Origin of the sequence: Sorangium sp. So ce367 (genome assembly GCF_051520455.1) — a bacterium.
Taxonomy (GTDB): Bacteria; Myxococcota_A; Polyangia; order Polyangiales; family Polyangiaceae; genus Sorangium; species Sorangium cellulosum_B.
On the sequence record NZ_CP150334.1, the window covers coordinates 12,092,473 to 13,015,218 of the forward strand.

The following is a 922,746-nucleotide window of genomic DNA, read 5'->3' on the forward strand; positions in this document are numbered from 1 at the left end:
ATCGACGACGCGATCAAGAACCTGCGATCGCGGCTCGAAGGCGGCTGAGCTCGCGCCGCGCGGCCCGCGCCGCCGCTCGGCGCATCCCGGCCCGCGCGCCGCGCCTCGCCGGCCCCGGCCCGCTCATCCGAACAGCACGCGCTCCTCGAACGGCACGTCGCCGACCGACACCACCTCGCCGAGCACCCAGGCCTGCTCGCCGCTCTTGGCGAACGCCTCGATGGCCCGGTCCGCGGCGCCCTTCTCCACGACCGCGACCAGCCCGACGCCGAGGTTGAACGTGCGCCGCATCTCGGCCTCCTCCACGGGGCCGCCGCGCTGGAGCACCTGGAACACCGCCGGCCGCTGGTAGGAGCGGAGGTCGAGCCGCGCGCCCAGCCCGTCCGGCAGCACGCGCGGCAGGTTCCCCGGCAGGCCGCCGCCCGTGATGTGCGACAGCCCCCGGACCGCATCGCCGCAGGCCGCGAGGAGCGCCGTGATCGCGCGGGCGTAGATCCGGGTCGGCGTCAGCAGCGCCTCCCCCACGGTGCCGCCGAGGTCGGCCACGCGGTCGCTCATCGTGAGCCCCATCTCCTTCTCGAGCACGCGCCGCGCGAGCGAGAAGCCGTTCGAGTGCAGCCCGCTCGACGCCACGCCGATGACCGCATCGCCGGCCGCGATCCGCTTGCCGTCGAGGATGCGCGACCGCTCGACGACGCCGACGGCGAACCCGGCGAGATCGTACTCGCCGTCCGCGTACATGCCCGGCAGCTCGGCCGTCTCGCCGCCGATCAGCGCGCAGCCGGCCTGCTTGCAGCCCTCGGCGATGCCGCGGACGACGGCCTCGCCCACGTCGACGTCGAGCTTGCCCGTCGCGAAGTAGTCGAGGAAGAAGAGCGGCCGCGCGCCCACGGTCAGCACGTCGTTCACGCACATCGCGACGAGATCGATGCCCACCGTGTCGTGGACGCCCGTCGCGAACGCCACCTTCAGCTTGGTGCCGACCCCGTCCGTGCCGCTGACCAGCACCGGCTCGGACAGCCCGCCCGGCAGCGCGCACAGCCCGGCGAAGCCGCCCACGTCGGCGAGCACCTCGGGGATGCGCGTCGGCTTCGCGAGCCGCTTGATGCGCTCGACGAGCGCGTCCCCTGCATCGATATCGACCCCGGCTTCCCGGTACGTGACGCTCATGGCAGGCGCATCCCACACCTCGGCGGCAAAGGGAAGCGGGCTCGCTCTCCGGCTCCGGCCTCCGGGCGGCTCCGGGGGCGGCGGGCGGCCGGGCTCCCCGTGCCGCGGGGGCCGCCGCCGGCAGACGCGCCACCGCTTGGCCGGGCGAGCGCTCGTGCTTCCCCCGACGTACAGCGAAAGCCCGCTCTACCAGCGCACGACGAGCGGCACTTCTGCAGGGAACTGGTGAGACTGCCCCTCGTGACCGTGATCCCACTCCAGCTCGAGAGAGCTGGTCGCCCCACGATCGACCGAGAGCATGCCCTGGTCCACGAACCAACGCACGCCCGACGAGAGCGGCGGGCTCTCCGCTGGCAGTTGCAGTCGTACACGCGTCAGCGTCCGGCGCGCGCCACGATGCGATCGCGACTCGATCGGGGTGGTCCGCCTGAGGGTCTGGGGCGCCACGAAGATCATGGGCTCCGTCAAGGACCCTCGCGGCGTCACGATGGGCATGCTCATGCCCGTCGGCATGTATTTCGGCTTGTAGTCCCAGGTCTCGAAGGGCCAGTCCCCGCCTCCGGCATCGATGGTCCTGAAACAGACGCCAAACGGGCATGCGCCTGTCTCGGTCCAATGAATGCGTTCGTGCAGCCCCAGCGGCCGAACGATCTCGGTCTGCAGCTCCTCCAGATCATGGACGCCGAGGACCTCGAAGAACGCGTTCTCGAAGGCCGCACACGCATTCGCGGTCCCCTGACCCTCATGCACCGCGTGGCGACTGAAGTTCAGGCCGAACTCGGCGAGCATCCGCTCGACGATGCCCACGTCGGGTGTCGCAAGGAACACATGATCGACTTCCCAGCCCATCGACCGCCTCCGGCGAGTGGAGCCGGCGTCCCTGGCTCGCACGAGACTGTAGCGTGAAAAGCGACGCCAACTCAACAGCACCCTACCTGAACAGGCTGTGCCGCGATCGGGACAGCTGGCGGGTTTACAAACCGTCGCGCACGCCTGACGTTGCTTCGGGGTATGCTGCCGCGGCCACGCATCGTGGCTCGCGCGAAGGAAACCCCATGAGAGCCGGCGTCTCGGTCACCCTCCTTGTCTCCTCTTCCTTCCTCGCCGCCTGCTCCGGCGGCGGCTCATCGGCCGGAGACGGCGGGACCGGAGGCACGGCCGGATCCGGTGGCGCCGCGGGCACAGGGGCTGCCGGCACGGGCGCCGCCGCCGCGGCGGGGACGGGCAGCTCGGTAGGCGCGGGCGGCGCGGGCCCGGGCGAGCCGATCGATCTCTGCGCGGGCCTCGTGCAGGACAAGGAAGCGCGCCCGATGACCGAGCTCGCCAGGCCGGCGCTCGGCGAGGCCGTCACCGACGCCGAGTTCGGCACCACGATCCGCCGCATCACGGCGGTCGCGCCGGGGGGCGGGAACGCCCCGGTCATCAAGCCGATGTACTCGACCATCTCGGCGTGGAACGCGGACGAGTCGAGGCTCCTCCTCTTCTCGGTCGCGGCCGGCGAGCACCAGCTCTACGACGGCAAGACCTACGAGCTCATCGAGGCGCTCGACATCTCGCCGGCGGACATCGAGCAGGTGTACTGGCACACCTCCGATCCCGACGTCCTGTTCTACGTCGACGGCAAGGACTTCATCCGTTACCACGTCGGCGCCGGGATGAAGGAGGTCGTGACGACGTTCGACTTCTGCTCGGGCGGCGCGAGCGCGGGCAGCGACCCGCTGTTCATGTCGTGGGATTCGAACCGCATCGGCCTCACGTGCGATGATCAAGTGTTCATCTACGACGTCGGCCAGAATACGGTGCTCGCCAGGAAGGCGCTCGGCGAGAACCCCGCCCAGGTCGCGCCGAGCGGGACGCTCGCGTTCCTGAGCGACAGCGGCGGCGTGACCGATCCGCAGCTGAACGTGGTGCGTACCCTGGACCTGCTGGAGCCGTACGGCCACGCGTCGCTGAGCAGGGTGAACGGTCACGACACCTGGAACGGGGCTGTCTACGATCCCGGCCCCGGCGGCAATGACGACATCGGGCTCCTCGTCACATGGGATCTCGCGGAAGGCACATCGAAGGTGGTCATCGGCCCGGAGACGGGGTGGCCCTATCCCCCGACAGGGCACATCTCGGGGATGGCGTACAAGCAGCCGGGATGGGTGTTCGTGTCGTCGATCGGCGATGCGTCGGGCACAGGGGTGCTCGACATGGAGAATCTGATCGCCGACACGAGCACGGGCAAGGTCTGCCGGATTGGCCGCCACCGGAGCTGGGGCAAGGAGAACACCCACCTCGCCGAGCCGTACTGGGCCGAGCCGCACACCGTACCGAGCCCCAGCGGCACGCGCGCCGTGTTCGGGAGCGACTGGGGCAACGGGGATACCGTCGACGCCTACGTGATCGAGCTGCCCAGCTACACGCCGTGATCACGGGACGCGACGGGCCGCGCTGGCCTGCCGGAGGTGCTCCCGGTCCTGCCGCTGCCGCCGATCGCGCCCCCGCTCCCGCCGCCACCGGCGCACGAGTCCGAGGGTGAGAAATCCGAGCCGCGCAAGGCAATGAAGACGCCGGAGGGATGTGCGGCGTCGAGCCAGCCGTTCGCCCTTGTCTTGCGCGCCGCGACCGACATTCTAGGCGCCCATGTCCGCCACGCCCGAGCCCGCTCCGCCCCTCGTCCTCGTCGCCGCCGCCGTCATCATCGAGCGCGGCCGCGTCCTGCTCACGCAGCGCAAGGCGGGCGCGCACCTCGAGGGCGCGTGGGAGTTCCCCGGCGGCAAGGTCGAGGCCGACGAGGATCCGCGGGACGCCCTGATCCGCGAGCTGCGCGAGGAGATCGGCGTCGAGGCCCGGGTCGGCGACATCGTCGAGGTGACCTACCACCGCTATCCGAAGAGGCCGGTGCTCCTCCTCTTCTACGCCGCCGCCCTCGCCGAGGGCTCGCCCGCGCCCGCCGCGCTCGACGTCGCCGACGTGCGCTGGGCCGAGGCGGCCGATCTCCGGGACGAGCTCTTCCCGCCCGCCGACGTCGCGGTCCTCGCCAAGGTACGCGCGCGGCTCGCGGCGACGTAGCCAGTCGTGGAGCGGTGTCTCCCGCCTGAGCGCTGGTAGACGGCGCTCCGCGAGGCTCGGGTTGCCTCCGGGATGAGGAGGCAGCGAGCCCGCCGTCGGGGCTCACAAGGCAGGGGGGCACGCCTCGCCGCGGACGTCGCCGATGAGGCTCGCGAGCCGCTGGGCAGGCAGCTCGCCGACGGCGCGCTCCACCTCTTGCCCGGCGGCGTCGACGCTGAGGAACGTCGGAACGAAGCGCACGCCGTAGCGGGCGGCGAGGGCCCGCCCGCGCGGATCGTCGACCTGGATGCGCAGGACGGTGCCGTCCTCCCTGGCGCAGCGCGCCTCGAGCTCCTTCACGAGCGGCGCCATGCGCTCGCACACCGCGCAGTGCGCGCTCTCGAACTCGATCAGCCGAGGCATCCCCTCGGGCAGCGCGACGTCGCCCTGCGCCACGGCGCCCTCCGGGGCCGCGCACGCGCCGGCGGGGCCGACCTCGCAGGGCGCGCCCGCGCCCGCATCGACGGCCGCCGCGGGCGCCGGCGAGAGGGCGTCCAGGCGGCCGTCGGCGACGGCGATCCCGGCGGCCACGAGCAGCGCCCCCGTCAGGCGCTGGAGAGCCGGCGTGGCCGGCATCAGGCGGCGCGCGAGCGCGACGGCCGCCGGCCCGACGAAGGCCGCGGCGACGAGCGGCGCGGCGAGGCCCGCGGCGTAAGCGCCGAGCTGGATCGCGCCGGTGAGCGGGCTCGCGCCCGCGGTGGCCGCGTAGGTCAACGCGGCGCCGAGCACCGGGCCGACGCACGGCGTCCACCCCGCCGCGAAGGCGATCCCGAAGAGCATGCCCCCCCAGAAGCCGCCCGCGCCCGGGAGGCGGGAGAGGAGCGGGCGCGCCTCGCGCTCGAGCCACGGGAGGCGCAGCACGCCCAGGAGCTTCGCGCCGAAGAGCGCCAGGAGCACGCCGGACGCGACGGTGAACGCGCGCCGGTGGGGCGCGAGGACCGCGGCGATCGCCGAGGCGCCGGCGCCCAGCGCGACGAGCACGATGGCGAGGCCGATCGCGAAGCCGACACCGGCGAGGCGCACGCCGCGCCTCGCCGCCGCCGGATCCGGACCGCCGAGCGCCCCGGCGCCGCCGAGGGCCGACAGGTAGACGGGGAGCATGGGGAGCACGCAGGGCGACGCGAACGTCAGGAGCCCCGCGCCGAAGAGCGCCAGCAATGAGCCGATCGTCATGGGTCCTCGCGATCGACGGGATCAGCGCCCGAAGAGCGCCGGCGCGAGCGCCGCTGTGTCCACTTCAGCCACCGCGAGCACCGGCTGCTCCACGCTCCTCGCGCAGATCGCGTTGCCGAGCGGCCCCCGGGTGCACCCCACGCCGCGCCCCGCGAGCGCGCGCGCCGCCGTCGCGGCGCCCGACCCGGGCGGCGGCACGAACACCGTGAGCGGCTTGTCCCCGCTCTCGTACATGAGCGCCGCCGTGCGCGTGCCGCCGATCTGGCAGAGGCGCGCCCCGAGCAGCCGGGCGCCGGACACCGCCGGGACGGTCACCGCGTAGCCGAGCTCCCTCTCGAGCCACCCGGCGACGGCGTCCGGATCGGAGGACTCGAGGTCGCACGGGCGCTCTCGCGCGAAGCCGCGCACGTGGTGGCTCACGAGCTCGTCGGCCATCGCCGCGCTCACGCCCCGGCCCGGGCTGCCGACGAGCAGCGCGGCGGCTGCCGCGGCCGCGCCGAGGGCGGCCGTGATCGCCCAGGGGCCGCGGCGCCGCGCGCGCGCGTTCCGCGCCGCGGCCTCCGCCCGATCGCGCAGGCGCTCCGGGACCTCCCCGTCCGCCTTCGCGACGAGCGCGCGCCGCACGCCGCCGAGGACCTCCGCGGCGCGCCGGCAGGGCGCGCAGCCGGCGACGTGCGCCTCGATCCGCGCCGCGTCTTCGGGCGTCACCTCGCCGTCGTGCCACGCCGAAATGTTCTCGAACCACTCGCGGTTGCACCCTGCCATGACGTCTCCTCGCATCGTTCGGAGAGGCCCTCGACGAGCGCGAGCCGCGCCCTCGAGAGCCGTGATCGCACCGTGCCCACCGGGCACGCCTGGAGATCGGCGATCTCCTCGTAGGAGAGCTCCTCGACCTCCCGCAGGAGCAGCGCCTCGCGCCACTCCGGAGGCAAGCGCGCGAGCGCGCGCTCGACCTCGTCGGCGAAGCCGCGCTCGAGCAGCTCCACCTCCAGATTGCCCTGCGGCTCCGGCACCGACTCGGCGCCCCGGCCGCCCTCGATCACCTCGAGCCGCTGCCGCGCGCCGCGCGTCGCGTTGAGCAGCACCGATCGCTCGATGCGGAGCAGCCACGCGCGCATGCGATCCTCGTCCCGCAGGTCGGCGTGCCGCTCGATCGCGCGCACGATCGTCGCCTGCGCCAGATCCTCGGCGTCCTGCTCCGAGCGCGTCAGGCGGCGCGCCGCGCGCAGGAGGCACGGGAGCTCGGCGAGGAGCCGATCGAGGAACGATGTGTGGGGAAACGTGCGCATGGACCGGGCCGGGAGGAGGAGAGCCGACGCTGCCTCGTTCCCCGGACACTTTCAGGACACGGCGAGCCCCGAGAAAAGTTCCTGACGCGCGGGATCTCGACTGCGATGTGGTCCAGAACGCATCAACGTCGGCGGGGGACGCACGGGAGGGGCTCCCGCGGCGCGCGGGAGCCGGTGTTCAGGACGAGCGGGGCTACGGGCGGCTAGGGCGCGCCCGCGTGCGTCAGCGTCTCCCAGCCGATGTGGTTGCCGACCCGGGTGGAAGCGCTGCTCATCGCCCTGACGCGCGTGATGAGCTCCTCTGTCTTCGGCATGCTGATCCCGCGCCGGTTGCGGAACTCGTTGTACCCGATCTCCCAGCCCATGACCGCCGAGCCGCCGCCGGCGGTCTCGGCGAAGCTGCTGCACGGCCAGTTTCGCGCCGGCATCCAGCCCGCGGGCGTCACCTTCACGCCGACCCGATTGCCCGTGTTGTCGAGGTATTGCAGCGCGTAATCGGCGTTCAGCTCGAGCGCCTCCCGCAGGCGGTTCTCGTCATGAACCGGGTCGTCGCCGTAGGCGCTGCGCGCATCGCCTTGAATGCGAAGGGTCTCTGCCATGTTCGCCAGCGAGCTCACGCCCATCTGCATGTGCCCGAGGTCGCGGCAGGTCTCCTGCTCCAGGCCGGCGATGTAGCGCGTCGGGTTGCTCCAGATCCCCGCGAGAGCGCCCTTCGCGTCGTCGGTGTAGCGCGGCCGGCCCTGATAGATGGGATAGAGCGGCTGGCGGCCGTCGCTCGGCATGTAGATCATGGCCTTGCTGGAGTGCTCCACCTGGCTCACGGCGTACTCGTACTTCTCGCGATCGTTCGTGAAGATCGCGATGCCGAGCGCCGTCTCGTTCATCACGGAGGTCCGGTTCGCGCCGCCCGTCCAGCCGTCTTTCACCAGGTCCCAGTAGACGGTCTTGAAGTGGTTCTCTTGCAGGGCCGTGTCTTCGGCCGTCCAGCCGCCGTACGTGTAGCGCAAGATCTCCGCGGCCCGCAGGAAGTTGGTGCCTGCCCAGCCAGCGGCGAAGTGGCCGTTGGCGTAGACCTGACCGTTGTTGTCCGGGAAGCGGGGCTGATCGAACAGGATGGCGGTCATCGTGCGCGCCCAGGCGTTGATGATGCGCCGCGCGTTCTCGGCGTACTGCGCGTCGCCGCTGTAGTAAAAGAGCAGCGCCTGCGTATAGGCGGCGTTCGCGTCGTTGACGATCTCGCTGCACCCCGCTTGCTCGAAGCCCAACTCGATGGCTTTCTGCTTCGAGCCGGGCGTGGAGCACTTGACGACGGGCACCGGGCTGGCGACGTAGTCCCGCTTCGCGTGCCTCGAGCCCCTGGCGAGCTGGTACTCCTTGGTCCAGGGCTGCGCGCCGCCGCCGATCTTCGTCTTGACGAAATCCAGCTGTGCCTTGCTGACCAGGATGCCCGGATGGACGAAGGCGTCGGCGGGGGCCGCGCTGGCGGATATCTGGAGCTCCGTCACGCTGGCGTAGTCGTTCAGGGTGTTCCCGTTGACCGTGAGGCGGACGTACCGCGCGTCGACGGCCTGGAGCTCGACCGGCTGGAGCGAGGTGTTGGGCAGGCTCTTCCCCGCGAAGAGCGGAGAGAAATTCTGGCCGTCCGTGGACGTCGAGAGCGCGTAGTCGTAGATGCGCCCGTCGAACCCGCCGTTGTACCAGCCGAGAGAGATGCCGCAGATGCGCTGCTTCGCGCCCAGGTCCGCCGTCACGTAGGCGCCCTTGCCGCGGCCCGACCAGCGGGTGGCCAGGCTGCCATCGCCGACGTTCGCCGCCGGGTTCTCGGCCTGCGCGACGCTGGCGACGAGGCTCGACGGCGTGAGGCGAACCGTGCAACCCGGCGCAGAGAGCGACGATGATTGCTGTCCGCCGACTTCATCGCTGCCTGTCACAGAGCCCTCGCCAGCGCCTGTGTCGGCGCCTACGACGCAGCCCGCGAGAACAGCCGTCAGGGCGACACACATTGTGGGAACGGCAGTGCGTAAGTTCAAGGTATTCTCCTTTCGGTGGATCATTTTACCGACCTCAAGGCAGTGTGCGTGATGATGCCACCAAGTAAGATCGAAGTTCTCAAGGAGATGAGATACGGTATTTGCCGGCGATGTCAAGTCCGTGCTGGGGAGCCTGCTCCTGGTCGACAGCTCATTGCCTTGCATGTCTGGCCGCCGTCCTGAAAAAAGGATGTCTGTCAGCGTCTCGTCTGCTGACCGAATGGGCTGTGGTCAATTCACGGCTGGCGATCGAGGCTCCGGCGCGCTCAACCGGTGATGCCGGGCCGTCTGGCGGAGAAGGGCGACAGATCCACCGGCGGCTCCTCTCCGGCGATCAGCGCCGCCACGATCTTCGCGGTCACCGGGGCGAGCAGCACGCCGTTGCGGAAGTGCCCTGTCGCGAAGAGCAGATTCGCGATCTCCCCCTCGCCGAGGATCGGCAGCGCGTCCTTCGGGTGGGGCCGGAGGCCGGCCCACGTCCTGCCGATCGGCGCGTCGCCGAGCGCGGGCGCGAGCCGGAGCGCCGCGGTCAGGAGGTCGCGCACGGCGCGCGACGTCACCGCGGTGACGTAGCCGGCGAACTCCACGGTCGCGCCGACGAGCACGCGCCCGTCGTCGCGCGGCGACAGGTAGCACCCGGGCCCGTAGACCACCTGCGAGAGCACCGGCGACGCCGGCGTGAGCTCGACGATCTGCCCGCGCACCGGGCGCACCGCCGAGGGGGCGAGGCCCGACGCGTCGAGCAGGGACGACCAGCTCCCGGCGGCGAGCACCGTCCAGCCCGCCTCGACCTTCGTGCCGTCCTCGAGCTGCGCGCCGCGCGCGTGCTCCCGCTCGACCACGATGCGCCGGACGGTCGCGCCGGCGCTGAACCGCACGCCCGCGCGCTCCGCCGCGATGCGCAGCGCGCGCATGAGCGACGGCGGATCGATGCGCGCCTCGTCGGCGAGCCACGCGCCGCCGGCGACCTCGTCGCAGAGCGCCGGCGCGCGCGCGCGGGCCCCGTCGCCGTCGCAGATCTCCACGGCGAGGCCGGCTTCCCGCTGCCACGCGAGCTCGCGCGCGATCTCCTCGCGTCCTTCGGCGGTGAACGCCACGCGCAGCGCGCCGCTCTGCCGGTACCCGACGTCGATCCCCGTCGCCTCGACGAGCGACGCGGCGAGCTCCGCGTAGAGGGCGCGGCTCGCGAGGCAGAGCCGCGCGAGGGGGCCGTCGCCCGTGGCCTCGAGCTGGGGGCCGATGATCCCCGCCGCCGCCCACGAAGCGCCCTCGCCCTGGTTGCGCTCGAGGACGCGGACAGACAGCCCGCGCCGCGCCAGGGCCAGCGCCGAGGCGCACCCGGCCACGCCGCCGCCGATCACCACCACGTCGCTCATCGGCGCGTGCATAGCACGCCGGGCGCCGAGGGGGGCTGTGCGCGGGAGCGCTGCGGGGGCTGGCGCGCGCCGGGAGGAGCGACGCGACGCATTGCCCGTTCACCTCGTCCGCGGCTTCCGTGAGGGGAGGCCGGCCCCGGCCAGCGGCCGCTGCTGCCGCGCGTGGAAGAGGCGCAGCAGCCAGAGGTCACCGTCGGGGTCGGAGGCGTCCACGAGATACCAGACGACGTAGGGGAGCTTGCGCAGGAGGAGCCTGCGGACGACGGCGCGGTCCTCGTCGTCCTTTGCCTCGGCGGGACCGATCCCAGGGAAGCGGGCGAGGAGCTCGATGGCCTCGTCGAGTCCGGTCCGCAGGCGCTCAACCTGCTCGAGCCCGCGGTTCTCATTGAGCCAGCGCACCTGATCGCGGAGGTCGCGGGCGAGCTCCCGGCGGAAGCGGACGCGGCGGCCCACGCGGCGCCCTGGCCTAGCGGGCGCGGCGACGAGGGGCCTCACGGAGCGCCTCGCGCGCTTCGTCGAAGATGGAGTCGATCTCCTGGCGCGCGGCCTCGTCGTGGTCTCCCGCTTTCATCCGCTCCCAGACCGCCCAGACCTGGGCTCGCTGCCACTCCTCGGCCCGGCTGAGCTGCTCCACGTCGTCGATCTCCTGGACGCGCTCGCTGAGGAGCGCGCGGATCGCGGGCGAGAGCTTGAGGCCGCGCTTCTTCGCCTCGGCCTGGACCCGCTCCCGGAGCTCGGCCGGGAGCACCACGCTGACGGGTCCGCTGTCCTCGTCCGGGCCTCGTCCCGCCGGACCGCGTTCCTCATCCCGGCCACGCTTCGCCGTTCCCGTCCCTCTCATCGATGCTCCTCGTGGAGACAGGATAGTGAAATCCACTATAGTGTGCAACCGGGCCGTCCGGCCGCTGTTGGGGAGAGGTCGGAGATCTCTATGGAATGACCATCGCTGCCGCTCGTCGTTGGGCTACCTCGAGCGTGCCGTGAGTTTTGCGACCGCTGCACGGACACCGCGAACGACATCGAGCCATGCTTCATCCCGATCGGGCCAGCTTTTAACCGGCTTCCCGTCTCTTGGGAGCGCCTGGAACCGCGCAAAAGGCGTGTTATTCGCCCGTGCTCTGGAGCGGTACAAGCGCGCGAGGCCTGCTACGGCGATTCCCCTCCACCGGTCTTCTCGGCTGTCGCAGCAGCCCTGGTCGCTGTCGTCTCCTCGGGTGCTGTCGCTGCCTCGGTCGCAGCGCTCTTCGGAGCTTCCGTCTCCGTCGCCTTCGGTGCGGCCTCAGACGCCTTCGGCGCCTTGGCTGCCCCGGGCGCCTTGGCCGCCTCCGCCGGCTCCGTCGCCTCGGCCGGCGCCGCGCCCTCCGCCGCCTTCGCCGGGGCCGCCTTCGCCTTCTTCTCCTTCGCGGCCTTCGCCTCGAGCGCGCCCGCCGCGATCGGCTCGCGCTTGCCGTGGCCGACCGCGCGCGGATCGCCGTACGGGAACGCCGCGCTGCCGCTCGCGTCGATCGGCTTGCGCGGGGCCTCCGGATCCGTCGCCGGGCTCGGCGGCGGCGCGATCGGCCGCGGCGCGCGCAGCCGGTTGCCAGGGCCGGCCTGGGTCCACACCTGCACGTCGCCGAGCACGCGCGTCCTGTTCGCCATCCGCCGCTGGCCCCGCGCGCCGAGCAGCTTCTCCAGGAACGTCGGGGGCGACGTCGCGCCAGGCTCCCCCTTCACCCAGCACGTGTAATCGCCGATGCCGGTACCCCGGAACGCCTCGCGGCAGACCGCTATCCCGAGCTCGGCCGCGATGTCGCTGAGGAGACGACCCGGCGCGGCCTCGACCGTCCTGTGCTCGTTGACGAAGGTGACCTTGGGCATCGGTGGGCAGGGAGCGTCCTGCTCCCCTGCCGCGAGCGCGTCAAGAAGCGCGGCGCGCGTCCCTCGCGTCCCGCACGCGGTGCAGCACCCGCGCGATGCCGAACAGGTTCCAGCCCGCGAAGCCCAGGAACAGCGCGACGAGCGCGACCGCCCAGCGCGACGCGCGCGGCGAGCTGCCGTCGATGAGCAGCCAGGCGTCGTCCGTCACGGCCATCCCCGCCTGCTCCTCCACCTCGGCGGCCAGCCGCGCGTGCCGGATGCCCGCGCTCTTGAACGGCACGAGCCGCCCGGCGAACGTGCTCGGAGGGACGAAGCGCGGGCCCTCGAAGCCCTCCGGCACCCGGATCTCCACCCACAGCGCCGGGTTGCCCGCCACCGGCGCCAGCCGGAACGAGTCGCCCTCGGCAGCGCGCCCGTACCGGATCGCGGCGCGCGTCCCGAGCAGGCCTCCGGCCCGCACGTAGCGGTTCGCGAGGTCCGCCTGCGGCCGCAGCGACGCGAGCTCTCCCACGTCCGCCGGCTGGCCCGGCGACAGCGCGTAACGGGCCTCCCCGAGGAGCGCGACGGCCATCCACAGCGCGGCGATCGCGGTCGCCGCCATCAGCGCCACCGTGACCGTGCGCTCCTGCTTCGGCGGCGACGGCAGCGCGAGCAGCTCCGGATCGGGCCCCGCCACGTCGAGGCCATCGCCGCCCGGGCCGCGCGGGCCGGACGTCATGGATTCCAGGGTCGAGGTCGGGTCGGTGGGCACGCTTCGTCGAGTATATAGCCGGAGCGCCGGCCGCGGTGCACCGCCGTCTCGCCGGTCCTCGGACGAGGGGAGGAGCGGGCTCGGGCGTGGCGGACCTGGGCGCGCAGGACGTCGGGCGCGGCGCGCGAGACGCGGGCGAACCACACGCTCCCGGCGTGCGCCTGCGGGCTCAGCACCAGCGCACCGGGTTGCCCGTGGCCACCGAGGCCTCGAAGACCCGGCGCAGGGAGCCGAGGATCTGCTCGAAATCGGCGATGCCCAGCGCGCGCTGCGCCACGTGGAAGGAGCGCGGATACGCGGAGCGGACGCGCCCCCTGTCGTCCTGCATTCGACCGTCGGGCCAGGGAATGCACCTGCCGGGAACGGCGACCCTGGACTCGAACTCGCGTCCCGTGTCGAGGTCCCGGAGCAGCACGCGGCCGCCCTCGTGGGCCTCGGTGCGCTCGGGCTCCAGCAGGATCTGCTCGACGCGCAGGGCGCGGAACAGCTCGCAGGGCGGCGCTCCGCGGCTCCGCACGAAGAAGCCATTCGCGTCGAAGCCGAGGTTGATCTGCTCCGAGCCGCTCAAGACGAAGATGCCTTCGTACTGCGGAATGAAGTCATAGAGCTCATCACCGGTCCCGGAATCGACGAGGAAGGCCGAGCGGACGGAGGCGACGAGCTCGGCGAACCGCGCGAGCTCTCCCAGCGCGCGCGCGCTGGCTTAGGCCGGCAACGGGGGGGGGCGGCGCGGGCGGTACCCCCAAAGGGCCGGCATGGGCATGGAGGCGCCGCGCGCACCGTCGAGCGGCCCACCGTCCTCGCGGGCCGCCCCTGAGCTCGCCGCGCGCTCGCCCGGCCGCGGTGCAGGGGGCCGCGTCACGCGCTTGCCCGCGCGCGGCGCCTTGCCTAGCCTAGCCGCGATGCCCTCGAAGAACGACAGCTCCATCCTGTGCCCGTCGTGCGGCGCGAACAACGCCTCCGTGACGGCGAGCGGGCGCTGCATCGCGTGCGGCGCCAGGATGGGCTCGCTCGCGCCTTTCCGCGACTCCGAGCTCGACCGCAACCGCCGCTACCAGCAGGAGGGCTTCTCGATCCTCTGGTGCCTGATCGCCCTCGTCCTGCAGAGCGTGCTCACCGCGGCCCTCGTCGGCGGCCTCCCCATGATCGTGCAGCAGCTCGACTTCGAGGGGTCGAACGGGATGATCGTCGCCATCCCCGTCTGGTTCATCGGCGGCGTCCTCCTCGGCATGATCTCGCCCGGAAAGACGTTCCTCGAGCCGGTCGTCGCGTCGTTCCTCGTCGCGATCCCGACCGTCTTCTACCTCCTGCACAGCCAGACCGTCCGGACGATGCCGCTGTTCATGTACGTGATCATGGCGCTCATCGGCGTGCTCTTCACGCTGATCGGCTCCTACCTCGGCGAGCGCATCCAGATGGGCCCGCCCGCAAAGACCGCCGACTGAAAGTGCCCAGCGTGACGACGAGGCCCGGCGCGACGGGCAGCGCAGGGGCGGCCGGCGCAGCAGGGGCGGCGGGCGCAGCAGGGACGGCGGGCGCAGCAGGGACGGCCGTCCGGCGGATCGCCGCAGCGAAGCGGATCGCCGCGGCGCTCGCCGCCGTCGCCATGGTCCAGCTGGCGCCCGGGTGCGGCCGATCGGCCGAGCAGCAGGAGGCGGATGCGCTCCTGCATGCGATCGACGTCCTCCGCGACGCCCCGAGCGAGCCGCGCGAAGCGCGCGAGGCGCTGCTCGCGGAGCTCGAGCGCCAGCCCGCATCGACGCCGCCCGCCGCGAGCGCCAAGGACACGTGCGCGCGGGCCTACCGCCTGCTGCTCGACGCCACGGCCGCCGAGGCGCGCGTTCGCGCCCTGCTCGAGGCGCCCGACGGGGCCGCAGGGCCCGGCGCGCTGGCGGATCTCGTCGCGGCGGACGCCAAGGTCAAGGAGAGCGCCGAGGTCATGCCGAGGTGCGCCGAGGCGCTCGCGATCCTCCGCCGCTCGGGCCGGCGCGGGATGTGACGGCCCGCGTCGCCCGCGCCGGCGGCGTCCGCGCCGGCCGAGGCGCCCGCGCCGCGCGCCCCCGGGGAGGGGCGCCGGCCGCGCCCGCGCAGCGCGTCGCGCGGCGTTGAAGAGGGCAAGGGGATCCGCGCTCGCGGTCCCCTGTGCTAAGACCCGCCCTGCCATGTTCGACACGCTGACACGGGGCTTTCGTCAGGCCAGAAACCGCCTCGCCGGGCTCACGGAGCTCACCGCGGGCAACATCGACGTCGCGCTCCGCGAGGTAAGGCTCAGCCTGCTCGAGGCCGACGTCGAGATCGGGGTGGTCAAGGCGTTCCTTGCCCGGGTCAAGGAGGCCGCGGTCGGCCGCACCCTGGAGACGCGCGTGAAGCACGCCGGCGAGGTCCACCAGGTCTCGGCGAGCGACCACTTCATCAAGATCTGCCACGACGAGCTCGAGGCGATGATGACCCACGAGGGCGACGAGATCGCCTGGGCCGACAGCGGGCCCACGGGCATCATGATGGTCGGCCTCCAGGGCTCCGGGAAGACGACGAGCTGCGCGAAGCTCTCGCGCTACCTCGAGAAGCAGGGCAAGAAGCCGCTGCTCGTCGCGGCCGACATGCAGCGCCCCGCGGCCGTCGAGCAGCTCAAGGTCCTCGGCGAGTCGCTCAAGATCCCCGTGTTCAACGTGCCGGGCGAGTCGCCGGTCGCCATCTGCGCCGCGGCCCGCGGCGAGGCGAAGCGGCTCGGCCGCGACGTCATCATCTACGACACCGCCGGCCGCCTCGCGATCGACGAGCCGCTCATGCAGGAGCTCGCGCAGATCAAGGACGCGACCAAGCCGGAGAACATCTTCCTCGTTGTCGACGCGATGATCGGCCAGGACGCCGTGAAGACGGCGCGCGGCTTCAACGAGCGGCTGTCGATCGGCGGCGTCGTGCTGACGAAGCTCGACGGCGACGCCCGCGGCGGCGCCGCGCTCAGCATCAAGGAGGTGACGGGCGCGCCCGTCCTCTTCACCGGCCTCGGCGAGACGACGGACAAGTTCGAGCCGTTCCGCGCCGACGGCATGGCGAGCCGCATCCTCGGCATGGGCGACGTCGTCGGCCTCATGCAGGACTTCGAGGAGGTCGTCGACCAGAAGAAGGCCGAGAAGGACGCCGCGCGGATGCTCCAGGGCGACTTCACGCTCGAGGACTTCCTCGATCAGGTGCGGATGATCCAGAAGATGGGGTCGCTGAAGGATCTCGTCGACAAGCTGCCCCTCGGCGGCATGTTCCCGGGCGGCCTGCCCCAGGACGTGAACCTCGACGACCGGGAGCTCGTCCGCATCGAGGCGATCATCCAGTCGATGACCCGCCTCGAGAAGAGCGACCCGTACGCGCTGGTCCGCGAGCCGAAGCGGGTGGAGCGCATCGCGAAGGGCTCGGGCTCGAAGCCCGAGGCGGTGAGCGAGCTCGTCCAGAAGTTCCTGTTCATGCGCCAGATGATGAGCGGCCTCGGCCAGAACATGGGCCTGATGGGCAAGATCCCCGGCATGAAGCAGATGGCCATGGCCAAGAACATGCGGGAGATGCAGAAGCAGATGATGGCCGGCGGCGGCATGCCCGGGATGGGGATGCCGGGCATGGGCTTTCCGGGCATGGGCTTCCCGGGGATGGGGATGCCCGGGATGGGGATGCCGGGCATGGGCGGCTTCCCGGGCGCCGGCGCCGGGGGCCCGAACATGACGAAGATGAAGACGCTCAGCGCCTCCGAGCGCAACGCGAAGAAGGCGCAGCGCAAGCGCGAGCGCGACGCCCGCAAGAAGGGGCGCAAGTAGCGGCGGCCGCGTGCGCGGGCCCTGCTGCCGGCGGCGCGTTATTGACAGCGCGCACGGCGCGCACGCCCGCGCGCGGGCGCTCGCGCTCGTCGCCGTGGCCTTCGCCGCCGCGTGCTCCCGGGGCGGCGGGGGCGAGCAGGAGGCGGCGCCGCCCGGGGCGACGGGTCGCGCGCCGGCGAGCAGCGGCGCGGGGGCCGGACAGAGCCAGAGACGACCGCCCGCCGTCGTGAAAGAGCTCTCGGTGCGCAAGCTCGCGCCCGGCGCGGCGATCGCCATCGACGGCCGCCTCGACGAGCCGGCGTGGCAGGCGGCGGCGGCGACAGGCCCGTTCGTCAACGTGGGCACGGGCCGCGAGGATCGGTCGCTGCCGACGCAGGGCGAGGCGCGGCTGCTCTGGGACGACGGGTTTCTCTACGTAGGATTCGACGTCCGCGACACGACGATCACCGGCGGGTTCCCCGAGGGCGCGCGCGACCCGCACCTCTGGGAGCGGGACACCGTCGAGGTGATGATCGACCCCGACGGCGACGGCGACAACAAGGACTATTACGAGATCCAGATCAACCCACAGAACCTCGTGTTCGACTCGCAGTTCGACGACTACAACGCTCCAAGGGGCGGCCCGAGCGGGCCTTTCGGCCATGAGGCCTGGAGCGCGGGCCTCGCGAGCGCGGTCGCGCTGAGAGGGACGCTCGACGACGGCTCGGACGAGGACGTGGGGTACGTCGTCGAGGCGAAGATCCCGTGGAGCTCGTTCGCGAAGGCGAAGGCGGCGCCGCCGTCGCCGGGGGACGCGTGGCGGATGAACTTCTACGCCATGCAGGACAACGGCGGGGCGGCGTGGTCGCCGATCCTTGGCGAGGGGAACTTCCACCGGGCGCGGCGGTTCGGCCGGGTCCGGTTCGTCGGGGCCGGGGGCGAGACGGGCGGCGCGGGGGCGTCCGCGAACGACGCGGGCGCGGCACCCGCGCGCGACGCCGGCGTGACGCCCTCGGCGGCGCCGCCCGGCGCGACGAGCGCCGCGAGGGCGAAGCCGGGCGCTGCGGCTCCCTCCGCTTCGGACGGTTCGAAGCCGGGCTACCGGGCGGAGCCGCCCGACCGCTGAGCGCCCGACGCTCGCGCGCCTGCAGGCCCGCTCATGGCCGATCCCCCACGTGCTGCTCGGTGTCCGCCAGGGCGGGCAGCCAGCCCTCGCGGCGCCTGATCCAGAGCTCGTAGGTCGGAGCGAGATCCGTGGGAGCGTCGTCGAGACATCCCAGCTTGATCTCGACCTCCCCCTCCTCCTCCCGCGGCGAGAACAGCCGTGATCCGCACGTCGGGCAGAAGCTGCGTCCCTCCCAGCACCTCGTCTCGCCCGTGGACTCGAAGCTCGACCACGGCCACACCGCGAACGGCATGAACACGCTGCCCGTCTCCTTCCTGCACGAGGTGCAGTGGCAGATGCCCACGCGGAGAGGCTCGCCACGAAGGTGAAAGCGCACCGCACCGCAGGTGCAGCCGCCGCTCCGGACGCGCTCTGATCCAGCTTGCATGTCGCCTCCGCTCACAGGCCCGGCGCCATCAGCCCGCGCCGGTTTTCACCGGCAACGCCCGCCGCCGAGCGGCCGGGTCAGCGCCTGCATCACAAATTCACATGGTGTATATCGCGTCTGCTGGTTCAGATCCGGGCCGAGTGGCTCGCCGTCGGGCGTGACGCCCCCTGCTGCGCGCCCGCCAGGGCGGCATCGCCCATCGTGCCCGCCGTGGCGTTCGAGCGGGTCGTCGGCTCCATCGCTCGCTGGACCCGGATCCTGTTGTGCACGTCCTCGACGCCCCGCGTACCCTCGGCGACGAGCTCGATGATGCGCTTGTGGTGCCGCTGGGGCACCGTGCCCTCGAGGATGACCTCGTTGTTCTCCACCTGGACCGTGACGTCGCTCACGTCGATGTCGTGGCGCTCCGAGAGCACCTCGCAGATGTCCTCCTGGATGCGCGCGTCGGAGCGTTTGTAGCCCTTCGGTCCGCGGCCGAGCGCTCTGCGCACGCGGTCTCCGATCTCGCCGAGTGCGTGGCCAACGCTCTCCAGCGCCGAGTGGCCGGATTCGTAGTGATCGTGGCGCTCGCCGCCGTACGCGCCGCCGCCCCAGGCCGCATCGGGACCGTAGTCGGGGTTCACGACGCGGGTCATGCCGAGGTAATAGGCGCCGCCGAGATTGAAGTTGTAGGCGCTTCCCACGGCGGGAAGGGGATTGCCGCCGAAGCTGCGGCTGTCACCGCGGCCGCCGGCGTAATCGCCGCCGCGGTCGTCGTGGGGCCAGCCGCGCTCCTCGTCACCAGGACGATGGTCGCTGCTCGCGAAGCGACCGTCGCCGAGAGCGCGGCCCATGGGGTCGCGGTGCGTCGCGGGCCCAACCGTGCGAGCCTGCTCACGGCCCCAATCGCGGCCGTCGCGCAGCGCGGCCCCGTGATCGTAGCTCGGGCCCGCGCTGCGGCGCTCGTTGCGAGGATAGCCGCGCTCGGTGAAATGGCCCCGGTCGTCTCCGTAGCGCCGATCCCAACCGTGCTCATTTCGTCCGTAGCCTGTGTCCCTGTCGAATCGATCTCGCATCCTGCGCCTCCTTTCTTCCTGGCGAGCACTGCGCCTTCAACACGTCTCCGCTGCGCGACAGATCGCGCCAGCCTGGTCGCTTGGATCGCGAAGATGGGTCGCACCGGCGCCCTCTGCCACCGGGGAGAACCCTTCGTCTCGCGCCCGGGCGATCCCGAAAATGACGATTCATCGGATCAGCACAGAAGAGCTTGCCTTGAGCGCCTTTCCGCCTCTCGTCGCAGAACACGGCACACCCGCCCTCGCCATCAGGGCAGGGGCGGCGCCGCGCCCCCTGGGGGCCGGAACCCTCCGTCACGGGCTCAGCAAAGCCGGCCCATGCCCCCCTGGCTGCGCTAAGCGCCGCGCCAGATCCCGTGGAGATCGTTCGCGAAGGCGAAGGCGGCGCCGCCGTCGCCGGGGGACGCGTGGCGGATGAACTTCTACGCCATGCAGAACAACGGCGGGGCCGCGTGGTCGCCGATCCTGGGCGAGGGGAACTTCCACAGGGCGCGGCGGTTCGGTCGGGTCCGGTTCGTCGGGACCGGGGGCGAGACGGGCGGCGCGGGCGCGGGCGACGCGGGCGCGGCGCCCGTGGCGGCGCCATCGGCGAAGCCGCCCGGCGCGACGGGCGCTGCGGGCGAGAGGCCGGGCGCCGCGGCGCCCTCCGCGCCGGCTGGAGCCAAGCCGGGCTACCGGGCCGATCCGCCGGACCGCTGAGCCGCGCGTCCGGCGCTTCGAGGCTCGCCACCACGCGCGAGCGCGCTGTTCTCCGGGAGGAACAGGTGTCTCTTCCAGAGAGACAGGGTGCGCGACGGCCTCGTGCTCAACTCCGGCGATCAGGGGAGCGATGATCCTCGTTTTCGGCGCAAACGCGGGAGCTCGTCGCCGGACGCTCGGTCCGCTCGCCGTGGCATCATGTTTGCCAGGACCTTCGCCGTACGCTTCGTCTCTCGCCGACAACGTCGCTTCGACGACCCGACTGACACCCGCCAAGGCTGACACGCTTCCGACGCTCCTGGAGGTATCTCATGAGATCTCAATTCATCACGACAGTCGCTTTCGTGGGCCGCATCGACGGTGAGACGCGTTGCGCGTTCTGGGCCGAGGAGCCCACGGAGCACGGCTTCGACCCGTCGCGCCTCGTCAGCGTGGATCTGGCCCTCACCCCTTCGGCCGCCGCGCGCGGCGAGACGAGCTGGGACGCGGTCCAGGTGGACGACAGCACGGTGAGCCTGAGCGGCGCGCTCACCGGCACCACCCTCGGGCCGCGCTGGCCCGAGATGCAGCTCAGCGGCGTGGTGCTGCTCGAGGCGACGATGTGGAGGCGGCTCGCGGCGGCCGCGCACCTGACGTGCCCGCCGGCCGGGGCCACCGGGCACGACTACGAGTACCAGACGGTCGTGTACTGGCCTCACCGGAGCGACCCGCGGGCGGGCCAGCGGTACACAGGCTACCACGCCGAGATCCTGGAGGCGCGCGGCACCCTCGCGAAGGTGGCTGTCTACAGCAGCGGCGGAGCGGCGCGCGGCGCGAAGCCGTCGGTGACCTGGATCGATCTCGCCTCCCCCGAGCAATGCGACGTGGGGCCCGGCAGCCTCACGCAGATTGGCGTCGGCGACGCCCCGAAGAAAGGAGCGCTGTTCCTCGCCACGGGCACCGTCACGACCGCTGCCGCCGCCCCGCGTGGGCCGAAGATCCCGCCGTGGGCGAGCGAGAGCGTGAGCCCCAAGATCCCGCCGTGGGAGGGCGAGAGCGCCAGCCCCAAGATCCCGCCGTGGGAGGGCGAGAGCGCCAGCCCCAAGATCCCGCCCGGTCTCGGCGAGGTGTCGCCTTCCGGGCTCGCTGCGGGATACGAGAAGTGAGCGCGATCCCCCCGATCTCGGTGATGGGGCCGGCGGAGGATCCCGTCCTCCGCGGGATCGTCGAGCGGTGCCCGCGCATCGTGCAAGTGGCCTCGCTCGACGCGCTCGCGCTGCACCTGGAGCGCCGCGCGGCGGCGGAAGGCTCCACCACCCTCGATCTGAACGGCCACTCCACCCCGCACAATCTCCTGCGGTTCGCCGGCGTGGTGGTGGATCTGTTCCAGCCCGAGGTGGCGGCGTTCTTCTCCGGGTTGTCGGAGAGCGGGGTCCTCGATCGGCTCCACGTGTCCGGGGTGCGCCTGCTCGGCTGTCACACCGCGCTCGGGCCGGTGGCGCAGCGCACCCTCCGCCGGCTCTCCCGCACCCTGCGCCGGCCCGTCTGGGGCACGGTCACTGGGCTTCTGAAGAGCCACTACGACGCCGAGGGGCTCAATCCCGCCTTTCGCCGCCTGCTGGTCGAAGCAGCGGGCTCGCCCGTGCAAGCCGCCTCGGCCGCTGGGATCCGTATGCATTGAGCGACGGAGGGGGCATGCTCACGGCCACGGTCGGGCAGGAGCACGGTCGCTCGCGGCGCGAGCCGTCCGTGGAAAGGGAAATAGAGGATGTTCACGAAGCTCGGGCTCCGGAATTTCAAGTCCTGGCGTGGCGCACATGCGTTCGACCTCAGGCCGCTCACGCTGGTGCTCGGCGTCAACTCGGCCGGCAAGACGAGCCTGCTCCAGCCGCTCTTGCTCCTGAAGCAAACCATCGAGTCGCCCGACCGGCTCCTTTCGCTCAACCTGGGCGGGCAGCCCGGTGAGATGCTGGACCTCGGCAGGCTCTCCGACGTCGTCTCCGGGGGCGACGTGCGCGCCGGGCTCGGCTTCCGCCTGACGTTCGGCCCAGTGAGCGTCGGGAAGGGGGCCGCGCCGCGCACGCTCGGCTCCGTGGACTACGAGGTGGAGTACGGCGCCGCCGAGGAGGAGAGTCCCTACGTGGAGCGGCTCTCGTACGCCACCGCCGAGGGCGCCTACGCCGTCGCGCGCCAGCGAGACGGCGCCTACGCGCTCTCCGCGCCGGGCGGCCCTTTGCCCGACGACCGGCGAGCTCGGCGGACCTACGAGCCCGAGCGCTCCGTCGGCTTCTCGGCCGATGCGGTCGCCGCCCTCGGCGCCGCGGGGGCAGACGCGCAGGATCTCGCGCTCGCGCTGACGCGGGAGCTCCAGCGGCTCGCCTACATCGGGCCCCACCGGAGCGTGCCCACGCGCCACTACGCCTGGACGGGGCGCTCGATAGGGCAGCTCGGATCGAGCGGCGAGCACGCGATCCCGGCGCTGATCGCGAGCCTCGTCGGCCGCCACGCCGACGGGTCCGAGCGGGGCCGCCTCGTCGAGCAGGTCTCCGCGGGGCTCGCGCGGCTCGGGGTCGCGGACAGGATGGAGATCGAGCGCCAGGCGACGACGTTCTTCCAGGTCATGATCACCTTCCAGGGCCACCGGACGAACCTGCTCGACGTCGGCTTCGGGGTCTCCCAGGTCCTGCCCGTGGTCACCGCGGCGTACTTCGCGCCCGAGGGCTCGACGGTGATCATGTCGGAGCCCGAGCTCCACCTGCACCCGCTGGCGCAATCGGCGCTCGGCGATCTGCTCGTCGAGGCCGTGCGAGAGCGCGGGGTGCAGCTCCTCGTGGAGACGCACTCGGAGCACCTCTTCCGGCGGATCCAGACGCTGATGGCCGAGGAGCGCATCACGCCGGACGAGTGCGCCATGTACTTTGCCCGGTGCAATGGAGGGGATTCGGTGCTCGAGCCGCTCGAGGTGAACGGGTACGGGCGGGTCGCGAACTGGCCCGACAAGTTCTTCGGTGACACGGTGGGCGAGGTCGAGCGGCAGATGGAGCGGATGCTCGACCGCATGGAGAAGGACGAGCAACGTGGCTGATCACGTCGTCGACACCAACGTGCTCATCGTCGCGAGCGCCGCCGATCCTGCCTCGCCGTTCAAGGACACCCACGTCCCGACGAGCGAGCGGAGGATCGTCTTCGCGTGGCTCAAGGATTTTCGCGCCGATGACGGGCGCCGCCTGATCATCGACAGGGCCCGCGGCATCCTGCGCGAGTACAGGAAGAAGCTGACGGCCCAGGACTACGGCATCGTCGTGGCGATGGAGAAGCTCCGGACGGCGGAGTTCGTCTCCGTGCAGTACGACGGCGAGTATGCCGTCGTGCCCGAGCGGCTCGCTCGCTTCGACAACTCCGACAAGAAGCTCGTGGCGGCGCACCTCGCGCACCGGGCGGAAGGCGGTCAAAGCACCATCGTCAACGCGTGCGACACCGACTGGCACGAGCACGAAGAGGCGCTCTCCGCAGAAGGGGTGATCGTGGAGCAGCTCCTCCCGGCGTGGTGCCAGAGAGAGTTCTGGCGCAAGAACCCCGAGAAGATGCCTCCCGGGGCCGGCGATCGAGAACAGGACCTAGCCGGCCCCCCCGATCACGGCGCCATGCGCTAAGCTCCGCGCCCTGTGCCCGTCCTCACCGCTCACGATCTCCACAAATCCTTCGGTCCCCAGACGATCCTCGACGGCGTCTCGGTCAACATCCGCACGGGCGAGCGCGTGGGCCTCGTCGGCGTCAACGGCTCCGGCAAGAGCACGCTCGCCCGCATCCTCGCCGGGGTCGAGCAGGCCGACAGCGGCACCATCGCGCGCCGCCGCGGCGCCGAGATCGGCGTCCTCTCCCAGGATCCGGTCTTCGAGCCGACCGACACCGCGCGCGACGTCGTGCTCGCCGGGCTCTCCGCCTGGCACGCCGCCAAGGCCCGCCACGACGAGGTGAGCCGAGCGCTCGCGGCCGGCTCGGGGGACGCCGAGGCGCTGCTCGCCGCGCAGGCCGAGGCCGGGGCCGACGTCGAACGGCTCGGCGGGTGGGACATGATGCACCAGGTCGACTCCATCATCGGCCACGTCGGCGTCACCCGGCCCGACGCGCCCATGAGCGTGCTCAGCGGCGGCGACCGCAGGCGCGTCGCGCTCGCCCGCCTCCTCGTGTCGCGGCCCGCCCTCGCCGTGCTGGACGAGCCCAGCAACCACCTCGACGTCGAGACGGTCGAGTGGCTCGAGCGCTACCTCGTCGAGGAGCACCCCGGCGCGCTCCTCCTCATCACCCACGATCGCTACCTGCTCGACCGCGTCGCGGAGCGCACGCTCGAGATCGACAAGGGCAAGGTCTACAGCTACGACGGCGGTTACGAGGAGTACCTCGAGCAGAAGTCCGAGCGCCTCGCGCTCGAGGCGCGGACCGAGTCGAACCGGCAGAACTTCCTGCGCACCGAGCTCGAGTGGCTCCGGCGGCAGCCGAAGGCGCGCACCGGAAAGCAGAAGGCCCGCATCCAGCGCGCCGAGACGACCAAGAGCGCGCCGCCGCCCAAGGCGGAGCGGACCGCGCAGCTCTCGGTGGAGTCGGTGCGCACCGGCAAGACCATCCTCGAGCTGAAGAAGCTCGGCCTCTCGCTCGACGGCAAATGGCTCGTGCGCGGCCTCGACTTCACCCTGACCAAGGGCGAGCGCGTCGGCATCGTCGGCCGCAACGGCACGGGCAAGACCACGATGCTCCGCGCGATCCTCGGCCAGCTCGGCGCCGAAGGCGACGGCGCGGCCCCCGACGGGCCCCGCATGGAAGGCGAGGTCGTGCTCGGAAAGAACTCGAGCGTCGCCTACTTCGACCAGCACAGGAGCGGGCTCGACCTCGACAAATCGATCTTCGAGAACATCGCGGGCTCGCACACGCGCGTCGAGGTCGGCGGCCGGTCCATGGACGTGCGCAGCTACCTGGAGCGGTTCCTGTTCGATCCGAACAAGGCGCGGCAGCCGGTGGGCTCGCTCTCCGGCGGCGAGCGGGCGCGGGTCGCCCTGGCGAAGATGCTCACCCAGAGCGTCAACGTGATCATCCTCGACGAGCCCACGAACGATCTCGACGTGATGACCCTCGCCGCGCTCGAGGAGATGCTCATCGAGCTCGAGGGCTCGGCGCTCGTCGTGACCCACGACCGCTGGTTCCTGAACCGGGTGGCGACCTCGATCCTCGCGTTCGAGGGCGACGGCCGGGTCGTGCGCTACGCGGGCAACTACGACGCCTACCGCGAGCAGCGCGCGAACGCCGCGCTCGAGACGGAGGCCGAGGCGCGGGCCGCGAAGGCCCAGGCGGCGGAGGCCCGACCCGCGGCGGCGCCGGCGAAGGCCGCCGCGAAGGCGGGCGGCGCGCCGAAGCTCACGTTCGCGGAGCGGACGGAGCTCGACGGCATCGTCGGGAAGATCGACGCGGCCGAGCAGAAGGTCGCCGAGCTCGAGGCGAAGCTCGCCGACCCGACGCTCTACGCGAGCCGCGGCGCCGACGTGGCGGGGCTGCTCTCGGAGCTCGAGCGCGCCAAGCAGGACGCGGCGCGCCTGGTCAGCCGCTGGGAGGAGCTCGAGACGAAGCGCGAGGCCGCCGGCAAGGCGTGACCGGGCGCGACGGAGCGCGAGGCCGGCGGCAATCGGTCCAGGGGCGCAGGGGCGACCTGTCTCGCACGACGACCTTGTCGGCGCGGCGCCGCCCGGCGACCATGGCCCCATGATGACCGTGTTCGAGGTGCACCTCGCCGAGGGATCCGACGGCGCCGGCCTGCTCAGCGACGAGGTCCTGAGCGAGACAGGCGCGCAGGTGATGACGCTCCAGGAGGCCGCGCTTGTCGGCTTCCAGGGCCTCCAGGGGCTCGACGGCTCCGGCAACGTCCGGCTCATCGCCGTGCGCGCGCGCGACGCCGCCTGGATCCACCGCTGCCTGGAGACCCACGGGGCCGTCACCGCGTTCCGGGCGCACCAGGTCGACTGAGCCCCATCGCCCCCGCTGCTCGACTGACCCCGCGCCGCCCTGGCGTGGCGTCCCCCTGCGCGCGCCTTGTCCGGAACGCCGTGGATGCCAGTCCGCCCGCCAGGCGCAGAGAACAATGAAGGCCCGACAAGCCCGCTGAAGCAGGCGAAGCTCGCCTCCACGAACATCGATGAGATCCGGTGTCCCTGACAACTCCCTCGGTTGTTGGCATCTTTCGTGGGAAATTGAACAGGGAGACGGGGAGACGGGGAGATTCGTGAGATTTCACTCCCCGTCTCCCCGCCTCCCTGTGAATTTTTCCGAATAATTCAGGGGATGCTCAGGTGTCCATCACCACGCATGGAACGCCTCGCGCGCCGCCTTCGCGCGTCCCTGGCCCGCATGAGGCGCGTTCTACTGTATCTCGTATCACTAGAAAGTTGGCGTGTGGTTGCACTGTCTACCGACGATGGTAACAACACCGCATGTCTCACTCCTCTCTACGTAGTCATACGCTCCTGGCGTTGTTCGCGGTCTCCGCGTTCGCGCCGGGTTGCGGCTCGGATAGGCCGCAAGCGGGCGATACCAGGCCGCCGGGCTCCGAGCCCGGTCAGGGGGCGCCCTTCGAGAACCCCGGCGGGATGTGGATGCCGGAGCAGATGCGGCAGCACAAGGACCAGCTCAAGGCGCTCGGGCTCGAGATCGATCCCGAGTCGCTCGCCGATCCCACGGCGTCCCCGCTCGGCGCGGTGGTGAGCCTGGGCGGCTGCTCGGCCTCGTTCGTCTCGCCCGATGGGCTCATCGCCACGAACCATCACTGTTCGACCAGGGCGCTCCAGTACAACTCCACCCCGGAGCAAGACCTCCTGACGAACGGCTACCTGGCGAAATCCCGCGCCGAGGAGCGATGGGCCGGCCCCACCGCGCGCGTGCTCGTGACCCGCGCGTTCCGCGACGTCACCGCCGAGGTGCGGCGCGGCATCGAGGCGATCCAGGGCGATCTCGAGCGCTACGAGGAGATCGAGAAGCGCAAGAAGCAGCTCGTGACCGCGTGCGAGGAGGGGCGCCCCGAGATCCGCTGCTCCATCGCCGAGTATTTCGGCGGTGGCCAGGTCTCGTTGATCGAGCAGCTGGAGATCAAGGACGTTCGCATCGTCTATGTCCCGCAGGAGGCGATCGGTAACTTCGGCGGGGACATCGACAACTGGCGCTGGCCGCGCCACACCGGCGATTTCGCCTTCTTCAGGGCCTATGTCGGCAAGGACAACCTGCCGGCCGCCCACGCCGAGGACAACGTGCCTTACCGTCCGGCGCACCACCTGAAGCTCGCGTCGTCGCCGCTCCGCCAGGGCGACCTGGTGATGGTCGCCGGCTACCCCGGCACGACGAACCGGCTCCGGACCGCGGCAGAGGTCGAGTCCGCGGTCTCATGGCTGTACCCGAAGCGGGTGTCGTTCTACGAGGAGTCGATCGCCCTCCTGGAGGAGCTCGGCAAGAACGACCCGGCCCTGCGGATCAAGGCGGAGCCGACCATCCAGGGCTACGCCAACTACCTGCTCAAGACGCGCGGCCTGCTCGACGGGCTGGTCCAGGGCGGCCTGGCCAAGGAGAAGGCCAAGCAGGAGGGCGACCTCAAGGCCTGGATCGACGCCGACCCCGAGCGCAAGGCGGCCTACGGCGGCGCGATCGAGCAGATCGCCGCGCTGCACGCCGGGCAGCGGGAGACGCGCGACCATGACGCGGCCGTGTCGGAGATCGTCTCGTCGGCGAGGCTCCTCGACGCCGCGGTCACCCTCGTGCGCATGGCGGAGGAGCGGCCGAAGGCCGACGCCGAGCGCGAGGCCGAGTACCAGCAGCGCAACTGGGAGCGCCTCGAGCAGGCGCAGGCGTCGCTGCAGAAGTCGTACGACCGCGCGATCGATCGGAGCACCTTCAAGCTGGCCACGCGGCGCGCGCTGCAGCTCGACCCGAAGGACAGGCCCGCGCTGCTCGAGGCCCTCGCGGGCGGGCAGGCGCAGACGGAGGCGGGCATCGCCGCGGCGATCGACGCGATTTACGAGAAGACGGCGCTCGAGGACGCGGCGACCCGGATCCAGCTGCTCAAGACGGCGACGCTCGAGGAGCTCCAGGCGAGCCGGGATCCGATGATCCGCCTGGCGCTCGAGCTCGCGCCTGTCGACAAGGCCATCGAGGCGCGCGACAAGGCCTACGCCGGGGCGATGGCCCTCGTGAAGCCGCGCTTCGTCGAGGCGCTCCGCGCGCACCGGGGCGGCCTCCTGGCGCCCGACGCGAACGGCACGCTCCGCGTCACGTACGGCACCGTGCGGGGGTACCGCCCGGAGGCCGACAAGGCGGTGGTTCGCCCGTTCACCACCCTCAGCGAGGTCGTGAAGAAGAGCACCGGCGAGGCGCCGTTCAACACCCCGGCGACCTTGCTCGAGGCCGCGCGCGAGAAGCGGTTCGGCCCGTACGTGGACAAGGACCTCGGCGAGGTGCCGGTCTGCTTCCTGAGCGATCTCGACATCACGAACGGCAACTCCGGCTCTGCCACGCTGAACGCGCGCGGCGAGCTCGTGGGCCTCGCCTTCGACGGCAACTACGAGGCGATGGCGTCCGACTGGCTGTTCATGCCGTCGATCACCCGGACCATCCACGTCGATCACCGCTACATGGAGTGGGTGATGGACGCGGTGTCGGGCGCGGACGCCGTGCTGAAGGAGATGGGCGGCAAGCCGGCCATCGACTGAGCGCGACGCAACCCTGAAAGCACGATCACAAGGACGCCGGCGCGGGTCACGCGCCGGCGTCGTCGGACGACACCCGCACCTCTCCCTCGGCCACCGTCCAGAGGATCGACGTGCAGCTCCGCCCGAACGCCCTGTCGTGCGTGACGAGGAGCAGCGCGCCCGGGTAGTCGGCGAGGGCGCGCTCCAGCCGCTCGATCGAGGGCAGGTCGAGGTGGTTGGTCGGCTCGTCCAGCACGAGCGCCCACGCGTGTTGCCCGAGGCCCAGCGCGATCATCAGCTTGCGCGCCTCGCCGGGCGACGGCCGCGCCGACCCGAGCAGCGGCCCAGGCTCCACCCCGAGCGCGGCCACCAGCGACATCACCCGCCCGCGCTCCTCCGGAGGGAGGCGCCGCGCCCTCGCGAGGAGGGCCTGCTGCTCTGCCTCGCCGAGCTCCTGCGGCACATGAAGCACCTTGTCCGCCGGCACGCGCGCGCCGGCGAGCAGCGCGTTCACCAGCGTCGTCTTGCCAGCGCCGTTCGGGCCCGCGATCCGGATGCGGTCCTCGCGGCCGACCGAGAGCCGCACGTCCCGCAGCAGGGTCCGCCCCTCGCTCTCGCCGCCGGCGTGGATCCGGGGTGCGTCGAGCACGAAGAGCCACGGCGCGGGCGATCGCTCGTAATCGACGAACACGCTGCGGCCCACCGCCTTCTCGAGCTCGAGCTCTCCCGCCTCGGCCGACACCTTCTCGAGCTTGCGCCGGGTCACGCCGACGTTGCGCGACAGCCGCGCTTCGGCCGAGGACACGCGGAAGTCCGCGAGCAGGCCCCGGGCGTCGCTGTCGCGCGGGCCCTTCATCCGCCGCTTCGTGCTCCGGTCCGCGTCGGCCGAGGCCTGCGCCCGCCGCTCGTCGCCGAGGCGGCGGCGGAGCTGCCGTTCCTCGGCGCGCAGCCGCTGGTGCGCCTCCTCGCGCCCGCGCGCCTCGGCCTCCCAGAGCGCTTTTGCCGCGCTGTACCCGCCGGGATAGAGCCTCGCCGCGGTCCGCTCGACCCGGATCGTGCCGGTGGTCAGCGCGTCGAGGAGCTCGCGATCGTGCGAGACGCACGCCCCGATCCCCTGGAACCCCGCGAGCGCGCCGGCGAGCAGCGCCCGCGCGTCCGCGTCGATGTGGTTCGTCGGCTCGTCGAGCAGGAGCAGGTCCGGCGCCGCGGCGAGCGCCGCGCCGATCTGCCACCGCTTGCGCTCGCCGGGCGAGAGTGTGGCCCAGCGCCCGAGCTCCGCCGGATCCAGCAAGAGCTCGCCGCGCAACCTGCGCGCGGCGCCGTCCTCGGCGTCGGCCAGCGCGTGGATGGCCGCGTCGGCGTGCTCCACGGCCTGCGGGCACACGGCGACGGTCGCGCCCCGCGGATCGAGCCGCAAGCTCCCCGCCTCGGGCGTGAGCTCGCCGGCGAAGAGCCGGAGGAGCGTCGTCTTGCCGGCGCCGTTCGGCCCGACGATCCCGTACCACCCGGGCGTCAGGCACAGATCGACGTCCGCGAGGATCGTGGACGCGTCGGAATAAGAGAAGGAGAGGCGCTGCGCGCGCAACAACGACATACGAGCTCCTGAATCATGAGGGCCACATGGCCCGGTCACGGGACGGGCAGGCTGCGTCGCGCGGCCAGGGAGCACGGATGCCACCTGTCGCGCTCGCGACCTGCGACGGAGACCGATTCAGGAGCTGATCTTCACCGCAGCACTCTCCTCTTGCGTCAGCCGCGTTCTCTAACAGACGGCCGAGTCCCACGCAACCGCCGCTCCGCGGTCGCGGTCGCTCCTTCCGCTCTCCTTCTTCCTGCGTGCTTCCAGCGTGCCTCTCGGCTCGGCGCGCTCACGCGGCCAGGAAGCCGCCGTCGACCGGGATCGCGCCGCCGGTCACGTAGCCCGCGCCCTCGGAGCACAGCCACAGCGCGGCGCCGGCGATCTCGTCCTCGGTGGCCATCCGCGCCATCGGATGCTGCGCCACCAGCGCCTGGACCAGCTCGGGCGCGAACGCCTCGGCCTGTTGCATGGCGGGCGTGCGGGTGACGCCGGCGCAGAGGGCGTTCACGCGGATCCCGAGCGGCGCCACCTCGAGCGCCACCGAGCGCGTCATCCCGAGGACCGCGTGCTTGGACGCGACGTAGGCGTGGTGCGCCGGCTTCCCGGCGACGCCGTAGATGGAGCTCATGTTGACGATGGCGCCCCCGCCCGACGCCAGCATGGCCGGGATCTCGTGCCGCATGGCCAGCCAGATCCCGCGGGCGTTGGTCGCCATGACGTCGTCCCACACCGCCTGATCGGCCTGCTCGAGGCGGGCCATGTCGCCCCCGACGCCCGCGCAGTTCGCCGCGAAATCGAGCCGGTCGAAGCGCCTCATCGTCTCTTCCACGGCGCGCTTCATCGAGGCGTCGTCCCGCACGTCGGTCTGGACGAACAGCGCCGGCGCGCCCTCTCGCTCGAGCGCGGCGCAGGCCCGCTGTCCGGCGTCGCCGTCGCGCGCGGCGATGGCGACGCGCGCCCCTCCTCGCGCGAACGCGCGCGCGGTCGCGAGGCCGATGCCCGAGGTGCCCCCGGTGACGAGGGCGACCCGTCCGGCGAAGTCGTAGGTGATCATGAAGCTCCCTTTCCTGGTGGAATCACGCAGTGCTCGCGCCAAGGCCGCGCTGGATGAACTGGACCGCCTGCTGGGCGAGGCGGCGGCGGCGCTTCGGGCCGAGCTGCTTTCGCAGCGCGTCGGAGGCCAGCACGTCGTGGAGCTCGGCCCCGAGCTCCTGGAGCACCGCCTCGGTCAGCCCGGGGCCGATGACGGCGGCGACCAGCCGGGTCGCCACCTCGAGGCTCGTGTCGGTGGAACGGACGGCGCCGCTCGCGATGCCCTCCGCGAGCAGGGCCCGGAGCTCCGCGGCGCCGGCCTCGCAGATGGCCTTGTGGAGGCCGCGGACCTCGACCGTGGCGCTCGGGTCGGCGGCAGCGGCCGACAGCCGGGCGAGGCGCGGGTGCTCCACGAGGAACGCCATGCCGCGCTCGATGTGGACCTCCAGGCGGGCCCAGAAGTCGCCCTCCAGGCACGCGGCGCCGAGGAACGCGCGCTTCTGCCGCGGCACCTCCTCGGTCAGGAGCCACCGGTAGAGATCGAGCTTGTCCTCGAAGTACTGATAGAAGCTCCCCTTGGGGATGCGCGCGCGGCGCGCGATCTGCGAGAGCGAGGCCTCGGCGTACGGGCGATCCGCGAACTCGGCGATCGCCTCGCGCACGAGGCGGTCCCGCCGCTCCTCGGGCAACCCAAAGAACGTGCTCTTCGGCATGCGACCGGTCAGTCATATGACCGATCGGTCGCATCGTCAAGGCGGGGCGGGCGCGCGCCCCCGGCCCCTGTTCAGTGGTTCAGCACTGGGCATGCCCTGAGCACGACCAAGGAGATCCCTGAGCGCAACCCGGGAGTGCCCAGAGCGTGACCCCCATCCCAAACGGGCCTCGTCTCAAACGCGCCTTCGGCGTGGGTAGGCGCGCCTCCGGAGGAGGTGTGGTTCCAGGGAGAGGCCCCCTCTTTCGAGGTCACGAGATCGAGCCGAGCGTGACATCGAGCGACCCGCTTCATGGCCGACGATGCTGGGAACCGTGACAGCGCTCCGCTCGAGCGAGGCGTTCATTTTGCATAGCGGGCCAGCGCACTCTCGTGCGGCCGTGCATTCCTGAAATGCACGTCACATCGATGGCGAAAACCTTCGCCGTCAGCATTCCAGGCCGACGCCGCGGGCGTTCGCGCCGACGTACGCCTGCAGCGTTCTCGTCTCCACGGCTCGCTCCATCCGGAGCGCAGCGCGGGCGGCTCCGGGTCACGCGCTATGCCTTCACGGATGAAACCCGAGTCGACTGCATCTTGCATTGCTGCACAGTCGCTCGCGATAGACGACGTCGATCATCCAGAGATCATTGCGCTCATCGATCGCAACGCATCTCTATCGGAGGACCATCGAGGTGTCGCTCGGGGGCAGTCGATGTTCTCGGCGCCTGCCGGAGCAGCGCGGGCCGCAGGCGCTGAAATGTATTTTTATTCACGCGCCATGTCGTGGCGGCTCGGCCATCGTATTGAAGTGTTGGAAGATTCGTTGTCCGTGGTGTTTCGATCACGACGAGGTCGTCGTGTGAAGTCCGCAAATAAGAATACAGTTGCGCATTCGTCCGCATGGTATAGGATGCTGTCATCAGATGGAGGAGCACCCACGAACCATCGGACCCCTGCAGCCATGAAGAGAGCCTAGCGGCTCTCTCGCTTGCTCTGGTCTCATGATGCACCGGGAGATGCCCTGGAAGCAGTCCAGGCGCTCGTGAGTCGCATGCTCGCATCCTGGCGAGCGCAGCGACGACCGAGGAGTGCAGCCGTGTCGTGCGGACGCCGAGCGTTGGCTCGGGCCGCGCGGCGGCTGTTCAGCGCCCTGCTCGCGGGAGAAGCACCCAGGTGACCACGCGCTGGAGCATCGCGGAAACGCGGCTTGCGGGTTCCGTTCCGTGCTCCTTTCAGCGCTAGGGGCCAGCTGCCTCAGGGCAGCACCGAATCGACGCCGTCGCGTCGCCCAGCGCGTCATCTGAGGCAGCACCCCACTCCAGGCTTATCGACGTGTGCCGCCATGGCGTTGCGGCTGCGTCCTGCCTTAGCCACAGGAAGAGCGCAATGACTCGACTTAATTTGTTCGCCCCCGAGGTCCGAGAGAACCCGTACCCCTTCTACGCGGCGCTGCGCCGCGAGTCGCCCGTGTGCCAGGTGGACCCCAACGGGATGTGGGTGGTCACCCGGTATGATGACATCGTGGCGGCGTTCAAGAACACGCAGGTGTTCTCGTCCGCGGGGCTGCGCATTGTAACTGAGCCGCCCTACCTCGAGCGCCACAATCCGCTGTCCGATTCCCTGGTCCTCGTGGACCCGCCGCGTCACAGCCGGATGCGCAACATTGTCGGCCGTGTCTTCTCCGCCGCGACGGTCAGCGCGCTCGAGGGGCACATGCGTTCCACGGCGACAAAGCTCACCCATGAGCTGCTACGACGCCGCGTGATCGACTTCGCCATCGATTTTGCGTCCCCTGCGCAGACCCGCGCCTTGGCTCAGCTGATCGGTCTCGATGCCTCGCTGGAGAAGCACTTTATTCGCTGGACGGCTGATGTGTTCAGCGTCTCCACCATCTCTCCAGATGACCATGCCCGGATCGATGAGGTACGCAGGACCATCGACGAGATGGAACGGTACATGCAGGAGCTGGTGGCGAGCCGCCGCCGCCGGATGGAGAACGATCTGGTGAGCGAGATGATCCGGTGTCGGGTGGACGACATCGCGCTCACGGACAGAGAATTGATTGGGAGCCTCCTGTTACTGCTGGTAGCGGGGCTGGAGACGACATCGACGCTGATGACCAATATGGCGTTGATCCTCGCTCGGCAGCCGGAATGGATGGATCGCCTGCGGGCGGAACCCACGCTCATCCCGCGCTTCATCGAGGAGGTTCTACGGTTCGAGCCGCCTCTGCATGCCACGATGCGGCTCACCTTGGCCGAGACGGAGCTCAGGGGCGTGCGCCTCCCCGCGCACGCGATGGTGGCGCTGCTCGTGGGCTCGGGCCTGCGCGACGAAACGCGGTTCCACGACCCTGATCGGTTCGATCCAGAACGCCGCGCCCAGAGCAGTCTTCCTTTCGGCCACGGTGCTCATTTCTGCGTCGGAGCTTTGATGGCCCGCACGCAAGCTCGCGTGGTTCTCGAGGAGCTCCTGCACCGGTGCCGTCGGTTTGAGCTCCGCACTGAGAGGATCCAATGGAGCGCGGGTCTCAATACCCGTTGCCCGCTAGCGCTCCCGATCGAGGTGATTCCCACCTGACGGTCTCCTGCGAGAGCGGCCCGTCCGCCCAGACGGGTGATGCGGTTATGCTGTATTGTGGAATTGCGCTTGCCTTCCGGAGTGGATTAGCGCTGGTTGCAGGCCGCAGGCCCGTGACTCCCAGCTCGGTCTGCATGGCGTCCCACCGTGAGGTACACCTTCCGTAAACCGTGCAATCCTTACACTAGCGCACCGTGATGCGTTATCGCTAGCGTACGCAGCGGGGCTGCGGCTTGCGATGGAGTTTATCATGTCATCTGATCGTGTCAGCGTCATCGTGAGCAAAAGCGAAGACGATGTATTTGACTACCCGTTCGCTGCCTCTTGCCATCCGAAGGTAGACGTTATCCAGCGCCGTACCTTGCAGTGGGTTCGCCGCTTGCGCCTGGTGTCGGACGACCGCGCGCTCTCGCGGATCAAAGCGGCCAACGTCGCCGATCTCGCCGCGTGGCTGCTACCGTCGTCGAGCATGCACACCCTTCAGTTGGCTTCCGATTTTACAGCTGCGCTATTCCTTCTGGATGATGCCTACGACGAGGGAGATCTCAGCGCGGATCCTGAGGTCGTCGCGGGGCTCAACGACAAGTACCTGGGTGAGCTCTTCGGGTATGCCCAAGCGGATCTCTGCGATCCGTTGACGCGCGGGTTGCTCGATGTTCGCGACCGGATCAAGAGCCAGCATCCGCACTTCTTTTTGAATCGATGGCTCTCACATTTTCAGTACTACTACGAGGCAAACCTCTGGGAGGCTAACAATCGTTTGCAGGGGAGAGTTCCAGATGTCGACGAGTACCTGATGATGCGGCGATTCAGCGGAGCAGTGTATACATATTGTGACCTGCTTGAGCTGCTGCTCGAAGACCCGCTGCCTCTGGAGATTGTCCAGCATCCTCTTCTTCAGAGCGTTCGCGACATTTGCAACGACATCCTCTGCTGGACGAACGACTACTTCTCGCTCGAGAAGGAGCTAAAATGTGGCGAGGTGCACAACCTCATCATTGTCCTGAGAGAAAATTATAAGATAACTCTCTCTCAGGCCGTCGCTCAACTAAGGCGCATGCATGACGACCGCGTCGCGGAGTATCAAGACGTCAAAGAGAAGGCGTTGGCGTTGTGGTCGGACGATAGAATTCGTCTCTATCTGGATGCGGCCGACGCAATGATCGCTGGGAATAAGCGCTGGGCGCTTGCGGCTGGCCGCTACTCTGGACTTGAGAGTCTAACGGCACGCGCCGGATAACTGCGAAGGGGCTCATAGGGGAGGCGCCACTGGCGCGCCTCTATGGCCAGCAGCGACAGGCGGGAGCAGCGTCGGACGCCGGCCGACTTGCCGCGAATACCGATCGTGATAGAAGACCGCGTCGCTACGCGTGCAACCTCGCCGCGGTACGCTTCATGGCATACGCGATGGCCGCCTTGAGGTTGGACCTCGTCTCAATCGAGCGGAGGTCGATGCCGAGTGCGACCAAACTTTGCGCTACCGCAGGGCGGAGCCCTGTGAGGATCGCCTTGCTTCCGAGGAGACCCATCGCCTTGGCCAAGCTCATCATGCTGCTCGCCACGCCGGTGTCGACGCTCTTGACGCCTGTTACATCGATGATCACGACCTTGGCAGAGCTGGCCGCGACGCCCTCCATCGCTGTCTCGAGCATCTGAGCGGCGCGCTTGTCGTCGATCGTCCCGATGATCGGCATCACCATGATGTCGTCGGTGATCGGGATGAATGGCGTCGACAGCTCGAACAATCTAGCTCGCTGCGCCTGGATGACCTCCTCCTGCATTTGAACACGCTCCTCCTGAAGGCGGACGCGCTCTGCCAACTCTACTTGGAGCCGCTGGTTGACGTCGCGAAGCTGCTCATTGGAAACCCGCAGCTCCTCGGTTCGCGCGGCGACCTCCTGCTCGAGCCTGTCGTACAGTTTTGCGTTCTCGATGGAGATCGCTATCTGGGTCGAGAGCAAGCTCAAGAGCTCGAGGCGATGCTTTGTGAATGCACCTGAAGACAGATTGTTCTCGATGTAGAGCACTCCGACCAGCCGGCCTTGACGGATGATAGGCGAGCACAGCAGCGATTTTGTGTGCCTCGCTTGAATGTATGGATCCGCTGAGAAGCGAGCCTCTTTTGCGGCGTCATCCAGCAACACGCTTGCTAATGTGCGCTGCGCATAGGTTATCACCGACAGTGGCACCTTCTCGAACGCTTCGATCGGAGTGCCCTGCATCACGCGGACCTGCTTGGGCTGCACGGTCCCCTCGGCCTCGATGAAGAGCGCTTCGCCCCGCGTGAGGGCGAGCACGCCGTACTGCGCGCCCACGTTCTCCAGTACGATCTCCATGAGGTTACCGAGCAGTCGTTCCAAGACGAGCTCGCTCGCCACGGCCTGCGACGCTTTAACGACGCTGAGCAGGTCCAGGTCGGAGCCGTGGTGGCTGGATGTGGATGCCGCCTTTGAGGCATCCGGCTGGTCAAGCGCTCCTTCGAGGATGAGCTGTGGAAATTCGGCGATGAGATCCTCGCACTTTGCATCGGCGCCCCACAGCGCGTAGCCACGATAGGCCATCGTCAGGTAGTGGTGAGAAATCTCTTGTCTTCCCATTTCTCGGTAGAGCGATGAGGCCAGCTCGTACGCCAGCGCCTCTTCGTGCATGTACCCATGCCTCCGAGCGCCTTCTATAGCTCGATCGTACAGGTGCATCGCCTCGACCACTGTCTGCCTCGAGCGCGCCAGCTCCGCGCTCACGAGATCGTGCTTGTGCTGATTGTTCTCCGGTGCCAGTCGTGCCCACTCCTCGAGCCTTCGTTGATTCGCGTCGACCTTGGCAAGCGCGGCGTCCTGCTCGTCCTTCGGTAGCAGGGGGAGGGCGGCGAGGATCGAGAGAGAGTAGTAAAATACATGCTCGACGTTGGTTATGTAGGCCACGACTTCCGCGTAGCCATCTACGGCGCGTAGCGCGTCATAGGCCAGCTTCGGGGCGCCGAAATAGTAGAGCAGCATCCCTCTCGCGAGATGGAGGCAGAACTCGGATGTCCTGTTCCCGTCGAGGAGTGGAATCATCGTCGTCTCGTCAAAGATTTCTCCAACGAGCCGCATCTTCTCTGCAGCAGGATTCCGGAGGCAGTGAACTAGCTGCTTCCAGATCTTGACAAAGTAGATCTCCCTTCGCTGGTTGAGCTTCACCGCCAGGTCGATCGAGTGCTTCATTCGCTGCTCGGTCGAAGCTAGATGCTCTCCAGCGAAGAATGAGTGTGTTCCGTGGTAGCTGGAGCTGTAGCCTGCGTACTCGATGTCTCCTGTGGCCAGTCCGATCTGAACAGCGTGATGCGTGGGTTCGATCGTTTCTCTCAGGTGACGATTCCAGTGATGGATTGCGACATAGTTGAGTGTGTAGACTTTGGATTCGAGCTCGCTGGCGGCAAAGCGTTGCGTCAGCTCGATTGCGAGCCGTCCGAGCGCGAATCCGTATTCTACATTGTTCATGAAGCTGCACTGGATGTGGCCGTAGATCGCGTATGCGTACGCCGCGGCAGGAGAGTTTCCGTGCTGGATACAGATGTTGACCATTGTGAACGCGATCGCCGGTACAAGGGTGGGCTTCGCGTGGACCACAGCAGGAAACATGGATACTAGTATCCGGTTCGCCGCCATCATCCGCTTGTCGACGAGCACGGGGAGCTGCGCCAAATGATGTATGTCGGCGTCAGCCGGTGGCGCCTCGGCGAGCGGGACCTCGAGCATCTCGAGCACTGCCATGGCCATGTCGATGGCCTCTGACATGCGATTTTCTGTGATGTAGAATTGGATGCGAGTCTCGTAGACCCGGATCTTCTCGAAGACATCTCTGGAGTGATCTACGACGATTTTGGCAAACTTCTCTGCGTTCTCGAAGTTGATCGTCAAATATTCCAGCTCGACGAGGTCAGTGTATATGGCGAGCGATAGATCATGATTGGTTTGCCACGAGTCATCGGGCAGAAAGGCGGCGGCCGCACGGAGGCATTGCGCTCCAGGACCGTAGGCGGTGGAGCGCCTCGCCTTCCGTCCGGCCTTCAAGTTGAGGGTCGCAGCCTCGTAACGTTCCTGTTTGTCGCCGATCAGCGCGGCGCCTGCGTTGAGGTGTCTCACGATGTCGTAGACACGGTCGTCGATCGACTCAGGCGGCGTCTGCCGGAGCAGAAGTCGTCCGAGCTCCAGATGGGCCTCCATCTGCTCGCTCTCGGGGAACAGTTGATGGGCTGCCTGCTGAACGCGATCGTGAAGAAACTTGAACACGACCGGGCTCCCGCCCGTATCATCGAGGAAGCGCGCGATCTTGTAGTCACTGTTGATCGGCACGATGAGCCCTGCCTCGAGGGCTCCCCAGAGATCCTCGTCCGTGGAGCGCAGATCCTTCTTATGGATGAGCGCGAGAAGCGCCAGATCGAACTGGTCGCCCATGCATGCGGCATAGTGCAATAGCCGTTGCGTCGGCTCCGTCAGCTCCCGTATCCGGCGAAGCATCAGGTCGATGACGTTGTCTGCAACACTCAGCCTCTCGATGTCGGCCGTGTTCCATCGCCAGGTACCCGTCTCCGAGCTGAAGCGCAGGAGGCCATCACGCCACATGCTTTCCAGGTACTGGTTGGTGAAGAACGGATTCCCGTGGGTCTTGGCGAAAATGATATCCGAGAGTGGTCGACATTCGTGCGGGGGCGAGCCCAGCGTGTCCGACACGAGCTGGTTGACGTGATCGGGCCCGAGCGGCTCCAGCGTGATCGTGCGCACGCGGGCCTCGCCCTTCCGGAGCGCGCCCAGCATCATCGTCAGCGGGTGCGCGTCGTCGACCTCGTTGTCGCGGTACGACCCGATCAGCAAGAGGTGGCGGATGTCCGGGTCCTCCAGGAGCACGCTGAGGAGGTTCAGGGACCCCGTGTCGGCCCACTGGAGATCGTCGAGGAACAGCACGAGCGCCCGCGTCTTCAGCGCGATCGCGCCGATGAAGTTCCGGAACGTCAGGTTGAAGCGGTTCCGCGTCTCCATCGAGCCCAGCGCCGGGACGGGCGGCTGCTCGCCGATGATGAGCTCGATCTCCGGGATCACCTCGGCGATGACCCGCCCGTTCGGAGAGACCGCCGCGAGGATCCTGGCCCTCCAGTCGGCAAGCTCATTCCTGCTCTCGGTCAGGATCTGCCGGACGATCTCCCGCAGCGCCGCGAGCACGGCCGCGTACGGGACGTTGCGCGTGAACTGGTCGAACTTGCCGGCGGCGAAGTAGCCCGCCTGCTTCGCGATCGGCTTGTGGATCTCGTTGACGACCGCCGACTTGCCCACGCCGGAGTAGCCGGCCACGAGGACGAGCTCCGAACGGCCAGCCTCCGCCGCCTCCGGACCAGACCCGCTGATGTCCCTGAAGGCCGCCATCAACGCGCCGACCTCGCCCTGCCGGCCATACAGCTTCTGCGAGATCTGGAGCCGCGTGGGCTTGTCCCGCCTCCCCGGCACGAAGTCCGCCGCCGGCGCTCCGTGCTCCAGCATGTCGAGGCAGGCCTTCAGATCGGCCTTCAGGCCGAAGGTGCTCTGATACCGCTCCTCCGCCGTCTTCGAGAGCAGCTTCATGATCACCCGGGAGAGCGCCTCCGGGATCGCCGGCCGGATCAGGTGCGGCGCGACAGGCGTCTTCGCGATGTGATGGTGCACGAGCTCCAGCGGATCCGTCGTCTCGAACGGGAGGCGCCGCGTCGTGAGCTCGTAGAGCGTGACCCCGAGGGAGTAATAGTCCGAGCGGAAGTCGATCGACCGGTTCATCCGGCCCGTCTGCTCGGGCGAGATGTACTGCAGCGTGCCCTCGCCGACCGACCAGGGGTCGACCACCGCCGCGCGCTCGCCAGGCAGGAGCGAGGCGATGGAGAAGTCCGTGAGCTTCGACGTGCGCACGTCGCTGTCGACGATGATGTTGCTCGGCTTGATGTCCTTGTGGACGATGTTCCGCTCATGGATCGCCCCGAGCGTGTCCGCGAGCTGGAGCGCTATCCTCACCGCCTGCGCGAGCGCGACGCCCTGACCATTGCCGTCGATGATCGCCCGCAGCGAGCGACCGGCGAAGTACTCCATGACGAGCGCGGCGTAATCGAGCCGGACCTCGAGCTCGTGGACCCGCACGACCCCATCGAGGTCGAGGTGCTTCGTGATCTCGTACTGGCGCTTCAGGATCGCCACGTTGCGGGTGCCATTGACGCCCTTCCGCGCGACCTTGATGACGCACATCTTGCCCGTGCTCTTCTTCCGGCCGAGATAGACGCTGCTGCGAGCACCATCGTGCAGCGTCTCGAGCAACTCGTGATTCAACAGCTCCACCATGACGGCGACCCCCCCTGGAGTGACAGGGCTATTTACCCAGCGCGGCGTTCAGTCGGTATCTCGGTCCGTGTCAAGCTGCAGTCCCCCGCTTCACGGCAGCTCCTCGGGGCGCTGAGCTCAAGGATGGCGACAGGCGACCGCGCGATCCGCCGAGGGAGCGAACGTGCTCGGCGGGGCGCATCGCCCTACGCAATCGAAACGGGCGGGTTGTGTCAAGGTCGAACCGCCGCGGCGCCGCGCGCGGATCGAGCGCTCCCGGCGGGCTCCGCCGCCGAGACGCCGCGCGTCAGGCGAGCGACGCGCGACTCCATCGGACGCTCGGCCGACGCTCGGGAGCGAATGCGACACAGCGTCGCCTCGCCGCCCGGACACACGGCGCTCCGTGGCGCAGAGGGCCGTCGGATGTGCATCACGCGATGACGCCTTCACGAGGAGAGGAGCCACGATGCATGGGGCACACGCCCGTGCCGGGAACGGCCAAGGTGCGCCAGGCGGAGAGGGATCTCCTTAGGGAAGTGCCTGAGGCGCGCAACGCCTTCCCTCATCGATGAGACATTGAAATGAGCAACGATCGGCCTCTGACAGAGCAGTAAGGAGCCGCCTGACCGACTGACCATTGCCATGTCGTCCCGACAACATGCGTCGCCCCGCGGGCGACAACGTGGGTCGGGTGGGTCGGTCGACGCGGGCGGGGCTCGCTGTCGAGTCCGCCACCCGGCGGCGCTCCCGAGCGCGCCGTGGCGTCGGTCTGCCGGTCCGGAGCAGGCCATGAAGCCCGCCCGTTGTGGGATAGGCGGGTGTCGCGTGAGCCGATGTGGGGAGCGCCGCCCCGCCGGCGCTACTTTCCGGCCGCCGCTTCAGAGCCGGGCCGCCGCGGCTCCCGCGCGCCGGCGAACGCGGCGCCCTCGCGGCCGATCGACGGCGCGTCGGCGATGTGCTCGCGGTCGTCGAGGGTGTGGCCCATTGCGCCGAGCGCGCTCCTCAGCTCGTCGGGGAAGCCGCCCTGCTCGACGAACAGCTTGTCGGGGTAGTCCTGGTGGTGGAAGCGCGGCGCGTTGACCCCCGTGGTCACGTCGAAGCCGAAGTCGACGACGTTCGAGAGGATCTGGAACACCGCAGTGAGGATCGTCGGGCCGCCCGCGGCGCCGAGCACGAGCTCCACGCGGCCGTCCTTCCCGGTCACGATCGTCGGCGACATCGACGAGAGCATGCGCTTGCCGGGCGCGATGGAGTTGGCCTCCCCCTGCACCAGACCGAACTGGTTCGGGGTGCCGGGCACGGCGGCGAAGTCATCCATCTCGTTGTTCAGCACGAAGCCGGCGCCGGTCACCGTCACCCCCGAGCCGTACCAGCCGTTCAGCGTCGTGGTCAGCGCGACGGCGTTGCCCTGCGCGTCGACCACCGAGAAATGGGTCGTGTGCGGGCCGCGCCCGCCCGAGTCCTTGACCGCCGCGCCCCGGGCGAGCTCCTCGGTCGGCGTCGCGCGGTCCGCCGCAATCGTGGCGCGCTGCTGCTCGGCCCACGCGACCGAGAGCAGCTCCTCCACCGGGTTCTTCACGAAATCGGGATCCCCGAGGACCTCGTTGCGCGCGAGGAACACCCGCCGCATCGCCTCGGCGACCACGTGCACGTGCGACGGCGAGTGCCAGCCGAGCTTGGCGACGTCGAGCCCCTCCAGCTGGTGCGCGATCATCGCGAGGGCGAGGCCGCCCGACGACGGGAGCGGCATCGATGCGACGCGGCGCCCGCGGTACTCGAAGACGACGGGGTCGCGCCACTTCGCCTTGTAGCCCTTGAGGTCCGCCGCCGAGATGATGCCCTTGCCCCGCCGCATCTCGGCCACGAAGAGCTCGGCGGTCTTGCCCTCGTAAAAGCCCGCGGGCCCCTTCTCCGCGATGCGCTCGAGCGTCGCCGCGAGCTCGGGCGATTTCCACGTGGCGCCGATCTCGATGGGCGCGCCGCCCGGCAGGAACAGCGCGACCGACGCCGGGAAGCGCTTGAGCTTGCCCGACGCGGCCTTGACCGTCGTCGCGAAGTTCTCGTCGACCGAGAAGCCCTCCTTCGCGAGCCGGATGGCGGGCGCGACGAGCTCGGCCCAGGTCTTCTTCTTGGAGCCGAGCTTGTCGTACGCTTCCCAGAGCCCCGCCACGCTGCCGGGCACGCCGACCGCGAGGTGGCCGACCCGCGCGCTCTCCGTGGCCTTGCCGTCCTTGCCCCGGTACATGTCGTGGGTCGCCTTGCCAGGCGCCGTCTCGCGGAAGTCGAGCGCGTGCTCCTTGTCGCCGACGCGCGCGACCATGAACCCGCCGCCGCCGAGGTTTCCGGCCGTCGGGTGCACGACGGCCAGCGCGAACGCCGTCGCGACCGCCGCGTCGACGGCGTTGCCGCCCGAGGCGAGGACCTCCGCGCCCACCTTCGTGGCGAGGGCGGCGTCGCTCGTGACCATCGAGGGGCCCCGCACCGGCGGCGCGCCCTCGGGGTAGGGCCACCCGGCCGGGAACCGCGACGCCGGCGTGGCCGGCGCGGCCGGCGGGGGCGCGGGCGCCGAGGCGGGGGCGGCGTTCGGCGACGGGGGCGGGGGCGGCGCGGGCGGAGGGGGCGGGACGGCGGCCTCGCAGCCCGCGAGGAGGACGACGGCGAGCAATCGATGCCAGGCACGGAGCTTCATCGCGGCGGCTTATAGCCCAGGCCCCGCGCCGCTCGAAGGCCAGAGGCGCGGCCGCGCGAGCGCGGCCGGAGGGTTCTCCACGGTGATCCGTCACAGCTGTTCGGGCTTCTGCTGATCAGCTGTACCGCTCTCTGGCGAACGGGAGAGCGACGCGCCGTACAGGGCGCGTGGAGCATGGGCTCGTACCGAGGCGCCCGGGGACGCCTCCCGGCGCCGCGAAGTGATCGGTCTTGGTCGTTGGCTTGGGGGCTTCGCCCCGCTTGGGTATGATCGGCCCCGGATGTTTCCGACGGAGCCCGCTCCCGAGACGATTGGGGCCTACAAGATTCTCCGGCACCTGTCCGGTTCTGGGCCTACCAGCGTCTATCTCGGGCGACTGGATGGCCCGCTCGGGTTTCGCCGCGTCTGCGTGCTGAAGCTCGTCCCGAATACCGCCGAGGGGGACCCGCGCTTCGCCGACGAGCTCGCCCGCGAGGCGTCGATCTGCGCGACGATGAACCACCCGGCGATCGTGCGGATGTTCGACTTCTTCGAGCACGCCGGCCGGCTCGTCCTCGTGCTCGAGCACGTCGAGGGCGTGAACCTCAATCGGCTGCACCAGCACCTCGCGGCGCGGCAGCAGAAGCTCGCCGACGCGGCGGTCTACTACCTGGTCCACTGCATCGCCGGGGCGCTCGCGCACGCGCACGGGTCCGTCGACGAGCACGGCAGCCCCACGCCCATCGTCCATCGCAACCTCCACCCGGAGAACATCGTGATCGGGTGGGACGGGCAGGTGCGCCTGACGGGGTTCGGCATCGGCAAGATCCTCGGGCGCACGCCGGACACGATCGCGGGCGTGGTGAAGGGCGCGCCGGGCTACATGGCGCCCGAGCAGGCGCGCGCCGAGCGCGTCACGGTGAAGGCCGATATCTATGGCGTGGGGCTCCTGCTCTGGTCGTTGCTCACGGGGCGGCGGCCGCCCGCGGACGGCACGCGACCGCAGGCGATCGCCACGATCCGGCCGGAGATCCCGCGCCCGATCGTGGCGCTGCTCGACACGGCCCTCGCGCCGGCGCCGGACGATCGGAAGATCACCGTCCACGAGATCGAGCAGGCGCTCGCGAAGGTCGCTCGCCCGGAGAAGGGGAAGGCCGAGCTCGTGACGCGCGTGCAATCGGCGCACGCGACGATCGAGATCGAGGACGCGGATCGCGAGGAGGACCGGCGGCCGACGATCCCGGTCAAGGGCAAGGGAGGTCAGACCGCGAGGCCCGCGGCGGACGCGGCGAAGCGGCTCGCGAAGGATCTCTTTGCCAGGGATCAGGCGGCCAGGGACGGCGGCGCCGCGAGGCTGCGGACCCCCGGCGCGCAGGCGAAGACCGCGCCTCCCTCGGCGGGGGCGTCCGAGGCGCTGCTCGGGTCGGCTCGGCAGGACGGCAAGGCGTCGATCGGCGCGCCCGAGCCGATCACGATCCCGGTGCCGGCGTCCGAGGCGAGGGGCGACGGCGCGAAGGGCGTGGAGGGACGAAGGCCCGCGCTGCCGGATCGCGAGACGTTCGGCCGCCTGTTCGAGGCGTCGAAGCGCGCGGCGGAGCGCGACGCGGCGGCGGCCGACGAGGGGCCGCCGCAGGGCGGGCCGCCGACGTTGACCGAGGTCGATCCGATATTCGAGGAGGACGGCACGACGATGCCTGGCACGGGCGCGGAGACGCCCCGCTTCGTGCCGACCACGTCGGTGATCCCGGAGGCGATCCGCTTCGGTCCGCCGCCGGCCCTCCCGGCGGATCTCGCGCCCGCGTTCCTGGGTGCGCCGCCCAAGCCGCCTTCCGGCTCGCCGGTGACCCCCTCCGGCGTGACCGTGCCGATGGGCGCGTCGGGCCTGACGCCGCCCGGGGTGACGGTGCCGGTGGACGGCTCATCGGGCCTGACGCCGCCCGGGGGCGTGCCGTACCCGAGGCCGAGCGCGGCGGGCCGCGGCGGCTCTCCGGGGGAGTCGTCGCCCCCGGCGGGCGCGTCGTCGCGGCGCCCGCGGCTGCCATGGCAAGCGCCGCGTTCGCTGTCGCCCGTCGCGACGATCGCGGTGTCGGCGATCACGGCGACGGTGGTGGCGGGGCTCTGGATCTACGTTGCGCGGCGGGATCGGCCCGAGCCGGCGGTCGCGGTGGAGCTGGCGCCCGCGATCGTCGAGCCCGTCGCCGCGGCGGCGTCCGCGGCGAGCGAGTCGCCCCCCGTGAAGAAGGCTCCGGCCGGGAAGGCGCAGGCGGCGAAGACGCTTTCAGCGAAGGAGGCCGCGGCGGCGAAGGAGGCTGCCGCGAAGGAGGCCGCGGCGGCGAAGGAGGCCGCGGCGAAGGAGGCCGCGGCGGCGAAGGAGGCTGCCGCGAAGGAGGCCGCGGCGGCGAAGGAGGCTGCCGCGAAGGAAGCCGCGGCGGCGAAGGAGGCCGCGGCGAAGGAGGCCGCGGCGAAGGAGGCCGCGGCGGCGAAGGAGGCCGCGAGCCAGGCGCGGCAGGGGGGCAATCCTGCGTCGCTGCCCAAGGATCAGGGCCTGCTCACGGTGGGGTTTCCGCAGCCGGGGGGCGTCTACATGACCGGCAAGTACGCGGGGGACGTGAACCAGGCGCTGGCCGTGCGCTGCGGCCGCTTCTTCGTGCGCGTCGGCCGGGCCGGGAAGACGAAGTTCCCCGAGTGGCTCAGCGCGGGTGTGACAGCGCAGGTGCCGTGCCAGGGGGCCACGAGCATCGATATCAAGCCGAGCGCGCCACCGAAGGCGAAGAAGAAGCGGTAGCCCGCTCAGGCGGCGTCGATCGTCCTGAGCAGGGCGTCGAGCTCGAACGGCTTGCTGAGCACCTCGCGCGCGTGCGCCGGCATCGGCTGCTTGATGTTCGACGCCGCGGTCATGATGACGACGGGGATCTCCTCCAGCGCGGGGACCGCGCAGAGCTCGTCGCACACCTTCCAGCCGTTCATCTTCGGCATCATCAGGTCGAGCAGGATCACTCCGGGCCGCTCGCCGTCGAGGAGCCGCTCGAGCGCCTCTCGCCCGCTGAAGAAAGGCGTCGCGTCATAACCGAGGTCGCGCAGCGTCTCGGCCAGGGTCGTCGCCAGATCCACGTCGTCATCGATGATCAGGACAGACTTGCTCATGTAGTGAAGAGGGTTCGCTGGTGAATGTGGGCCGACGTCGAGGCCGCTCGGCGCGGAGATGCTGCCTCGCTGCCACAACATTGCATGGGCTCCCATGGCATTTGCTAGTAGGACGCCGCGCGGCCGCAAGGAGAAACGCGGCAGAGCCAGGCACATGCGCTCGCCTTGCGCGCTTGTCCGGCCGCTTCAGCGCGGCGCGCCCGGCACGTCGCGCGCGTGCGTCGACCCGCGGCCTTGCTCTATGCTGCGGCGCCATGCTTGACACGCGGGAGTTGCCGCTCCTCCGGGCCCTCGCGGGCCGGTACCCGACGACCGAGGCCGCGCTCTCGGAGATCGGCCATCTGCGGGCGATCCTGTCGCTCCCGAAGGGCACGGTGCACGTGGTCAGCGACGTCCACGGCGAGCACAGGAAGCTGAAGCACATCATCAACAACGCTTCGGGGAGCCTGCGGCCGCTCGTCGAGCGGGTCTTCGGCGACCGGCTCACGGCGGCCGAGAAGCGCGCGCTGCTCTCGGTCGTCTACTACCCTCGCGAGAGGTATGCCCGCGTCGCGTCCCGCGACGAGGGGGAGCGGCGGGCCTTCCTGCTCTGGACGCTCGCGCGCGAGGTCGAGGTCATCCGCGAGCTGTCGCTGCGCTACACGCTCCGCCAGGTGGAGGCGGCGTTCCCGGAGGACATGCGCGGCCTGCTCCGCGAGCTCGTCTCGGCGCGCGCCGCCCTCGGCGAGGGCGGGTACCTCGACGCGCTCATCGATCCGTTCGTGCAGCACGGCCGCGAGATCGAGATCTTGCGGGCCACGGCGCGCGCCATCCGGAACCTGACGGTCTTCGAGCTCGTGGTGGCCGGCGATCTCGGCGATCGCGGTCCCCGGCTCGACAAGGTGATCGAGTACCTGACGCGCCAGCCGCGCGTGCGGGTCGTGTGGGGCAACCACGACGTGAGCTGGATGGGCGCGAGCCTCGGCCAGGAGGCGCTCATCGCCACGGTCGTCCGGCTCTCGCTGCGGTACGGGCGCCTGTCGCAGCTGGAAGAGGGCTTTGGCATCTCCGTGGCGCCGCTCGATCGGCTCGCGCGCACGGCCTACGCCGACGATCCGGCGGAGCGCTTCGCGGTCCGGGGCGAGGGGCTGCGCGACGCCCTGCTGATGGCGCGGATGCAGAAGGCCGCGGCCGTCCTCCAGTTCAAGCTGGAGGGGCAGCTCTGCCGGCGCCGCCCGGAGTACGCGCTCGAGCACCGCTGCCTGCTCCATCGCATCGACGCGCGCGCGGGCACGGTCGCGATCGACGGCGAGGTGTTCCCGCTGCTCGACGCGCGCTTCCCGACGCTCGACCCCGGCGATCCGTACGCGCTGACGCCGGACGAGGCGGCGTGCGTCGCCCTTCTGAAGGAGTCTTTCCTGAGGAGCCCGGCGCTGTCCCGCCAGATGCGCTGGATGGTGCAGCAGGGGACGACGTGGCTCAGGCGCGACCGGGCGCTCATCTTCCACGGCTGTGTCCCGGTGGACGGCGAGGGCGAGCTCCTTCCTTTCGTGGTGGACGGCGAGGTTCGCCGCGGCAGGGCGCTGTTCGACGCGCTGGAGCGAACGGTGCGCCGGGCCTTCCGGGCGGGCGCGCAGGAGGACGTCGACATGCTCTGGTACCTCTGGACCGGGCCGCTCTCGCCCATGTTCGGCAAGGACCGGATGACGACGTTCGAGTCGTATTTCGTCGCCGACGAGAGGACGCACAGGGAGACGAAGAACCCTTATTTCCACCTGATCCACGACGCCGCGTTCTGCGGCCGGGTGTGCCGCGAGTTCGGTGTGGACGAGGAGCGCGGGCTCATCGTGAACGGGCACGTGCCGGTCCGGGTCGAGCGGGGGGAGTCGCCGATCAAGGCGTCGCGCCGCGCGGTGACGATCGACGGGGCGTTCTCGGAGGCGTACGGCGACAAGGGGTACACGCTCGTGCTCGAGGCGAGCGGGGCGCGGCTCGCGCAGCACCACCATTTCACGTCGGTCGAGCAGGCCGTGGAGGCGGGGGAGGACATCATCCCCGTGATCTCCGACGTGGAGGTCTACGAGGCCGAGCGCCGGGTGGGAGACACCGAGAAGGGGGAGGAGCTCGAGCGGGAGATCGAGATCCTGGAGCGGCTCATCGAGGCGTACCGGGACGGAGCGCTCCTCGAGCAGCCGAGGTGACGTGAGGCGCGGCGGTGGCCGCGCCTCCTCGGATCAGTCGAGCTGGCCGTCCGCGATCCAGTCGACGAGCGTCTGCTGCTGTGCGGCCGTCAGGCAGGCAGAATTCGCGACGTCGAGCGCCGGGTCGCCGGTACATCCGCGGTTGCGCGGCATGCGGGTGGCGTTGTCGAGGTCGTGGATGCGGATGGTGGCGCACTCCCCCTGCGTCCTCGCGGGTTGACCCGGGTCCACGGCGCACTGGGTCGAGCTCGAGGCGAGCTGCGAGGACTCGTAGGTGATGGCGAAGCCGCTGGCCGGCGCGGGATCCGTGCGGGTGTGGCAGGGCGAGCACTTCGCCAGCAGGATCGGCTCCACGTCGGCCCACCGTACGGGCTCGTCGCCTGCGCCGCCCGCGCCGCCTGCGCCGCCCGCGCCGCCTGCGCCGCCCGTGCCGGGAGCGCCGCCTGCGCCGCCCTCGCCGCCCGTGCCGGGAGCGCCGCCTGCGCCGCCCTCGCCACCCGTGCCGGGAGCGCCGCCGGTGCCGCCCTCGCCGCCGGTGCCGCCGGTGCCGCCCGTGCCGCCGGTGCCGCCCGTGCCGCCGGTGCCACCGGTGCCGCCCGTGCCGCCGGTGCCGCCCTCGCCGCCCGTGCCGCCTGCGCCGCCGGTGCCGCCCGTGCCGCCGGTGCCGCCCGTGCCGCCGGTGCCGCCCTCGCCGCCCGTGCCGCTGGTGGTGCTGCCGCCAGTTCCTGCGCTGGTGCTGGTGGAGGTGCCGCCGCCGGCCTCACCGCCTGCGCCGCCTGCGCCGAAGCCGACCTCGTCGTCACCGCACGCGGCGAGCGCGAGGAGCAGCGTACCGGTGGTCATGAAGAGACGAATGGAAGTACGCGGGATAGAGACCATGCGCGGAGAATAGGCACGTGCAGTCTCGCAGGTAAATGCTGCCGCACAGAAGTCACGATTCTATCATTGTTCCCTTGACGGAATATGCTTCCGCTGAATCGCGACGGCAGACGCTCCGGCTCGCCCGTCGGCCCGTGCTGCGTGAGCCCATGGCTCTGTCCGGTGGCCCAGTTTGACCGCGCCGATCGGGCCGCGCCCGGCTGGAATCAGCATTGCGGGGGGTCGACCGCGCGTGGGCGGCCTCGACGCGCTGGCGCTCGCGCGGCGTGGTGCCGCGTTGGCCTCGTATCCCCGAGGTGCCACGGCTCATGATAGCTGTTCACCGTCCGCTTCATGATGAAGCGTTGAGCGCCGAACCCCTCGACGCCTACGGAACGCAGGTAATGTCAACTGCTCTGAGCGTCTCTCGTCATCGCGCGGACGCCAGCGCTCCTCCTTGTCTTCCTCGCGCGGCCTCTCGATCCTCGGATCGGAGATGACGTGCTCGACCCCGGTGAGCCCGCATCCATCGATGAGCCCGTCGCGTGCTCGCTTGTGCACGGGTTGTTGCGTTATGCCACGGGTGGATTATCGCGCCGCGCCATCGGGTTTGTATATTGCGGCCCGACTCGGACTATGGTTAACCGGTGGTGTCCCAGGACGCACCGTGTCATCCGGCGCGCCACGAGGCACGGGGGAGGCCTGGCTCGGGCTCATGGCGACGGCGCGGCGGTGACGCTCACGCGAACGCGCGCTCACGCGAACACGCGGGCGAACCCTCGTTCGCGGCGTGAGGGGGGGCTTGCGTGCGGGGGGAGTCATGGATTAGAACGTTCCCTCTCTGTCTTATATTTCTTACACGTCCCGATCGACGCTTTGCTCGACTGTCACGGTTCACCTTAAAGCCCATCCTTCACCTCATCGACAAGAGAGGGGAGCACTCATGCGCCTCACACGGTATGCAACATGGATCATGGCGGCGGCTGTCGTTCTCGCGCCGGCCGCCTGCGGTGACGACACGTCCGACAACGCGACCGGCTCCGGGGCCAGCTCCGGCGCTGGTGCCGGCTCCGGAAGCGGCTCCGGCGCCGGCGCTGGCTCCGGAAGCGGCTCCGGCGCTGGCGCTGGCTCCGGCGCCGGCGCTGGCTCCTCCGGCAGCGGCTCCGGGACCGGAGGCAGCGGCACCGGCGGCAGCGACAGCACCGGCGGCGGCGGCAGCGGCGCCGGGGACGCCGTCGGCCTCCTGCCCTGCGACAACGGCTGGCCCGAGGTGCGGAGCGCGATCGCGCAGGATCCGGCGATCGAGGCGGCCATCACCGAGCTGCTCGGCAAGATGAAGGTGGAGGAGAAGGTCGGCCAGATGGTGCAGGCCGAGATCCAGAAGATCACGCCGGCCGAGGTGAAGCAGTACAACATCGGCTCCGTGCTGAACGGCGGCGGCTCCTGGCCGGGGAAGAACAAGAACGCGACGGCGGCGGACTGGGTGAAGCTCGCCGACGAGTTCTACAACGCCTCGGTGGACACCAGCGGTGGCCGCGTGGCCATCCCGATCATCTGGGGCATCGACGCGGTGCACGGGAACAACAATGTCCGCGGCGCCACGCTCTTCCCCCACAACATCGGCCTCGGCGCGGCCCACGACCCCGAGCTGCTCGAGCGCATCGGCGCCGCCACGGCCAAGGAGGTCCTCGCGACCGGGCTCGACTGGACCTTCGCGCCCACGCTCGCGACCGTGCGCGACGACCGCTGGGGCCGCACGTACGAGGGCTACTCCGAAGATCCCGAGATCGTGAACGCCTATGCGGGCCGGGTCGTGCAGGGCATCCAGGGCGCCGCGAACAGCCCTGATCTCCTCGGCGCGACGCGCGTCATCGCGACGGCCAAACACTTCATCGGTGACGGCGGCACGGACAAGGGCGATGACCAGGGGAACAACCTCGCCTCCGACACCGAGCTGTGCACGATCCACGGGCAGGGCTACCTGTCCGCCATCCCGGCGGGCGCGCAGACGGTCATGGCGTCGTACAACAGCATCCGCGGCCAGAAGATGCACGGGAAGGGCGATCTGCTCACCGGGGTGCTGAAGGACAAGCTCCACTTCGACGGCTTCGTCATCGGCGACTGGAACGGTCATGGGCAGGTGTCGGGCTGCACCAACGCCTCGTGCGCCGCCTCGATCAACGCCGGTGTGGACATGATCATGGTCCCGGACGACTGGAAGGCGTTCTACGAGAACACCCTCAGCCAGGTGAAGGGGGGCCAGATCTCGATGGCGCGGGTCGACGACGCCGTGACGAGGATCTTGCGGGTCAAGATGCGGGCGGGGCTCCTCGGGCCGAAGAAGACCAAGCAGGCGCCGTCGAAGCGGATGTTCGCGGGAGATCAGTCGGTGCTCGGGCAAGCGGAGCACCGGGCCCTCGCGCGCGAGGCGGTCCGGAAGTCGCTCGTCCTCCTCAAGAACGCCGGCGGGGTCCTGCCCCTCGCCGCCTCGGCCAAGGTGCTCGTCGCGGGCAAGTCCGCGGACAGCATCTCGAACCAGTCCGGCGGCTGGTCGCGGACGTGGCAGGGCACCGATCTGACGAACGCCGATTTCCCCGGCGCGACGTCGATCCTCAAGGGGATCCAGGACCTGGTGTCGGCCGGCGGCGGCCAGGCGACGCTGAGCGCCAACGGCTCCGCCGCCAGCTCGGGGAGCTTCGACGCGGCGATCGTGGTGATCGGCGAGACGCCTTATGCCGAGATGTACGGGGATATCCAGCTCGCGACGGACGACACGCCGCACGCGAAGACGCTGGAGCACGCGGTCTTCCACCCCGAGGATCTGCAGGTCCTCCAGGCGATCCGCACGGCCAAGCCGGATCTGCCGATCGTGACGGTCTTCCTTTCGGGCCGTCCGCTCTACGTCAACAAGGAGCTGAACCGCTCGGACGCCTTCGTGGCCGCGTGGCTCCCGGGCTCCGAGGGCGGCGGCGTGGCCGACGTGCTGTTCGGCAAGCAGCAGTTCCAGGGCAAGCTCTCGTTCTCCTGGCCTGCGACCGATTGCCAGCGGGTCAACCGCGGGGAAGACGGCGCGCTGTTCCCGTACGGCTTCGGCCTGACGACGGAGAACAAGGACACGCCTGCGGCGCTCCCGGAGGCGTCCACCGCGAGCGGCTGCAACTGAATCCATCCTCCGCGCCGCTGCCGCTCTCCTCGCTCTCCGCAGCGGCGGCGGCATTCGTGAAATAGGCCGAAGACCCAGCCCGCCGCGCGGCGGGCCGGGTCTCCGTGATCAGCGTGTCAGCGCGTCACGCGCCGCCGCCTCGCGCGGTCGTGAGCACCACCTTGCCCGTGGTCGCGCGGGACGCGACCGCCGTCATGGCCGCCTTCGCCTCCGCCATCGGCGGCGCGGCGGAGACGAGCGGCTTGATCGCGCCCTGGCCGTAGAGCGCGTAGAGCTCGTCTTGCGCCCTCCGCGTGAGATCGGGCCGGGCGCGGCTGTAGGTGCCCCAGTAAAGGCCGAGGACCGAATAGTTCTTCACGAGCAGGTGGTTCGCGCGCGCCGCGGGGATGCGGCCGGAGGCGAAGCCGATCACCACGATGCGTCCCTCGAAGGCGACGCATTTCGTCGACAGATCGAAGACGTCGCCGCCGACGGGGTCGAAGACGATATCGGCGCCCCGGCCCGAGGTCCGCTCCTTCACGACGGCGACGAAGTCCTCGCGCCGGTAGTCGATGGCGACGTCCGCCCCGAGGGCGCGGCAGACCGCCGTCTTCTCCTCGCCGCCGGCGGTCGCGATGACGATCGCGCCGGCCGCCTTGGCGAGCTGGATTGCCGCGCTGCCGACGCCGCCCGCGCCGGCGTGGACGAGGACCGTGTCGCCCGGCTGGACGCCGGCGCGCCGGTGGAGCGCAAAATAGCCTGTCTGGTAGGTGATCGTCATCGCCGCGGCGTCCTCGAACGGCATCGCGTCCGGGAGCGCATAGGTGGTGCGCGGCCCCGCGATCGCGCGCGTCGCGTACCCCCCGGAGCCGGGGAGCGTCGCGGCCACGCGGGCGCCCGGCGGGAGGGACGGCTCGCGGCTCTCGACGACGAGGCCGGCGACCTCGAAGCCCGGGATGAACGGCGGAGTCGGCTTGACCTGGTGCGCGCCCGCCGTGAAGAGCACGTCGGGGAAGTTGATCGCGGCGGCGGCCACCTCGATCCGGACCTCCCCCTCGGCGAGCGGGGGGTCGTCGACCTCTTCCCAGACGAGGATCTCGGGGGGACCGAAGGCGTGTCCGCGCCAGGCGTGCATGCCCGCGGACCTTAGCAGAAAGCCCGGGCGGCCCGGCGGCGGCCGCCTCGCGCGCCGGGGATCCCCCGCGGGATCGCGGGCGCGCGCGAGATCAGCGGACGATCTCGATCGGCAGCTTCGCCGTCACGGAGCCCTGCTCCTGCCCGTCGAACGTGACCTCGACATCGTAGGTCCCCGGCGCGAAGAACTCGTCTTCCGGGTTGTCCGTGTCCGAGGGCCCGCTCCACTGCCGCCCCGACCAGGAGATCGTGTGCGTCGCCGCCGTCGCGTCGACCTGCACGGTCGCCGAGGCGTCGGGAGCGCAACACCCGGTGTCGCAGAGGCAATACTGCTGTGGATCCCCCGCCGTCGACAGCCCGGTGATCTGGTACGTGACGAACGAGCGCGGATCCGCGCTCGGCACGACGCAGCGCCCGCACCCGTCCGAGGCCGCGATCTCGATCGGAGGGACGCTCGAGTCGGTCGTGACCGTGTAGACGAACTCCGCTGGCTCGCCCCTCCAGTAGACGCAGCGGCTCGACTCGATCGATATCGTCACGCCCGGGATCGTGCCCTGGACGTCGCGCACCGCGCACGGCTCGGCCCCCGGCGGCAGCCCGCGGTCGCCGCCGCTGCTGCTGCTCGCGCTGTCACCGCCGCTGCCGCCGCCTTCCTTGCTGCCGCCGCATCCCGTTGCGCACGCAGCGGACAGCAAGGCTATCGCCAGAGCTCGAAGCATGTCGTTTGCCATTCCCTCACCTCTCCCTACCTTCGCGCCACGCCGCCTGTCTGCGGCGGCGCGCGATCGGCAGCAAGGAAGATGCTCCGCGAAGCGCGCGCGGGCTCCGGAGGGACAGGCCGTGGCGCGCGCCACCCCGGGGCGTCGACTGTGCCAGCCTGGGCCGCGGCCTGTTTGCGGGCGTCGCCTCGGCCGTACTTCAGGGGTAGATCTCGATCCCCAGCTTTGCCGTGACGACGCCCTGCTCCTTGCCATCGAACGTCACCTCGACTTCGTAGCTCCCCGGCGCGAAGGGGTCGCCCTCCGGATTGCTCGTGTCGGACGGCCCGGTCCACTGCCGCCCCGACCAGCGGATCGTCTGCGTCGCCGTTGTCGCGTCGACCTGCACGGTCACCGCCTCGTCGGGAGCGCAGCAGCCCACGTCGCACAGGCAGTAGAGCTGCGGCTGCGGATCCGCACCCCACGAGAGGCCGCTGATCTTGTAGGAGACGAGCGAGAGGGGATCGCTCGTCGGTTCGACGCAGCGCCCGCAGCCGGTGGAGGCCGCGACGTCGATCGGGGGGACGCTCGAGTCGGTCGTGACCGTGTAGATGAACTCGGCCGGCTGTCCCTGGCGGTAGTTGCAGCGGCTCGACTCGATCGAGATCTTCACGCCGGGGATCGTGCCCTCGACGTCACGCACCGCGCACGGCCCGTCCGACGGGTCGATGCAGCCGCCGCCGCTGCCCTCGCCGCAGCCGCCGGTGCCGTCCTCGCCGCTGTCGTCGATGCCGCCGCCACCGCTGTTGTGGCCGCCGCTTCCGCCGGTGCCGCCCTCGCCGCCGCCGCTGCTGCTGGCGCCGCTGCCGCCGTTGCCGCCGTTGCCGCCGCTGGCACCAACGCCGTCATTCACGCTGTTCTTGCATCCCATCAGGCACGCACCGGACAGCAGGGCTGCCGCCAGCACGCGAAGCACGTCGCTCGTCATCGCATCACCTCGTGGCTCCGCCACCGAACCTCGCGCGCGGCGGCGCGGGGCGTGCAGCAAAAGGGATGCCTCGCGCCACAAGCGCAGATCCCGCAGGAGCGCCTCTGGCGCGGGACACCCCGGATCTTCGATTGTGCCAGTTTGGGCCGTGGTGGGCTGTGAGCTGCTGCGCTCCCAGGGCGCCATTCCCGGCGAGCCAGCTGTTCCGGGGCATCCCGTCGATATCTCAACGCGCGAAGCAGCGGCCGGCCCGGCTCATCCCGCGACGCGCCGGCGCGCCGTCGTCACTCGATCTCGGGGTACCAGCACGCCACGCGGTGGCCGCTGCCGGGGACGAGCTCCTCGAGCGGCGGGATCTCGACGTCGCATTTGCCCTCTTCGGCCTTCCGGCAGCGAGGGTGGAACACGCAGCCGTCGGGCGGGTTGATCGCGCTCCCGGGCGCGCCCGGCAGCAGGCGGCGCGCCTTGCTCCCCCGCTCGATCGACGGCGTCGCCTCGAAGAGCGCGCGCGTGTACGGGTGGTGCCGCCGCCCGGCCACGGCCTGCGTGGGGCCGATCTCCACGATGCGGCCGAGGTACATCACCGCGACGCGGTGGCTCACGTGCTCGACGACCCGGAGGTCGTGCGAGATGAACAGCAGGCCGAGCGACAGCTCGTCCTGGAGCTCCTCCAGCAGGTTGACGATCTGGGCCTGCACCGAGAGGTCGAGCGCGCTCACGGGCTCGTCGCAGACGATGAAGTCCGGGCGCACGGCGAGGGCGCGGGCGATCGCGACCCGCTGCCGCTGGCCGCCGGAGAGCTCGTGGGGGAAGCGCTCCATCATGTCCGGCCGCAGGCCGACCTTCTGGAGCGCGCCCTCGACCATCGCGGTCTCCTCGTCGCGGCTCCTCGCGAGGTGGTGGATGACGATGCCCTCGCCGACGATCTCGCGCAGCGTCATGCGCGGGTTGAGCGAGCCGTAGGGGTCCTGGAAGACGATCTGCATCCGCTGGCGCATGGCCCGGAGCGCGCGGCTCGACAGGGCGCTCAGGTCGTGGCCGTCGAAGAGGACCCGGCCGACCGTAGGCTCGATGAGCCGGAGCACGAGGCGCCCGAGGGTGCTCTTGCCGGAGCCCGACTCGCCGACAAGGCCGAGCGTCTCGCCCCGGTAAACGCGGAAGGTCGCCTCGACGACGGCCTGCACGAACGACGGCTTCGCGAAGGCGCCGCGCTGCACCGGGTAGAACTTCGAGAGCCCCTCCGCCTGGACGAGCGGCCGCTCGCCCGGCGCGCTCTCCGCGCCCTCCGGGTGCGCCGCGGCTGCAGCGTGCAGGTGCGGCGCGGCGGGCTCGTCGCGCTGCGTGGGCGGCGGGGATCCGCTGTCGCGCGTCACGGGGCGCCCTCGTTGCCCGCGCGCCCCGGGCCCGCGAGGAGGAAGCAGCGCGCCGCGTGGTGCCCCGCGCCGGGCGGGACGGCGTACAGGTCCGGCGCCTCGGCGCGGCAGCGGTCGAACACGGCGTCGCAGCGGTCCTGGAAGCGGCAGCCGCGCGGCGGATCGCGCAGGTCGGGCAGCGCGCCCGGGATGGTCGGCAGGCGGAGCGAGCGCTCGCCGCGCACGCGGTGCGGGCGGAGCCCGCGCGCCGGGATGCTCCTGAGCAGCGCGCGCGTGTACGGGTGCGAGGGCGCCGCGAGCACGTCGCGCGCCGGCCCTTGCTCGACGACGACGCCGGCGTAGAGGACGACGATCTCGTCCGCGAGCTCGCCGACGACGGCGAGGTCGTGCGCGATGAGCAGGAGGCTCATCGACGTCTCTGCCTTGAGCCGCTCGAGGAGGTCGAGGATCTGCGCCTGCGTCGTCGTGTCGAGCGCGGTGGTGGGCTCGTCGGCGATGAGCAGCGAGGGCTCCGGCGCGAGGGCCATGGCGATCATGACGCGCTGGCGCATCCCGCCGGACAGCTCGTGCGGGTAGCTGTTCGCGCGGACCTCGGGCTCGGGGAAGCCGACCTTGCGCAGGAGGTTCACGGCGTAGAGCCGGGCGTCGCCGCGGGACATGGGCCGGTGCAGCCGGATGGCCTCGGCGATCTGGGCGCTGACCGTGTACACGGGGTTCAGCGAGGTCATCGGCTCCTGGAAGATCATGCCGATCTTCCCGCCGCGCACGGCGCGCATCTCCCGCTCGCTCAGCGCGAGGAGGTCCTGGCCGTCGAGCTCGATCGCGCCGCCGTCGATGGACGCGTAGGGCGCGGGCAGGAGCCGCAGGATGCTCAGCGCGGTCACCGTCTTGCCGCAGCCCGACTCGCCGACGAGCGCCACGGTGCGGCCGCGCGGCACCGTGAACGAGACGCGGTCGAGGGCGCGCGTGACGCGGCCGTCGGCCGCGAACGAGACGCGGAGGTCGCTCACCCGGAGCAGCGTGGGCGGCGGGGCCTCCTCGGGCGAGAGGGGCGGCGCGGTGCGGGGCAGCGGGAGGGGGCGGCCGCTCGCCGTCGAGCGCTGCGTGACGGCGGGCTCGTCGTCGTCGAGCAGGCCGCGCGCGAGGGCGCCGTGGGGGACAGCGGAGGCGCTGGGCGCGGGGAGAGCGCCCGCGATCGAGGCGTCGGGCGTGGCCGGGGCGCCGGGCAGGGAAGGCGCGCTGGGCGCGGCAGGCCTTCTCTCGCCGAGGTCGTGGCGGATCAGGGGAAGCGGGAGCGACATCCGCGCGCCGAGGTCGTCGTCCTCGTCGTCCTGGCCGTTGCTCACCGTACGTACACCTCGAGGCGGGGGCCGACGCCCTGGGAGATGCCCATCGAGTAGGCGGCCCCGACGGCGTCGCTCCCCGGCGCGACGATGGCGATGCCGTGGTCGTCCTTGCGGCGCCTGGCCCAGTCGCGCACGAGCGAGGTGACGTCGATCCGCAGCGGCGTCGCCGGTCGGGGCCGCGCGATGGCGGCGGCCTCCGGGATCGACAGCCGCGGCTGCCGGCCCCACGTCGCCGTCTCGGAGCGCCACGGCTCGAGGATGCGCGCGACCTCCAGCGTGAGCGCGCGCTCGGCGGGAGGCGCCATCGGGGCCGGCTCCAGCACGACGAAGGCGCTCGTTATGTCGGCGCCGACGCCGAAGGTCGGCGAGAACCGGAGCAGCAGGACGACCTCACCGCCCCCGGCGCGCCCGAGCGCGACGGCGTCGGGGACGCCTGGCGCTGCCGCGGCGTCGTCCTCGACGAGGACGGCCATGTCCTCGGGCCGGAGCAGCACGCGGCGCGCGTCGAGGGGCGCGGGGAGGGCGCTCGCCGGCCGGCAGCGCCCGGCGACGCAGTACCCGGCGCCGCAGACGCCCGCGCCTGCGCACACGCCCGCGTTCTTGGCGGGGCCGCCGCCGCAGCCCAGGAGCGGCGGCGCCGCGACGAGCAGGGCCACGGGCGCGAGGGCGGCGAGCAGACGCACAGCGGGGGCGACCATAGCAGAGGGCGGCCCGGGTAGGGCGGACTGGGTGGCAGGGGCGGGGGCGCGCCGTGCCGGGGGGCGGCGGGGCGCCGATCGCCGGCGTTGTGATCCCTGTTGTCGGGCCGCGGCCGCTCTGCTGGGATGCCGTGTCGTGCGCGTTCGAGCCATTACCTTCCTGAGAGCGCTGTTGATCGTGGCCGCCATGCCCGGGGCGCTCGCCGCCTGCGGAAAAAAGGCGCCGCTCGGGTCTCCGTGCCGCGCCGACGACGACTGCGCCTCCGGCCTCGCCTGCCACCGCGAGCAATGCCTGCACGAGGGGAGCGCCCGGCGCCTGCGCGACGAGGAGCAGCGCGCCTCGGGCGAGGGCGGCGCGCGGAAGGTCGGCGACCGCATCGAGGTCGAGTGGAAGGGGTCGTACAAGCCCGCGAGCATCACCGGCGTCGTCGCCCCCGGCTCCTACCGGGTGCACTTCGATGGGTACGACGCGCAGTGGGACGAGGTCGTGACCGAGGCGCGCATCAAGGGCGGCGCGCGCTCGGGCTCGGGGCAGCGGACGGCGGTGCCGGCGGCGAGCGGCACGCCGCGCTGAGCGGCGGACGGGGGCGTTCAGAGCGCCTACGGGAGGATCTCGACGTACTGGCTCTCGTTCGAGGTGCTCTGGTTGATCGCGGCGCGCACCCGCCAGAACTTGCCGGGGGAGTTCGGGACCGTGGTCGTGAGATAACCGATACGCTCCTCCCCGATCACCTCGTCGAGGCTCACCGGGACGTCGACGCTCGGGACGGGAATGCCGCTCAAGGTCGCCTTGAGGGTGGCCTTGGCCGGCGTGATGTCGCGCGGCGCGGTCACCTTCAAGATCACCTCGGAGCCCGCCTCGAGCGCGCAATTCACGTTCGGCGTGCAGGGCAGGATGTGGACATCGATGTCGGGCCGCACGATCGTCACGGTCCGCGAATTCGAGGAGAACCCGCCCGCCACCGCACGAAAACGCCAGGCGGCGTCCTCCTGCACGAGCGTGTCCAGGCGGAGGGTCCAGCGTTGTTTGCCGTCGACCAGGGGCCCTTTCAGGAAGGGGACCGAGGTCTGCGGCACGTCGCTGATCCACTGGAGCAGGCTCGCCTCCGTGACCGTCGGCGTCGTCTCGAGCTCGACATTGGCCTTGCCGACGCCCGCCTGCTTCTTGCAGGTATCGTCGACGCAGCCCACGACCTCGAGGCGGTGCGCGGGGTCGGCGAGGTCCACGCTGGCGACGGTGGCCGCGATGCCCCCCACGAAGGCTTGCAGCTTCCATCGGCCGAGCTTGGCAGGCGTGTCGAGCTGCACTTGCCAGTCGGCGTAACCCGGCTCGGCGCTCTTCGCGGCGATCATGTCCCGCTCCTGCGTGGGCTCGTCGTCGATCCATTCACGGAGCTTCCCGCCCTGCAATCCGGCCGGCGCGCGGACCCCCACGGTGACCTTGCCGCTGCCCGCGGGCAAAGGGGACGAGCCCGGGTGGAAGATCGTCACGAGCTCCGGCTTGGCGATGACGAAGCTCGGCGACTCCGCCTCGTAGCCCTCCACCACCTTGAACTGGAGCACCAGGGAGGGGGCCTCTTGCGGGGGCACGTCGATGACGGCCGAGAACACGGCCTTGTTGCCGACGGGATGCTCCACGATCCTCCCGTCCGTCACCTCCGTGGCCCTGTCGTCGACGATCATCGTGAGCGTCGGGGGGCTGAGCTTCTCCCGCGTCACGAGATCCACGTCGACCGGCACGACGACCCGCACCTGCCCGAGCCCGGCCACGAAATCGCAGGCCGTTTTGATGCCGTCGGGGCACAGGCCCTCCTCGTACTCGGCGACGGTGTCCGACCCCTCGCAGGGACGGTAACACTTCGCCGCGAGGTCGAGCTGGTCGACGCGCATGCGCGTCGTCACGAGCGGGTCGTCGTCCGAGCAGCTCGCGCCGAGGGCCGCGGCGAGCGTCAGGGCGAGGGCTTGAACGCGCCGGTCCACTCCTTGTCGTAGGGCTTCGTGCCGACGATGATCGTGACCATCGGAATGCTGCCGCGGATTGTCACGGTCTCGCGGTGGGTGGTCCGCACGCCCGAGGGGGGCAGCTCCACGTACCTCGTCTTTTTCTCCGTCTCGACCGTGAACGAGGAGGGATACACGCTGAGCTCGGCCACGCCTCCCAGGGGCGCCGTGTACTCGATCTCCAGCTCGTGCGGCGTCCCGTTCACCACCGGGGTCTTGGTCGGCGAAACGTTGTGAATCTCCATTGGTTCGTCCTCCGTTCGAGTCATCGGTGTCGTTCCACATGGCAATCTCCCTCACGGCTTCGCGAGCGCGCTGATGGTGGTCGTGCGCCCCTGGCTGAGGGCGGTCGCCGCGAGGTCGAGCAGGTTGATGTCGGCCGCGAACGCGAGATAGGGGCTGACGAAGGTGCTCGCCGTCTCCTGGGGGATCACGGTCCGCCGGATCTCCATGAAGATGAGCCCGCCGGAGATCGTGACGTATGGCACGGGCTGGAGCGCGAGACCCGCCATGAGGGGCGGGATGTCGCCCTTGGAGACGCCCTGGTATCGCCCGGACGATCCGAAGGCATTCACGTTCGGCACGAGCGCGAGCTCCAGCGACAGGTTGCGGTACGGACCGGGGCTCCCCACCCACCGGGGCTCGTCGACGGGGTTGGCCCAAGGGTAGAGCTTGAATCCGTAATAATTGACCCAGAGCGGCTCCGCGCTGTTGACGACATTGGCGATCCCGACGGTCGTCACGACGTGCTGCCCGAACCAGGCATTCCGATCGACCTTGCCGGCGACGTTGATCGTGGAGGCGATCGTCGTGCTGGAGAGCTGCGTTCGTCCCTGCAGGGCGGTCTTGTACGCCTGGGCCTGCACTGCGCCGGTGCGTATCTTGCCGAGCGTCTGCTTCAAGACCCTGACCGGGTTGAAGTCGTTGTCCGGGCAACCGGGCCAGGCGGGCGTTGCCGGTGGAGGCGGTGGCGCGGGCGGAGGCAGTGGTGCGGGTTGATGCCCGACGTTGAGCGATTGGTTGAGCATCGGCATCTTGTCACACGTGTTCAGCGCAGAGCTCTTGAGCCACGCGCCGAGGGACGCGTAGAGCGGCGTCCAGGTGAGCACGTAGGGGACGGGCTGGCTCGTCGGCGCTGCGGGGGGGCCCGCCTGCCACGCGCGTGTGAGCGCGAGGTCGAGCTCGTCCAGCCAAGCGAGGAAGGGATCGACGCTGCTCTCGAGCTTCTGGGAAGAGATATCGAGCCCGTTCCAGTCGAGGACCGTACCGAGGATCTTCTTGTTGCCCTCCGCGAGCGTCAGATAGGTCGGAGGCTTCGAGCCGAACCTGAGCTTGCCGGCCCGGAGCTCCAGGACGTCGCGCAGGGTGATCTTCGAGCCCGGCAGGAAGAGGCCGGATGTCTTGGTCTTCAGCGGTATGGGCGCCCTGGAGCGATCCTGGGTGCGGACCTGGATTTCCTCCGTATCACCCTGGATCGTGACGTGGGTGACGGGAAGCATCCCCTGCGGCACGATATAACGCATGTGCCATTCGTCTCTCGCTGGGGTGTCCTTGGTCGCCGGAATCGTGATCTCCGTCGGTATGGCCACGAGCTCCCCTTGCGCCACGAGCATATCGGCGATCATCCTGGCGAGCGGGGACTTCGGTCCGTCAGCGATGGGGATGAGGTTCGGCGCTTCCGCATCCTTGCTTTCATCGGGAGGCATCTTGAAAACCTCGCGGTCCCAGCTGGCGACGGCGACCCCCCAATGTTTGTAGTTCTCGTTCACCTCACGGAGCGCGTTCAGCAATCCATCGAGCTGCTTCTGGACGTCGGCCTTTCCCTTCTCGTCCAGGTTCGAGGCATCGAGCGCGGTTGTGAATGCATTCGTGTAGGTACTGCCCACGGTGGTGCAGTCGTTGGGCGCCTTGCGGCCCTCGCACACGCTCCACCCCTCCACGAACGTGGTGACGGCCTCGAGCATCCCCTTCGTCACGAGCGGCGCTTTGTCGGTCTGGAGCAGGAAGGCGCAATAACTCGCGCCCGGCATGAACATGCTGTCGCTCGGCACGAACAGCGAATACGTCGTGTCCTTCTCGGACTCGCGCTTCCATGAGCTCGCCCGGTACGCCGAGAGCTCGCTGATGTCGCCGCCGGGCCCGTCCCACAACGCGTCGACCGTCGTCCTGCCGACCGGCGCACCTTCCTTGAAGGCGCGCACGTTCTCTCTCTCGTCGAGGATCCTCCGCTTCACCTCCTGGCAGGTCTTGCCGGACGGGTCGCCGATTCCGAGGATGTTCTGCGCCGCCCTGATGAAGACCAGGTCGACCTGCTCGGGGACCTTTGCTGGCTTCCCCTCCACGCGGAAGTCCTGCCCCAGCGGGTACGGGCGATCCGGCCCGCCCCCCGTGATCGTGACCTTGATGGGATCGGCCGCCGAGGCCTCCTCGACGGGCCACGGACCCGCCATCGAGGCCCATGCGCCGAGCGCCGCGGCCGCGACACGGCGAGCCCGCCCGCGCTTCCGGCGATTCGAGGAATCGGGTTGCACGGCGGATACCGCCGCCCCAGGATGACCTTCGACGAATCTGGACGCGGACATCGATACTCCCGGCAAGAGCGACGTGGTCGACACGGTCCACGAGGCGCGGCCGCACGGACGGCACCAGGCATGGAACCACCAACCAATGCCACAGCACAAAAGAGGCTAGTGTAAGCACGACTAAGAGCACCTAACAAAAGCTCGTTCACCCCGCTTGCTTGAGGGAAGCCGATGGTGCGGCAGAATACAGCGTGGGCAAGCTGTTGGTGCCGGACGAACTCTGGGAACGAATCGTACCTCTATTGCCGAAAACGGAGCCGAAGCCGCAGGGGGGCCGGCCGCGTACGCCTGATCGGATCGCGCTGACCGGTATCTTATTCGTGCTCAAGACCGGGATCCCTTGGGAGTATCTCCCGCAAGAGCTCGGCTGCAGCGGCATGACGTGCTGGCGCAGGTTGCGCGACTGGCAGCAGGCTGGCGTCTGGGATCGGCTCCACGAGGTCTTGCTCGATGAGCTCGGCGAAGCCGACAGGATCAACTGGGAGCGTGCTGCGCTGGATGCCTCGCTGGTTCCGGCAAAAAGGGGGGTGAAAAAACTGGCCCGAACCCCACGGATCGCGGCCGGCCGGGCACGAAATATCACATTCTGGTCGATCAGAATGGTATCCCGCTCGCCGTCGAGATGACGCCGGCGAACGTCCATGACTCGAGGATGTTCACTCCTATGGTGGACGCGGTGCCGCCGATCGCGCGTCCTTGCGGCCGACCGCGGCGCCGCCCCAAGAAACTGCATGCCGATAAGGCCTACGACGACCCGGCCCTTCGGTTGGCTTGTCATCTGCGCCACATCGTGCCCCGCATCGCTCGAAAGGGCATCGAGTCGTCGGAGAAACTCGGCCGTTACCGCTGGGTCGTCGAACGGACGATCGCTTGGCTCCGGCGCTTCCGCCGCTTGACCGTGCGGTATGAGCGCCGTGCCGACATTCACCGAGCGTTCCTCCTGCTCGCCGTATGCCTGATCTGCCTCAACCATATCCCGACGGGCTTTTGTTAGGCGCTCTAACAGCTGGCGGGACAAGATGTCAATGAAATTCTGCCTGAGACGAAGTGCTACGCCGGGAGACGGGTCTTCATTGGGTGAGGCGTCACAAGAACATGCGAGGGAAGGGGCCTGGTGGAGGGCAGACCAGGGCCCTCGCGCCCGCGCACCAACAGCGCCGTGCTGATCGGCCGCGACGGAGCCGTGTCCGCACAATACGACAAACGGCTACTCGTGCCCCTGTTCGAGCGCGAGTACCAGGTAGGCGAGCGATCGCCGACCTTCAGTACCACCACAGGCAAGAGCTTCACCGCGCTCATCTGCTACGAGATCTACTTCCCGTGGTTTGTCCAGGAGAGCCTGGCACGCGCGCCCGATGCGTCCTTCCTCGTGAACCTCTCGAGTGATTGGTACTTCTACGACACCGAGGCGATCCCGCATGTGGTCTCGCAGATCCGCCTGCGCGCGATCGAGAATCAGGTCCCGATCGTCCGCGCAGCTCGCTTCGGCCCTTCCGGCGTGTTTCACCAGGACGGGCGGTACGAGACGCGGGCAAGCTCCGAATCGGGCGTTGCGCTGAGCGCCTCGGAGCGCTCCGTGTTCTCGCGTTTCGCATACGCTCCGTTCCTCGGCGTTCTCCTCGCGCTTTCACTCGTGGTTCGAGCGGCGCGATCCGGCTCGATGTTCCTGCGCGCCTTCGTCGCGCGCGCCCGCCCGCCACGTCGGTTCGCCGAGCTGACGGGCGACACCATCGAGCTTTGCTTCGATCCGAGCGACGATGGCGCTCGCCCGCGCGTCATTTGCTGCCCGCGCGGGTGAAGTCCACGAACGCGCGAAGCGCCGCGGGCATGTGGCGGCGGCTCGGGTAATAAAGAAAGGGGCCCGAGAAACGCGACCACCAGCGCTCCAGGACCGGCTTCAGGGCGCCGCTCTCGAGGTGCGGGTGCAGCCAGTCCTCGAACCAGTAGACGAGACCGGTGCCCGCGATCGCGGCGTCCACGAGGAGGTCCGTCGCGCTCCCGAGGCTGCCGACGAGCGGGCCGGTCGGGTCGACCTTCACGACCTCGCCGTCGCGCTCGAATTCCCACGGGCACAGCGCGCCGTTCGGGAAGCGGCCGCGCAGGCATGCGTGGTCGAGGAGCTTGCGCGGATGGGTCGGGCGTCCGTGCCGTTCGAGGTAGGCGCGCGACGCCGCGAGCGCCAGGCGCTGCTCGCGCTGGCCGATCGGGACCGCGATCATGTCTTTCTCGAGCGTCTCTTCGTAACGAATGCCTGCGTCGCAGCCCGCGGCGAGGATGTCGACGAGCTTGTCGTCCGCCGTCACCTCGACGCGGATATCGGGATACGCGGCGAGGAATGGCGGCAAGATCCGTGGGAGCACGAGCCGCGCGGCGACGACGGGGACGTTCAACCGAAGCGTGCCGGCTGGCTTTTCGCTCGAGCTCTTCACGACGTCGAGCGCCGCTGCGATCTCGGCGAGCGCCGGACCGAGCCGCTCGAGGAGGCGCGCGCCGGCCTCGGTCGGCGCGACGCTGCGGGTCGTCCGATGAAGAAGCCGGACGCCGAGCTCGCCCTCGAGCCGGCGCACCGCCTCGCTCGCGCTCGACGCGCTCGTGCCGCTCGTGCGGCTCGCCTCGCGGAAGCCGCCGGCGCGCGCCACCGCGGCGAAGACCCGGACGTCGTCGAGATCCACTGCCATTGTTCGCCTTTCCGTACAGGCCGTGCTGATTCGGGGCCCTTATCATACACCCCGTCGTGGCCTACCGTCGACAGCCATGACGGATCTAGCCAAGGTCGGGACGTTCAAGATGGGCAGTCGCACGGTGAAGCGCTTCGGGTACGGAGCCATGCAGCTCGCGGGGCCGGGCGTGTTCGGACCGCCGAGAGACCGCGATGCCGCGCTCGCCGTGCCGCGCGAGGCGGTGAAGCGCGGCGTTGATCACATCGACACGAGCGACGTGTACGGGCCGCACGTCACGAATCAGATCATCCGCGAGGCGCTGCACCCGTATCCGAGGGATCTGGTGATCGCCACGAAGGTCGGCGCAAGGCGCGGCCCACAGGGATCCTGGGAGCCGGCGTTCGCCGCCGAGGATATCGCGAGCGCGGTCCACGACAACCTCCGGAATCTCGGCGTCGACGCGCTCGACGTCGTGAACCTGCGCGTCCTGTTCGACGCGCAGGGCCCCGCGGAAGGCTCGATCGAGGCGCCGCTCTCCGCGCTCATGAAGCTGCAGCGCGAGGGCAAGGTCCGCCACATCGGTCTCAGCAACGTGACCGCGAAGCAGGTGGAAGAGGGGCGCGCGATGACCGAGATCGTGTGCGTGCAGAACCTGTACAACCTCGCGCACCGGCAGGACGACGCGCTGATCGACAGCCTCGCCGCGGCGGGCATCGCGTACGTGCCGTTCTTCCCGCTCGGCGGCTTCTCGCCGCTCCAGTCCTCGACGCTGTCCGACGTCGCGCGCCAGCTCGGCGCGACGCCGATGCAGGTCGCGCTCGCGTGGCTGCTGCGGCGCTCGCCGAATATCCTTCTCATTCCCGGGACGTCGAGCGTCTCGCACCTGCGCGAGAACCTCGCGGCGGCAGATCTCGAGCTTTCCGACGACGCGATGAGAGCGCTCGACCGTATCTAGAGCACGCTCAAGGTCGCATTGTCCCGCTCACTCGGGTGGTAGAAGGGGAGGGGACGCACAGCAACTTCGATTGTGCAGACTCGAGCCCTGCGACGCCCCCTGGAGCCGCCTTGGAGATGAATGGCCGGCGGATCGGCGGCATCGAAGGCGCCATGCACACGAGAACCACCCAGATTGTCGCGGTGTCGTTCGTCGCTCTCCTCGGCTGCTCCGACGCAGGGGGCGGAAACCTCGGCGGAGGCGGAGCTGCTTCTGGAACGACGACCGGCGCGGAGGGCGGCACCGGGGGCTCGGGCGGCGAGAGCTCCGCGTCAGGCGCCGGGGGCTCGGGCGGCGAGAGCTCCACCTCGGGCTCGGGCGGCGCCGGGGGCCCGGGCGGTGAGAGCTCCACGTCAGGCACCGGCGGCGAAGGAGGCGGCGGCGAAGGGGGCAGCGCCGCCTTCGGGCCGTGCGGCACAGCAGGCACCTCGTTCGGCCCTCCGGGGGCCTTTCTCGATCTCGGTCACCAGAAAGGCCTCCGCCGGCTCTTCGTCTCCGGAAGCCGCGTGCTGAGCTGGGACTACGATCGCTGGATGCTCTGGGATACCGACTCCAGCGCTGCGATCGCCGACGGACACGCGCCGGGCGGCTTCGACCCCGGCAGCCCGAACCTCGGGATCCCGCCGTTCGAGCTGCCGGGCGGCGTGGTCCTCCGCGGCAACCTCGTGCTGATCCAGACGGACCCCGAGCACGCCTTCGAGCTGCGCAGCGCCATCGACGGCTCCGTCCTGGCCTCCGTGACCACCGAGTACGACCAGGCGGGGCTCGCGAGCGACGGCAGCTACGCCTGGACGCGCCGCCAGTCCACCAGCACGATCACGCTCTGGAGCACCGCGGGGGTCGAGCGCTGGTCTGCAGCGGTGAGCCACCACGGCGACGTCCACGCGGCGCCGGACGCGCTCCGGATCGCACCGGAGCCTCCTGTTCCCCTGCAAAACAGCATCGCCGTGCTCCCCGCTGACGGCTCGCCTCCCACGGTCACCCCCGAGCTCTCGGGCTCATTCCACTCCTGGTTCCAGGATGGCGAGCGATTTCTCACCACCGTCGGCACGACGGTGCGCGTGTACTCGAAGGCGGCGACCCAGGAGGGCATCGTCAACCTGCCGTCGACCACGCAACTCGCGGGGACGCGTGACTATTTCTGGATGCTCGCGGACAACAGAGCGGGCTCTCCGCTCATGGTCTATCGCGTCGGAGGCGGAGCCGTCCCCGTCGCCGAGTACCCTGACCGAGCCGACTATCGCTACACGTTCGCGCCGACCGAGCGCGCGCTCGCGCTGCTCCACAAGCAAGCGTCGAGGATCGACATCATCGATCTCGACGGCCCCGAGGTGACCCTGAGCGAACACGTGCCGCCGCTGGTCGATAACGCCCGCGTCCACATCGACCAGGACCTGCGCCTGGCGGTCTCGAACGCGTACGGCGCGATCTCGTACAAGGGCACCCTCACCGATCCGGAGGGCTCGGGGCTGCTCGGCTGCGGCGCGCTCCACTCGGTCGCAGGCGCTCCCTCGGGGCACGTGGCTCTCGCGACGGGTTCGGGCAAGACGCTCGTCTATGATACGGCGGCGCTCGACGCCGGGCCCTCGGCGGTCGTTCCGTTCCACAGCAACAAGGTGCTGCTCTCGGCGGACGGCGGCCTGCTCGGGGCGCGCGCCGCCCTCGATTCGATGGTCACCGACAAATCACTCCGTCTCTTCTCGCTGCCGGACGGCGCGCAGCTCGCCTCGCTCTCGCGCGAGGAGGTGATTCAAGACTTCTCGATGTCCTTCGACGGCAGCACGGTCGGCCGCACCTACCGCGTCGACTCGTACAGGACGGAGCGCGTCGTGAGCGACTGGGCGGGCAGCGCGCCGCTCTTCCAGGACACCGGGCACCGGCCGGCGCCGCTCGTCTCCCCCGACGGTCACCACTTCGTCGTCACGGACTCCGCCCCCTCGGAAGGCTGCGGGTTCACGCAGCTCTACGAGGACGGCGCGCTCGTCAACGTGGTGCCCGGCTGCGCGATCGGCTGGATCGACGACACCCGCGTTCTCGTCCAGTCGTACACCCGCTTCCCCCAGAGCAGCCCCTGGACGTACCAGGCCTCCACGATCTACGACGAGCTCGGCAACCCGGTCGACGCGCCTCCGCTGCCGAGGATCCCCATCCGCACCAGCTCCGAGGATTTGAGCGACAACTACGGGATACTGCGGGTCTCGGCGACGGCGCTCTACTCGCGCTACGACGGCGTCCTCTATGACATCGAGACAGGGGCGGCGCTCGCGACCTTCCCGGGTTCGCGAAGCGCCGTCGCCGGCGCCTTCATGGTCCATCCGTGCGGCTACGGCGTGTGCGCAGAGACGTACTGAGCCGGCGTGCGGCGCCCGGTTCAATCTCCGCCGGATTCCAGCAAGACGCGAACTCAAAAATCGACATGGGCCCGTGCCCAGACTGGCTCCGTCACGTTCTTCCCAGGGTGAAGGGGCCGGCGACAACGGCGGGCCGCTTCCGGGGCGCCGCGCTGCATGGGCCGGCCGGCTCCCCTCCATCCACACGTTGCGAGCTGCAGGGCTGGACCATGCGCACTACTTATCTCATCGCGTCAATTTTCCTTGCGACCGCGCTCCTCGCGGCCGGCTGCAAGACGGGGACATGCGCGGATGCCGTCGAGCACGCCGAGGCCTGCGGGGTCGACGGCCTCGAGCTCGAGGACGATCTCGTCGGCTGCTCCGATCACGAGGCGTGTCGCGCGTCGTGCGTGCTCGACGCGCCCTGCGACGAGATCAAGGCGTCGTTCGCCGGCGGCACGGACCGGAGCACGGAGGTCTGGCGCTGCTACGAGCAGTGCCCCATCTCCGATTGACGGCCATTCCATCGATCGATGACGGCCCGGGGTGGGGCGAAAGGGGGTGGGGCGAAAAGGCGGGCGCGTCGCCGCAGGCGACCGACCCGGGCGGCTGATGCCGGTCACCAGCCGGATTTCTCGTCCTCGCCCAGCACGCCGCCGATCAGGCCGGCCGCGCCGCCCACGGCCGCGCCGCCGGCGCCTCCGAGGAGGCCTCCGGCGAGCGCCCCCTTGGCAGCGCCTCCGGCGAGCTCGTCCTCCGGGGAGGACTCCCTCGTTTCTCTCTTCGCCGCCGGGTCCGCCTGCTGATGCTGGCTCGTCGCAGGTGTCGCCTTATTCTTCTGCTGCTTTTTCATGTTGATCTTCGAAGCAAGCCTCGTACCAGCGGAGACGGCTGGCCGCCGGAGCGGGGCGCTCTCCGTTCGGCCTGGTGGATCGCGCCTGAGGTCGCCGCCGCAACGGGCAGGCGCGCTTCAGCAGATGATCATGTTGCCGCGGTCACTCCACAGCCTGCGGGCAGATCGGGCAATCGGGGCTTGTCATGTCCGAGCTGCTTTGGATTTCCTTCTCCCCGGCGCGGCGCTTGCTCCTGCCTCGTTCCCCAGGCGCTCGACGAGGAGCTCCACGAACGCCCGGACCTTGGCGGGCTGGTGGAGGTGGTGAGGGAAGACGACGAAGATCGATATCTCTTGCCCGACATGGCTCAAGAGCACAGGCTCGAGCCGACCGGCTGCCAGATCCGCTGCTACGGCGAAGTACGGCAGCATCGCGAGGCCGAGCCCGTCTACGAGCGCTTGCCTGAGCACGACGACATTGTCCACGACCAGATTGCCCCTGACCGGCACGGCGAGCGTCTCCGCGCCGGACTCGAAGACCCACTCGCTCGACTGCCCCGAGAGACGGATGCAGTTGTGCCGGACGAGATCGCCGGGCACCTGCGGCGCGCCGTGGCGCGCGAGGTAGCCGGGCGAGGCATAGACCCTACGACGGTAAGACCCGATCCTGCGCGCGACACGCGCCTCATCGAGCTGCCGCGCGAAACGCACCACGACGTCGAAGCCCCCGCCGATGACATCCACGAGGCTGTCGGAGAGGGAGAGCTCGAGGCGGACCTGCGGGAAGCGCGCCGCGAAGTCGCCTAGCAAGGGAGCGATCTTCAGTATGCCGAACGAGATGGGCGCCGACACGCGCAAGAGCCCCTCGGGGACCCGGCTCACGCCATGCATCGCGGACGCGGCCTCGTCGGCGGCTGTGAGGATACGCTCGCAGCTCTCGTAGAGCCGCACGCCCTCCTCGGTGAGCGCGAGGCGCCGCGTCGAGCGGTGGAGCAGCCGTACGCCGAGCCGCTCCTCGAGCGCCGCGAGTCGCGCGCTGACGACCGACTTCGAGAGCCCGAGAACGCTCGCCGCGCCCGTGAAGGACTTGCGCTCCACCACGCGCGCAAAGATCGCCATCGAGAGGAGATCGTCCAGGGAGGTGGTCAGCATTGTCCTGTGAGCAGAACAGTTTAACCGGCGGAGGACTCTACCGCAACGACGAAGGCCGCTTCATCTTCAGGCCGTCGCCATCGCCATCGACGGCGCGCGCGCGGCGCTGCCGCCTGTCGCGGGCGCTGGCGAGACCTCGCGGCGCGAGGGCGGACGCTCATTCGCTCATTCGCTCATTCGCTCGTTCGCGCGGGCACGACCTTTCACGGTCCTTCACGTCTCACCGAGGGGCGGCAGCCGCCCTGATAGTAAATGCATCTTACCGAAGGAGCTCTCATGAAATCGACCATGGTACTCTCCCGCTCGATCCTCCTGACGGCGCTGGGGCTCAGCGCATCTCTCGTCGCGTGCGGCGGAGACAACACCACGAGCAGCGGCAGCGGCGACAGCGTCTCGACGCCAGAGCTCAATGTTCACGCCGAGCTCGATGCAGCGAAGTTCCAGCTCCCCGAGGGGCTCTGGGTCACCGCCGACAGCAAGACGGCGTATATGGGCTATGCCCTGACCGGCGAGATCGTCGCCGTCTCGCTCGCTGACAACAAGGTGTCTGCCTTCGCCACCGTGCCGGCGCCGCCCGCGAACACGGGCTTCGTCACCGGCATCACCCAGTCTGCTGCCGGCGATCTCTACGTGGCCGCCGCGTCGCTCGACCCGGCGTCGTACGCGCCCGGCATCTACAAGATCCCGGCGGCGGGCGGTCCGGTGACCACGGCCTTCGCCACCGACGCGGCCATGAACCTGCCCAATGGGCTCGTCTTCGACGAGGATGGCAACCTCTTCGTCACGGACTCGGCCCTGGGCGCGATCTTCAAGATAAGCCCCGACGGCAAGACGGTGACCAACTGGCTCACCGATCCTTTGCTCAAGGGGGACATCGCTGCGACGAACCCCTGCAAGACGGTCCTCGGCATCCCGTTTGGCGCCAACGGCCTCGCGCTCTCGCGCAGCGCCTTCTACGTGGCCAATACGGACAAGGCGGCGCTCATCAAGATCCCGATCAAGGCCGACGGGACACCGGACGTCGCGGTCGAGTTCTCCACCTCGGATCCGGCGACATGCCTGCCGCTCCAGGGCGCCGACGGCATCACCGTGGACGCCGACGGGAGCATCCTTGTCGCCGGCAACGGGGGCAACGCGCTCGTCCGGGTCGGGACAGACGGCAAAGCGGCCGTGCTCGCCAGCGGCGGCTTGCTCGATGGGCCCGCGAGCGTCGCGCTCGCGACGTTGGGCTCGGAAAAGCACGCCCTCCTCACCAACTTCGGGCTCATCACGCTGCTGTCGATGAAGACCCCGAAGGTGGGCCTGCTCTCCTACGGCCCGCTCCCGTGATCGTCGCGAGCCTCCGCGTAGGCCCAATCGAGCCAGGGGGTGAGCGCTTCGAGATCGCTCGCCCTGCGACGGAGCAAGCGGAGGTCGGATGGGCCGAAAACGGCTCGCCAGGCGCCGTCCCCGCGGCGCTTGACCCGGGCGAACGCTCCACGGCTCCCTATGCGCAGGATCCATGCACCGAATTCGTGATCTCGAGGAGCGACCGCACGAGCGGGTCCTTGTCGTCCATGGCGCGCCACACCGAGCGGCCAAGGATGACAACATCGAGGTCCCGGACCCGCTTGAACACCACCCCGGCAAGGAGCGTCGCCGCGGCGCTCTCGGGAAACAAGCTGAGACCTTCGCCGCTCGCCACGAGCATGAGGATCACATCGCTGCTGGCCTCCTCGTGGGCCAGCTCGAGCGGTTGACCGTGCGCTCGGAAGGCGGCGATGATGTCGTCGTGGAGGCGCGGGCCCTCCTTGCGCGGAGGCCAGAGGAAGCGCTCCTGCTTCAGGTCCGCGACCCTCAGCGTGCGCCGTGCAGCGAGGCGATGGCTCTTCGACATCACGACGCCGACGCGCTCGCGATACAGCACGCGGAAGCGGAAGAGCGGGTCGTCTTCCGGTGAATGATAGCCGTATCCGACCGAGATCTTGCCATCGCGCAGCGCGGCGACCTGCTCCTCGCTCGGCAGCGGCCGAAGGCGCACCTCGACGCGCGGATGACGCGCGCGGAACGCCTGCACGATCCGCGGCAGCAGGAGGGTGTCCGCCAGGGCGCCGTCGAATCCGACCACGACCGTCCCGATACGGCCTTGCGCCGTCGCGCGGGCGTCCTCGACCGCGAGCGCGGCGCGAGCCAGGGTCGCGCGCGCACCTTCGAGGAAACTCCGGCCGGCGGCGGACAGCTTCACCCCGCGTCCCGAGGGCACGAAGAGCTCGACGCCGATCTCCGCTTCGAGCTGAGCGATTTGCCGGCTCAAGGGCGACTGCGAGACGTGAAGCTGCTCGGCCGCCCTCCCGAAGTGCTCCGCTTCCGCGACGGCGATGAAGTACCGCAGGTGACGTAGCTCCATGTTTCAGATCTATCAGGTCTGAAACCGTTGCGATCAATGTCATGGTGGTCTCGAACGCGACGGTGCAGGCTGTTCGACATGAGGCGACACGAGAGAGGCCCGGCGGCTCACTCCGAGGCGAACCCGATGATGCAACGTCGCCCCGCCGGCGCGGCGCTCGTCGCCGGGGCGGTGATCTTCTTCCTCGCCGAGCTCATCGCCGCCGCGGCATGGACGGACCCTCCCTACAGCTACACGCATCACTACATCAGCAACCTGGGAGTCCGTGGCCCCCTCGAGGCTCTTGGCCAGTTCATGAACTCGCCGCTCGCGTGGGTCATGAACACCGGGTTCCTCCTCTTCGGGATCATGTTCTTCCTTGGTGTCGCCGCGCTCGAGGGTCTGCGAGGCTGGCGCCGCTGGGCAGCGCTCCTCCTGGGAGCTCTCGTGGCGCTTGGCGGCGTCTTGCTGGCGCTCAACCCCGGCTCCGGAGAGCCGCCCGACGGCGCGGTCGACTATCACAGCCTGGGCGCCTTCGCGTCCATCGTCGGAGGCAACGTGCTCGCGATCTTTCTTGGACGCCAGCGCCAGCAGATCGGAGTCACTCCGAAGGCCGGGAGGGCCATGGTCGTCCTCGGCGTGTTCGGGCTCGCCTCGATGGTGGCCTTCCTCGCGGTCGCCAGCTCGGGGGCCAACGTCCTCATCGGCCTCGTCGAGCGCTGCGCCGTTTATCCCATCCTGGTCGGCTTCCTCTGCGCGGGGACGTCGATCTGGAATCGCAGGGCCGCTCATGCAGCTTCGCGGCCTCTGCCTTCGAGCGCGGCGAACGCGCGGGCAGCGACGTCGCACAGGGCGAGCTCTGCCTGACCGACATCGCCGCGCAGGCCGCGACCCTCCCACCTTTTGGCTGAAACCGGCGCGGTCGGCAAGTACACTCGCGCGCCATGCCTGTGGTCGCCCTGCTCCTCTTGCCATTTCTCGGGAGCGTGCTCACCGCGCTCCTGCCGACGCGGGCACGGTCCGAGCTTGCGGCTTGCGCAGGGCTCGTGTCGGCCGGCGCGGCGGCCTGGGTCATCAGCCTTTTCCCGCGGGTTCGTGACGGGGGCGTGATTCGCGAGACGATCTCGTGGGTGCCTTCGCTCGGTCTTGATCTGGTCCTTCGGATCGACGGGTTCGCGTGGATGTTCGCCGTGCTCATCACCGTCATCGGCGCCCTCGTCTGTCTGTACGCGCGCTACTACATGTCCCCCGAGGATCCGGTGGCGCGCCTGTACGCGCTCTTCCTCGCGTTCATGGGCGCGATGCTGGGCGTCGTGGTCTCGGGCAACCTCGTTCAGCTCGTCCTCTTCTGGGAGCTCACGAGCCTGGTTTCGTTCCTGCTCATCGGCTACTGGCATCACCGGGTGGACGCGCAGCGGGGCGCGCGCATGGCGCTCACCGTGACCGGCGCGGGCGGGCTCGCGCTCCTCGGAGGCGTGATCGTCCTCGGCCACATCGTCGGCAGTTACGATCTCGATGTGGCCCTCGCCTCGGGCGACAGCGTGCGGGCACACCCGCTTTACCCGGTCGCGCTCGTCCTCATCCTGCTTGGTGCGCTCACCAAGAGCGCACAATTCCCGTTTCATTTCTGGCTGCCGCGGGCGATGGCCGCGCCGACGCCGGTGTCCGCCTACCTGCACTCGGCGACCATGGTGAAGGCGGGCGTGTTCCTGCTCGCGCGGCTCTGGCCAGCGCTCTCGGGGACCGAGCTGTGGTTCTGGATCGTCAGCGGCGCGGGCACGACGACGCTCCTGCTCGGCGCTTACATCGCGATGTTCCAGAACGATCTGAAGCGCGTGCTCGCCTACTCGACCGTCAGCCACCTCGGCCTCATCACGCTCCTCTTCGGGCTCAACAGCTCGCTCGCCGCCGTCGCCGGCGTGTTCCACATCATGAACCACGCGACGTTCAAGGCCTCGCTGTTCATGGCCGCGGGCGTCGTCGACCACGAGACCGGGACGCGCGACATCCGTCGCTTGAATGGGCTGATTCGTGCGATGCCCCGCACCGGCACGCTGGCGCTCGTGGCGAGCGGCGCGATGGCCGGCGTTCCGCTGCTCAACGGCTTTCTGTCGAAGGAGATGTTCTTCGCCGAGACGGTGTTCCTGTCCGCGCACCCCTCGGTCGAAGTGGGGCTCCCGGTGCTGGCGACGCTCGCGGCGATCTTCGCTGTCGTGTACTCGCTGCGCTTTGGCTACGACATCTTCTTCGGCCCGCCCTCGACCGATCTCCCTCGCCAGCCGGAGGAGGCCCCGCGGTGGATGCGGACGCCGATCGAGCTCCTTGTGCTCAGCTGCCTCATCGTCGGCGTCGCGCCGGCGATCTCCATCGGGCCATCGCTCGCAGCGGCCGCCCGCCCCGTGGTCGGCGGGACGCTCCCGGACTACAGCCTCGCCATCTGGCACGGCTTCAACCCGCCTTTCGTCATGAGCCTCGTCGCGATCTCGGGCGGCGTCGTCGGGTACCTCTGGCTGCGAAGGCATCAGGAGCAGGGGCGGCTCCAAAATACGCCCTTCGTCGAGCGGCTCAACGGAAGGCGGCTGTTCGAGGGCGCGCTGCTCGGGCTCACGCGCCTCTCGCGGAGGGCGCTCCGGCTCGTCGGGACTCGACGACTTCAGACGCAGATGTTCGCGATCATCGCGGTCGCGCTCCTCCTCGCGCTCCTCGCGGCGCAGGGCGTCCCGCTGGAGTGGGGCGACCGGGACAGGCTCCCCGCGTCGCCTGCGTTCGTGATCTTGTGGGGCATCGGCGCGGTCTGCGCGGTCGGCGCTGCCGTGATGGCGAAGTTCCACAGGTTGATCGCGATCACCTTGATGGGCGGCGCAGGCCTCGTCACCTGCCTGACGTTCATGTGGTTCTCGGCGCCCGACCTCGCCCTCACACAGGTCGTCGTGGAGGTCGTCACCACCATCCTGTTTCTGCTCGGGCTGCGCTGGTTGCCGATGCGCATCGAAGGAATTTCGAGGCCAGTCACGGCCCGCGACAGGGTGCGGCGCGCGCGCGATCTGCTGCTCGCGATCAGCGCCGGCGGCGGTCTCGCCGCGCTCTCCTATGCCATGCTGACCCGGCCGGCGCCGCACAGCATCTCACCGTTCTTCCTCAGCCGCGCGCTGCCGGAGGGAGGAGGCGCCAACGTCGTCAACGTCATGCTCGTCGACTTTCGTGCCTTCGACACGCTCGGCGAGATCACGGTCCTCGGCGCGGTCGCGCTCACGGTCTACGCCCTCCTGCGCCGCTTTCGACCGCCGCCGGAGAGCATCGAGCAGCCCCAGCAACAGAGAGCTTTGCCGGCCGATATCGTCACCGACCTCATGAAGCCGCGCACGGCCGAGGACGCCGAGCGCGGATACATGATGGTGCCGGCGGTCATCGCGCGCGTGCTCCTGCCGGTCTCCGTCCTCGTCGCGGCGCACTTCCTTCTTCGTGGGCACAACGAGCCAGGCGGCGGCTTCGTGGCCGGCCTCGTCGTCGCGATCGCCATGCTCATGCAGTACATGGTCTCGGGGGCGCTCTGGCTGGAGGCGCGCGCGCGCCTCCGTCCGGCGCGCTGGATCGCCGCTGGGCTGCTGCTCGGGGCGACCACGGGCCTCGGCGCGCTCGCCGTCGGCTATCCCTTCCTCACGACGCACACGGCGCATGTCAGGCTGCCGCTGGTCGGCGAAGTCCACCTGCCGAGCGCCACCTTCTTCGACCTCGGCGTGTTCGCGGCCGTCGTGGGGGCGACGCTCCTCACCCTCACGGCGCTCGCTCACCAGTCGCTGCGCGCGCACCGGCGATCGACGCAGGGTCCAGCGTCGTCGACGAGCAGGGGCACGAGCTAGATGGAAGCCCTGCTCGCGCTCGTCATCGGCGTGCTCGGCGGAGCCGGGGTGTGGCTCGTGCTGCGCCCGCGAACCTTCCAGGTGATCATGGGGCTCACGCTGCTCTCGTACGCGGTGAACCTCTTCATCTTCAGCATGGGGAGCATCTTCATCGACAAGCCGCCGATCGTGCGACCTGGAGTGCCTGCCGACCTCCAGCACTACACGGATCCGATGCCGCAGTCCCTCGTGCTCACGGCCATCGTGATCGGGTTCGCGACCACGGCGCTCTTCCTCGTCGTGCTCCTCGCCTCGCGCGGCCTCAGCGGCACCGACCACGTGGATGGAACGAGGGAGGAGCCATGACCGAGCGCTTCCCGCACCTCATCGTCGCGCCCGTCGTGCTGCCGCTGATGACGGCGGCCCTGTTGCTTCTGCTCGGTGAGAAGCGCAAGCGCGCCAAGTCGATCGTCAACGTCAGCGCGGCCCTGGCGGGCCTCCTCGTGGCGCTGGAGATCCTGCGCGGCGCCGACGCCGGCGGTTCGTCCGGCGCCGCTCTCGTGTATCTCATGTCGAACTGGGAGGCGCCTTTCGGGATCGTGCTCGTCGCGGACCGGCTCTCGGCGCTCATGCTGGTGCTGGTCGGTGTGGTGAGCCTCTGCGCCGCCCTGTACGCCGAGGCCGCGTGGGGTCGCGCGGGCGCGTACTTCCATGCGCTCTTCCAGGTTCAATTGATGGGGCTCAACGGCGCCTTCCTCACGGGAGACCTCTTCAACCTCTTCGTGTTCTTCGAGGTGATGCTCGCGGCGTCGTATGGCCTGCATCTTCATGGGTCGGGGTGGCCGCGGGTGCGCTCGGGGCTCCACTACATCGCGGTGAACCTGCTCGCGTCGTCGCTCTTCCTCGTCGGCCTCGCGGTGCTCTACGGCGTCGTGGGCACGCTCTCCATGGCCGACATCGCCGAGAAGCTCGCGCTCGTCCCGGCGCGCGATCGCGGGCTCCTGCATGCAGGCGCGGCCGTCCTCGCCGTGGCGTTCCTCATCAAGGCGGCGATCTGGCCCCTCAACGCCTGGCTGGTGCCGGCCTACACGGCCACGAGCGCGCCTGTCGCGGCGCTCTTCGCGCTGATGACCAAGGTGGGCATCTATGCGCTCGTGCGCTCGTGGACGCTGTTCTTCTCCGCGGGCGCTTCAGCGCAGTTCGGGGGGACAGCCCTGCTCTACGCAGGGCTCGCGACCATCGCCTTCGGCGCGATCGGCCTCATGGCGTCCATGTCTCTCGGGCGCATCGCGGGCTTCTCGGTGATCGTGTCGTCGGGGACGCTCCTCGCGGCGCTCGGGACGGGGACCCCCGCGGTGACGTCGGCGGCGCTGTTCTACATGCTGAGCGCCACGCTGGCGGTGAGCGCTCTCTTTCTCCTCGTCGAGCTGGTGGAGCGCGTCGGCTCCGATGGACAGCGGCGGGCGCCGGACCTCGATGTGGAGCCGGGCGAGGACACCAACCTCGATGAAGAGGAGGCGCCGCTCGTCGGCCAGGCGTTTCCGGTGTCCATCGCGTTGCTCGGCCTGGCGTTCATGGTCTGCGCGCTGCTCGTCGCGGGGCTGCCGCCGCTCTCGGGCTTCGTCGCGAAGACCTGGTTGCTGACAGCCCTCCTGTCGCCCCGAGGGGACGGCCACGCGAGCGCCAGCGCCCCCGTCTCGCCCGCCGCGTGGACCCTCTTTGGGCTGCTGCTCCTCTCGGGGCTCGCGGCCACCATCGCCCTGGCGAGGGCGGGCATTCGACACTTCTGGTCGACGGCTGGACGGCTCCCGCCCCGCTTGAAGGGCGTCGAGGCCGCCTCCGTCCTCGGCCTCCTCCTCTGCTGCATCTTGCTCACGCTGTACGCTGAGCCGGTCATGCGCACAACGCGCGCGACAGCCGCGGGACTGCACGCGCCGAAGGCGTACATCGAGGCCGTCCTGTCGATGAGGCCTCGTCCGGGACCGACGCGTCCGGTGATCGAAGCGGAGGGGGCGCCGTGAGCTTCCTCAAGAACATCGTGCCCGCGCCGCTGCTGTCCGCGGCTCTGTTCGCTTTGTGGCTGGCGCTCGCGCGCTCCACGAGCGCGGGCCAGATCGTCCTGGGGCTGGGGCTCGCGCTGGCGGTGCCGCTCCTTACCTCGGCCCTGCGACTGACGAACGTCCGGGCGCGGCGACCGCTGGTCGTCGTGCGCTTCATCCTGAGGGTCGGCTACGACGTTCTGCTCTCGAATTTCGAGGTCGCCTGGGGCGTTGTCACATGGCAATGGCGGCGACCGCGGTCGAGGTTCGTGATCGTGCCCCTCGAGCTGCGTGACCCCGTCGGGCTGGCCGCGTTATCCATGGTGACGACCGTGGTTCCGGGCACCGTGTGGTCGGAGCTCGCGCTCGACCGCCGCGCGCTCTTGCTGCACGTGTGGGATGTCGGTGATGAAGGCGCCTTCGTCGCCCGCTTCAAGGCTCGCTACGAGGAGCCTCTCAGGGAGATCTTCGAATGAGCGCACTCCTGTCTGGCGCGATCGCCTTCGCGCTCGGCTGCTACGCCGTCGCGTCGGTCCTGGTGGTCATCAGGTTGATCCGGGGACCGCGGGCGCAGGATCGCGTGTTCGCGCTCGACCTGCTCTACTTCCACGCGATGCTGGTCATGCTGGTGCTTGGTATCCGTCACCGGAGCGACACGTACTTCGAGGTCGCGTTGCTGATCGCGCTCTTCAGCTTCGTGAGCTCATCCGCGATGACGAAGTTCATCCTGCGCGGGGAGGTGATTGAATGAACCAGCTCCCCCTCTCGGTCGAGGCGGCGGTCGCTGCGTTGCTGGTGCTGAGCGGCCTGTTCGTGGTCATCTCCGCGTTCGGGTTCCTGCGCCTGCCAGACTTCTTCCTGCGCATGCATCCCCCTGCGCTGGCGTACACCTTCGGCAGCTGGTGCGTGGCGCTGGCAGGCATCCTCTACTTCTCGATGATCGAGTCCCGGCCCGTGCTGCACCCGTGGCTCATCGTCATCATGCTCTCCATCACGGTCCCTGTGACCACGGTGCTCTTGGCGCGTGTGGCGCTGTTCCGCCGCCGCGCTGCGGGAGCCGCCGACGCTCCGCCCCCGCTCACGCCACGCCGCGACCCCTAAGGGCGGTTCGAGGCCGGGGAGTCGGCGCGCGGCAGAGCAGGCACGATCAGCACGTCGCTGGCGACCTCACGCAGCACGTCTCCAGCGACCGTCCCGAGGAAGGCGTGAGCGACCCCGGAGTAGCCGTGGGTGCCGAGCACCAGGAGGTCGCTGTCTGCCTTCTTGACCGCCTTCTCGATCACGCGCCGCGCGGAGCCGCATCGAACATGCATCTTCCAGCGCGGCGCGTCTGCTGGCTGCACCTTCGCCTGCGCGAGCGAGGCAGCGAGCAGCTTCACGAGCTGCTCTGTAGCTGCTCGCTCGAGCTCGCGGCTCCATGCCTCTGCGTCCTCCTCCGAGAGGCTGCGATAGATGGCTCCGCGATAGGGAGTGTCGAACGCATGGATCACCGTGACACGCGGCCGCGGGGTCGGAATCAGCCGGAGCATCAGCGCGAGCACATCCGTGGATCCTTGCTCGAGATCGAGGGCGACCGCGGGCAGGCTGTACGCCGCGCGAGGAGCCAGCCGGACCGCCAGGACCGGGAGCTGCCCGCGGCGGATGACGCGCTCCGCGGTCGAGCCGAGAAAGGTGTCCCGGAGCGCGCGGCTGCCGCCGCGACCCATGACGATGAGCTCGGCCCCCGTCGAGGTCGCGCAGCCTGCGATCTCCGCGGCCGCGCTGCCGACCTTCACCACCGGTTCGACGTCGACGCCCTCGGGCAGGGTCTTTGCGAGATGCCGCGCCTCGTTCACGAGTGATTTTCTGGCATCCTGCTCGGCGCGGTCCTGGGCCCTGGCGGGGAGGTTGCCGGGAACGACGTGGAGCAGCGTGACGCGAGCTCCATCGGCCAGAGGCAGAAGCGCAACTCGGCCGAGGACGCGGTCCGAAATGGCCGTCAGATCGACGGGGACGAGCAGCGAATGGAAGCGCTCGGCCTCGTCCATCTCGGGCTGCCCTTTGCCTGCCCCTGGCTTCTTCAGACTCTCGGTCATCGTGTGGCCTCCTCTCGATGAAGCAGGTCCCTCCTCGGCGAACGCCCTCCACCGCGCCTGGAACAGCCGATCTAGGCGCGACGGCCGCCCCGGGAGAACGCGGCCAGGCCCCTGGCGAGGGCCCCCGTCACGAGCGCCGCGGCGAGGCCGAGGATCCCGAGATCAGCGAGGCTGTGGTTCCGCAGCGCGACCGCCCCGACGATGCAATCGCCCACGAGCAGGACCACGAGCGAGAGGCCGAGGTGAAAGCGGCGCGCGTCGTCGTGCGGCCACCCGGGCGCGGGCTCGGCCCCGGCTCCTCCGCACGCCCGGATCCCGGCGGCGATCCCCAGGAGAAGCACCGCATATCCGGCGCCGAGCAGCGCCTCCGGCGCGACGCTCACGACAGGTCGCCCTGCCCCGCGCCCGAGGGCGCTGCCCTCCCGGCGCTGTCCGGGGGCGCCTTAATCTCGGTGAAGAGGTTGTCCTGGGCTTCGGGTCCCGCGAGTTGCGGAACGCGATGGCGGACGCCGCGGTAGGCGAGGAGGAGCAGCGGCAGGGTGCCGCCGACGATGAAGAGCACGTCGCCCGGCAGGCGCATCCACTCCATGAGGCGGTTCGTGGGGTTCGTCAGGTACTGGAGCTCCCGAGCCTCGAAATACCCGTAGCTCACCGCGTGGTGGAGCTGCATGAGCCCGAGCGGGAACAGCGTGGCAAAGACCATCCACGCGAGCCCGACGTTCAGCGACCAGAAGCTGATCTTGGCCGCCCTGTCGGACCACCGCGCGGCGGGCGTCAGGTAGCGCAGCGCGAAGAGCGCGAGCCCGGCGGCCAGCATGCCATAGACGCCCATCATCGAGGCGTGCCCGTGGTTGGCGGTCAGCGCGGTGCCGATCTCGTAATAGGACACGATCGGCAAGTTGATCAGGAACCCGAAGATCCCGGCCCCCAGGAAGTTCCAGAACCCCACGGCCACCAGGAACATGATCGCCCAGCGATGCGGGAAGGGCTTCGTCGACTGTCCTCCTTGCACGATGCCCAGGCGGAGGAAGGTCCACGCCTCGACCGTGAGGAAGGTCAACGGGATCACCTCCGCGGCCGAGAAGAAGGCGCCGAGCGCCATGTGCTCCACGGGCGTGCCGGAGAAGTACAGGTGGTGCATGGTGCCGATCACCCCGCCCGCCGAATAGAGGATGACCTCCAGGTAGATGAGCCGCAGCGCGATCGCCTCGGCCACCACCCCGAGCAGGACGAAGAGATAGGCCACCATGAGCGTGGTGAACAGCTCGAGGAAGTCCTCCACCCAGAGGTGCACCACCCAGAAGCGCCAGAAGTCGGTGCTCGTGAAGTTCGCGCGCGGGTGGGCGAGGAGGCCCACGGCGTAGAAGGCCGGGATGGCCAGCGCGGCGAAGAAGAAGAGCCAGGGCATGTTGCCCCGGTGCTCGACGGCGAGCCGACCCCGGAGCCCGCGGAAGAGCAGCGCCACCCAGGCGAACAGGCCGAGCGTCAGGAGCACCTGCCAGAAGCGGCCCAGATCGAGGTACTCGAACCCTTGGAGCGCGAACCAGATGCTGTCCGACGCGCCGTGGATGGCGAGGAGCTCGCCGAGGAGGCTGCCCACGACGACGATGACGAGCGCCCCGAGCAGGCCATAGGCGAGCCAGCTCTGGCCTCTCGGCTCGCGCCCGCTGATCATGGGCGCGATGAAGATGCCCGCGCCGAGATAGGAGACCGCGACCCAGAAGATGGCGAGCTGCAGGTGCCACGTGCGCACCAGGTTGAAGGGGAATGCCCCGGCCAGGTTGAACCCGAAGAAGCTGGACAGCTCGGCTCGATAATGCTGCGTGGCGCCTCCGAGGACGGACTGGAGGGCGAACAGCAACGCCATGACCAGGAAGAACCACGCCGTCGCGCGCTGGGCCGGGGTCAGGGCGACCTCGCCCGGCTGGCGGAAGCTGAGCCGGTGCCCTTCCCGCCCGTGCCAGCCGAGGAAGCGCCATCGCCCGAAGGCCGCGAAGAGCAGGCCTGTCCCGCCGAGGAGCGCGATGAGCGAGAGCACGCTCCATACCACCAGCTCGCCCGTGGGCTGGTTCCGGACGAGCGGCTCTGGAGGCCAGTTGTTTGTGTACGAGTAGGCCTCTCCGGGGCGCTCCGCCGCGGCGGTCCAGGCTGTCCAGGCGAAGAACGAGGTGAGCTGCGAGAGCTCGCGCGCGTCCGAGAAGAGGCCGGTGCGCAGGCCGTGCTTGGCGCTCGGCTGGGCGAAGAAGCGGCGATAGTGATCCTTCAGCAGCTCGAAGGCCTCTGCCTGGGCATCGGTGAAGACCAGCGTCTCTGTCGCGGGATCATAGCGGTTTTGACGAAAATCGCCGACGGTGCGCGCGAGCGCCTCCGCCGAGCCCACGCCGCCGTGGCGAGAGGCGGCGTGGGAGGCGGCCCGGCGGAGGTAATCGGCGGTGAAATCGGGGCCGAGGTAGGCGCCGTGGCCGAAGACGGATCCGTATTCCATGAGCCCGTTCCGCAGGAACAGCTCCTGACCCGTGAGCACGTCGTCGCCCGTGAACAGAACGCGCCCCGCAGGGTCGACCACCCGGGCGGGGATGGGTGGCTGTGCCGCGTAGGTGCGGTAGGCGAGCAGGCCGAGCACGAAGAACCCGAACAGGAAAACGAGGGCCGTCGCCTGGACCCAGCCGCGCGAGATGAGGAGGTTTCGCCGTTCGGAGGAGCGCGCCATGGAAATGCCGGGAGCAAGCCGATGAGGGCCCGCCCGTTCTTCGAGATGACGACCGAGGAGGCTGCGTTGCGCGGCTTCAGACCCGAAGCGCCTGGCGCATGCGAGCCAGCCATTTGCCTACCCCGCCGAGCCCGAGGGCGCGATAGGCCTCCTCCGCGTCGTCGAGCGTGGCGGCCACCGAGGCCCTCGGCTCGCCGAGGCGCAGGAGCTCGATGGCGATCCGGACCTTGAACCACAGCTCGACAGGTGGTGCGCCGCATCGTGGGTGCGAGCGCGCTCGAAATACGAGACCGCCTCACGAAACCGCCCCGACAGGAACGCCTCGGCGTGGCCGCGAAGCCGCGTCGCGTGCTTGTGATCGCGCGTCCTGGTCGGTACGCTGTGACGATGCGTCTTTGCGCTTGTCTGCTCGTTGCCGCGCTCGCTGGGTGCGGCGGATCCGTGACCATTGCTCCGGAGGATGGCAGCTCCGAGGGCTCCGAGGGCTCCGGGGGCAGCGGTGGCTCGGGCAGCAATTCGAGTGGCGCGGGCGCTGCCCAGGGCGCTGGGCCCGGCGACGCGGGGCCCAGCTGGACGGTTCCACCCGGCCAGACCTTCTCGTACACGAGCTGTGAAGAGAGCGGGCTGCTGCTCTTCGTCGAGATCTGGCCGGACGCCGGCTCGGTCTGCGTGCCGACACCCGAGGTGCAGGACGTCCTCGTCGTGGGGATCGCGGGATGGGACGGCCAGCCGGGCACCTTCATCGTCGGCGTCGAGACGCCTCAGGGCACCGCGCGCGCGGTGTTCGGGATCGACGAGGTCGAGGGCAAGATCACGGTCGAGCCATTCGTCGGCAGCCCTTCGGGCTTCTCGTGGGATCTCTCGATCGGCTCTGGCAGCACGGACCTCGCCGCATGCGGGGAGTTCGAGGTCACCTCGTGCGTTCCATCCGGCTGAGAACGGCGGGTTCATGGCGTTGCCGCGCCCCATGTCGATGGCGAGGATCGCGACGGCTTCGTGCTGGGTTCGGGTGATGGGCATGGGAGATCGGATGTGTGACCATGTCATGGTAAATATGGCGTCGAGATGGCCTCCAGCAGGTCATACGCACTGGGCGTCGAGCTCGGGCTGCCCCCTTGACGTCGTCCAGGGCCACTGATTCGCTCCCGGCAGCATGGACTCATTACACCCTCGAGGGCGCGTGGCCGCCCTGCTGGAGCAGCCGCGCCTGCATACCGTCTCCGAGCTCGAGGTGGTCCAGAACCTGGAGCTCACTGCCGGCGAGGCGCGGCAGCTGCATCGGCTCCAGGACGAGTTCCTGCGAAGCTGCCTGTCGCTCGGGTTCGCGTCGCTCCGAGCCTGCCTCGGCATGACGCGGGAGCCGCCCGCCACCGCCCACTTCTCGACCATCGTCGATCACCTCGTGACCATTGCCGATGCGACGCGCGCGGCGATCGGCGCCGTGCCCCTGCCGCTCACCCCGGCGGGCGAGGCCGCCCTGAGCGAGCGGCTGCGCGAGGCTGCCCTCGACCTCCTGCGCTGTTATGAAGAGATCCACGCTCCCGCGCGGCGTGACGTGCCCGAGCGCGCCCCGACGGATCGTGAGCGGCTCTTCCTCGAGTTCGTGACGGGGCTGTGCATGGCCTGGATCTCCGCGGAGGTCCGCCGCGTTGTGGCGACGGAGCTGCTCTGCTCCATGCCCTGCGCCGGCGCCGAGCTGGGTGGCGGCCACGGCGGCGAGGACCTGCTCCGCGCCCTCTGGTCGGTCCGACCCAGCACGAGCCGAGCCGAGGGGCGCGACCCCGAGATCGCCGCGATGGCGAGGCTCGTGGACATCGTCTACCTCGACTCCCTCCTGTCCGTGTCCTCCGACGCGATTGACGAGTGCTATGCGCGCAGCGGCGCGCACACCGAGATCATCGGCCGGGTCTGTGGGACCCTCGAGCGCAAGCCGCAGCTCCGTGAGGCGATGCGCGCCATCTGCTCCATGCGCCATATCCCCGGAGGGGAGCGGGGCAGTGGCGACCCGTCCGCGGGCGACGGCGCGCCCGCTGCGATCATCAGTATGGCCCAGACCCTGCACTGGAGCGGCATCGGCGTCGACGGCAGCGGCCTGTGGGTCGAGCACGAGCCGCTCGCCCACCTCGCCCACCACAGCCTCGCTTACTCCAACAACTTCTCCAAGGCCGCCGAGGTCCTCGGCGATCTGTTCGCGGACACGCGGGCGCAGGCCAGCGCGGTGACGGCGCAGTTCCTGTCCGCCATGGCGCCGCGAGACCCTGGCGCCGTGCAGAGGGCCTACCGGGTGTTCGAGGACGCGAGCGGGCCGAATGCGCAGTTCGTGAGCGAGATCGCGCGCCGCCTCGAGGACCTCTGCGGTGGGCGTGGGCGTGTCGTCGTACACGTGTCCGCGGCGGATGCCTCCGGGGCGAACATCTGCTCTCTCCTCGACCACGCGGCGCGGCGCTCCACGCCGTCCGGCGGGGAGGCGTGCAGGATCGAGGCCGTCAGGTACCGGGATCTGCTGCTCCCGCTGCTGAATGGCTTCACCGCCGAGCACGCCGACGGCCTCACGGACCAGTATGACGCCTATGTCGTGAGCCTCGCCCTCCACCACGTCACTGACGGCGTGCAGGGGCTGGGGTTCCTCCTGGAGGCCCTCCGGTTCGGCACCCGCGTCGTACGCCCCTCCGGCTGCCTGGCCTTCCTGGAGGTGGCCGAGCTCGGGTCGGCCATGGAGCTGTTGATGCCACTCGACCTGGTCGACAGGGTCGGAAGCATGCCCCTCGACATTCACGAGGCATTGCCCTTCTCGGCGCTGGCGGTCGCGACGACGGGCGACCCCGCCGGGCGCCGGGGGAGCGTGAAGCTGCCCTGGCAGAGGAGGGAGCTAGGGCGGCGCTTCACGAGCGACGAGCACGCCACCATGGCCTTCTTGCTGCTGGAAGTGCTGGAGGTGCCCGAGGGCCTGCCTGCGCAGCTCGACGAGCTCCGGGCGAGGGAGGGCATCGCCGCGTGTGATCGGCTCCTGCAGGCGCGGCTCTCAATGCATGCGCACGGAGGATCCTCAGGAGCACTTCCGATGGACCATCGGTCGTCTCCCTGCGAGGTGTCCTCAGCGCCGCCCGATCGGTTCACGACGAGCGCTCCGGTCTGGAGATAGCGCTCGTGGACGACACGCAGCTCCGCGGTGCCGGCGACGCGCGGAGAAGCTCGGGGAGGCGCCGCAGCATGTAACGACGCATCAGGCCAATGCGCGTGCGAAGTAGGTGCCGTGCTCGAGGTCGGCGAGCAGCCCCGCCTTCTCGGGCTTCCAGCCGAACCGCGCCTGGGTGAGCGCGCTCGACGCGGGGGTGTCGAGCGCGAAGAACCCGCCGAGCCAGCCGAAGTGCTCCTCGGGGACCGACTCGACCGGCAAGCCGAGCTTGCAGCCGATCACGCCGGCGATGTCGCGGGTCGGGATCCCCTCGTCGCCGATCGCGTGGAGTCGCGCGCCGGCCGGCGCCTTCTCGAGCGCGAGGACGAACAGCCGCGCGGCGTCGAGCCGATGCACAGCGGGCCACCGGTTCTCGCCGCCACCGACGTACCCGGAGCGCCCGGTCTTGCGCGCGATCTCGATCAGCATCGGGACGAACCCGTGATCGCCATCGTCGTGGACCGACGGCGGCAGCCGCAGCGAGGACGCGCGCACGCCGCGGCTCGCGAACGAGAGGGCGAGCTGCTCGGAGGCGGCCCGCAGGCCGCCGGCCGACGCGTCGGGCGCCTCGTCCTCGGTGGCGACCCGCCCCGGCGCGAAGCGCGCGATGCCGGAGGCGATGACGAGCGGGCGCCCGGAGCCGGCGAGCGCGCCGCCGAGTGCCTCGATCGCGCCGCGGTCCTTCTCGCAGTTACCGGCGTAGTCGGTGAAGTCGTCGTGGGAGAACGCGCAATGGATCACCCCGTCGCAGGCGGCGGCGCCGCGGCGCAGGCCATCGAGATCGGTGAGCGAGCCGCGGTGGACCTCGACGCCGGCGGCGGCGAGCCGTTCGGCGGACGCGTCCGAGCGCGCGAGGCCGAGCACGCGGTGGCCGGCGCGCGCGAGCTCGGGGACGATGGCAGATCCGATGAAGCCGCTGGCTCCCGTGAGGAAGATACGCATGGGAAACCTCTCCTTGGTTCGCGATCCACCATGGCACCGCCGCGGCGCACGCGAAATACACGGCCGTCTCCAGTTCTTGCCCGATCGTCTACGCGCGGCTAGGCTGCCAACGTGAGCTTCGGGCGCGACGAATTGAAGACCCTCATCGCGCGCTGGTGCCCCAGCGACGGCGTGCACGCCTCGCCGGTGCCCGGAGTTTCTTGCATCAAAGTCTCGCGCCCTCAGCAACGCGCGAAGCGGCACTGGCGCGCGTCGTTCTGCGTCGTCGTCCAGGGCACGAAGGAGATCCTGCTCGAGCGGCAGGTCTTTCGCGAGCGGGAGCCGCACTACATCGTCAGCCCCATCGACCTGCCGGTGACGAGCCGGGTGATGGGCGTGTCGCCGGCGCAGCCGCTCCTCGGCCTGAAGATGGACTTCGATGCGGCCCTGCTGCGCGAGGTCGCGGCGCAGCTCGACCGCGCGCGGCCGGAAGGCCTCGAGAACCCGGGGCGCGCGATCTTCATCGGCAAGGCGAGCGACCGCATGCTCGACGCCGCGGTCCGGCTGGGCGCGCTGCTCGAGACGCCCGAAGACGCGACCGTGCTCGCGCCGCTCGTAAGGAAGGAGCTGACCTTTCACCTGCTGAAAGGCCCCGACGGCCCGGCGATCCGCCAGATCGTGCGCGCGGGCAGCCAGGCGCACCGCATCGCCGAGGCGGTCTATCACCTGCAGGCGTCGCTCGACGAGGACGTCGACATCGCCGCGCTCGCGCGCGCCGCAGGGATGAGCCGGGCGGCGTTCTTCAAGCGGTTCAAGGAGGCCACCGCGATGAGCCCGCTCCAGTACCAGAAGCGCCTGCGCCTGCTCGAGGCGCGCCGCTTGATGGTCGAAGAGGGCGTGGGCGCCGAGGTCTCGGCGTTCCGCGTCGGCTACACGAGCGCCTCGCAGTTCAGCCGCGAGTATTCGCGCATGTTCGGCGACTCGCCGCTGCGCGATGCCCGCGCGCTGCAGCAGAAGGCCGCGGTCGTCCAGGACATGTAGTCCGGCCGCTTCCAGCGACGTCCTTCGTTTCCGCTCCCATATCCCGCCCCCGTGGCCGCCTCGATCTGAAAGATCGAGCTCACCCAGAAACCGCTCGGCGCCTTCGCCGTAGGACTGGGCGCCGCTCGACACGAGCGGGGCGGCGCGCCGATCGCCGAAGCATGCAGCCGTATCCGGACACGGGCTCGCCCGTGGACGCCGCACGACGGCCGCAATGCTCGCATGGCGCGCTGCGGTCAGCGCAAACCATCGGAGAATGGAGAGGCAGCTATGAGAAGCTCAATTGGCGCCCTGTTGCTCGTATCCCTCGCGTCGGCCTGTCTGAGCGCCTGCGGGGGTGAACCCGAGAGTCCCGCGGACGGCCAGAGCGCCGTCGGATTCGTGTTCGTGGGGACGAACCATAACAACACGCAGGACGCCGGCGAACCTGCCAACCAGGTCACCGTGTACCGCAGGTTCGCCGATGGATCGCTCGTGCTCGCCGATCACGTCGACACCGGCGGCCAGGGGTCCGGGCCCTCGGCGCGCTTCGCCGGCGACGGCCTCGGCTCGTCCCATTCGATGGTGCTCAGCCAGGACCGGGCATTCCTCCTCGTCACGAACGCCGGCAGCGACTCGCTCTCCGTGCTCCGCGTCGGAAAGGACACCCTCGAGGTCACCGACGTCCAGCCCACGAGCGACGGCGCCGGCCCGGGCTTCCCGAACAGCGTGACCCAGCACGGCGATCTCGTCTATGCGCTGAACGGCGCCGGCGAGGGGAGCGTCACCGGCTTCCGCCTGAGCGACCAGGGGAAGCTCACGCCGATCCCCGGTTCGACCCGGCTGCTCTCCGCGAACCAGGCCAGCCCGCCGGACACGCTGTTCAACCCGGCGCAGGCGTCCTTCACGCCGAACGGGAGGCAGCTCGTCGTCACGATCAAGGACGGGCCCGCCGCGGGCCTGATCGACGGCGTGACCCCGACCGGCCCGAGCCGGGTGCTCGTGTTCGACGTGCTCGAGGACGGCCAGCTCGCGGAGACGTTCACGCGGACCGATCTCGACAACGACGGCCCCTTCGGGTTCTCGTTCGACGCGGCCGGGCACCTGCTCACGGCCATGTTCGTTGGCGGTGATGATCTCGCCGGCGCGGCGGGATCGTTCCAGATCAACGCGGACGGGACGCTCACGCCGATCACGCGGACCGCGAAGGTGAGCCAGCTCGACCCGTGCTGGCTCGAGAACAACGGGGAGTTCGCGTTCACCGCGAACTACACCTCGGGCACGATCTCGAGCTTCCGTATCGGCGACGACGGCAGCCTGACGGTGCTCGACGAGCAGGCCGGCCTCACCGACGAGCGCGCGGGCACCCCCGGCGCGAGCCAGCAGGGCTCGACGCCGCTCGATCTCGGCATCAGCCCCGACGGCCGGTTCCTTTATGACGTCCTGCCGGGCTCGGGGAGCGTGGGCGCCTGGCGGATCGAGGACGACGGCAGGCTCACCAAGATCGGCGAATACGGCGGGCTCCCGAGGACCGTCGACGGCGACAGGGCGCCGGAGGAGCGCTTCGGCCCCGGCGGGAGCCCGGCCGGCATCGGCGTCCTCTGAGGCTCACGGGCCCACTCCACCGCATCCATCAACGCTCATCGCAAGGAATCGAGTCATGACCAACGCTGCGAAGAACGATCGGCGCGCCGTCTACGTGATGACCAACGCGACCCCGAATGCCATCCAGGTGTTTCACCGGGCGGGCGACGGCACGCTCTCCCCGGGGGCGTCCTACCCGACGGGCGGGAACGGCCACGCCCCGAACCCTCCGCTCGGCTTCCCGATCCTCGAGTCCCAGAGCGCTCTGGTCCTCAGCCGGGACGGGCGCATGCTCTTTGCCGTCAACGCAGGGAGCGACACGATCTCCTCGTTCGTCGTCCGCCGAGGCGGGGAGCTCCAGCGGGTCGGCCTTGTCTCCTCGAACGGCGGGCGCCCGGTCTCCCTGGCGCTTCATGAGGGCGTGCTCTACGTCGCGAACGCGGACAGCAAGAGCATCCAGGGATACCGGGTCGGCCACACGGGAGAGCTGACGATGCTCGCCGGCGCCTCGCGCTCGCTGAGCGGCTCCGGGTTTGCCACCATTGCGTTCAACCGGACGGGTGATGTCCTGGTGATCGCGAGCCGCGGGGACGGCGAGCCGATGGGGAGCCTCGAGACCGTCACCGTCGACGATCACGGGATGCCCGGGCCGGTCCGCCGGCAGGACGTGGTGAAGGCCGGCCAGGCGCCGTTCGGCTTCACGTTCGATCGGCGCGGCCACGTCATCCTCTCGAACCTGTCGCTGACCGGCGACAGCTCGGTCACGCGCTACAGCGTCGCTCCCACCGGCGAAATGCGGCTCATCGCGGAGCAGCGCATCTTCACGACCGCGGCGTGCTGGGTGGCGACCGCGACCGCCGGCCCCTCGACGCTCGCGTTCATCACGTCGGCGGGCTCGCGCTCTGTCACCGCGCTCCGCGTCGACCGGAGCGGCGGCCTGACGCCGGTGGGGCCGCTGAGCGCGACGGAGCAGGCGGCGTTCACGAGCGGGCTGGCCCTCGATTGCGCCGTGAGCATGGGCGGCGACTTCCTCTACGTGCTGAGCCCTGACGGGTTCAGCGTGCCGCCCTTCACGGGCGCGGGCCCGGCCGTCGTGCACGGCTACCGGATCGAGCCGAGCGGCGCGCTGACCTCGCTGGGCCCGCCGGTAGGCCGCTTGCCGCAGGGCGCCACCGGGCTCGCCGCGGTGTAGCCGGGGCGACGCGGCAGGCGCCTCTCACGGACGGAAGGAATCTCGAGAGCCCGGCCGGCGCCCGAGGCAGCAGCGCTGTGGCTCGGTGCTGCGCCTTTTATAGCGCGCGGGGGCATCGTCCGAGGTGAGGAGCCAAGAGGAGCAAACGCCTTCTCGGGAATCAAGAGATGTCATGCCGCAGCCGGCCCTCCAGCCCCGCCACGAACACCAGGCCGGGACACGACGAGAAGCGCGCTCGAAGCGCATCTATCGGATATTCCAGCCCATCATGTGACCTCCCGCCCTCTGGCCGGCACGGGAACACCGCCCTCCCCGGCGACCCGCCTCGCACGACGCTCGCGCCCCGGCGCGAGCCCCGCGAACCCGCGTGCCCCTGTCGGCTGGGGCACGGTATGCTTGTCGCACCATGAAGTACTCTCCCTGCCTGCTCCTCTCGGCGTTTCTCGCTGGCGCCTGCGGAGGTGGCGAGGCACACCCATCGGGGCCGACCATGACCGCAAGCTCCTCTCTGCTCCCCACCGCGGCCATCGCCGCGCCCGCCCCTGAAAACCCGAGCCGCCCCGCGTACCCGCCCACCCGCGTCGCCCCGGTGACGAACGCCGTGCATGGGGTCGAGATCACCGACCCGTACCGCTGGCTCGAGGACGGCAGCGCGCCCGAGGTGAAGGAGTGGATGAAGGCTCAGGACGCGTTCACGCGCGCCGAGCTCGCGCGGCTCCCCGAGCGGGACGCGATCGCGTCAAGGCTGAAGCAGCTCTTCTACATCGATGCGGTCTCCGCCCCGCGCCACCGCCGGGGCCGGTACTTCCTGAGCCGGCGGCACGCGACGAAGGAGAAGTCGGTCGTCTACTGGAAGGAGGGAAAGAGCGGCGAGGAGCGCGTGCTGTTCGACCCGAATACCTGGTCCGAGGACGGGAGCGTCTCGCTGGGCGGATGGGAGGTGTCGTGGGACGGCAAGAACGTCGCCTACAAGATCCAGCAGAACAACTCGGATGAAGCGACCCTCTATGTGATGGATGTCGCGTCCGGCAAGCGCTCCGAGGTGGACGTCATCGAAGGGGCCAAGTACGCGGTTGCGTCGTGGACGCCCTCCGGCGACGGCTTCTACTACGTCTGGCTCCCCACGGACCCGTCCATCCCGGTCGCCGAGCGGCCGGGTTACGCCGAGGTGCGCTTCCACCGGCTCGGCCAGGATCCGAAGCAGGATCGCGTGGTGCGCGGCAGGACGGGCGATCCAAGGACGTTCCTTAACGCGTCCCTCTCCAAGGATGGCCGCTTCCTGGTGCTCACCGTCTCTCACGGGTGGACCTCGGCCGACGTCTACTTTCGCGATCTCCGCAGGCCGGGCGGCCCCGCCGCGGACAAGCCGCTCGCGGTCGGGCGCGACGCCCACTACACCGTCGAGGTCTACAAGGACCGGTTCTACGTCCACACCGACGAGGGCGCGCCGCATTACCGCGTCTTCGAGGTCGATCCGGACAGGCCGGATCGCGCCGCATGGAAGGAGATCGTCCCGGAGCGCCCGGACGCCACGCTGGACAGCGTCTCCATCGTGGGTGGGCACCTCGCGCTGAGCTATCTCAAGGACGCTTCGAGCCGGGTCGAGGTGCGCGCGCTCGACGGCAAGCTGGTCCGCGAGGTCCCGCTGCCGGGCATCGGCACCGTCGGCGGCCCTTCCGGGCTGCCCGACGAGGACGAGGCGTATTTCTCGTTCGAGTCCTACACCTCGCCTCACGAGATCCACGCGACCTCGATCAAGACGGGTCGGACCGAGCTCTACGCGCGCATCGAGGTGCCCATCGATCCGTCGCCCTTCAGCGTCGAGCAGGCCTTCTTCCCCTCCAAGGACGGCACGAAGATCTCGATGTTCATCGTGCGCCGCAAGGACATGAAGAAGGACGGGAGCTCCCGCGCGCTGCTCTACGGCTACGGCGGGTTCCAGATGTCGCAGACCCCCGCGTTCACCTCCTCGATGTACCCCTGGCTCGAGCGGGGCGGCGTGTACGCGGTGGCGAACCTGCGCGGCGGCGGCGAGTACGGGGAGGCGTGGCACCGGGACGGGATGCTGCTCAAGAAGCAGAACGTCTTCGACGACTTCATCGCCGCCGCGGAGCACCTGGTCGGCGAGGGGTACACGCGGCCCGAGCGGCTCGCCATCCTGGGCGGCTCGAACGGCGGCCTGCTCGTCGGCGCCGCGCTCACGCAGCGGCCCGATCTGTTCGGGGCCGTCCTCTGCGGCGTCCCCCTGCTCGACATGGTGCGATACCACCTGTTCGGCTCCGGCAAGACGTGGATCAGCGAGTATGGCTCCGCCGACGATCCGGAGCAGTTCAAGGCGCTCCACGCCTACTCCCCCTATCACCGCGTCCAGTCGGGGAAGCGGTATCCGCCGGTCCTCCTGCTCTCGGCCGACAGCGACGATCGGGTCGATCCCATGCACGCGCGCAAGTTCGCCGCCGCGCTGCAGTCCGCGAGCGCGGGCGGTCCCGTCCTGCTCCGCATCGAGCGGAACGCCGGGCACGGCGGCGCGGATCTCATCAAGTCGGCGGTCGCGAAGGGCGCCGACCAGATCTCGTTCGCGCTGTGGGCCACGAGCGCGCAGGCGCCGTCCATCAAGCAGTGAGGCGCGGGACGCGCGCCGCGGGCGGGGCGACGGACAGGCTTGCGGCTCCGCGCCGCGACGGCTAACAACGCGCCGCTGTGCGAACGCTTCACCCCGTAGCCGGGGCTTCCCGCCGCGGGCCTTTGATCTCGCGCCCCCTCGCGGCCGCCGTCTCGGCGCTCGCGGAGGGCCCGCGCGCGCCGCTCGCGGACCTCGCCGATCCTGCGGCGGTGCTGGCCGGGCTCATGGACCTGCACGGGAGCGTCTCGCTCGCGCGCGAGCTCTCGCTCCTCGACCGCCACGCCGCGCCGCCGCCGGCGTCCGAGGGCGCCCGCGCCGAGGTCCGGGCGCTCGCCGCCGATCGCCTCGGCGAGCTCGCCGAGGCGCTCGACCAGGTGTTCGCCGCGCCGTTCCACCGGCGGAACAGGCTCCCCGACGCGGCGGCGGTGCACGCGACCCTGGAGCAGACCGGGCTGCTGCCCGCGCGCGCCGCTCGCGACCGCGGGGGGCGCCCGCTCGCGTCCGCGGTGGGGCAGATCTGGGAGCCGTTCGGAGAGCTCATGGGCCGCCTCCTCGGCCGCATCCGCCTCGATACGCGCGCGCTGCGCGAGGAGCTCGCGCCTTCGCTGCGGGCGCTCGGCCCGGAGGCGGCGCGGCTCGAGCGGCTCGACGCCGCGATCTCCGCCGCGACCCAGAAGCGGCGCGAGCGCGCGCTCGCCGAGCTCGTCCCCGGGCTCTCGCGCGCCTTCGCGCGGGCCTTCCGCGCGGCCGTGGGCGCGCTGCCGGAGGGCGCCGGGCTCGAGGACGTCGCGGGCTGGTTCGGGCAGGAGCAGTGGCTCCTGCGGGAGCTCCAGCGCATGGAGCTCGTGGTCCAGGCGGTGCTCGCGCACGAGGCGGGCCGGCTGCTCTCGCTGGTGGACGGGGCGGCGGCGGCGGGCGCGCCCGCGTAGCTCGCGGGGGGCTTCACGATGCGGCTCGCGACGGCGCGGCAGTGGACGACGCGGATCCTGGTGCTCTTTACCGGCGGGGTCGGCCTCGCCCTGGTGGGGCGGGCGGCGCTCGTCTACCGCGGGGCGGATCCGCTCGCGTACCGCCTCGTGCAGCTCATCGCGCTGGGGCTCGCGCTCGGCACGCTCGAGCTGTTCGCGCGCGCGGGGCGGGCTGCCCGGATCGAGCGCGAGCTCGGCGCGCTGCCGCGGCCGGCGACGCGGGCGGCGATCGAGCAGAGCGGCGCCCCGCTCCGATCGATGCTCGAGGCGCGGATCGCGGGCGCGGCGCTGCCCCCGGCGAGCACGACGTTCGCGTCGTACCTCGTCGGCCTGCTCGTGATGATCGGGCTGCTCGGCACGTTCCTCGGCCTGTTCGAGACGCTGCGGGGGGCCCGCGAGGCGCTGACGCTGAGCGCCGACGTCGACGCGCTGCGGGAGAGCCTGGCCGCGCCCATGCAGGGCCTCTCGCGCGCGTTCGGCACGTCGGCGGCGGGCGTCGCGGCGTCGGGGATGCTCGGGCTCGCCGGCGTGCTCCTGCGCCGGGCCGAGGCGCGGGCCGCGGCGGCGCTCCAGGCCTACGCGTCGGGCCCGCTCGCGGCGCTCACGGTGGCGGGGCGGCAGCTCGCGGCGCTGGAGGCGCTCGCGCGGCAGGGCGAGGCGCTCCCCGCCGCGGCGGCGTCGCTCCGCGAGGCCACGGGCCGGTTGGAGCGCCTCGAGGAGCGGCTGCTTGCGGTCCAGGTGGAGGGCGCGCGCCAGGCCGCCGCCTCGTTCGCCGCGGCCGCGGCCGAAGTCCGCGGGGACATCGCCGCGGGCCTCCGGCAGACCGCCGACGTCGCGGCGAGCGTGGTCAGGCCGATCCTGGCGGAGGCGGTGGAGCGCGCTGGCGCGGTCGCGGGCGGCGCGCTGCAGGCCGTCGAGCGGCGCCTCGACGAGGAGGCGCGCGCGCGGCGCGAGGCGGACGTCGCGTCGGCGTCGAGGCTGGAGGGCCAGGCGGAGCGGCTGTCGTCGGTGGTTGGGGAGGCGATCGAGCGGCTGGAGCGAGCGCACGCGGCGCGCGCTGCGGAAGCGGCGAAGCGGCAGGCGGAGCTGGACGCGGAGCGTGCGGCGCACCTGACGGCGCTGGGCGAGACGCTGTCGGGCGCGCTGTCGGAGGCGGCGCGAGCGGCGCAGGCGGCGCCGGAGGCGGCGTCGCGGCTGATCGGGGAGGCGTCGGAGCGGCTGTCGGTACGTGCGGAGGCGGACGCGGCGCGGGACGCGCGGCTGGACGCGCTGCTGGAGAAGCTGTCGGAGGCGACGGCGGGGATGGCCGGGAGCGCGCGGGAGCAGGCGGAGCGCGTGGCCGCGCTTGCGGAGACGGCGGAGCGCAGCGGCGCGGAGCGCGAGGCACGCGCCGAGGCGCGCGTGGCCGCGCTTGGCGAGTCGGCGCGGGCGCAGCTGGCGGAGCAGGCGGCGCGGCTGCTGGCGTTCGAGGAGCGGCTCGACGGAGCGCGGCGGGAGGCGGCCGACGGGCTCGCCGAGCGGCTCAGCGCCCACGCGCGCGGCCTAGGCGAGAGCCTTGCGCAGCTGGAAGGGGGCGTGGCGTCGCGGCTGGAGCGGATGGAAGAGGGCGTGGCGTCGCGGCTGGAGCGGATGGAAGAGGGCGCTGCGAAGCGGCTCGAGCGGCTCGACCGGGAGGCCGCCGCGCGCCGGCACGAGCTGGAGACGGCGTCGGCGTCGAGGCTGGAAGGTCAGGCGGAGCGGCTGTCGTCGGTGGTGGGGGAGGCGATCGAGCGGCTGGAGCGAGCGCACGCGGCGCGCGCTGCGGAAGCGGCGAAGCGGCAGGCGGAGCTGGACGCGGAGCGTGCGGCGCACCTGACGGCGCTGGGCGAGACGCTGTCGGGCGCGCTGTCGGAGGCGGCGCGAGCGGCGCAGGCGGCGCCGGAGGCGGCGTCGCGGCTGATCGGGGAGGCGTCGGAGCGGCTGTCGGTACGTGCGGAGGCGGACGCGGCGCGGGACGCGCGGCTGGACGCGCTGCTGGAGAAGCTGTCGGAGGCGACGGCGGGGATGGCCGGGAGCGCGCGGGAGCAGGCGGAGCGCGTGGCCGCGCTTGCGGAGGCGGCGGAGCGCAGCGGCGCGGAGCGCGAGGCGCGCGAGGCGGCGCGCATGGCCGCGCTGGGCGAGGCGGCGCGGGTGCAGCTGGCGGAGCAGGCGGCGCGGCTGCTGGCGTTCGAGGAGCGGCTCGACGGAGCGCGGCGGGAGGCGGCCGACGGGCTCGCCGAGCGGCTCAGCGCCCACGCGCGCGGCCTAGGCGAGAGCCTTGCGCAGCTGGAAGGGGGCGTGGCGTCGCGGCTGGAGCAGCTGGAAGAGGGCGTGGCGTCGCGGCTGGAGCGGATGGAAGAGGGCGCTGCGAAGCGGCTCGAGCGGCTCGACCGGGAGGCCGCCGCGCGCCGGCGCGAGCTGGAGACGGCGTCGGCGTCGAGGCTGGAGGGCCAGGCGGAGCGGCTGTCGTCGGTGGTGGGGGAGGCGATCGAGCGGCTGGAGCGAGCGCACGCGGCGCGCGCTGCGGAAGCGGCGAAGCGGCAGGCGGAGCTGGACGCGGAGCGTGCGGCGCACCTGACGGCGCTGGGCGAGACGCTGTCGGGCGCGCTGTCGGAGGCGGCGCGTGCTGCGCAGGCGGCGCCGGAGGCGGCGTCGCGGCTGATCGGGGAGGCGTCGGAGCGGCTGTCGGTACGTGCGGAGGCGGACGCGGCGCGGGACGCGCGGCTGGACGCGCTGCTGGAGAAGCTGTCGGAGGCGACGGCGGGGATGGCCGGGAGCGCGCGGGAGCAGGCGGAGCGCGTGGCCGCGCTTGCGGAGGCGGCGGAGCGCAGCGGTGCGGAGCGCGAGGCGCGCGCCGAGGCGCGCGTGGCCGCGCTTGGCGAGGCGGCGCGGGCGCAGCTGGCGGAGCAGGCGGCGCGGCTGCTGGCGTTCGAGGAGCGGCTCGACGGAGCGCGGCGGGAGGCGGCCGACGGGCTCGCCGAGCGGCTCAGCGCCCACGCCCGCGGCCTCGGCGAGAGCCTCGAGGCAACCGCAGCGGTCGTGCGGGAGGCCTCGGAGCTCGTGCGGGCCGGCGGCGCCGAGATGACGTCTGTGGCGGAAATGTTCACTGTTGCGGTTGACCGTTACCGCGACGCGAGCGATCGCTGGCTGAACAGCCTGGGGGCGATCGAGGACGCGATCGAGCGCCGGGAGCACGGCGAGGCGACGGACCTCCTCGGCGCTTACCTCGACCAGACCCGTGAGGTCTTCGATCACTCGCTGCAGTTCCAGCGCGAGCTCTTCTCCGAGCTGCGGGCGCTGAGGAGCAAGACGAGCTGATGCGCCGCGCCTCGCGTGTGTCGGGCCCTGGTCTCTCGCCCCTCGAGACCGTGCGCTCGGCGGATCGTGGCGAGATCTCACCGCGTTTGCTGACGTCAGCCGCGAGAGCGAGGCGATGTCCCTGACGCCGGCCGAAGACGATGTCCCCGAGCAGGCGGCGGTCTGGCCGGTCTTCGGCGACCTCATGGCCTGTCTCTTCGGCCTCTTCGTGCTCTTTTTCGTCTGGGCGATCTCGTTTCAGGTCGATCTGGCCCGCGATCTCGCCGCCGAGCGCGCCACCCGCGCGACGGAGCGCGCGCGTCTGGAGGCGCTCGAGCGCGCCCTGGCCGGACCGCTGGCCGAGGGAAGGATCACCCTGACGGAGGGGCGCATCGGGATCCGCGGCAGCATCCTGTTCGAGCTCAACTCGGCCGAGCTGCAGCCGGCGGGCATCGCGTTGCTCCGCGCGCTGGCCGACCCGCTCAAGGCGTACCTCGAGCATCATGACGAGCTCATCATGGTGAGCGGTTTCACGGACGACCGCCCGCTCACGAGCTCGTCCCGCGGTTATGCCGACAACTGGGAGCTCTCGGCGCAGCGAGCGCTCACGGTGACGCGGGCGCTCGCCGCAGCGGGGGTCCCCGACACGTCGCTGTTCGCGGCGGGCTTCGGAGAGCGGCACCCGGTGGCGCCCAACGACACGAGCGAGAACCGGGCGAAGAACCGCCGGGTGGAGATCTCGCCGATCCCGCGTCGGGGCGCGCCCTGATGACATCCACGTCGGATTTTTCTCCGATAATGCCTCCCCAACCCGGGTTGGCTGCGTCCCCCCAACCTGGGTCGCCCCCGTCCCCCCAACCCGGGTTGTCCGCGTCCCCCCAACCCGGGTCGCCCCCGGCCGACGCGCGCCTCGCCGCCCTGCGGGCGGCCGGCGCCCACCGCTTCGACCCCGCGGGCTACCGCCTCGTCGAGGCGCTCCTCGAGCGCGCTCGCGCCCTCGACGGCGGCGCCCGCGCGCGCCTCGCCGCCCGCGCCTCCGCGCGGCTCGCGGCGCTCGACGCCGCCTTCCACCGCGCCCGCGTCGACGCCGAGGCCCACCTCCGCGCCCTCGCCGACGCCGGCCTCCCTCACGACGGCGCCCTGGCCGCGGCCCTCGCGCTCGGCGATTTCCCCGCCGTCGTGAGGACAGCGCGCCGCCGCCTGCGCGCGCTCGCCGCCGAGCGGAAGACGACCGCCGTCCCCTCGCTCGCGCGCCTTCGTGGCGAGGTGGCCGCGCGCGACGTGCGCCTCCCCAGGCCGCTCGCGCGCGATCTCGCCGAGCTCCCGTGCGACGGCGACGTCGTCGAGCGCCGGGTGAAGCGGCAGGCCCAGGCCCTCAGCAGCGCGCTGTCCACCGCGCTGTTCCACGAGTCGCTGGTGAGCGCGCGCGCCACGCTCGCCGTCGCGCGCGCGGCCGACAACGTGCCGGAGGACGCCGGCCCCTACAACGCCCAGGTGCTCGCCTCCCGGGCGCTCTGCGCCGCCGAGCGGCTCTCGGAGCACTACCTGCGCGCGCTCGTGGCCGGCCTCCAGGACCTCGGCGCCCTGGCCGCCGCGCTCGAGCCGCAGCCCGAGAAGCCAGCGCGGAAAAAAGCCGCCCCTCGGAACACGAGCGACGCCGCCCCTCGCCGACGGCCGGCTCGGTCCGTCCGAAAAAAAGAATCCCTTTTTCGCGGATCGCGTTAGGTAAGTAGTCCCCATGCTTTGCTCGCCAGGCCGATCGCTCGCTTCCCTCGCGCTCTTCCTGCTCGCCAGCTCTTGCTCGTCCTCGCCCGACAAGGTGCAGAGCGGGCCGCTCACGCCGCCGCTCAAGCAGTGCGGCACCGAGGTGGTCAAGCGCGGCGACGGCTACAACGGCGCGGCGCGCGAGTGCATCTGGCAGGCGTACAGGAACCACGACCCGTCCGAGTTCACGACCACGCGGTACACCATCGAAGGCGATCCCGTCACCTACCGCCTCGAGGTCACGCTCACGGGCGTCGTGGTCGTCGTGAACAGCAAGGATCGCTACGCGCTCCGGGGCGTCTTCCGCCACGAGTGCCGCAACCTCGAGCGCATCATGCAGGAGGGCACCGACGACGGGCGGTTCGGCTTCGCGCTGAGCGCGTGCTCCGGCGGCGGCGCCGACCGGTTCGCGGTCCCGTGACGAGCCCGCCGCGCGCCGGCGTCCCCGGCTCGGCCCGGCGGCCCGGTCGGCTCGCTGTCCCGACGGGAGGTCGCCCCGAAGCCGCGGCAAATCGAGACGTTGGAAACGGAACGGCGACGGGCGCGCAACGTGAGGCGCAATCGCGCACCGTGCCGAGCTCTGCGCGGACGGCCGCCGGCGGGCGCGCCCCGAGGCCTGATCTGGTGGACGCGACCGATCCTTGGCGCGTAGGCTCGCTGGGAGCAGTCGGAGCGGGCGGCAAGATGAGCAGACGAAGCACCCCGTGTCGCGCGATCGGTCCGAGGAAGGCGCCGGAAGGGTGTGGATGACGCGATGACGGAAGACGCGCGCCCGTCGTCCGGCAGTCCGGCAGAGCGTGCCTGCGAGCACGCTGGAGGGCAGCGCCGTGCAGCGTCACCTCGTTTTTGAAGCCGCCGGGATCAGCCATCCTGGCATGGTCCGAGACACGAACGAGGACAGCTTCGCGATCCTCGAGCCCCGGGGGCTGTTCCTCCTGGCCGACGGCATGGGAGGGCGCGCCGCCGGGGAGGTCGCCTCGCGCATGGCGATCGATACGGTGCGTGATTTCTTCGACGACCCGGACTCCACCTGGCCTGTCGCCGTCGGCGTGGGGCCGCCCACGACGCGGGGCTCGGAGGCGCGCTACGTCGATCAGGGGCTCCCCCTGCTCGTCGCGGGCATCCAGCTCGCGAACGGCCGCATCTTCTCCGCCGCGCGGCGCGACCGGGAGAAGCGCGGCATGGGCACCACGATCGCGGCCGTGCTGGCGCGCGACGGCTTCATCGCCGTCGCGCACGTGGGCGATAGCCGCGTATACCGCCTCCGCGATCATCGCCTCGAGCAGCTCACGCGGGATCACTCGCTGGTCAACGAGTGCATCCGGCTCGGCCACCTCCTCCCCGAGCAGGCCAGCTCGTTCCCGCTCCAGCACGTGATCACCCGCGCCCTCGGCACCGACGAGGCGGTCGACGTCGAGACGCGGATCGACGCCATCGAGGGAGGGGATGTCCTCCTGCTCTGCTCAGACGGCCTGTCCGGCGTGGTGTCGGCGCAAGATATCGCAAGTATCCTGGCGACCCAGGCCGATCTGGCCGAGATCGCGTCCCGGCTCGTCAAGCGTGCCAACGAGAACGGTGGCCCCGATAACGTCACCTGCGTTGTCGTGCGCTGGCGCGCTTCGCCCGGCGGCCCGACCAGGCGCTGATCCGCGCGCCCGCCCTGCCGCTCCGGCGGCGTGAGCGCGAGAGCATTGCGCTCAGCCCGCCAGTTTTTCCATGGAACACCGCGTGCCGGAGAGCACGCCACCGTGTTAATGGCGGTGGCGAATCCAATGGGCGCGCGAACGAACGGATCCACACACCCGCAATCCATCGAATCCCCGTCCCGGAGCGCGGCGCTGAGCAAGCCGGGGAAGGGCGGCTCCTCGGGCGCGCGGCGCGCCGGCCCGGCGGCGGCGGAGCTCGATCCTGCGGAGCACCACCGTCCGGCGCTCAAGCTCCTCGACGCGGCGCGCGAGCCGGATTTCATCGAGGTGCTCGGATCGCGGGAGCACAACCTCCGCATCGATCGGCTGGAGGTGCCCAAGCGGAAGCTCGTGGTGTTCACGGGGGTGAGCGGCTCGGGCAAGTCGAGCCTGGCGTTCGACACGCTCTACGCCGAGGGGCAGCGGCGTTACGTCGAGACGCTGAGCTCTTACGCGCGTCAGTTCCTGGGTCAGCTCGAGCGCCCGCAGGTCGAGCACCTGCGCGGCCTGTCGCCGACCATTGCCATCGAGCAGAAGAGCGCGTCGAGCAACCCGCGCTCCACGGTCGGCACGATCACGGAGGTCTACGATTACCTGCGCGTGCTCTATGCGCGCGCCGGCGAGCAGCATTGCCACCTCTGCGGCAAGCCGGTGAAGGCGCAGAGCTCGGAGCAGATCGTCGACGAGCTCCTCGGGATGCCGGAGGGGACGAGGTTCGTGCTGTTCGCGCCGCTCGTGACGCACCGGAAGGGGGAGTTCAAGGACCTGTTCGAGGAGCTCCGGGGCCGCGGCTTCGTGCGGGTCGAGATCGACGGGGCGCAGCACCGGCTCGACGAGCTGCCGAAGCTCGACAAGAAGCTCAAGCACACCATCGCGCTCGTGGTGGACCGGCTGGTCGTGCGGGCGGACGAGCGCCAGCGCATCACGGAGGGGGTCGAGCTCGCGCTCCAGGAGGGGCGCGGCGAGCTCCGCGTCGAGCTTCAGGCCGACGAGGGGGCGTCCGGGAAGCGGCGTCGCCCCGACGCCCCGCTGCTGTTCAGCGCCGCGCGCTCTTGCTGCGGCCAGAGCTTCCCCGAGCTCTCGCCGCAGAGCTTCTCGTTCAACAGCCCGCTCGGCATGTGCGGCGCCTGCAACGGCCTCGGCACCCGCCTCGAGATCGATCCGGCCCTCGTGATCCCGGATCCTGCGCTGTCGATCCGGGAGGGCGCCATCGCCCCCTGGGCGTCGGCCATGGCGCGCGGGGAGGGCTGGACGTTCCGCATCATCGACGCCGTGGCCAAGGCGTGCTCCGTCGACCTCGACGTGCCCTGGCGCAAGCTCGGGGCGAAGAAGCAGGAGATGGTGCTCCATGGCCTCTCCGGCAAGCGCATCGCGGTGACGTGGGGGAAGGAGGGGACCGAGACGCACGGCACCTGGGGCATGAAGTTCGAGGGCGTGATCCCCAGCCTGATGCGCCGGTTCCAGCAGTCGTCGTCCGAGTCGGCGCGGGACGCTTACCGCAAGTTCATGAGCGAGCGCCCGTGCGACGCCTGCGGCTCCCGGCGGATGCGCCCCGAGTCGCTCGCCGTGCGCGTCGCGGCCAAGGGGATCGCCGACGTCACCGCGATGACGGTGAGGGACGCCTACGAGCATTTCGCCCGGCTCGAGCTGCCGGGCAACCGGCAGAAGATCACGGAGGGGGTGCGGCGCGAGATCACGAGCCGGCTCAGCTTTCTCCTGAACGTGGGGCTCGACTACCTGACGCTCGACCGCTCGGGGCCGACGCTGAGCGGCGGCGAGGCGCAGCGCATCCGGCTGGCGAGCCAGCTCGGCAGCGAGCTCTCCGGGGTGATGTACGTGCTCGACGAGCCGAGCATCGGCCTGCACCAGCGGGACAATCAGCGCCTCATCGAGACGCTGCGGCGCCTCAGGGATCTGGGCAACACGGTGCTCGTGGTGGAGCACGACGAGGAGACGATCCGGGCCGCCGACTACGTCGTGGATTTCGGCCCCGGGGCCGGGCACCTCGGCGGCCGGGTGATGGCCGCGGGGACGCCCGAGGAGATCGCGCGTGACCCCGAGAGCGTGACCGGGGCGTACCTGGCGGGGCGCGCGCGCATCGAGGTGCCCGAGGCGCGGCGCGCGCCGCGCGGGTGGCTGGAGATCCTGGGCGCGGCCGAGCACAACCTGAGGAGCATCGACGTCCGCTTCCCGCTCGGGGTGCTGCTCGCGGTGACCGGGGTGAGCGGCGCCGGCAAGAGCTCGCTGGTGAACGGCATCCTCTTGCCGGCGCTGGGCCGGGCGCTCCACCGCAGCACCGAGCCGGTCGGCGCGCACCGCGCGATCCAGGGGCTCGAGGCGCTCGACAAGGTCATCGCGATCGACCAGAAGCCGATCGGCCGCACGCCGCGCTCGAACCCGGGGACGTACACGAAGGCGTTCGACCAGATCCGCGAGATCTTCGCCGAGCTGCCGGAGTCGCGCGCGCGCGGCTACGGCCCGGGGCGGTTCAGCTTCAACGTGAAGGGCGGGCGCTGCGAGGCGTGCAGCGGCGACGGCATGGTGAAGGTGGAGATGCACTTCCTCGCCGACGTCTATGTCCCGTGCGAGGTGTGCGCCGGCAAGCGGTACAGCGCGCAGACGCTCGCGGTGCGGTTCAAGGGCAAGAGCATCGCGGACATCCTCGACACCAGCATCGAGGATTGCCTGCGTCTCTTCGAGCACCACGTCGCGCTGCGCCGCGTCCTCGAGACGCTGGTCGAGGTCGGACTCGGGTACATGAAGATCGGCCAGAGCGCGCCGACGATGAGCGGCGGCGAGGCGCAGCGCGTGAAGCTGAGCCGGGAGCTCGGCAAGAGCCAGACGGGGAGAACGCTCTACGTCCTCGACGAGCCCACGACGGGCCTGCATTTCGAGGACATCCGCAAGCTGCTCGGAGTGCTCCACCGGCTGGTCGACGCGGGGAACACGGTGGTGGTGATCGAGCACAGCCTCGATGTCATCAAGTGCGCGGACTGGGTGATCGATCTCGGGCCCGAGGGCGGCGCAGGCGGCGGACGGGTCATCGCCGAGGGGACGCCGGAGCACGTCGCGAAGGTGAAGGGGTCGTATACAGGACAGTTCCTTAGCCCCCTTCTCCCCCCGAGGCGTTAACCAAGCCTGGCGCCGCGTTCTCCCACATCCGAACGTGGTCGTGAACGTTCACGACCACGTTGACGACCACGTTCACGTTGGTGGCCGGTGGGGCGGGCTTCGCGCGCTGGGTGCAACGGAACGAGCTCGATTGACGCCGATTCCCTCTTCTCCTGCGCGGCCGCTGGCCGCGCGGGGATGGATCATCTGGGGCAGAGTGGGGCAGAGAACGTCTGCGACGGCTCCTCCCGACGCGCCTGAGACAGACACGTTTGTGATTTGCGTCGCTCGCTGACCATCCATTTCAGAGAAGCGCGATATTCATTGGTGTCGCCCATGACGTATGTATTCGATCGGCTTGCACCGCGCTGCAAAAGCGCGTAGCCGGGATCGATGGACACCAACGTGTCCAGGAGTGCGCGAGCACCCGACCAGCACCTTCAGCAAAAAAGCACCATGATATCTCGCGCCAGCGGGGCTGTCGTACAGGCCCCTGCGCTCGAGATCCGTTGACGGGAGGGCCCATGCAGATCTCGAAGCATGCTCTGTTTCTCGGCGTAGGACTCTGGGTGGGCGCCGCCTCGGCGGCGGCGTGCTCCGCCAGCGGCTCGTCGGCGGGCGACCCTCGGCCTGGGACCACCTCCAGCGGCGGCGGCTCGGGCGGTGACGCCGTCGGGTCGATGAGCTCCGGCGGTTTCGGCGACGACATCGGCGCCGGCACCGGGGGCGGCGACGTCGGCCCCGAGCTGGCCGGCGACCCGAAGACGTGCGCGGAGGCCGCCGCGAGCAAGTCCTATATCGGCTGTGACTTCTGGCCCACGGTCACCGCGAACATCGTCTGGTCGATCTTCGACTACGCGGTCGTCGTCGCGAACGCCGGCGATGAGATCGCCGAGGTCGAGGTGACGCGCGCCGGCGCCCCGGTGGCGCGCGCCGAGGTCAAGCCCAACAGCCTGAGCAAGATCTACCTCCCCTGGGTGCGTGAGCTGAAGGGGCCCGACGCCACCCATTGCACCGGAGGAGACTCGATCACGAGCTCCGTCCGTGTCGACGGCGGCGCTTACCACCTCGTCTCGACAAGGCCGGTCACGGTCTATCAATTCAACGCGCTCGAGTACAAGGGAGAGGGCGGCCCTTCCGGGAAGGACTGGTCGTCCTGCCCTGGCAACGAGGCGTGCGCGGCCAACGACGGGGAGCCCTTCGGCTGCTTCTCCTTCACCAACGACGCGTCGCTGCTCCTGCCGAGCACCGCGATGACAGGCAACTACCGCGTCACGGGCCAGCGCGGCTGGGCGCAGGCGGACTTCGGCGGCTACATCGTCATCAGCGCGATCCAGGACGGCACCAGCGTCACCGTGAACGTCGCCGAGGGAGGCTCGGTGGTCGCGGGCGACGGCATCCCCCGGACGAGCGGCGGCGGCAGCTTCACCGTCCAGCTCGACGAGGGGGATGTCGTCGAGGTCCTCGGGCACCCGAGGAGCGACCTCAGCGGCAGCCTCGTCACCGCGACCCGCCCTGTCCAGGTGCTGACGGGCATCCCGTGCGTGCAGGCGCCGGTCGGCCACCAGGCCTGCGACCATATCGAAGAGTCCGTGTTCCCCGCCGAGACGCTGGGCAAGCGGTACTTCGTGACGGTCCCGACGTCGCCGGGCGGCCGCGTCATCGGCCACATCGTGCGCGTCTACGGCAACGTCGATGGCACGGCGCTGACGTATCCGTCCGGCAAGCCGGACGGCGCGCCGACCACCATCGACGCTGGCCAGGTCGTCGACCTCGACGTGGTGAGGCGGGATTTCGAGGTCGTGGGAGATCACGAGTTCGCGGTCAGCACGTTCATGCTGGGCGCCGAGATCGTCGACGCGGACACCGAGCCTCGCCAGAAGGGCGATCCGTCGCAGAGCCACCCCACCGCGGTCGAGCAGTACCGCTCCAAGTACGTCTTCCTCGCGCCGAGCGACTACGATGAGAGCTACGTCGACATCATCCAGCCGCTCGACGCCACGATCACGCTCGACGACGCCGCCGTCGGCGTCGCCCCGACCCCGATCGGCAACGGCTCCGGCTTCGGTGTCGCGCGTGTCCGGCTCGGCCCAGGCAACGGCGGCGCGCACGTGCTGACCGCCTCGGCGCCCGTCGGCATCCAGGTGCTCGGCTACGGCGCCTACACGAGCTACCAGTACCCTGGCGGGCTCAATCTCGTCGTCATCGCGCCCCCGCCGCCCCCGCCCCGCTGACCCCGCGCGCGCCGCGCTGGTTGTCTTTCCCGGTCTCCTGAACTAGCACCCTCGCATGACGGACGAGCCGCGCTCCTCGGCACGTCGCGCCCGCCGCGCCGCGCTCTTCGTCGTCCTGGCCAGCCTCGCGTTCGCCGCGAGCGGCCCGCTCGCCCGTTACGCGCGCCCGGTCCACCCGCTCGCCATCGCCTTTGGCCGGGTCGCCCTCGCGGCGCTCGCGCTCTCCCTGCTCGACCTGCGCGCGATCGCCCGCTCGGCTGCCCGCCTCTCGCCGCGCCAGGGCGCCGCCGTCCTCTGCGCCGGCCTCCTGCTCGCCGTCCACTTCGCGCTCTTCCTCTGGGGGCTCGACCGCACGTCCCTCGCCGCGGCGCTCTCGCTCGTCTCGCTCGAGCCGCTCGCCGTCGTGCTCTGCGCGTGGGCGTTCTTCGGCGTCCGCCCCACGCGCTCCGAGCAGGCGGGGGTGCTCCTCGCCACCGTCGGCGCGCTCGTCGTCGGGCGCTCGGCCGGCGCCGGCGATCACCGGCTCTCGGGCGACCTCCTGGTCGTCGGCGCCACCCTCCTCTACGGCCTCTATGTGTCCTTCGCCCGCGCGCTCCGGGACGCGCTGCCGGCGCGGAGCTACGCCGCCCTCGTCTACGGCAGCGCCGCCGTCTTCCTCGCCGTGGCGCTCCCGTTCGCGCCCGGCGCGCTCGAGGGCGTCGCCCCGCCGCCGGCCCACGCCGCCGTCGCCATCGTCGCGCTCGCGCTCGTCCCCACCGTCGTCGGCCACACCGCGGTCCAGATCGCGGCGCGCAGCATGTCCCCGTCCATCGTCGCGCTCGTGTCCCCCGGCGAGACGCTCGGCGGGATCGTCATCGGCGCCCTGTGGCTCCACGCCACCCCCACCGCCCTCGAGATCGCGGGCGCCGCGATCATCCTCCTCGGCGCCACCGTCGCGATCCTCGGGTCGAGCTCGTCCGCGGCCACGAGCGCAGGCTGACGGGCCCCTCCGGCGCGGCGTGCAGCCGTGACAGCGTACGTCCGTGCAGCGATCGCGCCGAGCGCTCACCAGCTCTGCTGGGACAGAGTTTGAACAGGGAGGCGAGGAGACAGGGCGTATTTGAAGATCTCCTCCCCGTCTCCTCGCCTCCCTGTGAATCTCCGACGAATCCAAGGGGATGCCTCAGGAGTTTGCCCGCGCGCGCCGCTCCGGTCGGACTCCGCGCCACGAACACAGGGATTTGGCGGGAGAGCCGCCCGCGCGCGCTTGACGGTCGATGATTCGAAAGAACGCTTCGCCCATGTACGGTGGGCTGTTTCGAAACATCCTGTTTCCGTTCTACGAGACCCGTTTGATGGGCAGGGAGACCCTGAAAGACCTGGAGCGGATAGAGCGCTCCCAGTGGCGATCGGAGAATGAGATTCGCGATCTCAGCTTCCGGCGGATGCTCGCCGCGCTCCAGTTCGCCGAGCAGCACGTCCCGTTTTACCGGGCGCGCTTCGCCGAGCACGGCGTGCGCGCCGCCTCGGTGAAGGCGCCGGAGGACCTCCTGCGGTTCCCCGTCCTCACGAGGGCCGACCTCCGCGCCCACGGGCAGGACCTCCTCGCCGAGGGCTTCGTCGGCCGGCTCTATGCGAGCGGCACGGGCGGGTCGACGGGGGAGCCGGTGCAGTTCCGCTTCGATCACCGCACCTACGAGCGCCGCATCGCGGCCGCCATGCGGTCCGACGGGTGGGCGGGCGCCCGGCTCGGCGACCGGGAGCTCCACCTGTGGAGCACCGTGCTGGTCAGCGAGACGCTCGCGAAGAAGGCCAAGCGCTCCCTTCACGAGGCCATCCTCCGCAAGAAGATGATCTCCGCCTTCGACCTGTCCGACCGGCGCCTCGCCGCGTTGCTCGACGAGATCGCGCGGTACCGGCCGCAGCTCATCGTCGGGTACGCGAGCGCGCTGTACCACGCGGCGCGCTACGCGCTCTCGGACGGCCGCGCGCTCCCCGCGCCGCGCGGCATCGTCACCAGCGCCGAGCGGCTGTTCGCGCACCAGCGCGAGGCCATCGAGCGCGCGTTCGGCGCGCCGGTGTTCGATCGGTACGGCTGCCGGGAGCTCATGCTGATCGCCGCCGAGTGCGGGCGGCACGCCGGCAAGCACATCAACATGGAGAACGTGTTCGTCGAGCTGCTCCACGACGGGCGCCACGCCCTCCCCGGCGAGCCCGGCGAGGTCGTCGTGACCGACCTCGTCTGCCGCTCGATGCCGCTCATCCGCTACAAGAACCAGGACGTCGCGATCGCCGCCGGCGCGCCGTGCGCGTGCGGCCGCGGGCTGCCGATGCTCGCCTCCGTCGAGGGCCGCGTCCTCGACCTGCTCGTCGGCCCCGACGGCGAGCTGCTCGCCGGGGAGTTCTTCCCGCACCTCATCAAGGACCAGCCGACGATCGCCCGCTACCAGGTCCACCAGGACCGGCGGCGCGCGCTCACGGTCAAGCTCGTGCCGGGCAAGGGCTTCCAGCCCGAGACCGCGCGGCTCATCGAGCGCCTCGTCCGGCAGCACCTGGGCGAGCGCGCGGAGGTCTGCGTCCAGATCGTCGACGACATCCCCCTCACGAGCGGCGGCAAGCACCGGGTCACCCTCTCCGAGGTCCCCGTCCAGCTGGGCCGGGGGCGCGCAGCGTGAGCGTCGCCGGGGTCGCGCGCGGGCCTGTCGCGCCCGACCCCGGCGACGCCCCCGGCGGCGCGCGGCCGCCGGGAGGCTCGAGCGGCGCCGGCGCCGGCCGCACCGCGCGCCGCGCTCACGGTCACAGCGCGCTTTCTACAGATCTGCTGGAGTCGCCTGGTGGCTGGGGTGCGGCGGCCTGCTCACCCGGCACGCTGCTCGGCGCGTGGCCTCCCCGAAGCGCTGGCGGAGCCGCGCGGTCCGGGGTATTGGGCAGAGCAGTACGATGTCCGACGTGCAGAGACCGCTCCCGCCGAAAAAGGACGTCGCGCTGGCCCTCCTCGAGCGAGAGCCGAGCGTGTTCATCCACCTCGATCCGCGCCGGCCCGGTGTCTCCGTCCCCAAGTGGTTCACGGGGCAGCCGCAGCTGATCCTCCAGGTCGGCATGAACATGGCGATCGCCATCCCCGACCTCAAGGTGGACGACGACGGGATCAGCTGCACCCTGTCGTTCAACCGCGCGCCGTTCTGGTGCCGCTTGCCTTGGCACGCGATATGGGCGCTCGTGAGCGAGGACCAGCGCGGCATGGTGTGGCCCGAGGACATCCCGGCCGATCTCGCCGCGCAGAAGCAGCAGCGCCCCGCCGTCGCCCCGCCGCAGAAGCCCGCCAAGCGGCCGCGCCCCCGGCTCGCCGCCGTCGCGCCCCCCAGCGGCGACGACGAGCGGAGCGACGAGGCGGCGGACGACGCGCGGGCGCGCGACAGGGCGCGCCCGCAGCTCGAGCCCGTGGAGGCCGGCGAGCGCCTCGGCGCGGGCGAGGCCCCGGCGCGGGACGCCGGCGCGCCCGTGAGGGCGCTCGCGCCGGTGCCGGCGCCGGCCCTCGCGCCGGTGCGATCCACCGAGGAGCGCGAAGACGACGAATCGGGTGGCTCCGGTGAGCCCGAGCCCAAGCCTCGCCAAGGGGCGGGCAAGCCGAAGCGGGAACTGCCCCCCTATTTGCGGGTCATCAAGTAACGCCACTGACGCTACTGCTTGACGGTGCGGCTCGGCCATTCCAACTCTGGCCGGCCATGCCTCGACCGTTGCAGCGCATCCTCACTGCGCTCCTGCTCCTCGGCGTCGTCGTCGCCCTCGAGTTCGGCTTCGAGACCCTCTTGCCGGACGCTGCCTGGCGTCAGCTCGCCCTGTTCGCGATGGTCAACGTCATCGCGGCGCTCTCGCTCAACGTCATCAACGGCATGGCCGGCCAGTTCTCGATCGGCCACGCAGGCTTCGTCGGGATCGGCGCGTACACCGGGGCGGTCGTGGCCGGCAACCTGCACCAGCACCTCGGCGGCGGCGACCCGCTCTTCGGCAACTCGTTCGTCGTGATGCCCGCGGCGCTGCTCGCGTCCGGGCTCGTCGCGGCGCTCTTCGGCCTCGTGGTCGGCCTGCCGAGCCTCCGGCTGCGCGGCGACTACCTCGCCATCGTGACCCTCGGGTTCGCCGAGATCTTCCGCCTGACGATCGCGACGGCGACGACCGGCGGCCCCGACCAGGGGGCGATCGGCAAGCTCCTCGGGGCGCTCGGCGGCCCGATCGGCTACGCCGGCCCCGACGACACCGGCGTGCCGCAGTACGCCGGCCCGTTCTGGATCTTCGGCGCCGTCGTGCTCGCGACGATCCTCGCCTGGCGGCTGAAGTTCTCCGGCTGGGGCCGCGCGCTGCGCGCCCTCCGCGAGGACGAGATCGCCTCCGCCGCGGTGGGCGTCGATCCGACGCGCTACAAGGTCACGTCGTTCGTCATCTCCGCCGCCGGCGGCGGCATCGCCGGCGCCCTGCTCTCCTCGATGCGCGACGGCAACCCCACCGTCCAGCCGGACCAGTTCACGTTCAACTACTCGTTCGACGCCATCACGATGGTGATCCTCGGCGGCTCGGGCAGCGTCTCCGGGGCGATCCTCGGCGGCGTGTTCGTGACCTTCACGGTGAAGCTCATCGAGCAGCTGCAGGGCCTCGACAGCGTCCTCGCGCTGAAGGCGGCCTACCCCGCGCTCGATCTGAACGCCCTCAGGATGGTGATCTACGCGGCCATCCTCATCGGCCTGATGGTCCTCCGCCCCGAGGGGCTGTTCGGCGAGCGCGAGCTCTTCGGCCGGCGCTGGTCGCGCAGGAAGCGCTTCCCGGTGGGCCCGGCCGAGCCCGTCCCCGCCACGACCGGCGTGGAGGCGGGCGCCGGGCACGAGGGCGCGCTGCCGAGCCCAGGCGCGCCGCCCGATGAGCCGCCGCCCGGCATCACCGTCGGCCGCGAGGGCAAGGCGGCCGGGAGGGAGCTCGAGTGAACCTCGATCTGAAGCACGTGACCAAGCGGTTCGGCGGCCTGCGGGCGGTCGGCGACGTCTCCTTCTCCGTGCCCGAGCGCTCGATCTTCGGGCTCATCGGCCCGAACGGCGCGGGCAAGACGACGGTGTTCAACCTGATCACCGGCGTCTACAAGCACGACGAGGGCGCGATCCGCTTCGGCGGGACCGACCTCGCGCCGCTCCGGCCGAGCCAGATCGCGCGCCTCGGCATCGCCCGCACGTTCCAGAACATCCGCCTCTTCGGCCAGCTCACGGTGCTCGAGAACGTGCTCGTCGCCTGCGAGAACCTGCGGAGATCCACGCTCGCCGCCGCCCTGCTGCGCTCGCCGTTCTTCTACAAGGACGAGCAGGAGATGACCGAGCGCGCCCTCTCGCTGCTCTCGGTGTTCAAGCTGGAGGACATGGCCGACGAGATCTCGACGTCGCTCTCGTACGGCAATCAGCGCCGCCTCGAGATCGCCCGGGCGATGATGCTCAAGCCGAGGCTGCTCCTGCTCGACGAGCCGGCGGCGGGCATGAACTACGGCGAGGCCGAGGGGCTCAAGCAGCAGATCCGCTGGCTGCGCGACACCTTCGACATCACGGTCGTGCTGGTCGAGCACAACATGCAGGTCGTGATGGGGGTGTGCGAGGAGATCCACGTCCTCGATCACGGCGAGACCATCTCGCACGGCACCCCGGAGGTCGTGCGCAGGGACCCGAAGGTCCTCGCCGCGTACCTCGGCGAGGAGATCGACGACGAGGCGGCCGGCGCGGCGGCGGAGGAGCCCGCATGAAGACATCGCATCCGACGCGGCAGCCCCCCTCGGTGGCCCCCGGCGACCCCCTGCTCGTCGTCGACGATCTCGCGGTCAGCTACGGCGGCATCAAGGCGCTCAAGGGCGTCAGCCTCGAGGTGCGGCGCGGCGAGATCGTGGCGATGATCGGCGCGAACGGCGCCGGCAAGACGACCACGCTGAAGACGATCGTCCGCCTGCTCCCGATCGCCTCCGGCCGCATCCGCTACGACGGCAAGGACCTCGCGTCCGTCTCGACGGAGGAGCTCGTCGCGGCCGGCATCTCGCTCGTCCCGGAGGGGCGCGCGATCTTCTCGAACCTCAGCGTCCGCGAGAACCTCGAGCTCGGCGCGTGGTGCCACAAGCACGGCCCCACCATGGCGGAGACCGTCGACGACGTGGTGAAGCTCTTCCCCCGGCTGGGCGAGCGCATGCACCAGCACGGCGGCACGCTCTCCGGCGGCGAGCAGCAGATGCTCGCGATCGGCCGCGCCATGATGGCGCGCCCCGCCATGCTCCTCCTCGACGAGCCCTCGCTCGGCATCGCGCCGCGGCTCGTCGCGGACATCTTCGAGTCGATCGCCAAGATCGCGGCGTCAGGAACAACCGTACTCCTCGTCGAGCAGAATACCCGACTGGCGCTCAAGTACTCGACGCGGGCCTACGTGCTCCGTACTGGGCAGATCGCCATGAGCGGCGAGTCGAAGGACCTCGCGGCGAACGAAGAGATCCGCGCGGCCTACCTCGGCGGCTGATCCCGCTCCCGCGCCGGTGCGCGTCGGCGCTTCGCGATTCCCCGAGCGGGCCGCAGACGGGCCCTCGCGGAACACGGCGGAACACGGCGGAACACAGCGGATCAGAAGCGGATCGGAAAAGAAACAGGCAGAGAGCGCTGGTGTTTCAAGCGCGTATCAACGCATCGCGTGATGCGCTGAGGTGCGATTGATATCGCTCTTTGCCGAATATGGAGTATGGTCACTGTGAGCCAGGCCATGAAGACCTGGTTTTCACAGCGGCGGCCAGAGCCGGCTGCTGACGGGGGATACCCATGGAGATTGAGAGCACGACCCGCGTCCTGGTGATCGACGACGACGCCAGCAACTCCCAGCCGCTCGTCCACTTCCTCTCATCCCGGGACTACACGGTGGAGACGTGCTGCGGGCTCGGCCATGCGCGTGACGTGCTTGCCCGCTGGCGTCCTCATGTGATGGTGCTCGTGCCCCGGGAGGAGGCGGAGCTCCACCGCGAGATGGAGGAGCTCCGCCGCATGTCGCCGCGCGTGCCCGTCGTGGTGCTCACGCCCGCGGTCGGCCCCGAGCTCATCCTGGACATGGAGGCGTTTGCGCCCACGGTGCCCGCGTGCCCGTCGCGCGGCCTCGCGTACATCGAGTCTGCGGTGGCCGACGCCTCGGCCATGGGCTGACCGCGGCTGGCCTCGGAGCGGGGCCCGCGCTCACCGCGGGCCGGGTCCCACCCGGGGCAGGCGCCTGCCGCATCGGCTCGCCTCAGGCGGACGGCTCGAGCCCGTCCGGCAACCCGTCGAAGAACTCCTCCACCACGGCCGCGAGCCAGGCGCGCACCGGTCCGGTCGCGCACATGCTCCTCACGACGGGCCAGAGCGCGTCCGCGAGCGCGCCGACGTCGAGCTCGGGCGCGATCCCGAGCCGCCCCAGCGCCTCGCCGAGCGGCTCGCGCGCGTGCGCCGCGACGAACGCCGCGATCGCCTCGCTGGTCCGCGCCCGGACGGGCCGGTCCCGGAGCAGCTGCGCGGCGATGTCGGCGCCGAGCTCCTCGGCGATCGCCGAGCTCTTCGCGTCGAGCTGACCGACGAGCGCGCAGATCTCCTGCTCCAGCACCCACGTGGCGACCTGCTTGCGCAGGCCGACGAACTCGGGCGTGTCGCCCTTGGCGACGAGGATGTCGTGCACCTGGCGCATCGCCGTGCGCGAGAAGCCCTGCAAGAACCGGCGGATCTCCGGCTCGAGCCGCCGCTCGAACTCGCCCCGCATCGCGCCCATCGTCTTGCCGACCCCGCCGAGGCCGAAGGGGGCGACCCGCTTGAGGAGCGCGGGCAGGCCCCACTCGGCGAAGAACGGGTTCACCTTCTCGGTGAACTCCATCAGCGTGTCGTAGAGGACGTCGCGCATCACCGCGTCGAGCGCCGCGCTCTCCAGCACCTCGCGCACGAGCCGCTCCGGCACGATCTTCGGCTGCTCGAGGATGCGGTCGAGCTTGTCGCGGGCGCCCTCCGGCAGGAGCTCCTTCGCGCTCCGCCGCTCGGCGCGCGCCGCCTCGACGAGCGCCGCGAGCGCCGCGGCGGCCGCGGGCCGGACCGCCCGCCGGAGCGGCTCTTCGGCCGCCAGCGCCTCGAGCGCGCGCCCGATCGCCCCCGCGTCCACGAGCTCGCCGAGCGGCGTCGCGAGCAGCGCCGCGAAGCCGGCAGGCAGCCGCTCCCGGAAGTCGCGCGCAGCCGCCTCCGAGACGAGCCGCGCCTCGAGGAACGCGATCTGACGAGCCTTCAGTTCATTAAGTAGCGCGCGATCCATCGGGGAACCGATAGCCCCGAGCCCCCGCTGGTGCCAGGCGCAGATGACCCCGGGCCTCTGCCGACGCGGCACGCGGCGCCCGGCGCCCGGCGCCCGGCCCCTGGCCTCCGCTCGGCCCCCGAAATCGCGCAGTACTGTGAATCTGCCCAGCGGGTGAGCGCCCTACTCATTGAACGTGGTTTCGGAGGAGCCTTACCAAAAACACCTTACTTGGAGCTCCAGTATCCGGGACTCCCTGAGTCGGCGCGCCGCTCGCGCACGTGCGTTCGTGCGGCGGACCTGCGGGCAGCGCCGCGCGTCCGGGCGAAGCGGGATTGTCGGTGATTGTCATTTTCCGACGGCGGAGACTGGGGCCGAAGTCAACTTTGCGGACCTCGCGACAGAGAGTTGCAACGAATTACAAGTGCCTGACAACTTCGGATCCGGCGGATGGTACGCGTTCGTTGTCTGCCGGCGCCTTGCAGGGGTGGAGAACGGCGCTCTCGCCGTTCCCGCGGCTGCACGGCAACCCGCCGGCGGTAGGTGCTCGCGATGCTCTCCCTGCTGCTCTGTGTCCTCTACTTCGGCGTGCTGCTCGGCCTCAGCGGCTACGGCCTGCACCGGCTGCACCTCGTGGTCCTCTGTCGCACGAACCGCGCGAAGATCACCCGCGCGCAGGAGGTCGCCGCCCTGACCGATCGCGATCTCCCGCCGGTGACGATCCAGCTCCCGCTCTTCAACGAGTCGACGGTCGCGGCGCGGCTGCTCGATGCCGTCGCGAAGATGGACTACCCGCGCGACAAGCTGGAGATCCAGGTGCTCGACGACTCGACGGACGAGACGCAGGGCCTCGTCCGCGCGCACGTCGAGCGGCTGCGCGCGCAGGGCCTCGACGCCGTGTACCTGCACCGCGTGGACCGCGTCGGCTACAAGGCGGGCGCGCTCGACGCGGGGCTCAAGATCGCGAAGGGCGAGCTGGTCGCGATCTTCGACGCCGACTTCATCCCGCAGCCGGACTTCGTGCGGTCCATCGTCGGCCACTTCGAGGACCCGACGGTCGGCATGGTGCAGACGCGGTGGGGCCACCTGAACCGCGACGTCTCGATCCTCACGCAGGTGCAGGCGCTCATGCTCGACGGCCACCACCTCGTCGAGAACCGCGCGCGCTTCGGCGCGGGCCTCCTGTTCAACTTCTCCGGCACCGGGGGGATGTGGCGCAAGGACGCCATCCGCGAGGCGGGCGGCTGGCAGCACGACACGCTGACCGAGGACCTCGACCTGTCGTACAGGGCGCAGCTCGCGGGCTACCGCTTCATCTACCGCGAGGATGTCGTCTCGCCGGCGGAGCTCCCCGAGGACATCTCGGCGCTGCGCGCGCAGCAGTACCGCTGGGCCAAGGGCACGGTGCAGACGGCGCGCAAGCTGATGGCGACCGTGCTGAGCGCCAAGCTCTCGCTCGGGCAGCGGATCGAGGCGTTCTTCCACCTCACGCCGCACTTCGCCTACCCGCTGCTCGTGCTGCTGAGCGTCCTCCTGCTGCCGGCGCTCGTCCTGTTCCCCGCGGCCGACACGCTGACGATGATCGCGATCGATCTGCCGCTCTGCACGGCGACGACCGGGTCGCTCGCGGCGTTCTACATGCTGGCCGAGACGGCGCAGGGCCGCTCGCGCTGGGGCGCTGTCAGGCGCCTGCCGATGCTCATCGCGCTCGGGACGGGGCTCGCGCCGTACCTGTCGAAGGCCGTGATCGAGGGGCTCCGCAGCATGTCCGGCGAGTTCGTCCGGACGCCGAAGCAGGGCGACAACAAGGGCCGGTACAAGGTCCGCACGGACCTGCCGATCACCGAGGCGATGCTCGCGGTGCTGTCGTGCGGCGCGGTCGTCGCGTCCGTGGAGACGGGGCACTACTTCGCCACGCCGTTCGCGGTGCTCTTCGCCGTCGGCTACCTCTACGTGGCGTTCCTGGTCGTCCAGGAGCAGATCGTCCGCCGCCGCGATGTGACCTCGAGCGCGCCGGTCGTCGGCTGGAGCGACGCGCGGCCGAGCGAGGCGGCCGTCGTCGGCGCCTGGTCCCGGCAGTCGACGAAGGAACGCCACCTCGGCGATCTTGCCGTCTGAGCGGATCGTCGCCGTCGCGCCCATCCTGCGCCCGTGGTCGCGCCGGTGAGCCTGTCGGATTCCTGGCCGCCGGATCGAGGGTGCGAGGTGTGGGGCGCTGCTCGTGGGGTCGCAGGTTCGCTCCGTGCGATGCGTTGCTCGGGGGGGCTCCACGAAGCGTGCCTGGTGCACGTCGGGCGAAGCCTGCGTAACCCCCTAGACCTTACCGACGCACGCTGGCATTCTGCCCTCCAGGCCGGTCGGGGGACCGCACGCGGCTTCCTGAACGGTCTTCAGGGGTTGCGGCGCGTCCCCCCTTCTGCAAGGGCGATGGGGGTGTCATGACGAAAGCCGAAATCGTTCAGGCGGTCTACTCCCGCCTTGGGGGGTTCTCGAAGAAGGAATCTGCCGATCTGGTGGACCTCGTGTTCGAAACCATGAAGGAAACCCTGGGTCGCGGGGAGAAGATCAAGATCTCTGGATTCGGCAACTTCGTGCTGCGCGACAAGCGCCAGCGGCAGGGCCGCAACCCCCAGACCGGCGACCCCATCCTGATCACGGAGCGCCGGGTCCTGAACTTCAAGGCGAGCCAGATCTTGAAGCAGGTCCTCAACCCGCGTGAGACGGCCTCGGCGGCCGAGGAGTAGACCGCTTGGCGGTGCGCGCGCAGCTTCCAGCGAAGCTGTACTACCGGATCGGCGAGGTGGCCGGCATCGTGGGGGTCGAGCCGCACGTGCTCCGGTACTGGGAGACCGAGTTCCGCTCCGTCCGCCCGCAGAAGTCGGCGAAGGGGCAGCGGGTCTACAGCCGGCGCGACGTCGAGACGCTCCTCAAGGTCAAGGAGCTGCTCTACTCGCACCGCTTCACGATCGCGGGCGCGCGGCGCAAGCTGCGCGAGGGCGGCATCGAGCCGCCGGCGCCGGACGCGGGCGCGAGCCACGAGGAGGTGCAGCGGATGCGCACGGCCCTCGTCGAGATCCGGACCGAGGTGATCGCGCTGATGGATGAGCTCGAGCGCGTCTGAGCTCCACGGCGTGGCGCCGGGCCTCGGGTTGCGCCTTGCGTTGCCGGACGGGGCGAGCGGCGCGCCGGAGGAGGCGCTTCCGGCGATCGACGTCTCCGCGATCGCGGGCGCGAAGGTGACGCTCCTGCGGGGCGTCGAGGCGGACGGGCTCTCGCTGCGCGCGGTGTGCGTGACGGCCCCGTCGCGGCAATGGGTGACCGGCCTGGAGGAGCTCGTGCTCGATCGGGCGTCGGGGCTCGTGCGGGGGGGCCTCGGGGTGGCGATCGAGCGGTGGGAAGCAGGGCCGATCCACGCGCAGTCGCAGCGGTTCGAGCAGGCGTTCGAGGGAGCCGGGAGGGCAGGCGCGCGCGCGGTGGTCATCCGCGGGCAGCACGTGCTCGGCTTCGCCGGGAGCGAGCACGACGCGGCGCTCTGCAGCCTGGCCTGCCTGGAGCCTGCGCTGGGGACGGGCGCCCGGTGCAGCGCGCTGCTCGGCGCGACCGCGTTCGAGGGCGTGTTCGTGGCGCCGCCTGAGCCGGGGCTGCTCGTGCGGACGATCTTCCTCGCCGCGGAGCAACCCCTCGCCACCACCGCGGCGCTCGGAGTGCTCGCGGCGGTGGGGGTGACCGTCCTGCTGGCGCGGCGGCCGCGGCCGCGGCCCTAGGACAGGGAAGAGGGGCTCGTGGAGAGCTGCCCGGCCCTCGGAGAGGGCCTATCGCGTGGATGCGAGAGGTTGAAGAGAGAGGTGTCCGCCAGGCGGATGACTCGACCGGGCAGGGGGAGCGATCAGAACGGGATGTCGTCGTCGTTGCCGCCGCCGCCGTAACCGCCGCCGCCGAAATCGTCGGGCGGAGGACCAGGATCCTGCGCAGCCGGCGCGGGGCGACCGCCGCCGCCGCGGTTGTAGCCGCCACCCGCCGGGCGACCGCCGCCGCTACCGCCGCCACCGTAACCGCCACCACCGCCGCCGCCGCCGCCGCCGCCGCTGTAGCCACCGCCACCGCCGCCGCCGCTGTAGCCACCGCCGGGATCCGCGCCGAACGCGCCTGCGTCATCGCCGGGAGCGCCGCGACCGCGGCCCCCGCCCGTCAGCAGGACGTTGTTCGCGATCACCTCGGTCTTGTAGCGCTTGTTGCCATCCCGGTCGTCGTAGCTCGACGTGCGGAGCGAGCCCTCGATGAAGATCGAGGAACCCTTGCTGAGGATCTTGCCCAAGGCCTCGGCGCGCTTGCCCCAGATCACGACGTTGTGCCAATCCGTCCGTTCTTTCCGGACCTTGTCGCGGTCCAGGTACGACTCGGTCGTCGCGAGCCGCAGGTTCAAGACGGCCTGGCCCCCCTGGGTGAACCGGAGCTCTGGGTCGGCGCCCAGGTTGCCGAGCAGCATTACGCGATTCAAGCCTTCGGCCATCGTCACTCCTTCCCTAGGAGGGGCTCAGCGCACGCTGCGCTGAACGAACGTCGCCTGCTTCACTCCCCCATGGGGGCCGACGCGTCAAGGGTCGTGGCGCGCCGAAAAGCACGCGGCGCGCCCGCGCGGGGGGACCGGCGTGGGCCTCGGCACGGGTGGCGCGGCGTCGCTCGACCGCCGTCCGAATGGCCGTCCGAATCGCCGTCCGATCTCCGTCCAATTCCGCCAGGTTCCGCGCAATGCCGCGTGATTCCGCTCACCCGCCCGCTCCGGCCTGCGCGAGGAGGTCGGCCAGGAAGAGCCGGGCGATCGTGAAGTAGAGGAGGATCCCCAGGACGTCCACGAGGCTCGCGATGAACGGCGTGGAGCTCGTCGCCGGATCGAGGCCGATGCGCCGGAGCAGGAGGGGGAGCATGGCGCCGACGGTGCAGCCCATGAGGACGATCGCCATCAGCGTCGCGCCGATCGTCAGGACGAAGCCGGTGCCGTCGCCCCAGAGCCAGACGCGGAGCATGCCGATGGCGGAGAGGATAAGGCCGAGCACGACCGCCTGCCCGAGCTCGCGGACGAGGACGCTCGCCCAGTCGCCGACGCGCACATCGCCGACGGCGAGGCCGCGGATGATGAGCGACGACGATTGCGAGCCGGAGTTGCCGCCCGTGGAGATGAGCAGGGGCACGTAGTAGGCGAGCGTCGCGACGGCCTCGAGCTCGTGCTCGAAGCGCCGGAGCACCTCGCCGGTCATGAACTCGCCGACGAACAGCACGGCGAGCCACGGGGCTCGCTTCTGGATGAACGTCCAGAAGCTCGTCTTGAAGTAGCTGTCCTCCATGGGGCCGACCGCGCCGAGCCGCTGCATGTCCTCGGACTGCTCCTCCGTGAGGACGTCCATCACGTCATCGACGGTGATGACGCCGAGCAGCTTGCGGTCCGCGGAGAGGACGGGCAGCGCGTTGAAATCGTACTTGGCCATGGTCCGCGCGACCTCTTCCTGGTCGGTCTCGGGGCTGACGGCGAAGACGTTCTCGGTCATCACGTCCGCGAGCTTCTCGGACGGCGAGGCGAGCAGCAGATCGCGCAGCGACACGACGCCGATGAGGTGCCCGCGATCGGAGACGATGTACACGTAGTAGATGGTCTCGGCGTCCTCGCCGACGGCGCGGATGCGCTCGATCACGTCGGCGACCGTGAGGTGGATGCCCACCGACACGTAGTCGGTGGTCATGAGGCCGCCGGCGCTGTCCTCGGGCCACTTGGCGAGCTCCTCGACCTCGGCCGCCGCCTCGGGGTCGACCTTTTCCAGCGTCGAGAGCAGCGTGCCGCTGACCTGGTCCGGGAGGGCCTCGATGAGGTCCGTGCGGTCGTCGGCCGCCATCTCGGAGACGATCGGCGCGATGCTCTCGATGCCCATCTGCTCGACGAGCGCCTCCTGGGTCTCGCCGTCGAGGCGCTCGAAGATGGGCGCGGCCTCCTCGGCCCTGAGCGCCATCAGGACCTTCGCCGCTTCGGCGTCGTCCAGCAGGCCGATGAGGTCGGCGAGGTCCTCGTCGTGGATCTCGTCCAGCAGGTCGGAGAGCTGCGCCGGATCCTCGGTGAGCAGCTGCCGTACCTCCGGGACCATGGCGAGGGCGACGCGCAACATGCCCGGGCACTGACCACAACTCGGCCCTGCTGGGAAGCGGCAAACCCCACCGGCGCCGGGCTCGCGACCCACCCTGCTCCCCGCGTCGACCGAGGTTGGGCTGCGGCGCCGCGGCCGACCGAGGTTGGGCCTCCCACGACCGCCGGTCGCGCGCGATGGAGGCTGGGCTCCCGCGGCCCGTGAAGGGGTGGTTTGCAATACAGTGATAAGTGAACTTTCTCTGTTGGCCGCTACTGGCCGACCCAGGTTGAGGACCAGGCCGGAGGAGCCAGGTCGACCCAGGTTGAGGGGCAGGTCGCCTACTGCGTTGGCTGTCGCGCAATCAGGTTGACGTCGCGGCGGCGCGCGGGGCATGGAGGGCACGGGTGCGGCGGCGGCACCTCGTTTGCTATGGCACCCCTTCGCGGGGTCGACCGGGGCCGGCCGGGTCGAATTGACAGCCTTCCGGTCGGGTCCCTAGCATCGGGCTCCCGTCGAGCCGTGGATCGCCTGCGGAAGTCGGTCATGGGCCCGTGGACGGCGGGCCTTTTCGGTGGCTTGACCGCCGCGCAACTGGATCGGTGGTCGAAAGGAAAGTCGAATATGACGCGGATAGAGCGTGAGAGCAGGCGCCCGTGGAGGGGCGCGGTGAGGTTCGCCATGGCGGGCCTGCTGATCGCGGGCACAGGCAGCGCCTTCGGATGCCTGAGCCGCCCCATCGCCGAGAACAAGCCCCGGTCGACGTCGACGATCGTCGAGCGGCTGACGCAGAGCTCGGTCGACAAGATCGACCTCCTCCTGGCGATCGACAACTCGGGCTCGATGGCCGACAAGCAGGCCATCCTCGCCACCGCGATCCCCGACCTCGTCCAGGGTCTCGTCAACCCGCGCTGCATCCACAAGGACGGCACGATGGCGAGAACGGTCGACTCGCCCAACACGCCCTGTCCGCAGGACTACAAGCGTGAGTTCGAGCCGGTCAAGGACATCCACATCGGCATCATCAGCTCGAGCCTCGGCGGCCACGGGTCGGGCGCCTGCCAGGCGGCGACGAGCGCCTCGAACGTGGACATGGCGCACCTCCTCGCGCGCAGGAGCGAGACCTCCACCACAAACGACATCCCGACCTACCTCGACCTGGGCTTCCTGGCCTGGGACCCGGATCAGAAGATCGACGGTGAGCCGGAGACGCCGGATCCGAACGACGGCGAGGCGGACATCGGCCCCAATGATTCGAACGCCGACCTCAACGACACGACGCTGGTCGGGCAGCTCACCGCGATGGTCCAAGGCACGGGGCAGACCGGCTGCGGCTTCGAGGCGCAGCTCGAGAGCGTGTACCGCTTCCTCGTCGACCCGGAGCCCTACGCGACGATCGGCATTGACGCGGACCAGAACATCGTCGTCACCGGCGAGGATGCCGTCGTCAAGAAGCAGCGCGCCGACTTCATGCGGCCGAGCTCGCTCCTCGCGATCATCATGCTCACCGACGAGAACGACTGCTCGATCCGCGAGGAGGGCAAGAACTACCTCGTGGCAGACACCACGCCAAGCTTCCGCCTGTGGCGGCCGCGCACCGAGTGCGCCACCGATCCGGGCAACAAGTGCTGCAGGTCGTGCAGCCAGAAACAGGAAGACTGCCCCAAGGACGATTCGTGCATGGGCGCGGACGGCAACACCGCCAGGCTGACCAAGGAGGAGGACCCGGTCAACTCTCGCTGCTGGGATCAGAAGCGCCGGTTCGGCTTCGACTTCCTCTACCCGATCGACCGCTACCGGCGCGCCTTCACCGAGGCGCAGATCCCGAACCGCAGGGGCGAGCTGGTCCCGAACCCGATCTTCAGCGATCCGAACCCGGACGACCTCGACTCCAACGTCCGCGATCCCGGGCTCGTCTTCTTCGCCGGTATCGTCGGTGTGCCGTGGCAGGACATCGCGCGTCAGAACGCGCAAGGCCAGCCCGACCTGCTGAACGGCCTCAACCAGGACGGCGAGCCGGTCGGTGGGTTCAAGAACTCCGACGAGCTCAGCGCTCCGGTGGCCGGCGCCGCCAGCACCTGGGAGCTCATCCTCGGCGATCCCGCGACGTACCAGCCGCCGAAGGATCCCTTCATGGTCGAGTCGATGAAGCCTCGCTCGGGCATGAACCCGATCACCAACGACAGGATCGTCGGGCCGATGGAGGCGGGCTGGAACGGCATCAACGGCCGCGAGTACACGATCCCGGAGAACAGCACGGGGGACCTCCAGTACGCCTGCATCTTCGATCTCCCCCAGGACGCGGTGAAGACCTGCGACGGGGCGGCTCAGAGCTGCGACTGCAGAGCGGTGGCGGGTGAGGCGATCGACAACCCGCTGTGCGAGCCGGACGCGGGGAACAACCAGGAGGATCCGGCGCCCAGGTCGACGACGCAGATCAAGGCGAAGGCCTACCCGGGCCTCCGCGAGCTGCAGCTCATCCGGGAGCTCGGCCCCCAGGGCATCGTCGGCTCGGTGTGCCCGCGCCAGCTCAAGGACGACGACGCGGCCGACTACGGCTACCGGCCGGCGATCGGCGCCATCATCGACCGCCTGAAGACGGTGCTCGGCGGCCAGTGCCTGCCGCGCACCTTGACGCCGGACGCGAAGCAGCAGGTCTCCTGCCTGATCCTCGAGGCGCGCAACTCGCAGGGCCAGTGCAACTGCGCGGATCCGCGGATGCCGGGGCGCATCGAGGTGACGGGCAAGCATAAGCCCGCGAAGGACGAGGTGCTCTCCCTCGACATCGCGAAGGCCTCCGGCTGGGACTGCGTGTGCGAGATCCAGCAGCTCGAGGGCATGAACGAGGGCGAGCCTGCCTACGAGTGCAGGACCAACGTCGGCGACAACGTTGAGTCCGGTGGCCAGCCGGTGCACGGGTGGTGCTACGTCGATCCGTCGATCCGGCTCGGCGATGCCTCCATCGTGGCCGACTGCCCGTCGACCGAGCAGCGCAAGATCCGGTTCACGGGTCAGGGCGAAGCCCAGCAAGGGGCCACGCTGTTCATCACCTGCTCCGGCGAGTAGACGGCGTCAGCAGCGTCTGTCAGACGTCTGATTGAGCCCGGCGCGCGGGGTGCGATCGTGAGATCGCGCCCCGCGGCGCTTTTGTGGCGCTTCTGGGGTCACGAGCGGCGCCAGCGAGCTGGCCGGCGGAGCGCTCGGGGGGACCTGCCCGGTTTTGTGCTAAGACCGGACTCCGTCGTGGTGGCACGCAAGAAGATTCTCATCATCGAGGACGAGCCCCACATCGTGCTCGGGCTGACGGACGCCCTCGAGTTCGAGGGCTTCTCGGTGGCGTCGGCCTCGAAGGGGAAGGACGGCGTGCTGCTCGCGCGGCAGGAGAAGCCGGACGCCATCCTGCTCGACCTCATGCTCCCCGACACCAACGGCTTCAAGGTCTGCGAGGATCTGCGGCGCTGGGACGCGTTCGTGCCGATCATCATGCTGACGGCCCGCGGCCAGGAGATCGACAAGATCCGCGGCCTCGACGCGGGCGCCGACGACTACGTGACCAAGCCGTTCAGCGTGGGCGAGCTCATCGCCCGCCTGCGCGCCCTCTTCCGCCGCGCCGCCCGGCCGGCCGAGGCGCCCGTCGAGGTGTTCTCCATCGGCAACGTGCAGATCAACATGACCGCGCACACGGTCTCGCGGGGCTCGCGCTCGGATCAGCTGTCGTTCTACGAGGTCGAGCTCCTTCGCCTGCTGCACGAGCGCGTGGGCCAGCCGGTCTCGCGCGAGGAGATCCTCCAGAAGATCTGGGGGATCGAGGCCGGGCCGTCGAACCGCACGGTCGACAACTTCATCGTCAAGCTGCGCAAGAAGATCGAGCGCTCGCCCGACAAGCCGGAGCACATCCTCACGGTCTACGGCTTCGGCTACAAGCTCGCTCCCTGACGGAGCGGCAGGACGTTGCGGAGGTCGCAAGGCACCGTCACCGCGGCGTCGGTGATGCGCTTCGCATCGAGCTCGGGGAGGCGCGCGCCCTCGCGGATCTGCCGCGCCTCGAGGCGCAGCCGGACGAGGCCCGGGCTGCCCGTCTCGCCGGCGTACCCGACCACGTCACCCGCGTCGAGGCGCGCGCCCGCCACGACGCCGGGGCCAGGGCGATCGAGGTGGCCATGGAGCAGGAGGTACCTGCGCACGCGATCCACGTCGCGCGCCTCGCGCACGTCGTGCGCCGTGGCCACCGTGATCCCGGACAGCGCGCCGACGAAGACGACCTCGGCCTTCCCCTCCTGGCCCTCGAGCCTGAGCGCCGCCACCCGCTCGCCGCGCGCCGCGGCGATGTCGATCCCGCCGATCCACGACGGCGGCTCGGGCCGCGCCGCGCCGATCGCGGCGACGGAGCCCGCTGCAGGCAGCGCGCCCGCCCCGGCTGGAGCGTCCTCGACAAGGAGGAACCCCGGCGGCGCGTCCGGCGCGCCGAGCGGGAACGTGTACGCGGCGGCGCTCGCCGGACGTTCCGGGCGGCGGGGGATGTGCTCCTGGGCCTGGCTGCGCGTGCCCGCTCCGGCGGGACGCGCGCCGGCAGGATCAGAGAGCGCCGCAGCGCCGCCTTCGGGGAGCGGCGCGCCCGGAGCAGGCAGCGGGACGCAGGCGGCGCCCTCCGGCACGGTGCGCGGGCCGCAGAGCGCCGCCGCGCCCGCGGCGCCGCGCGCCGCGGCCGCCGGAGGGACGACCGCGGGCGGGGGCGGCTCGGGATCGTCGATGCCGCCCAGCGCGAGGACCAGCGCCGACGCCGCGGCGCCGCGCACCAGCGGGGAAGGGGAGACCGCCGCCCTCGCCGGGCGGGCTTGCAATGAGCCGGACACACGCATGCCACGAACGGTCTACCGCATCGCGCGCGGCGGGCGAGCTCGATGCAGCGGCGGCGCGCTCGTCCCGCCCGGCTTGCGCGCGGCGGCCCCGGCGTGGGCGGCGCCGGGCACGCGCGGCCGCGCCCGCCGTGGACGGGAATTCGCGAGGAACAAGCCCTTGTTGCCTGCCGGCTTGCGGAGGCGACGCGCTGTTGATAGCTCCTCTTCGTGCAAAATCGTCAAGCGATCGAGACGACCCTGAACAAGCTGTTCGACGCGGAGCGCACGGCTCGCCGGCTCCACGATGACCTGACGGCCATGCCCGGCGATGGGCTGCTGGATGTCCTCACGGACGCGATCGCGGCCGCGACGCGCGAGAACGACGAGGACGAGGCGGCGCTCCGGCTGGTGCGTATCGCGTCGCTGCTCGGCGAGCACGAGGGGCCGCGCGCGCTCGACGCGCTCATCGATGTGCTCGCGTCGGAGCACCCCGAGGCGCGGCAGGCCGCGGGCGAGGAGATCGAAACGCTGGCCTACGATCGGTTCAAGGAGGTCGCGCAGGCGATCGAGCGTGCGCTGAAGCGGCTGCCGGTGGGCTCGTCGGCGCTCCCGGAGCTGCCGTACCTCATCGCCGAGGTGCCGGAGCCGGGCGTGCCGAAGCTGCTCAGCCAGTTCCTGAGCCACAAGGATCCGGACGCGGTCGCGGCGGCGATCGAGACGCTGGTCGAGATCGGTGACCCGGCGCATGCGCCGCTCATCCAGCCGCTGCTCGATGACAAGCGCACCGTCGAGCTCGCGGACGACGGCGGCGACGACGCGACGTCGGAGGTCACGATCGGCGAGCTCGCCGAAGAGGCGCTCAGCCTCCTCGCGCCTTACGACGACGAGGAGGACGGGGTCGCCTGATGATCGGCCCGCCGCTGAGCGCGGCGGACGCCGTGTTGTTCGAGCACGCGGTCGTCCCGCGCTACCTCTCGTTCTTCGCCTCGCTGGCGGTGGAGATGCTGCTGCCCTCCGAGGCGGCGCGCATCGTCCACCTCGGCTGCAGGAGCGGCTTCCCCGACGCGATCGTGGCCGACAAGCTGCCCGGCGCGACCCTCGTGGGCGTCGACGGCTCCGCCGCCGCGCTCGAGCTCGCGCGCGACAAGGCCGCGCTGTTCTCCGGGATGAACGCGAGCTACGTGCTCGCCGACGCCCTGCCGACGCCGCTGCCGGACGCGAGCTTCTCCCACGCGTTCACGCTGCACCCGGTCTGCCGTCCGAGCGAGCGGGCGCAGCTCCTCGCCGAGCTGCGCCGGGTCCTGGTCCCCGGCGGCCAGGCGCTCATCGCGCTGCCGTTGCGCGGTTCGTTCCCGGAGATCGCGGACATCGCGCGGGAGTGCGCGCTCAAGCAAGACCTCTCGGAGCTCGGCGCCGCGGTGGACGCCGCCGCCGTCAGCCGCCCCACGATCGAGACCATCGCCGAGGAGATCGAGGGCGCGGGGCTCGACGAGGTCGAGGTCGACGTCCAGCTCATCGCCGTGTCGTTCGAGAGCGGGCGTGAGTTCCTCGAGGATCCCATCTCGAGGTTGATGGTGATCCCCGAGTCGACGGCGATGCTCGACGTCGAGCCGCAGATCATCGACTCGATGCTCAAGTACCTGCACCACGCGGTCTCGAAGTACTGGTCCGAAGGGGTCTTCGAGCTGACCGTGAACGTCGGGTGCGCGAGCGCTCGGCGCCCCCTCGTCTGATCACGGTCGACGATCGGGCCAGGGCGCTGGTCGCGCGGAGCGCGGCCAGCGCTAGCGCCCGCGCCCGCCGCCGCGGAGGCCGAGCTCGTCGAGCCCGGCGAGCGCCGCGAGCGAGACCGGGTGGTACGGCGGCCGCGGGGTGATCGGCTTCCGGGCGTCGCCCCCGCGCTCCTCGATGAGCCGCGCGCAGAGCGCGAGGCACCACTTGCCCTGGCACCAGCCGGTGCCGAAGCCCGTGTAGCGCTTGACGGACTCGATGTCCTTGTAGCCGCGATCCATCGCGGCCTCGAGCTCGTGCAGCGTGACGTCCTCGCAGCGGCAGACGAGCGTCTTCATCGACCTAATCGCCCTCGTACTCGCAGCGGGCGTCGCAGGTCTCGAAGATGGTGACCCGGTTCAAGGACGGCAGCGACGGCGCGAGGCGGGTCCAGATCCACCGTGCGAGCACCTCGCTCGTCGGGTTCTCCAGCCCGGGGACCTCGTTCAGGTAGTGGTGATCGAGCAGGTCGTGGAGGGGAGCCCAGGCCTCGTAGAGGTGGCTGTAATCGATGAACCACCCCGTCTCCTCGTTCACCGGGCCGCGGATCGCGACCTCGACCTTGAAGCTGTGACCATGGAGGCGCGCGCACTTGTGCCCCTGGGGAACCTTGGGAAGGCGGTGGGCGGCCTCGAAGCGGAACTCGTGTACGAGACGGACGTTCATCGGAGCAGCGGTCATGGGGCGGTCGCCGTGGGGCGTCAACGCCCCGTGGCCTGAACAGGGGGCGGCGTGAGTACGGGGTTCCCTCGAGGGGCTCGAGCGACTATACCGCCGGCCATGCCGCAGAAGCCCGCAGTGAGAGCCAAGAAGAAGCGTCGCGATACGAAGCGCCTGGCGAACTGGCGCGCCAAGAAGGAGCTGCAGAGCGCCCAGGGGACGCCGGCCGAGCCGGCCGCCGCCGCGCGCTCCGGCAGCTGAGCCTCGAGCACCGGCCCCGGCCGGTGCTCAGCTCGCCGGCTCGTCCTCTTCGTCGTCGTCTTCGTCGGGTTCCGGCGACGCCGGTCCCCTGCGTCGCGCCGCGCGAACGGTCGCGACCTCGGCCCGGGACGGGTTGATCACCAGGAAGCCGTGGTCCGCGTCGAGGAGCGCTACGTCTCCTGGCGACGCCCAGCGGAACGCCCCCGCCACATCCACGATCGACGGCACGCCGAGCAGCTGGAGGAGCACGAGCGAGCGCGGCCCGGATCGGTCGCTGAGCGCGACGCCCACCGGGTGGGCCCGGGCGGAGATCAAGAGGTCGAAGACTGTCAGCTGGTCTCCCACCAGGACCGCCTTCGACGGGAGCTCGGCCCGGGCATCCGGGGTCGCCAGCATCAGGATCGCATCGCAGAGATCCTCGATGTCACGGGCGCGATCCTGCAAGAACGGGTCACCGACGATCCCGTTGGCGGCCCGCGCCACCTCGCGAGCGACCGTCCCGAGCGCCTGCGCGACGTTGCGCCCGCTGGCCGCGAGCTCGAAGGCGCGCGCGCGCAGGCGGCCGTCGCCGATCATCAGGAGGTAGGTCGAGAGGAACGCCGCCTCCTGCGCGAGCCCTCGCTTCGCCGCGCGCGCGTTGAGGTCGAGGAGCGCCTTCTCCGCGATGTCGAACGCGAGCCGCAGGAGCTTCGGATCGCCGCTGCCCTGCCGCGCGCCGAGCGATGAGGTCGCCGGCCGCCGCAGGGCCGCGATGGCGCCGAGCGCGCGCCCGGCGACGACGGGCAACCCCGGCAGCGTGACCTTGCGCGTGCCGCCGCCCGTGCGCCGCCGCCGCTCGCGCAGCTCGTCGAGCACCTGCGCGTGGCGAGCGCCGGCCGCGATCGGCGCGGTCAGCGCCATGACGAGCTCGACGTCCCGCGCCGTGAAGGCGCGATCGCCCGCCCGCTGCACGACCAGGGCGCCGAGCGGGCGGCCGCTGCCGAGGATGGGCGCCGCGAGGAAGACCGGGAAGCGCTCTTCACGGAGCTCAGGGAACGCGCGATAGCGCTCGTGCTCGGTCGCCTGGACGACCGAGATCGGCCGCAGGCACTCGACCGCCATGCCCGTGATGCCCTGCCCGACCGAGAGCCGCACCGTTCCGCGCGCCTCGCGCGGAAAGCCGACGTTGCCGCGCAGCACGAGCTCGTCGCCGTCGCCCTCGAGGAGGTACAGCGAGGCCACGTCGGCGCCGAGGATCGCGGCGATCCGCTGCGGCGCCTCGTCGAGGAGGAGCGACAGCGGCATCGGCTTCGCCACGAAGGCCAGGTACTCGATCACGAGATCCAGGCGCTCGTCGCGGCGCACCTGGATCCTCGCGGAGGCGACCGACGGCGGCGCGCCCTCGTCGTCGGCGTCCGCGACGCCGGCCGAGCTGCCGGCCGGGTCGCTCGAGACGGCCGCGCCCTCCTCGCCGGGGCGGAGCTCGTCCAGCGGGCGGTCCACGAGGCTGTCCCGTGGGCCCTCCACGCCGGACGGCGTCGCCGACGGGCTCGCGATCGCTTCGAGCTCCGTGGGCGGGTGGGTCGCCTTCGGATCGGTGCGCGACGACATGCCATGATCGCTATCACACACCGTCGCTCGAGCGCACCTTGCTCCCACCACGCCCCGATCGTGTCGCGGTCTGGACGGCGCCGCGGCCGCGCGACGTGCGCGCTCGCCGCGAGCCGCCCGCGCGGGCCGCCGGACGTCAGGGCGTCCGCAGATCGACAGGGCCGTCGAGGGGCGGGCGCTGCATCCGCCCGAGCGCGGAGAGCCGGGCGCGCGGGGCTGCCGCGGCCGCCGCGCGCGCGAGCGTCCCGCCTCCGCCCGCGCCGATCGCGGTGATCGCGCCGCGGAACGGCGCGATCAGCGCCGGAGCGGCCTCGGCGCTGCTCGCCGCCACGTGGACGACGCGCGCCGCCGGCGGCAGCAGCAGCGATCGCGGCGCCGGATCCAGGCCGACCCCGTGTCCTCGACCTTCCCAGAACGAGCCCACGGCCTCGAGCGTGGCCCGGTACATGGTCACCTCCGCGCGGGCGGCGCCGTCGAGCGGCCCGCGCGGGACGCGCGCGCCCGCCTCCTCGAGCGCCTCGTGCAGGGCGCGCGCGAGCGTCTCCGCGCGCTCGGCCGGGCCTTCCACCAGCGCGAAGCGCGGCGACAGGCAGCCGCGCTGATCGAACGGCACGACGTCCGCGGCGATGTCCCGCGCCGCCTCGACGAGGTTCGCGTCCAGGCCGACGACGGCGAGCCCCAGGCCGGCGCCGTGCCCGCGCACGAGCACGCCCGGGCCGGCCTGGGCCCGCAGCGTCGCCACGGTCTGGTCCGACCCGTAGACGTGCAGCTCGGCGTGCGGCAGATCCCCGGGAACCCGCTCGGCCGCCGCCCCGGCGTCCCCGAGCGCGACGTCCGCGACCAGGGCGATGGCCCCGCCGGCGCGGCGGAAGCCTTCGTCGGCCTGCAGCGCGCGCACGAGGAGCTCCGCGATCACCGGATCGCGGCGGGACGGGCGCACGAAGACCTCCGGCGCTGTGGCCGTCGCGACGGCGATGGCCCGCAGCGGCGCCGTGCAGACGTTGGCCGCCAGGACCACGTGGCAGCGGCGCGCGCGCCCCGAGGCCGCCACGAGCGCGTCGAGCTCGCCGTGGCTCGGCGCGACCTCGAGGTGGCGGCCGAGCGCGAGCTCCACGCCCTCGGGCGAGAGGCCGCTCGTGGAAAGCAACCGCAGGCGCGCCTCGTCGCCCAGCGGATCGCGCGCGTCCGCGATCCGCGCCGCCGCGGCGACCGCGCGCTCGACCCGGAGGCGCGGCGCCGCGCCGTCGTCCATCATCACGCCCCGCCGCCGAGCATCTGGTCCATCGCGATCGAGCAGCCGCGCGGCGGCGCCCCGGACGCGCGGCCCAGGAGCTCGACGCCCTCCGCGGTGACGCGCACGCGGTCGGCGGTCTGGATGGCGACCGCCGAGTCGACGTTCGCGAGATCGACGATCCGCGCGAGCCCGATCACCCCCGCAGGGAGCGGCGCGAGCGTCTCGGGGTCCACCGCGGTGACGCGCGTCCAGGGAGGCGCGAGGTACAGCCCCGGCGCAGCGCCCGGTGCGCCGGCGAGCGCCGCCGCGAGCGTGCCCTCGTAGAGCTGGCTGGAGAGCTCGGTCATGCCGTACTCGCTCACCACGTGCGAGAGGGGCACCCCCAGCGCCCGCGCGATGGCCGCCCGCAGCTCCTCCGCGGGCACCTCCCGCGAGCGGCCCTTGTAGCCGCCGGTCTGCATGACCCGGCTCCCTTCGGGCAGCCGCGCTGCGCCCTCGGGCAGCCGCGCCTCGAGCAGGTGCTCGAGCAGATGCACGAAAGCGAACGACGTGCCGAGCACGAGCGCCGGCTCTCCCGAGGCGCGCGCCTCGGCGCACGCGCGGGCGAACCCTGCGGCGTCCAGCTCGCCGCCGCGAACGTGCCAGCTCGCCGGCCCCGAGAGGCGCGCGGCGAAGCGGTCGATCATGAAGCCGAGCGACGAGTCCGGCGCCTCGTGGAGCGGCGGCGCGAGGACGATCGCCCGGAGCCGCGCGCCGTCGGGCCACAGCAGGCGCTCCCCCCACGCGAGCGCGGCCAGCTCGTACGTGGCGGTCGTGCGGAACGGGTGCTCGCCGCGGGACGCCGCGCCGAGAGAGGTTCCGCTCGTGCGGAAGACGCGCTCGTCCGCCTCCGGCGGGTGGGCCGCGACGCGCGCGAACCGGAACACGTCGCACGGCACAGCGGGGATCTGCGCCGCGTGATCCATGGCGGCGACGTCCGCGCCGCGCGCCTCGAACAGGCGGGCGACCGGCGCGCAATGCGCGGCCTGGTGCCGGGCGAGGGCGATCGCGAGCGCATCGAAGGTCTCCGGGAGCGCCCCGCGCTCGCCCTGGTCCTGCGGAGCAGCGGCGGCCGCCGCTCGGCCGGCCCCTGTCGAGCCCGCCCCGTCCACGCCGAGCGACGCCTCGATGAACGCCCGCGCGCGGCGGTGCAGCGCCTCGCTCTGGTCTATCGGTCCCACGGGCACCGGGATAGCACGCGCGTCCTGCTCCGCTCGCGCGCTAGGTCGTCAGCACGCGCGCGAGCGCGCCGGCCGCGGCCGAGAGCAGCGCCTCGGGGATGGTGAGCGCCGGCGTCAGCGTCAGCGTCTCGCCGCGCACCCCGCCCGTGAGGACCAGGTACCCTTCGGCCAGCATCCCGCGCATGGCCCGGAGCCCCAGCTCGGCGCTCTCGAGCTCGACGCCGACCATGAGCCCCGCGCCCCGCACGTCGACGACGCCTGCCCTGCGCGGGAGCGCCTCTCGCAGCATCGCCTGGAAGCGAGCGCCCACGTCGCGCGAGCGCGCGGCCAGCCGGCCTTCGTCGAGGGCGTCGAGCGTCGCGAGCGCGGCGCTCGACGCGAGGGGCGATCCGGAGTGCGTCGAGGTGTGGACCACCTCGCCCTCGCGCGCCCACGCCCGCATGATGGGCTCGGGCGCCACGCACGCGGAGATGGGGAGCCCGCCGCCGAGCCCCTTGCCGAAGCAGAGGATATCGACCGGCGCCCCGAGCTCTCCTGTGCGCGTCATCGCCCCCGAACGACCGAGGCCGGTCCAGATCTCGTCCGCGATCACGAGCGCCCCGTGCCGGTGCGCCGCTTCGCAGACCGCGTAGAGGAACGCGTCGGGCGGGACGACGCAGCCGCCCCGCCCGAGGATCGGCTCGAGGAGGACCGCGCCGACGTCGCCCCCGCGCAGCGCGAGCTCGACGGCGTCGACCGAGCGCGCGGCGCCCGCCTCGTCGCGCGGGTAGGGCGCGAACGTCACGCGCCGGTTGAGCTGCTCCGCGAAGGGCGACCGGTAGCTCTCGCGCAGCCCGCACGCCGCGAGCGGCGCGTACCCGAGCCCGTGGTACGCGCCCTCGAACGCGACGAGCCCCGGCCGTCCCGTCGAGAGCGCCGCCGTCTTGATGGCCGCGGTGATCGCGTCGCTGCCGCTCTGGCCGAGCAGCGCCATGGGCGAGGGCCCGGGGTGCAGCGCCGCGAGGCGCTCCAGCAGGGCGATCTTCACGTCGGCCGAGTACACGTCGCCGAGCGCGAGGGTCAGCCGCGACAGCTGCTCCTCCGCCGCGCGCCGCACCGGCGCCGCCGCGTGCCCGAGCAGCAGCGCGCCGAAGCCGGCGCACAGGTCGACGTAGCGGTTCCCGTCGACGTCGCAGACGTTCGCGCCGCGCCCGTGCGACAGCACGATCGGCAGCATGTCGGCGCCGCTCTTCTGCGCCCGCGCCTCGCGCCGCCGGCCGAACGCCGGGCACTCGACGCGCTCGAGGCGCTCGAGGGCGCTCCGCGACAGGGGACCAGGCGGCGGCGACAGGATCGCGGGCAGCTCCGCGCCGCTGCCCGCGTCCGGCGCCGCCGGCAGCGGCAGATCGCTGTTCGGCATCGTCCTTCCTCCGCCGGAACCTAGCGCGCCCGCGGGCGGCTGCTCAGGCGCACACCCGGTTTCTCCCGCTGTTCTTCGCGTGGTAGAGGCGCTCGTCCGCGCGCTTGATGAGGTCGTTCGCGGTGCGATCGCCCTCCTGGAGGAGCGCCACGCCGACGCTGATCGTCACGCGGATGCTGTCGGCCTGGAACACGAACAGGTGCTCCGCGACCTTTTGACGCAGGGTCTCGCCGAGGGCCGCCGCGCCCTCGATGGACGTCTCCGGCAGGATGATGGCGAACTCCTCGCCGCCGTAGCGCGCGAAGACCTCGTCGCGGCGAATGCGGCTCTGCACGATGCGCGCGACCTCCTTCAGCACGAAGTCGCCGGCCAGGTGGCCGTGGACGTCGTTGATGCGCTTGAAGTGGTCGATGTCGAACAGGAGGATCGCGAGGTCCCGCTCGTGGCGGCGGCCGCGGATGATCTCGCGCTCGAGCGCCTCGTAGAGGTAGCGCTTGTTGTGGATCTGCGTGAGACCATCGATGATGGTCATCCGGTAGATCTCTTCGTGGTATTGCGCCTCCACGTCGGCGCCGGAGAGGAACTTGAAGATCGTGGGGCCGATCTTCACCCGGTCTCCGTTCTTCAGCACCACCTCGCGGGAGATCTGCTCATCGTTGCAGTACGTCCCGTTGGTGCTCCCATCGTCGACGACCATCCAGGCGCTCGGCCGCTGCTCGAAATGGGCGTGCCTTCGTGACACGGAGTCGCCGTCGAGCACGATGTGGTTGTCCGCGCCGCGACCGACCCGCGTCGGGTTGTTCTCCAGCACGAACCGCTTGCCGAGCAGCGTGGGCTCCTTCGTGTAGATCACGACCAGGCAGTCGGTCGTGTTCTTGCTGCCGCCGCCCGGTGGGGGCTGGACCACCTGCGTTACACGAGTCTTTTCGTCGAAGTCACTCACGCGCGCTCAGCCCAACCCGTCGTGCGACCTAGCCTCGACATCGTTCGAGCTCTTCCCGAGACGGAACCTACCCGGGCGTGGCTCTTCGGTCGCGATGCAACGGTTCGATATGCCCTAGCTCGCCCAACGTCAAAGCGTACTGACATGCCCCGACTCCCGTCAAGACGGCCATCCGGGCGGAGCCGTCTTCAGTGCTTCCTCCGCCTTCCCGACCCGACAACGGCCTACGTCGCCCTCTGCGCTCCGTCGCGCTCGTTGCGCTCGTTGCGCTCGTTGCGCCCTTCCACGTTCTCGGCTTGTTCCCCGCACGCCGTCCGCGCCCCTCGCCGCCGTTTGCTGCCGCTCACGCCGCGCCGCACCGCCGGTGCTCGCCGATGCGCCTTGTGGGGCGCTGTGCGCTGCTATCGCAGTTGACGCCCCATCTCTTTCCTCTTGTGCAGCCCGAGCTGCCGAGGACGCGGGTCTCTCTATGCGTTTCCCGAGCGCGCCGCCACCCGTCCGGCGAGCGATTGAGCCGGCAAGGGAGAGAATGGTTTGCTGGAACACGATGTGTCTGTTCGCCTGGCATGTCCGCGTTCTGCGGGGACGAGGCTCTGTGAGTTCTGCCTCAAAACCAGGGCGCATCACAACGCTGAACTGAGCGAAGCGGAACGCAGCGGACCGGAACCGTACGAAGCGGAACGGAGCGAAGCGGCACGGAACGGAGCTGCACCGGAGCGGAACCGAGCGAAGCCGAGCAGAACGGCGTGAAGCGGCGCGGAACCGAACGGAACCGAGCGGAGCGGAGCGGAGCGGAACCGAGCGGAGCGGAGCGGAGCGGAACCGAGCGGAACGGAGCGGAGCGGAACGGAGCGGAACCGAGTGCGCCGCGACCGCGCAGCGGCCCCGCCAGCGTGCCGGTTAGTTGACTTGGCACACAGGGTGCGTAGGATAGACCTGCGTCGCGGCGGAGACCTTCCCCCCCCAGGTCCGTCGCGGCGTTTTTCTTTTCAGGCTGCCGTGCCCATCTCCAGGCCGCGGCACGACGGCGCGCGAGAGGTGGACCCCGCGGTGGCGCGTTGGTCAGGCGAGCGACGACAGCGTCGCGCGCAGCTCGCCGCCGTCGAATACCCAGAGCTCGCCCGGTCGTCCCGTGGTCCAGGTCTCGTTCGCGGTGAGCGGGCTCGTCGCGACCACCGCGATCCGATCCTTCGGGGTCGTGACGGCCGAGAAGTCGACGCGGACATCGTCGTCCAGGAGCGTCGCGATGCCGAAGGGGGCCTTGCGGATGATGTGACAGAGCCGGGTTGCGCAGCGGGCGAAGAGGTGGCGCCCGTCGCCGAGCAGGAAGTTGAACGTGCCGTCCTGGCCGAGCTCGCCGCCGAGCGCCGCGACCGCCTCCCAGAGCTCGCTGGGCCGGCGCGGATAGCCGGGAAACGAGCTGCGGAGGCCCTCCAGCAGGTAACAGAAGGCGTGCTCGCTGTCGGTCGTTCCGATGGGGTTGAAGCGGCCCAGCGCGCGGCGCCGGACGCGAGGGAGCGTGCCGTTGTGCGCGAAGACCCAGTGGCGTCCCCAGAGCTCGCGCACGAACGGGTGCGTGTTGGCGAGAAGCACGTCGCCGCGGGTACGGCGCCGGATGTGGCCGATCGCGAGCAGCGTCTTGATGGGCGTCTCGCTGAGGAATCGCGCCAGCGGGCTCTCGGCGGCGGGGCTCGGATCGAGGAACACGCGCGCGGCGCGCCCCTCGAAGAACGCGAGGCCCCAACCGTCAGCGTGGGGACCGGTGCGGCCGCCCCGCTGCCGGAGGCCGTTGAACGAAAAGACGATGTCTGTGGGGACGTTGCACTCCATCCCGAGGAGCTCGCACATGCTCGCGGCTGGACCATATCACCCCGGGAGGGGGTCTGAGATCTCGACGGTGAGGCGCCGATGCGGCTTCTTCATCAGGGCCAGGCGGCGGCGCGGCCTCGCTCCTCGCCGCACGATCCTGGTCAGCGACGCGGCGCGATGCGCTGGCGCGGCGCGATGCGCCGGCGCAGCCTGGCGCCCGCCGCACGATCCCGGTCGACGCCGCGGCGCGATGCGCGGCGTCAGCGATCCGGCTCGCCCTGGAGCGACGCGCGCGGGATGGAGTGGACGAGATCGATGACCGCCTTGACCGTATCGACCGGCGTCTCCGGGATGATGCCGTGGCCGAGGTTGAAGATGTGCCCGGCGCGCCCGCCGGCCTCCGCGAGCACCGCGCGCGCGCGGCGCTCGGCGACGGCGCGCGGCGCGCAGAGCAGCAGCGGATCGAGGTTGCCCTGCACCGCACGATCGTACCCGATGCGCTGCCACGCCTTGTCGAGCGGCGTGCGCCAGTCGACGCCGATGACCGTGCCGCCGGCGTCGCGCTGCGCCTCCAGGAGCGCCCCCGTGTTCGTGCCGAAGTGGATGACCGGGACCCCGGTCGCCTCGAGGTCGCGGAGGATGTGCCGCACGTGCGGCTGCACGTGCTCGCGGTAGTCGTCGATCGAGAGCGAGCCGACCCACGAGTCGAACAGCTGCACCGCCTGGGCGCCCGCGGCGACCTGGGCGCGCAGCAGGCGGCGGACGACCTCGGAGATCTTGCCCATCAGCGCCGACCACGCCTCGGGGTCGCTCCACATCAGCTGCTTCGTGAGCCGGTAGTCGCTCGACTTGCCCCCCTCGACCAGGTAGCTCGCCATGGTGAACGGCGCGCCGGCGAAGCCGATGAGCGGCGTCTTGCCGTCCAGCTCCTTGCGGATGAGGCGGACGGCGTCGAGCACGTAGCCGAGGCCCTCCTCGGGCTCGAACACCCGCAGCCGCTCGATGCCGGCCCGATCGCGCACGGGCTCGTGGATCACCGGGCCCTCGCCCTTCGCGAACTCGAAGGGGGCGCCCATCGGCTCGAGCGGCAGCAGGATGTCCGCGAAGAGGATCGCCGCGTCCATCCCGAGCCGCAGCGGCTGGAGCGTCACCTCGAGCGCGAGCTCGGGCGTCTTGCAGATCTCGAGGAGCGTGTACTTCTTCCTGAGCTCCCGGTACTCGGCCATGTACCGGCCGGCCTGGCGCATGAACCACACGGGCGTGACATCGGTCGGCTCTCGCCGGCAGGCGCGCAGGAAGCGATCGTGCATGGGAGGCTCCAGGAGGGGTCGACGGGACGCCGTCGGGACGCCCCTTCATGTCCGTTCAGCCATCGCCCGGCAATGGGTTTCAGCCCATCGCCCGAAGGTGGGTCGCCGGGAGCGCGGCGCGGCCCGGCCCGAGGCGGCCCGGTCGAGGGGGCGGACCCAAGCGTCGGCTCCCCCGCCGTGTAGACTACGAGTCTATGGCGCGTCCCTCCAGACCTCCCGGCTTTGACATGACGTACAGGCCCGAGAAGCGCATCGCGTTCGGGCCGCCGCTGAAGGAGCGCCTCCCGGCGCTGCTTTACCTGACCTTCGCCCTCGGCGTCTCGGCGGTGATCTTCTACGGCCAGAACGCTCCCTCGAGCTCCCGGATCTTCCAGTACGTCGTCGAGGGCGATCGCCACCGGCTCGTCTCCTCCAGCGTGTGCGCCATCGTCCTGTGCGTGAGCGCGCTGGCGATGGTGCTGCGCGAGCAGATGCGGGGGGTCGTCGTGCACCCGGAAGGGATCGAGCTGCGCGAGCTGCTCACCTTCGGCGTGCCGCGCGTGCGGCGCTTCGCCTGGTCGCAGATCGACCGGATGGCGGTGCCCTCCGCGCAGGCGGGCGCCGGCGCCGCGGCCGCGGTCAGCGGGACCGCGCCGTCGAGCAACATCCGGCTCGATCTCTGGGATGGGTCCCGCACCTGGCTGCCGGACGTCGGAGACAGGATCGCGCTGTCGGTGATGCTGGAGCGGGTCGCCCTGGCGCGGGCGATCCCGATCGAGGGGGGGACCGGGCTGATGGACGATCTCGGGAACCCCCTTCAGGACGACGGCTGAACGCGCCGGGGTTCGGGGCGGAGCCCCGAGGGAACTAGCGCGCGCTCGCCCCGGCCTTCCGCTGCGCGAACTCCTCGCGCACGCCCTGCCGCAGCTCGGGATCGAGCAGGAGATCGGCGCACGTCATCGCCATGGCCTTGGCGGCGATCAGCATCGAGTCCTGGCCGGCGGGGCTCGCGGCGCGCGCGGCGAACGCGTGCTGGTGGCAGGTCGTCTCTCCCTTGCCGCAGATCGCGATCCACGGATGGATGGCGGGGAGCGCGTGGGACACGTCGCCCATGTCGGTCGAGCCGGTGCCGACGGCGGGGTCCATCTCGAGCGGCGAGCGGCCGAGGGCGCGCAGGTGCTCGCCGAAGCGGCGCGCCATCTTCCGGTTGTTGACCATGTTCTTGTAGCCGCCCTGGTCGACGAGCGTGAGCTCGGCCCCGCTCGCCATGGCCGCGCCGCGGGCGCAGCGCTCCACGATCGCCCGCACGCGGGCGAGCTCCTCGGTGTCGAGGGCGCGGACCGAGAACTCGGCGACGGCGAGCTCCGGGATGATGTTGACCGCCTGACCGCCGTTCTTGATGAACCCGTGCACCCGGACGCCGTCGCGGAAGTGGACGCGCTGGCCGTCGATCAGCCGGAAGGTGTCGAGGCAGGCCGTGAGCGCGCTATTGCCGTCCCACGGCGCGAGCGCGGCGTGCGACGGCTTGCCGCGGAACTGGAGCTCGATCCAGGCGCTGGCCAGCGTGTCGTGCGCGAGCAGGTCGCGGTCGAACGGGTGGAACATCATCGCGGCGTCGACGCCCTCGAAGGCGCCCGCCTCGAGCAGCCTGATCTTGCCGCCTCCCCCCTCCTCGGCGGGCGTCCCGACCAGATCGATGGTGCCGGCCACGGCGTCCTTCTGCCGCGCCAGCGCGAGGAACGCGCCGAGCGCACCCGCCGCGATCAGGTTGTGCCCGCAAGCGTGGCCGATCTCCGGGAGCGCGTCGTACTCGGCGAGGATGGCGAGGTGCGGACCCCCGCCTCGCCCGATGCGCGCGCGGAGCGAGGTGGGCATGCCGGCGAGCCCCCGCTCGACCTGGATGCCGCGCTTCTCGACGGCCTCGGCGAGCCAGGCCGCGGCCCTGTGCTCCTCGAACCGGAGCTCGGGGTTCGCGTGGATGCGCGCGGCGATCTCGCGGAGGTCCGGGGAGAGGTCGTCGATGTCACGCTGGATGCGGCTCGGGTCGAGGTTCATAGGGGCGAGCGATACTACTCTGGATCCGCGCGCCTCGCCCGGGCCATGGTGGCGCTGGCGGAGGAGCTCCGCCGACGGCGCCCGGTGGTGACGCTCGCACGCTCGCACGCTCGCACGCCGGGCCGCCACGCTGTCGGGACTTCTCACGGAGCCAGGACCCTCGAATGCACGGACCGCGCTGTTCTCCGCTCCTCTTCTTCTGGTTCTGCCCCTGCCTCGCGCTCGCTGCCTGCGACGCGCGCCCACGCGCGCGCCAGGAGGCCGGGCCGGCCGCCTCGAGCGCGAGCGCGGCGCCTCTGCCGGCCCAGGCCGCCCCGACGCAGGCCGGGCCTGCCCGCGTCGCGGTCGAGGCGAGGGCGATGGGCACGAGCCTGCTCCTCGCCGCCTACACGAGCGAGGCGATGGATGAGGCGGCGATCAGGGCCCGGCTGGACAAGGCAATCGCCGAGATCCGCAGGCTCGAGGGGCTCATGACGACCTGGCGGCCGGACAGCGAGCTGTCGCGGGTCAACGCGGCGGCCGGGAAGGGCGCGGTGGAGGTGAGCCCGGAGTCGCTCGCCGTGATCGAGAAGAGCCTCTGGATCAGCGAGCGCTCCGAGGGCGTCTTCGACGTCACCTTCGAGGCGATGCACGGGCTCTGGAAGTTCGACGAGGACATCGACGACAACGTGCCGCGCAAGGAAGACGTCGAGCGGGCGCGCGCGCTCATCGATCACAGGCAGATCAAGATCGATCGCGCGCGGCGCACGGTGATGCTCGAGATGCCCGGGATGCGGATGAGCCTCGGCGGGATCGCGAAGGGCTACGCCGTCGACGCCGCGGCGCGGGTGCTGCGCGGGGAGGGGCTGACGTCGTTCTTCGTGCAGGCCGGCGGTGACCTGTACATCGCCGGAAAGAAGCCGGACGGGTCGCCGTGGAGGGCAGGGGTGCGGGACCCGCGCGGCAAGGACGCGAACGACTACTTCGCCATGATCGAGGTGGAGGACCACGCGTTCTCCACGGCGGGCGACTACGAGCGGAGCTTCATCAAGGACGGCAGGCGCTATCACCACATCATCGATCCGCGGACGGGCTTCCCGGCGTCCGAGAGCCGGAGCGTGACCATCTGGGCAAAGGACGCGCTGACCGCGGACGCCATCGATGACGCGGTGTTCATCCTGGGCGCCGAGAAGGGGCTCGCGCTCGTCGAGTCGATCGAGGACTGCGGGGCGGTGATCGTCGACCGGAACAACAAGGTATGGGTGTCGAAGCGGCTGGAGGGCAAGGTCGAGGTGCTGCGGCAGCCGACCGACGGGCTGTAGTGGTCTCGGCGCTGAGGCCAGGTTTCAGGTGTTGCGCTTTGCGTGTGAGCCAATCGTGCTCTCGGGAGCTTGCGGCGTCCGCGCGCTCTCCGAGGAGCTTCGGCCATCAAACATCAAGGCGAATTCAATGTTGCAATTGCCATTCTCAGCGAGCGAGATGTCGATGCATCTGCTGAGTCGCTCGCGATGTGCGGCGTTTCAGCCTTCGAAGAGCTCGTCCAGCGTCCTGGCCGTCAGGATCCGCTCGGCCCATTCCGCGAGCCGCTCCCCGGACGCAGCGAAGACCTGCTCCCGCCTCGCCTCGGGAACCTCTCCGAACCGCGCCCGGAGCTGGCGCAGCAGCACGGCTCGCTGGCCCTCGTCGAGCCCGGCGCGCCGCCCCTCGTCGAGCCCGGCGCGCCGCCCCTCATCGAGCCCGGCGCGCCGCCCCTCATCGAGCGCTGCCTTTCGCTCGCGGGCCTTGATGGCCTCGATCTCGGAATTGCCCTTGCGCTCCAGCGCGCGGACGACCTCACGCTCAGCCGCCGCGCCGTCAAGCAACGCGCGGACGGGGACCGGACGGACCAAGCACAGATCCTCGATCGTCGCGTCAGGCGCGAGCGGCACGAACCGCCCCTCGGCCGCCGACCACTCGGCGACCTCGTCGCGCTTGACGAAGATGGCGAAGACGCGGCGCACGCCCCGGACGACGAGATCCTCGGCCTTCTCGCGCGCGTCCCGCATCGACTGCTCGTTGACGATCTCGAACGAGAGCTCCTCCAGATACCGGCGCCCCGTCGCCGGATCGGTCCCCGCCCTGCGGATGGAGAGGTCGGTGGCGAAATCCGAGCCCTCGGCGACGCGGGTGATGAGATCGGCCGCGCCGATGTAGCCGGGCCGAAGGTGCGGCGCGATCAGGAAATCCAGCCGCACCTGCTGCTCGGCGTGCGGCTCCAGCGCCGGCGCCGCGACGACCTTGCGCCCACGGATCAGCTCGTCGCGCGTCACCTCGGGCGCCACGAGGTGCTCATCGACGGCGGGGAAATGCGCCCGCTGAGGCTCCGCGGGCGGGAACCTCACCGCCGCGCCGCCCCGGGCGGCCGGGGCGAGCAGGAGCGCGGCGCCGGTCGGCTTGGGATCCATGCGGACAAGGCTAGCACGAAGGCGGTCGCACGAGCTTCACCAGCGGGCCAGCGCGCGCCGCGCGGCCGCTCCCAACGCGAGCAGAGCGCCCGCCGTCACCGCCGCTCGCCGCCCTCACCGCCCCTTGTAGACCGGCTTCCGCTTCTCGGCGAACGCGCGCAGCGCCTCCAGCCGATCCTCGCTGCGCAGCGTCTCGTCGTAGTGGACCCGCTCGATCTCGAGCCCGAGCGAGAGCGGCACGTCATAGCCGTCGTCGATCGCCCCGAGCGCCGCGGCCTGCGCGATGGGCGCGCCGCTCGCGATCGGCTCGATCCACGCGATCGCGTCGTCGACCACCGGCGTGCCCTCGGGCGACACCCGGTTCACGAGACCCCAGGCGAGCGCCTCGGGCGCGGTGAGCCTCCTGCCGAGCAGGATCATCTCCTTCGCCCGCGCCTCGCCGACGACCCGCGGCAGCCGCTGCGTGCCGCCCGCGCCCGGGATGATGCCGAGCGACGTCTCCGGCAGCGCGAGCTCGGCGTGCGGCGCCGCCACCCGGAGATCGCAGATCAGCGCCAGCTCCAGCCCCCCGCCGAACGCGACGCCGTTGATCGCCGCGATCACCGGCTTCGGGCTCCGCGCGAGCACCCCGAGGTCGGTCCGGTACAGGCCCACCTGGCGACGGACGTCGTCGGGGCTCATGCCCTGCCGCTCCTTGAGGTCGGCGCCGGCGCAGAACGCCTTGTCACCGGCGCCCGTGATCACGATCGCGCGCACCTCCGGGTCGTCCACGAGCTCGCGCCCGAGGCGGCCGAACGCGAGCAGCGCGTCCCGGGAGAGCGCGTTGCGGCGATCCGCCCGATCGATGGTGAGCACCGCGACCGCGCCACGCCGGTCGAGCTTCACGGGAGTGGCTTCCGACATGGATCCTGCCTAGTCGACCGCGGCGGCGCGGCAAAGAGGCTCGCTCACTTGGCGTCGGTCGCCTTCTTCGCCTTGGCGCTCGCCGCCTCGAGCTTGCCCAGCCGCGCCCTGATCTCCGCGTTGTCGCGCCGCAGCGCCTCGAGCTCGTCCCGCAGCCGATCCAGCTCGCGCTTGCCCGCCCCGCCGAGATCGCGCAGGACCTCGCGGATCCGACGCCGGACCCGCCCGTCGAGATCGCGGTCGAGCTGCCGCTGGAGCGCGCCCCGCGCCCGGCCATCGCCGAGATCGCCCAGCGCGCGCGCGACGTCGACCCGGAGGTACGGATCCGGCTGATCGAGGAGCTCCTCGAGGAGCTCGCGCGTCCGCCGATCGCTGGAGAGCTTCGGTAGCGCCATGATCGCCGCCCGCCGCCCCCGCGTAGGGACGCCGTACCGCGTGCGGGCCGTCAGGTGCGGCACGGCGCGCTCGTCCCGCAGGTTGGCCAGCCCGTCGATCACGCCGCAGCGGATGACCTCGCCCCACGAGGGGCGATCCAGCAGATCGACCAGCGTCTCGAACCCCGAGCTCTGCCGCGTGGCCCCGAGCGCGCGCGCCGCCTCGGCCTGCACCAGGTAGCTCGCGTCGCGCAGGGCGAGCTTGCCGAGGACCTCCGCCGCCTTGGCCGAGCGGAAGCTGCCGAGCGCGCTCGCGACCGCCCGGCGCACCTTCGGGTGCTCCACGCCCGCGCTGCCCTCGAGCAGCGCGAACGCCGCGCTCGACTGGAGCGCGCCGAGCGCGGCCGCGGCGGCGGCGCGCACCCCCCAGAACTCGCTCGCGTCCGAGAGCGACTGCCCGAGCGCCCGCGCCGTCGGCGGGTCGTCGCGCCGAGAGAGCGGCTTCGCGGCAAGCATGCGGCCGCGCGCCGTGGGCGCGTGGGCGAGCTGCGCCCGCAGGAGATCGCCGGGCGCGTCCACCCGGACCTCGCCCAGGATCCTGAGGTCCGGATCCACCACCACGAGGCGAGGCCGCCGCGGGAGCGGGATGACGAAGGTGTGCGCCGCCTGATCCACGCGCCGCACCTCGCGCCGCGTCATCGAGCCCTTGCCCTCCGTGAAGCCGAAATCGAGCACCAGGTCGAACGCGAAGACGGGCGGCGTCGAGGCGTCCGGCTGGAGCGCGTGCTCCCGGCTGGGCTGCCCGGCCGCCTGCGCCTGCTTCACCGTCACGGTGCACTGGTCGCCCTCGATCTCGATCTTCACGTCGAGCTCGGGGTGCCCGGCGCGGAAGACCCACTGCTCGAAGAAGCGCTCCAGCGATTTGCCGCTCACGTCCTCGAGCGCGCGGGCGAGATCCCGTGTCTCCACGACCCCGCGCGCGTGGCGCGTCAGGTAGGTGCTCACCCCGCGCCAGAAGAGGTCGTCTCCGAGCTCCCGGCGGAGCAGGTGGAGCACGAGCCCGCCCTTCTCGTAGAGGTGTCGATCGAAGATGTCGAGCGGCGCTTCGTAGTCCTGACAGACGATGGGCCGCCGGTAACGCCCGCGCGCCTCGCCAAGGTACGAGTCGAGATCGGCCTTCAGGCCGTGATCGTACTCGTCGGCGCCGAGGTGGTGCTCCCGATAGACGTGCTCCATGAACGTCGCGAATCCCTCGTTGAGCCAGCCGTGCGACCAGTCGCGGCAGGTCACCAGATCGCCGAACCACTGGTGCGCGAGCTCGTGGGCGATGAGATCGTCCGACGAGATGTCGAGCGCCGCCCGCTCGTCGAGCAGGATGTGCTCGTACATCGTGGTGGCGGTCGTGTTCTCCATCCCCCCGAAGATGAAGTCGCTCACCACCACCTGCGCGTAGCGGCGGAAGGGATATTTGACGCCGAGCTTCTCGCTGAAGTGGCGGATCATGTCCGGCGTGCGCGCGAACGTGCGGCGGCCGTCCTCCTCGCGCCCCTTCGGCACGAAGTACGCGAGCGGGATGTCGAGCGCCGCGCCGTCGATGCGGGCGAACTCGCCCGCCACGAGCGTGAACAGGTAGCTCGGGTGAGGCTCGTCCAGCCGGTAGTGATAGACGCCCTCCTTCTGCGATCTCGCGTCGCCCTCGAGCTCGCCGTTCGACAGGCAGTACCAGCCCGGCGGCACCTGCGCGCGGAGCTCGGTCGTCTGCTTGATATGGGGCTTGTCGATGCACGGGAAGATGTGGCGCGCGTCCTCGTCCTGACACTGCGTCCAGACCTGGCGCGGGCGGTCGGGGACGTGCTCGTCCGGCTGGAGGAAGTAGATCCCCCGCCGCGGCGTCGCCCGGTACCGGACCAGGATCGACACCTCGGCCTCGTCGAGCGGCACGGCGACGCGGAGCGTCTCGCCGTCGTACGTGTGCTCGGCCGGCTGGAACGCGCCGCTCGCCGCCTTGCCCGCGCCGCGCTTGGGCTTCGCGGCGCGCCCGGCCCCGGCGCTGATCTCGACCGCCTCGAGGTCGAAGCCGATGGCGTCGAGCGCGATCTCGCGCGCGCCGGGGTCGACGCGGACCGCGTCGAGCCGCGCCGTGCCGCGGATCGAGCGCGCCTCGACGTCGAGGGCGAGATCGAGGGCGATGTGCCGGATCGTGAAGGGGCGCGAGCGCTCGTAGACGCGCCTCGTCCCGGCCAGCGTGAAGGGCCGCGACGCGGCGGCGAACTCGGACGACGACAGCACGGAGCCGCAGGCGCAGCGCGAGTGGAGCCGGTACTCGATGGACATCTCCGCGGAGTTTCCCCGCGCGGCGCCCGGCGCTGCAAGCAAGAACTCGTGCGCCGGGGCGGGCCGCCGGGCGGATCAGCCCGTCTTGAGGCCGTCGAGCACCTCGAGCGCCAGCTCGTACTTGCCGAGGGGCGGCATCAGGTAGGCCCCCTGCACCCGGTCGCGCACCGAGAAGAGCATCTCGCGGGCGATCTTCACCCCCTCCTTGCGCGCCTCGGGGCCGGCCGGGACCTTGCGCATGCGCTCGCGGATCTCGTCCGGGATCTGCATGCCGGGCACCTCGTTGTGGAGGAACTCGGCATTCTTGTGGCTGACCAGCGGCAGCACGCCGACGAGCACCGGCATGCCCAGGTGCTCGATGCGCCGCAGCACCTTCTCGAGCAGATCCTGGTGGAAGATCGGCTGGGTCATGATGATGTCGGCGCCCGCCGCGCGCTTCCGTTCCAGACGCGCGATCTCCTTGTCGAGGTCCTGGGCGCCGGGCTCGAGCCCCGTGGCGAGCAGGAACGACGTCTTGCCGCCCGGGATCGGCTTGCCGGCCGGGTCGAGGCCGCGGTTCATCGTGCTCGCCATGTTGAGCAGCCCGATGGAGTCGAGGTCGTAGACGGCGGTCGCCTCCGGGTAGTCGCCGATCTTCGGCGGATCGCCCGTGATGATGACGAGGTTCTTGATGCCGATCGCGTGGGCGCCGAGCAGGTGCGCCATCTGGCCGATGAGGTTCCGGTCGCGGCCGCAGACGTGCAGGATCGGCTCGATGCCGTAGCGCTGGACCAGGAGCGAGCAGAAGGCGAGGTTCGTCATCCGCGCCGTGGCGCGCGGGCCGTCGGCGACGTTCACGACGTCGACGCCGCTGTCGATGAGCATCTTCGCGGCGCTCAGCGCGCTCTCGGGGTTCAGGCCTGGCGCCGGGTTCACCTCGACGGAGACCACGAACTTGCCGGCGGCGATCTTCGCCGCGAGGGGGCTCCGCTCGCCGAGCGGCGTGGGCTCGAGCCCCGTGGGCGCGTCCATCGTGATGTGCGGGCGCGCGGCGGCCTCGGGCGCGGCGCCGCCCCGGAGCATGCGGGCCGACTTGGCCATCCACCGGACGTGCTCCGGCGTGGTCCCGCAGCAGCCGCCGATCATCGCCGCGCCGGCCTGGATCATGCGGCGGGCGAAGACGTCGAAGTACTCGGGCGTCGCCATGTAGAGCTGGCGGCCGTCGACCGTGCGGGGCAGGCCCGCATTCGGCTGCACGCAGAGCGGGAGCCCCGCGGTCGCCATCCGCTCCGCCATGGCGAGCGACAGCTGCGGGCCGTCGCCGCAGTTGACGCCGAGCAGCTCGACCCCCCAGTCCCGCAGCGTCCGCGCGACGCGCTCCGGCTCGCTGCCGTCTGCCGCGACGCCGCTCGTGTCGAACGTCATCGACGCGAGGACCGGGAGCCCCGGCGCGGCCGACCGCGCCGCGTCGATGGCGAGCTTGATCTCGTCAAGATGGCGAAATGTTTCAAGGATCAGGAGGTCGGCGCCGCCCTCGGCGAGCGCGCCGGCCTGCTCGGCGAACGTGGCGGACGCGGCGGCGAGGTCGTCGCGCGTGGCGACGCCGGGCACGAGCCCCGTCGGGCCGATCGAGCCGGCGACGTACGCGTCGCCGCCCGCGATCTCGCGCGCGAGGCGCGCGCCCGCGAGGTTGAAGTTGCGGACCTCGTTGACGAGCCCGTACCGCTCGAGCCGGAACCTGTTGGCGCCGAAGGTGTTCGTCTCGATGACGTTCGCGCCCGCCGCGACGTACTCGGCGTGGATCTTCTTCACGAGATCGGGGCGCGCGACGTTCAGCTGCTCGAAGTTCTGGGTGACGAACACCCCGCGCTCGTAGAGCAGCGAGCCCATCGCGCCGTCGAACACGAGGATCGAACGCCGGAGCGCGTCGAGGAATGGGGCCTCTGGTCTCGTGCGGGACATGGGGCGCATCGTAGGGGCGCTCCGGCTTCTCAGGAAGGGGGGCTCGACGCGGTTGACGGCGCGGCGCGGATCTCGGTAGGGCAGTTCTCGAGATGAGCACGCCCCGATGGCTTCAAGCATTCGCCCTGGCGGTCTCCGCCGCTGCTCCGCTCCTCGCCGCCCCTTCCGAGGCGCACGCCTGGCATCCGCCGGTGCACCGCTCGGACGCAGGCGTGGATCTCTACCTGTGGAGCGCCCGTGATCTCGGCACCTCGCTCGCCGCCGTCCCCTTCGTGCAGTTCGAGCCGTCGCCGGATCTGTTCATCAACCTGAAGTTCCCGCTGGCGCTCTCGTTCGACGGCCCGGGGGACTTCGAGGATCCGGACCGCCAGTCGCGCGCCGCGCTCGGCAACCCGACGTTCACGCTCTACTACTCGGACATTGCCCGCAAGCTCACGTGGTACGCGGGCGGCCGCGCCGGGCTGCCGCTCGGCGCGGTCGACGGCTACGACTGGCACGTGGCCAGGGGCTTCAGCGCGTCGGCGATGGCCTATTACGATCTGCACCTCTGGGCGGCGAACGCGCTCCCGGTGGGCGGCCTAGGCGGCATCGAGTACCGCTTCGGGAGGTCCTTCGTGCTCCGGGCGGGCGGGGACCTCACGTTCTTCATCCCGGTGGGGGACGGCGTCCGGCGCGGGTTCATCGACGACTCTGACGATCTCGAAGCGGTGTTCCAGGCCAAGGTCGAGCCCGAGTTCCAGAGCCGCTCCGGCTTCGGCGGCGGCGTGGCGCTCCAGACGGTGTGGGTGCCGTCGTCGGTCTACGACGATCAGGGACAGGTCTCGCTGCTGCCGTATTTCGTGTACGACAGCCAGAAGACCTTCTTCATGCGGGCCGGCCTGCTCCTCGCGCTGGACGAGCCGCTCGGGCCCGCGTTCGACCGGGGGCGGGTGACGTCGCTCTATCTGCAGTTCGGCGGGCACCTCGACTAGCGTGCCGGGCGGTTCGAGAGAGCGAGAGATGAGCCGGACATGACCCGTCGCCGTGCCATCGCCTGGGGCGCCGCCGCCGTCGGCGTGCTGGCGCTCGTGCTCGTCTGGCTCAAGCTCAACCAGTTCCCGCCGGACACGACGCCCGAGGGCGCCTATCTCCGCATCGCGTACAGCATCGGCGTCAGCGATCCGCGCGCGTGCTTCTCGTACCTCGAAGACCGGGCGCAGCACGCGGCGTACACCATCCGCGACTACCGGCGGAAGGCGAGCGAGCGGATCGAGGCGAGCTACCCGGAGCCGGAGCGCGCGCGCCTGCTGGAGCAGTACCGCGCGCACGCGATGGCCGAGGACGGGGCGGACGTGTGGGTCGACATGGCCACGAAGCAGGGCTTCATCGCGCGCCTCCGGCGCGACCTGTCCGGCATCGGGAAGGTGGAGGTGACGGGCGAGCGGGCCACGGTCGAGACGGCGCGCGGCACGCGGTACCCGTTCCGGCGGCGAGACAACGGCATCTGGGGGCTCACGCTGTTCACCGCGGACCTCGTGGCCGAGGCCGAGCGGGCCGCGCGGGACTGGGACGTCGTGGAGAAGGCCGCGCTCGACTACGAGCGGGGGCGGTGAGCGAGGTCAGCGGACGAGCCGGCCGATCACGTGGGGCCGCGCGCCGGTTTGCGGGAAGTACGCGGAACCCGAGGTGAGGCTCCAGCTGTACCCGGTGAGGTCCCCGGCGTTCGCCCGGCCCTGGGAGACGGCGTAAATACGCATGGTGCCCCTGCCCGCGCCGCCGTCCGTGCTCCCGCCGCGGCAGGGCTTGGTTGGATCGGCCGGCACCCATCGCGTGTCTCCCGTGCTCGGGTCCGTGGTGCACCCGTGGGCGGTGCTCGTCGAGTCGATGACCCGGAGCGAATACTGGGTCGTGCCGGAGACGACGGGCTCGGCCGGCGCGATGGCGGTCGGGGACGCGTCGACGATCGCGGTGTGTCCCGAGCCGCCGTCCGTGTAGTGGATGACCAGCAGATCGCCAGGCAGAATGTCGCCGATCTTCGAGATCCGCTTGAAGTGGTTCCCGGCCACGACCTGACCGTACAGGCTCGTGGAGGTAGGGCTCGTGGAGCCCCACCAGCCGCGGAGGATCGAGGTCGTCAGCGTGGGATCCTCATGCAAGAGGGACAGGGTGAACAGCGTTGCGCCCTGCGTGGTCCCGGTGAAGCTCACCCAATCGATGCTGCTCGGCGCCCCGAACCTGTTGGTGTCGGCGCTGTCGAGCACGAACGGCTTGTCGGCGGCACGTTCGACGAAAGCGCGGGCTCCCACGAGGTGAGCCGGCAGAACCTCTTTCACCTGGAAGACGTGAGCGGCGCCTGCGCCCTCGCCGCGAACGCCATCGGCCCATGTGCCGGCGATCAGCGTGTCTCCCGAGAGCGCTACACGAACATCCCACGTGTTCCACGTGGAGCTCTCGACCTTGCTCTGCGGCGTCCATACGCCGCCGGTCCTGGCGAAGATCCTCGGTCCCTGCCCGCCGTCGTGACTTCCGCCGAGGATCAACCTGTCCCCGGACACGGCGACGCTGGCGCTGCGACCCCAGCCGCCATAGTCCGGCGTGTCGACGTCGTTGCGGTAGAGCATGGCCTGCTGGGTCCACGCGCCGTCGCTGCGCGCGAAGACCACGGCGGCCGTCCTGTCGGGGCCGCGCTCATCGTAGACGGTGGTGCCGACCGCCAGCGTCTCCGCGCTCAACGAGAGCGAGGCGCCGAACCTGTAGTGCGGTGTCGCTCCGATCGGCGGGTAAAGAATGGCTTGTTCGGACCAGGTGTTGCCGGCACGGGCAAATACGTGAACCTGGCACGGACGATCCCAGCCCGCGTTGAAGTCAACCCCGTCATCGCACTCTCCCCCCATGGCCGCGGTGTCGCCGTTCAGGGCGACGGTCGAGCCTTGGTCGAAGGTGTCGGTGCCGGGGACGAGCTTGGCCTGCTGGGCCCACGCGGCCCCGCTCCGGGCGAAGATGTACGCAGCGCCGGGACCATCAACCATCGGGCCGCTATCGTAGGGCGCCCCGACCATGATCGTGCTGCCCGATACGGCGACGGCATATCCGAACCAGTTGTCGCGGCGCGGGTTGTCCTGCGCGACGAGCTTTTGCTGCTCTTGCCACACGTTGCCGCTGCGCGCGAACACGTACGCAGCGCCGTGATTCGCCGGGTAAGAGAAGGTCCCGACGACGATCGTATCCCCGTCGATGGCGACGGACGCGCCGAAGCGATCGCCCGGCAGGCCATCGCTGGGCGCGAGCACGGCCGCCTGGGTCCACGACGCGCCGCTGCGCACGAACACGTAAGCTGCTTCGGCGTCCAGGCTGCCGACCACCGCGGTGTTCCCCGAGATGGCCACGGACCACCCGAAAGCGTCGTCGCTCGCAGCGTTGCTGGCGTAGAGCACGTGTTGCTCGGTGGCGATGAGCGGGTCGACCTCGAGCGGATAGGCCGCGCCGGTGTCGTCCACCACGATCGAGAGGCTCGCGTCGCTCAGCTTGATCTCCGCCGGAAGCACGCTCCCGCGCGCGTCCTGAACGACGAGATCGGCATACCGCAGCACGGCCGCGCCGGCCTCGTCCAAGAGCTCCACCGACTGGCCGTCCTCCGATAGCTCCGGCGAGAGATCCCCCCCGAGCGCGATCTCGAGCTCCACCTTGCCTTCGCCGTCGCGACGGCATGGAGGCGGCGAATCCAGGGAGAAGCCCTGCTCCAGCCCGAGGGGGCCGTTCAGGTACCACTCCGTGACGCTCAGGCCCGCGGACCGGGCTAGGTGCCTGAGCTCGACGCGGTTGTCTGATCCGCGCGGCTCGGCCGCGACGTCCAGGGGGACGAGCGCCCCCTCGCAGCCATAACGCGCGAGCTTCATCGTGATTCGACCCGCGCTCACCGAGCCCTCGCGGGTCACGGCGACGCCGGCCGACGTGAACTCGGAGACGAGGCCGTGCGCCGGATTCAGAGCGCTCACCCCGGCGCGCGCGCCCGCTGTGTTGTGGCTTACATTGTACGCAGAAGACGCCTGTCTCTGAACTGTCGCGATGAACGCCGCGCGGCGCTCCAGGGACGCGGCGTCGAGCCCCTGCTGCCCGTGAGGCCGAGTTTCTTCGGCGCTGTCCGTGCTCGCTGGATCAACCTCCGCGCTGCACGAGGTGACGGCGGTGATGCAAAACCAGAGTGCATGAATGGATGTTCTATGACGCGGCATGTGGCTCTCCCTGTCGGTGGTAAACCCTGACGGACCGGCGACGTGTGCGGCGCCGGAGCCAATGACCCGAGCTTGGATTGGAAGGCGGTCCACAGCGGCTCGCTGCTGCCGAGCGCCTTGCGGAGCCCCCCAGCGCACGAGCGCACGCGGATGGTTAGATCACGTGAAGGACAGTCCCGTCCTTATTTGCCGTTCTCATCGTCCGCTTCGGTTTCGCGCGTGTCAAGGAGGGCGAACATCGATGACGTTGAGGGGCGGAGGGCGCCACCTCGATAGGCCGTGGTGTGAAGGTGGACCCTGCAATGCGTGGATGTCAGACAACCGCAGCACGAAATGCGACATGTCGACAGAACGGATAACGACATCCCCGAGCGAAACGGTGCGGGTGAGGGGCTCGGCGAGCAGCGCCGCCGAGGCGCGCTTAGGCTACGATCCGCTCCAGCTTGAAGTCGAGGACGGCTCGAATCGCATCGTAGTCCTCGTCGGCTGTCAGGACGGTGGCGCCGAGAGAACGTGCCGAGAGCGCGATCAACACGTCATTGACCAGCGAGGCTCGGCGCACCTCACGCCCCGCCTCGCGGAGCCGCCGCAACGTTCGTCCAGCATGGTCGAAGACATCGGCGTCCGGGACGACGATCCGCCCGGCGCTCCGGTACGCGCGGCAGAGATGATCGACGGCCCGCCGTGCCGGGAGGGTGGTGGCGCCGGCGCGGAGCTCCATCTGCACGACGGCGGAGAGATACCGGACGAGTCCCGGCCCTGTCATCAGCTCCTCGTGGATCCCCCGGTTCAGCCAGCCGATGTACAAGTTCGTATCGAGGAGGACCTTCCGGAGGATCATCGAAGAGCATCTTCGAAGCCGCCGACCGCCTTGACGCGCCGGTGGACCTTCAGGATAGGCTCCTCGCCGAGGACGAGATCGAGCGCCCGCTCGATCGTCTCCTGCTCCGTCTTCGCGCCGAGGAGCTTTTTGGCTCGATCAATCTTGGACTGGTCCAGCTTGAGGTGCTTGTGCCGCGTCATGTTCATGCTTCACGCTAGCGTGAACATCTTCGGCCCGCCAGCAAGCTGACTTCAAGCCCTTCCGTAGGTTCGCGCGCTCGGTATTCCGGAACTTCCAGTGGGAGGCCCAGCCGCGCGAGGATCTACCTCGCCATCGCTGACTCGGTCACAGCGCCTGGAAGACGCATCCTGTCGCCACGGCCAGTCAGTACAGGAGAGCGCGTCGAGGAGGTCCTGACCGCGCTCATCGCGATGAAACCTGAGAAAGCCATGCGCTGCAGCGTCTCCGCGCACGGCTTTCTCAGGTCTCATCGCGGCGGCATCGCCCGACGCACCGCGCGCGACGCTGACTCACCTCGTCGCGATCCGCCCGAGCGCCTCGTCGGCCGACAGCAGCACCTGCTCCCACTCGTCGAGCGCGTTGGGCCAGTGCGGCGAGAAGCGCAGCACGCCGTCCGGGATGGCGCAGGCGATCCCGAGGCGGGTGAGCTCGCGGTACAGCTCGACCACCGAGGCGCCGCCCGGTGGCCTCACCCCGAGCGAGCAACCCCGCAGCGCGGGATCTCCCGGGCGCAGGCTCTCCCATCCGCGCTCGCGGAGCGCCTCCTCGAGCGGGTCGAGGAACCGGTTCGCATGCTCGTGGATGCGCTCGACGCCGATCTGCAGGATGAGGTCCACCGCCGCCTCGAGGCCGGCGAAGCCCGCGGCATTGAGGTTGCCGCCCTCGACGAAGTCGGCGCGCTGCCGGATCGGCCGGTCGTACCGGAGCTTGCCCGGGCCCTGGAGCAGGAAGCTCACGGCGTCCTCGTGGCTCAGCCAGCCCGCCACCGCGGGCCGCAGCGACGGCAGGCGCTCGCGGCGGACGTAGAGGAAGCCCGTGCCCTCCAGCCCCATCAGCCACTTGTGGCCGCCGCACGCGAGGTAATCGACCCCGGCCGCCTCGACGTCCACCGGCGTCGCGCCGACCGCCTGCACGGCGTCCACGCAGAGCTCGGCGCCGTGCGCGCGGCAGAGCGCGCCGATCGCCGCGAGCGGCATCCTGAGCCCGGTCTGGAACTGCACAGCGCTCACCGCGACGAGCCGCGCCCCGCGCTCGAGCTCGTCCTCCAGCTGGGCGAGGCCCGAGCCGCTGCCGTCCGCGAAGCCGCCGAGCGGCAGGAAGACGACCTCCAGGCCGAAGATCGCGGCCGCGCGCTGCCACGGGGTCACGTTGGCCGGGAACTCCCCCTCGAAGAGGATCACCCGGTCCCGCGGCCGCCAGGGGAGGCACAGCGCGATGTCCGTGAGCCCGCGCGTCGTGCTCTGGACCAGCGCGATGTCCTCGGCTTCCGCGCCGATGAGCCGGCCGAGCTTCTCCCGCAGGCGGAGCCGCTGCGCGTACCAGGCCGGGAACGCGGCCGCCCCCTGCGCGGCGTAGTCGTCGAGCAGCGCCATCATCGCGAGGCGCACCGGCCGCGACGGCGGCGAGATGCCCGCGTGGTTCACGTAGACGAGCGGCGCGAGGTGCGGGAACAGCCCGCGATCGCCGAGCTTCGCGGTGAACGCCCGATCCCTATCGATTTCGGCGGTGTGTCGCATCGGCTGGCTTCCCCCGGCGCTCCCCGCGGACCTTGGCGAGGTAGCGCGGCGGCGCCCCCTTGCCGGCCGCCGGCGGCACGAGGCAGTGCGGCTTCGTGCCGATGAGATCCCCGCGGCCCGCCTTGATCAAGGCCTCCCGCGCCTCGTCGTGGTGCGCCGGATCCCAGTAGAGGAGCAGCGCCTTCTGGAGCTTCTTCTCGCGCAGGTCCTTGGCCGTGTACACAGGCTCCCGCGTGAGCGGGTCGATCCCCGTGTGGTACATGCAGGCCGCCATCGACATCGGCGTCGGGATGAAATCCTGCACCTGGCGCGGCCTCATCCCGCTCTTCTTCAGGTAGATGGCGAGGTCGACCATGTCCCGCAGCGTCGAGCCGGGGTGCCCCGAGATGAAGTAGGGCACGAGGAACTGGTTCTTGCCGGCCTCCTCGCTCGCGCACCGGAACTGCTCGGCGAAGCGCTCGTAGCTCTCGATGCCCGGCTTCTTCATCTTGTCGAGCACGTCCTTCTTGTTGTGCTCCGGGGCGACCGAGAGCTGGCCCCCCGTGTGGTGCGCGGCCAGCTCCTCGATGAACTCGGGCGACCGCTCCGCGAGGTCGTAACGCACGCCGGAGGCGATGAAGACCTTCTTGATCCCCTGCTCCTCGCGCACCGCCTTCATCAGCTTGAGCAGCGGGCCGTGGTCGGTGTTCAGGTTCTCGCAGACCTCCGGGAAGACGCACGAGAGCCGCCGGCAGGCGTTCTCGATCGCCTCGTCCTTGCACCGCATCTGGTACATGTTCGCGGTCGGTCCGCCGAGGTCGCTGAGCACGCCGCGGAAGCCGTCCATGCGCCGCAGCGCCCGCACCTCGCGCAGGATGCTGTCGGCCGAGCGCGACTGGATGACCCGGCCCTCGTGCTCGGTGATCGAGCAGAACGTGCAGCCGCCGAAGCAGCCGCGCATCGTGACGACCGAGTGCTTCACCGTCTCGTACGCGGGGATCGGCGCGTCGTACGACCAGTGCGGCACCCGGGTGAACGGCAGGTCGTAGAGCGCGTCCATCTGGCCCGTCTCCAGCGGGAACGCGGGCGGGTTGAAGTACACCGCCTCGGCGCCGTGCGCCTGGAGCAGCGGGCGGGCGTTGCCGGGGTTCGTCTCGAACTGGAAGGCGCGCGACATCTCCGCGAAGGCGCCCTTGTCGGCGGCCACCTCCTCGTAGCTCGGGAGGATCACCGCCTTGCCGTCGGCGACGTAGCGCGAGCCCTCGATGTGCTCCCACTCGCCCTTGCGCAGGGGGACGGCGGTGCCCCTGACGTCGCGGATCGACCGGACGGGCTCGCCGCGCCGGAGGCGATCGGCGACCTCCCAGACGGCCTTCTCGCCCATGCCGAAGATGAGCATGTCGGCCTTGGCGTCGAGCAGGACCGAGCGGCGGACCTGATCGGACCAGTAGTCGTAGTGCGCGATGCGCCGCAGCGACGCCTCGATGCCGCCGAGGACGATGGGGACGCCCGGGAACGCCTGGCGGCAGAGGTTCGCGTAGACGATCGAGGCCCGGTTGGGGCGGAGGCCCACCTGCCCGCCCGGCGAGTACTGGTCCTCGCTGCGGACCTTCTTCTGCGCGGTGAGCTTGTTCAGCATCGAGTCGAGGTTGCCGGCGGTGACCCCGACCATGAGCCGGGGTACGCCCATCCGCAGGAGGTCGCTCGTGTCCTGGTAGCGGGGCTGGGAGACGATGCCGACCCGGAAGCCGCGCCCCTCGAGGAAGCGGCCGATGATCGCGGCGCCGAACGCGGGGTGGTCGACGTAGGCGTCGCCGTTGACGAGCAGGATGTCGAGCGCGTCCCAGCCCCGCGCGCGCATCTCCTCCCGGGTCGTCGGCAGGAAGGCGGTCAGGTCGCGGGGGGCGGCGCCGGCGCTTCGGCGGAGCTGGGTGAGGGGCACGGCGCCGTCACCCTACGGGCCGGGAGAGCGGGCGGCAAGGGGGCGGCCCCGGCGGCGGGCGAGGTGCCCGCGTGACCGCGCGACGGCGCCGGGGATGCCCCGCGGGGCCGCGGCCGAGGCCGGCGCGCGGGGGGCCGGCGGGAGGGCGCAGCCCGCGTTTTCCCGGGAGAAACGCACAAATTGCACGATACCCGGCCAGCAGGTCACGGCTTCTGGTCACCGGAGCATCGGATCTCCGGACGCGACATGAGGGCTGGCTCGCGCCACGCACCACCACGACGAGCCGCGGCGTTACACACGGCGTCAGTCGCTGGTGAGCTCATCAAAAAACGCTTCAAAACACGCGGTTTTTGCGCGCGGGGGAGGGTTCCAAAACGACCCGGAAAGAGGGTTCGTAAAAATAATATGTGGAATCACGATCAGATGATGCCCTCCGCGTCAAACATCTCAGCTTCGCTGTGGTGCACGAGGTGGGCGTTCCCTTCCTTCGCGGGCTGCTCCAGGGGTTTGGCGTGGGGGCGAACGATCGCGAGGACGTGCTGCACGACGTCCTCCTCGCCTCGTACCGCAATCTGGAGACCTTCGACGCGAGCCGCCTGCTGCGCGCGTTGCAGGGGCGGCGCGACGAGGACGACTTCTTCGAGGACGACTTCGAGGACGAGGACCACGAGCCGGTGCCGCTCAGCGAGGTGCTCCCGTGGATCGGGGAGGGGCAGCCGCGGCGGGTGTGGGACTCGCTCTACCGGTGGCTCTACGGGATCGCGTGGCGGCAGGTCAGCCACTACCGCGACCGGGCCTATCGGCGCCGCGAGATCCCGGACGGCCTGCGGCTCATCGCGATCTCCGCCGGCGCCGACAGCCGGCCCCGTCTGGAGCAGCGGCTGGAGGCGATGGAGCGGGCCGAGGTGATCGACGCGCTGCTCGCCAGCCTCGACCCGCAGCGGCGGGTGATGCTGGTGATGCACGACATGCTGGACATCCCGGTGGTGGACATCGCCCGGGAGCTCCAGATCAACGAGAACACGGGGCAGAACCGGCTACGGCTGGCCCGGGAGGACTTCCGGGCGGCGGTGAAGCGGCTCGACCCGGAGCAGCGGAGCGCGCTGCGCCTCGGCGACAGGCCGTTCGCCGCCGAGGCGACGACGCGCCGCCGGCCGGCCCCCCGGCGGCGCAAGCGAGGGAAGTGAGCCGGCGCGGCGCGGGCCCCCGCCGCTCGTCAATAAGGGCACGCCAGCACTTCCGGCGCGCTCGTGCCGTAGGTGCTCACGTCCGAGATGACGTTCTCCTCCGGAGAAAAGAGCACCTGCGCGCCGGCCGGCCCCGACAGCCAGCATTGCTGCTGGATGGATCGCGACTGCGCCCCGCGCCAGGGCTCGCAGCGAGCCACCGTGCCGCCGCGGATCGTGACGTCGCTGGCCTCTATCCTGATGCCGGGAAAGGAGCCCGACGCGAAGCGCAGGGCATTGTCGAAGACGAGCAGGTTCTCCAGGGTCACATCCTCTACCCGGACCGAGGTCGCGGGCAGCGTCGTCCGCGAGCTCAGGAGCACGCCGTAGAGCGCGTTTCCCCAGGACCAGACGTCCGAGAACTCCACGCCGGCGCCAGCCTGCACGTGGACGCCATGGCCCCCGTTGTAAGCGAACTTGACCCTCTTGATCAGGACCCCCTTCGGCCGTTCTTCCTCGATCGGGCTCGCGAGCACGACGCCGGAGCCGCCGTTGTGATGAAAGTAGCTGTCCTTGACCACGACGTTGTACGGCGCCGGGCTCGGGATCCCGGGCCCAGGGGAGATCTGGGTGGAGATCCAGAGGCCATGCCCGCCGGCGACCGTGGTGGAGCCGTCGCCGGGATGGATCATGTTGTGGTGGACATGGCAGTTTCGCACGGTCACGTTGGCGGTGATGATCTTGATCCCGCTGGCGCCGATCGGGCCGGTGATGTTCCTGATCTCGCAGTTCTCCACGAGGATGGGCGGCGTGTCGTGGTACCCGGCGACGGAGGACAGGTAGATGCCGCTCTTCGAGAAGCCATCCACGAGCACGTTCCGGATGACGCCCCCGGAGCCCCAGGTGAAGCCGATGCCCTCCAGGTTGCTCGGCTTGCAGGAAGGTAGCTGGGGAACGAGGGGCGAGTAGCGCATGATGACGTTCTCCACCTTGCAGTCCGAGCAGGTGTTCAGCTGGATGCCGCTGTTCGCCGTCCTGCGTGGCCCCTCCGTGGCCACGATCTGCAGATTGCGGATCCAGAGCCCCCGGACCGCGCTGATGACGGTCCCGTCCGGCTTGACGACCCGGGTGACCTGGATGGCCCCGGGGTACTGCTCCGGATTGCAGGGGATCGCCACGAGGGTCGCGGTCCGGGGATCGCCCGGGCTGGCCTCGGGAGACAGCTCCGGCCCCTCCAGGGTGAGCGCGTCATGGTGAGGCCGCAGCGGGGTGCGCAGCACGTAACGCCCGGCAGGGAAAGCCACGGTGCGCCTGCTGGCGCTCAGCGACGCCGCGCACTCGATGGCCGTCGCGATGCCCGGGCTGTCGTCGACGTTCGTGCTGCGGTCGACGGATGCTTCGGCGGAGAAGGGCCATTCCGCCGGCCTCGCCAGGTAGGGCAGGACGTTGACCGCGCCGTCCGGGTCGACGGAGCCTGGCAGGCAGCAGGCCGCCCCCTGGCAAGCATTCAGGTCCTCGTGCAGCGCCCTCGTCCCCGGGCAAACGCCGCTGGCGGGGCAGAAAGGCCCCGTGCAGATCGGCGATTGGGTGGCGTAACCGGGGCAGGCGATGCCGGTCGTCTGGTCTGCCAGGAAGGGCGGCTCGGTGTAGGGCAGATCAAGGCTGCAGAAACCCTGGGAGGACACAGCGCGCTCCTCCGGAGGGGGGTGATATCCCCAGCCCGCCTCGGAGCGGGCGGCGCTGTCCGGGGGCGTCGCTCCGGCTGGAGCGGAGGCGAGCGCGAGCAGGACTCCGAACCAGATCTGCACAAACCGCTGGGCCAATAACACACATACCTCCTCTTGGACGAGGGTCGATCCGTCGATGTCGGTCACCACCAGGGGCAAGGAGCGAGCGCGGAAGTCGAGCGGAGCACCGCCGTGCGAAGGAGAGGCTCACCTCCTCCGGGGTCGCCGCGAGGCGAGCACACCGATGTCCCGCCCTCCATGTCCGGCCAGAGCGATCTTCATGAGCGGGCGCGGCGCGGCGGACCGCCCCGGCGGGCGCGGAGAGCGCATGTCAACGCCAGGGACGCTGGGCGCGTGGGCTCGCCGTCAGCTCCTGGTGCCGCGGGTCAGAAATTCTGCTCGGGCTCTCTCGCGAGCGAAGAGAGATTTCAACGCAAAGGCGCAAAGACGCAAAGACGCAAAAAAAGAACAAAACTCAGGTTTGCGCCTTTGCGTTGAAGCCTCTCTCCGGATCCCTGCCGGACTCGTGGTGGATGGAGCTAGGCGAGGCTGTCCGTGACAGTTACTTTCGAGAGCGAGTCGCCCGTCGCGCTGAACGCGCCGGAGGCACCGCCGCACATGCCCGCGGGGATGTGGTCGCGCCCACGATATGCAACGTGGCTTGTCATGCTGAACGCCTCTGCGCAAGCGCCGTGTCCGAGCGCTTCGCGGCGTCCCGCCGAGGGCGATCGGGGGAGAAGAGCCCGCGACGGCCGGGCGAGTTTCGTGAAGGACGGGCGCCCGTCCCTGCTCGTGGTCACTCGTAGTGGACCGACTCCGCCGCGTTGCTCCGCCCCGCGCTCCGCGCGGGATAGAGCGACGCGAAGAGCGCCACGGCGGTCGCGCCGAGCGCCGTGAACAGGCCGTACTCCGGCGGGATATGGAACTCGACCTCGAAGGTCGACACCGTGCGCAGCGCGCCGAGCGCCGCGGAGCCCAGCGGGATCCCGAGCAGCACGGCCAGCGTCCCGCCCAGCGCGCCCACCAGCGCGCCTTCCATCAGGACCATCCGGCGGACCTGCCCCGCCGTCATGCCGAGCACGCGGTGCAGCGCGAGCTCCCGGCGCCGCGCGTGCAGCGCCAGGACCATCTGGTTCGCGACGCCGATCGCCGCGAGCACGGTCGTGAAGCCGAGGATCATGTCGAAGATCACGAAGTCGCGCCCCGTCGCCTTCCGGCGGATGGCCTCGATCTCGACCCCCGTCTGCATCCGGACGTCGCGCGCGCGCGGCACGTCGGCGAGCAGCTCGGCCCAGGGCGGCGTCGCCGAGCCGCCCCGCGCGGCCGCGGCGCCGGTCTGGGGATCGGCGAGGGCGATCGTGTGTCCGATCGCGGTCACGTACGGGGAGATGACCGGGAAGTCGGACGCGTCGATGACCGCGTACGTGCGCAGGTTGCGGTACGCGCCGGCCGCGTGGACGTAGCCGAGCTCGTCGGTGATGCCGACGACCTCGAGGCGGCGCGTGCCGGCGCGGCCGCCCACCTCGAGCTGGTCGCCGGGGCCGACGCCGAAGCGGCGGGCCATCATCGTGGAGACGAGCGCCTTGCCCGGGCCGAAGCGGCGGGCGAGCGCGATCGGCTCGGCGCGGCCCGTGGCCTCGGCGAGCGCGAGGAGCTCGTCGGCGGGGACGGCGTAGGCGACGTTGGGCCACGGGGTGCGGCTCGAGAAGCGCGCCGCCACGAGGCGCTCGGGCAACCGCGGCAGCAGGCGCTCGGCGTGGCCGAGCGGCTCATCGGGGTAGAGGAACGCGTAGGGCGCGAGGGCGCGGCCGGCCCAGGCCGAGACCTCCTGCTTGAGCGCCGTCGTGGCGATGTGCAGCGCGAGCAGGAGGGCGAACACCATCATCACGCCGCCGACGCTCCAGGCGAGCTCGTGGCCGCTGTGCTCGACCCGGCGCTGCAAGAGCAGGCGCTCCGCGGCCCAGCGGCGCGGCGCGAGGCGGACGGCGAGCGCGCCGAGGCGGGCGACGAGGTCCGGGACGAAGACGATGGCGGCGAGGAACGCCGCGCACGCGAGGCCCGCCTCGAGGACGAAGAAGGCGAACAGCGGGACGGACTCCTGGAAGAACGGGCGCAGCAGGCCGTAGACGAGCACCATGAACGGCAGCGCGAGCAGCGTGACGCCGCGCATGCGCCGTCGCTGCTCGGCCCCGCCCTCGACGAAGCGCGGGCGAAGGGCGCGCGCGATGTCGAGGCGGAGCGCGTCGCGCACCGGGCGCAGGACGCCGAGCAGCGCGGTCAGGGCGCCGGTGCCGCAGACGAGCAGCATCGCGCTCCAGGGCAGGACGATGGCGTTGAGCGGGATGCGCGCGCGGCCCGTGGTCGTGATGCCCGCCTTCGCGGCGAGGTACGCGAGCGGGATCGATCCGAGCAGGCCGAGCGCGGCGCCGCCGACGCCGAGCAGCAGGGCCTCGAGGACGAAGACCGCCGCGACCTGCGGCGGCAGCGCGCCGGCGCTGCGCAGCAGGGCGATCTCGCGGCGGCGGCGCTCGACGGCGACGTTGAAGGTGAAGAAGACGATGAGGGCGCCGACGAGGAACGCGGAGAGCGAGCCGAGGCGGATCGCGGACCGCATGATCTCGTAGTCCTCGTGGGTCTCCTCCTGGGCGTCCTCCGCGTCGATGGGCTGCCCGTCGGGGCGGAGGCCGCGCAGGGTGATTGTCTGATCGGTGAAGACGGGGAGGTCGGGGTTGGTGACGGCGCTCCTCGCCTCGACGGCGCGCGTCCCGACGTCGAGGATGAGGACGACGTTGACGGTGGCCGTGCCGAGGGCGACGCCGAGCACGGCGGCCATGGCGCCGAAGCGGTCGGCGCGCAGGTTGCGCAGGGCGAGGATCCGGACGAGCGGCTGGAGGAGGGCGCGGAGGAGGAGGAGCATTCAGATGCCGAGCTCTTTCAGCCGATCGTGGACGGCGGCCGAGGTGACGGCGGGGCCCGCGAGGGCGGCGTCGTGCAGGAGCAGGCCGTCGCGCATGAAGACGACGCGGTGGGCGCGGGCGGCGTCCTCGGCGTTGTGCGTGACGAGGAGCATGGCGCTGCCGGCGTCGCGGAGGGCGTCGGCGAGCAGCGCCATGATGCGGCGGCCGGTCGCGACGTTGACGTTGCCTGTCGGCTCGTCGGCGAGCACGAGCGCGGGGCGGCGGACGAGGGCGCGGGCGATGGAGATGAGCTGCATCTCGCCGCCGGACATCTGCGACGGCAGGTGCTCGGCGCGGGCGCGCATGCCGACGCGATCGAGCATGCGCGACGCAGCGTCGTGGTCGGGGGCGGCGCCGTCGATGAGGTAGGGGAGGACGATGTTCTCGTAGCCGGTGAGGGTCGGGACGAGGTTGAAGAACTGGTAGACGATGCCGACGCGGCGGCGGCGCAGGAGCGTCCGCCCGTGCTCGTCGAGGGCGGCCATGTCCTCGCCGAGCACGCGGATCTCGCCGCGATCGGGCGACTCGAGGCCGGCGACGCACGAGAGCAGCGTGCTCTTGCCGACGCCGGAGGGGCCCATGATCGCGCACATCTCGCCGGCGTGGATGTCGAGGTCGACGCCGCGGAGCACCTCGATCGGCGTCGCGCCGAGCGCGTGGGACTTGTGGAGGTTGCGGACGCGGAGGACGGCCTCGTCGGAGGCAGGGGTCGAGGGGGTGCTCATGGGCGTGCGCGGTGCCGGGCTCGTCGAAATTACCGCGTGGATGATACCGTCAGGGGGTTCGACGATGCGTGTCTCTCCGCTCACGGAGAGAACATTTCCTGAAGGACGGCGAGGATCGGGCGAACAGAATTGGCCGTGCCTATGGCGATGGCCGGGCGTTTACGGCGCAGCAGCCTGCTACTCCGCCCAGAGCACGGACAGGTCGAGCTCGATGGCCTCGAACGGCACGACGCGAACGCCGCGTGCCGAGGCGCCGGTCGGGGGAACACGTGCAGGGTGCCGCGGACGAGCTCCGCCACCTTGTTCGGCGGGACGGCGCCGAGGTCGGCGTACGTGGCGCGGCGCTGCTTCTCGCCGGGCTGGCCCATGGGCGAAGCCTGCCCGGGGGCGGGGGGCGAGACAAGGCGGTGAGAAGCAGGGTAGGTCGGCGCGCCGGTCGGGGCGGTGACCGGGGCAGGGCTACGACCGCGATCACTGGCGCGAGCCCGAGCGCGTGCGGGTTTCGCTGATCAGGAGATCCGGGAATGCGTCCAAGCGCTCGGGTGGTGTGATCCGGAGCCTCGGTGACGCGCACTGGCACGCGCCCCGTCGAGCCTCTTAAGAATCATCTCGACAAGGATGTGAGGGTGTCGATGCAGACGATCAAACAGATCATCGCGGCGCACGCATCAGAGATCGTCGAAACGTGGGCCAGCGAAGCGAACAGGGCAGCGGCGGCGCGGGGGCTGGCGAGCCCCGAGCTGACGAACATGATGCCCAAGTACGTGCGGACGCTCGCGCGTGGATGGGACGGGGAGGAGGTGCGCCGCGAGCGAGACGAACTCATCGAGACCCATCTGTCCTCCCGCTTGCGTGCCGGCTTCAGCCTCGAGGAGGCGCTGGAAGAGTTCGCCATCCTCGGCCGCGCGATCGTGCGTACCTGGGCCATTGCAGGCGCCGAAGAGCAGCCGAGCCTGGAGGAGATCGATCGCCTCTTCGCCGAGATCCACGCCCGTTCCGTGTTCATAGCGCAAGCGTTCCGGCAACACCTCCTGGAGGACGAGCAAGCCGAGAAGCGCTACCTGCGGCTGCTCCATGACCCGTTCTTGCAGCCTTTCGGCGGAGAGGCGCCCCTGTCGTCGAAGCGTTTGAGGAAGGTCCTCGAGGTCGTCATGGAGTCGATGGACGCCGATACGGCTGCGCTGCTGTTGCACGACATCAGGACCGGGAAGCTGGAGATGGCCGCTTCGGTGGGCCTGGCCGACGAGCCGTTCGTCGAGTACGTGCGAATTGTCGACGCCTCGTCCTTCGCAGGCGCCGTCGCCTTGCAGGACTATGCGATGTCGATGCGCGACGTGGAGACCACGTTGCTCGACGTGCCGGATAGACTCCGGCACAGCGGCATCCACTCGCTGCTCGGCATCCGTCTCCCGCCGCAGCGTTCTCTCATGGGTGTCCTGTACATCGGCCTCCGTGAAAAGCGGACGTTCACCGCCCGTGAGACGCGGCGTATCGCGGCGGTTGGCGAGCGGCTCGCGCTCCACCTCGATAACGCCAGACTCTATACGGAGCTGCTCGAGCAGCTCGGTGCCTTGCGCGTCGCGCGCGAGGCACGAAACCAGTTCGTCTCGGTCCTGGCGCACGATCTCCGTGGTCCGCTGTCGGCCGCGAGGATGGCCGCGACGCTGCTGGCCGCGCAGCCGGACGCGAGCGGGCCGAGCGTCGCAAAGCGGGTCGAGGTCATCGTCCGCAACCTGGATCGGGCGGACCACATGGTGACCGATCTACTCGACGCCGATCGGATTCACGCCGGCCGGCGCCTCTCGGTCACGCTCGAGGAGTGCAACCTGGGCGAGCTCGGCCGCGAGCTCGTCGACGAAATCGCGGTCGATCACCCTGACCGCATCGTGCTGCATGCAGACGAGGGCGTCCGAGGGATCTGGGGTGCCTCGGAGCTGCGACGCGCGCTCTGGAACCTGATCTCGAACGCGCTGAAGTACGGCGCGAAGGACGCGCCGATCGCCGTCGTCATCACGAAGCTGCGGGACGGCGTCGAGATGAGCGTGCACAACGAGGGCGCGCCGATCCCGCCGGAAGCGCAAGAGACGCTGTTCGATCCGTTCATGCGCGCCGCGGGCGAGCACCGCGCACAGGGATGGGGCCTCGGTCTGATGCTGGTACGCGCCTGCGCCGAAGCCCACGGCGGGAGCGTCCATGTGGACAGCGCTCCCGGTCGCGGCACGACGTTCACGATGCGGCTGCCAGTGGACGCGCGGCCGGCCCAGGGCTGGACGTGAGGCGTTCTGCTCGTCTCCCTCGGCCGCCGTATCCACCTGGAAATCTGAGCGTCTTCTCTCGATTGCGTTGAACTTATCCTGTTTGCTGGCCGGGATGTCTCGATGCCGAGCCAGAGTACCATCTCCACGTGGGCCCAGCGGGATGGGAAGCATGACCGCGGAATCAGCCAGGCGGCCGGCGGACGCCCAGGTCGACGAGGCGTGGCATCACTTCATCCTTGAAGTACGAGAACTCGCTGGCGAAGTCGATGAATCCGAGGGTGAGGCCCCGGACGCCCGTGTCACGGATGCGCCGGATCTCCTCGGCCACATGGCCCGGATCGCCGGCGATCGAGTAGTGCCCGTGCGCCGCGGCGAACCGCTGCCGGAACATGGCATAAAATTCCGGGGAGAAGGACTGACAGTCCATCCCGAGCAGCTGCATGAGGTGGTCGGTCGCGGGCCAGTCGGCCATCTTGTTCGAGAAATAGTCGTGGTACTCCTCGGCCTCTTTCCGGGTGGGACGACAGACGATGCAGGCCGTCGTGTACACGTCGATGGAGCGACCCGCTCGGCGCGCCGCCTCCTTGACCTTCGCGACCTCCTCCCGGCACGCCTCGGGAGAGACGAGGATATTGAACAGCAGATCACAGTGCTCGATCGCGAAGGCCCGGCCGGCGCTGGACACCCCCGCGTTCATCAGGGTGATCTTGCCGCGCGGCTTCGGCTCGCCGACGAGCCCGGGCAGGTCGAAGAACCGGCCCCGATGGTCGCCGGGGTCGTTCGCTGTCCACAGCGCGCGCATCACGTCGAGCCATTCCTTCGTGTACTCGTACCGCTCATCATGTTCGCGCAGGGGGATGCCGAACATCTCGAACTCTTCCCTGTCCCAGCCGCTGACGATGTTCAGGCCGACGCGCCCGGGGCCGATGTGGTCCATCGTGGCCAGGTGCTTCGCCATGACGATGGGGTGCACGAAGGGCGTGTGCACGGTCGTGAAGACCTTGATACGCTTCGTGATCGCGAGGACGCCCGCTGCCCAGACAACGGGATCGAGCATGGCGCCCTGAGGGTTGGATTCGCCGCCGTGGCCTTTCCAGCGCGCGAAGGGGATGTGGAACTCCATGCCCGCCGCCTCGGCTGCGAGCGCCAGGTCGCGGTTGTTCTCCCAGGTGGGATACCATCGCTCGGGGACCTTCGACATCGAGTGGCCCGTGCCGTTCGGGCCGAACATCCCGAGCTCCAGATGTCCGCCGTCCCCCGCTGCTCCTGCGATCGGTTTCATAGCTGCTCCTCCGGCCCCCATCGTCTCACGCCCTGCACTGAGAGCGAAAGAGCGCACGCGGCAGAGTGCGGTGCCGTTCGCGCGAGCACCTTGCTGGCCTGACCCACGCTGGGCGATCGGTAGAGCGACGTCCTCCATGGCTCGGGCGCACGCTCCTGCCGGGACAGAATGCAATCCACTCTGCTCTCCAGCGTATTGTGGTATTCTTCGTTACATGAAGACGATGGCGTTCGGAGCGGTGGGCGAGATCTTCGTGCTTCTACAGGGAAAGATGGCGCCGTCCGACGAGGAGTGGAACCTGTACCTCGACGCGATCGTGGCTCATTTTCAGGGGCGTACCCGTACGCGCACGCTGATCGTGACGGACGGCAGCGCGCCGTCTCCGGCCCAGTGGCAGCGCATGATGAGCCACCCATGTTCATCCTTGTTTCGCATGCCGAGCAAGATCTGCCTGGTGACAGGCTCGACATTCGTTCGTGGAGTGGTCCATGGTATGGACACGCCGGAGCTGAATCCGTTCAGTGGTCAATATCAGGTCTTCACGAGAGACCGGCTCATGGATGCGCTGCGGGCGCTGGACGCCTCGCCCGTCGAACAGAGGGAGGCTGTTGCGCTTGTGGACCAGCTCCAGCAGACGCTCGGCAAGAGCTGACGGCTCTTCGCGCCGCGGCAATCGTCCCGACCCGATGATAGAAAGGAAAGCAGTCCCACGATCTGTCCGAAGGACGAATTCGCGGTGCCCAGGGGCCGCGCAACGCAGCTCCGCCTGACGCGCGCACCGGCGGGCGCGGCGTGGTATCCTGGGACGAACCCAGCGCGCCTGGTGATCGCAGGAGGGGACCCATGGGGGACAGCGGGAACACACGGCTCGGCGCCCCCGAGCTCGCGTCGAACGAGGTGTTGAGAGCGGTCGCGGCGGGCGCGGCGACGCTCGCGCAGGGGGCGCACGGCGACGGCGTGCGCGCCTTGCAAGAGGCGCTCGGCGCGATCGGCGAGGCGATGAAGGCCGACGGCTCGTTCGGGCCGAAGACGCACGCCGCCATCGTCGCGCTGCAGGCCGCGGAGGGCCTGCCGCAGACGGGTGTCGTGGACGCCGCGACGATCGCCGCCCTCGACAGGCGCCTCGGGGCGCGGCGTGCGCAGCCGCTCGAGGAGGCCCTTGCCAGGGCCGCGGGGCTCAGCCCGGAGGAGGTGGCGGCGCTCGGCCGCAAGCCGTCCGCGGTCCAGGCGTCCGCCGCGGCCTCGCGCCACGATCAGGGCTATTTCACGGATGCGAAAAGGCTCCCGCGGATCGTGCCCGGGGCCGAGCCGGACCCGGACGCGCCGCCGCCCGCCGTGGACTCCGTCGGCGACAGGCCTGCGACCGCCGCCGCCGGCGCGCTCGCAGCCGATCGGAGCGCGCGCCTCGATGAGGTCCGGCGCGCGCTCGGGGGCGACGCGCGCGCGCTGGCCGCGCTCGACAGGCTGCTGGCCTCGGGCCGGCTGCACGCGGGGGCGCTGCTGCCGAACCTCGCGACCATGGCGGGCATCCGGCGCGACGGCAGGCTCGTTCTCGAGGGCGGCATCGATCCGCACCTCGTGCTCGCGCAGGCGATCCGGCACGTGGACAACCCGCTGCGCGTCAAGCAGGGGGCGCGCCACGGCACCTGCGGCGCGGGGACGATGGAGTACGTCTTGCTGCGCGCCGATCCGGCCGAGTTCACGCGGCTCCTCGACGGGATCACGCGGGAGGCGGGCGAGGTGACGCTCCGCTCCGGCCGCGTGCTCAGGATGCCGCGCAACGCGATCTCGCGCGACGCCTCGGGCCGCATCGACATCGACCGGCTGTTCCAGTCCGCGCTCATGAACCACGCGACCCTGATGAGCTGGATCTTCGATTACGACAACCCCGAGGACAACGACTCGTTCTGGGCTGCTCTGGGGGGCGACTCGCGCGTCCCGCTCGGCAATTTCACGAGCCTGTTCCAGGACATCATGGGCGGCAGTTATACGAGCGTGTCGGCGCTGCTGCGCAGCGGCGCGTCCGTGGCTGATGATGTCGCTGGGGCACTGGGACGCGGGGAGAAGGTGCCGGTTCTTCTGAAATGGGAAGGGGGCTATCACTGGGTCGCGGGCGAGAAGATCGAGCGTGGGGCGGACGGGACGCCTGCCTCGGTGATTATGCGCAATCCGGGGGGGTGGGACAGCTGCCAGGGGAACCCGCCCCGCGCGCCGCTGCCGGAGGGGAGCGGGCGGTTTCGGATGACGTACGCGGATTTCGTCGCGAATATCTATGGTGCGACCATCAGGGGCTGAATCTCGCGGGACGCGGCGAGCGAAGCTCAGCAGGTCGTGGAGTGAAGGCCGGGCCTTCTACGCAGCGATACGTGTTGATGGCGTGGCCTTTCCAGGGGAAGCGGGAGGACGCGATTGGCGGGTTTCAGTGGGCTTTGAAGGGGTCGATGCCGACGTCAATCTGGAGATGGCGGGCACTAATCCCGCGATCTCTGGTCGGCAGGACGATTCCGTGACTGCTCCGGCGGTGCCCTCAGTGGCCATGGAGCAGGCGGCGCTGGCGAACGCTTCCCGACCCGCAGCAACCCCGACCATGCTTCCGGTGAGCAGCCCGCGCCAAGTCATCGTCGCGACCCTCACGCAGACCATCGCCGCTGCCCACACGGCGGGCGACCTCGCGACCGCGCAGATCGCCGTTCGCATCCTCTCAGAGCTCTCAGCGCCCCGCGGGCGACGGCGCAGGTAGCGCCTGTCGTCGACCTCGGGAAAATGCTCATCCTCGTCGCGGAGGGCGAGCAGGTCAGCGAGATCGCACGAAGCCTCGGGTTGCCGGTCGGGACCGCATTCTCACAGCTGTGCAGGGGCCGCATCCACCTCGCCTTGTGCTCAGGCGGTGGCGTCGCTTCCCACAGACCCCGCCTTCCTGGCCAGACCCTGAGCGCGAGCAGGTCCGAGCGAGCGCCCAGAGCTTCGGGATGCCCGTCGGGGTCGCCATCTCGCGCCTCCGTTTTGGCCGCATCTGCCTCGCTGCAGTGTTCACGAGATGATCATATATCATTCTTGCAGGCTTTTCGCCCTTAGAACAAGGGGATCGTTCGACATCTGGGGCTTTCTGATGATTTCTTGTGCCCTGCTTCGCATACCAGCAACAGGATGCCAAACGCGGTCGCCGGAGGACGTGCTGAGAACTGCGAGGCGCTCCTGCGCAACCATGGGTAGCAGCTTGCTAACGTAATGCCTGGCCTTCTGATTTACTCCTCGATTCAATGCGCGTTCCTCTCGGCCATGCCCCTTCTGTACATAAAGCTTGCGCAGTATTGTGACAAGAGTTCGGACTGGTAGTGGTATGTCGCCCTTGTCCATGATCTGTGCATTTGTGCCAATTTCGTCAAAATTGCTAATTTCGCAGTCGATTATCCAAGGCGGCAGCTCTAATGTTGAGCCACATCCTCGAATTTGTCGTATATCGCTCGACCGAATCTCAAAATTTGAGGCAGGGTCACCCGACAGCACGAGTTCCTCGATAGCGCACGTATCTATCTTAAGATCTATGGGGCGCGGCCCTTCCGACAAATCAAATGAATCGATGTTGCCTTCGACAATTGTGAGTCCGTCAAATCGGATTTCCTCGGTCTCTGGCGCAAGCTTCCTGGCTGCCTGAACAAGATCGAGTGCGAGCGTTCCCGAATCCCACTTCTCTGCGGCTTGTCGCGCGATCCCGGCGACGTACGCGGCGGCATTCTGCGGGCGAAGATCTCGAGCTCGCCGGGCTAGAAGGGCAATTCCGATCGATGCAAGGCCGTGCTGCCAAGAGCGTGATTTGGGGTCAATTTCATATGGATTCATCAGAAATTTCGCCACTGCCCCCGCTCGAAGCGAGTCAACGAGCTGTGCGTCCATGAAGCGCCGCGTTCCGCGCTGGGCATCCTGAACTGCTAGACCTGGCAATCGATTGAGTAGGGGACGAGCAGCATCGTCCGGATGTGCGCCCGTCTCGAGCCGAAATGCCTCGGCTATGTGCTCTTCGGTAATAGGACCATAGCCATCACTGGTCCCTCTGGCGACCGATGCGAGAGTCTCGAGCATATTTCGGATGGCCTCCGCGTCGAGCGGCTTCTGGGTCCTCGCTTCCCTCCGGCAGATGCTATCGAGAAGATGGTCCCATGCCGTCGCCGGGTCGCGCTCCTTACCGTCTTTCATCACATCGTCTAGGTGGCCTTGTGCAATGAGTGTTGCTAGAAGCAAAGGTCTTCGAGGAAGCCAATCGGGCAAATCTTGATTGATTCCTTGAGCGGTAAGAAATGCGCGGTACTCATCGTCGGAGAATTCGCCAATGTCGATAATTCGCGACCGGCCGCGCATGTCGAATGCGCTGAGCATCTCATCTCTGGAGTCGAAGAAGTGCGAGCGTCCAGCTACCAAGAATCCAGAATTGCCGCGGACAGCCTTCGCGAACTCGGCAACGAGCTCCACTGCGGACCGTCGTAACTCACGTAACCGCGGCGTTGCACGGGTGTTCCAAGGCGAAGGAGCGATTTCGTCAAACCCATCAAGGAGAACAATGAGTTGGCCGGCATATAGAGCGCGGACTAGCTGAGCGGGTTTATCATACCCAATGCGTTTAGCATGGCGCTCCAGGGCCTCAGAAGGATCCTGCTGACCCCAGTGATCACGCAGGTTGAGCGCTATAGGTACGAGGGCTGTGTGTCCCTTAGTAAGCGCATTTCTTATATAAAAGAATATCTCCCTTATGGTTATGCTCTTTCCCATTCCGAAGTCGCCAAGTAGAACAAACTGTTCGCGGGAAAGTAGTGAATTGGCAACTTGTGCGATTGTTAAAGTTAAGCCATCGTTGTCGCGGATGGCTGTTGGTTGATAGCGAATTCGTGTTGTGCTTGGCGACTCATTGGTGGGGTCCGCCGCGCTGCCGAACGGGGCATTGGCTCTGGCGGAAGTGTACTTCGGACCGTCTATTATTCGTCGCCTGAACTCCTGGAGAGACAAAAGCTCAACGCTGTTCTGTCGTGCATATGTTCGCTGGTCGGCGGTTGGCTCTTTTTGAGTGATCATCCAAAGCTTTACGAGCTTGCCGTGCGATGCCTTCTGTTTGCGGTAGTCGATTAGTTTGCTCAGGTCTTCCTTGAGTTTCTCTAGCTTTGTTGAAGTTGTGCATTCAATGTAATGAGTTAGATCTTCTGAGTGAAATATGCAGTCGCGCTCTCGTCCGGCAAACATTTCTGGTGCACCGTCTCCGGGGTGTGAGTCCCAGATTGCTCGTGCAACCAGTCGTACTTCGGCCTCGAACTGAGAGCCTATTTCGTGACGGTTCGCCATGTTGTTGCTCTCTGCTGACTTTGTCGGCTAATGTTGCTTGTTCTGGTTATTGACGCGAATCGCCGCCGGACGGATACGGCGAGACTGGTTACTCTGGTGTGTCTAATGTTGTGGTGTTTCTTGTTCGGTATTATGCTGGCGAAGCTACCGATTAGAATAGATCGGAAATTGCGGATTACGAGGTGCTGGAGGGGGTCGTGGAGTCGCTCCGGCTGGTAATCCAAAATGTAAATGAGTGCAGTGTGAATGGTCCACTGCATCATGCGGACGCTCGGAGGCATCTCTCGAATTTTCGCCACCCGCCAAGCTCCTCCCATAGCCATCCCGCTTCACAAGGCCATCCGAGATACGGTCCCGTGTCAAGGGGGAGCGGGAGCGCACGATCGGGCAGGTTTGTGCGGGCTTTGAGGGGGTCGAGGCCGACGTCGACCTGCCGATGGCGGGCGCTAACCCCGCGAACTCTCGTCGACCGGACGATTCCGTGATGCTTTCGGCGGTGCCTTCGGTGCCCACGTACGCGGCAGCGCAGGCGGCCCCCTCCCGACCCGATGCAGCCGGGATCGGGCCCCCGGCGAGCAACCCGCGACCGGTCAGGGCGCGCGGGCGACGAACCATTCGCCGCGACGGTCCCGGCGACGCCACGGCGGAACCGCCGAGGCCTCGTTGAATCGCTCTGTGCACCCTTCCCCCCTCATCGTACCCTGCGCTCTGCGGCCATGGATCTCTACCCCTCGCTCCTTCAGATCGTAAGGATCCTCCTCTCAGAGGACGACGACGCGAAGGCTCCCGAACTCGTCCTCCGCCGCGTGCTCGAGGCAACAGGCGCCGACCGCGGCTTCATCGTCGTCCGTGAGGAAGGCTCCTTCGAGCAGAAGTTCGCCGTCCACTTCGACAAGGCGAAGATCTCCGACAAGGAGCGAAAATTCAGCCGCGGCCTCGTCCGGCAGGCCATCGAGACTCGGCAGATCGTCCACCTCTCCAGGGACGCCGACGAGCCGCGCTCCTCGCTCCTCAAGAGCCTCGAGGAGTCGGGCGCGTCCGCCGCGCTCGTGGCGCCCCTCGCCCACGGCGCCGACGTCTACGGCGCGGTCTACGTGGAGTACAAGTCTCGGGCCGCCAGCGACGAGGCGCTCCGCTTCGTCGCCGAGTTCGCCGAGCTCGCGGGGCTCTTCCTCAAGCGGGCCCTCGAGCGCGAAGCGCTGCGCCGCCGGAGCCAGCGCCTCGAGCGCGATCTCTTCGCCCGCTACGATTTCGAGGGCATCGTCACGCAGGACGCCAGGATGCTCGCGCTCCTCAAGACGGTCGCGCAGGTGGCGGACTCGGACGCGACCGTGCTCGTGCGCGGGGAGACGGGCACCGGCAAGGAGCTCATCGCCCGCGCGCTCCACGTGAACAGCCCGCGGCGCAGCAAGGCCTGCGTCACGCTGCACACCTCGGCGCTGCCGGGCAGCATCCTCGAGTCGGAGCTCTTCGGCCACGTCAAAGGCGCGTTCACCGGGGCCGACCGGGATCGCGTCGGGCGGGTCGCGTCGGCGCAGGGAGGCACGCTCTTCCTCGATGAGGTCGCGGAGATCGCGCCCGACGTGCAGGCCAAGCTCCTGCGCTTCCTGCAGTTCGGAGAGATCCAACGCGTGGGCTCCGACCGGACCGACAAGGTCGATGTCCGCGTGATCGCGGCGACGCACCAGGATCTGCCGGCGCTCGTCGAGGCAGGGAAGTTCCGGCGAGATCTGTACTTCCGGCTCAAGGTGATCGAGATCGAGATTCCGCCGCTGCGCGAGCGCGCGAGCGATGTCCCGCTCCTCGTCGAGCATTTCCTCCGCACCTGCTGGAAGCGCCCCGGCGAGCGGCCCCGCTTCACGGAGCGCGCCGCGCGGGCGCTCCGCGAGCACGCTTATCCGGGCAACGTGCGCGAGCTCGCCCACGTGGTGGAGCGCGCGTGCATCCTGGCGACGGGGCCGGAGCTCGACGTGGATCTGCTCCCGTCCGATGTGGCTCAGCCAGCAGGCCCCGGGCCGCTGGCGCCGCGCTTCTCGCGGCTCTCCGCCGACGAGCTCGATGCGGCGCGCGAGGCGGGCGTCGCCGAGCTGGAGCGCGCGTTCCTCGTGGCGCTGATGGATCGGCACGGGGGGAACGTGTCGCAGGCGGCGCGGGAGTCCGGGTTCAACCGGACCTACCTTCAGAAGCTCCTGGCGAAGCACCGGGTCGCCGGCGCAGGCGGCCGGCGCCCTGCCTTCGATGGGTGACGGACGCCGCCGGCCTTTGAACCGCCAAGCCACCAAGGACGCCAAGGGGAGAGGGGGAAGGTGGCCGTCCGGGCATCCCCCTATTCCCCGGTTTTCTTGGCGCCCCTGGCGGCTTGGCGGTTCGCTTCCCCGGCCGACTTCCCGCAGTGGAGCCACCCTACGCTCGGGAACCTGCTGGAGCCCGAATGGCTCACCTACAAGTTCTTCTGAGGAGGCACTTACCCATGCATCGAAGGGGCCGCCTGAACGAAGCAGCCTGCGAGAGCCTTCGCGCGTTTCAGGGCCTGCGGCGGCGCGTGAAGAGGGCGCCCAGGGCCACGAGGGCCGCGAAGCCGCTCCCTCTATTCTCCGCGGATCCGCGTGCGGCGCGGCAGCCGTCGCCCGGCTCTTCGCCGTCGCCGGAGCCGCCGGTGCCGCTCACGCCACCCATACCGCCCTGACCGCCGGAGCCGGCCATTCCACCGGCGCCGGCTGCGCTTCCGCCGGAGCCTGCGCTTCCGCCGGAGCCGCCAGAGCCGCCGATTCCGCCGGACCCGCCCGCGCCTGCGCTTCCGCCAGAGCCGCCGATTCCGCCGGACCCGCCCGCGCCTGCGCTTCCGCCGGAGCCGCCAGAGCCGCCGATTCCGCCGGACCCGCCCGCGCCTGCGCTTCCGCCGGAGCCGCCGATTCCGCCGGAGCCGCCCTCGCCCGCGCCTACGCTTCCGCCGGAGCCGCCGGAGCCGGCCATTCCGCCGGACCCGCCCGCGCCTGCGCTTCCGCCGCTGCCCTCCGGGGTGACGCCGCCCTCGTAAATCTCCGTGCTTGGTTGCGCCTCGGGGTCGCCGTCCCCGGACGAGCAACCTCCCAGTAACCCCCCGAAGACCAGGACGCGATTGCCATCGAGCAGCACGGACGACGGAGAGCGGCGTAGCCTGCTCAGGCTCGGCACCATCGACCAGTTATTCGTCACGGGGTCGTACACCGCGGCGCTCCGGAGGTCGCACTGGCTGCCGCCCGTCCATTCCGTGCCGCCCGCGATGAGCACCATTCCGTTTCCGAGCAGCGTGGCCGTATGACGTCGTCGCGCGACGTCCAGGGGCCCGGTCACCGTCCAGCCATTCGTCGCCGGCTCATAGACCTGCGCGTGCGGGACGTGCGGCGCGCCCATGACCAGCACCCGACCATCACCGAGCAGCGTCGCCGTGAAATCGGCGGGCGGCATGAGCAACGCCTGCGTCGGCGTCCAGGTGTTCGTGGCCGGGTCATACCGATCGGCGCCGTTGCCGCTCACCACGAGCACGCCGCCGTCGAGCAGCCTCGTCGCCTGGTGCCCGGAATGCGCGAAGGTCAGCGTCCCCGCCGGGGAGAACGTCCCCGTGGCCGGGTCGTAGAGCTCCGCCGTCGCCGGATTGCCAGCGCCGCCGCTCACCAGCACCTTCCCGTTTTGCAAGAGGACCGCCGAGTGCCCCGAGCGCGAGACGCCGAGCGAGCCCGTCGCGTCCCAGGATTTCGTCGTCGGATCGTAGAGCTCGGCGACCGCCGTCCCGCCGCCCACGACGAGGATACGATCGTCGGGGAGCCGCAAGAGAGCGACGCTCCGATCGTGGTGCGCGACCATGGCGCCGGTGAGCGTCCACGTATTGCTCGCCGGATCGTAGGCCTCGGCCGTCGACGGAGAATCACCGCCCACGACGAGGATCTCGCCGGTCGAGACCCGGATCGACGCGGGCTTGCGGCGCGCCTGCGAGAGCGACGCGACGCCGCTCCAGGCGTTCGTCGCGGGATCGTAGAGGTTTGCGGACAGGGTATCGTTCCAGTCGTTGTCGTACCCGCCGGCCACGAGCACGCGGCCATCGGCGAGCTCGGCCCACGTGCCTTCTTGCCGCGGCACGGGCATGTTCCCGGCCGGCGTCCACGCGGACTGGCAGCCGACCGGCAACGCCCCGACGCAAGCGCCCGCCTGGCAGACGCCGTTCGCCGTGCAGCCGTCGGCGCTGCCGCAAACCGCTCCGCTCAGCGGCGTGCAGGTGCCATTCGCCGACGCGCCTGCGCTCACCGCGCACGCGTCACACGAGCCCGCGTCACACGCGGCATCGCAGCAGACACCGTCGACGCAGAAGCCGCTCGCGCATTCGCCCGCGAAGAGGCAGGAATCGCCCGGGGCCGCGAGGGTGAGCCTCTCGACGGTCGCGCTCCCGCCGCCGGCCACGAGCACCCGCCCGCCTGCGAGCTCCGTGGCAGTGTGGCGGCTCCGGTCCATGTTCAGGTACTTGCCGAGCGACCACCTCCCGCTCGCCGGATCGTAGACCTCCGTGAGCGCGCCGCCGCCGGCGACCAGCACCCGGCCATCGGCGAGCGGCGTGGCCGTGTGGTTGTGGTGGGCGACGTTCATCGGCGTCGCCGTCGTCCAGGTATTGCTCGCCGGATCGTAGAGCGCCGCGCTGCGGTTCGTGGAGGAGAACCCCTCACCACCGTAATCGGTGTAGCCGCCGGCGACGAGCACCTTGCCATTCGCGAGGAGCGTCGCGGTGTGCCCTTCCCGATTCTGGATCGAGCCCGCGGCGGTCCACGTGTCCGTGACCGGATCGTAGATCTCCGCGCTGCCGATGGGGTCGCCGGATGCGTCCACCCCGGCCACCACGAGGACCTTGCCGTTCGGCAGGAGCGTGGCCGTGTGGGAGGAGCGCACCCGCGCCAACGGGCCCGCGTCGGTCCACGTATTCGTGACGGGATCGTAGATCTCGCTCGAGCCCATCACCCACTCTTCGAACTCGCCGGCGGCCACGAGGATCCGGCCATCGGGCAGGAGCGTCGCGGTGTGGCGTTCGCGCGGCGTGACGAGCGGCGCGGCGAGCGTCCATGCATCCGCGGCGGGGTCGTAGATCTCCACGACCTCGGTCACGCCGCCGGCCACGACGACCCTGCCGTCCGGAAGGAGCGTCGCGGTGTGGCCGGTGTGCCGCGTGCTCATCGGCGCGACGAGCACCCATGTATTCGTGGCGGGGTCGTACACCTCGGCCGTCTCGCTCGCTCCGCCGGCCACGAGGACCTTCCCGTCGAGCAAACGTGTCGCCGTGTGCCTGCTCCGGGCGACGTTCATCGGCGGCGCCATGTCCCAGCGTGGCGCCGTGAGCGCGGCGACAGCCGCCCCGATGCCTTGCTCCTTCACGCGGCTTCGCGGGGTGTCGGCGTCATCGCATCCGAGCGCCGCAGCGAGCGGCGCGACGAGGACGACGGGGGCGAAGCGGCGCAAGAACGAGGCTGAACGCATGCTCGACGATAGCAATCTCGATGTTCTGGCTGTCAAGAAAAAATGGGCTCCTCCGTGGAAGCGCTGAGTGCATGGTTCGAACAAGGGCATAACGACTTGCGACCACGCGATGGATACCCTGCCTCACTCTCACCTCGCCGAAGTCGATGACGATCGCGAGCTCGAGATTCGAGAGCCGCGGGTAGGTGAGGGCGTGCGCGGCCCCCCTTTCACCGAGCGCCGCCGTGCTCCGCGAGCCACCCGTTCACCGCCGTGAGCGCGCGCTTCGCGTACTCCCCCTCTTCGGCCGCATAGGCGTCGCGCGCCTGGGTCGCGAGCTCGACCGCCCGCGCCCGGTCCCGCGCCGATCCCCAGAGCGCCCGGGCCGCGTGGAAGCGCGTATCGGCGAGCTCGATCGGAGAGACGCCCTCGCGCTTCGCCGCATAGATGGCGAGCGCCCGCTCGGCGAACGGCCGCGCCTTTCCCGGCTCGCCCTTCTCGTTGTAGGCGCTGGCGATCCCGGTGAGCATCGACGCGACCGCATGCGAGCTCGGGCCCACGGCCTTCTCCTGGATCGCCGCGGCGCGCTCGAGGCGCACAAGGCCCTCGGCGTACCTCTTCCGCGCGACGAGCGCGCTCCCCAGGTTGGCGAGCGAGGCGGCCACGCTCGCGTGATCGGGGCCGAGCGCCTTCTCGCGGATCGCGAGCGACCGTTCGTAATAGGGCGTCGCCTCGGCGAACTTCTGCTGCATCTCCAGGACGGCCCCGATGTTGTTGAGCGATGACGCGACGTCGGCGTGCTCAGGGCCGAGCGCCTTCTCCCGGATGGCGAGCACCCGCTCGTGAGCACGCCTGGCCGCGTCGGTCTCGCCGAGCATGACGAGCGCAATGCCGAGGTTGTTGACGGAGGCCGCCAGGAACGGGTGATCGGGGCCGAGCGCCCTCTCCTGGATCGCGATGGCGCGCTCGATCCGGGGCAAGGCATCTCGGTACTTGCCCTGGGTGTTGAAGAGGCGACCCAGGCTGTTGAGCGTGAGCGCGACGCTCGGATGAGAGGCGCCCAGCGTCTCCTCCCGGACGGCGAGCGCTCGCGTGTAGGCGCGCTCCGCGTCGTCGAACCGCTCGAGGTGGAGGAGGACGGTGCCCAGGCGGCTCCACGTCGTCGCGACCTCGGGATGCTTCGGGCCGAGGGCCTTCTCGAGGCCGGCCAGGGCGCGCTCGACGTGCTGCGCTGCCTCGCCGTACTTCCCCTGCTCGTCGAGGACGCTGCCCAGCGTGCCGAGCAGCCGCGCGCTGGCCAGCGTGTCGCCCCCGGTCCGCTCGACCGCGCCCTCGGCGGCCAGCTGCAGCGCGAGCGCGTCGGCGTGCCGGCCTCCCAGGTAGCCGACCACGTAGATGAGCTGCGGCCACGCCTCCGCCGCGAGGGCGTCGTCCCTGGCCCGCGCCGCCGCGCGCAGCGCCTCGCGGAGCGCCGCCTCCGCGGCCGGGGCGTCGTGCGCGTCCCGCGCCGCGCGTCCGAGCATCAAGAGCGCCTCCGCCTCGATCGGGGCATAATCCGCCGCGCGGGCCTCGTCGGCGAGCGGCCGCGCGAGCGCGAGCGCCTCGCCGAACTTGCCGGCCTCATCGAGTGCCCTGACCTGGGCCAGGCGACCCCGCAGCGCCTCGATGCGCGCCCGCGCCGCGGCGTCCGCGGGCGGCGGGACCGCCGCGGTCAGCGCGCCCGCGTCCGCGCAGCGATCGAGGCTTGGGAGCGCGAGCGACGCCTCGATCGATCGATCGAGCACCCCGGCGTCCGCTCCGTGCGCGAAGAGCGCCGTGAGCGCCCCCATCTCCTGGCGGCGGCGCTCCAGGCACAGCGTCCGGAGATCGAGCAGCCCCGCCGACTGATCGCCCCTCACGTGCGTGGCCTCGCACGAGTCGGCGTACATCGCGACCCACGCGCGCGCTCGATCGCCCAGCGCCTTCTCCACGCGCCGGTACGTGTCCTCCGCGTGCGGCCGCCCGGTGCCGGCGAACGCTGCCCGCACCTTCGCCATCGTCGCCTCGTCCCAGACGCCCGCGAGCCTCGCCTCGCCGCCCTTGCAGAGCCTGTCCGCAGGCTGCCGCGCGAACGCGAACACGAGGAGGCCTGCGAGCGCGAGCCCCGACGCCGCGACGAGCCCGCGCCTCCACGCCGCCGCCGGATCCTTCGCGAGATCGGCGAGCAGCGCGTCCATGTCGGGGTATCGAGCGTCCCGATCGACGGAGAGCCCGCGCTCGAGACAGCGGCGGATCCGCGCCGGCATCTCGGCCCCTCGCGGCGGCTCTCGCACCCGCCCGAGCGCCACGTTCTCGCGCAGCTCGTCGTAGGTCTTGCCGGCGAACGGACGCTCGCCCGCGAGCGCCTCCCACAGCGACACGCAGAACGCATACTGATCGGCCCGCGCGTCCGCGGCCTCTCGCCGGTGCTGCTCTGGCGCCATGTAGACCGGCGTCCCCAGGAACGAGCCTGAACGCGTGAGCGCGGCCTCTATCCCAGCCTCCGCGGGGCCGCCGCCGGCCTCGCCCTCCGCGAGCCCCGCGAGCCCGAAATCGGTGACGCGCACGCGGCCGTCGGCGCCGACAAGGACGTTGTCGGGCTTGAAATCGCGGTGCACGAGGCCCGCGTGGTGCACCTGCGACAGCCCCTTCCCCGCCTGGAGGAAGGCCGCCACGACCTCCGAGGCGGGCCGCCGCTTCTCCGCGCAGAACGCGCGCAGCGTCCGGCCGTCGACGTGCTCCATCACCACGCGCACCTGCCCGCCCGAGGCGTCGACCTCGTGCACGGTGACGACGTTGGGGTGCTTGATCCTCGCCATGGCCTGCGCCTCGCGGACGAGCCGCGCGAGCGCCGTCGCCGCGCCCGAGCGCCCCAGCACCTCGGGCCGCAGCACCTTGATCGCCACGTCGCGGCCGAGCACGTGATCGCGCGCTCGCACCACCACGCCCATGCCGCCCTCGCCGAGGCGATCGAGCACCTCGAACCGGCCGAGCTTCGTCCCCGGGCGCAGATCGAGCGACGCCTCGGACCCGGGCGGCGCCGGAGGCTCGGACGCTCCCACGTCCGGGACGACAACCGTGCTTGCGAGCGGATCGATCGTGACGCTCGAGGAGACGTGCTCGTCGCGGGAGGTCGACTGCCTCGACGGGTGCTCCTCGGCGGTCGCGGAGTTCGACCGCGGCTCCTCCGAGAGCAGCGCCTCGCAGCGGGTGCAACGCGGGTTGAAGGGTGAGTTCTCCGCGCTGCACCCCGGGCAGATGATCACGCTCTCGCCCAGGCTCACAGGACGCTGTGTAGCATGCCGCGTCGCGGCCTGTGGTCTCCTGCGTCGCCCTCTCTTGGGTGGTGGGGTACTTTGACTGAAGGTGGGTCTTCTGAACCGCCAAGGGCGCCAAGGGCGCCAAGAAAATCCCAACAATCTTGGCGTCTTATGGCGCCTTGGCGGTTCCATCATCCCGGCAGGGCGGGGGAGAGGCGACTACCAGCAGGTCGGCTGACCCTGGCAGCACCCGGGCTCCCAGGGCTCGCAGGTCTGCTCGTCGCAGTCCGCCAGGCAGGCATCCCGCTCGGCGGTGCACAGTTCGCGGTCTTCGCCTTCGCTCGACTGGATGCAGGCCAGGAAGAACCTGACGCACCGGCCCTTGCAGTTGATCAGCTCCTGGCTCGCCTCGCCCACCTCGGCTTCGGGGGACGGCTCCTCGGCGACCTCGACCTGACAGCCGAACAGGGTGAAGCTCGCCAGCAGCGACGCGAGAAGGACAGACATGGATCGTTGGGTAACGCGAGTGAACATTCGACTCTCCTCGATGGTGACCGGACAGGTGGAACAGCGATTTCGTTGACGTCGACAGGCGCGCACGGCGAATGGCCTTCTGCGCGTCGACCCGCGCGCAACGTGCATTGCCCGTGGGTCGAAGCGGCGTTGTCGGCGAGAAACGAAGCGTCCGGCGAAAGGTTTTGCAGATGCCATGCCACGGCGAGCGGGCCGGGCGTCCGCCGGCGAGCTCCCGCGTTTGCGCCGAAATCGAGGCGTATCGTTCGCCTGATCTCCGGGCCCGAGCACGCGGCTGCCGACCCGTGTCTCTCTGGAGGAGACACCTGTTCCTCGCGGAGAACAGCGCGCCGGCTCGCGGCGAACAGCCACGACGTGGGCCGCCGGCGGCCGGCAAACCGCGGTCAGAACACGAACTTGAGGTGTCCGCCGACCGTCGCGAGCACCAGCGAGTACTTTCCGTTGCCGAGGTCGTAATCCGAGCCGGTCACCGTGCGCGGCAGGATGCCCTGCACGCGGACGTCGCCCGAGAGCGACACGCGATCGCTGAGCTTCAAGACACCCCCGACGTCCCCGATCAACCGGTGGTTGTCGGGCGAGGCCACGTCGATCGTGCTGTCCGGCGAGGCCGCCGACTGATACCCGACCGACGCCGTCGCCAGAAACGCCTCGCTGAGCTTGTACTTGGCGCCGATCTCCGCCCACACCGTGTCGTTCCACCTGCGCGGCAGCGTCACGGTGACGCGATCGGTGATCCCGAGCTTCGGCTGGGCGAGGTCCGGAGACGAGGCCTCGACGGCGAACGCCTCGATGTCCGAATAGAGCACGTACGAGAGGAGCCCATCGAGGCTGAGCTTGTCGTTCACCCGGTAGCCGACGCCGGCGGTGAGCCGCTTGGGGAGCGTGAACGAGAGCTCCACGTCGCCCTCGACCAGCGGCTTGTACTGCAGGCCCTGCTCGGCGAGGTCCTGCGTGAAGAACGGGTGGTCCATGTCGATGGCGAACTTGCCCTTGTACCGCATCGCCGCGCTGTGCTGGTACGTGAGGCCGAAGCGAAGGTCCTTGTTGGGATTGAAGGCCAGCCCGATGTGGAAGGAGGCGCCGTGCGACAGGGCCTCCTTGATCGAGATGGAGCGCGCGAGGACGTCGAGCTCGCGCAGCTCGGACGGCGTGTTCGGGCCGAAGTCGTTGTCCTGCTTGAGGTAGTCGAGGCCGTCGTGGAACTCCTTGAGGCTGCCGAAGTCCTGCACCTTCGAGAGCTCCGCGAGGCCGCTGACGTAGGACAGGCCGGCGCCGAGCGAGACCTGGTCGGTCAGCTTGAGCCCGGCGGCCGCCGTGAGCGACGTCGAGACGATGAACGCCTGCCGGAGCTGCCAGCGCTGTGCGCCGTCCTGGAAGCTGAGCGCCGCCGCATAAGGGACATACAGGCCGACGCCCACGGTCAGGCGGTTCGGCAGGACCGGGATCGCCAGGAAGGCGTTGCCCGTCGGCGCGATCGGCGTCGTCGACACCTCCTCGGCGCGGCCGCGCTTGCTGGCGTCGACGTTCGCCGGATCGAGCGGGAGCTTGAACTGGAGCGTATCCGGCGTCTGGTACGTGCCGAGCCGCTCGCGCTGGTAGGTCGCGTGGCCGACGATGAGGCCCGCGCCCAGGACGAGCTCCGGCCGCTGGACCCCGGCGAGCTCGGCCGGGTTCCAGTAGACAGCCGCGGCGTCAGCCGTCGTGGGGCCCGAGAGCCCGCTCGTCACCCAGGGCGCGTCGATGCCCGAGGCGTGCGCGTCCCGCGCCGTCAGGCAGGCGAGGCCTGTCGCGAGCGAGAGCGCGGCGAGTTCACGTCCTGTTCGTTGACGCGCACGGGCGCGGGCACCGGCACGGGCGCGGGGCCGCGGGGGCGGCGGAGCTCCTTGCATGAGACGGGTCCTCACGGTGGGGGGGCCGATCACTGGATCCGGGTGAGGGTGAGCGAGAGGCGATGGGGGCTCGGCTTGTCGCCGATCCTGATCTCGTAGCGGCGCGCCTCGTCGTCCGCGAAGTACAGCGTATCTCCCGCCTTGACCTCCACCTTCTCGTGGAGCGCGTCGCCGTCGATCTCCTCGGTCGTCGACACCTTCTTCTCGAGCGCGGGGTCGGAGAAGAAGCCAGGGCTCTCGTAGGCATAGTCGCGCACGCGCGCGCCGTCCGCGTCCTTGCGGATGTCGTCGGGCGCGACGAAGTAGAGGTAATCCCGCTGGCCGGCGACGCCGCTCTCGGTGCTCGGCTGGTAGAGGTAGAAGTCCGCGTCACCGGCGGCGTTGTTGTTGAGCTCGAGTGCCATGTCCTTGAGGACCGCTGGATCACTCGCGAGGTTCTCCTTGATGCTCGCGACGAGATCCTCGGTCTTCACGCCGACCGGCACGTCGCGCAGGGTCACCTCGAGGTTGGCCTCCCCCTCGGCGAGGCCGCCGTCGTGCAGCCGCGCCTGGGCCACGTCGAGGAGGATATCCCAGAAGTAGGACGGCGCCGGCGGCGGGTCTTCCAGGATGACGCTCTCGTCGACGCTGATCTCGGTCCACCCGCTCTCGTCGATACAGACCTTCACGGCCTCGAAGTCGCTCGTCGAGGTGCCCGCGGGCGCGTAGGTCGAGCAGTGATCCTCGATCTGGGCTGCCCTGAGCTTACCCGCGCGGGCGAGGATGTGCTCGAACTCCCAGAGCGGCTGCTCCCACACGGGCGAGTTGCCGCGCGGCGCGGGCTCCCGGCTGGTGCCGCCCGGCAGGAGCATCGCGTTCTCGGGGATGGCCAGCGTCAGCTCGCCGATGCTCAGGTTCCTGGCGAGGTTGTCCAGAACGAGCCAGTCTTCCTGGCTGAAATCGAACAGGGTGTCTATCTGGCCGGGCGTGCTGTTGACGCTCGCGACATCGGCCATCGTGGCGTCGACCCCCTTGTACGGCAGGGCGTTGACGTCGACGCGGACCGTCATCGTGAAGTCGTCGAGGGCCGCCTTCACCCCCGACGCGGCCTTGATGAAGCCGGGGTGCTCCGCGCCGTCCGGGTCGTCCGGATCGAGCGGCGTCGGGCCGAACTGCGCGGCGAGGCCGGCGAAATCGGTGACGACGTCGTACAGCGTGACGGGGATGGAGTGCGGCGCGACGGGGTAGACGCCGTCTGGGTGCTCGTCGTTCGGCGGCCCTCTCCGATGCTGGGTGTTCGGGTGGGTGCTGACCAGGTTCTCCAGGACGGCCTGCGAGGTGATCTGGACGGGGATGAGCCGCTCGTTGCCGGCCGCGCCCGTGAGGTCCGAGAGGATCTTCGACGTCGGGAGCCCGACGGCGTTACCGACCCCGAGCAGGCCCTCGAGGCTCGTGCCGCGGAGGTCGGCGTTCTCCGGCGTCATGTTCAGGAGCCCGACGAGGTTCCGCGACGCCGGCGGGAGCGCCGCGATCTCCGCTGGGGGCAGGTACATGACCTTGAGCAGCGCGTTCTCGATGAGCGTCGAGATGTCGAGATCGAGCAGCCATATCCCCTCGAGGGTGGGCCGCGGGATGGCCTTGAGCTCGTCGAGCGTGAGCGTCTTGGCGAAGCCCCTCGCGTCGAACCGCAGGAACTCGAGCGTGAGCGTGCGGCTCTCGTTCATGCCGAGCGCCGACGGGGGCGGCGCCTGCTCCACCGTGACGGCCTCGACGCAGCTGGGCAGCGCAGAGGAGAGCGCAGCGGCGACCAGAGGGCCGAGCCGGGAGAGCCGGCGGGCGGCGGGCGGGGCGGGGCGGGTGCGGTCTCGCGCTTCCATGATCAGAGCCTCTCCACGTCGGCGGTGATCTCCACCGGATCGTCGCTCTCAGGCACGTAGAAGCGGACCTCGTAGACGGCGCCCTCGTCGTCTTGCATGTACAGCGTGGTCTCGCCCGGCGGCAGCCGATATTTCTCGTGCGTCGTGTCGTCGAGGCCGTCGAGCTCCTTGCTGGATACCTTGCTCGCCTCGCTGAGATCCGGGCTCGTGAAGAAGCCGGGACTTTCGTAGGTGTAGGCGCGAGGGGTCTCCGAGCTTTGATCCGAAGGCCGGAGGTCGTCCTCGGCGACGAAGAACAAGGTGGGCACGCCGTCCGGTTCGCCGCGACCGTAGAAGAAGTCGAGCCCGTCGTTGTTGACCCAGTACCTGCCCAGGATGATCTCGGCGATCTCGTTGGCCTGGCTCTGCAGGGTCGGGCGGAGGTCGGCCACGATCTCGTCGGCGGTAAGGCCGATGCCGACGTTGTGGAGCGCGAAGATCGGCTGGGCGGCGCCTTCCGGGATCTCGGGGCTGCCGTCGCCGGTGGGATCGTGGATGGCGGTCTGCGCCACATCGGCGAGCAGCTCCCAGAAGAATTGCGGACCTGGTACGTCGGGCGGAGGATCGGGCGGAAGTGAGTAGTTGCCGAGGAAGACAGACCAGCCGGGGGGATTGCCTTCCTGGCCGATGTTCACGCCGACCCGGCACGTCCCGCCAGATTGGATGTAACACGCCGAGTAAGGCACCCGGTCGCGGTACGTGAGGTAACCCGCCATGCCGACGATGGACTCGAGCAGGTAGGGCGGGACGGACCAGATATGATCGGTGCCGACGGGGGTATCCGGGGAGTTGGTCTTGCAGTCTGCGTTGTCGTCGCCGATGCAAGGCGATACCGCGGTAGGGAGCTCGTGCAAAGCGATCCGCACGTCCACGATCGGCTCTGGTGCGATGCCGCTGATCTGGAGCTTGTCGGGATCGTTGAAGTCGAACTGCAACGGCGCGTCACCGTCGCGCAGGAACATGTCGCCGCCCCCCTTCGAGAGGTCGACGCCGGCGACCCTGCGCAGGCCCGACTCGGCGACGACGCGCATCTGGAAATCGGGCAGCAGGACGTCACTCCTGGTGGTGAATGCCTCGTCATCGGGGACGAGCACGCCGGGGTGGGTTTCGGACGGGCTGAGCTTCTGCGGGCCGAGCTTCTGTGAGAGCGGCTGGAGATCGAGCAGGGCTTCGTAGAGCGTGACAGGCATCCTCACGCCGTCCGGATCCACGTTGTCCCGATCGTGGATGGCCGGGTGCGTGCCGAGTAGCTGCTGCTGGAGAGCGCTGATGAGCTTGTCCATTGGCACGAGCGGCGCCGTCCGGTTGCTGCGCACGGCCGTCAGAGGCAGCTCAGCCGCCAGATCGAGGGTGATGATGTCGGCGAGAATGTTGGCGAAGTTGAACCGCTCGGGATTGTCATCGCAGAGTTTCTTCAGATCCTCGAGCGCCGTCCCCGTCACATTGGCGTTGGCAGGCGTCATGCTGAGCAGCCGCACCAGCGCGAACTCCGGTGACGTCCGCCACTCCGCCCCGAAGCTCCGGCCGAGCTCGGTGAGCGAGCAGTCGTGGCCGGGATCCGCGCTGTCGTTCTGCCACGAGGTCCCACACGCGTTCTGGATCTGCTCCAGCGCGTTCCGGAGCAGCCCGGTCGTGTCCACGTCGAGGATCGTGATCTGCTTGGCGCCGTCCTCGCCGAAGACCTGGAGCGCCTTCTGCTTGTCGAGCTCCAGCACGACCGATGGGACCTCGGCGTCGTCGATGCGCAGGCGGAACCGGTTCGGCTCCTCGATGACCACGCCGCCGCCTCCGCCGCCCTCGCCGCCGCTCCCCCCGCCGCCCGCGGCCCCGCTGCCGCCGCCGCCTCCGTCGTCGCCGCACGCGGCGAGCGCGGCCAGCAGCACGAGGGAGACGCCGCGAAGCGCGGCGCCGCGCCGGGAGGAGAGGGCGAGCGAGAAGTGCGTCATGCGAGGGTTCCTCGTCGAGGGATCTTCCAGAGATCCGCAGGAAGAGACGCCCGATGCTACCGAACTTCGAAGCGGCGGCGCGACAAAGAGTTCGTGCCGCGACGGCGCGGTGAGCTCGATCCGCGACGACGCCAGGCGCGCCAGGACACGTGTCGGTGTCCTTCGGCTGCTCGTCCGCTTGTCGGTCTTCTGTCGCCGAGCTGCTCGGCGCCAGTCTACGCGTCCCTGAGATCGCTCTGGACGTTCGTTGCTGGCATGGACGGCTCACCCGGCGCGTCCGCCTGTGCGTTCGTCGCGGTCGCGGGCGGCTCGTACGGCGGAGCCGCGGGCGGCTCGTACGGCGGAGCCGCGGGCGGCTCGGCCGGCGTCGCCGGCGGCGGGGGCCGCATGGACGACGGCGCGCCCACGAGCTCGCGCGTCCGGTCGAAGAACGCGCGCAGCAGCGCGAGGCTCGGCTTGCGCTTGCCCGCCGCGATCGCGAGCACCTCCTCGCGGATCGCGGCGTTGATCGGCGTCGCGATGCCGAGCGCCGCGCCGCGCTCGACGACCTCGCCGTTCAGGAAGTCGACGGCCGGCGGGCGGCCTCGCTCGATGGCGGCGAGCATTGAGGAGCGCATGCGGCGGAAGCGAGCGCCCACCGCGAGGAGCAGCGCGTGCTTCGCGAAGAGCCCCGGCGAGCCCACGGCGGTGCGCTCGGCGTCCGTGAGCGCGATCCAGTCGAGGTCGAGCGTCCCTGCGACCTTCTCGAGGCGCACGCCGAGCGCGCGCGAGACCTGCACGGTCTCGGTCATGATCTCCAGCGCGAGGCGGCGGACGAAGCGGTGCCTGAGCAGCACGCCGAGGCGATCGCCGCCGACGGTGCCGAGCGACGAGATGGCGCAGTTGATGGCGAGCTTCGACCAGCGCGCGCCGGCGAGGTTGTCCGTCACGGTCGTCGGTCCGATCGCCTCGAGGATGCGCGCGAGCTCGTCGAGGCGCGGGTCGCTCGCCCCGTCGAGCCGGCCGAGGACGAAGCCGCCGCTCGAGGTGCGGTCGTACACGCCGGGCTCCACCATCGAGGCGCCCCACGCGACGATCCCCCCGAAGGTGCGCTCCGGGCCGGCGATGCGCGCGATGCGCTCCTCGCAGAGGCCGTTCTGGAGGCAGATCATGGCGCCCGTCGGGGCGAGGTGCGCGACCGCGTTCCGCGCGGCCTCCTCGACCTGCGGCGGCTGCGTCGCCAGGAGGATGTAGTCGAAGGGTCGGGTGTCCGGGCCGAGCTCCCGCACCGCGCGGCCCCCGACCGTGCCGGGGCTCGCATCGCCGCGCACCCGGAAACCGACGGCGTTGATGGCGTCCGCGATGAGCGGGTTCGTCGTGAAGGCGGTGACGTCGTGGCCCTGCTCGAACAGGTACGCGGCGACGATGCCGCCGATCCCGCCGCAGCCGACGACGAGCAGCCGGGGGGCGGAGGACGCGGGGGCCACGGAGGCACCCGGGGCAAGCTCGGCAGGTGAATCGATGAAGCTCATGAAAGATCCATTACCACCGCTGCGGCGCCGGCTCGACGGGCTCGAGGGGTAGCCGCAGAGGGAGAGGCTGGTCGGAAGCGCTGCCGCGGAAGCGGCGGGAGCGACCGTCGGGGGGGCTCCAGAGGAGCGCGATGACGGGACGCGTCGAATTGTGCCGCCTCTGCCGGCGCTCGCGCTGGTGATGTCCCGCCGAGCGGCGTACAAACACGCCATGTCGACCGAGCGATCAGCGCCCGGCTTGCGGCTCACGAGGCTGGACGTCCGCAACTTCCGCGGCATCGACGAGATCAGCCTGGATCTGCGCGATGCACAGGGGGCGGCGATCGATCTCGTCGTGCTCGCGGGAGCCAACGGCTCTGGCAAGACGGCGCTGCTGGAGGCGATCCTCCTGCTGCTGCACAGGCCGGACAAGCTGCCGGGCGATGCGGCGCCCCTCCGGGAGCAGATCCGCTTCGGAGCCGAGGCCCTGGAGCTCCGGGGGGAGTTTCGTTTCCAGGAGCGCGACGAGCTCGTGGACTTCCACACCGAGCTGCGCGTCGCGCACGATACACCTGCCCGATCTGGAAGATTCCTTGGAACTCGCAGCCTTGAGCGTCTGGAGGCCATCCCGGGTTACGACTGGAGCAACGATGCTGGGTTCGACGCGAATGTGGAGTACTTCTCCGCCCGGCGTGAGCCCGAGGCGCTCGGCGAGGTGGTCAATCCGGGCGGCGCGCGCTCCGACGTCGAGGCGCACCGGCTGCGCGAGCTGAAGAGGCGCCTGATCAGCGCCTACTATCGCGATCTTCGCGCCCAGGCCCGGCGCGGGAAGCCTGTCACGGAGGCGCCCGTCAACGGGGGAGCGCGAGCTGCCCAGGACGACGGCCCCTTCGCCCGCCTGCAGCGCCTGTGGGAGCGCTTCAACGGCGCCGGGCAGACGCTCGACGTGATCCCGGTGAGCAATGATCCCGGCTCCGGTGACGAGGTGGTTCTCCGGGACGACCGCCCCGTTCCCGAGGACGTGACCAGTCTCGAGATGGCGCGCCGGCTCGCCCCCGCCCGCCCCGATATCCCGCGCATGGTGCCGCTGGATCGTCTGAGCTCCGGCCAGGTATCCTTGCTCGCGTTCGCTGGTCCGCTTGTCTTCCGGGACGTGCCGACCGACGTTCTGCTGATCGACGAGCCCGAGCAGCACCTGCATGTCCAGTGGCAGCGCTTGCTCATCCCCGCCTTGCGGGAGCTCTCCCCGACGACGCAGATCCTTGTCGCGACGCACTCGGAGTCCATTCTGGACTCGGCCTTGAGCTACGAGCGCTTCATCCTCGTCGAGGACGAGGATCCGCGGGCCCATCTGGACGATGGCGGGGAAGGAGAGCTGCTCGCGGCGACCCCGGCCTCATGAAGACCACGCTGCGCGAACTGTACCGGGGTCCGCTCACGGTCTGGGTCGAGGACCGCGTCACCCACGCGGTGCTCACCGATGTGTGGGGCGATCCGCAGATCAACGTGCTCGTTGGCGATGGCAAGGCGGGCGTGACGCACATGGTTAACGCGAGCCCGCCCGGGCTGCACGTCTATGGCGTGGTGGATCGCGACTTCGACGACGACAACGCGGCCAGGTGGACATCGCCGGGCTGCCGTGTGCTCCGTCTGCCAGCTCACGAGATCGAGAATCTGCTGCTCGACTTCGATGTCCTAGCATCGCTGTCCGGCAGCGAGCCGGCGGCCCGCATCCGGAAGCTCGCACACGACCACGCGCAGAAGATGCGGTTCTGGATGATCTGCTGTCGCGTGCTCTGGGACATGCAACGAGATCTGGGCAAGGGCTTCCCCGAGCGTCCGCCGAATCCCACGGGGCTGCAGAGCCTCGATGAGGTGAAGCGATACATCGACAAGAGCGCCTACTGGTCCGAGCACGGCGTTGCCTGGCAGAACTGGCGCCAGGGCAGCGTGCGCTCTCCGTGGATTGATGCCGCTTGCGACGAGCTCCAGAAGCACCTCGATGGTGACGAGTGGATCCGTTCGTTCTCGGGCAAGGAGCTCTTCCGCTTCCTCCGGTCGAATGTCTCCGCGCTCGATCGCACGCCGGCGCGACCCCCGCAGCCGAACTCATCCGAGCGAGACCTGAACCTGGCCAAGGCGATCGCCCGCAAGATGCGGGAGGCTGGCAGTAGTCAGTCTGTGTTCGTCGAGCTCCGGCAGGTGCTGCGGAAAAAGGCGGGCCTTTCCTGAGGACATAGCGGGCTCCATGCCCCCTCGACCGCCGCTGGCGCAGCCTACGGCCCCGCCCGATCCGCGTAACTTGCGGTCCCCCTCAATCGACCGGCGCCAGCACCTCGATCGCCTTCGGCTCCAGCGTGACCGTGATCGGCAGCTTCCCGAGCGGCTCGCCGTCCACGTCGAGGAAGAACGACTGCTCGACGTCGCGGTTCAGGAGCGTGAGCTCGATGCTATCGCACTGGAAGTGGCGCACGTCCGGGTGGCGGATGTGCGAGCCCGTGTACATGCCGGTCGACACGGCCGCGAAGCGGAGGTGGGGCGCGGCGCCCAGGTCGATGACGTCGAACACGCCGTCGTCGAGCTTCGCCATCGGCGCGAGCTGCATGCCCGCGCCGAAGAAGCGGCCGTTGCAGATGCCCACCATGCGCGTCGAGATCTCCTCTTCGCGGCGCTCCCCGCGCAGCGTCGTCACGCAGCGCACCCGGCCGACGCGGCTGCGGACGAGGCCCCGGAGCGAGGCGAGCGAGTAGGCGAGCGTGTTGCCGAGCGCCCGCGACGACTCGTTGACCAGCGAGACCACGATGCCGCTCATCCCCGTGGAGAGGATGTTGACGAAGAACGCGTCGGCCCGCTGGCCGTCGCGCGTCTCGTACGAGAGGCGGCCCACGTCGATCTGGCGCGTGTGGCCGCTCGCGATCGCGGTGCAAAAGCTGTCGAGCCGGCGGGTGAGCTTCAGCGTCTTGCAGAGATCGCTGCCGGTGCCCGCGCCGATGATCCCGAGCCGCGTGCCGGTGGCGCCCCGGTCCCTCGCCTGCATAAGGCCGTTCACCACCTCGCTGATGCTGCCGTCCCCGCCGACCGCCACGACGGTCTCGCGCCCGCCGAGCGCGGCTTCGCGCGCGAGATCGACGGCGTGGCGCGGGCGATCCGTGCGCACGATGTCGACGTCGCCGAGGATGCGGCGGATGGGCGTCAGCATCTCGTCGAAGAGCCTGCCCGTCTTTCCGCCGCTGGACCGGGGGTTCACGATGAGGAGGGGGCGCATGCGGGCACCGATGCTAGATGCCGCAGGCCGCCCAGGGCGAGGTGTTTTTGTCGAGAGCCCTGCGGGCCGACGCCCCGGCGCGCTCGGCGGCGGTCACTGCTTCGTGCAGCCGCAGCCGCAGTCGTCGCTGAAGTAGCTCCAGCCGGGCTCGCACACGAAGCGGATCCGGGCGCACTCGTCGTGGCTCTGCCCGACGTACTTGAGCATCGGGCTGTCTGTCCCGCAGCCTGGCGGGCTGCTCGCGCCCGGCGCGCCGCCGGCGCCGGTCGGCTCGCCCTCCGGGCCCCGCACGCTCCCCGTCTCCGCGCCCTTCGCGCTGTCGGCCGGCGGAGCTGCCACGGGCGCGCCGCTCGGGGCGCCGCGGCAACCCATGGCGAGCGAGCCGAGCAGCACGAGCAGCGATGGCGAGGAGAGGAGGTGTCGAGTTGGCATGAAGGGTGGCTCCGTTGGCAGAGACAGCCCCGCTCCGCGGGGCTCGGCGGTGAAGGCGCGTCGCTTACGCCCTCCCTCGATGGAGCTCCGACCGGCGCGAGCCGACGGGGTGGGGGAGCGCGGCGTCATTCCCCGAGCTCTCGTCGCGCGGAGCGCGCGCGGCGCCCGCCGGGAGCGCGGCGCCCTGGGCCTCCTCCTTTGCAGTCTTGGGCAGATCGGCCCCCGTATCGCTGGCGTCCTTGGCGCCCGCGCGCTTCCCCTCGGGCGAGCGGTGCTCGATGATGGCGTTGATTTCGGCCCCGAGGAGCACCGCCAGCGAGGAGATCCACATCCAGAGGAGGAGGATGATGACGCCGCCCAGCGCGCCGTAGCTCACCTCGTAGCTGCCGAAGCGGCTGACGTAAAAGGAGAAGCCGAGCGACGCGATGACCCAGATCACGACCGCCACGACCGACCCCGGGGTGATGAACTTGAACTTCTGCTCTACGTCGGGGAGCAAGTAATAGAGGGTTGCCAGGACCGCCATCACGATGAGCGCCGACACCGGCATGCGCAGCCAGAGGACAAGCGTCGCGAAGGGGCCGAGGTGCGCGGCGAGCGCCGGCGTGGCGACCGCGATCGCCGAGGCGATCGTCAGCAGGACGGCGCCGCCGAGCGTGACCAGGAGGGCGATCCCGCGGCGCTTGAGGTAGGACCGCCTGTCCTCGACGCCGTAGGCAGAGTTGAGCGAGTCCATCAGCGCGGTGACGCCGCCCGAGGCGGCCCAGACCGCGCCGAGGGCGCCGACCGTCAGGAGCGCCGGGCTCTGCCCCCCGGTGAGCGCCTGAAGGCGCTCGCCCAGGATGTTGGCCACGGCCGGCGGGACCACCTGGTACAATTCGCTCATCAGCCGCGCGGACTCGGCAGGATCGATGACCAGGCCGGCGAGGGCGACCGCGAAGAGCAGGAACGGGAAGATCGCCAGGACACCGAAGAACGCGAGCGAAGCAGCGACGGTGTCGATCTTGTCCTTGATACATTCCTGCTTGATGTCGTTCAGGAAATCCTTCCAGGGGATCTCTCTTCCGGGCAGGTGCATGATGGACCTTCCGTGGGGCGCATGGAGCGCTGCTGGGTTCTTCCTGGGGCGGCTCGCGCCGGAGGCGCTGTACGCTGTCATGAAAAGCAACGCCGGTGCCAGGCCCGCGGCTGCAGCTCCCCGGACAGGTCGGCGATTTTCGCGCGCTGGGCCCCGGCCGAGCGCAGAGGCGGCTCGATCCTCGCGCGTGGCGCGAATTGCCCCACACGGCAGAACGGCCACGGCGCGAGCGCCCGAGGCCACCTGGCCGGGCGCTCGCGCCGTGGCCTCCGGCCGCCAGCGCGGGCGCCCCGCCGCCAGCGCGGGCGCTCCGCCCCGCGCGGCCGGGCGCTCCGCCGGCGGCCTGCCTGCGCCGCGAGCTAGCTCATCGCCTTGCCGATGAACTCGTGCAGCTCCGGATCATTCCCGTGTTGCGTTCTCACCGAGGGCTCCTCCCGGTACATCGTGTTGAGCGCCCTCTCGATGCCGGGGTTCTTCCCCGTGAACGCGTCGATGAGCTCCCGCATGCGCTTCACGATCTGCTGCACCGGCTCGCTCTTCGGGTCGGAGCCCTTCTGCATCTCCGCCCGCATGTCGTCGTAGATCTGCTTCCACGCCGACTCGGCCTCACGCATCTTCTCGGGGCCCATCGCCTCTGCGCGCTGCTTGAGCTCCTCGAGCTGCTCTGGGGTGTAATATTTCTCGCTCATGGTCATCACCTCGATGGTTTGAAGGAGCTGCTCCACAGAGACGTCCTCTCCCGACCGCAGGACGTGGGCCAGGCCCTCGAGCCGCGCGCAGAGCCGCTGCTCCAGCGCGATCTGCTCGCGCAGCCGCGACAGGTGGAGCTCGATGGTCTGGAGCGGAGAGAACCCCGGCTGGTCCAGGCACGCGGCGATCTGCTCCAGGCTGAAGCCGAGCTCGCGCAACGACTTGATCTGCTGGAGCCGGGCGACGTCGCCCGCCGAGTACATCCGGTGCCCCGACGCGGTGCGATGCGACGGGACGAGCAGGCCGATCTCCTCGTAATAGTGGAGCGTGCGGACGGAGAGGCCGGTCTGCCGGGCGAGATCGCCGACTTTCAACGGTGCTGAACGCATGGCGTTACCCCTGTTTCCAGGGCGGGTGAGCACGTCCATGCCCCGGAGGCTAGGTCCTCACGTAGCGTGAGGATCAAGGGCCCGCCTTCACTTTTTTCGCTCGACCGGGGCGCTGCGCGGAGCGGCTCGGGCGGGACAGGCCTCTCCCTCGCCCCGCGCAGGGTCACCGCATGCGGAGCGTGTATCTCTCGACCGACCTGTACTGAGGTGGCCAGTCGATGTCGAAGCCCTGCTCCGCGGCGGCGTGCCGGGTCCAGTACGGGTCGTAGAGGTGCGCCCGCGCGAGCGCGCACAGGTCGGCTCTCCCGGCCGCGACGATGCTGTTCACGTCCGCGTAGCTCTGGATGTTGCCCACCGTGATCGTCGGCACGCTGGCTTCCAGCCGCACGAGCTCCGAGAGCGGCGTCTGGAACAGCCTGCCGTGCTCCGGTTTGCTGGACGGGTCCGTCTGTCCTGCCGAGACGTGGATGATGTCGGCGCCGTGCTCTCGCAGCATCGTCGAGAGCGCGATCAGATCGTCCGTCGTGAGCCCGCCAGGCGCCCAGTCGGTGGCGGAGATGCGCACGCTCATGGGCTTCTCCGCCGGCCACGCGGCCCGCACCGCGTCGAACACCTCCAGCGGGTAGCGCATCCGGTTCTCGATAGGACCGCCGTACGCGTCGTCGCGCCTGTTCGTGAGCGGCGAGATGAAGCTCGCGAGCAGGTAGCCGTGCGCGCAGTGCAGCTCGATCAGGTCGAACCCGGCCTCGTCCGCCCGCCTCGCAGCCTGCACGAAGTCCGAGGTCACCTGGTCCATGTCCCCGCGATCCATCGCCTTCGGGACCTGGCTCTCCGCCAGGTACGGGATGGCGGAGGCGCTGAGCAGCGGCCAGGCGCCGCGCTCGAGCGGCACATCCATGCCCTCCCAGAGCAGCTTCGTCGCGCCCTTGCGCCCGGCGTGGGCCAGCTGGACGCCGATCTTGGCCCGGGAGCGCGCGTGGACGAAATCGACGACGCGCCGCCACCCCTCGACGTGGTCGATGCGATAGAGCCCCGCGCAGCCCGGCGTGATGCGCGCTTCCGCGCTGACGTCGGTCATCTCCGTGATGACGAGCCCTGCGCCTCCGAGCGCCCGGCTGCCGAGGTGGACGAGGTGCCAGTCGTCGATCTGCCCGTCCTCGGCCGAGTACTGGCACATGGGCGACACAACGACCCGGTTCTCCAGCACGAGCGATCGCAGCCGGAACGGCGTGAACATCGGCGGCGGCGGCGTCGCATCCCCGGCGAGGAGGCGCGCCCCCGCCTGCGCTTCCGCCTTGCGCGCCACGTGCGCGTCGATCTCGCGCACGAACGCCGGGTCGCGCGCCTTCAGGCCCTCGTGCGTCACCCGCAGGCTCCGCGTCAGCAGGCTGAACATGAACTCCACCGGGTCGAGCGCCATGTAGCGCTCGGTGTTCTCGAACCACAGCAGGCTCACCTGCGCGGCCCGCTGGAGCGCGAGCACCTTGGGCTTGCGCTCCGCCTCGTAGGCGGCGAGCGCCTCGGGCACGCCCCGGTGCCGCTGGAGGCTGTCGACGAGCGCGATGGCGTCCTCGAGCGCGAGCTTCGTCCCCGAGCCGATCGAGAAGTGCGCCGTGTGCGCGGCGTCCCCGAGCAGCACGACGTTGCCCGCGCTCCAGCGCTCGTTGTGCACCGTGGGGAAGCTCCGCCAGACGCTCCGGTTCTTCAGCAGCCGGTGTCCCTGGAGCTTTTCGGCGAAGAGCTCCTCGAAGTACGCGATCGTCTCGTCCTCGCCGGCGCGATCGAGGCCCGCGCGCCGGAAGGTCTCTTCCCGGCACTCCACGATGAAGGTCGAGCGCTCCGGCTCGTAGCGGTACGCGTGGACCCGGAAGAGGCCGTGGCGGTTCTCCTCGAAGTAGAAGGTGAAGGCGTCGAACGGGAACGTCGTGCCGAGCCACACGAACCGGTTCGGGCGGACGTCGATGCGCGGCCCGAACCGGTCGGCGAACCGCTCGCGGATCTGGCTGTTCACCCCGTCGGCCGCGACGACCAGATCGCTCTCGGCGACGGCCTCTGCCGGGTCCGTCACCTCCTCCTCGAAGCGCAGGACGACGCCGAGCTCCCGCGCCCGGTCCCCCAGGATCGCGAGCAGCTTCCGGCGCGAGAGGCCGCTGAAGCCGTGCCCCCTCGAGACGAGGACGCGCCCGCCGAAGTGCGCGTGGAGCTCGTCCCAGTGGGCGAGGCTGCTCCGGATCGCGTCGTAGCTGGGGCGATCCGCGTCGGCGAGGCCGTCGAGCGTCGCGTCCGAGAACACGACCCCGAAGCCGAAGGTGTCATCGGGCCGATTCCGCTCCACCACGACGACCTCGCGCCGGGGGTCTGCCTGCTTCGCCAGGAGGGCGAAATAGAGGCCCGCCGGCCCGCCGCCCACGCATGTGATCCTCAACGCCCTGCTCCTCTGCTCCCGCGTCTGCGCCCGCGCCGGAGCCTACACGAGAACGCCGAGGTACAGCGCCGCTCCGGTGGAAATCAAGGGTGGACAGGATCGAAGAACGGGATTTCCAGGACTCGCAAGAGCTGGTTCGCATCATCGCGCGATCGAGCGCGGCAGTCCGCGCCGTCACCCGGCTCGCGCAGGCGGCCGGCGGCGCAGTTGTCAGAGATGACCACCCCACCCGATCTCATGGAGACTCCGAGAGCGCTGCGAGCATCGGTGTCGGGCCTAACGGCCAGAGAGCGAATTTGGGCGCGCTGGAGCAGATCGGTCCTCTTCATCTGACAATTCCCCTCATGCCTCATGGATTGGCATTTGGGGGCGGAAAATTGAACAGGGAGACGAGGAGACGGGGAGGGAGATCGGTGGGATTTTTTTTCTCCCCGCCTCCCCGTCTCCCTGTTCAATTTCTCCGGAAAATTCGAGGGAATGCATCTTCCGCCCTGCATGCCTCTGCAGGAGCGCCTCCAGGCGACCGACGAAGGGGTTGGTCGGCCGGCGGAAGTAGGGTAAGCCTGGATCAGAAGAGCGATCGTCGGGAATGTAGAACGAGCCCCGAGGTGACGCCGGGGCGCACGTACCGCTCTGCTTCAAATATTCTCCTTAGCCATGTCGCGGCTCATCGCCGGGACACGCCTCGGCATGGGCCAGGTGAATTCCACCCGAACGGTTGGTCACTCCATGATCAAGACAGCGCCGCCCGACACCGATCGATCGGTACCGTTCCTCCGCCGTTCCATCGCGGCGGGCATGTTCGCGATGGGGCTCGCCGGCCTGACGGCGGCTGCCTGCACCGGGCAGCTCGGCGATGGGAGCCCGGGCAGCTCGGGCAGCTCCAACGACGACAGGCCCATCGATCCGACCACCGGGAAGCCGGCCGCGTACGACTGCAGAGAGGCCCGAACGAGCCCCGGCGTGCTGCGCCGTCTGTCCAGGGTCGAGGTCCAGCTGACCCTTCAGGACCTGTTCCAGCTCGACGAGCCGCCCGCCGTGGACAGCATCCCGGAGGACACCGGCCAGGGCGGCTTCCGGACGATCGCCGCCCTCCAGAACGTGTCGGATCAGCACCTTCGCGCCTACCTGGCGATCGCGGAGACGCTCGGGCAGGAGCTCATGGCGGACGAGGCGCGCCGGACAGCGGTGCTCGGCTGCGAGCCGGATGCCGACGATTGCCTCGATCGCTTCGTGCAGCGCTTCGGCAAGCTGGCGTATCGAAGGCCGCTCTCGGCCGAGGAGGTGAGCGATCTGGTCGCGCGGGCGAGCGAGGTCGCGCGGGACAGGGAGGACGCGTTCCGCTTCGTCATCGAGGCGCTGCTGACCTCGCCCAGCTTCCTGTTCAGGATCGAGGTCGGCTCGGCCGGCTCGGAGACGTCGACCTTGACGCCGCTGGAGCTCGCGTCGCGTCTGTCGTTCACGCTGTGGGGCCGGTCCCCGAGCGCAGCGCTGCTCGAGCGGGCGGAGTCCGGCGAGCTCGACAGCGACGAGGGCCTCCGTGCGGTCGCGGAGGAGATGGTCGAAGACGAGCGGACACAGGTCTTCTTCAACGCCTTCTTCAAGCAGTGGCTGACCTTCGAGCAGCTCCGCGCGCCGGTCAACCCGGACGCCTCGTTCACGCCTGCGCTGCTCGAGGACATGATCGCCGAGAGCGAGCTCGTCCTCGGCGAGCACGCGTTCACCCCAGACATCGACTTCCTCGACGCGCTCACGGCGAACCACACGTATGTCACCCCGGCGCTCGGCAAGTTCTACGGCCTCGAGGTGCCGGGGGACGGCGTGAGCCGCGTGGAGTTCCCGGCCGGCCACCACCGGGCGAACACGGGGCTGCTCACGCACGCGAGCCTCATCAGCGCCAAGAACGACGGCGATCTCATCGCCGTGCGCGGCCAGTGGCTCCGGGCGGCCTTCCTCTGCGAGAAGATCTCGATCCCCGCGGGGCTCCTCGAGCAGCTGGAGAGCGAGCTCTCGGGCCTGACCTATCTCGAGGTCCTCGAGAAGCGCAACACCCAGGAAGGGTGCGCCGGCTGCCATGCGCTCATCGATCCCATCGGCGTCGGCTTCGCCCAGTACGACAAGCTGGGGAAGTACGATGGGAGCATCGGTATCGACGAGTTCGGGCTCGAGCCGCGCCTGGAAGGCGCGGCCAACGAGTCGTTCGACTCGCTCGCTGCCCTGGCGGCGGAGCTGCGGCGGAGCCCCGATCTGGCCGCCTGCGTCGCGGAGAAGCTGTTCATCTACACCCAGGGGCGCGAGCCGGCGGCTGAGGACCGCTGCGCGATCGACGCCTCCGCCGGGAGCTTCACGCAGGACGGCAACCGGTTCCGCTCCTTCCTGACCGCCATCGTGCGCTCGCCGGAGTTCCGGCTGAGGAGGGCGCCAGAGTGACGTGCTCGCAGACGGTTCGACCGACGGAAGAGGAGTGTCGCCAGTGAAGATCTCGAGAAGAGCTCTGCTCCGCGGGGCGGGTGTCGCGGTCGCCCTGCCGTTCCTCGACGTGATGCGGCCCCAGCGCGCCAGCGCCGCGCCCGCGGATCCGAAGCGCTTCGTGGCGTTCTTCGTCCCGAACGGCACGGATCCCGGGGCGTGGCACCCGAAGACGGAGGGGCCGCTCTCGGCGGAGGGGCTGCCGCCGTGCCTCGTGGACATGAACGGCTTCGACGCCGAGCGCGAGTGGCCGGCGGGGGACGCGATCTGGCGCGACGTCACCATGGTGTCCGGCGTCGACCACCAGGCGATCTGCTCCGACATCCACAGCCCGGCCATGGCGCTGTGCGCCCACACCGACGGCGGCGGGACGGCCGTCCCGCGCAAGGCCACGCTCGACCAGTACCTCGCCAACCACATCGCGGCCGAGACCCCGTTCCGCAGCCTCAACCTGTCTCCCACGGGCGACACGGCGGTCACGCAGGGCTTCATCTCGTTCAGGGACGGCGGTCAGGTCGAGGATGCCTTCCGCGATCCGGCGAAGGTGTTCGACACGCTCTTCAGCAACCTGGGCAACCCCAGCGAGGAGATGGACGACATCCGGCGGCGCCGCGCCAGCGTCCTCGACTGGGTGCGAGAGGACGCGAGGCGCCTGAACCTGCGCCTCGGCGCGGCGGACCGGGCGCGCGTGGAGCAGCACCTCGAGTCGGTGTTCGAGCTGGAGAAGCAGATCCAGTCGACGACGCCGTCGGGCTGCACCGTCCCCGGCGCGCCCACGAAGGGGCAGAACCTGCACGGCAAGTTCAAGCAGATGATCGATCTCGGGCTCCTCGCCCTCACCTGCGACCTGACGCGGGTGCTCGTCCTGCAGTACTCGAACAGCTGGGGCCTCGACTTCGCCGGGTACGATCTGCCCGACGGCGTGGGGGACTGGAGCGACCACTTCATCTCGCACAAGCTCGGCGATCGGGACCGCGCGACCGATCTCGACGGGCTGCCGCAGGCGGAGGCGATGCGCATCGCGAACGCCCGCGTCGTCCAGACCTCGCGGTTCAAGGTGCGCCGCTTCGCCTACCTGCTCAACGCGATGAAGGCCGCCCAGACGGCGACAGGCAACCTGCTCGACGAGTCGCTCGTGCTCTACACATCAGAGAACGGCGACGGGGACTCCCACGGTCGGACCAACATGCCCATCATGCTCGCCGGCCACGTCGGGGGGTTCCAGACAGGCCGCGCCATCAAGGCCAGCAAGCCCCCGACCGGCGCGCTCCATTGCTCCATCATCAACTACTTCGGCGTCGAGCTGTCGGAGTACGGCGACCCGGCGGGCGGGCCGATCGCCGGCCTGTGAGCCTCGCGCGCCGCGAGGCCTGCGCGTGACACCTAGCAGCGCTCGACCTTCGATGGGCCCGCCTGCTCGCGGCTGCTGAGCAGCTCGCTCGCCGCGGTCGGGCAGGGGACGTGCATCCAGCCCGGGCAGTGTGACGCCGTGCGGGCATGAGCGGCACAGCTCTCCGCGCGCGAGCGGCGGACGCGCCGTGCGCTCAGGCCGCGCGCGTCCGCCGGATGTTAGCGACGTGGATGCCAGAGAAGGGGGTGAGGCATGGAATCGTTGGGACGGTATTGGTGGCTGCTGGCCCTGAGGGGCGTGGTCGGGATCCTGTTCGGGATCTTGTTCTTCGTGTGGCCGATCCCATCGCTCGCCACGCTCGTGCTGCTATTCGGCGTGTGGGCGTTGTTCGACGGCTGCGCCGCGTTCGCGTCCGCGATCAGCGGCCGCGGCGGCGTGTATTCCGTGGTCGAGGGCATCTTCGGCGTCGGGATCGCGGTGCTGACGTTCTGGCGGCCCATGATCACCGCGCTCACGCTCTACGGCGTGGTCGCCGCGTGGGCCGTCGTGATGGGCATCTTCAAGATCGTCAGCGCGGTGAAGCTCCGGCACGTGATCGCCAACGAGATCTGGCTCGGGCTGAGCGGCGCCGCCTTCTTGATCTTCGGCGTCCTCATGGTGGCGCTCCCGGCGGCCGGCGTGCTGGCGCTCGTCTGGTTCATCGGAGCGTTCGCGATCGCCGAGGGGGCGATGCTCATCGGGCTCTCGATGCGCCTGCGCCGCGTGCCGAGCCTGGTCGCGCCGCTGCGCATGCCCTGACGCCCGGCGGGGCGCCATGGAGCGGAGCGCGCCCGTCAATCGATCTGCAGGTGGTAGTGCGCGGGCGTCGTCTCCTCGAGCACCAGGACGCCCCCAACCTCCGCGGTGCTCTCGAGGAACGCGCGCTTTTCCTTGGGCGACATGGTCCTGTTGCGCACGTCGACGGCGCCTTTGCGCAGGTGCGCGGAGACGTAGATCCCCCGGTCGATCTGGTCCTGGATCACGGCTTCCATGGCGGCTACCACCTGCTCCGGCGGCTTGCGGGAGTTCGCCTGATAAGCCTTCTTGATCTCCTGGACCGCCGCCTTGTTGCGGTAGAGCTGGAGCAGGTCCTCGCCGAGCCTGAGCTTCGTGAACATCGCCCTGGCCTGGCGGTTCGCGTCGCGTGTCCCGCTCGTGATCACGAGGTGCTCGCGCGTGCGTCGCGCGTAGCCCTGGTCGATCTGCTCGACCTTCGCGGCGATCTTCGCCGGGAGCGTCACCCCCGGGAGCACCTCGTACGGCGGCGGGGCCCACGGCTCCGTGGGCACGGCCTTCCCGAGCGCCGTCAGGGGCGGCAGCTGCGCGCGCCGCTCCTCTTCCTCCGACGGCAGCTCGTCGCACTCGGGTCGGGTCGCCGGCGCGGCGGCGCGCGGCGCGGCGCCCGCTGTCCCTGCGGCGCGCGGCGCGCTCGGGGCCCGCGGCGCGGCGCTCGCCGGCGCCGCGGGGGCGCTCGCGCCGGGCGGATCGAGGCCAGGCAGGCCGATGCTGGGCAGATCGATGGACTCGATCCGCTCCCTGCATCCAGCCGCGCAAAGCAGCGCCGCGGCGAGGGCGCGCAGGCGGCGCGGCGGCTCCAGGGAGCGTTCCGGTGCGGCTGCTCGGCGTGTCGGAGGCGTCGGCAAAGCCGGTCCAGCGTGCCATGGCGCGCGGCGCGGGCGAAAAAAACGGCGGCGCGCGACGTCGCGACGTCGCGACGTTCACCGACTCGACGCGCGGGGCCCCGCATCGACTACACAGCTCCCCATGCCCCATGCTCCCCTGACCGGCCGTATCGCCCTCGTGACCGGCGCCGGTACCCGCCTCGGCGCCGCGACGGCCCGCGCGCTCGTGGCCGCAGGCGCCGACCTGGCCGTCCACTACGCCACGAGCGCCGCCGGCGCGGAGGGCGTCGTCGACGAGGCGCGCTCCCTCGGCCGCCGCGCCGCCGCGTTCCAGGCGGACCTCCACGACCGGGGGGCGCTCGCCGCGCTCGCCCGCGCGGTGCTCAACTGGTCGTCTGGCCGGCTCGACCTCCTGGTCCACAACGCGGCGAACTTCGATCGGGTCCCGCCGGCCGAGCTCTCCGCCGACGCGTGGGATCACGCCATGGCGCTCAACGCGACCGCGCCGTACCTGCTCACGCTCGAGCTCGCCCCAGCGCTCCGCGCCTGCCGTGGCAGCGTCGTCGCGATGGTGTGCGTGAGCGCCGAGCGCCCCTGGAAAAATTACATCCCGTATTCCGTGTCGAAGGCCGCGCTCGCGCACCTGGTCCGCGGCCTCGCCGTGGGGCTGGCGCCGGAGGTGCGCGTGAACGGCGTCTCACCCGGGACGGTGCTGCCGCCGTCCTCCTACGACGAGGCCACGCTCGCTCGCCTCCGCGAGCGCATCCCGCTCCAGCGCATCGGCGAGGCGGAAGACGTCGCCCGCGCCGTGGTGTTCCTTGCTGAAAACGACTTCATCACCGGCCAGATCCTCGCGGTCGACGGCGGCGTCTCGGTCGCGTGACGCGCCGCCTTGTCGCACGGGTCGATCCGCCCCAGCGTGAACGGGCGCGCGCTTTGGCTTGAACGACCTCACCAGATCGACCCATAGTTCGAGCCTCATGAGCCACACGCCCGAGACCAGCGCCGCCCCCCTCCAGGCAGATCCTGCCCACAGCGCGCCCGCCGGCGGCGCCCCGGCCGAGGCGCCCGCGGCTGCGGCTCCCGGCGCGGAGGCCAAGCCCGCGAGCCACGACTCGACGCTGCCGGAGGCGCTTGTCGCGTTCATGCTGGAGCGCTGGACGCCGGCGTCCGGCGAGCTCCCGCAGGCGATCGCGCACGCGGACGTGTTCGCTGCCCGCCGCCGCGCCCTGTCGAAGCTCTTCCCGGCGGAGACGCTCATCATCCCCACCGGGCACGAGAAGGTGCGCTCCAACGACACGCACTACCGCTTTCGCCCGGGCTCGGACTTCTTCTACCTGACGGGCAACCTCGAGCCTGACTGCGTGCTCGTGCTGCAGCCGCAGGAGGGGGGCGGGCACCGGGACATCCTCTTCGTCGAGCCGAACCCCGGGCGCAGCGACAAGACGTTCTTCACCGATCGCGCCAAGGGCGAGCTCTGGGTCGGCCCCCGCCTCGGCGTCGAGCAGAGCCGCGCGCACTTCGGCGTCGACGAGTGCCGCGGGCTCCCCGAGCTGGACGCGTACCTGAGCGGCCTCGTCGGCACGGTGACGCGCCCCCACCGCGTGCTCCGCGGCATGTCCGAGCGCGTCGACAAGCTCCTCGCCCGGCACGATCGCGACAAGCAGCTCGGCGAGGCGCTCTCGGAGATGCGCCTCCTCAAGGACGCCCTCGAGGTGCAGGAGCTCGAGGCGGTCGTCGCGTCGACGAAGCGGGGCTTCGAGGACGTCATCCGCGCGCTCCCCCGCGCTCGGAGCGAGCGAGAGGTGGAGGGCACCTTCAACCTGCGCGCCCGGGTCGAGGGCAACGACGTCGGCTACGGGACCATCGCCGCGTCGGGCCACCACGCGTGCATCCTGCACTGGACGAGGAACGACGGCGCGCTGGAGCCGGGCAAGCTCCTCCTGGTCGACGCAGGCGTCGAGGGCAACGCGCTCTACACGGCCGACATCACCCGGACGCTGCCGATCAACGGGAAGTTCTCCAAAGAGCAGCGCGAGATCTACGAGCTCGTGCTCGAGGCGCAGGAGGCGGCGATCCGCGAGGTGAAGCCGGGCAACGACTTCATGGAGCCGAACCGGGCGGCGATGCGGGTGCTCGCCCGGGGGCTCGAGCGGCTCGGCATCCTCCACGTCTCCGCCGAGGAGGCGCTCAAGGAAGACAGGCAGCTCTACCGGCGGTATTCGCTCCACAACGTGAGCCACATGCTGGGCCTCGACGTGCACGACTGCGCGCAGGCGCGGCAGCAGGTCTACAAGTTCGGCAAGCTCAAGGCGGGCATGGTGCTCACGGTCGAGCCGGGGCTCTATTTCCAGCTCGATGACGAGACCGTCCCGGCCAGGTACCGCGGGATCGGGGTGCGCATCGAGGACGATATCCTCGTCACGGAGACGGGGTATCAGAACCTGTCGAGCGATATCCCGAGGTCCGTGAGCGACGTGGAAGCGTGGATGGCGGGACTCTGGGCCACGCCGAAGTGAACTGAACGGCGGGCGGGGGAACGGTCCACGAGAAGGCGGGCGCGACCAGACGCGGGGGCCGCCGGTGGAGGGTGGGGCCGCGCGGGAGGGCGGCGGGGGTCCCCCCACAAACTCGCGCCTTTTGGGGGGCTACTGCCACACAGGGGGGTGGGGTGGGGTCGGGGGCGACTCGCTTCGATGCGGGCCGGCGCTCGGGTTTGTGGGGCCCACCCCCGCCGCCCTCCCGCGCGGCCCCACCCTCCACCGGCGGCTCTGCCGTGGGGAGCGGTGATCGGGAGCTTGGGCAGCCGAGCTCGGGATTGAGGGGGCGGTGTCTGTGGTTCCAGGAAGTCCGGGGTTGCGGTTGGCGGTGGATGCCATCGGGACACGGCGACGGGGGCGAGGGGGGCTGGCGCACGGACGCAATGAGCGCGGGGCGAGGATGCTGGAGCGATGGCTGCTCGCGGGCGGCGGCGCTACCCTGGCGAGGAGGAGACCCGCATGCACACGTCTCGCCTTCTGCGTTGGCCAGGGACCGCAAATCTCCGAACCGGACGCGCGCTCGCGACGTCGCTGCTCGCTGCGACCGCGCTGGTCGCCGTGTCGGGCGCGGTCAGGGCCGACGACGGGACGGACAGCCAAGGCGCCGGGGCCGCCCTCGCGGCGCGCTCGCCGGGGATGCTCGAGCCCCGCCTCCCTGGATACGTCAACCCTGCGCTGCCCGTCGACGTCGGCCCGTCGCTGCGCGGCCCTGACCTCCTGAGCGAACCGGTCGCGACCGCGGGGGAGCCGCTGCACGGCATGGCCTCCGAGCTCGACGAGACCAGCTACGACATCCCAGGGCAGATCGTCGTCGACGCGCGCGACGACCTCGACGACGCCTCGCTCGCGGACCTCGTGCGCGACTTCTCGCTGCGCGTGCTGCCGACGGCGCTCACGTCACAGACCAGGATCCAGATCGCCACGGTGGACGGGCCGGTCAGCGCGACGCTGGAGCGGCTCGCGCGCGATCCGCGCGTGGAGGCGGCGGAGCCGCTCGCCTGGGTGCGCGCCTCGTTCGTCGCGAACGACCCGCTGATGAAGGACCAGTGGCACATGGCGCGCGTGGGCGCCGAGCGCGCGTGGGACTTCGCCTCCGGCCGCGGCGTCACCGTCGCCGTTGTCGATACGGGCATCGCGTGCGAGGACCACGGGCCCTTCACCAAGGGGACCGACCTGGCCTCGACCGAGTGCGTGGAGGGATGGAACTTCGTCACCAAGACGAACCACGCGAACGACGACCAGGGGCACGGCACGCACGTCGCCGGGACGATCGCGCAATCGACCAACAACGGCCTCGGCGCCGTGGGGCTCGCGTTCCACGCGCGGCTCATGCCAGTCAAGGTGCTGAACGAGAGCGGCTGGGGCACGACCGCCGACGTGGCCGACGGCATCCGGTGGGCGGCCGAGCACGGCGCCCAGGTCATCAACCTGAGCCTCGGCGGGCCCCGCAACTCCAAGGTGCTCCAGAGCGCGATCGACGACGCGGTCGCGCGCGGCGCGGTCGTCGTCGCGGCGGCCGGCAACACCGGCGGGCGCGTGCAGTTCCCCGGCGCCTCCGATGGCGTCATCGGCGTGAGCGCCACCGACGTGAACGACAAGATCGCGCGGTTCTCCTCGCGCGGTCAGGGCGTCGACGTCGCCGCGCCCGGGGTGAACGTCACCCAGCAGACCATCTGCAACCGCGGGCGCGACAAGTGCCAGAACTTCTACGCGTACAGCGGCACCTCGATGGCCGCGCCCCACGTGGCCGGCGCGGCGGCGCTGCTCGTGAGCCTCGGCGTGACCGACCCGCGTGCGGTCGAGGACGCGCTCCGCGCTGGCGCGCGCGTCGTCGACGACTCCGACGGCGGCAAGCTCCTCTACGGGGCCGGCATCCTCGACGCCGCGAGCTCGGTCGTGCGCGTGACGCAGAGCCACATCGTCGTGCGGCTGCTCGCGCTGCTGGTGCTCGCGACCTGGGTCGCGCGCCGCGCCCGCAAGAAGGACGCGACCGCCACGAGCCCGTGGCGGGCGAGCTTCCTCCTCCCGGCGCTCGCGGCGGGGCCGGGGCTGTTCTTCTTCGCGCCATGGCTCCTGCCGCGCGTGGAGCTCGCCGTCGACGTGCTGGCCCGGCCGATCGCCGACCTCGACGTCCTGATCGGCGCGTCGGTCCACCGCTGGCTGCCGCTCGCCAACGCGCTCGTCCCGCTCGGCCTCACGGCGCTCTTCTTCGGCGTGAAGCGGCTCCGGCCGGCGATCGCGGGCTTCGCCGTCGGCACGGCGGCCTACCTCACGTCGGTCGTCCTGCTCGGCGAGGCCGCCGGTCCCTTCGGCCGGATGGCCCTCGTCGTGTGGTGCGCGGTCAACGCCGCGGCCTGCCTCTGGATCGCCCGGACGAACCTGTCCACACGCTGAGCCGGCGCCTGCCGCGCTCGCTCCACGGCCGGGCGGTGTGCCCGGCCGTCATGACCACCCTGCAAAAACGAGCTAGGATGCCGGCGATGCGGTCCGGCACCTTGCTCCTACCTTTCATGCTGCTCCTCGGGGCGTGCGGCGGCTCCTCCAGCGAGACGCCGTGGCCCGCCGAGCCGCGGGGCCCCGCGCTCGGCCCCACGGACGACGCGTCGCCGGACGGGCCGGCCAACTCGAGCGCGGCCCCTCAAGGCGCGGGCGAAGGCTCGGCGGACGAGGCCGACGCCGGCCGGTGAACCGGCGGCGGAGGATGGCATGGCGGACATCCGGACGGCAGGCGAGCAGCGGAGGGCCTGGCTCTCCGCTGCGCTGCTCTCCGTCGCGCTGCTGGTCGTGCCGCTCCTCGTCTGGCTGCTCCTGCCGCGCCCCAGCCCCGTGATGCCGGTCCGGCGCGAGCCGGCCGCCGCGCTGGTCCTTCCACCGCAGCCGGAGCTCACGGCGCCGCGCGAGGTCGAGGCGCCGCCGGCACCGTCCGCGCCGCCAGCGCCCCCACCGCCGCCACGCGAGGTCACGGCCGCGAGCGTGGGGCCGGTCCGCGGCGTCGTGCTGGATCCGGAGGGCCACCCCAGCGCCGGCGCCGTGGTCAGCTGCCGCGAACCGCCGGGCAACTCTGCGAGCGCCGACGCCGAGGGGCGCTTCGAGCTGCCGCCCGAGGCCGACGGTTGTACCGCCATCGCCGCGCTGCAGCCGTACGGCGACGCCGAGCCCACGCGCGTCGCCGCGGGCCGCGACAACGTCCTTCGCCTGCTCGCCGCGGGCGCGATCGTGGGCGAGGTCGTGGATCCATCGGGCAGGCCCGTCGAGGCGTACCTCCTGGCGATCGAGTCGTTCACGCCGGCCGGGTCCGGCGCGCACGCGGGCGTGAACGGCCGCGCGCGCAAGGTGTCGGATCCGGGCGGCGCCTTCCGTTGGGACGCGCTCGCCCCCGGCCGCTACGTGCTGACGGCGAGCTCGGCCGGACGCCCGCCTGCCCGGAGCCGGCCCGTCGATGTCGCGGCGGGCCGCGCCGCCGAACGCGTGCGCATCGTGCTGGCGCAGGGCGCGACGCTGAGGGGCAGGGTCGTCGACGCCGCGTCGCGCGCGCCGGTCGTCGAGGCCCAGGTCGAGCTCGACTCCGCGACCTCGTCGGGCGCGAACGCGATCTCGCTCGCGCTCACCGACGCGAACGGCGACTACGAGCTCGAAGGGGTGCCGGCCAGCGGCCCGTTCTCGGTGCGCGTGCGCCACCAGCAGTACATGGCCAAGATCGTGTCCGGCCTCGACGCGCGCGGCGCGCAGTCGACGCGCGTCGACGTCGAGCTCCGCCAGCTGGACGACGGCGGCGCGCGCGAGGAGCTCACGGGCATCGGCGCGATGCTCTCGCTCTCCTCGGGGCGCGTGATCATCGCAGGCGTCGTCGAGGGAGGGCCTGCGGCGTCCGCCGGGCTCCTGGCGGGCGACGTCATCGCCCGCATCGACGGCCGGCCCACGACGGAGCTCCCGCTCGCCGACTGCATCCAGCTCCTCCGCGGCCCGGCGGGGACGGTCGTCTCCGTCGGCGTGGAGCGGGAAGGGCGCACCCTCGACGTGACGATACGGCGCGACGTCGTGGTTCGGTGAACGGCCGCGCGCCGAGGTGCTAAGGGTCGGTCCATGTCCACGCGCCCTACCGCGCTTCCCCCGGCCGGAGCTCCGGACGTCCTCTACCTCGTCGACCTGTCGGGCTACGTCTTCCGCGCCTACCACGCGATCAGCCCGCTCTCGAGCCCGAGCGGCGAGCCGACCCACGCGACGTACGGCACCGTCGCGATGCTCACGAAGCTCGTGGAGGAGCGGAAGCCCGCGTACCTGGGCGTCGCGATGGACTCGCCGGGCAAGACGTTCCGCGACGAGCTCGACCCCCGCTACAAGGCGCACCGGCCGCCGCCGCCGCCCGATCTCGGGGTGCAGATGAGCCGGTGCCGGGAGATCGTCGAGGCGTACCGCATCCCGATCTTCATCCAGGAGGGGCTCGAGGCGGACGATCTCGTCGCCGTCGCCGTCGCGCGCGCCAAGGAGCGGGGGCTGCGCGTCGTCATCGCGTCGAGCGACAAGGATCTGATGCAGCTCGTCGACGGCGAGCAGGTGATGCTCTGGGACGCGATGCGCGACAAGGTCTACGGGCACCCCGAGGTCGTCGCGAAGTTCGGGGTGCCGCCGGAGCAGGTGCGCGACCTGCTCGCGCTCGTCGGCGACACCTCGGACAACGTCCCCGGCGTCCCCGGCGTGGGCCTCAAGACGGCCGCCGAGCTGCTCGCGCAGTTCGGCTCGCTCTCGGCGATCTATGAGCGCATCGGCGAGGTCAAGAAGCCTCGCATCCGGGAGTCGCTCCAGCAGAACGAGGCCGACGCGCGCCTCTCGCAGAAGCTCGTGACGCTCGACGGCGGCGCCCCCGTGTCGCTCGACCTCGAGACGCTGCGCTACGGCGGTGCGGACACCGGCAGGCTCCGCGAGCTCTTCACCGAGCTCGGCTTCTCGCGCTTCCTGAAGGCGGTCCGAGCGCCCGAGCCGACCGCGCGCGCGGCGACCTACCGGGTCCTGACGACGCGCGAGGAGCTCGAGGGCTTCGCCAGGTCGGCGCGCGCGGTCGGCCGCCTCGCCCTCGACGTGCTCGCGACGAGCCGCGAGCCGATGAGCGCCCACGTCTGCGGCGTCGCGCTCGCCTGCGAGCCGGGGCAAGCCGTGTACGTCCCGCTGGGCCACCGCTACCTCGGCGCGCCGGCCCAGCTCTCGATGAGCGACATCGACGCGGTGATGGGCCCGCTGCTCGCCGACCCCGAGCTCCCGAAGGTCGGCCACGACGTCAAGTTCTGCGAGGTGATCCTCCTGCGGCACCGCATCGGGCTCGTGGGGGTCTCCTTCGACACGATGCTGGCGAGCTACCTGCTCGATCCCGAGGGGAAGAACCAGCTCCACGAGCTCGCCGAGCGCGAGCTCGGCGCCAAGATGCAGACCCTCGACGAGGTGGCCCCGAAGCGCCGCGGCCAGGCGCAGCGCGGCCTCGACGAGATCGAGCTCGGCGAGGCGTCGAGCTACGGGGCCGCGTTCGCCGACGTCGCGCTCTCGCTCACCGACCGGCTGCGCCCGCGGCTCCGCGCCGAGAAGATCGAGGATCTGCTCGTGCAGATCGAGCTGCCCCTCTCCGCCGTGCTCGCCGAGATGGAGCTCACGGGTGTCCTCGTCGATCCGAAGGCGCTCGCGCAGCTCGGCGCGCAGATGACGACGGAGCTCGCCGCGCTGGAGGAGAAGGCGCGCGAGATCGTGGGGCACGACATCAACCTGGCGTCGCCGAAGCAGCTCGAGGCGGTCCTGTTCGACGAGCTCAAGCTGCGCTCCCAGCGCAAGACGAAGACCGGCCGCTCGACCGACGCCGACGTGCTCGAGGCGCTCTCGGAGGAGCACCCGTTCCCCGGGGTGGTCCTCGAGCACCGCGCCATCGCCAAGCTCAAGGGCACGTACGTCGACGCGCTGCCGCGCCTCGTGCACCCGGGCACGGGCCGGATCCACACGCGCTGGGGCCAGGCCGTGGCCGCGACCGGGCGGCTCTCGTCGCAGGACCCGAACCTGCAGAACATCCCGATCCGCACGGAGCTCGGCCGGATGATCCGGCGTGCGTTCGTGGCGCCGCCCGGCAGCGTGATCGTGAGCGCCGACTACTCCCAGATCGAGCTGCGCGTCCTAGCGCACCTCTCGAAGGACCCGGTGCTCGTCGACGCCTTCCGCACCGGGCAGGACGTGCACGTGCGCACGGCCATGGAGATCTTCGGCGTGGACCAGGCAGGGGTCACCGCCGAGATGCGCCGCCGGAGCAAGACGATCAACTTCGGCGTGATCTACGGCATGGGCGAGTCGGCGCTCGCCAAGCGGCTCGACATCTCGCGGGCGGAGGCGGCGCGCTTCATCGACGCCTACTTCGCGCGCTACCGGGGCGTGCACGAGTTCATGGAGGGGACGATGGCCGAGGCGAAGCGCTCCGAGTCGGTGCGGACGCTGCTCGGCCGGCGCCGCTTGCTCCCGGATCTGCGCAGCAGCGACCGCATGCGCCGCGCTCAGGCGGAGCGCATCGCGCAGAACACCCCCATCCAGGGGACGGCGGCGGATCTCCTGAAGCTCGCGATGGTGCGCGTCCCGCGCCCCGTCGTCCCCGGCGCGCGCATGGTGCTCACGGTCCACGACGAGCTCGCGTTCGAGGTGCCGGCCGAGGCCGTGGACGAGGCCAAGGCGAAGGTGCGGGAGGCCATGGAGTCGGTCTTCCCGCTCGACGTCCCGCTCGTCGTCGACGTAGGTCACGGACCCACCTGGGCCGACGCTCATTGAAGGGGCGGGCACCCGCTGCGGATACGGGCCCATCTCGGCGTTTTCGGTGCTCAGCGTACCGGAGTACGCTTCCGCGCCGAAAACGCCGAGCTGGACCCGTCTCCTGTGCGGGTGCCCGCCGCTGGCGTCATTGAAGAGAGGCGGAGAAGAGACGCGAGCTCCGTGGCCGTGACGGTGGCAGCGAGGGTCTACGGCAACGGGGGGGTGCGGTGTTGCGGGGAGACAAAACGACGACGCCCGCTTCACCTTGCGGTGAGCGGGGCGTACGTGCGGAAGGTTGTTCTCAGCTCGCGGCGGTCTTGGCAGCGACGCTCGCCTTGTGAAGGGCGAGGGCGAGGCGGCTCTTCACGCGCGACGCGCGCTTGGCGGGGATCGTCCCCTTCGACGCGGCACGATCGAGCGCGCTCACCGCGGCGGTCACCGGCGCAGCGGACTCTTGCGCGACGCCCTTCAGCGCGGTGCGCGCCTTCTTGACGGTCGTGCGGAGCTCCGACTTGATGGCGCGATTGCGCGCGGTCCTCGTGATGCGCTGGCGGTTGCGCTTGTCGGCAGATGCGTGATTGGCCATGAGAAAAGCTCTCCTACTTCTTCGCCTGCGCCTCGGCGGGCGTGGCAGCGCGCTGGGCGTCCGGCGCGTTCTGGTCGTAACCCGCCGGGTGGATCGGGAACGCGGGGGTGCCGTGTGCGCGCTCGAAGCGCTTGCGGCGGGTACCCGCCGTGCGCGCCTTGCGCCGGCGGATGCGCTGGGTTTGCTGAGTCGCGGAAACCATGGGGGCGCGCATTCTACCCACGGGGGGGGCTGTGTCAACCGGGAGGTTTTCTGCCCTCCGCGAGGGCGCGCTGCCGTGTGGGCGCGTGGTCAGGGCTAGGGCCGGATCGTCGCGCTGACCGAGAAGGACGGCTTGGAGAAAGGACCCACGTTCGCGCCCTTGAGCGCGGACTGCACGCAGCTCGACTGGCCGTTCGACGCCGCCCACCCGCTGACGCTGACCTTGCTCACCTGGCCCGTCGACGAGAACGTGATCTGCGCGCGCGACACGTCGTTCGCGCCCGCGACGCACGCCTTGGCGCCGCCCATGACCGAGCCGAGCGCGGCCTGCACCGAACCCTGCGACGGCTGCTCGGGGATGTTCTGCTGCCGGAGCGGGCCCGACGCCGGCACCGGCGCCTCCGAGACGACCGACGGCTGTCGCTCCCCGCTGTCGCCCACGGCCGCCTGCATGGCCGTGGGGAGGTCCCCAGGCTTGCCAGCCGCCGCCGGCGCAGCCGCCGTCTTTCCCTGCTCGGGCTTCGGCGACACGACAGGCGTGGCCGGCGCCTCGACGGCCGCCGGCGCAGGCGTGCCGGCGGGGGCGGCTGGCGCCCTGGGCGCCGCGGCGAGCTTCTCCTCCGCTTGCACGGGCTGCTCGATCACGGCGCGCTCCTCCGGCGCCGCAGCGACCGGAGCAGCCGGCTCCACCCGCGTGTCGCCGCGCGGCGCGGCGGGCGCCGCGACGGTGGTCGGCGCGGGCGCCGCGGTCGCCGCGATCTCCGGCTGCGGCGGAGCCGTCGTCTTCACCATGACGGTGACCGCCGCGGCCAGCCCCAGGGCCGCGACGGCCGCGCCGGCGATCATCCCGCCGGATCGCTTCTTCGCTGGAGCCGAGGCCACGGGCGCGGACGGGGCGCGGCGCGCCGCCACCGGCATGACCGCTGCCTCCTTCGCGTCCCCGAACCGATCCGCCGCGCCGGGCCGCGCCGTTTCGGAGGCCTCCACCTCCGAGGGCGCCGACGCGTTGAGCCGGTTCAGATCGATGACCCCGGAGTCCTCGGGCACCCCCTCCGCCGGCCGCAGCGACGGCGACGACGTGCGGGCGCCGCCGGAGAGCGAGCCGCGCCCCGGCAGCGGGGACACACGCCCTGGCGGCGCCGAGCTGCGTCCCGAAGCCGGCAGCGGCGTCGAGAGCGCAGAGCCGCTCGTCGCGGGCATACCGCTCGCGCGACCCGGCGCCTGGCTGACCCGCTCGGCGATCTCCTTCAGCGACTGGCGTCTCTTCTCCGGCGGCCGCGACAAGGTGCCACCCGACAGGCTCTCAGGCTTCGAGGCCCTGGCTGCTTGTGATCCGTCCCCCATGGTGCTGCGTTCTCCTGATGCGCGTGCTTCGCGCGATGGGTCCTCCGTCTGCTCCTCGCCTGGCGCTGCAGTGAGGTCGGGGGGGGCGAGGAGATCGGCTGCCGCCGTGGTGTCCTCCGAGCGCCGGGAGATGGCGGCCTCGACGATGTGAGCGGCCCGCGTCTCCCACGCCTCCTCGTCGTTCGTCGAGGGCGCGGGGGCAGGCCAATCGTTGAGCATCCCGTCGAGGTCGAGCTTGCTGGTGACGTTCATTCGGCGTCCCCTCCGAAACCGCGCTCCGCGAGGTATGCACGGAGCTTGCGGCGCGCCTCGTGGACGCGCCAGGCGACTGTTCCTTCCGGACAACCCAGGATCCTGGAGGCGTCTTCGTGGGGCACGCCGTCGATGCATACGAGGATGAGCGTCGTCCGCAGCGTGTCCGAGAGCGCGTCGATGCCGTCGCAGAGCGCGGCCGCGAGCTCGCGCCGCTGGGTCGACGCGGCCGGATCGACGCCGTGGCTCGGGCGCGTCTCGAGCAGCAGCGCCTCGATCCGCGGATCGTCCGCGGGGGTCGAGTTCTTGCTCGGCTTGCGGGCCCGGATCATGTTGAGCGAGAGGTTCACGGCGATCCGGTAGAGCCAGGTGAACGGTTCGCTCCGGCCGTCGAACCGGTCGAGCGCCTGGTAGGCCCGGACGAAGGTCTCCTGCGTCACGTCCTCTGCCTCCGCGCCCGAGCGGACAAGGTGGAACGCCAGCCGGAAGATGCGCTTCTGATATCGACGAACCAGCACCCCGAACGCCTGGGCATCTCCGCTCCGGGCTTGATCGACGAGCTCACGATCGGTGGGTTTGGCCATCCTAGCCGCCTCGGGGTGCGAGTTGTCTCCCGCGCACGGACGACAGCGCAGCCGTGGACACCTCCTCGCGACGGCCCCCGACCGTCTCGGCGAGAGAAGCCCCTCGCGGCGAGCCCCGCTTCGCGAACGCGAAGCCGGGCGATGAGGAGGCAAGTTCCACGTTCAGGCGCGCGAAGATAGCCGAACACTCCTCTTAGGACAAACCATGCGCCCGGAGCTTGGGCGCCCTGGTGATCTCGTCGACTGGCGGGCGATACGCCCGCGCTGGCACATCGAAAAGCCTGCGCTGCGCCCCGCCGCCCGGCCCACCGCGCGCCGCGCAGGCGTGTGCCACCGCGCGCCGCGCAGGCGTGTGCCGCCGCGCAGGCGTGTGAACGAGCGCGGCCGTCGCCGGCGCACCGCGCCGCCGCCCGCGCCGCTGCTATGGTCGGCGGATGCAACGCTTCTCGAGCTGGATGCGCACCCTGGGGCTCATCGCTGCGGCCTTCGCAGGAGGAGCGGCGACTTCCCACCTCGCGGGCGCGAGCACACAGGCGCAGAGCCCCTACGCTCCGCTCGAGCAGCTCGCGCGCGTGCTCGTGCTCGTGGAGAACAACTACGTCGAGCCGGCGCAGCGCAGCAAGATCCTCGACGGCGCCATCAAGGGGATGGTCGCGGAGCTCGACCCGCACTCGGCGTACATGAACTCCTCGGAGTTCGCCCAGTTCCAGGAAGAGACGGGGGGGACGTTCGGCGGCGTCGGCATCGAGGTCGACGCCAAGGACGACAACATCACCGTCATCGCGCCGATCGAAGGCTCGCCGGCGGCGCGGGCGGGCATCCGCTCCGGCGATCAGATCCTCGCGATCGACGGCCGCCCCGTCCGCGGAGAGCGCCTCGACAAGCTCGTGAAGATCATGCGCGGGGCGCCCGGCTCCCGGGTGAAGCTCACGATCCGCCGGCAGGGCGTGCCGGAGCCCCTCTCGTTCGACCTCACGCGGGAGCAGATCCACGTCACGAGCATCGCGGCCAAGCGCCTCGACCGGGACATCGCGTACGTCCGCGTGAAGCAGTTCCAGGACGGCACCCACGAAGAGATGCTCCGCGCCGCGGCGAAGCTGCGCGCCGCATCGAAGGCGCCGCTGGCCGGCGTCATCCTGGACCTGCGCAACAACCCCGGAGGCCTCGTCAACGAGGCGGAGGCCGTGGCCGACGAGCTCCTCTCCTCGGGGACGATCTACTCGACGCGCCAGCGCAACCAGGTCGTCGACGAGGCGAAGGCGCACGACGGCGGCGCGTTCGCCTCGCTGCCCGTCGTCGCGCTCGTGAACGAGTACTCCGCGAGCGCCGCCGAGCTCGTCGCGGGCGCCCTGCAGGACAGCGGGCGCGCCGTGCTCGTCGGCGCGAGGACCTTCGGCAAGGGATCGGTGCAGACCATCTACGAGCTGCCCGGCGGCGCCGGGGTCAGGCTCACGACGATGCGCTACTACACGCCGAACGGGCGCTCGATCCAGGCCCAGGGCATCCGGCCGGATGTCGTCATCGAGAGCGCGGCGCAGCAGGTCCCCGCCGCCATCCTCCGCGAGCAGGACCTCGAGGGCCACCTCCCCGCCGAAGGGGCGATCGGCGATCGTTCGCCGCGGGCCGTGCTCGTGGAGAAGCGCGCCGAGACGGCCGCGGCGGTCAGCCCCGAGGGCGACATGCCCTCGGATCCCACCCGCGGGACCGACTTCGCGCTCGCCGTCGGGTACCAGCAGCTCCTCCGCGCCATCCCGGCGATCCGCCAGCGCTGAGGATCGCGCGTCGAGCGACCTGCGCCGGGCGCCGCTCGACGCGCGTCAGGCCTCCGCGCCGGCGCGGAGCCCGGTCGTCACCGCGTCGAGCACGGTGCGCGCCCTCCCCGCGATGGTCGCCCCGGCCGCCAGGATCCCGGGGGCGGCGCGGACGCCCTCGCACCGCACCCCCACCGCCTCCAGCGCGCCCGGGCGCTCGCCGCGGGGCCACGCGACGACGTCGAGCTCCGGGCCTTGCATGGAGCTCACCACGCCGAACGCGCCGCGCTCGTCGCCCATCGTGACGGGCGCGGCGATCGAGAGCGCGAACGGCGCGGCGCCGCGCGCCGGGAAATCGGCGCCGGCGCCGCTCTCGGGCGGCGTGTACGCGATCCCGCCGCCGGCGAGGCCGCCGATCGCCAGGATCACCCCATCCGCCGCGAGCGGCACGTCCTCCCCCTCGACGTGGATCGTGACGCCTTCGTCGGGCGCGCCTGGTCCCGGGTGTCCGCCGCCCACCGCGAGCACGCGGCCGTGGCGCTGAGCCGCCCCGATCGCCGCGAGCAGCGCGTCGCGCGCCGCCTCGAAGCGCAGCCCCGCCGGCGAGCCGGCGCCCATCAGCGCCTCGCCCACCGGGACGCCGAGGCGGGCCGCGAGCGCCTCGGCCCGCGGAGCGCTCGCGCCGAGCCACGGGCCGAGCAGGATCGCCCCCGCGCCGCCCGCGCCCTCGAGCGCCTGGCGGAGCCGATCGAGGAGCCAGGAGAGCCGCGCCGGGTCGTCGTGCCGGGCCGCGAGATCGCCGTCGGCGATGTGCCGCTCGTCGTCGAAGCGCAGGACCGGCGCGTCGACCGGCAGGAAGCGGAGCCCCCGCGCCCGGGCGAACGGCTCGTCCGTGAGCGCCTCCGCGAGAGCGTCCGCGTCCCATGCGGCGCGCGCCGCGCGCGGGACGAGGACGCGCGTGCGGCGGAGCGGGCCGAGGTCGAGCAGCGCGCGATCCCTGCCGCGGGCGGGGCGGATCCGCCCCGCGACGGTCGCGAGGCGCACGCCCGCCGCCTGCGGCAGCTCCCACAGGCCGAGCTCCGCCGCGAACTGCCTCGCCGCCGGCGCGAGATCGCTCGCGGGCAGGTCGCCGCCGAGCAGCCGCGACGCCCGCTCGATCTGCTCCCACGGCACGTCGTCCACCGCGCCGCCCGCGAGCGCCGTCTCACCGACGCCCGCGGAGATCACAGCGACCCGGGCCCCGCGCCGCCGCGCGCTCCACGCGGCGGCGAGCCCGGCGACGCCCGCGCCGATCACGAGGATCGATCGCGCCACGCCCTCTCCTCCGGCTCTCTCGCGGCGCGCTGCGCGCGACGATCGGCGTCCTCGCACGACGCCGCCGCCTCGTCGTCCGCGGGCGCGCCGAGCTCCGACCGGACGCTGGCGATCGCGAGGGCCTCCTGCCGCGCCTGCTCCGGGCCGAGCGCGACCGCGCGGGTCACCGCCTGCCGCGAGAGGAACGCCGCCGCCTGCCGCATCCCGTCGCGCGGCGGGAGCGAGAGCTCCTGCGCCACGATCTGCCCGCACCGCGCCGCGCAGCGCATGCCGCCGCACGCGCCCAGGCCGAGGCGCGTTCGGCGCGCGACGTCGGCCACGCTCCGGGCGAGCTCGTGCCGGAGGACATAACGCACCTCGGCCTCGATCACGGGCTCGCAGGGGCACACCGTCGCGGCCTCGCGGGGCCGCTGGCGCACGCGCTCCTCGATCCGGAGCGCGCGCGAGCCGTGCCGGTACACGAGCCGCCGGGCGGCCACCGCGTCGATCTCCATCCGCCGCGAGAGCGCGAGCGCGTCCACCGCGCGATCGCCGCCGGGCAGCGCGGTCGTGTGCGTCACGCAGCGGGCGCCAAGGTCGAAGCGCCGCGAGAGGACGTCGGTCATCTCCTCGGCGAAGAGCCGGAAGCTGGCCAGCTTGCCGCCGATCATCGAGTAGAGGCCCGGCGCGCCGTGCGCCGCGTGATCGACGATCTGGTGCTCGCGCGAGAGGGCGTCCTCGGTGGGCCCGAACGCGTAGAGCGTGGGCCGCACGCCCGCGAACGTGCCGATCGCGCGCGCCTCGTGGATCTGCGGGAACACGCGGGCGATGCCCTGGACCAGGTACCTGACCTCCTCGCTCGTCGCGCGGACCTGATCGAGATCGCCGTAGAAGTCGTCGTCGGTCGTGCCGATGACGCTCATGTTCTCCCACGGCTCGAGGAAGATCTGACGGCCGTCGATCGTCCTCGCCATGATGGCGTAATTGGTGAGGCGCCGGTCGAACACGACGTGCACGCCCTTGCCGGGCCGCACGCGCGAGCTCGCGGCGGGGAGGCCGGCGAGGGACGATGTGATCGGCGACCACGCGCCCGTCGCGTTCACGACCGTGCTCGTGCGGAGCCGCCCGCCTTCCCCCGTCGTGCGGTCCCGGTAACGGACGGCGACGACCTCGCCGGTGTCCTCCCGGCGCTCGATCCGCTCGACCGTGTGCCCCACGTAGACCTTGGCCCCGCGCTCGATCGCGTCGACCGCGTTGGCGACGCAGAGCCGCGCGCCGTCGATCCCCCACTCGTCGAAGCTGAAGCCGCCGACCAGATTACCGTGCAGCCCCGGCTCGAGCCGGCGGAGTTCGTCGGGCGTGAGGCGCGCGTGCGGCTTGCCGCGCTTGAGCGGCTGGTAGTTGTCGTACGCCTCGAAGAAGGCGTCCGCGAGCGGGTAGAGGAGGCGCCCGTGCCGCGCGTTCTCGAACGGCACGAGGAAGGGGATCCGGAAGAGCAGGTGCGGCGCGATCGCCTGGATGTGGCCCGAGTCGCGGCACGATTTCTCGGTCACCTGCGGATCGCTGGTCAGGTACCTGAGCCCGCCGTGGATCATGCCGCTCGAGTTGCCGCTCGCGCCGAACGCGAGATCGTTGCGCTCGAAGAGGGCGACCCTCAGGCCCCGCTGCGAAGCGTCCCGCGCGACCCCCACGCCGTTCACGCCGCCGCCGATGACCACGACGTCCACGTCGGTGTCCGCGCGGCGAGCCGGTCTTGCGGCGCTCGAGGGGAGGATCGTCACCTGCGGCGTATAGCATGCCAGAATTTTTCCACGAGCGGGCCCGGCCTCGCGCGCGGCGCTGCGAATGCTGCGCGAGTGTTGGAGGAGCCGGCCGTCAGCCGCGGACCCGGATGGCCCAGGTCAGCTTCGCGAGGCTGCGCAGCACGTTCGGGACGCGGCGGGTAAGGTTGATCGAGGGGCGCCGCTTCTCCAGCACGCGGACGGGGATCTCCTCGATCCGCAGGCCAGCGCGGTAGGCGCGGATGACGAGCTCGCTGGCGAACACGTCCTTGTCCACGACGCAGTCGCGCGCGATCCCGAGGAGCGGCTCGCGCAGGAACGCCTTGAGCCCGTGCGTGTCCGTCCCACGGAAGCCGAGCGTGGCGCGGAGGAGCCCGTTGTACATCTGGCTCGCCGCGTGCCGCGCCCACGGGCGATCGTCGCGCGCCCCCTGGATGAGCTTGGACCCGATCACCATGTCGACGCCGCCTGCCCGCAGCATCGCGATGGCGCGGCGGTGGAAATCCACGTCGCAGAGGTCGATCTCGTCGCAGAGCACGAAGCGCCCGCGCGCCCGCTCGATGCCCGCGCGGAGCGCGGCCCCGTAGTTGGGCTCGCCGATCGAGAAGTGCCGCACTTCCGGGTACTTGCGCGCGAGCTCGCCGGCGATGCCGAGGGTCCCGTCGCGCGAGCCGTTCTCGGCGAGCACGAGCTCCCAGCGCCAGCCGAACGACGAGAGCCGCTCGCGCAGATCCACGACGGCGGCGTGGAGGATCGCCTCCTCGTTGTAAACGGGGATGACGATGGAGATCTCCGGCGATCCGGCCGCATCCTCGCGATCAGGCTCGGCTGTGCTCACGGCGCGCCTCCGAGGAGCGCCTGCGCGCGGTGGGCCGCGTCGCGCCCGAAGTGGAGCGCGTCCTCCATCGAGGAGTAGTTCCAGCCGCCGTAGCGCCCGCACGAGAGGATGCGCTGGCCCTCGAGGAACGGCCGCACCGCCTCCAGCGAGCCGAAGTAGCTGTGATCGAACACGACGTACGCGTGGTCGATGCGGCGCAGGCGGGCGAAGCGGATGGCGCTGGGCGCGGGGATGAGGCCCATCTCGACGAGGCCTTCGGCGACGCGGGGGAGCAGCGCCGCGAGATCGGGCTCGGCGCGATCGGCGAGCTCGACGTAGAGGCCGGCCTTGCCCGGCGGGGCCATGGCGGCGGAGAAGTGGGAGTAGCAGCCCACGCGGTAGAACGGGTACTTCGCCTCCGGGACGTACACCCAGTGCAGCGGCTGCCCGCACGGGGTGTCGAGCGCCACATCGAGGTAGTAGAGGTGCGTGCAGCGCAGCCGGGAGGCCGCCTCGCCGACGGCGCGAGGCGCGTCCGAGAGGAGCCTGACGAGCGCGGGCAGCGGCGCCGACGAGACGAGCACGTCGTACCGGACGATCTCGTCGTCGAACACGAGCTCTCGCGCGCGCCAGTCGATGGATCTGGGAGAGCGGCTGAGCTCGATCGCCGGCGTTCCAGCGTCCCGCGGCCGCTGCTCGGCGAGCGCTCGCGCGAGCCCGTGCGTCAGCTGCCCGATGCCGAGCCGCGGGTAGAGGAACCTCGCGTTGTAGCCGAGCTCCCGGTCGTTCAGCCCGACCGCCCCGGCGAGCACGTCCTCCAGCTTCGGTATCGGGACGAAGCGGGAGCACCAGTCGGCGGTGATCTCGCTCGGGTGCACGCCCCAGAGGCGGCTGTTGTAGGGGAGCATGAAGTGGCGGCTGATCCCCTCGCCGAAGTGCGCCAGACAGAACTCCTCGAAGTTCCTTGGCAGAGGTCGGTCCTTGGCGAAGTGCGCCTCGATGAAGCCGCGGAGGCAGTCGTAGGCCACCGCGGGCGGCAGGCCGAAGGTGTTCGCCTGGAACGGATAGCGGGTGTACGTGCCGTTCGACCAGATCATCGAACGTCGCTCGATCTCGAGCGGGTCGGGGCCCAGCCAGCCCAGCGCGAGCTCACGGGTCGCGGGGTCGCGCAGGTGGAGGAGGTGCCCTGTCCGATCGAAGCGGAAGCCGGCGTCCTCGAGCGTGATCGCGTGGCCGCCCGGGCGCGGCAGGCGCTCGAACACCCGGTGCGGCACGCCGGCCCGTCCCAGGTGATACGCCGCTGCCATGCCCGTCAGGCCGGCGCCGAGGATCGCGACGGGAACGCTGGAGATCGTGGGTCGGGTCATCGCTCGCGGCCCGGCCGCGGCCGCGAAGACACCATCTCCCCGGTGCGTCGTCAAGGCACGCTGCCGTCCAGGCGCTCCTCGGCTCATGCTGGATTTCCTGCCTTCGACGTAATTCGACGTAAGCCGCGCGGAGCTCCGCGCGCGCCGGCAAAGACCGCCGTTGGCGCCTCCGCCCAGAGCGACTAGGTGTGGAGAGGTCCCAGCGCGCGCGGCGCGTCCCGGGGCGTCCGAGGTGCAGATGCCGATCCCCCGCCGGAAGTCCGTTCAAGTCACCGGGAGGACCCTCTACCTGACCGAGGACCCGGCGCTCCTGAAGCAGCAGCTGGCGGGCGGCGAGCTTCGCTTCGATCCCGAGCAGCACGCGCTGATCGACAACATCTCGACCGACGAGCTCACGCCGGGCTGGGTCTGTTACTACTACGACGAGACGCTCGCCCGTTACTGCCTGGTCGGGCTGCGCGGCGGGCACATCGAGCGCGACGCCATCAAGAACGGCGGCTTCGGCGTCATCGTCAGCGGGCGCTCGAAGGGGTGCGGCAGCTCGCGCGAGACGGCGCCGTACTCGGAGCGCGAGGCGGGGATCCAGATCGTCGTCGCGCGCAGCATCGAGAAGATCTACGGCCAGAACTGCCAGAACATCGGGCTGCTCACGACGACCGATTTCTCGCTCCTCGACCGGATCGCGCGGGGCGACGAGATCCCGATCGGCGAGTTCACCCGCGGGCTCGACCTGATCAGCGCCGACGTCGTCGAGTACGGTGGCCTCTTCGCCTACAACAAGGCGCGGATGGCCGGCGAGGTCTCGCCGCCCACCCTGGCCACGCCGCCGCGGCCGATGACGCTGTGCGAGAAGATCATCGCGGCGCACGCGATCGTGGACGCGCGGGCAGGGAAGATCGGTGTCCCCGCGGTGAAGCCAGGAGACGCGCTCTTCGCCCGCATCGACGTGCGCTTCTCGCACGAGTACGTCACGCCCATGGCCGAGTCGCTCTTCCGGGCGGGCGTCGGGCTGGACGCGGTCGTGACCGAGCCGGAGAGCGTCTTCGCCTTCCGGGATCACCTGACGTTCCTCGATCGCGTGATGCCGGAGGCGCACCTCAGGCTCGGCTTGCGGGAGCAGGCGGCGTCGCTCGCGACGGTGCAGCAGGCCTTCACCGAGCGGCACGGGATCAAGCTGTACGGCGAGGTCGAGCGCGACGGCAGGACCGTGGGCTCGGAGGCCATCTGCCACAACAAGGTGATCGAGGAGCTCGCGCTGCCAGGGCAGATCGTGGCGGGGACCGACTCGCACACCTGCATGGCGGGGGCGCTCGGGTGCTTCGCGTTCGGCGTCGGCTCGACGGACATGGCGAACGCGTGGCTCACGCGCGACGTCCGCGTCGCGGTGCCGCAGTCGGTGCGCTTCAACCTGACGGGGCGGCTCGGGCCGGGGGTCACGGCGAAGGACGTGATGCTGTTCCTGCTCTCGCAGCCGTTCTGGAAGACGGGCCAGGGCATCGGCAAGGTGCTCGAGTTCGCGGGGGATGGCGTCCGCGCGATGGGGCTCGACGAGCGGGCGACGCTCACCAACATGGCGGTCGAGGCGGGCGGCTTCACGGGGATCATCGAGGCCGACGAGGAGATCGTGCGCTACCTCGTCGAGCAGCGCGGGCTCGCCGCGGAGGACGTGCGCGCGCGCATCGTGCGCGCGGATCCCGGCGCGGAGTACATGGCGACGTTCGACGTCGATCTCGCGTCGGTCGAGCCGATGGTCGCGACGCCGGGCGATCCGAGGAACGGCGTGCCCCTGCGGTCGCTCGATGAGGCCGCCGGCGGTCCGGTGAAGATCGACATCGCGTACGGAGGCTCGTGCACGGGCGGCAAGAAGGCCGACATGGACATGTACGCGTCCGTGCTGCGCCAGGCGGTCGAGCGAGGCAAGCGCGTCGCTGACGGCGTGCACCTCTACATCCAGTTCGGCTCGCAGGACATCCGCCGCTACGCCGAGGCCAAGGGCTACCTCGAGATCTTCGAGAAAGCCGGCGCCGAGCTCGTCGACCCCTCCTGCGGCGCGTGCATCAAGGCCGGTCCCGGTGTATCCGACCGCAAGGAACAGGTCACGGTCTCGGCCATCAACCGGAACTTCCCGGGGCGAAGCGGGCCCGGCCAGGTCTACCTGGCCAGTCCCCTCATCGTCGCGGCGAGCGCGATTGCGGGGAAGATCGCATTCCCGGAATCATGACGCAGAGCGCCTATCGCGGTAATACACACATAGTTGCCGCAATCGGCATCATGGAAAAACGAATGCTTTCCACGGAAGTGCACCGTACGCTAAGGTGCTCTTCTGTGGCGGATCGGGAGGAGCCCCTAGAGCGTATGACCGACAAGGACACGCTGGCGAAAAACAACGAAGCCTCGAAGACGGACAAGCGGAAGCAGAGCCTCTACTTTCCGGAGTCGATGCTGCAGGAAATCAAGGAGGAAGCGGCGCGGCTCGATCGCTCGCTTTCTTGGGTTGTGCAGCGCGCGTGGAAGCTGGCGCGGATAGACATCAAAAAGCTTCCGAGTGTCAATGACGTGGCTGACGACGAGGACAGCGGCGACTAACATCGCCGCGAGCCTCGCGTAAAGCCGCGTCGCTCGGGGATCGATGGGCCGAGAGCTTTTCGCCGCCGGGAAGGACGGTACGCGGATTTACGTCCGCTACCGGGAAGGTCCCGGCGGCAGCGGAAGCTTTGCCAGCGGGGTCGGGGCGGGCTCGGGACGCCTCACCGCGGTGCTCTGTGACGGCATCGCGTGCGACGGCTTCATCTGGAAGTACCTCTGGGACGACCTGGCCCGTACGGTCAACGTCGCCCACTGGAACTATCGCGGCCACGGTCGTAGCAGCTTGCCTTGTGATCCGCAGGCGGTCGAGCTGCGCGATCACGCCAGCGATCTGGCGGCTGTGCGCGCGTCGATCGGCGATGGCCCCGTGGTGCTCTTCGGGCACTCGATGGGCTGCCAGGTCGTCCTGGAGCACCTGCGGACCCACCGCGAGGGGGTGCGTGGGCTCGTGCTGATCTGCGGCTCGTCCGGCAGGATCACGCACCATTTCAAGGGCACGGACGTGCTCGCGCAGCTCCTGCCGCGGCTGATCGAGCAGGTCGACGCGTACCCGCACATCGCGCGCGCGATCTGGAGCCGCGTGCCCGCGCCGATGGCGCTGCGGATCGCGCTGCTCACGCGGGAGGTCGACGCGAGCGCGGTCACGCCGGCGGATCTGCTGCCGTACATGCGGCACATGGTCGACATCGATTTCTCGATGTTCCTCCACATGCTGCGCAGCGCCGGCGAGCACTCGACGCTCGAGCTGCTCCCGCAGATCGACGTGCCCGCGCTCGTGATCGCGGGCGATCGCGACACGTTCACCCCGCCTCGGCTCGCAGAGGAGATGGCGGCGGCGCTGCCGCGCGGAGAGCTGATGATGGTGAACGGCGGCACGCACGTCGTCCCGCTGGAGCGCAAGAAGATGGTCATCGAGCGCGTGGAGCAGTTCCTCCTGGAGCGCGTCATCGGCGGCGCGTCGCTCGGGGCGAGCGCGCGGGCGTCAGGCTCGCAGGCTGCGACGGATGACGGGCGCTCCCGGTCGCTGGCCGAAGAGGCGTCGTCGCAACGTCTAGCCGAGGGCGGGTCCTCGCCGGACCATCCGCGCGGGCTCTCGAAGGACGGATGAGCCGGTGCGCGCGCGACCTGCGCGCCCCCGGATCGGCGCGCGGACCGCTGCGGCGCCTCGGCGGCGTCGGGGCGCAGCGCATGCTCGTCGCGGCGGCGCTGCTCGCGGTCTCGTGCGCGCGACCATCGTCCGAACGCAGCGACGGGTCCGTCGGCGCGATCGCTGCGCTCGTCGACGAGGAGAGCGCGCCTGCGATCGGCGCGCCCACGGCGGGCTCGCCGGCCGATGCGCGCCCGGCAGGCGATGCGCGCCCGGCCGGCGATGCGCGCCCGCCGGCCGAGCAGCGCCCGCCTCCCGCGTCGAGCGCCTGGGCCGCGGGGGAATCGCGCGTCGCGCGCGCCCTCCAGCGCTCTCCCCTGCGCGCGCTGCGGCTCACGGGCAAGGTGGCGGACGGCCGGTTCGAGGCGACGCTCTCGCTGGGCGCGCCCGCGGAAGGAGCGGCCCCGCGCGAGGTGAAGGTGAAGCTCGCGCCGGCGCAGAAGAAGGCCCCGCTCGCGTTCCGGCGCCCGCTCGCGTTCTACCGCATGGCGAGGGCGCTCGGCGCGCATGTCGTGCCCGCCGCAGCGGCGCGACGCATCGGCATCGGCGAGCTCGCGGCGCTCGTCGGCCGGGAGCCGAACGCGCGCAAGCTGCTGCGTCGCCTCGCCGTCATGAACGATGGGACGGTCGACGCGCTGGTCCTCGCGCCGGCTCCCGGTCCGCCCGGCCCGCGCTGGCTCTCGCCTCGCCGGCGGTCCGTACGCTTCGACGACGCGCCCGAGCTCGACGTGTGGGCGCGCTGGGCTCGGTCGCCGTCGCCTGTGCGCGGCGAGCGCACGGTCATCCTCCGCGACTACCTGGAGGTGCTGGTGCTCGATTACCTGGCGGGCAACGGGCTCCGGAAGGAGATCGTCATCGACGTGCACGCGGGAGCGCTCAGCCTGGAGGCCAACGCGAGCGCCTTCCCGCTGCACGTGAAGGCGCACGAGCTCGATCGGCAGCTCGAGCGCCTCGTGGAAGCGGTGCGGTTCCCCCGGGCCCTTCGCGATGCGCTCGCGCGCTTCGGCCCCGAGGAGGCCGCCGCGGCGCTGCGCCCCGGCGGCATCGAGGAGGAGCTGGTGCCGCCGCGCGCGCTCGTCGAGCTCGAGGAGCGGAGGCAAGCGCTGCTCAGCCTGATCGCGGCGAAGCTCGCCGACCGGGGAGAGGACGCCGTCCTCAGCCTCTAGCGCCCCTCGCCTCCGTCGCTCGCCCCTGCGAGGGGGCTTCCAGCGCGCCGCATCTTGATCTCCGGCGGCGGCAGGGCGATCACGTCACCCGTGATCGACGTGGCGACCCTGCAGCGCTGGACGGAGGAGATCGGCTACAGCGCCGAGCTGACGAAGCCGTCGACCCTGCGCATCCGTCCGCGCGAGGAAGGGGTCGTCGAGCTCCCTCCGTTCTACGTCCAGTGCACCGAGAACTGGGTCGTGCTCTCGATGTTCGGCGTGCTCGATCTGCTCGACGCGCAATGCGACGCTGAGGGCGGCGCTGCGATGCCGCCCCTGGCCGAGGACACCGGCCAGGTGCTCGGCTTGCTCCGTCATCTGCTCGAGGCCAACCGCGACATGCGCGTCGCCAAGTTCGCCCTCGACGATCGGAACGAGATCCTGCTGTGCGCCGAGCTGCCCACCGAGTCGCTCGACCGCTCGGAGTTCGTCGACGCGGTCGAGCGGATCATCGAATACGGCACGACCTACCAGCACACCCTGCTCGGCGCCGACACCTGAGACGCCGGGGCGCGCCGGTGTCCGGTCCGCGCCGCGGCGGGGTCACTTCTGCGTGATCACCACGCGGCTGTCGTCCCGGTAGGTGATGTTGCCGGACTCGCCGCGGCAGTCCCAGCAGGTCGCCCACGCGAGCCGTCGCCGCACGTAGCCGTTGAACCCGAGCGCGAGCGGCCCCGGGTCGTCCTTGAGCAGCAGCGACGACGCGATGCGATAGCGGTCTCCAGGGAGCTTCAGGAACGCGACGATGAACGCGTCGTCGTCGGCCTTTCCCGTCACGACGAGCACCTCCTCGCCCGGGACCGGGTTCCAGAGCAGCGGAGACGTCGTGAGCGTGGTGTTCGGGGGCGGGCCCGGCGCGGGCTGGCTTGCCGGAGCGCCGCTCGGCGAGAGCCGCGTCCGGCCCCGGCTGAGCACGGCGTTCGCGTCGTCGGGCTCCTTGAAGAAGGAGATCTGCCCGCCGAGGTCGCGCAGCTGCGGCACCGACGCGAGCAGCTCTGCGACCTGCTGCGGCCCGATCTCCGCGCGCCGGAACGTCTGCTGCCACTGCGGCGACGGGATCGACGCCGCGTTCGGCGCGCCGTGGCAGCACCGGAAGCCGATGTCGTCGCCCGACACCGCCGGATCGACCGCGGCGCGGCGCGCGCACCGGTGATCCACGGCGCTCGCGCTCGCCGTGGCCCCGCGCACGGCGGCGGCCCTGGGCTGGAGGTTCTCGATCGGCGCGATGTCGCTCGCGGTCCACTCGCGCAGCGCAGCGCCCATCCCGACGACGCCGAACCCGGACGCGCACGACGCGGGCGCCTTGGCGCACGCCGGGTCCCACGCCGCGCCGCCCGCGTAGGGCGTCCCCTCGGGGCCCTTGCACGCGCGCTCCCACTCGAGCTCGGTGCACAGCCTCCCGCCGGCCTGCTGGCAGAGCTCCGAGGCGCGCGCCCGCGTCACCCCGGTGAGCGGAGCCTGCGCAGGATCGTTCGGGTACAGGTGGCGATCGACGGTGAAGCCGCCCAGCTCGACGTCGAGCAACGCCGGCTCGAGCGTCGGATCACGCCCCTTGTCCCCGGGCGTGCTGCCCGCGACGAGCTTTCCAGCAGGGATCTCGATCCGCGCGGGCCCGGCCGCCGCGGCGCCGGCCCGCGGCGTCGCGCTCGCGGCGGGCGACTCGTTCTCGGCCGCCTCGAGCACCTTCCCCTGGGGCGCGGGCGCCTGCGGGGCGCCTCTGTCCGCGCGCTTCTCCCCGGGCTCTCGCTGCTCGGCGCGGCTGCAGCCGGCCCCCCCGGCGATGCCGGCGGCCAGCAGGATCAGGGCAACGGCAGGCGTCCTCGTCGGCACGGTTCCTCGTGAGCGCCTCGCCTTATGTCGCAGGACCCCTCGCCCGTCAAAGTGCCCGCGCTATGCTGGCCGGGATGGGGCAGGGCGTGAGCGGCGCACCGGATCCGATGGCCTCGCAGATGGCGCAGCTCCTCGCTGGCAGCGATCTCGACGAGCTGCGCGAGATCGTGAAGCGGTGGGTCGCCGAGGCGCCGACCGAGGGTGTGCGCCGTCACTACCAGGAGCTCGGCGGCCGCCTCGTCGACCTCAAGGCGGCGCTCGCCGAGAACCCCGTGCAACCGACGATCGCGGAGCTCGAGCAGGCGCTCACGATGATGCTCCGGCTCGCCGCGTCGAGCCCGAGGACGTGAGCCCCAGGTGATGCTCGCCGATTTTCCCCCGTGGTTCCTGCGCGCCTTCGGGCTCTGCTTCGGCCTGCTCTGGGGGAGCTTCCTCAACGTCGTCATCCACCGCGTCCCGCGCGAGCTCAGCGTCGTCCGTCCGGGTTCGTGCTGCCCGGCGTGCGGCGCGCCGATCCGCGCCTACGACAACATCCCCGTCCTCAGCTACCTGCTGCTGCGCGGCCGCGCTCGCTGCTGCGGTGCGCCCGTGTCGCCGCGGTATCCCCTGGTGGAGGCGGCGGGCGGCTTGCTCTCGCTCGCGATCATCGAGGTCATCATCCTCCGGCTCCCCGGGACGACGCCGGCCCTCCACGCGCTCGCCACGTACACCGCCGGCCTGGCGCTCGCGCTCGGGCTGCTCGCGGCGACGTTCATCGACCTCGAGCAGATGTTCATCCCCGACTCGATCACCATCGGCGGCGCGGTGCTCGGCGTCGCGACCGCGTCGCTGCGGTCGATGGGTTTCGTCGACGCCCTCGTCGGCGCCGCGGTCGGCTTCGGCATCGTCTGGCTCCCGTTCGTCGTGATCTACCCGCGGATCCGCGGCGGCCGCGTCGGCATGGGCCTCGGCGACGCCAAGCTCCTCATGCTGGCAGGCGCGTGGTTCGGCTGGGGGGGCGCCCTGTTCGTGCTCGGCGCAGGCGCCATCCAGGGATCGATCATCGCGATCGCCATGCTGCTCCTGCGCGGGAGCATCGAGGAGCCCGAGGCGGTGCGCCTCGAGCGGGAGCAGATCCGCGCCGAGCTCGCGGCCATGTCCCCCGAGGAGCGGGCCGCCGCCGAGGAAGAGCTGGCGCAAGATCCGCTCGCGGAGGAGCCTCGCGAAGGGTTCGGTCAGGCCCGCATGGCGTTCGGCCCGTTCCTCGCGCTCGCGACGCTGGAGTGCTTGCTCGTCGGCCGCGACGTCCTGGACGCGTACCTCTCCTGGATCGACGCAGGATGAACGCCGCTCTGCGCCGCGCGCTCGGGATCCCGCTCGCGTCGCTCCTCGTGCTCGCGGGCTGCGGCGGCTCGCTCCCGCTGCCTCCGACCGGCCCTCACCTGCCGAGCGAGACGACGGTGGTCGTGCCGTACCCTCCGCCGCCTGCGCGGGTCGAGATCATCTCGCCGTCCGAGCGGCCGGGCGATGTGTGGATCGACGGCGAGTGGCAGTGGCGGAGCCGCCGCTGGGCGTGGCAGCAGGGACGATGGGAGCCCGTCCCGCCGGGCGCGTACTTCGCGCCTGCCACCACCGTGCGCCGCGCAGACGGATCCCTTGTGTGGTTCGCCGGCGTGTGGCACCTCCCCGGCAAGAAGTGATCGACACCGCGGCCGAGCGATGGGAATTCACGTCGTGCCGAGGTGCCCGCCGCCCGATCGGCATCGGCGAGCCAGCTCGGCGTGCCATCCCCAGCACGGATCGATGAGCCTTGCCCCATGATGCTTGCCTGGTCGTTCGCAGCGCGCACACCCGACGAAATCGCCCGACTCCTCCGCGCCCTCGGCAAGCACCGGTACGTGCGCGAGGTCGATCATCGGCTCCACTGGTCCGTCGATCACGCCCTGGCCGAGCTGCCGGAGTTCGCGCCGCACGCGTCGGCCTTCCAGGCGCGCCTCCGGAAGGAGCGCGCGCTCGATCTCGGCTCGCGCGACCCCTCGCTGTGGCGCGAGGCGAAGACCGAGGACGTGATCGCGGCCCTCACGGCGTTCTGGACCCCGGATGACGCGGCGCTGCGCTACCGGAGCCGCCTGATCGAGGCGCTCGCGCAGACGGGCCTCCCCGAGGCCACGCACGCCCCCTTCGCGTCGGCGGCGAACGAGCCACCGCACCCGGAGCTCGTGCTGCTCGACTGGGAGCTTTACCCCGTCGACGAGCTCGACGCCGACCGGCACGCCGGCGCGCTGGCCGCCATGGAAGAGGCCGAGGAGGCGGTCAACGCGTCGGCGCCGATCTACAACGAAGGGCCCGTCATGGCGGCGCCGGAGCTCTGCGAGGGAGCGCCCAACGGGGTGCTCGCGGACGATTTCCTCGTGTGGTCGGACGGGCCTTACAGCTACTCCGACTACGTGTTCCGCGGCGTCGCCAAGGCGGCGAAGCTCGTCGAGCCGCCGATCGGTTACCAGGATCTGTAACGGCCGCCCGCGGGCCCCGCGCGTCAGTAGGGATCGGGCTTCGGCGGCGGGACGGTGGGATCCGCCTCGACGGGGGGCTTGACGACCTTCGGGGTCGCCGTGGCCGCGGGGGCCGGCCCTCTCTGCGCGTGGGAGAGCGTCACCTCGAGCTCGATGTCCCGGTCGAACACGAGCATCCGTCGTTGCGCGGCGTGGCCTGGCGCGGAGACCTCGATCCGGTGCGCCGCGCCGTCCTTGATGAGCTTGCCGTCGAACGGGTTCGAGGGGAGCTCCACCCCGTCGACGAAGATCTTCGCGCTGGCGGGGCTCGCCTTGATGGATGCGCGGAGGAGGGACGCGTCGGTCTGCTCGCGTGGAGCGCTGCTCGCGGCGGATGGCGGCGAGGACTCCGGCGCGGGCAGCGCGCTCTGGGCCGGCGGCGGGGCCACGCGGAGGCTCTGCTGGACCGGATCGCGCAGCTTCAGGTACAGCGTCGCGGCGCCGACGAGCGCGATGACCGCCGCGAACGCGACGAGCGGCAACCGGGAGCGCCGCGGCGCCGGCGCGGGCTGAACGGCCGTGGCCGGCTCGGTCCGCACGACGGCGTGGAGCGTCGCTTGCGGAGGGCTCGAGCGGTGGAGGGGGCGCGTGGGCGCCGACGGCGAAGAGCCCGTGGTCGCGCCGTCCTCCTGCGCGGGAGGATCCGAGTCGAGGGGCTCGCGCCCTGGCAGCGACGGCAGCCTCGGCGCGCGGCCGGCGAGCCCCGCGCCCCCCGCCTCCGCGCCGTGCTCCTGCAGCTGCTTGAGCTGGCGATCGATGATCGCCCGGATCTCGGACCGCTCGCCGGCGAACAGCTCGCGCATGAGCGCGCCGAGCTGCTCGGCCGTCACCTGCTCTTCCAGGCGTTCCGTGTAGCGAGCGAGCTCCGCGCGGAAGGCGGCGGCCGTCGAATAGCGCTGGTCGGGCGAGTGCGCGAGCGCCTTGGCGCAGATGCGCGCGAGCTCGACGGGCACCTCGGGGCGCGCGGACCGCAGGTCCGGGATGTCCCGCATCAGGCGCGAGATGATCTGCGGATCGGACAGCCCACGCCAGAGGCGGCGGCCGGCGAGCATCTCCCAGAGGATGACGCCGGCCGAGAAGACGTCCGCGCGCCGATCGATCTGGGAAGAGTGCGAGAACGCCTGCTCCGGCGCCATGTACGCGACCTTGCCCTTCATCGTGCCGGTCTGCGTCTCGACGAGGCGGTGCGCGGCGAGCGCGATCCCGAAATCGACGATCTTCACCTGCCCGTCGTAGGTGACGAAGATGTTGTGGGGGCTGATGTCGCGGTGAACGACGTTGAGCGGCGCCCCATCGTAGTCGACGAGCTCGTGGGCGTAGTGGAGGCCGGCCAGCACCTCGCTGAGAATCCAGAACTGGACGGCGAACGGGATCGCCCGCGCTTGCTCTCGCGCGCGGGAGATCACCCGGCTCAGCGGCTGCCCGTCGAGGTACTCCATGGCGATGAAGTACTCGCCGTCCGCGAGGCCGACCTCGTTGGTCTGCACCACGTTGCGGTGGTTCAGGCGGGCGGCGAGGCGGGCCTCGTCGAGCAGCATGTCCCGGAACTCGGGCTCGTCGGCGATGTTGGGCCGGAGGCGCTTGATGACCTGCAGCTTGCTGAAGCCCGCCGGCCCCACCGCGACCGCCAGGTGCACGTCCGCCATGCCCCCGTGCCCGAGCGTCGCGATGAACCGGTATTTTCCGAAGCTCCGCGCGTGCCGATCCGAGGGCGACGGCGGCGCGTCCGGCGGCGCATCCCAGCCGACCGTGGTCGGCGCGTCGCGATCCGCGCGTCGCACCTGGACGGTGGGCGGGGGCTCGGGCGCGGGGACGAGCCCCTGCCTGGAGACCAGGGTCCCGCCGTCGATCGCTGCCCGCACGCGCTCCGGCGGGCCCGAGGCGGCGAGCTCGTTGCTGCGGGCGGAGTCCGCCGCCCAGTCAGCCTCTTCGATCGTCCCTTTGCGCTCGCCCACCGCCGAATGGTCCTGATCCGAAGACGTGCCGTCAAGCTGACGACAGCGTGGGCCAGCAACGCCGCGGCGTCTGCTGCTACTGTGCGGGGCGTCGCTCCCCCAGGCGGTCCCGGATCCCGGGAGGGTGCAGGAAAATTCGCCTGTGATTGCGGACCCTTGCCCGTGAACGAGGTAGCCCGATGCCCTGTGACTCGATACCGCGGCGCCTGCTAGGCCAGGCGAAGGCGCGTCCCGAGGCTCCTGCCCACTACGTCAAGGAGGGGGGCTTCTGGAGGATGACCAGCTTCCGGGAGTACGCGGGCGAGGTGCGGCGCGCCGGCAAGGCGCTCCTCGCGCTCGGCCTCGATCCAGGCGCCACGGTCAGCCTCCTCGGCTTCAACCGGCCCGAGTGGGTGGTGCTCCACGTGGCCTGCATGGCGATCGGGGGCGCTCCCGCGGGCATCTACACGACGTGCTCGCCCGAGGAGGTGCGCCACGTCGTGCGCCATGCGGGGTCGCAGGTGGTGCTGGTCGAGGACAGGGCGCAGCTGGAGAAGGTGCTGAGCCAGTGGGATCGGCTGCCGCAGCTCTCGTGGGTGGTGCTGATGCGGGGCGCGGAGTTCGCGGGCGATCCGCGCGATCCGCGGATCCTGGCCTGGGATGAGTTCCTCGCGCGGGGCGACCGCGTCTCGGACGAGCTGCTCGATCAGCGGCTCGACGCGCTCGAGCCGAACGGCCTCGCGACGCTGCTCTACACCTCCGGGACGGTGGGGCCGCCGAAGGGGGTCATGCTGAGCCATGAGAACCTCACGCGCTCGGCGGACATGGCGGCGCGCCTCATCCCGTGCTCGTCCCGGGACATCACGCTCTCCTACCTGCCTCTTTCGCACGTCGCCGAGCAGATGTTCACGATCCACATCCCGGCCTCGGTCGGCGCGGCCGTGTACTTCGCCGAGTCGATGGCGGCGCTCGCCGACAACCTCAGGGAGGTGCGGCCTACCGCCTTCTTCGGGGTCCCGCGCGTCTGGGAGAAGCTGAGGGACGGGATCGACGCGAAGCTCTCCGGCGCGAAGGGGTTGCAGAAGATCATGCTCGATCAGGCAAGGCGCGTCGGGCTCCAGCACAGCGAGCTCCGCGCCCGGGGCGAGCCGCCGGGGCCGCTGCTCGCGCTTCAGCACCGCGCCTTCGACGCGCTGGTCTACGCGAAGGTGAAGGCGGCCGTGGGGCTCGGCCGGGCGCACGCGTTCAGCAGCGGCGCGGCCCCCATCGCGAAGGAGGTCCTCGAGTTCTTCGCGTCGCTCGACATCCTGATCACCGAGGTCTACGGCCAGTCCGAGGTGACCGGCGCGACGAGCTACAACATGCCGGGCCGGACGAAGCTCGGCTCCGTGGGGCCGTCGGTGCCAGGCATGGACGTGAAGATCGCGGACGACGGCGAGATCCTCGTCAAGGGGCCGACCGTGTTCCTCGGCTACTACAAGGAGCCAGAGGCGACCGCGCAGGCCCTGGTCGACGGCTGGCTCCACTCGGGGGATCTGGGCCGATTCGACGAGGAAGGGTTCCTCCACATCACCGGGCGGAAGAAGGAGATCCTCATCACGGCCGGCGGAAAGAACATCTCGCCCAAGAACATCGAGGAGGCGCTCAAGCGCCACGACCTCATCGCCGAGGCGGTCGTCGTCGGCGATGGGCGCAAGTTCCTCACGGCCCTGCTCGTGCTGGCCCCCGACGCGGTGAAGCGCCTCTCGGCCGAGCGCGGGCTCGGCCGCGATCTCTCGCACGCGTCGCCCGAGATCAGGGAGGCCGTGCAGCGGGCCGTCGACGAGGTGAACGGCGAGCTCGCGCAGGTCGAGACGATCAAGAAGTTCTCGATCCTGCCGCGCGGCTTCACCATCGAGGACGGCGAGCTGACGCCGACGCTCAAGATCAAGCGGCGCAATGTGAGCCAGAATTTTGCGCACGAGATCGAGGCGATGTACGCCGAGTAATTCATGCGCAACGAGCCTGCTACAGCCGTCTCCTTCGACTTCGGCCAGACCCTGGTGGAGCTCGACACGGGGCTGCTCTCCGCCCGCCTCGCCGAGCGGGGCATCGCCGCGCCTCGGGAGCGGCTGGACGGGGCGGTGGACGAGGGCTGGCGCGCGTACAACGAGGCGATCCAGCGCGGGCTCGGCGGCCACCCGTGGAAGATCATGATGCGCCGCCTGCTCGAGGCGGGCGGCGTCGAGGCCAGCGCGCTCGACGCGGCGGTGGACTGGCTCTGGACGGAGCAGCCCCGGAAGAACCTCTGGCGCCGGCCGATCGCGGGGATGATCGACGTCGTGATCGAGCTCCGGCAGGCCGGCGTGCCGGTCGCCGTGCTGTCGAACTCGGAGGGCCGGCTCGAGGAGCTGATCGAAGAGCTCGGCTGGTCGGCGCACTTCGTGGCGGTGGCGGACTCGGGGCGGCTCGGGTTCGAGAAGCCGGGCAGGGAGATCTTCGCGTGGACGGCCGAGCGCCTCTGTGCGCCGCTCGCCGCGGTGGTCCACGTCGGCGATTCCTTCGCCGCCGACGTCGGCGGCGCCCTCGCGGCAGGGATGCAGGCCGTCTGGTTCAAGGGGGACCCCACGACGGCCGCGGAGGTGTCCCAGGCCGAGCGGGTGGCGGTGTGCGACGGCGCGGAGGCGCTGCGCGGCGCGCTCCGGGCGTTCGGCGTTCGCTTCTAGCGCGCGCTGCGCTGCGCGCGGTCGTGCGGCCAGCGATCTCCAGGAGCCCGTCACCTGGCGAGCGCGGCCCGCAAACGCGGCGCTCGCGCGCGCGAGGTCGCGAGTTCCACACGCGCGTCGCGCGCTCGCCCTTCCGTCCGTGAGCACGAACGTCCCGGAAGGCGCTCCGCCCCGCGCTCGTCGCGCGCGCTTCTCCGCTGGCGCTCCTCGTCCTGCTGCCCCGCGCCGGTGGGTCGGTCTCCGGATCGTGCAGCCGATGCACGTCGCGCGGTGGTTCGGGCATTGCTGGAGACCGGTTCACGATGATCGCCAACGATGCAGACATCGAACAAGAGTCCGGACGCCGGGAGCGGCGAGCGAACGTTCCCGCCGCCGTCCCTCGCCTCTTCGGCGAGGTCCGCCGCGCGGACGAGCGGCTCGTCTCGCTCGTGCAAGAGCGCCCCGTGGCCACGCTCCTCGCGGTGGCCGCCGTGGGCTACCTGATCGGGCGGGTCGTTACACGGTTGAGTTGAGGAGGTCACCATGACGGCACGTGAGGTCGAGGCCGAAGGGGAGCGCGACGCGCGAGAGGTGGTGAACGACGCGCTCAGCCGGCTCGACGCGGCGGAGGTCAAGCGGGCGGTCTCGGCGTTCGCGCGGGACAACCCGCACGTGGCGATCGCAGCGGCGGCTGGGCTGGGGTTCCTGCTCGGCGGGGGCCTGACGCCGCGCGTGCTCAGCAGGCTCGGGTCGCTCGCGACGCGCAGCTACGTCAAGAGCGCGTTGGCCCAGGCGGTCGAGCTCGTCCTCGATGAGCAGACGCGGTCCCAGAGCCATCTCGGCTCGTCGCCCTGATCCAGCAGGCACCTGCTGCGCGTCACCTTGGCTGAAGGTGGGGTCGTTTGAACCGCCAAGCCCTCAAGGACGCCAAGTCTCTTTGAGGTTTTCTCCGCGCCCTTGGCGGATTGGAGGCTTCATCACGGGCGCGTCCACACGTGGATCGCGGCTCGCCGTCGCTCGTTCGCAAGATCGCTGGGCCACGCCGGGCGCAGACCGTCCTTCAGGCCCTGCGGCTGCATGTCTTGCGGATGCGGCGACCGCCGCTCTCGCTCAGCACCTCTTCAACGCTGTGGGAAACGTCGGGCAAGCACCGCACCGAGAGCAACGCGCCGCCGCCGGCGCTGCCGTCGTCGAGCCGGCGCGCCTCGTACTCGGGCAGGCGCGCGCCGAGGACGGCGCCGAGCAGGGTGCCGGCCGCGCCAGCGGCGCCCGCTCCCGCGAGGCACGCGACGATGGGCCCCGCCAGGAACGCGTCGAGCCGCGGAATGATCAGCGCGCCTCCTGCCGTGATCGCCGCGAGCGTACCCCCGACGAGCCCTCCGATCACAGCGCCCAGGGCGGCCCCTTCGGACGCCTTGCTGTGGATCGTGAGCTCGATCTCGTCCAGACGGGAGTGCTGCCTGGGCACCATGCTGATGTCCTCGGCCGCGACGCCCAGGGCGAGGAGGCGGCCAAGTGCGCCCGCGGCTTCCGTGCGACCTGGGAAGAATGCAGTGAGCGTCCGGTAATACATCATTCGACGAGTGCCCCTGTGCCGCGGTTCGCGAGGTGTCTCGTTCAATCCATCTGCTCTCGGAAAAGCATCGCTTGTGCCGCTCCGGCTGCGCAGATGTCGCTCGGCTGCTGGAGCACATCCCGGGAAATGATGGAAGGCGCCGCTCCGCGCGTGGGCGGTGCGGCGCCTTCGCGCCCCCCTGGAGCTCGCTCAGCGGGCGCCGAGCTCGTTGGAGTACGAGCCGGTGCTCTCCTGGAGCTTCTCCTGGATCTGGTCCTGGGTCCGCTGCGCAGCGCCCAGGGCGCGCTCCTTGGCCCTCTCCGCGCGCTCGCGCAGCCGGCTCGTGCTGTCGCGCAGCCGGCGGCGAGCCTCGTCACCTGACGTCGGCGCGACCAGGACGCCAACCCCGACGCCCATGGCGACGCCGAGGCCGAGCCCGACCGACAAGGGAACGATCCAATCGAGTGAGCTCCTTCTCTTGTAGGGGAACATGTCGGCCATGTAACTGACGAGATCGTCTGCCTTCATTGTGGCTCCGTCGGTTCGTATCGCGTGGGGGCGCGTAGCGCGTATCCCTCAGCGTGGATTCACGTGGATGGAACAGTGACCGGCGGGACGTGAGGCAGCGCGCATGCCAAGGGCATATTGCGCACGGAGGGGGCAGGGCAGGGGGCTGCCCTGCCCCGAGGAGCGATCGCGGCGGAGGAGCGCCGCGGCGTTACCGGCAGAAGCCGTCGATGCAGATCTTGCCTTCGCTGCAGGGCGTCTCGGGATCGCAGTCACCGCCGAGGTTGTCGCTCGACCCGCAGACCTGGTGCTCGCCGGAGAACGTCGCCACGGTCCTGCACTCGCTCAGCGAGGGCGACTGGTTGTCGCAGGCGTTCGGGTTCGGCTGGTCGCACGAGATGTAGCAGCTGTGGTGCAGACAGATCGACCCCGGCGCGCAGACGTCCTGCGCTCCATCCTCGCCGCACACGAAGTTGCTCGACTGATTCGGGATGCAGCCGTTCTCGACCCAGACGTCGCCCTCGGGGCAGGCGGCGCCGTCGCTCCTCGGAACACAGGCGCCGTCGACGCAGACGGCGGAGGGGCCGCCGCAGTCGTCGGTGATGACGCAGGGCTGCGCAGGGCGGGAGCAGATACCGAGGGTCGCGTCGCAACGGTAGCTGCTGGGGCAGTCCGCGTCCTCGCCGCAGGCGGGCGTGCATTTGCCCTCGACGCACTTGTCGTTGACCGGACACTGCGTCTGATCGAAGCACTGGTCCTGAGGCGCGGTGCAGATGCCGCTGACGCAGAGGTAGTCCGCGCCGAGGCGGGCGCAGTCGGCGTCGGCGCCGCACGCGGCCGGGGTCGCCGGCACGCAGGTCGCGTCGGCCTCGTCGCCCTCGCAGACGTAGCCGTGGACGCACCCGAGCGGCTCGCCGCTCGGGAGGACCTGATCGCAGCCGCCGGGCTGACACGTGCCATCCGGCGCGCAGGTCTCGCCATCGGCGCAGTCGTCCGGGTTGCCGCAGTACACGACGTCGCCGGGGGCCCCGCCGCTGCCCCCTTCCCCGGAGGAGCCGCTTGGGACGCAGGCGGCGGTGTGGTCGTCGGCGATGACGCACTCGAAGCCCCGGCTACACCCCCAGGTCGTGCAGTCGCCGATGTGGCATCGGTTGTCCTCGCCACAGGTCTCGTTGATCCAGCAGTCGGCTGGCCCGCCACAGCCGCTCGGGATGCCGGGCGTGCAGTCCTCGACGGCTGCATCACAGAAGGGGCTGTCGGCGTCGTCGTCGTAGATGGGGCAACCCGCGAGGAGGGGCGCCAGCACGCTCGCGAGACCCAGCAGAGTAAGTCGCTTCATTCACCGTCTCCCGAAAGCATTCGGCCGCCCGGCGTCGAGGAGCCGCGCCCTCGCGCGTGACGGTCGCGACCGGACGAGCGTAGCAAGCGACATGCCCCACACAAGCCCGGCAAGTCGCGGCGTATTTCGGCCGATCGCGCGCTCGCCGTGAAGCCGCGTTCACGTCGGCATGTGGCGCGCGCGTGGCGAGGCGCCGCCCCGATGTGCCGTGCCTCGCGCAGGTCACGCGGCGGCGGGCGCGACATCGGGGGGCAGGGGGGACCGCAGGGGAGGGGGACCGCAGGGGAGGGGGGGACCGCAGGGGACCATGAACCCTGAACCGCAGAGGAAAGCGGAGGACGGCGCGGCGCGGCGCGACGCTTTGGGGCGCACAGGGGAACCCGTGCTACCGTTCCGCCGAGTTCCGGGCGGCTGCCTCCGAACGAGGAACCCCGGCAGGCTCGCGCCTGGGGGGCCAGCCGTTCGCGAGGACACGGGGACCGGTCGAGCAGATGGATGTCACCTGCGAGCGTTGCAGCACCGAGTACGAGTTCGACGACGCGCTCGTGTCGGAGCGCGGCACGACGGTCAAGTGCACGAACTGCGGCTTCCAGTTCAAGGTCCGCCGCACCGACGGCGCGCTCCCCGAGAAGTGGGTGGTGCGCACGCTCGGCGGCCGGGAGCTCGAGTTCAAGATGCTCCGGGAGCTCCAGGCGGCGATCACCCAGGGCCAGATCACCCGCGACGACGTGATCTCGCGCGGCAACGCGAGGCCGCGGCGGCTCGGGTCGATCGCGGAGCTGGAGCCGTTCTTCAAGGGGCCGGGCAGCATCGTGATGGCCGGGACCGCGCTGGGCATCGGCGGGCCCTCGCCGTTCCCTGGCCGCTCGAGGTCGCTGACGCCTCCAGGGCTCGGCGGCCCGGCGCCGGCGCAGACCGAGCACTCGGTCGCGATCCCGCTCCCGCGGGCGGAGAGCGACGCGGACGTCGCCCCCGAGTCCATCCACGACGCAGAGACGATCGTTCGGGACGTGCGGGAGGTCCAGTCGGGCAGGGAGCGCCCGTCGCCGCGCCGCGGGGCGCAGACCGCGACCTACGATTCCGAGGCCAGCGCCCCCGCGCGGGCGATGACGAAGCCGGGCGCGCTGCCCGGGGTCGTGGTGCCGCCGGAAGAGGCGCCGCCGCTGCCGGACGGGCACCCCGCGCGCCGGCAGGAGCCGCGGACCCTGCGCGGCGCGGGGGTCGCCGAGGCGCGCCAGGGCAGCGTCAGGCCCGCGGACGCCGGGGGCGAGGGGCAGGGGCGCGCCGCAGGCGTCGTTCCGCTGCGGATGCCGAACAGCGTCCCACCGCCGCGCATCGAGCGCGCCGACAGCCCGGGAGGAGAAGACGCCCCCGTGGCGAGGCGCGGGGCGCCGCGCGCGGCGAGCGAGGACCACGCATCGCGGCGGGCAGCGACGTCGGGGTCGCCGACCGCACCCGCGGAGCCCGAGGGGCGTCCCTCCTATGTCGACGAGGGGGACGGCGACGCGGGGATCACGTCGCTGCCCTCGAGGAGGACGGGGATCGCGCGGTGGGTCGTCGGCCTCATCGTCGTCGGTCTCATGGTGGTGAGCGCGGCGACCCTCGGGCCGAAGTACCTCAAGCCGGCCGTACAGGCCCGACCTGCGGTGAGCGACGATCGCGTCTCGGCGCTGCTCGCCGAGGGCGAGAAGAGCCTGGCCGAAGGGGATCCGGAGACGGCGAGGGACAAGCTCGTCAAGGCGAGCGCGCTCGCCGAGGACGACCCGCGCGTCGCGGCGGCGCTGGCCCGGGTCGAGACGGTGAACGCGGACGTGCGGTGGCTGCGGCTGCAGCTGCTCGCCGCAGGGGACGCGGATCTGGACACGGCGCGGCACGAGCTCGACGTCGCGATCGAGCGCGCCCGCAAGGCGGTCGAGCACGCGCGGCGCGTCGCGCCGGCGAACGCCGAGGTGACCCGCGCGGCGATCGATCTGCTCCGCATGCAGGGCGACCTCGCCTCCGCGCGGAAGCTCGTCGGCGCGATCTCGGCCGAGAGCGCGCAGCCGGAGAGCGCGCTGACGCTGGCCGCGCTCGATCTCGCGGAGGCTCATCCGAGCTGGGCCGCCGTCGTCGAGCGGCTCCGGACGGCGGCGAGCATCGAGCAGAGCCCCGGGCGAGCGCGGGCGCTCCTCGTCTATGCGCTCGCGAGGTCCGGCGATCTCGCGGCCGCGCGCGTCGAGAACGAGCGCCTGCTGGCGACGAGCCGGCCGCACCCGCTCGCGCGCCCGCTCCGAGCCTTCATCGACCGGCTCGAGAAGGCGCAGGGCGAGCCAGGAAGCGTCGCCGAGCCGGCGTCGAGCGCGCGCGCGGGGAGCCCGCAGGCGGGCGCTCCTCCGCCGAGCCCGTCGACCTCGGCGAGCGCTCCTCCCGCGAGCCCGCCGGCCGCGCCGGGGCGCGTTCGCCGCGCGCCGGAGTCGGAGCCGGACGACGGCCGCGTGCCCGACGACTACGTCGCCCCGGGCGGCACCATCGATACGAGCGATCTGCCCGGCGTGCATCCGCCGCCGACCGCCGCGCCTGGGGCGACGGCGCCGCCGATCGACACCTCGGATCTGCCTGGAATGAAGCATGAGTAAGCGCCGAGCTCGCGGGGCGCGGTGGACGGGCGTCGGCGCCCTCGCCGTGGCGGCATCGATGGCTGGCTGCACCGGGAGAGAGCGGGCGGCGGCGCTGCCGGCGCCCGCCGCGGCGGGCCTCGACGAGCCGGCGGTCGTCGAGATCGATCTCTCGCGCGGGCTCCCCGAGAGCGCGTCCGCATCGCTCTTCGGCCCGCCGAGCGGCAGGACCCACGCGCAGCTCGTGCAGTCGCTGCGAGCGCTGTCCGAGTCCGCGAGCGCGAAGGGGTTCCTCGTGCGGCTCGGGAGCGCGCGCCTCGCGTTCGCGCGGGCCCACGAGATCGGCCGGATCCTCGGCGATGTCCGCGCGGCGGGGCGACCGGTCGTGTGTCACGCGGACGAGTACAACAACGCGACCATGCTGCTGGCGTCCATCGCCTGCAGCAAGCTCTGGCTCAGCCCTGCCGGGCAGGTCGACACGGTGGGGATCGCGGCGCAGCTCGTGTTCGCGAAGGGGCTCCTCGACAAGCTCAACGTGGACGTCGACTTCCTCCAGGTGGGGAAGTTCAAGGGCGCGAGCGAGCCGTTCACGCGGGAAGGGGCGAGCCCCGAGGCGCGTCGATCGCTCGAGTCCGCGCTCGGCGGGGTCCGCGAGGCGTGGCTGTCGGCCATCGTGGATGGGCGCGGCAAGGAGGAGCTCCGGGAGGCCCTCGAGGACGGCCCGTTCGCCCCTGAGGAGGCGAAGGCGAGGGCGCTCGTGGACGAGATCGGCGATGTCGAGTCCGCGACCGAGGACGCGAAGAAGCTCGCTGGCACCGAGCGCTCCGTGCCGCGGTTCGGCGGCGCTCCGCGCGATGCGAGCTTCTCGCGGAGCCTCGTGGACGTGTTCCGCTCGGTCTCCGGGGCGAGCTCGCTGGGGACGCCGCACGTGGCGGTCGTCCCGGCGATCGGCGGCATCACCATGAGCGCCAAGGGGATGCCCATCGGCTCGTCGGACGGGATCGGCGAGCGCGAGCTCGGGCAAACGATCACGCGCCTCACCGAGGACAAGAGCGCGAAGGCGGTCGTGCTCCGGATCGACTCGCCCGGCGGCTCGGCGCTGGCCTCGGATCTGCTCTGGCAGAAGCTGATGCGGCTGCGGCAGCAGAAGCCGCTGGTCGTCTCGATCGGCGGGATGGCCGCGAGCGGCGGCTACTACCTCGCCTGCGCTGGCACCAAGATCGTCGCCGAGCGGACGAGCATCATCGGCTCGATCGGCGTCGTGGGCGGCAAGTTCGCCGTCGGGAAGGCGCTTGCGGACGTCGGGATCAACGCGGAGACGGTCGCGGCCAACCCGGATCCTCAGCGGGCAGCGCGCGCCGCGTACATGTCGGCGCTCACACCCTGGGACGAGCCCACACGCGCCCGTGTGCTCGCCTCCATGGAGGCGGTTTACGATCTGTTCCTGAAGCGCATCACGGCGGGACGGAACCTCCCGTTGGAGACGATCGCGCCGTCGGCGGAGGGACGGATCTTCGGCGGGGTCGAGGCCGCAGGGCGCTCGCTCGTCGATGAGCTCGGCGGCCTGGAGCGAGCGATCGCGATCGCGCGCGAGCTGGCGGAGCTGCCGGCGGACGCGCCGGTCGAGATCGAGCAGGACGACGGCGGGCTGCTGGAGCTCCTGGCGACCGGCGACGAAGCCAACGAGGGCAGCGCTCGGGCTCCCGACCGCGCAGCGCTCAAGGAGCGCGCGCGGGAGGCGATGGCTTCCGTCCTCCTGCCGGAGTGGCTCGGCGTCGCGCCGGAGGTCGGGACCTTCGCCGCCTCCATGGCGCCTCTCCTGGCCGGAGAGAGGGCGCTCACGGTGTTACCGTTCGCGGTGACGCTCCGGTAAAGCGCGAGATTGCACCGGAAGATTGGCCTTGTACCTCGGTCGTTCTGGTAGGCTGAGCGGGTTCAGCATACCCGAAGCGGGTCGCCGAAATGAGCTCTTCACCTCCGGATCGGGCAGCATCAGCGTCGGGCGCGAGGAGGTCGCTGCATTCGCCGGAGCTGATGGATCCTGCAGGGCCCGCCTCTGCGGGGCAGCTGGTCCTCGCAGGGGCCCGGGCGATCGCGCCGGTGTCGCGCCACCGCGGCCCGCGGGCTGAAGAGGCCTACTGGCGCGCGCGGGTGGACGAGCGCCGCGCCGCCGGCGACGCGCAAGGGGAGCGCGAGGCAGCGCTCGCCCTCGCGAGGATCCTCGCCGCGCGCGGCGTCGAGCTGGACCAGGCGACGACGCTGGCGCGCCGGGCGCTCTCGCTGGGCGACGACCCGGCGATGAGGAGCGAGCTCGCCGGCTGGCTGGCCGGGCTGGGCGAGCCAGCCCTGGCCGCCGCGGCGCTGCGCGGCCTCCGCGACGACGCGCAGCCGCCCGGCGCGACGGCGCGGATGCTGGTGAAGATCGCCGTGCTCCTCGCGCGCGCCAGCGACGTCGCGGGCGCGGTCGACGCGCTCGGAGAGGCGAGCGAGCTCGCCCCGGACGACGCGATGGCGAGCGAGCTGCTCGGCACGATCGCGGCCTGGGCGTCGGACGAGGTGTTCCCCGCGGCCGCGGCGAAGGCGTACCTGGAAGCGGCCAAGCGGCGCGAAGCCGCGCGGGAGCGGGAGGCGGCGTTCGAGGATCGCCTGCGCGCCTTCGAGATCGCGCCTCACGACGACATGGCCGCCAAGGCCATGGCGGCCGCGCTGTTCCTGCGCAGCCGGCAGGGCGCGGCCGACGAGGTGCTCCGGACGCACGCCGAGGCGCTCGCGGCGCGGGCGCCTCGCGGCGAGGGCGAGGCCCCTGGCCCCTCCGCCCTGCGGCGCGCGATGGAGGTGCACGGCCACCGGCTCCAGGGCGCGACGAACGAGGGCGACTGGGCGCGCGCCGTCGGGTGCGTGCTCGACGCGGGCCTCGACGGGGCGATCGACGGCGACGCCGCCCGCGCGATCGACGAGGTGCTGGAGCAGGCGGGGCTCTACGAGCTCGTGGCCGCGCGGATCGAGCTCAGGGCGGAGCAGCGGGTCGGGGCGCCGAGGGCGGAGGCGTACGTGGCGCTCGCGCGGCTCCACGCTGGCCCGCTCGCGAGCCCCGACCGCGCCGTGGAGGCCTGGATCGAGGCCGCGGCGAGCGACTCCGGCAGCGCCGCCGCGCGCACCGCGCTGCGCGACCACGCGGCCACGCTGCACGACATGGCGCCCCTCGTCGAGGCGCTCATCCGCATCGGCGAGGGCTCGGACGCGAGGGCGACGGAGGACGCGGCGGGGCGGATCGACGCGCTCTCGGAGCTCGCGCGCCTCGCGGAAGAGAAGATCGGCGACCCCGGCCTCGCGCGCTGGGCGCTCGAGGCGCTGAGAGACGTCGGCGGCGACCCGACGCACGCCGAGGCAGGGCTCCAGCGGATCGCCGATCGGCTCAAGGGGCAGGACGAGGCGCTCGCCGCGGCGCAGCGCGCGCTCCGCGGCGCGGACACCGCCGAGGGGCGGATCGACGCGCTCCGCCGGCTCGTCGTGATCTACCGCGGCCGCCCGAAGGAGCGCGCGGCCTACGAGGAGGCGCTCGTGGGGCTCTCGCGGGCGCTGCCGGCCGACCGTGGCTGCCTGCTGGCGCTCGATCGGCTGAGCCGGCGGACCGGGGGAGGCGCCGCGCTCGACGCCCTGCTCCGCGCGCGGCTGGCCGAGGCGACGCGGGCGCCCTCGGAGGCCGAGGGCGCGCGCTCCGCGAGGTCCGAGGCGATCCGCGCGGCCTCGCTGACGCGGGTCGAGCTGGTGCGCGCAAGGCTCCTCCTGTCGGCGATCGCCCGGCGGCAAGGCCAGGACGCCCGCGCCCTCGACGAGGTGTTGCCGCTGCTCGGCGAGGCCCCGGGGCACCGCGGCGCGGCGAGCGCCGCGCTCGTGCTGGCCACGCGGACCGGGCGCCTGCACGAGCGCGCCGACGCGCTCGTGCAGCTCGCCGCGCCGGTCTGGCCGGCGCTGCGCGCGGTGCTGCTCTCGATCGCCGCGGCGCTCTACCACCGGACGCAGCGGGCGCGCGAGGCGGCGCTCTCGCGCGAGGTCGCGCTGCTCGCCTGCGAGGCCGATCCGTCGTCAGCGCGCGCCGTGGCCACGCTCGCCTCCATCCTCACGGCAGATCTCGCCGCCGCCGCGGAGGCCGGCGAGGCGCCTCCGTTCGAGGTCGACCGGGCTGTGGCGGCCGCGATCGAGCGCTCCATCACCACGGTGTTCCCGCGCGGCGCGCTCTGCGACGGCCTCGCGAGGGCGCTAGAGGCGCTGGGCGAGCTGCCGCTCGCGCTCGCGTGGACCCAGCGCTGGCTCGCGCTGCGGCCAGGGTGCCCCCAGGCGACCGCGGAGCTCATCCGCCGCGCCGCGGCCGCCGGCGACGCGGCCCGGCTCTCGGACGCGCTCGCGTGGATCCTGGCGCAGCCCAAGCCGCTCGGCGAGATGGCGGCGGCGCTGGCGAGCGCGCTGCACGCCCTCTACGACCTCGATCCCGAGCGCGGCACGGCGCTCGCGAGGCGCTCGCTCGACGTCTTCGGCCCGCAGAACCCGCTCTTGCGCGAGCGGCTGCTGGAGCTCGCGCGCCGGGCGGGCGACCCTCACCTCGCGGTGACCGTGCTCGAGCGGTGGCTGGCCGTCGAGATCACGGCGGCGCACGCCCCCGAGCTGATGTTCATGCTCACCGATTGCCGGCTCGACGGCGGCGATCCGGACGGGGCGGCGCAGGAGCTCGCGCGCGCTGCCGCGGTGCAGGCCGATCCTCACGAGATCCTCGCGCGGGTCCAGCGCCTCGAGTCGTCGCTGCTCGACGCGAAGGGGCTCAGCTCCGACGGCGCCATCGCGCTGGCCGAGGCGAAGGCCCGGGCGTTCACCGCGCAGGGCGCCGGCGCGGCGGCGGAGGCCGCGGCCGCGTGGCGTGAGCTCGGGAGCCTGCGCTGGGATCTGGCGGAGGATCACCGGGGCGCCGAGGAGGCGTTCTTCCGCGCGAGCGAGCTCGCGCCGAGCGGCGGCACCGAGCGTTACGCGCGGGACATGTGCGAGTTCGCGGGCGTCGAGGCGGCGATCGAGGCGATCGTCGCGCGCGCCGCGGAGGCGCGGAGCGAGACGGGGGCGCAGCCCGCCGCGGACGAGAACAGGTGGTCGGGCGACGTCGGGCCCGAGCGGCGCAGGCGCGCCACCCTGCTGATCGAGGCCGCCAACCTGGCGCACGAGCACGGCCTGCCCGAGCGCGCGCTCTCCGCGGCGGCGAGCGCGATCGAGCTCGATCCCCTCCGCGCGGACGCCGTAGCGCTGGTCGAGAAATCGGCGGACGCCGATGGCGGCATCGTCGTCCTCGACAAGACCTACCGGCTGCTCGCCGACGCGGCCCTGGGCTGCTACGGCCGCCGCGCCGCCCATTACCGCGCGGCGCGGCAGCTGGAGAGGCGCGGCGCGTTCGAGCTCGCGCTCGCGCACGCCGTGGCCAGCTTCGAGGCGGTCCCGACCGAGGGCACCTCGTACGTGCTGCTCGCTCGGCTCGCCGAGCACGTCGGCGAGCCGTCGGACGCCGTGCGCGCGCTCGAGCGGGTGGCGACGACGGCCGATCCGGCGTCGCGCAACGCGTGGTTGAAGCGCGCCGCGGCCCTCACCGGCCGCACGGAGGAGGGCCTCCGGCTGCGCCTCGACATCCTGCTCCGCGCGATGGTCGTACGCCCGGACGCGGCGCTCGTCGAGGACGTCGGCGCCGCCATCCGCGATCTCATCGCGTGCACGGGGCAGCCGGAGGTCGAGGCCATCCGCTTCGACCGCGCGGTCAAGGCGAGCATCGCGAAGCTCGACGGCCCCGAGGGGGCCCGCGCGGGGCTCGCGATGGCGCGCATCGCCGTCGCCGTCCTCGACGCGCCCGCGCTCGCGCTCGCCGCGATCGAGCGCGCGATGCTCGCCGACGGCGACGTCGACGAGTTCCAGACGCTCCTCGACATCGTCGGCGAGCTCGCGCGGCAGACCGAGCCGGCGTCGCACCTCGTCGCGGCGGTGTACGCCGCGGCGATGAGGCCGCACTCGAGCGTCGGTCCCGGCCTGCTCAGGTGGGCGAGCAAGCTCGCTGGCGCCCTGAACGTGCCGCCGGTCGCCGCGGCGCTGCTCGTGGAGGCCGCCCGGCGCGCGCCGGAGGACGACGCGCTCGCGTACGAGGCGGAGGGGGCCGTCGAGGCCAGCGGGGACGAGGCGCTGAAGCGCTCGCTGGACGACGCCTTGCCGGTCGCGCGGCGCCTCGAGGCGCTGCTGCACCTCGCCGACAAACACGAGCGCGAGGGCCAGCGCGCCGAGGCCACCGTCGCCCTGGAGCGGGCGCTCGCCGGCGGGCAGCTCGTGGGCGACACGCGCAACGAGGTCGTCACCCGGCTGCGCCGGCTGTACGCGGCCGAGCGTCGCAGCGCCGATCTCGAGACGCTCGTCCAGTCCGAGCTCGCGCGCATCGACCTGCCGGATGCCGTCCGCCTCGCGTTGACGCGCGAGCACGCCGGCATCCTCGCCGCCGGCGGCGATCTCCATGGCGCGGTGGAGCTCCTCCTGGAGGCGGCCCAGAGGACGCCGTTCGACAAGGCGCACATCGACGAGCTCATCCGGCTCGCGCGGAGCACCGACGATCGCCAGCGGCTCTTCGACGTGCTCACGCGCCTCCAGGGCATCCTGAGCGGCGACGAGGAGCGGCTGGTCGTGCTCCGCGAGCTCGCGCCGCTGGCCCAGGAGCTCGGCGATCGCGGCGCCGCGGTGGCGCTCTACGAGGCGATCGCCCGGCTGGATCTCACCGACATGCACGCCGTCGAGGTCGTCGAGCAGGACGCGAGCGACCGCGGCGATCACGCCGCGGTCGCCGCCCTCCTCGCGCGCCGCATCGAGGCGGCCCCGCTGCCGGACACGCGGCGCGCGCTGCGGCTCCGGCGCGCCGCCCTGCTCGAGCAGCGCCTCGGCCTCCTCGACGAGGCGTGCGCCGAGCTGGAGGCCCTTCTCGCGGCGTCGCCGGACGACGTGAGCGCGCTGAGGTTCCTCGCGGACATCCACGAGCGGCTCGGGACGCCGCTCCGCGCCGCCCCGCTCTGGTGCAGGCTGGGCGATCTCGCGACGACCACCGACGAGCGGGCCGAGTACAGCCTCCGCGCGTGCAGCAGCTACCTCGGCGGCGGGGACGTCGAGTCCGCGAAGGACACGCTGGAGAGCGTCGCTCGCATCGCGCCGCGCGAGGCCGTGATCGAGCTCCGCGTCGAGATCGCCCGCCGGGAGGGGGACGGCCACGCGCTCGCCGCGGCGCTCGATCAGCTCGCCAGCGCGTCGCGCGACGCCCCCGAGCGGCGCGCGCAGCTGCTGGTCGAGGCTGCGCGCGCCACGTCGATGCTCGGGGACGACGCGACGGCGCTCGAGCGCGCTCGCCGCGCCGTGAAGCTCGCCCCGGAGTCGCCCGACGCTGTCCTCGAGGCGCGCCGCATCGAGTATCGCCTGCGCGGGACCGGGACGCCGCGCGACGCGCAGGCCGCGGTGGAGGAGCTCGGCCGCATCGCGCCGCGCCTGCGCCCGGCGCACGTCGATCTGCACGCGTTCCTGCTCGCCGAGACGCTCGACGTCATCCAGGGCCACGGCGCCGGCATGCGGGAGCTGACCCGGCGCCACGCCGAGGTCGGCCCGAGCACGCTGGTCGCGCTCGGCATGGCGGAGCGCCTGGCCCTGAAGCGGAACTTCTCCGCCGCCCTCCCGCTGTTCGATCGCGCGCTCGGCGGCGATCTCCAGGGGATGCGCGCGCGCGGTCGGGTCGCGCTCGCCGCCGCCGAGACCGCTCAGAACGCCGGCGATCTCGAGGCGGCCGCGCGCCTGCTCGAGGAGGCCGCGGCGGAGCCGGAGACGCGCACGCTGGCGCTGCGCCGCCAGCTGGAGCTCACGGCTGCGCGAGGTGAGCCCGAGGCCGCCCGGAAGGCGCTCGAAGAGCTCGCCGCGCAGAGCTCGGGGATCGATCGCGCGCGCGCGCTGATGCAGCTCGCGCGCCTGCACGTGTCGAGCGACCCGGATCGCGCAACGAAGATCCTCTCGCAGGCCACGGCGCTCGCGGGCTCGGATCGCTCGCTGGGGCTGAAGATCGCCGAGCTGAACGCCGAGCTGGCCAGCGAGCGGGCGACCCTGCCTCCCGAGGAAGTGTCCCAGGCTGCGACGCTCCGGGCGGCCGCGGCGGAGTCGGTCCAGGCGGCGCCAGAGGCGCCGCCCAGCGCTGCGTCGGCGGCGAGCGGCGCCGGACCCGCGAGCAGCCGCGCGCCGTCGAGCGGGGTAGGGCCCGCGAGCAGCCGTACGCCATCGAGCGGGGTCGGGCCCGCGAGCAGCCGCGCGCCGTCGAGCGGGGTCGGGCCTGCGAGCAGCCGCGCGCCATCGAGCGGGGTCGGGCCCGCGAGCAGCCGCGCGCCGTCGAGCGGGGTCGGGCCCGCGAGCAGCCGCGCGCCGTCGAGCGGCGGCGCGCCGGCCTCGAGCAACCCGCACATCGATCTCGTCGAGCTCAACGACCCGCTCGACGAGGGGTTGATCGCCGACGACCCGTCGCAATCCACCTCTCCCGCGGTGTCGGACGACGATCTGCTCGACGGGGCGGCGAGCACCGCCGCCTCGCCGGCGCCGTCACCGAGCGCCGTGTCAGGTGCCGCGGAGAGCACCGCCGCGCGCGGCGGCGCCGCGTCGGGCCGCTCCGGCGCCGGCGCGCCGCAGCCCGGGCCCCCGGTCTCCGCCCCGGCGTCGATCCAGCCGCCCTCCTCCGCGACGCGGCTCGTGGCCGCGTGGTCGCCGTCCGCCGCCGAGAGCTTCGAGGAGGCAGCGCTCTTCCGCGAGCTCGCCGCGGGCTCGTACGACGCTGGCGAGCGGCTCATCAAGAGCTTCGCTCCGCGCGATGATCGCTCCCGGGAGGCGCTGGCGGTCCGGCGGATGCAGGCCCACCTGCGCCTCGGCGATCGGGGCACCCTGGAGCGCCTCCAGGCGGCCGCGATCGCCGACAAGAACATGACCTACGCCCGCGCCATCGAGCACGTGCTGCGCGCCTTCGACGGCGACGAGCCGTCCGACCGGCCCGGCGAGGGCGTCGTCACGCCGCCGCCCCTCGCCGCGCAGCGCGACGCGCCGGAGCTCGTGAGCGCGCTGCTCTTCCGCGATCTGGAGTCGCCGGTCAACGAGGCGCTCGCGATCGTCTGGGAGACGGGCCTCTACCGCCGCGACGCAGGCCAGTCCGGGCTCGTCCCCTCCGAGCGGATCCAGCCGACATCGCCTACCCTCCTCGGGGAGATCTACGGCGTCATGGCCGCTCACCTCGGCCTCTTGCGCACCGCGCTCTTCCACCAGCGCGCGCCCTTGCCTGCTCCGTCGCCGCCGGAGGGGCAGATCATCCGGGTCAACCCGCCGGCCGTGCTGCTGCGGGGCGAGGTCCGCGAGGACACCCCCGAGCTGCGTTACCTGCTCGGCGCTCAGCTCGCTGGCGCCATGCCCGAGCATGTCCTGGTGAACACCAGCTCGGAGGACGAGCTCCGCACGCTGCTCTCCGCCATCGTCGCCGCGTTCGGGCCCCTGGAGGCCACCGCGCACAGCGCCCGCGGCAACCCGGCCGTGGTGCGGCTCGAGCAGAACCTCTGGCAGCTCATCCCCCCGCGCGCAGAGCGTCGCCTCCGCGAGATCTGCGACAGCGCCGACAAGATCACCTACGAGGGGGCCGTCAAGACGACCCGCACCGCGATGCGCCGCGCTGGCCTCTTCGCCGCGGGCAACGTCGCCACGGCCGTGCGCGCGACCCTCAAGGAGCGCGGCCTGGAGCTGGCGGTCCCGCTCTCCGACCCCGAAGGGCTCGCCGCGGCCTGCGCGGCGGTCCCCGAGATCGCCGATCTCGTACGCCTCGCGACGCGGATGGAGTACGCCGAAGCGCGATGGCAGCCCGGTACGGTGCCTTCACTCCGGCGGGTCGACACGGGAAGCTCGCGCTTCCGTGCAGGCACGTAGGCGTCGCGGCACCCGCTGCGCGGACGTCGGTGGCGTCATGTTCCTCGCAGACCTCGCGCCCCCGCAGCGCCGATCGGAGCCCGGTCGTGTCCCGTCTCACCCGAGCTTTCCCGTGTGCATGTCCGTGCTTCGTCTGGTTGCGATGAGTGCGGGGTGGCCGCATCGGCGCATCCGTCTCGACGCGACAGCGCTGTCACAGCGCCGCCGCGGGTTGCGCGGCGCCCTGTCGAGCGGATGCACGCCGCACGCTGCCCGGAACGCCGTCTGTCGATTGGCACGAACATCGCCTTCTCGTTCGGGTGTGATTTTCCCCTGCGCCTGCTCGGGTGCGGACCCGTTCGGGCTCCGCGCGTCGCTCTCATCAGCTCGGCGGCCACCGGTCGCCGGCGTCTCCGCGGAGCCGCGGCGCTCTCCCGCCACACCGCCACGGGGGCGTTCTCTGCTCCGCGCTGCGCGCGCTGCGTCCCTGGCGAGGAGGGCGCGGTGAGCGCGCGACACGTCGTGTGCGCCGCGCTGCTCGCCAGCCTGGCGACCTCGGTGGCCTGCGGCATTCCCCTCGAAATGGCGGAGTCCGCCCCCATGAACGCCTGCGACGGGTCGGTCGAGTGCGGCCCGGGGGCGACCTGCGCCGATGTCAGCGGGCAACGCGCGTGCGTCTCGACGAGCGCGAACCTCGACGGGCTCATCCTCGAGATCCGGCCTCGCGCCTCGCCCGAGCTGGGCGCGGAGGTCTCCCATCTCCTCGCCGTCGATGCAGCGAGCGGCTTCCCTCCTCAGGACCCTGGCGGGCAGGTGCATTCCGTCGATCTCACGATCCCCATGCCCGCGAGCGTGAAGGCCACGGTGCGCCTCGGCGGCTCCTACTGCGAGAACCGCACCGGCGGGCTGCCTCCCCTGACCGGCGGGCAGTTCCCCGTGAAGGTCGAGTTCCGGCGCATCGCGCCGATCCTGGGCCTGCCCACCCAGAGCTACTCGACGCTCTCGGAGCCGGACGGCATCGACGGCCAGAGATTCCAGCTCTCTATCCCCGCAGGCGACTACCACATCTCGTTGATGCCGCAGGCGCGCGCCGATTGCCTCGACGACATCCCCCCGCCGATCTTCCTGCCGAACCAGGTGGTCCCCGAGCAGTGGACGCTCGGCATCAACGCCGAGGCGCCCGCCGTGCTCCAGGGCAGCTTGCAGGTGCCCGAGGGCGTGCGCGTCGACGGGTGGAAGCTCGATCTCGTCGACCCGGTGACCGGCAGCGCCCTCTCCCAGGTAGGCCTCCTCGAACAGGCCGAGCCCGACCCGCAGGCGACCGCAACGCAGGTCGGGTTCAGCGTGAAGTTCTACTGGACCGACAAGGACAGGAGCCCGCTCATCCGGCTGCGTCCGAAGGACGGAGTGCCGAGGCCCACGGTCTACTGGGAGCTCGCTGCGCTCGCGCTCCAGGGCTCCACGGGGAACCTGGACCTGTCGCTCCTCCAGCTCGACGCGGCGGCGCGCCGCGTGGAAGGTCAGACGCTCGACGTGAACGGCAACCCGGTGCTCTCCGCCGTCCGTATCCAGAGCGCCATCATCGACAGGGCGCCCACCGCCGCCTACAAGCTGGACACCGAGACGGACGCGAACGGCCTCTTCCGTGCCGATCTCCCGCCAGGCGAGTACGTCCTCTTCGCGCAGCCGCTCAACGACACCACCAAGGCGGCCGTCAAGCAGGCGCTCAAGTTCGCCGCCGGCGACGACTGCTACTGCGGCCAGTCGGTCGTCATCCCCGAGGCCGGGACGCTGCGCGGCCGCGTCCAGGGGCCCATGGGCGAGTTGATGGACGGCGCCAGCGTGTTCGCGGTCCCTGCCCGCGGTCAGATCACGCCCTACATCGGCCAGGTGCTGACGCCCGGGCCGCTGCTGCCCCGGCAGGCGTCCGGGGTCCTCCGTGACGGCGCGTTCTCGATCGGCATCGACCCAGGGGAGTTCGACTTCTCGGTCCGCCCGGCACCCGGCTCCACCTACCCGTGGCTCGTCAGGCCGCGCCTAACGGTCTCTGCGATGGACGCCGCGGTCACCGACCTCGAGCTCGCCATCTCGTTCCCGGCCGTGCTCCAGGGCGTCGCCCGCGACGCGTCGGGCGCCCGGCTCGGCGACGCCACGGTCGTGGCCTGGCTGCCGGTCCAGGGCGCGACAGCGCAGGAGACGAGGGGCATCCAGATCGGCGAGACCCGGTCGGCGGCCGATGGCTCCTATGTACTGCCGCTCCCCCCATCGATGTCCCGGTGAAGTCGGAGCGAAAAAGGGCGGTACCAGCCCAGCGCGGAGCGAGATAGGCTAACGCCCGTGGCGCAGCCGACGCGCGGTGGGACATCGGAGCCTTCAACCGAGGATGGCCTGACCCTCGCGCCTCCTCCGCGCGGCGACCTGGGCCAGCGCGCCGACGAGGAGCGTGCGACCGGGACCTCGCTTCCGTCTGCGCAGGAGCTCGCGATCGCGCTGCACGAGGTCTCCAACGCGCTCACGGTCATCGTGGGTTGCATCGAGCGCGCGCAGGGCGAGCAAGGCCCTGAGCTGGGCCGCGCGCTCGGCGTCGCCGCGTCCCGCGCGCGCGACGCTCGCCGCCTGATCCGGCGGGCCATCGGCGCCGAGGGGCGTCCGGCCGGCGACGGCGAGGTCGCGTCGAGGCCGCTGGGGGAGCCGGCGCGCCTGATCGCCGACGTCATCGACGACGCCGTGATGGGGCTCGAGCCCGAGGCGCGCCGCTCGGCGATCGCGCTCCGCGCGGTGATCGAGCCCACGGTCGCGCGCACCGGCGTGAGCAACGGCGCTGCGGTCGTGCAGATCTTGACGAACCTCCTGCTCAACGCCGTGGCGCTGTCGCCCCGCGGCTCGTCCGTCCGTGTCGATGCCAGGCTGGAGGGCGCCGCGGTCGTCATCGGCGTCGCGGACCAGGGGCCCGGCGTTCCGCCGTCGCGCCGAGCGACGCTGCTGAGCTCCGGCGTCTCGACGCGGCCTGGCGGAGCGGGCATCGGTCTCCGCCACTCCGCAGCGCTGGCGAGCGCTGCCGGCGGCGCGCTCGCGCTCGTGCCTTCGGAGGAGGGCGCTCGCTTCGAGCTGCGCTGGCCCGTCGAGGACACGCCGCCCGCCGACGCCCCGCCCGGCGAACCAGGAGCCAAGGAAAAGCCGCCTGTGCCCCGGACCACGACGTCGCCGCCGCAGCACGGGACGATCCTCGACGGCGTCAGGATCCTGGTGGTCGAGGACGACGACGCGGTGGTGGATCTGCTCGACACGGCGCTCACCGCGCGCGGCGCGAGCATCGTCAGTGTGCAGAGCGCGGTCGAGCTCCCGGGGGCCCTCGCCTCCGGGCCGTTCCAGGCTGCGCTGCTCGACATCTCGCCGATCCAGCAGGACGTCCTCGGCACCGTCTCCGCCGTGCGCAGGGCCAACCCGGACGTGCGGCTCGTTGTCATGTCCGGCAGCGCCGGCGCCGATCCTCTCCCCGCGAACTCCGGCGTCTCCTGGGTGCGCAAGCCGTTCGAGATCCGCGAGATCGTCGAGGCGCTCGTCCGCTGAAGGGCCCGCGGGCGAGGTGCGCGCGGCGCTCCGTGCCTGCGGGCGTGCTCCTCTGGCGTGCGCACCGCATCGTGCGCGCGAAGCCGTGACAGCCGGCGATCGGTCGAGGCCGCGAGGCCGCCGCGCCGGGCTGACCAGCGCGGGCGCTGCGACGTGTGACGACGTTGTGAGGATTAGCTTGACTTCCCCGGCCAGCTGGGTAGGTTCCGTCCCGCAACCGCACTCGCGAAGGTGGCGGAATTGGCAGACGCACTAGCTTGAGGTGCTAGCGGGTAACACCGTGGGGGTTCAAGTCCCCCCCTTCGCACTCCCTGTCTCTCTCTCGACGCCTCGTTCTCCACTCCTTGTGCACACCCGCCTGAGCGCATTCCCTCGGCTCGTGTGCGGTGCCGGTGACGCTGCCCTTGTGTCTTGACGGGGCCGCCCGGTTTCGGAGCACGCGTCTGGGTCTCGACGGCTTGCCCTGGCACCGCTGAGCGCTCGTCTGCGCCCAGCTGGACGCAGGGCGATGCATGCGGGCAGCACATACCGCGTGGAGAGTGGCGCTCCGGGGAGGGGCGTGCGACAGACCGCCTGTTCGGGGCGGATGTCACACGAGCTCGCGCCGGGGATGCACAGGAGAGCGCGCCTGGGAGCCCTCAGGGCTCCTCCGAGCGGTTGGCCGACGTGTCGTTTCGGCGGTTGCCCCCGAGGCTCCTCGCTGGCCGTCAGGTCCAGGTGATCCTCGCAGACTCGCGCGGTACGGACGATGGTTCATGTGCCCATCGCACTGGCGTCCACGCCAATCGATCCATCGGGGTGTGCGCGCGAGGTGTCCGCGGCAGGGGGGCTTTGAAGGCGGACCCATGCTGTTCGTGGAGGGTCCACTCAGCATGTTCCAGCGTGGAGTCCGGGGTGCCGCGATGACCGTGTCGTGCGCATTCCTGCTCAATCCTCCGTTCGGGCGCGCGTCGACGGCGTACACAGGCTTGCATCGGTCGCCGAGCGGCCTGGTCGGGCTCGACCGAACGCCTTCCTTGACGCCCGTCTGGTCCTCCCCCACGCTCGCATCGGATGTTCCGCGTCCGGCGATCCCATCGTGACCGCAGCGCGCTCCTTCGCTGGATCCGCGCCGCGCTCCCGGTGCTGCTCGTTGTCGGTCTCCTGGCGCAGGGCCACACCCTCCAGGCGCTCGGCATGACGATCGCTTGCGAGCACCCGATGCTCGAGGCGTCGTCGGCCCATCACGAGGAGGACGCGGCGCCGGACAGCTCCCACGAGGACTGTCCGCCCAGCTGCAGCGACTGCGCTTGTGGCCGTATCCCCATGACGCTGTCCGTCGGCGCCGCGCTGCCCTACATCCTCCTGGAGGCGTACGAGATCGCCGCGTCGACGCTGCCGGAAATGCCAGGGCGCAGCCTCCCTCACCGCCTCGAACGGCCACCCCGACGCCCGCGCGCCTGAGGCGCCCTCGTCAGGTGTCGCACCCGCGAGCACGGCAGCAGCGCACAGGCGTTTGAGCGCCCCTGCGCCGCGCCGCCGTGAGCTCGGCCCTCTCACGCGATCCTGACCGGGCACAACCGCGGTTCTTCGCGCGAGCGCTCCAAGCGCTCGAGGGCTGTCCGTCCATGTTCCGTCCCCCTGTGCGTCGTCTGTTCGTCGCTTCCTCGCTCGCCCTGCACCTCCTGTCGATCGCGCCCCCGGCGGCCCTCGCCGCAGAGCCGCCCCTCACCCGCGCCCGCGTCGCCGACCTCGCCCGCGCAGCCCCGAGCGCGCGCGTGGCCACGGCGGAGGCCGGCGTCGCCCGCGCCGCGACCTCGGCCGCAGGCGCGCTCTCCCTGGAGAACCCCGTGCTGACCGGCATGGGCGGCGTTCGGCTCAACCCCGACGGGAGCAAGCCGGTGGCCGCTTCGGCGTCCCTCGCGTGGCCGATCGAGCTCGGCGGCCAGCGAGGCGAGCGCATCGCAGCCGCGAAGGCCGAGCAGCGCGCCGCCGAGATCAACGCCGAGGACGGCCGGCGTCGCGTCCTGCTCGCCGCCCTGCTCCAGCACGCCCTCGTGCTCCGGGGCGAGCGGCAGGTGCAGCTCGCCCGCGCCCGCGTCGCGCTCGCAGAGCGGCTCCACGCCGCCGCGGAGCGCCAGCGCAAGGCAGGCGAGGTGCCGGAGGTCGATGTCGCCCTGGCGTCGCTCCAGAGAGGGCGCGACCAGGCTGCCGCGAAGGCGGCGGAAGGCACACGCGACGCCGACGAGGCGGCGCTCCTCGGCCTGCTCGGCCTCCCCTTGCGAGCAGCGCAGCAGCTGCCCCCGGTGGAGGGGCCCCTCGTGCCGCCCGACGATCCGCCGCCGCTCGCGTCGATCCTCGGCGACCTGGGGCGGCGCCCCGATGTCGGGGCCGCCGAGGCTTCGGTCGACGCCGCGCGGGCCAGGGCGGAGCGCGAGCGGGCGGCCGGGTGGCCCACCGTCAACGTCGTCGCCCAGGTCGAGCGCGACGACGGCGCGAACATCGGCATGCTCGGCCTCGCGATCCCGCTGCCGATCCTCAACGCCAACCGCGCCGGCGCCGCGACCGCCGCCGCGGAGATCGACGTCGCCCAGGCCCGCGCCGAGGCCGCGCGGACCGGCGCCGCGGGCCACATCGCCCAGCTCTACGCGCGTTACAAGGCGACGAAAGAGGCCCTCCAGGCGCTGACACCGACGGCCACCCTGATGGAACAGGCGGCTGCGATCTCGGCGCGAGGGTACGAGCTCGGCGAGAAGGATCTCGCGAGCGTCCTCCTGGTGCGGCGTGAGGTCATCGACGCCGAGGCGGCGCTGCTGGAGGCGGAGCACGCGCACGCGGCGGCCAAGATCGAGCTCCTGGTCGCCGCGGGGAGGGCGCCCCGATGAGCGCTCCTCCGCGAAAGATGGAGCTTTCCCCGAAGGTGATCGCCGCGATCGCCGCCGCCGTCCTGGCGCTCGTCGTCGCGGCCGTCGCCATCACGGTGCGCGTCGAGCATCGACGCCACGGGCACGACCGCGAGGCCGGCCATGAGGAGCACGACGGGCATCAGCACGGCGAGAAGGAGGGAGCGCACGGCGATGGCCACGACGGCGATCACGACCACGACCACGACAACGACCGCGCGGAGAAGCACGCGCCGGACGAGCCCGGGGAAGCGCACGCCCACGGCGACAGGCTCAAGCTGTCGCCCGCGATGATCCAGAACGCCGGGCTGGAGATGCTCACCGCCGGACCGGGCAACGTCGCGGTGACGGTCACCCTCCCCGGCGAGGTCGCGCTCAACGCGGAGGCCATCGCGCACGTCACGCCCCGCGTGCCGGGGACGGCGCGGGAGGTGAAGAAGCAGCTGGGCGACACGGTCACGCGAGGAGAGGTGCTCGCCGTGCTCGACAGCCGCGAGCTCGCCGAGCTCCAGCGCGAGCTCCTGGCGGCCAAGGAGCGCCTCTCCCTCGCCGAGGCGAGCTTCACGCGCCACGAGGCGCTCTGGAAGGAGCGCATCTCGGCCGAGAAGGAGTACCTCGCGGCCAGGCAGGCGGTCGCCGAGGCGCGGATCGAGCACCGCAGCGCGGCCCAGAAGCTCAGCGCCGCCGCAGGCTCGGGCGCGGGCAAGGGCACCGGTTACGCGCTGGTCGCCCCCATCGACGGCACCATCATCGAGAAGCACATCGCCATCGGCGAGGTGCTCAAGGAAGACACCCAGGTCTTCGTGATCGCCGACCTGTCGACCATCTGGGTCAACGTCACCGTCTACGCCAAGGACCTCAGCCGCGCGCGGATCGGCCAGACGGCCTGGGTCAAGGCCGAGGGGATCGAGCAGAGCGCGCGGGGCACGCTGGCGTACCTGGGGCAGGTCGTCGACGAGCAGAGCCGCTCCGCCGTGGCCCGCGTCGTCCTCCAGAGCCCGGGCGCCGCGTGGCGCCCCGGGCTCTTCGCGACCGCCGACATCGCCGTCGAGGAGGCGGCCGCGCCCGTTGTCGTCTCCGACGAGGCCATCCAGCGGGTCGAGGGCAAGGACGTCGTCTTCGTCGAGGAGGGCGACGCCTTCGAGGCCCGCCCCGTGAAGATCGGGCGCCGTGGCACGAGCGGGGGCGGGCCACCCGGCGCCCCCGCCGCCGAACCGCGGCGCGGCGCGCCGGTCGTCGAGATCGAGGCCGGCGTCGCCGCAGGCGAGCGCTACGTCGGCAAGAACAGCTTCATCCTCAAGGCGGAGCTCGGCAAATCCGAGGCCGGACACCAGCACTGAGGAGCGCGAGGACCCCATGCTCACCTTGCTCTCGCGGCTCCTGTCCGTCTCGATCCGCCATCGCTTCCTCGTCGTCGCCATCACCCTCGCGGTCGGCGCGCTCGGGGCCTACAACTTCACCCGCCTGCCGATCGACGCGGTCCCGGACATCACCAACGTCCAGGTGCAGATCAACACGTCGGTGAAGGCGCTCTCTCCCGTGGAGGTCGAGCGCCAGATCACCTTCCCCATCGAGTGGGCCATGGGCGGGATCCCGGGCGTCCAGCAGGTGCGCTCGCTGTCCCGTTACGGGCTCTCCCAGGTGACGGTGATCTTCGAGGACGGCACCGACATCTACTTGGCGAGGCAGCTCGTGGCCGAGCGCCTGGGCGCCGCGAAGGAGAGCCTGCCGCCAGGGCTCGGCGAGCCGCAGCTGGGCCCCATCGCGACCGGCCTCGGCGAGATCTACATGTGGACCCTCGAGGCCGCGCCGGACGCCAGGCGGCCCGACGGCAAGCCGTACGACCTCACCGATCTACGCACGATCCAGGACTGGATCGTGCGGCCCCAGGTCCGGACCGTGCCGGGGGTGACGGAGGTCAACTCGATCGGCGGCCACGAGCGGCTGTACCAGGTCTCGCCCGATCCGGCGAAGCTCGTCGGCTACGGGCTCTCGTTCCGCGACGTGCTCGAGGCCCTCGCGGGCAACAACGCCAACGCGGGCGGAGGGTACATCGAGCACAAGGGCGAGCAGTACCTCGTCCGCGCCACGGGCCTCGTGCAGAGCGAGGACGACATCCGGGGCATCGTCGTCGGCAACCACCGCGAGGCGCCGATCCGGATCGAGGACGTCGCCGAGGTCAGCGTCGGCCAGGAGCTCCGCACGGGGGCGGCCACCGAGGACGGAGAAGAAGCGGTCATCGGCACGGCCATCATGCTCGTCGGGGAGAACGGCCGCGCCGTCTCCAGGCGGGTGGACGATCAGATCAAGGCGGTCAACAAGTCGCTGCCCGCGGGCGTGACGGTCAAGACCGTCTACGACCGCACCTACCTCGTCGACGCCACCCTGAGCACCGTCAGGAACAGCCTTCTCGAAGGGGCGGCGCTGGTCGTCGTGGTGCTCTTCCTCCTGCTCGGCAACCTCCGGGCCGCGCTCATCGCCGCGCTCGCGATCCCGTTCTCGATGCTGATCGCCGTCACCGGGATGGTCGAGAGCAAGATCAGCGGCAACCTGATGAGCCTCGGCGCCATCGACTTCGGGCTCATCGTCGACGGCTCGGTGATCATCGTCGAGAACTGCGTGCGGCGCTTCGCCGAGGAGCAGCGCCGGCTCGGGCGGGTGCTCACCCGCGAAGAGCGGCTCGACCTCGCCTACGAGGCGTCCCAGGAGGTCCGCCAGGCGACGATCTTCGGTGAGCTCATCATCGCGATCGTCTACCTGCCCATCCTCACGCTGACCGGCATCGAGGGGAAGATGTTCCGGCCGATGGCGCAGACCGTCGTCCTGGCGCTCGCGGGGGCGACGATCCTGTCGATGACGTTCATCCCGGCGCTCGTGGCGCTGCTCCTCAAGGGCAACGTGTCGGAGAAGGAGAACCTCCTCTTTCACCACGCGAAGCGCGCCTACGGGAGCGCGCTCGCCTGGGCGCTGTCCCACAGGCCGATCGTGGTCGCGATCGCGGGCGTCGCCCTCGCCGCCTCCGGCCTGGTCGCCGCGGGGCTCGGCAGCGAGTTCGCCCCCAAGCTGAGCGAGGGGGCGCTCGCGCTCCAGCCGGCGCGCATCCCGTCGATCAGCCTCACGACGAGCGTGGCCATGCAGGCGCAGCTCGAGCGCCTCCTCAGGGAGCGGTTCCCGGACGAGATCGAGCACGTCTTCGCCAGGACCGGGACGGCCGAGGTCGCGACCGATCCGATGGGCCCGAACGTCTCCGACACCTACCTGATGCTGCGGCCGCGGAGCGCGTGGAAGAAGGCGAAGACGCAGGAGGAGCTCGCCGAGGCGATCGAGGCGGTGATCCACGAGCTGCCGGGGCAGAACTACGAGTTCAGCCAGCCGATCGAGCTCCGGTTCAATGAGCTCATCAGCGGCGTGCGGAGCGACGTCGCGGTCAAGGTCTTCGGCGACGACCTCGACGTGATGCTCAAGGAGGCCAGCAGGATCGGCGCGCTCCTCGGGGCGACGCCGGGCGCCGCCGACGTCAAGGTGGAGCAGGTCACGGGCCTGCCGGTGCTGACCATCGACGTGGATCGGCGCATGGTGGCCCGCTACGGGCTCAACGTCGCCGACGTGCAGGCGGTCGTCGAGGCCGCGATCGGGGGCGTGAGCGCCGGCGAGGTCTTCGAGGGGGACAAGCGCTTCGATCTGGTGCTCCGGCTGCCCGACTCCATCCGCCGCGACATCGGGGCGCTCGATCGGCTCCCGATCCCGCTCCGGAGCAAGGGGGGCCACGCGACCGGACCGAGCGGCCCGACCATCGCTGCGGCGGCCGGCGCGCCCGAGCGGGCGGCGTTCGTGCCGCTCGGCGCAGTGGCGAAGATCGGCGTGGAGGAGGGCCCGAACCAGGTCAGCCGGGAGAGCGGCAAGCGCCGCGTCGTCGTCCAGTGCAACGTGCGCGGGCGCGACCTCGGCGGCTTCGTCGCCGACGCCGAGGCGCGGATCGACGCCGAGATCAAGCTCCCGCCGGGCTACTGGATGTCCTGGGGCGGCCAGTTCGAGAACATGCTCGCCGCCCAGCGGCGCCTCGCCGTGGTGGTCCCTGGGGCGCTCGGGCTGATCTTCGGCCTGCTCTTCCTCTCCGTGGGGACGCTCAGGAACGCGGCGCTGATCTTCACCGGCGTCCCGCTCGCGCTCACCGGCGGCGTCCTCGCGCTCTGGGGCCGCGGGCTCCCGCTCTCGATCTCGGCGGCCGTGGGCTTCATCGCGCTCTCGGGCGTCGCCGTGCTGAACGGGCTCGTGATGGTGACGTTCATCGAGAACCTGCGGCAGCGCGGCGAGGCGCTCGACGACGCCGTGCTCCACGGCTCGATCGCGCGGCTCCGCCCCGTGCTCATGACGGCGCTCGTCGCGGCGCTCGGCTTCGTCCCGATGGCGCTCGCCACCGGCACCGGCTCCGAGGTGCAGCGCCCGCTCGCGACGGTCGTCATCGGCGGGATCCTCTCGTCCACGACGCTCACGCTGCTCGTCCTGCCGGTCCTCTACCGGCTGACCCATCGACAGGAGAGCTCGACATGAACCGACCCTGGCTCGCCCTCGTTCTCTACGGGATCTACCTTGCGCTCGTGTTCGGATGGCGCTCGCTCAGGCAGCTCCGCGCGACAGGATCGGCGGGCTTCCGCGGCATCTCGGGGCCACCCGGGTCGCTGCCGTGGCTCGGCGGCGTGCTCTTCGTGATCGCGCTCGTCCTGGGAGCGCTGGCCCCCGTCGCGGAGCTCGCGGCCTGGATCGGGCCCCTCGCCGATCCCGGCCCGCCCCTCGTCGGCCTCGGCGCGGCCATGACGATCGCGGGGACGCTCGGCACGCTCTGGTCCCAGGGCGCGATGGGCGCGTCCTGGCGCATCGGCGTCAGCGACGCGGAGCGCACGGGCCTCGTGACCGGAGGCCCGTTCGCGGTGGTGCGGAACCCTGTCTTCAGCTTCATGATGCTGGCCGCGCTCGGGCTGCTGCTGATCCTCCCGAACGCGGCCGCGCTCGCCTCGCTCGTCGCGCTGGTCGTCGCGATCGAGCTCCAGGTCCGCCTCGTCGAGGAGCCGTACCTCCTGCGCACCCACGGCGGCGCCTACGCGGCCTACTGCGCGAAGGTCGGCCGCTTCCTCCCCGGGATCGGCCGAGGGAGCTCACCGCCCGTCGACTGAAGGAGGAGCTTTGGAACCGCCAAGGCGCCATAAGACGCCAATATTATTGAGTTTTTTCTCTTGGCGTCTTTTGGCGCCTTGGCGGTTCCATCGTTCCGGCAGGGTGGGGGGAATCAGCTCGCCAGGGGCAGCGAGAAGTGGATCGTCGTCCCCTGGCCCGGGGCGCTCTCGACCGCCATGGTCCCGTGGTGCGCCTCGACGATGCCGCGCGCGATGTAGAGGCCCAGCCCCGCCCCGGTGCGCGACTCCTGCGAGGCCTTCCAGTAGCGATCGAAGAGGTGCGGCTGGTGCTCGGGCGGGATGCCCGGGCCCGTATCGGCCACCGAGAAGCGCGCGCTGTCGGCGACCCGGCAGAGCGACACGCTCACGACGCCGCCCCGCGGCGTGAACTTCAGCGCGTTGCCGAGCAGGTTCGAGAAGACCTGGAGCACGCGATCCCGGTCGGCGAGGACCTCCAGGCCCGCGTCGAGCGGCCCCTGCGTCACCCGGCAGCCCTTCGCCTCCGCGAGCGACGCTGCGGCGTCGATCGCCTCGCGGACGAGCGTCCCGCCCCGCTCCACCCTCGGCGACACAACGAGCCGCCCCGCCTCGATGCGCGAGGCGTCGAGCAGATCCTCGATGAGCCGCGTCATGCTCTGGATGCCGCGGTCCATGCGGTCGACGAGCTGGACGGCGTCGTCGTCGTCGCCGTCCTCCCGCTGGAGCAGATCGCTCCGCAGCAGCGACGCCGTGATCGCGATCGTGTTGAGCGGGTTCCGGAGATCGTGCGACACGATCGCCAGGAGGTCGTCCCGGGCGCGCGTCGCGGCCTGCGCCTCGTTGTAGAGCCGCGCGTTCTCCAGGGCGACGGACGCCGACTGCGCGAGCTGGGTGAGCAGCACCTCGTCGCTCTCCACGAAGGGGCCGTCGCGCCGATCGAGCAGCTGGATGCTCCCGATGCACTGGCCGTCCCGGCCGCGCAGCGGCGCCGCGAGGAGCGAGCGCGGGTGGAGCTCCGCCGGCGCGCGCGAGAGCACGTCGGCGCACGTCGGATCGCTCGCGATCTCGTCGCCCGTCAGCCGGACGCTGGTGCTCCTGCGCTCGATCAGGCCGAACGCGACCTCGCGGATGCCGTCCCGGTCCTCCCGCGCGGCGTACTCCTCGGACAGCGAGATGCCCGTCAAAGGCCGCTCCTCCACGCCCCGCGCCGCCAGCCGCGAGGCCGCGACGCCCGCGTCGAGCAGCGCGCGCGCCTCGTCGGTGGTGCGCTGGATCAGCTCGTTCAGCGAGAGCGACCGGTGGATGCGCAGCGTCGCCTCGGTGAGCTGCGCGAGCTGGCTCGCGTGGCGGGCGAGCGCCCTGCGCGCCTCCTCCTCGCGGCGCTCCACCTCGCTCAGCCGCAGGACGTGGCGCAGGCTCTGCACCAGCCGCTCGGGCGTCAGCAGGTTCTTCGGCACGTAGTCCGCCGCGCCCCGCTTCATCAGATCGACCGCGAGCGACTCGTCGCCCTGCCCGGTCAGCATGATGAACGGCGCCGTGAGCTTCGCCTTGCGCGCCGCCTCGATCACCGCGAGCCCGTCGCCCCCGGGGAGGTAATAGTCGAGCAGCACGCAGTCGACCTGCTGCTCGTACAGCACCGCGAGCGCCGAATCGACGGAATCGGCCTCCCTGATCTCGGCGTCGACGCGGCCGCTCCGCAGCGCACGCAAGATCGCGATCCGATCGACCGTGTCGTCGTCGACGACGAGGAGGCGCACCGACCTCGGGCTCAAGGCATCTCCACGAGCGTCCAGTACCGGTTCAGCGCCGTCATGAGCTCGACGAAGCTCAGGAACGTCACGGGCTTGAGCAGGTAGCCGGCGACGTTCAGATCGTACGCGTCCACCTTGTCCCGATCGTCGTTCGAGGTCGTCAGCACGACGACGGGCGTCGCCCGCAGCGAGACGTCGGCCCGGAGCTCGCGGAGGAACTCGATGCCGTTCATCCTGGGCATGTTCAGGTCGAGCAGGACGAGGCGCCGATCCCTGGGCACCTGGTTGCCGCGCAGCAGATCGAGCCCCTCCACGCCGTCGCCCGCCACCCAGAGCGGGTTCGTGATCTTGCCCCTCTCGAACGCCCTCCGGACGTTCATCACGTCGACGGTGTCGTCCTCGACCAGGATAATATTCAGGAATTTACCGTCCATCCTCGTCCTCGTGGAGGGGCAAAGCGGAGGCTCGTTGATAGCATCAACCGCAGGCCGCGCGCAGGGGCTACGGCGCTACGGCCAGCTACCAGGCTTGCCCGCGCGGCCGACGAGGTGCGCGACGGCGGTCACCAGGCTGTTCGGCTCGATGGGCTTGGCCAGGTGCATCTGGAAGCCCGCGGCGATCGCCTGGCGGCGGTCCTCCATGCGCGTGTATGCGGTGAGCGCGAGCGCCGGTATGCCGCTCGCGGGGACGTCGGTCCCCAGGGCGCGCAGCCGCCGCATCATCGCGTAACCGTCCTCACCCGGCATGCCGATGTCGCTCACGAGCACGTCGAACTCGCCCATGTGGAGGGCCTCGAGCGCCGCGCCAGCTGAGGCCGCTTCGCTCACGGTCGCCCCGGCGCGCACGAAGATGATGCCGAGCAGTTCGCGGGCGTCGGTCTCGTCGTCGACCACGAGGACCCGGATGCCCTCGAGCACGCGCCGCGCGGCGCCCCCCGGCGCCTCGCCGCCCCGGCGCTGCGGGGACGGCGGCGCCGCGGGCGCATCGGCGCGGATCGGCAGCCGGACCCGGAAGCGCGCGCCCTTGCCCTCTCCGTCGCTCTCGGCGTGCACGCTGCCGCCCTGCGCCTCCGCCAGGTGACGCACGATGGCGAGGCCGAGCCCGAGCCCGCCGTGGGCCCGGGTCATCCCCCCGTCCGCCTGCCGGAACCGCTCGAACAGGAAGGGCAGGAAGCTCTTCGGGATGCCCTCGCCGTTGTCCTCGACCTCGACCTCGAGCGTCGCCTCGACGCGCCGGGCGAGGGCCCGCACCCGGCCCCCGGACGGCGTGAACTTCACCGCGTTCGTGAGCAGGTTCCAGACGACCTGCTGGAGCCTCTCCGCGTCGCCGAGGAAGATGCCCACGTCGTCGGCGACGGAGGTGTCGACCGCGACGCCCTTCGCCAGCGCCGCCGGGCGCACCAGGTCGAGCGCCGTGGCGAGCACCTGCCGCACGTCGACCGGATCGGTCCGGAGCTGCAGCTTCCCCGCGAGGATCGTCGAGGCGTCGAGGACGTCCTCGATGAGCTGCGACTGCGCCTTCGCGTTGCGCTCGATCGTGGCGAGCCCCCGCTCGAGCGACTCGGCGTCCACCTCGCCCGTCCGGAGGATCCGCGCCCAGCCCAGGATCGACTGGAGCGGCGTCCTGAGCTCGTGCGACACCGTCGCGAGGAACTCGTCCTTGAGCCGGTTCAGCTGCTCGGCGTGCTGGCGCGCGCGCTGCTCCTGCTGGAGGAGCTGGGCGCGCTCGGCGTCGGTGCGCTTCTCCTCCGTGATGTCGTGGAACGAGAGGCCGACGCCGTCGCCCAGCGCCACGGCGATGGCGCGGAACGTCCGCGGAGCGCCCTCGTGCGCGCAGAAGAGCTCGACCCGCGCGGGCTCCCCGGTCTCCACGACGCGCGCGTACGCGTCGAACGCGCTCGCGAGCGCGCTGCCAGGGACCTCGATCAAGAGCCGCTTGCCCTCCAGATCCTTGCCCCGGCCCCCGACGATCGGCCCCGTGGCCGGGTTCACGTAGACCCACTCGAAGTCGGAGATCGCCCCGGACGCGTCGCGCACGCTGCGCAGCATCATGAACCCGTCGGGCGACGCCTCCTGCACGGTGCGGAACCTCGCCTCGCTCGCCCGCAGCGCCTGCTCGATCGACTTCCGCTCCGTGATGTCCGTCGCCGTGCAGGTGATGCCGATGATCTCGCCCGTGTCATCGGCCAGCGGCTCGATCGAGACGTCGATGTGCTGGGTGCGCCCGCCGGCGCGCACCGCGATCTCGCGCCGCTGGCCGACGCCGCTGGCGAGCACGTCGCGCTTCGTCCGATCGAGCGACCTCGCGGCCTCCGGGTCCTCCAGCACCTCCCCGTCGGTCTTCCCGAGCACCTCGCGCTCGGACTTGCCGAACGAGTTGTGCATCCACGTGTAGCGCAGGTCCCGGTCCTGGGTGAACACCATGACCGGCGACCCCCGGAGCGCCTTGCGGAAGCGCTCCTCGTTCACGCGGAGCGCCTGCTCCGCGCGCAGGCGCTGGGCCACGCTCTGCTGGAGCTCGAGCGCGAGCCGCTCCGCCTTCCGGCGCGCGCCGATCTGCTCGGTCACGTCGAACGCCGTCAGCATGACGCCCTCCACGGCGCCGCCCACGTCGCGCACCGGCTTGCACAGGACGTTGTACAGCCGCTCGACCGTCTCGCCGGTCCAGCGCGTGATCCGCACCGGGATCTCGCTCGCCACGCTCGGCTCGCCGCTCGTCAGGACGGCCTCGAGCTGCCCGTGCAGCGGCTGCCCGCGCAGCTCCGGGACCGCCTCGACGAGCGGCTTGCCGAGGAGATCGTCGCGGCCGACCATGCGGCAGAAGAGCGGGTTCGCGAGCTCGAACACGAGCGCCTCGCCCTTGAGGAAGCAGATCGGCGCGGGCGCCTGCGAGAGCAGCGAGCCGCTCCTCCCTCGCTCGATCTCGGTGCGCCTGCGCTCGGTCTCGATCGCCTCCAGCTGGAGTCGGGTGTGCTCGGTTACCGCCTGGGCGATGCCCGCGTCCACGCGCTCGCAGAGCGCCTCGATCTCCCGCAGATCCGGCGTGCCCCCCGTCTCCTCCAGCTCGCGGAGGATGGATTGCCGGAGGACGCCGTACTCGCGGACCATCACGCCCAGGTCGAGCCCGTGCTCCCAGCGCATCTCGCCGTGCTCGCGCGCGGCCTCCTTGCTGCCGGCCGTCGATGCGCGTTGCTCCATGCTGGCGGCCACCTCGTCGAGGAAGCTCGGCAGCGAGTTGATGATGAGCGGCTTCGGCATGTTGCGCACCGCGGCGCTTCGCTTGCGCAGCTCGCCCACGAACCGCTCGATGATGGCCTCGCGGCGGGTCCTGATGAGCGTGGAGAGCGGGATCGTCATATCGGAGCGTTCGCGTCGGGAGCCCGACCTCGGCAGACGTCGCCGTCAGGGGGACTGGGCAGCGAGCAGCGAGCGACGGTGGGCGATCGGCGGCGCGGGTGGCATCGGCGAGCACTGTATCTTCGGAGAGCTGACCGACCGCCACAAGGCGCACTGCCGCCAGTGCGGCTCATCCGGCCTCGGACGGCCGGCCGTCACCCTCCTGAGACAGCCGCGGCCGGCTCTCCGTCGGCGTCGATCCCGACACCGGCCTTGAGCTGAGCCTGACTTCCACCTCGCCAGCACAAGCCCAGGCGTGAGCAAGCGTTGTGCCGAGATCGGCCAGCCGATGAACGAGATGATGCGCGGTGCGCGACGTCACGAGTGAGGCAATTTGCCGCAGCTACCCCGCCCGCCCGTGTCGTGCGGCGGCATCTGCAGCGAGCCGCCGGGGCGCCCGGGCGCTCCGCGGATCCGGGGAACTCGCGATGTCGCGGCACGTCGGCTGCAACGACGCAACGACGCAACGACGTAACCGCTGCAATCGCTGCAACAACGCAGCATCGAAGCGCTGGAACATTCATCCACCCAGTGATTCACCCAGTCATTCACCCAATGAGGAGGTTATCATGCTCAGTTGGAGTGTCGCGTTCTTCGTCGTGGCGATCATCGCTGCAATCCTCGGCTTCGGCGGCCTCGCGGCGAGCGCCGCTTCGGTGGCGAAGTTGCTCTTCGTCATCTTCCTCGTCCTGGCGGTCGTCTCCCTCGCGCTCGGCCGACGCGCCCCGACTTGACGCCATGCGGATCGCACGTGCTCGGAGGCCACGATCGGGGCGACATGCCTCGCCAGGCCGAGCGGTATCCATGCTTCCGCATGGCACGTCTGTCGCAATGCCCGCGGATCGACCCATCTATCGCGCCATGAGGCCCGTCCCGGGCGGCGTCGATAGGGCGTCCGTGTCGCGCCGGGCGCTCGCCCGGACGCAAGGTCGCGCGTCGACCGCAGACCAGAGGAGATCATCATGTTGACCGTCCGAACATTCCTGCCTATCGCCATCGTCATGAGCGCCGTTGTGGGCTGCGAGTCTCCCACGGCGGACGCGCAAACCAAGGCCGAGCGCGCGCAGCGCGAGGCGCAGCAGAAGGCGGCGGAGGTCGCCACCGAGCTCGACAAGAAGGTCGCCGAGATCGACCAGAAGGCCGAGCGGGCCACCGACGACGCGCTCCGCGAGGCCGCGGAGAAGCTCAACAACGCCGCCGCCGAGGCCCAGGAGAAGACCGCAGAGGCCGAGGCGGAGCTGGCGAAGGCGCGCGCGGACGTGCGCGCGTCCACGTCGCGCAGGATCGAGGACCTCGAGAAGGATGCCGTCGAGCTCCGCGAGAAGGCCGAGAAGAAGCTGCCCAAGGACGAGGTCGGCAGGCTGATGAAGGACGTGGAGGACAAGTCGGAGGCGGTCCGCAGGAGCCTGCGCGACCTCGACGCGGCGAGCGGCGAGACCCTCGACCGGGTGAAGCAAGGCGTCTACCAGCGCGTGGAAGAGCTGGATCGCGCGATCCAGGCGGTGAAGCGGCGCGTTTGATGCAAGCTCGCCTGGGCCCAGCAAAGCTCGACACGAGGAGGACATGATGGCGAATCAGAAGGCCACTCAACAGACCCCGCCGGCGGACATCGAGGGAGAGGGCAACCGCACGGCCGATCGGCGTTACCGGGAAGGTGTGGAGAAGTCGGTGAAGGCCGGCAAGATCAAGGAGCACGCCGAGGAGGCCGCCCGTGCGCTCGATGGACCCGAGGGCGACGAGCTACGCGAAGCCGAGGAAGCGGCGCGGCGAGGTCAACCCAACTGAACCGGGTGAGCAGCGATGATCCGCGAGCTCCGATGCAAAGCCTGTGGCCGCCGGTACGTCTTCGTGTCGACGGCGGCCACGCCCTGCCGGGCCTGCGGCTCGGCCCTCGACGAGGTGGAGCTCGAGCGCGGCATTTACGAGCTCGTCACGAACGACGCGCGGAGCCCCGCCTCGACCGCCCCGTCGAGCCCGGCGGACCCCATGGTCCCCGAGGATCTCGGCTACGGCGAGTCCCATGGATACGGACCCGCGCACGGCGGCCCGACCGGCCCCGGCGACGCGCCCGCGACCGGCTCCTGATCCACCGCCACCCGCCGGAGGAGGGCGCCGGCCGTCAGGCCGCCCTCGCCGTGCGGAGCGGGGCGTGGCTCGACGCGTGGGGGCGGCGGGAGTGGGCGATGAGCGCCTCGAAGAGCTCCAGCATCTGCCGGCCGAGGCGCTCGTTCGTGTCCTCGGTCAGCTCCGCCTCGATCCTTGGCAAGAGGTCACGCTCCTCCTCCTCGGCGTGGTGCGTGACGAGCTCCCTCAGGGTGGCGAGCCTGGCCTTGAAGCTCGGGTCCTCGGGCGCCGTGCCGACGACGCGGCGGATCTCGAACCGCGTGACCGTGTGCTCCTCGCAGGCTCCGCCGATGAGGTCCGGCTCGATGGCGAGCAGCTCCGGGAAGAGGACCACCTGCTCGGCGAGCATGTGGGCGAGGAGGTGCTTGGTCAGCTGGTCCGTCGCTCCCCGGACATCGCCTGTGGTCGAGAGGGCCAGATCGAACAGCCTCTCGGCTTCGCGGTGTTGCCCCTTCAAGAGCTGTGTCGCCTTCATGCATTCTCCTCTCGAGGACCGGACGTCAGGTTGTTGTTCATCGAGGTGGATGGGCCGCCGTTCATCGGGTGGAAAGGAGCTCGTCGTGCTCGCTCGCGACCAGCGCACGCAGCGGCGTCAGCCGAGGGCCCGCGGCGGTGCGCCGAGCCTTCAGCGGGGCGACATGGCGCCGTCGCGCAGCGCGCGCAGCGTCAGCGGCAAGGCCCGTGAGCGCGCGAGCCCCCCTCACACCCCCTCTTTTGCATGAGGCGCACTCAAGCAATCACCGTGCCGATTAGGTTTATTCCGGATGCGAAGAGACGCTGGACGCCGGACAGGGAATATCGATGTGGAATTTCGCCTCTCACCAGGGCTTCGGAGCTCGGGCGAACTCGGCTGTTGCCGGCAGGCGGCGCCGTCCGAATCGAGAGAGGCGCGGCGTCCGCGGGGGACCGCGGCGACGCCTCGGTAGCGGCGCCTCGCCCGCGTGGCCCGTCGGAGGCGCGCGACACGCGCCACGAAGAGGCGCGCTGCCGGCCCGTGCCGATCCGTGGAGGACCGAGGGGTCGGTGAGCCCCCTGCCGGCCGTGGCGCCTCGGGCGCAGCGGCGCTCGCTGGCCCCTGTCGGCGGCGGGCCGCCCGGGCGCTGCGCGCGGCCGGTGCCATCCAGGATGGGGCAAGAACGCGCACCTGTGGCGAAACGTCACGTTCGAAGGACGTCCGCGAGGAGCGGACTGGGCTTGATGGCGCGAACTCTCCGTGGCACGTTCCCTGCAAGTGCAGGCAGCGGTCGACCTTTAGAAGAGAGCTGCCGGGGAAGGACACGCGATGAGCGGCAGGATACTCGTCGTCGATGACGACGAAGCGACGTGTGATCTGGTCGAAGCCCTCCTCAAGAGGCAGGAGTTCTCCGTCGCGGCGCGCACCTCGGCCAAGAGCGCGCTCGAGCTGGTGAGCGAGGACGATTTCGACGTCGTGTTGACCGACGTCGGCATGAGCGAGATGAGCGGGCTGGAGCTCTGTGAGCGCATCCTCGGCGCGCGCCCCGACATGCTCGTCATCGTCATGACGGCGCTCGGGAGCATGGAGACCGCCATTTCCTCCATGCGCGCCGGGGCGTTCGACTTCGTCACGAAGCCGCTCGACGCGAACCTCCTCGGCCTGACGGTCTCGCGCGCCGTCCAGCACCGGCGCCTCCGCTCGGAGGTGAAGCGCCTGCGCGAGGCGGCCCACGACGTCCAGCAGACCAAGGGCCTCGTCGGGCGCAGCCCTGCGATGAAGCGCGTCTACGATCTGATCGGGCGCGTCGCGCGGAGCGACGCCTCCGTCCTCGTGCACGGCGAGACGGGCACCGGCAAGGAGCTCATCGCGCGGGCGATCCACGAGGCCAGCGGCCGGTCCGGCCCCTTCGTGGCGGTCAACTGCGCCGCGGTGCCCCAGGCGCTCCTCGAGAGCGAGCTCTTCGGCCACGCGCGCGGCGCCTTCACCGACGCCAAGACCCAGCGCACCGGCCTGTTCCTGGAGGCCAGCGGCGGCACCATCTTCCTCGACGAGATCGGCGAGATGCCGCTCGAGGTCCAGCCGAAGCTGCTCCGCGCGCTGCAGGAGCGGAAGGTGCGGCCAGTGGGCTCGAACGCCGAGATCCCCTTCGACGCCCGCATCGTGACGGCGACGAACCGCGACCTCGAGACCGAGGTGTACGAGAAGCGGTTCCGCGAGGACCTCTACTACCGGGTCAACGTCGTGAAGATCGACCTGCCGCCCCTGCGCGAGCGCGGCACCGACGTGCTCCACCTCGCGATGCACTTCCTCGAGAAGTTCTCGTCCCGCAGCAGCAAGGGCGTGCTCTCGCTCTCGACCGCGGCCGCGGAGAAGCTCACGGCGTACAACTGGCCGGGCAACGTGCGCGAGCTCGAGAACAGCATCGAGCGCGCCGTGGCGCTGGCGCGCTTCGAGCAGATCACGGTCGAGGACCTGCCGGAGAAGGTCCAGGCCTACCGGCCCGACCGCTTCGTCGTCGCCGTCGATGAGCCGGCGGAGATCATGACGATGGACGAGCTCGAGAAGCGCTACATCAAGCGCGTGCTCGCGCTCGTCGGCGGCAACAAGTCGCGCGCCGCCCAGATGCTCGGGTTCGACCGGCGGACGCTCTACCGCAAGCTGGAGCGCTACGGGGAGCAGGACGGCTCGGGCGGGGACGAGGGCCCAGACAAGGCGGCCTCTCCGCCGGGCTCGGCGAGCTCCTCGTTGAGCTGAGGCGGCGCGCGAGGCGAGGCGTAACGAATGAGCGAAAAGGGGCTGTCCGACTCGATTTACAGGCTGTTCGCGCGCGCGGGGCACGACGTGCGCGGGCCCGCCGGGGTGGTGGCCACGGCGCTCAACGAGCTGGAGAGCGTCCTCGGGGGCGAGGCCACCGCCCAGAACGCGGCGTACTTCACCATGGCGCGGCGGGGCGTGCGCCGCCTGCTGCGCCTCGCCGACCGCTACACCGCCGCGTCCGAGCTGTCGCGGCAGCTCGACGCCCCGGCGCAGCCGCTCGACCTCGAGGCGCTCGTCCAGAAGGCCGTCGCGGAGGCGTCGTTCGTCTACGGGCGGCGCGACGTCACGGTGGCGCTCGACCTCGCCCCCGTGCGCGGCTTCGCGCACGCCGCGTCGATGACCGCGGCGCTCTCGGACGCGCTCATGCTCGCCCTGAACGTCGCCCGCGCGCGGGTCGTCGTGGCGCTCGCGGCCCATGGGGATCGCGCGCGGGTGGTGCTGACGAGCGACTCGAGCGCGGCCTCGGTGGAGAAGCTCTTCGAGGCGGCGCTCGCGCCGGACGCGGATCCGCTCGCCGACGGCGGGCTGCCCGTCCGGGTGATCGACGGCGTGCTCAAGGCGCACGGCGGCGAGGCGCGGGCCGACCGCGTCGGCGCGGAGACGCAGATCACCCTGGAGTGGCCGCTGAACGCGGCCGAACGCAAGGCGGGGACCTGATGAGCGCGGAGCTGCCGCAGGTGCTGGTGCTCGACGACGACGACGACACGGCGGCGCTGCTCAGCATGGCGCTCCGCCGCCGCGGCTTCCGCGTGCTCGTTGCGCGCTCGTGCGAGGAAGGGCGCTCGATGCTCGCCGGGAGCGCGGTCGACGCCCTGGTGACGGACGTGTCGCTCCCCGACGGCAGCGGCGTCGAGCTTGTCGCGTCGCTCGCGGACAGGCCACGGGCGGTGATCGTGGTGAGCGGATTCGGCGGGGACGACGATCGTGAGAAGAGCCGGGCGGCCGGCGCTCACGCGCACATGGTCAAGCCCATCGACGTGGCCCGGCTCGTGGCCACGCTCAACGAGCTGCTCGGGCGGCCCAGCTGAGCGGGCCGCCGGCGATCCCGCGCCGCGCTGGCCGCCCCGGCGCGCGGCGCAGGGCGGCCGCGGGCTCGCCTCACTTGTCGACCGACGCGTAGAACGAGACGCCCCGCCGGTTCTCGTCGAGGCGGAGCGGGTGCTGCAGCGCCGGCAGCGCGCGCTGGGCGCAGTCGAGGCGCTCGCAGGTCCGGCACGTGACGCCGACGGGCACGGCCGCGCCGATGTTGTCCAGGTCGATCCCGTCGGCATAGACGAGCTCGCGGGCATAGCGGACGTCGCAGCCCATGCCGATCGACTGCACCGTGTGGGGGACGTGGTAGCCGCCGCGGTCGCTGCGCACGGTGCGCGCGATGCAGAAGTAGACGGCGCCGTCGGGCATCTGCGAGAGCTGGATCCGGATCATGCCGGGCGTCATCAGGGCGGCGTGGACGTTCCAGCGGGGACACGCGCCGCTGAACCGCGCGAACCGTATGCCGGAGCCGCTGAAGCGCTTCGAGATGTTGCCCGCGATGTCGATGCGGACCATGTGCATGGGCACCCCCTCGGCGCCCGGCCGGCGGAGCGTCGTCAGCCGGTGGCACACCTGCTCGAAGCTCGTGCCGAACCGGTGCGCGAGGAGCTCGATGTCGTAGCGCTCGGCGCGCGCCGCCTCCAGGAACGGCTGGTACGGCATGAGGATCGCGGCGGCGAAGTAGTTGGCCAGCGCGACGCGGGCGAGCGCGCGGGACTCCGGGGTCGTGAGGTTCTCGTCGCGCAGGATGCGGTCGATGGCCGTCGATTGGGTCAAGAGGCCGAGCTGGTGCGCGAGCTGGAACCTGCGGCTCCGGGGCGGCAGCACCTCGGAGATGCTCAGCACGCGCCTGTCGGGGTCGTACCGCCGCATCGCCTGGCGCTCGTCCGCGACCCGGACGATGCGCACCTCGATGCCGCGCGTCGCGTGGAGGTACCGGACGAGGCCGCGGTAGACGTCGTCCGCGTCGAGCTCCGCCTCGCGCCAGAGCGCCTCGGCGCCTTCCTCGAGCTCCGCGAAATGGTTCATCCGGCGCTGGATGAGATCGCTGACCTCCTCGGACGGCAGACGCGAGTTGTCGACCGCGACGAACCCGTCCCCCGCCAGCCGCTCTCCCAGCGTATCCAGCGATTCGCGCGTCGTCGCGTAGGTCCGGTAGAGCGTGAGCACCGCGCGCGCGACGTTCGGGGACGCCGCGACGAGCTCGCGCAGATCCGCGTTCGTCAGCCCGTGGCTCTCGAAGATAGGGTCGCCGAACACCTCGTGGAGATCGGCCGTGAGCCGGACGTCCTCTTCCGACGCGAAGTTCTGGAGGTCGAGCTGGAATATCTGGGCGAGCCGGATGAGCAGCGGCGCAGTCAGCGGACGCCGGTTGTTCTCTATCAAGTTCAGATAGCTCGCCGAGACACCGAGGCGCTCCGCCAGATCGACCTGCGTCATGTGCTCGCGACGCCGGAGCGCGCGGACCTTGGCTCCAAGAAGAGGTGCATCGGCCATGAGGACCCTCCCGACGTGACCAGGACAACCTGGATGAAATGTAGGCGCAGCTCGCCTGGTGGAAATTTACAATAGTTTACACGTTAACAAGCTGTAAAGCCCTTTCGTCTACATCGTTATCCGCCTGCATTTCAGAGCGAAGTTGACGCTGAAACCTCGTCGACAAACATAGGTTGCTTGTAACGACGCGCAGCGTTGCAGGAGATGTGGATGAGCCAGAATCATGAGACCGCAAGCGTCCGCTTGCTCGCTCCTCGGGTCGGGGGCGACGAGTCCGTCCTCACGCCAGAGGCCCTTCGCTTCCTCTCCGGTCTTGGGCGCAAGTTCGCTGACCGGGTACCCGCCCTGCTCGCCCGGCGGCGCGCCGTGCAAGAGCGGCTGGACGCGGGCGAGCGGTTCGATTTTCTCCCCGAGACGCGGGATGTGCGCGAGGGCGACTGGGCGGTGGCGCCGCTGCCCGACGACCTCCTCGACCGGCGCGTGGAGATCACGGGTCCGGTCGATCCCAAGATGATCATCAACGCGCTGAACTCGGGCGCGAGCGTGTTCATGGCCGATTTCGAGGACGCCACGTCGCCCACGTGGAAGAACCTCATCGAGGGGCAAGCGGCGCTGAGGCTCGCGGCGCGGCGCGAGCTCCGTTACGACGACCCGGCGACCGGCAAGCGTTACGCCCTCGGAGACAGGCTGGCGACGCTGCTCGTGCGCCCGCGCGGCTGGCACCTCCCGGAGAAGCACGTCGAGCTGGACGGCAAGCCGCTGCCGGGCGGGCTCTTCGATTTCGGACTCTATTTCTTCCACAACGCGCGTGAGCTCGTCCGCCGCGGTACCGGGCCTTACTTCTATCTGCCGAAGATGGAGAGTCACCTGGAGGCGCGCCTCTGGAACGACGTCTTCGTGTTCGCGCAAGAGGCGCTGGGCCTCCCCATCGGCACCATCAAGGCCACGGTCCTCATCGAGACGCTGCCCGCGGCGTTCGAGATGGACGAGATCCTCCACGAGCTGCGGCAGCACTCGGCCGGCCTCAACTGCGGTCGCTGGGACTACATCTTCAGCTTCATCAAGAAGCTCCGGAACGACCCCGCCTGCGTGATGCCGGACCGCTCGCAGGTGACGATGGAGCAGCATTTCCTGCGCTCGTACACGCAGCTGCTCGTGAAGACGTGCCACCGCCGCGGCGTGCACGCGATGGGCGGCATGGCGGCGCAGATCCCGATCAAGAGCGACCCGGAGGCGAACCGCGCGGCGCTCGACAAGGTGCGCGCCGACAAGCTGCGCGAGGTGAAGGACGGACACGACGGCACCTGGGTCGCGCACCCGGGGCTCGTGCCGCTCGCGCGCGAGGTGTTCGACGCGCACATGCCGGCCGCGAACCAGATCGAGCGCAAGCGCGAGGACGTCCGCGTCTCGGCGGCCGACCTGCTGCGCGTCCCGGAGGGCGCGCGCACCGAGGCGGGCCTGCGCCACAACATCCGGGTCGGCGTCCAGTACCTCGAGGCGTGGATCAGCGGCCTCGGCTGCGTCCCGCTCTACAACCTGATGGAGGACGCGGCCACCGCGGAGATCTCCCGCACGCAGGTCTGGCAATGGATCCGCCACGGGGCGACGCTCGACGACGGCCTGCCGCTCACCGTGGAGCGCTTCCGCGCGGCGGTGGACGGCGAGATGGCCGCGCTCCGCGGCGCGCTCGGCCCGGCGCGCTTCGACGGCGGCCGCTTCGCCGAGGCGCGCGCGCTGTTCGAGCGGCTGTCGATCGGAGAGACCTTCGAGGAGTTCCTCACGCTGCCTGCTTACGAGCTCTTGATCTCCACCGCCGGAGAGCGGCGCTCGTGACGCCCGGCGCGCTTCGTTTGACGTCGACACAGCGGCCGCTGCCGCCCCAAACCCCAACGCACTAGGAGCCCAGTCATGTCCGCTGCTTTCCCGCTGAACACGCCGATCTCCGCCGACTCCCTGCACGCGCCGCCGAGCGACACCGTCCCGGGCCGGTGGAGCGGCGTCGTCCGCCCGTACTCCGAGGCGGACGTCGCGCGCCTCCGCGGCACCGTTCGTATCGACTACACGCTCGCGACCCTCGGCGCCAAGCGGCTCTGGAACCTGATGCACTCCGAGCCTTACGTGGCGGCGCTCGGCGCCCTCACCGGCAACCAGGCGATGCAGCAGGTCCGGGCCGGGCTCAAGGCCATCTACCTGAGCGGGTGGCAGGTGGCGGCCGACAACAACGAGGCCGGGACCATGTACCCCGACCAGAGCCTGTACCCGGCGAACAGCGTCCCGACGCTCGTGCGCCGCATCAACCAGGCGCTCCTCCGCGCCGACCAGATCGAGAACGCCGAGGGCAAGGCGGGGCGCTACTGGCTCGCGCCCATCATGGCCGACGCGGAGGCGGGCTTCGGCGGGCCGCTCAACGCGTTCGAGCTGATGAAGGCCATGATCGAGGCGGGCGCCTCGGGCGTTCACTTCGAGGACCAGCTCGCCTCCGAGAAGAAGTGCGGGCACATGGGCGGCAAGGTCCTCGTCCCGACCAGCCAGTTCATCCGCACCCTGATCGCGGCCCGCCTCGCCAGCGACGTCATGGGCGTACCGACCGTCCTCGTGGCCCGCACCGACGCCGACAGCGCCAAGCTGATCACGTCCGACGTCGACCCGCGCGACAAGCCGTTCGTCACGGGGGAGCGCACGCCCGAGGGCTTCTTCGTGCTGAAGGGCGGCCTCGAGGCGGCCATCGCGCGCGGGCTCGCGTACGCGCCCTACGCGGACCTCGTCTGGTGCGAGACGTCGACGCCGGACCTCGATCAGGCGAAGCGCTTCGCGGAGGGGATCCACAAGCAGTTCCCGGGCAAGCTGCTCGCCTACAACTGCTCGCCTTCGTTCAACTGGAAGAAGCACCTCGACGACGCGACGATCGCCCGGTTCCAGCGCGAGCTCGGCGCGATGGGGTACAAGTTCCAGTTCGTGACCCTCGCCGGGTTCCACTCGCTGAATCACAGCATGTTCGAGCTCGCCCGCCAGTACCAGCGCCGGGGGATGGCGGCGTACTCCGAGCTCCAGCAGGCCGAGTTCGCCGGCGAGCAGTTCGGCTACAGCGCGACCCGCCACCAGCGCGAGGTCGGGACGGGCTACTTCGACGAGGTCGCCCAGGTGATCTCGGGCGGCGCTGCGTCCACGCTGGCCCTGCACGAGTCCACCGAGGCCGCCCAGTTCTGAGCGCCCGCGCGGGCGTGCGCCGTCCGCCGCGCCTGCCCGCCGCGGCGCGCCCGCGCGGCGCCCGGCCGCCGCCGCCCCGGGTAGCCCGCCGGCCCCGTCCGCGCCGCGTCTCTGCCCCGTCTGCCCGCGGGCCCCGGCCGCGCCTCTCCCTCCTCTCCTCGCGAATCCTCGCGAAGCGCCCGTCCTTGCGGGCTCCGCGCCGGGCGGACGCCGTCTCCGCGGTGGCCCGGCGGGTGCCGTTTGAGTAGGCTCGGCGCGGGCGGCGCCGCCCGAGCCGAGGTGAAAAGAGCTGTGACAACGCAGAGCCCCAGAGCGAGCGACGCTGACAGCAGCGTCGCCGCGTCCAACTTCATCCGCAACATCATCGCCGAGGACCTCGCCGCCGGCAGGCACACGCGGGTCGTGACCCGGTTCCCGCCCGAGCCGAACGGCTACCTGCACATCGGACATGCGAAGTCGATCCTGCTCAATTTCGGGCTGGCGGCGGACTTCGGGGGCGCGTGTCACATGCGCTTCGACGACACGAACCCGGCCGCCGAGGACATGGAGTACGTGGAGTCGATCCTGCGGGACGTGCGCTGGCTCGGCGGCGACTGGGGCGACAAGCTCTTCTTCGCGTCGGACTACTTCGAGCGGCTTTACGCCTTCGCGGTGGAGCTCATCCAGAAGGGCAGCGCCTACGTGTGCAGCCTGAGCGAGGCAGAGACCCGCGAGCTCCGCGGCACCGTCACGGAGCCCGGTCGGGAGAGCCCCTACAGGAACAGGTCGGTCGCGGAGAGCCTGGATCTCTTCGCCCGGATGAGAGCAGGGGAGTTCCCGGAGGGCGCGCACGTGCTCAGGGCCAAGATCGACATGGCCGCTCCCAACATGAAGATGCGCGATCCGCCGATCTACCGCATCAAGCGCGCGCGCCACTACCGGACGGGCGACGCGTGGTGCGTCTACCCGCTCTACGACTTCGCTCACAGCCTCTCCGACGCGATCGAGGGGATCACCCACTCGATCTGCACGCTGGAGTTCGAGAACAACCGGGAGCTGTACGACTGGATCATCGAGCACCTCGACGTCCCGTCCCGCCCTCGCCAGTACGAGTTCGCTCGGCTCAACCTGAGCTACACGGTGATGAGCAAGCGAAAGCTGCTCGCGCTCGTGAAGGGCGGGCTCGTGACGGGCTGGGACGACCCGCGCATGCCCACCATCGCCGGCCTCCGGCGCCGCGGGGTGACGCCCGAGGCCATCCGCTCGTTCTGCGAGGAGATCGGCGTCGCGAAGACGAACAGCATGGTGGACATCGCCAAGTTCGAGTCGTGCGTCCGAGACGACCTGAACCTCCGCGCCCCGCGCGTCATGGCGGTGCTGCGCCCCCTCCGGGTCGTCCTCGAGAACTACCCCGAGGGGCAGGTCGAGGAGATCGACGCGCCCTACTGGCCCGAGGACGTGCCGAGGGAAGGCTCCCGCAAGGTCCCCCTGTCCCGGGTGCTCTACATCGAGCGCGACGACTTCCTCGAGGACCCCCCCAAGAAGTGGTTCCGGCTCGCGCCCGGGCAGCAGGTGCGGCTCCGCTACGCCGGGTTCATCACCTGTCGCGACGTGGTGAGAGACGAGGCGACAGGAGAGGTCGTCGAGCTCCGCTGCACGTACGATCGCCCCACGAAGAGCGGTGAGGCGCCCGACGGCCGCAAGCCGAAGGGAACGTTGCACTGGGTCTCGGCCGCCCACGCGCTCACCGCCGCCGTCCGGCTCTACGACCGGCTCTTCGCGGCCGAGCGGCCCGACGCGGTCGACGAGGGAAAGGATTTCCTGGAGAACTTGAATCCTGGTTCGCTGGTTGTCCTGAGCGGGTGTCAGGTGGAACCGAGCCTGTCCACGGTCGAGAAGGGGAGCCACGTCCAGTTCGAGCGCCAGGGGTTCTTCTTCGTGGACCCCGTCGACTCCGCGCCCGGCGCGCCCGTCTTCAACCGCACGGTGGCGCTCAAGGACTCGTGGTCGAGGCTCTCGGCCGAGAAGCCCGCTCGGGCCCCTGGGCCCGCGCCCGAGGGCCCGGCCGCGAAGGCGCCGCCGCCGGAGCCTCGGCGCGAGCGCGCGCCCTTCGAGGAGCGCCTCGCGCGGCTCGACCCGGCGCGGGCCGAGAAGGCCAGACACCTCATCGATACACGTGGGATACCGGGCGATGACGCGGTGGTCCTGGCCGACGACGACGGCCTCCTCCGGCTCTTCGAGGAGACGGTCGCCGTGCACGACAACCCCCGGGGCGCCGCCAACTGGGTCATCCATTCGCTCGCCCGGGAGATGAAGGACAGGAAGGCAGGCGACCTCCCCGTCTCGGGTGCGCAGCTCGGCGAGCTCCTGGCGCTGATCGATGACGGGACGATTTCCGGGAAGATCGCAAAAGATGTCCTCGCTGAGATAATGCAGCAGGGCGGTAGTCCGAAGGCGATCGTCGCGCAGAGAGGGCTCCGGCAGGTCGCCGACGAAGGCGCCCTGGAGCGCATCGTCGACCAGATCATCGCCGGCCATCCAGGCGAGGTTTCCCGCTTCCGCGCGGGGAATTCGAAGCTGATCGGGTTCTTCGTCGGCCAGGTCATGAAGGCCTCCGGCGGTAAGGCGAACCCCGACCTGGTCAATACGCTGCTGGCCAGGAAGCTGGCGTAAATCTCCCACCCACGCGCTGTTTCGCTTCCCCCCCGACGCGGGGTGCGCCCGAGTGCTGCGCTCTGCGTTATCCCACTCCCGGCACCTGACTAGGTGTTGCGTGTCGTGGCGGTGTGCAGAAACATGTCCAGCAAAATGTCCATAAATCAATTGAACTTGATAGCTGGAGTGGTGTAGATCTGATTGGTACTATGGAATCTGCACGCCAGTTCGCTCTCCTCGCTTGCGTGGCGGTGTCGTTCTCGCAGGCGGCTTGCGTCGCGTCTGCCGAGCTCGAAGGGGACGATGAGGCGGTGGAGGAGGTCCAGCAGGCGGCCATAACGGCCAACGCGCTGACCATCAACGCGCTGACCATCAACGCGTTGACCATCAACGCGCTGACCATCAACGCGCTGACCATCAATTCGTTGATGGGTAACTCGCTGACGAGAGATGCGCTCCGTACTCCCGAGTCGAGGGAGCTCATCAGCTTCATTGTGGGCTGCGCGCTCCCCGAGGAGGCCCGCCTCGACGTCAAGGTCGATGGGGTGCCCTACAGCTTCGTCGGGGATCTCGGCCTCGCGCCCGAGTGGGGCTCGAAGCGCGGCTCGTGTGATGAAGACTGCCAGGAGTGGGTCTCCGCGTGCCTGCTCGCGCGCGTGAACTACCGGGGCGAACACGTCATGATCTCGCTCCGCGGACAGCACGAAGCGCTCTCGTCCACGAAGCGGGAGCGGGCGAGGTACGACGCGGCGGAGGCGACCTACTTCGGCAACGTCTTCCAGAAGCCGCAGCGCCTCTTCGCCTGCCTCGCGCCGGGCAAGAGGCAGATCCCGCGCGTCTGCGGGCCCTCGATTGACGACTGCCCGATCGATGTCGTGGGTGAATGTGAGGACGTGTGCGATGGGCCGAGGTCGGACGGCAGCTTCTTGAACTGCCGCGATCGTGAGCCGCTCGACCTTCCGTGCGGCCCCCGCGTCTTTCCGCGCGGCACCGACCGCTACAAGGCTTCGGTGTCCGTCTTCCTCGAGTAGCATCGCGCGGCGTGGATTCCGGCGCCGTCCTCGCGAACCGCTTCGTCGTCGGGCAGCAGGTTGCGGCCGGGGGGATGGGGACGGTCTATCGCGCGCACGACCGCCTCGACGACCGCCCGGTCGCCCTCAAGGTCCTGCACAGCCGCGAGGCCTTCGACGTCGAGCGGTTCGAGCGCGAGTCGCAGATCCTCGCCGAGCTGAGCCACCCGGGGATCGTGCGGTACGTGGCGCACGGGCGGACCGGCGCCGGGGACCACTACCTCGCCATGGAGTGGCTGGAGGGCGAGGACCTGGCGGCGTGCCTCGCGCGCCGGCAGCTCGCGCTCGCCGAGAGCCTGGCGGTGCTGCGCAGGACCGCGGACGCGCTCGCCTTCGCGCACTCGCGCGGGATCATCCACCGCGACGTCAAGCCGAGCAACATCTTCCTCGTCGCCGGCGACGTCGGCCAGCTCAGGCTCGTCGACTTCGGGATCGCGCGCCCGGACGGGGAGTCGCGGCGGCTCACCTACACGGGCGGGATCCTCGGGACCCCGGGGTACATCGCGCCCGAGCAGATCGAGGGCGGGGGCGCCCTCGACGCGCGGGCGGACGTGTTCTCGCTCGCGTGCGTCTTTTACGAGTGCATCGCCGGGCGCCCGGCCTTCGAGGGGGCGCACGTCATGGCGGCGCTCGCCAAGCTCCTGTTCCAGACGACGCCCCGGCTGCGAGAGGTCCGCGCGGACGTCCCGGAGCCGCTGGAGCAGCTCATGGACCGGATGATGGCGAAGAACCCCGAGGACCGGCCGCGCGACTGCGGCGACGTCGGGGTCGAGCTCGCGCAGATCGCGGAGGTGCTCGACGCCTGGTCGACGCCGCGGCCCGCCACGCTGGCCTCCCCGAAAGACGCGACCATGCGCTCGGCGCGGCCCGATGGCTTCCTCACGCGCAGCGAGCAGCGGCTCGTGTCCCTCGTGCTCGCCGGCGAGCCGGACGACGTGCAGATGAGCGTCGCGGCGGCCGGCGGCGTGCCCAGCGCCTCGGACGTCTCGAGCGTGCTGCAGGAGCTCTCGAGCGAGGGCCCGGGCTCCGCGGTGCCGCGCTCGGAGGTGCGGGCCGCGGTGGAGCCCTACGGCGCCCACATCACGGAGATCTCGCGCGGCTCGCTCATCGCGATCCTCGCCGGCGCCGGGAGCGCCGTGGACCGGGCCGAGCGGGCGGCGCGGTGCGCGCTCGCGCTGCGCGCGCGGTTCCCCGGCATCCCGCTCGCCGTCGCCACGGGGCGCGGGGTGTCGTCGGCGAAGCTCATCGAGGGCGACGTCATCGACCGGGGGGTGCGCGCCCTGCGGGCCGCGCACGCCGGGGCGGTCCGGCTCGACGACGTGACGGCCAGCGTGGTCGGCGGCCGGCTCAAAGTGGAGACCGACGAGAACGGGCCGTTCCTCGCGACCGAGACGGCGGTCGACGAGAGCGTCCCCGTGCTGCTCGGCAAGCCGAGCGTCTGGGTCGGCCGCATCCGCGAGCTGTCCATGCTGGAGGGCGTGTTCTCCGGGTGCGTGAGCGAGTCGCTGGCGAGCGCGGTGCTCGTGATCGGCGCGGCGGGGTCCGGGAAGTCGCGGCTCCGCCTGGAGTTCCTCACCCGGGTGCGGCGCCAGTTCGGGTCGGTGGAGATCCTCTCCGGGCGGGCCGAGTCGATGGCCGCGGGGTCCCCGTTCGGCCTCATCGCCGACGCGATCCACAAGACGGCGGGGATGCGCGAGGGCGAGCCGGTGGAGGCCCGGCGGCGCAAGCTGACGCGCCGCCTCGGGCGCCACCTGAGCGGCGAGGCGCTGAGCCGGATCGCGGCCTTCCTGGGCGAGCTCTCGCGGACGCCGTTCCCCGACGGCGAGACGAGCGGGCTGCGCGCTGCGCGCGACAACGCGATGCTCATGGCCGACGCGACGCGCGCGGCGTGGGAGGACTGGCTCGCCGCCGAGTGCGCGGCGCAGCCGGTGCTGCTCGTGCTCGAGGACCTGCACTTCGGCGATCCGGCGACCGTGCGCCTCATCGATCAGACGCTCCGGAACCTCCGGGACCTGCCGCTCATGCTGCTCGCGCTGGCCCGCCCCGAGGTGAGCAAGCAGTTCCCCGGGCTGTGGACCGACCGGGAGGTGCAGACGATCAAGCTCGGGCCGCTGCCCGCCAAGGCGAGCGAGCGGATGGTGCGGAGCGCGCTCGGCGAGGACACGCCCGCGGAGACGGTGGCCCGGGTCGTGGAGCGGGCCGACGGCAACCCGTTCTACCTGGAGGAGCTCATCCGCGCGGTCGCGACGGGCAAGGGGGACGTGCTGCCCGACTCGGTGCTGGGCACGGTCGAGGCGCGGCTCGACGCCGAGGGGCACGAGGCGAAGCGCGTGCTGCGGGCCGCGAGCATCTTCGGCGACCGCTTCTCGAAGCTCGCGGTGGCGGCGCTGCTCGGCGGCGCGACGCGCGTGAAGGAGACCGAGACGTGGCTCGACGCGCTCGCGGCGCGGGAGCTCATCGCCCCGGTCTCGACGCCGGGGTGGCTCATCCCGACGGACTACGTGTTCCGCCACGCGATCGTGCGCGAGGCGGCGTACGCGATGCTCACGGAGCCGGACCGCGCCCTCGGCCACAAGCTGGCCGGCGAGTGGCTCGAGCGCAGCGGGCACACCGACGCGATGGCGCTCGCGGAGCACTTCCGTCGCGGCGGCGAGCCGGCGCGCGCGGTGCGGTGGTACCGGAGGGCCGCGGAGCAGGCGCTCGAGGCGAACGATCTGGCGAGCGCGCTCGCGCGCGCCGAGATGGGCGTCCAGTGCGGGGCGGCCGACGAGGAGCTCGGGCGGCTGCGGCTCGTGGAGGCCGAGATCGCCCTGTGGCAACAGGAGACGGCGCTCGCCGTGCAGCGCGGCACCGAGGCGGCGAGCCTCGTGCGGACCGGGAGCTCGCCGTGGTTCCGCGCCATCGGGCAGGTGATCATCGCGGAGGGGAAGCTCGGCCACTTCGATCGCGTCGAGGCGTGGGCGACGCGGGCGGCCGAGGCGGCGGGCGCGATCAGCGCGCGGATCATGTGCCTGTGCGACGCCGCGACGATCCTGAGCTTCGGCGGCCGCTACGCGGCGGTCGACGCGCTGATCCAGATGCTCGAGGCGGCCGCGAGCGAGCCCGCCGGGCTCGAGCCGCAGGCGGCGGGGCAATACCAGCAGGCGCGCGCGGTCCGGGCGCACACGAGGGGCGACATCGGGGCCGCGCTGAGCGGGTTCACGGCGGCGAGCGCGGCGTTCGAGCAGGCCGGCGACCGCCGGAACGCCTGCGCGGCGCGCTCGAACCTGGGCTTCTTGTACGGCGAGCTCGGCGACTTCGAGGTGGCCGAGTCCGAGCTCCGGACGGCGCTCGCCGGGGCGCAGCGCATGGGCCTCGACGACCTGGAGACGGCCGCGCTCCAGAACCTCGGCTACGTCATCGCCCACCTGGGGCAGCTCGAGGAGGCGAAGCTCCTCGAGCAGCGCGCCGCCGCGGCGTTCCAGCAGCAGGGCGACCGGCGCATGGAGGGCGTGACGCTGACGTACATGGCGAAGATCATGCTCCTGTCGGGCGATCCCGTGGCCGCCGAGCGCGAGGCGCGCGCCGCGGTCGAGGCGCTGGTCGTGGCGCCTCCGCTCCGCGCCGCCGCCGTGGCGGTGCTCTCGCGCGCGCTGCTCGCGCAGGGCCGCCCGGAGGAGGCGCTGCCGGCCGCGCGCGAGGCGTTCGTGCAGCTCGAGGAGGCGGGCTCGCTCGAGGAGGGTGAGGCGCTCGTGCGGCTCGCCTACGCCGAGGCGCTCGCGGCGGCGGGCGCCGCGCGCGAGGCGGCGGAGGCGCTCGCCGTCGCGCGCCAGCACCTGCTCGACCGCGCGGCGAAGATCAGCGACGCGTCCTTTCGCGAGCGGTTCTTGACGTGCGTGCCCGACAACGCGAAGACCCTCGCGCTCGCCGCCGCCGGGTGACACGTCGCGGGGAGGCGGCGCCCGGGCGGCCTGCTTACGCCGGCTGCGTCGCCTGATCCAGGGCGGCCTCCGCCGCCTCGCGCTCGGCGATGGCGGCGGCGTGGCGGCGCAGCCGGTCGCCCATCACGTTCGGGATGCGCTCCGCGGCCTCGAGCGCGGCCGAGAGCGCGCCGCGCGCGGCGGCGAGCCGGCCGCGGCGCAGCGCGGTCACCGCGCGGATCTCGAGGACCTCGATGTGCTCCTGGCCCACGGAGCTCTGGGCCGAGCGGTCCACGAGCGCGTCCCACGCGGCGTCGTCCGCGGAGCCCCCGCCCTGCGTGGCCAGATCGATCATGGCGCAGAGCACCGCCTCCGAGGGGACCATCAGCGCGTCGGCCTGGCCCTCGGCGCTGGCTCGCTCCTGCATCTCGCGCATCTGCTCGAACAGCGCGCGCGCCTCGGCCTGCTCGCCGCAAAAGAAGAGGAACCGGGCCTTGAGGAGCAAGGCGACAGGCCGGCACACCCCGCAGAACCGGTGCCGCTCGATCTCGAGCGCGCGATCGATGTGCGGCCCCGCCGCCGCGAGGTCGTCCATGAGGTAGAGGTACTCGCCGAGGTTGTACTCGCCGACCCGCTCCAGCGCGCCCTGGCCGAGGTCGCGCGCGAGCGCGAGCACCCGCTCGAGGTCGGCGATCATCCGGGCCTTGTCGCCGCGGCACGCCCAGAGGAGCGCGCGGTTGTTCGTCACGACGCAGAGGTGCAGCGTGTCGTGGTGCGCCTCGCAGAGCGCGATCGCGCGGCCGAGCGCGTCCTCGGCGTCGTCGAGCCGGCCGAGCCCCTGGAGGACGAAGCCGAGCATGAGCAGCGAGATGACGAGCGTCTCGTACCCGTCGTCGCCGAGCGAGGCGGCCGACGCCGCCGCGCGCTCGAGCGCGGCGGCCGCCTCTTCCTCCCGGCTGAAGCGGTGGAGCGTGCGCCCGGCGCCGAGCGCGAGGCGCGCGGTGAGCGCCGGCGACAGCGTGATCTCGTCGGCGAGCACGCCCGCCTCCTCGACGCGCTCCTCGGAGCTCTTGAACTCGTCCATCCAGTCGAGCGCCGTGGCCTCGTCGAGCAGGATGTCGATCTGCGCCCGGATGTCGCCGCGCGCCCGCGCGATGGCCCGCGCGCTGGCGAAATCGGCGAGCGCGTCGTGGTAGCGGCCCAGGCGGTAGCGCATGAGGCCGCGGCCCCGGTGCGCCGCCGCGCGGTCGGGGCGCACCCCGCCCGGCGCGCGGCGGCTGGGCGGGCCTCCGCCGGGGGCCGTCGGCTCGATCGGCTGCTCCAGGGCGCGGGTGTAGAGCGTCTCCGCGTCGAGGTAGGCGTGCCGGGCGCGCGCGCGCTCCGCGAGGGTGAGGTAGGCGATCTCCGCGATCTCGCCGAGGCCCGCCTGGGCGGCGTGGTGCGCGAACGGGATGAGGCGATCGTTCTTGAGGTGCGGCGCGTCGCGCTCGCCGGCCTCGTCGCTCGCGGCGTCGCGGTGCAGCTTGAAGGCCGCGAGGTGGACGCGCCGGCGGAGCGGCTCGGGCGCGCCGCGGGCCACCGCCTCGCGGACCAGCGCGTGGCGGAAGCCGATGCGGCCCCGCCGGTCCTGGACGAGGAGGCCCGCGGCGATCAGGCGCTTCACGGCGACCGCGGCGTCGAGCGGGAGGTCGTCGGCCTCGCCGTGCTCGTCGAGCCGGTGGAGCACGCCGGCCACCTCGGCGACCGCGACGTCGGGGCCGAGCAGCGCGATGAGCCGCGCGTGCGCCTGCAGCGCGGGCGGGAGCGCGTCGATCTCGCCGAGCGCGAGCCAGTCGAGGAGCGGCATGTCGGGGAGCCGATCGAGCTCGTCGGTGGCGAGGTACCACGCGTCGCCCCGCGGGTGCCGGCGCACGACGCCCCCCCGCTTGAGGCCGCGCACGAGCTCGATGAGCAGGAGCGGGACGCCCTGCGCGCGCTCGACGAGGTGCGCGACCGCGGGCTCGGGCACGTCCTCCGCGGGCAGGAGCAGCCGCCGGCAGAGGGCGATCGCGCTCTCGCGATCGAGCGCCTCGAGGCGGTAGGTCTCGCGGCGCGCGGCGCGCTCGCCGAAGGAGGGGCGCGCGCTCTCGAAGCTCGGCCGCCCGAACGCGCAGATGAAGAGCGGCGCCTGCGCCTCGGCGAGCGCCGCGTACTCGAGCGCGGCGAGCGCCGCGTCGTCGGCCACGTGCGCGTCGTCGAGCACCACGAAGAGCGGCGTCCGGCGCGATCGCCGGCGGAGGGCCTCGCCGGCGGCCACGGAGAGCGCGGCGCGGAGCGCGCCGGGCGCCGCGGAGAGCGCGCGGAGCTCCGGGTAGCGCTCCTCGGCGAGCGGGTCGTCGCTGATCCAGCCGAGCGCGAGCGCCACGGCGGCCCCGAGCCGCGCCTGCTGCGCGCCCGCGAGGCGGCGCCGGAGGAGCGCGCTGCCGCCGTCCGCCGGAGGGGACGACGGCAGCGCGAGCGCCCGCTGCAGGATCTCCCGGACGACGCGATCGGCCCCGCCCGCGACCGGCTCGCCGGTCCGGAGCTCGATCACCTCGGCGCGCCCCTCGATCGCGCGCAGCCGCTGCGCGAGCGCGCCGGCGAGGCGGCTCTTGCCGTGGCCGGCCACGCCGATGACGCTGGCGATGGTGGGCGTCGCGGTCGCCACGGCGTCGCGCGCGCCCGCGACCAGCGCGTCGAGCACGTCGCTCCGGCCGAACAGCGGCTGGGAGCTCGAGTCGAACGCGGTGTCGGCGTCGGGCAGGGCGGCGCCCAGCCCGGGCTGGGCGGAGGCCGGTCCTGGCGGGGGGAGGCCGTCGCCCGGGGCCTGGGAGGCGTCGTCGCCGAGCGCCGCCGCGGCCGCCGGCGACAGGGTGAGGCCCAGAGGGCCGCCCGCCGCGAGCCGATCCTCGCGGTGGAAGAGCGGGCTCAAAAACCGCCGCGTGCCGTCGGGCCGCGGCTGGACGGACACGGTCGCGAGGTCGAGCAGCCCGCGGGAGAGGACGCGCTGCTGCTCGAGCTCGCGGCCGGCGTGCGCCGCGCGGCGCAGCGGGCTCGCGCCGTCCGCGTGATCGAAGACGGCGACGAAGCGGCCGCCCGCGGCGTGGGCGAGCTCGCCGCCCAGCGCGCTGAGCCTCCGCTGGAGGGCCACGACGTCGAGCTCGGCCTCGAAGAAGAGGAGCGCGACGGCGCGCCGCTCGACGCTGCGGGCGCTCGGCGGCGGCGGATCGGTGGTGGGGCCCCTGACGCGCGAGGGGCGGCGCTCCTGGCCGCGCTCGAAGCTCTCCAGGGCGGCGCCGAGCGCCGCGGCGCTCGCGAAGCGCTGGCCCCTGTCCTTCGCGAGGCACCGGAGCACGATCTCCTCGAGCGAGCGCGAGATCGGCGCGATCAGGGAGGGCCGCGGGGGGCGGCGGCCGAGGTGGTCCTGCCGCACCAGGGCGGGAGGTCCCCAGAACGGCGGCTTGCCTGTGAGCAGCTCGAACAGCACGGCGCCGAGGGCGTACACGTCCGCGCGCGCATCGACGTCGCCGCGGCCGTCGCACTGCTCGGGGGCCATGTACTCGGCGGTGCCGGGCGCGTCGCTCTCGGCGGTGAGGCGGGGCGACGGCTCGCGGTGCCCCGCGGCGAGGCCGAGATCGATGATGGTGGCGCGGTGCCCGCCGTCTCCGGCGCGCGCGGCGAGCGGCGCGCCGGCGACGAAGATGTTCTCCGGCTTGACGTCGCGGTGCACGTAGCCGCGCGCGTGGATCGCCTCGAGGGCCCGGAGCGCGGCGCGCGCGAGGGCGCACGCCTCGCGCGCCGGCATCGGCCCGGCGACCCCGCGCGCCACGAGGCGGTCGGCGAGCGTGGGGCCGTCGAGGTACTCCATGACGAAGTACGGCGCGCCCGAGGCGAGCTGGCCGCACCCGTAGACGGCGGGCACGTGGGGCGGCCCGACGTCGTAGAGGGCCCGCATCTCCTTGACGAGGCGCGCGCTCGCGTCCGGCTGGTCGGCGCGCGCGACCTTGATCGCCACGGTCGGGCCGCCCTCCTCGGGCTCGGCCGCGAACACGGCCCCGAACCCGCCTGCGCCGGCGAGCCGGACGCCCCGGTAGCCTTCGATGCTGGGCAGCGCGGTCGCGCTCAGCCAGCTGCCGCTGGGCTCGTCCGCGCCGCCGGGCGCGCCGGGCTCGGGGCTCGCCTGCCGCACCACGGGGCCGTGCTCCGGACACCCCGGATCCGCGTGCGCGACGCGCCTGCCGCACTCCTTGCACCGCGCGGTGGGCGCGGTGGGCGCCCCGGAGCGAGCCGCGCTTCCGCCTCGACGAGCATCGGGCAACATGGGGGCCTCATGGCAGGAACGTCGTAATCACCGCGGGCCACGACTCGCCTCGATCGTCGGTGCAGCTCGGGCGATGGCCGCCGGCCGCGCTGAGCGCGTCACACGCGAGATCGCATGAGCCCACGATGTGAATGTTCGGGCATTCTCGGACGCCCCCTCCGGGCTCGGCGAGCCCCGCGGCGCAGTCCCTGCTGAGGGCCCGAGAGCTCTCCACGTTGGATTCTTTGTAGCAGGCATAGAGGCGGGGCGGGGTCGCGAAGAGATCGCCCCAGAACGCGCCTTCCTCCACCGGATACGACTCGACCTCGCTCGCGTCCGGGTGCCTGAGGGCGAGGTGCGCCGCGCGCGACGAGATCATCACGGAGACGCCGGCCCGGTTGGCGCGCGACGCCACGCAGGCCGAGACCCACTGCTCCCGGGACTCGCTCAGCGGCGCGATGGCCCAGCTCGCCGCGAGCCCGAGGTAACCCGGGTAGACCTCCTCGCGCAGCTCGCCGCGCTCGTCGCGCCACGAGAACCTGAACGACTGCGACGGGGTCAGCGCGCAGCCGACGATGTATTGAAGGAGCTGCCTGGACATCGCACCGAGCTCCCCTGGGCGGGTGATGGCGGCGCGGACCGCCGCCGAGATGGCGTTCGAGGCGAGTCTGTTCGGGGCGAGCGCAATCGGGTTGAGGGCGTTCGGGTTGAGGGCGTTCGGGTTGAGGGCGTTCGGGTTCAGCGCGTTGTGATTCACGAGCGCACTTGAGACCTCGTCGACCGACCCCCACTCCGCGGGAAATCCGTCGCTGCCACCGCAGCACGGCACTGAAGCCAACAGAAATGTGTGTGCGCACAGCGCTCGGATTCGCCTCTTCATCTGTCCCCCTCCGCGCCCGTTCTGCTAGCAGATGGAATAGGCTACCGTAAGGATAACGATGGATTTACTGTACCACTTGGCGAAGCGGCGTGTAGCGCCAACCCGGCCGTCTGGCGCGGAGAAAATCCTCGCTCGGGTGAGTCCTTAGTCGCATCGGGGGGGTTATGACGATGGATGCTTTGGCGACACGAGATAACGAGACGCGGGCATTTTCACTGGAGGAGAGGTCCTTTTCCCGAGGCGAGCTGCCGTGCGGCACGCGGGCGGGTGCGTACGGCATTGTGTCGCCCATCGCCCGGGGCGGATGTGGGGCTGTGTACGAGGCCATTCACCTCCAGACCGGCGCGCGCGTGGCGATGAAGGTGCTCCACGGGACGCTCGCCGCGTCGCCGAAGATGGTGAAGCGCTTCCTGCGCGAGATCGAGGTGGTGCGGCTGCTCAATCACCCCGGGATCGTCGAGATTCATGACGCCGGCGAGCTCGCGGACGGCCGGCCATTTTATGTGATGGAGCACCTCGACGGGGTGACGCTCGACGTGCTCCTCCGGCAGGAGGGGCGGCTCTCGCCGGAGCAGGCGCTCGAGCTGCTCGAGCCGGTCTGCTCGGCGCTCGACGCGGCGCACGCGGCCGGGATCATCCATCGCGACGTGAAGGGCAGCAACATCTTCGTCTCGCGGGGCGCCCCGCGGGCGGTCAAGCTCCTCGATTTCGGGATCGCCAAGCTGATGGAGCCGGACGAGGGGGCGAGCGGCTTCACCACGGCGGGGAGGGCGCCTGGCACCCTCACGATCATGGCGCCCGAGCAGATCCTCGGCGGCGTCCTCGACGCGCGCGTGGACGTGTATGCGCTCGGCGTCCTCTTGCACAGGCTCCTCACGGGCAAGCTCCCGTTCTACTCGCCGGACGCGACCGAGCTGCTCCGGCAGCACCTGGAGGAGCCCGCGCCGCGCCCGAGCCGGCGGACCCCGCTGCCGCCCGCGCTCGACGCGGTGGTGCTGCGCTGCATGGAGAAGCAGCCGGAGCACCGCTATCCCTCGGTGAAGAGCTTCCTCTACACGCTGCGCGAGGCGGTCGGCGAGCCGACGTCGGGGCGGAGCAGCATGCCGGAGCTCCAGACCGACGCGATCGCGATCTACCTCGATCTCCGGGTGCGCACCGACGCCGACGATCTCGACGACGCGCTCGCCGAGGAGCTCGGCCTCGTGCTCGACCTCGCGGAGGAGCGCCTCCGGGACGCCGGGCTCACGCTGGTCTCCGTGACCGGCAGCGAGATCCTCGCCGTGCGGCTCCTCTCCGGCGAGCTGCGGGAGTCGCTGCTGGAGCGCGCGGCGGTGATCGAGATCGCCGCCTCGCTCCACGAGGAGATCGCGCTGAGGAGCGGCCCGGACACGCGCGTGCACACGAACCTGTGCCTGCACGCCGGGCAGGTCGTGGTGCGCTCGGCGAACCACCCGGAGATCATCGGCGGCGACCTGGCCCGGGTCGGGGCGTGGGCGCCCGTCGACGCGGTGCACGCGCTCTGCGCGACGGAGGCGGCGGTCCGCGGGATCGGCGGACTCGAGCTCTCCGCGGGGCCGCCCGGGCTCCTGCTGATCGGCGAGCTCTCCGGGCACTGCTCCTCGCCGGCGCCGACGCTGCGGTGCCGCGCGCTCTGACGCGGCCAGCGTCGGCCCTTCAGCGACGCGCGCCGCGCCCCCGCGACGCGCGATGTCAGGCCGGCGACGGGCGCGCGCTCGGCGTGGACCCCCTGGCCGACTCGGGAGCTCCCGGAGTCGATATGACGACGCAAAAACGAGCGACGGGCGATTGCCGCTCCACGATAGGTGCCATTATAAGGGCCGCCCGCGGGGCGCTCGACCTCGCACCCGCGCCTCGCCGCTCCGGAAAGCTCTCATGTCCATGCGCCTCCAGCAAGCACTCCAGACCCTCCTTGATTCCGCCCCTCTCCTTCGCGACGCGTCGAGCAGCGGTAACGTCCGTGTGCTCGCCTCGCTCCTCGGGCCCGCCTTCCGCGGCTTCGTCCAGCGGCGGGGCAAGGGCGTGGTCTCGACCGATATCTCGGTTGGATACGAGGCCAGCTTTAACTGGAGTTACGGGCGGGACGACCCCGACATGGCGAGGCTCTACCACCTCGCCAAGACGTCCCAGTGGGACGCTGCGACAGACCTCGACTGGTCGCGGAGCGTCGACTGGCTCGATCCGGCAATGCCGCTCTTGCCCGACAGCTGGATGCCGCCGTCCAAGCTGCCCGCCTGGGGCAGGCTCTCCGAGCGGGAGCGCGCGACGCAGCGCCACGGGCTGCTCTCCTGGATGCTGAGCCAGTTCTTGCACGGCGAGCAGGGCGCCTTGTTCGCGGCGTCGCAGATCACCGAGTGCGTGCCGTCGCTCGACGCGAAGCTCTACGGGAGCACGCAGGTCGCCGACGAGGGGCGGCACGTCGAGGTGTTCCACGCCTACCTGACGCAGAAGCTGGAGAAGCTCTACGAGATCAACGACAACCTCTATGTCGTCATCGACGCGATCATGAGCGACGGCCGGTGGGACATGAAGTTCCTCGGCATGCAGATCATGATCGAGGGCCTGGCGCTCGGCGCGTTCGGCTCGATTCGACAGGTGACGAGCGAGCCGCTCCTCAAGGACGTCCTCCGGTCGGTGATCACCGACGAGGCGCGCCACGTCCACTACGGGGTGCTCGCGCTGAGCAGGTTCTACCGCGAGGGCATCGACGAGCGGGCGCGGAGGGAGCGTGAGGACTGGGCGTTCGACCTGTCGGTGCTCCTGCGCAACCGCTTCCTGGCGCACGAGTTCTATGACGAGTTCTACGCTCACCGCATGACGCGCTGCGCGTGGGACGAGCTCATGCTCAAGAGCGACCTGATGGGGTTCTTCCGCCGGACGATGTTCCGGCGGATCGTGCCGAACCTGAAGCGGATCGGCCTTCTGTCCGCGCGGATGCGGCCGCGCTACGCCTCGCTCGGCCTGCTCGAGTACGAGCACGGGCGGGCGGCCAGCGAGCTGACGGCCAAGGAGCTGCTCGACGACGCGTGAGGCGAGGGCGGCCGAGGGCGGCCGAGGGCGCAAGACGCGGACGCCCGCGCCGGCCCCGGGGCGAGATCAGCAGGTGGACCGGGCGCAGGCCGAGAGCTCGACGCCGCACCGCTTCTGGATGCAGGCGAAGTCGCCGTTGCAGGCGGCGAGCGACCTGAAGGCGCACGAGAGGGCCTGATCGGCGAAGAACTGAGCGTTGGGGCAGCCCCGCGACATGCAGCTGGAGACGCACGCGACGCTGAACTCCGGCGGCATCCGGTCCCTGTCGATGCACCGGGCGGCGCAGGTGACGACCTCCTGGCAGTCCACGGGCTCACACACGCCGCAGTCCTGGGGGCAGATGCCGCAGGTCTCGAAGCTCTCGCAGACGCCGTTCGAGCACACCGAGCACACGCCGCAGTCGCGCCGGCAGGACGCGCACGTCTCCGTCCCCGAGCAGATGCCGTCGCCGCACGTGGCGCAGGCGCCGCAGTCGTCCGGGCAAGAGAAGCAGCTCTCGATCCCGCCGTTGCACACGCCGTTGCCGCAGGCCTCGCAGACGCCGCAGTCGGGGGCGCACGAGCGGCAGTCCTCCCGCGGCGAGCAGACGCCGTCGCCGCAGCCCTGGCAGACGCCGCAGTCGCCCGCGCACGTCGCGCACGTCTCGGCGCCGCTGCACACGCCGTCGCCGCAGTTCGGGCACACGCCGCAGTCGCCCGGGCACGTCGAGCACGACTCGCTCGCCGGATCGCAGGCGGCGTCGCCGCAGCGCGGACAGAGGCCGCAGTCCTCGGCGCAGCTGCCGCAGTCCTCCGCGCCGTTGCAGGCGCCGTCGCCGCACCCCGGGCACGGGCCGCAGTCGCTCGCGCAGCTCGAGCACGTCTCCGTCCCCGAGCAGGCGCCGTCGCCGCACCCCGGGCCCTGGCACGGGCCGCAGTCGGGGGCGCAGGAGCGGCAGTCCTCCGCGCCGTTGCAGGCGCCGTCGCCGCACGCCGGGGGCTCGGCGCCGGACGAGCTGTCGTACTCCCACGTCTCGGTGCGGCCGCAGCCCGCCCCGAGCGAGGCCCCCGCGAGCGCGACGAGCGCAGACCAGGCGAAGGCGCGCGAGGAGAGGAAGCCAGGGCGATGCCGCCCGGACCGCAGCAGGAAGCTCAGCCGGCTTGTGGTACCCATACGATCAGCCCCGGGGACACGAGAGGTCGGGTTGTCAGAAAAAGCGGGACCGGCTCGTGGGCTGCAGCGGCGCCGCGATGAGCCGTCCACGGGAACGCGCGCGGACGGAACATACATGGAGACGCCCCGCGGGGGGCGCCAAAGCACGGGCGCGCCGGCGCTGAAGCCGCGGGGCGTGGGCGCATGCGCGACCGAGCGGCACAAAATGAAAGAGGGCGGCGCCTCCGGAGAGGCGTCGCCCAAAGCGCTCCGCGGTGCGCGCTTCACTCAGGAAGCGACGTGCCGCGCAGAGAGCTCACTGCTTGGGGGCCTCGGCCGGGGGGGCCGCCGCCGGGTCGGCCGGGGGGGCCGCCGCCGGGTCAGCCGCGGGGGCCGCCGCCGGGTCAGCCGCCGGAGCCGCCGCCGGGTCAGCCGCCGGAGCCGCGCCCGGGTCGGTCGGGGCCGGGGCGCTGCCGCCGCAGGCGACGACGAGGGACGACACGGCGACGAGCGCAAGAACGAGCTTCTTCATGGAATCCTCCGAAAATGGGGCGGGTAGACCACCCTCAACCAACAGGCGTGTGAACCGCACGCAAATCCGGCGGCCACCACCCAGACGCCGCGGGGGGCCAGAACGGCTCACAGTTTTTTCGATGAGCCGCCCGGGCCCGACCAGGCGTCTAGAAAAGTGTGGGAACCTCGGGGCGCTCCTGATGCCGCTCTGGACAGGAGCTCAGGGCCCGGCGCTCCGCCCGGGCCGCTGCTCCGCCTCCCGCGAGGGCACCGCGATCACCGTCTGCTGTACATTTCCAGTCATGTCCCCTGGTACGAACGCATGGCTCTGAGACCTCAGCGAGGGCGCTTGCGCCTTGTCGAACCTGCCGCCCCGGCTGCCCCGGCCGCGGAGGCCCAGGCGGACATGGGCGACGCCGGGCCCGCGTTCGCTCCGGAGGAGCGCGGCCGCGGCGAGGGCCGGCGCGCCCAGGACCGGCGGTCCTCCGCCGCGGCCGGGCCGGCCGAGCGCGGAGCGGGCCTCGCGGAGCTGCCGGACGCGCAGCTCGTGGTGCTCGGCGCCCGCCGGGACTCGGGCGCGCTCGAGCAGCTCTACCGGCGACACGTCGCCTTCGCCATCCACCTCGCGACGCGCATCGAGGGCTCTGCGCGCGACGTGGAGGACATCGTCCACGACGCGTTCCTCCGCGCCTTCGAGCGCCTCGACGATCTCGTGGATCCCGCCGCGTTCCGCGCGTGGCTCGGGTCGATCATCGTCCACAAGGTCCGCTCGCGGATGCGGCGGGCGCGGCTGCTCGGCGTGCTCGGGATGGGCAAGTCGAGCGAGCCGGTCGATCTCGACGCCCTGGCGAGCCCGGCCGCGTCGCCCCACGCGCGCGCGCAGATCGCGCAGATCTACGCCCTGCTCCAGACGTTGCCGGCCGACGACCGGATCGCGTGGATCCTCCGCTCGGTGGAGGGGCACGATCTCGAGACGGTCGCGCAGATGACGGACTGCTCGCTCGCGACCGTCAAGCGGCGGATTTCGCGGGCGCAACACTTCCTCGACGGTCATTTTGTAGATTCAACCAGCAGCGAGGTCTCATCATGAGCCGGCGAGGGCTACCCCGGATCGCCCCGGCAGATCTGCGCGACCACGCGACCGAGGAGCGGATCGCGCGCGTCTGGGACCGCATCGAGCACGACCTCGGGGCGCGCGAGCGCTCGTCGCCGCGGCGCGCGGGCATGGCCGCGATGCTCGCGGCGGCGACGTTCGCGGCGTTCGGCGGCGGCCTGTGGCTCGGCAAGGCGATCTGGAGCGACGAGCGCGCGGCGCCCGGGCCCACCGCCGTGGCGCCGGCCGACGACGCGCCGTCGCTCGTCGACGTGTTCGCCGCGGGCTCGCAGGGGCGCACCTTCCAGCTGCCGGGCGGCGGGAGGATCTCGCTGACGGCGGGCACGACCGTCGAGGTCGAGCAGGCGGACGGCGGCGCGCTGACGCTGCGGCTCGTGCAGGGCGAGGCGTGGCTCGACACCGTGAGCGGGACGCGCACGGCGGCGCTCGCGATCGTCGCCGGCGAGGCCCGCCTCGCGGCGGCGGCGGGCAGCGTGCTGCGCGTGAAGCACAACGTGGACGCGATCGACGTCAACGTCGCGGATGGCTCGGTCAAGCTCACGTCGCCGGCCGGCTCGCGGGAGCTCGGGCGCGGCGACGCCGAGGAGGGCGTGCCGATCCGGCAGCGGATCGCGGTCGTGGCGCCGCCGGAGCCGCGGCGCGCCCGCGCCTCGTCGCTCCCGCGCTCGAGCGCGGAGGTCGCGCCGATCGAGCCGCCGGTGGCCGCCGCGCCGGCCGCCTCGGCCGCGCCGGACTGGCGCGCGCGGTACAACGCGGGCAACGTCGCCGAGGCGCTGCAGAGCCTGCAGCAGCAGAGCGGCGGCATCGACGGCGCCATCGCCTCCGCGAAGACGGCGAGGGAGCTGATGGACCTCAGCGACCTCCTGCGCGGGAAGGGCGGCGATCGCGCCGCGGCGATGCGCGCGTTCGCGCGCGTGGTCGAGGGCTTCCCGAGCGACGCGAACGCGCCGATCGCGGCCTACAAGCTCGGCGATCTGTACGCGAGCATGGGCGAGCAGGCGCTGGCGGCGAAGTACTACGAGCAGGCGCGCTCGCTGTCGCCCGAGGGCAACCTCGCGGAGGACTCGTTCTGCAAGCGCATCCGCGCCGAGGTGGTCGCCGGCCACAAGGAAGAGGCCTCTCAGATGGCCAAGGAGTACGTGGCCAAGTACCCGGACGGCCGGTGCGAGGACGTCCAGCGGATCGTCTCCGGCGAGTCCGGTGAGGAGGCGGCCGCGGAAGAGGAGCAAGCGGCCCCGCCGCCCCAGCCTCCGCCGGCCCCGGACGCGAGCCCGACCCCGTAGAGCGGGGGGCGCCCGTCCACGTCGATCGCGCTCGGCCGAGCGCGGTGGACATGCTTGACACCCCTGGCGGTTCTGCGCTTGCTTGGTCGCTCGCCGCGCCGGAGAACCGCTCAGGATGACCACCGCCGTCCGCACCAGCTCTCTACCCGCCCGCAACGAAGTTCAATTGCTCCCGTCGTGGAAGCTGGTGTTGCCCCGAGGCGGCTATGTGTCCTCGATGGAGGCGTTCACCACGGCGATGGGCGTCCCTGGCTTCGTGCTGCTCGATCTGGGCACGCTGGCCGGCGGCCAGGACGCGCACCGCCTCCTCGGGCTGCGGTACCTCATCGCCAACGGCGAGGTGTGGAGGACGCACTTCGGCTGGCAGCGCCCCCTGGAAGCGGCGCTGCGCAGGGCGCTCCTCGACGAGGAGCGGGTGCAGGAGCTCCTCGCGGCGGCGGAGGGCCTGCTCGCGCGGATCCGGGACACGCGCGCGGCGATCACGGCCGCGGACCGCGACGGGTTCGCTCGCTACCTGGAGGGCGGGCTGCTCCGGGCGCTGAAGCGGCGTGAATTCGACGACGAGCGGCTCCTCAAGTTCCTGATCCTGGAGCAGGACGAGCCCTCGCTCCGCGACCAGGCGGCGGAGCTCCTGCGCTCCCGGGCCGGCGACCTCCTGCGGGAGGACGCGCAGGTGCTGGATCTCCTGTACGCCGCCGTGCATCGCCTGGACAGCTACCCCGCCACGACGGTGAGCGCGGGCCAGCTCAAGTACATCCTCGTCGCGGACAAGGGCGAGATGGGCGTGCGGGCGACGCGGGAGGCGATCGCGCTCGGCAAGATCCCCGTGGTCCTCTACAGCCTGCAGGACGACGCGAACGCGCTGCAGCTGCGGATCGCGCGGGAGGGCGGCGGGTTCGGGGTGGGGCTCGAGGGGAGCTTCCGCGAGAGCTACGCGAACTTCACCCAGATCGCGGACAAGGTGAGGGCCGAGTTCGAGCGGCGCTTCGGCGACGGCTGGCAGGACGAGCTGTCGCGCGCGGGGCTCTATCCCGGGTACGGCCCGCTGGCGGAGAACGCCGCGGCCATCCGGCACTTCCGCCAGAAGAACATCGTCTTCGTCGGCCCGATGCAGGACGTGGTGGAGAGCGCCGGCGACAAGCGCAAATTCCGCCTGATGGCCCAGGATTTCGACCCGACCGCGGTGACGCCGGGCATCGTCATCGACAGCGACGATCCGGGCGAGATCCAGCGGATCGTGCTCGAGGCCCACGCGGCTGGGCGCTTCACGTTCCCAGGGCGGCTGAAGGCCGCCAACGGCGGCGGCGGCCGCGGGCAGGCCGTCATCCCGACGGTGGAGCAGGTGCCTCAGGCCATCCAGAAGGTCCTCGGCGAGATCAAGGCGTACAACTGGCAGCCGGGCGTGATGTTCGAGCAGAACATCCCGGAGACGATCCACCTGGAGGTGCAGGTGCTGCGGGATCGCTACGGCAACGCGCGGCACTTCGGCATGCGCGACTGCAGCGAGCAGCGCGCGAGCCAGAAGATCCAGGAAGAGGCGCCGCCGGCCCTGCTCCGGCGGTACCCGGGCCTGGAAGACCGCATCTGCGGGCTCGCCGTGCAGATCGCGGACCGCGTGGGCTACGTGGGCGCGGGCACCGTCGAGCTGATGTTCAAGGAAGGGAAGTTCTACTTCCTGGAGATGAACACGCGGATCCAGGTGGAGCACCCCGTCAGCGAGGAGAGCTACGCCATCAAGCGGAAGCGCAGCCGCGTCCCCGTGAACCTCGTCGCGTGGCAGATGCGCATCGCGGACGGGCAACCCATCGATTTCGAGCAGGACCACGTGGTGCAGACCCACTGTAGCCGCGAGTTCCGCATCAACGCGGAGAGCTGGAATCCCGATCTCAGGGACTCGCGGGACGGCGGCAAAGGGCTGTTCCTGCCCAACGCGGGTATCTTCGATCGCATCGCGCTCCCCGACACCGACCCGATCCGCGAGGCGCTCGAGGAGAAGGGCCTCACCGATCTGAAGGTCCGCTTCGACTGCGGCTTCGAGGCGGGGGACGTCCTCGTGAACAAGGACCCGACGTTCGGCAAGCTCATCGTCTCCGTGAGCTGCAAGGACCCGGGCAGGGCCTATGAGCTCCTGCGGCTCGCGTCCCTCGAGGTGCTGAAGAAGATGAAGATCGAGGGGCGGCAGGTTCGGCCCGACGGGACGCCCATCCAGGGCTCGCCCTTCAAGACGAACCTCCAGGATCACGTGCGTATCCTGAGGATGCCGCTGTTCAAGCGCCATTCGAGCGACGACGACACCGGTCGTCACGTCAACTGGCTCGTGGCCGCGTTCCGCCAGGAGGCGTGAGCCGGGGAGACCGCGCGCTCCGGGGATGGGCGGCGCGGGGCCGCTTGGCCGCCCGGACTGGAGGGGTGCTGCTTACAGGTCGATGGGCAGGGTGGGGGGCAGCCCGATCGTGTTGCCCTCGGTTCTGGACGTGTTGAACAGCAGCAGAGACTTGTCGCGCCGGTTGCTGGCCTGTTCCGCCGAGTAGCAGAAAGGGATCTCTTTTTTACACATGGGTGACCGGTCTGGCCAGCGTGGGTGATGCATGCATAGCGCCCCTTCCGCGGTCCACGCCGCCTCGAACTCGAAGCCCGGAGCCTGCGGCGGATACGCTTCTTCTGCGCCCGCCACAGTCGCACTGTCCCAGAACCCGATCGTCGTGCTGTCGCGCGTCCACGTGCCCCCGGTGCCGCAGTAATCGGCGCGCGCCATCCGAGTGCACGCCTCGTGGACGCGCAGCTTCGAGACATCGACCGCTCGGATGCCCGCGTGCCCGTAGCCCCAATCGTCGCATTTGGCCGCGGCGGACGTCACGCAGGCGAACGTGAAGGCGTCGAGGTCGTGTTCGAGGTTCCCGTGCTCGTTCCAGACGCCGGGGAGCGCGATCGCCAGATGGCCACGGGTCCGGTCCTCCGGGTTGCGACACGCCGGGAACGAGGCGCCGCTTTGTGGATCGATGAGCATCACGCGGTACTTGTCAGGCCGATCGGCGCGCTCGAACTGGCTCGCGCCGGGGAGCACTTCCGTGATGACGGCGGTCACAGGGAGAGTCCCCGCGCCGCCGGCGCAGCGGACGCTCGCCTGGAAACGCGCTCCTTTCCACTCCACAGCGCCGCTGCTGCTGACGAGCCTGCCCTGACGGACCTGGACATCGGGGATGTGCGCCCCAGCCGCGTCGGCTGCGCTGCTCAGGGAAAAGCTCCTGGGCACCTCCATGGCCTCGCAATCGCCGCCGTCCATGATGCCGTGGAGCGTCCTCCCTTGCTGTCCCCAGCGATTTCTCAGCTCGTCGGCGGACAGGATATCATTGAACTCCATGCACGACACGCACGCCTTGAGCGACCGCCGCGCGATCGTCGCATCCAGCGCCATGCTGGTCTCGCCGCTCTGCGCCTCGCTCGCCAGCGCTCCGACCTCCTCGGCGAGGGAGAGCTCATCGGCCGGATCCTCGCCAACGCACGCGGCGCCCAGCAGGATGGCCGCGCCCCGCAGCGCGACGACCGCGGCGCGCCCCGCCCGCCGCAACTGCGACGCGCCGCCCGCTGCGCCGCACACGCCGGCCCGCCGCGTCTCCACCCTGGATCCCGTGAAAAGCGTCATCTTGAAGCCTGCCTCTCGTTTGCTCATCCGGCGCTCGCGCCTCGCCCTACGCGCGGGCCCGCGCCGCGCACCGTGTCTGGCAATCGGCGTGCCGCCCCAGCCGCCTCGCCGGCGGCGCGCTCGCGGCAGGTCGAGCAAACCTTGCTCTCCGGGCACACGCTCCAGCACGCAAGTACTGCCGAGCAAGCAAGGGTGGCTCAGCGCCCGGGACCGGAGCCCGCCGGAGCCCGAGGCGTCGCGCAGAGCCGCAGGCCGATGAGCGGGTTGCGGAGCGTCGGCTCGGCCACCTCGCGGTTGCTGCTCGCGCTCGACGCCGCGTCCTGATACCAGCTGCCGCCGCGGAGCACAGGCTCGCCGTCGCGCCCGGCAGATACCGTCCACTCCCACACGTTGCCCGCGAGATCCTGGACGCCAAAGGGGCTGTCGGAGGCCGGGTGCGCGCCCACCTCGTCGGGCCCGAAGCCGAGCGGCTCGCGGCCGTAGGTCACGTCGTGGTTGGCGTCGTCGGGCTCCAGCCGGTCTCCGCCGGGATACACCCGGTCGTCGGCGCCGCGGGCGGCGCGCTCCCATTCCAGCTCCGTGCACAGCCGCGCGCCGGGCACGCGGCCGGTGCCGGCCAGCCAGGCCACATAGGCCAGCGCGTCTTCGAAGGAGACCGCGGCGACGGGGAAGAGGCGCCAGTCCTGGACGGCGCGCCGCGCGCGCCCGGGGTAGCGGAGCAGCTCGCCCTCGCGCGCGCGGTACTCCTGCGCCGTGGGCCGCATCGAGAGCTCGAAGCCGCCGCCCTCGGCCTGGCGCAGCTCCAGCGCGTGCCAGTCCTTCTGGGCCGCGGGCGTGCGCCGCGCGCGCTCCTCCGGCGGCAGCGCGCGCAGGTACGCCATCCAGTCGGCCAGCGTGACCTCGCGCCGCGCGATGAGGTAAGCGCCCGTCTCGGCCGCGTGGAGCGGCTGGCAGTTGAGCATGCGCCGCAGCTCTCCCTCCTCCATCCCGAAGAGGAAGCGCCCGGGAGGCACGTAGACGAAGCCCTCGGGGACGGCGCCCTCGTCCGGAAGCGCGACGTCGATGCGCTCGACCTGGGCCCGCTCGAGCAGGAGGGGCAGCGTGACCGGCGCGCGCCCCTGCGCCGTGAAGGAGAGCACGAACGATCCCTGCTCGATCTCGAGATCCTCGAGGGGCGTCGTGCCGAGCGCGCGCGGCGCCGACAGGACGCGGCGGCCGCCCGCCACCTCGAACCGCCGCAGCGTCACCTCGGCGCCGGCCGGCGCGGTGCCCACGGCGAGCCGCGCTGGCGCGCCCCAGCGGCGCCGGCGCTCGCCCCCGTCGTCGTAGGCGGCGAGCCGGCTGATGAGCTCGTCGCGCTGCTCGAAGCGCCGCTCGCGCTCCGAGAGCGCGGCGCGCTCGTACAGGGCGTCGCCGAGGAGCGCGCGCGCGTCGGCCCGGTCCCCGTCGCCGAGGCGGAGCGCGACCTCGAGCTCCTGCGACGCGCGCGCGTAGGCGCGATCGGCCTCCGCGGCGGCGGCGCGCGCGTTCTGCCACGTCGATTCGCCCCCGGCGGTGTCCTCCGCGGCGAACCGGGCGAGCGCGTCCTGTCCGAGGGCGCTCGACCGCCCCGATCCGGCCCGCGCCTCGGCCAGCGCGCGAGACGCCTGGCCCACATGCGCGTCGACCCGCCGGTCGAGCGCCCGCGCGGCGCTCAGACGCGCGGCGACCACGGCGGCGCCGACGAGCAGAGGAACGCCGAGCGCCGCGGCCCAGCGCGCCGCCGAGCGCCGGCGCGCCGCGCGGCGAGAGGCCGACAGGAAGGCCCGCTCCCGCGGCGCGAGCGCCTCGTCCGCGACGCCGCGCAGCTCGCGGAGCTGCCGGTCTCCCCAGAGCGCGTCGGCGGGGCGGCCGAGCCGCTCCCACTCGGCGGCCGCGCGCTCGATCCGGTGGACGACGGCGCGGCGCTCGGCGTCGCCGCTGAGCCAGCCGTGCAGCGTGTCCCAGCCCCGGATCAGCGCCTCGTGCGCGATCTCGTAGGCGCTCTGCGCCCCGGCCTCCGCCTCGCGGGCGACGAGCAGCCGCCCTCGCACGAGCGCGTCGAGCGCCGCCCGCGCGGCCGTCCTCGATCCGGGCCCGCGCGCCGTCGCGGCGAGCTCGGGCCCGAGCAGTTCGGCGTCGGTCCGGTGCGCGCGCGTGCCCTCCGGGCTCACGAGCGCGAGCAGGATCCTCCGCGCGGCCGCGCGCTGCTCGGGGGAGAGCGCGCGGAGGACGCCGTCGGCGTGGCGCGCCAGCGCGCCCGTGACGCCGCCGAGCGCCGCGAGCGCCGCCGCGGGGATCTCGCGGCGCGCCTCGTCGCGGGCGTCCCAGAGCTCGGCGAGGGTGAACTGGAGGAGCGCGAGGCCGCCATCCGCGCGCGCGGCCTCTGCGACCAGCGCCTCCACCACGCCTGCGGCGAAGCGGAACCCCTTCGCCGCGGCAGGGCCGACGATCGCGTCCCGCAGCCGCTCGGGGGAGAGCGGGCGCAGGAGGTAGAGCGCCGGCGACAGCTCGTCGCCGAGGCCCGGCAGCGCGCCGAGGCGACCGAGGAAATCGCTGCGCGCCGTCGCGAGCACGCGCACGCCGCCGCCCCAGCGCACCAGCCCGGCGAGGATCTCGGCTGCGAGGGCCGCCTCGGCGGCGCTCGCGAGCGCGCAGAGCTCCTCGAGCTGGTCGAGGAAGAGCAGCACCGGGGTCCCGCGCCGGCGGAGCTCCCGGCCGAGGGCCGCCGGCTCGGCGCGGAGCCGCTCGGTGAGCTCGCGCTCGCCTTCGCCCGCGAGCGGGCCGAGCGCCGCCGCGAGCGCCTCGACAGGGCGCGGGCCGAGCCGCGCCGAGGCGATCGCCCACGCGCCGCCCTCGCCGAGCGCGCCCTCCGCGACGGCGGGGAGCACGCCGGCGCGGCAGAGCGACGACTTGCCCGCGCCGGAGTCGCCCGTGACCAGGACGAACGGCTGCGCCCGCAGCCGGTCGAGGATCGAGCGGACCTCCGCGTCGCGGCCGAAGAAGAGCCCGCGGTGCTCCGCCTCGAAGGCGAGCAGCCCGCGGTAGGGGTTGCCCTCCGGCGCGGTCGCCTCGGCGCGGCGGGCGACGAGCTGCTCGAGCGCCTCCCGGAGATCGTCGCCGGAGCCGAAGCGCCGCGCGGGATCGCGCTCGAGGCAGCGATCGATGACGGCGGCGAACCGCGGATCGAGATCCGGCGCGAGCCGCGCGATCGGCCGCGGCGCGACCTCCTGCACAAGGCGAGGCAGGTCGGCCAGCGCGGCGCCGTGGTGGGGCGTCCTGCCGGCGCAGAGCTCGTAGAGCAGCACGCCGAGGGCGTAGACGTCCGCGCGCGGGCTCGGGGGCTCGTCGCGCCACACCTCGGGCGCCATGTACAGCGGCGTGCCGACGACATCCTCGCCGTCGCAGCGAGCGACCCCGGCGCGCGGGGCGCCCGGCGCGCGAGGGACCGTCGTCTCCGCGGCCTGGGGGCGCGCGGCCCCGGGCTCATCCGACACGGTCGCGCCGCCGTCGTCGGCGCGGGGGCCCTCCGCCGGCAGCGACGTGGTGGCATCCACCGCCCCGGGGCGCGCGCGTCTCGGTTCGTGCGATCTCGTCGTCTCCAGAAGATCGCCGGTCGTCGCTCCCGTGTCCCCGCCGCTCCCGGCGGCGGCGCCGCTGTCCACGGCCGCGGCGCGCGCCTCGAGGAGCGCCGCCGCTTCGCCCGCCACGGGCAGGAGCTTCGCCAGGCCGAAATCGAGCAGCTTCACCTCACCCTCGTCCGAGATGATCGCGTTCGCCGGCTTGATGTCGCGGTGGAGCACCCCGCTCCGGTGCGCGGCGGCGAGGCCCCGCGCGAGCGCGACGCCGATGGCGAGCGCCTCCTGCCAGCGGACGGGCTTGTCGAGCCGGTCCAGGCTCCGGCCGCGCACGTACTCGGAGACGAGGAACGGCCGCCGCTGCACCTCGCCGACGCGGTGCACGGCCACCACGTTCGGGTGCGAGAGCCGCGCGATCGCCCGGGCCTCGGCGAAGAAGCGCTCGCGGGCCGCGTCGGACGGGGACTCGGTCGCGATGAACTTGATGGCGACGCGCCGCGCCAGCAGCCGATCCTCGGCGAGGTAGACGCGACCCATCGCGCCGCGCCCGAGGGGGCTCACGATCCGGTACTCCTCGAACTCCTCGGGGGGGCTCCATGCCGCACCCTGCGCGGGCCCGTTCGCGCTCACGGCTGCGTCGTCCCTCCCCGCGGCGCGCTCACGATCTCGACTTCATCGCTCGCTGCGAGAGGCCGTACTGCTTGAGCTTGAACACGAAGGTGCGAATCGGCATGCCGATGAGCTCCGCCGCGCGGGTCTGCACGCCGCCCGTGGCCTCGAGCGCCTCCGCCATGCGCCGGCGCTCGATCTGCCGCAGCTCCTCCGCGATGGGCGTGAAGCGTCGGAGCTCGGCCGGAGGCGGCGGCGCCGTCGCCGCCCCGGGCGAGGGCTGCTCCTCGGCGGCTCGCCCCGCGGCGCGCTGCGGGAAATCCCAGACCTCGACCCGGTCGCCCTGCATCGTCGCGGCCGCGAACTCCATGGCGTTCTTCAGCTCCCGGACGTTGCCCGGCCACGCGTGGGCGGTGATCAGGCGGAGCGCCGCGTCGGAGAGCTCGGCCGGCGGCGCGCCGAGCCGATCGCGCGCCGCTGCGAGGAACGCGCGCGCAAGGATGGGGATCTCGCGGGGCCGCTGCCGGAGCGGCGGCAGGTCGACCGTGGCGGCGCCCAGGCGGAAGAGCAGGTCCTGCCGGAAGCGCCCCGCCTTGCACTCGGCCTCGAGGTCGCGGTTGGTCGCGGCGACGACGCGGATGTCGACCTCGCGCTCCCGCACGTCTCCGAGGCGCGTGACGCGCTTCGCCTCGAGCGCCCGCAGGAGCTTCGCCTGGGCGCCGAGGGGCAGCTCGCCGACCTCGTCGAGGAAGACGGTGCCGCCGCTGGCGCGCTCGAGGAGCCCCGGCTTCGCGGCGGCCGCGCCGGAGAAGGCCCCCTTCTCGTGGCCGAACAGCTCGCTCTCGACGAGGGCCTCGGGCAAGGTGGCGCAGTTGAGCGGGACGAACGGCCCGTCGCCCCGCCGCGACCAGTGGTGGACGGCGGCGGCGGCGTTCTCCTTGCCCGCGCCCGTCTCGCCGAGCACGAGGACAGGCAGGTCGCTCTGGGCGAGCCGCCGGATGAGATCGTAGAGCCGGATCATCGCGGGATCCGCGAGCAGCAGCGTCTGCTCCCCGAGCCGGTGCTGCACCGTGGCGGCGGCCGCGGAGGCGACGCCGCCCGGGGCCGCGGCCTCGGCGGCCGCCCGGGCGATGGAGAGCAGCGTGTCGGCGTCGCAGCCGTCCGCAGGGAGGCAGGCGACGCCCGCGCGCAGCGCCGGCGCGACCGGGGCGAGCGCCGCCACGAGGTCGGCCGCGGCGGCGAGCGCGGCGTCGCCGGTGAGCTCCGGAAAGACCGCGGCGAGCTGCGCGGCGCCGCCCAGGCCGACGGTGTCCATGAGGCGCACGGAGGCGATGGCCCGCTGGCCCGCCTCGGGCCGCGCGCCATCGCCGAGCAGGACGGCGACCACGGCGAGCGGAGAGCCATAATCGGCGGCGCGCTCGATCTCCTCCTCGAGCCGCTGGCGCAGCTGTGCGGCGTCCGCCACCCGCCGGCTCACCCGCGCCTCGCAGCGCAGGATCAGCGCGAGCTCGCCGAGCGTGATCACGTCCCCGGAGCGGAGCGCCCGCGCCCCCTCGATCCGCTCGCCGTTCACGCGCACGCCGTTGTGGCTCTCGAGATCGGCGATCCGCACCTCCCCGTCGGCCACCATGAGCCGCGCGTGCCGCCGGGAGATCGCGCTGCTATCGATGCGGAGATCGGCCTCCGCGGCGCGCCCGATGAGCACCGCGCCGCTCGCTGGCAACGAGAAGCGCGACGAGGATCCGCCCTGGATCACGAGCAGGTGTGGGCGCGCTCCGGCCGGCGTCGCGGACGTGGCCGCGAAGGACTTCGTCTCCTCGGTCGGATCGGCGGGCGGACGCATCGATGCGTCAGTATCATTCCACGCGACACGCCGCACAACGGAGGCGCGCTGGGAGGCCGAGCGCGAGGAGATGGAGGCCAGTCTGATCCGGAATGGCTGAAGCACCGGACCCGGGGGAGCGTCACGCTGGCGGGGAAGGGAATCCTTGGGCTCGGCGCAGGACACGGCGTGACGAAAGCGCTGGCAGCGAAATATTACGGGCACGCGCGGCCGCTCTCGTTCGGCGGGCGTGTCGCGGTGGAATCGTTCGGCCAGCGCAGCCTCGGCGACGGGGTCGCGGACCACAAGAAAGAGGCAATTCAGAGGACAACAGGGTATGTGGCCAAGTACACCGATGGCCCGTGCGAGGATGCCCAGCGGATCATCTCCGGCGCGGAAGCCGCCGCAGAGGACGGGCCTCTGCCGCCTGCCCCCGGCGCGCGCCCCGCGCTGGGATCTTCCCGCGCTCGCCGCCGCGGCGGTCGTCGCCCAGCTGAGCTTCGCCCTCCCGGCCGCGGCCGCCGAGCCGCGCGCCGTCGTGGCGATCACGAGCGGCGCATCTGCGCCGGCCGCGCCGCGGCTGCCCGACGCGGCGGCGCCCATCGAGGTGCGCGTCGCCCTGTCGCGCGGCGCGGCGGAGGAGGTCTCCAGCGTCCGCGTGCGGCGCCTGCTCGAGATCGAGCTCCCGGACGGCGCGGCGCTGGCCGCCGAGCCCGTCGGCCCGCTCGGCGACCGCGTCGCGACCGTGTGGGTCGACCGGCCCACCGCGGCGCGCCTCGAGATCCAGGTGCGCCTCGACGGCCGCGCCGTCGTGCGGCGGCAGATCGCCGTCTCCGGCCTCACCTCGGACGTGGCCGCGCGGCTCGTCGCGATCGCCGCCTCCGAGATGATCGTCGCCGAGATGCGCCGCGCGCGCGCCCCCCGGCGGCCGCCGTCGCCGCGGCGCCCCACCCAGGACGAGGTCGAGCTCGCCTCGCGCGATCTCGACACCCTGTCCGTCTCGGCCGGGCCCTACGCGGCGGTCGTCTCGGGCGGGCCGCGGGTGCTCGGCGGGGCCGGCCTCGCGCTCGGCCTGCGGCGCCTGCGGCTCACGGAGTCGCTGTTCGCCCGCCTGCTGGCCGCGCCGTCCGGCGGCGAGCCGCTGCGCTGGATCGAGGCGGGCTTCTCGGGGGACTACCGCTTCTGGCTCGCCGCCTCGTGGCGCCTCTCGATCGGCGCCACCGCCTCCGTCGCATCGCTCAGGCTGCCCGCCGCCGTCTCCGTCGATGGCATCGCGGGCGAACGCGATACGTGGTCCGCCCGCGCTGGCCTCGGGCTCGGCGTGGAGACGCGGCTGGGCGGCCCGGTGTGGCTCGGGCTCACGCTGGACCCGGGGATCGTGCTCCGGCCTGCGCCCTACGAGGACGCCCGCGGGGAGGCGGGCGCCGTCGAGGGGGCCTGGCTGGGGGTCGGCCTCTCGCTCGCTACCGAGCGGCGCTCCGCGCCGCCGCGGTGAAGGTGCGGCGCGGTGAGAGCGCGGCGGGGGCGCCGCCCGCTGGCGCAGATCCGCGGTATCGTGATCGCTGATGGATGAAGAGATCCTCGAGCAGCTGCGTGAGCGCTACACGTCAGGGAATCTGATCGTCTTCGCAGGCGCCGGCGTCTCGGCGGCCGCGGGCATGCCCACCTGGAAGCAGCTCGCCGAGAAGCTGCGCGACCGCGCGCGGCGGCGGAGCGCGGACCCGGCGGTCATCGACGAGATCCAGCAGTACATCTCCTCGAACCAGCTCATCAACGCGCTCTCCGCCGCGAGGCTCGCGCTCGGGCCGCAGGACTTCAACTGGACCGTTGACAAGGAGCTCGACGACACGGGCCGCGACGTGCCGGAGCTGGCGCGGGCGATCGCCGCGCTCAAGCCGAAGCTCAAGGCCGTGCTCACCACGAACATCGATCGCTTCCTGGAGCGCGCGTTCCAGGGCGAGTGGCGCATGGTCGATCGGCCGGCGGGCGACATCGCCATGGACAGGTGCTTCATCCTGAAGCTGCACGGCACGCTGCGGGCGTGGGACACCTGGGTGTTCTCGCGCGACCAGTACGACCGGGCGATCTTCGGCTCGCCCCTGCTTCAGGACGCGTTCGGCGCCCTCTACCGCACGCACTCCATCCTGTTCGTGGGCTTCGGCCTCGCCGACGACAACATCGACCAGACGCTCGCCCGCGTGCGCGCGCTCTCCGGCGGGCAGCCGCCGATGCACTTCGCGCTGCTCCCGAAGGGGGTGCCGCCGTTCCGCCGCCGGCTGCTCGAGGAGTCGGGCGTCCGGCTCATCGTCTACGAGAACCAGGCGGGCGATCACGCGGAGGTCGCCCAGGTCCTCCTCGGCCTGGAGCCCGGCGCGGCGCCTCCGCCGCCGCCGCATGCCGCCGCGCCGCCGCAAGCGGCCGCGCCGCCGCGCGCCGGTGCGCGGGCCCAGCAGCAGTCGTCGCCCACGTTGCCGTCGTCGCTCGTGAAGGCGCTCGCGGCGTCGCAGACGTCGACCCCGAGCGCAGCGGCGGCGCCGCGGCCGGTGCGCGTCTTCTTCTCCTACGCCTCGCGCGACGAGGAGCTCCTCGCGCGCCTCGAGGCGCACATGACCCCGCTCAGGCGGGAGGGGCTGATCGCGCCGTGGCACAGCGGGAAGATCGATCCGGGCGAGGACACGGAGCGCGCGATCGGCGAGCAGCTCGAGGCGGCCGACCTCGTCCTCCTCCTGGTGAGCGCGAGCTACCTCGCGTCCGAGCAGGGCGACGCGCAGGTGACGCGCGCGATGGAGCGGCGCGCCGCGGGGCAGGCCGTTGTCGTGCCGATCCTGCTCCGCCCCTGCGACTGGGAGACGACGCGCTTCGCCGAGCTCCAGGCGGTGCCGCGGGACAAGAAGCCCGTGACCAAGTGGCCCGATGAGGACGAGGCGCTCCTCCAGGTGGTGCGGGAGATCCGCGCGGTCGTGACGAAGCTGCGCCCGTCGCTGAGGTGAATCTGCGCGCCCTCGCCCGAGCGGCGGCCCTGCCGCGCTCGGGCGGCGGCTCTGTGCTGCACGAGCGTGCACGAGCGGCGGCCCGGCCGGCGCCGGGCGTATTCCGTACTCTTCCGCCTCATCGGCTCATGAAGGATCGCCGCTCCGCGTGATCGGCGCCGGGCAGCCCGGCGCGCCCGGAGAGCTCTCTGCATTTTCTCGGGCTCTTCCGGGCCTCTGGCCTTGTCGCGCTGCGCGCCGCAGCGGGCGCGGATGCACATCGGGACGCGCATGCGGCTTGCTATGCCCGCTGGGCGCACAGCGCCAACGAGCGGAGAGGTGGCCATCGTGAGCCCATTGCACAGAGAACGGATGGTGACGGCCCGCGAGAGCAGCCAGCCCGAGGCGCGGTTCGCCGACGAAGAGATCCCGCCCGAGTCGGGCCGCCAGCCGGCCGTCTACACGGCGCGCGGCGGGCCGACCGGAGAGCCCTGGCCGGAGCGCGCGCCCGTGCTCACGCCGGAAGAGGCGCGCGAGCTGTCCGAGCGCTGGAGCGCGATCCAGGCGGGCTTCATCGAAGCGCCGCGCCTGTCGGTCGAGCAGGCCGACGCGCTCGTGAACGAGGTGATCCAGCGGGTCACGCAGAGCTTCCGGGAGGAGCGCGCCACGCTGCAGCGCCTCATCGACGGCGAGCCCGGGCGGGCGGAGGCGTCGACGGAGGAGCTCCGGCTCGCCCTGCGCAGGTACAGATCGCTGCTCGGGCGCCTGCTCGCGTTCTAGCTCCACCCGTCAGGGGTCCGGCCAGGCTGGCCCGCGCGCGGGTACGACCGGGGCGAGCGCTCCGCTTGCGCGGCGCCCTGTAGCGGGGGCTCTTCGCTTCTGGCATGGTCGCCGCCATGCTCGTCCGCAGCGCTCTCTCCTGGGTTCCACGCGGTCCGCGGCGCGACGCACGCCGCCTGACCGGCCCCGCGCTCGGGCGCCGCGCGCCAGCGCTGCTCGGCGCCGCGCTCGCCCTCTCCCTCGGGTGCTCCGGCGCAGCGCCGGCCCCCGTCGCGCGCCAGGCGCCGGTCGTGAAGACGCCGCCCGCGCAGCCGAAGGCGCCGGAAGGGCCGCCGCTCCTGCCGGCCCGCGTGATCGCGGAGCTCGACGACGAGGACGCGACGCCCTACTTCGCTCGGCGCGGCGACGAGGCGCTGCTGCTCCACGCCGCGGGAGGGCGCTTCCGGACGCGCCTCCTCGGCGCGGACGGCGCGCCGCGCGGGGACACCGTGGACGCGGGGCCCGTCGCCGCCGACGTGCCGGTCGCCGCGCTGCGCGCCACGCCGCAGGGCTACATCGCCGCCTGGATCGAGCAGATCGAGGGGAGCCGCGCGGTGCGCGTGCTCGCGCTCGACCCCGCCGGCAAGCCGAGCGCCCCGGCGAGCCTCGTCGCGCAGACGGCCGAGGAGATCTCGTGGCTCGACGTGCTCCCGAACGCGCAGGGCGCGCTCGTGCTGTGGGAGATGCCGCGCGAGGCCCAGGGCGACGCGGCCCGCGCCGGCGTCGCCCACCCCGGCGTCGCCCACCCCGGCGTTGACCGCGTCGACGTGGTCATGACGGTCGTGGCGCAGGGCAAGGGCGCCGCGATCAAGCCGACGGCGCCCGCGTCGGTCGCGCGCGAGGTGCTCGGGTGGAACGCGGTCGCCACCGAGCGGGGCGCGGCGGTCGCCCTCGTGCTCCCGCCGGCCGCGCCGCGCGGCCGAGGCGAGGGCAAGCCCGCGCGCAAGGCGGAGGTGGAGGACGCCGCAGAGGACGGGAAGCTCGGATCCGTCGCGCTGCTGGAGATCGACGCGGCCGGGAAGGTGTCGGCGCCGGTGGTCGTCAGCCCCGAGCCGACGGCGCAGATCGATCTCGAGATCGCCTCCCTCGGTGGGCGTTACCTGCTCACCTGGACCGACGAGCGGGACATCGACGGCGCCGTCTACCTCGCGGCGGTCGAGCCGGGCGGCAAGGTGGTGGTGGCGCCGCGGCAGGCGACGCCGCCGTCCGGCGAGCAGGCGCTCGTGTCGCTGGTCGCGCCCTCCCAGGGCGGAGGCGGACGGGCGCTGCTCGCGTGGGAGGACCTGCTGCGCGCCCGCGGCGGTGAGGTCGGCGGCGCGGGGGCGCGCGGGCCGGGGCGCCTCATCCACCTCGCGTCGGTCGGCCCGGACGGGACGCTCGGCGCGGAGCGGGCGGGGCTCGTCTTCAGCGCGAGCGGCCCGCCCGACATCGCGGCCGACGGCGACGGCTTCGCCGCGGTGACGCTCGCGCCCGCCACGCTCAAGATGGCGCGCGACGGGGCGGCCGCGCCGCCGGTCTGGCCGACGTTCGTGCGGTTCGGCCCGGATCTCTCGGTTCGGGCGGCGGAGCCGGTGCGCGCCGCGCCGTTCGCGGCGACGGACGGCGTGCCGTACCTCGTGCGCGGGCTGACGTGCCACGCGGGCGCGTGCGCGACGCTGGCGAGCGCCGCGCCCGGCCCGCAGCCTGGCGGCGCGGCGGGCGCGCGGGCGCCGCTCGCGCTGGTGTCGCTCCCGGTGCGCGAGAGCGCGTGGCGCGCGCCCGCGTTCCGGGAGGACAAGGACCCGCCGCCGCGCGCGACCGCGGTGCGCGCGCTCGCCGAGGGCGACTCCGTCGCCGAGGTCGCGGCGGTCGAGCTCGACGGCGGCGCGGCGCTCTCGGCGTGGGTCACGTACTTCGTCGAGGGCGCGTCGGACGCCGCGCCCCGCGGGCAGGAGGTCTCCGCGACGCTCGCGGCGCGCGCCGTGTCCCCGGGCGGCCTCGGCAAGCTGAGCGTCCTCTCGCAGAAGGCGTCGTCGCTCGGCGGCGTCGCGATCGCGGCGGCGCCGCCGCTCCCGGCCGACGCGAAGGGCAAGGGCGCGGCGCAGGGCGAGAGCGTGATCGCGTGGGTCGCGCGCGAGCGGGGCGAGACGCAGGTGTACCTGACCAAGGTCGACGCGACGGGCGCGAAGATCGCGCAGAAGAAGCTCACCACGGCGCCGCGGAAGAAGCAGGGCGGCGCCGCGAGCGAGGCGTCCGACGTGGCGATCGCCTACGACGGCGCGGGGGGCTTCATCGTGTCGTGGATCGACACGCGCGACGGCAACGCCGAGGTGTACGCGGCGCGGGTGGACCGCGCGCTGAACCGGACGGCGCCGGACCGGCGCATCACGAACGCGCCGCTCGACGCGGCCGAGGTGCAGATCGCGGTGCGCGGCCAGGAGGTGTGGCTCGTGTGGTCGGACGCGCGCACGGCCGGCGGCGCGGCTGCGGGCGGCGCGGCCGCGGGCGGCGGCGCGGCTGGCCAGGCCGGCGCGGCTGCGGGAGCCGGAGCGGCCGGCCAGGGCGGCGCGGTTGCGAGCGGCGGCGCGGCCGCGGGCGGCGCGGCTGGCCAGGGCGACGAGCCCGGCGGCGACATCTTCCTCGCGCGGCTCGATGCGAAGACGCTGCAGCGGATCGGCGATGAATCGCGCCTCCATGCATCCTCGGAGCACTCGCGCAGCCCGGTGCTCGCGCCGCTCGAAGGCGGGCTCTTCGTCGGCTGGATCGACGAGCCGGCCGACGAGTCCGGCGGGGGCGCGGGGGCCGGCGGGCGCGCGCGGCTCGTGCGGGTCGACGGCAACGGAGCGGTGCAGGGCCCGCCCGTCGTGGTGAGCGGCCCGGACGGCGCGGCGGTGTCGTCGCTCGCGCTCGCGTGCGACAAGATCTGCCGCGGCGTGCTCGCGTCGGCCCCGGGGGACTCGGTGGAGCTGAACGCCTTCACGCTGGCGCCCGGCGACGTGTCGGCGCCCTCCCTGAAGTCGCTGGCGTGGCTGACGGGCGGCGCGTCGCAGGACGTGTCGCCGGCGTTCGCGGGGCGGTCCGGCGCCTCGCTGTTCTTTGCGGACGACGCGGTGAGCGGCTCGGGGCGCGTCCGGTGGATGACGATCACATGGCCGTGAGCGGCGCAGATCGCGCTCGCCGGCGGCGCGCCGCGCCGCTGCGCGCGGGCGGGCTCCTCCTCGGGGCGCTGGCCTCCGCGCTCGGCTGCCCCGGGCCGCCGGAGGTGCCGGTCCCGCCGCCGCGCAAGCCGGCCGGCGCGGCGGTGTTGCCGGCCTGCAAGGACAGCGGCTGCTCTCAGGCCGGGGCGCTGCTCGCCGCCGCGCGGGCGTTCAGCGACGTGCGGCACGACTACCTCCTCGACACGTCGAGCGCGATGGTGCCGGGCCGCGGGCTGTCGAGGAGCGCGGCGGGTGCGTTCTCGCCGGTCGGCCTTGCTTGCGCCCGTCCGAAGGCGGAGCCGGCGGCGCCCGCGGCGACGGGCGCGCCCGGGGCGGCGGCAGCGCCCGCGGCGCAGACGGTGGCCGCGATCACGGCGGCGCCCGCGGCGGCGCCGGGCGCACCCGCGCCGGCGCCGGGCGAGCGCGCGATCGACTTCCGCTACGTGGGCATCGCCGTCGACTCGGTCCTCGTCGGCGCCGACGTCGATCTGCCGGCGTACTTCAGCGCCGGAGGGACGCTCGACCGGCGCCGGCTGCGGCTGGTCGCGATGGCGCTGGTCGCGGACGAGGATCCGCAGTTCTTCGAGCCGACCGAGAGCGTGGTGCCGGCGGCGACCGGCGGCTGCGCCTGCGGTCGCGCGACGCACTTCATCGGGGCCGTGAAGCGCGGCGCGATGGTCGCCTACGAGACGGACGTGATGGCCGGCGAGGCGCACGGCACGGCGCTCGGCCTGTTCAAAGCCCGGATCGAGGCGGGGGATCGCCGGGTGACGATGACCTCGGTCGGGGAGCTGGCCATCGAGGGCGTCGAGGGCGCGCCGGTCGCGGGCGCGAAGGGAGGCGGGCAGGCGTTCGGCGCGCTGCGGATGGAGGTCAAGAAGGCGGTGCCGCTGGCGTACGCGATCTACCCGGTGGCGGACGTGTGCCGCTTCTCGCTCGCCGAGCCGGAGATCGCGCCGCTGCCCGTCGACCTCGGCGTGGTGCCGTACGGCGCCACGGGGACGGCGCAGGCGCTCATCACGAACCGGGCGCAGGTCGACGTCCGGGTGACCCACGGCGAGCGCACGGTCGAGGTGCCCGCGCACGGGAGCGCGGAGCTCGCGTTCTCGTGGACGCCGGAGGGCGCGACGGCCGGGTGCGAGCGGCAGACGCGCCGGGACACGTTCGTCGTGCAGCCGAAGGACGCGTCCGCCCCGGTGGTGCCCCGCGAGCGGGCCGTCGTGGTGCCGCTCCAGGTCACGACGGGGATGCCGACCTTCTCGAAGCACGAGCCGATCGCGACCGAGACGGGGCGGTCGCCGGACTACGGCCGGGCGAGCGCGGACTGGACGTGCCCGGCCGGCTACGTGGTCGAGCAGTGCGAGCCGCAGCTGGCGAGCTGCCTGTCCTCGACGGGGAGCTGCAACGCCGAGGGCTACCGGCTGACGGCCGAGGCGACCGCGGACGGGCGGGGGTGCGCGTTCCGGTGCACGGGGCCGAGCTCCACGATATGGGGCGACCACGGGTGCTCTTACACGGCGGCCATGGTGTGCCGGCTGGGGTGCAACTAGCGCTTCGGCCGCGTGTCGCGGAGTCTCCGCCACCTCGAGGGCGACCGCCCGCGCGTGCTCAGCCGGTCACTGGCGCGGGCGGCGCCCGAGCGGGCGCGCATCGGGGGCCGAGCCCCCCTGCGCCGGGCCGCTCTCGTCCGCCCCCTGGAGCGCCATGCTCCCAGGCTTGAAGAAGATGCTCCTGAGCTTGCCCGCGAGCTGGTCGAAGGCGCGGAGCGCCATCACCTCGTAGACCCGGTCATCGGGAGGCGCGCTCGCGAGGTTGGCCCCCAGCCCTGCCGTGCTCGTGTACTCCACGGTGAACTCGTCCGGGGGCATCACCTTCAGCTTGAAGTCGAACGCGTCGCGCACTCCGGGGATCCGCATGGTCCCGTCGAAATCGACCAGGATGCCGACGAACGCTCGTTCGCTGCGCTCGCCCGAGTACATGGTGCCGGACGAGCCGACATCGTAATGGATGTAGATCGTCGGAACGCTCGGATCGACCCTGGCTGCGCCGGCGTTGTCGGTCAGGCGCTCACCCTGCTTGAGCTCGAGGATGTCCGTCGGGAAGACCCGCTTGAAGCCGGCCGCCAGGTTGTTCACGATGGCCGCCTCGCGAGGGAGGGAGTGCGCGACATCGAAATGCTTCGCGACGGGCGCCACGCCCGCGCCCCGCGGGCGGAGGGCCTGCGCCTTCTGCTGCAAGACCGCATCCAGCTTCGCGAGCATGTCGGTGGAGGGCGGGTCGAAGCGGACCTCGACGGTCGACCGCTCGCTCTTCTCCAGATACGAGATCAGCTTCTCCATGAAGCTCAGCATGACCGGGTCCGATGTCGAGGCTTGCGCTCGAAAGTCGGCCAGCGTCTTCGAGAAGAGCTCATGGACCGCGGCGCGCGTCTCTCCCTCCACCACCGATCCCGGGTACTTCTTGAGGACGGCGCGCAGCGCGGTGACGCTGCCCTCGCGCTTTGCTTCCGTGAGCGCGGCCCGGGGGAGCAAGCTGTTCTTCACTTCATCGAGGTGCCTGCGGCCTGAATGGATATAGCCCTCGTAGGCGAACTCGCTCCCTACCTCCTTGGCGGTACGGAACATCGCCTCGTCGCTCAGGAGGTTGCGCACGTACCACAAGGGCAGCGCCAGGATCACGGCCACCAGCGTCGAGGCGCCCGCGATGAAGCCGGGGTGGAGGAACGACGGCATCGTGCCCACACGCGGCGCGTGGCCGCCCGCTGCGTGCGGTGGATCGACGGCCACGAGCCTGTCCCAGGCGTCGTCGCGCCGGACCTCGAAGAACGGATCCAGCGCGATGAGCTGCTGCACGTCCCTCGACGCGAACGCGGCCCCGAGCGCCTGCCGGGACCACTCGAGCTCACCGACCTTGGCCTGGACCTCTGCCTGCGAACGGACGACGAACGACTGGCTGACGTTCCCCTGGAAGCTGAAGGTGATGAGCGAGTGGGAGTAGACCCCATTCGTGTGGTGGTGTACCGCGCCGACGTTCACGAGATCCGACATCGGGATCATCGTCAGCCTGGGCCCCGTCGCGTCGACGTAGTCCGCCGGCAAGAGATACCGGCCCGCCCTGAACGGGAGGGTCGACTTGAACCTGAGCCGCTTGATGGCCATCAGGGTCGACACGAAGAGCAGGAAGAGGCTGCCGGCGTAGCCGAGAAGGTGCCCCGTGCCCTGAACGCCTGACCAAAGCGATCCGAAATGATTGCAGACGAGCACCAGGGTCACGGCGGCGGCGGCCAGCGCGAGGAAGCTCCACCCGAGGATCCCAGCGCCTGCGCTCGTCGGCGCGGAGAGGATCGGCCTGGGCGGGCCCTGACCCTCGAGGCACCGAACGAGCCGATCGCGGACGGGATCGGGCAGCGCATTGAACATGACATGTCGTACAGGCATGGCACCCCCAGGCAATCAGGAGACGCTATCATCGGCCCTGCGTGCGCAGCAATCGCGATGTGGAAAATTACGCTCTGGCGAGCCGCGTCTGGCAGCGTGGTCCGAGGCCCTGCGCATCAGTGGCGTTCACGCACGCTGGCCGCGGCGGCGCGAACCTCGGCGCTTCGCGCCCGCCGCCGGGGATCTCGACACGCTTCGCGGTCGATCGACATCGCAGATCGTCCTCGCTCCGTCATCGTGCTCGATCGAGACGATGCCCGACTCGCCAGAGCGAGCCTGAATGGGTAGAGTCGCGGCCGCGATGGGGCGCGTCACCTGGGGCGTTATCGAGACGATCGAGCGGCACGAGCTCGCCTCGCTCGCCGTCTTCCCGCTCCTCCAGGAGCGGCTGTTCCTCTGTCATGGCGCGGGGAAGAGCGTCGACCCGGAGAAGCACCTGCTCTTCGATCTCCCCATGCCTCTCGCCTTCGAGCCCTACATCGAGCTCATCACCGCGTCGACGGAGGAGGAGCGCCGCGCGTTGCAGCGGCGATACGTCGCCGCGATGCCTCGCGCGTGATGGCCGGACCGGACACGTGTTTTGTTGGAGGAACGAATTTGCGGCGGCGAACCGTCGAGATCCGTCGCTTCTTCCGGAATTTGGGGGCACCAAACCACCGATCGCCTTCTCGGTGCAGGGCACGGCGCTAGTCCTGCGGCTTGAACGCGTTCAGGTTGAAGTAGAACGTGCCGCAGAACTCGGCGGGCCCGACCTCCTCGGCGGCGCCGCCGCGCGCCAGAGCCTGCTCGACGAGCCGGTGGGCCGGCGGCGCATCCGCTTACGGCACGATGGCGCAGGACTCGCGCCACCGCCGGCGCACCGACTCGACCGCACGAGATGGACCGGTTTGTCGTCCTCGCCGGACAGGGGATCGAGCGATCACTCCATCCGCACCTTCGCCACGTTCAGCGTGCCGTTGGTCTCGTTGCACACGATATCGGAGCCGAACTGCCCGTCGGCATTGCCGACGTGAACGTCCTTGATCGTGGCGCCGGTGCACCAGCCGTCGAGGTCGCCGCGCCACTCGGCCGTCCAGAACTGGCCGGTGGTGTTCGAGAGATCGATCTCGGTCTTCCCCGACACACCATCGCGGCACATGAGGTCGCTCCGGCCGTCGTTGTTGAAGTCGCCGACGTGGAGCGTGGCGTTCGAGCCCGTGCAGAAGTTGCGCGTGGCGAGGCTCCAATCGCTGCTCCAGAACTGGCCGCTCGTGTTCGCCAGGTCGACGGCCATGGCGCCGTTGGTCTGGTTGCAGAGCGCATCATCACGGCCATCGCCGTTGAAGTCGCCCACGTAGAGCTTCTTGCCGGTCCCGTTGCAGAAGTCGCGACCCGAGAGGGACCAGTCGGAGGACCAAAACTCGCCGCTCGTGTTGGCGAGATCGACGAACATGTCGCCATCGTCCTGGTTGCAGAGCAGATCGTCGCGGCCATCGCCGTTGAAATCGCCGACGTAGAGGTGCTCGTCCGCGGCGCGGCAGAAGTTGCGAGCCGAGAGGGACCAGTCGGAGCCCAAGAACTGGCCGCTCGTGTTGGCGAGATCGACGAACATGTCGCCGTCGTCCTGGTTGCAGAGCAGATCGTCGCGGCCATCGCCGTTGAAATCGCCGACGTACAGGCGCTCGTCCGCGGCGCGGCAGAAGTTGCGAGCCGAGAGGGACCAGTCGGAGGACCAAAACTCGCCGCTCGTGTTGGCGAGATCGACGAACATATCGCCGTCGTCCTGGTTGCAGAGCAGATCCATGCGGCCATCGCCGTTGAAGTCGCCCGAGTAGAGGTGCTCGTCCGCGGCGCGGCAGAAGTTACGCGCGGTCGACCAGGTGCCAGGGACGAGGCCGAGGCGGGGGCGGGCGGTGATGAGCGGCTTCGTGTATCCGGTCGGCAGCGTGCCCACGCGCTCGATGAACTGCGTCGTGATGGGCGGCTCGCGGTTCAGGAACGACCAGATCATGTGGGCCTGGGAATCGGAGATGTGCCGCCGACTGCATACGTTGACCGACTGGTAATCCATGACGTTCAACCCGACGACGCCGTCCGGATACAGGCGCGCCACGCCGTCGATCTCCGGGTCACCCGGGACGAAGGTATCTCCTGCGAGCGTACAGCTCACGTCGCAGACCGTGGTGTCCTCGTAGGTGCACGATGGACCGATCAACGCGAGGCTGCTCTCGAAGGGCGTCGCCGCGGCCTTGCTGCCGAAGAAGACCGGACCACTCGTCGTGGACCTGAACATGAGATCGTAGCGATCGGCCTTCTTCCAGGTGAGGCCCGTGTCGGGATCCTGGCCGTTTGCCGTCTGGAACACGTGGGCCAGCCCCACATAATGCCCGAGCTCGTGCGCCAGAGACGCGTCGTCCAGGCTCCCCGGAACCATCATGGCGATCCTCCCGACGTGCGGGAAGTCGGCCGCGTTCATGTTGTCGGGGTGTCTTCCGTTGATGACCACGACGATCTCGTCATCGGGCGCGTAGGTCGCGGCTGTCGCGTGCCACCAGTCGTTCTTGAACGAGGCCCCGGCCGGCGTCGTGCCTTTCACGGTCGTGTCGGGCCAGGCGTTCGCCGGGACCTCCGGGAAGGCGGCCATGATCGTGCTCTTCACATCCGCCCACGTCTGCGCCGAGGTCTCGGCGCACCAGAGGGCCGGGGCTTCCACGCGCGTGAAGCTCCGCAGGTAGAACTCCACGCCGGCCGCGGCGTAGATCTCGTTGGCGATCGCGATGCCCTGCTGCAAGCGCGTATCATTCAGTTCGCCGTTATGCCCGGAGCACGTCGTGCCGCAGAGCGGGGCCGGCCTCGTATTGCAATCGCTATCGGCCTGGGCAATGGCGCGAATCGGGATCCGCCGTCGATCGAGGGACGACATGAGCGCCTGTCCGGCGCTCTTGGTCTCGATCGTGGGATCGAGCGCGGGCTCGTCGTCCTCGTTCACGCCGATGCAGGCCCCGATCATGAGCATGAGCGGCATCATCATCCAAGTGCTTCTCAATCGCATTTTCTTCTCTCCAAGACAAAGAGGCCCACCCGCGTCGATTCGCGGTCAGGCGCATCGTGATGCCGAGCCCGAGAGCTCGACGCTGCTAGGTCCGCTTGGAGCGGTCAACGCACGCCGTGTGCCAGGGGCAGAGGGCGCTCGATGTCTCGAGATGTCGCGTTCCACGCGCCGGCAGAATCAGTCGCCCGCCGTGAAAGGCGGCTCATTTCTCTGTGACATGTCACGGACTGCAACGTCGCATGTCACGGATCGCCGCGTGACATGTCACGAATCGCGGCGTGACATGTCACGAATCGCAGCGTGCATGATCCACGCGTGCATCGCGCATCGGTCGATGGGCGCACGCCGAAAGCGAAGCCGCGGCGCCCCCTGGTCGAGGGTGGAGCCCTGGTCGTCCACCGGCGTAGATGGGCCACGACCTACCGGAGGTGCACGTCCACCGGGAGACGAGTGCGACTCATCTTTTTTGTGGAGGCACGTCCACCGGGAGACGGGGCGACCCGTGTTTTGTTGGGGGCATGTCCAGCGGGAGACGGGTGCGACCCGTCTTCCTGCTGGAGGGGGAGTCAGCGGGAGATGGACGCGACCCGTCTTCAGGCTCCAGGCGCCCCCACCCGGACGCGGGTGCGACCCATCTCCCGTAAGGGTGAGTCAGCTCCTGCCCCCGGCGGGCGCCTTCATCGGGCCGCCCAGATGGCGAGGAGCGCGTACGCGATCGCCACGGCCTGGATGATCGCGAAGCTCAGGAGCCCGGTCGGCAGGAAATCGAAGAAGCCGAACCGGATGGGCCTGCCGTCGACGTCCCGCAGGTCGGCCCGCTCGGTGAGCGCCTGCGCGAGCGGGCCCGACGTCGCGGCGGTCAGGAAGAGCGAGCTGCCCGCGCAGACGGACAGGGCGAGGCCGACATACACGGCGGGCGCGGGCAGCCGCTCGGCGAGCGACTCGGCCACGTCGAGCAGCGCCGCCATGCTGGGGCCCGCCGAGAACAGCCCGGTGAGCACGCCGGCGAGGACGAGGAACGCGACGAGCTGCAGCGACGGGGCGACCGGGAGTTGCGCCAGCGAGCGCGAGACCTCCTCGAACAGGCCGGTGCGCCGCACCGCCGCGACCATCACGAAGAGCGAGAGCAGGAAGAGCACCGCCTCGATGTCGAGCCCCGTCCGCGCGAGCCGCTCGCCGAGCCTGCGCGACGCGAGCAGCGCCGCGCCGGTGCCGAGCCAGCACACGAGCTCGGGGCCGACGCCGAGCTCCGCGGGCAGGAACAGCCACGCGACCACCATCGCGCCGAGCGACGCCGCCGCCGGCACGAGGAGGCGCCGGTCGGCCCGCACCCGCCGGTGCAGCGCCTCCATGGCCGCGCGCGTGAGCCGCGCCGAGACCGGATCGCGCGGAACACCCGCGGCCGGGCGCACCACGGCGCGCACGACGAGGAGCAGCACGGCGAGCGCGCAGAGCGTCGCCGGGGCGGCGCGCGAGAGGTAGCCCCCGAACGTCATGCTGCCCCGGCCGAGCAGCAGGATGGCCGGGAAATCGCCGATCGGCGTGGCGGCCCCGCCGAGGTTGCACGCGACGAGCAGCAGGCCGAGCAGCCAGGAGACGTACCGCTGGCGCGTGCCCATCAACTTGAGCAGCACGTGCAGCACCGGCAGGACGAGCACGAGCGCCGTGAGGTTGTTGACGACGCCGCTCACGACGTACATCGCGATCGAGAACACAAGGAGGACGCGGAAGGGCTCGGCGCCGCTCAGCCGCGTCGCCGCGACGGCGAGGCGGTCGAAGAGCCGCGAGGCGGCGAAGAGCTGGGACAGGAGCCCCAGCGTCACGAGGATGACGAGCACGTCCCACGGCACCTCGGCGAGCAGGAGCGGCGTGGTCGCGACCCCGAGCAGCGTCGACGCGAGGCAGGCGAGGCCCGCGCCGCCCGTCACGATGAGCACGCGGCGCGACGGCAGGAGCGCCTGGAGCAGCAGCGTGCCGAGCAGGACGGCGAAGAGCGCGGCCTGGGGGGCCGTCACGTCGCCTCGATCGCCGGCGCGAGCGCGCGCGGCTCGCCCGCGCCGGCGGCGGCGACCTCGGGCGCGGGGCCGCGCGGGGCCGGCCCGACGAGGCACGAGAAATCGGCCGAGCTCGTCTCGACCATCCAGCGCGGGTACACCGTCATGGGCCGGCCGAGGATGTCCCAGCCGATCAGCGAGCGGAACTGGGTCCGCACGTCGGGGCCCGAGACGCGCAGCCACGAGGGGCTCACGTGCGCCGCGTGCCCGTCGGTGCCGTAGACGAACGTGAGCAGCGCGCTCCTCCGCCCGGCCCAGCGGTGGAGCTCGGACAGACCCACCGGCGCGATGAGCCCGTCGTAGTTCGCGAGCACACGGCCGAAGTCCGTGTCGAGCCCGCCCGCGTCGGTGACGAGGCCCGCCTCGACGCCGGAGAGCCGCGGCACGAGCGCGTCGAGGCAGTCGGCCTCCAGCCCCACGACGAGCAACCGGGTCACGCCGCGGAGCGCGTCGAGGACGCCTGCCAGGTCGAGCGGCGCCTCGGCGCCGCCGGAGAGCCACTGCTCGGCGACGAAGTCGAGGACGGGGAACTCGCGCCCGAGCTGGTCGCGGGCCTCGCGCGCGAGCGGGGCGCCGCCTTCGCCCATCAGCTCGCGCAGGAACAGCCGCGCCGCCGAGCGCATGCCGAGCTCGGCGGCCACCATCCGGAACGCCTGTCCGAGCGCCGGCGGCAGCGCCATCAGGCCGGCTCCGCCCCGGCGCGGGCGCGCTCGGCGCGCGCGAAGAGGGCGTCGAGCAGGCAGACCATCGCGGCGTTGGCGAGCGCGTGGTGCGGCGGCCCGTCGGTGAGGCAGTCGACGAGCGCCGCGAGCTCCGGCGAGCCCTTCGGGGCGAGGCGCGTCAGCGGCGCGAGCGGGATGGCCAGCGGGTAGTCGTGCTCGCTGCCGCGCGCGAGGTGCGGCGGCAGGCGGATCGGGACGGGCAGCGACTCGCCGCTCGGCGCGTTGCCCGCCGGCGGGCCGAGCTCCTCGAGCAGCAGACCGAGCAGGCAGACCAGCGTGTAGCTCGCGCCGCGGTGATGGACCGGGCCCTCCCCGACGATGCACCGGACGACGAAGGCGCGCTCCTCCGCGTCGGGCATCCAGGGGGCGAGCAGCGCATCGAGCCTCGCGGGGCGGATGAACGCGGACACCACGGACGAGGGCAATGAAGGGTAGCGATGGCCGGGGTCGCGAGGCGGTCGGTGCGGAGGCATGAGGGGACTCCAGCGTAGCGGCTCGCAAGGGCCTGGATCCAGGCCTGATCTCGCGCTCCAGCGGCACCGTGCGGACGCGCGCGCCAGCTCCGGCGATGCAGCGCGGCGCCCCGCGGCTGGCGACCGCGAACGGGCCCGTTGTTCGACCGGTCCAGTCGACGGTTGCGACCTTCAAGGGCTCTGACGGCATCGCAGGAAGCCAGGAAAGCGCGGAGGAGGAGCTCGCTGGTTCCCGTGCGCCTGGGCGCCCGAGCCGCCTCGCGCTGGCCTTCCGCCGTCTCGCACAACCAGAGCGGCGGCGCTCGCACCTAAGCGCTCAAATGGCCACTCGACCGCCTCGACAGCCGCTCTCGACCCTCCTCGCCCTCTGCACGCTCGCGGCGATCCTGGGATCCAGCCACGCGTACAGCGGTGGCGTTGCGGAGCAGGACGCGAATGCTTCCGTTCACGCAGGGCGCGACCGCGCGCAGGCGCCTCCGCCGAGCTGCGCGGGCGGCACACCCGGCGCCGACAACCGCTGTGGCCTCGGCCACGACGACGACTGCTGCGCCAGCTTGCCCGTGCCCGGCGGGACGTTCAACCGGCTCAACGACCTCCGGTATCCGGCGACCGTGAGCAGCTTCCACCTCGACAAGTACATGGTCACGGTCGGGCGGTTTCGCCGCTACCTGGAAGAGACCGGCGGCCCGACGCAGCTGAGCCCGCCGCCGGCTGGCGCAGGGGCGCACCCCAAGATCCCGGACAGCGGGTGGGACCCGGCCTGGAACACCATGCTCCCGGCGACCACGGCCGCGATGAAGCAAGCGCTCGTCTGCGATCCTTACGGCTGGCCGACGTGGACCGACGCTCCGGCCGTGAACGAGGACAAACCCATCGTGTGCGCGACATGGCTCGAGCTGTTCGCGTTCTGCGCGTGGGACGGCGGGCGCCTGCCGACCCAGGCCGAGATGAACTACGCGGCTGCAGGCGGCGACGAGCAGCGGCTGTATCCGTGGGGCTCTTCTCCCATCACCTCCGAGGACGCGGCCTTCTGCTGCCAGGGCGAAGGCGCGACGTCGCTGCCCTGTGAGGACGCGTTTCCCCCGTGGAGCCTCATCCACTGCACAACGGACGATCTCGCGCCCGTCGGCTCCTTTCCCAGGGGCGCGGGGCGCTGGGGCCAGCTCGATCTCGCCGGCGAGGCCTACAAGGTCACGCGCGACGCCGCCGACGACGACCGCCCGCTCGTGCCGTGCGCCGATTGCTCCCGCCTGGACAACCACGCTGCCCTGCGCGTCACGCACGGCGGGAGCTTCGTCGCCGCCGGATACCGGCAGACGACGACCTACCGCGCACCCTACGAGACCGATGGTCGCCACTATTATGTATCGGCGATGTGCGCGCGCGACCTGCCAGGGCCTTGAGCCCTCCGCGCGGCCCTCGCCGGCAGCGTCGCGGAGGGCTCACGTTCCTATTTCTGATGAGGCGCGCCTCCGGGCTCCTCTGCCCGCGTGCGCACGGATCGCCAGCTTCAAGCGCTCTCGCGAAACACCTTGATGAGCGCGGCGGACGACTCCGCCCCGAAGCCCGCGGCGACTCCCTTCCTGAAGAGCGCCGCGGCGAACGCCGGGAGCTCGGCGTTGATCCTCGCTTCCCGCGCCTGCCGCTGGATGAGCTCGACGGCCTGCGCGCAGATCTCCAGCGTGGCCTCCGAGGCCTCGTACGCTCCGGACTGGATGGAGTCCGCGTCGTGCTTGACCATCCCACCGATCGCCGGAGCGACGACGGCGGCCATGGCCCCGAAGTCGGCCACGCGGATCCCTTCGGCCTCGCAGATACGGGCACCGTGGTAGAAGCCGAGCAGCCCCGCGAACAGGTGCGACAGGAACGCCAGGTCCATGGCCGCCGCCCAGCCGACCTTCTCGCCGAGGTAGCTCACGGTCCCGGCCGTGCTCTCGAGCAGCGGCTTGCTCTTCTCGTAAGCCGAGCCCGAGCCCGAGACGAGGATGCTGCTCTCCGGCTTCCCCATCTGGCTCGGGGTGGCCAGGATGGCGCCGTCGAGGTAGTCGATGCCGCGCTGCTTCGCCCACGCTTCGAGGGTACGCGCGTCCTCGGGGCTACCCGTGCTGAGCTGGACGAGCACCTTGCCGGCGAGAGAGGAGACCACGTCGCGCCCCTCCAGCACGCCGTACGTCGCGCGGTAGTCGGTGATGCAGGTGATCACGATCTCGCTTGCCTGCGCCGCTGCGGCCGCGCTCGGGGCCAGCACCGCTCCCTCCGCGACGAGCGGCGCGGCCTTCGCGATCGAGCGGTTCCAGACGGTGACGCGGGCGCCGCCGCGGAGCAATCCCCGAGCGAGCGCGGTGCCCATGAGACCCAGACCGATGACCGTGACTTCACGCATGTGAGCTCCTTCGTTTACGGCCCGTCTGCCGGTGACGGGCGCGCCTTCATGGCCGCCAAGGTGGGGGCCTGCGACCCGGGCCGTCGCGCACGATCGGACGCCCGGAGAGCACGTTCGGACGGCGGTGAGCGCGGAGCCGCCCCGTGGCGCGCCGCTCGGCGGCGGTGGATACTGGCGGGGATGCAGGTCATCGGACAGACCCGAGCCCCCCTCCAACTGGAGCCGTCCACGGGCGCGCCGCGCCCCTACGTCGGGGTCCATGTCGGCGTTCACTCGACCCAGCCTGGCGTGATCGCGCTCGAGGCGTCGCAGGATCATCGGGTGAAGATCCATGCGGGCGCGCCGGTACGCGGGGCCTGCCGCGCCGATCGGTTCGTCTACACGCGCGGCGACGTGGACCTGATCCCCGCCGGAGCCTCGGACGTCTGGCAGGAGGACGACGCGGGCACCTCGCTCATCCTGGCGCTGTCCCCTTCGCTGCTGCGCCGGGTCGCAGCGGACATGGGGCTCGACCCCGACAAAGCCGGCCTGGAGCCGCGCCACCAGATCAAGGACCCGCAGATCGAGCACATCGCCTGGGCGCTCGACGCCGAGCGCAGGGCCGGCGATCCGACAGGGCTTCTCTACAGGGAGAGCCTTGGCGTCGCGCTCGCCGCGCACCTGCTCGGCCGTTACAAGGCGCCGGGCCGCGTGCGGCGAGGGCTGTCTGCGCCGCAGCTGCGGCGCGTGACGGCGTACATCGAGGAGCACCTCGATCACGACCTGTCGCTCGATCGGCTGGCCGGCGTCGCCGGGGTCAGCGCGTCCCACCTCAAGACGCTGTTCAAGCGGTCGACCGGCGTGCCGGTGCACGAGTACGTGATCCAGCGCCGGGTGGAGCGCGCGAAGGCGCTGCTCCTGCGCGGCGACCTGCCCGCCAGCCAGGTGGCGATCGCGGCCGGGTTCTCGCACCAGAGCCACATGGCGAGGTGCATGCGCCGCGTCCTCGGCGTGACGCCGGCAAAGGTGGCAGCCGGCGCGCGCTGAACGGACCCTCTCGGCGTTCCCGGTCGATGCCTGTCGCGACTGTGGGAGGTTCCGTCGGGGCGGCTGCTCGCCTTCTGCTCGCCGGTCCTCCCAACCGGGCGCGGCCGCTGACGCCTCCGCTGGTGGCGCTGTGGCAAACTGCCCCGCTGCACGGGGCCTTGCGGCATGAACTCCTGCGGCCCGCGAGTGCTAGAGTTGCCGTCATCCATGCTCGACAAGCTCGACATCGCCCGCGCCCTCCGCGAGACGGGCACGCTCCTCCAGATCAAGGGGGAGAACCCGTTCAGAGCGCGCGCTTACGAGACGGGGGCCGAGGCGCTGGAGCAGCTCACGGACGACCTCGGCGGGCTCGTCAGGAGCAAGAAGCTCACCGGCATCAAGGGCATCGGCCCGGCGCTCGCCGCCCAGATCGCCGAGCTCTACCAGACGGGGCGCTCCGGGCAGCTCGAGGAGCTCCGCGCCGAGCTGCCCAGCGGCGTGCTGGAGCTCGCCCAGGTGCCAGGCATGAGCCTCAAGCGGATGAAGGCGCTCCACGAGGCGCTCGGCATCGGCAGCGTGGAGGAGCTGAAGAGGGCCTGTCTCGCCGGGAAGGTCCGTGCGGTGAAGGGCTTCGGGGCGAAGACCGAGGCGAGCCTTCTCGAGGGGATAGCCCTCCACGAGGCGCGCGACGAGCGCGTCCTGCTCGTCGACGCGCTCGAGGCGGCCGAGCCGCTCCTCGCCCACGTGCGCGGCTGCGAGGCGACCGAGCAGGCCGATCTCGCGGGCTCGATCCGGCGCTGGGAAGAGACGGTGACGGGCATCGACCTCGTGGCCGCGGCGGACGACGCCGCGCAGGTGATCGACTGCTTCGTCCGGTCCCCGCGGGTCGCCGAGGTCGAGGAGCGCGGCGACGCGCGTTGCAGGGTGAGGCTTTCGGGCGGCCTGCGCGGCGAGCTCCTCTGCGTGCCGCCCCGGGACTACGCGGCCGCGCTTCACCACCGGACGGGGGCGCCCGAGTACCTGTCGGCGCTCGGCGCGCTCGCGCGCGAGCTGGGGCTCACGCTCGACGAGAGAGGGCTCTCGCGGGGCAAGAAGCGCCTCTCCGTGAAGACGGAAGAGGACCTCTACGAGCACATCGGCGTCCCGTACATCGCGCCCGAGCTCCGCGAGAGCGCGGAGGACATCGTCGCTGCCATCGAGCGCGCCGCGCGGGCGGGCCGCGAGGGCGAGCTCGTCGAGGAGGGCGATATCCAGGGGATGGTGCACTGCCACACGGTGTACTCGGACGGCAAGAACACGATCGAGGAGATGGCCCTGGAGGCCGAGGCGATGGGGATGAAATACCTCACCATCACCGATCACTCGCCCGCCGCCCATTACGCGAACGGCGTCGGCCTCGACCGGCTGAAGCATCAGTGGGACGAGATCGCCCGCGTCCAGGAGCGCGTGAGCGTGAAGCTCCTCCGAGGCACCGAGTCGGATATCCTCGAATCGGGGAAGCTCGATTATCCGGACGCGATCCTGGAGCAGCTCGATGTGGTCATCGCGAGCATCCACTCGCGCATGAAGATGGACGCGGACCAGATGACGCGCAGGCTCGTCAGCGCCATGCGGCTGCCGGTCTTCAAGATCTGGGGGCACGCGCTCGGCCGGCTCATCCAGCGGCGCGAGCCGTTCGCGTGCCGCGTCGAGGAGGTGCTCGACGCCGTGGCCGAGTCGAGGGCCGCCATCGAGGTGAACGGGGACCCGTACCGCCTCGACATGGAGCCCCGGTGGATCAAGGAGGCGCGCAAGCGCGGTATCCGCTTCGTCATCTCGACGGACGCGCACTCGACGAGCGCGCTCCACAACCTGCGGTTCGGCGTGGGGACCGCGCGGCGAGGCGGCCTCCGCCGGGGCGAGGTGCTGAACGCGCGCAGCCTGGCGGCGTTCCAGAAGGCCGTCCGGCCCGCCGCCTGACGCTCTCTACGGCGCCGAGCCGCCGGCGTCGGCCTTTCGGATCGACCTCGGCTGGGCGCCGTCCACGTCGGTGAAGCCGTATTCCCTCGCCAGCTCGGCCGCGATCAGGACCTCTCCGCTCTTCTGCATCACGCCCGGATCGGCGGCCAAGGCGGCGACGGCCCTGCCGATGAAGGTGGGGCTCTCGCTGTTCTTGAGCTGCTCGCCGAAGAAGGACGCGTGCTTCATCACGCCCTCTGTCCGCACGAGGCCCGGGTACAGGCTGACGGCCGCGACGCCGTGCGGCCTGAGCTCGTGCGCCATCGCCCTGGCCATGCGGTCACAGGCGGCCTTGGCCGCGCCGTAGGCCACGCCCATGTCGTCCTTCTCGGCGGCGATGAACGAGATGTTCACGATGAGCCCGCGACCCCGCGCGATCATGAGCGGAGCCGAGAGGGCGCTCGCGACGTAGTGGGCCCGCACGCCCGCGGAGAACATCTTGTCCCACCGGGAGAACGGCGCAGCCCAGAACCCGGCTTCCGTCCAGAACTCGGTGCCATCGTGAAAGTGCTCGTATCCACCCCAGACGTTGTTGACGAGCACGTCGAGCCGCCCGTGCTGCTCGGCGCGGATCCGCTCGATGACGGCCTGGGTCTGCTCGTCGTCCCGGTGGTCGCAGCGGACGGCGATCCCGCGCCCGCCGAGCCGCGTCACCTCGTCGGCCGTGCCATCGATGGTGCCGGGCAGCGGGATGACCGCTTCGCCCTCCGCGACCGTCCGCCCGGTCACGTACACCGTGGCCCCGGCCTCGCCGAGCCCGAGCGCGACTCCCTTGCCGACGCCGCGGCTTCCCCCCGTGACGAGCGCCACGGCCCCTGTGAGCGGTCGAGACATGAGAAACTATCTTTACTTTGTCTGGCACGCCCCCGCGCGCGCCCCGCAAGGAGCAGTCCATCCTAGCGGACGTTGTTCCGTTTTCCAAGGCTGCCCGTGTCGACGCGCGTCTGCCCGCGTCGACACGGGCAGACGCGCGCATGCGCGGGTCGACGCGCGTCATGCCCGGTCGAACTCCTCGACAGACGGTGCGCGTCGTGTGACCGTTGAGCTGTATGCCAATGCCCCTGCCGACCCCTGCGCCCGCAGAGAACATCGTCGCTCTCATCGGGCACACCCCGATGATCCAGGTGACTCAGCTCGACGCCGGCCCGTGCGAGCTCTTCCTCAAGATGGAGAGCCAGAACCCGGGCGGCAGCATCAAGGATCGCATCGGCCTGTCGATGATCGAGGCGGCCGAGCGCGCCGGCCAGCTCGGGGGCGAGCGGCGCCATGTGGTCGAGGCGACGGCGGGCAACACCGGGCTCGGCCTGGCGCTCGTCGCGGCGCAGAAGGGCTACCGGCTCACGCTCGTGATCCCGGACAAGATGAGCCAGGAGAAGGTGTTCCACCTGAAGGCGCTCGGCGCGCAGGTGGTGATGACGCGCTCCGACGTCGAGAAGGGCCACCCGAGCTATTACCAGGACCTCGCGGCCCGCATCGCGCGCGAGGAGGGCGCGTTCTACGTGAACCAGTTCGAGAACCCGGCGAACGCGCTCGCCCACGAGACAGGGACCGGCCCCGAGATCGACGCGCAGCTCGATCGACGGATCGACGCGATGGTGTGCGGCGTCGGCTCCGGCGGCACCATGACAGGGCTCTCGCGCTACTTCGCCAGGGCGCAGCCGCGCTGCGAGATGGTGCTCGCCGATCCGGAGGGCTCGGTGCTGGCGGGCTACGTCAAGACCGGCAAGCTCGGCAAGGCGGGCTCATGGCTCGTGGAGGGCATCGGGGAGGACTTCCTCCCTCCCATCCTCGACCTCTCCCATGTCAAGCGCGCTTACACGATCTCCGACCGGGAGAGCCTGGAGACGGCGCGGCTGCTGCTCTCCAGGACGGGCATCCTCGCCGGCTCGTCGTCCGGGACGCTGCTCGCGGCGGCCCTGCGTTATTGCCGCGAGCAGTCGTCGCCGAAGCGCGTCTGTACCCTCGTCTGCGACAGCGGCAACAAGTACCTGTCGAAGATGTACAACGATTTCTGGATGGCCGATCAGGGCTTCACCGACCGCGCGCCGACAGGGGATCTGCGCGACGTGATCACGCGCCGCCACGCCGACAGGGCGGTGGTCACGGTGCAGCGGTCGGACGCGCTCCTCGTGGCCTATGCGAGGATGAAGCTCTACGACGTGTCGCAGCTGCCCGTCCTGGAGGACGGCAAGATCGTCGGGCTGGTGGACGAGTCCGACCTCCTCCTCGCCGCCGTCGACGACGTGACGCGCTTCCGAAAGGCGGTGGAGACGGCGATGACGACGCGGCTCCGCACGGTCGACGTGCGGACGCCGATTCGGGATCTCCTTCCGATGTTCGACGCGGGGCTCGTGCCGATCGTGACCGACGGCGACGAGTTCGTCGGGCTGGTCACCCGCATCGATCTGCTCAACTACCTGCGACGCCGGGTGAAGCTGCACGAGGTCTGAGCCGGCCCGGCGCGAGGGCCCGGCCTCCACCTTGTAGCGGCAGCGGGCTTGTGGTGACATGTGCGCCATGCAAAAGGCGCAGGGGACCGGCGTGGTCAGCTTCTTTCATGCGGGCGTCAGGGGGGCCGCGGCGTACGCGCTGTGCTCGGCGGCGTTCGCCCTCTCGGCGTGCGCGCCCGCTGCGGCGTCGCCGCCCGCCGCGGCGCCGCCGTCCGCGCCCGCGGTCCTCGACATCGCCGCGGCGCGGGTGGTCGATCTGACGCACCCGATCACGCCGGAGATGCCGCTGTATCCTGGCAGCAAGCCGTATGCATCGGAGACGGTCCGCACCGTCGAGAAGGACTCGTACTACCTCAACCGGTTCTCGATGGACGAGCACGCGGGCACGCACGTGGACGCGCCGGCGCACTTCAAGGCCGGAACGCCGACGGTCGAGCAGATCGCGCCGGAGCAGCTCGTGGGGCCGGCGGCGGTCGTGGACGTGACGGCGAAGGTCGCGGCGAGCCCCGACCACCAGGTCACCGTGGACGATCTCCGGGGCTGGGAGGCGCGGCACGGGGCGCTCGGCGCGAGGCACATCGTGCTGATCCGGACGGGGTGGGGGGCCCGCTGGTCCGAGCCGGCGAAGTTCCTGAACCAGGACGCGAAGGGCGTGATGCACTTTCCCGGGGTCTCCGTGGAGGCGAGCCGCTACCTGAGCGAGCGCGGCGTGCGGTGCGTGGGCATCGACACGCTGTCGACCGATCCGGGGCCGAGCCAGACGTTCGATCAGCACAAGGCGTTCCTCGGCGCGGGCGGCTACCACATCGAGAACCTGGCCAACCTGGAGCAGCTCCCCGAGGCCGGGGCGGTCGTGGTGGTGGCGCCGCTCCCGCTCTCGCGCGGCAGCGGCGCGCCCGCCCGGGTGCTGGCGCTGGTGCCGGCCGCCGGCAAGCCGTCGAGGTAGCGCGATGCTGGAGCCGCGTCGCTCTGGTTCGTCGCTGATCGCGTGTTAGGGAGTGCTGAGCTGCCCGGTCCCCATGGACGCTGAACCAGGGACTGAACGGCGCACGAGCTGGAGCCGCGGCGCGCTAGCGAAGAAAGACGGTGATCACACGGGAGGTCGACTCCTGGCTGCCGGTGAGGTTGTTGACGCAGCTCGGGTAGTACATGCCGTTCGTGTTGAGCGCCTCGCAGGAGGCGCACGACCCGCGGATGCTGATCATCCCGCATTGCTGGACGGCCCCGCCGCTAGTGAGGTGACCGGCGGCGCACTCCCGCATAAGCGACCGTACATAGCTGCGATTGGCCTCGTCGTAGCAGGCGTTCAGGTAAGGAGAGGGGACAAACAGATTGCCCCAGAAGGCGCCTTCCAGACGCGTGTAGGCCGTGAGCTCGGGGGTACCGGCCTTGTCGAGGGCCGAGGGAGTGCCCCGCGAGGAGATCGTCACGGAGACGCCGTACCAGTTCGTCCGCGACGCGAGGCACGCCGAGATCCACTGCTGGTTGTATAGGTCGAGCGCCTTGGTGCTCCAGTCCGGAACGAGGCCGATGATTCCCCAGTATACCTCGTTGTGCACCTTGCCCGAGCCATCGAGCCACGAGAAGCTGAACGACTGCGACGGGAGGAACGCACAGCCGACCACATAGTTGAGGAGCTGGCGCGAGAGATCACCCGCCGCCCCCGGATCCCGGATCGCGCTCAGGGCCGCCGAGCTCAATGCATTGGGGTTGAGGGCGTTGGGGTTGAGGGCATTGGGGTTGAGAGCATTGGGGTTGAGGGCGTTGACGAACTCGAGGGCGCTAGGGGCAACTCCTACGGAGCCCTCCTCCTCTTCCTGCGCTGAGATGCAGCCCACCAAAAGCGCGAGCGAAAGCGCTACGAAACCAGCGATGCTGATCCGGGTACATCGTCGTAATGGCGTGGGGCACACCGATGACAACCGCGTCGCCGAGCGCTTCGAACGGCGTTGTCAGGGGAGGGCGTGCACGGGGGGGGCCGAGCGGGCGGTGGTCGAGCTGCTCGGGTCTGCGGCCGGGATCACCCGGGGCCGATCTCGCCCTCGCCGCGCGGGCCCTGCGCCGGAGGCGGCGAGGTTGGTTCCGGGGAAGGCTGCGCGCCCTGCGCCAGCGGCGCGGAGGCCGAGGCCGTCGTGGTGGTCGCGCCGCTCGCGCGCGGCAGCGGCGCGACCGTCCGGGTGCTGGCGCTGGTGCCGGCCTCCGACGAGCCGGCGAGATAGCACGGCACCAGCACCGTTGCGTCAGCGCGGAGGACGTGGCCGAGTTCATCCGAGCATGCGCAGGTCGACATCAACGCACTTACATGGACGTCCAATCCGGAACGGAAGTTGACGGCCGCTGCTTGCGACAGCCTGCAGCACTGCTGGCTGTCCCCAGCAACCGACCCCCCTTCGCGCTTGTGACACCCGGTCGATTCGCACCTTCAGAACCGTTGATTCCACGCTGAAGACGCGCGGTCCTGCAGTGCGTTCCCCGCGGGCCAGGCGCGCAGCGCCGACGGCACGCAGCCTGCTTGGAGGTCAGGACAGCAGGCGCGCAGCGCGGAACCTGATTCCTTTCGGCGCCGGCCGGCGACCACCTCCGCAAATCGCCTCGTGATCACGTCGTGGTCGCGTCGCGGGGAGGTCGTCGGCTCGTCCGAACGACATGGCCCAGCGGCGCGGAGCGTACACCGCAAACACAGGAGTGAGCATGAGAACCATCTCTTCGAAGTGCAGCGTGTTGGCCCTGGTGATTGGCGTCTCGATGGCCCTGGGATGTTCCTCCGGCTCCGGTGGCTCGTCCTCGGACGGCGATCCGCAGACCGGAGACGGCGCGCTCGCGATCGTCAACGGACACGTGACCGACGAGGGCGCCGGGTCTCACGACCACAGCCTCGCCGGCGAGAGCACCGTCGCGAGCACGAAGACGGTCCGCGTCTCTCATCTGCTCGAGAGCGGAGCGCTCGAGTCGCTGGCAGAGACCACGATCGACGCGGCGGGGGCCTTCTCCGCGGAGGTCCCGGTGGACGCAAAGCCGCTCATCGTGCAGGCCCTCGACGGCTCGGGCCAGGTGATCGGCTCCGCGTTCCTCGATGCGGCAGGGAGCGCCGCGGGCGAGATCGCCGTCGCGGCGCCGATCTCGACCGAGAGCTCGGTCGAGGCGCTCGTGCTCATCGATCTCGCGGCCAGCGTCGCGGTGGACGCCACCGTGGCGACGGACGTGCGCGCGCTCGTCGACGCGGAGCTCGCCGCCGCGGTCGCGGCCGCGGCGTCTGCCGGCGCCGAGACCAAGGCGGTCGTGAAGGCGATCGCCGGGGCGACCCTGGGAGCGCACCACGCGGAGCTGCGCGCGCTCGCAGCCGCGGGAGCGAACATCGACGCGGGCGCGCTCGCCAGCGCGGAGCTGGAGGCTGCCCGGACCCTGAACGCGGCGCTGGACAGCGAGGTTCCCGCCGGCGAGGCGACCGCTCAGTTCCTCGCGGAGGTCGACGCCGCGCTGGACGCCGCAGGAGCCGCCGCCGACGTGCGCGCCCAGGCGCAGGCCGCGGCCAGCATGACCTTCCGCGCCGCGCTCAGCGCTGCCCTCGACGCGTCCGCGGACGTAGAGGTGGTCCTCTTCGCCTGCGCCCACGCCGCCGCACAGCTGGAGGCGCGCGCGACCGCGCAGGCGACCACGGAGATCGCCAAGATGAGCGGCGCCGCGCAAGCCACCGTCGACGCGATCGCGGACGCTGGCGCCAAGCTGACGGCAGACGTGGCCGCAGCAGCCAGCGTGGACGCGATCACGACCGCGCGCGCCGACTTCATCGCGAGCCTCTCCGGCGAGGCGCAGGCCGAGGCCGACGGTGCGCTCGGCCTCCTGGTGGGCGCCACGGCCGACGCCGAGGCGGCGCTGCGGACGGTGCTCGATGCCACGGTCGACCTCAACGCGCAGCTCGACGCCGACCTGAAGGCCGCGCTCTCGGCCTACCTCGACGCCGAGGCGGACGCCGGCGCGAGCGCGTCGGCCAGCCTCGACGCCGAGCTGGACGGCATCGTCGAGGCCTACGCGAAGTTTGCGGCAGGGGTCGAGGCGCTCGCGCCGACGCTCACCGCGGCGGCCGCCAGCGACGCGCAGGCGGAGGCGGTGACCCAGGTCCTCTGCTCCGCGCAGGCCATGTTCCGCACGCCGATGTGATCCGAGGTCGCCGCGGCCGGGTTCGACCGTGAACATGGGAGGGCGAACCGGGGAACTCCTCCACGCCCTCCTCCCGGTTGGATGCGGTGTCATGATCGCTTGCCGGGCCGCCCGGCACGTCGGCGCCAGGGATGGCCCACGGACGTTCAGGCGTCGGTCGCCAGGACGCCGTGCCGGCGAAGCAGCTCCCGCAGGTAATTGCGATCCATCCGCGCCGCCCGCGCCGCGCGCGAGACATTGCTGCCATTGGCGCGGATCAACGCGTGGACATAAGCGCGTTCCCAGAGCGTGATGACTCGCTCTTTCGCCTCACGAAACGACAGCGACAGATCATCTTCCCTGAAGACGTTCTCGCGGGCTTCGCCTTGCGCGGCCTCGCCCTCGGTCGCCGCGCCCTCCCGCCAGAGGACCGGATCCCCAAGCAGCACGGCCCGCTCGACCGCGCCGCGCAGCTCGCGGACGTTGCCCGGCCAGTCGTGGCGCGCCATCGCCTCCACGAGCCCCAGGGGCGGGTTGGCCCCGTCGGCGAACTGCCGGTAGAAGTGCGCGACGAGCAGCGGGATGTCCTCGCGGCGCTCCCGCAGCGACGGGACGCGTATCCGGACCACGTTCAGCCGATAGAAGAGATCGGAGCGGAAGTTGCCCCGGTTCACCTCCTGGCGCAGATCGCGGTTCGTGGCGGCGATCACCCGCACGTCCAGGCGGATCGGGTCGAGGCTGCCGACCCGCCGTATCGTCCGCTCCTCCAGGGCGCGAAGCAGCTTGGGCTGCAGGTCGAGTCGGAGCTCGCCGAGCTCGTCGAGCAGCACCGTCCCCCCGCGCGCTGCCTCGAAGGCGCCCGCCCGCGCCTGCTGCGCGCCCGTGAAGGCCCCCTTGGCGTGCCCGAACAGCTCGGACTCGATGAGCGTGGGTGGGATGGCGCCGCAGTCGATCACGACGAACGGCCCCGAGGCGCGGCGGCTCTGCTGATGGATGAGCTCGGCGAAGAGCCCCTTGCCGGTGCCGGTCTCCCCTTCGAGGAGCACCGTCGAGTCGGATGCCGCGACCCGCGGCAGCATGGCAAAGATACGCCGCATCGCGGTGCTCTGCCCGAGGACGCGCCCGGAGAGGTCCTCGTCGCCGAGCGGCTCGCGGATCTCGTCCGGAAGGACGTCGAAGCGGAGCGTGGACTGGCCCACGCCAATCAGCGCCCCCGGATCGAGGTACGCGGCCTCGACGCGGATCCCCGAGACCCTCGTGCCATTGGTGCTGCCGAGGTCCCGGAGCAGAAACCCCTGTGGCGTGACGGTGATCACGCAGTGGTGCCGCGACACGGCCTGGTCGGTCAGGACAAGCTGGTTGCCGCGGGCGGAGCCGATCACGAGCTCCGGCGCATCTGCCACCTGCGAGGCGCCCTGATCAGGGCCGAGCTGCACCTGGACGTGGAACCGGCTGAACGCCACCTCGCGGGGGCGCGCCTCCAGCACCGCCGTCGCGCCGACATCCTGGCAGGGGGGTCGCTCCGAGGCCATCGATCTCAGGCTACCATACGAGCGACCGGCCCGCGCTCCCGGAGCGCGTCGTCGTAAGCCGAGGCAGGCAAGCGCCGAGCCTGCCCGGCGCGTCACGGGCTGCAGGGCGCGAACGAGTCGAGAGAGATGCTGCTATGCAGGCTCGTGGTGATGGCCTCCACGTAGCGGCCGCCTCCCGGCGTGTCACACGTGGAGTGGCCGTCCGCGTCGCGAGCGCAGGCGAGGGAGCACGGGCCAAGGAGGGTGACGCCGCACGTGGGCGAGATGCCGCAGATCCGCTGGACCGAATGTCCGCTCCAGTCGACGCCGCACGCCGCCACATCCGTGTTGTCGACGCAGGCGAACGCAGCCGGGCTGTCCGGATGGAAGAGGTTGCCGAACATCGTGGCATCCGGGGTGGTGAACTCGGACGGCGCGGCCCCCAGGCGCCCGGCGAGCGCCTGGTGGCTCCCCGTCATCCGGACCTCCACTTCCATGCTGAGGCCGTTGAGCGTCTGAAGCAGGCACGCCGTCATCCACCGCTGTGTCTCGACGTCGTCGAGAGGCGACGAACTCCACCGTGGCGCGAGGCCGACCGTGCCCTCGAAGGAGATCCCCGCGGCCCCACCGCGCAGCGCCTCGCCTTCAGGGAGCGCGCAGAGGACCATGTACGAGAGGAGCCGCCGCCCCTCTGCGCTCGCGAGCAGCGGGGTGTCGGTGAGCTCGCCGCTCGATCCCTCGAGCGGCACCTCAGCCAGGGCGCGCAAGGCTTGCTGCGTCGCGGATCGCCAGAAGAAAGCAGGATCGTCTCCGTTCATGACGATGATCGCGTCCTGCTCCTCGGTGCGCGAGCTCATGCCGCTGTGCCGCTCTGCTCCACATCCGGCGATGAAGAGAGAAAACCCCGTCATGACAGCGCTGAACGCTCGTGAAATGGACATGATCCCCCCGAGGCGCGCGCGGCGCCGACCGCATGTGCTCGGCGAGCAAGCTGTGCAAGGCGCAGGCCGGCCCTCTGCTTCAGCCGCCCGCCCCGGCAGGAGCAGGCCCTGCATGAGAAATGGCCGCGCCGCCCCGCGAAGCACGTGAGTCGTACAACACCCATGCGGCCGAGATCCGGCGGTGCCTGCATGTTGCAGCCCTCAGGTGCCGCATGGCCCAGCCAGCACCTTCTCGAGGGCGCGCGCGAGGCCGTCGAAGCGAGCCCGCCACGCCGGGTGCTCCCCCAGCATGGCCTGCGCCTTGTGTACGACCGCAGAAGCGTCGGCATCTCGCCGGTCCCGCAGGGCAAGGCGAGCCCGCCAGTACAGGATCTCCAGGAACTCATCGGCGAACAGCACGCTTCCCGCGCTGCTGGCTGCGCCCATCGCTTCATCCAACGTCTCATGGGCCATTCCCTCCTGGGGATCGACGGCGCCCCCCGCCTCGTCGATCAGCAGCGCCTGGAGCATCCGGAAGCACGCAAACGCAGCGTGCGCCCCGGGCTCTGGCGGGCAGGCGCCCGCTACCCAGGCGATGAGCTCGCGCGCCTGGTCGTGCTGCCCTGCCGTGGCCAGGAGCCGTGCGAGCAGCAGGGAGCACTCGGGCACCGGGCGCTCGATGAACCGCCGCTCCAGGACATGGGCCCGGCGGGCGAGCACGAGCGCGTCCTCGCGCCGGTCGCTCCAGTAGAGCAGCTCGGCGACGTTGTAGGTCGCCACGCGCTCCAGCCATGGGTTGCCGATCTCGCGCGCAAGCGAGATGACGCGCCGGAGATCCGCCGTGGCCCGGGACGGCGACTTCTTCAGCGTCCAGAGCACGACGCGGTTCATGTACGCGACGCACAGGTGCGGCAGATCGTGGACCCTTGCACAGAGGTCGATCGCCTCGCGCGCGCGCTCCTCTGCCTCGCTGAACGAGCCCGCGTGCGCCAGCTCGACCGGCAGGAGCAGCAGCGCGACGATCCGGCTGTCGTGATCGCCGAGCGCCTCCGCCTCGACGGCGCCCTTCTCCAGGAGCGCGATCGCCTGCGCCACCTGCGCCGTCCGCACGCACCTGCGTCCATCGGCCACCACGAGCCGGACCGCGAGCCGCGGTGAGCCCGACCGCGCGACGAGGGGGCGCGCCTGCTCCACGCGCCGCGCCGACCCCTCGTAATCCCCGGTCCAGTCGAGCAGGATGGCCTCTTCCAGGAGGATCTCGCCGACGAGCACCTCGTCGGCGAGGCGCTCGCCTAGCTCGCGCGCCGTGGTCAGATCCTCGATGGCTTCCCGCGTCCGGTGCGCTCGGTAGCGTATCCTGCCCCGGCCCGCGAGCGCGAGCGCGCGCCGGCGCAGGTCCGCCGCAGAGATGTGCTCGAGGGCCGCACTGTAGTGCTGGTCGGCCTCGACGTGTCGGTGAGCTGAGAGCGCGATGTCCCCGAGCTTCACGTAGGCTTCCGCCGCCTCCTCGCTCGCTCCGCACGCGCTCGCGTGCCGCGCCAGCGAGGCAAGGGTCTCCGGGGTCGCATCCCCGGCGGAGACCCGCGCTCGCCAGAAGGCCAGCGCGTACCGGTGGGTGTCCCTGCGGTGCTCCGGATGGAGCGGCTCGACCACCGAGTCCCGGAAGACGCCGCTCTGGAATGCGTACCGCTCGCCTAGCGTGCGCGACGCGCGCGGCGCGCGCTCCAGGATGCCCCGCTCGACCAGCGCGCTCAGGCCGAAGCCCGCGTCTACCGGCGACCCGGCCCCACCGGCCCGATCGGCGGCGTCCTGGACCCACTCCAGCTCCGCCCTGGTGAACGAGGCCCCGAGCACCGCGCAGAGCCGCGCGCACGCCGCGAGCTCCGGCGGCAGCGCTTCGAGCCTCCGCAGGGCCAGCCACTGCCACCCAGGCGAGGGCGAAAGGCCTTCGGGCGCCGCGGTCGCCGCGTAGTAGCTGCCCGTGTTCGACCGCTGGCGCACGATCCCGGCCCGCTTCAGCTCCCGGACGATCGCCACAAGGCACGCCGGATTGCCGCCGGCCCACGCGGCGAGCCGCCTCAGCGTGTCCGCCGGCGGGTACTCCGCCGGCAGGAGAAGCTCCGCCGCGAGCCGCATCCCGGCGCCCTCGTCGAGCGGCAAAAGCGCCCTCTTTTCGAAGCGTTGCGTGCGGGTACCCCACCCGGGGCGGAGCTGCTCGAACCGCGGATGCGCGGCGACCACGACCCAGAGCGCCACGCCGGCGCCGTCGAGCGTCGCGACCTCGAGCGCATCGAGCAGCGCGTCGTCCGCCCAGTGCGCGTCGTCGAGGATCACGGCCACCGGCCCGCGGCGCGCGCGCCGGCGGAGCCCTTCCGCGATCGCCCGCAGGAGCTCGTGGTCGCGCGACGCGCTGCCGGACGGGGCGCCCCACCCGAGCGCCGACGCCACGGACGGCCACGCCGCGCGCCCGATCTCCTGGCCGAGCCGCTCCACGCAGAACGCCTCGACGTCGGCCGGCGGCCTCTCCGGCGCGCCCAGCGCGGCGCGCAGGATCTCCTCCACCTCTCGCGCGACCTCGCACGAGAGCGGCTGCGCCGCGCGCATCGAGAGCACCAGCGCCTCCGGATGGAGCGATCGCGCCACGGCAGCCGCCTCGTTCGCGAGGCGCGTCTTGCCGAGGCCGGCTTCGCCGAGCAGCGTCATCAGGCCGGGACACGTGCCGTCAAAGGCCGCGGCGGCGCTCGCTGCCAGCGCCTCGACGACCTCGCTCTGCCCGAGCAGGGGCACCTCGCCGTCGACCGCGCCCGTCGCGGTCGACGCGCCCATCGCGGCCGCGGCGCCTGTCGAGGGTGGCGTGGGTTCGGTCTCCACCAGCACGCGCTCGATCTCCGCGCTGAGCACGACCCCGGACCAGGGTTCGGGCGGCAGCCAGCCTTCCGGGCGATCGACCGCCGTGCCATAGGCGACGGGCGCGCACCTGCCCTTCCGGCGCACGCTGACGCCCGCGAGGTGGAGCCCCGCGCGCGCGTCGCACCGGCCGGCGAGCTCCCGCGCGGCGGCGAGCGCCGCCTGCGCCGGATGCTCGATGTCGCGGCCCGAGAACAGCGCCACGAGGCGGCGTCCGCGCTGGCGGACGACGAGCCCCTTGCGGCTCGCCAGCGCGGCGACGGCCGACGGCACGGCGCCGCTGACGTCCGCGACAAGCACCACGACCGGCTCGCGCCCGTCCGCGATGAGCCGGGCGCTCCCCGCGCTCTCGGGCAGCTCGGCCGGGGCCGCGGGCGGGGCCGCCTGCACGGCGACAGCGCCGCCGGCGAGGCGAGCCCCCACGACAGCGCCGCTGGCGCGGCCAGCGCCCGCCGCGGCGAGGGCGCGTCGGAGCAGTGACACGCTCGCGGGCCGGCGGTCTGGATCCTTGGCGAGGCATGCGAGCACGACGTCCTCGATCGCGGCCGGGACGGCGGCCAGCTCGGTCGGGCGCGGCGGACGCAGCGCGAGGTGGCCGTGCTCGATGGCGCCCGCGTCGCCGACGAACGGCGGTCGCAGCGTCAGGAGCTCGAACAGGATCACGCCGAACGCGTAGATGTCGGCGCGCGCGTCGATCGCGAGGTCCCCGCGCGCTTGCTCGGGCGACATGTAGACGGGCGTCCCAACGATGGTCCCGGCGCGCGTGAGCTCGGCGCCGGTCGCCTCGGCGCCGGCGCCCCGCTTGGCGAGGCCGAAATCGAGCAGGACCACGCGCTCCTCCGCGCCGGCGCGCGCTCCGCTGCCGCTCGCTGGCACGAGGAAGACGTTCTCCGGCTTCACGTCGCGGTGGATCACCTCCCGGGCATGCGCCGCCTCGAGCGCGACGAGCAGCGCATCGGCTCGCCCGAGCGCCCAGCCCGGGTCCGGCGGCCCGGGCAGCGCCGCGAGGTCGGCCGCGAGCGTGCGCCCTCGCAGCCGCTCCATGGCGATCCACGGCCGGCCATCGTCGAGCCTCCCCTGCCCGTACAGGCGCGGCACGTGCGGGGGGCCGATCCGCTCGAGAGCGCCGGCCTCGCGCTGGAAGCGCGGCTCGCTCTGCTCCGCGTCGATCAGGCCGACCTTGACGGCGATCGGCACCTCGTCGCGCTCGCGCCAGCCTGCCCAGACGGCAGCGAAGCCGCCCAGACCGAGGAGCTCGGTCAGACGGAAGCCCTCGACGCGCGGCGCTGAGCCGCGGGCCTCTGCGGGCACAGGCCCAGGCGGCGGCCCGCCGTGCCGGGGGCACGAGGCCGCCTCTGCGATCCGCCTGTGGCACGATGGACAGCGATGCAAATCGGTTTTCCCTTCGCGACGGGCGCGGACCGGGGCCGTGAGCGGCGCTCATGATATCGTTGTTGTCCGGCGCATGGCACGAACCACGGAAGACGACACGCTCCCCAGCTCACATACCCCTTCCGCGCTGGCGATGGCGGCCGTGGCTCATCAGCCGAGCGCCCTCGACGACGCCACACTTCGGATACGGGAGGCCGAGGCCACGCGCACGCAGGAGGACCCGTCGCCCGATCCGCTGCTCCGCACCCTGCCGCGGGGGGCTCGCGTCGGCGACTACATCCTCGATCGCCCCCTCGCCCGGGGTGGCTTCAGCTTCGTCTATCGCGCCACGCACGCCGAGCGCGGCACCGCCGCGGCGCTCAAGGTCCTTCACGCCGACCTCGCCTCGGATCTCGATGCGGTCGTCCGCTTCGCGCGGGAGATCGAGGCGATACAGCGCCTGGATCATCCGAACGTGGTCGAGATCTTCGATCACGGGCGGCTCGGCAGCCGTGGTCACCCCTACTATGTCATGGAGCTGCTCGAGGGATGTAGTCTCGACGAGCACCTCCGCGCCCGCGGACGCCTGTCCGCCACCGATGTGCTCGCGCTCCTGGAGCCGCTTTGCAGCGCGCTCGATGCGGCGCACCGCTGTGGGATCGTGCACCGGGATATCAAGGCATCGAATGTCTTTCTCGCCGAGCAGGGCGGGCGGCGGAGGGTGGTGCTGCTCGACTTCGGCGTGGCCAAGCTGCTCGATGCGCCGGGGCCTGCGCTCACGTCGTCGCGGCACATCGTCGGGACCCCGACGTGCATCAGCCCGGAGCAGATCCTCGGCGAGTCGATCGACTCCCGCGCTGACGTCTACGCGCTCGGGGTGCTGACGTACCGGATGCTCGTCGGCGAGCCGCCCTTCGTCGAGCGCTCCTATCCGATGTTGCGCCAGCTGCACCTCTACGTGGACCCGCCGCGCCCGAGCACCCGGGCGCGCGTCCATCCCGTCTTGGATGAGGTGATCCTCCGTGCGATGAGCAAGGATCGCAGGGAGCGCACCCCGACGATCACGGCCTTTCTGAGCGAGCTGAGGGTCAAGGTGGAGGCGAGCGGCGGGACGGGCGCGCTGCCTTCTGCCGCGCGCGAGCGGCAGGCGCTCGCGCTCTACGCCGAAGTGCACGTCGAGCCGAGCGCCCTCGAGGAGCCGGAGGATGGATTGCTCGCGGATCTCGAGGTCATCCTCCCCTTCATCGCCGCCGAGCTCGTCAGCGCCGGTCTCACGACCATGGCGCAGACCGGCAGCAGCATGCTTCTCACGGCGGATCGTCCCGACGACCCGGCCGGGGACAGGGAGGCGCGCCGCCGGGTGGTGCGCACGGCGCTCGCGATCTACCAGCGGATCGAGGCCCGCTCCGGGCGCGATCCCAGGGTCGATGTGCGCCTGTGCCTCCACGCGGGAGAGCTCATGGATACCGGCAACGGCTCGCCCGCAGCCGGCAAGCTGCTGGAGGTCGCGGCGTGGGTGCCAGACCAAGCCGGAGAGGGCGTCTTCGCCTCACCCGAGCTCCTTTCCGATCTGGAGATCGCAACGACAGGAGAAGAGGGCGCGCTCCGCCGGATCACAGCGCCACGGACACGACAGGGCTGATCACCCGCCCCTCATGCCCAGTGCGCCAGGACGGGCATCCTCGCCGGCTCGTCGTCCGGGACGCTGCTCGCGGCGGCCCTGCGCTATTGCCGCGAGCAGTCGTCGCCGAAGCGCGTCTGCATGCCCGCTCGGTCGTCGCGTCGGGCGGGCGCGGCGCTCGCGGCGCGGCGCGACCGCCCGTCGACGTGCCTTGTGCGGGCAGCGGGCTCGTGGTGAGCTGTGCGCCATGCAGGAGGCGCACGGAGCTTGGGTGATCGACCTCGCCACGGCGCGGGTGGTCGATCTGACGCACCCGATCACCCCGGAAATGCCGCTGTTTCCCGGCGACGAGCCCTATGCGTCGGAGGCGCTCAGCACCCTCGAGAAGGACGCGTATTGCTCCAATCGGTTCTCGATGGACGAGCACGCCGGCACCCACGTGGACGCGCCGGCGCACTTCACGGCCGGCACAGCGACCGTCGAGCAGATCCCGCCGGAGCAGCTCGTCGGGGCGGCGGCGGTCGTGGACGTGACGGCGGCCGTGGCGGCGAACCCGGACCACCGGGTCACGGTGGATGATCTCCGCAGCTGGGAGGCGCGGCACGGCGCGCTCGGCGCGCGGCATATCGTGCTGATCCGGACGGGCTGGGGGGCCCGCTGGTCCGATCCGGCGAGGTACCTGAACCAGGACCCCCAGGGCGTCATGCACTTTCCCGGGGTGTCCGTGGAGGCGAGCCGCTACCTGCGCGAGCGCGGCGTTCGCTGCATCGGTATCGATACGCTGTCGACCGACCCGGGGCAGAGCGAGACATTCGAACAGCACAGGGCCTTCCTTGGCGCCGGCGGCTACCACATCGAGAACCTGGCCAATCTGGAGCAGCTGCCCGAGGCCGGGGCCGTCGTGGTGGTCGCGCCGCTCCCGCTCGCGCGCGGCAGCGGCGCGCCGGCCCGGGTGCTGGCGCTGGTGCCGGCCTCCGGCGGCCCGGCGAGCTAGCGCGGCGCGCATCCCGGGGCAGGATCGGGCAGCGGCAGCGGCGTTGCGCATTGCAGCGCGTCAGCACCCCTGGCTGCTTTCTGACCTGCCGCACGCGTCGCCTCACCTTTCGCCCAGGGGGACGGATCGGCGCGGGCACGCCTGGGGCGCAGCGCGCGCCGTCCTGGCCCCGTCGCCCTGCTCCGGCGCCGTGTCGCCTGTTTGCATACCGCCCCCCGCGACGGTCGTACGAGGTGCTGCTCCCCGCGCCGGAGCGACCACACGGAGCTTCGCGTCCTGCCCGGGATTCGGTATCCTCTCGACTCCCCCCTCGGGAGGTGACCGGGCGTATGAAGTTCGAGAAAGACGTCCTTCTGGCCGGCAAGTTCCGCCTGGAGCGAGAGCTATCGCACGGCGGGATGGGCTCGATCTGGGTGGCGCAGCACGTACAGCTCGGCACGCTCGTCGCGATCAAGTTCATGCGCGACTCGTTTTCGCGGCTGCCGGTGCTCCGGGCGCGCTTCGAGCGGGAGGCGCGCGCCGCCGCGCAGCTCAAGAGCCCTCATATCGTGCAGGTCCACGATTTCGGCTTCGAGGAGGAGGACGAGGTGCCCTACCTCGTCATGGAGCTCCTGCAAGGCGAGGATCTCAGCAAGCGCCTCCAGCGGTGCGGCCGCCTCTCGCTCCCGGAGACGCTGCGCATCATCGTCCAGGCCGGGAAGGCGCTCCGCAGCGTCCATGAAGCGGGGTTCGTGCACCGCGACCTCAAGCCCGCCAACTTCTTCCTGGCGCGCGTCGACGGCGAGGACGGCGAGATCGTGAAGCTGCTCGACTTCGGGATCGCGAAGGACGTCTCGGCGGTGCTCGCGACCGATATCTCGGCCACCGGCGAGGTGATGGGCTCGCCCAACTACATGAGCCCGGAGCAGTTCTATGGCGAGCGGGACGTGGACGCGCGCAGCGATCTCTGGTCGCTCGGGGTCATCCTGTTCAAGATGCTCACGGGGCAGCTGCCGTTCCCGGGCGACGCGATCGGGCGCGTGGTCACGAAGGTGATCCTCGGCACGGTGCCGTCGGCGCGCGCGCTCGCCCCCGATCTGCCCAGCGGCATCGACGCGTTCTTCGAGCGGGCGCTGGCGCGCGATCGGGAGAAGCGGTTCCAGAACGTGCGCGACATGGTGAACGAGCTCGCGCGCGTCGCGGGCGCGCCGCCGTTCTTCTCGCTCGTGGGGGACACCTCGCTGGGCGCCGGGTGGTCGTCGCTGGTCTCCGGCGGCGTGTCCGGGCTCGCCGACCCCGGCACGCCGCCGGTGGCGCAGCTGACGACGATGCCCATCCAGCGGCGCTCGGACCCGAACGATGTCCGCGCCTCGACGCCGAACCCGCACTCGCTGCCGGGCACCTTGACCGGCGCGATCAACCTGTCGGCGCCGCACGCGGCGCGCGGCGCCATCGCGCGGGTCGCGGGGCGCGTCGCCATCGGGGCGACGATCGTCGCCGTGGGGGGCGGCCTGTTCATCGCCACGCTCAAGGGCGCATCGACCGGCGGTGACCCGACCGCGGCCCAGGTGTCCGCGGCCGCCGCGGCGCCCGCGCTCGCCGCGCCGTCGAGCGGCGCGCCGGCCGGGCCCGCCGCGGTCCCCGCCATCGCGAGCGCTCCCGAGGCGCGCGCCGCGGCGACCCCCGCGGTGGTGCCGGCCCCGCTGCCGCTCGAGCCGGGCGCGGGCGCGCCGGGCGCCGCCTCCCTGGCGCCGGCACAGGCATCCGCCGTCCCCTCCGCGGCGGCGGCGCGGAGCGCCGCGCCCGCGCGCCCCGCGTCTCCGGCCACCGCTCGGACCACGTCGACGGCGGCGCCGCGCAAGGCGGCGCCGGCTCCTCGCAAGAAGTCCGGCGGGAGCAGGCCGGACTGGGGGCTCTAGCCGGGTGGCTCCGCGTCCCCAGAGAGCAAGAATGCGCTTCCGAGCGGCGGTGATAGGTACGTTCCTCCTTGTCACGCTCGCCGGCGCGGAGGCGTCCGCGCAGGCGCCGCCCCCGTCGGCGAAGGCGCGGCAAGCGGCCGTCGCGTACGCCAACCAGGGGTGGACGGCCTACCGAGCACGCCGGTACCGGGACGCGCTCCAGGCCTTCCGCCGAGCCGAGGCCACGGTGCATGCGCCGACCTTCCTGATCATGGTCGCGCGCTCCTGCCACAAGCTCGGCCGCCTGACCGAGGCGCGCTCGGTCTACCAGGTCATCGTCGACGAGCAGCTCCCGGCGGACGCCTCGCAGGCGTTCCGGCAGGCGCAGGCCGAGGCGAGGACGGAGCTCGAGGCCCTCTTGTCGCGCATCCCGACCGTGGAGATCACCGTGACGGGCGCGGGCTCAGGGGGCGCCCAGGTGGCGCTCGGCGGGCTGGACGTGCCGCCGTCGACGCCCGTCGCGCGCGATCCGGGCAGCCACACGCTCGCCGTGGGGGCGCCTGGACGACGCGGGCTGACGAAGGAGATCGTCCTCAAGGAGGGGATGAGGGCCAAGGTCGAGGTCGATCTCGCGGCCGGTAAGGTGCGGATCGAGAGCGACAGGACCGGGCGCGGCGCGGGCGGCGAGCCGCAGCCGCTCGGCCCCGGGCAGGTGGCGGCCGACGGCAGCGCCCAGGAGGGCGGCGGGTCGCTGGGGCCTGGGCAGGGTGCGGCCGACGGCAGCGCCCAGGAGGGCGGTGACGCGGGCGACGCGGCGGATGCACGCCCGCGCCCGCGCAGCCCCGCGGTCGTGTTCACGGGGCTCGCCGCGACCGCCGCGGGGACGGGGCTCGGGGTCGCGTTCGTGCTGCTCTCGAACGGGAAGGCGAGCGCGCAGCAGCGCCTCCTGGAGCCGGCCTGCACCGACCCTGCGCGCTGCCCCGGGCTCGACCTGCGCGCGTACAACGACCTGGGGCACGCCAAGGCAGACCTCGCGAACGCGGCGGTCTGGAGCTTCCTTGCCGCGGGCGCGGCGGGGCTCGGCACGGCGGCGTACGTCCTCCTGACAGGGCAGCCCGACGCGCGGGACGCGACGGCGACCGGCCTGTCGGTGATCCCCATGCCGGGCGGGCTCGGGCTCAGCAAGCGCTGGTGAGGTTTCCGAAGAGAGGGATCGTCCCGATGGTGCGCATCGTATCTTGGACGTGGATGGGCCGGGCGCTCTCGACGATCGTCCCGCTGGTCGCGCTCACCGGGGGTAGCTGCGTCTTTTACAGCTACGAGGATGTCGTGCCCGGCACGGGCGGCGCAGGCGGAACCGGCGGAACGAGCGGCAGCGCCGGCGGCACCGTGGAGCCTTGTGAAGGGGGTGGCGGCTGCGGCGGGGCGCCCCCGGAGGGCTGCGATGGGCCTGGGAGCCATATCTCGACTTGCCTTGTCGATGATGGCTTGCTCGCGCGGTACTTCCTCGACGCGTACGGCACGGATGGCAAGCTCGTCGACTCGGGACCAGCGCCGGGGCTCTCGCTCGACGTGGTGTCGGACGGAGAGAGGCTCAACCTGGAAGGCGAGGCGGGGCGCAGGGGCATCCGCTGGAACAACCTCGGCGGCAACGCGCGCGTGGAGGCCGTGTTTTCTTCGACCGCCACGCCTCCGAGCAAGCTCCTCGTCTCGAAGGCGGCGCTCACGCTCGAGACCGTGGTGAGCGTGACGGACGCGGCGGTCGAGGGCGTGCCGGCTCGCATCCTGTACCTCGGGACCGATACCGGAGAGTTCGGGAAGTACTCGCTGAGCGCGGGCGACCCCGACGGGATGGGCAACCGAGAGCTGCTGTTCCACATCTACGCCAGCTCCCAGACGCTGCTCGTGGGGCAGTGGTTCATTCCCCTCGAGGAGCTGGAGCGGCCCTGCGTCCTGCACCTCGTGCTGAACGCCTCCGAGGGCGTCGTCGATCTCTACGTGAACGGCGACGTGCAAACGAACGCGATCCCGGATCGGCCGCCCGCCGACTTCGTCTTCACGTGGGCGGAGCCGACGTGGTATCTCGTGCTCGGAAACTCGCGGAAGGCCGGGCGCTCTCTCCGCGGCTCGATCCAGTATGCCGCGCTGTACGGCGAGCCGCTCACCCCCGAGCAGGTGGAGGCCAACGCCGCGACGCTGGCGAAGAGCGACGATGGCCCCGGGATGTGAGCTAGTGCGCGCCGCGCCCATTCCGGGTTCGCGCCGGCGTCCGCGCGCCCTCGCGGCCGGAGAGCGCATAGGTCACCCCGCGCTCCAGCGTCCCCCGCGTCACGATCCCCCCCAGATCGGCCCCCAGCTGCACGAGCGCCTGCGCCACGCTCGGCCGGATCCCGGTGAGCACCACCTCGGCCCCGAGCAGCCGCGCGCTCCGCGCCGCCCGGATCAGCGCGTCCGCCACCTCCGGCCCCGCCTGCGGCACCCCCGTCACGTCGAGGAGGGTGATCCGGGCGCGCTGGCGGGAGATCCCGTCCAGCAGCGTCTCGGTGAACTGCGCGCCCCGCTCGCGGGTCAGCTCGCCGACCAGGGGCGCCACCAGCACCCCGTCCGCGATGGGCAACAGCGGCGTTGAGATCGCCCGTATCGTCTCCTGCTGCACGAGCAGCATCTTCTCCTGCAGCTGCCGGGTCCTCGCCTCGGCCCGCACCCGCTCGGTGATGTCCACCGCGATCGCCCCGCATCCGGAGACCCTGCCCTCCTCGTCGCGGAGCGCGAACCTGGTGCTCATGTACACGTGCGTCCCGTCGGCCAGCTCCATCTCGTCCTCGGAGGTGATGGGCTCGGACGACGCCATCGCCGCCCGGTCCTGCGTCGTGAACCGGTCGGCGATCTCCGCGGGGAACACGTCGTGCTGGGTCTTCCCCATCAGCTCCTCGCGGGGCTTGCCGAGGAGCGCCTCGACCGGCGGGTTCAGCAGCGTGTGGCGGCCCTCGCTGTCCCGCGCGAACATGAGCATCGGCGCGTTCTGGATGAAGGCCTCCAGCAGCGCGGCGCCCCGGCGCCTCTGCGCCTCGGACTCCACGCGCGCGGTGACGTCGATGGTCACCACCGCCACGAAGCGGTTCCCGCTCGCGTCCTCGAACGCAACGTAGCTCGGCTCGGTCCAGAGCCGGCGCCTATCCTTGTAAAGCTCGCCCGGCTCGGTGTCGTAGGGGACCGGGGGCAGCGTGACCACCTCCCCGGCGAGCGCTCGGCGGAAGGCCTCGGCGTGGCCCGTCTTCACCGCCTGCGGATCCTCCAGCGCGTTGTACTTGCCGATGATCTGCTCGGGGCTGATGCGCCACCGCGCGCAGTCGGCCCGGTTGATCGCGACGAGGAGCCCGTCCGCGCGGTGGACCACCAGCGGTACGGTCACCGCATCGAAGAGCGCGCGGTAAGGCACGCTGTCCGCGAGCTCGCGCTGCGCGTCGCGCAGCGCCGCGCCCGAGCCGAGCCTTCGCTCCAGCTCCTCCACGCGAGCCCGGAGCCGCGCGTTCTCTGCCTTGATTCGCTCGTCGCTCTGCCGGTCGATCTCCATCGTCCCCCCTGAGCCCTGCCTGATCTGCGATCTCACGCGCGGCCGCTCGCTGCCGAGGAGAGCGCGCTCAACCCCCTGAGCCCTGCGCACCGCTCTCCGCCCGCGGCCGTCCGGGAGTTCTGCTGCGCTGAAATGGTGCACCATCAGGCTGGCCCCGTGAAGTACCTAATCGGCCGGGGCTGGCTCGTTCTCTCGGGCTGGCGCGCCGACAGCGGTACTCCCACGCACGACCGACTCGCCCTCATCGCAGCCCCGCGCACCACCGACCGGGACCTGCCCTTCGTGCTCGCCGCCTCGTACATCGGAGCATCTCGGAGGCGCTTACACGGCGAAAGACACGTCCGATCCGGACGGACGCCGCTTCGTGTTTGCGTGGCTCCTGTTCCCGGAGAATGCCTGGAGAATTTTCACAGGGAGGCGGGGAGGCGGGGAGGAAGAAAGAATGAATGAATTTCTCCCTCTTGCCGTCTCTCGCTCCCCGCCTCCCCGCCTCCCTGTGAAAATTCCTGCTTCTTCTCGCGGTTTTAACCCGTTTGTCGCTCTAGGTCCCGCGGCTCGGGCTCGCCGTCTCCGAAGCTAGGGAAGAAAGACGGTGATCACCTTGGGGGCCGACTCCGCATTGCCGGTAGGATTGTTGCCACAGCTCGGGAAATACATGCCACGCGGCCTGAGCGGCTCGCAGACGCTGTCGCACGACCCGACGATGTTGATCATCCCGCAGGGCTCGGGCGCTCCGCTGCTGCCGAGGTGGCCGGCGGCGCAGTCCCGGGACAGCGATCGTGCATGGTCACGGTTGGCCTCGTCATAGCAGGCGTTCAGGTAAGGAGAGGGGGCGAACAGATTGCCCCAGAAGGCACCTTCCAGTCGAGTGTAGGTCGTGAGCTCCGGGGTATCGGTCTTGTCGATGACCGAGTCTCTGGCCCGCGAGGAGATCGTCACGGGCACGCCGTACCAGTTCGTCCGCGAGGCAAGGCACGCCGAGACCCACTGCTGCCTCTGAGGGCCGAGCGGCGAGGTGCTCCAGTCCGGCGCGAGGCCGATGATTCCCCAGTACTGCTCGTTGCGCACCGTGCCCGAGCTGTCGGTCCACGAGAAACTGAACGACTGCAACGAGGTGAAGGCACAGCCGACCATATAGCTGAGGAGCTGGCGTGAGAGAGCGCCCGCCGCCCCCGGATCCCGGATCGCGCTCAGGGCCGCCGGGCTCAACGCGCCGGGGTTGAGGGCGTTGGGGTTGAGGGCATTCGGGTTGAGGGCATTCGGGTTGAGCGCGTTGGGGTTGAGGGCATTCGGGTTGAGCGCGTTGTTGTGCTCCAGCGCGCTAGGGGCAACTCCTAAGGAGTCCTCCTCCTCTTCCTGAACTGCGACGCAGCCCACCAAAGACGCGAGCGAGAGCGCTGCGACACCAGCGATGCCGATCCGGTCCATCGTCCCCCCCCGGGTTCGTCCCTTCGTGGCCTCGTCGAAGGTGGAATGGGGTGTACCGATGAATAGCCATCATGTCCAGTGCTCAACCGGTGATTTGTGTAAAATTTATAAATCATTGAAAGCGAGGACCTGCTCTGTCCACGGCGTGGAGGCGAGCGCAAGGTGGCGTGTCGCGTTCATCGCGCTCCATGTGAGGCCCAGCAGAGAGCGATGGATGATCGAAATCTCACATTGCATGAAGGCTCGACAGAAGGGCAGCGAGCGGCCTGTGTGTCGTTGCAATGTGCCGTGTGGCGACAGGAGCGTGCGCGGGGCCGGGCGCGATGGCGCGGGGCACGCCGCTGACGAGCGCGTCGCCGAGCGCTCCGGCTGGCGCTGTCAGGGGATCTCGTGCGCCGGGGCCGAGCAGGCGGTGAACGAGCTGCTCGGGTCTACTATCCGGCTCACCCGGCGTCGATCTCGCCGTCGCCGCGCGGGCCCTGCGCCGGAGGCGGCGAGGTCGGTTCCGGGGAAGGCTGCGCGCCCTGCGCCGGCGGCGCGGTGATCGGGTAAGGCTGCGCACCCTGCACCGGCGCCGCGCCGGTCGGGTAAGCGTGCATCGGGCCCGCCTGGAAGGGTGGACGGAAGCTGGCTGTCGTGCGCCGCTGCCGCCGGAGGATCGCGCGAAGGGCGTAGTAGAGCGCCCCGAAGAACGCCGCCAGGAGCAGCAACGTGGGGCCGATCGAGGCGGCGAGGACCGCGGTCTTCACGGCGACGACCCCCGCGTTCTCAATTCCCTCGCTGGCCGCACGGGCGATCTTGCCGCCGGCGCCCAAGGTCTGCTCCTCGCCGCGCGCCGTGATCGACATCTTCACGGTCGCATAGGCGATCTGCCCCTCCAGCAACCGCTCCTGCGCCTCGATCTGCTCGATCGTCTCACGCACGCTCCCGAGCTGCTTCTCGACGGCGACAACGTCCGCGAGGCTCCCCGTCCTGTCGGAGAGCAGGTCGAGCAGCCGCTTCTCCTGGGCGCGGGCGTTCCGCAGCCGCGCGCCGATGTCCGCGCGCTGCTCGGTCACGTCCTCGGCCTTCTCCGCGTCGTCGACCACCTCGCCGACCGACGCCGCCGCGGCGCGGAACGCGCCGACCTTCGCCGAGGGGACCCGCGCCTCGAGCGACGCGCTCCGGTGCGGGCCGCCGTGCACCCGGGCCTCGCTCACGTAGCCGCCGTGCTCCTCGACCGCGGTCCGCAGCCGCTGCATCGCCGGCTCGAAGGCGTCGACGAGGATCGCGGTCTCGACGGTGATCCGCATCGCCCGCCCGGCGAGCGGCGCCGCGGGTGATGGCCCCGGCGCTCGCTGATCCAGCGCCGCGACCTGCGCGGGCGGGGCCGATCCGGAATGGTCCCCTCTGGCGCAGGCGCTCGTCAGCGTCACCGCCAGGAGCAGCACGGCAGGCAGCCTCATGCAGGAGCGCATGAGGTGACCATAGCGGTTCGAGCGAGCGACCGCGAGCTGCGCCCGTGAGCCCGCCTCGGGCGAGGACGCGGACACGCCGTGCGCGCCGGCGGCGGGCCCGCCCGTTGCGAGGCGGGCGCCGACCATGTCGACACGCGAAGAGGACACCCCGGGATACGACGCGATCATCGTCGGCGGAGGGCCGGCCGGCCTCAGCGCGGCGCTCATCCTGGGGCGCTGCCGGAGGCGCGTCCTCGTGTGCGACTCGGGGCGGTACCGCAACCACGCGGCGCGCGAGATGCACGGCTTCCTGTCGCGCGACGGGATCGCGCCGTCCGAGCTCCGGCGGATAGCGCGCGAGCAGCTGGCGCCGTACGGCGTCGAGATCCGCGAGGCGGCCGTCACCGACGTGCGCCGCGGAGCGAGGCGCTTCGAGGTGACGCTGGAAGGCGGCGAGCGCCTGCGCTGCCGCAAGCTGCTGCTCGCCACCGGGCTCGTCGACCGGCTGCCGGAGCTCCCGGGGCTCCCCGCCATGTACGGCAAGAGCGTGCACCACTGCCCCTACTGCGATGGTTGGGAGGCGCGCGATCAGGCGATCGGCGTCTACGGACAGGGCAGCACCGGGGTCTCGCTCGCCGTGAACATGAAGACGTGGAGCGATGACGTTGTCCTGTTCACGGACGGGCCAGCGTCCCTGTCGAGATCGGACGCCGATCGGCTCGCGCGCCACCGGATCGGCGTGCGCGAGGAGCGCGTCGCCCGGCTCGAGGGCAGGGACGGGATGCTGGAGCGCGTGGTGCTCGCGGACGGCAGCGCGGTGGAGCGCCGCTCGCTCTTCCTCAAGGCGAAGCAGGAGCAGGGGGCGGATCTGGCCGAGCGGCTCCGCTGCACGGTCACGGAGGAGCGGGGCGTCGAGACGGCCGCCGAGCACGAGGAGACGACCCGCGAAGGGGTCTTCGTCGCCGGGGACGCCTCGAAGGAGGTGCTGCTCGCCATCGTGGCCGCCGCGGAGGGCGCCGCCGCGGCGTTCGGGATCAACTGCGCGCTGCAAGAAGAGGAGCTCGCGTAGCGGGGCAGCGCGCCCTCGCCGGCGCTGACCGGACAGGCGCTCAGTCGCCCCGACCGCCCGGCCCGCGCCCGCGGCCAGGCCCCGGCCCGAACGGCGGCGGGCCCGGGCGCCGCCGCCGCTCGGCCTCGAGCTCCTCGTAGCGGGTGAGCTGCTCGGGCGTGAGCACGCCCTTCACGCGCGCGTCGGTGCGATCGCGGAGGGCGTCGAGCGCGGGGCGGCACTCGGAGAGGAGCCTGTCCCGCTCGGTCTCGGCCTCGGCGAGCGTCGCCTTGAGCTCGCGCACCTGGCGGTCGGTGAGGTCGAGGTGGCGGCGCATCGCCTTGAGGCGGAACTGGGCGCGCGCCTCGGTCGGAGGACCCCGGAAGGTGGCCTCGAGGTCGCGCAGCGCCGTGACGCGGCCGATGGCCGCGCCGGCGACGCCGCCGAAGAGGAAGACCGCGGCGAGCACGGCCAGCGGCTTCCAGCGGGCGAGGGCGGGCGGGGACGCGGGGCGTTCGGTCATTCGCTCGCCTCGAGGGCCTCCACGGAGGCCATGATCGCGCTGTCGACGTCGCGCTGCGCCTGCAGGAAGAAGAGGATGCTCGCGGCCGCCGCGAGGGCGGTGACGACGAGGGCAGGGCGACCCGAGCGGACGATGCCGTCGGCGATCGCGGGCCGCGCGGGCAGGGGCAGGAGCCGAGGAGCGGCCGTCGCGGCGCGGACCATGGCGTCGGTGAAGCCGGCGTCCGGCTCGAGGCCGTCGGTCGCGGCCGCGATGCGCGCGAGCGGATCGCTGGCCGTGCTGGCCGTCGCAGCGCGCAGCACGGCCGCCGTGAAGCGGTCGTCGGCGTCGATGCGAGCGGTCGCGGCCGCGAGGCGCGCGAGGTCCCGATCGGGTCCGGTCCGGTCGTCGTCGCGGTCAGACATGCGGCGCCTCCTCCTCGATCTGCCGGGCGCGGAGCGCGGCGCGGGCGCGCACCAGGCGTTGCTCGACGGCGCCCTCGGAGCAGCCGAGCGCCGCCGCGGCCTCCTTCGCGGGCAGGCCCTCGACGGCGACGAGGACGAGCGCGGCGCGCTCCTGGGGCGGGAGCGCGGCGAGCAGCGCGTCGAGCTCGCGCAGCGCGACGCGCGCCTCGGCGGAGACGAGGCCGTCGAAGCGCGGCTCGGTCGACGCCTCGCGCGCCTCGCGCGGGGTGTCGCGGCGGCGCCGGAGGGCGTCGAGGCACGCGTTCGTCACGATGCGGTACAGCCAGGTCTCCACCTTCGATCTCCCGTCGTAGCGCCCCTCGCGCAGGGCGCGGTAGGCGTCGACGAACGCCTCCTGCAGGGCGTCCTCGGCCTCGGCGAGGTCGCCGACCAGGCGCGCGGCCAGGCGGTACATCGGCGCGCGCGTGTGCTCGACGATCTGCCGGAAGGCCGCATCATCGCCCCTGGCGACGCGCGCTGCGACGAGCCTGAGGTCGACGATCACGTTCCCCCGCGATTCTGCGCCCATGGCACCGCGCGCGCTACAGGGACGGGCGCTCAGCGGCGCTCGGGGCCGCGCATGCCGGGCCCGGGGCCGTGTTCGCCGCCGGGCCCGCCGGGCCCGGGGCCGCGCATGCCGGGCCCGGGGCCGTGCTCGCGGCCGTGCCTGCCAGGCCCGGGGCCGTGCTCGCGGCCGTGCCTGCCCGCGGCCGGCCCCTTCTCGATGCGCTCGGCGAGGGCGTTGCGCTGCGCCTCGTCGAGGATCGGGACGATCGCGGCCAGCGCGCCGACCATGCGGTCCAGGTGCGCCCGCGGGCCCATCTTCTCGCCCGCCGGCGGCTGCGGCAGGAACGCGTTCGCGTCGAAGCGATCCGCGGCGAACGTCTCGATCCGCGCGCGCATCTCGGCGCGCCTCGCCGCGTGATCTTCCTTCCGCCCGACCCGGTCGGCGTCGCCCGGGCGCGCGGCCTCGAGGGCCTTGTCGATCTGCGCCCGTTGCTCGTCGCGCAGGTCGAGGCCGGCGAGGAGGTGGCCCAGCGGACCGCCGCGCATGCCGGGGCCGCCCATGCCGCCGTGGTCGCCGTGCATGCCGGGGCCGCCCATGCCGCCGCGGTCGCCGCGCGGGCCGCGGTGGTGCTCGCCGCCGCGGTCGCCGCGCGGGCCGCGCTCTGCTCGCTCGTCCATCTTCGCGGCGATCCCATCGACGAGCTGCCGGCGCTGCTCCTTCGTGAGCGTGGCGTGCAGGGTGCTCAGCGCCCCGGCGACGCGCGCGCGGCGCTCCTCGGCCGCGCGGCCGGCGTCGGGGAGCTTCGCCTCGATCGCCGCCCGATCGATCTTGCCGGCGCGCACGCCCTCGGCGAGCGCCGCGAAGACGGCCCCGTCCTTCGGGCGCTCCTTCGCGCCGTCGCGCAGCCCCTCGAGGGCGCCCTCGATCGTCGCTTCCTGCGCGTCGGAGAGGTCGAGCTCGTGGAGCGCCGCACGCAGGAGGTGCTCGGGGCCGCGCGGCCCGCCGCGATGGCCGCCGAAGCCCTCCCGGGGACCGCCCGCCCCGGGCGGGCCCTTGGCGAGCGCCGCCTCGGCGGCCTCGTCGCTCGGGGACGTGTTGCCCTGCCCCGTCTCCGCCGTGCAACCGGCCGCGCCGACGAGCGCGCCGACGAGCGGCAATATCCCACCAAGCCTCCACCAACGAGACTGCGTCATGGACTCTTCTCCTGCGTCGCCCGCGTCGTGCCGAGCGGGTCGTTCATCCCTGTGACGCGGGCGGGGAGGGGAGCCCTACGACGAGGAGCTACTTTTTCTGGAGGCCCGGTCGTCCGGCAAGCTCCGCAAGGAGCCGGGAGAGGCGAACGCGGGCTGGATCGGGCCCGGCCTTACCGCACGCTGGCGATCAGGTGGGTGCGCGTCCCCTGCGGTGTGGCGACCTCGGCCTCGTCGCCCTCCGACAGGCCCAGCAGGGACGCGCCGAGGGGGCTCGTCGTGGCGAGGGTCTGCAGCTCGACCCCCTGGAACTGGATGCGCTCGCCGCCCGCGGCCGGCAGGAGGAAGTAGAGCGCGCGCCGCTTTCCGCTCTCCAGCTCCACCAGCGCCGAGCTCTCGATGCCCGCGCCAGGGCCGAAGTCGCGCACCGTGACGGCGCCCAGCCTGGCGAGCGCCTGCTCGATCTGGAGCACGCGCTCGCTGTGACCTCGCGCCACGTAGGACGCCTCGGTGGCGCGCATGTCCTTGTCGCCTTCGGCGCGGTTCTCCTCGTGCGTCACGGCGCTCGCGGCGTCGCGCGCCCGCTCGGTGGAGCGCTCGAGCTCACGGGCGAGCTGGTCCTTCAGGGCCGCTAGCAAAGCGCGCTTGTCGATGGCCGGTGGCATGGACACGCACATCTTACCAGACGGGATCGCGGCGGTCACTCCACGGTCGTCGGGCGCCGCGCGGCGCTGAGGACGGCCGAGGGGCGCAGCCGTCCTCGGCGCCCCGCGGCGCGCGTCCGTCTCCGCCGGTGCAGATGCAGATGATGAGGAGACGGGAGGCGGCCCGGCTCCTCAGGGAAGGCCGCGCGCCGGGCGCCCGCCCGCCCGCCGGCGGGCGGCGCCGAGCGCACACCTGCGCTGATTGCAACTCTGTAATGGATGCCTCTCGCACAGAGTCGCAGCTCATGGCGCCTTTTCGCGTCGAGATCTCCCCGCCCCTTGCAGATGTGCAATCCACGCGCGTCTCGCGCGGCGGACTGCCGACGCGCTTATCGTTCGTGTGAATCGAATGTTTCAACACGGTGACCTGGAAGCACGAAGACGCGCGAAGACACACGAAGACCCGCGATGACGCCCGATGAAGCCCCGCGACGGCGAGCGGGAGAACCGCTCAGGAATCGTTCAGGAATCTCTTTGCCGGGGTACGGTGAGTAGTGTAGATTCCTAATCTGCTGCGCCGCTGCTCCGGGCTGGAACGCATCGACACGAGAGCATGGGTGTCGTGCGGCGCCACCGCACAGCCTGGAGCGCGCGGGCCGAGCGCGCGCGACATGACGCGAGGCGTCCTGCCGCCGCTCGCCCGGGCTGCTTCCCGATCACTGCACGAGCACACAAGAGGAGAATCGTGAGCCTGTATGCCCAGGAGCGGCTGCGCGTGCTCGTCGTCGACGACGAGCGGAGGATGCTGGACAGCATCGCGGCCATCCTCGACGACGACGTCGATGTCGAGACCTGCACGTCCGCCCACCGGGCGCTCGAGCTGCTGCAGACAGGCCAGTTCCACGTGGTCTGCTCCGACTACAAGATGCCCGGGATGAACGGAGACGAGCTCCTCAAGCGGGTCGCCGGCCTGCCGTTCTACACGAGCTGCCTGCTGATCACCGGAGACGAGGAGTACATCCGCTCCGGCGAGGCGGGCCGCCACTACGTCATCCTCAAGCCGTTCGAGCCCGCCCGGGTCACCCGGATCGTCCTGGAGCTCGCGCGCCTCGCCCGCGCGCGGCGGTCCGCGGACGCCGGCGCGGGCGCCTCCTCGGCGCGCGAGGCCGCCGCGCCCGCCTCGAAGACGAGGAGGGCCACGCCGTCGCTCAGGCCGCGGGAGGTCCAGGACGCGCCGGCGTCCTCGCAGCGCGAGCGGGTGAGCTCGTACCCGCCCCCGTCCTCCCGCGCGGCGTCGAGCTACCTGGACACGGTGCGGGTCGGAGACGCTGGGCTCCCGGCCCGGACCCTCAAGTGATCGACCGCGGCGGCGAACGCGGCACCCGAGGAGGCCATCCCCCACGATGACGAGCCGAGATCCGCTCGGCGCGGTGGAGCAGACCGCGACGGCCGAGGAGATCGTGGCCACGCTGCGCCACGATCTGCGCAATTGCTTCGGGACGATCCGCAATGCGGCGTTCTTCATCCGGCGCAAGGTCGCCCGGGAGCAGGCCTTTCGGGACGACCCGCGGGTGGAGCAGTTCCTCGACGTCATCGACGAGGAGGCGATCGCGGCGAGCGCGCTCGTCGACGGCGCCGTCGACGCGAACCCGAGCCTCAGGCGGCGGCCGGTGAGCGCGAGCGCCCGCGAGTGCGTCCTCACGGCGGCGGCCTGCGCGCGCATCGCCGAGCCGGGGATCCGCGTCGACATCGACGCGGCGGAGGGCGTTGTCGAGCTCGATCCGGCCGAGCTCGCCCTGGCCGTCCGGTGCCTCGTCGAGAACGCGGCGGAGTCGATGCCCGGGGGCGGGGTGGTCACGCTGCGCGGGAGCGTGGCCGGCGCGCGCTACCGCATCGAGGTCGGCGACGCGGGGACGGGCGTGCCCGAGGCGGAGCGGGAGGCGATCACGCGCCCGTTCTACACCACCAAGCCGGGCCGCCTCGGCCTCGGGCTCAACATCGCCGGGCGCGTGGCGCGCCGCTATTTCGGGACGCTCACCCTCGGCCGCGGCGCGCCCTCGGGCACGCTGGCCTGCATCGAGCTGCCCCTCGCTCTGGCGCCCGAGCCGCCCGGCGCGCGCGCCGAGGAGCGGCTGTGACGGCGCGCGCGGCCGAGGCGCCGCGATGAGCATCCGGGCCGCCCTCTCGCTGATCTTCGCCGTCGCCGCGGCCGTCGTGCTGCTCGCGACCGGCGCGCTCCACGTCACGTCTGCCAGCATGACGCGGCTCCAGCGGCGCGCCGAGCTGTCGTACGAGGATCTCACCCGCCATGTCACGCTCGCCAACCACGCCGGCCGCTACATGCGGGAAGCCGCGGAGATCTCCCTCGGCGGCGGCGACACCGAGGAGCTCCACCACCTGGCCGGGCTCGTCGCGCGGGACCTGTCCGCGGCGGAGGCGATCGAGCGGGCGCGGGAGCCGCTGGAGCGGGCGCGGGAGCCGCTGGAGCGGGCGTGGGCGCCGCTGGAGCGGGCGCTGATCGAGGGCGAGCGCGCCTCCGAGGCGCTGCGCGAGGCGCAGGAGGGCGACGAGCGCCTGCGCCGGATGCGCGCGAGCTTCGCGGCGATCGCCGGGGGCGTCGACCACGTGTCCCGCATGGCGAGCGCCGGGGATCCGGCGGCCTACCGGAGGTTCGTGGAGCGCCCCGAGGCCGAGTACGAGGAGGGGTTCGTGCCCCAGATCGACGCGGCCATCGCCGACGCGCGGCGCGACGTCGCGCGGAACGCGGAGGAGGCGGGCCGCGCAGGCGCCAGGATCAGGATCGCGAGCATCGCCCTGATGACGGCGGCGCTCGTGCTCCTCGTCGTGCTGCTCGGCGGGCTCCTGCGCTCGATGGCGCGCGGGTTCGGCGCGCTCGCGGAGTGCTCGCGGCGCATCGCCGGAGGCGACCTCGATTACCCGCTGCCCGACCTGGGAAAGCACGAGTTCGGGCGCATGGGCGCGGCGCTCCGCCACATGGCCGAGAGCCTGCGCGAGGCCCAGGCGTCGAGCGTGCGCGTCGAGCGGCTCGCGGCGATAGGGCAGCTCGCGGCGAGCGTCGGGCACGAGCTCCGCAACCCGCTCGGCGCCATCCGGAACGCGACGCACTACCTCAAGAAGCGCCTCGCCGGGACCGAGGTCGGCGCGGAGCCGCGCGTCGCCCAGCTCCTCGCCCTGATGGAGAAGGAGCTGCTCTCGTGCAACCGGATCATCGGCGATCTCCTGGACTTCGCGCGTGAGCGCAGGCTCCGCCGCACCGCCTGCCCGCTCGCGCCCCTGGTGGACGACGCCATGTCGGTCGTCACGCCGCCCGCGCACGTGCGCCTGGAGAACCTCGTGCCGGCGGCGCTGCCGGTGCCGAGCCTCGACAAGGACCAGTTCCGGCAGGTGCTCGTGAACCTGATCCAGAACGCGGCCGAGGCGATCCCGGCCGAACGCGAGGGGTGGGTGCGCGTGGTTGGACGTGTGTGCGATCAGGCCGTGAGCCTCGTTGTGGCCGACAACGGGGAGGGGATCGAGGAGGAGCACCTCGCGAAGATCTTCGAGCCGCTCTTCAGCACGAAGCTGAAGGGGACGGGCCTCGGGCTCGCCATCACCGCGGGGATCGTCCGCCTGCACGGCGGCACGATCGCGGTGGAGAGCGCGCCCGGCGCGGGGACGACGTTCACCATCCGGTTACCGCGCGCCGCGGCGCCGGAGGTACACTCCTCCGTGCAGCCCGCGTGACAGCGGAGGGAGACGGCCGTCGATGCAAGGGACCGGACCGGTGCTCGTGGTGGACGACGAGGAGGGGATGCGCGCCACGCTCGCCGCGAACCTCGAGCTCGAGGGGTACGAGGTCGTCGAGGCGCGGGACGGGGCGCACGCGCTCGAGCTCGTGCGGCAGCGGCGCTTCGCGCTCGTGCTGAGCGACGTGAGGATGCCCGGCCTCGACGGCGTCGCGACGTTCCGGGAGATCAAGCGGCTCCAGCCGGAGCTCACGGTGGTGCTGATGACGGGCTTCGCGCGCGAGCAGCTCATCGAGCAGGGCATCGGCGAGGGCGTCTACGCGGTCATCTACAAGCCCTTCTCGATGGAGCACCTCATGCGGATCATCGCGCGGGCCCTCTCGTCGCGCGGCGTGCTCGTCGTGGACGATCTCCCCGCGGTCGCGGAGTCGATCGTGGCGGGGCTCACGGCGGCCGGGCTGCGCGCGGAGGCCGCGTACGACGGGTACACGGCCATCCAGCGCGCGCGGGACGCGGGGGTCGACGTCTGCGTGCTCGACCTCCGGATGCCCTCCCTGGACGGCGTGAGGACCCACGAGCAGATCCGGCGGCTGAGCCTCGGGATCACGGTGATCGCGATGACCGGCCACGCGACGCCGGAGATGATCCACGCGTTCACGAGCCAGGGCGGGTATGCCTGCCTCCACAAACCGTTCGAGGTGCGCGAGCTGATGCACACGATCGCGCGCGCCAGGAGCGACCCGGGGACGTGCTGAGGGCCGCGGGACATGGCGCCGGGCGGCGGCGTGCGCTGCGCCCTGCCTGGCCGCGACCGCGCCGGCCGCGCGGGCGGAGGAGGCCGGCGTGAGCGTGACCGTGCTCCTCGTCGACGACGACGCGTCGTCCCGGTTCGTGCTCGCGACGCTCCTGGAGGACGAGGGCTTCCAGGTGGAGGAAGCCGGCTCGTTCGCCGAGGCCGGGCGGAAGATCGCGGCGGAGGGCGCGCGGTACGACCTCGCGCTGCTCGACCAGAACCTCGGCGACGGCCACGGCACCGATCTCGTGGCGGCGCTGCGGGCGCGCCTGCCGCGCGCGAAGGCGGTGCTGATCAGCGGCAGCGGCGACGACGCCCTCGGCGACGCGCCCCCGCCGGACGCGGTGCTCTCGAAGGGGATCGGCTTTCCGGATCTGCTCGATCGGATCCGGCAGCTGCTCGGCTGACGCGCGCAGGCGCCACGCGGGCCCGCCGCGGCGGGCCCTCAGACCCGGCGCAGCCGCTCCGCCGCGCGCTCGAGCGTCTCGTCCCGCTTGGCGAAGCAGAACCGCAGGACGGGCCCGGGCTCCACGCCGGACAGGAACGGGGAGATCGGGATCGCGGCGACGCCGTGCTCGCGTATCAGGCGCAGCGCGAAGTCGGCGTCTCGCTCGGTCGTGATCTCGGAATAGTCAACGAGCTGGAAATACGTGCCCTCGCACGGCAGGGGGCGCAGCCGCGAGCCCTCGATGAGCTTCAGGAACCGGTCGCGCTTTGCCTGGTAGAAGGGCGCGAGATCGGCGGCGAGCGGATCGCGCGTCACGACCTCGGCATACGCGTGCTGGATGGCGCCGTTCACCGCGAACGTCACGAACTGGTGCACCCGCTGGATCTCGGCCGAGAGCGCCTGCGGCGCCGCGCAATAGCCCACCTTCCAGCCGGTCGTGTGGTACGTCTTGCCGAAGGAGCTGATGACGACGGAGCGATCCGAGAGCTCCGGATACCGCGCGAGGCTCTCGTGCCGGCGGCCGTCGAAGAGGATGTGCTCGTAGACCTCGTCGCCGACGACGAGGACGTCCCGCCCGTCCACGACGCGGGCGAGCTCGCGCATGTCGTCGGCCGACAGCACCGTTCCGGTCGGGTTGTGCGGCGAGTTGATGAGCAGGAGCCGCGTGCGCGGGGTGATCGCGCGCCGCACCTCGTCCCAGTCGACGCGGTAGTCTGGGAAGCGGAGCGTGACGAACACGGGCGTTCCGCCGTTCAGCAGCACGGCCGGCGCGTACGAGTCATAGCAGGGCTGGAACAGGATGACCTCGTCCCCGGGGCGGACGAAGGCCGTGATCGTACTGAAGATGCCCTCGGTGGCGCCCGAGGTGATCGTGATCTCGGTCGCCGGATCGTAGCGGCGGCCGTAGAGCCGCTCGATCTTCATCGCCAGCGCCTCGCGCAGGGCCAGCACGCCAGGCATGGGGGCATACTGGTTGTGGCCGGCGCGCATGTGGCGGGCGACGGCCTCCACCAGCTCCGGCGCGCAGTCGAAATCCGGGAAGCCCTGCGACAGGTTGATGGCGCCGTGCTCGTTCGCGAGCCGCGTCATCACCGTGAAGATGCTGACGCCGGTCGACGGCAGCTTCGATGGGATCGCAGGTGTGATCATGATGCGCTCCTCGGCCGGGTCCTGACGGGCCGGGACCTTAGCATTTCACCGCTTCTGCCGGCGATCCGGTCGCCGCCCGGACGGGACCGCGAACGTTAGCCTGCGTTACACGTAATCGCCTCCCCACGACCTTGGTGTCCCGGTTGACCTGCTCGATCTCCTCGGCGGAGAGCGTGGGCGGCAGCGAGCGTTGGAATCGTCGGATCGGCTCGGCGAGCGCGGCGATCTCGCGAGGGGCCAGCGCCAGCCCGTGAATGTCCTCGATCCGCCGCGTTCGATCGTCCGTGGCTCAGGTCTCCCGTGCTTTCCCGTCGCGGCTCAGCAGCGTGTAAGGTCCGCTCGGTGGTTCCTGGCCGGCGGTCGGCCGGGCAGATCCCTTGCGCGAGGCGCTCGCCTCTTCCAGCCACGACGCCGCGTCGATGCGCCGGACGGCCTGCGGGATCGTGGCGCCGAGCAGCGCGAGGACGCCGAGCAGGCCGGCGAGGCCGGAGAGGTGCAAGGGCCGCGGGGCGGCGCCTTCGCGGTGGCGCGGGACGTCGTCGATGTCGAACGCGGCGAGGCCCTTGTCGTTGAAGACGAGCGGATAGAAGTACTGCTTGAGCTGCTCGTGGTAGGCCGCCACGCTGTCCCTGAAGGCGAGCTCCGTGGCCATGTCCGTGCCCGCCATCCGGTCGAGCACGAGCTCCAGCGCGAGCGGCGGCAGGACGAGCGCGGCCCGCGCGGTCCACTGCTCGCGGCGCGCGAGCGCCGCGTGGTAGTCCTCGACCTGCCGGGCGACGTGCGCGTCGCCCATCTCGTGCATGGCGTAATACCAGGGCCAGGAGAAGCGGTCTTCCGGTACAGGGGTCTGGGCCCACTCGGGCCGACGCGCGAAGAACGGGTCGAGGGTCGCGCGCTTCGGCCGGTCCCAGCCGGCGTTCATCTCCTGCCGCTGCGCGAGCGTGAGCTCGACGCCGCCGCGCGCGGGAGAGGCGGTGATGATCGCGAGGTTGACGAGCGCGGGGAGCAGGACGCACCAGGCGATCCAGGCGCCCACGAGCGAGATCGCGTTCCACGCGGACGAGCGGCGCAGCGAGGCCACGACGAACACGACGACGAACCAGAGCGCGATGTACGCGAGCGACGCGAGCGCGAAGACGCCGGCGCGCCCGTCGAGCGGGAGGCCGAGCCAGGCGACGGCGAAGGCGAGCAGCGCGAGCGCGACGGCGGAGACCAGCCCGGCGCGCAGCGCGAGCCGGAGGGCGAGCACACGGGACAGGCGCGTCGGCTGGGAGCAGACGAGCGGCTCGGTGCCGAGGTCTTCGTCGCGTGAGCGGACGTCGTAGCTCACGCCGATGATGAAGAGCGGGACGAGGAAGATGAGGACGAACCCGTAATCGAAGCTGCCGGAGAGCTGCTTCAGCGGGTTGGCGATGTCGGTCTTGTAGAGCTGCGGCACGAGGCCGATGAAGCGCAGGTGCCGGCTGTACGGGTGCACGTCGCGCAGCCCGGTCGAGAGCGCCGTCCACTCGTTCGGCGCGTGCGCGACCGGCATCGCGAGGTAGTAGAGGACGAGGCCGAGATCGTCCTCCGGCGCGTGCGTCTTGCGGAGGTAGCTCTCCTCCTCCCTGAGCGCCGGCTCGAGCGCCGCGATGACCTCGCGCTCGTGGGCGACGCGGGCCGCGCCGTCGACGATGGCGGCGACGCCGGCGGCGAGCAGGAGCGCGGCGGCGACGAGGACCATCCGCGCGCGGAGCATCTGGCGGAGCTCCAGGCGCGCGCGCGAGGGAAAACCTGCGAGAAGACGTGCGAGAACGGAGCTCATGACGCCTCTCCCTGGCGGCGGGTGAAGAGCGCGACGGCGAGCGAGAGCGCCGCCGCCCACGCGAGCACCGCGAGGCCGGCGGGCGCCACGCGGGACAGCGCCCACGCGGCGGGAGGCCTCCTGTGGTGGAAGGGGTCGAGCTCGCTCCACTCCGCCCGATCGACCCGCTGCGCTCTGTCGTTGTGCCAGCGGATCTTCGTGATGTGCAGGTGGTTCAGGTGCTGGATGAAGACATAGCGGTACGCCTCGGCCTGCTCCTCGAAGTCGACGAGGTGGTGGGCGTCGGTGCCGGCGATCCCCATCGAGAACGACCGGATCGCGAGCAGCGGCGTGAACAGGCCGGCGCGGAGCGCGAGCGCGTCCTGGGCGCGGTGCGCCTCGAACAGGCGCGTGGAGTAGTCGTTGAACACCGCCGTCGTGACCTTCTCCCCCTCGCGCATCACCACGCCGCCGTAGTTGACCGGGAGGTCCTCGACGCGCGACGCGCCGTGCTCGGCCAGGGTGCGGCGCCGGAGCTCCTGGAAATGGGGGTTGTTCGGATCGTGGCTGTCTCCGACCTCGCGGATCGCGCGCGCGAGGTCGAGCTCGACCTGGGCGCGCGACGGCGTGGGGTGGAGGCGGCTCGCGGCCTGGGCGGCGAGCCGCGGCGTGACGATCCAGAGCGCGACCCACAGGCCGAGGAGCGTCAGGAGCGCGCCCTGCGCGCGGCGGTGGAGCGACGAGACGAGAACGCCGAGCGCCGTACAGGCCGTCAGATAGACGGCGTAGCCGCCCGCGAGCACGGCGGCGCGGACGAGCGTGTCCCGGGACGCGTCGAGCACGCCCGTGAGCACGGCGCCCGCGAGCGCGAGCGCGAGGAGCGGCGCGAGCCACAGCGCGACGGCGAGCAGCGCGCCGAGCACCTTCCCGGCGACGAGGACGCGCGCGTCGACGCCCTGGGAGACGGCGAGGCGCCATGTCCCCGACTCGCGCTCTCCGGCGACGCTCGCGAACGTCATGCAGAAGATGAGCAGCGGCAGCAGCACCTGGAGGACGAAGGCGGCGCTCGGGGTCCCGAAGCGCGCGAGCTCGCTCGACTGCCCGGCCTCGCTGAAGCTCAGCGCGTTGCGCTGGTGCGGCTCCAGGAAGATCGACGTGCCGGCGAAGGACTCGAGGCCTGGATCGAAGAAGCCGAGCGGGCTCGGGGCGCGGAAGGCGAAGGTGCCGTAATGGGCGGCGCGGTGCGGGTGGCGATCGGGCTGATCGACCCACTGGCGATGGACCAGCTCCTGGAAGGCCGCGCGCTGGCGGGCCTCCTGGGTGTGCCGCGCCGCCTCGAGCAGGAAGGCGGCGACGAGGAGCGCCGCGACGAGCGCGGCGGCGATGCGGACGGTGCGGTTGCGCAGCGCGCGGATCGCCTCGTGCCGCGCCGCTGTGAAGAGGGCTCTCATGCGCTGACTCCCTGAGGGGCTCGTCGGACCGCGGCGGCGTCAGAACCTCAAGGTGCCAGTCACGTACGCCGAGCGCGCGTTGCCCGGGTTGTGCTGGGCCCCTGCGGCGCCGAAGTCCTTGTACCAGATGGACGTGTCGTAGGACTCGTCGAGCAGGTTGTTCACCTCCACGCCGACCGAGATGGCCTCGTCAACCTCGTAGGCCGCGCTCGCGTTGGCGATGACGTAGTCGCCGACCTTCCGCGCGCCTTGCTCCGGGGTGAAGTTCTCCTTGTTCAGGTAGTAATCGCCCTGCGCGTAGCAGAAGAGCGAGACGAGCAGCTCCCGCACGGGGCGGACGTCGATCCCGCCCTTTGCGCTGAAGCTCGGGACATGGTTGAGCTCCTTGCCCTTGTTCGCGGCGAGCGCCTGCCCGGGCTCGACCTGCTCGGAGAAGGTGCGGCTGAACGCGCCCCACACCGAGAGGAAATCGTTCGGCCGCAGCGTGAGCTCGACGTCGAAGCCGCGGCGCATCGTCTTCCCGACGTTCTCGAGGTCGCCGGAGCCGTCGCCCCTGTCCCGCACCTCGCCGCTCGCGCGCTGCTCCCAGTACGCCAGGTGGCTCGTCATCCACGGGAAGACGCTCGACCGATAGCCGATCTCCCAGCCGTCGTTGATCGACGGATCGAGCGGCGTGCCCTGAAGGGCATAAGCGCCCTTGCCCGTGCCGATCTGGAACGTGCGCCCGTAGTTGGCATACAGGCTCTGCCCCTTCACCGGCGTGACCATGACGCTCGCCTTCGGCTGCCAGATGAAGCCGTAGTCGTTGAGGTCGTAGTCGACCCTGCGGGCGGCCTCGCCCTCGGGCTGCTCCAGGAAGCTGCCCGCCCCCGCCAGGCGGTCGGCCCGCAGCGCGGCGACCAGCCTGATCTGCTTGAGCGGGCTCGCGCTCGCCTGCACGTAGGAGCCGGCGGCGTGGAGCATGAAGTCCTCGTCGCGGAACGCGGGGCCTCGCCGCTCGCGAGCGACCGTGGGGATGCGCTGGTACCGGTTGTCCTGAAGCTGGTAGTCGACCCCCCACTCGACCGTGAGGTCGAGCGCCCGGGGGTCGCGCGCGCGGTACGTGAGCACCGAGATCGCGCCGTACTGCCGATCGTCCTCGATCCGCAGCTGCTGGTCGAGGTCGGGATCGAACTTCACCCACCGGTCCCTCAGGAACGCCTGCCCGTAGCCCTTCAGCTGCCACGAGAGGCCCCGGGTGAGCTCGTGATCCAGGTGGACGCTCGCGTGGAGGGTCGTCTGCCGGCCGCCGTCTGTCGCCGACTGGGGCGGCGACGCCGTGGGGCGCGAGCGCGCCTCCTCGATGGACAGGTAGCCTGGGGCGTCGGCGTCGAGGAGCATACCGCGCAGGATGAGCCCGACCCGGAGCTCCCTGGACGGCTCGTAGAACCACTTGGCCGAGCCTGCGACCTTGTCCGTCCTCGCGTGATCGCGGTAATTGTCCGAGCCGCGGTAGCCGGCGAAATAGGTCTGGCTCAGCGCGCCGTGCTCGGTCGCGACGAGCGCCTGGGGCTCGACGGTCCAGAAGCTCCCGGCGAGGAGCCGGGCGATGCGCTCGTTGCCTGTCTTGCGGGTGATGACATGGATGTTGCCAGCGACGTTGTTCAGGCCGTAGCGCGGGTCGTTCGTGCCCTTGACGACCTCCATCCGCTCGATCTCGAGCGGGAAGACGGCCTTCATGTCGGGGAGGCCGACGTGGTGGTTGCTGGGGATGCCGTCGATGAGGAGCTTCGTGTGGGCGACGTCGCCCTGCGTGTTGAAGCCGCGGAGCCCCACGTCGGCGTTGATGACTCCCTGGTTGAACGACTCGACGGTGACCGCCGGCACGCGCCGGAGCAGCTCGAGCGGCTCGGCCGCGCTCTGCTTCTGGAGCTCCTCGGCGCCGAGGATATCGACCGAGGTTACGACGTCGGCGCTGTCGAGGGGGCCGATCCGCTGGCCGATGACGAGGATCTCCTGGCCGACCGCGACGGCGGTCGAGAGGAGCGCGGCGAGGGCGGTGGCGAGGCCGGAGGTGCGCGCGCGGGGGGTCATGACAGGACCTCGGGCGCGGGAGCGGCGGCCGCGCTGCTGCGCGAGGGGAGAGGGGGAGCCGCGTCGCCCGGGGGGTCGAAGTGCCGGCGGTACAGCGCGAGGACCTCGACCTCGGACACGCCGGCGGCGCTCGTGACCTCGACGAGCCGGCCGGCCTTCATGACGCCGATCCGGCGCGCGATGCTCGCGACGGCGCCGAGGTCGTGGGTCACCATCAGCACGGCGGCGCCGCGGTCGCTCTCGCGCCGGATCGCGCTGCAGAGCTCGCGGACGGCGCCTGGATCCAGCCCGGAGGTCGGCTCGTCGAGCAGCAGGGCGCCGGCGCGCTTCGCCTGCGAGAGGGCGAGCACGACCTTCTGCCGCATGCCCTTGGAGTAACCGCTCGCCGGGCGGTGCACGGCGCCCTCGGGCAGCCCGGCTGCGGTGAGCAGCCGCGAGAGCTCCGCGGAGGAGGGCGCGCGCGCCTCCGACAGGCCGAGGAAATACGCGAGGTTCTCGCAGCCGCTGAGGTGCGGATAGAGCCGCACCTGCTCGGGGACGTAGGCGATCTTGCGCCGCGCCCCGATCGGATCGGCCTCCACGTGGGCGGAGCCCACGTACGCGGCGCCGGAGGAGGGCCGCGTGAAGCCGAGGAAGAGGTTCAGCGTGGTGGTCTTGCCCGCCCCGTTGGGGCCGAGGAGGCAGAACACCTCTCCGGCCGGGACCTCGAGATCGAGCGCGTCGAGCGCGGGGGCGCCCCCGTAGGACTTCGAAAGCTTGTTCGCCGTGAGCATGGCTGGGCCGCCGGGGGCACCGCCGCCGGCGGCGCACCCTATGCTATTTGTGTATATGAAAGTCAATTGCAAATGTATTGCAATTGAATGCTGGTGGATGGGGTAGACCAGTCGTTCAGGGGTAGGCCCAAGGCCGCCCCTCCCTGGACGACGCGGCGCGGGGCCTGTTCGCCGGCGCGTCGCGGCGTGTCCGTGCGCTCCGGACGATCGTGTGGGTCAACCCGGGGAGCGAGGGCGGCCGCGCCCTGGCCTGGCTCGAGGCCGGCGCTCCGGCTGAGGTCGGGTATCGGCTCCGCGCCGGCGAGCCGCGCCCGTGATAGCGTGCCTCCCGCCGGCGCGGGGGGCGGCGCTCCGTTCCTCTGCGCGCGGCGGAGAGAGAGGGGGACACCGTGCGGCTGAAGGACAAGATCGCGCTCATCACCGGGGCGAGCAGGGGAATCGGCAAGGCCAGCGCGCTCGCGCTGAGCCGGGAGGGGGCCGTCGTGGTCGGCGTGGCGCGCAACGCGGCCGATCTGGCGGCGCTCGAGCGGGAGATCCGCGAGGCGGGCGGCCGCGGGCTGATGATCGAGGCCGACGTCACCCGCGCCGCGTCCGTCGCCGCGTGCGTGGAGCGGGCGGTCCGCGAGCTCGGGAGGGTCGACATCCTCGTCAACAACGCGGGCATCGGCGGATACCGGCCCTTCCTCGAGTGGTCCGAGGACGACTACGACCGCATCATGGCGACGAACGTGAAGGGGACATGGCTGTTCTGCCGCGAGGTGATCCCCCACATGCGCCGCCAGGGCGGCGGCCACATCATCAACGTCGCCAGCGTCGCCGGCCTGCAGGGCTATCCGAGCGAGGCCATCTACTGCGCCTCCAAGTTCGCGCAGATGGGCCTGACCCAGGCGCTCGATCGCGAGTTCTGGCAGGAGAACATCAAGGTGAGCGCCGTCTGTCCGGGCGGCGTCGAGACGCACTTCGCCCTCGGCGACGGGCGCACCGCCGGCTCGGACCGCATACAGGGCTTCTCCACGCCGGAGGACGTGGCCGAGGCCGTGGTGCTCGCCGCGCTGCCGCGGGACCGCTCGCGCATCGTGCAGATCGTCATGCGGCCCATGAACGAAGCCACGTAGAGCGCGGGCTCGCCTCGCGCGCCGCGCGCGCTCAGACCGCGGCGCGCGGCCTCGCCAGCGTCTCCCAGGCGGCCATCGCGCAGTCGACGATCGCCCGGAGCGCCTCGCGCGAGGCGCCGTCGCGGGCCTGGAGGGAGAGGCCCTGGAGCACGGTGGTGTAGAAGGCGGCGAGCGCCGCCGTGTCGGTGCCCGCCGGCACGTCGCCCTCGGCGACGCCGCGATCCAGCCGGCGCCGGAGCGCGTCGAGCGCCGCCCGCCGGCACCCGGCGAGGTAGGCGCGCACGCGCTCGTTCTCCGGCGTGCCGAGCGTCGCGGCGAGCACGATCATGCAGCCACTCGGCTTGCCCGGCGTCGCGTACCCCTCCACGTTGCCGCGCAGCATCGCCTCGACCGCCCCGCGCGCCGTCGGCTCGTCGCGCATGGCCCGGTTCGTCGCCGCGCCCTCGACCTCGCTGTAGAGCGCCACGGCCTCGCGAAACAGCGCCTCCTTGCAGCCGAACGCGGCGTAGAGGCTCGGCGAGTTGATGCCCATCGCGGCCGTGAGATCGCTGAGCGAGGTGCCCTCGTAGCCCCGCTCCCAGAACACCTCCATCGCCCGTCGCAAGGCGGCGTCCCGATCGAAGCTGCGAGGGCGACCTCGTCCGACCATCAGCGAGACCTTTCTGTGTTTCTGTGACGATCGATAAAAAAACCGATTGACCACCGGTCACGGGACAACGTATATATTCTGTATCGATCTGTACAGAAAAGAGGTAGCGATGGCGGAGTTTGCAGGCAAGGTGGCGCTGGTGACCGGGGGCAGCCGCGGGATTGGCGCGGCGATCGTCAAGCGGCTGGCGCGGGGCGGGGCGGATGTGGCGCTGACGTACGTGAGCGCCGCGGACAAGGGGCGGTCGGTGATCGCCGACGTCGAGGCGGCGGGTCGGCGGGGGATGGCGATCGCGGCGGACACAGCGGATCCGGCTGCGATCGTCGCCGCGGTCGAGCGGACGGTGGCCGAGTTCGGCAGGCTGGACATCCTCGTCAACAACGCCGGTGTCGCCATCATGGCGCCGCTCGAGGCCGTGACGCTCGCGGACCTGGACAAGACGCTGGGGATCCATGTGCGGGGCGTCTTCCTCGCCTCGCAGGCCGCGGCGCGGCACATGGGCGCTGGCGGGCGCATCGTCAGCATCGGCAGCTGCCTCGCCGACCGGGTGCCGGGGCCGGGAATCACGCTGTACTCCATGAGCAAGACCGCGCTGGTCGGCCTCACGAAGGGCCTCGCCCGCGATCTCGGGCCGCGCGGCATCACCGCCAACCTCATCCAGCCTGGCCCGATCGACACGGACATGAACCCGGCCAACGGCGCCGGAGCGGATGGGCAGCGGAGCATGCTCGCGCTCGGTCACTACGGCAACACCGACGACATCGCCTCCACGGTCGCTCATCTAGCCGGCGAAGGCGGGCGCTTCATCACCGGAGCGACGATCACCATCGACGGCGGGTTCTCGGCCTGAGGGGGGCCGCGCGGCCCGCGCTGGGCGCCGGTCGCGCGGCCACCTTCGACCCCCGAGCGCGGCCCGCCATGGCGCCGCCACCCGCCCGATGTGCATGACGCACGCGGGTATCCCGTAATCTCGGCCTTCTCCTCGCTGGCACGCGATCTGCCGTGGGCGCCATGCATGGGAGACGTGGACATCACCTTGCGCCACCTCGCCCGCAGGCGCCCCGGGGACCTGGCGCGCGCCTTCGTCCCGGAGGGCCATCGCACCGAGGTCGTCGGCTGGGTGGACAGCCAGGTCACGAACATCGAGCGCCGCCTCGACAAGGCGCTGCGCCTGCAGGTCGACGGCGAGCCGCGGGTGCTGCATGTCGAGTTCTGCTTCGCGCTCCGTGACGACATACCGGATCGCGTCCTCGAATACCTCGGCTTCCTCTTCGCCGCGCTCCGCCTCGAAGCCCCTGGTGAGCCTGTGCCGCCGATCGAGAGCGTCGTTGTTGTCCTCTCGGGCAGAAAGCGACGCTTACGTGCAACGGGCCAACGCTGCACCGCATGGCCAGGTCGGCCGTTCAGCGGGACGCACTTCCGCGTGGACGCCGTCTACCAGCGCACGGTCGCGGAGCTCCGGGCGCGCGGCAGCGTGCTCTGGCTGGTGTTCGCCCCGCTGGCGCGAGACGCGACCGCGGCGGCGCTGCGGGAGGTCGTCGCGGAGATCCACGCGGAGGCAAAGGCTGCGGCGGAGCGGGCCGAGCTGTACACGGCGCTCCTGGTGATGGCCGCCATCGATCCCTGGGGGCATAATCTGCGGAAGGAGCTCATCGACATGGTGGAGGACAAGGAAGAGGGGCTGCTCCGGCGCACGCCGATCATCGGAGAGATGATCATCGAGGCCGAGCGACGAGGCGAGCTTCGTGGCGAAGAACGAGCACAGGAGGCGATCGCAGAGCTGCTCGGCCGCCTCTTCGCGCGGCGGATCGGGCGGCGGCCGACGGCTGACGAAGCGCATTTGATCCTCGAGCGAGCCCGCGCGAACGGCCCGGGTGAGGTCACGGATGCCTTGCTCGATCTCGAGGGTGAGGCGCTGGTTCGCTGGCTCGCGGAGCCGATCCGCCACTCGTGAGCTCCCGCGAGAGGCGTGGGGATCGGGCGTGTCCGTCGAGCGTCGCCCCGCCCGGGACGACGCGGTTCAGGCCGGCCGCGCCTCCCTCAGAGCGACTCCAGGTAAGCGACCAGGGCGCGCCGATCCCCGGCCGACAGGTGGGCCGTGTGGCCCATGGAACCGTCCACCCCCTCGACCAGCGCGAGCAGCGTCGGGTACCGGCCGTCGTGGTAGTACGGCGCGGACCGGCCGACGAAGCGCAGCGAGGGCGTCTCGAAGGAGCGCTCCGTCTCGAAGCGCGTCGCGCTCCGCACGTCGTGCCGCGCGCCGTCGGTGGTCAGCTCGTCGCCGACATGGCAGCTCGAGCAGCCCGCCTCGCGGGCGTGGAAGAGCTCCTCGCCGCGCGCGGCGAGGGCCGCGCGGGCGCCGGCCGCCGGCTCTGCGGCTGCCGCTTCTGCGGCGCCGGCCGGCGCCGCCACGAGCGCGGCGCGCTCCTCGGCCGTGCGGACCGCCGCCTCGGCCGGCGGCTCCATGCCGCGGAGGTACGCGAAGATGGCGTCGCGCTCCTTCGCGCTCAGGCCGGTGCCCGCGAGCCGGGACATGGTGCGGGCGAAGTGGCTCTCCAGGTCCTTCTTGCCGCCCTCCCAGCCGTACGGCGCGGTGCCGTCGAGCCGCCCCATGAGCATCGGCGTCTGGCGCGGGCCCTCCGGCGTCGACCAGGTGAGCGCGTCGTCGCGGCCGTCGGGGTGGCAGCTGGCGCAGGCGCGGCCGTCGAACGCGACGCGACGGCCGCCGGCCGCGTGGAACAGCCGCTGGCCCTCCGCGCGCTGCTCGTCGAGGCGCGACGCGCGGGGCAGGGCGATGACCGGCAGCTCGCCCGCGAGCTCCTTGCCGGCGGCGCCGATCGCCGTCGGCCCCGGGTCGCGCGCGGCGGGCAGGATCGTCAGCGCGCCGTCGAACCGGGAGAAGACCACGGCGCGCCGGCGCGCGCCGTCGACCGCGATGGCGGTGGGCCCGGCGCCCACGCGGGCGCGGAAGAGCTCGCGATCCCGCACCGATCCGGTCCGCTGCGGCTTGCCGGGGATCTGGGCGCGGGCGTCGTAGGCGATCACCTCGTCGTGGCCGAGGCACGCGACGAGCAGCACCTCGTCCCCGGGCTCGATCGCTGCAGCGCGCGGGAGCCGGCAGCCGCGGAGCCCGAGGTGGGCCGAGACCGGCGGGACGTCCGCGCGTTCGCCCATCGCGTCGACGACCGCGATGTGCTCGATCACGGTGTGGACGAGCGCGCTGCCATAACCACCGGCGCCCGTCGTGGGCCCCGGATCGACGAGCGCGATGGGCGCGAAGACCGCGCCGCTCGCGGCGCGCGCCAGCGCGAAGCCCTGGGAGCCGCGGCGATCCACGCTTACCGTCGGGCGGCGCATCTGGAACGGCGTGCCGTCTTCCAGATCGAAGGACACTTTCCGCGATGGCCCGCTCGAGCTGCGGGGGAAAGGCTTGGCGAGCTTCGACGTCGATCTCGGGGCGCGCCGCTCCACCCCGTCGGTCGACAGCTCCCGCGCGCCGGTCGGCGCTCCGCCTTCGCCGAGCGTCACGACGCTGATGCGGCCGCCGACCGCGTGGGAGACGAACGCGCGCCGTCCGTCGCTCGACGCGACGACCGCGCTGGGATCGCGGGCGAGCGGGAGCTCGCCGGTGCGCCGGAGGTCGGCGGTCGCGAGGCTGGTGAGCGCGTGGCCCCAGCGGCTCGCGACGAGCAGCGTGACGCGGTCCGGCGTCATCGCGAGGCCCACGGGCTCGCTCGCCACGGGCACCAGGCACCTTCGCTCGAGCGGGGCGGCAGGGCCCACCGGCTCCAGCACCTCGAGAAGGGCGCGGTCGCGCAGCGAGGCCACGACGCGGCCGTCGCCCAGCACGATCACCTGGGCGGGCCGGCCCGCGAGCGGCGTGCGCGCGAGCGCGGCGCGGGCGTCGATGTCGACGGTGTGGAGGGCGGCGTCGTCCTCGTCGGCGACGAAGGCGAGGGTGCGCCCGCCGATCTCCGCGAGGGCGACGCCGGAGCCGGCGTGGGTCGCGTCGAGGGGCGCGGGCGCGGGGCCCGCCGCACGCCGGGCGCAGATGGGCGGCGGCGGCGCCTCCGCCGCGGCACGAGGGCTGGGTGGCGGCGCCGGGGCCGGGTCGCGCGGGGAGGGGGTGCAGGCGAGGGCGAGGAGGGCGAGGGCGGTCGGAGCGGCGGCTCTCATGCCTGGACCATCGGCCCAGCGGGCGAGAGCGTGACAGGGGCGTCGCCGCGGGGTCGTAGCTCGCCTGGCCTGGCCTGGCCTGGCCGGGCTGGAGCGCCGAAGGATGAGGCTGCCTGCCCTCGCGAAGGGCCTACACTGGGATGCATGCCCCTCAGCGACGACATCCCCGAGTGGAAGGCGCTGCGAGACACCTTGAGCGATCTGGTGGCCCGCGCCGGCGCCGCCGCCGCGGCCGTGATCGATGAATCGAACAACATCTGGTGTGCCTGGCCGGTCGCGCCCACGGTGCTCCCGCTCGCCGCGCGCTTTGCCGAGCGGGAGATGGCCGCCCGGTCGGGTCCACCCTTGCGGCGGGGCGGCCGGCTCCGCGTGGCTCGCCCCGCCGCTCCTCCCGAGGACTCGTACCTCGCCGAGTCGTTCGGAGGGATTTACATGCTGGTGCTGTGGTTCAAGGGTCCGTTCGACGCTGATTTCCAGCGCGCGCGTTTGCGGCGCGAGCTTCCCCGGATCGAGGCGCAGACGGTCGCGCTGCCGCCTCCGGATGGGCCGGAGGCCGGCGAGGGCGCTGCGAGGATGCGCGTTCCGTAGAGCGGCTAGCTGCCGTCTGGAGGCCTGCCGCCTGAAATGGCTTCCTCGGACCCCGGCTCGATCCGCGTGATAGATGACGCGTTCCCAGTCAGGAGGCGAGTAGTTCAGGTCGTCGTCTCCACAGCGGTAGCTCACGTCGAGCGATCCATCCACCGTATGCCAGCACATCCGCTGCTGGCAGCGACATCACGCTATCGAGTTGCCTGTTGATGCAACTTGGTTGCATAAACGCCGTGATCCATGGCATCATGGCTCTCGAGGCTTCGTCGCGGCATGGTGGCTCATGTCGCGGCGCCTACCACGGAAGGCCAGACAAGACGTGATGACGACAACGACCGCTGAGGAACACGAGGATTTTGCATCGCCGCGCGCGCCGCCTGCCAGCTCGACGCGCATCGTGACGGAGCTCGTCGACCTGGCCGAGCTCGCGGCGCCCGAGGTGAGCGTCTGCGTGCTGCGGCGGGGCGTCGACCCCGACGTGGACGGCTTCGTGCGCGAATGGCTGCTGCCACGGCCGCTCGCCGAGGCGCTGAGCGTCGATCCGGTCGCGCCCGACCTCGCGGCGCTGGCTGCTGGAGCACCCCCCTCGCCCGGTCGTGAAGCCTTCCTCGAGGACGTGCGCGGGCTGATATCGCTCTTCGCGGATCTCACGGGCTGCCCGCGGGTCGGCCTACGGCTCGCGCGGCTCGACAAGCCCATGTGCCCTCGTCTCCACGCCGACATGGTGACCGCCCGCCTGGTGACCACCTATGTCGGGCCTGGGACGGAGTGGGCAGAGTACGCCGACGTCCGGCGGGACCGGCTCGGACATCGCGCCAACGGTGTCCCCGACGAGGTCTCGGGGGTGCTGCGCGCCGGCGCGCGCCTCCGCCGGATGGAGCCGTTCGACGTCGGGCTGCTGAAGGGAGAGGCGTGGCCGGGCAACCAGGACCGCGGCGCGGTGCACCGGTCGCCGCCCGGAACGTCGCCACGTGTCGTCGTGACGCTCGACGCCCTGGCCTGAATCCGCGGCGCTACGCCGTCAGCTGTACGTCGCCGTGATGGTCGCAGTGCCCGCCGTGCGGGTGGTGCAAGTGGCCGTCGACGAGGAAGTCCACGTGATCTCCGTGAGGAACAGCGGGGTGCCCGCAGTTGTCTCCGTGCGCGTGCTTCACGTCGTGCCCTGAGCACGCGTGGCTCGGGGTGCACTGCGCAGGGTTCTCCTCGTTCACCGAGAGGACGTGCTCGTCGACATGGTCGTCATGCCGGTGGTGCAAGTGGCCATCGTGCAGGTAGTCGACGTGGTCACCGTGACGTATCGCCTGGTGTCCGCACGCCTGGCCGTGATCGTGCGCATGCTCATCGTGCGTCGCGTGGTCCTTCATCCTGGTCTCCTTGTCGAGCGCGGGAAAACGCACAGCTCTGAAAGGTGAAGAGGCTGATTGCATCAACCCCTGAAGCACGACTTCTCGGCTGGCAGACACGAGAAATTGGGCTCCAGGTGACCAAACCTACCCGCACGGCGCGCGGTGGTCATCGAAAATTCGCGTGAGGCGGCAATCGCCTGGACAGGCACGGCTCCCGGCCAGCCTTGCCGCTGCTCCACCTGCCAGAGCACTCGCCTCCCCGTGGGATGCTTGACGGCGCGGGTCGGACGCCAGCTATGCTACCGCTCCACGATGCGTGGGAGCCGCACGGCGGGGCCGGCTCGGAGCTCGAGGCGATCCACGCGTCGGACCCTCATCGACGCTGAATGGTCCCTGGATCGGAGGAGCAAGCATGTCAGAGGCTCTAGGAGAGCTCGTCAAGCCCGTCATCGTCGGCCGTTCCAGCTCGCACTTCACGCGTGTCACGCGGATCTTCGCCGTGGAGATGGGGGTCGACCATTCGCTCGAGGTCGTGCGGGACCTCATGTCGTCCAACGCGGCGGACTACGGGGGCAACCCCGCGCTCAAGATGCCGGCTCTCCGGACATCCCGCGGCGTGTGGTTCGGCGCGCTCAACATCTGCCGCGAGCTGTCGCGGCAGTCGAAGCGCACGGTACGCACGGTATGGCCGGAGGACCTCGACCAACCCCTCCTCGCGAACGCCCAGGAGCTCGTCGTTCATGCGATGGCGACGGAGGTCGGGCTGATCATGGCCGGCGCCGCCGGGGCCGGCGATGGAGGCGCGCACCATGCCAAGCAGCGAAAGAGCCTTATGAACACCATGTCATGGCTGGAGGACAACGCGGGGCACGCGCTCGCCGCGCTCCCGTCGGACCGGGATCTGAGCTACCTGGAGGTCGCGCTGTTCTGCCTCGTCACGCACCTGGAGTTCCGGCGCGTCCTGCCGACCGAGCCCTATCCGGCGCTGAACGGCTTCTGTCGAGAGTTCGCGGCGCGGGCATCCGCCGTCGAGACCACCTACCGGTTCGACCCCTGAGCGCAGCCCGCCATGGCGCCGCCACCCGCCCGACGCGCATATCTCCTGCGGGGAGCCCGTGATTTCGGCCTCCTCCTCCCTGGCATGCGATCTGCCGGAGACGCCACGCATGGGAGACGCCGATATCACCTTGCGCCACCTCGCCCGGAGGCGACCCGGGGACCTGGCGCGCGCCTTCGTCCCGGAGGGCCGTCGCACCGAGGTCCTGGGCTGGGTCGACAGCCAGGTCACGACCATCGAGCGCCGCGTCGACAAGGCCCTGCGCCTGCGGATCGACGGCGAGCCACGGGTGCTGCATGTCGAGTTCTGCTTCGCGCTCCGTGACGACGTACCGGATCGCGTCTTCGAATACCTCGGCTTCCTCTTCACCGCGCTCCGCCTCGACGCCCCCGGCGAGCCGGTGCCGCCGATCGAGAGCGTCGTCGTGGTCCTCTCGGGGAGAAGGCGGCGCCTGCCTGCGACGGGCGAGCGCTCTACCGCCTGGCCGGGGCGGCCGTTCAGCGGCGCGCACTTCCGGATCGATGCCGTCTACCAGCGCACGGTGGCGGAGCTCCGGGCGCGTGGCAGCGTGCTCTGGCTGGTGTTCGCCCCGCTGGCGCGGGACGCGACCGCGGCGGCGCTGCGGGATGTCGTCGCGGAGATCCACGCGGGGGCGGCGACGGCCGCGGAGCGGGCCGAGCTGTACACGGCGCTGCTGGTGATGGCCGCCATCGATCCCTGGGGGCATAATCTGATGAAGGAGCTCGTCGACATGGTGGAGGACAAGGAAGAGGGGCTGCTCCGGCGCACACCGATCATCGGGGAGCTGATCCTCGAGGCCGAGCAACGAGGGGAGCAACGAGGGGAGCAACGCGGGGAGGAGCGAGGAGAGCAGCGAGGCGAGCGAAGGGGCGAGCAGCGTGGAGAGGAGAAGGCGATCGCGGAGCTGCTCGGTCGCCTCTTCGCGCGGCGGATCGGCCGACGACCCACGGCGGAAGAAGAGCGCTCGATCATCGAGCGAGCCCGCGCGATCGGTCCGGGCGAGGTCGAAGATGCCTTGCTCGATCTCGAGAGCGAGGCGCTGGTTCGCTGGCTCGCGGAGCCGGTGCGGAGCTCCTGAGCTCCCGAAGGAGCCTGGCGAGCCGGACTGTCGCATAGAAGATGGGAGTAGGGTCGGCTTCCAACGGAATACCCGAGAAGCGCGTTCATTGAGCGCGCTCGCGCGTCGGGGCCGCGTTGACCGGCCGAAGACACCGGCGAAGGCGCCTGCTCAGATGCCGTGGCCGATCTCCACGCCGAGGACTCCGCTGAACCCGAGGTAATCGTCTCGCACCAACGTGTCGAAGCCGGGGACCGCCGTGAAGCTCGCGCCCACGTAGGGCCTGAACCACCGCGCATCGTCCGGCTGGTACCCGAGGCGCAGCCCCGTATCGACGACCACGCCGAGGGAGGAGTCCTTACCCGCGAAGAGCTCGTCCTCCCACGCGCTCACGCGGCGTCCGTCGGGCGTCTTGCGATCGTTCCCCTGCAAGTAGAAGCCGAACCCGCCGTAGCCGACCGTGATCGGGATCTGGACCGCCAGCGCCTCCGCGAAGGGCAGCCGGAACGAGAGCCCGACGTGCGCGCCCAGCATGGATCCGTCGGACTTGAGCTCGAGCGTGTGTTGCCCCTTGTAGGTCTGCCCTCCGGGCAGCGCGACGTCGAAGGTGGCAGGATTCATGGGCCCCGGCCGCCCGAGCCCACCCAGGCCGAGGCGCACCAGGCCGTTGGCGAAGGTCACGCCGGCGGCGAACGCCGGCCCGTGCGACACGTGTCCTCCCAGGCCCATCACGCGCCACTCGAGGTCGACGAAGCCGCCCACCGGGACGTCCGGCGCGGGCCGGCGCGCGCCCAGCGCGTCCGCGGCCCCGGGCGGCCCGGCATCGAAGGCGCCCGCGCCGGCGCGCTCGACGGCCCCGGACCCGGCGTCCGGAGCCTGCGCGTCGGCCCGCGCGGCCCCGAGCAGGAGCGCGAGGCACGCGCTCGACGCGAGCGTCATGCGGTGAAGGCGGTGGCCGCGGCGGTCAGTGAGCGACACGGGAGCCTCCTTGTCCGAAAGCGAAGCGCGCTCCGAAGGAGCCCTCGAGCAGGAACTTGCCGTTGTCGCCGTTGAATCCAAAGCTGCCTCCCGCGCTGGCGTCGAGGGTGAGGAGAACGTGCTCGGACACGGCGTAGCCGGCGCCCGCCGTCAGGACCTGCGCCAGGTCGGCCAGCTCCGTGGTCGGGTCGAGCTCCAGCTCGAAGCCGACGGTGGCCCCGGCGCGGAGCAGCCACGCCTCGCCGAGCGCGACGTGCGCGACCATCGATAGCTCGTCGACGTGCCGGAGCGCCGACGCGGGTGCGTCGCCGCCTCCCCCGTTGCCGCCTCCGACATCCCGGAGCGCCAGGAACCCCGTCTTGAGGCGCAGATCGAGCTCGAGCGGGCCGTGCGTCACGAGCGGCATCAGGAAGACCGCAGCGCCCGAGGCGCCGCTCGCGCCTTTCACCGTTCGCCCCCCCATGTACGCTCGCTCGAGGGCCCAGAAGGAGGCAGCGGCTCCGAGCTGCGTCCCACCCGCGAGGCGCACGCGGCCGTCGAGCTCCAGGCCGCCGCCCGTGTCCCTGCCCACGAGGCGTGATCCAAGGACGAGGCGAGCCTCCGCGGGCACCGGACCCGCGGAATCGGCGCCGCGGGGCGCGACCTCCGGCGGCGGGGATGCCTCCGTGGCCTCGGTCGCGCGGGCGCCCAGAGGCGGCAGCAGCGCGCTCAAGAACGCGAGGAGGCGGAGCAGACGGCCCCGCCTCGGTCCATCGAACGTGTGGCGTACGAGCATGCAGGCAGGATGGCCAGCGCCCGCTCATGCCGGTAGCGATAGAATACGGCTTACAGTTAGTTCAATTCAGAATAAATTGAGCCATGGATCGGTTCCTCGCGCTGCGCGTGTTCTGCAAGGTGGCGGACAGCGGCAGCTTCTCGCGGGCGGCGCGCGAGCTCTCCATGACGCAATCGGCCGCGAGCCGCGGGATCGCCGATCTGGAGTCGCGGCTGGGCCTCCGGCTGTTCGAGCGCACCACCCGGCGCGTCGCGCTCACCCTGGAGGGGCGCGCGTACTACGAGCAGATCGAGGAGCACGTGCGCGCGCTCGAGGACGCGGAGCTCCGCGCCGCCTCCGGCTTCGGGGACCTCGCGGGCCGCGTGAAGCTCTCGGCGCCCGGGGCGCTCGGCCGCCGCCTCCTCTTGCCGGAGCTCGTGCGGATCATGCATGAATCGCCGGGGCTCGTCGTCGACGCCGCGCTCACCGATCAGCGGGTCGACCTCGTGGCAGGCGCGTTCGATTTCGCGCTTCGCGTCGGCGTCCGCAGCGAGCCGTCGTTCATCGAGCGAACGCTGGGGACCTCGCCCCAGTGGCTCGTCGGCAGCGCCGGCCTGTTCGCGTGCAAGCCGGCGCCGACATCCATGTCGGAGCTCGCCGCGGTGCGGGTCGTGGCGAGCGGCGGGGTGCGCGAGCTCGAGAAGCTGGGGCTCACCGTCAGGCTCACGACCGACGACATCGAGACGAACCTCAGGGCCGTGGAGGCAGGGCTCGGCGTGAGCGTGCTCCCGCGCTGGCTCGTCGCGCGCCGGGTCCAGGAGGGGCGCTTGATCCGGCTCCTGCCCAGGCTCCCGCTGCCGAGCCCGCCCCTCGTCGTCGTCTACCCCCGGCGGCTCCGGCGCGTGGCGCGCCAGGTGCTGGAGCGGCTGGAGCGGCACCTCCAGAAGGAGCTCACCTCCGACGGATGAGCGCCTGCCGGGAAGGCCCGGCGCTCACAGCGACTGGTGCCCGAGGCGCACCTGCATCGACGGGTGGCGGGCGGCGAGGGCGCGGAGGAAGGCGAGGCTCTCGGCGCTCCCGGCGGGGTCGGACGAGAAGTTCCCGGGCTCGACGTCGTTCCGCCAGCCCCAGGCCGTGTGGCACACATCGCCTGTGAAGAGCACCGGGCCCTCGGGCGTCCGCGCGACATAGGCGACCGAGCCCGGCGTGTGCCCCGGCGCCGAGAGCGCGAAGAGCGAGGCGTCGCCGAGCACGTCGATCACGCCCTCGCCGCCGAAGGCCCACTCCTCGAGGGGCGCGCGGCCCTCGAGGAGCTGGTCCACGGTGGACTGGGTGAGCGCATGGAACGGGCTCTCGAACGTGGACTCCCCGGGGCCGACGAAGATCGGGACGTCGCGCGCGACGTCGGGCAGGCCGAGCACGTGGTCGATGTGCAGGTGCGTGAGGAGCACGCCGGCCAGCGCCCGCTCGCCGCGAAAGGCGCCGAGGCTGGCCTCCACCCGCAAGGCGCCGAAGTTGAGCGCCTGTCCGACGGGGCCGGTGCGGAGGGGATGGTCGCTCGCCGCGAGCGCCTGCGACGCGCCGGTGTCGATGAGGTACAGGCCCCGCGCCGGGTGCGCGAGCGCGTGAAAGGTGATGTCGACAGGCTCGAGGCCGTCGGTCAGGCCGGCGGCGCGCTCGTGGGCCAAGTTGATGAGCCCGGCGCGGCTGGTCTCCCACCGCGCGCTGACGACGGTCTCGACGGTGATGGGGCCCGCCTCGTCGAGGAGCGCCTCCATCACCTGCAGCCGGATCGGCGTGCCGAGCGTGGCCCTCGTCGCGCCGTGCGTCGACGCGGGCGGGTCCTTCGGCGGCGGGAGCGGCTCGGCGCACGCGCCGAGCAGGAGCGCGGAGGCGAGGAGAGCGCGGGATACGAAGCGGAAGGTGTGCCTGGACATGCCGCCAGTGTGTTCCCCGAAAAATGAATGGGTAACTGGCGAAAGTCGCATGTAGTCATACGCAGATGGATATCTCGTGGGACGACGCGCGGCTGTTCCTCGCGGTGGCGGAGGCAGGCAGCCTGAGCGCCGCCGCGCGCAAGCTGCAGATGACCCAGCCCACGGTGAGCCGGCGGCTGGCAGAGCTGGAGGCGCTCCTCGGCGAGCCCCTCTTCGACCGCGGCGTGGCCGGCACGGCGCTGACGGCGTACGGGGCCGGCCTCGTCGAGCCCGCGCAGCGGATGGCCGACTGGGCCGCCGAGCTGACCCGCGCGGCAGAGCGGCGGCACGCGCCCACGGGCGTGGTCCGGGTGACGGCGCCCCCCGGCATCGCGCACGGCTTTCTCGTCCCGTTCGCGGCGGCCTTCGCGCGGCGCGCGCCGGCGATCGAGCTGCACGTCGTGTCCACGGTGCGCCCGCTCGACCTGACGAGGCGGGAGGCGGATCTGGCGCTGCGGCTGGGCGTCCCGGCCGGCGAGGACAGCGTCGCCTCGGTCGACATCGAGCTGCGCGCCTTCGCGTCGGAGCAGTACGCGGCGCGGGCGGCGGGCAAGGCCGATCCCGCGGAGCTCGCGTGGATCGGCTGGGCGCCGCCGCTCGACGACCTCTCGCCGAACAGCGCGCTCGGCCGCCTGATCCCGGGGTGGCGCCCGTCGTTCGCGTCCGACGACTACCTCGTTCAGATCCGCGCGTGTGAGCTGGGGCTCGGCGCGATGATGCTCGCGCGCGAGCACCCGCACTTCCGGAGGCACCCGCCGCTCGTGGAGCTGAAGGTGGACCTGCCGCCCGCGCGACGCCCGCTCGTGCTGCTCTGCCCGCGCAGCGCCAGGGCCATTCCGCGCGTGCGCGCGGTGCTCGAGCCGCTCGCGGAGAGCCTGCGCGCGTGGCGCCCGCCCAAGGCGAGGGGCGCTCGGCGCTGACGGCGTCGCGCGCCCGCGGGCTGGGCTATCTTGGATGGCGATGACCGACGCCGCACACGCCCTGCCCAGAGGCCCCTCTCTGCGGATCGTCTGCGTGAACGACGTGTACTTGCTCGACAACCTCCCGCGCCTCGCGACCCTCGTGCGGCGCCACGCCGCCGCGCCCGCGGATCGCTTCCTGGCGGTGATGGCCGGCGACTTCCTCGCGCCGAGCCTGCTGTCGAGCCTCGATCACGGCAGGGGCATGGTCGACTGCATGAACGCGCTGCCGATCACCCACACCATCTTCGGCAACCACGAGGCCGACGTCGAGCTGCCGGAGCTCAGGGCGCGGGTGCAGGAGTTCCGGGGCACGTGGCTCAACACCAACATGCCCTCGTTCGCCCCGGCGCTGCCGACGCACGAGATCCTCGACGTCTCGAGCCCCGGCGGGCGCGCTGTCCGGATCGGCCTCCTCGGCCTGCTCGTGCACGTGAAGGGCCTGTACCGGCGGGATGCGTTCGGGGGGATCGACATCGAGCCGGCGAACGAGGCGGCCCTCCGCTGGACCCGCCGGCTCCTCCGCGACGAGGGGTGCGCGTGCGTGATCCCGATCACGCACCAGAGCCGCGACCAGGACCTCGAGCTCGCACGGGCGCAGCGCGATCCGTGCTTTCCCGTGATCCTCGGCGGGCACGAGCACGAGGTGATCCTCGACGACGTGGACGGCTGCTGGGTCGTGAAGGCCGGCACGGACGCGGAGAGCGCCGCCATCATCGACCTCGTGTGGCCGGCCATGGCGCCGCCCGCCGGGGTGCCCGACCTGCCCGCGGTCACCGTCCGGATCGAGGAGGTCGGCGCCCATCCCGAGGATCCGGCGATGCGCGCGCGCGTCGACCGCCACATGCAGATCGTGCGGGACCTCGACGCGGCCACCCTCCTCCGGCTCCCGCCGGGGAGCGAGCTCTCGTCCGTCGGGACGCGGGTCCAGCAGACGTCGCTCGGCGCGCTGCTCTGCTCGCGGATCCGCGACGCCTTCGGGGCGGAGGGGTGCCTCTTCAACGGCGGCGGCATCCGCGGCGGCCGCGCGTACCGGGAGCGCCTCACCTACGGGGATCTCAAGGCCGAGGTGCCCTTCAGCAACGAGGTGGTGGTGACCCTCCTGCCTGGCCGCGTCGTCCGCGAGGCCGTCGCCGCGTCGCGGTCGCGCGCCCCCGCCCAGCACGGCGGTTACCTCCAGATCGACGACCGGATGGCGACGGACGCGCGAGGCGTCCTGAGCGCGATCGACGGCCTCCCGCTGGTCGACGAGCGCGCGTACCGGATCGCCCTCCCGCGCGGGCTCCTCGGCGGCATGGATGACATCGCGCCGCTTGTCCGCTTCGCCCAGGAGCACCCGGAGAAGGTGCCGCCGGCGGACAGCGGCCGCGATCCGAAGCTCGTCCTCGTGGAGTCGTTCGCCGCGGACCTCGTCCGCCAGCTCGGGCCCTTCGAGGCGATCGACGCCGACGGGGACGGCCGCGTCTCGGCCGAGGAGCTGAGGGCCGCCGCGTCGAGGGCGAGCTCCGAGACGCCGTCCGAGGTGGTCGTCGGCGAGATGATGAAGGCGCTCGACCGCGACGGCGACAAGCGCGTGACGCGCGGCGAGGTCGACGCGCTTTCCTCCCCGCCGCCCGCGGGGGAGCACGGTCGATCCGACCCCTGAGGGGTCTCTTTTTCTACGCGGATCAGCTCACCGCGAGCGGCGTAGGCCGTCCGGCACCGCGCGCACGGCGCTCTGGATGGCGGCCCGGAGGGCGTCGCGCTGGGCGCGCTCGCCGGCCGCCGCGCTGTCCTCGACCCGCGCGCGGCCCTCGACCACGAAGAGGATGTTGCCCGTGTCGAGCTCGCGCACGGCCGCCGATACCACGCAGGCCGCCGTCAGGGTTCGCTCCCCGGTGCGCTTCGTGTCCAGGCGCACCACGGTGGCGGCGACGCCGTAGCGGCGGGTGAGCCGGAGCGGGCTCCAGTCGATCGCCGAGATCTCGGCGGACGCGTCCTGCCGCAGGAGAGGGACCACGTCACCGAGCCGCGTGGCGGCGGGATGCACGCGGCTCCGCGTCTCGGCGAGCGTGACGCCGGCGCGGGCGCGCGGCGCCTCGGCGACGCCGCTCCGCGGGTCCGGACGGGCGTCAGCAGAGAGCGTGAGTAGCGCGACGGCGAGCGCCCAGCGTCCGATCTGCATCATCGATCCCGGCCACCTCGAGCCGAGGGGCTATCAGGATGCGCGAGGATGGCCAACAAACCACCCTTCCAGCGCTCGCCGGTGTGCAGAGAGGGTCAGTCGATCCCGGTCTTGCCCGCGATCCAGTAGGCCTTGGCGCGCACCTCCCGCACCCCGGCCGCCCGGAGCACCTCCCGGGCCCGCTGGACCCACGCGCCGCCGCCGCAGGCCACCGCCGTGGCGACGCCCGCCGCGCGCTCGCGGAGCAAAGCGGCGGCCTCCTCGTCGGACCCCGCGAGGTCCACGGAGACGTCGAGCGATCGCGACGCCGCCTCCGCCGCGGGGACGTTCGTCACCCGGAGGACGGCGTGGGCGCCGAGGCGGCGCGCCGAGGCCGCCACGCCGAGCGAGGTCTCGTCGCCGGTCAGGAGGCCCACGCCTCCCAGACGGAGGGAGCGTTGCGGGCCGACGAACCGCACGACGTCGCCCGGGCGGACGGCCTCCGTCCACCGTGCGCCCGGCGCGCTCCCGTGCGCGTGGAGGAGCAGCGTGGTCCGACCCCCCGCCCAGTCGATCGGGGTGTACGTCCGCACGTCGTTCGAGGGGAGGAGCACCTGGATCTTGTCGCCGGGCTGCCAGCTGCTCGTGCGCAGCCCCTCGCCCTCGAGCACCACGCGCCGGTAGAGCGGGTGGGGCGTGCCCACGGCCTGCACCTTCGCCTCGGTCAGCACCAGCCCGCCGAGGAGCCCGAGCAAGCGACCTTTTCCGGATGCCATGCGGGTCAGCGTAGTCAGGGCGACCGCGTCGGTGCGTGAAGAAGCGCAAAGGCCGGAGGACCGGAGGGCGAAAGCCCTGCACAGTCCTCTGGGCCCGCGCGCTCCAGCGCGGTCACGCAGCGGCGGGCACGGGAAGCTCAGGTTGCACGCGTGAAGGGCACATCGTACCGACCGAGTGGAGCTCGCTCGGACCGGCGGCGCTCGAGGGCCGGAGCCCCTGTCAGATCTGACAGAGCTGGGCGAGCGCTGGCGTCTCCACTAACCTCTGTCGGATGACCTCATCCTCCCGTGGCATGAACCCCGCTCGACGGCGCTCCTACCTGGCTTTCGTTCCCGTGCTCACCCTCGGCCTGGTGGTGGCCTGCGGAGGCGACGACGACGGGTCGGGCGACTCGAGCTCGGGCTCGGGCGGCTCGGGCCCGAGCCTCTCGGCGCTCGAAGAGCGCCTCGCCGCCTGTCCCGACATCTCCCTGACGAGCGATCCCAGCGCGAGCGCCTGCCTGGTCGGAACCTACGAGGGGACCACGCCTTCGGGCGAGGCCTGCAGCCTCGAGCTCGGCGAGGTTGGCGCCTACGAGTTCACGAGCCCCTCCCTCACCGTCTCGCACACCGCTCCCGACAAGACGATCTTCGTCTTCGATCACACGTCGATCAGCGGCTTCGAGCAACTCGCGTGGAAGGTGTCCGATCCGATCACGCTCGAGACCTGGTACGAGCTGGACTTCACGGCTCGCTTCGGCACCGGAGCGGACGAGGCAACCTCGAAGATCCAGATCGAGGTCACGGAGCACGGCGAGGACACGACGACGAGCGTCGTCTGCGTCGTCGACCTGTGACGGCTCGCTCCGGCGGCAGGGACCAGCGAACGGGCTCCTTCCTCGGCGCCGAGAGGACGCCTCAGGCGAACGTGCCCGCGTGATCGCGCGGGGTGCCGTCCAGGGGACCCGGATCGAACGCGAACGGCGGGTACTGGTCGACCAGCGACGCATGATAGGCGAGGAGCCGCGCCTGCCACCGGAGCACGCCGCACTGGAAATCGTAGATGGCCGTCGGGACGCGCTCGGTGAAGAGGACCGCGACCGCCGAGACGAGCCACGCCAGATAGGCGACGCAGAAGAGCAGCGCGAGGACGATGGCCGAGGGGAGGCTCGTGAAGAGGCGCAGGAGCGCGTCCTTCGCTGTCGGCGCGCCGGTCGTACCGATGTCGAGGCGCGCGGTCTCGGCGGGGCGATCGAGCGGGAGCCTGTCGGTGAGCAGGAAGAGATAAGCGAACGCGGCCTGTAGCCACACGAGCGCGCGCGTCAGCCTCGGGCCGTCCTCGGCCAGGAACCGGGCCGATCCCTTCTGAGCCACCAGCGCGGCCGCCACGGCGGGCAGGGCCAGATAGACAAGCATCATGACGAAGCCCACCGTGACGCCGGCAATCGAGAGCGCCGCGAGCAGGAGGACACGCGCGAGGAGCTGGACGCGATCGAGCTTCCAGGGGCGCGTGACGGTGAAGGTGACAGGATACGAGGTCATCTCGAGATCTCCCAGGTTCATGGCGCTTCACGCGCGCGCCGGGTAACTCCCCGCGATCTTGTTGGTGAACCGGTGGAGCCGGTGGACGAAGCCCGCGTTCGGGAGGAACATCAGCGGGCACTCGCCCGCGACCACGCGGATCCCGAGCTCCTGACAGGCCTGCACGGCAGGCGCGCTCACTGCACCCTGACCGACCCCCCGGTGCAGCCACACGCGCTGGATGCCGGCAGCGGCGCACGCTCGCACGATCTGCTCGGTGACCTGGGGTGGGGTCATCACGATCGCCCCCTCGACCGGGGGATCGATCTCGCCGACCCCGGCGTACGCCACGCGGCCTTCGATCACGCCGCCCCCCGGGTTCACCGGAACGACGTCGTAACCCCGATCGATGAGCTCCCGCATCACCATCCGGCTGAAGTCCTTGTCGTCATGCGACGCGCCCACCAGGGCCACCCGCCGGTGGGAGAGGAATTCATTGACGTCTTCCATCCTGTTCCGCATTGGGGCCTCCCGCGCTCCGCTCGTGCGCTCGTCACGACCGACGATTGACGATGCTCGACGATTGCATGGCTCGTGCCGGCCGGCGCAGGCGCGGCGCAGGCCGGAGGGCCTGTCCCCTGCCACGCAACACGTGCGCCTGCGGTGCAGTTCGTGCTGGGCCGAAGGTTCACGAGTGCAGCAGGAGCAGCTCGACGTCTGTGGTGACGATCAAGTTACGGCGCGCTGCTGCGATCCCCGTGGTGTAAGATGGGGATCCCCATGGCATCGATGTTTGCGAGCGCTGGGCGGGTTGCCGCGGCGCGGGTCGCGCCGTCGCTGGGGGCGACCCTGGACGTCATCTGTGCCGGCGAGGCCCTCTGGGATCTCGCGCCTCCAGGCGGTGCCTCGCTGCGGTTCCGTCCAGGCGGCGGGGCGGTGAACGCCGCTGTCGCGCTCGCGCGGAGCGGGCTGCGCGTGGGGCTCGCGGCCGCGCTCGGCGACGACGCCCCGGGTCGGGCGCTCCTGGCGAGGGTCGCGGCGGCCGGCGTCGACGTCGCGGGTGTGGCGCTGATCCCGACCCGCCAGGGGCTCATCCTGCTGGAGGACACCGGCGGGGCGCGGCACATGGTCGCCCACCGCGCAGAGGACGAACTGCCCCTCTCGGTGCCCGAGGGGTGGGCGGCGCCGGTGCTGCTGCTCTCGGGGATCTCTCCGGCGCTCGCGCCGATCGCCGCGCTCTGCCGGGCCGCGCGGGCCGCGCGCCGTACGGGCACCGTCGTCGTCGTCGACCTCAACGCGCGGTGGCGCCTCTGGGCCGGGCGCGATCCGCGCGTGCTCCACGCCCTGCTCCGCGAGGCCGACGTGGTGCGGTGCAGCGCGGCGGACCTCGCCGGGCTCGGCCTCGACGACGCCCAGGTGCGCGCCGCCATGCGGCCGAGCGCGACCCTGGTGCTCACCCAGGGCGCCGGCGCAGCGCGCGCCGCCGGCCCCTTCGGCGAGATCGCGCTCGCCCCGCCGGTCGTGGCCGAGACCCGCGCGGCGGGCGCGGGCGACGCGTTCACCGCCGCGATCTGCGCCGAGATCGCCCGCGCCGGCGACCACGGCCCGGAGCGCCCCGACCTCTGGACCCGCGCGATCCAGCGCGGTCACGCCGCGGCGAGCGCGAGGGTCGGCCGGCGTTGAGGCCGGGCTCCCCCGGCGGAGAGCGCGGTCACGGGCCCTTCGGCCCGCGCACCAGCGCCCCCGTCGCGGGCCCGCCGTTCCACGCGAGGCTGAAGTAGACGTTGGTCCCGTCCACGGCGATGCCCCACGGGTAGCTCAGGTTGCGCGCGTGCGTCGCGACATCGCTGCCGTCGAGCCGCGCGCTCTGCACCTGGCCGTCGGCCTCCCGCGCGGTCGTCCAGAAGACGCGCGCGTCGTCGAACGCGAGCTGCGCGGGGATCTGCGGCAGATCCGGGACGACCCTGCGGAGCGGGCTCCCGGGCGAGAACGTGGCGATCCCGCGCCCCTCGATGAGCCACAGCGCGCCGCCGCGCGCCACGAGAGCGCGCGGGGCGACCAGCGCCTCGTGCAGCCTCTCCGGCGCGCTCGGCGGCGCCGCGTCGCGCGCCACCCGGTAGATCGCGCCGTCGGCCGCGCCGGTGCCCCGCGCGGTCACGTACACGTGGCCGGCGTCGAGCGCCACCCCGCTGGCGGCGCCCGGGATGGCCGCGAGCATCACCTTCGCCGCGCCGGGCTCGGCGCCGAGCGGCAGCGTGAACAGCCCGCCGTCCTCGAACGCCGGCGGCGTCCCCGCCTCGACCCAGTAGAGCGCGCCCTTGTCGACAGCGAGCGCCGTGACGCGGCGGGCGTCGGGCGCGAGCTCGGTCACCTCGCCGCCGGCCTTCGGGACGGCCGCGAGGCCGCGCGCGTGCGCGAAGTACACAGCGGCCTCGTCGAGCGCGAGCGGGCCCGGGAGCTCCTGCTCGGGCGCGAGCGCCACCGGCGTCCCGCCGCCCGGATCGAGCCGCATGACGCTCCCGTCCGGCGCGTCGCCCGTGCCCTGGTTCGTCCAGTAGAGCCCGGTCGCGTCCATCCTGACGAACGTGGGCAGCCGGAGCTCGTCTGCGAGCACGGCGGCGTCGCAGGTGCCGTTCCAGCAGGCGTCGGCGCAGGTCACGCCGCAGGCCCCGCAGTGGCGCGGATCCTCCGTGACGAGGGCCTCGCAGCCGTTGTCGCCGTCGCCGTCGCAGTCGGCCCGCCCGGCGTCGCACGCGAGGGTGCAGGCGCCCGCCGCGCAGAGCGCGGTCGCGCCGTCGCCGCCCGCGCAGCGCGCGCCGCACGCGCCGCAGCTCTCGACGCTCGTCAGCAGGGCGGCCTCGCAGCCGTTGTCGCTGTCGCCGTCGCAATCGGCGAAGCCTTCGGGGCAGAGGTCCTCGCGCGGCGTCGTGGGCCCGGGCGGCGCGGCGCTCGGCGGTGAAGAGCAGGCGGCGAGCAGGAGCGCGCCGAGACCGAACAGTGCATGAAAGGGGTTCGAAGGCATCGGCGTCTCCTCAGGGGTTCGGGTGGACGACAGGCAGGAACGCCACGCACATCTCGTCGAGCGTCGACTCGCCGAGGACGATGTCCTGCGGCGCGGGCAGGCGCTCTTCGATGAGCTGCGCCGCGAGCGCCGGGTTCTCCGTCGTGTTGTCGTACGTGCAGCGCAGCTCGATCGTGTCGCCCGACCGCAGCGTGGGCAGCTCGTCGATCGGCGCGTCGTAGCTGTAGAGACGCTGCCAGTTGTAGTCCCACGCCGGCGTCTGGACGAGGCACTGGCGGTCGGCCTCGTCGCCCCGCGGATCGGCGCGGATCTGGTCGACCTTGAGGTCGACGCCGGCCCGGTGCATGTGGACGCCGGCGCCGTAGATCGAGATCTCGGGGATCGGGAAGTCGATGACGTACCGCATCCGCTCCACGTGCCCCCGGGCGCCGGCCGGGATCCGGAACTCGACGCTCCCGCGGTCGCCCGGCCCGGGCAAAAGCCCGTTGCCGTCCCGGAATGGCGCCTCGGCGTTGCCGAGCGCGAGGTTCGAGAGCGCGCGGCTCGGCTTCTCGTCCGCGAGGCGCAGCGCGACCCGGGTCGCGTCGGGCGAGGGCGCCTCGCCCGGCTTCGGGTGGTAGTGGACCTGCATCACGAGCAGCGCGTTCGCTGGCACCGAGATGCCGATGTCCGGCGGCAGCTCGAACGCCTGCGTGCCCGGCGCCCAGGCGCCGAGCAGCGACGTCTCGGAGAGGCGCGCGTCGCCGAAGCACTCGTAGCTGCCGCTCTCGCCGCCGAGCGCCTCTCCCTCGCGGTTCGCGTCGATGAAGAGCAGCGCGTGGTGCACGACAGCGCGGTTGCCCGGCAGCACGTCGTAGCCCTGGACCCACGCCTGCTCCGTGAGCCCCGGATCGAGGACGAAGCAGCGGAAGCTGTCGGAGCCCTCCGCCGCGGCGAAGGGGGCCCTGGGCGAGAGCTCGAGGTCCGTGCGCGACAGGCCTGCGGCGACGAGCGTATAGGGGGCCGGGGCGTCCGCGGGATCCCCCTTGGGCGCGCCAGCGTCGCTCCAGGCGCGGAGCAGGGCGATCTCGTCGAGGGAGAGGTGCAGGTCCCCGCGGAACGGGCGAGGGGGCGCGCACTCGTCGGTCGGCAGGGCGCCCCACGGCGGCATCCGCCGCGCCTCGGTCTCGTCGGCGATGACCGGCGCGAGCGCCTTCGCGTTCTCGTACGAGGCCAGGCTCACCGGCGCGGTGCCGCCCTGCGCGTGGCACCCGAGGCAGCTCTTCTGGAGCAGCGGCTCGATGTCCCTGTGGAATGTCGGGGTGCTCGCGCCCGGCGCCGCCTCGGGGGAACAACCGAGGAGGAGCGCCGTGGCGGAGGGCAAAACGAAGCGGATGAGAAGACGCATGCGAGGCGCCCAAGCAGCGGGCGTGCCCGAGAGGATTGGCGGCAATCGGCGGGCGGCGCGCGAGGGCGCGTGTCCGCGTCCGGACAGGTGTCCGCCGCGGAGGCGGACAGGTGTCGTGCGCCCGAGGTCCGGCGCCGGTTTCTTGCGGGGGACGAGCGAGGGATTCCGTCCTTCATCCGTCTACGTGGACGCCGCGCCGCTCCTCGGAGAGATGAGATGACGTGCTGGAACTTCAACGAGGAGCGCCGAGATGATCACCCTCTATCAGGCCCCCGCCGCGTGGGGCGTCCCCAACATCAGCCCCTTCTGCCTCAAGCTCGAGACCTGGCTGCGCATGGTCGGCCTCCCCTACGAGGTGCGCTCCGCCGACCCGCTCCGCGCGCCGAAGGGCAAGGTCCCCTATGCCGACATCGACGGCTGTACCGTGGGCGACTCGCAGCTCATCATCGAGCAGCTGGAGCGCGCCCACGGCGACAAGCTCGACGCCCACCTCACCGCGGAGGCGCGCGCTCGAGGTCATGTAATCCGGCGCATGCTCGAAGAGGCGTTCTACTGGATGGTGGTGTTCGTCCGCTGGAGCGAGCCCGAGGGGTGGGCCGCCTACCGCCCCATCTTCCTTCCGCTCATGCCGCCGGTCGTCGGCGGCGTGATCGTCGAGCTCCTGCGCAAAAGGATGACCGGCATGCTCCGCGCGCAGGGCACGGGGCGCCACAGCCGCGAGGAGATCTATGCCCAGGGCAAGGCGGACCTCGGCGCCATCGCCACCCTGCTCGGCGACCAGCCCTTCATGCTCGGGACCGAGCCGAGCTCGGTGGACGCGACCGTGTACGCCCTCCTCGCCAGCGTGCTCCGCTTCCCCGTCGATTCCCCGCTGAAGCGTCACGCCGAGGCCCAGCCCAACCTCGTTGCCTACTGTGAGCGCATGCGGCAACGCTACTATGCCGACTGGAACCCTCCCGCCTGACCCCCGAGGAATCCGCTCATTTGCAGCCCTTTTCAGCGGAGACAATTCACAGGGAGGCGGGGAGACGGGGAGGGGAATCTTCAAAATACTCCCCGTCTCCCCGCCTCCCTGTGAAATTCTCCCCGCTTCGACGACTGGTGCGTATCAGGCGCCTTTACGCGCGAGCCGATACACCGCCGCCACGAGCTCGCCCGGCTGGACCGGCTTGGCGAGGTGGAGCTGGAACCCGGCGTCCCGAGCCTGAACGATGTCCTCGCGCCGGGCGAAGGCGGTGAGCGCCAGCGCCGGCACGGAGCCACCGAGGTCCGGAGCGCGGGATCGGAGCTCGCGAAGGAGGGCGTAGCCGTCCTGCTCCGGCATGGCGATGTCGCTGACGAGCACGTCGGGCCGAGCGCGACTCAGCATCTCGAGCGCGGCCGAGGCCGAGCCGGTCTCGTCCGCCTGGGCGCCCGCCTCGCGCAGCACCATGGTGACGAGCTCCCGCGCGTCCGGCTCGTCGTCGACGACGAGCACGCGCAGCCCGTCGAGCCGGGGGATCGTCCCGGCCGAGGGGTGCTCGATCTCGGACGAGACCTCGGAGCCCTCGCTCTGCGCCAGGGCCACGGCCCGCACCGGCAGGCGCACGCTGAAGGACGCCCCTTTCCCCTCGCCGTCGCTCCGCGCGTGGATGGTGCCGCCATGGATCTCGACGAGGTATTTGACGATCGCCAGCCCGAGACCGAGTCCGCCGTGATGCCGTGTGGTGGCCGCCTCCGCCTGGCGGAACCGCTCGAACACGTGCGGGAGAAAGGCGGCCGAAATGCCTTTCCCGGTATCCGTCACCGTCACCTCGACGCCGCCCGGGCGGAGCGCCGTCTGGAGTCCGACCTTCCCGCCGCCCGGCGTGAACTTCACCGCGTTGACCAGCAGATTCGTGACCACCTGCTGGAAGCGATCGGGATCGCAGACGATGTCCCCGACACCGGGATCGAGCCTGACCTCGAGGCCGATGGCCTTCGCGTCAGCGGCCGGCCGGATGGCGTCGACCGCGGTGCGGACGAGCTCGTTCACGCTCGCGTTCCTGGGGTAGAGGCGGATCTTCCCGGTCACGATGCGCGAGCTCTCGAGGATCTCCTCGATGAGCCTGGCCTGCGCCTCGGCGTTGCGTTCGATGACCGCCATCGCCTTGGGCGCGAGCTCCGGCCGCGAGCGCTGCATGCGCGCCCACCCGAGGATCGCGGTCAGGGGCGTGCGGAGCTCGTGCGAGACGATCGCGAGGAACTCGTCCTTCAGCCGGCTGGTCTCCTCGGCCTGCGCCAGGACCTCGGCCCGCTGCTGCTCGAGGCGCTTCTGATCGTCGACGTCGGTGCAGGTGCCGAACCAGCGGAGGATGCGCCCTGCGTCGTCGCGCATCGGCAGCGCGCGGCCCAGGAACCAGCGGTATGCGCCGTCGGCGCGCCGGAAGCGGTACTCGATCTGGTAGTCTTCCCCCGTCTCGACGGAGCGTTGCCACCGCTCCCAGGCGCGTTGCTGGTCGTCCGGGTGCAGCTGGTCGTTCCAGCCGGCGCCGCGCGTGGCGTCGGGCGTCTCGCCTGTGTAGTCGTACCAGCGGCGGTTGTAGAAATCGTGATACCCGTCGGGCCGCGTCGACCAGACGAGCTGTGGCATCATGTCGAGGATGCGACGAAGGCTGCGCTCGACCTCCGGGATGTCATGGGTCTCCGAGGTCAGCGCTGGAGCGGCCGGCACCGGAGCGGCGCGCTCCTCGACGAACAGGATGCCGACGAACGCCACGGCGCCTGACGCATCGCGGATCGGGAAATAGTGCCCGGTGAACGGGGCGCCGCTGATCGAGCCGAGCGGCACGGCGCGCGAGACGCCGTCGAGCGCCGCGCGAAGCGCCGAGGCGTGCCCGCCCCGCAGCGCGGGCGCGTTCTCGCTGCGCTCGTCGGCGCGCGGGCCGAACCGCGCGCGATACGCCGGGTTCTCGTGGATCGCGACACCAGCCGGGCTCAGCACGAGGACGGGGAGGGGGAGCCCTCCGATGAAGTCGACGAGCCACAGCTGCTCTTGCTGCTGCTTCATCCGCGACGACACCTTATAGCGCACCGGTGCGATCGGCGCTGTCGGCGCGTCGCGACATCGAGGCGGACGAGCGGCTTCGAAAGCAGGCAAGCGTGCCGGGGCGAATGCAACCGCCTCGCAAGCTCAGCCAGTCCTGGCCTGCCCGTCGTACCTGGGCATCACGCCCGTGTCCCTGAGCCGCATCCGCGCGCGGCGCGCGCAGCGCCGGCGCGCGTGACGTGGACGCGACGCGCCGGCGTCAGCCATCGCCGGCCGCCTGCGTGTCGCCCTCGATCTCGCGCTTCAGGGCGCGATCCAGCACGAACGTCCCGAAGGGGACGAGCGACGCGACGAGCGCCGCGAGGGAGCGGCGATGCGGCCAGTCGCGCTCGCTGGCCACGCGGATCAGCGCGCCGACGAACAGGAGGAAGAGGAGCCCGTGGGCGCTGCCGACGATCCGCACGGCGATCGGCAGCTCGAAGAGGTACTTGAGCGGCATCGCGATGCCGAGGAGGACCAGGAAGGACAGCCCTTCCAGGAAGCCGACGAGGCGCAGGGCGCGGAGCGCGCTCATCGTTCGACACCAGACCAGATGGGTTGAAAGACCATCATCAGCAGCACCACGAAGGGAAGGGTAAAGGTCATTACGAACGCGCCCGCCGTGGACGAGGGCGAGCTGCGAAGCCAGCGGCGGGGTGATCGCCGCGGCGATCCAGAGCTCCGTCATGGGGAGTTGCCGCAGCGCGGTCAAGAGGTATCCCGCGATCCACGTGACGACCAGCCCCGGGGAGGCCGCGGCGTGGACGGCGCGCTCCCGATCGACGAGGGATGCGGCGACAGATGCTGGCATGATGCTGCGGCCCGTGGCGGCCGCGCGGCCGGCGCTTCAGCTCGCCCTGCTGCTCCTCTCGGCGACGATCTTCCGCATCTGCTGATCGTAGGGGTCGAGGACGCTCAATAGGCGCTGCGTCAGCTCGGGTCCCGCAGCTTCGGGCGTCCCGGCGTTGAAGGGCGGGGCGGGGTCGTATTCCAGCATGAGCTGCGTCAGCTTCGCGGCATCGTCTCCGCGCAGCAGCGCCAGCAGCGTCAGCCCGAAATCGATGCCTGCGGTCACCCCGCCGCCCGAGATCCGGTTGCGATCGACCACGACGCGCGCCCGGACACACTCCACGCCGAACGCCTCCAGGATGTGGCGCGTGGACCAGTGTGTCGTGGCCTTGTATCCTTGCATCAAACCTGCCGCCGCCAGGATGAGCGACCCCGTGCACACGGAGGTCACGTACCTGGAGCGGGCGCCCCGATCCCTCAGGAAGCGAAGGACCTCCTGATCCACCATGGCGTCGGGGGTGCCCATGCCGCCCGGCACGAACAGGATGTCCAGGTCGTCCGGACAGTCGCTGAAGGTCGCCGTCGGCTGGATAGGAACCCCCGAGTCCGTCATGACCAGGTCGCGCGTCTTCCAGAGCAGATAGGTCGTCGCATGAGCGGTCAGCACGCTTTGCGGGCCGATCAGATCCAGCGCCGTGAGGCCCGGGTAGAGCACCATGCCGACCTGGAGCGGCGGCTGAGGATCTGGCAGCTTGATGTCATAGGTGTCCGTCATCGTTCGTCCCTGAACCCTTTCGTTTCGTCTCGTCATCCGCCGATGATCGCCTCGATGGCTGGGCTTCGCCTCGACGCGGCCGTGCGCCCGGCGCTCATGAGCGCGCTTCGCAGGCCTGACTGTGAGCGGCGCCGGCCGCGGCGGAAAGGACATCGTCCCCTGCTTTCAGGACACGCGGGCGCAGGGCCCCGCGCACCCCGTCGCGTGCAGCCGTGCGCGAAGTATCCGGCGAGCGTCGACGGCGCTCGGCCGAGCGCCCGGCGTCCGCTCACGCTCGGCCGAAGCGCCTCCGGTAGTCCTCCGGCGTGACCTGCAGGGTGCGCTGGAACGCGCGCCGCATCCGCTCGTCCGAACCGAAGCCGCAGTCGCGCGCCAGCTGCTTCATCGACGCTCGGCCCCCCTCGAGGCAGGAGCGCGCCTGCTCCAGCCGGGCCGCCTCGACGAACTTCGCGGGGGTCATCCGCATGGCCCGGGTGAACGTCCGCGCGAAGTTGCGCGGGCTCATCCCGGCCCGCTCCGCCAGCGCCTCGACGCGCAGGTCGGCGTCGAGGTGCCGGAGCACCCAGTCGATCACGCCCTGCAGCGGGCCCGCGGCGACCGTCTGCGCGAGCAGCGGGCGGCTGAACTGGGACTGTCCACCCGGGCGCTTGAGGAACACCACGAGCCCCCGCGCCACCAGGAGCGCCATGTCGTATCCGAGATCCTCCTCCACCATCGAGAGCGCGAGGTCGATGCCCGCCGTCATGCCCGCCGACGTGTAGATCTTCCCGGAGCGCACGAAGATGGCGTCGGGGTCGACCTCGACGCCGGGAAACTCGCGCGCGAGCGCTGCCGCGGAATGCCAGTGGGTGGCCGCGCGGCGCCCCGCGAGCAGCCCCGCGGCGGCGAGGAGGAAGGCGCCTGTGCAGACGGCGCCCATGCGCCGCACCTCGGGCGTCGTCGCGCGCAGCCAGGCGAGCAGCCGGGCGTCCCGCGTCGCTTCACGGGTCTCGCCCCCGGCGACAAGCACCGTGTCGATGCCGGGGGCCAGATCCGCGAGCGCCTTGTGGGCGACGATCTGCACCCCCGACAGCGTCCGGATCACGCCGCCGTCCACGGCGGCGATCTCGACCGCATAGGCGGGGGGAGCGCCGGGCACCTTCGCTCTCGCGATGTCCGAGGCCAGGGCGAATACGTCGGTGGGCCCCACCACGTCGATGGCGCTCGCGCCGTCGTAGGCCACGGCCACCACCCTGCGCGTCGGTCCATGGCGATGCGCGCGCGGCGCGGCAGAGGGAGCGGATTTCGATGCAGGGGGCCGCTTCACGCGACGACGGTAGCTGTCTGGCCGGTGGCCTTGAAGATAAAGTACCTGCATTTCCTGCCAGAGAGACCGACATGCTACGGATGACGAACGTCACCAAGGTCTACCGGCGCGGCCTGTTCGAGACCCACGCGCTTGCCGGGTTCACGCTGCACGTCGCGCGCGGCGAGTTCCTCGCCGTGATGGGCCCCTCCGGCTCCGGGAAGACGACGTTCCTCAACGTCGCAGGGCTGCTCGATCCCTTCGACGGGGGCGAGTACCTGCTCGACGGCGAGCCGATGCAGGGGCTCTCCGATGCCCGCGCGAGCGCCATCCGAAACCGGAAGATCGGCTTCGTGTTCCAGAGCTTCCAGCTCATCGCCGACCTCGACGTGTTCGACAACGTCGACGTGCCGCTGCGGGTCCGCGGCCTGGCCGCGCGTGTGCGGCGCGAGCGCGCCCTGCGCGCGCTCGAGGGCGTCGGCCTGAGCGCGCGGCTCCACCACCGGCCCAGCGAGCTCTCGGGCGGCCAGCAGCAGCGCGTCGCGATCGCGCGCGCGCTGGTCGGCGAGCCCTCGCTCCTCCTGGCCGACGAGCCCACCGGCAACCTCGACTCCCGCTCGGCGCGGCAGATCCTCGATCTGCTCGAGCGCATCCACGCCGGCGGCACGACGATCGTCATGACAACGCACGACCCCGAGCTGGCGGCGCGGGCGCGCCGCAGGGTCCACGTGCTCGACGGCAAGCTCATCGATCCCTGGGCCCCCGCGCCGCCGGTGCCGCCCTCGGAAGCTCCGCCGGAGGGCCTCCCGTGACGGCCGGCGACGCGCTCCGGATGGCCCTCAGGAGCCTCGGCCGGCAGCCCGGGCACACCGCCATCATGCTGCTGGCGTTCACGCTCGGCCTCGCGGCATGGACCGCCGCGCGCGCGGTCCTCCACGCGCGCGCGTCCGATCCGTTCGCGTCGGCGCGCGGGCTCTACTTCGTCTCCCTCCCGCGGGAGGGCGGCGCCGTCACCGATCCCAGGGTGATCGATCCCCCGAGCTACCGGGATCGCGTCCTCCTCGAGAGCCCCCACCCTTCGCGCGCGTCGGATCTCTTCGCCGCCGTGGCCGCCGGGAGCCCGGACGACGGCCCGCTCGTCCCTGTCCAGGTGATCTTTTGCACCAGCGATCTCTTCGGCATGGTGGGCGCAACGGTCCGGAGCGGCGCGATCTGGCCGGCGGCGGAGGGCGCCGGCCAGGAGCGCCCCGTCGTGCTCTCCGACGTGGCGGAGCGCGCGCTGTTCTCCGGAGCGAGCGGGATCGGTCGCACGCTGCGGCTCTTCGGCGAGCCGTTCCGGGTGGTCGGCGTCGTCGCGCTCCCGGCCGCCCCGCGCACGCGCGCCCCGCGCACGGCCGTCGTCTTCGCGCCGAGCGCCGCCGGCCTCGCGCTCGGCGTCCGGCCGGCGCTGGTCCGTGAGGTCGAGGACCCGGGCGGCAGCTTCGACGCGCTCGCCGCCACCGACAACGGCTGGCTGGATCTCGTGGTCGAGCTGCGCGACGAGCCCAGCCGGGCCGCGTTCCAGGCCGAGCTCGACGCCTACGCCCGCGGCGAGCGCGCGCGCGGCCGGCGCGTCCTCGGGGCCGAGCTCGTGCCGCGCGAGCGCCTGCACGCGCTCCGCGCGGACGACCCCGGAACGACCCTGTTCGTCCTGCTCGCCGACGTCCTCCTCGGCGCCTGCACGCTCAGCGTCGCGCGGCTGCTCGAGGGCAAGCTCCGGGCGAAGCGCGCCGAGATCGCCGTCTACCGCGCGTTCGGCGCGAGCGCCCGCGGCGTCTTCCTCGGGCTCCTGACCGAGGTGGCGCTCGTGGCCGCGAGCGCCGCCGCGCTCGCCATCGGCGTCGCCGCGGCGGCGCTCGAGATCGTCAACCGCGTCATCCACCTCCGGCCGGTCGACTACCACCTCGAGGCGCGCTCCGCCGGCGCGGCGCTCGTGGCCGCGATGGCCGCCGGCCTCCTCGCCGGCGCGTACCCGGCCCTGCGCGCGGCGAGGATCCCTCCGGCCGAAGGGCTCCGGCGATCGTGCTAGGCCCCCTCGTCAGGGCGCTCTCTCGCCGGAAGACGCCCGCGCTCCTCATGGTGCTCGAGACCGCCTTCGGCTTCGCCGTGGCCGTGCACGCCTCGGGGCTCGCCGTCCACTATGCCCGCGGCGCCTCCGCGCCGCGCGGCATCGAGACGCGGTCGCTGCTGCTCGCCGCGACCGAGCGCGACGGCCCGAGCTTCGCGTCCCTCGACGAGCGCGCGGCCGCGGTCCGCCGCGACGCCGCGGCCCTCGCGCGCGTCGCCGGCGTCCTCGCCGCCGCCGAGGCGACCGCGGCGCCGTTCAACCTCACGCACCGGGAGGTCGTCGAGACGACCCTCCCGGGCGGCCCGCGCGCGGTCGCCTGGATGCTCGACGATCGCGGCGGCGTCGCCGAGGTCCTCGGCCTCGCTCCCCTCGCGGGGCGCCTGCTCGCCGCAGGGGACGCCGCGGGCGCGGAGGCGACGCCCGCCGTCGTCACGCAGGCGCTCGCGGCGCGCCTCTTCCCGGACGGCCGCGCGGTCGGGCAGATCGTGCGCCGGAGCGCCCGGCAGAGGCCCCTCGTCGTCGTCGGCGTCGTCCCGTCGTTCCGCGTCGCCATGGGCCGCGATCCCGACGACGCCCAGCGCGCCCTCTTCGCGGCCGAGGGGCCCGCCCTCGGCCGCTCGCTGACGTACCTCGTCCGTGTCGGTCCGGGCGCTGACGACCGCGCCGGCGCGCGCGTGCGCGAGGCCCTCGAGCGCGCCGATCCGCGCCGCGCCGTGCTCGTGCGCCGGCTCGACGAGGGCGTCGACCTCGACGCCGGCACGAGCCGCGGCGCGGGCGGCCTGGCCCTCACGCTCCTCGGGGCGATCTTCGTCGTCGTGTTCCTGGGGCGCATCGGGATGGCCTCGCTGCTCGTGGCCGAGCGCCGCCAGGCCCTCGGCATCCGCCGCGCCCTGGGCGCGACCCGCGCCGACGTCGCGCGCCTCGTGCTCGCGGAGAACGCGCTGCTCACGACGGCCGGCCTCGGCGCCGGCGCCGTCGCCCTCGCCGGGCTCCGGGCCGCGGCGCGCGCCGCCGCCCCCGAGCTCGACGTGCCCCTCGAGCCGCCGACGGTGCTCCTGGTCGCCGTGGCCTTCTGGCTCGCGGGCATGGCCGCGGCGCTCGTGCCCGCGCTCCGGGCGAGCGCGGTTTCCCCCGCGGAGGCGTCGCGATCATGACCTCCTTCCGCGCGTGGCCCCGCGCGCCGTTCCGTGTGCCCCTCCAGGTCCGCCTCGCCTCGGTGGTCGCCCTGACCGCCGCCGCGGCTTGCGCCGGGAGCCTCGCCGCCGCGCGAGCGCAGGCGTCCCTGCCCGTGTCCGCCCTTGCGGGGCTCGGGCTCGCCCTGGTCGCCGGCGCGCTCGCCTCCCGCGCGCTGCTCGGGCGCGCTGTCGGCCTGCTCCGCGCGGTGACCGACGGCCTCGCGAGCTTCGCCGAGTCCGACTACACGCAGCGCGTCCGGCACGACCGCCGGGACGAGCTCGGGGATCTCGTCGAGCGCCACAACCGCCTCGGCGACGCCCTGCGGGCGCAGCGCGACGACCTCTACCAGAAGGAGCTCCTGCTCGAGACGGCGCTCGACGCCACGCCCGTCGCGATGGTGCTCCACGACGAGGCGGGCCGGATCGTGTACGGCAACGGCGCCGCGCGCGCCCTCTTCGCCGCGGGCGAGCGCATTGGCCAGAGGACGCTCTCCGCGCTGCTCGCCGGGGAGCCCGAGGAGCTCCGCGCCGCGATGGTCGCCGGGCGGGACGCCCTCGTGTCCGTCGAGCGCCGGGGCGAGATCGAGACGCTGTACGTCGCCCGCCGCGCGTTCCGCCTGAACACCCAGGCGCACGTCCTCGTCTCGGTCCGGTCGCTCACGCGCGAGATCTCGCGCCGGGAGGCGGAGCTCCACAGGAACGCGATCCGGTTGATCAGCCACGAGCTCAACAACTCCCTCGCGCCGATCTCCTCGCTCCTCCACTCGGGCCGCCTCCTGCTCGATCGCCCGGAGCAGCGGGAGCGCCTCGGCGTGGTCTTCGACACCATCGAGGAGCGGAGCGCGCACCTCGCCCGCTTCCTCGCCGCGTACGCCGAGCTCGCGCGCCTCCCGCCGCCCGCCCCCGAGCGGGTCGCGTGGCGCCCTTTCCTGGAGCGGCTGCGCGGGCTCGCGCCCTTCACGCTGGGCGGCGCGCCGGACGAGCCAGGCTTCTTCGATCCAGCGCAGATCCAGCAGCTCCTCCTGAACCTGCTCAAGAACGCCGTGGAGGCCGGGAGCCCGCCCGACCAGATCGAGGTCTCGGTGCGGCGCCTCTCGACGGGCGAGCTCGCGCTCACGGTGGCCGACCGCGGCCACGGGCTGCCGGACGACGCGCCGGGCAAGGCGCTCCTGCCCTTCTACTCGACGAAGCAACAGGGCCGCGGGCTCGGCCTCGCGCTCTGCCGCGAGATCGCGACCGCGCACGGCGGCGCGCTCGCGCTGCGGCGCCGCGAGGGGGGCGGGGCCGAGGCGGAGTGCCGCCTGCCGCCGCCGCCGGACGAGCGCGCTACTTGAGCTTCCGCTCGATCTGGATCCCCAGCCGGTCCATGCGCCTGTAGAGCCCCTGCCGGCTCAGGCCGAGCGACGCCGCGGCCTTGGCGACGACGCCCCGCGCCTCGACGAGCGCGCGCTCGATCTCGAGGCGCTCGGAGGAGGTCGCGGAAGGCGCGGGCGACGCGGCGTGCGCAGCTGGCGCCGGCGGCACGCGCGCGACCGCGTCGAGCCCCAGGTCGTGCGGCTCGATCGTCTCGCCCTTGCGCACCAGCGCCGCGCGGGTGAGCCGGTTCTCCAGCTCGCGGACGTTGCCCGGCCAGTCGTGCTCGGCGAGCGCGTGGCGCGCGCGCTGGCCGAGCGTCACCCGCTCGCCGCCCGCCGCGCGCGCGGCGAGGCGATCGAGCAGGTGGCTCGCGATCGGCGCGATGTCCTCGGGGCGATCGCGCAGCGCGGGGATCGTCAACTCGATGACGTTGAGCCTGAAGTACAGGTCTTCGCGGAAGGATCCCTCGGCGATCGCCCGCGGGAGATCGCGGTTGGTCGCGCTCAGCACGCGCACGTCGGCCTTGCGGGTGACGCTGCTCCCGAGCCGCTGGTACTCGCCGGTCTGGAGGACGCGCAGCAGCTTCTTCTGGCCGTTCAGCGACAGCGTGCCGATCTCGTCGAGGAAGAGGGTGCCGCCGTCGGCCTCCTCGAAGCGGCCGGCGCGGAGGCGGGTCGCGCCGGTGAACGCGCCTGGCTCGGCGCCGAACAGCTCCGCCTCGACGAGCTCGTCGGGGAGGGCCCCGGCGTTCACCTTGACGAACGGCCGGTCCCGCCGCCGCGAGTTGGCCTGGACGATGGTGGCGAGCAGCTCTTTCCCGGTGCCGTTCGGCCCGGTGATGAGGACGGGCACGTCGGCGGGCGCGACCTTGACGGCGAGGCTCACGACCTCGTGCATCGCGTCGCTCGCGTACACGAGCCCGGCCAGGTCGTGGCGCTCGGCGAGCCTGTGCCGCGCGCGCCCGCGCTGGGCCAGGAGGCGCGCGTTCTCCTGCTCGAGCGCCCGCAGCCGCGCCAGGTTGCCCACGGTGGCGACGAGCTTCTGGTCGTCCCACGGCTTGGGCACGTAGTCGCTCGCCCCGGCCTTGATCAGCTCGACCGCGCCCGCGATCGACGTGAACGCGGTCATGGCCACGACGGGCAGCTCGGGGTCGACGGCCTTGATCCGGCGGAGCAGCTCCATCCCCTCTTCGCCCGAGGTGGCGCTCTGCCGGAAGTTCATGTCCTGGACCACGGCGCCGAGCTCGTCGCCGAGCACCGCCGCCATCGCCTCATCGGGCGTGGCGGCGACGCGGACCTCGTGCCCGTGCAGCTCGAACAGCGTCGTCAGCGCGACACAGACGGCGGGCTGATCGTCGATGACGAGGATCTTCGGCACCCGGCGAGACTAGCGTGTTCGCCGCCGGGGGCCCGTCACATCCCGTAAGGGTACTTGGCCAGGTCGATCGCGCCGCTCGCGCGGACCTGCTGCAGGGCCTTTCCATACTGGAGGAGCATGCCCAGCGCGTAGCGGAGCCGCTCGCGGATGCGCTCGTCGTCGGGGGATTGCGGCGCCTCAGGGTCGTTGAGGAGGCCGCGGACGTTGCGCACGATCACGTGGTCCGGGATGTAGCAAAGGTACGTGTTCTTGTAGCTGCTCATGCGCAGCTCCGCGATCGGGTAGGCGCCGCCCGAGCTCGCGGAGACCCCGACGATGAGCGCGGGCTTGTGCGCGAGCTCGCCCCGGGAGCAGAGGAGGAAGAAGTTCTTGAGTCCGGCGGGGACCATGCCGCCCCACTCCGGCGCGATGATCACGAAGGCGTCGGACGTCTTGAGCTCGGCGGAGATGGGGCCCCAGACGCGCTCCCATTTCTCGGACGGCTGCCAGACCTCCGGATCCCAGAGCGGAAGCGGGTTGTCGGCGAGATCGAGCGTGTAGGTGGAGGAGACGTCCGCCGACGACGACAGCTGTTGCTGCACGTGGCGGGCGATCTTCCCCGATTCGGAGCCGTTGCGGTGACTGCCTGAGATGACAGCGAGCTTCATAGGGTATTGCGTGCGGCCGGCGACGGATCGCGCGGCGCTCCTCGGTGATCGGTGGATTGCGGCGCGATGCTACCCCGCGCTCGCGCGGCGGGTCGAGGAGTTCGTCGGCGCGGGTGACCCTCGGCCCGCGCCGCGAGAGGCGCCGTGGCGACAGGCGCCGCGCGCGGCGAGCGTCGCGGCCGGAGCCGCTTGAGGAGGACCGTTTACGAAGGCTGGAAGGGGATGGGCCGACCGCGGCGCCAGCCGCGCCCGAGCAGCCGCTCGATGAGGCCGATCGTCAGCGCCGAGGCGAGCGTCAGCGCGGCCGTCTCCGCGCGCGCGGCGGCCAGCGCCGCGAGGAGCGCGCCCGCGGCGAGGACCCAGGGGCGCACCATGGTGAGCGGGCCCAGGATCGTCACGCTGGCGAGCACGCGCGCCTCGTGGATCGGCAGCGCGTAGGCGAGCAGGGCGGTGCAGACGAGGGCGGCGTAGGCGCCGTAGACGAGGATCAGGCGCCGTCCGGCCGCGAGCAGATCGATCCAGAGGCCCGCGGGGTCGGGCGCGAGCCCGAGCACGGCGAAGGTGAGGGCCGCGAGCGCGGCGACGGCGAGGAGCCCTGCGAGGGCGCCGCGGCGGACGGCGCGGAGGAAATAGGCGCGCTTCTCGATGCGCGGGTTGCGGCCGGCGGCGTCGCGAAAGCCGCAGAACGCCGCGTCGACAAGGGCGAGCAGGGTGAGCAGCGCGGGGATCACGAGAACGCCCCGAGCCGGCGGCCGGCGCGCGGGCCGAGCTGCTCGAGCTGGTCGACGAAGCGCGCGCGCAGGTCCGGGCGGAGGCCGATCACCGCGTGCATGATGCGCAGGACGGGAAAGGGCCCGACGTGGCCGTCGAACAGCGCGGAGCAGAGGCCCTCGGCGCCGGCGCGCGCCGCCGCGAGGAGCGCGTCGCCGGCGTGGGCGCGGAGGGCGGAGAGGACGCCGTCGTGGCGGGAGAGCGGCTCGCGCATGCGGGCCTGGTGGAAGATCCAGGCGCCGAGGGGAGACAGGTGGCTCGGCTTGATGTCGAAGTGGATGAACGCGAGGGCGCCGGCCCTGGCCTGCTCGCGGAAGAACGACACGAGGGCGTCGCCGCGGAAATGGTGGACGACGCCGGTGGACAGGAAGACGGTGGCTGGCTCGCGCAGCGTGAACGCGTTGGCCACGTGGAAGCGGCACGGGAGGCGCTCGTCGCTGGCCGCCGCGCGCGCGGCCTCGATCAGCGCGCGGTTGTAATCGCAGCCCACGAGCTCGACGTCGGCGCCCAGCGCCCCGCGGGCGGCGAGCCAGCGGACGACGTAGCCGAGCCCGCAGCCCACGTCGACGACGCGCAGGGGGCGGGGCGCGCCGGCGGCGCGCAGCGCGTCGAGCAGCGGCGCGAGCACGAAGCGGACGCGCGCTCCCTGGTCGAACTCCTCGGACAGGCGCTGCAGCTCGGCGTGGACGCGGAGCAGGAGCGCGTCGACGGCGGCCTCGTCGAGCAGATCGTCCCGCGCCGGGAGCCGCGCGGCGAGCCGGGCTGCGCCGGGGCGGCCTGCGGCGCGGAGGCGCTCGACCACCGCGCTCCGGCGCACGGGCAGGCGCGCGAGGGTGTCGGGATCGTAGTCGACGAGGAGATCGGAGATCTCCGGAGCATCCACCGGCGCGAGGGTGCCGCTCCCGTGCGGGGATGTCCAGCGCGGCGGCCTCGGCGGCTCCTGCGCTGTCGCGGGTGCGATCGCCGCCGGGGGGCGTCCCCGGTTTCTGCGTCGACAGGCGCGCCCGGATCTGCTGGAAGTAGGCAAAGGAAACGGCGGCGGGTGGGCTCACGCTCTGCCGCGCTGGATCGATGGAGGGCGCGATGGCGGACTGGGATCCTGCGCAGTACCTGAAGTTCGAGGACCAGAGGGCGCGCCCTGCGATTGACCTGCTCGGCCGGGTCGACCTCACCGCGCCGGGCGACATCGTCGATCTCGGGTGCGGGGCCGGCAACATCACCCGCCTCGTGGCGCAGCGCTTCCCGGGCCGGGGGGTCCTCGGGGTCGACAGCTCTCCGGAGATGCTGGCGCAGGCGCGCGCCGCGCTGCCCGGGGCGCGGTTCGTCGAGGGTGATATCGCGCGCTTCGCGCCGTCCGCGCCGCCCGCGCTGATCTTCAGCAACGCCGCGCTGCACTGGCTCGACGACCACCAGGCGCTGTTCCCGGCGCTGCTCGGGCGGCTCGCGGCCGGCGGCGTGCTGGCGGTGCAGATGCCGAGGAACCACGGCGCGCCGTCGCACGCGGCGATGGTGGAGGCGAGCCGGTTGCCTCGCTTCCGCGACAGGCTGGCGGCGGTGGTGAGGGAGAGCCCGGTCGCGGCGCCGGCGGCGTATTACGGGATGCTGGCGCCGCACGCGGCGCGGCTCGACATCTGGGAGACGGAGTATCTGCACGTCCTCGAGGGCGCGAATCCGGTCGTCGAGTGGACCAAGGGGACGGCGCTGCGGCCGCTGCTCGCGGCGCTCGATGAGCACGAGCGGGCCGAGTTCCTGGAGGAGTACGCCGGGCGGGTGGCGGCGGCATATCCGAAGGCGGCGGACGGGAAGACGCCGTTTCCGTTCCGGCGGTTGTTCCTCGTCGCCACGGCGCGGTGAGCGCCGCCTCCGCGCGGATCAGCGCGTGTACTCGATGGCGCCGACGCCTTCGGCCTCGGGCAGCACGGTCACGAGCGCCTGCGCCCCGACGGAGGCGGACGAGAGCGAGGAGCGGACGGCGACGAGCCATGTCCGGTCGCTCCTGCGCGCGACGAGGATGGCGCAGCGCTCGCCCTGGGGCGCGCCCGCGCGCGCTTCGGCCTCCTGGACCACGCGCGCCTCGGAGGCGTCGCAGCCCTGGACGTCGAACTTGCGGTTCAACAGCGCGGTGAGCGCCATGCTGGCGGCCTTCTTCGCGGTGACCTCTTCGGCCGTCGGGGCCGCTGGGGGCGGCGCCGGGGCGCACCCGGCGGAGAGCGCTGCGAGGAGGGGTATCCACCGTGCGATGGTGCGTGTCACGGCGCTGTCCTATCGCGGCGGCGGCGCCAGGGGAAGCCGGTGCCGTAACAAATAGGTACTCCACGAGGAGTGGGTACGGACGGATCCGCGCATACGCGCCCTGCTCAGCGGCTCGGTTGGGAGCACCTACCGGCGGATTGCTGCGTTCAGCGACACGCCGGGCGGGCGCCCTCGATGCGCGCGGTGCGCCCTACGACCGGATCGACGAGTCGCCCTCGCCGAAACCTCCGAAGAGCAAGCCGACGAAGCCGGGGTCCGGCCAGGGGCCCGAGACGGCTCACGGATCGTCTCGGTTCGCTCCTGTGAGCCGTCCCGGGGCGGAGGCGGTCCCTTGAGATCGACCGGAACGCGCCGTCCCGTCCCCTGCCATGCACCAGCAGCATCAACGGTGTGACAATGACCGACACCCGCCACAGCAACATCGGGAAGTGTATTCGAAGGAGATATGGAATGGATCGATTCCTTGGCTTCATCATGATGGCGGCGTCGAGCATCGCCATGGTCGGTTGCGGCAGCAGCGGCAGTGATGCCGACAGCGGCGGCAGCGGTGCCGGCACGGGCATCGGTGGCGGCGGCGACAGCGGTGCCGGCAGCGGCGGCAACGGCGCCGGCACGGGCGACGGTGCCGGTACGGGCAACGGCGCCGGCACGGGCGACGGTGCCGGTACGGGCAACGGTGGCGGCACGGGTGTCGGTGGCGGCACGGGCATCGGTGGCGGCGGCACATCCTCGCTGGACACGGACACCGGCTGCTCCGGCGTGTTCAACCCCGATCAGGTGCTGGAGTACGCCATCACGATGGCGCCCGACGATTACGCCGCCATCCTCGCCGACACCACGTTCTCGCTCTCCCTCCCCGGGGAATTCAGCTGCAACGGCGGCGCGCCCATGCAAGTCGCCATCGAGCGCAAGCGCTCGGGAGGCGCCACGAAGGTGGGCCTCAAGGTCGAGCTGGATTCGACGGTCGCCGGGCAATCCTTCTACGGCTTGAAGAAGCTGGGGTTCGACAACGGCACGAGCTCCGGCTCCAATCAGGACGATGCCACGCCGCGCGACGTGATCGCGGAGTATCTCGGCTGGCGCTTCATGCGCGCAGCGGGCGTCATGGCCAGCCGCAGCGCGCTGGCCAAGATCAGCATCAACGGCGGCCCGGCGATGGTGTACGTGCATGTCGAACAGGTCGACAAACGTTTCCTTCAGGATCGGCTGGGCGAAAACGGCGGCTGGCTCTACAAGAAGTCCGGCGGCGACGGCGACGGCTTGAAGACGCACGAAAACGACGGCGTCGAGAATCCGCACGAGGCCTGGTACTGCTTCCTGCAGAAGGGCGGCTGTGCCAGCCCTGACGACGCCACGCTGGCCGAGCAGCTACCCGCGCGCGCCGACATCCCGCAGATGCATCGCCTGGGCGCCGTCAACGCCATCATCGGCAACACGGACGGCCTGCTCTACAAGGACAACAACTACTACCATTACGATTCCATCGACGGGAAACGCACCTACATCCCCTGGGATCTCGACACCACCATGTCGGCTTCGGTGGACATCATCAACGACAGCGTGCCCGGCGGCACCACCGCCTTTACCGACGCGTTCTTCCGCCACTGGGAGGCGGACTATCTCGCCATCGTCCAGCAAATCCTCGACGAAAAGATCACAGCGTCCTTCGTGGAGGCCGAGCTCAACCGCGTCCTCAGCGTCGCCGGTGCGGCCATCGACGCCGACCCCGCCCTCGCCGACGGCGCCGCCGACGCGGTTTCCACCCTGCGCGCCTGGTGGCAAAAGCGCCTCCCGGAACTACAGCAACAACTCGAGTGAGCGCGGGGTCACGCAGCGCTCCCCCCACCCCAACGCCGCGCAGTTCAGAGCGCGCACGCCGACCTGGCAGGCCTTGCGAGCCACCGGAGCCAGCGCGCCGCGCGTTTTGTCATGAGTATTCGAGAATCATTGCTGGTGGTGGTGGCGATCACCGACGAGGACGAGCAGCCTCACGAACGCCCTCGCGGCGATCCGGGATGCATGCACGGAGTTCGTGCCGGTCCCGAACTGAAGCGATGCCCACCGGGGAGACGCGCTGGCCGGGCGAAGCCGCTGTCGCCCGCGTGACGGCACGCCGACTCGGCGAGCGCGATCGCCGCCGCGCGGGCGAGCCCGTTGAGGTGGCGTGTCCGGAATCGTGTCCGGGTCCTCCGGTCATCGCGACCGCAGACTACCCGCAACGAATTCAAGGAGAACGCCGATGTCTTCCCTCACTCACTACCTGGTCATCGATCTCGAGGCGACCTGCAGCGACGACCCCGCCTTCCCCCGCGACGAGATGGAGATCATCGAGGTCGGCGCCGTGCTCGTCGATGCCGGCACCCTGCGACCCGCCGCCGAGCTGCAGTGCTTCGTGCGCCCGATCCGACACCCGCGCCTCTCGGCGTTCTGCATGCGGCTGACGAGCATCCGCCAGGCCGACGTCGACGCCGCGCCGCGCTTCCCCGCGGCGGCGGCGCGGCTGAGGGAGCTGGTGCGCGGGAAACAGGCGCTCTTCTGCTCCTGGGGCGGCTACGACAAGCGGCAGATCGAGCGCGACGCCCGCCGCCACGGGGTGGCGCTGCCCTTCGGCGGCGATCACCTCAACCTCAAGCGGGCCTTTGCCCGCCGTCTCGGCGCCGAGCGCGAGCTCGGCGTGGGGCAGGCCCTGCGCCGGGTCGGCCTCTCGTTTCAGGGGACGCAGCACCGCGCCATCGACGACGCCCGCAACATCGCGCGGCTCCTGCCGCACGCGCTGGGCCTCGAGCCCCACGCCGCCGGCGCTCCCGGCAGCCCCGACGCGCCGGCGCTCACCGGCGCTCGGGCGGCGTCTCCGGGGCCTCCGGTGCCTCCAGCGCCGCGAGGAGCGCGGTGAGCCCCTTCTTCAGCGAGGTCATCTGCTTCTCCCCCAGGGCTCGCGTGAGCTCGTCCTCCAGCTCCTGCAGCACCCCGAGCCCGTGGAGGAGCATCTTCAGCCCGTGCGGCGTGAACCGCACCCGCTTCGCCCGCCGGTCCTCCGGATCGGGTGTCCGCTCCACCACGCCCGCCGCCTCGAGCTCCTCCACGAGCTGACCCACCGCCTGCTTCGTCACGCCGGCGCGCTCCGCCAGGTCGATCTGCCGCGTGCCCTCGAGGTCGATGTACGGCATGAGCGCCGTGTGCGCCCGGCGCACCCCGGTCGCGCCGCGCCGGACGACGCGCGCCACCGCCCGCTCGTCGAGCAGCCGCGCCGAGCGGAGCAGGAGCTGCCCGAGGCTCGCGCGCTTGCGCCGCTCGAGCTCGGCGACGTCGCATGGATCGAGGTTGTGCTTGGTCATGATGGTCAACTTGCTTGACTAAATGGTCAAGCTGATTTACCAATTGGAGCATGCTGCGACGGCTCGATCAATCCCTCTGGGTTGCGGAAGACACGTTGAAGGTGGGGTTTCTCCGGTTTCCGGTGCGATCTCCGGTCGTGCGCCTCGAGGACGGCGGGCTGCTGCTGTTCTCGCCGCTGCCGAGCGTGGAGCGGGAGGCGGACGAGATCCGCGCGCTCGGCGAGGTGCGGGCGATCGTGGCGCCGAACCTGCTGCACCACCTCGGCCTCTCGCCGGCGGCGCGGCTGTTCCCGGGGGCGCGGCTCTACGGCGCGCGGGGGCTCCGCGAGAAGCGCCCTGACGTGACGTTCACGGGCGCGCTCGACGGCGCGCCGGACCCGCTCTGGTCCGCGGAGATCGACCAGGTGGCGATCGGCGGGATGCCGAAGCTCGAGGAGACGGTCTTCTTCCACCGGCCGAGCAGGACCCTCTTCGTCTGGGATCTCTGCTTTCACATCGCGCAGAGCGAGCACCTCCCGACGCGCCTCTTCATGCGCCTGAACGGCGCTTACGGGAGGTTCGGCCCGTCCCGCATCGCGCGCTCGATGATGCGCGATCGCGCGGCGGTGCGCGCCTCGGTGGAGCGGATGCTCGCGTGGGGGCCGGAGCGCATCGTGGTGGCGCACGGCGACGTCGTCGAGCGCGGCGGTCGAGACGCGCTGCAGGCCGCGTTCGAGCGGGTGCTCTGACGTCCCTGACGTGGAGCGGCGCGCGGGCGCCGGTGCGGTAGGACTGTGGCCTGGCCATGAAGATCAGGAAGGTCCGGTGATGGGCGCCCAGGTCACCCTGCTCGGCCTGGATTTCGGCTCCACCACGAGCTGCGCCGTGGCCGCCTCGGCGACGCTCACGCGCGCCGCGGGCAGCGGCCGGGTGGAGCTCGGCGCGCTGGAGGAGCGGTACCGATCGGAGATGGCGCTCACGCCCCTCGCCGGCGACGCCCTCGATCTCGACGCCGCGGCGGCGCTCCTCGATCGCTGGCTCGCCGAGGCGGGCGTGGCGCCCGGGGCCCTCTTCGGCGGCGGGGCGATCATCACCGGCCTCGCCGCCCGCCGGAGCAACGCCGACGCGCTCGCCGCGCTGATCCGCGCGCGCGTCGGCGAGGCGCTGCTCGCCGTCGCCGAGGACCCTTGCCTCGAGTCCTGGATGGCCTTCATGGGCAGCGCCGCTCCCCTGTCGCGCGCGCGCCCCGGCGAGCCCCTCATCAACCTGGACATCGGCGGCGGCACCACGAGCCTCGCGCTTGGCCTGGCCGGCGAGGTCCAGCGCACCGGCTGTCTTCTCGTGGGCGCGCGGCACGTCGCGCTCGACCCGCGCTCGCGCCGCCTCCGCGCCCTTTCGCCCGAGGCCCGCGCCGCCTTCGACCACCTCGGGCTCCGCCGCGGCCCGGGCGAGGTGCTCTCGCAGGCCGAGGCCGAGGCCGTCGTCGCCTTCTACGTGGAGCTGCTCGAGGCGGCGATCACGGGGCGCGCCGGCGCCTTCGACACGCCCGCGGCCGCGCGCCACGTGCAGGTGCCCTTCTCGCTGCCGGAGGGGCTCGCGACCCCCGCCCTCACGTTCTCCGGGGGCGTGGGCGAGCTGATCTACGCCGGCCTGGCCGGGCGCCCGCTGCCCGAGCCCGCTCACCACGGCGATCTCGGCGTGGACCTCGCCCGAGCGATCCTCGCGTCACCTCGGCTGAGCGCGCGGGTGGCGACGCCGGCCAGCATGGGCCGGGCCACGGCGTACGGCCTGCTGCGCCACGCCACCCAGCTCTCCGGCGCGACGCTGTTCCTCCCGCGCCCCGAGCGCTTGCCCCTGCGCGACGTGCCCATCCTGGCGCGCATCTCGCCGGCCTCTTCCGACGCCGAGCTCGATCACGCCATGGATCTCTTCCGCTGGAGCACCCGCGGCGGCTGCCTGGAGATCGCCTTCGACGACGTCTCGGCGACGACCCTCAAGCGCCTCGGCGCGCGCCTCGCCGACGCGCTGCGCCAGGGCGGGGCGATCCCGGAGCACCCCCTCGTGCTGCTCACCGCGCAGAACGCGGGCAAGGCGCTCGGCGGCTACGTGACCGGCTGGGGCGCGCTGCCGGTCGACCTCATCGTCATCGACGAGGTGCAGGCGCACGGCGCCCAGTTCGTCCAGGTCGGCTGCCTGTGCGATCAGGTCCTGCCCGTCTCGTTCTACGGGATGACGCCATGACGTCGCTCGGCGAACCTTCCGTGAAGGGAGGAGCGCGCCGTGAAGGAACCGACCCCGCTCGATCGGATCGATGTCCCTCGCCCCCGGACCGACGTTGTCTATGAGGCCCGCCTGCCTGGCCACGGCGGCTCGTTCCGCGGCTTGAAGCGGCTCCTCGGCGCCGCCGACTGCAGCAAGGCCGGCGATCGCCAGGCAGGCCTCGCGGCGAGCGACGACGCGGCGCGGGAAGCCGCGCGGGATCTGATCGGCGAGCTGACCCTGGAGCACCTCCACGATCACCCGCTCACCGACGCGCGGGGCGGGATCGACGCGGTGATGCGCGTCAATTACGACATCGATCGCGACGCCTTCGCCGGCATCGCCTCGCTGCGCCTCGGCGAGCTCAAGGACCACCTGCTCCGCGCGCCCGGCCCGGAGGTGGCGCGCCTCGGCCGCGCCCTGACCGGGGTCATGGCCGCGGCGCTCGCCAAGCTCTGCGACGTGCACGAGCTCGTGTACCTCGCCCGCAAGATCAGCCGCCCGACCCGCGCCCGCACGCTCCTCGGCGCCCCCGGCACGCTCGCCTCGCGCCTCCAGCCGAACCACCCCACCGACGATCTCCGAGGGATCACCCTGCTGCTCTACTGGGGCCTTTCCATCGGCGCCGGCGACGCGCTGCTCGGCGTCAACCCCGCGTCCGGCACGGTGGAGACCACCGCCGCGATCCTCCGCCACCTCGACCGCATCCGCCGCGCGACCGGCGTCCCCACGCAGATCTGCTGCCTGTCGCACCTCAAGGTGCAGCTCGCCGCGCTCGACCAGGGCGCGCCCGTGGAGATCCTCTTTCAGAGCCTGGCCGGCACCGAGTCCTGCTGTGTCACCGAGTTCGACGTCACCGTGGATCTCCTCGACGAGGGCTATCGCCGCATGGCCGCGCGCGGCCCGCTCGCCGGCCAGGCAGAGCAGTTCATGTACTTCGAGACCGGTCAGGGCAGCGAGCTCACGTACGGCAAGCACGAAGGCATCGACATGGCCACGGCCGAGGCGCTCTGTTACGGCCTCGCCCGCCGCTGGGACCCGTTCATGCTCAACAACGTCACCGGGTTCATCGGCCCGGAGACGCACCTCGACGACCGCGAGATGATCCTCGCGAACCTCCAGGACCATTTCATGGGCAAGCTCCTCGGCGTGCCGATGGGTATGGCCCCTTGTTACACCCTCCATGCCCACGTCACGCTGGAGGGCCAGCAGATGGCGACGCAGCTCCTCACCGCGGCGGGCGCCAACTACTACATGGATGTCTGTCTCAACACCGATCGCATGCTCGCCTATTTCGACACGAGCGGGCATGACGTGCAGACGCTGCGGGAGATCCATGGCCGCGCGCCCGGCGGCGAGTTCCTGGAGTGGGCCCTCGCGCGGGGCATCCTGGCGCGCGCGGGGGAGGGGCAGGGCGAGGCGGGCGCGATCACCCGCGGGCCGCGCTTCGGCGACGTGCGGCAGTTCTGCCCGGACGAGGCCGAGCTCGCCGAGCTGCTCGCGGCCACGCCCGCCGCCTATGGCTTTGCCACCGCCGGCCCGCGCCCGGCCAACGCGGTGAGCCGGCGCGGTCGCCGCGACGAGGCCATCGCGCGGGCGGCGCTCGCCACCGAGCTGCGCGAGGACGAGCTGGCCCGCGTCGCCGCGTTCCGCCTCGTCGCCACGACGGCGGCCAGCAAGGGAGAGCACCTCGGCTCCGCCGACGCGGGGGCGCGCCTCGCCCCGGAGAGCGCCGCCCGGCTCGCGCCGGAGGAGGCCGAGGTGCAGATCGTGGTGTCGGACGGCCTGAGCGCCGAGGCCGTCCATCGCAACATCCCTGATCTGCTCCCCGTCCTGCTGGACGGCCTGGGGGCGCGCGGCGTGACCGTGGGCCAGCCGCTGCTCGCGCGTTACGGCCGGGTGAAGCTCGCGGAGGCCGTCGCCGAGCGGCTCGCGGCGCGGCTGGTCGTCGTGCTGCTCGGCGAGCGCCCGGGCAGCGGTGAGCTCGCCTCGAGCAGCCTCTCGGCCTACCTCGCCTACCGCCTCGCGCCCGGCGCGGACCAGGAGGCGGCCGCCGCCTTCAGCGGCAATCCCGGGATCGGCTTCGAATACACGGTGATCTCCAACATCCACGCTGGCGGGCTGCCCGCCGCGGAGGCGGGGGGCGTGATCGTCGAAAAGGTAGTGGCGGTGCTCGCTCACCGTGCGGCCGGCAACCGGCTGGAGGCGTCGCTCACCGGCTAGAGCGACAAACGGGTTGAAACCACGAGAAAAAGCAAAAATTTCACAGGGAGGCGGGGAGGCGGGGAGCGAGAGACCGCAAGAGAAAGAACTTCATTCTTTCTTCCTCCCCGCCTCCCCGCCTCCCTGTGAAAATTCTCCGGGTTTCAACGTAATCGGTGTTCTAGCGCCGCGGGTCAGAAATCATGCCGGGATATCGTGCTTCGGCGATACGCCGAACTTGCGCGTGTAATCGCGGCTGAACTGCGCCGCGCTCTCGTAGCCGACGTCGAACGCCGCCGCGGACACCGAGATCGTGCCGGCGCGCAACAGGCGGCGGGCCTCGAGGAGCTGGAGGCCCTTTCGATACTGAAGCGGTGACGACGCCGTGATCGCCCTGAAGTGCTTGTGAAACGAAGACGCGCTCATCCCGACGCTGCGCGCGAGCTCCGGGATCTCGACGGGCGATCGAAAGTCACGCCGCAGCTGTGCGATCGCGCGCGCGATCGCGCTGGCGTGGCTGTCACGGCGGATCAGGTCCCGCAACATGCCGCCAAACGGCGCCGTCGCGAGCCGGTAGTGGATCTCGCGCGAGACGAGCGGACCAAGCACCGCTGCATCCATCCGCGCGCCCGCGAGCGCGAGATAGCGATGGAGCGCGTCGACGAGCCTGGCATCGCAGGTGTGGACCGCGAGCGAGCGGGACTCCGCGGCGGAGGGAGGCGAATCGGCCATCGCCTCGACCAGGTCGCGCAGCGTCTCCAGCTCGACATCGAAGAGCAGCACGAGGTACGGGGCCTTCGTGACGCGCGCGATCACCGGAAGGTCGTGGCTGATGAGCAGACACTCGCCAACGCTCATCGGAAACGAATCGGCTCCCAGCACCGTTTCTTTTCGCCCCTGGAGCACAAGCCCCATGACCGGCTCGTAGACCGCGGCTTCGAACGATGTCGGCTGGTGGTGCCGGAGGATGCCGAGGTTCTTCAGCGGTCGCACGTACTGGCCAGCGCGGTCCTTCGGGCGTGGGAGCTGGCTTGCAGCGAGCTCGGCGAGCGCCGCCAGGTTCATGCAGCGAGCGTAGCACCATCACGCTTTTCTGTCCCCGGCGAGAGGATCGAGCAAGAAGCAGAGAGCTACCGGCAAGCATCTCGCGACGTGCGGTCGTACGTTGAGCTCATGGCGAACAACATGCTGACCGTGCATCACCTCGGGCGTTCCCAGTCGGAGCGGATTGTCTGGCTTTGCGAGGAGCTTGGGCTCGACTATGAGCTGAAACGGTACGAGCGCCGAAAGGACAACAGGATGGCGCCGCCGGAATACAAGGCGCTGCACCCGATGGGGACGGCGCCGATCCTCACCGACGGGCAACTGGTGCTCGGCGAATCCGGGGCGATCGCCGAGTATCTGATCGCGACCCATGGCGAGGGGCGGCTCGCCGTGCAGCGCGGCCAGGCCGGGTTCGCCGACTATCTCTACTGGTTCCACTTCGCCAACGGGACCTTGCAGCCGGCCGTCCTGCGGGTGTGGTACCTGGAGCGCATCGATGCGTCCGAGAAGAACACAGCGCTGCAGGCGGCGAAGGAGCGGTTCGACCTGATCTTCTCCACGGTGGAGAAGCGTCTGGGTGAGGCGGCTTATCTCGCCGGTGCGGAGCTGACGGCGGCGGACATCATGACGGTGTTCTCGCTGACCACCATGCGGCTGTTCAAGCCGTACGATCTCTCGCCGTGGCCGAACATCCTGGCTTATTTGCAGCGGATCGGCGCGCGCCCCGCGTATCGGCGGGCGATGCAGAAGGCGGATCCGGGCATGACGCCGTTGCTCGGGGCCACTCCATGACCGAGGGGCCGGTCGGCCGCGGGCTTGATCCGCGGGTCTGGTGCCCGGTTGGAGCGAGACGCCGGGTCCCCGGATGTCCGGTTCTTCCAATCGGAGGCCGCGGGCGCGTGGCATGAACACCCCATGACCCACCTCGACGCCACGATGAGCCGCTCCCCGCTCCGATCGACTCCGCTGGGCAAGACCGGGCCCAGCGTTTTTCCTGTCGGCCTCGGCTGCATGGCGATGTCCGGCGCCTACGGCCCGGCCGAGGACGCCGAGAGCGTGGCGACGATCCGCCGCGCCATCGAGCGGGGGATCACCCTGATCGACACCGGAGACTTCTACGGCAACGGGCACAACGAGCTCCTCATCCGGCGCGCGATCGAGGGGGTACGCGACAAGGTCCAGCTGTCGGTGAAGTTCGGCGCGATGCGCGGCCCGGACGGCGCCGCGCTGGGCATCGACACCCGCCCGGCGGCCGTGAAGAACTTCGCGACGTACAGCCTGCAACGGCTGGGCGTGGAGGTCATCGATGTGTACCGCCCCGCGCGCCTCGACCCGCAGGTGCCCATCGAGGACACCGTCGGGGCGATCGCCGACCTCATCAAGGCCGGCTTCGTCCGGCATGTCGGGCTGTCCGAGGTGGGGGTCGAGACGATCCGGCGCGCGAGCAAGGTGCACCCGATCGTGGACCTGCAGATCGAGTACGCCATCGCGACGCGCGGGCCCGAGGCGTCCATCTTCCCCGTGCTCGCAGAGCTCGGGATGAGCGCGACGCTCTACGGGGTTTTTGCGCGAGGGCTGCTCACCGGCAGCAAGCCCTCGGGAAAGGGGGACTTCCGGCAGTACATGCCACGCTTCGCAGGCGAACAGGGGGCAAAGAACGCGAGCGTCGTCGAGAAGCTCCACGCCTTCGCCGGCGAGCGCGGGATGACGCCGGCTCAGGTCGCGCTCGCGTGGGTGCTGGCGAAGCAGCCCACGCTGGTGCCGATCGTCGGGGCCCGCACGCGAGCCCAGCTCGACGACGCCCTCGTGGCCCTCGACAAGCCGCTGTCGGCGGGCGACGTCGCGGCGCTCGAGAGCATCGTGCCAGCGGACGCGATCGGCGGCACGCGCTACCCCGCCCAGCACATGAAGGCGCTCGACAGCGAGCGGTAGCCGCTCGACGCGGCCATCCGCGTCGGCTTGAACGGCCGCACGAGAGGCGTAAGAGTGACGAACGTGGCCGCAGCGATGGATCTCCCCACCCTCACGCTCCCGCGCTTCGTCGAGGACGTCCGTGATGTCGCGGCACCCCCCGGTCGGGTGTTCGACGTCGCGTGGCTTCCCGACGGCAGAACGGGCCTCTTTTTTCGAGTGCTCGAGGGGGGGAACGAGGGGGACGTGTGGGTCGCGGGCCCCCGAACGCGCGCGATATTCAAGAGCAAGACCGGCCTCGCGCGGACGGTCACTCTTCGGTTCAAGCCTGGCTGGTCGGTTCCGCTGCTCGGCGTGGCAGCGAGCGAGCTCACGGACCGGATCGTTCCGCTGGAGGACGTGTGGGGCCGCGCGGGGCGCGAGCTCTGCGGTGAGCTGCTCGCCGCGAGGACCCGCGCGGACGTGATCGACCGTGTCGCCCGGGCGCTCGCCCTTCGCGCCGGCCAACCCTTCGAGACGGCACCGGGGCAGCTCGCCCGTCGTGCGGTTCGCTTGCTCGAAGGGGGCGAGGTCCGGGTGGAGAGCGTTGCCGATCGGCTCGGCGTCACGGCGCGGCATCTTCGCCGCGCTTTCACCGAGAACGTCGGCATCGGCCCGAAGGAGTTCGCGCGGACCGTCCGCCTGCAACGCGCGGTGCGAATGGCAGCGACCTCGTGCGACTGGGCGCGCATCGCCGCGGACGCGGGCTATTATGACCAGGCCCACCTCATCGCCGACTTCCGTCAGCTCGTCGGGCTCACCCCGGGCGCGTTCTTCAAACGCGCGGGCGGCCGGATGACCAGTTCTCCGTGCATGCAGGCTGATGATCGACCTTAGAGCGGCGGTCACCCGCACAGGAGACGGGTCCAGATCGGCGTTTTCGGCGCGGAAGCGCACTCCAGTGCGCTGAGCACCGAAAACGTCGAGATGGGCCCGTATCCGAAGCGGGTGACCGCCGCTCTAGGCCTATGCGTTCGGCACGAGAACGCACCGCACATCGGGCTCCTCGTTCCAGGCATCGGTCACAGCGCTGAGCGGCAGACTCTTGAACGGCGCACGAAAGCCGGTTGCCGGGGCCGCTGCCAGCAACTCGCCGGCCCCGGCCAGCAGCTCCTTCACGGGAACGCTCCCGATACCGCTGCCGATGAGCTCGAGCCCCGTGCTGCGCAGGATGTCACCTCGGATCGGGATCTCGTCGCCAGCCACGGTGCCCAGCTGAACAAAGCGCAGGCGTGGCTCGCCGGCCCTGGACCCACGGTCCTTCGTCGCTGCCCGGAGAACGCGGGCGGCCGGCTCGCCCCACACGAAGTCGAGCACGACGTCGACGCCTCGATCGAATTGATCCCGTAGTGATCGATCCGCGTCATCGTCCAAGGCGATCTTCACGTCGGCGTCGAGTCGGTCGAGCTTCACCTTGTCACGACCGACGGCGATCACCTTGCTCGCTCCGAAGTGACGGGCGGTTTGAATCGCCATGCCGCCTGCCGCGCCCGTCGCGCCGTTCACGAGCACCGTGTCGCCCTTCTGGAGGAGCGCCCGGCGTGACAGCGCAATCCAGGAGGCGAGCCCCGCGGTCGCGATCGCTGCGGCCTGCTCATCGGACAGCGCGTCGGGCACCGGCACGATCATGCTGTCCATGGCGAGCGACCTCTCGGCCATCGAGCCGAAGGGCGCCTTCGGGAACAGGAAGTAGACACGCCTCCCCGCAGCGTCTGTGCCGACGCCATCGACGCCTGGGACGAAGCCGCCGCTCTTTCCGCTCGCATAGTGCCTGCCCGAGGCCAGGCCTTTGACGATGGGGCTGAGCGGAGCGGCGTGTACGGTCACCACGGTCTCACCGTCGCCGGGCTCCGGCTCACGGAAATCATCATAGGACGGCGGGACACCGAGCGCATGTACGACTGCGGCCTTCATGCTGAAACCTCCAATCGATGATTGCGGTGGTGCCGTGTCGGCGACGACCGAGCCCGTTTCCCCCGAACCCCCGCGATGACGCAGTGCATGTGCGTGCTCCTTGTTCTTCACGGCGAACGCGCCGTCGACACGGGGAAGATGCGCCCGCTCGGTGCATCGGTCTACTGCATGATAGACATACCCATCATGCCTGCCCTTCATGACGTGGCCTCGGTCGATCTCAACCTCGTGCGGGTGCTCGGCGCGCTCCTCGACGAGCGGCACCTCACGCGCGCGGGCAAGCGGCTCGGCCTCACCCAGTCGGCGACGAGCCATGCGCTCGGCCGGCTCCGGCGCCTCTTCGGCGATCCGCTCTTCGTCCGCACCTCGCGCGGCCTCGCCCCGACGGCGCGCGCCCAGGAGCTTGCGGAGCCGGTGCGCGACGCGATGCGCGCTCTCGATCGCTGCTTCCGCGCCGAGGAGCCGTTCGTGGCCGCGAGCGCCGTCCGCAGCTTCAGCGTCGCCACCGCCGACTACGGCTCCTTCGTGCTCGCGCCGAAGCTCCTCGATCGCCTCGGGCGCGAGGCGCCGAATGTCGATCTCTGGCTCCGCGCGCTCGACGCCTCCTTCGAGGAGCAACTCGCCCGCGGCGACGCCGACGTGGTGGTGGCCCCGGCGCGCAGCGACGGGCTCCCCGCCGGCGTCCGCTCACGCCCGCTCTACCGCGAGCGCTTCGTGTGCCTCGTGCGCAAGGGGCACCCGCTGGTGAAGAAGGGCATCGATCTCGCCTCCTGGACGTCGATGCGCCACGTCTTCATCGCCCCGCGCGGCACGCCCGGCGGCGTCGTCGACGAGACGCTGGCGCAGCTCGGGAAGCGCCGTCGCGTGGCGCTGGCGGTGCCGCACTTCCTCCTCGCGCCGCACGTGGTCGCCGGCTCCGACCTGGTCGTCACCGTCGGCGCGCGCGTGGCCGAGGCCTTCGCGGAGATCCTCCCTTTGCGCGTTGTCGATCCGCCGGTGAAGCTCCCCGGCTTCGAGGTGCGCATGTACTGGCACGAGCGCCACCACCGCGATCCGGCGCAGCGGTGGTTCCGCGACGCGGTGCGCGGCGCGGCCGAGCCGTCGCCCGTCAGGGCGTGACGCCGCGCGAGGGCTGGAGACGTCGCCCGCCGGCGGCGCCCGGTGAGCCGAGCGCGCACGCCGGATCGCGCTACCCCAGGAGATGGAACCGCAGGAACCCCAGGAGGCTCCTGATCGTCTCTCGCGAAGCCCCGCTGTCGTCGAGCAGATCGAACGCGTGGGGCGCCGCGGCCTGGTTCACGAGCGTCACTGGCAGGTTGCGGGCCAGCGCTCCGGCGACGAAGTCATCGATCGTCTCGTTCAGGTGAGGCATCCTGTCCTGTCCTGCCCTGGCAATGAACAGCGGCAGGTCCGGAGGGAGGTCGTCGACCGACTTCCCGGCGCACGGGTTGACGAACCGGAACTGCGCCGCCGCCTCCGCGACGCGGGTGGACGCACCGAGATCGAGCATGAAGCCGTAGCAGAGGGCGGCGCACCGCAGCGAGCCGCTCGGTTCCCGCATCAGCGCCGACAGGGCCATGGGGACGTTGCCGGAGCAGGCCCACAGGCCGATCCGGCGCTCGTCGATCCCGAGCGAGGCGGCGTTCTGCCGCAGGTGCTCGAGCAGCGCGTGGAGATCGGACGGCTCCCGGTTCGTGTAATTGACGCCCACGAGGCCGGAAGCGGCCACCAGCCGTCCCCACGACGTGGACTGCCCAATCTCCTTGCGTTTGCAGCCGAACACCGACTCGAACCCCGGATCCGGATATCCGGACACGAAGACGACGGCTGGCGCCCGCGCCACGGCCACCGCGGTTGGTGGAGCGTAGAGGTCGAAGGTCAGGGCGCCTGCATCGGTCGCCTGGTACGCGATGTCCCTGCGGAGGATGACGGCGTCCATGCCGGGGATCTCGAGGACCGCCGTCCTCTTCATCATCTTGTCTCGCTCGGATTCTTGGCTCATCTGTGCTTCTCCCTGCTGTGCTCCAGCACGACGAAGCTCAGCGCTTGATGGCCGCCGGGTCAACCTGGGCCGCGGGGGCGGCCGCTCGCGCGCGGCGGGGCCGCCTGGCCGGTCACTCGACCACCCGGACCGCAGCGTCGAGCCGGTTGACGCCGCTGGCTCCGTCCCACGCCGCGCCGCTCGAGAGCCGGATCGCGTAGCGCGGGTCGTCGCGCAGGCGCTCGGATGCGTCGGGCAGCCACAGGCCGAGCTGGTAGTCGCCCGGCGGGAGATCGGCTGGAATCTTCGCCTCGAGGCACATCTCGCTCTCCTCGCCAGGAGCCCAGCGGCGCGGATCGGCGTCGACCTGGACCACCCGCCGCGCATCGCCCTGCTGGAGCACGAGATAGACCGGTCGCGGGTTATAGGCCCGGGCGTACCCGTCGTTGAACACGCGCAGCCGGAGGGGCAGCGGCTGCCCGGGCGCGATCTGCTCGGGGGACTCGTGCTCCATCACGACGAAGCGGTATCCGAGGCGGCAGGCGATCGTCTCGAAGCAGCCCCCGGATCGCCAGTCATCGAGCACGTCAGGATGATAATCGGTGTTGATGAAGCTGAAGTGGTGCGTGGACAGCTCGGCGAGCGCCGAGGCGCACTCGCTGCGCGGCGGGTTGCGGCCGCAGGTCTCGCCTCCGACGGGCGTGAACGCCGAGTCCGCGGCGGCATAGGCCTTCTCGCCGGGGAGCTGGTAGGTGCCGACGTCGTCTTCGCTCGCGAGGAAGCAGTCGTTCAGGTGGCCGACCCGCGAGAGCGGCGCTCCGGAGAACGCCGTCTCCTCGGTCAGCGGGCCGCCGTACGCCTCGAGCTTGTGCGAGGGGCGGCGCGCGAGGGTCATCCGGCTCGCGGGCAGCGCCTGAAGCAGCGCGTCGAAGATCTGCTTGCGGCTGTCTGGACGGGTGAGATCGTTCGTCGAGGAGTGCCACTCGCCCCAGGCGCCGACGAAGCCGGGGTGCAGCACGGCGATGACGTCGGCGTTCGCCTCCAGGACGGGCTTGAGCTGGTCGATGTGGGACAGCACGCGGCCGAGCGGCGCGTCGTCCTCGCCGATGTCCGTCGCGTAGTAGAAGCGGGGGAGCACCTTGAGCCCCGCCGAGCGCACGGCGGCGAAGCTCTCGTTGAGCTGGTCGATGAGGGGCTGATCGATGTCCCGCGCGCGGTAATCGTCGATGAGCGCCTGACCGTAGATCAGCGTGTATCCCTCGTCCCGGAGGCCAGCGACGGATCCCAGGCCCCGAAGATCCCTGAAATGGAAGACGCCGCGCTCGGGGTTGAGCACGCCCTGGCACTCCGCATCACCGGAGGGATCCGCGCCCGCCGCGAACAGCCTTGGCGCGTAGGTGCGCCTCACGACGGCGCCGCTCGTGCCGCAGCTGCCCGGCGGGGGGACCGCGCCGCCGCCGCTGCCGGAGCTGTCGCCGGCGGCACCGCTGCTGGAGCCGTCGCCGGCGGCACCGCTGCTGGAGCTGCCGCCGGTGCCGCCGCCGCCGGTGCCGCCGCCGCTGGCGGAGCCTTCCGCTGCCGCGCTGGACGTCAGCGAGTCGACCGGGCTGCCGCCGGAGCCAGCACCGCATGCCGTGGCGAGCGCCAGGGAAAGACAGGGGGCGCCGCCGCGAAACAGGCGCGACAGGACATGGGACGATGACCGGCTGCTCTGATGATGCTGGTGACGCTGGTGACGCTGGTGACGCATAAGCAATCTCCTCTCCCGCCCTGAATCGACGAGGCTTCATGGCCCGACCTCTGGGGCACGCTGTCCAGTGAACGGTCGAGGGGATTGCAGGGCCGATGCCACCGGCGCGGCCCGCCGGCGCGCGCAGCGCCGAGGCCAGGGGCTGCGCAAGGATCGTACACATGCGCACGAAGCGGACGGCGCGCGAGGGCGCATAGCCCCATCCGCCACGGCGGCTCAGCTCATGACGCGCTCGCGGCCCCGGCGGCGCGCGACAGCTCGTCGATCGCGCCAAGCAGCGCGTCGCTCTGCTCCGGCGTGCCCACCGTGATCCGCAGCCTGTCCTGGATGCGCGGCGCGTCCCAGTAGCGCACGAAGATCGCGCGATCGTAGAGCGCCCGGTACATCGCCTGCGCCGACAGCCCTCCTCCCGGCGGACTCGCCAGGACGAAGTTGCTCTGGCTCGGCGCCACCGTGAACCCCCTCTGCCGGAGCGCCCCCGTGAGCCGGGCGCGCTCGGCGATCACCTTCTCCCAGCTCTTCCTCGCCTCGTCCCGCGCGGACAGCGCCGCGGTGGCCGCGGCCTGCGAGAGGATATCGGTGTTGTAGCTGTCGCGGGCCTTGTCGAGCGTCTCGATGAGCCGCGGGTGCCCGAGCCCGTACCCGAACCTGAGCCCCGCGAGCGAGTACCCCTTGCTCAGGGTCCGCAGCAGAAGCACGTTGTCGAGCCCCCGCGCCGGGTCGAGCAGCGGCGTCGCGTCGAACTCCGCGAAGTCGACGTACGCCTCGTCGATGAGGAGCACGCCGCGGAACGCCCGCGCGACGCGCTCGAGCTTGTCGAGCGGCTCCTGCCGCCCCGACGGCGCGTGCGGGTTGACGAGGAGCGCGAGCCGGCAGCCGTGCTCGTTCAGGCGCTGCGCGAAATCCTCCGGGACCGACCAGTCCTCCGCGAGGGGGACCTGGGTGATCGTCGTGCCGTGGATCTCCGCGAGCACGTCGTAGAGCGAGTAGGTGGGGTACGTCTCGCCGATGCCGCGGCCGCCGGGCTCGCAGAACACCGTCATGGCCATGCGAAGCAGCTCGTCGCCGCCGTTCGTGGCGATCACCTGCTCGGGCGACAGGCCATGGAGCCGCGCAGCGGTCTCGCGGAACTGCTGCGCCCGGGGCGGCGGGTACCGGCGGAGCTGATCGGCCGAGACGTCCCGGATCGCCTCGAGCACGGCGGCCGGGGGCGGGTACGGGTTCTCGTTCGTGTTGAGCTTGACCACGTCGGCCCGCTGCGGCTGCTCGCCGGGCGTGTAGGGCGTGAGTCGATGGATGTTGTCGCGTTCGTACAGCATGGGGATGGCCGTCTCTCGCCCACTGGCCCGCCGGAGACAAGCGCCTCGTCGCCGGCGGCAGGCGCGCGCGGCGCTCGATCCCGCCGCTCTCGGGGGAGCTCGGCCGGAGGACACGGACGGCGTTGCCCGGGCGCTCGACGTCCGGGCTGTGCACGTGCAGCCGTGCGCCCGCGGCGAGGTGCGCTGGCTGCGCGGATCGGACTAAGATGCGCCGCATGACGACGACGCCCGCGCCTGAAGTCTTCCTGGTCCTCTCCTGCCTAGGCCCTGATCGGACGGGCATCGTCGCGGAGGTGACCCACTACCTGACGGAGCGCGGCGCCAACGTGGAGGACAGCCGGATGGCGGTGCTCGGCGGCGAGTTCGGCATCCTCCTGCTCGCGTCGGGGCCCCCCGGCGCGATCGAGGCGGTCGAGCGCGAGACGGAGTCGCTCACCCGGGCCACGGGGCTCACGGTGCAGAGCCGCAGGACCAAGAGCCCCGAGTCGCACCGGCGCGCGGCGACCATCCCCTGCGTCATCTCCGTCGACGCGCTCGATCACGAGGGCATCGTGCGCGCGGTGTCGCGCGCGCTCCACGGCGTCGGCGTCAACATCGTCTCGCTCGAGACCTCGGCCTACGAGGCGCCCGTCACCGGCTCGCAGCTCTTCCGGATGGAGGCCCGCGTCGACGTCCCCGCCGGGGTGACCGTCACCCAGCTCCGCAAGGCGATGGATGCGGTCGCGGAGACCGAGAACCTCGACATCGACGTCCGCTCGCTCATCAAGGGCTGACCGCGCCGCGCGAGAACCGGTATCCTAGCCGGCCATGCCCTTCAGCAATCTGAGCTCCCCCCGCAAGGTGCACGGCCTGGACGCGGAGATCCGAGGCGCCGCGGTCCTCGCGAGCCCCGGGCTCGTCGCGATGATCTCGACCGATCCGGTGCGCCTCGGCGTCTGCCCGGTCGGCGGCTCCGGCGCGAAGACGACGAACCTGTCGCTGTCCTCGGCGCATGACGTGGCGCTCCTGTCGAAGGACGTCGCCGTGGTGCGGAGCGGCGACGACGCGGTGTGGGCGCTGCTCGGCATCACGCACGGCCCGAAGCTCGATCAGGTCGGCCGGGACGCGCGGCAGCTCGCCACGCGGCCGTCGGGCGAGACGGCGCTCGCGCTCGGCTGGGACGGCAGCGCGACGGAGCTCAAGCTCGACAAGACCGAGGTGAACGGCCGCACCTTCGCCGTGCGCGGCTCCGCGCGGGCGTTCGACCTGACCGAGACCGAGGCGCACGTGGTGATGGACGGGGCGGGGGAGGGCGGCGAGCTCCGCGTCCACCCCGGCGCGACGCCCGAGCCGGGCCCGACGCTCCGCGCCTCGCTGCCGCGCGCGGCCCAGAACCTCGATCGCGTGCGCGGCGGCTTGAAGCTGACGGCGGTGTACAAGCGCGGCGCGAGCGCGCTCTGCGCGGTCGTGAGGTCGTCCGGCAAGCTCGCGGCCAAAATGCTCACGTTCGCCGATCCCGTCGCCGACGTCGCCGTCCTCGAGTCGAGCCTCTTCGCCGCCTTCGCGGACGGCCGCGTCGCGCTGTTCGACGGCGCCGCCATCGAGGCCGCCTCCGGCGCGCCGCTCGCGCCGACGGCGAGCGTCACGCTCGGCGCCCGCGGCGAGCCGGCGGTGCTCGCGGTCGCGGGCAAGGGGTCGCCGACGCTGTGGGTCGGGACGAGCGCCGGGGAGATCTGGAGCCTGGCGATCGTCCGCAAGCAGGGCGGCTGAGGGGGCGGCTCCCTACGGGGGATTGCGCCGGCAGGCGCTGCCGCTTCGTCGGGCGGGCGAGGAGGTCAGGGCGGGATAACCCGGCAGAAGGCGCCGCTTCGCTCCACCATCTCCCTGTCGAGCGTGCACAGGGGCGCCGCTTCCTGGGCTGCGAGCCAGACGTATACAGCGTCGGCTGCTCGAAGCCTCGACGCCATGGCCACGTCTCGGATCCGTCGTGCGCGCAAGGGGCCTATGGTAGCGACGTCGATCGCGACGGACATCAGCGCGTCAACATAGTCGCGCACGGCCGTCATCGGCTCACCGACGCGCGCCAGCGATGCGCCGACCTCGATCGGAAAGATCGCTGGAACGACGAGCTCGTCGTCGCCCGCGAGGACACGCGCGACTCGGGCCCGCGACGCGGCATGGGAAGGCTCGTTCGGCCGCGCAGCGGCGACCGCGACCGAAGCGTCGAGAACGATCTTCATCGTCGCCCCGCAAGCAAATCTTCCACCGCGCTCTCCCGCGGTGCCGTCGAGCCCAGCGCCGCGAACAGCCTCTCGATCTCCTCCTTTGATAGGCGAGGCGTCGAAGGGACGGCCACATCGAGCGGCACGATCGCAGCAACCGGCTTGCCATGCCGCAGGATCAACGTGCGCTTGTTGTGGTGCTCGGCTTCGTCCACCAGGGCGGAAAGGTGAGCTTTGGCTTCCGCGAGCGACGCCTTGCGCATATGACCATTGTGACCAGATCACTCGCTCGATCAAGTGTGGCTTCAAGCGGCACCCGAGCGAGGGCCAAGGGACGCTGTCTGTGCAAGGTGGCCCCACGACGTCCGGCGACGTGCACACTCCTCGCGCCGCCGCGCCCTCCTCACGCCGCGCGCGCCGCGATCCGCCCGTCGACCAGCGCGTCCGGATCGAGCTGATCGAGCGTCGTCACGACGCGATCCGCCCCCGCGGCGGCCAGCAGCGCCTCGTCGGCGAGCCGCGCCACGCCGATCGAGGTCATCCCGGCCGCCTTCGCGGCCTGCACCCCCGAGGGGGCGTCCTCGATCACGAGGCAGCGCGGCGGCGGGACGTGGAGCGCGCGCGCGGCGGCCAGGAACAGGTCCGGCGCCGGCTTTCCGCGCGCCACGACGGCGCCGCAGAGGTCGGCGTCGAACAGATCCAGCAGCGTCGCGCCCAGGGAGACCGGCGCGCGGCGGGGGTTCTGGTGCTCGACGAAGGCGTCGACGCGGATCCGGCGGAGGAGCTCGCTCGCGTTCCTGGACGACGACGCCGCCGCGAGGAGCACGCCGCGCGCCTTGAGCTCCAGGATCAGCCGCGTCGCGTCAGGGAACACGACGAACTTCCCCGCCGCGATCTTCCGGAGCAGCACCTCCTGCTTGCGCTCGGCGTAGACCCCGGCGCGCTCCGCCGCGTCGGGCACGCCGAAGTAGTCGAGCGCCGCGCGCGCGCCGCTCTCGCGCGCCTTGCCGGCGACCTCGCTCTGGTAGACGGCCGTCGTGAACCGCTCGGGCGCGTAGCGTGTCTCGGGCGCGATCGCGCGCCACTCGCTCGCCATCAGCGCCTCGAGCGCCTCCTGCCAGGCGCGCTCATGCGGCGAGTCGACAACCACCCCATCCACGTCGAAGAGCACTCCCCCGAGAGAACGCATGCCGCCGACATGGCGCCGGCGCGCCGGATCGGGAGCCCCACGGCGCCCCGGCGACGCGGCGCGCGGTCCGCTGGAGCGCGCTCGCGACAGCCGCCCGCAGCGCCGCGCCGCCCCCTCCGGCTCCGCCCTACGGCGCGCAACGGCCCACTGCCGCGCGCGGTCGCGCCCGCCTGTGGCTCCCGCCGCTCCGCTCGGGGTGCTACCGTGCGGGCTCGTGCTGCCTGCCCGTTCCGGAGCCGCTCCCCCTGCGACGCGCCTGCCGCGAGCGCTCGTCGTCCGCGACCCGGAGCCCGAGGAGCTCCGCGCGACCATCGACTGGTCGGACTGGTACCTGGACGACGCGGACGGCATCGGCGCGTGGGGCGAGCACGACGAGATCTCCCGCCTGCTCCTCTCCTCGATCGCGCAGCTCGCGCGCGAGCGCGGCTGGACCGACCACCACGCCGGCACGGATCGGTTCTTCGCCTGGGTGCGCGAGGAGCCGCTCGTGCGCGTCTCGCCGGACGTCTACCTCCTCGATCACCGGCCCGCGCCGCCGCTGCCCAAGCAGTGGCAGACCTGGCTGCCCGGACACCGGCCCCCGCGCTTCGCCCTGGAGATCGTGGCGACCGACTGGCAGAAGGCCTACGAGGACGTCCCGCTCAAGTACTGCCAGCTCGGCTGCCCGGAGCTCGCGATCTTCGATCCGCTGGCCGCCACGCACCGGCCGCCGGCGGGGCGCGTGGCGCTCCAGGCCTACCGGCGCGACCCCGACGGCGCGTATGTGCGCGTGTACGCGGGCGCCGGGCGCGTGTGGAGCCCCGCGCTCGACAGCTGGCTCTGCGTGATCGGCAGCGGGGCCGAGTCCCGGCTCCGCCTCACGCGCTCCGGCGGCAAGGGCGAGCTCGTGCCCACCCAGGAGGAAGCCGCGGCGATCGAGGCGCGCGCGAGGGAGGCGGCCGAGGCGCGCGTGCGCGAGCTGGAGGCGCGCGTGCGCGAGCTGGAGCAGCTGGATCACGGGTAACGGATGGCGCGCGTCACTGCGCCGCGAGCGTCTCCGGTCGCGAGGAGGCGCCGGTCACACCTGCTGGGTCGGCATGATGGTGACGTGCGCCAGGTTGACGTGCCGCGGGAGGGCGGCCGTGAAGGCGATGGTGCTCGCCAGGTCGTCCGCCGTGAGCCACGTGATCTGCTGCCTCGCCTCGGCGATCCACGCCTTGGCGGCCTCGTCGGTCATGTGGCTCTGGAGCTCCGTGTTGACGAACCCGGGCTCGATGACCGAGACGCGGACGTGCTTGGGTCCGAGCTCGGCGCGCAGGTTGCGCGAGAGGTGGGTGACGGCGGCCTTGGTGGCGCAGTACACGGCGAACGTCGGAAAGACGCCGTGCGCGGCGATCGACGAGATGTTGATGAGGTCCGACGGGCCGCCCCGCTTCGCGGCCGCGACCAGCGGATCGACGAACGCGTCGACGACCCGCATCGCGCCGGTGAGGTTGACCTCGATCATTTGCTCGAAATCGGCGATCCGGTGCTCCTCGACGCCGGACGGCAACATGACGCCGGCGTTGTTGATCACGAGGTCGACGGGGCCGAGCTCGGCGGCGATCGATCGCGCGGCGCCGGCGACGGCGGTCCTGTCCCTGGCGTCGACGGCGAGCGCGAGCGCGCGCCCGCCCGCGGCGCGGATGCCCTCGGCCAGCGAATCGAGGCGGTCCTTGCGACGCGCGAGGAGGGCGACGGCGGCGCCCTGCGCTGCGAGCTTGCGCGCGGTGGCCTCACCGATGCCGCTGGAGGCCCCGGTGACGACGGCGATGCGACCTGCGAGAGGAAGATGTTGAGACATGGTGCCAGCTCCTGGTTGGGTCCCCGGTCGGGGGTGCCCGCAATCTGGAGCTCCGCGTCCGGGTTAGGCAGACGTGCCGCGAACCTAGGATTGGCAATCCCTGGATGGAGGCGCGCGAACAGCGCATCTTTCGGTGCGTGCCCGGGGCGCGCGTGATCGTGAGCGACAGGCGGATTTCCTCCGAGGGAGGCGGATGCGCGCGGCGCCGATCGCGGGCGGCGCGTTCGCGGGGAAGCGGCGGCGCACGCCGGGCCTCAGGCGCGAGGAGATCGCGCAGCTCGCCGGGCTCAGCGTCGACTGGTACACCCGGCTCGAGCAGGGGCGTGACGTGAACCCGTCGCGCGAGACGCTCGAGGCGATCGCGCGCGTGCTGAAGCTCGACGACGACGAGCGAGGTCACCTGTTCTACCTGGCGCGGCCCGAGCCCGCGCGGGCCGCGGCGCGCCAGGAGAGGGCCGAGCCGGCGATGGCGCGCGCGCTCGAGGCGATGCGCGTCCCGGCGCTCGTCTTCAGCCCCCGGTTCGACGTGCTCGCGTGGAACGGCGCCGCGCGCCGCCTGCTCGTCGACTTCGGCGACGTCTCCCCGCGAAGGCGCAACCTGCTCTGGATGACCTTCCGCCATGCGGCCTACCGCGCGCGCTACGCGGAGATCGGCGTGATCGAGCGGGAGGTCGTGGCCGCCTTCCGCTTCAGCGCGAGCTCTCACGTCGGAGATCCGGAGTTCGACGCGCTCGTCGCCGAGCTGCTCGAGACGAGCGAGGCGTTCCGGGCGATCTGGGCGCGCCACGAGGTCCGCGCCAAGGTGAGCGGCACGAAGGCCTTCCGCGCCGAGGCCGAGGGCGCGGGTGGCCGCGACGCCGACGGCGCCGGGCCGCTCGTGCTCGAGTGGCACACGCTCGCCTCGACGACGTCGAGCCGCCAGCAGCTCGTCTACTACACGGCGCGCGCGGCGGGCGGACCCGAGGACGAGCGCCGCCTCGCGGCGCTGTGCGGGGCTGACAGCGGATGATGAGGGGCGCAGCGATCCGATCCGGCACGACAACGGCGTCGAGACAGGCTACGCGCACCTCTCGAGGTTCGCGGCGGCCTGAAGCGCGGGGACCACGTGGCGACCCATCAGCTCGTCGGCTACGTGGGGTCGACCGGGCGCTCGACGGGGCCGCACCTGCACTTCAGTGCGAGCCGCAACGGCGTCTACTTCGACGCGGAGACGCTGCTCGCGATGCGCCTGCGGGAGCTCCCCGCCGAGGAGCGCGACGCGTTCCGCACCGAGAAGGGCGAGCGCGACCGCGAGCTCGACGACATCGGGGATCCCGTCCCCGCCGCATCGCGGCCCGGAGGCGGGGACGAGCCGGCGTCGCCGGCGAACGATTCGGTGTCGCAGCCGCGCGCGGCCGCGTCGGACGCCCGGCTCCAGCGGCGGTGACCGCCGGCGAGGCCGCCCGGCGGCCTCGTCTCCCCCTGCGGGGCGGCGAGCTCTATGTACGGTGTACGGGGACGCGTCCGGCGAGGACGCGCGCGGGCGCACGCGCGCCGCAAGCCTCGGCCACCCTGGGGAGGTGCAAGCACACATGGACACCATGCACGTCGACCTGTTGAGCCGGATCGTCGTGGGCGCGGCGCTCGGAGGCGTCATACCCCCGGCGGCAAAACAGGCGAAAGTTGTCACGGCGGCGCACCTCGTGGATCGGGTCCTGCCAGCGGTACCGGTGAGACAATGGGTGATTTCGCTGCCATTCGAGATCCGGCGCCTAGCTGCATTCGCGCGGAGGTCGAAGGCGATGTGGAGGATCTTCATCGAGGGGAGCGCGCGGATCCAGGAGCAAGCGGCGGTGACGAGCGGCGCCCAGCACGGGCCGTGAATTTCCTTCAGAGATTCGCTGGGGCAGGTGTCGAGCGGCGCGCACGACGATCTCGGGCGCGCCACGGCGCTCGTCCGCGAGATGGTGACCCGCCTCCGGATGAGCCGGCGCCTCGGGCTGTCCGCGCTCGCGCGCGCCATCGGCGCCCCCATGCTCGGCGTGCTTCAGGAGGAGCGCACGCGCAGCGAGGAGACCGCGCGCGAGGTCGACGAGGACGTGAGGGACCGGCTCGGCGAGGTGTACCTGAAGGCCAAGCAGCTGCTCGTCGATCGCCGCGAGGGCCTCGCGGCGGTCGCGGACGCGCTTGTGCTCAAGGAGACCCTGCGCGGCGAGGAGCTGGCGCAGATCGCGGTCGTGTCCTGTGACCAGGGAGCCAGCCTGACCGGGTTTCCCATGATGCGCGAAGATTTGGTGTTCAGGAATTTGTGATGCGCGGCACGTGTGTGTACTGTCTATGTCCATCCTTGAAAGGAAGGTTTGCTGCATGAAAAAGCGTGTTGCTGCTGCTGTTGCCGCGGTCGTCGTCACTCTGTGCACTGCGCTCACTGCGGTGGCGGACAACCAGTTTAACGTGGGATTTGCCTGTCACGCGGGTCCCAGCGCGCCTCTCTGGACCTACTCGCACACCCAGGCGCTCGTGAACCTCGATCACACCTCACATGGATACTTTTACTGCCCGATCGATCGCGGCGGTTTCGGTCCGCTGGGGACGATGGCCGTCAAGGTGTTCGTTGGAGATGGAACCGACACGGACGAAGTGTGCTGCTGGGCGGGGCATACCAACGCATCTACCGGCGTCTCGTTCCTGAGCAGCTACGAGTGCACGGGCGACGCAAACACCGGGGTGTTCGGGCTCGATCTGGCCGTTCCGGGGCACTCGGGGTCGTTTGACGGCGCCTTCGCGATTTGCAGGCTGCCGGCCGCGAAGTTCGAGGGGGGCGGGCAGTCGGAGATCCGTGGCCTTCGCGGGATCGAGCAGTGATGAAGTTGCGAACGGCAGGCGTGATCGCCGGCTGCGGCGTGTTGCTGGGGATCGCCGGATGGTGGAGCGTCTCGCGCGGCTTGATCGCGATCGGCCCTTCGGGCCTCGCGCGGCTAGAACACCTGGAGCCAGCTGAACGAGACGCCGCGTTCGTTCGAGCCTTCGATACCGTCCTCCGTGAAGAAGGGCTGGACGCCGAGTGGTCGGCGACGATGTCGAACCGGGTGAAGGCGCACCTCGATGCTCATCCGTCGATGGACACCTCTCTCAAGGTGATCGAGTGCAAGAGCACCCTGTGTCGCATCGGCGTCAGCCACAAGACGGGTGAAGCGCAGCGGAGCTTCACCTTGGGCGTGAGCGAGATGATTCCCCGTCGCTCCAACGCGTTCATCTACCCCGAAGGGGGCACCGCGAGCGTCGTCTACTTCGCTCGTGAGAATCATAACCTGCCGGTGGATCGCGCTTCGCCCTAGCACTACAGCCGCGGTTAGGGAGCGCGGGCGCGCGACCGGTTGCGGCGGCGTGATGCCATTGCCTCGGCGACCACTGCGCGACTACCTTTGCCACGGTGGAGGCGTGCGGCGCGCCCGGTGCAAGACGAGTGCGCGTGCGGAGCGGACCACCACGGCTCTGCAGGCTGCGTCAGGCGCCCGGCGACCTCCCGCAAGAGCTCGAGGCGCGCCTCATCGCCCGGGACTATGATGCCTTGCGCCCGCAGGCTGTGGAGTGGCTGCTGCTTCCGGCCATCGCTCGTCATCGACCGGTTTCTCTGCGGGATCGCTGACACGCGGAGCTAGCGCGCCCTGGTCGAGGTCGCGCCCGCGCGCTCCGACAGCTTGCCACGCGCGCGCATGTGCGCGAGCCACCGCGCGCGGAGGGCGCTCGGCTTCTCGGCGTAGCGCTCGTCGAGGAACCTTGCGCCGGTCACGCGGTCCGTGCGGAAGTGGCGGAAGTCCTGGCGGAGCTCGCACCACGCCGCGAGGAGCCGCGTCGACTCGAGATAGCCCACGATCACGGGCCACACGACGCGCTCGCTCTCGCTCCCCGTCTCGTCGCGGTAGCGAAGCGCGATCTTCGTGCCGGCGCGGATCGACGCCCGCACCTCGGCCAGGTTGAGCGTGTCGGGCGCCTGGACCCCCCCGACCGGCGCGCCCGTCGCCGGCTCGAACACGAAGGGCCGCAGCCGCTCGGGGACCGCCGCGGCGATCTTCGCGATGAGGTCCTTCGCCGCCCGCTGCAGGGCGACGTCCCCGCGCTGGGCGACCCACTGCGCGCCGAGGACCGCGACCTCGATCTCGTCGGGCGTCAGCATCAGCGGCGGCATGTCGAAGCCGCGATCGAGCACGTACCCCGTGCCGGCCTCGCCGCGGATCGGGACGCGCTGGGCCAGGAGGTCCGCGATGTCGCGGTACACGGTGCGCTTCGACGTCTCGAGCTCCTCGGCGAGCGCCGCCGCCGTGATGGGCGCCCGCTGCCGGCGCAGGATCTGCAGGATCTGGAACAGGCGATCGGCGCGTCGCACGGGGATGCTGACACCAGGTTGTCAGCAGGGCGGGGCTACATCAAGCGCTGTCCACGGCGCACCCACAACCGCTCGGAGATTGCACATGATCACGCTCCACAGCTTCGGCCCCATGTTCGGCCTGCCCGACGCCAGCCCGTACGTCACCAAGACCGAGGTCCAGCTCAAGCTGCTGGGCCTGCCCTACACGAAGGAGCGCGCGCGGCCCGATCAGTCGCCGAAGGGGCAGCTCCCCTTCATCGACGAGGGAGGCGCGCGCATCGCCGACTCGCACTTCATCCGCGAGCACCTCGAGAAGAAGCACGGCAAGGATCTCGACGCGGGCCTCGACGCCCGGCAGCGCGCCGAGGCGTGGGCCATCGAGCGCATGATCGAGAACAGCCTCACGCCGACCATGGTGCACTCCCGCTGGCTCATCCCGGAGAACTTCGCGAAGGGCCCGGCGAATTTCGTCAACGGCGCGCCGGAGGAGGCGCGCCCGAAGCTGCGCGAGGAGCTCGTCGCGCGCGTCCGCGAGGCGCTCCGCGCGGTCGGCCCCGCGCGCCACGCGAACGACGAGGTCGCCGAGCTCGGCGCGCGCTCGCTTGCCGCGCTCTCCGTGCTGCTCGGGGACAAGCCGTACCTCTTCGGAGCGCGCCCGGCGGGCGTCGACGCGACGGCCTTCGCGGCGCTGGCGGGCCTGCTCACGCCGTTCTTCGACTCGCCGCTGCGGCGCAGGGCCGAGGGGTTCGCGAACCTCACCGCGTACACCGCGCGGCTCATGAAGGAGTTCTACCCGGATCACCCGTGGGAGGCGGCGCGGCCGGGCGCCTGAGCGGCGCAGCGCCGCCGGCCCGGACGGGGCGGCGGCGCTGCGGCCGATCGCGGCCTGGTTGGCGCTACTCCTCGGGCGTGGGAGCCGGCTCGGGCGCCGGCGCGGGCTCCGTGACGCCGCCGTCGACGCCGGCGCACGCGTACCCGACCGAGTCCGGGGTGGGCAGGGGCAGCGACGCCACCGGCGTCGCGAGGTCGTCGAGCGCGTTCACGAGCACGCCGCCCTGGGAGTACGAGTAGACGTAGTCCTCGATGAACAGGCCGCGCTGCACGGCGGCCCCGCCGTAGTAGCACCCCGACGGCACGCTGCTGAAGAAGCCGCTGTGGTCGACAGCGCCGAGCCGGCTGAACCCGTCCTCGATATCGACGTTGAAGAGCTCCAGCGTGCTCGTCATCGCGCCGGTCTGCCCGTCGAAGCTCACGAGCGGGAAGGCGAGCACGCCGAGCGCGCCGTAGTACGTGAACGCCTTGTGGTTGTACTCGGCCTCGGAGTGCATGTACTCCGCCCCGTCGAGCGCCTCCTTGTGCAGGAGCGTGGGCTCGGACGCGTTCGTGACGTCGAAGATCTGGAGAGCAAGGCCGGTCACCGTGCCGTCCTCCTCGCCATCCCTGCCGATCGTCAGGAGGTGACCGTCGTCGAGCGGGTGCATGTACTCGCTGAATCCGGGGATCTTGAGCTCACCCGCGACGGAGGGGGACGCCGGGTCCGCGAGATCGATCACGAACAGCGGATCGACCCGGCGGAACGTCACGACATAGCCGCGATCCCCGACGAACCGGGTCGACTGGATGGTCTCGCCGGGGGCGAGATCGGTGACGGCGCCGATCTGCGCGAGATCGGTCCCTTGCGCCTCGAGGACGAACACGTTGTTGCTGGTCGTCCACCTGGGCTCCGCCTCCGCCGGCTCTTGCGAGGTCGTCGAGACGCGGAGCTTGCCGTTGTGCTCATCGAGCGAGAACTGGTTGATGATGTGGCCGGGCACCGAGCCTGACGCGACGTACCCGGGCTGGCTCGGGTCGGCGATCAGATCGAACTTGTGCAGGTGGGTGAGGTACGTGCCGACGAAGATCTCGCCGGGCGCCGCCTGCTCCTGCCAGGAGCGCGCGGCGACGTAGAGGGCGTCGTGGCTCGCGTACACGGTGTCGGTCGCGCCGACGATCGAGGTCGACTCCGGCGCCGCGGCGAGGTCGGCGAGGTCGATCGACTCGATCTGCGTCAGGCCGTACGACGTCGTGCCGGCCTCCGGAACATAGAAGTCCGAGCAGCTCGCGTCGAGCAGCGTGACCGCCTCTCCCTGCTTCTCGAAGCGGTACGGCAGCCACGTCGAGAGCGCGGCGTCCTCGATGATCGCCGCGTTCTCGGTGCGGAGCTGCTCGAACGCCGCGGTCCACGCCTCGGCGGTCTCGGGGTACTCGGTCAGGCCCGAGGGCCAGTAGTGGAGCGCGGGGCCGTGGGCGCCGCCGGTCAGCACCGTGCGCACGTTCGGGCCGGTGCGCCGCGCCGAGCTGTAGTTTCCCTCGAAGTAGACCTCCTTGACCACGCTGGGGGCGCCGCCGGCGAGGCTCAGGACGGTGATCTTCGTGAGCGGCGCCCAGACGCCGCCCGAGCCGGGCACGTCGACGCCCGGGTCGGGCGGCGGCGGCTCATCGGCCCCGCCGCCGTCCGGAGGCGGGGGCGCCGGCGCTTCGCCGCCGGACGGCTCCTCGGCGTCGGGGGGCGCGTCGTCCTCCGACGGCGTATCACCGCCGGACGGCGGCTCGGCGTCGTCCGGCGGCAGCGGCTTCGCGTCTCCGCCGTCGGCGGGGGTCCCCGGCGCGCCGCTCGGCGCGCTGGGGTTTCCAGGCGTCGGCGCGACGCCGCCGCCGCCGATCATGGTGTCGATGAGCAGGTAGTCGTAATACCCCGGCCGCGGCGTGACGCCCGCCTGCTCGTAGATCGCGGCCCCGTTGACCGACGAATAGACGACGACCTTGTCGCCTTCCACGAACATCTCGAGGGGCGACCCCTCGATCGCGAGCGAGCTGCCCACCGCGAGCGACGACGCCGGCCGCGCCGTCAGGGTGTAGAAGCTCTGGCCGTGGAGCACGTAGATGTTGTTGCCGTCGGTCTTGATGATATCCGCCTCATCGACGCCGGCGACCTGGGTGTTCGTCTCGGAGTGGGCAGGGTCGGCGCCGCTGCCGCTGTCTTCCCCCGAGGTCTCCTGGCCGGTATCCCCGTCGCCTGCTGTGGGCGGCACCGGGGCGGGCGTGTCCGTGGGATCCTGGGCCCCTCCGGGGACGCCGACGCTGCCGTTGTCGACGCCGCCGACGGCGGCGCCGCGGGGGTAGCCGTACGCCGAGTAGCTCGCGATCGTGGCGTCGATCTGGGCGTTCATCTTGGCGAGCGCGTCCTGCTTCAGCAGCGCTTCGAGGTCCTCGCAGGACTGAGCCCGGTGGAGCGCCGCCCGCTGAGAGCCGACCGAATCAACGGGCGCGGACGCCGTCTCGCATCCGGCGGCGAGGAGGCCTGTTGCCAGGAGGAGCCAGAGAGAAGAATGGGTACGATGGGTTCGCATGGTGCCTGATGCGTTCGCAAGGCCCGCGCCAGCCGCCCGCTCGCTCGATTCACCGCGCTTCGCCCGCGCGCCGCTCGGGCAGCGCCGCCGAGAGCACGACATGCAAGCACTGCCTGCAGGCCGCTTGGCACACGTGTGCCAAGCCGGGTGGTAACACTGTTGATTTACGTCGGTGCGGGATGGTGCCGACGTTCATGGGAACCGGACAGCACACCTTGTGGGGGGAGCGCTCTGGGCCGTCCTTCGAGCTTTCGAGAGAATGAAACAGGGAGGCGAGGAGACGGGGAGAACAATCCATGGATCTCCCCGTCTCCCCGTCTCCCCGTCTCCCTGTTCAAACCTCCGCTATGAATGCCAATCAGACGAGGTCTTGCCGTCGACGGTGGTGGCCTCGGGCGACCCATGAGGCCAGCTATCGAGGATCCGTGCGACTGGCGATCTCGGATGCTGCCCTTGTCTCGGCCATGGGAGGTGATGAAGCCCCGGTCTCCGACGGAGAAATGCGCGGGTGACATCTTGGGTGGCCCGAGCCAGACCAAGGTTCATGGCGTCCGAGCCGCCGGGCGAACCCTGGGCGGGGGCGATCCTCGCGCCGGGCCCCGTGGTGCACCATCCGCGGATCGTGAGATCGCTCTGCGCGAGGCTGCCGCCGTCGCCGCCGCTGGCGATGTGAAGAAAGGTTCGAGCGGGGGGGAGGGCATGGCCCCTTGTCCCTGTCAAGCGTCCGGCAGGGGCGCGTCGCGTGGCTTTGTCGCCGCGGTTGCGTCCGTTGTCTCTGCTGCCCCGCGGGGCCTGTCGGGGTGCTAGTTTCCTCGCGTGGCATCGCCGAATCGCATCGGGTTCCCCCTTACCCCTCGGCGTTCTCCCCGCGCGCTCGTGCTCCGCGATCTCTCGCCGGAAGAGGCCGGCGCCGCGATCGACTGGTCCGGCTGGTATCTGCCCGATGACGCGGAGCGTCCTGACAAGGCCGAGCGGTCCGAGGTCGTCCGCCTGCTGCTGTCGGTGATCGCGCAGCTCGCGCGCGAGCGTGGCTGGGCCGACTTGTACGCTGGTACCGGGCATCTCTTCGCGTGGGTGCGGGGCGAGCCGCTCGTGCGCGTCCTGCCGGACCTCTACGTCCTCGATCATCGCCCGTTGCCGCCCATCCCGCGGCAGTGGCAGACCTGGCTGCCGGGCCATCGTCCGCCGCGGTTCGCGCTGGAGGTGGTCGCGGGCGACTGGCGCCGTATCTACGAGGATGCGCCGGCGAAGTACTGGCAGCTCGGCTGTCCCGAGCTCCTGCTCTTCGATCCCGAGGCGGCTGCCGCCCGCGCGCCGCTCGCGGAGGAGCGGGTGCCTCTCCAGCTGTACCGGCGGGACGCGGACGGCACCTACCTGCGGGTCCACGGCAGCGGCGATCCCGTCTGGATCGAGGCGCTCGACGCGCACCTCGTCGTGTTGAAGGACGGCCCGCACCCGACGTTGCGCGTCGCGCGGAGCTCCCGCGCGACGGATCTCGTGCCTGCCGAGGAGGAGGCCCTCCGCGCCGAGGGCGAGGCGCGCGCCCTGGAGCAGCGCGCCCGCGCCGCGGAGCAGCGCGCCCGCGCCGCCGCCGAGGCGCGGGTCCGCGAGCTCGAGGCGCGGGTGCGCGACCTGGAGGCCCGCGTGACCCGGAGGTGAGCGCGGTGGGCTCGCCGGGACCTAAGGAATCCCCTTGGTTTGCAGCCCTTTTCAGCGGAGAAATTGAACAGGGAGGCGAGGAGACAGGGAGTATTTGAGGATTTCCTCCCCGTCTCCCTGCCTCCCTGTGAACTTTCCGAAGAGTTCGAGGGGATGCGTCAGCGCCGCGACCCGGTTGCGCCAGCGCGCTCACGAGCGGGTCGCCGTGACGTCAGGGCGTGCAAGCGCATCCGCAGACGGACATCTGGCCCGCGACGGTCGTGCTCCACTGCCCGTTCCAGGCGCGGCTCGTGCCGCAGGCGGCCGGGCACTTGCTGGGGGCGTCGGCGCTGCTCCAGATGGGCCCGGCCTCGAGCGACACCGTGGCCGGCGGGGTGAACGCGCACTCGCAGACGGACATCTGGCCCGGGACGGTCGTCCACCATTGCCCGTTCCACTTCGTCGCGCTGCTGTACGCGGCGCAGGTGTTCGGACACTGCGTCTGAGCGTGGGTGTTGCTCCAGATGGGGCCGGCCTGCACGACGGCGGCGGGGCGCGGGCTGCATTCGCAGACCGACATCGCGCCCGGAACGGTGGTCCACCACTGCCCGTTCCAGTTCATGTTCTGGGGATTGCAGACGTTCGGGCACTTGGTCTGGGCGTCGCTGGTGCTCCAGATGGGCCCGGCCTCCAGCGCGAGGTTCTTGGCGACGCACGCGGGGCCGAGCGCCTGCGACGCCTCCTCGACGGTCTCCTCGTCGGAGAACGCCTGCTCGGAGTCGCCTTCTTCCATCGGCACGCTGCAACCCGCGATGAGCATGATGCCGAGCGCGCTGGAGGTGAAGAGTCCGGAGAGGATGTGTTTCGTGTTCATGGTCGGCTCCTGGAGTGGGCTGTCTGGTGGATGTCTTGGGTCGCGATGTTCGCCGCCCGTCAGCTTCTGGTTTCGGTTGTTTGCAGCCTGTGTGCCACCAGGGCGCGCTCTCCTCGGAAGCGCCAGGCCCTCCATGTCAGCGGGCAAATGCGAGCGGCATCCGCGCGTCTCCGGGGGCGCGGCGCGCCCGCCGACGGCCGCCTCGGCAAGATCTTGCCCGCGAGAGATCGCCGTCGCGAGTTGCCCGGCAAGAGGTTGCCGGCAAGGATGAGCCGAAGGTAACAGCGGTGTCCTTCCGGCGACCGCGGCCTTGGTCCAGATCGTCGCTCCGCCCGGCACGTGGCACGTGAGCCGGCCAGAGCCCTCCGTCCCTGGCTCACCGTGCATGACCCGGCGCGCCGGTGGATGCTTGCGCGCAATGGAAGTGGAAATGGAGACGGATCGACCGCCTGTTGCGACCTGGCGACACGAGCAGCAGCGGCGCGGCTGAGACTCGTGAGCGGCGAGGCCCGCGGTGGCGCTTGGACCTCCCGAAGGAGCCTGATATAGAGACCAGCGAGGCGGAGCGCATGCGGTCAGGCAAGTCGGTGCAGGACGACGCGGCGAAGACCTGGACCCTGACGGGGAGGTCGATCTCTGCCATTCAGCAGACCGCGGCGCTGGGCATCGCGCTCGTCTGGCATCACGCCGGAAAGACGGAGAGACGATTGCTCTCGCCCGACACGCCGCTTGTCCTGGGGCGCGCCGCGCCTGCCTCGCTCTGCATCGACGATCGTACCCTGTCGCGGGAGCACGCCCGCTTCCTCCTCTCGCGCGGGCGGGTGTGGGTCGATGACCTGGGATCCAAGAACGGCACGTTCCTCGACGGCCGCCGCGTCTCCCGCGCCGGGATCGCGATAGGGGATGAGGTCGTGCTCGGCAGCGTCGCGCTGCGGGTGCAGGCGTTCGGCGCCGGGGGCGAGTCCCTCGATATCGAGGGAGAGGAGAAGCTCTTGCGCCGCGTGGAGGACGAGCTGACGCGCGCCCGACATTTTCGCCGTCCGTTCGCCCTGCTCCACGTGCGCATGAGCGCGGCGGTCACGGCAGAGGGCTGGATCAACGCCGTGCGCGCCTGTCTTCAGCCCGTCCATCGTGTGGCGCTCTACGGCACCTGCGCTGCCCATGTGCTCCTGCCAGAGGCCGGCGCCGAGGAGGCGCGCCGCGCCGCGCAGGCCATCGCTGCCTCCTTCGTGGGCAGCGACGCCCGGCTCCTCGTCGGCCTCGCCCTCTACCCGGACGCCGGAAGCACCGCGGACGAGGTCTTCGCGGCCGCGCGCGAGGCTGCCCGCCACGCCTCGCCCGAGCGCCCGGTGGCGTGCGGCCCGGCCGCGACCTCGGTGCTCGCGCGCGAGGAGCCGGAGGAAGGGGGGATCATCGCCGGCCGGCAGATGCGCGAGGTCATCGAGACGGTGAGGCGCGTGGGCGCCTCGCGCATCCCGGTCATCCTTCACGGCGAGACGGGGACCGGCAAGGAGGTCGTCGCGCGGATGATCCACGAGGGCGGCCCGCGCAAGGGGCAGCGCGTGGTGCGCGTCAACTGCGGGGCGATCCCGAAGGACCTCGTGGAGAGCACCTTGTTCGGCCACGAGCGCGGGGCGTTCACCGGCGCGCTGCAGCAGCAGAAGGGCGTGTTCGAGGAGGCCGACGGCGGCACGGTGTTCCTGGACGAGATCGGCGAGCTGCCGCCGCCGGCCCAGGCCGCGCTGCTCCGCGTGCTCGAGTCGGGGTCGTTCAGCCGCGTCGGATCGAGCCGCGAGATCGAGGTCGACGTGCGCGTCGTCGCGGCGACGCACCGGGATCTCGAGGCGATGGCCGCGTCGGGCGCGTTCCGGGCCGATCTGTATTATCGGCTGGGCGGCGTCGTCATCGACATCCCGCCGCTGCGCGATCGAAAGGACGAGATCGAGCCGCTCGCGCGGCATTTCTTGCGCGCGGCCAGCGCGGCCGACGGACGGCGTGTCGAGGGCATCACCCCGGACGCGCTCGCCCTGCTCTGCGCGTACGCGTGGCCTGGCAACGTGCGCGAGCTGCGCAACGTGATCGAGCGCGCGGTGGTGGTGACGCCCGGCGCGCTCGTCGGCCTCGAGGATCTGCCCCCGAGGGTGCGCGCGGCGGCGGCGCGCGGCGAGCCCGAGCGCCCCTCGGACCTGGGGAAGGACGCGGAGCTCGGCCGCGCTCCGCCCGACGTGACCGTGTTCGGCCGCACGCCGTCCGCCGCGAAGGAGGCGCCCTCCGAGGGCGGGCAGGTCCGGGGGAAGGTGCAGCAGTATGAGGCCAAGCTGCTCCAGGACATGCTCGAAACCGCGGGCTGGAACCGGACCGAGGCCGCGCGGCGGCTGGGGATCCCGGTGCGCACGCTGTCCTACCGCATGAAGGTCCTGGGTGTGAAGCGGCCCTCTCCTCGCTGATGCAGGGCTGCTGTCGACGGGCCCCCGCGCCTCGAAGCTGAGCAAGCGCGCTGGGAGCTCGCTACATTGCGCCGACCATGCTGAATCGCACGATCGCGCGGAAGTACTCGCTGAGACGAGAGATCGGACGCGGCGGGATGGGCGTCATCTGGGAGGCGTTCGATCAGGTGCTCCGGCGTCCTGTGGCGCTCAAGGTGATGACGCCCGAGCATGTCAGCTCCGACTCGGCGCGACGCCGATTCGAGCGAGAGGCGACGGCGATCGCTCGGCTCCAGAACGAGCACATCGTCCAGATACACGACTACGGTATCGACGAAGATTGCCCGTACATCGTCATGGAGCTGCTCGAAGGGGAGGACCTCGAGGCCAGGCTCACCCGGGAGCGGCAGCTCTCGCCGTCGGCGACGCTCGCCCTGCTCCGGCAGATCGCCAGTGGCCTGCAGGTGGCGAGCTCGGCGGGGATCATCCACCGCGATCTCAAGCCGGCGAATGTCTTCCTGGCGCGGAAGGAGCCAGGAGAGTGCGTGAAGCTCCTGGATTTCGGCGTGGTGTGGACGATCTTCGAGTCGGACGACGATCAGCAGGGATCGTTCGGCAGGGTCGTCGGTACGCCGTCGTACATAAGCCCCGAGCAGGTGCGCGCCGTCGTGCCGGATCACCTGAGCGATCTCTGGTCGCTCGGCGTCATCACCTACAGGGCCCTCACGGGCCGGCTCCCGTTCGCGGCGAGCGGGATCGGGGAGCTGCTCATCAGCGTCTGCACCGATCCGTTCCCGCCGCCGTCGAGCGTCGTGCCCGGACTGCTGCCCGGCTTCGACGGCTTCTTCGAGCACGCGCTGGCGAAGGACCCGGCGCAGCGGTTCCAGTCGGCCGCGGATTTCGTGGCGGCGTTCGCTGCGGTGATCGATGCCAGCCAGGGCCCCGCCAAGATCCTCATCGTCGACGACGAGCCCGACGTGGCGCTCATGATGAAGCTGCTCTTCCGGCAGAAGATCCGCGACGGGGTCTACGAGTTCATCTTCGCTGACAACGGCGAGAACGCCCTCGACGAGCTCCGGCGCCACCCCGACATCGACGTCGTCGTCACCGACATCAACATGCCCGTGATGGATGGCCTCACCTTCCTTGGACGCGTCCCCGAGGTGAGCCCCTTTGCGAGGACGGTGATGATGTCCGCCTACGGCGACATGGGGAACATCCGGAGCGCGATGAACCAGGGCGCGTTCGATTTCCTGCTCAAGCCGATCCAGCGCGGCGATCTCGAGGCGACAATCGACAAGACCATCAAGCACGTCGCGGAGCTGCGGAGGAACGCCCGCTCGGACGAGGAGAACAAGATCCTCCGGCAGTTCACGAGCGCGGCGTTGATCGAGCGGATCCGGGAGATGGGCCCCGCGATCGCGCTCGCGAGCGAGGCGGTCATGGCCACGGTGGCGTTCATCGACATCTTCCAGTTCACGCCCGTGACCAGGGAGAGGCTCCCCGGCGAGGCCATGAGGCTGCTCCGGGCCAACTTCGAGGTGATCGTCCCGGAGCTCGTCGCCAAGGGGGGGGTCGTCGACAAGTTCCTCGGCGACGCGGTGATGACGGTGTTCCAGGGGCCGGATCACCTGTCGCGGGCGCTCAGCGCGTGCGTGGCCGTCCGCGCGCAGATGGCGGCGGTGGCGCGCCGCGCCGGCGAGGGCTCGCCGTACACGCAGGGGATCTGCATCGGGCTCTCCACGGGGCAGGTCCTCTCCGGCAGCGTCGGATCTCAGGCGTACGGCCGGCTCGACTACACGGTGCTCGGCGAGGTGGTCAACGCCGCCGCGCACCTCGCCAGGGCGTCGCGGCCCGGGGAGATCCTCGTCGAGGCGACGGTCCGCGAGGCCGCGCAGCAGCTCTTCGATTTCGAAGAGGTCGGCGCGAGGAGCCTGCTCCCGGGGGCCCCTCCCGTGAGCGTCTTCAACCTGGTCAAGCGCGCTCCGGTCGATGTCATCGCAGGGGGCGAGCCGACCATCGGAGTCCACTCGACGACCACCATGCGATGAGGTCGCAGTCTGAACGGCACCGCGCAGCGGGCTACGCCGGCCGCAGGATCTGCCGTATCGAGTCCACGTCCGTGACCCGGTGCAGCACCGGCTGGAGCCCGGCGCCCGGCGCCTCGCCGAAGGCGCCGCTCGCGGCGACGGCGCGGGCGCGCGGGCCGTCGAGCACGAGGAACACGTCCCGGAGGCCCCCGGCGCCCGGCGCGTCGATCACGTCGACGATGCGCGAGCGATCGAGGTGCAGTTCCTCGTCGCCCCGCTGGATGAGCACGCGCCGGTCGGTGATGAGGTACCGCGTCCGCGCCGAGAGCCGCGCGGGGCGCACCACCGACATGTAGAGCATCGCCGCGCCCGCGGCGACGAGCAGCACGATCGTGAGCGAGAGGGACGCGACGAGCGCCACGAAGGAGACGCTCTCCGGATCCATGCCCGCCGCGGTCACGATGCGGATGCTGCGCACGGCGTGCACCGCCGTGACCACCGCGAAGGCGCCGAGGAGCACGCCGAGCAGCACCGAGCCGACGCCGCGCAGGCCGTTCGGGAGCCACTTGTGCCAGCCGTCGGCCGGGTGCGCCGACCAGAGCACCCGCTCGCCCTCGTCGAGGCGCTGCGAGAGCAGGCGGTGACCGTCGCCCGCGGGCGCCGACGGGACCACGCCCCGGAGGATCGCCCAGACGCGATCCGGGGCCACGACCCCGGTCAGCACGATCGACAGCCGCCGCCGGAGGGCGCCGGTCGGCACCGCCCTGACGAGCTCGAGGTCGCCGACGCCGGGGTGCTTCGGGTTCCAGTGGATGCGCGCGTAGCTGATCGACCGCCGCTCGATGGAGCGCCGGAGCTTCCCGCGCTGCACGACGATGTGCCGATCGGTCAGCATGTACTCCAGCTCCGAGCGCCACCAGCGCGGCAGGTAGCTGAACGCCACCGCGAGGCTCGCCATCCAGGCCGCGAAGGCGAGCAGCTGGTTCGGCGACGCGTCGAGCGCCTTGCTCACGACGATGGCGGACGCGGTGCTGATCGCGGAGGTCACGCCGCAGACCGCCGCGCCCACGAGGTAGAGCATCGGCGTCGCGACGACCTTGGGACGTCCGGACCAGAGCACATGCTCATCGAACACCGAGTCACGCATCTCGATGGATCCTCCGTCCGGGGTGAGCTGGCCGGCGCCGCCCCCGCGCGCGAGGGCGACCACGTTAAGGTGAACCCGCTGGCCGGGGTCGTAAAGGGGGCTCTCGCCATCGCCGGCTGTACGCCGTACGACCGGAGCGCCATCGGTAACCACGCGCACGGGTGGCCTTCCATCGCCGTGCGCCGCCGGAGCGGGCGGAAGCGGCGCGCGGCCGTCCAGACGCTGATGCGCCCGCTGTCTCGGCTCAGCGCCGCTCGGGCGCCGCGAGCTTGCGCAGGCGCTTCAGCGTCTTCAACGTCTGTTCCGATTCCCTCTCGCACTGCGCCCGCCGCGCCTTCGCCAGCGGCAGCCAGTGATCGTTCCCCGGCGCCCGGGCGATGTAGGACTCCCACGCGGCCACGGCCTGCAGGTAGGCCTCCGCGCGCGCGGCGCCGAGCTCTGCGCTCCGCGCCGCGGCCCAGTGGCCCAGCGCCGCGTACCAGGCCTCGTCGTAGGGAGGCACGTAGAACCAGCCCGCGCCGTTGATCTGCTGGTCGGCCCGGTCGTAGGTCCTCGCGAGCCGGATGTTCTCAATGCCTCCCTCCAGGTCGCCGGATCGGTCGAGCGCCACCGCGAGCCCCCACAGCGTGGTCACGCCGTAACGGACCATATCGAGCGACCCGAGGGTGGAGAGCGAGGCGCGGTACCCCTCGACCGCCGACGTGATGTCGCCGAGCGCCATGTAGGCCTCGGCCTGGTTGGCCAGCAGCAGCGCCCGCGAGACCGCGTGCGGCTCGAGCACCAGCGCCTCGTCGTACGCCTCGATCTCGTCCGTGTACCTGCCGAGCCGCGCGTAGCAGACCGCCAGCGCGTGCCACGCGTCGGCCCGGAAAGGCGCCGGCGGCTGGAGCCGCAGGAGCCCCTCGAGCGTCGCGACGGCGCCCTGCACGTCGCCGAGGTGCTCCAGGATGTCGGCGTAGCGCAGCCGCACCGAAGGGGTGCGCGACGTGGCCGCGCCGGCGCGCTCGTACAGGGCGCGCGCCTCGCGCAGCCAGAGCGGGCCGATCTCCTCGACCCGCTCCAGGAGCGGCGAGCGCCGGAGCTGGTCGTACCGCGCGAGCAGCGCGTCCGCCTGGGAGATGAGCTCCTCGCGCTCGTCGGCCGCCGGATCGAGCGCGCGGGACCAGACGGTCGGCGCTGCGTGGAGGGGCCCCGCGGCGAGCGCGAACGCGAACGCGAGGAGCGCCGCGACGCCCGGCAGGCGCGAGCGCCGCGGCAGGGGCGACCGCCGGGGCGGGAGCGACGGCCGCGTCACCGCGCCCCTCCCGTGGTTGGCCGCGGCGCCGCGCTCCGCTCCTGCGGGGCGCGCGCGGGCCGGTGGCCTCCGCCGCCTGCGCCTCGCCGGAGCGCGTCGAGGCGCGCGCGCGCCGCCGGGGCCCACGGCCCCTGGCCGCCGGCGCCCGACAGGTACGCCTCCCAGCGCGCGATCGCGGCCGCCGTCATGGCCCGCTCCAGCGCGAGCGCCTCGAGGGCGAGCCTGTCCTCCGGGACCGCGAGGTAGTCGACGGTGCGCAGGCGCGCCGCCGCGCTGGCGAGGTCGTCCGCGGTCCGCTCGCGCGCGGCTGCGCCGGCGCTCTGGCTTTCCGCGCGCCCGCGCGCACCCTCCCCGCGCGGGCGCGCCGCCTCCAGGGCGGTCGCCTCGCCTTCGAGCGCGGCGTCCGCCTGGGCCTTGTCGCCGGAGCGGTCCAGCGCGAGCGCGAGCGACAGCGTGACGTCGCGGGCGAGCTGCGTCTGCGCGCGCAGGCGCGCCTCGCGCAGGTAGGCGATCGCCTCGTCGAGGTCCCTGCGGGCGGCCGCCTCTCCGCGCGCGCCGCCGGGCGGCCTCGCGCTGGCGTCCGCGACGGACGCCGCGCCCGCGGTGGCCATCGACAGGTGCGCCGCCTCGAGCAGCACGAGCGCGCGCTGGTCCGCGGTCCCGAGCAGATCGATCCGCGGGACGAGCGCGCGGTAGATCGCGATCGCCTCGCCGCGCTTGCCGGTGCGGGCGAGCGAGCGCGCGAGGTCGTGCATCGTCTGCGGATCCTCGACGCTGCGGGGATCGACGCTCCGCGCCCGCTCGAAGGCGCGCGCGGCGTCCTCGGGCGAGCCGAGCGCGAGGGCGGCGCGGGCGAGCAGGACCTGCGGCGCGGCGTGCCCCGGGAGGAGCTGGTCGGCGAGGCGCGCCGACGCGCGCGCCGCCTCGGCGTCGCCGCCGAGCTGCGCCTGGCCGCGCGCGAGCAGGTCGCAGTAGCGCGGGAGCTCGGGCGCCCGCGCGCGCTCCCAGACCGTGGGCCCCCGCGCGATGGCCCGGCCGGATCGCGCCGCGCACTCGGGCGGACGCCCCGCGGCCGCCGCGGCGGCGACCAGATCGCCAGCCTGTCCGGCGTGCGCGGCGAGCGGGAGGACGAGCAGGGCCGTGAGCAGCAGCGGGCCGAGGTGCACGGCGAGAGTGTACCAGGGAGGCGCACTGGAGGCTCACGCCGGGGCCGACGGCGCAGGGCTGCGATCCGGTTGATCGGGTGGGCGTTGGTCCGTTATGGTGCCCGAGGTGACAGCGTCGACGGGGGGCGTTCGCGGGTCGTGTATCGCTGGACTCCGCAGCCTTGGAGCCTGAGGAGGATCGACATCATGGGCGAGGTGATTCGCAAGGATGCGCCAGCGGACGACATCATCGGTGACGTGCGCGCGACGCTCCACAGCGCTTCTGCGAAGGGCGGGCCCCTCCGGGAGCTCGCCGAGCAGCGGCTCGTGCCCGTGCTGACGCTCTTCGACGGGGTGGAGGCCCAGCGCAACGCCGCGCGCTCCGAGGCGGAGCCGCTGCTCGCCAAGGTCGAGGCCGAGTCCGCGCGCGCCGACGACGCGCTCGGCAAGGTCGCCGACGACGTCTGGAACGCCGTGGGGCGCCCCTCCGCGGATCCTGCGCTGTCGATCCTGTTCCCGGGCGGCGTCGCCTACTTCGCCGACGATGAGGACGGCGATCTCACGGGGCAGCCGGATCGGCTGGAGGTGCTTGCGCAGCTGCTCGGCTCGGGGATCCACCCGAAGCTCAGCCTGGACAAGGCGCAGGCCGCGGCGGCCGAGGTGAAGTCGGCGGCGGCGGCGGTGCGCTCGACGGTCGAGGCGACCCGGCTGCCGCTGGAGCGGCTGAGCGTGCTCGACCGCATCCGCGCCTCGGTGGCGAAGAGCGCGCACATCGAGCTGGTGCACCTGAAGCGTCTCTACAGGGCGGCTGGCTTCAGCGAGGCGGAGATCCACGCGGTCATCCCGGATCGCGGCCGGGCACGGCGCCGCCTGTAGCGCGCCGCGCCCCTCGGCTCACGGGCGGGGGTACGGGCCGGGCGCGCCGAAGCCCGACGGCGCGCCGCGGCCGTAAACCCCGTAGTAGGGGGAGACGGCGGGCGAATAGGGCCCGTTGGCGCCGAAGTAGACGGGGCCGTAGGAAGGCGCGCTGTTGGCGAAGCCGCCGCCGTAGTTGCCGTAGTTGCCGTAGTTCCCGTAATTGCCGTAGTCGATATAGTTACCGTAGTTACCGTAGTTGCCGTAATTGCCGTAGTAGGGAACGCCAGGCGGATAGCCGCCCTCCGGAATGTACGGGCTGCCGATGAGCGCGAGCAGCGACGTGGCGAACGAGAGGTTCCGCTTCGTGGCGCTCAGGACCTCCGGGACGAGGTGAGAGAGCCCCGGGTGCAGCTCGGGCCCCACGATGGCCATCTGCTCCTGGAGATGGGCGAGGAACTCCCGGTGTCGATGGATCTGAACATTGACGAACGTCCAGTCGAAGCTGGGCCCCGCGAGCCCCGTGAGCTGCTGCTGAGCCGCCGCGCCCTGCTCGATCAGCGTCAGGCTGATCTCGTTGTCCACCGGCGCCATGCCCATCTGCGTGAGCGCGAGCGCGAGCTGCTGGCTCGCGGCGGTGTGATAGTCGAACAGCTGCTGGGCGAGCTCGATGACGTGCGGGTCCGACGCCTTGGCGCGGGCCATCTGCGCGTCGCTGATCTCGGTCGCGTTGAAGGCGGCGAGCACCGCGGCGAGCTGCGGCATGGTGAGCGAGAAGGCCTGTGAGGTGGACTCGACCGCCTCCTCCGAGCTGTCCTCGTCCGCCGCCACCAGAACACCGTCTCCCGCCGCGACGGAGCAAGCGCTGGTCCCCGCGAGCGCGAGGGCTGCCATCCATGCAAAACGAAGAGAGTCGACTCGAATGTTCATAATTCCCCCATGTCATTGACGGAAGCGGGGCCGGCGCTGGAGCGCTCGGCGGTGATGCCTGGCCCGCCCCGTCACGTATCTTGAACTGTTGTTGGGAGACGCAAGCCGCGAGAAGATCAAATAGGCGATTCTCACCAGCGCGCAGGATCGGCTGAATCGTCCGTGCCGCGCGACGGACCGGCGCAGAGGTGCCACCTCTCGACGTCGATGAACGGACGCGGGCACCGCCCGGACCGGCGGCCCTGGAATCCCTGCGCTAGGGCGGGCGGGGGCCGGGAGCGGCGCTGTCGGAGGATCAGCGTGATGCCATGTCCTGGCTCGACGGAGAGCGCAGGACGGAGTTTGCTGCTTTGCTGGAGGACGGGCCCGGAATCGGGATCTCGGTCACTGCCACCTGGCACCGTCACCTGGCCGCCCGGGCGGGAGAAGGACGTCAGTCGGAGATCCTGGCCGGTTTGCGGGCCAGGACGCCGACGGTGCCATAGTAGACACCCCACGCCGACGGATCGGCCGCGAACCGGGCGTAGCCGGCGAGATCTTCCGCGCTGACCCGCCCTGTCGCGAGGTGCCTGTGCTGGAGCTGGGTGGCTGAGAGGCTCATGATCTCGGACAGCGGGTGACCGCCTGGGCACAGCGGCACCTCGTTCTCGACGGCCTCGATGGCGAGCCCTCGCGACGTCAGGATCGCGGGCAGGCGCAGGCCGAGGCCCGGGTCCTTGCCGTCGGCCTCGAACATCGCGAGGATCGACCGATTGACCCGATCGAACGCCTCGATATCCGGACCGGAGGCGCCCCTCGCCGCGGTGAAGTCCGGCTCCTCGAGCACCAGGTGGCCGCCGGGCTTCAGCGCTCCGAGCATGGCGTCGAGGAGATCCTGGAAATCCGCGTTGTGGACGAGCACGTAGCGGGCGTGCACGAGATCGAAGCGCGCCGCGTGGAAATTGAGCTGGCGGATGTCGCCCTCGATGATCCGGACGCCCGGCGGCGGAGAAGCGTCCATGAACCCGACATCGAGGTCGACCGCGACCACCTCGCCCTCGAGGCCCACGCGCTCTGCCATCCAGCAGGCGATCGACCCAGCGCCGGCTCCTACCTCGAGGCAGCTCCAGCCGGGCCCCATCCCGGACGCCTTGAGAAGGCGCCGGCTGCCGGGGTCGAAGAAGCCCTCGATCCGCCGCAGGCGCTCCAGCTCTCGCGCGCGCTCCGAACCCGCAAACACGTAGCTGTTCTCGGCCATAGGAATGGACAGAATAGTCGATCCCACGGAGGAAAAGCGAACTTCTCCCTGCTGACTTCGCCCGACCTTCTTCCAGCGACATCGATCTGTCGAGCAGCGCACAACGGGTGAGCTGTTCGGCCCGGGCTGTAAAGCGCGCTTGTGCCGACGTTATGTCCAGATGCCTTCAAGGGAGCGCGCCGTGACCGCCGCGCGTCCACGCGAGCAGCCTTGGGAGGAGGCTGAGCGCCTGTCGTCGAGCGCGCGCCGGCCGGCGTCAGGCGTTGTTCGTGTCCCGAGGGGTCAACGGCTCTCGATCGGGCGCGGCCCGATGCGCCGTTCCGGCGTCGTCTCGATCCCGAGGGCCGGATCCGGCCCCAGCATGTCGAGCGCGGGACGCTACGCCGCCAGGCTCCGGAGGCGGCCTTCGCGCGCATGGGCGCGTCCGCATCGCCGGCGGCTCGGCACGAGCCGCAAACGCAAACGACCTGGGAGACACATCATGCGAAGCATGTTTCTGGTAGTCCTGACCGCGCTGCCGCTCATGGCCTGTGGGGGCAATCAAGGCGGAGAGGCGGCCTCGCCGGCGCCCACACCGGCGGGCGGAGAGACCCCCGGCGCGCCTGGAACCCCAGGAGCGCCCGAGAGCGGCACGCCCGGCGCGGGCACGATGCCTGGAGAGACGGGTGAGCCGGGCGCCCAGGGCGGGCAAGGCACCCAGGGCGGCACGCAGGAGTGGGGCAGCGGCACCCAGCGCAGACCGGGCACCGGCGGCACGAGCGGCGGCACGCCGGGAGGCACGCCGGGCACCGGCGGCACGACGGGCGGCACGCCGAGCACGGGCGGCGCGCCGGGCACGGGCGGCACGCCGGGCAGCGGCACCGGCGGCACGCCGGGGGGAGGGGCTTACGCGCCGGGCGGCGGAACCGGCACGCCGGGCGGGACCACAGCGCCGGGCGGCGGCAGCGGCCAGCGGGGCGGCACGCCCGGCGGCAAGAACGGCGGCTCGGGCCAGTAATCTTCAAAGCTGCACGGCTGGACAACCGTCCCGCTGGACGAGACGGCGGCTCATCGCCCGCTGCGGTGAGCCGAGGTCCCGTCGCTCACGCGAACGCGTTGCGCCGGACGAGGGGCGCCTCGCGGTCCGCGCCGACCGAGACGACGTCGACCGGCACGCCGGTCTCCTTCTCGACCATCTCCACGTAGTGCCGCGCCGCCGCGGGCAGCTCCGTCATGCAGCGGGCGCTGTCGATCGGCTCGCTCCACTCGGCCACGATTCCAGCACCGGCTCCGCGGTCGCTCTCTCGTCGCTCTGGAGCTCCCTGATGGCACACCGGAGGTGTGCCATCTATCCTGGTGGATCTGATGCCGCCCAGTGCGAACATGGTCTACCGCCCTGAGCGCCGCACGGAGATACACACCATGGGCGATCCTCATCTCGCCGAGGCCGTTGGCCGCGCCAGGGAGCTCTTGAGGCGTGGAGCGTACGCCGACGCCGAGGAGCTGCTCTCCGGGCTCATCCACGACATCGAATCGCGATCGGGCGACCGCGCGCCGGAGCTGATAGCCCCCCTTTCCCTGTACGCCAGGGCTGTGCGCCAGCAGTCCCCGTGGGACACGCTGCCGCATCGCGAGAGGGCCGCGCTCGAGCGCGCGTTACGGCTCGCCGTCGAGCATGACGGCGAGGCGTCGCGTCGCGCGGCGCGCATCCAGGAAAGGCTGGCGGTGTGTCTGAGCGCGTCTGGAAATGCCGAGCTGGCGTGCCCCCACATGATGAATGTCGTTCGGTTCGCCGAGCGGGCCCACGGAGATGGCGTCCTGCTCGCTCACGCGCTGGGCGGGCTCGCTTATATGCTGCTGGATGCAGGGCGGTGGGAGGAGGCCCTCGCGACGTACGAGCGCGCGTCCGGCATGATGAGCGGCAGAGGAGACGAGCTGGCCGAGTTCACGCTGCTGTTTGGCAAGGGCCGTTGCCTCATCGCGATGGGACGTCATCCCGACGCGGTTCCGGTCCTCGAGCGCGCGTACACATGGTTCCTCGGGAGGTTTGGAGACAACAGGAGGGCAAAAGAGCTGCTCGCCTGGCTCGATCGTGCCCGGCTCGGAGCGGCGGGAGCCCTCGAGACGTGAGTCCGACGGCGCCCGTGCCGGGGAGTGTGCGATGCAGTCAAGCCGGACGTGGTCTTGTCGCGCTCCGCCGGTGAAGGCCGGCGCCCGTTGCCTCACGGTGCCGGCCTTCTCTTCATCCCCTCGACGTGGGGCTTCGCGCTCGCTTGCCCCTCACGCGAACGCGTTGCGCCGGACGATCGTCGCCTCGCGGTCCGCGCCGACGGAGACGACGTCGACCGGCACGCCGGTCTCCTTCTCGACCATCTCCACGTAGTGCCGCGCCGCCGCGGGCAGCTCCGTCATGGAGCGTGCGGCGTCGATCGGCTCGCTCCACTCGGCCACCGTCTCGAGCACCGGCTTCGCCGTCGCGATGTCGTCGATCGGGAACTCCCGCGTGCGCCCCGACGGCGTGTCGTAGGCGACGCAGACCTTGAGCTCCGGCATGCCGGTCAGCACGTCGAGCTTGGTGAGCGCGATCCCGTCGAGGCCGTTCACCCGCGCCGCGTAGCGCAGCGCCGGCAGGTCCAGCCACCCGGTCCGCCGCGGCCGACCCGTCACCGAGCCGTACTCGCCGCCGACCGAGCGGAGCCGCTCGCCGAGCGGGCTGTCGAGCTCGGTCGGGAACGGCCCCTCGCCCACGCGCGTGCAGTACGCCTTCGCCAGGCCGAGCACGCGGCGGATGCGCGTCGGGCCGACCCCGGCGCCAACGCACGCGCCCCCCGCGATCGCCGACGACGACGTCACGAACGGGAACGTGCCGTGATCGATGTCGAGCAACGTCCCCTGCGCCCCCTCGAGGAGCACGCGCTCGCCGCGGCGGAGCGCGCCGTCGATGAGCTGCGACGTGTCGGCGAGCAGCGGCGTGATGCGCTTCGCCAGCGGCGTGAGCTCGTCGAGGATCGCGTCGAGCGACGGCGGCTCGCCGCCCAGGGCGCGCAGCGTCGGCGTCCACGCCTCGATCGAGCGCGACACGAGCTGCGCGAGCCGCTTCATGTCGCGCAGATCGCCGAGCCGCGCCCCGCGCCGCGACGCCTTGTCCTCGTAGCAGGGGCCGATGCCGCGCTTGGTCGTCCCGAGCCGCACGCCGTCCGCCGCCGCCGCCTCGCGGAGCGAGTCGACGAGCGGGTGGAACGGCAAGATCAGGTGCGCGCGATCCGAGACGAACAGCCGCCCCTGCGTCGAGCAGCCCCGCGCCTCCACCGCGTCGATCTCGGAGACGAGCACCCCGGGATCGACCACCATGCCCTGCGCCATCACGCAGCGGGCGTTCGAGCGGAGGATGCCGCTCGGGATGAGCCGAACGATGAGCTTCTCCCCGCCCACCACCAGCGTGTGGCCGGCGTTGGGTCCGCCGGCGTAGCGCACCACGAGGTCGGCGCTCTCCGTATAAAGGTCGACGACCTTGCCCTTGCCCTCGTCGCCCCACTGTGCGCCGACGATCACGATCGCGGTCATTCCGAAGCTCCTCTTGGATCACGTGGCCCGGCCTCGGCCCGCTCGTCACTCCGAGCGGCTCCGTCCGGGTCCAGGTTCGCCTTTACCCCAGGCTCGCTTGCCGAGCGAGCGTCTACTTGCCGCCCGGACGTCCTGCCCCCGTCTTCAGCACGATCGCCTGGGCCGCCGCGGCGTCGTCGAGGGCCGCCGGAACGGCGCTCGCGCTCGTCGCGGCCTCGCCCCCGCCGGATGTCGCCTCGACCACAAGCGCCCCGTCCCGCTCCCGCACCAGGTGAGAGAACCGCCAGGACAGCGCGTACCCCTCCGGATCCTGGTCCGGCGCGTGCGTCACGGCCGGGAGGCCCAGCCCCCGCAGCGCCGCAGCGAGCGACGCGGCGCGCTCCGGCCGCACAGCGACGAGCACCCGCAGCGCCGGCTCGTCCGCCGCGCCCGCGACGTCGCGCGCCCAGGCGATCGCGTCGAGGTTCAGCGCGAAGCCGACGGCCGGCATCGGCAGGCCGAAGCGGGAGAGCAGCATGTCGTAGCGCCCGCCCGCCACGATCGCCTCCCCGGGGCCATCGGCCAGCACGTGGAAAATTGCACCCGTGTAGTACGCCAGACCGCGGAGCTCGCCGAGGTCGACCCGGAGCGCCGGGCCGAGCTCGGGGCTCGCCCTCGCCGCGTCCCAGAGCGCGCGGAGCTCGGCGAGCGGCGCCTCGGCGGGCGTGCCGGTGAGCAGGCGCGTGGCGCGGTCGAAGACCGCGGCGCCGTCCGGGTCAGCCGCGCCGCCGCCCGCGAGGTCCGGCAGCGCGGCGATGGCCGCGACGATGCGGCGCGGGACGTCGGCGGCCTTCGGGCTCGCGAGCACGGCGGCGAGGCGGGAGCCGTCCTTCAGCTCGAGCACCTCGGAGAGCTCGGCCGCGAGCCCCGCCGGGACGGCGTCGAGCAGCGCGCGCGCGATCATCGCGTGGCCGAGGTCCACGACGAAGTGCTCGAGGCCGGCCTCCCGCACCGCGGAGGCGGCGAGGCGGAGGATCTCGAGCTCACCGGCGAGCGTGCCGACGCCGTAGAGCTCGACGCCGGCCTGCGGGATCTGCCGGTGGCGCCGCGCCCGCCCCTGGCGGCGGCGGAGGACCGTGCCCTCGTAGCAGAGGCGGATGGGGCGGGGCGCGTCCGCGAGCCGCGTGGCCACGAGCCGCGCGATCTGCGGGGTCATGTCCGGGCGGAGCGCCGCCACCTCGCCCGACTCGGGCTCGATGAAGCGCAGCACGTCCGCGGCGTCGAGCGTGCCGAGCCCGCGCTCGAGCACCTCGGCGAACTCGAACGCGGGCAGCGAGACCGGCTGGTAGCCGCACAGCACGAAGTGATCGAGCACGCGCTTGGCGAGCGCGCGCCGGCGCCGCGCCTCCTCGGGGAGGAGATCGCGCATCCCGGCGGGCAGCGGGTGGGCCAGCGCACGCGGCGGGGCGGAGGCGGACGGCGCTGGCCTGTCCACCTCGGGCGTCGGAACGTGGCTGTTTCCCCCTCGGGGGGCTTCCCATCGCGGAGCGTCGCTGGACATCGTGGCCCCGCTTATACCGGCTGAGCACGCGGTGCGCACGCGGCGCGCACGTCCGTTGAGCTTGCCGTGGCAAGGCCTTTGCTGGTCGGTGCGCACCACCGGGCCCGTGGGCCGGAAGCGCACGCGGCGCCCTCGACGGAGAGATGGCTCATGGCTCTGACCGCCGTTCCGACCGATGTACCGAGCGCCAGCACCAGGCCTGAGACTCCTCCGGCGCCCTGCGGTCTCACCCCGCCCGGCGCGGTCGGGTCGCGCCCGTCGCCCCGCGCCGCGAGCGCGGGCCCGTTAGCCGAGGTCATCTGCCGGGCGAAGGACGGCGATCGGGAGTCGCTCGACGAGCTCACGCGGCTCATCCGCCCGCACGTGGAGCGGCAGCTCGCGCGCTACCCGGTGTCCGACGAGGATCGGCTCGACCTCGTGCAGTCGACGCTGCTGCAGGTGGTGCGGACGATCCGCTCGTTCCGCGGCGACTCGAGCTTCACGACGTGGCTCTTCCGCGTGACGGCGAACGAGGCGCTCATGCTGATGCGGTCGCAGCGGCGGCAGCGCGCGCGCATCGTCGAGGGGCTCGACTTCGAGGAGCTCGGCCTCTTGCCGACGATGCGCAGCACGATCGGCGAGGACGACGCCGCGTCCGCGGCGGAGCGGGAGGCGTACGTCCGCGAGGCGCTCTGCGAGCTGCCGGACGACTACCGCGACGTGGTGCTCGCGCACTACCACGAGGACCTCGGCCTCCAGGAGATCGCGCAGAAGCTCGCCGTGAGCGAGAGCGCCGTCCGCTCGCGGCTCCACCGGGCGCGCGTGCGCCTGCGCGCGATCCTCAACGCGACAGCGTTCGGGCGCGAGATCGCCGAGGGCGTCGCGGCCTGAGGGGCGCGCGGACGGCGACGTCCTGCGCGCGCGGGCGGCGACGTCCTGCGCGCGCGGGCGGCGACGTCCTGCGCGTGCCGGGGAGGGAGGCTGCCCGCGCGTGCAGGCCGGCCGCGCGCAGATCCGACGCGCACCACCCGGCGGTGTGCAGCTAACGAACGGTGGAGAGCCTGACCGTCGCGTCGCGCCAGCGGCGGAGGACGTCCCAGAGCTCTCCCATGGTACGGAGGAGCACGTCGGGGCGGGCGTCGAGGAGCTCGTCTTGCGATCCGAAGCCGCCGAGGACGGCGATCGACCGCGCGCCCGCGCGGCGAGCGCACTCGATGTCCTGGGGGCCGTCGCCGACCATCACCATCTTGTGCGGCTGGACGCCGACGCGCGCCGCGAGGTGGAGCAGCGGCGCCGGATCCGGCTTCTTGGCGGCGACGTCGCCGCCCGCGACCACCGCGCGGAAGCGCGCGCCGACCCCGAGCGCGGCGAGCACCGCGTCGGTGGTCGAGCGCGGCTTGTTCGTGCAGACGCAGAGCGCGAGATCGCCGAGGTCCGAGAGCCTCTCGAGCATCTCCTGCGCGCCCGGCATCCAGCGGGTGAAGTCGAGCGGGTGCCGCGCGTAGTAGTCGAGGAAGTGGCGGAGGACGTCCTCGACGCTGTCGGATGTCTCGGGGAGCCTTGCGGCGCGCGCACACAGCGCGCGCGCGCCGTCGCCCACGTACCGGACGATCACCTGCCCGGGCAGCGGGGCCCGGCCCGTCGCCACCAGCGCATGGTTCACCGCCGCCACGATGTCGCCCCGACTGTCGATCAACGTACCGTCCAGGTCGAACACGACCACCGTGGGAGTGAGCATCACCAGAGAGCCTACGCTGGCGCCCTCGCTGACGGAAGGTACGGCGAGCACCCCGATGTCGCATGAACCGGACTTTATGTCCATTAACTGCGACTTTATGTATGAAAAATTTGACATTGGTTCGCCGGTCAGTTACCTGGTTCGAGGTGTCAGCGGTCCCGTCGGGCATCGCTGGCACCTCGAACCAGCGCTGCCGCGCGTGGGCGCCGGGGCGCAGCGCGAGGCGAAACCGCGACGAAACAGAGCCGGCGCCGCGCGCCTGAAGCGGCGCAGATGTCCGGCCATCCGCGGCCGGATGTGGGGAAGGCGGAGCTCGCCTCCTGCGCATGGGGAAGGACGCGCTGCCTCCGAGGGCGAGATGACGTTCAAGGAATGGAGCGCGGCATGGGCAAGGGGCAGCCTCGGATCACGAACGTCATCCGCACGCTGAGGTTCCATGCGGGCGAGATGACCCAGGCGGAGCTGGCCGAGAAGGTCGGCGTCACCCGTCAAACCATCGTCGCCATCGAGCAGGGCCGCTACTCGCCCTCGCTCGAGGTCGCCTTCCGCATCGCGGCGGCCTTCGGCGTGCCGCTCGAGCACGTCTTTCAGTGGAAAGGTGACGCGCCGGGCGAGCGGGGGTGAGAACAACGGTGCTTGCCTGTGTCGAACAAGGGCACGAGAAAGGAAGCGTCGTCGTGACCACGAGCGCCGGCGACGACGAAGGCGCTGCGCGCGCGGTCGTGCTCCACGCGTGAGGTGACGCGCATGCGGCGACGCGCATGCGGCGCGAGGAGCCCACGCCCAGCGCGCTTGTGCGGGCCGACGTGCACCAAGGACCGCAATTTCCGCTGATGCGGCGTTCATGCTTGTTCGAACGCTCGGCGCAGCTCATTCACGAAGTGCCCGCGGTCACCAGGTGCTGCAGCTCCGTGCTGGCCTGTCGATTTTGTGATCGAGTCGCCTCGATCCGGAGATTGCACAAGGCGTGAGCCGTGGTGAAGCGCTGACCCTGATGCAGCTCCCCGCCGCAGTTCCGCCCGACAGCCGGGCGGCGGCCGGGCGCCTCACCGGGCTCGTGATGGAGCATTCGGCGTTCGTCTGGCGCTCGCTGGTGCGGCTCGGCGTGCCGCGCGCCGACGCGGAGGACGCGGCGCAGCAGGTCTTCCTCGTGGCGGCCCGGCGGCTCGGGGACATCGAATCGGGCCGGGAGGCCGCGTTCCTGTTCAGCACGGCGCTGCGGATCGCCTCGCGCGCGCGGAGGACCCAGCAGCGGCGCCGGGAGGTGCTGGAGGACGCGCCCTGCGAGCGCGTCGACCCGGCGCCGGACCCCGAGGAGATGATGGATCGCGCCCGCGCCCGCGCGATGCTCGACGCCATCCTCGACACGATGCCCCTCGAGCAGCGCGCTGTCTTCGTGCTGTTCGAGCTGGAGCAGATGACGACGGCGAACATCGCGGCGCTGCTCGATCTTCCGGCAGGCACGGTCGCGTCTCGCCTCCGCCGGGCGCGCGAGCACTTCCAGGCCGCCGTGAGGCGGATAGAGGCGCGGGCCCATTTCCGAGGTGAATCGCCATGACCGATCCCGAGCGCCTTCTGGACAAGAAGGGGAGTGCTCTGCCAACGACGCTCCTCCGCGCGGCGCTCGACGAGAGTCCGCCGAGCGGCTTGACCCGGCGAATGCTCGTCGCGGTCGGCGTCGGGGCCGCCGTGACGGGGACGGGGGGCGCAGCCGTGGCGGGGACGGGGGGCGCGGCCGCGGTGGGAACGGGCGCGGGCGCGACGGGGGGCGCGACCGTGGCAGGGGGCACGGGCGCGGCAGGGGGCACGGGCGCGGCAGGGGGCGCGACCGTGGCAGGGGGCGCGGGCGCGACGGGGGGCGCGACCGTGGCAGGGGGCGCGGTCGCGGCAGGGGGCGCGACCGCGGGGGTGGGGGGCGCGGCCGCGACGGGGGGCGCGGCCGCGGCGGGGGCGAGCGCCGCGCTGAAGGTGGCGGGCGTGGCGGGCGGGAGCGGGATCTTGAGCGCGCTCGGGATCGGCGCGCTCGCGGGGGTCCTCACGCTCGGGGTCGCGGAATGGACGCACGTCGACACGCCGATCCCCGCAGGGCGCGCTGGGGCCTCCAGCGCGCCGGCTGCGCTCGCCGCGCCGCGCGCGCCTGGCGCGGCCGAGGCGGAGCTGCACGAGCGCGTCCCGGAGGAGCGAACGGACGACGCTCCGCTCCTGGCCGCGCCCGCCGCCACGGCTCCTGCCGCCACGGCGGTGAACAGCCCGCGCGCACGCGAAAGGAACGCGCCGACGCTGGCCGCCGAGCTGGCGCTGCTCGACACCGCGCGGCGCGCGCTGCGACGCGGCGATCCGGCGGCCGCCCTCGCGCTCCTGGCTCGCCACGCGCGCGAGTTCCCGAGCGCGCAGCTCTCCGACGAGGCCGCCGCGATCCGCGTCGAGGCGCTGGCGCGCAAGGGGGATCGCGCGGGCGCACACGCGGCGGCGCGGCGCTTCCTCGAGGCACACCCGGGCAGCCCTCACGCCGATCGCGTCGAGTCGGCCGCCGGGCTCGACACGAGCAAAGGCGCCGTGCAGCGGAGGAAGAACGGACCCGCAGATTGATACGAGAAGAGGCATCGCCATGGCGTGGCGAAAGACCGCGCCCACGCGCGAGCACCCGTCACCCGGCCCTCGCGGTGGGGTGGTCCTCAGCGCTGGCGTCCTCCGCCCAGGAGGGCACCCGACCTTGGTTGGTCCCCTACCGCGGGTTCACGATCGAAATCTGGAACCACTCGCCCACCTTGCCGGAATACTGGGATATGCCTCCGACAACACCGGGCCCGCACAGGTTTCCTTCGGCCCCGCTCGTATCCCGCGGTCCCATGATGTTCCACTCCGAGGAGCTGCAGTCCGCTGCGGTCTCGGTCAGTCAGCGCTTCGTGCGCCGTACAAATCACCTGTGTGTCGGGACGATCTTCCGGATCGTCCCGTCGTCGTTGTAGTAGGCGCGATCGACGCACGTGGATCGCCGATAGCTACCGCCGGTCGGCAGCGCGGCGTTGTGGTACGTGAGGTAGCTGGCCCCTTTGAACTCGAAGAGCGACTGGTGAATTGTGCTGCTGTTCGGCACCGGATCCAGGATGACGCCTCGATGCTGCCACGGCCCCTCCGGTGACGTGCTGGTCGCGTAGGAGATGCTCTCCGGGAACCCCGAGGCGTACGTCAAATAATAGAGGCCGCCGTGCTTGGACAGATAAGGCGCCTCGGTGTAGCTGGGGATGCTCTTGAGCACGTGAATCTGGGCGCCGCCGATGCTGCGGTTCTGCATCTTCCCGCTGCCGTCGGTCGTGTAGGTCTCACCCTTCAGGTGGATCATGTCGTCCTCGAGCTCGACCCAGTACAAGACCCCATTTCCCCAGTACATGTAGGCCCGGCCATCGTCGTCGACGAACACCGTCGGATCGAGGTTTCGCCACGAATGGTCCGCCGTGCCGTCGGTGTCGGCCAGGAAGATGAGCGGGATCCCCCGTGCGTCCTTGAACGGCCCTTCCGGCTTGTCCGCGACCGCGACGCCGATCGAGATCCCGTAGCCGGACTGGCCGCCCTCCACCGGCGCGTAGAAGTAGAACTTCGGGTTGCCTTCCTCGTCGTCGCGTTCGACCACCTGGCCCGCATTGGCGTTGCCCGTCGAGTCGCCGCCGCGAGCCCAGGAGAACACATTGTAGCGCATCACCGCGCCCTTGTTCTCCCAGTGGATCATGTCGGACGATGTCCAGAGCCGCCAGTCGAACATGCGGTAGCCCTCTGCACCCTCGGCCTGCTCGTCATGGCCGGTATAGAGGTAGACCTTGTTGTTCCAGGCCATGGCCGCGCCGTCCGCTGTAAAGACGTAGTCTCCGGGGCCGCTGGTCGGATCTGGCGCATCGTACTTGATGATGGGATTGTCGAACTCTGTCGGAGGCGGCGTGCTGCCTGCGCCGCCCCCGCCTTCCGCGCCGCCGCTGCCGCCTGCGCCGCCGCTGCCGCCTGCGCCGCCGCCGCCTGCGCCGCCGCTGCCCACCGTACCACTGCTGACGCCCTCACCGCCGCTGCCGCCTGCGCCGCTGCTGCTCGAGCTATTGCTGGAGCTCGATGACGACGTTCCTGGGCCAGAGGCCGCCGTGTCCGGCTTCTCCTCACCACCGTCGCAAGCCCCGAGCCATGCCGAAAGTAGAAGAACAGCAATCCGCTTCGAACGAGCGTAGTCCATGTCGAGCACCTCCTCATCAGCCTGTCCAACACGACGACCATGGCGACGGTGAGCCCCACCACGCCAAGCTGTACCGTTCGGACGTCCAGTATCCGGCCATCGAATGTGAGCGTTCACATTTATAGCGTCAATCGAAAACCGGCGATCCTTGGCCTGCAGGGTCAAGCTGCCGGAGCGCGTCAAAGCGCGTGCGGCCGATCGCGCTTGACATTCGAAATGTGAACGTTCACATTCGGCTTCGTCTTAACCGATTCATTTCAGGGGGCGCGTCGCGCGTTCGTGTACCCGTGTACCCGTGTGCCCGCGCGATCGCGGTGGGGGCTGTGGGCTCCACCTTCCGTTGGGATGGCCACCTGTCATGACTCACACGCTACAGAAGAGGTCAGGCATGCGTTCGACGAGGATGGGACTACGTTGGCTCGGCTTTCCTTCGTTGGCCGCCCTGCTCGCGGCGTGCTCTGGCGGGGACCTCAACTCACCGGAAGGAAATGACGGCGGTGGCTCCGGTGACACCTCCTCCGTGGTGGTGGGCAGCGGCGGCGGAGCCCCAACGCCGGCGGCAGGAGCCACGAGCAGCGGCGCCACGAGCGGCGGGGCCACGAGCAGCGGCGCCACGAGCAGCAGCGCCACGAGCAGCGGCGCCACGAGCGGCTCGGGTGGAGGCGCCACGACCGGAAGCACGGGCGCGGGCGGAGTCGAGCCGGACACGATCACCGCCCCGGAAGGCAAGATCCCGAACATGCCCATGCCGGCGAACAAGATCAACTTGCCGCGCAACAGCTGGCGAGACGGCCTGGTGTCGCCGACGCTCGAGGCGGGCCATCACCAGAACCAGCCGATCGTCATCAACGGCTACGTTCAGGGCGCCGGCAACGCCGAGATCGTCTTCTACGACATCGCCGATCCGACCAAACCGAAGATGCTCTCGCGCATCCAGAGCCCTGGCTTCGATCCCAGGGGAGGGCCCAAGGGCGTCGGCGAGGCGGAGTCGCATCAGACCTCGCTCGGCCGCTATGGCGACAAGTTCTACCAGGTCACCACCTCGGGCACCGGCGTCGACATCTGGGACGTCACCGACGCCCGCGCGCCTCGTCACGTGAGGCTCGTCAAGCTCGACGGCATCAACTACGGGGACTTCACCGACTCCGTCTGGGGCATGTACTGGCAGGGCAGCGTCATCTACGTCGGCGGCACCAACACGGGCCTGCACATCCTGGACGCCGCGGATCCCGAGGACGTGAAGTTCGTCAAGAAGATCCCGATCTCGCAGTTCGGCGGCGTGAGCGCCGGTCCGCTGTGGGCCGTGGGCAATACGCTGGTCATCACGACGCCCAAGGACAACGGCGGCATCGCGACGATGGACATCAGCGATCCGATGAACCCGGTCGCGCTCGACTTCATCACCCCGAGCAAGAGCTACATCTGCGGTCTGTACGGCAAGCACATCTACGTGCAGTCGCCGCTGCGCGTGTGGGACGTGCTGACCGACCCGACAGACATCGGCTCGGCCAATTCACCCATCGCCACGCTGCCCGACTCGGCGTTCAGGGCCATGGGCTACCCCGCCGGGTCCGAGTACATGAGCTTCTCCGACGGCACCCTGTTCCTCGGTCACCTGCGGCCGGACGCCGGCGTCTCCAAGATCGACGTGCGCGACATCCACAAGATGTCGATCAAGAGCCGGGTCTGGGGGCGGCTCGAGTTCACGAACGGCGACGACCAGTTCTCGATCCCGGTCGGCAGCCTGCTGGTGCTGGCCGACGACGAGCTGCCCTACCGCGGCATGGTCATCGCCGCGCACTCGACCGAGCCGGACACCACGCCCCCGGCGGTCGACACGGTGCTTCCGAAGAACGGGGCGACGGGGCTGTCCAGGAAGTCGCGTATCGGCCTCAGCCTCACCGACAACGTCGAGATCGCCACGGTTCACCACGGCAGCTTCATCGTAAGGCCGATGGGCGGGCAGCCGTTGAAGGGGAGCTTCGGCCTGTACATGGGCATCGTGAGCTTCGATCCCGACGAGGACCTGATGCCGAACACGACCTACGAGATCGTCCTGCCGAAGGACGGCATGAAGGATCTCGTCGGCAACGGCATGGCGGCTGAGTTCAAGTCGACGTTCACGACCGGTCCCTGAGCCATGCGCTCGCTCCCGACGCTCCTCGGCCTGCTCGGAGGCCTCTGCGCGGCGGCGGCCTGGCCGGCCGAGGCGAGCGCCGTCACGGCCAGCGTCCCCGTGCGCGCGCCCTCGCTCGCCGGCGAGGCCGTCACGTTCGACCTGACGATCGGCGACGCGGTCGGCCCCGTTCAGGTGCGCTGGGACATGGGAGACGAGACGCGCACCGAGTTCATGGTCGACGACGTGCAGCAGGTCCACACCTACGCCGCTCCCGGCCACTACCCGGTGCTCGTGACGGTCAAAGACGATGTCGGGTTCACCAGCGTCGCCTTCGTGCACACGGCGCACCGGCCGCTCGTCACGGGCAGCGCTGCGGGCTCGACCGACCTCGTGTACGACCCGCCGAACGCGAAGGTCTACACGGCCAATTACGAGAACGACAGCGTGAGCGTGCTCGACGCGAGCGCGCTGACCAAGGTCGCGGAGGTGCCGGTGGCGCGCGGCCCGGTCGGGCTCGCGCTCACCGCGCAAGGCACGCTGTGGGTGCTGCACCGGGATGCGCACTCCGTCTCCATCCTCGACACCGCGTCGCTCTCGGTGGAGCGCGAGATCGCGCTGCCGTACGCGTCGCAACCGATGGGCCTCGCGATCAGCCCGAACGGGGACGCCGCGTACGTGACGCTGATGGCGGTCGGCAAGGTGCTGAAGCTGGACGTGGCGAGCGGCGCCGTCGTGGCCGAGCTTTCGCTCGGCGGTACGCCGCGGGGCGTCTCGGTGTCGCACGACGGCTCGCAGATCTACGTCACGCGCTTCCTCTCCGAGGACAGCCACGGCGAGGTGGCGCGCATCGACGCGGCGACCTTCCAGGTGAGCACGCGCTTCGCGCTCGCCGCGGACACCACGACGGAGGACACGGACCAACAAGGGCGCGGCCTGCCGAACTACCTGTTCTCGGTGGGGCTCTCGCCCGACGGCTCGTTCGCGTGGGTGCCGGGCAAGAAGGACAACATCTTTCGTGGTCCATTTCGCGATGGGCTCGACCTCACCGACGACAACACGGTACGTCCGCTCGTGGCGCTGCTGAACCTCGCGGAGGGCGCCGAAGACGTCGCGCGGCGAATCGATCTGGACGATCGCAACCTGCCGAACCAGGTCGTGTTCACGCCGCTCGGCGACTACGCGTTCATCAGCGTCGCCGGCTCGGCCCTGGTGGAGGTCCGCGACGCCTACACGGGCGAGTTCGTGACCGCGCTGAAAGAGACGGGCTTCGCGCCGCGCGGCCTGGCGCTGACCGAGACCAACAAGCTGTTCGTGCACGCGTCGCTCAGCCGCACGGTGACGGTCTACGACGTCGCAGACATCGTCAGCTCGCACGACCTCATCACCAAGAAGCTGGCCGAGATCCCGACGGTCGCCGTGGAGAAGCTCGACCCGCAGGTCCTGCGCGGCAAGCAGCTGTTCTTCAACTCGGCCGATATCCGCATGAGCGACCAGGGCTACATCAGCTGCGCGTCGTGTCACTTCGACGGCGCAGAGGACGGGCGAGTCTGGGACTTCGGCAGCGCGGGGGAGGGGCTCCGCAACACCATCTCGCTGCTGGGGCGGCGCGGCACGGGCCACGGCAACGTCAACTGGAGCGGCAGCTTCGACGAGATCCAGGACTCGGACGACAACATCCGCCACCTGTTCGGCGGGAAGGGCTTCCTGACCGCCGAGCAGCTCGCCGTGGGGACGGTCGGCACGCCGCGCGGAGACAAGAAGGCCGGCCTGAGCCCCGAGCTCGACGCGCTGGCGGCGTTCCTCGGCTCGCTCGACACGTACCGGTCGAGCCCCTTTCGCAACCCCGACGGCTCGCTCACCCAGGACGGCGTCGCGGGTCGCGCCATCTTCAAGCGCCTGGGTTGCGGCTTCTGCCACACGGGTCCCGACGGGACCGACAGCGTGGGTGGCAAGCTGCACGACGTCGGCACCGTGAAGGCGTCGTCTGGTATGCGCGCGGGTGAGCCGCTGTTCGGCATCGACACGCCGACCTTGAACGGCGTCTGGGAGACGGCGCCGTACCTGCACGACGGCTCCGCGCCGACGCTGCGCGATGTCCTCGTCACGGCCAACCCCGACGATCGCCACGCCTTCATCAGCGGGCTCAGCGAAGCCGAGCTCGGGCAGCTCATCGCCTATGTGCAGCAGCTGGACGGCACCGTCGACGCGGAGCCGCCGAGCGAGGACGATGCGGAGGCGCCGAGCGAGGACGGAGGCTTCTTAGGCTTAGGCTGCAGCGTGACGGGCGGGCCTTCGGACCGTCGCGCGCCGCTCCTGGCGTTCGCGCTCGTGGCCAGTTTGATGACGTTCGGCGCTCGCCGCAGGAAACCGTCATGAAGCACCTTCCGAGCCTGAGCCTGGTTTCGCTGCTCCTACCGGCATGCGTCGTCGGCGACATCGGCGAGGTGATTGCCACGGACGAGGCGACGAACAATTGGGACACGCTGCCGCCCGTGAGCGCTCCCGACCCGGAGCTGTTGGCCCTACCCACGCGCGAGGCGCAGTACAGCGCGTTCTGCGCCTCGCCGCGCGGCGACAGCTTCTTCCAGGCGGTGTGCGCCACGCCGCGACCGAGCATCACCGACGTCGCCAGCTTGCTCAAAGTCGCGAAGCTCGACGAAAATCGCGCCTTCGCGCTCACCGGCAACTCCACCTCGCTCGTGAAGGGCGCCGTCTCCGCGGTCAATCCGCGCCTCATCGTCTTTCCGCGCGTGACCGAGATGCGCGAGAGGCCGGCTGAAATGACCGCGCTCGGCTTCGTCCGCGGCGAGCCCTTCGTCGAGATCGTGAGCCGCGACCTCTCGACCGGTGACTACAATTTCTACCTGTTCACGTTCGAGCGGCAGTGTGATTACGACGGCAGCTGCGATCTGGCGAGCCTGCTCACCGAGGAGATAGAGCACGGCTGGACCGCGTTCAGCATCTACAGCGAGGAAGACGTCGAGAACACGTCGTTCGACTGTCGCTCGTGCCACCAGCCCGGCGGCCATGGCACGAAGAAGATCTTGCGCATGCAGGAGCTTGAGTTTCCCTGGATGCACTGGTTCCCGCAGCGCTTCGTGCAGCGGACGGAGTCCGATCGGGTGCTCACGGCGCAGTTCCTGGAAGCCCACGCAGCGGACGCGCAGTACGGCGGTATCCCCATTGCGGTCATCCAGAATGCCATCGACGAGGGCAGCGGCGCGCAGCTCGAGGCGTTGCTCGTCGCCGAAGGCCAGGCGGCGCAGCCGAACGCGTTCGACCCGCGCATCGAGGCCGAGGCCAAGGCCGGCTCGTCGAGCCCGATCTGGGAGGAGCAGTTCGCCTTGTCGCAGGCGGGTGATTCGATCCCGGTGCCTTACCCGCTCGTGGACGTGACGGATCCCGCGCTCCGCGCGGAGCGGGCCCGGTCCTACCTCGACGTGGTGACGGGCGCGGCCCCGCGACAATCCCTGCTCGATCTGCGCGACCTCTTCTCCGCAGACGCCAAGGTGAAGCTCGGCCTGGTGCCGCCGCCGGGGGCGAGCGGGCGCGCCGTGCTCACGCAGCTCTGCTCGCGCTGTCACGACGGTCGCGGGAACCCGGCGCTGAACCGCGCCAGGTTCAACGTGAAGAACCTGGACGGCATGTCGCGAGAGACGAAGGACAAGGCCATCTTTCGCTTGCAGGAGCCCGCGACCTCGCCGCTGCGCATGCCGCCGTGGCGCGCCGCCGACGAGCTGCCCCCCGCAGAGCTCGCCGCGGCCATCGAAGAGCTGTCCAAGTAGCGCCGTCCGCGTGACTGGCGACGGTGATGGGCGCGGAGCATGGGTACATCACGCGCGACGTGGGAGGCGTCCAGCGGCCGGCGATCGTGGCCTGGCTCCGTTACTGGATCTACAAGGACACCGGTGGGAAGCACTACTTCTACGGTGATGATTGCGTGATGTGCGCCTCCCCCTGGGTGAATCCCCAGCGCAAGAACTGGGAATGACCTGGCGCTGAGGGAGACGGCACGGCCCCATCCACCATCGGAGCCGCGCAGCCCCGCGCCCATCCCGTCGGGTGGTTGGAGAGTGCCGCGATTCGCGGCGTCGTCGTGTGCCGGCGTACGGATTTCGCGTACGTCTTCGGGGATGTCGACCTTGCCACCCCGGGCGCGCTCCGGATACAGTCCGGCACCTAGCGAATGGCAGATGAGGGATTAGGGGAGATCGGGCGGCTCAGGGCAGAGATCGCGGCGCTGCACGCGCGCGTCGAGGAGCTGGAGAGCGCGCTGGCGGAGCGGTCGGGCGGCGGCGCGGCCGAGGGAGCAGCGCGGCCCGATGCGGTGAGCGCGGACGCTCACGCCGCCTTCGGCGCGCTCGCGTGGCTGCTCACACCGGCGCCGGCGCTGATCCACTGGCGTCCCGATGGCACGGTGACGCGCTGGAGCGATGGCGCCGAACGGGTCTTCGGCTGGAGCGAGGGCGAGGCCGTCGGCCGCAGGCTCTCCGAGCTCGTGGGCGCAGATCCCGTGTCCCCGGACGCGGTGCGTGCGCTCCTGCTCGACTGGGCGGAGAACCGGTTCGCCTCGGCCACGAGCGAGGGCAGGACGAAAGAGGGGCAGGCGCGCCTCTTCCGGTGGACCCACGCGGTGCTGCGCGACGACCGCGGCGGCGCGCGTGAGATCGCGGCGATCGTCGAGGACGCCGGCGACCCGACGTGGAGCGAGCACGTGCTGCTCGGGCGGCTTCAGCTGCTCCTTCAGCTGCTGGATCACTCGCGCAATTCCATCTTCGTCAAGGACACAGACGGGCGCTACGTCTTCGTCAACCGATCTCACGCGGAGGTCCTCCAGAGGCACGTCTGCGAGATCATCGGCAAGGATGAAGCCGAGTTGAGCCCCCTGGCCGCCGAGGCCATCGAGCAGGTCGTGGCGAAAGAGCACGAGGTGATGGCCGGGGGAAAGGCGATGCAGTACGAAGAGGTGCTGCTGCTCGGCGACACGAGCATTCATTTCTCCACCGTCAAGTTCCCGATCCTCGACGGGCGTGGCGAGCCGGTCGGCCTCGGCGGCGTCGTCACCAACACCACCTCGCTGAGGCACGCGGAGGCCGAGCGGGCCGCGCTGCAGGAGAAGATCATCGTCGCCCAGCAGGCGGCCCTCCGGGAGCTGTCCACGCCGCTCATCCCGATCGCCGACCGGGTGGTGGCGATGCCGCTCGTGGGGACGATCGACAGCGCGCGCGCGGCGCAGATCATGGAGACGCTGCTGTCCGGCATCAGCAGTCAGAGCGCACACACCGCGATCCTGGACGTCACCGGCGTGCGCGCGGTCGACGCGCACGTCGCCGACGCGCTGACGCGGACCGCGCGCGCCGCCCAGCTGCTCGGCACGCGCGTCGTGCTCACCGGCGTGCGCTCGGAGGTGGCGCAGACGCTGGTCACCCTCGGCGCGGATCTGTCCGGTATCACCACGCTGGGCACCCTGCAAAGCGGCATCGCGCATGCCCTCCGCCACCCGCAGAACCAGCGGCCAGCGGGTTGACTCCGTCTGAAAGAGCAGGAGCTCGGACCGCCTTGCAGCCGTGTTCTTCGACCGCCGAGCCACGCTGAGGCATTGCCATGTAGGCCTGCCGCGCGGCCGCCGCCGGAGGGGCGACCGGCAAGGCGCGTGGTCGGTCGGCGTGAGCTGGCCGAGGCTACCAGCGCCCGCCGGATCGGTTACGTTGTCAGGACCCCATGACGATCGACACCTCTCCCGACGCGCCCATCCCGTCGGTGCTGTCGAAGCTCCACGAGATCCGGCAGCGCATGGCCTCCCACACCGATCGCGACGACGAGCGGCGGGTCCTGGAGATCCTCGCGGGCTCGACCGCCGTCGAGCTCGACCAGCTGCTCCTCCAGCTCGATCTGCCCGCGCTGCTCGGAGACATCGACGATCGCCTCATCGGCCCTGACAACCGCACGGCGCTGCTCGATCTCCTGACCGCCGAGCGCCTCGGCGACCTCGGGATCCCGGCCCGCGCGGCGCTCATCTCGGCGCTGCAGCGCGGCCGGACGGGTAGCCGCGACGAGCAGGCGCTGCGCCGCATCTGGCTCGGCACGCGCGGCGCGGACGTCACGCGGCTCAAGAACGCGCTCGACGGCCGCGGCGGCTACCGCGACCTTCACCAGCTCTTCTACCACGATATCGACGACGACTCCCTGCGGGAGGAGATCCTCGCGCACTTCGCCCGAGAGGCGGTCTCGGCGTCTGGCTCCCTTTCGGGTTCAGGTGCAGTCTCGGTACGCGAGGTGAAGATCCTGTCCGATATCGACGATACGTTCTATGCGAACTGGAAGGACGCCCGGTACCCGAAGAAGACCGTCTATCCCGGCGTCCTGCAGTTCTATGCGGAGCTCGACCGCGGCCCTGGCCCCGTGCCCGGGCGGGCCGGCGATCTGACGTTCGTCACCGCCCGCCCCGGCGACCGCCTCGGCCTCGTGGAGGACGCGACGATCAAGGCGCTCGCCGAGCGCGGTCAGCTCACCGCGACCGTGCTCGCGGGCTCGTTCACCCGCCTCATCGGCAACCGCACGATCGCGGAGAAGAAGCTCGAGAACTTCCTCGAGTACCGGCGGCTGTACCCGGAGTACGATTTCGTCTTCGTCGGTGACAGCGGGCAGGGCGATATCCACTTTGGCCAGCGCATGCTCGAGGTCGCGCCGGAGGCGGTGAAGGCGGTCTTCATTCACGACGTTGTCGCCACGCCCGATCTCGCGCGGAGGGAGCTCGCGGCCTCCGGCGTTCACCTGTTCGATACCTACATCGGCGCCGCGCTCACGGCCCTCGAGCGCGGCCTGCTCGGCCCCGAGGGCGCGGCGCGCGTGGCCGAGGCCGCCACGGCGGCGTTCGCCGCGATCCCGTTCCCGTCACAGGCGGACCGGGAGGCGCGCCGCCTCGAGATGGCGCGCGACGTCGCACGGCTGAACGAGGCGCTGCCGCCTTCGCTGCGGACAGGACAGCCGTGAAGGAGCGCGGCGGGGTTTCCCACGACCCCAGAGAGTATCAGGCTAGCCGCGCGGAGCGCCGCCCGGGCCTCGAAAGGGTAGACTGACAGGCATCATGAGCGGCGAGGGACGTCTGCTTGCGTGGTTCTTCGAGGCCATGGCGCGCCATCAGCCGGACGACGCGCTCTCGTTCACGGAAGCACAGGCGAACTTCACCTCGGTGCTGAAGGGCCTCATCGCGGTGGAGCGCGGCGGCGGGATGGTGTTCGGGTGGGTGCTCTCCGGCGAGCACGCCGATGCGGTCGTGCGCGCCGCGCTGCCGGCGCTCACGGACGCGGCGCTGGCCTGGCGCGCGTACTTCGAGCGACGTTATGGCGCGCGCGGGCGCCAGGAGGTCGCCCGCATCGCCGCCGCGCTCCGCTACACGCCGTTCCTCGACCGCGGCCCCCTCCGCGCCGACGCGGGCGTCGACGAGGCGCTCGCGGGGTTCATCGACGCCTGCCTCGACCCGCGCCACGCCGCGCAGCGCGCCGATAGGCCGGGCGCGGCGCCCGCGGACGACCGGATCGGCGACACGCTCCGTGGCGCCATGGCGCAGCGCGACGCCTCCTCGCCGTGCGCCGGCCGCTCCGTCGCGGTGAAGACCCCCTCTCCGGATCGCCTTCGCGACGTGGCCGAGGTCGAGGGGCGCCACGGGGCATTCCACCCGCAGATCGAGGCGCTCTACGCCGCCATCGACGGCCTGGCGCTCCTTGATTCGGCCTCTCCGCCGTCCCGGGTGCCGTGGCCCGCCGCTCTCCCGCCGGGGGCGCTCGTCCTCGTGTCGCCGCTCGCGTGGGCGAGCGCCGTCCGCAAATCGAGCTCGTCGAGCGCGATGGGCGAGATGCAGCTCCTCGTGCTTGCCCGGCTGCCACAGTACATGCTGCCCAGGGAGTCCGAGCGCGGCGTCGAGTTCACCGTGAACCTGTATCTCGCGTTCCGCGTCGGAACAGCGGAGATCTACCTGACGGACGAGTTTTACGGCTCCCCTCCGCTCTTGCTCGCGCGCGATGTGGTGACCTTCTTTCGCGCGATCCGCGGCGCGGCCCCGCGGCTGGAGGGCGTCCTCGCGGCCCTGGCGAGGGCGCTCGGCGGCGGCGCGCCGCGCGCTGGCTGATCCCGGGCCGCGCCGCAGCCCCGAGCCTCCCCTTCGCTCAGGTCGCGGCGAGCGCGGCGACGAAGCGGTCAATCTCGGATTCGTCGTTGTAATAATGGACCGAGGCGCGCACGAGATCGGGAATCCCGCGATCCTCGAAATCGAGCAGCGTCCCGGCGGCGGTCGACACGCTGACATGGATCGCCTGCGCGGCGAGCCGCTCCTTGATGGCCGTGGCGTCCTCGCCGGCCCGGGTGAAGGTCACGATGCCGCAGCGCTGCTCGCCGAGGTCGCGCACGGTGACCCCGGGGAGCTCGGAGAGCCGCGCGCGCAGGCGCTCGGCCAGCGCACCTACCCGGTCGCGGATCGCCGGCAGGCCCAGCCGGAGCGCATATTCCGCGGCCGCGCCGAGCCCGAGCCGGCCGGCGACATAGCTCTCCCAGTTCTCGAACCGCCGGGCGTCGGGCCGCAGCTCGTAGCGGTCCGGCGCCGTCCAGCGGGCCGCGTGGAGATCGAGGAACGGCGGCTCCAGCCTGTCGAGCAGCGCGCGACGGACATAGAGAAAGCCGGTGCCGCGCGGCCCGCGCAGGTACTTGCGCCCGGTCGCCGACAGGAGATCGCAGCCGATGGCCTCGACATCGATCGGCAGCTGGCCCACCGACTGGCAAGCATCGAGCAGGAAGGGCACGCCCGCCGACCGGGCGCGGCGGCCGATCTCCTCCGCCGGGTTGACGAGCCCGCCGTTCGTTGGGACGTGGGTGATGGCGATCAGCTTGACCCGCTCGTCGAGCAGGCGATCGAGCGCGGGCAGCGATACCGCGCCGCGCTCGTCGCTGGGGACAGGGACGATCTCGGCGCCGGTGCGCCGCGCGACCTGCAGGAACGCGATGTAGTTCGAGGCGTACTCGGTCCGCGCGGTCAGGATGCGATCGCCAGGGCCGAAGCGGAGCGAGTAGAACGCCATGTCCCAGGCGCGCGTGGCATTCTCGACGAGCGCGATCTCGCCGGGCGCCGCGCCGATCAGCCGGGCGATCGCGCCGTAGACCGCCTCGAGCCGCTCGCCCGCCTCCGCCTCGGCCTCGTAGCCGCCGACGGTCGCCTCGCGGCGCAGGTGCTCGACCACCGTGTCGACCACAACGGCCGGAGGCAGCGAGGAACCCGCGTTGTTGAAGTGAAGGACACTGGCGCAGGCCGGGGTGTCGCGGCGCAGCGCGGCGATATCCATCGTCATGACGTCGTCTCCTCGAGAGGCCGATACGCTGCCGGCTGGGCAGCTCCACGTCAATCGCGGCGGCCGCCGGCGGCAGCTCGCCGGCGCGGCGCGGTGAGGGCTACTTCATGAGCCCGCCGCGCAGCTCGCTCGGGGAATAGCCGAGCATGCGGCGGCAGGTCCGCGAGAAGTGCGCCAGATCGGCGAACCCCGCGGCGTGGGCGGCGCCCGTCGCGTCGAGGTGCGCGAACGCCAGGAGCGCCGCGAGCAGCCGGCGCCAGAGCTGGAAGGTGCGGATGGGCAGCCCCACGTCGCGCACGAACAGCGCCTGCAGGTGCGCCTCGGAGACCCCGGCGCGCGAGACCGCGAGGCGCCGGTCCGCCGCCGGATCGCGCAGCGCCTCCAGGACGCGGGCGATCCGCCCGTCCAGGGCGCGGCGCGGCGACTCCCTCGCGAGCAAGGACGCGACCTCGCGCGCGAGGCCGCCGAGCACGTCAGGGCGCGACAGGGACGCGCGGTGCGCCGCCACGGCGCCTTCGACGCGCGAGAGGAGCCGGCCTTCGAGCGGACAGGGGCCGACGCGCAGGCGCGCGTAACCCGCCACGTGCGGCATCGCCTCGGGGTCGTACAGGAACCCGAGCGTCGGCCCGGGGCTCGCGGCGGCGTGCCACAGGTCGGGGGGCACCACGACCGCGCGGCCGCGCACGACCGCGCCGCCCGGCTCGGTCACGGTCACCTCGCGCTCGAGCCCCACCAGGATCGCCGCGCCGTGCTCTGCGTGGAGGGTCGACCCCATCGCCGTCGAGGCGCGCACCGCGAAGGCGTCCGCGAGCACGGCGCTGATCCGGGATTCGTTCAAGCGGCCCACGTCGCCTGATCCTACCTTGGCCACCGCTGGAGGTGGTGAGCGATGAACCTGTTCTCGGAAGAGATGCGCCGAAACCCTTACCCCGTGTACGACCAGCTCCGGAGCCGCACTCCCGTGCTCCACTACCCGCCGTCCGACTCGTGGCTGATCTTCGATCACGAGGGCGTGAAGCGGGCGCTCCACGATCACGACGCGTTCAGCTCGGTCGTGTCGCCGCCGGGCACAAGGACCGCCGAGTGGCTCATCTTCTCGGACCCTCCGCGCCACACCAAGCTGCGCGCCCTCATCACGCGGGCCTTCACCCCGCGCGCCGTCGCGGGGCTCGAGCCGCGCATCCGCCGGCTGTCGCGCGAGCTCCTGGACCGGACGATCGAGAGCGGCCAGATGGACGTCGCCGAGGACTACGCGGTCCCGCTCCCCCTCCTGGTGATCGCCGAGATGCTCGGCGCCCCGGCGGCGGACCAGCCGCGGTTCAAGCGCTGGAGCGACGCGATCCTGGACCTCAGTTATACCGTCTCCGGCAGCGAGGAGGCAGCCCGGGCGCTCGACGAGTTCACCGCGGTGACGGCCGAGATGCAGGCCTACCTGAGAGGCCTCGTCGCGCAGCGGCGGGCAGCGCCGGAGGATGATCTCCTGACCAGGCTCGTCGAGGCCGAGGTGGACGGAGAGCGGTTGAACGAGGACGAGATCCTGGGCTTCTTCCAGCTCCTCCTCGTGGCCGGCCACGAGACGACAACGAACCTGATCGGCAATGCCATGCTGTGCTTCCTCGAGAACCCGGACGAGCTCGCCCGCCTCCGGGCCGCGCCCGATCTGCTGCCCTCCGCGATCGAGGAGGTCCTGCGCTACCGCTCGCCGGTCCAGGCGATGTTCCGCGTGACGAGGCGCGATGTCGCGGTGCACGGCCAGGTGATCCCGGCCGGCAAGGCGGTGCTGGCGATGATCGGCTCCGCCAACCGAGATCCAGAGCAATTTCGCGATCCTGGCCGCTTCGACATCGCGCGGGATCCCAACCCGCACATCGCGTTCGGGCACGGCATTCACTTCTGTATCGGGGCGCCGCTCTCGCGCCTCGAGGCCAGGGTAGCGCTGGCGGATCTCGTCGCGCGGCTCGGTGGCCTCACGCTCGCGAGCGACGCGCCGTGGGAGCCGCGCCGGGCGATCCACGTGCACGGCCCGACGCGCCTGCCGATCCGCTTCGCGCCGGGGCCGCGTCTCGGCAGCGGCGCGGGGCCTTAGGGCACCCGCAGCGAGGCAGCGACGTCGAGCAGCGGCGCGAGCGCCTTGTCGTCCGCCGCGCCGGCGAAGAGGTGCACCATCAGGCCCTTGATCTTCGGGTGCGGCAGGATCGCCTCCGCCATGACGCGCGTGGGGCTCATGGGCCAGACTTGCCAGCTCATCGCCTTTCCGAACACCTTGCCTGGCCTGCGCGTGGGGGTCACCTTCGCCTCGTTCTGGTTGTACTGGAACGACGGGTGATCACCGACATAGATGCCTATCGCGGACTGCGGCGCGCCGAGCTCCGCGGGCAATCGCACGCGGTGCACCGTGAAGTCCGGGCCGCGCTGCAGGGCGGTGCTCGCGCCTGCCGGGACCTTCACGAGGAAGCTGTCCTCGCTGCCCTGTCCCTTGATGGCGCGCTCTCCTCCGCCCGCATCGATGCGCCGCGGCCCCGCGCTCACGGTGGCGGCGATCGCGCGCGCGAAGGCCGTGCAGCGGGGCAGCTCGCCGGGCGCCTCCGGCAGATCGCCCGCGCCGGCCGCGAGCGCGCTGCAGCCCGCCGCGGCCTTCGCGGCCGGAGGATTGACGTAGAAGGCGAGCCTCTGAACGAAGCCGTCCGGGTGCAGGACGTACAGGCCGAGCACCGGGATCGCGACGCTGCCGCGATTCGTGCTTCCAGGGAACACGGCCCAGGCCCTGAGCTGCTCGTCGGACAGGCGGAGCGGCTCCACCGTGGCGCTGCCCCCGGGGAAGTCCGCGGCCATCGCGGCGCGCACGCCGCCCTCGGGGTCCTTGCCGCCAAGCGCGAAGAGCTCGGAGGCCATCATCACGAAGCGCTCATCGCCGGCGTCAAGCACGACGCGGGTCTCCTCTTCGTCCGGCTCCGCCGCGGCCATGACCGAATGCGCGCGCGCCTCGATCCGCGCTCCCTCGGGCAGCCGCACCGCGAGGCGACCCGAGAGCAGCGAGGTGGCCGGCCGCTTTCCCAGGAAGTCGGTCGAGGGCGCTGCGGGCCCGGGCGAGGCCTGGCTCGGCGCGATGGGCGCCTCGCCCTGCGGCGCGGGCGCGGGCGCCTCGCCCTGCGCTGTGGCCGGCGCCTTGATCGGCGCGCCGCCGCTGCCGGAGCACGCGGCGCAGGCGAGCAGGGCTCCGCAGGCAAGCGCGAGCGCGGAAGGAAGGCGGAAGAGGCGAGCTCGACGCATGCGGTTCATTGGGCGCGACCGTAAAGCACCGCTTGCCAGCGGGCAATCGCGCTCGCGGCCGCAGGTCACGAGGCGTCGAGGGCGGCGCGCCGCGAGCGTCTCGTCGCATGGATGGCTCGGTCGCGCGGTCCTCCAGCGTTCCTGATGCCTGCGGGGCTGATGCCCGCGGGCCTCACCCGTCCTGCTGTGGGGTCCGGCGAAGCAAGCGGACGCGCCGCGATCGGCCTTCAGGTTCGCACGGCCGGCGGTGAGGAGAGGACGGTGGCGTCATCGCTGCTTCTCGCACCGGTGGCACCAGCATTGCTGGATGTGTTGGCGCTGATCGCGCCGGCGCCGACCGCGTGAACGACGCTGACGGTGCCCGGCCAACCGCCGTCCGTGGCCAAGGTTGGCGATGGGATGGGCAGGCATGGAGGATCCAATGAAAGACCAGAGCTCCGTCGAGGTTCTTGTTCCACGTGAGATGTCGCCGGATCAGAGACAGCGTCTCATCGACGAGCTCTATGGCTTACGCCGCGTGATCTTCGAGGGCGCACAGCGGGAGAAGAGCTTCGCCACCCACGTCATCGACGCTGGCGCGGAGCACGGCGCCGTCGTGGTCCAGAGGGGCGCCGGCGGCCAGATCACCGGCTATTTCGCGGTCCAGATCATGGATCCGGAGCCCTCCGGCGCGCAGATCGCGATCTTCCGCGGCGAGTCCGGGGCGCTCGGCGAGCACGTCGGCGACGATGACGTCCTCCGCCACGTTCTTTTGCGCCTGATCCGGTACATGCTCGCCCACCCGGGTCGCCCCGTGTTTTGCCTGTGCTCGGTGGCTCATCCGTCGAGCTATGCGCTGTTCTCGCGCTTCGTCGACATCGCGCGCACGAGCCCGCCGGAGGGCGCGGACGAGCTCATGTCCAGGCTCGCCTCCTCGTTCGACCCGGAGGCGAACGATCGAGGCAGCCCGTTCGTCTTCGAGGTCGGGCAGGCGGCGGCCGAGCCGGCGGGCGGCTGCGACTTCCTGCACGTCCACGAGAACCCGTCGCTGCGCTATTTTCTCTCGGCGCGCCCCGGAGCTGCGGAGGAGCGCGAGCTCATCGCGCTCGTGCCGCTGCGCCTCGGCGGCATGCTGCGCGCTGCAGTGGGCTGCGCGCCGCCGGAGGCGAGGCGCTGGTAGCGCGCCGCTCGCCGGGTCAGGCCAGCACTTCGGACAGGCTGTCGAGGAATCGCTGGTTCTCGCGCTCGGTGCCGATGGTCACCCGAAGGCTGGTCGGCAGGTTGCCGAAGGGCCGCACGATGACGCCCTTCCGGAGCAAGGCGTCGTACACGGCGCGCGCCGGCCGCCCGACGTCCACGAGCACGAAGTTCGCCTGGCTCGGCGCCACCGACAGCCCGAGCCCCGTGAGCTCGCGCGTGAGCCGGTCGCGCTCGCGGAGGTTCAGCGCGCGGCTCTTCTCGACGTGCTCGGCGTCGTCGAGCGCCGCGACGGCGGCCGCCTGCGCCAGCGCGCTCACGTTGAACGGCGCGCGCACCCGGTTCAGGTAGTCGATGAGCTGAACCGGGCCCACGGCGTAGCCGACGCGGAAGCCCGCCAGGCCGTAGATCTTCGAGAAGGTGCGGAGCACGAGCAGCCGCTCGCGGAGCCCGCGGAGGCGCATGGAGTCCGGGAAGTCCGGCGCGTCCGTGTACTGGATGTACGCCTCGTCCATGACCACGATCACCTCGGGCGGGAGCTCCCTGAGCAGGCGCTCGACCGCGGCGCGGCCCACGTGCGTGCCCGTCGGGTTGTTCGGGTTCGCGATGAACAGGAGCCGCGTCTTCGGCGTGACGGCCGCGGCCATGGCCTCGAGGTCGTGCCGCTGGTCGCGCAGCGGCACGGCCGTGAACGGGACGCCGTAGGCGAGCGCGGCGAGCTTGTAGACGACGAAGGCCGGGTCGGCGAACACGATGTGCGACCCGGGCGTCGCGAAGGCGTGCACGATCAGGTCGAGCAGCTCGTTCGAGCCGTTTCCCTGGACGATCTCGCCCATCGTGACGCCGTGGACCGCCGCGAGCCGCTCGCGAAGCCGGTAGGCCGCCCCGTCCGGGTAGAGGTGCACGCTCTCGAGCGCCCGGCGCGCCGCCTCGAGGGCGCGCGGGCTCGGGCCGAGCGGGTTCTCGTTCGAGGCGAGCTTCACGGCGTCCGTCACGCCGAGCTCGCGCGCGAGCTCATCGAGCGGCTTGCCCGTCTCGTACGGCGAAAGCAGCTCGACGGAGGGCAGAACTAGCGCAGACATAGCGCGCACCCTATCACACCTTGGCCGTGGGGCGTGAGCCGGCTCGCCGGCGCCCTGCCGCGGGTTCGTCGCCGGGGTTTGCCGGGATCTGGCCTCTCCCACGGGGCTCCGTGTGATACTCGCCGTCCCGATGAAACCCGGGGACATCGTCGCCGACCGCTTCTTGATCGAGCGCCTCGCCGGGTCGGGCGGGATGGGCTCCGTCTACCGCGCCCTCGACCGGCACACGGGTGAGACGGCGGCGCTCAAGGTCATGTCGGGCCGCGGCCTCGAGCACGGCGAGCGCTTCGCGCGCGAGGCGCAGGTGCTCGCCGAGCTGCGGCACCCCGGCATCGTCCGGTACATCGCGCAGGGCGCCACGGAGAGCGGCGAGCCCTGGCTCGCGCTCGAGTGGCTCGAGGGCGAGAGCCTCGGCGACCGGCTGCGCCGGCGCGGGCTTACCATCGCCGAGAGCGTCACGCTCGGCCTCCGGGTCGCCGAGGCGCTCGCCGAGGCGCACCGCCACAACGTCGTCCACCGCGACCTCAAGCCGAGCAACCTGTACCTCGTCGACAAGTCGGTCGAGCAGGCCAAGCTCCTCGACTTCGGCATCGCCCGCCTCACGTCGCTGGCTCCGCTCACGATGACCGGCGTCGTCATGGGCACGCCGTTCTACATGGCGCCGGAGCAGGCGCGCGGCGAGCGCGACGTCGGGACCCAGGCCGACGTGTTCGCGCTCGGCTGCGTCCTGTTCCACTGCCTCACCGGGCGCCCGCCGTTCGTCGGCGACGACATCCACACAGCCCTCCTCCGTGTCGTGCTCGACGAGGCGCCGCGCCTCCGCGACCTGCGCGCCGACATCCCCGAGAACGTCGACATCGCCGTGGCGCGCATGCTCGCCAAGGCCCCGGCGGAGCGGCCCGCGAACGGCGCCGCCGTGGCCCTCGAGCTGCTCCGCGTCGGCGAGATCAAGAGCACCCCCCCCGCGCCCGCGAGCCGGCGCGCGAGCGCGCTCACGACCGGCGAGCGGCGCACGCTGTGCCTGATGCTCGCGCGCGTGGGCGCGCCGGAGGTCCCCTCGTGGCAGGGGCCCACCATGCCGATGACGCTCCCGATGACGATGCCCCTCGCGCGCACCGTCCCGGAGGACGAGGTGAAGCGCGTGGCGTCGCGCTTCGGCGGGGCGCTGCAGACGCTGCCAACGTCGAGCGACGGGCTCCTGCTCATCACGCTCGAGGGGCGCGGCCTCATCACGGACCAGGCCGCCCGCGCGGCGCGGTGCGCGCTCGAGGTGCGGGACCTCCTGCCCGGCGTGCAGATGGCGCTGGTCGCCGGCCGCGGCTCCGCCGACGACCAGCTCCCGATGGGGCCCACCATCGACCGCGCCGTGCGGCTGCTCGACCGCGCCGACGGCGGGTCGATCCGCCTCGACGAGGTGATGGCCGGCCTGCTCGACGCCCGCTTCGAGGTCGGCGGCGACGCGACAGGCCTCGTGCTGCGCGCCGAGCGCGATCTCGTCGAGGCCGCGCGGACGCTGCTCGGGCGCACGACGCCGTTCGTGGGGCGCGACCACGAGCTCGCCATCCTCGACGCCGTGCTCGACGAGTGCCTCTCCGAGCCGACGGCGCGCGCGGTGCTCATCACGGCGCCCGCGGGGCTCGGCAAGAGCCGGCTGCGCTACGAGTTCCTGCGCCGCGTCGAGGAGCGCAAGGAGCGGGTGCAGGTCTGGCTCGGCCACGCCGACCCGATGAGCGCCGGCTCGCCCTTCGGGATGCTGCGCCAGATGCTCCGCCGCGAGGCCGGGCTCTCGGGCGGCGAGCCGCAGGAGGTCCGCGAGCAGCGCCTCCGCGCCCGCGTGGGCCGGTACGTGAGCGGCGCCGACCTCGACCGCGTGACCGAGTTCCTCGGCGAGGTGGCGCGGATCCGCTTCTCCGACGAGGGCCGGGTGGAGCTGCGCGCCGCGCGGAGCGACCCGATGCTCATGGGCGACCAGATCCGCCGCGCCTTCGAGGACTTCGTGCTCGCCGAGTGCCGGGCCGAGCCGGTGCTCCTCGTGCTCGAGGACCTCCAGTGGGGCGACGTGCCCACGGTGAAGCTCATCGACGCGGCCCTCGCGCTCCGCGACCAGCCGCTCATGGTGCTCGCGCTGGCGCGGCCGGAGGTCGAGACCGTCTTCCCGAAGGTGTGGGTCTCGCGCGGCGTCCAGGAGCTCCGGCTGCGCGAGATCGGGCGGCGGGGGAGCGAGCGGCTCGTGCGCGAGGTGCTCGGCGACGCCGTGACGCCCGACCTCTGCGCGCGCCTGTGCGAGCGGGCCGGGGGCAACGCGTTCTACCTGGAAGAGCTCATCCGCGCCGCTGCCTCGGGCCGGACCGAGGCGCTCCCCGAGACGGTGCTGTCGATGGTGCAGGCCCGCCTCGAGTCGCTCGACGGCGAGGCGCGGCGGGTGCTCCGGGCCGCGAGCGTGTTCGGCCAGAAGTTCTGGCGCGGGGGGCTGATGGCGCTGCTCGGCGGCGAGCGCCGCGCCCCCCAGGTGGACGGGTGGCTCGCGGTGCTCGTCGATCGCGAGCTCATCGCGCGGCGGGGCGAGGGCAAGTTCCGGAGCGAGCACGAGTACGCGTTCCGGCACGCGCTCGTGCGCGAGGCGGCGTACGCGACGCTCACGGACGAGGATCGCGCGCTCGGCCACCTGCTCGCCGGCGAGTGGCTGGACGCGGCCGGCGAGCGCGACGCGGCGCTGCTGGCGGACCACTTCGAGCGCGGCGGCGACGCGGAGCGCGCGGTCGTCTGGTTCCGGCGCGCGGCGGAGCAGGCGCTCGGGGCGAACGACTTCCGCGCCGCGATCCAGCGGGCCGAGCAGGGGGCCGCGAGCGCCGACGTGGACGGGGAGTTCTTCGCGGCGCTGCGCCTCGTCCAGGCCGAGGCGCACAAGTGGCTCGGCGAGGCCTCCCAGGCCGAGCGGTGCGCCGTCATGGCGATGCGGGGCTTCCCCCGGAAGAGCGCGCTCTGGTACGCGGCGGCCGGGGAGGCCGCGTCGATGCGCGTGCGCCTCGGCATGGGCGACCGGCTCGCGGATCTCGTCGAGGAGCTCCGGGGGGCCGGCCCCGGCAGCGGGGACCGCGGCTCGTGGGTCGACGTCGCGGAGGCGACCGGCGCCTCCGTGAGCGCGCTGGCGCGCATCGCCGGGTCGCTCCTGCACGGGGGCCAGTACGCCGCGGCGGAGGAGATCGTGCAGGAGCTCTCCCGGGTGGCGATGCCGCTCGCCGAGCGCGACGCGGCGGTGGCCGCGCGCATCCACGCGCTCCGGGCGTCGCGGGCGCTCTGCTACGGCGACCCTGCGGCGTCGCTCGCGTGCACGGAGCAGAGCATCCCCGCCTACCTCCAGACCGGCGACCTCAGGAACGCGTGCCTGAGCCGCGTGAACGCGGCGCACTGCCTGCTCCAGCTCGGGGTGTACGGCCGCGCCGAGGCCGAGCTGCGCGACGCGCTCGCGGAGGCGGGGCGGCTCGGGCTCTACAACGTGGCGGCGTTCGCCAAGCAGAACCAGGGCCTGCTCTGGATCCAGCAGGGCGATCTCGGCGCGGCGCGCGCGGCCACGGCCGAGGCGATCGACGCCTTCGTGGCGCAGGCGAACCGGCGGCAGGAGGCGCGGTCGCGGGCGTACCTCGCGGCGATCCTGACGCGGCTCGGCGACCTCGACGCGGCGGACAACGAGGCGGGCGCGGCCGTGGCGATGCTGGCGCACGTGCCGACGCTCCAGGCGCACGCGCTCTCGGTGCGCGCGCGGGTGCTGCTCGAGCAGGGCCGGGCAGAGGCCGCGCTCGAGGCGGCCCGGCGCGGGCTCGGGCTGCTCGTGTCGGTCGGCGGGACGGAGGAGGGCGAGGCGCAGATCCGGCTCGTGTACGCCGAGTCGCTCCGCGCCTGCGGCCACCACGAGGCGGCGCGCGAGGCGATCACGGTGGCGATGCAGCGGCTCGTCGCGCGGGCGCAATGGATTCAGGACCCGGCGCGGCGGCAGAGCTTTTGCCAGGCCGTGCCGGAGAACGCCAAGACGTTCGCGCTGGCGGCGCTCTGGCAGCAAGAAGCGGAGCCGACGCTGCAGTGAGGCGCCGAGTCCCGGCCGCGCTGCGGACGGAAGAGCTCATGTGTGCTGGCTCGCCCGGCTGCTCCGGAGGGCGAGGGGGATGCGCAGCGCGCGTGTCACCGCGCCGCGGTGAGCGGATCGAGCTGAGCCGCGCCGCTGTCATAAGCAGTTCACTCACGCCATCTCCGCGGTAACCAATCGTGGCCGCGGGTGGCGTGGCGTGCGCAACATGTAGGGGGGCGCGGGGCGCGGGTGGGGCTTGGGTGGCGCGCGCGCGTGGGGAAGCGGCGACCCGGCCGCGGCTGCTTGACTGTGTGGCCGAGGTTCGAAAGAATCCTCAGCAGCCATGTATTCAGCCCTCTTTCGGAACGTGCTCTTTCCGTTTTACGAGACGAAACTCCGAGGGAGAGCCACGCTGGCCTACCTGGGGGAGCTGGAGCGGTCCCAGTGGCGTCCGGAGCGCGAGCTCAGGGAGCTCAACTGGAGAAAGATGCTGGCGGCCCTCCGCTTCGCCGAGCAGAGCGTGCCCTTCTACCGGCGCCGCTTCGCCGAATACGGGGTGCGGGTCAAGGACGTTCACGCGCCCGAGGATCTCGCGCGCTTTCCGGTTTTGACCAAAGCCGATCTCCGCGCGCACGGCAGCGAGCTCATCGCGGATGGGTGGCGCGGCAAGCTCTTCAGGAGCGGTACGGGCGGATCGACCGGAGAGCCGGCGCGCTTCTTTTACGATCACGCGACGTACGAGTGTAGGAGCGCCGCGGCCCTGCGCTCCGACGCGTGGGCTGGCGGCCGGATCGGGGACAAGGAGCTGTACATCTGGGGGATTCCGACCCTGGAGCCCCGCTGGAAGAAGGCGAAGCGCACGCTGCATGAGGCGCTGATCCGGAAGAAGACGGTCAGCGCGTGGAACCTGGCGGAGGAGCGGCTCGCGGGGGTGGTGGACGAGATCCGGCGCTACCAGCCGAACCTCGTTGTGGGGTACACGAGCCCTCTCTACTACACGGCGCGCTATGCGCTCGAGACGGGGCACCGGCTGCCCACGCCGAGGGGGATCATCGCGACGGCGGAGCGGCTCTTCCCTCACCAGCGCGAGGTGATCGAGCGGGCGTTCCAGGCGCCGGTCTACGACCGCTATGGGTGCAGGGAGATGATGCTGATCGGCGCGGAGTGTGAGCGCCACGAGGGCAAGCACCTCAACATCGAGAACGTCTTCCTCGAGGTGGTGCACGGCGGCCGGCACGCGCGGCCCGGCGAGCCGGGCGAGGTGATCCTGAGCGATCTCGTGTGCCGGTCGATGCCGCTGCTGCGTTACAAGAACGAGGATGTGGTGGTCGCGGCCGACAAGGCCTGCTCGTGCGGCCGCGGGTTGCCGCTGCTCGCCTCGGTCGAGGGGCGGGTGCTCGACATGATCGTCGGGACGGACGGCCAGCTCCTCTCGTCCGTGTTCTTCCCCTACTTCTTCAAGGACAACCCGACGGTGGAGCGGTATCAGGTCCACCAGGACAAGACGCGGGCGATCACGATCAAGATCATCCCTGGCGAGGGGTACGGGCCGGAGACGTCGCAGGCCATCGAGCGCGATCTGCGCCGGTTCCTCGGGGAGCGGGCGGACATCCGGGTCCAGCTCGTCAGCGACATCCCGGTCACCTCGGGGGGGAAGTTCCGCTTCACCATGACCGAGGTGCCGATCGAGTTCGGCCGCGGGGCCGCGGCATGATCGGAGCGTCCGGGGTCCGGCCGGCGCCGTCTGCCGCGCCGGGCCGGCCCGTGAAGGTCGCCCACGTCGTGCTCTCGCTCAACGTGGGTGGGCTCGAGCGGGTGGTGCTCCGGCTGCTCGACAGGATGGCGCGCGACCGGTTCGCGCCGGTGGTGTGCGCGCTCCAGGAGCCCGGCGCGCTGGCCGAGGAGCTGGCGCGGCTCGGCGTGCCGCTCGTGGTGCTCTCGCGGAAGCCCGGCCTCGACCCGGGGCTGCCGTTGCGGCTCTCGGCGTGGCTGCGGCGCGAGGGGATCAGGCTCGTGCACACGCACAACCCGGGGCCGCACCTCTATGGCGCGCTCGCGGCGGGCCTCCTGCGGGCGGCGGCGCTCCCTGGCGGCGGCGGGCCGCGCGTCATCCACACGAAGCACGGGCGCAACTACCCGAAGCAGAAGCGGAAGGTGCTGGTCAACCGGCTGGCCGCGGCGCTCACGGACCGGGTTGTGGCGGTGAGCGACGACTCGCGGGCGGTCGCGCTCGAGGTGGAGCACGTCGACCCGGCCAAGGTCGTGACGATCTTGAACGGCGTGGACACGGACGTGTTCCGGCCGGGCGACGCGGGCGCGGCGCGGGCGCGGCTCGGGGTGCCGGCGACGGGCTACCACGTTGGGTGTGTCGCGCGGCTGTCGCCGGAGAAGGATCACGCGACGCTGCTCGACGCCTTCGCGCGGCTCCGCGCGACGCGGCCCGACGCGCATCTGACGCTGATCGGCGACGGCCCGCGGCGGCCTGCGCTCGAGGCGCAGGCGGAGCGGCTCGGGCTCGGCGGGGCGGTGACGTTCACGGGGACGCGCGGGGACGTGGCGGAGCTGTTGCCGGCGTTCGACGTGTTCGCGCTCGCGTCATTGACGGAGGGGATCTCGCTGACGCTCATCGAGGCGGCGGCGGCGGGGTTGCCGATCGTCGCGACGCGGGTGGGGGGCAATCCGGAGATCGTGGTGGATGGAGAGACAGGGCTGCTGGTGCCGGCTGGAGCGCCGGAGACCCTGGCGGCCGCGCTCGAGGCGGTGGCCGTGCGGGATGATCGCGCGGAGATGGGGTTGCGCGGGCGGGCGCGGGTGATGGAGCGGTTCGGGATCGACCGCATGGCGCGCGCGTACGAGGACCTCTATGACGAGGTGCTCGGGGGGTAGCGTTCGCGGGGAACGACAGCGAATGTCTGCTCTGTAGGTGAACGCGCGGCCTTCGATTTCGTCCCCGCGGCAAGCAGTCATGGGTGACGCTGGGCCACGGAGCGCCGTTGAGCCTGGTGATTGCCGTCGTCGCCGCAGGTGAGGGGACCACGAAGGCCGACGTTGCGGGCGCCGCGCTCAGAAGGGGAGTCTTGCCGCTCACGCTGTACGGCCCCCCGGGACGTCTTGTCCGGCGATGCGGCGCGGTGTAGCGTGCGTCACACGCTGGAGGGGGCGTATGAGACGTCTGTGTGTCGCGGTGCTCGTTCCGCTCGTCGTCGGCTGCTCGATCGTGGACCCAGAAGATCGCGCGGAGCTGAGACGTCAGATCGCGATGCTGCCGCACGACAACCTGATGCAGATGAAGCGCTGGACCATGCACGAGCTGGCGAAGGAATGGTTGGAGACAAGGGACGAGAACGACCAGGTGGGCAAGGTAGTGTGCCGCGACAACGAGGGTGGGCTGTGGAGCGGATGGTACGATCGTCCAAATAAGGACATCACCGTGGCGGATATGCTCCGCTGTCTCAGGGAGAAGCCCGATCTTCCGAACTATCTCTTTTGCGCCGAAGAATTTGCGTCGTGGGTCGTCCCTGACGCGAAGAGGGAGATCGAGAAGTTGCTGCCCGCGTACACCGACATCGAGTGCAAGTACGTGTGGGATTTTCGATACGAGCCCGAGAAGCTGGATCCGAAGATGGTCGATATAGATGCGATCGAGTCGGATGATATCATCCAAGCCATGATCACCCTTCCGGGGCCGCCTCCAGGGTGGGCTATTCCTCGGTTCGCGCCGCTCCTCTGCCCGCTCGGCGCAGGGGAGGGCTGGGGATGCCCTCCCAGACCGTCCGACTCGTTCCCTACGGGCGGAGAGCCCATGGACCCTCCTGGCGGGGATCAACCGTGAAACGTCATCTCGTCGTGCACGAGGCGGGCAATGGGTCGGTCATGTTCAGGACCAAGGACCCACGAAAATGGAAGTCCTACCTCCAGAACCTGGGCGAGGTGTGCGGCGCGGCATGGCGAGACGATCTGTCAGAGGAGGAGGATCGCGCGTGGGCCGAGGCGCACCGGAAAGAGTTCCACCACTGGGTCGACGGCAGAGCCGCCCCGCCGTGGCCGATGCTGATCGGCGCCGTGAAGCGCGCGTTCGTCGCCGGTTATGGGGCTCTCGAGCGAAAGCCCACCACGGAGGCCGAGGCGCTCGCGCGCCTGGACAGGACCTATCTCTGGAAGCTGCTGACGGCCGACGATGTGGCCCAGGGCCACGGCCCCGAGGCGCTCCGCGCCTTCCAGCGGGGCTTCCGGCTGGGACGAAGCGAGAGACCCTTCTCCACGAAGAGGAACATCCCCCGGATGGTGGATCCTCCCTATCACTGGTACCGCCAGCAGGCGGAGGCGAACTTGATGGGACCGAGCGCAGCTCGCGAGCGAGCCCTCGTGGCCGCATGGCGCGCGAGCGGCGCGAGTCGCGAGGACGTGGAGGCGAGCCAGCAGGCCCTGCGCGAGCTCCACGCGAGCGCGTGGCGCGAGGACGTGCCGGAGGAGGATCGCGCGTGGGCCGAGGCGTACCGCGAGACGTGCGCGCACTGGGTCACCGTCCACCGGCGCGACGCGGTGGCGCAGAGCGCCTACGAGGCCTATCTCCGGAGCAGCGACGGAATCCTCGACGGGGAGCCTGCGCCACCCTCGTTGAGGCCATTCCACGACGACGCGAAACCATGGCTGGCCTTCGCGGATCGCGTCGAGGACGCGCCCGAGGACGAGAGCGAGCTCGCGACGGCCGAGGCGGCCGCGCGCGAGTACTGGGACGCGCGCTGGCGCGAGGCGCCGCCGTGGGACGGCGCCCCGGACCAGGTCCACTGGCTCGCGGCGGTCCGCGCCGCGCGAAAGACGTCGGAGGCGATGGCCGACCACATCCCGAGGCCCTGGTAGCGTTACCCGAGACGCCCGATTCCGTGGTCGTCGCGCCCCTGCCACCCGGACGCGGCGCTGTCACCGCGCCGCTGCTGTTCTATTTGCGCTCGTAGAAGGTGAGGCTCACCCCGCCCCCCGCCGCGCCGCCCGGGTCGGAGCTCACATACTGCTTCGTGTTGAGGATCGCATAGGGGCCGTCCGCGCGCGTCTCGAAGACAGGCACGAGCGCGCCGAACGGTCCGCAGTTCCTCACCACGATGACCTCGCCGTCCTTCGAGGACAGCGCGTACCTGGCGTCCAGCACCGTGGTCGCCCCGATGAGCTGGTAATCCGCGCCTCCGGGGAGCACCGAGCCCGACAGGCCGCTCAGCAGCATTCCGCCGGTGACCGTGCCCCCGGTGATGGGAATGATGTTGCGCGTGCCACGCTTGCTCGCGCCGACAGACACGGATGCGCCGAGCGTGACGGACTCGGTGAAGACGCTCGAGCCCTTCGCTCCTGTCGCCGTCGAGCACTCCCACGTTTGGTTCGGGACGCCCGCGGGATCCTTGAGCTGGATCTTCGGCTCTCCGGCGGCCACCTCGCTGATGTCGTAGATGTCGAGCTGGATCGTGCCCGCCGCGGCGTCGACGACACGGGTGCCCGCGAACTTCCCGGTGTTGAGCCACGCGAGCGAGCTCGAGTTGGGGACCTCGAAGTCCGGGACGATCCGGACGACGTCATCGCCGGCGGCGGCCACGCCGCAGGTCCGCATCAAGATGCTGGTGCCATCGCTCGCTTTCAGGATGTTGATCTCCTCGAGCTCGACGGATCCGTTCGACAGCGTGAGCTCGAGGTCCATGCCGCCGGTGAGGACCGTGGCCTGGATCTTGTCGCCCGTGAGCGTGCCCCCCTTCACGTCGAGGAGGCGGCGGTGTCCGAACTGGGTGGTCCCGACATCGTGGGTCGCGCCGAGCTGGAGCGTCGCCCGGAGGACGAGCTCGCCGCGCGTGGGGAGCGGAATGCCGTTCGGCATCCCGCAGGTCCACGACGGATCGGGGACGATCGTCGCCTCCTCGCTGCCGTTGTTGCCGCCGCCAGTGCCGGGCATCCCGCCAGCGCCGCCGCTGCCGCCGCTGCCCGTCTCCTCAGCGCCACCGGTTCCCGTGGTTCCGCTGCCCGCGGTGGTTCCGCCGCCCGCGCCGCCCACCCCGGCGTCGCCGCCCGTGCCTGTCGCTCCGACGGAACCGCTCGACGCCGCGCCGCCGGAGCTGCTGCTCGTCGTCCCTCCGCTGGTATCGTCGGTCGACGAACCACACCCTCCAGAGCAGATGCCCAGGATTCCAGTTATCAAGAGCTTCGCTGGCAGATTTTTGATCACCATGGCCGGACCCATCCATTCAATCGCATGCTGCGATTCGATGCACGCTGAAACGTGGCGCTGGTTCGAACGACGCCCGATTCAGAACTGCGAGAAGAAATTCCAGATCGACTCGCCGGAGTTGTTCTGCGGGGCGTGGCCCCCGTCGAACTCGCACCAGACGACCGGATAGCCTGCGTCGCAGCCCTCGTAGCTGACGCAGGGGCTCGGCTCGACTGGCGTGGTCTGCTGACCGCAGTGGTTTCGCTCGAGGAAGATATCGCGAGCGCTCTGACCGTTCGCGAGCGGAACCACGTTGTCGGTCTTGCCGTGGGCGCCCCACATGGCCACGGGATGGTCGCCGTCCTCGCAGCCGCTGTAGATCGCGCCGGACATGGAGGCGATGGCGCGGAAGTCGTCGCCCATAGCGCAGCCGATCGCGTAGGACATCATGCCGCCGTAGCTGAACCCCGTCGAAAAGATCCTGCTCTCGTCGATGCAGAGCTCGGCGCGGAAGCGGTCGAGCATGGCGCGGAGGAACGCGATGTCGCGGCCCCCCGTGTTCGCCCAGCCCTGGTCGATGCCCTCGGGCGAGACGAAGATCGCCGAGCCGTCGGCGCGGCTCTGGAGCCCGTAGTAGCCGCCGCCGAACCCGGTCGCGACCTGCTCGGCCGAGCCGCCGCGGGGATGCCAGGCGAAGATCAGCCGGTAAGGGTGCTTCGGATCGTAGCCGTCCGGCACGGCGAGGATGTACTCGCGCGTCGTGCCCCCGACATCGACGCTGAAACGGCCGCTCTTCGGCGCGGTCGCGCTGCCGCAGCCCGCGCTCTGCGCCGCTCCTCCAGCGCCGCTCGAGCCGGAGCCGACAACGCCCCCGCCGCCCGCGCCAGTTTCCCCCGAGTCCGGGCGCCCGCCGCTGCCGCCGGCGCCGCTGACCGCCCCCGACGAGCCACCGTTCGCCGACGAGCCACCATTGGCCGACGAGCCACCGGTTGCCGACGTGCTCCCCGTGGCGCCGGAGGCGCTGGATCCGGGCCCAGCGGGCCCTCCGGCGCTGCCGCCGGATGATGCCTCGGTCGTTGCTTCTCCCTGGCTGGCGCAGCCGAGCGCCGCGAACGCCGCGAGCGCAACGAGCCCTGGAGCGATCGCGCCGAAATTGCGAAGCGTTTTCATTCGTCCCCGCCTCTCTATTCCAAGATCGCCGTCCGTCCTCGCATCACCCGATGCAGGTCATCTGCGACAACGTCGTACGCTATGCCTCACGCCCGAGGCATAGGCATACTCGCCTATGCCTCGGGCGTGAGGCATGGGCATACTCGCCTATGCCTCGATGCGAGACGTCACGCTCAGAGTGGCCGACTGGACGGCGCGGGCGAGGGTCGAGCTCGAAGCGTCCAGACCGCCGCGGCCGGCGCCCGGCCGCGGCGCAGGCCGACGTGGAGGGCACGGGGGTGCGCGGCTAGAGTGCGCCCATGCGATGCAGGGTGAAGGACCTCGAGATCGAGGTCGAGGTGATCGGCTCCGGGACCCCCGTCCTGATGCTCCACGGCTGGGGGCCCGACCACAGGCTGATGAAGGGGTGCATGGAGCCGGTGTTCCGGTCGGCGCCGGGGTGCTGGAGGCGCGTCTATTTCGACCTGCCGGGCATGGGAAGGACCCCGGGGCGACCGTGGATCGACGGGTCGGACCGCATGCTGGAGGTGGTGCTCGGGATCGTCGATCAGGTGCTCCCCGGCGAGCGATTCCTGGTCGCCGGCGAGTCGTACGGCGGCTACCTGGCCCGGGGCGTGGTCCACGAGCGGCCGCGGAGCGTCGCGGGCCTGCTGCTCGTGTGCCCGGTGGCCGTGCAGGAGACGCGGGAGGCCAACGCGCCCCCGCTGGCGGTGCTGGAGCGCGACGAGGCGTTCCTCGGGACCCTGTCCGGCGAGGACCGGCGCGCGTTCGAGGCGATCCACGTGCGCCAGGTGCCCGCCGTCTGGGAGCGGTTCCAGGACGAGATCCTCCCTGGCCTGCGCGCGGCGGACACGGTCTTCCTGGAGCAGCACCTCAGCCGGAAGGTCCCCTTCAGCTTCGCGGTCGACCACCTGGAGGCGCCGTTCCCCGGGCCGGCCCTGATGCTGGTAGGGCGCCAGGACTGCGTGGTGGGCTACCGCGATCTCTGGGGCATCCTCGAGGCGTATCCGCGGGCGTCGTTCGTGCTGCTCGACAGGGCTGGACACAACCTGCAGACCGAGCAGCCGGCGCTGTTCGAGGCGGCCGTGAAGGAGTGGCTGGAGCGGGTGGCCGGGACCATGGCGCACCCCTGACGGGGACGGCCCAGGGGCGCAAGAGATGAGAGATGAAATCGTTTCTTGTCTTCCCCTTGCGCCCCTCGCGCCCTTGCGTTTTTTCTTTTACGAGCCCACCCGGCAAAGAGGCGCCCGGCTCGGCGTCCGTGGGGGGGGCTCCGCGCAGCTCGGGCTCGGATGCGGCGCACGTCGACATCACGCTCGCTCGTGCGCTCGCGGCTGCCCGTGCCGCACGGCGGGTTCGTGCTGGCTCTCGCGCAGGCGAGCGGCATGCATTACACCTGCGAGCTGGTCAGGTGGGACATGTTTTTCTGGAACATCAAGGCGCTCCGGGTCGCGCTGGTTGACGGTACGTCGTCCGAGCGGGCCCGGTTCGGCTATCTCCTGGGCTTCGTGCTTCTCACGGGGGCGGTGTCCTTGCTCCTGGAGGACTCGACACCTCAAAACGAGTGGGACGCGATCGCGACCGGCGTGAACATCGCGGTGATGGTGCTGGGTACGATCTGGGCTTATCACCTCAATGGTGGTGACCGGGGCCATCACTTCATCGAGAGATACGTGTCGCTCAGTTGGGTGTACACTTTGCGCTTCGCGGTGATGTTCATGCTCCCGGTGGTCCTGGCTTATGTCGTTGCTGGCCTCCTCGACCTGGTGACGGACGCGACCGGCCCGTTCGATGTGGTCATGGGCCTGGTGATGGAGGTGGCGTTTTACGTCGGACTCGGCAGGCACATGCGGCTCACGGCAGCCGCGGGAGCCGAGGCGGCAGCCCACGGAGGCGCTGCGGCCCACGCAGCAGGCGTCTGAGCGTTGGCGTTGGGCTCCTGCCGCCGGCACGGGCCTCGCGGGGGACACGTCCAGGGGAGCCTCGAGGCCACGCCGCGCGACGGGCCGAGCCCGGCCTGACGGATGACAAGGGGTTAGCCGCTCGGATCGAGCTGCACGCCGACCGTCCACGCGGCGCCGCCCACCTCGTCCTTCACGGTGATGCGCCCCGTCGCGGCGTCGAGCTCGAACGCGGGGTCGCCGCCGTTCGGGGTCGTGTTCCCGTCGTGGACGCGGACGACCTTGTCTCCCTCCACCGTGCATTCGGAGACGCCGGTCGTGCCCGCGCCGTAGAGCATGCGGCCGGCGCACGCGAGGCGCGTGAGGCACTTGCCGCCGCGCGGAAGCGGCGAGACGAGCAGCGCGCACCTCTGGCCCACCTTCACCGGGCTCGGCCCCGTGGACTCGGTGACGCGCGCGGACCGGCGCAGCGCTCTCCGGGTCGCGTCGAGGAGCGCCTCCCCCGCGACGGACAGGCTCTGGTAAGCCAGCGTGAACTCGACGCGGTACGCGGGCGCCGAGTCGCGCCAGACGGCGCCGGCCCTGCGGATGCTGTCGAGCGAGACCTCGGCCCGCTCCCCGGCGCGTGAGCCCTTGTCCTCGTACGAGAGGGCATAAGCATAGGTGCCAGGCTCAGGACCGGAGTCCTCCTCCACGCCGCTGCTGAACATCGACATGCCGTTCAGCGGATCGCTCGACCGGTAGATCGGCTTGCCGCCGCAGAGGACCCGGAGCGCGGGCACGCGGATGTCGTCGCCCGAGCTCGCGAGCTCCGCCTCGACCGTGCACGCCGCGCCGGCCGCGAGGGGGAGCCCCGTGGCGCGCGTGACGCTCGCCCTCCAGGTCGCGGTCGCGGTCCGCGACGGCGCCACGCGCGCCGGCGCGGCCGGGTCCGGCGGCGCTTGCGCTGGCTCGGGGACCGGCGCCGGCGGCTGCGGGAGAGGAGGCAGCTCGGGGAGGGGAGGGACAGGCGGGGGTAGGGCCGGCTGCTGGACGATCGCCATCGTCTCGCGCGCGGGCCGCGCCACCAGGTAGCTCGCGATCATCGCGCAGAACCCCACGCCCGCCACCGTCACCAGGAGCGGCACCGCCGACGACCGCTTCGGCCGGCCGCGCACCGCGTCGAGCTCCCGGCCGAGCTGGTCGAGCACGCGGCGGGCCTCCGCCATCTGGCGCTCGATCTGCTCGACCCGCGCGGCCCGATCGTCGTCGCGGTGCTCCGCGAGCTCCTTCCTGGCCGCCGCGAGCTGCTCCTCGAGGCTGTCCACACGCCCCCGCAGCGCGTCTCGTTCGTCGCGGTATTGCATTGCTCGACGATACCACCGACCAGCTCGCCGGCGCCGGCGGCGCGTTGATTGTCGAAACGCGTCGAAGCGCGTCGAAGCGCGCCGACACACACACACGCAGCGCGTGGGGCGGCCATGTCCGCAGTCTGACGCTACGCTCCGGATTCCACGGCAGGACACGAGACTTCTCGCCCGGGCCGGCTGCGCAGCGTATACGATGTAGCCGGTCCTCAGCGGTCGTGGGGAGGGCGGTCAGGTTGTGGAGCAGGAGGCCGTCGCGAATGGGTCAGGGTCGCCAGGGCAGTGCGGTACCGTTGCCGGAGCAGTGGGGCGAGCTGCCTGGCGCAGCGGAGCGGAAGGCCAGGGGAAAGGCCGGCGTCTCCGGCCCTGTTGCGCGCCGCTCCGAGGGCGCGCACCCGGCGGCCCGCCCTCCCACCCTCGGCGTCGTCGCCCCGTTTCTCTCCGGCGCGTTCTGGGGCCCTGTCCTGCTCGGCATCCATGAGTCGGCCCAGCGGCGCGGGATCCGCACGCTTGTGCTGCGCGGCACGCCGTCCGAGGTCCTGGCCCCCTCGCTCGCCAGAGAGCAGGTGGACGGGTGGCTCGTCATCATCGAGTTCGGCGGCATCGAGGCGCTCGCCGATGCGGGGGTCCCGTTCATCACGCTCGGCGCCCGCCCCGCCGGCGTCCGCTGTCCCGCGGTGGTCCCGGACAACCACGGCGGCATCCGGAACGCGGTGCTCCACCTGATCGAGCACGGGCACCGGCGCATCGCGTTCGTCGGCAACTTCGCCGCGTACGACGTGCGCGAGCGCCGCGACGCCTACATCAGCACGCTCGCCGAGGCCGGGATCCCCCTCGACCCCGATCTGGTCATCCCGTGCGACAACAACATGTACAGCGGCGGCCGGGCCGCCGCGCCGGCGCTCCTCGCGCAGCTCCCCGCGTGCACGGCGGCCGTCTTCGGGACCGACAAGAACGCGCTCGGGACGATGTCCGAGCTGAAGGCGGCGGGCGTCCGTATCCCCGAGGATTTCGCGATCATCGGCTTCGACGACGTCGTGGAGGCGCAGAGCGCCGACCCGCCGCTGACCACGCTGCGCCAGCGGTTCGAGATGATGGGGAGCGCGGCGTGCGAGCTGCTCGCGTCGATGATCGCCGGCGAGCCCTTCCCGCCCGAGGGCGTGCGCACGGCCAACGCGCTCGTCCTGCGGAGCTCGTGTGGTTGCAACGTGGTCCAGAACTTCCTCGACACGGAGGAGGCGGCCTCCGAGGAGGACGCCGGCGACACGCTGGCCCGACAGATGGTCGAGCAGCTGCTCCTGCCGCGCCCGCTCCCGCCGGATACCCCGCCGGCCGCGGTCTGGCCGGCGGTCACGCGGGTTGTCGACATGTATTTCGCGGCGCTCCGGGGCACCGCGCCCGCCCCGGCCGCCGAGCTCGAGCGCGCCTATCGCCAGGCCGTCGCCATCACGCCCGATCTGGGGGCCCTGCTGTCGACGGCCCGCCTGATGGATCAGCTCCCGGAGCGGCGCCGCATGTCCCTGGACGCCGCGGCCAGCCGGCGGGTCCAGGACTTCGTGGAGCTGGCGCGCCTCGCGAGCGCGCGGGCGCGGCTCGACGCCGAGACCCACTCCGTCCACCAGCTCGGGGTGCTCGCGAGGACCAACTACGATGTGAGCTTCGCCCTGCTCGGCGGCACCCAGCAGGAGTACCGGTCGCTCTCGTGGCTCGGGACGACCACGATGGTCTGGGGTTGCCTCGCGTTATGGGATGACCCGGCGGAGCGCGCGGGCCTCGTCGTCGCGGGCGCCTACAGCCGCGACGGCAGCCCTGTCCCCCCGAACGGGAGCCGTTATCGGCTGGAGGCGTTCCCGCCGGCGGAGATGCTGCCGCCCTCGGCCGCGGACGGCACGTACATGGTGCTGCTCCTGCCGATACGCTCCGTGGAGCGCGACTGGGGGATCCTCGTGCTCATCGGCCCGGCCGTCGTCGCGATGACCGGGGACGAGGGCACGGTCGCGATCTGGGGGACGCTGCTCGGGGCGGCCCTCGAGCGCGACGCGCTGCTGGCGTCGCTGTCGGCGCGGCACGCCGACCTGCAGCAGGCGTTCGCGAGCGAGCGCGCGCTGTCGCAGACGGTGCGGGAGCTGGGCTGCCCGATCATCCCGCTCCTCGCCGGCGTGCTGCTCGTGCCGCTGATCGGGATGCTCGACAACGGCCGCGCCCAGCAGGTGCTCGAGAAGGTGGCCGAGGGGGTGAGCCGCCACGAGGCGCTGTCCGTGCTGCTCGACCTCACGGGCGTTCCGTTCGTGGACCTCCAGGTCGCCCATTTCCTGGGCATGACCAGCCGCGCGGCCGCCCTGCTCGGCGCGCGCGTCTACCTGGTCGGCGTGCGCCCCGAGATCGCGGAGAGCCTCATCGACGTCGATCTCGGCGAGCTGGCCACGTTCTCCTCGCTCGCGATGGCGCTCCTCGAGCTCGGTCAGGCGGGGGCGCGCGCGGCGCGGGCGGCGGGGCCGGGCGCGCGGTAGGGCATCATCGCTTTCCTCACCTCTCGCCTGAAATCGATTAAGGATCGCGCTGCCGACGGAAGTCGAGAGGCTCGGCCGGACGTGGGCGAGCAGGCAGGGAGGGAGCGCCAGGATGGGTCAGGGGAGCCGGGACAGCGGCATCGTGGTGCCGGAGCAGTGGGGCGAGCTTTCCGGCGCACCGGGGCAGGGGGCGGGCTCGGGGCGCGGCACCGGCTCTTCTTTCCCTCCGGCGCGCCTCTCGTCTCTCCCTCCGGCGCGCCGCTCGTCTCTCCCCCCGGCGGGCCGCACCGACGCCCCGCCGCTCCATGTCCCGGCAGCCGGCGCCGCGGCCCGCCCTCGCACCCTCGGGGTGATCTCCCCCTTTCTCGACGGCTCGTTCTGGAACCCTGTCCTGCTCGGCATCCATGACTCGGCCCAGCAGCGCGGGTTTCGCACGCTGGTGCTGCGCGGTACGCCGTTCGAGGTCCACGCGCCGTCGCTCGCCGGGGAGCATGTGGATGGGTGGATCGTCCTGATCGAGCTGCATGGCATCGAGGCGCTCGCGCGCGGCCGGGTCCCGTTCATCACCGTCGGCACCCGCGCCGCCGATGTCGCCTGTCCAGCCGTGATCCCGGACAACCACGGCGGGATGCGGAGCGCGGTGCGCCACCTGATCGAGCACGGGCACCGGCGCATCGCGTTCGTCGGCTACTTCGACGCGTACGACGTGCGCGAGCGCTTCGCGTCCTACAAGGACACGCTCGCCGAGGCGGGCATCGACTTCGACCCCGATCTGGTCATCCGGAGCGACAACAACTGGTACAGCGGCGGCCAGGGCGCCGCGCCGGCGCTCCTCGCGCGGCTGCCCGGGTGCACGGCGGCGGTCTTCGGGACCGACAAGAACGCGCTCGGGGTGATGCCCCTGCTGAAGGCGGCGGGCGTCCGCATCCCCGAGGATCTCGCCATCATCGGCTTCGACGACATCGCGGACGCGGAGGGCGCCGATCCGCCGCTGACCACGGTGCGCCAGCGGTTCGAGATGATGGGGAGCGCCGCGTGCGATCTCCTTGCGTCGATGATCGCCGGCGAGGCCTTCCCGGCCGAGGGCGTGCGCACGGCCAACTCCCTCGCTGTGCGGAGCTCGTGCGGGTGCAACACGATCCAGGAGTTCCTCGCCAAGGAGGACACGGTGCCCGAGGAGGACGCCGGCGGCGCCCTGGCCCGGCAGATGGTCGAGCTCCTGCTCCTGCCCCAGCCGCTCCCGCCCGACCTCCCGCCGACCGAGGTGTGGCCGGCGGTCACGTCGTTGATCGACGGCTATTTCGCGGCGCTTCGGGGCGCCGCGCTGCCTTCGGCGGCCGAGCTCGGGGGCGCCTGCCGGCAGGCGGTCGGCATCACGATGGATGTGGGGACGTTGCTGGCGGCGATCCGCCTGCTGGGCCAGTTTCACGAGCGGCGCGGCGCGTCCCTGGACGACACGGCCAGGCGGCGGGTGGACGCGTTCCTGGAGCTCGTGCGCCTCGCGATCACGCGGGCCCGGCTCGAGGCCGAGAGTCAATATGTCCGCCAGCTCGGGGTGCTCGCGAGGACGAATTACGATGTGAGTTTGGCCCTGCTCGGCGGCACCCAGCAGGCGACGCGGTCGCTCTCGTGGCTCGAGACGACGACGGTGATCTGGGGCTGCCTCGCGCTGTGGGATGACCCGCAGGCGCGCTCCCGCCTCGTCGTCGCCGGCGCCTACAGCCGCGACGGCAGCCCGACCCCGCCGATCGGCCGCCGCTGTCGGCCGGAGGCGTTTCTGCCGGCGGCGATGCTGCCGCCGTCGGCCGAGGACGGCACGCACATGGTGCTGCTCTTGCCGATACGCTCTGCCCGGCGCGACTGGGGGATCCTGGTGCTCGTCGGCCCGACCCTCGTTGCCATGGCCGGAGACGAGGGGACGGTCGCGATCTGGGGGACGCTGCTCGGCGCGGCCCTGGAGCGCGACGCGCTTGTGGAGTCGCTGTCGTCGCAGCACGCCGACCTGCAGAAGGCGTACGAGATCGAGCGCGCGCTCTCGGAGACGGTGCGCGAGCTGGGCTGTCCGCTCATCCCGCTCCTGCCCGGCGTGCTGCTCGTGCCGCTGATCGGGATGATCGACGGCGGCCGTGCCAGGCAGGTGCTCGAGAAGGTGTCCGAGGGGGTGAGCCGGCACAGGGCGTCTTCCGTGCTGCTCGATCTCACGGGCGTGCCGTTCGTGGACGCCCGGGTCGCCGACACGGTGGGCATGACCAGCCGCGCGTCCGCGCTGCTCGGGGCGCGGGTCTATCTGGTCGGCGTGCGCCCCGAGATCGCGATGAGCCTCGTCGGCGTGGACCTCGGCGTCCTGAGCACGTTCTCCTCGCTGTCGGCGGCGCTCCGCGAGCTCGCGCCGGCGGGCCGGCGCGCGCGCAAGGCGCGGTGAGGCGCCTTGACCTGCCGAGACGCGGCTGGCGTAGAATCGGTCCATGCTCGCCGTGCATTGCCCGCGCTGCGGGCGACCCGCGCCTGTGTCCCTCGCCAGCCCGGATCTCATGGCCTGCGCGGCGTGCCACTACCGCGGCCCGCTGCCCGGGGAGGCGGCGCAGGGCCTGCGCGCCGCGGCGCACGTCGTCTTCCAGACCGACGTGCGCCGCCGCCAGCTCTCGGAGGCGCTGCGGCGGAGGCTGGTCACGGCGTCCCAGCGGCACGCGCGGCTGCTCGTCGTGTTCGCGCTCGCGTCGGTGCCGATCACCCTGCTCGGCGCGCTCATCGTGCTGGGGGTCTGGGTCAGCCCCGACACCGAGGGGAACGTCATCACCGGCGGCATGACGGTGGCGGCGTGGCTCGGCACCGTCGGGACCGGCGCGGCCGTGCTCGCGGTCATGCGCAGCAGGCAGCGGCGGCTCGAGGAGGCGTGCGCCGCGCGCCCCCCGGCGGCCCCGGGCGAGCCGGCGGCGTGCCACGTGTGCGGCGCGCCGCTCGGCGCGGGGGACGGCGCGATCGCGCGGTGCGGCTTCTGCGCCGCCGACAACCTGGTCGCCGCGGCCGTCCTCGAGCGGGTGCGCGCGCGCCAGGTCGTGATCCTGCGGTCGTTCGAGCAGGCCGTGAGCGCCGAGCTCGCCTCGTTCGGCCGGGCGACGTCCGGCGCCGCCGCGGTCGTCGTGGCGACCGCGCTCGCGGTCCCGGTCGCCTCGTTCGTCCTCGCCGTCGCCGTCACCCTGGTGGGCGAATCGAGGCGGTCGCCGGTGGACTCCGCCGTGACGTACGCGGTCGTCGGCACGCCGCTCGGGCAGTGCATCGGAAAGATCATGCCCGGGAAGGGCGGCGGCACGGCGGTGCGGTTCGGCGGGTTCCGGCGCGCGGAGCTGCCCGAGGAGCAGGCGATCGCGCCGGGAGCGCCGATCGAGGCCGTGTCGCCCGGGTCCCTCGTCGGCCGCTCCGTGACGGCGAAGCAGGGGGCGGGCGTCGTTCAGGGGGTGTTCTCGTCGCCGCTCACGGGCAACTCCGTCGAGGTGCGGCGCGAGGAGGGGACGTCGTTCACGAGCAGCATCGCCGGCCTGTGCCTGAGCGGCCCGCCGCCGCGGTGATCTGCGCGTGTCTCGCGCCCGCGTCCGGCAATGGACGTCGAGACGTCGAGCGCTCAATCGCTGTTGATCGCCGGATTCCGCGCGCGCTCCGCGATTGCGGACAGCGCAGCAATCGCGGAGCGCGCGCGGCATTCGGCCGTCGCTCCTCTGCGCGGCGGCTCGGTGCGGGCGCGCACGGGGGCGCCGCGCGCCGGAAAAGTTAGTTGTTCCGTGCCGGCGCCCTCCACGTATAGTGGGGGTAGTTGGTTGGGCGTAGTCGGTATTCACACCCAGTGGAGACAAGATGAGCCAAGGTGGCTGGGGCGGGGGATCAGGGGGCGGTCAGGGCGGTGGTGGTTACGGGCAACCGCCGGGGGGTGGCTACGGCCCGCCGCCGGGCGGTGGCTACGGACAGCCACCCGGGGGCGCTGGCCCCGGTCAACCGCCGGGCGGTGGTTACGGCCAGCCTCCGGGACAGCCGCCGGGCGGTGGTTACGGCCAGCCTCCGGGCGGCGGTTACGGCCAGCCGCCGGGGCAGCCTCCGGGCGGTAGTTACGGGCAGCCGCCGGGGCAGCCTCCGGGCGGCAGTTACGGCCAGCCGCCGGGGCAGCCTCCGGGCGGCGGTTACGGCCAGCCGCCGGGGCAGCCTCCGGGCGGCAGCTACGGTCAGCCGCCGGGGCAGCCTCCGGGCGGCGGTTACGGCCAGCCGCCGGGGCAGCCTCCGGGCGGCAGCTACGGCCAGCCGCCGGGGCAGCCTCCGGGCGGCAGCTACGGTCAGCCGCCGGGGCAGCCTCCGGGCGGCAGCTACGGTCAGCCGCCGGGGCAGCCTCCGGGCGGTGGCGGCTGGGGCCAGCCTCCGGGCGGCGGCGGCGGCTACGGCCCGCCCCCGGGGGGAGGCGGCGGCTGGGGCCAGCCTCCGGGCGGTGGTGGCGGCGGCTACGGCCCGCCTCCGGGTGGCGGCGCCGGCTGGGGTGGGGCCAACCCCTACCAGCCCCCGGGCGGCGGCGCGGGCTATGGCTCACCCCCGGGCACGGGCGTCGCGGCGCCGTGGGGGGCGGGAGATGCGGCGTCCTTCGGCTGGGAGCGCCTGAAGCGCGACCCGGCTGTCCTCATCGGCGCCATGGTCGTCGTCGGGCTTGCGTCGAGCGTCCCCAACGGCATCGGCGGAGGCATCCAGGCGGCGCTCGCGAGGGACGCGCCCACCGCGGGGGCGGCCATCCAGTTCCTGATGCAGGCCGTTGCGCTCGTGGTCGGCGCCTACTTCGCCGGAGGCATGAACAACCTGCTGCTGAAGGTCGCGCGCGGCGAGCCGTACTCGTTCAGCGACGTCCTTGGCGGCGGGCGGTGGTTCCTGTCCATCCTGGGCGCCCAGATCCTGACCGGTCTCGCTGTCGGCGCTGGCATGCTCCTCTTGATCGTCCCCGGCGTCATCGTCGCGCTCGGTTTGAGCATGACGACGCTGTGCATCGTCGATAAGAACCTGGGCGCCATCGACGCCATGAAGGAGAGCTGGCGAATCACGACCGGCCACAAGGGGGGCCTCCTCGTCTATGCGCTGCTCGCCTGCGCGCTCGTGCTGGCGGGCGTGCTCGCCTGCTGCCTCGGCACGCTCGTGGCCGCACCGGTCGCCGGCATCGGGCTTGCGTTCATCTACCTGCGTCTGACGGGCCAGCCCACCGCGAGCTGAGCCTCCCGAGGGCGCGCTCCCGCGCTGCCCTCCTCCCTGCAAGCCGAGCCCCTCCCGCGCGCCATCGTCGCGCCGCCTCGCATCTCCCGCCTGACAGATCCCCTCATTTAGCGGGAAATTGAACAGGGAGGCGGGGAGACGGGGAGATTGGTGGGATCTCACTCCCCGTCTCCCCGCCTCCCTGTGAATTTCTCCGAAAAATTCTAGGAGAAGCGTCAGACCTCCCTCTCCGCTTCCGTTTCCGCCCCGCGCCGAGCGCGCTCCTCCCTTCTCCCCCCCGTCCCCGCCCGCGCTCATCGCCTGTCCGAGGGGCGCTCCTCGCCTCAAACCCCCTTTGCGACACATCGAGTCTGCCTGCCATCCGGCGGCGCCGTACCCTCTCCAGGAGGCGCGGAAGGCGCGATACCGATCGTCAAACAAAGCTCCTTCGATCGATTGCGGCTCTCCAGCTCGCATGTTAATCGGTGTCTCCTCAGGGACTCCCGCGCAGCGAGGCGCGGAGCCGGGGGGGACATCGCGCGGCGGGCGGGCGTTCGGCCTGCCTGCCGCGCTGCGCCGTCGTGCGCCGTCCGTTCGCGAGGCGCTCTCTCTCATCGCCCGCTCGCCCGCCGCTCGTCCAGACCGGAACGGAGCATTCTATGCCTGACCATGTCCTGATCACGGGGGGAGCCGGGTTCATCGGCTCTCACCTGGCCGACGAGCTGCTCCGAAAGGGGGAGCCGGTCCTCGTCCTCGACAACCTCTCGCGCGGGTTCGTCGAGCGCAACGTCGAGCGCCTCAAGGGGCGTCACGGCGCTGGCGTGGAGGTCCGGGTGTGCGACGTCCGGGACGAGCAGGCCGTGAGCGACGCCGTACGGCGCGCCTCGTTCGTCTTCCACCTCGCCGCGCAGGTCGCCATCGCGAGGAGCGTCGCCGACCCGGCGCACGACTTCGAGGTGAACGCGCGCGGCACCCTGAACGTGCTCGAGGCGCTCCGGAGGCTCGACCGCCCTCCGCCGCTGCTCTTCGCCTCCACCAGCAAGGTCTATGGCGCGCTGCCCGATCTGCCGATCGAGCGCGGCGAGGAGCGGTATCGCCCCCTCTGCGAGAGCGCGCGCGAGCACGGCATCTCCGAGAGTCAGCCGCTCGATCTCCGCAGCCCCTACGGGTGCTCGCGGGGCGCCGCCGACCAGTACGTCCTCGATTACGCCCGCACCTTCGGCCTCCACGCCGTGGTGCTCCGGGTGAGCTGCGTCTACGGCCCCCCGCAGTTCGGCAACGAGGACCAGGGGTGGATCGCCCACTTCGTCGCGCGCGCCATCCGCCGCGACCCGATCACCCTCTACGGCGACGGGCTGCAGGTCCGAGACGCGCTGTTCATCGAGGACCTCGTCGACGCCCTCCTGCGCGCGCGGCGCGCGCTCAAGCCGGCCTCGGGCCGCGCCTTCAACATCGGGGGCGGCCCGGGCACGGCGGTGAGCCTCGTCGAGCTGCTCGATCTGCTCGAGGAGCTCGACGGGCGCCGCCCGGTCGTCTCGCTCGCCGCGTGGAGGCGGGGCGATCCGCGGTACTACGTCTCCGATTGCCGCGCCTTCCAGGCGCTCACCGGCTGGGCGCCGCGGGTCGCCCTGCGCGACGGGCTGCGCGCGCTCTATCAATGGCGCCTCGGCGTCGAGGCGCGCCTCGGGGCCGTCTACGCCGACATCCCCTCGTCTGTCCGGATGGACCGGCTGGAGGCCGCGTCGTGAAGGTCGCCCTGGTCAACCCGCCCTGGACCTTCCACGGCAGCGTCTACCTCGGCTGCCGCGAGCCGCACCTGCCGATCGAGCTCGGGTACGCGAGGGCGCTGCTCGAGCGCGCGGGCCACGAGGCCGCCCTCATCGACGCCCAGGCCCGCGGGATCGACCTCCTCGCGCTGCGCGACGAGGTCGCGGCGCTCCGCCCCGCCATGACGGTGATCGCCACGGCGCCGAGCTACCTCTCCTGGCGCAGCCCCCCGCCCGAGCTGCGCGTGCCCATGGCGGCGGTCGCCGCGCTGCGGGGCCACGGCGGCCTCCTCGTCGCCGTCGGGCCTCACGGCTCCGCGACCCCGCGCGCGGCGCTCCGCAAGCTCGGCGTGGACGTCGTCGTCCTCGGCGAGTGCGAGGAGATCCTCGTCATGCTCGCCGGCGCGACCGAGTCGCGCTTCTGGCAGATCCCCTCGATCGCCTACCGCAGGAACGGCATCGACCACGTGCAAGGAGGCCCTTACGCCGCCTGCCTGAGGACGCTGCCGGCCCTGCGGTGGGACGGCGCGACGCTCGCGCGGCACGTCCACCACCACCACCGCTTCGACGCCGTGCCCGAGGGGCCGAGCGCCGAGATGGAGACCTCGCGCGGCAGCCCCTGCCGCTGCGCCTCCTGCGCCAGGGACGGGGCGCGCGACAGGCTCCGGAAGCGCCCGCTCGCGACGGTGCTCGAGGAGCTCGACGCGCTCCTCGCCGAGGGCGTGCGCCACGTCTATTTCATCGACGAGCGCTTCCTGCCCGACCGGGCCCTGCTCGAGGAGCTCTGGGCGCGGGACATCGTGTTCGGCGTCCAGCTCAGGATCGACAGCTGGTCGCGCGAGATGCTCGATCTCCTCGGCCGCGCCGGCTGCGTCTCGATCGAGGCCAGCGTCGAGCGCCCGTCGATCGAGGGGATGGACGCGCTCGCCAGGCGGTGCAGCGCGTCGACCGAGGAGCTCACCGCGCTGCTCGTCCACGCCCGGCGCAGCGTGCCCTTCGTGCAGGCCAACCTGAGCGACGCGGGCCCCGGCGATCCGGTCGAGGCCGCGTCGTGGCGGCAGCGCCTCCTCGGGCTCGGCGTGTGGGCCAACGAGCCTGTCCCGGCGTTCCCGTACCCCGGCTCCGCCGCGTACACCCGGCGCTGGGGGGCGCCGGACGACGGCGCCTGGGAGCGGGCGCACGCCCATTATATCGCCGAGCACCGGACGTTCGGGGATCTGCCGGACAGCCGGCCGCTGCCGCTCACGGAGCTCGAGCATGGCGCGCGCTGACCATAGATCCCCGGGCGCCGCGGCGCCGCGGCCCGGCCGGGTGCTGATGACGGCCGACACGCAGGGCGGCGTGTGGACGGTCGCGCTCGAGCTCGCGGGCGCGCTCTCCCGCGCCGGCGTGGCCACGGTGCTCGCGATCATGGGCGGGCCCCTGTCGCCCGCGGCGCGCGCGGCGGCCGCCGCGGTACCGGGCCTCGAGCTCGTCGAGAGCGCCTACCGGCTCGAATGGATGGATGACCCGTGGGACGACGTCGCGGCCGCCGGCGACTGGCTGCTCGACCTCGAGGAGCGGGTGCGGCCGGACCTCGTCCACCTGAACGGCTACTGCCACGCGGCCCTGCCGTTCCGGGCGCCCCGCGTCGTCGTGGCGCACGCCTGCGTGCTGTCGTGGTGGCGCGCGGTGCACCGCCGGCCCGCGCCGGTCCGCTACGAGCGCTACCGCGCGCGGGTCGCCGAGGGGCTCCGGGCCGCCGACGCGGTGGTCGCGCCGAGCGCGGCGATGCTGAGCGCCCTCGCGGGCGAGTATGGCGCGCTCGGCCTGGGCCGCGGCCATGTCATCCCGCACGCGCGCGACCGCAGGCGGTTCGCGCCGGGGCTGAAGGAGCCGTTCGTCTTCGCGGCCGGCCGGCTCTGGGACGAGGCCAAGAACCTCGCGGCCCTCGAGAAGGTCGCGCCCCACCTCGCGTGGCCCGTGCTCGTGGCCGGGAGCGACGTCGCGGCGGGCGGCGTCGGCCGCCGCGCCGGGGAGAGCCTCTGCTCCCTCGGGTGGGTCGATGAGCCGGAGCTCACGTGGTGGATGTCGCGCGCCGCGATCTACGCCTCCCCGGCGCGGTACGCGCCGTTCGGCATGGCCACCCTGGAGGCCGCCCTCTCCGGCTGCGCGCTCGTGCTCGGCGATCTGCCGAGCCTGCGCGAGGTCTGGCGCGACGCCGCCCTCTACGTCCCCGCGGACGATCCGCGCGCGCTCCACGCCGCGCTCGACCACCTCATCCGGGACGTCGCGCGCCGCGAGGCGCTCGGCGCGCTCGCCCGCCGGCGCGCGGTGCGCTTCAGCCCGCGCGCCATGGCCCGCCGCTACCTAGACGTCTACGCCCTCGCGCTCGCCGCCCGCCCGTCGGGCCCCCGGCGGGTCTGCCCTCCTTCATCGCCTTCACCCTGCGGGACACCATGCGAATAGCCCTCTTCTGCCACTCCTTGCTCTCCGACTGGGACCACGCGGACGCGCACTTCCTCCGCGGGATCGCGGCCGAGCTCGACGCGCGCGGCCACGACGTGCTCGCCTTCGAGCCCGAGGACGCCTGGAGCGCCCTGGGCCTCGTCGCGGCGTACGGCCCGGACGCGCTGCGCGAGGCCGCCGCCGTCTATCCGCGCCTCCGCCCGCGCCGTTACGCGCTCTCCACGCTGGACCTCGACGCCGCGCTCGCGGGGGTCGACGTCGTGCTCGTCCACGAGCGGAGCGACCCGGAGCTCGTGCGGCGGCTCGGCGAGCACCGCGCCCGCACGGATCGTTATCGCCTCTTCTTCCACGACACGCACCACGGGCTCATCACCGATCCGGCCGCGATCGTGCGGCGCGATCTCTCGGGGTACGACTGCGTGCTCGGCTTTGGAAAGAGCGTTTGTGATCTCTACCTGAGCCGCGGCGTCGCGCGGCGCGCGGTGGTGTGGCACGAGGCCGCGGACGCGCGCCTGTTCCGGCCGCTGCCCGAGGTCGAGAAGGAGCGTGATCTCGTGTGGATCGGCAACTGGGGCGACGGCGAGCGCACGGCGGAGCTCCACGAGTTCCTCGTCGAGCCCGTGAGGGCGCTCGGGCTCCGCGCGCGGGTCCACGGCGTGCGTTACCCCGATCGCGCGCTCTCGGCGCTGGCGGACGCCGGCATCGAGTACGCCGGCTGGCTCCCCAACCACCGTGTCCCGGACGCCTATGCGCGCGCCAGGATCACGGTGCATGTCCCGCGGCGGCCGTACGCCGCGTGGCTCCCCGGCATCCCCACGATCCGGCCGTTCGAGGCGCTCGCGTGCGGGATCCCGCTCGTGAGCGCGCCGTGGACCGACGCCGAGCGCCTCTTCTCGCCTGCCCGGGACTACCTCGTCGCGCGCACGGGCGCCGAGATGACGGAGCACCTCCGCGCGCTGCTCGCGGACCCGGAGTTCGCGCGCGGCGTCGCCGAGCACGGGCGCCGGACGGTGCTCGCGCGGCACACGTGCGCGCACCGCGTGGACTCGCTCCTCGACCTGATCGACGAGCTGCTCTTGCGGCCGTGCTACCGGCTCGGCGAGGCGGCGGAGGACGACGTGGAGCGGAGCGGCCCTGCGTCCGGCGTTCGCCGCCGCGACCCGGGCCGCTACCGGAGCCCGCTCGCGTGAGGTGCTGCGCGGCGCGGGGGGGTCTCGGCGGTTCACGAGGGGCGGTGTTGCGACGACGGAGGTGTTCCTATGGGTGACGCGAACGGGAGGACGGTGGGGAGCGGCATGCGCGTCCTGGTGGCGGGGGGCGCTGGCTTCATCGGCTCGCACCTGTGCGAGCGGCTCCTCGCGGACGGCCACGAGGTCATTGCGCTCGACGATTTCTCGACGGGCTCGCCGGCCAACGTGGCTCACTTGATGCGCAACAGCCGCTTCTGGCTGGTCGAGCACGACGTGGCCCTGCCGTTCGACTACGAGGTCGACAGGGTCTACCACCTGGCGTCGCCGGCGAGCCCTGCGCGCTGGCGGGGCGATCCGGTGCGCTCCACGCTCACGAACGTGATGGGCACGCTGCACGCGCTCCTGTGCGCCGAGCGGCACGGCGCGCGGCTCTTGCTGGCGTCGTCGAGCGACGTGTACGGCGATCCCGAGGTCGACCCGCAGCCGGAGAGCTACCTCGGGCGGGTGGACCCGGTCGCGGTGCGCGCCTGTTACGACGAGGGCAAGCGCTGCGCGGAGTCGCTGGTGATGGCCTTTCACCGCCAGGGGCGGGCGTCGGGGCGGATCGCGCGGATCTTCGACACCTACGGGCCGCGGATGGCGATCGACGACGGGCGCGCGGTGAGCAATTTCATCGCCCAGGCGCTCCGGGGAGAGGAGCTGACGGTGTACGGGAGCGGGTCGCAGGCGCGGAGCTTCTGTCACGTCGACGACCTGGTGGAGGGGTGTTTGCGGCTGATGGAGCACCCGTCGGAGGTGGGGCCCGTCAACCTGGGGAATCCGGTGGAGGTGACGGTGCTCGAGCTGGCGCAGGAGATCGTGCGGCTCACAGGGAGCGCGAGCCGGATCGCGTACCGCCCGCTGCCGGAGGGTGATCCGATGCGGCGGCGTCCGGTGATCGATCTGGCGCGGCGGGCGCTGGGGTTCGAGCCGCGGGTGCCGCTCCGGCAGGGGCTCTATGCGACGATCCAGAGCTTCCGGCGCGCGCTGGCGGGGCTCGACGAATGCGCGAGGCGAGCGGAGCCGGCAATGGCGAGCTGACGGATTGCCAGCCTGCGATTGTGGTGTCGGGGGCGGAGCGGGCGCCTCGGAGCGCACGATCACCACGCGTGTTCCTCGGCCACGTCGCTTGCGATGCTGCGCGTTACGCTGGTAGCCTCGCTCACCGTGAGCGCTTGGGCAGAAGCTCGGGAGGGGTGGAGCCGCGACGTCCGCGTGGTGCGCCGGCGCGCTCGTGTCGCGAATGCGGGGCTGATCGCGATGGGGGCGGTGGCGGCGTTCACGGCGCTGACCGGCGCCTGGCACATTGTGTTGCTCGGCTCGACGGACGTCTCGGCATCGACGTGGCGGCTCGCCAACACGCTCCGTGAGGTCGGGGGATTGCTCGAGCTGGGGCTCGGGCTCGTTGCTGGCGTGGTGTTCCTGCGCTGGCTCGCCAGGGCGGTCGCGCTGGCGGGCGTGCTGGATCCCGTGCGGGGGTTTTCCTGGACGCCGTCCGAGGCGGTCCTGGGATTCTTCATTCCCCTCATGAACCTGGTGCAGCCGTACAGGGTGGCGCGCGATCTCCACGACGGCCTTGCCCCGGAGGCCGTGCCCGAGCCCGCGCCGCGCCCTCTCCTGGACGGCGGGGGTGGTTACCGGCGCGTCGAGATGGCGCACGCCCCGCGGGCGGGCGCGGTGCACCATGCCGCGCTCGGCGCGTGGTGGGGGTGTTATGTCGCGAGCCGCGGCCTCGGGTGGCTGGCCTCTACCATGCCGGATCTGACGGTGGCGGAGTTCATCCGGTCCCGTTATGCGTTCATTGCGTCCGACGCGGCGTCGATCGCTGCCGCGTGGCTCGGGGTGCGGATGATCCGGGCGATCGACAGCCGGGTCGCGGAGCGCCATCGACGGCTCGCGTACGCCTCCGAAGAGGAGCTCGACCAGCTCCTCGTGGAGCGTGATCTCCAGCTGCGGCGGGACATGGCGAAGATCGCCGACTTCGACGATCCCGAGTAGGGCCCGCGCCTCCCGGCGGAGATCTTCTCTCTCCGCGTGGCGGCTTCAGAGCGAGAACTCTGCGCTTGTCCCCGCGGGCGTGAAGACGATCTCCTCCACCAGCGCGTGGAACGAAGGCGGCGTGGCCGCCCCGAGGGCGTTGAGCACGGCGAGCGCCGCCGCCGCGCCGACCGCTGCGGGGCTGGTGTCGGTGCTCAGCCCTTCGATCCTGGTCACGGTGACCGGACGTGGGGCGCTGCCGAGAAGGCGGAAAGCGAAGCGCACGCCCGCTGCCGCGCCTCGTTTCCAGTCGTCGTATCCCGACGCTGGAGCTTCCTCGACGTGCCCCTGAGCGGTGAACCCCGACCCGCTGCAGCTGAACGACACGGCGGCGATCTCTGTCGGGACGTCGTGGACCGTCAGGCTGACCTGCGCGAAGGCCGGCCATCGCTTGTACCGCGCAAACCGGGCGACGCCGACCTTGTCCATCGGTCTTCACCAGCGTACCGGGGTTCAGTCGCAAGCGCCAGGAGGCCACCGGGAGCGACGCTGCGGCGCTCGCTGGCGCGTTGGGATATACAGTGAACACAGCGTGCGCGCGGGGGAGCAATGATCGCATTCCGTGTCTCGGTCAATGGAGCGAAGGTCTGCACCGCGGGCGTCGGCCCGGCCGGCGTTCTGACGATCATCATCACGCGGCGCGCCGGCTCTCCGGAGGCGCTGCTCAGGGACGGCGACGTGTGGATCGGCGGGTTGGCCTCCGATCGGCGAGAGTTTTTTGTGTGGCCTTCCCGCGCGCTCAGGGTCGGGGACGAGATCGGGATCGAGGTCCTCGAGGCCGACACCGTCGACCCCCCCTTGAAACGCACGCCGAGCGCCGAGTCGTATCGCGCCACGCTGCTCCGCCAGGTCCGTACCGCGCTGGGCGCGTTCGCCGGGCCGATGCTGCGCGATCCACGAGGGCAACTCGCGACCCTCTCCCGGAGCGCCCGGGACCTTCTCTCTAGGACCGCGACCGCGATGGCGCGCCGCGCTCTTCGTCCGCCTGGCGCGCGCGCAGAGCGCGCCGTCCTCGTCGAGCTGAACTCACGGCGAGTCTGTGTCGCGGGGGTGCCGCGCCGTGGTCATGTGATGTCCTTGATCACCTGGGCCGCACCTACGCGAAGCGACGTCCCCAGCCATTTCTGGTTCTCGGTCTACGGGCGGGACGCCCGCACGGACGAATGCCTGGACTGGGGCCGTCCGGCGCTGGCCGTCGGCGACCATATATCCATCCGATTTGCCCGTTCGAGAGAGCACGACGCGCCCACGCGGCGACGTGACCGCTCGCTGGCGCGGTAGGCCGACGCTTTCGTCGCGCTCGGCCTGAGGGTGGGCGGCGCTGTGCTGCTATCTCGACCGATACCTCGACACGGCAGCCTCCACGCCCGATCTCGAGCTGCTCAGAACGGGGATTCCGAGGTGACGGACCAGCTCGGCCGCGGGGGCCATCGACGCCTGAGCCAGGAGCACGAGATCGCCCGGGCGCGCCGTAGACTCGATCGTCCTGGCGATCTCGCCGGCATAGCCAGGAGAGTCACCCCTCTCGAAGAGCCGCCATGCTCGCCCGCACAGGACTTCGACGACATCGATCGAGCGACCCGCGTCGGACGCTATCTGACGCAGCAGCGCCCCGGTGGGCTGAAAGGTGCTCTGGAGCGCGGCCACGACGAGGATCCGGCGACCGCTCGCGACGGCTTGCTCCGCCATCGGGCGATCGATCCGCATCACGGCACAGTCCGAGACGGGGACCGCCTCCGCGACGCCGCCGAGGGTCGAGCAGGTGCACACGATGACCCTCGCGCCCTCGTTCGCGAGCGCCTGAACGACCGTGGCGGTGGCCGAGCGGATGCCGTCCGTGATCCCACCGGCCGCCAGCGCATCCGCAAGGAGGCTCTCCTGCACCTCATGCCGGACCGGAATCGCGTCGTCTGCGTCCCGAACGAGACGGCTGAACGTCTCGACGTGGACGCGGGAAGTATGAAGAAATGCGAGCATATTTCTCGGTATCCGGAAGGTTCAGGGCTCGCCCGCGCGAGGGACCCATGTTCGTGGATGAACAGCCAGTACATCCCGCTGCTGAAATACCATGCCGTCCGGCGTTGTTGGCCCCCTATCCATTGGCATCCACGAGCTCGCTCCAGAACCGGATCCTGCGCATGTCTCCGCTCGCGGTGTCGACGGGAGACGGTCGGCGAAATTCGCGGCGCAGGTACGTCGCGAGATCGCTGCCGTAGCAAATGATGTCGGTCTGGTAGACCGAGAAGACGGGGTTTCCGGCGAGCGCCGGCTCCGCCGGAATGTAGCGGTGGCCCGCGACGGGAATGAGGCGGGGCGCCTCTGCGACCGCGGCCCGAGCGATCTGCAACGCTTCTGGTAGCTCCGGAGGACGAGCGCCCCATGCGTCCAACCAGAACACGTTGTGCTCGATGTCGAACGCGATGCCTTCGAAGGGCCAGTCGAGCCGCCGGCGAATCTCCGTCGAGTGTGGCTCCCGCCAGTCGGGAAAGCGCCCGCCAGCCGGGAGCCCCTCCGAGAGAAAGGAGCGCAGATCAGGCGGAAACCTTGCGCCGATGACGGACTCGGCCCGGTCGATCTCGGATTCCGTCAGACCGGGTGCAATCGTGATACCCGCGTCGATCAAGATCTGGAGCTCCGCTCGCCAGTCCGTCCGCCTCTCCCGTCCGCTCGATGAGCCAGTTCGTCGATGGCGCGTCATGGGTCGATGAGCAGCCGCCTGGCGATCCTCTCGTCAACGGCGTAGGGCCTCTCGCGCGGCAGCAACTTCGCCGCGCTGTCCGCGTGGCCGGCCTGAATCTGCTGGTACATCTTCCGGACCAGGGGAGTTCGATCCTCGATGGCGACGACCCAGCTCTCTGCGTACTCGCGAATGAGATCGCGGCCGATGCCGACCTGGATGCTGTAGCAAGGCAGCGGGCCGCCTCGCAGGTTGCGCTCGGTGTCCCATTGAATGTGGACCTTGGCTTCGGCAAACGCCTTGCTCCACTCGTCCGGTGAGCGAAACACCGTCGCTTCCGGCGAGGTGAGGACGGCGAGGGAGAGCGCCTGCTCCCAGCCCGTCCGCCGGATGCGGACGGCGAGGATCCGCTCCTGCCCGGCCTTGCGCCCCCAGTTGCTGCGGTGCATGAGCCAGAGAAACGACGGCTTGATCCAGGTCATGCGACCGAACGAGAACGGGGCGACGAAGCGCTGGGCAGCGAGCGCCGGCTCGGCGATGGCCGGCGGGTAGGCCTGGTACATGACGATTGTCTCCGCGTCGTAGTCCGCTCGGATCTCGTGAAGCTTCGGCATGCAGTCCACTCTTTGCGATCGGTAGGATCTGGCGGGAGGCTACCCCCGAAGACGGCGCTCAGGAGAAGGACTTGATGAGCACCGCCTGCGAGTAGATGGCCACGAGGCCCGCGCGCTCCAGGTTGCGCTGCGAGGTGCTCCCCGCCGCGGCCACCGAGTAGGCGATGTCGCACCCCGCGTCGCGGGCGTACGGGAGGCGGGCGTCGATGAGGGCGCGCTGCACGCCCCGGCCGCGGTGGGCCGCGAGTGTGCCGCCCGCGAACAGGAGGGCGACTCGCTCGTGCACGTAGACAGCGCCGACGCCGGCGACGGCGCCGGCGGCTGACGATGCCAGGAAGTACGCCGCCCCGGGCACGTGGAAGCCCGCCTCGAAGATGTCGGCCCGATCGGACGGAGGCTCATTCGGGGTGGCGAAGGCGGAGAGCGAGGCCGCGACCCATGCCGAGGCCTCCTCACGCGCGGCGCGCCGCACGACCAGGCCGCCGTGCGCGGCCGGCTCAGGCGCGTGGACCTCGACGGCGGGGGCGAGGTGGCGCACGAGCACGGTGTCGAGCGAGTCCAGGCGGAAGGCGCGCTCCCCGAGCCGCGCGAGCAGCGAAGGGTGGGCAAAGGGCGAGACCAGGATGCGCGCCTCGGTGCCGCGCGAGGCGTAGAAGTCCTCGAGGGCCTCGACGTCGCGCGCCTCGACCGGGCCGCTCAACCCGAGGCCGACCGCGCGCGAGAGCCGGGCGTGCGGGGCGACGAACGCGGCGCGACCGCCGGCGATGACCGCGACGGCGGCGCGCCGCGCCGGGACCCGCGCGGCGACCTCGCGCACGAGCGCCTCGATTTTCGCGGCCTCGGTCGCCTCGAGCCGGGCGGACAGGGCCTGATCGACGAAGACGGGTCGGGGCGTCATGCGGGAAGGATAGCGCCGGAGAGGCGGCGCGGACGCTCACTGCGGCTCGACGGTTCGGCGGCATCGTGCTGCCTCGTCCGCACAGGACCCCGACGCCATCGATCGAGCGCTCCGCGTCAGCGGTGTACGGTCAGCGTTCTGGGTGCGTGCGCTGTGCCCATTTGACCGCGTAGGCCTGGGCATCCTCCACGTCCAAAGGCACAGCAGTCCAGGCGCCGACTGCATCGCCAACCTCGAACTCCAGCTGGTCTTCAGCGTTCTCGCGGCATTCGTGCCATGTGTCGCCAGCGAAGACGCCGTCCCGTGTGAAGCGGTAGAGGAGCGCTGGTCCGTCGTCGAGGACCTCCATCAAGACGACTTCGGCCGGCGGCATCCGCTGACCTGCGCCTCCGAGCGTGCCCATGGTGTGGCGAGCGCCAGGCTCACCCCGCAGGGGACCAACGTGCACTACAAGGCGAAGCTTGGACATGGAGCGAACCTCACCGCTTTCGGCCTTCTGCTTCTGCGAGGGAGCGCGGTCGCTGGCGGCGACCCGCGACGACGTCCTCGATCAGCTTCAGCAGGTTACGCGTGATGGCGTCGGTGGGATCGAGCGACAGCGCGGAGGTCGCCTTGGCGAGCGCGCCCTCGACGTCTCCTGTCAGCAGGAGGATCAGGGCGAGGTTGCAGTGCAGTCCGGCATCATCGGGCCGAAGCTCGATCGCGCGTCGGGCGACCGGAAGGGCGTCGTGCGCGCGATCGAGCTCCAGGTAGACGGCGCCGAGCTCGCGACATCCGTCCGGCTGCTCGGGATCGATCGCGTGCGCGCGCTGAAAGGCGGCAAGCGCGGCGTCCGTATCGCCCAGTCGCATCTCGACCTTCCCGAGAAACCAGAGCGTCGGAAACGTGCCCTTTCGCTCGGCCGCCTGTCGGAGCAGCGCCCGGGCTCGCTCCAGTGCGTCTCGGTCCGCCGTCGCCAGGGGGTTTGACGGCGGTTCGAGCACGAGGCGTCCACTCATCTCGGTAGCCCGGGAGAAGAGCGCCTTTCCGTCGCGGAGATCGATCGCGAGCGTCTCCGCTTCGGTGCGGACCGACGCTGGAAGCGCCGCGTCGCACAGGAGCTCGTCCAGCACCTCGAACGCGTCGCGCTCCTTGCCGTTGAGAGCGAGGGTCCGCGCCAGAGGAACACGCACTCCTGCGAGCTTGCGGTCGGGGTCGGCAAGCACCGCGCGCCGAAACCAGGCTTCGGCCTCGGACCGATGGAGTCCCTTTGCTTCCGGACCTGTAGCCTCCTCGGCGCGTGCAGACGAGAGTTGACCCAGCTCCGCGTAGCCTGGCGCGCAGGCTGGCCATGAGCCGATGATTCGCCGGAGCCAGAACTCCGCGTCGTCGAACTGCCCGTTCGACGCGTGCGCTGCCGCCTCTCGCCCATACTGGGCCAGCTCTTCGGCGCTGAGGAACCGCGGCATCGCCGACCACCCGCACCCTCGGCACATCCACCCATCGACAGCCAGCGGGTACTCTCGCCAGATCTCGACCTGAGCACCACGACCCGCGGTCGTGAACACCACCTGACGGAGCGGCCTGTCGCACCGCTCGCATGCCGCCATCTCCCTGCGGCCCGGCTCTCTCGGCTCCTGCGGAAACGCCTTCGCACGATGGAGATCTCGCAAGATGACTCGGTCCTCCTCGAACGCGACGTCTCCGGTGCTCGTGTAAATACCGAAAGCGGCGAGAGCGCGACTCCAGAGTAAGATCAATGAGGGCATAAAGGAGTGCCTCGACGACAGGGCTCGACGGGGGCGAAGGAGAGCACGTGGTGGACCTGTTACCTCTGCCCGTGCGGCACGGCAAGATCGCATCCGTGCTCGCCGGCCGAGCGTCGCGATCGATCGCGGCGCATGGCCTATCTCCGGCTTCCCGCGTGTCATCTTCTTCGTTCGGGGCAGTTTCATCGCTTTGTTCGGCGGTGTCAGGTGAAACCACCGGTGGTGACTTTTGCTCGGAGGCCATGGCCGACCCGTCGCTCCAAGGTCGCCGCGTCCAGAGACCCACGATTGATCGACGCGCGAGGGCAGCCTGCTCGACGTCGGGCCTGGTCCACGCACCCGGCGATCAGCCGCGCCGCGCCGCCGCGCCGTCGACCACCGCCGGCACGGACTCCCGCATCACCTCGATGAAGCGACGCAGCCGGGCCGGATAGAAGCGGGCATGAGGATAGACCAGGTGGACCGGCAGCGGATCCGCCTGCCACGACGGCGCGAGGTGCAGCAGCCGCTTCTGCGCCAGGTCGTCGGTCAACAGCCAGGACGAGGCCACGCAGACGCCCAGCCCCATCAGCGCGGCGCTGCGCAGGGCATACAGGCTGTCGGTGCTCATGCGCGGGCGGAGCGCGAGCTCGACCCGTTCACCGCCCGACGCGTGGGTCAGCGTGATCGTGTCACGGTAGTAGGTGCGCAACGCCAGCCACGGCAGGTCGGCCAGGTCCGATGGATGAGCCGGCCGCGCGGCCCGGCCCAGCACCGAGGGCGCGGCGGCGACGATGCGCGGCACCTCGGTCAGGCGGATCGCCACCACGGCCGGATCGGCCACCGCGCCGACCAGGATGGCGCAGTCGATACCGTCAGCGATGAAGTTCGGCTGCCCGTCGTGCAGCAGCCACTCGACCGAGACGCGCGGGTAGCGGCGCAGGTAGTCGGCCAGCGGCTTGACCAGCTGGTGCTGGCCGAACGCGTGCGGCACGACCACGCGAAGCGTCCCGTCGGGCTGGTCGCGGTCGCCTCGCATGTCCGACGCGAACGCCTCCAGGCTGGCCAGCAGCGCCTTGGCGCGCTCGAAGCACCGTTCGCCGTCCTCGGTCAGCTTCATCGTGTGCGTGGAGCGCTGCAGCAACGGCAGGCCCAGCGAGCGCTCCAGCGCCTGCAGGCGCCGGCTCACGGTGGGCTGCGTCGTCCCCAGCAGGGTGGCCGCAGCCGACAGGCTGCCGGCCTCGACGATCCTCACGAACGTCTGCAGCAAGCCGACGTCGTCCAGCGAGGAGGGCGAGGGAGGTGCCGGCCTGGTCATACGCCGAAGGTATAACCATCGTGCGATCCATGCCACTACAGCGCGGGAGCGATGCTTCTCATACTCGGTGTACCATGCACGCCATTCAGTTGACGCATACACCCCCCGCCACCCAGCCGCCGCCCGCCGCGTCCGCGCCGCCCCTGCCCGCCGCTCTGGTGCTGCTGCTGGCCACCGGCGCGGGCCTGGCCGTGGCCTCGATCTACTACAGCCAGCCCATGCTCGGCGTGCTGGGGGCCGAGATCGGCGCCTCGGACCGCGCGCTCGGCCTCGTGCCCACGCTCACCCAGCTGGGCTATGCGCTGGGCATCCTGCTGCTTGCGCCGCTCGGCGACCGCTACGACCGGCGGCGCATCATCCTGGCCAAGGCTGCCCTTCTGGCGGCCGCGCTGCTGCTCGGCGGCGCCGCGCACGCGATCGGCACGCTGCTGGTCGCCAGCCTGGTCACCGGCCTGGCCGCGACCCTGGCGCAGGACATCGTGCCCGCCGCCGCGACGCTGGCCCCGGAGGCGCATCGGGGCAAGGTGGTCGGCACCGTGATGACCGGCCTCTTGCTGGGCATCCTGCTGTCCCGCGTGATCAGCGGCTTCGTGGCGGAGAATTTCGGCTGGCGCGCGGTGTTCGTCGCCGCCGCGGCCAGCATCGCGCTGCTCGGCGCGGCGATGTGGCGCAGCCTGCCGCGCTTCAAGCCGACCACGCAGCTGAGCTACGCCGCGCTGCTCGGGTCCCTGGCCGCGCTGTGGAAGCGCCACGGCGCCCTGCGCCGCGCGACGCTGGCCCAGGGGCTGCTGTCGGTGGGGTTCAGCGCGTTCTGGTCCACGCTCGCCGTGATGTTGCACGGCGCGCCGTTCCACCTCGGCAGCGCGGTGGCGGGCGCCTTCGGCCTGGCCGGGGCGGCCGGCGCGGTGGCGGCGCCCCTGGCCGGCCGCATCGCCGACCGCAGCGGGCCCGAACGGGTGACGCGCATGGGCGCCGCCCTTTCGTTCGTGGCCTTCGCCGCCATGGCGCTGTCACCCATGCTGTCGGCGCATGGACGGTTGTGGCTGCTCGGCGCCAGCGCCGTCGCCTTCGACCTCGGCATCCAAGCTGCGCTGGTGGCGCATCAGACCATCGTCTATGGCATCGAGCCCGGCGCGCGCAGCCGTGTCAACGCCGTGCTCGTCGTCGGCATGTTCGTCGGGATGGCCGCCGGCGCCGCGCTGGGCAGCGTGCTCTTCGCCCGGTGGGGCTGGCTGGCGGTGACGGCCCTCGCCTCGTCGGCGGCGGCCAGCGCGCTCCTCGTCCGACTCTGGCCGGCGACGCGCCCGTCTCCGAGCGCGTGACGGCTCACGACAGCAGACGTCCCCCTGTCCTTCAGCCCTGCTTTTGCCAACGAGATCCGCGCGACGTCCCCTTCTGCACCTCGGCAATGTCGAGCGCTACATGGTGATCGCTCAGCGCGCCGCCGACGAACGCGTGGTAGTGGCTGTGGCTCGCGAGCTCAGGGTGGGCCGCAAGCATCCTCTCGTCCTCTGAAATGTCATTGGTAGAGAATTGTTGGCCGGCGCTTGCTACGATCTGCTTTAGAGCGGTTTTCAGCCGAGTCTGGTACAGCCCGAGCTCGACCACACCGGATCGTGGCACAGTACCTGCCCAAGGTCTGCCCCATGAGCCCGTACAGTCTCGATCTGCGCCGGCGAATCGTCGATGCCTACGTCAACGGCGAGGGGAGCATTCGGGAAATAGCGGAGCGCTTCTCGGTCGCGCCGAACACTGTGCAGAATTACCTCACCCAGGTGCGCGCGACAGGCAGCCTTGCGCCCTTGCCGCACGGTGGTGGAGTGGGGCCGAAGATCGACCGGGCGGGGCTGGATGAGGTGCGCAAGCTGGTCGAGGAAAAGAACGACCGGACGCTGGCCGAGTTGGCTGAGCAGTTCGAGCAGCGGCAGGAGGTGCGTGTCAGCATCCCGACGATGCATCGGGCGCTGCAGCGGCTGGGCATCACGAGAAAAAAAAACGCTTCGAGCGAGCGAGCAGTATCGGCCCGCCGTCCGCAAGCGCCGCGCTCAGTTCCGGCGGCAAGCACGAAGAGTAGGCGCACGCCACATCACCTTCTTCGACGAGTTCGGTCTGCATCGCGGGATGGCGCGGCGGTACGGTCGTGCGCGTCGCGGGCGTCGGGCGCGCGGCAGGGTGCCGTGTAACACCGACCCGAAGATCACGCTCATCGTCGGCCTGAATCTCGGCGGCGCTGTAGAACCGATGGCCTTCGAGGGGTCCATGAACGGCGCCATCTTCGAGGCGTACATCCGCGACCGGATCGCTCCTCGAGTGCAGCCCGGCGATGTGATCGTTGTCGACGGGCTGGGTGCACACCGTGCTCCCGGTGCTCGCGCTGCCGTCGAGGAGCGCGGGGCAAAGTTCTGGATTTTGCCGCCTTATTCGCCTGACCTGTCGCCGGTGGAAGGCTGCGGCAGCAAAGTCAAGGAGCTCACCCGCGCCGCCGCCCCGCGCTCGGTCCCTCAGGTATACCGAGCCATGGGCCGAGCCATCGGTCTGGTAACTGATCGCGACGCCAAAGGTTGGTTTCAGCACACCGGCTACATCCGTCCACCGCGTCGTCCACCTCCCTCGCGTGCCGGCGCAACCCGGAGGATGGCGCCGCCCGGCGAGCGCTCTCGCGCTCCGCCAGCGGGGATGCCCTGCAGCATAGGGAATCAGTGAGCCCGAGCAGCAGCTCTTGTACCAGACCCAGCTGAAAACCGCTCTAGAACGTTCACCTGAGTCGATTTTCGGCTCATCGCTGCCTCCAGATCCTGATCGTCGCGATCGCGCCGGTGCGCCTTCATTGCGCCGGCGCCTCGCTCTCTCCGTCGTCGAAGAACTCCATCCCTTCGTAGGGCTTCTCGCGGCAGGACGTAAGGCGCGTCCGGAGGTCGCCGACGTGGATCTCGAGCTTGTGGCCGTCCGGGTCCTCGAAGTAGAGCGATGCCCCTTCGGAGCGGTTCTCTTTCCAGATCCGGGCCCCGCTCAGGCGAATGGCCTCGCCCAGAGAGGCGAAGCCCTCTTCATCGACCGAGAACGCGAGGTGCGAGTCGTCGGCCTGCCGCGCGGCGCGCGCGTCGAGCTCCAGACAGAGCCAGAGCGTTCCCAGCTCGAGGTACGCGCCCCTGGCCCACTGCGCTCGCCGCGTTCCGCCGAGCACCTGGACGTAGAACTGCACGGCGCGGTCGAGATCTCGAACCGCGAGGGTCACGTGGTTGATGCCGCCGATCGCCATGGCTCCGGCAGCATAGGCGACAACGGGCCCGTGATGGAGTGTTCGATCTCCAGGCTCCCGGTTGACGGACCGGTGCGGGGAGGGCGAGCGCGGAGCCCCGTCGCGGCCTCGCCCCTTCACGGCGCGTCGCGCCGCCGGCAGACGCCCGGACGCAATGAATTTCATGCTCCTTTACATTACTTCACACGATAGTTTTCGAAATTAAACCACGAATCGCTCCTGGCACATGGATCCATATCGCCGAGGGTGGGTGGTACGCCAAGCGCACGAGGATCCGTGCTGAAGTCCGGAAGAACCCTACTGGCGCACGGGTCGAAGAGCGACTATGCAGTGCGCCGTCATCGGCCGTTCGGCGATGGGACAAATGATTTTGCACTGCTGAGCTTGACAAGGCCCCTTTGTTTGCCAATAGCGTTCGTCGCACCGAGACCGACCGCCCGCCGCGCCGCACGAGCGCGCGGCGGGCGTCGTCCGGTGTGAGCCTCGGCATCACGGCTGAATCACGGCATCGCGCATGCGCATCGGGTCATCCTCAGCGCTTGCCAGGCCATGAATCCGGACGCTAGATCGGTTCGAGTGTCAGCAGCTCGTCGTGACGCACGGGGAGGTTCGTCGCCCTGCCGAACGAGGCGCGACGATCGGACGCTTCATCACCAACTTGGGTAAGAACCATGCACAACTTCAGCTTCCAGAGCAGATGGGACACGCGGGTCGCGGCAGCAGCGCTGGCGCTGCTGCCGGCATGCAGCGGCGGCTCGACGGAGTCGATCGGCACATCGCAGGCCGCGCTGCAGGGCGCGAACGGGATCAGCGCCGATCGCGTGATCGATTCGCAGTGGGGTCAGGGGTACTGCGCGCACATCGTGGTGAGCAACCAGCACCCGAGCGCCACGACGGGGACGTGGAGCGTCGCGCTCGACGTCGGCCCGGGCGCCATCTTCTCGTCCTGGGATGGCACGTTCAGCGGGAGCACGGGTCAGATCACGGTCACGCCCCAAGGCAGCAATGCGGCGATCCCCCCGTCGGGCAGCCGCCAGTTCGGGTTCTGCGCCAGCATCCCGAGCCCGGGGATCGAGCCGGTCGTGCTGTCGGTCAGCAGCGACCTGCCGCCGATGGGCAGCGGCGTGGCGATCGCGGAGTACAAGTTCCCGGCCGCGATCGACGCGATGGTCAGCCCTGACTACGCGACCGAGCTCTGGGCGTCCTTCTACCGCCCGACGAGCCTCGAGGCCGGCAAGCAGTATCCGCTGCTCGTGTTCATGCACGGGAACCACCCGACGTGCGGCACGGGCGTGAATCCTCGCACGGACAACAACAACCAGTATGCCGCGACGGGGACGTGCCCGGCGAACTACGTCGTCGTCCCCAACCATCGCGGCTACGACTACATGGCCGCAGACCTCGCCGCGCGCGGCTATTTCGTGGTGTCCATCAACACGAACCGGGGTATCCATGCCGCGTCGGGCTCGCCCAGCGACGAGTTCGTCATCGGGCCGCGCGGACGCCTGCTGCTCCGCCACCTGGAGCGGCTGAGCCGCTGGGACAGCGGCGCCGAAGCGACGCCCCCGGAGCTCGGCGTGGATCTGCTCGATCGCATCGATTTCGACCAGGTGGGCTTGCTGGGGCACTCGCGCGGCGGCGAGGCCGTGCGGTTCGCCTACAACGAGTACCGCCGGAGCGGCAGCCCCTGGCCTGGGCTGATAGACAGCCCGGTGAGCATCCGCGGGATCTTCGAGATCGGCCCGACCGATCAGGGCCAGAACGGCCAGCGCCTGAACGCTGACCAGACGGCCTGGAACGTGATCCTTCCGGCCTGCGACTGGGACCTGAGCGATCTGCCCGGGATGCGTCCGTTCGATCGCATGATGAGCATCGCCGAGCCGGAGCCCCTCTTCAAGTCCTTCTATCATGTGTGGGGCGCCAATCACAATTACTACAACAGCGAGTGGCAGCTCGCGGACGGGAACAGCGGCGGGATCCAGGGCTGCATCGACCATGAGGAGCTCTTCGATCCGGCGGAGTATGGCTCGCCGGCGCAGCGCGAGACGGGTCGCCTGGCGGCCGTTCAGTTCTTCACCGCCAACGTGGGCGCGGAGCGCGACGAGGCCGCGAACGCCCTGTTCGACCCCGCCTTCCCCTTTCCGGACGTCCCGTACCGCGTCCGCCGCGGCTACCATCCCGGCGGCGGCTCCGCCGACAGCCTGCTTCTCGAGGATTTCATCAATCCGACGGGCACGAGCTCCTACGGCCTGCCGAACACGACCGGCGGCACCCTCTCGGTGGAGCACACGCCCTTGAGCGGGCACGACCCTTCGCTCTCGGGCGCCTGGATCCACGACGTGGCCGCGGGCAGCGCGACGTTCTTCCAGTCGAACTGGTCCGCTGCAGGCACGGGCTTCGATCTCACGGGGTACGACTACCTCGATCTTCGCGCCGACCGCGGCTGGGGCTCCGACTCGACCGAGGCGTCGTTCCTTGTGGAGCTCGTGAACGCCGACGATACCCGGTCGAGCGCCGTCGCCATCGATGAGTTCCTGGAGCTCGGTCCACCGCCGCGCGGCGGCACCACGCTGCCGACCGTGCGCATTCCGCTGTCCTCGTTCAGCGGCGCCACGCTCGCGTCGGTGCGCGGGGTTCGTCTGACCTTCACCACCCCGCTCAACGGAAGCAGCCTGTACCTGGCGAACATCCGCGCGACCCGCGCCACCACCGAGGCCCTGGCGGGTTCGGGGCAGCTCGCCTCCGTTGCGTCGAGCGCGGCGCCGCCCAGCGCCCGTGCGCGCGCCGCAGGGACGTCCCTCCCCGAGCAGCGGCGGATCACGGCGGGCAACGCCATCCAGAGCGTGAGGCGCAGCGGATCCGACGCTGTCGAGCTCACGCTCACCAGCGCCGAGTTCTTCGACCTCCGCGCCACCAACCTGGTGCTCACCGTCGGCGCCGAGCGAAGCACCGCGGCTCGCCATCCGAACGGCGATCTCCACACCGTTCAATTCCTGCTCCCGCGCGCCGCCTTCGACCGCCTCGCCGCGCAGGAGCCGGTGACGGTCGACTACGGTCCAGGCTCCTACGTGGCCTGGGACTTCGGGCACCTCGACAAGACAGCGCTCGCTCCCTGAGCTGACGACGGCGCGCCCCGGCCCGCATCGAGGCCGGACCGGGGCGCCCCACCGCCACTTCACGCGCGACGAGGCTCATTCCCACGTCGCCGCTCTCGTCGCCCATGCGGGCACTGGGCCATCGCAACAACCTTCGCATTTCGCGGTCGTGAAATCGCACGAAGACGGTTGAGGACAAAAATGCCGTAGCCCGACCGTTCGGTATTCGGCGATAAATGACTGAGGGCGAGCGAATTCAATCGCATGAAAATGGTCAACTCGGCGCAGCGTTGGAGCGCATGCGCTTGAGCATTGTTGTCCCGAGCGCAACCAGCGGATAGAGAGTCGGACCATATAGAACCTTCTTCTTTGTCGCGCTGAAAACGCTATCGCGCGGCGCCCTTGCGCCGATGAGCACCGTCCACCTGCCACGCGCAGCGCCATCGGCCGGAATTTGCGTCAGCTCCACTTCGTGCAGCAGCGTCTTGTCGAAGATCAGCGCATCCCCCCTGCGCAAGCCGAGATCCGCTTCGACCCTTCGCCGCGTCCTGTCCTTCGAATAGACGACCAAGTTGCCGCCTTCGTAGTCCTTCCCCGGTTCCGATAGGGCGACCCAGAACTGAATCAGCGGCAGCGGCGCCGGACCATCGTAATCCCTATGTTGCGAGAGCATTCCCCGGTTTCCGTAGTATTGGGTGACGATCACATAGTCGTGCAGAGTGCCTTTCTCGTTGCGGTAGATTGGGTCGCTGAGCCACGCGCTTTCGATCTCATCGCGGATCGTGATGGCCCGACCGAGAAGACGGCCAATGAAATCATCCTGGTGATTGTGGAAGTACTGGTAGATCCTGGCGGTCCGCTCCAGGTGGTCATGCGATCTAGGATGGACATAATCGCGCATGGACTTGGTGATGATCCGCGCGCGAATGCGACGGGCGTCCGTCATGAACTGCTCGCAGTTCTCCCGGTACTGGTCCGTCTCTTTCGCCGAGAACAGACCGCGAATCACGAAAAAACCCAGGGATGGATCCAGTAGGTCCTGCCGCGCCTTTTCAGTGTCGATCATGGGGCCTCCTAGACTCTGCCAATGATTATCGTCAAAGCCTGCGGCGATGCGGCGGCCTCACGAATCATAGAGCGCGTCCTCGTCGAACGCCTCGGCGCGCCCGCGTCCACAGGTACTAAGTTGTGCTTCGCTTCCTGCAGAACCCGCCGCGACACCAATCCAGCGGTGTTCTGCGTCAGGGGCAGCTACACGAAAATAGCATCACGGCCTGCGAACAACTCGTGCATCGACCGATAGCTCGTTCAGAGCGTCTTCTCGATGCTGTTCGGGTACCTTGTCCGATGGTGGCAGTAGACATTCGCGCCGAAGCCGGCGAGCCGGCGGTGTGTCTCGCGGCTGATAAGCCCGTATCCCACGATGCCAATGTCCTTGCGGTACAGAGTGCACCTGACGGCGACGACCCGGCTGTGTGCACCTCGGGTATCTGTCGCAGGCAGAGCCGAGAACAGGTACGTGTCTATGGCCGTGTAGCCGCGGTACGGCAGCGATCCTGCTAAGGCCTTCAGAGGCTAGGAAATCCAAACGCGATCCGAAAGTGAAGCTCCTTGTAGCTGCCGTCTCATCGTTCAGCCGCGTTGCTCGCGCCGGTTGGCATAGAGAACCTTGCGCGAGCCGCCCACCCTCCTGGAAAAGCGTCGCTAACTCAGCAGTCTATCTACGCAAAGGCACACCCCCCTCCCGCGGCGATCGCGTGCTTACATGGAATTCTACAACGGAGCGGATCTGGTTGCCAACTTTTTCCACCGACTCCATTTTGATAGATTTCACTCAATTTACCTGAAAACCGCAGCTCGGGCAGCGACGGATAGAGTGCCGTCCTGAGCGGATGCCATCGTTGATGGCGTACAGCTCGTGCTCGCCACTCGCCAAGCGCGGCACGTTGCAGTGGACCGCGCCGGCTGATCCCGACGCGGTCCTGCGCTGGTCCTGGTAGCGGTGACATCATCAGGCGCTGGTGCGCAGCGGTCACTTCCGGCGCCGTGGTGCTCGGCCGCCTTAAGTACAACTGTAGTACTACGCTGCCCTGGCGGTGCGAGGGGGATCCTTGCGGAATGCGATCTCGACGTAGGGCAGGAAGGCCTCGATGGGCGTGTCCAGCCAGCGGCACAGGGTAGCCTCGCATAACGAATACGCCGCGAAGACGAGCTGATGAGCGCCACCACGCCTGCCCGCGAGGGCTCGCGTGCCCTCGCGCTGGCGCCAGCGGGCGAGCGCGCGGTCATCGCGGCCGGCAGGGGGGATGAGCGTGGCGCCCAGAGGGGCGAGGGTGCGTTGGACCTCCCAGAAGGTGATGCCGCGCTTGTGGCCGAGCCGCGCCGCGCGATCCGGCGCGAGGTTGGACCACCAGCGGGTGGTGTGGGGGCCGCAGGGGAAGATGCCATTGCCGGAGCCCGAGACGATGATACTGCCGCCAGGCTTCACCACGCGGTACATCTCGGTGAGCAACACCCGGCGCAGATGGCGATCGGGGACGTATTGCATGACGGAGTTGCAGACGCAGATGTCGAAGCTGTCGTTCCGGAACGGGAGCTGGGAGGTGTCCGGTACGTAATGGAAGCGGACGCGGTCGTCCACGCGATGGGCGCGCCTGCGCCAGTCGCTCGCCTCGTGATTGAGGAGGTTCGGCTCGACGCCCGTGACGGCGGCGGCGCCGGCCCCGATCATCGCGAGCGAGAGCCCGCCCGTGCCGGAGCCGAAATCGAGCACCGACTTGCCTGCTATGCCACCGCGCTCGACCAAGAACGGCACGATATTGCTCTGGTGGTGGTCAACGAGGCCCATCAGGAACGCAGCGTCAGCGCAGGTAGGCGGCGGGACGCCGCTGCTGTCGGCCTGCGCCTCGTCCGAGACGCCAGCGCCCCGGCGGACCAGAGCACAGAAGTTTTGCCATGCCTGATGGTTCAGGCCACCTGGCTCAGTCTGGAGATCCATTTCGTTCGACCTTTTCCTCGAGAGTTATGTTCCGTACTGGCGCGGTGACACGGCGTACGCCATCGGCATAAACCTCGCCGATCGCCCGACCACGAGAGGTGAAGATTACCTGGAGTTCCGGTCTGCGCCAGCACGGAGGCTCTTCACGTTGGGGAGTGAGGGCCAGCCGTGCCCCAAGGTGAGCTTGTGTTCAGGATCGTCCCCAGGAGGGGGTTCGCGGGGCTATGTACGCCAAACACCGCATGCGGCCGGGCCGTAGGATGGGACAGTCGCTATGCGGATCGCGGCGGTTGGAGCGCGCTCGAAATTACCCGCCGCCGCGTGCCCCGATGGATCGCCCGAAGAACCATTGCTGCGGCTCGTGGCCCTGATTCCTCCGTCGAAGTTTCCGCTCATGAGATAGCATGGCCTGGTCGCGCCTCGCCCGTCGTGGCGCTCTCTAGTGACGCCAGAGCCACGTCCCACGCCGCGGAGCCTGAGCCGCGAGCCGCCGGGGTGCTCGACTCATCGCTCCTCGCGCGGCGCAAATTGAGGGGATTTGTCAGGTGTTGCCCCGGAAGCACCTCCGCAGCACCTGTGCTTCCCTACGGGCTCTCGTCGCGCCGCCCGGTGGACTCTCAGGCGCACCTGCACCGGCACGACGCTTGCCCGGGCTCCCGGAAGGTGGCTCCACCAGGGCCGACCGAGCCGCCGTCCCGCCCCGGGCCCGCGGCGGCTGTAGAGCGTCAGTAATAATGACCCCCGCGCGACAGTAAAACTGACCCCCCTCCCTCGCGCCAGAGCGGAGGAAACGGCATGGAAATCAGGGACTTGGACGTGGCACCTCTCGGTTCGGAGGTGCAGGAGATGATCGAGCCGGACGTTATCCGGCAGATTCGCGAGTTCACGGCCCGAGGGTGGGGGTCCAAACGGATCGCCGCGGAGCTCGGCGTGGCTCGCAACACGGTCCGCCGTTATTTGCGCGGTGGAGCCGCCGCCGAGGCGCAGGTGCGCCCTGCTCGTCGCTGCTTGGACGAGGATGGCCGCGCCGAGGCCAAGCAGCTCTTCACCGGCTTGGCGGAGGGCAACGCCGTGGTCGTCGCAGGCGAGCTTGTCAGCCGTGGCATCACGGTAAGCCCGAGGACCGTACAGCGCGTGGTGGCCGACCTTCGCCGCGGGCAAAGGGCTGCCGACGTGGCCAGCGTACGGTTCGAGACCGCCCCTGGTTATCAGATGCAGATCGACTTCGGTCAGAAGCAGGTCCGCATCGCCGGCACATTCGTGCGGGTGCACCTGCTGGTCGCCGTATTGAGTCACTCACGAAGGCTGTTCGTCAAGGCTTTTCTGAGCGAGCGACAGGACGATTGGCGCGAAGGCATCGCAGAAGCCTTCCGCCACTTCGGCGGCGTGCCTCGCACTGTACTCGGGGACAATGCGCGCTCGCTGGTGCTCGGCCGCGAGCGCGAAACAGGCACCGTGACGTTCCACCCGGCTTACCTCGCGTTCTGTCGCGATTGGGACGTCACCCCGCGCGCCTGCGGGCCCTACCGGGCGCGCACCAAGGGCAAGACCGAGTCGGGCGTCAAGTACGTCAAGCGCAACGGGCTGGCGGGGCGCGAGTTCGAGTCCTTCGCCGCGCTCGAAGCCCACCTGGTCCGGTGGATGGGCGAGGCCGACCAGCGCATCCACGGCACGACCCACGAGGCGCCGATGGTGCGCTTCGAGCGCGATGAGCGGCACGCGCTCCGGCCGTTGCCGTCACGGCCCCTGCCGGTGCGAGAGCAGCGGCTCCGACGACGCGTAGCCAACGACGCCCTCGTCGACGTCGACACCATCCGCTACAGCGTCCCGCACCGGCTTGTGCGCGACACCGTGGACGTCGTTGTCGGTGAGCGCGAGGTCCGCATCTATCGGGGAACGGAGTTGGTGGCGCGGCACGAGCGCTCCTTCGAGCCTCATGCTCGTGTCGTCGAGCCCCGCCACTTTGACGGGCTGTGGCGAAGGCCTGCCGCGCCGACGCCGCTAGATGCGCCCCTGAGCGCCCTGGAGGCCATGGGGCGCAGCCTGTCGGACTACGCGGCCGTGATCGGGGAGGTGGCCTCGTGAGCCGCGAGATCGTGCATGCGCGCGTTGTCGAGAGCCTGAGCCGGCTCAGGATGCGCTCCATCGCCGAGCGGCTCGATGCCCTGCTCTCCGAGGCGGCCAGAACCGAGCCGACCTACCTCGATTTCCTCGACAAGCTCCTCTGCGAGGAGATCGGGTCCAAGCAGCGCAAGCGGGTGGCGATGGGGATCCAGATCGCGCACTTTCCGGCGATCAAGACCCTCGAGGACTTCGACTTCAAGTTCCAGCCCTCGATCGACCAGAAGCTCGTCCGCGAACTCGCCACCGGGCGCTTCATCGCTGAGGCCGAGAACGTGCTGGTGTTCGGTCCTCCCGGGGTGGGCAAGACGCATCTGGCCATCGCGCTGGGGCGGGCCGCCGTCGAGGCGGGGCACTCGGTGCTCTTCACGAGTGCGACCGCGCTCCTGGCGACGCTGTCGAAGGCGGAAACCGAGGGGCAGCTCGCGGAGAAGCTCTTGTTCTACACGAAGCCGAAGCTTCTGGTGGTCGATGAACTGGGCTACTTGCCCTTCGAGAGGCAGAGCGCCCATCTCTTCTTCCAGCTCGTTGCCAGGAGGTACGAGAAGAGCAGCACCCTGATCACGACAAACCAGGTGGTGACGCAGTGGGGCACGGTCTTCGGGGACGAAGTCCTCGCCGCCGCCATCCTCGACCGTCTGCTCCACCACAGCCACACCCTGATGATCTCGGGAGACAGCTACAGGCTGAAACAGAAAAAGAAGGCGGGTCTGCTCGGCGGGAACACCGCGCCGATCAGGTGATCCATGGGCGCGGGAGGGGGGTCAGTTTTACTGTCGCAAGGGGGTCAAAAGTTACTGTCGCTTGACAGCGGCTGCCCTCTTCACGACCCAGCCCCAGGACCCTTCTCATGAGCTCACCCCGCAAGCAGCTTCGGCTCGGCGCGTTCATCCCCACCACCGGTCACCACGTCGCGGCCTGGCGGCACCCCGACGCGCACGCCGATGGAGGTCACAGCTTCAAGCACTACCAGCGGGTCGCCCAGGCCGCCGAGGAAGCCAAGTTCGACGCACCGAGTACGAGGGCCGCACGCTGCGCGAGAACCTGGGGCTGCCGCGCCCCGAGAACCGATTCTCCCGGCGCGCAGCCGGCGCGGCCTGATCGAGCCTCGGAGCCTGGGTGCCTTGTCGGCTTGAACGAACGGCCAGGCGCCGCGTCGGGCGGCGTCTGGGACCAAGCGGGGAACATCACGCCGGAGGCGCTCCCTGGTTCATTGACATCAACGACCTGGATTGACCTCCTCGATGAAGTAGGCGGTCTCTGCGGAGTCATCGTCCACATCGAGGAGGCTCCCCGCGTCGGCGATCGATGGTCCGACGTTCGTCTCCAGCCACTTCTTCACGTCGCCAGCGCCGGCGTCTTCGAACAGCAGGTCGGACGCTTCTGACGGCCTGAAGCCGCTGTCCGGTAGGTAGATGACCATGCTCGCTCGGACCACCGTCGACAATAGCCGAAGGGACTCTCGCAGACCCTGCCGCACGTCACGCTCGTGAAGAAATGACGACCATCGCGCCAGATGCGTGAATTCGATCAATCTCCTGTGGACAGAGGCATGGAACCCGTCCGGGCCATCCATCGACACGTAGCCCTCGTTGAATAGCTCCTCGGCGGCGTTCGAGTTGAGCTCGCTCAGCTTCCATCCCCAGGAGGCTCGTCCAGCCCGGACCCACTCCTGCACCCATGGACGGAGCGCGGGTGGTAGTGCCCAAGCAGCGTTGAGCGCGCGTGGCAGTTCATACAGCTCATCCCAGGATAGGCCATGGTCGACGATGGCGGTGAAGTCTACGCCCATGTTGTGACTCCATTGCTCGGCAATACAGCGTGCTCGCTCCAACCGACGCTCTGCAGCGCCGCCGGCGCTCGAAGCGCGGCCGGCAGCACGGCTTGTTTGCGCGGCCTCGCTCGTCAAGAGTCGCGGCGAGATCCGCCGCCAGGGTCATGCGGCTGTCAGCCTCCGTTCGAGTAATCGGGGAGCTCGATCTTGTCGGCCGCGGAGGAGCCGAACCACCCCTCGCGGCGCTGCAACAGGGGAGTGGAAGCGAGCCAGAGGACCCGGTGAAGGAGCGAAACCCCGAGCCTCGACTTCGGGTGCGCGATCCAGGGGACGCCTGGCGGGAGCTTCTGGGCCAGGTCGACATAGGGGCGCATGAGCTGTTCATAGGCCGCGAAGGCGTCTCGATGGCCGGCGTGCCGCGACAGCTCTCCCGCGAGCACGTAAGCGCCGACGAGAGAGAGGCTCGCGCCCATCCCGCTGACCGGCGACGGGCAGTACGCAGCGTCACCCACGAGCGCGGCGCGACCGTGGGACCAGCGTGGCGCCATGACCTGGCTTACCGCGTCGAAATAGACGTCCTCGGCGTCTGCCAGCGCCGCGAGCACCCGCGGCGATTCCCAGCCGGCGCCGGCATAGACGCGCGCGATGACCGCCTTCTGCTCGGCGACGCTCAGCCTTTCGTAGCCGCGCGGGGGCGACAGGAACCAGAGCGACGCCCGGGTGGTCCCCGTGTTGTCTGGACGCAGGAGCATCGATCGCCCGCCGGGAGCGTGATACCAGCGCGCCCAGGCGCTGTCGGAAGCTCCGCGGGGAATCGTGAAGTAGCTGGCATACAGGTCGAGCGGGCGAATCCTGGGCTCATCGCCGACGATGAGCGTACGGGTTCGCGAGCGGATGCCATCGGCGGCGACCACGAGGTCGAACTCGCGCGCCGCGCCATGCTCGAACGAGACAGTCACCCGGTCGCCGTGGTCCCGGAGGCCCGTGATCTGGTCGCCAAAGACATACTCCGTCGTGTTTCGGGTGCGGTCGTAGAGGATCCTGGCGAGGTCACCGCGGAGGATCTCGAGCTCCTTCGTGAACCCACCGGTGTCCGAGGTCTCCGCGGGGAACTCGGCCCTGGTCACGTCGTGTTCGTCGACGAAGCGGAGCCCCAGCTCCCCTGTCGTGGCGGCTCGGATGTCGCCTTCGATCCCCATGAGGCGCACGACCTTCCGCGCCGCGCCCTGGACGTCGATGTTCTGCCCGCCGAGCCGGAGTGCGTTGGCGCGTTCCACGACGACGGGTCGGAATCCGTAGCGCGCAAGCCAGAAGGCGAGCGCGGGACCGGCGATGCTCGCACCCGAAATCAGGACCTTCCGATGTTCCACCGGTGGAGTGTCACCGGGCAGGCGCAGGTGTCAACCCCGTCCGGTTCGACGGAGCCTCACGGCGGCTGGAGCGTCGCCGGGCTGTGGCGTCGCGGTCCGCTCGGCGAGGGTCGAGCCCTCGGGTATCCTCGGAGCGTTGTGCGGGCGCCGGCCTGGCGGTGCGTTCGGCCGCCGCTTCGTCTATCCTGGTCGCCATGATCAAGCGCAGCGGGAGCAGCCGAGTCGCGCCGGCGGACGACGTGTTCGCCGCGAGGAAGCGCAAGCCGGTACCCCACGAGTTCGTGCTCGACGCGCTCGCCCCGCTCGGGCCCGAGACGCGGCCGATGTTCGGCTGCCTGGCGGTCTATGTGGAGGACAAGATCGTCCTCGTCCTGCGCGACAAGCCCGCGCCCGCGCAGGACAACGGCGTCTGGCTCGCCACGACGGCGGAGCACCACGCGGCCCTGCGCCCTGAGTTTCCGAGCATGCGAAGCATCGAGGTGCTCGGGAGCGGGGTGACGGGCTGGCAGGTGCTCCCGGCGGAGGCGCCCGATTTCGAGGAAGCCGCGCTGCGGGCCTGCGCGCTCATCGAGGCGGGCGATCCGCGCATCGGGAAGGTGCCGGGAGAGCGGCGGAAGCGGGGCGAGGCGCCGGCGAAGAGGGCGGTGAAGAAGGCGCCGGTGAAGAAGGCGGCGAAGAAGGTGCCGGTGAAGAAGGCGGGGAAGGCGGCTGCGAAGAGGGGCGGGAAGGCGACCGCAAAGAGGGGATCTTGAGCGCCCGCGGCCCGAGTTCCTTCGCCAGGTAGCTGTCGGTCATCATCGCGAGCCGCGAGCGCCCGTGCCCATGGCGATGGCTGGGCGATCACCCTCATTCGATCATCTTCTGCGCCGCGAGCAGGCTCTTCGTGAGGCCGCCTCCGCACAGCACGAGCTCCCGGATCGCTTCGTCGAGGTGCCGATCGTCCACCACGATCTCCTGCCCCTCTTCGGCGGCGAAGACCGCCGCCTTGCGAAGCAGCTCGCGGATGAAGGCGCCGCTCGCCCCCTCGGTGCGCGCGATCCAGCGGGGCAGATCGACCCCCTTGAGCGTCAGCCCGCGTCCGTAGAGCTCGAACATCCTGCGGCGGCCCTCGCCATCCGGCAGCGGCACCTCGATGGCGAGATCGACGCGGCCGGGTCGAGATGCAAGCGCGGGCTCCAAAATATCCGGACGGTTCGTGGTCAGGAGGAACAGGACGTCAGCGTCTTCCCCGAGGCCATCCATCTCGTTCAGGAGCTCGAAGAGCACCCCATTGCACGACTGGTCCGGCCGCGTGCGATCTTCCGCGACGAGATCCACGTCCTCGAGCACTACGGTGGCGGGTTGGAGGAAGCGCGCCATGGCGCACGACTGCCGGATGAGGCCCTGGGAACGGCCCGTCAGCAAGATGACCGTCCGCCCCTCCATGCGGCTCGCGAGATACATGGCCGTGAGCGTCTTCCCGGTCCCCGGAGGCCCGTGCAGCAGAACGCCGCGCTTCAGGTGCCGGCCAGCGGAGAGGAGGGGGCGCGCGTGCTCTGAAATGCGAATCGTGGAGCGCTCGATGCGCCGGAGCAGGTCTCCCGGCAGGATGAGGTCCCCTGCTCCGACCTCTCGCAACGGACGGAAGCTCACCTCGATGGTGCTGCGGTCCACCTGGTCGAGCGACACCACCTTGCCGCGGTAGACGTTGCGTTCGAGCATCGTCCGGCGGAGCATTGCGAGGAAGCGCTCTGCCGCTTCGCGCTCCGGCGCCATGACGCTCACCGTGAGGCCGCCGTCCCATGGTCTCTCGCTGCCGCTGATGAGCACGGCGACGCGTTCGGGGGTGTGTACGAGAAGAAGGCCGCATCGCAGGCATGAGACCTTCTGGCCTGCATCGAGATCGACGGTCTTGTATTCGACGGGGCCGATGGTGGGACCACCCTCGAACAGGCCCGCCTCCGTCGCGGTGGCGAGCTGCCCGAGCCGAATGCGGTTGTAGGAGTCGCGTCCGATGAGCCCGAGGAGCGCGTGCGATCCTCCCCCCTCTCCCAGCATCGCGTCGAGCGCGACCTGGACGTTCGGACGGTCGTACTCCGGAAAGCTCGCCTCCACGATGGGAAGCGCCGCGGGGTCCAGCGCGAAGTGATCGCGAAGTCTTTTTCTTATGACGGACTCGTCCTTGCTGACGCGCTCATGGGCGAGCTCGATGAGCTTCCGGAGGACGTTCACGCCGAATGACATGACCGCATGCTACGTCATGCGGTCGCGGGTCGGAAGGCCGAGGTGAAAGCGGGGCGAGGTGCCGGCGAAGCGAGCGGCGATCAGGAAGGCGGCTGCGAAGAGGGCCGAGAGCGCGACGGCGAAGAGGGAATCTTGGCGTCGCGATGAAGCTCCTGGTCAGCGCTGCTCGCGCGGCGCTGTGACCCTCGCCCACACCGCGAGGATCATCGCCTGTTCCATGGTCCTCGGCGGGGGATGGCCCTTCGGGGGCTCGGCCGGCAGGGGCACGGGCGCCTTTGCCCTGCGCCATGCCGCGTCGTGCCGCGCCGAGGCCCCGGCCGCGGGGCCGCGGCGCGCGACCTCGTAATCGACCGCGGCCACCGCCTCTTCGAGGGTGGAGAAGCGCTCGACCTGCCTTCCGTCCAGCAGGACGTGCCACCGCTTCCCGCGAGCGCCGCGGGCGAGGACGACGACCTCGCTGAGCGTGCCAGGCTTCCTCTCGTAATGGAGCGCGAGCCCGAAGCGGCCGAGAGAGGCCCACGCATTGCGCGAGATGGCCATCACCTCGGGGTCGACGCGGAGGCTCAGCGGATCGAAGTGCGCGGCGCGCTCCTGGATCTCGCGCAGCGTGATGCGGCCCGCCTCGACCTCGAACCCGGGGTAGTCGAAGGTCACCTGCCGAAAGAAGCGGCTCGCCTCCGAAGCGTCCCTGCCCTCGAGATCGAGGTCGCGGGGCATGCCGAAGAGCGAGGGCAGCGTGCACAGCTGGAGCGAGGAGAGGTCGACGAAATCGAGGATGAGGCAATCCTTCTTGCCTGGATGCAGGCGCGTGCCGCGCCCGACGCACTGGGCATAGAGCCCATCCGAGCGGGTGGGGCGGGCCATGGCGATGCAAGAGACGCCGGGGTCGTCGAAGCCCTCGGTGAGGACAGCGACGTTGGTGAGGACCTGCACGCGCTCTTCCCGGAAATCGGCGAGGATCCGGCCGCGGAGGTCGGAGGGCATGTCGCCGTGGACATAGGCGGATCGGACGCCGAGGTGGTTGAGCGCCTTCGAGAGGTTCCTGGCGTGCGCGACCGTGACGCAGAAGGCGATGGTGCGGCGGTCGCGGGCGAGCTCTTGAATGGAGCGGGCGACGAGCGCGTTGCGCTCCTCCAGGTCGACAGCCTCCTCGAGCTCCTCCGTGGCGAAGTCGAGTCCGCCGGCGTCGAGGGGGGAGAGGTCGGTGGCGGTGGCGACGCGGTAGCCGGTGAGGGGGGCGAGGTAGCCGTCCGCGATCATCTCGGTGAGGGAGCGGCTGTAGACGATCGCCTCGAAGACATCGTCGAGGCCTTTGCCGTCGCCGCGGGCCGTCGTGGCGGTGAACCCGAGGAGGGTGCCTGTCCACGCGGGGTCGAAGGCGCCGAGCTGGCGGAGGACGCGGCGGTTGTCGTCGGCGGGGGCGTGGTGGCATTCGTCGTAGATCACGAGGCCGATGTCGCGGCCGCCGGTGACCTGCTCGAGCCGCTTCTCGTGGAGGGAGCGTATGGAACAGACGATGACGCGCGCGTCCGCCGGGGCGCGGAGCTCGCCCTGCTCGACGGCGACCGTGGCCTGTCCGGCGAGGGCGCGCTCGATCTTGTCCTTGGCCTGGAAGAGGAGCTCTTCGCGGTGGGCGAGGACGAGGACCTGCCGCCTGGCGAGGCGGGCGAGATGGGAGAAGATGACCGTCTTGCCAGCGCCGGTGGGGAGGCACACGACCATGCGCCGGACGCCGCGCCTGCGGGCCGCGAGGACGGCGTCGACGGCGGCGCGCTGGTAAGGGCGGAGGGCGGGGGCGCCGGGGCCCATCGGTGCTGAGGCGGTCGCGGGGGTGGTCATGAGCTCTCGCGCGGGCGTCGCGCACCATAGCCCGGAACCCCAGTCCGTGCTCATCGGCGATCGGCGGCTCCCGCACGCCATGCAACGAGGGAACCTCCTCTTGACGCGGCGCCCGCGAGGAGCCCCGCGGCCGGGTTGATTGGAATTGACATCGACCATGTAGGCGAACACATTTTCACGAACGGTGTCCTTCTTCTTCGCCCTGGGGGTGTCGTCATGCGCATCGAGACCTTCGTCGGCTGTGTGCCGACAGCACTGCTCGCCTCGGCCCTGTGCGGCCTTGTCGTCGCTTGCTCCGAGCCCGCGGGACCTGGAGCGGCCGGAGCGGGAGAGGGGAGCAGCGGAGCCAGCGGGACGACGGGCGTCGGCGGGGGCCAGGCGGGTTCGAGCGGTGGCGCCGGCGCCGGGACGGGCGAAGCGGGGTCGGGTGGGCAGGCGTCGGGCGGAGCAGGAGGCGGTCCTGATCTCAGCGCCGAGATCTACGACCGCACCAACCTGCCGCGCTTCGACATCGATCTACCCCGGGAGTCGGTTCAAGCCCTGCAGCAGGTGTCGGGCCCGGACGATCCACGCCAGGACGAGTACGTCTCGGCCACGCTGCGCTACGGGACAATCACCGTTTCGAACATCGGGCTGCGCATCAAGGGCGAAGGCAGCTTCCGCGGCCTCGACGAAAAGGCGCCGTTCAAGCTCAAGTTCGACGAGTTCGTGGACGACCAGACCTTCCTCGGCCTCGAGCGCATGACGCTCAACAACATGGTCGAAGATCCGTCTTTCCTCGCAGAGCGCCTGGCGTACGACCTCTTCCGCCACGCCGGCTTGCCCGCCCCGCGCTGCAACAGCGCGCTCGTGTACGTCAACGGCGAGTTCTATGGCGTGTATGCCAACGTCGAAGCCGAGGACACGACCTTCCTCTCGCGCTGGTTCACGAGCAACGACGGAAACCTGTACGAAGAAGGGCAGGTCGACTTCGTGCCGGGCGCCGAGGCAAAGTTCGATCTCGAGACCAACGAGGCCGCGAACGACCGCACGGACCTCGCTGCGCTGATCGCCGCCGTGGACACGGCGAAGAGCGCGACGTTCCTCGAGGACATCGGCGGCTCGCTCGACACCGATCACTTCCTGCGCTTCACCGCGGCCGAGGCTGCGGTGAATCAGTGGGATATGTACGCTTACACGGTCTTTTATCCGAACAACTTTCGTATCTACAACGACCCGGCTTCCGGGAAGTTCGTCTTCTTGCCGTGGGGGATGGACCTCTCGATGAAGCCCTTCCGCGACTCGGGCAAGCCCCACATCGCGCTGTTCGAGCTCGCGCGCCAGGGGGATTTCCCGGACGGCGCGATCTCGACGGGGCTCATCTTCCGGCGTTGCCTGGAGAGCCCAGGCTGCGTGACCGCCTATCGCGGCGCCGTGGAGAGCATCATCGAGGCGTACGAGAGCGCCGATCTCGAAGGGCTCGCCAGCAGCTACTACGAGCAGATCAGCGAACAGGTCGCCGCCGACCCGCGCAAGGAATACTCCCAGAGAGAGTTCGAGCGGGGCTTCCAGAGCTTGCTCGACACAATCCGCGAGCGCCCGGACGCGCTGCGCGCGGATCTTGCCAGGTAGCGCTGCCCGGATCGGGAGGCTTCGCGCCGCGCCGAGCCGACTGCGATGGTGCGTTGGGTCCGTTCAGCGGCGGTCGCGACGCCGCCGCGCGCGGCTCGCGAGGGACAGCGCGAGCCCGATCGCGGGCAGCGCCCAGCCGGACGAAGCGCCGCTGCCCGCGCCGACCGAGCAGCCGACGTTGACGTGATCGCCATCCGGGTCCTCCGGAGAGTCACCGCCACCACCCGCCCCGGATCCGCCCGAGCCGCCGGCACCCGTATCGGGGGCCTCGCAGGAGCTCACGTCGTTGTCGGCGCAGAGGTGGGGGGCCTCTTCGCAGAACGCCGCCCTCGCGCTGCACCAGGCCTCCTCGAAGCCCTGGGGCGGAGAAGAGCACGCCCCGATGTTCGCGGCGATCTGCGCCGGGTCGGCCGGGAAGACGCCCGTCGCGCCCGCGTCGCCGTGCGGAACGCAGGCGCGCTCCGTCTCGACCGTCGTGCCGTCGATGAGGCTCTTGTAGGTGATCTGGTAGCAGTACTCCGTGGCCGCGACGTCGTACGTATGGCTCGGGTTCCCGTCCCAGAACGTCTGCGTGTCGAGCTCCTTCCCGTCCGGGCTCGAGAAGGTGACGATTTGCACGTACTGGCGCACGCCGCTGTCTTCCTCCCCGGTCAGATCGAGGGAGACAGTGACATAATGCTCCACTTCCTCGGCCACGCAGCCCTCTAGCGGACCGCAACTCCCTGGGCCCAGGTCGGCGACACAGCAGCTCGCCTCGCCGCGCCAGCGCTCCTGCACGGCGACCCAGGTCTCGACGGGGATGGCGCCCACGTCCATGTCGACAGCTGCGCTGGCCCGGGTCTCCCAGGGGACGGTGCCGCGCTGCTGCTCTCCCTCGAGCGCGATCTGGTAGGTATGGCCTTCGACGAGCGGGGCCGCGGGGCGAAAGGCGAGCACGCTCTCTTGCTGGCCGGCGACCACCTCGGCGATCTCGGCGACCTCCTCCAGGGTGCCGCTGATGGCCTCGCCCGTGATCTTGTCCGTCACCAGGAGCACGGGCGCGCTCTCCGGACAGTTGGAATAGCAGCTGAGCCGGACCACGATGACCCCGTCGAGCGGCATGGCGCGCGAGGCGTCGTACACATAGCGCCCGTCCGGCACAGGCGTGCAGGCGGAGCTCGGACGGGAGATGCAGAGAGCGCCCAGGCTTCCCATGACGGCGAGCGTCAACGCGGTGAAGCGAGAATGATGCATTGAAGTTCCTCCTCGATGACCCGACCCGGATCAGCTTCGCGGGGGCGTGTGCAGATACCATGCCGACGGCGACTCGCTCGACCGCCACGAGGTTCTTGCGGGCACCCGCGCGCGTCGCGGATATGACCGCGATGTCACCCTGTGCCGGCCTCCCTGTGTCACCTTGACCATTGGGCGAAGAGATATCCGTAGAATTGCTCGAGATCCACCTGGTCGAGCGCCCGTACCGTGCGGCCGCCGGGCACGACCCTGGTGCGCCCTTGCGAGGGGCCCGCGGTGACGATCTCCGTCTCCCAGGCACGGAGGGTGAACATCTCCGGCTTGCCGAGGTACGATGTCGTCAGCACGTCCCACGCGAAGTAGTCCTGGTGGCCGGCGAGCGCGTAGCAGGTGCCCGCGAGGTCGGAGAGGGGGTATCGGCGCTGGCGGGACAGGCGGCGGAGGAACGCCTGGGTGACGGGGACGAGGTTCGTGATGTCCAGCGGACACAGGGTGATCGGGATGGCGGTCTTCCAGATGCGATCGGCGGCGATCGGGTCCCAGTAGACGTTCCACTCGGCGGAGCCGTCCTGCCCGCTCTCGAAGGCCGTCTGCACGTTCCCGTGCACATTGAGCGCGCCGCCCATCCAGACGATCTCGCGGATGTTCCTCTCGATGCGCGGATCGATGTCGAGCGCGGCGGCGACGGTCGTGAGCGGCCCGGTCACGAGGAGCGTCACGGGCTCGGGGACGGCGCGCAGGGCGCTCGCCATGAAGGCCTGGCCGGCCTCGGGGACGCGCCGGGTGAGGATCTCCTCGCGCTCGTTCAGCACGGGGATCTTGTCGATGCAGAAGGCGTCGCGCCGGAAGATGGTCGGAAACGGGTTGAGCCCGCGGACGGTGCTCTCGGCGACGGGCACGTCGTGGCGGCCCACCAGATCGAGGATCTTGCGCGTGGCGCTGACGGCGGGCTCGATGTAGCAGTCGGCAGGGGTGACGACGACGCCGAGGACATCGACGTGATCCATCGTCAACAGGAGGAGCATCGCGAGGTAGTCGTCGACGCCGCCGTCGTGATCCAGGAGAACGTGCGTTCGTGCCATGAAGAGCTCCTTGCGGGCGCGGAGGGGTGGGTCGCGCGCCAGCGATCCCGGCGGGGATCTGGCGCGCAGCGAGGAGGAGAATCTCAACGCAAAGGCGCAAAGACGCAAGGGCGCAAGAAGGCATGGAATTGCATGTCCGTCGCCGCTGCATCCTCTCCCCGGAGAGCGCCGACTGCGCTCGACGCACGTCGCGTCGCACCGGGTCGACTGCGACGGTACGCCTGGACCGGTCAGCGGCGATCGCGACGCCGCCGCGCGCGGCTCACGAGGGACAGCGCGAGCCCGATGGCGGGCAGCGTCCAGCCCGACGAGGCGCCGCTGCCCGCGCTGCCCGCGCTGACCGAGCAGCCGGCGCTGTCGTGCTCGCCATCCGGGTCGTCGGGCGTGGCCGCGCCGCCGCCCGCGCCAGATCCCCCCGAGCCACCGGCACCCGTACCGGAGTCCTCGCAGGAGCTCACGTCATCGTCGGCGCAGCGGTCGGGGTACACTTCACAGTACGCCGGTCTCGCTCTGCACCAGGCCTCCTCGAAGCCATCGGGCGGAGAAGGGCACTCGTCAATGAGCACATCGATCTCCGTCGGGTCGGCCGGGAAGACGGCCGTCTCGCCCGCGTCGCCGTGCGGAACGCAGGTGCGCTCCTTCTCGACGGTCGTGCCGTCGATGAGGCTCCTGTACGTGATCTGGTAGCAGTACTCCGTGGCCGCGACGTCGTACGCGTGGCTCGGGAGCTCGTTCCAGACCGTTTTCTTGCCGAGCTCCTCGCCGTCCGGACTCGAGAAGGTGACGATTTGCACATACTGGCTCACGCCGTCGTTCACCCCCTCGCTCACAATGACGAAGAGGGTGACGTAACGCTCCATTTCCTCCGCCACGCAGTTCTCCTGAGGACCGCAGCTTCCCGGGAGCTGATCGACGGTGCAGCAGCTCGTCTTGCCGTGCCAGCGCTCCTGCACGCTGACAAGGCTCCGGACGGGGTTGGCGCCCACGTCCATGTCGACAGTGGCGCTGGCGTAGATCTCCAGGATGCCGGCGCTGACGTCCTGACCCTCGAGCGCGATCTGGTACGTGTGGCCGTCGACGAGCGGGGCCGCGGGGCGAAAGGCGAGCAAGCTCTCGCGCTCGCCGGCGGCAGCGCCCCCGACGGCAACGTCGGCGACCTCCTCTTGCGTGCCGCTGACGGCCTCGCCCGTGTCCTTGTCCTTCACCAGAAGCTTGGGCGCGCCCTCCGGACAGTTGGTGTAGCAACTGACCCAGCCCGCGATGACCCCGTCGAGCGGCATGACGCCGGACACCCCGGATAAGAAGCGCCCGTCCGACGCAAGCGTGCAGGCAGAGCTTGGACGGGAGATACCGAGAGCGCCGAGGCCTCCCATGACGGCGAGAGTCAACGCGGTGAAACGAGCATAAGGCATCGAAGTTCCTCCTCGAGCGACCCGGCGCGGGTCAGCTCCGCACAGGCGCGTAGAGATGCGGTGCCGGTGTGCAGATACCGTGCCGATCGCGACTCGCCTGAGCGCCGCGAGGTTCTCGTGGGTTCCCGCGCGTGTCGCGCATGGCCGTGGTGCCACGCTGTGCCGGCAGTCCTGCGCGCGCTGTCGCGCCGCGGAGTGATCCGGCGGCGCGCGACGGCGCCCGCGCGGGTATCAGTCGGGTGACCTGGAACGGCCAGTGGACGACCACCGTGCCCGGCCGCATGTCGGTCTGCGGCTGCAACCCGCCGCCCCCGGCGATGTGATCGCGATCGGGCCGTCAACTCCGGACGTGCCGGAGCGGCTCCGATCGCCCGAGGCTCAGCCCGGGTGCTGCTGCAGGCGGTGCAGGTGGTGCTCCTCGCCGTTCAAGGTCAGCACCGCCATGAACCCGTCACGCGCGAGCTCCTTCTCGATCCTGAACTCGTGTGTTCCCTGGGGGACGGAGGTGTCGACGATGCGCGCGACCTCCGGCTCCAGGGCGCCGCCGGGGTAGCTGTAGATGTCGAGGCGTAGCGCGCAGGCGCGCTCGATCGTCGCGCGCGCGACGAAGGTGTCATGGGCCTCCGTCACCGAGAACGCGCTCCCGAGCTCGCCCTCGACGGAAGATCCCCTGAGCGCCCAGGCGATCTGCTGGCTGGCGATCGGGGCGTACACGTCCAGCACCATCACGTCTTTGTTCTGCTCCTTGAAGCGCGCGTGGAGGCGCGCCCGGGTGGCGGCGTCCACGCCGCCGCCGATCGTGATGAGGTCGAAGTCGCCGGCGTGGAACTCCGTGTCCGGCGACGCGCTCAACGTGCCGACAGCCGAGTGCCCCTGCTTGTTCAGCGCTGCCACACTCCGCTCGAGGATATCGGCCCTCTTGCCGATGACGAGGATCCTGGTCGCTCTCGTTGCCATGCTCTCTCCTCCTTGGCGATCTGCCGCCGCGCCCTGCTGGAACGCTTTCACGTGGCGTTCCAGCGATTCGTCGAACGTCCGGCCCCTGCGCCCGAGGAGCTGCGAACGAGCTGCTCGAGCACCGCACTGCCCTCGCCTCGTCGGCGGGCCGCGCCCGAAGAGCAGCGTGCAACGGAGCCTCCCGCATGTCGGATCTCACGCCAATGGTTTGGAATAATTCTGCTCGTTTGTTGCCTGCCCAGGTGCCGGGGCGGCGCGCCGGGCGCGCGCGCGAGAGCACGATGGCGATTCGCTCATCCGCGCAGGTGACGCAACGCGCGCTCGGCGGCCCACAGCCCCGAGAGCATGGCGGCATTGGCGTGATCGCCGGGCGGTTCGGTGGCGTTGCCCATACGGAAGAGCCCCGGCTCGTGCTCCTCGATCGGCAGCGCGTCTTCGTCGGCGATCGGAATCTCGTGCGCGAGGCTCGCGCTCACGCCGTGGTGCGCTTCGTACTCGCTCGGGTCGAGCAAGCGCTCGAAGCGCAGCGCGCTCGAGAAGCCCGGCACGTGCGCGTCGATTCGCGATTTCACGGAGTCGAGAACCCGGGCGCGGCGCGAGGCGTCGAGCGTGTCCTGGCCGCGCGGCGCGAGCAGGAAGCCCGTGAACGCGCGCGTGTCGCCTGCCTCGTGATCGCGAAAGAGGTGGAAGCCGAACGTCTCGGGCCAATGCCCCGCGTCGAGCGCGGCCATCCACTCCTCCGCGCGCGGCGGGGAGACGATCAGCGTGCGAGCGTCCACGAACGGCGTCGTCCGCGGCACGGCGAACAGCACCTGACACACCTTGAGCCCCGCGCGCCCACGACACGCGCTCGCGGGCACCGTGGAGAGCACCACGCGGGCGTGCTCGCTGCCCGAGCTCGTGTCGACCTCGAACCCCCGCGCGTGCTTCTTCACGGCCTGAACCCCGGTGCCCAATCGCAAGGTGACGCCCGTCGACCGGAGCCGCGCGAGCATGGCGTCGGTGAGGACTTGCGGGCCCCCGATGGGCACGACCATCTTCTCGTGTCCGTAGCCGAGCTCTCCGGAGAAGTCTGCCCGGAGGAGATCTGCCCGGAGGTACTGCGGTGGCGTGCCGAGCGCGTACGCGAGCAGCGAGATCATGCGGAAGCCCATGCCGTCGCGCTCGTGATCACGAAAGAGCGTGCCCAGCGGTCGCTTCTCGCCGTTGCGCACGCGCATCACCATGCGCAGCACGGACGGCGCGTGACGCAGGAGACGCAGGGCCCCGCGCGGTCGCGGCGGCAGGCGGTGCGTCTCGTCGCCAAAGTCCACCACGTTGGTGCTCGGCTCGAACGCGACGTGCACCCCCAGGCGCGCGAGATCGGTCACGATGCGCGCGCCGAAATCGTTGCAGCCGACGGTGAAGCGGTGGCCTTCCAGCTCGAATGCCCCGCAGCGACCGCCCGCGCGGGCGAGCCTCTCCACGAGCAGGACCTTGCACCCCCGGCGCGCGAGCTCCAGCGATGCCGTCATGCCCGAGAGGCCGGCGCCGACCACGATGGCGTCCCAGTGGGTCTCTGCCATGGCTCTTCGTATCCTTTCGCCTCCTGGCGCGTCAACCGTGCGATCTGTGCGCCTGGCGCAGCGCATCGAGCCTGCCTGCGGCGCAGGCGATCACCTGCACCGGTGAGGAGATTCCGCGGGAAGTCTTCAAGAACGTTGTATTCGGGCCCTTCTTCAGGTTGCAGCGAATGCTGCAAAGGCACAGGTCGTCGTCATCGTCCGAGCCGCGATGTCGCGCGCGCCGGCTGTGCAGCCCAGACGCCGGACGAAGCGGTCGAGGGTTCGCGTCGAGGACCGAGGCCCCGCGGCGCGGCGACGGGCGGCCCGCGCTACGCGGCGACGCCGAGGGTGCCGATCTCCTCGAACTCGCGGATCATCCGAGCGAGCCCGCCCTCGTCGACGCGGAGGCCGAGCGCCGCCGCGGCGTGGACGAGGAGCTTCCGCTCCCGCAGCGACGCGACCTTGTCCACGGCCGCCGCGATCTCGAGCGCGCGCAGCAGCGGGGCGCGCGCGCCCTCCGGCACGCCGCGGAGGCGCTCGATCCAGGCGATGTCGTCGGCGAGCCGCTCGTTCAGGCCGGCGCGCGCCGGGGCCGGCAGCCGCCGCAGCACGGCCGCGAGCAGCGCGGACTCCTCCGGCGTGAGGCGGCCGTCGGCGGTGAAGATGAACCAGAGCCCGTCGAACAGCCGATCGAGGTGCGGGCGCAGCGTCTCGTCGCAGAGCGCCTCGTCGAGCGCGCGCCGGTAACGCAGGTATCGACGCGCGGTATCCCCGAGGCGCCGGGTGACTACCCAGCTCGTGATCGACGACGAGGCGATTGAGAGCACGGGCACCAGGTTGCGCGCCACGCTCTCGCCGGCGAGCCGCGCCGCGAGCTGCTTCGCCACGTCCGAGCCGCGCCGGCGCGCCGAGCGCACGAGCACGGCCGCTGGATCGTCCGTGTCCTGGGGGTGCTCCACGACGCCGAACGCGAGGGCGAGCAGCGCCCACACGTCGGCCGGCTCGTCCGGATCGAACCGGAGCCCGAAGAGATCCGCGAGCTCGCAGAGCATCTGCACGTGCAGGAGCAGCCGGAGCACCGTCTCAGCGCCGATCGCGAGCATGGCTGCAGGGATGGCGACGAGCCCGCCGAGCCCGTTGGTCTCGGCCGTGGCCACGGCCGCGCCGGTCGAGAGCGCCCCGGTCGCGCCGCCCGCGAGCGCCGAGCGGATGCAGGCGCGCCGGATGACCGCGCGCGCGTCGGTCGCCTCCGTCATGCCGGTCGACTCCGCGATGCTCGCGGGGCGAGGCCGCCGGTTGTAGCGGCGCACCGCGCGGGACAAGAGCTCCTCGAGCCATGCATCGACAGGGCGCCCGCCCACGCCTGCTTCGCTCGTCGCCTCGCTCAGCGGGAGCGCCGTGACCCCCGCTGCGTCACCAGGATGCGCAGCCTCGTCGCCCATGGATCCGAGGGGTTCAAGATGCATTCCGCGCCCCGCGTGCGCCGAGGCCGAGCCCGCTCGCAGCCCTGCGGAGATCGGCTATCGCCTTGGTCGGGCGTACAAGGATTCACCTGCTCCCTCGCCGAGGAGGAGAGCACCTTCCGCTCACACGGCTCGACGAGCCGACTCAGCTCCAGGAGGCTCCGGCCGTCTGGGCCTGAACGGATGATCCGTGGTATGGGCGTCTCGCCCTGCCTCCCGTCTCAGCATGTATACCGGAACTCTGGCGTTGATACGATGAAAAAACGCGTCTCTGGTGCCATCGTCGCCTCCGTCATCCACGCGATCCGCGTGGTGGAAGGGAGAGAGACGATGCGGGTATTGCTGACGGGAGTGGGGACTCGCGGTGACGTGCAACCCGTGGTGGCCTTGGCCGTCGAGATGCGGCGTCGGGGGCACCATGTGAGGTTGTGCGTCCCGCCGAACTTCATCGGCTTGGTGGGCGGCATGGGCTTCACGGCGACCCCGATCGGAATCGCGATGCGGCAACCGAGCGGGGCCGCCGCGCCGGCCGCCCCGCCGACGCCGGAGCAGGTCCGCGCGCTGGTCGATCACCTCGCGAGAGACCAGTTCGACGCGACCGCGTCGGCCGCCGAGGGATGCGACGTGATCGTGGCCGGCGGAGCGCACCAGTACGCCGCGCGGTCCATCGCGGAGCGGCTGGGCATCCCGTCCGTGGTCGCCCTGTACGCGCCGGTGGCCCTGCCGTCGCCGGACCATGCGCCCGGCGGGGAGCCTGGGGGCGACCCGGAATCGAACCTCCGGCGCTGGCAGGACGAATCGCGGAGCTGGAACGAGCGCCTCCTCGAGCGGCTCAACGCCAACCGAGAGCGCCTCGGCCTGGGTCCGCTGAGCGACGTCTTCAGCCACGTCCTGGGCAAGGCGCCGTGGCTCGCGGTGGACTCTGTCCTTGGGCCGCTGCCGGCGACGCCCGGCCTTCAGGTCACGCAGACGGGAGCCTGGCTCCTTCCCGACCAGGCGCCGCTCGTCCCCGAGCTGGAAGCGTTCCTCGCCGCCGGCGAGCCGCCCGTCTACATCGGCTTTGGCAGCATGCCTGTCGACCCGCAGACGGGCCGTGTCGTCATCGAGGCCGTGCGGGCGGCGGGGCGCCGGGTCGTGCTGTCGCAGGGGTGGGCCGAGCTCGGTCTCGTCGACGACGCCCCCGACGGCATCGCGATCGGCGACGTCAACCAGCAGGCCCTGTTCCCGAGGGTCGCCGCGGTGGTGCACCACGGCGGGGCGGGCACGACCACGACGGCGGCGCGCGCGGGCGTCCCGCAGGTGATCGTCCCGATGTTCGCCGATCAGCCTTACTGGGCCTCGCGCGTCCGGGCGCTCGGGCTCGGGACGTCCGTGGCCCGTGGAGCGCTGAGCGCGGAGTCCCTTCTGGCCGCGCTGGAGGGCGCCCTCGACCACGGGGTCGCCGCCCGCGCGGCCGCGAGCGCGGGCGCCGTGGCGGTGGATGGAACGACCGTCGCCGCCGACCTCATCGAGCGGGCCTCCGCGTGAAGCTCGGGTGATGGCCGCGTTCGTCCGGCCGTGTCAGCAGGTCGAGCCGGGGTGATGCTCAGCTCGAACGAGCCGGCAGAGACGTTGTTGTAGCTGTCGACGAAGATGTTGTTGTAGCTGTCGACGAAGATGTTGAGAGGGTCCCTGCGGCTACATCCAGCGTGACCGACCCGGGGTCTCCGGCGTAGCCGGCGTCCTCGGCTGCAGCGTGAAACTCGTCGTCCGGCGTCGTCAGCAGATCCGCCACGGCGGCCCGCGCGAGCTCTTCGGGCTGCAAGCCGAGGCTCTTCGCGCGTTCCTGGAGGCGGTCGGCTTGCGCGGGCGACAGGTCGATGGCGAGCTTCATCGGGCGCAGTGTGCCTCGGGCGACCCTGGCTCGTCACCCGGTATACGGGGGGGCCGGTAAGCGATGAACCCCGGCGGAGAAAGGCGGTCCCATCCGTCCCGGGAGCGCGGCGGCCGAGCGGCGGATCGGGCAGCTCCGCGCCGAGGTGGTTTCGTCGGCGACACGCCGCCCCTGCGCGAAAGAGAGCACGAACGACGGGAGGATGAGCTTCCGTGAAACCACGCGCCCGCTGCCCCGTAGAGGTGGCATCTCCGCGCCGCCAACGCCGAAAGCAGCGCCCTACGGGGCGCTCGCAGGCGTACCGCTCACCGCTGCGGCGCGGGGAGACGCCTGGCTGTGGGCGCTTCTGCCCGCAGCGGGCTGTGCTCGGCCGGCGCCCCTGGCGCCGTCACGTGGGCCACGAGGCCCGAAAGAGACAATGACCATGAAGACGATCCGATTCGCGCTCTGCTCTCTCCCCCTCATGCTCGCCGCCTTTGCCGTCACCGCGACCTCGGCGGCCGAGACCGGCCCGACCTCCGCCGCGAGCGGCGTGCAGCTCGAGTCCACCGCCGTGGACGCCTCGGCGGACCTCGGCGGCGCTGCGGACGATGCGGCGTGCTCCGGTGGTGACGTGACCGACGCCGACGACACCTCTCTGATGAGCACCGCCGCGCGCTCCGATCGCCCCAATGCCCCTGGCCTGAAGCTGTGCTGCGGAACGGCGGGGGACTACGGCGTCATCTGCTGGCGCTGCTGAGCGGGCGCCGGACGTTAGCAGTTGGCCGCGGTGCGCTGGCGCGTGATCGACCCGATCTCGCGCCAGCGCCCGGCCAGGGATCAGATGTCAGGAGGGGGTCGATGATCTGTTGCCAAGTGAGCAGGGCCAGCTAGGGTGCGGGCCTCAACGGACGGAAGGCGCGGATGAAGGACACCCTGTCGGCGGCGGAGGCCCGGCGCATCGCGCTGGCGGCGCAGGGCTTCCGGGCGGAGCGACCCGGGCCGGCGACGACGAAGCAGCAGTTGACCCGGCTGATCGAGCGGCTGGGTGTGGTGCAGATCGACAGCGTCAACGTCGTCTCGCGCACCCATTACCTGCCGGCCTTCTCGCGGCTGGGGGCCTATCCGCGGCCGATGCTCGAGGAGCTCGCGTGGGCGAGCAAGCGGCCGCTGTTCGAGTACTGGGCGCACGAGGCGTCGCTGCTGCCGCTCGCCACCCAGCCGCTGCTGCGCTGGCGGATGGCCGACGCGCGCGACGGGGCGGGCGTCTGGAAGGGTGTGGCGCGCTTCCTGCGCGAGCATCGGCCGATGGCGGACCAGGCGCTGGAGCAGATCCGCGAGCGTGGGCCGCTGGCCGCCTCCGAGCTCGAGATCGGCAAGAAGGGGCCGGGCGGCTGGTGGGGCTGGAGCGACGCCAAGCGGGCGGCCGAGTGCCTGTTCTGGAGCGGCGAGCTGACGACCGCCACCCGGCGGGGGACCTTCGAGCGGGTGTATGGCCTGCCGGAGAGCGTGCTGCCCAGGGCGGTGATCGAAGCGCCGACGCCCCCGCGCGAGGACGCCCAGCGCGCGCTGATCCGCATCGCCGCCCGGGCCCTGGGCGTGGCGACCGAGCGGGACCTGCGGGACCATTTCCGCATGGGGGTCGCCGAGACGAAGGCGCGGCTCACCGAGCTCGCCGAGGCCGGTGAGCTGATCCCCGTGGGCGTGAAGGGCTGGCGGGAGCCGGCCTTCCTCGATCCCGCCGCCCGGCGACCGCGGCGGATCGAGGCCTGCGCCCTCCTCTCGCCCTTCGACAACCTGATCTGGTTCCGCGAGCGCACCGAGCGGATGTTCGGCGTGCGGGTGCGGCTCGAGATCTACACCCCCGCGGCGAAGCGGACCCACGGCTACTACGTGCTGCCGTTCCTAGAGGGCGACGCGATCACCGCGCGGGTGGACCTGAAGGCCGATCGCAAGGCGGGCGTGCTGCTCGTGCAGGCAAGCCACGGCGAGCCCTGGGCGGGCGCGCAGACGCCGGAGCGGCTTGCGGGCGAGCTGCGGACCATGGCCGCGTGGCTGGGGCTGGAGCGCGTGCGGGTGGAGCCGAAAGGCGACCTGGCCAAGCGGCTGGCTGGGGCCCTGTCGGGCAGATAGCTACGACAACACGCTGCGTGTAGCCAGGCGCCCAGCGGGCGATCTTCACACGTCTCTCCAGGTGGGTCGTGTCGCCGCCGGAGATCGCTTCAAGGCTCGCGGAAGTATCGCGCAACCCCGAGCGGGCCCGGCACCGCTGCCCGACGGGGCTGCTGGTCGTGACGATCGATGCGGGGATCGCGCGGTGGTGCGCGCGGCCGATCGACGCGGGCCACCCCGGCTTGATGCTGACGCCGCTGGTGCTCGGGCCCGAGGGCGTCCCGGTCGTCACCGATGCCGCGCAGGCGAGGGCCGCGCCCGAGGTGGTCGTGCTCTCGGCCATGGCGCACGGGCAGGGCGAGGCGGGGGAGGCGATCGGCGTGGCGTTCCTGGCGGCGGCAGCCGGGCTCGATGAGGAGCGCCGCGCCGTCTACGGGGACCTGGTGCTATCCTCGCTGAACGCAGCGGCGAGGCGGATGTTGGAGGCGATGATGAAGAGCGGATACGAGTTTCAGAGCGAATTCGCGCGCAGCTACGTGGCCAAGGGCGTGGAGAAAGGGCTGGAGCAGGGGCGGCAGCAGGGGCTCCTCGAAGCCAAGGCTCAGGCCGTGCTGGCCGTCCTCGAGGCCCGCGGGCTGGAGGTCCCTGCCGAGGTCCGGGAGCGCGTCCTCGCGAGCACCGACCTGGCCGAGCTGGACCGCTGGATCCGCCGCGCTGCATCCGTCGGCGAGGCCAGGGAGCTGCTCGCGACGACCGGCTCCTGAGCCACCGGCGCAGGCAGCGTCTTCGACGCCTGTCGGCTCGCCGGTGGCGGCGACGTCGTCGTCGTGACGATTAACTTCGGGCTCGCATCTTCGGGTTCTTCGGCCCGCTCCGGACGGTTGTCGGAGCGCGGAGGGCGGGTCAAGGGCGGCGTAGCTGCCGCGCCCCCGGCGCGGGCACCGTTGATGCGCCTGAGCACTCCGGCAATCTCGGCCGCGGGATGGGCCGACCATCACGGTCGTGACCGGGAGCGCTCACCCTCGTGATGGCCAGCAAACAGCCTGCGCAATCGAGCAGATACCATCGTGAGCGTCGACACCCGGCGTCGCCCCCGGCGCCGATCCGTGCCAGGATGCGGCCGGATCGTCGCATGGGAAACCACCTGGAGCGGGTCGTCGGGGTGCTCAACGGCGTCCTCGGCGACTACCTGAAGCGGACCAGCAACGGCCTCGCGACCGCGATGCAGCTCGTCCGCGACGGGCACCCCGTGCCGATTGCCAGGGCATTTCCCGCGGCCGTCTCTGCCCAGGCCACGCCCCGCGTCGTCGTGCTCGTGCACGGGCTGATGAGCACCGAGGAAGTCTGGACGATGCCGGACGGCGAGACCTACGGATCGCTGCTTGCGCGCGACCTCGGCTACACGCCGTTTCATGTGCGGTACAACAGCGGCCTCCGTGTCTCCGAGAACGGCGAGGCCCTGGACGTCCTCCTCGAGCAGCTCGTCTGCGCCTATCCTGTTGCCGTGGAGGAGCTGGTCCTCATCGGCCACAGCATGGGCGGCCTCGTCGCGCGCAGCGCCGCGCACGCGGCGAGCGACAAGGATCGACGGTGGCTGCCCCTCGTCAAGCGGGCCTTCTATCTCGGAACACCGCACCTCGGCGCCCCGCTGGAGCGCTTTGGCAACGTGGTCACGTGGGCGCTCGCGAGCATCGACAATCCGTACACGAAGCTCATCGCCGACATCGTCAACCTCCGCAGCGGCGGGATGAAAGACCTGGCGTATGCCAATCTACGCCGCGAGGACTGGGAGGGCGCCAGCGCGAACGCCCTGCTCCAGAATCGCCGCCATCCCGTGCCCCTGCTCCCCCACATTCGCCATCATCTCATCGCCGGCGCGCTCACGGCCGACCCGAGGCTCTCCCTCCTGTTCGGGGACGCGATGGTCTCGCTGCGGAGCGCCACGGGGCGGGCGGTCGCCGAGGACCGGTGCTCGCCCTTCCCTCAGGAGCACGCGCGGATCATGCCGTCGCTCGGGCACCTGCGCCTGGCTCACGATCCGGACGTCTACGCGCAGATCCGCGCGTGGTGCGAGGAGGCGGTGTGATGGACCGGTGGCGCGGCCTGAAGGACCTCGTGCAGGACGCGGTCGACCACGGCTCCCGGCGGGTGGAGCGCATCCAGAAGGACGCGGCGAAGCTGCCCTTCGACCTGCTGGAGCAGATCCCCCCGATCAAGGCGCCCGTGAGGGGGATCCGGCTCATCCACGATACGACGCTGTCCGGCGTCCACGGGGCGATCCGCCTCGTCAACCGCGCCGTGGGGGGCGCGGTGGATGTGGTCCTCTTTCTCGTGGAACAGAAGGCACGGCCGGGGGAGGCGCCGGCCGGCAGCGCGGGCGCCACGCCGGACGCGCCCTCCGGGAGCTCGGACGACAAGGTAATTTGAGCCCGGCATAGGACGCGGATCTCGCCGGCGAACTTCACCGCGGTTCCCACGGCTTGCCGAGATCATGCCGCTGCAGCTGTTCTTTACGATGAACCTGGACTGAGAGCTTTCGCTGTGAACACCAGCAGGCGGCTCGGAGACGTCAAGCCCGGCGAGTGTTCGCCGCGCCTGAGCGGGTGTTCGCGGCGCCGCCCGCCTGTGCTGGGCGAGAGTTCGCGGCGCCGCCCGCCTGTGCTGGGCGAGAGTTCGCGGCGCCGCCCGCCTGTGCTGGGCGAGAGTTCGCGGCGCCGCCCGCCTGTGCTGGGCGGGTGTTCGCGGCGCCGCCCGCCTGTGCTCCCTGAGCGTTCCGGCGCGCGCGGTCTCGCGGGCTGCTCGGTAGAATCACCACCTCGACCTTGCGAGGCGGGGACGATACGCCCCGCATGCTCCGCCCCTGCGTCTCACGGCGGCGGCGCTCGTCGTGGTTGGCATCGCTGATGAGCTCCAGGACCGAGTCGGTATCGACCCGCCTCGAAGACGCCTGGAAACGGCCGCTCAGCCGTGTCTCGGGCGTGAGCTGGCTGCACGCGTAGAGCTCCCACATCTCCTGCGCGTAAGGGCGGGGCTGCCGGTTGGGAGCGAACCGAGAGAGGAAGCGCTGGAGGTTGTCGACGTCGCGCAGCAGCAGCTTTCGCGCGTTCTGATTGCTGGAAGCGTCCACTGCCTGCGGGAAATCGATGACGACCGGCCCGTCTGCGCCCATCAGCACGTTGAAGTCGGACAGATCGCCGTGCACGACCCCGGCGCTCAGCATCCGGACCGCTTCTGCCAGCAATCGGTCGAACACCCTCACCGCCTCGTCGGGGTTCAGTCTCACCTCGGCGAGCCGCGGGGCAGGGCTGCCGTCGGCGTCGGCGATGAGCTCCATGATCAGCACACCGTCGATGAAATGGTGAGGTATCGGGACGCGCACCCCCGCGCTGTGCAGGCGGAAGATCATGTCCACCTCGGTCGATCTCCAGGCGGCTTCGTCCTGCGCACGACCATGGCGCGAGCGCTTGTTGATCGCGCGCTGATCGCGGCTGTTGCGCACCTTGCGCCCCTCCGTGTACTCCGCCCGGTTCTTGAAGGTCCGGTCCTGCGCCTCTTTGTAGACCTTGGCCACCCGAAGATCGCCGCCGGAGCGCACCAGGAAGACCTCCGCTTCCTTGCCGCTCATCAGCGGGCGCACGACCTCCTCGATGAACCCTTCGTCGGCCAGAGACATCAGGCTGCTGGGAATTCGCATCTCGTTCTTGCTTCTCCGCCGGGGATCGTTCTCCGCCTTCTAGCCACACGATCTGGGGCGCCGCAACTGGATTGGTCCTCCCCGCTTCCGCGGACACCCCGGGCGACACCAGAAGCAGGAATGGGACGGTGAAAGAGGAGGGCGTTCACGCCCGAGTCGAAGGCGGAGGTGTTACGGCTGTGCCCGAAGCGCCGGAACGCCGTGGAGCTGGTACGGCGGACGCAGGCCCGCCTTGCGCGTGGTCCTGCCACGAAGAGCGCTCCACCGGCCGGAGCTGGGCTACCGTGATCGCCATGAACCTCGCCGGAATCGCCCATATCCAGCTCTCGGTCACGGACTTCCCGCGCAGCCGCGCGTTTTACCGCGCGCTGTGCGAGCACTTCGAGATGCAGTGCCAGTACGACGATCCGGGCAGCGAGCGCGAACGGCCCATGCTCTATTACATCGGCGGTAAGACCGGCCTGTTGATTCGCCCCGTGAACCCGGAGCACGCCGGCGCCCGCTTTCACCAGTACAAGCCGGGCCTGCACCACCTGTGCTTCCGCGCCCGCAGCCGCGAGGACATCGACGCATTCCACGAGTTCTTCGAGAGCACGCTGGCCGCGCTCGGCGGCAAGCTCGTGCACGCGCCGCAGGACGGTGCGTGGGCGGCAGGCTACTACTCGATCCTGTTCGAGGATCCGGACGGCATCCGGCTCGAGATCAACCACGTCCCCGGCAAGGGCAACCTCTCCGAGGGCGTCGAGCTTCCGTTGCCCGCGCGCGTCCCGGGAGGTGTGCCAGAGCAAGCGTGAGGAGGCGCGCACTTCTCGGGCTTCATCGGGCGACGAGCGCATCACTTCGAGCGCTGCTGAGCTACGCGGACGCCCCTTCCGCCTCGTTCGGCTACGGCGGAGGTGCCATCTCCGCCTCGTCTTGCGGGGGGCCCTCCAGCTTGATCTGCACCTTCACCTTCCGCTTCTCTCCGTCTCCCTCGATCTGCACGTCGACCTTCCCCTCGACGCCTTGCGCCGCGAGCTGCTCCATCACCTGCCGCCGCGCCGCCTCCACGTCGTCCTTGTCGAGCACGTCCAGATCGAGCAGCTCGTGCCCGAGCTTCGAGCCCAGCGTTCCGCGCACGGTCCCCGCCAGCACGTCCTCCCGGATCTCCGCGCCGGCGAGCGCCGGGAACGCCGCCCGGATCCGCTCGGCCACGTCGCCCTCCGGCACCTCGTCGTCCCACACGTCGAGCGTCAGCGTCGTCGCCCCGTCCACACGCCGCCCCCGCATCAGGACCCGCGCCCTCCGCTCCGTCTTCCCCTCGCCGCGTACGGCCGCCATGAGCGCCTCGGGCTCGGGCAGCTCCGCACCGTCCGCCACCCGGATGCTGATGCTCCGTCCCACGGGTACCTCCACGTCCGCCGGCGCCACGCACGCCGCCGCCCCGCACACCGCTGCCGCCGCCGCCACCACCAGCGCCTTGCGCAACCAGAGCCGCTTCATCGGGACCACCTCCTGCTCGGGGTAGAGCTGGCCGAACGCCGCCATCAGCTCGCCCTCGAGCTCGCGCGCGTGCGCTGGCCTGAGCGGCGCCGGCTCCCCGAACAGCCGGCGCAGCTTTCGTCGCACCTCAAAGTCCAGCATTGGAGACACCCTCTCCGCGGGACTCCCCCGCGTCCTGCTCGGCGCGCGCCTCGAGCCGCGCCTTGAGCTCGCGCAGCGCCCGCGACGCCCGCTGCTTCACCGCGTCCGCACGGAGCCCGAGCAGCTCCGCGATCTCCTGGTGTTTCAGCCCGTCGCCGTACCGCAGCGCCAGCACCTCCCTCGCCTCCGCCCCGAGCGCCTCCAGCGCGTCCCTGACCGCGCGGAGCTCCTCGCCCCGCACGAGCGCGTCGAGCGGCGTCCCCGACTCGTCCGCGAGCACGCCCGCGAGATCGTCGATCGGCGCCTCCTGCCGCGCCGCTCGCGCGTGGTCGATGACCAGGTTCCTGGCCATGGCCAGCACGAACATCCGCGGCGTCCCCTTGCGCCGATCGAATTCTCCCAGCCGCTCCAGCAGCCTGTGGAAGACCCGCGCGACGAGATCCTCCGCGTCCTCCCGCCGGCCCACGCGTCGCGAAACGAAGCGCGCCACCGGGTCGTACAGCTCGAGGTAGAGCGCCCGGAACGCGCCGCGATCGCCGCGACGGGACGCCTCGATCAGCTCGCAGAGGTGGTCATCGCGGGAGGGCCAGAGGAAGCTCATCGCGGGGCTCACCCTCCTCTACGGTAGAGGCGCCAGAAGGTGACAGGCGAGCGGTCGATCCCTCGGTTGCCCTGGACGACCGCCCGGCGACGGCGCGCCCCTGCGGTCCTCTCGCCCTCCCGGCGACGTCTCGTCCGCACACGTCGGTCAGGCCGACGTCGCTCACGCGGCGAGGTGGCCGCTCAGCCGGGGGTGGAGCCCCCTCTGCGCTCCCTGGTCCGCAGCGCGTAATCGATGCCGCTGCGCAGCGTGGCCTCTGTCACGAGGCCCTGCCAATCCACGCCGAGGTCGATGAGCATCCGCGCGATGGCCGGCTGAATGCCCGTGAGCACGACCCTCGCCCCGAGCAGCCCCACCGCGCGAGCGGCTTGCATGAGCACCCCCGCCACCTGGGCGTCGACCGATCTCACCCCCGTGATGTCGATGATGGCGATGGTCGCCTGGTGCGCGCCGACCCCGGAGAGCAAGGTCTCGATGATCCGGCTCGCCCGCTCGGGGTCGAGCGTGCCGATGAGCGGCATGACGAGCACCCCGTCGGCGATCGGCAAGAGCGGCGTCGCGAGCTCCCGGATGATCGCCTGTTGCGCCGCGATGACCGCCAGCTGCGCCTCCTGGCGTTCGGCCTCCGCCCGCTTGATCGCCGTGATATCGATGGCCGCGCCCCCGACCGTCCCCTCCGGGATGCCAGGACCCCGGACGGGAAACTTGACGGAATGGAACAGCCTTATCCCTTCTGTCGGGTGAGGGACGCTCTCCTCGAACACCGTCGCGACGCCGGTGTTCCTCACCGCGTCGTCCGCGGCCTTCACCTGAGCGACGATGTCGTCCGGGAGCATGTCGTGGTCGCGCATGCCAGCGCCGCTCCCCGGATCCATGCCCATGAACCGTTCGAATTGAGCGTTGAGCACGACATACCTGCTGTCCGAATCCTTGGCGAACATCATGGCAGGCATGTACTCAAGGAACGCGTGGAACAGCGCTTCGCTCTTCTGCAGCTCCACCTCACGGCGCGCTCTCTCGGTGACATCCTCGGCCGAGACGAGGATCTGATGCGGCGCCCCATCGTCGCCGCGCGTGAGGACCACACAGCGCAGGGCAAAGGAGCGCTCGACGTCTCCAGTGCACCGCGCGCGCAGCGCGCGTTCGAGGGGCTGGCCGTCCAGTGAAGCCGTGATCTGCCGCACATGCCCCGCTGACGCATCGAGGTCCTCGGGGTGGATGCGAGAGATGAGGGTCTCCCAGGCGCGCTCTGGCGACTCCTGGTCGCTGATCCCGAGCGCCCGGACGAAGGCGCGATTGCGGGCGACGATCCGCCTGTCCCTGAGATCGAGGACACAGAGGATGGTCGGCGCCAGATCAAATATCTGCTCGACCAGCGTGCCTTCCGGCCCCTTTGCCCGCGCGGCCATCGAGCCGTTCGAGGTAGGCGTATCCGTCATATTGTCCGTGCCCTCCTCGTTGACGCCTAGCGGATTTCTTCGCCTGTGTGGTGCGAGAATTCGGTGCCGCACGGCGGAACAGGCGGGCGAGCGAGCGCATGGCCAGCAGGGCAGAGCGCGTGGAGCAGTGCCGATCGATGTGGGCAGTGCTTCACCGCAGCAGCGATTCCACGTCTCGAGGCCGCCCGGCGGCTCATCCAGGAGGCGTGCCCGCTCAGCGGGGCGGCCCGGGGTCAGCCGCGGCGCGCTTCGCGCGGAGCTCCGCGAGCGTCCACTGCGCCACGCCGCGCGCCCCCTCGATCGTGAAATGCACGCCGTCGGGCCGGATCGCCCCGTCCTCGTACGTGCGCCGGCACTCGCCCCCGGGGCAGATGTTCTCCTGGAGGTCGAGGAGCGCGACGTCGGGCAGCGTCGCCACGACCTTCCGGATCGAGCGGTTGATGCACGTCACCTGCTCGCGGACGTCCTTCGTCTCCCAGTCGCCGAGCGCGTAGGGGACGGTCGCCATCCAGACGCGCCCGTGCGGGTTCCGGAGCTTGTCGAGGTTCGTGACGAGGTTCGTCTCGAAGCGCTCGTGCCACGCCGGCTTGCACGCCTTCGTCCACTCGTCGTTCACCGTGATGCCGTGCATGAAGGCGCCGCCGAGGTAGAGGACCGCGGCGTCGGGCTTCGCCTGCGCGAGGAGCGCGGGCCACTCGGTCATGCCGCAGAGGTCCGCCATGATGGTGCAGCCGTCCCGCCCGTGGAGGTCCACCGCGAGCCCGCGCTCCTGCAGGCCGCGGAGCGCCCAGCCGAGCGTGTTCGCTGTCGAGTCGCCGACGACGACGACGCGGAACGTGACGTCGTCCTTCACGACCGCGGTGACGAGCGCGTCGATCATCGCGGAGCCCTTCGGCGCATCGCCGTCCTGCGCGTGGGTCGCGCGGACGGCGATGAGCAGGCCGAGCGTGACGCCGGCCGGCACCGCCCAGAACGAGCGCCCCTTCGGCAGCCCGCGCTCGCGGATCGGCCGCTCGAGGAAGCGATAGGAGACGAGCGCGACCGCGAAGGTTACCGCGAAGCGGAGCGCGGTGAGGGCGGGGCCGTGCAGGCGATCGCTCGACACGAACACGTGCACCGGCCAGTGCCAGAGGTAGACGCCGTAGCTGATGGTGCCGACCCACGCGAGCGGGCGCCACGCGAGCGCGCGCGCGACCAGGCTCCGCGAGCCCTGCACCGCGCACGCGATGAGGACGAGGGCCCCGAGCTCCGTGAGCCAGAACCCGCCGTGGTAGAGCAGCCACGACTGGCCGTCGAACACGGACCACGCGATCGCGAGGCCGATCGCCGAGACGACGCCGGCGCCGTCGAGGAGGCGCACCGCGCCCGCGGAGAGCTCGGCGCGCGGCGTGAGCACCGTCGCGAGCGCGGCGCCGAGGAGGATGCCGGAGGCGCGCGTGTCCGTGCCCATGTACACGCGCGTCGTGCTCTCCGGCGCGAAGAGGGCGAGCATCGCGATCGCGGAGAGCGCGGCCAGCGCCAGTGTGAGGACGAGCACGCCGCGGCGCGACCACCGCGAGAGCACGAAGACGATGACGAGCGGCCAGACGACGTAGAACTGCTCCTCGATCGCCAGGCTCCACGTGTGCTCGAGCGGCGAGCGCGACGTGAAGATCTCCCAGTAGCTCTTGTGCGCGTAGATGGCGCGCCAGTTCGCGACGTAGCCGAGCGTCGCGAGCACGTCGGCGCGGAGGCCGGCGAGCGCGCTCGGCGGCCCGAAGAGGCGCCCGTGGAGCACGACCACCGGGACGAGCGCGAGGAGCGCCGGGAGGAGCCGGCGCGCGCGGCGGATCCAGAAGTCCTTGAGCGAGATCGCGCCGCGCGCCTCGTGCTCCGCGAGGAGGAGCGACGTGATGAGGTAGCCCGAGAGGACGAAGAAGAGATCGACGCCGAGGAAGCCGCCGCGCAGCATCCCGTTCGCGTGGAAGAAGAGGACGCCGAGCAGGGCGAGCCCGCGCAGCCCGTCGAGCGCGGGCAGGTGAGGGAAGAGCGGGCGACGGGCGGGCGTGTCCACGAGAGGAGGGCGAGACTATCAAAACGCCCGGGCGGCGCCTCCCCTGCCGCGCGCTCGCGTCGCGCGGATCGCGCCGTGGTCGAGGTTACTCGTCAGTAATGATCGCCCTTCTTCGTGACGCCGAAGGGGATGAGCTGCGACGGTTGACCGTTGATCGTCGTCCCCCCGGCCTGGATCATGTGCGCCAGATTGAGGAACTCGGCCGGGAAGTTCAGCTTCGGAGCGGTGAGCGCGTCGAGCGCCGCCGTCTGCTCCGGCGTGAGCTTCACCTCGAGCGCCCTCACGTTGTCGTCGAGCTGAGCCAGCGTGCGCGCCCCGATGATCGTGGACGACACCGCCGGGCGCGCCTGCACCCAGCTGAGGGCGACGCGCGCGACGGTGGTCTCGAGCTGCTTGGCGATCCGCTCGAGCTCGTCGATCACCGCGTAGCTCCTCTCGTCGAGGTAGCCCGCCGCCCACTGCCGCCCTTCCGGCTTGACGGTCGCGGCGTTCCTCCGCGTGTACTTGCCGCTCAGGATCCCGCTCCGCAGGGGGGACCACGGCGTCACCCCCAGCCCGAGCTCCTGGGCCATGGGGATCAGCTCCCCCTCGACCGTCCGCTCGAGGAGCGAATACTCGATCTGCAGCCCGATGAACGGCGCCCATCCGCGGAACTGAGCGATCAGCTGCCCTTGCGTCACCTTCCACGCAGGGGTGTCGGACACGCCGATATAACGCACCTTCCCCGACTGGACGAGATCGTGGAGCGCCGCCATGGTCTCCTCGATCGGCGTGAACTTGTCCCAGTTGTGCAGCCAGTAGAGATCGATGTAGTCGGTGCGCAGCCGGCGGAGCGACTGCTCGCAGGCGGCGAGGATCGATTTGCGGTTCGAGCCGCCGCCGTTGGGATCACCGACGTACAGGTTTCCGCTGAACTTCGTGGCGATCACCAGCCGGTCGCGCTTCTGCCGGTCGTGGCCCAGGTGGTCCCCGATGATCTTCTCCGAGTGTCCTTTGGTGTAGAGGTTCGCCGTATCGATGAAGTTCCCCCCGAGCTCGATGAAGCGGTCGAGGATGGCTTCGGAGTCCTTGACGCTGCTCCCCCAGCCCAGGTCTTCGCCGAACGTCATGGCGCCGAGGCAAAAGGGGCTCACCCGCAGACCTGAGCGACCGAGCGTGACATAATGATCGAGCGGCATCGCATCACCTCCGGAACTTGTTCCGTTTCGAACAGTTCAATGTTGAACTAGTAATGCCGCACCGATCCATCGTCAAGCGCGAGCAGAGAGAACATGGACAAGCTTTCGCCCTGGGAGCTCTGGACGCTGAACTTCGAGTTCAGCATGGCGGTCATGGCCGAGGTGGAGCCAGAGGTGCGCGCGCTGGGGCTCGAGATGAAGGAGTTCTTCCTCCTCGGCAAGCTCGACGACCACCCTCACCCTGCCGAGCTCGCGCGCGCGCTGATCACGCCCAAGCCCTCGATCACCTTCATGGTGAAGCGGATGGAGGCGGCCGGCTTCGTCCAGCGCGAGACGGAGGCGGGCGATCTGCGGCGCTTTCGGCTGACGCTCACCCGCTCGGGGCGCAAAGCGATGGAGGCGGCGCGGGCGATCCTCGACGACGCCTTCGGGCGAAGGCTCGCGCGCATCTCGGCAGGCGAGCGCGCCGAGCTGGCGCGGCTCCTCACGCGGCTGACGGGGGAGCGCGCCCGCCCGCGCTGACGGCCGCCCTCGCGCTCACTCGTAGTCGCGACGCAGCTCTTCGTAGAACGCGTCGCTCATGAGGTAGTCTGCCCACCACTGCTCGACCGGCGTCGCGCCCCGGCGCTGCTGGAAGAGCACCAGATCGTCCAGCTCGCCGTCGTACCAGCCCCACAGAAACCGGGCCCGCAGCACGTCCACGTTTCGCCCGCGGAGCTCGGCCACCGCGTCCTCGAGCGACTCGTCGTCGAACTCGTCGACCAGCGCCTCCGCCTCGTCGATGATCTCGCCGAGGTAGGCCAGCCCCTTCTTGGTGAGCTCGAACCGCGCCTTGCGGCGGTTGACCTCGACGAGGTCCGCGTTCACGAGCTCCTGCAGGACGTCCTCCAGCGGGCTCAGCTCGGACGGCAGCACGAGCGGCATCTCCATGCCTCCGTCGGCGGGCTTCAGGTCCATCTTCTTCAGCACGTAGATGCCGGCATAGACCAGCTTCTGCTCGCGCGACACGATCGGCTGCTGTCTGCGTCCTTCGAACATCGCCTCACTCCGCGGTGCGCCAGGCCTCCGCCTCGAGGCGGATGTGCCGGCGACCGTCTGCGTCGGTGTCGAGCCACGCGTCGACGTCGCCGTCGGCGTAGTACACGGGGGTGTGCCCCGCCGCCTCCGGCCGCCGGATGCGCGCGGCGTGGGGGTTGCACATGGCGAGCACGATGGCGCGCTCGCCCGAGAGCGCGGCCGGCAGCCAGCGCTCGAGGAACGCCGACAGGAGCACGGTCACCGAGTAGTCCTTGGCGACCTCCTCGACGAAGAACTCGAGCTCCACGTCATCGGGCAGCACCTCCGGCTCGTCCGCGGCGTGCACCGCCACGACGAGCGCGTCGGTCACCCGGAGCGGCCCTCGACCCGCGCGGCCATCCAGCCAGAGCGCGTCCACCCGGCACCAGCCGAACTGCGTGGACTCCACGTCCGGCTCGTCGCGGTGCTGTTCGAGGTTCAGCAGCTCCAGCGCGGGACGGCAGCGGAACGGGAGCTCGGAGATGCTTCGCAGGGGCTGCATCGCGGCGGCCGGCGCGCGCCGCTACGCGACCAGGCGCTCGGGCCTGCGGCCTCGCTCGCTGCGGCGGACGCCGAAGCGCGAGCCGGCGCCGGACTTGCCGCTGCCGAAGCGGCTGCCGCCAGCGTTGTTGTAGCGCCGCCCGGTCTGCGACGACTTGCTGCTGTCGACGCTGGACGGGTTCGAGGCGCGGTACGCGTCGCGCTGGGATCGCAGATCGGGCGCGCGGCCGGGCGGCGTGGTGTACGGCTGCGTGTACACAGGCACGTAATTCGGGCGCAGCGCCGACGACACCATGGCGCCGAGGAGCATGCCCGACGCCAGGCTCATCACCGGCGAGTGGTAGTACCCGTAGGGGCCGAACCCGGACGTCTGGATCTGCGCGGCGCCTTCGCCCGAGACGTCACGGCGGATCGAGAACACCTTCTCGGGGTCCTGCACGCCGCCGTCGCTGTTCTTGTCGAAGAACCCGGTGACGACCTGCGTCTTGGCGTCCAGGTCCTGTACGGCGACGCTGATGACCTCGCTCCCCTGGTAGATCTCGTTGACGCGCCGCTCGAAGTCCTCGGGCCCCTCGGCCGCCTTGAAGGCTTCGTTGACCTTGTCGAAGTCGAGCTCGACGGTGGTGTTCTCGGTGGTCGCCCAGCGCTCCCTGGACCGCCCGCCGCTGCCGCTGGAATCGCAGCCGGCGGTCGCGACGGCGAGGGCTGTCATGAGCACGACGGGCAGGGTGGTCTTCGTCATCATCTGGAGGGATCTGTCTGGTGCTGTTGGAGGATTCTGTCAAGCAGGCGCCGAGCCCAGCACCGGGAGCCCGCAGGCGCCGGGAGAGAACCTGCGCACGAGGGGGCGCCGCGCAAGATCCGCGAGATCATGGAGGGCGCGGCAAGATCATGGAGGGCGCGACGCGTCAGGGCGCGCGCCGGCGGGAGCGGCCCCCCGGCCCGCCGGGCGGCGGCAGCTCGGCCGGGCGCAGCCGCTCGGGCAGGGGTCGGGTCGCCAAGCGCGGGGTACTCAGGTCGCCTTCGGCTTGTGGGTGGCGAAGAAGAGGCCCGGCAAGACGAGCGCCGCGCCGAGCCAATGGTAGGCGGCAAACGCCTCGCCGAGGAGCAGCCACGCCAGCACGGCGGTATAGACCGGCGACAGGTAGAGCAGCAGGCCAGTGCGGCTGGGGCCGAGATGCTCGGTGATATAGCTGTACGTGGCATAGGCGCCGACGCCCGGCACCAGGACCAGGGTCACCACGGTGGCGATGGTGCGCAGGTCGAAATGCGGCGCGCCGCGGCTGGCCAGCTCCCAGCCGAGCGGCGGCAAAAGGAGGATCGCCCCGGCCAGCGCGATCGCGGTGAGCCGCGCCCGGACCCCCAGCGGATCGGGCCATCGCTTCAGCAGCACCGTGTAAAGCGCCCAGGAGATCGCGGCGCCGAGGATCATCAGGTCACCGGTGCTGAAGCGGAGCGCCAGCAGCGCCGCCGGGTCGCCGCGCAGCACGATGACCAGCACGCCGGTCAGCGCCAGCGCGGCGCCCAGGCCCTGGCGCCGGCTGAGCCGCTCTCCGAACATGGCCCGTGACAGCAGGATGATGATCACCGGCGAGACGGCGTAAATCAGGCCGATATTGGTGGCCGTTGTGGTGGCGGCGCCGTAATAGACGCCGGCGCCGCAGATGCCCATGCCCAGCAGGCCGAGCAGGGCATATCGGGCCCAGTCGCGCCGCAGCGCGGCGCGGTTGCGCCACAATTCACGGCCACAGAAGGGGAGCAGCACCAGCGCGACGCCCATCCATCGAAGCTCCGCCAGCGCCACGGGCGGGATGAAATCCGCCGTGGCGCGGGCCAGCAGCATGTTGGCGGTGAACAGCGCCGGGGTGACGAACAGCAGGACGTGGGCGATGCGCTGCTGGCGGGACTCGGCGAAGCCGAGAGAGCTGGAAGCCATTGGCGCCGACAGTAGGGAAGCGCCGCCACCCTGGCCAGGGCTCGTCGTCCCGCTACGCCTCCCAGCGCTCTATCCCAACCCGCCTCGCTGCCTCCGCCGCTGTCGGCCAATACACCTCTTCCCGCGGGATCTCGATCTGCCCGGCACCCCGGCCGCGCAGCACCTCCCTCTGCTCCGCCACGAGCGCCGAGATGTCCTCCACGCCCACCGTCCACTCCTCGGCGAACCGCCGCAGCGTCGCGCCCCGCAGACCGAGCTGGATCGCCCTCCGCTCGACCGGCGCGCCCGACGGATGGTGGTCCGGATCCCACTGGAGCCGCACGTCCGAGCGCTGGAGATCGCTCTTCCACGCCTCCTCGCTCGGGTAGAGCTCGGGCACGAAGCCCGACGGCACCGCCGCCGCCAGGATCGCGTCGAACCCCGCGCGCTGGATCCGGATGGCCAGCACCGCCTCCTGGTCGGGCTTCGCGCCCCAGCCCGAGCGGAACATCATCCAGAGGAAGTTCGGCTTGATCCAGCTCATGCGGCCGAAGCTGAACTCCGGCCCTCCGAGCCGCTGGTGCAGGGCCGCGTGGCGCGCGATCGACGGACGGTACGCCTGATAGACCACGACGGTCTCGGCGTCGAACTGCGCGAGGATGTGGCGTCCTGCCGAGGGCCAGCGGGCGTCCTGCGCAGCATACGACTCGAGCTCCAGCTTCTTCATCACGCCTGCATCACTCCCTCCTCGTGCTCTCCTCGACCCACCCTGCCTCGTCCGAGCTCCCGTGTCACCGCGGCGCTCCTCTTCCTCCTCACTTCCTCCTGGGCCCTCCGGCGCCTGCGCGCCGACCCCATCCGCTGTCAGGCGCAGTTTGTGCCGGCATGTGCCAGGTGGTGTCCGCCGTATCTGCCCGTAATTGCTGACGAAATGTCTCGGCATGTCGAGTGCTTCTCCTGAGGCCATCGATCCGAACGACAGACGGACACGGAGACTCACATGCGATCATTCTACAGGGGTTGTACGCTTGTTTCTCTGCTCGCGCTCGGCGCCAGCTTCGCCGCCTGCTCGCGCGGAAGCGGATCGGGCGGGCCCGCGGAGACGGGCCTGGCACAGAGCGCCCTCACGCCCGCGACGAGCTGCGACGATGTCGAGGCGCTGCTCCGCGAACGGCTGAAGCAGAACATGATCAAGTCGGTCGACGTGGCGCGGAAGTCCGCCCTGCAGCAGCTCGAGGAAGGGTGCTACTGGCTCGGCGCGGACGGCGGGGTCGTCGCCTCCGCCTCCTCCGGCTCCTCCTCCTCGACGGGAGGGCCCGTCTCGCCGCCGGCCGAGGAGGCAGGAGGGGACGACGGGGCTGCCACGGAGTATTCGACGACCAACACGCAGGAAGCGGACGTCGACGAGGCCGACTTCATCAAGAACGACGGAGAGCACGTCTACATCCTGGCCCACGGGCAATTCCAGATCTTCGACGCGTGGCCCGCCGCCGACACGCACCGCGTCGCGTCGGTCGCGATCGAGGGGGATCCGAAGAAGCTCTTCGTCCACGAGAAGCGCGCCCTCGTGTACTCGTCGCTGTCCCCGTCCTCGTCGCCTGACGGCGAGCTCCCTTATTACGGGGGTGAGTGCACGTACGGATACGATTGCGAGTTCACGGGCGACGGCACGCCGCTCCTGGTCACCGAGCTCGACATCAGCGATCTCACGGCGCCGACCGTCGTGCGGACGCTGAAGTTCTCCGGATCGTTCCTCAACGCCCGGCGCATCGGGAGCGCTGTGCACACGGTCGTGGCCTCCCCCGAGCCGGTGGTGGAGGGACTCTCTACCTGGCCAGAGGGCATCGATGTCTGCACCCTGTCCGAGCAGGGGGTCAACCCGTCCACGGTGGCCGCCGTGAACAGCGCGTACGACAAGCTCGTGGAGAAGAACCTCGCCGTGATCGACGCGGCCCCGCTCGACATCCAGCTGCCCACCGTGGAGGACACGCTGTACCGGGACGGCGTGGCCTCGACGAGCAGCCACGCCCCGTTCGCGAGCTGCGAGAACTTCTACCTGTCGAACACGGGCGACGGGCAGAGCTTCCTCTCGGTCGTCTCGACCGAGCTCGGCACCGAGGCGCTCGGCCAGACGACGATCGTGGGCAGGCCCGGCGCCGTCTACGCGACCGCGGACTCGCTCTACGTGGCGAGCCGGCACCAGTACGGAGAGACGTACGGCTGGTTCTACGACGACGGCGAGACGACGCCCGACGCGACGACCGTCCACAAGTTCGCGCTGAGCGAGCGCGCGGCGCCGAGCGCGTACCTGGGGAGCGGCGTCGTGAAGGGGCGCGTGCTCAACCAGTTCGCCCTCAGCGAGCACGAGGGGTATCTCCGCATCGCGACCACCACCGGGCACCTGCCCGACCCGGACACGCACAACACCGTCGCGTCGCTGAAGCAGGAGGGCGGCGCGCTCGTGGTCAAGGGGATGGTGGACCAGCTCGCGCCCGGCGAGGACATCCGATCCGCCCGCTTCTACGGCGACGTCGGGTTCGTCGTGACCTTCAAGAAGACCGACCCGCTCTACACCATCGACTTCTCGGATCCCGAGGCGCCGAGGGTGCGCGGCGAGCTGAAGATCCCCGGCTTCTCGACCTACATGCACATGATCGACGAGGGGCACGTCATGAGCATCGGCTACGACGCCGACGACCAGGGTGACTTCGCGTGGTTCCAGGGGATCCTGCTCCAGATCTTCGACGTGACGGACCTCGACGCGCCGACGCTCACGCACAAGGAGGTGATCGGGACGCGCGGCTCCGCGAGCGACGCCGCGACCAACCACCTCGCGTTCAACTACTTCACCCAGCGGGGGCTGCTCGGGATCCCCATGGTCATCTGCAAGGGCGGGAGCGGCGGCGAATTCGGCGACACGATGACGTTCAGCGGGCTGCTCGTCTACAAGGTGGATACCGGCGCGGGCTTCACGTCCGTCGGGGGCGTGCCCCACCCGCTGCCGGACGCGAGCGCGGGCGGGAGCGGCCCGAGCTGCGGGAACTGGTGGAGCAACGCGACGTCGTTCGTGAAGCGGAGCGTCTTCATGGAGGATTACGTCTACTCCGTCTCCGAGGACGAGATCCGGGTCGCCAACATCAGCGATCTCGCGACGCCGGAAGCCGTCGTGTCGCTCGTCCCCTGAGCGAGATCCGCGGCGCGGCCGCGTGCTAGAGCTCCCGCATGGAAGCGCTGGACCTCCCCGCCGAGCAGCTGGCCTCGGCGGTCGGCGCGCGGCCCTGGCTGCTGCTCGCGCTGCTCTTGATCGGAACGGTGGGGGTGCTCCTCGGGCTCGTCGCCGTCGCGCGCTTCTCCGACCGCCACGCGCGGGCGCTGTGGGCGTGGGCCGTCCGGGCCTACGCCGCGGCGGCCGCGCACCCGGCCACGCAGCGCCTCTCGGCCCGGTTCCCCGCGGTCGCGAGGGTGCTGCGCGAGCTCTCCGCGGCCGAGTACCTCGTGATCCACCTCGGCCTCGGGCTGGTGCTCAGCATGGCCGCGCTCGTGTTCGTCGCGCTCGCGGAGGGGGTGCGCGAGGGCGAGCCGATCGTGGACGTCGATCTCGCGCTCGCGCGCGCGCTCCACGCGTCGTCGAGCCGCGCCGGGGTGGAGGCGCTCCGCGCGTTCACCCTCCTCGGCAGCTTCTGGGCGCTCGCGCTGCTCGCGATCGTCGTGGCCGCGGCGCTGCTGAGGCGGGGCCGGCGCGTCCTCGCGGTCGGGTGGCTCTTCGCCCTCGTCGGCGGCGGGCTCCTCAACTTCGCGCTCAAGGCCCTGTTCGCCCGGCCGCGGCCGACGTTCGCCGATCCGCTCGCGGTGGCCGCGGGGTGGAGCTTCCCGAGCGGGCACTCGATGGGCACGTTCGTCGCCTTTGGCATGCTCTCGTACCTGGGCCTCCTGCTCCTCCGGACGCTGCGCGCTCGCCTCGTGCTCGTCGCGCTCGCGCTCGGCTGGACGGTGGCGATGGGCTTCAGCCGCATGTACCTCGGCGTGCACTACCTGAGCGACGTGCTCGCGGGGTTCGCCGCAGGCACCGTGTGGCTGGCCGTCTGCATCTCGGGGATCGAGGTCGCGCGGCGCAGGCCGGGTCGGATCGACGGGCAGCCGCTGCCTTCCTGAGACGGCCAGTCGCGTCCGCCCCGAGGTGGGCCGTCGCAGGCGGCCGAGCGGCGGCTGGCCCGCGTAAACCTGCGCCGCCGCCCTGATCCGCAGCGCGCCCGGCGATGTCAAGATCGAACTCCGACCGTGTTCGATTCGACATCAAGCCGCGAGCTCGTCGGCAGAAGCCGAGTTAAGTCACGGTGGAAATAGACATTACTATCGAAATTTGCGCCGAGACCAAGGCGCAGGACCGAGGTGGACACCTGGGCGCAGAACCAAGGCGCAGAACCACAGCGGCGACTGGCGATGGGCGGGAATGAAGCGCGAATGAAGCGCGAATGAAGCGCGAATGAAGACCCGCGCCGAGCACAGCAGCGCCGCCAATTTCGCCTGGAGCCGGGGTGCACTTTTACGATAAAGTGTGTCTAGCGCCGTTTGCTCGGGAAGAGCGCAACGTGCGTTATCGAGGTGGCCGTGGGTTTAAGGACTTCTTATCTGGCTTTGGCGGTGGGATTGCTTCAGATCACGGTCGCTTGCGGCGGGGGCGGCGCGACCACGAGCGATGCGACCGGCTCCGGGAGCGGCGCGAACTCCGGCGGCGGTCCGCCTGGCGCCGGCGGCGCCGGCGGAACCGGCGGTGTGCCCGAGTTCACGGTGGGCAGCGGCATCGGCCTTGGCGGCAACGGCGGCGGCGAGCCGGACCCGTGCGACGTCGCCGATCCGCCCCCCGAGTGCTTCCTGCCTCCCGACCCCGCCTGCGGAGACGCGGCGCTGAACCAGGCGTCCGAGGACTGCGACGACGGCAATACGCTGCCGGGCGACGGCTGTTCTGGGCAGTGCCAGGTCGAGCCTTACTGGGAGTGTCCGACGGCCGGTCGGCCTTGCGAGCTGACCATCGCGTGCGGCGACGGCGTCGTCGACCCCGGCGAGTTCTGCGACGACGGCAACAACGTCGATGGCGACGGCTGCAGCGCCGACTGTTACTACGTCGACCCCTCGTACGTGTGCCCGAAGCCGGGCGAGCCGTGCATCCTGCTCTACGACTGCGGCGACGGCCGCGTGAACGGCTCGGAGGAGTGCGAGGACGGCGACGACCCGCCTGCGTCCGGCGACGGCTGCAGCGCAGACTGCAAGCGCGAGGCGGGGTTCCAGTGCAGCCGGCCCGGTCTGCCGTGTACGCGGCTGCCGGTCTGCGGCAACGGCGCCAAGGAGACAGGCGAGGGGTGCGACGACGGCAACACCGCGAGCGGCGACGGCTGCTCGAGCCTGTGCCGGCAGGAGCCTTATTACAACTGCCCGACCCCCGGATCGCCCTGCGTGCGGCTGATCGAGTGCGGCGACGGCAAGGTGCAGCCGGGCGAGCTCTGCGATGACGGCAACGCCGCGGACGGCGACGGCTGCTCCGCCGACTGCCAGGTGAAGGACCCGGCGTACGTGTGCCTCGAGCCGGGCGAGCCGTGCATCCCGCTCTACCTGTGCGGCGACGGCCGCGTGAGCGGCAACGAGCAGTGCGACGACGGCGACGACCCGCCGGCGAGCGGCGACGGCTGCTCCGCGGACTGTCGGCTCGAGGAGGGCTGGGTCTGCAGGCCCGGCCAGGCCTGCACCGTGAGGACCTATTGCGGCGACGGCGCTGTGCAGCTCGGCGAGCAGTGCGACGACGGCGGGGGGGAAAACCCTGTCGGCGGCGACGGCTGCACGGCGCAGTGCAAGATCGAGGTCGGCTGGACGTGCCCGCCGGCGGGCGGGCGCTGCACCCCGCCGCCGCCGCCCGTGTGCGGCGACGGCAAGATCGGCGGCGCCGAGGTGTGCGACGACGGGAAGCAGCCCCCGGCGAGCGGCGACGGCTGCAGCGCCGATTGCCGGACGATCGAGGAGGGCTGGGACTGCTCGCGCGTCGGGTTCCCCTGCAAGACCATCTGCGGCGACGGGCGCAAGCGCGGCGCCGAGCAGTGCGACGACGGCAACACCGCGAGCGGCGACGGCTGCGACGAGACCTGCCGGATCGAGCCGGGTAGCGTCTGCGACAACGGAGTGCCCCAGGACTGCACGGGCTTCTCCGTCTGCGGCAACAACATTCGCGAGGGCACCGAGGCCTGCGACGACGGCAACGGCAACTGGCGCGACGGCTGCACGCCGGACTGCAAGGGCGAGCCGGACTGCAGCCGCGGCGCGTGCATCTCGAAGTGCGGCGACGGCATGCTCCTGCCCGGCGACGCCACCGAGGCGTGCGACGACGGCAACACCGTGAGCGGCGACGGATGCTCCGCCACGTGCACGATCGAGCCGGGCTACACCTGCGCCGTTCAGCCGAGCGAGATGCGGCTGCCGATGGTCATCCGCGACTTCATCGGCTGGTGCCCGACCTCGTACGACCGCACCGTCAGCAACAGCGCGTGCGACAACAACCTGAACGACACCCTCGTCGGGCACTTCGATTTCGAGATCGATCCCAGCGGCAATCAGATCGACCAAATGGTCCAGCCGACGCTCGACACCGCCGGCAAGCCCGTCAGCAGGTTCGGCCCCGGCTTCGTCACGCCGAGCGACGCGAACGGCTGGACCACGGGGCAGAACAACTTCCAGTGGTGGTACCGGGACAACCCGACGTACAACCGGACGCTCGTCACCTCCATCGAGCTGACCCCGCAGGCCGGCAGGTACGTGTACCAGCGGAGCCCGTTCTGGCCCGTGGACCCCACCCCGCCGAACGGCGATCCCGTGCTCAACAACCTGGTCTCCGCCGGGCTGGAGAAGGCGCAGCAGAGCAACCCCTCGCACAACTACTACTTCACGAGCGAGGTCCGGTACTGGTTCCAGTTCACGCCGAACGGCGCCGCGGCCGATCCGGTGCTCACCTTCTTCGGCGATGACGACGTCTGGGTGTTCATCAAGAACACGCTGACCGCGGACATCGGCGGCATCCACGGGCAGCTCCAGGAGAGCGTGACCATCCTGGACAACGGCGACGCCCGCGTGACCCCCTGCACCCAGAACACCTGCCCTGCGGGCGCCCGCACGCCCTACGACGTCGACCTGAACCTCGAGCCGGGCAAGGTCTACGAGATCGCGGTGTTCCAGGCCGAGCGCCACGTCACCGGGTCGAACTACCAGCTCACGCTGTCGGGCTTCAGCGCCGGCACGTCGGTCTGCTCGCCGCAGTGCGGGGTCGACCCGCCGGTCGTGACGCCGGGCGAGGAGTGCGACGACGGCACCGAGAACGGGACGGGCTACGGCGACTGCAACAACTGCCAGCTCGGGCCGTACTGCGGCGACGGCCAGAGGAACGGCCCGGAGACCTGCGACAACGGGCTCAACAACAGCGCGTACGCCAACGCCTCGAACGCCTGCGCGCCAGGGTGCGTGGCCCCGCCCCGGTGCGGCGACGGCGCGGTCAACGCGCCGTACGAGGCGTGCGACCTCGGGTCCGGCAACACGGCGAACGGCTACGGCGGCTGCACGCGCGAGTGCGAGATCGGGCCGTACTGCGGCGACGGCGCGACGAACGGCCCCGAGCAGTGCGACAACGGCAGCAACGACGGCTTCTACGGCACGTGCAACCCGAACTGCACGCCCGCCCCGCGGTGCGGCGACAGCAACGTCGACGAGGAGTGGGGTGAGGAGTGCGACGACCCGGCCGACCCGAACTGCGTGGGCTGCCAGCTCGGGGCGCTCTGCGGCGACACGGTGGTGCAGGCGAGCTACGGCGAGGAGTGCGACGACGGCGTCAACGACGGCGGCTACGGCGAGTGCGCGCCGATGTGCCTCTACGGCCCGCGCTGCGGCGACGGCGTGGTGCAGCCCGACGAGGAGGACTGCGACCTCGGCGAGGCCGACAACAACGGCGCTTACAACGGGTGCACGCAGCACTGCGCGTACGGGCCGTACTGCGGCGACGCGGCCGTCAACGGCGCTGAGACCTGCGACGACGGCGTGAACGACGGCTTCTACGGCAGCTGCTTCCCCGATTGCACGCCGGCGGCCAAGTGCGGCGACAGCAACGTCGACGAGGACTGGGGTGAGCAGTGCGATCCCCCGAACGAGGCGACCGGCTGCAGCGAGAACTGCCGCCTCGGCGCCCAGTGCGGCGACTCGGTGGTGCAGGCCAACCTCGGCGAGAAGTGCGACGACGGCGTGAACGACGGCGGCTACGGCGAGTGCGGCCCCAGCTGCCTGTACGGCCCGCGCTGCGGCGACGGCGTGGTCAACGGCCCCGAGCAGTGCGACGACGGGGACGGCAACAACACCGGCGGCTACGGCAAGTGCGCGCCGGGGTGCATCTACGGGCCGTACTGCGGCGACGGCGTCCGGCAGAGCCTGTACGAGGAGTGCGACGACGCGAACAACACGAGCGGCGACGGCTGCAGCTCGGCCTGCAAGAACGACGGCCAACCCCAGTAGTAGAGACGGCCACCCGCGGCGGATCCGGGCCCACCTCGGCGTTTTCGGTGCTCAGCGTACAGGAGTACGCTTCCGCGCCGAAAACGCCGATCTGGGCCCGTCTCCTGTGCGGGTGGCCGTCGGCGTCGCTTGGCAGAGGCCGTCGCCGTCGGTCGGCTGAGGCCGTCGGCGTCGCCCGGCCGAGGGGGCGCGAGGGGCGGGAGAACACCCTGGGATGGGGCTCACCTGGGGGCGCGAACGCTCACGAGCGCGGCGCGTCGGGGGGGCGCGGGCGTACCGTGGTGTCGCCCAGCGGCTTCTCCAGGAGAGGGGGGCCCGCAATGGGAAGCCAGATCTCGAAGACAGCGCCACCCTTCTTGGCCTTGCGGTAGGTGATCTCTCCGCCGTGCTCGAACACGATCCGCTGCGCGATCGCGAGGCCTAGACCCGTCCCCTTCTCCTTGCTGGTCGCGTAGGGCTCGAACAGGCGCGGCACCATTTCCTCGGCCACGCCGGGGCCGTTGTCGCGCACCACGATCCGCACACGGTCGTTCGGCAGCGGGCCGATCGTCACCGAGACGCGCGGGTCGCGCCGGATGGCACTCGCGGCGTCCAGCCCGTTCTGGACCAGGTTCGTGAGCACCTGGATCAGCTGATCGCGATCGGCCGAGACCTGCGGGATCGGATCCGCCACGAGCTCCACGCGCGGCGACGGCGCGCCGGAGGTGGCGCCGGTGCCGGAGGTTGACCCCGCGCCAGAGGTCGCCTCGCCCGACGCCGGGGCGGCGTGCAGCGTGATCACGCCGCGCGCGACCGCGACGAGATCGATGGGCGTGAGGTTCGGGGGCGGCAGGCGCGCGAACTGGGTGAACTCGGTCACGATGTTCGCGATGCGGTGCACCTCGTTCAGGACCGTCGACGTCGCCTCCGCGAAGTAGTCGTCGAACGCCGGGTCGTCGCGCTGCCGGAGCCGGCGCAGCGTCTCCACCGCCGCACGGATGGGCGCCAGCGGGTTCTTGATCTCATGGGCGATCTGGCGCGCGACCTCGCGCCGCGCGGCGATGCGCTCGGTCGCGGCCAGGCGCTTTCGCATCGCCGCGAGCTCGTCGATGGTGGCGTTGAACGCCGCCGCGAGATCCGCGATCTCCCGCCCCCCGCGCCCCTCCACACGCCGCGGCGCGCCGCTCATCACCTCGCGCGTCTCGCGGGCCAGCGCCACGAGCGGCCGCGACAGGCTGCGCGCCAGCACGACGGCCATCGCGACGGCGATCGCCAGCACCGTGGCGCCCGTCAGCGCGATCGCACGGTCGAGGCGGGCGAGCGCCTGCCTCAGCGGATCGCGCGGAACAGACGCGACAACGTCAAGGCCCGGGATCTCCGCGAAATGGAGGACGCGCACGACCTCCGCCTCGCTGCTCCGAGGGGCGAGCTCCCCCTCCCGCGCCGCCGTGAGGCGCACATGGTACGCCTCGCCGATCCGCGCGAGGACCGGGCCGATCCGCCGCGCCCCCACGAGGCCGATGGTCACCCCGTGGCGCGACAGGGCGCAGTGGACCTCCAGCGACGGCTCGCCGCCCGCCTTCGCCGGGCGGAGCCGCGGCGCGCCCCCGGGGGCCTGGATCAGCTCGGCGAGCCGCTTGTCGCGCGCGCCGATGCGCGCGGCGTCCTCGGCCCCCAGGACGCTCCCGTCGCCCGCCACGAGCGACAGCTCGTCGAGGCGCAGCGCCTTCGCCTGGCTCGGGACCAGCCGCCCGAGGGCGATGCGGCTCCCCGTGTCCATCGCGTCCGGGTCGCCCTTGGCGCGCTCGAGCTCGACGTGGGCCTTGTCGACGAACGTGTCGTGCCGGCAGAGCGGCGGGAGGAGGTCGCGCAGCGCGTCGGCCTCCCACGCGAGCTGCTGCCGGACGCCTGCATGCGCCGCGTCGATCCGCTCGGCGAAGCCGCCCTCGATGATCTCGCGCGACGCCTCGCGGAGGGTCAGCCCGACGAACGCCGTCGCGATGATCGCGACGAGCCCGAAGGCGAGCAGGAGGCGAGCGGCGAGGGACATGGCGGGACGGCCACGCCCGCCCGGCCGCGCCGCCGCCGGTACGGCCGGGCGGCCGCCGCGGTCCGCGGCGGTGTTCAGGGTCGGTGCGGTCGAACCTAGAGGAATCGGCGCCGGCGCCGAGCCCCCGCGGCGGGCTCCTTCTCCGCCGCAACCTCCGTGCATACGCCATCGGGTCGAGATCGTCCAAGTTCATCGCGTTTCCCCCAGCCGCGCGGGCCCGCCCCCTGCGCCTCTGCCCAGGAGATCTCGGTTCGCGGCTCGCCTGCCCTCGGCAGCTTGCCGGCGCTTGCCGCGCGCTCTCCTTGCACCGGGGGGCACTCGCCTCTTACGCTCGGTCGTCCTTCGGGGTCGCCCTCGGCGCGCCGGCCAACGCGCGCGCCGCAGCTCGACCGCGCTGGAACGCACGAAATGAACTCCAAGCAGCTCTCCATCCCCATCGCCGCCATCCTGGCGCTCATCGGCTTCGGGCTGAGTTTCGCGTCGAAGTGGCTGGCGGAGTTCTCGGGCCAGCTGTTCATGGTCTTCGGCTTCTCCGCGGCGGTGGCGGTGCTGTACGCGAGCCTCGGGGCCAAGGGCGGCGTCCCCCTGGGAGGCCTGCGCGACGCGCTCCGCGGCGCCGCCCGAGGCAAGCGGCCCAAGCTCCCCGAGGGCGCCCCCGCCGACGTCGCCGAGACCTACGAGCAGATCGCCGAGATCGCCGGCCGCCAGCTCGAGCTCGCGGAGGAGCGCCACGCGCTCGCCGAGGAGCGCGACAAACTCGCGAGGGAGCGCGACGGCTTGAGCCGGGAGCGCGACGGCATCGCGAAGGAGCGCGACACCGTCGAGCGGGAGCGGGACACCCTGAGCCGGGAGCGCGACGGGCTCGCGAAGGAGCGCGACACCCTCGAGCGGGAGTGCTCGACGCTCACCCGCAAGGTGAACGAGCTCGCGCAGCGCGGCCCCGACATCGACGTCGACGCGCTCGTGGACGCCGTGCTCCGCGCCACCGCCGGCGAGCGGGTGCGCGTCCCGACGGGCGCGCCGTCCGAGCTCTCGCGCCTCTACGCGGAGCTCAGCGGCATCGCGGAGCGGATCACCCAGGCGGAGCTGCGCGACAAGCAGCGCCGCTCGGAGCTGGCGCAGGCCACGGGGCTCCTCGACGAGCTGCTGCCCAAGCTCAGCGACGGCGTGAGCAGCGTCATGCACGCGAGCGAGCAGGCGACGGTGTACATCCGCGAGATGACGACCGCCCTCGCCAACATCGCGCAGTCGGTCGAGTCGCTCGCGTCGAGCGCCGAGGAGTCGAGCTCGAGCATCCTCGAGATGACGGCCACGAACGAGGAGGTCGCCGAGAACGTCGGCGAGCTCGGGTCGAGCGTGCGCGAGACGGTCTCCTCGATCGAGGAGATGGCCTACTCCATCCGCGAGGTCGCGAAGAACGTCGACGCCCTGGCGCTGACGGCCGAGGAGACGAGCTCCTCGATGAACCAGATGGACGTCTCGATCGACCAGGTCCAGTCGAACGCGAACGAGACGGCCCGGCTCTCGGAGGAGGTGGCGACCGACGCCGAGAAGGGCGCCGAGGCGATCCTGAAGACGATCGGCGAGATCTACCGCATCAAGGAGTCGAGCCAGGAGGCCGTGGCGGTCATCTCGAACCTCGGCTTCCGCATCGAGGCGATCGGGCAGATCCTCGCCGTCATCGACGACGTCGCCGAGCAGACGAACCTCCTCGCGCTGAACGCCGCGATCATCGCCGCCCAGGCCGGCGAGCACGGCAAGGGCTTCGCCGTCGTCGCCGACGAGATCAAGGACCTCGCCGAGCGCGCCGGCGGCAGCACGAAGGAGATCGCCGAGCTCATCAAGACCATCCAGTCCGAGTCGAAGAACGCGATCGCCGCCGTCGAGCGCGGCGCCCACAACGTCGACCGCGGCGTCGAGGTCTCGAACGAGGCCGAGCGGGCCCTCAAGAAGATCCTCGAGAGCTCGCAGAAGTCGACCAACATGGTGCGCGCCATCGCCCGCGCCACGGTCGAGCAGGCCAAGGGGTCGAAGCAGGTCACGGACGCGATCGGGCGCATCGCCGAGACGGTGCAGCAGATCGCCGCCGCCACGGCGGAGCAGGCGCGCGGCTCGGAGCTCATCATGAAGAGCGCCGAGAAGATGCGGACCATCACGCAGCACGTGGAGCGGTCGAGCCAGGAGCAGGCGCGCGGCGGTCGCCAGATCACGAGCGCGATCGAGCAGATCTCGCACGGGGTCAACAGCCTCAACGCCTCGCACCGCAGCCAGACGCGCGGCGGCGAGCAGCTCGTCGAGGCCGGCAAGCGCATCGAGGAGGCGGCGCGGCAGCAGGACCAGGCGGTGCGCCAGCTCCTCAGCGCCACCGAGCGGATGCGTCGTACGGCGGCGATTTGAGGCCGAGCCGCCCCCTCGCGCGCAGGCAGCATCGATGGCGTTGACGATCGTGGTGCTCGCGCCCGACGGGGCGGGGAAGGCGGACGGGGGCGAGCTCTCCCTGACGCTGGACGCGCCCCGCGTCATCCTCGGCCGCGCGGAGGGCTGCGAGGTGCGCCTCCCCGACACGAGCGTGAGCCCCCGGCACGCGTCGATCCGGCAGCGGGGCGCCACGTACCTGCTCCTCGACGAGGGCAGCGAGAACGGCACGTTCCTCGGCAAGACACGCATCGCCCCGCGCACGGCGATGCCCCTGAAGACCGGCGACCGCATCCGCATCGGGCGCGTGTGGCTCCTGCTCCGGATCGAGCCGGCGGTCGCGAAGGCCGCCCCGGCGGCGGCCGCCAAGGAGCTCGCCCTCGAGCTCGTCGCGCGCGGCCTCGCCGCGCAAGGGGAGGATCCGGCGCCGCGCGTGGTCGTCGTCGAGGGCCCCGACAGCGGCCGCGCGTTGCGGATCGAGGAGGCGGCGCGGCCCTACATCCTCGGGCGCGCCAAGGACACCGATCTCGTCCTCGACGACCCGGACGTCTCTCGCCGTCATCTGGCCATTACCCGCAGGGGCGATCAATTCTCTGTTCAAGATCTCGGATCGCGCTCGGGCGCTTCGCTCGACGGCGTTCCAGTGCCTCAGTTCGATACGATCTGGCGTCCTGGACAGGTGCTCGCGATCTCGGGTGATCGGCTCATCTTCGAGCACCCGGCCGCCGAGGCGCTCGCGGAGATCGAGCGCAGCCCCTGTGAGCCGCTCCGTCCAGACGCGGTGTTCGAGCCGCCTTCGCTCGAGGAGCCGAAGGCAGCGCATTCCACGCCGACGCCTCCGCCTGCCTCGGTGAGCACGAGTTCGCCGCTCGCGCAGCCCGCTGAAGCGGCTCCGGTGTCTCGCGCGGCGCAGGGAAGTGGATGGGGCTTCACAGAGGCGCTCATTGCCCTGCTCGCGCTTGGTGTGCTGGCGCTCAGCATTGCTGGCCTGTTGTGGCTGCTGGGGCGCTCTTAGCGTCTTGACGTCGCGCGCGCGCAGGGTTCGAAGAGCGCAGTCCCGGAGGGTGCGCATGCGTGCGATCCGAATGAGAGCTGACGGCGAGGGCGAGGCCACCGAGGCGGAGCTTCAGGCGGAAGGGATCCGGTGCGGCGCGTTCGACCCGGGCGCAGCTGCGCTCGCCTTGCAGGGCGTGGTCGCGGACCGCGGATGGACGGAGCACGAGGATGTCCGCCGCGACGGGAGCAAGCCGCGCGACGAGGCGGAGAGCGCGAGGGAGGCGGATGAGCACTGTCACCTGGGCGACGAGGTGCGGCTCTTCGTGGAGGGACAGGGCTGTTACGACATCCGTTGCACGAACGACGATTGGCTGCGGATCTGGGTCGGCGCGGGCGATCTCATCGCCGTGCCGGCGCGGCGCTACCATCGCTTCATGGCGAGCAAGGCGGGCGCGATCCGCTACCTGCAGCCGTACGGCGGCCGTCACCTGCTCATGCAGCTTTACCGCGTGTCCGATGATCGGACGCGCGCGATGTGATCGCGAGGTACCCCATGGCGCATCCCTACCGTCTCGTCACCTCCAGGGCCCGGATCCCCGTCCCTGGCGGCAAGCTCATCGAGGAGATCTTCGGCCGCGTGAACACCGGCACGGAGGGGTTCAGCCTGGCGCACATGGTGGCCCCGCCGGGCTGGAGCGAGCCGGCACAGACGCCTTCGTTCGGCGAGCTGACGCTCGTGATCCGCGGCCGTGTGCGCGCCGAGATCGCGGGCGAGGCGGTCGACGTCTCGGCCGGCCAGGCCCTCTGGACGGAGCCCGATCAGCGCGTCCGCTACAGCAACCCGTTCGACGAGGAGAGCGAGTACTTCGCGCTCTGCATACCGGCCTTCGCGCCGGACCTGGCGCGGCGCGACGCCGAGTGAGCTCCGCAGTGCGCGCGCCGCGCGGCGCCGCTGCAGGACGCGCGCATCGCGGTGCGCGGCGCGCGCGCTGGCGCCGCGCACCGCGCCGCGCAGATCCTCGATCCCTGGTGGGCGCCGAGCGCGTACTATGCCCCATGCTCTTCGATCCCGCGGAGTTCCGGAAGGTGCTGGGCCAGTTTGCGACCGGGGTCACGCTCGTGACCACGGTGCAGGACGGCACGCCGCAGGCGATGACGGTGAACTCGTTCAGCGCGGTCTCGCTCGACCCGCCGCTCGTGCTGTTCTGCGCGGACAGGCGGTCGCGCACGAGCGCGGCCATCGAGGCGTCCGGGGTCTTCGCGGTGAACATCCTGCGGGAGCAGCAGCGGGAGTTCTCGGACCTGTTCGCCGGCAAGGGCACGGACATCGATCGGCAGGCGGTGCTCACCGAGGCCCACGTGGCCGAGTCGGGCAGCCCGATCCTCAAGGACGTGCTGGCCTTCCTCGACTGCAAGGTGGAGCACACGTACGACGGGGGTGATCACATCATCTATGTCGGTCGCGTGCTCGCGTCGGGCCGGGGGGAGGCGGGCGCGCCGCTCCTGTATTACCGGGGCACGTACCAGGCCCTCGACGACGTCTGGCGGTGGCGCGATCGTTATGCGGCGCGAGAGCAGGCGACCCCGTTCCACGAGCTCGTCGACTTCTTCGATCGCATGCAGGCGGAGGGCCCTTATGCGACGCTCATCGACGAGCTCGTCACGCTGGTCGATCCGGGCGTCGAGGAGCGGTGCCTCGATCTCGGCTGCGGCACGGGCCGCCTGACGCGCGAGATGGGTCGCCGCTGCCACGAGTCGATCGGGATCGACGCGACGGCGGCGATGGTGGAGCGCGCCGCGCAGCGGGCGAAGGCGCTCGGCCTGGACAACGTGACGTTCCGGGAGGCGCTGGCGACGCGGCTGCCGTTCCCCGACGCCTCGTTCGACGTGGTGACTGCGTCGAACCTGCTCCTGCACCTGCCCGAGCCGGGCCCGGTGCTGGCCGAGGCGGCGCGCGTCCTCCGCCCGGGCGGCCGCCTGGCGCTGCTCGAGCCCGCGGCCACGATGAGCCGCGCCGCGATGGCCGGCTACCTGCGCGGCCACCGGTACAACCCGTCGACGGCCCACGCGATGCTGGCGTGGGCCGACGCGGCGGAGGTCACCTACCGTCACACCGAGGACAAGCTCGGCGGCGAGATCGGCGGCGCAGGGCTCCAGGTCGACCGCCGCGAGCGCCGGATGAACGGCCTCGCGCTGCTCTGGATCGCCCGCAAGGCCTGAGCGCGCCGCCCGAGCGCCCAGGCGCCAGGCACCGGCCCCCGAACCTCGCCCGGCGCGCGGAGCCCCGCGCTAGAGGCTCATGCCGACCGCCGGAGCCCTGCCTCGTCGACCAGCCGGGGCACCCAGTCCTCCGCGCCGATGGACCGCATGTGGATGCCCGAGAGCCCGGGGACGTCGCGGAGCCCGCGGATGAGCTCCAGCGTGATCCGGTAGCTCTCCCCCTCCGCGTCGCCGCTCTGGCGGACGCGCTCGATCAGGTGTTCGGGGACCACGAGCCCCGGCACCTTCTGCAGGAAGCTCAGCCGATCCACGCCCGCGAACGGGAAGATCGCCGCGATGAAGTGCGCCCGCTCGTGCAGCCCGCGCTCCACCACCGCGGCCATCCAGCGGCGCATCGACGCGAGCTCGAACACCGCCTGCACCTGGATGAAGCTCGCGCCCGCGTCGATCTTCGCGGCGAGCCGGTCCATCGCCCCGGCGATCGCCTGCTCCGCGCACGGGAAATCGATGGTCCCGACGTGGAAGTAGGGCGCCGGCGAGACGACGTCTCCGTTGAAGAGCTTCCCCTCGCGCGTCAGCCGGCGGGTCAGCTCGATGGCCGCGTAGCTGTCGACGTCGCTCACCTCCTTCGCGTCGGGATCGGAGCCGATGGCGCACGGGTAGCCGCCGAGGACGATGATGTTCGAGAGCCCGAGCGCCGCCATCCCGAGCAGGTCGCCCTGGAGGGCGATCTTGTTCTTGTGGCGGAGCGAGAACTGGAGCACCGGCTCGAGCCCCTCCTGCTTCACGAAATGGCCGACTGCCATGTTGGCGCAGCGCGCCTGCGAGAGCAGGTGATCGTTGATCTGCACCACATCCACACAGCCCGCCATGTTTCGGGCGTGCTTCAACAACTTCTCCAGATCGTAGTGACGCGGGGGCGTCAGCTCGGCGGAAACGAGGAACTGGCGCTCGCTGAGGAGGCGCTCCATCTTCGACTTCGTCACCATCTCCTGCTCCTTCCGTCACTCGACGAACCTGAGGACTCCGTCACTCGACGAACCTGAGGACCCGGACCTTGGCCCCGCTCCGGCCGTGGAACCGCGCGGCCGCGCTCGCGATGCGCGCCGCCTCGGCCCGCGCCAGGCTGCAGGGGAACCCATACTTCTTGAGGACCCGCTCGCTCGCGATATCGAGCGCCGTCCGGCAACGCGACACGAAGTCGTCGAGATCGTAGCTCTCCCCGACGTCGAGGTGCTCCTTCACGACGAGCGACGGAGAGTAACAGACCTGCTGCTCGCCGCTCGGCCACTCGATAACGAAGCGCATCTCCGGCATACGTCGCTCGCTTGTCCTACGTTTGGCGGGATCCAAGGAACTCGCGGTACACGCCGGCCGCGATGCGGGCCGAACGATCCCACGTGTACCGGGCCGCGGTCTCGAGCCCCGCGGCGCGGAGGCGCCGCCTCACGCCCTCGTCCAGGATAGCTTCCATTGCGCCGGCGAGATCGTCTGTTCTCGAGGGATCGACGAGCAGCGCGCTCTCGCCGTCGGCGAGGAACTCGGTGAAGGGAGGTTGCGCAGAGCTCACCACCGGCGCCCCCGAGGCCATCGCCTCCAGCAGGACGAGCCCGAACCCCTCGCGGACGGACGGAAAGACGAACGCGTCGGCCAGCCGGTAGAGCGGCGGGATCAGCGCGTCGGGGAGCACGCCCGCGAGGACGAGCGGCGGCGGCGACGCGCCCGCGGGCGAGGGCCATACGCCGCCTTCGCGCGCGATCGCCTCGAACTCGCGCTGGTAAGGTTCGTAGTCGAACAGCGTCTCTCCGCCGGCGATGATGAGCTGGCCTCCGGGCAGCCGCTTCCGCACCGACAGGAACGCCTTGAGCAGGCCGATCGAGTTCTTGCGCGGCTCGACGCCGCCCACGGTCACGAAGAGCGGCGATCCGGTGGCGTCGAGGCGCGCGCGCAGCGCCGCGTCCCGCTCGTCGGGCGTGGCCGTGTAGCGGCGCAGGCTCACGCCGTTCGGGACGATCGCCGCGTCGACGCCGTGCTCGGCCCGGAGCGCCTTCCTCCACGCCTCGCTGACCACGAGGCACGCGTCGGCCTCGCGCACGGAGCGGTCCTGGCAGGCGCGCAGGTACGGGCTGTCGTAGTCGTCGAGGTGGTGCACCGTCCGGAGGAAGTGGGGGACGCGCCCCTCGGCGCGCAGCGCCGCGAGCGCGTTCGCGCTGATGCAATCCTGGGAGTGCCAGACGTCGTGCCGCGCCCCGAGGCGGCGCAGCCCGTCCTCGAACTCCGCGATGCGCTGCTTCACGACCGCGTCGATCCCCGCCGGCGGGGGCGCGGCGGGCACGAGGACCGAGGGGCAGCGCGGCGCGCGGTAGAAGCCGCCCTGGTCCTTGTTCAGCGCGTAGATGCAGACCGAGACGCCGAGATCGTGGAGCGCCTCCGCGAGCTCGACCGTGTGCACGACGCCGCCGCGCGGCTTGGTCGAGTAGGTGAGGAGCGCGACCGAGAGCGGCGCGCCGGAGGCAGCGAGGGCGCTCATCGCGCGCCCTCGCGCGCGAGCCCGGTGAGCGGCTCCGCCGAGAGGTCCCAGAGCGTCTGCCGCTCGCCGGCGGCCTGGAGAATGAGCCGCCGCGAGCCGTCGACGGCGCCGACCGCCGCGCTCGCGATGCCCCGCCGCGCGAACGCCGAGAGCACCTCGCCGGCGACCTCCGGGCGCACGCTGAGCAGGAAGCCGTAGCTCGGGAACGCGAGCAGCCAGCGCGCGAGCGGGACGTCGCGCGGCCGCGGGACGGCGTCCAGATCGAGCACCGCACCGGCGCCGGACGTCTCCAGGAGCATGAGCAGCGTCCCCGCGACGCCGCCCATGCTGATGTCCTTGCCCGCGTCGCACAGGCCCGCCTCGGCGAGGGCGGGCAGGACCTCGAGGTCGCCGCGGAGCCGCGCCGGGTCCGCGCCCGTCGAGGCGTTCCAGAACGGGTGCTCCGCGTGCATCTCGCCGCGCAGATCGATCGCCGCGACGAGCACGTCGCCGGGGCGCGCCGCGAAGCTCGTGATGAGCCGCCGCGCCCGGCCCGCGATGGCCACGGCGAGGGCGTTGTACGGGCTTCGCGCGCTCGTATGCCCTCCAACGATCGGCACGCCGTAGGCGCGCGACGCGGCGACCATTCCCTCCCAGACCGGCTCCAGCGCGCCGGCCGAGGTCCCCCAGACGACGTCGACAACGGCGATGGGGCGGCCGCCCATCGCGTAGACGTCGCTGACGTTGACCATCACGGCGCTGTAGCCGGCGAACCGCGGATCCCCTTCGAGGAACGCGGGCCAGATCCCCTCGGCGGCGAGGAGCAGGTAGCCGTCTCCGTCGGGGATGGCCGCGCAGTCGTCGCCGAGCGCTGCGGGTCGCTCGACGGAGCTGGCCGCGAGCGCCGCGCCCCGCTCGCCGGAGAGGTACCGCGCCGGGATCTGCACGTCCCGCTTCGCGAGGACGCCGATCGCGCCGCGCAGCTCGGCCGCGACGCCGCCGAGCATCAGCGGAACCTCTGCCCGGGCGGCGGGCGGGGCTCGTCGCTCGGCGGGTAGCTGTCGAGGTCGGCCTCCATCAGGTGGTGCGGCCGCTCGCGGTGCGAGCGCTCCTCGAGGGAGCGCCAGTGGATGCCCTCGAAGAACGGGACGTTGGCCGCCTGGACGAGCGCGAGGAACCGGCGGCACCCCCAGCCGTGGGCGGTGGTGACCGCCTTGTGGACGAGGCCGCGGCCGACCACGCCCTGCTTGCGGTGGGCGCGCTCGACGCCGAGCCGGCCGCCGTACCAGAGGCCGGGCTCCGCCTCGTAGATGCGCACGGTGCCGACGAGCCGCGGGCCCCCTGGCGCCCCGTGCTCCAGGGCGGCGATCGGGAACGCGGAGCCGTCCCAGTCGTCCTCGTCGGTGGTCTTAAACAGCCCTTGCTCGTCGCAGAAGATGGCCCGGCGCAAGCGGAGGTACTCGAGGTACGTGTCCCTGCTCTGCACAAGCTCGAAGCTGTAACGTGGCGTCATCGGAGCTCTCCGAGGTTGATGTCCATGCCGCGCCGGATCCCGGCCGCGCCGCGGCTCGGCCTTCTGCCTCGAAGCCCGAGAGCCCCGAGCAGGCGCCGCAGCGGGCGCAGCCCGCCTTCACGTCGGTCGAGCGCAGCCCCGCCCGCGCGAGCAGCGGGCCGATGTGCTCGTAGAGCGCCCGCATGAAGTCCCCCGAGGGCGGCGCGCGATCGGCCCCGGGCGTCCCGGGGATGGGCACGAGCGGGACGAGGAACGGATAGACCCCCAGCGCGATGAGCCGCTCGCTCGCGTCGAGCAGCGACGCCAGGGAGTCGCCGAGCCCCGCGATGAGGTACGTCGACACCTGGCCGCGCCCGAACACGCGCACGGCCGCCTCGAACGCCTCGAAGTAGCGGGCCACGCTCACCTCGGCCTTGCCCGGCATCGCGGCCGCGCGCACCTCGTCCTCGACCGCCTCGAGGTGCATGCCCAGGCTGTCGACGCCGGCGGCGCGCATCCGCTCGAACCAGGCGAAATCGTCGGGCGGCTCGCACTGCGCCTGCACCGGCAGATCGACGCGCGCCTTGATGCCGCGCGCGCAGTCGGCGAGGTGCGCCGCGCCGCGATCCGCCGACCGCGGCGTGCCCGTCGTCAGCGTCACGTGCCGCACCCCGTCGAGCCGCGCCGCCGCCTCGGCGACCTCGCCGAGCTGCTCCGGCGTCTTCTTCGCGGTGGTGCGCCCCGCCGCGAGCGACTGTCCGATCGCGCAGAACGTGCAGGCCTTCTCGGGCTCCGTGTACCGGATGCACGTCTGGAGCACCGTCGAGGCGAGGACGTCCGTCCCGTGCAGCAGCGCGATCTTGGGGTAGGGGATGCCGTCCTTCGTCGAGAGGGCGTAGAAGCGCGGCGTCTTCACGAGGGCGATGGGCGCGAGCTCCTGGCCGTCCCGCTCCACGGTCCCCGCGCCGTCGCGCCCGAGCCGCGCGACGAACGGCGACGCCGCCGCCTGGTCGGTGTGGATCGGGATCATCACCGTGGCCCCGCGCAGCGTCGCCGCGACGTGCTGGGTCGGCCCCGCGCCGCCGCGCCGCGAGGTCCACGCCGCGCGGCGGCCGCCTCCCTCGCAGGAGGCCTCGCCGGAGGCGGGCTCCGGCGGGGGCGCGGCGCCCGCCTCGGGGGCGCCCTCGGGGGCTTCAGCCAGCCTCAGGCCGAACGACTGGAGCTCGGTGATCAGCGTCTGGGTATCCATGGTCCACCGCCGCAGGGGCAAGGGAGGAGGCCTTGGGGCTGCCCGCGCCGAGCGTTATCGAGCGCTCCGCCGTATCCATCCAAAGCCGCAGCAAGTCGGGCCGGGCGTAGTGCCCCGCCGCATCCATCATCCGCTTTCGCTTCGTGATCAGGGCGAAATCGAGCTCGGCGACGGCCATCCCCTCGCCGTCGGTCACGGGCGGGCACGCGTGCACGCCCTCGGGCGTCACGATCGCCGTCATGCACCCGCCGCGCAGCACGCCCTGGATCTGCTCGTTCGGGGCAACCTCCCGGACCTGCTCCGGCGTCAGGAAGGCCGTGGCGTTCACCACGAAGCAGCCCGACTCCAGCGCGTGGTGCCGGATCGTCACCTCCATCTGCTCGGCGAAGATGGGACCGACAAGGGAGCCGGGGAACTGGCTGCAATGGATCTGCTCGTGCTGCGCGATGAGCGCGAACCGCGCGAGCGGGTTGTAGTGCTCCCAGCAGGCCAGCGCCCCGAGCCTGCCGGCCGCGGTGTCCACGGTCCTGAGCCCCGAGCCGTCGCCCTGCCCCCAGATCATGCGCTCATGGTAGGTCGGCGTGATCTTGCGGCGGTGGAGCACCAGGGAGCCGTCGCTGTCGAAGACGAGCTGCGCGTTGTAGAGCGTCCCGTGATCGCGCTCGTTCACGCCGAGCACCACGACCACCCCGTGCGCGCGCGCGGCGGCCGCCACGGCCCGCGTCACCGGGCCGGGGACGGTGACCGCCTCGTCGTAAAGGCGCATGTGCTCCTTCCCCATGGCGGGCGGCGGGAGCACGAAGGAGAAGTACGGGTAATACGGGACGAACGCCTCGGGGAAGACGCACAGCTCGGCGCCTTCCTTCGCGGCCCTGGCGATCGCGGCGACGACTCGCTCGGTCGTCCCGTCCCGGCTGCCGAGGACGGGACTGGCCTGCACCGCGGCCGCCCGGACTTTGCGGTTGAACTCCATGGACCGCGCTCGGATCAGAGCGTCCAGGAGTGGACCATGAACGCGTTGTCCCGGCGGTGGATCAGCTGGATGTCGAGCACGTCGAGCGGGCTGATGGGCTTGATGCCCGGGATCAGCGCGTGCTCGCCGTGGCCGTAGAGCGCCTGCAGCGCGAACCGGCAGGCGTACACCTTGCCGCCCTCCTCCATGAACCGGCCGATCTGCTGGTTCACCGCGAGGTGCCCGGAGAACGCCTCGCTCCCGAGCTTGGGGAAGCCGCGCTGGAGCCCCAGCGTGACGCCCGGCCCATAGAGCAGGATGGATGTCTCAAACCCCTTACGTTGCAGGCGGATCGCCGTCAGCACGTTGACGAGGCCGATCGACCCTTCGAAGGCCACCGTGTGAAAGGTAACCAGCGCCTTCTCTCCCGGCTTCGCCTTGACGTCTTCGAAGACCTTCTCCTCGTAATCGACCAGGAAGTCACCAGCGTTGTAGGCGGGATACGTCGGCTTGGGCATTGGTTACCTCTCTCCTAGAATGAGTTAGTTGAGAACATAGTGGTTTTCTGGACGCAAGGAAAATGCAGGAGCCCTCCCTCTTTTGAGCGGGTGTCAGTCGCGGAGGGGCACAGAGGGGCGCGGAGGGGGTGCGACTTTGGATCTGGCGTCGGCGTCCGCAGCGCCCCGGTCGGCTGTTTGCCTGGGTCGTCGCGTGTGTCTCGAGCGCCTCGTCCGCTTCGTGCGCTTCGTGCGCTTGGGCGATTTCGGCGGGTTCGACTCGCTCTGTTTCGCCGGATCGTCTCGACGATTTCGACGACGTTTCGCGCGCTTGTCCGCGAGAGCGAGCGTGGCTGGGGAGGTGCTGTGCGCTCGTGCGTTCGAGCGACAAAAGCTGGCAGGGAATCGAGCCCTCGGGCGGGCTGCTACCGCTGCTTCTTTCGCACCTTGGCGCTCTTGCCGCCCTTGGTGCGCTTGCTGGTCTTAATGCCCTTCAGGGGCTTGGTGCTCTTGCTGATCTTGACACGACGGGGGGGCCGTGCGTCCGCCGCGTCGCGCCGCGGCCGGCGCGGCTTCGCCTCGTCCGCCGCCGGCTCGCCGGCGAGGCGCCGGCCATAGACGGCGCGCCGGAGGATGGCCACGTCCTCGATCTGCACGAGCATCGCGTCGCCGATCGCGATCCGGTCCCCCGAGCGGCGGCCGATGACGCGCAGCCCCTCGTCGTCGATCTCGTACTGATCCGGGCCGAGCGACTCCATGCGGACGAGCACGTCGACGAAGGGATCCTCGATGTTGACGTAAACGCCCCCTCCCACGATGCCCGTGACGGTGCCCTCGAAGGTGTCGCCGAGCCGTGAGCGCATGAGGAGCGCGCGGTGCAGGTCGACCACCTCGCGCTCCACCTCCATCGCCTTTCGCTCGCGCTCCGACGCCGTGATGGCCGCCTCGCGCAGCCGCTCGGTGGCCGCCTCGCTCCTGTCGACGCGCTCGCCGCGCAGCACCGCGCGGATGGCCCGGTGCGCCGTGATGTCCGGGTACCGCCGGATGGGCGAGGTGAAGTGCAGGTACGCGCTCGAGGCGAGCCCGAAGTGGCCCACGTTCGCGACGTCGTACACCGCCTGCTTCATCGCGCGGAGCAGCAGCATGTGCAGCACCTGCTTCTGCGGGTGCGCGTCGAGCTTCTTCAGGAACACCGACAGCCGCTTGGGGTCGGCCGCGTCCTCCGGGTCGAACGCGAGCCCGAGCTCCCCGCACATCGTCGCGAAGCGCTCGAGCTTCGCCTGGTCCGGGGGCGCGTGGTACCGGAAGACCGTGGGGATGCCCTGGTCGACGACGAACTGCGCGCACGTCTCGTTCGCGAGGAGCATCATCTCCTCGATGAGCTGGTAGGCCTTCGCCACGCCCGGGTCGTGGCTGCGCTTCTGCACGTCGACGGGCGCGCCCGTCTTCGGGTCGAGCACCACCTTCGCCTCGGGCAGGTCGAGGTCGAGCGCGCCCCGCCGCATCCGCTTGCCGCGGAGCAGCCGGGCGAGGTCCCACATCACCTGAAGATCGTTCCTGAGCGCCTCGGCCTCGGGGCTGCGCGGCGGCTCGGGGGTGAAGCCGAGCGCGCGCGCCACGCCGGGGTAGGTGAGCTTCGCGATCGAGCGGATGTACCCCTCGATGACGCGGGCCCGCCGCACCGTCGCCGTCGCGTCGAGCTCGACCTCGACGCACAGGCAGAGGCGGATCACGCCCGGCAGCAGCGAGCACAGGTTCGACGACAGCGCCCGCGGCAGCATCGGGATCGCGCGATCGGGCAGGTAGACCGAGTTGCCCCGCGCGAGCGCCGCCTTGTCGAGCGCGGTGCCCGGCCGCACGTAGTGCGAGACGTCGGCGATCGCGATCCAGGCGCGGTACGAGCCGTCCTCCTCGCGGATCACCCACACCGCGTCGTCGTGGTCGCGCGCGTCCTCCGGGTCGATCGTCGGCATGGGCAGGTGGGTGAGGTCCGTGCGCCCCTCGAGCGCCTCGGTCGGCACCTCGCCCCCGAACGCCTCGGCCTCGGCGATCGCCTCGGGCGAGTGCTCCTCCTCGATCCCCTCGCGCAGCAGGATCTTGGCGACCTCCACGTTCGGGTCGCCGGGCGTCCCCAGCACGGCCTCGATCACGCCCTCCGGGTTCTCGTCGGCCAGGTCAGGGAAGCGGGCGATCGACACGACCGCCGCGGCGCCGTCCTCCGCGTCGGGCGGAACGAGCGGCCCGCCCGGCTCGCGCGGCACGATCACGATGGGCCCACGGACGCGCCCGTCGTCCGGCTCGAGCCACGCGCTCCTGCCACGCCGGCGCAGCACGCCCGCCACGCGCGCGTGGCGCCGCTTGACGACCCGGACGATCTCCCCCTCCACGCCGCGCCGCGAGCGGGTCGAGATGCGCACGGCGACGGTGTCGCCGTGGAGCGCGCCGCCCATCGCCTCGGGCGAGACGTAGACGTCCTCGGCCGCCCCTCCGAGCGCCACGAAGCCGAAGCCGCGGGGGTGCACCGTCAGCGTCCCCTCGCGCTCGGCGCCGCGCGCCTCGACCTGCTTCTGGCTCGTGCGGAAGCGCTGCCCGGGGAGCGCGACGATGCTGCCCTCCAGCGACAGCTCCTCGAGCAGCCGCTGCAGCTTCGCGTAGCGGCCCGGCTCGACCCCGAGGCGCTCGGCGATCTCGTTCGCGTGCAGGGCGCGCTTGAACGAGGACAGCAGGTCGACCACGGCCTCCCGGCGGCGCGCGCCGGAGCCGGTCGTCGGAGGATCTCCGCGAGATGAAGAACGCATGAAACTCGACTAGCACGAGTCTCCTCGCGCTGGCTGTCTCCGCCCGGGTCCGGTATGCCTCGAACCCACCCCTCCTCCACCTGCAACGCACCCGCAACGACCGATGCTGCTGAACTCGATCGCCCTGCTCCTCGCGCTGGTGCTCCTCGTCGCCCTCGCCGGCAGGGGCAACGTCTTCGCGGTGCGTCCGGCCGGTGACCGGCGTGAGGGACGTGAAGGACGCGACGGACGGCCTGGGCGCGCGGAGGCACCTCAGGCGAGCCCCGAGGCGCCTGCGTCGCTGTCCTCGAGCGACGAGCGGCAGGCTGGGCGCGCCCGGTTCTTCGTCACGCTCTTCCGGCTCGCGCTCTTCGTCGCCATCGCGGCGAGCGCGGCGCTCGTCGTCGAGTACCAGAACGCGGGCGATCCCGCGTTCTGCGGCGTCACGTCGGGGTGCTTCGCCGTCAGGATCTCGCCGTACAGCCGCTTCCTCGGTGTCCCGCTGCCGAACCTCGGCCTCGCCGCCTTCACCGCGCTCCTCACCGCCTCGCTGCTCGCGCGGGCGCGCTGGCACCACGCCGCGATCGCGGCCGCCTCGGCGGTCGGCGGCCTCGCCGCCGCGGTGCTCCTCGGGCTCCAGAGCTTCGTGATCGGCGCGTTCTGCGCGTGGTGCATCGCGGTCGATCTCGCGGCCTTCGCCGCGGCGGTCACGTCTGCCCTCGTCGCGCGGCAGGCGCGGCGCATGCCGGCCAGGGCGTTCGAGCGCGCTGCCCAGGGCGGGCCGCTGGGCGTCACGGTGTGGGGCGCGGCCGCCGCGGCCGCGATCGGCCTGCCGTTCCTCTGGGGCAGCCACCCGGTCATTCCGCCGCTCCCGCCGGAGCTCGCGGCGCTGCAGGAGCCGGGCAAGATCACGATCGTGGCCTTCACCGACTTCGAGTGTCCCTTCTGTCGCAGGCTGCACCCCGAGCTGAGCAAGATCGAGGAACCCTACGGCGACAGGGTGCGCCACGTGCGCAAGATGGTGCCGCTCCCGATCCACCCCGGCGCGCTCCCCGCCGCGAAGGCCTACGTCTGCACGCCCGAGGACAAGCGCGAGCAGGCCGCTGCGCTGCTCTACAGCGCGTCGCCAAGCAAGCTCACGGACGAGCGCGTCGCGTCCGTCCTCTCGCCGCTCGGCCTCTCGGCCGCGGAGCTCGCGGCTTGCCTCGCCGCGCCCGAGACCCAGGCCGCCATCGACGCGGACGTCGCGCTGTATGGGCGGATGGAGGCGCGCGGGCTCCCGACGACCTACGTCGGTCGGCGGCTCGTGGTGGCGTACAACCCCGAGCGGATCCGCGATGCGCTGCGCCGTGAGGCCGCCGGGGACGACATGAGCTTGCCGCTCCCGTGGCTCTTCGTCGCCCTCTTCGGCGTGGCCGCCGTCGCCGTGCTCGCGGCCGGAAGGGATCGCTCGCGCGGCGCGGCGGACGAGGGGGGCGCCGCGCCCTCGTCGTCCTCGCCAGAGCGATCGTGAGCGAACTCGCGCCCCGCGCTGCCTTTCGCGGCCGGTCGCCGGGTGACAGAATAGCTCATGAGTGATCATCCCGAGCTAGCCGGCAAGCTCCCCCTGGAGTTCTTCCGGCAACTACCCAAGACCGATCTGCACGTCCACCTCGACGGCTCGCTGCGCCTCGAGACGATCATCGAGCTCGCCCGCACCCACCACGTCGAGCTCCCCACGTACGAGCCGGCGGAGCTGCGCAGGGTGATGAACCTGGGCCAGAACTGCGGCTCGCTCGTCGAGTACCTCAAGGCGTTCGACATCACGCTGCGCGTCCTGCAGACCGAGGAGGCGCTCCACCGCGTCGCCTACGAGCTCGCGGAGGACGCCGCGCGCGAGAACGTGCGCTACATGGAGGTCCGCTACTCGCCGATGCTGCACACCCGCCTCGGCCTGCGGCTCACGAGCGTGGTCGAGGCGGTGCTCTCCGGGCTCAGGACGGCGCGCGACGCGCTGGGCATCGAGAGCAACGTCATCGTCTGCGGCATCCGCAACATCTCGCCGGAGTCGTCGCTGGAGATGGCGGAGCTCGCGGTGGCGTACAAGGGCCGCGGCGTCGTCGGGTTCGACCTGGCCGGCGCCGAGTACGACCACCCGGCGAAGCACCACAAGGCCGCGTTCCAGCTCGTGCGGCAGAACAACATCAACTGCACCATCCACGCCGGCGAGGCGTACGGCCCCGAGTCGATCGCGCAGGCGCTCCACGTCTGCGGCGCGCACCGGATCGGCCACGGCTGCCGCCTGCGCGAGGACGGCGACCTGCTCCACTACATCAACGATCACCGCATCCCGCTCGAGTGCTGCCCGTCGTCGAACGTGCAGACCGGCGCCGTGCGCGACCTCGCCTCGCACCCGCTCAAGCTCTACCAGAGCCTCGGCCTGCGCGTGACCGTCAACACCGACAACCGGCTCGTCACCGACACGACGGTGTCGCACGAGCTCTGGCACTGCCACACGAAGATGGGGTTCGGGCTCAAGGAGATCAAGGCGACCATCGTGGCCGGCTTCAAGAGCGCCTTCCTGCCGTTCCACATCAAGCAGGCCTATCTCCGCCGCGTCACCGAGGATCTCGAGCGCTTCTCGGCGGACGGCTCGATCCGCCCCGCGGTGGCGCCCGTAACTCCTGGCATGGCCGCCGGCCACGACGGGATCGAGATCGCCTCGAGGGACGGGAAGGACGGCAGGCAGGGGGCCCCGGCCTCCGTCGAGAAGGCCGCCAACTGAGGCGCTGCCGCCGACGCGCCGACGCGCCGCGGATCGAAGCGTCGATCGCGCGGCGTACGGCGGCGGCCGCGCCCTGGCGTCGGGCTCAGCCGCCCTTCCACTCGGTCCGCTGCACCACGGGCAGCTGCAGCGCGCGCTCGCGGTCGAGGTCGAGCGAGCCGAGGTGGATCGCGATCGGCGACTGCACCCACTTGAAGATCGACCTCGAGAACAGCGTCGCGAACTTCTCGGCCCAGGCCCGCAGCGCGGCGGGGTCCTTGTCCGGGAACAGGCTCGGGAGCGCCGCCGCGACCTCGTCGGCGGCGAGCTTCTCGGCGCCGTAGAGGTGGAGGCACGCGTCGAGGACCTCGAACGGCATGAGCTCGGCCTCGCCCGACTGGTTCTCGGCGAGCTCCGGCCCGGCGGTGGTGGCGAGCGTCTGCTGGATGCCCTGGAAGCGGAAGCGCTGCGAGAGCCGCTCGAGCAGCGCGATGACCACCGTCTTCGGCAGGTTGGCGATGACGCTGAACGCCCCTTCGAGGTCGCCGCCCACCGTGGTGTAGCCGAGCGCCTTCTCGCTCATGTTCCCCGTCTGCAGGAACAGCGCGCCGCTCGTGTTCGCCCAGTTCCACATGCGCCCGCCGCGGATGCGCGCCTGCACGTTCTGCTTCGTGAGCTCGGTGAGCTGCCCGCCCTCGCCGACCATCGCCTGGGCGGCCTCGAGCTCCCGGGGGAACGCGTCCTCGATCGGGATGACCGCGAACGACACCCCGAGATCGTCGGCGATCTGCGCGGCGGCGCGGTGCGTGGCGTCGCTGGAGTAGCGGGACGGCATGAAGAACGCGTAGAGCGACGCCCCCATCCGCTCGCGCAGGGCCGCGCCCTCGAGGCCCGGGTGGATGAGCTGCACCGCGCGCCAGGCGACGAGCAGCGTGAGGAGCGAGTCGCGGCCGCCCGAGAGCGCGAGGCCGATGCTCTTGAAGGCGCCGATCTTGCGGTAGTAGTCGGCGACGCCGAGCGCGAGCGCCTCGTAGAAATCGTCGAGCAGCTCGTCGCGCGCGGAGATCGCGGGCAGCGCCGCCGAGGGCAGGAACGGCGTCGTGCCGGCCGGCGGGGCGGGGTAGGCGAGGCGCGCGCGGTCCGCCGTCTCCCCGTCGATCCGGAGGACCTGCACCATGCGGGCGGAGGCGCGGCGGAACTCCTCGAGATCGCTGCGCCAGGTGCTCGCCTCGCGGCGGCAGCGGGTGGTCCGGTCGAGGTCGACGACGGCCGCGGAGAACCCCTCGCGGAACCGCGGCGCCTCCAGCATCGGCCGGCCGTTCTGGTTGATGAACCCGCCGCCGTCGAAGACGAGCCCGTCGTTGCCGCCGACCAGGTTCGCGTAGGCGATCGTGCACTGGTTGTCCGAGGCGCGGGTCGCGATCATCTCGCGCCGGGTGCTCGTCACGCCGGCGCGGAAGGGCGACGCCGAGATGTTGCAGACGATCTCGGCGCCGGCGTAGCAGCGGCGCCGCATCGGGCCGTCGGGCGACCAGATGTCCTCGCACACCTCGACGGCGATCGTCCCGAAATCGAAGGCGTAGACGCGATCGCCGCAGAGCACGCCGTCGGCGTCGAGCTCCATGAACGGCATGCCGCGCGAGAACGTCCGCGCCTCGTAGAAGATGTTGTAGGTCGGCAGCTTCTCCTTGGGGGAGAAGGCGAGCACCCGGCCGGCGTGGACGATGGCGCCGGCGTTGAAGAGGTCGCCCCCCACGCCGACGGTCACGCCGATGACGAACACGGTGCGGAGCTGCGCGGTCTCCTCGGCGAACCGGCGGAGCTCGCGCTGCTGGCTCGCGACGAACGCCGGCCACTGCACGAGGTCCTCGGCCGCGTAGCCGCCGATCACCTGCTCCGGGAAGACCGCCAGGGTGACGTCGTCGCGCGCCATCGCGCGGGCGAGCGAGAGGCACCGGTCGGTGTTCGAGCGGACGGCGCCGACGGTCGCGTTGACGTTGGCGATTCCGATCTTGACGAGTCGCATCGGGCGGCAGCCTACCGCGGCAGCACGGCGCTGAGCAGGCCGAAGAGCTTGTCGAGCTCCCCGGGGGTCACGCGCCGGTTCGACTTCACGCGATCCCCCTCGGCGAAGAAGACGATCGGGTCGACGACGCGGACCGTCACGATGGCGATGCGGAACGAGGTCGCGCGCTCGATCTCCTCGTTGAGGAAGGCCGCGTCGCGGACGGCGAGCTCGGGGGTCTCGCTCGCGCCGTCGAGCGCGACCGTGGCGCCGCCGTCCTTGGTCAGCGTCACGGTGGCCTCGAGCGATCTCAGGGTGGGCGGCACCCGGGGCGCCTCCCGCGGCCCCTTCAGCGTCCTCGCCGGGTCGATCGCCGCGGCGATCGCGGCCTCGTCGCCTGTCGGATCGGGGAAGCCGCCCGTGCCAAGGAAGCGCCGCGCCTCGCGCGCCCGCGCGACCGGCAAGACCACGAGGAAGTCGGGCTCCACGGTCGCCACGACGCGCGTGTGCCCCTTGATGGTCACGCGCACCGCCGGCACGCCGAGCCCGCTCTCCCGGGCCCCTGGCGGCTGGCTGCGCGAGAGGAGCGCGTCGAGGCCGGACGCCAGCCTGTCCGGCGGCACGCTGTGCTGGACGACGACCACCGCCTCGTGGGCCGCGTCCGCGCGCGGCGCGGTGACGAAGGCGCGCTCGACGTCCCGCTCCGGATCGAGCCCCGTGCCGGTGAGCACGGGGCCCCACAGATCGAGCGCCGCGAGCCGCCCCATGATGGGGTGTCCCCGGGTCCTGTCGCCGTAGACGAGCACCGAGACCTTCCCCCCGGCGATCGACTGCGCGATCGCGGCCGCGTTGCGCGGCTTCGGCGGCGGCGCCGTCTCCGCGCTGACCGGCGCCCCGGACGACGCGGAGCCGCACGAGGCGGCGAGGAGGGCGAGGCCGATGGCGGCGAGCCGCAGCAGCGAGCGGCGCAGCGGCGAGGCGCGCATCGCGTCGGGGAGCCCTTGGCGAACGGACGGCATCACCCGGGCGACGTTACCGGCACCTACCCGATCCCGCCAGCGGGGCAAACCTCCAGGGCGCCCGTCGCCGGGCGCGCGTCGACGGACCGACCGCGCGATCGTCACTCCCCGCTCGCCGACGCGCGACGCGACGACGCGCTGCATGGCGACGAGGCGAGAAGGTGCGCGGGCTCGCGGTCCTGCGCGCGCACCTCGCTGCGGCGAGGCCATCCCTCTTCCTCGGCTCGGGACCTGGAGTAGGATGCCGCTCCCGCGGTCCACGCAGAGCTCGTGCGCGCCGCAAGGCTCCGTGTCCCGCGACGCGGACGCGGAGCCCGACCCATGTTGAAGAGGAGTGTCATCCCATGGCGGTCCGCCCATCCGACCTGCACGCGATCCCGCTGTTCGAGAGAATCACGGAGGATCACCTCGATGACCTGATGAAGGCGTTCCAGCGCCAGGAGGTCCCGTCCGGCCACGTGCTCTTCGAGGCCCGGAGCGCCCCGGCGCACCTGTTCCTCCTGGTCCGGGGCGAGGTCGCGCTGCTCGAGGCGGGCGAGACGCGCTTCCGCCTGAGCCCCATCTCGCCCATCGGCGAGCTCGGCGCGCTGACCGGCTTCCGGCGGACGACGACGGCGGTGACGACGCAGCCTTCGGAGATCTGGCGCATCGGCGTCGCCGAGCTCCAGGACTTCTTCGAGGACCACGGGGACGTCGCGTACCCCTTCTACAACAACCTGCTCAACGTCGTGGCCGGCAAGATCCGGCGCGACGCGCGCCGCCTCGAGGAGACCCGCGCGAACCTGATCCGCACGCAGAAGGCGATGAAGCGGCTCCTCGATCTCGTGCTCGACAGCGAGGAGACGCCGCTGAGCAAGGTCATCTGCGCGACCCTCGAGGAGCTCATCGAGAAGAACCGGCGCTCCCACTACATGGTCGAGCCGGCTCACACGCTGAAGAGCTCGGTCCGCCTGGACAGCGGCGCCCTCGTCCCCGTCGTCGAGCTCTCGGACGGCTGGCTGCGCCTCGCCGGTCTGCGCGACGTCGCTAAGGACGCGCACTGGAGCGGCGTGCTCGTCCTGCCCGCGCGCGAGATCCCGGTGAGCGGGACCATCGACGCGGTCGACGACCACGGCGCGCTGGTGAAGCTCGATCTCCTGATCGACGAGTACGCCTCTGCGCTCCAGGACTACCTGACGCGCCTCCAGATGCTGGATTTCGTGGTGTGATCTCTCGCCGCGCCGCGATCGCGGGCCGCGCCTCGATGCGCGGCGGCCGCGGCGCGGCGGCGCTGCTCGTGGCTTTGCCGGCCTCCTGCCCGCGCGACCGCTCTCGGGCGCTCAGGCTCGTAGGCTCGTAGGCTCGCAGGCTCGCAGACGGTTGCCAGGATCGTGCCCGGTGATCTACGGTTCCAGGAGCTCGCTGACATCGCAGCGCTGAGCCGAAGTGGCGGAATGGCAAACGCGGCGGATTCAAAATCCGCTGTCCGCAAGGGCTTGTGGGTTCGAGTCCCACCTTCGGTACCGAGAGCGCCCCTCACGATCGTTCGTCGCCAGGCAGCCGAGGGCGGGTGGTTCGCTCTGGCGAGCGACCGTCCTGGTCACAGGGCGGCGCCGTAGGGGCTGACCGTTCGTGACGCTGGGCGAGCCTGGACGGCGCGCTCTGCCGGAGCACGGCGCTGTCAGGCTGCTACGCTCGGCGCGCATGTCGCGTCGGAGCGGAGGTGGGATCGAACGGCTGGGTGCGCTGATCCAGCGCGGGTCCTCGCTCTCGGCGCCGGCGGAGATCGACACCTCGCCGATGCCGTTCCGCGAGTGGGAAGCGGCCGTGGGGTCCCGGATCGCCGCGCGCGCGCGGCCGCTCAAGCTGGAGCGCGGCGTGCTCCACGTCCGCGCGGCGAGCTCGATGTGGGCGCAGGAGCTCTCGCTGCTCGGCGACGCCATCACCGCGCAGCTCCGGTCGCGCGGCCTCCCTGTGCAGTCCCTCCGGTTCCGCGTCGGCAAGGTGGAGCCGGTCGCGCGGCCGCCCTGGCGCGAGGAGGTCCGCCCGACCCCGAAGGAGGCGCCGCTCCCGGTCGAGGTGCGGCGAGAGCTCGGGAAGGTCGCCGATACCGAGCTGCGCGATGCGATTGCGAAGGCCGCCGCGAGGAACCTCGGCTGGCAGGAAGCCGAGGCGGGCGCGCGTCCCCGCAACGCACCGCCGCCGCTCCAGCCCTCCGCGGCGCCGGCCCCCCGTGTGTCGCCGCCGCCTGTCCAGCACGGGGCCGCTCGCGCGGCGCCGCCGCCTGTCCAGCACGGGGCCGCTCGCGCGGCGCCGCCGCCTGTCCAGCACGGGGCCGCTCGCGCGGCGCAGCCGCCGGCTCCGCGCGTGTCGCGCGTGTCGCCAGAGGCCGCCGCTCCCGCGACGCCCGGCGGCGATGCGGAGGCTACTTCGCCGCGACGAGGCGCTCGAGACCCTCGATCCGCTGCATCAAGAACCGCTCGGTCGGACCGAACGACGGAGCCATCCGGCGGAGGTCGTCGAGGTAGATCCTGAGCGGCTGGATATCGAGCGTCTTGACGCGCCGGACGACGGTGTAGAGCTCGTCGACGACGGGGCCGGGCAGCGGGCGGCGCGCGATCGTGAAGAGCTCGAACGCGTAGTTGACCCACGTCCCCTTGGTCGTGGCGCCCGCGAGGCGAGCCGCGTAGCGCGCGGCGAGCTCCGCGGCCGGCATCTCCAGCGGCACGTTCGTCCGCGCGCGGCTCAGGATGTCGATCAGCACCGTCTGCAGGATGCGCTCGGCCTCCTCGCTGCGGCCCATCGCCAGCGCCTTGTCGGCGAGGCTCGCGAGCAGGCGCAGCGACTGGAAGCCCTTGGATCCGCCGTCTCCCGTCGGGCTCGTGAGCTCCGTCGGGTCGTCCGACATCTTGCGCATCTCGGTCAGCGCCATCGCGCCGAGCGTCGCCGTCGCGCGGCGGAACTCGACCCCGTAGGCGTCGTGGGGGCGCGACTCCTCCCCGCCGTAGAGCAGCATCTCCTGGCTGCCGATGATGATGCGGTCGCCGTCGGTCAGCTCGCGCTGGCCGGAGATGCGCGTGCCGTTGACGTACACGCCGTTCCTGCTCTCGAGATCGTGCAAGGCCACGCCGTCGTTGCGCACCTGCAGCGTCGCGTGGCGCCGCGACACCAGCGGGTCATCGAGCGAGAGCTGGCAGTCGCCGCTCCGGCCAATCACGAAGGGCCCTTCGGGGAGCTCGAAATCGTGCGCCAAGTACCGGAGGCGGAAAGGCATGGTCTATTTCAGTGCGCCGAGGCGCTCGAGCCCTTCAATGCGCTGGAGGATGAACCGCTCCGCCGGCGTACGCTCACCTGCGCGCTCGCGGAGCCGCTTCGCATAGCCACGGAGAATGGACATGTCGACGGCCTTCACCTTGCGCAGGACACTATACAGCTCATCGACGAGGTAGGCGGGGAGGAGGAGCTCGAGCCGGGTATTCAGCTCGAAAATGTAGTTGATCCACGAGCCCCGACCCGTCGCCGAGGCGAGGCGGGCCGCATACATGCTTGCCTTCTCGACCAGCTCGGGCTGCACGGCGCCGACGCCCCCGTCCCGCGCCTTCGTGAGGATGTCGGTGAGCGAGCGCTGGAGGATGCGCTCGGCCTCATCGACGCGCCCCAGGGCGAGCGCCTTGTCGGCGACGCTGCCGATGAGGCTGAGCGCGTGCACGCGCTTGTCCGGGTGCTGAGGGACGAGCCCGGGGAGCGACCTCCGGGAGGCGATGGCCGTCGCGCCGTCGTCCTCGCCTGCGGGCATCTCGCTCATGTCGACCGTGCGCGCGTTCTGCTGCCTCGTCCAGAGCGGCGCGCTCCGCGGCGAGTGCGCCGAGCTCGGCTCGATGGCCCCGAGCAGGAACATCTCCTGCCCCCCGATCGCGATCTTGTCGCCGTCCGTCAGGATCTGGCGCCCCGCGATCCGAGCACCGTTGATGAGCACGCCGTTGCGGCTGCCGAGATCCTCGATCGCGACGCCGCCTTCACCGACGGTCAGCAGCGCGTGCCTGCGCGACACCAGCGGGTCGTCCAGCGACAGCTGGCAGTCCGCGCTCCGTCCGATGAAGAACTCGCCGAGCGGCACCTCGAGATCGTGGGCGAGGTAGCGCAATCGGATGCCCATGATCGAGCCATACCAACAGCCCAACAGGCCGTCAAAAGACAGCTTTCGGGCCGTGTAGCATTGGTTTGCAAGCCCACAAGAACGGCCGTGCAATGCGGACGGGACGTCCGTTTCCGTCTTACAGTATCATACCAGTCCTCGTTGTCGTCGGCGTCGTCGTCGCGTGCCGTCACGCGCCGTTGCTACCGGCTTGGGCGAGGCGCTCAGGGGAGGCGGGAGAGGACCCGGAGCAGCCTAAGGAGGAGCCTTGGGTGCGCGACGAGCCCGTAGATCTTGAGCTCCCCGCGGGCCACGAGGCGCGCGAGGTCGCGCAGGGGGCCGCTCTGTCGGCGGTGCAGCACCCCCAGCTTCGGGAGGCGCAGCCAGCGGTGGAACGCGACGTCGGGGAGCCGGCGGAGCGCCGACTCGTCGCCGCAGAACGTGACGGACGGGATGCCGATGGCGCCATCGTGGATGGTGAGCCGCCCGTGGTCGAAGCGCATCGTCATGGACGTATCGGCGTCCTGCGCGACGACGAGCACCGACCCGCGCAGCGCCCGGAAATCGGAGGCGCGCTTCGGGTCGCGCGCGAGGTGCTCGCGGATGAGGTGACCGAGGTAGGCCGCGAGCGGGTTCTCTTCAGCGCCTGGGGCGAGATCGACGATGGGTTCCATGGTGCCGCCTCACCCGGCCGCGCGCGCTCCGTCCACCCCGATGTCGCGGCGGAGCACCTTGCCGTCGAAGTCGATGGCGCCCGCGGCGCGGAAGGCGCGCTCCCGCGCCTCGGCGAGCGAGTCGCCCGCGGCGGTGACGGCGAGCACGCGGCCCCCCGCGGTCACGACCGCGCCGTCCCGCTCGGCGGTGCCCGCGTGGTTCACGAAGGCGCCCTCCACCGCGGCCGCGGCGTCGAGGCCGCGGATGACGTCGCCGGTCACCGGCGCCGTGGGGTAGCCGCGCGCCGCGAGCACGACGGTGAGCGCGTGGCGGCCGGGGGCGACGCGCGCCGCCCCGGGAGCGAGCGCGCCCGCCGCGGCGGACGCGCAGAGCTCGGCGACGTCGCCCTCGAGCAGCTCCATCAGCGCCTCGCACTCGGGATCGCCGAAGCGGACGTTGTGCTCGAGCAGCATGGGGTCCCCGGCGGGCGTGATCATCAGGCCCGCGAACAGCACCCCGCGGAAGGGCCTCCCTTCCGCCCGCATGCCGTCGATCGTCGGCCGGAGGATCTCGCGCTCGACGCGCGCGGTCAGGGCCGGGGTGACGCGGGCGCTCGGCGCGAACGCGCCCATGCCGCCCGTGTTCGGCCCGGTGTCGCCCTCGCCGACGCGCTTGTGATCGCGCGCCGCCGGCAGGACGAAGATCGCCTCGCCGTCGCTGATGGCGTGCACGCTGGCCTCCTCGCCCTGGATCGCGTCCTCGAGGATCACGGTCGCGCCGGCGTCGCCGAAGCGGCGATCCACGAGCATGTCCTTCGCGGCCGCGAGCGCCTCGTCGACGGTCGTCGCGACGACGACGCCCTTGCCGGCGCAGAGCCCGTCGGCCTTCACGACGATGGGCGCGCCGCGCTCGCGGATGACGCGGGCCGCCTCGTCGAAGGAGCGCACGATCCGGAACGGCGCGGTCGGGATCCCGTGGCGGGCGGCGAACTCCTTGAGGAACGCCTTCGACCCCTCGAGGCGCGCCGCCTCGCGGCTCGGCCCGAAGACGGCGATGCCCTCGGCGGCGAGCGCGTCGGCGACGCCCGCGCAGAGCGGCGCCTCGGGGCCGACGACGACCAGGTCGGCGCGCTCGCGGACGGCGAGCCGGGTCGCCTCGGCGGGCGACAGCGACGGGAGGTCGACCCGGCGGATCGGGGCGCGGCCGGCGCCCGCTTGCGCGTGGGTCCCGGCGTTCCCGGGCGCCACGATCACCTCGGCGACCGAGGGCGATCGGGCGAACGCACGCGCGAGGGCGTGCTCGCGCCCCCCGGAGCCGAGCACGAGGATGCGGCGATCTGACCTTCGGGGGGCGGCGGAGCTCACCCCCGCGCGCTACCACGCGCCGGGCCTCGCTGTCGAGGCGCCTCGCGCGGTCCCGCGCCCGCGGGGGGCTCCGCGGCGCCCGGCGTCGTGATAGAAGCGCCCGCGGGGCGCGCGGCGCGGCTCAGCCGGGGCCGCGGGCGCGCAACGCCGGGCCCTTCGCGAGGGGGACCGGAGGGCGGATCCCTGAACATTCTGGAGGGATCGGCGAGCGCGGGTCGCTCGACGTCGAGGGGACGTCGAGGGGGCGGCGGGCGCGGATCCCCCGTCGTGGAGGTGAGCGATGACGCATCGGGCTTCGTGGGATGAATATTTCATGCGCATCGCCGAGGTCGTCGCGTCGCGGGCGACCTGCGATCGGAAGCACGTCGGCGCGGTGATCGTGCGCGACAAGAGCATCCTCGCGACCGGGTACAACGGATCGATCCGGGGGCTGCCTCACTGCGATGAGGAGGGGCACCTGATCGAGGACGGCCACTGCGTGCGCACGATCCACGCGGAGGCCAACGCCGTCATCCAGGCCGCGCGGAACGGGGTGCGGATCGACGGCGCGACGGTCTACGTCACGGCCTCGCCTTGCTGGGGGTGCTTCAAGATGATCGCGAACGCGGGGCTCTCGCGCGTCGTCTTCGGCGAGTTCTACCGCGACGAGCGCATCTTCCGGTTCGCCACGGAGCTCGGGATCGAGCTCGCCCCGCTGGAGCGGCGCGAGACGCCCGCCTGAGGTGTTGCGCGGGCGGCCGCTCGGTTGAGCGAGCCCTCGCGCAATCGACGCCAGAACGACGCCAGGTTGCGCGGCGATCTGCGCAACGCTCAGGCCTTGCGCGGCCGCGGCAGCCCGTACACGCGGATCCGCTCGACCAGCGTGCGCCGTGAGATCCCGAGCAGCGCCGCGGCGCGCGTCTGGTTCCCCATGCACTGCTCGAGCGCCTGGACGATGCGCTCGCGCTCGTGGGCCTCCATGGCGTCGCGCAGCCGGGTGGGGCCCGGGTCCACGCCGTCCGGCGCGCTCTTCGCGCCGTCGGGCACGCTCCTCGCAATCGTAGACCCTGGTGCTGACGCTGACGCCGTCGCACTCGCGTTCGGGGGCGCCTGCGGCGGGCGCGCCGGAAGGGGCATGGCATGCGATGGACGGGTGGGATCGGCCAGAGAGGAGAGGAGCAGGTGCTCCGGCCCGATGGGCGCCCCGTTGGCGAGGATCACCGCGCGCTCGATCACGTTGCGCAGCTCCCGGATATTGCCTGGCCAGCTGTGGCGCTGGAGCTCGGCCAGGGCCGCGGGCGAGATCGGAACGGACGCGGCGCTCGCCTCGCCGGGGAAGAGCTCCTTCGCCGTGCGCTCCGCGAAGAGCTGCGCCAGCGCCGCGACCTCCCCGGGCCGCTCGCGCAGCGGCGGGATGGAGAGGGTCACGCCGTTCAGCCGGAAATACAGGTCCTGCCGGAACGCGCCGCGGCTCACCTCGGCCTCGAGGTCGCGGTGCGTGGCCGAGACGAAGCGGACGTCGATCTTGATGGGGGTCAGCCCGCCCACCCGCATCACCTTCCGCTCCTCGATGACCCGGAGCAGCTTGGCCTGGATCGAGGGCGGCAGCTCGCCGATCTCGTCGAGGAACACGGTGCCCCCTTCGGCCGTCTCGAGCAGCCCCGGCTTCGCCCGGACGGCGCCGGTGAAGGCGCCGCGCTCGTGGCCGAACAGCTCGCTCTCGAGCAGCGACTCGGACAGCGCGACGCAGCTCAGGCGCAGGAGTGGGCGGCTCGCGCGCGGCGAGGCCCTGTGGATCGACTCGGCCAGCACCTCCTTGCCGGCGCCCGTCTCGCCGAGGAGGAGGATGTTGATCGGGCCGTTCGCGACGCGCTGGGCGAGCTCGTAGACGGCGCGCATCGCGTCGTCCTTGACGATGACGTCCTTGCCCGCGTCCCGCTCGCCGCCCTTCTGGCGGAGGACGACGCGCGCGGCGCCGAGGTAGATGACGTCGCCGGGCGAGAGCTCGACCGCGGCGCCCCGCGCGGGCGTGCCCTTGCCCACATCGATCAGGCGCTCGGTCGCCGCGCTGCAGTGCCGGGCGCGCACGCGGGTCCCGTTGCTGCTGCCGAGGTCCTCGATCCGGAGCGGCGGGCCGAGGTGCAGCACCGCGTGCCGGCGCGACACCGAGGAGTCGGGGACGCAGATGCCGGCGTCCTCGTCCCTGCCCAGGACGACGCTGCCCGAGCCCGGCAGCTGTCGGGTGCTCATCGAGCTCTGGGTGATGATCAGGAGCTCGAGCGAGCCACCATCGCGGGAAAGAATCTCCGGCTCAGCCACATCGCACCCCAGAGTCGCGCCGGACGACGAGCGACGTTCTGCCGCTGCGCGCGTGCGATCCGTTCCGGGGACCGTTGCGGCAGCGTTCGCGGGACGGTCGCCAGGACCGAGGGCACGCCCAGCAGCCGGCTGCGTAGCACGGACGCGCGCGCAGGGCGACTGCCGTCGCGCTCGCCTCGCGCCCGCGGGGCTCGAGGGGCGTGGTGGTCGAGGTGGTCCGGCGCGCGCGGGGCGGCGATCGTCATCGCTGCGAGGCGGCGCGCTCCCGGCGCCGCGGCGCGGGCAGTAGAGTTTCCGCGGATGATCGCGCGGGACCCGTTCGGCTGGGTGGGCAGCACCATCGGCGGCAAGCTGCTGGTGGACGCCGTGGCCGGCGAGGGGACGTTCGGCGTGGTCTACCGGGCGACCCACCTGGGGTTCCAGGAGCAGGTGGCGGTCAAGTGCCTGAAGATCCCCGCAGATCTCCTGCCGGAAGAGCGGCAGTCGCTGCTCGACACGTTCGAGCGCGAGGCCCGGCTGCTGCACCGGCTCTCGCGCCGGACGACGGGCATCGTCCAGGCGCTCGACGTCTCTGCCGCGACCTCGCCGGAGGGCTCCTGGACGCCGTACATCGTCATGGAGTGGCTCGAGGGAGAGACGCTCGCGCAGCACATCGAGGCGCGGCGCGCCTCGGGGCGCGCACCGTACTCCGTCGACGAGGCGATCGAGCTCCTGGCGCCGGCGGTCGGGGCGCTCGCGATGGCGCACGACGAGCGGGTCTCTCACCGCGACGTGAAGCCGGCGAACCTGTTCCTCGTCGAGATTCCCGGCGCGACGACGATCAAGGTCGTCGATTTCGGCATCGCCAAGGTGATCGACGCGTCGGTGCCGATGTCGAAGGCGCTCGCGGAGACGAGGCGAGCCGTGGCCGCGGCGCGGGGCGTGAGCCCCAGCGACACGACGCAGGTGCTCGCGACGTCGCCGATGTTGCACGTGTTCACGCCGCTCTACGGCGCTCCGGAGCAGTTCGAGCCGAAGCTCGGCGCGACGGGGCCCTGGACCGACGTGTTCGCGCTCGGGCTCGTGCTGCTGCAGCTCGCTTCGGGGAAGCAGCCGATCGACGGGCGCGACTGGGCCGAGCTCTACCTCGCCGCCGTGGACCCGCGCAGGCGGCCGTCGTTCGCGGGGCTCGGCGTCGAGGCGAGCCCCGCGATCGAGGCGGTCGTCGCGCGGGCCGTCGCGGTCGAGCCCGCAGCGCGCTTCCGGGATGCGCGCGAGCTCGGAGAAGCGCTCGCGTCCGCGCGCGCCGGCTCCGCGCTCCGGCCGCCGGCTGCCCCGCTCTCCGCGATCTCGCCGAGGGCCGACCAGGCGTCTCCGCGGGGGACGAGCGCGGCGCTCTCGGCCGCCCCGGCGCCCGTGGACGCCACGAAGGTCGCGGCGCCCGCGGGCGGGGCGAAGGTCGCGGCGCCCGCGGGTGAGTACCGTGTCTGCACCGTGCTCTCCGCGGAGATCGTCTCCGGCGACGACGGGCAGGAGCCTCTGGATCCCGAGCAGGAGCTGGAGCTCCGGGAGGCGTGCCGCGAGCTCGTCCGCGAGCGCGTCGAGGCGCTCGGGGGCGTCGTGCAGGGCAGGAGCGAGGGCGTCGTCACCGTGCTGTTCGGCGCGCCGCGCGCGAGCGACAACGACGCCGAGCGCGCCGTCCGCGCCGGGCTGGAGCTCGCGGCGCTCGACGCCGGGTCGCTCCCTGGCCAGCTGCCGCCGCGCTCCCGGCCGAGGTTGCGCGTGGGCATCAGCACGGGGAGGCTGTTCGTCAGCGGTGCGACCGGGCGGGGCGCCCCGGTCGACGCCTCCGGCGAGGCCTTGAAGGCGGCCGCGCAGCTCCAGCGGGCCGCCGTGCCCGGCGCGGTGCTGATCGCGCAGCCCACGTTCCGGCAGGTGGCCGGGCTCTTCCTGGTCGAGCCGCAAGGCGACGGCGCGCCGGGCTTCCGTGTGCTGAAGCTCGCGAGCGGATCGGGCGCGGGATCCGATTTCCTCGGCCTCGACACCCGCTTCATCGGGCGGGCGGCGGAGGTGCAGCGGCTCTCGGAGGCGCTGGAGACGGTCATCGCGGAGCGGCGCGCGACGTTCGTCTCGGTGATCGGCGCGGGCGGCATCGGCCGCAGCCGCCTCCTCGCCGAGGTCCGGACGAGGGCGCTGTCGCAGGCGGAGCCGTGCATCGTGCTCGGCGCTGCGTGCTCGTCGCTGTCGATGGATGCGAGCTACCACCTCGCCGCGTCGCTCCTCCGCGCTCATTTCCGCGTCCAGGACGGCGACGCGCGCGACGTCGTGCTGCGCAAGCTCGCGAGCGGCGTCCTCGGCGTCGACGCCGGAGGCGAGGCCGGCGGCGCGCCGCACCCGCTCGCCCTGGAGGACGCGCTGGCGGAGGTCGCGGCCGTGCTCTGCCCGTGCCCGGCGGCGCAAGCCGCGCCCGCGACGGCGATCGTCCCCGACGAGGGCGGCGCCGAGGTGGCGAAGCGGGTGGCCGCGGCCGTCGCGATGCTGCTGCGAGCGATGGCCGCGCGCGGAGCCGTCGTCGTCCTGCTCGACGACATCCACTGGGCGGACGACGCCAGCCTCGACCTCTTCGACGACCTCGCCGTGCGCCTGTCGGACGCGCCGCTGCTGCTCGTCGGCGCGGCCCGGCCCGAGCTCTACGAGCGGCGGCCGCACTGGGGCGAAGGGAAGGCGAGCCACGCGCGCCTCGATCTCGGCCCGCTGCCTCGGCGGCACATCGAGGACATGGCGCGCGAGCGCCTCCGGCTCGTCGCGCGCTGCTCCGCCGAGGCCATCCGCGCCCTGGCGGAGCGCGCCGAGGGCAACCCGCTCACGCTGACCGAGACGCTGTACCTGCTCATCGACGCCGGCGCGCTCGAGCGGCGCCTCGGCCAGCCCTGGATCCTGCACGAGGAGCAGCTCGCCCGCCTCTCGTTGCCGGCGACGATCCAGGGCATCGTCCAGGCGCGGCTCGATCGGCTCGACGGCGAGGCGCGCGCGGTCCTGGCGCAGGCGGCGGTGGTCGGCAGGACGTTCTGGAAGGGCGCGATCGACCACCTGCGCGGCGCGGCGCCGCTCGACGGCGGCGGATCGAGCACCGCGGACGTGCTGCGGCGGCTCCGGGATCAGCAGATCATCCAGGCGCGTGACGCGTCGACCTTCCCCGAGGACTGCGAGTACGTCTTCGCCGAGGCGGCGACCCAGGAGATCGCCTACGAGACGCTCAGCCTCAAGGTGCGCCGGGCCATGCACCGCGCGGTCGCCGCCTGGGTCGACGGCGTCTCGGCGGGGCGCTCGCCTGCGCGCGCGCCGCGGGGGCTCGGGGAGGCGCTCGCGGCGCTCCACCATGATCGCGGCGGCGACGCGCGGAGCGCGGCGCTCGCCTACGCGCGCGCGGCGGCGAGCGCGTCGTCGCTCGGGCAGAACGCCGAGGCGCTGCGGCACTTCGAGCGGGCCCGGGAGATCCACGCGAGCGCGGCGGACGGCGCCCCGGCGAGGGGCTCCGCGGCGCGCGCCCCGTCGGCCGCCGCGCCGGGGGGCGACGAGCGCCGGCTGTTCGCCTGGCACGAGCGCGCGGCGCTGCTGCTCGACGTCGGCGACGCCCTCCGCAGGGCGGGCCGACTCGACGAGGCGGAGCGCGCGTACCTCGAGGCGCGGACGCGGATCCTCCGCGTCGAGCGGCGCGCCTCCGCCCCGCCCGCGCAAGGCCCGGAGGCGGCGCTGCTCTGGGATGCGCGCGTGGATTTCCGCCTCGCCCTCGTGCTGAAGGTGCGCGGCGCGACGGCCGACGCGCGCGCGCTGGTCGAGCGCGCGATCTCGCTCGCGGAGCGCGGCGGCGCCGCCCCGGAGACGCTCCCCATGTACGGGCTGCTCGCGGCGCTCCACCGGCGCGCCGGCGATCTCGACGCGTGCCGCGCGGTCGCGCTCCGGAGCCTGCGCATCTGCCGGACGCTGCATCGAGGCGACGACCGCCGCCGCGTGGCGGCGTCGCAGCTGCTCCTCGCGCTCGGGACGGTGTTCTACTCGCGCGGTCGGCTGGCGCAGGCGGAGCGCTGCTACCGCCAGGCCGCGCGGGCCGTCGATGAGCGCGCGTACCCAGAGGCGCTGGGCTTCGCGCTGAACGGCGTCGCGGCCGTGCTGTTCGCGAAGGGCGATCTCGGCGGCGCGCGGGAGGTGTTCGCCCGAGCGCTCGCGCTGAAGGAGCGGCTTGGCGATCTCCAGGCGATCGCGTCGGGTCACAACAACCTCGCGGAGGTCGAGCTCCGCCTCGCGCGCCCGCACGCCGCGCTGGAGCACGCGCGGCGCGCCGTGAGGCTGGGCGAGCAGGCCGGCGCCGGCGCCGATCTCCCGGACGCGTACCGCAACCTCGCCGCCGCGCTGCTCGCGGCCGGCCACGTCGGCGAGGCGCTCGAGTCCGGCTGCGCGGCGCTACGCCTCGCCGAGGTGGGCGGCGGGCGCGTGTACCTCGCGGACGTCGCGCTCGGCCTCGCGCGGATCTGCCGCGCGGCCCTCCGCGACGCCTCGACCCGCGCTCGCGCCGAGGTGGCCGTGGCGCAGCTCTCCGCCTCGCTGGCGGCGCACTTCCGGGACGGCGAGCTCGCGGCGCGGGCGGCCGAGTGCCGCGCGCTGCTCTCGGATCCCTGAGGCGCTGACCCTTTCTCGTCAGGTAGCGCGACGTGCCGCGCGGGAGACGTTCGTCATGATCAAGTCTTGGAATCAGGCAGCTATCGTTCTGACCGCCGCGGCCGCGCTCGGCTCGACGGCGCTCGGGTGCGCGTCGGATCCCGCGCCGCCGGGCGGATGCCCTGGCGCGCGCGCGGCGTCTGGCGCGTGCATCGGTGTCCCGGCGGGAGCGCTCTGCGACGGGGACTTCTGCGCCGCGTCGGTCGATTGCGCCGAGGTGATCGAGGTCTCGAGCGCCGCCGCGCTCTCGCAGGCCACCGACGCCGCTCGACCTGGGGCGTGCATCGCGCTCGGCCCTGGCGCCTACGGCCCGATCGATCTGCCCCCCGGCGTGAGCCTGCTCGGCCGCGGCGCTGGCTCCGTGAGCGTCGCGGCGGTCTCGCTCGCGGCCGGTGACGGCGCCGTCCTCCGGGCGTTGACCGTGGGCGAGGGCGGCGTGCGGATCGCGGCCGGCGCCCGGGCGCGGATCGAGGCGGTGCGCGTCGTCGGCAGCGCGTCCGACGGCGTGACGCTCGGCCTCGGCGCGTCGCTCGACCTCGTCGCGTCGGCGATCGAGGGCTCCGCGCGGTACGGCCTGAGCGCGTTCGACGCCGGCCGCGTCTCCGTCGTGCGGTCCGTCGTCTCGGGATCGCAGGGGCCGGGGCTGTGGGCGCAGTGCACCGGCGGCTGTGACTGCGAGGCGCCGGTGGAGCTCCACGTCGAGGACGCGCTCGTCCGCGACAGCAAGGTGGTCGGCGTGTCGCTCGTCGGGGCGCGCGCCTCGATGTCTGGCGTCGAGATCAGCGGCAATGGCCTGATCGGGTTCGATCCGAGCGGCGGCATCTCCGTGTCCGGCTGCTCGAGCCTCGACGCGGCGGCCCTCAAAGTCGCCGACAACACCGGGTTCGGTCTCCTGATCGATCGCGCGAACGCAGCCCTCGGCGAGAGCGGCGAGGGCTTCGAGGTGAGCGGCAACCAGCCCGGGATCTGGATCCAGCACACGACGCCGGAGCAGACCGTCCAGCTCACGGGAGGCCTCCTCGAGAAGAACCGGGCCATCGGCCTGGGGATGAGCGGCGACGCGCGCGGCATCATCATCGACGGCATGCGCATCGCCGGGACCTTCGCCGACTCGGCGGTGGTGAGCGCGGACGGCGGGCTCGCCCAGGAGGTCGTCGGCGACGGCGTGAGCTGGCAGGAGCGCGCGCAGGCCGCGATCTTCGGGCTCGTGCTGAGCGGCAACGGGCTCGAGTCCCTCAACCCCTCCATCCGCCCGTCACGCCGCGCGAGCGTGCTCATCGACGGCGGCGTCGGTCTGGACAGCCGCCTCTCCGCCGTGACGCTGGAGGGCGGCGACGAAGCGGCGGGCATCGTGCAGCAGCGTCTGCCCGCTGACGGCATGAGCCCGCTGCGCGACGCGGATGTCCCGCGCATCGTGACGAGCCCGGAGGCGCTGTTCTCCGTGCCCGTCGCGCCCCTCGCGCCGGCGGCGCTTGACGCCCCTTGAAGCCTGCATCCGCGCGGCGACGGCCCGGCTCCGGGACCGCGTCCCGAGGTGAGCGCGGGAGCGCGTCGGGCCCACAACTGGACCGACAAAAAGTAAGTGGGCCCGCCACACTCGCTTTCCGCTACCGTTGCTCCCTTCCGGGCCTGGCGGGGTTCACGGCGCGCTGTCGGCGGACCCATGAGGTCCAGGCGCTGTTGCCTGACGCAGGGACTTCGTAGTCGAACCTCGTCCCCATGTCGAGCCCCACGGCGCGCGCGGCGGCGATTCGTGGGCCATGGCGCCTCGGCTCCTTCGCGAACGCAGCGCCGCCCACGCCGCCCACGTCGCCCACGTCGCCCACGTCTGGTTCCCTCCTCGGAGTCATCGGGGGGTGAGCGCGGTGCGAGTGGAGGTGTGAGCGTGAGCTGCGATCGGGGTGTGCAAAGGGTGGTGGTGTGAGCGCGGAGCGATCGACCTGGAGCGGCATCGGCCAGGACTTGCCTCGTTCAGGAAGCCCCGTACGCTTGGAGGAGTCGTGAATCCGTTCGATTCCGAGGACGAGGGACGGGGCAGCCGGCTGATTCCGGCGCTTCTCTTCATCGGCTCCGCAGCGCTGGCAGCGGCTGCGCTCCGGTTCGCCTGGCAGCAGCCGGTGATCATGGCGGCGGTGCTCAGCGTGGTTCTCGTGTTCGCCGCGGCCCGCTGGCTCGCGCGCCGCAAGCTGCGCCGGCTGCTGCGCTCGGGCGACGTGGGCTCGGTGCTGCGGCGCTGGTCGTCGTCGCTTCACCGCGTCCCGCACCCCGCCACGATGGCGCCGCTCATGACGGCGACGGCGTTCGCGGCCTATGGTTGGGTCGAGAAGGCGCGAGCGGCCATGGCCGCCGCCGAGCGGGGGCCCGCGTGGGAAGCGGCCCTCGAGCACCGCCTCTTCCTCGACACGCTCCTCTGCACCTTCGAGGGCGATCGCGACACGGCGCTCGCGCAGGCGGGTCGCCTGGCGCGCCTCCCTCTCCCGGACATCAGCTCGCCCTTTCGCAGCCGGGTGGTCACCCTGCGATCGGCGGCCGGCGCGCTCGCCCGCGCCTTCGCTCACACGAGCGTGCCGGGCGACCGCGCGCTGCTGGAGCGCGCGAGCGAGGCCAGCCCGCTCGTCTTCTGGGCCATGCGCTACGCCGCGGCCGTCGTCGCCATCGACGAGGGCGAGCTCACCCGCGTCGAGGAGCTCCTCGCCGACGCGCCCTCATGGCCCCAGGAGTCGACGTTCCGCGCCTTCCACGACGAGATCGCCGATCGCGCCGGCCTTCCCCGCACGGTGAGCGCGTAGCGGGCCGGTCATCGCGCGCGCCGCCGCGCGCGGCGCCGGCCCGGAACGCCGGTCCTGCCCGAGGGCGCGCCGTCTTCGCGTTCGCGCCGGCTCAGCCCTGGAACAGCGTGCGGATGTAGCAATAGGCGCGCGCCCCGGGGGCTGTGCCGGCGGGGTCTTCCGGCGCGTCCGGCACGAACGCGCCGAGCGCGCCGAGCGCGCCGCCGACGGTGAACGTGCGCAGCATGATCCTCGCCTGCGTGCCCGCGAAGCACGGCTTGCGGTAGGCGATCTCCACCCTCCGGGCGAGCACCGCCGTGCTGTGGCCCTGCGCCGAGAGACGTCGCAGCGCGGCCTCCGCGAAGAGCCGCGGGTACACGAGCGAGTTCACGTGCTGGTTCCCGTCCGTGTGATCCAGGCCGAACACCACCGGGATCGGATCCAGGGTCGGCTTCGCGTCGAGCGGCTCCGCGCCCTCGGGCAGGCCCATCAACGCCTCCGGCGAGCGAAAGTCGTAGCGCTCGGGCGGCACCGCCGGCAGATCCGGGGACTCGAAGCGCAGCACCTTGCGCGCCTCGGGCGCCGCGAAGGGCCGCGTGAAGACGTGCTCCGCGAACACGCGACCGACCTGGATCGGCTCGCCCGCGCCGGGCGGCGGCGGGCCGTAGGTCCGACTGCGGCGCCCGCTGGCCGAGAGCCACATGGCCAGGATCAGCCGGTTCACGTGGGAAGTGGCGTCCTCCGTGTGCGCCAGCTGGTAGCGGCCCTGCAGCTCCAGCGGCTCCCGCGTCGCGATTGGCCCCTCTCCGCCCTCGATGATGAGGCGGGTGAGGATCGGGACGATCCCTTGCGTGAGCATGAGCGCCTCGACGGGGCTCGCCCGCAGGAGCTTCACCCAGACCGCAGGCCCGAGGCCGTGCGGCAGCGCGTCCAGCATCACCCGTCCGTTCTGGCTGACGTCTTCGAAGCGGAGATGCATGACGGCGGTCGCCTGCTGCTGCTCGGGGACGCAAGGCTCGTCAGGGAAGTAGTGCATGCCCCGCCTCCATAGCTGACGCCGCCGCGCGCCGCATGGATCAGCGCCTGGGCGCCGCCATGGCCGGCCAGGCCGACGGCGCGGAGCCATGGTACGATCGCCGCGTGACGCTCCTGAAAATCGCCCACATCGGCAACCCTGTCCTCAGGCAGCGAGCGCGTGAGGTCACGCCAGAAGAGCTCTCCTCCCCTGCGATGCAGGCGTTCATCGACGATCTGGTGGAGACGATGCGCGACGCGAACGGCGCGGGTATCGCTGCCACCCAGGTCCATGTGCCGGTCCGCATCTTCGCGGTCGAGGTGCAGAACAACCCCCGCTATCCGTACAAGCCGAACATCCCGCTCACCGTCGTGGTCAATCCGGTGATCGAGCCGCTCACGCAGGAGACGTTCGAGAACTACGAAGGGTGCCTGAGCGTCCCGAACCTGAGGGGTGTCGTCGACCGCACCACCGAGATCCGGCTCACCGGCCTGGATCGCGACGGGAGGCCGATCGACCGCGTCGTGCGCGGGCTATCGGCGGGCACCTTCCAGCACGAGAAGGATCACGTCGACGGCGTGCTCTTCGTCGATCGCGTGAAGGATCCGCGGACGCTCTGCACCTGGGCGGAGTTCGACCGCTATCACAAGCAGCCCTTCGTCGAGCGCATCGTCCCGTTCATCCAGCGAATGGGCGGCTGAGGTGCCTCGTCGCGCGGGTCCTGCTCGTGCGTGTGATCGCTCTGCGGATTAGAGCGCTCGGCACGAGATCGAGCGCTCCCGCGGACATGCGCCTCCGCTCGCGCAGGCCGCACGTCCCTCGCCCGCGCTGGCGGGGAGGGACGTGCGGTGCCTGCTGGCCGGGAGCGATCAGGCGCCGCCGCCGGTCCGTTCTTCGCGCTCGATCTGCTCCTGGTAGGCGACGCTGTAGCGCGCCCAGGGACGCAGCTTGAGGCGGCGGTAACCGATGGGCTCGCCGGTGCCCTCGCACATCCCGTAGCTCCCTTCCTTCATCTTCGCGAGAGCACGGTCGATCTCGGCGAGCACGCGGACATCGCGCTCCAGGAGCTTCGACGTCAGCGACGTCGCGCCCTCGGCGTTGGCCTCGTCCATCTCGTCGCCCACCTCGCGCGAGATGTCGCGCTCCGCGTGCTGCCGCTCATCGATGTTGGCGACGAGGCTCGCCCGGCGCTCCTCGAGCGCCTTCCTGAGCTCGTCGAGCTGCTCCTGCGTCAGATCCGGCAGATCGGAGTCGTCCGTTTCGGGCGCCGCGCGGCGCACGGGCGGCCTCGGCATGGCGACTGCCGGCGTGGCAGACGTCTCTGGCTGCGCCGGGCTCATTCCGTCGCGACTCGCACCTTCACGGTTGTTCATTGTTTCCTCTCATCTTTTCGGTGGCAATTCGCGTACCGATCTTGAACATGGGCGGACGAAGCACGCGCGGCGCGGTGACCAGGGAACACGACCGAGCAAGAGCAGCCGCGCCAGCTTACTGGATGTGGTGATAGCGCATCCACGAGCCTATGGCTTCGTGATGCCGGCCATTCGAAGCCCTGCCGCGACGAGCGCGCCGATGTCCTCGAGCACGGGCTTCGACACGTTGATCGAGATCTCGGCCCGCGGCGCGGCGCCGCCCTGCTGCTGGGTCGTGACGAACATCAGCCCTTCCCCTTTGTGGGGGAGCTTTGCCAGCGCTTCGCCGAAGATTCGAGCTTCCTGAGGCAGCGCCACCGGCGCCGCGCCGGGCTGATCCAGCGTCGAGAGCACGCTCTGAAACGTGCGGGTGATCGGGGCGAGCGTCGAGAATCCACCCCAGGCGAACTTCCCGGTCTTCAGCTTCTCGAGCCCCGGACGTGACGCGAGCGTCGCTGCGGCGGGCGCGTCCGCTTTCACCATGGCGAGCCGCCTCAGCAGGTCGCCCTTGTCGTTTCCGAAGGCGACCCACGTCGTCTTCTCCTCACCCATGAGGAGCAGGTGGAGCGTCATCGTCAGCTTGGGCCTCTGCTTGCCCTTGGCGGCGGGGGTCGAGCTCGCGTCTCCGTCGAGCGCCGGGAGATCGCGGACGATCTGGATTTCGACGGCGAGCGACGACTTCCCGAGCTCCTTCGGCGCCTGAACCGTCTTGACCGTCGGCAAATCCTTCGGATCGATGTCGATCTCCGGGAGCCGCTTGCGCAGCCCGGGCGTGTTGTAGGCGGTGACGGCGTTCTTCACGTACTTGATGAGCGCGTCGGGCGCCTCCTCGAACCCGAACAGGTTCCAGCCGACGAAGCTCCCCATCATCTTGTCGAGCGCCTCGTTCGGCGTCGGCTTTCCGGCCTGGGGAGCGGGAGGAGGCGCGTCCGGGTACCCGTGGGCGGACACGCTCGGCCCCTGGTTGATCGGCAGCGAGAGGAGATCGGCGAGCGCCTTGCGATCGGCGGGCTTGCCGATCTTCTCCTTCTCCAGCCACCCTTCGAGCATCTCGCGCAGCGTCTTCAGGATGCCGCCGTAGTGCGCCGGGTCGTAGCCGTGGTCGAAGAACGCGCCGGCGCTGTCCTTCGGCGCGCGCCAGTACAGCGCCGGCGCTGCCGCGGCGCGGTTCGCCCTGTCGGCCATCGTCTTGGCGACCCACGACGACTGGCCCCGGAGCTCCAGGGCAGCCGTGAGGTTCACGCAGGACTGGTTGTCGACCTGGAGATCGACGACCGCCTTGCTCGCGTCGTTGATGAGCGCCTCGAGCTCGTGCTGAACGGAGGTCGCCGCGTCGGTGAGCGCCCGGTCGAACTGGGGCTGCCCGATCGAGAGCTGGCTCTGCGCGAGGATCGGGAGCCCGCCGAGCTGCTGCTTCGCCATGCCGCCGAACTTCGTGCTGAGCGGGACGAAGCGGACCTCGCCGTGGAGGTCGCGCGCCTCGGGCGCGAGCGTCGGCAGCGTGCGCGCGAGGTACGGCCCGAGCGTCGTCACGTCGCGGTCCCGATCGCCGCAGAGGAGCCGCGCGGGCGCCGATCCGGCGGACGCGGCGAGGAAGCAGCTCGACGACGAGGGCTCCTTGCCGCCGATCTTCCACATGCCGGGCTTCACCTCGGTGAGGGCGGCGCCCGCCTCGAGCGCGCCCCTCGCCCGCTCGAGCGACGTGAGCCCGAGCGACACGGCCGCCACGGGCTTGCCCCGCTTCGAGCTGTCATCGAGCGCGACGATCAGGTGCACCGGCGCGTCGAGCGCGAGCACCGTGGCGAGCTGGTCCGTGTCGATGGAAGGGCTCACGAGCTCGCCCAGCACAGCCGAGGAGAACGCCTGCGCGCCCGTCTCCGCGAGCGCCGGAGGCAGCCCCGCGCACGTCGCGATGCTCGACAGCGTGGCCGCGGGGTTGCTCCAGCGGAGCACGCCGACGACGTCGGCCGGCTCGGCGACGGGCGATAGATCGAACGCTGGGCTGGCGGCGACCTGGGCAGGCCCGGCCTTGACCTCGCCTTGTCCTGCTGTCGGCGCGACAGGCGCGGGCGACGGCCCGCAGGCGAGGGAACCGGCCATCAGGACCAGGGGGGCGATCGGCAGGAGGGTTCGCATGAGCGCCGGTTATACGGCTCCCGGACATCCGAGTCGACGCCCAAGGAGCGCGCCGCGCAGGCGACGGCCGCATGCGCCGCCTCGCGCGCGGCGGCCGCTCCAAATGCGAACGAGCGCGGACGAATCCGCGCTCGTTGCGTTTAGCGTTTGCCGCTCGGCGAACGCGCGCGGAGGGATCCGCGCTCGTCGCACACCGTCGAGGAGCGGGCTCCTCGCGGCGATCAGTTCGACTCTTCGAACTCCGCGTCGATGACCGAATCCTTCCCCTTGCCGCCGGCGGGGGGCGGCGGCTGGCCTCCCGGCGCGCCGCCGGGCGCGGCGCCGCCGCCGTCCTGGGGCGGGCCGGCCTTCTCGTACATGACGCTCGCGATGCGGTGCGCTTCCTTCTCGAGCTTCTCCAGCGCCGCGCTCACGGCCGCGTCGTCCTGCTTCTCGATGGCCGACCGCCCCTCGGCGATGACCCCGTTCAGCGCCGAGACGTCGCCCTCCGGCAGCTTGTCCTTGTTCTCGCTGATCGTCTTCTCCAGCGTGTAGCAGAGGTTATCGAGCTTGTTGCGCCGCTCGATCTCCTCGCGCCGGCGCTTGTCCTCGGCCTCGTGCGTCGCCGCCTCGTTGACCATCCGGTTGATCTCGTCCTCCTTCAGGCCGCCCGACGCGGTGATCGTGATGCGCTGATCCTTGCCGGTGGCCGTGTCCTTGGCGTGGACCGAGAGGATGCCGTTCGCGTCGATGTCGAACGTCACCTCGATCTTCGGTACGCCGCGGGGCGCCGGCATGATCCCTTCGAGGTGGAAGCGGCCCAGGGTCCGGTTGTAGCGGGCCTCGGTGCGCTCGCCCTGGAGCACGTGGACCTCGACGCTGGGCTGGCTGTCGGTCGCGGTCGAGAAGATCTCCTTCTTCTGGGTCGGGATCGTGGTGTTCCTCGAGATCATCACGGTCATCACGCCGCCGAGCGTCTCGACGCCCAGCGAGAGCGGCGTGACGTCGAGCAGCACGAGGTCCTTCACGTCGCCCGAGAGCACGCCCGCCTGGACCGCGGCGCCGACGGCCACGACCTCGTCCGGGTTCACGCCCTTGTGGGGCTCCTTGCCGAAGAACTTCTTGACCGTCTCCTGGACGAGCGGGATGCGGGTCGAGCCGCCGACGAGGACGATCTCGTCGATCTGCTGCGGCGACTTCTTCGCGTCGGCGAGCGCCTTGCGGGTCGGCTCGAGCGTGCGGTCGATGAGCGGCCGGATCATCTGCTCGAGCTTCGCCCGGGTGAACTGCTTCTGGAGGTGCTTCGGCCCCGAGGCGTCCGCGGTCAAGAACGGCAGGTTGATCGTCGTCTCCTGCACGTTCGACAGCTCGATCTTCGCCTGCTCCGCGGCGTCCTTGAGCCGCTGCACGACCATCTTGTCGTTCGAGACGTCGATGCCGGTGTCCTTCTTGAACTCGGCCGCGAGCCAGTCCATCACGAGGTGGTCGACGTCGTCGCCGCCGAGGTGGGTGTCGCCGTTGGTCGAGATGACCTGCACGACGTTGTCGCCGACCTCGAGGATCGAGATGTCGAACGTGCCGCCGCCGAAGTCGTACACGGCGATGACCTGCTCGTTCTTCTTGTCGAGCCCGTACGCGAGCGCGGCGGCCGTGGGCTCGTTGACGATGCGCTTCACGTCGAGCCCGGCGATGCGGCCCGCGTCCTTGGTCGCCTGGCGCTGCGAGTCGTTGAAGTACGCCGGCACCGTGATGACGGCCTCGGTGACCTTCTCGCCGAGGTAGTCCTCCGCGGCCTTCTTCAGCTTCTGGAGGACCTTCGCGGAGATCTCGGGGGGCGACGCCTGCTTGCCGCGCACCGCGATCGACGCGTCGTTGTTCTTGCCCTTGCTGACCGTGTACGGGACGCGCTTCGCCTCCTCCTGCACCTCCTCGTAGCGGCGCCCCATGAAGCGCTTGGCCGAGTAGATGGTGTTGGTGGGGTTCGTGACCGCCTGGCGCTTGGCGATCTGTCCGACGAGCACCTCGCCCTTGTCGTCCCAGGCCACGACGGACGGCGTGAGGCGGGAGCCCTCCTCATTCACGATGACCTTGGGCTCCTTGCCCTCCATCACCGCGACGACGCTGTTGGTCGTGCCGAGATCGATGCCGATGATCTTGCCCATGACGTTGAACCCTCCGAGAACTGTTTGCGCGACGGCCTGATGACCACGGGGGGCGAGAAGACCCGACCGGCCAGCAGGGCTCAGCTGACAGCTGCCGCGAGCCACCGCTCCAGAGCCGTCAAAAACCGCTGGGAATCCGGATACTTTCGCCGAGTTTTCGCGAGCTCGCTGGCTCGCGACCGCGAAACTAACCATGTGCGCCCGAGCGTCAACGCCGCCTCTAGCAATTGCCGTGCGCGGGGGCTGGGGCTGCCCGCACCTTGACCGGAGCCCGGTCGCGCCGCACCTAAGGTGTCCGCGCTTCGCACCGCCAGCGTCTCGAGCCGGGGGCCTAGCTCCTGGGGGAAGCGCGGCGGGCTCGGCCGGCAACGCCAGGGCCGCCTCGCTGCGCAGCTTCGCGCAAACCCGCGCGAACTCGCGCAAACAATGCCGGGCGGACCGGACGAGAACCGGACGAGAAACGAGAGATAGAAGAGCGGGCGCGTCTGAGGGGCTTCTTGCGGTCCCAGACGCGCTGAGCTATAGGCGCCCTCCCTCGCAACACCCGAAGGACTCACCATGAAGCCCGGCATCCACCCCGAGTACAAGGCCTCCACGATCACCTGCGCGTGCGGCGCCGTCGTCGAGACCCGCTCCACCCGCGGCAGCTTCACCACCGACGTCTGCTCCGCCTGCCACCCGTTCTACACGGGCAAGCACAAGATCATGGACGTCGCCGGCCGCGTCGACCGCTTCCGCAAGAAGTACGCGACCGCAGGCAAGTAGCCGGGCCGATCGTCCCTCTACCCCCGATATCCCATCTTTCACCGGATTCGCCCGTCACGCCGCGCCCGCCCGGGGCGTGGCGGATGGGCTCGTTCGCCTCGCGCTCGCTAGCCCCTGCGCGGAGCGTGAGCGGTCGAGACGTCGCGCGCGGCGGACGCGGACGCGAACATGACGACGTCGGCACATTCACCATGTGCGGCGCTGGTCGGTCGGGCCGATGCGCTGGCCGTGTTATGCGCTAGATTGGAACGCGTATGAGCGATCAGCCTGCACGTCCGTATATCGGCGGCCAAGCGGTCATCGAAGGGGTCATGATGCGGTCGCCGAGCTCGGTCGCGATCGTCTGCCGGCGCCGCTCGGGAGAGCTGGTCGTCCGCGAGCAGCCGATGACCGCCGTCTCGAAGGGGCCGCGCACGTGGCCGTTCGTGCGGGGGGTCGCGACCCTCGTCGAGTCGCTCCGCCTGGGATCCCAGGCGCTCCGCTGGTCCGCGGACCTCTACGAGCAAGATCTCTCGGCCGAGGAGGCGGGCTCGGTCAAGGGGCCGGAGTCGAAGCGCCCGAGCGCAGGACAGGCGGGCGGTGTGAACCTCACCTCCCTGGCGCTCAGCATGGCGGCGATCGCGGCGCAGGACGTCGAGCCCGCGCAGGTCACGGGCAGCCCCGCGCCGGGCGGCGGCGCAGAGGCGAAGAAGCGGGGAGGAGGGATGGGCATGATCCCGATCCTCTTCGCGGTCCTGCTCTTCGTGGCGGCGCCCCAGGCCGGCGCCGAGCTTGTCAACAAGCTCCTGGGCCTCGGTCTCGAGGTCACGTCGCCGGCGTTCCAGGCGATCACCGGCGTGGCGAAGCTCGCCATCGTCGTCGGCTACCTCCTGCTGATCCGCCAGATCCCCGAGGTTCGACGCGTTTTCCAGTACCACGGCGCCGAGCACAAGGCGATCTCCACCTACGAGGCGCACGAGGTCCTCGAGGTCGAGAACGCGCGCCGGAAGACGGCCATGCACCCCCGCTGCGGGACGACGTTCCTGGTCATGGTGGCGCTCGTTTCGATCGTTGTGTTCTCGGTGGCCGGGGCGTCCCTCGGGGCGCTCCTGCCCAAGCTCCCCGGCGGCCGGCTCGTCGAGAGCGTCACGTTCTTCCTGATGAAGCTGCCGTTCCTCCCGCTGATCGCCGCGGTCACCTTCGAGATCCAGCGGATCTTCGCGCGTTATTGCACCACCGGCCCGCTCCGCGCGCTGCTCTGGCCGGGGTTCCTTGTCCAGAAGATCACGACGGCGGAGCCCGACGACGCGCAGCTGGAAATCGCCCTCGCGTCGCTCCGTGCGACGCTCTGGCGCGAGGCCTCGGTGGCCGCTCCCGCCCAGCCTGATCGGGTGTTCGCCGACTACTCCAAGCTGCTGGCCGACCCCGGCTACGCAGGCGCTCACGGCTAGCGCGCGCCGGCTCCGCCGGGCCCCTCGCCGCCGTCCAACCCCGCGTCGTCTTCGGATTGCAGATGCTACCTATCGCGAAACTCGAGGCGGTTCAGCGCCGCTTTCAGGAGCTCGAGCACCTCATGTGCAGCCCGGCGGTGCTCTCCTCGCCGGCCGAGCTCCAGCGGCTCAACCGCGAGCGGACGGAGATCGAGCCCGTGGTCGTCGCCTTCGCCCGGCTGCGGGACGTCGATCGGCGCATCGCCGAGGATCGCGAGGCGCTGAGCGATCCGGACCTGTCCGAGCTCGCCCAGGCGGAGCTGCCCGAGCTCGAGCTCGAGCGCGAGCGGCTCGCCGCCGAGCTCGAGGTGCTCCTCCTGCCGAAGGACCCCAACGACACGCGGAACACCGTGATCGAGATCCGCAGCGGCGAGGGCGGCGAGGAAGCGGCGCTCTTCGCCGCCGATCTCTTCCGCATGCTGTGCCGCTACGCGGAGACGAAGCGGTGGAAGGTCGAGGTGCTCAACCTGAGCGAGGCCTCCGCCGGCGGCTACAAGGAGGTCGCGGCGCTGATCACGGGGCAGGACGTCTACTCCCACCTCCGGTACGAGGGCGGCGTCCACCGCGTTCAGCGGGTCCCCTCGACGGAGACGCAGGGGCGGATCCACACCTCGACCGCGACCGTGGCCGTGCTGCCCGAGGCCGACGAGGTCGACGTGCACATCGACGACAAGGACCTGGAGATCTCGATCGCCGCGTCGGGCGGCCCCGGCGGCCAGGGCGTCAACACGACGAACAGCGCCGTGCAGATCAAGCACCTGCCGACGGGCATGATCGTGAAGTGCCAGGACGAGCGCTCCCAGCTGAAGAACAAGGCGAAGGCGATGAAGGTGCTCCGGAGCCGGTTGCTCGAGCTCGAGCAGCGGCGGCAGGAAGAGGCCCAGAGCGCCGAGCGAAGGACCATGGTCGGCACGGGGGAGCGGGCGCAGAAGGTGCGGACCTACAACTTCCCGCAGAACCGCGTGACGGATCACCGGATCGGCCTCACGCTGCACAAGCTCGACAAGATCATCGAAGGGGACCTCGAAGAGCTCATCGGCGCGCTGCGCACGCACCGCCAGGCGGAGCTCCTGCGCCGCGGTGGGCTCTCGGGGCCCGCGCTGGAGCCCGCCACGTGATGGGGGCGCCGTCCATCGAGAGGGGGGCGCCGCCCGTCGATCTGGAGGCGCTGCTCGTCGCGCTCGTGCTGGCGCCGTCGACCTTCTCGCGAAACCGCTTCTTCTCGCTCTACGCCGACCCGGAGGCGCGCCGGGTGCGGCGGCGGGCGGCGCTGCTCAGGAGCATCGTGCGGCAGCTGGTCGCGGGCGCGGACCGCGCCGGGCTCGCGCCCGCCGCGAGCGGCGGCGCGCTGCTCACCTACGACGTGCCGTCGCTCGGGTTGAAGCGCACCGCCGCGCTCGACGCCCTGGAGCTCGCGGTGCTCCGCATCGCGGTCGCGCGCGGGGCGGTCCCGCGGGCCGAGCCGCCGGGCGGCGGGGACGCCGCGCCGAGCTCGGCGACAGGCGCCGCATTGCCGCATGCGCTCCTCCCCGAGCCGGCGGACACGTCGCGGATCGAGCGCGCGCTCGCCCGGCTGCTGCCCGAGGGGAAGCCCGGCGGAGCGCTGGAGTCTCCTGGCGAGGGGGAGCCGGGAGAGCCGGACCCCGGGACCAGGGCGCTGCCGCGTGACCGGGCGCGGCGTGACTCGCAAGCACCCTGGGAGTAGGAGGCGGCCATGTGCATCTTCTGCAAGATCGCGAACAAGGAGATCCCGTCGAAGGTCGTGTTCGAGGACGAGCACGTCATCGCCTTCCACGACGTGAACCCGCATGCGCCCACGCACGCGCTCATCATCCCGAAGCGCCACATCGCGGGCATCGCCCAGGCCACGCCCGAGGACGAGGCCGTCCTCGGCCGGCTGCTCCTCGCCGCGCGGCGGGTCGCGGAGCTTACCGGCATCGCGGAGAGCGGCTTCAGGACCGTGGTGAACAGCGGCGCGAACGCCGGCCAGACGGTCTTCCACATCCACGTCCACGTCATGGGTGGAAGGCCGATGGCCTGGCCTCCCGGCTGACCGCCGTCCGCGCCGTCCGCGCTCCGAGTGAGCGCGGCGCCGACCGCGCTCAGCGGACGCCGCGGGCGGCGCTCACCGCCGCGTCGAGCCACGCCGCCTCGTCCTCGCGGAGCGACGGCTGCCTCGGCAGCGCGGTCGGCAGGGCGCGGGACCGCGACGCGCCGTGGACACGGAGGTGCGCGGACGTGATGGCGCCGACGCGCCCCCCCACGCCGAGGAACAGCGCGAAGAGATCCGGGCCCACCGCGCGCCGCGGGGCGGGCCGCACCGCGAGCTCGGCGCCGGACGCGAGCCGCGCGGTGAACCCGGCGACGAGGTGATCGACCGGATCGCTCCACGGATCCGGGGCGCCGGGGGCGCCCGCCGCGATCCACGCGTCGAGCGTCAGCTCGGGCGAGGTCGCGCCGAAGTCGATCGCCAGCGTGAGGCCGCGCTGCTCGAGGGTGCGCTCGATCTCGCCGAGGCGAGCGGTGCCGGCGGCGTGCACGAGCATGGAGTCGCCGTCGAGCACTGGCGCCGCGGGCGGCGGCGGCAGCGGGCGGCGCGCGGCGGAGGGCGCCTCGCGCGGGAGCAGGTTGCCAGGGTTCATGACGCCGGCGGGGTCGAAGACGCCGCGGAGCGCATGGATGACCTCGACGCCGAGGCCGAGCTCGGCGCCGAGCCGCGGCGCCTTGCTCCGGCCGACCCCGTGGTGATGCGAGAGCGTCCCGCCGGCGTCGATCGCGGCGTCGAGGGCCGCCCGCCAGGCCGCGTCGTACTTCGCCTCGGCCGCCGCGACGCTCGGCGCGCTGCCAGCGAAGGTGAAGTAGATGCTGCAGCCGTCCGGGTACGCGTGGGACAGGTGAGCCATCACGAACACGTGGCGCCCGAGCGCGCCGCGCACCGCGCGGTAGAGCCCGTCGAGGCGCGACCAGGGCGCGGCGACCTCCATGGTGTCGCTGAACGCGCCCGCCATGAACACGGGCGCCTGGCGGTAGCTCACGCTGTAGCGGTGCGCGAGCCAGTGGCGCGCGGGCTCCTCGCCGAGCGGCCTGGCGCCGCCGCGCTCCGCGATCGCCGCGGCGCGGGCGAGGTCGTCCGCGCTCGCGCGCGCCGTGCCCTCGAAGATGAGGATGAGCGTCGCGCCGCGGAGCACGCGCGACCCGACGCCGTCGACGATCTGGTTGAGGAGCCCCGGCGCGCGCAGCAGGCCGCGCAGCACCGCGGCGCCGGCCCCGGGGCCGCGCGCGCCGTGCCCCCGCGCGGCCGCCCCCTCGGAGGATTCATCGGCTGCGCCGGCGTGGGCGCGCTGCCGGCGCACGGCGCCCAGCCGGGCCATGAAGGAGTCGAACGGGTCGTAGAGCCGCGAGACCGCCGGGCGGAGGCCGGCCTGGAACATCGCCCGCATCGCGTCCCATCCGGCCTCGACGCTGGGGAACGAGAACGCGGCGAACGCGCGCGCCGGCGGCGCCGGGTGCAGCCGGAGCGTCGCGGCGGTGACCACGCCGAGCACGCCCTCGCTGCCGATGAGGAGCGGCGTGAGATCCGGGCCTCGCGCGCGCCGATCGAAGCGGACGATCTCGCCGCGGCCCACGACGCACTCGAGCGACGCGACCATGTCCTCGATCTTGCCGTAGAGCCCGGAGCACTGGCCGGCGCTGCGCGCCGCGACCCAGCCCCCCACGGTCGAGCAGAGGATGGACGACGGGAAATGGCCGAGCGTGAAGCCCTCGGCGTTCAGCTCCTCCTCGAAGCGGATGCCGAGCGCGCCGGCCTCGACCTCGACCGACGGAGCCTGACGATCGAGCGAGCGGCGGCGGGAGAGCCGCTTGAGGTCGAGCACGACCGTGCGCTCGTCCGGCAGGACGCCGCCGCACACGCCCGAGCCCGCCCCGAAAGGCACCAGCGGGAGCCCCTCGTCCGCGCAGAAGCGCACCACCTGGGCGACCTCCTCCGCGGAGGACGGCCAGACGATCATCCCGGGCCGGTGCTCGGCGATGCGGCCCTCCGTCACCGCGAGGTGGTGCCGCGGCCAGAGATCGCGGGCGTAGGCGATCTGATCGACGGGGGAGGCGCTGCGCGGGATCCCCGGCAGCGCGCGCGCGATCGCGGCCTCGAAGCTCATTCCCGGGGAGCCCTAGCGCCTCAGCTCCGCTCGGCAAGCACGATGAGCCGCGGCGACTCGGAGCCGAAGAAGACGCCGGGGTGCGCAGGGTGTCCGGTCACCTCGGTGACCTTGAAGCCCGCTTCGTGGAGCACCTTGCCGAGCTCGTGCAGCCCGTAGAGGCGGAGCGAGTAGTCGAGCTCGCGCGAGCGACCGTCCTCGAACATGACGGTGCGCTTCACCTTGAGCCTGCTCGTGAAGAAATCCACGTGCATCTCATCCATGCAGACGCAGCCTTCCCCCTCGAACCAGACAAGGCTCGGCTGGCGGGACGCCACATAGTCGCGGTTGACGATGTCGAGCAGGAGCATCCCGCCGGGGCGGAGGGCGCGGCGGATGCGGGCGAGGACATCCGCGTTCTTCTCGTCGTCGAAGTAGCCGAAGCTCGTCGACCAGCAGTAGACGCCGTCGAAGGTCTCCTCGAACGTCATCTCGCGCATGTCGCCCTGGAGGAAGTTCAGCTTCTGGCCGCGGTCCTGCGCCTCGTCGGCGGCGCGGGCGAGCATGGCGAGCGACAGGTCGTAGCCGACAACGCTGTAGCCGCGGCTGGCGATCTCGATCGCGTGGCCGCCTGCGCCGCACGCGAGATCGAGGATCACCGCGCCCTTCTCGACGCCGAGCCGCTCCTCGATGAAATCGACCTCGCGGCGAACCACCTTGCTGTCGATCTTGTCGAGCGTGCGCAGGAAGTCGTCGCCGAAGAGCTCCTCCCACCACGGGCGCTTCCGGCGCGCGGCGGGCTCGGTCGAGGGTCCGGAATCGTGCTCGACCTGCTTCGCCGCGGGCGCCGCGGGCGCCGCGGCGGGAGCGGCGGGCCGCGCGGACGCGGACGGCTCGCTGTGCGACGAAGGCGCCGACACGGGCGGCGCCGACGCGGGCGGCGGCGGCACCGAGCTCGTGAACGTCGCGAGATCCGGCGATGCCAGCGCCTGCGCGCGCGGGCGCCGCGGCGGCAAGGGAGGCGGCGGTGGCTTCTTGGGATGCGCGGCGTGCGGATCGGCCTGCGCGGCCGAGCCCGCGTCGGCGAGCTCGGCGTCGCGCTCGGGCTCGACCTCCTCGAGCTCGACCTCGGTGCTCCTGGGCGGCACGGTGATGCGCGTCGGGTCGCCCTGCGCCTGCTGGCCTTCGCCGCCCGCGGGAGGAGCGCTCGATAGCTCGGCCTTCGCCTCGGTGACGGGCTCGGACTCGGGCTCGACCTCCGCGACCTCGTCCGCGCCCGCCCCCAGCGGCCAGTCCAAGGGGTGCGCGTCGATCTCCGGCGCCGAGGCCTGCCTCCTGGGCCGCCTCCGAGGCTGTGGCTGGAGGGCGTCGAAGGCGGCGTCGCGCGCCGTCGGCGGGCCCTCGGGGAGGCCTTCCTGGAACGACTCGAGGCCCATCCCGGTCGGGACGTCGTCCGGCCGGATCCTGAACTGGAGCGGCGGCCACTCGTGCTCCGCCGGATCGGTCAAGAGCGGCGGTCTGGCGGGCTCGGGGGCCGAGGTGATCGGCGGCACCGGCGGCAGGTCCGATTCGATGCTGACAATCTGGAGCGGCCGGATCACCGCGACCGAATCGGGATCGATGATGAGCCCGCTCGGCGCCGGCATCGGCGGCATGCTCGAGGATTTCGGTGACGGGCGCGGGACGGCACGGGGCGGAACCAGCTCGGCCAGGTTCGCCGCCGCCGCCGTCGCCGCCGCCGGCTTGCTGGGGGGTCTGGATCCATCCAGCGCGGGCTCGCTGGGATGCCTGGGCGCATCGAGCGTCGGGTAGCTGGGCCGCCTCTCGGAGGCGCTCGGCCACCCGTCGTCGTCCGCCTCGTCGCGCGCGCCCGAGCGCTGCGCCGCGGCGTCCTCGGGCACGGTGGCGCGGTCGTGCGTGGCGGCCTGATCGTCACCCTGCTGCGCTGCGTCTCCGGACACGTTCACGAGCCGCCGCGAGCGCCGTCGCCCGGTCTTCGCGCCCTCGCCGCGCTCCACCTCCGCCGCCCGCTCCACCTCCGTCGCGAGCGACTGCCAGGACCGCCTGGAGCCGGGGTTCGTCGGCAGGGGAGCGCCGTGCCGCGAGCGCTCGGTGGGCGGTCCGGCGATCCGCGGGTCGAGATCGAGGTCCGGGATCTCGGCGATCTGCCCGCCGGAGCTCCCGTCCGCGATGCCCGCGATGACATCGAGGCGCGGCAGCGGCGTCGTCGTCGCGAGCTGCGGGCGCGCGCTGGGCGAGCGCTCGGGCCGTGGAGCGGACGCTCGCGCGGGGAGCGAGCCCTGGTCTCCCTGCGGCGCCGGTGCGGCCGCGCTCCCTGCCTCGCCCGGCAGCGGCGCGCCGGGCTCTCCGGAGGCGCCGCCTTCCTGGGCGGGCGTAGCCAGGGGGTTGCGCGGCCGCTCGCTCGTCATCGCTGGCCCCCTCCGTCCAGCGGCTCGCCGTAGAGGATCGGCCCAGGAGCCCTGCTCCAGGGGGGCGCCACCCCGCGCTCCACGAACATGACCGCGGTGGATCCGAGGTGGAACTTGCCGATCTCCTCGCCGCACGCGACCGGAAGGGCCGGCGAGATGGTGTGCAGGCCGAGCGGCACGTCGCGCGCGTCGACGGCGCTCACCGTGATCCGTCCGACGATCATCGCGCCCACCATCACCACCGTAACGCGCCCCTGGCGCTCCGTGTCGATCACGATCGCGACGCGCCGGTTGCGCGCGAAGAGGCCCGGGACGTGGCGCTCGCCGATCGCGTTCACCGGGAACAGCTCCCCCGGCATCGAGCGGATGAGGCTCACCTGCCCGGCGACGGGCGAATGGACCCGGTGGTAGTCGCGGGGCGACAGGTAGACGATCGCGAACTGCCCGCCGTCATAGCGCGTGGCTTCTGCGGGGTCGCCCACGAGGTCTTCCACGCGGTAGGGCTGCCCTTTGATGGTCAGCCGCCCGCCCTCGGTCACGGGGCCGATCGCTTCGACCCGTCCGTCGGCAGGGCTGGTGATGGCTCCGGGATCGGAGCAGACAGGGCGCATCCCCTCGCGGAGCTTGCGCGTGAAGAACGCGTCGAAGCTCTCGTAAGGGCTCGTCAGCACCTCGGCGGCGTCCATGTCGACGCGGTACGCGCGCGCGTAGAGCTTCACCACCGTGTTCAAGACGGCGGCGGGTGCTCTGGCGTCGCAGAGGCGGCCAACGGCCCGGGTAATGCGCTCTCGCGGAAGCACCCGCAACAGCTGTGCGGCGGCGTAGGTGGCAACGGTCATTGTGCGGAGCAGCGGTAACGATGCGGGAAAGAGAGCGGTGCAGGAATGCTAGGCCTCAGGAAGGACCTTGGTCAACGCTCGGGTCAGACGAACCTTCCAGCGTCGGCGCAGTCCCCAACCAGCGAGGGAGCTCAGCCTTGACGCGACGCACAGCGCGATCCGAGGCGCGACGCCAGGCCCGTCCCCCGCGCCCCACGTTTCTCCACGTCGCTGCGAGCGCGTCAATCGCGAAGCGCCGCTCCGCGCAAATGGAGGCGCGAGGGCCCGCAGGCCGTCCCCTCGACGCGCTCCATTCTGAAGCGGCGATCCGGACCTCGCGCTGCAACTTCGATCGACCTCCGCGGGTGAAGCAGAAAAGAGGAGCGATTTCAAGGGCCTGCGTCCTGGCACGCCGCTCGCTGAAGAGGGCCCAGGAGGCTCGCAACAACGATGGAGATCAAGTTCTGGGGAGTTCGCGGGAGCATCGCTTCGCCTGGGCCGGAGACGGCTGCGGTGGGCGGAAACACAAGCTGCGTGGAGGTTCGCTGCGGATCGTCGCGGATCATCCTCGATGCAGGGACGGGCGTACGCAAGCTCGGAGATGCCCTGCTCCGGGAGGGACCGGTCGAGGCGACGGTGCTGCTGTCGCACCTGCACTGGGACCACATCCAGGGCCTGCCGTTCTTCGTGCCGGCGTACCTGCCGAGCTCACGGCTGTCGTTCGTGGGCAGCGCGCACGGGGTCGGGAGCCTCCGCGAGGTGCTCTCGACGCAGATGGCCGCGCCGAGCTTCCCCGTCCGCATGGACGAGCTCTGCGCGCAGATCGCCGTGCGGGAGGCGCGGCCGGGCGAGGCGTTCGATGTGGGCGAGGTGCACGTGCGGATCGCCAAGCTCAACCACCCGGGCGGCGTCCTCGCCTACCGCGTCGAGCACGAGGGCCGCAGCGTCGTCTACGCGACCGACACCGAGCACTACGCCTGCGTCGATCCGGCGCTGCGCGCGCTCGCGGACGGCGCCGACGTGCTCATCTATGACGCGCAGTACACCCCGGAGGAGTACCGCGGCGACGGCGGGCGCTCGAAGGCCGGCTGGGGGCACTCGACGTACGTCGCGGGCGCGGAGATCGCGCGGGCGTGCGGCGCGCGGAAGCTCGTCCTGTTCCATCACGACCCGCAGCGGACGGACGCCGGCGTCGCCGAGATCGAACGCCTCTCCCGCGAGCTCTTCCCTGGCTCGGTCGCCGCGCGCGAGGGGCTCTGCATCCACGTCGAGGCCCTCGCGCGGGCCGCGTGATGACGCGGATGACGACAAGCGTGGCGCCCTCTATGCTGGACACTGCTCCGCTATCCATGTCGCGCCTCTCGCTGCTCGTCGATCTCGCCTCCCTCCTCGCCCGGGAGGTCGACTTCGACGCCCTCCTCGGCACGGCGTGCGAGCGGCTCGCGAAGGCGCTCCGCGCCGACCGCGCGACGATCTGGCTCGTCGACGCCGAGCGCGGCGATCTCGTGACGCGCGTCGCCCTGCTGCCCGAGCTCCCCTCGCTCCGGCAGCCGCTCGAGCGCGGCATCGCCGGGCACGTGGCCACGACCGGGCAGGTCGTGCGCGTCGATGACGCCTCACGCGACCCGCGCTTCGATCCGTCGGCGGACCGGGCGACGGGCTACACGACGCGCTCGATGCTCGTCGCGCCCATCCGCGAGGACGGCGCCGCGCCGGTCCGCGGCGTCGTCCAGCTGCTGAACCGCGCGGGCGCGCCCTTCGACGAGGAGGACCAGCGCTACCTCGTCGCCCTCGCGACGCAGCTCGCCCGCGCCCTCTCGCTGACGACGCTCCGCGCCGCCGAGGGCGGCGGCCCAGGGGTCGTGCTGCAGGGGCCGTTCAACCGGATCGTCGGCCGGAGCGAGCGGCTGGCCGCCGTGTACGAGAAGGTCCAGCTCGCGGCCCAGACCGACGCGACCGTGCTGCTCCGCGGGGAGACAGGCACCGGCAAGAGCCTGTTCGCCCGGGCGATCCACGTCAACTCGCGGCGCCAGACGAGGCCCTTCGTCACCGTCGACTGCACGACGCTGCCGGCGCAGCTCGTCGAGAGCGAGCTCTTCGGCCACGAGCGGGGGGCGTTCACCGGCGCGGACCGGCGCGTGCCGGGCAAGGTCGAGCTCGCCGAGGGCGGCACGCTGTTCCTCGACGAGCTCGGGGACCTGCCGCTCGACATCCAGGGCAAGCTCCTTCGCTTCCTGCAGGACCGCTCCTTCGAGCGCGTCGGCGGTCGCCAGTCGCTCCGCGCCGACGTGCGCGTCGTGTGCGCCACGCACTGCGACCTCGAGCGCGCGGTCGCCGACGGACGCTTCCGGAAGGACCTCTACTACCGCGCGCGCGTCGTCGAGATCGATCTGCCGGCCCTGCGCGAGCGCGGCCCCGACGACGTCGAGACGCTGGCCCGGCACTTCGCGGACGTCTACGCGACGAGGTACGGCAGGCCGCCGCCGCGCTTCGATCCGGACGCGCTCCGCCACCTCCGCGCCCACACGTGGCCAGGCAACGTGCGCGAGCTCGAGCACTGGGTCGAGAGCGCCATCGCCCTCGCGCCGGACGGCCGCATCTCCGCGGGGCACCTCCCGACGCGGCGGGGCGAAGGCGCCCCGCCGCACGCCGCAGCGGCGCCCGAGGGCGACGCGCGGGTCGCGCTGCCGCTCGGGCTCACCCTCGACGAGGTGACGCGGCGCTACGTCGAGGCGATGGTCCGGGCGTGCGAGGGGAACAAGACGGAAGCGGCGAAGCGGCTCGGCGTCGGCAGGAACACCCTGGCGCGCGCGCTCCGCGCGAAGCACTGAGGCCGCGCGGAGCGCACGACCTCCTCCGGCACGACGCCCGCGCCGCGCGAGGCCCGAGGAGGCGCGGGGCGTGGGTCACGGCGCGCAGGCGCGACCCTCCTCACCCCGGGTCCACCGGGAACGTCAGGCCGATCCCGGCGATCGCCGCGACGGCGGAGGTCTTCCACCTCGCGGCCGGGCCGGCCGAGAGCAGAGGGCGCGCCAGGACGAGGTGCAGCTCGAGGAAGCTGCGCAGCTGGAGGTACCGCGCGATGCGCCACTCGGCGCCGCCGCGCGCGCCGGAGGTGAGCAGCCAGAGGACGCCGCCTTCCGTCTGGGTGATGCTCTCCGGGACGGGCGCGCGGACAGCGCCGAGCTGGAAGACGTTGCACAGGAAGACGCCGTCCCGGTGCCTGCAGAGCGACATGACCCCCAGCCCGGCGCTGATGCGCCGCGGCCCGGCGCTCGGCAGATCGCTCGCAGGGCCGCCCAGCGCGACGATCGCCCGCGCCTCGAGCGACAGGGACAGGTCGGACCAGCGGAGAGCGGCAGCGGGCGAGATGCCGATGCCCGCCGTGGGTGTCAGGCCAAATGCCATCACGGAGGACGCGCTGAACTCGCTGTGCACATGCGGCTCTGGCGCGCGCTGCGCGCCGTGGGCGTAGGCCGGGGCCGGCAGGGCGAGGCCCAGCGCGATCATCAAGGGGATGCGACCAGGGTTCGGCATCCCGCGCACCGTAGGAGCGCGCTCCGGCGCGACGGAATCCGGAGCGGGCGCGCTCGCGAACAAACCGCCGCTCGCGCGCCATTGCGTCGAGCGGCGCTATTTCCTCGGCTCGCCGTCTTTTTTTGGATCTCGGAGGCGACGGGCTAGCGCGCCCTGCGGCGCGCGGCCTCGCACAGGGCCGAACGGAGGGGGTCGCCGGGGAGATCGGGCGGCAGCTTCTCCTCGCAGGCCACGTCGGGGTCCAGCGGATCGAGCGCCGTGCCCGCCGAGAAGGCGCGGTCCCCGTCGGGGCCTCCGTGGAGCAGCCCGTGCAGCGACCACCACCGGCCGTAGCGGCTGTGCACGTCCTCGACCCGCTCGACGAGGGGCGAGGCGCTCGCGCGCTCGCCCGACGCCAGCAGGGCGGCGGCGAGGAAGCAGCGCACCGCCGGCTCGTGCGGCGCGAGCGCCTGCGCGCGCGCGTGCTGGACCGCGGCGGCGGCGTGGTGGCCGCGGTCATGGAGCAGCTGGCCGAGCCGCACCCGCTTGCTCACCTCCTGCCGGTGCGGCATGTCGGCGCCGGGCGCGAGGTCGGGCGGCACGTCGGCCGGCACGCTGGCGAGGTAGGCGCGCCAGCGCTTGTCCCAGGCCGCGAGGTCCGCGCCGGAGATCTCGGCGATCGCCCGCTCGAGGTCCGCGTCGCTGCTCGCGTCCTTGAGCCGGCGCAGGAGCTGCGGCAGCGCCGTGTCGCCCGCCTCCCTCGTCCAGTAACGGATGAAGCTCGCGACCTCGGCGAACACGACCGCGGCCTCCTCCGCGCTCGGGAGCATCGCGATCGAGGGGCCGATCTTGTCGAGCGGCCGCCCGAGGCCCCTCTGGATGCCCAGGAAGGCGATCGCGTCCGCGGACGGCACGTCGTCCAGCGGGTCGGGCTCGCGCCAGCGGACCTCCTCGCGCTTGGCCACGCCCTCCTGCAGCCACAGCGGGGCGTTGTCGCGCGTCCCGCGGGACAGAGCGAGGTGCGTTATCTCGTGCGCGAGCGTGTCCAGCCAGGGGTAGCCGTTCGGCGTGGCGCGCGGCGAGAGCATCGTCACCCGCCCCCACTTGGCGATGGCGACCGTGCCCGTCGTCCGCGCCGCCTCCTCGGGCAGCCCCGTCATCGCGGAGAGCGTGAACTGATCGCGGACGAGATCGATCCGCAGCGGCCGGAGGAGCTCGACGCCGAGGTCCTTCGCGAGCACGTCGCGCGTCCTCGCCGCGACGTCGACGAGGAACGGCACGAGCGCGCGATCGTCGTCGTCCTGGAGCCGCACCCAGACGCCGCGCTCCTCGTCGTTCACGACGACCGTCGCCGCGGTGGCCCGGGCGCAGCCGCGCGCGATGTCCCCGAGCGCCGCGCCCTCGGCCGTCGCCGCGAGATCGGGGCGCGCGAGGATCGCCGAGGCGGCGTCGCAGTCGCCCTCGTAGATGGCGAGGCGGCCGCGCTCGAGCGCGAGCGCGAGGTCGGCCGGATCCGCGTCCTTCAGGGCGTCCCGCGCCGCGGGGACGTCGATCTCCAGGATCGCGGCCCGCGCCCGCGCCGCGCGGTCGAGATCGCCGACCGTGAGGCGTCCGGACGCGGTCGCCGACGCCGTCGCGAGCCCGGCGAGGATCGCCGCCCGGAGGCCGCGCCTCGCGATCGCCGTCGCCCCGCGCCGGGCCGTGGCTGCCCCACCGCCTGTGCGCGTCATTTCAGGAGCCCCTCCGCGTAACGCTTGACCGCCTCTCGCAGCCGCGGCTCCGAGGTCCCCCCGAGCCCCTCGAGCACGCGACGGCGGAACTCCTCGGGGCCCTTGTGCTTGTCCTTGTCCGGGATGTCGGCCTTCCTCGCCATGTTCCGATCCCCTTCCGACTCGGCGTCGCCGTCCTGACCCTGGTCCTCGCTGCGCGACATCTCGAGCAGCCGCTGCGCGTCGCGCTGGCGCTCGTTGCCGCCCTCGCCGTCCCCCTCGGCGAGGGCGCGCTGGGCGTCGCGCATCGCCTGCTCGGCCTCGTCGAGGCGATCGAGCATCTCCTCGGGCATGCGGCCGTCGCCGCGCTCGCCCCGCTTGCGGAGATCGCGCGCGCGGTCGGCGAGCGACCCCTCGCGCTGGCTCGACTTTCCGAGGCCGTCCCGCGCTCGCTCTGCCGCCGCCTGCCGCAGCTTGCGCAGCGCCTCCTCGGCCCAGGCCAGCTCCTCGGCGAGCGCCTGCTGCGCCTCGCCGGCCTCGCGAGCGGCGCGCTCCTCGGGGAAGAAGCCGCCGGCCTGCGCGCCGAGCCGCTTCGCGTCGCCCAGCGAGCGCATCGCGCCCCGGCCGCTCGTCACCGCTTCCTCGGGGCGGCCCTGCTCCAGCGCGCCGGCCATCGCCTCGGCCTGCTCCCTGCCAGCCGCCGCGGCGGACTCGGCCGAGCCCGGCGCCGCGCCCGGCTGCGGCAGGTCCCGCACGGCCTCTCGGATCGCCTCCGCGTGCTTCTTCGCCTCCTCCCGGAGCGCCGCGATGTCCTCGGGCCGCGACGCGCGCGAGAGCTCCTCGGCGACCGCGTTCGTCTCGGCGGCGTGATCGCGCGCGAGCTCCTCGAGATCCCGCTCGCTCTGGGCGACGCTCTCGTCGGCGTTCGACGCGTCCCCGGGGTCAGGGCCGCGCGGCGCGCCCGACTCCACCCCGCCGCGGCCGCCGCCGCCGAACGAAGGCTCCGGCCGCCTGAGCCGCGCCGCGAGGTCGCGCGCCGAAAGCTCGGCGTGCAGCCAGTCGCTGGCGCCTCGGGCGCGCGCGATCCGGCGCAGGTCGTTCGCGACGATCTCGCCGAGGTCGAGGCCGAGCTCGCCGAGCTTGCCGAGCTCGACCCCGCCGCCGCCCAGCACCGTGACGGCCGCCTCCAGGCGGACCTCGCCGCCCTCGCGGTCGCCGTTGCCCAGGAGCTCGGCCGCCGCCGCCGCCTCGTCCGCGACGTCGGCGAGCCGCTGCGCGACGGCCCGCGCGTCGCGGTGGCCCAGGCCGCGCAGGCCGGCGTCGAACGCGAGCAGCGCGCCCTCGGTCTCGTCGAGCAGCTCCTGGTGCGCCGCGCGGGTCGTCGACCTCCGCTCGGCGGCGAGCGCCGCGTCGAGCCGGGCCAGCTGACCTCGGGCGAGCGACGCGATGCGCCCCCGCACCCGCAGCCCGCCGTGATCCGCGGCGAGCGCCGCCTCGACCGCCGCCTTGGCCGTCGCTTGCACCTCGGCCTCGTGTGCCGCGTGTGCCGCGTGCGCCGCGGCGCCGCCCGCCTCCGGCGTCCTCTGGCCGATGCGGTCGGCGAGCAGATCGGTGAGGGCGTCGCGCGCCTTCACGAGCGCGGCGTAGCGCCGCGCCTCGGGCTCGCCCACCTGCGGCGGGACGACCAGGATGGCCTCGCTCCTGCCCCACTTCGGGCCCTCGATCGGATCGTTGTCCCGCGCCTCGATCCGCACCTCGACGGGCACGTACGTCCTGCGGAAGAAGGGATCGCGCGCCCGGAGCTCGTAGCCTCCGCGATCGACCTTCGCGTCCGCCGCCGGCCGCGAGAGCACCCGCCGCTCCTCCTTCGCTCCGGCGCGCAGGACGAGATCGACCTCGCGCAGGCCGTGATCGTCGGTGATCTCGTAGCGGAGCGGGATGCTGGGCTCGTCGAGGAGCTTCACCGTGCGGGGCGCGCCCTCGAGCGTGACGCGCGGCGCGTCGTCCGGGATCGACACGACGCGCTGCGCGTCGGCCTGCCGGACGCGCACCTGCCCGAAGCGCGCGGCCGCCTGGAGGGTCGTCGAGTCGCCGAGCGTCCAGCGGGCGACCACGCTGCCCTTGCCGTCGTCGACGAACGGCACCTCGGCGCCGCCGTCCGTCAGCACGAGCGCGCGCCCCGCGCGGACGGGGCGGCCGCGCACCGTGATCACGGTCCCTCGGGGCTGCATCGTCGGGGCGAACGGCAGGAGCTCCTCCGCGCCCTGGTGCAGGTAATCGGGCGGCGCGGCCGTCATCTCGACCTCCTCGATCCACGGCAGATCGAGGGGAGCCTCGCCGCGGCGGGCGGCGAGGACATCGAGCCCCTCGACGACGCGCGACGGCTCGATCGCCGCCGCCGCGAGCGCCGCCGCGCCGAGGGCGAGGCCCGCGCTCGCCCACCGCGTCGCCGCCTGGCGCGCGCGCTCGACGACGCGCGCCTGCGAGGCGCGGCCGAGCAGCCGCCGGAGGTGAAGGCCGGCGAGCTCCGGCGAGCCGACGCGATCGTCGGCCGCGGCGCGATCCGCGAGCGTGAGCGCCCGCAGGGTGGCGGCGCCGAGCGCCTCGTCCGTGCGGCCGATGATCTCGCGCACCGTGCGCCGGGCGTCGCCGCGCCGGCGGCGCACGACGATGGCCCGCGCGGCGATCGCCGCGAGCAGCAGCGCGAGCCCGGCGCCGGCGAGCCCGCGGGCGAGCGGCGACCCCACGCGCGCCACGTGCGCCGCGCCGAACAGCCCTGCGCAAGCGGCCGCGGTGAGCGCGCGGCGCGCGGAGGGGCCTACCTCCGCATCCCAGACGGAGCGCAGCCGCGCGATGGACAGGGCCGGCGCCTCGTTATCCATGGAGAGGCAAGGGTAACCGGCGGGAGGAGGTGGTCCAGCGGATCGGTGGGATCCCCCGGGAGGCGGGAGCCCGGGCGCTCAGACGTCGAGCTCGCCGTCGGTCATGAACCAGCTCTCCGCGTCGAGCAGCACGCGCCGCAGCTCGTCGGGGAAGGCGGGATCGAGGTGGACGATGAGCCACCGCGAGCCGACGTTCGGCGGGTGGGGGCGGGAGAAGAACCCGAGCGCCCGCAGGCGGGCGCTGAACGAAGGGGGCGTCACGAGGAGCATGCCCACGGAGACGTGCCCCTCCCGCCGCATCGCCCGGCAGAACTCGAGCAGCAGGGCGTCGAACGTGGGGCCGTTGTCCTCGCTGAACAGGTCGCTGATCTCGACCTTGTTGTTCCGCACCGAGTAGACGGCGTAGCCGAGCAGCCGCCCGTCGTGCCGGTCGAGCATGCAGAAGAAGCGGTATCGGACGTTGCCGAGCTGCGCATAGCGCCAGTTCAGGAACTGGGCGCTCCGCTCGCCGACGACCGGCCAGGGCTTCGCCCGCGACCACAGCCCGTCGAAGCGGTGATCGGCGGCGTCCACGAGCTCGGTGCGCACGCGGCTCCCCTTCGCGAGCAGCGCGGCGGTGTCCCGGAGCGCCATCGAGGCGTCGAGGGCGCTGCCCGCGGCCCGGACCAGGAGGTTGTCCGGCTTCACCGTCGCCCGCTGGACGGCGCGCTCCGCCGCGGTCGACAGCGCCTGCGCGAGCGGGGCGGGCGGGGCGCCCGGCTCCGCCGCCTCCCAGAGCGCGCGCCAGCGAGGGTGGGGGACCGCCGACGCGGCCCGCTCGGCGACCCGCTGCACCACCGCGCTCACGGTGCTCCGCTGCTCGCCGGCCGACGAGGCCGCGAGCTCGTTCAGCTTGTACGCGGCCATGAGGGGCCGGACCCAGATGATGGAATCGGCGATCTTCTTGTAGCCGGCGCGCTGGAAGATCGGGAATGAGGCCTTGTTGGGGAAGCCGAACACGAAATCGACCCCGGCGTCGCGGCAGCCCCTCGCGAGCTCTCGCTGGATGCTCATGGCGGCCCCCGCGATGCGGTGCGCCTTGGTGACGCCGAAGTCGCCGAGGACGCCGGCCTTGAGCTTGCGCCCGTCGACGACCAGGTCGCGCGGGTAGAACGAGCCGCTCCCGATGATCTCCCGCTCCGGTCCGTGAAAGCCCATCCAGGTCCGCGGGGGGCCGGCCGGGTTCTGCTCCTGGAACCAGCGCATCCGCCGCTCCACGAGCTCCTGCGACACCTCGCCGTGGGCGAGGTTCTCTTTCCAGAGCTGCGCGAGGACGTCCCTGTGCTCTTCCGGCTGGACGCGGGCGGCGCTGTAGACCTTCTCCATGGCTTTCCGGTGCGCTCTTCTGGCGCGGCAGAGCGGCGCGCCGCGCCCGTCATGGCCGAAGGCGGCGAGGGCGTCAATCGCGCCTGGCGGCGCGGCGAGGCGTTCCGCGCTGGGCACAGCGACGCCCGCGCGGCGAAGGCGTCATCGCGGAACCGGAGTACACTCGCGCGATGTCTCGCCGCGCCATCGCCGCCGTCGCCTGGCTCTCGTTGCTGTTCGCCCTGGCTTGCAGCTCCGCGCTGCCGCCGCACCCTCCAGACGCTTCGCAGGCGAAGAGCAGCGGCGCCCCTGCGCGGCAGCCGGGCCCAGCCGCTGATCCGGGAGCGACGTTCGATGACGAGGTGATGGTCGCGGACGGCGACCCCGGTCCTGTGCCGGTGACCCGCGCGGATCCGGCGCGCGGCGGCCGGCTCGCGCCCGTGACGATCGTCGTGTTCTCCGATTTCGAGTGTCCCTTCTGCAAGCACCTGGGCGGCACGCTGAGGCAGCTGGAGCAGCGGTACGGCGCGGAGCGGCTGCGGGTCGTGTGGAAGAACTTCCCGCTCGCCTTCCACAAGCAGGCTCGGCCGACGGCCGAGGCCGCGATGGCGGTGTTCGCGCACGCGGGTCCCAAGGCCTTCTGGGCGTTTCACGACGCCATCTTCACGGCCGACGAGCGGCTCTCGCCGGAGGTCCAGGCCAACGCGCTCCGGCGGGCCGGCGTGACCCCCGGCCAGATCCAGCAGCTCGTCCAGCAGAGCAGGGCGTCGCAGAAGGTCGACGCGGACATGGCGCTCGCCGGGCGGCTCGGCGTGAACGGCACGCCGGCGTCGTTCATCAACGGCGTCCTCCTCGTCGGCGCGCAGCCGGCGGAGCGGTTCGCCGAGATCATCGACGCGCAGCTCGCCGCGGCGCAGGCGCTCCGCGCCGAGGGGACGCCGCCGGAGAAGATCTACGCGGCGCTCGCGAAGAAGAACTTCGCTCCTCCCGCCGAGGAGCCCGACGACGCCGAAGAGGAAGGCGACGGCGGCGTGGTGCACCTCGTGCCCGTCGGGGACTCGCCCGTGCGCGGCGCGGACACGGCGCTCGTGACGATGGTGCTGTTCAGCGACTATCAGTGTCCGTTCTGCAGGCGGGTCACGCCGACGGTCGAGAAGCTCAGGGCGCAGTACGGCGACAAGCTGCGTGTCGTCTGGAAGGACCACCCGCTCCCGTTCCACCCCCGGGCCGAGCCCGCTGCAGAGCTCGCGCGCGAGGCCCGCGCCCAGAAGGGAAACGACGCCTTCTGGCAGGCCAACGATCGCCTCCTCGCCGGTGAGGCCGCCCTCGACGACGCCGCCCTCGAGGCCGTCGCCGCGGACCTCCGGCTGAACGTCGACGCGGTGAAGCGCGCCGTCGCCTCGCACAAGCACGCCGCCAAGATCGAGGCCGACGTGGATCTCGCCGACGATCTCGGCGCCCAGGGGACCCCGCACTTCTTCATCAATGGCCGAAGCCTCGTCGGCGCGCAGCCGATCGAGAAGTTCCAGGCGATCATCGACGAGGAGATCGCCAAGGCGGAGGCGATGGTCGTGGCCGGGACGCCGCGCGCGAAGGTGTACGAGGCCATCCAGAAGCAGGCGGTCCCGCCGGCGCCGCCGCCGAAGGTGTCCGTGCCGCCGGTGCCCAAGGGCCACCCCAGCAAGGGCGCGGCCGCGGGCAAGGTGGTCATCCAGGCGTTCTCCGACTTCCAGTGCCCTTTCTGCGCGCGCGCCGCCGCCACGATGGACGAGCTCATCAAGGCGTTCCCGGGCAAGGTCCGTGTCGTCTACCGCCACCTGCCGCTCCCCTTCCACCCGGAGGCGCAGCTGGCCGCCGAAGCGGCCATGGAAGCGCTCGCGCAGAAAGGGCCGGCCGGCTTCTGGAAGATGCACGACCTGCTCTTCAAGGCGAGCGACGCCTCGAACCTCGACCGCGCGGCCCTGGAGCAGCACGCCAAGAGCCTCGGGCTCGACGCGGCGCGCTTCGCAAAGGCGCTCGACGAGCACACCCATCGCGCCGCCGTCGAGGCCGACGCGCAGGCCGCGCGAAGCGCCGGCATCACCGGGACTCCCGGGTTCGTGATCAACGGTTACCTGGTCAGCGGAGCCCAGCCGCTCGCGAAATTCAAGAAGGTAGTTCGGCGCGCCCTCAGCGAAGCGAACTGAACACGACCTGAACACGCGCGACACGCGCGTTTCGGCGGCGCGCGCTCCGGCTCCGGGCCCCAGGACCTGCGCTCCGAGCGATGTGGCGCTCGGCTCACCATGTGCGTTTCCCGGGGCGCCTCCATCGATATCGCGCTTCGAGCTCGTGATAGCCTGTCGCAATGCCCAAACCGCGCGGTCGAGGGACATCGGCCGAACCCAGGCGCACCGTCAAGGCATCGAGCGGATCCGCGCGCGCGCGGCGTCATGGCAAGGCGGGCGCGAAGGCGGGCCCGCCGGCCGCGCTGCGCGACGGGCAGGAGCGGGCGCCCGCAAGCTCGCGCGCCAGGCCCAGGAAGGCGAAGGGCGCGACCTCGCTCGTGGAGGCCGCCGTCGCGAAGCGACCGGCAGCGCCGGGGAAGCGCGCGGCGGCCGAGCCACCGGCGGCGCCGAGGATGCGTCCCCCGAGAGCGCGCGCCGGCGAGCAGGCCAGCGCCACGCCGCCGAAGCGCCGACCCCGGAACGCGAAGGCGAAGAGCGGAGCGGACGACGCGGAGTTCTCGCCGCCTCGGCCGCCTGAGCTCGACTGGGACGACACGCCGTCCGAGAGCGCCGAGGAGGCCCTCGCCCAGCGCTGGGCGGCGCGGGGGGAGGAGCTCTTCCAGCAGCTCGAAGGCCACGGCGCCGCGCTCCACGAGTACCGCGCCGATCTCAAGGAGGGGCGCTTCGTCTGGATCGCGCCGAGCGGGCGCGTGTCCGCGGAGGCGAGCGCGCGCCTCCTGTGCAGCTGGTCGTGCGCGACCTCGGTCCTGGTCATGGCGTGGGCCGACCCGCTCGCCAGCGGCGCCGGGATCGAGCGCATCGACGGGATGCCCGCGGAGCAGGACGGCATCGACGAGCAAGGCGCCTGGCAGATCGCGATGAGGGCGGCCGACGCCTGCAACGCCGCATTCCTCTATCGCGTGTCCTCGCCGCAGGCCTGGTACTTCCTTGCGCTCGACGGGCTGACGTTCTCACCGAAGCGCACCTCGTTCCATCCGGGCGCGCCGGTCTGCCTCGTGCTGCGCGCGATCAGCGAGGTGCGCGAGGCGATCGCGTCCCGCGCCGAGCCCGCCGACGTCGTGCGCGACAGGATCTCGGCGCTCAGCGACTCGCTGTTCCACCAGGCCAGATATGCCTATCGCGACACCGATTGGGTCGCGCGCCTCGATCGGACCGGCTCGTGCCTCTCGCACCTCGCGAAGCGCATCCCACGCGCGGGCTTCAGCGCGATCGCCGCGGGCCAGCGCATCGACGAGTGGCTCGAGCGCGAGCTCGCGGTCGAGCTGATCAACGCGCTCTCGCTCATCGAGGACGAGTGGAGCCTGTTCGGTTGATGGGGCGGTGACGGGCGCGGCCTTGCCCGTATCGCGGTCAACCCCCGCCTCTCGTCACGTCGCGCGCGGCCGAGCCCGCGCCGCGCGCGCCCCGCGGCACCGCTCTTGAAGGGGTCGCAGGAGGGGACGTGAGGGGAGGGGGCGATGGGGCGAGCGAAGCTGTTCGAGGATCGCAGGGACGCCGGGCGCAGGCTCGCGCAGCTGCTCTCGGGGTACAGGAGCGAGGCGCCGCTCGTGCTCGCCCTGCCGCGCGGCGGCGTCGAGGTGGGCTACGAGGTGGCGCGCGCCCTGGGCGCGCCGCTCGATGTGTGGATCGTGCGCAAGCTCGGCGCACCCGGGCAGCCGGAGCTCGGCGTGGGCGCGATCGCCGAGGGGGGCGAGGTGTACATCGATCGGGGCCTCGTCGCCCTGCTGGGGATCTCCGAGGCGGAGCTCGCCGAGATCGCGGAGCGGCAGGCCGCCGAGGTGGAGCGCGGGGTGCGCCGGTTCCGGGGCGACAGGCCGATGCCCCGCGTCGAGGGGCGGACGGTGATCGTCGTGGACGACGGCATCGCGACCGGCGGGACCGTGCGGGCCGCGCTGCGCGACCTGCGCAAGCGCTCGCCGAGGCGGCTCGTGCTCGCCGCGCCGGTCGCCGCGCCGTCGAGCCTGTCGTCGCTCAGCCGCGAGGTCGACGGCATCGCTTGCATCGAGGAGGACCCGGGCCTCCAGGCGATCGGCGCCTACTACGAGGATTTCTCGCAGACGTCGGACGACGTCGTCGCCACGCTGCTCGCCGAGGCGCGGCGCGAGGTCCCGAGGCCGGAAGGGGCGGAGCGGCCCCTCTTCGTCGAGGCAGGGACGGCGGCGCTCCCCGGGGACCTGGCGATCCCGGAGAGGGCGGGCGGCCTCGTGATCTTCGCGCACGGCAGCGGCAGCAGCCGCAGGAGCCCTCGCAACCGCTCGGTCGCGGAGGCGCTCTGGCGGTGGGGGCTGGCCACGCTGCTCTTCGACCTGCTCACCGACGAGGAGGAGGCGGAAGATCGCCGGAGCGCCCACCTCCGCTTCGACGTCGATCTGCTCGCGCGGCGGCTGATCGGGGCGACGGACTGGGCGCTCGCGCGACCCGAGCTCCGTCACCTCGCGGTCGGCTACTTCGGCGCGAGCACCGGCGCGGCGGCCGCGCTCATCGCCGCGGCGGCGCGGCCGCGCGCCGTGGGCGCCGTCGTGTCGCGCGGCGGCAGGCCCGACCTCGCGGGCGCGGCCCTGGCGATGGTCCGCGCGCCGACGCTGCTCATCGTGGGCAGCGCGGACACCGAGGTGCTGGCGCTGAACCAGGCTGCCCTCGACGACCTCGCGGGCCCGCGCCGCCTCGCCGTCGTGCCTTCCGCGACGCACCTGTTCGAGGAGCCGGGCGCGCTCGCGGCGGTCGCCCGGCTCGCCGGCGAGTGGTTCGCGCAGCACCTGATCGCGCGAGGAGCCGAGGCGAGGGCGTGACGCGCCTGCCGCGGCCTGCGCAGGCCGCCCGCTGGCGCCCGGCGGGAGCGCCGGTCGGCGCGGCGCCTACCTGGAGAGCCAGACCGTGTACGCGTGCGGCATGAACGGCGCGTCGTCGGGATCGAACGGGAGGCTCCGGATCATGCTCCCCGCGTTGACGCCCACGACGAGCAGCCCCGAGAGCCCGTCGAGCCCCACCACCGTGCGCTGCGCGCGGCTGCTGCCGAAGACGCCGGCCACGTCGACGCGGCCCGCCTCGGCGCCGTGCGCGTCGACCTTCACGATCGCCCAGCGGAACAGCGCGGGCAGCTCCCAGTCGGCCACGAAGGTGATCTCGGCCGTCTCGAGATCCGGCCTAGCGGCCGCGTTCTCCGCCGAGAGATCGAGCCAGAGGTACGTCGCGCCGGTCGGCTCGATCGGGCGCAGGGGCGCGACCCGCCGCGGGAGCGTGGCGTAGGGCAGCGACCACTCGAAGCGAACCCGGCCGAAATCGCCGAAGCGCTCGGCGTCGGAGAGGTGCGCGCCGTCGCTGCGGCTGCCCAGGAACGCTCGCGCGATGGCGAACTCGAGGAGCAGGTCGTCGAGCTCCTCGCCGCGGGATCGCAGGGACGCCCGGAGCGCATCGAAGGTGTCGGGCTCGGCGTGGAAGCGCGCCGCGCCCGCGGGCGTGGACTGCGCCGCGATGGCGAGCAGCGACGTCGCGACCTGCGCCGGCGTCCCGGTGCCGTACGCGTCGTCGAGGAACCACGGAAAGAGCAGGCCGCCGTCGAGCGCGCCGAGCGCCGCGCCGGTGAGCGCCCGCTCGGGCGCCCGCTGGAAGGCGTCGACCGCGGCGAGCTCCTCGGCCGCGCAGGGCGCCGCGATCGCGGCGAGGTAGCTCGCCGTCATGGCGATCGCGCCCTCCTCCGCCCCGGCGTCGAGGCGCATGGCGACGGCGGCTCCGAGCGCGTAGGCCGCGTCGGACGCGCTCGCGCACCCGCCGCCGCGCCCCGGCGCTGCGATGATGGCGAACGCGCTCGCGGCGTCGAACCGCTCCCCGAGCGCCCGCAGGTCGTGCCCCACGCGCATCGGGCCGCGGCGCGGGCCGCGCTCCAGGTAGAGATCGTACGATGGGCCGCCGCCCCGCGCGCCATCGGGGAGCGGGCGCGGCAGACCGAGCGCGTCGTAGGTCCGCATCGCGGTCTCGAGGTGGGTGAGGCTCTCGAGGAGGGCGGCGCCGGGGACGTCCGCGGGCGCGTGCACGCAGACGGGCAGCGTGAAGGAGCAAGCGCGTTGTTGGACATCGCGGACGTCGCGCTCGCCCGGGCGCTGCACCGGCGAGACCACGGGTCGGCCCTCGGCCGGGGGGGCGGCGGCCACCGAGGCGCTGTCGTCGGGAGGCGCCCCGGCCTGCGCGCTCGCGACGGGCGAGGGCGGCCTGGCCGACGGCGCGTCCGCCGCGCGCGCCGCTGCCGCAGGGGGGCCGCCGAGGGCCGCGCCCAGGGCGAGGACCACCAGCGCCCTGGGCGCCTTGCGTCGCAGCGCGGGCGCTCGCTCTGGTCGCGCCGCTGGGGCGCGTGTGGGGAACGGTCTCATGGGAAGCGCACTTGGTATCCGGAGATCCGCCGGCGAGTCTGCCCCGGCGGCTTCGCGCTAGCTCATCGCACGAGCGACCGCCCTTGCCCATGCTCGCCAACGTCGGTCCTGCGCCCCCGCCGCCCCGCGCCTGGAGGGCCCCGGCGGCGGCGTGGCTCATCTCGTTCCAGAGCGGGAATGCGGGGGTGTCTGGACCCCGATCTCACCGAATCGAACTCCTGGTATCCTGTGCGCCCCTCGCCCGCCTCCCGGGCGGGGGCGAAAGCCCAGGACGATTCAATGACCCATCCGCTCCACGACATCTTGCTCCCCGACAGCCGACACGACTTCTTCCCGGTGGTGATCGAGATCCCGAAAGGATCGAAGTGCAAGTATGAGCTCGACAAGAAGACCGGGCTCTTGATGCTCGACCGCGTGCTCTACTCGTCAGTGCACTACCCGGCCAATTACGGCTTCATCCCTCAGACGCACGCGGGCGACGGCGACCCTCTCGACGTCCTCGTCATCATGCAGGAGCCCGTGGTGCCGCTCACGATCGTGAGGGCGCGCGCCATCGGCGGCTTCTTCATGCGCGACGACAAGGGCGTCGACGACAAGATCATCGCGGTCGCCGTCGACGACCCCTCCGTGGCCCATTACCTGACCCACGAGGAGCTGCCGCCGCACGTGACCAAGGAGCTCATGCGGTTCTTCATCGACTACAAGACGCTCGAGAACAAGCTCGCAGAGGTAGATACGATGTACGACAGGAACCGCGCCCTGGAGGTCATCGAGGAGTCCGTCGCGAGCTATCGCTCGATAAGCGCCTGGTCCAAGGGCTGACGCGGCTGGCCCTGGGGGCCCGGTTGCAGCGGCGCACGGATGGATCGCGGATGCGGTGGATCGCCCTTCCTGGACCCCTCGGCGTCCACCCCTCGCAACCTTCGAAAAAATCCAGAAACCGGGCACAGCGGCGCCAGGTAACCCCGCGAGAACACTCGGCACGCGGGTTGCTTTATCGCCGGCTGTGGATCGCTTCTCGACGCTCATGGACGACGAAGGCCTTGCCCAGCGGCTCGCCCAGAGCCCTGAGGTCGAAACGCGCCCGGCGATCCAGCGGCTCCGGTTCGACCTCGGATCCGGTGGGAGGTCGAGCTCTCTGGCGTGGCGGGTGACACCGTGAGTCGGCTCAACGCGGAGCGTCGAACTCGACGTCGCTCCGGGGAGAGCCACCAAGGGCCCACCATGACGCATACAGGCGAGCAGACAGGGCAAAGACGCTGAAAACGACGCTGAAAACGATTCGAACGCGGCCAACGCAATCAACGTAAACAACATAAATTACGCGGACGATTCGGTGACAGGCCATTGAAGCGCGCGGGTATGCGCATGGATTATCGAGGCGACACCGCTTGATCGGGGCTTGACAACATGAGAGACATCAGCTTTTCTCAAGCAATGATGAGCACGCTTAATAGCTTAGTTTCGGCGAAAGCGTGTCGCCGCTACTCCGCAGTGGCGCTTCTCCTCGCCGGCCCGCTCGGTTGCCTGGGCAACCTCGGAAATCCCGACGGGACGCCCTCCGAGACCAGTAGCGGCGGCAGCAGCGACGGCAGCGGCAACGGCAGTAGCAGCAGCGGCGGCGACGGCGGCGGCCCCGGCGATCCGCCGGACCTGCCCCCGGAGATCCCGGAGGTGTCGGAGTGCGAGGTTGAGGACAAGAGCACCCCGGGCCCGCGCGTGGTGCGTCGCCTGACGGTGGATCAATTCGAGGCCACTGTCCGCGATCTGTTCAAGGACCAGTCCGTCGCGCTTCCGAGCATCTTCAACGATCCGCAGGTGCTCGGGTTCTCGGCCGACGCGAACGCGCTGGTGATTCGCGACCTGACGGCCCAGCAGATCATGGATTGGGCCGAGACGACCGCCGACTGGGCGGTGACGAACAAGCTCGCCAGCATCACCACGACGACGTGCAGGACCCTGGACGCGAGCTGCCGGACCGAGTTCATCCGCGACTTCGGCCGCCGCGCGTTCCGCGACAAGCTCACGGACGAGCGCATCGCGTCCTACGACGCGCTGTTCGGGGCGGAGAAGTCGTTCGAGGACGGCGCCAAGGTGGTCGTGGGCGCCATGCTGCAGTCGCCGTACTTCCTCTATCGCCACGAGATCGGGACCGAGGCGAGCGGCTCGGGCGTCTATGAGCTCACCCCGCACGAGATCGCGAGCAACCTCTCGTACTTGCTGACCGGGACCATGCCGGACGAGGCGCTGCTGCAGGCCGCCGACGCGGCCGCCGCCCAGGGCGCCAACCTGACCAGCGAGCAGATCGCCCAGCACGCGCTGCGCCTGCTGGAGGACTCGGCGACAAGGCCGCTCGCCGAGAAGGAGATGATGCGGTTCATGCGCGGCTGGCTCCAGCTGAACCGCCTCGTCACCGCGGTGAAGGACAACACGGTCTTCGATCTCACGGACGCCATGCGCAAGGACATGATGGCCGAGACGCAGGCGCTCGTCGTGGACACCGCGTTCAACCAGAACGGCACGTTCGCCAACCTCCTGCAGGCGGACTACACGTTCATCAACGCCAGCCTCGGTTCGCACTACGGCATCAACGGCGCCGGGGGCACCGAGCTGACGAAGGTGACGCTCACCCCGGGGCAGCGCGACGGGGGCATCCTGGCCCACGGCAGCTTCCTGACGGGGCATGGCAGCGCGAAGCTGTCCTCGCCGACCCAGCGCGGCAAGATGGTCCGCACGCGGCTCCTCTGCCAGCCGCTCGAGCCCCCGCCGCCCGGCGTGGATCCGAACGTCAAGCCCCTGGAGACCCCGGCGACCACGCGCGAGATGGTCGAGCAGCACACGAAGGCCGAATATTGCGCGGGCTGCCACAAGTTGACCGACAAGATCGGCGTCGGCTTCGAGCACTACGACACGTTCGGCCGGTGGCGGAACGATGAGAACGGGATCCCCGTCGACGTGACCGGCACGGTCGTCGAGCCGCCCACCGGTGGAGACGTCAATTTCAGCGGCGTCACCGAGCTGGCCGACTACCTCGCGGCGAGCGAGGACGTCAAGGCGTGCATGGTCCGTTACTGGTCGTACTACGCGTTCGGCGGCACCTGGGAGCAGGACGGCTGCACGTACGAGACGGTCCAGCAGGCCGCCGCGGCGGACGAGTTCCGCCTCAAGAGCGTGTGGCTCGCGCTGACGCGCGCGCCGCACTTCACCCGCAGAGTCCAAGGTCCGTGACCCCACGGCTGCAACCCAAGAACAGATCGGTAGCGAGTGAAAGGATCGGTCATGCGCAGCCACAGTCGTAGGAAGTTTCTCAAGGGTGTCGGGGCCAGCCTGGGCGCCAGCCTTCTGTTCTCTCCCTTCTATGATTCCATCGCCAACGCGGCTCCCGGGAAGAAGCCGAAGCGGCTCCTGATCTTCTTCACCATGGGGACGGCCCCCTCGATCTGGAAGCCCAAGAGCGTCTCCGGCGAGACCCCCACGTTCAGCGAGTCCACCTCGCCGCTCGAGGAGGTGAAGGAGCACATCGTGATGCTGGACGGCCTCCCCAGCGGGAGCCCCAGCAACAACCACGGGTCCGCCGACGGCCTCACCGGGATGGGCTATTACAGCAACGGCCCCTACGGGCTGATCTCGGTCGACCAGTACATCGTCGAGAAGCTGAAGGGCAGCGGGCTGTCGACGCCCATCCCCTCGCTCCTGCTCGGCGCCGCCGTCGAGGGCGGCAAGACGGGGTTCTACAAGGGGACCAACCTGTCGCCCATCGGCTCCCCCACGTCCGCCTACTCGACCGTGTTCACGGGCTTCACGCCGTCCAACAACCAAGGCAGCACCGACAACAGCGCCGCCGAGGCCCTGCTGAAGCGGCGCAAGAGCGTCCTCGACAACCTCACGAAAGAGCTCTCGTCGCTGAAGGGGAACCTGGGGAAGGAGCAGCAGTACAAGCTGGATCTGCACCTCGAGTCGATCCGCCAGCTCGAGCAGCGGCTCTCGAACACCATGACCCCGGGAGGAGGAGGAGGAGGAGGGACAGGCTCCTGCTCCGTCCCGGGAACGCCCACCGGCGACATGACCAATGGCTTGAAGGCCAACCAGCTTCATCTGGATATCATCGTCGGCGCGTTCGCGTGCGATATCACCCGCGTCGCCTCGATCCAGTGGGGCTCGGATCAGATGATGAACGCGAACCTGAGCGAGATCGGGCTCAGCGGTGAGGAGCATAACGGCATGATCCACACCGGCGCCCCTGCGCACCTCGACCTGATCAAGCTCGAGAAGTGGCTGCACCAGCAGTTCGTCGGCGTCATCAAGAAGCTGAAGGCGACGCCCGAGGCCGACGGCTCCGGGACGCTCCTCGACAACACGCTGGTCGCCTGGTGCCGTGACATGGGCGACGCGCCGAACCACACCCAGAACGAGATGAAGTTCGTCCTGGCGAGCGGCAACGGTGGCTATCTGAAGACGGCCCCTGGCGGCCGGTTCATCAAGAGCGGCGAGCGGCACGAGCGCGTGCTGCTCAGCCTGTGCGACGCGATGGGCGTCACGGACTTCTCCGGCTTCGGGGATCCGGCTCTGGGCAGCAAGTCGCCGCTCCCCGGCATCGCCGCGACCTGACACCGAGGGCGCGAGGCCGCTCGCCGCGACAGGTGCGCCCCCACGCGCCTGTCGCGGCGAGCTCCGTTGGCGCGAGATCGGTAGCGTGAGAGGGTCGTTCATGCGCAGCCATCGTCGTAGAGATTTCCTCAAGGGGCTGGGGGCCAGCGTCGGGGCCGGCTTCTTGTTCAACCCATTCCTGGACTCCATCGCCGAGGCGGCGCCCGGCCGGAAGCCCAAGCGGCTCCTTCTGTTCTGCACGATGGGGACCGCGCCATCGATCTGGAAGCCCACGAGCGTCTCCGGCGAGACCCCCACGTTCAGCGAGTCGACGTCGCCGCTCGCGGACGTGAAGCAGCACGTCGTGCTCGTGGACGGCCTCCCCAGCGGGAATCCGGGGAACAACCACGGCGCGCCCGACGCCCTGACGGGGCTCGGCTTCAGCGACCCCGCCAAGCTGATCTCCGTCGACCAGTTCATCGCGGACAAGCTGATCGCCGCCGGCACGAAGACGCAGATCCCCTCGCTCTTGCTCGGGGCTGAGAGCACGGTGAGCGGCGGGAAATCGCCGTACTATCGCAAGGACAACCTGCCGGGCATCGCCTCTCCGACGTCCGCCTACTCCACCCTGTTCGGCTCGGCGATCCCGTCGAACACGTCGTCAGACGATCTCTTGCGCCGCCGCAAGAGCGTCCTCGATCACCTCAAGAACGAGATCAAGGCGCTCGAGGGGAACCTCGGCTCCGAGCAGAAGTACAAGCTGGAGCTGCACATCGACTCGATCCGGCAGGTCGAGGAGCGGCTGTCCAACGCGTCGTCCGGCCAGACCGGCGGCTGCAGCGTGCCGACGAAGCCCTCCACCGATCCGGCGAACCCGCTCCAGGCCAACCTGCTCCACATGGATCTCCTCGTCGGCGCGTTCGCGTGCGACATCACCCGCGTCGGCGCGATCCAGTGGGGCTCGGATCAGGCCATGAACGTCGATCTCCCGGACATCGGGCTGAAGGGCGACGAGCACGGCGCCATGATCCACACCGGCGCACCGGCGCACCTCGACCTGATCAAGCTGGAGAAGTGGCTGTCGCAGCGGTTCGTCGACCTCATCAACAAGCTGAAGGCGATCCCGGAGGCCGACGGCTCCGGGACGCTCTTCGACAACACGCTGGTCGCCTGGTGCCGCGACATGGGCGACTCGCCGAACCACAACCAGAACGAGATGAAGTTCGTCCTGGCGAGCGGTGAAGGCGGCTATCTGAAGACGGCCCCTGGCGGCCGGTACATCAAGAGCGGCGAGCGGCACGAGCGCGTGCTGCTCAGCCTGTGCGACGCGATGGGCGTCACGGACTTCTCCGGCTTCGGCGATCCGAACCTGCGGTCCAAGTCGCCGCTCCCGGGCCTCTCGGCCACCTGAGGCGGCCGGCGCGCCGCTTCCCGGCGCGCGCGCTCTCTCTCTCTCCGGTTCCCCGCGACCGCCGCGTCGCGCCCGTGCGCCTGCGCTCTCCCGGGCGCACGCCGCCGTCGACCCCCGTCCCGCGCCCGGCGTACACTCGTCACCATGACGACGCGCGCGCCGGCGGGATACGAGGCAGATCAACGGCGAGACGACCTGTCCGCGTACGCGCGGTACCTGTCGGCGATGGACGCGTCGATGCGCCAGAAGGTCGCGCTCACGGCAGCGCACCTCCTGTGCGAGGGCCGCGTCGCCGACATGGGCATGGGCTCGGGGCAGGGCAGCGCCGCGCTGGCCCAGCTCTACCCGCGCCTCGAGGTCATCGGCGTCGACATCGATCCGACGGTCGTCGAGCTCGCGCGCCGCGCTCATCAGCACACGAACCTGGGCTTTCAGCTGGGCGACATCGCCAGGACGGTATTCCCGCCCGAGAGCCTCGACGGGATCTTCGACTCGTCGGTGCTCCACCACGTCACCTCGTACGGGGGCTACCGCCACGCGAACGCCGCCGATGCGCTGGCGGCGCAGGTGGAGCAGCTCTCTCCGGGCGGGGTGCTCGTGGTCAGAGACTTCGTCGATCCCGGGCCGGAGACGGTGTTTCTGGACGTGCCTGCCGAGGACGGCGACGACGGCCGCGATCCCCGCAGCGCCTCGACGGCGGCGCTGCTCGAGCGGTTCGCGGGCGAGTTTCGCTCGCTCTCGCCGGATCCGGGGTTCCCGCTGGCGCGCGCCCCGCGCGAGCCCTCCGGCGCGCTCCCCGCGCCGCGCCCGGGGTGGCGCCGGTATCGGCTCGCCCACAAGCATGCTGTCGAGTTCGTGTTGAGGAAGGATTACCGCGCTGACTGGGAGGCCGAGGTCAAGGAGGAGTACACCTATTTTTCTCAAGCGCAGTTCGAGGCGCTCTTCGCGCGGCTCGGCCTGCGCGTGCTGTCGTCGACGCCGCTGCGCAACCCCTGGATCGTGCGGAACAGGTTCGTCGGTCGCTTCGAGCTCCGGGACGCCACGGGGGCGCGCCTGCCTTATCCGCCCACGAACTACCTGATCGTCGGAGAGAAGGTGAAGGCCGGTCAAGGGGTCTCGTTCCGGCTCGCGCCCGCGGAGGGCGCCCGGCAGTTCTTGCGGATCGAGCACCACAAGGATCGGGCGACAGGGCAGGTGTTCGACCTGGCCGCGCGGCCGCACCCCACGCTGGACATCGTGCCGTTCTTCTTCGCGGGTGAGACGGCGTATGTGCTGGCGCGGACCAGCTATCCGCGTCCGATCGCGCGCGCCTGCCGCGAGGAGACACCTCCGCTCGACGGCAGCGGGCCGGCGGACTATCTGGCCGAGCCGATCGCTGTCGTGCAGACCGAGTTCCCGGTCGGGCACACGGTCGAGCATGCGCTGGAGCGGGCGGCCGGGGTGCGGGCGGCGGCGATCCAGCGCATGATCCCGGGCACGACGTACTACCCGTCGCCGGGCGGCATCCTCGAAGAGGTGCGCTCGATGCTGGTGGAGGTCGAGCCCACGTTCGTGAACGCGCCCTCGGAGAACGTGTCGGGGTTCGGCACCTCGGGGCGCATCCGCGCCATCGAGGCGCGCCAGCTCCTCCGCGCCGCGCAGGTCGGCGGCCTGCCCGACGCGCGGCTCGAGCTGAACGTCTACGATCTGCTGGCGCGCTTCGGCCTGCCGTTCGGGCCGTGGATCGGCGACGAGATCCCGCTCGCGGCGGCCGGCGCGGGCGTCGCTGGCGGTGCCGGCGCCGGCGACGACGACGGCGGGGTGGCCGCCGTGCAGCCGACGCCGCTCGCCGCGCTGCTCGGGCGCCCGAGCCGCCGGAGGTTCTCGCGGGTGGAACCGAGCGCCAGCGCGGGGTTCCTCGAGGTGCGGCGGGCGCGCTTCGAGGAGCTCACAGCAGACGGCGGCGTGGTGGCCGCGCGGGAGCTGGAGTACGTGGTGCCTCGGCCGCTCGGGGTGCTCACGGTCTCGGCGGCGCTGCTCGCGCGGGCGCCGTCGGGGGAGGTGGTGCTCGGCGTGGACGACGACGATCTGCCGGCCGCCCAGAGCTTCTCCGGCAACAGCGGCATCCTTGTCGCGCCGGCGTGGCGGCTGCCGCGGAGCGTGAGCGCGCTTTCGGCCGCCGAGGAGTTCGTGCGCGAGCGGCTGCAGGCCGAGTACGGCGTTCGGGTGGGGGCGGCCGTCGAGCTCGGCGGGGCCTACCGCCCTTCGGCTGGGCTGACCCCGGAGCTGGTCCAGCCGCTCGCCTTCGTGGTCACCGCGGCGCCAGCCTCGGCCGGCGCGCCCGCCTCGGCTGCCGCCGTGCCCGACCTCGCGCCGGGGTCCGATGCCGCTCGGCGGCTCTCGTGGGTGCCGCTGATCGAGCTCGTCGCGGGGCGAGAGCGCCTGCCGGACGGCCACCTCCGCGTCGCGGCCCTGCGCGCGGCGCACGCGCTCGGCCTGGCGATCGCGCCGCCACACCCGCGGTGACCCGCGGCGGCCTTACCTGAGCGCTTCCTCGAACATGTTCGTGTTGCCGGTCTGGTACGACACCTCGAACCTGACCTTGGAGATCTTCCAGCCGCCGGCGTGCCTGGCGAGCTCATAGCGGTAGTGGCCCGCGACCAGCCAGTCCTCGCCGCCCGGCGCGCGCGCGAACCGATGGTGGGCGCGGACATGGCACTCCACGGAGGCGTGCTCTCCTTTCACCTCGATGTCGAGGGGGCCGAGGAAATGTTGTGATGCGTCGATCGCGTCGTGAAACTTGCTCCAGCCCGCGAGCAGATCGTCCGTCTTCTGCTCCTGCGGCTCGCCCCCGAAGACCGACGTGAAATCGGCCACCACGACGTCGGCATAGAGGCCGCGGAGCTCGGTCCAGCGCCGCTTATCGATGTGGTGAGCGATCCGGACAACGACATTCTGGATCGCCTGCACGTCACTCAACTCTCGCGTCATGGTCGTCCTTTCGTCGCGTGGAGCAGGAGGCGTCGTGCTCCGTGGTGAGCTCTCTCGAGCCGTTCCTGGCCGGAGGAGACATGCGATTAGCATGGACGTAAAAAGGGGAGAAGGGCCCCGCCCCCTCGCCGTCTGGGGTTCGACATCGTCCGAGGGAGGCTGTCGACCCGGAGCGGAGCGGCGCGGCATCGGACGCGCGCGCGCCCGCGCCGCCGGGGTGAGCCCATGAAGCCCAGCGAGCTGCGGTGTCGATGACGCGCTGGTGGCCCCCTGAGGCTTGGACCCCGCAACCGCGCTCGGCGGACGGCGGTTTCGAGGCCTCAGCGGCGCCGCCGGCGCGCGCGAACATGCCGTATCTGCGCGCGCCGCCCGCGCGCGCGAGGAGCTCCGGGCCTCCGCGGCGGCTGGCACGCCGGGCGCTTACCGCGTCGCACATCGCCGATCCGCCGGCCGCTCCCCGCGGCGCACAGCGGGGCGGAAGACCCCATGGAACTCATGAGCAATTCCCTGAAGATCCCGATGCCCGGCGCCGCGCCGACGGACCTCGCGAGCCGGAGCAGGAGGCTCGGGTGGCGCGCGCGCGCCGATGCCGGGAGGGCCCGATCGTTCGTCGCCCTGCGCGGGCGCATGCTCGCGAGCCCGAGCCTGGCCGGGGCGCTCCATTTCATGCAGGTGGCGAACCGCCCCTGGGAGCCCCATGAGCTCAGGGCGTGGCTCGATGATCACGTGATCGCGCCGGGGTGGATGACGGCCCCGCGCGCGGTGCGCGAGCCGGGCGCGGAGACCGTGGCGCTCCGCGAGCTGGACGAGCGGCCCGAGGCGGTCGCGGCGCTCACCGGGCGCGCGCGCCGGCGCGTGGGGAGCGCGCTGCTCGACTTCGTGGCGCCGGACCCCGAGGGCAACTTTCTCCGTGCAGCGCTGTACAGCGCGCGCGTCCGCTGGGCCGTGGTGGGCGACCGATCCGGCTGGCTGCCGGCGCCGCGCGAGAGCGACTTTTTGAGCGACGTCGTGCTCAGCCTCTTCGCCGCGGCGATCCTCTCGAGCCCGGACATCTATCAGCGCCACATGACCGTCTGCTCGCATTGCGGGCGCGTCGCGTTCGCCCAGGAGGTGCGGCCGTCCACCGCGGCCTGCCCGCGCTGCGACGGAGAGGTGCGGTGGCGCATGCCCCCGGCTGGAGCGGGCAGGCGCCGCGGCGGCGGCGGGACCGGCGAGGAGCGCAGATGAGCGTCGCCCGCGGCGCCTCGCCCGCGGCGCCTCGCCGGCGGGCGGCCCTGGTATAAGTTATTGTAACTATTATGGTTTAGGACTCATGGCAGCGCGACGTACGCGACCGCCTGGTCCCTCAACCACGTGCGCTGCCGGCGCACGAAGGTGCGTGTGGCGCGCACGATGGCCGGCGCGAGCTCGTCGGCCGGCAGGCGCCCTTCCAGGTGCTCCCGCACCTGCCGGTAGCCGACGGAGCCCATCGCCCGCGCGTCGCCGTGGCCGCGGGAGAGGAGCGAGCGGACCTCCTCCACCCAGCCCTGCTCCAGCCACCCGGCGACGCGGGCCTCGATGCGGCGGTCGAGCTCGGCGCGGTCCCGGTGCACCGCGAGCAGGCGCGCGGCGTGCCGGCGCTCCCGGAAGCCGTGCTCCGCGTGCCACGCGCTCTGCGTCCGGCCCGAGCGCTCGTAGATCTCCAGCGCCCGGCTGACCCGCACGAGGTCGTTGGGCGCGAGGCGGGCCGCGCTCTCCGGATCCACGGCGGCGAGGCGCGCGTGGAGCGCGGCGCGCCCCTCGGCGTCGGCGATCGCGCGGTGGCGCGCGCGCGCCTCGGGATCGGCGGGCGGCGCGGGCGACAGGCCGAGCACGAGCGCCTTCACCCAGAGGAACGTGCCGCCGCAGACGACGGGGACCCGGCCGCGGCCGCGGATGTCGTCGATCGCCGCCTCCGCGAGCTCCGCGAAGCGCTGGGCGTCGATCGCCTGGAGCGGATCGACCGCGTCGACAAGGTGGTGCGCCGCGCGCGCCCGCTCGGCGGGCGTCGGCTTCCCGGAGCCGAGGTCGAACTCCCGGTAGATCTGCACGCTGTCGGCGCTCACCACCTCGCCGTCGAACCGCTCCGCGAGCCGGATGGCGAGCTCGGTCTTGCCGCTCGCCGTCGGGCCGACCACGACGAGCAGCTCACCCGGCGCCGGCGGCGCGATCGTCTCCCACGACGGCAGCGCGGCCGCGCCGGCGTCCGGGGCGAGCTCGAGCGCCGCCTCGCTCACCGCCTCCCCACGCGGTGCTCCAGCTCTGGCCAGCCGACGCGCATCACGATGGGCCGGCCGTGCGGGCAGTGGCCGGCGAAGTCGACCTCGTCGAGCGCCGTGAGCAGCGCCCGCGCCTCCTCCGGCGCCACCGGGTCGCCCGCGCGCAGCGAGCCGTGGCAGGCCATCGTCGCCAGCGCGAGGTCCACCGCGCCCGAGAAGGCGCGCTCGCCCGAGTGGCTCAGCTCGTCCACGAGGTCGCGCACGAGGCGCTCGGGCGCCGCGCGGCGGAGCAGCGTCGGCACCGCGTGCACCGCGAGCTGCGCCGCGCCCGCCGGGCGCACGTCGAGCCCGAGCCGCGCGATCGCCTCCTGCGCCTCCTCGACGAGCGACACCTCCGCCGGGGCCGCCTGGACGATCACGGGGAAGAGCAGCTTCTGCGTGGCGACGTCGCGCCCGTCGAACGACGCGCGCAGGCGGTGGAACGTCACGCGCTCCGCCGCCGCGTGCTGATCGAGGAAGTAGATGCCGTCCGGCCCCTCGCACACGAAGAAGGTGTTGCGCACCTGGGCGAGGAAGCGCAGCGACCCCCAGGAGACAACGCGCTCGGCCGCGGCGAGCACGGGCCCGCTGCGCGCCGGTAGATCCGGGTAGGGGACGGGCGGCGACCCCGGCGCGGGCGCCGGCGGCTCGCCCGGCCCGGCGCCCGCCGGGAGCCCGCCGCGCGCCGGGAGATCGAGCGCCGCGATGTCGGCCCACGCCCCGAGCTGCGTCGGCGCTGCCGGCCCGGCCGGCGCAGCGTGAGGGCGTGCCGGCGGGACCCCGCCGAGGTCGCCGCCGAGGCCCCATGGATCGCCCGGCGGCCCCTGCCGCTCGCCCGATGCGCCCGCCGTGGGCGTCGATGGCCCTGCCGCGGGCGCCTCCGCCGCGGGGCCGCTCGACCAGACCCAGGCGTCTCCGGGCGGGGACGCCGCGTCCTCGAAGAGCTTGCCCTTGCGGCCCTGGAAGCCGCCGGGGGCCGGCGCGGGCAGGCCGAACGCCGCGGCCACCTGCGCGGCGACGATCTTGTAGAGCGCGTCGGCGACGGCGCGGCCGTCGGCGAAGCGGACCTCGGCCTTCTGGGGGTGGACGTTCACGTCCACGAGCTCGGCGGGCAGATCGATGAACACCGCGCCGATCGGGTACCGGCCCGGCTCGAGGACGCTGCCGTAGGCGAGCGCGATCGAGCGCGCCAGCGAGCGGTCGCGCACGTGCCGGCCGTTCACGAACATCCACAGCCAGCTGGCGCCCGAGCGGGCGCGCTCCGGCCGCGACACGAACGCCTCGACCGTGAGCGGCCCGCGCTGGCCCGCGCACGTCGCGAGCTCCTCGCCCGCGAGCATCGCGCGCGCCCGCTCCGCGCGGCTCGAGGTGCGCAGCCACTCCCGCGCGACGCGCCCGTCGCGCGAGAGGACCAGCGTCACGCCCGGCTCGCCGAGCGCGACCGCCTGCGCGATCTCGGACACGTGCGCCGACTCGGTGCCGACGGCGCGCAGGAACTTGCGCCGCGCGGGGACGTTGAAGAAGAGATCGCGCACCTCGACCACGGTGCCGGCGGCGCACCCGCAGGGGATGGCCTGCGCCGCGCCGCCGCCCTCGATCCGGATCTCCGTCCCCTCGGACTCGCCGTCGCGCCGCGTCCGCAGCGAGAAGCGGCTCACCGAGGCGATGCTCGGGAGCGCCTCGCCGCGGAAGCCGAAGCTCTGGATGCTGCGGAGGTCGTCGATCCGGGCGATCTTGCTCGTGGCGTGGCGGAGCACCGCGAGGGAGGCGTCCTCGCGGCTCATCCCGCGCCCGTCGTCCGCGACGCGCACCAGGCCGACGCCGCCCCCCTCGATGTCGACGCGGATGCGGCGCGCGCCCGCGTCGAGCGCGTTCTCGACGAGCTCCTTCACGACGCTCGCCGGCCGCTCGACCACCTCGCCCGCCGCGATCTGGTTGGCGAGGTCGTCCGGGAGGATGGCGACTTTCCGCTCCTCGGCCTGCGTGAGCGTCGATCGAGGATCCGCGCCGGCGATCCTCTCCGCGGTGCTCATGGCTCGTCGCCGGGGTCGACCGCCCGGGCGACCGCCTGGAAGTACATCTTGGTGCGCTCCCGCGTCAGCGCCACGGCGGCGGAGCCGAGGACGGCCAGCTCGAAGATCGCGAAGCGCACCCGCTCGGCGGTCCACCAGAGTCCGGTGTTCGTGAGGCCCGCGCGCTCGGGGATGTCCGGCGGGAGGAGCGCCCCCGCCTGCGCCACCATGTCGATCCAGGCGCCGCGGACGCCCCGCGTGAGCGCGTACTCGACCGCGGCGAAGGCCAGGTTGGCGATGAGGACCTGGAGGACGAAGCCGCGCGTGCCGGGCCGCCCGCCGAGCGCCAGCCCGCTCGCGACGACGAGCAGCCCGCCGAGGAGCAGCTTCCCGATGCTGAGGGGGAAGGAGACGTCCTGGTACAGGCTCAGCGCGCGCGCCTGCGCGGCCTCGAGCACGAGGAACGTGAACTGGAACGGATCCCCCTGGTCGCGCGCTTGCTCGGCCACGGCCATGACGTCGGGGGCCATGCCGGCGCGCAGGTACATGGCCGTCCCGCACCCGGCCATGAAGCCGCGCACGCCGATGAGCCAGGTGAGCAGCATGGTGGCCACCAGGTACCAGGGGCGCAGCGAGCGCGGGCGCGGAGGGCGGTGCGAGTCCACGTGGAGGAGGCTGGCGTGTAGCACGTTCTCCGATCTCGCGCGCTCTCTTCCTTACCTGCGGATCGCGGAGCGGGTAGCCTCCGGATCGCGAAGCGCCCGCGCGCCTGCGCGCCGGCACAGGTGGCGCGGTGCGGCGGGGCTGTACTAGAACTTCGAGGACGAGGTCCGGGTGGCGAAGAGCAAGAGCGAGCCGCGAACGAAGCGAACGAAGGGGACCGCAGCGCCCCAGCCCGACGGGGTGGCGAAGGCGGGGCTCCAGGCCGGAGCGGAGGGTGAAGGCGCGGACCTCCGGCCCGACTCGGAGGCGGCCCCCCGGCCCGCCGCGAAGCGCCGCGCGCGCTCCACCGCGAAGGACGGCGGGCGCGCGGGCGGCGAAGCGCAGCCCGCGGAGAGCGACGACGAGGGCCCGCGCGAGGAGGACGACGAGGCGGACGGCGCGCCCGAGAGCGGCGCCGCGAGGGCGGGCGACGTCGACGAGGGCGATGTCGTGGAGGTCGTCGGCGAGGTGATCGACGACGCGGGCGTCGATCTGAACGACATCGAGCTGCCGCGCTCCGCGCGGGCCAGCGGCGGCGACGGCCGCGGCGGCGGCGGCAGCGACGCCGCGCTGTCGCGCACGGACCCGCTGCAGGCTTACCTGCGCGAGGTGCAGCGCCACGCGCTGCTCACGCCGGACGAGGAGAAGGAGCTGACGATCAAGTACACGAAGACGCAGGACGTCGCGACCGCCGCGCGGCTCGTGACGGCGAACCTGCGGCTCGTGGTCAAGCTCGCGTACGAGTACCGGCGCGCCTACAAGAACATCATGGACCTCATCCAGGAGGGGAACATCGGCCTGATGCAGGCCGTGAAGCGCTACGACCCGTACCGCGGCGTGAAGCTCTCCTCGTACGCGGCCTGGTGGATCCGCGCGTACATCCTCCGCTTCATCCTCAACAACTGGCGCCTCGTGAAGCTCGGCACGACGCAGGCGCAGCGGAAGCTCTTCTTCAACCTCAACAAGGAGAAGGCGAAGCTCTCGGCGATGGGCATCGAGCCCACGGCGGCGGAGATCGCGAAGCGCCTGTCGGTCGAGGAGAAGGAGGTCGTCGACATGGACCGCCGCCTCGCGAGCGGCGAGGCCTCGCTCGACGCCCCGGTCGGCGACCTCGAGGGCCGGACGATCCCGCGCGTCGAGCTGCTCGTGTCGTCGGGGGCGAGCCCGGACACCGCGTACGAGGCGAGCGAGATGGGCAGGCTCGTCCACGATCGGCTCTCGAAGTTCCGCGAGACGCTGAAGGGCAAGGACGTGATCATCTTCGACAAGCGCATGGCCGCCGAGGATCCGCTCACGCTCCAGGAGCTCGGCAACGAGTTCGGCATCTCGCGCGAGCGCGTGCGCCAGCTCGAGGCGCGGCTCCAGTCCAAGCTGCGGACGTACCTCCAGGAGGAGCTCGGCGACGCCGTCGAGATGGACTAGGCCGTGTCGAGCGGCGGCGAGCAGGGCGGGTCGAGCGACCGCGGTTGCCTCTACGTGGTGGCGACGCCGATCGGCAACCTCGGCGACATCACGCTGCGCGCGGTCGAGACGCTGCGCGGGGCGGACCGGATCCTCGCGGAGGACACGCGGCGGGCCCGGGCGCTCCTCGGCCACCTCGGCGTCTCGGGCAAGCCGGTCGACCGGTTCGACGCGCACGCCTCGGAGGCGGACGCGGCGCGCGCGGCCGCGCGGCTCGCGGCGGGCGAGTCGATCGCCTTCATGACCGACGCCGGCACGCCGGTCGTGAGCGATCCGGGGACGGCGCTCGTGCGCGCGGCCACGGAGGCGGGGGCGCGCGTCGTGGCGATCCCCGGGCCGAGCGCGGTGATGGTGGCGGTGAGCGCGTCGGGGCTCGTGACGGGGGGCTTCCGCTTCGTCGGGTTCCTGCCTCGCGGCGGGCGCGAGCGGCGCGAGGCGCTGGCCCTCGTCACGTCGACGCCGGAGGCGGTTGTGCTGTTCGAGTCGCCGCGGCGCTTCAGCGAGACGCTGGCCGAGCTCGCCGAGCGGATGCCCGGGCGGCGCGCCGTCGTCGCGCGCGAGCTGACGAAGGTGCACGAGGAGATCCTGAGCGGCAGCGTGGAGGAGCTCGCGGCGATCGAGCGGGAGTGGCTCGGGGAGATCACGCTCGTGCTCGCGCCCGCGGCGCCGGCCGCGGAGGGCGCGCGCCCGAGCGACGAGGAGCTCGACGCGCGCATCGATCGGGAGCTCGCCCAGGGGAGGCGGGCCAAGCACATCGCCGAGGAGCTGTCGGTGGAGCTCGGGCTACCGCGGCGCGAGATCTACGCGCGGACGGTGGCGCGGCGTGGGTAGCGCGAGAGAAAAACGCAAAGGCGCCAAGGCGCAAAGACGCAAAAAGAGAAGAGATTGACGGAGCAGCGTCCCGGTGAGCAGCGGGCTCTGTCTCTCTCATGTTTCTTCTTGCGCCTTTGCGTCTTTGCGCCTTTGCGTTTTTTCTCTCCTCACTGCTCCGAAAAGGCGCGCCGCCGGGTCACGTGTGCCGGCCCTGCCCTCGCGCCTTCAGCTCATCGACGGCGTGCTTCACCTCCTGGGCCCGATCGCGCGGCACGATGAGCAACGCGTCGTCGGTCTCGACCACCACGAGGCCCTCCACGCCGACGAGCGCGATGACCCGGCGATCGTCGGGCGCGGCGCGCGCGCGCAGATCGACCACGTGGTTGCCGTGCGCGTCGATCAGCACCGACCCCGCGGGCGCGCTGTTGCCTCGCTCGTCCTTGTCGGCGAGCTCCCAGGCGCTCTGCCAGCTGCCCACGTCGCTCCAGCCGAAGTCGCCGGGCACCACGGCGAGCCCGGCGACGTGCTCCATCACGCCGTGGTCGACGCTGATGGCCGGGAGGCCCGGGAACACCCGCAGGACGGCCTCCGCCTCGGCGCCCGGGCCCAGCGCGGCGGCGCGGTCGATCTCGTCGAGCCCCGCGGCGAGCGCCGGCAGGTGGGCGCGGATCGCGGCCAGCATGTCGCCCGCGCGGAAGATGAACATCCCGGCGTTCCAGAGGAAGCGGCCGCTCGCCACGAACTCCGCGGCGCGCTCGCGGCTCGGCTTCTCGACGAAGCGCCGCACGCGGCGGGGCTCCGCGCCCTCCGCCCCGGCGGCCTCCTCCACCTCGATGTAACCGAAGCCCGTCTCCGGGTGCGTCGGGCGGACGCCGATCGTCGTGATCGCGCCGCCCTGGGCCGACGCGACGGCGGCCCCCAGCGCGTCGAGGAACCGCGGCACGTCGGCGATGTGGTGGTCGCTCGGGAGCACGACGACGACCGCCTCGGGGTCGTCGCGCGCGATGGTGGCGGCCGCCCAGCCGATGCACGGGGCCGTGTTGCGCGGCGCCGGCTCGACCAGCAGGCGCCGCTCGGACACCTCGGGCAGCGCCGCGCGGGTGGGCGCGACCAGGTGCTGGCCGGTCGCGATCCAGACGCGCTCCCAGCCCGCGCGCCCGCCGCGGGCGCACAGCGGGAGCACGCGGCGCGCCGTCGCGGCGAGCAGCGGCTCGCCGCCGAGCAGCGGCAAGAGCTGCTTCGGGCGCGCGGCGCGCGACGCCGGCCAGAAGCGGGTGCCCGCGCCGCCGGCGAGGATCAGGACGTGGATGGAGGGGTCGGTCGGGGTCATCGGCGCTTCTCCGCGGTCTGGACGGGCGGCTTGGACGTCGAAGAGGGTCGCACGGTTGCGGTGCGGCCGCCGAGGGGCGCTCAGGCGAGGCCGGGCAGCGCGCGCGCGTAGGCCACCATCGCGAGGCCGAGGGGGACGACCCACAGCGAGAGCGCGCCGACGCGCCGCCGCTCGGCGAGGGCGCGGAGCGCGGAGGCCGCCGCGGCGGCGCTCACGAAGGCGGCGAGGAGGCCGAGCGCCACGGCGCCCGCCCCTGGCGCCGGGCCGTGGAAAGCGCGCGCCTCGGCGAGCGCCGAGACGAGCAGCGCGGGGAGGCTCAGCGCGAGCGCGAGCTCGACGGCGCGCGCGGGCCGGACGCCGAGCCAGAGCAGCACGACGAGCGCGGCCCCGACCCGCGACGCGCCAGGCAGCGCCGCGACCCCGTGCGCCGCGCCGGCCGCGAGCGCCCCGGCGATCGACGGCGCGTCGGTCTCGTCGCGTCCGTCCCGCCGCGGCGCGAGTGCGGTGCTCGCGAGCGCCGCGCCGGTGGCGAGCAGGCCGAGCCCTACCGCGAGCGGCGCGTCCCGCCACGGCGCGACGTACGGACGGAGCGCCGCCGCGACGAGCAGGCTGACCGCGGCGCCCAGCGCGAGCCCCGCGGCGTCGCGCGCCGGCGGCGACGAGCTGAACAGCGACGGCCTCGCGAGCGCCCGGGCGCCCTCGCCGAGCGCGCGGAGGAGCCGCTGCCGCACGGCGAGCGCGAGCGCCGCGGCCGCCGCGAGCGCCTGCGCGGCGGCGACCCAGGCGTCGCCGTCGGCCGCGCGGAGCCAGAGCCGGGCCGCCGCGCCATGCCCGGTGGCCGAGATGGGCAGCGCCTGCGCCGCCCCCTGCACGGCCGCGAGCACCGTCACGTCAACGAGACCCACATCCGAGCGATATCCCAGCTCGGCGCGTCCTGTCGATCCCGAGCAGCAGCGCCGGCGAGGCCAGGGTCTGCTGGCTTGCCGCGGTTCAGCTTTTCACCTACATAACCACCCCTGGATCCGACCCCTCTCGCCTGAAACGAGGGGGGCGAGCCGAGCGAGGTTCCGCCCGATGTTGATGGCCTACGCCAGCGTTGCCGCGTTCTTTCTGGTGGCGATCGGCTTCATGCTCGGCTCTCTGCTGTTCGGGAGGCTGCTGCGCCCCAACAACATGTACGCCGAGAAGGTCGAGACGTACGAGTGCGGCGAAGCGCCTGTCGGGCCCGCGTGGTTCAACTTCAACCCGCGTTTTTACATCATCGCGCTCGTCTACATCATCTTCGACGTCGAGATAGCGTTCATCTACCCGGTCGCGGCCGTGTTCAAGCGCTGGGTGGACCAGGGCAACGGGCTCTTCGCGCTGATCGAGATCTTCCTCTTCGTGGCCATCCTGATGCTCGGCTTCGCCTATGTCTGGGTGAAGGGCGATTTCAACTGGATCCGCTCCATCAAGGGGGATCCGCGCGGGGCTCAGAACGTGAGCAGCCGGGCTCGACCGCGCGCGCCGCTCGCGGGCGCGGGCGAAGGCGCGCCGGCGGGCCTCCCGGGTCAGGCGGCGGCCGCCGAGGGAGGTGCGGAGTCATGACATCGAACCTGAACCTGATGGCCCCGCCCCGCGGGTGGGAAGCGAAGTACGAGAGCGACGGCGGCGGCGTCATCACGACGAGCGTCGATCAGACCGTCAACTGGCTGCTCAACTGGGGCCGGTCGAACAGCGTCTGGTACATGCTCTTCGGCCTGGCCTGCTGCGCCATCGAGCTCATGCAGACCGGCGGCCCCCGCGGCGATCTCGAGCGCTTCGGGGCCGCGCCGCGGCCGAGCCCCCGGTCGAGCGACCTGTTCATCATCGCGGGGACGCTGACGTACAAGATGGCGACCCGCGTGAAGCGCCTCTATGACCAGATGTCGGAGCCGCGCTTCGTCATCTCGATGGGCAGCTGCTCGAACTGCGGGGGCCTCTTCCAGTACGCCTATTCGGTCTGCAAGGGCGTGGACCAGATCATCCCGGTCGACGTCTACGTGCCCGGCTGCCCCCCGCGCCCCGAGGCGCTGCTCGAAGGGCTCCTCAAGATCCAGGAGAAGATCAAGAGCGAGCGGGCCCTCGGCCGCCGCGGCGCGACGGGCGGCTGAGCCCCCTCCTCTCGACTCGACACCTCCCGTACCCCCATGTCACCCGAAGAGATCTTCCAGGCGCTCCAGGCGAAGCTCGGCGAAGACGCGGTCTTCGACTTCCACCCCGTGTCCCCGAAGGATCGCGACGCCTGGCTCCAGGTCGCGCCCGCGAAGATCGAGCCCGTGTGCCGGCTCCTGCGCGAGGCGCCGGAGCTCGATTTCGATTACCTGGAGTGCATCACCGGGGTCGACTATCCCGATCTCAAGAAGATCGTCGTCGTCTATCACATCTACTCGTACGCGAAGAAGCACCGGGTCGTCCTGAAGGTGTTCCTCGACCGGGAGAGCCCCGCGGTGTCGACGCTCGTCGACGTGTGGTCGGCGGCGAACTGGCAGGAGCGGGAGTGCTTCGACCTGCTCGGCGTGCGCTTCGAGGGGCACCCGGATCTCCGCCGACTGCTCCTGCCCGACGACTGGGAGGGGCACCCCCTGCGCAAGGACTGGCAGGAGAAGGCCGAGTACCACGGCATCCCGACGCAGCGGCCGAACCCCGTCGAGCTCTTCAAGATCAAGCTCCCGAAGAAGGACGCGGAGGCGTCATGAGCCAGGTCATCTTCAGCGTCGATCGCGGGGGCGCGGAGCCGGGCGCCGAGATGGAAGACGAGATGACCCTCAACATGGGGCCTCATCACCCGTCGACCCACGGCGTGCTCCGCTTCATCATCTCGACGGACGGCGAGATCATCCGGAAGGCGGTGCCGGACGTCGGCTACCTGCACCGGAGCATCGAGAAGATCGGCGAGCGCTGCACGTACAGCGGCTTCATGCCGTACACGGATCGCGTCGACTACATCGCCGCGATGTTCGCCAACGAGGCCTGGGCGAGCGCCTGCGAGAAGCTGATGGGCATCGAGGTGCCGAAGCGGGCGCAGTACCTCCGCGTCATCTCCTGCGAGCTCAACCGGATCGGGAGCCACATGATCGCGCTCGGCGCGATGGCGATGGACGTCGGCGCGGTCACGCCGTTCCCGTGGGCGCTGCGAGAGCGGGAGTACATCAACGACTTCATCGAGGAGCTGTGCGGCGCGCGGCTCACCTTCAATTACCACCGCATCGGCGGCGTGTCGTTCGACATGCCGAAGGGGTGGGCCGACAAGGTGAGGCACTGGCTCGACCGCTTCGAGCCGATCATGGTCGAGTTCGACCGGCTCATCAGCCTGAACGACATCTTCATCAAGCGCCTCGCCAACGTGGCCGTGGTCACGGCCGAGGAGGCGAAGGACTGGGGGCTCGTCGGCCCCAACCTGCGCGGGTCCGGCGTGAAATGGGATCTCCGCAAGGAGGACGCCTATTCGGTCTACCCCGAGCTCGAGTTCGACGTCCCCGTGGGCCGCGGGCGCTACGGGACCGTGGGAGACTGCTGGGACCGGTTCTACGTCCGTGTCGAGGAGTGCCGCGAGTCGGCGAAGATCCTCCGCCAGGCGCTCGACAAGATCGACGAGCACCCCGAGGACGACATCCTGGGCAAGCTGCCGAAGAAGATGCGGCCCGACGGGGAGGCGTACGCTCGCATCGAGAGCGCCCGCGGCGACATGGGCTGTTACGTCATCGGGCGTGGCGCGGAGGAGGCGTACCGGGCGCGCTTCCGGACAGGGAGCTTCACCGCGATGGCGATGATCGAGGCCAAGAGCCCCGGGCTGTTCCTGGCCGACCTCGTGGCGCTCATCGCGAGCTTCGACGTCGTGGCGCCCGAGATCGACCGGTGAGCGGGGCGAGGGGCTCGAGGTGGTAGCCGGCGAATGGCTGTCTCAGTCCTCGCTTGCGGGCAGCGGCGGGGGCGGCGGCAGCGCGCGGGGGGGCTCGAGGCGCGTCGGCTCCGCCTTGCAGGCGACGGTGCGGCCATCGCAGCCACAGACGTTCCCGCCCAGATCCTCGTAGACCGCCGGGGAGCGCTCATCGACGTACCTCACGAGGTCGAGCGGCTCGCACGTGAAGGTCGTTGACGCGAGCCGCACCGTCGCGCCGACGTTGTAGATGCCGGCCGCGGTGCTCCGCTCGATCACGCTGTCCCGGACGAGGGCCTCCGCCTGACCCGTCTCGTTGTTGTAGGCGATGATGCCGTAGCCGTAGCCGTCCCCGCCGTCGAGCGTGCGCCCCAGGGTGTCCGTGATCGTCGTCGAGTCGATGGTCGCGTCCGAGTCGCTGAGGAAGAGGCCGCCGTCCCTGCTCGACTCGATAAGGACATTGCGCAGGTGAGCGCTCGCGCGCTCGCCGAGGTCGGGCAACGACTGGACATTGACGCCCCGGCCGACTTCCTCGTTCGACGGCAGCGGCCTCGTGTCGCGCACCACGGTCGAGTCCAGGGTCGCGTCGGCCCCGAAGACGGCGATCCCCATCCCGTAACTGCCTTCCACCGCGCTGCCGCGCACCTGGGCGCTCGAGCGCCGTTGATCGTGCGCGATCTCGATCCCCGCGCCGTAGTCGGGCGCGCCGGGGAGGATCTCCCGCACGAGGAGGCCATCGATCTCGACGTCGGAGCCGTTGATGACGACCCCCCTCTCGCGGCTCCGCTCGACAAGGACGTGCCGCAGCGCCACGAGGGCGGGGCGGCCGTCGACGCGGCTCGGCTCGGTGTAGAGGCCCATGCCGTGGCCCGGATCACCCTCCGTCAGCACCAGACCCGTGTCGCGCACGACCGTCGCCTCGATGGTCGCCTCTGCGCCGATCATCGCGATGGCGGCGGTGTGGTTTCGCTCCAGGACGCTGCCCCGGACCGTGAGGGTCCCCGGATCGAGGTCCGGGATATGGGTCGCCGTGAGCCCTGTGCCCGGCAGCTCCGCCGCGAGCCAGGCGACGTCGCGGACGACGCTGTCCTCGACGACGCCGTCCGCCCCGGAGAACCTGACCCCGAGCCCCCCGACGCGCTCGATAACGACGGATCGCGCCGTCACGCTCGCGCGGCGCTCGAACGACTCGACCTGCATCGCTATCGCATGGCCGTTGAACGGGTGCCCCCGGTCCCCGGTGGCGACATCGATATCGCGCAGGACCGTGCCCTCCAGCGTCACGGCGGCGTCCGCCACGACCATGCCTGCGCCCGTTGTGTGCTCCACGAGCGCCCCGCGCACGGTCAGGCTCGTTTCGGAGCCCAGGCTTGCGGCGAGGACGCCGACATCGCTGGTGTCGTGGATCCAGACCCGCTCGACAAGGACGTCGCGCGCGTTCGCCACGCCGAGGCCCATGCCCTGCCCGCGGATCGCGAGGTCGTGTATCTCCGTGGCGCTCGCGCCCCTCTCGATCTGGACGGCGATCGCCGAGGGCGGCCCGACGATCTCGACGCGCGCGGGGCACCGGCCCCAGAGCCGCACGGGCTGCCCTGAGATCAGCAGCTCTTCGGCGTAGCTGCCCTCCGCGATCGCGATCAGGGCGCCCCCGGCCGCGCGGTCGATCGCGTCCCGGATCGTCGTCCACGGTCTGGCCTCCGTGCCGTCGCTGTCCGCCCCGGCGTAGGCCGCGTCGACGAACTCGGTCGTCTCGTCGATCGGCGCGCCGCCCCACGGGCCCGCCCCGCACGGAGCGACCTCGCGCCACGCCGCCTCGCCGGGGACGGCCATCTGCCCTGGCGGGCCCGCCTCCGCCGGCAGCACGGGCACGCAGCCCTGCGCTCCGTCGGGCGTGAAGCCGCTCCCGCACCGCCCGGGCGGGACCCCCGCCGGCACGCAGCCCGCGCCGGTCTCCACCGCGCCCGGTGGGCACGGGAACGTGGGCCCGGCGTCCGTCCCCGGGCCGTCGACCGGGTCGAGGCGCTGCACGCACGCCGCGAGCAGCGCGATCTGCAGGAGAGAGAGGGCGAGCCGGTCTAGACGCATGGTGCTTCGGTGCCTCGCGGGAACGATACGCGCTCCTCGTCCCCGAGGCGCCCTCGGAGACCCGCCTGCGCATGTTGAGCGAAACCTTGCTCACTTGGGCGCGTAGTTGCGCATCGCGGGCCGCATCGTGGGGATGCCGCCCGCGCCCTGGCCGGCGCTCCGCCGGTCCCGGGCTGCGGTCGTGAGCTCGGGCCCCGCGGCATGCGCGTTGCTTTGACGTAAAGGAACGCAGGAACGCGAGCTTCGGGGCTGGAGCGGCGCCGGAAGGCACGCTCGCTGTCCGACGCTCACGGGGTGTCAAAGGCGACATGCCGCCTTGGGCCTCAAGGACTCTTCGGAGCGCATCCGAGAGGGCGCGCGCGGTCGTTCGCGAATCCTCGCGAGCGACCGCGCGCGTCGATACGTAGTCAACGTCTGTAAGGAGATTGCCATGCTCACCATCCAGAATACCGAGTCGATGTTCGAGACGCAGACGACCGCCGGCGCGACCGACGTCGTCGACACGAAGGCCGGCGTGCAGCGTCTCGAGCTCACCCTCAAGAAGATCAGCGAGAAGAGCAACGAGACGCTCCAGGCCGTCCCGCTGAGCTCCGCCTGTACGAGCGGGTGCTTCTCCTCGGTCAGCTCGATCAGCGTCTCGTCGAACTCGTCCTTCGACAGCCTCGACGAGGGGCAGCTCGAGAGCGTCATCCGCATGCACGACAAGGCGATCGACGTCATGGGCCAGGACGCCCTCGTCTCGGCCGCGATCGCCAAGGGCGTCGAGCTCGGCGCCGACAAGAAGTGAACCCGTAGGCGCACCCTGGGCGGCCCGGACGCGCGTCGCGCGTCCGGGCTCCCGGGGCGCTGCCTGCCCCGTTCAAGGAGCCGCCACCATGCCGGAGATCTCGCTCATCGATCGCCTCGCGCCGCTCATCGACGAGCGCTGCGGGATCATCCGCCGTGTCCGGCGCTTCATTTTTCCCCCCGGGTTCGAGGGGCAGATGCACGGCTTCACCGCGTTCCTCGGCAGGCCCGCGGCGCTCCACCCGGGCCCGTCCCGCACGGGCTCGAAGCTCGGGTCGCTCACGGGCTCCGGCACGGCCGTCGACGAGACCACCGCCCAGATCCGGGCCGTCTGCGAGGCCCTCGAGCGCTACTGCGGCGTCATGTACCCGACCGAGGGGGTGCTGCGCGCGACGCCGCGCTCGCTCGGCGATCGCGCGCTCGACCCGGCGCGGCTGCCGCGCTGCTCTGCGCGCGAGCGGGCCCGCGCGCCGTCGGCCTTCCGCCTGCGCGAGCCCGATCCGGATCGCGACGAGCTCTGGGTGCGCGGCTTCTCGCTCACCCACGGGCGCCCGATCTGGGTGCCGCTCACGGCGACGTACATGGGGTTGCCGCTGCCGATCCGCGAGCACGCGCTCTTCCCGCTCTCGACGGGGTTCGCGGCGGGCGCGAGCTTCCGGCAGGCGATCCTCTCGGGCCTGTGCGAGGTGATCGAGCGCGACAGCCTCGCGCTGTTCTGGCTGCACCAGCTCCGGATGCCGCGCATCGCGCCCGGGAGCGCGCGGAGCCCGCTCGTCGCGGCGCTCCTCCGCAGCGCCGAGGCCGCGGGCACGGAGACGGCGCTGCTCGATCTCACGACCGACGTCGGCGTCCCCGTGATCGGCGCCGTGCAGACGTGCGCGCACAGCGCGCCGCACGCGATCGCGATGGCGGCCTGCCGCCCCGACGGCGAGGCCGCGGCGGCGCGCGTCCTCGAGGAGGTGGGGAGCCTGCGGGTGGCGCTGAGCGAGCCCGCTCCGCCGGTCACCCGGGCGTCGTTCTTCACCGACGCCGATCAGACACCCGAGTCGTTCGGGCGCCTTTACGCGGGACCCGACGGCCCGGCGCGGTTCGCGTTCGCCACGCGCGAGGCGCCGGTCGCGACCGCCTTCCCCCGCCCGATCGAGGGCGACGACCCGCTCGCGGCGATCGTCGCGCGGCTCGCCGCGCTCGGCATGGAGGTGGTCGCCGTCGACGTGACGATGCCCGAGGTCCGCGACTTCGGGATCGTCGTCGTGAAGGTGATCGTGCCCGAGCTCCTGCCCATCAGCTTCACCCACCACGCGCGGTACCTCGCGCACCCTCGCCTGTACGACGCGCCGGAGAGGCTCGGGTACGGCGCTCGCACAGAGGAGTCGATCACCGATGATCCGATCCCGTTCGCCTGAGGAGAGCCCGGCCTCGGAGCGCGCCGCCGGCGCGCCCGCGGTGCACGTCCTCCGTGACGGAAAGCTCGGCGCCCGCTGCGCGGAGCTCCTGACCGGCGCGGGGGCGCGGGTCACGACGTCGGCGCTGGGCACGGGCGCGCCGGAGTCGCTGCCCGACGCGGTGGTCGTCCTCGCGACCGATCGCCCCCGGCCTGCGGCGGCGCTCGCGCTCGACGCGGCGGCGTTCGCGGCGCGCGTCGCCTGGACGTCGGGCACGCTGCTCGCGCACGAGCTCCGGATCGGGCCGTCGATCGTCCCCGGCCGCACGCCGTGCTTCGCCTGCTTCTCGCGGCGCGTGCGCTCGGTCGCGCTGGACCTCGAGGCGCACGACGCCCTCGAGGCGCTCGGGGCCTCGGGCGACCCTGGCCCCTGGTTCCAGGGCGAGCTCGCGGCCGTCACCGAGCAGGCCGCGGCGCTGCTCGCCGCGGAGGCGCTCGCGCTCTCCAGGGAGCGCGGCGCGCCCGAGCCGCCCCGCGCCGGAGCCGCGCGCATGGGGCGCTTCTGGGAGTGCGACGTCACGTCGGGCGCGCTCCGCGCGCGGCGCTTCGCCCGGGTCGGGCTGTGCGCGCGGTGCGCCGCCGGCGAGCACGCGGCGGGGCGCGGGGCGTCGCTCGCGGGCTACTTCGCCGAGCACCCGCTCGCGATCGCCGGATCGTCCGGCGTGGGAGGTGACCGATGAGCCCGTCCGATGATGCCTACGAGGCCCGCGATCTCAGCCGCTTCGCCGAGCTTTACTGGGAGCTCCGCTGCCCGGAGCGCCCGCGCTTCGTCGAGGATCTCCTCCGCGTGACGCTCCCGGGCGGAGAGCTCCACGTCCTCGGCGGCGAGGCGCAGATCATCCAGGGAGCGTCGCTCCCGTGGGTGATGGAGAACCTCGTGCCGCTGCTCGACGGGACGCGCACCGTCGGCGACGTCGAGGCCGCGTTTCCGGGCGTGGTCGCCTCTGACCTGCGGGACGCGATCCACCTGATGCACATGCACGGCATGCTCGAGGAGGGCGAGGGCGCCGCGGCCGACGAGGCCGAGGAGCCGCGCCGGGCGCAGCGCGCGTTCTTCAGCAGGTACCTCCGCCGGACCGGGCGCAACCGCAGCCGGGGGGAAGCGCAGCGGGCGCTCGAAGGCGCGCGCGTGCGCGCGCTGGGGGACGGCGACGCGAAGCTCGCGGGGATGCTCGTGACGATGCTCCGCGAGGCGGGCGTCGCCGACGTCCGCCTCGCCGCGAACGCCGGGGAGCTCGCGCAGGGCGAGGCCGATCTGGCCGTGGTGATCGGCGACCAGGAGGCGCTCGAGGCGGCGGCGCGCGCGTGCATCGCGGCGCGCGTACCGATGCTCGCGGCGAACCCCGGCACGTGGACGATCGGGCCGCTCACGATCCCCGGGGCGTCCGCGTGCCCGGCGTGCGTCCGGCTCCAGATCGGCGCTGCCGCGGCGGATCCGGCGCTCGACGACGGCGCTCTTCGCGCGCTCTGGGGGCGCGCGCTCGTGAGCCGGGTCGCGCAGCACGTGATCTTCCACGCGAGCGGGCTGCTCGCGGTGGCCCCGCTCGAGCACGTCGAGGTGTGGCGGCCCGGCGCCGGCGAGACGGCGCTCCACCCCTTCATGACCAGGCTGCCCAGCTGCCCGCTCTGCGGCGGCGACGCGCCGCCGCGGACGGCGACGCTCCCATCCGGCCACGCGGAGAGCCTCGCGCGGATGTTCCACAACACGACGGTCGTCCAGCCGTGGCACATCGGCCAGCACGCGGGGATGCAGGCGCACATCAGCCCGGAGGTGCGGAAGCTGCAGAGCACGCCGGCCGCGCCGTCGCCGCGGCGGCCTCCGGAGGGCGCGGGCACGCAGGTCGCCGCACCGCTCGGCGGGGCGTTCGGCGCGCCGGTGGGGGCCGCGCTGTCGCGACGGCGCGACGCGACGGGGCCGCTCGACGCGGGCGCGCTCGGCGCGCTGCTCGAGCTGAGCTTCGGCGGGCGCGTCGAGCGCCGCGCCGAGGGCGAGGCCCACGTGCGTCGCACCACCGCGTCGGCCGGGAACCTCGGCTCGGCGGAGGCGTACGTCGCCGCGGCGCGGGTCCCCGGGATCGCGGCGGGCGTCCACCGGTTCGAGCTCGCCGCGCGAGCGCTCACGCCGCTCCGCGCCGGCGTGGCCGCGGGCGCCCTCGCGCGCGCCGCGCTGGCGGGCGGGAGCGCCGAGCACGCCGCGGCCGTGGAGTCCGCGGGCGCCGTGATCGTCGTCGTCGGCTCGGTCGCGCGGGCGTGCTCCAAGTACTACGCGCGCGGGTACACCTACGCGCTGCTCGACGCCGGGTTGATGGCCCACCGCGTGGAGCTCCTCGCCCAGGAGCTCGGCCTCACGGCGACGACGGTCTGGACGTTCGACGACGAGGTCGTCGCGCGCGTGGTCGGCGTCGATGGCATCGATCTCGCACCGCATCTCCTCATCGCGCTCAGGGGCGCAGCCACGGAGGCCCGCGATGTCTCTCGCTGATCACCGGATCTCGTCCACGCTCGCCGCGGCGACCCAGCCCCTGCGGGGGGTCGCCGAGCTCGTCGTCGCGAGCCGCTACCCCGAGACGCGGCCGTCGCCGGAGCCCGCGCTCCCCGCGCCGTCGCCGCTGCCCGGGGACGCGGAGCGCGCCGTCTCGCTGCCCGCGCCGCGCGCGCTCGAGCCGGTCCAGCGCTCGCTCGCGTCGGTCATCGCCGCGCGGCGGAGCGGGAGGCTCTCGGCGGGGGCGATCGACGCGGCGACGCTCGGGACGCTGCTCGCAGCCGCCGCGGCGCGGCCGGCAGGGCTCGCGGACGCGACGCTCGATCCGCTGCTGTTTCCGGTGGTCTTCGACGTCGACGGTGTCCCGCCCGGCGCGCACCGCTACGACCGCGGCGAGCACCGCCTCGCGCCGATCGGCCCGGCGCCGCGCGTGTGGATGGCCGAGACCGCGATCCTGCAGCGCGAGCACGCCATGGGCGCGGCGGTGCTCTTCCTGGTGGTCCCGATCGGGCGGTGGCTCGTGGCGTTCGGCGATCGCGGCTACCGGGGCGCGGCGTTCGCGGCGGGGTGGCTCACCGATCGCCTTTACCTCGTCGCGGAGACGCTCGGGCTCACCTACACGGCGACCGGCGGCTTCGCCCCCGCGGTCGTCGACGAGGTCCTCGGGCTCGACGGCCGCGATCATACGGCGTTCTTCGCGTTCGCCGTCGGAGGGCACCGCCAGCCGACGTGCCGAGAGGCGCCTCGCGGAGGGCAGCCGCGATGAGCCGCGGGCTCCAGATCGCGCCGTGGGGCGCGCTGCGCGTCGCGGGGATGCCTGCCGACGCGCTCGTCGGGCTCCGCCTTCGCGAGAGCCCCGCGATCGAGCGCGAGCTCGCCGTGGCCGAGATCGAGCTCGCGGCCGCGCGGGCGGACGCGGCGGCGCGCATGTTCGACGTCGTGCGCGGGTGCGACGACGAGGCGCTGCGCCGCGCGGCGCTCGAGGTGAAGCGGCGGCTGTTCAACGGAAAGGCCGTGGCGGCCGGCGCGCTCGAGGGCGCGAGGACCGCGCCGCCGGAAGGGGCGCGCGCCGCGCTCGCGCTCGTCGACGCGCGCGCGGCCCGGTGCGCCGCGCTGGAGGAGCGCTACGAGGTGACGTTCGCCGCGGAGTGGATCGCCGCGTCGGAGCGCTTCCGGAAGACGCTCGGGAGCTCGCGCCTGCTCGGGGGGATCCTGCTCTCGAGCGCCGACCATCATACCACGGCGCAGAAGCTCGCGGAGATCCCGGGCGGCGCGCAGCTCACCTCGGCGCAGCAGATCCGCGAGGCCACGATCGCGCGTTACGTCTTCCGCGCCACGGCGCGCACGACGCCGTTCGCGGGGTTCGCGGGCGTCGCGCTGCTCGACCTCTCCGCGTCGCCCGAAGGCGTCTGCAGCGCGCCGCGCACGGCCGAGGAAGCGCGGTGGCGCAGCCTCCCGCAGCTCGCGCTCGCGCACGCCGGGGAGCTCGTCGCGCGCGCGATGTCCTCTCAGCCGGCGGCTCACGGCCACGCACGCGCGCGCCTGCCGCTCCGGATGAACCCGCTCCGGCGCTTCACGGCGGACGCTGCGCCGTCGGTCGTGTTCTCGCGCGCCGGGTCGGGCGAGCTGATGTCGCTCGGGTGGACCCCCGCCGTCGCCCGCCTCGTCGAGGGCGCCGAGGGGCGCACGATCGAGGACGCCGCCCGGGCGCTCGCGTCGGACGACGCCGACGAGCGAGCGTGCCGCGACGTCCTCGAGCAGCTCGTCGAGGCGGGCATGCTCGAGCCCGCGAGCGTCCCGATGGGGCCGACCCCTGCCGGGCTGCGCGCCGCGGCCGACGCCCTGGGCGAGATCGGGTGCGCGGGCGCGCCGGACGAGCTCCGCTCGGTCGCGCGTCGCCTCGAGGACTACGCGACCGCCGGCGTCGAGACCCGCGCGCGCCTCGCCGTCGAGCTCGGCCGCGGCCCTGGGCGCTCGGCCTTGCTCGAGGATGTCATGGTGGACGGCGCCTCCGGCGCGGAGCTCCCTGTCCCACGCGGGGCCCTCGCAGAGGCGCTCGAGCCGGTCGTGCGCTTCGTGCGCGCGAGCGCCTGCGGGGCCGCGCACCGCCGGCTCTGCGCGGCGTTCATCGAGCGGTTCGGTCGTGACGGCGTGTGCGACGACGTCGGCGGCTTCGTGACCGAGATCCTCGAGGACCCGCGGCGCGTCGCGGTCATCCGCGGCGCGTCCGAGCCGATCCGCTGGATCGACGCGGAGCTCGGCCGCGTCGCCGCCGCGGCGACGGGCGACGTCGTGCGCCTCGATCCAGGCCTCTTCGAGGGGCTCGCCGCCCCGGACACGCCGTCGTCGATGGCGCTCTTCCTCCAGATCGCGCCTCCCTGCCCGCGCGACGGCGGAGCGCCGCGCGTCGTGCTCAACGGCGCGCAGGCCGGGCGCGCGAAGTACCTGTCGCGCTACCTCGCGGACGCCGAGGGGCGCGCCCCCGAGGCCCTCGAGGCGATCCGCCGCCGCCTGGCGCAGGAGGACGGTCCGCTGCCCGTCGAGCTTTCGCCCACGCTCGGCCTCAACTTCCAGGTGCACCCGCGCCTCACGGCGTGGGCGCTCGAGCTCCCGTGGGAGCCGAGCGCGCCCGGCGACAAGGTCCTGCCGCTCCGCGATCTCTCCCTCCGCTTCGACGCGGCGGCGGTCGAGCTCCGGCTGCGATCGCGGCGCCTCGGCCGCCAGATCGAGCCGATCCACCTCGGCTTCCTGCGGGACGCCGCGCTCCCCGATCCGCACTTCCTGCTCCGCGCGCTCTCGCCGCGGCTCCGCGACGACACGGTGGCGGAGCGGGCGGACCTCTACAACGTGCTCGATCGCCTCGACCTCGCCCGGGGCGTCGCGCTGGCCCCGCGGCGCCCGCGCCTCACGGTCGGTCGCGTCGTGGTGGAGCGCGCGCGGTGGGCGATCCCGGTGAGCGCGATCCCGCGCAAGGAGCCGAAGCAGCCGTATGCGTCGTACTTCCGCGCGATCGCGCGCCTGCGGCGCGAGCTCGATCTCCCGAGCCGGGGGTTCGCCCGGTACGTCGGGCGGGAGGTGGCCGGCTACGGCTTCACCGAGACGAACATGTACGTCGACTGGGAGAGCCCGTTCACGCTGATCGGGCTGGCTCGCCTGCTCGGCGGTCCCGGCGACGGGTACCTCGTCTTCACCGAGCTCCTGCCCGAGCCCGAGGCGTCGTGGCTGCGCCTCGACGGGAGGCCGCACGCGGCGGAGCTGCTTGTCGAGATCGACGGCGAGAGGAGCGCGCGATGAGCTGGATCTACCGGAAGCTGTTCCACGATCGGGGCCTCGAGGGCGAGGGGACCGACGCGCTCCTCCTCGGGCTGATCGATCCGCTCGTGTCCGAGCTCGAGCAGCGCGGCGTGATCGATCGCTTCTTCTTCCTCCGGTACGCCGAAGGAGGCGACCACCTGCGGCTGCGCGTGCGCGTGGCGCCCGGGCACGACCCCGTCGACGTGGCGGCGCGCGTGGACGCCGCGGCGGCGTGCTGCGCCGCCGTGTCGCGCGCGGAGGCCGCCGCGTACGAGCCGGAGCTCGAGAAGCACGGGGGGCCCGCGGGGATGGAGATCGCGGAGCGGCAGTTCTTCGCGTCGAGCAGGTTCGCGCTCGGCTGTATCCGGAAGACGGCGGGGCGACCGCGGGCGCGCGCCCTCGTCGCGGCGTGCGCGCTCGATGCGCTGCTCGCGCGCGCGGGCATCGCGGGCGACGCGCGGCGGTCGTTCCTCGCGGGGTACGCGCGGCACTGGCGCACGTTCGCCCGCGCGATCTCGGGCATGGAGCTCATCGGCGCAGCGCCGGACGCCGAGTCGGTCGCGCTGGTGCGCGCGCTCGTGCGGGGAGAGGGGCTCGCCGCGCTCGGCGAGCTCGTCGACGGCGAGCGCGCGCTCCTCACCGCGTTCGACGCAGACCTGCCCGAGCTCGCCGAGGCGTCGCGGCGCGGAGCGCTCGGCGTGCCGCTGGCGACGGTCGTGACCAACCTCGCCCACACGTTCCATAACCGCCTCGGGCTCACGCTCGCCTTCGAGGTGTGGGTGGCCGACGCGCTCGCCGAGGCAGGCGCCCCGCGCGAGCCGCCGCGGGCTCGCCCGCCGGGCGTCTCGCCGGGCGAGGCGTGGCAGCGCCTCGCCCGCGCGGCCGAGCAGCGCCGGCCCGTCACCGCGCTCCTCGACCCCTGCGAAGGCGTCGCGCTCGACGCGCTCCGCGACGCAGCCCGCCGCGACGGCGTCCGGTTCCTCTTGCCCGCCGCGCCCGCCGGCGGGACTTCCGCGCCGTTCGCGCTGCTGCGCGCCCTCGCGGACGCTCACCCGGCGGGCGGCGCGCTCCTCGCTGCCCTCGGCCGCATCGAGGCCGCGCACGACGCGCCGGAGTGTCCGCTGCCGCCCGACCCGGCTTCCGTGGCCGAGGCGCTCCGCGCCTTCCTCGTGGAGCACACGCTCGAGCCCACGGTGCTCGTCCTCCGCGACGTCGACGGCGCCGACGCCGACACGCAGCACGCCGTCGCGTTCCTCGCGCGCGCCCTGGAGACGGAGCCGCTCGCCCTCGTCATCACCGCGAGCGGGCGCCCGAGCCCCGGGTGGGCCGCGATCGTCGCCGAGATCGAGGAGGGGCCGGGGCTCCTCCGCGTCGCGGCCGCGCCGGCGCCCGAAGGCGAAGCGGCCGCCCCCGCCGTGACGCCGGGGCCCGCGATGGTCGCGCGGGGCGAAGCGTTCTGCCGCGCCGGCGCGCTGCACGAGGCCGCCGCGATCCTCGGCGACGCCCTGGCGTCGCCCGGCCTCTCGCCCGAGGAGCGGGCCGACGCGCTCGTGGCGCTCGCGAGGACGATGCTCCGCATGTCGCGCCCCGCCCTCGCGCGGCAGGCGGCGGAGGCGGCGCTCCGCCTCGGCCTCCCGGAGCGCCGCCGCGCGCTCGCGCGGCGCGTCCTCCTCGCCGCGCTCCACAACCTGGGCGAGACCGCCGCGCTCGACGCGCTCCGGGACGAGGTCGCCCAGCAGCGCTTTGCGCCCGGCGCGTCCGCCGCGGAGCGCTGCTGGGCGGAGCTCGACGCCGCGCTCGTATGCGCGACCGACGAGCGCCGCGCCGAGCACGAGGCGCGGCTCGACGCCCTGCTCGCCGCGCCGCGCGGCGACGCGCCGCCGCAGTGCCTCGCCGCCGCGCACGCGTGGCGCGGCGCCGCGCACGCGGCCAGCGGCGAGCACGAGCGCGGCCTCGCGCACCAGCGCCGGGCGCTCGCCTTCGCCGAGGATCTCGCCGATTTCCGCCGCGCCCTCATGGTGCGCGTGCGCCTCGCGAGCAGCGTCGCGGCCGCGGGCGAGCTCGCCGAGGCGGCGGCGCTCTTCGAGATCGCGGCCTGTCACGCGGCGTGGATCGGCCTCTTCGACCTGGCGTCGCTCGCCGCGCAGAACGCGATCTCGCTCGGCCTCGCGCGCCGCGACGCGGCCCCGGTCCGCGCGTGGCTCGACGGCGCGCGGCCGGCGCGCGCCCGCGTGTGGCGCTCGCCCTACGGCGAGCTCGCCGTGCTCTACGCGCGCGCCGAGTCGGCCCTCGCGCGGGGGGAGGCCGGGGCGGCGGGGGCGCACCTCGATCGCCTGCGCGCGCGCCTCGCTGCGCTCGGGGGGGCCGCCCCGCGGAGCGCGCCCCTGCTCGCGCTCGCCGCGGCGCACCTCGAGGCCGACGTCGCCGCCGCCGCGGGGGACGACGCCGGCAGGGCGGCCGCGCTCGCGCGCGCCGCGGAGCTCACCGCGGGCGTGCCGCCGGAGGAGCGGCGGCTCGTCACGGCCATCGCCCGCGCGCGGCGCGACGCCTGCCGCGGCGACGGCCGCCACGACAGGCCGGTGGTCCTCGGTTTGCAGAGCACTTGAACGGAGAACGAACTCGAGCCGCGCCCGCCATCGGCGCAGAGCGAAGGAGAAGCATCGTGGAGACTCAGACCAAGCTTCCGCCCATGCCGGGGCTCTCGGGCCCCGAGAAGAAGCGCTTCATGAACGGCACCCACCGCGCGGCCTCGCCCGAGGAGACCCTGGATCGGATCAAGGGCTTCATGCCGGCGATGGGGATCACGCGGATCGCCAACGTCACGGGGCTCGACGCGATCGGGATACCGGTCGTCGTCGTCTGCCGCCCCAACTCGCGCTCTCTCTCGGTCAGCCAGGGAAAGGGGCTGACGCTCGCGGCGGCGAAGGTCTCGGGGCTGATGGAGTCGATCGAGGCCTATCACGGCGAGAACATCGTCCGGCCGCTGCTCCTCGGCTCCTCTCGCGAGCTCCGGCGCTCCCACGCGATAGCCGACGTCTCCGCGCTGCCGCGGACCTCGAGCGTGCCGCTCGACGAGGACACCCCGCTCCTGTGGGCCGAGGGCTACGACCTCATGCGCGGCGCCCCGGTGTGGGTCCCCTACGAGCTCGTGCACGTCAACGCCACCGCCACGGGCCGAGTCAACCCGGGTATCTTCTGCTGCTCGACCAACGGGCTCTCGTCGGGAAACGGGATCCTCGAGGCGGTGAGCTACGGTATCTGCGAGGTGGTCGAGCGCGACGCCACGGCCGTGTGGGGGGCGCTCACCGACGAGGAGCGGGACGCGAGGCGGCTCGATCTCGACAGCATCGATGATCCGGGCTGCCGCGAGGTGCTCGCGCGATTCTCTGCCGCCGGGATCGCCGTCGGCGCGTGGGAGACCACCTCCGACGTCGGTATCCCCTCGTACGAGTGTCTGATCGCCGAGCGGACGGAGGACGCCGTCCGGGCGCTCCACGGCTCCGGCGGGCAAGGCTGCCACCCGTCGCGCGCCGTCGCGCTGCTGCGCGCCCTCACCGAGGCCGCTCAGACCCGGCTGACGGTCATCTCGGGCGCGCGCGACGATCTCCTCCGGACCGAGTACGACCGCCACCGGAGCCCCGATCAGGTCCGGCACCTCCGCCGGCTGCTGACGGCGCGCGGAGAGCGCCCGTTCTCCGCGGGCCCGACGTTCGCGGGCGACACGTTCGAGGACGACGTCGCCTGGCAGCTCGAGCGGCTGCGCGCGGTCGGGATCGACAGCGTCGTCGTCTTCGATCTCACGAAGCCGGAGTTCGGCATCCCCGTCGTCAAGATCGTGATTCCCGGGCTCGAGGGGATCCACTCGTTCCCCAACTACATCCCTGGCCGCCGGTTCCGCCGCGCGCTCGAGCGCCGGAGCGGGAGCGCGGCGAGCCTGAAGGAGATCGTATGAGCATCATCGTCTTTGTCGGTCCGACCCTCTCGCTCGAGGCCGCGCGGGCGGAGCTCGACGCCACCTATCTGCCGCCGGTCTCGCAGGGCGACGTCTACCGCGCATGCGCGAAGCGCCCGAGCGCCATCGCGATCATCGACGGCTACTTCGAGCGGGTCCCGGCGGTCTGGCACAAGGAGATCCTCTTCGCGATGGCGCAGGGCATCCACGTCTTCGGGAGCTCCAGCATGGGGGCGCTGCGCGCCGCCGAGCTCTCGGCCTTCGGCATGGAAGGCGTGGGCGCCATCTTCGAGGCGTACCGCGACGGCTTCATCGAGGATGACGACGAGGTGGCCGTCGTCCACGGCCCCGCGGACAGCGGCTTTCGCGCCGGCTCCGAGGCGATGGTCAATATCCGCAGGACGTTCGACGCCGCGGCGGCCGCGGGCGTGATCACCGCTGCCACGCGCGACGCGCTCACGGCGGTCGCAAAGTCTCTTTACTATCCCGATCGCGTCTATCCGATGATCCTCGACGCCGCGTCCCGCCACGGCGTCCCGCAAAGCGAGCTCACGTCGCTGCGCGACTTCCTCCCGAAGGGGCGCGTCAACCAGAAGCGCGACGACGCGATCGCGCTGCTCCGGCACCTCCGCGCGCGCGCCGAGGCGGGCTTCTCGCTGAAGACCGTCACGTACAGGTTCGAGGTCACCGAGTTCTGGTGCCGCGCCGAGCAGGCCGCCGGCGAGATGGTCGCCGCGGAGCGCCCGACCGCCGGCGACCCGTCGCCGTATGAGACAGTCGCCCTCGACAGCATCCTGGACGAGCTCCGCCTCGACGCGGCGGCGTACGGCCGGGCGAAGCGCGGGGCCATGCTCCGGTACCTCGCGCTGCAGGAGGCCGAGCGGCGCGGGCTCACCGTGGACAACGCCGCGCTGGAGCGGGCGTCCGACGCCTTCCGCCGCGAGCGGCGGCTCTATGAGCCGGCCGACGTGAAGGCGTGGATGGGTCGGTTCAGCGTCGGCTGGGGCGAGCTGACGCGGCTGCTCCGCGACGAGGCGCTCATCGGCTGGGTCGAGAAGGCGGTCGACGAGGTGGCGCAAGGCCACGTCCGCGACCACCTCTCGGTCTCCGGCGAGTACGCGGAGCTGCTCTCCCGGGCCCGCGACAAGCAGCAGCGCCTCGCCGAGCTCGGCCTGTCGAACCCCGCCTTCTCCGACGCCGGGATGGCCGAAGGCGACCTGATCCGGTGGTATTTCGAGCGATGCCTTGGCGCGCCCGTGCCGCCCGATCCGGCGGGCGCGCTGCGCTCCGCCGGCTTCGCCGACGCGGACGAGTTCAAGCGCGTTGCGCTGCGCGAGGTGTGTTATCGCCGCGCCGCGCACGGCGACCGCGCCGCGAGCGCCTCGGCCCCGGAGCGCCGATGACGCCCGCGATCTCGCTCCGCGGGGCGACGAAGGTCTTCGCGTCGCGGCGGGCCGTCGACGCCGTGTCGTTCGAGGTGCGGCGCGGCGGCGCCACAGCCCTCCTCGGCCGGAACGGCGCCGGGAAGACGACGACGATGCGCCTCGTGACAGGCATCCTCCTCCCCGACGAGGGCGCGGTCGAGGTGCTCGGGGGCAGGAGCGACAGCGTCGCGATCCGCGATCGCGTCGGGTACCTCCCGGAGGAGCGAGGCCTGTACAAGCAGATGCCGGTCGCCGAGCACCTGGCCTTCCTCGGCGAGCTCAAGGGCGTCCGCCCGCGCCGCGCGCGCGAGAGCGCCGCGCGGCTCCTCCGGTCGCTCGAGCTCGAGCACGTCGCGCGCGCGAGGATCGAGACGTTGTCGAAGGGCAACCAGCAGAAGGTGCAGCTCTGCGGCGCGCTCGTCCACGACCCGGAGATCCTCGTCCTCGACGAGCCGATGTCGGGCCTCGATCCCGTTAACGCCGTGCTCGTGAAGCGGCTCTTCGGGGAGCTCCGCGCCGCCGGAAAGACCCTCTTGCTCTCGACCCACGTCATGCCGCTCGCCGAGAGCCTGGCCGACCACGTGGTCGTCGTCGATCGGGGGCGCGTCGTCCTTTCGGGGCCCGTCGGCGAGGTGAAGGCGTCCTTCGCCGGCAACACAGCGCGGATCGAGTTCGACGGCGACGGGACCTTCCTCCTCGGCGTCGACGGCGTGGTGAGCGCGCGGATCGAGCCCGGCGCGGCGGAGCTCGTGCTGCGTGACGCCGGCGACGCGCAGCGGGCGCTCTCGGCCGCGCTCTCGCGCCTCCAGGTGCGGCGGTTCGAGGTCTCGTCGCCGTCGCTCGGCGAGATCTTCTCTCGCGTCGTCGGCGAGGGCGCCCCGCCGCCGCTCGCCCACAGGGCGCGCGCGGGTCGCGAAGCGGCGCTGGAGGCGTCATGAGCCGCGTCCTCGTCGTGCTGAAGCGTGAGTACGTCGCCTCGGTGAAGACCGCGTCCTTCGCCCTCACGACGCTCCTCCTGCCGGTCCTCTTCGCGGCGGTGGGCCTGCTCCCTGCGCTCATCGTCGCCGTCGGCGCCGGCGACCGCTCGGTCATCGTGGTCGACGGGACAGGCGGCCTCCGCGGGGTCGTGGAGGCCGCCTCCGCGAGCCTGGCCGAGGAGGCGTCGGCGAGGTCCAGCGCGAGGTCGCTCGGCGCCGCGATGGGCAGCGCGGTGCTCCCGAGGGCCGCCCGGCTGCGGCTCACCTACGTGGCCCCCGGGGACGCCGCCGCCACGAGCGCGGCCGTCGCGGCGCTGCTCGACGGCGCGAGGGCGGGCGTCGAGACGGGAGGGCACGGCGTGGACGGCGTGGTGGTGCTCCCGCCCGCGATGCTCGAGGACCCCGGCGCGCGGGGCGCGCTGTACGCGAAGGGGGCTGACCTCGATGCCGTCGAGCACGCCGCGGCGGTGGTGGCGCGCGGCGTCGCCGTGGCGCGGTGGACGGCGCGTGGCCGCGACGCCGCCGAGATCGAGGGCCTCCTGTCGCCCCCTGCGTTCGACTCGGCGCCTCTCTCCTCGAGCGGCCCCGGGGGCCCCGGCGGAGACCTCGACCTGCTCGTCGCCTTCGGCTTCGGCGGCCTGCTCTTCGTCGCGATCCTCTTGAACGGTCGCGAGATCTTGCGCCGCATCGTGCAGGAGAAGTCGGACCGGATCATGGAGATCCTCCTCTCGTCGGTGACCCCGTTCGAGCTCCTGTCCGGGAGGATCCTCGGCCTCGCCGCCGCCGGCCTCACGCAGATCGTCGTGTGGCTCGGGATGGCGGCTGTCGCGGGCGTCGCGATAGGCGCGCTGGGAGGGCCGCGCCTCATCGACGCCGAGACCCTGCTTCGCCCCATGGTCGCCGTCTACTTCGTCGTGTTCTTCGTCCTTGGATACCTCGTGAACGTGGCTGTCTATGCCGTCGGGGGCGCGGCCGCGAGCTCCGAGAAGGCCGCGCAGCAGCTGATGAGCCCGATCTCGATGGCGCTCTCCGCGCCGCCGTTCTTCCTCGTGGTCATCGCCGGTCACCCCGGCTCGACGCTCGCCGTCGTGCTCTCGATGATCCCGATCTACGCCCCGATGGTGATGTTCGTCCGGGTCCTCGTCTCCGAGCCGCCGCTCTGGCAGATCCTCGTCGCCGTCGGCGGCACCGGCGCGACCGTGCTGCTCTTCATCTGGGTGGCTGCAAGGATCTTCCGGATAGGCGTCCTCTCCCATGGAGCGACGCCGACCCTCCGCGAGCTCTGGCGCTGGGCCCGCGCCGGGTGACGCGGGCCGACGGCGCGATCGGCTGTCCGGACGCGCGGCGCAGCGCTTTCAAGCCGCCGACAGCGTCTTGCCTGTCTCGAGCAGCGTCTTCAGATCGCTCAGGATATAGCTCCAGCCACCGCCGGCTTCCTTGATCGCGCCCGAGGTGATGGCCGCCGTCTTGGGCGCGTCGCCGACCTCGTGGGTCACGGTCAGGGACGTGATGCCGTAGGGGCTCACCTCGATCTCCCAGGTAAGTCGCCTGAAGCCTTCCTCCTTCATCTCGGGATCCCAGAGGATGCGCCACGTCTGAACGAGCTTTCGCGGGGGATCGGCCTCGATGACCTCTCCATCGATGATCACGTTGGGGCCGCCGTGCTGGGCCATCTCCGCGCTCGCGAACGCCTGGTATTTGCCGCCGGGGCGCAGATCGTACTCCGCGCGGGCGCAGTAACCGTATTTCTCGATCCACTCGGGCTTCGTGATCGCCTCCCAGACGGCCTCGGGCGTCGCCTTGATGTGGACTCGGTAGATGTGGACCGGCTTCTCACTCTTCGTCGTCATTGTTCTTCTCCAGGTGTTTCTTCAGATCAACGAGCGCCGAAATGCGCCCCTCGGTGTACTTGTCGATCCAACGATCGTGGATCTGGCGAATGGGGACCGGGTTCAGGTAGTGAAGCTTCTTCCGGCCCGATCGAACCGTGACGACGAGCCCCGCGGCTTCGAGCACCCGAAGGTGCTTCATCACGCCGAACCGCGACATCTCGAGCTCGGACTCGAGCTCCGTGAGCGTGAGGCCGTCACGCACGAAGAGCCGGTCGAGGAGGGAGCGCCGGGTGGGATCGGCCAGCGCCTTGAAGACGCGATCGTCGTCCGTCACCTCCTTGATATGTTACCAAATGGTCACCTGTCAAGGTCCGGGATGCCCGGCCGCCGCGGGTCCGGGTGCGGCCCGCAGCAGGTGCTCCGATGTAGGATGCGAGGAGCCGCGACAGCTTGATGCTCGCGCTCGGCGACCGAAGGCATGGGCGCGAGGGGATGCGGTGACGCGGCGGACGCCGGCTGTGCAGCCAGATCGAGCGTGGCCGGGCGGCCGGTCAGCGGGGCGAGGGGCGACCTCAGAAGCCTTCGCCGTTTTCGAGGATCGACGGGCAGAGCGCGCGGACGCCCGCGCACTCCGCGGGAGGCTGCAAGAGGTCGAGGCTGGACCCGCACGAGAGCGCCTTGAGGGTGCCGGCCATGGCGATCAGGCAGGTCTTGGCCTCCGCGACCGTGACGGTGCACCCCTTGAAGTCGTACGTGAAGCACCTGGTCGACGTCAGAGGTTCATTTGCAGAGAGGAGGCACGCCCGCCAGATGGCCGCGCACTCCTCTATGTCAGAGGAGTTGAGCAGTCCGATGAGATCGCACTGGTCTGCTCTCGCGAGCTTCATCGGCTCTTTGAGGTCGTCGCACACCTGGGTGGCCTCTCGGCTCGTCAGCTCGCCGAGCTGCCGGTTCTCGTCGAGGGCGCTTGCGGTCTCGCCCCCATCGTCACCGCACGCCGCGAGCGCGAGCCCAGCCGCCAGGACCTCGAGAAGCGTCATCCGTCTCATTCGAGCTCTCCTTGACGAGGAAGGTGCGTTCCTGGCCGTTCAGGACCCGCAGGCGCCCCGTCGCCCCGACGATACCCGCGCTCCGCGCTGCCGGGCAGCGTCCCCATCCGGAGCGCCACGTCGGCTTTGCGTGCCACGCGGTCGACGGTCTCGTCGGTGAGGCTCAGATCGGCGGAAAGCGCGGGATGGCGCTCGAGGCATGCACGGTCGCGCGCAGCTCGCGGAGGCGCTCGGCCCACCGCATGTCATGGCCTGGTCGGAGAGGGGGCGTGACGGGCGCGGCGCCGGACAGGGAGCTTCATCGCGATGGCGACGAGGCCAGGCTCCCCGGGCTGTTCCTGGCCGACCTCGTGGCGCTCATCGCGCGCTTCGAGGTCGTGACGCCCGGGGACGATCGGGAAGCGGGGCGCTGGGCGGCCTCAGGAGCCCTCGCCTTCGGGCCCCCCGGTGCTGAGGACGTCCGCGCACTTCTCGCTGAGGGCGGCGCAACCTGCCGGGGGCTCTCCGGAGGTGTCGGGCGGCGTTGCGCACGTGAGCGCCTTGATGGCGTCGGCCTGAGCCTTCACGCAGGCCTTGTACTCGGCCACCGTCGCGGTACAGCCCGCGAAGCCATCGGTGGAGCACTCGCCGCCGCCCTGAGCGGGCTGCTCCGGTTCGCTCATGCACTCGGCCTTGGTGGTCTCGCAGTCACCGCCGAACGCGCCGGCGAACGCGCCGGCGACCTCGCACAGGTCTTCCTTCGTCATGGTGACCGACGCGGCGAGATCCTGGCACAGCGCCTGGGCGTCCGCGGCCGTCAGCTGGCCCAGCTGCTTGCCGTCGAGGTCACCTCCGCTCTGGCCCCCGGTGTCCCCGTTGCCCCCGTCGTCGTCGCCGCCGCATGCCGCGAGCGCGAGGCCAGCCATCAGCAATCCAAGAAGCTTCATCCGTGTCATCGAGCGCTCCCTCATCGAGAATGTTCACCAGCGTGTCCGCGCGGCGCTCGAGGACGGCTCCGCCGAAGGAAGCGAGCGGGCTGCATCGTCGACCGGGCAGGCGAGCGGGCCGAGCCTACTACGACCACGGTTCAGTCTTTCTTCCTGCTGGGGAGAAAATAGAAAGCGGCCTCGGCGCGGGCCTTGCCGCGCGCGCTCGAGGCGCTCTCCGGCCGGGTGTCTCGGCGCCCGTCAGGGGGCGCGCCGGCGTCCCCGCGGGCGTGAGGGTGCGCCCGGAGGCGCCGCCGGCTTCCCGCTGCGGCCGGCGTCCCACTGCGCGACCACGCGCTTCGGCGCCACGCGACGCCAGGCGCCCACGAGCAGCTCTTCCAGGAGCGTCCGATCGACGCGGCGGAGCTCCACCCGGGTCCAGCCCTGGTGTCCCCACGGCGTCACGGAGAAGACGTCGGGCTGCGCCTGCACCAGGCTGTCTTGCTCCTCGAGGGACAGCTTGAGGACCGCGCGCTCCTCCGCCACCCAGTGGGTCGCGAAGATCTTCCCCCGCACGCGGAACGATGGTTTGCCGAAGTGGTCCTGCTCCTCGGCCTCGGGAAGCGACAGCGCGAGCCTCTGGAACTCTTCGGAACGGAGACCAGGAGGAACGTGCGTGGGAGGCGTGGGAGGCGTGGGAGACAGGCTCGACATGGTGTTCGTCCCTTCGAAGCCTATCCTGGAGAAGGCGATGCCGGCGGTCTTGTAAAGATTTTACCCCGCCGCGGGCTCGTGCCAGCGAGACCGAGCCGCGCGGCGGGGCGGGCGCTGCGCTCAGGAGTGTTAGCCCTCGCTCTCGTCTTCCTCTTCTTCCCCTTCCCCTCCGCCCAAGGCCCCTGGGCACTTCTCCTCGATCGCGGCGCACGCCGCCGGCTTCTCCGCGAGGTCAGTGAGCGTCGATTCGCACGTGAGCGCCTTGATGGTGCTCACCATGGCGTCCACGCAGGCCCTGACCTCCGCGACCGTTGCGGTGCAGCCGGTGAACTGGGACGCTCCGCACGCTTCGAGGTCGTCCGTCTCCTCGGGCTCCTCCGGAGCGCTGATGCACTCCTGCCTGGTGGTCTCACACTCCGTTCCGAACAGAGAGGCAAGCACCCCCGCGGCCTCGCACGAGTCCTCCTTCGAGATCGTCTTGGCCTGCCCGCGGAGGTCGTCGCACAGGCCGTCGGCCTCGTCGGCCGTCAGCGCGCCGAGCTCTTTGCCTTCGATGTCGCTCCCGCTACCGCCATCGCCATTCCCCTCATCATCGCCGCAAGCCACGAGCGCGAGACCAGCCATCAGAAACCCGAGAAGCTTCATCCGTGTCATGTCGAGATCTCCTTGAAAGAACGAGAACGTTCACCTTGAGCAGGCCCGCGTGGCCCTCCAGGCGATGCCACAGCGCCTGGAAGCGCTGGGCGCGGCGCCTTCCGGGCGACTGCGCTGCTCAGACAGGTCTACGTTCGATGAGAAGATTCCTTTCCTCCGCGAACGGCGAGCGCAGCTTTTCCACGCGAGCGCCGCCCTCGCCGCGTACAGGGAGTCCCACGTTCGACCCGGCGCGCCCGACGCCCGAGGCCCCGAAGAGCGCTCGCGCGCTACGGGCTCATGCCGGCGACGTCGATCAGCGCTGCGCGCGTCCGGGTCGGGGTCGTCCCGCTGAACTGCTTCACGTCCCGCGCGAGGTGCGCCTGGTCGTAGTAGCCGAACCGCTGGGCGAGCTCCGCCCAGGTCCCCGTGGCGCCCGTCTTGAGGTGCCGCACCAGCCGGTCGAAGCGCACGAGCCGCGCGAGGAGCTTGGGCGGGACGCCGACGTGCTCGCGGAACAGGCCGATCACGTGCTTCTGGCTGTAGCCGAGCTCGCGCGCGAGGGCGCGCATGTCGACAGCGCCTCCGCGCTCCTCGATGCGGCGGAACGCCCACGAGACCACGCCGACCTCGAGCCGCGCCTCGTCCACGCGCTCGCCGAGCGCCCGCTCGATCAGGTCGAAGCGCGCGTCCCAGGTCGGGAGCTCCTCGAGGCGCTCCGCCAGCCGGGCGTGCTTCCTGGGCAGCAGATCGCGCGCCGCGATCACGCGCCCGGTCAGCTCCTCCATGGGCACGCCGAAGAAGAGCCGCGCCCCGATGGGGGTGAGGTTCACCTGGAGCCCGCGCTGGAACCCGTCGTGCTCGGTGATCGTGAAGGTGGCGTCGAGGCCCGCGACGAAGCCGCCGGGGTGCGAGGAATGGCGGCGATCGCTCCCCGCGTCGAACACGCGCAGCGGCGGTCCGAACTCGATGATCACGACGACCTGCGGCGCCGGGAGCTCGCGCCGCCGCAGCGGCCCGGGCGTCTCCTCCGTGTAGCCGCTGTAGTCGCGGATGTACGGGCGGAGGTGCGGCGCCGGGGGCCGCGTCGCGATCTCCCAGCGGCCCTCAGCGGAGTTGCCGCGGGTGATCCGAGCGCGAGGCGCCAGCGCTTGCATCGCAGGGGAAGGGTACCCGTCGATACGTGCGCGAGCCAGGCGCGCGCGCAGGGGGTGTCAACTCAGCGGATCGTCTTACAGCACCTCAGCCCGAGGTGGTAGTTCGCGTGCCACGCGTCCTCCATCGGCTCGACGTGCCAGCGCGGGCTGTAGGCGCAGTGATCGGGGTAGGTCTCGCGGCCCTTCGGCCTCGGGGCGTCGTGCTCGCGGGCTACCTCGACATAGAACCAGGCGCTCCCCTTGAGCTGGCTGTACAGCTTGCCGTCGTCGCGGTCGCGGCGGGTCATGATCTCGGCCACGTTGCCGTGCTGATCGAACACCCCGAACCGCGAGCGGCACGCGGGGAAGGACCCGGCAGGCTCGGTGTCGGTCGCGCAGGTCTTGTAGGCAGAGCGCGCGGTGTCGCCGTCGCACGGCTTGCCGTCGATGTCGCGGTGCGGCGTCTGCGTGTGGCAGACGGCAAGATCGAGCTCGTCACCGTAGGCGTACGTCCTCGGCTTGCCGCCCTCGGGATCGCCGCGGCACGCGAGGCTCCACTCGTCCTCGGTGCAGAGGCGCTTGCCCTGCAGGCTGCACACGGCCGCCGCCTGCGTCGGGCTCGCCCAGACCATCGGCAGCTCGCACGGCTTGTTGGGGAACTCGAAGATGTCGATGCAGACATCGGCCGACGCCGGCTTCCCGCGCTTGAACACGGGCACCATGTTCTCGTGGCCGCCGCAGCGGGCGCGCTGCTCCTCCGTCTGGAGGACGACGCCCCGGAGGCCCTCCAGGCACTGCTCCTTCGAGCGCGTGTGCCGCGCGAGCTCCTTGTTGCCCTGGTTGAGCCGGGCAGGGGAGCCGCCGCCGAAGTTCTTCTCCAGGAAGAGCTCGGGGTTCTTGAGCTTCCGCTCTCGCTCCGAGAACTCCTTCAGCGAGAAGAGCCGCACCAGATCCTCGCGCGCCTCGTAGTGGGTCGCCATCGGATCCCCGACCGCCCCGGGCGCGCCAGCGTCGCCGCCGGCCGCCTCGGGCGCGCCGGAGGCCCGAGGGGCCGGCGCCTCCGGGTCGGAGGCCGCCGGGCCCGGAGGCGGCGTGGAGGCGCTGGCCGGAGGCGGCGCGCCGGCGTCGCGGCCGCGATCGGCGTCGTCGCGGGAGCAGGCCGGCGCGGCGGCGGCGAGCGCCGCCAGCACGAGGTGCAAGGGACGGGAGGGAGGAGGCACGTGGAGCGAGCGGGGCACGTCGAGCTAGAGAGGCACGTGGAGCGAGCGGGGCACGTCGAGCTAGAGAGGCACGTGGAGCGAGCAGGGCGCGTCGAGCGAGATCAGAGGGCCGCCTCGATGATCTCGGAGAGGCTCGCCTCGTCGACGACGCCGGTCAGGTAGGCCGCGACCTTCCCCTGCCGGTCGATCACCACGAGGCTCGGCAGCTTGTCGACCCCGTAGTGGGCCGAGGCCTCCTTCGCGTCGTCGATCAGGATGGGATACGAGAGGCCCTTCTTGAGCGCGTACTGGCTGGCCACCTGGGGCGGGTCGTCCACGTTGACGCCGAGCACCACGAGCCCCTTCTTCTCGTAGCGGCGCGCGATCCGGTCGAGGATCGGCGCCTGGACCGCGCAGGGCCCGCACCACGTCGCCCAGAAATCCAGGATCACCGGCTGGCCCCTCAGCTCGGCGATCTGCATGCGCGCGCCGGGCTCGCCGTTGGCGGCGACCGGCAGCGTCACGTCGGGGGCCTCCGCGCCGACCATGCCCGAGGCCCCCGGCGCAAGGCGCGGCAGGATCACAAGACCAATCAGCGCGCTCAGGGCGATGAGCAACGCGACTGCAGGATAGAGAATCTTGCCGGAATTGGGCTGGGGTTCGGCCATACGGGCCCTGGGCTTCATAGCAAATCTTTGGGCCTACGTCCGAGCGGCTCTGGTACGGTCCGGCGCCTCGACCGGCCGGGCGCTTTGCCGCCTGGCCCGGGGGCGGGGGCGCAGCGCGGCTCGCCGCGCGACGCCGCCGCCGCCGGGAGGGGTCGGGGGCGCAGCGCGGCACGCCGCGCGATGCCACCGCCGTTCGGGTCACGTCGTCGCCCGCGCGCTGGAGGAACCATGCTCGATCGTCCGAATCTTTCACGAGAGAATCCCGCGGGGCCGCGCGGACGGCGCCCGCCGCCGGGGCCCCTTCCGGCCAAGCAGGCGGCCAAGTGGCCCCCCGATGACAACGATCTGCCCGGCGCCCCGCCGGCGCCCGCGGGCGGCGGCTTCGCGGACGACGGCAACTTCAAGCGCGGGCGGTTCAGCCCCGTGTCGATCGTGGTCGGCCTCGTCGTCGCGCTCGGCGCCGCGGGCGCCATCTGGCTCGGCGTCAAGCAGGACAGCCAGAAGATGACGGTCGACGCCGTCTCCAAGGAGAAGAAGAACATCTTCGTCCTGCCCAAGAAGGACCAGCTGCCCCTGTGGCGCAAGTGGGCCGCCGCGAGCGCCGAGCTGTCGCTCCAGCAGGAGGCCCTCATGCAGCTCGCGTGGGCCGACGACCCCGAGGGCGTCACGCACGCGCAGAGCGCGCTCGCGCTGCCGGACCACCGCGTGAAGGGCGTCGCCGCGCAGGTGCTCGCGTACTACGGCTCGCCCAAGGCCGACAGCGCCAAGCCCGCGCTGCTCGAGGCGCTCAAGGTCGCGGACGAGAGCGACCGGCCCCAGATCGTCTGGGCCCTCGTCGAGCTCAAGGAGCCGGCCGCGTTCAAGGACGCGATGGACCAGTACAGGAAGGGGTTCCTCTCGAAGGTCGAGCGGCTCGGCGGCGGCATCGCCTTCGACCCCGAGAAGCTCGCCGGCCTCGTGTCGCTCGAGGAGCTCTCGAAGCTCGCGACCGACGAGAGCTCGTCGGTGCGGCAGCTGGTCGCGACGGTCCTGTCGCGCAACGCCGAGCCCAAGTGGACGAGCGCGCTCATCACGCTCGTGAAGGACAAGGACGTCGAGGTCGCGCGCGAGGCCGCGAACGGCCTCGGGAGGATCGGCGACGAGACGGCGCGCGCCCCGCTCCTCGAGGCGCTCGCGAACGCCGACAAGGCCAGCCGCCAGCGCTTCCTCGAGGCGCTGCGCGACGGCATCGGCGGCGAGGGGCTCGTCCTCGCCCTCGACAGCGTGAAGCAGGACCCCGAGGAGACGACCTGGTTCCAGACGAAGCAGATCATGGAGATGCTGCGCGAGCTCGCCGACCCGCGGTCGGCCGACCCGCTCGTGAAGTGGATCGAGGCCAGGAAGCCGCCGCTGCACTGGCAGGGCGAGGCGGGGACGCGGCTCGCCGAGGTCGGCGACATCCGCGCCGCCAAGTTCCTCGGCGAGCGGCTGCTGGCCGACCCGCTCAAGCTCTACAAGCTCGAGAAGTTCTGGGAGGCGGACGAGGGCGGGCACCTGTCGCGCACCGATCTGCCGCGCGTCGTCGGCGCCCGCATGCTCGCCGATCTCGCCTCGATCCACGCGGACAAGGCCGCCGAGCTCAAGGCCGCGGCCGAGGCCCCGGTCATCCTGTGGCTCAAGGATCGCCCGCAGCCGCACGCGAACGGCCTGCGCTTCCTCGCCACGGTCCGCTCCGAGAAGATCCTGAAGGACATGCGCGACTGGGCCTTCCCGACGGACCCGCTCCCCAAGGAGGGGCAGCAGCCGCCGTTCCCCGCGGCCTTCGAGACCGCGCAGAGCGCGCTCCGGTACATCGGGCGCATGAAGGACGAGCCCTCCTACCCGAAGCTCCTCGATCAGTTCAACCGGAAGAAGGACCCGAAGCTGGACATCACCCAGGACGCGCTCCAGGGCGCCGGGCTCGCGATGCTGGGGATGGCGCTCCGCGCGGTCGCCTACGGCGCGTCGCAGGGGCTCGCCGAGTGGGGCGACCCGCGCGCGGTGGAGAGGCTGACGAAGCTCATCGAGGACGAGATGTGGCACGAGGAGGCCCGCCAGGCCGCCTGCGAGGCGATCGCCTGGTGCGCCGACGACAAGACGATGATCGAGGTGGCGAAGAAGGCGAAGGAGTTCGCGAGCAAGAAGGAGCCGCGCAAGCAGCTCATCGGCGCCTGCTACGCGTCGTCGCTCGCGCTCCGGCCGGTGCCCGGCGCGGCCGCCGAGCTCGTGCCGCTCCTCGCGGCCGACGTCGAGCCCGGGGTGCGCATGGCCATCGCGCGCGCCATCGGCGTCGGCGGCTTCGACGAGGCGGTGCAGGGGCAGCTGTTCGAGAAGCTCAAGGACGTCGAGGTCCGGAACGCGGCGGCGCTCGCGCTCATCCTCGGCGGCACGAGCGACACCGCGGCGCGGACGGTCGCGATGTACGCCGACTTCGACAAGTCCGCGCTGGACGACCTGAAGGACCACTACTACCGCGCCTTCGGCTACTGGTCGGACGAGGACTTCAAGCGCGGCAACCTCTACCGGTACGTCGCGAACGCCGAGGCGATCACGCGGGTGAAGGTCGCCGACGCGCCGCAGGAGTGGGCGCGGCAGCGGCTCCAGGCGCAGTTCGACAACCTGAAGTACGACAACGGCCCGCACTCGGAGACCCGCGTCGTGCTGCGCTACCGGCTCTTCCAGGAGGCCAAGAGCGGCGACGGCGCGAAGAAGAAGGGCGCGATCGAGACGCTCAAGTTCATGAAGGAGAAGGGCGTGCTCATGGCCCTGCGGCACGAGCAGGGGGAGACGGGCGCGCTCGCGAAGCGCGCGTTCCACGAGCTCATGAACCCGAAGGCCACCGTGGCCGAGGACCTGAGCAAGTTCGCCCCGGCGAAGGCCGGGGGCGCCGACACGCAGTAGCGGCGCGCGGTCCGGCGCGGCCGGCGTCCGGCCGGCGCGCGAAGCCGCGGCGCACGAGCCAGGGGCAGGGAGCCCGGGAGCGCTCGAGGAGGAGGTCGTCCTCTCCGGAGCTTCCGGGCTTCCTGTTTTTGTGCTGGCAGCGCGGCCATTTCCGTCTCCGGCGCGCGTCGGGCTGGCCGGGGTGGTCGGGTGACCGGCGCGTGTCGGGCTGGACAAAACGCACGTTTCGGAAGAGTGTTCGCGCCGAGGTGCACTGTGGCTACCTGGCGTGATGAGCTCATCGAAGCCGTGAAATCGAAGGCGGAGCGCGAGGCAGAAGAGCTCGCGCGGCACAAGAAGCGGGTCGCCGAGGCGCTCGCGGCCGCGGAGTCGGCCGTGTCGCTGGGGGCCGAGTCGCTGAAGTTCGCGCACGAGAGGCTGCAGGAGAAGGGGCAGCCCATCGCGTTCGCCCAGGAGCAGGACAAGCACCGGCTCGCGCTCGGCGACTTCAGCCTCTCCCTCGAGCTCCTGCGGGAGTCCGCGATCGTCCGGGTGACGTTCGGCGACGGCAAGCCGCGCGAGTTCGACTTCGCGAAGGACCGCCACATCGCGCCCGCCGACGTGGAGGAGTACATCGGCCGTCGCGCGCTCGAGCTGGTCCGCGCGGCGCAGAAGGCGTCGCCGTGGTGAGCGCCGGGCGCGCCGCGGCCCCGCTGTCGCCCCGCGCATGGGGCCTTCGCCGCGCCTTCGCCGCCGGCCTGCTCGCCGCGGTCGCGGCGTGCGCTCCGCCGGCCGCGCCGCCCCGCCAGCCTGACGCGCCGCCGGCCTCGAAGCCTGCCGCGCCGGCGCCCGCCGCGCCGGCCTCGGTGGAGGTCGATCCCGCCGCGGAGGCGCGGATCGCGGCGGACGTCGCGTACCTCGCGTCGCCCGAGCTCGCGGGGCGCGGGACGGGCGAGCCCGGCGCCGATCTCGCGGCCGAGTTCATCGCGCGCCGGTTCGCGGAGCTCAAGCTCTCGCCGCTGGGCGGGCCGGGGAGCGACGCGAAGGCGTACCGGCAGGTGTTCGACGCGCGGGTCGGCGCCGACGTGGCGCCCGCGGCGCTCGCGGTGCAGCGCGCGGGCCGGAAGCAGAGCGTCGAGGCCGGCAAGCTGGTCACGGCCGACGGGAGCGCGAGCGGCACGGTGTCGGGGGCCGCGGTGCTCGTCGGCCATGGAGTGACCGCGCCGGCGCTCTCCTGGGACGACTACGCCGGCCGCGATATCGAGGGGAAGATCGCGATCGTGCTCGACGGCGTGCCCACGCTGGACGGCGGCCCGGGTGGAGCGGCGCAGGCCGGCGCGCACGGCGGTGCAGCGCACGGGGGGCCGCATGGCGGCGCTGCGCCTGTGAATCCGCACGGCGGCGCTGCGCCTGCCGGTCCGCACGGCGGCGCTGCGCCTGCCGCTCCGCACGGCGGCGGAGCGCCTGCCGGTCCGCACGGCGGCGCTGCGCCTGCCGGTCCGCACGGCGGCGGAGCGCATGCCGGTGCAGCGCACGGCGGCGGAGCGCATGCCGGTGCAGCGCACGGCGGCGGAGCGCATGCCGGCGCAGCGCCCACCGATCCTCATCATCATGCGCCGCCTCCGCGGCCGGCGGACGCGCTCCGCGATTTCGGCAGCGTCCGCTACAAGCTCCGCACCGCCCGCGAGCACAAGGCCGCCGGGGTGATCCTGGTCGCGGCGGGCGACGAGCTCCCGCGGGTGTCGGACGACGCGGCGAGCATGGGCATCCCGGCCGTGGTGATCACGCGCTCCGCGGCCCGCGCGCTCTTCCCCGCGGCCGGGCTCGCGCCGCCCGCGAAGCCGGCCGCGGTGAAGCCGGCAGACGCGAAGCCGGCCCCGGCGAAGCCACCGGCCGTGAAGCCGGCCGCGACCAAGGCCGCCGCGCCGAAGCCGCTCGACGGCACCACCGTCGAGATCACGACCAAGGTCACCGCGCGGATGGCGCCGGCGTCGAACGTGATCGGCCTGCTCCCGGCGCGGGACGGCTCGCCGCATGCCGGTGAGTACGTCGTCGTCGGCGCGCACTACGATCATCTCGGCTACGGGGGCACGTCGTTCTCGCGCGCGCCCGGCGTGCATGCGGTCCACCCGGGCGCCGACGACAACGCCTCGGGGACCGCGATGCTCCTGGAGGTGGCGCGGCGGTTCGCCTCGCTCCCCGAGCGGCCGGCCCGGAACCTCCTGTTCATCGCGTTCGGCGCCGAGGAGCTCGGCACCATCGGCTCGCGGCACTTCGTCGATCACCCGCCGGCGCCGCTCGCGGGGATGAAGCCGATCGTGGCCATGATCAACGCCGACATGGTCGGCCGGATGCGGGACGACAAGCTCCTCGTCGACGGCCTGGGGACCTCGCCCGACTGGAAGTCGATCGTGGACGACGCCGCCCGCGGGCTCGGCCTCACGCTCCAGTTCGGCGTCGAGGGCTTCGGCGCGAGCGATCACGCGTCGTTCACGGCGTCGCGCGTCCCGATCGCCTTCCTGTTCACGGGCGTCCACGAGGACTACCACCGGCCGAGCGACACGGCGGACAAGATCAACGCCGCGGGCGTCTCGCGGTGCTCGGTGCTCGCGGCGCGGATGGCGCTCGCCCTGTCGCGGCGCGACGCGCGCCTCGCCTTCACCGACGCGCCCGCCGACCCGCACCGCAGCATGCGCGGCGGCTTCCGCGCGTCGCTCGGCACGATGCCGGACTACGCGTACCAGGGGCCCGGCGTGAAGCTCACGGGCGTGCGGCCCGACGCGCCGGCCTCACGCGCTGGCATGCAGGCGGGGGACGTGATCGTGCGCATCGGCGCCCACGCCGTCACCAACATCCACGACTTCATGTTCGCGCTCGGCGATCTCGAGCCGGGCCGCGAGGTCGAGATCGAGGTGGATCGCGGCGGGACCCGGGTGCCGCTCAAGGTCATCCCCGCCCCCGGCCGATGAGCCGGCGCCATCGCCGCGCCGCGCCGCCGGTCGCGCCACCTCGACGGCGCAGGGCTCCACGAGGGTCCTGCGCGGTCAGCCTCGCCTTCCTCTGCGGCCTCGCGGCCGCGATGCTCGCCTGCGACAGCCCGCCGCCCGCGGCGACCGGCGCCGTGGCCTCCGGAGCGCCCGAGCGCGCCGGCGCAGCTGCGGATGCCGAGCCGGCGCCGCCCGACGCCGCTGCGGCGCAGCTGTCGGACGCCGCGGCGGAGCTGTCGTACACCCCGGCGGAGCCGCCGGACGCCGCGGCGGAGCTTGTCTACACCCCGGCGGCGCCGCCGGACGCCGGGGCAGCAATGTCGTACGTGGCAGCGGCGCCGGACGCCGCGGCGGCAGCCCTCGACGGCGGCTCGCCGGACGCCGCGGCGGCAGCCCTCGACGGCGGCTCGCCGGACGCCGCGGCGGCAGCCCTCGACGGCGGCTCGCCGGACGCGGGGGCGGAGGCGCTCGACGCCGGCGCTCCGGACGCGGGGCTGCCCGGCAGCTCCGAGGGGTGCCCGGGCGACATGGTCCTCGTCGAGGGTGATTACTGCCCCGTGGTCGATCAGAGCTGCCTGAAGCACCACAAGGAGTACGAGAAGGACCAGGAGCGACGGGCGACGCCCTCCAACGAGGCCGAGGGCCCGACCACCGTCAGCGAGCGGTGCCTCGAGTACAGGCGCCCGAGCGAGTGCCTCTCGAAGAAGCGCGCGCCGATGCGGTTCTGCGTCGACCGGTACGAGTGGCCCAACAGGAAGGGTGAGCTCCCGGCGCTGCTCGTCTCGTGGCGCCAGGCCGTCAAGGCGTGCGAGGGCGTCGGCAAGCGCCTCTGCACGGAGGACGAGTTCAACTTCGCCTGCGAGGGCGAGGAGATGCTCCCGTACACGTACGGCTTCGCCCGCGACGCGACCAAGTGCAACATCGACCGGCCCTTTCGCCAGCGCGAGGTGACGCTCTACCACTACGAGCGGTGCATGCGGCACCCCAAGTGCAAGGCGGAGCTCGAGCGGCTCGATCAGCGCGTGCCTGCGGGCTCGATGCCGGCGTGTGTGTCGCCGTTCGGCGCCTACGATCTCAACGGCAACATCAACGAGTGGGTCGTGCGGCCGGGCCGCAAGTCGCCGGAGCGGAGCGGGCTGAAGGGCGGCTGGTGGGGCCCCATGCGCGGCCGCTGCCGCCCCACGGTGGGGTTCCACAAGGAAGAGGACTACGGCTACGAGCAGGGATTTCGTTGCTGCAAGGATGCTGCGGCGCGGTGAGCGCGCGGTGGCGCGTCCTTTTTGAGGGGCGCGCGGCCGCCGACCGGGGGTACGCTCCTGTCCAGCGGGCCCGCGGCGCGGCGCTCGCCGGCGAAGGGCCTGCGGTTCCTCCTCCGGGGGCCGGGGCTCAGATCTCAGCGACGGGCCGTCACCGGCCCGTCGCTCACGCGGGGAGAGCCCCGCACCTCGAGGAGACCTTGATGAAGCGATCCATGTGGTTCACCAGCGCGCGCTCGGCCGCCTCGGTCGTCCTTGCCCTCGGAGGCCTCGGGCTCCTGACCTCCGCATGCAGCCGGGGCCGAGACGCCGAGGATCCGTCGGATCCGCAGTACAACGCGTACAACCAGCAGCAGCAGGGGTACCAGCAGCCTGGGCAGTACCAGCAGCCGGGGTACCAGCAACCCGGGCAGTACCAGCAACCTGGGCAGTATCAGCAGCCTGGGCAGTACCAGCAGCCGGGGTACCAGCAACCCGGCCAGTACCAGCAGCCGGGCACGACCGCTCCGGCGACGACGGGGCAGCCGGGCCCGCTCGCTCTCCCGTGTTCGAACGACATGGTCTGCGGCACGCACAAGTGCAACACGGCCGTGGGCAAGTGCGCCTTCCCCTGCGCGGCGAACACCGACTGCGCGGCGGGCTTCTCGTGCATGGGCGCGGGCTCGGCGACGGCGATCTGCGTGCCCGGCGGGCAGTAGAGAGCGCCGGGGTCCGGCCGCGCGACGTGCGCGGCGGCCTCCGGACACCCCAGGAGCGCCACCTCACGCGCCATCCCAGGGATCGGGGTCTCTTCGGGGCAGCTGGCAGCCTCCCCGTCTGCCGGGCGCCGGGGAGGTTGGTCCCGACGGCTCGTACCACACGACGCCGCGGCTGATCGACAAGAGCGAGTCCACGTCCCACAGCGATGGGACGACCGGGCGTCGCGAGATCGACTTCGTCTGGAGCGATCGATCGGACAAGAACAAGCGCCGGGTGAGCGGCGAGGAGCTCCGCCGGAGGCACGGCGCCGAACCTGGTTCTGCATCCGCCCACGTCCGACATGTTCGTGAGGCTCTCCTCCACGATCGTGACGCGGCCAACTCTGTTGCAGGACATCCTCCAGCCCAACATGGGCGTATGCGTGTGGGGAGCGTGTAGATCAGTCATTCGACGAAGGGAGATAGTGCGATGAGCTATAGGCGTGGGACCACGTGCCAGATTACAGCTTTCGAGGTCATCGATGCTCCTTCGGACCCGAACGTGCCGGCCCGGAAATGGATGGCAGTAGCCACTGCTCACGTCTACGATCCAGATGCCGTTGTGCCGCCGCTGACGCCCGCGCAGACGGTGCTGGCAGGGGAGACCGTGCGGGTGATCGGCGGCCGCTCGTACGCGGACACGGAGGCAGATGCCATGGCACTGGCGCTCAGAGGATTGTTGTTTGAGCTGACGGCAAAGGGCTTTTCGGCAAACCACGATGTGAAGCTCTGGTGACGGGGAGTCCCAGCCCATCTTGGACGAGGCGCGTATGTGATCGAGTTTCAGCCAAAACCTGGCGTGTTCTTCGAGGCAGGAAAGAATGTCGACGAACTGATCCATCGAGGCACCCTCCGCTTCGGGCGGCATGTCGACATTACGTTCGCTGGCCCCGATCCGTGTTGAGGATTATGAAAGATCTGTTTGCTGTGTCCGACCCCACCGAGGTCATCGTTCTTCACAGGGCAGTGAATGAAGCCAAGCTTCCATTGCTTTCCTACGATCAAGATCTCTCTGCTAGCGCGATTCTGGCGACAATCGCGGAGCGTCTAACGGCAGCCCTCAGGGATATCCCCCAATGGGATAGCGATTCCTGGCGATTGTTGTCCCCGCGGCACCCAGCATGGGAGCTCGCGGTCAACCGAGCGTTGTCCGATCAAGAGTATCTCCGAACGGCTGCGCTTCCCGAAAAGCGAGAATACGTCCGTCTTCTCCTTGTGCCCTATCGTAACGACGATGCGAAGATTTCGGAGTTTATTGATTGTGTCGATAGTGTCCTTCGCGAACGAAGGTGGTACCAGCTCTGGCTGCGGAAAGCATCGCCTTTTGCCGGTGGAGTCGCGTTCCTGAGGGAGGGGCCGGACGGTCGTTTCGCCGCATGGGATGCCAACCATAATGAGATCATCTCCGGTAGTCTGGACGAGGTCGGTGCGGTACTTCTGGAGGGGAATTTTGAGCCGTTCGGTTACTTTGTCCACGATGTGCCGGAAACCCGCGTCGGCGACTCGCGCCTATCATCCTCCTCGCCCTAATCGCGCCGTCGAGCACCATGGGGTAGATCCACTTGACTAGATCCGAGCGTCCCTTGATGTGGTGTCCACCCCCCAGGGCGACGTGATGATATGGGCCGCGCCGAACACGCCAGCGGAGGAGCCTCCCGCAGAGCGCCATCGGCCTGGCCCCCATGGACACGTTTCGCCGCCCGCCTGGCTGTGCCACCCTGTCAGCGCTTCAACCATGCCGGCGCCGGAAGAAGACCCCACGCTCCCGCCGGAGCGCCCCGGCCCGCTTGCCGCGGGCCCGACGCAGACGAGCGCCCCGGCGTCGACGACGATGCCGCCGGCAGACGCCTCGGCGCCGACTCGGCCCCTCCCTCCGACCGGAGGGGAGGCGCACGCGCTTGGCGCCGAGGCCGAAGGGGGCGCGCCCACGCGCGGCGCCGCGGTCGAAGCGTCCGGGGTTCCCGTCGCTGCGTGGAGCCGTTACGAGCTCGTCCGGCCGCTCGGGCGGGGCGGCATGGGGGAGGTGGTCGAGGCGCGCGACAAGCGCCTGGGCCGAGCGGTCGCGCTCAAGTTCATTCGCGGGGCCGACCCCGACCGCGCCCTGCGCCTCTTGCAGGAAGCCCGCGCCCAGGCGCGCATCGACCACCCGAACGTCTGCAAGGTCTACGAGGTCGGCGAGGTCGCGGGCAAAGCGTACATCGCGATGCAGCTCGTGCGCGGCCGGAGGTTCGACGAGGCGGCGAGCGAGATGTCGCTTCCCGCCAAGGTGCGGGCGATGCGCGCGGTGGCCGAGGCGGTGCACGAGGCGCACAGGCTCGGCATCGTGCACCGCGATCTGAAGCCCTCGAACATCCTGATCGAGCGGGTCGAGGACGGGAGCTTCCACCCGGTGGTCGTCGATTTCGGCCTCGCCTACGAGGCCGGCGGCGAGCAGAGCCTCACCGAGACCGGGGCGCTCCTGGGCACGCCCGCGTACATGGCGCCCGAGCAGGCGCGCGGCCAGGTGCACGGCGCCGACCAGCGCTCGGACGTCTACGGCCTCGGCGCCACGCTCTACCAGCTCCTCTGCGGCGCAGCGCCGTTCGAGGGCGCCACCCCGGCCGCAACGCTCCTCAAGGTGCTGCACGAAGAGCCCCGACCCCCGCGCGCGCTCGCGCCCGAGCTGCCCGCCGACCTCGAGACCATCACCCTCAAGTGCCTCCACAAGGAGCCCGAGCAGCGCTACCCCACCGCGAGGGCCCTCGGCGAGGACCTCGGGCGCTTCCTCGACGGCGAGCCGATCCTCGGCCGGCGCCCCCGCCTGTCCTTCCGGCTGAAGCGGCTCGCGCGCAAGCACCGCGCGCTCGTGGCCGTCTCGGCCCTCTCGCTCGCGCTCATCGCGGCGCTCGGCGCTCTCGGCCTGCGCTCGCAGCTCGAGGCGCGGCGCGCCCGGGCCGAGGCGGCCGAGCGGGCGAGGCTCGGCGAGGAGATCGGACAGGAGGTCAAGGAGATCGAGTGGTTCTTGCGCGTCGCCTACGGCCTGCCGCTGCACGACACCGGCCGCGAGCAGGCCCGCGTCCGCGAGCGCATGGCGCGCATCGCGGCCCGCCACGTCGAGACGGGCGGCGCCGGCGCGGGGCTCGCGCGCTACGCGCTCGGGCGCGGGCACCTGGCCCTGCTCGAGTTCGACGAGGCGCGCGAGCAGCTCGAGCGCGCCCGTGCGCTCGGGGTCGACTCGCCCGAGCTCCACCACGCGCTCGGGCGCGCGCTCGGCGAGCTGTACCGCCGCGCCCTCGAGGACGCCCGGCGCAGCGGCGGCGTCGCGTGGGTGGCCGGGCGGCGGCGCGCACTCGAAGAGCAGTACCTCCTGCCCGCGCTCGCCGCGCTCGAGAAGAGCCGCGGGCTCGCGCTCGAGTCGCCCCACCACATCGAGGGGCTCATCGCCCTCTATCGCCGCGACCACGGCGCCGCCGCGCGCGCCGCCGAGCTCGCAGGCCACGAGGCGCCCTGGTCGTACGAGGCCTTCCGCCTCGCCGGCGACATCGCCCACGCGCAGGCGGTCGACCGCTTCGATCGAGGGGATTACGACGGCGCGCGCGCCGATCTCGAGCGGGCGGTCGCGCGGTACGACGAGGCGCTCGAGGTGGGGCGCAGCGACGCGCTGGCGTACGAGGCGCTCGCCGTGGCCTGGCTGAAGCGGGCCGAGGTCGACGAGCGGCAGGGCAGGCCCCGCAAAGAGGCGCTCGAGCGCGCCCTCGATGCCTCGGGCAAGGCGGTGCGGGCGGCGCCGGGGCGCGCTTCGGGCCACACCCGGAGGGCCCAGGTCCTGATGAGCTGGTATCAGCTCATGAAGGACGAAGGCGGCGGCCTCGAGCCCGAGCCCATCCTCGAGGAGTGGCTCGCCACCGCCGCGCGCGCCATCGAGCTCGACCCGAGCGACGTGTACGCGCACGACGCCGCGGGGCTGGCCCACTTCACGCGGGGGTTCGAGCAGGCGCGCGCCGGCCTCGACCCGGGCCCTGCCTGGGACGAGGCCCACGCCCGGCTGACGCGGGCCCTCGAGCTGGAGCCCAACTACCCCTGGGCGCTCAACGATCTCGCGAACGTCCACCGCTGGAAGGGCAACCACCGGCGCGACAAGGGCCAGGACCCGCGCCCCGAGTACGCCGAGGCCGCGCGCTCCTATCGCCAGGCGATCGAGAGCGATCCGAAATACCTCTTTCCCTACTGGAACCTCGGCGACCTCTACAACGACTGGGCCTCGTACGACCTCGCGCACGGGTTCGACCCGCAGGACACGGTGCAGAGGGCGCTCGAGATCGGGCGCCGGGCCCTCGCGCTCGACGCCCAGTTCTACCAGGCGCTCAACCAGGCCGCGGTGGCCGAGCTGACCCTGGCGCAGCACCTCGCCGGGCGCGGCGCCGACCCGCGCCCGCCGATCGAGCGCGCATTCGTCCACCTCGACCGATCGCGCGCCATCAACCCCGCCGCGGGGCGGACCTCGTCCTACCGCGCCGAGGGCCACCGCCTGGCCGCGCTCCACGCGCTGCGCTCGGGCGGAGACCCGAGCGACGAGCTCGAGGCCGGGCGGGCCGCGCTGGCCGAGGCCTACCGGGCGGAGCCGAGCTGCCTCGGTTGCCTGCTCGCGGGCGCGCAGCTCGGCGCGGTCGAGGCGCAGTGGGCGCGGCAGCGAGGGCGCTCACCGCTGCCCGCGCTGCGGCGGGCGCGCGACGACGCGCGGCGGGCCATCGAGATCTACCCCCACGCCGAGGGCCACGTCGAGCTCGCGCGCGCCTGCTGGCACCTCGCGCGGGCGTCGTCGCCGGCCGAGGCCCGCGGCGCCGCCGACGAGGGGCTGAAGCACGTCGAGCAGGCGCTGCGCCGCGATCCGCTCCTCGCGCACGCCCACGCCGTGCGCGGCGGGCTCTTGCTCTCGCGGGCGCGCGGGGCGGCCGACGCGACGGCGCGCCGCGAGGAAGCGCGAGAGGCCCAGGCCTCGCTGGGGCGCGCCTTCGAGCTCGACCCGCTGCTCCGGCGCGAGTACGCCGAGGCGGCGCGTGAAGCGGAGCGAGGAGCCGAGGGCGCCGCGCCGGGCGCCGCCCGGCCCTAGTCTCGACGAGGGCACAGCTGCTCGGTGTCAGGCAGCTGTGCCCACGTCGAGACGGGTACCGCGGCTCAGAAATCCCGCCAGAGAAACCGTCGATGACGAGCGGTCGCTGGAAACAGCAGCGATTTCGTAGTTTCCGCCTGCTTCGGCGCCGAGGGCGGCTCCGGTGTGGCCCAACGCGGCGCCCTCTTCCGCCGCATCGCCCGCGGTGAAGGGCCCGCGGCATCACCGATCGGGGTCGGCGCCTGGCCTGGCGGCGCAGCGCCGAGGGATTCTCCTTCGTAAGCGCTGCACGAAGCGCCGTCGGCCCCAACCTCGGTCAGCTGGTGCAAGATGGGGGCAATGGAACCGACTCGGTCAGCCCGTCACGTGCTGCTCTTCCGCGGGAAGCGGGGGCGGGACGGTGATCGGCCCGAGGGCGAGCTTCAGCTCGTCGGCGACGAGCCGGGTGCGGGTGCGCGCCCAGTACCTGGGGGCGAGCTCGAGGTAGCGGTCCGGCGGCCAGTAGGGCATCGCGCGGATGACGTCGGCGAGGTAGGCCTCGGGGTCGAGACCGTGGAGCTTGCAGCTTGCCACGAGCGAGAAGAGGTTGGCGGCGGCCGAGGCGTGGTCGTCGCTGCCGAAGAAGAGCCAGGACTTTCTCGCCACAGCGATGGATCGCAGAGCTCGCTCGCTGGCATTGTTCTCCAGGCGGAGGCGACCGTCGTCGAGGAAACGCCGCAAGGGCTGCTCTTGGTTGAGGGCGTAGCCGAGCGCAGTAGCGCGCCACGTTGTTCAGCGCCCATTGCAGGTTCCTCGTGTCGGTCGCCATGCCCTGGAAATCGTCTTGCAGCCCCACCGGCGTCACCCGGATGACCCTGCCGTTCCCCACCACCCGCACGTGGTCGGGATCGGGAGGCACGGGTCGCGGCATGGCATGCGTCGTGGCAGCGGTGAGCAGCACGAAGAGCGCCGCGCCGACGGCCTTGGGGGTACCTTCGTTGACTCTCGCCATTCTTCTCCTCCGCGGTGCTTTGCCGGATACTCCCGGCTGCGGACGGGCCAAACGATGCCACTCGGCGGCGCCTGCGCCACGCCACCTTCGCCGTACTTGCGGGTCGTTCGCCTCCTGCTCCGGGTGCATTCGGAGCCTGGCGGGGTGGATAAAACCATCGCGGTCGCGCCGGACGGAAAGCGCGCCGCGGTCGTGAGCGCTGGCAGCTACATCATCGAGTTCATCGACCTCGACACCATCACGAGCGAGGACGCCTCGGGCACGTGCCGTATCAACAAGCAGGGTTCGTCGAGGCACTCCAGGTGCCCTCGCTGATCGGCCTCTCCGCGTGAGCGCCGTTCATGCACGACGGCTGCGCGAAGACGCTCCGCGACCGGTTCGACCCGGTCTGCGGCGGCGACCGCCACGGCGACGTCTCCGCGCTCGCCCCGGCGCAGCTCGACGATCTCGTGGCGTACCTCGAGTCGCTCTGACGCTACGGAAGCGCACGTGGCCGCTCGGGCGGACGAACGCCTGGCCCGTGCTGTCGTCGAGGGCGAAGTCGGGGGCACACTCCGCGTCGTCGTCGACGACCCAGACGAAGCCCAGGTTGTTGGGGCCGAAGCCGCCCTTGCGCTCCTGCCGCCAGCGCACGACCGCCTCGCCCGGCCAGGGCGCCGCCCTTTCGCGCGAGGCGGCCGACGGGAGCCGCGCCGGCGGTCGATTTCCTGCTGGCAGAAGAGAAAAATTTTGTCCGAGAAAAAAATGTATGCAAGCGTGCGTCTTCTTCGGTCTTCCACACCCGGAGCGAGCCTCTCGGACTTTATGGCAAGTTCTCTGAGGGGGCTTGGTCTTTAGTCCTTCAGTCCCTCAGCAAACCTGCTCGGAACCGAACGACTCTCCCTCCATCTCGAAGTCGCGGCTCACCCTACTTCCTATGTATTGCAGAGTCACCACAGCTCCGCGCCGGAGGCCCTCATGACCCGCACCGCGCTCGCCGCAGTCCTCGTCGCCCTCACCGGATGCAACACCTCCTCGACGACGCTCGATCCGCCCCCGTACGGGAACCCCGCGGGCTACCGCGTGCACGTGCTCCAGGGCGACAGCCTGTCCGCGGGCGACGTCACCTTGAATGACCTCGTGGTCGACACGAGCAGCGTGGAGGCGATCGACAGCTCGGTGGCGGCCATGGTCGCCGACACCGGAGAGACCACCGCGCCGCACACGGTCGACGAGCTGACGACCGGAGTGCCCGATCTGACCGTCGACTTCACCGGGGTGGCGACGCCGGTCCCGGCCACCTTCCACGGCGCCGGCATCCAGTGGCGGAGCAAGTTCTTCCTCGGTGACGCGCGGTACAAGGCGCTCGTCCGCCACGCCCGGATCGACCTCCTGCGCTTCCCGAGCGGGCAGGAGCGCGTGATGTACGACGGGAGCGACGACGCGATCGCCACCGACCCGGTGGCCGACACGCTCGGGGGCGATCCCTACGAGTTCCGGATGAGCGCCGGCGACGTGCGGCGGTACATCGAGTTCTGCACCGAGCTCGGCATCGAGGCCATGCCCGAGGTGAACATCACCGTGGACGACGTCGACCGGGAGAAGGCGTACGTCGCGCAGATCGTCGACGATCTCGGCTACGACCTGAGGTACGTCTCGGCGGGGAACGAGCCGGACAACAAGTCGCGCAACGGCAACTGGCCCTACCTCGGCGCGGCGACGGGCACCGACGACGAGAAGCGGGCCGCCGCGCTCGCGAGCTACGCCAGCCGATACCTGACTTACCGGCAGGCCATCGACCCGCTCCAGCCCGGCCTCACCTACGCCTTCGCCGAGGTCGCCAACGTGGAGTACCTCGACGACCTGCTCGCGCTCATCGGGAGCGACCACCCCGGCGCGGTGTCGTTCCACTGGTACCTCCTCGGCAACTACGGCCAGGCGCCGACGTCCCCCGACTACCCCTCCATCGATCACCTGTCCGCCTCCGCCATCTGGAACGGTCCGTTCGGCGATCAGGGGATCACGGCGAAGATCGCAGCGGCCCGCGCCGCCGCGACCGCGGCCGGGCTCGGCCCCTCGAAGATCTTCGTCGGCGAGTTCGGCCCGTCCTGGAGCGACACGCCGGCGGACGGCAACGTCTCGGATCGGCTCGCCGCCGCCCTGTTCAGCGCCGAGGCGCAGGAGACCGGAAAAGCCGCGGGCGCCGACGCGATGCTCTGGTTCGGCCTCTCGGATCCGACCGCCTGGTCCGACCCCAAGAACCCCTGGGTTCCGTCGCTCATCGCCGTGGACGACCGGGTGGACCCGTGGGTCATCACGCTCCGCCCGCAGTACTACGTGTCGCTCATCTACCGGGAGCTGTACGGGAGCGAGACGGTGCCGGTGCCGGGCGGGCAGGAGGCGGGTTTCTCCATCTACGCGGCGCGGAAGGCGGAGAGGAGCTACTTCCTCCTCATCAACCGGACCACGAATCGCTCGGTGAGCCGCGTGGTGAAGGTGAAGACCGCGGGCGGCGAGAAGCTCCTGCGGCTCACCTCGTACCCGCACTCGTTGGCGGTGGTGGAGTTCTAGGGGCCGGCGGCGTCACCAGCTCGGCCCCGTCGACCCGGTCGAGCCGGAGGTGGCGCCGCTCACCCGAGCGGAGTCTCGGCCGCTGTCGGCGCGTCCAAGGACCTCGCGGCCAGCGCCGCACGCCTACGCGCCTCGCGAACCGCATCAGACCGTGTTGTATGGCCTTGTTCAGGAGCACCTCGCGACCTACGTCGCGCACGCAGCGCGCACGTACGCGGCCCCGCTCCCGAAGTACGTTGTCGCCGTCTTCGATGGCTACCTCGCCTGTGGCGACCTCGCGCGAGGTTTCGTCCGATGTCACTGCGATGGCTGCGGTCACGATGTGCTCGTCGCCTTCTCATGCAAGCTCCGCGGCCGCTGCCCCAGCTGCGCCTCGCGCCGGATGTGCAATGAGGCGGCGACGCTCGTCGATCGTATCTTGCCCAACGTGCCCGTCAGGCAGTGGGTCATGTCGCTTCCGTTTGAGCTGCGCGCGCTTGCGGCCAAAAGGTCCGACGTCCTCGCGGCGATGGAGCGCACCTTCGCGGAGGAGATCGCCCGCGTAACCACGCGGCTCGCGAGCATCGCATGCGCACGAACGGGCTCGGTCGGGTTCCCTCAGAGATTCGGCTCGAGCTTGAACGTTCACGTCCATTTTCACACGCTGGCAATCGACGGCGTTTTCGAGAAGACCGCCATGGGCGTGCGCTTCCACGATGCGCCGCCGCCTTCAAAGGACGATGTCAGCGAGGTGGCGCGACGGGTGCGCGAGCGTGCGCTTCTTTGGCTACGGCGCCGCGGCTACCTCGACGAGCGCGCGGCCGAGGAGCGCAGCAACGAGACCATCGAGCCCTCCGCGCTCGATGCGTGTACCCAGCTCGCACTCGCAGGTGGAGCCCATCTTGCGCGGCCTTTCGAGCACAAGGACAGTCCCGACGCGGCTTTCGAGCGCCGAGCCCACGGTGCTGCCCGAGATGCGAACGGAGGATGCGCGTGCTTTCCACGATCACCGACTCAGCGGTGGTGCGCCGCATCCTCGATCATCTGAACTTGCCCTCGCAGCCCCGAACGGCAGCACCCCACGGGCGAGAGCTCTATGGTTTCCTATCCGCTCGATCGTGCAGTCGTCGCCGACGACGAGCCCGTTGCAGGCCTCGACCCACTGCGGCGGCGGCTCGAAGATAATGCAGGATTCTTACGTTCATCGATCGCTCCTGAGCTCGGAAGTCCCGGGGCGATCTTATGACAATCATGCTACGATTGTGTCACAAAATGCGCACGCGGGAGGCGGTTTCGCGCCTCCTTCAGCGCGGTGCGAGGCGCAGTCGGCCCCTCGATTCAGGGGAATCGAGGGGCCGACGCCCTGCTGTGCGTCGATCGGATCATCCGCTCCACCGCCGGTGTGGCAGAGGGTGCCCAAAGCGCCCTCTCACAGGCGCGCGTCGCAGGCGCCGCGCTTCACAGGCGCGCGTCGCAGGCGCCGCGCTTCACAGGCGCGCGTCGCAGGCGCCGCGCTTCACAGGCGCGCGTCGCAGGCGCCGCGCGACGCCACCGACACCCCCGCCGCGTTCGCGGTGCAGGCGTTGCTGTACGTCCGCCCGTCGCAGCCGCAGACCGGGGCGTACACATGGAGGCAGGCCTGCGGGGTGGGCTCGCACGTGCCCATCTGATCGCCCGCGCCGCACTGGGCCTCCGGGCTGTAGTCGCAGAAGAACCCGCGCTCGCACGCGAGGCCGGCGATGCCGCCGCACGCCTGCTCCCCGACATCCCCGCACTCGCCGGACGACGCAACCGACACGCCCGCCGCGTTCGCGTAACAGGCGTTGCCATACGTCTTCCCGTCGCAGCCGCAGACCGGGTCGTACACGTCCAGGCACGCCTCCGGGATGCGCTCGCAGGTGCCCGTCTGATCGCCCGCGCCGCACTGGGCCTCCGGGCCGTAGTCGCAGAAGAACCCGCGCTCGCACGCGAGGCCGGCGATGCCGCCGCACGCCTGCTCCTCGGGAGCCCCGCACGCGCCGAGCGACGCCACCGACACGCCCGCCGCGTTCGCCGCGCACTCGTTGCCGTACGTCTTGCCGTCGCAGCCGCAGACAGGGTCGTACTCCTTCGTGCACATCTTCGGGATGGGCGTGCAGGCGCCCCACTGATCGCCCGCGCCGCACATGGCATCGATCTCGTAATCACAGAAGAAGCCGGGCTTGCAGGTGAGGCCGAGCAGGCCGCCGCAGAGGGCCACCGAGATGGTGCCGCCTGCCCTCGCCTCCTGCGCCTCGGAGGCGATCGGCTCGACGGCCTCGTCGGCCACCTCCACCTGACAGCCCGCGGCGAACGGGGCCATCGAGAGCGCGAGCCAGAGCGCGGAGGCGAATCGATGATTGTTGATACGACGCTGAACGTTCATGATGTCTCTCCATGGGGCCGCGCCGTTCCCGGCGAGGCGGTTGCAATGCACGGGCACTTCCCTCCGCGGCGGCGACATCCGCAGCGTCGAAGCGAAGGATCGACGCGTTGCTCGACGCGGCGATCGCCGTGTCGAGGAGGCCTCGGCGACGCGCCATCGGGGGTCCGTCGCCGTGTTGCGGAGGCGTGGTTCCCTTGGCAGGAGTCGGGCCACGCGGCTTTTGCGGGGTTCACGCCTTTCCGCGGTCCCCGGGCGGTCCGGATCGGGCAGGGGCTTGCTCAAATGGGCCAGAGCTTGCGCAACTTGCGCGACAGCGCCCCGCAGGGGACTCCGGCCCGCGGTTCTTGGTAGGGAGCGCGGACGCACCGCCGCCTTCGCCCCGCCGCCTCCTGCGCCGCCCTCACCGTGCTCCTCAGCAGTTGCAGCGCCACGCCCGACGCCGCCTCCCCTGACCAGGCCCCCGCGCACGGGCAGCACGGCGCCGGTCCAGCCGGTCATGCCGGCGCTCACGGCGGGCACGCCGGCCGCCACGGCGGCAACGCCGGCCACCACGGAGGGCATGGCGGGCACGCCCACGGCGGAGGACCGCTCGTGCACCGCTTCGAGCGGGCCGACGACTGGGTTCCCGCGTTCGAGGGCCCCGAGCGCGACGCCTGGCAGAAGCCCGCGGAGGTCATCGCCGCCATGCGGCTCGCCCCCGGCATGCGCGTCGCCGATCTCGGGGCCGGCACGGGCTACTTCCTGCCGCACCTCTCGCGCGCGGTCGGGCCGACCGGCGCGGTCATCGGCCTCGACATCGAGCGGGACATGGGCCGCTACATGGAAGATGGCCGGAACGATGCCAGGAGGCGTTCTGGAACGGATGGCGGCGGCCCAGGCCGCGCAGGAGCCGTTCTTCCTCGGCCGCCTCCGCGGGCACTTGTCATCGATCGCGACATCGCCGCCCACGTGCTGGCTGAGCACGGGTGTCCCGACGAGGACTGAACCAACGCTGCGACCGAGCTGGCCACGCGTTACACACGCCACTTCCGGTCGTGGTCGTCGTCGGTCCCCTCATCGGTATCACTGGAACCGGTCAGCTATTGGATAGGTCATCATCGGCGACCCGCTTTCTCCGTATCTCAACGGTTTGGCAGCCTGGAGCCGACCGGGGCCGGTTGCAGACGCCGTCACGCGGGGAGCTCGTCCGCTCGCAGCACATCGCGAGGTCGGGAGCCTGTCGCTAGAATGCCGAAGCCATGCCCTTGCGCCAGCAGACACCGCCCGGCGGAGACCGGCGCGCCGCCGTCCCCGGCGCGCCCGGTCGGCTCGCCTGCCTGAGGTCCCCGTGATCCGGGCCGCTCGCCCCGAGGAGGCTGAGCTCCTCGGCGCGCTCGCCCTCCGTTCCAAGGCGCACTGGGGCTACACGCGCGAGTTCATGGAGGCGTGCCGCGCGGAGCTCTCGATCTCGCCGGCGTACGTGGCGCGGCATCCGACCTTCGTCCTGGTGCGCGGAGACGAGGCGCTCGGGTTCTACACGCTCGAGGCCCTGAGCTCGACCCGGGTGGAGCTCGGCCACCTCTTCGTCGAGCCGGAGGAGATCGGGCGCGGTCATGGCCGCGCGCTCCTGGCGCACGCGCGCGACGAAGCGCGGCGACGCGGGTACCGCGTCCTCGTGATCCAGGGCGATCCGAACGCCGGGCGGTTCTACGAGGCCTGCGGCGCGCGGCGCGTGGGCGAGAAGGGCTCTGCCAGCATCCCTGGCCGGCTGCTCCCGCTCTTCGAGCTCGACCTGTCGCGCTGACGCGCCGCCGCTCGCGCTGGCCGAGCCTCCACGATATCGGCAACGTGAATCGATCTCCGGGATCTCCGCACCTGTCACGCCTCCCTGAAATTCGGGGCAAAGCACCGGATCGCGACGGTTCGCCGCCGCGGAATCGTCCCGCCAGAACAACCGTTCGAGGGCGAACGGTCGCCGGAAACAGTAGCGTGGCGATTCGCCCCCGACATCCTTGAACCGACCCAGGTTGCGGCGCGAGGCCGTGCGGCGCGAGGCCAGAGCTCCCGCGCGGCGCGCGAAGCTGCTCACCTGGGTCCTGATGTCACGCGCAGCTCGACGGTGCGCCCGCGGTCCTGCAGGTGCGGCATCCGCCGACCACCTCGATCGGGGCGGCGCCGGGTCGAGCGCGGGTTCGGCTCGCGTCCTGCTGCACGTAAAGGCGGCGTCCTCGGGGAGCGAGCGATGAAGAAGGCGGCATGCGATGTCAGCCGCGGCAGGCGCCGCGCATAAGCCTCCATCGAAAGCGAGAGGCGCTCGTGACCCCCCGTGCACCGGCGCACAGGGTCTGGCGAAAATAACCAATCGACCGCCGGGGCCGCGGCAGGCAAGCTCGTCGCACGAGGTCGCCGAGAGCGCCTCGTGGGGCGACAAGGCCGTCGCGCTCGGCGGCCGTGGTGCGCCGTCGTGGGCTCGGCCCGCGCGAGGGCGCCCCGGCGCGCGGGGGCACCGCGCGCCGGCCGGGCGGCCTCGGCGCCGCGCTTCGAACGTCACGGAGTGAACCATGGAAATTGCGACGAACATCGAGCCGCGGCCGGGCGCCGTGGTCAGTGAGGTTGAGCAGCGTCTCGGGCATCTGATGATGCGCCACCACCCGTTCTTTCAGCGCGCCGACGCCAAAGACCCTCGGTTCTTGCGCACGATGTTGCAGCTCGGCTTCGAGTTCAGCGAGATGCTGGGCCGCTACCTCACTCTGCTGGCGCACCGGCTGTGGGACAGCAACAAGCCCGTGGTCAGCATTCTCGTGAGCCAGGTGCACGACGAGCTCGGCCGGGGCAAGTTCACCGACGACGGCCACCCCAACCTGTACCGCGACATGGTCAAGGGGCTCGAGGCTTGGGCCGACGGCGCGGCGATGGAGTTCATGCGCGAGCCGCAGAAGCGGCTGATTCAAGAGCTGAAGCAGTGCCTCGGCTCGGACGACGTCGACCAGAGCCTCGGCGCCTACGTCGGCACCGAGATCATCGCTTCGGACATCATCGTTCATATCAGCCAGGTGATGGGGCGGCTCGGGCTGTCGGAGGGGGCCATGCGCTGGTCGCAGTGCCACGACGTCGTCGAGCTCGAGCACGTCCAGGGCATCTACGAGGTGCCCCGCCACCTGCCCCAAGACCCCGAGCGGCTGCGCCAATTCTGGGGCGCGGCCGAAGAGATGATGCGCGCCATGTGGCGGTACTTCGACGCGCTGAACCGCCTCTCGTTCGCCTGAGGCCTCGGCCGGCGGGGCCGGCGAAGTGCGATGGGCCGCGCACAAAAGTTATTTGGGACCGGATCCTAACGACCTTACGAGCAAAACCGGCTTCGACCGTTCGGGCGCGACGACCCCGACTTCGTCGGCGTTCCGAACGGCCATTGCGCAAAGCCCAGCCCGCCGCCGCGCGCCTGGCAGGACCACCATGCCGACATCCTCGCTCCATTCGCCGCCTTCCATTACCGTTTCGCGCCCCACGAGCGCCGCGCGCCCGCCACCTGCCTTTCTCGGGCTGTGGCGCGCGGCGCGTTGGAAGAAAAACCTGCCGCTCACCCTTCTCCTCTTCGGCGGCATGCTGGTCTCGCCCGCGCCCGTCGACGCCGGCGCCGCCGCCGTCGCGCTGCTCACGTTGCTCGCGAGCTCCGCGTTCATGACCCACGTCAACGTCCTCACCGACGCCGAGCTCGACGCGAGCGCCAAGCCCGAGCTCTACCGCTGGCTGTCGGTGAGCCGCACCTTCACCGTCCGCGCCCTGGCGGCCGAGCTCCTGGCGAGCGCGGCCGGTATCGGCTGGCTGCTGGCCCGGGGGCGCGCCTTGGCCGGCCTCGGGCTCGGCGCGTTTCTCGCGCTTACGGTGCTTTACTCCTACAATTACCTGTCACCCGGCACCGCGGCCGCCAGGCGCTTGAAGGCGTACTGGTGGGGGCACCTTCTGACCTGCCTGGTCAGCTACTTCGCCCTCTGGGGCGCGGGCCTTGGCCTGCACACCTCGGGCGACGCGCGCGCGCTGGCCGCGTGGGGCCCGGCCTTCTTCTTCGTCTCGCTGTCCGAGTACGCGGTGTTCCTCTCCGAGAGCGCCGTCGACGCCGCCGAAGAGCGGAGGGCGGGCCTCAAGACGCTCGCCGCGCTGCTCGGGCGCAGGGGCAGCAGCCTCGTCGCAGCCTTGCTCTGGCTCGCCGCCGCGGCGGGGCTCTCGCTCGCCGGCGCCCTCGCCGGCCCCGAGCAGCGCAGGCTCTTGCTCGTCTGCTTCGCGCCCGCCGTTCTCTGGCGGGGTAGCGTCGTCGCGCTGCTCGCGGCGCCGCTCGATCAACACCGAGACCGCGTGCTGCGCTTGGCGGTACCCGACGTGACCTTCTTCGGGAGCCGGCTGCTGACCGTCGTCAGCCTCGTGGTGCTCGACGCCGCCTCGTAGGCGCCAACCTTGCGGGAGAATGACGTGACACTCTTCGAACACGAGAACACGGGCCCCTATGACGTGGCCATCATCGGGGCCGGCCTGGCGGGCCTGGCGGCCGCGCACGCGCTGCGCGACCGGAACATCATCGTCCTCGAGAAAGAGCCGCGCCCGGGGGGCCGCGTCTACACGAAGTCGGCGGGCGAGAGCTTCTACGACCTCGGCGCGGTGTTCGCCTACGACCCCGCGGCGGCGCCGATCGCCCTGCGGACGCCCGCGCTGCACCACGAGAGCGAGCGCATCGGGCTCTTCGCCCAGGGCAACGTTCACTACGGCACCTCGGTGAGAGAGTGCCTGCGCCAGCTCGACCTGGCGCCGCACGAGCTCGACACGCTCGACGCGTTCGAAACCGACCCCGAGAAGGACGCGAGCACCCTCTTGCCGGGCGCGTACCGGCACCTCAACAGCTTCTTTCGCCTCATTCACCCGGGCGACATGAGAGAGTACCTGCCGCAGCGGCAGCACGACGCCTTCATCAAGTTTCCCACGCGGCACTACGAGACGGCGAACGGCTCGCTCGTCGAGGGGCTGGCGCGGCCGCTCGAGGGCCGGCTCGAGACCGGCGTCGAGGTGCTCTCGCTGACCGAGAAGGGCGGCTCGGTCGAGGTGGTCTTCCGGCGCGGCGAAGAGACCCACACCCTCGCCGCCCGCGCCGTGGTGTGCACGGCGCCGGCGCCGGTGGCGAGGCGGCTCGTCACCACCCTCACCAACGATCGGTGCCGGGTCTTCCTCGATTCGCTCCGGTACGGCGAAGGCACCGTGGTGGTGCTCGGCCTCGAGGGCGCCGACCTCGCCGACTTCAGCTACATCGTCACCCCCGACCTGCCGTTCAACACCGTCATCAAGCATCGGGGGCGAGACGGCAAGCCCGACACCCTCTTCGTGTACTACGTGGGCGAAGCGTCCGAGGCGCTGAGCGGCCTGCCGCACGAAGAGATCGTCCGCCGGACGCTCGATCACGCCCGCGCGCTGAAGGTCGGCGCGCTCTCCGAGAAGACGCTCCGCTTCGCGGACGTGCACCGCTGGCCCACGGTAGGCCCTCGCATCTCGCCCGCGAGTTACGCCGATTGGACCGACTGGCAGGCCCGCGCCTGCGAACGCATCTTCTTGGCCGGCGACTACGTCTTCGTCGAGCCAGACAACGTTCTGCCCTTTGGCACGACCCAGGCCTTGCAGTCTGGCAAGAGGGCGGCCGAGAGCGTGCGGGCGTACCTCGACGTGCCGGCCGAGGTCGAGGCGTTTCGCTCGCAGACGTTGATCGAGACGACCATCTACCGACTGGCGGGCGAGCGGCCCGCGTTCGTTCAGACCAAGAGCGAGTGCAACATTTCTTACTACGGGCTACTGCTGCAGGCGAACCCGAGCCGGCCGCTCACCGAATATCTGCTGCAAAGCGCGCGCGAATCGCTGTGGGAGTATCAGGTTGGCTTCGGCGTGACGGCCGACGACAGCCTGCTCGTCTTGGAGGGCCTGCTCGCGGCGGGCGTGGGCCGCGACGTACTTCAGCCGAAGCTAGACCGCCTGGTCGAGCTCTTTTACTCTCGGCCGCAAGGCGCGTTTCACAGCCTGTCGGAGCGCCGGGCCGAGATCAAAGGGTGCGCGCAGGGGCTCGCCGACTACTGGCTCGGGCCCTCCGTGTACGTGTCGGCCCACGCCGGCCACCTCTTGCACCGCGTCGCGCCAGAGCGCTACCCGCAAGAAGTCGGCGCCTGCACGCAGTACGTCGCGGGGCTGCAAGAGCCGGAAGGCTACTGGAGCAGCATCTGGTTCTCTTCGAAGTTCGTGACGACGCTGCACGCCGCCAAGCTCTTGGGCATTCACGGCGAGAGGTACCGCCCCCAGCTATGGCGGGCGACCGCCTTCATTCTCGCGACCCAGGGCCACGACGGCAGCTGGGGCGAGACGGTGCTCGAGACCTCGGCGGCGGTGCTCGCGCTCGAAGCCCTGGGCGAAGCGGGCACGGCCGCCCTCCGGAAGGCAAAATCGTGGCTTCGCGCGCGCAAAAAGCCCGACGGCTGGGAGGGCGAGCCCATGCTCTATTACTGGTTCGAGACGGGGCCCGCCGAGAAGATGTTCTTTCACTGCCGAGACAAGGGGGCCGTCACCTCCGCCTGGGCCACTCTCGCGCTGGCGAACCCGGCGTAACGCCGCACGTCACGCGCGGGGGCGCGCGCGACGCCGCGTTCGACGACCCGAGAGCGAGGCGCCCCCGGCCAGCGTGGTGTAGACAATATTACGCAGCCGAGTGAGCTCGTTGGATCTGTTGGTATTTGTAGGCGGATCAGTGGATCCGTACTTAGAGGCTTATGTCAACTGATCCAGCCGAGCCTGGAGGATCTCGAGCGCATTGAGCTGTAGCCGCCGGAGCCTTTCACCTTTCACGCTCGACGTCGAGACCCACCCATCCGCTACGTTTGCATCTCCGCCGGCGGCGTGCCCGGCGGTTTCACTGCTCGACGCCCTCAAGCGTGTGGCAGCCATTGCACGAGAAGTCGCCGGTGTTGGTCATCGGGTCGTACGCGGCGATCTGCAGCACATCGGCCATCCGAGGCATGACCGTCTCGAACATCCATGTGCCCCACCGCTCGATCTCCGGATCCTTCACGTACTCGGCGAACGCCTCCTCGGTGGCGGGGAGCGGGGGGAGGTCGGGGCTCGGCATCGCGAAGGTCCCGTCGGCCGCGCCGCTGCCGTGACAGGTCACGCACGTCATTCCCTCGAACTTCGCGTCGAACGCGACGAAGGTCTCCTTCATCTCCGGCAGGACGACATCCTCCATGAACGCGAAGCGCTGATCGAAGCTCATGTCCTCCCACGCGACGGGCGCGTCGTCCTCCTCACCCCCACATCCACATGCAGCGACGATCAGGCACATCGCGATCAAGACGCGCTTCATGACCATATTCCTTCTCCCTTCGTGACAGCTCGTGCGGCGTCTCATCCGGCGGCTCGAACCGCTCTTCCCGGTCGCGGCGGCGACGAAGGCCGCATGCCCCGAGCGCCGCCGCCGTCCCCGGCGACAGCCGGCGTCATGATCGCGACCGGCTGTACCCCATAGACCCCGCTGCCCAAGGAAACTCATCGCTGAAAAAAACGCGGGGGAGAAAAATCGAACGCCCATCGGCCCAGACCGTTGTTATGTAATTTAGAGCGATTTGCAGTTGAGCTTGGTACAAGCTGAGCATGGTCGGGCGGGACGGTGGCATCGCTGATGCTGCTGCCTACCGCATGGGCCCGTACAGCATCCATCTGCGGCAGCGGATCATCGACGCCTACCAGAACCGTGAAGGAAGTATCCGGGAGCTGGCCGAGCGGTTCGAGGTCGCCCCGAACACGGTGCAGAACTATCTCACGCAGCTGCGCGCCACGGGCGACCTCGCGCCGAGTCCGCACGGCGGCGGCACGCCACGGAAGTTCGACGAGACGGACGAGCGGGCACTGATTAAGCTGCTGGAAGAGAAGAACGACCGGACATTGGCGGAACTGATCGAGCAGATGGAGCAGCGTCACCATGTGCACGTCAGCGTCTCGACGATGAGCCGTACGCTGCACCGGATGGGGATCACCCGAAAAAAAGGACGTTGGGTGCCAGCGAGCAAGACCGCCCGGACGTTCAACAGGCCCGCGCGAGTTTTCAAAATTGGGCGGGGACCACAGATGCGCGCCGCTTGATCTTCGTCGACGAGTTCGGCGCCAACCTGGGCATGACCCGGCTCTATGGCTACGCCCTGAGCGGGCAGCGGGCCTACGGCAAGGCGCCGGCGAACGCGGACCCGAACCTGACGCTGGTGCTCGGGCTGGGGCTGCAGGGGGTGGTGGCGCCGGTGGTCTTCGAAGGCGCCATGAATCGTCCTCGATTTGAGACGTACGCCCAGGAATATCTGGCTCCGGTGCTGCGGCCTGGCGACATCGTGCTCGTGGATCGACTCAAGCCACATCTATACCCCGAGGTCCGCGCGGCCATCGAGGCGACGGGTGCCGACTACCACCCGCTGCCGCCTTACTCGCCGGATTTCTCGCCGGTGGAAGAGTGTGGCAGCAAGATCAAGCAGACCCTCCGCACCGCTGGGCAGCGGACCGTGGTGGGCGTGCTCGACGCGATGGACAGGGCCCTCCACCAGGTGACGCCGAAGGACGCCGAAGGCTGGTTCCGCCATGCGGGTTACCTCGACCGACCTCCTCGTCCCAGACCGCAGCGCAGGGGCACGCCTCGGAGCCGTGCGCCGCGGGCTCGCACGCCTCGCAAAAGTCGCGCTCGGGATCCGCCAACGCCCAGCTCGAGGGGCACGGTCTGTACCAAACCCAATCGCGAATCGCTCTAGAGCGGTTTTCAGCTGGGTCTGGTACAAGAGCTGCTGCTCGGGCTCACTGATTCCCTATGCTGCAGGGCATCCCCGCTGGCGGAGCGCGAGAGCGCTCGCCGGGCGGCGCCATCCTCCGGGTTGCGCCGGCACGCGAGGGAGGTGGACGACGCGGTGGACGGATGTAGCCGGTGTGCTGAAACCAACCTTTGGCGTCGCGATCAGTTACCAGACCGATGGCTCGGCCCATGGCTCGGTATACCTGAGGGACCGAGCGCGGGGCGGCGGCGCGGGTGAGCTCCTTGACTTTGCTGCCGCAGCCTTCCACCGGCGACAGGTCAGACGAATAAGGCGGCAAAATCCAGAACTTTGCCCCGCGCTCCTCGACGGCAGCGCGAGCACCGGGAGCACGGTGTGCACCCAGCCCGTCGACAACGATCACATCGCCGGGCTGCACTCGAGGAGCGATCCGGTCGCGGATGTACGCCTCGAAGATGGCGCCGTTCATGGACCCCTCGAAGGCCATCGGTTCTACAGCGCCGCCGAGATTCAGGCCGACGATGAGCGTGATCTTCGGGTCGGTGTTACACGGCACCCTGCCGCGCGCCCGACGCCCGCGACGCGCACGACCGTACCGCCGCGCCATCCCGCGATGCAGACCGAACTCGTCGAAGAAGGTGATGTGGCGTGCGCCTACTCTTCGTGCTTGCCGCCGGAACTGAGCGCGGCGCTTGCGGACGGCGGGCCGATACTGCTCGCTCGCTCGAAGCGTTTTTTTTTCTCGTGATGCCCAGCCGCTGCAGCGCCCGATGCATCGTCGGGATGCTGACACGCACCTCCTGCCGCTGCTCGAACTGCTCAGCCAACTCGGCCAGCGTCCGGTCGTTCTTTTCCTCGACCAGCTTGCGCACCTCATCCAGCCCCGCCCGGTCGATCTTCGGCCCCACTCCACCACCGTGCGGCAAGGGCGCAAGGCTGCCTGTCGCGCGCACCTGGGTGAGGTAATTCTGCACAGTGTTCGGCGCGACCGAGAAGCGCTCCGCTATTTCCCGAATGCTCCCCTCGCCGTTGACGTAGGCATCGACGATTCGCCGGCGCAGATCGAGACTGTACGGGCTCATGGGGCAGACCTTGGGCAGGTACTGTGCCACGATCCGGTGTGGTCGAGCTCGGGCTGTACCAGACTCGGCTGAAAACCGCTCTAAAACACGCGCACCAACAGCCCGGTCGGCGCCCAGGGAGGCATCGACCCGTTCCGGGTCACGTCGCGGATCCAGTTCGCCAAGGACACGACCGTCGCCGACTCCTCGAGCGGAAGGGCGCGATGCCGCCCGCGACATGGCGACCCACGCACGTCTGCCGGCGGATGGGGTAGACCTCCCGGTACTACGTCGGCGCGCCCGTTTCTCCCGGGGTCTCTGTCGGTCGTGGTCGGGCCGGCTTGGACATTGATGACGCCGGCGCTTCGTCGCCCGGCCTACTGCGCCCTCGAGAAGGACACGCTCCACGTCGGCGCCACCTCGGCGATGATCTCCCTGAACCGCGGCGGGATGTCCGAGAGCTCCGTCATCTGGTGGATCGTGAGCACCTCGGCGCTCCCGAGCCCGACGGGGCAGCGCAGCGCCCAGGCGATCGCCTCTTCCTTCGAGCCCACCTCGATCAGGTAGAAGCCGCCGACGAGCTCCTTCGACTCGGCGAAGGGCCCGTCGAGCAGGACGCGCTTCCCCCCCGAAATCCCGACGCGCGCGCGTGCCCCGGCGGGATTGAGGCCCTCGGACGCGATCAGCACGCCGGCCTTCTGCATGTCTTCGTTGTATTTCATGTACGCGGCGAACAGCGCCTCGTCCGGGGGCGCATCCGCCGCTGCCTGTGCGTCGTGCTTCGCGTCGTCGGTCGCCCGTGTCGCGGTGATCATGAATCGCATCGTCGAGTTTCCTTCCGGTTCGAAGAGGAGCGCCCCGGCGGCGTCGACCGCCCGGCCCCGCCTCCACCGTCACGACGAACGGGCGACCACGCGATCGACACGCGGGGCGATCTTTTTTTAATTACACCTGAGGCTTCGTAGTCACGAGGTTTTCTTCTGGCGGGCGGAGCTGGACGGTGGACCCGGACGGGGAGCTCGTCGTCCCGGGGCCGGCAGGGCGGCGCTGCGGCGTTTGGTCCAAGCTTGCTCACCCCTCCGGCGCCACCGGCAACCCGAGCAGCCGACCGATCGCCTCGTGAAGGACCCGCGTCGCGGCAGCCGGGCCAGGGCGCCGATGACCGGCGGGTGCACCCGACCATCGATGAGCAGCGCGAACACCCCGCCGGGGAAGCCGAAGGCGAAGCGCTCGGCGCCCACGGCCTCCCGCAGCGGGGCGATCGACTCGAAGGTGTTGAACATGAACATCACCTTGCGGCCACGCGAGGCGCTGGCCGCGCGCGATGACGGTGACGTCGTGGCCCGCCCGGGCGAGCGCATGCGCGAAGGTGCTCCCGATGGCGCCGGGACCGATGATCGCGATTCGCATGCGTCGGCACTGAGGCCGGGCGAGCTGCCGCGCAACGCGCACCGACGCCAATTCGATTTGCAAAAACGATAAACGCGGGCCGCGGCTCGGCCTGCTCGTTTTTCATGGCTGGAAACCAGCTTGTCAGGAGCGCGCATTGACGATCGCTGGCGCCAACACGATAGTGGCGACATGAAGTTCAGACGCGGGATGAATGCGCTGTGCGCCGCATCGATAACGACAGGCACGCTCTTCGGATGCGTGGGCGACCTGCCTGGCGAGGACGACCAGGCTGGGAGCTGCGCGGGGCTCGCGGAGACGCGGTTCCACGCGGCTCAGATCGGCTTGCCCACGGGCGGTGCAGAGATCGTATCCGCGGTGGAGGTCCCGGCGCGCACCGACGGGCAGGTCACGAAGCCGGAGCATTGCCTGGTCTCGGCGGAGGTGCTCCCCGTCGATCCGAAGGCGCCGTCGATCTTCCTGGCGGTAGCCCTGCCGACCCGGTGGAACGAGAAGGCGGTGTGGCTCGGCGGCGGCGGCTTCGACGGCGTCATCCCCGACGTGACGGGCAACTCGCTCAACACGCTCGCGCCGACGCCGCTCGCGCGCGGGTACGCCGTGTTCGCGAGCGATGGTGGACACCAATCGACGGCCGCCTCGCCCGGCGCGGACGCCTCTGCGCTCGCGAACGAGGAGGCCTACCGCAACTGGCTCTCCGACGCCCCCAAGAAGGCGCGCGACGTGGCGGGCCAGATCATCCGGGCGTATTACGGGGCCGGCGCGGCGCGCTTCTACGCGGTGGGGAGCTCGACGGGCGGGCGCGAAGCGCTGTTCGCGACGGCGCGCTTCCCGGCCGACTGGGATGGCGCGCTCGTGTTGTACCCGGCGCGCGACGTGGTGAGCTTGACGCTCGGCCTCGCCGCGACGCTGCAGGCGCTGTCGGCTCCAGGGGCGTTCCCGAGCGCGGCGAAGCGCAGCCTCGTATGGGACGCGGTGCTGGCTGAATGCGATGCTCTCGACGGTCTGGCCGACGGCGTGGTCGGCGACGTGGCGAGCTGCAACGGGCGATTCGACGTGACGGCGCTACGTTGTATGGGTGGTGAGGACACCGGCGACGCGTGCCTGTCTGACGCGCAGATCCACGCCTTGGAGGCCATCGACGCGCCCGTACGGCTGGCGTCGCCGCTCGCCAACGGTGACACCGAGTTTGCTGGCTTCAACGTGTACTCGGCTGCACAGGGCGTCGGGACCGATTCGCCGCTGGAGCCTCACGTGCAGTCCGTCGACCTTGGCTCGCGCGCGCCGACCTTTCCTGTCGACCCGCTCACCAGCTCGTTCGCGGCGGCCCTCGTCGACGGCTTCATGCGCCACGTCGTCGTCAGGGATCCGTCATTCGACTATCGAACCTTCGACGTGCGGACGTTCGGCCCCCACGCTACGCGCGTACAGGAGCTGTCTGCGCTCGACGTGGGGGACGCCGACATGGGCGGCTTCGCCGCGCGGGGCGGAAAGCTCCTGTTGCTCCATGGCGCGGGCGACATGCTGACGAGCCCGCGGACGACGGAGCGCTACGTGGACGGGTTGCAGGCGTCGCTCGGCGCGACGGCCGCCGGCGCGATGCTGCGCTACTACGAGGTCCCTGGGTTCCAGCACTCCGTGAGCACCGTCTTCCAGGTGTCCTGGGATGGCCTCAGCGCGCTCGAGAGGTGGGTCGAGGCCGGCGAGGACCCTGGTGACGCCGAGGTCGTCACGGACCTGGCGGGCGTGCCGGGGCGCACGCGACCGCTCTGCAGGTATCCAACCTTCGCGAGGTACCGCGGGGCGGGAGATCCGGACGACGCCGCGTCGTTCGAGTGCGCGGCGCCCTGACGCGGCCGCGGGCGTCGCCAGCGTGACCACGGCGGCCCACTCCGCCCCGCCCCACCGCCTTGGGGTGAGTCGGCTCGCGACGGGGCACGCGCTCGATCTCCTCTTGCACGACGCCGACTCGCGCGTTATATACTGAACCACATGGTTCAGTATTCGAGTGCCCGCCTCGATGCTTCCTTCGCCGCGCTTTCCGACGCGACCCGGCGCGGCGTTCTGGAGCAGCTCGGACGAGCCGACGCTTCGATCACGGACCTCGCCGAGACGTTTCACATGACCCTCACGGGCATGAAGAAGCACGTCGGCGTCCTCGAGCGGGCCGGGCTCGTCACCACCGAGAAGGTCGGCCGCGTGCGTACCTGCAAGCTCGGCCCGCGCCGGCTCGACGAAGAGACGGCGTGGATCGAGAGGTACCGCCAGCTCTGGGCCGCACGCTTCGACGAGCTGGACAAGGTCATCGAGGAGCTGAAACGAAAGGAGAACGTCGATGGACGCAAGTAAAGAGAGTGAGCCCAAATTGACGAGTAATCGCACGACGGTGGAACCCAAGTCCGATCGCGAGATCGTCGTCACACGGACCTTCGATGCCCCGGCGCGCATCGTGTTCCAGGCGTGGACCACGCCGGAGCTGTTCAGGCGGTGGTGGATACCGAAGTCGATGCCCGTGCCTCTACTTTCCTACGAAGCGGATATTCGCGCCGGCGGCAGCTACCGCCTGGTCTTTGGTCACGATGCCGCGCAGCCGATGGCGTTCTTCGGCACGTACCTCGAAGTGACACCGCATTCGCGCATCGTGTGGACGAACGACGAAGCGGGCGACGATGGCGCCGTCACGACCGTGACCCTCGAGGAAAAAGGCGGCAAGACGCTGCAGGTGCTGCACGAGCTCTATCGATCGAAGCAAGCGCGCGACGCCGCCCTCGCCTCGGGCGCGTACAACGGGATGGGCGAGACGTTCGAGCAGCTCGATGAGCTCCTCGTCACGCTCGGTACGACGGCGCGATCGTCCTGAAGCCATCGCGCGGGAGGGGCGCCGGGGAGCGCGACGAGCGCGGTCCTCCTTCTCGGCGCTGCGCATTCGCCGAGGAGCACGCCGGCCGGGGTCGCGTCCTTGAGCTTCTGCACGCCCACGCGCAGATCGCCGGCGATGTGGTGGCTGTTGATCCACGGGAAGTCCTTGCGCGTGGACGACACCACGTACTTCGGCTTGGTCTCCAGCTTGACCGCCCACTCGCGAATCGCCGGAGGCGCCTCCTCGTCGCCGCGGGCGACCGCCGGCCAGTAGCTCTCCATCATCTCGTAGGTGACGCGGCCCCACAGCATCGCGCCGCTCTCGTCCATGAGGCGGGTGAAGAAGGCGTGCGTCTCGTCGTCGACGATCCCCTCCTGGTGGTCGACGCAGCCGTCCAGGGTGACGTTGATGGCGAAGGTCAGCAGTCCCATGCGGCGAGTCTCCTTCGGAACGAGGCCTCGGTCAATGTTCCGGTATTGCAATGCGCACGGCGAGGCTCTCGGCTTTGTCATCTCGCAAGGCTCTCGAGTCCGTGGTGTCGCAAAGCACAGGCCCAATCTGACGTTCTGGCAAGATGTGCAGCTGCAGGGATCCCTGAGTCCCCCCTGCACTGGGTGGGACGTCTTCGGTAGCTTGCGGCGAGAACGGTGCTCTTCCAGTACGGCGGCCGCCGCGTCGGCGCTGCTCATGGAGTGATGGGCTGCCTCCAGTCCTCACCTATGCGGACAGGACACTCATTCCTCATGTCCTCGGTCGCCCTCCTCAATCGCTGCGCGGTGCATCATTCCAGCGCGCCGGGTGGTCCCCCACGCGATGTCTTCATGCTCCACGAGAACGAGAGCCGTTGGCACAGGCCTTGCTGACGTGCCCGATCGCGTGAAGCAAACGCCTCCCGGGCCACGGTGGCCAGGGGCCAATCGAGATGACAAGGAAAGGTGATTCCCATGAGCTTCTATCCGTCGCGTGATCAACAGGCCAGGTACGCCATCGCGATGATCGCGAACCTCGGGCAGCGGTATGCGGGCTCCAGTGCCGTGCAGAACACCCTGGGGGACATCAAGGGTGCCCTCCGGAGCATGCAAGACAAGATCGGCACGTGGAGCGTGGTCTGGGGGCCCGCGCTCTATTTCTCCGACCCCTCGGGCAACCCGGACAACATCATGTACGTCGCCCAGCAGGAGGGCACGAACAACTACGTCATCGGCATCGCCGGGACGAACTTCGCGAATGCGTTCGATTTCGTTTACGAGGATCTCGGGGTGACCGGGACCACGCCCTGGATGCTCCTCGGCGCCCCCGCGGGCGCCGCGATCTCGGACGGTACCTACCTCGGCCTCGCGAACCTGCTGAACACGCCCGCGTCTGCAGGGACCCCCCAGGCCGGCGTCAAAATCATGGATTTCCTCGCGGCGGAATCGAAGAAAGGCGCCCTGAACCTCGCCGTCGCCGGTCACAGCCTCGGCGGCGCGCTCGCCCCGACCCTGGCGCTCTACATCAAGAACGTCAGTCTCCTGTGGGACGCGAGCAGGAAGTCGACCGTCCTGACCATGCCCGTGGCTGGGCCCACGCCGGGCAACAAGGTCTTCGCCGACTACTTGAACACGACCGTGACCGTCGATGGGTTCTACAATGACCGCGACGTGGTCCCTCACGTCTGGTCCGCGTCCGATCTCTCCGAGCTCGCGACGATCTATGGCGAAACCGACCTGATCGGCGGCTTCATCGCCGGGATCGCCGCGGGGATCGCCACGCTGGCGACCAAGGACTTCAACTACACGCCCACGGAGCGGACCGAGCTCAAAGGGAGTGTGCTATTGGGCAAGCTTTACTTCGACCAGGCCGGCTTCCAGCACCTCTACGCCTACGACCTGTTCTTCTTCGACAACCAGATCCAGCCCGCGCTTCATCCGCCGTCCACCGAGAGCCAATCCGTCCAGATCCCCTCGACGCTCGCGGACGCCGTCAAGAATGCCGGCGGGACCATTCCCTCGTACATCGAGGTCGTGCCCCCGCGGCCCCAGAAGGAGGTCACGGTCGGCAAGAAGACCTTCAAGGTGCCCGCGTCCGCGGACGCCGAGCAAATTCGCCAGGCCGTGATGGCGACCGCGCCCCACTTCGGCGACGCGCTCGGCCTGTAACGCGGAAGGCCCGCGCTCGGCTGGATGCGGGAGCGCGGGGTGTACCTGTACCTGTTACAGTTACTGCCCCGGCGCATGCACCGCGCATCTTTCAAGTCGCCGCGCCGTCCGACGTCGAGTGGAATCGAAGTTGCTTCGTCTTCCCGCGCTCGCTGACGCGCTGAGCTTCGCGATCTTCTCGACGGACCGCGGCTGAACTTCTGTCGCGACACTGCAACGCGTGACACCCGAACCGACAGGACCTGCATCCTCAGGAGACGAAACACATGAAGAAATCCGCTTTGCTTGCTCTTGCCGTTACTTCTGCCGTCATCTTCTCGCTGGCTGCGCCCCAGGAGTCCAGCGCCGACGATGCCTGTGTACGCAAGGAGTTCCAGACCAGCCTCGTCAAGTTCGCGTGTGCGAAGGGTGGCCAGCCCGAGGCCGTGAAAACGATGAAGAAGTTCATCGTTTCTGCCAAGGAGAAAGTCCCCGAGGTGAAGGACTGCAAGTCCTGCCACAGCTCGTTGAAACCGGACTTCAAGCTCACGCCCAATGCGCTCGATCTGTTCAAGAAGGCTGGCGGCAAATAGAGATCATCTCATAAAACCACGGCGCTCCCTGCGCCCGTCCCCCATCAATCGCCTTAAAGAATTCATGCGCTGGCCACGCGCCAGCAGCAGACCATCGCAGCAATGGAGGCCCCAATGGACATCGCGAGCGTCACCGTGACAACGAGAGCCAGCGAGACCATCCTTGCGACCAACGCGAATGTCACCATCAACGACGGGGAAAGGGCGTCCCTGTGGTGCAACAGCGATAGTGACTGGAAATCCAAGCCGAAAATGGGCACGGCATACGTGTTGATTGGAGGAGACACGCTCAATTGGCTGGGCATGCTCATCCCCGACGCCGGCGGCGATGGCACCAAGGACATGCCCTACGTCTTGGCGGCGATGCGCCCCGAGAACGACGAGGCGACGATCCGAAACATCCTGACCACCTCCCTCGGCGTCCCTGCCGATCTGGGCGCCGGCGTCCCCCTGTCGCAGAGCGAACTAGAGTCGACGAAAGCCCTCGCGGTCGTCATGTCCATCGAGCAGAAGTTCGGGATCAAGGTGGCCTCCGACGAGATCGTGCTGGAGAACTTCGGCACGATCGCGAACATCGTCTCGTACGTCTCCAGGAAGAAGAGCAAGTGACCAGCCGGGGGGGAGCCTGCGCGATGAGTACACGCTCGGCAGCGTCGTGCCCCCGATGCCGCCGAGCGAGCCGCTTTCTCTCCTCGTATTCGTAGACCGTCCCGATGGGTTCGGGGGCATGCCGCGCCGCACGCGCCTCGGCGCGCTCTTCGTAGAACCGCTCCACGCTCTCGACGAAGATGCGGGTCAGCACCCCGAACAACGCCCCGTCCTGGGCGAGCCTGCGCCGCCACGGAAACGGAAACGTCAACACCCACGGACGGTGCGCCACCTCGGGCAGGACGTCCTCGATCAGGTTCGCCGCCGTGGCACACATGCCGCACGCCACGCGGTGAGGGCGCGTTTTCGCCGCGGTTTTCGACAACCCGCCGGGCTATCGCCCATGGCGGCGGAGTGGCGGGCCGGGGGCCGGCGGGCCGCGACGCTCGCTGCCGCGGCGGCGGAGGCGCTCGCCGAGCCCCCGGCTCGCGCTCGATATGTCGGCGCGCGAGAACGTAGAGCGCGAGCGCGCAGCCCGGGTCCTCGCAAGAACTCCGGCGGGCGCGGGCCGGACTGGGGGCGATAGAGCCCGCGTCCCTGGATGAAGCGCAGCGTCCCTGGGTGACGAGCACGCTGCCGCATGTGCCCCCTGCACGGAGGCGGAACAATCCCGTCCCTCGAGCGGCCGTCGCCCTCCGGGATGCGGAGGCGGCCCGGGTCGTTCACGAGGCCATCGGCGGGCTGCTCGGCGCAGCGCCAACGCCGGAGAGGTAAGCAAGCCTGCCCCGGCAACGTAACGTCGCGGCTACCGCCGCCGGGACGTGGCCTACGTCGACCGCATGGCCGATCACCAGGCGCCGTCCCCCCGGGCCTGTCGAGGCTCGCGGCGAGCGCTTCCCTTCGAGAAGGCCACCGAAGCGCGCGGGCGCGGGTCGACGGCCGAGCTTCCGCGGCCCTGCTCCTTGACAACCCTCCGGTAATGTAACATCATAAGTTGCGTGAGACGAGACAGCCGACTCTCCGGGGTGCTTCACGTCCTGCTGCACATGGCCCAGCACGAGGGGCCTTTGACGTCCGAGCAGATGGCGAAAGCCATGGACACCAATCCCGTGGTGATCCGGCGGGTCATGGCCGGTCTCCGGGAGCAGGGATACGTCCGGTCGGAGAAGGGACACGGAGGGGGGTGGTCCCTGGCGTGCGATCTCGCGAAGGTGACCCTGCGCGACATCTACACTGCGCTCGGCTCGCCCTCGCTGCTTGCCATGGGGAACCGGACGGAGACGCCCGGCTGCGCCGTCGAAGAGGCGGTCAACGCGGCTCTTAACAAGTCGTTCGAGGCTGCGGAGTCGCTGCTCCTGTCGCGCCTCGGCGAGGTGACGCTCGCGGCCCTGGGCGAGGACGTGCGGACTCGGGTGGCTGCTCGCCCCGCGCCTCCCAGTGACATGAGATGAACGATGAAGGCGAATCCATCCACACGAGCAGGCGCCGCCGATCGAGCCATCGACGCCCCTTCCCAGCGCCGCGCCGTCCTGGCCGGCGTGTGCGCCGCCCTCATGGCGGTGATCGCGTCTGTATCGGGGCTCAACGTCGCGCAGCAGCAGCTCGCCGTGGCGCTGGGCGCTTCACAGAGCGAGGTGCTGTGGATGATCAACATCTACGCGGTCACCCTGGCCGCGCTGCTGCTGCCGCTCGGCGCCGTCGGCGACCGCTGGGGCCGTAAACCAGTGCTGCTCGCAGGACTGATGGTCTTCGGCGTCGCGAACGCGGCAGCGGGCCTTTCGCCCTCTCCTGCGGTGATGCTCGCGGCGCGATTTCTCAGCGGTGTTGGCGCGGCCATGATCATGCCCGTCACGCTCGCCGTCATCACATCAACGTTCCCGGCGGAAGAGCGCTCCAGAGCGATTGGCGTCTGGTCCGCCGTCGCCGGTGGTGGCGGCGTCCTCGGCATGTTCCTGTCGGCCCTCCTCGTCGACGCGGCGAATTGGCGATGGCTCTTCGTCCTGCCCGTCGTGCTCGTCTCCGCGGCTGCGTTCATGGTCATGCGATCCGTCCCCAACTCGCGCGAGGACCCTGAAGGCAAGTTCGATGTCGTCGGCGCCCTGTCGTCGGTCGTCGCGGTGGTCGGGTTCATCTTCCTCCTGCACGAAGGGCCAGAGCGGGGATGGACCGCGCCCGTGACGCTGCTCGGGCTCTTCGCCGGCTCCGCAGGCGCAATTGGGTTTGCGGCATGGGAGCTGCGTCAAGAAGCGCCGCTGCTCGACCTCCGGCTCTTTCGTCAACGCGGCCTGACGAGCGGCTCCGTGTCCCTGCTCGCGGTGTTCGGTGTGCAAGCAGGGTTCTTCGTCGCGCTCTACCCCTACTTTCAGGCTGTGCTCGGCTGGTCCGGGCTTCGTTCCACCGTCGCGCTCATGCCCATGGCCGTCCTCAGCATGGCCTCCTCTCGCTTCGCCCCGCGGATCGCCGCACAGATGGGTGCTCGCGTGACGATGGGCTCCGGGATTCTCCTCGGAGGCGCTGGCCTCGCCCTCATGGCGGCCATGGTCTCGGTCGACGGCGGCTACCTCTCTGCGCTGCCTGGCATGCTGGCCATGGGACTCGGCATGGGGCTGTCCATGACTCCATCCACCGAGGCCATCACCACGGCCCTGCCGCGCGAGCGTCAGGGTGTCGCTTCCGCGCTCAACGACATCACCAGGGAATTCGGCACAGCTCTGGGCGTGGCGCTCCTCGGAGCGGTGCTGACGACCGGTTACCGCAGCGCCATCGACTCCAGGTTGCACGCAATCCCGACGGCCGCCGCCGACACTGCCCGCAGAGGCATCGCCAGCGCATTCGCTGTGGCGGACGGATCGAGCCCCTACTCGCGTGCGCTGATTCGCTCCGCGCAAGAATCGTTCGTCGACGGCTGGCAGCAGGCCATGTGGGTCGGGGTCGCCGTGATGGCCGTCTTGCTCGTCTACGTGCTGGCGCGCGGCCCCGAAGCTGCGGCGTCCAACGAATCTGGGCGCCCGTTGGAAGCAGCAGTCGCGCCCGTCAGCGATGCGTAGCGACGCGACCGGCACGAGCCACCACGACGACGAGGGAAAGCGAGGGCGAGGTGATCGCGACGGACCTCGAGCCGGACATGGCGCGCTCCCTGAACGAGCGCGCGCGTCGAGGAGAAGTACATCGTGGAGGCGCCCCAAAGGCCATGAGTAGTTCACAACGAGCAGGAGCCAAACCATCATGACCGAATTCTGGGAAACCGCGTTCACCGAGAAGCAGCTGATGTGGGGACTGGAGCCGACGACGTCTGCTTCTCTCGCGCGAGACACGTTCGTTCGAGCCGGTGTCAAGAGTGTCCTGATACCCGGCATCGGCTACGGCAGGAACGCGAAGCCGTTCCTCGAGCGCGGGATGTCAGTGGCGGGGATCGAGATCTCTGCGACGGCGATCGAGCTTGCCCGCTCGCGACTCGGTCTCGAGCTCCCCATCGTCCACGGATCAGTCACCGACATGCCCTTCGACCGCCGGCAGTACGACGGTGTCTTTTGCTACGGGCTTGTCTACCTCCTGGATGCCCGCGGTCGCGAGAAGCTCATTCGAGACTGCTACCGTCAGCTGGCGCCCGGTGGGCACATGATCTTCACGATCATCTCGAAGAAGGCGCCGATGTACGGACATGGGCTCCGGCTCGGCGACGACTGGTACGAGCGCCTGCCCGGTCTTCCGATGTACTTCTACGACGCCGAGTCGGTGAAGCGGGAGTTCGGTCCGTACGGGCTCGTCGAGCTCTCCGACATCGACGAGCCTGCGGGCAGCGGCGCGACTCTCCCATTTATCAACGTAGTCTGCAGGAGGGACGCCGTGACCGTCAGCGCAGATGAAGCCGTGAGGCGGCTCCACGCCGGACAGGTCGAGGTCACGGTCGACGGCGCGCTTGGGCAAACCCAGGTGGAGGCCATCGCGAAGGCTCTCGAGACGAGCAAGACCACCATCCTGAGGATGGGCGGCTGCCAGATCACAGACCTCGGCTGCAAGGCCATCGGAGACGCTCTTCTCGCCAACACCGCGCTCAAGGAGCTGTGGCTGTTCAACAACGAGATAGGGGACGTCGGCGGCGAGGCTCTGGGAGATGTCCTGAGAAAGAACGCTTCTCTCGCGACGCTGTGTCTCAACGAGAACCGAGTGGACGATATCGGGGCCAAGGCGATCGGAGAGGCCCTCCGAACGTCCACTTCATTGGTCGAACTGGGGCTCGGGCGCAACCAGATCGGCGACGTCGGCGCCGCGGCTATTGGCGAGGCGCTCGCATCCAACAATTCGGTGATCGCGCTCAGCCTCAACCACAATCAGATCTCCGACATCGGCGCAGCGAGCGTCGGCGACGCTCTTCGCAACAACGCCTCGCTCAAGATTCTCCGGCTGCGCAACAACGCCATCGGGGACGCTGGTGCCGAGGCGGTGCGGGCCGCGATCGCGAGGAACACCACCTTGAGAACCGTCAACTTCGAAGAAAACCCTGCGTCCCCTGGCCTTCACGCTGGCATCAAGGCAGCCCTGGAGGGGCGTCGCCCATGAGCACGGACTCGCGCGGACGGGTCCGGGCCGGCTCGGGTCGCGCGGGCGTGCCTTCCCTCTTTTCGGCTGCCCTCTCACGCCACATTGGAAGTTACATCTCGTGGTGGCGAACACGCGAGGGGGGAGGGTCAGCTCGCGGAGGGCGCGATGGGGCTCCTCTGAGTCAGCGCGCGCGCCGGTAGTGCATCGCCACCGCGCCGCAGCGGAGCGGCTTGGCCGAGACCAGCTCGAGCCGCCGCGTGGCGGGCAGCCCGCTCTGGTACAGGGTCGGGCCGTGGCCGGCGATCCTGGCGTGGACGAGGAACTTGTACTCGTCGATGAGATCCAGCCGATCCAACTCGGTCGCGAGCTTGCCGCTGCCGAGGAGCACGCCGGCCGGGGTCGCGTCCTTGAGCTTCTGCACGCCCACGCGCAGATCGCCGGCGATGTGGTGGCTGTTGGTCCACGGGAAGTCCTTGCGGGTGGACGACACCACGTACTTCGGCTTGGTCTCCAGCTTGACCGCCCACTCGCGCACCGCCGGAGGCGCCTCCTCGTCGCCGCGGGCGACCGCCGGCCAGTAGCTCTCCATCATCTCGTAGGTGACGCGGCCCCACAGCATCGCGCCGCTCTCATCCATGAGGCGGGTGAAGAAGGCGTGCGTCTCGTCGTCGGCGATCCCCTCCTGGTGGTCGACGCAGCCGTCCAGGGTGACGTTGATGGCGAAGGTCAGCAGTCCCATGCGGCGAGTCTCCTTCGGAACGAGGCATCGGTCAATGTTCCGGTATTGCAATGCGCACCGCGAGGCTCTCGGCTTTGTCATCTCGCAAGACGCTCGAGTCCTTGGTGTCGCAAAGCACACGCCCAATCTGACGTTCTGGCAAGATGTGCTGGTCCGGGCGGCGCCGAGCGAGCTGCTCCACGCCGCCCCAGCGGCTCAGCGTCGAGACGACGCGTGACGCACGCGCGGTGCAGCGTCGCGAGCGCTCCCTGCGCGAGCGCGACCCGCACGAAGCTCGAGATCGCGTCGGGCGGATTCACCGCCTCTTCGACGGCGCCGGATCGAGCTCCGGATAGTGCCGGAAGATGCCGTCTTCGTTGAAGGGTATCCGCCGATCCGAGGCCAGGTAGGCCGCGATCCGCGGGCGCTCGGCCACGCGGTCGTGCAGGGCGACGAGCCCGGGGATCCTGGGCGCGAAGGCGGCCATGGCGTGCGGGAACGCGTAGCGGAGGCCCGCGATCACCTGGAACAACGAGAGATCCACGTAGGACATCGCGCCTCCCAGGACGTGACGGCCGCCGTGGCGCTCGAGGACGCGCTCGAAATAGCCGAGGAACTTGGGCATGCGCTCGGCGAGGAAGGCCTGGCTGCGGCGGAGGGCCTCGGGCTTCTGGTCCTCGTAATAGAGCTCGACAGAGATGGGGTGGTGCGTGTCGTGCACCTCGGCGACCAGATCGGTGATGGTGAGCTGGAGCTGATGGGCGCCGAGCCTGCTCGCCTCGTCGTCCGGCGCGAGGCCGAGGCGCGGGCCGAGGTAGAAGAGGATGTTGGCCACCTGGGCGATCACGAGATCGCCGGAGCGAAGGAACGGCGGCGCGAAGGGCTCGAGCGCGAGCGCGTGGCTCTTCATGAGCTTCTGCATGGCGGCGACGCCGCCGTGCTTCGCCGCGGGCAGCCGGGCGACATCGACATAAGGAGCGCCGGCGTCCTCGAGCCCGAGGCGCACGAATTCGCCGCGGCCCTGAATGCCAGGCCAGTAGTACAGCTCGTACGTTGGCGCGTTCATGATGGGTAACTCGCGCCGGCACGGGCCGCGGTCAATGGGCGCGCCGCCGAGCGGTCCGCCGGGCCCCGCGCGGGCACGCGACTTGGCCTGGGTTCGGAAACAACTGGGGCGGCTTCGACTTCGGCCTCACGTGCTTGCTCGACTTGCGTTGGCGCTCCACGAACATCATCGACGTCAGATAGGCGTGAGTCGTTGCAGGCGTGGGGGGCCGTCGCCTCTGGCGAGCGCGACGGCGCGATCACAGAGGAGATCCTTCAAGGCCCAGCCTTGTGCGGTCGAGCACGCTTCTTCTACAACGGAGACGCCCTCCGCTGCCGGCTGCTCGGCACGGCGCGCGAGGTCGCGCTCCGCATGGGGACGCCTGAGCGAAGAGCGGCATGACGACGAGACGGACAAAGCGAGACCCCTACACGCGGACAGTCGTCAAGCTGCGCTCCAGACGACGGAAGCGGGCGGGAACGACCTCGTCTGCGAGACCTTGCTGCCCGACGGCGTCGAGGCCCTTGTCCCGCCGCCAGTGGAGAAGCGCGTCGCGATCGGCGGCAAGCTCCTGGACGAGGTGCAAATCAAGCAGAGCGCGACGTCGGCGCGTAGGTAAAAGAAGCCGGATCGCAGCGCGAGGAAGTGTAGCGCAGCAAACATAACGAGGGGTCGAGCGCACGCCGCTCGGCTTCTTGCCGATGTCCCGCGGCGTAGATAGGCCATGACGAGCTTCAGATACGTTTGAACTTTCTGCTCCTGATGCAGAAGGTCTCCGGGGTTGCGGCCGGGGACGCCGAGCTTTTTTGTCGAAGAATTTTTGACCCGTTCGACCCACCGCTGCCCACCGGGAAGGACGCTGGCGACGTGGGGCCTCCGACGTCGTCCCGTGCGGGTTCGATGGCTTCTGGCGATCGGGAAAAGGGGCGAGACATGATGGCTTATCGGCGGATGGTGGTGGCGGTGTCGGCGTGCGTGACCCTCGTGGCGGCGACCGCGTGTGCAGGAGGGGCCAGCGACGCTGGTGACGCTGCCTCCTACGGCACCGGGACGGCGAGCGGCGGCACCGGGACGGCGAGCGGCGGCACCGGGACGGCGAGCGGCGGCACCGGGACGGCGAGCGGCGGCGACTTCGGGCAAGATCCTCCTTTCGGCGAGATCGGGGGTAGCTCGGGCGGTAACCCGAGCTCGGGCGACGACGCGTGCGGCAGCGATCTCATCGCAATCGCCCGCGACTTCAAGGACACGCACCCTGATTTCGAGGCGGGCCGGTTCGGGAGCGACCGGGGCCTCGTGGAGGCTCAGCTCGGCGCGGACGGCAAGCCGGTGTATGCGGGCGACAGCGAGGGCACGCGGACCACGACCGGCAAAGAGGCCTTCGATCAGTGGTTCCGCGACGTGCCCGACGTGAACACCGCCGTCCAGATATCGATCCCGCTCGCCGACAGCGGGAATGGCACGTCCACGTACGACAGCACCGACTTCTTCCCGATCGACGACATGGGGTTTGGCAACGAGGACCGGAGCCACAACTACCACTTCACGCTCGAGCTCCGCACCAAGTTTGAATACGAGGGCGGCGAGGTGTTCACCTTCTCGGGCGACGACGACCTCTTCACCTTCATCAACGGCCACCTCGCGATCGATCTGGGCGGTGTTCACAGGCCGGAGAGCGCGACCATCGACCTCGACGCGCGCGCTGAGGAGTTCGGCATCACGCCGGGCAACAGCTACACGCTCGACTTCTTCTTCGCCGAGCGCCACACGACCGAGTCGAACTTCCGCATCGACACGTCGATCGGTTGCTTCACCCCGGTCGTCAACTGAGCTCGGTCGCCCGCTGACCCGGCGCGACCTGAGCCCACAGCGCCCTTCGCGAGGAAGCGTAGCGCAGCAAACCTAAAGGGTGGGACGGCGAGCGTCGTGATGGCTCGGTCCTGGGTCGAAAGAGCGTGGTCCGGGCGGCGCCGAGCGCGCTGCGGGGCGCATCGGCGTGCCGCGGGCACACGTGTCCGTCCGGGCGCTGGTCTGGCGCGGGAGGCGCGTCGCGAGACGCTATGCGGCGGCACCGGGCGCCTTGCGGCGCAGAACGGTGCTCTTCCAGTACGGCGGCCGCCGCGTCGGCGCTGGGAGAGCGCGCTGGAACATCGGTCGGCTCGCCGAGCGCGGAGAGAAAGCGGGCGATGTTCCTTGGCTCGGTCGCCAGGGCGACGAGCTTCATCCGCCCCTTGCAAGCTGGGCACTCGAGGACATCGATATCGTCCCAGGCATCCGCGGCAGATCTCACACGTCGGTCGTGTCGCTCTCGCCGATCGCGTACCCGACGTTCGGACGACACACGAGGTCGCCCTTGCAATCGGCATGGGTGTCGCAGTCCCCTTCGTAAATCTGGCAGCCGCCGATCGAATTGCAGTATCCGCTCGTGCTGCTCGACTGGCGGCTGGTCGACTCGACGCACAGGTCGTAGTCGTCAGGCAGGCCCACGAGGGCTCCGTTGTTGTTGCCGCAGACAAGCCGGCGGACAATTCCGGTGCCGCGCCCCCCGGCGCGAGCGACGGAGGGAGGCTGCCGCCGGGGCCTGCTCCAACGTACCTCGCCGCGGCACCCTGGCACGCGGGCACGGGGAGGACGCCGCGCCCCCCGGTGAGCTTCGTTGTGTTCGTCGTTCAGCGAGGCGGGAGCGCGACGCAGCTCCGGCGCCCGCCGCGATCGCCGGCGGAGCGCGAGGCCGGCATGGATCCCGTCACGGGACGTCCATTGCAGCATCGCGGCGTCTCCGGAAAGCGCGGCCCGCGCGCGCCTGCCTCCTGGGGGGCGCGGACGGCCCTTGCTCCGTCGACCCCAGCCAGCGCGCCCGGCCAAGGCGCGCGCCGCGGCGCCGTCAACCCCGGCCTCCGGATCCTTCCAGAATCCACGCTCGGCCGCACAAGCTTCATATTACCATGCCTGAATGGCTACGAATCCGTTGAGCAGCGCTGAGCCGGCTCTCGATCTTTCTTTCTATCGCGAGACCGCGGCGCGCCGCGCTCACGCGTCCCAGGATTACATCCACGGCACGAGCATGTCCGAGCGCAGCCGCCTCGCCACATTGAACGAGCTGAGCAACGGCGACTTCGTGCGGTTCCTGGAGCTCTCCGAGACAGATCACGTGCTGGAGGTGGGCAGCGGTCTCGGTATCCTCACCTCCGAGGTCGCTGCCCGCGTGCCGGACGGCATGACCTTCGGCCTGGAGCGCTCGGGCGAACAGCTCGAGTTCGCCCTTCAGCAGCTCGATCGCGTCTCCGGGGACATGCTCCCGCACCTCCAGTTCGTGCAGGGAGACGCGCACGATCTGCCGTTCTCCGACGCATCGTTCGATGTCGTCTACTGCCGCTACGTCCTCGAGCACGTCGCGAGCCCGCTCCGCGTGCTCCAGGAGATGCGCCGCGTCCTGCGGCCGGGAGGCAAGGTCTTCCTGCAGGAGGGTAACATCTACGCTGTCCAGTTCGACCCCGACTGCGCGAGGTTCGAGGAGGTCTGGCGCAAGTTCGGCCAGATCCAGGAGAAGCTCGGGGGAGACCCGGCGATCGGCAAACGCCTCTTCCGCTTCCTCGCGGCCGCTGGCTTCGAGGACGTGTCGATCAGCCTGTCCCCGGTGCTCCACCACGCCGGCACGGAGGGGTTCGCGCCATGGGTGTCCGTCTTCTCGGATATCTTGCGCACCGCCGAGGACTCCCTCGCGGCGCACGGGCTCCCCCGGGACGAAGCGCGCGCGGCGATCGCGGAGCTGGATGCCGTGCGCGATCGAGACGACGGGGCCGTGTTTTTCTACTGGAACCGCGCGCACGCCAGCAAGCCCGCCTGAGCGCACCTCCGGTGCTCCCCGCCTCGTGACATTCCGGTGACCTTGCCGTGCGATCCTGCGCCCGTGCTCTCCCCCCGTGCCAGTCGCCTGCGCGACTGGGCGATCCATGCACGCGCGAATGTGGCGATGGCCTTGTGTGCCCGAGCAAACGTGGCTCTTTCTGCGTCGCGGCGAAGCCCAACGGCCAGGCATGTGAGAGCGACCGCGCGTGCCTGAGCGGCTACTGCGACGACTCAGGTGGTGAGACCCTCTGCAGCGACCCCGAGGCCAACGGGCAGCCGTGCGCCAATGACAGTCAGTGCAAAGAGGGCAACTGCGACACCTCGAGCGACCCACCCGTCTGTGCGCCGAAGAGGCCGAACGGCGCGACATGCACCACGGGCGACCAATGCGCGAATGGCGCGTGCGTGGACCATCAAGGTTCGGGCGTGTACACGTGCGCTTCGGCGGCGTCCGGATGCTCCATCTCCCTCTGATCGGCATGACAGTTTGGGGCTCGCCGGAAGGAGCGCAGGCGAGCCTCAAAAGGGGCTCGCCGGAACGCGAGCTCTCCCGCGACGAATGGCAGGCCCGCCGCGCGTCGATTTCGTGAGCCGGGGGACGCGTTCGGGTAGCATCGCGGCCGTGGCCCTGCTGCGTCCGCTCGCCCCGCCGTACGATCCGCTCGACTGGGCGAAGCGGCCGTTCCCCGAGCGCGCACGCATGGTCTGCGAGGCGTGGGCGCTGCAGGGCTCCGGCGCGCCGCTCGCCGTCTACGTGCTCCACGCGGTCAAGCTCGCCCTCTATGCCGGCGCCTGGGTCCTGTTCTGCAGCACCTCGCCGAGCCTCGGCGGCCTCTCGACGATCGGCGACTGGTGGCTGCACCCGCTCGCGTTCCAGAAGGCGATCCTGTGGAGCATGCTGTTCGAGGGCCTGGGCTTCGGCTGCGGGTTCGGTCCGCTCAGCGGACGCTACGCCCCGCCCGTCGGCGGCCTCTACTTCCTCCGCCCCGGCACCACGAAGCTCGCGCTGTTCCCGCGCGCGCCGCTCCTCGGCGGCACGCGGCGCACCCCGCTCGACGTCGCGCTCTACTTCGCGCTGCTCGCCCTGCTCGTGCGCGCGCTGCTCGCCCCCGCGCTCGGCGCCTCGCACCTCGTGCCGATCGCCGCGCTCGTGCCCGTCCTCGCCGTCGCCGATCGCACCATCTTCCTCGCGCTGCGCGCCGAACACTACTGGACCACCGTCGTCGTGTTCGCGGCCACCGCCGACTGGATCGGCGGCGCAAAGGCGGTCCAGCTCGCGCTCTGGCTCTGGGCCGGCGTCTCGAAGCTCAATCACCACTTCCCGACCGTCGTGTGCGTGATGACGAGCAATAGCCCGTTCGCCCGCTTCGCATGGCTGCGGCGGCGCATGTACGTCCGCTATCCGGACGACCTGCGCCCGTCGCGGCTCGCGATCGCGATGAGCCACGCCGGCACCGCGCTCGAGCTCGGCGTGCCCATCGTGCTCGCGTGCTCGACCGGCGAGACGGCGATCGCCGTCGGCATCGCGATGGCGCTCGCGCTCCACGCCTTCATCACGAGCAATGTGCCGATGGGCGCGCCGATCGAGTGGAACCTGATGGTGGTCTACGGCGTGTTCGCGCTGTTCTGGGCCCACCCCGGCGCGTACCCGTTCGACGTCGGCCCGCCGCAGCTCGGCGCGCTCCTCGCGATCATGCTCGTCGCTGTTCCGCTCCTCGGCAACATCGCGCCTGGGCGGATCTCGTTCCTGCTCGCGATGCGGTACTACGCCGGAAACTGGCCCTATAGCGCCTGGCTGTTCCGCGGCGACAGCTATCGAAAGCTCGACCGGCTCGTGAAGGGCGCGCCGTGGATCTACGACCAGCTCGACCGGCTCTACGACCACGCCACGTCGGTCGGCCTCGTCGGCAAGGTGCTCGCGTTCCGCCTCATGCACCTCCAGGGCCGCGCGCTGCCGGTCCTGCTGCCGAAGGCGATCGAGGGCCCGCTCCACGAGTACGAGTACCTCGACGGCGAGCTCGTCGGCGGCCTCGCGCTCGGCTGGAACTTCGGCGACGGCCACCTGCACCGCGATGGCTTGCTGCGCGCGATCCAGGACCAGTGCGGCTTCGCCCCGGGCGAGCTGCGCTGCATATTCGTCGAGAGCCAGCCGCTCGGCGGCGCGAAGATGGCATATCAGATCCACGACGCTGCCTCCGGCCTGCTCGACGCCGGCGAGCTCGACGTGCGCGAGCTGCGCGGGCGCCAGCCGTGGGCGGGCCCGTGACCGACGTGGACGCCGTCGTCGGTCCGCGCAGCTGATCGCGATCCTATGGGCTCGATGAGCTTCGCCGACGGTTCGCCGCTCGCTTTCATCCTGGCCGCGGTGATCGCCGCGGCCGCCCTGCTCGCCGTGGGGCTCTATCTCGCTCACTCGCGGCTGGGCGCGGGCAAGCCCGTCATCGTCAGCGCGACGCTCCACGGCGCGGGCCCCTTCACGCTGACCGTCGCGGCGCCGCCCGCGGGCTCGGCGGGCCTCTTCATCCGCTACGCCGTGGCCTTCCCCTTCTTCAAGCCTCCGGGAGGGCCGACGAGCCGCACCTTCGGCCTGATCGTCGAGCTGGTTGCGGACGGTCAGGTCCTGACGTTCGGCCACGGGGGGACGCATCCACCGGGGCTCCTCGAGTTCGAAGGACTGGCCCACTACACGACCTCGTTCCGACCGGGAAATGCCGGCGAGCCCACGCGCTACACCGCTTCCGTGCTGGTGAAGTCTTTCTCGAGCTGTCCACGCAGGCTCTCGGGCGTCGTGCGCACTGCCGAGGGCACAACGCTGGCGACCGCGACACTCACGCTGAGGTGAGCGCGGCCCTCAGGGCGCCATCGAGCTCTGCAGGAAGGCGGGGAGCCCGGCGCACCAGTCGAGCACCTCGGCGAACCGGCGCGTGATGAGGACGCCGAAGAGCGGATCGCGCGCGAGCTTGGCCTGGGTGGTCGCCGGGCTCGAGAGGCCGCAGAGGAAACGCGCCGCCTGGCGAGGATGGCCCAGGGCGCGCGCGTGCGCCGCGCGCAGCGCCGTGAACGCGGCGACGTCGAGCCCCACCGGCATCGGCGGCGCGTGCGCCGGCTCCGGCAGCGTCACGGCGACGCCGGCGCGGCAGAAGGTGCAGCGCCCGCACGCGGCGTCGAGGCGTTCGCCGAAGTACGCGGCGAGCGCGGCGGCGTGACAGCGCGCCGAGGTGAGCAGCTCGATCACCTGCCGCACGCGCCCGATCTCGGCGTCCTCGCGCCTCGCGAAGCGCGCGAGGAGCTCGCCGACGAGGGCGCCCGCGTCGTCCGTCGAGGCGACGCGCACGAAGCGGTGCCGGATGTCCGACGCCTTGAGCTCCGCGAGCCCCTGCCGCTCGAGGTACTCGAGCGCGCGCACCACCCGCTCGCGCGGCTGCTCCAGCGCGGCGGCGGCGGCGGCCGGGTCGATCGCGTACAGGACTCGCCCCTTCCTCGCATGGCCGAAGAGCGCCTCGAGGAACCGCGCCGGCTCGCCCTTCACCGACGCGATGACCTCCTCGAGCGTGCGGTGGAGCCGCACCTCGTAGCCGGCGTAGTGCGGCGTGAGCTGCCGGACCGCGCCCATCAGCTCGAGGTAGGTCAGCGCGGTGCGGAGCACGAGCGGCCGGACGTCGTGGCGCGTCCCCAGCGCGTGCAGGCCGAGCTCCACCTGGGGCGCGGCGAGCACGGCGCCGACCACCCCGTGGAGCGCCTCCTCGGTCGGCGTGTCGCCGTAGGCGAAGTTCTCGAGGACCGGCAGATCATCGCCGCACACGAAGACCTCGACCACCGAGCGCGCTTGATCCCTGCCGGCGCGGCCGATCTCCTGACTGTAACTCTCGAGGCTCTTCGGGAGATTGTAATGGTCGACATAACGCACGTCGGGCTTGTCGATCCCCATCCCGAACGCAATGGTGGCGACCACGATGCCGCGGTCGCTCTGCATCCAGTCGTCCTGCACGCGCGCGCGCTCCGCCGCCTCCATCCCGGCGTGGTACGCGCGCGCCGGCAGCCCCGCAGAAGCGAGCTTTTCGGCCACGTGCTCGGCGGTCCTCTGGAGCGTGACATAGACGATGGTGGAGCCGGGCGGCCGGGATCGCAGGCGCTCGATCAGGACCCGGTCGCGCGCGGTCGCGCTCACCGCCGTCGCGCGGAGCTCAAGGTTCGGTCGGTAGAAGCCGGTGATGACCGTGTGCTCCTCGCGGATGCCGAAGGTGGCGCAGACGTCGCGCACGACCCCGGGCGTCGCGGTGGCCGTCAACGCGAGCACGCGCGGCACGCCGAGCGCCCGGGCGGTGTCCGCGAGCCTCAGGTAGTCGGGGCGGAAGTTGTGTCCCCACTCGGAGATGCAGTGGGCCTCGTCCACCGCGAAGATGGCGATCTTGAGCTCTTTCAGCAGCGCCATGAACCGCTCGCTCACGAACCGCTCGGGGGCGACATAGAGCAGCTTCGTCTTGCCCGAGCGCAGATCCCTGTGCGCCTCCGCCGCGTCGTCGGCTGACAGCGACGAGTCGAGCCGGACCGCGGCGATGCCGCGCGCGCTGAGGAAATCGATCTGATCCTTCATCAGCGCGATCAGCGGAGAGATGACGATCGTGACCCCGTCGAGCAGGAGCGCGGGGAGCTGGTAGCAGAGCGATTTGCCGCCGCCCGTCGGGAAGACCGCGAGCGCGCTGTGGCCCGAGAGCAAGGCATCCATGACCGCGCGCTGGCCTGGGCGGAGCTCGCGGAAGTTGAACCGCGCCTCGAGGACGTCGAGCAGATCGGGGCCGGATGGCGTGGGCTGGTTCAAGGGGGCATCCTACACCTCGCTCGCGCCGAGGAACACGCCGCCGTCGGCGTCGCGCCGCGATCGCCCTGGAGCGCTCCTCGGGCGAAACTATCCACGTGAGCATCGAGAACATCGACGATCTGCGCGTGCTGGTCGAGACCGCCCGCCGCGGGACGCTGACGGCGGCGGCGCGGGTCCTGGGCGTCACGCCGGCCGCGGCCAGCGCCATGCTCAAGCGGCTGGAGACACAGCTGGGCGAGCGGCTGTTCGAGCGGTCCACGCGCGCGCTGCGCCTGACGCCGGAGGGCCAGATCCTCCTGGACTACGCCTCCCGCGCGCTCGATCTCCTGGAAGAAGGCGAGGCGCAGCTCGCGTCGCAGCGCCGCTCGCTCGTGGGCACGGTGCGCGTGGCGGCGCCGTCGGATCTCGCGCGCAGCGTGCTCTTGCCCTGGCTCGACGAGTTCGTGGCGGCCCATCCGGGCGTGCGCCTGGCCCTGTCCGTGACCGATCGCGTGCAGGACGTGATGCGCGACGTGGTGGACCTGGCCTTACGTTACGGCGAGCTCAGCGATTCCCGGCTGGTGGCCCGGGCGCTCTCCACGACGCGCCGCGTGCTCTGCGCTTCCCCCGCGTACCTCGCGCGGCACGAGCCGCCGCGCTCGCCCGAGGACCTGGCCCAGCACAACTGCCTGACATTCCACGTCAACCACAAGCGGCACGTGGCCTGGCGTTTCGAGAAGGACGGCGCATGGACCGAGGTGCGCGTCGACGGCGACCGCGACGCCGACGACGCGGCCATCGCCCACCAGTGGGCCCTCGCCGGCGCCGGCCTGCTCTACAAATCCGAGCTGGATCTGGTGCACGATCTGCGCGAGGGCCGTCTGGTTCGCCTGCTGCCCGGCTGGCAGGGTGAGCACTATCCGCTCAACGCCATCCTGCCGAGCCATCGTTTCGTCCCGGCGCGGGTGCGCGCCCTTGTCGACTTCCTCGCGGCGAAGCTCCGCGACGTTTCACCTCAGAAGCCCGGTGTGCCCGGCGCCAGGGGCTTGAAGCGATAGACCAGGTAGGGCGGCTTGTTCCTGGCCACGCCGTCGGCCTGGAGCGCGCCGGTGAGGGACAGTTGCGCCGCGCCGGTGTACATGGTGCCATCGCTGTTGTAGGTGACGCCGTCCGGCCAGACCATGTCCGGGTCGCTGACCAGGCGCTCGTATTTGCGGGTGTCGGACGGGATGACGCCCACGGCGCGCTCGCCGACCTCGGTGAGGTACAGGTTGTCATCCTGGTCGATGGCCAGGCCGCCGTTGAAGGGCTTGTCCGCGTAGGTCTCCACCTTCTCCCCGAGCTGCGCGGCGGTGAGCGACGTGTCCAGAAGGTCGCTCATCCGGACCCGGTACATCTTGTAAGCATTGAGCGGGGCGAAGTAGAGCCATTCGTTGTTCGTGTCGAGAGCGATGCCGTCCACGCCCACGTACAGGTCGACGGCGCCGCTCGTGGGTCGACCCACGTCCCAGCGGATGGGCTCTTTCACAGGCATCACGCTGGGGTGGCCTTGCAAGAGGCGCCGGCTCTCGCCGGTGGACAGGTCCACCACCACGAGCGCCGCCTTGTCGCCGACCCCGCCCGAGCCTTCGCCGATGGCCTCATCGGCGAGCACGATCACCTCGTGCTTCAGGTCCACCACGAAGTCGTTGTGCTGCGACTCGGTGAGGGTGGCTTCCGGTGAGATGGACAGGACGCGCTCGAGCTTGTTCTGTCGGGTGTTCCACCCAACGAGCTTGGGCACGAGGCCAGCGGGGCGCCCCGCCGCCTTGTCCGTGGATCTGGCCGAGTCGAGCAGCCAGAGGACGCCGTTCTGGTCCGTATGCAGGCCGAGCACCCAGTCCAGGCAGGCGTTGAAGTCCGATTTCCAGCTGCCGTCGGCGTTCTTGCAGCTTTGCCACTCCGTGCTCGGGTACGGTGTGGTGGACTCCCGATCTGGGTTGAGCAGCGCGACCTGCACCTCGGGCTTGTAGAACGGGTGAAAGCCGATGATGACCCGGCCGTCGGGCATCTGGGTGATGCCGCCGACGCCGGTCGAGTCGAGCCGAGCGTAGACCTCGAGCGTGGGCTGCGGCGGCCGCGCCGGGCCGGCGCTGTCGCCGCAGGCCGTCGCGCCTGCGACCAGGGCCGCGCCCGCGGCGAGGGTCAGGCTCGCGAGCTTGAGCTTGAGATGCGAAAACCGATGCATGCTTGTCTCCTCGTCGTGGTGGTCCTCCATGCTTGAGGAGCGCACCCTGGCGGACAAGCAGCGGCACGCGGAAACAGTTTCAGCGTTTCGTTGAAGGCGGTGCCACCGGCAGCCCGAGCAGCCGGCCGATCGTTCTGTGAACGACCCGGGCGCCCACCTCATCCCCGAGTGCGACGGCGCGGCTCAGAATGCTCGCGAGCGAGGCGACCACCGCAGCTCGACGCGACGGCTCGGCCACGGCGAGCTCCCCAGGCTCGGGGCTTGACCGCTGGGCCGAGCCGACATCACACCACGCGGCGCTCGTCTCGCCGGCCTGCAGCCCTCGGCACGACGCTCGGCCATGTGAAGGCGAGCTCTCCGCCCACTGGCAGCTGGTTCCACAGAGGCGCCAGCTCTTCGAGCCGGAGGACGACGCGATCGACTCGCCGGGCATCTTCGCTCGAGAGCGACTCGCGCGGCGCGGGCCGCGAGGCATCCGGGCGCTGCCCCTGGCGGCGCCTCCAGATCAGGTCGCAGACGGCGGCGAGGCGCTCCGACGTGACCATGTCGTGCTGCCTGCCCTCGTCCGCGCTGCGAAGCGATGTCTCCCGGCGCAGCTGCTTCCGCCGCTCGCGCGCCCGTTCGCGCGGGCTCCGGTCGCCCGGCGCGGCCGGGATAAAGGTGCCGCCGCCGCTCGCGGCACGACCGAAGACGCCCGACGTCAAGCCGAGCTCGGCCTCCACGACGTAGTGGACGAGGTCGTGCGGAATGTGGTCGTCGAACCCAGGCGCCGGATCCATCGCCTGGGGCTGTTTGCCGGCGACCTCCACGACGACGGCGTACCGCCGCTCGCCGGTGCGTCGAAAGATAACGTCCATGATGAGACATCAGGATAGCACCTTCGCGTCCGAAGACAACCTGCGACCTTATCATGGCGACGTTCCTGATCGATGTTCCGGAGCGCCGAGCACGTCGTTCGAGCGAGAGATGAGCCGCCAAGACGCCATGAGACGCCATGAGAATAACACGAATATATTGGCGTCTCATGGCGCCTTGGCGGTTCGAGATTCTGCACTTTCAGGCAGTTTTGGCCCCTTTGTCGCTCTAGCTGCGGGGCGCTTCACCGCGTGTCGAGCGCGGTCCAAAGATTTCGGCATGCGCCAGGTCGTAGTCCGGATCGCCGGCCCGCTCGTCATCGAAGGCCAGATCGAACCAGGCCTCTCGGTCTACCCACCTTGGCCCCAGATCAAAGCGTTTGAAGTACGCGATTCGACCATTGAGAGGAAGCGCACTGAAATGCGTGAGGAACGCTTTCATGCACGCAGCCCCGTCCAGCGTATGCCAGAAGAAGCTGTCCTTCTCGACGTAGACGAGGAAGTCGACGCCCCGCGCGTCGAGCTCCCCGACGATCGCGCTGCAAAGCAGCGTTGCACCGAAGGAATTCATAAGCATTCGCATCTCGCGAGAGTAGCCCGGCTCGCGCGCCCCTGTTCGCTCCGCGGGAAATCGCCCGTATCCTGTCGGCATGGATTGCCCCACGTGCGGCCGCTCGAACCCGGAGGCCTCTGTCTTCTGCCTGGACTGCGGCGCCCGGCTCCCCCGGGCCGCGAGCGCGCCCGTCGCGGATCCCGTCACCGATCCCCACGCCCCGAGCGCGCCGGCGGAGCGCTCCCTCGAGGAGCGGGTGGGGCGGCTCGAGCGCGAGGTCCAGGCGCTGCTCGAGCGGCGATCCGCGTCGATGCGCGACGAGCTCCGCTGCCCCGCATGCGGCGCAAGGAAGATCCTTCACGCGCCCAGGGTCCTCGACGCGGACGCCGAAGGGCGGAGCGAGCTCGCCATCGCGCAGCCGAGCGTCTGGAGTCGCCGGAGGGTCGGCAAGCTCGAGGCGTACATCTGCGCGGGCTGCATGCTGGTCGAGTGGCACGTGAAGGAGCTCGCGGGGCTCGACGAGCACGCGGACGTGTCGGTGCTCGATGGTGAGGCGCCGCGCCGGGGACCGTATCGTTGAGCGATCGCGTGCGCCCGCGTTGTGAAGCCATGCAAGGTCGGCTCGTCCCCGAGGGCGACCGCGCGGCTCAGGGTGCTGGCGAGCAAGGCGACCACCGCGGCCCGACGCGCTGTCTCAACAACGTATCTCTGCATCGAGGGCGATGTGCTGCGTTTTGACGGCGCGGACCGGGCGCGCACCGCCGAATCCTGGGCGCGCGACCCAGAGCTCGAGCCGGGCGCCGCCCGGCCCTGACCCGCCCGCGAGGCGGCCTGCTCACCACGTCGAAGGGCCGGGCGGCCCGACGCGCCCCGTGGCGAACGCGCCGATGGTGGACCAGTGGGCCGTGCACGGGGGCAGCGAGGACAGCGATGCCACATGGTCGTGGAACTCGGAGATGCGCAGGTTCTCCACGTTCAGGCACTTCGCGCCCTCGGGGCTCCAGATCGCTTCGAGGTGCGTCGGGTCGGCGCCCGGGAGGATGCCCAGCTTGTCGCGCACGACGATCGGGGTGCCCGGGCGCGTGAAGCTGGTCGTGCGCTCCGCGCCGCCCGCGGGGCCCGCGAAGTAGGCCGCGCGCTTCGCGTGCAGGCAGGCGCCGAACAGGAAGCGGCCCTCGTCGGTGCTCGCCGTTTCGGTCCGCCAGGGGGCATATCCCCACGAGAGGCACGTGTCGATGGCCCCCGTCTCACAGCTCATCGTGGTCGCGCTGGCGTCGCGCGTGACGGTGGCGAAGAGCCCGTCGACCCTGCTCTCCCCCACGAACGACGCCCGGAGATCGACGCCGGCCACGCTGCAGTGGCGGCGCCACGTGGAGGCGCCCGGATCGGCCCCGGCGGGGACCACCCGGTATTTGACGTTGTACCGTCGGAACCAGGAGCGCGGCTCCGGATCCGGAGACGGCGGCGGCAGCGGCGCCGGGCCCGGCGGCTCTACCATCAGCTCGTAGCGGAAGAACAGGCCCCCGGGGCCGGCCACCTCGAGCTTGAACGAGGAGAGCGCCGCTCCCCGGACGGGCGGGAACACGACGCCGTCGAGCGCAACCTCGATCTCGAGCTCCATCCCGACGGCGCGCACGCTTCGCAGCACGACCGGCCGAAAGGCCGTCTCGCCGGGCAGCCTGCGCGACGCGCTCACGGCGGACGAGTACACCGCGGTGGGGTTCGTCGCGCTGCGGAACTCGAGCTTGACGCTCCCCCCGGCGTTGACGAACCGCTCGGGGCAAAAGGACGGGACGCCTTGATCGTTGAGAAAGCAGTAGGTGCTGTCGCTGGCCGCCACCACGTAGATCCCCGGACCGTTGCTGCCAGGGCGCTTCGTGGGGTCATAAGGCAGCAGCGCCCTGAGATCGGGGATCTCGAAGGTCGTGTCCCCCTCGGCGCCTCCCGTCGCCGCGCCGGGCTGCAGCGCGTCGGGGGGCTCGCCGGCGCCGCCGGCCTCGATCCCGGTCGCGGGCGCGTCCGGCGCCGCCTGCGCCGCGTCTTCGGGATCCCCGGGCCCGGGCAGCGCGCAGCCGCCGCACGCGCCCGCTGCCAGGAGCGCAAGCATCGATCGCGCGCGCCACGCCCCCGAGACGCCTCCGGCGGCCCGCACGCCGCGCCCACGTCGCTCGTCTCGCCAGGTTCCGTTCCTCATCGGTCATTCTCCTCGTCGCGCTCGTCGTGCTCGCCGCCCTCACCACCCCGGAGACCGCGGCCCCAGCTGGACGCAGGCCCCCGTGCTCCGACAGCCCCGCAGGGACGCCCCGGGGCGGGAGGCAGGATGCGGCCCTCCGGCCCAGGGCGCCGCCTTCACTCGCAGCTCGGCGGGCGGATGGTCGTGCCTCCCGCGGTGACGCTGAAGGGCGGTCGATTCGGGCTGAAGGGCTTCGCGTGGTCGTCGCAGGCCTCGACGCCGAAGAGCGCGCGCGCCGCGCCTGCGCCGAAGGCGTCTTCGCACTGCTGCATCGCCTCGCTCACCGCCTTGGCCTCGGCGCCGATGGCGCTCGTGTCGATGCTGCCGTCGGGGTTGAAGCGAATGTCGGTCACGTGGTTCACGGTCGTCGAGCTGGTCTGCGTCGAGACAGGGGCACACACGAGGCCGAGCTGGGCCTCGACGCACTTCGCCTGCGCCGCGCTGAACCCGCTGGCGCGCAGGGTGTTCGAGTACGAAGCGGGGTCGGCGCAGACGTTCGACGGGTAGGGGAAGCCGGAGACCGCCCGGCCCGTCAGGCAGATGTTCACGGCCGGGCGCGCGCCGCTCGGCCCATCGGCCGCGCAAGGCGGCGGCGTCGGCGGGTTCGGCGCCGTGTCGGCGAGGCAGGTGTCGACGTCGACGGGGAAGCTCGAGAAGGCGCCGTCGAGCGGCAGGTGCGACTGGACGTTCGGCTGCGTCAGGGGCGCGCCCGTGCCGGAGCCGGTGCCCATGCGGAAGCGGTTCGCCTCGGGCCAGTCGCCCGTCGTCGTCTCGGCCAGCGTCCCGCGGGTGTTGACGATGGGCACGTCGAAGCCGAAGGGCCCGAAGCGCAGGTGAAGCTTGATGGCCGCCGAGTACGTCGCGTTCACGAAGCCGCGGGGGGTCACCGAGAGCGCCGTGACGGGCTGCTGGTTCTCGAGCGCGACCGCATCGCGCAGCACCTGCTCCTGGCCGCCGTTGACCCCGAGCCCGCCGGAGACGTCGAGCCACATGGCGAAGACGCCGATGTCGAACCCAGCGCCCGCCGTCAATACCGACTCCATGCCGGCGCTGTGCCGCACCGTGAAGGTGTGATCATCGTCCTGGATCATGCGCGCGAGCATCGGGTTCGTCACCGGCATCAGGCCCATGTCGCCCGCTCCCGAGGGCGACAGCAAGAACCAGCGCAGGCCCGACGCCGGCGCGACCGGCGTCGGCGTGGCGGCCGTGCCCGAGTTGAGCATCATCGGCATGTCGCCCCACGACACCGGGAAGGGCGCGACGATCGAGCCGATGGGGGCCATCGGCCGCGGCGTCAGGCCGAAGGGCAGCGTGCCCGAGGTGTGGCCGAGCAGCCGTTCGTTCGGCGTGCTCAGCGTGCCGATGTCGGCGCGCGCGTTGAGATCGAGGTACACGTGCACGACGCCGATATCGAACAGCGGGAACCTGACGGGGTCGGGCCGCACGACCGCCCGGCGCGAGACCACCGCGTCGGCGTGCGTCACGGTCTGAAAGCGCCGGCGGAAGGCGCCTGTCGTCGAATCGAGCGACGCGTCGTTCACCACCTCGCCGTCCGCGCTGACGAAGGCGAGCGGCGCGCGCATCTCGCCGAAGCCCGGCAGTCCCATGTTGCCGATCGGCGTCAGCTTGCCCCCCGCGAGGATGGGCACGACGAACGCCTGCGCGCCGTCGTTGGCGCCCGAGCCGGTGAAGCGCTCGGGCCCGTCGAGCACCACCGTCGGCTCCATGACGAGCAGGTCCACCGTGTGGCCGAAGAGCTTGAGCTCGGCGAGCGCCCTCCGGCCCATCGACCGCTTGCCGCGCACGCTCTGCTGACGTTGCACCTCGCGGGCCGCGCAGTACAGCCGCGCGCCTCGCTGGCGCGCCTCGCCGAACAGGCGCGGGTCCGGGTAATTGAACGTGCCTGTCTTCTCGATCGAGCGCTTCAGCCAGCGGGCGCGCGCGGCGGCGAAGCCGTCGAAGTCCTGCGTCACGCTGGCCGAGAGTCCCCCGGGGAACATCGCCCTGAAAGCGGCCAGCGTCGCCGTGGCGTCGGCCTCGTCGAGCGCGGCGGCGACCTTCGCGTCCGCGCTCGCGAGCGCCTCGTCGAGGTGCGTCCTGAGCGCCGGAGGCGCCGAGAAGGGGTCGGTCGTGGCCGCGTTGCGCCAGCTTGCGCGGTCGCTCGTCGGCCCGGCCGCGAGGTTCGCCCCGTTCGAGAAGCTCGCCAGGCGGATGGCGCTCGTCGTCGTGTCGCTGATCGGCGTGCTCGCCGGCACGGCGCTCATGCCGGCCGCGGGCAAGGTCGCGCTCGCGGTGGCGGGGCCGGCGACCGGCGAACCCACGCTGACGAGCGGCTGCTCGCCGACGCCGGTGTCGTCCGGCGCTTCCGGCGCGGGCTCCGCGTCGGCGAGGCACCCGGCCGCGAGCGCGCCGAGCACAACCAGGACGACAGGAGACAGGACCGAGCTGCGGCGGGCGCGCGTGTGGACATGATTCGACATGATTTCCTCCTGAGCTGGCTCGCGACGCCTGCGCGCGGCGCGGCGTCGTCGATGGATGGCCTCGCGCCCCCCGGCTCGGGGGGCGCGGCGTGGTGGCGTCGACCCGGCCACCGCGGACGTCGGTGCCGCCGCGCGCGGCATGCTCCGCGGACGCGACGGCCTTTCGCGACGGCCTTTCGTGAAGGTGGTTAGCGAGGCGCGTGCCAGCCGCTCCGCCTCCGGCCCGGATCCAGCGCAGGCCCGCGCGCGCCGCCGCGGGACGCTGCGCCTCGTGTCACCCTTCGGAGCCCCAGCCCCGGGCACCGGCTCGGGCACCGCTGTGGACACCGCTATGGGCACACCCGTCGGCGCCAGGCACCTATACTGACCATGGGATGACGGACGACGGGTCGACCCTGCAGCCGAGCGGGCATCGCGCCTCGAGCAGCGGCGGGCCCGCCGCCGCGCCGGGCCTCGTCCGCGTCTTCGGCGCCGGGGTGACCCTGGCCAGCGCGCTGCCCTTCGAGGGCGAGGCGCTCGAGCTTGGTCGCGGCTCGGCGGCGCTCGGCGAGGCGAAGGACCCTCGCATGTCGCGGCGCCATGCCCGCTTCCGCTTCGATGGGCGGCGCTTCTGGGTCGAGGACCTCGGCAGCCAGAACGGCACCTTCGTCGACGGGGAGCCGCTGCCGGCGGGGGCGCCGCGCGAGGCGACGTGCGTCGTGCGCCTCGGCGACTCGCTCTTCGTGCCCTCGAACGACGTCGGCCCCCTGGCGCGCCAGGGCGTCGTGGCGCGCCAGGGGTTTGTGCGGGGCCCGGCGATGCAGCGGCGGCTCGCCGAGGCGGCGCGCGCCGCCGAGCTCGGGCTCTCGCTGCACATTCGCGGCGAGAGCGGCACCGGCAAGGAGGGTGTCGCCCGTGCCTTTCACGAAGAAGGCCCGCGCGCCGCCGGGCCTTTCGTGCCTGTCAACTGCGCCTCCATCCCGCAGGGCATCGCCGAGCGCCTGCTCTTCGGCGTGCAGCGCGGCACTTACTCGAGCGCCAACGCCGACGCGCAGGGGTACCTCCAGGCGGCCGAGGGGGGCACCCTCTTTCTCGACGAGATCGGCGAGCTCGACCTCGAGGTGCAGGCCAAGCTCCTGCGCGCGCTCGAGACGCGCGAGGTGCTCGCGCTCGGCGCGTCCAGGCCGAAGAAGGTCGATTTTGCCTTCTGCTCCGCCAGCCACCGCGACCTGCGCGCGCAGGTCGCGAGCGGGCGGCTGCGCGAAGACCTCTACTTTCGCCTGGGGCGCCCCGCCGTCGAGCTGCCGCCCCTGCGGCGGCGCCTCGAAGAGATGGCCCTCTTGATCGAGCAGCAAGTGCGGCAGCTCGCGCCCGAGCTGGGGGTCCACGTCTCGCTGGTCGAGGCGTGCCTGCTGCGGCCCTGGCCGGGCAACGTGCGCGAGCTCCTTGTCGAGGCGCGCGCCGCCGCCCAGAGCGCGCTCATGCAGGGGGCCTCGCGCGTCGAGGCCGCGCACCTCAGCCCGAGCGCCGGCGCCCTCTTCGAGCCCGACCCGCCCTCCGGCGCCCCGCCCGCCGGAGGCCGAGACAGCGCGCCTGCCGCGCGCCGGGCGCGCCGCGCGCTGCCCTCGCGCGCCCCCCCGCTCGACGCCGGCGAGCGCGCCCGCATCGAGGCGGCGCTGCGCGAGCAAGGCGGCAACGTGCGGGCCGCGGCGCGGGCGCTCGGCATGCACCGGACGCAGCTTCGCCGGCTCATCGAGCGGCACGGCCTCGGGGCATCGACGGGCGCCGGCGAGCCCGACGACGCGCTGGGCTCCGTCGACGAGAGCCCGTCCTAGCGCCGGCCAGACGACAGACGACATCCCGGGCGTCTTCACGAGGGCGGGGCGCCTCGTGCCCTCGTGGAGGGGCTCGCTGCCTTCTTCAGGGGCGGATGGCGAGCAGCGTCGGCGTTTGACCCGGCGCCGCGGCGGCAATCGCGTCGATCAGCGCGCGCGGCTCGCCAGGCCCGACGGCCCCCGTCTTGCGGACGGCGTCGACCCTGCTGAGCCCCCACAGGAGCGCGGCCGCCGCCGGCGTGGGCAGGCGGCTCAGCGTCCCAATCGGCTCCGGCGTGATGGTGTTTCCGAGGCGGCGCACCACGCGGAGCCCTTCCTCCATGGCGCGCGCGAGGCGCATCGCCTCTGCCCACGACACGCCTGCGTTCCGCGCGTGCGCCGTGACGATAGCCACCATCGCCGGCGCGACGAGCGCCGCGTGCGTGCGCAGCCAGCTCTCCATGTCGGCGTGCACGACGGCGGGAATGCCGGCGTCCGTGAAGACCTTCGCCCACGCCGCGTCCGTCACCGTGGTGACCACCCCTCGGGTGACGACCTTCGACGTCAGCTTGCCGTCCTCGAGGGTCGCCAGGATCGCGGGGAAGCCGAAGGCGAAGCGCGCCGGGCCCACCGCATCTCGGAGGCGGCCCAGCGGTTCAAAGGTGTTGAACATGAACATCACGGACCTCCCCGCGCTCTCGGCCAGCGCAGGGAGCACGGCGTCCACCTGGTGCGCGAGCACCGTCACGAGCACCAGATCCCATGGCGCCGTCGCGTCGAGCGCGGCGCTCACGCGCACCGCCGCGCGCTCGCCCGAGGCGCTCACGATCGCCTCGTCCCGCCGCAGCTGCTCCAGCCGCTCTCCACGGGCGACCACCGTCACCTCGTGCCCCGCTCGCGCGAGCTGAAAGGCAAAGGTGCTTCCAATCCTACCGGCGCCGACAATGGCAATCTTCATGTGTTACACCGTAGCTCCTGTAAAAATGCCCATGAAGGACCGCCCGAGTCAGAAGTACCGACCAAGGCTCTCCCTGGTGAACTCCGTCAGCTCCGAGGTCCGGCCGGTCTTGATCTTCTGCACCCAGGCCGGGTCGTTGAGCAAGGGGCGCCCGACGGCGACGAGATCGAAATCGCCGCGCTCGAAGCGGCGCACGAGCTCGCCGAGCCCCTGGGGCGCGGAGGCCTCGCCCGCGAAGTTCCCGAAGAGATCGCCGGACAGGCCGACCGACCCCACGGTGATCGTGGGTTTGCCGGTGATCTTCTTCGCCCATCCCGCGGCGTTCAGATCGGAGCCGGCGAACTCGGGCTCCCAGTAGCGTCGCTGGGAGAGGTGGAGCACATCGGCGCCCGCCTCTGCGAGCGGCAATAACCACTGCTCCATCTCCTTCGGCGTCCTCGCGATCTTGTGATCGTACGCGCCCATCTTCCACTGCGAGAGGCGGAGGATCACAACCATCTCCGGCCCGACGGCCTCTCGAACGGCCTCGAGGACCTCGACGGCGAAGCGATTCCTCTCGCCGATGGTTTTTCCTCCATACTCGTCGGTGCGCTGGTTCGTCACCTCGTAGAAGAACTGATCGATGAGGTACCCGTGGGCGCCATGGATCTCGATGGCGTCGAAGCCGAGGCGCTTCGCGTCGGCCGCCGCCTTGCCGAAGGCCCGCACGGTGGCGTGCACGTCGTCGCGGGACATGTTCGCCGGGCCTTCCAGGGCCGCGGGCTCCTCGTGGCCGTTCGGATCCTGCTTGGCGAGCCCGACGTGCCATAGCTGGGGCGCCATCTTCCCTCCCGCCCTGTGCACGCTGTCGATGACCTTTCGCCAGCCGTCCAGCGCCCGCTCGCCATAGAAATGCGGGACGTCGCGGAGGTGAAGCTTGCCCGGCCGCTCCACGACCGTTCCTTCCGACAGGATCAACCCGACGTCTGCGGCAGCGCGCCGGGTGTAATAATCGACGTTCGGCTCGCCCGGCGCGTTGCCCGGCGATCGCTGGCGCGTCATGGGCGCCATGACGAACCGATTCTCGAGCTTCAGCCCCTTCAGCTCGAATGGCTTGAAGAGCGCGCTCACGTCGTCGTTCCTGTTCGGTCGCGGATCCGCCATCGCTCCGTCCCTTCTCCGGTTCTCCGGGCGTCGTCCTCGTCGCGGCGCCGCGGCCGGCAGCGCCCTGGCGCACCGGGAACGCCCGCGCCTGCAATCTCGACACCGCGGCGCCATCGTCATCGACGACGCCCTCCTCGGTGTTAAACCAACTGGATGGTTTAAATCTAGGGAGCGGCCTTGGCCGTGTCAACTGGGCGGAGCGGCGATGCCGCAGCGCGGGGCGAACGGCCGCGGGCGAGCCGCGCGAGGGAGGCCCGGAGGTTGCGCTCGAACGTGGGCGGTGCGCTCTTCTTGCCGCGCGCCACGGCGTATGCTCCATGAAGGATCCACCCATGCGCTACGATTCGGCGGCGACCAAGAAGAGGCTCCTCGACGCTGCGCTCGACGAGTTCGCCGAGCGAGGGCTGGCCGGCGCGCGCGTGGACCGCATCGCCGAGCGGGCCTCGGCGAACAAGCAGGCCATCTACGCCTATTTCGGCTCCAAGGAGGGTCTGTTCCGCAGCGTGCTTGAGGAGCGGTGCCAGATCGCGTTCGACGCCGTGCCCTTCGACCCGTCGGACCTGCCGGCCTTCGTCGCAGGCGTCTTCGATCACCTGGTCGAGAATCCGAAGAGCGTGCGGATGATGATGTGGAGGCAGCTCGAGCTCCCCGACGAGGCGCAGCACGACGTCGCGACCGCCAAGGTGCAGGAGCTCGCCGGGGCCTACGACCTCGGGGCGACGCCGAAGCGGTGCGCCGAGGACCTGTTCGTCATCCTCCTCGGGCTGTCGATGTCCTGGTTCGGCTTCGCGCCAAACCAGCCGGTCGAGAAGGGATCGGCGGCGGAGCAGCGGCTGCACGCCTTCAGGAGGTCGCTGGTCACGGCGACCGATGCGGTCGTGACGGCGATGACGACGAAGAAGCGATAGCTGGTCAGTGCCGAGCCTCGGCGCCATTGGCCGCCGAGGATGCCGCCGGCGCGCTGCCAGGGCGGGCGGCAGGCCCTGACGGCAGGCCGCAAGCACCGTGGCGCTCAGGGGAACCACGCCGCGACCTGCACCACCTCGCGCGCCGCGCCGGCCAGGCCGTCGTCGCCTGCGATCGCGGCGATGAGCGGCGCGAGTTTCACGAGGCTGACGCCGTCGCCTGCGAGCGCGGCAGATCGGACGTCTGCGGCGAGCGCATCGAGCAGAAGACCGAGCGCCGCGACGGCGCCCTCGGGCGGGAAATATCGGGCCAGCGGGAGCAGCTCGAGCAGGCGGTCCGGCTCGTCGGCGCCAAGGCGCAAGGCGAGGGAAAGGGCGCGGCGCGTGAGCTCGGGCGCGTGCGCGGGATCGTGGCGTGCCAGGAAGCTGAGGGCGACTTGGTGGTGAGCGTCACCGAGCGGCGCGATCCAGGCGAGCACTGCGTCGCTGTCGCCCGTCGCCGCGAACCAGGGGCCCACGTCGAAGAGCAGCCCGTAGCGATCGAGCGGCTCGGCCTTCCGAACGGCCTCGTCGATGCGCGCCCGCAGCCGCGCCGGCTCCGCGGCGAAGGGGAGGCTCCGGGCCAGCGCCCGCACGCGCGACGCGACTGACAGCGCTTCGAGCAGGTCCTCGGCGGGATCGCCGAACGCCCTGAGGTGCGGGATCAGGCCCTCGAAGAGCTCGGCGGCGTGCTCGCCGAACTGGGGCGCGAGCGTCGCGGCGCGGCGGGCCTCCGGGGCGTCGAGGAACGGCACGAGCCGCGCGAGCGTCCAGTGCTCGGCCAGGTCGTACGGCTCGAGGTGCTGCTCCACCGCGGCGAAGGCGGCGCGTACGCGCTCGGGATCGCCGAGGACCCGCGCGAGCGCGGCGAGCGCTCGCGCCCGCGCGGGTCCAGGCAGCGCTTCCGCGTCGGGCCAGAGCGCCTCGGCGACAGCACGCGGGAAATGCCTGGCGAAGACCTCGATATCGCCAGGATCGCCGGCGCCATCGCGGAGGCTTCTGAGCGCCTCACGTGCGACCGCAACCCCTTCCTCCGGAGGCAGTGCTTCTGTCGCGACAAGCATTTGGTGTGCTCGCTCCTCCGCGTTCTCCGTGGTCCGGAACGCGGCGAGCGCTTCCTGCGCGAACGCGTATCTCGCCTCGCCCCTGACGGCTTCGGCGAGGCTCAGGAATGCGTCGCCGCGGAAGTCGGCCTTCGGGATGCGCCTTGCGGCGTCCTCGGCCCACGCGAGCACCTCGGCGCGCGCCGGGCCGGCCGTCATCGCCGCGCCGAGCGCGGTGAGCGCCCTGGCCTGATCTCGCGCATCCGCGATCGGCGTCCGCCGGGTCATCGGCTCGACGCCCACCGGAGCATCGTCGTCCTCGCGGTCGGCGTATGAGTTCACGCTCGCCTCGACCAGGGCCGCGCGCACCGCGAGCGCCACGATTTCGTGACCCATTGGAAGCGCCTCCACGGCGTGGCGGCGCACGCGCTCGAGATCGGCGACGAAGCCGAGATAGGCCTCGGGCCGAGCCATCCAGCGGGCGAGGTGCTCCTCGGTGACCAGCGCGGCGAATGCCTGGAGCGGCGCGGCGGCCTGCTCGAGGTGGGCGCGCACGTAGGCGCACGGATAGCCGTCCGGCGGGAGCGACAGCAGGCGGCGGAGTGACGCGTCCCGCGTGTCGCGGTCGAGGCGCTCCTCCACCTCGCGCCGGGCCGCGTTCGAGCGGAACGCATACGTGCCCTCGACGGCCGCGATGAGCGGCTCGACCCCGGCGAGGGCACCCTCGATCGGGACCCCGAGGGCGGTCGTGATCTCGTCCTCACGAAGCCGGCCGTAGGCGACGGAGAGCAGGCCGAGGAGCTTGGCTGATGCGGCGCCCGCGGTCGCGAGGATCTCCGCGGGATCGCCCGGCGCAGGCCAGGGTCGCGCCGGCAGTGGATGGATCCGCGTGCGCGCCGGATCGAAGCCGAGGCGCGGGAGCCACGCGCGGGCCGCGGCGTCGTCGCCCTCGACGGTGGCGAGCACCTTGATGCGGGGCCCTATGGCGGAGAAGAGCGCCGGCCAGGCGACGAGGGGCTCCGCTTCCTCGACGTCGGTGATTGCGAGCAGCAGCGGCGGCTCGGCCTCGGTCGGTCCCACGCGCAGATGCTCTTTCGCGATCCGCCAGCGCAGCCACCGAGGAGAACCGCCCGCGTAACCGACGCGCAGCCGCGAGGTGAGCAGTGCGACCAGGTCGCGCTCGAGCCTGAGATCAGGCCCGACGGGCACGAGGTGCGCAGCGCGAGCGGTGCCTTCGTGCTGTGCACGGACCAGATGGGCGGCCACGACCGCGCGCCGGCTCGCACGCGGGCCGTGCAGCAGCGCATAAGGCACATGCGGATCGGCGAGCCACCTGTCGAGCGTAGCCAGCGCCGCTCGCTCTGCAGGGTCGAGCACGGAGCGGGACGCCTCGTCCCAGGCGCAGCAGAAGGCGCGCTCGACGGGCGCGGGGGCGGGGATCGAGGGGCGCGGTATCCTCATCGCATGCGTCACGTGGTGAACGGGGGGGTTGTTGAGCGCACCGTTCGGATGTTCCGTTCTCGCGAGCGTCTCCGCTGGCTGCTCTGTGTGATGCTTCCGTCCCACCGGCCCATCTTGTTCACCTTGGTTTCCGTCTCATCATTCGGGCCGATCACGCCGCCCTTTGCGTCCTCCCCGATGTTTGCCGGGTGGAGGCCGAGCTCTCGGAAGATCTGCGCGCACATGGGGCAAGGCGCCATGCCCTCACCATCCTCATTCGTGGTTTCGATCGTCGCGCCGTTCCTGAAGCGCTTCTGAAGCTCGGCGCGTACTTCTTCGTTGGTCATCTTTGGCTTCCCCTTCGCAGTTCGCTGGGCGTCTCCTTCGGTGCGGATCTGGCTCGCCATCTTGTGCAGCGCATCCACCTCCGCGCATGTTGTGTCCCCTGTCTGCGTCTCGCGGCGCGCCTTCTGCGCGTTCTTGACGGCCTCGGTGATCGCGAGGTCCTTGTAGTGCTTCTCGCGATGATCCTCCGCTGTTTTCCCGCCGCGCTCTCCCTGGCTCTTGCCCTCGATATCACCCGGCACCCCGCGACGGTTCTTCGGATCGGTAAAATCCTTGCCCTCCGGGTTCTTCCCGGCCGCGTTCCGTACGGTCGAGAACGGCATCAGCCCGCTCGGATCGACGAACCGCGTCGGCGCGTTGCCTGCGTAGTCGAAGCCGTTGAACCCGCCGTCGAGCCCCGCCGGGTCCGCGCTCAGGTATCGCCCCATCGCGGGATCGAAGTAGCGGTAGCGGTTGTAGACGAGCCCCGTCTCCTCGTCCTCGTACTGGCCCGGGAAGCGGAGCGGCGTGGTGGTCCGCCCGCCCTCTTTCACCTTCGCGCCGAACGCGGACCGGTCGAGCTCGCACACCACCTCGCCCGCTGGGCCGACCAGGCGCTCCGGCGCGCCCACGTCGTCGTTGAGGTAATGGAACCACGGGCTCTCCTCGCGGCGGCCGCCCGCCATGCGCGTGTCGCGGTGGGCCCAGGGGGCGTACCGGGCCTCCTCGAAGCAGTACGTGCGCTCCTCCACCACGGGATCCCCCGCCGCCTGCGCCACGCGCTTGATCTCGTGGACCAGCACGCCGCCGTCCCACACGAAGCGCACGCTCGACACCTCGCGCCTCCGCCCGTCGGGCGCTCGCTCGAACGTGCGCTTCCCGACGCGCCGCGCGAACGGATCGTAGCTGTGCTCGACCACCCTCCCGTCGGGCCTCTCGACCGCGGCGAGCAGCCCGAAGGCGTTCCACGTGTACCGCGTCAACCGGCCCTCCGCGTCGCGCGCGCTCATCAGCCTGCCCGACTCGTCCCACGCATACGTGGTGCCGCCCTTCTGCATCAGGCGGTTCCCCGCGCCGTAAGCGCGCTGCTCGCCGTCCGGCTCGTGGAGGTTGCCCGCGGCGTCGTAAGCAAAGCGCTGCCCCCGGCCCCGCTCGTCGCGGATCCCCAGGAGCTGCCCTGCGGGGTCGTGCTCGAACAGCCTCCGGCCGAGCGCGTCGTCCCACGACTCGACGAGCTCCGAGCACGGCCCGTAGCGGAACGCCTGGTACACCGTCGTCCCCGGCGGGCGAGGGCCGACCCACTCGGGCCGGCCGGCGCCCGCGCTGGCTTGCCCGGGGTGGCCTACCCAGCGCTGAGCCATGCGGCCGAGCGCGTCGTAGACGACCTGGATGCGCCCTCCGTCCGGCAGCGCGCGGGCGATCTCGCGCCCGAGCGCGTCGTGCGCGACCCCGACCGTGGTGCGCCCGTCCAGCACGACCTGCGTGGCTCGGCCGCAGGCGTCCCGCGCGAAGGCGGCCGAGTGGCCCAGCGACGTCGTCCGCTGCACGACGTCGCCCATGAGATCGTACGTGCGCCGCACGAAGAACGCTTCCCCCGAGGCGAGCTGCCGCTCCTCCACGACCCAGCCCACGGCGTTGCGTGTGAACGTGAGCTCTCCGGCAGGGTGCGCTGGACGAGCTGTCCGGCCGCGTCGTAGGCGAACTCGGTCATCTCGCCCGCGCCGGTCTTCTCGTGGAGGAGCTGTCCGGCCATATCGTGCCGGTAGTGCTTCTCCTGCCCGGCGAACGTCCGCTCGTACACCATGCGGCCCGCTGTGTCGTAGCGCATGAGGTACACGTCCCCCCGCGCGTTCTCGGCCTGCACGAGGCGGCCCTCGCGATCGTAGGCGAGCCGGTTCACCTCGCCGTTCGGGCGGCGGATCGCGCAGACCTTGTGCAGGCCTCCCCGATCGAAGCGCGTCGAGGTACCGTCCGGGTGGTCGACGCGCACCACGTCCCCGTTGCGGTCGCGGACATAGCGGGTCACGCCCCCGTCCGGGTGGCGCACGGCGACGCGATCGCCCCGATCGTTGTAGGCGTACGACGTGATGTGCCCGAGCGCGTCGCGCACCGAAAGGCAACGTCCCCAATAATCGTAGACGTGCTCGGTGACGGCGCCTGTCCCGTCGATCTTCTGGATCACGTTGCCGTGCGCGTCGTGGAGGAAGCGCGTGCGCGCGCCGTTCGGCGCGACCGTCTCCGTGATGAGCCCCCGCACCTCGATGCGGACCTCGAAGGTCGCGCCGATCGGATCGGTCCAGTACAGGGCGCCCGCGGTGCGCGTCACCTCCGTGACGCCGCCAGCCGGGTCGGTGACGCGACGGATGTGCCCGTCCGGCTCGCGCTCGATGACGGTGGTGCGGCCCAGCGGATCGCTCACGCGGAGCGTGCGGCCGCGGGCGTCGCGGACCCAGGTCGTGGTGGCTCCGAGCGGGTCGGTGAACGAGCGGAGATTGCCGTTCTCATCGTAGGTGCGGCAGTAGACGGCCCCGCCGGATACGGCCTTGTCGAGCTTGCCGAACTCGTTGGCGAAGTAGCGGTGCACGGTGATCGAGTCCGCCACATCCGAGTACCCGTCGTCGCCATAGACGAGCTTGCAGTGGTAGATCCCCCGGGCCTTCGTGCCATCGGCGAGCGTATCTGGGACGCCCTCCGCGAGGCCGAGGCGCCCCGGATCGGGGTGATCGCCCCAGGTCTCGACGCAGCGACCACGCTCGTCGTACCGGAAATGGAAGGTGAGGTCCTCGGGATCCGTGCGCGACGTCAGCCGGTGATCGTCGTAGGTGCAGCGGCTGACGCAGCCCTCAGCGTCCGTATCGGCGACGAGGTCGCCGCGCTCGTCGTAAGTATAGCTCCGGAGGGTCACCCATCTCCCTTGCTCGGGCGCGTTCTTGACCTCGAGCGCGGCGATGCGGCCGTCGGGCGTGCGCCGCACGCGCACGACGCGGCCGGCGGCGTCGGTGATCGACTCGATACGCCCCTCGCGGTAGGTGAGCCGCGTCGTGTTGCCATGGGCGTCGCGCACGGCGGAGAGGCGGTATGTCGAGCCGTCGCGCTCGGAGAACAGGTAGAACGTGCCAGCGGCGTCATCGAGCACGAACCCGCTGGCGTCGCGGGTCAGGACCCAGCCGTCGGGGCCGATGCCCGCGTCCCCTTCGGCGATGGCGTCGAACGAGAGCTCCGCGCCGGTGTCGGTCCACAGCACGGTGGTCTGGCGCCGTACCTCGACGGCCCACGCAAACGAGTGAACCCAGCCGAAGCCGAGGCCGATGTCGCGCTCGCGGGCGCTCGTGCTGTAGCGACGCACGAACCGCAAGCCGAGGGGGCCGAGCAGCTCGAGGTCGATCACGGGATCGGTGAACACGCGGCCGGTGGCGACGTCGACCGGGTCGCCCTTCGACACCTTCCCGCTCTTCTTCGACCCGTGGTGGTTCGGGCAGCCGGAGCCGTCGCCGCCCGCGCCGCCGCAGGCCGACTTTCCCCCTCCGTTGGCGCCGTTGCCCCCGTTGGAGCCGTCGGCGCCCTGGTCCTTGCCGCTCCCCTTGCCGCCCTTGCCGCTGCCGCCGCCGCTGCTTCCGCCGCCGCCCATGATGAAGACACCGGGATTCATGCCGGGGATCGCGGGGATATTCGGGACAGGGGCTGTGCGCGCCATGGGAGCGAGCGTAACAGGGGGCAACAGCACCGGAAATGCGCATCGTCCCCTCCACGGACGCGCAGGAAAGCACGTTGACCCGACCGGTCAGCCGCGAGGCCCATCGCGCTGCCTCCTCGTTCGGCCTGTCTCAATCCCGCTGGCATGTTCGCGCATTCCTGCGCGTCTCGCGCATTTTCGCGCTCGAGGTTGCGGCAAGGGGCGAGCTGTCGGTATCGTGCGCGCCATTCGCCCACTCAGGAGCTCTGCCGTGCACAAGATCTACCTCGTCCTTTCCGCAGCATTCCTCGTCACCTCTACGGCCTGCTCGGATGAATCCGATTCCAACGGTACGAGTAATGACCAGGCCAGCAGCAGCAGCGCTTCGACCAGCAGCGCCTCGGGCAGCGGTACCGGAGGCAGCGGCGGGTCAGGGAGCACGGGCGTCGGAGGAGGCGGCGCGGCTGGGACGGGCGGATCGGGCGGCGCAGGCGAGGGCGGCGCAGGCGAGGGCGGCGCGGGGACAGCAGGCGGGCCCGCTACCGGGGCCGGCGGGGACCCGGGCACCTCATCGCTGGGCTTCTTCGTGTCCACCCCGAGCGACAGCGGCGGCGATCTCGGAGGGATCGCCGGCGCTGACGCGACCTGCCAGGCGCTGGCGGCCGAAGTGGGCGCCGGCGGCCGCACGTGGCGCGCGTACCTGAGCACGAGCACGGAGGATGCCCGTGATCGCATCGGCAAGGGGCCCTGGGTCAACGCCAAGGGCGTCACGGTGGCCGCGACCGTCGAGGCGCTGCACGCGCTGCCCGGGGGCAACCCGGAGCTCTTCGTCGATCACAAGGGCAACCGCATCAACGGCCAGTGGCAGGGCTCTCCCACGCCGATCGAGCACGACATCCTCACGGGCTCGGCGGCGGACGGCACGGCCCTGGCCGCCACGTGCAACGACTGGACGTCGTCCACCGCCACGCCCGGGCCGCAGGTTGGGCACTCCGACGGCCTCGGTCCGAACATGAACGGCCAGGCCCCCTACAACTCGTGGAACTCCGTGCACGCCCCCGCGGGTTGCAGCCAGCAGCAGCTCGTGGCCGTGGGCGGCGCGGGCCGTATCTACTGCTTCGCCGCGAATTGAGCCTTCGTCCGGCTCAGGCGGTCGCGCCGGGCTGGATGCCGTTCAGCGCCATCATCTTCCGCCGCTCGTCGTCCTTGTTGAGTCCGCGGTACCGCTCGTCGAGCTTCGCGATATCGAGCTTCAGGATGCGGCCGTACAGCGAGAAGGCGAGGCCGACGATCGACGGGTGGCAGGCGGACTTCACCCGGTCATCGTAGTAGGGATACGCCGCCTCGTGGAAGCTGCGCAGGTTGTAGAACGGGATGCCCGGGAACTTGTGGTGCTCGTTGTGGTACGTGACGTTGTTCCAGAGGAAGTTCGTGACGTGCGCGCTCGTCCCGTAGGTGCGAGAGCTGTAGGCGTCCTCCCCCGGGAGCATCTCGTAGTGCTCGATCATCGAGGTCACGCTGGCGAGGATGGCGCCGAAGACGAACGGCAGGATGTAGAAGAAGAAGAACACCTGGAGCGGCATGACCCAGAAGAAGAAGGCCATGAGGCCATAGAAGGCGACGAGCTCCAGGAGCATCCTGACGTGCTGGATCGGTGAGAGCCGCTTCACGTACCGCGACATGCAGCCCAGGAAGTAGAGCGGATAGGCGAACGTGTAGACGGCGAGGAGCAGGAGCCTCGCGAGGACGGGGTTCCGCGTGTAATCCGTGACGACGAAGTTGTCGACGTCAGGGTACGTGTTCGCGATCTTGTGATGATGAAGGTGGTAGTTCGTGTACAGCGTCACGCTCATGCCGGTCGGCGCCCAGCAGACCAGGGCGATGAGGTACGAGGTGAGCTTCGAGCGCGAGCAGCTGCCGTGGACGGCGTCGTGCGCCACGGCGCCGAGGCCGCGGACGAGGTTGGCGATCAACCACGAGCAGGCGACCCCGATCGGGATGGCGAGCGGGTGGTGCTGCGTCGCGTACAGCACCCACGTGACCGCGGCCCAGATGCCGAAATGAAGCGGGATCTTGAGCAGGTGAATCGGGTTGCGCCTGTAGGCAGCCTGCAGCAGCTCCCGCGGTACTGTGTCCATGCCGGCCATGCTGATCTCCGTGTTTCTCGCGCGTGCGCGGCCCGGAACTTCGCAAAAAACAGGCGGGAAAACAAGAGCACGCCCGCTTTTTGCCCCCGCGGCGCGAATGCGTCTACGCGCCTGCGCAGGGGCTGGCGACAGGGCTTCGCGCCGCTTGAGGGGCGCGTTCGCCGCCGCTAAGACGCGGCCATGGGGACGCGCATCGAGAAGGACAGCTTCGGGCCGATCGCGGTGCAGGACGACCGCTACTGGGGGGCGCAGACGCAGCGTTCCCTCGAGAACTTCCGGATCGGGGGCGAGCGCTTCCCGCGGGAGATGATCGCCGCGCTCGCCACCGTGAAGAAGGCGGCGGCGCTCGTGAACCGCGATCTGGGCCTCCTGCCGGCGGACAGGTGCGCGCTCATCGTCGCGGCGGCCGACGAGGTCATCGACGGCAAGCTCGACGACCACTTCCCGCTCGTCGTCTGGCAGACGGGCAGCGGCACCCAGACCAACATGAACGTGAACGAGGTCATCGGGAACCGCGCGATCGAGATGAGCGGCGGCGTGATGGGCTCGAAGTCGCCGGTCCACCCGAACGACGACGTGAACAGGTCGCAGAGCTCGAACGACGTGTTCCCGACGGCCATGCACGTCGTCGCCGCGCTCCAGATCGAGCGCCGCCTGCTCCCGGAGGTCCGCCGGCTGCGCGAGACCCTGGCGCAGAAGAGCGCGGCGTTCGCGGACATCGTCAAGATCGGCCGCACGCACCTGCAGGACGCGACGCCGCTCACGCTCGGGCAGGAGTTCTCCGGCTACGTGGCGCAGCTCGACGCCGGCATCGCCGCGGTGGAGCGCGCGCTCCCGCCGCTCCACGAGCTGGCGCTCGGGGGCACAGCCGTCGGGACGGGGCTCAACGCCCACCCGGAGTTTCCGGCGAAGGTCGCCGCCAGGATCGCCGAGCTCACGGGGGCGCCCTTCGTCACTGCGCCGAACAAGTTCCAGGCGCTCGCGTCGCACGACGCCCTCGTCGCGGCGCACGGCGCGCTGAAGGTGCTCGCCTGCAGCCTGACCAAGATAGCGAACGACGTCCGCTGGCTCGCGAGCGGGCCGCGCTGCGGGATAGGCGAGATCACGATCCCGGAGAACGAGCCGGGCAGCTCGATCATGCCGGGGAAGGTGAACCCGACCCAGGCGGAGGCGATGACGATGCTGTGCGCGCAGGTGCTCGGCAACGACGTCGCGGTCGGCATCGGCGGGGCGAGCGGCAACTTCGAGCTCAACGTGTACAAGCCGCTCATCGTGCACAACGTGCTGCAGTCGATCCGGCTGCTGGCCGACGGCTGCGCGTCGTTCGAGGAGCACTGCGCGCGGGGCATCGAGCCGAACCGCGAGCGCATCGAGCGGAACCTGCGCGAGAGCCTGATGCTGGTGACCGCGCTGAACCCGCACGTGGGCTACGACAACGCAGCGAAGATCGCCAAGAAGGCGCACGCGGAAGGGACGACCCTCCGCGAGGCGGCGCTCGCGCTCGGGATCCTCGATGGGGGAAAGTTCGACGAGATCGTTCGACCGGAGAGGATGATCGGGCCTTCCGGGGACGGGTGAGGCTGCGGTGGGGACGCGAAGGAGAGGAGGTCGTGCCGAGTTCGCTCGGAGAGGGGGCATCGGCGATAACCGAGCTCCTTCGGTCACGCTCAGCTCACGCAACCCTTCACCCCACCATCGGGCACCAACGTAAACGACGCTCCGGTCTGAATTCTCTTTCAACCCGGAGGACTAAGGAACGGCCCACGGCAGCCGCACCCGTGCTCCGGGAACGATCCCCTGATCGCCAGGCATGTTCCAGACCACTGGCGACACGGGCAGCACCACCGGCGCAAGCGTGACCTCATAGCGCCCCAGCTCGAATGCCACGCCCGCCTCCGGAAGCTCATGAGTCGGGCCGTCGAGCCCCACCAGCGCCTCCGGATCCGCAAGAATGTCCGAGGACGGAAGCGCCGGCGCGCTCGCCTGCGGCAGGTCGGTCACCCGCTGTAGCGCCTCGTCGACCACACGCTTCCAGTTACGTCCCATCTGCGCGGACGGAAGCTCCGCTGCGAGCGCCTCCAACCGCGCCTTGAACTGTGCGTCGGACAGCACCGCCGCAGTCCGCTCTGCGGGCGACCGGGGCGGCGGCCCGACCTCCTGCGCCTGCGCCAGCCCAGGCGCACCCAGCGTCGCGAGCAGCGCCACGGCAGCTCCGTGCACTCTCCTGCACACCCTCATTCACCACCTCCTTTGCGCGCCTTCGCGCGGCTGACGGACATCCAGCGAGAGGTCGACCGCGCGGAGCGCCGGTCATTCCGGCCTTCCGCGCGGCGGCGGGGCGAGCCCGCCTCCGGGAACGGGCGGCGATCGACGTCGAGCGCCGCGGGGTTCGGGAGCACTCAGTGTACGCCCATCGCAGGTGCCCGGAAAGGGCAACTCGCCTGGTGCGCGCGGGTGCGAGGCGGCGCGTTGACACCCTGTCGACACGTGGGATAGACGAAGGCGCCTGCCAGCGGCGATGTTGCCGAGTTCGTTGCGATTCCTCTCGCCCGCCGGCCAGCACGGACGCCAATGACACCTTGCGCATGGACTCGTCGCGGTGCGGATCCTCGATGTGCCCGGCCGCGGCGCCGCGGGGGCGGCACGGCGCCGGACGGCGCTGCGCTCGCCCCTCTCCTCCTGGCAGCCGCGGCGCTCTGGTGTCCGCAGGCCAGCGCGCAACCCGCCCAGCGGCTGCCAACCCAGCCTCCGGCCGCCGACGCGCTCCCGGTTCCCCCGCCCGCGGCGCCGGCCATCCCGGTCGCGCCGCCGCCCGGCGCGGCTCCCCCTGGCGGCGCGCCCGCCACGCCACCTGCCGGAGCTGCGCCGCCGAGCGGCGCGCCGGCCGAGCCGGCCACGCCCCCTGCCGGGGCCACATCCGGCACCCCCGCGGCCACACCGGACGCACCGCCTGCGAGCGTTGCGCCGTCCGCTGTCACCGCACCCGGAGCACCCGCCGCCAGCACGTCGCCGGCAGGCGCCGCGCCGTCCAGCGCTGCGCCGCCCGCCGCGGCCGCGGCCGCACCGCCACCTGCCGGGGCGGCCGCTGCGCCCTCCCCGGGTGGACCGCCGTTCCAGCTCGCGATCGGCCGCCTCGTGCTCTCTCCCCTCGTGCTCGTGCAGGCGCAGGCCGTCCCCTACGTGGGCGAGGACGCCTTCCTGCAGGCGGGCGACGTCGCCGAGGGGCAGGGGTTCCGCCTGCGGCGCGCCCGCGTCGGCTTCGCGGGGAGGCTCGCCGGGTACGTGCCGTTCGCGGTCTCGGGCGAGCTCGCCGGGGGCGCGGACGGCTCGGCGCGGCTCTCCGAGGCGTGGATCGGCTACGCCCACTTCCCGTTCGCGAACCTCTACTTCGGCGCGCACGACGTGCCGTTCAGCCGCTCCGCGATGGCCGGCGCCGGCGAGGGCGCGCTCGTCGAGCGGCCCCTCGCCGTGCGCGCCATGGCGCCCTCCCGCCAGGTCGGCCTCCACGTCGAGGGGCACTTCCGGGGCCGGGCGTTCAGCTACTTCGCCGGCATGTTCAACGGCTTCCAGCGCTCGGATCAGTTCTTCGCCGGCTATGTCGAGAACGCCGCGAGCTTCGGCAACCGCTTCGACCACATCGCCTATGTCGCGCGGCTCGCCACCGAGCCGCTCGGCCCCCTCCCTCGCTCGGTGCAGGACCTCGCCGTCTCGCGCCTCCGCGTCGGCGCAGGCGCGAGCTACTTCTTCAGCGACGGCGGGACGCGCGATATCCACGGCATAGGCGCCGACCTCCTGGTCCAGGCCGCGGGCGCGCACGCGCTCGCCGAGCTCCTCTGGAACCAGAGCGACCCCGAGAGCACCCCGACGCAGCCGCTCGGCCAGCTCGCCCCGGTCACGTCGGTAGGGCTCGTCGGCGAGGTGGGTTATTTCGTGAGGCGCATCAAGCTCGGCGTGAGCGCGCGGTTCGAGTGGCTCGATCCCAACCTCGACCTCTCGGACGAGACGGACAGCTGGGCCCTCACCGCCGGCGCGAGTTACCACTTCATCGACAACACGCTCAAGGCGCAGGCCGACTTCACCCACCGGCAGGAGCGCCACGGCATCGCGCTCGACAACGACGCCGTGGCGCTGCAGCTCCAGCTCAACCTCTAGCGGCCCGCCATGCGAAAACGCCGCTCCGCCCTCGCCCTCGCCCTGCCCGCGCCGCGCGGCGCCCTCGGCCTCCTCGGCCTGATTGGCCTGGTCGGTTGCGACGAGCCGAACCTCCTGCGCGCCAAGCCGATCGAGAACCGGTTCGAGCTGGTCGGCGGCCCGGTGGCCATGGCCGATGTCGGCGATTTCCTTTTGGAAAACGACGAGATCCGGGTCGCGATCCTCGGCCCCCGCCACTCGCCGGGGCCGGGCGTCTACGGCGGCTCGCTTGTCGACGCCGACCTGCGCCGCCCCGACCCGCGCTTCGCGAGCGCGTCGGGCCGCGACCGCTTCGCCGAGTCGTTCCCGGTCGCGAACCTGCTCGTGCCCGACCCGGGCGCCACCGAGGTCTTCGTTGTCAACGACGGCTCGGACGGGCAGGAGGCGGTCGTCCGGGTCGAGGGCGACGGCGGCTTCCTCTTCCACGCGCTCGGCGTGCTGAAGACCCAGGAGGACTTGCTCGGCCTCCTGTTCGACGGCCTCAAGCCGGCGATGCGCTTCCGCACCGACTACGTCCTGCGCCCCGGCGAGCGGTTCGTCACGATCCGCACGACGCTCCTCCTGCCGGACGAGGTGCTCGGGTGCCCGAGCGTCGCCTCGTGCGCGCTCGAGTGCGAGGACGGCCTCGCCGCGGGCGACGACGGCTGCCCTGCGTGCGCCTGCGGGGAGCCGCTCTCGCTCGACAACTACGCGGGCCCCTCGGACATCTTCAGGGGCATCCTTGGCGACGAGCGGAACGGAGATCCCGAGCGGAAGGGCGGGATCGTCGCCGGCGATTTCGTCTTCTTCGGCAACCAGAACGACATCTTCGGCCCCGGCATGGGCTTCGACGAGGAGAAGGCGGTGTTCGACGCCCTCTTCTCCGGCCGGGACACGTTCCAGCAGCCGCTCAGCTTCGATTTCGTCGCCGCGGCGGGCGGCGACGTCAGCTACGGCTATTTCACGAAGGCGCCGGAGGGCGGCCCGCCCTCCACGGTCAACGTCCCCGTCTTCACGAGCGCGGCGACGGCCTTCCTGAGCGCCGGGCGGAGCTGCCTCGCCGCGGACTCCGACGACGAGGCGTGCGACCGGAAGCGGTCGTTCACCTACGAGCGCTGCTTCGCCGTGGGCGAGGGCGACATCGCGAGCGTCGCCGAGGTGGTGTACGGCGCCCGAGGCACGCCGACCGGCGCGCTCGAGGGCGCCGTGCGGTGGCGGTCGACGGGCGCGCCCGTGCCGAACGCGCGCGTCCACGTCTTCCGGGACCCCGACCCGGGCGCCGCCTTCGCGAGCGTCGACGATCTCGTCGAGGCGAACCTCGCGCGCTCGGGGGACGTGGGGCTGCTCAGCTCCATCGACGCCGACCTCGGGCTCGATCCGGTGGAGGACGGCGACTTCCACGCGCGGCTCGCGCCCGGCGGCTACCTGCTCGTCGCCGAGAACCCCGAGGGCACCGCCGTGTCGGCGCCGATCCGCGTGGCGCTCGGCGCCGGGGCCACGGTCTCGGTGGCGGCGGAGCTGCCGAGCCCCGCGCGGATCGCGTACCGGGTGGTCGACGAGGGGGGCCGGCTCGCGCCCGCCAAGCTGACGTTCGTCGCGCTCGACGCCGCGGGGCGGCCGCTCGAGGGCGACGGCACGAGGCGGGTCTACCTCGGCCACGGCCGCCTCGGCAGCGGCGTCCGGCAGATCGAGCGATCGGCGACGGGCGAGGGCGCTGTCGGGATCGAGCCCGGGCGCTACCGCGTCCTCGCCACGCGCGGGCCCGAGTTCGGCCGGTTCGAGGTCCCCGACCTCGAGGTGCGCGCCGGGGAGGTCCGGCGGATCGAGGCGGTCGTGCCGCGCGAGGTCGACTCGACGGGCTGGATGTCGATCGACATGCACCTGCACCAGCGCCCGAGCTTCGACAGCGGCCTGCCGCTCGAGGAGCGGGTGACCTCGGCGGTCGTCGAGGGGCTCGACGTCGCGGTGACCACCGACCACGACGTGCACACGGATCTCGAGCCCGCGGTGAGGCAGCTGGGGCTCGAGCCGCACCTGAAGACGGCGGTCGGCGCCGAGGTCTCGACGCTCGAGCTCGGGCATTTCATCGGCTTCCCGCTCCGCTACGACGAGCTCGACGTGCCGGATCACGGCGTCTTCGACTGGGTCTGCCGCGCGGGCGGGGACGTCATCGACGGGGTGCGCGGCACGGCGGCGGAGGGCGAGGACGCGCTCGTGATCGTCGCTCACCCGCGCGACGGGTTCATCGGGTACATCGACCAGCTGGGCGTCGACCCCTTCACGCTGCGCCGGTCGATCCCGACGCTCGAGGCGAGCAACCCGCTGTTCCAGGCGGGCAGCTGCGATTTCGACGCGATGGAGGTCTTCAACGGGAAGCGGCTCGATCTGCTCCGGACCCCCACCGTGCAGGAGGTCGTCGATTTCAACCGGTGCCTGTCCCGGATCGACGCCGCGACGGACGAGGCGTCGCTCCGCGCGGCGTGCGCCGAGCTCCCAGGCGGCCTGCCGGCGTGCAAGCCTGGCGAGCGGTACGCGGCCTGCCAGCAGCGCGCCCGCTCGGCGCTCGCCTGGAGCGTGACCAAGCGGATCCTGACGAGGACGCCCGAGGAGCAGGACGCCGTCTGGGACTTCGACAGGACCGCGGCCGACGGGGAGGCGCTCTGCGTAGGAGGCGAGGGCGGCGCGGTCCCGCCGGAGGACGCGGATCGGCCGTGCACCTTCCACGCGGGCCAGGTCGACGACCTGTTCCGCTACCTCGACCATGGCTTCTCGCCGACGCAGGTGGGGAGCAGCGACAGCCACGGCGCCACGCTGGAGCCGGGCTTCCCGCGCACCTATTTCCGCTCGCCGACCGACCAGCCGGCGGCGCTCGATCTCGAGGAGGCGACCGGGGCGCTCCGCGCGGGCAGCGCGTTCGCGACCTACGGGCCCTTCGTCCGCGCGAGCGTGGGCGGCGCGACGTTCGGCGGCGTGGCGCGCGTCGAGGGCGACACGGTGCCGCTCGACCTGCGGATCGAGACGGCGAGCTGGTTCGGCGTGGATCGCGTCGAGATCTACGTGAGCGGCCGCCTCGTCCGGGTGCTCGAGCCGCCTTCGGGGCCGTCGGCGATCGTGGACGTCGACGAGCGGCTCGTGCTGCCGGCGCCGCCGTCGGACGGCTGGGTCGTGGTGGTGGCGATGGGCCTGCGCGACGAGAACCTCCTCACGCCGGTCGCGCTGCCGGTGTCGTTCGGCGAGCTCCAGCTGCCCCGTGTCGCGAGCCTCGCGTTCACGCAGGTCGAGGCGCTCTCCCGGTTCTTCACGGCGTCGCCCCCGGTCCCCGACTGGTACCCGGTGGCGCCCTACGCGGTCACGAACCCCATCTTCCTGGATCGCGACGGCAACGGCGTCTACGACGCACCGCGCGGCCCGCCCCCGTTCTGCGCGAGGCCGTGCGACCCGGCCGTGCTCGATCCGTCGCAGTGCCCGGAAGGGCAGCAGTGCCTTGTGAACGAGCGCGTCTGCGGGATCTTCGTGCTGGGCCGCTGCGAGGACAAACAGGCGTCGCCGTAGCGCGGGGGGGAGGCGGGTGCGGACCCGCGCAGCCCTGCGGGGCGGGGGCAGCGGCGGCGTGCGAGCGAGAGGAGAGGACGTCTACTCTTCCAGCGCTTGCGGATCAGGGACGCCGACGGGACTCTCCTTCGCGTCTTCCGGCAAATCGGGCCTGGAGGGGGGCGCCCAGCCCGGCGAGCCGCCCACGTTGATCTTCACGAGCGTGCCTTCGATGGTGATCCCCGAACCGTCGAATCGAATGAACCCTCCGGGGCCTTTGAGCGTCACGGAGCCCTGGCCTTCCACGGCGATCGTCTCCCCCGCCGCGAGGTGCAGCGCCTTCCCGCTTTGCAGCGCGTGAGTGCCTTCCACGCGCTCGTGGACGTCCTCGACGACGGTGCGCGACTGCTTTCCATCGATGCTCTCGCGCCGATCGCCCCGCACATGGAGGTGGGCGTCCATCTCGATCCGCTCGCGCTTCTTGCCCATCACGACGATGTCTTGGTCCTTGTCGACCTTGCGCCGGCGGTCGTGCTCGGTCCACTGTGATGTGGACGCTTCGACGCGCTCGATGCGGTTCTTTCGATCGAGCGTCGTGCGATCCGATCCGGTGATCTCAATGCGCATCACCCCCGTCACCTGGGTTCGGTTCACGCCGACGGTCTCGATCTCGTTGACGCCGACACGCTTGCGGCGATCGTTCCCCACGGTGATCGTCTCGTCCCGCTTCACGCGCTTGCGGAGGTTGTGCTCGGCTTGGACATAGACGAGCTCGCCACCTTTCTTGTCCTCGAAGAGGATCTCGTTGAACCCCTGCGAGCCCGGCGACGAGTCGCTCTTCCATGTGCTGATGGTCTTGCTCTCGGGAAGCTTGTAGGGCACGGGTTGCGCGGCATTGAAGACGCGGCCCACGAGGATGGGCTGATCGGGATCGCCATCGAGGAACGACACGAGCACCTCCTGGCCCACGCGCGGCAGCGTGAGCCAGCCGTAGCCCGCCCCGGCCCAGCCTTCACCCGACCGGATCCAGCACGAGCTCGTCTCGTCGCGCTCTCCCTCCCGGTCCCACGGGAACTGGACACGCACCCGACCGAGCTCATCGGCGTGAATCTCATCCTTCGACGCGCCCACGACCGTCGCGCTCTGGATCCCGCGAATGCGAGGCTTCGGGGTGCGCAGGGCCGGGCGCCACGGGGCGCCCGCGGATACCGCGCGGCCGCTGATCCTCCAATCTCCCAGCCGGGTCCCCTCGATGCGAGCGGCCGTCATCAAGAGCCGCTCCTCGCCGCCCACGTCGGCGACGAACACCGTGCTCGGCGCGAGATCGAGCGCATTGGTCTCGAACGAGAGAACACGCGCAAGCGCCCGCTCGCCCTCGAGCGCCGAGGCGGCCCGCCTGTCGCCGAACGGCTGATCGTGGCGGGCGACGCCTCGATCATCGGCGACGGGGGTGTCTCCCCCCGACCCAATCTCGGCGAGAAAACCGCCCGGCTGATAGTGATACTGCTCGAGGCGCGCCTCGGCGCCCTCCGCTGGAGGCGCCTTGCCGAAGAGCGCGAACGCGGGCCGCCGAGGGTCGTGGTCGCGCACGACATAGCCGCCGGGGCGGACCTCCCGGGCGACGTGGAGCTGGGTGACGAACTCCTCTCCGGCGATCTGATTGGGGTTGTCCACGCAATGCAGCGGGGCGCCGGGCCGCACGTCGCGCGCCTGGAGCGCATCGGCCAGGAGGAGCTTCGAAGCGCCGTCGCGCTCGACGAACGCGAAGGCGATCCCCGCCTCTTCGAGGACACGGAGCAGAAAGGCGTAGTCGGTCTCCCCGTACTGGACCTTGTATTCGAGCTTCGGATAGTCGTCGCGAACGATCTCCCACTCCCGCTCGATCCCCCATTCATCGAGGAGCCGATCGACGAGATCGGGGGCCGCGAGGTGCTGAAAAATCCGGTGGTTCCGGCGCATGCCGAGCGACCAGAGGGTCGGCACCAGGCGAAAGAAGTACGTGGAGACGCCGATCGGCTCGACGCGCACCTGCTCGGCGTGGGCGCAGAGGCCGCTCCAGGTGCGCCCTTCGGCGGCCAGGGCGCCGCTCGCTTCGTGGCTCAGGTGGAACGACGCCCGGCGGCCTACGAGCGCGTCGAGCTCGAGAGCGGGGTTTCCGGAGTGGGCCCAGACGGAGATGGCGAAGGCGGTGGAGAGCGCTTCTTCCACGAGGAAGCGCTGGACCACGAGGGACGACTCGCCTGACTCGAACGAGATCTGAAGGTCGGGCATGGCTTCCCACAGTGCGGCTGAATCCGCTTGTTAGCCTTGGTAGTAGACGTTGCGTTGCACGTCTTCACGAAAAAGCGATGTCTTGATGTGCAGGTACTTCTGCCTGAGAGCGAGGTAGGACGGCATCTCCTGACGCTGCGGCCATTTCGCCGTCCAGACTTCGCTCGTTCCGTGGATGTATTGGGTGTGCGGCAACCCGAGCTTGTTTTGACGAACGGCGTGATATTGAGAGTACAGACGATTGAGCTCGGGGCTCACCTCGAAGCGGGACCCGCCGGGATACGCCATCATGGGCACGCCCGCCCGGACACTCTCGTTGTACATGTCCCTGAGCGTGATGTTCGAGATATCCCTGGGCTTGCCCTCCTCTCCCGGAGCATAGCCGCCCCCGACGTCCGAATGAGCGCCAGGATAGGACCACTCGCGGGCGTTGCCGGGGAGCGAGGCTCCAGGACCACTCTTGATGGATTGCAGCGGAAAGGTCTTTCGGTGCTCGTCCTCGGCGAGGAAGTGCCGGACCTGCCCGACGTATTTGAAATCAACGTGGAAATTGTAGCCCTCGTCCCAATTGTTCCCCGCGATGCCGAAGGAGCCCACGGTGTCGAACACGCCGAGGAAATTGACCTCTACGAAAGTGTGACGGTTGTAGAAGTATTTGTACTCAAGTTTCCCGTGGTTCCTGTACGCTTTCCTGCTGACCCACTTGGTCGTGTTGAGGATTCCGAGCGTGTGGACTTCATTCACGAAATGGCGCGCGAGCGCCGCTCCTCGGCTGAAGCCGTAGACGTACATGAGCTTTCGGGCCTTGGGCGTCCTGTTGAAGAACTCGACGCAGTGCTTGAATGCCAGGTTGATGCGCCGCTGTCCGCCAGCGCCGCCGGCGATGCCGAAAGCGTTCGGTATCCCTGAATCGTGCTTGGAGTTGGAGCCTACACCCGAGTAGTAGCAGGCTTGTTTCCGCCACTTGTCGACCTTCACGCTGTGGTTGGAGAAGAGAAAGTGCAGCTTGGCGACGTTCGACTCCTCAGGGTTCGCCACCGTCTTCTCGAATTCCTTGGGATCGTCGCTGTTGTTGCCGGTGCCATCGAAGAAGAGCCCGATCTCGATGAGGCCGCTCCAGCAGGCCTCGGTGGCCGGCGGGTCTTTTTTCGCCGCGGACCCCGAGGCCTGCCGATTCTCCCTGGCCTGCGCGGCCGCGCTCGATGATCCCTTGCTACCCATTCTCGCGCTCCTCGTCCCTGCCCGCAGCCGTCCGCACTGCGGCGCGCCAGTAGGCCTCCGGGTCGACCATCCTGGCGGCCGACTCCCAGTCCTCGTCCGTCACCCGGTCGAACATCGCGTCCATCCTCTCGTTCGCGGGCAGCGATGTATCCTCCAGGACCCGCCGGATCGCAGGCTGATCGTCGAACCGTGGGTTGATCGTCATCATGTGTGCAACGAACAGCGTCAAGCTGTACTCCCACGTGAGCCCCCACGCCCTCGCGCGCGCGAAGCCGTGCTCAATCCGCGCCCGGAGCTCGGCGTCGGACAGCTCCTCGACGAACTCTTCGTGCACCAGCCGGAAATGCAGGACCGACTCATCCAGGAAGGACCGCTCCGCGAGCGCGGCCATCTGCGTCTTGCGGATGCGCATCATGCGTCCGTCCCCCCTACCGAGGTGAAGACGACCAGATTGCCCTCGTCTCTTTCCGCGATGAACGCGTCGAGCTCGCCGAAGAACTCCGACCGCTGGCGCACCGAGCACGTCGGCAAGAAATCGCGCAGGACCGCCGGGTCGTAGAACCGGAAGTACAGCCGCTCGTCGTCCTCGTCCACGACCATCAAGAACCGCTTCAGGTGCCGTCGCACCTGTTCCATCGAGAGGCTCGTGCCGATGTAGATGCCCCACCGCTCTCCCCACCCCTCCATCACGAGCTTCTCCAGGAGGCGCGAGCCCGGCGGCAGACGGATGAGGTGCGGCGCGACTTCCGCAAGCTGCTCGCCCTCCAGGCCGGAGTAGAGGGACACGTACGGCTCCACCGATTCGCGGCAGATCTCGAGGATGCGGTCGTCCCGCGCCGCGTCCAGCACCGCATAGAGCGGCGCCGCCGCCGCCCGCTCTCGCAGCCGCGCGAGGATCCGCGCCCGACGCGCCTGTCGGCGCGCGACCTGCTCCTCCGCGCTCTTCATGATGGCGACCGCCTCCGGATCGTCGTCGTCCTCGAACTCGATGTTGAGCTCGGGGTCGAGCCGCGGGGGCGTGTGGTCCTCGATGAACATGCGGAGGTCGGTCGTGCCCGCCTGGATCCACTGCCCGTGAGTCACCTCCGCGCCGTCCGCAGGGCATTCGGCGCCCGCGAGGAGCGTCGGGACCAGCGCCTGGAGAGGCCGGAGCCTCGCGCTCCTGCCGTCCCAGGCGAGCTCGAAGTGGAGCGCCGACATCCTCTCGTCCTTCACGAACGCGAAATCGGCCCGCTCGGCCCGGCCCACCGTCAGCCTGCCCCCAGGCGCGACGATCGCCTTTCGCCCGCGCCCGTCGCCGAGGCACACCTCGAGGATCGCGTGCCGCCCTTCACGAACGCTCACGTGCCGCGCTCCTCTGCGCGCTTTCTCCGCGCTTCTCGCGCGAGGCGCTTCGCCTCGCACTCTTCACAGAAAGGCTTGTTCGTGCGGAGCGTGTTCGCCTGCGGGACCGGCCCGATGAGCACCGTCGGGCAGCCGGAGACGATGACGCCGCCGTGCTGCATCGGATCCCCGATGCGGGCCGCCGGCTGGTTGGCGATCAGCACGCTCGGCTCGCCCGCCTCGATCGTGTCGGTGGCCGACGGGCACTTCGCCCGATCGGCCTCGCGCGCCGCCGGCTGGTTCCCGATGAGGACGTTGGCGAACCCGGTCTCGATCTTCCCACCCGCGTGGATGGGACAGGAGTGTCGGTCTGTGACGCGCGCAGCGGGAGGCATGGTCTTGTCCAACCTTACTGGGCGATGCCCGTGACCAGCACGTCGTCCGGATCGGGCGGCACCGGCGGCTCGATCTCGGGCACGACCGCCTCTTCGGGCCTCTCCGGCTCGGCGCTCTTGGCTCCCTCCGCGGCGCCGCCGCAGTTGATCTTCACCACCTGTCCCTCGATCGTGATCCCCTGCCCATCGATGCGGATGAACCCGCCCGGCCCTTTGATGGTCACGTCGTCGCGCGCCTCCAGGACCAGCACCGTCCCGGCCTTCATGTGGATCGCCTCGTGCGCCTCGAGCAAGTGGTGCCTCCCCACCCTCTCATGCCGGTCCTTGCCGACGCTCAGCGACTGCTTGCCGTCGATCCGCTGCATGCGCTTGCCCTTCAGGATGAAGTGGCTGTCCCCCTCGACCCGCTCGCGCTTCATCTCTCGCACGATGATGTCGTGGTCGCGCCCGACGTGGATCGCGAGGTTGCCCTTGGTGAGCTCGGTCTCGTCGCGCTGCACGAGGCGCTGATGGTCGCCGCCGACGACCGTCAAGCGGTCCGCTCCCGTGATCTCGGTCCGGAGAGCGCCGGTCACCTCCGTGCGGTTCACCCCCACCTTCTCGAGCTCGTTCCGGTGCACGAGCTTCTGCCGGTCGCGTCCGACGGTGACCGTCTCGTCGTGCTTGACGAGCTTGCGCAGGTTCCTCTCGGCCTGCACCCACACGAGCTCCTTGCCCTTCAGGTCCTCGAACATGATCTCATTGAACCCACCCGAGCCGGGCGACGAGTCGCTCTTCCACGTGCTGCGGGTCTTGTGCTCGGGCAGCCTGTAGGGGACCTGATGGATGGCATTGAACACCCTTCCGACGACGATCGGCTGATCGGGATCGCCTTCGAGGAAGCCCACGAGCACCTCCTGACCGACGCGCGGGAGCACCATCATGCCGTAGCCGGTCCCCGCCCACCCCTGGCTCACGCGCACCCAGCACGAGCTGTTGTCATCGAAGCTGCCTTGTCGGTCCCAGGGGAACTGCACCCGGACGCGCCCGAACTCGTCGGTGTGGACCTCCTCCCCGCCGGGGCCCACGACCGTGGCGCTCTGCACACCGTGGATGGCGGGCTTCTGCGTCTTGCTCGGCGGCAGGTACGGCACGTCGGCAAAGACGCACTTGTTCGAAATGTGCCATTCGTCGTCGTGCGAGCCCTGAAGCTTCATCTCGAGGACCAAGAGCCGCTTGGCCTCGAGCGCGGGGTGCGGGTGATTGTCGATCGTCAGCACCGTCCCAGGGCGCAGGTCGATCACGTTGGTCTCGAACGCGACGGCGCGGTTGCCGCCTCGCTCCCCCGCGAGGGCGCGCCGCGCACGCGCCTTGCCATAGTCGAGGTCATGGCGCGCAACCCCCTTGTCGTCGGCGACGGGCGTACCGCCCCCTCTGCCGCCTTCGATGAGGAAGCCGCCGGGGCGGTAGTGGTATTGCTCGTACCGTTCCTCGGGGGCGGGCGCCCTCTCGGCTTCACCCGCCAGCGCGAAGCTCGGATGGCGAAAGTCGTAGTCGCGGAACGTGAACGCTCCGGGGCGGACCTCGTGCCAGAACCGCAGACCGGTGACGAACTCCCTGTCCGCCGATCGGTTCGGGTTGTCCACGAACCGCAGCGGCCCCCACGCCCGCGCGTCCCCCTCGTGCAAGCTGTCGCTCAGCACGAGCTCGGTCTCGCCCCCCTCGTTGTCTGCGAGGTGATGTGTAATGCCGGCCTCTTCGAGCAGGCGACAGAAGAAATCGTAGTCGCTCTCGGCGTACTGAACCTTGTACTCGAGCTTTGGATAGCGGCCGCGATCGATCCAGAACGTGGCGGCGATCCCCCAGCCGCCGAGCACTTCCTCGATGATCTCCGGAATGCTCCGATGCTGGAAGATGCGGTTGTCGCGCCGCTCACGCAGGAGCCAGAGCATCGGCACGACGCGGAAGAAGTACGTCGACAGCCCCGTCGGCTCCACCTGCACGACCTCCGCGTGGCTGCAGATGCCCGTCCAAGCGCGCGTCTCCGCGCGCCAGAGGGCTCTCCCCTGGATACGCAGCCCTGCGGCCTGTCCCACGATCGCGTCGAGGTCGAGCGCGTGCTCGGACGACCTAGCCCAGACCGACACCGTGAAGAGCGCCCCCACCGCCTCATCAACGGTAAAGCGGCGCACCGAGAGCTCGGTGCCAGTGGCAACTGAAAAATCGAGAGTGGGCATGGGTTTCTCGCGTTTGGTGTCCAGTTCGTCGCCTACCGGTCAATCGCCAAAATCAGGGGACCTCGAGCTCTTCGCCGACGGTTCCGTCGACGGCCTTGTTGGACGCCGTCCCACCGCCCTTGCCGGCCTGGCCGAAGACGCGCTTCGTGGTGGAGCTGATGACCACCGAGGCGCCAGAGACCTTGACGACCGCATACGACGGCCCGCCCGCCCCGGCGCCGCCGTCACTGCCCCTGCCGCCGGAGCCGCCGGGGCCTCCCGCAGATCCGCCTTTCAGGACCGGGTCGAACGGGAATATCTCGATGCTGCACCCGAAACCCTCCTCCGTGCACTCGTCAAAGCTGCATTCACCCTCGATCGAGCAAACGGAGTCCGAGCCCGCGACGCCATGCGTGCCGGCACCCCCCGGCGCCCCCGCGCCGCCCGCGGACCCGTTGCCGCCGTTCTTGGCGTGAAGCACGCCGCCGTCCACCCGTACCTCTGTCGAGGCCCCCACCGCCATCAACGCGACGGCCGCCCCGCCGCCCCTCCCCGACGCGCCCCCTTTGCCTCCCCCACCGCCGCAGCCTGATCTCCCCCATCCGCCCGACGCCGTCCCCGGGATTGTCGGGCAAAGGGACTCGCAGTCGCCGCAGGAATTGCAGCCCGACATCGCTTCTGGAGAACCGGGCGGCGTCCCGTTCTGACCGCTACCGCCGTCCGACCCCGGCTTCCCGTCGGCGGGCGTGTACCCCGACGCCGTGAAGGTTCCTGTCGCCTGCGCGGCGGCGCCCGCCGCTGGGGAGCTGCCATTCGCACCGTTCCCTGCGCTCGACCCATCACATCCGCTCGAGGCGTCCGCGCCTTTCGCACCCGCGGACGCGAGCCCGCCATCTCCACCATCCCCCACCTTCACGTCGACCGCGGTGAGCTTGAAAAGGCTATCTTTCACGAAGACACCCGTCAGCGATTCGCCGGGCCGATCGGGCTTCGATTCGCCCTTCTCCTTCGTCGTCAGCGTCAGCCTCACGAGCGCTGAGCTGTGCTTCACGTCGAGCACCTGGACGACTGTCGCTACGGTCCTGGGTGCGGCGATGACCGTCCGCCCGACGACGCCGTCGGCGCAGTCGGCCGCCCAGCTCCCTTGCTTGAGCACCCACCCCCCTTCGATGGACAGGCCGGTCGCGGAATCGGGAAGGGTGATCGCCTCGTCGTACGTGCCCTCGTCCAGGTAGACGGTGCCTTTGCCCTCGGCGATGGCCGCGTCGATCCCGGCCTGCACGGTCTTGAGCGGCGCGCCCTGCGTACCGTCACCGCTCTCGTCGCTGCCGGCGGCCGCGCTCACGAAGATCCCGTCCACCGCCTGCGCGTCGGGATCGCACGGCACCGGCGCGTCGCCCCCTTCCGCCGCATCGCGCGGCTTCACGTCGCCGAAGTCAACCCCGGAGATGAGGCCACATCCCGCACCGCAAACCACGGCCGCGATCGCCCCCGTCGTCCACGCCTGACGCTTCATCTCAGAATCTCCCTCCGAACCGCGCGAACGCCCCGTTGCCATGAGAGCCCACCCCGAGCGTCAACCCGGTTCCGGCGGACGTGCCGTCTGCCTTCGGCTCCGTCAGGAACAGCGCGACCGACGCACCGATGCAGGCGATGCCCGCGATGAACGTGACGGTGCTGACCGCGGAGAGCGTCTCACCTGACGAAGCCGCCGCCACGCCCTCTGCGTCGCACCACGTCTCTCCGTCGCAGTGAGCGGGATCTTTGACGATGCTCGCTCGCTCGAGCGCCATCAGGCCGGTCACGACACCCACGCCGAGGCTCACGACCCCGACGCCACCTACGGCGAGGCCCGCGCCTCGGCGCGGTGACTTCACCAAGCTGCTCCATGGGCTTCCGGGAGGCTGGGACGCGCCTGGCATCGTCGTTTGCGCTGCCGGTGCGGACGCAGGGGGCAGCTTCGCTCCCGCGTGCACTTCGAGCCGCTCTGCCGCCTTCTCTTTCACCCTGACGCGGAACGTCTCCTCGCGATGGCCGGGCGCGCGAACGACGATCGTCCGCTCTCCGGGGTTGACTGGAAATGCGACGCCGAGCGCGCCTTCGCCGAGCGGTGTGTCGTCAAAGAGAATTTCGGTGCCCGGGGGAAGGCTGCCTGACGCAACGACGGTCAGGCGCGGCACGCGGCGCTCGAGATCGCGCATCCGCTGCTTGGCGACGGGGACGCGATCGTCGCTGGTCGGGAGCAACTCGATGGCACGGCGGAAATGCCCCCATGCGTCGGCGATCTGACCGAGCTTCTCCTCGCAATTGGCGAGGTTGAGCAGCGCGCCTGGCTTGGGATCGAGCCGGTAGCTCTCGCGGAACCTGGGACACGCCGAGGCGAACTCGCCGCGTTGCATCTCTTGTCGGCCCGCCTGGAAGAGCGCCTCGGCCTTCACGGGATCCCGCGGCGGAGCGGCCCATGCCGCCCTGCCCACGAGCAGACACAACGCCAGAGCTCCGGGGATGTGATGGTTGCGCATGATCCAGGTTCATTCCCGTCGGCTGAACGGGTCGAAATTCGAGGTCGGGCGTGAAGGAGGCACGGCCTTCGGCTTCGCCGTCGGCCCCGGTGGCGCGCTGGCGGCCGGCCGCGCGGTCGGAGCGGGCTCTGGGCTCGGGTGGGCTGCCGGCGGCGGCGGGGCGTCCGCCGCGTCCTCGCGCAGGCCTGATTCGATGGCGGCCGCGCTTGCCGCCGGCGCGCGCGCCTCTGCTTGCGCCGGCGCTGTCTCTGCGGGCGCGGGTCGGACATCCGCATTCGCGCTTCCGCTGCCCGACGCTGCTGGGTCGCTGCGCGGCGGCTCGCCTCGCGTCCGCGAGAGGCCAACCACACCCACCAGCCCGGCGACCGCGAGGAACGCGGCGGCCGCGCCGAGCGCGATACGCCGGCGCGATCGCGCCGGGGGGATCGTGCCGCCGGCGGGAGCACCGTCTGCGCCGGCGGCCCGATCGCGAACGAACGCGGACCGGGTGCGCGACACCGCGGAAGGCTGGGCGGGCGCCTCGCCAGGCGGCGGTGCGTCGGCGCTCGGCCCAGCGGCAGGCGCGAGCTCGGCGGGGAGCGGGGCCATCGCCGGCGCGCCGGTGCGTGACCGGGGCGCTCCGAAGACGCTGTCCCTCGCGGAGCGCAGCGCGGCTTGCATCTCCCGGGCGTTCTGCCACCGGTCGCGCTGCTCGAACGCGAGCGCGCGATCGATGATGCGCACGATCTCCATCGGTAACCCGGCGACGACCTCCCCGAGCGAAGGCGCCGGCGTCGTCATCCTCACGAACAACATGCTTTGAGCGTTGTCGGCTCGATGCACGTAGCGACCCGTGAGGAGCGTGAATATCGTCGCGCCCGCGGCCCAGACGTCGCTCCTAGCGTCGACCGCATTCCAATCTCCGCGTGCCTGCTCGGGCGGCATGAAGGCCGGCGAGCCAAGGGGGCCCCCGACCGTGACCGCGACGGACTGCGACGGTTCGCGCAGCCGGGCGATGCCGAAATCGAGGACCTTGACCTCGCCCCGCCGTGTGAGAAATAGGTTATCAGGCTTGATATCGCGATGAACGATGCCCTTGTCGTGGGCGCTCGCGAGCACGTCGAGCAGCGCGTCGGCGATCCAGAGCGTCTCCGCGAGCGGGAGGCGCCCTCCTTCGCTCCGCTCCGCTCTCGCGCCGACCGGCTCGCCGTCGAGCAGCTCCATCACGAGGTAGACCGAGCCGTCCTCGGCGATGTCGTCGTCGAGCACCGAGACGGCGCCGGGGTGCTCGACGCGGTTGGCGACGTAGCCTTCGCGAAGAAACCGCTGGCGCACATCGTCGTTCTTGCTGAGCAGCGGATCCAGGAGCTTGACGGCGCCGCGCTTCGCATTGCGATGGGTCGCCGCGTATACCGCCGCCATGCCGCCGATGCCGAGAACTCCGTCGAGGCGCCACTTGCCGCGAAGCACCTGGCCGATGCGCGCCTGCGCCTGGCGCATTGCGGCCTGGCGGGCCTCATCCGTCACGAGCGCCGCTCCCCGCGCGGAGCACGGGGCCGACGACCTCGTACCGGGACAATCGAGTGACGCGATGCTTCATCGAGCATGCGGCCTGTATGATACTCAACCTCGGCCGGAATTCAACCGAGGTCGGCCGTCCGCCGGCTGCCCTATGCACTTCTGGGAAGGGTGCGCGCGAGCGCGAGAACGCGCAGCGCCGCGGGGTGGGTCTCGTATTGATCGACCTGAGGTTGCACCTCGGCGATGATGCGCGCCTTGAAGCGCTGGAAGAGCGGAAGGGTCTCCGCGAGGCTGTCCGGAAGATAGACCGGGATCGCGCCGGACCCTGCGGGCGCGAGAGCGCGTATCTGTACCCCACCAAAGACGCGCCGACGCTGATAACAGCGATGCTCGAGCAGCGCGCGCTCGACTTGCGTGTTGAGGTAGCTCGGAGGGACGACCCGCTTGCCCTGCGAGAACGCGTCCCGAATGCGCCCCACGAGCGCGTCGGCGACGGCGCCCGCGCTCCGCAGCTCGTGTAGTTTCAGGAATTCCTGCGCGCTCGTCACGACGGCTCGGAACGGCTCGTCTGCCCCGATCAGCGGCGTGACGACCGATATCGATGCCTTCAGCGCTTCGAGCTCGTCGAAGGGAAAAATCAGCTCCGTCGCGACGAGGCGAAGGGGGGGCACGTAGCGCCCGTCGTCCCGGAGCGCGGCGGACAACACCTCTTGAATGCGTTCAGGAGACGTGGTCTCGGCGTGGGCGAGCAAGTGAAAGATGTCGCGCCGATCTTCGACAGCCACAGGATTGCCCGCGTGCGCCGGGTCCTCGAGCTCCCGATCGACCGGCACGTCGTCGAGCTCGTCGAGCACGCTCCGCCACGTGCGCGCGGCGCGAGCGACGCTCTGGGGATCAAACCAGATGAGCTGGATCATCTCGCGCGGCGCGGCCGCGACCGAGGGTGCGCTCGCCCTGGGCGAGGGCTGCACGCTTTCGGCCGAGTGCGGCTCGAGCGGCGCGGGCGGCGGCGCGCTCACCGCGTGGAGCAGCGCCGGCGGTTTTACTCCTACGAACACGGCGCTCGGGGCCCGCTCTTCGTCGCGTGGCACCAGCGCAGGCTCGGGAGGCGGCGCGGGCCCGACGCCTGGACGCGCGTGCGCGGCATTCGCGAAAGGCAGCCCTGGGAGCGGTGGGGCGGGACGAGGCGGCGGCGGCGCCTCATGACGCGCCGCCACGAAGGGGAGTGTCGCCGCCACGCCAGAGGAAAAGGCCTCGGGCGCAGTCGTCTGCAGCTCCCCACGTGACTCGGGGGCTGCGTCTCGCGCGCTCGACGCGTGGAGCAGGCCCGTGATCGGGGCGCGCGCCGAGCTCGACGATCTCTCGAACGCGATGCGCACGATGCCTGCCTCGCTCTCGTGCTCGAGATCGATCTGCCCGCGCCACGTGACGGTGACGACCGCCCGATCGGTGTGGACCCAGAGCTGATCGGCGCGCATCGCCACGCTCGCGGTGGGCTTGCCCGATCGCTCGACGAGGGCCATCGGCCGCAACCCTGGCAAGCGCGTGACGAGGTGGGCGTGCTCCGGGTGAAGGTGCTCGAGGACGAGGGCCTCATCGTCGCGCAGCGCAGCGGTTTGTTGATTCGGAGGAGCGGCGTTGAAGTAGCCGAGGTCGAAATCGGCGGAGAGCGGCGCGCTCTGCCACGACGATGCGGACCAAGCCCCAGCGTACGAGCCGAGCTTGAGCCGCCGCGCCGGCCACGACGCCGCGACGGGCCCGAACGCCACCGGAGCGATCGGCTCGTTCTCCCGCGCGAGCCTGGCCCCCGGCGGTTGAAGGTTGGGCAGGAGCCGATGGCCGAAGCGGTCCCGCGCGTCCGCCCGCACGCCCACCGGGTTTGACGTGCCAGGCCCGCCCGCGGCGCGCTCCCAGAGCAGCGGCATCTGCGTGAACGCACTCCCCTCCTTGAGCTCGCCGCTCGGCGAGAGGCTCCGGTCGCAGCACACCTCCACCGCGCTCTCGATATCTCCGACGATCAAGCACGCTCTGAGCGATCGCACGGCCGTGCCCCGCTGGGCGAACGCGTGCCCGACGAGCATCACGTCGGCGCGCGGTCGCATCGGCACGAGATCGCTCGCCGCATAGAGGCTCCGCTCGAGATCATCGCTCCAGTGCCGGTCCGACACGTGAATCGGATCCTGCTGCTGCGCGAGGGGCGACTCGCCCGGATGGAGTGTAAACGTCCCTTTGCATGCGAACGTGAACACCCAGGCCCCTGGCCGGCGCTGCCAGAGGAAGGAGCCGACGGGGAGGGGGCCCATCGGGACCACCTTCATGGTCGCCAATTCTACTCACGGCCGGCGGTTCTTGAAGACAAATCGCCCGCGGAGCACGCCGCGTCGCCGGTGTCGTTCGGCGGCGCGCGCCGCGCGCTCAGCAGCGCCCTGCGGAGCGGGACGGCGCGAGGGCGTGGGCGATGGCGCTCTGCAGCGTCGAGCGGGTGACGATGCCGCGGAGGTCGATCCCGCCCTGCGTGAGCAAGCGGGCGATCTCCGGCTGCATCCCGGTCAAGACCGCCTGCGCGCCGAGCAGCCGCAGCGCCGAGGCGGTGCGGATCAGCGTGTCGGCGACCCCGCCGTCGACGTGCTTCAGGCCGGTGATGTCGATGATCACGATGGACGGGTTGTGGCGCTCCACGCCGGCGAGCGACGCCTCCAGCACCTGCGCGGCGCGCGCCGCGTCCATCGTCCCGATGAGCGGCATGACCAGGACGCGATCGGTGATCGGGAGGATGGGCGTCGCCATCTCCGAGAGGCGCAGGCGCTGCACGCCGATGATCTCCTCCTGGAGCGCCGCCCGGGCGTTCTCGGCGCGCTCGCGCTCGCGGAGCTCATCAAGCAAGAGCTCATTGGCCCGGTTCAGCTCTTCCGCCTTCTGCGACAGGCGCTCGTTGACCGAGAACAGCTCCTCGGTGCGCCGCTGCACCTCGCTCTCGAGCCGATCGTTCATGGCGCGCTGTCGCTCGGAGGCCTCCTGCAGGCGGCCGTAGAGCAGCGCGTTCTCGAGCGCCGCCGCGACCTGCGCGCCCAGGAGGCGGAGCAGCTCGGTCTGCTCCGGGGTGAAGGCGCCGCTCGCGAGCGTGTTCTCCACGTACAGCACGCCCGTGACTCGGTTCTGGTGGACGAGCGGCAAGCCCATCACCGACCTCGGCCGGCGCGCGGCGAGGTACGGATCCGCCGCGAAGCGAGGGCTCGCCGCGGCGTCGTCCAGGATGAGCAGCTCTCGGGTCCGCGCCACGTAGTGGACCACGCTGACCGGCAGGGCCGACGACTCCTCCAGCGGACGCCGGAGCTCCACCTCGACCGACTCCGGATCGAGGGTGACGGACGCCTCGATGAACAACCGCTCTTCGCGCGCGAGCACCAGGAAGCCGCGCTGTCCGCCGGCGCTCGCGAGGAGGGCGCGCATCACGCGGTCGAGCGCCTTCCCGAGCACGAGCTCGCTGGAGATCGCCTGCGTCGTCTGCAGCACCGCCGCGACGTCGGCGAGCTTGTGGAGGAGCGGGTGGTTCACCGACATGGAGCTCGTCCTCGCCGCGGCCTTCTCGTGCTCTGCCGCGGGCCCTCGAGCGATGGGGAGTGGGTCGAGCCCGTGCTGCCGGACGAGCTCCGCCACCTTCCGCTCTGCCCCCCACTGCCGGTAGGCGTGCATCGCCGCGTCCAAATAGAGCGTGGCGATCCGCCGCCGGCCCTTGCGAGCGTAGTACAGGCCGGCCAGCTCCGACGCGAGCGCCTCGTACTGCACGAACTCGCTCTGACGGGCGGCGTCGATGGCGTCGTCGTAGAGCCCCATCGCCTCGACGTCGCGGCCGGCGGCGCGCGCCGCCTCGGCCAGGACCAGGACGTGCTTCACCCGGAAGTTGTCGGGGCAATGGCGCGCCCAGAGCTCGAGCTTCTCGAGCGACGCGGAGAGCGCCCCGGCGTGCCGCTCGCGCTCGCGCGCGTCGCGCTCGCCGAGCGCGATCAGCGTGAGCGCGAGATAGAAGTGGTAGGTCGCCTCGATCGGCATCGCCATGACGGCCCCGAGCACCGGGCGCGCCGCTTCCGCCGCGGCGAGCGCCTCCTCGGGGCGGCCGTGGGAATAGAGGAGGATGAGCCGGATGATGTGATAAAAGGCGATCCCGCACCCGAAGCTCGCCCGGGTGAGCGCGGCCAGGCACGCTTCTTCCGAGAATTCGGCAAAGCCCTCCTCGCTCAGCGAGGCGTCGGCCGCCGTGAGCCCCTTCAGGCTGCGCAGGAACTGCTGCTCCAGCCGGATCGTCTCGAGGACGGCGTGATTGCCTGTCTTGCGCGCGAACGACGCGAAGCGCTCGGCGACGCGGTCGACCTCCGCCAGCGGATCGCCCTTCTCGTAGACCTGCCAGACGGTCTCGAAGGCCAGGTAGCTCGCGTACACCAGGTCGCCGGCCTCGATGCACGCGAGGAACGCCCGCTCCAGGATGGGGAGATCGTTCCGGATGTGCTGGACCCAGAAGTTGATGTGATCGCCGTGGAGGTGCAGCAGCGTCCCCCTCAGCGTGACGTCCCCGAGCTTCTCGTTCAGCCGGATCGACATCTCCGAGAAGCGGAATCCCGACGGGATATCGTTGAACGCCGCGACCAGCATGAGCCCATACACGCTGTAGGCGAAGCACGACGCCTCGGTGTTGCCGTGCCGCAGCGACAGGTTCAGCATCTTCAGCGCGATGAGCGGGAACACGCCCGGCCGCCCGATGTACGCGCAGGGAGCGCAGTCGGCGAGCAGGTTGATGACCGCGCGGATCTGCTCGTCGGCGAGCAGCGGCGCGTGCAGGATGTCCTCGATGCTCCTGCCCGCCATGCTCTCCGGGATCTGCGCGACCTCGGCGGAGACGGCGGCGCCGATCTCCTCGCTCGCCCCGGGGATCTCGACGCCGAACAGGCGTAGCGCCTCCTGTCCGACGGTGACGCCCTCGTCGTAGCGGCCGGCGACCTGATAGAGCTTCATCCGCAGGCTCTGGACCCGCGCCCGATCGAGGTTCGACGCCGCCACCTCGAGCAGCCGCTGGAACAGCGCCTCGGCCTCGGTGAAGCGGCCGCACAGGTACTCGCACTCGGCCGCCTCCAGCGTGAGCGCCCAGCGCAGCGCGTGATCCCCCGAGGCGCCGTCGTCTCCGAGCGCGCTCCGCCCGGCGCTGAAGTACTCCGCCGCGGCCCCGTACGCGGTCGAGCCCTTGGCCTTCCTCCCGGCGCGCAGGTTCAGGCGCGCGAGCAGATCGCGCTCGCGGGGATCGGCGATGAGGGCGGCGCCATAGTTAAGATGGTTTACCGTGTCGAAGAGCTGCTTTTCCTGCGGCTCGCCGCGCTGGCTGGCCAGCATCAGGCGGCCGACGCGCAGGTGGGCGGCGCACCTGTGCTCGTCCGCGATGAGGGCATAGGCCGCCTGCTGGACGCGATCGTGCAAGAACTGGTAGGAGACGGCGAGCGACGCGTCGGTCGCCGGCTCGCCGTGGGATGGGTCTTCCGGGTGCACGAGCCGGTAGTCGGCGTCGATGGGGAGCAGGACCCCTTCCTGCATGGCCGCCCAGAGATCCTGCGCCGCCTGCGCGGCCGGCAGCTCGGAGATCGTCGCGAGCGTGCGCAGGTCGAACCGGTGCCCGATGCACGCGGCGAGCGTCAGGGCGCGCTGGGTGGGCGGCGCGAGCCTCTGCAGCTTGGCGATCATGAAGTCGGCGACGTTGTCCGTCACGGCCCGCGACTCGATGGCTGCGAGATCCCATGTCCATCTGCCGGTCTCCGGGTCGCACCGGAGGAGCCCGTCGTCGCCCAGCATTCGCAGGAACTGCCCCATGAAGAACGGGTTGCCCAGCGTCTTGTCGTGGATGAGCTCGGAGAGCTGGGCGACGTCCTGCGCCGCGCGGCCGAGGGCGTCCGAGGCGAGCGCCGTCACGTCGTCCTGCGAGAGCGGGGCGAGGGGGATGTCGGTCACGGCCGCGCTCGCGGCGCGGATGGCGTCGAGGGTGATGACGAGCGGGTGCGCCGGGCTCACCTCGTTGTCGCGGTACGCCCCGACGACCAGGAGATGGCGCGTGTCGCCGTCGGTGAGCAGGAGCCTGAGCAGCCTGAGCGACGCCGGGTCCGCCCACTGGAGGTCGTCGAGGAACAGGACCAGCGGGTGCGACGGACCGGCGAACACGCCAAGGAAGCTCCGGAACACCATGTCGAAGCGGTTCTGCGACTCGGAGGGGCCGAGCGCCGCGACCGCGGGCGCCTCGCCGACGATGAGCGCGAGCTCGGGGATGAGGTCGACGAGGAGCCCGGCGTTCGGGCCGAGCGCCGCGCCGAGCTCCGCTCGCCAGTGGGCCAGCGCGTCTGTCCGCTCGGAGAGGAGCTGCTGCACGAGCCCCCTGAACGCCTGGACGACCGAGGCGCAGGGCACGCCGCGGTTCAGCTGATCGAACTTGCCGTGCGCGAAGTGGCCGCCGACCCTGGCGATGGCCTTGTAGGTCTCGTGGACCAGCGCGCTCTTGCCGACGCCGGAGTAGCCGGAGACGAGCACGAGCTCCGCGGCGCCCGCGCGGGCCCGCTCGAAGGCGGCCAGGAGCCGGTCCCGCTCCTCGTCTCGGCCGTAGATCTTCTGCGGGACGCGCAGCTCGTGGCTGCGATCGCGCTGACCGACGGGGAAGGGGTGGACCCGGCCTGTCTGCTCGAGGGAGCGCAGGCACTCCGCGAGGTCTTCCTTGACGCCGTACGCGCTCTGGTAACGGTCCTCGGGCGCCTTGGCGAGGAGCTTCATGACGATCTCGGAGACCGGCCGGGGGACATCCCCGCGGAGCTCGTGCGGCGGGGCGGGCTGCCGCGCGATGTGGCTGTAGAGGACGTCCAGCGGATCGCCGTCCGGGAACGGCAGGGCTCCGGTCAGCATCTCATACAGCGTGACACCGAACGAGTAGAGGTCGGCGCGGTAATCGATTCCCCTGTTCATGCGCCCGGTCTGCTCGGGCGACATGTACGCGAGCGTGCCTTGCAGGGTGGACGCCGAGGTAGACTGTTGAAACTCCTGCTTGAGCCGCGACGAGGCGCCGAAGTCGATGAGCGTGGCGCGGCGCAGGTCCGAGCTGACGATGATGTTGCTGGGATTGATGTCCTTGTGCGTGACGTGACAGCGGTGCACCGCGCCGATGGCGTCGGCGATGGCCGTCGAGAGCGCCAGCGCCGCGCGGAGATCCAGCCGGCGATCGTCGAGGATCGCCCTCAGGGTCGTGCCCTCGACCGCCTCCGTGACGAGGGCGAGGCCGCCGCGCGTCCTCTCGAGCGAGCTCACCCTCACCACGGACTCGAGATCCAGATCGCGCAGGAGGCTGAACTCGTGCCGCAGCAGGGCGAGATCGCGGACGCTCGGGTGCTCCCCCTTCAGCGTCTTGATGACGACCGGCCGCTGATCCGCGGCGCGGCGGCCGCGGTAAACGTGGGTCTTGCCGCCCTCATGGATCAGCTGCTCGACGACGTGTCCTGGCAGATCGAACGGTGCTGTGGTGGTCATATGTGCTTGCGCTCCACCTCGTGATGGCCTCGTCCGCATGTATCGTGCGGCCGATTACGTCCGGGAAGAATCAGTATAGGATGGTCTCTGCGGGTTGACTCGAGGAATGCAAAGAAGGGTGGCCCGACGTGTGCTGTGTCACGCTTCCACGTCATGTTGGGTGTCGTCGTGGGTGGCGCGGAGCGCGGGGCGCGCGGCGTGGCGTGGCCTTCTTGGAGGGCTCGCGCGGCAGGTGCTACGGTCGGCGGTACGTGAGGGAGGCAACAGTGCTCGAACGAGACGTGGAGCTTTCGACCGCCGGGATCCGACTCGCCGGCACCGCCTGCGTGCCTTCGGGCGCGGGACGTTTCCCCACGGTGCTGATGATCCACGGCAGCGGGCCGCTGGACCGCGATGAGAACATGCCGGGGCAGCGCCTCGACGTGTTCAACACCATCGCGCGTCACCTCGCGACCGCCGGCATCGCAAGCGTGCGCTACGACAAGCGCGGCTGCGGCAAGAGCACAGGCGACTACCACCTCGCGGGTTGCGGAGAGCTCGTGCACGACGCGGGCGCGTTCTTCGACGCGCTGCCGGGGTACGATTTCTGCGATCCATCACGGAGGTTCTTGCTCGCGCACAGCGAGGGGTGCGTGTTCGCGCCGCTGCTCGCGATCGAGCGCCCGGCGGTCGCGGGGCTTTTGCTGTTGTGTCCCTTCATCGACAATGCCGAGCTTAGCCTGCTGCAACAGGCCCGGCAGATCGAGCAGGACCTCGCCGAGGTGCGCGGGGTCTGGGGCGCGGCCCAGCGCTTCCTGTTCGGGCTCGGCGGCGGTCCGATCGAGCGGCAGAAGCGCCTTATCCAGCGCATCAAGGCGTCGGACTCGGCGACGATCCGCTTAGGTCTCCAGCGCTTCCCGGCGAAATGGCTGCGCGAGCTGATGGCGATCGAGCCGCGCGAGATCTTCTCTCGTGTCGCGTGTCCGATGCTGCTCATCGGCGGCGAGAAGGACGTGCAGTGTGACCCGGGCGCCGTCGAGCGGATCGCGGCGGTCGCGCGCGGCGAGGTCGAGCGGCACGTGATCGCCAACCTGACGCACCTCTTGCGGAGCGACCCCGGCCCTCCGTCGTTGTTCGGTGCGCACAAGCGCATCGGCGACCCGCTGGATCCCACGGTGCTGTCGCTGATAGCGGACTGGCTGAAGACGCGCCAGCTCCAGATTGCCGGTTGAGCTCACAGCCAGTCGCCCTCGGCGAGGCGCTCCGGTCGCCTGACCAAAACTCGAGGTGACTCAACCCGGGCGATGCGGTGCTGGTGGCTAGTGCTCGGGTGGCTGCACGACCGCGAGGAGCCCGCTCGGCTGCGATGCGAGATCGAGCGTCGGATCGATGAGGTCGCGGAAGGGACCTCCGTTCAGCGACGCGACGACCTTGGCCGTGACGATGGGGCGCACCCCGAAGTTCGCCTGAAAGCGGTCGGCCACGTGGCGCGCGAAGTCGACGATCATGTCGGGCCGCGCGCACATCTCCCCGAGCTGGCGGTCGGTGAGCCACGCCTCGACGTCGAGCGGCTCGCGCACGCCGGTCCTCGGATCCAGCACGTGAATCCCGAGCTCGCTCACGTTCTTGTCGCGCAGCTTCATGCGCCACGAGAAGCGGTGTCCGGCCTCGTTCCAGGCGACGTCGCCCGGGTAGACCCAGTGGCGGAGCGGCACCACCAGGTGGAACAGGAGATATCCGTGGAGCAGCGCGAGCGGCAGCGCGCTCCGGCGCGACGCGGCGGGCGAGGGGGCGCGGGCGACGTCGCCGGGGGCGTCCGCGCCCTTGAACAGGAAGGGCAGCCGCCGCCTCGGCCACGAGGGATCGCCGAACAGCGCGAGCGAGGCGATCATCGCGTAGGGGAAGATACCGATCTTGAACAGGAGGGCGTTGGAGAGGTTGAACGCCACGGCGAGCGCCGCGCCGAAGGGGAAGGTGCGCCGGGAGAAGAGCAGGAAGCCCATCGAGAGGTCGATGAAGAGGCCCGCATACGAGAGCGCGAGCCCCGCTGTCGGCGAGGCAAGGAGCGGCCCGACGAGGGGCGCGTCGCCGTGCGCGGCGAGCCACATGGTGAGCGGCTGCCCCCGGAGCCAGTCGCCGTTCAGCTTCGCGACGCCGCCGTAGAAGTAGACGATGGCGATCTGGGCCTTCAGGGCGAAGAGATAGAAGCGCGGCACGGTCTCCGCCGGCGCGCCGGGCGCCGCCCCTGCGGGCGAGGCGCGCCGCGCGCGGAGGCGATCCAGCGAGAGCGCGCGGTGCGCCGGGGCGGCGGCGAGCAGCAGGCCGACGAGGCAGAGGAGATAGAGGTGGTTGAGGTATTGTGCCTTGTCGAGGAGGAAGACATACGTGAGCGCGGCGCAGAGGAGCGCGGCGCTCACCCGGTAGAAGAGCCCGACGGCGCAGAGGAGCGCGAGGACGAAGAGGGCGCCGAAGTGCCAGTACATCCCAGTCCCGCCCCACGGGCGGACGAAGGGGACGAAGCTGAAGAAGAAGTCGGGCTCGATGTAATAGCGGTAGATCCGATCGTGGACGGCGTACCGGACGACCTCCCACGCGATCAGGGCGCCATAGCCGGCGCGGAAGACGGCGAGCGAGGCGGCGTCGACCTCGGCGGTGAGGTAGGCCGCCCAGCGCCGCGCGAGGTCACTTCCAGTGCCCGTGCGCGTGCCCGTGCTTGTGGTGCTTGTGTTTGCCCTTGTGCTTGCCGTGCACGTGGATGTGGACCGGTCGCCCGTCGTCATCGTCGTCGTCGTCGTCATCGTGGACCACCACCACGCCAGGAGCCCTGTTGACCTTCACCTCCACGTTCCACGCCGTCGCCACCACGACGTTCACGGCCGGCGCGCTCGGGCCGACGACGACGTGCACGCCGGGGCGATAGCCGACGAGCACCACGTCGGCGTGCGTCGGGTGCGCCACGACGACGGTGAGCTTCACCGGGTTGACCTTTGCCGCGACCTTGCCCACGCAGTAGAGGCCGCCCGGGCCGGGCGTGAGCACGACGAGCTCGGAGCCCTGTCCCACGAAGCCGAGCTTGATCTTGCGGTCGCCGACGGGGACCGGCTTCAGGTTCGCGTCGAGCACATACACCCTGACCTGGCCGGAAGCCTTGTCCGCGACCACCTCGATCGTGTCGTCGCCGACCACCTGGATCACCCCGCCGTTCGGGCCCGTCTTGCCAGCGGGGAGGGGCCTCTTCTCGGCCTTTCTCGCGCCCTCGACGATGACCTTCGTGCCCCCTGAGGGCACGTGGAGCGTGCCATTCCACGGCTTTCCGGCGACGACGATGTTGTACTTCACCTCGGTGAGATCGGCCTCGAGCTTGGGCCCGGTCGCGACGAGGAGCCCTGTCTTCGCGTCGAGCGCGAGCGGGGCCTGCGCGTCGCCGTTCGGCCCTTTCCACGTGAGCGTGCCGCTCACGTCCTTGTCGATGGGCTTGCCGTCAGGCGCCTTCACGATCGCCTTCACGACGCCGTCGGGCGCGATATCCCACCCGACCGAGCCGCCGTCGTGCTCCTCGGTCAACGGATCTTCGATGGCCACCACGGGGACCGCCTCGACCGACTCCTCGGTCACGCTGGCCTCGGCGGTGGTCTTGCACCCTGCCGCGAAGGGGCTGCCGGCGATCAAGGTGGTCAGGGCCACCACGGAAAGGATGCTCTTGGCTTGCATCAAAGCCTCCAAGCGCATGAGGCTATCGCAACCGCCGCGCCGCGTCTGCACGAACCGCCTCGTTCCACGTCGATGGGGGGCACGGGCGACGACATTGGATGCGCGGTGACCACTTCGCCCGTGATCGTCGCTCGCGTGTGCCTCCGGCGTGAGCTCGTAAGGGTCGAAGACGCCTTGTGCGGAGTGCCACGTGGGATGACGAGCGATGTGGATGCTCTGGGCATATCACCGAGCGCGATGGCGAACGCGGCGGGTGCCTGTGGCAGCTCGCCAGGCGCAATCGCGGCGTGCCGGATGCCTGTGGCGGCTCACCAGGCGCGAGCGTGCGTGGTGTTGCGGATGCCTGTGGCGGTTCGCCAGCCGCCGTCACGCCAGGCGCGAGCGTGCGTGGTGTTGCGGATGCCTGTGGCGGTTCGCCAGCCGCCGTCACGCGCTTCTGGAGGCTCCTCGGCGTCTTCGCGCCTGGGCTTCCCCCCAGCGCCTCTTCGGGCTAGCGTCCCGGACGAGCCTGTCCTGCCATGTCCCAGCGCGTCTATGTCGGCCTCGTCGGCTACGGCCTTGCCGGTGCCGTTTTCCACGCCCCGCTGATCCGGTCCGTCTCTCGGCTACGCCTCGCCGCCATTGCGACCCGCCGGGAGGGCCAGGTCATGGCCGACCACTCGGGCGTCGCCGTGCATCCGACGCCCGAGGTGCTGATCGCCGAGCCGGGGATCGACCTCGTGGTCATCGCCTCGCCCAACGAGACCCACTTCCCGCTCGCGCGCGCCGCGCTCGAGGCGGGCAAGCACGTGGTCGTCGACAAGCCGTTCACGATCACGAGCGCCGAGGCCGACGAGCTCATCGCGCTGGCCGCGCGCCGGGGCCGGCTCCTCTCGGTCTTCCAGAACCGCCGCTGGGACGCGGACTTCCGCACCGTGCGCAGCTGCATCGAGCAGGGCCTGCTCGGTGATGTGGCGTCGTACGAGGCGCACTTCGATCGCTTCCGCCCCGCCATCAAGCAGGGTTGGCGAGAGCAGGAGGCGCCGGGATCGGGGATCCTGTACGACCTCGGCGCGCACCTGATCGACCAGGCGCTCGTGCTCTTCGGCCTGCCGCGCGCGGTGACCGCCGACGTCCTCGCGCAGCGATCCGGGGCGCGCACGGTGGACTATTTTCACCTGACGCTCGACTACGGCAAGCGCCGGGTGATCGTGCGCTCCTCGACGCTGGTGCCCGAGCCGGGGCCGCGCTTCGCGGTCCATGGCGACGGCGGGAGCTTCCTCAAGCATGGGATCGACGGCCAGGAGGACGCCCTCAAGGCAGGCACGCGCCCTGGTGTACCGGAGTGGGGGCGGGAGGACCCGCGCTGGTTCGGCACGCTCGTCACGGCGAGCGGCGAGCGCCGCGTCATCGAGAGCCTGCCCGGCGCCTACGAGGTCTATTACGAGGGCATCGCGGCGGCGATCCTCGACGGCGCCCCGCCGCCGGTGCGCGCCGAGGAGGCGCGAGACGTGATCCGCGTCATCGAGGCCGCGATGAAGAGCGCCGCAGAGCGGCGGACGATATCGCTGGGGGCGTGATCGACGCCGCGCAGGAAAACCGCCGCTTGTATTGAGAAGCGGTTGAAGAGCGCATGTTAACGCGATTTCCGGCGTCCTGTAGCGAGGGTGCTTGTCGGGGGGATGAGCCGATACCCGACATGCGTCAATAACGGCAGCGGTAGTCCCGGTGGATGGGCCGCTGTCCGAGGTGGATTAAAAAGGGATAGCGGTAGGCCCGTGGCGAGGGTGCTCGTCGGGCGGGGTGGGGGATGGGCCGATGTCTGAGCCCGAGACATCTCTCCTCCGGCGAAGCTGGAGGAGGGATGTCTCGGGCGAGTTCGGCGGGGCCCCCACCCCGCCCGACGAGCACCCTCGCCACGGGCCGGGCAATCAGATCAGCGCGCCGCCGCCATCGCGGCCTGCATCGCGATGCCCATCTCGGCCGGCGTGGCGGCCACCTTGGCCCCCGCCGCCTCGAGCGCCGCGATCTTCTCGGCCGCCGTGCCCTCGCCGCCCGCGATGATCGCGCCAGCGTGGCCCATGCGCTTGCCCGGAGGCGCCGCGCGGCCGGCGATGAACGCTGCCACCGGCTTCTTCATGTTCTTCTTGATCCACGCCGCCGCGCGCTGCTCGGCCGTCCCACCGATCTCGCCGATCAGCACCACGCCGTGGGTGTCGGGATCCTGGTTGAAGAGCTCGAGCACGTCGATGAAGTCCATGCCGCCGACCGGATCGCCGCCGATGCCCACGCAGCTCGACTGCCCGATGCCGAGGGCGCTCAGCTGGCCGACCGCCTCGTAGGTCAGCGTGCCCGAGCGGGAGAGGACGCCGATGTGGCCCTTCTTGTGGATGTGGCCCGGCATGATCCCGATCTTGCACTCTCCCGGGGTGATCACGCCGGGACAGTTCGGCCCGATGAGCCGCGCCGGCTTCCCCTCGAGGAAGCGACGGACGCGGATCATGTCGAGCACCGGCACGCCGTCGGTGATGCAGATGACGAGCTTGCAGCCCGCATCGATGGCCTCGGTGATCGCGTCCGCCGCGCCGACGGGCGGCACGAAGATGCACGAGACATCGGCGCCCTCGTTGCGCACGGCCTGCTCGACCGTGTCGAAGATCGGCACCTTGTCTTCGAATCGCTGGCCGCCGCGGCCCGGCGTCACGCCGGCGACGACCTTCGTCCCGTACTCGATGCAGGCGCGGGCGTGCTGCGACCCGTAGGCGCCCGTGATGCCCTGGAAGACGACCCGCGTGTCCTTGTTGACGAGGATGCTCATCGCTTGATTACTCTACCTTCAACGTGGACAGGAGCTCGGCCACCGCCGCTGGCTCGCTGCTCAACTGGGTTCGAGGCTCGGTGCACGCGGGCGCCCTAGGCGCCGGCCTTGCCGCCGCGCGTGGCGGCCACGATCTTCTGCGCGCCGTCGGCCATGGAGCTCGCCGACTGGATGGTCAGGCCGCTCTCGTCGAGCAGCTTGCGGCCGGCCTCGACGTTCGTCCCCTCGAGGCGCACCACGAGAGGCACCTTGAGCCCGAGCTCCTTCGCCGCGGCGATGACCCCGGCCGCGACGACGTCGCAGCGCATGATGCCGCCGAAGATGTTCACGAAGATGCCGCGGACCCGCTCGCTCCGGAGAATGATCTGGAACGCGGTCTTCACCTGCTCCTGCGAGGCGCCGCCGCCGACATCCAGGAAGTTCGCCGGCTTTCCGCCGTAATGGAGGATGATATCCATCGTCGCCATCGCGAGCCCGGCGCCGTTCACGAGGCAGCCGATGTCGCCGTCGAGCGACACGTAGGACAGCCCGGCCCGCTTCGCCTGCAGCTCGACCGGATCCTCCTCGTCGACGTCGCGCATCCCGTTCCAGTCGGCGTGCCGGAACTCGGCGTTGTCGTCGAAGCTCACCTTCGCGTCGAGCGCGAAGACGTCGCCGGCGCCTGTCACGACGAGCGGGTTGATCTCGAGCAGCGAGCAGTCCTCCGCGGTGAAGCACGCATAGAGCGAGGCCACGAGCTTCAGGAACTGGCGCTGCGTCTCCTTCGCGGTGAGCCCGAGCGCGATCGCGAGCTGCCGCCCCTGGTACGGGGCGAGGCCGAGCACCGGATCGATGAAGAGCTTGTAGATCTTCTCCGGCGTGCTGTGGGCCACCTCCTCGATGTCCATGCCGCCCTCGGTTGAGGCGATCACCGCGACGCGGCGGCGCTCGCGATCGACGAGCATCGCGAAGTAGAGCTCGCGCGCGATGTCGAGGCCCTGCTCGATGTAGAGCCGCCGGACCTTCTGCCCCTCGGGGCCCGTCTGGTTGGTGACGAGCTGCATGCCGAGGATCTTCTCGGCGAGCGCGTTCGCCTCCGCGCTGCCACCCTTCGCGACCTTGACGCCGCCGCCCTTGCCGCGGCCGCCCGCGTGGATCTGCGCCTTCACGACGACGACCGGGTTGCCTGTCTGGGCGATGAGCCGATCGGCGATCGGCGCCACCTCACTCGCCTGGAAAGCGGGCTCCCCTTTCGGTACCGGCACTCCGTAGCGAGCGAAGAGCTGCTTGCCTTGATACTCGTGGATTTTCATGAGAGGGGCCGCCACCCTATCACAAGGCCGCGCCCGCGCGAGACTCGAAAAACAGGGTCGACGGATGTCAGTGTGCCCGGTGCCTTGCCTGCCTTGTGCCTGGCCTGCCTTGCCTGCCCGCGCGAGTCACGTGTTACGTTTTGTTACGCTCCGGCACGTTACGTTTCGAGTGTTTCGCGCCGGCTCACCCCTCCATGGAAAAGTGCGGCAGCGCGGCGCCGCTTCCGTCGCCTCACTTGGCGGCGTAGGGCGGCGGCTCAGGCCGGCGGAGCGCCACGAGGGCGAACACGCCGGGCAGGATGTCGTCCTCGACCCTGGAGACCTTGCCCTCGAGGCTGAGCTTGAGCTCATCGAACGGCGAGTAGGTGAGCCCGGCGCTCGCGGAGAGGCTCGGCTGAGGCGCGAACAGATAGGCAGAGAGGGCGCCTTCCGATTCGTGGAGAGCCTGGACTCGAAAGACCGGATGGATTGCCACCTTCGGGAGGACATTGGCGATGATCTCGCCTCCCACCCAGGGATTCAGCGCGATCGCTCCCGCCTCGTCCGCCGCGCCGACCAGCCCGACGCTGCCGTCGATCGACACGGACAGCGCCTCGGCCGGGTAGAGCTCCAGGGCGACGACCGCCGAGTAGAAATCGATCGACGGATACAGCGCGACGCCCGACCAGGTCGACCAGAGCGGCTGCATCGTGGTGAGACCGGCGCCGAACGTCGGCGCGTCGACGTCGAGATCGAAGCCGCCGAAGAGGTTGATCTCGTATCCCTCGCCGAGGACGAGCCCGGGCTCCACGCCGAGCATCCGGCCCGGGACGGTGCTGATCATGGTCGAGGTCGTCGGGAAATAGTTGATCCAGCCGTCCCAGTCCTCGATGCCAATCGGGTGCGTGATGATGCCCAGCCGGAGGTGGTGATCCTCGCGGCCAATCTGGAGCATCGCCCACTCGGGCGGGCCGATCTTGATCCCCGGCGTCAGCAAGGACCACGTGGGGTAGACGAACGCCGGCAGCCCGAACGCCGGCAGCCCGAGCGGCGCCGTGGTGGCCTGCACGTCGAGATCGAGCCGGAAGTACAGCGAGCCGCTCGCGAGCCGGAGCCCGACCTCGGCCTGCGCGAGCGCGTCGAAGCGAAGGGCCGCGGGCTGCTCGCGGTGCACGCCCGCGACGACGCTGGTCCCCCCTCCCACCCAGGTGTCGATGTCGGCCGGGAGCGCGGCGAGATGCGATAGCAGCTGGGCCTCCTCTCTCTGGGTCTCTGGACGGCGGCTGTCCTCGATCAGCGAGCGGCGACGAGCGCCGCCGCGGCGATCACCGCCCCGCGCCGGCCGTCGCGGCCCGCAGGCGCTCGACCAGCGGGCGGATGACGTCGCTCCGCAGCTTGTAGGACGCGCGGTTCGCGATGAGCTGGGTGCTCACCTCGGTGACCGTCTCGAGCACCTCGAGGCGGTTCTCGCGCAGCGTCGAGCCCGTCTCGACGATATCGACGATCAGATGGGAGAGCCCGACGAGCGGCGCGAGCTCCACCGAGCCGTGGACGGGGATGATCTCGGCCACCACGCCCTTGCTCGCGAAGTGATCCCCGGCGATCCGCGGGTACTTCGTGGCGACGCGCGGCAGATCGGGCACCGGCGTGTCCTCCGGCCCGGCCACGACGAGGCGACAGCGGCCGATGCCGAGATCGAGCGGCGTGTAGAGATCGTGGCGGCGCTCGAGGAGCGTGTCACGGCCGGAGACCCCGAGATCGGCGGCGCCGTACTCGACGTAGGTCGGGACGTCGTCCGGCTTCAGGAACACGTACCGGAACGCGCCGTCCGCCGTCGGCCGGACCAGGCGGCGATCGTTCTCCTCGAGGGGCGTGCTGTCGAGGCCGGCGCGCCGCACGAGCGGGATGAGGTCCTTCAGGATCCGCCCCTTGGGGACGGCGATGGTGAGGGGCTTCGTCATCCGTCCCGCCCCTCGACGCGCGCCGTGTCGGCGCCGAGCTGCGCGAGCTTGCGCTCCATGAACTCGTAGCCGCGATCCAGGTGGTAGACGCGCAGCACCTCGGTCTCGCCCTCGGTCGCCACGAGCCCGGCGATGACGAGCGACGCGCTCGCGCGCAGATCGGTGGCCATCACGGTCGCGCCCGACAGCGGCGCGCCGCCGTGCACGTGCGCGGTGTGGCCGTCCACGTCGATGTGCGCCCCCATCCGCGCGAGCTCGGGGACGTGCATGAAGCGGTTCTCGAAGATGGTCTCGACGATGCGCGACGTGCCCTGCGCGAGGCACATCAGGACCATGAACTGCGCCTGCATGTCGGTCGGGAAGCCCGGGTGCGGCGCCGTCGTGACGTCGACGGCGCGCAGCGGCCGCCCCTCGCGGCGGACGCGCACGCAGTCGCCCTCGCGGCCCACCTCGACGCCCGCCTGGCGGAGCTTGGCCGCGACCGCCTCGAGGTCCTCGAGCGGCGCGTTCTCGATCAGCACGTCGCCGCCGGCCGCGGCCGCCGCGACCATGTACGTGCCGGCCTCGATCCGATCGGAGATGATCGCGTGGTCGAACGGCTCCAGCTCGTCCGCGCCCTCGATGTGGATGACGTCCGTGCCGGCGCCGCTCACGCGCGCGCCCATCTTGTTGAGCACCCGGCCGAGCTCCTCGACCTCGGGCTCGCGCGCGCAGTTGACCAGCGTGGTCCGCCCCTTCGCGAGCGCCGCGGCCATCATCAGGTTCTCGGTGCCGGTCACGGTCGGCAGATCGAACACGACCTCCGCGCCGCGCAGCCGCTTGCACTCCGCGACGATGTAGCCGCGCGACAGCCGGATCGTCGCGCCGAGCGCCTCGAGGCCCTTGAGGTGCTGATCCACCGGGCGCGTCCCGATCTGGCAGCCGCCGGGGAGCGACACCTTGGCGCGGCCGAAGCGCGCGAGCAGCGGGCCGAGGACCATGACGCTCGCGCGCATCTGCTTGACGAGCTCGTAAGGCGCCTCGGGCCGCACGTTGTCGCCGGCGCCGACCTTCACGAGCGGCGGCGCGGTCTCGACGTTGCGCCCGAGGAACCGGAGCAGCGCCGAGGTCGTCTCGATGTCGCGCAGCGCGGGCACGTTGCGGAGCAGGCTCTCCCCGTCGGAGAGCAGCGTCGCGCAGAGGATCGGCAGCGCGGCGTTCTTGGCGCCGCTGATGCGGATCTTGCCGGAGAGCGGCTTCCCGCCCCGGATCCGGATGGAGTCCATGCCCCCGCTATCGCACAACCCGCGGCGGAACGCGATGTTTCGGGGGCCGGCCGCGCGCCGCGCGCCGCGCGCCGTGGTTCGCCCCGCGCTCGGCGCCGGCCGTCGCGCTCGCGGCCGGCGCGCCGCGCGCGGCGCGCCGGCCGCGAGCGCGACGGGGCCCACTTTCCCGTGCGCTTCCCGTGCGCTGGTCTAGTCTCCACCGGCCATGCGACCGAGCGCCATCGCCCTGTCCTCGCTGCTCGCCGCGTCTGTGGCCCCGCTCGCGGCCGCGCAGCCGTCGGCCGATCTCCGCGGGTTCCGCGCCTCGATCGACCCAGGGGCCGGCGTCTACCTCGAGCCCGCCGCGACCCCGGACACGGGCGAGTGGAGCGCGAGCCTCTGGGCCTCGTACGCCTACCGCCCCATCGTGCTCCGCGATCCCGCCTCGGGCGAGATCCGCTTCGACGTCATCCGCCACCAGGTCAGCGCGGATTTCGCGGCCGGCGTGGGCATCGCGCGGCGCTTGCTCGTGGGGCTCACGCTGCCCGTGGTCCTCCACCAGACCGGCGACGCGCCCATGTCCGACGCCACGCGGGTGCTCGGCGACACGTGGCTCCCGGCGCAGGCGCTCGGCGATCTCGGCCTCGTCGGCAAGCTCACGCTCGTGCAGCCCACCGGCGGCGATCTCGGCGGGCTCGCGCTCGCGCTGCACGAGCGCTTCACGCTGCCCACGGGGGACGAGGCGTCGTTCGTGGGCGAGGGGGGCGTCACGAACGAGCTCAGGCTCCTCGCCGAGTACCGCCTGATCGCGTTCGGCGCGCACCTCGCGGCGGGGGTCAAGCTCCGCGCCGGCGAGGCCCGCTTCGGGTGCCAGGCGACCCCGGTCTCCGCCGCGGGCGACGATCCGTGCCCCACGGTGTTCGGCCACGAGCTCCCCTTCGGCCTCGGCCTCTCGTTCCGGCCGCAGATCCTGGGCATCGACCCGGAAGGGCGCACAACGTTCTTCCTGGAGGCGCACGGGCACCTCCCGCTCTCGCCGATCGCGCCGTTCGCGGGCCAGGAGGCGGCCGCGCTCGAGCTCGGCCTCGCCGCGCGCTACGCGCTGGGCGACGTCTCGTTCCTGGCCGGCGTCGAGACGGCGCTGGCCGGCGGCGTCGGCACCACGCCGCTGCGCGCCGTCCTCTCGGTGGCCTGGACCCCGCGCGTCCACGACGCGGACGAGGACGGCGTTCCGGACGACGTCGATCAGTGCGGCGAGCTCGCGGAGGACCGCGACGGCTTCCAGGACGACGACGGGTGTCCCGAAGGGGACAACGATGAAGACGGCGTCTTCGACGACGAGGACCGCTGCCCCACGCAGAAGGAAGACGAGGACGGCGTCGCGGATGAAGACGGGTGCCCTGACCCGTGACGCCGGGCCGTGGACGATCCATGACGACGTGGACCGCATGAGCGACGACGGCTACACGAAGCACGGCGGCGGCCGCCACGAGGGGCCCTCCCGCACCTCGCCCTATCCCCTGAGCCGGCTCTCCGCGCCGCACGAGCTCGTCGACGTGGCGCGGGAGATCCAGCAGGCGGACGCGCTGCTCGGCGCGGTCACCGGCGGCAAGCTCGCGCAGATCGCGCGGCAGATCCGGTCGCTCCAGGAGGAGGCGCGGCGGGTCCTCGAGGCGGCGCAGCGCGACGGCGAGCTCCACCGGGCGGCGTGCAGCTTCAAGAAGCGGCCCGGCCACGTCTACCACCTGTACCGGCGCGGCGACGGCGTCCCCTACCTCTCGATGCTCTCGCCCGAGGAGTGGGGCGGCTCGCCGCCGCACGCGTTCGAGGGCTCGTACCGCCTCGAGGTCGACATGTCGTGGACGCCGGCTGACGAGGCCGAGGCGCACGACGCGGAGGCCGGCGCGCTCGCGCGGCTCACCGGCCGCGGCAGCTGACCGCGGCGCTCGCTCACCCGCCGAGCTGGAGCAGCACCTTCCCGAACGACGCGTTGCTGGCGACGTAAATATGCGCCGCGGCGGCATCGCCGATCGGGAAGACCCGGTCCACGACCGGCCGCACCGCGCGGCTCGCGAGCCAGGGGGAGATGTTCCGCTCGAGCACCTGCGCCGCCGCGATCTTCTCCTCGAGCGGGCGCGAGCGGAGCACGGTGCCGAAGAGCTCGATGCGCTTCCGCAGGAGCTCGCGCAAATCGAGCTCCGTGGACGCGCCGGCCGTCAGCCCGACGAGCGCGATCCGGGCCTTCAGCGCGCACGCCTTGAGGTCCTCGCCGACGTACGCGCCTCCGACGAGCTCGAGGACCACGTCGACCCCCGCGCCTCCGGTCGCCTTCAGCACCTCGCCCGCGAACGTCGCGCCCGACGTCGCGATCCCGGCGTGCAGCCCGAGCTCGCGGCAGCGATCCAGCTTGTCCTGCGTGCGCGACGTCCCGACGACGAAGCACCCGAGCGCGCGGGCGATCTGGAGGCCGGCCGTGCCCACGCCGCTGCCGACCGCGTGCACGAGCGCGCGCTCGCCGGGCGCGAGCCGGGCGCGCGTCACGAGCGCGTCGTAGGCGGTGACGAACGCCTCGGGGACCGCCGCCGCCTCCTCGTCCGTGAGCCCGTCCGGCACCGGCGCGACCTCGCGCTCGTGCGCGACGACCCGCTCGGCGTAGGCGCCGCCCGGGAGGAGGCCGAAGACGCGATCACCCGGCGCGAAGCGGCGCGCGCCCTTCCCCGTGGCCTCGATCACGCCGGAGTACTCGAGCCCCGGCACGTCCTGCGGCGCGCCGGGCGGCGCCGGGTAAAAGCCCAGCCGCTGGAGCAGATCGGCGCGGTTCACCCCGGCGAAGCGGACGGCGACGCGCACGTGCCCGTCGGGCACCTCGGGCGCATCGACCTCGCGCACCTCGAGGACCTCCGGCCCGCCCGGCTCGCGGATGACGACGGCGCGCATCTTCAATGTGCCGCTCACGCCCCGTTCATTCTTCCATGGGCGGCGGGAGCACGCTCTTCCGGTAGAAGTATTCCACCTTCTCGGAGTCCGGATCGGCCGGCTCCTTCTCCGGATCGGCCGGCGCGTTGCCGCCGATCGCCGCCTCGATCTGCACCTGCTCGAGGGCGTCCATCATCGAGGCCGCGCTCGGGAAGCGCTCCTCGCGGTCGAGCGCGAGCGCGCGCATCGTCGCGACGTCGAGCGAGTGGGGCACCTCGGGCCGCAGCATGCGCGGGCGGATCGGCTTCACGCGCTGGATCTCCGCGAGCAGGGCGGCGGCCGTCGGCGCCTTGAACGGCAGCTGCCCGGTGAGCATCACGTAGAGCAGCATGCCCACCGAGTAGAGGTCCGCGCGCGCGTCGAGATCGCGGACGCCCTGCGCCTGCTCCGGGGCCATGAACGCGGGCGTGCCGGCGATCGCGTGGCTCCCCGCGGCGGCCATCGAGACGAGGATCGACGGCGCCGCCCCCGTGTTGAACGCCTCGGCGACGCCGAAATCGAGCACCTTCACCGTGAGCGGGCCGCGGTCGCCGCCGACGAGACAGATGTTGTCCGGCTTGAGATCGCGGTGGAGGATGCCCTCGGTGTGCGTGACGACGAGCGCGCTGAGCACCTGGACGGCCACGTCCAGCACGACGGGAATGGACATGGGGCGCTCGCGCGCGAGCCGCTCGGTGATGGTCTCGCCCTCGAGGCGCTCCATCACGAGGTAGGGCGTGCCGTCGTCGAGCACGCCAAGATCGTAGACCTCGACGATGTTCGGATGGCCGAAGCGGCCGGCGACGGCGGCCTCGTTGTGGAAGCGCGCGATGGCCGTCTTGCTCTGAGCGTACTGGCCGCGGAGCGTCTTGATCGCGACCCGGCGCCGCAGGCCGATGTGGATCGCGTCGTAGACCATCCCCATCCCGCCCTTGGCGATGACGCCGAGGATGCGGTAGCGGTCGTGCAGCAGGCGGCCGACGAGCGGCGCTTCCTTCGTCGGCCGCGGCTGATCGGGATCGATATCGGGCGGCAGCGGCCCGTCCACCGGCCACCCCGACTCGCCCCTGCTCGTCGGCGGTACCCGCGTCGAGGAGGGCGGGGCGACGCTCGGCGTGAGCGCCGTGCCGTGCACCGGGCACCTCTCGGTGTCCGACGGGTGCGGCAACCCGCACGCCTGGCATCGGATGAAGTGCTGCGGCGGCATCGGGGACCCGGTCAGAGTACGGGTACATCCGCCCATGCAGCAAGCTCGTTCAGGGAGCGAGCGTCCCGGCTGGGGGGGCACGCCCACAGCGTGTGGTTGGGTAGCCAACCCATGTCATCTTCAGCAGCTGGGTTGGATCGGCTCGCGGCTTACGGTAGGCTGAGCTCAAGCGTGCCGCAGCCGGTCCGAAAGCCAACCCGACGAGCGCGAGAGGTGCCGCAGCGAGGCGGGTACCAGAATTTGCATCCGAACGTAAGACGAAACGTGAGACGAAACGTAAGCGGGAACGTGAGGCGGCACGTCGACCTGAACGTTGACCAGCACGTAAGCCAGTACGTAAACCAGTACGTAATTCGAACGTAAGTCGAGCGTTGGGCAGCGCGTGACGGGCTCGGGGTACGCTTTCCCCGACTGCCAGCAGTGGGGGCCAGCGGGATGGGAAGGGGAAAGAGACAGAGGCCATGAGCACGGCGGAGAAGCTTTCGGACGGTGCCTCGGCCAGCGGTGAGTCCGATCCGCTGCTGGGAAAGGTCTTGAATCAAAAGTTCAAGATCCACTCCCTCCTCGCGACGGGCGGCATGGGCGTCATCTATCGCGGCGAGCAGATCGCCCTCGAGCGGCAGGTCGCGATCAAGGTCCTGACGCCCACGAACTCATCGAATCAGATCGACCCCAACTTTCATAAGCGCTTCTTCCTCGAGGCGAGCATCCTCGCCAGGCTCCAGCACCCGAACATCGTCACGGTCTTCGACTACGGCCGAGTCGAGAACATGGAGCCCGAGCGGTACTTCATGGCCATGGAGTTCCTCGAGGGCGAGACGCTCTTCCGGCGGCTGCGCAAGGCCGGCCGCCTCACGGCGCCCGACTCGATGGGCATCGCCCGGCAGATCGCCCGCGGGCTGCGCGAGGCGCACAAGCACGGCGTGGTGCACCGCGATCTGAAGCCGTCGAACGTCATGCTCGTCCCCGGCGAGGACACCGGAGAGCTCGTCAAGATCCTCGATTTCGGCCTCGTGAAGGTGCTCGCGGACGACTCGGAGGAGCTCACGCAGCAGGGCTCGTTCCTCGGCTCCCCGCGCTTCATGTCGCCGGAGCAGATCTCGCACGGCAAGGTCGATCTGCGGACGGACGTGTACTCGCTGGGCGTGATCCTCTATCAGATGCTCTGCGGGAAGGTCCCGTTCGAGGCGCAGAACTCGGTCCAGATCCTGATCGCTCACCTCCAGCAGCCCGTCCCGCGGATGAAGGAGCGCAACCCCGAGGCCGACGTGCCCGAGCCGCTCGAGGCGTTCGTGCTGCGCTGCCTGTCGAAGGATCCGGACGGCCGACCGGCCAACATGGAGGCCCTGATCCGCGGGCTCGGCGAGTGCGCGCAGGCGATGGGCCTGTCCCCGGCGTTCGGCTCGACGGGCCTCGTGACCATGGACTCCACCGGCACCGGCAGGATGCCGACGCCGATGCCGCCCGTGCGCGTGATGACGGCGATCCCCGCCAGCTCGTCGTCGCCCACGTCGACGTCCGGCGCCACGACCTCGCAGGTGGACGACGCCTCGCTCGGCGCCGCCTCGCGCCCCGCCGACGCCGCGCCGCAGGGCCGGAAGGGCATCGTGCTCGTCGCGGTGGGCGTCCTCGCCGTCGCGGGCATCGGGATCGCGATGTCGCAGATGCGCTCCAGCGAGCCGCCGCCGGCGCCGGCCGCCGCGCAACCGGAGAGGCCGCAGGCCGCGCCGCCGCCCGCCGACGTCGGGTCGTTCGTGCTGATGGTCGAGTCCATGCCGTCCGGCGCCGAGGTGCTGGAAGACGGCAAGCCGCTCGGGAACACGCCGCTCCAGCTGTCGCTGTCGAACAGCTCCGTGCGCGCCAACCCGCGCCGGTTGACCGTGCGCCACGAGGGGTACGAGCCGTACTCGATCGTCCAGGGCCCCTCCGATCAGTCCGTGCGCCTGGTCGCCACGCTCACGAAGCAGGCCGCGGCGCCGACGAGCACGCCTGCCGCGCCCACGCCGCCCCCGGCCGCCCCGGCGCCTCGCCCGTACTCCGGCCGGCCGGCCGTCAGGCCCGCGCCCGCCCCCGACGCGCCGCCCCCGCCCCCGCCTCCTTCTCCTCGGCCGCTGGATATCCAGATCGAACGATGACCCTCCAGCGCCCCACACACCACATCGTCGTCTCCCCGTCTGTCTTCACCGCGCGGCCGCTCTGGGCGGATGTCTTCGCCGACGTGGAGGCACCTTGTTCCAGGCTTTCCGTCGGCGGGCACCCCCCGCGCGGCGCGCACCGTGACGGTGAAGGAGACGATGTGCCGCATTCTTCGGAACATGAGCAAATGTACGCGCACGAACGTGCGCGTGAACATGCGCAGGGACACGCGCACGCTCGGCCCGTGCAGCGCGGCGAACGTCAAATCCAGCGGCGAACCCAGGCTGCGCTGACCGACCGAACGATCGATCGAAGATCCCCGTATTCATCCGTTCCCGCCGGCAGTAGACTCCAGGCTCTGCGTCCCGCAGACGCGCTTCCCAGGCCGATTCCAAGCGGGATCCGTTGCTGAGGAGCAAGGAAATGAACCCGCTCGTCCCCGACTTCATCATCCAGCAAGACGCTCTCGGCAACACCGAGGGCAGCTTCACGGGGGCGGTGCTGATGATCGACATCCCCGGCTTCACCGAGCTCACGGAGAAGCTGATGCAGCACGGCCGCGCGGGCGCGGAGACGCTCGCCGGCACGCTCCGGTACTACTTCGACCCGCTCATCGCCGCGGTCCACCACGCCGGGGGCTTCATCACGAACTTCGCGGGCGACGCGTTCACGGCGCTGTTCCAGGACACGCCGGACCGCAAGGTCGCGGAGTACGTGCTCGGCGCGGCGCTCGCGATGCGCGACCTGTTCGCGGAGCACCCCGAGCGCGACACGCCCTTCGGCAGCTTCCCGTTCTCGTTCCGGATGGGGCTCGCGTGGGGCTCGGTCGAGTGGGGCATCGTCCGCATCTCCCCGGAGCGCGCGTACTACCACTTCCACGGGCAGGCGCTCGCCGCGTGCGTCGCGATCGAGCGGCAAGCGCTGAAGGGCGACATCCTCCTCGACCGCGCGCTCTGCGATCGCATCCCGCCCGCGAGCGCGAAGTACCACGGCGAGGGCGTCTACAAGCTCGGCGACGTGCCGGCGCCCAGGATGCCGCAGGTCCCGAGGAACCCGCCGCGCGGCGAGGGCACCGCGTTCGTGGCGAGGGGCGTCGCGGACATGCCGCCGGAGGGCGAGTTCCGCAACGTCACGAGCGTCTTCCTCTCGTTCGAGCAGATCCCGAGCTTCGCGGAGCTCACGCGCCTCCTGCACGAGCTCTCCGAGCTCTACGGCGGCACCTTCACGGGCATCGACGCGGGCGATCTCGGCATCGCCGCGCTGATCCACTTCGGCGCCCCGATCACCCACGAGAACGACAACGATCGCGCGCTCGACTTCGCGCTGGAGCTGAAGAAGCGCGGCCTCCGGCAGATGCGCCTCCGCGCCGGGATCACGCGCGACGTCCGGTACGCCGGCTTCAACGGCGGCACCGAGCGCCACGAGTTCGCCTGCATCGGCCGCGCGACGAACCTCGCCGCGCGCCTCGTCGCGAAGGCCCCCTGGTCGGCGATCTGGGCCGACGAGCAGGTCTTCCGCGCCGGTGAGACGAGCTACCAGTGGACGACGGAGAACATCTTCCGGTTCAAGGGCTTCGATCTGCCCATCCTCGTCTACTCGCTGGAGCGCCGCCGCATCTCGGTCCAGAAGGAGTTCTACGACCTCGGCCTCATCGGCCGCGAGGCGGAGATCGAGCAGCTCGTTCGCTACGTCGGGCCGATCTTCGAGGGCAAGCCGGCCGGGATCACGTACATCGACGGCGAGCCGGGGCTCGGGAAGAGCTACCTCGTGCAGCGCTTCCGCCACCGGTGCGAGGAGCACCAGAGCGACCGGCCCTTCCTGTGGATCGACGCGCGCTGCGACCAGACGCTCCAGAGCTCGCTGAACGCGTTCGAGTTCGCGCTGAAGGAGTACTTCTGGGAGTCCTCCGCGCTCGGCAAGGAAGAGAAGCTCACGAACTTCGACGACGCGTTCGAGTACCTCCTCGAGCGCCTGCCCGAGAGCCAGGCCGCGCTGAAGCGCGAGCTCGATCGCGCGCGCTCGGTGTTCGCCGCGCTCATCGGCATTCGCTGGGAGGACTCGCCGTACGAGCGCCTGCACCCGAAGCTCCGGTACACGAGCACGCTCTCGGCGCTGAGCTTCGTCTTCCTCGCCGAGGCGTCGCTCCAGCCGGTGATCCTGCACCTCGAGGACGCGCACTGGGCCGATGAGGACTCGCTCGAGGCGGTGCGCGTGATCGCGCGCGCGTGCCGGGGGCTGCCCATCGCGATCATCTGTACGACGCGGCGCAAGGACGACGGCACCCCCGTCCGCATCCCGCTCGACCCGGGCATCTCCGAGAACGTGATCGAGCTGAAGCCGCTGCCGCGCGAGCAGCTCCTCGCGCTCGCGGTCCCGTTCTTCGGCGGCCCGATGCCGGACATGCTCGCGACGCTGCTCTGCGAGACGGCCGGCGGCAACCCGTTCTTCGCGCAGGAGATCCTCGCCTACTGGCTCGAGGACGGGCGCTACGGCTCGAGCTCGAGCTCCATCTCGATCTCGAACACGTTCATGCCGCCGAAGAACGTGAACAGCCTGCTCATCTCGCGCCTCGACCGGCTCGACGCGAAGGTGAAGCAGACGATCGTCGCCGCGGCCGTCCTCGGGCGCGAGTTCGACCTGCGCGTGCTCGCGCTGATGCTCCCCGACGCCTCCGTGCTCGAGGAGCACGTGCGCATCGGCGAGGCGCAGTGCATCTGGTCGCAGATGACGGAGCGGCGCTTCCAGTTCAGCAACGCGCTCCTCCGCAACGCGGCCTACGAGATGCAGTCCCGCGCGCGGCTCCAGGAGCTCCACCGGCTCGCGGCCGAGGCGATCGAGAGCCTCTACGGCGACGACCTCGAGGACCAGCTCGTCGCGCTCGGCCGCCACTGGCGCCGCGCGGGCAAGGTGGACCACGCGCGCCGCTACTTCCTCGCGGGCGCCCGCAAGGCGGCAGCGCGCTACGCCCACGAGGAGGCGACCCGCCTCTACCGCGTCTACTTCAAGCTCTCGCCGGAGCCGACGCCCGAGAGCGTCGTCGTGCGCTACGAGTTCGCCCGCGACGTCCTCGAGGCGAGGGGGCGTTACCAGGAGGCGCGGCAGGAGCACATCCGCGTGCTCACCGACGCCCAGAAGCTGGGCGATCGCGGGTCCGAGTCGCTCGGCTTCCTCGGCCTCGGCCGCACGCACTGGGCGATGCAGCAGCCGGACGACGCGCGCACCTACTGGGAGGAGGGGCTGCGCGCCGCGCGCGAGGCGGGCAACCTGCCGGCCGAGGGGCTCACGCTCGCGAGCCTCGGGATGGCCTACGCCGTCCAGGGCCGGTACGACGCTGCCCGCACGCTCTACTCGCGCGCGATCACGGTCGAGCGGCAGATCGGGAACCGGCGCGAGGAGGCGAGGCTCCTCGGGGAGTTCGCGAAGCTGCACCGGCTGAGCGGCCACCTCGGCGAGGCGGAGGCCCTGCAGGAGCAGGCCGCTGCCATCGAGCGTGAGCTGGGGGCTTCTTGAGCCGGTGGGGGACGCTGCCGTGCCCTCCGCCCACGCGAAGGCGACCCCGTCGTCCGACGTCGTCGCGCGTTCCCTAGATCGCGGCGCAGAGGCCCCGCCGGCCCGCGCGGCGCCGGCGCGCCCCGGCCCTCGCCGCCCTGCGAATTCCGCTGACAATCGATCACGAGGTCTCCCAAGAGCATGACACGACAGGCAACAAAGGAGTCACCTGCGCTGTTGAACGAGGAGCTCCTTGAGAAGGCGAAGCCTTCCAAGCTCATGCCCGCCGTGATCGCCGGAATGGTCTCGGGGACGCTGGTCGTCTCGTTCGATATCTCCCTCGGCGCGCTGATCTTCAACCACGGGCTCGCCGATTACCTCTCGAGAGGGATCGGCATCATCCTGATCAGCTCCGTCATCGTCGGCGTGATCGTGTCTCTCCTCAGCTCCTACAAGCCGGTGATCGCCGCGCCGCAGGAGGACGCCGCCGTCATTCTCGCCTCGATGGCGGCGGCGATCACGACGGCCATCGCGCAGAAGGACCCGGCGGCGAGCCCGTTCCCGACGGTCGTGGCCGCCATCGCGATCACCTCCGTGGTCGCAGGCGGCTTCTTCCTGCTGCTCGGGCTCCTACGGCTCGGCATCCTGGTCCGCTTCATCCCGTACCCCGTCGCCGGCGGCTTCATCGCTGGCGCCGGCTGGCTCCTCCTCCAGGGCTCGATCTCGGTGATGTCCGGGCAGCCGTCGACGCTCGACATTTTTCCGACCGTGGTGATGGATCCGGAGCTCTTGAAGCGGGTCCTGCCGGGCCTCGTGTTCGGCGTCCTGCTCCTCGTGGTGCTGCGCCGGTTCTCGTCGCTCCTGCTCCTCCCCGTGCTGCTCGGGGGCTCGATCGTGGTGTTCTACGTCTCTTTGGGGCTCGCCGGCGTCAGCGTGCAGCAGGTGCTCGAGGGTGGCTGGCTCCTTGGTCCGTTCCCGACCGCGTCGCTCTGGCCGCCGATCGGGGCCTCGGACCTCGCGAAGGTGGACTGGTCGGTCCTGTTCGGCAGCGCGGGCAACGTCGCCGCCGTGATGATCATGGCCGCCATCACCGTGCTGCTCAGCGCGTCAGGCGTCGAGCTCGCGACGGAGCAGGAGATCGATCTCGACCGCGAGCTGCGGGCCACGGGCGTCGCGAACATCGTCACGGGCCTCTTTGGCGGCATGGTCGGCTACCTGTCGCTGGCCGAGTCGTCGATGAGCTACAAGGCCGGCTCGAACAGCCGCATCTCAGGGCTGGTCGCGGCGGCCATCAGCTGCATCGTGCTCTTCGTCGGCGCCGAAGCCATCCTGTACTTCCCGCGCCCCGTCCTCGGGGGCCTGATCGCGTATCTCGGGTTCCACTTCCTCATCAACACGCTCTACGAGGGCTGGTTCCGGCTGCGGCGCATCGAGTACTTCGTCATCGTGGTGATCCTCCTTGTCGTCGCCGTCCGGGGCTTCCTCGTCGGCATCGGCGTGGGGCTCGGCGTCTCGTTCATCCTCTTCGCGCTCAGCTACAGCCGCATCGAGGTGGTGCGCAACGCCATCACCGGGGTCCACCTGCGCAGCAACGTCGCTCGCAGCGAGGGCGAGCTGGAGACCCTGACGGCCCGCGGCAAGCAGCTCTACGTGCTCCAGCTCCAGGGGTATATCTTCTTCGGGACGGCGTACAACCTGCTCTCGACCGCCCAGCAGCGCATCCAGAGCGACGACGACGAGAGGCCGCGTTACCTGCTGCTCGACTTCCTCCACGTCAACGGCATCGACTCGTCCGCCATCGCGAGCTTCCTCCGGCTCCGCAGGCTCGCCAAGTCGAACGGCGTCAAGCTCATCTTCACGGCGGTGCGTGACGACATCCGCAATCACCTCGAGCGGGGTGAGGTCTTCCTGGCCGAAGGCGACGAGGTCTCCCTGCTCTACCCGGATATCGATCGAGGTCTCGAGGCGTGTGAGAAGGAGATCATCGCAGACGCGCCGCCCAGCATGCTGCCGCCTCCGATGCTGTTCTACGATCTCCAGGATGTGTTCGGCGGTCGCCCGGAAATGCTACGTTTCAAGGACTACCTCGAGCGCGTCGAGCTTCCGGCTGGGTTCGATCTGTTCCGGGCCGGAGATATCTCGAAGGACCTCTACCTCATCGAGAACGGGGAGCTCACGGCCTGGGCCGAGATCGACGGAAAGAAGGAGAAGCGGCTCCGCACGATGGGGCCGGGGTCGGTCGTGGGCGAGTCCGGGCTCTACATGGGAGAGAAGCGGTCGGCGACGGTCACCGCCAGCGAGAAGTCCACGCTCTACCGGCTCTCGGAGGAGGCGCTGCAGCGAATGACGGCGGAGGCGCCCGAGCTGGCTGCAGCCTTCCACCACTTCGTGGTCACGCTGCTGGCCAAGAGGATCGTGCACGCGACGTCGCCCGTGAAAGCGCTGTTCAACTAGACTCGACCGGTCCGGCCTGGAGCGTTGCGTTCCGTGGAGACTCGCTTGCAGCATGGTGCGACGGCAGTACGCCTCCCGCCGGCGCGCGCCGCGCGCCGGGGAGCCGGCGTGTCCGCTCTTCAATGCTGCACGCGTGAGCACCTGGCTCCCGCAGATCCGATCGCGCACGACGCGCACGATCACCGAGCGCAGCCCGCGAGCATTGCCGTCCGGTGTTCCGGTAGCGTCGAAACACGCATTGCCGTGCCGCGCGCCGTTTCACCCGGGGGAGAACAATCTCGTGTAGACGCTATCCCGGAGGTGCGTGGATGCGCGGTGAACACACATTTGAATGCAATTTCGACGATCTCTTTCGGATTCAGAGCCACGGAATGTACGATTCGCCTAAGCTTGCGAACAGTCGTGGTTTCGCTCCGAATGAGAAGGCCAGTCGTGTTGCTTACCGCGCAACACATTTTCCTTGACAAGGGGACGCGCGCTTGCAATCCACGGTCCATAGGGTTGCTGCCGGGGCTGCCCGGCATCCCGCGCGCGTCCTACCGGCCGATGGGGGCCTCGGCTCGCAGACGCGCTCCGCTGGCTTTCGCTTCCCGAGATCCCAGAGGCCAGCATCGCGCCAGCGAACACCCGCAGGCCTGTCCGCCTTGAGCAGCTGGAGAAAGGACAACTTATGAAAACTCAACGTCGACCCCTGATGGTACTAGCCATTCTGTTGGGTGTCCTATCGATCGCCGCCTGCGGCAAAGATAAGGCTCCTTCTGAAGCACGTCCAGAGTCGGGCACCAAGGAAGCTCCGGCTCAGCCCTCCGAGCTCAGCGTCCTCATCTTCCCGAACTACCTGGACGACAAGAGCATCAAGGACTTCGAGACGCAGAACAACGCCCGTCTGCGGCTCACGATCTACGACTCCACCGAGGAGATGGAGAGCAAGCTCGCTTATGCGGGCGCCGACGCGCAGTACGATGTCGTCGTGATGGCGGCGCACGCCAGCGGGCGGCTCGCGCGGCGCGGGCTCATCCGCCCCCTGGATCACGCCCAGCTCCCCAACCTGAAGAACCTCGAGTCGCGGTTCTCGGGCCCGAACTTCGACGAGGGCAACAAGTACTCTATCCCTTACCAGTGGGGCACTGTCGCGATCATCTACAACAAGAAGAAGATCCCCAACATGGATCCGACGTGGGGCGTGCTCTTCGACGCCCAGAAGACGCCGGGCACGTTCGTGCTGATCGACGAGATGCGGGACATGGTCGGCGCGGCGCTGAAGTACAAGGGATTTTCCAGCAACACGTCGAAGCCTGAAGAGATCCGCGAGGCCGGGCGCATCCTCAAGGAGGCCAAGAGCAACCCGAAGTGCCTCGGCTTCAAGGGCGGCATCGGCGCGACGCAGGACGTGAAGGGCGGCTCCGTCGACATGGCGGTCGTCTGGAACGGGGACGCGCAGAAGGTGGTCTGGGAGGACAAGGATCGCCTCGCCCTCATCATTCCGAAGGAAGGCTCCGTGATCTGGGTCGACGTGATGACCGTGCCCACCAAGTCGCCGCACCCCGAGCTGGCTCACAAGTTCATCAATTACATGCTGACCCCCGACGGCGGCGCGCAGCTCTCGATGATGACGAAGTACGCGACCCCGAACAGCGCCGCGCAGGCCAAGCTGCCGGAGGAAGACCGCACGAACCAGCTCATCTACCCGACGGGCGATATGGCGACCCGCCTGGAGGCCCATCGTGATCTCGGCGAGTCGGCCAAGCTCTATGACGAGGTCTGGGCGGCCGTGAAATCGAACTGACCTTGAGGCGATGGCGCCAGCGAGGTGCTCAGCCTCCGATCACGCCGATGCCCATCCTGCGCGACGCGCCGGTGTCGAGCGCACGCCCGAGCTGGAATACGGGCCGCTGCGTGGAGCCCCTGGCACTACTAGGACCTCTATGGAAGATCATCGCTCCAAGGCCACGCCTCGCGCGAGAGGCATGGTCGTAGACAACGCGTTCACGGCCGATGGCCTCTATGGCGTCCGGCGCGAGCCGACCTACAGCGGCGCGCTCTCCTTCCTGCGCCGCAAGTACACGCGCGACCTGACTGGCGTCGATGTGGCGGTCACCGGCATCCCGCTCGACACGGCGACCAGCAACCGCCCAGGGACGCGCTTCGGCCCGCGCGCGGTGCGGGAGGCCTCGGCGCACCTCGCGTGGAACCGCCCTTACGGCTACGAGTTCGATCCGCTCGACCGGCTCGCCGTGGTGGACTATGGCGACTGCGTCTGGGATTACGGGCGTCCGGAGGAGTGCCCTGTCGCCATCGAGGAGCACATCGGCCGGATCCTCGACGCCGGGGTGACGCCCCTCTCGATCGGGGGGGATCACTTCGTGAGCTACCCGATCCTGCGCGCCGTGTCCAAGCGCCGCGGGAAGCTCTCGCTGATCCATTTCGACGCTCACTCCGACACGTGGAGCGACGAGGTCGGATCGGGTCGGGTCGATCACGGCACCATGTTCTTCCACGCGGCGCGGGAGGGCCTCGTGGAGCCCAGCCGCTCGGCGCAGATCGGGCTCCGCACCTACAACGCCGATACGCTCGGCTTCCAGGTGCTCGACGCGCCCTGGGTTCATCGCCATGGCGCGAGGGCGGTGATCGAGCACGTTCGTAATATCGTCGGGGACCACGAGGTTTACCTGACGTTCGACATCGATTTCCTCGACCCGAGCTTCGCGCCCGGCACCGGCACGCCGGTCTGCGGGGGGCTGTCGACCGCGGTCGCGCTGGAGATCCTGCGGGGGCTCCAGGGCATCGCGCTCGTCGGCATGGACGTCGTGGAGGTCGCGCCCGCGTACGACGTGGGTGAAATCACGGCGCTGGCTGGGGCGACGATCGCCCAGGAGGGGCTCGGGCTCATCGCGTGCCGGCCTGGCGCGCCCAGAGCAAGGGAGCCAGCCTAGAGCGGTTTTCAGCTGGGTCTGGTACAAGAGCTGCTGCTCGGGCTCACTGATTCCCTATGCTGCAGGGCATCCCCGCTGGCGGAGCGCGAGAGCGCTCGCCGGGCGGCGCCATCCTCCGGGTTGCGCCGGCACGCGAGGGAGGTGGACGACGCGGTGGACGGATGTAGCCGGTGTGCTGAAACCAACCTTTGGCGTCGCGATCAGTTACCAGACCGATGGCTCGGCCCATGGCTCGGTATACCTGAGGGACCGAGCGCGGGGCGGCGGCGCGGGTGAGCTCCTTGACTTTGCTGCCGCAGCCTTCCACCGGCGACAGGTCAGGCGAATAAGGCGGCAAAATCCAGAACTTTGCCCCGCGCTCCTCGACGGCAGCGCGAGCACCGGGAGCACGGTGTGCACCCAGCCCGTCGACAACGATCACATCGCCGGGCTGCACTCGAGGAGCGATCCGGTCGCGGATGTACGCCTCGAAGATGGCGCCGTTCATGGACCCCTCGAAGGCCATCGGTTCTACAGCGCCGCCGAGATTCAGGCCGACGATGAGCGTGATCTTCGGGTCGGTGTTACACGGCACCCTGCCGCGCGCCCGACGCCCGCGACGCGCACGACCGTACCGCCGCGCCATCCCGCGATGCAGACCGAACTCGTCGAAGAAGGTGATGTGGCGTGCGCCTACTCTTCGTGCTTGCCGCCGGAACTGAGCGCGGCGCTTGCGGACGGCGGGCCGATACTGCTCGCTCGCTCGAAGCGTTTTTTTTTCTCGTGATGCCCAGCCGCTGCAGCGCCCGATGCATCGTCGGGATGCTGACACGCACCTCCTGCCGCTGCTCGAACTGCTCAGCCAACTCGGCCAGCGTCCGGTCGTTCTTTTCCTCGACCAGCTTGCGCACCTCATCCAGCCCCGCCCGGTCGATCTTCGGCCCCACTCCACCACCGTGCGGCAAGGGCGCAAGGCTGCCTGTCGCGCGCACCTGGGTGAGGTAATTCTGCACAGTGTTCGGCGCGACCGAGAAGCGCTCCGCTATTTCCCGAATGCTCCCCTCGCCGTTGACGTAGGCATCGACGATTCGCCGGCGCAGATCGAGACTGTACGGGCTCATGGGGCAGACCTTGGGCAGGTACTGTGCCACGATCCGGTGTGGTCGAGCTCGGGCTGTACCAGACTCGGCTGAAAACCGCTCTAGAGCGGCGGTCACCCGCTTCGGATACGGGCCCATCTCGCCGTTTTCGGTGCTCAGCGCACCCGAGTGCGCTTCCGCGCCGAAAACGACGATCTGGGCCCGTCTCCTGTGCGGGTGACCGCCGCTCTGTGTCGGCTCTACGAGCGTGTCCGGCGGCGCGGAGATTGCGCTCGGTAGGGCGCGAAGACCGCTTCTGGGGAGTCTTCGGTGAACTGGCGGAGCACCCGGTTCAGGCCGCGCGTGCCGTGGGCGCGGACCGCCTGGACGCGGTCGAGATCGAGCACCTCTCCGAGGTACTCCTCGCCGGAGCCGCCCAGGAAGAGGACGCGGCCCTCGGGATCGACCGCGATGGAGCGGCCGCCGCCGATCTCCACCGCGGCGTTGACGTTCACCACATAACACTGGTTCTCGATCGCGCGGGCGCGGGCGAGCACGAGCTCCTCCTCGCGATCCGGCGTCGTGGTCAGCGTCGGGTGCAGGATCACCTCGGCGCCGCGCAGCGCAAGGCCGCGCGCGACCTCGGGATACCAGCCGTCGTAACAGATCATGAGCCCCAGCCGGCCGACGCGCGGGATGTCGAACACGGGCGCGGGCTCATCGCCCGGCGCACAGGTCTCGAAGGGCATCCAGGGATAGAGCTTGCGGTACCGCGCGACGAGCTTGCCGCTCGGCGAGAAGACGAGCGCGGTATTGTGCAGCTTGTCGCCCGCGCGCTCGTAGATCGACCCGGCGCAGAGCCACCTCCCGGCCCTGCGCGCGATGGCGCCGAGCCGCTTCGTGAGCGGTCCCGGGATCGGCTGGGCGAGCTCGTGCGATGGGGAAGTGTGGCGGAAGGGGTGATCCCCCGTGAGCCACAGCTCGGGAAACAGGTAGAGCTGCGCCTCGGGGAACGAGACCCCGAGCGTCTGCACCTCGCGCTCGAGCTTCTCGAGCGTCGCAGCAGGGTCGCCGGGCACGGGCCGGGACTGGACTCCGATGACGTGGAGAAGGCGAGCCATACAGGCGACGTTATACACCCCCTCCGCGGCGTGCGTTCGAGGGGCGTCGTGAACGTCGCGCCGGGGGGCGCCTTTCGAGCTCGCTCAGGTGGTCGGCTCGATCGACCCGCGAGCCGCCGCGATCACCTCGGCCGTGGCGAAGTGCGCCGACTCGAGGGCACCCTGCGCCCAGCCCGTGTAGAGACACGTGTGATCGCCGGCGAAGACGACGCGCCCCTCACCGCGCTGGAGATCCGCGATCAGGTCGGTCTGATCGGGCCGGTACGCGGGCCAGCCGCCTCGCGTGTACGGCTGGTGGTGCCACGAGAACGACAGCCCCTTCTGGAAGTACTTCCGAGCGTTCGGGAAGAACGACTCCATCGTCTTGAGCCCGAACTCGATGCGATCGGCCGCGGTGGGCAGCTCGTCGAGCGCCGCGGCGTTGCGGTCCTGCACGTAGGCCGTGAGGATGCCCGGGGTGCCCGACTGGAGCGAGGTCAGGTCCCACAGACGCTCGATGGGCGTGGTCGTGCAGGCCGCGAGCAGCCCGATGATGCCCTCATCCGCCCAGAACCGGTGCGAGAACTGGAAGTTGAGGCGGGTGACGGTGAACATCGGGATCTCCGACGCGGCGCGGTGCTTGGGGCCGGAGAGCGGCGGGTCGAACGCGACCTCGAGCAGGATGCGGTGGGGGAGCGCGCACACTACGAAGTCGCCCTCGATCGTCTCGGGGTCCCCGTTCCTGAGGAACTCGACGGTCACGCCGTCCTCGCGGGAGATCACCCGCTGCACATGGGCCCCCCTGAGGATGCGATCGCCGAGGTCGTCGGCGAACGCGGTGGTCAGGCGGTCGTTCCCGCCGGCGATCGCGTAGGTGTGGAACCACTTGGCGTCGAGCCGCTGGTTCGCCGACCAGGCGAGGCCGCTGAACATCTCGATCTCCGTCCCCTCGTACGCGCGGCAGATCTCCCTCGCGGCGTGCGAGGCCCCGGTCCGATCCAGGCTGCGGTAGAACGTCTCGCCCGAGAAGTCCTTGCGGACGGTGGCCGGTGGCCACTGCGTGTCCCGCGGGTCGCCGATCACCGAGAACGCCTTCGCCGCGAGCTGCAGGTTGAGGGACTCCGCGTCGATGTCCCGCTCTTCCGGAGAGAGCGGAAAGTCGGCAGGATAGTGCGCTTTGCCCCGCGAGGTGCTCAGGAAGCGATGGCCCATGACGTAGTACAGCTGCGTCGCGTCGAGCGGATACTCGAGGATCTCCAGCCCGAAGTGGCGCGCATAGGCGAGCGTGAGGACGTGGGTGTCGGCGATCCGGGTGACGCCGAGCTCCGCGTACTGGTCGCCGAAGTGGTTCCGGAGCGTGTAGAAGCGGCCGCCTACACGGTCATTCCGCTCGAGGATGATCGGGTCGAACCCGGCCTTCCGCAGCGACCATGCGGTGCACAGCCCTGAAATCCCGCCGCCGAGCACGATGACACGGCGTCCGCCGCCGACGCTCGGCCACTCAGGTAGGGTGTCCCACATCTGTGGCAACATCTCCCCTGCGGCCGCGAGGCGACGCCGGTCGTAGACGGAAGCGAACGACTGCTCGGGGACATCGATCGGGCGGTCGGGCAACATGGACCTCTTGCTCGGGCTGGCTGACGATCGTCAGGTTGGCAAAAACGCCTTCAAGATGGCGCGCCGCGGGCGGCATACCCGACGCGCGCTCCTCTCGTGACCTAGGATTCGGCGCGAAGATCGGCGCCCATCGCTCTCCTGGTCGCTCCTGGTCACGGCGCGATCCGCCGAGCGGCGCGCCCGTTGGTCCGCCGTCGCTCCGGACCGCGCGCGCCGTGTGTCGCGTGATCCGAGGTCGAGGAGCGGATATTCACGAGTGACCATGATGGACAAGCGGTGTTTTGCTTTCAAGCAAAATCATGACCGCGCGGATTGCCACAAGAGTGTGCGGGCGTCCGATGATGTGGTTACTCGGTCTCACGTGGCTGCGCATCGCCAGATCGCCGCTTTGTCGACGACGGTCATGAGGCGAGCGCACCGCTCCACACCATCGCGCCTCGATCGTGGATTGCGGAGGATCGTGCGTGATTTGCGCCCCGGCGCACGATTTGCGTCGGGCAAGGAAACACACGAGAGCGCTGCATACCACGCGAGGCCGGTCCAGGCGCTGAGTTCACGCGAGACGCTGAATTCGAGCGTGGCGCGAACCGCGTGCAGCGGCGGAGCTCCTGTCAGAGTGGAACGGTGGCGCCGCTGTGGCTTGCGCCACGCCTGAAATGGATGAGGCCGCCAGAGCGACGCCGCTCGATGGCCCGCGGGGCGCGAGGCCACGCGCTGCGCTGGCCGCCCTGCGCCGCGGTCGAGCAGGGCGGCGCGGGGGCGGAGCGCCGAGGGGTGATGGGCGTGAGGTGGAGAGCGCGCGGCCAGGACGGCCGCGCGATGATCAGAAGTTCAGGTTGGCAGAGAGGAGGAAGGTGCGGCCTGCCTGCGGCATCCTGGTCGCGGTGAACTGGGGCGAGATGGGAGCCTCGTATTCCCAGTCGGCGACGTTGTAGACGCCCATGTTGTAGCGGAGGCCGGCCACGTCCGTCTGACCGGAGAGGACGACGTCCCAGATCACCGCGGGGTCGGTCTCCTTCAGGTTCTTGTCGATGCGCTGCGACTCGACGGTGAGGCGCGTCGACAGCATCAGGGCCTTTCCGAACAGCGGCACGGTCCCCTTGACGGCGGCCATGTGCTCCGGCGAGTTCGGCACCTTCGTGAGCACCTCGTCGACGCCTTCATCCCTGAGGTACCGCGCCCGTGAATAGGAGTAGGAGACAGAGGCCATCCAGCCCTGGCGCCACTCGCGGCGCAGCTCGGCCTCCGCGCCCATCACGAGGATCGGATCCGCGGTGTTGTCGTACCTCCCCGGCACTGCCTCGGTGAAATCGCCGGTCTGCGCGATCATGTCCGTCATGTAGTTCACGTATCCCGCGCCGAGCAAGGAGAGCGTGGACGAGAGCCGGTGCGTGAACTCTACCTCTCCCGAGAGCACGCTCTCGGGATCGACCGACGCGCCCGCCGCTGGCTCGTACCCCGGCTTGAAGTTGCTCGAGGGCACCTGCAGGAAGAGCTCGTAGATGGGCGGAGCGCGGAATGCGCGGCCGCCGGTGACCTTCAGGTTGCCCCCTTCGTAGGGCTTGACGACGAGCGCGATACGCGGGCTGATCCCGGAGTTGAAGCTGAGACCGTCCTCTCCATAGTTGTAGTAATCGATACGAGCACCCGCGGAGACGCGGACGCGGTCGGACGGGACGAAGTCGACAACGCCGTACCCGGCGAGGATCTGATAAGGGTGCGAGTCGAACAGATCCTCATTGTTGGGGTCGAGGACCTCGCCCTCGACCTCGGACACGGGCAGCACGAGCGTGTCGCGGCATGGAAGAACACCGCACTCGTGCTCCTCGATGCGCATCCTGCCGAGCAGGTGTACCTGGCCCTCGGCGCCGACGGTGACCTTCAGCTCGCGGAGCGGGCTGATCTCGAATCGCTGATCCGCGAGCAGCCACGTGTCCTGGTACTTCTCGACGTCATGGATCGTTTCGGTCCCGATGTCGGACAGCCAAAGCGTGTCATCGTAGAGCTGCATGTCGACGCCCACGCGGGTCGTCATCGAGAAGCTATCGGAGAACCGCGGCGAGAACGTGAGCTCGGCGAACCCGCGCCTGTCGCGGTAAAATGTCCTGTCGTCGCCGACCATGGTGAAGTTGGCGCCGGTCGGGATCGACTTCCTGCGCTCGTTGTAGAACACCTGCGCCGAGAGCGACTTGTACCAGAGCCGTCCCTGGATCGTCCCCACGTTGAAGTGGTCCGCGCCGCGGGAGTTAGGATCCTTGTTCTTCCATTTGTCGGCAGGATCAGGGACGTTGGGAGGGTCGTTCGGGTCCGGGTTCTCGGGAGCAGGGCCATCGGGGTCGGGCGGGATCGGCAGGAAGTAGTCTCGCCCTTGACCGTGGCCTCCGGCGACCGACAGCCACATGCCGGAGTCGCGCCCGAAGGGCACCTGCACCTGGCCGCGGCCCCGGATGAAGCCGTGCTGCGCCGCGCCCACGCCGACGCCCGCGCCGAACGACGTCGGGCGGCCCTTGGTCACGATGTTGATGACGCCGACGAACGCGCCCGTACCGTAGAGCAGCGAGCCCGGGCCACGGACGACCTCGATCCGCTCGACGTCCTCCAGGTCGGTGCGCGCCGATTGATCGGCGAAGGCGAGGCCGTCCCACGTGTCGTTGATCGAGTGCCCGTTGAGGAGCACGAGCACGCGGTTGCTATAGTCGCCAGGGATGCTGATCCCGCGGATGCCGACCCAGGAGTAGCTGCCGTCGTACGTCGTGTAGACGCCGCGCATGCCCCTCAAGGCCTCGGCGACGGTCGGATACCCCATCGCGCGGAGCTCCTGGCCCGAGATGATCGTGACCGAGCCGGGCGCGTCCTCGACGGCCTCTGCCGTACGCGATGCGGCCTCGACCTCCTCGAGCTGCCGGAGGGAGATGTCGATTCGGGTCTGCTGTCCGGCCATCACGTTGGCCGACTGCTCGACCGGGCGGAAGCCGCGCAGCGAGACGCGCACGCGGCGCTGGCCGCTCTGCACGTTGAGGACCGCGGGCGTGAAGCCCATCGGCTTTCCGTCGACCTCGACGAGCGCGTCGCGCTCATCCGCGTTGACGACGAGGCTGCCGGTGAGCGGGTTGAGCCGGTAACGCGCGGTCACCGTGCTCGCGGCCGCCACGTTCACGTCCTGCTCCGACGGCTGGTACCCCTCCTGCGAGAGGTAGAGGCGGTGTCGGCCAGGAGGCAGCGTGAGATCGCACGGCGCGGTGCACGCCGGGGGGCCGCTCGCGTCGTTGACCCGCACCGTCGTGCCCGCCATCTCACCGACCACGCGCACCGTCCCGACGATGCGCTTCAGCTTGACCGCGACGTTCGTTTGCTCGCCGATCTTCGCCTCGACGTTCTCGACCTCCGCCGGCTCATACCCCTCGAGATCGACGATGATCTTGTGCTTGCCGGGCTGGAAGCCGAGGAGGCGGGGCGTGCTGCCGCGGCCGCCGAGATCGCGGCGGTTGATGTACACCGTCGCTCCGGGCGGGTCCGTCGTCACGTTGATGACGGCGACGTTGGGCCGGATGCGGGCGAGCGCCTCCTCGATGGCCGGCCTGCGCGCGGCGTTGGGCTCGAGATCGAGCGCCTGAACGTAATAGCGAAATGCGTCTGGATACTCCTGGAGAGCCTCGTAAGTTCGGGCGATGTTGAAGATGACGTTTCGGTTCGGGACAAGCCGGTTCGACACCAGGAAGTGCTCCAGGGCGCCCCGGTAGTCACGCGCCGAATAGCGCTCCGTGGCGATCCTGAAGTGCAGATCGGCCTCATCGGCCAGATCATCCGCCCAGGCAGGCCGACCGGAGAATGTGAGGAGTGCTACGAGTATGAGTAGGAGTGCGGAGCGACGAAAGCTCATCTTTCGATCTCGATTCCCAACGGTCGAAGTGGAGCGCAAAGCGCCGTCCGCCGGGTCCAGCCGTCACGCAAAAACCCGGCGAGCTTGGGACGAAACAGCCGCATTGCCGGGTCAGCTTACCGTAAGCCGTCAGCTGATCCAACCTGTTCGCACAGGCGGCCGTGGACCTCACGCCGGCGTGGACGCCGCTGTGTAGGCGCCGTGCGCGGAGCGCATGACAGAGTGAGCGGAACCCGGGGCGGCGCGCGGTCCCGGCCCGGTGCCCCGCAGGAAGCCCCGTCAGGCAAGCGCTCGAGCTCGGCGCCCCTAGGCCGGGCCGCGCGAGCCAGAGCGAGGTGGAGCGCTGGTCAGGCCCAGCGAGAAGGTGAACAAGGGCGGTGCATCGCTGCGCTGACGCGCAGGAGTCCTCCCGGCTCCGCGCGGCGCGCGCGAGCCCCTTGGCCGCCCGGCGCCTGGCGCGCCGAGCTCCCCCGCGTCCGCCGCGAGCCCGGCCCGGCGGCTCAATTGTGCCTCCAGCGGGTGAGCCGCTCCAGGATCATGATGGACACCGCCACGCCGATCAGGAGGAGCGTTGAAATCGCGAACAGGTCGGTCCGCACGCCTCGCATCTGAGATTGGTAGACGTAGAGCGGGAGCGTGACCGAGCGTGGGCCGGACGTGAAGAAGCTGATCACGAAGTCGTTGAGCGACAGCGTGAACGCCAGCATGGCGCCCCCCACGATCGCCGGCCACAGGAGGGGGAGCGTGACCCTCCGGAAGTGGAGCCAGGGCGACGCATAGAGGTCCATCGCGGCCTCGCTCAGCGTCGGCCCGATGGCGACGAGCCGACTGCGGACGATGAGCGTCACGAACGCGATCTCGAACGTCACATGACCGATGATCATCGTCGTCATGCTGGGCTCGAACCAATGGTCCACCACGCGGCGGAGCACGTTGAACGCCATGACCAGCACCGCCGCGAACGTGATGTCGGGGGCGACCGCCGGGATGTCCACGATCGACTCGAGCACGCGACTCACGGAGCTCGGCCACGGAAAGTGCATCCCCAGGGCGAGCAGCGTCCCGAGGACCGTCGCGATGAGCGTGGAGGCGCCGCCGAGCATCAGGGTGTTCACGGCGACCTCGCGGATCTCCATGGCACGCCGGTTGGTCTCGGGATCGGCGAAGAGATCGAGGTACCAGCGGACCGAGAAGCCCGTCCAGAGCAGGCCCCGCTCCGCGGCGTTGAACGAGTAGACGGCGACCGCGAAGAGCGGCAGGTAGAGGAGCGCGAAGCCGAAGAAGGCGGCGATCGTCGTCAGCGCGCGCCAGAGGCCCCGGCCGAGCTTCACAGGATCTCCACGGAGCGCCCATTCCGGCGGTAGAAGGACACGCCGCCCAGCGTCAGGACGATGAGCACCAGGCTGAGCGCCGCGCCGTAAGGGATGTTCCTCCCCGGGCCGAACTGGTGCTGGATGAGGTTCCCTATCAGCCAGTGCTTCGCGCCGCCGAGCATGTCGCTCACGACGAAGACGCTCATCGCAGGGACGTACGTGAGGAGGACTGCGACGCTGAGGCCCGGGAGGGTCTGCGGCAGGATCGCCGCGAGGAAGATGCGCAGCCGCGACGCATAGAGGTCCTGCGCGGCCTCGACGAGCGACCAGTCGAGACGATCGATGCTCGTGTAGAGGGGGACCACCGCGAACGGGAGGGAGGCCGCGACGAGGCCGATCGTGACCGCCGTCCAGCTGGGATAGACGTCGCGGCCCGGGTCGATCCACCCGAGCCAGGCGGCGAGCTTGGCAGGCAGGAGCTGCGCCGACAGGAGGAGCTTCCAGCTGAACGTGCGGATCACGAGGTTCGTGCAGAGCGGGACGATGATGAGCGCGAGCCAGAAGAAGCGCCGGCGCCGCGAGCCGCGCGCGATGAAGAAGGCCATCGGATAGGCGAGCATCACGGAGGCGGTCGTCACGACCAGCGCGAGGACGATGCTCCTGATGAGGATGCGCGCGTTCTCGCCGGACGCGGAGCCGAAGATGCGCTCGAACGACTCGAACGACAGCTCCCAGAGCAGGGCGCCGTCCGCGTCGCGCTTGAGGAACGACACGACGAGGAGCGCCAGGCTCGGCAAGAGGAGGAACACGGACAGCCAGGAGACGCCGCCCGCGATGAACAGGGACCCCCGCGCGAGGAGCCTGCGCCGCGTCGTGAGCTGGCCATACCAGACCGTGGGCTCAGTCACTGAGCACCTCGAGCCGCTCGGCGGGCAGGGCGAGCCAGACCGAGGAGCCGGGCTTGAGCCGCGAGCGGGGGCTGAGCTGCACGCGCAGCGGTCCGGGCTCGATGATGAGCTCCACGTGATCGCCGCGGTAGAAGCTCTCCTTCACCACGCCGCGCACGCCGTTCTCCGCCGGCTCGTTCTCGCAGAGCTCGATCCACTCGGGGTGGATCGCGAGCGTGCCGTACTCCCACTGAGGCTTGGTCTGCACCCTCAGCGCGCCCACCGTCGTGAAGACGAGCGTGGCGCCGACGCGCTGCGCGGAGATGAGGTTGGCCGCGCCGAAGAACTCGGCGGCGAAGCGGCTCTGCGGCCGCTCGTAGACCTCGGCCGTCACCCCCTGCTGCTCGATGCGGCCCTTGTTCATCAGCACGATGCGGTCCGAGACGGTCATCGCCTCGTCCTGATCGTGCGTGACGAGCACGAACGTCTTCCCGAGCGCGCGCTGGAGCCGGCGCAGGTCGAGCTGCACCTCGGCGCGCAGCTTCGCGTCGAGCGCCGACATCGGCTCGTCGAGCAGCAGCACCTCAGGCTCGTTGACGACCGCGCGCGCGAGCGCGACTCGCTGCTTTTGACCGCCCGAGATCTGGTGCGGATACCGCTCCGCGAGGTCATCGAGCTTCAGCATCGAGAGGCTCGAACGCACGCGCTCGCGCACCTCGGGATCAGGGAAGCTGCGCGACCTCAGGCCGAAGGCCACGTTCTCGAACACGGTCAGATGCGGGAACAGCGCATAGTTCTGGAACACGGTGTTCACCGGCCTGCGGTTCGCCGGCAGGTGGTCAACCGCCCTGCCCGCGAGCAGGATCTGCCCCCGATCGGCGCGATCGAGCCCCGCGATGATGCGGAGCAGCGTCGTCTTGCCGCAGCCGGAAGGCCCGAGGAGCGTGACGAACTCGCCGGCCTCCGCCGTGAACGACACGTCGTTCAGTATCTGTGTCTTACCGAAGCTCTTGCTGACGTTCTCTACAACGAGGCTGCATCCCGGGTTGCGCTCGGCCGCGCTCTCGGTCTGGGGCGTCATGCTGCGCTGCCCCGGCGACGAGAAGAAGTCTCTCAACCTCTGGATCACCCCAGCAAACCCTTTGCGCGTGGCGCTTTCCGAACCGCATCCGAAGCCTCGGAGCGTACTACGCAGACCATGATGCCCTCCCGTTGTCAACTGGGTGCGCGCCGGGCTGACCGGCTGAGCGGCGCGCGCCCGGCCGGGCTCTTTTCGCTCGCAGGCGGCGTACGCTACCGCCCTTCCCCTGGGCGTGCCACCTTTCTGCCGATCCTGCTCGAGGCGCGCTCCAGCGCCGCGCAGGGCCCGCGCGTCGCCGGAGCGCGCCCAATGCGTTCGGAGCGCGCTTCCCCTGCGCGTTCGGGCGCGCTGCCCACGCGCTGCCCACGCGTTCGCCGCGCGCTGCCCACGCGGTCGCGGCGCGCTGCCCACGCGGTCGCGGCGCGCTGCCCACGGGTTCGCCGCGCGTTGCCCACGCGTTCCCCGCGCGGTCCCCACGCACTGCTTGCCACCGCCCGGCGCCGGTGATTTCTTGGTCCCACGCATGGGCCTGAGGAACGCGAGACCCGAGTTTGGAGGCACGCGTCGCTTCCAGGTCGTTCGCGTCGTGGGCCGCGGCGGGATGGGGGTTGTCTACGAGGCCTTCGATCGCGAGCGGAAGGGGCGGGTCGCGCTCAAGATCCTCCGGAATCTGAGCGCCGACGCGCGCCTCCGGTTCAAGAACGAGTTCCGTGCGCTCCAGGACATCCAGCACCCGAACCTGGTCAGCCTCGGCGAGCTTCACGAGGAAGAAGGGCAGCTCTTCTTCACGATGGAGCTCATCCGCGGCGTCGACTTCGTGGTCCACGTGCGGCTCCACGAGGAGGGCGACGCCGGGCCGAGGGGCGAGCCCGCGGGCGTCGGGCGCCGCTCTACCCTGCCGTCGAGCCCCATGTGGCCTGCTGTGCAGGGCCCTGCCTCGGAGCCACAGCCCCGGATCAAGCGCCCCTTCCACGAGGCCCGCCTCCGCTCGGCCCTGGCGCAGCTCGCCCAGGGGCTCGCGGCGGTGCATGCGGCTTACAAGGTTCACCGCGATATCAAGCCTTCCAACGTCCTCGTGACCGCGGAAGAGCGGGTGGTCCTCCTCGACTTCGGCTTCGTCGCCGACGCGAGCGGCGCAGGGCGCGAGCAGGCCGTCGTCGGAACGCTCCATTACATGGCGCCCGAGCAGGCCGAGGCCAAGGCCGCCGGGCCCGAGGCCGACATCTACAGTGTCGGGGTCATGCTTTACCTTGCGCTGACCGGCGTCTACCCGTTCCAGACGGCGCCCAAGGCGGCGCTCGACATGATGCGGCGAGCGGAGCCTCCGCCGCCGAGCCGGCTCGTCGAGGACATGCCCCCCGACATCGACGAGCTCTGCGTGGACATGCTCCGCATCGACCCGGCCGCCCGGCCGACGGCGCGCGACGTGCTGCGCCGGCTGCAGGTGCAGGAGCTCATCGAGGAGCCGCCCGTCCTCTCGCAGCGCATCGGCTTCGTCGGCAGGCGCAGCGAGCTCGCCGCGCTCGAGGGCGCGTTCGCGGAGGCGAAGCTCGGGCGCGCGGTCACGCGTTTCATCGAGGGCGAGTCGGGCGTCGGCAAGAGCGCGCTCCTGCGCCGGTTCCTCGAGCGCATCGACAAGGAGGCGCTCGTCCTCGCGGGGCGCTGCTACGAGCGCGAGGCGGTCCCCTACAAGGCGGTGGACGAGCTCATCGACGGGCTGAGCCGGCACCTCGTGCGCCGGCCCCCCGAGCAGGTCAAGGCGCTGCTGCCGCCCAACGCGGGCCTGCTCGGCACGGTGTTCCCGGTGCTCCGGACGGTCCCGGCGATCACGGAGGCGCGCGCTCGGCGCAAGGCGATCGACCCGCCCGAGATCCGCGCCCTCGTCTTCGCCGCGCTCCGGGAGCTGCTGGGCCGGCTCGCGGCCGAGCGGCCGCTCGTGCTCGCGATCGACGATCTCCAGTGGGCGGACGCCGACAGCGTCGCGCTGCTCTCGGAGGTGATGCGCCCGTGGACCGAGGCCGATCTCCACGCCGCGACCCGGCCCGGCTCGTTCGTCGGCCTCGATGGGCCCGTGTCCTCGGGCGCGCTGGTCGACCCCTCGCGCCCGCGCGCGATGATGCTCGTGGCGACGGTGCGGACCGCCTCGGAGACCGCGCCGCCCGTCTCGCGGCAGCTCGGGGTGCCGACCGACTCGCTCGGGCACATCATCCTCCACCGCCTGTCGCTCGCGGAGGCGCAGGAGCTCTGCGCGCTCCTCCTCCGGGGCGCCCACGTCGGTCACCCGCTCAGCATCGAGGCGATCGCGCAGGAGGCCGGCGGCCACCCGCTCTTCATCGACGCGCTCCTGCGCCACCGGATGATGTCCCCGGACGCCGACGGCGGCCCGGTGCGCCTCGACGACGTCCTCTGGGCGCGGATCAGCCGGCTCGACCCGCGGGCGCGCCAGCTGCTCGAGCTCGTCGTGTGCGCGGGCGCGCCGGTGCTGACGTCGGTGGCCGCGCACGCCATGGCGGCGGACTTCGGGGAGCTCACGCGGGTGCTCTCGGCCCTGCGCGCGGCGAACCTCGTGCGGACCGGCGGCTCGGGTCAGGACGAGTTCCTCGAGCCGTTCCACAACCGCATCCGGGAGACGGTCGCGAGCCGGCTCGACGAGCAGGCGGCGCGCAGCTGGCACGGCCGGCTCGCGCTGGCGCTGGAGGCCTCGGGGCGCGCAGAGCTCGAGGCGCTGGCCGAGCACTGGCGCGCCGCCGGGGACCCCGAGCGCGCCGCCGGCTACGCCGTGCGCGCCGGCGAGCACGCCGAGGCCGCGTTCGCGTTCGACCACGCGGCGCGCCTCTACCGTATGGCGATCGACCTCCACCTGCCTGGCGCGGCGGAGCGGCGGGTCGTGCTCGCCAAGCTCGGCGACGCCCTGAGCAGCGCGGGCCGCGGCGCCAAGGCCGCGGAGGCCTACATGGCCGCGAGCGACGGCGCCCCGGAGTCCGAGGCGATCGATCTCGGCCGCCGGGCCGCGGAGAACCTGCTCCGCGCCGGCTACGTCGACGCCGGGATGGCGGGCCTGCGCTCGGTGCTCGGCGCGGTCGGCATGCAGGTGCCGAAGACGCCGGAGCTCGCGGTCGCGTCGCTGATGCTGCGGCGCGCGCAGGTGCGCCTGCGCGGGCTCAACTTCGTCGAGCGCCCCGCCGACGAGGTCTCGCCCGAGGACCTCATGCGCATCGACGTCTGCTGGTCGGCGGCGATGGGGCTCGCCATCGTCGACCCCACGCGCGGCGCCGACTTCCAGGCGCGCAACCTCCTCCTGTCGCTCAAGGCGGGCGAGCCGTACCGCGTGACGCGCGCGCTCGCCTTCGAGGCGACCTACCTCGCGATCGACGGCGGCCCGTCCGCGTCCCGCGTCGCCGACCTGCTCTCGACGGCGAGCGCGATCGCGGCGCGCATCGGCAGGCCTCACGCGCTCGGCCTCGTCGGCTTCGTCGGCGGCGTCACCGCGACGCTGTTCGGCCGCTGGCAGCAGGGCGTGGCCGATCTCGACCGGGCGGACACCATCTTTCGCGAGCGCTGCACCGGCGTCACGTGGGAGCGGAGCTGGGCGCACACCTTCTCGGTCTGGGCGCTCTGGTACGGCGGCGAGACGCGCGAGTTCATGCGCCGGGTCCCGATGTACCTGCAGGCGGCCGACGAGCGCGGCGACCGCTACCTCGCCACGAGCCTCCGCTCCTCGCAGAGCAACGCCTACTGGCTCGTCGGCGACGACCCCGACTCCGCGCTGCGCCAGGCGCAGGACGCCATCCGGAGCTGGTCCAAGGCGGGCTTCCAGCTGCAGAGCTACTTCGATCTCGTCGCCCGCGCGCACATCGGCCTGTACCGGGGCGAGGGCGAGGCGACGTACCGCCTCTTCGCGGAGCAGCGGGCGGGCCTCGAGAGCTCGCTCGTCCTGCGCATCCAGGCCGTGCGCATCATCATCACCCACCTCCGGGCCTGCGCCGCGCTGGCCGCCGCCGCCGCGTCCACGCCGGCCGACGCGGAGCCGCTGTACGAGGAGGCGACGCGCGCCGCCCGCAAGATCGACGCGGAGCACATGCCCTGGGCCGACCCGCTCGCGGCCGCGGTGCGCGCCGCGATCGCCGCGGCACGCGGCGAGGGGGAGGCGGCCGTCCAGCAGCTCGCCGACGCGGTGCGCGGCTTCGAGGCCGCCGGCATGGCCCTCTACGCCGCGGCGGCGCGGCGCCGCCACGGCGAGCTGCTGAAGGACGACGAGGGCCGCGCCGCCGTCGAGGCGGCGAACGGCTGGATGCACGACCAGGGCATCGTGAGCCCGGACCGCATGACCGCCATGCTCCTGCCTGGCTTCTAGAGCGCCCAGCGGCGCCGGGGGGGGGCGCTCTAGGGCTTCACGCGCAGGACGGCCGTGCCCTTCGCCTTGCCGTAGAGCTGCTTGATCTCGATCTTGTACTCGCCGGGGGACGACGCGCTGAACTCGACGGGCGAGGCGCTCTGCGGCTTGCCGGTGGGCAGATCGCGCAGCACGCGCTCGATGATGATCTTCCCGGAGGGGGAGCGGATCTTGATGTTGAACGGCGGGGTCGCCTCGTCGTAGGCGCGGAACACGAGGCGCACGGCGTCTCCGACCGAGACCGGGGTGGTCTGGCTGATCGTCTCGATGTCGCCTTCGTTCTCAACGGTATCGGCCACGCGTCGCTCGTCCCGTGAGGTGCCTCACTGCGGTCCCTCGGCGCTCATTGTAGTCGCGTCTGGCGGAGATTCGCGAATTTGGCGCGCGCGGCCGGCGCCGCCCGCCGGAGGAGGCCGACCGCGGGCCGCCTCCTCCGGGGAGCTCAGGCCTTCGTCCATCGCAGGCGCGGCTGGCGCGCGGCGCGGGCCTCGTCGAGGCGGCCGACCACCGTGCCGTGGGGCGCCTGCTTCACGACCTCCGGCGTCTCCTGCGCCTCCTTGAGGATGCTGAGCATCGCGGCCACGAACTCGTCGAGGGTCTCGCGGGTCTCCGTCTCCGTCGGCTCGATCATCAGGGCGCCGGGCACGACCAGCGGGAAGTAGACGGTGGGCGCGTGAAAGCCGTAGTCGAGCAGCCGCTTGGCGACGTCGAGCGTCTTGACCCCGGTCTCCTTCTCCAGCTGGCTGTCGGAGAGCACCACCTCGTGCATGCACGGCTGCGGCACCGGCGCGAGGTAGTGGTCCTTCAGCTTGGCCCACAGGTAGCGCGCGTTGAGCACGGCGAGGCTGCTCGCCGCCGTCAGGCCGTCGCCGCCCATCTCGCGGATGTACGTGTACGCCCGGATGAACATCCCGAAGTTGCCCGTGAAGGCCCGGAGCCGCCCGACGCTCTGGGGCCGATCGCGGTCCCACGCGAAGGCGTCGCCGCGCCGCACGAGGACGGGCGAGGGCTGGAACGGCTCCAGGTGCTTCTTGAAGCAGACCGGCCCGGAGCCGGGGCCGCCGCCGCCGTGCGGGGTCGTGAACGTCTTGTGCAGGTTGATGTGGATGACGTCCATGCCGACGTCGCCCGGGCGCGCGTGCCCCATGATCGCGTTCGTGTTCGCGCCGTCCCCGTACACGAGCCCGCCCTTGTCGTGGATGAGCTTGATGATCGCCGGCAGGTGCGTCTCGTAGGCCCCGAGGGTGTTCGGGTTCGTGATCATCAGCCCGCAGACGTCGCCGTCCGACCCCTCGCGCTCGATCGCGGCGAGGACCTGCTCGGGGTGGGTGATGCCGTCGGCGGTCTTCTCGATCCGGACGGCCACGAGCCCGTTGAGCGCGCAGCTCGCCGGGTTCGTGCCGTGGGCGCTCTCCGGGATGAACACCTTCCTCGGCGAGCGCCCCTTCGACTCGTGGAACGCCCGCATCATCATCAGCCCGGCGAGCTCGCCCTGCGCGCCCGCGGAGGGCTGCAGCGAGCAGCCGTCCATCCCGCTGACCTCGCAGAGCGCCTCCTGCAGGCGCCACATCACCTCGAGCGAGCCCTGGCTGAGCTCGTCCGGCGTCATCGGGTGCAGCTTCGCGAAGCCGGGGATGCGCGCGGCCCACTCGTTGATCTTCGGGTTGTACTTCATCGTGCACGACCCGAGCGGGTACATCTGCCCGTCGATGCAGAAGTTCCACTGCGAGAGCCGGATGAAGTGCCGGAAGGCCTCCGGCTCGCTCACCTCCGGCAGGCCGGCTGGCTCCTTGCGGGCGAGCGCGCCGTAGTGGGCGGCGGGCTCGACCTCGGGCACGTCGAGCGGGGGGAGCGACGCGCCGGTCCTTCCCGGCGTGCCACGCTCGAAGATGGGGGGTTCGCGGAACTGAATGCCTCGAGGCTGCGGTTGGGTCATCGGGGGCTGTTATGTCAGAGGCCGGGGGGCTCGGCAGGTGCTTCGTCGGAGGGAGCGGCGGGCGGCTCGGGCGCGCCTTCCTCCTGGTTCGCGCTGTCCCAGTCGCCGCCGCCCATGTCGGAGGCGCCGGAGCCCCCGATCGACTTCAGATCCGGGAGCATGTTGCGCTGCTTGACCGCTTCCCAGGGCTCGCCGACCTCGTCCTTGTTGCGGCCGATCTCGCCCGCCAGCCGATCGTCGACGTTCTCGCCATCCGGCCGCGTGTACTTGAAGTACCCCCGGCCTTCCTTGGTCGCGCTCTGCCCGATCGCGCCGATGGTGTGCTCGGTCCACGTGAACTTGATGAGGTCGCCTGTCACCGTCCCGTGCAGCACGCCCCAGCGATCCTTGACGGGACGGATCCAGCGCCCCTCGATGGCGTCGTTGTCCTGCACGAGGTGCAGGTAGCCGTAGAGCTCGCTGTAATAGACCCCCGTCCAGTCGCCGCCTTCGGGCATGTCACCGGCTTGCACCTTGGCCGTCTTGGGCGCGGGATTCGAGCTGCAGCCAAGCGCCGTCGTCCCCATCAGGAGGGCACATGCGGCGCCAGCAATCCAAAGCCGTCGCGATACGTTCATGGCGGCGGAGCCTAGCACAGCACCTACCCGCACCCATACCCCCGCCATGCGCCTCCGACGTCGCGCGGGGGCGCGAGCGGAGGTGGGGAACGGGAACGGGAACGGGGGTGGAGCGCGTGCGCGCTACGTCACGAACGTGTACTTGCCTCCCTCCTGCAATGACGTGTGCCACCTGCGCGCCAGAAGGAGGAGCGTAACGTACCGTTCGGCGTGTGCGTGACTGCGTCAATTTTCCGCTTCCACCTCCTTGTAGGGCCCGGAGCGCTGGTAAGCTCCCTGGCATGATGAACTCCCTTGTCTCCAACCGAGGTTTTGTAATTCCCGGTAGAATCGCTCTCTTCACCAGTGTCCTCGCCCTCGCGGCCTGCGAAGGGCAGCTCGGCAACCTCGACGGCTCCTCTCCCACCACCGGCAGCGGCAGCGGCAGCGGCAGCGGCTCCTCTGGCTCCGGTGGCTACCGCCCCCCCGTCGGTGGGGGCTCCAAGCCGCTGCCGGCCGCCGCGTCGTGCGCTCCGGCGTCGAGCGGCTCCTCCGACGTCGCGGAGCCCCAGCTCCTCCTCCAGCTGTCCGACGACGACGAGAGCGCGTGGCTCGGGTCGCCGGTGGTCGCCGATCTCGACGGCGACGGCGAGCAGGAGATCCTGGTGACGCACAACGGCAACGTCGTCGTCTGGGGCCCCGACGGCGAGCAGAAGTGGCGGTACAACGAGGCGCGTGAGAACGGCCGCATCTGGGCGAGCCCGATCGTCGCGGACTTCCGCGGCGACGGGCAGCTCGAGGTGGTCTTCGCGGCGCGCACCACGATCTACATGCTCGACGCGAGCGGCCGGCTGGTGAGCGGCTGGCCCGTCACCTGGAACGACGAGATCCGCTCCCTCGCCGCGGGCGACATCGACGGCGACGGTCAGCTCGACGTCGTCGCCGCGAGCACCGACAGGTCCCCCGACTACTCCGACATCCTGATGGCCTTCCACGCGAGCGGGTCGGCGGTCGCGGGCTTCCCGCCGATCGAGAGCGAGACGATCGGCTGCGACGCGCGCCGCAGCGACGACGCCGAGTGCTGGATCGTGGGCGGCTACGACCAGAACCTGGCCATCGGTGATCTCGACGGCGATGGATCGCAGGACATCGTCTCGCCGATGGATAACTCCTATGCCGGGTTCTATCACGGCACGGGGGAGGCCTTCGACGCGAATCCCATGTTCGAGGGCCGCCCGAAGACGCCGGGCGTGCGGTACATGCACGATCTCGAGCTTGCGAAGCAGGGCTTCGGCGACAGCAGGGACCTGCAGGCCTATTTCAAGAACTCGGCCCCTGCGATCGCGGACCTCGACGGCGACGGCACGCCGGAGATCATCATGCTCGCGGCGGCCGAGGACGTCGCCATGAATGACCAGTCCCAGGGCGTCGGCCTGTGGGTGGTCCGCAACGACGCGAGCCGCATCGAGGGGTGGGAGAGCCCGTTCTACGCCTCGGACTACCTGTCCGGCGGCGAGGATCTCGGCGGCAACATCGTGGCCATGACGCAGCAGGTGACCGTGGCCGATCTCGACGCGACGCACGCCGGGCCCGAGATGATCTTCGCGGGCCTGGACGGGCGGATCCACGCGGTCTACGCCGACAAGACCGAGTTCTGGGACGTCACCTACACGGACGACACGCAGGTGCTCACGGGCGGCGTCGTGGTCGGGGATCTGTCGGGCGACGGCATCCCCGAGGTCGTGTTCAACACCTACTCGACCGAGGAGGGCAGGAGCCACCTCTTCGTCCTCGACGCCGGCGGCACGATCCTCCACCAGATCCCGCTGCCGCGGCTCGGCGCGATGCCGGTGCCGACGCTCGCCGACGTGAACGGCGACGGGACGATCGAGATCGTCGTGTCGCTCCGCGAGATCGGGTGGGTGGGGGCGGACCCGGAGCCGAACACGTATGTGTACACGGTGCCGGGATCGGCGACGAACTGCCTGCTCTGGCCGACCGCCCGCGGCAACTACTACAGAAACGGCTGGGTCCGCGCGGCCGGCTGACACGCTCCGAGGACCGTTCGAGCGCGCCGGCGCAGAAGGGCCGATCGCCGCGGCGGTCGGCCCTTCGCCGTCCTGGCCCCGCCGTCGCGGGGGTCCTCCTGGGAAAGGCCGGCGCGGCCTCAGGCCGCGAGCGCCTCGCGGCAGGCGGCGATCGTCCGCTCGATGTCCTCTTCCGAGTGCGCGCCGCTCAGGAACGCCGCCTCGTACTGCGACGGAGGCCAGTAGACGCCTCGCGCGAGCATCGCCGCGTGGAAGGCGCTGAAGCGCTTCGTGTCGGACGTGGCGGCGTCGGCCCAGGAGCGGACCGGGCCCTTCGTGAAGAACAGCGTGATCATCGAGCCGACCCGCTGGACGCACGCGGCCGCGCCGGCGCCCTCGGCGGCGGCCCGGAGGCCCGCCTCGAGGGAAGCGCCGAGCTTCTCGAGCCGCTCGTAGAGCGCGGGCGTGAGGCGATCGAGCGTCGCGAGCCCCGCCGTGACCGCGAGCGGGTTGCCGCTGAGCGTGCCCGCCTGGTACACGGGGCCGAGCGGCGAGACGACGCGCATCACGTCGGCGCGGCCGCCGTAGGCCGCGAGGGGCATGCCGCCGCCGACGATCTTGCCGAGCGTCGTCAGATCCGGCCGGAGGCCGAAGCGCTCCTGCGCGCCGCCGCGGGCGAGGCGGCAGCCGGTCATCACCTCGTCGAAGATCGAGAGCGAGCCGTGCTTGCGGCAGAGGTCGATGACGAGGGCGAGGAACCCGGGCTCCGGCGGGACGCAGCCCATGTTGCCGACCACGGGCTCGAGGATGACCGCGGCGATGTCGCCGCCGCGCGCGGCGAAGGCGGCCTCGAGGGCGGCCGGGTCGTTGTAGGGCAAGGACAGCGTGGTGCGGGCGATGCTCTCGGGGACGCCGGCGGAGTCGGGGGCGCCGAAGGTGGCGAGCCCGCTGCCCGCCTTGACGAGCAGGTGATCAGCGTGGCCGTGGTAGCAGCCCTCGAACTTGATGATGGCGTCGCGGCGCGTGAAGCCGCGCGCGACGCGGATGGCGCTCATCGTGGCCTCGGTGCCGCTCGAGACGCAGCGCAGCATGTCGATGCTCGGGTAGAGCTCGCGGATCTTCTCGGCGAAGCGGACCTCGAGCTCGGTCGGCGCGCCGAACGAGAGTCCGCCGAGGGCGGCCTCGCGGACGGCCTCGATGACGGCGGGGTCCGCGTGGCCGAGGATGGCCGGCCCCCAGGAGCCGACGTAGTCGATGTACTCGGCCCCGTCGGCGTCGAACAGCCGCGCGCCCTGGGCGCGCGCGATGAACAGGGGGTCGCCGCCGACGGCGCGGAAGGCGCGCACGGGGCTGTTCACGCCGCCCGGCAGGACGGCGGCGGCGCGGTCGAACAGGGCTTTGGAGGCGGGGGCCCGGTCCGCGCGGGCGGGCGGAGCGCTTGTCGCGTTCGTCATCGTGCTCCGGCCATAGCAGGGGCGAGGCGTGGGAGCGACGCGGATCGCGGGCGAGGGGAAGTGGAAGTGGAGGTGGAGGTGGAGGTGGAAGTGGAGAAGGTCGCGCGGGGCGCCGCGGGCATCGCGGACGCCGGGATCGAGGCGTCGCGGGCGCGGGCGCGCCACACGAGCCTTTCCGGCGCGGTCGCGCTTGGCTATGGTGATCGTCTGGAGAGAGGGGCCGCGACCCGCGGCCGGGCTGCTCCTGGGGACCGCGGGCGCGGCTCCCCGAGCACCAGCATCTGGTGAGCCATGCGGATCTCCGAGGACCCCGCTCCGGGGCAGCGTCTCGGGCGATATGAGCTCCTGCGCCTCATCGGCGAGGGCGGGATGGCGCAGGTCTGGGCCGCGCGCATGGAGGGCTCCCGCGGCTTTCACAAGGTCGTCGCGCTGAAGACGCTCATCCCGGCGCTCGCGCGCGATCCGCAGTTCCAGCGCATGTTCCTCGACGAGGCGAACCTCGCCTCGAAGATCCACCACCGCAACGTGGTCGAGATCCTCGACCTCGGCGACACGGACGGCGTGCTCTTCCTCGTGATGGAGTGGATCGACGGGCAGACGATGCAGCAGCTGCTCCGGCCGGGCCTCCGTCCGATGCCGCTCTCCCCGGCGATCGCCTCGCGCATCGTGGCCGACGCGGCGCACGGGCTGCACGCGGCGCACGACCTCCACGACGATCGCGGGGAGCCGCTCGGCATCGTGCACCGCGACGTCTGCCCGCAGAACATCCTCATCGATCGCGACGGCACGGTGAAGGTGGCCGATTTCGGGATCGTGAAGGCGTTCGAGCGCCTGGGCGACACGACGCAGACGGGCGAGATCAAGGGCAAGGGCGAGTACATGTCGCCGGAGCAGGCGCAGGGCCAGCCGGTCGATCGCCGCTCGGACATCTTCTCGCTCGGCGTGGTGCTCTTCGAGGCGGTGACGGGCGCGCTCCCGTTCCAGGTGCTGCACGACCTCGTGCTGCCGCAGACCGGGGTGCCGGAGCCGCCGCGGCCCACGCTGATCGCGCCGCATTGCCCGCGTGATCTGGAGGAGATCATCGTGAAGGCGCTCGCGCGCGATCCGCGGAAGCGCTTCCAGACGGCGGGCGAGATGGCGAGCGTGCTCGAAGATTTCCTCATGCGCAGGTCGGGCGTGGTGACGCCCGCGCACGTGGCGGAGCTCCTCCTGGAGCGCTGCGGGGAGAGCATGGAGGAGGAGCGGCAGCGCATCGCGGCCGCCGTCGCCCCGCAGCAGCGCGCGGGGTGGCGGCCGAAGCCGGGCGCGACGCTGTCGGCGGGGCCGCCCTCCGAGGGGCGGCGGAGCGTGCGGTCAGAGCCGCGGCGGGGGCTCGGCGGGCTGATGCGCGCCGGCGGCGACGCGCTGCGCCCGGTGGCGCTGCCGTGGCTCGTGGCCTCGGTGTCCACGGGCGTCGCGGTGGCTTCGCTCATGTTCGTCGCGCTGAGCCGGCCGAGGGATCAGCGGTCGCTCGTGGATCCGATCGCGGTGCAGATCGAGCCGAGCGCCGCGGTCGTGCGGCTGAACGGCGTGGTGCTCGGCGTGGGCAGCCAGGTCATCGCGCGGCCGATGCCGGGGGTGTCGCTCTCGGTCGACGTGCGATCGAGCGACGGCGTCTCGCAGACGGTGGAGATCACGTCGGAGTCCCCCGCGCGGATCCAGCTGAACCTGGCGCGCAAGGGCGAGGCCGGGACCGCGGCGCCGCCGGGCAGCAGGGGGGCGCCGGCGCCGAGGTAGCGCGGGAGGGGAGCGCGCGCAGGCCGCTCGGGCGATCTCGGGTCACCTCGCGGCGCCGCCGGCGTCGCGGCGCAGGAGCCCGTAGATCGCGGTGTCGGTGTACCGCCCGTTGTAATACCAGTTCTCGCGGAGCAGCCCGTCCCGCACGAAGCCGAGCCGCTCCAGGACGCGCATGCTGGCGCGGTTCTCGGGATCGATGTGCGCTTCGATGCGGTGGAGGTCCATCACGTCGAATCCGAAGGGGAGCATGGCGCGCAGCGCCTCGGTCATGATGCCCCGGTTCCAGAGCGCGGGCAGCAGCTCGTAGCCGATCTCCGCCCAGCGATGGGGCTTGTGCCAGCGCCAGAAACCCGTGGTCCCGATGAGCTCTCCGCTCTCGTGGAGGGTGATGCCCCAGCGGATGGATGTGGCGTCGCGGATCTCGGCGAGGATGGAAGCGATGCGCTGCTCCGCGTCGGCCAGCGAGCTGTCGGGCGCGCGGCCGAAGTAGCGCGTCACCTCCGGGTCGGAGTGGATGCGGAGGATGGTCGCGGCATCGGCGGGCTCGATCGCGCGGAGGCGGAGGCGCGGTGTCATCAGGACGGGGAACGGATCGAACGACACCATCGGGCGAGGGATGGGCGGAGGTCCGGGGGACGTCAAGCGTCGGACACGGCGGTGGCCACCACCGTCCAGGGCGGCGTTCGACTGGAGCCCTGCTCGCCTGGAGCGCCGTGCGATCCCGATCCTCGCCGTGCGTTCCTCGCTGTGCGCCGCGGGGGTCGCGCGCTGCGCGAGGGGTGAGCGCTGCGCGCGCTGGAGTCTGGAGAACACGCGCCGTCCGAGCAGGCGCGCGCGAGGGGGCGGGCGACGGAGCGGGCTTGACGGCGCGGCGACCTCGTCCGAGATCCGCGGAGGAGGACACGGCGCATGGCTCCGCTCGAGGAACAGCAACCGGAGCTGCTCGCCGCGATCGACGAGGCGGAGAGCGCTGCCCGCGGCGGGCGCGGCGTAGGCTCTGGGGCACCGGGGCACCGCGTGCGCTTTTCCCTCGGGATCTCGGAGCTGCCCGGCGAGCGCGCGGTGGTCGTGCTTCACGAGGACACGATCCTGCGCTGGCGGCCCACGCCGAAGCGGCCGGACGGCGCGCTCTCGCGGCTCTCCGAGGTGGCCGTAGGCGCCGCGATCGCGGTCGAACACGGCGGCATCTGGGATGAGGGGCTTGTCCTCGGCCGCGTCGTGCGCCCGGCGCGCGAGGGGGGCTTCCGGGTCGACGGCGACGTGGAGCGCTATCCATCCATCGCCGACGCCGAGAACGCGCACGGCCCGCTCGAGGCGGGCGAGCCGCAAGCGCCGCCGGCGAGGACCGGCGAGCCGGCGTTCGAGCTGGGCGAGCCGATCGGGCGCGACGCGCGCGGGATCGGGCGCAGGGCCAGGAGGTAGCCGCCGCGTCCTGCGCAGCAGCGCGCGGCCTCGCGCCATGCTGCGCGCCCATGTCTCCGCAAAACGGCTGATCTCGCTGCTCGGCTCCGGACGGTCTGAGGGACGAGCGCGCCGGGACAGCCCCGCCGAAGATGGATCAGGGAGAGTCGCTCGGCTCCGAGCGGGTGTTCCGACGAATCGAAGACTGGACCCCTCAGAAAACCTGGCACGAGTCGCCGAGACGGCTCGCTCTGGCGTGGAATCCCGGAGAGGGCTGTGCACCGGGCGAGGGTGCGCGCTTCGCGGCACGTCCGGCGAGCATCGATGTCCAGGCCCGAACCGCTTGACTCGGTTGAAGCGCACTCGCACCGCGACGGCGCCGCCGCGAGCCGGCCGGTCCGGCCTCGCGCGCCCCTCTGCTACCCTGCCGCGAATGGAACGCCACCGCTCGCTCCGCATGACCCTCCTCCTCGCCGCCGGCGCCGCCGGCTGCTCCAACGCGAAGAGCCCCGAGATCGCAGTCGTCACGCTCGGCGAGCCGCAGGCCACGCCTCGCGACGCCGGCGTCCCGGAAGAGCCGGGCCAGTCCGCGCCCCGGCCGCCGCGCGGCGTGGGCTGGGTAGAGGAGCGGGACGGCACCGTGCACCGCGCCACGCGGGTCCGGTGCGACGCGACCATCGACCAGAGCGCGTGCAGCGGCACGGAGCGGACGTTCCAGTGCAGGACGGACGCCGATTGCAAGGAGGGACCCCGCGGAAAGTGCGTGAGCTCGGTCGGGCAGATAGGCGCGTATTGCGGCTGCGAGTACGCCTGCGAGAGCGACGCGGAGTGCGGCGCGTCCGAGGCCTGCGTGTGCAAGGGGACAGGCGCCCTCCGAGAGCAGCACTCCGTCTGCGCAAAGGCCCTCTGCTCGGTCGACGCCGATTGCCCCGGCAGCACCTGCGGCCTGTCGGCGTACTTCAACGGCTGCTGGGAGCAGGTCACGCTCGCCTGCCGCACCAAGGAAGATACCTGCCTGAGCGACGCGGACTGCCGATCTTCTGACGAGAACCGCGGCGCCGCCTGCGTCGTCACCGACCCGGAGGCAGAGCGCGTGCGCTGGGAGTGCGCCGGGATCTCCTGCGCCATCGGCCGCCCGTTCGTCGTCGACGGCCGGCCGCGCGCCGCGCAGGGCGCCGCGCGCGACGACTGGCGCGCTCCCGCCGAGCTCGATGCCGCGTCCCTCTCGCCCGAGGTGCGCGAGCTCGCCGCGGCGCACTACGTCGCTGTCGCCGCGCTCGAGCACGCGTCCGTCGCGAGCTTCGCCCGCTTCTCCCTCCAGCTCCTCGCCCTCGGCGCGCCGGCCGCCCTCGTCGGCGAGGCGCACCGCGCCGCGCTCGACGAGGTGGAGCACGCGCGCCTCGCCTACGGCGTCGCCTCCCGCCTCGCCGGCCGGGCCATCGGCCCCGGGCCGCTGCTCGAGGCGGCCACGGCGCCGCTCGGCGCCGGCGTCGCCGAGGTGGTGGAGGCGCTCGTCGAGGAGGGTTGCGTTGGCGAGGCGCTGGGCGCGGCGGAGGGCCGTGAGATCGCGCAGCGCGCGGCAGATCCGGCGCTCGCGGCCACGCTCGCGCGCATCGCCGCCGACGAGGAGCGGCACGCGGCGCTCTCGTGGAGGGCGCTCTCGTGGATGCTCGCGACGTTCGGCGAGCCGGCGCGCTCCGCGGCGGACCGCGCGTTCTCCCGCGCCGCCGCCCGCTACGCCGCCGACCCGGCCCCCGGGCCCGGCGTGCACGAGGCGCTCGGCCTGCTCCCGGCGCGCGCGCTCGGGGCGCTGCGCCGCGAGGTGCTCACCGAGGTCATCGCGCCGTGCCGCGCGGCCTTACCGGGGCTGTCGTGCGACAGCACCGCCGCGCAACCGTCGAGTCCGCCACAGGCATCCTCCTGAGCGGACTGATGAGGCAGATTCGCTCACTCCCGTGGCAACTTGCCACAGCGGGGAGGGGGCAGTCGCGTGGATCCGGGAGAAAAGGGGGCGCCCGTGCCGTGCACCGGATCTTGCACGGGGGCCGGCACTCGAATCCACGTGAGGAGGTCTTTACCCATGGTTGCATCGCGCAACGCTCTCGTCCTGACGATCGGTCTCGCTGTCGGCGTCGGCTGCTCCAACACGCCCCCGGCGAGCAGCCCGAGCACGAACGAAGCACCACCGGAGCCGGCCCCGACCGCCGCCCCGCCGCTGCCGGAGGCGACCCCTCCCGCGACGCCGCCGGCTCCGCCGCCCGGCACCGAGCCGCAGGCGGGGACGACGCAGCCGGAGACGACGCCCAGCGCCCCGGCCGAGGCGCCGCTGACCGACGAGCAGATCCTCGCCGTGCTCGACGCCTCGAACAAGAAGGAGATCGACGAGGCCCAGCTCGCGCAGACGAAGGCCAAGAGCAAGGACGTGAAGGCCTATGCCAAGGTCATCGCCCAGCACCACACCGAGGCGAAGGCGAAGCAGGCCAAGCTGGTCAAGAAGCTCGGTATCACGGCGGCGGACTCGGACAAGAGCAAGCAGCTCACCGAGGAGACGCAAAGCGCGCTCGAGCAGCTGAAGGCGCTGCAAGGGGCCGATTTCGATCAGCAGTTCGTGGCCACGATGATCAAGGATCACCAGAACACGCTCGACTTCCTCGACAGGAAGGCGCTGCCGAACGCGAAGAACGCCGATCTGAAGGCGATGGTCGAGAAGGACCTCCGGCCGACGATCGAGAAGCACCTGAAGGACGCGGAGGCGCTCTCGCAGAAGCTCGGCCCGGCGGGCGCGGGCGCGACAGGGACTCAGGGCGGCGCGCAGCCCCCGGCCCCTGGCACGAAGGAGGCCCCGCCCCCGCCGAAGTAGTCGGCCGCGAGCGGGGCTCACCCGCTTCGGATACAGGCCCCCTCTCGACGTTTTCGGTGCTCGGCGTACGTGAGTACGCCTGCGCGCCGAAAACGCCGATCTGGGCCCGTCTCCTGTGCGGGTGAGCCCCGCTCAGCTGAGAGAGACCCAGACCGACTTGAGCTGCGTCAGCTCGTCGAGCACCGCGCGGCCGTTCTCCCGCCCGAAGCCGGACTGCTTGTATCCGCCATACGGGCTCGCCGCGTCGAAGCGGTTGTACGTGTTGATCCAGACCGTGCCCGCCGAGAGGCGCGCGGCCAGCGCGTGCGCCTTGCCGACGTCGCGCGTCCAGATGCCCGCCGCGAGGCCGAACTCGGTCGCGTTCGCGACGCGCGCGGCCTCCTCCACGTCGTCGAAGGGCAGGACCGCCAGCACGGGGCCGAAGATCTCCTCGCGGGCGAGGGCCATCGACGGGGAGACCGCCGAGAACACCGTCGGCTCGACGAAGAACCCCGGGCCCTCGCGGCGCCCGCCGGTCTCGCGGCGCGCCCCCTCGGCCGCGCCACGGTCGATGTAGCCGAGCACCTTCGTGAAGTGCGCCTCCGAGACGAGGGGGCCCATCTGCGTCGACGGATCGAGCGGATCGCCAGGGACCAGCCGGCGCGCGCCGCTCGTGACCACCTCCAGCACGCGGTCGTGCACCGACCGCTCCACGAGGAGCCGGCTCCCCGCCGTGCAGAGCTCGCCCTGGTTGTAGAAGATGGCCGTCACCGCCGCCTTCGCGGCGCTCTCCACGTCCGCGTCCGCGAAGACGATGTTGGGGCTCTTGCCGCCCAGCTCCAGCGACACCTTCTTCAGCGTGCCCGCCGCCGCGCGCATGATCGTCCTGCCCGTCTCCGTGCCGCCCGTGAACGAGATCTTCGCGACGCCCTGGTGCTCGACGAGCGCAGCCCCCGCCTCCTCGCCGTGCCCCGTGACGACGTTGACGACGCCCGGCGGCACCCCCGCCTCCGCGAGGATGCGCGCCAGCTCCAGCGTCGTGAGGCTCGCCTCCTCCGGCGGCTTGACGACCACCACGTTGCCCACCGCGAGCGCGGGCGCCACCTTCCGCGCCGCGAGCAACAGCGGGAAGTTCCAGGGGATGATCGCGCCGATGACGCCGAGCGGCTCGCGCACGGTGTAGTTCAGGAACGGACCCCGCACCGGGATCGTCTCGCCGCCGAGCTTCGTCGCCCACCCGGAGAAGTAGAAGAACGTGTCCGCCGTGCGCGGCACGTCGATCGTCCGCGCGGCCGTGATCGGCTTGCCCGTGTCGAGCGCCTCGAGCCGCGAAAGCTCCTCGCACCGCGCGAGGATCAGCTCCCCCGCCTTCCACAGGATGCGCGCGCGCTCGTTCGGATCCATCGCCGCCCAGCGCGGAAACGCCGCGCGCGCGGACGCCACGGCGGCGTCGACGTCCTCGCGGCGGCCGCGGGCGAGCCGCGCGAGCGCCCCGCCCGTCGCGGGGTTCGCGGTCTCGAACGTCTCGCCCGAGAGCGCCTCCCTCTCGGCGTTGTCGATCCAAAGGCTCTTCACCGTCTCGCGCGTGTCACCCATGCCCCCGTCGTAAACCCGCGCACCCGGGCGCGGCAAGCGGCGATGACACGCGCCCCGGCGTGCGGGATACTCGCGTTGCCTATGGATTTCTCCGATCGCCCCACGCTCCCGTCCGTCCCTCCGCGAAGAGTCGTCACCGAGCTGCCCGGGCCGAAGGCGCGCGCCTGGATGGCGCGCGGCGGCTTCGACATGCAGTCGAGGTACCGCGCGGTCGTGATGGACGACATCGCGAGCCGCGGGTGCTCGCTCGTCGACGTGGACGGCAACGTGTTCCTGGACCTGTTCGCGAACTTCGCGCTCGGGGCGCTCGGCTACAACCACCCCGCGCTGGTCGAGGTCGCGCACCGCGAGGCCTTCATCCGTGCCGTCGCGAACCCGACGTCGACGCCGTTCGTGACGACGCCGGCCTGGTTCGAGTTCGTCGAGGCGCTCGAGCAGCGGTTCGCGCCGCGCGGCATGGCGCGCGTCTTCTGCGTGGACGCGGGGGGCGAGGGCGTCGAGTCCGCGATCAAGGCGGCGTTCATCCGGCATGGCGAGCGCCGGCGGGAGGCCGCGGGGCTGCCGAGGAACCCGCTCGAGCTGCCGGAGGAGCTGCAGAAGAGCATCCTCGACAACGCGGGCACCGACGCGGTGGTCGTGTCGTTCGCCGGCGCGTTCCACGGCCGGGGCCTCGGGCCGATGTCCGCCACGCACTCGAAGGTGATCCACAAGGCCGACCTGCCCGCGTTCCCCTGGCCGACGGCGCCGTTCCCCGCGAGCCGCTTCCCGCTGGCGCGCTTCGCCGACGAGAACGACCGCGCCGAGGCGGAGGCCCTCGCCGCGCTCGAGCGGATCCTCGACGCGCACGGCGGTCGGGTGGCCGCCCTGATCGTCGAGCCCGTGCAGTCCGAGGGGGGCGATCGGCACGCGAGCGCGGCCTTCTTCCGCCGCGCGCAGGAGCTCGCCGGGAAGGCGGGCGCGGCGTTCATCCTGGACGAGGTGCAGACCGGCATGGGGATCACCGGCACGCTCTGGGCGCACGAGCAGCTCGAGCTGCCGCGCCCGCCCGATCTCATGTGCTTCGGGAAGAAGATGCAGATGGGCGGGTTCTTCGCGACGAGCGCGTACGACGTCGCGCAGTTCGGGCGCATGTACCAGACGCGCAACGGCGACCGCGCGCGGTCCGCGATTGCGCTGGCGACGCTCCGCGCGATCGAGTCCGAGGACCTGCTCGGCAACGTGCGCGCGACGGGCCGCCACTTCCTCTCGCGGCTCGAGGAGCTCTGTGAGCGCTACCCCGCGCTCGCGAGCGAGCCGCGCGGCCGCGGCTTCCTGCTCGCGTTCGACCTGCCGACGACCGCGGCGCGGGACGATTTCCTCTCACGCGCGCTCCGCCGCGGGGTGTTCGCGAGCTACACGGGGACGCGCTCGGTGCGGCTGCGGCCGCACCTCATCACGACGGTCTCGGAGGTCGACGAGGCGATCGGCGTCTTCGACGCGGTGCTGCGCGAGATGGCCGGATGATCGTCGATCCGCGCGACGTCTGCCCGGGGGAGGGGCCGGAGAAGGTCGCGCGGGCGCTCGCGCAGTTCTCCGTGGACGAGGCGCAGGACGGCGCGGCGTTCGACGAGGGCTACCGGGCGCTCGACGCGGTCTTCGGGCCGAAGGGCGAGCTCGAGCGCCGCGAGGTGCTCTGGGCGTGGCTCACCGGGGCGCACACGGACGCGGGGGCGCCCATCACGGCGACGTACCACCTGCTGCTCGCGCGGGACGCGGAGGGGCACCTCGCCGGCGTGCGCGATTGCTACGTCACGCTGGACCGCGCGGCGCGGCGCTGCGTGGCGCTCCTGTCGCACGCGCTCGTCCTGCCGGCCTTCCGCCGCACCGGGCTCGCCGCCCTGCTGCGCGCGGCGCCCGTCGCGCTCGCGCGCCGGGCGATCGAGGGCGCGGGGCTCGCAGGGGGCCAGAGGGCCGGCGGCGATGGCGCGGAGGTGATGCTCGCCGCGGAGATGGAGGCCGTCGACCCGGACGACCGCGACACGGTGGTGCGGCTCATCGCGTACGGGCGCGCGGGGTTCGCGATCGTCCCGCCGGACGTGCTCCCGTACGCGCAGCCGGATTTTCGCGACACCGCGGCGCTCGGCGTCACGCCGGTGCCGCTGCCGCTGCTCGCGGTGGTGCGCCAGGTCGGCGAGGAGGAGCGCGACGACATTCCCCGCGCCCGGGCCGAGTCGTTTCTGCGCCATTACCAGGCCGTCCACGCGCGCGAGGTGAGCCCGAGCGAGCTCGCGCCGATCCGCGAGAACGCGCTCGCGCGCCTCGCGGCGTTCCCGGGCGAGCGCGTGCCTCTGATCCGGATCCCGCGGGGGCCGGCGGAGGTCGCGGGGTTCGCGCCGGTGCTCCGGAGCGCGGTGATGCCGCTGTTCCCGCCGGCGTGGCGCGGCAAGGCGCCGCTCGACCTGCCGGAGCGGGAGCTCGAGAGGCTCCGCGCGGTGTGGTCCTCGGCATCGTCGGGGTGAGGCGTCCCCGGGGCTCCGCGACTCGTCACAGGCGCCAGCTGTCCGGCGGAGACCCCTGCGAGGGCTCCGCCCGGGGCGCGTCGGAACGCGGTTGGTGGCGGCCAGGCGGGCGGCTCCACGCGAATCCTGCCCGGCGGGTCGCCGCGGGCTACGATTGAGAGCGCCGGACACGCCGCCATGCCGTCAAGCACCACCACCGTTTCGATCCGCAGGATCACGGACGAGATCGCCTCGGACGCCGAAGATCTGCTCGCCGTCGAAGAGCCGCTCGAGATCGTCGTCGTCGCGCGCGCCAGCGGCGCGGCGGGGCGCGAAGGGCGCCGCCTCGGCATCACGATGCGCACGCCCGGCAACGACCGCGAGCTCGCGGTCGGCCTCCTGTTCGCCGAGGGCGTCATTTCCGGCGCGGCCGACGTGGTCGCCGTCGAGGAGGCCCTCGGCCCCTCGGGCGACCTCGTCCGCGTCACGCTCGGCGAGGACGTGATCGTCGATCTCGGCCGGACCGAGCGCGCCCTCGCGGTCGCGAGCGCGAGCTGCGGCGTCTGCGGCAAGGCGTCGATCGACGTCGCGGCGCTCGCGCCGCCCTCGCCGCTCGCGCGCGGCGTCCCCCGGCTCGCCCCAGGCGTCGTGCACGGCCTCGCCGCGCGGCTCCGCGGCGCGCAGGCGGTGTTCGGGCGGACCGGGGGGCTGCACGCGGCGGCCCTCTTCGACGCGGGCGGCGCGCTCGCCGATCTCCGCGAGGACGTCGGGCGCCACAACGCCGTCGACAAGCTGATCGGCGCCGCGCTGCTCGCCGGGCGGCTGCCGGACCCGGGCGCGGTGCTCATGGTCAGCGGGCGCGCCGGGTTCGAGCTCGTGCAGAAGGCGCTGCGGGCCTCGATCCCCGTGATGGTCGCGGTGGGCGCGCCTTCGAGCCTCGCCGCCGAGCTCGCGACGGCGCACGGGATGACGCTCGTCGGCTTCGCCCGCGACGGGCGGTTCAACGTGTACGCGGGCCGGGAGCGCGTCGAGGTCCCGGCGGAGGCCGCGTCGTGACGGCCCGCGACGTGCCGCGCGACGTGCTGGCCGAGCCGCCGCTCGAGCCCGATGCGCCCCGGATCGGCGAGCGCAGCGCGGCGGCCGGCGGGCTCCCGGCGGTCGGCGCGACGCTCCGGCACGCGGTCGGCGAGATGGGGGTCGCGCGCGCCGTGCGCACGCTCCTCCGCGTGAACCAGGGCGAGGGCTTCGACTGCCCCGGCTGCGCGTGGCCCGAGCCCGAGGAGAAGCGCTCGGTCGCGGAGTTTTGCGAGAACGGCGCCAAGGCGGTCGCCGAGGAGGCGACGCTCCGCCGCGTCACGCCCGAGTTCTTCCGGGAGCACAGCGTCGAGGCGCTCTCGCGGCAGTCCGACCACTGGCTCGGCAAGCAGGGGCGGCTCACCCACCCGATGCTGCTCGACGAGGGCGCGTCGCATTACCGCCCGGTGTCGTGGGACGAGGCGCTCGACGTCGTCGCCTCGTCGCTGCGCGCGCTCGGCTCGCCGGACGAGGCCGTCTTCTACACGTCGGGCCGCACGAGCAACGAGGCGGCGTTCCTCTACCAGCTCTTCGTGCGCGAGCTCGGGACGAACAACCTGCCCGACTGCTCGAACATGTGCCACGAGTCGAGCGGCGTCGGCCTGCGCGAGGCCATCGGCGTGGGCAAAGGGACCGTATCCCTCCACGATTTCGAGCTGGCCGACGCGATCTTCGTCGTCGGGCAGAACCCGGGGACGAACCACCCGCGCATGCTCTCGGCGCTGCGCGAGGCGCGGCTGCGCGGGTGCGAGATCGTGACGGTGAACCCGCTCCCCGAGGCCGGCAACGAGCGCTTCCAGCACCCGCAGCACCCGCTCGATCTCGTGGGCTCGGGCGTGCCGCTCTCGACGCTCTTCCTCCAGGTGCGCATCAACGGCGACGTCGCGCTCTTCACCGGGATCATCAAGGAGATGCTCGAGGAGGAGGCGCGGAGGCCGGGCGCCGTGCTCGATCGCGCGTTCATCGCGGGCCACACCCACGGCTTCGAGGCGTTCGCGGAGGCCGTGCGCGGCGCGCCCTGGGACGACATCGTCGCGCAGAGCGGGGTCCCGCGCGACCGGATCCGGGCGGCGGCCGAGATCGCGATGCGCTCCGAGCGCACGATCGCGTGCTGGGCCATGGGCCTCACGCAGCACCAGAACGGCGTGGCCAACGTCCAGCAGGTGATGAGCTTCCTGCTCCTTCGCGGCAACATCGGGCGGCCCGGCGCGGGCGCGTGCCCGGTGCGCGGGCACAGCAACGTGCAGGGCGACCGGACGATGGGCATCTGGGAGCGCCCGCCCGCGGAGCTCCTCGATCGGATCGAGCAGAACTTCGGCTTCTCGCCGCCGCGCCGTCACGGGCTCGACACCGTCGCCGCGATCGCAGCGATGGCCGAGGGGCGCGCCCGCGTCTTCTTCGCGCTGGGCGGCAACTTCCTCTCGGCCACGCCGGACACGGCGCTGACCGCCCGCGCCCTCGCCCGGTGCGACCTCACCGCGCACGTCTCGACCAAGCTGAACCGGGCGCACCTCGTGACGGGAAGGCGCGCGCTCATCCTGCCTTGCCTCGGCCGCACCGAGCGCGACGCGCAGGCGGGCGGGCCGCAGTTCGTGACCGTCGAGAACTCGATGGGCGTCGTCTCGAGCTCGCGCGGCAGCCTCCCGCCGGCCTCGGAGCTGCTGCGGAGCGAGGTGGCCATCGTCGCGGGCCTCGCCCGCGCGGCGCTGGGCGCGCGCTCGCGCGTGCCGTGGGAGGAGCTCACCGCCGACTACGACAGGATCCGCGATCTCATCGAGCGCACGATCGACGGGTTCGACGGCTTCAACGCGCGCATCCGGGACCCGCGCGGCTTCGCCCTGCCGAACGCGGCGGCGCGGCGCGAGTTCCGCACGGAGACCGGCAAGGCGAACTTCGTGATCCACCCGCTCCCGCGGCACGATCTCGAGCCGGGCGAGCTCCTGATGATGACGATCCGCAGCCACGACCAGTACAACACGACCATCTACGGGCTCGACGACCGCTACCGCGGCGTCCGGGGCGGGCGCCGCGTCGTGTTCATGAACGCCGAGGACGCGGCCGAGCGCGGCCTCGCCCAGGGGGACCTCGTCGACGTCACGAGCCGCTTCTCCGACGGGAAGCGCGTCGCGCGCGCGTTCCGCGTCGTGCTGTACACGATCCCCCGCGGCAACGTCGCGGCCTACTTCCCCGAGGCCAACGTGCTCGTGCCGCTCGGCAGCATCGCCGAGAAGAGCCACACGCCCGCGTCGAAATCGATCGTTGTGCGCGTCCAGGCGGCCGTCGCGACCGACGGATCCGCGTGACGCTCCGCCGCCCCCGTTGCATTGGAGTCCGACCATGAACGCCCCGACCCACATCCCCCCGCCCATCCCCGGCGAGCCCGAGCGCGCCTCGATGCGCACCGCCGTCCCGGGGCCTGCGTCCGAGGCGCTCCGCGCCCGCCACCATCGCTACCAGGACGCGCGACCGATCCACTTCTACCAGGACGCGCGCAAGAGCCTGGGCAACTACATGGTCGACGTGGACGGCAACGTGCTGCTCGACGTGTACGGGCACATCGCCGCCGTGCCCATCGGCTACAACCACCCGGACCTGCTCGCCGCGTGGCGCAGCGGCCGCTTCGACTGGTGCGCCGGCTACCGCTCCGCGCTCGGCGTCGCGCCCGCGCCCGAGTGGGTCGATCTCGTCGAGAAGACGCTGATGCGCGTCGCGCCGAAGGGGCACACGCGCGTCTTCACGTTCACGACCGGCGCGGAGGCGGTCGAGAACGCGCTCAAGGCCGCGTTCATCCGGCTCGCCCGGCGCCGGCGCGGCGGCGCGCAGCCGAGCGACGGCGACCTCGCCGCCTGCATGCTCAACCGGCAGCCCGGCGTGAACGCCTTCAAGGTGCTCTCCTTCGATGGCGGCTTCCACGGCCGCAGCATGGGCGCCCTCTCCGCGACGCGGAGCAAGCCGATCCACAAGCTCGACATCCCCGCGTTCGACTGGCCCGTCGCGCCGTTCCCCGCGAGCCATTTCCCCCTCGCGGCGCACGCCGAGCAGAACCGCGCCGCCGAGGCGCGCTCGCTCGAGGCGGTCGAGGCGGCGCTCGACGCCCACCCGGACGAGGTCGCCGCGGTCATCGTCGAGCCGATCCAGGGCGAGGGCGGCGACCGCCACGCGAGCCCGGCCTTCTTCCAGGCGCTGCGCCGCCTCACCGCGGAGCGCGGCGTCGCGCTCATCATCGACGAGGTGCAGACCTGCGGCGGAGGGACCGGCGCGCTCTGGGCGCACGAGGCGTGGGACCTGCCCGAGCCGCCGGACATGGTCACGTTCTCCAAGAAGATGCAGCTCGGCGGCTTCTACTGTCGCGAGGAGCTCGCGCCGATCGAGCCGCTGCGCGTCTTCAACACCTGGCTCGGCGACCCGCTCCGCGGCGCGCAGCTCGAGGTCATCCTCGAGGTCATCGAGCGCGACCGGCTCCTCGAGAACACGCGGTCGACCGGCGAGCGCCTGGTCGCCGGCCTCGAGGACCTCTGCCGGCGCTACCCCGCGGTGCTCTCGGGCGCCCGGGGCAGCGGCACCTTCGCCGCTGTCGACTTCCCCCACGCCGCCCGCCGCGACGCGGCGCTCACCGCGCTCCGCAACCGCGGCCTCGAGGTGGGCGGCTCGGGCGACCGCACGCTCCGCTTCCGGCCGGCGCTGATCTTCGCCCCGCGCCACGTCGGCGAGGCGCTCGATCACCTCGAGTCGGTCTGCAAGTGACCTCGGACGCCGCCGCCTCGCCGCCGATCCGGGTGTTCCACACGCCGCGGTATTTCGCGGACATCGGCGAGCACGTCATGCCGATGCGCAAGTTCGCCCTCGTGCGCGAGGCGATCGAGCGGAGCGGCCTGCCCGTGCGCATCGAGGAGCCCGAGGCGGCCTGTGACGAGGACCTCCTGCGCGTCCACGCGCCCGGGTACGTCCAGGCGATCGCGACCGGCGAGCCCCGGGCGCTGGCCGAGTCGCAGAAGCTCCCGTGGTCGCCGGCGCTCGCCGGGGCGGTGCGCTTCACGAACGGCGGCTGCGTCGCCGCCGCCGCCGCGGCCCTCGAGGACGGCGTCGCGGGCAACCTCGCGAGCGGCTTCCACCACGCGCACGAGGGCCACGGCGAGGGCTTCTGCACCTTCAACGGCCTCGTCGTCGCGCTGGAGCGCGCGCGCGCCGAGGGGCGCATCCGCCGCGGCCTTGTGGTCGACATGGACCTCCACTACGGCAACGGCACCGCCTCGCTGCTCGCGTCGCGCCCCTGGGCGTTCCAGCTCTCCATCTACGGCAGCTGGTACAAGCAGAACAAAGCGCACCGGGACGTCGAGGGCGAGCGCGCCCCGGACACCGAGAACTGCTGGTCCGTCCCGGTCCCGAACGGGAGCGGCGGCGCCGCCTACCTCGAGATCCTGGAGCGGCACCTCGGCCCGGCGATCGACCGCGCCGCGCCCGACCTGATCCTGTACCAGGCCGGCGCGGACCCGTACCGCGAGGACCCGTACTCGCCGCTCGACCTGACGCACGACGATCTCCACGCGCGCGACCAGATCGTGTTCCGGGCCGCGCTCGAGCGGGGCGTCCCGATCGCGTGGGTGCTCGCGGGTGGGTACACGCCCGACGTGAGCCGGGTGGTCGAGGTGCACCTCCGCACCTTCATCGCGGCGGTGCGGGCGAGGGAAGCGGCGGCGCGCCCGGGGTGACCTCGGCCGACCCGCGCCCCGCCAGGCAAGGTAGCATCGCGCGATGGCCGACCTGAACGACCCTGTCCGCCTGGCCGAGCTGCGCGGCGCCGTGCTGCGCGCCGAGGCGGACGCCATCCTCGACGCCTGCGTGGTGCGGGCCGCCAAGCTGGCCCGGTCGCCCATCGCCGTGGTCAGCCTGCTCGTGCGCCATGTCCAGCTCCTGCGCGCGCAGCACGGGCTCCCCCTCGAGCTCGCCGTGAGCTGCGCGACGTCGAGGAGCAACTCCTTCTGCCAGCTCGTCGTGCTCGACGAGGTGCCGCTCATCGTCGACGACGCGCTGCGCGACGAGCGCGTCCCGAAGGAGCTCGTCGAGAGCTACGGCATCCGCGCCTACGCGGGCGTGCCGGTGCGCGCGCACGGGCACGTGCTCGGGGCGCTCTGCGTGCTCGACGTCGTCCCGCGCCGCTTCGACCAGCGCATCGTCGGCGCCCTCGAGCAGCTCGCCATCGACGTCTCCGGCCGGCTCTCGGCGCTCACGCTCAGCGACGCCCCGCTGGCCAGCGCCGACGTGCAGGAGCGCCTCGTCCGCGTCGAGCAGGCCACCCGCGCCCTGGAGCGCGCGCTCCTCGCCCTCTCGCCCGTCATCGCCGCGGCGCAGGCGGCGACGGCGGGGCCGCGGGTCGACGCGGCGCGCGGGATCGACGCGTCGCACGCGTCGCACGCACCGCACGCGTCGCGCGCGACGCACGTCACGCCGGCCAGCCTGCGCGCGGCCGTGTCGTGCTGGCGCGACATGGGCCCCGTCGCGGAGGAGCTCTGCGAGGAGGCCGCGGCCATCGCGAGCGCCTCGCCCTGCGAGGCGGCGTCCGGGCTCGCCACGGACGCCCGGGCGCTCGCGCGGAACCTCGCCGAGATCGGCCCGCTCGTCCGGCTCGCCGAGGGCGTGCTCGACGGGACGCTGGGAGAGGCCGCCGCGGCCAAGGGGCGGGCGCTCGTGCTGCGCGGCGCGCTCGACGCCCACGAGGCCGCCTCCGCCGCCGTGCAAAGGCTCCGCGCGGGCGCCCTGCGCGCGCGGGCCGCGACGGCCGGCCCCGGGAGCGGCGGCGCCGCCCGTCCGCCTGAGGCGCGGTGATCCCGGCGCCGCGGGGGATCACCGCGGCGGCAGGGTCGACGGCGGCGCCGGCACCTCGCGGGTGATCTCGCCCGCGTCCGGCCCGTCGGCGAGCGGCTCCGAGCCCGGAGCGAGCGGCGTGCCCTCCCACGTCGCGGTCCTGTCCCGGCTCCCGTAGACGAACGGCGGGCGGGTCTCCAGCTCCCGGGCGATGCGGGCGAGCTCCTCGTCGAGGTGGCGCGGGTTCGCGAGCAGCCTCTCGCGGATGCCGCTGTTCTTCAGGTAACCGCGGATGTCGGGGCTGTCCGGATAGTACTTCGTGAACACGTTGTACCGGAAGAGCGGCTTCAGCCGGTGCAGATCCCTGGGCCCGGTCGGGAGCGGCAAGAGCTCGACGAAGCTCTTCCGCTTCGCCCGCTCCTCCAGCCGGTCGAGGACGAGCTGGAGGCTGTTCTCGAGCAGGTGCGGCGCGCAGTGATCCGCGAAGTCGTCGTACAGGAGCCGCATGAGCGCCCTCGCCTCGTCGATCGGCAGCTGCGCCTGCCGCTCGCGGCCCATGCGCCGCACGAGGACCATGAAGGGAGACGGCTGGTTGCCGGTCGCGCGGATCACCTCGGGATCGCGGAAGTCGGGCTGGCGGTAGGGGAAGTGGCGCGGGTTGATCGCGTCGAACCCGCCTCGGCCGTAGAACAGGATGCGCTGCCACGACAGGCGCTCTTCCGGCGTGAAGTACTCGACCTCGGCCGCGAGATCGACGTTCATCCCGAAGTACTTGCCCGGGGCCGACGGCGCGGGGAGCGTGATCTTCCCCATCGCGTGCAGGTCGGTGAGGTACTGCATGGCGAGCTCGACCGGCGAGATGCGCAGCCAGTACGACAGCACCGTCCCGCGCGCCTCGGGGATCATGAAGATATGAGCGAGGTAGATGACGCAGAGGTCCGGGGCGTACGCCGGATTGATGAGCACGGTGCCGTCGCGGACGCCGCGCACCTTTCCGTCCGCGTCTCGCGCCACGAGCAGGAAGTAGCGCATGTACGTGCCCGACGGCTCGGGCGTGAACGGGTCGTCGCGGAGGAACGCCTCGATCGCCTCCTTGCGCTCCATCTCTCCATGAGGACCGAAGCAGTCCCAGAGGATCTGATACGCCGCGTCGAAGTCCGGGTCGGAAGGATCCTCGATGGACCAGATCTGGTATTTGCGGGTTTCGCGCTCGATCATCTCCACCACGTCCTGGTGGAAGAGATCCTTCATGCAGAGCCGGACACGTCGCTTCAAGCAGGGCTCCCGGGGTTCATGGTGCCAGAGGCGCATCCCTCTGATAGGTGATCATCGTGGCTCGTGCAGCGCTCGTTGACACGTACACGCACACGCACATCGATTCCGCGCGCTCCGTGTGGAACGAGGCGGGCCCCGTCTATGAGCCCGTCCCTCCGCTGCGCGCGGACGCGACGGCCGACGTGGCCATCATCGGAGGAGGTTTCACCGGGATCTCCACCGCATACCATCTAATCCGCCGGTTTCCGAGCCTCCGCGTCATGATCCTCGAGGCGCGCCACCTCGCGAACGGCGCGAGCGGGCGCAACGGGGGGATGATGCTGAACTGGATCAACGGGGTGGGCTCTCGCGATCCGGAGCTCACGCGCCGCGTGTACGAGACGACGCGCGCGGGGATCGACGGCATCGTCGGGATGATCCAGGAGCACGACCTCCCTGTGCGCCACCGCCGCGACGGATGCATGGAGGTGCTCACCGACGCGCGCCGGGCCGAGGCGGCGCACGCGCGGGTGGAGCAGCTGGCCAGCTGGGGCATTTCGCTACAGTACCTGGACAGCGCGGCGCTCTCGAAGCGGCTCGGGATCCAGGGCGGGGCCGGGGCCGTGCTGGACGCGACCGAGGGGCAGCTCAACGGGGTCGATCTGCTGCGCTGCCTGCGCCCCTTGCTGCTCGCGTGGGGGGTCGCCGTCCACGAGGACACGCCGGTGCTCGGGATCCGGGAGGGGCGCACGATCGAGCTGACAACGCCGGGCGGCGTCGTCCGGGCCGCGGCCATCGTGCTCGCCACCAACGGCTACACGCCGCGCCTCGGCTACTTCAAGACCGGCATCTTCCCGCTGCACTCGCACGTCATCGCGACCGAGCCGCTCGACGCCGAGGCGCGCGCCGCGCTCGGCTGGGGGCAGGTCGCCGGCTTCAGCGACGACCGCGACCGGATCGCGTACGCCAGCATGACGCCCGCCGGTGAGCTCGTGTTCGGCGGGGGCAGCAACGCAGCGTATGCCTACCTCTATGGGAACAAGACCTCCTACCCGGGCACACCCGAGTCGGCCGGACCCGCGTTCGAGGCCATCCGGCGTCGGCTCACCGGCTATTTCCCAGCGGCCGAGCGGCTGCGGATCGCGCACCGCTGGACGGGCACCCTCGGCATCACGATGAGCCGGCTCTGCAGCATGGGGGTGCGCGGCGAGCACCGGAACGTGTACTACGCCCTCGGCTACAGCGGCCACGGCGTGACGCTCGCCAACCTCGCGGGCCGCGTGCTCTGCGACATCTACGCGGGCGACGACGCGCGGTGGCGGGATCTGCCGTTCTACATGGCCCCCCTCCGGGGCGTCCCGCCCGAGCCGCTCCGCTGGCTCGGCTACCACGCGTACACCAAGCTGACGGGGCGCTCGCCGCGCAAGGCGGCGTAGAGCGGTGGGGCCCGCCGAGCGGGCTTGCGTGGCCGGAGCGCGGGGCGCTATTCGATGCGGGGCCATGTTCTGCGCGCGCTGCCACCGGGAGTACGACGCGGGCCATCGGTTCTGCCCCTACGACGGCGCGGAGCTCACCGAGGGCCGGCGCGTCGACCTGTTCCGGTACAAGCCGACCCGGCTGCGCGGGACCCTCCTTGGCGAGCGCTACGAGGTGCGCGGCTACCTCGGCAAAGGGGCGATGGCGCGCGTCTACCTCGCGGTCGAGATCGAGACGGGCCAGCCGGTCGCGATCAAGGTCCTCGAGGAGTTCGCCGCCCGGGCGGAGCGGACGCGCGAGCGGTTCGTGCGCGAGGCGCAGAGCGCCGCGACGATCGGGCACCCGAACATCGTCCGGGTGCTCGACGCCGGCACGCGCGCGGAAGACGGCGCGCCCTACCTCGTGATGGAGTACCTCTTCGGCGAGTCGCTCGGCGACTGGCTCCGGCGCGAGCGCCGCATGGACGCGGACCTCGCCATCCCGGTGCTCTCCCAGGCCGCGTCCGGGCTCGCCGCCGCGCACCGGGCCGGGATCATCCACCGCGACGTGAAGCCGGACAACATCTACCTCGTGGGCCCGCAGGGCGACCCGTACGCGGTCAAGGTGCTCGATTTCGGCCTGGCGAAGATCCAGGCCGCCGATCTCATCACGGCGACCGGCACCGCCGTGGGCACCCTCGAGTACATGGCGCCCGAGCAGGTCGTGAGCGACCTGCCCGACGCCCGCACCGACGTCTACGGGCTCGGCGTCGTCATGTTCCGGGCCTTCACCGGGGAGCTCCCGTTCCCGCGCTCGGAGCAGTCGGAGCTCCTCGCCCGGCAGCTCGTGACCCCGCCGCCCCGCCCCTCGGAGAAGCGCCGGAGCCTCGATCCGCTGCTCGAGTCCGTGATCCTGAAGGCGATCCGGAAGAGCCCGAACAACCGCTATCCCTCGATGGAAGCGTTCCTCGAGGATCTCGAGCGGCTGGCCGGCGACCGGGACGGGCCGCTCTCGGCCGACGAGCCCCTGCGCGAGCCCGGCGACGTCTACCTCCCGCAGGGATCGTTTGCCAGGAACGCGGCGATCTACTTCTATAGGCGGCTCGGCATGGAAGCCCCACGCTTCGACTGAACCGACACCACCTCCCGCGGGCGCTTCCCGCCACCCAGGAGATCCGTATTGCCATGGCCTACTCTGCTGCATTCCGATGCCTCGCCGGTTGCCCCGGCAGCTACCCGCTGACGCAGCCCCTCTACCGTTGCCCCACCTGCGGCGGCCTGCTCGACGTCGCCCACAACATCGACGCGCTCCGTGACCGGAGCCCCGCGACGTGGATGAAGCTCTTCGACGAGCGCTACAAGCGCACGGTGTGGCCCTACGGCTCCGGGGTCTGGGGCAAGCGGGAGTGGGTCGCGCCCGAGGTCCCGGACGAGGCCATCGTGTCGATGGACGAGGGCGGCTCGAACCTGTTCTGGGCAGACCGCTACGGCAAGACGCTCGGGCTCGATGACGTCTGGGTGAAGCTCTGCGGCAACAGCCACACGGGGTCGTTCAAGGACCTCGGCATGACGGTGCTCGTCTCGGTGGTGAACAAGGCGATCCGCGAGGGCCTCGAGGTGCGCGCGATCGCGTGCGCGTCGACGGGGGACACCTCGGCGTCGCTCGCGGCGTACGGGGCGGCGGCCGGCTTGCCCGTGGTCGTGCTGCTGCCGCGGGGCAAGGTGTCGACGGCGCAGCTCGTCCAGCCGATCGCGTCGGGGGCGCTGGTCCTCTCGCTGGACACCGACTTCGACGGCTGCATGGCCATCGTGCAGCGCCTCTCGGCCGAGGGCGTCGTCTACCTGGCGAACTCGATGAACGCCCTGCGGCTCGAGGGCCAGAAGACCGTGGCCATCGAGATCGTGCAGCAGTTCGACTGGACGCTGCCCGACTGGGTCATCCTCCCGAGCGGCAACCTCGGCAACGCCTACGCCCTCTACGCGGGCTTCAAGATGCTGAAGGACCTCGGCCTGACGACGCGGTTCCCGCGCCTCTGCGTGGCGCAGGCGGCGCGGGCCAACCCGCTCTTCAAGGCGTGGTCCGAGGGGCGGAGCGAGGTCGTGCCGATGAAGGCGGGGGAGACCCTGGCGAGCGCGATCCAGATCGGCAACCCGGTGAGCGCGCCGAGGGCGATGCTGGCCCTCAAGGCGATGGACGGCGTCGCGGAGGAGGTCACCGAGGACGAGCTCTGCGACGCGGCGGCCCGCGCCGATCGCACCGGCATGTACACCTGCCCGCACACGGCGGTCGCCCTCGCCGCGCTGGAGAAGCTCGTGAAGAAGGGCCTCGTGGAGAAGCGCCAGCGGGTCGTCGTGGTCTCGACCGCGAACGGCCTCAAGTTCACGGAGTTCAAGGTGAAATACCACGAGCGCGCGCTCGCGGACGTCACGAGCCGGCTCGCCAACCCGCCGGTCGCGCTGCCGCCCGACTACGACCGCGTCCTCGCCGCCCTCGACAAGCACGCCGCGCAGACCAGCAAGCGCTGAGACGCTCCGGCGAGATCGGCCCGCCGGCCGCTACCCGCGCGACCTCGCGCGGCGCCGCCGGCGCCGTCCGCGCGCGTTCGCGGAGGTCATCGCGGAGGCGATGCCGTTCTGCAGGGTGTTGTGCGTGGCGATGCCGCTCATGTCGACGCCGATCTCGACGAGCGTCCTGGCCACGTCGGGGCTCAGGCCCGTGATGATCACCTCCGAGCCGAGCAGGCGCACCGCCGTCGCGGCGCCAAGGAGCGCGTCGGCGCACGGGCCGTCGATCCGCGGCACCCCGGTGATGTCGAGGATCGCGACGTGCGCGCGGCGGGCGGCGACGCCGCGGACCAGCGTCTCCTGCACGCGGCGCGTCCGCTGGCTGTCGAGGGCGCCGACGAGCGGCATCACGACGATGTCGTCGCTGATCGGGATGAGCGGGGTCGACAGCGCCGCGAGGATCTCGTTCTGCGCCCGGAGGGCCTCCTCCCGGGCGCGCCGCGCCTCGGTCTCCGCCTCGGCGCGCTTTCGCTCCGTGATGTCCCGCACGATGACGACCGCCTCGGCCCGATCGCTGCCGGCGATCCGGACCTCGTAGTCGCGCGCGCTGCCCGCCTGCTGCTCCTGGTACTCGAAGACGTGCGTCGCCTCGTCGGCGAGCGCTCGCGCCACGAGGGCGGTGATCTGCTCGGCGACGTGGGCGGGGAACACGTTGGCGACGTGCCTGTGCAGGAGATCCTCGGCGCGGAGCGACGGCCTCGGGTCCCGGGAGGCCTTGAAGTCCAGGCAGATGCCGTCGCTGCTGATCCGGAGGATCGTGTCGGGGATGGCGTAGAGCAGCGCGCGGTTGTTCGCCTCGCTCCGGCGCAGGGCCGCCTCCACGCGCTTGCTGCCGATGAAGTGGCCGGCCTTGGCGGCGACGGCGAGCAGGACGTCGAGCAGCCCCGGATCGGGCGCGCGCGGCTCGGCGTCCATGAGCTCCAGCACGGCCGCGACCTGCGCGTCGGCGCGGACCGCGATGGGGAGCTCGACCGCGAAGCGGAGGCCGGCGCCGCGCGCCGCCTGCGCGCGCGGGTCGTCCGCCTCGGCGTCGAGGTCGCTGAACCAGGTCGGCTCTCCCTGGGCGAGCGCGCGGCCGGGCAGCCCGGCGTAGCGGGCGAACCGCGCGCCCCGGGTCGCCGCCTCGAGCGCGATCGCGTCGTCGGGCGCGGCGCTCCAGGTGTGCTCGCAGCGCAGCCCGTCGCTCTCGTCGTCGCCGAGCCACAGGGCGGCGAACCGGAAGCCGAGCGTCTCCCCGAGCGCGCCGAGCAGCGCCGGGACGCCCTCGGAGAGCGTCGTCGACTCGACGAGGATCCTGGTCACGGTGTACTGCGTCGACACCTTGTAGTTCGCCTCGGCGAGGGCGCGGCGCTGGTTCCACTTCTCGGTGAGCGCGAAGGCCATCTGGCGGACCTCGCTCGGGTCGAACGGCTTGGCGAGGATGAGGAGGTTGTCGGTCTGCCCGAACCGGGCGGCGATCTCCTCCCACGAGTCATCCGAGTCCGCCGCGCAGAGGACCGCCTGGATGGCGCCGTCCTCCTTCCAGATGCGCGAGAGCGTCTCGACGCCGTCCCACCCCGGCATGCGCGCGTCCACGAACACGAGCGCGTACGGCGCGCCGCTCTGCTGCGCCTCGCGGACCTTCGCCAGCCCCTCCTCCCCGCGGGTCGCGGACGTGAGCTCGAACCTCACCGGCCGCCGGGCGGGCGGCTCGCGGAACAGCGTCGGCTGGAGGCTCGCGAAGGTCGAGCCCTCCGCCTCGGATCGGAGGATCCTGCGGAAATCCTCGTGGATGGCCTGATCGTCGTCGATCAGTAAAACGCGCCGGTTCTGCTGCCAGCTGGGATCCCCCATCAACGAGTCCTTGGAGCGTGGGTCCGGGTCCTAGAGCGAGGCGCGTCTTCGTCGCACGAAGCTGCGCCCCGCTCTATTCAACGGGAGGCGTGCCCTCGCCGTCTACGGGCGGAGGCGACGGCGGCCGTGTGGGGGACTCGTCCTCGGTGGAGGGCGGGGGCGGAGGCGGGGGCATCCCAGGGGGCTCGTGCTCCTCGCCGTCCCTCGGGGCGGCCTCGGAGGCGCCGAGGGGCATGTTCACGCCGCCGGGCTTCCTCGTGGTCGTGGCCGGGCTCGCGCCCGGCGTGCCGCGGCCCCGCGCGGCGGGCGACTCGGCCGCGTGCGGGTCGAACCGGGGCCTCTTCAGCGGGCCGTGGACGTGCCAGCCGTAGAAGCCGTCCGCCCGCTTCGACCGCTTCATCTTGGGCTGCTGCATCTCGATCAGCCCGGGCACGCTCGACCCCGGCGCGCCGAGCAGCGATTTCGTGAGATCGCTCTTCGATCGGTACGCGTCGGTGAACTTGAAGCGCACGTAGAGATCCGCCGTCGAGTTGTTCCACGGCTCACGCATGGTGACCTTGCCGTCGCCGTCGAGCTCGAGATCCTGGCCGTTCGCGCTCATCTTCGTGACCTTGAGGACGCCGTCCTTCGCCTCTGCCGACAGGAGCAGCTCCCCCAGCTTCGCCTCCGGGAGCGCGATGAGCCCCTGGATCTTCGTCTTGCCGTCGCCGACCGAGACCTCCTTGGCCGAGACCTCGAGCGCGCCGTTCGCCTTGTTGAACTTGCCGTCGGGCGCGCTGAGATCGAGGTTCGCGCTCAGCGTGCCGGCGATCGGCAGGCCAAGGATGTCCCCGAGCGGACCCACCTTGGCGAGCTCCACGTCCGAGACCTCGACGTGGACGTCGCCGCCCGATCGGCCCATCGGGACGACGCCCTCGATCTCGCCGCCGAACACGCTGGCCCAGAACGAGACCCGCATCCGCCCGATCAGGAGGGGCAGGATCTTCACCCGCGCGTGCGCCTCGTCGATCTCGATGACGCTCGGCTTCGGCGCGCTGTCCTTGGCGGCGTCGCCCGAGGCGAAGGCCGCGGCGCCGCTCGGCCTGCTGCTCGTGCCGAGCTCACCCGGCGGCAGGATGAGCCGCACGCCCTTCATCTCGACCCCCGTGAACCAGTACGAGTCGAGCTCGTCGATCTCGAGGCGCTGCGCCTGGCTCGGGCCCCGCTTCTGCTGCGTGCGGTCGAACTCGGCGATCAGCCGGTCCTTGAGCCGCTCGTAGGGGAACGTCAGGTAGCCGAAGAGCCCCAGACAGAAGAGGTAAAAGAGCGGGTAGACCGCCCATCTCGCGATCTTGATGAGCCGCGCCTTCATGGCTCTTGCTCCTCTTCGGCGGCGGGGGGCGCGGACGGCGCGGGCGTCGCCGCCGGCTGGGGCTCGCCCTTCCGGTCGAACGCGGAGATGCCGAGCTCGACCTCGTAGGAGTCCGGCTCCCCGGCGCGCGGCTTGAGGTTCAGCTTCGTCACCGCGACCGGGTGGCCCGAGCTTTCGATGTGCTCGAGCATCTTGGCGAGCCCGAGCATCCCGATCCTGTGCATCTTCACCACCGTGATCCGCTCGGTGTACTTCTTGCCGTGCGGGACGTCGGGGCGATCCTGCGACTCGGCGGCGGTGAGCTGCTGCTGCTTCGCCGCGTCCTCGATGAAGCCGGCGAGCGCGGGCGCCGGCCGCGAATAGCGCGCGAGCAGCGCGTCCTTCAGCGCCTTGCGCTCGCTGACCTTCCCCGAGGCCTCGTAGATCGACTGGAGCAGGTCGCGGATCTCCTGGTTCTCGGCGCGCTTACTGGACGCGACGCTCGCGAGCCCGATCGGCACGAGCAAGAGGACGATCACCGCCAGGAATCCGAGGAGGATGGTGAGGAGCCTGCGCTCGCGCGGCTCCAGCTTGTCGAGTCGCTCGCGGAGCGTCATCGCGATCCCTCCGGCTTCTCCGGCGCGCCGGCCGAGGCGCTCTCCGCCGCGTCGGCGGCGCCGGTCTTCTTCTTCTTCGCCTTGTCCTCGCACTTGAGATCCAGCTCGAGGACGTACTTGTGCTTGCCCTCCGTGAACTGGCTCGTGCGGCCGACCTTCACGTCGCGGAAGCAGCGGTGCTCCTTCATGTGATCCGCGATGATCTGCGCGTCCGACACCGACGGGACGACGCCCTGGAGGGTCACGTGGCCGCGGTTCACGTCGAGCTCGAGCACGTCGTGCGTGATCTCCTTCGGCACGGCCTTCGAGAGCTGCACCATGACGTCGAAGGCGTCGACGCGGGGCATCGGATCCTCATCGGCCGCGCCGGGGCCCTGCTCGAGCAGCTCCCGGGCCTTCTGCGGGTCGCTCGTCTCCTCGCCGAGCACGTCGTGGGAGGCGGTCGCGAGCGAGGCGGCGAGCAGCCCCCGCTCCGCGTCGAGGGTGCGCAGCTCCGCGACGATGGAGAACCCGAAGCTCAGCGCGATGACGGTGCCGAGGCCGGCGAGGATCGGGATCTTCTCGCGCAGGAACGGGTAGCTGCGCTCGGCCTCGAGCGCGCCCTTCCGGAGGTTGAACCCCTTGGTCTTCGGCGTCAGCCCGAGCGCGAGCCCGAGCGCCTTGGCGAAGCGGGGCAGCGCCGCGGCCTGCTCGGGCGTGAGCCCCTCGATGCGAGGGGTCGGCAGCGGCAGGATCGTGAGGCCGAGCTGCGTCGACAGGAACATCTCCGCGCCCTGCGCGGTGGCGCCGCCGCCGACCAGGTAGAGCCCCGCGAGCGGCTCGCCGCCGAGGTTGCGCCACGCCGCGAGCGTCTGGCGGAGCTCCCGCGCGAGCGCCGGCGCGGTGCCGGGGAGGCCGGCCGTCCCGCGCGACAGCGTCCGGGCGAAGACGGGCTCGCCGCCGGAGACGATCACGATCTCGGACGTGAGATAGTCGAGGTCGAGCAGGGCGATCGGCGCGCTGGCGGGCGACGGCGCGGCGAGCTCCGGCATCACCGCCTCGAGGTTGGCGAGCGCCACCGCGCCCAGGGCGACCCGCTCCGGCTCGAAGCCGAGCGCCTCCTTCACGACGGCGATGCGCTCGCGCACGTCGTCGGCGCGCGCGACGGCGGCGAAGACTGGCAGCGTCTCCACGCCGGGCGGCCGCTTCAGCAGGCGGTGGTCGAAGACGGCGTCTTCCATCTCGAACGGCACCGTGGCCTCGAGCTCGAAGCCGAGGACGTTCTCGATCTCTTTCTGCGCGGCCGCCGGCAGGTCGAGGCGGCGGTAGAACGATTTCTCCCCGGAGAGCGCGATCGCCGCGGCGTCGGGGCGGTGGAGCCCCACGGCGGCGCGGATGGCCTCGGCCTCGGAGACGGCGTCCGTGACGGCCGCCTCGCCGAGGGCCTCGACGAAGACCCTCCTGTACGTGGTGCGGATGAGCGCCGCCCGCACCACGGATTTTCCAGCATCTATCCCGAGCAGCCTGTGCATTTGCGCGCTTCTTCCCGGAGGGGTGTCCTATTCGATGCGATAGTAGATGATCGTCCCGGCAGGGTTCGATCGTACCTGCTGTTCGTATGTTTCCGGCGTCGGAGGGGTGCTGGCCTGAGCGGGGTCCTTTAGATCCTTGGCCGGATCGTCGAGCTTCGTCGCCCCCGTGAGATCGACCACCGCATGGACGCGCACGCGCGTCTCACGCTTGTTCCCCGGGACGATGCCATCGGCGTAGATGCTCAGGAAGTTGGTCCTGTTGCCGAGGGACTTCGTGACGTTCGGCTTGAACTTCACAGCTTCCACGCCCATCGCCTTGAACTGCTGCCCGAGCATCCCCCCGAGCGAGCTGCCCGCCTTCTGGGTCATCGCATCGACATAATCTTTCGGGGTGGGGAAGAGCAGCCCCCCGGTCATGCTCTGCACGAGCGACGCCACGGTGAGGAACGCCGACTGCTGGTTCACGTCGCTGCAGAGCGTCGTCGTCGCGATATCCACGAAATCGGCGGTGCACGTGAGCCTGAGCAGCGTCAGCGCGTTCGCCGACGAGACGTTCACCTTCTGCTTCCGGCTGCCCCAGACGGTCAGGACCCTCTTGTCCGGGTTGCTCGGATCCGGGTCGACGAACGTCGCCCAGAAGTCGTCGTTCATGCCCCGGATCAGCCGCAGCTCGTCGACCGAGTCGAACGGTGCGTTCTTGCGCTGATAGGAGAGGCCGACCGTCTGGTAGAAGCTGTCCTCGGCGCCGGTGGAGCTCGGGGCGTTCGACGTCGCGTCGCAGGCGAACGTCTGGTCGCCGGGGTCGGCCCAGTCGATGAGCGCGCTGCAGATGGTCGCGCGGTCCGAGAACTGGCCGTCGCCGTCGCGCTCCTCGAAGAGCGTGTTGTACTGCGCGTCGCTCATCAGGCTGAGCAGCTGGTTCCCGACCGCGATCTGATCGGAGATGCCGCCCACGTCGTCGGCGGCGCGGTTGACGTTGATCTTCGAGTCCTCGTCGACGATCTTGAGCTCGAAGCGGCCGCCGCCGGTGAGCCCCAGGTTCTTTCCCGTCGCGCTGCCCTCGCCCGCGGCCTCGGGGGGCGGCGCCGCGCTGCCCTCGCCCGCGGCCTCGGCGAGCTGCGCGTTGAAGGGGCCGAGGAACATGTCGGTGAACTTCCAGACAGGCACCTGGAACTTCCCCTTGATCCCGACGATCGCGAGCATCGGCCCGATCGTCGTGCTGACGCTCGGCTCGGAGGCGATGAGCATCCGCGACAGGTTCACGGCGCTCTTCGCGTAGTACTCGGCCCGCAGCGCGTCGCGATCGGCGAGCGCCGCGGAGAGCTCGGTCGAGGTCTCCTCCTGGAGCTCGGTCAGGAACACAGTGAGCACCGTGATCGCGCCGAGCACCATGACCAGCGCCACGCCGCGCCGGTCGCGCCGCCTCCGGAGGCGGCGGCGCGCGCGCCCGGCGCGCGGCCTCTCTGCGGCGCGATCCTCGGCGTGGGGGCTCCTGGGGCGGCTCATGGCTCAGTTGGCCCCGAAGGCGATGGGGACCTGCATCGGGAGTGGCACCTTCGACTCGAACTTGATCGGCTCCCCGCCGGGCCCGCCGTTCAGGACCAGCGTCACCCACACCTGCGAGGGGAGCCGGTCGAGCTGCGCCGCCGGCTGCGTCGAGTCCCACGAGTCGACCCACTCCCCGGTGATCGGGTCGAGGTACTGGAGATTGAAGCTCTCGATGTCCTCGGCGAGCACGTTGACGACTCCGCCCCTCGTCGGCTCGGTATCGATGGTCCTCGCCTCTCGCCGCACGAGATCGAGCCTGTCGCGCTCCGGGTCGCGCGCGCCGAAAAAGCCGATCTCGCACTGATCGGACTCGTGCGCGTTCCGGAGGAGCCTCCGGTGCGCGAACGCGGTGAAATCGACGCGGTCCGCAGGGGACGAGTCCTCCCCCGCGAAGGCGGTGAGCCGCACGACGATGTTCTTGTCGGCCGGCTGGTGCCTGGACAGGAAGGCCGTCTGGAGCTCGCGCGAGATGCGGGCGATCGCCGCGCGGCCCTGGTGGTAGCGGTCGCCCATCCGGGAGAGGCCCGAGCGCGCGCGGCTCATGCCGTCGAACGCGCCGTAGATCAGCGTCCCGATGAGCGCCAGGATGCCGACCGAGACGAGGACCTCGAGGAGGGTCACCGCGCGCGAGCGGCCGCGGCGCCTGCGGAGAGAGCTTGGCCTTCGCGCCGCCACCGTCAACCTCCTCCCCCCTGTCCGCCCGCGCCCTCGTCGGGCTGGCCCATCTGGGGGATCGTCACCCACTGCACGAGCTCGAACGCGTGCTCCCGAGACCCTTGCTGCCAGGTCAGCTTGACCGTCACCCGCCGCGCGCTCGCCTCGAAGATGGGCTGGAGCGTCGGCGCGAGCATGTCGACGAACGGCTGCAGGAGCCCCGAGATCCCGCCGCCCGACTCGCCGCCCCCCGCGCCGCCGCCGACCAGCGATTGCGCGAGATCGTTGATGTCGCCGCTCGGGGCCGCGGTGCCGCTCGACTCGCCCGGCTTGCCGAGCGCCCCGAGCCCCTCGAGGTTGGTGTCGAGGTCCAGATCGCCGTACTTGGGCTCGGGCATCTCGGGCTTCTCGATGCGCCAGCTGCACTTGATGTTCGGCGACTCGTCGCCCTCGCAGCACGGCCCGCTGTCGGCCTCGTCGAGCGCCGGCAGGCCGTCCTTGGCGAGCTTCTCCTCGAGCTCAGTCATCTTGCAGCGCGCGAGCCCGTTCGCGAGGCTGAGGTTCCGCGCGTGCGCCGCGGCCGAGAAGGCGCCCGCCTGCGCGGAGAGGATCGCCGTCAGCCCGAGGCCGAGGATGGCGACCGCCACCATCACCTCGAGCAGGGTGAAGCCGCGGGCGCGCATCAGAGCCCCGTGTCCTCGCGCTCCGACGCCTCGGCGTCGTCGCGCGGCCTGGGCATGCTCGCCTTGCCCTTCCTGAGCTCCGTCTTGCCGGTCAGCGGCGAGACGAGCACCGTCATCACCGCGTCGTCGGTCTCCCCGCCGCCCAGGCTGAGCTGGATCGCGGCGTGCTCGGTCTGGCCTCCGGGCCAGAAGTAGAGATAGGCCCGCCCCTCGGTCACGGGCTCGTCCTGGTGTCCGGTCTCCACCTGGAGGAAGCGCACGCCGCTCGACAGCTCCTTGCCGGGCCTGTCCTTCTCGGGGTTGAAGCCGTACGCCTTCGCCGGCTCGAACGAGGGCCGCGGCGCGCGCGGCCCCTTCAGGATCGCCTCGGCCTCCGCCGTGGCCGCCTTCTCGGCCTCCGTCGCCGCGGCGGCGCCGCCGGCCCGATCGTTCCGCTCGACGAGCAGCTCACCCGCGGATTCCTCGAGCACGATCATCCGCTCCTCGAAATCGAAGACGAGCCGCACCGGCTTCGACTTCGCGTTCGCGTGGGCGTACGCGACCCGGACGGCGCCCGCGAGCAGCGCCGCGCTCCGCTTCAGCCGCGCGCTCGTGACAGCGCCCATGCCGAGCATGACCGAGCCGCTGATGAGCGCGATCACCGTGACGGTGATCAGCACCTCGACCAGCGTGAGTCCCCTCGTGCGACGGCGTGTCATGGGCGCTCCTGCTCCCGCGCTGCGCTACATCTCCGCGATCTTGTTGAGATCCGACTGCTTCATGTCATCCCGGATGTCGTCCGGGGTGTTCTCTTTCTTGTCGTCGCCGGACGAGACGACATGGACGTCGTTGTTCTCGTCACACTTGATCTTGTAGGGCTGGCCCCAGGGATCGTCCGTCTTGTTGCCGTCGATCTGCTTCGCGCTGACCAGCGCCTGGATCGTCGGGCACCCTTCGCTGCCCGCCCCGAGCTGCTGGTACTGCTCGGCGGCGCTCTTGATGATCGTCGCCCCGGTATAGGCGCTCTTGACGCGCGACTGCTTGAGCTTCGGCCACACCACGAGCGTGGCGCCGCCGGCGATGATCGCCATGATCGTCACGACGATGAGCACCTCGACCAGGGTCACGCCCCGCGAGAGCTTCCGGCTCAGCCGTCGAATCCTTCTTGCGCTGCTTGCTCTGTTCGTCTCCATCTCTCACTCCACCCTGTCAAGGCCGCCTATTTCGCCGTCCGGTCCGTCGCTCAGGAGATCGTATCCGTCCGGATCCTTCCTTCCGGGACAGGTGAGCCGGAGCGGCCTGCCCCACGCGTCGACCGGGTCGATCGCGAGGTATCCCTCGCGCTTCAGCTCTTCCAGGGAACCCGGGCACCGCCGCTCGTGATCGGCGCGGTACAGGGTGATCGCCCCGTGGACGACGGACAACGTGGCGCGGGTCGATCGAATTCCCACGAGCCGGCGCTCGCGCGCGCCGAGGAGCAGCAGGAGGACCGCCATCGCGAGGCCCGCGGCGAAGGGCCTCGCCCGCGCCATGCCGGTCCGCCGGAAGAGCCCGCCGCCGCGCTCCCAGGGGAAGAAGATCGTGCTCTCTCGCTGCCTGCGCCGCCCCATAGCCACCTACCCGACGAAGCTCGACATCTGGATGAGCGGCATGAGGATGGATATCGCGATGAACGCGACCGCGCCGCCCATGATGACGATCATCAGCGGCTCGAGCAGGCTCGTGAGCACCTGGACGCGGGTCTCCACGGCGGAGTCGTAGGCATTGGCGACGTTCTCCAGCATCGCCTCCAGCTGCCCGCTCTTCTCGCCGATGGCGATCATGTGGGTGACGATCGGCGGGAACCGGCCGCTCCGCTTCAGCGGCTCGGCGATGCTCTGGCCCTCGCGGATCGACGCGATGGCGTCGACGATGACCTTCTCCAGGGCCGCGTTGCCGAGCACGCTCCGCACGATATCCATCGCGCTGAGGAGCGCGACGCCCGACGACAGCAGGGTCGCGAGGGTCCGCGAGAAGCGCGCGATGGACAGCATCTGGATGAGCTTGCCGAAGATGGGCGCCTGCAGCACGAACGTGTCCCAGGCGAGGCGGCCCTTCGGCGTCCGCACCCAGCGGCGGAACCCGTACACCGCGCCCACGAGCGCGAGGAGGACGAGCCACCAGTAGCTCGAGGCGAACGCCGACGTGCCGATGAGCGCCGCCGTGTACCAGGGCAGCGCCTGGTCCATGGACGCGAAGATGCCGGTCACGTTCGGCACGACCGCGATCATGAGGACCGAGATGAGCCCGATGCCGATGAGCGCCATCAGCGCGGGGTAGGCGAGGGCGGCGGTCACCTTGCCCACGAGCTTCGCCTGGTTCTCCATGAAGACGGTCAGGCGGGTCAGCACGCCCTCGAGCGTGCCGGACGCCTCGCCGGCGCGCACCATGCTCACGTAGAGCGGCGGGAAGACCGAGGGGTGCGCCTCGAGGGCCTTGGCGAAGCTCGTGCCCTCGCGCACCTGCTCGCGCACCTGCGTGAGCACCTTCTTCAGCGACTCCTTCTCGACCTGCTCGATGAGCGCATTGAGCGACTCGAAGAGCGGGATGCCGGCGCCGATGAGCGTCGCGAGCTGGCGGGTCATCACGGCGACGTCCGACGTCGAGGGGCGGCCCGCGAAGGCGAAGATCTTGAGATCGCGCTTCGCCTTCGCCTTCGCGGCCTGCTCCTCGGTCGCGCCGGTGAGCATGATGCCGTCCTTGCGCAGGGCGGCCCGGAGGGCCTTCGCGTTCTCCGCGTCGCGGACCCCTTTGACCGGCTTGCCGGTGCCGACGAGGATGCCTTTGTATTCGAATACCGCCACGGCCTTCCCTACTCGTCGACGATGACGTCTTCCTGCGTCGCCGCGAGGACCTCCTCGACGGTGGTGATGCCCTTGAGCACCTTGCGCGCCCCGTCATCCCGGAGCGTATCCATCCCCTGGGAGATGGCGACCCGCTTGATGGTCTGCGCGTCCGCGCTCTTCAGGATGTGCGGACCCACGGCGTCGTCGACGACCATCAGCTCATAGATGCCCCGACGGCCGACGAAGCCCTTCTGGTTGCAGGAATCGCAGCCCCCGGGCTTGTAGAACACGGCCCGGTCGAGGTCCTGCCCGATGTAATCGTATTTCTGTCCGTGCACGCTGTAGCGGTTCGAGACCTTCCGCCGCGCCTTCCAGGCGAGCCGGTCCTCGTCGAGGCCGAGCTGCTGCAGCTCGTAATCGGAGGGCCGGTAGGGGACCTTGCACGCCGGGCACAGCAGGCGCACGAGGCGCTGGGCGAGGATGCCGATCACGCTGCTCCGCACGAGAAACGGCTCGATCTCCATCTCAACGAGGCGGGTCACGGCGGCGGCCGCGTCGTTCGTGTGGAGGGTCGAGAGCACCAGGTGGCCGGTCAGCGACGCGTGGATGGCGATCTCGGCGGTCTCCTTGTCGCGGATCTCGCCGACCATGATCACGTCCGGATCCTGGCGGAGGAACGCGCGGAGCGCCGAGGCGAAGGTGAGCCCGATCCCGGGGTGGACGTGGATCTGGTGGATGCCGCCGATCTCGTACTCGACCGGGTCCTCGGCCGTGAGGATGTTCCGGCTGGGCTCGTTGATCCGGTTGAGGCAGGCGTAGAGCGTCGTCGTCTTGCCGCTGCCGGTCGGGCCGGTGACGAGGATGATGCCGTCCGGCCGCTGGATGAGCGCGTCCATGATGGCGTACTCGCGCGGCGCGAAGCCGAGGTCGTCGAGCCCGAGCAGGACCGACGCCTTGTGCAGGATGCGCATGACGATCCGCTCGAAGCCGCGGCTCGTCGGCACGGTCGAGACGCGGATGTCGACGCTCTTGCCCGCGATCTTCAGCGTGATGCGGCCGTCCTGCGGGAGCCGCTTCTCGGCGATGTTGAGCGCCGCCATGATCTTCACGCGGGCGATGATCGGCGCCATGAACTGCTTCGAGGCGCGCTTCGCGACGTAGAGCTCGCCGTCGATCCGGTAGCGGACGACGACGTCGCGCTCCTCGGGCTCGATGTGGATGTCGCTCGCCCGCTCGCGGACCGCCTGCGCGAAGAGGCCGTTGACCCAGGCGATGATCGGGGCGTCGTCGTCCGAGTCGATGATGTCGACGAGGTTGTCCTCCTCGAGCGCCGTGTCGCCCTCGAGCTTCGCGCCGCCGTCCTCCTTGCGCTCCCAGATGCGGTTGATCGCGTTCAGCACCGCGTCGCTCGTGGCGACCGCGATCTCGACGGGCTTGCCGAACAGCGCCCGCACGTCGTCGATCGCCGTCGTGTCGAGCGGGTCGGCGACGGCGCAGTAGACGACCCCGTCGTGCTCGGCGAGCGGCAGGATCTTGTGCTGCTTGGCGTAGGTGATCGGCACCCGGCTCGCGAGCTCGAGCGGCACCGCGTCGATGTCGATGCGCGGGAGGAGGCCGACCTCGCACTCCTCGGCGAGCGCCTTGGCGATGCTCGCCTCGTCGGCGATGTTGGACGAGACGATGAGGTCCACGAGCGGCTGACCGCGCTCGCGGACGGTGTCGTAGAGCGGCGCGAGCCGCTCCGCGGGGACGACGCCCCGCCGGATCAGGATCTCGCCGAGGTACTGCTGCTGCTGCAGGCTCATTCCACGCGCTCCATCTGCCGTCCGCCGCCCGGCGGCCGCCGCGTGGGCCGCGGCGGCGGGGCGCCGTTCGGCGGCGGCGGCAGCTGGGCCGGCTCGCCCTCCATGTCGGCCATGCCGGGCTGCATGTGCACGGCGCCGGTGGCCTTGCCGCCGAACGTCGGCAGGCCGACCGGGTCCACCGGCACGTGCTCGCGCGGCCCCTTCGGGCGCGCCTCCTCCTCGAGGCGCGCCCGCTCCTCCTCGGCCAGCATCGACTGGCGGATGTCCTCGAGGAGCCCGTTCGCGCGGCCGAAGTCGCGCGGCGGCTCCCACGCGGCGCTCTCGCTGAAGACGAAGTAACGGTCGATGAACTCCTGCCGCTCCTGCATCTTGCGCTCGAAGATGGTCCGGAGGTCGTCCTGGTCGCGGATCACGTAGGGCGTCAGCACGAGGAGGAGGTTCGTCTTCGTCTTGGTCTTGACCCGCTGCCGGAAGAGGAACCCGAGCACCGGGATGTCGCCCAGCACGGGGATCTTCGTCTCCGAGGTGGTCATGCCGTCGCGCATGAGGCCGCCGATCACGACCGTCTGCTGGTCCCGGACGACGAGCGTGGTGCTCGCGGTGCGCTTGTTGATGGGGATCGCGCCGAGCGCGCCCTCGAGGGGGGCGCCGGCGTCGGAGATCTCCTCGGAGAGCTCCAGCCGCACCTGGTCCGAGTCGTTGACGTGGGGGACGACCTTGATCTTCGTGCCGACGTCCTGGCGCGCGGCGGTGCCGCCGCCGAGGCCACCGAGCAGGCCGCCGAGGCCGGCGAGCCCGCCCGCCGCGGCGCCCGCGCCGCCGGCCAGGCTCGCGAGCTGGTTGAGCCCGCCGCCGCCCACGTTGGTCTGGAGCGGGATGTTCTGGCCGATCGAGATCTCGGCCGCCACGTTGTCGGTCGCGAGGATGTGCGGCGTCGCGAGGACGTTGGAGTCGCCGTCCTGGGCCAGCGCGTGCAGGACGACGCCGAACGCGGGGATCGAGATGCCCGTCCCGAGGATGTTGTTCGAGCCCGTGATCGCGGGGCCCTTGATGCCCAGCGCGAGCGCGCCGAGCTGCGCCGGCAGGCCGATGACGGACTGGCGGATGTTGTTGCCGCCGTAGACGACGCTGTCGTCCGCGTTGAGGCCGTCGAACGGCGCGCCGGCGTGGTAGCCGATGCCGAAATCGAGCGAGCGGCTGACGTTCACGTCCATGATCACGGCCTCGATGAACACCTGCCGCCGGGGCTCGTCGAGCTGGTCGATCACGGTGCGCAGCTGGGCGTAATCGTGGGGCGACGACGTGATGAGGAGCTTGTTGCTCGCCTCGTCGCAGGTGACCTTGACCTGCCCCTCGAAGATGTCGTCCGTCGAGCCCGGCACCGCCTGGGCGGCGCGCGCGCCCGGCCTGCCGCCCACGGGCGCGCCGCCGCCGCTCCCGCCGCCGAGGACCTGGTTCAGCGTGGCCGACAGCTCCTTGCATCCGGCGTGCTGGAGCGAGAGCACGTGGACCTGCCCCTCGCCCGTCTGCGCCACGTCGAGGCGCTTCAGGATGCCGAGGACGCGCAGGTAGTCCGGCTCGGTGGCGGTGATGATGAGGGAGTTGGTCCTGTCGTCCGCGATGATGCGGGCGCCGGTGCCGCCGGCGCCGCCCCTGCCGGGCCTGCCGCCGCCCGCAGCGCCCCTGCTCGGGTCGACGATCTCGTTCAGCTTGGTCGCGACCTCCGCCGCGGAGCCGTAATGAACGGGCTGCACCCAGAGCTGATCGCCGGCGCCGCCGACGTCGATCTCCTCGACGATCCGGAGCATGCGCTGGATGTTCGACCCGGTGTCCGTGATGATGAGCAGGTTGCCGGGCGGGTAGACGGTGACGTCGCCGTCCTTCGATTTGAACTTGCTCAGGACGCCGCCCGCGTCGTTGGCGTCGATATGGGACAGCCGGTACATGCGGGTGACGAACCGGTCCTCCGCGGGCACGGGCGCGGCGGCGCCGAACACGGGGGTCGTCTCGGACACCGCGCCCGGCGTCTCCACGATCTTGAGGAAGCGGCCGTGGGGGATGACGGTGAGATCGTTCGAGGCGAGGATCGACAGGAACGCGCTGTACGCCTCGGCGACGGTCACCTTCTCCGGCGCGTACACCGTGGCCTTGATCTGCCGGAGCTTGCCGCCGTAGATGAAGCGGCGCCCGGTGATGTTGCTGATGGCCTTCACGAGCTCGGGGAGGTCGGCCTCGTCGAGGTTGAAGCTGACCTTGTAGCCGCCGGGCTTCGGCTTGAACTCGATCTCCTGGACCCCTTGCTTGACCGCGGCGAGCGGGTCGTCCCCGGCGTCGCCCGGGGCGCCTGGGGCGGCTGCGCCCGGCGCGCCAGCTGCTGGCGGAGCGCCCGCGGCCGGGGCGGCCGGCGCGGGGCGGGCGGGCGGCGGCTGGACCTGGCCGGGGGTCCGCAGCACGGGGGCGCCGCGGTTCGCGGGCTGCGCTGCGGCGGGCGGCGCCGCGGCGGCGAGCACGAGCGCCGCCACCGGCGCGGCGAGGAGCCTCCTCCGGAGGCAGCAGGATCGCTCGAGGGTCGTCATCACCATCAGTCGACTCGATATTCTCTGCGTTGGTTGGTGGGGGGAGGCGGCGCCGCTCAGTCGGCGTTCGGCGCGCTCGGCGCGCTTTCGCGCGCGGCCGGCGAGGGGGGCCGCGGCCGCTTCGAGCGAGAGGTCTTGCCCAGGGCGGTCTTGCTCGCGCCGGCGGAGGCCTCGCTGTCGGCCTCCTCCGTCGCGTCCGTCGCGGACTCTTTGTCGTGGGGCGGCAGGACGGCCTTGGCGACCGACACGAGGATGAGGCTCATGACCCCGACGAACGTGAGCGAGCCGAGGACGAACGTGCCGATCACCATCAGCGTCCGCCGGAGCAGGCTCCCCTCGTTCAGCGTCCCTATCCATCGCGCCATGCCGCTACCCTGCTTTCGTCCCTGGATTCAGTCCGGAGCGCTCACTTGATGTTGAAGTCGATGTTCATCGGCTTGCCCTTGCGGTTGATGCTCACCGTGAGCCGGTCCGCCGTCCGGAGCCGCGCGTAGGCCTCGAGGGCCTTCTGCGGATCGCTCATCTCAAACCCGTTGATGCTGGACAGCCGATCTCCGTTCTCCAGCCCGAGCGTCCCCAGCAGAGAGTCAGGGCGAATCCCGAAGAGACGGATGCCCACCACCTTGTCTCCCTCCTTCTCGGGGACGATACGCGCGGAGCGCATCAGCTCGCCCTGGTTCTCCAGGATGTGGTCGACGGCGCTGCGCTCCACGTTGAACTCGTTCTCGCTCACGCGCTGGATCTTCGAGGCGATCTCCGGCGGGATCTTCTTGCCGCCGCGGGGTGGGGCCTTCCCCGCCGCGGCCGTCGACGTCGTCGTGGGCGTGGGCGTCGGCGCGGCGCTGACGCGGGCGACGGCGTGGTTGCTGCCCACGACGGCCTGGCAACGCGAGCTGCCGGACGTCAGCCAGACCCGATCCCACCCCACGTAGTAAACGGTCTGCCCGCTGATCTCATCCCCTTGCCGGCGCAAGATCGCCTTGCCGTCCGAGCCGGCCATGGCCGCGAACGACCACGCGGGATCCTCGGCCTGGGTGATGAGCAGGACGCGGGCGCCGTCGCAGGAGGGGTCCGCGTACGGGTCCTTGTTGGGCAGCTCGTGCGGGACGCTCGGGATCTCGACCGGCTTGCCGTCGAGCGGCCCCGTCACCGAGTCGAACGGGTTGCGCGAGAGGATCGCCGCGGCGCTCGTCGCGTGGTCCGTGTTGCTCGCGGTCGACCCGAACGACGCCGGGCGCGTCGGAGGGCTCGGCGGCGCCGGCGGGGCGTCAATGGCGACGCTGGAGACCACCAGCTGACCCATGCCCGACGCCTGGAAGTAGGCGGCGAGCGCGATCAGCGCGCCCAGCACCCAGGGAAAATACCGCTTCAGGATCGCGTCGATGCCCATGCGCCCATCCTCCTCTAGGCGAGTTTCATGCCAGCGGTCAATCGCCGGTGGTTTCCCGCGTCTTCACGAAATTTCGGAAGCTGTCCCGCCAAGGTGACGCACCCCAGCCGCGTCGGACGGCCTTCGTTGCCAAAGTGACAAATGGATCTTCGCGGGGCGCCGGCGCACGGGAGCGCGCCGTGTCCGCGGGACGGCGCGCGCGGCGTCACTCCAGCTCGCCGAGCTTTCGGTAGATGGTGCGCGTGGAGATGCCGAGCAACTGCGCGGCCACGGATTTGTCCCCGCGGGCGTGGCGGAGCGTCTCGCGGATGAGCCTGCGCTCGACCTCGTCGAGGGGCGTGCCGACCGAGAAGGTGAGCGAGCTCGGCTCGGCGGGGGCGGCCTCGCGGATGAAGTCGGGCAGGTCGTCGACGGAGAGCTGGTCGCCGCGGCAGAGGACCACGGCGCGCTCGATCACGTTCTCGAGCTCGCGGACGTTGCCCGGCCACGTGTAGTCGGTCAGGCGCGCGAGCACGTCGCGCGGCGCCTCCAGGCGGGGGCGGTTGTTCTTCGTGCAGTAGACGCCGAGGAAGTGGTCGACGAGGAGCGGGATGTCCTCGCGGCGGGTCCGGAGCGGGGGCGCCGTGATCGCGATCACGTTGAGCCGGTAGAACAGGTCCTCGCGGAAGCGGCCCGCGGCGACCTCGGCGCGGAGGTCCTTGTTGGTGGCCGCGACCAGGCGCACGTCGGCGCGCACCGTGTCGCCGCCGACGGGCTCGTACTCGCCCTCCTGCAGCACGCGGAGGAGCTTCACCTGCACGGCGGGCGAGAGCTCGCCGATCTCGTCGAGGAACAGCGTGCCGCCGGCCGCCTTGGCGAAGCGGCCGTCGCGCTTCGCGAGGGCGCCGGTGAACGCGCCGCGCTCGTGGCCGAAGAGCTCGGCCTCGAGGATGGTCTCCGGGATGGCCGCGCAGTTGACCGCGACGAACGGCCCTCGCGATCGCGCGCTGCGCTCGTGGATGAAGCGCGCGAGCAGCTCCTTGCCGGTGCCGCTCTCGCCGAGCACGAGCACCGTGGCGCTCGAGGGCGCCGCCTGGGTCGCGATGTCGAGCACGCGGCGGAGCGTCGGGCTCGATCCGACGATCTCGCGCTTCGTGAGCAGCTTGATCTCCTGCCGGAGCGAGCGGTTCTCGGCGACGAGCGACTGGCGCTCGGCCGCCTTGCGCACGCTCTTGATGATCGTCATCCGCTTGAGCGGCTTCTCCACGAAGTCGTACGCGCCCTCGCGCATGGCCTGGACCGCGGTCTCGACGGTCCCGTAGGCGGTCATCATCACGACCTCGGTGTCGGGCGCGAGCTGCTTCAGCGCGCGGAGCAGCTCGAGGCCGCTGACCCCCGGCATCATCAGGTCGGTCAGGACGACCTCGACGCGGCGGCTGCGCACGATCTCCAGCGCCGCCTTCGCGCTGTCCGCCGTGATGACGCGCATGCCGTCGCGCTGGAAGATCTTCTCGATGGAGGCGACGTTCGACGGCTCGTCGTCGACCACGAGGACCGTCGGCGCGCCGGGCGGCGGCGCAGCGGGGCCAGCAGGCGGCGCGCTCGAGGGGACTTGTGCCAGATCGTCAGCCATGCGCCACTGTGTCACAGACGTCAGCGGCATGTCCAGGAGAGCACGGGTCTGACAAAGTCCGATCCGGCGCCTGACAAACTGACATGCCGACCTGGTCCCCGCGCGCCGCCCGCGAAGATCGCGGGATCGGTCAGCGGATGAGCTTCGACAGCTGCTTGAAGTCGTCCGTCCCGGCGATCTTGAGCCAGTCGAAGACGACGGTCTCCGCGGTGGTGATGGTGGCGCCTGCGGCGCGGCAGAGATCGAGGCCGGCGAGCCGGTGGTCGTCGCGGCGGGAGGCGACGCCGTCGAGCGGCACCTGGACGAGGACGCCGCGCGCGGCGAGGTCGCGCACGGTCTGGAAGACGCAGACGTGCGCCTCCACGCCGACGACGATGGCGGCGCGGGGCGCGCGCCCGGTCGACGTGCGCAAGGCGCGCTCGAACTCGGCGGAGCCGCAGGCGGAGAACTCCATCTTGGGGAGGACGGGCGCGCCCGCCTGGGCGAGCCGCTCGGCGATGGGCGCGACGGTCGGGCCGAGGCCCGCGGGGTACTGCTCGGTCGCGATGACCGCCGCGCCGAGCCGCCGCGCCGCCTCGATCAGCACCGTGGCCGCGCGGGTGAGCGCGTCCATCTGGGGCGCCGGCATCGCGGCGGCGAGCTTCTCCTGGACGTCGATGACGATGACCGCGCTGTCTGCGGGCTCGATCCTTTGCATGGTGGCTACCTCGTGGCCCGGAAGCTCCTCAGGAACCGGAGCAGGTCGCTCCGCAGGTCGAAGCGGAGGAGCGCCTCGCCGATCAGGGCGCCGCCGTCTCCGACGAGGACGCCGGGCAGGACGGTCATCGACGTCATGAGGTCGCCGGGGCGCACGGTCTTCCGGCCGGCGAACGCGCAGCGGCGGCCGTCGTTGGCGGTGAACTCGAAGGAGTAGGGCAGGGTCCCGGTGCGCGCGATGTCGAGCCCGAGCCGCCCGGAGAGGTAGCGGTGGTCGGCGAAGCCTTCGGCGTCGATCTCGCCCTCGATCTCGACCTCGGGCTTGCGCAGGAAGGCGAGGAGGCCGCGCGAGCGCGCGCGGATCGTGAACGACATGGGCCGCTCGTCGGAGGGCGAGTCGACCAGGTGGAAGCTCCCGGCCATGGTCTCGCAGAACTCGAAGCCGCGCATCACGCCTCCGCCCATCACGCCTGCGGGGGCGCGCCCCGGGGTGGCGACGGCAGCGGCGGGGCGGCCGTCGCCTCCGTGAAGTCCTCGGGCGGGAGCACGAGCCGCTCGACGCGGCGGCCGGAGGCGAGGGCGTCGACGATCTCCGGGACGTCGGCGGGGGTCACGCGGCCGTAGAAGTAGCCGTCCGGCTCCACCGCGATGACGGGGCCCGCCCAGCAGACGTCGAGGCAGCTCGCGGAGCAGGCGCGCGCCTCGACCTTCGCGAGGCCCCGCTCGGCGAGCGCGGCCTTGAGCTGCACGTGGATGCCCTCGGCGCCGCGCTGAGCGCAGGAGCCCTTGGGAACGCCGTCGGGGCGGCGGTTGACGCAGACGAAGAGGTAGCGCTTTCGCTGGGGCACGAGGCGGATCCTCGTGCGTCGCGGGGGCCAGGTCAAGCTGGGGCGGGGGGAGGGGCGGGAGGCGCGGGGGGCGCGTCGAGCTTCGCCAGGGGGCTGGCCGGCGGCCGGACGGGCGCACAGATGCTGTGCGCGAGGCATTCCTGGGCCCGGTGGCGTACCGTACTCGGAGGTTGTCGGCGGGCTTGGCGGTTCAGACGTCTTCGGAACCCCAATTGTGCGGGTTATCGAGACTGCGTTTTGACAGGAGGCTACTGTGTCACACCCCAGGGGTTTTCATGGCTACAGGTGATTACAGACTCATTCCAATGGTAGCAAACTACCTTGGTTTGAGCCCGGTTTCAGCGCAGTGGAGAGGAATCGATGCCGTCCTCCCGATCCTGGAGCGCATGCGCAGCGACGGGGCGATCGTCCTAATAAAGCTTGATGGTGGTAGAGGTCCGTCCGATAACGGCCCGTATACTGTCCTTGCCTCCGGTGGGCGTCTCAAGGGCGATTTTGTTCGCGCGGACGTGTCATCGATTGAGCATGGTATCGCGAAGGTGATCGTGGAGTATGCGAGAAGGTGTTGGGGGTTCGTTGAGCCCTCGTGACCTGCTCGGGGGGTGAACGCCGGCAGGCTCCTCGCCTCAGGCCCCGGCTTCCGCGGCGCTGCGCGCGCGGTGCCGGCGCAGCGCGAGGTTCACGATCCCGATCGGCGCCACGACGAGCACGGTCGCGAACCCGAGGACGCCGACCACGAGCCCCGCGAGGCTCGCGAGCGCGAGCCAGAGCACGTCGAGCGCCGCCGGGCTGGAACCGGACGAAGAGCGCTCATCGACGCGCATCTCCCTGCGTAGCTCGCCGACCTCTCGATCGAGCAGCTCCTCGAACGGCCGGCCATACAGGCTCTCGCCGCGGCGGCCGCGGAAGAACGCGCGGATCGTCCGGCGCGGGGCCGAGAGCAGCCCCGCGAAGAGGCCGCCCAGGTTCAGCTGCCAGGCCGCCACGAAGCCCTTGCAGCCGGCGCCGAGCTCCCACGCCGCGATCTCGAACTCGCCGATCGCGTTCGTGTCGTAGCCCGTCAGCACGTGGTGCAGGTCGTGGTAACGCACGGCGCGCACGCGCGCCCGGGTGTTCGGGAACGGGACGGGGAGCGGACCGAGCTTGAAGTCGACCCACGCGTCGCCGTAGCCGCCGTCCGCGCCGAAGCGGTTCACCTCGAAGTAGAGCGCCCGCGCCTCCCGCATCGTGAGGCCTTCGTCGTAATGCACCAGAGCCATGGCACCACCCTCGTTCGATGACTTCAGTCATTGACCATGGTCATTCTTCGCGCTCGCTCTGTCAAGGATTTCGCCGCTTGACGGGGAGGCGTCCGCGGCAACAGAGTTCTCCGTCGATGAGCAAGGTCATTCCAGGCGCGACGAAACGCCGGAAGCGAGCCGCGGCGCCGCGAACTCCGGTCACGCCGGCGCCGAGCGCGCCGGCGCCCGAGCGCGGCGGGCGCGCCCAGCAGAAGCTCGACACCCGGCGGCGGATCCGGGACGCCGCGTGGGCGCTCTTCACCGAGCTCGGGTACGACGACACGACGACCAAGGCGGTGGCGGAGCGCGCGGAGGTCGCGACGGGGACGGTGTTCGTGCACGCGCGCGACAAGCCCGACCTGCTCATGATGGTGATGCACGACCGGCTCGCGGCCGCTGTCGACGCGGCGTTCGAGGCGCTGCCGCGCAAAGAGCCCCTGCTCGCCCAGCTGCTCCACGTCTTCCAGCGGCTGTTCGCGATGTACGGCGAGCAGCCGCTCGTGTCGCAGGCGTTCGTGAAGGCGTTCCCCGGTGCGTCGGGTCCGAACGGAGAGCGGCTGAACGCGCTCACGTTCGCGTTCCTGCACCGCATCGCGGGCCTCGTGCGCGACGCGCAGGCGCGCGGCGAGGTCGCGGGCGACATCGACCCGCTCGCCGCGGCGCACAACATCTTCGCCCTCTACTTCGCGGCGCTCCTGTCCTGGCTCAGCGGCTTCGTGACGCTCGGCGCGGCGCTGGATCCCGTGCTGAAGAGCTCCCTCACCCTCCAGTTCCGGGGGCTCCGGGCGTGAGGCGCCGCCGCTCCAACGTCGGCGCGCGTCAGCGCGCGCCGTGCCGGGGATCGCCGGCGCGGAGCGCGGCGAGCACCTCGGCGTGGGTGCGCGGGTCGCCGGCGGCCACCACGTCACCGGCGCTCGCGGCGTCGAGCGGGCGCCCTTCCCAGTCCGTCATGACCCCTCCGGCGCCGGTGATCACCGGGACGAGCGCCGCGAAATCGTGGAGCTTGAGGCCGTACTCGACGACCACATCGATGCTGCCGCTCGCCACGAGGCCATACTGGTAACAATCGCCGCCGTAGCTCACCAGCTTGGCCCGGGACGCGACCTCCCCGAAGGCGCTGGCCTTCGCCGGCGGGAAGTACTGCGGACCCGTGGTGGAGAGGCGCGCGAGCGGCAGCCCCGCGCACGCGCGGACGCGCGCCGGCGCGCCGTTCCAGAGCGTCGGGCGGCCCAGGACGCCGAGCCAGCGATCGCCGAGGACGGGCTGATCGATGACGCCGAGCACCGGTCGGCCCCGGTACAGCAGCGCGATGAGCGTGCCGAAGAGCGGCTTGCCCGTGATGAACGCCTTCGTCCCGTCGATGGGATCGAGCACCCACACGAGCTCCGCCCCCTCGTTCTGGCGGCCGAACTCCTCTCCCACGATCCCATGGCCCGGCGCGCGCGCGGCAAGGAGCTCGCGTATCGCCGCCTCGGCCTCGCGGTCGGCGATCGTGACAGGGCTCGCGTCCGCCTTGTCGTCGGCCTCGATGCCCTTGCGAAAATAGCGCCGGATCACGGCGCCGCTGGCGTCCGCGAGCCGCTCTGCCAGCTCGACCAGGTCCTGGGAAGGGGTCATCGTCTCCTCCGTGGGCCCTCGAGGCGAGCCCCACCGCGCCATCCCGTACGCGCGCCGCCCGCTCACGGCAACCACCTCGCCTCGCGGCGCCCCGGAGCGAGCTCCGCATTCTGCCGCATCAGGCCGCGTCGCCCGCGCGGGCGCCCGATGACAGGCTCGCTCGGAGATACGAGCCCAGCGTGTCCGTGCCCCGCGCGCCCTCCGGGTGGAAGTCGGCCAGCACCGGCCCGTTGTGGGGCATGTCCCGCAGCAGGTCGAGCGTGACGTCGACGCCCGCCTCGCGGGCGCGCCGCGCGAGCTCCTGGCCCTCGTCATGGAGGCGCTCGGCGTCGCCGACCTGGATGAACAGCGAGGCCAGCCCCTCCAGACGCGCGTGGAGCGGCGACAGCCGGGGATCGTCCAGCGGGGTCGCGCCCGCGAAATCGCGCGCCTGGCGCAGGAGACCCTCCCGGGTACCGTAATCGGTCGCGTCGTTCGCGCGCGCCGAGGCGCTGCTCGAGGTGAGGTCGAGCCAGGGGGAGATGAGCGCGGCGCAGCGCGCCTGCGCGCCGCGGTCGCGCAGCGCGAGCTGCGTGACGAGCGCGAGGTTGCCGCCCGCGGAGTCGCCGGCGAGCGCGATCTCCCCCGGCGCATGGCCGCGCTCGACCAGCGCATCCACGGCCGCGAGCGCGTCCTCGAGCTGCGCGGGGTAGCGGTGCTCCGGCGCGAGCCGGTAGTCGATGCCCACGACGCGGGCGCCGCTCGCCAGCGCGAGCCGCGCCATGAGGTCCGCGTGCGTCCTCGTGGAGCCGAACAGGTACGAGCCGCCGTGGAGGTAGAGGACGATGCCCCGCGACGCCGCGCCCGGAGGCTCGAACCAGACCGCGGGGACGCCCTTCAACGTGTCGCCCGTGCGCTTCACGCGCCGGACGGCCTTCTGGGAATACGGGCGCGCGTCGAGCTCGGCCCTGACCTCTGAATAGGGCCGGTCGAGGAGCTGGATGAAATCCCGGCGGAGAAAGCGGACCACGCACTCGAAGCCGAAGCCCCAGCTCGGGCGCGCGGGCCCCCGGCGGGCGCGTTCGGTCGTGGTCTCCACGAACGCGAGGCCGAACCTCTTCATCAGGCGAAGCATCATGGCGGGCATCGTAGCGGACGCCTCCCGCGACCGCGGCGGCCTGTGCCCGCGCCGGTCCGAGCGCCGCGCCGTCGCCCCTCTCGGCGAGGTGCGCCGCGGCGCGCGCCAGCGCTCGCGGCGCGCGTCACCGCTTCTTCCGTGGATCGCCCCGGAGGATGGGATACGCCATCAGCAGGCTCAGCCAGACCACCAGGAACTTCGGGTCGGTCAGCGTCTCGAACGGGATCTCGAAGCGCTCGTTCGCTGTCGCGGCCTCCACCTTGCGCTGCTGCGCCTGCGCCACCGCGGGGCTCACGACCTCGATCCGCCTCCCGCCGCTCACGGCGCCCGTGCCGCCGGCCGCGGGCATCTTCGGCAGCAGGGTCCCCTCGGCGATCGCCTTCTCCTCGGGCGTCCGCCCCGTCCTGAGATCCGGGTCGATGATCACCACCGCCGGCTCGAGCCCCTCGGGGTGCTCGGCGCCGGACGGCTCCGCGGTCGCGATCTGCGCGTCCTCTTTCTCCGGTCGATCCACCGGGACGTAGCGCGGCGCGACCTCGCCCGGCTTGCGATCGCGGAGCTCGACGGTCACCTGGGTCGGGACGTACACGCGCTGCACCTCCTCGAGCGGGACCACGGTGTCCTTGGCGGAGGCCGGCGGCCCGCCCGCGAGCTCGGGCACCTTCGCGCGCGCCGCGTCGATCGCCGCCTGCTCCGCGGCCATCGCGGCCTTGCAGCTCGGAAGGGACGGATCGAAGTCGAGGCCGACGGCGCTGGCGCCCCCCTTCCTCCGCTCCTGGGGCGGCGTGCACTCCTCGTGGATGCGCCCCGCGACTTCGTCGTCCTCCCGGTGCAGGAGCGCGAGCGGGAGCTCCTTGCGATCGTCGATGCCGTTCGCGACCTCCGGCCGGGCCACGAAGCGGTAGCGCACGCGGAGCGCGAGGGTGCGGTGCCCCGCGGCGTCGACGACGGTCACGGCCTCCTTGGCGAAGCTGTCCGTGGTCGCGCCCTGGACCTCGCGCCGGCTCACCATCACCCGGGACTTCCGCAGCCCCGTGAACACCGATCGCGTCTGCGTCCGCACGCGCTCGAGGATCTTGAAATCGCTCGTCCCGGTCGGGACGTAGACATAGCCGTCGAACTGGAGCACGGCGGGCGGACGCTTCACGTCCTGCTCGGCCGTCTTGCCCCGATCGCCGCACCCCGCGAGCGCCAGCACCCCGGCCAGCACGCCGGTTGCCGGGAGAACACGGAGTACTGCACGGAGAAGTGCTACCACAACAGATCTCCACGACGGCGAGGGTGCAACGCCGGTGAATCTAGCTCCGGCGACCTGATGAAGAAACCCTTACCCACCGGAAAAGCCGGGCAAGCATGCGGGGATCGCGCACAGCGACCTGAACGTGACGACCCGGCGCGCAGATCCCGACCTCGACGCAGGCGCCGGCCCGCGGCCTGGTGAGCCCCTCACCTCGGCCGGGGGCGCCGCGGCGGCGGGGCCCCGAGCTGGCCGCGGAGCGCGCTCGGAGCGAGGCGACACACCGCGGCGCGCTCCGGGGACGCCCCGTGGCGCTCCGCGCGCGCCGGGGGATTGCCCTTTCGAAAATCGGATGCATTTGGTCGCCGACATGAACACGGAAAGCCCGAACCCCGAAACCAGCGGTTCCACGCCCTCTGCCGACCCTTCGGGTGCGGCCCCGGGCCCGGAGACGCCCGCGTCGACCCCGTCCGAGGAGGCCAAGGCCGCCGGCGCGGTCGAGCTCCCCTTCCAGGCCGAGGTGCAGCAGGTCCTCGCGCTGGTCATCAACTCGCTCTACGCAAACCAGGAGGTCTTCCTCCGCGAGCTCATCTCGAACGCGTCGGACGCGCTCGACAAGGCCCGCTTCCTGGCCCTCACGCGCGAAGGCGTCGCTGAACAATCCGGCGAGCCCGCGATCCTCATCACGCTCGACGACGCCGCCCACACCCTCACCATCGAGGACAACGGCATCGGGATGACCCGGGACGAGGTGGTGCAGAACCTCGGCACCATCGCCCGCTCGGGGTCGCTGGAGTTCCTGAAGGCCAACGCCGAGGCCGCCAAGCAGAAGAAGGACGGCGGCAAGCTCCAGCTCATCGGCCAGTTCGGCGTCGGCTTCTACGCCGCGTTCATGGTCGCCTCGCGCGTCGACGTGCAGACCCGCTCGATGCTGCCGGGCGCGGAGCCCGTCCTGTGGCGCTCGTCCGGCGCGGGCTCCTTCACCGTCGCCCCCGGCGATCGCGAGCACCCGGGCACGAAGATCGTCCTCCACCTCAAGGACGACGCGCGCGAGTACACGAAGGTGTGGCGGATCAAGGAGATCATCCGCAAGTACTCGGATTTCGTTCATTTCCCCATCAAGGTGAACGACGAGGTCGCGAACCGCTCGGCCGCGCTCTGGACGCTGCCCAAGTCGCAGATCACCGAGGAGCAGCACGCGGAGTTCTTCCGGCACGTGACCGGCGGCCACGAGGGGGAGAAGCCGCTGCTCACCGTGCACCTGTCGATCGACGCGCCCGTGCAGTTCCACGCCCTGCTCTACGTGCCCGAGAAGGCGCCGGCGGACATGTTCCACAAGGACCGCAGGGGCGTGCGCCTCTACGCGAAGCGGGTCCTCATCGTCGAGGACTGCGACAAGCTGACGCCGATGTACCTGCGCTTCCTGCGCGGCGTCGTCGACTCCGAGGACCTCTCGCTGAACGTCTCTCGCGAGATGCTCCAGGAGAACCGCACGCTCTCCCAGATCGAGCAGCAGATCGTCAAGCAGGTGCTCAAGTCGCTCAAGGACCTCTCCGAGTCGGAGCCCGAGCGCTACGCGGCTTTCTGGAAGGAGTTCGGCCGGGTCATCAAGGAGGGGGTCACCAACGACTGGAAGAACAAGGACGCGATCGCCGAGCTCTGCCGGTTCGAGTCGATGAACACGGAGGCCGGCAAGGTCATCTCGCTCCGCGACTACGTGGCGAAGATGCCGGAGGCGCAGAAGGAGATCTATTACGTGACGGGGCTCGGCCGCCACGCGGTCGAGCAGAGCCCGCACCTCGAGGCGTTCCGGAAGCGCGGCTACGACGTGCTGTTCCTCGTGGATCCGGTCGACGAGTGGTTCGTGCAGTCGCTGAACGAGTTCGACAAGCGCCGCCTCAAGAGCGTGATGCACGGCGATGTCGACCTCGGCGCCGAGCCGGAGAAGAAGGACGAGCCGGAGGCGTCGGTGGACGCGGCCGTGGCGGCGGTCAAGGCGGCGCTGGGCGAGCGGGTGAAGGACGTGCGCGTCTCGCGGCGCCTGACCGACAGCGCGAGCTGCCTCGTCGCCGCCGAGGGGGACCCAGGGGCGAACTTCGAGCGGATCATGAAGCTCATCGACCAGAATACCGGGGAATCCAAGCGGATCCTGGAGCTCAACCCGGGCCACCCGGTGGTGAAGAACCTCAACATCCTGGCGGGGCGCGAGCCCGGCTCGGAGCGGGTGAAGCAGTGGTCCGAGCTCCTCCTCGACCAGGCCCTCCTCGTCGAGGGCGTGGTGCAGGAGCCAGCGAAGCTCGTCCGGCGCATCCAGGACCTGCTCGCGCAGGTCAGCTCCGCCGCCGTAAGTCAGCCCTGACGAGGCGCGGTTTCTTGGCCGGGATCGAGCGCCGGTGATAGGCGCGGGACGAGGTCGCCAGGATGTCCCGAATCGCAACACCGGCGCTCGGCCGCCGGGCCTTTCTTCGTGCGCTCGGCGCGGCGGGCGGCGCCCTGGCCGCGCCGGGGCTCTGGGCGCCGGCGCCGGCGCTCGCCAGGGCGGCCTCCAGGGTGAGGGCCGTCGAGGCGTCGGACATCGGCGTGACGCTGAAGATCGAGCTGTCGAACGCGCCGTTTCCCTGCGACGGGGCTCCCTACCAGGACGCCACGGCGATGGTCTTCGTGCCGGCCCATTACCGCGCGCCGGAGAGCGATGAGCTCGACCTCGTGATCCACTTCCACGGCCACGTCACGACCGCCGAGCGGGCCATCGCGGCGCACAAGCTCCGCGAGCAGCTCCACGAGAGCAAGCAGAACGCGGTGCTCGTGGTGCCGCAGTGCGCGGTGAACGCGGCGGAGTCGCCCCCGGGCAAGCTGGGGCAGAAGGGCGGCCTCCGGCGGCTGTGCGGCGAGCTCGCGTCGGTGCTCGCGAGCCCCTCGGCGCGGCGGGCGCTCGGCGATCGCGCCATCCCGCGGGAGGCGAAGCTCGGGACGCTCTGCCTGTCGGCTCACTCGGGCGGATACCGCGTCGCGGCCGCGTGCCTGCGCCACGGCGGCTGCGAGGTGAACGAGGTGTACCTGTTCGACGCGCTGTACGGCGAGGTCGACGCGTTCCGCGACTGGGTGCTCGAGCGGAAGGGCCGCTCGGGGCGGGAACGGCACAAGCTCATCAGCCATTTCGTCGCGGGCGACGTGCGGCGGCTCAACCTCGAGCTCGAGCGCGCGCTCGAGGCGCAGGGCGTCGCCTGCCTGCACGAGCGGCGCCCGGGCGAGCTCACGCGCAAGCAGCTCCTGGACGGCCGCGCCATCTTCATCCAGGTCCCGCTCGCGCACAGCGCGGTGACCTTCGAGCAGAACGCGTTCCGCGACTGCCTGTTCGCGTCAGGCCTCCGCCGGCAGCTCCGATCCAGCTGGTTCAAGAAGAAGGACGAGCCGCGCCGGATCGACGTGCGGCGCGGGTCCTGACGTCGTCCCGCCGCCGCGGCGGCGAGCACGAGCGCCGGCCGGCCGCGGCGGCGCGCGTCAGTGCCGGAGCGAGACGTCGGCCAGCGCGAGGCGCGCGTCGTTGATGTACGCGCTGTCCGGGAAGCGGCGGATGAACGACCGCAGCGTCGTCTTCGCGTCGTTCCAGGCCTGGATGTCGAGGAGGCACTCGGCGAGGAGGAAGGTCGCGTCATCCATGACCTCCCGATCGGGCGACGCCTCGGAGAGCGTCATGAGCAGCGGAATCGCGTCGCGCTGCCGGTTCAGCCTGCGGTAGGCGCGCGCCAGGTTGAGGCGGGCCGACGGGGTGTGCGACGCCGTCTCCTTCTGCCGGATGGCGTCCTCGAAGGCGACAGCGGCCTCGTGCCAGCGGCCCGTCCGCATGTGATCGAGGCCCGTCTGGTACGATTTGATCGAGAGCTCCGAGCGCGACTTGTCGACCGAGTCCGAGAAGAACGCGAGCTCGGCTCGGGTGAGCGGCGCCTTGCGCAGCGCCTCGAAGCCCTCGATCACCTCCTGTCGCCGCTCGGCACGGATGAGCTCGTAGAACGCCGCGGCGTCGCTCTCGGCCTTGGCGCGCGCGTCGCTCCGCTGCTGCATCTCCTTGAGATCGGCCTCGTGCTTCGCGATGCGGTCGCGCGCGCCCTTCGTCTCGGCCTGGACGGCGTCCACGCGTGCGTCCCAGGCGAGCTTGACCACGCCGATCACCACGATCACGAAGAGCAGGTTCGCGCTCGCGCTGTTCCAGAAGGCGCGCCGCTCGTACGCCATCTGGCGCTTGGAGATGCTCTTCAGATCCGCGGCGAGGGCGTTCGTGAGGTTGTTCGTCTTGATGATGAGCCCACGGGATTCCACGATCTCACGCTTGATCTCCCTGAGCTCGTCGTCGAAGTCGTGCATTTTCAGGTCCTGAAACCGTGGCCTGTGCAGGAGGCCGTGCTCGTGCTAAGGGGGCCGCGAACGCGGACCCCCGACTCGTGGAAGGGGCCGCGAACGCGGACCCCCGACCCGTGGAAGGGGCCGCGAACGCGGACCCCCGAGCCGCGCCAGGGTGCCGCGGACGCGGATCCCCGGCCTCGCCGACAGGCCGCCCTTACGCTACCAGGAAGCTCTCCCCATGGACACAAGCGACATCCGAAAAGGCCTCAAGTTTATGGTCGACGGCCAGCCCTACTCGGTCATCGACTTCCAGTTCGTCAAGCCGGGAAAGGGGCAGGCGTTCACCCGCGTCAAGATCCGGAACATGGCGACGGGCGCGGTGCTCGAGCGCACGTACAAATCGGGCGAGAAGCTGGAGCCGGCGGACGTGGAGGAGCGCAGCCTCCAGTACATCTATCCGGAGGGCACCGACTTCGTGTTCATGGACGCGGCGACCGGCGAGCAGCTCACGGTCCCCGGCGACAAGATCGGCGATGACTCCAAGTGGCTGAGCGACGGGATGTCGATCGACGTGACCCTGTTCAACGGGCTGCCGATCGGCGTCAGCATGCCCCCGCACGTGGTGCTCCAGATCGTGAGCAGCGAGCCGGGCGTCAAGGGCGACACGGCGAGCGGCGCCACCAAGCCCGCCACGGTGTCGACCGGCGCGACCGTCAACGTCCCGCTCTTCGTGAAGGAGGGCGAGTGGATCAAGATCGACACGGCCGACGGCAAGTACCTGGAGCGCGTCAACAAGTGATCCCTGGCTGACCTCCGGGGTCCGAGGGCCGACGGAGGTCACTTCGCCTCGAAGATCACGGCGGCCGCGCCGGCGACGCACGCGACGCGGGCGCCTCCGTTGGCCGGCGCGCACGCCGTCGCCTGCGCGAGGTCGCCGCCCGTCCAGAGGCGCGCGGCGCCGCCCGCGGTCGCGACGAGGAGCCCGCCGGCGGCGGGGATCGCCAGCGTGGCGCCGTCCGGCGACCGCGCCGCGCCCTGAGGCGCGGGCGTGGTGAGCGGGAACGACAGCGCGGACGAGGCCGGCGCGGCCGCGCGCAGGTCGATCGAGATCAACGCGGCGCCGAGGGCGATGTCGAAGCCGCGCTCGGACGCGGCGAGCGGGACGAAGGGCAGGCGCTCCGTCCCGGCGCAGCGCTCGGGCGCGGCCGCGCCGGGCCGGGCGCGAGGCCCCTGGCCGCGGAGCAGCGGGAGAGGGACCTCCATCTCGCCGACGGCATCGGGCGAGCTGCGGAAGAGCGCGAGCAAGGTGGGCGCGTCGCAGCGGCGCTCGACGGCGACGAGCTCCGCGGGCCCGGCGTGGACGGCGGCGGGCCAGGGAGGGATGTCCGTCGCGGACTCGGTGGACGTGGCCGAGTCGACGCGGACGACGCCCTGCGCGGTCCTGACGAGCAGGGCGCCGCTCGCCTCGAACGCGAGCGGGCCGAAGGCGCCGGTCCTGGTCGGCTGCGGGGCCGCGGCGGTGCGGTACACGGCGGCGGCGGTCGCCGGCGGCGCGAGCTTCGCGAGGAGCTTGCCGTCCTCCTTGGTGCGCGCCTCGGCGCCGCCCCGGTCGAGCGCCGCGATGGCCGCGAGCGGCGCGCCCCGCGTGGACGCCGCGACCGCCTCCGCGTGGTCGATGGCGGCCGCGAGCCCCGGCTCGCCGCAGCGCACCGGGCCAGCGCCCGTCCAGACGAGGGCCTCGCCGGCGCGCGCGGCGTCGCGGCCGGCGGTCGCTCCGGCGCCGCGTTCGGCGTCGGCGCAGAGGGCGGCGTGGAACCGGCGCAGCCGCTGGGCGGAGGCGGCCACGGCCGGCGCCGTCGACTTGCCGCGCGCGTCCCGGAGCAGGGAGGCGGCCAGGGCGCGCAGCGCCTCGCCGGGCTGGGCCGCGTCGCGCGAGAGGCCGGCGGGGCGATCCAGGAAGACGAGCGGGGCGCGGATCTCGGACGCGGCGCCCGCCGGGGCAGGGAACGGGCGCAGGGCGCCCGAGAGGCCGACCGAGACGATGAGGTCGTCGCGGCCGTCCGCGTCGCGGTCGGCGACCTCCAGGGAGGCGGAGAGCGCTTCCTCCGCGGGCGGCGCGCGGAGGCGGAGCTCCAGGGCGAGCTCCGGCGGCGCGCCCGCGCCCGCGGCGGGCCCGGGGAGGCGGATCACGGCGATCCAGCGCGTCGGGCCCGTACCCGCGGCGCCGCGGTGAGCGCCGCCGCACTGCGGTGCGAAATCGAAGGCGAGCGCGGAGGGGCCGATCTGGCTGAGGCCGACGCGCGGGGTGCACCCCTGCGCGTCGAGATCGCCGGGGAGCGCGGCGAGCGTGCGCAGCGCCTGCGGCCGCGCGGCGGGCGCGAGCAGGAGCTCGCCGCGCAGGCCGTCGGGCGACCGCGCCCACGCGACGAGATCGCGCGCGCCGTCCCCGTCGACGTCGAGGAGGAGCCCGGTCTCGAACGTGCGCCCGGTCGGCGCCGCGGCCACGGGGCCGCCCTCGAGGGGCCATTGCTTGCCGCCTTCCGGCGCCGGGACGCTCGGCACGACCGCGAACCGAGGCGCGGCGGCGTCCGGGGCGCCGGCGTCGGCCTCGGGGCCGGCGGTCGCCGCGCCAGGGACGACGCCGCTCAGCGGGGGCGGGGCGCCGGAGGGCGCCGCCGAGCCGAGCGTGTAAGGCGTGTAGGGCCTGGAGCTCGGGCAGCCATCGCAGCCGGCGGCGGCGAGGAGCGGGAGCAGGGCGTGGAGGAGCTTCGAGCAGGATCGATCGGGCATCGCGGGCGGACCCGGCGGCGCACCGGTGTGCGGCGGGCGGCGCAGGCGTAGCACGGGCGGCGGGCGGGCGTCGTGGAGCCGGCGCGCCGTCCAGCCGCCCGCGCGCCGGATGGCGCCGGTGCGCCTTTCGGAGTAGCTTGATCGAGGGTAGATGAGCGGGCCGAAGCCTCCCAGGGCCGTCGAAGGCGAAGACTATTACCTCGAGGGAGGCCGGGTGGTTTTCACAGAGGCGTATCACCTGAAACGGGGATACTGCTGTAACTCCAAGTGCCGCCACTGCCCTTACCGGGAGAGGGCGCCGGCAGAGTCGATGACCGTCGCGCTGCCTCGGCTGAAGCTCCCCTGACGCCGGTGCAGCGGTCGAGCCTCCGCGGCGGATCGCGGCGAGCGGCGCCATGCAACGAGCCGCCGTGACGGGTTCGCAGGAGCCGCTGCGCACGCGCGCGCCGGCGCTCCGCGGCGGCCGCGGGAGGCAATCCGTCTGCGGTTGATGACGGGCGGAGAGCCCCGGCGCACCACGGAATGTCGGTTGATCCGGATTGCGTGGAGCGTCTAGGATTTCGCGCTCACATTCGCGCGGGAGCTCCTATGCGTCGCGGCCTTCACCCTCTGCTCTGCTGCCTGTTGCTCTCCGCGCCGATCGGCTGCGACGCCACGTCGGAGAACAGGCCGCCCGACGAGACGCCCGGGAAGGTGCCGAGCGCGGACGCGGATGGCGATGGGATCAGCGATGCGGAGGAGGGGCGCGGCGATGCGGTCGACACGGATCGCGACGGTCAGCCGGATTTCGAGGACACCGACTCCGACGGCGACGGGCTGTCCGACAAGCTCGAGGGCGCTCCCTTCCCAGGGGAAGCGAAGCCGCGTGACAGCGACGGCGACGGGGTGCCGGATTACCGCGACGAGGACTCCGACAACAACGGGCTACCCGACGAGGACGACGGCGACGGCGACCGCGACCGCGATGGAACCGCCGATTACGTGGACCCCGACGATGACGGCGACGGCCTCCTGGATGTGGTCGAGCTCGGGTCGGACCCGCTCGATCCGGTGAACACCGACGGCGACAAGTGGCCTGATTTCCGTGACAGGGACTCCGACGACGACGATATCCTGGATCGGTTCGAGAGAGAGTTCGACGCCGACGGCGACGGGATCCCGGCGTTTCGAGATCTCGACTCGGACGATGACTGCCGGCCCGATTCGATCGAGCGCGGCGACGGCGAGCCCGAGCAGCCGCCCATCGACAGCGACAGGGACGGCGGGGGCGATTTCCTCGACCTGGACAGCGACAACGACAGCCTGCTCGACGAGCTCGAGGACCTCAATTGCGACGGCGTGCTCGATCCGGGCGAGTCCAGCACCGCGAGCGAGGACACCGACGAGGACGGCGTGAACGATCTCATCGAGCAGGCCGCCGGCACGGACCCGAACGACGACCTGGACAACCCGCGGGCCAGCGGGGACTTCGTGTTCATCGTGCCCTATCAGGGCCAACCGGAGCCCGCGCAGGACACGCTGGATTTCTCGACCACCATCTCGCAGGCCGACGTGGTGTTCGCGATGGACACCACCGCGACCATGGGCGGCCAGATCAATCATCTGAAGGGCGCGCTCCAGGAGATGATCGATCAGCTCGCCAAGGAGATCCCGAACATCGGCATCGGGGTGACTCAGTACAAGGACTTCCCGATCGACGCCTACGGGGGCCGCAACGACCAGCCGTTCTACCTGGAGCACCGGGTGATGAGCGTCCTCACGCCGGCAGGGCGCGAGTCGGTGCAGGACGCGGTGAACTACCTCAAGGCCGAGGCCGGCGGCGATCTCCCGGAGAGCGGCTGGGAGGCTCTTTATCAGATCGCCACCGGGGCGGGCACGAACAAGGGCGGCGCCAACGTGCCCATGTTCAATCGGCTGAGCGCTCCGCCGGGTATGACCCCGGCGGGCGAGACGGTCGGGACCATCGGCGGCGTGGGCTTCCGCTTCGGCTCGCTGCCCATCGTGGTGATGATCACCGACACGCCGAGCCACAACGGGACGTTCGTACAGCACAACTACGTCAAGTCCAGGGTGGAGTCGCCGACCTATTCGGAGGCGCTGCAGGCGGTGACGGGCGTGGGAGGCCGGCTCATCGGCATGGTCGCCTCCAGCTCGGTCGAGGCGCAAGCCGACCTGACGGCCGGCGCGGTGGCGACGGGCTCGGTGGTCCCGCCGGCGGCGTGGGGACCGGAGGGCATGCGCCCGCCGCGGTGCGCGGTGGGGCAGTGCTGCGTCGGCGAGAACGGGAGCGGCGTGACGATCGAGAGCGGCAAGTGCCCGCTCGTGTTCCGGGTCGCCAGCAGCGGCGACGGGCTGAACCTGGCCGTCGTGCAGGCGATCAAGGTGCTCACGACCTATGTCACGCTCGACATCTCGGCGGCGGCGGTGGCGGACGAGACCGACGCGTTCGACGCCGCGAGCGCGTTCATCGACAGGATCATCGCGAACAACAGCGCTCCTCCGCCCTGCACCGCCGGCTTCAGGGTCATCGACAAGAACGTCGATGGCGTCGCGGATACCTATACCAACGTGTTCCCCGGGCCCACGATCTGCTTCGACGTGATCCCGAAGACCAACGTCTCGGTGCCTCCGACGACGGCGCCGCAGGTGTTCACGACGAACATCGTCGTCACCGGCGACAGCGTGACCACGCTCAGCACCCGCAAGGTCTTCTTCCTCGTCCCGCCGGAGATCCCGGAGCCCCCCATCGACTGATGAGCCTCCGGCGCTCGCGGCTCCCTGGAGGCCCGGCGAGGCCTGTTCCACGCGGCACCACATATCATGAGCAAAGACTCTGGCATCGAGGGCGCGCCGACGTCCGGGGAGGCCCGCGGCGCGGCGCTCTGGGAGCTCGCGCGGCTCTTCTTCCGGCTGGGCGCCACGGCCTTCGGCGGCCCCGCGGCCCACGTCGCCATGATGGAGGACGAGGTGGTCCGCCGGCGCGGCTGGATGACGCGCGAGGACTTCCTCGATCTCTACGGTGCCACGAACCTCATCCCGGGACCCAGCTCGACCGAGCTCGCGATCCACATCGGGCATCGCCGGGCCGGCTGGGCGGGCCTGCTCGTGGCCGGAGGGTGCTTCATCGTGCCGGCGGCGCTCATCACGCTCGGGTTCGCGTGGGCCTATGTCCGGTTCGGCGCGGTGCCGGAGATGTCGGCGCTCCTCTACGGGGTGAAGCCGGTGATCATCGCGGTCGTGGCCCAGGCGCTCTGGGGTCTCGGCCGCGCCGGGCTGCGCTCGCGGCGCTCGCTCGGCCTCGCGGCGCTCTGCGCGGGCGCGAGCCTCTTCGGGATCCACGAGCTCGCGGTCCTGGCCGGCGCGGGCGCGCTCGCCGTGTCGCACCGGCTCGCGGCAGGGCGCCCCGCGGGTCCGCCTCCCGGCGCGGCGGCCGTCGCCGTCCCGCTCGCCGTCCCGCTCGCCAGCGGCGCCGCCGCGACGGCCGCGGCGGTGAGCGTGCCGTTCGGGCTCCTGCCGCTGTTCCTGTTCTTCGCCAAGGTGGGCTCGGTCCTCTTCGGGAGCGGGTATGTGCTCCTCGCGTTCCTCCGCGCGGATCTCGTCGAGCGATACCGGTGGATGACGGAGGCCCAGCTGCTCGACGCGGTGGCGGTCGGCCAGGTGACGCCCGGCCCCGTCTTCACGGCGGCCACCTTCATCGGTTATCTCCTGGGCCGCGTCCCGGGCGCGCTGGTCGCCACGGCGGGCATCTTCCTTCCTGCGTTCTTCTTCGTCGCGCTGAGTGGACCGCTGATCCCCCGCGTCCGCCGTTCCCCCGTGGCCTCGGCCTTCCTCGACGGCGTGAACGCGGCGTCGCTCGCCCTGATGGCGGTCGTCTCGTTCCGCCTCGCCCGCGCGGCGGTGGTCGATTGGCTCACGGGCGCTCTGGCCATCGCGGCAGCCTTCCTGCTCATCCGGTACCGCGTGAGCTCGCTCTGGCTCATCCTGGCCGGCGCCGTCATCGGCGTCGCGTCGGTTCACGTCTGAGCCGGCGCTCCTCGCTGTTCCGGCCCCTCCTCGCCGCGCCCGCGCCCGGGGAGCAGCCCGGGATCCCTCGCCCCCGCTACCTGGCGGGCGATCGCAGGGAAGACGGCTCGTCCGCGGCCACCAGCGCCGTCCCGGGCCCGATGTGGAACGCGTTGCCCCGCCAGGCGACCCGGCGGCTCGAATACGCGTTCAGCCAGCAGAAGAACCAGCACAGCGTCCGGAGCGGCTCCACCGCCACCAGCGCCAGGTTGGAGCGCGCCGGGCGCAGCATCTTCAGGGCCAGGAAGGTCCCAAGGCTCTGGAGCGTCCAGGCGAACAGCCACATCTCCAGCGCGAGGCCCGTCGGGTTGAGCAGCAACGTGAGCCACGCGATGAGCAGCGGCGAGTTGAACGGCTCCGCCGCGAAGCAGCGCGGGGCGAGCGTGCGCCGCATCTTCGCCCAGCGGGTGTGTCGATCCAGCATGCGCGTGAGAGAGCCGCTCGTGTTGCGGTTCTCGATCGGATCCAGGCAGAGATCGACGACGAACCCGCACGCGCTGAAGCGCTGTCCGAGCATGTCGTCCTCCGCCAGCACGTGGGCCACGCTCTCGAACCCTCCCACCCGCGCGAGGTCGACCCGCCGCATCGCCATCGATTTGCCCACGCTGATCGATCGCCCCGCGAGCTCGGCGGCGGCGACGACCCCGGGCGCGATGAACGCCCCGAGCTGCGCGTTCTCGACCACCGCGCCGAGCGTCCGCTCCCCCGTGCCCACGACGACGCTCGAGACGAGCCCCACGCCCGGCCGCATCAAGATCGACAGCAGCGAGCGGAGGTAGTCTGGGCGGACACACACGTTCGCGTCCGAGATGACGAGGACGCTGCCCTCGGCCCTGCGCTCGAGCTCGAGGAGCTGCGCCACCTTCGGGTTCAACGCCTCGCTCGGATCCGTCAGGCAGAGCCGCGCCTTCACCTCGGGGTGCGCCGCGATGAAGGCCTGGATCACCGGCACCGCACGGTCTTCTCGCGAGGCGACGCCGAAGACGATCTCGTAACAGGGGTAATCGAGCCGGGCGAAGGATTCGAGGTTGTCGGCGAGCCCGTCGTCGACGCCCGCGACGGGCTTGAGGATGCTGACGAACGGGGTCGCCCCGGAGGGGCGCCACGCGTCGACCGGCGCCACGAGCCGGTGCCGCGCGATCCTCCAGAGGAAGGAGGTTTGAATCGTCGCGTAGATGATGGATGACAGCGCCGTTGGCGCGACCGTCGCCAGTTCTCCCCAATCCATGGACGGCCATGCTGATCGAATCGCGTGGCGTCTCGATGGCCGGACCGCAAACCCAGCGCTGACTTTTCGCAACCGAGGCGTGACAGCCCCTCATCGCCCACGGTACGTGATGGCCGGCACGAACTCCGGGTGTTGCGCAGGATCCGTCGCCGACACACGCGCGCCGAGGCCACGCGAGCCTATCGGCGCGGCCGGGCAGCGTCAGCTGATGCGGCCGATCAGCTCGCGCGTGATGTTCTTCTGGTGCGACTCGAGCGTGCCGCCGCCGATCTCGAGCAGCTTGGCGTCACGGAAGAACCGCTCCACCTTGTACTCGGTGCAGTAGCCCCAGCCGCCGAGCACCTGCATGGCGTTGTCGGCCACCTCCTTGCCCACCGGCGCGGCGAAGAGCTTTGCCGCGTCGGTCCCGAGCCGGTTTCTCCGCTCGGGGCTGACGTTGCGCGCCACCGCGTAGATGAGGGCGCGCGCGGCCTCGGTCTTGGCGTAGCTCTCCGCGATGTAGCGCTGGATCTGCCCGTGCTCGGCGATGGGCTTGCCGAAGCTCTTCCGCTCTCCGGCGTACTGGATCATGATCTCCAGACAGCGGTCCGCGATTCCCAGGCTCATGGCCGCGAGCGTGAGGCGCTCCAGCTCCAGGTTCCTCATCATGTTGCGGATGCCGCCCCCCTCCTGGCCCAGGACGTTCCAGGCGGGCACGACGCAGTCGTCGAAGAGGAGCTCGCTCATCGTGCTCCCCCGCATTCCCATCTTCGGGGTCTTCTCGTCGGTCGAGAACCCGGGGAACCCCCGCTCCACGACGAAGGTCGTGACCCGGCCCTCGATGGTCGCATAGACCAGGAAGATCTGGGCCTCCGGGGCGTTCGTGATGAGCGCTTTGCGCCCCTTCAGGATGTACCGGTCCCCGTCGCGCCGGGCGAACGTCTTCATGCCGAGGACGTCTGTCCCGCTCGTCGGCTCGGTCATGCCCATCGCGCCGATCCACTCGCCGGAGAGCACCTTCGGCAGGTACCGCGCGCGCTGCTCGTCATTGCCGGCGTGGAAGAGGTTGTTCACGAACAACATCGCGTGGGCGAGGTACGCGAGCGTGAACCCGGGGTCGCTCTTCGCGAGCTCGTGGTGGACGATCACCGCGGCGACCGCGTCCATGCCCGCGCCCCCGTACTCCGAGGGCACGGTCACGCCGAGCAGGCCGAGCTCGCCGAGCCGCCGCATCAGGGGAACGTTCAGGGTGGCGCTCCGGTCGTGCTCGTCGGCCTGCGGCTCGACGACCTCACGGGCGAAATCCCGCACCATCTGCCGCAGCATCCGGTGCTCTTCCGTCGGGTTTTCCAGATCGCTTGCCATTGCGGGAGATGACGCGCTCATCGCGGCCCAACGTAGCACGCGGGGCCGCGCGTCAGCGATGGAGTGGCACGCCGTTCGCCTCGCCCCTGGACGGACCCTCATCGAAAGGGGCACGAATGAGAAGCTGGACCGATGTGGTGCTCTGGAGCGTGGTGCTGGTCTCGCTGCTGACCTGGCTGCTCGCCGTGGTCGGTGTGCTGACCGTGCACCCGTGGACCCCCGCGCTCCTCGTGATCTCCGCCGCCTTCGCCGTGACCGGGATGCTACGGCAGGTGCCCGGGCGGCCGCGGCTCTGAGCCGGCGGGGGCGGCCGGTGCGCCCGGCGGCGCCTCCGTCGCGGTCGCCGGGGGCGAGGGCCCGTCCTGGCAGCACCGGACGCCGGTCGAGTAATCGAGGTAGCTCCTCGGGTGGGCCGTGATGAGGGCCTCGCAGCCTGCGCGGGTCGAGCGCGCGTAGAAGCCGCCGGCGAACGCTCCGCCCGGCTCGTTCACCCACTCATCGAGGTTGCCCACGAGATCGTAGACCGCGTCGCTGCCCCAGCGGCTCCTGCACCGCGGGCTCCCGCCCGTCTCCCGGAGCAGCGGCTCCCGGGCGCTGCGCACGCGGTTCAGCCGGGGATCCAGGTGGCCAATCGACGCATTGCCGTGGAGCAGCGCGGCGGGGTGCGCCGGCCGGTAGACATTGCACGCGCCCTCCTCGAACGTGTCGCCGTACGGGTACAGCGTGTCGTCCTCGCCGCGGCACGCCGTGACGAACTCCTCGACCGAGCAGAGCCGCTTGCCGGCCGCGGCGCAGGCGCTCTCGGCGACGAGGCCGGTCACGTAGCCGCTCGGCCGCACCCCGGACCGCGAGCGGGCAAGGGCGGCGATCGCCCGGCCGCGCTGCCAGGAGGCGAGCAGCGGGAGGGGGAAGGCGCGCGCGTGGACGTCGCCGATCCGCCGCAGGCCGGTCGACCAGTCGGCGAGGGTGAGCTCGAGCAGGTTCGGGGTCGACGGGTAGTCGGGCGAGAGCGCCTGTCCGGTGGCGCCGTCGACGAGCATCGCCTCGAAGCGATCGACGCAGAAGCGGCCGCCGTCGATGGCCACCATGTCCGCCGGACACGCGGGCGCGCCCGGCAGCGCGGCGGCGGGCGCCTCCGCGGGCTCTCGTGCGGCCGAGCGCGCCGCGCCGGCGCTCGCGGGCGGCGCGGGGCGAGCGACGCGCGCGACGCCGGCTTCGGCCTGCGCGTCGAGGCCGCTCACGGCGCTCCCGAACCACCGCAGGCTGCCGTCGGAGGCCCAGACCGCATCACCCACCACGCAGGCGCCGGGCGCCGCGAGCTCCGGGACGGTCACGAAGGCGCCGGGCGACGGGGCCGGGACCGCGCGCCGCGCGGGCTGCCCGTCGACGCAGAGCGCGCCGGTGTCGTCGGCCGGCCAGGGCTGCGACGCGAGCTCGGCGCCTTCGTCGTCGAGCCACACCACGTGGCGCCGGGCCGCGTCGCTGAGCAGCGCGCCCCCCTCGGGCAGGGCGACGAGCCGCACCGCGAGCTCGCCCTCGACGATCGGCAGCGAGGTCACGCGCGCCGCGCCGGGCCGGCCGAGCGCGTCGATCGAGAGCGCCACGACCACGCGCGGATCCGCGGCGCTCACGCCGGCGACGATGGCTCCGCCGCCGCGGCGCTCGCATGCGTCGAACCCCGCGCGCACCGGCGACGCGATGGCGAGGGCGGGCGGCGCGCGGCGTGCGGCGTCGGGATCGGGTGCGTCGGGCGCGACGGGCGCGACGGGCGCGAGCCGGCCCTGAGCGCCGAGCCCGGTGAGCGCGCCCGAGGCGTCGATCCCGGTGATCTGGAGCCTGTCGCCGAGCACCTCGAGGAAGAGCCCGCGCTCGCGGCCCCCGACGAGCGCCGTGCTGTCCTCGTGCGCGCGCCCCCGCAGCGCGGGCACCACGAGCGGTTCGGGCAGGAGCCGCCCCACGTCGGTCCTCGCGAGCCACCAGGACGACCCGATGCGCGCGGCGCGCCGCCTGTCGGTGGGGCGCTCCGGCTCGCCGATCGGCGTGGCCGGCGTGCCGCCAGCGGCGCCCGCCGGCGCCGCGCCGAGGCTCTCTGGCGCCGCTGCCGCGGTGATCAGGGCGCGCGCGTCGAGCCGGTGGAGCTGCCCCGCGGCGAAGGCGAGCCCCTCGCCGTCCGTCGCGAGCGCGCCCCACGCGATGCGCGCGCGCCGCGCCGGGAATGGGTCCGGCTCGCTGCGCGGCTGCCCGTCGGCGCGCGAGGCCGAGAAGAGCCCGCCGGAGATCGTCTGGAAATACGCGCGATCTCCCGCCCACGCGGCGAGCCCCGGATCGTACCCCGGCTGCCCCGGGGCGCGCCGGGCGCCGCTCGCGGCGATGCGCTCGAGCGCGCCGATCTCGGCCGGTGTGACCGGGGTCGCGTCCGCGAGGCGCGCTGGATCTACGGTACAGACCGCCCTGGGCGCGGCGCCGGCGACCAGCCGCTGGAGCGAGGGCGCGACGCGCGTCGCCTGGCAGGCCCCGTTGCGGCCGGTGACGTCGACGACCACGGCGCCTGCGCTCACCGTCACGAGGCGCGGATCCTGGTGGCCGCGCAGCGCGCCGTAGTCGAGATCGCCCTCGACCACGACGGCGCGCCGGCCCGGATCGAGCTTGCCGTCCTCGCCGAGCGAGGCGAAGGCGATCTGCGCGCTGCCGAGCCACGACGTGCTCGTCTTCTTCGAGCTCGCTGCGTAAAATAAGAGATCGATCGCGCCTGGCCGCCCGCCTGCGTCGATCAGCCCCATGCCGTCGAGCGGCGGCCGGAAGCGCAGCCCGGTGGGGGACGACGTGGCCGCGATCCCTTCGGACGGCGAGACCCAGCGGAGCCGCACCTCGACCTCGGGCAGCGGGTCCGGCCGCTTCGGCCGCGCCGCGGGGCGCGCGGTCTTCGTGGGCCGACCGTCGCGCCCGCGGTGCTCGCCGCGCTTCTTCCGCGTGGGCTTGCCGCTCGCGCCGGAGGTCTTGGCCGGCTGCTTCGGCTTCGCCACGGTCGCCTTGCGGGCGGGGGCCTTGCGCGCGGGCTTGGCCGCGGCGGAGCGCTCGCGCGCGGCGCGCTGGGCCGGCGTCGCGGAGCTGCCGCGCGGCGCGGTCTCGGCGAGCTCGATCAGCGCGACGCGCTCGCCCACGGCGGCCAGGGCGTGCGCGCGGACCGGGGCGCACGTGCGCGGTGCGGCCGAGGCCTCGCCCGGGAGGATGGCTGTCACGCAGAGCTCGCCGCCTTGCGAGGTGAGCAGCGTGGTGGTCCCGTCCGGGGAGGCGTGGGCGCCGGCGAGGTCCTCGTCGAGGAGAAGGTGCGGTGGTCCGAGCTCTCCGGTGGCAGCGTCGAGCCGCCTGACCCAGCCGGCGCGATCCGACGACAGCTTGGAGAGGAGCAGCACCGAGCGGCGGTCGAGCGACGGCTCGATCGTGAAGGGGAGCGGCTGCACCGTCGCGGTGCCGAGCGGCGTGCGGCCGGGGGGAGCCACGCTTGCCAGGGCGGTCGCGGCGGTGCCGATCGAGGGCGCGCTCTCCGGGGCGAGGGCCGGGGCCGGGCTGGTGCCGGGCGCGTGCGCCGCGGTGCCGGTCTGTGCGGGCGCGTCTCGCAGGGAGCCGCCAGAGCACCCGCCCGCGCTGCAGGCGAGCGGTACGAGCAGGGCAGGGATCACGGATCGGGGGGAGAGGGGGGATCGGGGACGACGCATCCTTCGCTCGCGCTCGAGTCTCCTTGTCTGCGTGGCTGACCGGGCGGCGGCCGAGCCTAGCGCGGGCGCCGGACGCACGCTCGCGGTTGGTACGGAAATGGCCGACGGGACGCCAAGGGGGACGAGGTGCAGGGGAGATGGAGTCTATTACAAAAAGGGTCTACCTAGAGCGCGCCGATGCGACAGGGAATGTTGTCGTCACAGAGCTCATCGCAGGTGAGAGCCCCGTCGTCCGAGTGGCTGAGACCTGGTTCCACCCTCAGGGGGGTGGTCAAAAATCCGATCGAGGCACCATTGGCCCGGCGCGCGTCCTGCACGTGGCTCACGATGGCGGCATGGTGGACCACTTCGTGGACTCGCTCGCAGGCCTGTCCGTCGGGGGAACCTACGTCTTTGCAGTCGATTCCGCCTGGCGGAGGCTGAATTCGGTCTATCATTCGTCCGGGCACCTGATCGCCGGGCTGGTGGAAAGTCTTCAGCATGGTTTGACCGCCGTGGCCGGTCATCAGTGGCCAGGAGAAGCGCGCGTCGAGTTCGAAGGGCCGGCGGAGGCTTGCAGCTTTGATGGGTTTGCCACAGCGCTCTCGAAGCGCCTGGGAGAGCTCCTCTCGAAACCCATCGAGGTCAAGGTGGTGGGTGATCCGTACAGCTCGCGAGCGATCCAGATCGGGGACTTCCCTCCGATACCTTGCGGTGGAACCCACGTGCGAGCTCTGTCCGAGATCTCCGTTATACGAGTCCTGAGCATCAAGAGGAAAGGGAACCGCGTTCGCGTCGCTCATGCGCAACCTCCCTGATTCCTGAACATGAGCCTCTCGACGGACCGGAGCTTGCACGATTCATAAGATTGCGTGCAGCGCTCCTACGTCGTTGGTCCTCCACGACAGATGCAACCTAAGCTCCCGATCCGTCCGGGGCAACCAAGGCTCCCAGTCTGAACCGTTCCCCACTCCACCAGTCCGTGCCCGACGCAGGTTGACGCCGAGCGATCGCTGCAGGTACCGTCGTCGCGTGCGGCGGGGGGCGCCATTGTTATGGGTGCGCCGGATGCTTGGCTCCGCGTCTTGCGCTGTCGATGCGGCCAAGGAGGCGGGCAGCTCTCCTGTGCCCGGCCGGCGCGATGGCGCGGAGGTCAGCGACCCGCCTGGTCACGAGCGCAGCGCGTGCGACGCTCACCGGGGTACCGACATGCAGGGCGGCCAAGAGCCCGGCGCGTCCGATTCCGCTGATGCCACGAGGACGGATCCTGGGTGCGCTGAGGCGGCCGGATTGCTCGGCCTCCAGACGGGCGCGTGTGCGGTTGCGCTGGCTGGCTTCAGCGGGGTCGACAGCGCAGTGGACGACCTGGCGCGTCTCCGGCGCCGGCGGTGCGTGATGCGACGATACGTCTCGTTGCTCCTGCTGGCTCTGCTGGCGTGCGTCCTGCCCGAGGACGGTGCGTCCGTTCGAGGGCAAGCGCGCATCGAGTCGGTCGGCCCTGGCGCCGGGGTGATCGAGGCACCGTACGCAGGGAAGATCGAGGGGGGGCCCGAGAGCGCGACACGGGAGGAGGACGAGCAACTCGATCGATGGTTCACTCGTGAATCGGTGGTCGTCATCAACGGCGAGGTCATCGACCACGAGGAGATCGCGGCGCGTCGCCGCGCCGCACGCCGCGAAGCGGCCCGAAACGACCTCCCCGGACGGCTATCCAGCGCCATCAGCGAGCAGATCAGGGGGGTGAAGGTCCTGGCCTTCAAGATGAGGGTCTGGGTCGAGGGGGTGCGCTGCGACGACAAACGGTTCATGTCGCCGCCACCGGCGCCGGCGGGCCGCTGCCTGGACGGAGCTGAGGACTGCGACGACGCTGCTCGGAGGTGACCGGCGTTCTCTCGCTGTTCGCAGGACGTGGGCTGGGTGATGGGTATGCGCGTTGAATGGACGAAAGACATTCTTCTCATTTGGGAGATCGTGCGCCGAATACGGTCTGGCGGCTTGTCGGCCGAGGAGCGGCGCGCTCTGGCTGAGAAATTTGGCGTGAGCGAAGAGGTGGTGCTGCGTTATGAGCGCGGGAGGGCCATCTACAATGTGCAGATAGCCGACAAGCGGTGGCGTCAGGCCAAGTTGGAAACGATTCTCCGGATGACGGAAGGCGGAAAGACGTTCGAGGACGAAAAATTTCCAGACGAGTTGGAGGCGACGTTGGAGAGGTTGAGGGATGCGGAGCCCGAGAACGAGATCACCCGCGAGCTCCGTGACGCTAGAGATGCGATCAGGGCAGAGCTCGGCCTGCCCCCCGTACCGCCCGAAGACTGTTCATGAGTCCGCACCCGCGGACGTGCCCGAACGTTCGGCCTCGACCGGCTCATCCACGTAAAGTGATCCCATCCAGTCTGGCGGCGAATTCGCAGACAAGACGCGTATGCGGCATCGGAGGTGCGTGATGCGACGATGCGTGGTGTTGTTCCTGTTGGTTCTGTTGAGCTGCTCTGTCCCCGATGATGCGTCTGGTCAAGTCCGAGCGTGGCTAGAATCGCTCGATCCGGACGCTGACGTGGTGGAGGTCCGATGCACAGGGAACCTCGAAGAGCCCCCTGGGAGCGGAACGTGGAAGGAGTACGAACGTGTTGATCGGTGGACCGCTCGGGAAGTGCTGGGAGCCTTCAAAACAGATGGCGTCGATTGGACCGAGATCGTGGCGCGTTGCATCAATAACAGCGAATATTACTTTCCCAAATGGCTTTTTGGTGAAATGAGCGACAAGATGTCGGCGGCGGACCGCATGCTCTTCAAGATGAGCTTCCATGTGGACGACGTGCGCTGCAATGGCACCCCGCTCAGGTCGCCGCCACCGACGCCGGTGCGCAGCTGTCCGAACGACATCGATGGTTGCGACGACGCTCCTCCGATGGCGAGCGACCTCCCTCCGCCGCTCCCACCGCCGGGCGGAGGCGACTTCTGAGCGACGGCCTCTCACGGTGCCGGGTCGTTGCCGCCGTCGCCGTCACCTTGCTCCCCGGAATCGCCCGCGCGGGCGAGATCGAGCTGGAGGCGGGCCTCGGCGTGGGCATCACGTCGCTGGGCGAGCGTCGCGCCACGGGAGGGATGACCCTGCAGCCCAGCATCGCGCTGGGTTGGCGGTTCGCCGAATGGGGCAGCCTTCGTTACCGCAATGCGATCTCCTTCTTCAATTTGAAGGATTTGCGCTGGATCGGCGTCATCGACGTGAACGCCGCCGTGCTCGGGATCCACCACCGCGAGCTCACGCTGGAGCTCGGTCCGAGCCTCGACGCGTTCGCCGTGCCGCTCTGCGCGGACACGTGGTGCCAGCGGGAGCACGGCCTGGCGCCGGCCGTGCATCTGGGCGCGATCCTGTTCCCGGCACCGGAAAGCCGGCTTGGCGGCAGAGGCACCGTACATACGGCGTATATCCCAGGCATCGCCTGGTCCGGGATCTCCATCAGCATAGCCGTCGAGGGCGTCTATCGCTTTTGATGGGAAGCTCAGCGCGCGTCGCGTGTCGCGCGTGTCGCGCGTGTCGCGCGTGTCGCGCGCGCCGCGTGCGTCCACAGGACACGTGATGGCGGCCGTCGAGCGTCTCGGACTCTCGGCCGAGGTAGGCGCCTCCAGCGCTGGACGGAGCAGTACGGCAAGAAGCTCGGCGTCACGGAGGCGAAGGCCGCGGATCCGGCCGTCAAGGCGGTCGAGGCGTGGCACGAGGCCTATGGCACGCTCCTGGTCCAGGCCCATGCCGAGTACGACGACGACAAGGACGAGACGCACGCGCTCCTTCGGGACCGGCTGCTCTCGCCGTACGAGGACGCGGTGGAGGAAGAGCGGCGCGCCGACCAGCGGGCCCGCGCCGCCAACGCCAGGAAGAAGGCCGACGTCGAGCCTGAGCCGATCGGATAGCGCTGCTCCTCGCGTGCCCGCCGGCAGGCGACGGGCCATCCCACCCATCGCGCGAGGACGGCGCCGTTCGCCGGTCACCTCGCAACGCCGCTTCACTCCCAATTCCAGGTGACATTTCTCTCAGGTTCGGGGGAAATGTCGCCGGCAAACCTCGTGCATTCCTTTTCTGCGCCGGCGCACGATTTCGCAACGAGCCGGGACACCTTTCCGGAACTCGTACGGATGACGACGGACGACGACGGATGACGAACGAGGGAGCTCCGCTCATGTCCGGCCCGCTCCTCGCCCGCGGCCGGATCCGGAGGATGAAACGCGCCGCGCTGTCGCTCGCCGCGGCGCTCGTCCTGGCGGCGCCCTCGGCGTTCGCGCAGGTCGCGCCGCGCGGCGCGCGGCTGTCCTACACGCGGGGGCCTGGCACGGAGGGGTGCCCCGAGGAGCCGACCCTCCGGCAGATCGTCGCGAGCCAGGTCGGCGGGGTCGACCCGTTCGTGAGCGACGGCGCGTGGCACATCGAGGTGGTCATCCGGCGCAAGCGGACGGCGTTCCAGGGAGAGATCGCGCTCCGTGACCGCGATGGCCGGGATCTCGGCCGCCAGGAGCACTCGAGCCCGATCTGCGGCGTGCTCGTGGAGGACATCGGCCTCGCCCTCAGCGCCGTCATGCGCCCGATGCTGCCACCGAGGCCTGCACCGGAGAGCCCTCCCGCGTCGCCGCCGCCCCCGCCGGTGCCGAGGGGCGCCGCTCCGCCCGCCTCGCCGGGCGCGCCGCCCAAGGCGCCGGCCTCGAAGCCGCCCGACCCAGCCCGACCCGTTCCGCACCCGAGGCCGCCGCAGGATGGCCCGCGCCTCCAGCTGGGCGCCGGGGTGCTGCTCGGCGCCGGCGTGGCGCCGTCGGTGGCGGTCGGGTTCTCGGGGTTCGCCGGCGCCCGCTGGGAAAGGTTCTCGCTCTCGCTGGAGGCCCGCGGGGATCTTCCGATCGATGCCGAGCCCTACCGCGGGCGGATCGTTGAGGTGTCGGGGCTGAGCGGCTCGCTGGTTTCCTGCGGCCACATGGATTGGTTCTTCGGCTGTGCCCTCGCCACGGCAGGCGGGGTGTGGCAGGTCAGGGCGAGCACCGGCAGGGAGCTCGCGCTGCCCTACGCAGCGCTCGGGCTTCGAGCGGGGCTGGAGGTGCCGCTTTCGGCCCGGCTGGCCGCACAGCTCACCGGCGACATCTTGATCAACACGGTTCGACCGGTCCATCGATCGCCCCATGGAGCAGGGTGGAAGACGGCGCCTATCTCGCAGGCAGCGGCGCTCCGCCTGATAGCTCTTCTCTGAACCTGCGTGCGGTTCCGCGAAGCATCGGACGCGCCCGAGGGAGCTATTCCCATGAGGCGGTTGCGAGCGCGTGCAGCGCGCGGGGGTCGCGGGGGCGTCCCCTGGGGCCCGCCACCTCCTGGAGAGGCCGCTGTTGCGCCCGATGCGGGACGAAGCGCCTACTCAGGCCGGTACAGAGCTGGTGCGTTGACAGCAGAACGTCGCCGCTGCGGTTGGCGCGATGTTGCCGACCGGCTCGCCGCCGAACGGTTCGCATTGTCCGGGATGAAGGTTCACGACGCTCACCAACTTGCTTCCGAGCGCCGTGCCTGGCGTGATGGTACCGCAGAACGGTGCGTCGCCAGTGCCCACCACACCCGCCACGACGAGCTGCGAGCACCCTTCGTCGCTGAACGCGGAGGCCAGGACGCTGCACGTCGCCCCGGTTGGCTCGGTGCAGCCGCAAGGCGCGCACCCGCGGGTGTCCTCGGCGCCGTCGTAGAAGACGTGCCGGTCCGGGTACGTGGCGGGGCACTCATGCTGGCCCTCGCGGTGGATGCACGTGAGGAATCCCTCCGGCGGCGCGGCGTCGCCGATCGGCGGCGCCGGCGTGCAGGTCATGCCCGGATCTGCGCACGGGGGGTACGCGTTTCCGGTACACGCCCGGGCGACGATCGCGAAGCTCCCAGCTGTGGCGGGCTCGTCGGGCCTCTCCGACGCCTCCGCGATCCTCGGCGCGCAACCAGCAGAAATGACGCGAGGCGCCTGGATCGCGAGCGACTGCACGCACGGGGCGCCATCGCAGGTCCGTCCGGCGTTGACGGCATTCACCGAGGTGCAGGTCCCATCCCACCCCTCCGGGGCAGCGAACGAGGTCGCGGGAGCCTCGGGGCCGCCGCACGGGAAGCTGGCGTAGGCCCTCCATTCCGTCGGCACCTCGCACGTTGCCTCCGGTGGGTCGCACGCGCAGGCGGGGCACGTGTGCGGAGCCGGAGCCGCGAAATCCGCGTAGCCCTCGTAGCCGACGATCGGCGCGGCCGCAGGGCAGCTCGGCACGGCGTCGGGGGAGCCGATCCAGAGCAACGCGGGCTCGGACCACCCGAGCGGCTCCTTCGGTACGCACTGCCCTGCGCAGACCTCTGCCGGAGGGATCAGGTCGCCGAAATCGGGCGCGATGGCGGCGTCCATGTCGTCCTCGGCCGCGCAGTCATCGCCGCCATCGTCGCCGCCGCCGCATCCGCCAGCGCCGCCGGCGTCGGGGGGCTCGTTCACCTCACAAGGCGTTCCCTTGGGTCCTTCATCCTCATCCCAGGGGCAGAAGTACGACGTTGGCGTCCCGCATCCGCCGGACGCGACACCGAGCCCGAGCGCGCTCGCACAACAAACCGCCACGATCTCACGCTGCCAACGTCGCGCCCGCGCCGCCATCGCCGCTCCTCATGATCTGCGGCATCGCTGACGGCGCGCCGCCGTAAGTGCCGCCACGTTACCAGGGAACCCAAGGGCGCCGCCAGAGCAACCCCGGGCAGACCACCCCCGTTCGATCGCATTACGAAGAGCGAGGCATTCTTCTCATTTTTTTTCGCCAGGCGACAGCCGGCGTCGCGCTCCATGAGCGCCCGAGCTGTCCCCGTCGTTGTGCGCCCGTCCCCCGCGTGTCGCCGGAACGAGCTCTCTCGCGCCCGACGGTGACGCGGGCCAGTCGATTGTGCAGCGAGAAGCGGGGCAGTCCCGGAAACCGCTCCGATGAAGACCCCATCGCCGATCCCTCCCCGGCGGGAAGCCCGCCGTCTGTCCTCCGATGCGCCGGCACCCCGGGTGCGCCGCCGCGCGCGCAGCGCGCCGAACGAGGCGCTCCACCCGGCGGTCTCGCCCTCGATCGAGGCCCTCTGGGCCGAGCGGCCGTTCGTCGCCCCCCTGCTCCGCGCCCTCCACGTTCCCGTCCGCGACCGAGAGGATCTCGTCCAGACGGTGCTCCTGGGCGCCTGGGAAGCCATCCTAGCGCGCAGGTACCGCCCGGACCCACGGCGGCACCCGCGCGCGGCGCTGCGGGCGTGGCTGCACGGCGTCGTCTGGCGCCAGGTGTCGCATTACCGGCAGAGCGCCTGCATCCGCTGCGAGATCCTGCTCGACGCGCCCCTCGTGCCCGCCGGCCAGGCGCCTGTCGAGATCGAGGGAATGCTCCTCGCCCGCGCCGCGCTCCGCGAGGTCGCCGCGCTGCCCAGGGGCCATCGCGAGGTCCTCCTCGCGGCGGCCGGGCGCCGCAGCCTCGTCGCCTGGGCTCGAGCGCGCCGCATGAACCCCAATTCCGCCGCCAGCCGGCTGCGTCGCGCCAGGCGAGCGCTGGCCGAGAGGCTCGCGCTCACCGAGGCTGCCGTTCGGTGAGGGCGCCCTTCGGTGACGTCGGCCCCGGGGTGATGCCTCCGTCCCGTACCCGCCCGGCCGGTCGCGCCCAGCCCGTGTACGATTTCGCAACGAGCCGGGCGGCGTCGCCGGACTACCTATCCATGAAAGAGCTCCAAGCACGCCCAGCACCCGACCCGGCGCCTGCGTCTGTACCCGCCATGGAGGCGGCGCCCGCGCCCGCCCCGGAGATGACGCCCGCGCCCGACCCGGAGCCCGCTGCGGCACCCGATCGGGATCCTGCGCCCGCCATCGGCCCGCCCCCGCGGCCCTCGTTCGAGGAGGTCTACCAGACCTTGCTCCCGTATGTCCTCGTGGTGCTCTGGCGGCTCGGCATTGCGTCCCGAGATCTTCCCGACGTCGCTCACGAGGTGTTTCTCGTCGTCCACCGGCGCCTCGAGGACCATGATCCTCGCCTGTCGCTCAAACCCTGGATCGCTGGGATCAGCGCCAATGTCGCCCTTCGCCATCGGGCGCTCGCCCGGAACCAGCGGGAGCTGCTCGCGCTCGACGATGGCGAGCCCATCGAGCTCATGGACCCCGGGCTCGACGCCGAGCGCCGGGTCGCACAGGCCGAGACCCAGCGTATCGTCCGCGAGCTCATCCAGCGCATCGGGAGGGAACGACGAGCGGTGTTCGTGCTCTACGACCTCGAGGGAAGCGACATGCGCGACATTGCGCAGGCCCTCCAGATCTCGGTGAACACCGCATGGGATCGGCTGAGACGCGCTCGCAGCGAGTTCTCGGCCGCGGTCAAACGACTCTCCGCGCGGGACCCGGACGCGCTCGGCCTTCGCCGCCTGCGCCTCGCTTTGACGCCGTTCGCCCTGGCCGACAGGCCCCTGCTGCTCGACGCAGGCGGGGTCCGGCTCGGCCTCTCGCAGGACCTCGCCGGGCCGCTCTGGGCGCGGCTCCAGCGGTCGCTCGCTTCGACAGCGCCGCCGGTCGTCACGATCGCGCGATCCAGGCTCATCAAGGCGGGGGCGGCGCTGTTCCTCTGGGGCGCCGGGGCCGGCGCCGGCCTCGTCTATGCCATGCTTCCGCCGCTTGCTGCGGCGTCGGTGGCGTCCGTCCGCGCCGAGGCCGACGGCGCCGCGTCCGAGCGCGCCGAGGCCGGGCACAGCGGGGGTGCCGCGGACGGGCGCGCCGTGGCCGTGACCGTCGGGAGCGCTGGATCCCCGGCGGCTGTCGAGATCGCGGCCGCGGGGCCGTCACGCGCCCCCTCCCGCAAGGCGGCTCCGCCCAGCGAGCGCGACACGACCGAGGAGAGCGCGTTGCTCAGCAGCGCCGGCCGTGCGCTCAGCGAAGGGAAGGCGACAGAGGCGCTCGACGTGCTGGCTTCGCACGAGCGGAATCACCCGCGCAGCCCGAGAGTCCAGATGCGTGAGGCGCTGGTCATCCAGGCCCTCGTCCAGGCCGGGCGGCGCGCCGACGCCCGCGCGCGCGCCGAGCGGTTTCGCGCGGCGTTCCCTCACGCGGTGTTTCTCCCCGCCATCGAGGCGGCTATAAACAGAGCCCATGAGGGGCCCAGGCACGGTGCAGCGCCAGCGCCAGGAGGAGCTCTGACACCGCAATGAGCGCCATCCTGCGCAGTAGGATGATGCCATGATGCAGGCGCTGGAGGTGCTGATGCTCCTTCTCGGGCTGTCCACCCTCGGTGTGGCCCTGCTTGGCCTTCGTGCCCTGCTGCAGCGCCGGTGGGGTCGTGGCAGGACGCTCTGCCTCATCGCCGTAGCGGGAGGCATCGGGTGCGGCGTGTTGCCCTTCGTGCTCGCGTCGGGCATCGCGTCGAGCAGCGTGGATCCTGCGACCAAGGCCCGGCTCCTGGCGGAAACCGTCGCACGGTTGATGAACTGCGGGGCGGCGGGGTTCTTCGCGCTCCCGATCGGGGGCGTCGGTGCGCTGGTCAGCCTCGTCGGCGCGCGGAGATCGCGCCGCTGAGCAGCCGAGAGGGGCCGGTGAGCTTCGACCCTCCGCGAGCGGGCGCACGGGTTCGTCGGGTCCGCTCGCGAGGGAGAACTCCGGTCGGGCTGTCCGCCGCAGCGCCCAAACGGGAGCGCGCCGCCGGCCGGACCCGAGGCCGTGCAGGTGGTGCTCGACCGTCCGCGGGGCGCGGGCTAGCCTGTACCTATCCGATGAGCAAGAAGCTGGACGACGAGTTGGCCCAGGCGCTGTCTCTCGCAGAGCAGCAGGATACGCCCGCGGTGGTGAAGCCGGCCGCGGCGAGCCAGGCGCCGAAGGCGCGCCCGTCGCGCAGCCTCGGCCTGCTGGCGACGCTGCTCGTCATGGTGGGCGCGCTCGTCGCCCTGTTCCTCGTGGGCTTCAAGGAAGCGGCCGTCTACGCGACGCCGGTCGACCAGCTGCTCGCGTCGAAGGACAAGCTCGCCGGCCGCAAGGTCCGGGTCGAGGGCGAGCTCGTGCCCGGCACGCTGGTCAAGCGCGATTCGCCCTGCGAGTACCGCTTCCAGATCCACGGCACGCAGGCGCCGCTGCCCGTGCGCTACGCCCAGTGCGTCATCCCCGACACCTTCCGCGACGTCCCGAGCGGCGGCGTGCAGGTGACCGTCGAGGGCACGCTCTCGCAGGGCGGCGACTTCGAGGCGAGCCTCGTGATGGCCAAGTGCACCTCGAAGTACGATCCCAACTCGCACGAGATGAAGGGCGGCGCCCAGCCCGGCGAGGGCCCGCTCTCCCTCAAGTGAGCGAACGCGCCCGCCCGCGCGCGGCGCAGCGCCGGCGGGCCGGGTAGCGCTCGTCTTCCCCCGCGCATCCTCCACACTTCGGCGATGATCTCCCGTGACCGCCGGTTGCTGAGCCCCGTCGGCGACGGACGCAGCTCGCCCGTGCCGGGCGATCCGCCCTCGGGCCGCTCCGGCGGCGGCGCGTCGAAGCCGATCGGCCCTATCCTGACGGCGCAGCACGCGCTCACCCTCCTGCCCGGCATGGAGGCGGTGCTGGGCTCGATCTTCCGCGACGTCGAGCGCGCAGCGCGGCGCGTCGACATCGAGACGTACATCTACCGCGACGACCTGCTCGGGAGCGCGTTCGCCGACGTCATGGGGCGGGCCGCGGCGCGCGGGGTGCGCGCGCGGCTCCTCTACGATCCGCTCGGCTCGCACGAGACCGACGCCCCGTTCTTCGACGAGCTCCGGCGCCGCGACATCGAGGTCCGCGCCTACCGCCCCATGGCGCCCGGACTCGGCCGCGGCGGGCTCCTGCCGCGGGATCATTCGCGCGTCATCGTGATCGACGATCAGGCCTACACCGGCGGCGCCGCGTGGGGAGACGAGTGGCTCCCGGAGCGGCGCGGGGGCAAGGGGTGGCACGACGTCTGTATGCGCCTCGAGGGCCCCTGCGTCGAAGATTTCGCCTTCCTCTTCGAGCAGCGCTGGCGCGAGGCCGACGGCGGATCCGAAGGGGTGCGCGACTACGCGACGGGGCGCAGGTACCCGGATCTCGAGCTCGTCGCGGACACGCCGGACGACAACGCGCGCGTCTATGCCCGCTACCGCGAGGCGATCCGGCGATCGCGGGAGCGCATCTGGATCGAGAACGCCTATTTCTTCCCGCCCGCCGGGATGCTCAAGGATCTCGTCGACGCGGCCGCGCGCGGCGTCGACGTCCAGATCATCCTCCCCGGCGAGACCGATCTGCCGATCATCAAGCGCGCCGCGCGCGCCGAGCACGCCGCGTGGCTCGATCGCGGCTTCACGATCTTCGAGTACCAGCGGGATGTCCTGCACGCGAAGTTCGCGCTGGTCGACGGCGACTGGTGCACGATAGGCACGTTCAACGCGAACCCGAGCAGCCTGAGCGCCGTCAACGAGGTGAATCTCTTCGTGTTCGATCCGGCGTTCGTCGCGCAGGTGGCGGATCTGTTCTCGCGGGACAGGGCGGACTCGCGGCCGGTGACCCGGGGCACGCTCGCGGCGCGGTCGCTCCCGGGCAAGGCCGCGGACTGGCTCGCTCATGGGGCCTTGAGCCTCCTCGACAAGCTGGTTAAGACATCCCCGGACTGACGCCCGAGGAGGAGGCATTTGAGCCACGATCGCGATCTCGTCGTCCTGACGCAGAACATCTGGGGGGGAGTCGCCCTCTGGGAGCGGCGCCGGACGATGCTTGCCAGGCTCATCGGCGATCTGCGCCCTGGCCTCCTCGGGCTCCAGGAGGTGCACGCGCCGGCGGCGAGCGGCGACCTCGGCCAGGCCGGGGAGCTCTCGCGGCTCGCCGGTGGATACCGGGCCTGGTTCGCGCCGGGCAGGGTCGCCGCGAGCGGCGAGTGCGAGGGGGTCGCGCTGCTCTGCCGGGAGGACATCGAGGTGCTCGATCACTCCGTGGAGGCGCTCACGCTCGATCGCGACGACCCGTTCGAGCGCGACAGCCAGCGCGTCGTCCTGCGCGCCGCGATCCGGCACGCCGGCGCGGTGGTCGACGTGCTCGTCACGCATCTCTCGCTGTCGAAGCGCGCGCGGGCGCGCACCGTGCGCGAGCTCGTGAGCTTCGCCGCGCGGGAGCGCCAGAAGTCGGGGAGCCACGGCGCCGTGCTGATGGGCGACTTCAACGCGCTCCCCAGCGAAGAGGCGGTCTGTTATCTCCAGGCGAGCGCGGGAAACGGCTCCTGGCTCGACGCCTGGACGCAGGCGCACCCCGGCAAGGCGGGCGGCACCTGGCCCGCGGGCCTGCCGCTGCGCCGCATCGATTATGTCTTCGTTCAACCGGGCGAGGGGTGGGCGATCACGCGCTGCGAGCGGGCGCCGTTCTCCGGCTCGGATCACCTCGGCGTGGCCGCGTGGCTGCGGCTCGGGGCCTGAAAGGCGGGGCCCCGCTCGCCCGGATCTCCAGCAGATCTCGAGGGATGAGGCATTCGGGCGCAAACTGTACCCGCTGCGGCGGACCGGGTAGGCTGGCGGCACATGAGCAGGCTGCTGATCTTGGGGGCGACCGGGGGCACGGGCGCCGCGTTGATCCGTCAGGCGCTGGAGGCTGGACACGAGGTCTCGGCATTCGCGCGCACGCCCGCCACCATCCCTGTCCCCCATCATGAGCGGCTGCGCGCGCTCCGCGGCGACATCATGGATGCCGAGCAGGTGTCGCGCGCCGTGTCCGGCCACGACGCCGTCCTCTCGGCCCTGGGGTCGCGCGGCCTCGGCCCGACGCGCGTTTACTCGGACGGCATCGTCCACGTCCTGCGCGCGATGAAGGAGCATGGCGTCCGCCGCCTGATCGCCGTCACCGCCGCGGGCATCGGCGAGGAGCAGCAGCCTGCGCTCTGGTTCCGGCTCCTGGTCAAGCCGATGCTCCGCAACAGGTATTCCGACATGCTGCGCATGGAAGAGGCCCTCCGCCGGAGCGATGTGGCCTGGACCGTCGTGCGCGTCCCCAAGCTCACCGACGGGCGGCTCACCAAGGAGTGCCGCGCCGAAGTCGACCCCTCGCCGCCGGAGGGCTACCTCTTTGGCGGCCCCACGATCTCGCGCGAGGATCTGGCCTATTTCATGCTCTCCCAGCTGGAGAGCGAAGAGTACCTCCGCAAGGCGATCGTCGTGACGTACTGAGGGCGCGGCGCGGTCGTCATCTCTTGACGCAGCCGCGGAGCATCGGTCTGCTGCCGCCCCCGCCGTCGTGGCCAGCCTGCGGCGCGCCTGCGGTGATCGCCACGAATGCCGCGATCGCCGTGATTCTCGCGATGCTGCCGAGCAGAGGCCTCATAACCCATGATTTTCTCCCCCAGGACCGCTCTCCCATGGTTCCTCGGTATGGCGCTGATTGCCCTGAGCGGGTGCGATCTGCTCGTCTCGCCGGACCGGAGCAAGATCGAGGTGTCCGCAGTCGGGGGCAACGGAGGAGAGGGCGGCAGTCATGGACAGGGCGGCAGCGATGAACAGGGCGGCAGGGGTGTAGAAAGCGGTAACGGCGGAGAAGGCGGCAGCGGGGGGCAGGGCGGCGCGCCCGGCGCGGTGTGCGGCGATGGGGCGGTCAGCGCTCCTGCCGAGGTGTGCGACGATGGGAATCGGACGGCCGGCGACGGGTGCGATCCGGGTTGCGCGATCGAGCCTGGGTTCGCGTGCGCCGGGGTGCCGAGCGTGTGTACGAGCGGGTGCGGCGACGGCGCGCTGGGCGGCGCGGAGACCTGCGATGACGGCGGCGACGAGGACGGCGATTGCTGCTCGCGCGCGTGTCGGGTCGAGTCCGGCTGCGAGGTCGAGCCGAACGACGGATTCGCGTCGGCCAACGACGCCTTCGCCATCGCGCCCGGCGGTCGGATCCGCGCGTTCATCGACCCCGCATCCGACGTGGACGTGTTCTCGGTGACCGTCCCCGAGGGGTCGGTAGGGCGCATCAAGGCAGAGACGCTCGATGGCCCGCTGGGCACGACGTGCAGCTCGCTCGGCGTCGATACCCATGTGACGATCTTTGACGCGAGCCTGGCGAGCATCGAGGACAACGACGATATCGCCGACGACGATACCTGTTCTTACCTGGCGCTGCGCAAGCTGAGCCCTGGCGAGTATTTCGTCCGCGTGCAGATCTCCCCTGGAGCGGAGCCGGGGACGTTCGACTACACGCTCTCCCTCACGCTGGATACGTCGGTGTGCGGCGACGGCGTGCTGGAGGATCCGGAGCTCTGCGACGACGGCGACACGACCGGCGGTGACGGCTGCAGCCCCGCGTGCGAGCTGGAGCTCCGCTCTCCCGAGGTCGAGCCGAACGACACCGCGGCGGAGGCGGGCGGGCGCGCCGTGCTCCGGCCGAACGTGCTCGTCTCGGCGGCGATCGAGCCCCTCGATGACATCGACGTCTTCGCCTTCGAGGTGCCGGGCCTCGCGGACGTCCAGCTCGCGACGTTCAGCCCCGGGCGGCTGAACGAGTGCGCCGAGGGAGTCGATACCTTCCTCCAGCTGCTCGACGTGGACGGCGCGACGGTGCTGGCGAGCGACGACGACAGCGGCCCCGAGGCTTGCTCTCTCATCGACTCGAGCGTCGACGACAGGGCGACACGGCTCCAGCCGGGCACGTATTATGTGACCGTCGAGGAGTTCAACAACGACGCGTCCATCCCCGGATACGACCTCCTCGTCGCCTTCACCGCGCTCTGCGGCAATGGGGTGATCGAGGAAGGCGAGGCGTGCGACGGCGGGGAGCGGTGTTCCTCGGAGTGCGCGCGGATCCCGGTGTGCGGCGACGGATCCATCGACGGCGGCGAGGCGTGCGACGACGGCGGGACCGAGGGCGGAGATGGCTGCAGCGCCGCGTGCCAGCTCGAGGGGACCCTCCCGGAGATCGAGCCGAACGACGCGCGAGGCCAGGCCACAGCGGGTCGGGCGACCGCGGCGGGGGCGCTGTTCACCGCGTCGATCTCTCCGCCGGGAGAGCTCGACTTCTTCGCCGTCGACGTCCCCGGCGTGGCCGAGCTGGAGGTGGAGACCTTCGACGCGACCGGCCCGACCTCGTGCCGCGGCATCGACACCGTGGTGCGGCTCCTCGGGCCCGACGGCGCCGTGATCGCCGAGGACAACGACGGCGGCGAAGCCAGGTGCTCCCGACTCCGCGCCGCCGTCACCGCGCCGGGCGTCTACTACGTGCGCGTCCAGGGCTATGATGGAGGAGACTCCATCGCTGGATATACAGTGCGCGCGCGGACGACGGCCCTCTGCGGCGACGGCGTGGTCGAGGGCCTGGAGGAGTGCGACGGCGGCGCCGCGTGCGGGCCGACGTGCCAGCGCATCCCGGTGTGCGGAGACGGCTTCATCGACGAGCCCGAGGTCTGCGATGACGGCAACACCCGAGGCGGGGATGGCTGCGACGTCGCATGTCGGATCGAGGGCGCGATCGCCGAGATCGAGCCCAACTCGACCCCTGCCGAGGCCGAGGCGAACGGCGCTGTCGCGCCGGGAGCGCTCGTGTCCGGCGCGATCGAGCCGGACAGCGACGTCGACCTCTTCGCCCTGCAGGTCACGACCGTCTCCGATCTCCGGCTCGAGACCTTCGACTCGAGCGGCCCCGCGCGGTGCGCCGAGGGCGTCGACACGGTCCTCTCCCTCCTCTCGCCGGACGGGGTGACCGTGCTCGCCTCCGACGACGACGGCGGGATCGGCGCCTGTTCGCTCATCGACTCGAGGAGCCCCGGCGGGGCCGCGGCGCGCCGCCTGGATCCCGGGACATACCATGTCCGGGTCAGCGGCTTCCCGGAGCAGCCGGGGGCCCGCTACACGCTGCGGGTCTCGCTCGACGCCTCGTGCGGCGACGGCGTGCGGCAGGGCGCGGAGGAGTGCGACGGCGGCGCGGGGTGCAGCGCCCGTTGCGAGAGGCTCCCGGTCTGCGGCGACGGCCTGCTCGACGCGCCGGAGGGGTGCGACGACGGCAATGCCGCGGGCGGCGACGGGTGCAGCCCCGCCTGCCAGCTCGAGGCGGTGACCGCCGAGATCGAGCCGAACGACACCCCCGCGCAGGCCGGGGCGAGCGATCTCGTGATCTCGGGCGACGCGCTCCTCGCGGCGAGCCTCGCGGCGGGCGGCGACAGGGACGTGTTCCGCCTGAGCTTGCCTGTCGCCTCGGTCGTGCGCCTCGAGATCTTCGACGGCACCGCGGCGGGCTGCGAGGGAGGCCTCCTCACGACGCTCCGCGTGCTCGACGCGGCGGGCGGGACGGTCGCGACGGACGAGGGGCTCTCCGACACCGCGTACGCGGGCGGCATCGGCGGATGCTCGGCGCTCGTCGTGGCGTTGCCTTCCGGCGACCACGACGTCGAGGTCGCGGCGCGCGAGGGCGGCGCGGAATTTCCGCTCTACCTCCTCCAGGCCAAGATCCTCGCGCCCGCGGGCGCCGAGGAGGAGCCGAATGGCAGCATCGCCACCGCGAGCAAATCCGTCGGCTCCGACGGGTTCATCGCCGGCGCGCGAGCGACCGACGATTTCGACTTCTACGCCGTGGATGTCCCGGAGAACCGGTCGATCCGCGCGGAGATCATCGAGGGCGGCGAGGAAGCGTGCGAGTCGCTCGAGATCGACAGCCGGCTGTCGCTGCTCGACGCCGCGGGCTCGCTCATCGCGGACGATGACGACGGCGGCCGGGGCAACTGCTCGATCCTCGACGGCACCGGGGACGCCCCGCGCCACCCCGGGGCTCACGCGTTACCGGCGGGGCGGTACTTCCTCCGCGTCCGCGCCGCGTCTGGCGCCTCGGGCACCGCGGCCCTCTTCGCGTACCGGCTGGCCGTCACGCTCCGCTGACGAGCGCGGACGCCGCCGGACGTCCGGGATCACCGGTGACCCCGTCCGGCCGGGACGGCGCGCGTCCGCCGCCGCACGTCCGGTGGCGCGCGCCGCCGGGAGGCCGGGACGCACCCGCCGCCGCGCGGCGACTCGATGTCTCGATATCCCATCATCGCGAGACTCCCGCGCTCCGTCGCGCCGCCGCGCGGTGTGGCTCCGCGGTGCTCATCGGAGCCGCATGGGGGGGCCATACCCACAAGCGCCTTCGCGGGGCGTCTTCGGTAGGTAGGTAGGTAGATCGAGCGCCGGGGGCGGGACGGAGCTGCCTTGTGCCTCGGCCGCGCGCCCGACGCCGCGCGCCGCGCGCCCGCCCTGGCGTTCCCCGGCAATTCGCGCCCTCGGCCGCGCCTCGCGGCGCCGCCGTACACCGCCTCTCGGCGCGGGTGCGTGATACTTCGGCCGGATGTAGGCGCCCGCGGGGTGCGTTCACGGCAGAGGGCACGAGTTCATAGTCGAGGAGTGCCGGTATTCTCCATGGTTCTAACTCCGTCCTGTTTTTGACCGGAAAGATGCCAGTCAAAAGTGCTTGCGTGAGACCGCGGGGAGAATAGTCTCCTGTTGTTCGCGTCATGACCTCGGGGCGGGTTCCTCCGGGAGCGTGACCGTGACGGGACGACGACGACGTGCGTCGCGCCCGTCGGGGCA

The 922,746-nt window shown here is 71.4% G+C and carries 721 protein-coding genes, 2 tRNA genes, 1 other RNA gene and 10 pseudogenes (1 of these 734 only partly in view); 382 read left to right on the top strand and 352 right to left on the bottom strand.

Annotated elements, in window-relative coordinates; all coding sequences use genetic code 11:
• Positions 1-48, top strand: partial view of a protein kinase domain-containing protein gene (locus WME97_RS45790; protein ID WP_437547395.1) — the final stretch only. Its footprint begins 3,720 nt before the window's first position; only the last 48 of its 3,768 coding nucleotides appear in the window; its start codon lies beyond the left edge, outside the window; its stop codon occupies positions 46-48.
• Between the two features lie 75 nt (positions 49-123).
• Here WME97_RS45790 and purM read toward each other — a convergent pair whose 3' ends face one another.
• Positions 124-1,170, bottom strand: coding sequence for a phosphoribosylformylglycinamidine cyclo-ligase (gene purM, locus WME97_RS45795; protein WP_437547396.1), 1,047 nt, complete (start codon positions 1,168-1,170; stop codon positions 124-126).
• A gap of 186 nt (positions 1,171-1,356) precedes the next feature.
• On the bottom strand, positions 1,357-2,019 hold the full coding sequence (locus WME97_RS45800; protein WP_437547397.1) for a VOC family protein: 663 nt from the start codon (positions 2,017-2,019) through the stop codon (positions 1,357-1,359).
• A gap of 206 nt (positions 2,020-2,225) precedes the next feature.
• On the opposite strand from WME97_RS45800, the gene WME97_RS45805 reads away from it, so the two are divergent.
• Together WME97_RS45805 and WME97_RS45810 are read left to right on the top strand one after the other, a co-directional pair.
• Positions 2,226-3,584 (top strand): hypothetical protein, encoded by a 1,359-nt coding sequence (locus WME97_RS45805; RefSeq protein WP_437547398.1) that lies wholly within the window; start codon positions 2,226-2,228, stop codon positions 3,582-3,584.
• A gap of 214 nt (positions 3,585-3,798) precedes the next feature.
• The gene (locus WME97_RS45810) at positions 3,799-4,227 is read left to right on the top strand and encodes a (deoxy)nucleoside triphosphate pyrophosphohydrolase (RefSeq protein ID WP_437547399.1); all 429 of its coding nucleotides are present in this window, start codon (positions 3,799-3,801) and stop codon (positions 4,225-4,227) included.
• A 102-nt stretch (positions 4,228-4,329) separates the two neighbouring features.
• On the opposite strand, the gene WME97_RS45815 is transcribed toward WME97_RS45810, so the two are convergent.
• From WME97_RS45815 to WME97_RS45860, 10 genes are all read right to left on the bottom strand, one after another.
• Positions 4,330-5,439, bottom strand: a complete 1,110-nt coding sequence (locus tag WME97_RS45815; protein ID WP_437547400.1) for a cytochrome c biogenesis protein/redoxin — start codon at positions 5,437-5,439, stop codon at positions 4,330-4,332.
• A gap of 21 nt (positions 5,440-5,460) precedes the next feature.
• Positions 5,461-6,204, bottom strand: a complete 744-nt coding sequence (locus tag WME97_RS45820; protein ID WP_437547401.1) for a zf-HC2 domain-containing protein — start codon at positions 6,202-6,204, stop codon at positions 5,461-5,463.
• Positions 6,144-6,728, bottom strand: coding sequence for an RNA polymerase sigma factor (locus tag WME97_RS45825; protein WP_437547402.1), 585 nt, complete (start codon positions 6,726-6,728; stop codon positions 6,144-6,146). Before WME97_RS45825 ends, WME97_RS45820 begins: the two co-directional genes overlap by 61 nt.
• A gap of 203 nt (positions 6,729-6,931) precedes the next feature.
• A complete protein-coding gene (locus tag WME97_RS45830) occupies positions 6,932-8,659 on the bottom strand; it encodes a discoidin domain-containing protein (RefSeq protein WP_437547403.1) in 1,728 nt (575 codons plus the stop codon).
• 365 nt (positions 8,660-9,024) lie between these two features.
• Complete coding sequence (thiO, locus tag WME97_RS45835) at positions 9,025-10,134, bottom strand: glycine oxidase ThiO (RefSeq protein WP_437547404.1); 1,110 nt, start codon at positions 10,132-10,134, stop codon at positions 9,025-9,027.
• Positions 10,135-10,233: 99 nt separating this feature from the next.
• The gene (locus WME97_RS45840) at positions 10,234-10,587 is read right to left on the bottom strand and encodes a type II toxin-antitoxin system RelE/ParE family toxin (RefSeq protein ID WP_437547405.1); all 354 of its coding nucleotides are present in this window, start codon (positions 10,585-10,587) and stop codon (positions 10,234-10,236) included.
• Between the two features lie 13 nt (positions 10,588-10,600).
• On the bottom strand, positions 10,601-10,885 hold the full coding sequence (locus tag WME97_RS45845) for a hypothetical protein (protein ID WP_437547406.1): 285 nt from the start codon (positions 10,883-10,885) through the stop codon (positions 10,601-10,603).
• 395 nt (positions 10,886-11,280) lie between these two features.
• Positions 11,281-11,994, bottom strand: a complete 714-nt coding sequence (locus WME97_RS45850; protein WP_437547407.1) for a hypothetical protein — start codon at positions 11,992-11,994, stop codon at positions 11,281-11,283.
• Between the two features lie 40 nt (positions 11,995-12,034).
• The gene (locus WME97_RS45855; protein ID WP_437547408.1) at positions 12,035-12,745 is read right to left on the bottom strand and encodes a hypothetical protein; all 711 of its coding nucleotides are present in this window, start codon (positions 12,743-12,745) and stop codon (positions 12,035-12,037) included.
• 169 nt (positions 12,746-12,914) lie between these two features.
• Entirely contained in the window at positions 12,915-13,313 is a 399-nt protein-coding gene (locus WME97_RS45860) for a hypothetical protein (RefSeq protein ID WP_437547409.1), read from the bottom strand.
• A 334-nt stretch (positions 13,314-13,647) separates the two neighbouring features.
• Between WME97_RS45860 and WME97_RS45865 the strand changes: the two genes are divergently transcribed.
• From WME97_RS45865 to WME97_RS45880, 4 genes are all read left to right on the top strand, one after another.
• The gene (locus WME97_RS45865) at positions 13,648-14,190 is read left to right on the top strand and encodes a hypothetical protein (protein WP_437547410.1); all 543 of its coding nucleotides are present in this window, start codon (positions 13,648-13,650) and stop codon (positions 14,188-14,190) included.
• 11 nt (positions 14,191-14,201) lie between these two features.
• On the top strand, positions 14,202-14,744 hold the full coding sequence (locus tag WME97_RS45870; protein ID WP_437547411.1) for a hypothetical protein: 543 nt from the start codon (positions 14,202-14,204) through the stop codon (positions 14,742-14,744).
• A 163-nt stretch (positions 14,745-14,907) separates the two neighbouring features.
• Positions 14,908-16,548, top strand: coding sequence for a signal recognition particle protein (gene ffh / locus WME97_RS45875; protein ID WP_437547412.1), 1,641 nt, complete (start codon positions 14,908-14,910; stop codon positions 16,546-16,548).
• Between the two features lie 94 nt (positions 16,549-16,642).
• Complete coding sequence (locus WME97_RS45880) at positions 16,643-17,653, top strand: carbohydrate-binding family 9-like protein (RefSeq protein ID WP_437547413.1); 1,011 nt, start codon at positions 16,643-16,645, stop codon at positions 17,651-17,653.
• Positions 17,654-17,684: 31 nt separating this feature from the next.
• Here the strand turns inward: WME97_RS45880 and WME97_RS45885 are convergent, their stop codons facing one another.
• On the bottom strand, positions 17,685-18,080 hold the full coding sequence (locus tag WME97_RS45885) for a GFA family protein (RefSeq protein WP_437547414.1): 396 nt from the start codon (positions 18,078-18,080) through the stop codon (positions 17,685-17,687).
• 125 nt (positions 18,081-18,205) lie between these two features.
• Complete coding sequence (locus tag WME97_RS45890) at positions 18,206-19,135, bottom strand: BON domain-containing protein (RefSeq protein WP_437547415.1); 930 nt, start codon at positions 19,133-19,135, stop codon at positions 18,206-18,208.
• Between the two features lie 414 nt (positions 19,136-19,549).
• Here WME97_RS45890 and WME97_RS45895 point away from each other — a divergent pair, with 414 nt between their 5' ends.
• From WME97_RS45895 to WME97_RS45930, 8 genes are all read left to right on the top strand, one after another.
• Positions 19,550-19,834: a hypothetical protein gene (locus WME97_RS45895; RefSeq protein ID WP_437547416.1), complete on the top strand. Its 285-nt coding sequence runs from the start codon at positions 19,550-19,552 to the stop codon at positions 19,832-19,834.
• A 311-nt stretch (positions 19,835-20,145) separates the two neighbouring features.
• Positions 20,146-20,979, top strand: a complete 834-nt coding sequence (locus WME97_RS45900; RefSeq protein ID WP_437296345.1) for a hypothetical protein — start codon at positions 20,146-20,148, stop codon at positions 20,977-20,979.
• Positions 20,976-21,494 carry a hypothetical protein gene (locus WME97_RS45905; RefSeq protein WP_437547417.1) on the top strand — a complete coding sequence of 173 codons (519 nt, stop codon included), beginning with the start codon at positions 20,976-20,978 and terminating at the stop codon, positions 21,492-21,494. The genes WME97_RS45900 and WME97_RS45905 overlap by 4 nt, the downstream gene beginning before the upstream one ends.
• Positions 21,495-21,581: 87 nt before the next feature.
• Complete coding sequence (locus tag WME97_RS45910) at positions 21,582-22,898, top strand: DUF3696 domain-containing protein (RefSeq protein WP_437547418.1); 1,317 nt, start codon at positions 21,582-21,584, stop codon at positions 22,896-22,898.
• Positions 22,891-23,466 (top strand): hypothetical protein, encoded by a 576-nt coding sequence (locus WME97_RS45915; RefSeq protein WP_437547419.1) that lies wholly within the window; start codon positions 22,891-22,893, stop codon positions 23,464-23,466. Before WME97_RS45910 ends, WME97_RS45915 begins: the two co-directional genes overlap by 8 nt.
• Positions 23,467-23,478: 12 nt before the next feature.
• Positions 23,479-25,455: an ABC-F family ATP-binding cassette domain-containing protein gene (locus WME97_RS45920; protein ID WP_437547420.1), complete on the top strand. Its 1,977-nt coding sequence runs from the start codon at positions 23,479-23,481 to the stop codon at positions 25,453-25,455.
• Between the two features lie 109 nt (positions 25,456-25,564).
• Positions 25,565-25,825: a hypothetical protein gene (locus tag WME97_RS45925; RefSeq protein WP_437547421.1), complete on the top strand. Its 261-nt coding sequence runs from the start codon at positions 25,565-25,567 to the stop codon at positions 25,823-25,825.
• Positions 25,826-26,328: 503 nt separating this feature from the next.
• Positions 26,329-28,551, top strand: a complete 2,223-nt coding sequence (locus WME97_RS45930) for a S46 family peptidase (protein WP_437547422.1) — start codon at positions 26,329-26,331, stop codon at positions 28,549-28,551.
• Between the two features lie 46 nt (positions 28,552-28,597).
• On the opposite strand, the gene WME97_RS45935 is transcribed toward WME97_RS45930, so the two are convergent.
• From WME97_RS45935 to WME97_RS45945, 3 genes are all read right to left on the bottom strand, one after another.
• The gene (locus WME97_RS45935) at positions 28,598-30,124 is read right to left on the bottom strand and encodes an ATP-binding cassette domain-containing protein (RefSeq protein WP_437547423.1); all 1,527 of its coding nucleotides are present in this window, start codon (positions 30,122-30,124) and stop codon (positions 28,598-28,600) included.
• 274 nt (positions 30,125-30,398) lie between these two features.
• Complete coding sequence (locus WME97_RS45940) at positions 30,399-31,163, bottom strand: SDR family NAD(P)-dependent oxidoreductase (protein WP_437547424.1); 765 nt, start codon at positions 31,161-31,163, stop codon at positions 30,399-30,401.
• Between the two features lie 22 nt (positions 31,164-31,185).
• Complete coding sequence (locus WME97_RS45945; RefSeq protein ID WP_437547425.1) at positions 31,186-31,854, bottom strand: TetR/AcrR family transcriptional regulator; 669 nt, start codon at positions 31,852-31,854, stop codon at positions 31,186-31,188.
• Between the two features lie 1,367 nt (positions 31,855-33,221).
• Here WME97_RS45945 and WME97_RS45950 point away from each other — a divergent pair.
• On the top strand, positions 33,222-34,415 hold the full coding sequence (locus WME97_RS45950) for a cytochrome P450 (protein WP_437547426.1): 1,194 nt from the start codon (positions 33,222-33,224) through the stop codon (positions 34,413-34,415).
• A 250-nt stretch (positions 34,416-34,665) separates the two neighbouring features.
• On the top strand, positions 34,666-35,655 hold the full coding sequence (locus tag WME97_RS45955; RefSeq protein ID WP_437547427.1) for a terpene synthase family protein: 990 nt from the start codon (positions 34,666-34,668) through the stop codon (positions 35,653-35,655).
• Between the two features lie 124 nt (positions 35,656-35,779).
• On the opposite strand, the gene WME97_RS45960 is transcribed toward WME97_RS45955, so the two are convergent.
• Positions 35,780-40,750: an AAA family ATPase gene (locus WME97_RS45960; RefSeq protein WP_437547428.1), complete on the bottom strand. Its 4,971-nt coding sequence runs from the start codon at positions 40,748-40,750 to the stop codon at positions 35,780-35,782.
• Positions 40,751-41,588: 838 nt separating this feature from the next.
• Positions 41,589-43,418, bottom strand: coding sequence for a gamma-glutamyltransferase (gene ggt, locus WME97_RS45965; RefSeq protein WP_437547429.1), 1,830 nt, complete (start codon positions 43,416-43,418; stop codon positions 41,589-41,591).
• Between the two features lie 280 nt (positions 43,419-43,698).
• Here ggt and WME97_RS45970 point away from each other — a divergent pair, with 280 nt between their 5' ends.
• Positions 43,699-46,182, top strand: a complete 2,484-nt coding sequence (locus WME97_RS45970; RefSeq protein WP_437547430.1) for a protein kinase domain-containing protein — start codon at positions 43,699-43,701, stop codon at positions 46,180-46,182.
• Positions 46,183-46,187: 5 nt separating this feature from the next.
• On the opposite strand, the gene WME97_RS45975 is transcribed toward WME97_RS45970, so the two are convergent.
• A complete protein-coding gene (locus WME97_RS45975) occupies positions 46,188-46,541 on the bottom strand; it encodes a response regulator (protein WP_437547431.1) in 354 nt (117 codons plus the stop codon).
• Positions 46,542-46,795: 254 nt separating this feature from the next.
• Between WME97_RS45975 and WME97_RS45980 the strand changes: the two genes are divergently transcribed.
• Positions 46,796-48,721 (top strand): fructose-bisphosphatase class III, encoded by a 1,926-nt coding sequence (locus WME97_RS45980; protein ID WP_437547432.1) that lies wholly within the window; start codon positions 46,796-46,798, stop codon positions 48,719-48,721.
• A 33-nt stretch (positions 48,722-48,754) separates the two neighbouring features.
• Here the strand turns inward: WME97_RS45980 and WME97_RS45985 are convergent, their stop codons facing one another.
• Positions 48,755-49,564, bottom strand: coding sequence for a hypothetical protein (locus tag WME97_RS45985; RefSeq protein ID WP_437547433.1), 810 nt, complete (start codon positions 49,562-49,564; stop codon positions 48,755-48,757).
• A 958-nt stretch (positions 49,565-50,522) separates the two neighbouring features.
• Here WME97_RS45985 and WME97_RS45990 point away from each other — a divergent pair.
• A complete protein-coding gene (locus WME97_RS45990) occupies positions 50,523-52,742 on the top strand; it encodes a glycoside hydrolase family 3 protein (RefSeq protein ID WP_437547434.1) in 2,220 nt (739 codons plus the stop codon).
• A gap of 124 nt (positions 52,743-52,866) precedes the next feature.
• On the opposite strand, the gene WME97_RS45995 is transcribed toward WME97_RS45990, so the two are convergent.
• The 6 genes from WME97_RS45995 to WME97_RS46020 form a co-directional block, all read right to left on the bottom strand.
• On the bottom strand, positions 52,867-53,856 hold the full coding sequence (locus tag WME97_RS45995; RefSeq protein WP_437547435.1) for an NADPH:quinone oxidoreductase family protein: 990 nt from the start codon (positions 53,854-53,856) through the stop codon (positions 52,867-52,869).
• A 91-nt stretch (positions 53,857-53,947) separates the two neighbouring features.
• Positions 53,948-54,574 (bottom strand): hypothetical protein, encoded by a 627-nt coding sequence (locus tag WME97_RS46000; protein ID WP_437547436.1) that lies wholly within the window; start codon positions 54,572-54,574, stop codon positions 53,948-53,950.
• Between the two features lie 199 nt (positions 54,575-54,773).
• Positions 54,774-55,541, bottom strand: a complete 768-nt coding sequence (locus WME97_RS46005; RefSeq protein ID WP_437547437.1) for a hypothetical protein — start codon at positions 55,539-55,541, stop codon at positions 54,774-54,776.
• 284 nt (positions 55,542-55,825) lie between these two features.
• Complete coding sequence (locus WME97_RS46010; RefSeq protein ID WP_437547438.1) at positions 55,826-56,914, bottom strand: ABC transporter ATP-binding protein; 1,089 nt, start codon at positions 56,912-56,914, stop codon at positions 55,826-55,828.
• On the bottom strand, positions 56,911-58,260 hold the full coding sequence (locus WME97_RS46015; RefSeq protein ID WP_437547439.1) for an oligopeptide/dipeptide ABC transporter ATP-binding protein: 1,350 nt from the start codon (positions 58,258-58,260) through the stop codon (positions 56,911-56,913). Before WME97_RS46015 ends, WME97_RS46010 begins: the two co-directional genes overlap by 4 nt.
• The gene (locus tag WME97_RS46020) at positions 58,257-58,943 is read right to left on the bottom strand and encodes a DNRLRE domain-containing protein (RefSeq protein ID WP_437547440.1); all 687 of its coding nucleotides are present in this window, start codon (positions 58,941-58,943) and stop codon (positions 58,257-58,259) included. The genes WME97_RS46015 and WME97_RS46020 overlap by 4 nt, the downstream gene beginning before the upstream one ends.
• 202 nt (positions 58,944-59,145) lie before the next feature.
• Between WME97_RS46020 and WME97_RS46025 the strand changes: the two genes are divergently transcribed.
• On the top strand, positions 59,146-59,532 hold the full coding sequence (locus tag WME97_RS46025; RefSeq protein WP_437555627.1) for a hypothetical protein: 387 nt from the start codon (positions 59,146-59,148) through the stop codon (positions 59,530-59,532).
• Positions 59,533-59,558: 26 nt separating this feature from the next.
• On the opposite strand, the gene WME97_RS46030 is transcribed toward WME97_RS46025, so the two are convergent.
• From WME97_RS46030 to WME97_RS46040, 3 genes are read right to left on the bottom strand one after another with little or no spacing between them, the layout of a single operon-like run.
• The gene (locus WME97_RS46030; RefSeq protein ID WP_437547441.1) at positions 59,559-60,938 is read right to left on the bottom strand and encodes a hypothetical protein; all 1,380 of its coding nucleotides are present in this window, start codon (positions 60,936-60,938) and stop codon (positions 59,559-59,561) included.
• Entirely contained in the window at positions 60,908-61,204 is a 297-nt protein-coding gene (locus WME97_RS46035) for a hypothetical protein (RefSeq protein WP_437547442.1), read from the bottom strand. The genes WME97_RS46030 and WME97_RS46035 overlap by 31 nt, the downstream gene beginning before the upstream one ends.
• A 51-nt stretch (positions 61,205-61,255) precedes the next feature.
• Positions 61,256-63,409: a hypothetical protein gene (locus WME97_RS46040; protein WP_437547443.1), complete on the bottom strand. Its 2,154-nt coding sequence runs from the start codon at positions 63,407-63,409 to the stop codon at positions 61,256-61,258.
• A gap of 338 nt (positions 63,410-63,747) precedes the next feature.
• Here WME97_RS46040 and WME97_RS46045 point away from each other — a divergent pair.
• Both WME97_RS46045 and WME97_RS46050 read left to right on the top strand, forming a co-directional pair.
• Positions 63,748-64,535 (top strand): annotated as a pseudogene (locus WME97_RS46045) (IS5 family transposase).
• Positions 64,536-64,655: 120 nt separating this feature from the next.
• Positions 64,656-65,339 carry a nitrilase-related carbon-nitrogen hydrolase gene (locus tag WME97_RS46050; RefSeq protein ID WP_437547444.1) on the top strand — a complete coding sequence of 228 codons (684 nt, stop codon included), beginning with the start codon at positions 64,656-64,658 and terminating at the stop codon, positions 65,337-65,339.
• On the opposite strand, the gene WME97_RS46055 is transcribed toward WME97_RS46050, so the two are convergent.
• The gene (locus WME97_RS46055; protein WP_437547445.1) at positions 65,317-66,219 is read right to left on the bottom strand and encodes a LysR family transcriptional regulator; all 903 of its coding nucleotides are present in this window, start codon (positions 66,217-66,219) and stop codon (positions 65,317-65,319) included. The two genes, WME97_RS46050 and WME97_RS46055, sit on opposite strands and share 23 nt — an antisense overlap.
• Positions 66,220-66,295: 76 nt before the next feature.
• Here WME97_RS46055 and WME97_RS46060 point away from each other — a divergent pair, with 76 nt between their 5' ends.
• The 3 genes from WME97_RS46060 (at position 66,296) to WME97_RS46070 (ending at position 70,040) form a co-directional block, all read left to right on the top strand.
• Positions 66,296-67,156 (top strand): aldo/keto reductase family oxidoreductase, encoded by an 861-nt coding sequence (locus WME97_RS46060; protein ID WP_437547446.1) that lies wholly within the window; start codon positions 66,296-66,298, stop codon positions 67,154-67,156.
• 152 nt (positions 67,157-67,308) lie between these two features.
• A complete protein-coding gene (locus WME97_RS46065) occupies positions 67,309-69,546 on the top strand; it encodes a hypothetical protein (RefSeq protein ID WP_437547447.1) in 2,238 nt (745 codons plus the stop codon).
• A gap of 209 nt (positions 69,547-69,755) precedes the next feature.
• On the top strand, positions 69,756-70,040 hold the full coding sequence (locus WME97_RS46070; RefSeq protein ID WP_437547448.1) for a hypothetical protein: 285 nt from the start codon (positions 69,756-69,758) through the stop codon (positions 70,038-70,040).
• Positions 70,041-70,144: 104 nt separating this feature from the next.
• Here the strand turns inward: WME97_RS46070 and WME97_RS46075 are convergent, their stop codons facing one another.
• Complete coding sequence (locus WME97_RS46075) at positions 70,145-70,378, bottom strand: hypothetical protein (RefSeq protein ID WP_437547449.1); 234 nt, start codon at positions 70,376-70,378, stop codon at positions 70,145-70,147.
• 183 nt (positions 70,379-70,561) lie between these two features.
• Positions 70,562-71,509: a LysR substrate-binding domain-containing protein gene (locus WME97_RS46080; protein ID WP_437547450.1), complete on the bottom strand. Its 948-nt coding sequence runs from the start codon at positions 71,507-71,509 to the stop codon at positions 70,562-70,564.
• A gap of 276 nt (positions 71,510-71,785) precedes the next feature.
• On the opposite strand from WME97_RS46080, the gene WME97_RS46085 reads away from it, so the two are divergent.
• Positions 71,786-72,838, top strand: coding sequence for an SMP-30/gluconolactonase/LRE family protein (locus WME97_RS46085; protein WP_437547451.1), 1,053 nt, complete (start codon positions 71,786-71,788; stop codon positions 72,836-72,838).
• A 157-nt stretch (positions 72,839-72,995) separates the two neighbouring features.
• Here WME97_RS46085 and WME97_RS46090 read toward each other — a convergent pair whose 3' ends face one another.
• Positions 72,996-73,895 (bottom strand): LysR family transcriptional regulator, encoded by a 900-nt coding sequence (locus WME97_RS46090; RefSeq protein ID WP_437547452.1) that lies wholly within the window; start codon positions 73,893-73,895, stop codon positions 72,996-72,998.
• Between the two features lie 126 nt (positions 73,896-74,021).
• Between WME97_RS46090 and WME97_RS46095 the strand changes: the two genes are divergently transcribed.
• The 7 genes from WME97_RS46095 to WME97_RS46125 all read left to right on the top strand — a co-directional run bounded on the left by WME97_RS46095 (position 74,022) and on the right by WME97_RS46125 (position 80,853).
• On the top strand, positions 74,022-74,741 hold the full coding sequence (locus WME97_RS46095; protein ID WP_437547453.1) for a DUF998 domain-containing protein: 720 nt from the start codon (positions 74,022-74,024) through the stop codon (positions 74,739-74,741).
• Between the two features lie 77 nt (positions 74,742-74,818).
• The gene (locus tag WME97_RS46100) at positions 74,819-77,734 is read left to right on the top strand and encodes a monovalent cation/H+ antiporter subunit A (protein WP_437547454.1); all 2,916 of its coding nucleotides are present in this window, start codon (positions 74,819-74,821) and stop codon (positions 77,732-77,734) included.
• Positions 77,735-78,079, top strand: a complete 345-nt coding sequence (locus WME97_RS46105; RefSeq protein WP_437547455.1) for a Na+/H+ antiporter subunit C — start codon at positions 77,735-77,737, stop codon at positions 78,077-78,079.
• The gene (locus WME97_RS46110) at positions 78,076-79,734 is read left to right on the top strand and encodes a monovalent cation/H+ antiporter subunit D (protein WP_437547456.1); all 1,659 of its coding nucleotides are present in this window, start codon (positions 78,076-78,078) and stop codon (positions 79,732-79,734) included. Before WME97_RS46105 ends, WME97_RS46110 begins: the two co-directional genes overlap by 4 nt.
• Positions 79,731-80,228, top strand: a complete 498-nt coding sequence (locus tag WME97_RS46115; RefSeq protein WP_437547457.1) for a Na+/H+ antiporter subunit E — start codon at positions 79,731-79,733, stop codon at positions 80,226-80,228. Before WME97_RS46110 ends, WME97_RS46115 begins: the two co-directional genes overlap by 4 nt.
• A complete protein-coding gene (locus WME97_RS46120; RefSeq protein ID WP_437547458.1) occupies positions 80,225-80,503 on the top strand; it encodes a K+/H+ antiporter subunit F in 279 nt (92 codons plus the stop codon). The genes WME97_RS46115 and WME97_RS46120 overlap by 4 nt, the downstream gene beginning before the upstream one ends.
• Positions 80,500-80,853: a Na+/H+ antiporter subunit G gene (locus WME97_RS46125; protein ID WP_437547459.1), complete on the top strand. Its 354-nt coding sequence runs from the start codon at positions 80,500-80,502 to the stop codon at positions 80,851-80,853. Before WME97_RS46120 ends, WME97_RS46125 begins: the two co-directional genes overlap by 4 nt.
• Here the strand turns inward: WME97_RS46125 and WME97_RS46130 are convergent.
• The 3 genes from WME97_RS46130 to WME97_RS46140 form a co-directional block, all read right to left on the bottom strand.
• On the bottom strand, positions 80,850-81,827 hold the full coding sequence (locus tag WME97_RS46130) for a universal stress protein (RefSeq protein WP_437547460.1): 978 nt from the start codon (positions 81,825-81,827) through the stop codon (positions 80,850-80,852). The genes WME97_RS46125 and WME97_RS46130 overlap by 4 nt on opposite strands.
• A 71-nt stretch (positions 81,828-81,898) precedes the next feature.
• A complete protein-coding gene (locus WME97_RS46135; RefSeq protein ID WP_437547461.1) occupies positions 81,899-82,210 on the bottom strand; it encodes a hypothetical protein in 312 nt (103 codons plus the stop codon).
• Complete coding sequence (locus tag WME97_RS46140) at positions 82,207-84,537, bottom strand: nitric-oxide reductase large subunit (RefSeq protein ID WP_437547462.1); 2,331 nt, start codon at positions 84,535-84,537, stop codon at positions 82,207-82,209. The genes WME97_RS46135 and WME97_RS46140 overlap by 4 nt, the downstream gene beginning before the upstream one ends.
• Before the next feature lie 441 nt (positions 84,538-84,978).
• Here WME97_RS46140 and WME97_RS46145 point away from each other — a divergent pair, with 441 nt between their 5' ends.
• Together WME97_RS46145 and WME97_RS46150 are read left to right on the top strand one after the other, a co-directional pair.
• Positions 84,979-85,473: a hypothetical protein gene (locus WME97_RS46145; RefSeq protein WP_437547463.1), complete on the top strand. Its 495-nt coding sequence runs from the start codon at positions 84,979-84,981 to the stop codon at positions 85,471-85,473.
• A gap of 244 nt (positions 85,474-85,717) precedes the next feature.
• A complete protein-coding gene (locus WME97_RS46150; RefSeq protein WP_437547464.1) occupies positions 85,718-87,679 on the top strand; it encodes a hypothetical protein in 1,962 nt (653 codons plus the stop codon).
• A gap of 81 nt (positions 87,680-87,760) precedes the next feature.
• Here the strand turns inward: WME97_RS46150 and WME97_RS46155 are convergent, their stop codons facing one another.
• Positions 87,761-88,654 (bottom strand): SDR family oxidoreductase, encoded by an 894-nt coding sequence (locus WME97_RS46155; protein ID WP_437547465.1) that lies wholly within the window; start codon positions 88,652-88,654, stop codon positions 87,761-87,763.
• A 111-nt stretch (positions 88,655-88,765) separates the two neighbouring features.
• On the opposite strand from WME97_RS46155, the gene WME97_RS46160 reads away from it, so the two are divergent.
• The 19 genes from WME97_RS46160 to WME97_RS46250 all read left to right on the top strand — a co-directional run bounded on the left by WME97_RS46160 (position 88,766) and on the right by WME97_RS46250 (position 115,304).
• Positions 88,766-89,674: an AraC family transcriptional regulator gene (locus tag WME97_RS46160; RefSeq protein ID WP_437547466.1), complete on the top strand. Its 909-nt coding sequence runs from the start codon at positions 88,766-88,768 to the stop codon at positions 89,672-89,674.
• Positions 89,675-89,944: 270 nt separating this feature from the next.
• Positions 89,945-91,258, top strand: coding sequence for a lactonase family protein (locus tag WME97_RS46165; RefSeq protein ID WP_437547467.1), 1,314 nt, complete (start codon positions 89,945-89,947; stop codon positions 91,256-91,258).
• Positions 91,259-91,313: 55 nt separating this feature from the next.
• A complete protein-coding gene (locus tag WME97_RS46170) occupies positions 91,314-92,429 on the top strand; it encodes a lactonase family protein (protein WP_437547468.1) in 1,116 nt (371 codons plus the stop codon).
• A gap of 490 nt (positions 92,430-92,919) precedes the next feature.
• On the top strand, positions 92,920-95,052 hold the full coding sequence (locus tag WME97_RS46175) for a prolyl oligopeptidase family serine peptidase (protein WP_437547469.1): 2,133 nt from the start codon (positions 92,920-92,922) through the stop codon (positions 95,050-95,052).
• A gap of 122 nt (positions 95,053-95,174) precedes the next feature.
• Positions 95,175-95,981, top strand: coding sequence for a hypothetical protein (locus WME97_RS46180; RefSeq protein WP_437547470.1), 807 nt, complete (start codon positions 95,175-95,177; stop codon positions 95,979-95,981).
• Between the two features lie 18 nt (positions 95,982-95,999).
• Positions 96,000-99,356, top strand: coding sequence for a hypothetical protein (locus WME97_RS46185; protein WP_437547471.1), 3,357 nt, complete (start codon positions 96,000-96,002; stop codon positions 99,354-99,356).
• 115 nt (positions 99,357-99,471) lie between these two features.
• Positions 99,472-100,104, top strand: a complete 633-nt coding sequence (locus tag WME97_RS46190) for an OmpA family protein (protein ID WP_437547472.1) — start codon at positions 99,472-99,474, stop codon at positions 100,102-100,104.
• Between the two features lie 95 nt (positions 100,105-100,199).
• Positions 100,200-101,060, top strand: a complete 861-nt coding sequence (locus tag WME97_RS46195; RefSeq protein ID WP_437547473.1) for a DUF2894 domain-containing protein — start codon at positions 100,200-100,202, stop codon at positions 101,058-101,060.
• A 13-nt stretch (positions 101,061-101,073) separates the two neighbouring features.
• Complete coding sequence (locus WME97_RS46200) at positions 101,074-101,520, top strand: hypothetical protein (protein WP_437547474.1); 447 nt, start codon at positions 101,074-101,076, stop codon at positions 101,518-101,520.
• A gap of 454 nt (positions 101,521-101,974) precedes the next feature.
• On the top strand, positions 101,975-102,745 hold the full coding sequence (locus tag WME97_RS46205; protein ID WP_437547475.1) for a PP2C family protein-serine/threonine phosphatase: 771 nt from the start codon (positions 101,975-101,977) through the stop codon (positions 102,743-102,745).
• A 126-nt stretch (positions 102,746-102,871) separates the two neighbouring features.
• Complete coding sequence (gene uvrA, locus WME97_RS46210) at positions 102,872-105,916, top strand: excinuclease ABC subunit UvrA (RefSeq protein ID WP_437547476.1); 3,045 nt, start codon at positions 102,872-102,874, stop codon at positions 105,914-105,916.
• A gap of 503 nt (positions 105,917-106,419) precedes the next feature.
• The gene (locus WME97_RS46215; RefSeq protein WP_437547477.1) at positions 106,420-108,129 is read left to right on the top strand and encodes an IgGFc-binding protein; all 1,710 of its coding nucleotides are present in this window, start codon (positions 106,420-106,422) and stop codon (positions 108,127-108,129) included.
• Between the two features lie 55 nt (positions 108,130-108,184).
• The gene (locus WME97_RS46220; RefSeq protein ID WP_437547478.1) at positions 108,185-109,108 is read left to right on the top strand and encodes a DMT family transporter; all 924 of its coding nucleotides are present in this window, start codon (positions 108,185-108,187) and stop codon (positions 109,106-109,108) included.
• A gap of 355 nt (positions 109,109-109,463) precedes the next feature.
• A complete protein-coding gene (locus tag WME97_RS46225) occupies positions 109,464-110,783 on the top strand; it encodes a phenylacetate--CoA ligase family protein (RefSeq protein WP_437547479.1) in 1,320 nt (439 codons plus the stop codon).
• A 265-nt stretch (positions 110,784-111,048) separates the two neighbouring features.
• Entirely contained in the window at positions 111,049-111,777 is a 729-nt protein-coding gene (locus tag WME97_RS46230; protein WP_437547480.1) for a ClpXP protease specificity-enhancing factor SspB, read from the top strand.
• A gap of 56 nt (positions 111,778-111,833) precedes the next feature.
• Positions 111,834-113,084: a branched-chain amino acid ABC transporter permease gene (locus tag WME97_RS46235; RefSeq protein ID WP_437547481.1), complete on the top strand. Its 1,251-nt coding sequence runs from the start codon at positions 111,834-111,836 to the stop codon at positions 113,082-113,084.
• Positions 113,081-113,881 (top strand): ABC transporter ATP-binding protein, encoded by an 801-nt coding sequence (locus WME97_RS46240; RefSeq protein WP_437547482.1) that lies wholly within the window; start codon positions 113,081-113,083, stop codon positions 113,879-113,881. Before WME97_RS46235 ends, WME97_RS46240 begins: the two co-directional genes overlap by 4 nt.
• Positions 113,878-114,636, top strand: coding sequence for an ABC transporter ATP-binding protein (locus WME97_RS46245; protein WP_437547483.1), 759 nt, complete (start codon positions 113,878-113,880; stop codon positions 114,634-114,636). The genes WME97_RS46240 and WME97_RS46245 overlap by 4 nt, the downstream gene beginning before the upstream one ends.
• Before the next feature lie 293 nt (positions 114,637-114,929).
• A complete protein-coding gene (locus WME97_RS46250) occupies positions 114,930-115,304 on the top strand; it encodes a response regulator (protein ID WP_437547484.1) in 375 nt (124 codons plus the stop codon).
• 82 nt (positions 115,305-115,386) lie between these two features.
• Here WME97_RS46250 and WME97_RS46255 read toward each other — a convergent pair whose 3' ends face one another.
• Positions 115,387-116,427 carry a hypothetical protein gene (locus WME97_RS46255; RefSeq protein WP_437547485.1) on the bottom strand — a complete coding sequence of 347 codons (1,041 nt, stop codon included), beginning with the start codon at positions 116,425-116,427 and terminating at the stop codon, positions 115,387-115,389.
• 531 nt (positions 116,428-116,958) lie between these two features.
• Here WME97_RS46255 and WME97_RS46260 point away from each other — a divergent pair.
• From WME97_RS46260 to WME97_RS46275, 4 genes are all read left to right on the top strand, one after another.
• The gene (locus WME97_RS46260; protein ID WP_437547486.1) at positions 116,959-118,524 is read left to right on the top strand and encodes a glycosyltransferase family 2 protein; all 1,566 of its coding nucleotides are present in this window, start codon (positions 116,959-116,961) and stop codon (positions 118,522-118,524) included.
• A gap of 320 nt (positions 118,525-118,844) precedes the next feature.
• Positions 118,845-119,150 carry an integration host factor subunit alpha gene (locus WME97_RS46265; RefSeq protein WP_272096313.1) on the top strand — a complete coding sequence of 102 codons (306 nt, stop codon included), beginning with the start codon at positions 118,845-118,847 and terminating at the stop codon, positions 119,148-119,150.
• A gap of 11 nt (positions 119,151-119,161) precedes the next feature.
• Entirely contained in the window at positions 119,162-119,527 is a 366-nt protein-coding gene (locus WME97_RS46270) for a MerR family transcriptional regulator (protein WP_437555629.1), read from the top strand.
• Positions 119,508-120,170: a hypothetical protein gene (locus WME97_RS46275; protein ID WP_437547487.1), complete on the top strand. Its 663-nt coding sequence runs from the start codon at positions 119,508-119,510 to the stop codon at positions 120,168-120,170. The genes WME97_RS46270 and WME97_RS46275 overlap by 20 nt, the downstream gene beginning before the upstream one ends.
• A 122-nt stretch (positions 120,171-120,292) precedes the next feature.
• Here WME97_RS46275 and WME97_RS46280 read toward each other — a convergent pair whose 3' ends face one another.
• Positions 120,293-120,916, bottom strand: a complete 624-nt coding sequence (locus WME97_RS46280) for a single-stranded DNA-binding protein (RefSeq protein ID WP_437547488.1) — start codon at positions 120,914-120,916, stop codon at positions 120,293-120,295.
• 256 nt (positions 120,917-121,172) lie between these two features.
• A complete protein-coding gene (gene mgtE / locus WME97_RS46285; RefSeq protein ID WP_437547489.1) occupies positions 121,173-122,558 on the bottom strand; it encodes a magnesium transporter in 1,386 nt (461 codons plus the stop codon).
• A 639-nt stretch (positions 122,559-123,197) separates the two neighbouring features.
• Here mgtE and WME97_RS46290 point away from each other — a divergent pair.
• Positions 123,198-125,582: a hypothetical protein gene (locus WME97_RS46290; protein WP_437547490.1), complete on the top strand. Its 2,385-nt coding sequence runs from the start codon at positions 123,198-123,200 to the stop codon at positions 125,580-125,582.
• A 177-nt stretch (positions 125,583-125,759) separates the two neighbouring features.
• Positions 125,760-126,452 carry a response regulator transcription factor gene (locus tag WME97_RS46295; RefSeq protein WP_437547491.1) on the top strand — a complete coding sequence of 231 codons (693 nt, stop codon included), beginning with the start codon at positions 125,760-125,762 and terminating at the stop codon, positions 126,450-126,452.
• Here WME97_RS46295 and WME97_RS46300 read toward each other — a convergent pair.
• Positions 126,434-127,375 (bottom strand): M23 family metallopeptidase, encoded by a 942-nt coding sequence (locus tag WME97_RS46300; RefSeq protein WP_437547492.1) that lies wholly within the window; start codon positions 127,373-127,375, stop codon positions 126,434-126,436. The genes WME97_RS46295 and WME97_RS46300 overlap by 19 nt on opposite strands.
• Positions 127,376-127,582: 207 nt before the next feature.
• On the opposite strand from WME97_RS46300, the gene WME97_RS46305 reads away from it, so the two are divergent.
• Both WME97_RS46305 and WME97_RS46310 read left to right on the top strand, forming a co-directional pair.
• On the top strand, positions 127,583-128,260 hold the full coding sequence (locus tag WME97_RS46305) for a HEAT repeat domain-containing protein (RefSeq protein WP_437296418.1): 678 nt from the start codon (positions 127,583-127,585) through the stop codon (positions 128,258-128,260).
• Positions 128,260-129,087, top strand: coding sequence for a class I SAM-dependent methyltransferase (locus tag WME97_RS46310; protein ID WP_012241227.1), 828 nt, complete (start codon positions 128,260-128,262; stop codon positions 129,085-129,087). The genes WME97_RS46305 and WME97_RS46310 overlap by 1 nt, the downstream gene beginning before the upstream one ends.
• A 51-nt stretch (positions 129,088-129,138) precedes the next feature.
• Here the strand turns inward: WME97_RS46310 and WME97_RS46315 are convergent, their stop codons facing one another.
• Together WME97_RS46315 and queD are read right to left on the bottom strand one after the other, a co-directional pair.
• Complete coding sequence (locus tag WME97_RS46315; RefSeq protein ID WP_437547493.1) at positions 129,139-129,423, bottom strand: (2Fe-2S)-binding protein; 285 nt, start codon at positions 129,421-129,423, stop codon at positions 129,139-129,141.
• Between the two features lie 4 nt (positions 129,424-129,427).
• The gene (queD, locus tag WME97_RS46320) at positions 129,428-129,790 is read right to left on the bottom strand and encodes a 6-carboxytetrahydropterin synthase QueD (protein WP_012241229.1); all 363 of its coding nucleotides are present in this window, start codon (positions 129,788-129,790) and stop codon (positions 129,428-129,430) included.
• 114 nt (positions 129,791-129,904) lie between these two features.
• Between queD and WME97_RS46325 the strand changes: the two genes are divergently transcribed.
• Complete coding sequence (locus tag WME97_RS46325; protein ID WP_012241230.1) at positions 129,905-130,045, top strand: hypothetical protein; 141 nt, start codon at positions 129,905-129,907, stop codon at positions 130,043-130,045.
• A 27-nt stretch (positions 130,046-130,072) separates the two neighbouring features.
• Here the strand turns inward: WME97_RS46325 and WME97_RS46330 are convergent, their stop codons facing one another.
• From WME97_RS46330 to hemE, 7 genes are all read right to left on the bottom strand, one after another.
• Positions 130,073-131,635: a GAF domain-containing protein gene (locus tag WME97_RS46330; protein WP_437547494.1), complete on the bottom strand. Its 1,563-nt coding sequence runs from the start codon at positions 131,633-131,635 to the stop codon at positions 130,073-130,075.
• Positions 131,636-131,771: 136 nt separating this feature from the next.
• A complete protein-coding gene (locus tag WME97_RS46335) occupies positions 131,772-132,890 on the bottom strand; it encodes an acyl-CoA reductase (protein WP_437555631.1) in 1,119 nt (372 codons plus the stop codon).
• Complete coding sequence (locus WME97_RS46340) at positions 132,890-134,089, bottom strand: acyl-protein synthetase (protein ID WP_437547495.1); 1,200 nt, start codon at positions 134,087-134,089, stop codon at positions 132,890-132,892. Before WME97_RS46340 ends, WME97_RS46335 begins: the two co-directional genes overlap by 1 nt.
• Positions 134,090-134,129: 40 nt before the next feature.
• Positions 134,130-135,488 carry an aspartate aminotransferase family protein gene (locus WME97_RS46345; RefSeq protein WP_437547496.1) on the bottom strand — a complete coding sequence of 453 codons (1,359 nt, stop codon included), beginning with the start codon at positions 135,486-135,488 and terminating at the stop codon, positions 134,130-134,132.
• A gap of 43 nt (positions 135,489-135,531) precedes the next feature.
• Positions 135,532-136,431, bottom strand: coding sequence for a GGDEF domain-containing protein (locus WME97_RS46350; RefSeq protein ID WP_012241235.1), 900 nt, complete (start codon positions 136,429-136,431; stop codon positions 135,532-135,534).
• A gap of 1,062 nt (positions 136,432-137,493) precedes the next feature.
• A complete protein-coding gene (locus WME97_RS46355; RefSeq protein ID WP_437547497.1) occupies positions 137,494-138,279 on the bottom strand; it encodes a class II glutamine amidotransferase in 786 nt (261 codons plus the stop codon).
• A gap of 221 nt (positions 138,280-138,500) precedes the next feature.
• Positions 138,501-139,550: a uroporphyrinogen decarboxylase gene (gene hemE, locus WME97_RS46360; RefSeq protein ID WP_437547498.1), complete on the bottom strand. Its 1,050-nt coding sequence runs from the start codon at positions 139,548-139,550 to the stop codon at positions 138,501-138,503.
• A 227-nt stretch (positions 139,551-139,777) separates the two neighbouring features.
• Here hemE and WME97_RS46365 point away from each other — a divergent pair, with 227 nt between their 5' ends.
• On the top strand, positions 139,778-140,362 hold the full coding sequence (locus tag WME97_RS46365; protein ID WP_437547499.1) for a hypothetical protein: 585 nt from the start codon (positions 139,778-139,780) through the stop codon (positions 140,360-140,362).
• Positions 140,363-140,396: 34 nt separating this feature from the next.
• Here WME97_RS46365 and WME97_RS46370 read toward each other — a convergent pair whose 3' ends face one another.
• Complete coding sequence (locus WME97_RS46370; protein WP_437547500.1) at positions 140,397-141,584, bottom strand: amidohydrolase; 1,188 nt, start codon at positions 141,582-141,584, stop codon at positions 140,397-140,399.
• A gap of 164 nt (positions 141,585-141,748) precedes the next feature.
• Between WME97_RS46370 and WME97_RS46375 the strand changes: the two genes are divergently transcribed.
• Entirely contained in the window at positions 141,749-142,885 is a 1,137-nt protein-coding gene (locus WME97_RS46375) for an FAD:protein FMN transferase (RefSeq protein ID WP_437547501.1), read from the top strand.
• Positions 142,886-143,083: 198 nt separating this feature from the next.
• On the opposite strand, the gene WME97_RS46380 is transcribed toward WME97_RS46375, so the two are convergent.
• From WME97_RS46380 to WME97_RS46395, 4 genes are all read right to left on the bottom strand, one after another.
• On the bottom strand, positions 143,084-144,007 hold the full coding sequence (locus tag WME97_RS46380) for a DUF4351 domain-containing protein (protein WP_437547502.1): 924 nt from the start codon (positions 144,005-144,007) through the stop codon (positions 143,084-143,086).
• Positions 144,008-144,121: 114 nt separating this feature from the next.
• Complete coding sequence (locus tag WME97_RS46385; protein ID WP_012241241.1) at positions 144,122-144,910, bottom strand: enoyl-CoA hydratase-related protein; 789 nt, start codon at positions 144,908-144,910, stop codon at positions 144,122-144,124.
• 44 nt (positions 144,911-144,954) lie between these two features.
• A complete protein-coding gene (locus WME97_RS46390; RefSeq protein WP_437547503.1) occupies positions 144,955-147,618 on the bottom strand; it encodes a M1 family aminopeptidase in 2,664 nt (887 codons plus the stop codon).
• 75 nt (positions 147,619-147,693) lie between these two features.
• Positions 147,694-149,559, bottom strand: coding sequence for a bifunctional homocysteine S-methyltransferase/methylenetetrahydrofolate reductase (locus WME97_RS46395; RefSeq protein ID WP_437547504.1), 1,866 nt, complete (start codon positions 149,557-149,559; stop codon positions 147,694-147,696).
• 92 nt (positions 149,560-149,651) lie between these two features.
• Between WME97_RS46395 and WME97_RS46400 the strand changes: the two genes are divergently transcribed.
• Together WME97_RS46400 and WME97_RS46405 are read left to right on the top strand one after the other, a co-directional pair.
• Positions 149,652-150,530 carry a hypothetical protein gene (locus tag WME97_RS46400; RefSeq protein WP_437547505.1) on the top strand — a complete coding sequence of 293 codons (879 nt, stop codon included), beginning with the start codon at positions 149,652-149,654 and terminating at the stop codon, positions 150,528-150,530.
• 39 nt (positions 150,531-150,569) lie between these two features.
• Entirely contained in the window at positions 150,570-151,151 is a 582-nt protein-coding gene (locus WME97_RS46405) for a hypothetical protein (RefSeq protein WP_437547506.1), read from the top strand.
• A 6-nt stretch (positions 151,152-151,157) separates the two neighbouring features.
• On the opposite strand, the gene WME97_RS46410 is transcribed toward WME97_RS46405, so the two are convergent.
• From WME97_RS46410 to WME97_RS46430, 5 genes are all read right to left on the bottom strand, one after another.
• Complete coding sequence (locus WME97_RS46410) at positions 151,158-153,533, bottom strand: FG-GAP repeat protein (RefSeq protein ID WP_437547507.1); 2,376 nt, start codon at positions 153,531-153,533, stop codon at positions 151,158-151,160.
• Positions 153,534-154,191: 658 nt separating this feature from the next.
• Positions 154,192-154,611, bottom strand: a complete 420-nt coding sequence (locus tag WME97_RS46415) for a type II toxin-antitoxin system VapC family toxin (RefSeq protein WP_437547508.1) — start codon at positions 154,609-154,611, stop codon at positions 154,192-154,194.
• Positions 154,608-154,793 carry a hypothetical protein gene (locus WME97_RS46420; RefSeq protein WP_433930775.1) on the bottom strand — a complete coding sequence of 62 codons (186 nt, stop codon included), beginning with the start codon at positions 154,791-154,793 and terminating at the stop codon, positions 154,608-154,610. The genes WME97_RS46415 and WME97_RS46420 overlap by 4 nt, the downstream gene beginning before the upstream one ends.
• A gap of 330 nt (positions 154,794-155,123) precedes the next feature.
• Positions 155,124-156,350 carry an aminotransferase class V-fold PLP-dependent enzyme gene (locus tag WME97_RS46425; protein WP_437547509.1) on the bottom strand — a complete coding sequence of 409 codons (1,227 nt, stop codon included), beginning with the start codon at positions 156,348-156,350 and terminating at the stop codon, positions 155,124-155,126.
• The gene (locus WME97_RS46430; RefSeq protein ID WP_437547510.1) at positions 156,325-158,271 is read right to left on the bottom strand and encodes a YgiQ family radical SAM protein; all 1,947 of its coding nucleotides are present in this window, start codon (positions 158,269-158,271) and stop codon (positions 156,325-156,327) included. The genes WME97_RS46425 and WME97_RS46430 overlap by 26 nt, the downstream gene beginning before the upstream one ends.
• A 470-nt stretch (positions 158,272-158,741) precedes the next feature.
• Between WME97_RS46430 and WME97_RS46435 the strand changes: the two genes are divergently transcribed.
• Positions 158,742-159,458, top strand: a complete 717-nt coding sequence (locus WME97_RS46435) for an RNA polymerase sigma factor (RefSeq protein WP_437547511.1) — start codon at positions 158,742-158,744, stop codon at positions 159,456-159,458.
• A 29-nt stretch (positions 159,459-159,487) separates the two neighbouring features.
• On the opposite strand, the gene WME97_RS46440 is transcribed toward WME97_RS46435, so the two are convergent.
• From WME97_RS46440 to WME97_RS46460, 5 genes and pseudogenes are all read right to left on the bottom strand, one after another.
• Positions 159,488-161,266 (bottom strand): right-handed parallel beta-helix repeat-containing protein, encoded by a 1,779-nt coding sequence (locus WME97_RS46440; protein WP_437547512.1) that lies wholly within the window; start codon positions 161,264-161,266, stop codon positions 159,488-159,490.
• Positions 161,267-161,703: 437 nt separating this feature from the next.
• Positions 161,704-161,832 carry a hypothetical protein gene (locus WME97_RS46445; protein WP_437547513.1) on the bottom strand — a complete coding sequence of 43 codons (129 nt, stop codon included), beginning with the start codon at positions 161,830-161,832 and terminating at the stop codon, positions 161,704-161,706.
• Positions 161,833-161,960: 128 nt separating this feature from the next.
• Positions 161,961-164,081 carry an FtsX-like permease family protein gene (locus tag WME97_RS46450; protein WP_437547514.1) on the bottom strand — a complete coding sequence of 707 codons (2,121 nt, stop codon included), beginning with the start codon at positions 164,079-164,081 and terminating at the stop codon, positions 161,961-161,963.
• Positions 164,082-164,846, bottom strand: a complete 765-nt coding sequence (locus WME97_RS46455) for an ABC transporter ATP-binding protein (protein ID WP_012241252.1) — start codon at positions 164,844-164,846, stop codon at positions 164,082-164,084.
• A gap of 227 nt (positions 164,847-165,073) precedes the next feature.
• Positions 165,074-165,214 (bottom strand): annotated as a pseudogene (locus WME97_RS46460) (Uma2 family endonuclease); the annotation flags it as partial.
• A gap of 264 nt (positions 165,215-165,478) precedes the next feature.
• Between WME97_RS46460 and WME97_RS46465 the strand changes: the two are divergent.
• Positions 165,479-167,122: an ATP-binding protein gene (locus tag WME97_RS46465; RefSeq protein ID WP_437547515.1), complete on the top strand. Its 1,644-nt coding sequence runs from the start codon at positions 165,479-165,481 to the stop codon at positions 167,120-167,122.
• Positions 167,123-167,285: 163 nt separating this feature from the next.
• Here WME97_RS46465 and WME97_RS46470 read toward each other — a convergent pair whose 3' ends face one another.
• The gene (locus WME97_RS46470; protein WP_437547516.1) at positions 167,286-168,386 is read right to left on the bottom strand and encodes an LLM class flavin-dependent oxidoreductase; all 1,101 of its coding nucleotides are present in this window, start codon (positions 168,384-168,386) and stop codon (positions 167,286-167,288) included.
• 214 nt (positions 168,387-168,600) lie between these two features.
• On the opposite strand from WME97_RS46470, the gene WME97_RS46475 reads away from it, so the two are divergent.
• The 3 genes from WME97_RS46475 (at position 168,601) to WME97_RS46485 (ending at position 171,126) form a co-directional block, all read left to right on the top strand.
• Positions 168,601-169,038, top strand: a complete 438-nt coding sequence (locus WME97_RS46475) for a hypothetical protein (RefSeq protein ID WP_437547517.1) — start codon at positions 168,601-168,603, stop codon at positions 169,036-169,038.
• Positions 169,039-169,229: 191 nt separating this feature from the next.
• Positions 169,230-170,681: a peptidoglycan-binding domain-containing protein gene (locus WME97_RS46480; RefSeq protein ID WP_437547518.1), complete on the top strand. Its 1,452-nt coding sequence runs from the start codon at positions 169,230-169,232 to the stop codon at positions 170,679-170,681.
• 127 nt (positions 170,682-170,808) lie between these two features.
• Complete coding sequence (locus WME97_RS46485) at positions 170,809-171,126, top strand: hypothetical protein (protein ID WP_437547519.1); 318 nt, start codon at positions 170,809-170,811, stop codon at positions 171,124-171,126.
• Positions 171,127-171,434: 308 nt separating this feature from the next.
• Here WME97_RS46485 and WME97_RS46490 read toward each other — a convergent pair whose 3' ends face one another.
• Positions 171,435-173,714 (bottom strand): NACHT domain-containing protein, encoded by a 2,280-nt coding sequence (locus WME97_RS46490; RefSeq protein ID WP_437547520.1) that lies wholly within the window; start codon positions 173,712-173,714, stop codon positions 171,435-171,437.
• 716 nt (positions 173,715-174,430) lie between these two features.
• Here WME97_RS46490 and WME97_RS46495 point away from each other — a divergent pair.
• Positions 174,431-175,960 (top strand): sigma-54-dependent Fis family transcriptional regulator, encoded by a 1,530-nt coding sequence (locus WME97_RS46495; protein ID WP_437547521.1) that lies wholly within the window; start codon positions 174,431-174,433, stop codon positions 175,958-175,960.
• 277 nt (positions 175,961-176,237) lie between these two features.
• On the opposite strand, the gene WME97_RS46500 is transcribed toward WME97_RS46495, so the two are convergent.
• The 7 genes from WME97_RS46500 to WME97_RS46530 all read right to left on the bottom strand — a co-directional run bounded on the left by WME97_RS46500 (position 176,238) and on the right by WME97_RS46530 (position 190,242).
• Complete coding sequence (locus WME97_RS46500; RefSeq protein ID WP_437547522.1) at positions 176,238-179,210, bottom strand: kelch repeat-containing protein; 2,973 nt, start codon at positions 179,208-179,210, stop codon at positions 176,238-176,240.
• Positions 179,211-179,419: 209 nt separating this feature from the next.
• Entirely contained in the window at positions 179,420-182,491 is a 3,072-nt protein-coding gene (locus tag WME97_RS46505) for a tetratricopeptide repeat protein (protein ID WP_437547523.1), read from the bottom strand.
• A 195-nt stretch (positions 182,492-182,686) separates the two neighbouring features.
• Positions 182,687-182,974, bottom strand: coding sequence for a hypothetical protein (locus tag WME97_RS46510; protein ID WP_437547524.1), 288 nt, complete (start codon positions 182,972-182,974; stop codon positions 182,687-182,689).
• Positions 182,975-183,384: 410 nt separating this feature from the next.
• Positions 183,385-184,728: an OmpP1/FadL family transporter gene (locus WME97_RS46515; protein ID WP_437547525.1), complete on the bottom strand. Its 1,344-nt coding sequence runs from the start codon at positions 184,726-184,728 to the stop codon at positions 183,385-183,387.
• A gap of 191 nt (positions 184,729-184,919) precedes the next feature.
• Positions 184,920-186,746, bottom strand: coding sequence for an acetyltransferase (locus WME97_RS46520; protein ID WP_437547526.1), 1,827 nt, complete (start codon positions 186,744-186,746; stop codon positions 184,920-184,922).
• Between the two features lie 2 nt (positions 186,747-186,748).
• Positions 186,749-188,731 carry a hypothetical protein gene (locus WME97_RS46525; RefSeq protein ID WP_437547527.1) on the bottom strand — a complete coding sequence of 661 codons (1,983 nt, stop codon included), beginning with the start codon at positions 188,729-188,731 and terminating at the stop codon, positions 186,749-186,751.
• Positions 188,732-188,946: 215 nt separating this feature from the next.
• Positions 188,947-190,242, bottom strand: a complete 1,296-nt coding sequence (locus WME97_RS46530) for a ketopantoate reductase family protein (protein WP_437547528.1) — start codon at positions 190,240-190,242, stop codon at positions 188,947-188,949.
• A 211-nt stretch (positions 190,243-190,453) separates the two neighbouring features.
• Between WME97_RS46530 and WME97_RS46535 the strand changes: the two genes are divergently transcribed.
• Positions 190,454-191,623, top strand: coding sequence for an AAA family ATPase (locus WME97_RS46535; RefSeq protein ID WP_437547529.1), 1,170 nt, complete (start codon positions 190,454-190,456; stop codon positions 191,621-191,623).
• Positions 191,620-192,453 carry a hypothetical protein gene (locus tag WME97_RS46540; protein ID WP_437547530.1) on the top strand — a complete coding sequence of 278 codons (834 nt, stop codon included), beginning with the start codon at positions 191,620-191,622 and terminating at the stop codon, positions 192,451-192,453. Before WME97_RS46535 ends, WME97_RS46540 begins: the two co-directional genes overlap by 4 nt.
• 82 nt (positions 192,454-192,535) lie before the next feature.
• On the opposite strand, the gene WME97_RS46545 is transcribed toward WME97_RS46540, so the two are convergent.
• The 5 genes from WME97_RS46545 to WME97_RS46565 form a co-directional block, all read right to left on the bottom strand.
• On the bottom strand, positions 192,536-193,486 hold the full coding sequence (locus WME97_RS46545; protein WP_437547531.1) for a diacylglycerol/lipid kinase family protein: 951 nt from the start codon (positions 193,484-193,486) through the stop codon (positions 192,536-192,538).
• Between the two features lie 93 nt (positions 193,487-193,579).
• Positions 193,580-193,918, bottom strand: a complete 339-nt coding sequence (locus WME97_RS46550; RefSeq protein WP_437547532.1) for a hypothetical protein — start codon at positions 193,916-193,918, stop codon at positions 193,580-193,582.
• 64 nt (positions 193,919-193,982) lie between these two features.
• A complete protein-coding gene (locus WME97_RS46555; protein WP_437547533.1) occupies positions 193,983-194,996 on the bottom strand; it encodes a YihY/virulence factor BrkB family protein in 1,014 nt (337 codons plus the stop codon).
• Between the two features lie 359 nt (positions 194,997-195,355).
• Positions 195,356-196,075 carry a MerR family transcriptional regulator gene (locus WME97_RS46560; protein ID WP_437547534.1) on the bottom strand — a complete coding sequence of 240 codons (720 nt, stop codon included), beginning with the start codon at positions 196,073-196,075 and terminating at the stop codon, positions 195,356-195,358.
• A 163-nt stretch (positions 196,076-196,238) separates the two neighbouring features.
• A complete protein-coding gene (locus WME97_RS46565; protein ID WP_437547535.1) occupies positions 196,239-198,500 on the bottom strand; it encodes a bifunctional salicylyl-CoA 5-hydroxylase/oxidoreductase in 2,262 nt (753 codons plus the stop codon).
• A 729-nt stretch (positions 198,501-199,229) separates the two neighbouring features.
• Between WME97_RS46565 and WME97_RS46570 the strand changes: the two genes are divergently transcribed.
• From WME97_RS46570 to WME97_RS46580, 3 genes are all read left to right on the top strand, one after another.
• A complete protein-coding gene (locus WME97_RS46570) occupies positions 199,230-200,930 on the top strand; it encodes a DUF1592 domain-containing protein (protein ID WP_437547536.1) in 1,701 nt (566 codons plus the stop codon).
• A 43-nt stretch (positions 200,931-200,973) separates the two neighbouring features.
• Positions 200,974-202,320, top strand: coding sequence for a DUF1552 domain-containing protein (locus WME97_RS46575; RefSeq protein ID WP_437547537.1), 1,347 nt, complete (start codon positions 200,974-200,976; stop codon positions 202,318-202,320).
• Positions 202,321-202,572: 252 nt separating this feature from the next.
• Positions 202,573-203,118, top strand: a complete 546-nt coding sequence (locus WME97_RS46580; protein WP_437547538.1) for an HdeD family acid-resistance protein — start codon at positions 202,573-202,575, stop codon at positions 203,116-203,118.
• A gap of 35 nt (positions 203,119-203,153) precedes the next feature.
• Here the strand turns inward: WME97_RS46580 and WME97_RS46585 are convergent, their stop codons facing one another.
• Entirely contained in the window at positions 203,154-204,002 is an 849-nt protein-coding gene (locus WME97_RS46585; protein WP_437547539.1) for a hypothetical protein, read from the bottom strand.
• Between the two features lie 121 nt (positions 204,003-204,123).
• On the opposite strand from WME97_RS46585, the gene WME97_RS46590 reads away from it, so the two are divergent.
• The 6 genes from WME97_RS46590 to polA all read left to right on the top strand — a co-directional run bounded on the left by WME97_RS46590 (position 204,124) and on the right by polA (position 213,307).
• Complete coding sequence (locus WME97_RS46590) at positions 204,124-204,864, top strand: SDR family oxidoreductase (RefSeq protein WP_437547540.1); 741 nt, start codon at positions 204,124-204,126, stop codon at positions 204,862-204,864.
• A 97-nt stretch (positions 204,865-204,961) separates the two neighbouring features.
• Positions 204,962-206,500 carry an aminopeptidase P family protein gene (locus WME97_RS46595; RefSeq protein ID WP_437547541.1) on the top strand — a complete coding sequence of 513 codons (1,539 nt, stop codon included), beginning with the start codon at positions 204,962-204,964 and terminating at the stop codon, positions 206,498-206,500.
• 480 nt (positions 206,501-206,980) lie between these two features.
• Positions 206,981-208,915: a S8 family serine peptidase gene (locus WME97_RS46600; protein ID WP_437547542.1), complete on the top strand. Its 1,935-nt coding sequence runs from the start codon at positions 206,981-206,983 to the stop codon at positions 208,913-208,915.
• 86 nt (positions 208,916-209,001) lie between these two features.
• Positions 209,002-209,208: a hypothetical protein gene (locus WME97_RS46605; RefSeq protein WP_437547543.1), complete on the top strand. Its 207-nt coding sequence runs from the start codon at positions 209,002-209,004 to the stop codon at positions 209,206-209,208.
• 19 nt (positions 209,209-209,227) lie between these two features.
• Positions 209,228-210,571, top strand: a complete 1,344-nt coding sequence (locus WME97_RS46610) for a carboxypeptidase regulatory-like domain-containing protein (RefSeq protein WP_437547544.1) — start codon at positions 209,228-209,230, stop codon at positions 210,569-210,571.
• Positions 210,572-210,604: 33 nt separating this feature from the next.
• Positions 210,605-213,307, top strand: a complete 2,703-nt coding sequence (polA, locus tag WME97_RS46615) for a DNA polymerase I (RefSeq protein WP_437547545.1) — start codon at positions 210,605-210,607, stop codon at positions 213,305-213,307.
• 283 nt (positions 213,308-213,590) lie between these two features.
• On the opposite strand, the gene rpsT is transcribed toward polA, so the two are convergent.
• From rpsT to WME97_RS46635, 4 genes are all read right to left on the bottom strand, one after another.
• Positions 213,591-213,875, bottom strand: coding sequence for a 30S ribosomal protein S20 (rpsT, locus tag WME97_RS46620; protein WP_437547546.1), 285 nt, complete (start codon positions 213,873-213,875; stop codon positions 213,591-213,593).
• A gap of 13 nt (positions 213,876-213,888) precedes the next feature.
• Entirely contained in the window at positions 213,889-214,077 is a 189-nt protein-coding gene (locus WME97_RS46625) for a hypothetical protein (RefSeq protein WP_437547547.1), read from the bottom strand.
• A 95-nt stretch (positions 214,078-214,172) separates the two neighbouring features.
• Complete coding sequence (locus WME97_RS46630) at positions 214,173-215,672, bottom strand: hypothetical protein (protein WP_437547548.1); 1,500 nt, start codon at positions 215,670-215,672, stop codon at positions 214,173-214,175.
• Positions 215,669-216,256: an RNA polymerase sigma factor gene (locus WME97_RS46635; protein ID WP_012241290.1), complete on the bottom strand. Its 588-nt coding sequence runs from the start codon at positions 216,254-216,256 to the stop codon at positions 215,669-215,671. Before WME97_RS46635 ends, WME97_RS46630 begins: the two co-directional genes overlap by 4 nt.
• Positions 216,257-216,690: 434 nt before the next feature.
• Here WME97_RS46635 and WME97_RS46640 point away from each other — a divergent pair, with 434 nt between their 5' ends.
• The gene (locus WME97_RS46640) at positions 216,691-218,028 is read left to right on the top strand and encodes a S41 family peptidase (RefSeq protein ID WP_437547549.1); all 1,338 of its coding nucleotides are present in this window, start codon (positions 216,691-216,693) and stop codon (positions 218,026-218,028) included.
• Between the two features lie 45 nt (positions 218,029-218,073).
• Here the strand turns inward: WME97_RS46640 and WME97_RS46645 are convergent, their stop codons facing one another.
• From WME97_RS46645 to WME97_RS46660, 4 genes are all read right to left on the bottom strand, one after another.
• Positions 218,074-219,321 carry an FAD-binding protein gene (locus WME97_RS46645; RefSeq protein WP_437547550.1) on the bottom strand — a complete coding sequence of 416 codons (1,248 nt, stop codon included), beginning with the start codon at positions 219,319-219,321 and terminating at the stop codon, positions 218,074-218,076.
• Positions 219,300-221,081 (bottom strand): glycerol-3-phosphate dehydrogenase/oxidase, encoded by a 1,782-nt coding sequence (locus WME97_RS46650; protein ID WP_437547551.1) that lies wholly within the window; start codon positions 221,079-221,081, stop codon positions 219,300-219,302. Before WME97_RS46650 ends, WME97_RS46645 begins: the two co-directional genes overlap by 22 nt.
• Before the next feature lie 94 nt (positions 221,082-221,175).
• Positions 221,176-221,919, bottom strand: coding sequence for a glycosyltransferase (locus WME97_RS46655; protein ID WP_437547552.1), 744 nt, complete (start codon positions 221,917-221,919; stop codon positions 221,176-221,178).
• A complete protein-coding gene (locus WME97_RS46660) occupies positions 221,916-223,265 on the bottom strand; it encodes a protoporphyrinogen/coproporphyrinogen oxidase (RefSeq protein ID WP_437547553.1) in 1,350 nt (449 codons plus the stop codon). The genes WME97_RS46655 and WME97_RS46660 overlap by 4 nt, the downstream gene beginning before the upstream one ends.
• Before the next feature lie 238 nt (positions 223,266-223,503).
• Between WME97_RS46660 and WME97_RS46665 the strand changes: the two genes are divergently transcribed.
• The 5 genes from WME97_RS46665 (at position 223,504) to WME97_RS46685 (ending at position 228,704) form a co-directional block, all read left to right on the top strand.
• On the top strand, positions 223,504-225,486 hold the full coding sequence (locus WME97_RS46665) for an aconitase family protein (RefSeq protein ID WP_437547554.1): 1,983 nt from the start codon (positions 223,504-223,506) through the stop codon (positions 225,484-225,486).
• A 134-nt stretch (positions 225,487-225,620) separates the two neighbouring features.
• Positions 225,621-225,851, top strand: coding sequence for a TIGR04563 family protein (locus WME97_RS46670; RefSeq protein ID WP_012241296.1), 231 nt, complete (start codon positions 225,621-225,623; stop codon positions 225,849-225,851).
• 43 nt (positions 225,852-225,894) lie between these two features.
• Entirely contained in the window at positions 225,895-226,959 is a 1,065-nt protein-coding gene (locus tag WME97_RS46675) for an alpha/beta fold hydrolase (protein WP_437547555.1), read from the top strand.
• Complete coding sequence (locus WME97_RS46680) at positions 226,956-228,164, top strand: hypothetical protein (RefSeq protein ID WP_437547556.1); 1,209 nt, start codon at positions 226,956-226,958, stop codon at positions 228,162-228,164. The genes WME97_RS46675 and WME97_RS46680 overlap by 4 nt, the downstream gene beginning before the upstream one ends.
• Before the next feature lie 54 nt (positions 228,165-228,218).
• Positions 228,219-228,704: a YbjN domain-containing protein gene (locus WME97_RS46685; RefSeq protein ID WP_437547557.1), complete on the top strand. Its 486-nt coding sequence runs from the start codon at positions 228,219-228,221 to the stop codon at positions 228,702-228,704.
• Positions 228,705-228,746: 42 nt separating this feature from the next.
• On the opposite strand, the gene WME97_RS46690 is transcribed toward WME97_RS46685, so the two are convergent.
• A complete protein-coding gene (locus WME97_RS46690; RefSeq protein ID WP_437547558.1) occupies positions 228,747-230,033 on the bottom strand; it encodes a formylglycine-generating enzyme family protein in 1,287 nt (428 codons plus the stop codon).
• 62 nt (positions 230,034-230,095) lie between these two features.
• On the opposite strand from WME97_RS46690, the gene WME97_RS46695 reads away from it, so the two are divergent.
• The 4 genes from WME97_RS46695 (at position 230,096) to WME97_RS46710 (ending at position 232,525) form a co-directional block, all read left to right on the top strand.
• Positions 230,096-230,383, top strand: a complete 288-nt coding sequence (locus WME97_RS46695) for a hypothetical protein (RefSeq protein ID WP_437547559.1) — start codon at positions 230,096-230,098, stop codon at positions 230,381-230,383.
• A 10-nt stretch (positions 230,384-230,393) separates the two neighbouring features.
• Complete coding sequence (locus WME97_RS46700) at positions 230,394-231,356, top strand: prepilin peptidase (protein WP_437555633.1); 963 nt, start codon at positions 230,394-230,396, stop codon at positions 231,354-231,356.
• On the top strand, positions 231,353-231,712 hold the full coding sequence (locus WME97_RS46705; RefSeq protein ID WP_437547560.1) for a YXWGXW repeat-containing protein: 360 nt from the start codon (positions 231,353-231,355) through the stop codon (positions 231,710-231,712). The genes WME97_RS46700 and WME97_RS46705 overlap by 4 nt, the downstream gene beginning before the upstream one ends.
• Before the next feature lie 117 nt (positions 231,713-231,829).
• Positions 231,830-232,525, top strand: a complete 696-nt coding sequence (locus tag WME97_RS46710; protein WP_437547561.1) for a hypothetical protein — start codon at positions 231,830-231,832, stop codon at positions 232,523-232,525.
• A gap of 23 nt (positions 232,526-232,548) precedes the next feature.
• Here the strand turns inward: WME97_RS46710 and WME97_RS46715 are convergent, their stop codons facing one another.
• Positions 232,549-234,519 carry a serine/threonine protein kinase gene (locus tag WME97_RS46715; RefSeq protein ID WP_437547562.1) on the bottom strand — a complete coding sequence of 657 codons (1,971 nt, stop codon included), beginning with the start codon at positions 234,517-234,519 and terminating at the stop codon, positions 232,549-232,551.
• Positions 234,520-234,698: 179 nt separating this feature from the next.
• On the opposite strand from WME97_RS46715, the gene WME97_RS46720 reads away from it, so the two are divergent.
• The 4 genes from WME97_RS46720 to WME97_RS46735 all read left to right on the top strand — a co-directional run bounded on the left by WME97_RS46720 (position 234,699) and on the right by WME97_RS46735 (position 238,037).
• Complete coding sequence (locus WME97_RS46720) at positions 234,699-236,486, top strand: AMP-dependent synthetase/ligase (protein WP_437547563.1); 1,788 nt, start codon at positions 234,699-234,701, stop codon at positions 236,484-236,486.
• 3 nt (positions 236,487-236,489) lie between these two features.
• Positions 236,490-237,203: an HAD family hydrolase gene (locus WME97_RS46725; protein WP_437547564.1), complete on the top strand. Its 714-nt coding sequence runs from the start codon at positions 236,490-236,492 to the stop codon at positions 237,201-237,203.
• A 302-nt stretch (positions 237,204-237,505) separates the two neighbouring features.
• Positions 237,506-237,715, top strand: coding sequence for a hypothetical protein (locus tag WME97_RS46730; protein ID WP_012241308.1), 210 nt, complete (start codon positions 237,506-237,508; stop codon positions 237,713-237,715).
• A gap of 10 nt (positions 237,716-237,725) precedes the next feature.
• Positions 237,726-238,037 (top strand): hypothetical protein, encoded by a 312-nt coding sequence (locus WME97_RS46735; protein WP_437547565.1) that lies wholly within the window; start codon positions 237,726-237,728, stop codon positions 238,035-238,037.
• Positions 238,038-238,242: 205 nt separating this feature from the next.
• On the opposite strand, the gene WME97_RS46740 is transcribed toward WME97_RS46735, so the two are convergent.
• The 3 genes from WME97_RS46740 to WME97_RS46750 all read right to left on the bottom strand — a co-directional run bounded on the left by WME97_RS46740 (position 238,243) and on the right by WME97_RS46750 (position 240,583).
• Positions 238,243-238,758, bottom strand: coding sequence for a hypothetical protein (locus tag WME97_RS46740; protein WP_437547566.1), 516 nt, complete (start codon positions 238,756-238,758; stop codon positions 238,243-238,245).
• Between the two features lie 189 nt (positions 238,759-238,947).
• A complete protein-coding gene (locus WME97_RS46745) occupies positions 238,948-239,265 on the bottom strand; it encodes a YtxH domain-containing protein (RefSeq protein ID WP_437547567.1) in 318 nt (105 codons plus the stop codon).
• Between the two features lie 190 nt (positions 239,266-239,455).
• Complete coding sequence (locus WME97_RS46750) at positions 239,456-240,583, bottom strand: hypothetical protein (RefSeq protein WP_437547568.1); 1,128 nt, start codon at positions 240,581-240,583, stop codon at positions 239,456-239,458.
• A 491-nt stretch (positions 240,584-241,074) separates the two neighbouring features.
• On the opposite strand from WME97_RS46750, the gene WME97_RS46755 reads away from it, so the two are divergent.
• From WME97_RS46755 to WME97_RS46805, 11 genes are all read left to right on the top strand, one after another.
• Positions 241,075-243,198: a zinc-ribbon domain-containing protein gene (locus tag WME97_RS46755; RefSeq protein ID WP_437547569.1), complete on the top strand. Its 2,124-nt coding sequence runs from the start codon at positions 241,075-241,077 to the stop codon at positions 243,196-243,198.
• A complete protein-coding gene (locus tag WME97_RS46760; RefSeq protein WP_437547570.1) occupies positions 243,191-245,050 on the top strand; it encodes a S49 family peptidase in 1,860 nt (619 codons plus the stop codon). Before WME97_RS46755 ends, WME97_RS46760 begins: the two co-directional genes overlap by 8 nt.
• Positions 245,051-245,211: 161 nt before the next feature.
• Positions 245,212-253,164, top strand: coding sequence for a hypothetical protein (locus WME97_RS46765; protein WP_437547571.1), 7,953 nt, complete (start codon positions 245,212-245,214; stop codon positions 253,162-253,164).
• Between the two features lie 483 nt (positions 253,165-253,647).
• Positions 253,648-255,423, top strand: coding sequence for a carboxypeptidase-like regulatory domain-containing protein (locus WME97_RS46770; protein ID WP_437547572.1), 1,776 nt, complete (start codon positions 253,648-253,650; stop codon positions 255,421-255,423).
• A gap of 57 nt (positions 255,424-255,480) precedes the next feature.
• A complete protein-coding gene (locus WME97_RS46775; protein WP_437547573.1) occupies positions 255,481-256,713 on the top strand; it encodes an ATP-binding protein in 1,233 nt (410 codons plus the stop codon).
• 225 nt (positions 256,714-256,938) lie between these two features.
• Positions 256,939-257,020, top strand: a tRNA-Leu gene (locus WME97_RS46780).
• A gap of 746 nt (positions 257,021-257,766) precedes the next feature.
• The gene (locus WME97_RS46785) at positions 257,767-258,156 is read left to right on the top strand and encodes a hypothetical protein (protein ID WP_437547574.1); all 390 of its coding nucleotides are present in this window, start codon (positions 257,767-257,769) and stop codon (positions 258,154-258,156) included.
• Between the two features lie 164 nt (positions 258,157-258,320).
• Positions 258,321-259,577 carry a TolC family protein gene (locus WME97_RS46790; protein ID WP_437547575.1) on the top strand — a complete coding sequence of 419 codons (1,257 nt, stop codon included), beginning with the start codon at positions 258,321-258,323 and terminating at the stop codon, positions 259,575-259,577.
• Positions 259,574-260,935, top strand: a complete 1,362-nt coding sequence (locus tag WME97_RS46795) for an efflux RND transporter periplasmic adaptor subunit (RefSeq protein WP_437547576.1) — start codon at positions 259,574-259,576, stop codon at positions 260,933-260,935. Before WME97_RS46790 ends, WME97_RS46795 begins: the two co-directional genes overlap by 4 nt.
• A 16-nt stretch (positions 260,936-260,951) precedes the next feature.
• On the top strand, positions 260,952-264,146 hold the full coding sequence (locus WME97_RS46800; RefSeq protein ID WP_437547577.1) for an efflux RND transporter permease subunit: 3,195 nt from the start codon (positions 260,952-260,954) through the stop codon (positions 264,144-264,146).
• A complete protein-coding gene (locus WME97_RS46805) occupies positions 264,143-264,766 on the top strand; it encodes a methyltransferase (RefSeq protein WP_437547578.1) in 624 nt (207 codons plus the stop codon). The genes WME97_RS46800 and WME97_RS46805 overlap by 4 nt, the downstream gene beginning before the upstream one ends.
• Positions 264,767-264,879: 113 nt before the next feature.
• On the opposite strand, the gene WME97_RS46810 is transcribed toward WME97_RS46805, so the two are convergent.
• The 3 genes from WME97_RS46810 to WME97_RS46820 all read right to left on the bottom strand — a co-directional run bounded on the left by WME97_RS46810 (position 264,880) and on the right by WME97_RS46820 (position 269,852).
• Positions 264,880-266,517, bottom strand: coding sequence for an ATP-binding protein (locus WME97_RS46810; RefSeq protein WP_437547579.1), 1,638 nt, complete (start codon positions 266,515-266,517; stop codon positions 264,880-264,882).
• Positions 266,514-266,930 (bottom strand): response regulator, encoded by a 417-nt coding sequence (locus WME97_RS46815; RefSeq protein ID WP_437547580.1) that lies wholly within the window; start codon positions 266,928-266,930, stop codon positions 266,514-266,516. The genes WME97_RS46810 and WME97_RS46815 overlap by 4 nt, the downstream gene beginning before the upstream one ends.
• Before the next feature lie 75 nt (positions 266,931-267,005).
• Positions 267,006-269,852 (bottom strand): PAS domain-containing hybrid sensor histidine kinase/response regulator, encoded by a 2,847-nt coding sequence (locus WME97_RS46820; RefSeq protein WP_437547581.1) that lies wholly within the window; start codon positions 269,850-269,852, stop codon positions 267,006-267,008.
• 608 nt (positions 269,853-270,460) lie between these two features.
• Here WME97_RS46820 and WME97_RS46825 point away from each other — a divergent pair.
• From WME97_RS46825 to WME97_RS46840, 4 genes are all read left to right on the top strand, one after another.
• Positions 270,461-270,625: a DUF1328 domain-containing protein gene (locus WME97_RS46825; protein WP_012241326.1), complete on the top strand. Its 165-nt coding sequence runs from the start codon at positions 270,461-270,463 to the stop codon at positions 270,623-270,625.
• A gap of 228 nt (positions 270,626-270,853) precedes the next feature.
• Positions 270,854-271,411 (top strand): hypothetical protein, encoded by a 558-nt coding sequence (locus WME97_RS46830; protein ID WP_437547582.1) that lies wholly within the window; start codon positions 270,854-270,856, stop codon positions 271,409-271,411.
• A 43-nt stretch (positions 271,412-271,454) separates the two neighbouring features.
• Entirely contained in the window at positions 271,455-271,676 is a 222-nt protein-coding gene (locus tag WME97_RS46835; protein ID WP_437547583.1) for a hypothetical protein, read from the top strand.
• Between the two features lie 15 nt (positions 271,677-271,691).
• Positions 271,692-271,976, top strand: coding sequence for a hypothetical protein (locus WME97_RS46840; protein WP_437547584.1), 285 nt, complete (start codon positions 271,692-271,694; stop codon positions 271,974-271,976).
• Between the two features lie 34 nt (positions 271,977-272,010).
• Here WME97_RS46840 and WME97_RS46845 read toward each other — a convergent pair whose 3' ends face one another.
• The gene (locus WME97_RS46845; protein WP_437547585.1) at positions 272,011-272,490 is read right to left on the bottom strand and encodes a hemerythrin domain-containing protein; all 480 of its coding nucleotides are present in this window, start codon (positions 272,488-272,490) and stop codon (positions 272,011-272,013) included.
• An 807-nt stretch (positions 272,491-273,297) separates the two neighbouring features.
• On the opposite strand from WME97_RS46845, the gene WME97_RS46850 reads away from it, so the two are divergent.
• The 3 genes from WME97_RS46850 to WME97_RS46860 are packed head-to-tail and all read left to right on the top strand — an operon-like array spanning position 273,298 to position 275,816.
• The gene (locus WME97_RS46850) at positions 273,298-274,725 is read left to right on the top strand and encodes a sigma-54-dependent transcriptional regulator (RefSeq protein ID WP_437547586.1); all 1,428 of its coding nucleotides are present in this window, start codon (positions 273,298-273,300) and stop codon (positions 274,723-274,725) included.
• A gap of 27 nt (positions 274,726-274,752) precedes the next feature.
• Positions 274,753-275,445 (top strand): histidine kinase, encoded by a 693-nt coding sequence (locus tag WME97_RS46855; protein ID WP_437547587.1) that lies wholly within the window; start codon positions 274,753-274,755, stop codon positions 275,443-275,445.
• Positions 275,445-275,816 (top strand): response regulator, encoded by a 372-nt coding sequence (locus WME97_RS46860; RefSeq protein ID WP_437547588.1) that lies wholly within the window; start codon positions 275,445-275,447, stop codon positions 275,814-275,816. The genes WME97_RS46855 and WME97_RS46860 overlap by 1 nt, the downstream gene beginning before the upstream one ends.
• A gap of 70 nt (positions 275,817-275,886) precedes the next feature.
• Here the strand turns inward: WME97_RS46860 and WME97_RS46865 are convergent, their stop codons facing one another.
• Positions 275,887-277,317: a helix-turn-helix domain-containing protein gene (locus tag WME97_RS46865; RefSeq protein ID WP_437296514.1), complete on the bottom strand. Its 1,431-nt coding sequence runs from the start codon at positions 277,315-277,317 to the stop codon at positions 275,887-275,889.
• A gap of 210 nt (positions 277,318-277,527) precedes the next feature.
• Here WME97_RS46865 and aceB point away from each other — a divergent pair, with 210 nt between their 5' ends.
• The 5 genes from aceB to WME97_RS46890 all read left to right on the top strand — a co-directional run bounded on the left by aceB (position 277,528) and on the right by WME97_RS46890 (position 288,148).
• Positions 277,528-279,150 (top strand): malate synthase A, encoded by a 1,623-nt coding sequence (aceB, locus tag WME97_RS46870; RefSeq protein ID WP_437547589.1) that lies wholly within the window; start codon positions 277,528-277,530, stop codon positions 279,148-279,150.
• 75 nt (positions 279,151-279,225) lie between these two features.
• Positions 279,226-280,524, top strand: coding sequence for an isocitrate lyase (gene aceA, locus WME97_RS46875; protein ID WP_437547590.1), 1,299 nt, complete (start codon positions 279,226-279,228; stop codon positions 280,522-280,524).
• Positions 280,525-280,815: 291 nt separating this feature from the next.
• The gene (locus WME97_RS46880; RefSeq protein ID WP_437547591.1) at positions 280,816-283,176 is read left to right on the top strand and encodes a glutamine--tRNA ligase/YqeY domain fusion protein; all 2,361 of its coding nucleotides are present in this window, start codon (positions 280,816-280,818) and stop codon (positions 283,174-283,176) included.
• 191 nt (positions 283,177-283,367) lie between these two features.
• Positions 283,368-284,189 (top strand): hypothetical protein, encoded by an 822-nt coding sequence (locus tag WME97_RS46885; RefSeq protein ID WP_437547592.1) that lies wholly within the window; start codon positions 283,368-283,370, stop codon positions 284,187-284,189.
• Between the two features lie 11 nt (positions 284,190-284,200).
• Positions 284,201-288,148, top strand: coding sequence for a serine/threonine-protein kinase (locus WME97_RS46890; protein WP_437547593.1), 3,948 nt, complete (start codon positions 284,201-284,203; stop codon positions 288,146-288,148).
• Between the two features lie 34 nt (positions 288,149-288,182).
• Here WME97_RS46890 and WME97_RS46895 read toward each other — a convergent pair whose 3' ends face one another.
• Positions 288,183-292,466 carry a serine/threonine-protein kinase gene (locus tag WME97_RS46895; protein WP_437547594.1) on the bottom strand — a complete coding sequence of 1,428 codons (4,284 nt, stop codon included), beginning with the start codon at positions 292,464-292,466 and terminating at the stop codon, positions 288,183-288,185.
• A 7-nt stretch (positions 292,467-292,473) separates the two neighbouring features.
• Positions 292,474-293,202, bottom strand: a complete 729-nt coding sequence (locus WME97_RS46900; protein WP_437547595.1) for a hypothetical protein — start codon at positions 293,200-293,202, stop codon at positions 292,474-292,476.
• A 293-nt stretch (positions 293,203-293,495) separates the two neighbouring features.
• On the opposite strand from WME97_RS46900, the gene WME97_RS46905 reads away from it, so the two are divergent.
• Both WME97_RS46905 and WME97_RS46910 read left to right on the top strand, forming a co-directional pair.
• Complete coding sequence (locus WME97_RS46905; protein WP_437547596.1) at positions 293,496-294,980, top strand: serine/threonine-protein kinase; 1,485 nt, start codon at positions 293,496-293,498, stop codon at positions 294,978-294,980.
• A 238-nt stretch (positions 294,981-295,218) separates the two neighbouring features.
• On the top strand, positions 295,219-296,373 hold the full coding sequence (locus WME97_RS46910) for a ferritin-like domain-containing protein (protein WP_437547597.1): 1,155 nt from the start codon (positions 295,219-295,221) through the stop codon (positions 296,371-296,373).
• Between the two features lie 66 nt (positions 296,374-296,439).
• Here WME97_RS46910 and WME97_RS46915 read toward each other — a convergent pair whose 3' ends face one another.
• Entirely contained in the window at positions 296,440-297,525 is a 1,086-nt protein-coding gene (locus WME97_RS46915; protein WP_437547598.1) for a hypothetical protein, read from the bottom strand.
• A 295-nt stretch (positions 297,526-297,820) separates the two neighbouring features.
• Positions 297,821-298,036, bottom strand: coding sequence for a hypothetical protein (locus tag WME97_RS46920; RefSeq protein ID WP_437547599.1), 216 nt, complete (start codon positions 298,034-298,036; stop codon positions 297,821-297,823).
• Positions 298,037-298,366: 330 nt separating this feature from the next.
• Here WME97_RS46920 and WME97_RS46925 point away from each other — a divergent pair, with 330 nt between their 5' ends.
• The 3 genes from WME97_RS46925 to WME97_RS46935 all read left to right on the top strand — a co-directional run bounded on the left by WME97_RS46925 (position 298,367) and on the right by WME97_RS46935 (position 302,758).
• Entirely contained in the window at positions 298,367-299,107 is a 741-nt protein-coding gene (locus tag WME97_RS46925; protein WP_437547600.1) for an RNA polymerase sigma factor, read from the top strand.
• Positions 299,104-300,414 carry a FecR domain-containing protein gene (locus WME97_RS46930; protein WP_437547601.1) on the top strand — a complete coding sequence of 437 codons (1,311 nt, stop codon included), beginning with the start codon at positions 299,104-299,106 and terminating at the stop codon, positions 300,412-300,414. Before WME97_RS46925 ends, WME97_RS46930 begins: the two co-directional genes overlap by 4 nt.
• 115 nt (positions 300,415-300,529) lie before the next feature.
• Positions 300,530-302,758 carry a biotin carboxylase N-terminal domain-containing protein gene (locus WME97_RS46935; RefSeq protein WP_437547602.1) on the top strand — a complete coding sequence of 743 codons (2,229 nt, stop codon included), beginning with the start codon at positions 300,530-300,532 and terminating at the stop codon, positions 302,756-302,758.
• A 72-nt stretch (positions 302,759-302,830) separates the two neighbouring features.
• On the opposite strand, the gene WME97_RS46940 is transcribed toward WME97_RS46935, so the two are convergent.
• The 3 genes from WME97_RS46940 to WME97_RS46950 all read right to left on the bottom strand — a co-directional run bounded on the left by WME97_RS46940 (position 302,831) and on the right by WME97_RS46950 (position 310,105).
• Positions 302,831-304,084: an ADYC domain-containing protein gene (locus WME97_RS46940; protein WP_437547603.1), complete on the bottom strand. Its 1,254-nt coding sequence runs from the start codon at positions 304,082-304,084 to the stop codon at positions 302,831-302,833.
• A 170-nt stretch (positions 304,085-304,254) separates the two neighbouring features.
• Positions 304,255-308,283, bottom strand: coding sequence for an nSTAND1 domain-containing NTPase (locus tag WME97_RS46945; RefSeq protein ID WP_437547604.1), 4,029 nt, complete (start codon positions 308,281-308,283; stop codon positions 304,255-304,257).
• Positions 308,284-308,311: 28 nt separating this feature from the next.
• Positions 308,312-310,105 (bottom strand): sigma 54-interacting transcriptional regulator, encoded by a 1,794-nt coding sequence (locus WME97_RS46950; protein WP_437547605.1) that lies wholly within the window; start codon positions 310,103-310,105, stop codon positions 308,312-308,314.
• Between the two features lie 349 nt (positions 310,106-310,454).
• On the opposite strand from WME97_RS46950, the gene WME97_RS46955 reads away from it, so the two are divergent.
• From WME97_RS46955 to WME97_RS46975, 5 genes are all read left to right on the top strand, one after another.
• Positions 310,455-311,579: a hypothetical protein gene (locus WME97_RS46955; protein WP_437547606.1), complete on the top strand. Its 1,125-nt coding sequence runs from the start codon at positions 310,455-310,457 to the stop codon at positions 311,577-311,579.
• 70 nt (positions 311,580-311,649) lie between these two features.
• Entirely contained in the window at positions 311,650-313,074 is a 1,425-nt protein-coding gene (locus tag WME97_RS46960; protein WP_437547607.1) for an SIR2 family protein, read from the top strand.
• A gap of 327 nt (positions 313,075-313,401) precedes the next feature.
• The gene (locus WME97_RS46965) at positions 313,402-313,833 is read left to right on the top strand and encodes a hypothetical protein (RefSeq protein WP_437547608.1); all 432 of its coding nucleotides are present in this window, start codon (positions 313,402-313,404) and stop codon (positions 313,831-313,833) included.
• Between the two features lie 116 nt (positions 313,834-313,949).
• Complete coding sequence (locus tag WME97_RS46970; protein ID WP_437547609.1) at positions 313,950-317,009, top strand: hypothetical protein; 3,060 nt, start codon at positions 313,950-313,952, stop codon at positions 317,007-317,009.
• Complete coding sequence (locus WME97_RS46975) at positions 317,006-318,598, top strand: hypothetical protein (protein WP_437547610.1); 1,593 nt, start codon at positions 317,006-317,008, stop codon at positions 318,596-318,598. Before WME97_RS46970 ends, WME97_RS46975 begins: the two co-directional genes overlap by 4 nt.
• A gap of 66 nt (positions 318,599-318,664) precedes the next feature.
• On the opposite strand, the gene WME97_RS46980 is transcribed toward WME97_RS46975, so the two are convergent.
• Positions 318,665-320,485, bottom strand: coding sequence for a hypothetical protein (locus WME97_RS46980; RefSeq protein WP_437547611.1), 1,821 nt, complete (start codon positions 320,483-320,485; stop codon positions 318,665-318,667).
• Between the two features lie 280 nt (positions 320,486-320,765).
• Here WME97_RS46980 and WME97_RS46985 point away from each other — a divergent pair, with 280 nt between their 5' ends.
• A complete protein-coding gene (locus WME97_RS46985) occupies positions 320,766-321,044 on the top strand; it encodes a hypothetical protein (protein ID WP_437547612.1) in 279 nt (92 codons plus the stop codon).
• Between the two features lie 360 nt (positions 321,045-321,404).
• Here the strand turns inward: WME97_RS46985 and WME97_RS46990 are convergent, their stop codons facing one another.
• The 4 genes from WME97_RS46990 to WME97_RS47005 all read right to left on the bottom strand — a co-directional run bounded on the left by WME97_RS46990 (position 321,405) and on the right by WME97_RS47005 (position 326,765).
• On the bottom strand, positions 321,405-323,495 hold the full coding sequence (locus tag WME97_RS46990; protein ID WP_437547613.1) for an FG-GAP-like repeat-containing protein: 2,091 nt from the start codon (positions 323,493-323,495) through the stop codon (positions 321,405-321,407).
• Positions 323,496-324,193: 698 nt separating this feature from the next.
• Positions 324,194-325,531, bottom strand: a complete 1,338-nt coding sequence (locus WME97_RS46995; RefSeq protein ID WP_437547614.1) for an SLC13 family permease — start codon at positions 325,529-325,531, stop codon at positions 324,194-324,196.
• Positions 325,528-326,250 (bottom strand): hypothetical protein, encoded by a 723-nt coding sequence (locus WME97_RS47000; RefSeq protein WP_437547615.1) that lies wholly within the window; start codon positions 326,248-326,250, stop codon positions 325,528-325,530. Before WME97_RS47000 ends, WME97_RS46995 begins: the two co-directional genes overlap by 4 nt.
• On the bottom strand, positions 326,250-326,765 hold the full coding sequence (locus WME97_RS47005; protein WP_437547616.1) for a hypothetical protein: 516 nt from the start codon (positions 326,763-326,765) through the stop codon (positions 326,250-326,252). Before WME97_RS47005 ends, WME97_RS47000 begins: the two co-directional genes overlap by 1 nt.
• A gap of 320 nt (positions 326,766-327,085) precedes the next feature.
• Between WME97_RS47005 and WME97_RS47010 the strand changes: the two genes are divergently transcribed.
• Positions 327,086-328,168 (top strand): formylglycine-generating enzyme family protein, encoded by a 1,083-nt coding sequence (locus WME97_RS47010; protein WP_437547617.1) that lies wholly within the window; start codon positions 327,086-327,088, stop codon positions 328,166-328,168.
• Positions 328,169-328,275: 107 nt separating this feature from the next.
• On the opposite strand, the gene WME97_RS47015 is transcribed toward WME97_RS47010, so the two are convergent.
• Positions 328,276-329,148 carry an NAD(P)-dependent oxidoreductase gene (locus tag WME97_RS47015; protein ID WP_437547618.1) on the bottom strand — a complete coding sequence of 291 codons (873 nt, stop codon included), beginning with the start codon at positions 329,146-329,148 and terminating at the stop codon, positions 328,276-328,278.
• A gap of 180 nt (positions 329,149-329,328) precedes the next feature.
• Here WME97_RS47015 and WME97_RS47020 point away from each other — a divergent pair, with 180 nt between their 5' ends.
• Together WME97_RS47020 and WME97_RS47025 are read left to right on the top strand one after the other, a co-directional pair.
• Positions 329,329-330,174 (top strand): helix-turn-helix domain-containing protein, encoded by an 846-nt coding sequence (locus WME97_RS47020; protein ID WP_437547619.1) that lies wholly within the window; start codon positions 329,329-329,331, stop codon positions 330,172-330,174.
• A gap of 207 nt (positions 330,175-330,381) precedes the next feature.
• Entirely contained in the window at positions 330,382-332,112 is a 1,731-nt protein-coding gene (locus WME97_RS47025) for a helix-hairpin-helix domain-containing protein (RefSeq protein WP_437547620.1), read from the top strand.
• A 6-nt stretch (positions 332,113-332,118) separates the two neighbouring features.
• Here WME97_RS47025 and WME97_RS47030 read toward each other — a convergent pair whose 3' ends face one another.
• Positions 332,119-332,985, bottom strand: coding sequence for an SDR family NAD(P)-dependent oxidoreductase (locus tag WME97_RS47030; RefSeq protein ID WP_437547621.1), 867 nt, complete (start codon positions 332,983-332,985; stop codon positions 332,119-332,121).
• A 221-nt stretch (positions 332,986-333,206) separates the two neighbouring features.
• On the opposite strand from WME97_RS47030, the gene WME97_RS47035 reads away from it, so the two are divergent.
• Positions 333,207-334,601, top strand: coding sequence for a pyridoxal-phosphate dependent enzyme (locus tag WME97_RS47035; protein ID WP_437547622.1), 1,395 nt, complete (start codon positions 333,207-333,209; stop codon positions 334,599-334,601).
• Positions 334,602-334,668: 67 nt separating this feature from the next.
• On the top strand, positions 334,669-335,547 hold the full coding sequence (locus WME97_RS47040) for a cyclase family protein (protein ID WP_437547623.1): 879 nt from the start codon (positions 334,669-334,671) through the stop codon (positions 335,545-335,547).
• A 124-nt stretch (positions 335,548-335,671) separates the two neighbouring features.
• Here the strand turns inward: WME97_RS47040 and WME97_RS47045 are convergent, their stop codons facing one another.
• Together WME97_RS47045 and WME97_RS47050 are read right to left on the bottom strand one after the other, a co-directional pair.
• Positions 335,672-336,439, bottom strand: a complete 768-nt coding sequence (locus WME97_RS47045; RefSeq protein ID WP_437547624.1) for a hypothetical protein — start codon at positions 336,437-336,439, stop codon at positions 335,672-335,674.
• Between the two features lie 182 nt (positions 336,440-336,621).
• Positions 336,622-336,891, bottom strand: coding sequence for a hypothetical protein (locus WME97_RS47050; protein ID WP_437547625.1), 270 nt, complete (start codon positions 336,889-336,891; stop codon positions 336,622-336,624).
• 401 nt (positions 336,892-337,292) lie between these two features.
• Between WME97_RS47050 and WME97_RS47055 the strand changes: the two genes are divergently transcribed.
• Entirely contained in the window at positions 337,293-338,759 is a 1,467-nt protein-coding gene (locus tag WME97_RS47055; protein ID WP_437547626.1) for a hypothetical protein, read from the top strand.
• 146 nt (positions 338,760-338,905) lie between these two features.
• Here WME97_RS47055 and WME97_RS47060 read toward each other — a convergent pair whose 3' ends face one another.
• The 3 genes from WME97_RS47060 to WME97_RS47070 form a co-directional block, all read right to left on the bottom strand.
• Positions 338,906-340,270 (bottom strand): sigma 54-interacting transcriptional regulator, encoded by a 1,365-nt coding sequence (locus WME97_RS47060; protein ID WP_437547627.1) that lies wholly within the window; start codon positions 340,268-340,270, stop codon positions 338,906-338,908.
• Positions 340,271-340,362: 92 nt separating this feature from the next.
• Positions 340,363-341,160: a hypothetical protein gene (locus WME97_RS47065; RefSeq protein WP_437547628.1), complete on the bottom strand. Its 798-nt coding sequence runs from the start codon at positions 341,158-341,160 to the stop codon at positions 340,363-340,365.
• Between the two features lie 231 nt (positions 341,161-341,391).
• Positions 341,392-345,387, bottom strand: coding sequence for a protein kinase domain-containing protein (locus WME97_RS47070; protein ID WP_437547629.1), 3,996 nt, complete (start codon positions 345,385-345,387; stop codon positions 341,392-341,394).
• A gap of 154 nt (positions 345,388-345,541) precedes the next feature.
• On the opposite strand from WME97_RS47070, the gene WME97_RS47075 reads away from it, so the two are divergent.
• From WME97_RS47075 to WME97_RS47095, 5 genes are all read left to right on the top strand, one after another.
• On the top strand, positions 345,542-347,089 hold the full coding sequence (locus WME97_RS47075) for a serine/threonine-protein kinase (protein ID WP_437547630.1): 1,548 nt from the start codon (positions 345,542-345,544) through the stop codon (positions 347,087-347,089).
• Positions 347,090-347,315: 226 nt separating this feature from the next.
• Positions 347,316-348,062: a cyclase family protein gene (locus tag WME97_RS47080; RefSeq protein WP_437547631.1), complete on the top strand. Its 747-nt coding sequence runs from the start codon at positions 347,316-347,318 to the stop codon at positions 348,060-348,062.
• A gap of 329 nt (positions 348,063-348,391) precedes the next feature.
• Complete coding sequence (locus WME97_RS47085; protein ID WP_437547632.1) at positions 348,392-349,960, top strand: serine/threonine-protein kinase; 1,569 nt, start codon at positions 348,392-348,394, stop codon at positions 349,958-349,960.
• A gap of 31 nt (positions 349,961-349,991) precedes the next feature.
• A complete protein-coding gene (locus tag WME97_RS47090) occupies positions 349,992-351,134 on the top strand; it encodes a tetratricopeptide repeat protein (RefSeq protein WP_437547633.1) in 1,143 nt (380 codons plus the stop codon).
• Between the two features lie 26 nt (positions 351,135-351,160).
• Positions 351,161-352,168 carry a hypothetical protein gene (locus WME97_RS47095; protein WP_437547634.1) on the top strand — a complete coding sequence of 336 codons (1,008 nt, stop codon included), beginning with the start codon at positions 351,161-351,163 and terminating at the stop codon, positions 352,166-352,168.
• A 1-nt stretch (position 352,169) separates the two neighbouring features.
• Here WME97_RS47095 and WME97_RS47100 read toward each other — a convergent pair whose 3' ends face one another.
• From WME97_RS47100 to WME97_RS47110, 3 genes are all read right to left on the bottom strand, one after another.
• Positions 352,170-353,549 carry a PAS domain-containing protein gene (locus WME97_RS47100; protein WP_437547635.1) on the bottom strand — a complete coding sequence of 460 codons (1,380 nt, stop codon included), beginning with the start codon at positions 353,547-353,549 and terminating at the stop codon, positions 352,170-352,172.
• A gap of 540 nt (positions 353,550-354,089) precedes the next feature.
• Positions 354,090-354,941: a hypothetical protein gene (locus WME97_RS47105; RefSeq protein ID WP_437547636.1), complete on the bottom strand. Its 852-nt coding sequence runs from the start codon at positions 354,939-354,941 to the stop codon at positions 354,090-354,092.
• Between the two features lie 443 nt (positions 354,942-355,384).
• Entirely contained in the window at positions 355,385-356,398 is a 1,014-nt protein-coding gene (locus tag WME97_RS47110; RefSeq protein ID WP_437547637.1) for a DUF4349 domain-containing protein, read from the bottom strand.
• Between the two features lie 124 nt (positions 356,399-356,522).
• On the opposite strand from WME97_RS47110, the gene WME97_RS47115 reads away from it, so the two are divergent.
• On the top strand, positions 356,523-357,446 hold the full coding sequence (locus WME97_RS47115) for an NAD(P)/FAD-dependent oxidoreductase (protein ID WP_437547638.1): 924 nt from the start codon (positions 356,523-356,525) through the stop codon (positions 357,444-357,446).
• Positions 357,447-357,486: 40 nt separating this feature from the next.
• Here WME97_RS47115 and WME97_RS47120 read toward each other — a convergent pair whose 3' ends face one another.
• The 5 genes from WME97_RS47120 to WME97_RS47140 all read right to left on the bottom strand — a co-directional run bounded on the left by WME97_RS47120 (position 357,487) and on the right by WME97_RS47140 (position 360,766).
• Positions 357,487-357,948, bottom strand: a complete 462-nt coding sequence (locus tag WME97_RS47120; RefSeq protein WP_437547639.1) for a hypothetical protein — start codon at positions 357,946-357,948, stop codon at positions 357,487-357,489.
• On the bottom strand, positions 357,945-358,352 hold the full coding sequence (locus WME97_RS47125; protein WP_437547640.1) for a hypothetical protein: 408 nt from the start codon (positions 358,350-358,352) through the stop codon (positions 357,945-357,947). The genes WME97_RS47120 and WME97_RS47125 overlap by 4 nt, the downstream gene beginning before the upstream one ends.
• On the bottom strand, positions 358,345-358,920 hold the full coding sequence (locus tag WME97_RS47130; protein ID WP_437547641.1) for an RNA polymerase sigma factor: 576 nt from the start codon (positions 358,918-358,920) through the stop codon (positions 358,345-358,347). The genes WME97_RS47125 and WME97_RS47130 overlap by 8 nt, the downstream gene beginning before the upstream one ends.
• A gap of 29 nt (positions 358,921-358,949) precedes the next feature.
• Entirely contained in the window at positions 358,950-360,092 is a 1,143-nt protein-coding gene (locus WME97_RS47135) for a Spy/CpxP family protein refolding chaperone (protein ID WP_437547642.1), read from the bottom strand.
• Between the two features lie 170 nt (positions 360,093-360,262).
• Positions 360,263-360,766, bottom strand: coding sequence for a GreA/GreB family elongation factor (locus WME97_RS47140; protein ID WP_437555635.1), 504 nt, complete (start codon positions 360,764-360,766; stop codon positions 360,263-360,265).
• A gap of 712 nt (positions 360,767-361,478) precedes the next feature.
• Between WME97_RS47140 and WME97_RS47145 the strand changes: the two genes are divergently transcribed.
• The 5 genes from WME97_RS47145 (at position 361,479) to WME97_RS47165 (ending at position 365,679) form a co-directional block, all read left to right on the top strand.
• Positions 361,479-362,090, top strand: a complete 612-nt coding sequence (locus WME97_RS47145) for a response regulator transcription factor (protein WP_437547643.1) — start codon at positions 361,479-361,481, stop codon at positions 362,088-362,090.
• 46 nt (positions 362,091-362,136) lie between these two features.
• Positions 362,137-362,871, top strand: coding sequence for a sensor histidine kinase (locus WME97_RS47150; protein WP_437547644.1), 735 nt, complete (start codon positions 362,137-362,139; stop codon positions 362,869-362,871).
• A 25-nt stretch (positions 362,872-362,896) separates the two neighbouring features.
• Positions 362,897-364,477: a sensor histidine kinase gene (locus WME97_RS47155; protein WP_437547645.1), complete on the top strand. Its 1,581-nt coding sequence runs from the start codon at positions 362,897-362,899 to the stop codon at positions 364,475-364,477.
• 22 nt (positions 364,478-364,499) lie between these two features.
• Complete coding sequence (locus WME97_RS47160) at positions 364,500-365,234, top strand: response regulator (RefSeq protein WP_437547646.1); 735 nt, start codon at positions 364,500-364,502, stop codon at positions 365,232-365,234.
• Positions 365,235-365,322: 88 nt separating this feature from the next.
• Positions 365,323-365,679, top strand: coding sequence for a response regulator (locus tag WME97_RS47165; protein WP_437547647.1), 357 nt, complete (start codon positions 365,323-365,325; stop codon positions 365,677-365,679).
• Positions 365,680-365,717: 38 nt separating this feature from the next.
• Here the strand turns inward: WME97_RS47165 and WME97_RS47170 are convergent, their stop codons facing one another.
• From WME97_RS47170 to WME97_RS47190, 5 genes are all read right to left on the bottom strand, one after another.
• On the bottom strand, positions 365,718-366,869 hold the full coding sequence (locus tag WME97_RS47170) for a methionine aminotransferase (RefSeq protein WP_437547648.1): 1,152 nt from the start codon (positions 366,867-366,869) through the stop codon (positions 365,718-365,720).
• A 289-nt stretch (positions 366,870-367,158) separates the two neighbouring features.
• Positions 367,159-368,673, bottom strand: a complete 1,515-nt coding sequence (locus WME97_RS47175; protein WP_437547649.1) for a DUF3526 domain-containing protein — start codon at positions 368,671-368,673, stop codon at positions 367,159-367,161.
• Positions 368,670-370,103: a DUF3526 domain-containing protein gene (locus WME97_RS47180; RefSeq protein ID WP_437547650.1), complete on the bottom strand. Its 1,434-nt coding sequence runs from the start codon at positions 370,101-370,103 to the stop codon at positions 368,670-368,672. Before WME97_RS47180 ends, WME97_RS47175 begins: the two co-directional genes overlap by 4 nt.
• 39 nt (positions 370,104-370,142) lie before the next feature.
• On the bottom strand, positions 370,143-372,176 hold the full coding sequence (locus tag WME97_RS47185; RefSeq protein WP_437547651.1) for a TonB-dependent receptor: 2,034 nt from the start codon (positions 372,174-372,176) through the stop codon (positions 370,143-370,145).
• Positions 372,173-372,949 (bottom strand): ABC transporter ATP-binding protein, encoded by a 777-nt coding sequence (locus WME97_RS47190; RefSeq protein WP_437547652.1) that lies wholly within the window; start codon positions 372,947-372,949, stop codon positions 372,173-372,175. Before WME97_RS47190 ends, WME97_RS47185 begins: the two co-directional genes overlap by 4 nt.
• A gap of 389 nt (positions 372,950-373,338) precedes the next feature.
• On the opposite strand from WME97_RS47190, the gene WME97_RS47195 reads away from it, so the two are divergent.
• Positions 373,339-374,064, top strand: a complete 726-nt coding sequence (locus WME97_RS47195) for an SDR family oxidoreductase (RefSeq protein ID WP_437547653.1) — start codon at positions 373,339-373,341, stop codon at positions 374,062-374,064.
• A 31-nt stretch (positions 374,065-374,095) separates the two neighbouring features.
• Here WME97_RS47195 and WME97_RS47200 read toward each other — a convergent pair whose 3' ends face one another.
• Positions 374,096-374,713 carry a TetR/AcrR family transcriptional regulator gene (locus WME97_RS47200; protein WP_437547654.1) on the bottom strand — a complete coding sequence of 206 codons (618 nt, stop codon included), beginning with the start codon at positions 374,711-374,713 and terminating at the stop codon, positions 374,096-374,098.
• Between the two features lie 109 nt (positions 374,714-374,822).
• Here WME97_RS47200 and WME97_RS47205 point away from each other — a divergent pair, with 109 nt between their 5' ends.
• Positions 374,823-375,563 (top strand): 3-oxoacyl-ACP reductase family protein, encoded by a 741-nt coding sequence (locus WME97_RS47205; protein ID WP_437547655.1) that lies wholly within the window; start codon positions 374,823-374,825, stop codon positions 375,561-375,563.
• Positions 375,564-375,728: 165 nt separating this feature from the next.
• Entirely contained in the window at positions 375,729-376,667 is a 939-nt protein-coding gene (locus tag WME97_RS47210) for a hypothetical protein (protein ID WP_437547656.1), read from the top strand.
• Positions 376,668-376,753: 86 nt separating this feature from the next.
• On the opposite strand, the gene WME97_RS47215 is transcribed toward WME97_RS47210, so the two are convergent.
• Complete coding sequence (locus WME97_RS47215; RefSeq protein ID WP_437547657.1) at positions 376,754-378,889, bottom strand: cytochrome C peroxidase; 2,136 nt, start codon at positions 378,887-378,889, stop codon at positions 376,754-376,756.
• 144 nt (positions 378,890-379,033) lie between these two features.
• Here WME97_RS47215 and WME97_RS47220 point away from each other — a divergent pair, with 144 nt between their 5' ends.
• Together WME97_RS47220 and WME97_RS47225 are read left to right on the top strand one after the other, a co-directional pair.
• Positions 379,034-379,477: a hypothetical protein gene (locus WME97_RS47220; RefSeq protein WP_437547658.1), complete on the top strand. Its 444-nt coding sequence runs from the start codon at positions 379,034-379,036 to the stop codon at positions 379,475-379,477.
• Between the two features lie 322 nt (positions 379,478-379,799).
• Positions 379,800-380,480 (top strand): DUF1826 domain-containing protein, encoded by a 681-nt coding sequence (locus WME97_RS47225; protein WP_437547659.1) that lies wholly within the window; start codon positions 379,800-379,802, stop codon positions 380,478-380,480.
• Between the two features lie 10 nt (positions 380,481-380,490).
• Here the strand turns inward: WME97_RS47225 and WME97_RS47230 are convergent, their stop codons facing one another.
• The gene (locus tag WME97_RS47230; RefSeq protein ID WP_437547660.1) at positions 380,491-380,841 is read right to left on the bottom strand and encodes a hypothetical protein; all 351 of its coding nucleotides are present in this window, start codon (positions 380,839-380,841) and stop codon (positions 380,491-380,493) included.
• 394 nt (positions 380,842-381,235) lie between these two features.
• Here WME97_RS47230 and WME97_RS47235 point away from each other — a divergent pair, with 394 nt between their 5' ends.
• Positions 381,236-381,880 carry a glutathione S-transferase N-terminal domain-containing protein gene (locus WME97_RS47235; RefSeq protein WP_437547661.1) on the top strand — a complete coding sequence of 215 codons (645 nt, stop codon included), beginning with the start codon at positions 381,236-381,238 and terminating at the stop codon, positions 381,878-381,880.
• A 109-nt stretch (positions 381,881-381,989) separates the two neighbouring features.
• Positions 381,990-382,979 carry a hypothetical protein gene (locus WME97_RS47240; RefSeq protein ID WP_437547662.1) on the top strand — a complete coding sequence of 330 codons (990 nt, stop codon included), beginning with the start codon at positions 381,990-381,992 and terminating at the stop codon, positions 382,977-382,979.
• Between the two features lie 150 nt (positions 382,980-383,129).
• Here the strand turns inward: WME97_RS47240 and WME97_RS47245 are convergent, their stop codons facing one another.
• Together WME97_RS47245 and WME97_RS47250 are read right to left on the bottom strand one after the other, a co-directional pair.
• Positions 383,130-383,936, bottom strand: a complete 807-nt coding sequence (locus WME97_RS47245) for a hypothetical protein (protein WP_437547663.1) — start codon at positions 383,934-383,936, stop codon at positions 383,130-383,132.
• Positions 383,923-384,711 (bottom strand): hypothetical protein, encoded by a 789-nt coding sequence (locus WME97_RS47250; protein ID WP_437547664.1) that lies wholly within the window; start codon positions 384,709-384,711, stop codon positions 383,923-383,925. The genes WME97_RS47245 and WME97_RS47250 overlap by 14 nt, the downstream gene beginning before the upstream one ends.
• Before the next feature lie 83 nt (positions 384,712-384,794).
• Between WME97_RS47250 and WME97_RS47255 the strand changes: the two genes are divergently transcribed.
• On the top strand, positions 384,795-385,658 hold the full coding sequence (locus WME97_RS47255; RefSeq protein ID WP_437547665.1) for a LysR family transcriptional regulator: 864 nt from the start codon (positions 384,795-384,797) through the stop codon (positions 385,656-385,658).
• A gap of 24 nt (positions 385,659-385,682) precedes the next feature.
• On the opposite strand, the gene WME97_RS47260 is transcribed toward WME97_RS47255, so the two are convergent.
• Entirely contained in the window at positions 385,683-386,627 is a 945-nt protein-coding gene (locus tag WME97_RS47260; RefSeq protein WP_437547666.1) for an MBL fold metallo-hydrolase, read from the bottom strand.
• Between the two features lie 65 nt (positions 386,628-386,692).
• Here WME97_RS47260 and WME97_RS47265 point away from each other — a divergent pair, with 65 nt between their 5' ends.
• Entirely contained in the window at positions 386,693-387,586 is an 894-nt protein-coding gene (locus tag WME97_RS47265) for a LysR family transcriptional regulator (RefSeq protein WP_437547667.1), read from the top strand.
• A 40-nt stretch (positions 387,587-387,626) separates the two neighbouring features.
• The gene (locus WME97_RS47270; RefSeq protein ID WP_437547668.1) at positions 387,627-389,270 is read left to right on the top strand and encodes a 5'-nucleotidase C-terminal domain-containing protein; all 1,644 of its coding nucleotides are present in this window, start codon (positions 387,627-387,629) and stop codon (positions 389,268-389,270) included.
• 27 nt (positions 389,271-389,297) lie between these two features.
• Here WME97_RS47270 and WME97_RS47275 read toward each other — a convergent pair whose 3' ends face one another.
• Complete coding sequence (locus WME97_RS47275; RefSeq protein ID WP_437547669.1) at positions 389,298-389,792, bottom strand: hypothetical protein; 495 nt, start codon at positions 389,790-389,792, stop codon at positions 389,298-389,300.
• A 92-nt stretch (positions 389,793-389,884) separates the two neighbouring features.
• On the bottom strand, positions 389,885-390,544 hold the full coding sequence (locus WME97_RS47280; RefSeq protein ID WP_437547670.1) for a siderophore-interacting protein: 660 nt from the start codon (positions 390,542-390,544) through the stop codon (positions 389,885-389,887).
• 293 nt (positions 390,545-390,837) lie between these two features.
• Here WME97_RS47280 and WME97_RS47285 point away from each other — a divergent pair, with 293 nt between their 5' ends.
• Positions 390,838-391,380: a hypothetical protein gene (locus tag WME97_RS47285; RefSeq protein ID WP_437547671.1), complete on the top strand. Its 543-nt coding sequence runs from the start codon at positions 390,838-390,840 to the stop codon at positions 391,378-391,380.
• 61 nt (positions 391,381-391,441) lie between these two features.
• On the opposite strand, the gene WME97_RS47290 is transcribed toward WME97_RS47285, so the two are convergent.
• Together WME97_RS47290 and WME97_RS47295 are read right to left on the bottom strand one after the other, a co-directional pair.
• Complete coding sequence (locus WME97_RS47290) at positions 391,442-392,065, bottom strand: DUF4389 domain-containing protein (protein WP_437547672.1); 624 nt, start codon at positions 392,063-392,065, stop codon at positions 391,442-391,444.
• 27 nt (positions 392,066-392,092) lie between these two features.
• Entirely contained in the window at positions 392,093-392,554 is a 462-nt protein-coding gene (locus WME97_RS47295; protein ID WP_437547673.1) for a CoA-binding protein, read from the bottom strand.
• 270 nt (positions 392,555-392,824) lie between these two features.
• On the opposite strand from WME97_RS47295, the gene WME97_RS47300 reads away from it, so the two are divergent.
• Entirely contained in the window at positions 392,825-393,727 is a 903-nt protein-coding gene (locus WME97_RS47300; RefSeq protein WP_437547674.1) for a PfkB family carbohydrate kinase, read from the top strand.
• A 28-nt stretch (positions 393,728-393,755) separates the two neighbouring features.
• Here WME97_RS47300 and WME97_RS47305 read toward each other — a convergent pair whose 3' ends face one another.
• Positions 393,756-395,066: a hypothetical protein gene (locus WME97_RS47305; protein WP_437547675.1), complete on the bottom strand. Its 1,311-nt coding sequence runs from the start codon at positions 395,064-395,066 to the stop codon at positions 393,756-393,758.
• A 10-nt stretch (positions 395,067-395,076) separates the two neighbouring features.
• A complete protein-coding gene (locus WME97_RS47310) occupies positions 395,077-396,453 on the bottom strand; it encodes a hypothetical protein (RefSeq protein WP_437547676.1) in 1,377 nt (458 codons plus the stop codon).
• A gap of 250 nt (positions 396,454-396,703) precedes the next feature.
• Between WME97_RS47310 and WME97_RS47315 the strand changes: the two genes are divergently transcribed.
• Complete coding sequence (locus tag WME97_RS47315) at positions 396,704-397,417, top strand: glutathione S-transferase family protein (RefSeq protein WP_437547677.1); 714 nt, start codon at positions 396,704-396,706, stop codon at positions 397,415-397,417.
• A 144-nt stretch (positions 397,418-397,561) separates the two neighbouring features.
• On the opposite strand, the gene WME97_RS47320 is transcribed toward WME97_RS47315, so the two are convergent.
• The 4 genes from WME97_RS47320 to WME97_RS47335 form a co-directional block, all read right to left on the bottom strand.
• A complete protein-coding gene (locus tag WME97_RS47320) occupies positions 397,562-399,481 on the bottom strand; it encodes an ATP-binding protein (RefSeq protein ID WP_437547678.1) in 1,920 nt (639 codons plus the stop codon).
• 238 nt (positions 399,482-399,719) lie between these two features.
• A complete protein-coding gene (locus WME97_RS47325) occupies positions 399,720-400,034 on the bottom strand; it encodes a DUF3817 domain-containing protein (RefSeq protein ID WP_437555637.1) in 315 nt (104 codons plus the stop codon).
• Between the two features lie 312 nt (positions 400,035-400,346).
• Positions 400,347-401,063, bottom strand: a complete 717-nt coding sequence (locus WME97_RS47330) for a DJ-1/PfpI family protein (RefSeq protein WP_437547679.1) — start codon at positions 401,061-401,063, stop codon at positions 400,347-400,349.
• A gap of 268 nt (positions 401,064-401,331) precedes the next feature.
• Positions 401,332-402,285, bottom strand: coding sequence for a GlxA family transcriptional regulator (locus tag WME97_RS47335; protein WP_437547680.1), 954 nt, complete (start codon positions 402,283-402,285; stop codon positions 401,332-401,334).
• Between the two features lie 155 nt (positions 402,286-402,440).
• Between WME97_RS47335 and WME97_RS47340 the strand changes: the two genes are divergently transcribed.
• Genes WME97_RS47340 through WME97_RS47355 form a run of 4 tightly spaced genes read left to right on the top strand, consistent with a single transcriptional unit; the run spans position 402,441 to position 406,964 of the window.
• Positions 402,441-403,160, top strand: a complete 720-nt coding sequence (locus tag WME97_RS47340; RefSeq protein WP_437547681.1) for an ABC transporter ATP-binding protein — start codon at positions 402,441-402,443, stop codon at positions 403,158-403,160.
• Positions 403,157-404,416, top strand: a complete 1,260-nt coding sequence (locus tag WME97_RS47345; RefSeq protein ID WP_437547682.1) for an ABC transporter permease — start codon at positions 403,157-403,159, stop codon at positions 404,414-404,416. The genes WME97_RS47340 and WME97_RS47345 overlap by 4 nt, the downstream gene beginning before the upstream one ends.
• Entirely contained in the window at positions 404,410-405,609 is a 1,200-nt protein-coding gene (locus WME97_RS47350) for an FtsX-like permease family protein (RefSeq protein WP_437547683.1), read from the top strand. Before WME97_RS47345 ends, WME97_RS47350 begins: the two co-directional genes overlap by 7 nt.
• Entirely contained in the window at positions 405,606-406,964 is a 1,359-nt protein-coding gene (locus tag WME97_RS47355; protein ID WP_437547684.1) for a sensor histidine kinase, read from the top strand. The genes WME97_RS47350 and WME97_RS47355 overlap by 4 nt, the downstream gene beginning before the upstream one ends.
• Here the strand turns inward: WME97_RS47355 and WME97_RS47360 are convergent.
• From WME97_RS47360 to WME97_RS47375, 4 genes are all read right to left on the bottom strand, one after another.
• A complete protein-coding gene (locus WME97_RS47360; protein ID WP_437547685.1) occupies positions 406,957-408,363 on the bottom strand; it encodes a sigma-54-dependent transcriptional regulator in 1,407 nt (468 codons plus the stop codon). The two genes, WME97_RS47355 and WME97_RS47360, sit on opposite strands and share 8 nt — an antisense overlap.
• 35 nt (positions 408,364-408,398) lie before the next feature.
• Complete coding sequence (locus tag WME97_RS47365) at positions 408,399-409,010, bottom strand: NADPH-dependent FMN reductase (protein WP_437547686.1); 612 nt, start codon at positions 409,008-409,010, stop codon at positions 408,399-408,401.
• A 203-nt stretch (positions 409,011-409,213) separates the two neighbouring features.
• On the bottom strand, positions 409,214-409,741 hold the full coding sequence (locus tag WME97_RS47370) for an oxidoreductase (RefSeq protein ID WP_437547687.1): 528 nt from the start codon (positions 409,739-409,741) through the stop codon (positions 409,214-409,216).
• Positions 409,738-410,664, bottom strand: coding sequence for a class I SAM-dependent methyltransferase (locus WME97_RS47375; protein ID WP_437547688.1), 927 nt, complete (start codon positions 410,662-410,664; stop codon positions 409,738-409,740). The genes WME97_RS47370 and WME97_RS47375 overlap by 4 nt, the downstream gene beginning before the upstream one ends.
• A gap of 200 nt (positions 410,665-410,864) precedes the next feature.
• On the opposite strand from WME97_RS47375, the gene tam reads away from it, so the two are divergent.
• Positions 410,865-411,635 carry a trans-aconitate 2-methyltransferase gene (gene tam, locus WME97_RS47380; RefSeq protein WP_437547689.1) on the top strand — a complete coding sequence of 257 codons (771 nt, stop codon included), beginning with the start codon at positions 410,865-410,867 and terminating at the stop codon, positions 411,633-411,635.
• Between the two features lie 18 nt (positions 411,636-411,653).
• On the opposite strand, the gene WME97_RS47385 is transcribed toward tam, so the two are convergent.
• On the bottom strand, positions 411,654-412,034 hold the full coding sequence (locus WME97_RS47385; RefSeq protein WP_437547690.1) for a hypothetical protein: 381 nt from the start codon (positions 412,032-412,034) through the stop codon (positions 411,654-411,656).
• 450 nt (positions 412,035-412,484) lie between these two features.
• Here WME97_RS47385 and WME97_RS47390 point away from each other — a divergent pair, with 450 nt between their 5' ends.
• The gene (locus tag WME97_RS47390; RefSeq protein ID WP_437547691.1) at positions 412,485-413,852 is read left to right on the top strand and encodes a CotH kinase family protein; all 1,368 of its coding nucleotides are present in this window, start codon (positions 412,485-412,487) and stop codon (positions 413,850-413,852) included.
• Between the two features lie 421 nt (positions 413,853-414,273).
• A complete protein-coding gene (locus WME97_RS47395; RefSeq protein WP_437547692.1) occupies positions 414,274-414,927 on the top strand; it encodes an exonuclease domain-containing protein in 654 nt (217 codons plus the stop codon).
• Here the strand turns inward: WME97_RS47395 and WME97_RS47400 are convergent.
• Positions 414,863-415,369, bottom strand: coding sequence for a MarR family winged helix-turn-helix transcriptional regulator (locus WME97_RS47400; RefSeq protein ID WP_437547693.1), 507 nt, complete (start codon positions 415,367-415,369; stop codon positions 414,863-414,865). The two genes, WME97_RS47395 and WME97_RS47400, sit on opposite strands and share 65 nt — an antisense overlap.
• Before the next feature lie 50 nt (positions 415,370-415,419).
• On the opposite strand from WME97_RS47400, the gene WME97_RS47405 reads away from it, so the two are divergent.
• From WME97_RS47405 to eutB, 3 genes are all read left to right on the top strand, one after another.
• Positions 415,420-416,097 (top strand): DUF4336 domain-containing protein, encoded by a 678-nt coding sequence (locus tag WME97_RS47405; protein WP_437547694.1) that lies wholly within the window; start codon positions 415,420-415,422, stop codon positions 416,095-416,097.
• A gap of 79 nt (positions 416,098-416,176) precedes the next feature.
• Positions 416,177-417,589, top strand: coding sequence for an ethanolamine ammonia-lyase reactivating factor EutA (locus WME97_RS47410; protein ID WP_437547695.1), 1,413 nt, complete (start codon positions 416,177-416,179; stop codon positions 417,587-417,589).
• A 39-nt stretch (positions 417,590-417,628) separates the two neighbouring features.
• Entirely contained in the window at positions 417,629-419,830 is a 2,202-nt protein-coding gene (gene eutB, locus WME97_RS47415) for an ethanolamine ammonia-lyase subunit EutB (protein WP_437547696.1), read from the top strand.
• A gap of 180 nt (positions 419,831-420,010) precedes the next feature.
• On the opposite strand, the gene WME97_RS47420 is transcribed toward eutB, so the two are convergent.
• A complete protein-coding gene (locus WME97_RS47420; RefSeq protein ID WP_437547697.1) occupies positions 420,011-420,874 on the bottom strand; it encodes an AraC family transcriptional regulator in 864 nt (287 codons plus the stop codon).
• Positions 420,875-420,994: 120 nt separating this feature from the next.
• On the opposite strand from WME97_RS47420, the gene WME97_RS47425 reads away from it, so the two are divergent.
• The 3 genes from WME97_RS47425 (at position 420,995) to WME97_RS47435 (ending at position 423,640) form a co-directional block, all read left to right on the top strand.
• Entirely contained in the window at positions 420,995-421,645 is a 651-nt protein-coding gene (locus WME97_RS47425; protein ID WP_437555639.1) for a glutathione S-transferase family protein, read from the top strand.
• Between the two features lie 123 nt (positions 421,646-421,768).
• A complete protein-coding gene (locus WME97_RS47430; RefSeq protein WP_437547698.1) occupies positions 421,769-422,785 on the top strand; it encodes an aldo/keto reductase in 1,017 nt (338 codons plus the stop codon).
• Between the two features lie 27 nt (positions 422,786-422,812).
• Positions 422,813-423,640, top strand: coding sequence for a helix-turn-helix domain-containing protein (locus WME97_RS47435; RefSeq protein ID WP_437547699.1), 828 nt, complete (start codon positions 422,813-422,815; stop codon positions 423,638-423,640).
• Between the two features lie 129 nt (positions 423,641-423,769).
• Here the strand turns inward: WME97_RS47435 and WME97_RS47440 are convergent, their stop codons facing one another.
• Positions 423,770-424,717 (bottom strand): zinc-binding dehydrogenase, encoded by a 948-nt coding sequence (locus WME97_RS47440; RefSeq protein ID WP_437555641.1) that lies wholly within the window; start codon positions 424,715-424,717, stop codon positions 423,770-423,772.
• Positions 424,718-424,903: 186 nt separating this feature from the next.
• On the opposite strand from WME97_RS47440, the gene WME97_RS47445 reads away from it, so the two are divergent.
• On the top strand, positions 424,904-425,836 hold the full coding sequence (locus tag WME97_RS47445; protein WP_437547700.1) for a LysR family transcriptional regulator: 933 nt from the start codon (positions 424,904-424,906) through the stop codon (positions 425,834-425,836).
• A gap of 70 nt (positions 425,837-425,906) precedes the next feature.
• Here the strand turns inward: WME97_RS47445 and WME97_RS47450 are convergent, their stop codons facing one another.
• Entirely contained in the window at positions 425,907-426,719 is an 813-nt protein-coding gene (locus WME97_RS47450) for an alpha/beta hydrolase (RefSeq protein ID WP_437547701.1), read from the bottom strand.
• 112 nt (positions 426,720-426,831) lie between these two features.
• The gene (locus tag WME97_RS47455; protein WP_437547702.1) at positions 426,832-428,106 is read right to left on the bottom strand and encodes a DUF4832 domain-containing protein; all 1,275 of its coding nucleotides are present in this window, start codon (positions 428,104-428,106) and stop codon (positions 426,832-426,834) included.
• On the opposite strand from WME97_RS47455, the gene WME97_RS47460 reads away from it, so the two are divergent.
• Positions 428,096-428,413, top strand: coding sequence for a hypothetical protein (locus tag WME97_RS47460; protein WP_437547703.1), 318 nt, complete (start codon positions 428,096-428,098; stop codon positions 428,411-428,413). The two genes, WME97_RS47455 and WME97_RS47460, sit on opposite strands and share 11 nt — an antisense overlap.
• Before the next feature lie 256 nt (positions 428,414-428,669).
• On the opposite strand, the gene hisC (WME97_RS47465) is transcribed toward WME97_RS47460, so the two are convergent.
• On the bottom strand, positions 428,670-429,767 hold the full coding sequence (hisC, locus tag WME97_RS47465) for a histidinol-phosphate transaminase (protein WP_437547704.1): 1,098 nt from the start codon (positions 429,765-429,767) through the stop codon (positions 428,670-428,672).
• A gap of 215 nt (positions 429,768-429,982) precedes the next feature.
• On the opposite strand from hisC (WME97_RS47465), the gene WME97_RS47470 reads away from it, so the two are divergent.
• Both WME97_RS47470 and WME97_RS47475 read left to right on the top strand, forming a co-directional pair.
• Positions 429,983-430,540, top strand: a complete 558-nt coding sequence (locus WME97_RS47470) for a glycine cleavage system protein R (RefSeq protein ID WP_437547705.1) — start codon at positions 429,983-429,985, stop codon at positions 430,538-430,540.
• A 34-nt stretch (positions 430,541-430,574) separates the two neighbouring features.
• Positions 430,575-431,516 (top strand): hypothetical protein, encoded by a 942-nt coding sequence (locus WME97_RS47475; RefSeq protein WP_437547706.1) that lies wholly within the window; start codon positions 430,575-430,577, stop codon positions 431,514-431,516.
• Positions 431,517-431,581: 65 nt separating this feature from the next.
• Here the strand turns inward: WME97_RS47475 and WME97_RS47480 are convergent, their stop codons facing one another.
• From WME97_RS47480 to WME97_RS47490, 3 genes are all read right to left on the bottom strand, one after another.
• On the bottom strand, positions 431,582-431,986 hold the full coding sequence (locus WME97_RS47480; RefSeq protein ID WP_437547707.1) for a type II toxin-antitoxin system VapC family toxin: 405 nt from the start codon (positions 431,984-431,986) through the stop codon (positions 431,582-431,584).
• Positions 431,983-432,231 (bottom strand): type II toxin-antitoxin system Phd/YefM family antitoxin, encoded by a 249-nt coding sequence (locus tag WME97_RS47485; RefSeq protein ID WP_437529506.1) that lies wholly within the window; start codon positions 432,229-432,231, stop codon positions 431,983-431,985. Before WME97_RS47485 ends, WME97_RS47480 begins: the two co-directional genes overlap by 4 nt.
• A 140-nt stretch (positions 432,232-432,371) precedes the next feature.
• Positions 432,372-433,157, bottom strand: coding sequence for an HAD family hydrolase (locus WME97_RS47490; RefSeq protein WP_437547708.1), 786 nt, complete (start codon positions 433,155-433,157; stop codon positions 432,372-432,374).
• A gap of 214 nt (positions 433,158-433,371) precedes the next feature.
• On the opposite strand from WME97_RS47490, the gene WME97_RS47495 reads away from it, so the two are divergent.
• The gene (locus WME97_RS47495) at positions 433,372-434,160 is read left to right on the top strand and encodes a Uma2 family endonuclease (RefSeq protein ID WP_437547709.1); all 789 of its coding nucleotides are present in this window, start codon (positions 433,372-433,374) and stop codon (positions 434,158-434,160) included.
• Between the two features lie 54 nt (positions 434,161-434,214).
• Here the strand turns inward: WME97_RS47495 and WME97_RS47500 are convergent, their stop codons facing one another.
• The gene (locus WME97_RS47500) at positions 434,215-434,979 is read right to left on the bottom strand and encodes an SDR family oxidoreductase (RefSeq protein WP_437547710.1); all 765 of its coding nucleotides are present in this window, start codon (positions 434,977-434,979) and stop codon (positions 434,215-434,217) included.
• Positions 434,980-435,112: 133 nt separating this feature from the next.
• Between WME97_RS47500 and WME97_RS47505 the strand changes: the two genes are divergently transcribed.
• The 6 genes from WME97_RS47505 to WME97_RS47530 all read left to right on the top strand — a co-directional run bounded on the left by WME97_RS47505 (position 435,113) and on the right by WME97_RS47530 (position 438,296).
• The gene (locus WME97_RS47505; protein ID WP_437547711.1) at positions 435,113-435,988 is read left to right on the top strand and encodes a helix-turn-helix transcriptional regulator; all 876 of its coding nucleotides are present in this window, start codon (positions 435,113-435,115) and stop codon (positions 435,986-435,988) included.
• Between the two features lie 78 nt (positions 435,989-436,066).
• A complete protein-coding gene (locus WME97_RS47510; protein ID WP_437555643.1) occupies positions 436,067-436,405 on the top strand; it encodes a peptidoglycan DD-metalloendopeptidase family protein in 339 nt (112 codons plus the stop codon).
• Between the two features lie 145 nt (positions 436,406-436,550).
• A complete protein-coding gene (locus WME97_RS47515) occupies positions 436,551-436,841 on the top strand; it encodes a hypothetical protein (RefSeq protein ID WP_437547712.1) in 291 nt (96 codons plus the stop codon).
• A 27-nt stretch (positions 436,842-436,868) separates the two neighbouring features.
• The gene (locus tag WME97_RS47520; RefSeq protein ID WP_437547713.1) at positions 436,869-437,270 is read left to right on the top strand and encodes a hypothetical protein; all 402 of its coding nucleotides are present in this window, start codon (positions 436,869-436,871) and stop codon (positions 437,268-437,270) included.
• Positions 437,271-437,325: 55 nt separating this feature from the next.
• The gene (locus WME97_RS47525) at positions 437,326-437,823 is read left to right on the top strand and encodes a hypothetical protein (protein ID WP_437547714.1); all 498 of its coding nucleotides are present in this window, start codon (positions 437,326-437,328) and stop codon (positions 437,821-437,823) included.
• A gap of 20 nt (positions 437,824-437,843) precedes the next feature.
• On the top strand, positions 437,844-438,296 hold the full coding sequence (locus WME97_RS47530) for a hypothetical protein (RefSeq protein WP_437547715.1): 453 nt from the start codon (positions 437,844-437,846) through the stop codon (positions 438,294-438,296).
• Between the two features lie 320 nt (positions 438,297-438,616).
• On the opposite strand, the gene WME97_RS47535 is transcribed toward WME97_RS47530, so the two are convergent.
• Positions 438,617-439,345 carry a helix-turn-helix transcriptional regulator gene (locus tag WME97_RS47535; protein WP_437547716.1) on the bottom strand — a complete coding sequence of 243 codons (729 nt, stop codon included), beginning with the start codon at positions 439,343-439,345 and terminating at the stop codon, positions 438,617-438,619.
• Between the two features lie 85 nt (positions 439,346-439,430).
• Here WME97_RS47535 and WME97_RS47540 point away from each other — a divergent pair, with 85 nt between their 5' ends.
• On the top strand, positions 439,431-440,159 hold the full coding sequence (locus WME97_RS47540) for a glutathione S-transferase C-terminal domain-containing protein (protein WP_437547717.1): 729 nt from the start codon (positions 439,431-439,433) through the stop codon (positions 440,157-440,159).
• 64 nt (positions 440,160-440,223) lie between these two features.
• On the opposite strand, the gene WME97_RS47545 is transcribed toward WME97_RS47540, so the two are convergent.
• Complete coding sequence (locus WME97_RS47545) at positions 440,224-442,716, bottom strand: beta-propeller domain-containing protein (RefSeq protein ID WP_437547718.1); 2,493 nt, start codon at positions 442,714-442,716, stop codon at positions 440,224-440,226.
• A gap of 816 nt (positions 442,717-443,532) precedes the next feature.
• Here WME97_RS47545 and WME97_RS47550 point away from each other — a divergent pair.
• Entirely contained in the window at positions 443,533-444,375 is an 843-nt protein-coding gene (locus tag WME97_RS47550; RefSeq protein ID WP_437547719.1) for a Uma2 family endonuclease, read from the top strand.
• Positions 444,376-444,586: 211 nt separating this feature from the next.
• On the opposite strand, the gene WME97_RS47555 is transcribed toward WME97_RS47550, so the two are convergent.
• Complete coding sequence (locus tag WME97_RS47555; protein ID WP_437547720.1) at positions 444,587-445,228, bottom strand: mannan-binding protein; 642 nt, start codon at positions 445,226-445,228, stop codon at positions 444,587-444,589.
• 569 nt (positions 445,229-445,797) lie between these two features.
• Between WME97_RS47555 and WME97_RS47560 the strand changes: the two genes are divergently transcribed.
• Together WME97_RS47560 and WME97_RS47565 are read left to right on the top strand one after the other, a co-directional pair.
• Positions 445,798-447,675 carry a sigma 54-interacting transcriptional regulator gene (locus WME97_RS47560; protein WP_437547721.1) on the top strand — a complete coding sequence of 626 codons (1,878 nt, stop codon included), beginning with the start codon at positions 445,798-445,800 and terminating at the stop codon, positions 447,673-447,675.
• Positions 447,676-447,752: 77 nt separating this feature from the next.
• A complete protein-coding gene (locus WME97_RS47565; protein ID WP_437547722.1) occupies positions 447,753-449,705 on the top strand; it encodes a protein kinase domain-containing protein in 1,953 nt (650 codons plus the stop codon).
• Positions 449,706-449,736: 31 nt separating this feature from the next.
• Here WME97_RS47565 and WME97_RS47570 read toward each other — a convergent pair whose 3' ends face one another.
• The 3 genes from WME97_RS47570 to WME97_RS47580 form a co-directional block, all read right to left on the bottom strand.
• Positions 449,737-450,831 (bottom strand): hypothetical protein, encoded by a 1,095-nt coding sequence (locus WME97_RS47570; RefSeq protein WP_437547723.1) that lies wholly within the window; start codon positions 450,829-450,831, stop codon positions 449,737-449,739.
• A gap of 244 nt (positions 450,832-451,075) precedes the next feature.
• Positions 451,076-452,125: a tetratricopeptide repeat protein gene (locus tag WME97_RS47575; protein ID WP_437547724.1), complete on the bottom strand. Its 1,050-nt coding sequence runs from the start codon at positions 452,123-452,125 to the stop codon at positions 451,076-451,078.
• Positions 452,122-453,291, bottom strand: a complete 1,170-nt coding sequence (locus WME97_RS47580; RefSeq protein WP_437547725.1) for a hypothetical protein — start codon at positions 453,289-453,291, stop codon at positions 452,122-452,124. The genes WME97_RS47575 and WME97_RS47580 overlap by 4 nt, the downstream gene beginning before the upstream one ends.
• Positions 453,292-453,477: 186 nt before the next feature.
• Between WME97_RS47580 and WME97_RS47585 the strand changes: the two genes are divergently transcribed.
• The gene (locus tag WME97_RS47585; protein WP_044967360.1) at positions 453,478-454,146 is read left to right on the top strand and encodes a hypothetical protein; all 669 of its coding nucleotides are present in this window, start codon (positions 453,478-453,480) and stop codon (positions 454,144-454,146) included.
• A gap of 18 nt (positions 454,147-454,164) precedes the next feature.
• Here WME97_RS47585 and WME97_RS47590 read toward each other — a convergent pair whose 3' ends face one another.
• Both WME97_RS47590 and WME97_RS47595 read right to left on the bottom strand, forming a co-directional pair.
• The gene (locus WME97_RS47590) at positions 454,165-455,019 is read right to left on the bottom strand and encodes a DUF4142 domain-containing protein (RefSeq protein WP_437547726.1); all 855 of its coding nucleotides are present in this window, start codon (positions 455,017-455,019) and stop codon (positions 454,165-454,167) included.
• A gap of 469 nt (positions 455,020-455,488) precedes the next feature.
• The gene (locus WME97_RS47595) at positions 455,489-456,292 is read right to left on the bottom strand and encodes a class I SAM-dependent methyltransferase (protein ID WP_437547727.1); all 804 of its coding nucleotides are present in this window, start codon (positions 456,290-456,292) and stop codon (positions 455,489-455,491) included.
• 481 nt (positions 456,293-456,773) lie between these two features.
• Here WME97_RS47595 and WME97_RS47600 point away from each other — a divergent pair, with 481 nt between their 5' ends.
• The gene (locus tag WME97_RS47600) at positions 456,774-457,289 is read left to right on the top strand and encodes a hypothetical protein (RefSeq protein ID WP_437547728.1); all 516 of its coding nucleotides are present in this window, start codon (positions 456,774-456,776) and stop codon (positions 457,287-457,289) included.
• Between the two features lie 85 nt (positions 457,290-457,374).
• Here the strand turns inward: WME97_RS47600 and WME97_RS47605 are convergent.
• Positions 457,375-457,580, bottom strand: a pseudogene (locus WME97_RS47605) (adenylosuccinate synthetase); the annotation flags it as partial.
• 56 nt (positions 457,581-457,636) lie between these two features.
• Here WME97_RS47605 and WME97_RS47610 point away from each other — a divergent pair.
• On the top strand, positions 457,637-458,401 hold the full coding sequence (locus WME97_RS47610) for a tetratricopeptide repeat protein (RefSeq protein ID WP_437555645.1): 765 nt from the start codon (positions 457,637-457,639) through the stop codon (positions 458,399-458,401).
• Positions 458,402-458,551: 150 nt separating this feature from the next.
• Here WME97_RS47610 and WME97_RS47615 read toward each other — a convergent pair whose 3' ends face one another.
• Together WME97_RS47615 and WME97_RS47620 are read right to left on the bottom strand one after the other, a co-directional pair.
• Positions 458,552-459,835 carry an adenylosuccinate synthase gene (locus WME97_RS47615; protein WP_437547729.1) on the bottom strand — a complete coding sequence of 428 codons (1,284 nt, stop codon included), beginning with the start codon at positions 459,833-459,835 and terminating at the stop codon, positions 458,552-458,554.
• Between the two features lie 112 nt (positions 459,836-459,947).
• On the bottom strand, positions 459,948-461,375 hold the full coding sequence (locus WME97_RS47620; protein WP_437547730.1) for an ATP phosphoribosyltransferase regulatory subunit: 1,428 nt from the start codon (positions 461,373-461,375) through the stop codon (positions 459,948-459,950).
• A gap of 150 nt (positions 461,376-461,525) precedes the next feature.
• Between WME97_RS47620 and WME97_RS47625 the strand changes: the two genes are divergently transcribed.
• Positions 461,526-462,245 carry an RNA polymerase sigma factor gene (locus tag WME97_RS47625; protein ID WP_437547731.1) on the top strand — a complete coding sequence of 240 codons (720 nt, stop codon included), beginning with the start codon at positions 461,526-461,528 and terminating at the stop codon, positions 462,243-462,245.
• Between the two features lie 151 nt (positions 462,246-462,396).
• Here the strand turns inward: WME97_RS47625 and WME97_RS47630 are convergent, their stop codons facing one another.
• Complete coding sequence (locus tag WME97_RS47630; RefSeq protein ID WP_437547732.1) at positions 462,397-463,092, bottom strand: HAD family hydrolase; 696 nt, start codon at positions 463,090-463,092, stop codon at positions 462,397-462,399.
• Between the two features lie 384 nt (positions 463,093-463,476).
• Here WME97_RS47630 and WME97_RS47635 point away from each other — a divergent pair, with 384 nt between their 5' ends.
• The 3 genes from WME97_RS47635 (at position 463,477) to WME97_RS47645 (ending at position 465,681) form a co-directional block, all read left to right on the top strand.
• Positions 463,477-463,716 (top strand): helix-turn-helix transcriptional regulator, encoded by a 240-nt coding sequence (locus tag WME97_RS47635; protein WP_437547733.1) that lies wholly within the window; start codon positions 463,477-463,479, stop codon positions 463,714-463,716.
• 343 nt (positions 463,717-464,059) lie between these two features.
• Entirely contained in the window at positions 464,060-464,650 is a 591-nt protein-coding gene (locus WME97_RS47640; RefSeq protein WP_437547734.1) for an RNA polymerase sigma factor, read from the top strand.
• A complete protein-coding gene (locus tag WME97_RS47645; protein WP_437547735.1) occupies positions 464,647-465,681 on the top strand; it encodes a hypothetical protein in 1,035 nt (344 codons plus the stop codon). The genes WME97_RS47640 and WME97_RS47645 overlap by 4 nt, the downstream gene beginning before the upstream one ends.
• A 331-nt stretch (positions 465,682-466,012) precedes the next feature.
• Here the strand turns inward: WME97_RS47645 and WME97_RS47650 are convergent, their stop codons facing one another.
• On the bottom strand, positions 466,013-467,308 hold the full coding sequence (locus tag WME97_RS47650; RefSeq protein WP_437547736.1) for a glycoside hydrolase family 43 protein: 1,296 nt from the start codon (positions 467,306-467,308) through the stop codon (positions 466,013-466,015).
• A 388-nt stretch (positions 467,309-467,696) separates the two neighbouring features.
• Between WME97_RS47650 and WME97_RS47655 the strand changes: the two genes are divergently transcribed.
• The 7 genes from WME97_RS47655 (at position 467,697) to WME97_RS47685 (ending at position 477,555) form a co-directional block, all read left to right on the top strand.
• Positions 467,697-469,445 (top strand): Ig-like domain-containing protein, encoded by a 1,749-nt coding sequence (locus WME97_RS47655; protein ID WP_437547737.1) that lies wholly within the window; start codon positions 467,697-467,699, stop codon positions 469,443-469,445.
• 3 nt (positions 469,446-469,448) lie between these two features.
• On the top strand, positions 469,449-471,803 hold the full coding sequence (locus WME97_RS47660) for a PKD domain-containing protein (RefSeq protein ID WP_437547738.1): 2,355 nt from the start codon (positions 469,449-469,451) through the stop codon (positions 471,801-471,803).
• Positions 471,800-473,212 carry a c-type cytochrome gene (locus tag WME97_RS47665; protein WP_437547739.1) on the top strand — a complete coding sequence of 471 codons (1,413 nt, stop codon included), beginning with the start codon at positions 471,800-471,802 and terminating at the stop codon, positions 473,210-473,212. The genes WME97_RS47660 and WME97_RS47665 overlap by 4 nt, the downstream gene beginning before the upstream one ends.
• A 26-nt stretch (positions 473,213-473,238) precedes the next feature.
• Positions 473,239-473,418 (top strand): hypothetical protein, encoded by a 180-nt coding sequence (locus tag WME97_RS47670; protein WP_437547740.1) that lies wholly within the window; start codon positions 473,239-473,241, stop codon positions 473,416-473,418.
• Positions 473,419-473,613: 195 nt separating this feature from the next.
• Positions 473,614-474,954: a PAS domain-containing protein gene (locus tag WME97_RS47675; protein ID WP_437547741.1), complete on the top strand. Its 1,341-nt coding sequence runs from the start codon at positions 473,614-473,616 to the stop codon at positions 474,952-474,954.
• A gap of 194 nt (positions 474,955-475,148) precedes the next feature.
• Complete coding sequence (locus WME97_RS47680) at positions 475,149-476,420, top strand: phosphatase domain-containing protein (protein ID WP_437547742.1); 1,272 nt, start codon at positions 475,149-475,151, stop codon at positions 476,418-476,420.
• A gap of 94 nt (positions 476,421-476,514) precedes the next feature.
• Entirely contained in the window at positions 476,515-477,555 is a 1,041-nt protein-coding gene (locus WME97_RS47685) for a hypothetical protein (RefSeq protein WP_437547743.1), read from the top strand.
• A 37-nt stretch (positions 477,556-477,592) separates the two neighbouring features.
• On the opposite strand, the gene WME97_RS47690 is transcribed toward WME97_RS47685, so the two are convergent.
• Both WME97_RS47690 and WME97_RS47695 read right to left on the bottom strand, forming a co-directional pair.
• Positions 477,593-478,765: an aminotransferase class V-fold PLP-dependent enzyme gene (locus tag WME97_RS47690; protein WP_437547744.1), complete on the bottom strand. Its 1,173-nt coding sequence runs from the start codon at positions 478,763-478,765 to the stop codon at positions 477,593-477,595.
• Between the two features lie 100 nt (positions 478,766-478,865).
• On the bottom strand, positions 478,866-479,612 hold the full coding sequence (locus tag WME97_RS47695; protein ID WP_437547745.1) for a helix-turn-helix domain-containing protein: 747 nt from the start codon (positions 479,610-479,612) through the stop codon (positions 478,866-478,868).
• A gap of 42 nt (positions 479,613-479,654) precedes the next feature.
• Between WME97_RS47695 and WME97_RS47700 the strand changes: the two genes are divergently transcribed.
• On the top strand, positions 479,655-480,851 hold the full coding sequence (locus WME97_RS47700) for a cytochrome P450 (RefSeq protein WP_437547746.1): 1,197 nt from the start codon (positions 479,655-479,657) through the stop codon (positions 480,849-480,851).
• Here WME97_RS47700 and WME97_RS47705 read toward each other — a convergent pair.
• On the bottom strand, positions 480,848-482,035 hold the full coding sequence (locus WME97_RS47705) for a hypothetical protein (protein ID WP_437547747.1): 1,188 nt from the start codon (positions 482,033-482,035) through the stop codon (positions 480,848-480,850). The two genes, WME97_RS47700 and WME97_RS47705, sit on opposite strands and share 4 nt — an antisense overlap.
• Positions 482,036-482,456: 421 nt before the next feature.
• Here WME97_RS47705 and WME97_RS47710 point away from each other — a divergent pair, with 421 nt between their 5' ends.
• Positions 482,457-483,194 carry a hypothetical protein gene (locus tag WME97_RS47710; RefSeq protein ID WP_437547748.1) on the top strand — a complete coding sequence of 246 codons (738 nt, stop codon included), beginning with the start codon at positions 482,457-482,459 and terminating at the stop codon, positions 483,192-483,194.
• Positions 483,195-483,210: 16 nt separating this feature from the next.
• On the opposite strand, the gene hisC (WME97_RS47715) is transcribed toward WME97_RS47710, so the two are convergent.
• Complete coding sequence (hisC, locus tag WME97_RS47715) at positions 483,211-484,293, bottom strand: histidinol-phosphate transaminase (protein ID WP_437547749.1); 1,083 nt, start codon at positions 484,291-484,293, stop codon at positions 483,211-483,213.
• A 130-nt stretch (positions 484,294-484,423) separates the two neighbouring features.
• Here hisC (WME97_RS47715) and WME97_RS47720 point away from each other — a divergent pair, with 130 nt between their 5' ends.
• The 5 genes from WME97_RS47720 to WME97_RS47740 all read left to right on the top strand — a co-directional run bounded on the left by WME97_RS47720 (position 484,424) and on the right by WME97_RS47740 (position 493,216).
• Positions 484,424-488,374, top strand: coding sequence for a protein kinase domain-containing protein (locus tag WME97_RS47720; protein WP_437547750.1), 3,951 nt, complete (start codon positions 484,424-484,426; stop codon positions 488,372-488,374).
• 325 nt (positions 488,375-488,699) lie between these two features.
• The gene (locus WME97_RS47725; RefSeq protein WP_437547751.1) at positions 488,700-490,070 is read left to right on the top strand and encodes a phenylacetate--CoA ligase family protein; all 1,371 of its coding nucleotides are present in this window, start codon (positions 488,700-488,702) and stop codon (positions 490,068-490,070) included.
• Positions 490,067-491,242: a glycosyltransferase family 4 protein gene (locus WME97_RS47730; protein ID WP_437547752.1), complete on the top strand. Its 1,176-nt coding sequence runs from the start codon at positions 490,067-490,069 to the stop codon at positions 491,240-491,242. The genes WME97_RS47725 and WME97_RS47730 overlap by 4 nt, the downstream gene beginning before the upstream one ends.
• A 277-nt stretch (positions 491,243-491,519) precedes the next feature.
• On the top strand, positions 491,520-492,188 hold the full coding sequence (locus tag WME97_RS47735; protein ID WP_437547753.1) for a hypothetical protein: 669 nt from the start codon (positions 491,520-491,522) through the stop codon (positions 492,186-492,188).
• On the top strand, positions 492,185-493,216 hold the full coding sequence (locus WME97_RS47740; protein ID WP_437547754.1) for a hypothetical protein: 1,032 nt from the start codon (positions 492,185-492,187) through the stop codon (positions 493,214-493,216). Before WME97_RS47735 ends, WME97_RS47740 begins: the two co-directional genes overlap by 4 nt.
• Before the next feature lie 79 nt (positions 493,217-493,295).
• Here WME97_RS47740 and WME97_RS47745 read toward each other — a convergent pair whose 3' ends face one another.
• Both WME97_RS47745 and WME97_RS47750 read right to left on the bottom strand, forming a co-directional pair.
• Positions 493,296-494,561: a DUF3237 domain-containing protein gene (locus WME97_RS47745; RefSeq protein ID WP_437547755.1), complete on the bottom strand. Its 1,266-nt coding sequence runs from the start codon at positions 494,559-494,561 to the stop codon at positions 493,296-493,298.
• 78 nt (positions 494,562-494,639) lie between these two features.
• Complete coding sequence (locus tag WME97_RS47750; protein WP_437547756.1) at positions 494,640-495,710, bottom strand: alpha/beta hydrolase family esterase; 1,071 nt, start codon at positions 495,708-495,710, stop codon at positions 494,640-494,642.
• A gap of 299 nt (positions 495,711-496,009) precedes the next feature.
• Here WME97_RS47750 and WME97_RS47755 point away from each other — a divergent pair, with 299 nt between their 5' ends.
• Entirely contained in the window at positions 496,010-496,843 is an 834-nt protein-coding gene (locus WME97_RS47755) for an alpha/beta fold hydrolase (RefSeq protein WP_437547757.1), read from the top strand.
• A 159-nt stretch (positions 496,844-497,002) separates the two neighbouring features.
• Positions 497,003-497,632, top strand: a complete 630-nt coding sequence (locus WME97_RS47760) for a hypothetical protein (RefSeq protein ID WP_437547758.1) — start codon at positions 497,003-497,005, stop codon at positions 497,630-497,632.
• Between the two features lie 113 nt (positions 497,633-497,745).
• Here the strand turns inward: WME97_RS47760 and WME97_RS47765 are convergent, their stop codons facing one another.
• Entirely contained in the window at positions 497,746-498,957 is a 1,212-nt protein-coding gene (locus WME97_RS47765) for a hypothetical protein (protein WP_437547759.1), read from the bottom strand.
• A 260-nt stretch (positions 498,958-499,217) separates the two neighbouring features.
• Here WME97_RS47765 and WME97_RS47770 point away from each other — a divergent pair, with 260 nt between their 5' ends.
• The 10 genes from WME97_RS47770 to WME97_RS47815 all read left to right on the top strand — a co-directional run bounded on the left by WME97_RS47770 (position 499,218) and on the right by WME97_RS47815 (position 514,119).
• Positions 499,218-501,467, top strand: coding sequence for a substrate-binding domain-containing protein (locus WME97_RS47770; RefSeq protein ID WP_437547760.1), 2,250 nt, complete (start codon positions 499,218-499,220; stop codon positions 501,465-501,467).
• Positions 501,468-501,579: 112 nt separating this feature from the next.
• Positions 501,580-503,889 carry a substrate-binding domain-containing protein gene (locus tag WME97_RS47775; protein WP_437547761.1) on the top strand — a complete coding sequence of 770 codons (2,310 nt, stop codon included), beginning with the start codon at positions 501,580-501,582 and terminating at the stop codon, positions 503,887-503,889.
• A gap of 43 nt (positions 503,890-503,932) precedes the next feature.
• Complete coding sequence (locus WME97_RS47780; RefSeq protein WP_437547762.1) at positions 503,933-505,033, top strand: hypothetical protein; 1,101 nt, start codon at positions 503,933-503,935, stop codon at positions 505,031-505,033.
• Between the two features lie 283 nt (positions 505,034-505,316).
• Complete coding sequence (locus WME97_RS47785) at positions 505,317-506,699, top strand: hypothetical protein (protein WP_437547763.1); 1,383 nt, start codon at positions 505,317-505,319, stop codon at positions 506,697-506,699.
• Positions 506,700-507,337: 638 nt separating this feature from the next.
• The gene (locus WME97_RS47790) at positions 507,338-508,426 is read left to right on the top strand and encodes an SDR family NAD(P)-dependent oxidoreductase (protein WP_437547764.1); all 1,089 of its coding nucleotides are present in this window, start codon (positions 507,338-507,340) and stop codon (positions 508,424-508,426) included.
• Positions 508,423-509,715, top strand: a complete 1,293-nt coding sequence (locus tag WME97_RS47795; RefSeq protein WP_437547765.1) for a TIGR04295 family B12-binding domain-containing radical SAM protein — start codon at positions 508,423-508,425, stop codon at positions 509,713-509,715. The genes WME97_RS47790 and WME97_RS47795 overlap by 4 nt, the downstream gene beginning before the upstream one ends.
• Positions 509,716-509,761: 46 nt before the next feature.
• A complete protein-coding gene (locus tag WME97_RS47800; protein WP_437547766.1) occupies positions 509,762-510,892 on the top strand; it encodes a glycosyltransferase family 4 protein in 1,131 nt (376 codons plus the stop codon).
• Positions 510,883-512,082, top strand: a complete 1,200-nt coding sequence (locus tag WME97_RS47805) for a CgeB family protein (protein ID WP_437547767.1) — start codon at positions 510,883-510,885, stop codon at positions 512,080-512,082. The genes WME97_RS47800 and WME97_RS47805 overlap by 10 nt, the downstream gene beginning before the upstream one ends.
• A 69-nt stretch (positions 512,083-512,151) precedes the next feature.
• The gene (locus tag WME97_RS47810) at positions 512,152-513,162 is read left to right on the top strand and encodes a UDP-glucuronic acid decarboxylase family protein (RefSeq protein ID WP_437547768.1); all 1,011 of its coding nucleotides are present in this window, start codon (positions 512,152-512,154) and stop codon (positions 513,160-513,162) included.
• A 126-nt stretch (positions 513,163-513,288) separates the two neighbouring features.
• Positions 513,289-514,119 (top strand): DUF4328 domain-containing protein, encoded by an 831-nt coding sequence (locus WME97_RS47815; protein WP_437547769.1) that lies wholly within the window; start codon positions 513,289-513,291, stop codon positions 514,117-514,119.
• A gap of 45 nt (positions 514,120-514,164) precedes the next feature.
• Here WME97_RS47815 and WME97_RS47820 read toward each other — a convergent pair whose 3' ends face one another.
• Positions 514,165-514,587 (bottom strand): hypothetical protein, encoded by a 423-nt coding sequence (locus WME97_RS47820; protein ID WP_437547770.1) that lies wholly within the window; start codon positions 514,585-514,587, stop codon positions 514,165-514,167.
• Between the two features lie 120 nt (positions 514,588-514,707).
• On the opposite strand from WME97_RS47820, the gene WME97_RS47825 reads away from it, so the two are divergent.
• A complete protein-coding gene (locus tag WME97_RS47825) occupies positions 514,708-515,439 on the top strand; it encodes a hypothetical protein (RefSeq protein ID WP_437547771.1) in 732 nt (243 codons plus the stop codon).
• Positions 515,440-515,487: 48 nt separating this feature from the next.
• Here WME97_RS47825 and WME97_RS47830 read toward each other — a convergent pair whose 3' ends face one another.
• The 7 genes from WME97_RS47830 to WME97_RS47860 all read right to left on the bottom strand — a co-directional run bounded on the left by WME97_RS47830 (position 515,488) and on the right by WME97_RS47860 (position 521,392).
• Complete coding sequence (locus WME97_RS47830; RefSeq protein ID WP_437547773.1) at positions 515,488-516,135, bottom strand: aspartate/glutamate racemase family protein; 648 nt, start codon at positions 516,133-516,135, stop codon at positions 515,488-515,490.
• 115 nt (positions 516,136-516,250) lie between these two features.
• Entirely contained in the window at positions 516,251-516,781 is a 531-nt protein-coding gene (locus WME97_RS47835) for an SMI1/KNR4 family protein (protein ID WP_437547774.1), read from the bottom strand.
• A 71-nt stretch (positions 516,782-516,852) separates the two neighbouring features.
• On the bottom strand, positions 516,853-517,449 hold the full coding sequence (locus WME97_RS47840) for a DUF4291 domain-containing protein (RefSeq protein WP_437547776.1): 597 nt from the start codon (positions 517,447-517,449) through the stop codon (positions 516,853-516,855).
• Between the two features lie 58 nt (positions 517,450-517,507).
• A complete protein-coding gene (locus WME97_RS47845; RefSeq protein ID WP_437547778.1) occupies positions 517,508-518,347 on the bottom strand; it encodes an N-acetyltransferase in 840 nt (279 codons plus the stop codon).
• Between the two features lie 130 nt (positions 518,348-518,477).
• Entirely contained in the window at positions 518,478-518,750 is a 273-nt protein-coding gene (locus WME97_RS47850) for a hypothetical protein (protein WP_437547780.1), read from the bottom strand.
• 76 nt (positions 518,751-518,826) lie between these two features.
• Positions 518,827-520,281, bottom strand: a complete 1,455-nt coding sequence (locus WME97_RS47855; RefSeq protein ID WP_437547782.1) for a tetratricopeptide repeat protein — start codon at positions 520,279-520,281, stop codon at positions 518,827-518,829.
• A gap of 160 nt (positions 520,282-520,441) precedes the next feature.
• On the bottom strand, positions 520,442-521,392 hold the full coding sequence (locus WME97_RS47860) for a LysR family transcriptional regulator (RefSeq protein ID WP_437547783.1): 951 nt from the start codon (positions 521,390-521,392) through the stop codon (positions 520,442-520,444).
• Positions 521,393-521,466: 74 nt separating this feature from the next.
• On the opposite strand from WME97_RS47860, the gene WME97_RS47865 reads away from it, so the two are divergent.
• Positions 521,467-522,714 carry an MFS transporter gene (locus WME97_RS47865; RefSeq protein ID WP_437547785.1) on the top strand — a complete coding sequence of 416 codons (1,248 nt, stop codon included), beginning with the start codon at positions 521,467-521,469 and terminating at the stop codon, positions 522,712-522,714.
• A gap of 31 nt (positions 522,715-522,745) precedes the next feature.
• Here WME97_RS47865 and WME97_RS47870 read toward each other — a convergent pair whose 3' ends face one another.
• A complete protein-coding gene (locus tag WME97_RS47870; protein WP_437547787.1) occupies positions 522,746-523,000 on the bottom strand; it encodes a hypothetical protein in 255 nt (84 codons plus the stop codon).
• A gap of 38 nt (positions 523,001-523,038) precedes the next feature.
• Here WME97_RS47870 and WME97_RS47875 point away from each other — a divergent pair, with 38 nt between their 5' ends.
• Positions 523,039-523,575: an IS630 transposase-related protein gene (locus tag WME97_RS47875; protein ID WP_437294639.1), complete on the top strand. Its 537-nt coding sequence runs from the start codon at positions 523,039-523,041 to the stop codon at positions 523,573-523,575.
• Entirely contained in the window at positions 523,514-524,095 is a 582-nt protein-coding gene (locus WME97_RS47880) for a transposase (RefSeq protein WP_437547789.1), read from the top strand. The genes WME97_RS47875 and WME97_RS47880 overlap by 62 nt, the downstream gene beginning before the upstream one ends.
• A 121-nt stretch (positions 524,096-524,216) precedes the next feature.
• Here the strand turns inward: WME97_RS47880 and WME97_RS47885 are convergent, their stop codons facing one another.
• Positions 524,217-524,651: a fosfomycin resistance glutathione transferase gene (locus WME97_RS47885; protein WP_437547791.1), complete on the bottom strand. Its 435-nt coding sequence runs from the start codon at positions 524,649-524,651 to the stop codon at positions 524,217-524,219.
• 671 nt (positions 524,652-525,322) lie between these two features.
• Here WME97_RS47885 and WME97_RS47890 point away from each other — a divergent pair.
• On the top strand, positions 525,323-527,767 hold the full coding sequence (locus WME97_RS47890) for a cellulose binding domain-containing protein (protein WP_437547793.1): 2,445 nt from the start codon (positions 525,323-525,325) through the stop codon (positions 527,765-527,767).
• Between the two features lie 253 nt (positions 527,768-528,020).
• Here WME97_RS47890 and WME97_RS47895 read toward each other — a convergent pair whose 3' ends face one another.
• From WME97_RS47895 to WME97_RS47905, 3 genes are all read right to left on the bottom strand, one after another.
• A complete protein-coding gene (locus WME97_RS47895; protein WP_437547795.1) occupies positions 528,021-528,812 on the bottom strand; it encodes a 2OG-Fe(II) oxygenase in 792 nt (263 codons plus the stop codon).
• Between the two features lie 242 nt (positions 528,813-529,054).
• Positions 529,055-529,318, bottom strand: a complete 264-nt coding sequence (locus tag WME97_RS47900) for an NAD(P)-dependent oxidoreductase (RefSeq protein ID WP_437555647.1) — start codon at positions 529,316-529,318, stop codon at positions 529,055-529,057.
• A 508-nt stretch (positions 529,319-529,826) separates the two neighbouring features.
• Positions 529,827-530,744 (bottom strand): class I SAM-dependent methyltransferase, encoded by a 918-nt coding sequence (locus WME97_RS47905; RefSeq protein WP_437547797.1) that lies wholly within the window; start codon positions 530,742-530,744, stop codon positions 529,827-529,829.
• An 846-nt stretch (positions 530,745-531,590) separates the two neighbouring features.
• Between WME97_RS47905 and istA the strand changes: the two genes are divergently transcribed.
• The 3 genes and pseudogenes from istA to WME97_RS47920 form a co-directional block, all read left to right on the top strand.
• A complete protein-coding gene (istA, locus tag WME97_RS47910) occupies positions 531,591-532,829 on the top strand; it encodes an IS21 family transposase (protein ID WP_437555374.1) in 1,239 nt (412 codons plus the stop codon).
• Positions 532,826-533,608: an IS21-like element helper ATPase IstB gene (gene istB / locus WME97_RS47915; RefSeq protein WP_437544978.1), complete on the top strand. Its 783-nt coding sequence runs from the start codon at positions 532,826-532,828 to the stop codon at positions 533,606-533,608. The genes istA and istB overlap by 4 nt, the downstream gene beginning before the upstream one ends.
• 107 nt (positions 533,609-533,715) lie before the next feature.
• A pseudogene (locus WME97_RS47920) lies at positions 533,716-533,877 on the top strand (nitrilotriacetate monooxygenase); the annotation flags it as partial.
• 207 nt (positions 533,878-534,084) lie between these two features.
• On the opposite strand, the gene WME97_RS47925 reads toward WME97_RS47920, so the two are convergent.
• Positions 534,085-534,657 carry a hypothetical protein gene (locus WME97_RS47925; protein WP_437555697.1) on the bottom strand — a complete coding sequence of 191 codons (573 nt, stop codon included), beginning with the start codon at positions 534,655-534,657 and terminating at the stop codon, positions 534,085-534,087.
• 155 nt (positions 534,658-534,812) lie between these two features.
• Positions 534,813-536,009 carry an FAD-dependent monooxygenase gene (locus WME97_RS47930; protein ID WP_437547798.1) on the bottom strand — a complete coding sequence of 399 codons (1,197 nt, stop codon included), beginning with the start codon at positions 536,007-536,009 and terminating at the stop codon, positions 534,813-534,815.
• A 194-nt stretch (positions 536,010-536,203) separates the two neighbouring features.
• Between WME97_RS47930 and WME97_RS47935 the strand changes: the two genes are divergently transcribed.
• Positions 536,204-536,761, top strand: a complete 558-nt coding sequence (locus tag WME97_RS47935; protein ID WP_437547800.1) for a hypothetical protein — start codon at positions 536,204-536,206, stop codon at positions 536,759-536,761.
• Positions 536,762-536,855: 94 nt separating this feature from the next.
• On the opposite strand, the gene WME97_RS47940 is transcribed toward WME97_RS47935, so the two are convergent.
• Both WME97_RS47940 and WME97_RS47945 read right to left on the bottom strand, forming a co-directional pair.
• A complete protein-coding gene (locus tag WME97_RS47940) occupies positions 536,856-538,232 on the bottom strand; it encodes an AAA family ATPase (RefSeq protein ID WP_437547801.1) in 1,377 nt (458 codons plus the stop codon).
• 156 nt (positions 538,233-538,388) lie between these two features.
• Complete coding sequence (locus WME97_RS47945) at positions 538,389-540,071, bottom strand: DEAD/DEAH box helicase (protein ID WP_437547803.1); 1,683 nt, start codon at positions 540,069-540,071, stop codon at positions 538,389-538,391.
• Between the two features lie 216 nt (positions 540,072-540,287).
• On the opposite strand from WME97_RS47945, the gene WME97_RS47950 reads away from it, so the two are divergent.
• A complete protein-coding gene (locus WME97_RS47950; RefSeq protein ID WP_437547805.1) occupies positions 540,288-541,682 on the top strand; it encodes a CotH kinase family protein in 1,395 nt (464 codons plus the stop codon).
• A 63-nt stretch (positions 541,683-541,745) separates the two neighbouring features.
• Here WME97_RS47950 and WME97_RS47955 read toward each other — a convergent pair whose 3' ends face one another.
• From WME97_RS47955 to WME97_RS47965, 3 genes are all read right to left on the bottom strand, one after another.
• Positions 541,746-542,915, bottom strand: a complete 1,170-nt coding sequence (locus tag WME97_RS47955) for a hypothetical protein (protein WP_437547806.1) — start codon at positions 542,913-542,915, stop codon at positions 541,746-541,748.
• Positions 542,916-543,073: 158 nt separating this feature from the next.
• On the bottom strand, positions 543,074-543,997 hold the full coding sequence (locus WME97_RS47960) for a nucleoside hydrolase (RefSeq protein WP_437547808.1): 924 nt from the start codon (positions 543,995-543,997) through the stop codon (positions 543,074-543,076).
• Between the two features lie 230 nt (positions 543,998-544,227).
• On the bottom strand, positions 544,228-545,409 hold the full coding sequence (locus WME97_RS47965) for a hypothetical protein (protein ID WP_437547809.1): 1,182 nt from the start codon (positions 545,407-545,409) through the stop codon (positions 544,228-544,230).
• A 140-nt stretch (positions 545,410-545,549) separates the two neighbouring features.
• Here WME97_RS47965 and WME97_RS47970 point away from each other — a divergent pair, with 140 nt between their 5' ends.
• A complete protein-coding gene (locus WME97_RS47970; RefSeq protein ID WP_437547810.1) occupies positions 545,550-545,732 on the top strand; it encodes a mannan-binding protein in 183 nt (60 codons plus the stop codon).
• A 55-nt stretch (positions 545,733-545,787) separates the two neighbouring features.
• Here the strand turns inward: WME97_RS47970 and WME97_RS47975 are convergent, their stop codons facing one another.
• The 3 genes from WME97_RS47975 to WME97_RS47985 form a co-directional block, all read right to left on the bottom strand.
• A complete protein-coding gene (locus WME97_RS47975; RefSeq protein ID WP_437547812.1) occupies positions 545,788-546,366 on the bottom strand; it encodes a hypothetical protein in 579 nt (192 codons plus the stop codon).
• A 293-nt stretch (positions 546,367-546,659) separates the two neighbouring features.
• On the bottom strand, positions 546,660-547,931 hold the full coding sequence (locus tag WME97_RS47980; protein WP_437547813.1) for a phytoene desaturase family protein: 1,272 nt from the start codon (positions 547,929-547,931) through the stop codon (positions 546,660-546,662).
• Positions 547,932-548,239: 308 nt separating this feature from the next.
• Positions 548,240-549,352, bottom strand: coding sequence for a hypothetical protein (locus tag WME97_RS47985; protein ID WP_437547815.1), 1,113 nt, complete (start codon positions 549,350-549,352; stop codon positions 548,240-548,242).
• 351 nt (positions 549,353-549,703) lie between these two features.
• Between WME97_RS47985 and WME97_RS47990 the strand changes: the two genes are divergently transcribed.
• On the top strand, positions 549,704-550,900 hold the full coding sequence (locus tag WME97_RS47990; protein WP_437547817.1) for a glycosyltransferase: 1,197 nt from the start codon (positions 549,704-549,706) through the stop codon (positions 550,898-550,900).
• Positions 550,901-550,958: 58 nt separating this feature from the next.
• Here WME97_RS47990 and WME97_RS47995 read toward each other — a convergent pair whose 3' ends face one another.
• Complete coding sequence (locus WME97_RS47995; RefSeq protein WP_437547819.1) at positions 550,959-551,246, bottom strand: hypothetical protein; 288 nt, start codon at positions 551,244-551,246, stop codon at positions 550,959-550,961.
• A gap of 424 nt (positions 551,247-551,670) precedes the next feature.
• Between WME97_RS47995 and WME97_RS48000 the strand changes: the two genes are divergently transcribed.
• The 5 genes and pseudogenes from WME97_RS48000 to WME97_RS48020 all read left to right on the top strand — a co-directional run bounded on the left by WME97_RS48000 (position 551,671) and on the right by WME97_RS48020 (position 555,764).
• The gene (locus tag WME97_RS48000) at positions 551,671-551,985 is read left to right on the top strand and encodes a hypothetical protein (RefSeq protein ID WP_437547821.1); all 315 of its coding nucleotides are present in this window, start codon (positions 551,671-551,673) and stop codon (positions 551,983-551,985) included.
• Between the two features lie 164 nt (positions 551,986-552,149).
• Complete coding sequence (locus tag WME97_RS48005; protein ID WP_437547823.1) at positions 552,150-553,358, top strand: winged helix-turn-helix domain-containing protein; 1,209 nt, start codon at positions 552,150-552,152, stop codon at positions 553,356-553,358.
• A 122-nt stretch (positions 553,359-553,480) separates the two neighbouring features.
• Positions 553,481-554,101, top strand: a pseudogene (locus WME97_RS48010) (hypothetical protein); the annotation flags it as partial.
• A gap of 368 nt (positions 554,102-554,469) precedes the next feature.
• A complete protein-coding gene (locus tag WME97_RS48015) occupies positions 554,470-555,423 on the top strand; it encodes an esterase/lipase family protein (protein WP_437547825.1) in 954 nt (317 codons plus the stop codon).
• Complete coding sequence (locus tag WME97_RS48020) at positions 555,423-555,764, top strand: hypothetical protein (RefSeq protein WP_437547826.1); 342 nt, start codon at positions 555,423-555,425, stop codon at positions 555,762-555,764. The genes WME97_RS48015 and WME97_RS48020 overlap by 1 nt, the downstream gene beginning before the upstream one ends.
• Positions 555,765-556,161: 397 nt before the next feature.
• Here the strand turns inward: WME97_RS48020 and WME97_RS48025 are convergent.
• Positions 556,162-557,031, bottom strand: a pseudogene (locus WME97_RS48025) (PA4780 family RIO1-like protein kinase); the annotation flags it as partial.
• Positions 557,032-557,324: 293 nt separating this feature from the next.
• Between WME97_RS48025 and WME97_RS48030 the strand changes: the two are divergent.
• The gene (locus WME97_RS48030) at positions 557,325-557,825 is read left to right on the top strand and encodes a VOC family protein (protein ID WP_437547828.1); all 501 of its coding nucleotides are present in this window, start codon (positions 557,325-557,327) and stop codon (positions 557,823-557,825) included.
• Between the two features lie 91 nt (positions 557,826-557,916).
• Here the strand turns inward: WME97_RS48030 and WME97_RS48035 are convergent, their stop codons facing one another.
• The 5 genes from WME97_RS48035 to WME97_RS48055 all read right to left on the bottom strand — a co-directional run bounded on the left by WME97_RS48035 (position 557,917) and on the right by WME97_RS48055 (position 563,925).
• A complete protein-coding gene (locus WME97_RS48035; RefSeq protein ID WP_437547829.1) occupies positions 557,917-558,654 on the bottom strand; it encodes a hypothetical protein in 738 nt (245 codons plus the stop codon).
• Positions 558,641-559,255 (bottom strand): RNA polymerase sigma factor, encoded by a 615-nt coding sequence (locus WME97_RS48040; RefSeq protein WP_437547831.1) that lies wholly within the window; start codon positions 559,253-559,255, stop codon positions 558,641-558,643. Before WME97_RS48040 ends, WME97_RS48035 begins: the two co-directional genes overlap by 14 nt.
• A 182-nt stretch (positions 559,256-559,437) precedes the next feature.
• Positions 559,438-560,694, bottom strand: a complete 1,257-nt coding sequence (locus WME97_RS48045) for a PAS domain-containing protein (RefSeq protein ID WP_437547833.1) — start codon at positions 560,692-560,694, stop codon at positions 559,438-559,440.
• A 214-nt stretch (positions 560,695-560,908) separates the two neighbouring features.
• Complete coding sequence (locus WME97_RS48050; protein ID WP_437547834.1) at positions 560,909-562,747, bottom strand: DUF459 domain-containing protein; 1,839 nt, start codon at positions 562,745-562,747, stop codon at positions 560,909-560,911.
• Positions 562,748-562,839: 92 nt separating this feature from the next.
• Entirely contained in the window at positions 562,840-563,925 is a 1,086-nt protein-coding gene (locus WME97_RS48055; RefSeq protein ID WP_437547835.1) for an aldo/keto reductase, read from the bottom strand.
• Between the two features lie 93 nt (positions 563,926-564,018).
• Here WME97_RS48055 and WME97_RS48060 point away from each other — a divergent pair, with 93 nt between their 5' ends.
• Complete coding sequence (locus WME97_RS48060; RefSeq protein ID WP_437547837.1) at positions 564,019-564,447, top strand: MarR family winged helix-turn-helix transcriptional regulator; 429 nt, start codon at positions 564,019-564,021, stop codon at positions 564,445-564,447.
• A 15-nt stretch (positions 564,448-564,462) separates the two neighbouring features.
• On the opposite strand, the gene WME97_RS48065 is transcribed toward WME97_RS48060, so the two are convergent.
• The 5 genes from WME97_RS48065 to WME97_RS48085 all read right to left on the bottom strand — a co-directional run bounded on the left by WME97_RS48065 (position 564,463) and on the right by WME97_RS48085 (position 568,124).
• Entirely contained in the window at positions 564,463-564,963 is a 501-nt protein-coding gene (locus tag WME97_RS48065) for a hypothetical protein (protein ID WP_437547839.1), read from the bottom strand.
• A 4-nt stretch (positions 564,964-564,967) separates the two neighbouring features.
• The gene (locus WME97_RS48070; protein WP_437547841.1) at positions 564,968-565,483 is read right to left on the bottom strand and encodes a hypothetical protein; all 516 of its coding nucleotides are present in this window, start codon (positions 565,481-565,483) and stop codon (positions 564,968-564,970) included.
• Between the two features lie 21 nt (positions 565,484-565,504).
• Positions 565,505-566,227: a hypothetical protein gene (locus WME97_RS48075; protein WP_437547843.1), complete on the bottom strand. Its 723-nt coding sequence runs from the start codon at positions 566,225-566,227 to the stop codon at positions 565,505-565,507.
• A gap of 267 nt (positions 566,228-566,494) precedes the next feature.
• A complete protein-coding gene (locus WME97_RS48080) occupies positions 566,495-567,418 on the bottom strand; it encodes a DMT family transporter (protein ID WP_437547845.1) in 924 nt (307 codons plus the stop codon).
• A gap of 52 nt (positions 567,419-567,470) precedes the next feature.
• A complete protein-coding gene (locus WME97_RS48085) occupies positions 567,471-568,124 on the bottom strand; it encodes a DUF4291 domain-containing protein (protein WP_437547846.1) in 654 nt (217 codons plus the stop codon).
• Between the two features lie 273 nt (positions 568,125-568,397).
• Between WME97_RS48085 and WME97_RS48090 the strand changes: the two genes are divergently transcribed.
• The 3 genes from WME97_RS48090 to WME97_RS48100 all read left to right on the top strand — a co-directional run bounded on the left by WME97_RS48090 (position 568,398) and on the right by WME97_RS48100 (position 575,932).
• Positions 568,398-570,581, top strand: a complete 2,184-nt coding sequence (locus tag WME97_RS48090) for a beta-propeller domain-containing protein (RefSeq protein ID WP_437547848.1) — start codon at positions 568,398-568,400, stop codon at positions 570,579-570,581.
• Positions 570,582-570,619: 38 nt separating this feature from the next.
• Positions 570,620-571,549: a phosphatase PAP2 family protein gene (locus WME97_RS48095; RefSeq protein WP_437547850.1), complete on the top strand. Its 930-nt coding sequence runs from the start codon at positions 570,620-570,622 to the stop codon at positions 571,547-571,549.
• Between the two features lie 495 nt (positions 571,550-572,044).
• Positions 572,045-575,932, top strand: a complete 3,888-nt coding sequence (locus WME97_RS48100; RefSeq protein WP_437555649.1) for a DUF4215 domain-containing protein — start codon at positions 572,045-572,047, stop codon at positions 575,930-575,932.
• 241 nt (positions 575,933-576,173) lie between these two features.
• Here the strand turns inward: WME97_RS48100 and WME97_RS48105 are convergent, their stop codons facing one another.
• Positions 576,174-577,961 (bottom strand): ATP-binding protein, encoded by a 1,788-nt coding sequence (locus WME97_RS48105; RefSeq protein WP_437547852.1) that lies wholly within the window; start codon positions 577,959-577,961, stop codon positions 576,174-576,176.
• A gap of 408 nt (positions 577,962-578,369) precedes the next feature.
• Between WME97_RS48105 and WME97_RS48110 the strand changes: the two genes are divergently transcribed.
• From WME97_RS48110 to WME97_RS48130, 5 genes are all read left to right on the top strand, one after another.
• Positions 578,370-580,358 carry a methyl-accepting chemotaxis protein gene (locus WME97_RS48110; protein WP_437547854.1) on the top strand — a complete coding sequence of 663 codons (1,989 nt, stop codon included), beginning with the start codon at positions 578,370-578,372 and terminating at the stop codon, positions 580,356-580,358.
• A 34-nt stretch (positions 580,359-580,392) separates the two neighbouring features.
• Positions 580,393-581,391: an FHA domain-containing protein gene (locus tag WME97_RS48115; RefSeq protein WP_437547856.1), complete on the top strand. Its 999-nt coding sequence runs from the start codon at positions 580,393-580,395 to the stop codon at positions 581,389-581,391.
• Between the two features lie 70 nt (positions 581,392-581,461).
• Positions 581,462-581,911 (top strand): 1,2-dihydroxy-3-keto-5-methylthiopentene dioxygenase, encoded by a 450-nt coding sequence (locus tag WME97_RS48120; protein WP_437547858.1) that lies wholly within the window; start codon positions 581,462-581,464, stop codon positions 581,909-581,911.
• A 14-nt stretch (positions 581,912-581,925) separates the two neighbouring features.
• On the top strand, positions 581,926-582,294 hold the full coding sequence (locus WME97_RS48125) for a cupin domain-containing protein (RefSeq protein ID WP_437547860.1): 369 nt from the start codon (positions 581,926-581,928) through the stop codon (positions 582,292-582,294).
• A gap of 134 nt (positions 582,295-582,428) precedes the next feature.
• The gene (locus tag WME97_RS48130; RefSeq protein WP_437547862.1) at positions 582,429-583,592 is read left to right on the top strand and encodes a flavin reductase; all 1,164 of its coding nucleotides are present in this window, start codon (positions 582,429-582,431) and stop codon (positions 583,590-583,592) included.
• Between the two features lie 77 nt (positions 583,593-583,669).
• On the opposite strand, the gene WME97_RS48135 is transcribed toward WME97_RS48130, so the two are convergent.
• The 9 genes from WME97_RS48135 to rnr form a co-directional block, all read right to left on the bottom strand.
• A complete protein-coding gene (locus tag WME97_RS48135; protein WP_437547863.1) occupies positions 583,670-584,581 on the bottom strand; it encodes a methylenetetrahydrofolate reductase in 912 nt (303 codons plus the stop codon).
• Positions 584,582-584,621: 40 nt separating this feature from the next.
• Positions 584,622-584,909: an MSMEG_0570 family nitrogen starvation response protein gene (locus WME97_RS48140; protein ID WP_437547865.1), complete on the bottom strand. Its 288-nt coding sequence runs from the start codon at positions 584,907-584,909 to the stop codon at positions 584,622-584,624.
• Positions 584,910-584,925: 16 nt separating this feature from the next.
• Positions 584,926-586,122, bottom strand: coding sequence for an MSMEG_0565 family glycosyltransferase (locus tag WME97_RS48145; RefSeq protein ID WP_437547867.1), 1,197 nt, complete (start codon positions 586,120-586,122; stop codon positions 584,926-584,928).
• Positions 586,119-587,108 carry a sll0787 family AIR synthase-like protein gene (locus WME97_RS48150; RefSeq protein WP_437547869.1) on the bottom strand — a complete coding sequence of 330 codons (990 nt, stop codon included), beginning with the start codon at positions 587,106-587,108 and terminating at the stop codon, positions 586,119-586,121. Before WME97_RS48150 ends, WME97_RS48145 begins: the two co-directional genes overlap by 4 nt.
• On the bottom strand, positions 587,108-587,614 hold the full coding sequence (locus WME97_RS48155; protein ID WP_373372214.1) for an MSMEG_0567/Sll0786 family nitrogen starvation N-acetyltransferase: 507 nt from the start codon (positions 587,612-587,614) through the stop codon (positions 587,108-587,110). The genes WME97_RS48150 and WME97_RS48155 overlap by 1 nt, the downstream gene beginning before the upstream one ends.
• Complete coding sequence (locus WME97_RS48160) at positions 587,511-588,842, bottom strand: MSMEG_0568 family radical SAM protein (RefSeq protein ID WP_437547871.1); 1,332 nt, start codon at positions 588,840-588,842, stop codon at positions 587,511-587,513. The genes WME97_RS48155 and WME97_RS48160 overlap by 104 nt, the downstream gene beginning before the upstream one ends.
• Positions 588,787-589,815, bottom strand: coding sequence for a Nit6803 family nitrilase (locus WME97_RS48165; protein ID WP_012241613.1), 1,029 nt, complete (start codon positions 589,813-589,815; stop codon positions 588,787-588,789). Before WME97_RS48165 ends, WME97_RS48160 begins: the two co-directional genes overlap by 56 nt.
• Before the next feature lie 14 nt (positions 589,816-589,829).
• Positions 589,830-590,312, bottom strand: a complete 483-nt coding sequence (locus WME97_RS48170) for an MSMEG_0572/Sll0783 family nitrogen starvation response protein (protein WP_012241614.1) — start codon at positions 590,310-590,312, stop codon at positions 589,830-589,832.
• A 404-nt stretch (positions 590,313-590,716) separates the two neighbouring features.
• Positions 590,717-593,089 carry a ribonuclease R gene (gene rnr, locus WME97_RS48175; RefSeq protein ID WP_437547874.1) on the bottom strand — a complete coding sequence of 791 codons (2,373 nt, stop codon included), beginning with the start codon at positions 593,087-593,089 and terminating at the stop codon, positions 590,717-590,719.
• A 103-nt stretch (positions 593,090-593,192) separates the two neighbouring features.
• Here rnr and WME97_RS48180 point away from each other — a divergent pair, with 103 nt between their 5' ends.
• Complete coding sequence (locus tag WME97_RS48180) at positions 593,193-594,581, top strand: vitamin K epoxide reductase family protein (RefSeq protein ID WP_437547876.1); 1,389 nt, start codon at positions 593,193-593,195, stop codon at positions 594,579-594,581.
• A 57-nt stretch (positions 594,582-594,638) separates the two neighbouring features.
• Positions 594,639-595,832, top strand: a complete 1,194-nt coding sequence (gene add, locus WME97_RS48185) for an adenosine deaminase (RefSeq protein ID WP_437547878.1) — start codon at positions 594,639-594,641, stop codon at positions 595,830-595,832.
• A gap of 85 nt (positions 595,833-595,917) precedes the next feature.
• On the opposite strand, the gene nadE is transcribed toward add, so the two are convergent.
• Entirely contained in the window at positions 595,918-597,837 is a 1,920-nt protein-coding gene (gene nadE / locus WME97_RS48190; protein WP_437547880.1) for an NAD(+) synthase, read from the bottom strand.
• A gap of 11 nt (positions 597,838-597,848) precedes the next feature.
• Positions 597,849-598,835, bottom strand: coding sequence for a hypothetical protein (locus WME97_RS48195; protein ID WP_437547882.1), 987 nt, complete (start codon positions 598,833-598,835; stop codon positions 597,849-597,851).
• Positions 598,836-599,179: 344 nt separating this feature from the next.
• Here WME97_RS48195 and WME97_RS48200 point away from each other — a divergent pair, with 344 nt between their 5' ends.
• The 3 genes from WME97_RS48200 to WME97_RS48210 all read left to right on the top strand — a co-directional run bounded on the left by WME97_RS48200 (position 599,180) and on the right by WME97_RS48210 (position 601,349).
• Positions 599,180-600,043, top strand: coding sequence for a Crp/Fnr family transcriptional regulator (locus tag WME97_RS48200; protein WP_437547884.1), 864 nt, complete (start codon positions 599,180-599,182; stop codon positions 600,041-600,043).
• 211 nt (positions 600,044-600,254) lie between these two features.
• Positions 600,255-600,337 (top strand) — tRNA-Leu (locus WME97_RS48205).
• A gap of 277 nt (positions 600,338-600,614) precedes the next feature.
• Positions 600,615-601,349, top strand: coding sequence for a DciA family protein (locus WME97_RS48210; RefSeq protein ID WP_437555651.1), 735 nt, complete (start codon positions 600,615-600,617; stop codon positions 601,347-601,349).
• On the opposite strand, the gene WME97_RS48215 is transcribed toward WME97_RS48210, so the two are convergent.
• The 4 genes from WME97_RS48215 to purD form a co-directional block, all read right to left on the bottom strand.
• A complete protein-coding gene (locus WME97_RS48215) occupies positions 601,240-602,088 on the bottom strand; it encodes an FHA domain-containing protein (protein WP_012241622.1) in 849 nt (282 codons plus the stop codon). The two genes, WME97_RS48210 and WME97_RS48215, sit on opposite strands and share 110 nt — an antisense overlap.
• 3 nt (positions 602,089-602,091) lie before the next feature.
• Complete coding sequence (locus WME97_RS48220) at positions 602,092-602,970, bottom strand: FHA domain-containing protein (protein ID WP_437547886.1); 879 nt, start codon at positions 602,968-602,970, stop codon at positions 602,092-602,094.
• 203 nt (positions 602,971-603,173) lie between these two features.
• Positions 603,174-603,623 carry a hypothetical protein gene (locus WME97_RS48225; RefSeq protein WP_437547888.1) on the bottom strand — a complete coding sequence of 150 codons (450 nt, stop codon included), beginning with the start codon at positions 603,621-603,623 and terminating at the stop codon, positions 603,174-603,176.
• A 9-nt stretch (positions 603,624-603,632) separates the two neighbouring features.
• Positions 603,633-604,967 (bottom strand): phosphoribosylamine--glycine ligase, encoded by a 1,335-nt coding sequence (gene purD, locus WME97_RS48230; RefSeq protein WP_437547890.1) that lies wholly within the window; start codon positions 604,965-604,967, stop codon positions 603,633-603,635.
• Positions 604,968-605,247: 280 nt separating this feature from the next.
• Between purD and WME97_RS48235 the strand changes: the two genes are divergently transcribed.
• A complete protein-coding gene (locus tag WME97_RS48235) occupies positions 605,248-605,688 on the top strand; it encodes a deoxycytidylate deaminase (protein ID WP_437547892.1) in 441 nt (146 codons plus the stop codon).
• Between the two features lie 89 nt (positions 605,689-605,777).
• On the opposite strand, the gene WME97_RS48240 is transcribed toward WME97_RS48235, so the two are convergent.
• Positions 605,778-607,265, bottom strand: coding sequence for a sigma 54-interacting transcriptional regulator (locus WME97_RS48240; RefSeq protein ID WP_437547894.1), 1,488 nt, complete (start codon positions 607,263-607,265; stop codon positions 605,778-605,780).
• Positions 607,266-607,565: 300 nt separating this feature from the next.
• Here WME97_RS48240 and WME97_RS48245 point away from each other — a divergent pair, with 300 nt between their 5' ends.
• Together WME97_RS48245 and WME97_RS48250 are read left to right on the top strand one after the other, a co-directional pair.
• Positions 607,566-611,921, top strand: a complete 4,356-nt coding sequence (locus WME97_RS48245) for a protein kinase domain-containing protein (RefSeq protein ID WP_437547896.1) — start codon at positions 607,566-607,568, stop codon at positions 611,919-611,921.
• Between the two features lie 55 nt (positions 611,922-611,976).
• Entirely contained in the window at positions 611,977-613,446 is a 1,470-nt protein-coding gene (locus WME97_RS48250) for a hypothetical protein (RefSeq protein WP_437547898.1), read from the top strand.
• Between the two features lie 91 nt (positions 613,447-613,537).
• On the opposite strand, the gene ffs is transcribed toward WME97_RS48250, so the two are convergent.
• Positions 613,538-613,627: signal recognition particle sRNA small type (ffs, locus tag WME97_RS48255), an RNA gene on the bottom strand.
• Positions 613,628-613,960: 333 nt separating this feature from the next.
• On the opposite strand from ffs, the gene WME97_RS48260 reads away from it, so the two are divergent.
• Positions 613,961-614,749 (top strand): hypothetical protein, encoded by a 789-nt coding sequence (locus WME97_RS48260; RefSeq protein ID WP_437547900.1) that lies wholly within the window; start codon positions 613,961-613,963, stop codon positions 614,747-614,749.
• A 91-nt stretch (positions 614,750-614,840) separates the two neighbouring features.
• Here WME97_RS48260 and WME97_RS48265 read toward each other — a convergent pair whose 3' ends face one another.
• Positions 614,841-615,764: a hypothetical protein gene (locus tag WME97_RS48265; RefSeq protein WP_437547901.1), complete on the bottom strand. Its 924-nt coding sequence runs from the start codon at positions 615,762-615,764 to the stop codon at positions 614,841-614,843.
• Between the two features lie 104 nt (positions 615,765-615,868).
• Here WME97_RS48265 and def point away from each other — a divergent pair, with 104 nt between their 5' ends.
• Positions 615,869-616,444 (top strand): peptide deformylase, encoded by a 576-nt coding sequence (gene def / locus WME97_RS48270; protein WP_437547902.1) that lies wholly within the window; start codon positions 615,869-615,871, stop codon positions 616,442-616,444.
• Positions 616,445-616,612: 168 nt separating this feature from the next.
• Here the strand turns inward: def and WME97_RS48275 are convergent, their stop codons facing one another.
• The 3 genes from WME97_RS48275 to dnaK form a co-directional block, all read right to left on the bottom strand.
• Entirely contained in the window at positions 616,613-617,038 is a 426-nt protein-coding gene (locus WME97_RS48275) for a TraR/DksA family transcriptional regulator (RefSeq protein ID WP_437547904.1), read from the bottom strand.
• A gap of 225 nt (positions 617,039-617,263) precedes the next feature.
• Positions 617,264-619,291 carry a hypothetical protein gene (locus WME97_RS48280; protein WP_437547906.1) on the bottom strand — a complete coding sequence of 676 codons (2,028 nt, stop codon included), beginning with the start codon at positions 619,289-619,291 and terminating at the stop codon, positions 617,264-617,266.
• Between the two features lie 221 nt (positions 619,292-619,512).
• Positions 619,513-621,432 carry a molecular chaperone DnaK gene (gene dnaK, locus WME97_RS48285; protein ID WP_437547908.1) on the bottom strand — a complete coding sequence of 640 codons (1,920 nt, stop codon included), beginning with the start codon at positions 621,430-621,432 and terminating at the stop codon, positions 619,513-619,515.
• Between the two features lie 558 nt (positions 621,433-621,990).
• Here dnaK and rpmE point away from each other — a divergent pair.
• The 5 genes from rpmE to WME97_RS48310 all read left to right on the top strand — a co-directional run bounded on the left by rpmE (position 621,991) and on the right by WME97_RS48310 (position 625,719).
• Positions 621,991-622,197, top strand: a complete 207-nt coding sequence (gene rpmE, locus WME97_RS48290) for a 50S ribosomal protein L31 (protein ID WP_012241637.1) — start codon at positions 621,991-621,993, stop codon at positions 622,195-622,197.
• A gap of 254 nt (positions 622,198-622,451) precedes the next feature.
• Entirely contained in the window at positions 622,452-623,627 is a 1,176-nt protein-coding gene (locus tag WME97_RS48295; RefSeq protein ID WP_437547910.1) for a DUF1385 domain-containing protein, read from the top strand.
• 62 nt (positions 623,628-623,689) lie between these two features.
• A complete protein-coding gene (gene prfA / locus WME97_RS48300) occupies positions 623,690-624,784 on the top strand; it encodes a peptide chain release factor 1 (RefSeq protein WP_437547912.1) in 1,095 nt (364 codons plus the stop codon).
• On the top strand, positions 624,784-625,371 hold the full coding sequence (locus WME97_RS48305) for a hypothetical protein (protein WP_437547913.1): 588 nt from the start codon (positions 624,784-624,786) through the stop codon (positions 625,369-625,371). The genes prfA and WME97_RS48305 overlap by 1 nt, the downstream gene beginning before the upstream one ends.
• 9 nt (positions 625,372-625,380) lie before the next feature.
• Positions 625,381-625,719, top strand: a complete 339-nt coding sequence (locus WME97_RS48310) for a histidine triad nucleotide-binding protein (RefSeq protein WP_437547915.1) — start codon at positions 625,381-625,383, stop codon at positions 625,717-625,719.
• Positions 625,720-625,768: 49 nt separating this feature from the next.
• On the opposite strand, the gene WME97_RS48315 is transcribed toward WME97_RS48310, so the two are convergent.
• From WME97_RS48315 to asd, 3 genes are read right to left on the bottom strand one after another with little or no spacing between them, the layout of a single operon-like run.
• Positions 625,769-627,823: an FAD-binding protein gene (locus WME97_RS48315; protein ID WP_437547916.1), complete on the bottom strand. Its 2,055-nt coding sequence runs from the start codon at positions 627,821-627,823 to the stop codon at positions 625,769-625,771.
• A 20-nt stretch (positions 627,824-627,843) separates the two neighbouring features.
• Positions 627,844-630,231, bottom strand: a complete 2,388-nt coding sequence (locus tag WME97_RS48320; RefSeq protein ID WP_437547918.1) for a methyltransferase domain-containing protein — start codon at positions 630,229-630,231, stop codon at positions 627,844-627,846.
• Positions 630,228-630,953, bottom strand: coding sequence for an archaetidylserine decarboxylase (asd, locus tag WME97_RS48325; RefSeq protein ID WP_437555653.1), 726 nt, complete (start codon positions 630,951-630,953; stop codon positions 630,228-630,230). Before asd ends, WME97_RS48320 begins: the two co-directional genes overlap by 4 nt.
• A gap of 546 nt (positions 630,954-631,499) precedes the next feature.
• On the opposite strand from asd, the gene WME97_RS48330 reads away from it, so the two are divergent.
• Entirely contained in the window at positions 631,500-632,342 is an 843-nt protein-coding gene (locus WME97_RS48330; RefSeq protein ID WP_437547920.1) for an MBL fold metallo-hydrolase, read from the top strand.
• Positions 632,343-632,398: 56 nt separating this feature from the next.
• Positions 632,399-633,880 (top strand): sigma-54-dependent Fis family transcriptional regulator, encoded by a 1,482-nt coding sequence (locus tag WME97_RS48335; RefSeq protein ID WP_437547922.1) that lies wholly within the window; start codon positions 632,399-632,401, stop codon positions 633,878-633,880.
• 100 nt (positions 633,881-633,980) lie between these two features.
• Here WME97_RS48335 and WME97_RS48340 read toward each other — a convergent pair whose 3' ends face one another.
• The 4 genes from WME97_RS48340 to WME97_RS48355 form a co-directional block, all read right to left on the bottom strand.
• Positions 633,981-634,586, bottom strand: a complete 606-nt coding sequence (locus WME97_RS48340; RefSeq protein ID WP_437547924.1) for a hypothetical protein — start codon at positions 634,584-634,586, stop codon at positions 633,981-633,983.
• A gap of 143 nt (positions 634,587-634,729) precedes the next feature.
• Positions 634,730-636,295 (bottom strand): hypothetical protein, encoded by a 1,566-nt coding sequence (locus tag WME97_RS48345; RefSeq protein ID WP_437547926.1) that lies wholly within the window; start codon positions 636,293-636,295, stop codon positions 634,730-634,732.
• Entirely contained in the window at positions 636,292-639,156 is a 2,865-nt protein-coding gene (locus tag WME97_RS48350; RefSeq protein ID WP_437547928.1) for a DUF4175 family protein, read from the bottom strand. Before WME97_RS48350 ends, WME97_RS48345 begins: the two co-directional genes overlap by 4 nt.
• 78 nt (positions 639,157-639,234) lie before the next feature.
• Positions 639,235-640,521, bottom strand: a complete 1,287-nt coding sequence (locus WME97_RS48355) for a GNAT family N-acetyltransferase (protein WP_437547930.1) — start codon at positions 640,519-640,521, stop codon at positions 639,235-639,237.
• Positions 640,522-640,691: 170 nt separating this feature from the next.
• Here WME97_RS48355 and WME97_RS48360 point away from each other — a divergent pair, with 170 nt between their 5' ends.
• From WME97_RS48360 to WME97_RS48370, 3 genes are all read left to right on the top strand, one after another.
• A complete protein-coding gene (locus WME97_RS48360) occupies positions 640,692-642,686 on the top strand; it encodes a DsbA family protein (RefSeq protein ID WP_437547932.1) in 1,995 nt (664 codons plus the stop codon).
• A 161-nt stretch (positions 642,687-642,847) separates the two neighbouring features.
• Complete coding sequence (locus WME97_RS48365; protein ID WP_437547934.1) at positions 642,848-644,041, top strand: hypothetical protein; 1,194 nt, start codon at positions 642,848-642,850, stop codon at positions 644,039-644,041.
• 144 nt (positions 644,042-644,185) lie between these two features.
• Positions 644,186-645,517 carry a phosphoribosyltransferase family protein gene (locus WME97_RS48370; protein ID WP_437547936.1) on the top strand — a complete coding sequence of 444 codons (1,332 nt, stop codon included), beginning with the start codon at positions 644,186-644,188 and terminating at the stop codon, positions 645,515-645,517.
• A gap of 66 nt (positions 645,518-645,583) precedes the next feature.
• On the opposite strand, the gene WME97_RS48375 is transcribed toward WME97_RS48370, so the two are convergent.
• Complete coding sequence (locus WME97_RS48375; protein WP_437547938.1) at positions 645,584-647,092, bottom strand: hypothetical protein; 1,509 nt, start codon at positions 647,090-647,092, stop codon at positions 645,584-645,586.
• Between the two features lie 279 nt (positions 647,093-647,371).
• Here WME97_RS48375 and WME97_RS48380 point away from each other — a divergent pair, with 279 nt between their 5' ends.
• From WME97_RS48380 to WME97_RS48400, 5 genes are all read left to right on the top strand, one after another.
• Positions 647,372-647,914: an inorganic diphosphatase gene (locus WME97_RS48380; protein ID WP_272096779.1), complete on the top strand. Its 543-nt coding sequence runs from the start codon at positions 647,372-647,374 to the stop codon at positions 647,912-647,914.
• Positions 647,915-648,586: 672 nt separating this feature from the next.
• The gene (locus tag WME97_RS48385; protein ID WP_437547940.1) at positions 648,587-650,320 is read left to right on the top strand and encodes a DUF1592 domain-containing protein; all 1,734 of its coding nucleotides are present in this window, start codon (positions 648,587-648,589) and stop codon (positions 650,318-650,320) included.
• Positions 650,321-650,371: 51 nt separating this feature from the next.
• Positions 650,372-651,700 carry a DUF1552 domain-containing protein gene (locus WME97_RS48390; protein WP_437547942.1) on the top strand — a complete coding sequence of 443 codons (1,329 nt, stop codon included), beginning with the start codon at positions 650,372-650,374 and terminating at the stop codon, positions 651,698-651,700.
• 100 nt (positions 651,701-651,800) lie between these two features.
• Positions 651,801-653,090 (top strand): DUF1552 domain-containing protein, encoded by a 1,290-nt coding sequence (locus WME97_RS48395; RefSeq protein WP_437547944.1) that lies wholly within the window; start codon positions 651,801-651,803, stop codon positions 653,088-653,090.
• A gap of 144 nt (positions 653,091-653,234) precedes the next feature.
• Positions 653,235-655,595 carry a methyltransferase domain-containing protein gene (locus WME97_RS48400; RefSeq protein WP_437547945.1) on the top strand — a complete coding sequence of 787 codons (2,361 nt, stop codon included), beginning with the start codon at positions 653,235-653,237 and terminating at the stop codon, positions 655,593-655,595.
• A 12-nt stretch (positions 655,596-655,607) separates the two neighbouring features.
• Here WME97_RS48400 and WME97_RS48405 read toward each other — a convergent pair whose 3' ends face one another.
• Positions 655,608-656,060 carry a nuclear transport factor 2 family protein gene (locus tag WME97_RS48405; RefSeq protein WP_437547947.1) on the bottom strand — a complete coding sequence of 151 codons (453 nt, stop codon included), beginning with the start codon at positions 656,058-656,060 and terminating at the stop codon, positions 655,608-655,610.
• Positions 656,061-656,555: 495 nt separating this feature from the next.
• Here WME97_RS48405 and WME97_RS48410 point away from each other — a divergent pair, with 495 nt between their 5' ends.
• A complete protein-coding gene (locus WME97_RS48410) occupies positions 656,556-657,287 on the top strand; it encodes a hypothetical protein (RefSeq protein ID WP_437547949.1) in 732 nt (243 codons plus the stop codon).
• Positions 657,288-657,370: 83 nt separating this feature from the next.
• Here the strand turns inward: WME97_RS48410 and miaA are convergent, their stop codons facing one another.
• From miaA to WME97_RS48425, 3 genes are read right to left on the bottom strand one after another with little or no spacing between them, the layout of a single operon-like run.
• Positions 657,371-658,267, bottom strand: coding sequence for a tRNA (adenosine(37)-N6)-dimethylallyltransferase MiaA (gene miaA / locus WME97_RS48415; RefSeq protein WP_437555654.1), 897 nt, complete (start codon positions 658,265-658,267; stop codon positions 657,371-657,373).
• A 44-nt stretch (positions 658,268-658,311) separates the two neighbouring features.
• On the bottom strand, positions 658,312-660,369 hold the full coding sequence (gene mutL / locus WME97_RS48420) for a DNA mismatch repair endonuclease MutL (protein ID WP_437547951.1): 2,058 nt from the start codon (positions 660,367-660,369) through the stop codon (positions 658,312-658,314).
• Entirely contained in the window at positions 660,366-661,037 is a 672-nt protein-coding gene (locus WME97_RS48425) for a hypothetical protein (RefSeq protein ID WP_437547952.1), read from the bottom strand. The genes mutL and WME97_RS48425 overlap by 4 nt, the downstream gene beginning before the upstream one ends.
• A gap of 145 nt (positions 661,038-661,182) precedes the next feature.
• Between WME97_RS48425 and WME97_RS48430 the strand changes: the two genes are divergently transcribed.
• Entirely contained in the window at positions 661,183-662,472 is a 1,290-nt protein-coding gene (locus WME97_RS48430) for an RNA polymerase factor sigma-32 (RefSeq protein WP_437547954.1), read from the top strand.
• Positions 662,473-662,475: 3 nt separating this feature from the next.
• On the top strand, positions 662,476-663,342 hold the full coding sequence (gene rsmI / locus WME97_RS48435; protein ID WP_437547956.1) for a 16S rRNA (cytidine(1402)-2'-O)-methyltransferase: 867 nt from the start codon (positions 662,476-662,478) through the stop codon (positions 663,340-663,342).
• 178 nt (positions 663,343-663,520) lie between these two features.
• On the opposite strand, the gene WME97_RS48440 is transcribed toward rsmI, so the two are convergent.
• Both WME97_RS48440 and WME97_RS48445 read right to left on the bottom strand, forming a co-directional pair.
• Positions 663,521-664,654, bottom strand: coding sequence for a mannose-1-phosphate guanylyltransferase (locus WME97_RS48440; protein WP_437547958.1), 1,134 nt, complete (start codon positions 664,652-664,654; stop codon positions 663,521-663,523).
• An 80-nt stretch (positions 664,655-664,734) separates the two neighbouring features.
• Positions 664,735-665,559, bottom strand: coding sequence for an undecaprenyl-diphosphate phosphatase (locus WME97_RS48445; RefSeq protein ID WP_437547960.1), 825 nt, complete (start codon positions 665,557-665,559; stop codon positions 664,735-664,737).
• 169 nt (positions 665,560-665,728) lie between these two features.
• Between WME97_RS48445 and WME97_RS48450 the strand changes: the two genes are divergently transcribed.
• The 4 genes from WME97_RS48450 to WME97_RS48465 are packed head-to-tail and all read left to right on the top strand — an operon-like array spanning position 665,729 to position 668,534.
• Positions 665,729-666,241, top strand: a complete 513-nt coding sequence (locus WME97_RS48450; protein WP_437547962.1) for an NADH-quinone oxidoreductase subunit A — start codon at positions 665,729-665,731, stop codon at positions 666,239-666,241.
• Complete coding sequence (gene nuoB / locus WME97_RS48455; protein WP_012241670.1) at positions 666,238-666,786, top strand: NADH-quinone oxidoreductase subunit NuoB; 549 nt, start codon at positions 666,238-666,240, stop codon at positions 666,784-666,786. The genes WME97_RS48450 and nuoB overlap by 4 nt, the downstream gene beginning before the upstream one ends.
• Before the next feature lie 36 nt (positions 666,787-666,822).
• The gene (locus tag WME97_RS48460; RefSeq protein ID WP_437547964.1) at positions 666,823-667,371 is read left to right on the top strand and encodes an NADH-quinone oxidoreductase subunit C; all 549 of its coding nucleotides are present in this window, start codon (positions 666,823-666,825) and stop codon (positions 667,369-667,371) included.
• On the top strand, positions 667,368-668,534 hold the full coding sequence (locus WME97_RS48465) for an NADH-quinone oxidoreductase subunit D (RefSeq protein WP_437547966.1): 1,167 nt from the start codon (positions 667,368-667,370) through the stop codon (positions 668,532-668,534). Before WME97_RS48460 ends, WME97_RS48465 begins: the two co-directional genes overlap by 4 nt.
• A 42-nt stretch (positions 668,535-668,576) precedes the next feature.
• Here WME97_RS48465 and WME97_RS48470 read toward each other — a convergent pair whose 3' ends face one another.
• On the bottom strand, positions 668,577-670,637 hold the full coding sequence (locus WME97_RS48470) for a hypothetical protein (protein WP_437547967.1): 2,061 nt from the start codon (positions 670,635-670,637) through the stop codon (positions 668,577-668,579).
• Between the two features lie 430 nt (positions 670,638-671,067).
• Between WME97_RS48470 and WME97_RS48475 the strand changes: the two genes are divergently transcribed.
• The 11 genes from WME97_RS48475 to WME97_RS48525 all read left to right on the top strand — a co-directional run bounded on the left by WME97_RS48475 (position 671,068) and on the right by WME97_RS48525 (position 686,303).
• Entirely contained in the window at positions 671,068-671,424 is a 357-nt protein-coding gene (locus WME97_RS48475; RefSeq protein WP_272096808.1) for a hypothetical protein, read from the top strand.
• 88 nt (positions 671,425-671,512) lie between these two features.
• Positions 671,513-672,829, top strand: a complete 1,317-nt coding sequence (locus tag WME97_RS48480; protein ID WP_437547969.1) for a YcaO-like family protein — start codon at positions 671,513-671,515, stop codon at positions 672,827-672,829.
• Positions 672,807-673,547: a TOMM precursor leader peptide-binding protein gene (locus WME97_RS48485; protein ID WP_437547971.1), complete on the top strand. Its 741-nt coding sequence runs from the start codon at positions 672,807-672,809 to the stop codon at positions 673,545-673,547. Before WME97_RS48480 ends, WME97_RS48485 begins: the two co-directional genes overlap by 23 nt.
• Complete coding sequence (locus WME97_RS48490) at positions 673,544-675,349, top strand: SagB family peptide dehydrogenase (protein WP_437547973.1); 1,806 nt, start codon at positions 673,544-673,546, stop codon at positions 675,347-675,349. The genes WME97_RS48485 and WME97_RS48490 overlap by 4 nt, the downstream gene beginning before the upstream one ends.
• Positions 675,336-676,115, top strand: coding sequence for a nitroreductase family protein (locus WME97_RS48495; RefSeq protein ID WP_437547974.1), 780 nt, complete (start codon positions 675,336-675,338; stop codon positions 676,113-676,115). The genes WME97_RS48490 and WME97_RS48495 overlap by 14 nt, the downstream gene beginning before the upstream one ends.
• The gene (locus WME97_RS48500) at positions 676,112-678,643 is read left to right on the top strand and encodes a lantibiotic dehydratase (RefSeq protein WP_437547976.1); all 2,532 of its coding nucleotides are present in this window, start codon (positions 676,112-676,114) and stop codon (positions 678,641-678,643) included. Before WME97_RS48495 ends, WME97_RS48500 begins: the two co-directional genes overlap by 4 nt.
• Positions 678,640-681,249 (top strand): thiopeptide-type bacteriocin biosynthesis protein, encoded by a 2,610-nt coding sequence (locus tag WME97_RS48505; RefSeq protein WP_437547978.1) that lies wholly within the window; start codon positions 678,640-678,642, stop codon positions 681,247-681,249. Before WME97_RS48500 ends, WME97_RS48505 begins: the two co-directional genes overlap by 4 nt.
• A gap of 56 nt (positions 681,250-681,305) precedes the next feature.
• On the top strand, positions 681,306-682,595 hold the full coding sequence (locus WME97_RS48510; protein WP_437547980.1) for a YcaO-like family protein: 1,290 nt from the start codon (positions 681,306-681,308) through the stop codon (positions 682,593-682,595).
• The gene (locus tag WME97_RS48515) at positions 682,592-683,998 is read left to right on the top strand and encodes a TfuA-like protein (RefSeq protein WP_437547982.1); all 1,407 of its coding nucleotides are present in this window, start codon (positions 682,592-682,594) and stop codon (positions 683,996-683,998) included. The genes WME97_RS48510 and WME97_RS48515 overlap by 4 nt, the downstream gene beginning before the upstream one ends.
• Positions 683,995-684,957: an ABC transporter ATP-binding protein gene (locus WME97_RS48520; RefSeq protein WP_437547984.1), complete on the top strand. Its 963-nt coding sequence runs from the start codon at positions 683,995-683,997 to the stop codon at positions 684,955-684,957. The genes WME97_RS48515 and WME97_RS48520 overlap by 4 nt, the downstream gene beginning before the upstream one ends.
• Positions 684,954-686,303, top strand: coding sequence for an ABC transporter permease (locus WME97_RS48525; protein ID WP_437547985.1), 1,350 nt, complete (start codon positions 684,954-684,956; stop codon positions 686,301-686,303). Before WME97_RS48520 ends, WME97_RS48525 begins: the two co-directional genes overlap by 4 nt.
• A gap of 48 nt (positions 686,304-686,351) precedes the next feature.
• Here the strand turns inward: WME97_RS48525 and WME97_RS48530 are convergent, their stop codons facing one another.
• The 9 genes from WME97_RS48530 to WME97_RS48570 form a co-directional block, all read right to left on the bottom strand.
• Entirely contained in the window at positions 686,352-686,846 is a 495-nt protein-coding gene (locus WME97_RS48530) for an SRPBCC family protein (RefSeq protein ID WP_437547987.1), read from the bottom strand.
• Positions 686,830-687,162 (bottom strand): ArsR/SmtB family transcription factor, encoded by a 333-nt coding sequence (locus WME97_RS48535; protein WP_437547989.1) that lies wholly within the window; start codon positions 687,160-687,162, stop codon positions 686,830-686,832. The genes WME97_RS48530 and WME97_RS48535 overlap by 17 nt, the downstream gene beginning before the upstream one ends.
• A 238-nt stretch (positions 687,163-687,400) precedes the next feature.
• Complete coding sequence (locus tag WME97_RS48540; RefSeq protein ID WP_437547991.1) at positions 687,401-687,877, bottom strand: hypothetical protein; 477 nt, start codon at positions 687,875-687,877, stop codon at positions 687,401-687,403.
• Positions 687,878-688,296: 419 nt separating this feature from the next.
• Positions 688,297-688,812 (bottom strand): hypothetical protein, encoded by a 516-nt coding sequence (locus WME97_RS48545; protein ID WP_437547993.1) that lies wholly within the window; start codon positions 688,810-688,812, stop codon positions 688,297-688,299.
• Between the two features lie 231 nt (positions 688,813-689,043).
• Positions 689,044-689,496: an MmcQ/YjbR family DNA-binding protein gene (locus WME97_RS48550; protein WP_437547995.1), complete on the bottom strand. Its 453-nt coding sequence runs from the start codon at positions 689,494-689,496 to the stop codon at positions 689,044-689,046.
• Positions 689,497-689,625: 129 nt separating this feature from the next.
• Positions 689,626-690,150 carry a hypothetical protein gene (locus tag WME97_RS48555; RefSeq protein WP_437547997.1) on the bottom strand — a complete coding sequence of 175 codons (525 nt, stop codon included), beginning with the start codon at positions 690,148-690,150 and terminating at the stop codon, positions 689,626-689,628.
• Between the two features lie 269 nt (positions 690,151-690,419).
• Positions 690,420-691,286 carry a helix-turn-helix domain-containing protein gene (locus WME97_RS48560; RefSeq protein WP_437547998.1) on the bottom strand — a complete coding sequence of 289 codons (867 nt, stop codon included), beginning with the start codon at positions 691,284-691,286 and terminating at the stop codon, positions 690,420-690,422.
• Between the two features lie 62 nt (positions 691,287-691,348).
• Positions 691,349-692,455 carry an SUMF1/EgtB/PvdO family nonheme iron enzyme gene (locus WME97_RS48565; RefSeq protein ID WP_437555656.1) on the bottom strand — a complete coding sequence of 369 codons (1,107 nt, stop codon included), beginning with the start codon at positions 692,453-692,455 and terminating at the stop codon, positions 691,349-691,351.
• Between the two features lie 131 nt (positions 692,456-692,586).
• Positions 692,587-693,081, bottom strand: a complete 495-nt coding sequence (locus tag WME97_RS48570; RefSeq protein ID WP_437548000.1) for a TlpA family protein disulfide reductase — start codon at positions 693,079-693,081, stop codon at positions 692,587-692,589.
• Positions 693,082-693,360: 279 nt separating this feature from the next.
• Here WME97_RS48570 and WME97_RS48575 point away from each other — a divergent pair, with 279 nt between their 5' ends.
• From WME97_RS48575 to WME97_RS48610, 8 genes are all read left to right on the top strand, one after another.
• Positions 693,361-696,051: a HEAT repeat domain-containing protein gene (locus WME97_RS48575; protein ID WP_437548002.1), complete on the top strand. Its 2,691-nt coding sequence runs from the start codon at positions 693,361-693,363 to the stop codon at positions 696,049-696,051.
• A 288-nt stretch (positions 696,052-696,339) separates the two neighbouring features.
• Positions 696,340-696,720 carry a hypothetical protein gene (locus WME97_RS48580; protein WP_437548004.1) on the top strand — a complete coding sequence of 127 codons (381 nt, stop codon included), beginning with the start codon at positions 696,340-696,342 and terminating at the stop codon, positions 696,718-696,720.
• The gene (locus WME97_RS48585) at positions 696,717-698,999 is read left to right on the top strand and encodes a M20/M25/M40 family metallo-hydrolase (RefSeq protein ID WP_437548006.1); all 2,283 of its coding nucleotides are present in this window, start codon (positions 696,717-696,719) and stop codon (positions 698,997-698,999) included. Before WME97_RS48580 ends, WME97_RS48585 begins: the two co-directional genes overlap by 4 nt.
• 110 nt (positions 699,000-699,109) lie before the next feature.
• A complete protein-coding gene (locus tag WME97_RS48590) occupies positions 699,110-700,276 on the top strand; it encodes a formylglycine-generating enzyme family protein (protein ID WP_437548007.1) in 1,167 nt (388 codons plus the stop codon).
• 200 nt (positions 700,277-700,476) lie between these two features.
• Positions 700,477-700,971: a hypothetical protein gene (locus tag WME97_RS48595; RefSeq protein ID WP_437296842.1), complete on the top strand. Its 495-nt coding sequence runs from the start codon at positions 700,477-700,479 to the stop codon at positions 700,969-700,971.
• A 469-nt stretch (positions 700,972-701,440) separates the two neighbouring features.
• On the top strand, positions 701,441-701,746 hold the full coding sequence (locus tag WME97_RS48600; RefSeq protein WP_437548009.1) for a hypothetical protein: 306 nt from the start codon (positions 701,441-701,443) through the stop codon (positions 701,744-701,746).
• Positions 701,747-701,919: 173 nt separating this feature from the next.
• Complete coding sequence (locus WME97_RS48605) at positions 701,920-702,540, top strand: hypothetical protein (RefSeq protein WP_437548011.1); 621 nt, start codon at positions 701,920-701,922, stop codon at positions 702,538-702,540.
• 205 nt (positions 702,541-702,745) lie between these two features.
• Positions 702,746-706,099 (top strand): protein kinase domain-containing protein, encoded by a 3,354-nt coding sequence (locus WME97_RS48610; protein WP_437548013.1) that lies wholly within the window; start codon positions 702,746-702,748, stop codon positions 706,097-706,099.
• Between the two features lie 354 nt (positions 706,100-706,453).
• Here the strand turns inward: WME97_RS48610 and WME97_RS48615 are convergent, their stop codons facing one another.
• Both WME97_RS48615 and WME97_RS48620 read right to left on the bottom strand, forming a co-directional pair.
• Positions 706,454-706,672 carry a transposase domain-containing protein gene (locus tag WME97_RS48615; RefSeq protein WP_437555658.1) on the bottom strand — a complete coding sequence of 73 codons (219 nt, stop codon included), beginning with the start codon at positions 706,670-706,672 and terminating at the stop codon, positions 706,454-706,456.
• Between the two features lie 36 nt (positions 706,673-706,708).
• Positions 706,709-706,846, bottom strand: a pseudogene (locus WME97_RS48620) (IS66 family transposase); the annotation flags it as partial.
• 388 nt (positions 706,847-707,234) lie between these two features.
• Between WME97_RS48620 and WME97_RS48625 the strand changes: the two are divergent.
• From WME97_RS48625 to WME97_RS48645, 5 genes and pseudogenes are all read left to right on the top strand, one after another.
• Positions 707,235-707,405 carry a hypothetical protein gene (locus WME97_RS48625; RefSeq protein ID WP_437548014.1) on the top strand — a complete coding sequence of 57 codons (171 nt, stop codon included), beginning with the start codon at positions 707,235-707,237 and terminating at the stop codon, positions 707,403-707,405.
• A 26-nt stretch (positions 707,406-707,431) separates the two neighbouring features.
• Positions 707,432-707,563: a hypothetical protein gene (locus WME97_RS48630; protein WP_437548016.1), complete on the top strand. Its 132-nt coding sequence runs from the start codon at positions 707,432-707,434 to the stop codon at positions 707,561-707,563.
• A 484-nt stretch (positions 707,564-708,047) separates the two neighbouring features.
• Positions 708,048-709,640, top strand: a complete 1,593-nt coding sequence (locus tag WME97_RS48635) for a hypothetical protein (RefSeq protein WP_437548017.1) — start codon at positions 708,048-708,050, stop codon at positions 709,638-709,640.
• 151 nt (positions 709,641-709,791) lie between these two features.
• Positions 709,792-710,085: pseudogene (locus WME97_RS48640) on the top strand (transposase zinc-binding domain-containing protein); the annotation flags it as partial.
• 3 nt (positions 710,086-710,088) lie between these two features.
• The gene (locus tag WME97_RS48645) at positions 710,089-710,667 is read left to right on the top strand and encodes a transposase (protein WP_437555660.1); all 579 of its coding nucleotides are present in this window, start codon (positions 710,089-710,091) and stop codon (positions 710,665-710,667) included.
• Positions 710,668-711,135: 468 nt separating this feature from the next.
• Here WME97_RS48645 and WME97_RS48650 read toward each other — a convergent pair whose 3' ends face one another.
• Positions 711,136-712,023 carry a Kazal-type serine protease inhibitor family protein gene (locus WME97_RS48650; RefSeq protein ID WP_437548019.1) on the bottom strand — a complete coding sequence of 296 codons (888 nt, stop codon included), beginning with the start codon at positions 712,021-712,023 and terminating at the stop codon, positions 711,136-711,138.
• 405 nt (positions 712,024-712,428) lie between these two features.
• Between WME97_RS48650 and WME97_RS48655 the strand changes: the two genes are divergently transcribed.
• The 5 genes from WME97_RS48655 (at position 712,429) to WME97_RS48675 (ending at position 718,629) form a co-directional block, all read left to right on the top strand.
• Positions 712,429-713,007, top strand: coding sequence for an SAM-dependent methyltransferase (locus tag WME97_RS48655; protein ID WP_437548021.1), 579 nt, complete (start codon positions 712,429-712,431; stop codon positions 713,005-713,007).
• Between the two features lie 343 nt (positions 713,008-713,350).
• Positions 713,351-713,806 carry a GNAT family N-acetyltransferase gene (locus WME97_RS48660; RefSeq protein WP_437548022.1) on the top strand — a complete coding sequence of 152 codons (456 nt, stop codon included), beginning with the start codon at positions 713,351-713,353 and terminating at the stop codon, positions 713,804-713,806.
• Between the two features lie 757 nt (positions 713,807-714,563).
• Entirely contained in the window at positions 714,564-715,268 is a 705-nt protein-coding gene (locus tag WME97_RS48665) for an iron-containing redox enzyme family protein (RefSeq protein ID WP_437548024.1), read from the top strand.
• A gap of 187 nt (positions 715,269-715,455) precedes the next feature.
• On the top strand, positions 715,456-716,442 hold the full coding sequence (locus WME97_RS48670) for a UbiA family prenyltransferase (protein WP_437555662.1): 987 nt from the start codon (positions 715,456-715,458) through the stop codon (positions 716,440-716,442).
• A gap of 24 nt (positions 716,443-716,466) precedes the next feature.
• Positions 716,467-718,629 carry an FAD-dependent oxidoreductase gene (locus tag WME97_RS48675; RefSeq protein ID WP_437548026.1) on the top strand — a complete coding sequence of 721 codons (2,163 nt, stop codon included), beginning with the start codon at positions 716,467-716,469 and terminating at the stop codon, positions 718,627-718,629.
• Between the two features lie 301 nt (positions 718,630-718,930).
• Here WME97_RS48675 and WME97_RS48680 read toward each other — a convergent pair whose 3' ends face one another.
• Complete coding sequence (locus WME97_RS48680; RefSeq protein WP_437548028.1) at positions 718,931-719,380, bottom strand: hypothetical protein; 450 nt, start codon at positions 719,378-719,380, stop codon at positions 718,931-718,933.
• Positions 719,381-719,667: 287 nt separating this feature from the next.
• Here WME97_RS48680 and WME97_RS48685 point away from each other — a divergent pair, with 287 nt between their 5' ends.
• A complete protein-coding gene (locus WME97_RS48685; protein ID WP_437541932.1) occupies positions 719,668-720,156 on the top strand; it encodes a helix-turn-helix domain-containing protein in 489 nt (162 codons plus the stop codon).
• Positions 720,153-720,806 carry a transposase gene (locus tag WME97_RS48690; RefSeq protein ID WP_437542332.1) on the top strand — a complete coding sequence of 218 codons (654 nt, stop codon included), beginning with the start codon at positions 720,153-720,155 and terminating at the stop codon, positions 720,804-720,806. Before WME97_RS48685 ends, WME97_RS48690 begins: the two co-directional genes overlap by 4 nt.
• Positions 720,807-720,849: 43 nt before the next feature.
• On the opposite strand, the gene WME97_RS48695 is transcribed toward WME97_RS48690, so the two are convergent.
• The 4 genes from WME97_RS48695 to WME97_RS48710 form a co-directional block, all read right to left on the bottom strand.
• A complete protein-coding gene (locus WME97_RS48695; protein ID WP_437548030.1) occupies positions 720,850-721,431 on the bottom strand; it encodes a transposase in 582 nt (193 codons plus the stop codon).
• The gene (locus tag WME97_RS48700) at positions 721,370-721,906 is read right to left on the bottom strand and encodes an IS630 transposase-related protein (RefSeq protein ID WP_437294639.1); all 537 of its coding nucleotides are present in this window, start codon (positions 721,904-721,906) and stop codon (positions 721,370-721,372) included. Before WME97_RS48700 ends, WME97_RS48695 begins: the two co-directional genes overlap by 62 nt.
• A 356-nt stretch (positions 721,907-722,262) precedes the next feature.
• A complete protein-coding gene (locus WME97_RS48705) occupies positions 722,263-722,709 on the bottom strand; it encodes a YciI family protein (RefSeq protein WP_012234792.1) in 447 nt (148 codons plus the stop codon).
• Positions 722,710-722,956: 247 nt separating this feature from the next.
• Positions 722,957-723,295 carry a ketopantoate reductase family protein gene (locus WME97_RS48710; RefSeq protein WP_437548032.1) on the bottom strand — a complete coding sequence of 113 codons (339 nt, stop codon included), beginning with the start codon at positions 723,293-723,295 and terminating at the stop codon, positions 722,957-722,959.
• Positions 723,296-723,466: 171 nt separating this feature from the next.
• Here WME97_RS48710 and WME97_RS48715 point away from each other — a divergent pair, with 171 nt between their 5' ends.
• The 3 genes from WME97_RS48715 to WME97_RS48725 all read left to right on the top strand — a co-directional run bounded on the left by WME97_RS48715 (position 723,467) and on the right by WME97_RS48725 (position 726,152).
• Entirely contained in the window at positions 723,467-725,143 is a 1,677-nt protein-coding gene (locus tag WME97_RS48715) for a tannase/feruloyl esterase family alpha/beta hydrolase (RefSeq protein ID WP_437548034.1), read from the top strand.
• Between the two features lie 141 nt (positions 725,144-725,284).
• Positions 725,285-725,641, top strand: coding sequence for an ArsR/SmtB family transcription factor (locus WME97_RS48720; protein WP_437548035.1), 357 nt, complete (start codon positions 725,285-725,287; stop codon positions 725,639-725,641).
• On the top strand, positions 725,628-726,152 hold the full coding sequence (locus tag WME97_RS48725; protein WP_437548037.1) for an SRPBCC family protein: 525 nt from the start codon (positions 725,628-725,630) through the stop codon (positions 726,150-726,152). The genes WME97_RS48720 and WME97_RS48725 overlap by 14 nt, the downstream gene beginning before the upstream one ends.
• Positions 726,153-726,220: 68 nt before the next feature.
• Here WME97_RS48725 and WME97_RS48730 read toward each other — a convergent pair.
• A pseudogene (locus WME97_RS48730) lies at positions 726,221-726,583 on the bottom strand (dihydrofolate reductase family protein); the annotation flags it as partial.
• A 513-nt stretch (positions 726,584-727,096) separates the two neighbouring features.
• Here WME97_RS48730 and WME97_RS48735 point away from each other — a divergent pair.
• The 6 genes from WME97_RS48735 (at position 727,097) to WME97_RS48760 (ending at position 734,010) form a co-directional block, all read left to right on the top strand.
• A complete protein-coding gene (locus tag WME97_RS48735; protein WP_437548039.1) occupies positions 727,097-728,290 on the top strand; it encodes a lipase family protein in 1,194 nt (397 codons plus the stop codon).
• 266 nt (positions 728,291-728,556) lie between these two features.
• Positions 728,557-728,862: a hypothetical protein gene (locus WME97_RS48740; protein ID WP_437548041.1), complete on the top strand. Its 306-nt coding sequence runs from the start codon at positions 728,557-728,559 to the stop codon at positions 728,860-728,862.
• A 114-nt stretch (positions 728,863-728,976) separates the two neighbouring features.
• The gene (locus WME97_RS48745) at positions 728,977-729,471 is read left to right on the top strand and encodes an acyl carrier protein (protein ID WP_437548043.1); all 495 of its coding nucleotides are present in this window, start codon (positions 728,977-728,979) and stop codon (positions 729,469-729,471) included.
• 977 nt (positions 729,472-730,448) lie between these two features.
• On the top strand, positions 730,449-730,901 hold the full coding sequence (locus WME97_RS48750) for an Rrf2 family transcriptional regulator (protein ID WP_437548044.1): 453 nt from the start codon (positions 730,449-730,451) through the stop codon (positions 730,899-730,901).
• Between the two features lie 3 nt (positions 730,902-730,904).
• Positions 730,905-732,497 (top strand): MFS transporter, encoded by a 1,593-nt coding sequence (locus WME97_RS48755; protein WP_437548046.1) that lies wholly within the window; start codon positions 730,905-730,907, stop codon positions 732,495-732,497.
• A 178-nt stretch (positions 732,498-732,675) separates the two neighbouring features.
• Complete coding sequence (locus WME97_RS48760) at positions 732,676-734,010, top strand: methyltransferase domain-containing protein (protein WP_437548048.1); 1,335 nt, start codon at positions 732,676-732,678, stop codon at positions 734,008-734,010.
• Positions 734,011-734,173: 163 nt separating this feature from the next.
• Here the strand turns inward: WME97_RS48760 and WME97_RS48765 are convergent, their stop codons facing one another.
• Together WME97_RS48765 and WME97_RS48770 are read right to left on the bottom strand one after the other, a co-directional pair.
• The gene (locus tag WME97_RS48765; RefSeq protein ID WP_437548050.1) at positions 734,174-734,731 is read right to left on the bottom strand and encodes a dihydrofolate reductase family protein; all 558 of its coding nucleotides are present in this window, start codon (positions 734,729-734,731) and stop codon (positions 734,174-734,176) included.
• A 295-nt stretch (positions 734,732-735,026) separates the two neighbouring features.
• Complete coding sequence (locus WME97_RS48770; protein WP_437548051.1) at positions 735,027-735,776, bottom strand: glutathione S-transferase; 750 nt, start codon at positions 735,774-735,776, stop codon at positions 735,027-735,029.
• Between the two features lie 912 nt (positions 735,777-736,688).
• Here WME97_RS48770 and WME97_RS48775 point away from each other — a divergent pair.
• The gene (locus WME97_RS48775) at positions 736,689-737,582 is read left to right on the top strand and encodes a fibro-slime domain-containing protein (protein WP_437548053.1); all 894 of its coding nucleotides are present in this window, start codon (positions 736,689-736,691) and stop codon (positions 737,580-737,582) included.
• Positions 737,583-738,038: 456 nt separating this feature from the next.
• On the opposite strand, the gene WME97_RS48780 is transcribed toward WME97_RS48775, so the two are convergent.
• Complete coding sequence (locus tag WME97_RS48780) at positions 738,039-738,239, bottom strand: hypothetical protein (RefSeq protein WP_437548055.1); 201 nt, start codon at positions 738,237-738,239, stop codon at positions 738,039-738,041.
• 466 nt (positions 738,240-738,705) lie between these two features.
• Between WME97_RS48780 and WME97_RS48785 the strand changes: the two genes are divergently transcribed.
• The 3 genes from WME97_RS48785 to WME97_RS48795 all read left to right on the top strand — a co-directional run bounded on the left by WME97_RS48785 (position 738,706) and on the right by WME97_RS48795 (position 742,443).
• Positions 738,706-739,599 carry a methyltransferase domain-containing protein gene (locus tag WME97_RS48785; protein WP_437548056.1) on the top strand — a complete coding sequence of 298 codons (894 nt, stop codon included), beginning with the start codon at positions 738,706-738,708 and terminating at the stop codon, positions 739,597-739,599.
• Between the two features lie 624 nt (positions 739,600-740,223).
• Complete coding sequence (locus WME97_RS48790; RefSeq protein WP_437548057.1) at positions 740,224-741,867, top strand: DUF3556 domain-containing protein; 1,644 nt, start codon at positions 740,224-740,226, stop codon at positions 741,865-741,867.
• Between the two features lie 54 nt (positions 741,868-741,921).
• Positions 741,922-742,443, top strand: a complete 522-nt coding sequence (locus WME97_RS48795) for a hypothetical protein (RefSeq protein WP_437548059.1) — start codon at positions 741,922-741,924, stop codon at positions 742,441-742,443.
• 9 nt (positions 742,444-742,452) lie between these two features.
• Here WME97_RS48795 and WME97_RS48800 read toward each other — a convergent pair whose 3' ends face one another.
• Entirely contained in the window at positions 742,453-744,420 is a 1,968-nt protein-coding gene (locus WME97_RS48800; protein ID WP_437548060.1) for a RecQ family ATP-dependent DNA helicase, read from the bottom strand.
• A gap of 95 nt (positions 744,421-744,515) precedes the next feature.
• Here WME97_RS48800 and WME97_RS48805 point away from each other — a divergent pair, with 95 nt between their 5' ends.
• Complete coding sequence (locus WME97_RS48805) at positions 744,516-745,457, top strand: LysR family transcriptional regulator (RefSeq protein ID WP_437548062.1); 942 nt, start codon at positions 744,516-744,518, stop codon at positions 745,455-745,457.
• Here WME97_RS48805 and WME97_RS48810 read toward each other — a convergent pair.
• From WME97_RS48810 to WME97_RS48820, 3 genes are all read right to left on the bottom strand, one after another.
• Positions 745,415-746,626: an L-dopachrome tautomerase-related protein gene (locus tag WME97_RS48810; protein WP_437548064.1), complete on the bottom strand. Its 1,212-nt coding sequence runs from the start codon at positions 746,624-746,626 to the stop codon at positions 745,415-745,417. The genes WME97_RS48805 and WME97_RS48810 overlap by 43 nt on opposite strands.
• A gap of 284 nt (positions 746,627-746,910) precedes the next feature.
• The gene (locus WME97_RS48815) at positions 746,911-747,483 is read right to left on the bottom strand and encodes a hypothetical protein (RefSeq protein WP_437548065.1); all 573 of its coding nucleotides are present in this window, start codon (positions 747,481-747,483) and stop codon (positions 746,911-746,913) included.
• 226 nt (positions 747,484-747,709) lie between these two features.
• The gene (locus tag WME97_RS48820) at positions 747,710-748,051 is read right to left on the bottom strand and encodes a hypothetical protein (protein WP_437548067.1); all 342 of its coding nucleotides are present in this window, start codon (positions 748,049-748,051) and stop codon (positions 747,710-747,712) included.
• A gap of 79 nt (positions 748,052-748,130) precedes the next feature.
• Here WME97_RS48820 and WME97_RS48825 point away from each other — a divergent pair, with 79 nt between their 5' ends.
• Positions 748,131-748,613, top strand: a complete 483-nt coding sequence (locus WME97_RS48825; RefSeq protein ID WP_437548069.1) for a double zinc ribbon domain-containing protein — start codon at positions 748,131-748,133, stop codon at positions 748,611-748,613.
• A gap of 255 nt (positions 748,614-748,868) precedes the next feature.
• Here the strand turns inward: WME97_RS48825 and WME97_RS48830 are convergent, their stop codons facing one another.
• Both WME97_RS48830 and WME97_RS48835 read right to left on the bottom strand, forming a co-directional pair.
• On the bottom strand, positions 748,869-750,227 hold the full coding sequence (locus WME97_RS48830; RefSeq protein WP_437548071.1) for an ADYC domain-containing protein: 1,359 nt from the start codon (positions 750,225-750,227) through the stop codon (positions 748,869-748,871).
• A 155-nt stretch (positions 750,228-750,382) separates the two neighbouring features.
• Complete coding sequence (locus tag WME97_RS48835) at positions 750,383-752,746, bottom strand: hypothetical protein (protein ID WP_437548072.1); 2,364 nt, start codon at positions 752,744-752,746, stop codon at positions 750,383-750,385.
• Between the two features lie 374 nt (positions 752,747-753,120).
• Between WME97_RS48835 and WME97_RS48840 the strand changes: the two genes are divergently transcribed.
• A complete protein-coding gene (locus WME97_RS48840; protein WP_437548074.1) occupies positions 753,121-754,560 on the top strand; it encodes a sigma 54-interacting transcriptional regulator in 1,440 nt (479 codons plus the stop codon).
• 85 nt (positions 754,561-754,645) lie between these two features.
• On the opposite strand, the gene WME97_RS48845 is transcribed toward WME97_RS48840, so the two are convergent.
• Entirely contained in the window at positions 754,646-755,497 is an 852-nt protein-coding gene (locus WME97_RS48845) for a ketopantoate reductase family protein (protein WP_437548076.1), read from the bottom strand.
• A gap of 48 nt (positions 755,498-755,545) precedes the next feature.
• A complete protein-coding gene (locus WME97_RS48850; RefSeq protein WP_437548078.1) occupies positions 755,546-756,640 on the bottom strand; it encodes an NADH:flavin oxidoreductase in 1,095 nt (364 codons plus the stop codon).
• A gap of 332 nt (positions 756,641-756,972) precedes the next feature.
• Between WME97_RS48850 and WME97_RS48855 the strand changes: the two genes are divergently transcribed.
• Entirely contained in the window at positions 756,973-757,548 is a 576-nt protein-coding gene (locus WME97_RS48855) for a TetR family transcriptional regulator (protein ID WP_437548080.1), read from the top strand.
• Positions 757,549-757,652: 104 nt separating this feature from the next.
• Here the strand turns inward: WME97_RS48855 and WME97_RS48860 are convergent, their stop codons facing one another.
• From WME97_RS48860 to WME97_RS48870, 3 genes are read right to left on the bottom strand one after another with little or no spacing between them, the layout of a single operon-like run.
• Positions 757,653-760,088 carry a hypothetical protein gene (locus WME97_RS48860; RefSeq protein ID WP_437548082.1) on the bottom strand — a complete coding sequence of 812 codons (2,436 nt, stop codon included), beginning with the start codon at positions 760,086-760,088 and terminating at the stop codon, positions 757,653-757,655.
• An 8-nt stretch (positions 760,089-760,096) separates the two neighbouring features.
• Entirely contained in the window at positions 760,097-761,752 is a 1,656-nt protein-coding gene (locus WME97_RS48865; RefSeq protein ID WP_437555664.1) for an RHS repeat domain-containing protein, read from the bottom strand.
• Positions 761,734-764,085 carry a DUF6531 domain-containing protein gene (locus tag WME97_RS48870; protein WP_437548084.1) on the bottom strand — a complete coding sequence of 784 codons (2,352 nt, stop codon included), beginning with the start codon at positions 764,083-764,085 and terminating at the stop codon, positions 761,734-761,736. The genes WME97_RS48865 and WME97_RS48870 overlap by 19 nt, the downstream gene beginning before the upstream one ends.
• 250 nt (positions 764,086-764,335) lie before the next feature.
• On the opposite strand from WME97_RS48870, the gene WME97_RS48875 reads away from it, so the two are divergent.
• Positions 764,336-765,196: a hypothetical protein gene (locus WME97_RS48875; RefSeq protein ID WP_437548085.1), complete on the top strand. Its 861-nt coding sequence runs from the start codon at positions 764,336-764,338 to the stop codon at positions 765,194-765,196.
• Positions 765,197-765,209: 13 nt separating this feature from the next.
• Here the strand turns inward: WME97_RS48875 and WME97_RS48880 are convergent, their stop codons facing one another.
• Positions 765,210-766,202: a fatty acid desaturase family protein gene (locus WME97_RS48880; RefSeq protein ID WP_437548087.1), complete on the bottom strand. Its 993-nt coding sequence runs from the start codon at positions 766,200-766,202 to the stop codon at positions 765,210-765,212.
• Positions 766,203-766,391: 189 nt separating this feature from the next.
• On the opposite strand from WME97_RS48880, the gene fumC reads away from it, so the two are divergent.
• The gene (gene fumC, locus WME97_RS48885; RefSeq protein ID WP_437548089.1) at positions 766,392-767,789 is read left to right on the top strand and encodes a class II fumarate hydratase; all 1,398 of its coding nucleotides are present in this window, start codon (positions 766,392-766,394) and stop codon (positions 767,787-767,789) included.
• Between the two features lie 171 nt (positions 767,790-767,960).
• Here the strand turns inward: fumC and WME97_RS48890 are convergent, their stop codons facing one another.
• A complete protein-coding gene (locus WME97_RS48890; RefSeq protein WP_437548091.1) occupies positions 767,961-768,416 on the bottom strand; it encodes a hypothetical protein in 456 nt (151 codons plus the stop codon).
• 930 nt (positions 768,417-769,346) lie between these two features.
• On the opposite strand from WME97_RS48890, the gene WME97_RS48895 reads away from it, so the two are divergent.
• Positions 769,347-770,363: a porin gene (locus WME97_RS48895; RefSeq protein WP_437548092.1), complete on the top strand. Its 1,017-nt coding sequence runs from the start codon at positions 769,347-769,349 to the stop codon at positions 770,361-770,363.
• A 9-nt stretch (positions 770,364-770,372) separates the two neighbouring features.
• The gene (locus tag WME97_RS48900) at positions 770,373-773,933 is read left to right on the top strand and encodes a PHP domain-containing protein (RefSeq protein WP_437548094.1); all 3,561 of its coding nucleotides are present in this window, start codon (positions 770,373-770,375) and stop codon (positions 773,931-773,933) included.
• Between the two features lie 81 nt (positions 773,934-774,014).
• Here the strand turns inward: WME97_RS48900 and WME97_RS48905 are convergent, their stop codons facing one another.
• From WME97_RS48905 to WME97_RS48955, 11 genes and pseudogenes are all read right to left on the bottom strand, one after another.
• Positions 774,015-776,183, bottom strand: coding sequence for a type VI secretion system Vgr family protein (locus WME97_RS48905; RefSeq protein ID WP_437548096.1), 2,169 nt, complete (start codon positions 776,181-776,183; stop codon positions 774,015-774,017).
• A gap of 30 nt (positions 776,184-776,213) precedes the next feature.
• The gene (locus tag WME97_RS48910; protein WP_437548098.1) at positions 776,214-777,404 is read right to left on the bottom strand and encodes a T6SS phospholipase effector Tle1-like catalytic domain-containing protein; all 1,191 of its coding nucleotides are present in this window, start codon (positions 777,402-777,404) and stop codon (positions 776,214-776,216) included.
• Entirely contained in the window at positions 777,397-777,819 is a 423-nt protein-coding gene (locus WME97_RS48915; RefSeq protein WP_437548100.1) for a hypothetical protein, read from the bottom strand. The genes WME97_RS48910 and WME97_RS48915 overlap by 8 nt, the downstream gene beginning before the upstream one ends.
• A complete protein-coding gene (locus tag WME97_RS48920) occupies positions 777,816-778,748 on the bottom strand; it encodes a DUF4123 domain-containing protein (RefSeq protein WP_437548102.1) in 933 nt (310 codons plus the stop codon). The genes WME97_RS48915 and WME97_RS48920 overlap by 4 nt, the downstream gene beginning before the upstream one ends.
• A gap of 110 nt (positions 778,749-778,858) precedes the next feature.
• Positions 778,859-779,122 (bottom strand): annotated as a pseudogene (locus WME97_RS48925) (PAAR domain-containing protein); the annotation flags it as partial.
• A gap of 14 nt (positions 779,123-779,136) precedes the next feature.
• Positions 779,137-781,338 (bottom strand): type VI secretion system Vgr family protein, encoded by a 2,202-nt coding sequence (locus WME97_RS48930; RefSeq protein ID WP_437548104.1) that lies wholly within the window; start codon positions 781,336-781,338, stop codon positions 779,137-779,139.
• Between the two features lie 52 nt (positions 781,339-781,390).
• The gene (locus WME97_RS48935) at positions 781,391-782,833 is read right to left on the bottom strand and encodes a hypothetical protein (protein ID WP_437548106.1); all 1,443 of its coding nucleotides are present in this window, start codon (positions 782,831-782,833) and stop codon (positions 781,391-781,393) included.
• A gap of 1 nt (position 782,834) precedes the next feature.
• The gene (locus WME97_RS48940; RefSeq protein ID WP_437548108.1) at positions 782,835-783,839 is read right to left on the bottom strand and encodes a tetratricopeptide repeat protein; all 1,005 of its coding nucleotides are present in this window, start codon (positions 783,837-783,839) and stop codon (positions 782,835-782,837) included.
• A 9-nt stretch (positions 783,840-783,848) separates the two neighbouring features.
• Complete coding sequence (locus tag WME97_RS48945) at positions 783,849-785,345, bottom strand: protein kinase domain-containing protein (protein WP_437548110.1); 1,497 nt, start codon at positions 785,343-785,345, stop codon at positions 783,849-783,851.
• Between the two features lie 143 nt (positions 785,346-785,488).
• Positions 785,489-787,657: a DUF2169 domain-containing protein gene (locus WME97_RS48950; protein ID WP_437548112.1), complete on the bottom strand. Its 2,169-nt coding sequence runs from the start codon at positions 787,655-787,657 to the stop codon at positions 785,489-785,491.
• A gap of 97 nt (positions 787,658-787,754) precedes the next feature.
• The gene (locus tag WME97_RS48955) at positions 787,755-792,881 is read right to left on the bottom strand and encodes an AAA family ATPase (protein WP_437548114.1); all 5,127 of its coding nucleotides are present in this window, start codon (positions 792,879-792,881) and stop codon (positions 787,755-787,757) included.
• Between the two features lie 266 nt (positions 792,882-793,147).
• Here WME97_RS48955 and WME97_RS48960 point away from each other — a divergent pair, with 266 nt between their 5' ends.
• On the top strand, positions 793,148-794,092 hold the full coding sequence (locus WME97_RS48960) for an alpha/beta hydrolase (RefSeq protein WP_437548115.1): 945 nt from the start codon (positions 793,148-793,150) through the stop codon (positions 794,090-794,092).
• An 87-nt stretch (positions 794,093-794,179) separates the two neighbouring features.
• Here WME97_RS48960 and WME97_RS48965 read toward each other — a convergent pair whose 3' ends face one another.
• Both WME97_RS48965 and WME97_RS48970 read right to left on the bottom strand, forming a co-directional pair.
• The gene (locus WME97_RS48965) at positions 794,180-795,658 is read right to left on the bottom strand and encodes an HTTM domain-containing protein (RefSeq protein ID WP_437548117.1); all 1,479 of its coding nucleotides are present in this window, start codon (positions 795,656-795,658) and stop codon (positions 794,180-794,182) included.
• A complete protein-coding gene (locus WME97_RS48970; protein WP_437548119.1) occupies positions 795,543-796,571 on the bottom strand; it encodes a hypothetical protein in 1,029 nt (342 codons plus the stop codon). Before WME97_RS48970 ends, WME97_RS48965 begins: the two co-directional genes overlap by 116 nt.
• Positions 796,572-797,089: 518 nt before the next feature.
• Here WME97_RS48970 and WME97_RS48975 point away from each other — a divergent pair.
• The gene (locus WME97_RS48975; RefSeq protein ID WP_437548120.1) at positions 797,090-798,130 is read left to right on the top strand and encodes an oxidoreductase; all 1,041 of its coding nucleotides are present in this window, start codon (positions 797,090-797,092) and stop codon (positions 798,128-798,130) included.
• Positions 798,131-798,486: 356 nt separating this feature from the next.
• On the opposite strand, the gene sucD is transcribed toward WME97_RS48975, so the two are convergent.
• The 5 genes from sucD to murA form a co-directional block, all read right to left on the bottom strand.
• On the bottom strand, positions 798,487-799,368 hold the full coding sequence (gene sucD, locus WME97_RS48980) for a succinate--CoA ligase subunit alpha (protein WP_437548122.1): 882 nt from the start codon (positions 799,366-799,368) through the stop codon (positions 798,487-798,489).
• Positions 799,369-799,463: 95 nt separating this feature from the next.
• On the bottom strand, positions 799,464-800,660 hold the full coding sequence (gene sucC, locus WME97_RS48985; protein WP_437548124.1) for an ADP-forming succinate--CoA ligase subunit beta: 1,197 nt from the start codon (positions 800,658-800,660) through the stop codon (positions 799,464-799,466).
• A 232-nt stretch (positions 800,661-800,892) separates the two neighbouring features.
• On the bottom strand, positions 800,893-801,843 hold the full coding sequence (locus WME97_RS48990; protein ID WP_437548126.1) for a hypothetical protein: 951 nt from the start codon (positions 801,841-801,843) through the stop codon (positions 800,893-800,895).
• Between the two features lie 121 nt (positions 801,844-801,964).
• On the bottom strand, positions 801,965-802,600 hold the full coding sequence (hisG, locus tag WME97_RS48995) for an ATP phosphoribosyltransferase (protein WP_437548128.1): 636 nt from the start codon (positions 802,598-802,600) through the stop codon (positions 801,965-801,967).
• Positions 802,597-803,865, bottom strand: a complete 1,269-nt coding sequence (gene murA, locus WME97_RS49000) for a UDP-N-acetylglucosamine 1-carboxyvinyltransferase (RefSeq protein WP_012241754.1) — start codon at positions 803,863-803,865, stop codon at positions 802,597-802,599. The genes hisG and murA overlap by 4 nt, the downstream gene beginning before the upstream one ends.
• A gap of 205 nt (positions 803,866-804,070) precedes the next feature.
• On the opposite strand from murA, the gene WME97_RS49005 reads away from it, so the two are divergent.
• A complete protein-coding gene (locus tag WME97_RS49005; RefSeq protein WP_437548130.1) occupies positions 804,071-805,255 on the top strand; it encodes a hypothetical protein in 1,185 nt (394 codons plus the stop codon).
• Positions 805,230-805,781, top strand: coding sequence for a DUF2452 domain-containing protein (locus WME97_RS49010; protein WP_437548131.1), 552 nt, complete (start codon positions 805,230-805,232; stop codon positions 805,779-805,781). Before WME97_RS49005 ends, WME97_RS49010 begins: the two co-directional genes overlap by 26 nt.
• Before the next feature lie 13 nt (positions 805,782-805,794).
• On the opposite strand, the gene WME97_RS49015 is transcribed toward WME97_RS49010, so the two are convergent.
• Both WME97_RS49015 and WME97_RS49020 read right to left on the bottom strand, forming a co-directional pair.
• Complete coding sequence (locus WME97_RS49015; RefSeq protein WP_437555666.1) at positions 805,795-806,781, bottom strand: NAD(P)H-quinone oxidoreductase; 987 nt, start codon at positions 806,779-806,781, stop codon at positions 805,795-805,797.
• A gap of 25 nt (positions 806,782-806,806) precedes the next feature.
• Positions 806,807-807,934 (bottom strand): serine/threonine-protein kinase, encoded by a 1,128-nt coding sequence (locus tag WME97_RS49020; protein WP_437548133.1) that lies wholly within the window; start codon positions 807,932-807,934, stop codon positions 806,807-806,809.
• Between the two features lie 533 nt (positions 807,935-808,467).
• Between WME97_RS49020 and WME97_RS49025 the strand changes: the two genes are divergently transcribed.
• From WME97_RS49025 to speB, 5 genes are all read left to right on the top strand, one after another.
• Entirely contained in the window at positions 808,468-810,141 is a 1,674-nt protein-coding gene (locus WME97_RS49025; protein WP_437548134.1) for a protein kinase domain-containing protein, read from the top strand.
• Between the two features lie 424 nt (positions 810,142-810,565).
• Positions 810,566-813,652, top strand: coding sequence for an AAA family ATPase (locus WME97_RS49030; protein ID WP_012241760.1), 3,087 nt, complete (start codon positions 810,566-810,568; stop codon positions 813,650-813,652).
• Positions 813,653-813,868: 216 nt separating this feature from the next.
• Positions 813,869-816,085, top strand: coding sequence for a SulP family inorganic anion transporter (locus WME97_RS49035; protein ID WP_437548136.1), 2,217 nt, complete (start codon positions 813,869-813,871; stop codon positions 816,083-816,085).
• A 712-nt stretch (positions 816,086-816,797) separates the two neighbouring features.
• Positions 816,798-817,871, top strand: coding sequence for a polyamine ABC transporter substrate-binding protein (locus tag WME97_RS49040; protein ID WP_437548137.1), 1,074 nt, complete (start codon positions 816,798-816,800; stop codon positions 817,869-817,871).
• A gap of 181 nt (positions 817,872-818,052) precedes the next feature.
• On the top strand, positions 818,053-819,018 hold the full coding sequence (gene speB / locus WME97_RS49045) for an agmatinase (protein WP_437548138.1): 966 nt from the start codon (positions 818,053-818,055) through the stop codon (positions 819,016-819,018).
• A 43-nt stretch (positions 819,019-819,061) separates the two neighbouring features.
• Here speB and WME97_RS49050 read toward each other — a convergent pair whose 3' ends face one another.
• The 8 genes from WME97_RS49050 to WME97_RS49085 all read right to left on the bottom strand — a co-directional run bounded on the left by WME97_RS49050 (position 819,062) and on the right by WME97_RS49085 (position 830,002).
• Complete coding sequence (locus WME97_RS49050) at positions 819,062-819,643, bottom strand: transposase (RefSeq protein ID WP_437547789.1); 582 nt, start codon at positions 819,641-819,643, stop codon at positions 819,062-819,064.
• On the bottom strand, positions 819,582-820,118 hold the full coding sequence (locus WME97_RS49055) for an IS630 transposase-related protein (protein ID WP_437294639.1): 537 nt from the start codon (positions 820,116-820,118) through the stop codon (positions 819,582-819,584). The genes WME97_RS49050 and WME97_RS49055 overlap by 62 nt, the downstream gene beginning before the upstream one ends.
• Positions 820,119-820,336: 218 nt before the next feature.
• Complete coding sequence (locus tag WME97_RS49060) at positions 820,337-821,197, bottom strand: carbon-nitrogen hydrolase family protein (RefSeq protein ID WP_437548140.1); 861 nt, start codon at positions 821,195-821,197, stop codon at positions 820,337-820,339.
• Between the two features lie 84 nt (positions 821,198-821,281).
• Positions 821,282-822,793 (bottom strand): flavin monoamine oxidase family protein, encoded by a 1,512-nt coding sequence (locus tag WME97_RS49065; RefSeq protein WP_437548142.1) that lies wholly within the window; start codon positions 822,791-822,793, stop codon positions 821,282-821,284.
• 823 nt (positions 822,794-823,616) lie between these two features.
• Positions 823,617-826,505, bottom strand: coding sequence for a TonB-dependent receptor domain-containing protein (locus WME97_RS49070; RefSeq protein ID WP_437548143.1), 2,889 nt, complete (start codon positions 826,503-826,505; stop codon positions 823,617-823,619).
• Positions 826,506-827,173: 668 nt separating this feature from the next.
• A complete protein-coding gene (locus tag WME97_RS49075) occupies positions 827,174-828,004 on the bottom strand; it encodes an ABC transporter permease (protein WP_437548144.1) in 831 nt (276 codons plus the stop codon).
• A complete protein-coding gene (locus WME97_RS49080) occupies positions 828,001-828,894 on the bottom strand; it encodes an ABC transporter permease (protein WP_437548146.1) in 894 nt (297 codons plus the stop codon). Before WME97_RS49080 ends, WME97_RS49075 begins: the two co-directional genes overlap by 4 nt.
• A complete protein-coding gene (locus WME97_RS49085; RefSeq protein ID WP_437548147.1) occupies positions 828,887-830,002 on the bottom strand; it encodes an ABC transporter ATP-binding protein in 1,116 nt (371 codons plus the stop codon). Before WME97_RS49085 ends, WME97_RS49080 begins: the two co-directional genes overlap by 8 nt.
• A gap of 475 nt (positions 830,003-830,477) precedes the next feature.
• Between WME97_RS49085 and WME97_RS49090 the strand changes: the two genes are divergently transcribed.
• Positions 830,478-834,308 (top strand): serine/threonine-protein kinase, encoded by a 3,831-nt coding sequence (locus tag WME97_RS49090; RefSeq protein ID WP_437548149.1) that lies wholly within the window; start codon positions 830,478-830,480, stop codon positions 834,306-834,308.
• 29 nt (positions 834,309-834,337) lie between these two features.
• On the opposite strand, the gene WME97_RS49095 is transcribed toward WME97_RS49090, so the two are convergent.
• The 3 genes from WME97_RS49095 to WME97_RS49105 all read right to left on the bottom strand — a co-directional run bounded on the left by WME97_RS49095 (position 834,338) and on the right by WME97_RS49105 (position 836,900).
• On the bottom strand, positions 834,338-834,646 hold the full coding sequence (locus WME97_RS49095; protein WP_437548151.1) for a hypothetical protein: 309 nt from the start codon (positions 834,644-834,646) through the stop codon (positions 834,338-834,340).
• Positions 834,647-834,789: 143 nt separating this feature from the next.
• Positions 834,790-836,283 carry an aminomethyl-transferring glycine dehydrogenase subunit GcvPB gene (gcvPB, locus tag WME97_RS49100; protein ID WP_437548153.1) on the bottom strand — a complete coding sequence of 498 codons (1,494 nt, stop codon included), beginning with the start codon at positions 836,281-836,283 and terminating at the stop codon, positions 834,790-834,792.
• A 14-nt stretch (positions 836,284-836,297) separates the two neighbouring features.
• Entirely contained in the window at positions 836,298-836,900 is a 603-nt protein-coding gene (locus WME97_RS49105) for a hypothetical protein (protein WP_437548155.1), read from the bottom strand.
• Positions 836,901-837,181: 281 nt separating this feature from the next.
• On the opposite strand from WME97_RS49105, the gene WME97_RS49110 reads away from it, so the two are divergent.
• Positions 837,182-838,927 (top strand): FG-GAP repeat domain-containing protein, encoded by a 1,746-nt coding sequence (locus WME97_RS49110; RefSeq protein ID WP_437548157.1) that lies wholly within the window; start codon positions 837,182-837,184, stop codon positions 838,925-838,927.
• A gap of 119 nt (positions 838,928-839,046) precedes the next feature.
• On the opposite strand, the gene hemL is transcribed toward WME97_RS49110, so the two are convergent.
• A complete protein-coding gene (gene hemL / locus WME97_RS49115) occupies positions 839,047-840,360 on the bottom strand; it encodes a glutamate-1-semialdehyde 2,1-aminomutase (protein ID WP_437555668.1) in 1,314 nt (437 codons plus the stop codon).
• Positions 840,361-840,651: 291 nt separating this feature from the next.
• Between hemL and WME97_RS49120 the strand changes: the two genes are divergently transcribed.
• Positions 840,652-842,136: a serine/threonine-protein kinase gene (locus WME97_RS49120; RefSeq protein WP_437548159.1), complete on the top strand. Its 1,485-nt coding sequence runs from the start codon at positions 840,652-840,654 to the stop codon at positions 842,134-842,136.
• Positions 842,137-842,178: 42 nt separating this feature from the next.
• On the opposite strand, the gene WME97_RS49125 is transcribed toward WME97_RS49120, so the two are convergent.
• A complete protein-coding gene (locus tag WME97_RS49125) occupies positions 842,179-842,742 on the bottom strand; it encodes a GNAT family N-acetyltransferase (RefSeq protein ID WP_437548161.1) in 564 nt (187 codons plus the stop codon).
• Positions 842,743-843,045: 303 nt separating this feature from the next.
• On the opposite strand from WME97_RS49125, the gene WME97_RS49130 reads away from it, so the two are divergent.
• From WME97_RS49130 to WME97_RS49140, 3 genes are all read left to right on the top strand, one after another.
• Positions 843,046-843,558, top strand: coding sequence for a hypothetical protein (locus tag WME97_RS49130; protein WP_437548162.1), 513 nt, complete (start codon positions 843,046-843,048; stop codon positions 843,556-843,558).
• A gap of 412 nt (positions 843,559-843,970) precedes the next feature.
• On the top strand, positions 843,971-845,461 hold the full coding sequence (locus WME97_RS49135; protein WP_437548164.1) for a ferritin-like domain-containing protein: 1,491 nt from the start codon (positions 843,971-843,973) through the stop codon (positions 845,459-845,461).
• 156 nt (positions 845,462-845,617) lie between these two features.
• The gene (locus WME97_RS49140; protein WP_437548166.1) at positions 845,618-846,397 is read left to right on the top strand and encodes a DUF4142 domain-containing protein; all 780 of its coding nucleotides are present in this window, start codon (positions 845,618-845,620) and stop codon (positions 846,395-846,397) included.
• Positions 846,398-846,529: 132 nt separating this feature from the next.
• Here the strand turns inward: WME97_RS49140 and WME97_RS49145 are convergent, their stop codons facing one another.
• Positions 846,530-847,972: an aldehyde dehydrogenase family protein gene (locus WME97_RS49145; protein ID WP_437548168.1), complete on the bottom strand. Its 1,443-nt coding sequence runs from the start codon at positions 847,970-847,972 to the stop codon at positions 846,530-846,532.
• Positions 847,973-848,053: 81 nt separating this feature from the next.
• On the opposite strand from WME97_RS49145, the gene WME97_RS49150 reads away from it, so the two are divergent.
• The 7 genes from WME97_RS49150 (at position 848,054) to WME97_RS49180 (ending at position 857,346) form a co-directional block, all read left to right on the top strand.
• Positions 848,054-849,475 (top strand): aminotransferase class III-fold pyridoxal phosphate-dependent enzyme, encoded by a 1,422-nt coding sequence (locus WME97_RS49150; protein WP_437548170.1) that lies wholly within the window; start codon positions 848,054-848,056, stop codon positions 849,473-849,475.
• Positions 849,472-850,470, top strand: a complete 999-nt coding sequence (locus tag WME97_RS49155; protein ID WP_437548172.1) for a hypothetical protein — start codon at positions 849,472-849,474, stop codon at positions 850,468-850,470. Before WME97_RS49150 ends, WME97_RS49155 begins: the two co-directional genes overlap by 4 nt.
• 177 nt (positions 850,471-850,647) lie before the next feature.
• Entirely contained in the window at positions 850,648-851,505 is an 858-nt protein-coding gene (locus tag WME97_RS49160; RefSeq protein WP_437548173.1) for a formate dehydrogenase accessory sulfurtransferase FdhD, read from the top strand.
• Positions 851,502-853,826 carry an FdhF/YdeP family oxidoreductase gene (locus WME97_RS49165; RefSeq protein ID WP_437548175.1) on the top strand — a complete coding sequence of 775 codons (2,325 nt, stop codon included), beginning with the start codon at positions 851,502-851,504 and terminating at the stop codon, positions 853,824-853,826. The genes WME97_RS49160 and WME97_RS49165 overlap by 4 nt, the downstream gene beginning before the upstream one ends.
• Positions 853,827-853,860: 34 nt before the next feature.
• Entirely contained in the window at positions 853,861-855,267 is a 1,407-nt protein-coding gene (locus tag WME97_RS49170) for an aminotransferase class III-fold pyridoxal phosphate-dependent enzyme (protein ID WP_437548176.1), read from the top strand.
• The gene (locus tag WME97_RS49175; RefSeq protein WP_437548178.1) at positions 855,264-856,232 is read left to right on the top strand and encodes a histone deacetylase family protein; all 969 of its coding nucleotides are present in this window, start codon (positions 855,264-855,266) and stop codon (positions 856,230-856,232) included. The genes WME97_RS49170 and WME97_RS49175 overlap by 4 nt, the downstream gene beginning before the upstream one ends.
• A gap of 43 nt (positions 856,233-856,275) precedes the next feature.
• On the top strand, positions 856,276-857,346 hold the full coding sequence (locus WME97_RS49180) for a GAF domain-containing protein (RefSeq protein ID WP_437548180.1): 1,071 nt from the start codon (positions 856,276-856,278) through the stop codon (positions 857,344-857,346).
• A gap of 18 nt (positions 857,347-857,364) precedes the next feature.
• Here the strand turns inward: WME97_RS49180 and WME97_RS49185 are convergent, their stop codons facing one another.
• Positions 857,365-858,600, bottom strand: a complete 1,236-nt coding sequence (locus WME97_RS49185) for a hypothetical protein (RefSeq protein ID WP_437548182.1) — start codon at positions 858,598-858,600, stop codon at positions 857,365-857,367.
• 56 nt (positions 858,601-858,656) lie between these two features.
• Between WME97_RS49185 and WME97_RS49190 the strand changes: the two genes are divergently transcribed.
• The 3 genes from WME97_RS49190 (at position 858,657) to thrC (ending at position 862,559) form a co-directional block, all read left to right on the top strand.
• The gene (locus WME97_RS49190; protein WP_437548184.1) at positions 858,657-860,015 is read left to right on the top strand and encodes an NAD(P)/FAD-dependent oxidoreductase; all 1,359 of its coding nucleotides are present in this window, start codon (positions 858,657-858,659) and stop codon (positions 860,013-860,015) included.
• A gap of 64 nt (positions 860,016-860,079) precedes the next feature.
• Positions 860,080-861,165 (top strand): serine/threonine-protein kinase, encoded by a 1,086-nt coding sequence (locus WME97_RS49195; RefSeq protein ID WP_437548185.1) that lies wholly within the window; start codon positions 860,080-860,082, stop codon positions 861,163-861,165.
• 53 nt (positions 861,166-861,218) lie between these two features.
• Positions 861,219-862,559 carry a threonine synthase gene (gene thrC, locus WME97_RS49200; RefSeq protein ID WP_437548186.1) on the top strand — a complete coding sequence of 447 codons (1,341 nt, stop codon included), beginning with the start codon at positions 861,219-861,221 and terminating at the stop codon, positions 862,557-862,559.
• 30 nt (positions 862,560-862,589) lie between these two features.
• Here the strand turns inward: thrC and WME97_RS49205 are convergent, their stop codons facing one another.
• From WME97_RS49205 to WME97_RS49300, 20 genes are all read right to left on the bottom strand, one after another.
• The gene (locus WME97_RS49205; protein WP_437548188.1) at positions 862,590-864,431 is read right to left on the bottom strand and encodes an STAS domain-containing protein; all 1,842 of its coding nucleotides are present in this window, start codon (positions 864,429-864,431) and stop codon (positions 862,590-862,592) included.
• A gap of 73 nt (positions 864,432-864,504) precedes the next feature.
• Positions 864,505-865,782, bottom strand: a complete 1,278-nt coding sequence (gene gspN, locus WME97_RS49210; RefSeq protein WP_437548190.1) for a type II secretion system protein GspN — start codon at positions 865,780-865,782, stop codon at positions 864,505-864,507.
• Entirely contained in the window at positions 865,779-866,378 is a 600-nt protein-coding gene (locus WME97_RS49215; RefSeq protein ID WP_437548192.1) for a hypothetical protein, read from the bottom strand. The genes gspN and WME97_RS49215 overlap by 4 nt, the downstream gene beginning before the upstream one ends.
• Positions 866,375-867,889: a type IV pilus biogenesis protein PilM gene (gene pilM, locus WME97_RS49220; RefSeq protein ID WP_437548194.1), complete on the bottom strand. Its 1,515-nt coding sequence runs from the start codon at positions 867,887-867,889 to the stop codon at positions 866,375-866,377. The genes WME97_RS49215 and pilM overlap by 4 nt, the downstream gene beginning before the upstream one ends.
• Positions 867,890-867,916: 27 nt before the next feature.
• Positions 867,917-869,395, bottom strand: coding sequence for a general secretion pathway protein GspK (locus WME97_RS49225; RefSeq protein WP_437548195.1), 1,479 nt, complete (start codon positions 869,393-869,395; stop codon positions 867,917-867,919).
• Positions 869,396-869,398: 3 nt separating this feature from the next.
• Positions 869,399-870,058 (bottom strand): type II secretion system protein GspJ, encoded by a 660-nt coding sequence (locus WME97_RS49230; protein ID WP_437548196.1) that lies wholly within the window; start codon positions 870,056-870,058, stop codon positions 869,399-869,401.
• A 56-nt stretch (positions 870,059-870,114) separates the two neighbouring features.
• Complete coding sequence (locus WME97_RS49235) at positions 870,115-870,774, bottom strand: type IV pilus modification PilV family protein (RefSeq protein WP_437548197.1); 660 nt, start codon at positions 870,772-870,774, stop codon at positions 870,115-870,117.
• Complete coding sequence (locus WME97_RS49240; RefSeq protein ID WP_437548199.1) at positions 870,774-871,472, bottom strand: pilus assembly FimT family protein; 699 nt, start codon at positions 871,470-871,472, stop codon at positions 870,774-870,776. Before WME97_RS49240 ends, WME97_RS49235 begins: the two co-directional genes overlap by 1 nt.
• 24 nt (positions 871,473-871,496) lie before the next feature.
• Positions 871,497-871,946, bottom strand: coding sequence for a type II secretion system protein (locus WME97_RS49245; RefSeq protein WP_437530284.1), 450 nt, complete (start codon positions 871,944-871,946; stop codon positions 871,497-871,499).
• A 3-nt stretch (positions 871,947-871,949) separates the two neighbouring features.
• Complete coding sequence (locus tag WME97_RS49250) at positions 871,950-872,363, bottom strand: type II secretion system protein GspG (protein ID WP_437548200.1); 414 nt, start codon at positions 872,361-872,363, stop codon at positions 871,950-871,952.
• A 6-nt stretch (positions 872,364-872,369) separates the two neighbouring features.
• Positions 872,370-873,596: a type II secretion system inner membrane protein GspF gene (gene gspF, locus WME97_RS49255; protein WP_437548202.1), complete on the bottom strand. Its 1,227-nt coding sequence runs from the start codon at positions 873,594-873,596 to the stop codon at positions 872,370-872,372.
• Positions 873,597-873,604: 8 nt separating this feature from the next.
• On the bottom strand, positions 873,605-875,383 hold the full coding sequence (gene gspE / locus WME97_RS49260) for a type II secretion system ATPase GspE (RefSeq protein ID WP_437548203.1): 1,779 nt from the start codon (positions 875,381-875,383) through the stop codon (positions 873,605-873,607).
• Positions 875,380-877,965 carry a type II secretion system secretin GspD gene (gene gspD, locus WME97_RS49265; protein WP_437548204.1) on the bottom strand — a complete coding sequence of 862 codons (2,586 nt, stop codon included), beginning with the start codon at positions 877,963-877,965 and terminating at the stop codon, positions 875,380-875,382. Before gspD ends, gspE begins: the two co-directional genes overlap by 4 nt.
• Positions 877,966-878,015: 50 nt before the next feature.
• Positions 878,016-878,324, bottom strand: a complete 309-nt coding sequence (locus WME97_RS49270) for a hypothetical protein (protein WP_437548206.1) — start codon at positions 878,322-878,324, stop codon at positions 878,016-878,018.
• Positions 878,325-878,365: 41 nt separating this feature from the next.
• The gene (gene gspC, locus WME97_RS49275; protein ID WP_437548208.1) at positions 878,366-879,349 is read right to left on the bottom strand and encodes a type II secretion system protein GspC; all 984 of its coding nucleotides are present in this window, start codon (positions 879,347-879,349) and stop codon (positions 878,366-878,368) included.
• Positions 879,350-879,554: 205 nt separating this feature from the next.
• Entirely contained in the window at positions 879,555-880,961 is a 1,407-nt protein-coding gene (locus WME97_RS49280; RefSeq protein ID WP_437548210.1) for a sigma-54-dependent transcriptional regulator, read from the bottom strand.
• A gap of 130 nt (positions 880,962-881,091) precedes the next feature.
• Positions 881,092-881,658: an isochorismatase family protein gene (locus WME97_RS49285; protein ID WP_437548211.1), complete on the bottom strand. Its 567-nt coding sequence runs from the start codon at positions 881,656-881,658 to the stop codon at positions 881,092-881,094.
• A gap of 5 nt (positions 881,659-881,663) precedes the next feature.
• On the bottom strand, positions 881,664-882,107 hold the full coding sequence (locus WME97_RS49290) for a hypothetical protein (RefSeq protein WP_437548213.1): 444 nt from the start codon (positions 882,105-882,107) through the stop codon (positions 881,664-881,666).
• Between the two features lie 14 nt (positions 882,108-882,121).
• Positions 882,122-882,505, bottom strand: a complete 384-nt coding sequence (locus tag WME97_RS49295) for a (2Fe-2S) ferredoxin domain-containing protein (protein WP_437548215.1) — start codon at positions 882,503-882,505, stop codon at positions 882,122-882,124.
• Between the two features lie 626 nt (positions 882,506-883,131).
• A complete protein-coding gene (locus tag WME97_RS49300; protein ID WP_437548216.1) occupies positions 883,132-883,764 on the bottom strand; it encodes a hypothetical protein in 633 nt (210 codons plus the stop codon).
• Between the two features lie 116 nt (positions 883,765-883,880).
• Between WME97_RS49300 and WME97_RS49305 the strand changes: the two genes are divergently transcribed.
• The gene (locus WME97_RS49305) at positions 883,881-884,576 is read left to right on the top strand and encodes a TetR/AcrR family transcriptional regulator (protein WP_437548217.1); all 696 of its coding nucleotides are present in this window, start codon (positions 883,881-883,883) and stop codon (positions 884,574-884,576) included.
• 28 nt (positions 884,577-884,604) lie between these two features.
• Here the strand turns inward: WME97_RS49305 and hisN are convergent, their stop codons facing one another.
• The 3 genes from hisN to WME97_RS49320 all read right to left on the bottom strand — a co-directional run bounded on the left by hisN (position 884,605) and on the right by WME97_RS49320 (position 887,729).
• Positions 884,605-885,402 carry a histidinol-phosphatase gene (gene hisN, locus WME97_RS49310; protein WP_437548219.1) on the bottom strand — a complete coding sequence of 266 codons (798 nt, stop codon included), beginning with the start codon at positions 885,400-885,402 and terminating at the stop codon, positions 884,605-884,607.
• Between the two features lie 118 nt (positions 885,403-885,520).
• On the bottom strand, positions 885,521-886,519 hold the full coding sequence (locus WME97_RS49315) for an alpha/beta hydrolase (RefSeq protein ID WP_437548221.1): 999 nt from the start codon (positions 886,517-886,519) through the stop codon (positions 885,521-885,523).
• A 124-nt stretch (positions 886,520-886,643) separates the two neighbouring features.
• Entirely contained in the window at positions 886,644-887,729 is a 1,086-nt protein-coding gene (locus WME97_RS49320) for a hypothetical protein (RefSeq protein ID WP_437548223.1), read from the bottom strand.
• Between the two features lie 397 nt (positions 887,730-888,126).
• On the opposite strand from WME97_RS49320, the gene htpG reads away from it, so the two are divergent.
• On the top strand, positions 888,127-890,115 hold the full coding sequence (htpG, locus tag WME97_RS49325) for a molecular chaperone HtpG (RefSeq protein WP_437548225.1): 1,989 nt from the start codon (positions 888,127-888,129) through the stop codon (positions 890,113-890,115).
• Between the two features lie 62 nt (positions 890,116-890,177).
• Positions 890,178-891,200: a hypothetical protein gene (locus WME97_RS49330; RefSeq protein ID WP_437548226.1), complete on the top strand. Its 1,023-nt coding sequence runs from the start codon at positions 890,178-890,180 to the stop codon at positions 891,198-891,200.
• Positions 891,201-891,257: 57 nt separating this feature from the next.
• Here WME97_RS49330 and WME97_RS49335 read toward each other — a convergent pair whose 3' ends face one another.
• Positions 891,258-892,118: a tetratricopeptide repeat protein gene (locus tag WME97_RS49335; protein ID WP_012241841.1), complete on the bottom strand. Its 861-nt coding sequence runs from the start codon at positions 892,116-892,118 to the stop codon at positions 891,258-891,260.
• Between the two features lie 217 nt (positions 892,119-892,335).
• Between WME97_RS49335 and efp the strand changes: the two genes are divergently transcribed.
• Positions 892,336-892,896, top strand: a complete 561-nt coding sequence (efp, locus tag WME97_RS49340) for an elongation factor P (RefSeq protein ID WP_437548228.1) — start codon at positions 892,336-892,338, stop codon at positions 892,894-892,896.
• A 38-nt stretch (positions 892,897-892,934) separates the two neighbouring features.
• Here efp and WME97_RS49345 read toward each other — a convergent pair whose 3' ends face one another.
• On the bottom strand, positions 892,935-894,887 hold the full coding sequence (locus WME97_RS49345; RefSeq protein ID WP_437548230.1) for a hypothetical protein: 1,953 nt from the start codon (positions 894,885-894,887) through the stop codon (positions 892,935-892,937).
• Between the two features lie 151 nt (positions 894,888-895,038).
• On the opposite strand from WME97_RS49345, the gene WME97_RS49350 reads away from it, so the two are divergent.
• The 3 genes from WME97_RS49350 (at position 895,039) to chrA (ending at position 898,910) form a co-directional block, all read left to right on the top strand.
• Entirely contained in the window at positions 895,039-895,233 is a 195-nt protein-coding gene (locus WME97_RS49350; RefSeq protein WP_437548232.1) for a DUF5522 domain-containing protein, read from the top strand.
• 242 nt (positions 895,234-895,475) lie between these two features.
• Positions 895,476-897,641 (top strand): VWA domain-containing protein, encoded by a 2,166-nt coding sequence (locus WME97_RS49355; RefSeq protein ID WP_437548234.1) that lies wholly within the window; start codon positions 895,476-895,478, stop codon positions 897,639-897,641.
• Between the two features lie 66 nt (positions 897,642-897,707).
• Positions 897,708-898,910 (top strand): chromate efflux transporter, encoded by a 1,203-nt coding sequence (gene chrA, locus WME97_RS49360; protein ID WP_437548235.1) that lies wholly within the window; start codon positions 897,708-897,710, stop codon positions 898,908-898,910.
• Between the two features lie 76 nt (positions 898,911-898,986).
• Here the strand turns inward: chrA and WME97_RS49365 are convergent, their stop codons facing one another.
• Positions 898,987-900,177 carry a glycosyltransferase gene (locus WME97_RS49365; RefSeq protein WP_437548237.1) on the bottom strand — a complete coding sequence of 397 codons (1,191 nt, stop codon included), beginning with the start codon at positions 900,175-900,177 and terminating at the stop codon, positions 898,987-898,989.
• A 201-nt stretch (positions 900,178-900,378) separates the two neighbouring features.
• Positions 900,379-901,521, bottom strand: coding sequence for an acyl-CoA dehydrogenase family protein (locus WME97_RS49370; protein ID WP_437548239.1), 1,143 nt, complete (start codon positions 901,519-901,521; stop codon positions 900,379-900,381).
• A 116-nt stretch (positions 901,522-901,637) separates the two neighbouring features.
• Here WME97_RS49370 and WME97_RS49375 point away from each other — a divergent pair, with 116 nt between their 5' ends.
• Positions 901,638-901,817 (top strand): hypothetical protein, encoded by a 180-nt coding sequence (locus WME97_RS49375; RefSeq protein ID WP_437548241.1) that lies wholly within the window; start codon positions 901,638-901,640, stop codon positions 901,815-901,817.
• Here the strand turns inward: WME97_RS49375 and WME97_RS49380 are convergent.
• Positions 901,785-905,201: a hypothetical protein gene (locus WME97_RS49380; RefSeq protein ID WP_437548243.1), complete on the bottom strand. Its 3,417-nt coding sequence runs from the start codon at positions 905,199-905,201 to the stop codon at positions 901,785-901,787. The two genes, WME97_RS49375 and WME97_RS49380, sit on opposite strands and share 33 nt — an antisense overlap.
• Positions 905,202-905,374: 173 nt before the next feature.
• On the opposite strand from WME97_RS49380, the gene WME97_RS49385 reads away from it, so the two are divergent.
• The 6 genes from WME97_RS49385 (at position 905,375) to WME97_RS49410 (ending at position 910,447) form a co-directional block, all read left to right on the top strand.
• Positions 905,375-906,034 carry an alanyl-tRNA editing protein gene (locus WME97_RS49385; protein ID WP_437548244.1) on the top strand — a complete coding sequence of 220 codons (660 nt, stop codon included), beginning with the start codon at positions 905,375-905,377 and terminating at the stop codon, positions 906,032-906,034.
• A 595-nt stretch (positions 906,035-906,629) separates the two neighbouring features.
• Positions 906,630-907,097 carry a hypothetical protein gene (locus WME97_RS49390; RefSeq protein WP_437548245.1) on the top strand — a complete coding sequence of 156 codons (468 nt, stop codon included), beginning with the start codon at positions 906,630-906,632 and terminating at the stop codon, positions 907,095-907,097.
• Positions 907,098-907,253: 156 nt separating this feature from the next.
• Complete coding sequence (locus WME97_RS49395; RefSeq protein WP_437548247.1) at positions 907,254-907,538, top strand: hypothetical protein; 285 nt, start codon at positions 907,254-907,256, stop codon at positions 907,536-907,538.
• Positions 907,539-907,866: 328 nt separating this feature from the next.
• Positions 907,867-908,178, top strand: a complete 312-nt coding sequence (locus tag WME97_RS49400) for a hypothetical protein (protein WP_437548248.1) — start codon at positions 907,867-907,869, stop codon at positions 908,176-908,178.
• A 47-nt stretch (positions 908,179-908,225) separates the two neighbouring features.
• Complete coding sequence (locus WME97_RS49405; protein ID WP_437548250.1) at positions 908,226-908,711, top strand: hypothetical protein; 486 nt, start codon at positions 908,226-908,228, stop codon at positions 908,709-908,711.
• A gap of 683 nt (positions 908,712-909,394) precedes the next feature.
• The gene (locus WME97_RS49410; RefSeq protein WP_437548252.1) at positions 909,395-910,447 is read left to right on the top strand and encodes a hypothetical protein; all 1,053 of its coding nucleotides are present in this window, start codon (positions 909,395-909,397) and stop codon (positions 910,445-910,447) included.
• A gap of 162 nt (positions 910,448-910,609) precedes the next feature.
• Here the strand turns inward: WME97_RS49410 and WME97_RS49415 are convergent, their stop codons facing one another.
• Entirely contained in the window at positions 910,610-911,698 is a 1,089-nt protein-coding gene (locus tag WME97_RS49415; RefSeq protein ID WP_437548254.1) for a hypothetical protein, read from the bottom strand.
• A gap of 474 nt (positions 911,699-912,172) precedes the next feature.
• Between WME97_RS49415 and WME97_RS49420 the strand changes: the two genes are divergently transcribed.
• The 8 genes from WME97_RS49420 (at position 912,173) to WME97_RS49455 (ending at position 922,059) form a co-directional block, all read left to right on the top strand.
• Positions 912,173-912,811 (top strand): sigma-70 family RNA polymerase sigma factor, encoded by a 639-nt coding sequence (locus WME97_RS49420; RefSeq protein WP_437548255.1) that lies wholly within the window; start codon positions 912,173-912,175, stop codon positions 912,809-912,811.
• A gap of 179 nt (positions 912,812-912,990) precedes the next feature.
• Positions 912,991-914,406 (top strand): RNA polymerase sigma factor, encoded by a 1,416-nt coding sequence (locus WME97_RS49425; RefSeq protein ID WP_437548257.1) that lies wholly within the window; start codon positions 912,991-912,993, stop codon positions 914,404-914,406.
• Between the two features lie 28 nt (positions 914,407-914,434).
• The gene (locus WME97_RS49430; RefSeq protein ID WP_437548259.1) at positions 914,435-914,770 is read left to right on the top strand and encodes a hypothetical protein; all 336 of its coding nucleotides are present in this window, start codon (positions 914,435-914,437) and stop codon (positions 914,768-914,770) included.
• 194 nt (positions 914,771-914,964) lie between these two features.
• Positions 914,965-915,531, top strand: a complete 567-nt coding sequence (locus WME97_RS49435; protein ID WP_437548261.1) for a cytochrome c maturation protein CcmE — start codon at positions 914,965-914,967, stop codon at positions 915,529-915,531.
• 84 nt (positions 915,532-915,615) lie between these two features.
• Positions 915,616-916,848: a phospholipase D-like domain-containing protein gene (locus tag WME97_RS49440; RefSeq protein WP_437548263.1), complete on the top strand. Its 1,233-nt coding sequence runs from the start codon at positions 915,616-915,618 to the stop codon at positions 916,846-916,848.
• Between the two features lie 18 nt (positions 916,849-916,866).
• Complete coding sequence (locus tag WME97_RS49445) at positions 916,867-917,640, top strand: endonuclease/exonuclease/phosphatase family protein (protein ID WP_437548265.1); 774 nt, start codon at positions 916,867-916,869, stop codon at positions 917,638-917,640.
• Between the two features lie 102 nt (positions 917,641-917,742).
• Positions 917,743-918,384, top strand: a complete 642-nt coding sequence (locus WME97_RS49450; RefSeq protein ID WP_437548267.1) for an NAD(P)-dependent oxidoreductase — start codon at positions 917,743-917,745, stop codon at positions 918,382-918,384.
• Between the two features lie 201 nt (positions 918,385-918,585).
• On the top strand, positions 918,586-922,059 hold the full coding sequence (locus WME97_RS49455) for a DVUA0089 family protein (protein ID WP_437548269.1): 3,474 nt from the start codon (positions 918,586-918,588) through the stop codon (positions 922,057-922,059).
• The last annotated feature ends 687 nt before the right edge of the window (positions 922,060-922,746 follow it).

Bases quoted from the DNA above. Each gene is read 5' to 3' on its own strand.
- WME97_RS48815 (WP_437548065.1), bottom strand. From the start codon at position 747,483: ATGGACGTTATCTTTCGACGCACCGGCGAGCGGCGGTACGCCGTCGTC.
- WME97_RS47780 (WP_437547762.1), top strand. From the start codon at position 503,933: ATGCTCGCCGTGCATTGCCCGCGCTGCGGGCGACCCGCGCCTGTGTCC.
- WME97_RS47135 (WP_437547642.1), bottom strand. From the start codon at position 360,092: ATGACGCAGTCTCGTTGGTGGAGGCTTGGTGGGATATTGCCGCTCGTC.
- WME97_RS47125 (WP_437547640.1), bottom strand. From the start codon at position 358,352: ATGTCTGACCGCGACGACGACCGGACCGGACCCGATCGGGACCTCGCG.
- WME97_RS46005 (WP_437547437.1), bottom strand. From the start codon at position 55,541: ATGACGAGCGACGTGCTTCGCGTGCTGGCGGCAGCCCTGCTGTCCGGT.
- WME97_RS48275 (WP_437547904.1), bottom strand. From the start codon at position 617,038: ATGCCGAGGCCGCCCGTGCGCCGCGCGGCGCCCGAAACGGACGACTCC.
- WME97_RS48835 (WP_437548072.1), bottom strand. From the start codon at position 752,746: ATGTCGAATCATGTCCACACGCGCGCCCGCCGCAGCTCGGTCCTGTCT.
- WME97_RS49145 (WP_437548168.1), bottom strand. From the start codon at position 847,972: ATGGGTGACACGCGCGAGACGGTGAAGAGCCTTTGGATCGACAACGCC.
- WME97_RS48850 (WP_437548078.1), bottom strand. From the start codon at position 756,640: ATGGCGGATCCGCGACCGAACAGGAACGACGACGTGAGCGCGCTCTTC.
- WME97_RS48320 (WP_437547918.1), bottom strand. From the start codon at position 630,231: ATGACGAGCGAGCGGCCGCGCAACCCCCTGGCTACGCCCGCCCAGGAA.
- WME97_RS48005 (WP_437547823.1), top strand. From the start codon at position 552,150: ATGAAGGACACCCTGTCGGCGGCGGAGGCCCGGCGCATCGCGCTGGCG.
- WME97_RS47255 (WP_437547665.1), top strand. From the start codon at position 384,795: ATGGATCGGTTCCTCGCGCTGCGCGTGTTCTGCAAGGTGGCGGACAGC.
- WME97_RS47440 (WP_437555641.1), bottom strand. From the start codon at position 424,717: ATGAAGGCCGCAGTCGTACATGCGCTCGGTGTCCCGCCGTCCTATGAT.
- hemE (WP_437547498.1), bottom strand. From the start codon at position 139,550: ATGCACGATCGCTTCCTGCGCGCCTGCCGGCGAGAGCCGACCGATGTC.
- WME97_RS46185 (WP_437547471.1), top strand. From the start codon at position 96,000: ATGCGGCTCGCGACGGCGCGGCAGTGGACGACGCGGATCCTGGTGCTC.
- WME97_RS46520 (WP_437547526.1), bottom strand. From the start codon at position 186,746: ATGGAAGCGCGAGACCGCACCCGCCCCGCCCCGCCCGCCGCCCGCCGG.
- WME97_RS48560 (WP_437547998.1), bottom strand. From the start codon at position 691,286: ATGCAAGCGCTGGCGCCTCGCGCTCGGATCACCCGCGGCAACTCCGCT.
- WME97_RS48520 (WP_437547984.1), top strand. From the start codon at position 683,995: ATGACGCCCGCGATCTCGCTCCGCGGGGCGACGAAGGTCTTCGCGTCG.
- WME97_RS48490 (WP_437547973.1), top strand. From the start codon at position 673,544: ATGAGCCCGTCCGATGATGCCTACGAGGCCCGCGATCTCAGCCGCTTC.
- WME97_RS48710 (WP_437548032.1), bottom strand. From the start codon at position 723,295: ATGCGAATCGCGATCATCGGTCCCGGCGCCATCGGGAGCACCTTCGCG.
- WME97_RS45935 (WP_437547423.1), bottom strand. From the start codon at position 30,124: ATGTCGTTGTTGCGCGCGCAGCGCCTCTCCTTCTCTTATTCCGACGCG.
- WME97_RS46495 (WP_437547521.1), top strand. From the start codon at position 174,431: ATGGATCTCTACCCCTCGCTCCTTCAGATCGTAAGGATCCTCCTCTCA.
- WME97_RS48910 (WP_437548098.1), bottom strand. From the start codon at position 777,404: ATGGGTAGCAAGGGATCATCGAGCGCGGCCGCGCAGGCCAGGGAGAAT.
- WME97_RS48840 (WP_437548074.1), top strand. From the start codon at position 753,121: ATGACGGACGACGGGTCGACCCTGCAGCCGAGCGGGCATCGCGCCTCG.
- WME97_RS49450 (WP_437548267.1), top strand. From the start codon at position 917,743: ATGAGCAGGCTGCTGATCTTGGGGGCGACCGGGGGCACGGGCGCCGCG.
- WME97_RS47860 (WP_437547783.1), bottom strand. From the start codon at position 521,392: ATGACCAGGCCGGCACCTCCCTCGCCCTCCTCGCTGGACGACGTCGGC.
- rpmE (WP_012241637.1), top strand. From the start codon at position 621,991: ATGAAGCCCGGCATCCACCCCGAGTACAAGGCCTCCACGATCACCTGC.
- WME97_RS49440 (WP_437548263.1), top strand. From the start codon at position 915,616: ATGATCTCCCGTGACCGCCGGTTGCTGAGCCCCGTCGGCGACGGACGC.
- WME97_RS49030 (WP_012241760.1), top strand. From the start codon at position 810,566: ATGAACCCGCTCGTCCCCGACTTCATCATCCAGCAAGACGCTCTCGGC.
- WME97_RS49365 (WP_437548237.1), bottom strand. From the start codon at position 900,177: ATGGATTGGGGAGAACTGGCGACGGTCGCGCCAACGGCGCTGTCATCC.
- WME97_RS47355 (WP_437547684.1), top strand. From the start codon at position 405,606: ATGACCTCCTTCCGCGCGTGGCCCCGCGCGCCGTTCCGTGTGCCCCTC.
- dnaK (WP_437547908.1), bottom strand. From the start codon at position 621,432: ATGGGCAAGATCATCGGCATCGATCTCGGCACGACCAACAGCGTCGTC.
- WME97_RS48745 (WP_437548043.1), top strand. From the start codon at position 728,977: ATGGACATCGCGAGCGTCACCGTGACAACGAGAGCCAGCGAGACCATC.
- hisG (WP_437548128.1), bottom strand. From the start codon at position 802,600: ATGACGAAGCCCCTCACCATCGCCGTCCCCAAGGGGCGGATCCTGAAG.
- WME97_RS48955 (WP_437548114.1), bottom strand. From the start codon at position 792,881: ATGACCACCACAGCACCGTTCGATCTGCCAGGACACGTCGTCGAGCAG.
- WME97_RS46665 (WP_437547554.1), top strand. From the start codon at position 223,504: ATGCCGATCCCCCGCCGGAAGTCCGTTCAAGTCACCGGGAGGACCCTC.
- WME97_RS47420 (WP_437547697.1), bottom strand. From the start codon at position 420,874: ATGAACCTGGCGGCGCTCGCCGAGCTCGCTGCAAGCCAGCTCCCACGC.
- WME97_RS48755 (WP_437548046.1), top strand. From the start codon at position 730,905: ATGAAGGCGAATCCATCCACACGAGCAGGCGCCGCCGATCGAGCCATC.
- WME97_RS47205 (WP_437547655.1), top strand. From the start codon at position 374,823: ATGGCGGAGTTTGCAGGCAAGGTGGCGCTGGTGACCGGGGGCAGCCGC.
- WME97_RS48250 (WP_437547898.1), top strand. From the start codon at position 611,977: ATGATCAAGTCTTGGAATCAGGCAGCTATCGTTCTGACCGCCGCGGCC.
- WME97_RS47935 (WP_437547800.1), top strand. From the start codon at position 536,204: ATGATCAAGCGCAGCGGGAGCAGCCGAGTCGCGCCGGCGGACGACGTG.
- WME97_RS47645 (WP_437547735.1), top strand. From the start codon at position 464,647: ATGACCGATCCCGAGCGCCTTCTGGACAAGAAGGGGAGTGCTCTGCCA.
- WME97_RS49280 (WP_437548210.1), bottom strand. From the start codon at position 880,961: ATGGCTGACGATCTGGCACAAGTCCCCTCGAGCGCGCCGCCTGCTGGC.
- WME97_RS47635 (WP_437547733.1), top strand. From the start codon at position 463,477: ATGGGCAAGGGGCAGCCTCGGATCACGAACGTCATCCGCACGCTGAGG.
- WME97_RS47805 (WP_437547767.1), top strand. From the start codon at position 510,883: ATGCGAATAGCCCTCTTCTGCCACTCCTTGCTCTCCGACTGGGACCAC.
- WME97_RS47265 (WP_437547667.1), top strand. From the start codon at position 386,693: ATGGATATCTCGTGGGACGACGCGCGGCTGTTCCTCGCGGTGGCGGAG.
- WME97_RS46230 (WP_437547480.1), top strand. From the start codon at position 111,049: ATGTCCGACGTGCAGAGACCGCTCCCGCCGAAAAAGGACGTCGCGCTG.
- WME97_RS47025 (WP_437547620.1), top strand. From the start codon at position 330,382: ATGCTCGACAAGCTCGACATCGCCCGCGCCCTCCGCGAGACGGGCACG.
- WME97_RS48370 (WP_437547936.1), top strand. From the start codon at position 644,186: ATGGGGCGAGCGAAGCTGTTCGAGGATCGCAGGGACGCCGGGCGCAGG.
- WME97_RS46670 (WP_012241296.1), top strand. From the start codon at position 225,621: ATGACCGACAAGGACACGCTGGCGAAAAACAACGAAGCCTCGAAGACG.
- WME97_RS47115 (WP_437547638.1), top strand. From the start codon at position 356,523: ATGTCGACACGCGAAGAGGACACCCCGGGATACGACGCGATCATCGTC.
- WME97_RS46065 (WP_437547447.1), top strand. From the start codon at position 67,309: ATGCACACGAGAACCACCCAGATTGTCGCGGTGTCGTTCGTCGCTCTC.
- WME97_RS47285 (WP_437547671.1), top strand. From the start codon at position 390,838: ATGAACCCCGCTCGACGGCGCTCCTACCTGGCTTTCGTTCCCGTGCTC.
- polA (WP_437547545.1), top strand. From the start codon at position 210,605: ATGTCCACGCGCCCTACCGCGCTTCCCCCGGCCGGAGCTCCGGACGTC.
- WME97_RS46175 (WP_437547469.1), top strand. From the start codon at position 92,920: ATGACCGCAAGCTCCTCTCTGCTCCCCACCGCGGCCATCGCCGCGCCC.
- WME97_RS47950 (WP_437547805.1), top strand. From the start codon at position 540,288: ATGCGCATCGAGACCTTCGTCGGCTGTGTGCCGACAGCACTGCTCGCC.
- WME97_RS47330 (WP_437547679.1), bottom strand. From the start codon at position 401,063: ATGACGGACACCTATGACATCAAGCTGCCAGATCCTCAGCCGCCGCTC.
- WME97_RS46675 (WP_437547555.1), top strand. From the start codon at position 225,895: ATGGGCCGAGAGCTTTTCGCCGCCGGGAAGGACGGTACGCGGATTTAC.
- WME97_RS47480 (WP_437547707.1), bottom strand. From the start codon at position 431,986: ATGAAGATCGTTCTCGACGCTTCGGTCGCGGTCGCCGCTGCGCGGCCG.
- WME97_RS49315 (WP_437548221.1), bottom strand. From the start codon at position 886,519: ATGATGCTTCGCCTGATGAAGAGGTTCGGCCTCGCGTTCGTGGAGACC.
- WME97_RS47965 (WP_437547809.1), bottom strand. From the start codon at position 545,409: ATGCCTTATGCTCGTTTCACCGCGTTGACTCTCGCCGTCATGGGAGGC.
- WME97_RS47600 (WP_437547728.1), top strand. From the start codon at position 456,774: ATGCGAAGCATGTTTCTGGTAGTCCTGACCGCGCTGCCGCTCATGGCC.
- nuoB (WP_012241670.1), top strand. From the start codon at position 666,238: ATGACATCGAACCTGAACCTGATGGCCCCGCCCCGCGGGTGGGAAGCG.
- WME97_RS46985 (WP_437547612.1), top strand. From the start codon at position 320,766: ATGGGTAGAGTCGCGGCCGCGATGGGGCGCGTCACCTGGGGCGTTATC.
- fumC (WP_437548089.1), top strand. From the start codon at position 766,392: ATGGGGACGCGCATCGAGAAGGACAGCTTCGGGCCGATCGCGGTGCAG.
- WME97_RS48700 (WP_437294639.1), bottom strand. From the start codon at position 721,906: ATGAGCCCGTACAGTCTCGATCTGCGCCGGCGAATCGTCGATGCCTAC.
- WME97_RS49300 (WP_437548216.1), bottom strand. From the start codon at position 883,764: ATGGCTCTGGTGCATTACGACGAAGGCCTCACGATGCGGGAGGCGCGG.
- WME97_RS47865 (WP_437547785.1), top strand. From the start codon at position 521,467: ATGCACGCCATTCAGTTGACGCATACACCCCCCGCCACCCAGCCGCCG.
- WME97_RS48380 (WP_272096779.1), top strand. From the start codon at position 647,372: ATGACCCATCCGCTCCACGACATCTTGCTCCCCGACAGCCGACACGAC.
- WME97_RS48940 (WP_437548108.1), bottom strand. From the start codon at position 783,839: ATGCGCAACCATCACATCCCCGGAGCTCTGGCGTTGTGTCTGCTCGTG.
- nadE (WP_437547880.1), bottom strand. From the start codon at position 597,837: ATGCGACTCGTCAAGATCGGAATCGCCAACGTCAACGCGACCGTCGGC.
- WME97_RS46580 (WP_437547538.1), top strand. From the start codon at position 202,573: ATGGAATCGTTGGGACGGTATTGGTGGCTGCTGGCCCTGAGGGGCGTG.
- WME97_RS48475 (WP_272096808.1), top strand. From the start codon at position 671,068: ATGCTCACCATCCAGAATACCGAGTCGATGTTCGAGACGCAGACGACC.
- WME97_RS49225 (WP_437548195.1), bottom strand. From the start codon at position 869,395: ATGAGCCGCCCCAGGAGCCCCCACGCCGAGGATCGCGCCGCAGAGAGG.
- WME97_RS49090 (WP_437548149.1), top strand. From the start codon at position 830,478: ATGGGCCTGAGGAACGCGAGACCCGAGTTTGGAGGCACGCGTCGCTTC.
- WME97_RS46215 (WP_437547477.1), top strand. From the start codon at position 106,420: ATGCAGATCTCGAAGCATGCTCTGTTTCTCGGCGTAGGACTCTGGGTG.
- WME97_RS46325 (WP_012241230.1), top strand. From the start codon at position 129,905: ATGCCGCAGAAGCCCGCAGTGAGAGCCAAGAAGAAGCGTCGCGATACG.
- WME97_RS46220 (WP_437547478.1), top strand. From the start codon at position 108,185: ATGACGGACGAGCCGCGCTCCTCGGCACGTCGCGCCCGCCGCGCCGCG.
- WME97_RS46110 (WP_437547456.1), top strand. From the start codon at position 78,076: ATGACCGAGCGCTTCCCGCACCTCATCGTCGCGCCCGTCGTGCTGCCG.
- WME97_RS48770 (WP_437548051.1), bottom strand. From the start codon at position 735,776: ATGAACGCGCCAACGTACGAGCTGTACTACTGGCCTGGCATTCAGGGC.
- rpsT (WP_437547546.1), bottom strand. From the start codon at position 213,875: ATGGCCAATCACGCATCTGCCGACAAGCGCAACCGCCAGCGCATCACG.
- WME97_RS46450 (WP_437547514.1), bottom strand. From the start codon at position 164,081: ATGCTCCTCCTCCTCCGCGCCCTCCTCCAGCCGCTCGTCCGGATCCTC.
- WME97_RS45850 (WP_437547407.1), bottom strand. From the start codon at position 11,994: ATGCCCAAGGTCACCTTCGTCAACGAGCACAGGACGGTCGAGGCCGCG.
- WME97_RS46035 (WP_437547442.1), bottom strand. From the start codon at position 61,204: ATGGAGATTCACAACGTTTCGCCGACCAAGACCCCGGTGGTGAACGGG.
- WME97_RS48550 (WP_437547995.1), bottom strand. From the start codon at position 689,496: ATGTCGAGCCTGTCTCCCACGCCTCCCACGCCTCCCACGCACGTTCCT.
- WME97_RS47075 (WP_437547630.1), top strand. From the start codon at position 345,542: ATGGCACGAACCACGGAAGACGACACGCTCCCCAGCTCACATACCCCT.
- WME97_RS47990 (WP_437547817.1), top strand. From the start codon at position 549,704: ATGCGGGTATTGCTGACGGGAGTGGGGACTCGCGGTGACGTGCAACCC.
- WME97_RS48295 (WP_437547910.1), top strand. From the start codon at position 622,452: ATGAGCGATCAGCCTGCACGTCCGTATATCGGCGGCCAAGCGGTCATC.
- WME97_RS47160 (WP_437547646.1), top strand. From the start codon at position 364,500: ATGCAAGGGACCGGACCGGTGCTCGTGGTGGACGACGAGGAGGGGATG.
- WME97_RS47690 (WP_437547744.1), bottom strand. From the start codon at position 478,765: ATGACGATGGATATCGCCGCGCTGCGCCGCGACACCCCGGCCTGCGCC.
- WME97_RS47610 (WP_437555645.1), top strand. From the start codon at position 457,637: ATGCCGCCCAGTGCGAACATGGTCTACCGCCCTGAGCGCCGCACGGAG.
- WME97_RS48720 (WP_437548035.1), top strand. From the start codon at position 725,285: ATGGTTCAGTATTCGAGTGCCCGCCTCGATGCTTCCTTCGCCGCGCTT.
- WME97_RS48785 (WP_437548056.1), top strand. From the start codon at position 738,706: ATGGCTACGAATCCGTTGAGCAGCGCTGAGCCGGCTCTCGATCTTTCT.
- WME97_RS47500 (WP_437547710.1), bottom strand. From the start codon at position 434,979: ATGTCTCAACATCTTCCTCTCGCAGGTCGCATCGCCGTCGTCACCGGG.
- WME97_RS48160 (WP_437547871.1), bottom strand. From the start codon at position 588,842: ATGGATACCCAGACGCTGATCACCGAGCTCCAGTCGTTCGGCCTGAGG.
- WME97_RS48070 (WP_437547841.1), bottom strand. From the start codon at position 565,483: ATGCAGCCCCTGCGAAGCATCTCCGAGCTCCCGTTCCGCTGCCGTCCC.
- WME97_RS48515 (WP_437547982.1), top strand. From the start codon at position 682,592: ATGAGCATCATCGTCTTTGTCGGTCCGACCCTCTCGCTCGAGGCCGCG.
- WME97_RS48880 (WP_437548087.1), bottom strand. From the start codon at position 766,202: ATGGACACAGTACCGCGGGAGCTGCTGCAGGCTGCCTACAGGCGCAAC.
- WME97_RS46605 (WP_437547543.1), top strand. From the start codon at position 209,002: ATGCGGTCCGGCACCTTGCTCCTACCTTTCATGCTGCTCCTCGGGGCG.
- WME97_RS46260 (WP_437547486.1), top strand. From the start codon at position 116,959: ATGCTCTCCCTGCTGCTCTGTGTCCTCTACTTCGGCGTGCTGCTCGGC.
- WME97_RS48705 (WP_012234792.1), bottom strand. From the start codon at position 722,709: ATGCGATTCATGATCACCGCGACACGGGCGACCGACGACGCGAAGCAC.
- WME97_RS47895 (WP_437547795.1), bottom strand. From the start codon at position 528,812: ATGATCGACACTGAAAAGGCGCGGCAGGACCTACTGGATCCATCCCTG.
- WME97_RS46470 (WP_437547516.1), bottom strand. From the start codon at position 168,386: ATGAAACCGATCGCAGGAGCAGCGGGGGACGGCGGACATCTGGAGCTC.
- WME97_RS46885 (WP_437547592.1), top strand. From the start codon at position 283,368: ATGGAATCTGCACGCCAGTTCGCTCTCCTCGCTTGCGTGGCGGTGTCG.
- WME97_RS47830 (WP_437547773.1), bottom strand. From the start codon at position 516,135: ATGCTCGCATTTCTTCATACTTCCCGCGTCCACGTCGAGACGTTCAGC.
- WME97_RS48930 (WP_437548104.1), bottom strand. From the start codon at position 781,338: ATGCCCACTCTCGATTTTTCAGTTGCCACTGGCACCGAGCTCTCGGTG.
- WME97_RS46345 (WP_437547496.1), bottom strand. From the start codon at position 135,488: ATGCCGAACAGCGATCTGCCGCTGCCGGCGGCGCCGGACGCGGGCAGC.
- WME97_RS49355 (WP_437548234.1), top strand. From the start codon at position 895,476: ATGCGTCGCGGCCTTCACCCTCTGCTCTGCTGCCTGTTGCTCTCCGCG.
- WME97_RS46130 (WP_437547460.1), bottom strand. From the start codon at position 81,827: ATGACCGAGAGTCTGAAGAAGCCAGGGGCAGGCAAAGGGCAGCCCGAG.
- WME97_RS47700 (WP_437547746.1), top strand. From the start codon at position 479,655: ATGAACCTGTTCTCGGAAGAGATGCGCCGAAACCCTTACCCCGTGTAC.
- WME97_RS46960 (WP_437547607.1), top strand. From the start codon at position 311,650: ATGGATGAAGAGATCCTCGAGCAGCTGCGTGAGCGCTACACGTCAGGG.
- WME97_RS46695 (WP_437547559.1), top strand. From the start codon at position 230,096: ATGCTGGCCGGGATGGGGCAGGGCGTGAGCGGCGCACCGGATCCGATG.
- WME97_RS47110 (WP_437547637.1), bottom strand. From the start codon at position 356,398: ATGCGCTCCTGCATGAGGCTGCCTGCCGTGCTGCTCCTGGCGGTGACG.
- WME97_RS48915 (WP_437548100.1), bottom strand. From the start codon at position 777,819: ATGATGCGCATCCGCAAGACGCAGATGGCCGCGCTCGCGGAGCGGTCC.
- WME97_RS46535 (WP_437547529.1), top strand. From the start codon at position 190,454: ATGTCGACCGAGCGATCAGCGCCCGGCTTGCGGCTCACGAGGCTGGAC.
- hisN (WP_437548219.1), bottom strand. From the start codon at position 885,402: ATGACCCCTTCCCAGGACCTGGTCGAGCTGGCAGAGCGGCTCGCGGAC.
- WME97_RS48065 (WP_437547839.1), bottom strand. From the start codon at position 564,963: ATGTTCGAAGGACGCAGACAGCAGCCGATCGTGTCGCGCGAGCAGAAG.
- WME97_RS49130 (WP_437548162.1), top strand. From the start codon at position 843,046: ATGGCTCCGCTCGAGGAACAGCAACCGGAGCTGCTCGCCGCGATCGAC.
- WME97_RS49430 (WP_437548259.1), top strand. From the start codon at position 914,435: ATGATGCAGGCGCTGGAGGTGCTGATGCTCCTTCTCGGGCTGTCCACC.
- WME97_RS47685 (WP_437547743.1), top strand. From the start codon at position 476,515: ATGAGCGGCGAGGGACGTCTGCTTGCGTGGTTCTTCGAGGCCATGGCG.
- WME97_RS48030 (WP_437547828.1), top strand. From the start codon at position 557,325: ATGAACCTCGCCGGAATCGCCCATATCCAGCTCTCGGTCACGGACTTC.
- WME97_RS49135 (WP_437548164.1), top strand. From the start codon at position 843,971: ATGGAACGCCACCGCTCGCTCCGCATGACCCTCCTCCTCGCCGCCGGC.
- WME97_RS46330 (WP_437547494.1), bottom strand. From the start codon at position 131,635: ATGTCGTCGCGCACCGATCCGAAGGCGACCCACCCGCCCACGGAGCTC.
- WME97_RS47625 (WP_437547731.1), top strand. From the start codon at position 461,526: ATGGCTCTGACCGCCGTTCCGACCGATGTACCGAGCGCCAGCACCAGG.
- WME97_RS47080 (WP_437547631.1), top strand. From the start codon at position 347,316: ATGCAGGAGGCGCACGGAGCTTGGGTGATCGACCTCGCCACGGCGCGG.
- WME97_RS47595 (WP_437547727.1), bottom strand. From the start codon at position 456,292: ATGGCCGAGAACAGCTACGTGTTTGCGGGTTCGGAGCGCGCGCGAGAG.
- WME97_RS45800 (WP_437547397.1), bottom strand. From the start codon at position 2,019: ATGGGCTGGGAAGTCGATCATGTGTTCCTTGCGACACCCGACGTGGGC.
- WME97_RS47800 (WP_437547766.1), top strand. From the start codon at position 509,762: ATGACGGCCGACACGCAGGGCGGCGTGTGGACGGTCGCGCTCGAGCTC.
- WME97_RS47620 (WP_437547730.1), bottom strand. From the start codon at position 461,375: ATGTCCAGCGACGCTCCGCGATGGGAAGCCCCCCGAGGGGGAAACAGC.
- WME97_RS48035 (WP_437547829.1), bottom strand. From the start codon at position 558,654: ATGCTGGACTTTGAGGTGCGACGAAAGCTGCGCCGGCTGTTCGGGGAG.
- WME97_RS47670 (WP_437547740.1), top strand. From the start codon at position 473,239: ATGGGCGCGGAGCATGGGTACATCACGCGCGACGTGGGAGGCGTCCAG.
- WME97_RS46705 (WP_437547560.1), top strand. From the start codon at position 231,353: ATGAACGCCGCTCTGCGCCGCGCGCTCGGGATCCCGCTCGCGTCGCTC.
- WME97_RS48170 (WP_012241614.1), bottom strand. From the start codon at position 590,312: ATGCCCAAGCCGACGTATCCCGCCTACAACGCTGGTGACTTCCTGGTC.
- WME97_RS48600 (WP_437548009.1), top strand. From the start codon at position 701,441: ATGAGCTATAGGCGTGGGACCACGTGCCAGATTACAGCTTTCGAGGTC.
- WME97_RS49345 (WP_437548230.1), bottom strand. From the start codon at position 894,887: ATGCCCGATCGATCCTGCTCGAAGCTCCTCCACGCCCTGCTCCCGCTC.
- WME97_RS46550 (WP_437547532.1), bottom strand. From the start codon at position 193,918: ATGCCAACTCGACACCTCCTCTCCTCGCCATCGCTGCTCGTGCTGCTC.
- WME97_RS48400 (WP_437547945.1), top strand. From the start codon at position 653,235: ATGACGACGCGCGCGCCGGCGGGATACGAGGCAGATCAACGGCGAGAC.
- WME97_RS48670 (WP_437555662.1), top strand. From the start codon at position 715,456: ATGCCGACATCCTCGCTCCATTCGCCGCCTTCCATTACCGTTTCGCGC.
- WME97_RS46735 (WP_437547565.1), top strand. From the start codon at position 237,726: ATGACGGCACGTGAGGTCGAGGCCGAAGGGGAGCGCGACGCGCGAGAG.
- WME97_RS47590 (WP_437547726.1), bottom strand. From the start codon at position 455,019: ATGGCAGCCCTCGCGCTCGCGGGGACCAGCGCTTGCTCCGTCGCGGCG.
- WME97_RS46800 (WP_437547577.1), top strand. From the start codon at position 260,952: ATGCTCACCTTGCTCTCGCGGCTCCTGTCCGTCTCGATCCGCCATCGC.
- WME97_RS48020 (WP_437547826.1), top strand. From the start codon at position 555,423: ATGGACCGGTGGCGCGGCCTGAAGGACCTCGTGCAGGACGCGGTCGAC.
- WME97_RS47820 (WP_437547770.1), bottom strand. From the start codon at position 514,587: ATGGACAAGGTCGGCGTCGCCCGGTTTGCGCGGTACAAGCGATGGCCG.
- WME97_RS45815 (WP_437547400.1), bottom strand. From the start codon at position 5,439: ATGACGATCGGCTCATTGCTGGCGCTCTTCGGCGCGGGGCTCCTGACG.
- WME97_RS48080 (WP_437547845.1), bottom strand. From the start codon at position 567,418: ATGGCTTCCAGCTCTCTCGGCTTCGCCGAGTCCCGCCAGCAGCGCATC.
- WME97_RS48680 (WP_437548028.1), bottom strand. From the start codon at position 719,380: ATGAAGCGCGTCTTGATCGCGATGTGCCTGATCGTCGCTGCATGTGGA.
- WME97_RS46740 (WP_437547566.1), bottom strand. From the start codon at position 238,758: ATGATGTATTACCGGACGCTCACTGCATTCTTCCCAGGTCGCACGGAA.
- WME97_RS47430 (WP_437547698.1), top strand. From the start codon at position 421,769: ATGACCCACCTCGACGCCACGATGAGCCGCTCCCCGCTCCGATCGACT.
- mutL (WP_437547951.1), bottom strand. From the start codon at position 660,369: ATGAGCACCGCGGAGAGGATCGCCGGCGCGGATCCTCGATCGACGCTC.
- WME97_RS47770 (WP_437547760.1), top strand. From the start codon at position 499,218: ATGGGTCAGGGTCGCCAGGGCAGTGCGGTACCGTTGCCGGAGCAGTGG.
- WME97_RS47400 (WP_437547693.1), bottom strand. From the start codon at position 415,369: ATGACCAAGCACAACCTCGATCCATGCGACGTCGCCGAGCTCGAGCGG.
- WME97_RS47995 (WP_437547819.1), bottom strand. From the start codon at position 551,246: ATGAAGCTCGCCATCGACCTGTCGCCCGCGCAAGCCGACCGCCTCCAG.
- WME97_RS48130 (WP_437547862.1), top strand. From the start codon at position 582,429: ATGCTCTTCGATCCCGCGGAGTTCCGGAAGGTGCTGGGCCAGTTTGCG.
- WME97_RS46700 (WP_437555633.1), top strand. From the start codon at position 230,394: ATGCTCGCCGATTTTCCCCCGTGGTTCCTGCGCGCCTTCGGGCTCTGC.
- WME97_RS49370 (WP_437548239.1), bottom strand. From the start codon at position 901,521: ATGGCAAGCGATCTGGAAAACCCGACGGAAGAGCACCGGATGCTGCGG.
- WME97_RS47095 (WP_437547634.1), top strand. From the start codon at position 351,161: ATGGTGCGCATCGTATCTTGGACGTGGATGGGCCGGGCGCTCTCGACG.
- gspN (WP_437548190.1), bottom strand. From the start codon at position 865,782: ATGAAGGCGCGGCTCATCAAGATCGCGAGATGGGCGGTCTACCCGCTC.
- WME97_RS46380 (WP_437547502.1), bottom strand. From the start codon at position 144,007: ATGGATCCCAAGCCGACCGGCGCCGCGCTCCTGCTCGCCCCGGCCGCC.
- WME97_RS48795 (WP_437548059.1), top strand. From the start codon at position 741,922: ATGAGCTTCGCCGACGGTTCGCCGCTCGCTTTCATCCTGGCCGCGGTG.
- WME97_RS47975 (WP_437547812.1), bottom strand. From the start codon at position 546,366: ATGGCAACGAGAGCGACCAGGATCCTCGTCATCGGCAAGAGGGCCGAT.
- WME97_RS46540 (WP_437547530.1), top strand. From the start codon at position 191,620: ATGAAGACCACGCTGCGCGAACTGTACCGGGGTCCGCTCACGGTCTGG.
- WME97_RS48765 (WP_437548050.1), bottom strand. From the start codon at position 734,731: ATGGGACTGCTGACCTTCGCCATCAACGTCACCCTGGACGGCTGCGTC.
- WME97_RS49010 (WP_437548131.1), top strand. From the start codon at position 805,230: ATGAAGACGGGTGCCCTGACCCGTGACGCCGGGCCGTGGACGATCCAT.
- WME97_RS46190 (WP_437547472.1), top strand. From the start codon at position 99,472: ATGTCCCTGACGCCGGCCGAAGACGATGTCCCCGAGCAGGCGGCGGTC.
- WME97_RS48365 (WP_437547934.1), top strand. From the start codon at position 642,848: ATGCCCAAACCGCGCGGTCGAGGGACATCGGCCGAACCCAGGCGCACC.
- WME97_RS48340 (WP_437547924.1), bottom strand. From the start codon at position 634,586: ATGCCGAACCCTGGTCGCATCCCCTTGATGATCGCGCTGGGCCTCGCC.
- WME97_RS49330 (WP_437548226.1), top strand. From the start codon at position 890,178: ATGTCCCGAATCGCAACACCGGCGCTCGGCCGCCGGGCCTTTCTTCGT.
- WME97_RS48440 (WP_437547958.1), bottom strand. From the start codon at position 664,654: ATGACCCCGACCGACCCCTCCATCCACGTCCTGATCCTCGCCGGCGGC.
- WME97_RS49170 (WP_437548176.1), top strand. From the start codon at position 853,861: ATGAACGCCCCGACCCACATCCCCCCGCCCATCCCCGGCGAGCCCGAG.
- WME97_RS48125 (WP_437547860.1), top strand. From the start codon at position 581,926: ATGGCGCATCCCTACCGTCTCGTCACCTCCAGGGCCCGGATCCCCGTC.
- WME97_RS46850 (WP_437547586.1), top strand. From the start codon at position 273,298: ATGAGCGGCAGGATACTCGTCGTCGATGACGACGAAGCGACGTGTGAT.
- WME97_RS49235 (WP_437548197.1), bottom strand. From the start codon at position 870,774: ATGCGCGCCCGCGGCTTCACCCTGCTCGAGGTGATGGTGGCGGTCGCC.
- WME97_RS46560 (WP_437547534.1), bottom strand. From the start codon at position 196,075: ATGCGTTCAGCACCGTTGAAAGTCGGCGATCTCGCCCGGCAGACCGGC.
- WME97_RS47260 (WP_437547666.1), bottom strand. From the start codon at position 386,627: ATGTCCAGGCACACCTTCCGCTTCGTATCCCGCGCTCTCCTCGCCTCC.
- WME97_RS47425 (WP_437555639.1), top strand. From the start codon at position 420,995: ATGCTGACCGTGCATCACCTCGGGCGTTCCCAGTCGGAGCGGATTGTC.
- WME97_RS48360 (WP_437547932.1), top strand. From the start codon at position 640,692: ATGTCTCGCCGCGCCATCGCCGCCGTCGCCTGGCTCTCGTTGCTGTTC.
- WME97_RS49120 (WP_437548159.1), top strand. From the start codon at position 840,652: ATGCGGATCTCCGAGGACCCCGCTCCGGGGCAGCGTCTCGGGCGATAT.
- WME97_RS48395 (WP_437547944.1), top strand. From the start codon at position 651,801: ATGCGCAGCCATCGTCGTAGAGATTTCCTCAAGGGGCTGGGGGCCAGC.
- WME97_RS46795 (WP_437547576.1), top strand. From the start codon at position 259,574: ATGAGCGCTCCTCCGCGAAAGATGGAGCTTTCCCCGAAGGTGATCGCC.
- WME97_RS46200 (WP_437547474.1), top strand. From the start codon at position 101,074: ATGCTTTGCTCGCCAGGCCGATCGCTCGCTTCCCTCGCGCTCTTCCTG.
- WME97_RS45825 (WP_437547402.1), bottom strand. From the start codon at position 6,728: ATGCGCACGTTTCCCCACACATCGTTCCTCGATCGGCTCCTCGCCGAG.
- WME97_RS46940 (WP_437547603.1), bottom strand. From the start codon at position 304,084: ATGAGCAAACGAGAGGCAGGCTTCAAGATGACGCTTTTCACGGGATCC.
- WME97_RS46245 (WP_437547483.1), top strand. From the start codon at position 113,878: ATGAAGACATCGCATCCGACGCGGCAGCCCCCCTCGGTGGCCCCCGGC.
- thrC (WP_437548186.1), top strand. From the start codon at position 861,219: ATGGCCTACTCTGCTGCATTCCGATGCCTCGCCGGTTGCCCCGGCAGC.
- WME97_RS49060 (WP_437548140.1), bottom strand. From the start codon at position 821,197: ATGGCTCGCCTTCTCCACGTCATCGGAGTCCAGTCCCGGCCCGTGCCC.
- WME97_RS46710 (WP_437547561.1), top strand. From the start codon at position 231,830: ATGATGCTTGCCTGGTCGTTCGCAGCGCGCACACCCGACGAAATCGCC.
- WME97_RS47825 (WP_437547771.1), top strand. From the start codon at position 514,708: ATGATCGCATTCCGTGTCTCGGTCAATGGAGCGAAGGTCTGCACCGCG.
- WME97_RS47220 (WP_437547658.1), top strand. From the start codon at position 379,034: ATGCCCCTCAGCGACGACATCCCCGAGTGGAAGGCGCTGCGAGACACC.
- WME97_RS47470 (WP_437547705.1), top strand. From the start codon at position 429,983: ATGACGACGACGCCCGCGCCTGAAGTCTTCCTGGTCCTCTCCTGCCTA.
- WME97_RS48500 (WP_437547976.1), top strand. From the start codon at position 676,112: ATGAGCCGCGGGCTCCAGATCGCGCCGTGGGGCGCGCTGCGCGTCGCG.
- WME97_RS47315 (WP_437547677.1), top strand. From the start codon at position 396,704: ATGATCACCCTCTATCAGGCCCCCGCCGCGTGGGGCGTCCCCAACATC.
- WME97_RS48530 (WP_437547987.1), bottom strand. From the start codon at position 686,846: ATGACGACGAAGAGTGAGAAGCCGGTCCACATCTACCGAGTCCACATC.
- WME97_RS47105 (WP_437547636.1), bottom strand. From the start codon at position 354,941: ATGGACCGGATCGGCATCGCTGGTGTCGCAGCGCTCTCGCTCGCGTCT.
- WME97_RS46140 (WP_437547462.1), bottom strand. From the start codon at position 84,537: ATGGCGCGCTCCTCCGAACGGCGAAACCTCCTCATCTCGCGCGGCTGG.
- WME97_RS46950 (WP_437547605.1), bottom strand. From the start codon at position 310,105: ATGCGTCCGCCCGCCGATCCGACCGAGGAGACGAAGTCCTTCGCGGCC.
- WME97_RS48150 (WP_437547869.1), bottom strand. From the start codon at position 587,108: ATGCTCGGCGGCGTCGCGGCCGAGCTGCGCGGCGCGATCGGCGTCCTC.
- WME97_RS46090 (WP_437547452.1), bottom strand. From the start codon at position 73,895: ATGGAGCTACGTCACCTGCGGTACTTCATCGCCGTCGCGGAAGCGGAG.
- WME97_RS49270 (WP_437548206.1), bottom strand. From the start codon at position 878,324: ATGGCGCGATGGATAGGGACGCTGAACGAGGGGAGCCTGCTCCGGCGG.
- WME97_RS48775 (WP_437548053.1), top strand. From the start codon at position 736,689: ATGATGGCTTATCGGCGGATGGTGGTGGCGGTGTCGGCGTGCGTGACC.
- WME97_RS46935 (WP_437547602.1), top strand. From the start codon at position 300,530: ATGACCACCGCCGTCCGCACCAGCTCTCTACCCGCCCGCAACGAAGTT.
- WME97_RS46820 (WP_437547581.1), bottom strand. From the start codon at position 269,852: ATGACGATCCCGCTCTCCACGCTCATCAGGACCCGCCGCGAGGCCATC.
- WME97_RS46415 (WP_437547508.1), bottom strand. From the start codon at position 154,611: ATGATCCTCCGGAAGGTCCTCCTCGATACGAACTTGTACATCGGCTGG.
- WME97_RS48635 (WP_437548017.1), top strand. From the start codon at position 708,048: ATGACCCGCACCGCGCTCGCCGCAGTCCTCGTCGCCCTCACCGGATGC.
- WME97_RS49350 (WP_437548232.1), top strand. From the start codon at position 895,039: ATGAGCGGGCCGAAGCCTCCCAGGGCCGTCGAAGGCGAAGACTATTAC.
- hemL (WP_437555668.1), bottom strand. From the start codon at position 840,360: ATGACGAACGCGACAAGCGCTCCGCCCGCCCGCGCGGACCGGGCCCCC.
- WME97_RS46125 (WP_437547459.1), top strand. From the start codon at position 80,500: ATGAACCAGCTCCCCCTCTCGGTCGAGGCGGCGGTCGCTGCGTTGCTG.
- queD (WP_012241229.1), bottom strand. From the start codon at position 129,790: ATGAACGTCCGTCTCGTACACGAGTTCCGCTTCGAGGCCGCCCACCGC.
- WME97_RS48115 (WP_437547856.1), top strand. From the start codon at position 580,393: ATGGCGTTGACGATCGTGGTGCTCGCGCCCGACGGGGCGGGGAAGGCG.
- WME97_RS46225 (WP_437547479.1), top strand. From the start codon at position 109,464: ATGGGCAGGGAGACCCTGAAAGACCTGGAGCGGATAGAGCGCTCCCAG.
- WME97_RS47030 (WP_437547621.1), bottom strand. From the start codon at position 332,985: ATGTCTCGACCGCTCACAGGGGCCGTGGCGCTCGTCACGGGGGGAAGC.
- WME97_RS49410 (WP_437548252.1), top strand. From the start codon at position 909,395: ATGTCCGGCCCGCTCCTCGCCCGCGGCCGGATCCGGAGGATGAAACGC.
- WME97_RS46250 (WP_437547484.1), top strand. From the start codon at position 114,930: ATGGAGATTGAGAGCACGACCCGCGTCCTGGTGATCGACGACGACGCC.
- WME97_RS46955 (WP_437547606.1), top strand. From the start codon at position 310,455: ATGCCCAGCGGATCATCTCCGGCGCGGAAGCCGCCGCAGAGGACGGGC.
- chrA (WP_437548235.1), top strand. From the start codon at position 897,708: ATGAGCAAAGACTCTGGCATCGAGGGCGCGCCGACGTCCGGGGAGGCC.
- WME97_RS47785 (WP_437547763.1), top strand. From the start codon at position 505,317: ATGAGCCAAGGTGGCTGGGGCGGGGGATCAGGGGGCGGTCAGGGCGGT.
- WME97_RS48465 (WP_437547966.1), top strand. From the start codon at position 667,368: ATGAGCCAGGTCATCTTCAGCGTCGATCGCGGGGGCGCGGAGCCGGGC.
- WME97_RS48060 (WP_437547837.1), top strand. From the start codon at position 564,019: ATGGACAAGCTTTCGCCCTGGGAGCTCTGGACGCTGAACTTCGAGTTC.
- WME97_RS47230 (WP_437547660.1), bottom strand. From the start codon at position 380,841: ATGAAGGACCACGCGACGCACGATGAGCATGCGCACGATCACGGCCAG.
- WME97_RS47300 (WP_437547674.1), top strand. From the start codon at position 392,825: ATGGCATCGATGTTTGCGAGCGCTGGGCGGGTTGCCGCGGCGCGGGTC.
- WME97_RS48590 (WP_437548007.1), top strand. From the start codon at position 699,110: ATGCTCGCCTGCGACAGCCCGCCGCCCGCGGCGACCGGCGCCGTGGCC.
- WME97_RS46790 (WP_437547575.1), top strand. From the start codon at position 258,321: ATGTTCCGTCCCCCTGTGCGTCGTCTGTTCGTCGCTTCCTCGCTCGCC.
- WME97_RS48405 (WP_437547947.1), bottom strand. From the start codon at position 656,060: ATGACGCGAGAGTTGAGTGACGTGCAGGCGATCCAGAATGTCGTTGTC.
- WME97_RS45910 (WP_437547418.1), top strand. From the start codon at position 21,582: ATGTTCACGAAGCTCGGGCTCCGGAATTTCAAGTCCTGGCGTGGCGCA.
- WME97_RS47810 (WP_437547768.1), top strand. From the start codon at position 512,152: ATGGGTGACGCGAACGGGAGGACGGTGGGGAGCGGCATGCGCGTCCTG.
- WME97_RS48975 (WP_437548120.1), top strand. From the start codon at position 797,090: ATGTCCCAGCGCGTCTATGTCGGCCTCGTCGGCTACGGCCTTGCCGGT.
- WME97_RS48155 (WP_373372214.1), bottom strand. From the start codon at position 587,614: ATGACGCCACGTTACAGCTTCGAGCTTGTGCAGAGCAGGGACACGTAC.
- WME97_RS48845 (WP_437548076.1), bottom strand. From the start codon at position 755,497: ATGAAGATTGCCATTGTCGGCGCCGGTAGGATTGGAAGCACCTTTGCC.
- WME97_RS47170 (WP_437547648.1), bottom strand. From the start codon at position 366,869: ATGATCACACCTGCGATCCCATCGAAGCTGCCGTCGACCGGCGTCAGC.
- WME97_RS46635 (WP_012241290.1), bottom strand. From the start codon at position 216,256: ATGGCCAAACCCACCGATCGTGAGCTCGTCGATCAAGCCCGGAGCGGA.
- WME97_RS47040 (WP_437547623.1), top strand. From the start codon at position 334,669: ATGCAAAAGGCGCAGGGGACCGGCGTGGTCAGCTTCTTTCATGCGGGC.
- WME97_RS48665 (WP_437548024.1), top strand. From the start codon at position 714,564: ATGGAAATTGCGACGAACATCGAGCCGCGGCCGGGCGCCGTGGTCAGT.
- WME97_RS47250 (WP_437547664.1), bottom strand. From the start codon at position 384,711: ATGCTCGTACGCCACACGTTCGATGGACCGAGGCGGGGCCGTCTGCTC.
- WME97_RS49015 (WP_437555666.1), bottom strand. From the start codon at position 806,781: ATGCGCGCCGTCGTCATCCGCGAGCCGGGCGGGCCGGAGGTCCTCGAG.
- WME97_RS47055 (WP_437547626.1), top strand. From the start codon at position 337,293: ATGAGAACCATCTCTTCGAAGTGCAGCGTGTTGGCCCTGGTGATTGGC.
- WME97_RS48555 (WP_437547997.1), bottom strand. From the start codon at position 690,150: ATGACACGGATGAAGCTTCTCGGGTTTCTGATGGCTGGTCTCGCGCTC.
- WME97_RS48715 (WP_437548034.1), top strand. From the start codon at position 723,467: ATGAAGTTCAGACGCGGGATGAATGCGCTGTGCGCCGCATCGATAACG.
- hisC (WP_437547749.1), bottom strand. From the start codon at position 484,293: ATGTCTGCGCTAGTTCTGCCCTCCGTCGAGCTGCTTTCGCCGTACGAG.
- WME97_RS46500 (WP_437547522.1), bottom strand. From the start codon at position 179,210: ATGCGTTCAGCCTCGTTCTTGCGCCGCTTCGCCCCCGTCGTCCTCGTC.
- WME97_RS46815 (WP_437547580.1), bottom strand. From the start codon at position 266,930: ATGGACGGTAAATTCCTGAATATTATCCTGGTCGAGGACGACACCGTC.
- WME97_RS46570 (WP_437547536.1), top strand. From the start codon at position 199,230: ATGATCAAGACAGCGCCGCCCGACACCGATCGATCGGTACCGTTCCTC.
- WME97_RS48245 (WP_437547896.1), top strand. From the start codon at position 607,566: ATGATCGCGCGGGACCCGTTCGGCTGGGTGGGCAGCACCATCGGCGGC.
- WME97_RS48645 (WP_437555660.1), top strand. From the start codon at position 710,089: ATGTCGCTTCCGTTTGAGCTGCGCGCGCTTGCGGCCAAAAGGTCCGAC.
- WME97_RS47155 (WP_437547645.1), top strand. From the start codon at position 362,897: ATGAGCATCCGGGCCGCCCTCTCGCTGATCTTCGCCGTCGCCGCGGCC.
- WME97_RS49335 (WP_012241841.1), bottom strand. From the start codon at position 892,118: ATGCACGACTTCGACGACGAGCTCAGGGAGATCAAGCGTGAGATCGTG.
- WME97_RS46280 (WP_437547488.1), bottom strand. From the start codon at position 120,916: ATGGCCGAAGGCTTGAATCGCGTAATGCTGCTCGGCAACCTGGGCGCC.
- ffh (WP_437547412.1), top strand. From the start codon at position 14,908: ATGTTCGACACGCTGACACGGGGCTTTCGTCAGGCCAGAAACCGCCTC.
- WME97_RS48085 (WP_437547846.1), bottom strand. From the start codon at position 568,124: ATGAAGAAGCTGGAGCTCGAGTCGTATGCTGCGCAGGACGCCCGCTGG.
- WME97_RS46265 (WP_272096313.1), top strand. From the start codon at position 118,845: ATGACGAAAGCCGAAATCGTTCAGGCGGTCTACTCCCGCCTTGGGGGG.
- purM (WP_437547396.1), bottom strand. From the start codon at position 1,170: ATGAGCGTCACGTACCGGGAAGCCGGGGTCGATATCGATGCAGGGGAC.
- WME97_RS49285 (WP_437548211.1), bottom strand. From the start codon at position 881,658: ATGCAAAGGATCGAGCCCGCAGACAGCGCGGTCATCGTCATCGACGTC.
- sucD (WP_437548122.1), bottom strand. From the start codon at position 799,368: ATGAGCATCCTCGTCAACAAGGACACGCGGGTCGTCTTCCAGGGCATC.
- WME97_RS47175 (WP_437547649.1), bottom strand. From the start codon at position 368,673: ATGAGCTCCGTTCTCGCACGTCTTCTCGCAGGTTTTCCCTCGCGCGCG.
- WME97_RS45985 (WP_437547433.1), bottom strand. From the start codon at position 49,564: ATGACCACCGGTACGCTGCTCCTCGCGCTCGCCGCGTGCGGTGACGAC.
- WME97_RS47065 (WP_437547628.1), bottom strand. From the start codon at position 341,160: ATGACGGGGTTTTCTCTCTTCATCGCCGGATGTGGAGCAGAGCGGCAC.
- efp (WP_437548228.1), top strand. From the start codon at position 892,336: ATGGACACAAGCGACATCCGAAAAGGCCTCAAGTTTATGGTCGACGGC.
- WME97_RS49215 (WP_437548192.1), bottom strand. From the start codon at position 866,378: ATGACGCTCCGCGAGCGACTCGACAAGCTGGAGCCGCGCGAGCGCAGG.
- WME97_RS49205 (WP_437548188.1), bottom strand. From the start codon at position 864,431: ATGGGGGATCCCAGCTGGCAGCAGAACCGGCGCGTTTTACTGATCGAC.
- WME97_RS46095 (WP_437547453.1), top strand. From the start codon at position 74,022: ATGATGCAACGTCGCCCCGCCGGCGCGGCGCTCGTCGCCGGGGCGGTG.
- WME97_RS47190 (WP_437547652.1), bottom strand. From the start codon at position 372,949: ATGCTCACGGCGAACAAGCTTTCGAAGTCCTACGGGGGCGCCCCCGCG.
- WME97_RS48865 (WP_437555664.1), bottom strand. From the start codon at position 761,752: ATGGCTCAGCGCTGGGTAGGCCACCCCGGGCAAGCCAGCGCGGGCGCC.
- aceA (WP_437547590.1), top strand. From the start codon at position 279,226: ATGTCCGCTGCTTTCCCGCTGAACACGCCGATCTCCGCCGACTCCCTG.
- WME97_RS49140 (WP_437548166.1), top strand. From the start codon at position 845,618: ATGGTTGCATCGCGCAACGCTCTCGTCCTGACGATCGGTCTCGCTGTC.
- WME97_RS49160 (WP_437548173.1), top strand. From the start codon at position 850,648: ATGCCGTCAAGCACCACCACCGTTTCGATCCGCAGGATCACGGACGAG.
- WME97_RS47555 (WP_437547720.1), bottom strand. From the start codon at position 445,228: ATGAACACGAAACACATCCTCTCCGGACTCTTCACCTCCAGCGCGCTC.
- WME97_RS48725 (WP_437548037.1), top strand. From the start codon at position 725,628: ATGGACGCAAGTAAAGAGAGTGAGCCCAAATTGACGAGTAATCGCACG.
- WME97_RS46990 (WP_437547613.1), bottom strand. From the start codon at position 323,495: ATGATGATGCCGCTCATGCTCATGATCGGGGCCTGCATCGGCGTGAAC.
- WME97_RS47545 (WP_437547718.1), bottom strand. From the start codon at position 442,716: ATGCGAACCCATCGTACCCATTCTTCTCTCTGGCTCCTCCTGGCAACA.
- WME97_RS46310 (WP_012241227.1), top strand. From the start codon at position 128,260: ATGATCGGCCCGCCGCTGAGCGCGGCGGACGCCGTGTTGTTCGAGCAC.
- WME97_RS47790 (WP_437547764.1), top strand. From the start codon at position 507,338: ATGCCTGACCATGTCCTGATCACGGGGGGAGCCGGGTTCATCGGCTCT.
- WME97_RS48195 (WP_437547882.1), bottom strand. From the start codon at position 598,835: ATGCCGTCCGTTCGCCAAGGGCTCCCCGACGCGATGCGCGCCTCGCCG.
- mgtE (WP_437547489.1), bottom strand. From the start codon at position 122,558: ATGTTGCGCGTCGCCCTCGCCATGGTCCCGGAGGTACGGCAGCTGCTC.
- WME97_RS48970 (WP_437548119.1), bottom strand. From the start codon at position 796,571: ATGCAAGCCAAGAGCATCCTTTCCGTGGTGGCCCTGACCACCTTGATC.
- WME97_RS47905 (WP_437547797.1), bottom strand. From the start codon at position 530,744: ATGGATCTCCAGACTGAGCCAGGTGGCCTGAACCATCAGGCATGGCAA.
- WME97_RS47035 (WP_437547622.1), top strand. From the start codon at position 333,207: ATGCCCCTGCCGACCCCTGCGCCCGCAGAGAACATCGTCGCTCTCATC.
- WME97_RS47290 (WP_437547672.1), bottom strand. From the start codon at position 392,065: ATGACCTCGTATCCTGTCACCTTCACCGTCACGCGCCCCTGGAAGCTC.
- WME97_RS48045 (WP_437547833.1), bottom strand. From the start codon at position 560,694: ATGACGGATACGCCTACCTCGAACGGCTCGATGGCCGCGCGGGCAAAG.
- WME97_RS47200 (WP_437547654.1), bottom strand. From the start codon at position 374,713: ATGGTCGGACGAGGTCGCCCTCGCAGCTTCGATCGGGACGCCGCCTTG.
- gcvPB (WP_437548153.1), bottom strand. From the start codon at position 836,283: ATGACCCAACCGCAGCCTCGAGGCATTCAGTTCCGCGAACCCCCCATC.
- WME97_RS46205 (WP_437547475.1), top strand. From the start codon at position 101,975: ATGGTCCGAGACACGAACGAGGACAGCTTCGCGATCCTCGAGCCCCGG.
- WME97_RS49385 (WP_437548244.1), top strand. From the start codon at position 905,375: ATGGAGTCTATTACAAAAAGGGTCTACCTAGAGCGCGCCGATGCGACA.
- WME97_RS48095 (WP_437547850.1), top strand. From the start codon at position 570,620: ATGGAAGCGCTGGACCTCCCCGCCGAGCAGCTGGCCTCGGCGGTCGGC.
- WME97_RS47845 (WP_437547778.1), bottom strand. From the start codon at position 518,347: ATGACGCCCCGACCCGTCTTCGTCGATCAGGCCCTGTCCGCCCGGCTC.
- WME97_RS47680 (WP_437547742.1), top strand. From the start codon at position 475,149: ATGACGATCGACACCTCTCCCGACGCGCCCATCCCGTCGGTGCTGTCG.
- WME97_RS48280 (WP_437547906.1), bottom strand. From the start codon at position 619,291: ATGCGAACCCTCCTGCCGATCGCCCCCCTGGTCCTGATGGCCGGTTCC.
- WME97_RS48000 (WP_437547821.1), top strand. From the start codon at position 551,671: ATGAAGACGATCCGATTCGCGCTCTGCTCTCTCCCCCTCATGCTCGCC.
- WME97_RS46365 (WP_437547499.1), top strand. From the start codon at position 139,778: ATGACGTACAGGCCCGAGAAGCGCATCGCGTTCGGGCCGCCGCTGAAG.
- WME97_RS47325 (WP_437555637.1), bottom strand. From the start codon at position 400,034: ATGAGCGCGCTCCGCGCCCTGCGCCTCGTCGGCTTCCTGGAAGGGCTG.
- WME97_RS46860 (WP_437547588.1), top strand. From the start codon at position 275,445: ATGAGCGCGGAGCTGCCGCAGGTGCTGGTGCTCGACGACGACGACGAC.
- WME97_RS47750 (WP_437547756.1), bottom strand. From the start codon at position 495,710: ATGAAAACGCTTCGCAATTTCGGCGCGATCGCTCCAGGGCTCGTTGCG.
- WME97_RS46930 (WP_437547601.1), top strand. From the start codon at position 299,104: ATGAGCCGGCGAGGGCTACCCCGGATCGCCCCGGCAGATCTGCGCGAC.
- WME97_RS48830 (WP_437548071.1), bottom strand. From the start codon at position 750,227: ATGAGGAACGGAACCTGGCGAGACGAGCGACGTGGGCGCGGCGTGCGG.
- WME97_RS46980 (WP_437547611.1), bottom strand. From the start codon at position 320,485: ATGCCTGTACGACATGTCATGTTCAATGCGCTGCCCGATCCCGTCCGC.
- WME97_RS46025 (WP_437555627.1), top strand. From the start codon at position 59,146: ATGCCCGGGGCGCTCGCCGCCTGCGGAAAAAAGGCGCCGCTCGGGTCT.
- WME97_RS48145 (WP_437547867.1), bottom strand. From the start codon at position 586,122: ATGAGCGCCCTCGCTGCCTCCGGCGCGCCGCTCTCGGTCGCGCTCCTC.
- WME97_RS47980 (WP_437547813.1), bottom strand. From the start codon at position 547,931: ATGGCAGAGACCCACTGGGACGCCATCGTGGTCGGCGCCGGCCTCTCG.
- WME97_RS47320 (WP_437547678.1), bottom strand. From the start codon at position 399,481: ATGAAGCAGCAGCAAGAGCAGCTGTGGCTCGTCGACTTCATCGGAGGG.
- WME97_RS46425 (WP_437547509.1), bottom strand. From the start codon at position 156,350: ATGCGACACACCGCCGAAATCGATAGGGATCGGGCGTTCACCGCGAAG.
- WME97_RS46555 (WP_437547533.1), bottom strand. From the start codon at position 194,996: ATGCACCTGCCCGGAAGAGAGATCCCCTGGAAGGATTTCCTGAACGAC.
- WME97_RS47650 (WP_437547736.1), bottom strand. From the start codon at position 467,308: ATGGACTACGCTCGTTCGAAGCGGATTGCTGTTCTTCTACTTTCGGCA.
- WME97_RS47185 (WP_437547651.1), bottom strand. From the start codon at position 372,176: ATGACCCCCCGCGCGCGCACCTCCGGCCTCGCCACCGCCCTCGCCGCG.
- WME97_RS47015 (WP_437547618.1), bottom strand. From the start codon at position 329,148: ATGCGTGAAGTCACGGTCATCGGTCTGGGTCTCATGGGCACCGCGCTC.
- WME97_RS48905 (WP_437548096.1), bottom strand. From the start codon at position 776,183: ATGCCCGACCTTCAGATCTCGTTCGAGTCAGGCGAGTCGTCCCTCGTG.
- gspC (WP_437548208.1), bottom strand. From the start codon at position 879,349: ATGGGCATCGACGCGATCCTGAAGCGGTATTTTCCCTGGGTGCTGGGC.
- WME97_RS49125 (WP_437548161.1), bottom strand. From the start codon at position 842,742: ATGGTGTCGTTCGATCCGTTCCCCGTCCTGATGACACCGCGCCTCCGC.
- WME97_RS46680 (WP_437547556.1), top strand. From the start codon at position 226,956: ATGAGCCGGTGCGCGCGCGACCTGCGCGCCCCCGGATCGGCGCGCGGA.
- WME97_RS48105 (WP_437547852.1), bottom strand. From the start codon at position 577,961: ATGTCCCTCGCCGCTCGCCTCCTGCTCGCCTTCGGGCTCGTCGCGATC.
- WME97_RS49195 (WP_437548185.1), top strand. From the start codon at position 860,080: ATGTTCTGCGCGCGCTGCCACCGGGAGTACGACGCGGGCCATCGGTTC.
- WME97_RS47210 (WP_437547656.1), top strand. From the start codon at position 375,729: ATGGGAGACGTGGACATCACCTTGCGCCACCTCGCCCGCAGGCGCCCC.
- WME97_RS48650 (WP_437548019.1), bottom strand. From the start codon at position 712,023: ATGAACGTTCAGCGTCGTATCAACAATCATCGATTCGCCTCCGCGCTC.
- WME97_RS48210 (WP_437555651.1), top strand. From the start codon at position 600,615: ATGCCGTTCCGCGAGTGGGAAGCGGCCGTGGGGTCCCGGATCGCCGCG.
- WME97_RS47140 (WP_437555635.1), bottom strand. From the start codon at position 360,766: ATGTGCGTGTCCATGCCACCGGCCATCGACAAGCGCGCTTTGCTAGCG.
- WME97_RS47280 (WP_437547670.1), bottom strand. From the start codon at position 390,544: ATGGCATCCGGAAAAGGTCGCTTGCTCGGGCTCCTCGGCGGGCTGGTG.
- WME97_RS46760 (WP_437547570.1), top strand. From the start codon at position 243,191: ATGAGTAAGCGCCGAGCTCGCGGGGCGCGGTGGACGGGCGTCGGCGCC.
- WME97_RS46915 (WP_437547598.1), bottom strand. From the start codon at position 297,525: ATGGGTACCACAAGCCGGCTGAGCTTCCTGCTGCGGTCCGGGCGGCAT.
- WME97_RS47180 (WP_437547650.1), bottom strand. From the start codon at position 370,103: ATGAGAGCCCTCTTCACAGCGGCGCGGCACGAGGCGATCCGCGCGCTG.
- WME97_RS47940 (WP_437547801.1), bottom strand. From the start codon at position 538,232: ATGTCATTCGGCGTGAACGTCCTCCGGAAGCTCATCGAGCTCGCCCAT.
- WME97_RS46040 (WP_437547443.1), bottom strand. From the start codon at position 63,409: ATGGCGGGTCCGTGGCCCGTCGAGGAGGCCTCGGCGGCCGATCCCATC.
- WME97_RS48040 (WP_437547831.1), bottom strand. From the start codon at position 559,255: ATGAGCTTCCTCTGGCCCTCCCGCGATGACCACCTCTGCGAGCTGATC.
- WME97_RS47270 (WP_437547668.1), top strand. From the start codon at position 387,627: ATGACCGACGCCGCACACGCCCTGCCCAGAGGCCCCTCTCTGCGGATC.
- WME97_RS46510 (WP_437547524.1), bottom strand. From the start codon at position 182,974: ATGTCTGTCCTTCTCGCGTCGCTGCTGGCGAGCTTCACCCTGTTCGGC.
- WME97_RS48610 (WP_437548013.1), top strand. From the start codon at position 702,746: ATGCCGGCGCCGGAAGAAGACCCCACGCTCCCGCCGGAGCGCCCCGGC.
- WME97_RS49420 (WP_437548255.1), top strand. From the start codon at position 912,173: ATGAAGACCCCATCGCCGATCCCTCCCCGGCGGGAAGCCCGCCGTCTG.
- WME97_RS47765 (WP_437547759.1), bottom strand. From the start codon at position 498,957: ATGCAATACCGCGACGAACGAGACGCGCTGCGGGGGCGTGTGGACAGC.
- WME97_RS47010 (WP_437547617.1), top strand. From the start codon at position 327,086: ATGGCCACTCGACCGCCTCGACAGCCGCTCTCGACCCTCCTCGCCCTC.
- WME97_RS48575 (WP_437548002.1), top strand. From the start codon at position 693,361: ATGCTCGATCGTCCGAATCTTTCACGAGAGAATCCCGCGGGGCCGCGC.
- WME97_RS47395 (WP_437547692.1), top strand. From the start codon at position 414,274: ATGTCTTCCCTCACTCACTACCTGGTCATCGATCTCGAGGCGACCTGC.
- WME97_RS48335 (WP_437547922.1), top strand. From the start codon at position 632,399: ATGTCGCGCCTCTCGCTGCTCGTCGATCTCGCCTCCCTCCTCGCCCGG.
- WME97_RS48350 (WP_437547928.1), bottom strand. From the start codon at position 639,156: ATGGATAACGAGGCGCCGGCCCTGTCCATCGCGCGGCTGCGCTCCGTC.
- WME97_RS46660 (WP_437547553.1), bottom strand. From the start codon at position 223,265: ATGACCCGACCCACGATCTCCAGCGTTCCCGTCGCGATCCTCGGCGCC.
- WME97_RS47585 (WP_044967360.1), top strand. From the start codon at position 453,478: ATGGGCGAGGTGATTCGCAAGGATGCGCCAGCGGACGACATCATCGGT.
- WME97_RS48595 (WP_437296842.1), top strand. From the start codon at position 700,477: ATGAAGCGATCCATGTGGTTCACCAGCGCGCGCTCGGCCGCCTCGGTC.
- WME97_RS47085 (WP_437547632.1), top strand. From the start codon at position 348,392: ATGAAGTTCGAGAAAGACGTCCTTCTGGCCGGCAAGTTCCGCCTGGAG.
- WME97_RS49290 (WP_437548213.1), bottom strand. From the start codon at position 882,107: ATGCGCGGCTTCGAGTTCTGCGAGACCATGGCCGGGAGCTTCCACCTG.
- WME97_RS46610 (WP_437547544.1), top strand. From the start codon at position 209,228: ATGGCGGACATCCGGACGGCAGGCGAGCAGCGGAGGGCCTGGCTCTCC.
- WME97_RS45950 (WP_437547426.1), top strand. From the start codon at position 33,222: ATGACTCGACTTAATTTGTTCGCCCCCGAGGTCCGAGAGAACCCGTAC.
- WME97_RS46385 (WP_012241241.1), bottom strand. From the start codon at position 144,910: ATGTCGGAAGCCACTCCCGTGAAGCTCGACCGGCGTGGCGCGGTCGCG.
- WME97_RS47655 (WP_437547737.1), top strand. From the start codon at position 467,697: ATGCGTTCGACGAGGATGGGACTACGTTGGCTCGGCTTTCCTTCGTTG.
- WME97_RS47225 (WP_437547659.1), top strand. From the start codon at position 379,800: ATGACGACAACGACCGCTGAGGAACACGAGGATTTTGCATCGCCGCGC.
- WME97_RS48860 (WP_437548082.1), bottom strand. From the start codon at position 760,088: ATGAGGATACCGCGCCCCTCGATCCCCGCCCCCGCGCCCGTCGAGCGC.
- prfA (WP_437547912.1), top strand. From the start codon at position 623,690: ATGCTACCTATCGCGAAACTCGAGGCGGTTCAGCGCCGCTTTCAGGAG.
- WME97_RS48950 (WP_437548112.1), bottom strand. From the start codon at position 787,657: ATGAAGGTGGTCCCGATGGGCCCCCTCCCCGTCGGCTCCTTCCTCTGG.
- WME97_RS46590 (WP_437547540.1), top strand. From the start codon at position 204,124: ATGCCCCATGCTCCCCTGACCGGCCGTATCGCCCTCGTGACCGGCGCC.
- WME97_RS46835 (WP_437547583.1), top strand. From the start codon at position 271,455: ATGATGGCGAATCAGAAGGCCACTCAACAGACCCCGCCGGCGGACATC.
- WME97_RS48135 (WP_437547863.1), bottom strand. From the start codon at position 584,581: ATGGTGACGAAGTCGAAGATGGAGCGCCTCCTCAGCGAGCGCCAGTTC.
- WME97_RS46070 (WP_437547448.1), top strand. From the start codon at position 69,756: ATGCGCACTACTTATCTCATCGCGTCAATTTTCCTTGCGACCGCGCTC.
- WME97_RS47775 (WP_437547761.1), top strand. From the start codon at position 501,580: ATGGGTCAGGGGAGCCGGGACAGCGGCATCGTGGTGCCGGAGCAGTGG.
- WME97_RS47405 (WP_437547694.1), top strand. From the start codon at position 415,420: ATGCTGCGACGGCTCGATCAATCCCTCTGGGTTGCGGAAGACACGTTG.
- WME97_RS46475 (WP_437547517.1), top strand. From the start codon at position 168,601: ATGAAGACGATGGCGTTCGGAGCGGTGGGCGAGATCTTCGTGCTTCTA.
- WME97_RS47490 (WP_437547708.1), bottom strand. From the start codon at position 433,157: ATGCGTTCTCTCGGGGGAGTGCTCTTCGACGTGGATGGGGTGGTTGTC.
- WME97_RS48355 (WP_437547930.1), bottom strand. From the start codon at position 640,521: ATGGAGAAGGTCTACAGCGCCGCCCGCGTCCAGCCGGAAGAGCACAGG.
- WME97_RS48480 (WP_437547969.1), top strand. From the start codon at position 671,513: ATGCCGGAGATCTCGCTCATCGATCGCCTCGCGCCGCTCATCGACGAG.
- WME97_RS45955 (WP_437547427.1), top strand. From the start codon at position 34,666: ATGTCATCTGATCGTGTCAGCGTCATCGTGAGCAAAAGCGAAGACGAT.
- WME97_RS48525 (WP_437547985.1), top strand. From the start codon at position 684,954: ATGAGCCGCGTCCTCGTCGTGCTGAAGCGTGAGTACGTCGCCTCGGTG.
- WME97_RS45805 (WP_437547398.1), top strand. From the start codon at position 2,226: ATGAGAGCCGGCGTCTCGGTCACCCTCCTTGTCTCCTCTTCCTTCCTC.
- WME97_RS47725 (WP_437547751.1), top strand. From the start codon at position 488,700: ATGTATTCAGCCCTCTTTCGGAACGTGCTCTTTCCGTTTTACGAGACG.
- murA (WP_012241754.1), bottom strand. From the start codon at position 803,865: ATGGACTCCATCCGGATCCGGGGCGGGAAGCCGCTCTCCGGCAAGATC.
- WME97_RS45995 (WP_437547435.1), bottom strand. From the start codon at position 53,856: ATGCACGCCTGGCGCGGACACGCCTTCGGTCCCCCCGAGATCCTCGTC.
- WME97_RS46525 (WP_437547527.1), bottom strand. From the start codon at position 188,731: ATGACGCACTTCTCGCTCGCCCTCTCCTCCCGGCGCGGCGCCGCGCTT.
- WME97_RS47005 (WP_437547616.1), bottom strand. From the start codon at position 326,765: ATGCCTCCGCACCGACCGCCTCGCGACCCCGGCCATCGCTACCCTTCA.
- WME97_RS49435 (WP_437548261.1), top strand. From the start codon at position 914,965: ATGAGCAAGAAGCTGGACGACGAGTTGGCCCAGGCGCTGTCTCTCGCA.
- WME97_RS45990 (WP_437547434.1), top strand. From the start codon at position 50,523: ATGCGCCTCACACGGTATGCAACATGGATCATGGCGGCGGCTGTCGTT.
- WME97_RS47120 (WP_437547639.1), bottom strand. From the start codon at position 357,948: ATGACCGAACGCCCCGCGTCCCCGCCCGCCCTCGCCCGCTGGAAGCCG.
- WME97_RS46845 (WP_437547585.1), bottom strand. From the start codon at position 272,490: ATGAAGGCGACACAGCTCTTGAAGGGGCAACACCGCGAAGCCGAGAGG.
- WME97_RS49305 (WP_437548217.1), top strand. From the start codon at position 883,881: ATGAGCAAGGTCATTCCAGGCGCGACGAAACGCCGGAAGCGAGCCGCG.
- WME97_RS46165 (WP_437547467.1), top strand. From the start codon at position 89,945: ATGAGAAGCTCAATTGGCGCCCTGTTGCTCGTATCCCTCGCGTCGGCC.
- WME97_RS48200 (WP_437547884.1), top strand. From the start codon at position 599,180: ATGGCGGTCCGCCCATCCGACCTGCACGCGATCCCGCTGTTCGAGAGA.
- WME97_RS48505 (WP_437547978.1), top strand. From the start codon at position 678,640: ATGAGCTGGATCTACCGGAAGCTGTTCCACGATCGGGGCCTCGAGGGC.
- WME97_RS46455 (WP_012241252.1), bottom strand. From the start codon at position 164,846: ATGAGCACCCCCTCGACCCCTGCCTCCGACGAGGCCGTCCTCCGCGTC.
- WME97_RS47060 (WP_437547627.1), bottom strand. From the start codon at position 340,270: ATGGCCTCGGAGCGACCCCCCTGCCAGGATGTCGGCGCGACGGCGGTG.
- WME97_RS47295 (WP_437547673.1), bottom strand. From the start codon at position 392,554: ATGGAAGACGTCAATGAATTCCTCTCCCACCGGCGGGTGGCCCTGGTG.
- WME97_RS46530 (WP_437547528.1), bottom strand. From the start codon at position 190,242: ATGAGCTTCATCGATTCACCTGCCGAGCTTGCCCCGGGTGCCTCCGTG.
- WME97_RS49245 (WP_437530284.1), bottom strand. From the start codon at position 871,946: ATGGAGACGAACAGAGCAAGCAGCGCAAGAAGGATTCGACGGCTGAGC.
- WME97_RS49025 (WP_437548134.1), top strand. From the start codon at position 808,468: ATGAGCACGGCGGAGAAGCTTTCGGACGGTGCCTCGGCCAGCGGTGAG.
- WME97_RS48180 (WP_437547876.1), top strand. From the start codon at position 593,193: ATGCTGCTGAACTCGATCGCCCTGCTCCTCGCGCTGGTGCTCCTCGTC.
- WME97_RS47735 (WP_437547753.1), top strand. From the start codon at position 491,520: ATGAGACGTCTGTGTGTCGCGGTGCTCGTTCCGCTCGTCGTCGGCTGC.
- WME97_RS46375 (WP_437547501.1), top strand. From the start codon at position 141,749: ATGCACGGACCGCGCTGTTCTCCGCTCCTCTTCTTCTGGTTCTGCCCC.
- WME97_RS46895 (WP_437547594.1), bottom strand. From the start codon at position 292,466: ATGTTGCCCGATGCTCGTCGAGGCGGAAGCGCGGCTCGCTCCGGGGCG.
- WME97_RS46920 (WP_437547599.1), bottom strand. From the start codon at position 298,036: ATGAAGAAGCTCGTTCTTGCGCTCGTCGCCGTGTCGTCCCTCGTCGTC.
- WME97_RS47340 (WP_437547681.1), top strand. From the start codon at position 402,441: ATGCTACGGATGACGAACGTCACCAAGGTCTACCGGCGCGGCCTGTTC.
- WME97_RS45940 (WP_437547424.1), bottom strand. From the start codon at position 31,163: ATGATCACCTACGACTTCGCCGGACGGGTCGCCCTCGTCACCGGGGGC.
- WME97_RS47885 (WP_437547791.1), bottom strand. From the start codon at position 524,651: ATGGCGATCGGCGGCATCAACCACGTGACCCTCGCGGTTCGAGATCTC.
- ggt (WP_437547429.1), bottom strand. From the start codon at position 43,418: ATGAAGCTCCGTGCCTGGCATCGATTGCTCGCCGTCGTCCTCCTCGCG.
- WME97_RS46055 (WP_437547445.1), bottom strand. From the start codon at position 66,219: ATGGCAGTGGATCTCGACGACGTCCGGGTCTTCGCCGCGGTGGCGCGC.
- WME97_RS46275 (WP_437547487.1), top strand. From the start codon at position 119,508: ATGAGCTCGAGCGCGTCTGAGCTCCACGGCGTGGCGCCGGGCCTCGGG.
- WME97_RS45810 (WP_437547399.1), top strand. From the start codon at position 3,799: ATGTCCGCCACGCCCGAGCCCGCTCCGCCCCTCGTCCTCGTCGCCGCC.
- WME97_RS47955 (WP_437547806.1), bottom strand. From the start codon at position 542,915: ATGCATCATTCTCGCTTCACCGCGTTGACGCTCGCCGTCATGGGAAGC.
- WME97_RS46390 (WP_437547503.1), bottom strand. From the start codon at position 147,618: ATGTCCATCGAGTACCGGCTCCACTCGCGCTGCGCCTGCGGCTCCGTG.
- WME97_RS49155 (WP_437548172.1), top strand. From the start codon at position 849,472: ATGATCGTCGATCCGCGCGACGTCTGCCCGGGGGAGGGGCCGGAGAAG.
- WME97_RS49005 (WP_437548130.1), top strand. From the start codon at position 804,071: ATGCGACCGAGCGCCATCGCCCTGTCCTCGCTGCTCGCCGCGTCTGTG.
- WME97_RS46855 (WP_437547587.1), top strand. From the start codon at position 274,753: ATGAGCGAAAAGGGGCTGTCCGACTCGATTTACAGGCTGTTCGCGCGC.
- WME97_RS45885 (WP_437547414.1), bottom strand. From the start codon at position 18,080: ATGCAAGCTGGATCAGAGCGCGTCCGGAGCGGCGGCTGCACCTGCGGT.
- WME97_RS47890 (WP_437547793.1), top strand. From the start codon at position 525,323: ATGCACAACTTCAGCTTCCAGAGCAGATGGGACACGCGGGTCGCGGCA.
- WME97_RS47945 (WP_437547803.1), bottom strand. From the start codon at position 540,071: ATGACCACCCCCGCGACCGCCTCAGCACCGATGGGCCCCGGCGCCCCC.
- WME97_RS46080 (WP_437547450.1), bottom strand. From the start codon at position 71,509: ATGCTGACCACCTCCCTGGACGATCTCCTCTCGATGGCGATCTTTGCG.
- WME97_RS47970 (WP_437547810.1), top strand. From the start codon at position 545,550: ATGGCCGTGGTGCCACGCTGTGCCGGCAGTCCTGCGCGCGCTGTCGCG.
- WME97_RS46840 (WP_437547584.1), top strand. From the start codon at position 271,692: ATGATCCGCGAGCTCCGATGCAAAGCCTGTGGCCGCCGGTACGTCTTC.
- WME97_RS48075 (WP_437547843.1), bottom strand. From the start codon at position 566,227: ATGATGACGAAGACCACCCTGCCCGTCGTGCTCATGACAGCCCTCGCC.
- WME97_RS48390 (WP_437547942.1), top strand. From the start codon at position 650,372: ATGCGCAGCCACAGTCGTAGGAAGTTTCTCAAGGGTGTCGGGGCCAGC.
- WME97_RS46315 (WP_437547493.1), bottom strand. From the start codon at position 129,423: ATGAAGACGCTCGTCTGCCGCTGCGAGGACGTCACGCTGCACGAGCTC.
- WME97_RS46060 (WP_437547446.1), top strand. From the start codon at position 66,296: ATGACGGATCTAGCCAAGGTCGGGACGTTCAAGATGGGCAGTCGCACG.
- WME97_RS47365 (WP_437547686.1), bottom strand. From the start codon at position 409,010: ATGAAGCTCGCTGTCATCTCAGGCAGTCACCGCAACGGCTCCGAATCG.
- WME97_RS48215 (WP_012241622.1), bottom strand. From the start codon at position 602,088: ATGCCTTTCCGCCTCCGGTACTTGGCGCACGATTTCGAGCTCCCCGAA.
- WME97_RS46830 (WP_437547582.1), top strand. From the start codon at position 270,854: ATGTTGACCGTCCGAACATTCCTGCCTATCGCCATCGTCATGAGCGCC.
- WME97_RS45890 (WP_437547415.1), bottom strand. From the start codon at position 19,135: ATGCGAGATCGATTCGACAGGGACACAGGCTACGGACGAAATGAGCAC.
- WME97_RS46805 (WP_437547578.1), top strand. From the start codon at position 264,143: ATGAACCGACCCTGGCTCGCCCTCGTTCTCTACGGGATCTACCTTGCG.
- WME97_RS48820 (WP_437548067.1), bottom strand. From the start codon at position 748,051: ATGAATTCCTTCGGTGCAACGCTGCTTTGCAGCGCGATCGTCGGGGAG.
- WME97_RS48870 (WP_437548084.1), bottom strand. From the start codon at position 764,085: ATGGCGCGCACAGCCCCTGTCCCGAATATCCCCGCGATCCCCGGCATG.
- WME97_RS46155 (WP_437547465.1), bottom strand. From the start codon at position 88,654: ATGCGTATCTTCCTCACGGGAGCCAGCGGCTTCATCGGATCTGCCATC.
- WME97_RS47445 (WP_437547700.1), top strand. From the start codon at position 424,904: ATGCCTGCCCTTCATGACGTGGCCTCGGTCGATCTCAACCTCGTGCGG.
- WME97_RS48225 (WP_437547888.1), bottom strand. From the start codon at position 603,623: ATGGAACCCATCGTCGATCTCGCCCCAGGCGCTGAAGAGAACCCGCTC.
- WME97_RS46750 (WP_437547568.1), bottom strand. From the start codon at position 240,583: ATGAAGCGACTTACTCTGCTGGGTCTCGCGAGCGTGCTGGCGCCCCTC.
- WME97_RS47000 (WP_437547615.1), bottom strand. From the start codon at position 326,250: ATGGCGCTGCCGCCGGCGCTCGGACAGGCGTTCCGGATGGTGGCCGCC.
- WME97_RS45820 (WP_437547401.1), bottom strand. From the start codon at position 6,204: ATGGCAGGGTGCAACCGCGAGTGGTTCGAGAACATTTCGGCGTGGCAC.
- WME97_RS48165 (WP_012241613.1), bottom strand. From the start codon at position 589,815: ATGGAGTTCAACCGCAAAGTCCGGGCGGCCGCGGTGCAGGCCAGTCCC.
- WME97_RS47450 (WP_437547701.1), bottom strand. From the start codon at position 426,719: ATGAGCCAAGAATCCGAGCGAGACAAGATGATGAAGAGGACGGCGGTC.
- WME97_RS48485 (WP_437547971.1), top strand. From the start codon at position 672,807: ATGATCCGATCCCGTTCGCCTGAGGAGAGCCCGGCCTCGGAGCGCGCC.
- gspD (WP_437548204.1), bottom strand. From the start codon at position 877,965: ATGGTGATGACGACCCTCGAGCGATCCTGCTGCCTCCGGAGGAGGCTC.
- WME97_RS47630 (WP_437547732.1), bottom strand. From the start codon at position 463,092: ATGCTCACTCCCACGGTGGTCGTGTTCGACCTGGACGGTACGTTGATC.
- gspE (WP_437548203.1), bottom strand. From the start codon at position 875,383: ATGAGCCTGCAGCAGCAGCAGTACCTCGGCGAGATCCTGATCCGGCGG.
- WME97_RS46420 (WP_433930775.1), bottom strand. From the start codon at position 154,793: ATGACGCGGCACAAGCACCTCAAGCTGGACCAGTCCAAGATTGATCGA.
- pilM (WP_437548194.1), bottom strand. From the start codon at position 867,889: ATGCACAGGCTGCTCGGGATAGATGCTGGAAAATCCGTGGTGCGGGCG.
- WME97_RS48605 (WP_437548011.1), top strand. From the start codon at position 701,920: ATGAAAGATCTGTTTGCTGTGTCCGACCCCACCGAGGTCATCGTTCTT.
- WME97_RS47390 (WP_437547691.1), top strand. From the start codon at position 412,485: ATGGATCGATTCCTTGGCTTCATCATGATGGCGGCGTCGAGCATCGCC.
- rnr (WP_437547874.1), bottom strand. From the start codon at position 593,089: ATGCGTTCTTCATCTCGCGGAGATCCTCCGACGACCGGCTCCGGCGCG.
- WME97_RS49150 (WP_437548170.1), top strand. From the start codon at position 848,054: ATGGATTTCTCCGATCGCCCCACGCTCCCGTCCGTCCCTCCGCGAAGA.
- WME97_RS46300 (WP_437547492.1), bottom strand. From the start codon at position 127,375: ATGCGTGTGTCCGGCTCATTGCAAGCCCGCCCGGCGAGGGCGGCGGTC.
- WME97_RS48810 (WP_437548064.1), bottom strand. From the start codon at position 746,626: ATGCATCGGTTTTCGCATCTCAAGCTCAAGCTCGCGAGCCTGACCCTC.
- WME97_RS47565 (WP_437547722.1), top strand. From the start codon at position 447,753: ATGCTGAATCGCACGATCGCGCGGAAGTACTCGCTGAGACGAGAGATC.
- WME97_RS46970 (WP_437547609.1), top strand. From the start codon at position 313,950: ATGCTCGTCCGCAGCGCTCTCTCCTGGGTTCCACGCGGTCCGCGGCGC.
- WME97_RS48935 (WP_437548106.1), bottom strand. From the start codon at position 782,833: ATGAAGCGTCAGGCGTGGACGACGGGGGCGATCGCGGCCGTGGTTTGC.
- WME97_RS46755 (WP_437547569.1), top strand. From the start codon at position 241,075: ATGGATGTCACCTGCGAGCGTTGCAGCACCGAGTACGAGTTCGACGAC.
- WME97_RS47090 (WP_437547633.1), top strand. From the start codon at position 349,992: ATGCGCTTCCGAGCGGCGGTGATAGGTACGTTCCTCCTTGTCACGCTC.
- WME97_RS46630 (WP_437547548.1), bottom strand. From the start codon at position 215,672: ATGAACGTCACCAGCAAGCTCGACCTCGACGGGATGCTCAACGATTGG.
- WME97_RS46100 (WP_437547454.1), top strand. From the start codon at position 74,819: ATGCCTGTGGTCGCCCTGCTCCTCTTGCCATTTCTCGGGAGCGTGCTC.
- WME97_RS48140 (WP_437547865.1), bottom strand. From the start codon at position 584,909: ATGCCGGAGATGCGCTTCGTTATCGAGTGGCCGAGCGGCGAGCAGCAG.
- WME97_RS47130 (WP_437547641.1), bottom strand. From the start codon at position 358,920: ATGGGCGCAGAATCGCGGGGGAACGTGATCGTCGACCTCAGGCTCGTC.
- WME97_RS48375 (WP_437547938.1), bottom strand. From the start codon at position 647,092: ATGAGACCGTTCCCCACACGCGCCCCAGCGGCGCGACCAGAGCGAGCG.
- WME97_RS45975 (WP_437547431.1), bottom strand. From the start codon at position 46,541: ATGAGCAAGTCTGTCCTGATCATCGATGACGACGTGGATCTGGCGACG.
- WME97_RS47050 (WP_437547625.1), bottom strand. From the start codon at position 336,891: ATGTCGACCTGCGCATGCTCGGATGAACTCGGCCACGTCCTCCGCGCT.
- WME97_RS47560 (WP_437547721.1), top strand. From the start codon at position 445,798: ATGCGGTCAGGCAAGTCGGTGCAGGACGACGCGGCGAAGACCTGGACC.
- WME97_RS49375 (WP_437548241.1), top strand. From the start codon at position 901,638: ATGAGAAGCTGGACCGATGTGGTGCTCTGGAGCGTGGTGCTGGTCTCG.
- WME97_RS46120 (WP_437547458.1), top strand. From the start codon at position 80,225: ATGAGCGCACTCCTGTCTGGCGCGATCGCCTTCGCGCTCGGCTGCTAC.
- WME97_RS46075 (WP_437547449.1), bottom strand. From the start codon at position 70,378: ATGAAAAAGCAGCAGAAGAATAAGGCGACACCTGCGACGAGCCAGCAT.
- WME97_RS49425 (WP_437548257.1), top strand. From the start codon at position 912,991: ATGGAGGCGGCGCCCGCGCCCGCCCCGGAGATGACGCCCGCGCCCGAC.
- WME97_RS48090 (WP_437547848.1), top strand. From the start codon at position 568,398: ATGCGATCATTCTACAGGGGTTGTACGCTTGTTTCTCTGCTCGCGCTC.
- WME97_RS48015 (WP_437547825.1), top strand. From the start codon at position 554,470: ATGGGAAACCACCTGGAGCGGGTCGTCGGGGTGCTCAACGGCGTCCTC.
- WME97_RS45925 (WP_437547421.1), top strand. From the start codon at position 25,565: ATGATGACCGTGTTCGAGGTGCACCTCGCCGAGGGATCCGACGGCGCC.
- WME97_RS46290 (WP_437547490.1), top strand. From the start codon at position 123,198: ATGGCGGGCCTGCTGATCGCGGGCACAGGCAGCGCCTTCGGATGCCTG.
- uvrA (WP_437547476.1), top strand. From the start codon at position 102,872: ATGGGCGCGCGAACGAACGGATCCACACACCCGCAATCCATCGAATCC.
- WME97_RS47840 (WP_437547776.1), bottom strand. From the start codon at position 517,449: ATGCCGAAGCTTCACGAGATCCGAGCGGACTACGACGCGGAGACAATC.
- WME97_RS46765 (WP_437547571.1), top strand. From the start codon at position 245,212: ATGGATCCTGCAGGGCCCGCCTCTGCGGGGCAGCTGGTCCTCGCAGGG.
- WME97_RS47710 (WP_437547748.1), top strand. From the start codon at position 482,457: ATGAAAGACCAGAGCTCCGTCGAGGTTCTTGTTCCACGTGAGATGTCG.
- WME97_RS46085 (WP_437547451.1), top strand. From the start codon at position 71,786: ATGAAATCGACCATGGTACTCTCCCGCTCGATCCTCCTGACGGCGCTG.
- aceB (WP_437547589.1), top strand. From the start codon at position 277,528: ATGAGCCAGAATCATGAGACCGCAAGCGTCCGCTTGCTCGCTCCTCGG.
- WME97_RS46865 (WP_437296514.1), bottom strand. From the start codon at position 277,317: ATGGCCGATGCACCTCTTCTTGGAGCCAAGGTCCGCGCGCTCCGGCGT.
- WME97_RS45895 (WP_437547416.1), top strand. From the start codon at position 19,550: ATGAACTTCTACGCCATGCAGAACAACGGCGGGGCCGCGTGGTCGCCG.
- WME97_RS47720 (WP_437547750.1), top strand. From the start codon at position 484,424: ATGAAACCCGGGGACATCGTCGCCGACCGCTTCTTGATCGAGCGCCTC.
- WME97_RS48220 (WP_437547886.1), bottom strand. From the start codon at position 602,970: ATGGGCATCCGATTGCGCTACCTCGCCCACGATCTCGAGGTGCCGCTC.
- WME97_RS45900 (WP_437296345.1), top strand. From the start codon at position 20,146: ATGAGATCTCAATTCATCACGACAGTCGCTTTCGTGGGCCGCATCGAC.
- WME97_RS46335 (WP_437555631.1), bottom strand. From the start codon at position 132,890: ATGATGGACGACGGCGCGGCGCCGCGCCTCCGGGTCGAGCGCGCGGTC.
- WME97_RS47240 (WP_437547662.1), top strand. From the start codon at position 381,990: ATGGGAGACGCCGATATCACCTTGCGCCACCTCGCCCGGAGGCGACCC.
- WME97_RS46170 (WP_437547468.1), top strand. From the start codon at position 91,314: ATGACCAACGCTGCGAAGAACGATCGGCGCGCCGTCTACGTGATGACC.
- WME97_RS48330 (WP_437547920.1), top strand. From the start codon at position 631,500: ATGGAGATCAAGTTCTGGGGAGTTCGCGGGAGCATCGCTTCGCCTGGG.
- WME97_RS49180 (WP_437548180.1), top strand. From the start codon at position 856,276: ATGGCCGACCTGAACGACCCTGTCCGCCTGGCCGAGCTGCGCGGCGCC.
- WME97_RS46640 (WP_437547549.1), top strand. From the start codon at position 216,691: ATGCAACGCTTCTCGAGCTGGATGCGCACCCTGGGGCTCATCGCTGCG.
- WME97_RS47925 (WP_437555697.1), bottom strand. From the start codon at position 534,657: ATGGGCGTAGACTTCACCGCCATCGTCGACCATGGCCTATCCTGGGAT.
- WME97_RS48265 (WP_437547901.1), bottom strand. From the start codon at position 615,764: ATGCACTACTTCCCTGACGAGCCTTGCGTCCCCGAGCAGCAGCAGGCG.
- WME97_RS47705 (WP_437547747.1), bottom strand. From the start codon at position 482,035: ATGCGTCGAGCTCGCCTCTTCCGCCTTCCTTCCGCGCTCGCGCTTGCC.
- WME97_RS47570 (WP_437547723.1), bottom strand. From the start codon at position 450,831: ATGCGTGACTCGGTGTTCGATGAGCATGTGCTCTGGTCCGGACGTCCC.
- WME97_RS45945 (WP_437547425.1), bottom strand. From the start codon at position 31,854: ATGCCGAAGAGCACGTTCTTTGGGTTGCCCGAGGAGCGGCGGGACCGC.
- WME97_RS46480 (WP_437547518.1), top strand. From the start codon at position 169,230: ATGGGGGACAGCGGGAACACACGGCTCGGCGCCCCCGAGCTCGCGTCG.
- WME97_RS46910 (WP_437547597.1), top strand. From the start codon at position 295,219: ATGTCCATGCGCCTCCAGCAAGCACTCCAGACCCTCCTTGATTCCGCC.
- WME97_RS46625 (WP_437547547.1), bottom strand. From the start codon at position 214,077: ATGGTTTCCGCGACTCAGCAAACCCAGCGCATCCGCCGGCGCAAGGCG.
- WME97_RS46745 (WP_437547567.1), bottom strand. From the start codon at position 239,265: ATGAAGGCAGACGATCTCGTCAGTTACATGGCCGACATGTTCCCCTAC.
- WME97_RS48305 (WP_437547913.1), top strand. From the start codon at position 624,784: ATGGGGGCGCCGTCCATCGAGAGGGGGGCGCCGCCCGTCGATCTGGAG.
- WME97_RS47305 (WP_437547675.1), bottom strand. From the start codon at position 395,066: ATGCCTTCGAACCCCTTTCATGCACTGTTCGGTCTCGGCGCGCTCCTG.
- WME97_RS48695 (WP_437548030.1), bottom strand. From the start codon at position 721,431: ATGGCGCGGCGGTACGGTCGTGCGCGTCGCGGGCGTCGGGCGCGCGGC.
- WME97_RS48120 (WP_437547858.1), top strand. From the start codon at position 581,462: ATGAGAGCTGACGGCGAGGGCGAGGCCACCGAGGCGGAGCTTCAGGCG.
- WME97_RS47855 (WP_437547782.1), bottom strand. From the start codon at position 520,281: ATGAAACTGCCCCGAACGAAGAAGATGACACGCGGGAAGCCGGAGATA.
- WME97_RS49055 (WP_437294639.1), bottom strand. From the start codon at position 820,118: ATGAGCCCGTACAGTCTCGATCTGCGCCGGCGAATCGTCGATGCCTAC.
- WME97_RS46235 (WP_437547481.1), top strand. From the start codon at position 111,834: ATGCCTCGACCGTTGCAGCGCATCCTCACTGCGCTCCTGCTCCTCGGC.
- WME97_RS46465 (WP_437547515.1), top strand. From the start codon at position 165,479: ATGCAGACGATCAAACAGATCATCGCGGCGCACGCATCAGAGATCGTC.
- WME97_RS48760 (WP_437548048.1), top strand. From the start codon at position 732,676: ATGACCGAATTCTGGGAAACCGCGTTCACCGAGAAGCAGCTGATGTGG.
- WME97_RS49065 (WP_437548142.1), bottom strand. From the start codon at position 822,793: ATGTTGCCCGACCGCCCGATCGATGTCCCCGAGCAGTCGTTCGCTTCC.
- WME97_RS47235 (WP_437547661.1), top strand. From the start codon at position 381,236: ATGTCAGAGGCTCTAGGAGAGCTCGTCAAGCCCGTCATCGTCGGCCGT.
- WME97_RS47540 (WP_437547717.1), top strand. From the start codon at position 439,431: ATGATCACGCTCCACAGCTTCGGCCCCATGTTCGGCCTGCCCGACGCC.
- thiO (WP_437547404.1), bottom strand. From the start codon at position 10,134: ATGAGCGACGTGGTGGTGATCGGCGGCGGCGTGGCCGGGTGCGCCTCG.
- WME97_RS47615 (WP_437547729.1), bottom strand. From the start codon at position 459,835: ATGACCGCGATCGTGATCGTCGGCGCACAGTGGGGCGACGAGGGCAAG.
- WME97_RS48410 (WP_437547949.1), top strand. From the start codon at position 656,556: ATGAGCAATTCCCTGAAGATCCCGATGCCCGGCGCCGCGCCGACGGAC.
- WME97_RS46725 (WP_437547564.1), top strand. From the start codon at position 236,490: ATGCGCAACGAGCCTGCTACAGCCGTCTCCTTCGACTTCGGCCAGACC.
- WME97_RS47515 (WP_437547712.1), top strand. From the start codon at position 436,551: ATGGACACCATGCACGTCGACCTGTTGAGCCGGATCGTCGTGGGCGCG.
- WME97_RS48630 (WP_437548016.1), top strand. From the start codon at position 707,432: ATGCACGACGGCTGCGCGAAGACGCTCCGCGACCGGTTCGACCCGGTC.
- WME97_RS46545 (WP_437547531.1), bottom strand. From the start codon at position 193,486: ATGCGCCCCCTCCTCATCGTGAACCCCCGGTCCAGCGGCGGAAAGACG.
- WME97_RS46355 (WP_437547497.1), bottom strand. From the start codon at position 138,279: ATGTGCGAGCTCCTCGGGATGGAGTGCAACGTCCCCACAGACATCGTC.
- WME97_RS47150 (WP_437547644.1), top strand. From the start codon at position 362,137: ATGACGAGCCGAGATCCGCTCGGCGCGGTGGAGCAGACCGCGACGGCC.
- WME97_RS47985 (WP_437547815.1), bottom strand. From the start codon at position 549,352: ATGGGCGACGAGGCTGCGCATCCTGGTGACGCAGCGGGGGTCACGGCG.
- WME97_RS48965 (WP_437548117.1), bottom strand. From the start codon at position 795,658: ATGACGACGACGACGACGATGACGACGGGCGACCGGTCCACATCCACG.
- WME97_RS48545 (WP_437547993.1), bottom strand. From the start codon at position 688,812: ATGACACGGATGAAGCTTCTTGGATTGCTGATGGCTGGCCTCGCGCTC.
- WME97_RS49250 (WP_437548200.1), bottom strand. From the start codon at position 872,363: ATGGGGCGGCGCAGGCAGCGAGAGAGCACGATCTTCTTCCCCTGGGAG.
- WME97_RS47875 (WP_437294639.1), top strand. From the start codon at position 523,039: ATGAGCCCGTACAGTCTCGATCTGCGCCGGCGAATCGTCGATGCCTAC.
- WME97_RS48740 (WP_437548041.1), top strand. From the start codon at position 728,557: ATGAAGAAATCCGCTTTGCTTGCTCTTGCCGTTACTTCTGCCGTCATC.
- sucC (WP_437548124.1), bottom strand. From the start codon at position 800,660: ATGAAAATCCACGAGTATCAAGGCAAGCAGCTCTTCGCTCGCTACGGA.
- hisC (WP_437547704.1), bottom strand. From the start codon at position 429,767: ATGCTGTACGAACGCGACAACATCCATCGACTCACGCCCTACACGCCC.
- WME97_RS46445 (WP_437547513.1), bottom strand. From the start codon at position 161,832: ATGACAAGCCACGTTGCATATCGTGGGCGCGACCACATCCCCGCGGGC.
- WME97_RS46600 (WP_437547542.1), top strand. From the start codon at position 206,981: ATGCACACGTCTCGCCTTCTGCGTTGGCCAGGGACCGCAAATCTCCGA.
- WME97_RS46105 (WP_437547455.1), top strand. From the start codon at position 77,735: ATGGAAGCCCTGCTCGCGCTCGTCATCGGCGTGCTCGGCGGAGCCGGG.
- WME97_RS47760 (WP_437547758.1), top strand. From the start codon at position 497,003: ATGCGGCGCACGTCGACATCACGCTCGCTCGTGCGCTCGCGGCTGCCC.
- WME97_RS46720 (WP_437547563.1), top strand. From the start codon at position 234,699: ATGCCCTGTGACTCGATACCGCGGCGCCTGCTAGGCCAGGCGAAGGCG.
- add (WP_437547878.1), top strand. From the start codon at position 594,639: ATGAGTGATCATCCCGAGCTAGCCGGCAAGCTCCCCCTGGAGTTCTTC.
- WME97_RS49240 (WP_437548199.1), bottom strand. From the start codon at position 871,472: ATGACACGCCGTCGCACGAGGGGACTCACGCTGGTCGAGGTGCTGATC.
- WME97_RS46785 (WP_437547574.1), top strand. From the start codon at position 257,767: ATGTTCCGCGTCCGGCGATCCCATCGTGACCGCAGCGCGCTCCTTCGC.
- WME97_RS46825 (WP_012241326.1), top strand. From the start codon at position 270,461: ATGCTCAGTTGGAGTGTCGCGTTCTTCGTCGTGGCGATCATCGCTGCA.
- WME97_RS47410 (WP_437547695.1), top strand. From the start codon at position 416,177: ATGGGCGCCCAGGTCACCCTGCTCGGCCTGGATTTCGGCTCCACCACG.
- WME97_RS47275 (WP_437547669.1), bottom strand. From the start codon at position 389,792: ATGATGCAGATCGGACGCTGGGCGCTCGCCGTCGCGCTACTCACGCTC.
- WME97_RS48685 (WP_437541932.1), top strand. From the start codon at position 719,668: ATGGTCGGGCGGGACGGTGGCATCGCTGATGCTGCTGCCTACCGCATG.
- tam (WP_437547689.1), top strand. From the start codon at position 410,865: ATGGCGGACTGGGATCCTGCGCAGTACCTGAAGTTCGAGGACCAGAGG.
- WME97_RS48345 (WP_437547926.1), bottom strand. From the start codon at position 636,295: ATGACGCGCACAGGCGGTGGGGCAGCCACGGCCCGGCGCGGGGCGACG.
- WME97_RS47020 (WP_437547619.1), top strand. From the start codon at position 329,329: ATGCAGGTCATCGGACAGACCCGAGCCCCCCTCCAACTGGAGCCGTCC.
- WME97_RS47475 (WP_437547706.1), top strand. From the start codon at position 430,575: ATGCCCTTCAGCAATCTGAGCTCCCCCCGCAAGGTGCACGGCCTGGAC.
- WME97_RS46395 (WP_437547504.1), bottom strand. From the start codon at position 149,559: ATGTCCCGCACGAGACCAGAGGCCCCATTCCTCGACGCGCTCCGGCGT.
- WME97_RS45865 (WP_437547410.1), top strand. From the start codon at position 13,648: ATGCCCTCGAAGAACGACAGCTCCATCCTGTGCCCGTCGTGCGGCGCG.
- WME97_RS49455 (WP_437548269.1), top strand. From the start codon at position 918,586: ATGGCGCTGATTGCCCTGAGCGGGTGCGATCTGCTCGTCTCGCCGGAC.
- WME97_RS46405 (WP_437547506.1), top strand. From the start codon at position 150,570: ATGACCCGTCGCCGTGCCATCGCCTGGGGCGCCGCCGCCGTCGGCGTG.
- WME97_RS46255 (WP_437547485.1), bottom strand. From the start codon at position 116,427: ATGGATCGCGCGCTACTTAATGAACTGAAGGCTCGTCAGATCGCGTTC.
- WME97_RS47310 (WP_437547676.1), bottom strand. From the start codon at position 396,453: ATGCGTCTTCTCATCCGCTTCGTTTTGCCCTCCGCCACGGCGCTCCTC.
- WME97_RS47880 (WP_437547789.1), top strand. From the start codon at position 523,514: ATGGCGCGGCGGTACGGTCGTGCGCGTCGCGGGCGTCGGGCGCGCGGC.
- istA (WP_437555374.1), top strand. From the start codon at position 531,591: ATGATCGAGCCGGACGTTATCCGGCAGATTCGCGAGTTCACGGCCCGA.
- WME97_RS45980 (WP_437547432.1), top strand. From the start codon at position 46,796: ATGCTTGACACGCGGGAGTTGCCGCTCCTCCGGGCCCTCGCGGGCCGG.
- WME97_RS45970 (WP_437547430.1), top strand. From the start codon at position 43,699: ATGTTTCCGACGGAGCCCGCTCCCGAGACGATTGGGGCCTACAAGATT.
- WME97_RS47745 (WP_437547755.1), bottom strand. From the start codon at position 494,561: ATGGTGATCAAAAATCTGCCAGCGAAGCTCTTGATAACTGGAATCCTG.
- WME97_RS47660 (WP_437547738.1), top strand. From the start codon at position 469,449: ATGCGCTCGCTCCCGACGCTCCTCGGCCTGCTCGGAGGCCTCTGCGCG.
- WME97_RS48900 (WP_437548094.1), top strand. From the start codon at position 770,373: ATGCGAAAACGCCGCTCCGCCCTCGCCCTCGCCCTGCCCGCGCCGCGC.
- WME97_RS46000 (WP_437547436.1), bottom strand. From the start codon at position 54,574: ATGCTTCGAGCTCTGGCGATAGCCTTGCTGTCCGCTGCGTGCGCAACG.
- speB (WP_437548138.1), top strand. From the start codon at position 818,053: ATGGTCGTAGACAACGCGTTCACGGCCGATGGCCTCTATGGCGTCCGG.
- WME97_RS48310 (WP_437547915.1), top strand. From the start codon at position 625,381: ATGTGCATCTTCTGCAAGATCGCGAACAAGGAGATCCCGTCGAAGGTC.
- WME97_RS48540 (WP_437547991.1), bottom strand. From the start codon at position 687,877: ATGAGACGGATGACGCTTCTCGAGGTCCTGGCGGCTGGGCTCGCGCTC.
- WME97_RS47665 (WP_437547739.1), top strand. From the start codon at position 471,800: ATGAAGCACCTTCCGAGCCTGAGCCTGGTTTCGCTGCTCCTACCGGCA.
- WME97_RS49105 (WP_437548155.1), bottom strand. From the start codon at position 836,900: ATGAACGTATCGCGACGGCTTTGGATTGCTGGCGCCGCATGTGCCCTC.
- WME97_RS46400 (WP_437547505.1), top strand. From the start codon at position 149,652: ATGAGCACGCCCCGATGGCTTCAAGCATTCGCCCTGGCGGTCTCCGCC.
- WME97_RS47525 (WP_437547714.1), top strand. From the start codon at position 437,326: ATGAAAAAGCGTGTTGCTGCTGCTGTTGCCGCGGTCGTCGTCACTCTG.
- WME97_RS48825 (WP_437548069.1), top strand. From the start codon at position 748,131: ATGGATTGCCCCACGTGCGGCCGCTCGAACCCGGAGGCCTCTGTCTTC.
- WME97_RS48855 (WP_437548080.1), top strand. From the start codon at position 756,973: ATGCGCTACGATTCGGCGGCGACCAAGAAGAGGCTCCTCGACGCTGCG.
- WME97_RS47675 (WP_437547741.1), top strand. From the start codon at position 473,614: ATGGCAGATGAGGGATTAGGGGAGATCGGGCGGCTCAGGGCAGAGATC.
- WME97_RS48055 (WP_437547835.1), bottom strand. From the start codon at position 563,925: ATGCCGCTCGATCATTATGTCACGCTCGGTCGCTCAGGTCTGCGGGTG.
- WME97_RS48735 (WP_437548039.1), top strand. From the start codon at position 727,097: ATGAGCTTCTATCCGTCGCGTGATCAACAGGCCAGGTACGCCATCGCG.
- WME97_RS46370 (WP_437547500.1), bottom strand. From the start codon at position 141,584: ATGAACCTCGACCCGAGCCGCATCCAGCGTGACATCGACGACCTCTCC.
- WME97_RS46730 (WP_012241308.1), top strand. From the start codon at position 237,506: ATGATCGCCAACGATGCAGACATCGAACAAGAGTCCGGACGCCGGGAG.
- WME97_RS47215 (WP_437547657.1), bottom strand. From the start codon at position 378,889: ATGAGAGCCGCCGCTCCGACCGCCCTCGCCCTCCTCGCCCTCGCCTGC.
- WME97_RS48315 (WP_437547916.1), bottom strand. From the start codon at position 627,823: ATGAGCTTCGAGGCCGCGATCGCGCGCGCGCTGCCGGGGATCCCGCGC.
- WME97_RS47960 (WP_437547808.1), bottom strand. From the start codon at position 543,997: ATGGCACGAACGCACGTTCTCCTGGATCACGACGGCGGCGTCGACGAC.
- WME97_RS49050 (WP_437547789.1), bottom strand. From the start codon at position 819,643: ATGGCGCGGCGGTACGGTCGTGCGCGTCGCGGGCGTCGGGCGCGCGGC.
- WME97_RS47485 (WP_437529506.1), bottom strand. From the start codon at position 432,231: ATGCGCAAGGCGTCGCTCGCGGAAGCCAAAGCTCACCTTTCCGCCCTG.
- WME97_RS45960 (WP_437547428.1), bottom strand. From the start codon at position 40,750: ATGGTGGAGCTGTTGAATCACGAGTTGCTCGAGACGCTGCACGATGGT.
- WME97_RS47730 (WP_437547752.1), top strand. From the start codon at position 490,067: ATGATCGGAGCGTCCGGGGTCCGGCCGGCGCCGTCTGCCGCGCCGGGC.
- htpG (WP_437548225.1), top strand. From the start codon at position 888,127: ATGAACACGGAAAGCCCGAACCCCGAAACCAGCGGTTCCACGCCCTCT.
- WME97_RS47755 (WP_437547757.1), top strand. From the start codon at position 496,010: ATGCGATGCAGGGTGAAGGACCTCGAGATCGAGGTCGAGGTGATCGGC.
- WME97_RS48235 (WP_437547892.1), top strand. From the start codon at position 605,248: ATGACGCATCGGGCTTCGTGGGATGAATATTTCATGCGCATCGCCGAG.
- WME97_RS48495 (WP_437547974.1), top strand. From the start codon at position 675,336: ATGTCTCTCGCTGATCACCGGATCTCGTCCACGCTCGCCGCGGCGACC.
- WME97_RS46905 (WP_437547596.1), top strand. From the start codon at position 293,496: ATGGATGCTTTGGCGACACGAGATAACGAGACGCGGGCATTTTCACTG.
- WME97_RS47850 (WP_437547780.1), bottom strand. From the start codon at position 518,750: ATGGGCACGCTCGGAGGCGCAGGTCAGCGGATGCCGCCGGCCGAAGTC.
- WME97_RS48450 (WP_437547962.1), top strand. From the start codon at position 665,729: ATGTTGATGGCCTACGCCAGCGTTGCCGCGTTCTTTCTGGTGGCGATC.
- WME97_RS46595 (WP_437547541.1), top strand. From the start codon at position 204,962: ATGAGCCACACGCCCGAGACCAGCGCCGCCCCCCTCCAGGCAGATCCT.
- WME97_RS49110 (WP_437548157.1), top strand. From the start codon at position 837,182: ATGATGAACTCCCTTGTCTCCAACCGAGGTTTTGTAATTCCCGGTAGA.
- WME97_RS48110 (WP_437547854.1), top strand. From the start codon at position 578,370: ATGAACTCCAAGCAGCTCTCCATCCCCATCGCCGCCATCCTGGCGCTC.
- WME97_RS48460 (WP_437547964.1), top strand. From the start codon at position 666,823: ATGTCACCCGAAGAGATCTTCCAGGCGCTCCAGGCGAAGCTCGGCGAA.
- WME97_RS48470 (WP_437547967.1), bottom strand. From the start codon at position 670,637: ATGCGTCTAGACCGGCTCGCCCTCTCTCTCCTGCAGATCGCGCTGCTC.
- WME97_RS46490 (WP_437547520.1), bottom strand. From the start codon at position 173,714: ATGGCGAACCGTCACGAAATAGGCTCTCAGTTCGAGGCCGAAGTACGA.